Source organism: Polaromonas sp. SP1 (assembly GCF_003711205.1).
Lineage (GTDB): Bacteria > Pseudomonadota > Gammaproteobacteria > Burkholderiales > Burkholderiaceae_C > Polaromonas.
Window position 1 is genome coordinate 1186637 of record NZ_CP031013.1, and the last position, 710864, is coordinate 1897500.

At 63.4% G+C, this 710864-nt stretch carries 645 protein-coding genes, 5 tRNA genes, 1 other RNA gene, 3 pseudogenes and 3 riboswitches (2 of these 657 running past the window's edge); of the genes and pseudogenes, 339 read left to right on the forward strand and 315 right to left on the reverse strand.

The genetic code is table 11. From position 1 onward, the window contains the following. Positions 1 to 434 carry the 5' portion of an orotate phosphoribosyltransferase gene (gene pyrE, locus DT070_RS05715; RefSeq protein WP_194965956.1) on the reverse strand. It extends 304 nt beyond the left edge of the window, so the window shows 434 of its 738 coding nt (coding positions 1–434); its start codon is at positions 432 to 434; its stop codon lies off the left edge, out of view. Between the two features lie 10 nt (positions 435 to 444). Between pyrE and DT070_RS05720 the strand changes: the two genes are divergently transcribed. Further along, complete coding sequence (locus tag DT070_RS05720) at positions 445 to 1311, forward strand: exodeoxyribonuclease III (protein ID WP_122954523.1); 867 nt, start codon at positions 445 to 447, stop codon at positions 1309 to 1311. 115 nt (positions 1312 to 1426) lie between these two features. Here DT070_RS05720 and DT070_RS05725 read toward each other — a convergent pair whose 3' ends face one another. The 5 genes from DT070_RS05725 to DT070_RS05745 form a co-directional block, all read right to left on the reverse strand. Beyond that, complete coding sequence (locus DT070_RS05725) at positions 1427 to 1819, reverse strand: response regulator (protein WP_122954524.1); 393 nt, start codon at positions 1817 to 1819, stop codon at positions 1427 to 1429. Between the two features lie 3 nt (positions 1820 to 1822). Then, complete coding sequence (locus tag DT070_RS05730; protein WP_122954525.1) at positions 1823 to 4720, reverse strand: PAS domain S-box protein; 2898 nt, start codon at positions 4718 to 4720, stop codon at positions 1823 to 1825. Positions 4721 to 4741: 21 nt separating this feature from the next. Beyond that, the gene (locus DT070_RS05735; RefSeq protein ID WP_122954526.1) at positions 4742 to 5083 is read right to left on the reverse strand and encodes an Hpt domain-containing protein; all 342 of its coding nucleotides are present in this window, start codon (positions 5081 to 5083) and stop codon (positions 4742 to 4744) included. 241 nt (positions 5084 to 5324) lie between these two features. After that, positions 5325 to 6482 carry an HPP family protein gene (locus DT070_RS05740; RefSeq protein ID WP_122957272.1) on the reverse strand — a complete coding sequence of 386 codons (1158 nt, stop codon included), beginning with the start codon at positions 6480 to 6482 and terminating at the stop codon, positions 5325 to 5327. Between the two features lie 24 nt (positions 6483 to 6506). Continuing rightward, positions 6507 to 7349, reverse strand: a complete 843-nt coding sequence (locus DT070_RS05745) for a M48 family metallopeptidase (protein WP_122957273.1) — start codon at positions 7347 to 7349, stop codon at positions 6507 to 6509. Positions 7350 to 7380: 31 nt separating this feature from the next. Here DT070_RS05745 and DT070_RS05750 point away from each other — a divergent pair, with 31 nt between their 5' ends. From DT070_RS05750 to DT070_RS05765, 4 genes are all read left to right on the forward strand, one after another. Then, positions 7381 to 8736 (forward strand): MFS transporter, encoded by a 1356-nt coding sequence (locus DT070_RS05750; RefSeq protein ID WP_122957274.1) that lies wholly within the window; start codon positions 7381 to 7383, stop codon positions 8734 to 8736. A 198-nt stretch (positions 8737 to 8934) separates the two neighbouring features. Beyond that, positions 8935 to 9651 (forward strand): response regulator, encoded by a 717-nt coding sequence (locus DT070_RS05755; RefSeq protein ID WP_122954527.1) that lies wholly within the window; start codon positions 8935 to 8937, stop codon positions 9649 to 9651. Positions 9652 to 9657: 6 nt separating this feature from the next. Then, the gene (locus DT070_RS05760; RefSeq protein WP_122954528.1) at positions 9658 to 10875 is read left to right on the forward strand and encodes an ATP-binding protein; all 1218 of its coding nucleotides are present in this window, start codon (positions 9658 to 9660) and stop codon (positions 10873 to 10875) included. Between the two features lie 362 nt (positions 10876 to 11237). Continuing rightward, positions 11238 to 11843, forward strand: a complete 606-nt coding sequence (locus tag DT070_RS05765) for a carboxymuconolactone decarboxylase family protein (protein ID WP_122954529.1) — start codon at positions 11238 to 11240, stop codon at positions 11841 to 11843. Here the strand turns inward: DT070_RS05765 and waaF are convergent. The 6 genes from waaF to radA all read right to left on the reverse strand — a co-directional run bounded on the left by waaF (position 11840) and on the right by radA (position 17000). After that, positions 11840 to 12847: a lipopolysaccharide heptosyltransferase II gene (waaF, locus tag DT070_RS05770; protein WP_122954530.1), complete on the reverse strand. Its 1008-nt coding sequence runs from the start codon at positions 12845 to 12847 to the stop codon at positions 11840 to 11842. The genes DT070_RS05765 and waaF overlap by 4 nt on opposite strands. 99 nt (positions 12848 to 12946) lie before the next feature. After that, entirely contained in the window at positions 12947 to 13171 is a 225-nt protein-coding gene (locus tag DT070_RS05775; protein WP_122954531.1) for a zinc-finger domain-containing protein, read from the reverse strand. A gap of 22 nt (positions 13172 to 13193) precedes the next feature. After that, positions 13194 to 14132: a branched-chain amino acid transaminase gene (locus DT070_RS05780; RefSeq protein ID WP_122954532.1), complete on the reverse strand. Its 939-nt coding sequence runs from the start codon at positions 14130 to 14132 to the stop codon at positions 13194 to 13196. A gap of 81 nt (positions 14133 to 14213) precedes the next feature. Next, positions 14214 to 14639, reverse strand: a complete 426-nt coding sequence (locus DT070_RS05785) for a glycerate kinase (protein ID WP_122954533.1) — start codon at positions 14637 to 14639, stop codon at positions 14214 to 14216. A 157-nt stretch (positions 14640 to 14796) separates the two neighbouring features. Beyond that, positions 14797 to 15597, reverse strand: a complete 801-nt coding sequence (locus DT070_RS05790) for a metallophosphoesterase (RefSeq protein ID WP_122954534.1) — start codon at positions 15595 to 15597, stop codon at positions 14797 to 14799. Between the two features lie 23 nt (positions 15598 to 15620). Further along, positions 15621 to 17000 carry a DNA repair protein RadA gene (gene radA / locus DT070_RS05795; protein WP_122954535.1) on the reverse strand — a complete coding sequence of 460 codons (1380 nt, stop codon included), beginning with the start codon at positions 16998 to 17000 and terminating at the stop codon, positions 15621 to 15623. A gap of 90 nt (positions 17001 to 17090) precedes the next feature. On the opposite strand from radA, the gene DT070_RS05800 reads away from it, so the two are divergent. The 4 genes from DT070_RS05800 to DT070_RS05815 all read left to right on the forward strand — a co-directional run bounded on the left by DT070_RS05800 (position 17091) and on the right by DT070_RS05815 (position 20592). Then, the gene (locus tag DT070_RS05800) at positions 17091 to 17498 is read left to right on the forward strand and encodes a 5-carboxymethyl-2-hydroxymuconate Delta-isomerase (protein WP_122954536.1); all 408 of its coding nucleotides are present in this window, start codon (positions 17091 to 17093) and stop codon (positions 17496 to 17498) included. A gap of 93 nt (positions 17499 to 17591) precedes the next feature. Then, entirely contained in the window at positions 17592 to 18578 is a 987-nt protein-coding gene (locus DT070_RS05805; protein ID WP_122954537.1) for a Bug family tripartite tricarboxylate transporter substrate binding protein, read from the forward strand. Between the two features lie 95 nt (positions 18579 to 18673). After that, a complete protein-coding gene (locus tag DT070_RS05810; RefSeq protein ID WP_122954538.1) occupies positions 18674 to 19648 on the forward strand; it encodes a 2-dehydropantoate 2-reductase in 975 nt (324 codons plus the stop codon). Between the two features lie 50 nt (positions 19649 to 19698). Continuing rightward, positions 19699 to 20592 carry an NAD(P)-dependent oxidoreductase gene (locus DT070_RS05815; RefSeq protein WP_122954539.1) on the forward strand — a complete coding sequence of 298 codons (894 nt, stop codon included), beginning with the start codon at positions 19699 to 19701 and terminating at the stop codon, positions 20590 to 20592. A 21-nt stretch (positions 20593 to 20613) separates the two neighbouring features. On the opposite strand, the gene DT070_RS05820 is transcribed toward DT070_RS05815, so the two are convergent. Genes DT070_RS05820 through alr form a run of 3 tightly spaced genes read right to left on the reverse strand, consistent with a single transcriptional unit; the run spans position 20614 to position 22697 of the window. Beyond that, entirely contained in the window at positions 20614 to 21081 is a 468-nt protein-coding gene (locus tag DT070_RS05820) for a GNAT family N-acetyltransferase (protein ID WP_122954540.1), read from the reverse strand. 12 nt (positions 21082 to 21093) lie between these two features. Continuing rightward, on the reverse strand, positions 21094 to 21567 hold the full coding sequence (locus DT070_RS05825; RefSeq protein WP_122954541.1) for an RDD family protein: 474 nt from the start codon (positions 21565 to 21567) through the stop codon (positions 21094 to 21096). 35 nt (positions 21568 to 21602) lie between these two features. Beyond that, on the reverse strand, positions 21603 to 22697 hold the full coding sequence (gene alr, locus DT070_RS05830) for an alanine racemase (protein ID WP_122954542.1): 1095 nt from the start codon (positions 22695 to 22697) through the stop codon (positions 21603 to 21605). A gap of 191 nt (positions 22698 to 22888) precedes the next feature. On the opposite strand from alr, the gene lplT reads away from it, so the two are divergent. The 3 genes from lplT to DT070_RS05845 all read left to right on the forward strand — a co-directional run bounded on the left by lplT (position 22889) and on the right by DT070_RS05845 (position 25657). Next, on the forward strand, positions 22889 to 24169 hold the full coding sequence (gene lplT, locus DT070_RS05835) for a lysophospholipid transporter LplT (RefSeq protein WP_122954543.1): 1281 nt from the start codon (positions 22889 to 22891) through the stop codon (positions 24167 to 24169). Then, complete coding sequence (locus tag DT070_RS05840) at positions 24169 to 25077, forward strand: DMT family transporter (RefSeq protein ID WP_122954544.1); 909 nt, start codon at positions 24169 to 24171, stop codon at positions 25075 to 25077. The genes lplT and DT070_RS05840 overlap by 1 nt, the downstream gene beginning before the upstream one ends. An 85-nt stretch (positions 25078 to 25162) precedes the next feature. Beyond that, on the forward strand, positions 25163 to 25657 hold the full coding sequence (locus DT070_RS05845; RefSeq protein WP_122954545.1) for a glutathione peroxidase: 495 nt from the start codon (positions 25163 to 25165) through the stop codon (positions 25655 to 25657). Between the two features lie 97 nt (positions 25658 to 25754). Here DT070_RS05845 and DT070_RS05850 read toward each other — a convergent pair whose 3' ends face one another. Beyond that, positions 25755 to 26441 (reverse strand): YafY family protein, encoded by a 687-nt coding sequence (locus DT070_RS05850; RefSeq protein ID WP_122954546.1) that lies wholly within the window; start codon positions 26439 to 26441, stop codon positions 25755 to 25757. Between the two features lie 156 nt (positions 26442 to 26597). On the opposite strand from DT070_RS05850, the gene DT070_RS05855 reads away from it, so the two are divergent. From DT070_RS05855 to DT070_RS05870, 4 genes are read left to right on the forward strand one after another with little or no spacing between them, the layout of a single operon-like run. Next, on the forward strand, positions 26598 to 26912 hold the full coding sequence (locus DT070_RS05855) for a hypothetical protein (protein ID WP_206074056.1): 315 nt from the start codon (positions 26598 to 26600) through the stop codon (positions 26910 to 26912). 50 nt (positions 26913 to 26962) lie between these two features. After that, positions 26963 to 27229 carry a hypothetical protein gene (locus tag DT070_RS05860; protein WP_122954547.1) on the forward strand — a complete coding sequence of 89 codons (267 nt, stop codon included), beginning with the start codon at positions 26963 to 26965 and terminating at the stop codon, positions 27227 to 27229. Between the two features lie 35 nt (positions 27230 to 27264). Continuing rightward, complete coding sequence (locus DT070_RS05865) at positions 27265 to 27867, forward strand: helix-turn-helix domain-containing protein (RefSeq protein ID WP_122954548.1); 603 nt, start codon at positions 27265 to 27267, stop codon at positions 27865 to 27867. After that, a complete protein-coding gene (locus DT070_RS05870; protein WP_122954549.1) occupies positions 27864 to 28406 on the forward strand; it encodes a GNAT family N-acetyltransferase in 543 nt (180 codons plus the stop codon). The genes DT070_RS05865 and DT070_RS05870 overlap by 4 nt, the downstream gene beginning before the upstream one ends. Before the next feature lie 81 nt (positions 28407 to 28487). On the opposite strand, the gene DT070_RS05875 is transcribed toward DT070_RS05870, so the two are convergent. From DT070_RS05875 to DT070_RS05915, 9 genes are all read right to left on the reverse strand, one after another. Next, positions 28488 to 29018 carry an EVE domain-containing protein gene (locus tag DT070_RS05875; RefSeq protein WP_122954550.1) on the reverse strand — a complete coding sequence of 177 codons (531 nt, stop codon included), beginning with the start codon at positions 29016 to 29018 and terminating at the stop codon, positions 28488 to 28490. Then, a complete protein-coding gene (locus DT070_RS05880; RefSeq protein WP_122954551.1) occupies positions 29015 to 29401 on the reverse strand; it encodes a VOC family protein in 387 nt (128 codons plus the stop codon). Before DT070_RS05880 ends, DT070_RS05875 begins: the two co-directional genes overlap by 4 nt. A gap of 93 nt (positions 29402 to 29494) precedes the next feature. Beyond that, positions 29495 to 30718 carry a glycolate oxidase subunit GlcF gene (gene glcF / locus DT070_RS05885; protein ID WP_122954552.1) on the reverse strand — a complete coding sequence of 408 codons (1224 nt, stop codon included), beginning with the start codon at positions 30716 to 30718 and terminating at the stop codon, positions 29495 to 29497. A 4-nt stretch (positions 30719 to 30722) separates the two neighbouring features. Next, on the reverse strand, positions 30723 to 31499 hold the full coding sequence (locus DT070_RS05890; protein ID WP_122954553.1) for a YoaK family protein: 777 nt from the start codon (positions 31497 to 31499) through the stop codon (positions 30723 to 30725). Between the two features lie 8 nt (positions 31500 to 31507). Continuing rightward, positions 31508 to 32596, reverse strand: coding sequence for a glycolate oxidase subunit GlcE (gene glcE, locus DT070_RS05895; RefSeq protein ID WP_122954554.1), 1089 nt, complete (start codon positions 32594 to 32596; stop codon positions 31508 to 31510). A 92-nt stretch (positions 32597 to 32688) separates the two neighbouring features. Then, entirely contained in the window at positions 32689 to 33615 is a 927-nt protein-coding gene (locus DT070_RS05900) for an SMP-30/gluconolactonase/LRE family protein (protein ID WP_122954555.1), read from the reverse strand. A 147-nt stretch (positions 33616 to 33762) separates the two neighbouring features. Next, the gene (locus DT070_RS05905; RefSeq protein ID WP_164483717.1) at positions 33763 to 35565 is read right to left on the reverse strand and encodes a FecR domain-containing protein; all 1803 of its coding nucleotides are present in this window, start codon (positions 35563 to 35565) and stop codon (positions 33763 to 33765) included. Positions 35566 to 35636: 71 nt separating this feature from the next. After that, entirely contained in the window at positions 35637 to 37544 is a 1908-nt protein-coding gene (locus DT070_RS05910; protein ID WP_153976277.1) for a hypothetical protein, read from the reverse strand. Positions 37545 to 37663: 119 nt separating this feature from the next. Continuing rightward, positions 37664 to 40804, reverse strand: a complete 3141-nt coding sequence (locus DT070_RS05915) for a hypothetical protein (RefSeq protein WP_153976276.1) — start codon at positions 40802 to 40804, stop codon at positions 37664 to 37666. Positions 40805 to 40952: 148 nt separating this feature from the next. On the opposite strand from DT070_RS05915, the gene DT070_RS05920 reads away from it, so the two are divergent. Continuing rightward, positions 40953 to 42134, forward strand: coding sequence for a helix-turn-helix transcriptional regulator (locus tag DT070_RS05920; protein ID WP_122954559.1), 1182 nt, complete (start codon positions 40953 to 40955; stop codon positions 42132 to 42134). A 135-nt stretch (positions 42135 to 42269) separates the two neighbouring features. Here the strand turns inward: DT070_RS05920 and amt are convergent, their stop codons facing one another. Together amt and glnK are read right to left on the reverse strand one after the other, a co-directional pair. Continuing rightward, positions 42270 to 43811 (reverse strand): ammonium transporter, encoded by a 1542-nt coding sequence (gene amt, locus DT070_RS05925; protein ID WP_122954560.1) that lies wholly within the window; start codon positions 43809 to 43811, stop codon positions 42270 to 42272. A 40-nt stretch (positions 43812 to 43851) separates the two neighbouring features. Next, on the reverse strand, positions 43852 to 44190 hold the full coding sequence (glnK, locus tag DT070_RS05930; RefSeq protein ID WP_007873831.1) for a P-II family nitrogen regulator: 339 nt from the start codon (positions 44188 to 44190) through the stop codon (positions 43852 to 43854). Positions 44191 to 44495: 305 nt separating this feature from the next. Here glnK and DT070_RS05935 point away from each other — a divergent pair. Further along, positions 44496 to 45584: pseudogene (locus DT070_RS05935) on the forward strand (YifB family Mg chelatase-like AAA ATPase); the annotation flags it as partial. 61 nt (positions 45585 to 45645) lie between these two features. Here the strand turns inward: DT070_RS05935 and DT070_RS05940 are convergent. After that, on the reverse strand, positions 45646 to 47127 hold the full coding sequence (locus tag DT070_RS05940) for a recombinase family protein (protein ID WP_122954561.1): 1482 nt from the start codon (positions 47125 to 47127) through the stop codon (positions 45646 to 45648). Positions 47128 to 47221: 94 nt separating this feature from the next. On the opposite strand from DT070_RS05940, the gene DT070_RS05945 reads away from it, so the two are divergent. Continuing rightward, positions 47222 to 47473, forward strand: a complete 252-nt coding sequence (locus tag DT070_RS05945) for an XRE family transcriptional regulator (RefSeq protein ID WP_153976275.1) — start codon at positions 47222 to 47224, stop codon at positions 47471 to 47473. 54 nt (positions 47474 to 47527) lie between these two features. Here DT070_RS05945 and DT070_RS05950 read toward each other — a convergent pair whose 3' ends face one another. From DT070_RS05950 to DT070_RS05965, 4 genes are all read right to left on the reverse strand, one after another. Continuing rightward, positions 47528 to 47833 (reverse strand): DUF2958 domain-containing protein, encoded by a 306-nt coding sequence (locus DT070_RS05950; RefSeq protein WP_164483718.1) that lies wholly within the window; start codon positions 47831 to 47833, stop codon positions 47528 to 47530. A gap of 164 nt (positions 47834 to 47997) precedes the next feature. Then, positions 47998 to 48516, reverse strand: a complete 519-nt coding sequence (locus DT070_RS05955) for a hypothetical protein (protein WP_122954564.1) — start codon at positions 48514 to 48516, stop codon at positions 47998 to 48000. Further along, entirely contained in the window at positions 48503 to 48871 is a 369-nt protein-coding gene (locus DT070_RS21760; protein WP_122954565.1) for a helix-turn-helix domain-containing protein, read from the reverse strand. Before DT070_RS21760 ends, DT070_RS05955 begins: the two co-directional genes overlap by 14 nt. A 313-nt stretch (positions 48872 to 49184) precedes the next feature. Next, positions 49185 to 50480: a hypothetical protein gene (locus DT070_RS05965; protein ID WP_153976274.1), complete on the reverse strand. Its 1296-nt coding sequence runs from the start codon at positions 50478 to 50480 to the stop codon at positions 49185 to 49187. Between the two features lie 111 nt (positions 50481 to 50591). On the opposite strand from DT070_RS05965, the gene DT070_RS05970 reads away from it, so the two are divergent. The 5 genes from DT070_RS05970 to DT070_RS05990 all read left to right on the forward strand — a co-directional run bounded on the left by DT070_RS05970 (position 50592) and on the right by DT070_RS05990 (position 57027). Further along, positions 50592 to 50771, forward strand: coding sequence for a hypothetical protein (locus DT070_RS05970; protein WP_122954567.1), 180 nt, complete (start codon positions 50592 to 50594; stop codon positions 50769 to 50771). 20 nt (positions 50772 to 50791) lie between these two features. Further along, the gene (locus DT070_RS05975; protein WP_122954568.1) at positions 50792 to 52309 is read left to right on the forward strand and encodes a recombinase family protein; all 1518 of its coding nucleotides are present in this window, start codon (positions 50792 to 50794) and stop codon (positions 52307 to 52309) included. A 149-nt stretch (positions 52310 to 52458) separates the two neighbouring features. Further along, positions 52459 to 56169, forward strand: a complete 3711-nt coding sequence (locus DT070_RS05980) for a TaqI-like C-terminal specificity domain-containing protein (protein WP_122954569.1) — start codon at positions 52459 to 52461, stop codon at positions 56167 to 56169. Next, positions 56162 to 56407: a hypothetical protein gene (locus DT070_RS05985; RefSeq protein ID WP_122954570.1), complete on the forward strand. Its 246-nt coding sequence runs from the start codon at positions 56162 to 56164 to the stop codon at positions 56405 to 56407. The genes DT070_RS05980 and DT070_RS05985 overlap by 8 nt, the downstream gene beginning before the upstream one ends. 176 nt (positions 56408 to 56583) lie before the next feature. After that, on the forward strand, positions 56584 to 57027 hold the full coding sequence (locus DT070_RS05990; RefSeq protein ID WP_122954571.1) for a DNA-binding transcriptional regulator: 444 nt from the start codon (positions 56584 to 56586) through the stop codon (positions 57025 to 57027). A gap of 87 nt (positions 57028 to 57114) precedes the next feature. On the opposite strand, the gene DT070_RS21245 is transcribed toward DT070_RS05990, so the two are convergent. The 5 genes from DT070_RS21245 to DT070_RS06010 all read right to left on the reverse strand — a co-directional run bounded on the left by DT070_RS21245 (position 57115) and on the right by DT070_RS06010 (position 62833). Continuing rightward, positions 57115 to 57867, reverse strand: a complete 753-nt coding sequence (locus DT070_RS21245; RefSeq protein WP_153976271.1) for a hypothetical protein — start codon at positions 57865 to 57867, stop codon at positions 57115 to 57117. Then, the gene (locus tag DT070_RS05995) at positions 57864 to 60932 is read right to left on the reverse strand and encodes a class I SAM-dependent DNA methyltransferase (protein ID WP_122954572.1); all 3069 of its coding nucleotides are present in this window, start codon (positions 60930 to 60932) and stop codon (positions 57864 to 57866) included. The genes DT070_RS21245 and DT070_RS05995 overlap by 4 nt, the downstream gene beginning before the upstream one ends. Continuing rightward, the gene (locus DT070_RS06000) at positions 60929 to 61438 is read right to left on the reverse strand and encodes a hypothetical protein (protein ID WP_122954573.1); all 510 of its coding nucleotides are present in this window, start codon (positions 61436 to 61438) and stop codon (positions 60929 to 60931) included. Before DT070_RS06000 ends, DT070_RS05995 begins: the two co-directional genes overlap by 4 nt. Before the next feature lie 236 nt (positions 61439 to 61674). Further along, a complete protein-coding gene (locus DT070_RS06005; protein ID WP_122954574.1) occupies positions 61675 to 62400 on the reverse strand; it encodes a hypothetical protein in 726 nt (241 codons plus the stop codon). 10 nt (positions 62401 to 62410) lie between these two features. Further along, entirely contained in the window at positions 62411 to 62833 is a 423-nt protein-coding gene (locus DT070_RS06010; protein WP_122954575.1) for a hypothetical protein, read from the reverse strand. Positions 62834 to 62951: 118 nt separating this feature from the next. Here DT070_RS06010 and DT070_RS06015 point away from each other — a divergent pair, with 118 nt between their 5' ends. The 9 genes from DT070_RS06015 (at position 62952) to DT070_RS06060 (ending at position 73629) form a co-directional block, all read left to right on the forward strand. Further along, positions 62952 to 63299: a helix-turn-helix domain-containing protein gene (locus DT070_RS06015; RefSeq protein ID WP_164483719.1), complete on the forward strand. Its 348-nt coding sequence runs from the start codon at positions 62952 to 62954 to the stop codon at positions 63297 to 63299. Positions 63300 to 64134: 835 nt separating this feature from the next. After that, positions 64135 to 65679 carry an IS21 family transposase gene (gene istA, locus DT070_RS06025; protein WP_122953888.1) on the forward strand — a complete coding sequence of 515 codons (1545 nt, stop codon included), beginning with the start codon at positions 64135 to 64137 and terminating at the stop codon, positions 65677 to 65679. After that, positions 65669 to 66460, forward strand: coding sequence for an IS21-like element helper ATPase IstB (gene istB / locus DT070_RS06030; protein WP_122953889.1), 792 nt, complete (start codon positions 65669 to 65671; stop codon positions 66458 to 66460). Before istA ends, istB begins: the two co-directional genes overlap by 11 nt. A gap of 186 nt (positions 66461 to 66646) precedes the next feature. Then, entirely contained in the window at positions 66647 to 69001 is a 2355-nt protein-coding gene (locus DT070_RS06035; protein ID WP_122954578.1) for a type IV secretory system conjugative DNA transfer family protein, read from the forward strand. 39 nt (positions 69002 to 69040) lie between these two features. Then, the gene (locus DT070_RS06040) at positions 69041 to 71008 is read left to right on the forward strand and encodes a hypothetical protein (RefSeq protein WP_122954579.1); all 1968 of its coding nucleotides are present in this window, start codon (positions 69041 to 69043) and stop codon (positions 71006 to 71008) included. Between the two features lie 107 nt (positions 71009 to 71115). Next, positions 71116 to 71631: a hypothetical protein gene (locus tag DT070_RS06045; RefSeq protein WP_122954580.1), complete on the forward strand. Its 516-nt coding sequence runs from the start codon at positions 71116 to 71118 to the stop codon at positions 71629 to 71631. 394 nt (positions 71632 to 72025) lie between these two features. Next, on the forward strand, positions 72026 to 72676 hold the full coding sequence (locus DT070_RS06050) for a hypothetical protein (RefSeq protein ID WP_153976270.1): 651 nt from the start codon (positions 72026 to 72028) through the stop codon (positions 72674 to 72676). 18 nt (positions 72677 to 72694) lie between these two features. Next, positions 72695 to 73141: a hypothetical protein gene (locus DT070_RS06055; protein ID WP_122954582.1), complete on the forward strand. Its 447-nt coding sequence runs from the start codon at positions 72695 to 72697 to the stop codon at positions 73139 to 73141. A 140-nt stretch (positions 73142 to 73281) separates the two neighbouring features. Further along, a complete protein-coding gene (locus DT070_RS06060; RefSeq protein WP_122954583.1) occupies positions 73282 to 73629 on the forward strand; it encodes a hypothetical protein in 348 nt (115 codons plus the stop codon). 615 nt (positions 73630 to 74244) lie between these two features. Here the strand turns inward: DT070_RS06060 and DT070_RS21250 are convergent. After that, positions 74245 to 74457, reverse strand: coding sequence for a hypothetical protein (locus DT070_RS21250; RefSeq protein WP_153976269.1), 213 nt, complete (start codon positions 74455 to 74457; stop codon positions 74245 to 74247). Here DT070_RS21250 and DT070_RS21255 point away from each other — a divergent pair. Next, positions 74456 to 75661, forward strand: coding sequence for a hypothetical protein (locus DT070_RS21255; protein WP_153976268.1), 1206 nt, complete (start codon positions 74456 to 74458; stop codon positions 75659 to 75661). The two genes, DT070_RS21250 and DT070_RS21255, sit on opposite strands and share 2 nt — an antisense overlap. 319 nt (positions 75662 to 75980) lie before the next feature. On the opposite strand, the gene DT070_RS06065 is transcribed toward DT070_RS21255, so the two are convergent. From DT070_RS06065 to DT070_RS06085, 4 genes are all read right to left on the reverse strand, one after another. Then, positions 75981 to 76745, reverse strand: a complete 765-nt coding sequence (locus tag DT070_RS06065) for a hypothetical protein (protein ID WP_164483720.1) — start codon at positions 76743 to 76745, stop codon at positions 75981 to 75983. A gap of 76 nt (positions 76746 to 76821) precedes the next feature. Then, positions 76822 to 77511 carry a hypothetical protein gene (locus tag DT070_RS06070; RefSeq protein ID WP_153976267.1) on the reverse strand — a complete coding sequence of 230 codons (690 nt, stop codon included), beginning with the start codon at positions 77509 to 77511 and terminating at the stop codon, positions 76822 to 76824. Next, complete coding sequence (locus tag DT070_RS06075) at positions 77508 to 78392, reverse strand: DNA-processing protein DprA (protein WP_122954586.1); 885 nt, start codon at positions 78390 to 78392, stop codon at positions 77508 to 77510. The genes DT070_RS06070 and DT070_RS06075 overlap by 4 nt, the downstream gene beginning before the upstream one ends. A gap of 487 nt (positions 78393 to 78879) precedes the next feature. Continuing rightward, positions 78880 to 79146: a DNA-binding transcriptional regulator gene (locus DT070_RS06085; protein WP_153976266.1), complete on the reverse strand. Its 267-nt coding sequence runs from the start codon at positions 79144 to 79146 to the stop codon at positions 78880 to 78882. 155 nt (positions 79147 to 79301) lie between these two features. On the opposite strand from DT070_RS06085, the gene DT070_RS06090 reads away from it, so the two are divergent. Together DT070_RS06090 and DT070_RS06095 are read left to right on the forward strand one after the other, a co-directional pair. Next, positions 79302 to 79610: a DUF3892 domain-containing protein gene (locus tag DT070_RS06090; protein WP_122954588.1), complete on the forward strand. Its 309-nt coding sequence runs from the start codon at positions 79302 to 79304 to the stop codon at positions 79608 to 79610. 513 nt (positions 79611 to 80123) lie between these two features. Beyond that, positions 80124 to 80588: pseudogene (locus DT070_RS06095) on the forward strand (ATP-binding protein); the annotation flags it as partial. A gap of 19 nt (positions 80589 to 80607) precedes the next feature. Here the strand turns inward: DT070_RS06095 and DT070_RS06100 are convergent. The 6 genes from DT070_RS06100 to DT070_RS06125 form a co-directional block, all read right to left on the reverse strand. Next, positions 80608 to 81936 (reverse strand): DUF308 domain-containing protein, encoded by a 1329-nt coding sequence (locus DT070_RS06100; RefSeq protein ID WP_122954589.1) that lies wholly within the window; start codon positions 81934 to 81936, stop codon positions 80608 to 80610. A 40-nt stretch (positions 81937 to 81976) separates the two neighbouring features. Continuing rightward, the gene (locus DT070_RS06105) at positions 81977 to 83197 is read right to left on the reverse strand and encodes a M23 family metallopeptidase (protein WP_122954590.1); all 1221 of its coding nucleotides are present in this window, start codon (positions 83195 to 83197) and stop codon (positions 81977 to 81979) included. A 150-nt stretch (positions 83198 to 83347) separates the two neighbouring features. After that, on the reverse strand, positions 83348 to 84145 hold the full coding sequence (locus DT070_RS06110; protein WP_122954591.1) for a glycine zipper 2TM domain-containing protein: 798 nt from the start codon (positions 84143 to 84145) through the stop codon (positions 83348 to 83350). 227 nt (positions 84146 to 84372) lie between these two features. After that, positions 84373 to 87204: a methionine synthase gene (metH, locus tag DT070_RS06115; protein WP_255416860.1), complete on the reverse strand. Its 2832-nt coding sequence runs from the start codon at positions 87202 to 87204 to the stop codon at positions 84373 to 84375. A 7-nt stretch (positions 87205 to 87211) separates the two neighbouring features. Further along, a riboswitch (S-adenosyl-L-homocysteine riboswitch) is annotated at positions 87212 to 87313 on the reverse strand. A gap of 372 nt (positions 87314 to 87685) precedes the next feature. After that, on the reverse strand, positions 87686 to 87928 hold the full coding sequence (locus DT070_RS06120) for a hypothetical protein (RefSeq protein ID WP_122954592.1): 243 nt from the start codon (positions 87926 to 87928) through the stop codon (positions 87686 to 87688). Continuing rightward, entirely contained in the window at positions 87925 to 88971 is a 1047-nt protein-coding gene (locus tag DT070_RS06125) for a homocysteine S-methyltransferase family protein (RefSeq protein WP_122954593.1), read from the reverse strand. Before DT070_RS06125 ends, DT070_RS06120 begins: the two co-directional genes overlap by 4 nt. Positions 88972 to 89132: 161 nt before the next feature. Here DT070_RS06125 and DT070_RS06130 point away from each other — a divergent pair, with 161 nt between their 5' ends. The 7 genes from DT070_RS06130 to DT070_RS06160 all read left to right on the forward strand — a co-directional run bounded on the left by DT070_RS06130 (position 89133) and on the right by DT070_RS06160 (position 96925). Next, positions 89133 to 89525 carry a rhodanese-like domain-containing protein gene (locus DT070_RS06130; protein WP_122954594.1) on the forward strand — a complete coding sequence of 131 codons (393 nt, stop codon included), beginning with the start codon at positions 89133 to 89135 and terminating at the stop codon, positions 89523 to 89525. 122 nt (positions 89526 to 89647) lie between these two features. Beyond that, positions 89648 to 91531 (forward strand): DNA helicase RecQ, encoded by a 1884-nt coding sequence (recQ, locus tag DT070_RS06135; RefSeq protein WP_122954595.1) that lies wholly within the window; start codon positions 89648 to 89650, stop codon positions 91529 to 91531. A 407-nt stretch (positions 91532 to 91938) separates the two neighbouring features. Continuing rightward, the gene (locus DT070_RS06140; RefSeq protein ID WP_228778649.1) at positions 91939 to 92913 is read left to right on the forward strand and encodes an amino acid ABC transporter substrate-binding protein; all 975 of its coding nucleotides are present in this window, start codon (positions 91939 to 91941) and stop codon (positions 92911 to 92913) included. A gap of 86 nt (positions 92914 to 92999) precedes the next feature. Next, complete coding sequence (locus DT070_RS06145) at positions 93000 to 94202, forward strand: amino acid ABC transporter permease (RefSeq protein ID WP_122954597.1); 1203 nt, start codon at positions 93000 to 93002, stop codon at positions 94200 to 94202. A 17-nt stretch (positions 94203 to 94219) separates the two neighbouring features. Then, positions 94220 to 95323 (forward strand): amino acid ABC transporter permease, encoded by a 1104-nt coding sequence (locus tag DT070_RS06150; protein ID WP_122954598.1) that lies wholly within the window; start codon positions 94220 to 94222, stop codon positions 95321 to 95323. Positions 95324 to 95338: 15 nt separating this feature from the next. Next, positions 95339 to 96082, forward strand: a complete 744-nt coding sequence (locus DT070_RS06155; RefSeq protein ID WP_122954599.1) for an amino acid ABC transporter ATP-binding protein — start codon at positions 95339 to 95341, stop codon at positions 96080 to 96082. Between the two features lie 9 nt (positions 96083 to 96091). Continuing rightward, positions 96092 to 96925, forward strand: coding sequence for a class II glutamine amidotransferase (locus DT070_RS06160; RefSeq protein WP_122954600.1), 834 nt, complete (start codon positions 96092 to 96094; stop codon positions 96923 to 96925). Here DT070_RS06160 and DT070_RS06165 read toward each other — a convergent pair. The 4 genes from DT070_RS06165 to DT070_RS06180 form a co-directional block, all read right to left on the reverse strand. After that, on the reverse strand, positions 96922 to 97917 hold the full coding sequence (locus DT070_RS06165; RefSeq protein WP_122954601.1) for an ABC transporter substrate-binding protein: 996 nt from the start codon (positions 97915 to 97917) through the stop codon (positions 96922 to 96924). The genes DT070_RS06160 and DT070_RS06165 overlap by 4 nt on opposite strands. Before the next feature lie 18 nt (positions 97918 to 97935). After that, positions 97936 to 98265 (reverse strand): ferredoxin family protein, encoded by a 330-nt coding sequence (locus DT070_RS06170; RefSeq protein ID WP_122954602.1) that lies wholly within the window; start codon positions 98263 to 98265, stop codon positions 97936 to 97938. Beyond that, positions 98262 to 99914 carry an FAD-binding protein gene (locus tag DT070_RS06175; protein WP_122957276.1) on the reverse strand — a complete coding sequence of 551 codons (1653 nt, stop codon included), beginning with the start codon at positions 99912 to 99914 and terminating at the stop codon, positions 98262 to 98264. Before DT070_RS06175 ends, DT070_RS06170 begins: the two co-directional genes overlap by 4 nt. Positions 99915 to 100137: 223 nt before the next feature. Next, a complete protein-coding gene (locus DT070_RS06180) occupies positions 100138 to 102501 on the reverse strand; it encodes an ATP-binding protein (RefSeq protein ID WP_122954603.1) in 2364 nt (787 codons plus the stop codon). 263 nt (positions 102502 to 102764) lie between these two features. Between DT070_RS06180 and DT070_RS06185 the strand changes: the two genes are divergently transcribed. After that, complete coding sequence (locus DT070_RS06185; protein ID WP_122954604.1) at positions 102765 to 103967, forward strand: threonine ammonia-lyase; 1203 nt, start codon at positions 102765 to 102767, stop codon at positions 103965 to 103967. Between the two features lie 26 nt (positions 103968 to 103993). On the opposite strand, the gene DT070_RS06190 is transcribed toward DT070_RS06185, so the two are convergent. Further along, complete coding sequence (locus DT070_RS06190; RefSeq protein ID WP_122954605.1) at positions 103994 to 104482, reverse strand: glycine zipper family protein; 489 nt, start codon at positions 104480 to 104482, stop codon at positions 103994 to 103996. Between the two features lie 139 nt (positions 104483 to 104621). On the opposite strand from DT070_RS06190, the gene DT070_RS21260 reads away from it, so the two are divergent. Both DT070_RS21260 and DT070_RS06195 read left to right on the forward strand, forming a co-directional pair. Beyond that, positions 104622 to 104789: a hypothetical protein gene (locus DT070_RS21260; RefSeq protein ID WP_164483721.1), complete on the forward strand. Its 168-nt coding sequence runs from the start codon at positions 104622 to 104624 to the stop codon at positions 104787 to 104789. A gap of 460 nt (positions 104790 to 105249) precedes the next feature. Next, positions 105250 to 107142 carry a phosphoenolpyruvate carboxykinase (GTP) gene (locus tag DT070_RS06195; RefSeq protein ID WP_122954606.1) on the forward strand — a complete coding sequence of 631 codons (1893 nt, stop codon included), beginning with the start codon at positions 105250 to 105252 and terminating at the stop codon, positions 107140 to 107142. 137 nt (positions 107143 to 107279) lie between these two features. On the opposite strand, the gene DT070_RS21580 is transcribed toward DT070_RS06195, so the two are convergent. Then, positions 107280 to 107960 (reverse strand): hypothetical protein, encoded by a 681-nt coding sequence (locus DT070_RS21580; RefSeq protein ID WP_228778561.1) that lies wholly within the window; start codon positions 107958 to 107960, stop codon positions 107280 to 107282. A gap of 190 nt (positions 107961 to 108150) precedes the next feature. Between DT070_RS21580 and DT070_RS06205 the strand changes: the two genes are divergently transcribed. Both DT070_RS06205 and DT070_RS06210 read left to right on the forward strand, forming a co-directional pair. After that, the gene (locus DT070_RS06205; protein WP_122954607.1) at positions 108151 to 109107 is read left to right on the forward strand and encodes a LysR family transcriptional regulator; all 957 of its coding nucleotides are present in this window, start codon (positions 108151 to 108153) and stop codon (positions 109105 to 109107) included. Positions 109108 to 109399: 292 nt separating this feature from the next. Next, complete coding sequence (locus DT070_RS06210; protein ID WP_122954608.1) at positions 109400 to 110386, forward strand: tripartite tricarboxylate transporter substrate binding protein; 987 nt, start codon at positions 109400 to 109402, stop codon at positions 110384 to 110386. A gap of 124 nt (positions 110387 to 110510) precedes the next feature. Here DT070_RS06210 and DT070_RS21265 read toward each other — a convergent pair whose 3' ends face one another. Next, entirely contained in the window at positions 110511 to 110684 is a 174-nt protein-coding gene (locus DT070_RS21265) for a hypothetical protein (RefSeq protein ID WP_164483722.1), read from the reverse strand. Positions 110685 to 110891: 207 nt separating this feature from the next. On the opposite strand from DT070_RS21265, the gene DT070_RS06215 reads away from it, so the two are divergent. Beyond that, positions 110892 to 112406 (forward strand): ATP-binding protein, encoded by a 1515-nt coding sequence (locus DT070_RS06215; protein WP_164483723.1) that lies wholly within the window; start codon positions 110892 to 110894, stop codon positions 112404 to 112406. Positions 112407 to 112515: 109 nt separating this feature from the next. On the opposite strand, the gene DT070_RS06220 is transcribed toward DT070_RS06215, so the two are convergent. After that, positions 112516 to 112938 carry a VOC family protein gene (locus DT070_RS06220; protein ID WP_122954610.1) on the reverse strand — a complete coding sequence of 141 codons (423 nt, stop codon included), beginning with the start codon at positions 112936 to 112938 and terminating at the stop codon, positions 112516 to 112518. A 208-nt stretch (positions 112939 to 113146) separates the two neighbouring features. Here DT070_RS06220 and DT070_RS06225 point away from each other — a divergent pair, with 208 nt between their 5' ends. After that, the gene (locus DT070_RS06225; RefSeq protein WP_122954611.1) at positions 113147 to 113755 is read left to right on the forward strand and encodes a porin family protein; all 609 of its coding nucleotides are present in this window, start codon (positions 113147 to 113149) and stop codon (positions 113753 to 113755) included. Here the strand turns inward: DT070_RS06225 and DT070_RS06230 are convergent. Beyond that, complete coding sequence (locus tag DT070_RS06230) at positions 113752 to 114219, reverse strand: DUF1801 domain-containing protein (protein ID WP_122954612.1); 468 nt, start codon at positions 114217 to 114219, stop codon at positions 113752 to 113754. The genes DT070_RS06225 and DT070_RS06230 overlap by 4 nt on opposite strands. Positions 114220 to 114318: 99 nt before the next feature. Between DT070_RS06230 and DT070_RS06235 the strand changes: the two genes are divergently transcribed. Further along, positions 114319 to 115170, forward strand: coding sequence for a metallophosphoesterase (locus DT070_RS06235; protein ID WP_122954613.1), 852 nt, complete (start codon positions 114319 to 114321; stop codon positions 115168 to 115170). A 296-nt stretch (positions 115171 to 115466) separates the two neighbouring features. Further along, entirely contained in the window at positions 115467 to 116018 is a 552-nt protein-coding gene (locus tag DT070_RS06240) for a hypothetical protein (protein WP_122954614.1), read from the forward strand. Between the two features lie 186 nt (positions 116019 to 116204). Here DT070_RS06240 and DT070_RS06245 read toward each other — a convergent pair whose 3' ends face one another. The 3 genes from DT070_RS06245 to DT070_RS06255 all read right to left on the reverse strand — a co-directional run bounded on the left by DT070_RS06245 (position 116205) and on the right by DT070_RS06255 (position 122793). Then, positions 116205 to 120269, reverse strand: coding sequence for a PAS domain S-box protein (locus tag DT070_RS06245; protein ID WP_122954615.1), 4065 nt, complete (start codon positions 120267 to 120269; stop codon positions 116205 to 116207). Between the two features lie 171 nt (positions 120270 to 120440). Continuing rightward, entirely contained in the window at positions 120441 to 121700 is a 1260-nt protein-coding gene (locus tag DT070_RS06250; RefSeq protein WP_228778560.1) for an ABC transporter substrate-binding protein, read from the reverse strand. Between the two features lie 148 nt (positions 121701 to 121848). Further along, positions 121849 to 122793: a LysR family transcriptional regulator ArgP gene (locus DT070_RS06255; protein ID WP_122954616.1), complete on the reverse strand. Its 945-nt coding sequence runs from the start codon at positions 122791 to 122793 to the stop codon at positions 121849 to 121851. Positions 122794 to 122947: 154 nt separating this feature from the next. On the opposite strand from DT070_RS06255, the gene DT070_RS06260 reads away from it, so the two are divergent. Next, positions 122948 to 124297, forward strand: a complete 1350-nt coding sequence (locus DT070_RS06260) for a D-amino acid dehydrogenase (protein WP_122954617.1) — start codon at positions 122948 to 122950, stop codon at positions 124295 to 124297. 13 nt (positions 124298 to 124310) lie between these two features. Here DT070_RS06260 and DT070_RS06265 read toward each other — a convergent pair whose 3' ends face one another. Next, positions 124311 to 125261 (reverse strand): YafY family protein, encoded by a 951-nt coding sequence (locus DT070_RS06265; protein WP_122954618.1) that lies wholly within the window; start codon positions 125259 to 125261, stop codon positions 124311 to 124313. A 98-nt stretch (positions 125262 to 125359) separates the two neighbouring features. Between DT070_RS06265 and DT070_RS06270 the strand changes: the two genes are divergently transcribed. Continuing rightward, a complete protein-coding gene (locus DT070_RS06270; protein WP_228778559.1) occupies positions 125360 to 125902 on the forward strand; it encodes a hypothetical protein in 543 nt (180 codons plus the stop codon). A gap of 27 nt (positions 125903 to 125929) precedes the next feature. Here the strand turns inward: DT070_RS06270 and DT070_RS06275 are convergent, their stop codons facing one another. Then, positions 125930 to 126355 carry a VOC family protein gene (locus DT070_RS06275; protein ID WP_122954619.1) on the reverse strand — a complete coding sequence of 142 codons (426 nt, stop codon included), beginning with the start codon at positions 126353 to 126355 and terminating at the stop codon, positions 125930 to 125932. A gap of 89 nt (positions 126356 to 126444) precedes the next feature. On the opposite strand from DT070_RS06275, the gene DT070_RS06280 reads away from it, so the two are divergent. Together DT070_RS06280 and DT070_RS06285 are read left to right on the forward strand one after the other, a co-directional pair. Next, positions 126445 to 127023, forward strand: a complete 579-nt coding sequence (locus DT070_RS06280; protein WP_122954620.1) for a flavodoxin family protein — start codon at positions 126445 to 126447, stop codon at positions 127021 to 127023. 96 nt (positions 127024 to 127119) lie between these two features. Then, positions 127120 to 127407, forward strand: coding sequence for a hypothetical protein (locus DT070_RS06285; protein WP_122957279.1), 288 nt, complete (start codon positions 127120 to 127122; stop codon positions 127405 to 127407). 134 nt (positions 127408 to 127541) lie between these two features. On the opposite strand, the gene DT070_RS06290 is transcribed toward DT070_RS06285, so the two are convergent. Then, positions 127542 to 128414, reverse strand: a complete 873-nt coding sequence (locus tag DT070_RS06290; RefSeq protein WP_122954621.1) for a M14 family zinc carboxypeptidase — start codon at positions 128412 to 128414, stop codon at positions 127542 to 127544. A gap of 85 nt (positions 128415 to 128499) precedes the next feature. On the opposite strand from DT070_RS06290, the gene DT070_RS06295 reads away from it, so the two are divergent. The 3 genes from DT070_RS06295 to DT070_RS06305 are packed head-to-tail and all read left to right on the forward strand — an operon-like array spanning position 128500 to position 131178. Further along, on the forward strand, positions 128500 to 129018 hold the full coding sequence (locus DT070_RS06295) for a flavin reductase family protein (protein WP_122954622.1): 519 nt from the start codon (positions 128500 to 128502) through the stop codon (positions 129016 to 129018). A gap of 60 nt (positions 129019 to 129078) precedes the next feature. Beyond that, positions 129079 to 129975, forward strand: a complete 897-nt coding sequence (locus DT070_RS06300) for a DMT family transporter (protein ID WP_122954623.1) — start codon at positions 129079 to 129081, stop codon at positions 129973 to 129975. Between the two features lie 9 nt (positions 129976 to 129984). Beyond that, positions 129985 to 131178 (forward strand): alanine--glyoxylate aminotransferase family protein, encoded by a 1194-nt coding sequence (locus DT070_RS06305; RefSeq protein ID WP_228778558.1) that lies wholly within the window; start codon positions 129985 to 129987, stop codon positions 131176 to 131178. Between the two features lie 3 nt (positions 131179 to 131181). Here DT070_RS06305 and DT070_RS06310 read toward each other — a convergent pair whose 3' ends face one another. From DT070_RS06310 to DT070_RS06340, 7 genes are all read right to left on the reverse strand, one after another. After that, positions 131182 to 131991, reverse strand: a complete 810-nt coding sequence (locus DT070_RS06310) for an SDR family NAD(P)-dependent oxidoreductase (protein ID WP_122954624.1) — start codon at positions 131989 to 131991, stop codon at positions 131182 to 131184. 67 nt (positions 131992 to 132058) lie between these two features. After that, positions 132059 to 132802 (reverse strand): SDR family NAD(P)-dependent oxidoreductase, encoded by a 744-nt coding sequence (locus DT070_RS06315; RefSeq protein ID WP_122954625.1) that lies wholly within the window; start codon positions 132800 to 132802, stop codon positions 132059 to 132061. A 134-nt stretch (positions 132803 to 132936) separates the two neighbouring features. Continuing rightward, a complete protein-coding gene (locus DT070_RS06320) occupies positions 132937 to 133866 on the reverse strand; it encodes a branched-chain amino acid ABC transporter permease (protein WP_194965955.1) in 930 nt (309 codons plus the stop codon). Positions 133867 to 133892: 26 nt separating this feature from the next. Then, entirely contained in the window at positions 133893 to 135245 is a 1353-nt protein-coding gene (locus DT070_RS06325) for an ABC transporter substrate-binding protein (protein ID WP_122954626.1), read from the reverse strand. A 40-nt stretch (positions 135246 to 135285) separates the two neighbouring features. Next, positions 135286 to 136188, reverse strand: a complete 903-nt coding sequence (locus DT070_RS06330; protein WP_122954627.1) for an NAD(P)-dependent oxidoreductase — start codon at positions 136186 to 136188, stop codon at positions 135286 to 135288. Positions 136189 to 136244: 56 nt separating this feature from the next. Beyond that, positions 136245 to 138188 (reverse strand): 5-dehydro-2-deoxygluconokinase, encoded by a 1944-nt coding sequence (gene iolC / locus DT070_RS06335; protein ID WP_122954628.1) that lies wholly within the window; start codon positions 138186 to 138188, stop codon positions 136245 to 136247. Next, positions 138185 to 139066, reverse strand: a complete 882-nt coding sequence (locus DT070_RS06340) for a MurR/RpiR family transcriptional regulator (protein WP_122954629.1) — start codon at positions 139064 to 139066, stop codon at positions 138185 to 138187. Before DT070_RS06340 ends, iolC begins: the two co-directional genes overlap by 4 nt. 189 nt (positions 139067 to 139255) lie before the next feature. Between DT070_RS06340 and DT070_RS06345 the strand changes: the two genes are divergently transcribed. The 4 genes from DT070_RS06345 to DT070_RS06360 are packed head-to-tail and all read left to right on the forward strand — an operon-like array spanning position 139256 to position 142384. Further along, a complete protein-coding gene (locus DT070_RS06345; protein WP_122954630.1) occupies positions 139256 to 140275 on the forward strand; it encodes a branched-chain amino acid ABC transporter permease in 1020 nt (339 codons plus the stop codon). Next, positions 140272 to 141015: an ABC transporter ATP-binding protein gene (locus tag DT070_RS06350; protein WP_122954631.1), complete on the forward strand. Its 744-nt coding sequence runs from the start codon at positions 140272 to 140274 to the stop codon at positions 141013 to 141015. The genes DT070_RS06345 and DT070_RS06350 overlap by 4 nt, the downstream gene beginning before the upstream one ends. Continuing rightward, complete coding sequence (locus tag DT070_RS06355; RefSeq protein ID WP_228778557.1) at positions 141012 to 141758, forward strand: ABC transporter ATP-binding protein; 747 nt, start codon at positions 141012 to 141014, stop codon at positions 141756 to 141758. The genes DT070_RS06350 and DT070_RS06355 overlap by 4 nt, the downstream gene beginning before the upstream one ends. Before the next feature lie 5 nt (positions 141759 to 141763). Then, complete coding sequence (locus DT070_RS06360; RefSeq protein ID WP_164483724.1) at positions 141764 to 142384, forward strand: ATP-binding cassette domain-containing protein; 621 nt, start codon at positions 141764 to 141766, stop codon at positions 142382 to 142384. On the opposite strand, the gene DT070_RS06365 is transcribed toward DT070_RS06360, so the two are convergent. Next, on the reverse strand, positions 142381 to 144426 hold the full coding sequence (locus tag DT070_RS06365; RefSeq protein ID WP_194965954.1) for an acetoacetate--CoA ligase: 2046 nt from the start codon (positions 144424 to 144426) through the stop codon (positions 142381 to 142383). The two genes, DT070_RS06360 and DT070_RS06365, sit on opposite strands and share 4 nt — an antisense overlap. Positions 144427 to 144493: 67 nt before the next feature. Further along, on the reverse strand, positions 144494 to 145339 hold the full coding sequence (locus DT070_RS06370) for an NAD(P)H-binding protein (protein ID WP_122954632.1): 846 nt from the start codon (positions 145337 to 145339) through the stop codon (positions 144494 to 144496). Between the two features lie 109 nt (positions 145340 to 145448). Between DT070_RS06370 and DT070_RS06375 the strand changes: the two genes are divergently transcribed. Further along, positions 145449 to 146378, forward strand: coding sequence for a LysR family transcriptional regulator (locus DT070_RS06375; RefSeq protein ID WP_122954633.1), 930 nt, complete (start codon positions 145449 to 145451; stop codon positions 146376 to 146378). Positions 146379 to 146387: 9 nt separating this feature from the next. Beyond that, positions 146388 to 146831: a ribonuclease HI family protein gene (locus DT070_RS06380; protein WP_122954634.1), complete on the forward strand. Its 444-nt coding sequence runs from the start codon at positions 146388 to 146390 to the stop codon at positions 146829 to 146831. Between the two features lie 16 nt (positions 146832 to 146847). Here the strand turns inward: DT070_RS06380 and DT070_RS06385 are convergent, their stop codons facing one another. Then, entirely contained in the window at positions 146848 to 147624 is a 777-nt protein-coding gene (locus DT070_RS06385) for a hypothetical protein (RefSeq protein ID WP_122954635.1), read from the reverse strand. Between the two features lie 112 nt (positions 147625 to 147736). Between DT070_RS06385 and DT070_RS06390 the strand changes: the two genes are divergently transcribed. From DT070_RS06390 to DT070_RS06400, 3 genes are all read left to right on the forward strand, one after another. Then, positions 147737 to 148357: a TetR/AcrR family transcriptional regulator gene (locus DT070_RS06390; RefSeq protein ID WP_122957285.1), complete on the forward strand. Its 621-nt coding sequence runs from the start codon at positions 147737 to 147739 to the stop codon at positions 148355 to 148357. 253 nt (positions 148358 to 148610) lie between these two features. Further along, positions 148611 to 149495, forward strand: a complete 885-nt coding sequence (locus tag DT070_RS06395; protein WP_122954636.1) for an alpha/beta hydrolase — start codon at positions 148611 to 148613, stop codon at positions 149493 to 149495. 134 nt (positions 149496 to 149629) lie between these two features. Then, a complete protein-coding gene (locus DT070_RS06400) occupies positions 149630 to 150916 on the forward strand; it encodes a solute carrier family 23 protein (protein ID WP_122954637.1) in 1287 nt (428 codons plus the stop codon). A gap of 130 nt (positions 150917 to 151046) precedes the next feature. On the opposite strand, the gene DT070_RS06405 is transcribed toward DT070_RS06400, so the two are convergent. The 3 genes from DT070_RS06405 to DT070_RS06415 form a co-directional block, all read right to left on the reverse strand. Beyond that, positions 151047 to 152198 (reverse strand): ABC transporter substrate-binding protein, encoded by a 1152-nt coding sequence (locus DT070_RS06405; RefSeq protein WP_122954638.1) that lies wholly within the window; start codon positions 152196 to 152198, stop codon positions 151047 to 151049. A gap of 239 nt (positions 152199 to 152437) precedes the next feature. Then, a complete protein-coding gene (locus tag DT070_RS06410; RefSeq protein ID WP_122954639.1) occupies positions 152438 to 152788 on the reverse strand; it encodes a hypothetical protein in 351 nt (116 codons plus the stop codon). Positions 152789 to 152961: 173 nt separating this feature from the next. Next, complete coding sequence (locus tag DT070_RS06415; RefSeq protein ID WP_122954640.1) at positions 152962 to 154266, reverse strand: AsmA-like C-terminal region-containing protein; 1305 nt, start codon at positions 154264 to 154266, stop codon at positions 152962 to 152964. Positions 154267 to 154394: 128 nt separating this feature from the next. On the opposite strand from DT070_RS06415, the gene DT070_RS06420 reads away from it, so the two are divergent. Beyond that, entirely contained in the window at positions 154395 to 154817 is a 423-nt protein-coding gene (locus DT070_RS06420) for a hotdog fold thioesterase (RefSeq protein WP_122954641.1), read from the forward strand. Positions 154818 to 155059: 242 nt separating this feature from the next. Beyond that, positions 155060 to 156004, forward strand: a complete 945-nt coding sequence (locus DT070_RS06425) for a CysB family HTH-type transcriptional regulator (RefSeq protein WP_122954642.1) — start codon at positions 155060 to 155062, stop codon at positions 156002 to 156004. Between the two features lie 12 nt (positions 156005 to 156016). On the opposite strand, the gene DT070_RS06430 is transcribed toward DT070_RS06425, so the two are convergent. Continuing rightward, positions 156017 to 156832 (reverse strand): mechanosensitive ion channel family protein, encoded by an 816-nt coding sequence (locus DT070_RS06430; RefSeq protein WP_122954643.1) that lies wholly within the window; start codon positions 156830 to 156832, stop codon positions 156017 to 156019. Between the two features lie 128 nt (positions 156833 to 156960). After that, positions 156961 to 157527 carry a cob(I)yrinic acid a,c-diamide adenosyltransferase gene (locus DT070_RS06435; RefSeq protein WP_122957286.1) on the reverse strand — a complete coding sequence of 189 codons (567 nt, stop codon included), beginning with the start codon at positions 157525 to 157527 and terminating at the stop codon, positions 156961 to 156963. Positions 157528 to 157716: 189 nt separating this feature from the next. On the opposite strand from DT070_RS06435, the gene DT070_RS06440 reads away from it, so the two are divergent. Together DT070_RS06440 and DT070_RS06445 are read left to right on the forward strand one after the other, a co-directional pair. Further along, entirely contained in the window at positions 157717 to 158112 is a 396-nt protein-coding gene (locus DT070_RS06440; RefSeq protein ID WP_122954644.1) for an EF-hand domain-containing protein, read from the forward strand. A gap of 138 nt (positions 158113 to 158250) precedes the next feature. Next, entirely contained in the window at positions 158251 to 159672 is a 1422-nt protein-coding gene (locus DT070_RS06445) for an FAD-binding oxidoreductase (RefSeq protein WP_122954645.1), read from the forward strand. An 86-nt stretch (positions 159673 to 159758) separates the two neighbouring features. Here DT070_RS06445 and DT070_RS06450 read toward each other — a convergent pair whose 3' ends face one another. The 12 genes from DT070_RS06450 to DT070_RS06505 form a co-directional block, all read right to left on the reverse strand. Further along, positions 159759 to 160475: a hypothetical protein gene (locus tag DT070_RS06450; RefSeq protein ID WP_122954646.1), complete on the reverse strand. Its 717-nt coding sequence runs from the start codon at positions 160473 to 160475 to the stop codon at positions 159759 to 159761. Positions 160476 to 160861: 386 nt separating this feature from the next. After that, positions 160862 to 161386: a hypothetical protein gene (locus DT070_RS06455; protein WP_122954647.1), complete on the reverse strand. Its 525-nt coding sequence runs from the start codon at positions 161384 to 161386 to the stop codon at positions 160862 to 160864. Between the two features lie 81 nt (positions 161387 to 161467). After that, entirely contained in the window at positions 161468 to 162301 is an 834-nt protein-coding gene (locus tag DT070_RS06460; RefSeq protein ID WP_122954648.1) for a hypothetical protein, read from the reverse strand. Positions 162302 to 162489: 188 nt separating this feature from the next. Continuing rightward, positions 162490 to 163428 carry a ParB/RepB/Spo0J family partition protein gene (locus DT070_RS06465; RefSeq protein ID WP_122954649.1) on the reverse strand — a complete coding sequence of 313 codons (939 nt, stop codon included), beginning with the start codon at positions 163426 to 163428 and terminating at the stop codon, positions 162490 to 162492. A gap of 32 nt (positions 163429 to 163460) precedes the next feature. Continuing rightward, positions 163461 to 164771, reverse strand: a complete 1311-nt coding sequence (locus DT070_RS06470; RefSeq protein ID WP_122954650.1) for a serine hydrolase — start codon at positions 164769 to 164771, stop codon at positions 163461 to 163463. Next, complete coding sequence (locus DT070_RS06475) at positions 164768 to 165334, reverse strand: alpha/beta hydrolase (protein ID WP_122954651.1); 567 nt, start codon at positions 165332 to 165334, stop codon at positions 164768 to 164770. The genes DT070_RS06470 and DT070_RS06475 overlap by 4 nt, the downstream gene beginning before the upstream one ends. 98 nt (positions 165335 to 165432) lie before the next feature. Beyond that, positions 165433 to 166203 (reverse strand): ParA family protein, encoded by a 771-nt coding sequence (locus DT070_RS06480; RefSeq protein WP_122954652.1) that lies wholly within the window; start codon positions 166201 to 166203, stop codon positions 165433 to 165435. A 27-nt stretch (positions 166204 to 166230) separates the two neighbouring features. Beyond that, positions 166231 to 166857, reverse strand: coding sequence for a LysE family translocator (locus tag DT070_RS06485; RefSeq protein ID WP_122954653.1), 627 nt, complete (start codon positions 166855 to 166857; stop codon positions 166231 to 166233). Positions 166858 to 167010: 153 nt separating this feature from the next. Continuing rightward, positions 167011 to 167679, reverse strand: a complete 669-nt coding sequence (gene rsmG, locus DT070_RS06490; RefSeq protein WP_122954654.1) for a 16S rRNA (guanine(527)-N(7))-methyltransferase RsmG — start codon at positions 167677 to 167679, stop codon at positions 167011 to 167013. Then, positions 167679 to 169664 (reverse strand): tRNA uridine-5-carboxymethylaminomethyl(34) synthesis enzyme MnmG, encoded by a 1986-nt coding sequence (mnmG, locus tag DT070_RS06495; protein WP_122954655.1) that lies wholly within the window; start codon positions 169662 to 169664, stop codon positions 167679 to 167681. The genes rsmG and mnmG overlap by 1 nt, the downstream gene beginning before the upstream one ends. Positions 169665 to 169672: 8 nt before the next feature. After that, positions 169673 to 170170, reverse strand: coding sequence for a type II toxin-antitoxin system VapC family toxin (locus DT070_RS06500; protein ID WP_122954656.1), 498 nt, complete (start codon positions 170168 to 170170; stop codon positions 169673 to 169675). Further along, positions 170164 to 170409: a type II toxin-antitoxin system Phd/YefM family antitoxin gene (locus tag DT070_RS06505; protein ID WP_092130076.1), complete on the reverse strand. Its 246-nt coding sequence runs from the start codon at positions 170407 to 170409 to the stop codon at positions 170164 to 170166. The genes DT070_RS06500 and DT070_RS06505 overlap by 7 nt, the downstream gene beginning before the upstream one ends. Before the next feature lie 96 nt (positions 170410 to 170505). Between DT070_RS06505 and DT070_RS06510 the strand changes: the two genes are divergently transcribed. Continuing rightward, positions 170506 to 171096: an NADPH-dependent FMN reductase gene (locus DT070_RS06510; protein ID WP_122954657.1), complete on the forward strand. Its 591-nt coding sequence runs from the start codon at positions 170506 to 170508 to the stop codon at positions 171094 to 171096. Positions 171097 to 171100: 4 nt separating this feature from the next. Here DT070_RS06510 and metC read toward each other — a convergent pair whose 3' ends face one another. Continuing rightward, entirely contained in the window at positions 171101 to 172252 is a 1152-nt protein-coding gene (gene metC / locus DT070_RS06515; RefSeq protein WP_122957287.1) for a cystathionine beta-lyase, read from the reverse strand. Between the two features lie 44 nt (positions 172253 to 172296). On the opposite strand from metC, the gene DT070_RS06520 reads away from it, so the two are divergent. Beyond that, positions 172297 to 173139, forward strand: a complete 843-nt coding sequence (locus DT070_RS06520) for a helix-turn-helix transcriptional regulator (protein WP_122954658.1) — start codon at positions 172297 to 172299, stop codon at positions 173137 to 173139. On the opposite strand, the gene DT070_RS06525 is transcribed toward DT070_RS06520, so the two are convergent. Together DT070_RS06525 and DT070_RS06530 are read right to left on the reverse strand one after the other, a co-directional pair. After that, positions 173093 to 173722, reverse strand: coding sequence for an FMN-dependent NADH-azoreductase (locus DT070_RS06525; protein WP_122954659.1), 630 nt, complete (start codon positions 173720 to 173722; stop codon positions 173093 to 173095). The genes DT070_RS06520 and DT070_RS06525 overlap by 47 nt on opposite strands. 24 nt (positions 173723 to 173746) lie before the next feature. Further along, complete coding sequence (locus DT070_RS06530) at positions 173747 to 174070, reverse strand: multidrug efflux SMR transporter (RefSeq protein ID WP_122954660.1); 324 nt, start codon at positions 174068 to 174070, stop codon at positions 173747 to 173749. Between the two features lie 84 nt (positions 174071 to 174154). Here DT070_RS06530 and DT070_RS06535 point away from each other — a divergent pair, with 84 nt between their 5' ends. From DT070_RS06535 to DT070_RS06545, 3 genes are all read left to right on the forward strand, one after another. After that, entirely contained in the window at positions 174155 to 174538 is a 384-nt protein-coding gene (locus tag DT070_RS06535; RefSeq protein WP_122954661.1) for a helix-turn-helix domain-containing protein, read from the forward strand. A gap of 28 nt (positions 174539 to 174566) precedes the next feature. Continuing rightward, entirely contained in the window at positions 174567 to 175577 is a 1011-nt protein-coding gene (locus DT070_RS06540; protein WP_122954662.1) for a tripartite tricarboxylate transporter substrate binding protein, read from the forward strand. A gap of 123 nt (positions 175578 to 175700) precedes the next feature. After that, positions 175701 to 175964: a YkgJ family cysteine cluster protein gene (locus tag DT070_RS06545; RefSeq protein WP_122954663.1), complete on the forward strand. Its 264-nt coding sequence runs from the start codon at positions 175701 to 175703 to the stop codon at positions 175962 to 175964. 13 nt (positions 175965 to 175977) lie between these two features. Here the strand turns inward: DT070_RS06545 and DT070_RS06550 are convergent, their stop codons facing one another. Then, a complete protein-coding gene (locus tag DT070_RS06550; RefSeq protein ID WP_228778553.1) occupies positions 175978 to 176700 on the reverse strand; it encodes a Crp/Fnr family transcriptional regulator in 723 nt (240 codons plus the stop codon). Between the two features lie 106 nt (positions 176701 to 176806). Between DT070_RS06550 and DT070_RS06555 the strand changes: the two genes are divergently transcribed. Together DT070_RS06555 and DT070_RS06560 are read left to right on the forward strand one after the other, a co-directional pair. Then, complete coding sequence (locus tag DT070_RS06555) at positions 176807 to 177577, forward strand: class II aldolase/adducin family protein (protein WP_122954664.1); 771 nt, start codon at positions 176807 to 176809, stop codon at positions 177575 to 177577. Beyond that, positions 177574 to 178452, forward strand: coding sequence for a bile acid:sodium symporter family protein (locus DT070_RS06560; RefSeq protein WP_122954665.1), 879 nt, complete (start codon positions 177574 to 177576; stop codon positions 178450 to 178452). Before DT070_RS06555 ends, DT070_RS06560 begins: the two co-directional genes overlap by 4 nt. Here the strand turns inward: DT070_RS06560 and DT070_RS06565 are convergent. From DT070_RS06565 to DT070_RS06580, 4 genes are all read right to left on the reverse strand, one after another. After that, entirely contained in the window at positions 178449 to 179294 is an 846-nt protein-coding gene (locus tag DT070_RS06565; protein ID WP_122954666.1) for a transglutaminase family protein, read from the reverse strand. The two genes, DT070_RS06560 and DT070_RS06565, sit on opposite strands and share 4 nt — an antisense overlap. A 48-nt stretch (positions 179295 to 179342) precedes the next feature. Beyond that, complete coding sequence (locus DT070_RS06570) at positions 179343 to 179660, reverse strand: hypothetical protein (protein WP_122954667.1); 318 nt, start codon at positions 179658 to 179660, stop codon at positions 179343 to 179345. Continuing rightward, complete coding sequence (locus DT070_RS06575) at positions 179661 to 179846, reverse strand: DUF1328 family protein (protein ID WP_122954668.1); 186 nt, start codon at positions 179844 to 179846, stop codon at positions 179661 to 179663. A 178-nt stretch (positions 179847 to 180024) separates the two neighbouring features. Continuing rightward, on the reverse strand, positions 180025 to 181383 hold the full coding sequence (locus DT070_RS06580) for an AsmA family protein (protein WP_122954669.1): 1359 nt from the start codon (positions 181381 to 181383) through the stop codon (positions 180025 to 180027). Positions 181384 to 181515: 132 nt separating this feature from the next. On the opposite strand from DT070_RS06580, the gene gstA reads away from it, so the two are divergent. The 4 genes from gstA to DT070_RS06600 all read left to right on the forward strand — a co-directional run bounded on the left by gstA (position 181516) and on the right by DT070_RS06600 (position 187989). Continuing rightward, positions 181516 to 182124 carry a glutathione transferase GstA gene (gstA, locus tag DT070_RS06585; protein WP_122954670.1) on the forward strand — a complete coding sequence of 203 codons (609 nt, stop codon included), beginning with the start codon at positions 181516 to 181518 and terminating at the stop codon, positions 182122 to 182124. A gap of 405 nt (positions 182125 to 182529) precedes the next feature. Beyond that, on the forward strand, positions 182530 to 183636 hold the full coding sequence (locus DT070_RS06590) for an alkene reductase (RefSeq protein ID WP_122954671.1): 1107 nt from the start codon (positions 182530 to 182532) through the stop codon (positions 183634 to 183636). A gap of 215 nt (positions 183637 to 183851) precedes the next feature. Further along, complete coding sequence (locus tag DT070_RS06595; RefSeq protein WP_164483725.1) at positions 183852 to 187118, forward strand: autotransporter domain-containing protein; 3267 nt, start codon at positions 183852 to 183854, stop codon at positions 187116 to 187118. Positions 187119 to 187131: 13 nt separating this feature from the next. Next, positions 187132 to 187989: an alpha/beta fold hydrolase gene (locus DT070_RS06600; protein ID WP_122954673.1), complete on the forward strand. Its 858-nt coding sequence runs from the start codon at positions 187132 to 187134 to the stop codon at positions 187987 to 187989. A 6-nt stretch (positions 187990 to 187995) separates the two neighbouring features. On the opposite strand, the gene thiE is transcribed toward DT070_RS06600, so the two are convergent. The 5 genes from thiE to thiC all read right to left on the reverse strand — a co-directional run bounded on the left by thiE (position 187996) and on the right by thiC (position 192785). Then, positions 187996 to 188631, reverse strand: a complete 636-nt coding sequence (thiE, locus tag DT070_RS06605; RefSeq protein ID WP_122954674.1) for a thiamine phosphate synthase — start codon at positions 188629 to 188631, stop codon at positions 187996 to 187998. A gap of 11 nt (positions 188632 to 188642) precedes the next feature. Continuing rightward, the gene (locus DT070_RS06610) at positions 188643 to 189461 is read right to left on the reverse strand and encodes a thiazole synthase (protein WP_122954675.1); all 819 of its coding nucleotides are present in this window, start codon (positions 189459 to 189461) and stop codon (positions 188643 to 188645) included. Then, positions 189462 to 189683, reverse strand: a complete 222-nt coding sequence (gene thiS, locus DT070_RS06615; RefSeq protein ID WP_122954676.1) for a sulfur carrier protein ThiS — start codon at positions 189681 to 189683, stop codon at positions 189462 to 189464. Continuing rightward, positions 189680 to 190762 (reverse strand): glycine oxidase ThiO, encoded by a 1083-nt coding sequence (gene thiO, locus DT070_RS06620; protein ID WP_122954677.1) that lies wholly within the window; start codon positions 190760 to 190762, stop codon positions 189680 to 189682. Before thiO ends, thiS begins: the two co-directional genes overlap by 4 nt. A 103-nt stretch (positions 190763 to 190865) precedes the next feature. Continuing rightward, entirely contained in the window at positions 190866 to 192785 is a 1920-nt protein-coding gene (thiC, locus tag DT070_RS06625) for a phosphomethylpyrimidine synthase ThiC (RefSeq protein ID WP_122954678.1), read from the reverse strand. Positions 192786 to 192865: 80 nt separating this feature from the next. Next, positions 192866 to 192989: riboswitch (TPP riboswitch) on the reverse strand. 299 nt (positions 192990 to 193288) lie between these two features. Here thiC and DT070_RS06630 point away from each other — a divergent pair. After that, positions 193289 to 193849, forward strand: coding sequence for a Spy/CpxP family protein refolding chaperone (locus tag DT070_RS06630; RefSeq protein WP_122954679.1), 561 nt, complete (start codon positions 193289 to 193291; stop codon positions 193847 to 193849). Positions 193850 to 194103: 254 nt separating this feature from the next. Further along, the gene (locus DT070_RS06635; protein WP_122954680.1) at positions 194104 to 195174 is read left to right on the forward strand and encodes a flavodoxin family protein; all 1071 of its coding nucleotides are present in this window, start codon (positions 194104 to 194106) and stop codon (positions 195172 to 195174) included. A gap of 66 nt (positions 195175 to 195240) precedes the next feature. Here the strand turns inward: DT070_RS06635 and DT070_RS21270 are convergent, their stop codons facing one another. Both DT070_RS21270 and DT070_RS06650 read right to left on the reverse strand, forming a co-directional pair. Then, positions 195241 to 195744 carry a hypothetical protein gene (locus DT070_RS21270; RefSeq protein WP_153976262.1) on the reverse strand — a complete coding sequence of 168 codons (504 nt, stop codon included), beginning with the start codon at positions 195742 to 195744 and terminating at the stop codon, positions 195241 to 195243. A 111-nt stretch (positions 195745 to 195855) separates the two neighbouring features. Further along, positions 195856 to 196308, reverse strand: coding sequence for a hypothetical protein (locus tag DT070_RS06650; protein WP_122954682.1), 453 nt, complete (start codon positions 196306 to 196308; stop codon positions 195856 to 195858). A gap of 497 nt (positions 196309 to 196805) precedes the next feature. On the opposite strand from DT070_RS06650, the gene DT070_RS06655 reads away from it, so the two are divergent. The 5 genes from DT070_RS06655 to DT070_RS06675 all read left to right on the forward strand — a co-directional run bounded on the left by DT070_RS06655 (position 196806) and on the right by DT070_RS06675 (position 203253). After that, a complete protein-coding gene (locus DT070_RS06655; protein ID WP_122957289.1) occupies positions 196806 to 197609 on the forward strand; it encodes an endonuclease/exonuclease/phosphatase family protein in 804 nt (267 codons plus the stop codon). A gap of 118 nt (positions 197610 to 197727) precedes the next feature. After that, positions 197728 to 199023 (forward strand): cardiolipin synthase ClsB, encoded by a 1296-nt coding sequence (gene clsB, locus DT070_RS06660; protein WP_122954683.1) that lies wholly within the window; start codon positions 197728 to 197730, stop codon positions 199021 to 199023. A 7-nt stretch (positions 199024 to 199030) separates the two neighbouring features. Beyond that, complete coding sequence (locus DT070_RS06665; protein WP_122954684.1) at positions 199031 to 200047, forward strand: lysylphosphatidylglycerol synthase domain-containing protein; 1017 nt, start codon at positions 199031 to 199033, stop codon at positions 200045 to 200047. A gap of 132 nt (positions 200048 to 200179) precedes the next feature. Then, positions 200180 to 201667 (forward strand): putative DNA modification/repair radical SAM protein, encoded by a 1488-nt coding sequence (locus DT070_RS06670; RefSeq protein ID WP_122954685.1) that lies wholly within the window; start codon positions 200180 to 200182, stop codon positions 201665 to 201667. After that, positions 201667 to 203253, forward strand: a complete 1587-nt coding sequence (locus tag DT070_RS06675; RefSeq protein ID WP_228778552.1) for a UdgX family uracil-DNA binding protein — start codon at positions 201667 to 201669, stop codon at positions 203251 to 203253. The genes DT070_RS06670 and DT070_RS06675 overlap by 1 nt, the downstream gene beginning before the upstream one ends. A 125-nt stretch (positions 203254 to 203378) precedes the next feature. Here the strand turns inward: DT070_RS06675 and DT070_RS06680 are convergent, their stop codons facing one another. From DT070_RS06680 to DT070_RS06690, 3 genes are all read right to left on the reverse strand, one after another. Beyond that, positions 203379 to 203699 (reverse strand): hypothetical protein, encoded by a 321-nt coding sequence (locus DT070_RS06680; RefSeq protein WP_122954686.1) that lies wholly within the window; start codon positions 203697 to 203699, stop codon positions 203379 to 203381. Positions 203700 to 203866: 167 nt separating this feature from the next. Further along, complete coding sequence (locus DT070_RS06685) at positions 203867 to 204292, reverse strand: PPC domain-containing DNA-binding protein (RefSeq protein WP_122957291.1); 426 nt, start codon at positions 204290 to 204292, stop codon at positions 203867 to 203869. Positions 204293 to 204436: 144 nt separating this feature from the next. Then, on the reverse strand, positions 204437 to 205597 hold the full coding sequence (locus DT070_RS06690) for a metallophosphoesterase (RefSeq protein ID WP_122954687.1): 1161 nt from the start codon (positions 205595 to 205597) through the stop codon (positions 204437 to 204439). A gap of 275 nt (positions 205598 to 205872) precedes the next feature. Here DT070_RS06690 and minC point away from each other — a divergent pair, with 275 nt between their 5' ends. The 3 genes from minC to minE all read left to right on the forward strand — a co-directional run bounded on the left by minC (position 205873) and on the right by minE (position 207797). Further along, complete coding sequence (gene minC / locus DT070_RS06700) at positions 205873 to 206637, forward strand: septum site-determining protein MinC (RefSeq protein WP_122954689.1); 765 nt, start codon at positions 205873 to 205875, stop codon at positions 206635 to 206637. Between the two features lie 77 nt (positions 206638 to 206714). Further along, positions 206715 to 207533 carry a septum site-determining protein MinD gene (gene minD / locus DT070_RS06705; RefSeq protein WP_122954690.1) on the forward strand — a complete coding sequence of 273 codons (819 nt, stop codon included), beginning with the start codon at positions 206715 to 206717 and terminating at the stop codon, positions 207531 to 207533. A gap of 3 nt (positions 207534 to 207536) precedes the next feature. Continuing rightward, positions 207537 to 207797, forward strand: coding sequence for a cell division topological specificity factor MinE (minE, locus tag DT070_RS06710; RefSeq protein WP_092129842.1), 261 nt, complete (start codon positions 207537 to 207539; stop codon positions 207795 to 207797). A 335-nt stretch (positions 207798 to 208132) separates the two neighbouring features. Here minE and DT070_RS06720 read toward each other — a convergent pair whose 3' ends face one another. Beyond that, entirely contained in the window at positions 208133 to 209086 is a 954-nt protein-coding gene (locus DT070_RS06720) for an inositol oxygenase (protein WP_228778551.1), read from the reverse strand. Here DT070_RS06720 and DT070_RS06725 point away from each other — a divergent pair. Continuing rightward, positions 209085 to 209903 carry an alpha/beta fold hydrolase gene (locus DT070_RS06725; RefSeq protein WP_194965953.1) on the forward strand — a complete coding sequence of 273 codons (819 nt, stop codon included), beginning with the start codon at positions 209085 to 209087 and terminating at the stop codon, positions 209901 to 209903. The genes DT070_RS06720 and DT070_RS06725 overlap by 2 nt on opposite strands. 165 nt (positions 209904 to 210068) lie before the next feature. Here the strand turns inward: DT070_RS06725 and DT070_RS06730 are convergent, their stop codons facing one another. The 3 genes from DT070_RS06730 to DT070_RS06740 form a co-directional block, all read right to left on the reverse strand. Continuing rightward, positions 210069 to 210296: a hypothetical protein gene (locus DT070_RS06730; RefSeq protein ID WP_122954692.1), complete on the reverse strand. Its 228-nt coding sequence runs from the start codon at positions 210294 to 210296 to the stop codon at positions 210069 to 210071. 240 nt (positions 210297 to 210536) lie between these two features. Next, a complete protein-coding gene (locus DT070_RS06735) occupies positions 210537 to 210785 on the reverse strand; it encodes a hypothetical protein (protein WP_369973959.1) in 249 nt (82 codons plus the stop codon). Between the two features lie 233 nt (positions 210786 to 211018). After that, complete coding sequence (locus DT070_RS06740; RefSeq protein WP_122954693.1) at positions 211019 to 211429, reverse strand: VOC family protein; 411 nt, start codon at positions 211427 to 211429, stop codon at positions 211019 to 211021. A gap of 127 nt (positions 211430 to 211556) precedes the next feature. On the opposite strand from DT070_RS06740, the gene DT070_RS06745 reads away from it, so the two are divergent. Then, positions 211557 to 212339 carry an HNH endonuclease gene (locus tag DT070_RS06745; protein WP_122957293.1) on the forward strand — a complete coding sequence of 261 codons (783 nt, stop codon included), beginning with the start codon at positions 211557 to 211559 and terminating at the stop codon, positions 212337 to 212339. 162 nt (positions 212340 to 212501) lie between these two features. On the opposite strand, the gene DT070_RS06750 is transcribed toward DT070_RS06745, so the two are convergent. The 7 genes from DT070_RS06750 to dnaA all read right to left on the reverse strand — a co-directional run bounded on the left by DT070_RS06750 (position 212502) and on the right by dnaA (position 221182). After that, positions 212502 to 213284, reverse strand: coding sequence for a trypsin-like peptidase domain-containing protein (locus DT070_RS06750; protein WP_153976261.1), 783 nt, complete (start codon positions 213282 to 213284; stop codon positions 212502 to 212504). Positions 213285 to 213531: 247 nt separating this feature from the next. Then, entirely contained in the window at positions 213532 to 214422 is an 891-nt protein-coding gene (locus DT070_RS06755) for a hypothetical protein (protein ID WP_122954695.1), read from the reverse strand. A gap of 179 nt (positions 214423 to 214601) precedes the next feature. Beyond that, on the reverse strand, positions 214602 to 215213 hold the full coding sequence (locus tag DT070_RS06760; protein ID WP_122954696.1) for a PolC-type DNA polymerase III: 612 nt from the start codon (positions 215211 to 215213) through the stop codon (positions 214602 to 214604). 138 nt (positions 215214 to 215351) lie between these two features. Beyond that, the gene (locus DT070_RS06765; RefSeq protein WP_122954697.1) at positions 215352 to 215609 is read right to left on the reverse strand and encodes a DUF3297 family protein; all 258 of its coding nucleotides are present in this window, start codon (positions 215607 to 215609) and stop codon (positions 215352 to 215354) included. 36 nt (positions 215610 to 215645) lie between these two features. Further along, the gene (gene gyrB, locus DT070_RS06770) at positions 215646 to 218270 is read right to left on the reverse strand and encodes a DNA topoisomerase (ATP-hydrolyzing) subunit B (protein WP_122957294.1); all 2625 of its coding nucleotides are present in this window, start codon (positions 218268 to 218270) and stop codon (positions 215646 to 215648) included. 93 nt (positions 218271 to 218363) lie between these two features. Then, entirely contained in the window at positions 218364 to 219470 is a 1107-nt protein-coding gene (gene dnaN / locus DT070_RS06775) for a DNA polymerase III subunit beta (RefSeq protein ID WP_122954698.1), read from the reverse strand. A 317-nt stretch (positions 219471 to 219787) separates the two neighbouring features. After that, positions 219788 to 221182, reverse strand: coding sequence for a chromosomal replication initiator protein DnaA (gene dnaA / locus DT070_RS06780; RefSeq protein ID WP_122954699.1), 1395 nt, complete (start codon positions 221180 to 221182; stop codon positions 219788 to 219790). Between the two features lie 473 nt (positions 221183 to 221655). Here dnaA and rpmH point away from each other — a divergent pair, with 473 nt between their 5' ends. From rpmH to yidC, 4 genes are read left to right on the forward strand one after another with little or no spacing between them, the layout of a single operon-like run. Continuing rightward, positions 221656 to 221790 (forward strand): 50S ribosomal protein L34, encoded by a 135-nt coding sequence (gene rpmH / locus DT070_RS06785; RefSeq protein WP_007862708.1) that lies wholly within the window; start codon positions 221656 to 221658, stop codon positions 221788 to 221790. Positions 221791 to 221841: 51 nt separating this feature from the next. After that, entirely contained in the window at positions 221842 to 222261 is a 420-nt protein-coding gene (locus tag DT070_RS06790) for a ribonuclease P protein component (RefSeq protein WP_122954700.1), read from the forward strand. Continuing rightward, positions 222258 to 222572 (forward strand): membrane protein insertion efficiency factor YidD, encoded by a 315-nt coding sequence (gene yidD, locus DT070_RS06795; protein ID WP_122954701.1) that lies wholly within the window; start codon positions 222258 to 222260, stop codon positions 222570 to 222572. The genes DT070_RS06790 and yidD overlap by 4 nt, the downstream gene beginning before the upstream one ends. Then, positions 222569 to 224281: a membrane protein insertase YidC gene (gene yidC / locus DT070_RS06800; RefSeq protein ID WP_122954702.1), complete on the forward strand. Its 1713-nt coding sequence runs from the start codon at positions 222569 to 222571 to the stop codon at positions 224279 to 224281. The genes yidD and yidC overlap by 4 nt, the downstream gene beginning before the upstream one ends. A 108-nt stretch (positions 224282 to 224389) precedes the next feature. On the opposite strand, the gene DT070_RS06805 is transcribed toward yidC, so the two are convergent. Next, positions 224390 to 225481 carry a TRAP transporter substrate-binding protein gene (locus DT070_RS06805; protein WP_122954703.1) on the reverse strand — a complete coding sequence of 364 codons (1092 nt, stop codon included), beginning with the start codon at positions 225479 to 225481 and terminating at the stop codon, positions 224390 to 224392. Positions 225482 to 225543: 62 nt separating this feature from the next. Continuing rightward, a complete protein-coding gene (locus tag DT070_RS06810) occupies positions 225544 to 226320 on the reverse strand; it encodes an aldolase (RefSeq protein ID WP_122954704.1) in 777 nt (258 codons plus the stop codon). A 143-nt stretch (positions 226321 to 226463) separates the two neighbouring features. On the opposite strand from DT070_RS06810, the gene DT070_RS06815 reads away from it, so the two are divergent. The 4 genes from DT070_RS06815 to DT070_RS06830 all read left to right on the forward strand — a co-directional run bounded on the left by DT070_RS06815 (position 226464) and on the right by DT070_RS06830 (position 230152). Further along, positions 226464 to 227069 (forward strand): helix-turn-helix domain-containing protein, encoded by a 606-nt coding sequence (locus DT070_RS06815; RefSeq protein ID WP_122954705.1) that lies wholly within the window; start codon positions 226464 to 226466, stop codon positions 227067 to 227069. Between the two features lie 2 nt (positions 227070 to 227071). Then, entirely contained in the window at positions 227072 to 228472 is a 1401-nt protein-coding gene (gene mnmE, locus DT070_RS06820; protein WP_122957295.1) for a tRNA uridine-5-carboxymethylaminomethyl(34) synthesis GTPase MnmE, read from the forward strand. Between the two features lie 186 nt (positions 228473 to 228658). Beyond that, a complete protein-coding gene (locus DT070_RS06825) occupies positions 228659 to 229150 on the forward strand; it encodes a Crp/Fnr family transcriptional regulator (RefSeq protein WP_122954706.1) in 492 nt (163 codons plus the stop codon). Between the two features lie 252 nt (positions 229151 to 229402). Next, on the forward strand, positions 229403 to 230152 hold the full coding sequence (locus DT070_RS06830; protein WP_122954707.1) for a hypothetical protein: 750 nt from the start codon (positions 229403 to 229405) through the stop codon (positions 230150 to 230152). Between the two features lie 132 nt (positions 230153 to 230284). Here the strand turns inward: DT070_RS06830 and DT070_RS06835 are convergent, their stop codons facing one another. After that, positions 230285 to 230857: an adenine phosphoribosyltransferase gene (locus DT070_RS06835; protein WP_122957296.1), complete on the reverse strand. Its 573-nt coding sequence runs from the start codon at positions 230855 to 230857 to the stop codon at positions 230285 to 230287. Positions 230858 to 230915: 58 nt separating this feature from the next. Further along, complete coding sequence (locus DT070_RS06840) at positions 230916 to 232910, reverse strand: monovalent cation:proton antiporter family protein (protein WP_122954708.1); 1995 nt, start codon at positions 232908 to 232910, stop codon at positions 230916 to 230918. 116 nt (positions 232911 to 233026) lie between these two features. On the opposite strand from DT070_RS06840, the gene DT070_RS06845 reads away from it, so the two are divergent. The 4 genes from DT070_RS06845 to DT070_RS06860 all read left to right on the forward strand — a co-directional run bounded on the left by DT070_RS06845 (position 233027) and on the right by DT070_RS06860 (position 236218). Beyond that, complete coding sequence (locus DT070_RS06845) at positions 233027 to 234019, forward strand: SIS domain-containing protein (protein WP_122954709.1); 993 nt, start codon at positions 233027 to 233029, stop codon at positions 234017 to 234019. 31 nt (positions 234020 to 234050) lie between these two features. Beyond that, complete coding sequence (locus DT070_RS06850) at positions 234051 to 234653, forward strand: HAD family hydrolase (RefSeq protein WP_122954710.1); 603 nt, start codon at positions 234051 to 234053, stop codon at positions 234651 to 234653. Positions 234654 to 234745: 92 nt separating this feature from the next. After that, on the forward strand, positions 234746 to 235411 hold the full coding sequence (gene lptC, locus DT070_RS06855; protein ID WP_228778648.1) for an LPS export ABC transporter periplasmic protein LptC: 666 nt from the start codon (positions 234746 to 234748) through the stop codon (positions 235409 to 235411). A gap of 30 nt (positions 235412 to 235441) precedes the next feature. Beyond that, positions 235442 to 236218, forward strand: coding sequence for an SDR family oxidoreductase (locus DT070_RS06860; RefSeq protein ID WP_122954711.1), 777 nt, complete (start codon positions 235442 to 235444; stop codon positions 236216 to 236218). Positions 236219 to 236370: 152 nt separating this feature from the next. On the opposite strand, the gene DT070_RS06865 is transcribed toward DT070_RS06860, so the two are convergent. The 3 genes from DT070_RS06865 to DT070_RS06875 all read right to left on the reverse strand — a co-directional run bounded on the left by DT070_RS06865 (position 236371) and on the right by DT070_RS06875 (position 238282). Then, a complete protein-coding gene (locus DT070_RS06865) occupies positions 236371 to 236829 on the reverse strand; it encodes an RNA-binding protein (protein WP_122954712.1) in 459 nt (152 codons plus the stop codon). A gap of 646 nt (positions 236830 to 237475) precedes the next feature. Further along, on the reverse strand, positions 237476 to 237682 hold the full coding sequence (locus DT070_RS06870) for a zf-HC2 domain-containing protein (protein WP_122954713.1): 207 nt from the start codon (positions 237680 to 237682) through the stop codon (positions 237476 to 237478). A 33-nt stretch (positions 237683 to 237715) separates the two neighbouring features. Next, entirely contained in the window at positions 237716 to 238282 is a 567-nt protein-coding gene (locus DT070_RS06875) for a sigma-70 family RNA polymerase sigma factor (protein ID WP_122954714.1), read from the reverse strand. 116 nt (positions 238283 to 238398) lie between these two features. Here DT070_RS06875 and DT070_RS06880 point away from each other — a divergent pair, with 116 nt between their 5' ends. The 5 genes from DT070_RS06880 (at position 238399) to DT070_RS06900 (ending at position 241665) form a co-directional block, all read left to right on the forward strand. Then, positions 238399 to 238935, forward strand: coding sequence for a peroxiredoxin (locus DT070_RS06880; RefSeq protein WP_122954715.1), 537 nt, complete (start codon positions 238399 to 238401; stop codon positions 238933 to 238935). 126 nt (positions 238936 to 239061) lie between these two features. Then, positions 239062 to 239343 carry a DUF2282 domain-containing protein gene (locus tag DT070_RS06885; protein WP_122954716.1) on the forward strand — a complete coding sequence of 94 codons (282 nt, stop codon included), beginning with the start codon at positions 239062 to 239064 and terminating at the stop codon, positions 239341 to 239343. Between the two features lie 94 nt (positions 239344 to 239437). Beyond that, complete coding sequence (locus tag DT070_RS06890; RefSeq protein WP_122957298.1) at positions 239438 to 240322, forward strand: DUF692 domain-containing protein; 885 nt, start codon at positions 239438 to 239440, stop codon at positions 240320 to 240322. Beyond that, a complete protein-coding gene (locus DT070_RS06895) occupies positions 240319 to 241158 on the forward strand; it encodes a DNA-binding domain-containing protein (protein ID WP_164483726.1) in 840 nt (279 codons plus the stop codon). Before DT070_RS06890 ends, DT070_RS06895 begins: the two co-directional genes overlap by 4 nt. 18 nt (positions 241159 to 241176) lie before the next feature. Next, entirely contained in the window at positions 241177 to 241665 is a 489-nt protein-coding gene (locus tag DT070_RS06900; RefSeq protein ID WP_122954718.1) for a DoxX family membrane protein, read from the forward strand. 79 nt (positions 241666 to 241744) lie between these two features. On the opposite strand, the gene DT070_RS06905 is transcribed toward DT070_RS06900, so the two are convergent. The 3 genes from DT070_RS06905 to DT070_RS06915 form a co-directional block, all read right to left on the reverse strand. Beyond that, positions 241745 to 243562, reverse strand: a complete 1818-nt coding sequence (locus DT070_RS06905) for a hypothetical protein (protein ID WP_122954719.1) — start codon at positions 243560 to 243562, stop codon at positions 241745 to 241747. A 21-nt stretch (positions 243563 to 243583) separates the two neighbouring features. After that, positions 243584 to 246382, reverse strand: coding sequence for a hypothetical protein (locus tag DT070_RS06910; protein WP_122954720.1), 2799 nt, complete (start codon positions 246380 to 246382; stop codon positions 243584 to 243586). Between the two features lie 266 nt (positions 246383 to 246648). Continuing rightward, positions 246649 to 247851 (reverse strand): ammonium transporter, encoded by a 1203-nt coding sequence (locus DT070_RS06915; RefSeq protein WP_122954721.1) that lies wholly within the window; start codon positions 247849 to 247851, stop codon positions 246649 to 246651. 140 nt (positions 247852 to 247991) lie between these two features. Further along, a riboswitch (yybP-ykoY riboswitch) is annotated at positions 247992 to 248165 on the forward strand. A gap of 6 nt (positions 248166 to 248171) precedes the next feature. Between DT070_RS06915 and DT070_RS06920 the strand changes: the two genes are divergently transcribed. The 7 genes from DT070_RS06920 to otnI all read left to right on the forward strand — a co-directional run bounded on the left by DT070_RS06920 (position 248172) and on the right by otnI (position 255929). After that, positions 248172 to 248732, forward strand: coding sequence for a TMEM165/GDT1 family protein (locus tag DT070_RS06920; RefSeq protein WP_122954722.1), 561 nt, complete (start codon positions 248172 to 248174; stop codon positions 248730 to 248732). A gap of 262 nt (positions 248733 to 248994) precedes the next feature. After that, entirely contained in the window at positions 248995 to 250155 is a 1161-nt protein-coding gene (locus tag DT070_RS06925) for a homoserine O-acetyltransferase (protein WP_122957299.1), read from the forward strand. After that, entirely contained in the window at positions 250152 to 250760 is a 609-nt protein-coding gene (metW, locus tag DT070_RS06930; protein ID WP_194965952.1) for a methionine biosynthesis protein MetW, read from the forward strand. The genes DT070_RS06925 and metW overlap by 4 nt, the downstream gene beginning before the upstream one ends. A gap of 116 nt (positions 250761 to 250876) precedes the next feature. Beyond that, positions 250877 to 251755, forward strand: coding sequence for a chromate resistance protein ChrB domain-containing protein (locus DT070_RS06935; RefSeq protein WP_122957301.1), 879 nt, complete (start codon positions 250877 to 250879; stop codon positions 251753 to 251755). Continuing rightward, positions 251752 to 253098: a chromate efflux transporter gene (gene chrA / locus DT070_RS06940; protein ID WP_122954723.1), complete on the forward strand. Its 1347-nt coding sequence runs from the start codon at positions 251752 to 251754 to the stop codon at positions 253096 to 253098. The genes DT070_RS06935 and chrA overlap by 4 nt, the downstream gene beginning before the upstream one ends. A gap of 43 nt (positions 253099 to 253141) precedes the next feature. Then, positions 253142 to 255091, forward strand: coding sequence for a SulP family inorganic anion transporter (locus DT070_RS06945; RefSeq protein WP_122954724.1), 1950 nt, complete (start codon positions 253142 to 253144; stop codon positions 255089 to 255091). 4 nt (positions 255092 to 255095) lie between these two features. Continuing rightward, a complete protein-coding gene (gene otnI / locus DT070_RS06950; protein WP_122954725.1) occupies positions 255096 to 255929 on the forward strand; it encodes a 2-oxo-tetronate isomerase in 834 nt (277 codons plus the stop codon). A gap of 15 nt (positions 255930 to 255944) precedes the next feature. Here otnI and alkB read toward each other — a convergent pair whose 3' ends face one another. From alkB to DT070_RS06970, 4 genes are all read right to left on the reverse strand, one after another. After that, complete coding sequence (alkB, locus tag DT070_RS06955; RefSeq protein WP_206074067.1) at positions 255945 to 256598, reverse strand: DNA oxidative demethylase AlkB; 654 nt, start codon at positions 256596 to 256598, stop codon at positions 255945 to 255947. A 10-nt stretch (positions 256599 to 256608) separates the two neighbouring features. Beyond that, the gene (locus DT070_RS06960; protein WP_122954727.1) at positions 256609 to 257337 is read right to left on the reverse strand and encodes a 2OG-Fe(II) oxygenase; all 729 of its coding nucleotides are present in this window, start codon (positions 257335 to 257337) and stop codon (positions 256609 to 256611) included. Between the two features lie 101 nt (positions 257338 to 257438). After that, positions 257439 to 257852, reverse strand: a complete 414-nt coding sequence (gene cueR, locus DT070_RS06965; protein ID WP_122954728.1) for a Cu(I)-responsive transcriptional regulator — start codon at positions 257850 to 257852, stop codon at positions 257439 to 257441. After that, positions 257845 to 260280: a heavy metal translocating P-type ATPase gene (locus DT070_RS06970; RefSeq protein ID WP_122954729.1), complete on the reverse strand. Its 2436-nt coding sequence runs from the start codon at positions 260278 to 260280 to the stop codon at positions 257845 to 257847. The genes cueR and DT070_RS06970 overlap by 8 nt, the downstream gene beginning before the upstream one ends. Positions 260281 to 260435: 155 nt before the next feature. Between DT070_RS06970 and DT070_RS06975 the strand changes: the two genes are divergently transcribed. Both DT070_RS06975 and asd read left to right on the forward strand, forming a co-directional pair. After that, positions 260436 to 260624: a heavy-metal-associated domain-containing protein gene (locus DT070_RS06975; RefSeq protein ID WP_122954730.1), complete on the forward strand. Its 189-nt coding sequence runs from the start codon at positions 260436 to 260438 to the stop codon at positions 260622 to 260624. A 73-nt stretch (positions 260625 to 260697) separates the two neighbouring features. Beyond that, positions 260698 to 261552, forward strand: a complete 855-nt coding sequence (asd, locus tag DT070_RS06980; RefSeq protein ID WP_122954731.1) for an archaetidylserine decarboxylase — start codon at positions 260698 to 260700, stop codon at positions 261550 to 261552. Here asd and DT070_RS06985 read toward each other — a convergent pair whose 3' ends face one another. Next, a complete protein-coding gene (locus tag DT070_RS06985; protein ID WP_122954732.1) occupies positions 261553 to 262395 on the reverse strand; it encodes a DUF72 domain-containing protein in 843 nt (280 codons plus the stop codon). It lies immediately after the preceding gene. Positions 262396 to 262596: 201 nt separating this feature from the next. Here DT070_RS06985 and DT070_RS06990 point away from each other — a divergent pair, with 201 nt between their 5' ends. Continuing rightward, positions 262597 to 264072, forward strand: a complete 1476-nt coding sequence (locus DT070_RS06990) for a M20 family metallopeptidase (RefSeq protein WP_122954733.1) — start codon at positions 262597 to 262599, stop codon at positions 264070 to 264072. Between the two features lie 82 nt (positions 264073 to 264154). Beyond that, entirely contained in the window at positions 264155 to 265084 is a 930-nt protein-coding gene (locus DT070_RS06995; RefSeq protein ID WP_122954734.1) for an alpha/beta hydrolase, read from the forward strand. 116 nt (positions 265085 to 265200) lie between these two features. On the opposite strand, the gene DT070_RS07000 is transcribed toward DT070_RS06995, so the two are convergent. The 3 genes from DT070_RS07000 to DT070_RS07010 all read right to left on the reverse strand — a co-directional run bounded on the left by DT070_RS07000 (position 265201) and on the right by DT070_RS07010 (position 268439). Further along, on the reverse strand, positions 265201 to 266370 hold the full coding sequence (locus tag DT070_RS07000; protein WP_122954735.1) for an MFS transporter: 1170 nt from the start codon (positions 266368 to 266370) through the stop codon (positions 265201 to 265203). 28 nt (positions 266371 to 266398) lie between these two features. After that, on the reverse strand, positions 266399 to 267157 hold the full coding sequence (locus DT070_RS07005; RefSeq protein ID WP_122954736.1) for a 16S rRNA (uracil(1498)-N(3))-methyltransferase: 759 nt from the start codon (positions 267155 to 267157) through the stop codon (positions 266399 to 266401). 100 nt (positions 267158 to 267257) lie between these two features. Then, entirely contained in the window at positions 267258 to 268439 is a 1182-nt protein-coding gene (locus DT070_RS07010; RefSeq protein WP_369973948.1) for an aminoglycoside phosphotransferase family protein, read from the reverse strand. A 42-nt stretch (positions 268440 to 268481) separates the two neighbouring features. Between DT070_RS07010 and DT070_RS07015 the strand changes: the two genes are divergently transcribed. From DT070_RS07015 to rsmA, 3 genes are all read left to right on the forward strand, one after another. Continuing rightward, the gene (locus DT070_RS07015; protein ID WP_122954738.1) at positions 268482 to 270884 is read left to right on the forward strand and encodes an LPS-assembly protein LptD; all 2403 of its coding nucleotides are present in this window, start codon (positions 268482 to 268484) and stop codon (positions 270882 to 270884) included. Further along, positions 270877 to 272286 carry a peptidylprolyl isomerase gene (locus DT070_RS07020; protein ID WP_122954739.1) on the forward strand — a complete coding sequence of 470 codons (1410 nt, stop codon included), beginning with the start codon at positions 270877 to 270879 and terminating at the stop codon, positions 272284 to 272286. Before DT070_RS07015 ends, DT070_RS07020 begins: the two co-directional genes overlap by 8 nt. A gap of 139 nt (positions 272287 to 272425) precedes the next feature. Further along, positions 272426 to 273196, forward strand: a complete 771-nt coding sequence (gene rsmA / locus DT070_RS07025) for a 16S rRNA (adenine(1518)-N(6)/adenine(1519)-N(6))-dimethyltransferase RsmA (protein WP_122954740.1) — start codon at positions 272426 to 272428, stop codon at positions 273194 to 273196. 250 nt (positions 273197 to 273446) lie between these two features. On the opposite strand, the gene DT070_RS07030 is transcribed toward rsmA, so the two are convergent. From DT070_RS07030 to DT070_RS07045, 4 genes are all read right to left on the reverse strand, one after another. Beyond that, the gene (locus tag DT070_RS07030; RefSeq protein ID WP_122954741.1) at positions 273447 to 273896 is read right to left on the reverse strand and encodes a barstar family protein; all 450 of its coding nucleotides are present in this window, start codon (positions 273894 to 273896) and stop codon (positions 273447 to 273449) included. A 54-nt stretch (positions 273897 to 273950) separates the two neighbouring features. Further along, on the reverse strand, positions 273951 to 274328 hold the full coding sequence (locus tag DT070_RS07035; protein ID WP_122954742.1) for a ribonuclease domain-containing protein: 378 nt from the start codon (positions 274326 to 274328) through the stop codon (positions 273951 to 273953). Positions 274329 to 274545: 217 nt separating this feature from the next. Further along, positions 274546 to 276873 carry an NADP-dependent malic enzyme gene (locus DT070_RS07040; RefSeq protein WP_122954743.1) on the reverse strand — a complete coding sequence of 776 codons (2328 nt, stop codon included), beginning with the start codon at positions 276871 to 276873 and terminating at the stop codon, positions 274546 to 274548. Between the two features lie 265 nt (positions 276874 to 277138). Beyond that, complete coding sequence (locus DT070_RS07045; RefSeq protein ID WP_122957302.1) at positions 277139 to 277378, reverse strand: DUF2061 domain-containing protein; 240 nt, start codon at positions 277376 to 277378, stop codon at positions 277139 to 277141. Between the two features lie 547 nt (positions 277379 to 277925). Between DT070_RS07045 and DT070_RS07050 the strand changes: the two genes are divergently transcribed. The 9 genes from DT070_RS07050 to DT070_RS07090 all read left to right on the forward strand — a co-directional run bounded on the left by DT070_RS07050 (position 277926) and on the right by DT070_RS07090 (position 297272). Beyond that, positions 277926 to 279626: a ShlB/FhaC/HecB family hemolysin secretion/activation protein gene (locus tag DT070_RS07050; RefSeq protein WP_122954744.1), complete on the forward strand. Its 1701-nt coding sequence runs from the start codon at positions 277926 to 277928 to the stop codon at positions 279624 to 279626. A 31-nt stretch (positions 279627 to 279657) separates the two neighbouring features. Further along, positions 279658 to 289638, forward strand: coding sequence for an S-layer family protein (locus DT070_RS07055; protein ID WP_164483727.1), 9981 nt, complete (start codon positions 279658 to 279660; stop codon positions 289636 to 289638). Between the two features lie 98 nt (positions 289639 to 289736). Next, entirely contained in the window at positions 289737 to 290774 is a 1038-nt protein-coding gene (locus tag DT070_RS07060; RefSeq protein ID WP_122954746.1) for an SPFH domain-containing protein, read from the forward strand. A gap of 53 nt (positions 290775 to 290827) precedes the next feature. Continuing rightward, positions 290828 to 292345, forward strand: coding sequence for a DUF4178 domain-containing protein (locus tag DT070_RS07065; protein ID WP_122954747.1), 1518 nt, complete (start codon positions 290828 to 290830; stop codon positions 292343 to 292345). Between the two features lie 60 nt (positions 292346 to 292405). Continuing rightward, on the forward strand, positions 292406 to 292627 hold the full coding sequence (locus DT070_RS07070) for a DUF350 domain-containing protein (RefSeq protein ID WP_122954748.1): 222 nt from the start codon (positions 292406 to 292408) through the stop codon (positions 292625 to 292627). A 58-nt stretch (positions 292628 to 292685) separates the two neighbouring features. Then, a non-coding RNA gene (locus tag DT070_RS07075) (sX9 sRNA) lies at positions 292686 to 292761 on the forward strand. Between the two features lie 59 nt (positions 292762 to 292820). Further along, positions 292821 to 294365 (forward strand): polyamine aminopropyltransferase, encoded by a 1545-nt coding sequence (locus DT070_RS07080; protein WP_122954749.1) that lies wholly within the window; start codon positions 292821 to 292823, stop codon positions 294363 to 294365. Between the two features lie 185 nt (positions 294366 to 294550). Then, entirely contained in the window at positions 294551 to 296161 is a 1611-nt protein-coding gene (locus DT070_RS07085) for an NAD(P)-binding protein (RefSeq protein WP_122954750.1), read from the forward strand. A 37-nt stretch (positions 296162 to 296198) separates the two neighbouring features. Beyond that, positions 296199 to 297272 (forward strand): hypothetical protein, encoded by a 1074-nt coding sequence (locus DT070_RS07090; protein WP_122954751.1) that lies wholly within the window; start codon positions 296199 to 296201, stop codon positions 297270 to 297272. Between the two features lie 879 nt (positions 297273 to 298151). On the opposite strand, the gene DT070_RS07100 is transcribed toward DT070_RS07090, so the two are convergent. Genes DT070_RS07100 through speD form a run of 3 tightly spaced genes read right to left on the reverse strand, consistent with a single transcriptional unit; the run spans position 298152 to position 300698 of the window. After that, positions 298152 to 299543, reverse strand: a complete 1392-nt coding sequence (locus tag DT070_RS07100; RefSeq protein WP_122954752.1) for an aminopeptidase P N-terminal domain-containing protein — start codon at positions 299541 to 299543, stop codon at positions 298152 to 298154. A 13-nt stretch (positions 299544 to 299556) separates the two neighbouring features. Next, positions 299557 to 300291, reverse strand: coding sequence for an N-acetylmuramate alpha-1-phosphate uridylyltransferase MurU (gene murU, locus DT070_RS07105; protein WP_122957303.1), 735 nt, complete (start codon positions 300289 to 300291; stop codon positions 299557 to 299559). A 29-nt stretch (positions 300292 to 300320) separates the two neighbouring features. Then, entirely contained in the window at positions 300321 to 300698 is a 378-nt protein-coding gene (gene speD, locus DT070_RS07110; RefSeq protein WP_122954753.1) for an adenosylmethionine decarboxylase, read from the reverse strand. A 134-nt stretch (positions 300699 to 300832) separates the two neighbouring features. Between speD and tkt the strand changes: the two genes are divergently transcribed. After that, a complete protein-coding gene (gene tkt, locus DT070_RS07115) occupies positions 300833 to 302875 on the forward strand; it encodes a transketolase (RefSeq protein ID WP_122954754.1) in 2043 nt (680 codons plus the stop codon). A gap of 60 nt (positions 302876 to 302935) precedes the next feature. Beyond that, the gene (gap, locus tag DT070_RS07120; RefSeq protein WP_122954755.1) at positions 302936 to 303934 is read left to right on the forward strand and encodes a type I glyceraldehyde-3-phosphate dehydrogenase; all 999 of its coding nucleotides are present in this window, start codon (positions 302936 to 302938) and stop codon (positions 303932 to 303934) included. Positions 303935 to 304015: 81 nt separating this feature from the next. On the opposite strand, the gene DT070_RS07125 is transcribed toward gap, so the two are convergent. Then, a complete protein-coding gene (locus tag DT070_RS07125; protein WP_122954756.1) occupies positions 304016 to 304741 on the reverse strand; it encodes a hypothetical protein in 726 nt (241 codons plus the stop codon). A gap of 351 nt (positions 304742 to 305092) precedes the next feature. Here DT070_RS07125 and dkgB point away from each other — a divergent pair, with 351 nt between their 5' ends. After that, a complete protein-coding gene (dkgB, locus tag DT070_RS07130) occupies positions 305093 to 305917 on the forward strand; it encodes a 2,5-didehydrogluconate reductase DkgB (RefSeq protein ID WP_122954757.1) in 825 nt (274 codons plus the stop codon). Positions 305918 to 306037: 120 nt separating this feature from the next. Here the strand turns inward: dkgB and DT070_RS07135 are convergent, their stop codons facing one another. The 4 genes from DT070_RS07135 to DT070_RS07150 all read right to left on the reverse strand — a co-directional run bounded on the left by DT070_RS07135 (position 306038) and on the right by DT070_RS07150 (position 309457). Further along, positions 306038 to 306433 (reverse strand): hypothetical protein, encoded by a 396-nt coding sequence (locus DT070_RS07135; protein WP_122954758.1) that lies wholly within the window; start codon positions 306431 to 306433, stop codon positions 306038 to 306040. A gap of 39 nt (positions 306434 to 306472) precedes the next feature. Next, entirely contained in the window at positions 306473 to 307546 is a 1074-nt protein-coding gene (locus DT070_RS07140; protein ID WP_122954759.1) for a pirin family protein, read from the reverse strand. A 184-nt stretch (positions 307547 to 307730) separates the two neighbouring features. Next, on the reverse strand, positions 307731 to 308492 hold the full coding sequence (locus DT070_RS07145) for an ABC transporter permease (RefSeq protein ID WP_122954760.1): 762 nt from the start codon (positions 308490 to 308492) through the stop codon (positions 307731 to 307733). Beyond that, the gene (locus tag DT070_RS07150) at positions 308489 to 309457 is read right to left on the reverse strand and encodes an ABC transporter ATP-binding protein (protein WP_122954761.1); all 969 of its coding nucleotides are present in this window, start codon (positions 309455 to 309457) and stop codon (positions 308489 to 308491) included. The genes DT070_RS07145 and DT070_RS07150 overlap by 4 nt, the downstream gene beginning before the upstream one ends. A gap of 461 nt (positions 309458 to 309918) precedes the next feature. Here DT070_RS07150 and DT070_RS21725 point away from each other — a divergent pair, with 461 nt between their 5' ends. Beyond that, a complete protein-coding gene (locus DT070_RS21725) occupies positions 309919 to 310257 on the forward strand; it encodes a collagen-like protein (protein ID WP_122954762.1) in 339 nt (112 codons plus the stop codon). A 68-nt stretch (positions 310258 to 310325) separates the two neighbouring features. Here the strand turns inward: DT070_RS21725 and DT070_RS07160 are convergent, their stop codons facing one another. From DT070_RS07160 to DT070_RS07180, 5 genes are all read right to left on the reverse strand, one after another. Next, complete coding sequence (locus DT070_RS07160; RefSeq protein WP_122954763.1) at positions 310326 to 310955, reverse strand: glutathione S-transferase family protein; 630 nt, start codon at positions 310953 to 310955, stop codon at positions 310326 to 310328. A gap of 23 nt (positions 310956 to 310978) precedes the next feature. Next, positions 310979 to 311326: a YciI family protein gene (locus DT070_RS07165; RefSeq protein WP_122954764.1), complete on the reverse strand. Its 348-nt coding sequence runs from the start codon at positions 311324 to 311326 to the stop codon at positions 310979 to 310981. A 10-nt stretch (positions 311327 to 311336) separates the two neighbouring features. Then, positions 311337 to 311771, reverse strand: a complete 435-nt coding sequence (locus DT070_RS07170) for a VOC family protein (protein ID WP_122954765.1) — start codon at positions 311769 to 311771, stop codon at positions 311337 to 311339. Between the two features lie 67 nt (positions 311772 to 311838). Continuing rightward, positions 311839 to 312276, reverse strand: a complete 438-nt coding sequence (locus DT070_RS07175; protein WP_122954766.1) for a nuclear transport factor 2 family protein — start codon at positions 312274 to 312276, stop codon at positions 311839 to 311841. Between the two features lie 3 nt (positions 312277 to 312279). Beyond that, positions 312280 to 312753, reverse strand: a complete 474-nt coding sequence (locus tag DT070_RS07180) for a VOC family protein (protein ID WP_122954767.1) — start codon at positions 312751 to 312753, stop codon at positions 312280 to 312282. Between the two features lie 168 nt (positions 312754 to 312921). Between DT070_RS07180 and DT070_RS07185 the strand changes: the two genes are divergently transcribed. Beyond that, positions 312922 to 313590 carry a TetR/AcrR family transcriptional regulator gene (locus tag DT070_RS07185; RefSeq protein ID WP_122954768.1) on the forward strand — a complete coding sequence of 223 codons (669 nt, stop codon included), beginning with the start codon at positions 312922 to 312924 and terminating at the stop codon, positions 313588 to 313590. Between the two features lie 103 nt (positions 313591 to 313693). On the opposite strand, the gene DT070_RS07190 is transcribed toward DT070_RS07185, so the two are convergent. Further along, complete coding sequence (locus DT070_RS07190; protein ID WP_122954769.1) at positions 313694 to 314638, reverse strand: LysR family transcriptional regulator; 945 nt, start codon at positions 314636 to 314638, stop codon at positions 313694 to 313696. Between the two features lie 115 nt (positions 314639 to 314753). Between DT070_RS07190 and DT070_RS07195 the strand changes: the two genes are divergently transcribed. Further along, positions 314754 to 315962, forward strand: a complete 1209-nt coding sequence (locus DT070_RS07195) for an MFS transporter (RefSeq protein ID WP_122954770.1) — start codon at positions 314754 to 314756, stop codon at positions 315960 to 315962. 65 nt (positions 315963 to 316027) lie between these two features. Here the strand turns inward: DT070_RS07195 and DT070_RS07200 are convergent, their stop codons facing one another. Beyond that, a complete protein-coding gene (locus tag DT070_RS07200; RefSeq protein ID WP_122954771.1) occupies positions 316028 to 316903 on the reverse strand; it encodes an oxidoreductase in 876 nt (291 codons plus the stop codon). 132 nt (positions 316904 to 317035) lie between these two features. On the opposite strand from DT070_RS07200, the gene DT070_RS07205 reads away from it, so the two are divergent. Then, complete coding sequence (locus DT070_RS07205; protein WP_122954772.1) at positions 317036 to 318007, forward strand: LysR family transcriptional regulator; 972 nt, start codon at positions 317036 to 317038, stop codon at positions 318005 to 318007. 100 nt (positions 318008 to 318107) lie between these two features. On the opposite strand, the gene DT070_RS07210 is transcribed toward DT070_RS07205, so the two are convergent. Continuing rightward, a complete protein-coding gene (locus tag DT070_RS07210; RefSeq protein ID WP_122954773.1) occupies positions 318108 to 319094 on the reverse strand; it encodes an alpha/beta fold hydrolase in 987 nt (328 codons plus the stop codon). A 313-nt stretch (positions 319095 to 319407) separates the two neighbouring features. On the opposite strand from DT070_RS07210, the gene DT070_RS07215 reads away from it, so the two are divergent. Continuing rightward, positions 319408 to 321873, forward strand: coding sequence for a glucose/quinate/shikimate family membrane-bound PQQ-dependent dehydrogenase (locus tag DT070_RS07215; protein WP_122954774.1), 2466 nt, complete (start codon positions 319408 to 319410; stop codon positions 321871 to 321873). 9 nt (positions 321874 to 321882) lie between these two features. Here DT070_RS07215 and DT070_RS07220 read toward each other — a convergent pair whose 3' ends face one another. Together DT070_RS07220 and DT070_RS07225 are read right to left on the reverse strand one after the other, a co-directional pair. Next, positions 321883 to 322920: a zinc-dependent alcohol dehydrogenase family protein gene (locus tag DT070_RS07220; protein WP_122954775.1), complete on the reverse strand. Its 1038-nt coding sequence runs from the start codon at positions 322918 to 322920 to the stop codon at positions 321883 to 321885. Positions 322921 to 323184: 264 nt separating this feature from the next. Beyond that, positions 323185 to 324048, reverse strand: coding sequence for an AraC family transcriptional regulator (locus tag DT070_RS07225; RefSeq protein ID WP_122954776.1), 864 nt, complete (start codon positions 324046 to 324048; stop codon positions 323185 to 323187). A gap of 169 nt (positions 324049 to 324217) precedes the next feature. Between DT070_RS07225 and DT070_RS07230 the strand changes: the two genes are divergently transcribed. The 3 genes from DT070_RS07230 (at position 324218) to DT070_RS07240 (ending at position 326391) form a co-directional block, all read left to right on the forward strand. Beyond that, the gene (locus DT070_RS07230) at positions 324218 to 324772 is read left to right on the forward strand and encodes a carboxymuconolactone decarboxylase family protein (protein ID WP_122954777.1); all 555 of its coding nucleotides are present in this window, start codon (positions 324218 to 324220) and stop codon (positions 324770 to 324772) included. 73 nt (positions 324773 to 324845) lie between these two features. Beyond that, the gene (locus DT070_RS07235) at positions 324846 to 325337 is read left to right on the forward strand and encodes a peroxiredoxin (protein ID WP_122954778.1); all 492 of its coding nucleotides are present in this window, start codon (positions 324846 to 324848) and stop codon (positions 325335 to 325337) included. Positions 325338 to 325413: 76 nt separating this feature from the next. Then, positions 325414 to 326391 (forward strand): S1C family serine protease, encoded by a 978-nt coding sequence (locus DT070_RS07240; protein ID WP_122954779.1) that lies wholly within the window; start codon positions 325414 to 325416, stop codon positions 326389 to 326391. Positions 326392 to 326498: 107 nt separating this feature from the next. On the opposite strand, the gene DT070_RS07245 is transcribed toward DT070_RS07240, so the two are convergent. Next, on the reverse strand, positions 326499 to 327428 hold the full coding sequence (locus DT070_RS07245; protein ID WP_122954780.1) for a LysR family transcriptional regulator: 930 nt from the start codon (positions 327426 to 327428) through the stop codon (positions 326499 to 326501). A 278-nt stretch (positions 327429 to 327706) separates the two neighbouring features. Here DT070_RS07245 and DT070_RS07250 point away from each other — a divergent pair, with 278 nt between their 5' ends. Then, positions 327707 to 328717 (forward strand): aldo/keto reductase, encoded by a 1011-nt coding sequence (locus DT070_RS07250; protein ID WP_122954781.1) that lies wholly within the window; start codon positions 327707 to 327709, stop codon positions 328715 to 328717. Positions 328718 to 328784: 67 nt separating this feature from the next. Here the strand turns inward: DT070_RS07250 and DT070_RS07255 are convergent, their stop codons facing one another. Further along, positions 328785 to 329777 carry a GlxA family transcriptional regulator gene (locus DT070_RS07255; protein WP_122954782.1) on the reverse strand — a complete coding sequence of 331 codons (993 nt, stop codon included), beginning with the start codon at positions 329775 to 329777 and terminating at the stop codon, positions 328785 to 328787. A 116-nt stretch (positions 329778 to 329893) separates the two neighbouring features. On the opposite strand from DT070_RS07255, the gene DT070_RS07260 reads away from it, so the two are divergent. After that, complete coding sequence (locus tag DT070_RS07260; RefSeq protein ID WP_122954783.1) at positions 329894 to 330892, forward strand: SLAC1 anion channel family protein; 999 nt, start codon at positions 329894 to 329896, stop codon at positions 330890 to 330892. 96 nt (positions 330893 to 330988) lie between these two features. Here the strand turns inward: DT070_RS07260 and DT070_RS07265 are convergent, their stop codons facing one another. Continuing rightward, positions 330989 to 332161 (reverse strand): FAD-binding oxidoreductase, encoded by a 1173-nt coding sequence (locus DT070_RS07265; protein WP_122954784.1) that lies wholly within the window; start codon positions 332159 to 332161, stop codon positions 330989 to 330991. Positions 332162 to 332297: 136 nt separating this feature from the next. Here DT070_RS07265 and DT070_RS07270 point away from each other — a divergent pair, with 136 nt between their 5' ends. Further along, the gene (locus tag DT070_RS07270; RefSeq protein WP_122954785.1) at positions 332298 to 332498 is read left to right on the forward strand and encodes a hypothetical protein; all 201 of its coding nucleotides are present in this window, start codon (positions 332298 to 332300) and stop codon (positions 332496 to 332498) included. A gap of 184 nt (positions 332499 to 332682) precedes the next feature. Next, positions 332683 to 333171: a hypothetical protein gene (locus DT070_RS07275; protein WP_122954786.1), complete on the forward strand. Its 489-nt coding sequence runs from the start codon at positions 332683 to 332685 to the stop codon at positions 333169 to 333171. 135 nt (positions 333172 to 333306) lie between these two features. On the opposite strand, the gene DT070_RS07280 is transcribed toward DT070_RS07275, so the two are convergent. Next, positions 333307 to 333888, reverse strand: a complete 582-nt coding sequence (locus tag DT070_RS07280; RefSeq protein WP_122954787.1) for a DUF1439 domain-containing protein — start codon at positions 333886 to 333888, stop codon at positions 333307 to 333309. A gap of 139 nt (positions 333889 to 334027) precedes the next feature. Between DT070_RS07280 and DT070_RS07285 the strand changes: the two genes are divergently transcribed. Further along, positions 334028 to 334447: a hypothetical protein gene (locus tag DT070_RS07285; RefSeq protein WP_153976258.1), complete on the forward strand. Its 420-nt coding sequence runs from the start codon at positions 334028 to 334030 to the stop codon at positions 334445 to 334447. 15 nt (positions 334448 to 334462) lie between these two features. Here the strand turns inward: DT070_RS07285 and DT070_RS07290 are convergent, their stop codons facing one another. Beyond that, positions 334463 to 334714, reverse strand: a complete 252-nt coding sequence (locus tag DT070_RS07290; RefSeq protein WP_122954789.1) for a hypothetical protein — start codon at positions 334712 to 334714, stop codon at positions 334463 to 334465. A 158-nt stretch (positions 334715 to 334872) separates the two neighbouring features. Here DT070_RS07290 and DT070_RS07295 point away from each other — a divergent pair, with 158 nt between their 5' ends. From DT070_RS07295 to DT070_RS07305, 3 genes are all read left to right on the forward strand, one after another. Continuing rightward, on the forward strand, positions 334873 to 335313 hold the full coding sequence (locus DT070_RS07295; protein ID WP_122954790.1) for a universal stress protein: 441 nt from the start codon (positions 334873 to 334875) through the stop codon (positions 335311 to 335313). 110 nt (positions 335314 to 335423) lie between these two features. After that, complete coding sequence (locus DT070_RS07300; RefSeq protein WP_122954791.1) at positions 335424 to 335843, forward strand: MerR family transcriptional regulator; 420 nt, start codon at positions 335424 to 335426, stop codon at positions 335841 to 335843. A gap of 63 nt (positions 335844 to 335906) precedes the next feature. Then, positions 335907 to 336905 carry an aldo/keto reductase gene (locus DT070_RS07305; protein WP_206074057.1) on the forward strand — a complete coding sequence of 333 codons (999 nt, stop codon included), beginning with the start codon at positions 335907 to 335909 and terminating at the stop codon, positions 336903 to 336905. Between the two features lie 229 nt (positions 336906 to 337134). Here the strand turns inward: DT070_RS07305 and DT070_RS07310 are convergent, their stop codons facing one another. Next, positions 337135 to 337503 (reverse strand): hypothetical protein, encoded by a 369-nt coding sequence (locus DT070_RS07310; RefSeq protein ID WP_122954792.1) that lies wholly within the window; start codon positions 337501 to 337503, stop codon positions 337135 to 337137. A 236-nt stretch (positions 337504 to 337739) separates the two neighbouring features. Here DT070_RS07310 and DT070_RS21275 point away from each other — a divergent pair, with 236 nt between their 5' ends. Beyond that, a complete protein-coding gene (locus DT070_RS21275) occupies positions 337740 to 338864 on the forward strand; it encodes a hypothetical protein (RefSeq protein ID WP_153976257.1) in 1125 nt (374 codons plus the stop codon). A gap of 91 nt (positions 338865 to 338955) precedes the next feature. Here DT070_RS21275 and DT070_RS07320 read toward each other — a convergent pair whose 3' ends face one another. From DT070_RS07320 to DT070_RS07340, 4 genes are all read right to left on the reverse strand, one after another. Continuing rightward, a complete protein-coding gene (locus DT070_RS07320) occupies positions 338956 to 339741 on the reverse strand; it encodes a tRNA-uridine aminocarboxypropyltransferase (protein ID WP_122954794.1) in 786 nt (261 codons plus the stop codon). Continuing rightward, positions 339738 to 340121: a VOC family protein gene (locus DT070_RS07325; protein WP_122954795.1), complete on the reverse strand. Its 384-nt coding sequence runs from the start codon at positions 340119 to 340121 to the stop codon at positions 339738 to 339740. Before DT070_RS07325 ends, DT070_RS07320 begins: the two co-directional genes overlap by 4 nt. Positions 340122 to 340482: 361 nt before the next feature. Next, positions 340483 to 342816 (reverse strand): AAA family ATPase, encoded by a 2334-nt coding sequence (locus DT070_RS07335; protein ID WP_122954796.1) that lies wholly within the window; start codon positions 342814 to 342816, stop codon positions 340483 to 340485. Positions 342817 to 342901: 85 nt separating this feature from the next. Further along, positions 342902 to 344722 (reverse strand): DEAD/DEAH box helicase, encoded by a 1821-nt coding sequence (locus tag DT070_RS07340; protein ID WP_194965949.1) that lies wholly within the window; start codon positions 344720 to 344722, stop codon positions 342902 to 342904. Positions 344723 to 344962: 240 nt separating this feature from the next. Between DT070_RS07340 and DT070_RS07345 the strand changes: the two genes are divergently transcribed. Further along, entirely contained in the window at positions 344963 to 345379 is a 417-nt protein-coding gene (locus DT070_RS07345) for a nuclear transport factor 2 family protein (protein ID WP_122954798.1), read from the forward strand. 184 nt (positions 345380 to 345563) lie between these two features. Here DT070_RS07345 and DT070_RS07350 read toward each other — a convergent pair whose 3' ends face one another. The 4 genes from DT070_RS07350 to DT070_RS07365 all read right to left on the reverse strand — a co-directional run bounded on the left by DT070_RS07350 (position 345564) and on the right by DT070_RS07365 (position 348644). Next, positions 345564 to 345812, reverse strand: coding sequence for a GlsB/YeaQ/YmgE family stress response membrane protein (locus DT070_RS07350; protein ID WP_122954799.1), 249 nt, complete (start codon positions 345810 to 345812; stop codon positions 345564 to 345566). Between the two features lie 393 nt (positions 345813 to 346205). Continuing rightward, on the reverse strand, positions 346206 to 346640 hold the full coding sequence (locus DT070_RS07355) for an Hsp20/alpha crystallin family protein (protein WP_122957305.1): 435 nt from the start codon (positions 346638 to 346640) through the stop codon (positions 346206 to 346208). Positions 346641 to 346738: 98 nt separating this feature from the next. Further along, a complete protein-coding gene (locus DT070_RS07360) occupies positions 346739 to 347176 on the reverse strand; it encodes an Hsp20/alpha crystallin family protein (protein ID WP_122957306.1) in 438 nt (145 codons plus the stop codon). Between the two features lie 340 nt (positions 347177 to 347516). After that, positions 347517 to 348644, reverse strand: a complete 1128-nt coding sequence (locus DT070_RS07365) for a pyridoxal-phosphate dependent enzyme (protein ID WP_122954800.1) — start codon at positions 348642 to 348644, stop codon at positions 347517 to 347519. Positions 348645 to 348836: 192 nt separating this feature from the next. On the opposite strand from DT070_RS07365, the gene DT070_RS07370 reads away from it, so the two are divergent. Next, positions 348837 to 349460 carry a transcriptional regulator gene (locus DT070_RS07370; protein WP_122954801.1) on the forward strand — a complete coding sequence of 208 codons (624 nt, stop codon included), beginning with the start codon at positions 348837 to 348839 and terminating at the stop codon, positions 349458 to 349460. 147 nt (positions 349461 to 349607) lie between these two features. On the opposite strand, the gene DT070_RS07375 is transcribed toward DT070_RS07370, so the two are convergent. The 7 genes from DT070_RS07375 to DT070_RS07405 all read right to left on the reverse strand — a co-directional run bounded on the left by DT070_RS07375 (position 349608) and on the right by DT070_RS07405 (position 358045). After that, positions 349608 to 350894: a type II toxin-antitoxin system HipA family toxin gene (locus tag DT070_RS07375; protein ID WP_122954802.1), complete on the reverse strand. Its 1287-nt coding sequence runs from the start codon at positions 350892 to 350894 to the stop codon at positions 349608 to 349610. Beyond that, positions 350891 to 351172, reverse strand: coding sequence for a transcriptional regulator (locus tag DT070_RS07380; RefSeq protein WP_228778549.1), 282 nt, complete (start codon positions 351170 to 351172; stop codon positions 350891 to 350893). The genes DT070_RS07375 and DT070_RS07380 overlap by 4 nt, the downstream gene beginning before the upstream one ends. A gap of 94 nt (positions 351173 to 351266) precedes the next feature. Further along, on the reverse strand, positions 351267 to 352589 hold the full coding sequence (locus DT070_RS07385; RefSeq protein ID WP_122954803.1) for a TRAP transporter large permease subunit: 1323 nt from the start codon (positions 352587 to 352589) through the stop codon (positions 351267 to 351269). After that, positions 352586 to 353116 (reverse strand): TRAP transporter small permease, encoded by a 531-nt coding sequence (locus DT070_RS07390; protein ID WP_122954804.1) that lies wholly within the window; start codon positions 353114 to 353116, stop codon positions 352586 to 352588. The genes DT070_RS07385 and DT070_RS07390 overlap by 4 nt, the downstream gene beginning before the upstream one ends. Before the next feature lie 3 nt (positions 353117 to 353119). After that, a complete protein-coding gene (gene dctP, locus DT070_RS07395; protein ID WP_122954805.1) occupies positions 353120 to 354097 on the reverse strand; it encodes a TRAP transporter substrate-binding protein DctP in 978 nt (325 codons plus the stop codon). Between the two features lie 208 nt (positions 354098 to 354305). Further along, complete coding sequence (locus tag DT070_RS07400) at positions 354306 to 355862, reverse strand: indolepyruvate oxidoreductase subunit beta family protein (protein WP_122954806.1); 1557 nt, start codon at positions 355860 to 355862, stop codon at positions 354306 to 354308. Next, the gene (locus DT070_RS07405) at positions 355859 to 358045 is read right to left on the reverse strand and encodes an indolepyruvate ferredoxin oxidoreductase subunit alpha (RefSeq protein ID WP_122954807.1); all 2187 of its coding nucleotides are present in this window, start codon (positions 358043 to 358045) and stop codon (positions 355859 to 355861) included. Before DT070_RS07405 ends, DT070_RS07400 begins: the two co-directional genes overlap by 4 nt. Before the next feature lie 190 nt (positions 358046 to 358235). On the opposite strand from DT070_RS07405, the gene DT070_RS07410 reads away from it, so the two are divergent. Both DT070_RS07410 and DT070_RS07415 read left to right on the forward strand, forming a co-directional pair. After that, positions 358236 to 359162, forward strand: coding sequence for a LysR family transcriptional regulator (locus DT070_RS07410; RefSeq protein ID WP_122954808.1), 927 nt, complete (start codon positions 358236 to 358238; stop codon positions 359160 to 359162). A 105-nt stretch (positions 359163 to 359267) separates the two neighbouring features. Further along, a complete protein-coding gene (locus DT070_RS07415; RefSeq protein ID WP_122954809.1) occupies positions 359268 to 361388 on the forward strand; it encodes a D-(-)-3-hydroxybutyrate oligomer hydrolase in 2121 nt (706 codons plus the stop codon). Here DT070_RS07415 and DT070_RS07420 read toward each other — a convergent pair. Further along, a complete protein-coding gene (locus tag DT070_RS07420) occupies positions 361385 to 362578 on the reverse strand; it encodes an MFS transporter (RefSeq protein WP_122957308.1) in 1194 nt (397 codons plus the stop codon). The two genes, DT070_RS07415 and DT070_RS07420, sit on opposite strands and share 4 nt — an antisense overlap. Before the next feature lie 272 nt (positions 362579 to 362850). Here DT070_RS07420 and DT070_RS07425 point away from each other — a divergent pair, with 272 nt between their 5' ends. From DT070_RS07425 to DT070_RS07435, 3 genes are read left to right on the forward strand one after another with little or no spacing between them, the layout of a single operon-like run. Next, positions 362851 to 363840, forward strand: coding sequence for a tripartite tricarboxylate transporter substrate binding protein (locus DT070_RS07425; protein ID WP_122957309.1), 990 nt, complete (start codon positions 362851 to 362853; stop codon positions 363838 to 363840). 1 nt (position 363841) lies between these two features. Next, the gene (locus tag DT070_RS07430) at positions 363842 to 364744 is read left to right on the forward strand and encodes an alpha/beta hydrolase (RefSeq protein WP_122954810.1); all 903 of its coding nucleotides are present in this window, start codon (positions 363842 to 363844) and stop codon (positions 364742 to 364744) included. Then, the gene (locus DT070_RS07435; protein ID WP_164483728.1) at positions 364741 to 365631 is read left to right on the forward strand and encodes an alpha/beta hydrolase; all 891 of its coding nucleotides are present in this window, start codon (positions 364741 to 364743) and stop codon (positions 365629 to 365631) included. Before DT070_RS07430 ends, DT070_RS07435 begins: the two co-directional genes overlap by 4 nt. A gap of 118 nt (positions 365632 to 365749) precedes the next feature. Here the strand turns inward: DT070_RS07435 and DT070_RS07440 are convergent, their stop codons facing one another. Further along, positions 365750 to 366151 (reverse strand): response regulator, encoded by a 402-nt coding sequence (locus DT070_RS07440; protein WP_122954812.1) that lies wholly within the window; start codon positions 366149 to 366151, stop codon positions 365750 to 365752. A 170-nt stretch (positions 366152 to 366321) separates the two neighbouring features. Continuing rightward, a complete protein-coding gene (locus DT070_RS07445; RefSeq protein ID WP_122954813.1) occupies positions 366322 to 366798 on the reverse strand; it encodes a peptidylprolyl isomerase in 477 nt (158 codons plus the stop codon). Between the two features lie 177 nt (positions 366799 to 366975). On the opposite strand from DT070_RS07445, the gene DT070_RS07450 reads away from it, so the two are divergent. The 3 genes from DT070_RS07450 to ypfH all read left to right on the forward strand — a co-directional run bounded on the left by DT070_RS07450 (position 366976) and on the right by ypfH (position 369145). Further along, on the forward strand, positions 366976 to 367461 hold the full coding sequence (locus DT070_RS07450) for an Rrf2 family transcriptional regulator (RefSeq protein WP_164483729.1): 486 nt from the start codon (positions 366976 to 366978) through the stop codon (positions 367459 to 367461). Next, positions 367451 to 368380, forward strand: coding sequence for an NAD(P)/FAD-dependent oxidoreductase (locus DT070_RS07455; RefSeq protein ID WP_122954815.1), 930 nt, complete (start codon positions 367451 to 367453; stop codon positions 368378 to 368380). The genes DT070_RS07450 and DT070_RS07455 overlap by 11 nt, the downstream gene beginning before the upstream one ends. Before the next feature lie 117 nt (positions 368381 to 368497). After that, positions 368498 to 369145, forward strand: coding sequence for an esterase (ypfH, locus tag DT070_RS07460; protein ID WP_122954816.1), 648 nt, complete (start codon positions 368498 to 368500; stop codon positions 369143 to 369145). A gap of 236 nt (positions 369146 to 369381) precedes the next feature. On the opposite strand, the gene DT070_RS07465 is transcribed toward ypfH, so the two are convergent. Genes DT070_RS07465 through DT070_RS07475 form a run of 3 tightly spaced genes read right to left on the reverse strand, consistent with a single transcriptional unit; the run spans position 369382 to position 371683 of the window. Next, positions 369382 to 370050: an SPOR domain-containing protein gene (locus DT070_RS07465; RefSeq protein ID WP_122954817.1), complete on the reverse strand. Its 669-nt coding sequence runs from the start codon at positions 370048 to 370050 to the stop codon at positions 369382 to 369384. Further along, positions 370044 to 370943, reverse strand: coding sequence for a biotin--[acetyl-CoA-carboxylase] ligase (locus DT070_RS07470; protein ID WP_122954818.1), 900 nt, complete (start codon positions 370941 to 370943; stop codon positions 370044 to 370046). The genes DT070_RS07465 and DT070_RS07470 overlap by 7 nt, the downstream gene beginning before the upstream one ends. Positions 370944 to 370993: 50 nt before the next feature. Further along, positions 370994 to 371683, reverse strand: coding sequence for an SET domain-containing protein (locus DT070_RS07475; protein WP_122957310.1), 690 nt, complete (start codon positions 371681 to 371683; stop codon positions 370994 to 370996). Positions 371684 to 371767: 84 nt separating this feature from the next. On the opposite strand from DT070_RS07475, the gene DT070_RS07480 reads away from it, so the two are divergent. Together DT070_RS07480 and DT070_RS07485 are read left to right on the forward strand one after the other, a co-directional pair. Then, on the forward strand, positions 371768 to 372301 hold the full coding sequence (locus DT070_RS07480; RefSeq protein ID WP_122954819.1) for a TlpA disulfide reductase family protein: 534 nt from the start codon (positions 371768 to 371770) through the stop codon (positions 372299 to 372301). Beyond that, positions 372298 to 375261: a DNA topoisomerase III gene (locus tag DT070_RS07485; protein WP_122954820.1), complete on the forward strand. Its 2964-nt coding sequence runs from the start codon at positions 372298 to 372300 to the stop codon at positions 375259 to 375261. The genes DT070_RS07480 and DT070_RS07485 overlap by 4 nt, the downstream gene beginning before the upstream one ends. Before the next feature lie 189 nt (positions 375262 to 375450). Here the strand turns inward: DT070_RS07485 and DT070_RS07490 are convergent, their stop codons facing one another. The 8 genes from DT070_RS07490 to DT070_RS07525 form a co-directional block, all read right to left on the reverse strand. Further along, the gene (locus DT070_RS07490) at positions 375451 to 376671 is read right to left on the reverse strand and encodes an MFS transporter (protein ID WP_122957311.1); all 1221 of its coding nucleotides are present in this window, start codon (positions 376669 to 376671) and stop codon (positions 375451 to 375453) included. An 87-nt stretch (positions 376672 to 376758) separates the two neighbouring features. Next, positions 376759 to 377418, reverse strand: a complete 660-nt coding sequence (locus tag DT070_RS07495; RefSeq protein WP_122954821.1) for an HAD family phosphatase — start codon at positions 377416 to 377418, stop codon at positions 376759 to 376761. 129 nt (positions 377419 to 377547) lie between these two features. Continuing rightward, on the reverse strand, positions 377548 to 378921 hold the full coding sequence (locus tag DT070_RS07500; RefSeq protein ID WP_122954822.1) for an aldehyde dehydrogenase family protein: 1374 nt from the start codon (positions 378919 to 378921) through the stop codon (positions 377548 to 377550). Beyond that, positions 378918 to 379718: a gamma-glutamyl-gamma-aminobutyrate hydrolase family protein gene (locus DT070_RS07505; protein ID WP_122954823.1), complete on the reverse strand. Its 801-nt coding sequence runs from the start codon at positions 379716 to 379718 to the stop codon at positions 378918 to 378920. The genes DT070_RS07500 and DT070_RS07505 overlap by 4 nt, the downstream gene beginning before the upstream one ends. Next, on the reverse strand, positions 379715 to 380848 hold the full coding sequence (locus DT070_RS07510) for an iron-containing alcohol dehydrogenase (RefSeq protein WP_122954824.1): 1134 nt from the start codon (positions 380846 to 380848) through the stop codon (positions 379715 to 379717). The genes DT070_RS07505 and DT070_RS07510 overlap by 4 nt, the downstream gene beginning before the upstream one ends. A 25-nt stretch (positions 380849 to 380873) precedes the next feature. Continuing rightward, entirely contained in the window at positions 380874 to 381383 is a 510-nt protein-coding gene (locus tag DT070_RS07515) for a GNAT family N-acetyltransferase (protein WP_122954825.1), read from the reverse strand. Positions 381384 to 381409: 26 nt separating this feature from the next. Next, a complete protein-coding gene (locus DT070_RS07520; RefSeq protein WP_122954826.1) occupies positions 381410 to 382798 on the reverse strand; it encodes a glutamine synthetase family protein in 1389 nt (462 codons plus the stop codon). A gap of 19 nt (positions 382799 to 382817) precedes the next feature. After that, entirely contained in the window at positions 382818 to 384308 is a 1491-nt protein-coding gene (locus DT070_RS07525; protein ID WP_122954827.1) for an amino acid permease, read from the reverse strand. A 189-nt stretch (positions 384309 to 384497) separates the two neighbouring features. On the opposite strand from DT070_RS07525, the gene DT070_RS07530 reads away from it, so the two are divergent. Continuing rightward, the gene (locus DT070_RS07530) at positions 384498 to 385463 is read left to right on the forward strand and encodes a helix-turn-helix domain-containing protein (RefSeq protein WP_122954828.1); all 966 of its coding nucleotides are present in this window, start codon (positions 384498 to 384500) and stop codon (positions 385461 to 385463) included. A gap of 33 nt (positions 385464 to 385496) precedes the next feature. Here DT070_RS07530 and DT070_RS07535 read toward each other — a convergent pair whose 3' ends face one another. The 4 genes from DT070_RS07535 to DT070_RS07550 form a co-directional block, all read right to left on the reverse strand. Next, positions 385497 to 386612 (reverse strand): 2-aminoethylphosphonate--pyruvate transaminase, encoded by a 1116-nt coding sequence (locus DT070_RS07535; protein WP_122954829.1) that lies wholly within the window; start codon positions 386610 to 386612, stop codon positions 385497 to 385499. Positions 386613 to 386657: 45 nt separating this feature from the next. Then, complete coding sequence (locus DT070_RS07540; protein WP_122954830.1) at positions 386658 to 388373, reverse strand: putative 2-aminoethylphosphonate ABC transporter permease subunit; 1716 nt, start codon at positions 388371 to 388373, stop codon at positions 386658 to 386660. Next, positions 388373 to 389425, reverse strand: a complete 1053-nt coding sequence (locus DT070_RS07545; protein ID WP_122954831.1) for a putative 2-aminoethylphosphonate ABC transporter ATP-binding protein — start codon at positions 389423 to 389425, stop codon at positions 388373 to 388375. The genes DT070_RS07540 and DT070_RS07545 overlap by 1 nt, the downstream gene beginning before the upstream one ends. Positions 389426 to 389553: 128 nt before the next feature. Next, positions 389554 to 390603: a putative 2-aminoethylphosphonate ABC transporter substrate-binding protein gene (locus tag DT070_RS07550; protein WP_122954832.1), complete on the reverse strand. Its 1050-nt coding sequence runs from the start codon at positions 390601 to 390603 to the stop codon at positions 389554 to 389556. A gap of 191 nt (positions 390604 to 390794) precedes the next feature. Between DT070_RS07550 and DT070_RS07555 the strand changes: the two genes are divergently transcribed. From DT070_RS07555 to DT070_RS07580, 6 genes are all read left to right on the forward strand, one after another. After that, positions 390795 to 391592 carry a phosphonate utilization associated transcriptional regulator gene (locus tag DT070_RS07555; protein WP_122954833.1) on the forward strand — a complete coding sequence of 266 codons (798 nt, stop codon included), beginning with the start codon at positions 390795 to 390797 and terminating at the stop codon, positions 391590 to 391592. Beyond that, entirely contained in the window at positions 391579 to 392817 is a 1239-nt protein-coding gene (gene phnA / locus DT070_RS07560; RefSeq protein WP_194965948.1) for a phosphonoacetate hydrolase, read from the forward strand. Before DT070_RS07555 ends, phnA begins: the two co-directional genes overlap by 14 nt. A 75-nt stretch (positions 392818 to 392892) precedes the next feature. Beyond that, the gene (gene phnY, locus DT070_RS07565; protein ID WP_122957312.1) at positions 392893 to 394314 is read left to right on the forward strand and encodes a phosphonoacetaldehyde dehydrogenase; all 1422 of its coding nucleotides are present in this window, start codon (positions 392893 to 392895) and stop codon (positions 394312 to 394314) included. Positions 394315 to 394330: 16 nt separating this feature from the next. Beyond that, the gene (locus DT070_RS07570; protein ID WP_122954835.1) at positions 394331 to 394900 is read left to right on the forward strand and encodes a phosphonate degradation HD-domain oxygenase; all 570 of its coding nucleotides are present in this window, start codon (positions 394331 to 394333) and stop codon (positions 394898 to 394900) included. Next, a complete protein-coding gene (locus DT070_RS07575; RefSeq protein WP_122954836.1) occupies positions 394890 to 395747 on the forward strand; it encodes an EamA family transporter in 858 nt (285 codons plus the stop codon). The genes DT070_RS07570 and DT070_RS07575 overlap by 11 nt, the downstream gene beginning before the upstream one ends. A 33-nt stretch (positions 395748 to 395780) precedes the next feature. Further along, the gene (locus tag DT070_RS07580) at positions 395781 to 398273 is read left to right on the forward strand and encodes an FAD-dependent oxidoreductase (RefSeq protein WP_122954837.1); all 2493 of its coding nucleotides are present in this window, start codon (positions 395781 to 395783) and stop codon (positions 398271 to 398273) included. Positions 398274 to 398343: 70 nt separating this feature from the next. Here DT070_RS07580 and DT070_RS07585 read toward each other — a convergent pair whose 3' ends face one another. The 3 genes from DT070_RS07585 to DT070_RS07595 form a co-directional block, all read right to left on the reverse strand. Continuing rightward, a complete protein-coding gene (locus DT070_RS07585) occupies positions 398344 to 399801 on the reverse strand; it encodes a sensor histidine kinase (RefSeq protein WP_228778645.1) in 1458 nt (485 codons plus the stop codon). A gap of 209 nt (positions 399802 to 400010) precedes the next feature. Beyond that, positions 400011 to 400685 (reverse strand): response regulator transcription factor, encoded by a 675-nt coding sequence (locus DT070_RS07590; protein ID WP_122954839.1) that lies wholly within the window; start codon positions 400683 to 400685, stop codon positions 400011 to 400013. Positions 400686 to 400793: 108 nt separating this feature from the next. Next, positions 400794 to 401291 carry a MarR family winged helix-turn-helix transcriptional regulator gene (locus DT070_RS07595; RefSeq protein WP_122954840.1) on the reverse strand — a complete coding sequence of 166 codons (498 nt, stop codon included), beginning with the start codon at positions 401289 to 401291 and terminating at the stop codon, positions 400794 to 400796. Between the two features lie 177 nt (positions 401292 to 401468). On the opposite strand from DT070_RS07595, the gene recA reads away from it, so the two are divergent. After that, complete coding sequence (gene recA, locus DT070_RS07600) at positions 401469 to 402611, forward strand: recombinase RecA (RefSeq protein WP_122957313.1); 1143 nt, start codon at positions 401469 to 401471, stop codon at positions 402609 to 402611. 92 nt (positions 402612 to 402703) lie between these two features. After that, positions 402704 to 403195: a recombination regulator RecX gene (gene recX, locus DT070_RS07605; protein WP_122954841.1), complete on the forward strand. Its 492-nt coding sequence runs from the start codon at positions 402704 to 402706 to the stop codon at positions 403193 to 403195. Positions 403196 to 403290: 95 nt separating this feature from the next. Here the strand turns inward: recX and argC are convergent, their stop codons facing one another. Next, positions 403291 to 404202 carry an N-acetyl-gamma-glutamyl-phosphate reductase gene (argC, locus tag DT070_RS07610; protein ID WP_122954842.1) on the reverse strand — a complete coding sequence of 304 codons (912 nt, stop codon included), beginning with the start codon at positions 404200 to 404202 and terminating at the stop codon, positions 403291 to 403293. Between the two features lie 314 nt (positions 404203 to 404516). On the opposite strand from argC, the gene sucC reads away from it, so the two are divergent. The 25 genes from sucC to DT070_RS07740 all read left to right on the forward strand — a co-directional run bounded on the left by sucC (position 404517) and on the right by DT070_RS07740 (position 434897). Continuing rightward, positions 404517 to 405677, forward strand: a complete 1161-nt coding sequence (gene sucC / locus DT070_RS07615) for an ADP-forming succinate--CoA ligase subunit beta (protein WP_122954843.1) — start codon at positions 404517 to 404519, stop codon at positions 405675 to 405677. A gap of 19 nt (positions 405678 to 405696) precedes the next feature. Beyond that, entirely contained in the window at positions 405697 to 406590 is an 894-nt protein-coding gene (sucD, locus tag DT070_RS07620) for a succinate--CoA ligase subunit alpha (RefSeq protein WP_122954844.1), read from the forward strand. A gap of 151 nt (positions 406591 to 406741) precedes the next feature. Then, entirely contained in the window at positions 406742 to 407443 is a 702-nt protein-coding gene (locus DT070_RS07625) for a TerC family protein (protein WP_369973928.1), read from the forward strand. A 342-nt stretch (positions 407444 to 407785) separates the two neighbouring features. After that, the gene (locus DT070_RS21730; RefSeq protein WP_304608921.1) at positions 407786 to 410494 is read left to right on the forward strand and encodes a CHASE2 domain-containing serine/threonine-protein kinase; all 2709 of its coding nucleotides are present in this window, start codon (positions 407786 to 407788) and stop codon (positions 410492 to 410494) included. Positions 410495 to 410507: 13 nt separating this feature from the next. After that, the gene (locus DT070_RS07635) at positions 410508 to 411293 is read left to right on the forward strand and encodes a Stp1/IreP family PP2C-type Ser/Thr phosphatase (protein WP_122954846.1); all 786 of its coding nucleotides are present in this window, start codon (positions 410508 to 410510) and stop codon (positions 411291 to 411293) included. Positions 411294 to 411331: 38 nt separating this feature from the next. Then, entirely contained in the window at positions 411332 to 411988 is a 657-nt protein-coding gene (locus DT070_RS07640) for an FHA domain-containing protein (RefSeq protein WP_122954847.1), read from the forward strand. A 62-nt stretch (positions 411989 to 412050) separates the two neighbouring features. Then, complete coding sequence (locus DT070_RS07645) at positions 412051 to 414300, forward strand: CHASE2 domain-containing protein (RefSeq protein ID WP_122954848.1); 2250 nt, start codon at positions 412051 to 412053, stop codon at positions 414298 to 414300. 36 nt (positions 414301 to 414336) lie between these two features. Beyond that, positions 414337 to 415128: a 3',5'-cyclic-nucleotide phosphodiesterase gene (locus DT070_RS07650; protein WP_122954849.1), complete on the forward strand. Its 792-nt coding sequence runs from the start codon at positions 414337 to 414339 to the stop codon at positions 415126 to 415128. Continuing rightward, positions 415125 to 417530 (forward strand): GspE/PulE family protein, encoded by a 2406-nt coding sequence (locus tag DT070_RS07655; protein WP_122954850.1) that lies wholly within the window; start codon positions 415125 to 415127, stop codon positions 417528 to 417530. Before DT070_RS07650 ends, DT070_RS07655 begins: the two co-directional genes overlap by 4 nt. A 148-nt stretch (positions 417531 to 417678) precedes the next feature. Further along, on the forward strand, positions 417679 to 418155 hold the full coding sequence (locus tag DT070_RS07660; protein ID WP_122954851.1) for a pilin: 477 nt from the start codon (positions 417679 to 417681) through the stop codon (positions 418153 to 418155). A gap of 95 nt (positions 418156 to 418250) precedes the next feature. Beyond that, complete coding sequence (locus tag DT070_RS07665) at positions 418251 to 419438, forward strand: glycosyltransferase family 2 protein (protein ID WP_122954852.1); 1188 nt, start codon at positions 418251 to 418253, stop codon at positions 419436 to 419438. Beyond that, a complete protein-coding gene (locus DT070_RS07670; RefSeq protein ID WP_153976254.1) occupies positions 419435 to 420262 on the forward strand; it encodes a hypothetical protein in 828 nt (275 codons plus the stop codon). Before DT070_RS07665 ends, DT070_RS07670 begins: the two co-directional genes overlap by 4 nt. A gap of 167 nt (positions 420263 to 420429) precedes the next feature. After that, positions 420430 to 421455, forward strand: coding sequence for a hypothetical protein (locus DT070_RS07675; protein ID WP_153976253.1), 1026 nt, complete (start codon positions 420430 to 420432; stop codon positions 421453 to 421455). Beyond that, positions 421452 to 422774 carry a glycosyltransferase family 1 protein gene (locus DT070_RS07680; RefSeq protein WP_153976252.1) on the forward strand — a complete coding sequence of 441 codons (1323 nt, stop codon included), beginning with the start codon at positions 421452 to 421454 and terminating at the stop codon, positions 422772 to 422774. The genes DT070_RS07675 and DT070_RS07680 overlap by 4 nt, the downstream gene beginning before the upstream one ends. A 64-nt stretch (positions 422775 to 422838) precedes the next feature. Then, positions 422839 to 423945 (forward strand): DegT/DnrJ/EryC1/StrS aminotransferase family protein, encoded by a 1107-nt coding sequence (locus tag DT070_RS07685; protein ID WP_122954856.1) that lies wholly within the window; start codon positions 422839 to 422841, stop codon positions 423943 to 423945. After that, on the forward strand, positions 423945 to 424520 hold the full coding sequence (locus DT070_RS07690; RefSeq protein ID WP_122954857.1) for an acyltransferase: 576 nt from the start codon (positions 423945 to 423947) through the stop codon (positions 424518 to 424520). Before DT070_RS07685 ends, DT070_RS07690 begins: the two co-directional genes overlap by 1 nt. 4 nt (positions 424521 to 424524) lie before the next feature. Next, complete coding sequence (locus tag DT070_RS07695; RefSeq protein WP_122954858.1) at positions 424525 to 426036, forward strand: lipopolysaccharide biosynthesis protein; 1512 nt, start codon at positions 424525 to 424527, stop codon at positions 426034 to 426036. A gap of 14 nt (positions 426037 to 426050) precedes the next feature. Further along, on the forward strand, positions 426051 to 426848 hold the full coding sequence (locus DT070_RS07700; RefSeq protein ID WP_164483730.1) for a bifunctional 2-polyprenyl-6-hydroxyphenol methylase/3-demethylubiquinol 3-O-methyltransferase UbiG: 798 nt from the start codon (positions 426051 to 426053) through the stop codon (positions 426846 to 426848). Between the two features lie 43 nt (positions 426849 to 426891). Then, positions 426892 to 427821 (forward strand): glycosyltransferase, encoded by a 930-nt coding sequence (locus DT070_RS07705; protein ID WP_122954860.1) that lies wholly within the window; start codon positions 426892 to 426894, stop codon positions 427819 to 427821. Positions 427822 to 427928: 107 nt separating this feature from the next. Further along, the gene (locus DT070_RS07710; protein ID WP_122954861.1) at positions 427929 to 428831 is read left to right on the forward strand and encodes a glycosyltransferase family 2 protein; all 903 of its coding nucleotides are present in this window, start codon (positions 427929 to 427931) and stop codon (positions 428829 to 428831) included. Positions 428832 to 428972: 141 nt separating this feature from the next. Next, positions 428973 to 429875 (forward strand): class I SAM-dependent methyltransferase, encoded by a 903-nt coding sequence (locus DT070_RS07715; RefSeq protein WP_164483731.1) that lies wholly within the window; start codon positions 428973 to 428975, stop codon positions 429873 to 429875. 157 nt (positions 429876 to 430032) lie between these two features. After that, the gene (locus tag DT070_RS07720; RefSeq protein ID WP_122954863.1) at positions 430033 to 431055 is read left to right on the forward strand and encodes a glycosyltransferase family 2 protein; all 1023 of its coding nucleotides are present in this window, start codon (positions 430033 to 430035) and stop codon (positions 431053 to 431055) included. Beyond that, positions 431052 to 432242 (forward strand): glycosyltransferase, encoded by a 1191-nt coding sequence (locus tag DT070_RS07725; protein WP_122954864.1) that lies wholly within the window; start codon positions 431052 to 431054, stop codon positions 432240 to 432242. Before DT070_RS07720 ends, DT070_RS07725 begins: the two co-directional genes overlap by 4 nt. A gap of 160 nt (positions 432243 to 432402) precedes the next feature. Next, positions 432403 to 433407: a UDP-glucose 4-epimerase GalE gene (galE, locus tag DT070_RS07735; protein ID WP_122954866.1), complete on the forward strand. Its 1005-nt coding sequence runs from the start codon at positions 432403 to 432405 to the stop codon at positions 433405 to 433407. 2 nt (positions 433408 to 433409) lie between these two features. After that, the gene (locus DT070_RS07740) at positions 433410 to 434897 is read left to right on the forward strand and encodes a Wzy polymerase domain-containing protein (RefSeq protein WP_122954867.1); all 1488 of its coding nucleotides are present in this window, start codon (positions 433410 to 433412) and stop codon (positions 434895 to 434897) included. A 6-nt stretch (positions 434898 to 434903) separates the two neighbouring features. Here the strand turns inward: DT070_RS07740 and moaC are convergent, their stop codons facing one another. Continuing rightward, on the reverse strand, positions 434904 to 435389 hold the full coding sequence (moaC, locus tag DT070_RS07745; RefSeq protein WP_122954869.1) for a cyclic pyranopterin monophosphate synthase MoaC: 486 nt from the start codon (positions 435387 to 435389) through the stop codon (positions 434904 to 434906). 41 nt (positions 435390 to 435430) lie between these two features. On the opposite strand from moaC, the gene tfpZ reads away from it, so the two are divergent. Together tfpZ and DT070_RS07755 are read left to right on the forward strand one after the other, a co-directional pair. Continuing rightward, the gene (tfpZ, locus tag DT070_RS07750; RefSeq protein ID WP_122954870.1) at positions 435431 to 436201 is read left to right on the forward strand and encodes a TfpX/TfpZ family type IV pilin accessory protein; all 771 of its coding nucleotides are present in this window, start codon (positions 435431 to 435433) and stop codon (positions 436199 to 436201) included. A 28-nt stretch (positions 436202 to 436229) separates the two neighbouring features. After that, positions 436230 to 437819 (forward strand): M48 family metalloprotease, encoded by a 1590-nt coding sequence (locus DT070_RS07755; protein ID WP_122954871.1) that lies wholly within the window; start codon positions 436230 to 436232, stop codon positions 437817 to 437819. Here the strand turns inward: DT070_RS07755 and DT070_RS07760 are convergent. The 3 genes from DT070_RS07760 to DT070_RS07770 all read right to left on the reverse strand — a co-directional run bounded on the left by DT070_RS07760 (position 437775) and on the right by DT070_RS07770 (position 439500). Continuing rightward, positions 437775 to 438128: a phage holin family protein gene (locus DT070_RS07760; RefSeq protein ID WP_122954872.1), complete on the reverse strand. Its 354-nt coding sequence runs from the start codon at positions 438126 to 438128 to the stop codon at positions 437775 to 437777. The genes DT070_RS07755 and DT070_RS07760 overlap by 45 nt on opposite strands. 110 nt (positions 438129 to 438238) lie before the next feature. Beyond that, entirely contained in the window at positions 438239 to 438688 is a 450-nt protein-coding gene (locus DT070_RS07765; protein WP_122954873.1) for a hypothetical protein, read from the reverse strand. An 83-nt stretch (positions 438689 to 438771) separates the two neighbouring features. After that, entirely contained in the window at positions 438772 to 439500 is a 729-nt protein-coding gene (locus tag DT070_RS07770; protein ID WP_122954874.1) for a TerC family protein, read from the reverse strand. Between the two features lie 567 nt (positions 439501 to 440067). Between DT070_RS07770 and DT070_RS07775 the strand changes: the two genes are divergently transcribed. After that, entirely contained in the window at positions 440068 to 440505 is a 438-nt protein-coding gene (locus DT070_RS07775) for a DUF3717 domain-containing protein (protein WP_122954875.1), read from the forward strand. Between the two features lie 97 nt (positions 440506 to 440602). Beyond that, positions 440603 to 440923, forward strand: a complete 321-nt coding sequence (locus DT070_RS07780) for a putative signal transducing protein (RefSeq protein ID WP_122954876.1) — start codon at positions 440603 to 440605, stop codon at positions 440921 to 440923. Here DT070_RS07780 and purB read toward each other — a convergent pair. Beyond that, positions 440920 to 442311 carry an adenylosuccinate lyase gene (gene purB / locus DT070_RS07785; protein ID WP_122954878.1) on the reverse strand — a complete coding sequence of 464 codons (1392 nt, stop codon included), beginning with the start codon at positions 442309 to 442311 and terminating at the stop codon, positions 440920 to 440922. The two genes, DT070_RS07780 and purB, sit on opposite strands and share 4 nt — an antisense overlap. A 175-nt stretch (positions 442312 to 442486) precedes the next feature. Between purB and DT070_RS07790 the strand changes: the two genes are divergently transcribed. After that, positions 442487 to 443104, forward strand: a complete 618-nt coding sequence (locus DT070_RS07790; RefSeq protein ID WP_122954879.1) for a glutathione S-transferase N-terminal domain-containing protein — start codon at positions 442487 to 442489, stop codon at positions 443102 to 443104. Between the two features lie 52 nt (positions 443105 to 443156). Here DT070_RS07790 and DT070_RS07795 read toward each other — a convergent pair whose 3' ends face one another. The 9 genes from DT070_RS07795 to DT070_RS07835 all read right to left on the reverse strand — a co-directional run bounded on the left by DT070_RS07795 (position 443157) and on the right by DT070_RS07835 (position 451130). Next, entirely contained in the window at positions 443157 to 443609 is a 453-nt protein-coding gene (locus tag DT070_RS07795) for a nuclear transport factor 2 family protein (RefSeq protein WP_122954880.1), read from the reverse strand. Positions 443610 to 443620: 11 nt separating this feature from the next. Then, positions 443621 to 444391, reverse strand: coding sequence for an SDR family oxidoreductase (locus tag DT070_RS07800; protein WP_122954881.1), 771 nt, complete (start codon positions 444389 to 444391; stop codon positions 443621 to 443623). Between the two features lie 113 nt (positions 444392 to 444504). Next, a complete protein-coding gene (locus tag DT070_RS07805) occupies positions 444505 to 445062 on the reverse strand; it encodes a DUF3833 domain-containing protein (RefSeq protein WP_122954882.1) in 558 nt (185 codons plus the stop codon). Next, positions 445059 to 446354, reverse strand: coding sequence for an MFS transporter (locus DT070_RS07810; protein WP_122954883.1), 1296 nt, complete (start codon positions 446352 to 446354; stop codon positions 445059 to 445061). The genes DT070_RS07805 and DT070_RS07810 overlap by 4 nt, the downstream gene beginning before the upstream one ends. After that, a complete protein-coding gene (locus DT070_RS07815; protein WP_122954884.1) occupies positions 446351 to 447043 on the reverse strand; it encodes a chalcone isomerase family protein in 693 nt (230 codons plus the stop codon). The genes DT070_RS07810 and DT070_RS07815 overlap by 4 nt, the downstream gene beginning before the upstream one ends. After that, positions 446959 to 448197: a cyclopropane-fatty-acyl-phospholipid synthase family protein gene (locus tag DT070_RS07820; RefSeq protein WP_122954885.1), complete on the reverse strand. Its 1239-nt coding sequence runs from the start codon at positions 448195 to 448197 to the stop codon at positions 446959 to 446961. Before DT070_RS07820 ends, DT070_RS07815 begins: the two co-directional genes overlap by 85 nt. Continuing rightward, the gene (locus tag DT070_RS07825) at positions 448194 to 448961 is read right to left on the reverse strand and encodes a DUF1365 domain-containing protein (RefSeq protein WP_122954886.1); all 768 of its coding nucleotides are present in this window, start codon (positions 448959 to 448961) and stop codon (positions 448194 to 448196) included. Before DT070_RS07825 ends, DT070_RS07820 begins: the two co-directional genes overlap by 4 nt. Next, on the reverse strand, positions 448958 to 450268 hold the full coding sequence (locus tag DT070_RS07830) for an NAD(P)/FAD-dependent oxidoreductase (RefSeq protein WP_369973930.1): 1311 nt from the start codon (positions 450266 to 450268) through the stop codon (positions 448958 to 448960). Before DT070_RS07830 ends, DT070_RS07825 begins: the two co-directional genes overlap by 4 nt. Before the next feature lie 259 nt (positions 450269 to 450527). After that, complete coding sequence (locus tag DT070_RS07835) at positions 450528 to 451130, reverse strand: glutathione peroxidase (RefSeq protein ID WP_122954887.1); 603 nt, start codon at positions 451128 to 451130, stop codon at positions 450528 to 450530. A 337-nt stretch (positions 451131 to 451467) separates the two neighbouring features. Between DT070_RS07835 and DT070_RS07840 the strand changes: the two genes are divergently transcribed. Genes DT070_RS07840 through rfaE2 form a run of 3 tightly spaced genes read left to right on the forward strand, consistent with a single transcriptional unit; the run spans position 451468 to position 453200 of the window. Further along, on the forward strand, positions 451468 to 452337 hold the full coding sequence (locus DT070_RS07840; protein WP_122954888.1) for a ferritin-like domain-containing protein: 870 nt from the start codon (positions 451468 to 451470) through the stop codon (positions 452335 to 452337). Further along, a complete protein-coding gene (locus tag DT070_RS07845; RefSeq protein WP_122954889.1) occupies positions 452337 to 452687 on the forward strand; it encodes a Rid family hydrolase in 351 nt (116 codons plus the stop codon). Before DT070_RS07840 ends, DT070_RS07845 begins: the two co-directional genes overlap by 1 nt. Positions 452688 to 452696: 9 nt before the next feature. After that, a complete protein-coding gene (gene rfaE2 / locus DT070_RS07850) occupies positions 452697 to 453200 on the forward strand; it encodes a D-glycero-beta-D-manno-heptose 1-phosphate adenylyltransferase (RefSeq protein WP_122954890.1) in 504 nt (167 codons plus the stop codon). 25 nt (positions 453201 to 453225) lie between these two features. Here rfaE2 and DT070_RS07855 read toward each other — a convergent pair whose 3' ends face one another. The 8 genes from DT070_RS07855 to glnE all read right to left on the reverse strand — a co-directional run bounded on the left by DT070_RS07855 (position 453226) and on the right by glnE (position 465561). Beyond that, positions 453226 to 454473 carry a beta-ketoacyl synthase gene (locus tag DT070_RS07855; RefSeq protein WP_122954891.1) on the reverse strand — a complete coding sequence of 416 codons (1248 nt, stop codon included), beginning with the start codon at positions 454471 to 454473 and terminating at the stop codon, positions 453226 to 453228. 28 nt (positions 454474 to 454501) lie between these two features. Then, the gene (locus DT070_RS07860) at positions 454502 to 454741 is read right to left on the reverse strand and encodes an acyl carrier protein (RefSeq protein ID WP_122954892.1); all 240 of its coding nucleotides are present in this window, start codon (positions 454739 to 454741) and stop codon (positions 454502 to 454504) included. A gap of 123 nt (positions 454742 to 454864) precedes the next feature. Beyond that, positions 454865 to 455911: an SDR family oxidoreductase gene (locus tag DT070_RS07865; protein ID WP_122954893.1), complete on the reverse strand. Its 1047-nt coding sequence runs from the start codon at positions 455909 to 455911 to the stop codon at positions 454865 to 454867. Positions 455912 to 456058: 147 nt separating this feature from the next. Continuing rightward, positions 456059 to 459181, reverse strand: a complete 3123-nt coding sequence (locus DT070_RS07870; RefSeq protein ID WP_122954894.1) for an efflux RND transporter permease subunit — start codon at positions 459179 to 459181, stop codon at positions 456059 to 456061. 12 nt (positions 459182 to 459193) lie between these two features. Then, positions 459194 to 460372: an efflux RND transporter periplasmic adaptor subunit gene (locus DT070_RS07875; protein ID WP_122954895.1), complete on the reverse strand. Its 1179-nt coding sequence runs from the start codon at positions 460370 to 460372 to the stop codon at positions 459194 to 459196. Positions 460373 to 460434: 62 nt separating this feature from the next. Next, positions 460435 to 461955: an efflux transporter outer membrane subunit gene (locus tag DT070_RS07880; RefSeq protein ID WP_122954896.1), complete on the reverse strand. Its 1521-nt coding sequence runs from the start codon at positions 461953 to 461955 to the stop codon at positions 460435 to 460437. Beyond that, positions 461948 to 462700 carry a CerR family C-terminal domain-containing protein gene (locus DT070_RS07885; RefSeq protein WP_122954897.1) on the reverse strand — a complete coding sequence of 251 codons (753 nt, stop codon included), beginning with the start codon at positions 462698 to 462700 and terminating at the stop codon, positions 461948 to 461950. Before DT070_RS07885 ends, DT070_RS07880 begins: the two co-directional genes overlap by 8 nt. A 44-nt stretch (positions 462701 to 462744) precedes the next feature. Further along, complete coding sequence (glnE, locus tag DT070_RS07890) at positions 462745 to 465561, reverse strand: bifunctional [glutamate--ammonia ligase]-adenylyl-L-tyrosine phosphorylase/[glutamate--ammonia-ligase] adenylyltransferase (protein ID WP_122954898.1); 2817 nt, start codon at positions 465559 to 465561, stop codon at positions 462745 to 462747. Positions 465562 to 465634: 73 nt separating this feature from the next. On the opposite strand from glnE, the gene DT070_RS07895 reads away from it, so the two are divergent. The 6 genes from DT070_RS07895 (at position 465635) to DT070_RS07920 (ending at position 475154) form a co-directional block, all read left to right on the forward strand. Further along, positions 465635 to 469879: a YhdP family protein gene (locus DT070_RS07895; protein ID WP_122954899.1), complete on the forward strand. Its 4245-nt coding sequence runs from the start codon at positions 465635 to 465637 to the stop codon at positions 469877 to 469879. Positions 469880 to 469881: 2 nt separating this feature from the next. Next, positions 469882 to 470688 carry a carbon-nitrogen hydrolase family protein gene (locus tag DT070_RS07900; protein ID WP_122954900.1) on the forward strand — a complete coding sequence of 269 codons (807 nt, stop codon included), beginning with the start codon at positions 469882 to 469884 and terminating at the stop codon, positions 470686 to 470688. A 10-nt stretch (positions 470689 to 470698) separates the two neighbouring features. Next, positions 470699 to 472789, forward strand: coding sequence for a nitrogen regulation protein NR(II) (locus tag DT070_RS07905; protein WP_122954901.1), 2091 nt, complete (start codon positions 470699 to 470701; stop codon positions 472787 to 472789). A gap of 10 nt (positions 472790 to 472799) precedes the next feature. Beyond that, a complete protein-coding gene (locus tag DT070_RS07910) occupies positions 472800 to 473426 on the forward strand; it encodes a response regulator transcription factor (protein WP_122954902.1) in 627 nt (208 codons plus the stop codon). 118 nt (positions 473427 to 473544) lie between these two features. Then, positions 473545 to 474780, forward strand: a complete 1236-nt coding sequence (locus tag DT070_RS07915) for a murein transglycosylase A (protein WP_122954903.1) — start codon at positions 473545 to 473547, stop codon at positions 474778 to 474780. A 41-nt stretch (positions 474781 to 474821) separates the two neighbouring features. Continuing rightward, positions 474822 to 475154, forward strand: coding sequence for a hypothetical protein (locus DT070_RS07920; RefSeq protein ID WP_122954904.1), 333 nt, complete (start codon positions 474822 to 474824; stop codon positions 475152 to 475154). Here the strand turns inward: DT070_RS07920 and DT070_RS07925 are convergent. Beyond that, entirely contained in the window at positions 475151 to 475834 is a 684-nt protein-coding gene (locus DT070_RS07925) for a hypothetical protein (RefSeq protein WP_228778545.1), read from the reverse strand. The two genes, DT070_RS07920 and DT070_RS07925, sit on opposite strands and share 4 nt — an antisense overlap. 180 nt (positions 475835 to 476014) lie before the next feature. Between DT070_RS07925 and DT070_RS07930 the strand changes: the two genes are divergently transcribed. Further along, positions 476015 to 476377: a hypothetical protein gene (locus DT070_RS07930; protein WP_122954906.1), complete on the forward strand. Its 363-nt coding sequence runs from the start codon at positions 476015 to 476017 to the stop codon at positions 476375 to 476377. A gap of 134 nt (positions 476378 to 476511) precedes the next feature. On the opposite strand, the gene DT070_RS07935 is transcribed toward DT070_RS07930, so the two are convergent. Beyond that, the gene (locus tag DT070_RS07935; RefSeq protein ID WP_007870093.1) at positions 476512 to 476985 is read right to left on the reverse strand and encodes an Lrp/AsnC family transcriptional regulator; all 474 of its coding nucleotides are present in this window, start codon (positions 476983 to 476985) and stop codon (positions 476512 to 476514) included. A gap of 185 nt (positions 476986 to 477170) precedes the next feature. Here DT070_RS07935 and DT070_RS07940 point away from each other — a divergent pair, with 185 nt between their 5' ends. From DT070_RS07940 to DT070_RS07960, 5 genes are all read left to right on the forward strand, one after another. After that, the gene (locus tag DT070_RS07940) at positions 477171 to 480737 is read left to right on the forward strand and encodes an indolepyruvate ferredoxin oxidoreductase family protein (RefSeq protein ID WP_122954907.1); all 3567 of its coding nucleotides are present in this window, start codon (positions 477171 to 477173) and stop codon (positions 480735 to 480737) included. A gap of 244 nt (positions 480738 to 480981) precedes the next feature. Beyond that, positions 480982 to 481323 (forward strand): preprotein translocase subunit YajC, encoded by a 342-nt coding sequence (gene yajC, locus DT070_RS07945; RefSeq protein ID WP_092132430.1) that lies wholly within the window; start codon positions 480982 to 480984, stop codon positions 481321 to 481323. Between the two features lie 105 nt (positions 481324 to 481428). Further along, complete coding sequence (gene secD, locus DT070_RS07950; protein WP_122954908.1) at positions 481429 to 483303, forward strand: protein translocase subunit SecD; 1875 nt, start codon at positions 481429 to 481431, stop codon at positions 483301 to 483303. A 38-nt stretch (positions 483304 to 483341) separates the two neighbouring features. Beyond that, positions 483342 to 484295, forward strand: coding sequence for a protein translocase subunit SecF (gene secF, locus DT070_RS07955; protein WP_122954909.1), 954 nt, complete (start codon positions 483342 to 483344; stop codon positions 484293 to 484295). Positions 484296 to 484322: 27 nt separating this feature from the next. After that, positions 484323 to 487037: a DUF1631 family protein gene (locus DT070_RS07960; protein WP_122954910.1), complete on the forward strand. Its 2715-nt coding sequence runs from the start codon at positions 484323 to 484325 to the stop codon at positions 487035 to 487037. Between the two features lie 58 nt (positions 487038 to 487095). Here DT070_RS07960 and DT070_RS07965 read toward each other — a convergent pair whose 3' ends face one another. The 3 genes from DT070_RS07965 to DT070_RS07975 form a co-directional block, all read right to left on the reverse strand. Next, positions 487096 to 487611, reverse strand: coding sequence for a DUF494 domain-containing protein (locus DT070_RS07965; protein WP_122954911.1), 516 nt, complete (start codon positions 487609 to 487611; stop codon positions 487096 to 487098). Between the two features lie 68 nt (positions 487612 to 487679). Then, the gene (gene dprA, locus DT070_RS07970; protein WP_122954912.1) at positions 487680 to 488822 is read right to left on the reverse strand and encodes a DNA-processing protein DprA; all 1143 of its coding nucleotides are present in this window, start codon (positions 488820 to 488822) and stop codon (positions 487680 to 487682) included. Positions 488823 to 488914: 92 nt separating this feature from the next. Next, positions 488915 to 490141 carry a LysM peptidoglycan-binding domain-containing protein gene (locus DT070_RS07975; protein WP_122954913.1) on the reverse strand — a complete coding sequence of 409 codons (1227 nt, stop codon included), beginning with the start codon at positions 490139 to 490141 and terminating at the stop codon, positions 488915 to 488917. A gap of 230 nt (positions 490142 to 490371) precedes the next feature. Here DT070_RS07975 and def point away from each other — a divergent pair, with 230 nt between their 5' ends. The 7 genes from def to DT070_RS08015 all read left to right on the forward strand — a co-directional run bounded on the left by def (position 490372) and on the right by DT070_RS08015 (position 497280). Then, on the forward strand, positions 490372 to 490893 hold the full coding sequence (gene def / locus DT070_RS07980) for a peptide deformylase (RefSeq protein WP_122954914.1): 522 nt from the start codon (positions 490372 to 490374) through the stop codon (positions 490891 to 490893). A gap of 113 nt (positions 490894 to 491006) precedes the next feature. Then, positions 491007 to 491990, forward strand: coding sequence for a methionyl-tRNA formyltransferase (gene fmt, locus DT070_RS07985; RefSeq protein ID WP_122954915.1), 984 nt, complete (start codon positions 491007 to 491009; stop codon positions 491988 to 491990). Positions 491991 to 492006: 16 nt separating this feature from the next. Continuing rightward, the gene (locus DT070_RS07990) at positions 492007 to 492750 is read left to right on the forward strand and encodes an AzlC family ABC transporter permease (RefSeq protein ID WP_122954916.1); all 744 of its coding nucleotides are present in this window, start codon (positions 492007 to 492009) and stop codon (positions 492748 to 492750) included. Beyond that, positions 492747 to 493082 (forward strand): AzlD domain-containing protein, encoded by a 336-nt coding sequence (locus DT070_RS07995; protein ID WP_122954917.1) that lies wholly within the window; start codon positions 492747 to 492749, stop codon positions 493080 to 493082. The genes DT070_RS07990 and DT070_RS07995 overlap by 4 nt, the downstream gene beginning before the upstream one ends. Positions 493083 to 493392: 310 nt before the next feature. Continuing rightward, positions 493393 to 494586, forward strand: a complete 1194-nt coding sequence (locus tag DT070_RS08005) for a phosphoglycerate kinase (RefSeq protein ID WP_122954919.1) — start codon at positions 493393 to 493395, stop codon at positions 494584 to 494586. 207 nt (positions 494587 to 494793) lie between these two features. Continuing rightward, positions 494794 to 496227, forward strand: coding sequence for a pyruvate kinase (pyk, locus tag DT070_RS08010; RefSeq protein ID WP_122957316.1), 1434 nt, complete (start codon positions 494794 to 494796; stop codon positions 496225 to 496227). A gap of 201 nt (positions 496228 to 496428) precedes the next feature. Then, on the forward strand, positions 496429 to 497280 hold the full coding sequence (locus DT070_RS08015) for an alpha/beta hydrolase (RefSeq protein ID WP_228778544.1): 852 nt from the start codon (positions 496429 to 496431) through the stop codon (positions 497278 to 497280). Here the strand turns inward: DT070_RS08015 and DT070_RS08020 are convergent. After that, positions 497219 to 497947 carry a phosphatase PAP2 family protein gene (locus DT070_RS08020; protein ID WP_122954921.1) on the reverse strand — a complete coding sequence of 243 codons (729 nt, stop codon included), beginning with the start codon at positions 497945 to 497947 and terminating at the stop codon, positions 497219 to 497221. The genes DT070_RS08015 and DT070_RS08020 overlap by 62 nt on opposite strands. Before the next feature lie 128 nt (positions 497948 to 498075). On the opposite strand from DT070_RS08020, the gene DT070_RS08025 reads away from it, so the two are divergent. From DT070_RS08025 to DT070_RS08045, 5 genes are all read left to right on the forward strand, one after another. Further along, positions 498076 to 498771, forward strand: coding sequence for a response regulator (locus DT070_RS08025; RefSeq protein WP_122954922.1), 696 nt, complete (start codon positions 498076 to 498078; stop codon positions 498769 to 498771). After that, positions 498768 to 500150 (forward strand): histidine kinase dimerization/phospho-acceptor domain-containing protein, encoded by a 1383-nt coding sequence (locus DT070_RS08030; RefSeq protein WP_122954923.1) that lies wholly within the window; start codon positions 498768 to 498770, stop codon positions 500148 to 500150. Before DT070_RS08025 ends, DT070_RS08030 begins: the two co-directional genes overlap by 4 nt. A 146-nt stretch (positions 500151 to 500296) precedes the next feature. Then, the gene (fba, locus tag DT070_RS08035) at positions 500297 to 501361 is read left to right on the forward strand and encodes a class II fructose-bisphosphate aldolase (protein ID WP_122954924.1); all 1065 of its coding nucleotides are present in this window, start codon (positions 500297 to 500299) and stop codon (positions 501359 to 501361) included. Positions 501362 to 501466: 105 nt separating this feature from the next. Next, the gene (locus tag DT070_RS08040) at positions 501467 to 502375 is read left to right on the forward strand and encodes a phosphoribosylaminoimidazolesuccinocarboxamide synthase (RefSeq protein WP_122954925.1); all 909 of its coding nucleotides are present in this window, start codon (positions 501467 to 501469) and stop codon (positions 502373 to 502375) included. A 33-nt stretch (positions 502376 to 502408) separates the two neighbouring features. Beyond that, positions 502409 to 502795: a hypothetical protein gene (locus tag DT070_RS08045; RefSeq protein WP_122954926.1), complete on the forward strand. Its 387-nt coding sequence runs from the start codon at positions 502409 to 502411 to the stop codon at positions 502793 to 502795. Between the two features lie 28 nt (positions 502796 to 502823). Here DT070_RS08045 and trxA read toward each other — a convergent pair whose 3' ends face one another. Then, positions 502824 to 503723 (reverse strand): thioredoxin, encoded by a 900-nt coding sequence (gene trxA, locus DT070_RS08050; protein ID WP_122954927.1) that lies wholly within the window; start codon positions 503721 to 503723, stop codon positions 502824 to 502826. 167 nt (positions 503724 to 503890) lie between these two features. Here trxA and purE point away from each other — a divergent pair, with 167 nt between their 5' ends. The 5 genes from purE to DT070_RS08075 are packed head-to-tail and all read left to right on the forward strand — an operon-like array spanning position 503891 to position 507636. After that, entirely contained in the window at positions 503891 to 504400 is a 510-nt protein-coding gene (gene purE / locus DT070_RS08055) for a 5-(carboxyamino)imidazole ribonucleotide mutase (RefSeq protein WP_122954928.1), read from the forward strand. Further along, entirely contained in the window at positions 504397 to 505647 is a 1251-nt protein-coding gene (locus tag DT070_RS08060) for a 5-(carboxyamino)imidazole ribonucleotide synthase (protein ID WP_122954929.1), read from the forward strand. Before purE ends, DT070_RS08060 begins: the two co-directional genes overlap by 4 nt. Further along, positions 505647 to 506642: an L-threonylcarbamoyladenylate synthase gene (locus tag DT070_RS08065; protein WP_122954930.1), complete on the forward strand. Its 996-nt coding sequence runs from the start codon at positions 505647 to 505649 to the stop codon at positions 506640 to 506642. The genes DT070_RS08060 and DT070_RS08065 overlap by 1 nt, the downstream gene beginning before the upstream one ends. Positions 506643 to 506663: 21 nt before the next feature. After that, positions 506664 to 506960: a hypothetical protein gene (locus DT070_RS08070; protein ID WP_122954931.1), complete on the forward strand. Its 297-nt coding sequence runs from the start codon at positions 506664 to 506666 to the stop codon at positions 506958 to 506960. A gap of 52 nt (positions 506961 to 507012) precedes the next feature. Continuing rightward, entirely contained in the window at positions 507013 to 507636 is a 624-nt protein-coding gene (locus tag DT070_RS08075; RefSeq protein ID WP_122954932.1) for a LysE family translocator, read from the forward strand. Positions 507637 to 507773: 137 nt separating this feature from the next. Here DT070_RS08075 and dacB read toward each other — a convergent pair whose 3' ends face one another. Next, on the reverse strand, positions 507774 to 509279 hold the full coding sequence (dacB, locus tag DT070_RS08080) for a D-alanyl-D-alanine carboxypeptidase/D-alanyl-D-alanine-endopeptidase (RefSeq protein ID WP_122954933.1): 1506 nt from the start codon (positions 509277 to 509279) through the stop codon (positions 507774 to 507776). 173 nt (positions 509280 to 509452) lie between these two features. On the opposite strand from dacB, the gene tsaB reads away from it, so the two are divergent. From tsaB to DT070_RS08095, 3 genes are read left to right on the forward strand one after another with little or no spacing between them, the layout of a single operon-like run. Beyond that, positions 509453 to 510214 carry a tRNA (adenosine(37)-N6)-threonylcarbamoyltransferase complex dimerization subunit type 1 TsaB gene (tsaB, locus tag DT070_RS08085; protein ID WP_194965945.1) on the forward strand — a complete coding sequence of 254 codons (762 nt, stop codon included), beginning with the start codon at positions 509453 to 509455 and terminating at the stop codon, positions 510212 to 510214. Continuing rightward, on the forward strand, positions 510211 to 510690 hold the full coding sequence (gene rimI, locus DT070_RS08090; RefSeq protein WP_122954934.1) for a ribosomal protein S18-alanine N-acetyltransferase: 480 nt from the start codon (positions 510211 to 510213) through the stop codon (positions 510688 to 510690). The genes tsaB and rimI overlap by 4 nt, the downstream gene beginning before the upstream one ends. Positions 510691 to 510700: 10 nt before the next feature. After that, positions 510701 to 511492, forward strand: coding sequence for a uracil-DNA glycosylase family protein (locus DT070_RS08095; protein WP_122954935.1), 792 nt, complete (start codon positions 510701 to 510703; stop codon positions 511490 to 511492). 8 nt (positions 511493 to 511500) lie between these two features. Here DT070_RS08095 and DT070_RS08100 read toward each other — a convergent pair whose 3' ends face one another. Beyond that, positions 511501 to 512391, reverse strand: a complete 891-nt coding sequence (locus DT070_RS08100; protein ID WP_122954936.1) for a DMT family transporter — start codon at positions 512389 to 512391, stop codon at positions 511501 to 511503. An 83-nt stretch (positions 512392 to 512474) separates the two neighbouring features. Here DT070_RS08100 and pyrF point away from each other — a divergent pair, with 83 nt between their 5' ends. Next, entirely contained in the window at positions 512475 to 513314 is an 840-nt protein-coding gene (gene pyrF, locus DT070_RS08105; RefSeq protein WP_194965944.1) for an orotidine-5'-phosphate decarboxylase, read from the forward strand. 6 nt (positions 513315 to 513320) lie between these two features. On the opposite strand, the gene corA is transcribed toward pyrF, so the two are convergent. Together corA and DT070_RS08115 are read right to left on the reverse strand one after the other, a co-directional pair. Continuing rightward, positions 513321 to 514307: a magnesium/cobalt transporter CorA gene (gene corA, locus DT070_RS08110; RefSeq protein ID WP_122954937.1), complete on the reverse strand. Its 987-nt coding sequence runs from the start codon at positions 514305 to 514307 to the stop codon at positions 513321 to 513323. 264 nt (positions 514308 to 514571) lie between these two features. Next, positions 514572 to 515786 carry a patatin-like phospholipase family protein gene (locus tag DT070_RS08115; RefSeq protein ID WP_122954938.1) on the reverse strand — a complete coding sequence of 405 codons (1215 nt, stop codon included), beginning with the start codon at positions 515784 to 515786 and terminating at the stop codon, positions 514572 to 514574. A 382-nt stretch (positions 515787 to 516168) separates the two neighbouring features. On the opposite strand from DT070_RS08115, the gene hpf reads away from it, so the two are divergent. The 3 genes from hpf to hprK all read left to right on the forward strand — a co-directional run bounded on the left by hpf (position 516169) and on the right by hprK (position 518140). Beyond that, complete coding sequence (hpf, locus tag DT070_RS08120) at positions 516169 to 516498, forward strand: ribosome hibernation-promoting factor, HPF/YfiA family (protein ID WP_092132342.1); 330 nt, start codon at positions 516169 to 516171, stop codon at positions 516496 to 516498. A gap of 204 nt (positions 516499 to 516702) precedes the next feature. Then, positions 516703 to 517176, forward strand: coding sequence for a PTS sugar transporter subunit IIA (locus DT070_RS08125; RefSeq protein ID WP_122954939.1), 474 nt, complete (start codon positions 516703 to 516705; stop codon positions 517174 to 517176). 13 nt (positions 517177 to 517189) lie between these two features. After that, positions 517190 to 518140, forward strand: a complete 951-nt coding sequence (hprK, locus tag DT070_RS08130) for an HPr(Ser) kinase/phosphatase (RefSeq protein ID WP_122954940.1) — start codon at positions 517190 to 517192, stop codon at positions 518138 to 518140. 204 nt (positions 518141 to 518344) lie between these two features. Here hprK and fur read toward each other — a convergent pair whose 3' ends face one another. Beyond that, positions 518345 to 518797 (reverse strand): ferric iron uptake transcriptional regulator, encoded by a 453-nt coding sequence (gene fur, locus DT070_RS08135; RefSeq protein WP_122954941.1) that lies wholly within the window; start codon positions 518795 to 518797, stop codon positions 518345 to 518347. A gap of 156 nt (positions 518798 to 518953) precedes the next feature. Between fur and DT070_RS08140 the strand changes: the two genes are divergently transcribed. The 6 genes from DT070_RS08140 to lptE all read left to right on the forward strand — a co-directional run bounded on the left by DT070_RS08140 (position 518954) and on the right by lptE (position 524949). Then, positions 518954 to 519526 carry an outer membrane protein assembly factor BamE gene (locus DT070_RS08140; protein ID WP_122957319.1) on the forward strand — a complete coding sequence of 191 codons (573 nt, stop codon included), beginning with the start codon at positions 518954 to 518956 and terminating at the stop codon, positions 519524 to 519526. Then, positions 519523 to 520374: a 4-hydroxy-tetrahydrodipicolinate reductase gene (dapB, locus tag DT070_RS08145; RefSeq protein WP_122954942.1), complete on the forward strand. Its 852-nt coding sequence runs from the start codon at positions 519523 to 519525 to the stop codon at positions 520372 to 520374. Before DT070_RS08140 ends, dapB begins: the two co-directional genes overlap by 4 nt. Before the next feature lie 40 nt (positions 520375 to 520414). After that, a complete protein-coding gene (locus DT070_RS08150) occupies positions 520415 to 521164 on the forward strand; it encodes a MotA/TolQ/ExbB proton channel family protein (protein WP_228778543.1) in 750 nt (249 codons plus the stop codon). Then, a complete protein-coding gene (locus tag DT070_RS08160) occupies positions 521164 to 521610 on the forward strand; it encodes a biopolymer transporter ExbD (RefSeq protein WP_122954943.1) in 447 nt (148 codons plus the stop codon). The genes DT070_RS08150 and DT070_RS08160 overlap by 1 nt, the downstream gene beginning before the upstream one ends. Positions 521611 to 521771: 161 nt before the next feature. Then, on the forward strand, positions 521772 to 524414 hold the full coding sequence (gene leuS / locus DT070_RS08165; RefSeq protein ID WP_122957320.1) for a leucine--tRNA ligase: 2643 nt from the start codon (positions 521772 to 521774) through the stop codon (positions 524412 to 524414). 31 nt (positions 524415 to 524445) lie between these two features. Then, the gene (gene lptE / locus DT070_RS08170) at positions 524446 to 524949 is read left to right on the forward strand and encodes an LPS assembly lipoprotein LptE (protein WP_122954944.1); all 504 of its coding nucleotides are present in this window, start codon (positions 524446 to 524448) and stop codon (positions 524947 to 524949) included. A 136-nt stretch (positions 524950 to 525085) separates the two neighbouring features. Here the strand turns inward: lptE and rocF are convergent, their stop codons facing one another. After that, positions 525086 to 526000 carry an arginase gene (gene rocF, locus DT070_RS08175; protein ID WP_122954945.1) on the reverse strand — a complete coding sequence of 305 codons (915 nt, stop codon included), beginning with the start codon at positions 525998 to 526000 and terminating at the stop codon, positions 525086 to 525088. Then, positions 526000 to 527091, reverse strand: coding sequence for an ornithine cyclodeaminase (locus DT070_RS08180; protein ID WP_122954946.1), 1092 nt, complete (start codon positions 527089 to 527091; stop codon positions 526000 to 526002). Before DT070_RS08180 ends, rocF begins: the two co-directional genes overlap by 1 nt. 140 nt (positions 527092 to 527231) lie before the next feature. Here DT070_RS08180 and DT070_RS08185 point away from each other — a divergent pair, with 140 nt between their 5' ends. The 7 genes from DT070_RS08185 to gshB all read left to right on the forward strand — a co-directional run bounded on the left by DT070_RS08185 (position 527232) and on the right by gshB (position 536494). Further along, a complete protein-coding gene (locus DT070_RS08185) occupies positions 527232 to 527654 on the forward strand; it encodes an Lrp/AsnC family transcriptional regulator (RefSeq protein ID WP_122954947.1) in 423 nt (140 codons plus the stop codon). Between the two features lie 18 nt (positions 527655 to 527672). Further along, a complete protein-coding gene (holA, locus tag DT070_RS08190) occupies positions 527673 to 528770 on the forward strand; it encodes a DNA polymerase III subunit delta (protein ID WP_122954948.1) in 1098 nt (365 codons plus the stop codon). 112 nt (positions 528771 to 528882) lie between these two features. Further along, complete coding sequence (locus DT070_RS08195) at positions 528883 to 530136, forward strand: glutamate-5-semialdehyde dehydrogenase (protein ID WP_228778641.1); 1254 nt, start codon at positions 528883 to 528885, stop codon at positions 530134 to 530136. Positions 530137 to 530554: 418 nt separating this feature from the next. Next, entirely contained in the window at positions 530555 to 531850 is a 1296-nt protein-coding gene (gene gshA / locus DT070_RS08200) for a glutamate--cysteine ligase (RefSeq protein WP_122954950.1), read from the forward strand. Between the two features lie 410 nt (positions 531851 to 532260). Then, a complete protein-coding gene (locus tag DT070_RS08205; protein WP_122954951.1) occupies positions 532261 to 534129 on the forward strand; it encodes a potassium transporter Kup in 1869 nt (622 codons plus the stop codon). A 149-nt stretch (positions 534130 to 534278) separates the two neighbouring features. Continuing rightward, on the forward strand, positions 534279 to 535541 hold the full coding sequence (locus DT070_RS08210; RefSeq protein WP_228778542.1) for a benzoate/H(+) symporter BenE family transporter: 1263 nt from the start codon (positions 534279 to 534281) through the stop codon (positions 535539 to 535541). Continuing rightward, complete coding sequence (gene gshB, locus DT070_RS08215; RefSeq protein ID WP_122954952.1) at positions 535538 to 536494, forward strand: glutathione synthase; 957 nt, start codon at positions 535538 to 535540, stop codon at positions 536492 to 536494. Before DT070_RS08210 ends, gshB begins: the two co-directional genes overlap by 4 nt. A gap of 91 nt (positions 536495 to 536585) precedes the next feature. On the opposite strand, the gene DT070_RS08220 is transcribed toward gshB, so the two are convergent. From DT070_RS08220 to DT070_RS08230, 3 genes are read right to left on the reverse strand one after another with little or no spacing between them, the layout of a single operon-like run. Further along, positions 536586 to 537380: a class II glutamine amidotransferase gene (locus tag DT070_RS08220; RefSeq protein ID WP_122954953.1), complete on the reverse strand. Its 795-nt coding sequence runs from the start codon at positions 537378 to 537380 to the stop codon at positions 536586 to 536588. A gap of 1 nt (position 537381) precedes the next feature. Further along, positions 537382 to 538869: an MFS transporter gene (locus tag DT070_RS08225; protein ID WP_122954954.1), complete on the reverse strand. Its 1488-nt coding sequence runs from the start codon at positions 538867 to 538869 to the stop codon at positions 537382 to 537384. 17 nt (positions 538870 to 538886) lie between these two features. Next, positions 538887 to 539078: a 4-oxalocrotonate tautomerase gene (locus tag DT070_RS08230; protein ID WP_122954955.1), complete on the reverse strand. Its 192-nt coding sequence runs from the start codon at positions 539076 to 539078 to the stop codon at positions 538887 to 538889. 213 nt (positions 539079 to 539291) lie between these two features. Between DT070_RS08230 and DT070_RS08235 the strand changes: the two genes are divergently transcribed. Together DT070_RS08235 and DT070_RS08240 are read left to right on the forward strand one after the other, a co-directional pair. Then, positions 539292 to 540695: a putative zinc-binding metallopeptidase gene (locus DT070_RS08235; RefSeq protein ID WP_122954956.1), complete on the forward strand. Its 1404-nt coding sequence runs from the start codon at positions 539292 to 539294 to the stop codon at positions 540693 to 540695. Positions 540696 to 540850: 155 nt separating this feature from the next. Continuing rightward, on the forward strand, positions 540851 to 541186 hold the full coding sequence (locus DT070_RS08240; RefSeq protein WP_122954957.1) for a hypothetical protein: 336 nt from the start codon (positions 540851 to 540853) through the stop codon (positions 541184 to 541186). 17 nt (positions 541187 to 541203) lie between these two features. On the opposite strand, the gene DT070_RS08245 is transcribed toward DT070_RS08240, so the two are convergent. The 3 genes from DT070_RS08245 to DT070_RS08255 form a co-directional block, all read right to left on the reverse strand. Then, positions 541204 to 541482, reverse strand: a complete 279-nt coding sequence (locus DT070_RS08245; protein ID WP_122954958.1) for a hypothetical protein — start codon at positions 541480 to 541482, stop codon at positions 541204 to 541206. An 11-nt stretch (positions 541483 to 541493) separates the two neighbouring features. Further along, entirely contained in the window at positions 541494 to 541931 is a 438-nt protein-coding gene (locus tag DT070_RS08250) for an OsmC family protein (protein WP_122954959.1), read from the reverse strand. Between the two features lie 202 nt (positions 541932 to 542133). Continuing rightward, positions 542134 to 544752, reverse strand: a complete 2619-nt coding sequence (locus DT070_RS08255; protein ID WP_122954960.1) for a DUF1631 family protein — start codon at positions 544750 to 544752, stop codon at positions 542134 to 542136. 360 nt (positions 544753 to 545112) lie between these two features. On the opposite strand from DT070_RS08255, the gene DT070_RS08260 reads away from it, so the two are divergent. Next, positions 545113 to 545640, forward strand: coding sequence for a hypothetical protein (locus DT070_RS08260; RefSeq protein ID WP_153976251.1), 528 nt, complete (start codon positions 545113 to 545115; stop codon positions 545638 to 545640). A 106-nt stretch (positions 545641 to 545746) separates the two neighbouring features. Here DT070_RS08260 and DT070_RS08265 read toward each other — a convergent pair whose 3' ends face one another. From DT070_RS08265 to DT070_RS08275, 3 genes are all read right to left on the reverse strand, one after another. After that, positions 545747 to 546184, reverse strand: a complete 438-nt coding sequence (locus DT070_RS08265; RefSeq protein WP_122954962.1) for a hypothetical protein — start codon at positions 546182 to 546184, stop codon at positions 545747 to 545749. Between the two features lie 185 nt (positions 546185 to 546369). Next, the gene (locus DT070_RS08270) at positions 546370 to 548592 is read right to left on the reverse strand and encodes a malate synthase G (RefSeq protein ID WP_122957321.1); all 2223 of its coding nucleotides are present in this window, start codon (positions 548590 to 548592) and stop codon (positions 546370 to 546372) included. Between the two features lie 69 nt (positions 548593 to 548661). Continuing rightward, entirely contained in the window at positions 548662 to 549369 is a 708-nt protein-coding gene (locus DT070_RS08275) for a haloacid dehalogenase type II (protein WP_122954963.1), read from the reverse strand. A 312-nt stretch (positions 549370 to 549681) separates the two neighbouring features. On the opposite strand from DT070_RS08275, the gene atzF reads away from it, so the two are divergent. The 10 genes from atzF to DT070_RS08330 all read left to right on the forward strand — a co-directional run bounded on the left by atzF (position 549682) and on the right by DT070_RS08330 (position 558652). Then, complete coding sequence (atzF, locus tag DT070_RS08280) at positions 549682 to 551331, forward strand: allophanate hydrolase (RefSeq protein WP_228778640.1); 1650 nt, start codon at positions 549682 to 549684, stop codon at positions 551329 to 551331. A gap of 45 nt (positions 551332 to 551376) precedes the next feature. Continuing rightward, positions 551377 to 552405, forward strand: a complete 1029-nt coding sequence (locus DT070_RS08285) for an ABC transporter substrate-binding protein (protein ID WP_122954965.1) — start codon at positions 551377 to 551379, stop codon at positions 552403 to 552405. Between the two features lie 5 nt (positions 552406 to 552410). Continuing rightward, on the forward strand, positions 552411 to 553253 hold the full coding sequence (locus DT070_RS08290) for an ABC transporter permease (protein ID WP_122954966.1): 843 nt from the start codon (positions 552411 to 552413) through the stop codon (positions 553251 to 553253). A 235-nt stretch (positions 553254 to 553488) separates the two neighbouring features. Continuing rightward, positions 553489 to 554310: an ABC transporter ATP-binding protein gene (locus DT070_RS08300; protein WP_122954968.1), complete on the forward strand. Its 822-nt coding sequence runs from the start codon at positions 553489 to 553491 to the stop codon at positions 554308 to 554310. A gap of 5 nt (positions 554311 to 554315) precedes the next feature. Beyond that, a complete protein-coding gene (locus DT070_RS08305) occupies positions 554316 to 554537 on the forward strand; it encodes an AtzG-like protein (protein WP_122954969.1) in 222 nt (73 codons plus the stop codon). Then, positions 554534 to 555970 (forward strand): AtzE family amidohydrolase, encoded by a 1437-nt coding sequence (locus tag DT070_RS08310; protein ID WP_122954970.1) that lies wholly within the window; start codon positions 554534 to 554536, stop codon positions 555968 to 555970. The genes DT070_RS08305 and DT070_RS08310 overlap by 4 nt, the downstream gene beginning before the upstream one ends. Further along, positions 555967 to 556347 (forward strand): oxalurate catabolism protein HpxZ, encoded by a 381-nt coding sequence (hpxZ, locus tag DT070_RS08315; RefSeq protein ID WP_122954971.1) that lies wholly within the window; start codon positions 555967 to 555969, stop codon positions 556345 to 556347. Before DT070_RS08310 ends, hpxZ begins: the two co-directional genes overlap by 4 nt. Next, positions 556344 to 557078 carry a GntR family transcriptional regulator gene (locus tag DT070_RS08320; RefSeq protein WP_122954972.1) on the forward strand — a complete coding sequence of 245 codons (735 nt, stop codon included), beginning with the start codon at positions 556344 to 556346 and terminating at the stop codon, positions 557076 to 557078. Before hpxZ ends, DT070_RS08320 begins: the two co-directional genes overlap by 4 nt. Before the next feature lie 159 nt (positions 557079 to 557237). After that, positions 557238 to 558161: a LysR family transcriptional regulator gene (locus DT070_RS08325; RefSeq protein ID WP_122954973.1), complete on the forward strand. Its 924-nt coding sequence runs from the start codon at positions 557238 to 557240 to the stop codon at positions 558159 to 558161. 44 nt (positions 558162 to 558205) lie between these two features. Next, entirely contained in the window at positions 558206 to 558652 is a 447-nt protein-coding gene (locus DT070_RS08330; protein WP_122954974.1) for a DUF2214 family protein, read from the forward strand. A gap of 177 nt (positions 558653 to 558829) precedes the next feature. On the opposite strand, the gene DT070_RS08335 is transcribed toward DT070_RS08330, so the two are convergent. Further along, positions 558830 to 559462, reverse strand: coding sequence for a LysE/ArgO family amino acid transporter (locus tag DT070_RS08335; protein WP_122957322.1), 633 nt, complete (start codon positions 559460 to 559462; stop codon positions 558830 to 558832). Between the two features lie 96 nt (positions 559463 to 559558). On the opposite strand from DT070_RS08335, the gene DT070_RS08340 reads away from it, so the two are divergent. Continuing rightward, the gene (locus DT070_RS08340; RefSeq protein WP_122954975.1) at positions 559559 to 560476 is read left to right on the forward strand and encodes an HTH-type transcriptional regulator ArgP; all 918 of its coding nucleotides are present in this window, start codon (positions 559559 to 559561) and stop codon (positions 560474 to 560476) included. Between the two features lie 166 nt (positions 560477 to 560642). Here DT070_RS08340 and DT070_RS08345 read toward each other — a convergent pair whose 3' ends face one another. Then, positions 560643 to 560996, reverse strand: a complete 354-nt coding sequence (locus tag DT070_RS08345) for a hypothetical protein (protein ID WP_194965943.1) — start codon at positions 560994 to 560996, stop codon at positions 560643 to 560645. A gap of 150 nt (positions 560997 to 561146) precedes the next feature. Here DT070_RS08345 and argS point away from each other — a divergent pair, with 150 nt between their 5' ends. The 8 genes from argS (at position 561147) to DT070_RS08385 (ending at position 569651) form a co-directional block, all read left to right on the forward strand. Next, positions 561147 to 562832 (forward strand): arginine--tRNA ligase, encoded by a 1686-nt coding sequence (argS, locus tag DT070_RS08350; RefSeq protein ID WP_122954976.1) that lies wholly within the window; start codon positions 561147 to 561149, stop codon positions 562830 to 562832. A 53-nt stretch (positions 562833 to 562885) separates the two neighbouring features. Continuing rightward, entirely contained in the window at positions 562886 to 563515 is a 630-nt protein-coding gene (locus DT070_RS08355) for an SPOR domain-containing protein (protein ID WP_122954977.1), read from the forward strand. Positions 563516 to 563618: 103 nt separating this feature from the next. After that, complete coding sequence (locus DT070_RS08360; RefSeq protein ID WP_122954978.1) at positions 563619 to 564278, forward strand: thiol:disulfide interchange protein DsbA/DsbL; 660 nt, start codon at positions 563619 to 563621, stop codon at positions 564276 to 564278. Between the two features lie 383 nt (positions 564279 to 564661). Beyond that, complete coding sequence (lptA, locus tag DT070_RS08365) at positions 564662 to 565288, forward strand: lipopolysaccharide transport periplasmic protein LptA (protein ID WP_122954979.1); 627 nt, start codon at positions 564662 to 564664, stop codon at positions 565286 to 565288. Between the two features lie 14 nt (positions 565289 to 565302). Beyond that, complete coding sequence (gene lptB / locus DT070_RS08370; protein ID WP_194965942.1) at positions 565303 to 566103, forward strand: LPS export ABC transporter ATP-binding protein; 801 nt, start codon at positions 565303 to 565305, stop codon at positions 566101 to 566103. Positions 566104 to 566247: 144 nt separating this feature from the next. Next, positions 566248 to 567783: an RNA polymerase factor sigma-54 gene (locus DT070_RS08375; protein WP_122954980.1), complete on the forward strand. Its 1536-nt coding sequence runs from the start codon at positions 566248 to 566250 to the stop codon at positions 567781 to 567783. Positions 567784 to 567825: 42 nt separating this feature from the next. Beyond that, positions 567826 to 569244, forward strand: a complete 1419-nt coding sequence (locus DT070_RS08380) for a class I SAM-dependent RNA methyltransferase (protein WP_122954981.1) — start codon at positions 567826 to 567828, stop codon at positions 569242 to 569244. Further along, complete coding sequence (locus tag DT070_RS08385; RefSeq protein WP_122954982.1) at positions 569244 to 569651, forward strand: putative toxin-antitoxin system toxin component, PIN family; 408 nt, start codon at positions 569244 to 569246, stop codon at positions 569649 to 569651. The genes DT070_RS08380 and DT070_RS08385 overlap by 1 nt, the downstream gene beginning before the upstream one ends. 21 nt (positions 569652 to 569672) lie before the next feature. Here DT070_RS08385 and DT070_RS08390 read toward each other — a convergent pair whose 3' ends face one another. From DT070_RS08390 to DT070_RS08400, 3 genes are all read right to left on the reverse strand, one after another. After that, a complete protein-coding gene (locus tag DT070_RS08390; RefSeq protein WP_164483733.1) occupies positions 569673 to 571097 on the reverse strand; it encodes a caspase family protein in 1425 nt (474 codons plus the stop codon). A 207-nt stretch (positions 571098 to 571304) separates the two neighbouring features. Beyond that, positions 571305 to 572735, reverse strand: coding sequence for a caspase family protein (locus DT070_RS08395; protein WP_164483734.1), 1431 nt, complete (start codon positions 572733 to 572735; stop codon positions 571305 to 571307). A gap of 319 nt (positions 572736 to 573054) precedes the next feature. After that, positions 573055 to 574785, reverse strand: coding sequence for an FMN-binding glutamate synthase family protein (locus DT070_RS08400; protein WP_228778541.1), 1731 nt, complete (start codon positions 574783 to 574785; stop codon positions 573055 to 573057). Between the two features lie 118 nt (positions 574786 to 574903). On the opposite strand from DT070_RS08400, the gene DT070_RS08405 reads away from it, so the two are divergent. After that, the gene (locus DT070_RS08405) at positions 574904 to 575734 is read left to right on the forward strand and encodes a UPF0149 family protein (protein WP_122954985.1); all 831 of its coding nucleotides are present in this window, start codon (positions 574904 to 574906) and stop codon (positions 575732 to 575734) included. 318 nt (positions 575735 to 576052) lie between these two features. On the opposite strand, the gene DT070_RS08410 is transcribed toward DT070_RS08405, so the two are convergent. Beyond that, a complete protein-coding gene (locus tag DT070_RS08410; protein ID WP_122954986.1) occupies positions 576053 to 576526 on the reverse strand; it encodes an OsmC family protein in 474 nt (157 codons plus the stop codon). A 27-nt stretch (positions 576527 to 576553) separates the two neighbouring features. Next, on the reverse strand, positions 576554 to 577486 hold the full coding sequence (locus DT070_RS08415) for an alpha/beta fold hydrolase (protein WP_122954987.1): 933 nt from the start codon (positions 577484 to 577486) through the stop codon (positions 576554 to 576556). 161 nt (positions 577487 to 577647) lie between these two features. Between DT070_RS08415 and DT070_RS08420 the strand changes: the two genes are divergently transcribed. After that, positions 577648 to 577956 carry a hypothetical protein gene (locus tag DT070_RS08420; protein ID WP_122954988.1) on the forward strand — a complete coding sequence of 103 codons (309 nt, stop codon included), beginning with the start codon at positions 577648 to 577650 and terminating at the stop codon, positions 577954 to 577956. Here DT070_RS08420 and DT070_RS08425 read toward each other — a convergent pair. From DT070_RS08425 to DT070_RS08435, 3 genes are all read right to left on the reverse strand, one after another. Next, on the reverse strand, positions 577953 to 578441 hold the full coding sequence (locus tag DT070_RS08425; RefSeq protein ID WP_122954989.1) for a nuclear transport factor 2 family protein: 489 nt from the start codon (positions 578439 to 578441) through the stop codon (positions 577953 to 577955). The genes DT070_RS08420 and DT070_RS08425 overlap by 4 nt on opposite strands. A 69-nt stretch (positions 578442 to 578510) precedes the next feature. Further along, positions 578511 to 579035 carry a CinA family protein gene (locus DT070_RS08430; protein WP_122954990.1) on the reverse strand — a complete coding sequence of 175 codons (525 nt, stop codon included), beginning with the start codon at positions 579033 to 579035 and terminating at the stop codon, positions 578511 to 578513. Continuing rightward, complete coding sequence (locus DT070_RS08435) at positions 579032 to 579562, reverse strand: phosphatidylglycerophosphatase A (RefSeq protein WP_122954991.1); 531 nt, start codon at positions 579560 to 579562, stop codon at positions 579032 to 579034. The genes DT070_RS08430 and DT070_RS08435 overlap by 4 nt, the downstream gene beginning before the upstream one ends. Before the next feature lie 131 nt (positions 579563 to 579693). Here DT070_RS08435 and DT070_RS08440 point away from each other — a divergent pair, with 131 nt between their 5' ends. Further along, positions 579694 to 581094, forward strand: a complete 1401-nt coding sequence (locus DT070_RS08440; RefSeq protein ID WP_122954992.1) for an esterase-like activity of phytase family protein — start codon at positions 579694 to 579696, stop codon at positions 581092 to 581094. A 118-nt stretch (positions 581095 to 581212) separates the two neighbouring features. Here the strand turns inward: DT070_RS08440 and DT070_RS08445 are convergent, their stop codons facing one another. After that, positions 581213 to 582157 (reverse strand): LysR family transcriptional regulator, encoded by a 945-nt coding sequence (locus DT070_RS08445; protein ID WP_122954993.1) that lies wholly within the window; start codon positions 582155 to 582157, stop codon positions 581213 to 581215. 113 nt (positions 582158 to 582270) lie between these two features. On the opposite strand from DT070_RS08445, the gene DT070_RS21285 reads away from it, so the two are divergent. Then, entirely contained in the window at positions 582271 to 582444 is a 174-nt protein-coding gene (locus DT070_RS21285; RefSeq protein ID WP_153976250.1) for a hypothetical protein, read from the forward strand. Here the strand turns inward: DT070_RS21285 and thiL are convergent. The 5 genes from thiL to apaG all read right to left on the reverse strand — a co-directional run bounded on the left by thiL (position 582432) and on the right by apaG (position 588556). Further along, positions 582432 to 583418, reverse strand: coding sequence for a thiamine-phosphate kinase (gene thiL, locus DT070_RS08450; RefSeq protein ID WP_122957324.1), 987 nt, complete (start codon positions 583416 to 583418; stop codon positions 582432 to 582434). The genes DT070_RS21285 and thiL overlap by 13 nt on opposite strands. A gap of 49 nt (positions 583419 to 583467) precedes the next feature. Continuing rightward, positions 583468 to 584607 (reverse strand): YbdK family carboxylate-amine ligase, encoded by a 1140-nt coding sequence (locus DT070_RS08455; RefSeq protein WP_122954994.1) that lies wholly within the window; start codon positions 584605 to 584607, stop codon positions 583468 to 583470. Further along, positions 584597 to 585865, reverse strand: a complete 1269-nt coding sequence (locus DT070_RS08460; protein ID WP_122954995.1) for a cation:proton antiporter — start codon at positions 585863 to 585865, stop codon at positions 584597 to 584599. The genes DT070_RS08455 and DT070_RS08460 overlap by 11 nt, the downstream gene beginning before the upstream one ends. Positions 585866 to 586165: 300 nt before the next feature. Beyond that, positions 586166 to 588127 carry a site-specific recombinase gene (locus DT070_RS08465; RefSeq protein ID WP_122954996.1) on the reverse strand — a complete coding sequence of 654 codons (1962 nt, stop codon included), beginning with the start codon at positions 588125 to 588127 and terminating at the stop codon, positions 586166 to 586168. A gap of 21 nt (positions 588128 to 588148) precedes the next feature. Beyond that, positions 588149 to 588556, reverse strand: a complete 408-nt coding sequence (apaG, locus tag DT070_RS08470) for a Co2+/Mg2+ efflux protein ApaG (protein WP_122954997.1) — start codon at positions 588554 to 588556, stop codon at positions 588149 to 588151. A gap of 99 nt (positions 588557 to 588655) precedes the next feature. Here apaG and rpe point away from each other — a divergent pair, with 99 nt between their 5' ends. The 4 genes from rpe to DT070_RS08490 all read left to right on the forward strand — a co-directional run bounded on the left by rpe (position 588656) and on the right by DT070_RS08490 (position 594591). Further along, positions 588656 to 589351, forward strand: a complete 696-nt coding sequence (rpe, locus tag DT070_RS08475) for a ribulose-phosphate 3-epimerase (RefSeq protein ID WP_122954998.1) — start codon at positions 588656 to 588658, stop codon at positions 589349 to 589351. 101 nt (positions 589352 to 589452) lie between these two features. Further along, positions 589453 to 591027, forward strand: coding sequence for an adenylate/guanylate cyclase domain-containing protein (locus DT070_RS08480; RefSeq protein ID WP_122954999.1), 1575 nt, complete (start codon positions 589453 to 589455; stop codon positions 591025 to 591027). Positions 591028 to 591251: 224 nt separating this feature from the next. Then, positions 591252 to 592004, forward strand: a complete 753-nt coding sequence (locus DT070_RS08485; RefSeq protein WP_122955000.1) for a response regulator transcription factor — start codon at positions 591252 to 591254, stop codon at positions 592002 to 592004. Between the two features lie 61 nt (positions 592005 to 592065). Beyond that, entirely contained in the window at positions 592066 to 594591 is a 2526-nt protein-coding gene (locus DT070_RS08490) for a PAS domain S-box protein (RefSeq protein ID WP_122957325.1), read from the forward strand. Positions 594592 to 595396: 805 nt separating this feature from the next. On the opposite strand, the pseudogene DT070_RS08495 reads toward DT070_RS08490, so the two are convergent. Then, positions 595397 to 595654: pseudogene (locus tag DT070_RS08495) on the reverse strand (IS21 family transposase); the annotation flags it as partial. Between the two features lie 150 nt (positions 595655 to 595804). Between DT070_RS08495 and DT070_RS21765 the strand changes: the two are divergent. Beyond that, entirely contained in the window at positions 595805 to 596125 is a 321-nt protein-coding gene (locus DT070_RS21765) for a hypothetical protein (RefSeq protein WP_369973933.1), read from the forward strand. Positions 596126 to 596129: 4 nt separating this feature from the next. On the opposite strand, the gene DT070_RS08505 is transcribed toward DT070_RS21765, so the two are convergent. The 8 genes from DT070_RS08505 to DT070_RS08540 form a co-directional block, all read right to left on the reverse strand. After that, positions 596130 to 596855 (reverse strand): uracil-DNA glycosylase, encoded by a 726-nt coding sequence (locus DT070_RS08505; protein WP_122955001.1) that lies wholly within the window; start codon positions 596853 to 596855, stop codon positions 596130 to 596132. 10 nt (positions 596856 to 596865) lie between these two features. Further along, positions 596866 to 597672 (reverse strand): indole-3-glycerol phosphate synthase TrpC, encoded by an 807-nt coding sequence (gene trpC / locus DT070_RS08510; RefSeq protein WP_122955002.1) that lies wholly within the window; start codon positions 597670 to 597672, stop codon positions 596866 to 596868. A gap of 5 nt (positions 597673 to 597677) precedes the next feature. Further along, positions 597678 to 598721 carry an anthranilate phosphoribosyltransferase gene (gene trpD, locus DT070_RS08515; RefSeq protein ID WP_122955003.1) on the reverse strand — a complete coding sequence of 348 codons (1044 nt, stop codon included), beginning with the start codon at positions 598719 to 598721 and terminating at the stop codon, positions 597678 to 597680. A 42-nt stretch (positions 598722 to 598763) separates the two neighbouring features. Then, positions 598764 to 599429, reverse strand: a complete 666-nt coding sequence (locus DT070_RS08520; protein WP_122955004.1) for a LysE family translocator — start codon at positions 599427 to 599429, stop codon at positions 598764 to 598766. Between the two features lie 39 nt (positions 599430 to 599468). Beyond that, on the reverse strand, positions 599469 to 600509 hold the full coding sequence (gene ltaE, locus DT070_RS08525; RefSeq protein WP_122955005.1) for a low-specificity L-threonine aldolase: 1041 nt from the start codon (positions 600507 to 600509) through the stop codon (positions 599469 to 599471). A 69-nt stretch (positions 600510 to 600578) separates the two neighbouring features. Further along, complete coding sequence (locus DT070_RS08530) at positions 600579 to 601157, reverse strand: aminodeoxychorismate/anthranilate synthase component II (protein ID WP_122955006.1); 579 nt, start codon at positions 601155 to 601157, stop codon at positions 600579 to 600581. 3 nt (positions 601158 to 601160) lie between these two features. Further along, a complete protein-coding gene (locus DT070_RS08535) occupies positions 601161 to 601484 on the reverse strand; it encodes a chorismate mutase (RefSeq protein WP_122955007.1) in 324 nt (107 codons plus the stop codon). A 2-nt stretch (positions 601485 to 601486) separates the two neighbouring features. Next, positions 601487 to 603067: an anthranilate synthase component I family protein gene (locus DT070_RS08540; RefSeq protein ID WP_122957326.1), complete on the reverse strand. Its 1581-nt coding sequence runs from the start codon at positions 603065 to 603067 to the stop codon at positions 601487 to 601489. Positions 603068 to 603605: 538 nt separating this feature from the next. Between DT070_RS08540 and DT070_RS08545 the strand changes: the two genes are divergently transcribed. Next, complete coding sequence (locus tag DT070_RS08545) at positions 603606 to 604193, forward strand: chalcone isomerase family protein (protein WP_122955008.1); 588 nt, start codon at positions 603606 to 603608, stop codon at positions 604191 to 604193. Between the two features lie 48 nt (positions 604194 to 604241). On the opposite strand, the gene gph is transcribed toward DT070_RS08545, so the two are convergent. Further along, entirely contained in the window at positions 604242 to 604958 is a 717-nt protein-coding gene (gene gph, locus DT070_RS08550) for a phosphoglycolate phosphatase (RefSeq protein ID WP_122955009.1), read from the reverse strand. Between the two features lie 85 nt (positions 604959 to 605043). Next, positions 605044 to 606147, reverse strand: coding sequence for a patatin-like phospholipase family protein (locus DT070_RS08555; RefSeq protein ID WP_122955010.1), 1104 nt, complete (start codon positions 606145 to 606147; stop codon positions 605044 to 605046). Positions 606148 to 606227: 80 nt separating this feature from the next. Here DT070_RS08555 and DT070_RS08560 point away from each other — a divergent pair. The 22 genes from DT070_RS08560 (at position 606228) to DT070_RS08665 (ending at position 629385) form a co-directional block, all read left to right on the forward strand. Then, positions 606228 to 606313 (forward strand) — tRNA-Tyr (locus DT070_RS08560). Positions 606314 to 606413: 100 nt separating this feature from the next. After that, positions 606414 to 606487: transfer RNA gene (locus DT070_RS08565), tRNA-Gly, on the forward strand. Positions 606488 to 606577: 90 nt separating this feature from the next. Continuing rightward, positions 606578 to 606652: transfer RNA gene (locus DT070_RS08570), tRNA-Thr, on the forward strand. A 92-nt stretch (positions 606653 to 606744) separates the two neighbouring features. Beyond that, the gene (tuf, locus tag DT070_RS08575) at positions 606745 to 607935 is read left to right on the forward strand and encodes an elongation factor Tu (RefSeq protein ID WP_122954486.1); all 1191 of its coding nucleotides are present in this window, start codon (positions 606745 to 606747) and stop codon (positions 607933 to 607935) included. Between the two features lie 17 nt (positions 607936 to 607952). Then, positions 607953 to 608028: transfer RNA gene (locus DT070_RS08580), tRNA-Trp, on the forward strand. A gap of 134 nt (positions 608029 to 608162) precedes the next feature. Continuing rightward, entirely contained in the window at positions 608163 to 608546 is a 384-nt protein-coding gene (gene secE, locus DT070_RS08585) for a preprotein translocase subunit SecE (protein WP_122955011.1), read from the forward strand. Between the two features lie 68 nt (positions 608547 to 608614). Continuing rightward, positions 608615 to 609142 (forward strand): transcription termination/antitermination protein NusG, encoded by a 528-nt coding sequence (nusG, locus tag DT070_RS08590; protein ID WP_228778638.1) that lies wholly within the window; start codon positions 608615 to 608617, stop codon positions 609140 to 609142. Between the two features lie 140 nt (positions 609143 to 609282). Then, positions 609283 to 609717, forward strand: a complete 435-nt coding sequence (gene rplK, locus DT070_RS08595; protein ID WP_007871338.1) for a 50S ribosomal protein L11 — start codon at positions 609283 to 609285, stop codon at positions 609715 to 609717. Further along, positions 609714 to 610409 (forward strand): 50S ribosomal protein L1, encoded by a 696-nt coding sequence (gene rplA / locus DT070_RS08600; RefSeq protein WP_074580068.1) that lies wholly within the window; start codon positions 609714 to 609716, stop codon positions 610407 to 610409. The genes rplK and rplA overlap by 4 nt, the downstream gene beginning before the upstream one ends. A gap of 263 nt (positions 610410 to 610672) precedes the next feature. Continuing rightward, positions 610673 to 611203 carry a 50S ribosomal protein L10 gene (gene rplJ / locus DT070_RS08605; RefSeq protein ID WP_122955012.1) on the forward strand — a complete coding sequence of 177 codons (531 nt, stop codon included), beginning with the start codon at positions 610673 to 610675 and terminating at the stop codon, positions 611201 to 611203. Positions 611204 to 611229: 26 nt separating this feature from the next. Next, a complete protein-coding gene (gene rplL / locus DT070_RS08610) occupies positions 611230 to 611607 on the forward strand; it encodes a 50S ribosomal protein L7/L12 (protein WP_122955013.1) in 378 nt (125 codons plus the stop codon). 257 nt (positions 611608 to 611864) lie between these two features. Next, complete coding sequence (gene rpoB / locus DT070_RS08615) at positions 611865 to 615977, forward strand: DNA-directed RNA polymerase subunit beta (RefSeq protein WP_122955014.1); 4113 nt, start codon at positions 611865 to 611867, stop codon at positions 615975 to 615977. 27 nt (positions 615978 to 616004) lie between these two features. Beyond that, entirely contained in the window at positions 616005 to 620225 is a 4221-nt protein-coding gene (gene rpoC, locus DT070_RS08620) for a DNA-directed RNA polymerase subunit beta' (protein WP_122955015.1), read from the forward strand. A 304-nt stretch (positions 620226 to 620529) separates the two neighbouring features. Beyond that, on the forward strand, positions 620530 to 621123 hold the full coding sequence (locus tag DT070_RS08625; protein ID WP_122955016.1) for a LemA family protein: 594 nt from the start codon (positions 620530 to 620532) through the stop codon (positions 621121 to 621123). Positions 621124 to 621138: 15 nt separating this feature from the next. Further along, positions 621139 to 622146, forward strand: coding sequence for a M48 family metalloprotease (locus tag DT070_RS08630; protein ID WP_122955017.1), 1008 nt, complete (start codon positions 621139 to 621141; stop codon positions 622144 to 622146). A 185-nt stretch (positions 622147 to 622331) separates the two neighbouring features. Further along, positions 622332 to 622691, forward strand: coding sequence for a c-type cytochrome (locus DT070_RS08635; protein ID WP_122955018.1), 360 nt, complete (start codon positions 622332 to 622334; stop codon positions 622689 to 622691). Between the two features lie 15 nt (positions 622692 to 622706). Further along, positions 622707 to 624011: an NAD(P)/FAD-dependent oxidoreductase gene (locus DT070_RS08640; protein WP_122955019.1), complete on the forward strand. Its 1305-nt coding sequence runs from the start codon at positions 622707 to 622709 to the stop codon at positions 624009 to 624011. A gap of 177 nt (positions 624012 to 624188) precedes the next feature. Continuing rightward, the gene (rsmB, locus tag DT070_RS08645) at positions 624189 to 625526 is read left to right on the forward strand and encodes a 16S rRNA (cytosine(967)-C(5))-methyltransferase RsmB (RefSeq protein WP_122955020.1); all 1338 of its coding nucleotides are present in this window, start codon (positions 624189 to 624191) and stop codon (positions 625524 to 625526) included. A 43-nt stretch (positions 625527 to 625569) separates the two neighbouring features. After that, the gene (locus DT070_RS08650; protein ID WP_228778540.1) at positions 625570 to 626172 is read left to right on the forward strand and encodes a DUF4390 domain-containing protein; all 603 of its coding nucleotides are present in this window, start codon (positions 625570 to 625572) and stop codon (positions 626170 to 626172) included. Next, a complete protein-coding gene (locus DT070_RS08655) occupies positions 626169 to 628493 on the forward strand; it encodes an ATP-binding protein (protein WP_206074058.1) in 2325 nt (774 codons plus the stop codon). The genes DT070_RS08650 and DT070_RS08655 overlap by 4 nt, the downstream gene beginning before the upstream one ends. Before the next feature lie 74 nt (positions 628494 to 628567). Beyond that, a complete protein-coding gene (locus DT070_RS08660; RefSeq protein WP_122955022.1) occupies positions 628568 to 629251 on the forward strand; it encodes a response regulator in 684 nt (227 codons plus the stop codon). A gap of 58 nt (positions 629252 to 629309) precedes the next feature. Next, positions 629310 to 629385: transfer RNA gene (locus DT070_RS08665), tRNA-Phe, on the forward strand. A 63-nt stretch (positions 629386 to 629448) separates the two neighbouring features. Here the strand turns inward: DT070_RS08665 and DT070_RS08670 are convergent. Together DT070_RS08670 and DT070_RS08675 are read right to left on the reverse strand one after the other, a co-directional pair. Beyond that, positions 629449 to 629967 (reverse strand): DUF3237 domain-containing protein, encoded by a 519-nt coding sequence (locus DT070_RS08670; RefSeq protein ID WP_122955023.1) that lies wholly within the window; start codon positions 629965 to 629967, stop codon positions 629449 to 629451. Further along, complete coding sequence (locus DT070_RS08675; RefSeq protein WP_164483735.1) at positions 629964 to 630362, reverse strand: nuclear transport factor 2 family protein; 399 nt, start codon at positions 630360 to 630362, stop codon at positions 629964 to 629966. The genes DT070_RS08670 and DT070_RS08675 overlap by 4 nt, the downstream gene beginning before the upstream one ends. Positions 630363 to 630505: 143 nt before the next feature. On the opposite strand from DT070_RS08675, the gene DT070_RS08680 reads away from it, so the two are divergent. Next, the gene (locus DT070_RS08680) at positions 630506 to 631021 is read left to right on the forward strand and encodes a helix-turn-helix domain-containing protein (RefSeq protein WP_122957328.1); all 516 of its coding nucleotides are present in this window, start codon (positions 630506 to 630508) and stop codon (positions 631019 to 631021) included. A gap of 110 nt (positions 631022 to 631131) precedes the next feature. Here the strand turns inward: DT070_RS08680 and DT070_RS08685 are convergent, their stop codons facing one another. Next, positions 631132 to 631455 (reverse strand): DUF4148 domain-containing protein, encoded by a 324-nt coding sequence (locus tag DT070_RS08685; protein ID WP_122955025.1) that lies wholly within the window; start codon positions 631453 to 631455, stop codon positions 631132 to 631134. A 366-nt stretch (positions 631456 to 631821) separates the two neighbouring features. Further along, positions 631822 to 632748: a LysR family transcriptional regulator gene (locus DT070_RS08690; protein ID WP_122955026.1), complete on the reverse strand. Its 927-nt coding sequence runs from the start codon at positions 632746 to 632748 to the stop codon at positions 631822 to 631824. Positions 632749 to 632955: 207 nt separating this feature from the next. Here DT070_RS08690 and DT070_RS08695 point away from each other — a divergent pair, with 207 nt between their 5' ends. After that, on the forward strand, positions 632956 to 633240 hold the full coding sequence (locus DT070_RS08695) for a DUF4148 domain-containing protein (protein ID WP_122955027.1): 285 nt from the start codon (positions 632956 to 632958) through the stop codon (positions 633238 to 633240). 198 nt (positions 633241 to 633438) lie between these two features. Here the strand turns inward: DT070_RS08695 and DT070_RS08700 are convergent, their stop codons facing one another. From DT070_RS08700 to DT070_RS08730, 7 genes are all read right to left on the reverse strand, one after another. After that, positions 633439 to 634581, reverse strand: a complete 1143-nt coding sequence (locus tag DT070_RS08700; protein WP_122955028.1) for a DUF1513 domain-containing protein — start codon at positions 634579 to 634581, stop codon at positions 633439 to 633441. Positions 634582 to 634588: 7 nt separating this feature from the next. Next, a complete protein-coding gene (locus DT070_RS08705) occupies positions 634589 to 635698 on the reverse strand; it encodes an imelysin family protein (protein ID WP_122955029.1) in 1110 nt (369 codons plus the stop codon). A 54-nt stretch (positions 635699 to 635752) separates the two neighbouring features. After that, positions 635753 to 637189 (reverse strand): di-heme oxidoredictase family protein, encoded by a 1437-nt coding sequence (locus tag DT070_RS08710; RefSeq protein WP_228778539.1) that lies wholly within the window; start codon positions 637187 to 637189, stop codon positions 635753 to 635755. A gap of 24 nt (positions 637190 to 637213) precedes the next feature. Continuing rightward, entirely contained in the window at positions 637214 to 638413 is a 1200-nt protein-coding gene (locus DT070_RS08715; protein ID WP_122955031.1) for an imelysin family protein, read from the reverse strand. 141 nt (positions 638414 to 638554) lie between these two features. After that, a complete protein-coding gene (locus DT070_RS08720) occupies positions 638555 to 639880 on the reverse strand; it encodes a sodium:proton antiporter (protein ID WP_122955032.1) in 1326 nt (441 codons plus the stop codon). Between the two features lie 175 nt (positions 639881 to 640055). Beyond that, positions 640056 to 641291 (reverse strand): phospholipase A, encoded by a 1236-nt coding sequence (locus DT070_RS08725; RefSeq protein WP_122955033.1) that lies wholly within the window; start codon positions 641289 to 641291, stop codon positions 640056 to 640058. Positions 641292 to 641322: 31 nt separating this feature from the next. Continuing rightward, positions 641323 to 641958 (reverse strand): hypothetical protein, encoded by a 636-nt coding sequence (locus DT070_RS08730; RefSeq protein WP_122955034.1) that lies wholly within the window; start codon positions 641956 to 641958, stop codon positions 641323 to 641325. A gap of 190 nt (positions 641959 to 642148) precedes the next feature. On the opposite strand from DT070_RS08730, the gene DT070_RS08735 reads away from it, so the two are divergent. Beyond that, positions 642149 to 642973, forward strand: coding sequence for a phosphate/phosphite/phosphonate ABC transporter substrate-binding protein (locus DT070_RS08735; RefSeq protein ID WP_122955035.1), 825 nt, complete (start codon positions 642149 to 642151; stop codon positions 642971 to 642973). Between the two features lie 10 nt (positions 642974 to 642983). Here DT070_RS08735 and DT070_RS08740 read toward each other — a convergent pair whose 3' ends face one another. Further along, positions 642984 to 645104 (reverse strand): ATP-dependent helicase, encoded by a 2121-nt coding sequence (locus DT070_RS08740; RefSeq protein WP_122955036.1) that lies wholly within the window; start codon positions 645102 to 645104, stop codon positions 642984 to 642986. Positions 645105 to 645223: 119 nt separating this feature from the next. Here DT070_RS08740 and DT070_RS08745 point away from each other — a divergent pair, with 119 nt between their 5' ends. The 6 genes from DT070_RS08745 to DT070_RS08775 all read left to right on the forward strand — a co-directional run bounded on the left by DT070_RS08745 (position 645224) and on the right by DT070_RS08775 (position 650102). Beyond that, complete coding sequence (locus DT070_RS08745) at positions 645224 to 646177, forward strand: AEC family transporter (RefSeq protein WP_122955037.1); 954 nt, start codon at positions 645224 to 645226, stop codon at positions 646175 to 646177. 164 nt (positions 646178 to 646341) lie between these two features. Continuing rightward, the gene (locus DT070_RS08750) at positions 646342 to 646779 is read left to right on the forward strand and encodes a YciI family protein (RefSeq protein WP_122955038.1); all 438 of its coding nucleotides are present in this window, start codon (positions 646342 to 646344) and stop codon (positions 646777 to 646779) included. A 54-nt stretch (positions 646780 to 646833) separates the two neighbouring features. Then, a complete protein-coding gene (locus tag DT070_RS21505; protein ID WP_206074059.1) occupies positions 646834 to 647607 on the forward strand; it encodes a YciI family protein in 774 nt (257 codons plus the stop codon). 174 nt (positions 647608 to 647781) lie between these two features. Further along, a complete protein-coding gene (locus DT070_RS08765) occupies positions 647782 to 648318 on the forward strand; it encodes an SRPBCC family protein (protein ID WP_122955039.1) in 537 nt (178 codons plus the stop codon). Between the two features lie 47 nt (positions 648319 to 648365). Further along, positions 648366 to 648797 (forward strand): YciI family protein, encoded by a 432-nt coding sequence (locus tag DT070_RS08770; protein ID WP_122955040.1) that lies wholly within the window; start codon positions 648366 to 648368, stop codon positions 648795 to 648797. A 6-nt stretch (positions 648798 to 648803) separates the two neighbouring features. Continuing rightward, a complete protein-coding gene (locus DT070_RS08775; RefSeq protein ID WP_122955041.1) occupies positions 648804 to 650102 on the forward strand; it encodes an RNA polymerase sigma factor in 1299 nt (432 codons plus the stop codon). Between the two features lie 6 nt (positions 650103 to 650108). On the opposite strand, the gene DT070_RS08780 is transcribed toward DT070_RS08775, so the two are convergent. After that, positions 650109 to 651383, reverse strand: a complete 1275-nt coding sequence (locus DT070_RS08780; protein WP_228778537.1) for an MFS transporter — start codon at positions 651381 to 651383, stop codon at positions 650109 to 650111. 486 nt (positions 651384 to 651869) lie between these two features. Here DT070_RS08780 and DT070_RS08785 point away from each other — a divergent pair, with 486 nt between their 5' ends. The 4 genes from DT070_RS08785 (at position 651870) to DT070_RS08800 (ending at position 654677) form a co-directional block, all read left to right on the forward strand. Further along, the gene (locus DT070_RS08785; RefSeq protein WP_122957330.1) at positions 651870 to 652634 is read left to right on the forward strand and encodes a helix-turn-helix transcriptional regulator; all 765 of its coding nucleotides are present in this window, start codon (positions 651870 to 651872) and stop codon (positions 652632 to 652634) included. Positions 652635 to 652997: 363 nt separating this feature from the next. Beyond that, positions 652998 to 653321 carry a DUF2004 domain-containing protein gene (locus tag DT070_RS08790; protein WP_122957331.1) on the forward strand — a complete coding sequence of 108 codons (324 nt, stop codon included), beginning with the start codon at positions 652998 to 653000 and terminating at the stop codon, positions 653319 to 653321. 80 nt (positions 653322 to 653401) lie between these two features. After that, positions 653402 to 653809 carry a VOC family protein gene (locus tag DT070_RS08795; protein ID WP_228778535.1) on the forward strand — a complete coding sequence of 136 codons (408 nt, stop codon included), beginning with the start codon at positions 653402 to 653404 and terminating at the stop codon, positions 653807 to 653809. A 64-nt stretch (positions 653810 to 653873) separates the two neighbouring features. Then, positions 653874 to 654677 carry a hypothetical protein gene (locus DT070_RS08800; protein ID WP_122955043.1) on the forward strand — a complete coding sequence of 268 codons (804 nt, stop codon included), beginning with the start codon at positions 653874 to 653876 and terminating at the stop codon, positions 654675 to 654677. A 72-nt stretch (positions 654678 to 654749) separates the two neighbouring features. Here DT070_RS08800 and priA read toward each other — a convergent pair whose 3' ends face one another. Continuing rightward, positions 654750 to 656864, reverse strand: coding sequence for a primosomal protein N' (priA, locus tag DT070_RS08805; protein WP_122955044.1), 2115 nt, complete (start codon positions 656862 to 656864; stop codon positions 654750 to 654752). A gap of 376 nt (positions 656865 to 657240) precedes the next feature. Next, positions 657241 to 658350, reverse strand: coding sequence for a uroporphyrinogen decarboxylase (gene hemE, locus DT070_RS08810; RefSeq protein ID WP_122955045.1), 1110 nt, complete (start codon positions 658348 to 658350; stop codon positions 657241 to 657243). Positions 658351 to 658473: 123 nt separating this feature from the next. Between hemE and DT070_RS08815 the strand changes: the two genes are divergently transcribed. Continuing rightward, complete coding sequence (locus DT070_RS08815) at positions 658474 to 658836, forward strand: aminoacyl-tRNA synthetase (RefSeq protein WP_122955046.1); 363 nt, start codon at positions 658474 to 658476, stop codon at positions 658834 to 658836. Here DT070_RS08815 and DT070_RS08820 read toward each other — a convergent pair. Continuing rightward, complete coding sequence (locus DT070_RS08820) at positions 658817 to 661342, reverse strand: bifunctional diguanylate cyclase/phosphodiesterase (protein WP_122955047.1); 2526 nt, start codon at positions 661340 to 661342, stop codon at positions 658817 to 658819. The two genes, DT070_RS08815 and DT070_RS08820, sit on opposite strands and share 20 nt — an antisense overlap. Before the next feature lie 245 nt (positions 661343 to 661587). Between DT070_RS08820 and DT070_RS08825 the strand changes: the two genes are divergently transcribed. Beyond that, entirely contained in the window at positions 661588 to 661884 is a 297-nt protein-coding gene (locus DT070_RS08825; protein WP_122955048.1) for an RNA-binding protein, read from the forward strand. 31 nt (positions 661885 to 661915) lie between these two features. Here DT070_RS08825 and DT070_RS08830 read toward each other — a convergent pair whose 3' ends face one another. The 5 genes from DT070_RS08830 to DT070_RS08850 all read right to left on the reverse strand — a co-directional run bounded on the left by DT070_RS08830 (position 661916) and on the right by DT070_RS08850 (position 667651). After that, complete coding sequence (locus DT070_RS08830) at positions 661916 to 663247, reverse strand: class I SAM-dependent methyltransferase (RefSeq protein WP_122955049.1); 1332 nt, start codon at positions 663245 to 663247, stop codon at positions 661916 to 661918. A gap of 148 nt (positions 663248 to 663395) precedes the next feature. Then, positions 663396 to 664178 (reverse strand): hypothetical protein, encoded by a 783-nt coding sequence (locus DT070_RS08835; protein WP_122955050.1) that lies wholly within the window; start codon positions 664176 to 664178, stop codon positions 663396 to 663398. Between the two features lie 64 nt (positions 664179 to 664242). Then, positions 664243 to 664695, reverse strand: coding sequence for a CoA-binding protein (locus DT070_RS08840; protein WP_122955051.1), 453 nt, complete (start codon positions 664693 to 664695; stop codon positions 664243 to 664245). 62 nt (positions 664696 to 664757) lie between these two features. Then, positions 664758 to 665405: a thioredoxin family protein gene (locus tag DT070_RS08845; RefSeq protein ID WP_122955052.1), complete on the reverse strand. Its 648-nt coding sequence runs from the start codon at positions 665403 to 665405 to the stop codon at positions 664758 to 664760. Between the two features lie 41 nt (positions 665406 to 665446). Continuing rightward, entirely contained in the window at positions 665447 to 667651 is a 2205-nt protein-coding gene (locus DT070_RS08850; RefSeq protein WP_122955053.1) for a protein-disulfide reductase DsbD, read from the reverse strand. Positions 667652 to 667766: 115 nt separating this feature from the next. On the opposite strand from DT070_RS08850, the gene DT070_RS08855 reads away from it, so the two are divergent. Next, positions 667767 to 669356, forward strand: coding sequence for a B12-binding domain-containing radical SAM protein (locus DT070_RS08855; RefSeq protein WP_122955054.1), 1590 nt, complete (start codon positions 667767 to 667769; stop codon positions 669354 to 669356). Positions 669357 to 669549: 193 nt separating this feature from the next. After that, the gene (locus tag DT070_RS08860) at positions 669550 to 670902 is read left to right on the forward strand and encodes a sorbosone dehydrogenase family protein (protein ID WP_122955055.1); all 1353 of its coding nucleotides are present in this window, start codon (positions 669550 to 669552) and stop codon (positions 670900 to 670902) included. A 100-nt stretch (positions 670903 to 671002) separates the two neighbouring features. Here DT070_RS08860 and DT070_RS08865 read toward each other — a convergent pair whose 3' ends face one another. The 14 genes from DT070_RS08865 to DT070_RS08930 all read right to left on the reverse strand — a co-directional run bounded on the left by DT070_RS08865 (position 671003) and on the right by DT070_RS08930 (position 681326). After that, positions 671003 to 672160, reverse strand: a complete 1158-nt coding sequence (locus DT070_RS08865) for a hypothetical protein (protein ID WP_122955056.1) — start codon at positions 672158 to 672160, stop codon at positions 671003 to 671005. Between the two features lie 75 nt (positions 672161 to 672235). Continuing rightward, positions 672236 to 672904: a histidine phosphatase family protein gene (locus tag DT070_RS08870; RefSeq protein WP_122955057.1), complete on the reverse strand. Its 669-nt coding sequence runs from the start codon at positions 672902 to 672904 to the stop codon at positions 672236 to 672238. A gap of 52 nt (positions 672905 to 672956) precedes the next feature. Next, positions 672957 to 673958 carry a threonine dehydratase gene (locus DT070_RS08875; protein WP_122955058.1) on the reverse strand — a complete coding sequence of 334 codons (1002 nt, stop codon included), beginning with the start codon at positions 673956 to 673958 and terminating at the stop codon, positions 672957 to 672959. Continuing rightward, positions 673955 to 674593 carry a LysE family translocator gene (locus DT070_RS08880; protein WP_122955059.1) on the reverse strand — a complete coding sequence of 213 codons (639 nt, stop codon included), beginning with the start codon at positions 674591 to 674593 and terminating at the stop codon, positions 673955 to 673957. The genes DT070_RS08875 and DT070_RS08880 overlap by 4 nt, the downstream gene beginning before the upstream one ends. Before the next feature lie 7 nt (positions 674594 to 674600). Beyond that, positions 674601 to 675314, reverse strand: a complete 714-nt coding sequence (locus DT070_RS08885) for a VOC family protein (protein ID WP_194965941.1) — start codon at positions 675312 to 675314, stop codon at positions 674601 to 674603. Positions 675315 to 675323: 9 nt separating this feature from the next. Continuing rightward, positions 675324 to 676238: a PhzF family phenazine biosynthesis protein gene (locus DT070_RS08890; protein WP_122955060.1), complete on the reverse strand. Its 915-nt coding sequence runs from the start codon at positions 676236 to 676238 to the stop codon at positions 675324 to 675326. Positions 676239 to 676286: 48 nt separating this feature from the next. Continuing rightward, positions 676287 to 676907: a glutathione S-transferase family protein gene (locus DT070_RS08895; protein ID WP_122955061.1), complete on the reverse strand. Its 621-nt coding sequence runs from the start codon at positions 676905 to 676907 to the stop codon at positions 676287 to 676289. A 2-nt stretch (positions 676908 to 676909) separates the two neighbouring features. Then, a complete protein-coding gene (locus DT070_RS08900; protein ID WP_122955062.1) occupies positions 676910 to 677548 on the reverse strand; it encodes a LysE family translocator in 639 nt (212 codons plus the stop codon). Continuing rightward, entirely contained in the window at positions 677545 to 678738 is a 1194-nt protein-coding gene (locus DT070_RS08905) for a PLP-dependent aminotransferase family protein (RefSeq protein WP_122957334.1), read from the reverse strand. The genes DT070_RS08900 and DT070_RS08905 overlap by 4 nt, the downstream gene beginning before the upstream one ends. Before the next feature lie 10 nt (positions 678739 to 678748). Next, positions 678749 to 679096 carry a cupin domain-containing protein gene (locus tag DT070_RS08910; RefSeq protein ID WP_122955063.1) on the reverse strand — a complete coding sequence of 116 codons (348 nt, stop codon included), beginning with the start codon at positions 679094 to 679096 and terminating at the stop codon, positions 678749 to 678751. Between the two features lies 1 nt (position 679097). After that, the gene (locus DT070_RS08915) at positions 679098 to 679427 is read right to left on the reverse strand and encodes a DHCW motif cupin fold protein (RefSeq protein WP_122955064.1); all 330 of its coding nucleotides are present in this window, start codon (positions 679425 to 679427) and stop codon (positions 679098 to 679100) included. Next, the gene (locus DT070_RS08920) at positions 679424 to 679771 is read right to left on the reverse strand and encodes an antibiotic biosynthesis monooxygenase (protein WP_122955065.1); all 348 of its coding nucleotides are present in this window, start codon (positions 679769 to 679771) and stop codon (positions 679424 to 679426) included. The genes DT070_RS08915 and DT070_RS08920 overlap by 4 nt, the downstream gene beginning before the upstream one ends. Further along, positions 679771 to 680718 (reverse strand): DMT family transporter, encoded by a 948-nt coding sequence (locus tag DT070_RS08925; RefSeq protein ID WP_122955066.1) that lies wholly within the window; start codon positions 680716 to 680718, stop codon positions 679771 to 679773. Before DT070_RS08925 ends, DT070_RS08920 begins: the two co-directional genes overlap by 1 nt. Further along, positions 680715 to 681326, reverse strand: a complete 612-nt coding sequence (locus DT070_RS08930; protein ID WP_122955067.1) for a LysE family translocator — start codon at positions 681324 to 681326, stop codon at positions 680715 to 680717. Before DT070_RS08930 ends, DT070_RS08925 begins: the two co-directional genes overlap by 4 nt. 133 nt (positions 681327 to 681459) lie before the next feature. Here DT070_RS08930 and DT070_RS08935 point away from each other — a divergent pair, with 133 nt between their 5' ends. The 5 genes from DT070_RS08935 to DT070_RS08955 all read left to right on the forward strand — a co-directional run bounded on the left by DT070_RS08935 (position 681460) and on the right by DT070_RS08955 (position 697199). After that, entirely contained in the window at positions 681460 to 682953 is a 1494-nt protein-coding gene (locus DT070_RS08935; protein WP_122955068.1) for a PLP-dependent aminotransferase family protein, read from the forward strand. A gap of 461 nt (positions 682954 to 683414) precedes the next feature. Further along, entirely contained in the window at positions 683415 to 683915 is a 501-nt protein-coding gene (locus tag DT070_RS08940) for a DUF11 domain-containing protein (protein ID WP_122955069.1), read from the forward strand. Between the two features lie 91 nt (positions 683916 to 684006). Then, positions 684007 to 686655 (forward strand): DUF11 domain-containing protein, encoded by a 2649-nt coding sequence (locus DT070_RS08945; protein WP_122955070.1) that lies wholly within the window; start codon positions 684007 to 684009, stop codon positions 686653 to 686655. Between the two features lie 117 nt (positions 686656 to 686772). Then, on the forward strand, positions 686773 to 692820 hold the full coding sequence (locus DT070_RS08950) for an SdrD B-like domain-containing protein (RefSeq protein WP_153976248.1): 6048 nt from the start codon (positions 686773 to 686775) through the stop codon (positions 692818 to 692820). After that, positions 692817 to 697199 carry a DUF11 domain-containing protein gene (locus tag DT070_RS08955; protein ID WP_122955072.1) on the forward strand — a complete coding sequence of 1461 codons (4383 nt, stop codon included), beginning with the start codon at positions 692817 to 692819 and terminating at the stop codon, positions 697197 to 697199. The genes DT070_RS08950 and DT070_RS08955 overlap by 4 nt, the downstream gene beginning before the upstream one ends. A 201-nt stretch (positions 697200 to 697400) precedes the next feature. On the opposite strand, the gene DT070_RS08960 is transcribed toward DT070_RS08955, so the two are convergent. The 3 genes from DT070_RS08960 to DT070_RS08970 all read right to left on the reverse strand — a co-directional run bounded on the left by DT070_RS08960 (position 697401) and on the right by DT070_RS08970 (position 700898). After that, positions 697401 to 697859, reverse strand: a complete 459-nt coding sequence (locus DT070_RS08960) for an Lrp/AsnC family transcriptional regulator (protein WP_122955073.1) — start codon at positions 697857 to 697859, stop codon at positions 697401 to 697403. Positions 697860 to 698046: 187 nt separating this feature from the next. Continuing rightward, positions 698047 to 700176 carry a sensor histidine kinase KdpD gene (locus DT070_RS08965; protein WP_122955074.1) on the reverse strand — a complete coding sequence of 710 codons (2130 nt, stop codon included), beginning with the start codon at positions 700174 to 700176 and terminating at the stop codon, positions 698047 to 698049. Further along, the gene (locus DT070_RS08970; RefSeq protein WP_122955075.1) at positions 700173 to 700898 is read right to left on the reverse strand and encodes a response regulator transcription factor; all 726 of its coding nucleotides are present in this window, start codon (positions 700896 to 700898) and stop codon (positions 700173 to 700175) included. The genes DT070_RS08965 and DT070_RS08970 overlap by 4 nt, the downstream gene beginning before the upstream one ends. A gap of 227 nt (positions 700899 to 701125) precedes the next feature. Between DT070_RS08970 and DT070_RS08975 the strand changes: the two genes are divergently transcribed. Then, positions 701126 to 702400: an SPFH domain-containing protein gene (locus tag DT070_RS08975; protein WP_122955076.1), complete on the forward strand. Its 1275-nt coding sequence runs from the start codon at positions 701126 to 701128 to the stop codon at positions 702398 to 702400. Beyond that, positions 702400 to 703824 (forward strand): hypothetical protein, encoded by a 1425-nt coding sequence (locus DT070_RS08980; protein ID WP_122955077.1) that lies wholly within the window; start codon positions 702400 to 702402, stop codon positions 703822 to 703824. Before DT070_RS08975 ends, DT070_RS08980 begins: the two co-directional genes overlap by 1 nt. Before the next feature lie 9 nt (positions 703825 to 703833). Here the strand turns inward: DT070_RS08980 and DT070_RS08985 are convergent, their stop codons facing one another. Further along, a complete protein-coding gene (locus DT070_RS08985) occupies positions 703834 to 704667 on the reverse strand; it encodes a creatininase family protein (protein ID WP_122955078.1) in 834 nt (277 codons plus the stop codon). Positions 704668 to 704885: 218 nt separating this feature from the next. Between DT070_RS08985 and DT070_RS08990 the strand changes: the two genes are divergently transcribed. Continuing rightward, a complete protein-coding gene (locus DT070_RS08990) occupies positions 704886 to 705149 on the forward strand; it encodes a hypothetical protein (RefSeq protein WP_153976247.1) in 264 nt (87 codons plus the stop codon). 158 nt (positions 705150 to 705307) lie between these two features. Here the strand turns inward: DT070_RS08990 and DT070_RS08995 are convergent, their stop codons facing one another. Together DT070_RS08995 and DT070_RS09000 are read right to left on the reverse strand one after the other, a co-directional pair. Further along, positions 705308 to 707050, reverse strand: coding sequence for a phospholipase D family protein (locus DT070_RS08995; protein WP_122955080.1), 1743 nt, complete (start codon positions 707048 to 707050; stop codon positions 705308 to 705310). 124 nt (positions 707051 to 707174) lie between these two features. Further along, complete coding sequence (locus DT070_RS09000) at positions 707175 to 709103, reverse strand: ATP-binding cassette domain-containing protein (protein ID WP_122955081.1); 1929 nt, start codon at positions 709101 to 709103, stop codon at positions 707175 to 707177. A 195-nt stretch (positions 709104 to 709298) separates the two neighbouring features. Here DT070_RS09000 and DT070_RS09005 point away from each other — a divergent pair, with 195 nt between their 5' ends. Both DT070_RS09005 and DT070_RS09010 read left to right on the forward strand, forming a co-directional pair. Further along, positions 709299 to 709778 carry a (2Fe-2S)-binding protein gene (locus tag DT070_RS09005; RefSeq protein WP_122955082.1) on the forward strand — a complete coding sequence of 160 codons (480 nt, stop codon included), beginning with the start codon at positions 709299 to 709301 and terminating at the stop codon, positions 709776 to 709778. Then, positions 709775 to 710864, forward strand: partial view of a molybdopterin cofactor-binding domain-containing protein gene (locus DT070_RS09010; protein WP_122955083.1) — the 5' portion only. Its footprint extends 1223 nt past the window's final position; only the first 1090 of its 2313 coding nucleotides appear in the window; the start codon lies at positions 709775 to 709777; the stop codon falls past the right edge of the window. The genes DT070_RS09005 and DT070_RS09010 overlap by 4 nt, the downstream gene beginning before the upstream one ends.

Sequence of the window (710864 nt, forward strand, 5' to 3'; positions counted from 1 at the left end):
GACATCACGTCGTCGATGATCAGCACTCGCCCCTTGACCGGCGCACCCACCAGCGTGCCGCCTTCGCCGTGGTCCTTGGCTTCCTTGCGGTTGTAGGCAAACGGGAAGTTGCGGCCCAGCCGCGCCAGCTCGACCGCCACCGCGGCGGCAAGCGGGATGCCCTTGTAGGCGGGGCCGAAAATCATGTCGAACTGGAGGCCCGTGCGCTGCTCTTCGGCCAGCAGGTGGCGCGCATAGAATTGCGCCAGCCGTCCGAGCTTGGCCCCGTCGTCAAACAGGCCGGCATTGAAAAAATAAGGGCTCATGCGCCCGGCCTTGGTCTTGAATTGCCCGAAGCGCAGCACGCCTGACTCGAGGGCAAACTGCACAAATTCCTGTGCCAGCGTGCCGTCCTTGTTGTCGCCCATACTGCCTTTATCGCCTGCCGTGCTCATTGGAAGTCCCATGTTTAAATTGACCAGCCTCAACCTCAACGGTATCCGCTCCGCAGCCAGCAAAGGCCTGCAGGACTGGATAGCACAGTCCATGCCGGATTGTATTTGCGTGCAGGAGCTCAAGGCGCAGGCGGCCGACATCAGCGGACGCTTCGAAGAAATCGCCGGGCTGAAGGGCCATTTCCATTTCGCCGAGAAGAAAGGCTATTCGGGCGTCGGCGTCTACACACGCCACGAGCCCACCGACGTGATCGTGGGCTACGGCTCGAGCGAATTCGACGCCGAAGGCCGCTACATCGAGCTGCGCTTTGACCGGCCGGGCCGCAAGCACAGCCCCAAGCTTTCGATCATCAGCTGCTATTTCCCCAGCGGCTCGTCGGGCGAAGAGCGGCAGGCGGCCAAGTTCCGCTTCCTGGCCGAGTTTTACCCGCGCCTGCTGGCGCTGAAAGAAACGCGCGACTTCGTGCTGTGCGGCGACATCAACATCGCCCACCAGGAAATCGATCTGAAGAACTTCAAGGGCAACAAAAAGAACAGCGGCTTCCTGCCGGAAGAGCGCGCCTGGATGACCGAACTCCTGCGCGACGCCGAGCTGGCCAATGAAGCAGCCGATGAATTGACGGAGCGCACGGACGCCTCCGTCAGGGGCGGCGGCATCGTCGACGTGTACCGCAAGCTGCAGCCCACCACCACCGACGCGGCCTACACCTGGTGGAGCAACCGCGGCCAGGCCTATGCCAAGAACGTCGGCTGGCGCCTGGACTACCACCTGGCCACACCGGCATTTGCCGCACTGGCGCGCAGCGAGCACATCTACAAGGAACAGCGGTTTTCAGACCACGCGCCGATGAGCGTGGACTATGAATTCAAGCTCTGACAACCACCCCCGTTCAGGCTCACTTCGTGTAGCCTGCTCCCCCCTCGAGGGGGCGGCGCCTGCGGTCTGGCAAAGCCAGTCCCGCGGCTGCCCACTGGTTAAATACCCCTACCGGTTACGCCGCTGACTGTTCAGCCCAGATGCGCTGGATCTGCGCCGACAGCTCCATCGGGTCAAACGGCTTGGGGATCACCTCCAGCGCGCCCAGCCCCTTGTAAACCGCCACTTCGGCGGCCTGCACCTTGGCGGTCATGAAGATGACGGGGGTGTTGGCGGTGGCGGGCAGCTCGCGCAGGCCCTTGAGCGTGCTGGGGCCGTCCATGCCGGGCATCATGACGTCGAGCAGCAGCAGGTCGGCCCTGGCGGCGGGTGCGGCGTTCAGTGCCTCCTGGCCGGAGGCGCAGGCGATCACGGTGAAGCCGCCGACGGCCTCCAGCGCCATCTGCGCCACGACACGGATATCGGGCTCGTCTTCAACATAGAGGATGCGGGTCAGAGGTGTGGTCATGGTTCAACTCGGTTCTGGGTGACGGGTCGGGCCGGGATTGCCGGGGGTCTGGAGCACTCGCTGGATTGTATTGAGCAGTTCGGTGTTGGAGGTGTGGGCCTTGACCAGCACCGCATCGGCCTGCCGGCCGTCGGCCGGGTCGACGTCGCCGGCCGAAAAGACAATCACGGGCGGGCGCGGGTCGAGGTTGTCGATGTCCTCGAACAGGTCCCAGCCCGAATGGCTGCCCAGCGCCAGGTCCAGCAGCACCAGGTCAAACGGGTGTTCGCGCAGGCGGGCCCTGGCCTCGTCCAGCGTGGCGGCAAATTCAAAGCTGGCAAAGTCCTGGGCGATGGCGGCGGTGATGCGCTGGATGTCCAGGTCGTCCTCCACATGCAGGATGCGCGGCTTGCCGGCATTCATCGCCGCCACCGCGCGGCGCAGGCTGTTAATCAGCAGGTTCTCGTCGATCGGTTTTTTCAGCCAGTCCGTTACCGTGTACGGTTTGCGGTTGAACTGCAGCTCGCCCTGCTCGGCCATGGCCGAGATCACGACGACGGGCAGGTGGCGCGTCCTTTCGTCGTCACGCAGCTGGCCGATAAAGGCCGCGCCGTTCTGGCCGGGCAGCTTCAGGTCGACCGTCACCGCGTCATAGGTGTTGCCGGCCAGGCAGGCCAGCGCCTGCTCGGCGCTGTAGGTCATGTCGGAGTCAAAGCCGGCTTTGCCCAGCATCATGCTGATCAGTCTGGCGACGTCGGCATCGCCTTCGCAGATCAGGATGCGCGGGCGGGACGAGGCCGCCTGCGGCCGCAGGGGTTGCAACAGCGGCACCGGGTTGGTCCACTCGGGCACCTCAAAAAAGAAGGTGGTGCCGACGCCCGGCTTGCTGCTGAAGCCGATGGTGCCGCCCATTTTTTCAACGAGGGCGCGGGAGATATTGAGGCCCAGGCCGGTGCCGCCTTTCTGGCGGGTATCGGACGAATCGGCCTGTGAGAACTTCTGGAAGATGCGCGCGCTGAATTCCTCCGGGATGCCGGGGCCGGCGTCGACCACCTCGGCCCGCACCTTTTGCGCCACGCGTGAGAGGCGCACCTCGACCGGGCTCCCGGCCGGGGAAAACTTCACCGCATTGGACAGCAGGTTGGTCAGCACCTGGGTCATGCGGTCGCTGTCGATGCGCACATGCAGCGGCGTTTCGGGCGCCTGCATGGTGAGGCGCACGCCGTGCTGGCCGGCAAAACCTTCGTTGGCGGCCAGCGCCTGCTGAACCAGCTGCCGGATGTCCACGACCTGCAGGTCCAGCCGCAGCTTGCCGGACTCGATTTTTTCGCTGTCCAGGATGTCGTTGATCAGGCGTATCAGGCGTTCGCAGTTGCTTTTGGCAATGCCCACCAGGCTCTTCATGGCTTCAGGCAGCTCGCCGGCCACGCCGCCCGAAATCAGCCCCAGCGATCCGCGTATGGAGGTGAGCGGTGTGCGCAACTCGTGGCTGACGGTCGACACGAACTCGGTTTTCATGCGGTCTATGCGCCTGAGCTCGGTGATGTCGGTGCCCAGCGAGAAAAAACCGATCACCTGGTCTTGCGCCGCGCCTTCGCCATAGCGGGGAAAGTACTGCATGGCGTAATGTTTGCGCTCGCCCTGCGACGTGACCTGCGTGCGCTCATAGCGCACCGTGTGCCCGGCCAGTACTTCCCGCACCTTGTCGCGCACGGTCTCATAAACCTGCGGGCCCAGCACGTCGGCCAGCGGCCGCCCGTCGATCTGCTCGAAGCGCAGGCCGAAGGCTGCTTCGTAAGCCCGGTTGTGAAAGCGGAAACACTCGTCGGTGTCCAGGTAGGCGATCAAGGCCGGCACGGTGTCGGTGACCTGGCGCAGCTGCGACTCGCTGGCACGCAGGGCTTTCGTGACGCGTTTGCTTTCGGTGATGTCGAACATCATGGCGGTGAACAGCCGGCGCCCGGCCACCTGCACGTCGCTGAAGGACACACTGACGCAAAACTCCGTGCCGTCCTTGCGCAGAGCGAGCACCTCCCGCCCGGAGATCCTGAATGCTCCGGGGCGCTCCCGCATCATGTTGGTGAAGTCCTTGTACTGGCGGCGAAAGCGCTGCGGAACAAGCTCCGAGACGTCGCGGCCCACCAGCTCGTCGCGTTCATAGCCGAAGAGCTCCAGCGCCGCGCCATTGACCTCCAAAACGATATCGTCCGATGATGTGGTGATAACGGCCTCCACCATGCCCTCGGTGACGCTGCGGCTCATGGCCTCGCTGTCACGCAGCCGGGCCTCGCCTCGCCTTCGCACTTCTTCATAGTGCTTGACCACATAGACGACCCAGCACAGCATGGCAAAGAACAGCAGACCGCCTGCGATGATGAGCCACTGCGCCAGCTGGCCAATTCGCTCGGCGCCGGCCTGTGCGTCCTTCCAGATCCTTGCTTCCCGGGTGCGGGCGGCCTCCAGCAGTTCGTCGGTGCGCTGCCTTGAGCGCCGGCTGTCAGGGGCGCCCAGGATGGCCGCCGCAGCCGCCTGGCCGGCGTCCCTGCGGGCAATGATGGATTGGCGGGCAACCGCCGTGCGGCGCGCGATCAGCTCGTCAAGTTCGGCAAGCTCGGGCATCAGGTTGGCATCGCGGGCTTTCGCGGTCGCGCTGGCGAGGTCGGCGAGTGCTTTTTCGAAACCTGCCTCGTCGGCGGGGTTGCCGCTGAGCAAATACTGCCTGAGCGACGCTTCGGCATTCTTGATGCCCGACACGACCCGCTCCACCACCACCAGCGTGTCTTCCGTGCGCACGCGGGACTGGGTGGTCTCCATCAGGCGGCTGATGGTGAGGTATGACGCTGCGCCCACCACCGCCATCAGCACCAGCCCGGCGATCACGGCAATCTTGATCTTCAGCAGGAAGGCAGTGGACGAGGACATGGGCGGCTCGAAGGCGGTCAGTCATGTCGCGCCGGGAAAGCACCGCTGCAGCTCTTCAACGGCGCGGCCGACTTCAGCGCGGGCCTCAGGCGTCAGCGGCTCGCCGGAGCTCACATGGGGTTCGATGGCCAGCTCCACAGCCTGCGCCGCCAGCCCCAGATCGGCCCAGCCAAAGGTGGCGGCCGAACCGGCCAGGCTGTGCGCGTGGCGCTCAAAAGCCGGCAGGGATTCGGACAGCGATTCGCCCTTGAGGATTTGCTGCCAGAGCAGCCCCACCTGTTCAAGCCGGCGCGGCAGGGAGCGGGTGTAATCGGCGCGCTGCTCCTCCAGGAATGCCAGCAGTGCCGGGTCGTTGCGCGTCATGAAAGGGCAGTGAGAACAGGGCTCATGCGGCCCATCTTACGGCGCGCCCCGCCAGATACGGCGTAGGACAAGTACGAGGATTGGGCGCACGCCGCAGGCCTTCTGCCGTGTGCTGCAAGCGGCCTGCAAACGCCGGCCGCAAGCGTTAGGCCTTATGGGCTGCTAAGCAACCGACCCGGCTTCTCCAGGCCGCGGCAAATGAATACCTTCGACCTCTTGCACGCCCCCAAACCGGCGCGCATCAGGAGGCCGGATCGACGGCTTTCCCGAGTGTGGCGACCAGATCCGACTGGGTAATAATGCCGACCAGCCGCTCGCCCTCGCCGATGATGGGAATGTGGTGGTGGCCGGTGCTGCCGAAGAGCGGCACCAGGTCCACCAGCCGGCGCTGCATGCTGGCCACGCGCACATTGCGCGTCATGATCTGCCCCACGACTTCCGGTTTTTCCGAGTACACGCTGCGTGTGCTGCGCACCAGCTTGCGCAGCTTTTCGTCAAAGCCTGTGTAAACGTCGAGCTCGGCCGCACGCATGAAGTCGGCATGCGTGATGATGCCGGCGATGCGAAAGTAGCGGTCCACCACGGGCAGCGCCTTGATGCGGCGCTCACGCAGCAGCGCCCAGGCTTCCTCCAGGGAGGTGCCGAACTCCACCGTCACAAGGTCGCGCGACATGATGTCTGCGCAGCGCACTTCAGCCAGCTTGCGGTCGTAGGCGCGCAATCGCGTTTCGGCCAGCAGCGTCTTGAGGTCGTCACGGCTGACGTCGAGCACCTGGTTGTAGCGCGCCAGCACGGCGTCCAGATCGGCGTCGAGCTGCCGGTCTGCAGCCGAGCCGGCAGGGCTTGGTGCGGCCAGTTGCGTGTGCGGGTAGGGCCTGCGCGTGGCGTTGTTGTAGGCAATGCCGACGGCCACCAGCAGCGCCGAATTGACCATCACCGGGAAGAAGGCATACATCGGGTCGGAGACGCCGCCCAGCATCACCATCAGGGCCGTCGCGCCGCCCGGCGGGTGCAGGCAGCGCAGCGCCAGCATGAGCGCGATGGCCGTCGCCACACCCAGCGCGGCCGCAAGTTCAGGCGAGCCCAGCAGGTGCGCGCCATGCACGCCGGCAATGCCGACAAGGGCCGACAGGGTGTTGCCGCCCACCACGTTCCAGGGCTGGGCCATCGGGCTGGCCGGCACGGCATACACCAGCACGGCGCTGGCGCCCAGCGGCGCCACCAGCCAGGGCAGGCCGGGAACCATTCTGTCGGCCAGGTGGCACAGCAGCGCCGTCACAAAAATGCCCAGCAGCGAGCCGATGACAATGCGCAGGCGCTCGCGGCTGTTGATGCGCGTTCGCGCAGGCCGGAAGCCCCGCCACCAGGCGCGCGTGAAGAAGGCGGCGCGTTGCGTCAAACCGGTCACCAGGCGCGAGGCAGGTCAGCCGCGGGCGCGTTGGTACAGGCCCTGAACCTTGGGCACATTGGCCTGCAGTTGCTGGATGCGCTCGGGGCCCGAGGGGTGCGTGGACAGAAAGCTCGGGCCACTGGAGCCGCCGCCGGCCTGCCCCATCTTTTCCCAAAGGCTGACGGCCGCCTGCGGGTTGTAGCCGCCGCGTGCGGCCAGTTCCAGGCCGACCAGGTCGGCGTCTTTTTCGTCGTCGCGGCTAAAGCGCAAGGTCAGCAACTGCGTGCCGATATTGGCCGCCAGGTCACCCATGTCGCCCAGGCCGAGCAATTGCGCGCCCAGCGACAGCAGCGTGCCGGTGCCCTGGCTCTTGGCGATGCGGGCACGCGCGTGTTCGCGCAGCGCATGCGCCATTTCGTGGCCCATGATCATGGCCGCTTCGTCGTCGGTGAGCTTGAGCTGGTCGAGGATGCCGGTGTAGAAGGCGATCTTGCCGCCCGGCATGCAGAACGCATTGATCTGTTTGCTGCCCAGCAGGTTGACCTCCCATCGCCACTGTTTGGCGCGGTCGTTCCATTGGGCGGTCTGCGGCACGAGCTTGGCGGCGATGGTGCGCAGGCGCTGCAGTTGCGGGTTGCCGGCCGGCGCAAGTGCACCCTTGGCGCGGGCCTCGGCCAGCAGCTTGCTGTACTCCTGCGTGGCGGCCGCTTCAATTTCATCGGCTGGCACGAGGTTGCGCAATTGAGAGGAGGGACCTACATCCACCTGCGCGCGCAGCGGGGTCGTGGCTGCGGTCGCGGCAGCGCCCGCAGCCGCCAGCAGAAATGCCCGGCGGCCAGCCCAGGCGGAGTGTTTGGCCTCACATAAAAAGCACATGCGTGAATAATAGTCACAAAACGAAATGCCCATGTCAGACAAAACCCCCTCCTCCGGACTGCCCGTCCCCCCTTCCACCGGTCCCAAAAGTTCATGGCGCGATGTCTGGCACGTGTATGCCGAAGCGGCCACGCTGCGCATGCTGTTCCTGGGGTTCTCCGCCGGTCTGCCGCTGCTGCTGGTGTTCGGCACCTTGAGTTTCTGGCTGCGCGAGGCCGGCATAGACCGCACCACCATCGGCTACCTGAGCTGGGTGGGCCTGGCCTACGGCTTTAAATGGGTCTGGGCGCCGCTGGTGGACCGCCTGCCGATTCCGCTGCTGACGCGCCTGCTCGGGCGCCGCCGCAGCTGGCTTCTGCTGTCGCAGGCGGTGATCATCGCGGCGCTGGTGGGCATGGCGCTCACAGACCCGAAGGTGGCGCTGCAGCCCGTGGTGTGGTGCGCGCTGGCCGTGGCCTTTGGCTCGGCCACGCAAGACATCGCCCTGGATGCCTTTCGCATCGAGTCGGCCGATACGCAGCGCCAGGCGGCGCTGGCGGCTGCCTATCAGACGGGCTACCGCATCGCCATGATCTGGGCCGGCGCCGGCGCGCTGTGGATTGCCGCACGCGCAGAAATGGGCAACGCCGCCACCTACCAGCACGGCGCCTGGCAGGTGGCCTACCTGGCCATGGCGGGCTCGATGCTGCTGGGCGTGGCGACCGTGCTGCTGTCGCCCGAGCCCGCCGCCCGCGTGCTGCCGCGCGCGCGCAACGCGGCGGAGTGGCTCAAGACCGCGCTGGTCGACCCTTTTGCCGACTTCCTGCGCCGCTACGGCAAACAGGCGCTTTTGATCCTGGCACTGATCGCGATTTACCGCATCAGCGATGTCGTCATGGGCATCATGGCCAACCCGTTTTATGTCGACATGGGCTACACCAAGGACGAAGTGGCCGCGGTGACCAAGATTTACGGCGTCGTCATGACGCTGGCCGGCGCCTTTGTGGGCGGCGCGCTGGCCATGCGCTTTGGCGTGATGCGCGTGCTGATGCTGGGCGCCATCCTCAGCGCCGGCAGCAACCTGCTGTTTGCCTGGCTGGGCACGCGCGGGCATGACGTCAACGCGCTGATCTTTGTAATCTCGGCCGACAACCTCTCCAGCGGCATCGCCTCGGCAGCCTTCATCGCCTATCTGTCGAGCCTGACCAACGTCAATTATTCGGCCACCCAGTACGCGCTGTTCAGCTCGATGATGCTGCTGCTGCCGAAGTTTCTGGCCGGCTATTCGGGCAAGTATGTAGACACCTACGGTTACACCCATTTCTTCACCGCGACCGCGCTGCTGGGCCTGCCGGTGCTGGTTCTGGTGGCCTTGGCTTCAAGGCAAAAACCGCCTCCAGCCCAATAGCAGCATTGGGTTATAGCTATCAATTTGGTAGCAAATAAACAAGCCTCCGCCCTGCCGTTCGAGGGAGTATGCTGGGGCTTGCCGCCCCGGTTTACCGTATCTTTACGATGGCTTCAAGCGGGATTTTTGTGTGCAGCGCACCATGAACTTCACTGTGCTCCGCCCACGGGGCGGCACACCTGCAACAGAGGACCTCCCATGACCCAACAGCTTTTGATGATTGAAGACGACGCCCGCCTGGCCAACATGGTGGGCGAATACCTGCGCCAGTCGGGCTATGGCTTTACCCATGCCGCCGACGGCGCCAGCGGCCTGGCCGCACTCGAAGCCGGCACGCCCGACCTGGTCATCCTGGACCTGATGCTGCCCGACATGGACGGCCTGGAAGTCTGCCGCCGCATCAAGGGCCAGGGCAGCGACACCGCCAACACGGCCGTGCTGATGCTCACCGCCAAGGGCGACCCGATGGACCGCATCGTCGGCCTGGAAATCGGCGCCGACGACTACCTGCCCAAGCCCTTTGAGCCGCGCGAACTGCTGGCGCGCATCCGTGCGGTGCTGCGCCGCGGCGCGGAAACCGGCGCGGCAGCCTCCAGCGGCAGCCACAAGGTCATGCGCTTCGGCTCGCTCGAGATCGACCGCGACGCGCGCACGGTCTCGGTGTCGGGCTCCCCCTGCGAGCTGACGTCCTACCAGTTCGACCTGCTGGTGGCGCTGGCCGAGCGCGCCGGCCGCGTGCTCAGCCGCGACCAGATCATGGAAGCCGTGCGCGGACGCGAGCTCGAGGCTTTTGACCGCTCCATCGACGTCCATATGGGCCGCATCCGCAGCGCCATCGAAACCGACGCCAAGGACCCCAAGCGCATCCTCACCGTGCGCGGCGTCGGCTACGTGTTCGCCAAGCAGCAGGACTAGATTTTTATGTGGGGCCGTTTTACTTCGCACCTGTACGTACGGATATGGCTGGCGGTGGTCGCCACCGTCGTGGTGCTGACCTTCCTCGTGGGCGCAGCCTGGCGGCTGAGCGCCGACCCGCCGCAACTGCCGATCCGCGAGGTGCTGGTGCACAACGACAGAGGCGAAGTCATCGGCACGGCGCAGACCAAGCCTGACCGCAAGCTCGGCGACGGCCTGGAGTTTGACGTCGTGACCAAAGACGGCCAATCGCTGAACCTGGTGCTGCCGCGGCCCAAACGGCCTCCGGGCGGCAGCCCCTGGAACAAGCCGCCCTTCGGTTTCGGCTGGATGCTGGTGGTGGTCGGGCTGGCCGTGGCGCTGGGCGCTTACCCGGTCATGCGCCGGCTGACGCAGCGGCTGGAGGCCCTGCAGCGCGGCGTCGAGCGCTGGGGCGCCGGCGACCTGTCGGCACGCGTCAATGCCAGCGGTACCGACGAGGTGGCTTTTCTGGCCAGACGCTTTAACCACGCGGCCGAACGCATCGAGACCCTGATGGAGTCGCACAAGTCGCTGCTCGCCAACGCGTCGCACGAGCTGCGCTCCCCGCTGGCGCGCATCCGCATGGGGCTTGAATTGATGGGCACGGACGCCGCTTCGCCGCAACGCAAAGAGATTTCGCGCAGCATCACCGAACTCGACCAGCTGATCGACGAAATCCTGCTGGCCAGCCGGCTGGACGCCAAACAGGCCGATGCCGAACCTTTTGAAAGCCTGGACCTGACCGGCCTGGCTGCCGAAGAATGCGCCCGCGTCAACGCCGAGTTGAGCGCCGAGCTGGGCAACCGCGACAGCGCCGGAATGGGCCTGGACGCTGCCAGCCACAGCCTGACGGTGCAGGGCTCGCCGCGCCTCTTGCGCCGGCTCATCCGTAACCTGCTCGAAAACGCCCGCCGCTACAGCACCGGCGAAATCAACCTGGAGCTGGCCCAGGCACGCGCCGGCAACCGTCAGCTGGCCATCGTCAAGGTGCACGACCGCGGCCCGGGTGTCCCGGCCGACCAGCGCGAGCGCATTTTTGAGCCGTTTTACCGCCTGCCCGGTGCCAGCGAACGCGAGGGCGGCGTCGGCCTGGGCCTGGCCCTGGTCAAATCGATCAGCCAGCGCCATGGCGGCAGCGTGCGCTGCGAAGAGCGGCCCGGCGGCGGCGCGTCTTTTGTGGTGGAGCTGCCGGTCGCCCATTGATGGCCAATGAAGAAGATCGGCCCCTGGACCCTGAAAAGAGCCAAAAGTTGTCGTTTTTGCGTGATTAAAGTCACTGGCCTCATCTATTTGTGCAATAGCCAAATTGCACGCAATCAGCGATAGTTATTGCGTTGCTGTCACAACACAAGGGTCTCCAAAAAGCCGGGAAATGCGCCCTGATAACAATAGACAAATACAGCTGGCAAAGCCTCTGTTTGATCTCTCAACGACGTCCTCCAACAGGAGTACTTCCCAAAGCCACCGCAAGGTGGCTTTTTTTTGCCCCGCACACGGCCGCCGCACCGCTTTGATACGCTCATGAGGTCAGTTTGCAAAGCACCCACCGCACCACAGGAAACACCATGAGCACCCCACACCCGCCCCAGGGCTTTTTCCCGTCCACCGAAGAGCGCATGCCCTTGCCGGCCCGCGAAGCGATGTCGCCCGCGCAGCGCGACGCCGCCGACGCCATCATTGCCGGGCCGCGCAAGGCGGTATTTGGCCCCTTCATCCCCCTGCTGCGCAGCCCGCAGCTGATGGGGCGCATCGGCGACGTCGGCGCCTACCTGCGCTTTGAGAGCCCGCTGGAGGCGCGCATCCGCGAACTGGCGACCTGCGTGGCGGCCCGCCATACCGCCAACCAGTTCGAATGGGTGATGCACGCGCCCCTGGCAGTCGCCGCGGGCGTGGCCCAGGCCACCGTGGACGCGATTGCCGAGGGCCGGCAGCCGCGGGGCATGGCCGACGACGAAGCGGTGGCGCTGGACCTCACGTTTGAAGTGCTGAGGCAGCACGGCTGCAGCGACGCCACCTACGCCGCGGCGGTCAAAACCTTCGGCGAACAGGGCGTGGTCGAGCTGGTGAGCCTGGTCGGCTACTTCGTGATGGTGTGCTGGGTGATGAATGTGGCGCGCACGCCTGCGCTGGGCAAACCGGGCATTGCACCCCTATCAGCCTTCCCCGCTTAAGAAGCCGGCGCCAGCGCCGCCAGCACCCGCTCCGGCTGGATGTCGTTCAGGCAACGCGTGTGGCCCAGCGGGCAGTCGCGCTCAAAGCAGGGCGCGCAGTCCAGCGGAGGCTGGTAGGCCGCGTCGGCCTTGAGCCACAGCACGGTGGCCTTGTCGCTCAGCGGCGGCGTATGCAGCGGGCTGGACGACCCAAAAATCGCCACCTGCGGCACACCGAAAGCGGCGGCCACATGCATCAGGCCCGAGTCGTTGCTGATGGTGCTTTGGCTGGCGGCGATCAGGCACAAGGCCTGCACCAGCGAGGTCTTGCCGGCAAAGTTCAGGCATTTGCCGGGCTGTGCCGCATTCACCGGCGCGGCGATTTCCTCGCACAGCGCCGCCTCTTTGCCCGAGCCCAGCAGCACCACCGGCAAATCCAGCCGCATGGCAAGTTCTGAAAAATGACGGGCGGGCCAGCGCTTGGCGGGGCCGTATTCCGCGCCCGGTGCGAACACGTAATAGCCGCCGCGCTGCAGGCCCAGCGCCGCCAGCGCGCCGTCAATCTCGGCTTGCGCCATTTGCAGTTGCGGGCGATCCTGGTCGAGGTCTGCGCCGCCACTCAGCGCGGAATAAAACGCCACCATGGGCGGCTTGTTCTTGGGGTTTTTGAGCCGGTGCGTGAGCAGGCCCACACGCGCTTCGCCGAAGTAGCCGATGCGCTCCGGGATGCTGGCCAGAAAGGGCAGCAGCGCGCTTTTCAGCGAGTTGGGCAGGACATAAGCCTTGTCGAAACGGCCTTCGATGCGCTTGGCGATGGCGCGGCGCTCGCGGAACTGCAGGCCGCCGTGCGCAAAAGGAAATTCAATGACCTCGGCGACCTGAGGCATCGCGCGATAGACCGGCGCCACCCAGGGCAAGGCGCCGACCGTGAGACGCTCGCCGCGCGCATGCAGCCGGCGCATCAGCGGCTCCGTCATGACGGCGTCACCAATCCACTGAGGAGCAATGACGAGTGATTCGGGCATCAAAGATGTTTAGGCCAAGGCCGCCGCGGAACCGGCTTTGCCGGGCCGCCAGCGGTGCCCCCTTGAGGGGGAGGCGGCCGCAGGCCGCTTCGGGGGGGATTAATGTCCACCGCCAAAGTGTTCGCCCGCCTTCAGCGCGTAAACCGTGCCGCAATACGGGCACTTGGCGCTACCGGTGCGCGCCACATCCAGGTAGACCTTGGGGTGGCTGTTCCAGATTTTCATGTCCGCCTTGGGGCTGGGGCAGTAGACGCCACCCTGGGCGTTCAGGTCGGAGGCCAGCAGTTCGACGGCGGAAGCGTGGGTAGTTGTGGTGGTGCTCATCGTGGGACTTTCAGTAAGCGCTTCAGACCTTGGCCAACCAATGGGCGTACTTGGGATTGCGGCCGTTGACGATGTCAAAGAACGCGGCCTGAATCTTTTCGGTGATGGGGCCGCGTGAGCCGGCGCCGATTTCGATGCGGTCGAGTTCGCGGATGGGCGTGACTTCAGCGGCGGTGCCGGTGAAAAAGGCTTCGTCGGAGATGTACACCTCGTCGCGCGTGATGCGCTTCTGGATGAGTTCCAGGCCCAGGTCCTTGCAGATGTGCAGGATGGTGTTGCGGGTGATGCCGTTGAGGGCGCCGGCCGACAGGTCGGGTGTGTAGACCACGCCGCCCTTGATCACAAAAATGTTTTCACCCGCGCCTTCGCTGACAAAACCGGAGGCGTCGAGCAGCAGCGCCTCGTCGTAGCCGTCGTCCAGCGCTTCCATGTTGGCCAGGATGGAGTTGGTGTAGTTGCTCACCGCCTTGGCCTGCGTCATGGTGATGTTGACGTGGTGGCGGGTGTAGCTGGAGGTCTTCACGCGGATGCCGCGCTTCATGCCTTCTTCACCCAGGTAGGCGCCCCAGGCCCAGGCCGCCACCATCAGGTGGATCTGGTTGCCTTTGGGCGACACGCCCAGCTTTTGTGAACCGATCCAGGTCAGCGGGCGCAGGTAGCAGCTTTCGAGCTTGTTCTCGCGCACCACGGCTTTTTGCGCTTCCATGACCTCTTCCATGCTGAACGGGATCTTCATGCGCAGGATCTTGGCGCTGTTGAAAAGGCGCTCGGTGTGCTCTTCCAGCCGGAAGATCGCCGTGCCGCCGGCGCCGTTGTAGGCCCGCACGCCTTCAAAGGCGCCGCAGCCGTAATGCAGGGTATGGGTCAGCACATGGATCTTGGCGTCGCGCCAGTCGACCATCTGGCCGTCCATCCAGATTTTGCCGTCGCGGTCTGCCATGGAGGGTGCTACTGGGGACATGATGGGATCCTGTTGTGTAAGTGGGGGGATGCGGGGCCGGGCACGCCGCAAGGCAGCGCCCGGAAACCTGAATGACGGATTTTACGGGGCGGGCGGGGAATCAGCCGGAAGAGCCTCTGGCGCAGGCCGGAAAAGCGCGTGGTGCGCCAGTTTGCCGCCCACAAAGGTGCAGGTGACATGCGAGCCGCCGGCGTCGGTCCAGCGGAACAGCTCGGGCTGCTCGTCCTTGGGCGATGTGAGTTCGCCCAGCGCGCGTGTCATGGCGATCAAGTGCAGCAGCGTCATGCCGGGCTTGAGTTTGGCGTTGAGCATGACGGCGCTGTCGACATAACCGATGGGCCGGTTGGCCGTGCGTTTGAGGACCTGCATCATGCGGGTGAAGTGCAGCAGCACCCACATGACAAGGGCGGTGACGACCACCGCCACGCCGGCCCAGGCGTAAAAACGGTAAGCCAGCACGATGACGGCCACGCCGGCCACGGGGACAACAATTTTCTGGAAGTTCATGGCGCTATTTTGGCAGCCGCCGGGGCGGCCGGCGCTGCGGGGAGTGCGTAGCGGCCTTCAGACGCTGGCGGGCTGCGGGGCCCAGCGTAGCTTGATGATGAAAAGTGCCTCCGGCCCAATAACCGCCTTGGGTTGCAGCTACTTATTTAATAGCAGTTCAACCACCGGCACGCTGGACCCAGCCCGTGGCCAGCGCGTAAGCCCAGTCCGCGCGCCCGCGGCTGGCCGCCACCCTGGACTGCGCCAGGTGGTCGTAAGGCACGGCGCGCAAGTCGACGTGCCAGCCCCGGCCGGTTTTTTCAACGATGGCATAGCGTGCATGCGGCGCGCCGTTTTCGACCACGTGCGGGTGCGGATGTTCGTCGTCATAGGCCTGCAGGCCCACGCTGCCGGGGTTGACGATGAGCGCGTCGCCGCACTGCACCATGCGCGGCACGTGGGTGTGGCCGCACAGGATGAGCGAATGCCCGGCTTGCGCCGCCGCGCCCAGCCGCTCGGCCACCTCAGCGGGCGTAGCCGGCCTGATGCCCGTGGCGTGGCCGGCGCCTTCACCGGTAAAGCCGGGCACCGTGGTTTCCAGCCAATAGATCAAATCGCTGGCCGGCGTGCCGTGGCACAGCAGCACGTCCCCGCCGGCGAGCGCCAGGCTTTCGGGCAGTGAACGAATCCAGTCGCAATGGGCCGCCGTGACCTGGGCGGCGGTGTAGCCGTCAGAGCTGAGCGGATCGAACGGCTGGCCCTGGTCGATCAGGGCGAGCACCTGCCGCTCATGGTTGCCGCGAATCGTGGTGAAGTTGTGCGCCATCAGCAAATCGGCGGTTTCGGCCGGCTGTAGCGGCCCGCTGAGGATGTCGCCCAGGTTGACGGTCTGGTCAACGCCTTGCTTTGCGATGTCGGCCAGCACGGCCTGCAGCGCCGGCAGGTTACCGTGGATATCGGAGATGACGGCGAGTTTCATGGGGACTCCTTCATCAGCGTAATCTAGCTCAGGCTGCGCACCACGTTCATCGCCTCCTCCACCCGTTCCACCGCGTGGATGGTCAGGCCTTCGATCGGCTTCTTCGGCGCATTGGCCTTGGGCACCACGGCCACGCTAAAGCCCAGTTTGGCGGCTTCCTTCAGGCGCTCCTGGCCGCGCGGGGCGGGCCGCACTTCGCCGGCCAGGCCGACTTCGCCAAACGCGAGAAAGCCTTTGGGCAGCGGCTTGCCGCGCAAGGACGAGGTGATGGCCAGCATCACGGCCAGGTCGGCGGCGGGCTCGCTGATGCGCACGCCGCCCACGGCGTTGACAAAAACGTCCTGGTCCATGCAGGCCACGCCCGCATGGCGGTGCAGCACGGCCAGCAGCATGGCCAGGCGGTCGCGGTCCAGGCCGACCGACAGGCGGCGCGGGCTGGGCCCGCCGTTGTCGACCAGCGCCTGGATTTCGACCAGCATGGGGCGCGTGCCCTCCAGCGTAACGAGCACGCAGCTGCCGGGCACCGGCTCGCTGTGCTGGCTCAAAAAGATCGCGCTCGGGTTGGCCACGCCCTTGAGGCCTTTTTCGGTCATGGCGAACACGCCGATTTCATTGACCGCACCGAAGCGGTTCTTGATGGCGCGCACCAGGCGAAAGCTCGAATGCGTGTCGCCTTCAAAGTAGAGCACCGTGTCGACCATGTGCTCGAGCACGCGCGGGCCGGCGAGCGCGCCCTCTTTGGTCACATGGCCCACCAGCACGATGCACACGCCGCTGGACTTGGCCGCGCGCGTGAGGTGGGCCGCGCATTCACGCACCTGCGCGACCGAGCCGGGCGCGGAGGTGAGCTGGTCGGAATACACCGTCTGGATCGAATCGATGACGGCAATCGCGGGCTGCGTGGCCTCCAGCGTGGCGAGGATTTTTTCGAGCTGGATTTCGGCCAGCACCTTGACCTGCGAGCCGTCCAGCCCGAGCCGGCGCGAACGCAGCGCCACCTGCGCGCCGCTTTCCTCACCCGTCACGTAAAGGGTATTGAGCCCCGCGCGCTGCAGCGAATCCAGCGCCTGCAGCAGCAGCGTCGATTTGCCGATGCCCGGGTCGCCGCCGATCAGCACCACGCCGCCTTCGACGATGCCGCCGCCCAGCACGCGGTCCAGCTCTTCATGCCCGGTGGGCGTGCGCTCCATGTCGGCGGCTTCGATGTCGGACAGCGTGGTCACCTCCGACGCCTTGGCCAGCGACTGGAACTGGCTGCTGTAGCGGTTCTTGACGGGCGAGCTGCTCTCGGCGGCCGATTCGATCAGCGTGTTCCAGGCGTTGCAGTGCGGGCATTTGCCCAGCCACTTGGGGCTGGTGCCGCCGCATTCGGTGCAGGTGTAAATCGATTTGTCTTTGGCCATGCGTGATATTACTGTACAAATAACCAGCGTTTGCACTTTGGTCATGATGGCGGCTCCGCTAAAACGACTCCTTTTTAAAGCCCTCTCGCCATGCCGCACCTGAAGATTGAATACACCGCCAACCTCGACGCCGCCACCGACATGGGCGCGCTGTGCACAACCCTGGCCGCCACGCTGGTGGCGCTGCGCGGCGAAGACGGCGTGGCGCCGCTGTTTCCCGTGTCAGGCACGCGGGTAATGGCCTGGCCGGCGCAGCATTTTGCTGTGGCGGACGGCCAGCCCGGCCGCGCCTTTATCTATATGAACCTGCTGATCACCCCGGGCCGCAGCGAGGCGCTGAAAAAGCGCGCCGGCGACGCCCTGCTGGCCAGCGCCAGCGCGCACCTGGAGGCCGTGTTTGCCAGCCAGGCCGTGGGCATGACGCTGCAGATCGACGAGGGCCATCCGGTCTACGAAGGCAAGCGCAACAACCTGGCCGCGCACTTGACGAAGGGCTGACCCTGCACAACACAAAACATCTGCTTGAAGACACAATGTCTGCTGGCTTTTTCTCTCTCCCATCCTTCTCTCCGACACCCTGAGGAACACACCATGAACATCTCACGCCGCCACGTCATCCAGTCCACCGGCGCCGCCGCCTTGCTGGCCGGCATCGGCCAGCGCGCCTGGGCCCAGGCCATTGACAGCACCAAGGTCATCGCCGGCTTCGCGCCTGGCGGCACCGCCGACATCGTCTCGCGCCGCGTGGCCGACAAGCTGCACCCCGGCTACGCCAAAAGTGCCGTGGTCGAAAACAAGACCGGCGCGGGCGGGCAGATCGCCGTGCAGTTCGTGAAGAACGCCGCGCCCGACGGCGCCACCGTGCTGCTCACGCCCATGTCCATGCTCGGCATCTACCCGCACACCTACAAGAAGCTGCCCTACGACCCGGTGGCCGACCTGACGCCGGTCTCGGCCGCGGCGATTTTTGACTACGGCTTTGCCGTCGGCCCCATGGTGCCGGCCAGCGTGAAGACCGTGCCGGACTTCCTCGCCTGGTGCAAGGCCAACCCCGGCCAGGCCAACTTCGGCTCGCCCGCGGCCGGCTCGTCGCCGCACTTCATCGGCTCGCTGCTGGGCCGCGCCGGCAATGTGGATTTGCGCCACGTCGCCTTCCGCGGCACGCAGCCCGCAGTGCTCGACATGATCGGCGGGCAGATCGCCGCCGTCTCGGGCCCGACCGGCGAGTTCACCCAGCATGTGGCGGCCGGCAAATGCCGCCTGCTGTCGACCAGCGGCCCCAAGCGCGGCAAGTTCACGCCCAATACGCCCACGCTGGTGGAGCAAGGCTTCAAGGACATGGCCTTCACCGAATGGTTCGGCTTTTTCCTGCCCGCCAAGGCGCCGCAGGACGTGGTGCAGCGCCTGAACGCCGGCATCCGCTCGGCGCTGGCGTCGCAAGATGTGATCGATGGACTGGCGGTGTCTTACCTGGAAGTGGCGCCGACGTCGCCGGCCCAGCTGGCGGCGATGCTCAAGGCGGACACGGAGTTGTGGGGCCCGCTGGTCAAGGCGGTTGGTTTCACGCCAGAAGGTTAAAAGCCTCTTGCTATCAAATCAGGAGCGACTAGCCAAGGTGGCGATTGGGCTAGAGCCCGATTTTGCTTAAGAATTTTTTGGGGACGGAACCACGGATGAAGGTGTGCATTTACGGCGCAGGCGCCATCGGCGGCTGGATCGGCATGGGCCTGGCGCGCGCGGGCTGTGAGGTGAGTGTGGTGGCGCGCGGCGCCACGCTCGAGGCCCTGCAGATGCACGGACTGCGGCTGAACCAGGCGGGCACGGTCACATCGCAGGCGGTGAAATCCAGCGCCAAGCCAGCCGACCTGGGCGTGCAAGACCTCGTCGTGCTGGCCGTCAAGGCGCCCTCCTTGCCCGAAGTCGTGCGCCAGATCGCGCCGCTGATCGGCCCGAACACGACTGTGCTGACGGCAATGAACGGCGTGCCGTGGTGGTTTTTGCAGGGCTTTGGCGGCGCGCTGGCCGGCCAGCGGCTCAAGTCTGTCGACCCGACGGGCGCGTTGGCCCAAGCCATCCCGGCAAAACACATCATCGGCTGCGTGGTGCATGCCAGTTGCTCGCTCGACGAGCCCGGCCAGGTGCACCACCACTTCGGCAACAAACTCATCATCGGCGAGCCTTCCGGCGAAAAAACCGCACGGGTGCAGCAGCTCGCGGCCCTGCTTGAAAAAGCCGGGTTTGAAGCACCGGTGTCCGAGCAGATCCAGAAAGACATCTGGTTCAAGCTCTGGGGCAACATGACGGCCAACCCGATCAGCGCATTGACCGGCGCGACCATGGACCGCGTGCTCGACGACGAACTGGTCACCGGCTTCACCCACAGCATCATGCTGGAAGCCAAAGAGATCGGCGCGCGCATCGGCATCCCGATCAACCAGACGCCGGCCGAGCGGCACATCATCACGCGCAAGCTGGGCGCGTTCAAGACGTCCATGCTCCAGGACATCGAGGCCGGCAAACCGGTGGAGCTGGATGCGCTGGTCACTGCCGTCAAGGAGCTCGGCGAGCTCACGCAGGTACCCACGCCGTTCACCAATGCGCTGCTGGGACTTGCGCGGCTGCAGGCGCAGGTCAAGGGCCTTTATTAGGGCCGGTTAACACGACCTTCTTTCCCCAACCCCGTTTTTCAGGAGACAACATGAAACACATAGGCGTCATTGGCGCATCCGGCCTGATGGGCCATGGCATTGCGAAAAACCTGCAGGCCAAGGGCTTTGAGGTGAGCCTGACCGTTCACCGCAACAAGGATCGCGTGGCCGACCTGCTGGCCGCCGGCGCCAAACAGGCCGCCAGCGCGGCTGAGCTGGGCGGCTGCGACGCCGTGGTGATCTGCGTGACCGGCTCGCCGCAGGTGGAAGAAGTCTTGCTGGGCGCCAACGGCGTGTTGTCCAAGGCCAAGGCCGGCCTGATCGTGATCGACACCTCCACCAGCGAACCTGAATCGACACGCCGCCTGGCCGCCCTGTGCGCGCAACACAGCGCCACGCTGGTCGATGCGCCGCTGGCGCGCACGCCGGTCGAGGCCGAACTCGGCAAACTCAACACCATGGTGGGCGCCGAGCAGGCGGTGTTCGACAAGATCCGTCCGGTGCTGGCGGCCTACTGCGAAAACATCTTCCATGTGGGCGGCCCCAGCGCCGGCCACGTCATCAAGCTGCTCAACAACTTCATCGGCCAGGCGATCTGCACGGCCACGGCCGAGGCCTTTGCCGTCGGCGCGCTGGCGGGCATTCAGCCGCAAAAGCTGGTGGATGTGATTTCAGCCGGTGCGGTGAACTCCGGCCTCTTCCAGGCCATGGCCAAAACCCTGGGCGGCGACTTTGCGGGCATCAAGTTCGAGCTGGACAACGCGCGCAAGGATTTGCGCTACTACACGCACCTGGCCGAGATGGTGAACGTGCCCTCTTACGTCGGCGAAGCGGTGCACCAGAGCCTGGCCACTGCCAGCGCGCTGGGCCACGGCAAGGAGTTTGTGCCGGCGCTGGTGAAGGCGCAGGAAAAAATCACCGGCGCGAAGATCGCGCCGCGCTGAGCTGAAGAGCCAGAGCCGCGCCTAGAGCGGCTTGGCGTACACCACAAAACCCGAGTTCTCCGCCACCTGGTCATACAAGCGCATGGCCGTGGCGTTGGTCTTGTGGGTTTGCCAATAAACGCGGGTAGAGCCGTCAGCCTGCGCCTGCTCGTACACCGCTTCAATCAGGGCCTTGCCAACACCCTTGCCGCGCACGGATTCGGCGGTGAACAAGTCCTGCAAATAGCAGACGGGACCGATGCGCGTGGTGCTGCGGTGATAGAGGTAATGCGTCAGCCCCACCAGCTCGCCGCCGGACTCGGCCACCAGTGCGTGCACCGGCTCATAAACATCAAAAAACCGCGTCCAGGTCATGGCCGTGATGTCGCCGGACAGGGCGGTGGGGCCAAAGCGCCCGTAGAACTTGTTGTAGCCCGCCCAGAGTGGGAGCCAGGCCTCGAAATCGTCCGGTTGCACAGGACGTACGGTGACGGGAAGCGATGCTGTCATGGTGATTCCGGTTTATTCAGGCCATTGCTCGTCGGGCTTCACGGTGCCTGGCTTGCCGCGCTTTTTGCGCACGACCACCGTGCGCGCCAGCTTGTCATGCCAGCCCTGCTTGCGCGCGTCAAAACCCACCCAGAAGAGGCCCAGGCACAGCGGAATCGCCGAGACAAAGTAGCCGAGGTAGCGGACGATGAGCTGCGTGGCGCCCGGGTTGTTGCCGGTGTTGGCGTCGACGATGCGCACGCCGACGGCCATCTTGCCCGGCGTCGCCTGGCGCGCCAGCCAGAACCAGACCACGGCAATCGCGGGCAACACCCACGAGATCAGGAAATCGGCCGGGCCCTGCACAAAGTCTGTGCTGTCCCAGTACTGGCTGCCGTAGATCGCCGTCAGCACCGGGTAGATCAACACACCCAGGATGATGGTGTCGATGATGGACGCCCAGACACGAATCCAGAAACCGGCGTATTCCACTTGTGAGGATTCCATGTGTGTGCTCCCTTGTGGCAAAAAATCGTTCTTCTTTAGTCAGCCTGGACTGGAACACGCGGGGCTACGGCGCACATCAGCTCGTAACCCACGGTGCCGCCGGCTTGCGCGACTTCATCGATCGGCATCAGGGCGCCGCTGGAGGCCTTGCCCCACAGCGTGACTTCGGTGCCTATGCCCGCCGCCGGCGTGGGCGTGAGGTCGACGGTGAGCATGTCCATGCTGACCCGCCCCACCATGCGGGTGCGCACGCCGCCCACCAACATGGGCGTGCCGGTGCTGCAGTGGCGCGGGTAGCCGTCGCCGTAGCCGCAGGCGACGATGCCGATGCGCAGCGGGCCGTCGGCGGTGAAGCTGGAGCCGTAGCCCACGGTGTCGCCGGCCTTGAGCTCCTGAACGCTGATGATTTTTGCCGACAGCGTCATGGTGGGCTGCAAATCCCACTGGGCCGCACTGTGCTCGGGGAAGTCGGGCGCACTGCCGTACACCAGGATGCCGGGCCGCACCCAGTCGGAGCGGCCGGCCAGCACATCGCCATGGCGCAGGCTGGCGGCGCTGTTGCTGAGGGTGCGCTCGCCTGGCAGGTCGTGCGTGACGGCGTCAAAGGCCTTGAGCGCCGCGGCGATGCCCTTGGGGCCGTCGGCATCACTGAAGTGCGTCATCAGCGAAATTTCATCGACCTGCGGCAACGCGTTCAGGCGCGTCCAGGCGGCGCGGTAGCGCTCGGGGGTAAACCCGAGCCGGTTCATGCCCGAGTTCATCTTGAGGAACACGCGGTGCGGCAGCTGCGTCTTGTGGGCTGCCAGCATGTCGATCTGCTCGTTGCAATGAATCGTGTGCCACAGGCCCAGGCGCGAGCACAGCTCCAGGTCACGCGCGTCAAAACAGCCTTCGAGCAACAAAATGGGGCCGCGCCAGTCCAGCGCGCGCAGGCGCTGCGCCTCGGCCAGGTCCAGCAGGGCAAAACCGTCGGCGCTGCGCAGCGGGTCGAAGACGCGCTCGATGCCGTGGCCGTAGGCATTGGCTTTGACGACCGCCCAGACCTTGGCATCGGGCGCGGCGGCGCGGGCGCGGGACAGGTTGTGGGCAAGCGCTTCGGTGTGGATGGTGGCGAGGATGGGACGTGGCATGGCGCAATGAAGGGTTGTTTACTGGCTGCCGGCGGTCAGGCGCTCAATCCTTCCCGCCGGGTGATATCGAGGGTCTTTAGGCATTCTGGCATCGGGGCCCATGCTATAAACCGGAATCGTCTGGAGACATTCACCCATATCTTGCCGCATCAGATTTGCTGATGTACTGATGCAGTGACAACAACAGTTTAATGAAGCGCGGTTTTTACACCATCATGGCAGCCCAGTTTTTCAGCTCGCTGGCTGATAACGCGCTGTTTGTAGCCGCCGTGGAGCTGCTCAAAACCAGCGGGGCGCCCAAGTGGCAGCCGGCGGCGCTGGTGCCCATGTTTGCCTTGTTTTATGTGGTGCTGGCCCCCTTCGTGGGGGCTTTTGCCGATGCCCGGCCCAAGGGCAACGTCATGTTTGTCAGCAACGCCATCAAGGTGGTGGGCTGCCTGATGATGCTGTTCGGCTCGCACCCCCTGCTGGCCTACGCCATCGTCGGGCTCGGGGCCGCCGCCTATTCGCCGGCCAAGTACGGCATCCTGACCGAGCTCCTGCCGGCCTCGCAGCTCGTCAAGGCCAACGGCTGGATCGAGGGCCTGACGATTTCCTCCATCATCCTGGGTGTGCTGCTGGGCGGCCAACTGGTCGGGCATTCGGTGTCGTCGATGCTGCTGTCGTTTGATTTCCCGGTCATCACCACCGGCATCGACACCGCGCCTGAAGCCGCAATTGCGGTGCTGATCCTGCTGTACGCCATTGCCGCGTGGTTCAACACCCGCATTCCCGACACCGGCGTGGAGATGCGGCCCATGCCGCGCAACAAGCTGGAGCTACTGCCGGATTTCTGGAACTGCAACTCGGCGCTGTGGCGCGACAAGCTCGGGCAGATTTCGCTGGCCACCACCACCCTGTTCTGGGGCGTGTCGGGCAACCTGCGCTACATCGTGCTGGCCTGGAGCGCCGCGGCGCTGGGCTACAGCACCACGCAGGCATCTTCTTTGGTGGGCGTGGTGGCCATCGGCACCGCGGTGGGTGCGGTGCTGGCCTCCATGCGCATGCGGCTGGACCAGGCCACCAGTGTGATGCCGCTGGGCATTGCCATGGGCCTGCTGGTCATTTTGATGAACTTCATCGGCAATGTCTGGGTGGCGGCGCCCTTCCTGATTTTGCTGGGCGGACTGGGCGGCTTCCTGGTGGTGCCCATGAATGCCCTGCTGCAGCACCGCGGCCACAACCTCATGGGCGCGGGCCGCTCGATTGCCGTGCAGAATTTCAATGAACAGGCCTGCATCTTGAGCCTGGGCGCTTTCTACAGCCTGTCCACCGGATTGGGCCTGTCGGCCTTTGGCGCCATCACCGCCTTCGGCATTGTGGTGGCCGGCTTTATGTGGCTGATCCAGCGCTGGCACAAGAGCAACACCGTCAAATACAAAGAGCAGGTCGACCACCTGCTGAACATCGCCCGCAGCGATAAATCGCACTGATGCAGGTGGATGCGATATACGGTGCCGCTGCACGCGACACCTCCAAAGCCGTTCTGGCGCTCACACTCAATGCCTTTGTCTGGGGCGTCTCCTGGTGGCCGCTGCGCGAGCTGCACAGCCACGGCCTGCACCCGCTGTGGGCCACGGCGCTGGTCTATGCGGTCGTCGTGACCGGCCTGCTGACCTTGCGCCCTGCCGCCTGGCGCGGGTTTTTGGCGCATCCGCAACTCTGGTTCCTCGCGGCGGCCTCGGGCCTGACCAACGTCGGCTTCAACTGGGCCGTGACCGTGGGCGATGTGGTGCGCGTGGTGCTGCTCTTTTATCTGATGCCCGCGTGGTCGGTGCTGGTGGCCTGGGTGATGCTGGGTGAAAAGCCTTCGGCCGCGTCACTGCTGCGCCTGCTGCTGGCCATGGCCGGCGTGCTGATCGTGCTGAAAGCGCCCGAGTCGCCCTGGCCGGTGCCGCAGGGCGCCGCCGACTGGCTGGCCATCATGGGCGGCTTCAGTTTTGCCGTGACCAATTCGGTGCTGCGCAAGTACAACCACACGCCCAGCGAGTCGCGCATGCTGGCCATGTTTGGCGGCAGCGGCCTGATGGCGGCAGCCGCCGCGCTGGTGGGCATGACGCAAGCCGTGGTGCCCGGGCCGGCACTGGCCGCCGCCGGCATCCCCATCGTGCTGGGCCTCAGCGTCGCCTTCATGGCCAGCAACGCCGGACTGCAGTACGGCGCAGCGCGGCTGGCCGCAGGCACCACGGCCATCGTGATGCTGACCGAGATCCTCTTTGCCAGTTTGTCGTCGGCCGCGATGGGCGCCGCTGAACTCACGCCGCGCGTACTGATAGGCGGCAGCTTGATCGTGCTGGCCGCGGTGCTGGCGGCCATCGCGCCCAACGCGAAGTCGCATTAGCGTCCCGCCGAGACATTCCCCCATTGACCGCACCGGCCCGCCGTGGTCCGATAGCGCCTTTGCAGACAGACACCAGGAGTCACACATGAGCGCAGAAAAAACCGTTTACAGCTTCCAGGCCAAAGACATCACCGGCAAAGACGTCGCCCTGGATGCCTTCAAAGGCAAGGTGATGCTGATCGTCAACACCGCCAGCAAATGCGGCTTCACGCCCCAGTTCGCCGGGCTGGAGGAGCTGTACAAACAATACGCCGGCAAAGGCCTGGCGGTGCTGGGCTTTCCCAGCAACCAGTTTCTCTCGCAAGACCCGGGCAGCGACGACGAGATCGCCGAGTTCTGCCAGGTCAACTACGGCGTGAGCTTCCCGATGATGTCCAAAATCGACGTCAACGGCCCCGGCGCGCACCCGCTGTACCAGTGGCTCGCGGCCGAAGCGCCCGGCCTGCTCGGCATCAAGTCCATCAAGTGGAACTTCACCAAGTTCCTGGTCGGCAAAGACGGCAAAGTCATACGGCGCTACGCCCCCAACGACAAGCCGGCCGACCTGGCCAAAGACATCGAAGCGGCGCTGGCAGCCTGAACGCCTGCGCGACGGGTCCGGATCAAAAATTTAAGCAAGAAGTGGCTGCAGCCCAGGCTCAGTCTGGGCATACAGCTATTGAATTAATAGCAACCCATCAGCACTCGCGCGACTTCATCACACGCAGATAGTCCGCCAGCGTACGCCCCGCCTCGTGGCCGACCCGTGCATCGAGCACGTTCACCGACGTCATGCGGTCCACGCGAAAGTTGCGAAAGTCTTCACGCACTTCGCACCAGGCACCCAGCGTCCAGACGCTGCCCCAATAAAAGCAACCCAGCGGCCACAGCACGCGGCGGGTCTCGCGCTCCTCAACATCGCGGTAATGCACCTCGACCTTGCAACGCGCGTGCACCGCTTCGCGCAACAGCTGCAGGCTGCGCTGCGTCGCAGTGTCCGGCGCGATCACCACCGCATACAACGGCACGCCTTCGGCCGCCGCACGCGCCGCCGGCGGCAGCACCGAAAAAATCTTGCCCCACGCCGCCTCCGCATCACCCGCCATCGCCGGGTCCAGCCAGGCCTGCGCCAGCCGCACCGAAGCCGCCAGCGCATTGGCCTCCGCCTGCGTGAACATCAGCGGCGGCAAATCAAAACCCGCGCCCAACCGGTAACCCACACCCGTCTCACCCTCAATCGGCACGCCCTGATGCTGCAGGTCGGCCACGTCGCGGTAGATGGTGCGCTCCGACACCTCCAGCCGCTTGGCCAGGAATTCAGCCGTGCTCAAACGCCGGCCACGGATCAGCTGGACAAGATGGAAGAGGCGGTCGGCGCGGCGCATGGTGGGTTTGGTGGGTTGGAGGAGTGCAGCTTACCGCGTACCGAATGGCCGGACATGTGCCTGACGCCGCCAATGCGCGGGCCTTGAAAAAAGACGTTAAGGTACGAAGAATGCAGCATCGCCTGAGTGGCGGCGCCCCTAACGTCAGAAACAAACATGGGCCAGAAGCTTTCCCCGCCAGAACTTGCTCTTTATCGGGCCGTGGATGAGGTGCCCCATTACATAGGGGACCCAGTTGGTGTCTCGGGTGTACCAGAGGCTCGTGACGAGTATCAAGGTTACTTGCCTCAGGTGTTCGAACTTCTCCAGGAAAAGCAGAGCGCAGAAACCATTGCAAACTACCTGGGCATGGTTGCGACCGAACGGATGGGCTTGTCCGTGTGCAAAGAACACGCCTGCATGTTGCTCAACTTCTTCTTGATGGGAAGGCCGTTATCTATGAACAGCATGCTCAGCCGGAGTAGCCCTTGACACAACCAGTCTCCCAAAGCGTGCAGCAGGTCAGGCAATCTGTTGCGTCAATGAAAGCCTCCCTGAAGAACGCCGGGCCTGACGTTGATGAAAGAAAAAAGGCCCTCCTGGAAGATCTCATTGCTGAAGGAGAGAGGTTCATCGAAACGTCCAAACAGTTTCCTGCGATGAACAGGGAGGCCGTTACGTCCAAGCTCTCGCTCCAGGTCAGCGGCAGGCGTATTGGCGGAGTTCTGAAGAAACTGGGAATTGGCGTAGTGATCTCCCTGCTTGTCGGCATCACCTGGAAATTCCTTTCGCAGGTTTTCGGCACTTGACATGACTTCCAATATGGTGGAATACTGATTCCACCATGAAAGAACCTCTTCTCGACCTCAACCAGCGCATCGCCGAACGCGTGCGCGAGCTGCGCGCGGCCAGGGGCTTGTCGCTCGAAATGCTGGCCGCCCACAGCGGCGTGAGCCGCTCGATGATCTCGCTGATCGAGCGCGGTGAAAGCAGCCCCACCGCCGTGGTGCTGGAAAAGCTTGCCACGGCCTTGGGCGTGATGCTGGCTTCGCTGTTCGAGACGCCCGCTGCCCAAACGCCCGTCAGCCCCATCAGCCCTGTATCGCGGCGTGCAGATCAGGTGCAGTGGCAAGACCCGGCATCGGGCTACCTGCGGCGCAACATCTCGCCGCCTGGCGTGCCGCAGCCTATGCAGATTGTGGAAGTGCACTTTCCGCCGGGTGGGCGCGTGGCGTTTGAGACCGGCGTGCGTGACGCGCGCGTGCACCAGCAGGTGTGGGTGCTGGAAGGCGCGATCGACATCACGGTCGGCGATGCGCGCCACGCGCTGCGCGAAGGCGACTGCCTGGCGATGCAGCTGGACCGCCCCACCATGTTCCATAACCCGACTCGAAAACCTGCGCGCTATGCGGTGGTGATCGCGTCTGAACCTCACGCCAAACGATGAACACTTCTACAACTTCTACATCCACTTGGACCTTGCGGCGCCTGCACACAGTGTCCGAAGCGCAGATTGACCAGCTCGCCGACGTGCTGACCGACTGCGTCGAAGGCGGCGCGTCAGTCAGCTTTATGCACCCGCTGACGCATGAGCGCGCCATCATCTTCTGGCGCGGCGTAGCGCAAGGCGTGGCGGCGGGTGAGCGTGCACTGCTGGTGGCCGAAGACGCGCAAGGCATTTGCGGTACGGTGCAACTGGTGCTGGCCCAGCCTGAAAATCAGCCGCACCGCGCCGACCTGGCCAAGATGCTGGTGCACCGCCGCATGCGCCGCCAGGGCCTGGGCGAGGCCTTGATGCGCGCCGCTGAAAACCTGGCGCGCGATGGCGGCAAAACGCTGCTGGTGCTGGACACCATCACCGGCAGCACGGCCGCCCGGCTTTACGAGCGCCTGGGCTGGCAGCGTGTGGGTGAGATCCCGGACTACGCGCTGATGCCGCAGGGCGGGCTGCGCGGGACGACGGTGTTTTATCGCCGGCTGGCTTGACCCCAATCTCCGGCAAAATTTAAGCAAAATAGGCCTCTAGCCCAATAAGCACCTTGGCTATACGCTATCAAATTAGTAGCGTCATGCAATCAGACTTGCTTGTCGTGACGAGGCTGCGCCCGTAGCCTGCGCTGCGGGTGTTCCGGACGACCTGGAGCCGGTCTCCAGACCGAGCGCCTTCAAGTCGGCCCGCATCGCACGCGCAATCAGGCGCATGTCGTGGTCGCTGATATCAAAGAGCCCGAAGCGAAACTTGTAGCCCCAGCGCTGCGGGTCTTCGACAAAGTCGAACTGCTCGAGCAAGGGCAGGATGGACGCTTCCTCTGCCGCGACATACGCCACGTCACGGCGGAACGGCGTGAAGCCGCCGCCCGCGTCGAAGACGTAGGGCTCGCCTGCCTGCACGATGCCCAGCGAGACAAATTTCTGCAGCCTGTCGCCGCCGCCCATGCGCTGCGTGGGCGCGTAGTACGCCACCAGGTCGCCCGGCGATACGCGCTGCAGTGGCGCGCGCTTGCCGTGGCAAACCTGCATAAAGCCGTTAAGCGGTTCAGCACACCCGCGCCGCGCATGCTCGGCGCTCGCGACGGCAATCCAGTTCCTGCGGCTCATGCCAGCGCGTGCAAGCCGACGCGGTTGCCGTCCAGGTCAAGAATGTGCGCAAAGAAACCCATGCCGGGCGGCAGCGCCTGGCGCTGCAGGGCGATCTTGCCGCCGGCCTTCACTGCGCGCGCCAGTGCCGCATCGAGTGAGGGCGAAGCATCGAGGTAGACCAGTGTGCCGGCGGCGGCGGGTGTGGCGGCCGTGGGCCCTGCGATCAGCGCGCCGCCAACGCCGGCGTCAGCGCCCTCACCTTCCTGGTAAGGAAACACCGCGCCTTCCGACGGGCCCATGGGCTCGCGGCGCAGCTTGCAGCTCAGCACGGCTTCGTAAAAGGCCTGGGCTTTGTCCAGCTGGGTGCTGGGGATTTCAAACCAGGTGATGGCGTTTTTCATGGAAGGCTCCCTTTGTGTGAAAGAAGCCTTGATGGTGCGGGGAGCCTCCTGACAACGTAGTGTCAGTAGCCTGGCAGAGCGCTTGGTGGGGGCTTAGTTGAGCGAAGCGTCCAGGACTTCCACCCAGTGCCGCACCGGTGTCGCCGTGCCACTTTGCAGATGGGTGATGCAGCCGATGTTGGCGGAGATGATGGTTTCGGGTGCGGTGGCCTGGAGGTTGCCGAGCTTGCGGTCGCGCAGCTGGTAGGCAATGTCGGGTTGCAGCACCGAGTAAGTGCCGGCCGAGCCGCAGCACAGGTGCGATTCGCTGGAGGCCAGCTTCACGTCGAATCCCAGCGCATTCATCAGCGTCTCGACCCCGCCGCGCAGCTGCTGGCCGTGCTGCAGCGTGCACGGCGGATGGAACACCATCGCCCCGGCCTGCGCCTTGACTTTGCCCTGCAATTCGCCGACCAGCTCGGGCATCAACTCGCTCAAGTCGCGTGTGAGTTCGCTGATGCGCGCGGCCTTGGCCGCATAGGCCGGGTCGTCTTTCAGGATGTGGCCGTAGTCCTTGACGGTGACGCCGCAGCCCGATGCATTCATGACGATGGCCTCCACACCTTCGCCTTGCACATGCGGCCACCACGCGTCGATGTTGCGGCGCATCTCGGCCTTGCCGCCGTCCTGGTCGTTGAGGTGGAATTTCACCGCGCCGCAGCAACCAGCCTTGGGCGCGATGACGGTCTGGATGCCTGCGGCGTCCAGCACGCGCGCGGTTGCGGCGTTGATGTTGGGCATCATCGCCGGCTGCACGCAGCCTTCGAGCATCAGCATCTTGCGGGCATGCGTGCGCTGTGGCCAGGCGCCTGCCGCCTGTTTGGCCGGCACCTTGTTCTGCAGCGCTGAAGGCAGCAAGCCGCGCACGGCCTGGCCGGCTTTCATCGCAGGCGCAAACAGCGGCGACGGCAGGCCTTCCTTGAGCGCCCAGCGCAGGGCCTTTTCACCGGCCGGGCGCGGCACGCGCTCGTCAACCAGCTTGCGGCCGATGTCGACCAGGTGGCCGTATTCGACGCCGCTGGGGCAGGTGCTTTCGCAGTTGCGGCAGGTGAGGCACCGGTCCAGGTGCATCTGCGTCTTGCGTGTGGGCGCTTCGCCTTCGAGTACCTGCTTGATGAGGTAGATGCGGCCGCGCGGGCCGTCAAGCTCGTCGCCCAGCAATTGGTAGGTGGGGCAGGTGGCGGTGCAAAAACCGCAATGCACACACTTGCGCAAAATGGCTTCGGCCTCGAGGCCGTCGGCGGTGTTTTTGAATTCGGGGGCGAGATGGGTTTGCATGGTGTCAGGGCGCGTCTTTGAATGCCAGGGCGAGTGCCTTGCGCCGGGCGGCGCGGCGGAAATCCGCAAACAGGGGCGGCAGCGACAAGGCCAGCAGCATCAGCGCCAGCGGCACCACCCAGATAAAACCGATGTACTTGAACCCGGCCGCGCCCACCAGGCCGCCCGCGACAAACATCGCCAGCAAGGTGCCGAACAGCCGCAGCTTGATGCGGTTGGCCCGCACACGCGATTCGGGTGGGCTGGCCGTGCGGTTCCAGTAAAACATCTTGCCGAGTTCAATGCCCAGGTCGGTGATGACGCCTGTCATGTGGGTGGTGCGGATTTGTGAGGAAGATATCTTGCTGACCAGCGCGTTTTGCAGGCCCATGGTGAAGGCCAGCACCAACACCGTCAGCGGCACGGCGAACGGGGTCTGGCGGCCCAGCGTTGCGCCCAGCAGCCCGAACACCAGCATCAACGCGGCCTCCAGCAGCAAGGGCAGCGCGTATTCGCTGCGCAGATGATGCTGTCGCGCCCAGTTCACCAGCACGGCCGTCACCGCGGCGCCGGTGGTGAAAGCCAGCAGTGCGCCGACGGCGCCCAGCACCAGCGTCATGTTGCCCAGCACCAGGTTGTCGGCCAGCATGGAGGCAAACCCCGTCATGTGGGAGGTGTACATGCCGACCACCAGAATGCCGCCCGCGTTGATGGCACCGGCGTTGAAGGCCAGCAAACCGCCGAGGAGCCGGTTCATATACGGCGTGCGGTGTTGCCCGGTGAGGTGGCGAAGGCGGCGCATGGTTTGCCCTACCAGCCCGCGTACATGCGGCCTGGGTTGAACACGCCCGCCGGGTCAAACTGCTTTTTGAGTTCGCGGTGGATGCGGTCCAGCGGGGGCTTGAGCGCGGAAAACACCGGAACGGATTTGGTTGCCGAGCGAAACAGCGTGGCGTGGCCCGAGGCTTGTGCCGCCGCTTCACGGATGAGCGCCGCATCGCCATCAGGCCGTTTGACCCAGCGCTGCGCACCGCCCCACTCCACCAGCGTCTCGCCCAGGTTGAGCGGCGGCGCGGTGTCGGGCACGCTGAGCCGCCAGAGCGACTCGTCACCTTGCAGCGCAAAGAAGGGCTGGGCCTGCTCGCGCAACGCTGCCCAGTGACGGGCTGCGTCGCTGTCCAGAATTTCCCCGCCCATGGATTTTTGCGCGGCGGCCACAGCGGCTTTCGCGCCGCGCAGGCGAACATACAAACGGCCTTCCCGCCAGCAAGAGGCGTTCACAGGCAAAGGCATGGCGCCCCAGCGGTTGAGTTGCTGCAGGGCTGCCGCCTCGTCCATCTCAAACACCAGCGTGGCCTCCATGGGAGCGACGGGCAATACCTTGAGCGAGACTTCCAGCAACACGCCCAGCGTGCCGAGCGAGCCGGCCATCAGGCGCGAGACGTCATAGCCGGCTACGTTCTTCATCACCTGACCGCCGAAGACGAGACGCTCGCCCTTGCCGTTGAGCAGCACCACGCCCAGCATGTAGTCGCGCACGGCGCCCACGCTGCTGCGGGCCGGGCCATTCAGGCCGCTGGCGACCATGCCACCCACCGTGGCGCGCGCGCCCGCCTCGCCGAAATGCGGCGGCTCAAACGGCAGGCATTGGCCTTGTGCGGCGAGCAGCGCCTCCAGCTCGGCCAGCGGGGTGCCGGCGCGCACGGTGACGACAAGTTCGCTGGGCTCGTAGCTCACGATGCCGGCATACGCCGCCATGTCGAGCATGTCGCCCTGGAGGGCTTGCCCATAGAAGTCTTTGCTGCCGCCGCCGCGTATGCGCAGGGGCGTGCCGGCGGCCGCGGCGCTTTGCACGCGGGCCGCCATGGAAGCGATCACATCATCAGTCTCTGTAGCCATGTGCCCGATGGTACGCGCCCCGCCTTGCCGGGTGTTTGATCTTTTTGCACGCAGCCTGTTCGGTTTTTTGCAGCGGCCTGCGCCGCAAGCCGTCAGTCGATGAAGAAATTGACGGGCAGGCCGGGCACATCGACCTGCATCGAGAACACGCAGCCCGACTCCGGGTAGGCCGCAAGCTCACCCGCGGGCCGGTTGTAGCGCGCCGTGGTGATGTAAAGCGTTTTCAGGTCGTCGCCGCCAAAGCAGGGCATGGTGGGGCACAGCGCCGGCACGGGGATGTCGGCCAGCAACTCGCCTGCGGGCGACAGCTTCAGAAGCCGCCCGCCTTCAAACATCGCCACCCAATAGTTGCCCTGAATATCCACCGCCGCACCGTCGGGCCGCCCGCCGTAGCCGGGCATGCCGAACTGCCAGCCCGCGGGCTTGCCGGGCCACTGGTGGAACACGCGGCGGTTTGTCATGGCGTTGCTGTCAGGGTCCCAGTTCCAGGCGTTCGTGGTGTGTGTGGGCGTGTCGGTCCAGTACACCGTGGCCGCGTCGGGCGACCAGGCCAGGCCGTTGGCGATGATGGCATCGCCCGCCTTGCGCTCCACCACCGGTGCAAGGCTGCTGCGGCAGTCGATGGAAAACAGCTCGGCGAGGGATTTGTCGCGCGGCTCGTACATGGTGCCGGCCCAGAAGCGCCCGACGGGATCGGCCTTGCCGTCGTTAAAGCGGGTGGTGGCCGTGTCGTGGCCGGCTTTCATCAGGGGCTGCAGCTCGGCGCCCCACTCGCGGGCGCGGTAAATGCCGTCGCGCAGCGCAATCACCAGCCCGCTACTGTCGCTGCCCGTGCGTGCCGGCGCAATGCTGCCGGGCTCGGACGGCATGGCCCAGCTGTCGACCGTGCCCATGAAGACGTTGCAGCGGTGGACCTGCTTGCCCGGAATGTCGACCCAGTAGAGCATGTTCTCGTCGGGATGCCAGAACGGCGACTCGCCGAGTTCGCTGGGCTGGGAGACAACGGTTTGCCAGGTCATGGAGCTTCCTTGGGATGCTGTGTGGATCAGCGCCCAAGGTTAGCACCGGCAGCCGCCCGGCGCATCTGTATGCTCGTTTGCTATTTTTTTGATAGCTACAAGTCCATGCAGGAATTGGGCTGGAGGCCTTTTTTACTTATAACTTGGCTACGGTGTGACGGTGAACGTGCGGGTGACCTGCACGCCGCCGGCGCTGCGGTAGGCCACGGTGAAGGTGGTGGGGCCGGCAAATTCCAGGCGGCCGTTGCCGGGGTTGGCGGCGGCGCCCTTTTGCACCGGCAGCGACATCAGCACAAAGGTGCCGGGCGTGGTCGCCATCAGCTGCAGGGTTTCCCGGTCGCCGTTGCTGCCCGCCACCTGCACCGGGGCCATGGGTTGGCCTGCGCGTGCGGAATCAGTGACGGTAAAACTCACCGGCAAAATCGACGGCGATGCAGTGCACGCGGCCGAAGGTGAAATAGTGACGGTGGTGTTGCAGGTCAGGTTGGCGCTGACGCTAGAGGGCCCCGCGCTGCCGGAGGCCGGAATCACGGTGCTCAGGTTCACAACGCTTCCTGGCGTGCCGGAGAAAGTCGCCGACCCTACGCCAAGCGCGGTCACCGGCGTGGCGGCTCCTGGTGCTATGCAGGAGGTCACGACCGCAGGCGGCGACAAAATGGTCGCAGGCGGGAACGCCGGGTGGGTGAAGTTGCACGAACCGTTACCGGCCGGCGCGCAATTGTTGGTGACGAACAAGGTGTAGGGCTTGTTGGCCGATACGCTGGCCGAGCCCGTGACGAGGCACGTGCCGGGCACACCGGCATAGCTGATGGACGCCGGGGAAACCTGCAGGCCGGGCGGCGTGCCGGCCGATGTGCGGAAGGGGTTGTCGCCGTTAAAGCCGCTGATGCGCCACTGCCCGTTCTGGCCGGCGCCCAGGCCCGAGATCAGCACCGAGGCGCGTCCGCGCTCCAGCTGCGGCTGAAAGTTGGCCAGGTCGATGAAGCGCTTTTCCCAGGCGAAGTCGATGACGGACACATCGGGGCCGCATTGCATCTGCCGGTCCAGCACGCGGATCTGCGTCTGCTTTTGCACGTTGGCGTCGCGCATGATGTCGTTGATCAGCACGCTGTAACCGATGAGGGCCGGGTCCAGCCGCTGCTGGATCAGCGCCACATTGCCTTGTTCATAAGCGCGCAGGAAATCGTCGAGCGCACGCTGCGCCGGGGAATTGGGCGTGCACTGTGCGGAGATGGCCGGGTTGCCCTGGCTGCTGGTGCCGCCCGAGCGCTGGTTTTGCTCCTGGCGTGCGCGCAGGCGTGTGGCCTGGTTGCCCTGCGCCTCCTGCTTGAGCGTGTCGATGGCGGCGTCGCTGGCGCGCGCCGGGTAGAGCGCGGCCGGGGCCTGCGCCAGCAACTGGGGAAGCTGGTCACGCGCACCGGCGCGGCCTGTTTGCCCCGACTGCAGGAAGACGCTGCCGCTGGCGGTCTCCAGCGCGGTTTCGCCGCTGTAGACGCGGTCGTAGGTGCCGGCCTCGGCGCCCTCTTCGGCGATCACGGTTTCATGGTCGGTGCCGCGTATGCCGACGGTCGCAGTCGGTGTGATGACCTGGTAGTTGCGCGGCGAGGTCTTGCCGATCCAGCCGGTGATGGAGCGCAGCGCGCCGCGCAGCAGGTGCAGGCTGACGGTGTCCTTGTCGGTTCCGCTGATCTGGTACTTCTCAATCTTCACCCGCGACAGCGGCCGCACGGCCAGCACGCCCGAGTCGTCGGTCAGCAATATCACTTCGCCGGCAGCGCCGGTGGCGACGGTCTCGCCTTCAATCACGCGCTCGCCCTTGTTGGCGGTGCGCGGCTGGCCGTCGCGGTTGATGATGCTGGCTTCGCCGCTGACGGTGTCGATGTTGCCCGCCGCCCAGGCGCCGGCGCACAGCCCCATCGCCAGTGCCAATACAAGTGTGTGGAGTTTCATGGTCAATTGCCTGTGCTGTGAGCGCATGGGGGTTGTCTCAGTGTGAACGGATTGTCGATGACTGCGCGGGCTCACCATTGGTAAGTCCCCTGCATGCCGACGACACGTTCATCGGCCTGGAACAGCACGTCGCCGTGGTTGCGGTAGTTCAGGCGGGCATAGGTCTTGAGCGACCACTGCCGGCTGAGCGTGTAGGCCCAGTCCAGCGTCAGGCTGCGGGTGACCAGTGTGGGCATGCCGGCCAGGGGCTGGGTGGTGCTGAGCCGCTGCACGCCTGCCGACAGGATGCCGTAGTGCTGGGTCTGCCAGTTGAAGTTCAGGCCGACGGCGCGGTTGCGCACCTCGGTGCCGGCGGCCAGCAGCCGCTGGTTTTGGCCGGAGGCAAACAGCTGCGTGGACAGCGTCCAGCGCGGCACGCCTTCCACCGTTTCGCTGTCGCTGAAAAAGCGGCCCAGCCCGAGCTGCCACTGGCGCGATTCGCTGTCGGACTGCGGCGTGGCCGGGCTGCGCGAACGCCCTGTGCCGGTGCCGAGCTGCGCGTTCCACTCGCCGAAGGCATAAGAGGCGCTGTACAGCGTCTGGTCGTTGTGGGTCTTGTTGCCGAATCCGTCCTTGCCGGTGTTGCGTGTGTCCGAAAGGCTCAGCATCAGGCCCGGTAACGCCGCAACGTTGTAGCTGAGCCGGTTGGTCAGGCTGTCGAGCTCGTTGCTGGCCGCCGGGAAAAACGCGGTGGCGGCCAGCCTTGTCAGCGCATGGCGCAGGTCGCTGCTCCAGGTGAGTTCGGGCGAAATCAGCCAGTCACCGCCCGCATACCACTCGCGCACGCCGGGCGCCACCGTCTGCGCCAGCGAGGCAAAGCCGGTAGAAAGGTCGTGATAGCCGGCGCGCACGCCCAGGCTGTCCCAGCGATAGCTGGTGTCGGCAGTGAAGGCATTGCCCGAGCCCGTGGTGGCGGGGCCCGCCACGCCGGCGACGGGCCCGAAGCCGGGACCGCCCAGGCTCACGTCTTGCTGGCTGCTGCGCGCGGCTTCCACTGAAAGCTGGCCGCGTTGCGTCAGGTACTTGCCGCCCAGGCTAGCCGCAGTGCCGCCCAGCGCGGTAGAGCCCTGCGGCAACGAAGCTGAGCCGGTGCGGTCGCGCCAGCCCTGCAAGGTGACAAAGCCGCTGAGCTCTTCGTCGTATTGAAGCTCGGCCTTGCCGCCATAAACGTCGCGGGAGTAGCGGGTACGCGCGGCAAAGCCGTCCAGCGGCCGGATGCTGAGCAGAGACTCCCAGGTCTCGGTCACGGTGCCGGCAAAACCGGTGAAGGTGAGGCTGCCGGTTTGCCGCGCTGCCAGCAGGCCGCGCAGGCCGAGGTTGCTGCTCAGGCCCGAAAAGCCGGCCACCACGTCGCCCACGGCAATCTGGTAGCCCGGGCCGGCGCGCCCGCCCTGGAATGAATTGATCTGCGTGTCGTAGCGCGGCATGACGCCGCGGTCATTGCCCTGCGTGAGCACGCCCTGCAGGTAGGTCACATCGCCTTCCTCGGTGGTGCTTCGCACGTCGCCTTGAAAAGTGGCCCGGCCGAAGGTGCCCCTGGACAGCGGGCTGAGCGCCGGGTTGCCGCCGGGAATGCTGGCACTGTTGTGGTACACGTCGACCGTCATCGCGCCGTGAAACTCCAGCTGGCCCTCCCCGTTCACCCACACGGCCTGGCCCGTCTGCTGCTGCCACGCCTGCAGGACCTGCGCATTGGCGCCGGGCTCGACCGGCAAGGCGGAGGACGAAGCAGGCGGCAACTCGTTGGACGGCGCCGGCGCGGTGCCCGCCGTGACCGGCTGCGGCTCAGTCAGCTGAATGCCCTGGCTGCTCCGGCTGACTTCAGCCGGCAGCTGGACGCCGTCCGTCGCCGCCTGCGCCCAGCACTGGCTGACCGCCAAGGTCAGCAACGCGGGCACAAACGGCCCGGCCTTCTTCAACGTCCATGGTTTCCGATGCACATCCAGCTCCTCTTTATGTCAGCACTGCGGCTGACCCCTCATTGCCTACTCTTGTTGCCTGCTCTTGTTGCCTGCTCTTGTTGGCTGCTGCCAGCCCAATTTCTTTCACAACGCTGCCGTCACAACCCCGGAATCTTCTGGATCTTGGGCGGCGGTTTAGGTGCAGGCGTGCCGGCCGGCACCGGTGGCACGGGCACCGCCACCACGGCCGGCTTGGGTATCAAGGCCGCGAATTGCGGGTCGAACTGGGTGTCAAGCTTGTCAATGAATGCTGCGACGGCTGCCTTGTTTTTGTAGTCCGGGCTACCGGCCGTCAGGGCCTGGACTTCGCCATCGATACGGCGGTTCATGAGTACGGTCATACCCTGGCTGCAGGCCGCGTTGCCTTTGCATTGCGGCATCCACTCGTCACGGATGGCCTTCTCGCGCTCCACCCGGAAAGCCCGGGCATCAAATGGCGGCACCAGCGCGGCAGCCACGCCGGGCACAGCGCCCGGGGGTGGCTGGTTGTTGAGCACGACGTTGGCCCCGGCATTGCCCGCCGGCGGCATGACAACGGCCACGGGCTGGCTGGGCGGGGCACCCGGCACCAGGCCAGGGACGGCGCCCGGAATAGCTACCGGGGCAGGCGCCTGTTTGTTGAGTACCACGTCGGCGCCGGCATTGCCCGCGGGCGGCATGGCCACCACTGCAGGCCCCGTGGCGGGAGGCGGCGGCGTCACGGCAGCGATGCCGGGCTGTGTGGCGATGCGGGAGGGGGTGGCAGCCGGCAGCGCACCCATGGTCGGCAAGCCGGGCATGCCGATGCGGCCCGGCTGCGCGGGTGATGGAAGGGGTGGCCTTTGCAGCGCACCCTGCATGCCCTGCGCTCCCTGTACGCCCACCGGTGGTATTGCGCCCATGTTGACGCCAGGCGCGATGCCGACTCTGGCCTGGCCCGCTTCGCCTACGCCTGCATTGGCCACGCCGGGGTTGATTTTGGGCAAGCCTTCAGGCGCCGTGAGAGCGCCTGTCCCAGAGGGTGGCGATGCCGGCTTGACCGCCGCCGCGCTGCCGCCTCCGGCCAGTGCGGAAGAGATCGCCGCCGCCCCCACGCCCTTGCCGGCGCCAACCGCCACAAAGCGGTCCGCATCCAGCACCGCCTTGTACTTGGGCCGCGTCGCTTCAGCCAGGCTCTTCATGCCGGCGAGATAGGCGTCCAGGCCTCTGAAGGGCACGTCCGGCACAGAGCCGATGACCAGCGTCTTGAGCAGGTTGCCTTCGGCGATTTTTTCGGTCTTGCGAATTTCATCAACCTTGGGCTTGCAGTCGTCTTGCTTGCAACGGCTTTTGGCGTCGGCATAGGCGTCGTCAAGCTGGTCCTGGGCCCGGGCCACCGAGATGTTCTGGTTGTCGCGGGTCTGTTTCTGCTTCGCCTTTTCCGTGGCGAGTGCTTTGGCCGGCAGCGTTTGCAGGAAGCTGCGGGCATCCTGCATGGCCCATGCCAGCGCACCGCTCATGGCCTCGTTCACATTGCCTTTGTCGGCCTTGACCTTTTCCAGCAGCGACATGGCGGACTGGTAGGGCTTGGGCGGGTTGCCACCCCACACTGAAAAGTCAACGGATCCTTTGGCGGGGTTCTGGTAGTCGCCGTCGTTGCGTATGCCCATGTACTCGCGCATGCTGGCGACGCAGGTAGCCTGGCCGGCTTCCCCGAATTTGGGGCAGGCACCCACCCCTGCCACATAGGTATCAACCGCCGCCTTGGCGTAGAGCGGGTTCAGCGCAAGGTAGACGTCGTCGTCCTTGGCGGCCTTCACCACCTTCGCGGCGTAGTTGGACTTGATGACATTGCGGCGCGCAGTCCAGGTGTCGTAGGCGCCCTGGAAACTCTTGTCGAAATCCCAGGCATTGCCTTTCTGCGCCCTGGCCCGAGCATCGGCCAGCAGCGTGACGCGGCCCGGGTCGCCGTTGAGCACCAGGTTGTTGTTGCGGTCCAGGCCTATGCTGCGCAGCAGGGTGTTGACGCACTCGGTGGTGATCTGGGCGGCGGCGGAGCTGCCCACATAAGTCGAGGCGCCTGTCAGGTCGACGCTCTGTCCCTGGCCCGGGTCTTTAGGCGCGTTGCAGAACGAGAAGTCGCCGGTCTGGAAGCGGTTGGCGCCTTCAAGCGGGAAGGTCTTTTTGGCCCACACGATGGCCTTCTGGGGGAAGACCTCGTCGGTCATGCGGCGGTTGACGATGGCCTGTGCTTCGTTGATCACGCGGTCGCGCATCGGGTTGCAAACCGCTCTTGCGGTGTCTGCGCTGGCCTGGTGGGCCGTGTGGTAGCTCAAGCACTCGTTGCGCTTGTTCTCGAGCTCCTGCGCCGGCGTGCACGACTTGTATTCATAAATCGAATTGGTGCCGCAATAGGTGTTGGCGTTGGTGACCAGCAGGTCGGCATAGACCGGCACAAAGGGCTGGAAGTTAAACCGCCAGTACTCGGCCGGCGGGATGGCTTCCTTTTCGCCGCAGTCGTTGGGCGTCCAGCCGCACTTGGCGACCGCGACCGATACCTGGCCGACGGCTTTGCCGGCATCGGCAATCGCGTTCAGCGCGGCGCCGCCCAGGCAGCCCATCGTGGCCGAGCACGAATTGGCCGCGGCAGCGCTGGCAATCAGCGCGTTCTTCAGGTTCTCAACCACGCCTGAGCCCGCGGCCGCCACAGCACAACCGCACACCAGTTGCGCCGCCACGGTGGGCGCCCCGACGGAAAGGGGGACGGGTATGCCACTGGCAATGGCTTCAAATCCGTCGCCGGCGTAATCCGCGCCGGCTTCGGTCGCGAACTTCTTGATCGTGGGGTCCGGGATGATCTCGCTGATCGCCGACGCGATGGGCTTGGCCGCGACGCCATACAAGTTCGCCTTGCAGGCGGAATAGCTGCTGGCATTGATCACACCGGTAGCGGCAACGCCCACGATGGCGCTGCTGATGCCGATGGTGACGGGGTTACCGCTGGTGACGTCTGCAACGCAGTTGGGATGCAGCGCCGCAAACTCAAGCGCCGAGCCCACAGCCGAAACACTGTAGTAGGCCGATTTGGCGACATTGACGACGCAGCCCGCCGCCTCCTTGGCGCACTGCTTCAGCGTCTGCGCATTGACGGGTGATGCCGCAATCACCATGAATACCGCGACAAGCCAGCCTCTGGCCAGGGGCCGCACCAGGCCGGTATATGCCCGCGAGAACTCCACGACGCGGGTTTTCCCGCGCCTCACCCCATTCATGCCCGCCATGTCCCTACTCCGGTTTTTTATGGGTGTTGCAAAAACACCCAACCTCACCACTCGAATGCTTGTAGCGGGAATGTATTAGTGGGTACCCTGCGAAACAACCTTCACATGAATGAAAGAGCTCACTAAAATAAATCTGATTTGAGACAAAATGCAACCAAAATTCCAACGCGGCGACGTGCCGGCCAGCTGGCATGCCAGCAGCAACGCGCCACCGCGACGCGATGAGGTCTTGCATTCGCTCTATGGCGCTATCGGCAATGACGACCGCTGGAACGATGTCCTGAGGGTCTTCGCAGGCTATTTCAACGCCAACATCGGCATGCTGGTGGTGGCCGGCCAGGGCCAACGTGACCAGAGCTTTTACGCTGCCTTCAACCACCGCGAGGAAGCGGCGCGCGCCTACTCCGATTATTGGTGGGAGCACGACGTCATCCTGGCCGCAGTGCTGGAGCAAGGGCAGTTTGTGCGCGGCATGGTCGGCCGCGGGAGCGATGTGGTGTCCTCCGAGGACCTGCGCGCGTCGGTCTATTACAAGGAGTTCATGTCTCTCATGCCGGCGGAGCACTTCATGGGCTGCGTGCTGTCGGATGGCAGCGACGCGTCGCTCGCGCCGCCCATGCATCTGAGCTTTTTCCGGCCGCCGGGCACGGATGATTTCAGCGATGCTGAAGTGGCGGACCTGGCTGGCTTCTACCCCCATATCCACCGTGCATTCGAGCTCCACTGGGAGCACCGCAGCACACAGGAACAACTGAGCGTTTTTCACCAGAGCCTGGACGGCATGGACTTTGGCGTGCTGTTCGTTGACCCCGCCAATCGGGTACGCCATGCCAACGCCGCGGCGAAAACAATGATTGAGCACATGGACTGGATTCCATTGCTCGGCGGCCTGGCCACACGCATTCCCGCCGAAGGCGAACTGGCCAGGCTGATGCAGGCTTGCGCGTTGGGACATGGCGGCGCGATTTCATTGGGGCCGGACCACAAGCGCATGTTTGTGCTGGCCCTTCCACTGGCCCAGACAGTGATTACCCCGGCAGGCGAAACACGGGCGTCGATCATGCTGATGCTGATCGACCCGCAAAGACGTCCGGAAGCGGCTTTGGACTTTATCGTTCGGGCTTTTGGACTGAGCAAGGCGGAAGCCCGCCTGCTGCCCTTGCTCTTCGAGAATCGCACGCCTGCCGACATTGCACAGGCGCTTGACATCAAGATTTCCACCGTGCGCAGCCAGCTCTCAGCCATTTTTGCCAAGACAGGCACGACGCGCCAGCAGGAACTGATCCGCCTGCTGGGCACCTTGCCGCCCATTCAGCGCCTGGGCCGCTAAAGGCCGCGCGGCCAAAAAAAAAGCCCACCAGCTTGCGCCGGCGGGCTGAACATCCAAAGGAGACTCTCAGTAAAAAAACGAAATCCGGAAAAGGGTTTCTGGAGGGGCTGCTGCGTGGGCAGCCCCTTCAACTTATCAGCGGTTGTAAGCCGTTTCGCCGTGGGACGTGATGTCCAGGCCTTCGCGTTCGTCTTCTTCGCTGACGCGCAGGCCGATCGTCAGGTCAACAATCTTGTAGGCGATAAAGGACACCACACCCGACCACACGATGGTGATCAGCACGGCCTTGGCCTGGATCCAGACCTGGCCGGCGATGGAGTACGCATCGGGTGCCACCATGGCGACGGTGGTCCAGTCAGCGACAGCGCTTGGGCCACCCAGGCTGGGCGAGTTGAACACGCCGGTGAGCAGCGCGCCGACGATACCGCAGACACCGTGCACGCCGAACACGTCCAGCGAGTCGTCTGCACCCAGCAGTTTCTTCAGGCCGTTCACGCCCCAGAGGCCGGCAAAACCAGCGATCAGGCCGATGATCAGGCCGCCGCCGATACCGACGTTGCCGGCAGCAGGGGTGATGGCCACCAGGCCGGCAACAGCACCGGACGCAGCGCCCAGCATGGAAGCCTTGCCGCGCATCAGCGCTTCACCGATGCACCATGCCAGCACGGCAGCTGCCGTAGCACCCAGCGTGTTGATGAAGGCCAGGGCGGCAAAGCCGTTGGCTTCGAGTGCGGAGCCGGCGTTGAAGCCGAACCAGCCCACCCACAGCAGGGCGGCACCGACCATGGTCAGCGTCAGGCTGTGAGGCGCCATGGCTTCCTTGCCGTAGCCGATACGCTTGCCGACCATGAAGGCGCCGACGAGGCCCGCCACAGCAGCGTTGATGTGAACCACCGTGCCGCCTGCGAAATCAAGCGCACCCATCTGCCAGATGTAACCGGCCTTGCCGTTCATCGCGTCGACCACTTCCTTGCCGGTGTAGGCGTCAGGGCCCATCCAGAACCAGACCATGTGGGCCATCGGTGCGTAGCTGAAGGTGAACCAGATCACCATGAACAGCAGCACGGCGGAGAACTTGATGCGCTCGGCAAACGCGCCGACGATCAGTGCGCAGGTGATACCGGCGAACGTGGCCTGGAAGGCGGCGAACACGATCTCGGGGATCACGACACCCTTGCTGAAGGTGGCGCCATTGGCGAAGGTGCCGGCGACGTTGTCCCAGATGCCCTTCATGAAGAGCCGGTCAAAGCCGCCGAAGAAGGCGTTGCCCTCGGTGAAAGCCAGGCTGTAACCGTAGATGAACCACAGCACGACGATCATCGAGAAGGTCACCATGACCTGCATCAGGACCGACAGCATGTTCTTGCTGCGCACCAGGCCGCCGTAGAACAGGGCCAGGCCGGGAATCGTCATCAGGATCACCAGGATGGTGGAAAGCATCATCCAGCCGGTGTCGCCTTTGTTGGGCACAGGCGCTGGTGCGGCTGCGGCAGCGGGTGCCGGGGCTGCAGCCGTTGCGGCGGCGGGGGCTGCGGCGGCCGCAGGGGCTGCAGCGGCTTCAGCCGGTTTGGCTTCTGCGGCGGAGGCGGCAGGTGCGGCTGCCGGGGCCTGCGCCATGACGGCGCCGGTTGTCAGCAGGCTCAATCCCAGGACAAGGGAAGCGAGTAGTTTTTTCATGTCGATGTTCTCTTTATGTGGCTGGTAGATAGGAAACGCCTTACAGCGCCTCCTTGCCTGTTTCACCCGTGCGGATGCGCACGACCTGCTCGAGGTTGTAGACAAAGACCTTGCCGTCGCCGATCTTGCCGGTGCGGGCTGCGCCTTCGACAGCTTCGATCACGCGGTCCACGAGGTCGTCGGAGACAGCCGCCTCGATCTTGACCTTGGGCAGGAAGTCCACAACGTACTCCGCGCCGCGGTAGAGCTCGGTGTGGCCCTTCTGGCGGCCGAAGCCTTTGACTTCAGTCACAGTGATGCCTTGCACGCCAATACCGGACAGCGCTTCACGCACTTCGTCCAGCTTGAACGGTTTGATGATGGCCGTTACGAGTTTCATGTTCAGGTTTCCTCCAAGGATGAATAAAGGAGCAGCCCCTCGGTGCGCTGCCCAGCCGTTACAGGGTTTTTGTGAGCCTGGCTATCTTCATTAAGAGCTCCGGGGTGCCACGAAAGGATGGTTGGATTCGGCGAAGTCTTCGTAGCACGTACCGTGCCAAAGTAGCCGGCCTTATCGGCGGCAAGTCCACCTGTTCTTGCGCTGGCACGTTAGACAGCAGGCATCCGAAACACAAAAAACAAGATAAGCACCAGATTGGGGCGCAAATTGCGCACAACTTTGGAGCATCACCAGGGAGTTTGTCAATGAGCTTGTCTTTAGTGCGCAGCCGCGCCTTGTTGGGCCTGGACGCGCGGCCGGTGCAGGTCGAAGTGCACCTGGCCAACGGCCTGCCCAGCTTTACGCTGGTCGGCCTGGCCGAAACCGAAGTGAAGGAAGCCCGCGAACGCGTGCGCTCCGCCATCCAGAACACCGGGCTGGACTTCCCGGCCAATAAAAGAATCACGGTCAACCTGGCGCCGGCCGATTTGCCCAAGGACTCCGGGCGCTTCGATTTGCCGATTGCGCTGGGCATCCTGGCGGCCAGCGGCCAGGTCGACGCCCGCAAGCTCGAGGGCTACGAATTTGCCGGGGAGCTGTCTCTGGGCGGCGACCTGCGGCCCGTGCGCGGAGCGCTGGCCATGAGCCTGGCGCTGACGCGCCCGCTTCTCCAGGGTGGCCCCGCCACCGAAAAGCTGCCCAAACTGGTGCTGCCCGAAGCCAGCGCGCAGGAGGCGGCCCAGGTTCCCGGCGCTGAAATCTTCCGGGCGCACCATTTGCTGGATGTGGTCCGGCAGTTTTTGCCGGGCGATGCGCCGGTGGACGTGCAGGACGGATGGGCCCGGGTGCAGCCCGTCGCCCTGCCCGCACAAACCGCCTACCCGGACCTGGCCGACGTCAAAGGCCAGGCCGCCGCCCGGCGCGCCCTGGAAATTGCGGCCGCCGGCGGGCACAGCCTGTTAATGATGGGCGCCCCGGGCTCGGGCAAGTCCATGCTGGCGCAGCGCTTTGCCGGCCTGCTGCCCGCCATGACCACCGAAGAAGCCCTGGAAAGCGCGGCCGTCGCCTCGCTGGGCGGCCGGTTCACCATGGACAAATGGGCGCTGCGCCCCACCTGCGCGCCGCACCACACGGCCAGCGCGGTGGCGCTGGTCGGCGGAGGCTCACCGCCACGGCCGGGCGAAATTTCGCTGGCGCACCGCGGTGTGCTGTTTCTGGATGAGCTGCCTGAGTTCCCGCGCGCGGCGCTTGAGGCGCTGCGCGAGCCGCTGGAGTCCGGCGCCATCACCATCTCGCGCGCCGCCCAGCGCGCTGAATTTCCGGCGCGCTTCCAGCTCGTCGCAGCCATGAACCCCTGAGGATTCATTGCTTAACCACCATCAATATAAAGAGAAATACAAAAGGAATGTAGCGGCGTTAGCCGATGCTTTGCGAGTTCGAAGAACTCGCAAAGCCTGGGTTATAGAGGAAGTTGAACTCAACTTCCCCACTTCCTACCACCACCCGATCAAGGATAGTCTCAACGACTTGTCGGCGTTCAGGATGGGGCAAGGTATCCCACCGCTCCACCAAGTCCTTACTCCCTGACAAGACTTCTTCTTGGGACGCCAGAGCTATCTTGAGGACATCCCGCTTGGCAAGGAGCGCTGGCAGCTCCTCGTCAATTTGCTCAAGCCTGACTCGGAGTTTTTCGTAGCGCGCTCCAAAACCTTTTTTGTCCAAAGCATTCGCCTGGAAGAGTTCGATCAGCTTGTCAGCCTCGCCTAAGAGCTTTTTCTGCTCTGCATCTAGGCTCGTGATGAGCGCGTCAAACGACTTCACTTTTTCGTTACCTGCTTGGATATGTCCAAAAATTTCATCAGGCGAAAAGACGAATGCCCGCAGTTCTTCTTTGAAAATGGCTTCAAGGTCTTTGGTCGGAATCTTCGTGCGGCACTTGCTGCATGTGTATTTCGGGGAGTTTGAGGGAACGTACATGCGTGCGCCGCAAACGCACGCCGCAACGCCCGCAAAGAGGTGTACGGCTGGTTTCGTCTGCCGCTTACCTTGGGCGCGCTTTTCGTCCAGGATGACGTTTACCTCCGACCAAAGCTCAACGCTCACGATGGGTTCAACGGGCACCAACACCCAATCGTCTTCCTTCTTGAGTGTCCACGAACCTTTGCTGTTTGCCGTCTGGGTGTAATTGGCTCGCCGGGTGCCCTTGGCCGTCGGATCGCGCAACAGTCGGTCCACAGTGGTATCGGTAAAGGGACTGTCGTTTCGGGTTCGATACCCGCGCTCATTCAAGATGCGGGCAACAACTTTTTTTCGCCTGTGTTCAAGGAACAGTTCGTACATGAGCTTTCGAACTGGCGCCTCCTGCGGATTCACCGCAAGCTTTCCATCTTTCCACTCATAGCCAAAAGTTGCTGCACCACCAGTCGGCTTACCCATCTGTGCACGAATGGGCACAGATGCTGCCACACGCGCCGAAATCTCCTCACGCTCCCAGGTGGCCATTGCGGCAATCATGGTGTAGAACAAGCGACCTGCAGGCGTTGAGGTATCGATTGCTTCCCCGAGCGAAACGAGATCAGCGCCGGCCTCCCGAAAGTGATCGGCAAAGTCGAGCAACTCGCGAGTATTGCGGGCGAGACGGGCAAGCTTGGAGAAGATGAGCCCCGTAATGTGCCCGCTGCGTATGTCTTCGAGCATCCGCTTGGCTTCAGGCAAGTCTTTAACTGTCTTCCCAGATGTCGCATCCAAGCGGTACATCTCAACGACATTCCAGTCGCGAGACTCGGCGTAGGCCCGCGCACGGCGTTCATGCGTCTCAGGTGATTCGCCCCGCACCTGGTCTTCGGTTGAGACTCGAATCCAGATACCTACCCGTTTTGCAGTTTCGGCTTTTGCCATAGTTGCCCCGTTTAAAGCAACAGATTACACGTTAATTAGTGATCTATCAAGAAGATTTGCACATTAAATAGCGAGCATGCTACAGTTGCGCGATATGACGTATCAAGACTTCATTGATGAACTTGCTGCCGCCAATATTTCAGGTCGCGAGTTCGCCAGGCTGATCAAGCTGAATCAAAACACTATTGCCAACTACAAGCGACGCGGCGACGTGCCATCGAATCTGGCCGTAGTCGCGGTTCTCATGCGCCTGCTGGCCGAGCACGAGATTCCATATCGGCAGGCTTTGGAGTCGCTTGATATTGAACCGAATGCACGTCGCGGTAAATCCATTGCGGATATGTAGTCTTGTCGCTTCAACCTGTCAGTCGAAAAAAGAGGCCCTGATCGGGCCTCTTTGTTAACGCAATATTCCAAGTTCACTCGCGGGACGTGAACTGAAATGCAGGGACACTTCAATTGAAAAAACACCAGCGACCTTCACTTCCAGTAATTCCGCGACTGAGAAGTATCCCCATTCATCAACATCCATCCCCGAAACGTAGCCAAAGGCTTCAAACGTGATGGGGTTGTACTCCGCGACGTACCAGGCCCCAGAACCTAGCGGGAAGAACAACTTTGCACAGAGCATTGGATCAGCAACGTTCTGCTGGCTGTGCAGCGGATACTGCTCGCAGCGCTTTTTGATTTCATCGTGTAGTTTCATAGAATCTTTCTCCCTCACATCCTGTGAGGGGCGCGAGCGGTCTTCACTCCACCCGCGCCCCACGCACGATGCGGTGAAGCCAAACATAGCAACCCCTTCGCGTGACTAGCTACACGCCTGGTGTTCAGTCTTGATGTTCGGCATCCTGCGCAGGGCGCGACAGATTAGATTGCCTGCTGCTCTACCGTGTAGTAGTACGTCAAAGCTCGACTCGCTGCGTCAAACAGCCCCATGCGCCTGTCTTCAGCCAACCAGGCTTTTCTAACCCTTGGCATGTTGGCTGCAAACGCTTCAATCTTGCTTGCAATGACATTTGCAATTTCATGCTTGGTGATCGCGCCAAACTGGGCAAACGTCGCTCTCACATTCTTTCGCGACACCACAGCAATTTCTATGCTGAGGTCTTCTGTGACGCGGGCAATAGCCTTATGAATTCGCTTAAGGCGAACAGACCTTTTTGTCCGATGCTCTGCGACATCCTCTAACACGAGGACATCTGGGCGATAGCGAGCGATGAGCTCTTTGATACTCCCAATGGTTTTTGCACATGCTATGTCCTTCTTTATTTCCTTCGTTCCCCAGTCATGCGGCGAAAGCGCTGAATCAAAGAGGATGAAGGCGTAGCCCCTGAGGGTTGGATAAATGGACAAGACACGATGATCATTCTTCTTATGTTTGTGCATGCATTTTTTGTCTATGCCTTGTAATGACTCGATCCTGACAACTGCGTAGTTGCTTGCATTTAACTAACGCGGCTCGTTGTTCACTGCCCTCAAGCTCCATGAGCATTGCGGTCACACGCGCCAGGGTTTCTTCCTCCACTGCCTCGTAGAGCGGGGTGATGATCTCGTGAAGCGGCATTCCAGTAAGAACTTCAAGCGCTATAGCAAATGCAAGACCAGGACTACGCTTCCCATGCTCAACGCGCGAGAGCTGGGCTACCCCTTTGAGGCCAAGTAGACGTGCAATTTCCTTTTGCTTAAAAGCGGAGCCACGTCGCCACCTGCGAAACGTTGAGTGCGAAGTTGATGTAGTCATAAATCGAGTGTTGCGTGCTTATGCAACTTTGTCATCATGACCTATCCACACTCGTTCGCAGAGACATCGCTTCTTGCCCCTCAGGCAAGTTTTTCTGGCAGTTATCCACAGCATCCATGACGGAGAGCGCAACTCGATAGCGCCCACGGTGCATCGCACCCAAAAGAAAGGCCCGCTGTTGAGGCGGGCCAAACTGCCGAGGCAGCTCCGCTCAGGGAGGTAGAGGCGGAGAGGTCAATGACCTGGGCTCAATGATACCGCTTGCTGTGGATGTAGGGAGGTAGGGAGACGCCGGCACGTCCAGCGAAGGGGGTCACCGCGGCTCCTCATCAACCGTGAGCCCAAACATTTTCACCGTTTGCAAAACGGCATCCCTCTCGCCGTATGGGACAACATACACACCCGACGTCTTGTAGGTTGATATGCCAAGCTTTTTTAAAATTGACCCAACATATCGAGATGTCAGCGGCCGTGTAATGTCATGGCCAAACTTTGACACCAAGCGATACGTGAGCAGCCCCAGCGCGACAGGCCTCTGTGGTGTTTCGCTCAACAGCTGATGTAGCACGCCAATGACACGCGCCTCGACGCTCTCCCTACGACGTTCAAGGATGGTTTCCATTCCTCGTGCCACGATGGCGAGCACTTGCTGTTTGTGCTCCTCATTGTCGATAAGGGAAAGCAGCGGTAGCACGATTTGGTTCGTGCGTAGCGACAATGACTCTGATCGCAGAGCACCGTCAATCTTGATCTTGTTCCTGTTCTGAAAACGAAACATCAAGAGTTTGTTGCGGATAGCTGCGGCTTCCGTCAAATATTGGTTGCCCAGATTGATTGAGATATCTGCACGAATTGCGCGATTGCTCATGCGCTCGGTGATAAAGCGGCTTTCAAGTGCATCATCTTCAAAGCCGGCACGCATAGCAACGAGCTTTGGGCCGTACACATTGAATGCTTGCGGCTCAAACTCCTTCGTTGCAGAAACCATGGTGCGCAGCACTGGAAATCCCTTCGAGTTTCCGTTATTGAGTATCTTGATGATGTCCGTCTTTGAATCACTAAAGCGAAAATCCGTTTCGTCGAAAATCAATGTCCCGCGATAGCTGTCCAGGATATGGAAAATTGGCGATACGGTTGAAGCTCCACTTGCAAACACTGCTTTGTAAGTCAGCGCGCCGATCACAAGCAGTGCCCGTGACTTCCCGCTGCCGAAGTCGCCCTGAAATCTCACATACGGACATTCGTTGAATGCGTCATAGACCCATGTGAGCAAGACGTAATACGCGGCGACTCGCTCAAACTGGGGAGTGATGTCTACATAACGATGGATGTACTGGGTAATCTCTTCTACGAGCTGTTCCTTGGATTCATATGCCGTCGCCTGTTCAGGGAAATGCATCACGCCATGCTTTACCAACCGATTTGTTTTCGGCAGTGGTGCCAGCGTCTGCCCATCGACCGATATCGTTGACTGATAGGTGACGATTCCATTCTGGTAGATGGCAAACTGCGAACCCTTGCTCATGATCACTGTTTCCGCGAGTGTTCCATTCATGAGCACAAGCGATGTTGTGACAATCTTTTTTTCTGTTTCATTTTTTTTGAGCATGCAATAACGGTACAGGCAGCGAGAGGCCCTCCCAAGAGGGTGTAAGTTGCGTGCCAGGCATAAAGTCCCCTCTTATCCGCTGCATGTCCGCATGCGACCATCGATGAACCTATGACGATGGACAAGCAAGTGGCATCTAACACAGCAAAGCACCAGGTCAATCAGGCAGAGATGAGCGAGCTTGAGCACCACCAACTCACTACGTTCATCGATGCTCTTCACGACCTCTACTACGCCTTGCAGCGCAAGGGCCTGTTGCCTGATGGCGTGACACCACCTGAATCTTCGTGATAGGGTTAATCCATGTATCTATGCCAAAAAACTACTACGCGTATATTCGCGTCAGCACAATAAAACAAGGAGAGAAGGGATCGTCCCTTCAAGAACAACGCACATCCATCGAACACTATGCGGCTCGTTTTGGGCTTGCTATTGGGGAATGGTTTGAGGAGCTGGAGACTGCCGCAAAAAGAGGACGCCCTCAGTTCAACAGACTCATCTCGCTGCTGCGGAAAGGGAAAGGACACGGGGTCGTGATCCACAAGATCGACCGCAGTGCCCGCAACCTTAAGGACTGGTCAGATATTGGGGAACTCATTGATGCAGGCATCGAGATTCACTTCGCACATGAGTCGCTTGACCTTCAATCGCGTGGCGGGCGCCTAGCCGCTGACATTCAGGCTGTGGTCGCTTCAGATTTCATCCGAAATTTGCGTGATGAAGTACGGAAAGGGATTCGAGGGCGACTCAACCAAGGACTGTTTCCAGGTCGCGCACCTGTTGGATATCTTGACTGTGGCAAGGGTCTTCCTAAAATTCCCGACCCAGTGCGCGCACCGCTTATTCGGCGTGCCTTCGAGTTGTGCGCAACTGGCAACTACAACTTAGTGATGCTACAGAATGAACTCTATGTCCTTGGCCTACGAAATTTAGCGGGCAAGAAGATATCGCACACTGGTTTGTCAATCGTCCTGCGCAACCCCTTTTACTATGGGTTGATTTACATCAAACGCACTGGCGAGTCGTTCGCTGGCATCCATGAACCGATTGTCTCGAAGTCACTCTTTGACGATGTGCAGGCACGCATAAACGGCCGCAAAAAAAACGCAGGGCTGAAGCGCAGCTATCTGTATCAGAAGCAACTCCGTTGCTACGAGTGTCACTCTCTTCTGATTCCCGAGGTGCAGAAAGGATGGATTTACTACCGCTGTCATTCTGGCGGCTGCGCCACAAAATGTATCCGTGAGGACTTAGTCACCACGCAACTTTTCGCCTACCTGGACGCGTTCACGGTACCCGAAAGCTGGTTGGCCAAGTTGGAGGTCATCGTCAATGAGAAGGCCTTGAGGTCTGAGAACCTTGCGAACCAGGATCGCAGAAATCTTCATCTTGCGCGTACCTCGCTTGACGACCGACTACGTAGGGTCACCGACGCCTATTTGGATGAAGCCATAGACAGGGATACTTTCGAGTTTAGAAAGCGTGACCTGCTTGCACAGAAGTTGGTGACCGAGGAAAAATTGAAGGCAATTGATTCGTCAGGCAGCACAAAAGTTCGCGAGGTCCACGAGTACATCGAACTTCTAAAACGTATAAAAACAAAGGCCATTCGTGAAAATCCCATTGATGCGGTGTTTATGGTCAAAAGAATCACATCGAACTTTTTCATTTTCAGAAAACGCCTTGTTCCTGAATGGAATTTGCCATCTGAGATGGCTGCGCCTGAGGCGGAATGCGCTGACGGTGTACCGTACCGAGGCACATCTCGAACTTTGAACCTTGCAAAATTCATCAAGTGGATCGAGTCATCCGACATCGGGGGAGAGTAATCATGTCCCTACGTCCCTATGTCATAAGAGTACTCATGGCCTGCAGGCTTTAGTCCGCACTGGCTACACGACTAAACTACGCCCTTCTGCTGGCTGAACATAGCCAGCTTCAAGTAAAAGGCAAGACGACCACCGGAAATCTGAAGTCCATGATTCTGACCGCACTAACCCCTCGCGCAGCCTTGAACAAAGCCTTTCGGAAACAACGGCCTTCTAGATCCGAGATTGACCACTTCAGAGAAAATCTTCGTGCCATGCTGGAGAAGAGCAATGACGTTGAGTCTGAGGAGTTTCACAAGAGCTTGATTTCAACCTTCCTACTGAACACCTTCTATTCGCCTAACCATTTTATCAATACCAAGGCCGACATTGACTTAGTAGTCCACAACGGAGTTGGACCAAACACTCCGGTTGGCATTCTGATAGAAGCAAAAAAGCCGACCAATAGAAGCCAGATGCCGCAGCTGCATGCGCCTAATACCAAGGCGCTGCAGGAATTGCTTCTGTACTACCTAAGGGAACGTTTCTCAAAGGACGGCCACAACCTCGACGTTCGCCATCTGATCATAACTAACGCATACGAGTGGTTCATATTTGATGCCAATGTGTTTGAGACTGAATTTGCACAAAACAAGGCCTTGGTACAGCGGTTTATTGACTTCGAACAGGGGCGTCTCTCTGGCACTACGACTGATTTTTTCTATAAAGAGATCGCCGCACCCGCAATTCAGGCTGTTTCCTGTGAGGTGCGGGTCACTCATTTTGATCTACGAGAGTTTCAGACCGCTTTAAATAGGGTTGATCCTAGTGATGACGGAAAGCTCGTACCTCTCTTTAAAATCTTGTCGCCACAGCACCTACTCAAACTTCCATTCTTAAATGACAGTAATACGTTACATCGCGGTTTCTATTCGGAACTACTCCACATAATTGGCCTAACGGAAAGCAAGAAAGGAACCAGGCGGCTGATCGGGCGCAAGGACGTGCGGGAGCGAAATGCTGGCTCGCTGCTTGAAAACGCCATCACACAACTTGAGACGCTTGACAAGTTAAACCGCGTGACAGATCTGGCCAGGTTTGGCTCAACAAGAGACGAGCGTCTTTTCGGCGTCGCCTTAGAGCTTGTCTTGACATGGATAAACCGAATCATTTTTCTGAAATTAATTGAAGCTCAGCTTTCGTCTTACGCGCGAAAGTTGCCGTACCCGTCCTTCCTTCAGATAAAGACCGTCCCTAGCTTTGACGCATTGAATGGCATCTTCTTCCAAGTTTTGGCGCGAAGGCCGGAAGAACGGGCAGACGATATGAGGGCTAGGTTCAGCCACATTCCGTATCTAAACAGTTCGCTTTTTGAGCCCACGGAACTCGAGCATGAGACTGTTTTTATCAGTAGCCTACAAGATGAGAAACGGCTCGCTATCTATCCGTCTTCAGTCATTAAGAATTCGCTAGGAAAGAGAAGAAGCGGCGAAATGCCCACGCTTGAGTATCTTTATGAATTTCTTGAAGCCTATGATTTTGCAAGTGATGTGGGCTCTACGGAGGTTCAGGAAGACCATAAATCTCTAATTAACGCGTCGGTGCTTGGGCTAATTTTTGAGAAGATTAATGGCTACAAAGACGGGTCGTTCTTCACCCCAGGTTTCGTAACCATGCATATCTGCCGTGAGGCTGTACGTAAAGCGGTGGTGCAACGTTTCAACAGCGAAAAGGGTTGGAGCTGTGCTGATGTCAATGATCTCTACCACCGCATCGAGAATACGGAGGAAGCAAATCAGATTATTGGTTCGGTTCGCATATGCGATCCTGCGGTGGGGTCGGGCCACTTTCTTGTTTCCGCCTTGAACGAACTCATCGCCCTTAAGGCGGAATTAAGACTTTTGCAAGACCGCAATGGTCAGCGCTTGAAGGAATATTCGGTATCAGTTGTCAATGACGAGTTGACTGTTACTGATGAAGATGGCGATTTCCTGCATTACAACCCGGCACATAAAGAGAGCCAAAGAGTGCAGGAAGCCTTGTTTCATGAAAAGCAGGCGCTAATTGAGTCTTGCCTGTTTGGAGTTGATATTAATCCAAACTCAGTTCACATCTGCCGACTGCGATTGTGGATCGAGCTTCTCAAACACGCCTACTACAAGGATGATGGAGCGCTTGAGACTCTTCCAAATATTGACATTAACATCAAAAGTGGTGATTCCCTCATTTCTCGCTTTACGACCGATGTCGATGTGGGTCGTTTTCTAAGGCGTAAAAAACTCAGGGTCACCGACTACAGAGCGGCTATTCGAACCTATCAGAATGCAAGCAGCAAGGACGAAAAGCGTGACATCCAGACTTTTATTGATCGTCTTAAGGGTGATCTGAGAACCGAGATATTCGATAACGATCCTAAAGTTAGGCGACTTTATGCGGCCGAAGCTGAATTGATTGCTTCGGAGAATCAACAAGTGTTGTTCGAAGAAAGCGAAGCAAAGAAGAAGGCAAGGCGCTTGCGGGAGGAACAACTTCGGTCTGAGTTGAGGGAGCTGGCTGCGAACATAGAGGCTATTCGGAGTAACAGGATCTTCCAGGGTGCTTTCGAGTGGTGTTTTGAATTTCCGGAGGTTCTCGCTGATGATGGAAAATTCATCGGATTCGATCTCGTTCTTGGGAATCCCCCGTATGGAGTTTCCATAAAGGGCCTCGAGCGCGAGTACTTAGTGAAGACCTTGGGCAAAGTCCCTGACTTTGAGATTTACTACTGGTTCATGAGCCGGGCGCGTCAGATATTGCGGCCTCAAGGAGTTCTGGGGTACATCATCCCGAACACCTTTTTATTCAATGTCAACGCCGCAAGCTTTAGATTGGCTCTTTTTGATAATTGGAATTTGGACGAGATCTTGGATTGCACAAAGGTTTCTGTATTTGAGGATGCCGTTGTACGCAATGCCATAGTCACCTTTACGAAGATGCCATCGAATGGCGCCCTGGGATATAAGCGGACTAATGATGTCGTCACATTCTCGGAGTTGGCGAAACGACCGACTTTGATGCTGGACAAGTCAAACGTCGAAGCCAGCAACCAGAACTGGGGGCTTCTGTTTAGCCTGGATGAAACGGTACAAAGGCTGGTTCGGAAACTCAGAGCAATGCCAACGCTCGACATGCACTTTTCTGCTTCGCAGGGGTACATCCCATATCGCCAAAGCGATCTGGCTAAGCTTCACGGTGAAGACGAGGCTAAGAAAATTACCGAGCATAGGCTGTGGCACGCCAACGAGAGGGTCGGACCTGATTACATTGAGGAAATATTCGGCCGATCCATATCCCGATATGCGTACTCACGCTCCGGAACATTTGTGCGATATGGCAAACACGTCGCCAGCTTTGTTGATCCGAAGTTTTTCACCCAACGCAGACTCCTTGTCCGCGAGATTACCAATCCAACTGTCATAGCGTGCATCGTCGAAGAAACCTTCGTAAATGATCCACAGATAATCTCGGTCATATCGAAAACGGAGACGTTCTCAATTGATTTTTTGTGGGCGATTATGAATTCGAAGCTTGCGCGATTTTTTCACTTCAACGCGTCGCCAAAGGCCACGAAAGGTCTATTCCCAAAAATTCTTGTTCTCGATGTCAATAAGTTTCCTTTACCGGTTGCAGTTACAGACGAAACTAAGCGAACAGTTGGGGACTTAGTTCGGGCGGCCCATGCATCAGGCGAGTTGGATCGATCCTCTATTGAGGAGACTTTAGACAAAGTTGTATTCGAAATGTATGGTCTCGATTCAGCGGAAATTTCGACAATCACGATGTCCTCGTCCTCCTACGGTCCGACGGCTAGTCATTCCCACTCAGGAGAAAGTCATGCTTAACAAAGGTTGTTTGCTCGTCGCGCTTGCGTTTGCAGGCTCAGCCTTTGCTCAGGACGCCACATGTACAGCGAACGCCATGGAGAAGAAGCTCGCAGGCGCAGCCAAGAACTCCTTCTTAAAGAAGTGCGAGAAGGACGCCGTCGTCCGTTGCGAAATTGCTAGCCAAGATAGGAAACTTGCCGGCGCCGCGAAATCGAGCTTTATCAAGAAATGCGTGAGAGATGCCATCGGTGGGTAGGTTTGGACGGAGCGCACTACGCTCCGCAAGGCATCCTGCCCGTGGCTCAACACGAAAAGCACGAACGGTTCGCCAGAACACAGGTTCAAGACTTTGAGTAAGTAGGCCTAGACGCCCTCGGTGCCCAGTGGCATTGGGATTTATGATGGTACTTTTGTATAGGAAGACCAAAGACCATGCCCAATATCGCTACCGTCTTGAAAGGAGAAATTGCCCGCGTTGCACGCAAGGAAGTCCGAGCCGACACGCAACAACTCAAGAAGGCGTCAACGCATTGCCGTTCGGACATTGCTGCGCTGAAGCGCCGAATTACTGCACTCGAGCAGCTTGTCAATCGACTAGCCAAGGCTAACGACAAAAAGGCAGCGTTCAACATAGCAGAACCGCAAGGCGCCGCTTTCCGCTTCAGTGCGAGCGGCCTGCAGGCGCAGAGGAAACGCTTGGGCCTGTCGGCAGCAGAAGCCGGGCTGCTGCTCGGCGTGTCGAATCAGTCCGTCTACAAGTGGGAAAACGGCAAAGCAAGGCCGCGTACCAGCCAATTCGCTTCAATTGCAGCATTGAGAACTCTGGGCAAAACTGAGGCTGCGGCTCGGATAATTGAGTTGACAACTCAGCGTTAACGTTCGGAAGAGAGTACTCCAGGAGGATCAGCTCAAGCAAAGCTCGACCTCTATGAAGATAACCGGGGCACCTGGATAGTTGCAAGCCTACGAAATCAGAGGAAAGTTACGCTCAACATGCAGAATGGCTATTGGTTGCATGCTGTGATCTCGCAGATGAGACGTACAAGTCACCCATTCTGTGTCTGTCAGAAGTACCTTTTCAACCTTTTCTGGGGATGGCTTATATAAGCCCATTGCTGTGTGGACGTGATCCCGCATCGAGACTAGTGGGTCCGTTATGGTGTACGCGAGCATAGCGCCCAGCGGCCCGGTCGTATACGCCGATTCAGCACTAAAGAAACAGCCTATTCCTTCGGTACCTAGATAACGACCTGCAATATCTCCTGTCGCTGTGATTGGTTTTGCTTCGATCGCAATTTCCGGCGCACCAACTGCCGTTTGAGCACACGCCCGAAAATCAACTTTTTTTGAATGCCGTCCCGCTCTGGTTTTGCTTGGGACAAGCGCCTCGCATTCGAACTTCACCTCGTGCGTCCTCAGAAAATGTCTTGTAGGCAATCCTAAGCGAAGAAGGTTCGCAAAATTTCCGAGTTCAGAGGTAATTGCATCTTCTATTGGAATTTGAACAACTTTTTTACCAACTGATTTTGGCTTCCCGACCGCGCCTCGCTTCTGCTTAAAAGCCTCCCAATTTTCCTGCTCGAGTAATTGGTCTGCAGCAGACCAATAGATCTGAAACACATGCCGGGCAAAATTGGCCCAGAGTTCTGCCTTTACGGCGGTAAAGCCCTGTTGACGGAAAAACTCAGCGAGATCTTTAACGTCTGTGGCTTTCAAACAGCGCCCTTCATGAAGGTGTTCATGAAATGCCTGCTATCGGAATAGGCACTATCGATCGTCCAACGGAAATACTCCAGCGGCTTCACCACGCTGACGGCTGTGCTTACGGAGTCATACCCTATCGAAAGACTATCCGAGAAGCTATTTTTGGCATGCTGTTGATATTGAATTACCGCCTCTCTGCACAAGTCCGGCGTCTTCTTCGTCGGCATGTCCGCTTCACAAAACCGTGCAGCAACAACGCCGACGCCCGTCATTTCATCGACAGCATGCTGAACTACAAACGCGTTTTCCCGCCCCATCAGATCGTCTAGTTGAAGACGCATGACATCGACATATTTTTCCAGCATCTGGTTAGAAGGTCGTTCCAAAGCGTCACCCGGCACATCTCCGTCCTGAAATTGAATTCTGAACCGAAGAAATTCTTCAATGGCCAATTTATAGTCCGCCTCGACCCCTAAAGCTCTCATCAAATAGTTTTCAAGCGCCGTGCCTTCTAGCGCAAGTACTTTGTCCAATCTGGGATCTTCAAGACTTGTAAACGGAACTGGGAAATTCTGAAGGTCAGTTGGTTCGACGTTACTGCGATCCATCAACCACCTGCGCCCTCCGGTCGCCATAAAGTATTGCGCGGTATTGCTCGTCAAATACTTCTTCAACCCGAGGAGAACCTTTCTCTCTTGGGGAGATGTCTTACTCCCTGCTTTTTCAAAATAAACCGCCAAAAAACTCGATGAAAATCCCTTTGGATAGTCAAGGTAGCGAATATCCCGAAAATTGCGCGGCACCAGCAGGACATGTCCACTAAACTGATGCTTATAAGTTGTTGAAACTCGTGCGAGCTGCGCCAAAGGTAGACGGTCGCTGCGCAGGGCCGTCTTCGCAGGCTCTTCAAATAGGTCCCTGGTGCGAGGCTTGCTGGAAACCATCTCCAGCAATGATGGAGGAGGAGACTCGACTTCAAGAAATTTGCTCTCAAGGCCAGTCTCAACCGAACTCCCGCCTCGTTTAACCGAGGCCCCAATGCCTGCACAAAATTTCCCCAATAGCTGAATGACCCCAGCTTGCGCTCGATCCTGCACGAAGGATCGGATTTGTCTATCCACCGGCCGCAACATGAACGCCTCGAACCAGGCGCGAGAATCCTCTGCCAGACGCGAATGCGGAAAGGTCTGTATCTCCGAGCGATCAACGATAAGTGTCCACGGCCATGCTTTGTATGGCATTGGTTGACCTATTGAGAGCGGTGAATACACCCACGCCCAACTCGTTGGAGAGGGGCGCTCATTTTTGACAAATAGCGCGGCACACGCGTGTTTGGCGCCCGCGAAAAGCCGGTGTCTAAGGTGTGAAAAGTTCACAGCTCCGACGATTGTGAATTCCGCCATTAAGTTCTTTCGGAACTTATATGCGGTCGGATTCACAAATGACTTTGCCGGGATGAGCAATGCAAGCAACCCGTTGGCCGTCATATGCTGGCGCAAGGATTTCCACACAAAGAGTTCCGCCGCCTGGTCGTTGCCAATTGGCGACTCCCGATGTTCGGTCGCCCACCGCGACGCAGGCGTTGATTTAAGTTTTTTCAGCGTTTGCCAAGGCGGGTTTCCGACTACACAATGAATTTCTCTAGGCAACGTTGGCATAGCCGCCGGCGAAGCGAAAAAATCGACGGCAAAAAGGTTGGTGCCAACAAGACTGGGAAATAGCTTGTTTGGGTCATGTCCAGCCGCAACCTTGCGTAGATCGCGCGGCATGACATAGTCAAGCATTGTTAAATAAAGGCTAAACGCTGCTACGTGGCAGGCATCAGGGTTGCGCTCCACTCCGTAAATATTTCGCTGGAGTAGGCCCCGCACTTCATCCAACCCCATTTCGGCGTTGAAATTAGCGGTGCGCGCATGCTCGAGAATGCGCCTATATGCACCGACCAAAAAAACTCCTGAACCCGCAGCGGGATCCAGCACAGTTATTCCATCCCGGAGGACGACCGATTCTTCAACTCTATCAAGAACCAGGTCGACCAAAAAAGGGGGGGTGTAGTAAGCCCCCTGTTGACGTCTCTCCCCGGACTTAATATTCTCCAAGAATTGTTCGTAGACCGCAGATAAGGTTTCTATCCGCATTACCCCCAGATCTACATCAATGAATGCCAACTGGACTTCGCCGCTCCCAGTGATTTTTGCCCCGTGCCGCATAACCAGGCGGATTAGGTTGATATGGGTGGCATCAATTTTCCGGCGATCTGCCGCACTGAGGGGAAAGATACTGCCATTGAAAATCCCGTCGAGATCTTCCAACAATGCCCATGTCGATGCAGCAGACCAAGGTTGATTCGAATCTGCAAGAGATATTTCCTCATGGCCGCGTTCATTCAGCCACTGCTGATTAATGATCCCGCGATCTACCAAGAAAAGTACATAGAGGAATCGGCCAATTAGGCCGTTAGCAGCAGTGGGCGGGAGTGGTCGGGTGACTTTCAAGCCTTTGATCAGGCTATCGCTCAAAGACTCCAGGCCCATGAGTAGGTACTGATCAACACGGCCTGATACTTCAATCGCGCGGTCTCTCCAAAACAGCGAAGTTCGGAGTTTTACAGCCCGATAATCAAGCAGATTGGCAACCCGATCTTCTAACTGCCCGCGTTGTTCAAAAGTGGCAGGAACGTCGCTCCAAGAAATGGAGGAAACGCTCTTCTCCCACAAGGCACTAGAGAACTGGAATCCGTGCAGCGGAACAACCTCCTGTGGGGTAAGAACAATCAGAAAAGGGACGAGCCCTTGGCTCCAAACCTTCCGATGGATTTTCTTGGCCTCGGCGAGATCTGCGGCTAATGCCACATACACCAGTGGCGCGACAAGCCGTGTTGTAGGAACTTCATCAATCCAGGCAAAAGCGCCCGCAACATTCATCTCTTGAGCAGCTTGCGTCAATGCAAATCGATGAACGCTAACTCCATCAAACTCGCTAGCTTCCAACCACCCATTTTGAGGTTGGTAGTCCAAAAGCTTCAGAATTCTTGCAAGCTTTTCGTCCATTGAAGAGTTCGTGATGGTGGGCCTCATTCACGACCTCCTGCCGTCTTTAAATTTGTAAAGACAGTTTCCTGCGGTGCTAGCAGGGAAGGACCCAGATTAAGTTCACCCTGATACTGCGAGGGACCCTCCCTGTTCCCCAACAGGTGCCCATCAACCTTTTTGAAAATTTCCGTCAAAGGCACCACAAGACCCTGCTGAACTATCTCCTCTTTTTCGAAGTAGCTGGCCAGCGGAGGGTTAAATGTAAGGATGAGTCGCGGATTCTCTGCAACCTCACGGGGTCGCGATAGCACTTTCCCAAGTTCTGCCGCAAAGGATGTCACCACCTTCCTTTTCATCCCATATGCATTTTCAAGTTCGCAGCACAGCACTATGGTTAGAAATTCATGTGACGAAAAAATGCGGCTCGTGCCAGGCTCATGAGGGAAAGTCCCGAGCAATGGGTCAATGAGGTCAAGCAACCCTCGCAACTGGTCCCGGGAATAGCCCGTGACCGTTTGAATATCTCCAGCAGTGATATTCCGAGAGATCATTTTGCGTATTTTATGCGCATACGCTGGTAAAGTCTACACAACACTGCGTTTGTATTACTCATTGCATGATGACGGGCCAAACGACTTTTCAACACATATCGTCCGAATATGCACCACTTATCCACAGAGTTAGCAAGATAAGGAATGCTCTCCCGAATAATTCTGGAATCTAGCCAACCTTGGGCATCGCGAAGGGTTGTCCAACTTGGATTTGCGACCCACCACAGAGGAATTGATCACCTTGCAGCGCTCGCGGGCACTGCTGGCCCAGCGGCGGTAGCAGGTTCCCATTTGATGAGTTCGGACTTGTTCTGACTCCAAATTGATCCGTTTGGGGCGCGATCCATATACTCCCAGCGAACGTATCGCTTCACTGTGGGTGCCACCCAGACGGTTGCCTCTGCGCGACCACTGCTGCTTCCATTGACCGTTCGCCTCCACCAGCCTGTAGCCCTGATGCGGTAGGTATCAAACTCTCCGGCCTCCGTCTTGATCTTCTCGAACGCTTCCACTTCGACTTTCCAATCCGTATGGCCTTCGCCATTGTTCCAGAACTGTTTCGCGTTGTACTTCTTGCCAGGCTCTAAAGGGAACTGGAAGAGATCTTCGCTCCCTTGTCGATTTGTAATTCGGTTACCGAGACCGTTCGGAGCGCTTTCATCGTGCACAAAACGCTCCATGAAATCACCCCGCTTGTGGTCGTATCGCCACCAGAACTTCGGAGCCTGCGTGTTCGGCTCGGCGCTCTCGCCGTACAGCCAAGCATCGCTGCCATTGATACGCTTGACCTCATTGGTAAAGGTGAACGGCTCTCGTCTGTCACCTGTGTTGTGGTAGCGGTAGGTCCACTTGTCACCCACGTGCATCTGCGGTGCCGCATCCAGCTTCTGGGCCGAAGCAGTAGCCAGTGCGACGATCGAGAAAGCCGCAGCAACGCTCAAATTTTTGAAAAAATTGTTCATTGGAGCGCTCTCAGACTGAGGCTTTTTCAAGCCGTGACCCGAGTTGCCGCTCTGTTTCCTGGACAACTTCTTTGCTTATTTCCCCAGAGTTCTTCAAGTCGAACTTGCCGTACATGGAATTGGCGACATCGATTCGAAGCGCTGTTTTGCCGCTTGCTTCCTCGACGAATATCGTTACCGCGTATGCCGTCGCGCCAATGATGATGTGACCCTTGATCGAGCCAGTTTCCCGATCAATGCTTTCGGTTCGGCCCTTCACTTGTACGGCCTTCAATGCCGCATTGAACACAGCGGGTCGCTTGGCGGAGGTGGTGTACCGATCTGACGTTGGCTTGTCAGTCATGCCAAACGCCATAGGAAGAAGTGGTACCGCCATACAGGCTGACAGCAAAACGGCGCTCAGCGCCGCCAAGAACAGTTTCAAAACGCGCATGGTCCCTCCAAGTCAAAAATTGGTCTTCAAAGTGAATGTAATTTGCCTAACTAGGCAAATTGGATCATTGAGCAAATTTTGACGTATGTCAACACTTTGGGTCTACCAAAGGATTGGCATGCAACACAGGAAGAAAGCCGAGAATTTCGAAACTCTGGGCAAGAGGTTGGGACAAGTAATCGCGAAGCAGCGTAAGGCTCGCGGCCTCACGCAGGACGACCTTGCGGGTCTGGTAGAGGTAGACCCAGTTACGGTTTCGCGCTTTGAACGTGGAACGTCCGTGCCATCGCTTCAGCGACTATTTGTTGTCGCCCAGGCGCTGGAAGTGAGCGTGGGCGAACTCCTGGCTGAAACCAGTCCATTGCCAGGTGACAGCGCGCCAAGGCTGGCCACCCTACTGAAGGGATTACGGACAACAGACCAGCAACTGCTCATGGACATCGCAGAGCTGCTCCAGAAGCGGTAGATAGTTCTCATTGGCTCATGCGCCCTCCTCCAAATGGAGGATGTCACCAGCAACGCGTCTGCGCACAATTTGTCCTCTCATACAACAAGCGAGGATGCGATGAAGGATGCCGGCAGCTACGTGCGCTTAGGGCTTGGGATAGGTAATGCGCCTCCTTGGAGTCCTCGAGACCCCAAGGAGCAAGGTCCAACCCCACCAGAAAATCGTTGTCCCACGTGCGGCAATTTGGGTTTGCCTAAAGGGTGTCCCAAGTGCATGCGGTTCACTTGAATACAAAAACCGTCATGCGAAGTAATCTTGCTCAGTAGGCGTTCCTGATGTTTCAGATAAATCCAACGCTCGCAACGAAGCTGTGTGACAACCTTCCTGCAACCCATGAGAAAGTTGCTTTGTTGATAACTCCACTGTTTTCGGTTGAAAAAGATCATAAAAATTGCTACATTGGCCTAGGGGCTATGCTGGAGAAACATAAATGACAACAAAAATGGCAACTGCGTAGATGGCGGGCAACCGTATCTTGATACTGGGGATACCTGGCGTCAAAAAGTCAGTGGCCGCCAATGCCTTGGCGACCAAGCTTGAAACGCTCAGACATAACTACCGAGTTGTCAATTTTGAGAGCGAGTACCTCTGGCAGAGAGTCCAACAGCGTGCTCGATTCTTGGACGCACCAATTTATGTTCAGCACGAAATGTGGCTGGATGCATGGAATCGGTTCAGCGCTCAATTTGTTGAATGCCGTCGAAATCTGACCCGGTTAGAGCAGTAATTTCCATCGAAACCTGACCCACGTAGGCACTACTCTGCTTGTTTTAAAAGCAGAGGGAAATTAGGAGTGATAGACGTGGCGACATTGAATGTCATCAGGCGGTGGGCATTGAGAGATCAGTTGTCCATCCGCGAGATTGCAAGGCGTACAGGCCTGGCTCGCAACACAGTAAAGAAGTACCTTCGGTCCGATGAGGCTGAGCCCAGGTACGCAAGGCGGGTCAGCTCAAGCAAGCTCGATCCCTACGCTGAGAAGCTGGCCACCTGGCTGGGAATCGAGGCAACAAAATCGCGGAAACAGCGGCGCACTTTGAGGCAGATCCACACAGATCTAATGGCCCTCGGGTTCGATGGATCCTACGGAAGAGTGGCAGCTTTCTACCGGAAATGGCGGTTAGACCGTCAGGAGGCGCTTCGAACTGCCGGCCGCGGCACCTTCATTCCGCTGATATTTGGGCCGGGGGAAGCGTTTCAGTTTGACTGGAGCGAGGACTGGGCAATGATTGCCGGCGAGCGCACCAAGCTGCAGGTGGCTCATTTCAAGCTAAGCCATAGCCGCGCTTTCAGCGTCCGAGCCTATCTGCTGCAGACGCACGAAATGCTATTTGACGCCCATAACCACGCCTTCGGGGTGCTGGGTGGGGTGCCAAAGCGCGGCATCTACGACAACATGAGGACGGCAGTAGACAAGATTCGCAGTGGCAAAGAACGAGACGTCAATGCTCGCTTCAATGCAATGGTGAACCACTACCTCTTCGAGGCCGAGTTCTGCAACCCCGCCTCTGGCTGGGAAAAGGGGCAAATCGAGAAGAATGTCCGGGATTCCCGTCATCGCCTTTGGCAACCCATGCCGGCTTTCGGCACCTTGATAGAGCTGAATGAGTGGCTCGAGATACGTTGTAAAGCCCTCTGGAAGGAGATAGCCCACGGCAAGCTGCCGGGCACGGTGGCTGATGTCTGGGCAGAAGAGAAGTCGTTTCTGATGCCTCCGCCGCCGGCCTTTGACGGGTTCGTCGAGCACACGAAGCGCGTTTCACCCACCTGTCTTGTGACCCATGAACGGACCCGATACAGCGTTCCTGCATCGTTTGCCAATCGACCAGTAAGCCTTAGGGTGTACGCGGACCGCTTGGTTGTTGCTGCAGAAGGTCGGCTGATCTGCGAACACCAAAGAATCATTGATCGCCGCCACGACGGGGCGGGACACACCGTCTATGACTGGCGTCACTATTTAGCTGTACTGCAGCGAAAACCTGGGGCCCTAAGAAACGGCGCCCCGTTCACCGAGTTCCCGACCGCCTTCAAGCGGTTGCAGGCATTGCTACTCAAAAAGCCTGGCGGGGACCGTGAGATGGTGGAAATACTGGCACTTGTTCTGCACCATGACGAGCAAGCGGTACTGGCGGCCGTAGAGACCTCCCTGGAAGCAGGGGTCGCCACCAAGACCCACATACTGAACGTATTGCACCGCCTGGTTGGCGGAAAGCCAGCCATTCCTGAGATCATCGCTCCGCAAGCACTGAAACTCGGTACAGAACCGCAGGCCAACGTGCGTCGCTATGACTCACTTCGGGAGGTCGAGGTCGACCAGGAGGTGCGATATGGCACGTGAATCCGAGTCAAATTCAATCGTCGCGCTTCTAAAGGGACTCAAAATGCACGGCATGGCCCAGGCTGTGTCGGAGTTGGGCGATCAAGGTGCACCCGCGTTCGAAGCAGCAAAGCCCATCCTTGCGCAGCTGCTCAAAGCGGAAACGGCAGAACGTGAAGTACGGTCTATGGCTTACCAGATGAAGTTGGCCAGGTTCCCCGCATACCGGGATCTGGCTGGCTTTGACTTCGGCCATAGCGAGGTCAACGAGGCAATGGTGCGCCAGCTACATCGATGCGACTTCCTCGAAAAGGCTCAAAACATCGTTCTGGTCGGTGGTCCAGGCACCGGAAAGACTCATTTGGCCACTGCGATCGGGGTTCAGGCTATTGAGCATCACCACCTACGTGTCCGGTTTCTCTCCACGATTGAGCTGGTCAACGCTTTAGAAGTTGAGAAATCAACTGGCAATACAGGCCAGCTCGCCCACCGATTGATGTACGTGGACTTGGTGATCCTTGACGAGCTGGGTTACCTGCCGTTCAGCCAGTCAGGAGGAGCTCTCCTCTTTCATTTGCTTTCAAAGCTCTACGAAAGAACTAGTGTCGTAATAACGACCAATTTGAGCTTCGGAGAATGGGCCAGCGTCTTTGGTGATGCAAAAATGACAACCGCTCTTCTGGATCGACTCACCCACAGATGTCATATCCTCGAAACCGGAAACGACAGCTATCGATTCAAAAACAGCTCTGCAAAGACTCAGCCCAAAAAGGAGAAGATCAAGAACTTATCCACACCGTGAGCACTCTCTGCTCACAAAGAGTGTGGGTCAAGATTTGATGGAAAGATCGGGTCAGGCTTCAGCGGAACTCAACACGCCACGCTTTTTACTCACGAGCCCCTGGCGATACCCTTCCTTTCGGATGTATCCAACCTTTCCCTCGCTGACGGCGCGAAGTATCGGAACCGTTTGCGTCAGGCTGCTCGCATGTTCACAAATGAACGGCACTTCCTCGGCAAGTGGAGGGAAGCAATGGTTTCGCTTCTCATGGCGTTATATAGGGAGTTCCCCGAGCAAGCATTTGTTGACCCAGATGAGAACGGAAATTTTGAGGAGTATTCAAGGCTGTCACCTACGGCACCCCTGTACACGTATGTGAAGGGCATTCCTGTCCTCATTCACAAAATCATCGCAACCGTCTTTACCAAGGACTTGCAGAATGACGAACTGTTTGACCGTCTGCGTGACCAACTGCTCATCAACCTTGCTCAGGCGTCAAACATTCCCATTGAAGAGCGGCGTACAACAAGCAAGAACTTTGTCCTGCCCCAGGACCAATCAATCGCAGATGACGGTGAATTGCTTCGTGTGTATCTGTCGGGCACCCCATTCCTCGACATCTTCTTAGTAGAAATTCCGCTTCACATCCCCGAAGCTGTCAGATTCGAGCACACCCATATCCTGGCTGGCACGGGTCACGGAAAGACCCAAACGCTTCAATTCCTCATTGCAGGTGACATTGAAGTTGCGGTCAGGGAGAAGCGATCCGTCGTTGTCGTAGACAGTCAGGGAGATTTGCTCCAGACGCTCATGCACAGCGAGTACTTCGCCGACCCGTCACTGCGAGAACGCTTTATTTACATCGACCCGCAGGATATGGAGCGTCCTGTCGGACTCAATCTCTTCGATATTGATCTCTCCGCGGGCAGTATTCCAAGCCCTCAAGCACGCGAGACCATTCTCAACAACACAGTCGAACTGTACGACTTCTTTTTTGGCTCGCTTCTTGGGGCAGAACTTACCCAGAAGCAAGGTTTGGTGTTCAGGTACTTGGCCGTACTCATGATGCGTATACCAGGCGCCAACGTCCACACATTGCGCGAGCTGATGGAGGACGGTGAAAAGTTCCGTCCACACATGAAAACGCTTCAAGGCAGCGCCCGTATCTTTTTTGAAACCAGGTTCTTCGACCGCGCTTTCAACGAGACCAAAAAGCAGATCTTGAACAGGCTCTGGGGCGTACTGTCGAACCAATCCCTCGATCGCATGATGAGCGCCCCGAAAAACTCCGTCGATCTCTTCAAGTCACTGCAAGACGGTTCCATTGTTTTCATCAATACCGCCAAGGACTTCCTGGGCGAAGAGGGCTCCACTATCTTTTCTCGGATGTTCGTAGCGCTCCTTGGTCAAGCACTCATGCGCCGTGCAATCATCGAGAAACACGCCCGCACACCAACGTATATTTATATCGATGAAGCTGAGCGCATCGTGGACGCAACGCTCACACGGATGCTGACGCAGGTTCGCAAGTACAAGGGCGCCATAACATTCGCTCATCAGCATCTGGATCAACTAGAGCCAAGCATCCGTGCTGGCGTCATGGCCAACACCTCTATCAAACTCGCAGGCGGCGTAAGTGCCAAGGACGCTCGTGCGCTCTCGGAAGACTTCAGATGTACCGCAGACTTTCTCCTCGAACAGAAGAAAGGACGCAATGAAGCGAACTTCGCATGCTTTGCAAGAAACGTCACCGATCAGGCAGTAGCGCTTTCCATTCCGCTTGGCTTTCTGGAGTCTCAAGGGACGCTTTCAGATGCTGGGTATGAGGCGCTTGTCGAAAGCTCACGCCAGAAGTACGGCGTGGTCTATGTCGAGGATATCCAGAACGGAGAGGCCGCCACCGACTCTCCGAGCGATTGGCTGGGAGAGGCCCCAGTCGAGATTGAAGCCGACCTACCAACGCCCACACCACAGCTACAGCCCGCACCACTAGACCAAAGCAAAGAAATTGTCATCACCCGGGCACCAGTGGTACAGAAGATCGCAGAGCCTCGGGATATTGGCGGAGGTGGCGTTAAGCACAAGTACATCGAACACCTCATTAAAGAACTTGGCGAAGAACGCGGCTTCCGTGCATCCGTTGAAGAAACGGTTCACGACGGTGCTGGCCGCGTCGATGTCATTCTCAGACGCGAGACCATTTCTCTTGCCTTTGAAATCTCAGTGACAACCACACGCGATCATGAATTGGGGAATATCGAAAAGTGCTTGGCGCTTCCGTTCACGCACGTTGTCATGCTTGCGTCTCATCAGAAGCACCTCAAGAGCCTTTCCTTGTGTATTGGCAAAGGGCTTGAAGACGATGAGAAAAAGCGCGTCTCGTTCCTATTGCCTGAAGACTTACCTGGATTCCTTGATGGATATCCGATGGCCCAGGTACAGAAAGAGAAAACGGTGAAGGGTTACACGGTGCGTAGTCGAATCAAGGAAGCCGATCTTGGTGAAGCACTAGCTAGGCGTAGGGCAATTGCGGCGGTGGTGGCGAGATCAATACAGGATTAGTTTTATGGCGCCTTATGCATTTCCATTACTGGAGCGGGTATGAACAACAAAGTAGCCTCAGCTTTTTGCGCCGTTGTTTTACAACTTTCACTGGGAACGGTTTCTGCTCAGACTAGCCCCGCATCAATTTCTGACGGATTCAAGCGTGCATTTAAGAGTGACCCTACGCGACTTGCCTTGATAACAAAAATTGAGCGGTCTGTGGCAATTGTTTTTGTTCCAGGAATTCTAGGCTCACGTCTCACCTCCAAATCGCGGGGGGTCATTTGGGGAGGCAACGGTTTACCAGATTCAGCAGCATTAATTCTGCCTTCGGCGCTTATTGACGAAACCGCCGAATCCGATATCCAAGCATCATTGCTGGACTCATATTTTGGCGATCAGTATGGGGAGTCTTTTGCAAAGGTGAAGAGCGTTGCAGCGGCGTTGCGGATTAAGGCAGTGGCCTGCGGTTATGACTGGAGGCGAGACATCAGATCCAGCGCACGCGATGTCGAACGGTGTATTCAACGCGAACTCGGCGCCGAACGCCACACGCTTATCTTTGTGTCCCATAGCATGGGAGCCCTGGTTACGGCGGTGTGGAACAAGAAACACGAAGGCAGAGAATACAGCAACCAACATCTAGTAGGAGGTCTTGCACTTTTAGGAGCCCCACTCGGTGGGAGCTGCGAAATTATCCGAATGATCAACTCTGGGTATGTTCAGCCGATCAAGAACACATTGCCCGATTCGCGATTCGAATATGAGGTCGAAAAGGTTGAATCGTGGTTTAAAAGTGGCATCAATGGCATGACAAGTTTCCTAACGGATGGCATCCGTGGCGCGGCATTAAGTTGGCCAGGCGCATTTGGGCTATCACCTAAGCCAGCGGCAATTGACACAGACCGTAATTGCGTGCTACTTCGCGCTGGAACTGGAGACACAGATCCGAATTTAATTAGTTACTTTGAACCTGAGTTTTGGGCCAGCCCTACTGGTCGGGATTTACTCAATCAACTTACGCCATCAGCGACATTTCCTCTGGTTCTCAAGAAAGCTCATGAGTTTCGGAGGTCGTTCACATTTACCCAGCCAAAGGCACCCTTGTATGCGTACTATTCAACATTTTGGCGCACACCTGAAGCAGCACTGTCACGCAAGAATTCACGCTTAGCGCTGAGTGGTGAATGGGATGAAGTTGATGGCGATGGCCGAGTCCCCTTGATTGCGGCGCGGCCAAACATCACCTGGCTTTCAGACTTCCAGAATGTTTACAGCGTTCATGGAGCATTACCCAAAGACAAAGCATTCCAGGAGAGGTTTCTGGAGCAGCGCTTGCCCTCACTGGTCAGTGCCCTAACAAGCTACCGTATGGTCGAAGAGCTGGGTCGCGGGCCAGATGTACTTCAGCGGTATGTCGCAGCGTTTGGACCAGTTCCTCTGCCAAACGATTTCTGGGGGGCCATCGAAGCAAAAAAGCAGTCTGACAATCGTCCCAAATCTCAACTAGCCATCGATGTCTTGAGTTCTATGAATCAATTTCGTAGTTTGCTTTGTTCAAGCTTTGCGAAGTGCGTGGGCTTTTCAACTGCTCGACGGGTTACGGCAATGACTTCTCCAAATGCAGTTCAAGATAGGGAAGTTCTCGCGACGTTTGGCGGCGCAATCGCGAGTGCAAATACTTCCGATTTTGAAAGAACACAAACTCATGCACAAATCGGTCTTGCACATGCGCGGCTCGGCAACCCCGTTATGGCGATGCCATCACTTTCCAGAGCAAGTAGAGAGCTCGAAGAGCAACTTCCTAATCTAGATCTTTCTGAGAAAGGTAAAAAGGATCTGGCGGATTTGCAAAATGTGGTTGATCGTAATTTGGCCGTGTCGTTGCGGGAGTCGGGACAATGTCTTGATGCTAAGGAAGTTCTGACGATGCTGAACCTGAGAACGCGGAAGTATCGGGGGGACATGAATATGAAATGCTTCGATAGAGAGCTAGGACATTACAAAGCGCTTTCCGCCTATTAGAACTTTTTTCATGCGCGGTTGTTACGGTAAACCGCTCGTCATTGCGGCAGTAGTCGCGAGATCAATTGGTACTTTTGGAGTTAGTTTGCTTAACCCCTGGAGGTCATATGACAGACAAGATGCGTCGAACCATTGCCGGCTCAATCGCAGTCGCACTTCTTCTCGGATTTGTTGCGCTATACACCGTCGCTATCTGGCAATGCTGGATAGCAGCTGAACCTTCAAAGCTGAGATTCAGCTCAGAGTTTGTTTATGCGGCTACCGGCTTAGCAGGGCTTGTCGGCGGCATCGTGGCAATGTCCTTCAATGAGCAGTTACCTGTCACGCCAGATGCAGTGAAGTCCGCAGAAGAAAGATCTCTTGTGGTTGCATCGGAGACCGGCCTTAAGGCGGGTAAGAAGGCTGCTATTGAAGCATTTGACGCGACTACAAATGACGTGCTGCACAACATTAATGCCGCATACGCAATCGCCTACTTCATCACTGGGGGTACAGCCATCGTTACGTGGTTATCTTTTAGCAAAGATACCCCCGACCTGATCAGAAATCTCGCGCTCATAGTGTTTGGGCTGGTCTTGGCAATTGCCAAGGCATTTATTCCTGTTCCGAAGGTCGCGCCCTGACCTGATATCGGTGCCTCTGGGTTAAGGGGGGCAATTGGCGCTCCGAGAAGTTCGTTGTGCTTCAGTTCGCTGGCTGCGCATTGTGTTTAACAATTTCTGCAACTGCTATTTAGGAGACTAAATCATGATTTGTTTTCGGCCTTGCTTCATAAACCTGCGGAAAACTATGGGGGTTCTGTCAAGACTAGTCGCGTTAGTTGTTCTAACAGCTAGCGCGACCGGCTGCGCGAATCTAGAAGCTGTCCGGGATTTCGCGGGCAGTAGCGCAAAACTCACCGCCTACAAAGATGTCACGCTTCGCTACGTAGATAGTGCCAATCGACGGCTGCTTGAGATCCCGAGCACAAGCAGATTCGCGGCAGAGGCTGCGTCAATCAGGGAAACTTCTGCCGACATGAAGCGTCAGAAGGATGACCTACTCAAGCTGCATAACGCCGCGACAGGCTACATGGCGGCGCTTGCTTCCCTAGCGGGTGATGAGGCGTTCGACATCAGCGGCGATATCGACAAAGTCGTGGGTTCAATTGCCGCCATTCCAAAACTAGGAATTACAGAGACGCATGCAAAAGCATTTTCTGGGATCGCGCAAAAAGTGGCGAGTTGGATTCTGGCCGCGAAGCAGTCGAAGGATGTTCGAACAATGGTTAAAGCCTACGGCGCCGATATGGATCAGGTGTTAGAGGCGATGGAATTCGCCGCAAAGAACTATGAAGGGGTACTGAAGAACGAGGCCTCTTCCATTGATTCCTATCAAGAGGCGCGCCTAGCGGCATGGTCGCCTACAGCAGAGGAGATGGCTCAAGTTAACCCACGTCGTCTTCTTATTGTGTCGCTCGCAGATAGGTCGGGACGACTACTTTCCAAGGAATCCGACGATGCGGTAGAGGCTGCAAAGGCAGCCGGCAAAGGCGTGACTACGGTACGCGAGGGCCACAAAGAAATGTTAAAGAACGTTGACCGGCTTGAGGCAAAGGATGTGGTTGCTCAACTAAAGAAAGCTGCCGCAGAACTCAAGGAAATTCGGTCAAATCTGAGAAAACTTTAATCGTAGAGACTAAACATCATGAATGACATACTGAATACGGCGGCCAAAGTTCAGGACGCGGCAGACAAGTTCACAACCATTGCCGATGAGATGAAGACGAAACGTCGAAAGGCATTTGATGAGGGAAAAATCACGGCAGATGAGGTTATGCAGAACGTCAGCGAAGAAACAATGCTCCGCGAACTCGCCACGAAGCTCTACGTTAAGTCAAACGACTATGTCGTCGCGGGCGCTCAGGCATCACAGATGGAGTTGAACAAAGCAATTGCTGATGCCAAAGAAAAGATTGCCGAGATCGCACAGTTCAAGAGGGCGGTGAATATCTTTGTCTCCGTCATAGGACTAGCTGGCTCAATCTTGTCTGGCCAGCCGTTGGCCATAGTTGGTGCGATTTCGGGTGTGAAAGAAGCTGTGAAAGGAGGCGAAGAAAAAGACGTCCCTGTACAGAAGAAGGCCGGCAAATAGGTTTCAAGGTTTGAGTTCGTCCCCACAGCACATGGTCAAAGGACGTCAGGCGTCGCCAACGCAATCCCGAGGCTCCGAGCAGTTTCTTTGGTGCTGGCGGGATCGATTCAAGATAACTAATTTTTAGCGAGACTGACCGAATGGCTATTCACTTTATGACATCCGACCCTAAAAGGCTTCTCGCGGAGTTCGATGCGCGAATCGCGCAAAAAGAAGCAAAAGGGCAAATCACAACATGGTTAAAAGCTAGTGATGGTCGCTACACCCATTTGGCCGAGGCCTGGCAGAACAAAGCGTGGCTCAAACCAAAGATTCAGAGTGACGGTCTAACATTCAACATCATCAAACCGCCAGAATCGAACATCAAGAATATGGTCTATGCGTACTACCATGGCCATCTAATCGAGACCTTCCTCAACCACTTTGACTCGCAATTCGTCGACGCCATTGCAAGTGCGCTGGCCGAGGCAGACGATATCGTTGGGTAGTGAAGGATATTTACTCGGTCAAGATTCAGGCGTATAACCATGCTTGAAAATTACAAGGTGGATTCCCAACGGCAACTGCGAAGGAAGTGGATGGTCTAACCAACCTACGCTCAGCGCGTCAGCGCTGAGGAGATCCTGCCCGACAATTTCTTGGGCACCCCAGACGTTCGCATGATCACTTTGCGTGGCAGGAAATAACTTTTCTCTGGCCTATTGTGCGACCTGAAAATCTATGGCATATTTGTTTACAAATGCGCTGAACGGTACCACTCGCTCAATAGGATGCGAGCGCTAGATGAAGTGAACCTACTCGGGTTATCGTCGTCGTACACGCGAAAGACACCGCCTCCCAACTCCCCATTTTTTGGGCATGGAAGGCGGCTTTTTTTTGTCCATTTTTAGGAAAGGAATAAAAAAACCGACTCATCTGAGTCGGTTTAAGAAAAAGGTAGACAAGACACTCGCCACGATCACCAGCGGAACACAGGTCGGAATTAGAGCCCCCATCTCTGTGCCACGCGCGTAGAAACGAACTTGAGAAGTTACCCTCTCAGGAAGTGCCCTGTCTGCTTTCCAGCTTATCACTTCCCCAAGGCACTCGCAAGTTCCCGACCGTCACCTGTGGCCGTGGCGTCGTTTCTGCGCAATTTTTTCCCAGTCTCGTTTGCTCTGTAAACGTAACCTTTGGAGAAAATCATGATGCATATTTTTACGACCCTCTTTCTCGCCACTGTAGGCGCTGCCTTCTTGGCCGTTGGTGTTGCCGTTCTCGGTAACGTGGCCAACCGCGCTCGGGAACAATGGCAACGGCGAAAAGGTGGCGGCCATGGTTAAAACCGCCTTAAAAGTATTGGCGGGGGTGGCGCTTGTGGGCGCGGCCCTTTTTGCCGCAATCTACTATCAGGTGTTCATACATCTGCAAGAGCTAGTTGCTTCCACACTTGAACTAGCTGGTCTTCGTTTGCCTCCATTCGCCTCCTATGGGATCGGGACATTCGTTGCCATAGCCTTTTGCTTTCCAATCACGATGCTTGCAATCAGACTCTTCATCAAGCCTAAACGCCTTGATCTCGCAATTGGTTCAGCAATAGCAGCTTCGACGATTGCGGCGTGGACGTGGTACACGAGTGACTGGCTATTTGACATGAGCGGCCGACCTCTGGTGTATGTTTGCCCTTCGCTTCATCCTGGCAGTCAAGTTCGAGTCCAACGGAATAGGTTTGACCATGAACTGGGCGGCGATTGTCCTCACGTCACCAGCGTAACAGCCGCGCAAATTGTCGCTCAAAGAAGCGGGGTTATGCCCGAAGAACTACAGGTCAACTCTGTTACCGAACTGGAAGTGCTTCCACGCTTTTCTGCTGGCAAACCTGTGCTGTTTGTAGGTGAGCCGTTGTCATCGTCATCTCCTCCACGACTTTTTAAGAGCGGCGGCATGGATACATGGTCTGGGACATTTCTTCAACCCGCCACAAAGGACCACATAGACAAAGTCAAGGAGCATTTGGTCGAGCAAGATCGCATCACGGCGGCAAGGAAGCAAGCGAAGGAGGAGGAAAGCCAGAAAGTAAAAGAGCAGAACAGGCAGGATTCTTTGTCTGCTATTCGTAAGGCGATTGAGACCAGTTTGCAGCAGAATAGGCAGGCACCACCTGAGCCGCTATGGGGAAAATTCTTCACTCATGAAATGGATGAAGCTCCTCTTGTCGTGGTCTTTGGCGCTGGTGGCAAAAGTCTTAAGGTCGATGTATCTGGTGAGCTTGCTGGCGGCGAGTATTGGCCTGAAAGTTCAGCCAAAAAGCGCTTTCTTACTAGAGTTTCCAACGACTCTTTCGTTGCAAGTCCATTAGCAGCGATTGATCGCTCAATGTTTCCGCCAGAACTACGACGACTCATCGTGGCCCGTGTGGATGAATCTTTCGATTACTACACAGCAGATCGAACTTTGCGTCCAGGAGCCGACGTGACTTACGTAATCATTGATGTACATCAGTGGGTTGCTTACACAGACTCCAAATCAATGTTTTTCTAACTACAGGAGAACTCTATGAACAAGATAATTTCGCCGTTTTCATCACGCTCCCTACGGATCGCTGCCTGCAATTTCCTCGCAGGAATGCTTGTCAAAATGGCCCGAGAACTGCGCAAATGGGCTCACGCTGAAGGCAGCGCCGCAAACAAGCGACACTCCTTTGACTACTAGACTTGTCCTATGAAAGGAAGTGGAAATGAGCCACCGATTGGTGGCTCATTCATTGGTGGCGACCCTTTTAGGTGAAAGAGTGCCAACCTCCCGAGAGACATATCTCTCACAGAGTACGTCCAGGACAATTCCTTCTCTATTTTTCCCGCTACAAAGCATGGTCGGCGAAATCGCGATAAAGAAGATGCCCCTTCGCCTTCTGAATACGTCCTAGCTTAGTGTTGGTGATTCGATCTTTCAAAAACCCCACAAGCTCGTCGAAGAGGTCCACAGGAACGAACTCCCACTTACAGCCGAATCTTCGTTTTATGGCGTTGTAAATCGCGATGTATTTGAATCCCTCTTCTTTGGAGATATCCCATTTCTGGCATTCTTGATACTTTCCAATGAGGTAGTCCACATAACTGCGTTTGGCTAAATCGCTAGCAACACTACCTGGCGTGGGGCCTACGGTGACTTTTGTTTTTTGCGTCTTCAGCGTTACGTTGGTAGCTTGTATAGCGCCAGGGCTGTGGAATGCAACGTGCCCAGTATTGTTCGAAATGTCAATCGAGGAATACCGATCAAAGAGTACTTTGGCTGCAGCCGCTATTTGTGGCGAAATTTCTACCAACCCACGCCCTTGTAGCTCTTTAAACTCTCTCAGTTTTTCGGCCGTATACGTTCGGGGTTCTGCATCCACCATGATGTGATGCCGTGGGCACATGAGCAACAGATTGCTGAATCCGTGGCGCTCCTCATCGGTCTGAGATGCTTCATACCGTGGACCCTCCCTGTTTGCAGCGTGGATGTGGCATATCCTCGCAGTCACCGTTCCGCTCTCTTCTATCAGTTGAGAGTCGCAGCCTGGGAATGCGCAGCGATTGTGCGCTAAACCGAAAAGACGCTTGATCGTTGGCTGTGTAACCCGCATGACACCCTTGTTGTTGAAATTAGCGCGCTGGTAGCGTACCAGCGCGTAATGAGGCCAGAGGTGCGACCGCCGACAGCTAGAAATCGAGGTCGTCGAAGTCTGCGAAGGGGTTGGGAATTACACGCCGAGCCACAAATACGCCTATTACAGGCACGCCAGGAAAAGGCTCCGATAGCCGACGAAGTGCCGCCAGAAAATGCGCTCCTGTCGTAAGCATATCGTCGAAGATCAGAATCACGCCAGGTGGATTCTGTCCCGCCATCGCGGATGTGTCCACACTCATGGCCGCATACAACTCGTCGGGCGTAGGTCTCGCTACGGCCTCATGACTCGCGTCGCAGGAGCCATCAAAGCTAAGAATATCTTGAACATTCAAAGGTGTTTGGACTCTTCCAGCCATGCTGCGCAGCATATCCAGCATGCGAGGATCGTACAAAGGGTCATTCCGCCTCTTCGATGGAGGCATTGGAACAAGAACAGGATTCTGAAGCCCCAATTGGTCCCAACGCATGGTCTGCGAAAATGCTGTTGCAACCCGCTCAATCGCACTAGCTTTGTAGCGCCAATCCATCTGTCCAACTCGATCCATCTTTTTTTTGAAGTTGTTGATCAGTTGGTTGGTTGGAGAGAAGTTCCATTTCTGCCCACCTGTGTGCTCAAACGGCGTGTATTCGCCCCAAAAGTAGCAACGATGCTCGGGTACAAGAAAAAAGTGATCTTGTCGCTCAAGATCACCAATTACGCTCAAGCGCGGCGGCATGCTCATGCAAGGACCTTACGGATGTCCTCAAATTCGCGCACTCGTATTGCGCCTAAGGCCTCAAAGCGAGCTGGCCAAGTAATTGCGGGGTTGTGAAAGTTGCTCTCAAGAATGAACAGCTTGCGTTTTTGTGCGAGTGCAGCTTTTGCTTGGATAAGTGTTCCCGAGGTCTCACTCGCCTCCACGATGATGGTGGCATCTGTGAGCGCCGACATGGTTTTATTTCGCTCTGGGAAAAAGAGTCGGTTCCACTTCGGAGACTGGGCTCGGTAGCGTAATACGGGCACCTGGCTAATCAGAAGATATTCGGATGCGATCTTTCTTTGAAGGTCAGCGTTTTCTCGTGGATAGGAATCGCTAATGGGAGTGCCAATTACGGCAATAGTGCGCCCTCCATTTTCAATCGCTGTTTCATGAGCAATCGTGTCAACGCCACGAGCCAATCCCGACACGATCGTGAAATCGTGCTCCACCAGAGATTTAACGAGCTTTCGCGTTCGCGCCGCACCTTCTGCAGAAACCTCGCGGGTACCGACAACGGCAACGCGCCGGGGCGCTTCTGCAAGTTCCCAGGAGCCTAAGAAGTACAAAATTTCAACGGGGTCAACGGCATCTCGCAGGCCATCGGGATAGTCGTGAGTACCGTATATCCGAACGCCGAACTGCCTGATACCCCGATCAGCAAACTCCCGCAGGACTTCATCTGCAGCCTTGATCGCATCTTCATCGCTCACCAAGTCCGAAGGTAAGCAGCCAGGATGTTCACTAAATAGAGTTGCAAGGCGCTTAGTCGTCGTATCAGGTTGTTGCCAAAGGAATTCGTAGGCACCCATCTCAGCACGAGAGTCAACAGGTTTGTGAGCCAAGAACTCAGGCCAATGGTTCATATTGATCCTTTATTTCCCAATCCAGTGTACGGGGCGCTCTGACAGGCTAAGCCCTTCAATTCAACAAATACTGTTATTTTATACAGTATTCAGGCGCTCCAACCGCTCCGATTTAGGATGGCCACAATCCCCACAATTGCTCCCACAGCGGCCCACCCGTTTACTTGAGGACTTTCGGGTTTGTCACCCAAAAGCCAATTCGCGTAGTTTTCGCAGTTCCGATCTCCAAGCCTGTACGGCCCTGGACATTGTGTGGACTGCCGAACCCTTTGAAGCACCGCCTCGTACCGCTCGTATGGCGCTTTTCGAATTTCCTCGACAGGCAAACCTTGAGCGAACTCGCGGTAACTAACGATTAGCTCCCCAAGAGGCGTGTGATGCGCAACGTCACCACTGGGCAATTGCACGCCCCAGTGATTCCCAAAACCAAAAAGCTTCGGTCGGGAAATTATGCGAATCGGGTACTGATTCCAATACATAGATGGCCTCACTTTTGTGCCCCGAGGAGCCAGACAAGTGCTGCGACAACTCCAGCACCAACGAGTAGGTTTTTAACTTGCTCTTTTGCTTCGGCCTGCTGCACTTGGGCTGTTGATCGAAACTGCTGCATAAGCGCAAGTTGGTACGCCGTGGGCCGCAGCAAATTGCGCTCCCACTTACTTACCGTCATTGAATGTGTCCCAAAAAGCTGCCCAAACTCCACCTGAGAAAGCCCCAGAGCGTGGCGAAGACTAGCGATTTCAGAAGCGACCATAAGCCGAATCATAACCCATTGACTAATCCACGGCTTAGTATTTGGGTTATTGATTCAGAAATATCAGTTGCACTTAACTTGAAAAGTTACAAACAAGGCTCATTTCTATTCATGACTGCGCGGTGGACGCAGCCTCAACATTCAAAGGGACAAACATGGCAGCTTGGGCAGACTATTGCATCTCGGATGTGCGCTATAACGCAGCGAACACTCACATCGACAAACTCATCGTTCGCATTCACGATGGCGCAAAAAACACTATGGGTGTTGGCAAAGAAATGACCCGTCCGGAAGCAGTAAAGCTGCTCGAACAAGGAAAAACATTCACATCAGTCACCAAGAACGCTGACGGCAGCTTCAAAAAGGGCGCGCCAGTCAAAGTGTTCCCAGTGGAAGTGAAGTTTCTCAAAACCACCCCCGACCAAAAGGAGTCGGACAATCTCGATCATCTCCCGCGCTTCTAATTTTTCTTGATGCGCCGCATGTGACGTGTGCCGGCAGATTCAACCCGCCGAACACTTGTTGCCAACGACTCATTTGGTGTGTCCAAGAAATCGAGCAAGAAGGCGCGGAAGCGCGGATATTTTGGCCAGGTAGTCAGCTTCTCCCACGCCTCCCATGTAGATTGATCAACCGAATTCCGCCGCCCAGCTTCCGCTGTCGTCCATCCCAGTGATCTACGTTTCCACCTGAGTTGCCCGCCAACTGACTCAGGCCGTGGCTCTGGGTTGTACCCAAGGTACCCAATAACAGCGGGCATGAGCGCGACTGGAACGGCCTGGGTTCGGCCCTTTTCCCAGTTCATGACGGTGTATCCGTCTACCCCAAAGCGCATCCCAAGCTCCCGCTGGGTGAGTCCATCGTCTAGGCGCTTCTTGAGGATGTGCTCACCCACGGTTTTGGGTTCACCTAAAAATCCCTTAGAAATCAATACCTTACGTGCGTAGGGCACATATGGCAAAAGGGCAACGCGACTATGCCCCTGCGGTTACCTCGGCTCCAGCTTGCGGGCCTGCCGCTGCTCGCCGGACCAGGTTTCGCGCTACCAGGGCAAACTCAGCGGCCCCCTGCTGGACCGGATCGACCTGCATGTGGAAGTCGGCGCGCTCGGCGCCGATGAGTTGGTGAACACACCGCCGGGAGAAGCCACCGCCGCCATCCGGGCCCGCGTGGTCGCGGCGCGCGAACGTGCCATGGCGCGCCAGGGAAGCAGCAACCAGGCACTGGAGGGCCAGGCCATCGACACCCAATGCCCGCTGGGCGATGCAGCCGCAAAGTTTCTCAACACGGCGGCCGCACGCCTTGGCTGGTCAGGGCGCAGCATCCACCGCTGCCTGAAAGTGGCCAGGACGATTGCCGACCTGGCCGGCGCGCAAGGGATAGAGGTCGGCCATATCGCGGAGGCGGTGCAATACCGCCGGGCGTTGAAGGCGGCTCATTGAACATCAGGGCCAACAGCTTTCAGTGCACGCGCGGCCTGCGCGCCTTGCGCGCTTTCCACCAGCGCGACAAATGCACCTTGAGGTCACGGCGCGGGTGGGTGATGCGGCGGATCGCACTCACATAGTCGAGCGCAAGGCCAGGCGTCCAGGCCATGGCTTCGGCGCGCACGCGGGCGCTTCCGGCCATCCAGACGTCGGGGTGCAACGCAAGTCGCAGCAAGGTTCGCCAGAACGGCCTGTCGGCAAAGACACCTTCCACCGCCGCATCCACCGCCTGCGTGACGACAACGGAGCAATTGCGGTTGGTCAGGTTGTAGGTGTCGTCCTGGTGATAGACGTCCCAGAAGGCCTGCAGGTAGGCGCGGTTGTAGAGCCGGAAATGAATCTTGTGCGTGGACGGCCGGGTCGCCGCGGCTTCGCCGGCATAGTCGGGCAGCCACATGCCGGGATGGTTGTTGCCCGACGTAGCGCGCAGGTGGTCAACAAGATTGGCTTGCGTGATGGCGAGGCGAACCCGCGGGTGGTGGCTGATATACAGGCCGTCTTCGCATTCAAGCGCCACGTGGCCGGTGGAGACGCGGCCCTTCTTCGTCATGGAGGCGATGTAGCGCTCGATCAGCGGCAGGCGGATGCGGTCCTTGTCGTCGTCGACCGCGTCGACGGCCGTCCACACGTGCACGACCATGTGCCCGGCGGCGGCGTTGGCCGCCAGCACTTCGGGCGTGGCCGGCGCGGCATCGGGCTGCAGCACGCGGGTGCCGCTGTAAAGCTCGACAGCCGCCAGCCTGGAGCCGCGCGGCAGGCGCCTGAGCCGCCAGGCGCCGCGCATCAGGATGTAGCCACCGACGACCAGCGCAAGCCCCGTGCACAAAGACACATTCATGCTCGAGGGCACCGGCCAGCTGGTCAGCAACAGCAGCGCCAGGAGCAGGTAAGCCCAGCCGATCGCGTTGGACTTGCGCCAGCTCGGATAGCGGATCAGCCAGCTGGAGGCAATGCGGATCAGCCCGTTGAAAGTGAAGGCGCCGGCAAACAGGATGCCGGCGGCAATCGAGTTGTCCCAGGGAAAGTCCAGCACCAGGCAGGCAAACACCACCATGGCCGCGCCGCGCAGCATCTCGAAGCGGCGGCGCGCCTGCGTGTGGGTCGCGCCCACCGTGAGTTCGGCAAGGCCCTGCACCAGCAGCACCGCGCCCAGCACCCAGGTGGCCACGTCGGCCACGCCGTCCACCAGGTCAATCAGCAGCGCGGCGCCGAAAAGGGCGGCCAGCACACCCGCCGCCATGAAAAATTTCCAGCGCCTGACCAGCGCATCGCCACCAAAAAGAATTAACGCAAGTCTGAACATGTTTCTTCTGTTGTGCCGCAGCAAGGCGGCAAATTCGGCCTTACTTCAACGGCGGGAAATCGACGACATAGCCGTTCATCGGCATGGTGGCGCGCTGGATGGCCTGCTGCTGCGGCAGCGGGGCCCACACGACCTTGCCCTGCTCGGTCGCATCCGTCGCCACGCCCCTGGCGATGAACGAGTCGATCACATAAGGCACACCTTGTGAGGACAAGGGGCCCATGCCGTCCGAGACGTGGAAATGCAGGTGCGGCGCCGTGGTATTGCCGGAATTGCCCAGCAGCGCCAGCACCTGGCCGCGCTTGACGCGGTCGCCCACGCGCACCTTCAGGGAACCGGGCTGCAGGTGCGCATAAAAGCCGTAGTAGCCGCGCCCCAGGTCGAGGATCACGTGGTTGCCGGTGACGTTTTGCATGTTGGTGTCGGGCGGCAAGGCGTTGGGCACGCGCTCGGGCAGGCCGTCGAGCACGGACACCACTTTGGCGTCGGCCACCGCAATCGCTTTTTGCCCGTAGGTGGGCCAGTTTTCATTCTTGTTGCTGTCGCCGTTGCTTTGCTGCGAGTTCGCGTCGATCTTGATCCAGTCAATCGCAAAGCGCTGGCTCACATACAGCACGCCGTTAACCGGGATGCCGGCGCGGCGGTGCGGGATGTCCTTGCAGCAGCCGTTGAAGGCCACCCAGCCCGTGCCCTCGAGCGGCGGGCCGATCAGCGGGGCGGGCCGGGTGCTGACGGACACATTGCCGCCGGTTTGTGTGGTCTGCACGCTGCCTTCGCCGGCGGTTTTGACAGCGGCCGTGAGCTTGACCTCCGGCCCGGAAGTCACGACGCGGTGCGACAGGACTTTCGGGATGGCCTGGCCGGGCTCCAGCACAACGTCGATCCAGAAAAAGCCGGCTTGCGCAGCGCCGACGCTGTCGCCGGTAGCGCCGCCCAGCAATGAAAAAGTGGCCGCGACCTCGGCCCCCGACACGGTGGCCAGCACCTTGCCGGAGGCGGCATCCAGCACCTCGAGCGACACCAGCTTGACGGGCACGGCGCGCGCATTGGTCACCTGCAGTTCGTAGTCAATATGCACACGCCCGTCGGCGCCGCGAAAGGGCACGGGGCGCGAAGCGGGGGTGAGGAGCACGGGCGTGTTCTGGTCGTGCGCGCCGGCGAACGCCAGGCTGTCCCGCCCGGCCTTGGGCCCGGCCGCAAAGGCGTGGGAAGCGCCGGCAATCATGAGCGACGCCAGCAGGGTCATGAAAAGGTGGCGCATGCAATCCTCCTGATGATTGGCCGGCCATCATAGCGCCGGGCCATCAAAACAGCGCCCCGTTGCGCGGCCCGGCGCCTTCTGTACCGGGCCATGAAAAACGCCCTGCAACGCTGCTGCCAGCATTGCAGGGCGTCCTTTATTTCTGCGCTGTTAGCGGCCGCCGGAGTAAATCGAAGGCTCTGGCGGGGGTGCGGCGGGGGCCGGAGGCGGCTTGGGGCCGTAGACGGCGCCGTCGCCCGTCCGCAGAACGGAGCCTTCGACCGTCACGCGGCTGCCCACGTTGGGCGGCCGGGCGACTTCGACCAGGCGGTGCGAGCCGTCTTCCATGCGCACGCCGACCTGGTAGACAGTTTCCTTGCGCACATGGCCTTCAATCGCGTTGCCGGCAAAACCGCCGCCTACTGCGCCCAGGATGGTGGCGGCCGTGCGGCCGCCGCCGTGGCCCACCTGGTTGCCGAGCACGGCGCCCAGCACGCCACCGGCCACGGTGCCGATGCCGACACCGGCCGGCTTGGTGGAGCGCTCCACCGGCGTGACCGACTCGACAGCGCCGCACACATGGCAGACCGCCACGGGTGCCGGTGCAGGATACGGTGCGGGTGCGGGCGCCACGCCGGCATAGCTGGGTGCGGGCACCGGTTTGGGTGTGGGCTTGACCACTTTTTTGGCAGGCACCGGCGCGGGTTTGGCGGGCGCCGCGACGGGTTTTTCGGCCAGGTCGTCGGCGGCGGTGGCTGCGGCTGCCGCGGGCGGCGCGGCCGGGGCCGCAGCTTGCGGTGCAGCGAGCGCGACCGGCGCTGCGGGCGCAGGCGGGTTGCGCATCTGGTAAATCATGGTGGCGCCCATGGCCAGGACGGCGACGCCCAGGATGCCGACCGCGGCCCACAGGGGCTTGCTGGTCGACGCGGCCTGCTGGCCGGGCTGGAGAGTTTCGGTGGATGTATTCATGGCTATTTCCCCTCTGGTGAAATCAGTTTTTTGGCTCAACCTTGGGCCAGGACTTTGTCAACGTTCTTTGTCAACGTTCCCTGTCAACGTTTCCCAAGCCGAAAAGGTAAACACGCTCTTGAAAACGGTTGTGTATTTATGTGAACGCAGCTTATTTTCCGGCAAAGCCGCCGTAAACGCGAATGACAGCGGTAACCCGGCAACCGCTGTTCTTAAAGCCGCCGCCTTTAAAGATTGGGAGCCAGCAATCGCTGCAACTCTTCCGCCTTCAGCCCGCGCCGCTTCGCCAGGTCCTGCAACTGGTCGTCGCCGATCTTGCCGACGTTGAAGTAAGTGCTCTCGGGGTGGCTCAGGTAAAAGCCGCTGACGCTGGCGGCCGGCGTCATGGCCAGGCTTTCGGTCAGCGCCATGCCGATCTCACCGGCCTTGAGCAATTCGAACATCTCTTTCTTGACGCTGTGGTCGGGGCAGGCCGGGTAGCCGGGCGCCGGGCGTATGCCCTGGTATTTTTCGGCGATCAGGGCCTCGCTGTCCAGGGATTCGGCGGGCGCATAGCCCCACAGGTCCTTGCGCACGCGCTGGTGCAGGCATTCGGCAAAAGCTTCGGCCAGGCGGTCGGCCAGGGCCTTGAGCATGATGGACGAGTAGTCGTCGTGGTCGTCGAGGAAGTACTTTTCTTTCTTCTCGGCGCCGATGCCGGCTGTGACGGCGAACACGCCAATATAGTCCGGAAGCGTTTTCAAGCCTTTTTGGCCTGCAGCCAAGGTGGCGCCTTGGCCTTTTGCTATTAATTCAGTAGCAACGACCTTGGGGGCCACAAAATCGGCCAGGCAGCGGCTGGGGCGCATCACGCCGTCGATGGCGGTTTTTTCGGTCTGCTGGCGCAGGCCGTACCAGGTCATCGCCACTTCGCTGCGCGACTCGTCGGTGTAGATCTCGATGTCGTCGCCCACGCTGTTGGCCGGGTACAGCGCCATCACGCCGTTGGCGGTGAGCCAGCGGCCTTCGATCAGGCGCTTGAGCATGCGCTGCGCGTCGGCATACACACGCACGGCCTCGGTGCCCACGACTTCGTCTTTCAGGATGGCGGGGAAAGGCCCGGCCAGGTCCCAGGTCTGGAAGAAAGGGCCCCAGTCGATGTACTGCGCGAGCTCGGCCAGGTCGAAGTTCTTGAACACGCGGCGGCCGGTGAACTTGGGCACCGGCGGCGTGTAGTTCGCCCAGGCTATGGGCGTGGCGTTGGCGCGCGCCTTGGCCAGCGGCCACATCGGCACCTGTTTTTTGTTGGCGTGCTGGGTGCGCACCTTGTCGTAGTCGGTATAGAGCTCTTCGATGTACTTGGCAGCCTGGTCGGACAGCAGGCTTTGCGCCACGCTGACGCTGCGCGACGCATCGGGCACATAGACCACCGGGCCTTCGTAATGCGGCGAAATCTTGACGGCCGTGTGCACGCGGCTGGTGGTGGCGCCGCCTATGAGCAGCGGGATTTTCCTGATGCGGAAGTGGTCGTCCTTCTGCATCTCGGCCGCCACGTACTGCATTTCTTCCAGGCTGGGGGTGATGAGGCCTGAGAGGCCAACGATGTCGGCGCCCTCAACCTTGGCGCGCGCCAAAATCTCATGGCAGGGCACCATCACGCCCATGTTGACGACTTCAAAGTTGTTGCACTGCAAGACCACGGTGACGATGTTCTTGCCGATGTCGTGCACGTCGCCCTTGACGGTGGCGATGATGATCTTGCCCTTGGTCTTGACGTCGCCGCCGGCCGCTTCGAGCAGCAGCTTTTCGGCTTCGATGTAGGGCAGCAAATGCGCCACGGCCTGCTTCATCACGCGGGCGCTTTTGACGACCTGGGGCAAAAACATCTTGCCCTGGCCGAACAGGTCGCCGACGACGTTCATGCCGTCCATCAACGGGCCTTCGATGACGTGCAGCGGCCGGCCGCCCCCGGCCAGGATCTCCTGGTACATCTCTTCGGTGTCTTCGGTGATGAACTCGTTCATGCCGTGTACCAGCGCATGCGACAGGCGCTGGCGCACCGGCAATGCGCGCCATTCGTTTTTCTTGCTGTCGTCCTTGGCGCCGCTCTTGGCGGTTTCGGCCACTTCGATCAGGCGTTCGCTGGGCGTGAGTTCGGCCTCGCCGGGCTTGTAAACAGGCGTGCGGTTGAGCACGACGTCTTCGACGCGCTCGCGCAGTACCGGGTCCAGGTCGTCGTACACACCGACCATGCCGGCGTTGACGATGCCCATGTCCATGCCGGCCTGGATCGCGTGGTAGAGGAACACGGTGTGGATGGCTTCGCGCACCGGGTCGTTGCCGCGAAAGCTGAAGGACACGTTGGACACGCCGCCCGAGACCTTGGCGCCCGGCAGGTTCTGCTTGATCCAGCGCGTGGCGTTGATAAAGTCGACCGCGTAGTTGTTGTGCTCCTCAATGCCGGTGGCAATGGCAAAAATATTGGGGTCGAAGATGATGTCTTCGGGCGGGAAGTTCAGCTCGTCGACCAGCACGCGGTAGGCGCGCTCGCAGATCTCGACCTTGCGCTCATAGGTGTCGGCCTGGCCTTTTTCGTCGAAGGCCATCACGACTGCCGCCGCGCCGTAACGCTTGAGCAGCTTGGCCTGGTGCTTGAAGGGCTCCAGGCCCTCCTTCATCGAGATCGAGTTGACGATGCCCTTGCCCTGGATGCAGCGCAGGCCGGCTTCGATGACGCTCCACTTGGAGCTGTCGATCATGATGGGCACGCGGGCGATGTCGGGCTCGCTGGCGATCAGGTTCAGGAAGCGCACCATGGCGGCCTGGCTGTCCAGCATGGCCTCGTCCATGTTGATGTCGATGATCTGCGCGCCGTTTTCGACCTGCTGGCGGGCCACGGCCAGCGCCTGTTCGTACTCGCCGTTGAGGATCATGCGGGCGAAGGCCTTGGAGCCGGTAACGTTGGTGCGCTCGCCGATGTTGACGAACAGGCTGCCCTCGCCGACCTGCACGGGCTCAAGGCCGGACAGCTTCATCGGGGGGACAGAGACGGAATTTTCGATTTCGGGCATGCGCTTCACCTTCGGGGCAAGGTGAGCGTCGTTGCAAAAAGTCTGCCGCGGGGGCAGGAATCTTGAAAACCCAAGCCTGACGAAACCGGGCGGCTTCGCTGCAACGCTCCTTGGGGATAGGGCTATTTTAAGCGCTCAGGCTGCCCTGCGCCCGCCCTGCAGCAAATTTCCGGGCATTGCGTGAGGCTCAGGGGTCGCGCAATTCCAGCAGCATTTGCTCGACGGCATAACTGCAGTCTTCAGAACCTGTTCACGGTCTAAACGGGGCCGCGTTGGGGTGCAATCGGGATGAGTGGGCCGACCGGTCACGCCGCATGGGCTAATGCCCTTGCAAGTGACCGGGTGGCTCAATCGCCCGATTTCACCCCAACCCGGAGGGCAAGCGCCTTCTCGGGCGGTCTGCGGCGTTGCGGCGCTAGCTCATAGCTGGGCTATGAGCGTCGCACCGCGCCTTGCATCCCATCCCGAGAAGGTGCTTGCGCGGCCCCGTTTAGATCGTGAACAGGTTCTTAGCGCCGCGCAGGCAGTGCTGGGAAATGGGCGCGACCTCGACGTTTTTGGGCGGCATGCCGGGCCGCTCAACCGTGAGTTGACCAGGCGCGGGCACAGTGACGGTGTAGTTGGGATATTGCCCCGTGATCTTGCCGGACAGCAGGACATCCCAGGAAGGAGGGCTTTGCCCGCAGGCGGCAAGCAGGGCCAGACTGGCGAGCAGAAGCCCGCCGGTCTTCACGCCGCCTCGCGGTAGAAAAATTTGGTAGCAACCGAGCGCGCCGCCGCCGGCGTCACCGCCTGGGCAATCGCCTGGATATGGTCGGGCGTAGTGCCGCAGCAGCCGCCCACGATGTTGACCAGGCCTTCGTCGGCAAACTCGCGCAGCAGGCGCGACGTCACGTCGGGCGTCTCGTCAAAGCCGGTGTCGCTCATGGGGTTGGGCAGGCCGGCGTTGGGGTAGCAGCTGATGAAGGTGTCGCCGGCCACGCGCGCCAGCTCCTGGATATAAGGGCGCATCAGGGTCGCGCCCAGCGCGCAATTGAGGCCGATGGCCAGCGGCGCGGCATGGCGCACGCTGTGCCAGAAGGCGGTGACGGTCTGGCCGCTCAGGATGCGGCCGGAGGCGTCTGTCACGGTGCCGCTGATGATGAGGGGCAGACGCTCGCCCGAGTTGTCGAAGTATTCGTCGATGGCGAAGAGCGCCGCCTTGGCGTTGAGCGTGTCGAAAATCGTTTCGACCAGCAGCACATCGCTGCCGCCCTTGACCAGCGCCTCGGTCTGCTCGTAATAGGCCTTGCGCAATTCTTCGAAACTGGTGTTTCGCGCGCCGGGGTCGTTCACGTCGGGGCTGATGCTGGCCGTCTTGGGCGTGGGGCCGAGGGCGCCGACCACAAAACGCGGTTTGTCGGACGTGGAAAATTTGTCGCAGGCGGCGCGGGCAATGCGGGCCGACTCGTAATTCATCTCGATGGCAAGGTCGGCCATGTCGTAATCGGCCTGGGCCACCGTGGTCGCGCCGAAGGTGTTGGTTTCGATCATGTCGGCGCCGGCCGCCAGGTAGCCTTCATGGATGTCCTGGATCACGTCGGGGCGCGTGAGGCTGAGCAACTCGTTGTTGCCTTTCACGTCCTTGTGGAAGTCCTTGAAGCGCTCGCCGCGGTACTGGGCCTCGTTCAGCTTGAAGCGCTGGATCATCGTGCCCATGGCGCCGTCGAGGATGGCGATGCGCTTTTCGAGGATGGCCGGGAGCTGCTGGCCGCGGGTGTAGGGTGTCTGCTTCATGCCCTGATTTTAAGGCGCGGCGGTTTTTTCCACAGCCGTACAGAGGCACCGCCCGGTTTCCACCGGAGCACCAAGGCAAAAACGCGCGCTTGCAGAGGAGGGGAGAGAGCGGTAGGCCACCGGTAGGCACCATCGGCCACAATAGGGGTATTGCCCCGACTATGAAAAATTTTCAACCCAAAGAAGCCTGGACCTGGCTGCAGGCACACCCCGACGCCCTGTTTGTCGATGTGCGCATGGAGATCGAGTCGCTGTATGTCGGCCGCCCGCCAGGCGTCGTCAACGTGCCGTGGTACGAATACCCCGACCTGCAGCCTGACGCGCAGAAGTTTGCCGACGCCGTCGCGCGTGAGGCAACGGGCAAAACGCAGCCGGTGCTGCTGATCTGCCGCTCGGGCAAGCGCACGCTGGATGCCGGGCAGGCGCTGGAGGCGGCGGGCTTCTCGAACGTGCAGCATGTGGTGCACGGCTTTGAGGGTGAACTGGACGAGCAGTTCCAGCGCTCCACGCTGTCGGGCTGGCGATTTGAAGGACTGCCCTGGGAGCAGATGTAGCCCCTGCCAGGCCTTACAGGTTTTGCATCAAATCAGCCTCTAGCCCATACAGGACATAGGCTTATAGCTATTCATTTGATAGCGCAACAGTAACTTCCCGCCATCCAGACTTTTCGCCCGCCTTGTCCTCCCTACCGATCTCCCCTCTTTCCACGCCCCTGCAGGTGCTCAGCCAGGTTTTTGGCTACGACAGCTTTCGGGGCCCGCAGGAAGCCATCGTGGACCACGTGGTGCGCGGCGGCGACGCGCTGGTGCTGATGCCCACCGGCGGCGGCAAGTCGCTGTGTTACCAGATCCCGGCCATCGTGCGCCAGAACGCCGGCCACGGCGTGACGGTGGTGATCTCGCCGCTGATCGCGCTGATGCACGACCAGGTGGGCGCGCTGCACGAGGCCGGTGTGTCGGCCGCCTTCCTCAACTCCACGCAAAGTTTTGACGAAAGCAGCCAGCTCGAAAAGCAGTTGCTGCGCAACGAACTGACGCTGCTGTACGCCGCGCCCGAGCGCATCAACACGCCGCGCATGAAGGGCCTGCTGGCGTCGCTGCATGAGCGCGGGCTGCTCAGCCTGTTTGCGATCGACGAGGCGCATTGCGTGAGCCAGTGGGGCCACGACTTCCGGCCCGAGTACCGCTCCCTGAGCCTTTTGCACGAGACCTTTCCGGACGTGCCGCGCATGGCGCTGACGGCCACGGCCGATGCGCTGACGCGGCAGGACATGATCGAGCGGCTCCAGCTCGAAGACGCGCGCCAGTTTGTCAGCAGCTTTGACCGGCCCAACATCCGCTACACCATCGTCGAGAAGACCGACCCGACGGCGCAGCTGCTGCGGTTTATCGAAACCGAACACGAAAGCGAAGCGGGCATCGTGTATTGCCAGTCGCGCAAGCGCGTGGAAGAAATCGCCGAGCGGCTGCAGGACGCCGGCCTGAAAGCGCTGGCCTATCACGCGGGGCTTGACTCGGGCCTGCGGCAGCAGCGGCAGGACCGCTTCCTGCGCGAAGACGGCATCGTCATGGTGGCCACGATTGCTTTCGGCATGGGCATCGACAAGCCCGATGTGCGCTTTGTAGCGCACCTGGACATGCCGAAAAACATCGAAGGCTACTACCAGGAGACCGGCCGCGCCGGCCGCGACGGCCAGAGCGCCGACGCCTGGATGGTCTACGGCCTGCAGGACGTGGTGAACCAGCGCCGCATGATCGACACCAGCGAGGCGGCGAGCGAAGAATTCAAGCAGGTGATGCGCGGCAAGCTCGATGCGCTGCTGACACTGGCCGAAGACACGCGCTGCCGCCGCGTCAGCCTGCTGGGCTATTTCGGCGAAGACAGCCAGCCTTGCGGCAACTGCGATAACTGTTTGAACCCGCCGGCGGTGTGGGATGCGACCGAGGCGGCGCGCAAGATGCTCAGCTGCATCTACCGCGTGCAACAGGCCAGCGGCATCAGCTTCGGCGCCGGCCACATCATGGACATCCTGCGCGGCAAGGTGACCGAGAAGATGACGCAGTACGGGCACGACAGGCTCAGCACCTTCGGCATAGGCGCCGACCTGGCCGAAACGCAGTGGCGCGGCGTGCTGCGCCAGCTGATCGCCCGCAACATGGTGCGCGTGGACGCCGAAGCCTTCAGCACGCTGCAGCTGATGCCTGACGCCCGCCAGGTGCTCAAGGGCGAGGTCAGCGTGGTGCTGCGTGAGCAGGCGGCGGGCGCCAAGGCCGGCAGCCGCAGCAAGCGCGTGACCAAAACCTCGGTCAAAGGCCTGGCCGAAGCCGCGCTCAATGCCGGCGCGCTGGAGCGCCTGGCCCGCCTGAAGGCCTGGCGCGCCGAAGTGGCGCGCGAACACAACCTGCCGGCCTTTGTCATCTTTCATGACGCCACGCTGCGCGCCATTGCCGAGCGGGCGCCCGAAAGCCTGGCCGACCTGGACGGCATCAGCGGGATCGGCGCGAAAAAACGCGAAGCCTACGGCGCCGAGGTGCTCAGGGTGTGCGCCGCAGCCGGTTAAAGGCCGCGAATCAGGCGCAGGCAAATTCAGGGTTATCCCTTGCCTCAGCCACCTCGGGATGGTGCGCGCTGCAGTTCTGCGGGCATCCTGCGCCCGCCTTTGGGGCATTCATCCGGCATTGATTTGCCGCCTGCGGCGTTCGTTGGCCAGCGCGCACGGCACCCGCGCCATGCTGTGATGGCATACCGCCAATAGTTAAGCTCATGACCCGCATTTCGCAAGGGTTTATCCCGAGCGAATAGGCACATACCCATACTTTGTGGCAACCACCTTCGGTTAGCATTTCGACGCTGGCACGCATCGTGCTGGACATCGGAACGTACATTGACTGGAGAACTCCCGTGATCAAATTCGCAAAGAAACATGGACTTGCCACGCTGGCAGCTGCCGGCCTTACCCTTGCAGCCATGGGGCCTGCCCATGCAGGCAAAACGCTTGACGCCATCAAGGCGCGCGGCCAGGTCATTTGCGGCGTCAACGTCGGGCTGGCAGGCTTTTCCTCCGCCGACAGCAACGGCGCCTGGACCGGTCTGGACGTCGATGTCTGCAAGGCAGTGGCCGCCAGCGTGCTGGGCGATGCCAACAAGGTCAAGTGGGTGCCGCTGAACGCCCAGCAGCGTTTTACCGCCCTGCAGTCCGGCGAGGTTGACGTCCTCTCGCGCAACACCACTTTCTCGCTGACCCGCGACGCATCGCTGGGCCTGCACATGACTGCCGTGACGTACTACGACGGCCAGGGTTTCATGGTTCCCGTGAAGGGCAAGGTCAAGAGCGCCAAGCAGCTCAAGGGCGCCACCGTGTGCGTGCAATCGGGCACCACCACGGAAAAGAACCTGACCGACTACTCAAAGGCCAACAACCTGGGCATGAAGCCGGTGGTGTTTGAAAAGCAGGAAGCCGTCAACGCCGCTTACTTCTCCGGCCGTTGCCAGGCTTACACGACAGACGCCTCGGGCCTGGCCTCCGTTCGCAACAAGGAAGCCAAGGTTCCCGCCGACCACCTCATCCTGCCCGAGCTGATCTCCAAGGAGCCGCTGGGCCCCATGGTGCGCCGCGGTGACGACGAGTGGTTTGCCATCGTCAAATGGGTGATCTACGGCCTGATCGAAGCCGAGGAATACGGCGTGACCCAGGCCAATGTCGATGCCATGGTCAAGGACAGCAAGGACCCTGTGGTCATGCGCCTGACCGGCAGCGGCGAAGACACCGGCAAGCTGCTGGGCCTGGACAAGGAATGGCTGGTGCGCGCCGTGAAGTCCGTCGGTAACTACGGCGAGATTTTCGAGCGCAACGTCGGCCCCAAGACACCGCTGGCGCTGCCGCGCGGCCAGAACAACCAGTGGAACAAGGGCGGCCAGATGTACGCCATGCCGGTGCGCTGATCGCCTGACTCCCATGCGCTGAACGCAACGGGCCCCTTGCAACAACAACGTTGCCCGGCGGCCCGTTCTACTTGGTAAACGCCGTTATGTCCGAGCACCATCTGATTCCCCCGCGCGCAGCGCCTGCCCGGCGCCGCAAGATCTTTTCGTGGCGCAGCAAGCAGGCGCGAGCCATCGTCTACCAGGTGCTGGCCATCAGCCTGATCGTCTTCATGATCTGGCTCCTGGTGAGCAACACCATGGCCAACATGAAAACCCGCGGCATCCAGAGCGGGTTCGACTTTTTGCTGCAGCCTGCCGGGTTCGACATCGGCGAGGGCTGGCTCAACTACGACTCGATCGATCCCTACTGGAAGGCTTTCCTGGTGGGGCTGGTCAACACGCTGCGTGTGGCGGTGGTGGGCATTGTGCTGACCACCATCCTCGGCACCCTGCTGGGGATAGGCCGCTTTTCGCGCAATGCGCTGGTGCGCGGGCTGTGCTACGGCTATGTCGAGATGTTCCGCAACATCCCGGTGCTGCTGCAGCTGCTGATGTGGTACCTGCTTTTTACGGAATACCTTCCCGCCATCGACGAAGCGCTGCACATCGGCAGCCTGTTCTACATCAGCAAAAACGGCCTGTCTTACCCCACACCCGTGTGGCAGCTGGGGCAGACGCTGGCCGTGGTCGGCGCGCTAATCGGGCTGGCGGGCAGCTTTTTTTATGCGCAGCGCGCACGCCGGGCCTTCGACCTGACAGGCCAGCCGCGCCCGGTGCTGTGGGTGTCGATAGGCCTGGTGGTGGGCGGCGCCCTGGCTGGCTGGCTGGCCGGCGGTGCGCCTTCCGAATGGAACCTGCCCAAACTGACCGAAGTGCAGGTCGAAGGCGGCGGCGCGCTGAGCCCCGAATACATCGCCGTGCTGCTGGGCCTGGTGCTCTACACCTCGTCCTTTGTGGCCGAAGTTGTGCGGGCGGGCATTGCCTCGGTGTCGCTGGGCCAGCATGAGGCCAGCGCATCGCTCGGCCTGTCGAGGGGCCATTCGATGCGCCTGGTGGTGTTGCCGCAAGCGCTGCGCGTGATCATCCCGCCGCTGACCAACCAGTTCCTGAACCTGACCAAGAACTCGTCGCTGGCCGTGGCCGTGGGCTACCCCGACCTGGTATCGATTGCCAATACCTCGCTCAACCAGACCGGCCGGGCGGTCGAATGCATCGCCATCATCATGCTGATTTACCTGACCACCTCGCTGCTCACCTCGGCGTTGATGAACTGGTTCAACAGCCGTGCGGCCATCAAGGAACGCTGATCCGTGAACGCAAACCCATGACCCAGAACTTCACTCCCATTGCGCCCCGCCCGGCGCCCGTCAAGATGGACGGCGTGGGCCCCTGGTTGCGCAGCAACCTGTTCTCCAGCATCGGCAACGCGGTGGTGTCGCTGGCAGTCCTTGCCATTTTGGTGTGGGCCGCCACATCGGCCTTTCATTGGGCCGTGCTGAATGCCGTCACGGCCGCCAACGCAGATGCCTGCCAGGCGGCGCGCGGCGTAGGCGCCTGCTGGGGCGTCATCAACGAGAAAGCCCGCATCATCCTGCTGGGCCGCTACCCGCAGGGCGAGCACTGGCGCGCCGAGCTGGCGACTTTCCTGTTGCTGGGCCTGGTCGTCGCCAGCTGCAGCCGCTGGTTCTGGAAGCCCTGGCTGGCGCTGCTGTGGGCGGTGGTGCTCACGGCCTTCTTCACCTTGATGAGCGGCGGCATCCTCGGGCTCACCAAAGTGACGACCGACCAGTGGGGTGGCCTGCCGCTGACGGTCATGCTGACGGTGATTTCCATGACGGCCGCCTTCCCCATCGCCGTGGCCGTGGCGCTGGGCCGGCGCTCCAACATGCCGGCCATCCGGACGCTGTGCGTGATCTACGTCGAGCTGATTCGCGGCGTGCCGCTGATTTCCGTGCTCTTCATGGCCAGCTTCCTGTTCCCGCTCTTCATGCCGATCGGCAAATCGCCCGATGTGCTGCTGCGCGTCATCGTCGGCATCACGCTTTTTGCCGCGGCCTACATGGCGGAGATCGTTCGCGGCGGCCTGCAGTCGCTCTCAAAGGGCCAGACGGAAGCGGCCGCCAGCCTGGGGCTGGGCTACTGGCAAACGCAGATCAAGGTGGTGCTTCCGCAGGCGCTCGGCACGGTGGTGCCCAGCATCATGAACAACTTCATCTCGCTGTTCAAGGACACCTCCCTGGTCACCATCGTGTCGCTGTATGAGCTAACGGGCGCGCTGTCGATCGCCGTCGGGTCCGACCCGAACTGGCGGCCGTTCAAGATCGAAGCCTATCTCTTCATTGCCGCCATCTACTTCACCTGCTGCTTTGCGATGTCGCGCTACAGCCTGTGGATCGAACACCGTCTCGCCGTGGGCAAAGCCCGTTGAACAGGAAAACAGAAAATGAGTGAAACCACCATCCGCTTTGACAACGTGAACAAGTGGTACGGCAACAATTTCCACGTGCTGCGCGACATCAACCTCGAAGTGAAGCAGGGCGAGCGCCTGGTGATCTGCGGGCCCTCGGGCTCGGGCAAATCCACCATGATCCGCTGCATCAATGCACTGGAGGACTACCAGGAAGGCACGCTCACCGTGGCGGGCTCCGTGCTGGGCGACGACATCAAGGCCATCGATGCGGTGCGCCGCCAGGTCGGCATGGTCTTCCAGCAGTTCAACCTGTTCCCGCATTTGACCGTCCTGGAGAACCTGACGCTCTCGCCGACCTGGGTCGCGGGCCTGTCGAAAAAAGACGCCATCGAACGCGCCATGCACCAGCTTGAGCGCGTCAAGATCGCCGAGCAGGCGCAAAAATACCCGCTGCAGCTTTCCGGCGGGCAACAGCAACGCGTGGCGATTGCCCGTGCGCTGTGCCTGACCCCCAAGATCATGCTGTTCGATGAGCCCACCTCGGCGCTGGATCCCGAAATGATCAAGGAAGTGCTGGACGTGATGATGGAGCTGGCCAACCAGGGCATGACCATGCTGTGCGTGACGCACGAGATGGGCTTTGCCAAGGCGGTCGCAGACCGTGTGATCTTCATGGACCAGGGGCAGATCGTCGAAGAAAACACGCCCACCGAGTTCTTCAATCACCCGCAAACCGACCGGGCCAAAGACTTCCTGTCAAAAATCCTGGGGCACTAAACTACGCTTATGTGTCAACTGTTGGGAATGAATTCGGTCAAACCGGCGGACCTTCGGTTCTCGCTGACCGGGTTCGCTGCACGCGGCGGCCTCACCGACCACCATGCGGACGGTTTCGGCATCGGGTTCTTTGAAGACAAGGCCTGCCGCCTGTTTGTCGATGCCCAGCCTGCGGCGACGTCACCGGTCGCCGAGATGCTCAAGCAATACGCCATCAAGTCGCGCAATGTGGTGTCGCACATTCGCAAGGCGACGCAGGGCGACCCGATGCGGCTGGAAAACTGCCATCCTTTCACGCGCGAGCTGTGGGGCCGTCACTGGCTGTTTGCCCATAACGGCGATTTGATCGACTACCAGCCGGATTCGGCCGGCAACTACCAGCCGGTGGGCACCACCGACAGCGAGCGCGCCTTCTGCGCGCTGATGGAAGAGCTCAAGCAGATCAGCCCGCGTGAGCCCTGCTCGGCCGACATCGTCTTTGAGACGCTGTGCTCCATGAGCGAGCGGACGGCGGAGTTTGGCGTCTTCAACTACCTGCTCTCCAATGGGCAGTCACTTTTTGCGCATTGCTCCACGCGGCTGTGGTACCTGGTGCGGGAATGGCCTTTTTCAAACGCCAGCCTGGTGGATGCCGACCTGAGCATGGACTTTGCACAGACCAACGACCCGGAAGACCGCCTGTGCGTGGTCGCCACCCAGCCGCTCACGCGCAATGAGAACTGGCAGCAGATGCAGCCGGGGCAATTACTCTGGATCGAGCAGGGCCGCATCGTGCGGCAGGCGCAGCTTGAGGTGAGCGAAGCTGTCCGGAAAAAGCACGAAGCCAGCCTGGCCTGCGTCTAGTCGGCCCCGGCCACCGTCCATTGCGCCACGGAAAAATCGCGCCGTATCAGGTTTTCGGCCCGTAAAAAGCGCTTCACTTCCTCGATCAACTTGAGCCCCTCGGCCGGATAGGCCGAATCAGGGAACTGCGAGAGCGGATAAGAGGCTTTCACTGCCTCGACCGGAAAGCCGCTCGCTTCGGCATGGAAGGCGTAGTACGCCGCACTGTCGCGGCGAATGTCACGCAGCGCCGCAGTGCGCGCGCGGCCCCAGGCGGCGGGCAGGCCCGGCGTGCCGGCCAGCAGCTGCGGGCCCGCGATGATGACCGAGGTGCCGCGCAGGGTCGGGTGCTTTTCAGCTTCGTCAATCACCGGGTAGCCGCGCGACGCCAGCAGCGGGCCGGTGTTGATGGGCGCGGCAAAGGCCGCCACGGCGCCGCGCTCCAGCGCGGGCTCGCCGTCACGCGGCAGCATGTGCACCACCTTGACGGATTTGAGCAAGCCCGCTTCCTTGAGCAGGCCGAGCACATAGCGATGCATGTAGGAGCCGAGGGCAACGCCGACGGTTTTTCTCTCCAGCTCCTTGACCGTTTTGACGCCGCCGCGCGGTGTGAGCAGCCAGACGTTCATGCCCACATTGTCAAAACCCAGCAAGCGCCCTTCAAACCCCTGGGCCCGGGCCACGACGGCTGGCGTATCACCGTAAATGCCGACATCAAGGTTGCCGGAGACAAAGGCTTCGTTGAGGTCCGGCCCGTTGGGAAACACGCGTGTCACCACGTCGCTAAAACCCAGCGGCGCCAGTTCGCGTTGCAACTGGCCCTGCTGCAGCGCCCAGCCTGTGGCCGAGGCCGGTTTTTTACCGGGGCCGATAAAGCCGAGGCGCAGTGGCCGCGAAGGCGCGCCGCCCTGGGCACGGCTTAAACCCGGCAAGGCGAGTGAAGCCGCAGCCGCGATCGCGGCGTTCAGAAGTTTGCGGCGTTGTGTGGTGCGTGGAAATGTCAAATCAGTCATGTCGGATCGGTTGGCGCATCAGTGCGCCCGTTGTAGAAGTTCGTAACTCGCGTCGGCTACTGCAGTGGAGCGCCGCCCCTTGCCCCAGCCGATGGCGCTGCGGTAGCTGCCCATCAGGGCCTGCGTGCCGGCGGCATGTTCATTGACTGTGGCGGCATGGTCGGCAATGGGCGCGACGTAGAGCGCGTCCTCGGGGCAGTACAGCTCGCACATAAAGCAGGTCTGGCAGTCGTCCTGGCGCGCGATCACCGGCGGGCCGCCGGGCACGATGTCAAACACATTGGTGGGGCAGGCATGCACGCAGATGTTGCAGGCGGTGCAACGGGTGGCGCTGACGATTTCAATCATGCGGTGACCCCGGAAGAAGTTGGCGCTGCGTGCCCCGACGGCACGCTGTCCACCGCCTGCCGGCGCACCCAGACTTCGTCCAGCCCGCCGCTGACAAGACGGTGCCTCTGGAGCGGATCGCTTGCGGTGTGCTCTTTGCGCCTGTGCATGCCGCGTGTTTCGGTGCGCTGCAAGGCGCTGCGGTACATCCAGCGCGAGGTGGCCAGCATGGCCGCCGCTTCGCGGGCGCGCACCGCCTCTTGCGCGTTGGCCGCCGGTGCGCCTGCGCGCAGGCGGTGCCAGAGGGCATCGAGCCGCTGCAGCGAGTCTTCCAGCAGGTCGCCGCGCCGGTACCAGTTGCGCTCATACGGAAACACCTCGGCCTGCACGGCACGTATCACCTCGGCGCTGCCCGGCGCGTGGCTGCCTTTGCCCTGCAAGGCGACGCCGCCTGCGCGCAGGGCCACACGTTGTGCGGTGCTTCGCGCGCCACGGCCGAAATCCGCCGCGCCCGCACCGGCCCAGAAGCCCGACGACAAAGCCCAGGCCGCGTTGTGGCTGCCGCCGCCGGTAAAGCCGCCGCAGATTAACTCGCGTGTGGCGGCATCGCCGGCGGCATACAGGCCGGGCACGGAGGTCGCGCAGCTTTCGTTCACGACGTGCAGTCCACCAGTGCCGCGCACGGTTCCTTCAAGCCGCAAGGTCACGGGGAAGTGTTGCGTGAAGGGGTCTATGCCCTGCCGGTCGAACGACACAAAGAAGTTGGGCTGGGCGGTGCGCATCCAGGCGCGGATGTCGGCATCGGCACGGTCCAGGCAGGCGTAGACAGGTTGCGTCTGCAAGGTCTGCGCGATCACGCTGCGCCCGCGCGAAGAGCCCGCACCTTCAATGGGCGAGCCATCCTGGTAGTAGAAAGTCGCCCAGTTGTAAAACAGCGATTTGGTGACCGATGAGAACGCCGGACCCAGGCCGTAGGCATTGGAAAACTCCATGCCCGACAACTCGGCGCCGACTTCGGCCGCCATCAGGTGGCCGTCGCCCGTGAGCACATTGCAGCCCAGGGCGCGGCTCAGGAAGGCGCAGCCGCCTGTGGCGATGACCACCGCGCCCGCGCGTGCCACCCAGGTCTCTCCGCTTTGCCGGTTGACGCCGGTGGCGCCGCACACCGTACCGCTGTCATCGACCAGCAACTCCAGCGCGGGGCTGTGGTCGATGATGCGGGCACCGGCCGCCTTGACCTGCTTGCGCATCAGGCGCATGTATTCGGGGCCTTGCAGCGAGGTGCGGCGCAGTTGCCCGTCGGCGTCGACCGGGAATGGGTAGCCCCATTCGGTCAGCAAATCGACGTTGGCCCAGGTTTGCGCCAGCACGCGGTCCATCCAGGCGTGCTCTGCCAGATGCCCGCCCATCGCGAGACGGCTGGCCTTGGCCTCTTCACGCGCCGCGCCATCGGGCGAGACATGCCAGAGCCCGGTGCCCGACGGCGCGGTCGCACCCGACGTGCCGCAATGGCCCTTGTCGGCCAGCAGCACCGACGCCCCCGTTGCCGCCGCGCTGATGGCCGCCCAGGCGCCGGCGGGCCCGCCGCCAATCACCAACACATCCACCTCGTGCCGCACAGCGCCTGCCGCGCTCGACAGCTGCTGCAAATCCCAATCCCGTGTTCCCATCAACTGCTCCTGAAGTTCCACATCGGCAGCAACGCTGATGAACAGCGCAGACGCCAAGGGCAACTCTAGGCAGGCAGGACCCGTTTGCGAACGAAGCTTTCCGGTTAAGGATAGTTGGAAATGATTGGTGCCCGGAAGGAGATTGCTATTGTTTTGATAGCTAATTGCCCAGACAGCGATTGGGCTACAGGCATTTTTTCATAAATAACGCAGGCAGGATGCGCTACTGCAGAAAGCCCATGTTGCGCCCTTCGCGCACCTCGGGCTTGATGCGGTGCTCGGCCTCCAGTTGCGACAGGAACTCCTCGACCGAGAACTCCGCCGCCAGGATGTCGACCTGGCGCTTGACCGCCGCGAAGTCGCCGGGGCACAGTTGCGTGAGCTTGCCCAGCCGCTCGCTGACGGCGCCGGTCAGCAGGCCGGCATCACCGGCCAGGGCCTCGACCACAAACATGGCCTCGCGCTGCTCAGGCGTCAGGGGCATGAACTTGATCTTGAACGTGAAGCGCCGCAGCGCCGCCTGGTCCAGGCTTTCGAGCAGGTTGGTGGTGCAGATGAAGATGCCGTTGTGGCGCTCCATGCCTTGCAGCATTTCGTTGACCTCGGTCACCTCGTACGTGCGCTGGGCGCCGCGCCTGTCCTGCAAAAAACTGTCGGCTTCGTCCAGCAGCAGCACGGCTTTCTCGGCCTCGGCTTCGCGGAACATCGCCGCCATGTTCTGCTCGGTCTCGCCGACATACTTGCTCATCAGGTCGCTCGCCTGCTTGATGATGAGGGGCTGGTCCAGCGATTTGGCGATGTGCTCGGCGAGCGCGGTCTTGCCGGTGCCGGGCGGGCCGTAGAAACACAGGCTGCCGTGGCCGCGGCTTTTGAGCGCCTCCACGATGCGCTGCACTTCAAAGCGCGACTCGACATTGAGCATGGACAGGTCATAGGTCGTGACATTGCGCCGGCCGGCTGTTTCTGATTTGTTGCCCAGCGCGACGTCGGCATTCTTGAGCTGCCGCTCAATCAGCGACTCCATCAGCAATGGCCTGCCACCGGCGAGGATGGTCTTCATGCCTTCGCTGTCTATCTGCACGTCCATCTTGTCTTCGGGCGCGCTGGCCAGGCGGGCAAAGCGCACGGCGGTGCGTATCTGCGCGGGCGTCAGGCCTTTGCGTGCCGTGAGTTTGGCCACAAACGCATCGCTCACCTGCACGCCCTCCAGCGTCTTGCGGACCACGCCCTCGCGTGCACCGGGTGGCGGCGATCGCAGCTCCAGGTGGTAGGCAAAGCGGCGGCGAAAGGCCGGGTCGATTTGCTCGATACGGTTGGTCACCCAGAGCGTCGGCACGGTGTTCGACTCGAGGATCTGGTTGACCCAGGCCTTGCCGCTGACCGAGCCGCTGGCCGGCACCGGCAGTTGCTCGGATCGCGCCATCAGCTGCGCGGCTTCGCTGGAGATCGGCGGGAACACGTCTTCCACTTCATCGAACAGCAGGGCCGAGTGTGTGCTGCCCTTGAGGAACACCTGGGCGATCTGCAGCGAGCGGTAGCGGTCGCGCCCGCTGAGCGAGTTGCCGTCGCGGTCTGCGTATTCGACTTCAAACAGGTCCAGCCCCGCGGCTTGCGAAACCACCTTGGCCAGCTCGGTCTTGCCGGTGCCGGGTGGGCCATAAAGCAGCACATTGACGCCCTGCTCCTTGCTGGCCACGGCATTGCGCAGCAGCGACACCAGCACTTGCGCGTCCTCCTGCACAAAAGCGAAGTCGGCCAGGCCCAGCGTGCTGTGCGCAGCGGGCCGGGTGAAGACCGCCATCAGTTCGTTCTGGTCGCGGTACTCACGCATCAGCACGGGCGGCAGTTTTTCGCTGACCTTCATCAGGTCGGCAAGGTCGGTGATGTTGTGTTCGGAGATCAGGTTCTCGACCATGCCGATGCGCTCCAGGCGCGAACCGGCGCGCAGCGCTTCGGCGACTTCAGGCGCCTTGACGCCGGCGACATCTGCGATGGCGGCGTAAGCTTCCGGGGCATTGCTGACCTTGAACTCGACCAGCAAGGAGCGCAAATCACGCTGGTAGCGCGCGAGCGTGCCGTAGAGCAGCAAGGCGCGCTCGGCCCGGTTGAGCTGCAACAGGTTGGCCAGCGCGTCGATGTTTTTTTCGACCAGCGTGGATTGCTTCTTGAGCGCGTGCGTGAGCCACTCGCCGGTGGCGGCCAGCACCGAGAGCAGGTCCTTGGGCTGGTCCTTGGCGTGCTCGTCGAGGTAGAAGAACAGCGTGCCTTCTTCATACGGGCCGCGCCAGGCGCCGTGGCGCGCCATGAACTCGGCGTCGGAGAGGCTTTCATGGCCGCGCCAGAATTCGTTGTCCTTGCAGCGGCGCCCCAGGAACTCGCGCAGCCGCTGCAACGCGGGCAGCGGCCAGACCAGGTGCCGGCCCGAGAGCGACAAAAGGCTGTTGAGGTCGCGCCGTACGTTGAACTTGGCGCCTTGCCGGGCGGCCAGCGTGAGCACGAAGTGCGAGCACATCAGGTCCAGCACCGGCGCTTCTTTCAGCCCGGGGGACAGCAGCGACTGCTGCTCGCTAACGGAACGCTTGCTCATGGACAAACCTCCCTTGTGCACCTGCACCGCTGGTTGACATGCCTGTAGACCCCGCTTGACCTTGCCTGACCGTCTGTGTGCTTCATGAAGACTATGAGCACCGGAGATACCGTCTGGTTCAATGAGACTCCACCATAACGCAGCTTGAAGCATCATGGAAGACACTACTTCAACGCTGCCGTGTGAAATGCACCACAGAATCAAGCCCGAACGCGCTGAAAATTGACCCCGCACAATCCCCGTATTCGCCCCAGAGGAATCTCATGCTCAGCCTTCACGATATCGAACAAGCCGCCCAGCGCCTGCAAGGCCATCTGCTGGACACCCCCTGCGTGGAATCGAAGACCCTGTCGCAGCTCACCGGCGCGCAGATCTTCCTCAAGTTTGAGAACCTGCAGTACACGGCGTCCTTCAAGGAGCGCGGCGCTTGTAACAAACTCGCCCAGCTTTCGGCCGACGAACGGCGCCGCGGCGTGATTGCGATGAGCGCCGGCAACCATGCCCAGGGTGTGGCGTACCACGCGCAGCGGCTCGGCATACGCGCGGTGATTGTGATGCCGCGCTTCACGCCGGGCGTGAAGATCGAGCGCACCCGCGGCTTTGGCGCCGAGGTAGGGCTGCATGGCGATTCACTGGATGAGTCCCGCGCGCATGCCCTGAAGCTGGCCGAACAAGAGGGCCTGGTGTTCGTGCACCCCTATGACGACGAAGCCATCGTCGCGGGCCAGGGCACCGTGGGGCTGGAGATGCTGCATGCCGTGCCCAGCCTGGACACGCTGGTCATCGCCGTGGGCGGCGGCGGCCTGATTGCCGGAACGGCCACGGCCGCCAAGGCCATCAAGCCGGGCATTGAAGTCATCGGCGTGCAGACCTCGCGCTTCCCCGGCATGGTCAACGCGATCAAGGGCACCCAACACCCGCAAGGCACCAGCACCATCGCCGAGGGCATCGCGGTGGGCACGCCCGGCCTCATCCCGCAAGCCATCATCGCCAGGCTGGTGGACGACCTGGTGCTGGTGGATGAAGGCGACATCGAGCAGGCGATGGTGATGCTGCTCGAGATCGAAAAAACGCTGGTCGAAGGCGCCGGCGCGGCCGGGCTGGCGGCGCTGCTCAAATACCCGGCGCGTTTTGCCGGCAAGAAGGTGGGCCTGGTGCTGTGCGGCGGCAATATCGACCCGCTGTTGCTGGCCGCCATCATCGAGCGCGGCATGGTGCGCGCCGGGCGCCTGGCGCGCATCAAGGTCAGCGTGCGCGATATTCCCGGTTCACTGGCCAAAATCACCGCCACGGTGGCCGATGCCGGGGCCAACATCGACGAAGTGCATCACCAGCGCGCTTTCACCATGCTGTCGGCCCAGAACGTGGAGATCGAGCTGGTGATCCAGACGCGTGGGCGCGATCACATCCAGCAAGTGCTGGATGCGGTGAACGCGGCCGGCTTTGAGGCTTCAGAGCAGCACTGACCCGTGGGCCGGCCGGCTGGGCGGTATCAGTTCCAGCCGATCACCTCAAAGCCGCGCTCACTCAGGCAACGCTGCACAAAGCTGCGGTAGACGCTGTTGGGTTTGTCGTTGTGAAACGCGCCCGACACCGCACCGGCCGAGCCACCGACAGCCGCACCCGCGGCGCCGGCGCGCAGCACGCCCTCGCCGCCCCGCCCGGTGATCAACGCACCGACGGCCGACGCCACGCCTCCAACTGCGGCGCCCTCACCGGCGCGCCGGCCGACTTCATTGCCGCCTTGCGACGGGCTGAGCCCGGCAGCCGAGGCCCGCGACATGCAGGCGTTGACTTCGGCCTGGCCTTGCGCATCACCCACCCGGTTGAGGGTGGCGTTGGGATAGAGCACCGGCCTGGCCGAAGCGCTGTTGGGGCCGCCGGAAGCGCACGCCGACAGCAGGGCCAGGGCCGACAGGGCCGCAACGGCCGGGAACAGCCGAGACCGCCGCTGAAACAGAAAAGGGACTGGGGATTTCATGCATTCCTTCCACAAACAAGCATGTCAAAGCGTAGCGCAAACCAGGCGCCGGGCCTCTTTGACGCCGGCATCTTCATGTAACCATCTTCATGCGGGTAAAATGCCGTGAAGACTTCCCAGCATTTCAGGAACCACCCCCATGTCCAGTCCAGCCAGCCACACCACCAATGCAGCCCACGACAGCGCCACGCCCGCCCAGGAGCAGGATGCCGTTGATGCGATCGTTCCATTGATTCCCATTGTTTTGCCCGTGGTGGGCGGCGTGCTGATGTTCCTGCTGGCCTTCATCGCCATTTACATGGCTTAAAGGCCACCCGCCTCCCTGAAAAGCCCGCAGCTTGCGGGCTTTTTTGCGTCCGCTCTCCAGCCCTTTCACCGCTGACCGCCGTGAATCGCGGCCCAAACGCCCCCGCCGCAGCATTCCCCACCCCCATGTCATGGCTGCCGGAACCCCGGTACTGCATATGCATAACCTCATGCCGGTTATGCATAACTTTTGCCGGTAACTCCAAGGTAACCGCGCCTGATCTTCTTAAAATGAATTCTCTGGCCGACCCGTGGAAGGTGAAAAAGCAGCGCTGACAGCCGCTTTTTTTGTCACTGCGCCGCAGCACTCCCGAGGCTTGCGGCCCGCCCGCCGACCGGGACTTGTTTGTTGCACAACAGGAATTCCAAGCCTTATTTCGACAAACGTCTCTGTGTCACAACCGTCCAGGTTGCCGCCCGACGTTTATCGAAATAACGCTTTTTAACTTTGGAGTTTTTCGATGAACCACCCCGCGATGCAAGGGCTCAACCTCAATACGCCCCCCTACGTCAAACACGCCAAACTGATCGCCTGGGTCGCCGACATGGTGGCCCTGTGCAAGCCCGACAGCGTTTACTGGTGCGACGGCAGCGACGCAGAGTACCAGCGCCTGTGCCAGCAGCTGGTCGACGCCGGCACCTTCAAAAAGCTCAACGAAGCCAAGCGCCCGAACAGCTTCCTGGCCTGCTCCGACCCCACCGACGTGGCGCGCGTGGAAGACCGCACCTATATCTGCTCGGCCAAAAAAGAAGACGCCGGCCCGACCAACAACTGGATGGCGCCCGCCGAGATGCGCAGCACGCTGCAGCCCCTGTTTGACGGCTGCATGAAGGGCCGCACGATGTATGTGGTGCCTTTCAGCATGGGCCCGCTGGGCTCGCCGATCGCGCACATCGGCATCGAGCTGTCCGACAGCCCTTACGTCGCCGTCAACATGAAGATCATGACCCGCATGGGCAAGGCCGTGTTTGACGTGCTCGGCGTCGACGGTGAGTTTGTGCCCTGCGTGCACACCGTGGGCGCACCGCTGGCCGAAGGCCAAAAAGATGTGACGTGGCCTTGCAACAAGACCAAGTACATCGTGCATTACCCGGAAACGCGCGAAATCTGGTCTTACGGCTCCGGCTACGGCGGCAACGCCTTGCTGGGCAAAAAATGCTTTGCACTGCGCATCGCCTCCAACATGGGCCGCGCCGCTTCGCAAGACGGCTCCGGCAACCCGGGCTGGCTGGCCGAACACATGCTGATCCTGGGCGTGACCTCGCCCGAAGGCAAGAAGTACCACGTCGCGGCAGCCTTCCCGTCGGCCTGCGGCAAGACCAATTTCTCGATGCTGGTGCCGCCGGCCGGTTTTGAAGGCTGGAAGGTCACCACCATCGGCGACGACATCGCCTGGATCAAACCCGGCAAGGACGGCCGCCTCCACGCCATCAACCCCGAAGCGGGTTACTTCGGCGTGGCGCCGGGCACCAACATGCTGACCAACCCGAACTGCCTGCGCAGCCTGGATAAAAACGTCATCTTCACCAACGTTGGCCTGACCGACGACGGCGACGTCTGGTGGGAAGGCATGGAACAGGACGCCCCGGGCAAGGCATTGCCGGCGCACCTGATCGACTGGCAAGGCAAGGACTGGACGCCGCAGATCGCCAAAGAAACCGGCGCCAAGGCCGCCCACCCCAATTCACGCTTTACCGTGGCTGCCATCAACAACCCGGCGCTCGATGCCGCCTGGAACGACCCCGCCGGCGTGCCGATTGACGCTTTCATCTTCGGCGGCCGCCGTTCCAACACCGTGCCGCTGATCACCGAAGGACGCAACTGGGTGGAAGGCGTGTACATGGCCGCCACCATGGGCTCTGAAACCACCGCCGCCATCACCGGCCAGGTCGGTGTGGTGCGCCGCGACCCGTTCGCGATGATCGCGTTTGCCGGCTACAACATGGCCGACTACTTCCAGCATTGGCTCAACGTGGGCCAGAAACTGGAAGCCTCGGGCGCCAAGCTGCCGAAAATCTTCACCGCCAACTGGTTCCGCAAGGGCGAAGACGGCAAGTTCGTCTGGCCCGGCTACGGCGAAAACATGCGCGTGCTGAAGTGGATGATCGACCGCATCGAAGGCAAGGGCCAGGGCGTGGAGCACATCACCGGCGTCAGCCCCCGCTACGAAGACATGAACTGGACCGGCCTGGACTTCAGCGCCGAACAGTTCAAGACCGTGACCAGCATCGACAAAGCCGCCTGGCAAAAAGAGCTGGAACTGCACGCCGAACTGTTCAAGCAACTCGAACATCACCTGCCAAAAGAGCTGGAGGAGACCAAAGCCGCCATTGAGCGCCGCCTGGCTGCCTGACCGGCACGCCATGCGACGGGGCGTTTCGCACAACCTGCGCTGCGCCCCATTCCTTGCAGATTGACGTCTTCAAGGCAAAAAAAAGCCACCGGATCCGGTGGCTTTTTTGTGGGCCGCTGCAGGCAGCGGCGCAGCGCTCAGGCGCTTATGCATATCAAGCGGTGGTAAGCGCGCAGTTCCGCACCGCCCAGGCGCTTGGCGCGCGGTGTCAGGCCGGCGGGGACTTCAACAGCAGCAGCAGGTGCAGCGACGTTGGCGGCAACTTGCGCATCAGCCTTGGCGCTTTGCAGGTAAGCCTGCAGTTCAGCACCGCCGACACGGAGGGCACGCTGTGTCAGGCCGGCAGGAACCGGTGCCACATCAGCGGGAGCCGCCACTGTAGCGTCGGCAACTTCCGTATCGGCTTGTGCACGCAGCAAAGCCATTTGCAGGTCGGCCATCACGCGGGGGTCGTTCTTGGCGGCTTGCCACAGACGCTGGTCGGCGCGGGCTTCAGCCAGGCTGCGCGACCAGCCGTCCAGGCCGGCTTTCAGGCTGACGGCTGCGCTGCGTGCGGCGGTGGCAAAAAGCGCCAGGGCGACAAAAGCGATGGCCCACACGCCGATCCACATCACCAGCAGGTGGCCTTCGGTCACGCTGTCCATCACCTGGTAGGCCACAACCATCACGGCGGCGGCGATGGCGGACAAGAGCAAGGTGGCCAGGCCGCGGGTGCCGGTGAAAGCATGCGCCAGCTGACGTACGGCACCAAAGGCCGACTCAGCGCGGGCAACGCCGGGATGCTGCGTGGAGTATTTGATATTGACGAAGCTGGTCATGATTGAATTCCTTGGGTTAACCCACTGAACCAAAATTGCAGCGGGTATGAGGATGTTAGGGTTACCCCTCATGTTATTCAACTTTATCTTTATGATGTGATTCATTCACATTGGTGATAACCTGGACACAATCGGAGTCCCCAGCCCGCTTTCGCCCCTTTCCCTTCCTCTTTCAATCCGGCCAAAACCCTTGAATCCCCTTAATTTCCGGACACTGGACCTCAACCTGCTCCGCGTCTTCGACGAGGTGATGGCCGAGCGCAGCCTGACGCGGGCGGCGCGCAACCTGTCGCTGACGCAGCCGGCCGTCAGCAACGCGCTGCGGCGCCTGCGCGAAACACTGGGCGATGAGCTGGTGCAGCGCAGCGGCCAGGGCATGGCGCCCACGCCCCGCGCCGTTGCCATCTGGCCGGCCGTGCGCGAAGCGCTGCTGCAGTTGCAGGAGTCGCTGATCCCCAGCGAATTTGAGCCTGGCAAGGCCAACACCACGTTTGTGCTGGCCATGGCCGACGCCACCGCGGCCGAGCTGATACCCGGCCTGGTGGAAACACTGGACCAGGAGGCGCCGAACGTGTCGATGCGGGTGGTGCCGCTCACCACGCGCGACCCGCGGCGCCTGCTGGACGAAGAAACCTGCGACCTGGCCGTGGGCTACTTTCCCTCGCTGCTGGCCGACCTGACGGCGCACGCGCAAAGCGGCGAGCCCTTGCCGTTTTTGCACCAGCGGCTCTACGACGGCGAATACGTCTGCGTGATGCGCAAAGACCATCCGCTGGCCACCGGCCCTTTCACGCTCAACCGCTTTTGCGCGGCGCGCCACATGCTGGTGAGTTTTTCGGGCCGGCCTTACGGGTTTATCGATGAGGCGTTGGCTTCACTGGGCCGCGAGCGCCAGGTGGTGCTGACGGTGAACCAGTTTTTCACCGCCGGTCGCGTGGTGGCCAACTCCAACTTGCTGACGGTGCTGCCGCGCCACTTTGTGCGCGTGACCGGCATCGCCGACCAGCTGGTGCTGCGCCCCCTGCCGTTTGATGTATCGCCGGTGCACGTGGATGCGGTGTGGCACCGCCGCTCCCAGCAGCGCAGCGCCCATATGTGGCTGCGGCACGCGGTGGCGCGGGCCGCCGACAAGGCATTTTCGCCTTGAGTCAGCAGGGCGCTATTAAAAGAATAGCTGCCACTTCAATATTGACACGGGCCAGCGCCAGCCTCATCACGAATGGCTGGCCGCGTGAAGCATGCGCCGCCCATCGCCATGCATTGAATTGGCAATTTGTCCAAGCGGTACGCTAATAGTTTGCTATTGATTTTATAGCAACAACCGGCTGGTCGGCCATCCTGGCGGCTTGCGGGCGGCTCGGGTTGGGGCGCGGGCGCAGCGGCAGGGGGCATGTTTTTTGCGTAGAGCCTTGCACACACACTGCCTGCAGGAGCACCGCATGTCCCCCGTTGAAACTCCCTTCCTCCGGCGCCGCAGCGCGCTCAAGTTGCTGGCCGGCGGCGCGGCGTCCGTCGCCCTGCCCGCGCTGGCGGCCTGGCCCGACAAGCCCATCAAGATCGTCGTGACCTTCCCGGCCGGCGGCGCCAGCGACATCGTGGCGCGCGTCATGGCTGAGCAACTCGGCAAGAAGCTGGGCCAGGCGGTGGTGGTCGACAACCGCCCGGGTGCGGGCGGCAGCGTGGGCGGGCTGGTGGTGGCGCAGGCCCCCGCCGACGGCTACACGCTGATGCTCAGCAACTCCACGCCAGTGTCCATCGGGCCCTTCGCGCTGGAAAAACAACCCTATGACCCGGTGGAAAGCTTCACCCACATTGCACTGATCGGTAACGCGCCCTGCGTCGTCATGGCCAACCCGCAGGCGCCCATCAAGACCATCACCGACGTAGAGGCGCAGGCGCGCAAGGCCGGCAGGCTCGACTTCGGCTCGGGCGGCCCGGCCTCGATCGGCCATATCTACGGGGAGCTGATGAAAAAAGCCATGGGCGTGAACCTGCAGCACATTCCCTACCGCGGCGGCGCGCCTATGACCACCGACCTGATCGCCGGAGTGATCCCGGTCGGCATTGACGTGCTGACGGCGTTTGTGCCTTACTTCAAGAGCGGGCAACTGGTGCCGCTGGCGGTGACTTCAGCCAACCGCTCGCCCCTGGTGCCGGATGTGCCCAGCGTGGTCGAGTTCGGCAACCGCAAGCTGGTGGTGGACAACTTCTTCGGCCTGAGTGGCCCGGCCAAAATGCCGGCCGACGTGGTGGCGCGGCTGAACACGGCCTGCAACGAGATTCTGGCCGGCAGCGACATCAAAAAGAAAATGCTGGAATTGGGTATTGCCACCCACCCGGTGAGCCCGGCAGTGTTTACCGGCTTTGTGCGGGAACAAGTGGCGGTGCTGGCGCCAGCCGTCAAAGGCGCGGGGGTCAAGCTCTGACCGCATCCGCCCCGGGCGAGGCCCCGCCTTTACCAGCTGAAGCCGCGGTCTGGCTTGGCCAGCGGCAGGGCGGCCGGCTCCCTGAGGGGGCAGCGACCCACACGAGGTGGGCAAGCGTTGGGTATCAGCGGACCACGCTGAGGTAAGCGTAGGCTGCGCTGCGCAGTTCCTGGGCTTGCCGGGGGTTGCGGCCGGCGCTGGCGGCGCGTTCCATCAGGTTGTGGGCCACACCGTTCACGGGCGCCACGCGGGTGGCTGCGGGCAGGAAACGGGCGATTTGGGAAATCAGGCTGTACATGTCAGGGTCACCCTCATGGGGTGAAAAAGTTGCGGTGAATGAAGAATAAGGGTTTTCCCTAGGGTTTCAACCCTAAGCGGGGCCGATACCCATGCAAGAAATGCATACCGTGATCCGCTTGGGCACTCGTAGGTGATTTCCGGGGAAAACTTCACGCGGCCGGGCAGCTATGCTTGGCCGATGGTCAATCCCCCGCGTCCCACCCCTGTGCCGAGCGCTGAAGCGAGCGCTTCATCACCGGGCGAAGCGCTGGTGCTGCTGCGGCAGATCGCCTCGAACATCGAGGCCATGCTCTGGTCCTGGGACCCGCGGGACGGCCGTATCACCTATACCAACCCGGCTTTTGAAGCGTTCTGGGGCATGTCGGCCGACACGCTGGCCGACACGCCCTGGCAGTGGCTGGAGCAGGTCGACCCGGTGGACCGCGCGCGGGTGCGGGAGCTGCAGACCAGCCCTCTGAAGCGCAGCGAAGAGTACAAGGTCAACCGGCCCCAGGGCGGCGTGGCACGGCTGAGCCAGCGGGCACTGCCCATGCACAGTCCTTCAGGCCAGTTGCTGCGCGTGATCCACCTGGCGACCAACATCACCTGGCAGATGGACACCTCCAAACAGTTGCGGGTGGAAATCGGCCGGCGCAACGACTCCGAAGCCAAATACCGCGCGGTGGTCGAAAACGTCAGCGAAGGCATCCTGGTCACGGCGGCCGGGCGGATCCTCTACGCCAACCCCAAGGCGCTGGAGCTGACCTCGCTCGACGAAGAAACGGCGAAGTCCCGTCCCTTCATCGAGTTCATCCACCCCGACGACCGCGAGAAGGTGCTGAACAACCACCTGAAACGCCTGCGCGGCGAGCGGGTGGAGAACCACTACCAGTTCCGCGTACAGCACAGCCAGAGCATCACGCGCTGGCTGGAGATCAGCGCGGTGATGTTCGAGTGGGAGGGCGCGCGCGCCACGCTCAACTTCCTGACCGACGTGACGCTCAAGCGCCAGGCCGAAGAAGACATGCGCAAGGCGCTGGCGCACGAGCGCGAGCTGTCCGAACTCAAGTCGCGCTTTGTGGCCGTGACCTCGCACGAATTCCGCACGCCGCTGGCGGCCATCCTCTCGTCGGTGGAGCTGCTGGACACCTACGGCGCCAGCTTTCCGGCCGACGAACGCCGCGAGCTGCTGGACCAGATCAAGACCGCCGTCGCGCGCATGAACGGCATGGTCGAGCAGGTGCTGCTCACCAGCCGCCTGGAACTGGGCAAGTTCAAATTCGAGGCCACACCGCTGGTGGTGCCCGACTGGCTGGTGCAGATGATGGCCGAGCTGGAGCGCGGCAACCCGCAGGCCGCGCGCGTGTCGCTGACCTGCGACGGGCTGGACGCACCGCGCACCGCCGACCCGCAGCTGCTGCGCCACATCATGGTCAACCTGCTGGGCAACGCGCTCAAATACTCCGACCCCGACACGCCGGTGCAGCTGGCGGTGCGGGGCGTGGGCGACCAGGTTCACCTGCGCGTCACCGACCAGGGCATCGGCATCCCCGAGGCCGACCTGCCGCGCCTGTTCGGCAGCTTTCATCGCGGCACCAATGTCGGCAACATTTCCGGCACCGGCATCGGCCTGCACATCGTCAAGGAATGCGTGGACCTGCACCGCGGCCAGATCGAGGTGAGCAGCCGGCCCGGCCAGGGGACGACCTTCACGGTGCGGCTGGAAGCGCCGCTGGCCTGAAGCGCCCGGCGCCCGGCGCCCGGCGCCCGGCGCCCGGGTTTTTGCTATAAATTTAATAGCTATAAGTCCAGGCACACCATAGGCCACAGGCCTTTTTTCCTTAAAACGGCTAGTCCGCCAGCTCAAACTGCGGGTTCCACGCCACTTCCCACAAATGCCCGTCCGGGTCCTGGAAGTAGCCGGCATACCCACCGTAGAAAGTCTTGCCTGCCGGCTTGGTGATCACGGCGCCCGCCTTTGCGGCCTGCTCCATCACGGCATCGACCTCCTGCTGCGAGGCCACGTTGTGCGCCAGTGAAAACCCCGGCGCCGCGGGTTGCGACACCGCCAGGCCGGTGTCGTACGCCAGGCTGGCGCGCGGCCACAAGGCCAGCTTGAGGCCCGGCTGCAACTCGATGAAAACGACGGCGCCGTGTTCGAACTCTTCGCCGACGATGCCCGGCGTCGCCAGCCCCATGCCGTCACGGTAAAAGGCCAGCGAGCGCTGGAGGTCGTCCACGCCAAGCGTGACCAGTGTGATGCGGGGTTTCATGGTGAGCTCCTTTTCCTGGCCTTCATTTTCTTCTTCCAGAGCTGCTGTGAGGGTGCGCGCGTGTTACCGATGTCATGGCGGGCAGTCGCCGGGCCGCAACAAAATCCGCCCAGCGGTATTTACATTTTTATACCGGCAAATTTACGATTTCCGGTGCCACAGCCCATCGGCTGGGCGGCCTGCGTTTTAACCACCAAGGACAAAGAAAATGAAAAAGATCCTGTTCGCCTCAGCATTGCTCGCGGCCTCCTCAACGTTTGCGCAAACCGCGCCTGCCGCTTCGTTTTACCTCGGGATTGACGGCAACTACCTCGACCTGAAAATCCCGCGGGACTCGCCACCGGGCGGCTTCAACGGGCGCTACGAGTCCAAGGACAAGACCAGCGCCGTGCGCGTGTTCGGCGGCTACCAGTTCACGCCCAACTGGGCCATGGAACTGGGTTACCTCTCGTCCGGCAAATTCACCATGCGCGAGACGGATGCCTTCGGCACCATCGACGCCGACCTGAAGATCAGCGGCGTCGAGCTGAGCGGCGTGTACAAGTTCACCGAAGGCGTTCCGGGCCTGTTCCTCAAGGCAGGCGTAACGCAGCTGAAGGCCAAGGGCACAGTGCGCGACACGGCGGCCGGCACGGGCATCGTCACCACCGAGAATGGCTCGACCTCGGGCAGCGGTGCGCTGTTCGGCATCGGTTATGAAACCCGCCTCACCGGCAACCTGGACGGCCGCATCGGCTTTACCCGCTACCAGCGCGTGGCCGGTGAAAACGATGCCAACATCAATTCGTTTTACCTGGGGCTCAAATACAACTTCTAGACGCCTGCCGGGCTTGTGAGCGCGGGCCAGGCGCGCGGCTTTTTGCGGTGGTAGGTCAACGCCGCCTGGATGCAAAACGCCAGCGCGTCGCGCGGCAGCGCATCGGCGCTGTCCAGCACGATGGCGCGGTTGCCGTCATAACGCAGCGCCTGCGGGAACAGCGTGCGAAAGGTGTCCACCAGCGTGGTGTTGCAGTTGAAGTACAGCGCGTAGTGAGACGGGCTGGATTTGACCGGCCCGAGGCGGATGGTGCTGCCGCTTTTGCTGGCGGAGGTCAGGTAGGCGGGCTCACCCCACTTGAGCGTTTCCTCGATCGCGCCGACGCCGGGCGTGGCGGCCGCGGTGTCCAGGATCAGCGCACGCAGCGCCAGCAGCTTGCGGCGCAGCGGCGGCGGGTAAGACGCAAAGGTGCGTGCAACGTCGGCGTTCGCAATGTCTGTCACCTGCGCTCCTGTGCTGTTCATGGGCTGTTAAGGTCTGCGCAATCTAACGCGGGGCGCCCTTGCCGCGCAAGGAAAAACCTGCAGCACTAAGGCCCGAGCATCTTCCCGCACAATGGCTGCGTGAACATCCAGCTCCTTTCCGACCTTCACCTCGAATCCAACCCCCACTTCACCGCGCAGCCGGTGCCCGGCGCAGATGTGCTGGTGCTGGCCGGCGACATCGGCTCTTACCAGCAGGGCTCGCGGCTGGAGGAACTGGGCGTGGCCGACTTCGGGCTGGCGCGGTTTTCGCCATTGCCGGTTGAAAGCGGCGGCGCGGGCTGGCCGGTGCCGGTGCTCTTTCTGCCGGGCAACCATGAATACGACGGCCTGGACTTCGACGACACCCACACGCGGCTGCGCGAGACCTGCGAGCGGCTGGGCATGGTCTGGCTGGAACAGCAAAGCGTGGTGCTGCAGGGCGTGCGTTTTGTCGGCAGCACGCTGTGGACCGACTTCGACGCGCTGAGCGCGGGCCAGCCGCAGGAGGCGGACATCACGCTGGGCGAGCAGCTGAAGGCGCGTGAAAAGGCTTTTCGCGCGGCCAATTTTTACCTCAGCAAAAACCACTCCTTCCGCAATGGCCAGCCGTTGCTGGCGGCCGATGTGCGCGAGCAGGGCCTGAAGAGCCAGGCCTGGTTGCGCCAGGCCCTGGCCGTCCCGTTCGACGGGCCCACGGTGGCCGTGACGCACTTTGCGCCCAGCCTGCTGAGCGCCGACCCGCGCTACGGCCTGGCGCCAGGCACGGCGGGCTTTTGCAATTCGCTCGACGAATTGCTGCCGCTGGCCGACCTCTGGCTGCACGGCCACCTGCATTGCGCAATCAGTTACGCGAGCCGCGGCTGCCGTGTGGTGGCCAACCCGCTGGGCTATGCGCGCAAGGGCGAGCAGGAAGGCTATCGGCCCGATTTGCTGATCAAAATCGGCCTCTAGCCCTTACACAGCCTTGGGTGTTAGCTATTAAAACAATAGCAAACACCAACGGCGCGCCAACACCGGGCAAAACGCCGGCTTGTCCGCCGTTTACCGCCTGTATGTGATGTATTTACTTTTGGCCGTTAATTTTGAACTTACGGGCCGCGACACGACCCTAACCGCCATCCACAAAACCATAACAAGGGCAACACTTTGTTCCAATTGTTGGTTTGCGCGGCCTTCACCTTGCATGTATCTTGCAAGAAAAGGTTTGTGCAACATCTCTTGCACCAGACCCGCATCGGGAGAGCATCATGAAAAGCAATGTCACCTACCTTGGCGCCTGGCTGCTGGCCGTCGGCCTGGCTTTTGGGCTCGCAGTTGCGTCGCCCAGCGACTCCACCGTGATGGGCCGCCTGCCGGCCTTCATGGCGCAGACGCTCTTGCGCCAGCCCGTCGCCGTGCCCGAAGGCCTGCCTTCCGACCGCACGCTCGCCCTGATCACCTTCCAGCGCGGGCATCACGCGCAGGTCGAGAGCTGGATCCAGGGCCTGAACCTGCGCAACGACCCGTCCATCGCCTGGATGCGCATGCCGGTCGTCAACGATCCCGGCACGCCCGTCGGCCGCAGCGCGGTTGAAAACCGGCTGCTCAAGCACTATCCCGGCGACACCGAACGGGCCAACCTGGTGCCGGTGTTCACCGACCGCGCCAGTTTTGTGCGCTCCGCAGGCCTGAGCAGCACCGACCAGGTCTACGCCGTGGTGGTCAACCGCCAGGGCGAGGTGCTGGCACGTGTTGAGGGTCAATTCGACGCCGACAAGGCGCAGACCCTCCGCGAAACTCTGCAGCAGCGCAGTTTCTAGGCCCCCACTGCTAGTGCGCACTGAATTCTTCAAGCCCGAATGAGCCGCGGAACTGGCTTTGCCAGGCCGCAGGCGCGCGGCCCCCTCGGGGGGCAGGAAGCTACACGAAGTGAGCGACCGTGGGGGCCACATCCACCGCCCCCTTGAGGGGGGAACAGACTACACGCATGAGTCTGGACGGGGGTGTTAGAGAGTTTTTTCGCCGAGCGTGAAATAGAAGGTCGCGCCTTGTCCGGGCGCGGACTGCGCCCAGACCCTTCCGCCGTGGCGCGCCACGATGCGCTGAACGGTGGCCAGGCCGATGCCGGTGCCGGCGAACTCTGACAGTGAATGCAGCCGCTGGAAGGCGCCGAAGAGCTTTTCGGCATAGGCCATGTCAAAGCCGGCGCCTTTGTCGCGCACAAAGTAAACCGTCTCGCCGGCCGGATTGATCTCATGGCCGAAGGTGATGTCGGTGAGCGGCTGTTTGGCGCTGAACTTCCAGGCATTGCCCAGCAGGTTGTCGAACACCTGCTTGAGCAGCCGCGGGTCGCCCACGCCCTTCAGGCCGGGCTCGACCTGGATCCGCGCCTGTCTTGCGGGCTCGCGCTCGCGCAAGCCGTCCAGCACGGCCGTCGCCAGCGTGCTGAGGTCCACCGGCTCCCAGCGCAGGCTGGAACGCGACACATGGGCCAGCGTGAGCATGGCGTCGATCAGCTCTCCCATTTGCGTGACGCCGGCGCGTATGCGGGCCAGGTAATGCCGGTTGCGCTCGGTCTGCGGTGCGGGCTCGGCCCGGGCAATGGCGCGCTCCAGCAGGTCGCTGAATCCGTCGATGGCGCTCAGCGGGCTGCGCAGGTCGTGCGACACGGAATAGGAAAACGCCTCGAGCTGCTTGTTGGCAAACTCCAGCTGCGCGGTGCGCTGCTGCACCCGCTCTTCCAGGCTGGCGTTAAGCCGCATGATTTCTTCGCGCGCGCGTTTGCGCTCGCCGATATCGGAGTTGATGCCCAGCACGCCGTTGACCCGGCCCTGCTCGTCGCGCACCACGGTCCAGCGCGCCTCGATGCACACCGTGGAGCCGTCCCGCGCGCGCTGCTCCAGCTCGCCGGTCCAGTCGCCGTCATTGGCCAGCGTTTGCGCCATGGCCTTGGCCAGCACCTCGGGGTCGTGGTACATGAGCTGGTCCATGGTCTTGCCGAGCACTTCATCGGCCGCCCAGCCGTAAAGCCGCTCGGCGCCCTTGTTCCAGAAGCGGATGGTGCGGTCCAGGTTGCGGACCATGATGGCGTCTTGCGCACGGTCCAGCAGCGAAGCCTGCTCGCGCAGCTTGGCGGCGGCCTGGCGCGCGGCCTCCTGGGCGCGCCGGCGCTCCAGCCGCGCGCGCAGGCTGACGATGCCGAAGGCCAGGTTATCGGCAAGCTCCTGCAGCAGCTTGATCTCATCGGCGGTGAAATGCTGGGCCTTGCCCGAGTACAGGCACAGCACGCCGAAACTGCGGGGCCCGTCGCGCAGCGGCAGGCAGATGGCGCTGCTGTAGCCTCGCGCCATCGCGGCCTCGTGCCAGTGGAAATGGTTGTCGGCGCGGCTGATGTCGCCGCTTTGCTGCGGTTGCCCGCTGCGAATGGCCTGGCCGGCCGGCCCCTGCCCCGCCGCCTCGTCATCGCGCCAGCTCAGGCGTATCGACGAGAGGTAGCCGGCCTCTTCACCGGCGTGCGCCATGGGCCGGATGGTGGCGGCTTCGTCATCGATCGCGTATCCCACCCACGCCATGCGGTAGTCGCCCACATCCACCGCCACCCGGCACACCTCGGCCAGCAGCGCAGCCTCTTCGTCCAGCCGGTTGATGGCGATGCTGGAGCGGCTGAGCATTTGCAGCGCGCGGTTGGTGCTGGCCAGCGCCAGCTCGGCCAGCTTGCTGGCGGTGATGTCGCGTGCGGTGCCCACCACGCGCTCGAGCACGCCCGAGGCATTGAACACGGGATAGGAGTGGTCGCGGATCCAGCGCATGGCGCCGTCCGGCGAAACGATGCGGTACTCGATGTCGGAAATCTCGCCGGTGCGGTTGCGCTTGCGGGCCAGCTTGAGCAGGTGCTGGTCTTCAGCCACTGCAGCATCGCCGTACGACTTGGGGTCGGCGTAGAGGCTTTCGCGGCTGCGGCCCCATATCTTCTCGTAGGCGGGGCTGATGTAGAGAAGCCGGCCGGTGCGGGGATCCACGTTGTAGAAGACGTCGTGGATGTTTTCCGCGAGTTCGCGAAAACGCGCCTCGCTGCTGAGCACCGCCTCTTCGGCGCGCGCACGCTGCAGCGCAATGCCGGCCAGCCGGGCCGCGATGGCGATCAGCTCCAGGTCGCCCGCTTGCGGCCTGCAGGGATAAGTACGGTAGATCGCAAAAGTGGCCAGCACCTCGCCGTCGGTCGACACCACGGGCGTGGACCAGCAGGCGCGCAGCCCGTGCGTGCGCATCAGCGCGCGGTAGTCCTGCATCAGCGGGTCCACCTGGGTGTCTTCCACCACCACCAGCGCATTGCGGACGGCGGCGGTGCCGCAAGCGCCCACGCCCTCGCCGATCTGCAGGCCTTCGATGGCCTCGTTGTAGCTGTCGGGCAGGCTGGGCGCGGCGCCCAGGTGCAGTTTGTCGCCCTGGAGCAGCAGGATGGAGCACAGGCTGTCGGGCGAACTCTTTTCAATCAGGCGGACGACGGCGTCGAGTGACTGCCGCAGCGGCGCGCTGCCGGCGATCAGGGCCAGCACCTGCTCTTGCGCGAGGGCAAAGTTTTCCGCGGTCTTGAGTTCCGTGATGTCGTTGAACACCATGACGCCGCCAACCAGGGCACCGCCGGTGTCGCGCAGCGGCCTGGTGCTGACGCGGAGCACGCGGTCTTCGGTGCCCTGCCGGCGCAGCAACATGTCGCAGTTGTCCACACCAATGCCGCGCAACGCTTTCGTCAGGGGCCGCTCGGCGTCGGCGAAGGGGGTCTGTCCGTCCAGCATCAACAGTTCATGGCCGCGCCGCCAATCGGCAACGCGCATGCCTGCCTCGGGCGTGGCAAGGAAAATTCGCCGCGCCGCGGCGTTGAACAGCAGGAACCGGCCCTCGGTGTCGACAGCGATCACACCCTCGTTCATGCTGTTGAGGATGAGGTCCAGCAGGCCGCGCTCCTTGTCGACGCGGCCCAGTACGGCGTCGAGCTCCTGCTGGCGGCCCTGCAGCGACTCGGCCATGCGGTTGAAGGAATTGCCGATCTCACCGAGCTCGCCCTGGTAGAGCGGGCCGAGTTTGACGCGCGCATTCATGTTGCCCAGCGCCACTTCGTTGGCCTCTTTCAGGATGGCGTGCGCCGGGTTGACGATCAGCCGGTTGCCCATCCACCAGGCGCAGGCCACGCCGAACAGCGCCACGGCCAGCAGCACCAGCAGCTCGATGGCCAGATCCTGGCGCCCCGGCGCCGCAATGAGTTCATAGGGCACGCTGACCGCGACGGACAAGCCGTCGCGCCCGCCCCCGGGCACGGGGGCCACGGCATAGACACGGGCCAGGCCGTGCTTGTCCGTGCCCTGGAGGACCACCTGTCGGCGCATCTGGGCGGCCTGCCGCAGCACCGGCTCCGGATGCAAATGACCCACCCAGGAAGGCTCATCGGGAGACACCGCCAGCACCGTTCCATCCCCATCCAGCACACTCAACCGGGCATCCGCAAGGTCGGGGACGCCTTCGAGGGCCTGGCTCAAGGGCTTCAGGCCCAGCATCGCAAAGGCGACGCCGCTGAGCTCCCCCACGTCGTTTCGCACCGGCACTGCGAAGCCGACACCCGGCTGCCCCGTACTGCGGCTCAGGCCATAGCGCCCCACCGCCAGCCGGCTACCTGCCATGACCTGCTGGAAATACAGGCGGTCGCTGACATTGAACTCACCGGCGGCGCCTGTTGCGCTGCAAAGCAGCGTTCCGTCCAGGGCCGCCACACCCAGGTTGTTGAACTCGGAATGTTCGGCGTAGAGGTTTTTGAGATGCTGCCCGCACATCTCGGGCACCGGGTTCTTGATATACGGGCTGCTGGCCATGCCATTGAGCAGCTCTTGAACCATGTCCACCGTGCGCTGCTGGCGGGCCGAGAGCATCAGGACTTGCGACTGCAGGCTGGACTGCGCCAGTTGCAGTGCCGCGCGGTGGCTTTGCTCCGCGGAGTAGACAAGCAGGCCGAAAACGGGGAGCAGCGCAAGCAGCACCAGTAAAACCAGACGGGTACGCAGCCCCAGCCAACCCAGCATTCCAGTTACCTCGTGCTTTTTTCTCACCGTGATGCACAGCGGTTGTGCATCGCTTCACAGTGTGCGGAAAGCACCGGGGTTTGTAAATGGAAGCTTGGCCTTTATTGCAACTTGCCGGCCTGTCCGGCCGCACAAGCAATACTATTGTTTGCTATTACTCGCCAGTGCTAGCTATTGCTTGCGTTGCACGAAGAGATTGCGCTTGGCGTCTTCGGGATAGGCAAACGTGATCGCGCCGTTTCTCACCATGCCCATGACCAGCATGTTCTGCGTGGTGGCGTCCTTGTCGAGCTTGCTGAAGGGCTGGTCATAGGTAGCCACCACGCCGTAATAGGTGCGGTTTTTGCCTTCCAGGGCCGCCTTGATGGCCGGTCCGCTGAGATTGCCGTCGCGGATGGCGAACAGCGAGTACGCCAGGATGTACACGGCGTCATAGCCTTGCGCGGCCGCCATGGGCACCGGTATTTTGTTGACCTTGAATTTGCGGGCATAGGCGGACAGGAAGGACGCACGGCGTTCATTGCTTGGTTCGGCGATGAAGGTCTGCGCCATCAACGCGCCGTCGGCGGCCTCCTTGGCGCCCTCGATAAAAAACGGGAAGGACAAAGGCCATGCGCCGACCTGCGGGACCTTCCAGTTGAGGGCCTGACGGCCGCGTGCGATCACCGCGTTCTCCGGGCCGACGGTGTAGCTGAACACCACGTTCGCACCGGCGGCCTTGGCGGCCTTCAACTCCTCGCCGAGGTCCTTCACGCCCAGCGGAAACCGGGCGACGTATGCCGGCTTGAGGTTTTTGGCCTCCAGCGCCTTTTCCACGTCCTTCAACCCGGCCTCGCCGTAGCCGCTGGTGTCGGCAAACACGGCCACCTTGTCCCAGCCGCGCTTGAGGATGTCGTCCACGATGAACGGCGCCTGGATGGCGTCCCGGGGCGAGGTGCGGAAGATATAACTCTCTGGGCCGGGATATTTCGCGGTGAGCGGTGAGCCGGTGGCGCACGGGATGATCAGGGGCAGCTTGTTGTCCTGAAACACACTGAGCGATTTGGCGGCGACGCCGGTGTTGCAAAAGCCCAGGACGGCGCTGACTTTTTCAGCGGCGAGCTCCTGCGACATCTTCAGGCCCACGTCGGGGTTGGCCTGGTCGTCCTTGCGGACGATCTCGATCTTGCGGCCCAGGTAGCCGCCGACGGCATTGATCTCGTCCACGGCTTGCTGGATGCCGTTGAGCATGGGCACGCCAAAGTCGGCGGACGGCCCGGTGAACGGCCCGATGACACCGATCTTCAGGGTGTCGTTGGCGCCGGCAGGCGCCGCCGGGGGCGGTGGCGCTGACTGGCTGCGGGCTGGCAGGCTGGCGGCCAGGGCGGTGGCCGCGAGGCCGAGCAGTGCGATGCGGCGGATGTGCCCAAAGCGCGGTGGGGGATTCATCATGGTTGTCTCCTGTGTGGCCACAGGATATGCACCACATTACCTATCTCGTGTCAGGCTTTCCCCTAAAAGTAAGCCAAAAGTAAGCGCTTTGTCAGGGGGTGAACTGTCAACCGACATTTGGCCGGCGCTTTTCGGGCGCCAGGCCTGATCAGGGAACCAGCGACTGCGCGGCCGACTGCTTGAGCGCGGCCGTCAGCGCGTCCAGGACCTCGGATTCCAGGTTCCAGCAGTGCCAGTAAAGCTGGATGGGCAGGGTGTAGCTGGGCGCCACATTGACGAGCTGGTTCTGGTCGATGAGGCCCTGCGCCAGCAGGCGAGGCACCACGCTGACGCCCCAGCCCGCCAGCACCGCCCTGACCATGCCTTCAGAAGACGGCACAAAGAGCTGGTTCAATGTGATGCGCTTGAGCCCGAAAGCCTTGCCCACAAAGTCGACCGGCAGTTCGTCCTTGCGGTTGAACGCGATAAAGGGCACGTCGCGAAAGTTGTATTGCGTCAGAGTGGGCCGGGCGTTGCCGTCGCCGGGGCCGTCGCGCAGGCCGAGGCGTTTTTGCGCAAACTCCGGCGTGGCCACCGCGATGTATTGCATCGCGCCCAGCGGCTCCACCTTGCAGCCGCGCAGCGCCTGCTTGAGCGTGGTCACGCAGCCCAGCACCTGGCCTTCGCGCAGCCATTCGTGGGTGAAGTTCTGGTCGTCGTGAATGATCTCCATGGGCAGGCCTTGCTGCGCCAGGTCGGTCAGCGCCGGCAGGGCCCAGGTGGCGATGCTGTCGGCATTGATGGCGATGGAAATGCGCTCTTCTTCGCGCGCGCCGCCCAGGGAGCTGGGCGCCAGCTCCTTGAGGTCGCGCTCGAGGTCGGCGCGCAGAAGGCGCAGCATCTTGGTGTGCTTGAGCAACAGCTGCCCGGCCGACGTGGGCTTGAGCGGGCGGCTACGCACGATGAGCACGGTGCCGACCTGCGCCTCCAGCGCCCGCAGGCGCTGCGACACCGCCGACTGGGTGATCGACAGGCGCTGGGCGGCACGTTCAAAACCGCCCTCTTCCACGATGGCTGCAAGGCACTCCAGTGCATCAGGGTCAAAAGTACTCATCCCGCATTCCCTCTTCGTTTTCTGTTGGCTTGTGGCCGTTAGCGCATAAACCGTACGGCTTTATTAGCTGTACTGATGTTTTCACTGAGAGTTTAATTTTTCTATTAATCGAAAGCAACATCCCTCACACTTGGATCCAGCAAAGGGGTTTGGCATGAAAGTAGTGGTTTTGGGGGCCGGAATCATCGGCGTGAGTACGGCCTGGCATCTGCTGGAGCGCGGCCATGAGGTCACGGTGGTCGATCGCCAGCCCGAGGCCGCGCTGGAAACCAGTTTTGGCAATGCCGCGCAGATTTCCGTCAGCTACTGCGAGCCCTGGGCCAACAAGGACGCCCCGCTCAAAGCCCTGAAGTGGATGTTCCGGGACGACGCGCCGCTGCTGTTTCGCCCGCAGCTGCCTTTCGGCGAGGGCTGGCAGCAATGGCGCTGGGGCCTGCAGTTCCTGGCGCAATGCAACGACGAGGCCTTTGAGCGCAATGTGCAGCAGCTGGTGGCGCTGGGCGCCTACAGCCACGCCGCCCTGAAAGACGTGGTGGCCGCCACCGGCATTGACTACAACCGGCTGGAGCGCGGCATCGCCCATTACTTCACCGACCAGAAAACCTTCGACACCGCCGGCGAGGCCGCGGCGCTGATGCGCAAGTACGGCGTGGCGCGCCGTGTGGTGAGCACGGCCGAGCTGCTGGCCATCGAGCCGGCCTTCAAGTCGTTTGCGCACCGCATCGTGGGCGGCACCTACACCGCCAGCGACGAGAGCGGCGACGCCCGCGTCTTCACCCAGGCGCTGGCGCAGCGCTGCGCCGACCGGGGGGCGCACTTCCTGTTCGGGCATGACGTGCTGCGGCTGGAAAAAGCCGGCGGCGCTATCGAATCGATAGCTACCCGCCCACGCACCATAAGGGGCGAGAACGAAAACCTTGTCAATTTGAAGGCCGACGAAGTGGTGGTGGCCTGCGGCTCCTACAGCGCGCCGTTGCTGCGCAAGGTGGGTGTCGACCTGCCGATTTACCCGGGCAAGGGCTACAGCGCCACCTTCAAACTGCTCAAGCCTGAACTGGCGCCCTTTGTCAGCACCATTGACGACGAAGTGAAGTGCGCGATGAGCCGCCTCGGCGACCACCTGCGCGTGGCCGGCACCATCGAGGTCGGTGGCTACGACCTGTCGCTGGACACGCCGCTGGCCAGGGCCCGCTGCAAGATGCTGGCCGACCGCATTGAAGAAGTGCTGCCGGGCGTGTGCGACACACGGCTTGAAGCGCAAGGCGGCTCGCCCCATTTCTGGACGGGCTTGCGCCCTGCCACACCCACCAACATCCCCTACATCGGCAAGACCAAAGTGGGCCGGCTGTGGGTCAATGCCGGGCACGGCACGCTGGGCTGGACGCACGGCGCGGGGTCAGGCAAGGCGATGGCCGAGCTGATCAGCGGCGAAGTCCCGGCGATGGATTTCGGCTTCTACGGGCAGGACCGCGCGCGCGCCGGCCTGCGGACCCGTACGGCCTGACGCGCCTGTTTTTTTACGCGGCGTGCTGCGCCAGCGTGCGCTGCGCGTGTTCGCGCAGCGCAACCCGCAATTCCGCGGGTTCCTGCACCTCAAACGAAAAAGACAAACGCATCAACTGCCGCGCAAACCAGCCGAGGTGGTCGGTCTGGCTGTGCAGCAGCACGCCGTTTTCGCTGGGCCGGAACACGCCGACGCTGTCGGGCAACTCCATCTGCGCGGTCTGCAGATCGGTGTGCAGCAACAGGCGCACGGTGTTGCTGCGCGGCATCGTGGCCAGGCCCAGCGCCAGGTGCTGCACGGCGTCAAAGTCGGCCGGCGGCGTGAACACCACATTGAGCGGCTGCACATCCTGCACCCGGTCAAGCCGGAAGGAGCGCAGGGCGCCGCGCAGGTGGCACCAGCCCGCCGCATACCAGCGGCCGCGGCGAAACACCAGGCCGTAGGCGTCAAAGTCACGCTCCGTCACATCGCCTTCGGCCGAGCGGTAGGCCATGTGCACGCGCTGCCAGCCGTGCGCGGCAATGCTGAGCGCCAGCAGGGCGGTGTTGTCGCCGGGCGCGTCGGCCTGGCGCATGTCCAGGGTCACCGTTTCGCCCAACGCGCGGATGCGGTTCTTCAGGTTGTGCGGCATGACCCGCTCCAGCTTGGCCTGGGCGCTTTGCGCGGCGGGCGCGGCCTCGGCCAGCCCCAGGCCGCGCGCCGCCAGCAGGCCGAGCGACAAGGCCAGTGCTTCGTCGTCGGTGAACATCATGGGCGGCAGCTTGAAGCCGGCGATCAGGCTGTAGCAGCCGTAGCGGCCGCGCTCGGCCACGACCGGGATGCCCAGCTGTTCCAGCTTGGCGATGTAGCGGCGCAGTGTGCGGCCGTCGACGTCAAGCCGGCGCGCCAGCTCCGCGCCGCTCAGCCGCCCGTGGGACTGGAGCAGCTCAAGCACCGTGAGAACGCGGGTGGTGGGGGAGTACATGGGGGAAAAGTCTATCCATTAATTAGGGCCGAAACAGCCCTATTACCTTTTTAGACTGCTTTTACGCCATTCACCGGGCGCTAAAAGCGCTTTCATCCATGCCCACCTCCACCACAAGCCCGCCGCGCAAAACCCTGGACCTGCCGCCAGCCGATGACGGCAACGACGGCCGCCACGACTTCAACTTCATCACCGGGCGCTGGCTGGTGAGCAACCGGCGCCTGAAGCGGCGGCTGGCGGGCTGTACCGACTGGGAAACGTTTGAGGCCGTGCAGGACGGCGCGCTGCTGCTGGGCGGGCTGGGCAACATGAACGACCTGGTCACGGAAGACCGGGGCGCCATCGGCATGGCCCTGCGTTTTTTCAACCCGCAAGAGCGGCTGTGGCGCATTTACTGGGTGGGCCAGAACGACGGCGTGATGCAGCCGCCGGTGGCAGGCGCATTTGCCGGCGGCATCGGCCGTTTTGAAGGCCACGACACGCATGAGGGCCGGCCCGTGCGGGTGCGCTTTCTGTGGACGGACATCACGCCCGGCAGCGCCCGCTGGGAGCAGGCTTTTTCCGCCGACGGCGGCCGCCACTGGGAAACCAACTGGGTGATGAAGCTCACCCGGCCCGTCTATCACGTGGCGCACCACTGAGCGCACCCTCGGCCGGTTCCGGCCGTTTCAGGCCGGCGCGCCTCCCGCAGGCCAGGCCGGTCCCTTTAACTCCACCGTGTTGCCTTCAGGGTCGTTGAGGTAGATCGACGGCCCCTCACCTTCAGCGCCATAACGCGACTCCACCTTGCCCGCCTCCACGCCATGCGCCGCGAGGTGGCGGTGAATGGCTTCGGCATCAAAGGGCTCCACCCGAAAGCAGAAATGGTCGACGTTGCGCGCCTCCTTCCCGGGCGCAGCGCCGCCGGCCTGGCCCAGCTTGCCGTCGATGGGCACCAGGTCCACCAGCGAGCGCCCGGCGCGCAATTGCACCAGGCCGATCTCGTCCTGCCTGCGCTCGGGCGTGCAGCCCAGCACCTGGGTATAAAAGTTCACCATCGCGTCCAGGTTCACCACCCGAAGGACGATATGGTCGATGTCGCGAATCTGGATCATGGGAAGTGCCCAAAAGAGTTGCCCGGCGAATTGATTCTGGCACGCAGGCCCCAACCCCGCGCCAGCAAAAGCCGGCGGGGGCCGCTACCATGGCCGCCATGAATGCCCGCTCCCCCTCCAACGCCCGCTACCTCTTCCTCACCACCTCCACCCGCGAACCCGGCGCACTCGGCAACACCGAATGGCTGGCGCAGCAGGCCGCCGCCGCACTGCCGGCCGGCACGCCGCAAACCTGGCATCACCTGTCACGCCTGCAGATGCCGCTCTTTGTCGACCAGCGCCACACCACGGGCCAATACGCCATGCCGGGCGGAGACATGAAAACGCTGCTGGACGCCACGATGGCGGCCACCGACATCGTGTTCGTCGCGCCGGTCTACTGGTACAGCATTCCTTCGCCGCTGAAAATTTACCTGGACCACTGGAGCGCCTGGATGCGTGTGCCCGGCCTGCCCTTCAAGGAAGAGATGGCCAAAAAAACGCTGTGGCTGATCACCACCAGCGGCGACCGCGCCAAGGCGCAACCCATGGTGGACTCGATCCGCTTGTGTGCGCAGTTCATGGCCATGAATTACGGCGGCGAACTGTGGGGCAAGGGCGGGCCGCCCGATGCCGTCAGGGCCGACACGGCGGCGGTGGCGCAGGCTGCCACTTTCCTGGCCGCCTGAGGGCACAGGCCCGGCCGCGTGGAGGTGGCCTTTTCCTACAGGCCCTGCTTTGCCGGGCTGACAGGGAAGGCGCGGGGCGCGGCGCAAAGTGGCTGCATGACCGCAAAAAATACGCCCCTGAACAGCGCCGCCCAACCGGCTTCCAGCAAAGGCATGCCCGCCAAAGAACCCCGCGAGCAACGCGCTCGCCCGGAGCAGGCGGAAAGCCCGAAAGACAGCGCGGTGGAAGCCAGCCTGGAATTGCCGCACGACCGGGACCAGTCGGTGGACATGACGAATGCCAAACCCAATCCGGTCGTCGAGCAAGCCGGCAAGGATGTTGAGCGCGGCGTCAAAGACACCAGCAAAAGCGTGGAAATGGACCGCGCCTACAAGAAACTCTGAATCCGGAAGTTTCCTGTTCTTGAACGGGTCGCGCACTCGCTATCAATTTAATAGCTACCCGCTTATATACTGATTGGGCTGGAGCCCGATTTTGCTTAAAAATCGTGGTGGGACACGGCGAGGCCACAGGGCCGTCAGGGCGCGCGGTGCGACGCCGGCGCCGGCGCTAACGGGGTCACGCTACCCTGCACGGCGATCCGTTCATTGACCCAGCGCAACAGATCCAGCCACATCTGGCGCATCTCGGCATCCAGCGGCGTTCGGGTGGAGTTGGGCAGCTCGATGGTCACGACCGGCACCCCTTTGTGGATGCCGCCGTAATTGCCCAATGAACCCGGGAAGATGCCAACCTGGTCCAGGTACAGCCGCCCGAGCCGGGACGGCGGAATGGAAGGGCCGTCGAAGTCGAGCACGCCATAGGGCGCATGGATGCTGACGATGAGCTGGGGCTTGAAGCTTTGCATCTGCTCATGCAGAAAGCGCGATTCGGGCTCGGACAGCGGCTTGGGGCCGGGCCAGCGGCGCGGGTCTTTGCCGGTGCGTTTTTCCCAGTAGACCTTGGCGTCGCGTTCCCAGTTGGGCGTGGGGAAATTGCGGTTCAAGTCGACACCGCGCGCGTTGACGCGGCGCGGCGGCCGGGAGAGCACCCCGTCAGGGTTGAGCACCGGTACAAAGCGCCAATGGATCACCTGCGGCGAATCCACCGGCGGCAAGGACGCCAGTTTGATCCAGTGCAGCGCCACCGCGCCTGAAGACAGCTCGTCACCGTGGATGGCGCCGACCACCAGCACGCGCATGGTGGGGTGTTCGGGTTTCACATCGCGCACCCACAGCGGCTGCCCATTGACGGAACGCGGCCCCGCCGGCTGCAGCTGGGCTGCCTCGCACAGCTCCCGGTTCACGTTCGGCAGTTTTGCGGCATATTCGGCACAAGGCGAGGCAGCGTATGCACTGTTAGCTATCAAATAAGTAGCAAACAGGCAGGGGGCAAAACGGCGAAGTGGCATGCCCGGGAGTTTAACCGTCGGGGCAGCCGCAGCCCTTGAGCCTGCCGCAGGTAAGGCCGGGCCACATCAGTTAAATTAGCCCTCTATGCCGACCCCTGCCACCCCTCGCCAAGCGAGCAGCCCCAGCTTTTCACAGCGGGAATTCCGGGCTTCGCTGGCGATGTTCGCCACCGGGGTCACCATCGTCACCGCGCGTACGCCCGCCGGCGTGCTGGTCGGGCTGACCGCCAACTCCTTCAATTCGGTCTCGCTGCAGCCGCCCCTGGTGCTGTGGAGCCTGGCACAGGCCGCAGGCTCCATGCCCGCGCTCAGCACCGGCTCACATTACGCGATCAACATCCTCGCGGCCGACCAAAAACAACTGGCGGAGCGCTTTGCCAGCGGGCGCGCAGACCGCTGGCAGGGCGTCGCCTATACCGACGGCGCCAGCGGCGCGCCCTTGCTCGACGGCGCCGCCGCCAGCTTTGAGTGCTTCAACCGCAGCCGCTATGAAGAAGGCGACCACGTGATTTTTGTGGGCGAGGTGGAGCGCTGCACCCACCGCGCCGGCGCCGCGCCGCTGCTGTTTCACGGCGGCAAGTTCTACACAGAGCATCCGCTGTAAAGAGAGGCCGCACGCCGGCACTCCTGTTTTCACGCCACCCGGGCTTCAGGCCTTTCACCGATGACACGCAAGACCCATCTCGACACCCTCGCCATGTCCCTGTTGCTGGGCTGCTGCCTGTTCTGGGGCCTGCAGCAGGTGTTGATCAAGGCCACCATCAGCGAGATCCCGCCGATGTTCCAGGCGTCGCTGCGGCTGGTGGGCGCCACCGCCCTGCTGTGGCTCTGGTGCCTGTGGCGCAAGATCCCGCTGTTCAGCCGCGACGGCTCGCTCAAGGCCGGCTTGCTCGCAGGCGCGCTCTTCGGCGCGGAGTTCGCCTGCATCTACATCGGCCTGCAGTACACCAGCGCCTCCCGCCTCACCGTGTTTTTGTACACCTCGCCCTTCTGGGTCGCCCTGCTGGTGCCGCTGTGGGTGAAGTCCGAACGCCTGCGCGGCCTGCAATGGGTCGGGCTGCTGGCTGCTTTTGTGGCGGTGGTGTTTGCGCTGCGCGAAGGCTTCACCGGCGACCACGCCTCGACAGCGCACGGCGACATATTGGCGCTGGCGGCCGGCATGCTGTGGGGCCTGACGACCGTGGTGATTCGCGCCTCCAAACTCGCCGTCATTTCCGCCGAGAAGCTGCTGTTCTACCAGCTGGCCGTCAGTGCAGTTGTATTTCCGATGTTGTCTCTTTATCTCGGCGAGCAGTGGTCCTGGCACTTCAGCCCCTTTGCCGTGACATCGCTGTTGCTGCAGACCGTGATCGGCGCCTTTGCCAGCTACCTGGCCTGGATGTGGATGCTGGGGCGTTACCCGGCCACCAAAATTTCAGTCTTTGTGTTTTTCACGCCGCTGTTCGCGCTGCTGTTCGGCGCGCTGTGGCTCAAGGAAAGCGTCACCACCGGCCTGCTGGTGGCGCTGGCCACCGTGGCGGCCGGCATTGTGCTGGTCAACCGGAAGCCGGCAGGCGCATAATTTTCCGGCATGACGCCTCACCCACGCATCCCCGGCCACCGCTTCCTTCATTCACCCGGCCCGACGCGGGTGCCCGACGAGGTCATGGACGCGATGCGGCGCCAGCCCATGGACCTGGCCGACCCGCGGCTCGACGGCGTGATCCAGGCCTGCGAGAACGGCCTTAAAGCATTGCTGCAAACCAGGGATGCCGACGTCTTCATGTATGCCTGCAACGGCCACGGCGCATGGGAGGCCGTGATCGCCAACCTGCTGGCACCCGGCCAGCAGGTGCTGATCGCAGGCACTGGGCACTTCTCCGAGTCCTGGGCCCTGCAAGCCGAGGCCATGGGCGCAGCCGTCATCCGCACGGCCTGGCGCGAAGGCTACCCGATTGACGTGCCGGCCATCGAAGCCGCACTGCGCGCCGACACCGCGCATGCCATCGTGGCGGTGTTTGTGGTTCACACCGACACGGCCAGTGGCATGACCAGCGACCCGGCCGAAGTGCGGCAGGCGCTTGACGATACCGGGCACCCTGCGCTGCTGGTGGTGGATGTGGTGGCTTCGCTGGGCGCTGCGCCCTTTTCCATGGATGAACTGGGCGCGAACGTCGTGCTGGGTGCGTCGCAAAAAGGCCTGATGGTGCCGCCCGGGCTGGCCTTTGTCGCCGCGGATGCCGCCGCCATGAAAGTAGCCGCTGCCAATCCCTCACCGCGGTTCTACTGGGACTGGGCGCGGCGGCAAAGCCCGCTGTGCTACCGCAAGTTCTGCGGCACACCGCCGCAAAGCCTGCTCTTCGGCCTGGAGGCTGCGCTGGGGCTGATCTTTCATGAAGGCGTGGGTGAGGTCATTGCTCGTCATCAGTCGATCGCCGCTGCGGTGCATGCCGCTGTTGACGCCTGGAGTGAAGGCGGTGCGCTGTCGCTTTTTGTGCGCGAGCCCGCAGCGCGCTCGGTCTCCGTCACCACGGTGTCCGTGGCTGCCGGAATCGATCCCGAGGCCTTGCGCACGGTGGCGCGTGAACGGTTCCAGGTGGCGATGGCGGGCGGCCTGGGCCCGCTGGCAGGGCGCACGTTTCGCATCGGCCACCTGGGGGATATGAACCCGGCCATGATCCTCGGTTGCCTGGCCGGCGTGGAAGCGGCGATGCGGGTGCAGGGCATTCCCATCGGCAGCGGCGGCGTGCAACACGCGGTCGCAGCGCTGGCGGGCAAACGATAGGTTTTACTGGGACGCGGTAATCCCGCCGTCGAGATACAGCACTTGACCCGTCACAAAACGTGATGCGGGCGCTGCAAAAAACACCGCCGCACCGGCTACATCCTGCGGGTCGGCCACGCGGCCCAGCGGGATGCGCTCCAGCACCTGCTTGCGCGTCTCGGGGTTCTCCAGCCAGTGGCGTGCCATCTCGGTCTGCACCACCGTCGGCGCGATGCCGTTTACCGTGATGCCGTGCGGTGCCAGCTCACTCGCATGCTGGCGGATCAGCATGACCAGCCCGCCCTTGCTGCTGCTGTAGGCCGAGTAACCACGGCCGCGCAAACCCAGCTGCGCGCGCACCGACAGCAGGTGCACCTGCGCGCCGCCCTTGCCGCCTTCAATCTGTTTTCTGGCCGCCGCCTGCGCCAGAAACATCGCCGCCTTGAGGTTGACCTGCAGCACTTCGTCGAAGGCTTCTTCCGTCACTTCCAGCAAGGCCTGCTCGCGCTGCATGCCGACGCAGTTCATCAGAATGTCGAGGCCACCCCATTGCGCCGCCACCACGTCAACGGAGGCCTGCATCTGCGGCACTGAATGCGCGTCCATGGCCAGGCCCAGGGCCTCGTGCCCCGCTGCGCGCAGTGCCGCGGCCACGGCCTCGGCCTTGGCTTCGTCGCGGCCCGACACCGCCACGCGCGCCCCGGCCATCGCCAGGCCCCAGGCAATCGCCTCGCCAATGCCGCCGTAACCGCCGGGCACATAAGCGATTTTGCCGCGCAGGTCGAACAGGCCTGTCAGCGCGGTGCTGAAATCAATCTGGGGTGTGATGCTCATGGATGGCGAAATTGTGGGGTGCAAAGCGGGTGAACGGCGAAAGGGCTTTCCCTGCCTGGGGCCTGCCCTAATCCATCAGCAGGCCGCCATTCAGGTCGATGATTTCGCCGGTGATAAAGCCCGACATCGGCGACGCAAGGAAGCGCACCACGTGGGCAAACTCTTCGGGCTCGCAGAAGCGGCCAACCGGAATGTCTTTGAGCAGCTTTTGTCGCTGCTCTTCCGTCAGTTGCTCGGTGATCATGGGTGTCTTGACATAGGCCGGCGCGACCGCATTGGCCGTGACGCCGAAAGACGCGAGCTCCCGCGCCAGTGAAAAAGTCAATGCACTCATCGCCCCCTTGGACACAGAATACGCCGTGCCCGCCGTCAGCCCGCCGGTCTTGGCGGCCAGTGAGCTGGTGTTGATGATGCGGCCGAAGCGCCGCGCCTTCATCGCCGGCACGACCTGCTGCGCGAGGTAGAACGCACCGTCAAGGTTGGCGCCCATCACGCGCCGCCATTCATCGGCCTCGGTGGCCTCGATCTTGTTGTTCGACAAGATCCCGGCGTTGTTGACGAGGATGTCGACCGGCCCGAAGGCCTTCACGATGAGCGCATGGCCGTCACTCACCGCGTTGGCGTCGCTGATGTCAAACGAAAACGGCAAGGCGTGCGGGCCCAGCGCATGCGCCAGCGCGCGGTTGCGCTCATGGCTCACATCCACCATCGCGACCTTGCAGCCGTCTTCGAGCAAGGCCCTGACGACGGCCAGGCCCATGGTGCCGGCCGCACCCGTGACCAGCGCGACTTTGTTTTCAAGCGGTTTCATTCAAATAACCTTAATGACGTTAACGAACTCCGTACCGGAACACCGCGGAACCGGCTTTGCCGGGCCGCTGGTGTTGCCCCCTGCAAGGGGGGATCCGGCTACACAAAGTGAGCCGAGACGGGGGTGTGCCGACTTCAGGCGTCAAGGACGCTTTTCTTGCCGAACAGGCCTCTAGAGCGGAAAGTCACGACAGCAATGAACAACAGGTACATCGACATCAATGACCACTCCGAGGCATAAGAGCCCGTAAGCCCCACCACCATGCCAACCATCAAGCCGGCAATCACCGCGCCCCACAGCGAACCCACACCGCCCAGCACGATGATCAGGAAGGCCGGCACCACCGCATCCACACCCACATGCGGGCGTATGCCCCAGATGGGCGCCATGACCACGCCGGCAATCGCCGCCAGCGCCACACCCAGGCCAAACACAAAGAGGCGCAGGCGCGAGAGGTTGATGCCCAGGGCGCGTACCATTTCGCTGTCGTGCGCGCCGGCCTTGATGATGGCGCCGTAGGGTGTCTTCTGCAAAAAGAGCCAGAGCAGCACGATCATGAGGATGGCGAACCCGCTGGCGAAGAAACGGTACTTGGAATAGACCAGGTCGCCCATCAGGAAGGCGCCGGAGATCACCTCGGGCAGCATCAACTGCTTTTCCGACGAGCCCCACACCAGGCGTATGACCTCCTCAATGACCAGCGCCGCACCGAAGGTCAGCAACAGGCCGTAGAGCGGGTCACGGCCATACGTGCGCCGCATGCACAATTCCAGCAGCATGCCAAAAATGCCGACCAGGATGGGCGCAAGAATCAGCGCCACCAGGTAGCGCGTTCCGAGCGGCAAGCTCATGTACCACGCCTGCAGGTTGGGGAACATGCCCAGCTGCGGCGCGATGAGAAAGAGCGCGAAGTACATGCCCAGCGCAAACAGCGAGCCGTGCGCCAGGTTGATGGTCTCCATCACCCCCACGATGAGCATGAAGCCCAGCGCGATGAGCGCGAACAACAGGCCCAGCGAGATGCCGTTGACGAGGTGCGGAATAAGCTGAAGCAGGAAATCCATGTCGGTCTTTGGCGCTTGGGGGAAGTTCAGACTTCGTAGCTGGGCGTTGCTTCGTAGCTCTCGAGCTTGCAGGCGCCGGTGGCGTCCTTGTCCATCACGTCCTTGGGGTCGGCCTGCGTGAGGATCTTGAAGATGTCGTCCTTCTCGGCGGGCTGGTCGTTGTAGGTTGCCATGTAAATCGTCTGCTGGCATTGGTGGGTGACGGGGTCCATCCACGCGTCGTAATGCTGCAGGCGGTCGGCGGCACTCATCTTGCGGCCTTCGAGCTTTTTGATGACGGCAATGTTGTTGGTGGTGCCGGCCTCTTCCACACAGCGCAGCAGTTCACGCGTAGCCATGTAGCCGTTGTGATAGACATTGCCCGGCACGCGGATCGCCATGCCCGGGAACTGCTTCTGGTAGGCCGCCACAAACTCTTTCACGCCGGGCAGGCCGAGGCGCCAGTACCAGGTGGTGCCGAAGACGCCGAAGATGGCTTCAGGGCCCAGGCCATAGACATCAGGCCAATCCTGCTGGTTATTGATCCACGCCATCGACTGGTTCATCTTGAGCTGCACGACCTGCTGGCGCAGCGCCTTGATGTCGTCGCCGCCGACGGCCGTGGCCACCACGTGGGGTTTGAGTTGCTGCAGCTTGAGCAGGTAGGACGAGAAATCACGCGTGTTTTGCGGCACCAGCAGTTCTTCAACGATGCGTCCGCCGTTGGCCTCCACGATGGCGCGCGTCGCCTTGGAGGTGGTGTGGCCCCACACATAGTCGTTGGTCAGCAGCACCCAGTTGCGCCCGCTGGCCTTGATGGCGTTCTTGACGATGGCATTGGAGAAATTGGTGCCGTTCCCGTCCCAGACGAACTTGGTGCGGTGGCAGTCCTTGCCGGCTTCCGTCGGGCTGCTGGAGTTGGTGTTGAAGAAGATCGTGCCGTACTTCTGCGCGACCTGCGAGATGGCGTTGGACACGCCCGAGTGCACCGCGCCGATCAGGAAGGACGCCTCGTTGCGCGTGATCATGCGTTCGGCCACACGCGAGCCGGTGGCCGGCGTGGTTTCGGTGTCGATGTGGATGGCTTCGATGCGCCGGCCCAGCACGCCGCCCTTGTCGTTGAATTCCTTGATGGCCATCATGGCGCCCAGGCGCTCTTCAGCGCCCGACGCCGCGTACAGGCCCGAGGCGTCCATGGTCAGGCCGATGGTCAGCGGCTTCTTCTGGCCGGTCTGCGCCCACGCATGGTTGTGCTTCCACGGGCCCATGAAGGGCGCCGCGCCATACAGGCCCGCGCCCACCAGCGCCAGGCTGGAGTGCTTGAGCAGCGCGCGGCGCGAGGTGGCCGTGGTGTCGGGTTGGGATTCAGGTGTTGCGTCGTTGTTCTTGATGTCGCTCATGATTTGTCTCCTGCTTGTTAATAGTCCGAACGGGGTTGGCTTAACGGGGAACGATCTTGACGTCGTTGAGTTTTTCCTGGGCTTCGAAAAGGGACGCGATCAGCTTGTCGCCGAAGCCGGCGTTGCTGGCCTGGATCAGGCTTTGGTGCGTGGCCTCGCCCATGAAACTGGTGACGGGCAGCATCTCGGCCAGGTGGGTGTAGTAGCGCAAATCTTTCTGCGCATTGGCGATGCCGAACTTGAAGCCGGTCACATCGCCTTCTTTCAGCGTCTTGGTCGCCATCATCTGGAAGATGCCGCAGTTCACGCCGCCGGCGGAGATCACGTCGTACAGGCGGTTCAGGTCCAGCCCGCTTTTGGCCGCGACCGCAAAGGCTTCGGCAATCGAGGCGGCAAAGCTCATGGCCATCATGTTGTTGACCAGCTTGAGCACATGGCCGTGGCCGGGCGGGCCGACGTGGAAGATGTTTTCGCAAAAAGCCTTGAGGACGGGCTCCAGCGTTTTGAAGTCCTCGGGCTCCGCGCCCACCATGGTGTTGAGCCGGCCTTCCTCGGCCTCCTTCGGCGTGCGGGCCAGGGGCGCATCGACCAGCTTGATGCCTCTGGTGGCCAGGTCATTGCGGATGCGGGTGCTCGAGGCAGGCTCGGCCGTGGAGGTGTCGACCACGATCAGGCCTTTGCGGCCGCTGTCCAGCAGGCCGTCCTTGCCGTAGACGATGTCTTCGACCTGGGGCGAGCCCGTCACGCAGATGAACACGATGTCGCTGGCCTGCGCGCACTCGGCATTGGTCCTGGCCTCTTTCGCACCGGCGGCGATCAGGTCCGCCAGGTTGTCGCGATTGCGGTTGATCTTGAAGGTCAGGCCAAAGCCCTTGGCCAGCAGGTTCCTGGCCATGCCGTGGCCCATCATGCCGATACCGATAAATCCAATTCGGGGTGTCATGTTGTCTCCGTCTTATTTCTCGTTGTGGTTTGTGTGTGTGCGTGTGCTTATGGGGCTCAGTTCACCGTCTCGGCAGCGGCGGCTGAAACGCCCGCCGCTTTGGCCGCCCTGGCCTGGTCCCACAGCGTGATCAGCCGCGCATAGCGCTCGGCGATGTCCTTGACCACCGCCGCGTCGTTCATGGTCCCGGCAAACCAGCCGGCCGCGGCATCGGCAAAGATCGAGCGGCCCACCGCAAAGCCGCGGCAGATGGCGTGCGGCGCCGCGATGCGAAAGCTCTGGTCGAGTTTTTCTTCGCTGGCTTCCAGGCCGAGCACCAGGACACCGCGGCAGTGCGGGTCGTGCTGGTGGATGACGGCGGCGATTTTTTCCCAGGCCACCGCACTGGCGGCGGGCGGCAGCTTCCACCAGTCCGGGAAGATGCCGGCGCGGTAAATCTGCTCAAGCGCCTGCGGCACGGTGTCGTCATCCGCCGGCATGTCTTTGGGCGGAATCACCTCGATGAGGAATTCGTGAAAGCTGTCCACGGCGGCGCGCTGCAGGTCGGCCAGCTTGGCGAGCTGGTTTTCGCGCAAGGCCGGTTTGTCCTGCGGGTGGTAATACACCAGGCACTTGGCGACGTGCTCGCCGGGCCAGGTCCGCATGGCGGCGCCCAGGCCGGCGCCGGCTTCGAACTGCAGCGGGCGCGAACCCGGCAACTCGACCGGCCGCGCGACCCACCAGCCTTTGCCCGTCACCGCAGGGAGCACCTCTTCACCAAATCGCCCATCGACAATCACGCCCACACCGTCGCGCTGGCCCGCCCCGCGCCTTGCACCTTCAGCGATCAGGGATTTAAAAAGCGGAATGCGTTCGTTGTCCACGCCGTGACGCGCCGCCACTTCTTCCAGCTGCATGCGGTGGTCGAAGGCCAGGATGACCAGTTCCTCCCACCGGCGTGTGCGCGTGCTGACGCGGTGCAGGTGTTCGAGCTGCGCGTCTTCACGCAGGCGGCGTGTGGTGGAGCCGTGCACCAGGAAAAATTGCAGCTCTTCCCAGCTGGCCATGGCCGGTGCGCAGCCGTGGCGCGACACCACCAGCGCACCGCAGGCATTGGCATACGCGCAGCAGCGCGTCAGCGGCTCGCCCGGAATCCAGCCGCGCAGAAAGCCCGACATGAAGGCATCGCCCGCACCCAGCACGTTGTAAACGTCCACCGGGAAGCCGGGGCCCTGCAAGCCTTTTTCAAGCGCGTCGGGAATCGCACCGTCGAATACAACGCAGCCCATGGGTCCGCGTTTGACCACCAGGGTGGCGGCCGTCAGGTCGCGCAGGCGGCGCAGGGCGGTGAGTGTGTCGGTGCTGCCGCCGGCGATGTGGACTTCTTCTTCAGTGCCCACTATCAGGTCGCAATGGCCGACGATGGTTTGCAGGTGCGCGCTGACCTCGCCCGACGGCACAAAGCGTTGCTCGCCCATGCCCGGGCTGGTCAGGCCCCACAACACCGGGCGGTAGTCGATGTCGAGCACCACGCGCGTGCCGGCGGCTTTGGCCATCGTCATCGCGCGGACGCAGCTGTCATAGGTGAGCGGCTGCGACAGGTGCGTGCCCGAGATCAGCAGCGCTTTGGCCGAAGCGATAAAAGCCGCGTCAAAGTCTTCCGGGCTGATCGCCATGTCGGCACAGTTGTCGCGGTAGAACACCAGCGGAAAAGTGTCACGGTCCTGGATGCCCAGAAACACCAGCGCAGTCAGGCGCTTGGGGTCGGTGGCGACATGGCTCACATCGACGCCTTCAGCCGCCAGGGTTTCACGCACAAAACGGCCGTTGTGCTCGTCGCCCACGCGGGTCAGCATCGCGGGCTTCAGGCCCAGGCGCGCGACACCGACTGCCGTGTTGGCCGGCGAGCCGCCCAGGTATTTGGTGAAGCTCTGCATGTCTTCCAGGCGGCCGCCGATTTGCTCGCCATACAAATCAACGGCGGCGCGGCCCGCGCAGATCAGGTCCAGTGGGCGATTCATGCGGCCCCCTTGCGCGCGGTCTTGGCCGCCGCTTTGCCTTTTGTTTTTGCCGCGCCCTGCTCGGCCAGCTGGTGACCGGTGCTGACCACCAGCGCCTGCGCCAGGCACAGGGGCGCGACGAGCGAGCGGAAGGGCTTGGACGAATCGTCGGCCAGCTCCAGGCACACCTTGGCGTGCGCCTTGAGCGGCGACAGCGGGCCGTCGGTGATGGCAATCACCAGCGCGCCCAGCTTGGCCGCCGCCGCCGCGGCTTCAATGACCTCCGGCGAGTAGCTGCGAAAGCTCGCGGCGATCAGCACGTCGCCGGGTGCGATGGAACGCAGGCTCTCGCGCAGCATGCCGCCCGTGCCGTCGAGCAGGTGGGTGCGCAGCTCCAGCTGGCTCAGCGCATAGGCGAGGTAACCCGCCACCGGAAACGCGCGGCGCTGGGCCAGCACATGAATGCGCGGGGCCGAAGCCATCAGCTTGACCGCCGCCTTCAGGTCGGCCTGGGCGATGGCTTCTTCGAGGTGGCCCAGCTCGGCCACCGACTCGCCCACCAGCTGGTGCAACACACCGGCCGGCGCGCGCTCGCCGTTGAGTTGCTTGCGGCGGAGCTGGTCAATACGTTCGCGGTAACTGTCAGAGCGCTCCAGCAAATGGCCGCGAAACACCTGCTGCATTTCAGAGAAACCGCCATAACCCAGCGCGTTGGCAAAACGGATCATGGCCGAAGGCTGTACCTCGGTGGCCTCGGCCACTGTGGCTACCGTGCCCAGCGCCAGGTCGTTGGGTTGCTCAAGGGCAAAGCGCGCGATGCGCTGCAGCTGCTTGGACATGTCCGGGTAAGTCCGGCCAATCAGCGCCTTGAGTTCTTCGTAAGTCGTTGCAGAGTCCATATGTCGTTGCCGGTTCGGAGGGGGAAGGCGACGCGCCGGTTGGTGCGTCGCATCAAAAATAGAATAAATGTTCTTGCGTATTTGAATAATAGAACGTACATTCTGTTTTGTCCAGCATTTTTCGAACGTTTATTTCAAAGCCCGATTCCCCAACCCTTCATCCGACAAGAAACGAAGAGACAAAGTCCCATGCAACTCGCCACCGGCCGCGTGCCGCTTATTCCATTACCGATGCTCGTCACCCTGCTGGTGCTGCTGTCGACCCCGCTGTGGGTGGGCCGCGTCGGGCTCTACCAATACCTGGCCCTGGAAATCATGATCTGGGTGCTGTTTGCCATGGGCTACAACCTGCTGCTGGGTTTTACCGGCCTGCCCTCCTTCGGCCACGGCGCTTTCTTCGGCACGGGCGCGTACGCTTTCGGTTTGCTGCAGCTCAAGGTCTGGCCCAACCTGTGGTTTGACCTGGCCGGCGCGGTTCTCGTGACTGCGGCGCTGGGCGCACTGGTGGCGCTGTTCATCTCACACCGGCGCGGCATTTATTACGCGCTGCTCACCATCGCCTTCGGCCAGGTGTTCTGGTTCATTGCCAATAAATGGCACACCGTGACGGGCGGCGAGGACGGACTGCTCAATATCAAGCGCCTGCCGGCCGATTTCGGTTTTGTGTCTTTCAACCTCTCCGGCAACAACGCTCTCTTCTTCTTTTGCCTGGTGCTGTTTGCGCTGGTGCTGCTGGGCATGTGGCGGCTGATCCATTCGCCGCTGGGCCGCATCTTCAGCGCCATCAAGCAGAACGAAACGCGCGCCGCTTTTGTGGGCTACAACGTCTGGCTCTACAAGTGGCTGGCGTTCACGCTGTCTACCGCCGTCGCGGGCCTGGCCGGTGCACTGTTTGCCATGGCGCAGCAATCGGCTTATCCGAACGTCATGAGCCTGCACAACTCGGGCTTCGTCGTGATGATGGTGCTGATCGGCGGCGGCCTGGTGAGCTTCTGGGGGCCCATCATCGGCGCCACCTTCTTTATCCTGGCGCGCGACCTGCTGGGCGCTTACACCGAGACCTGGCTGCTCTGGTACGGCCTGGTGTTCATGGCCATGGTGCTGTTCAAGCCCGAAGGCATTGCCGGCGCGTGGCAAGCCTGGAAGGCCAGGCCAAAACGCGTGGCGCCAGCCAAGTCCGCCCCCGCACCCGCAGGAGGTGCACTGTGAAGCTCTTCGAGGCCAGCGGCCTGTCCAAACGGTTCGGCGCCCAGGTGGTGCTGCAAGACATCACGATCAGTTTCAAGGAAGGTGAGCTGGGCGGCATCATGGGCCCCAATGGCGCAGGCAAAACCACCTGCTTCAATGTGCTGACGGGCCGCTACAAGCCCGACCGCGGCCGCGTGACCTTTGCGGGTGAAGACATCACCGGCCTGTCGCCGCGCGAGATCGCGCGCAAAGGCGTGTCGCGTTCCTTCCAGATCATGAATCTGTTTGACAGCTACACCGCGCTGGACAACGTGCTGGTGGCCACGCCGCATGTGCGCCAGCAGGGCTTTAACCCCTGGCGCGACCTGGGCGCCGACAGCACGGCGCAGCAACTCGCCGCGGCAGTGCTGGAACGCGTAGGCCTCAAAGGCAAAGAGTATGTGCTGGCCAGCAGCCTGTCTTATGGCGAGCGCCGCGCGCTCGAAATCGGTGTGGCGCTGGCGGCCCAGCCGCGCATGCTGTTTCTCGACGAACCCACCGCCGGCCTGGGCGCCGAAGGCACGGCGCGCCTGATGGAGCTGGTGAAAGAACTCAAACGCCAGCTCACCATTGTGATCATTGAACACGACATGAATTTCCTCTTCAAGCTTGCCGACCAGATCTCCGTCATTCACTGGGGCCAGGTCATCACCCAGGGCACACCCGACCAATTGCGCGAGAACGAATGGGTGCGCCGCTCCAATCTGGGAGCGCTGGCATGAGTGCGGTCCTGAAATCCGTCATCCCCACCGTTTCACCGCAGGCCGACATGCTGGCGGTGGACCGCATCGACACCTTCTACGGCGAGACGCAGGTGTTGTTCGATGTCTCGCTGAAAGTCGGCGCCGGCGAAGTGGTGGCGCTGCTGGGCCCCAACGGCGCGGGCAAGACCACGCTGCTGCGCTCGGTGCTGGGCCTCACGCCGCCGCGCAAGGGCAGCATCGCCTTCGATGCACGCGACATCACACGCATGGCCACGCATGAGATCGCCAAGGCCGGCATGGGCTGGGTGCCCGACGACCGGCGCATCTTCCCCACGCTGACGGTGGCGCGCAACCTGGCCATCGCACGCAAGGAGACGCGCTTTCGCAAGTGGAACGAGAAAGAGTGCTTTGACATCTTCAGCGCGCTGGAGTACCTGATGCACCGCGAATGCGAAAACCTCTCGGGCGGCGAGATGCAGATGGTCGCCATCTCGCGTGCGCTGCTGGGCTCGCCCGGCCTGGTGCTGTTCGATGAGCCCAGCCAGGGCCTGGCGCCCAAGGTGGTGCAGGACGTGATGAAAACCATCAGCCGGCTCAAGGCCGAAGGCATCGCGGTGCTGGTGGTCGAGCAGAACGTACAAAGCGCGCTGCAGGTGGCCGACCGCGCCTATGTGATGAACCAGGGCGTCATCGTCCACGAGGGCCCCGCGGCCGAATTGCGCAACGATGCCGCCTTGTGCCGGCAGCTTTTGGGAGTCTGACCTGCATGAGCCATCCACTTTTACGCGTCGAGAGCGTCGCCAAGCAATACCAGCGCGGCACGTTTCGCAAAACGACCACCTTCTCGCTGAACGCTGATTTTGAAGTGCACAAACCGTGTGTGGTCGGCGTCATGGGCCCCAACGGTTCGGGAAAGACTACGCTGTTCGAGCTGATCACCGGCAGCAACCTGCCCAGCGCAGGCCGCGTGCTGGTGAACGGCCAGGACATCCACCAGGTGCGCACCAGGGAGCGCGACCGGCTGGCGATTCACTATCACCAGTCCTACCAGGTGCGGTCTTTCCAGAAGACCAAACCCGACTTCATGCTGCAGCACGCGCAGAGCGATTCGCCGCTGGTGCATTTGTTCGACGAGCCGCAGTTCAACACGCAGGACGGCTACATCGGTTTCATGCTGGACTTCTTCGCCAGGCTCAAGGCCAACGGCCGGCTGGTGTTTTTATGCCTGCACCCCAATGAGCCGTATCACGTCGACATCCTGCGGCAATGCTGTGAGCGTTTTATCTTTGTGCAAAAGGGCGCCGTCAGCGAAGCGCCTGACTTTGACACGCTGGCACGCAACGAGAACGTGCGGACCTATCTGGGTGCGCTGGCCCCAGCGCGTTAACGGGCGAGACGCTTTTGCGCAAACGCCACGTACCAGTCCAGGCACGCGGGGTTGGCCATCGCGTCGCGGTTGACCACCTTCTCCAGCGGCTGGCCCAGCAGCAGCTTTTTGATCGGCAGCTCCTGCTTCTTGCCGGAGAGGGTGCGCGGAATTTCCGGCACCGCGAAGATCTCGTTCGGCACAAAGCGCGGCGACAGCGCCGTCTTGACGGCCTGGTTCAGGCGCGCCTTCATCGCATCGTCGAGCACGCGGCCGGGCCGCAGCACGACAAAGAGCGGCATGTAACTTTCGCGGCCCAGGTATTCGAGGTCGACCACCATGGAATCCAGCACTTCGGGGAGCGCTTCGATGGCGCTATAGAGCTCGCTGGTGCCCATGCGCAGGCCGTGGCGGTTGATGGTGGCGTCGCTGCGCCCATAAATGATGCAACTGCCCGAGGGCGTGACCTTGAGCCAGTCGCCATGCCGCCAGACGCCGGGATAGGTGTCGAAGTAGCTGGCCAGGTAGCGCTGGTTGCCTTCATCGCCGACGAAGTAGAGCGGCATCGACGGCAGCGGCTGTGTGCACACCAGCTCGCCGACTTCATCGATGACGGACTCGCCTTTGTCGTTCCACGCTTCGACCGCGCAGCCGAGAATGCGGCATTGCATTTCACCGGGGACCACAGGCAGTTCGCGGTTGCCGCCAATAAATGCCCCAGCGAAATCCGTACCACCGGAGATATTGCACCACCAGATATCAGGATTGCCAATCTTGGCAAACTGTGCCGTCCCCCAGCGCTGCGTGTCTTCGCTCAGCGGCGAACCCGTCGTTCCAAGTGTTCTGAGTCGGCTCAAATCTCCGCACTGCGCAACATCAACACCCGCCTTCATGCAATTCGCAAAGAACGCAGCCCCCGCGCCAAAGAAGGTGGCGCGCGTATCGGCCACAAAACGCCACAGCGTGGTCCAGTCGGGCGCCTCCTTGCTGCCGCCCGCCGGGTTGCCGTCGTAGATGCAGCAGGTCGTGCCGTTGAGCAGGCTGGCGGCCTGCACGTTCCACATGATCCAGCCGGTGGAGCTGTACCAGTGAAAGCGCTCGGGGTTGGCCGGATCGACGTAGCTGGGCGCCAGGTCGTTGTGCAGGCGCAGCAGCGCCAGCCCCACCAGCGCCACACCGCCATGGCCATGCACGATGGGCTTGGGCAGGCCGGTGGTGCCGCTGGAATAGACGATCCACAGCGGGTGGTCGAACGGCAGCCAGAGCGGTTCAAACGCTGCGGTTTCAGCATCATTTCGGGCTGTAGCCAAGACGTAGTCTGCACTGTTCGCTATTGAATTAATAGCATTGAGGATCTTGTGGGTGATCACATGCGTGACGCTGGGCAGCGCTGCCACGAGTTCGGCCACCGCCTCGCGGCGGTCGATGTCCTTGCCGCCGTAGCGCACGCCGTTGCAGGCGATCAGCACCTTGGGCTGGATCTGCGCAAAGCGGTCCAGCACCGCGGGCGTGCCCATGTCGGGCGCGCACACGCTCCACACCGCGCCTATGCTCGCCACCGCCAGAAAGGCGACCATGGTCTCGGGCGTGTTGGGCAGGTAGGCGGCCACGCGGTCGCCGGGCTGCACGCCTTGCGCCTTCAGGTGCAGGGCCAGCGATGCCGACTGGCGGCGCATCTCGGCCCAGCCGAGTTCGCGCGGCGCTTCGCCATGGGCCAGGCTGGCTTCGCCGTGGCTGACGAGCGCGGGCACGCCGGCCGCTTCGGCCGCCGCCACGTGGCGAAACACCTGCTGCGCATAGTTGCCCTGCGCGCCTGGAAACCATTCAGCCCCCGGCATGCTGCGCCGGCCCAGCACGGCGGTGTGCGCAGTGGGCGACTGCATGTCAAAGTAGTCCCAGATGCTTTGCCAGAAGGCATCGAGGTCGGTGACGGACCAGCGCCACAGCGCGTCATAGTGGTCGAAAGAAAGGCCGCGTGTGGCCTGGAGCCAGTGCTGGTAGTGGCGGATCTGCGGTACAGGCAAAGGCGTCGTCGCCAAGGGCCGGGCGGGTGCAAGCGTCATGCAACAAGCTTACCCCGCACCGGCTTTTGGATGCGTTGGGGATTCCCCCTGCGTCGTGAACAGGTTACTAGATCAGGGACTGCAGCACGCGCTCAAGCTCCACCGTGCCCTTGCGCGTCGTGTGCTCAAAAGCAATCCAGCCCTCGTTAAAGCCGTCGAGCATGCGTATGCGCGGGTCCGGGTTCTTCATGCCCTGTGCGGTGAAGCAACACTGCCAGGTCTCGCGCGGCACCGCTTCGGCCTGCACGCTGGTGTGCAGCAAGCGCGCCAGGCAAGCGGCGATGTCATTGGGTGAATAGCGCCGGGGCCCTTCAAGCTCGACAACGCGGTGGCCGTTCCACGTTTCCTGCAACAGCTCCGCGGCCGTGCGGCCCACATCCGCGGTCGCGACCATGGGAATCGCCCGCTCCAGCGGCTGCAGGAAGCTGGGGATGACGCCGCTCGCGCGCGCGGGCGCGACGTCCCATGCGGCGTTTTCCATAAACCAGGCCGGCCGCAGAAACGTGATCGGCATCGGCAAGTCGCCCAGCCCCTGCTCCAGCAGGCCCAGCTGGCTCAGCAGGTTTTGCTGTTTTGCCTGTGCGCCCACCGTCGAGATGCACACCACGCGCTGTGGCCGCGCGGCTTGCAAGGCGCTGTGCAGCGCCGCAACAAGGCGGCGCGTTTCGGCAAAGCCGGCTGAAGGATCAAAGTGAGGCGGCAGCAGCACAAACACCGCCGCGGCGCCCATCAAGGCTTGCGTGAGAGCCGGCACGTCGTTCATGTCGGCCAGCGCAACTTCGCAGCCCCGGGCCGCCCACGCCTGCCCCCTGGCGGCGTCACGCACAATGGCCCGCACCGGCTGGCCTGCCTGCAGCAAGGTCTGCGCGACAACGCCGCCCACCTTGCCGGTAATTCCTGTGATCGCATACATATTCGCTCCTGGTTGCTGCGGCAAACGCCGCGATGGAACGAATTCTGGGCACAACGCATTCATTTGGCGATAACATGAATGGCATTTGATTCATGACTGATTGGCATGTATGACGGGATTTGACGAACGGATGCTCAACGGCATGGGCGTGTTTGCGGCCATCGTCGACGCCGGCACGTTTGCGGCCGCGGGCGAGCAGCTGGAGATGTCGCAGCCCGGCGTGAGCCGCGCGGTGGCGCGCCTGGAAGCGCGGCTGGGCATACGCCTGTTTGACCGGACCACACGCGCCATATCGCTGACTGACGAGGGGCGCCGCTTTTACGAGCAGGTGATGCCGCTGATGGCGGGCCTGGAAGAAGCCGCGGCCACTGCGGCCGGCGGCGCCACAGCGGTGCGCGGGCGCTTGCGCGTCAACGTCGATCCGTTTTTCTCACGGCTGGTCCTGGGGCCTCGGCTCGGGTCATTCATGTCGCGCTACCCCGAGCTGCAGCTGGACCTCGTGACCAGGGACCAGCTCGGCGACATGGTGGCCGACGGCTTTGACCTGGCGGTGCGCTTTGGCAACCCCGCGTCCTCCAGCCTGGTCTACCGCCGCTTGCTGGACTCACGCATGGCAACCGTCGCCAGCCCCGCCTACCTCAAGAAGTACGGCCACCCTTTGACGCCGCTGGAACTGGACCGCGGCGGCTCGCATGTCTGCATCGACTTTCGCAATCCCGAGACAGGCAAGCCGTTCAGCTGGGAGTTTCACCGCAAGCGAAAGAAGATCGAGATCTGGCCCGGCGGTCGCCTGACCGTCAATGATGCGGGCACGCTGCTGAGTGCCTGCCTGGCCGGTTACGGCATCGCGCAAATCATGACGCTGGGTTCTGAAGCTTTGCTGGCCAGCGGCAAACTGGTGGAGCTGTTTCCCGACTGGCCGGACGAGCACTTTCCGCTCTATGCCTTGCACCCGTCGCGTCATCACCCGCCGGCCAAGACGCGGGCCTTCCTGGACTTTGTGGTGTCGCTGGTGCAGGAGGCAAGCGATGCCGCGTGAAAGTGCCCGGTGAACACCGAACCCTGGACGATTTACTGCGACGGCAGCGCCGTGCCCAACCCCGGCCGCATGGGCCTGGGCGCGGTGGTCACTGCGCCGGATGGCAGCCGGCATCCGCTGTCCATCACCGCGGAGGGCCGGGGTTGCAACAACGAAGCGGAGTTGCGCGCGCTGATGGCAGCCATGCAGTACGCCGTGCAGCGGGGTGCGACGGCGCTGCTGGTGCACTGCGACAACAGCGTGGTGGTTCAGCAGCTGGAGGGAACGGCGACCGAGCCTTTCCTGCGCCTGGCGCCTTTGTTCGACGAGGTACGCGCCGTGCTGCGCTCTTTCGCATCTGCGCGGCTGGTGTGGATACCGCGCCACCGCAACCAGGAGGCCGATGCCCTGGCCCGGGCGGCGGTGGGGCTGATGCCCAAGAAGGCCGCTCGAACGGCCAGGCGCCGGCGCTAGCGCCGGCTGGCCGCTCTCAAGTGGCGAGTACGACGCGTCCAGGCTGAAGCCCGTCCAGCAGGTCGTCGGCTTTCAGTTTGGAGCCGATCTTGTGCCCGTGCGTTTTCAGCTCCGCCAGGATGCCGGCGACCTCTTCGTTTCGGGGCCGCAGGGGATTCAGCGCCTTCACCAGTGCGGGCACCACATCGCGGCGCATGAAGCGCCGGCCGGAAACGGCGATTTGCCAGATCACCAAGGCGATCCCGACCGCCATCGTCAAAAGCAAGGCCTCTTCGCCCCGGGCCGGGGCGACGGCACGCGTCAGCGCGGGCACAGTGATCAACAGGCCAATGGCGCCCAGAGCGGCAAAGCCCACCTCCTTGTCCATGTGCGTCGCGGCAAAGCGTTTTTCGACCGCGGGTGACAGCGCGTGAAATGCTTCGCGCAGCAGGCTTTTGCGCTGCTCGGCGGGCACCAGCATGGGGGAGGATTTCACCTGCTCTTCCAGCGCCAGCCGGTCGGCCCAGGCGGTGGCAAAGCCCGGAAAGGTCTGCTGCAGCAGCTCGGGCAGCGGCGCCGGCTTTTTGGACAGGCTTTGGTAATTGGCGGGATCGGCCGCATAGGAGGTCTGGCAGCTTTGGCAAGTCCGGTCATAGCCGACCAGCTCTCCCTCGCCTGCGGTGATGTAGTAGACATGCCCGGCCATGCCGATGCGGCGGACCAGAAACGGCTGCGCGCAGCGGCAGATAAAACAAAAGTCGGCAACATAACCGAGCTTTTTATAGACGGCTTTTTTCCCCCAGACGATGAACATGGCGATTTCCCTCTGTTATTTAAATAATGTGATTCCAGCCCGCCCGGGATGGTATCCGGATCACAGGAACCGGGCACTTGTGATTTCGCACATTCGTGCTAATATCCGCCCCATGGACGCCAAAACCCAGAAAAGTGAAATGACCCGCGCCGCCATCATCGGCGCAGGCATTGACCTGGCCGCGGCGGACGGCCTGGAGGCCATCACCTTGCAGGCGGTGGCGGACCGCATCGGGCTTTCCAAGAGCGGCGTGTTTTCACGCATCGGCTCGCGTGAGGCTTTGCAAAAAGCCGTGATTGAAGAATTCGGCCGGCGCTTTATTGCCGACGTGTTCGTGCCCGCGATGCAGCAGCCCAAGGGCCTGCCGCGGCTGGAGGCCATCGTGCAGCGCTGGATTGTGCGCACGCGCGATGTCGAAGCCAAGTCGGGCTGTATTTACACCGCGGGCGCCTTTGAGCTGGACGACCGCGAAGGCGAACTGCGCGACGCGCTGTTCAGCGAGATCACCCGTTGGCGCGCCGCCTTGCGGCGCACCGTGTTGCAGGCAGTTGAAGCCGGCCATTTGAAGGCCGACACCGACGCCGAGCAGCTGGTCATGGAAATCAGCAACATCGCCATGGGGCTGTTGCACGATGCCCGTTTTCTGCGCGACCCCCGCGCGGCAGAGCGGGCGCAGGCATCCTGGGAGCGCCTGATCAAAAGCTACCAGGCCGAGGCAGTGACCAACCAATAAGAAGAGACAAGAAAAGGCGAAAGGGGCAGCAGTGCCCTTTTCAGTGTTTGGGTAACTTTTAATTTCGCACGACTGTGCGAAGAAATGAGGAAATCATGTTGATTCTGATCATGGGTTTAGGCGTATTCCTCGGCGTTCGCGCCGTGAGGGCAGTCCTGGCTTCGCTGCGCAGTTTGCCGCGCAGCAACGAAGACTGGATCTGGTACTGACATTCACCGGCAAGAAAAAGAAGAGGAAAGAAGAGGACCACGCCATGACACGCACATCCCTCCAGGCCACCTCGGCCTTCTACAACGCCAGCCCCCTGACGCGGATTTTCCGCTGGGGGCTGGGCGCTTCAGAGCAGCTTTGGCCCGCGCTGGCCGTGCGGGCAGCGCTGCGGCTGTTCGGCACGCCGCTGCCGCCCAAGTGGATCAACCGCCGCCGTACCTGGACCCCCGACTGGCACATCGAGCAATGGCCGTTTGAGGACGCAAGCATCACGCTGTACACGCGCCCCGTCGCGCCGCCCGGGCCGGTGGTGCTGCTGGTGCACGGCTGGGGCGGCCATGCCGGCCAGATGCTGGCACTGGCGGATCAACTCAGCGCGCAAGGCCTGCGCCCGGTGATCGTCGAGATGCCGGCGCACGGCCGCAGCGGCGGCTCGTTCAGCACGCTGCCGCAGTTTGCCCGCGTGCTGGAGTACGTGACGGCCCGGCTGCTGCAGCAAGGCCACACGCTGCGCGCGCTGGTGGCGCATTCGCTGGCGGCCAATGCCGGCGCCTACGCCGCCAGCCGGGGCCTGGCCGCCGGGCGGCTGGTGTTGCTGGCGCCGCCGGCCTCGCCGCTGGAATACACGCGGCTCTTCGCGCACGTGTTCGGCCTGGCCGAATCAACGCGGGCGGCGATGCAGCGGCGCATCGAGGCCCGCGAAGGCGTGTTGATGCCGCAGTTTGAGCCGGCCGCCGTAGGCCCGCGCATCACGCTGCCCACGCTGGTGGTGCATGACCGGCAGGACAGCATCAACCGCTTTGCCGACGGCGTGGCCTACAGCGAAAAGATTGCCGGCGCGCGCCTGCTGGCCACCGAAGGCCTGGGCCACCGCAAGATCCTCAAGGACGATGAGGTGATGCGGCAAGTCGCCGCATTCCTGGCCTGACCGGGTTGCTTGACGGGAGGCCGCCGGCCCTCACCCTGACCCTCTCCCAGGACGAGAGGGAATAAGAGGGACAGCCTTGTGCACATTCGCCATTGCCCCTAGCATTGCCTCACTTTTACATTGAGGAGTGAGTGATGGGAATGTTCGACTGGACGGAAAAAAGCAGCGCGGTCTTGCAGCAGGGAGGCGTGATTGCGCCCGACGAGCGCCTGCCGTGGCCGCAGACCGCGGTGATGGGCGTGCAGCACGTGATCGCCATGTTCGGCGCGACGGTGCTCGCGCCGATCTTGATGGGCTTTGACCCCAACATCGCCATCCTGATGAGCGGCATCGGCACGCTGATCTTTTTTGCCATCACCGGCGGCAAGGTGCCCAGCTACCTGGGCTCGAGCTTTGCCTTCATCGGCGTGGTGATTGCCGCGACGGCCTACGCCGGCAAGGGCCCGAACGCCAACCTGGGCGTGGCGCTGGGCGGCATCATCGCCTGCGGTGTGCTCTACACGATCATCGGCGCCATCGTGCAGGCGGTGGGCACGGGCTGGATCGAACGCTTCATGCCGCCGGTGGTCACGGGCGCGGTGGTGGCAGTGATCGGGCTGAACCTGGCCGGTATTCCCATCAAGAACATGGCGGCCAGCAATTTCGACTCCTGGATGCAGGTGGTGACGTTTGTCAGCGTGGCCCTGGTGGCGGTGATGACGCGCGGCATGGTGCAGCGCCTCTTGATCCTGGTCGGGCTGATCGTGGCCAGCGTGATTTATGCGGTGCTGACCAACGGCCTGGGCCTGGGCAAACCCATGGATTTTTCGGGCATCGCCAATGCCGCGTGGGTAGGCATGCCGGGCTTCACCACGCCGGTGTTTGAGCTCAACGCCATGCTGCTGATCGCGCCGGTCGCCATCATCCTGGTGGCGGAAAACCTGGGCCACATCAAGGCGGTGACGGCAATGACGGGCAAGAACCTGGACGTCTACATGGGCCGCGCCTTCATCGGCGACGGCGTGGCGACCATCGTCTCGGGCGGCGCAGGCGGCACCGGCGTGACGACGTATGCCGAAAACATCGGCGTGATGGCCGCGACCAAGATCTATTCCACCGCCGTGTTTGTGGTGGCGGCGGTGATCGCCGTGCTGCTGGGCTTCAGCCCCAAGTTCGGCGCGCTGATCCAGGCGATTCCGTTGCCGGTGATGGGCGGCGTGAGCATCGTGGTGTTCGGCCTGATTGCGGTCGCCGGCGCCAAGATCTGGGTCGACAACAAGGTGGATTTTTCAGACAACAAAAACCTGCTCGTCGCGGCGATCACGCTGGTGCTGGGCACGGGCGACTTCACGCTGCGCTTTGGCCAGTTCGCGCTGGGCGGCATCGGCACCGCGACGTTTGGCGCGATCCTGCTGTACGCGCTGCTTAACCGCAAGCGCTGATTTCGCGGCATTTGCTATTAATTCAGGAGCTATAAGCCCTTACTGCATATGGGCTAGCACCCTGTTTAATACATAAAAGCCCCGGCGGGTCGATGGACCCGCCGGGGCTTTTTATTGTGGGCTCGAAGGCTTAGCCGATAAACCGGCCGCCGGCGCCCAGCACGCCCAGATCAACGTACTTCGATCCCGCAAACGGCGGCGCGGCGTAGTCGACGGTGAAGCCACCAAGGTCAAACTTTTGCAAACCGGCCAGCGCGGTGCGCAGCTTGGCGCGCGTCACGTCGCGGCCGGCACGCTCCAGGCCTTCGGCCATCACGTGCGTGTTGATGTAGCTCTCCAGGCTGCCGAGAGAGAACTCCTGCTGGCCGATGGCGCGCATGGCCGCCTGGTAGTCGCGCACGACCTGCAGCTTGGCGCGGTAGGGGTCGGGGAAGACCATGGTCAGCGCCAGGCCGGTGCCGGCGGCGCCCAGTGCCTTGATGCCGTCGCCGGCCAGCGTGACGCTGAGGCCGGCAATCGGCAGCATGGGTGAGGCTTTTTTCAGCGCGGCGATCAGGCCGACGGAAGCCGAACCGGCCGTACCCAGCAGCACGGCGCCGGGCTTGCCCGCGACGATCTGGCTGACCACGTCGTTGAGATTCTTGCCGTCAACGGCGAGCGCGGCCTGCGCGCCCACCTTGGCGCCCTGCGCCTGCAGCGCGCGGTTGACGTCGGCCAGCACTTCCTTGCCGTAGTCGTTGTCCAGGTAGACCACGGCCAGGTCTTTGATGCCCATGCCCACGATGCGTTGCACCAGGCGCTGGGTTTCGTCGGTGAAGCTGGCGCGCACATGGAACACGTTGCGCATGCCGGGCTTGCGCAGCGACGACGCGCCCGAGCGCGGACCGACGTAAGGCAGGTTGGAGGCCTCGATCACCGGCACGATGGCGGTGTTGTTGGGCGTACCGACGCAGGACATCAGCGCAAAAATGCTGCCGTCATCGATCATCTTCTTGACGTTGTCGGCGCTGCGCTGCGGCACATAACCGTCGTCCAGCATCTGGAACTGCAGCACGCGGCCGTTCACGCCGCCCTTGGCGTTGATCTGGCCCATGGCCGCGTCCACGCCCAGCTTGAGCTCGGCGCCGACGCCGGCCAGCGGGCCGGTGGTGGCACCCGTGCTGCCGATGGTGATGGCCTTGGCCGTCAGGCCTTCCTGGGCGTGGGCGTTGCGGATGAAAGCGGGGGCGGCGGCAAGGGCCGCCATTTGGGGGGCGAACGAAAGAAAGCGTCGGCGAAACATCGCGGGGAGATCTCCAGGGGGACGGCCGTGAAGGCCGGAAAGAACAAGGCCGTACGGCCGTCGGGGGCTAAGACCGCCCTGCTGCCGGGTGCGGTGAGGCACACAGACAGCAGAAAGATCGTTTAGACCTCAACGATTCTAGGTAGAAACCCTGACGAATTGATGACGCGGCGATGACCGCGGCGTGACGTCGAAGGGCCGACGCATGGGCCGGGGCACTGCCCGGCGCGCTGCGCAATTCAGGAGGCCGACGATTGCCGGGTAACTTTGGCCAGGGCGGCCTTGGTGGCTTCGAGCTCGCGCTCCAGGTCGGCGCGCTCGCCGATTTCCTGCTCCAGCGCTTCGTTGACGTTGGCCAGGTCTTCGGCAGATTCCTGGATACGGGTTTCGAGCTGGTCGGTTTTTTGCAGCGCCTCTGCCACCTCACCGGTTTGCACGTGCTCCGGGATTTCCTGCTTGAGCACGGTGTTGATCAGCATCAGCTCATCCGCCGACTGTTCCACGGCTTCCTTGACGGCCTCGTTCTGCCCAAGGGCGCGCTCTAGTTGCGAGGGGCCGGAGGCGGTCTTGGCTGAGGATTGCTGGGGCATGTCAATGGCCTTGATGAAGATACGAAATCGTTGCTGTGCGTCGAACCCTGTCAAAGCAAAGGCTCACAAACCGCTGGGGATGCGGGCACGATTTTACGCGCTTGTCGTATTTGCAGGTCAGTAAAAGACTTTGCGCCGGGCGGGGTATCGACCCGCCGCTGCCACGGGCGTGGTCAGCGCGTTTTGGCCGGCGGGGCGGGCCTGGCCGCACGGGAAGGTGCCGACGCAGGTGCTGCAGGCCCAGGGCTGAAGATCTTGCCCAGGGTCGCGCCGATACGGGCACCGATGGCCGTGCCCACGCCGGGCAACACGGCCGTGCCGACCACCGCGCCGGCGATGGCGCCGCTGGGCACAGAGAATTTCACGTCGTCCAGCGGACCGCTGACGGTGAGCGGCACGCCCACAATGCCGTCGACCAGGTCGACAGCGAACTCGCCCTCGATGCGCCGGTTGGCGATCTTCGCCTCACCCGAGGCGGTGAGGGAGCCCGAAGCCGCTTTGACGCCGGTGTAAGTGACCACCATGCCCTGCGGTGTGTTTTGCGTGTCGAGCCGGCCGGTGATGCTTTCCAGCGGCGTCTGCCCGTCATGTTCCTTGCCCGCGGTGCGCACCGCCTTGTCCAGGTCAAAGCGCAGCAGGGTGGATTTGCCCATCGAAAAGAGCGTTTGCGTGTGCAGCGATTGCGCCAGTTCGCCGACGGTGTCGCCATTGGCCGTGAGGGTGGTGTCGCCCGAAACACGGCCGCCGATGGGGGAGCGGCGGTTGAACGCCGACATCATGCTTTCAACCTCGATGTCTTTGGGTTGCAGCTTGCCTTCCAGGTGCAGGCGGCCGCCGGCGCGGGTGTCCAGCTGCACGTCGCCATGCGCCGTGCCGCCGCCCACCTGGATGCGCACGGCCCAGCGGTCGTCCTGGCCGTTGCGGGCGAGTGTGAGTTGGGTCGGGTCTTTCGCGCCTGGCCGGCGCAGCTCAGCCCTGCGCGGCCGCCAGCCCGGGTCGAAATCCACGTCGCCTTCATAAACGGCAGGTATGCCGCGGCGCGTGATCCAGGTCACGTCGCGAAACACAAAACGCGCCAGCGGCAGTTCTTCACCGCTTGACTCTTTCGCTTCGCCGCCCTTGCCCAGGCCGCGCAAAGACAGCTGGGGCACGGTGGCGCCGTCCAGGTCGGCCCGGTCTATCTTGATGCGGCGTTGCAGCAGCGCAAAAAGGTCGGGGTAAGCCGTGAGTTTTTTGATCAGGATGGGTTGCGGCTGGTCGGTGGCGGCGTCTTCCATCACCACGGCGGGCGAGGGAAACAGCCGCCAGTGCAGCGCGCCCACACGCACCTTCACGCCGAGCGCCGTCTCCAGTTCGGCCGAGGCGCGCTGGGCCAGTTCTTCGTCAGACGGCAGATAGCGCAGCGCAGCGACCCAGGCCGCACCGGCCAGGAGCACCACAACACCCAGTGCGGCCAGCCATTTGTGGCCGCGTTTCATCGAAGCGTGTCTTTCATCCCGCCAGCTTAAGCGGCAGCGCAGCTGTAGCCGGGGCGACAAGGGCCCCATCTTTTGTAGGCGGCAACCTTCTTATAGTGGGATATTCAAACACCCACCTGGAACCCATCATGCGCATCTGGAAGCAACCCATCTCCGTCGAACTGCTCACGGCCTCCAACGCCGACTCTGCCGTGACACACCTCGGCATTGAGTTTCTCGAAGTCGGCGACGACTTCATCCGCGCCCGCGTGCCGGTGGACCGCCGTACCGTGCAGCCCTACGGCTTGCTGCATGGCGGCGTCTCGGTGGTGCTGGCGGAGACGCTGGGCTCCTGCGGCGCGGCCTATGCGGCCCCCGAAGGGCACCGCACCGTGGGCCTGGACATCAACGCCAACCACCTCAAAGGCACAACGAGCGGCTGGGTCACCGGCATCACACGCCCGGTGCATATAGGCCGCAGCACCCAGGTGTGGCAAATCGAGCTGACCAACGACGCCGGCGAACTGACCTGCGTGTCGCGCATCACCATGGCGATGCTGCTGCCCAAATAATGACCTTTCAGGCCTCCAGCCCAATCACTGTCTTGATCTATAGCTCCTGAATTGATAGCAAAACCGGCTGCCTGCGCCGCGCCGGGACCTGGTTGGCGCCTGAGCATCCCCGCCTCTTAGGATGTTTTGGTGATTTGGAAGGAACAAATCAGTTGTTCTATAAATAAAGCGGGCTGCCCACAATCCGTGTTCCATCTTCCGAACACCCGCAGCTCCCGCACCCGCCCCCCCCCCCCGCCACCATGAACTTCCAGCAACTGCGTTCCATGCGCGAGGCCGTGCGATGCAACTTCAACCTGACGGACGTCGCCAACGTCCTGCACACCTCGCAGCCCGGCGTAAGCCGGCAAATCCGCGAGCTGGAAGAAGAGCTTGGCATTGAGCTTTTTGTGCGCGCCGGCAAACGCCTGACGGGCCTGACCGGGCCCGGTGCCCATGTGCTGCCGATTGTGGAGCGCCTGCTGCTGGAAAGCAGCAACCTCAAAAAAGCCGGCCAGGAGTTTGTGGGCCGGCAAAACGGGCTGCTGTCGATTGCCGCCACCCACTCGCAGGCGCGCTACGCCATGCCGACCGCCGTGCAGGAGTTCCGCGCGCAGTTCCCGGATGTGAAACTGCACCTGCACCAGGGCTCGCCCAAACAGATCGCCGACATGCTGATCTCGGGCGAGGCCGACGTCGGCATTGCCACGGAAGCCCTGGGCGACTACCCGGAGCTCGTCGCCCTGCCCTGCTTTCGCTGGACACATTCGGTGATCGTGCCGCCCGGCCATCCGCTGCTGGACAGCCCGCTCACGCTGGAGAGCCTGGTGCGCTTTCCGCTCATCACCTACGACACGGGCCTGACCGGCCGAACGCACATCGACGGCGCCTTCACGCAGCGCGGCCTGGCACCCAACATCGTGCTGACCGCGATGGACGCCGACGTGATCAAGACTTACGTACAGCTCAACATGGGTGTGGGCATCGTCGCGTCCATCGCCTACGAGGCCGAGCGCGACACCGACTTGCGAGCACTCGATGCCGGCCATCTCTTCGGCATCAACTGGACCAAACTCGCGGTGCGCCGCGGCAGCTATTTGCGCGGCTATGTGTACGCGTTTATCGAGTCCTTCGCGCCCACGCTGAACCGCGCGCTGGTGGAGAAAACCCTGAGCGACGAGCCGGGCAGCGAGAGCTACGACATTTAGCGTCCGGAAAGATCAGACCGGGTAGACCTTCACCGGCCGCGTCGCCACCGGGAAGCCCGCCGCACCCAGCGTGTCGGCAATCGCCTTGTTGGTATCAAAGTACACCTGCCAGTAGTGGTCGGTATGGCAATAAGGGCGCACGGCGAGCTTGGGTCCAAACTCGTTGAACTCCAGAATTTCCACATCGACCGCCGGCGCCTTGGTGGTGTTGGCGACTTTGGCCACCGACTCCTTGAGCAGCGCGATGGCCTTGTGCACATCGGCGCTGCCCGCCAGCTGCGCGGCGAGCTCGACGCGGCGGTAAGGATTGGCGGTGTAGTTCTTGATGTCGCCGCCCATGATCTTGGCATTGCCCACAATGGTCTTGACGTTGTCGGGCGTGTTGATGCCGGTGCCGAAGAGGCCGATCTCCAGCACCGTGCCTTCCACGCCGCCGGCGCTGACGTATTCGCCCACTTTGTAGGGCCTGAGCACCAGCAGGAAGATGCCTGCGGCGAAGTTGCTGAGCAGCCCGCTCCAAGCCGCACCGATGGCCACACCCGCACCGGCCACCAGGGCTGCGAAGCTGGTGGTCTCGACCCCGAAGTAACCGAGGATGGCGACGACCAGCACGATGTTGAGCGCCACGGTGATAAAGCTCACCAGGTAGCGCTGCACCGTGGGGTCGATCTCCTGGCGCGTCATCGCCGCGCCGACGAGACGCGTCACCAGGTGGATCAGCCAGCGGCCGATGATGAAGACGGCAATCGCGCCTATGACCTTGAGGCCGAAGGCAACCAGAATTGGCTGGGCTTGTTCCATCCAGCTGCCTACTTGTGCGGTGTCCATGTGTTCCCCCTGTTCAGTTGTTGATACCGGGCCATCTTAGGGAGCGGCCATGGCGGTGTAAACAACCGGGTGACAGGGCGTCGCTGCAAGCCCACACGGAGCTGCAAGCGCCTTAGGCAAAACGTTGCCTACTCGGTCGCCGCGCGTGCCATGCGCTCACTCTTCCAGTAAACATCGTCGCCGCCGTTCATGCGGTTGAGCACGCGCGACAGCACAAACAGCAAATCGCTCAAGCGATTGAGGTACTGGCGCGGCGAATCCTTCAGCGGCTCGGCCGCGCCCAGCGCGACCACGGCGCGCTCTGCACGGCGGGCCACCGTGCGGCACACATGCGCCAGCGATGCGGCACGCGAGCCCGCGGGCAAGATGAACTCCGCCAGGCGCGGCAGCGTCGCATTGTGCTCGGCCAGTGCGTCATCCAGCAGCGCCACCGCCTCGGGCTTGAGCAGCTCAAAGCCGGGGATGGAAAGCTCTCCGCCGAGGTTGAAGAGCTGGTGCTGCACCTCCACCAACAAGTCGCGCACGCCTGCGGGCAACTCTTCACACAGCAGCACGCCGATGTGGGAGTTCAACTCATCGACATCGCCCATGGCGTGGACACGCAGGCTGTCTTTGGAGACACGCGTGTTGTCGCCCAGGCCGGTGGTGCCGTTGTCGCCGGTGCGGGTTGCGATCTGGGAGAGTCTGTTGGCCATGGTGCGAAGCGCGGTGAAGCGCGTTGAATAAAACAATGAATGTGCAAGAAACCCGAAGCGTTACGCCGGGCAAGGAAATGTGTCGTCGTACGCCATCATGTGAGTGAGGAAACACCCTGCAAAACTGCTGGCCGCGGGCGGCATGCCGGGTTGCAATGGATGCCTGTTAATTTTTGAAGGACTCCCCGCATGACCTTGCACACGACGGCCAAACAGCAGCCAAAACATTCTATTCCCCACTTCTCCGGTTCCGAATTGCGCAGCGTGCTGCTGGTGGCCGCCCTGGCCGTGGGGGCTGCGGGCGCCGTGCGGGCGCAAACCTCGCCGGCCAGTCCCAACAGCCCTCCCTCCAAAGTCGCCCCTGCGGCACCTTCAGCCAATTCGGGCGCCGTGCCGCAAAACCGCGCCACCACGCAGGACGTGGAAGCGGCCTTCAACCGCGCCGACGCCAACAAGGACGGCAAGCTGGACCGCCAGGAAGCCGAGCACTTCCCGGCGGTGGCACAGCGCTTTGAGCAGATCGATACCAACCGCGACACCTTTATCTCGCTGGCCGAGCTCGCCAAGGCCGCTTCGGGCTCCTGACGCCCTTGTCGCAGTGATCGGGGTGACCATCGCCCCGTTTCACCCACCTCTCCCCCCGGCAACAGCTGCGGGTCTCCGGTCTTCAGTGGCAGAAAGTATGTACACGTCGTAAACTGTGCCACCGACCCGGAGACAACCATGAACGCCCCCCTTCCCCAGCACCTGCTTCCTGAAATCCAGCAACGTGAAACGCCTGCGGCGCTGATCGACGCGCTCAAAGCCCGTTTCACCGACCGCTGCTCCACAGCGCTGGTGGTGCGTGAGCAGCACGGCCGCGACGAGTCTTCTTTTGCCGCACCGCCGCCGTCGGCCGTGGTGTTTGCCGAAAGCACGCAGGACGTGGCCGACGCCATCAAGCTGGCCAGCCAGCACAACGTGCCGGTGATTCCGTTCGGCGTGGGCACCTCGCTGGAAGGCCACCTGCTGGCCGTGCAGGGCGGCATCAGCATCGACGTGAGCCGCATGAACAAGGTGCTGTCGATCAACGCCGAAGATTTGACCGTCACCGTGCAACCGGGCGTGACGCGCAAGCAGCTCAATGAAGAAGTCAAAAGCACCGGCCTCTTCTTCCCGATCGACCCCGGCGCCGACGCGACCTTGGGCGGCATGAGCGCCACACGCGCCAGCGGCACGAATGCCGTGCGCTACGGCACCATGCGCGAGAACGTGCTGGCACTCGAAGTCGTCACCGCCGACGGCAGCGTCATCCGCACCGGCACGCGCGCCAAAAAATCATCCGCCGGCTACGACCTCACGCGCCTCATGGTGGGCAGCGAAGGCACGCTGGGCGTGATCACCGAAGTCACGGTGCGGCTCTACCCGTTGCCCGAAGCCATCTCGGCCGCGGTCTGCTCCTTCCCGAGCATCGAAGCGGCGGTGCGCACCACGATCGAGATCATCCAGCTGGGTGTTCCGATCGCGCGCGTGGAGCTCATCGACCACAACACGGTGCGCATGGTGAACGCACATTCCAAACTCACGCTGCGCGAAGAGCCCATGCTGCTGATGGAGTTTCACGGCTCTCCCAACAGCGTAAAGGAGCAGGCCGAACTGGTGCAGGAACTGGCCAGCGGCCACGGCGGCAATGCCTTTGAATGGGCCAGCACACCGGAAGAGCGCACACGCCTCTGGACGGCGCGCCACAACGCCTACTTCGCCGCCATCCAGTCGCGGCCCGGCTGCCGCGCGATTTCGACCGACACCTGCGTGCCGATTTCGCGCCTGGCCGATTGCCTGCTGGAATCCGTGGCCGAAGTCGACGCCAGCGGCATCCCTTACTTCCTCGTCGGCCATGTCGGCGACGGCAATTTCCACTTCGGTTACCTGATCGACCCGACGATCCCGAAAGAACGCGAAGTGGCCGAGGCGCTGAATCACAAGCTGGTCAGCCGCGCACTGGCGCTGGAAGGCACCTGCACCGGCGAGCACGGCGTGGGCCTGCACAAGATGGATTTTCTCGTCACCGAAACCGGCGACGGCGCGGTCGACATGATGCGCACCATCAAGCGCGCACTCGACCCGAAAAACATCATGAACCCGGGGAAGATTTTTTCGCTGTGACTGCGCAGGGCTGAGCGCAGGCGGGATCCGCAAAGCGAGAACCCGCCCAGCCTGCTGCCGGTGAGCAGGCCGGCTTCAGCGCCGCCCTAAGCGGCGCACTGCTTGAGTTGCTGGATGACCTTTGCGCCGTCTGTCCATTGGAGGGTCATCAGCGTTTTGCCGTCCAGCGACAACTTGAAGCTCTGGTTGTCCCGCATGCCGTCCAGCGCCGCCGCCAGCCCCGGCACGGCAAATGCGACCACGCCTATTTCCCTGGACGTTCCGTACCGGTAATTGAACACCTGGACAGTTTGGGCGGGTTCATCATCTTGCTGCAAAGAGATCTTCAGCTTTTCGACGTTTCGCGGCTTGGGCAGTCCCGCACCATGAAAGATCAGCCAGGCATCGGGCTTTGGCTTTTGAAAGCCCATGATGGTGACCAGGCCGCCTGTGACGCCCTCATTGTTCGCGTCCTGTTTTGCAAACGTTGCGGCGCATAACTTGCCTTCGGGTGTGGAAGTGGATTCAACGCCCCATACCCCTTTGGCAAGCTCCGCGCGCTTTGCCTCTTTTTCTTTCTCTACTTTCACCCGCAGGCTTTCCAGGTGAGCCAGTTCCTCTTTGCTTCGGACACGACCGTTGCTCCGGGGCCGGTCGGCACCAATGGCATCAATGGCCGCACGCCGGTCCCGGAGCATGTCCCAGCCGGTGTACTCATACGGGGGGCTGCAACCGTTCCCGTTGAACTGCATGCCGATGGGGCAGGCAACTGCCGCGAACGGAAGTCCGAGCGCAAGGCAAAACAGCAGAGTGGGCGTTTTCATGGCGGGTGTTCCTTGGGTAAGAGCTGCGGCCAATATATCAGCCCCTGCCGGCGGCTTTGTCCAGTGCGTTACGCAAGAGCGCAATGCTCTCTTTTTGATAGCTGAAAGCCCAGGTATATATTGGGCTGGGGCCTGATTTGATTACAAAAAAGCCCGGTCACACCGGGCTTTTTAACTAAGGCCCGCCTCACCAGCTCGAGCTTTCACCAGCATGAGCCGTGGAACCGGCTTTGCCGGGCCACAGGCTCAGTCCCCTGCAAGGGGAAAAGGGCTACACGCAGTGAGCTCGATAGGGGTGTGCCAATTTTTCGGCTTTGCCGGACCACAGGCGGGCGGCCCCCTCGGGGGGCAGCGACCCACACGAAGTGGGGGAGCGTGGGGGCCTACTACTTTTGAATGTCACTCATCTTGCAGCCTTTGCTCAGGAACATGCCGGTCAGGTGTTCCTTGCGGCCCTGGGCTTGCTGCGCCTGCAGGGCGATGCTTTGCTGCACGCTGGCGGCCTGCTGCTGGGCCACGCCGCTGTTGGCGGCCTGCTGCGCCGCCGCGCCCTGGGCCAGTTGCTGCGCGAGGCCGCCGAACATGCTGCCCAGCCCGCCGCCAAAGCCGCCCAGGTTGCCGAGCAGGCCGGGGTTCTGCGCCACGGCACTGGCCAGCGCTGTCTGGGCCACGGCGCCGGCGACCTGGCCGCCGACATTGGCCGCAGGGTCTGCCTGCGCGACGGCGGGCGCGGCGGCGGCCGGCTGCTGCGCGGCCGCCATGGCCACCACCCGGTCCATCTGCCCGATCTCGCCGTAGATCTGCTGGCAGTTGAGGTCGTTGTCGGTCATCTTGACGCGCTCGATGGTCTGCGCCTGGGCGGAGAGTGCGGCGAAAGCCAGAACAGCGGCGGCGAGGGGAAGGTGCTTCATGGTGGGGTCCTGTGCAAGCGAAGTTGATGGATGGCGTAAATGAGTAAATGAGTGGATGCGTGAGTGACTGAATGCGCGGCGTTATTTCTGCACGTCGGACATCCTGCAGCCGCGGCTGAGGAAGAGTCCGGTGAGGTGGTCCTTGCGGGCCTTGGCCTGGGCGCCGAGACCTGCGCCTTGCGGCGGGGCTGCGGCTGCAGCCGGCACGGCGGCCGGTGCGGCGGCCGGTGCGGCGCGTGGCGCGGCCGCGCCGGCCAGCGCGCCGAAGATGCCGGCCAGGCCCTGGGCATTGCTGCCGTTGCCGCCCTGCGCCGACATGCCGGCGCCCAGCATGCCCGCCAGGCCGCCGGCCTGTGCATAGGCCTGCCCTGCCGAGGGGGCCGCCGCGGCGCCAAGGCCGGCGCGCTGCATGCCCAGCCCCATGGTGGCGTTGATCTGCGCCTCGGACATGCCCGAGGCACGCGCACGCGCGACGGCAGCCTGCACGCCGGGGTCCATGGCCACGGCGCCATGCAGCGCGGCGGCGCTGGGCGCGCCTGCGTAAAGCCCGGCGACAGCGGCATTGCCGCGGCTTTCAGCCAGGCCGGTCTGCGCGATCAGCGTGGCTTTTTGCTCGGGCGTGAGGTTGGCGTTATTGGGGTGGTTAAGCACCGCCTGCTGGACGGCGCTGAGCGGCGCGCCCTGCGGAACGGGCGCGGCGGCCGGGGGCGGCGCGGTCAGCGAAGCCGGCAGGCCGGGGCCGGCCAGCTGCATGGCGGTGTCCATTTGCTGCGACTCGGCATAGATCTGCTGGCAGCTCAGGTCGTTGTCGGTGAGCTTGACGCGTTCGATGGTTTGGGCGAGCGCGGTGTCAGCACCGGCCAGGGCCGCCAGCGCAAAAGCGCCACACATGGGAAGGAAACGGATGGAAAGCATGGTCTTGCATGAAGCGTTTACATGTCGTAACAATAAACATGCTTTGCAAAGACGTCACCCCCAAAAGCCCGCAAGTGGCCGCCGTGGGCATGTAAGAGTACGGAAAGTCGTGAACTAATTCACGACAAAAACCCGTAGCCCACCCTCAGGCGGCTGGCTTCTTAAGTCGAAATAACTCAACCAGCCGCTTATTTGGCGCCGCGCAGCCGTTCGATCAGGCCGTTGAGTTCGTCCATGGAACCGAACTGGATCGCCACTTCGCCCATGTCTTCGCGCTTGCCGTTGCGCTTGACCTGTTTTTTGACACGCACTTCGACGTCAGCCATCAGCAGGTCGGCCAGTTCTTCTTCCACGCGGCGGGTGTCGCGGGATTTCTCTTTGGTGGCTTTTTGCGGCTTGAGCGAAAACTCGGCGCTGAGTTTTTTGACCAGGCTTTCGGCCTCGCGCACCGACATTTTTTTGGCCGCGATCTGGTTGGCGGCGGTGATTTGCGCCGCGCGGTCCAGGCCCAGCAAGGCGCGCGCATGGCCCATGTCCAGGTCGCCGGCCATCAGCATGGTCTGCACCGGGTCGGCCAGGTTGAGCAGGCGCAGCAGGTTGGACGCAGCGCTGCGCGAACGGCCCACAGCCTGCGCGGCGAGCTCATGCGTGAGGCCGAATTCCTTGACCAGCCGTTGCAGGCCGTGCGCTTCTTCCAGCGGGTTCAAGTCTTCGCGCTGGATGTTTTCAATCAGCGACATGGCGGCGGCGGACTCGTCGGGCACGTCGCGCACCAACACCGGCACGCTGTCCAGGCCCGCGAGTTTGGCGGCACGGAAGCGCCGCTCGCCGGCGATGATTTCGTACTTGCCGTCGTTGGCGCCCGAGGTCAGCCGGCGGACCAGGATGGGCTGCATGATGCCCTGCACCTTGATGGATTCGGCCAGCTCATAGAGCGCGCCTTCGTCCATGCGGGTGCGCGGCTGGTACTGGCCCGCCACCATGTCGGCGAGGCGCAGAGACGCCGGCAGGCCGGGGCTGTTGGCCGTGCTGCTGGCGTTCTCGGCGTCGGTCGCGCTTTCGCTGACTTTCGGGCCCAGCAGTGCTTCGAGTCCGCGGCCTAAGCCCTTGGGTTTTTTGGTGACCATGGTTTTTTACTTTCTTTCAATTCGTCAATTCTTCAATTCGATGTGGCGGGCTGGGGCGTCAAGTCGCCGCCCAGCGACTGCAGCACGCCGCGCCAGAGGGCGTCGCGCTCTTCATAAGGTTGCACATCCTGTTTGCCGCTGGCTTGCTCCCACACCGAAGTGAGCACCATCACCATGCCGGTGGAGGGTTGCACATACACCGTCTGGCCGTGGATGCCCTGCATCGCAAACGTGCGGACCTTCAGCGGCATCAACCAGAACTGGTAGCCGTAACCAAAGTACGGCGTGGCGGTGCGCGGCCTGAACGCACGCGGCTGGCGCGCCGGGTCGGTCGCGTCCAGCAGATAGTCGATCGGCACGACCTGCAGCGCGCCGGGTTTGCCTGTCGCCTTGTCGATGGCGCGGCCGTCGTTGGCCAGCAGCTGCCCCAGCCGCGCCCAGTCGCGCAGGCTGGCGTTGAAGGCGCCGAAGGACTGCTCCTGCCCATCAACCGACACGCGCCAGAAGGCATCGTGCTCGGCGCCCATGGGTTTCCACAGCCACTCGGTGGTGAGTTCGGCCATGTTCTTGCCGGTAGCCGCCGTCAGCACGCGGCCCAGCACGTCAGTCTCGGCGCTGGCGTAGACAAATTTTTCGCCGGCGGGCGAATGCCGCTCGGTGATGCTGCGCAGCACGTCGACCGGTTTGCCTGCGCCCAGCGCACCGGCACTGGCGCGTGACAGGCGCGAGATATCGTCCTTGCCGTCATAGCGCTCGGTGAATGTCAGGCCGGAACTCATGCGCAATAACTGGCGAACGGTGGTCGCACCATACGGGCTGCCGGCAAGGTCCTTGACGTATTTTTCCGCAGGGTCGTCGAGCGAGGCGATCAGCCCGAGCGAGGCCGCCTTGCCGACAAGCAGCGAGGTCACGCTCTTGGCCATCGAGAACGACAAAAAGCGCGCGTCGTCCTTGCGGCCGTAGCGGTAATGTTCGGCGGCGATTTCGCCGTTCTTCAAAATCAGCAGGCCGGTGGCGCGCTGGCGCTCCAGGTAGTCGGCCAGCGTGTAGGTTGCGCCCATGTAGCGGTAAGTGACAGCAGCCGGGTTGACGGCGTGCGGCAGCGGGCTGGCTTCAGCCGGGCGGGCAACCAGGCGAGTCTGCACGCCGTGAACGGTATCCATTGCCGACCAGGAGCCGACGCGGTACGGGTTGCCGTACCAGGTGTTGCTGGTGCCCACCGGGTAGTTGCGCGCCTTGCCGAGCAGCGCTTCGTCGGGCTCGGCGTGCAAGGCCGGGGCGGTCAGCAAAACAGCAGCGGCCAGCGCAGCTGCCGAAAACAACGACGGCTTGTGTGTCTTCATGCGGGGGTGCGTGCTGCTGCCGCGGGCAATACCTGCAGGCGCTGGAGTCGCTCGAAAGCCTCAGGCCAGTCGCCCAAATCGCTGTCGGCATTGAGGTGGCCTCGCGGCCCGGCGTCGATGAACTCAGCGCCCCAGGCCACGGCGAACTGGCGGGCACGCTCGGGCGCACAGAAGGGGTCGTCGCTGCTGCAAACCACCACGGCCGGGAACGGCAGCTTTTGCAAAGGCACGGGCGCCCAGCCCGGCAGCATCTGGCGTATGTCGTCGCGCTCCACATCGGGCGGCGCGACCAGCAAGGCGGCTTTGACGCGCTGCGTGTTTTTCGAATGCGAGGCCCAGGCGGCCGTCAGCATGCAGCCCAGGCTGTGCGCCATCAGCACGGCCGGCTCATCACACGAGAGCAACACGTCTTCCAGCCGCGCACTCCAGTCGCCGCGCAGCGGGCGCATCCAGTCGTGCTGCTCGACGCGGGTGTAGCCGTGCGCAGCTTCCCAGCGGCTTTGCCAATGGCCGGGGCCGCTGTTTTGCCAGCCGGGGAGGATCAGGACGTTGCGGGGATTCATCTCGTACGAAAACCGGTTTGCTATGATTTTTATAGCTACAGGTGCAGGCTGTTATTGGGATGCAGGCACTTTTTGCTTTTTAACGGACGAAGGCCGGCTCACATGGCCTTGATGCGGTCGACCATTTCTTCGGCAAAGGTGATGAAGGCCTGCGCGCCTTTGGAGGCCGGGTCAAACACCACGCCGGGCAGGCCGTAGCTGGGGGCCTCGGCCAGGCGCACATTGCGCGGGATCACGGTGTTGAACACCTTGTCGGCAAAGTGTTCCTTGAGCTGGTCGCTCACCTGCTGTTGCAGCGTGATGCGCGGGTCGAACATCACGCGCAAGAGGCCGATGATCTGCAAATCCTTGTTGAGATTGGCATGCACCTGCTTGATGGTGTTGACCAGGTCCGTCAGGCCTTCGAGCGCAAAGTACTCGCACTGCATCGGCACGATCACGCCGTGCGCGCAGCACAGGCCGTTGAGCGTCAGCATGCTGAGTGAGGGTGGGCAGTCGATCAGCACAAAATCGTATTGGCTGTCGACCTCGGCCAGCGCGAGCTTCAGCCGCTTTTCGCGGCGCTCGACGTCGACCAGTTCAACCTCTGCGCCGGCCAGTTCGCGGTTGGCGCCCAGCACGTCGTAGCCGCACTTTTCACTGTGCACCCGCGCCTCCAGCACCGAGGCCGATTCGAGCAGCACGTCGTAAACCGTCATCTCCAGCTTGCGCTTGTCGACACCCGATCCCATGGTGGCATTGCCTTGCGGATCCAGGTCGATCATGAGCACCCGCTGGCCGACTTTGGCCAGACCGGCCGCCAGATTGACCGTCGTTGTCGTCTTCCCTACCCCGCCCTTTTGGTTGGCGACACAGAATATTTTTGCCATCAGTTGTTCTTCTAGTTATGCGGAGAGTTACTTGGAAACAGCCAGCTTCAAGCCAAAGCCGATCAGGAAAACGCCCGCCAGCTTGTTCAGGATGGACGTGATTTTGGGGTTGGCGCGGATGCGTTCGGCCAGGTGATAAGTGATCATCACCGAGCACAGGCCATAGAGAAACGTCAGCCCGGCAATGGTGGCTGCCATCACGGCAAAAGTCTTCAGCCCCTGGTGCTGGGCCGGGTCGACAAACAGCGGGAAGAACGCCATGTAAAACACGATGGCCTTGGGGTTCAGCAAGGTGATCATCATGGCCTGCTGAAAGTAGTGGCGCGGCTTGATGTTGAGCAGCGGCGCATCGCCGGGCTTGGCCATCAGCATTTTGATACCCAGAAAAGCCAGGTAAATCGCACCCGCCCACTGGACGATATGAAAAGCCGTCGGGTAAGCCGCCATGATGGCCGACACCCCGGCGACTGCCGCCCAGAGCAAGACCTGGTCGCCGGCGATGACACCGAAAGTCGCACCCAGGCCGCCCGCGATACCGCCTTTGCTGGTCGAGGTGATCAGCGCCAGGTTGCCCGGGCCGGGAATCAGCAAAAAGACAATGATGGCGACGACAAAAGCACCGTAGTCGGCGATGCCGACGAATGAGCCCAACATGGAGGTTCTCCAGAAAGTAGAGAGAAGTGAGGCAGTGAGTTTACGACAGGGGTGTGCCGCCGAAATACAAACCGGCCCGATCAGGGCCGATTTGCTGTTCGCGAGGGATTCTTTTGGTGCCCGAACAACGGGCCCGGCACCCGGCCCCGGTTTTCAGGCCGGCGCGGCTGCGGGTTTTGGCCGCATCCAGACAATACACCGCTCGGCGTCCAGCCCCGGAACCTGCAACTGTTCCACGTGAAACACGTCGACGCCGGGCGGCAAGGCCGCCATTTCGTCGACCGGGTGCTTGCCTTTCATGGCCATCCAGACGCCTTGCGGCGCCAAGGCATCGACCGACCAATGGGTGAAATCCACCAGCGAAGCGAAGGCCCGGGAGCAGATCACATCAAACGGCGTGGTGATGGTTTCGACCCGGGCGTGCAAGCCGGAAAGGTTGGGCAGCTTCAAGGCCAGCGCCGCCTGCTTGATGAAGGCGGCTTTTTTGGCCACGGTGTCCACACAGGTCACGGCAACTTCCGGGCAACAGATCGCCATCACAACACCCGGCAGCCCGGCGCCGGAGCCCACATCCAGCAAACGGGCGCCCTGCCCCAAGCCGGTTTTTTGCAGATAAAGGCGCAAAGGCAAGACCGCCGCCAGGCTGTCGAGCAGGTGGTGCGTCATCATTTCGGCCGGGTCGCGCACGGCCGTCAGGTTGTACACCTTGGTCCATTTGCCGATCAGGTCCTGGTAATCCAGCAGCTGCGCGACTTGGGCGTCGCCCAGATCCAGTTGCAGCGCCTTGAGGCCGGCGCGCAATTCCTGTTCACCGCCCCGCATCAGGCTTGGGCTTTTTCGGTGGAAGCACCGGCAGCCTGGAGCGGAACCGTGTTTTTCCAGAGGTTCTTCTTCAGGTGTACCAGCAGCAAAGACACGGTCGCCGGCGTGATGCCCGAGATGCGCGAAGCCAGCCCCAAGGTTTCGGGCCGGTGTTTGGCCAGGGTCTGGCGCGCCTCAAAGCTCAGGGCTGAAACCTGCAGGTAGTCCAAGTCGGCCGGGAGTTTCAGGTTCTCGTAGTGTGCGGCCCGCTCGACTTCAGTCTTTTGCAGGTCGATATAACCGGCGTATTTGGCCGTGATCTCGATTTGCTCGATCACACTTTTGGCCATGTCGTCGCTGGCGGCAGCTTCGGCCGCGAGTTCGGGGTTGGCGTATTTGCCCTCTTCCAGCGACATCAACCCGGCGTAGTTCACATCGGGGCGGCGCAGCAGGTCGAGCAGGTTGTACTCACGTTCGATGGATTTGCCCAAAACGCGCTCGGCCTCAGCCACCGGCAGGTTGTTGGGGTTGACCCAGATCGCCCGAAGCCGGGCTGTTTCACGTGAAACAGTGTCGCGCTTTCGGTTGAAGGCGTCCCAGCGGGCGTCGTCTACCAGGCCCAGTTCACGGCCTTTTTCGGTCAGGCGCATGTCGGCGTTGTCCTCGCGCAGCATCAGGCGGAACTCCGCCCGGCTGGTGAACATGCGGTAAGGCTCGGTCACGCCTTTGGTGATCAGGTCATCCACCAGCACGCCGAGGTAGGCTTCGTTGCGGGCCGGCAGCCAGGCATCCTTGCCCTGGCATTGCAGCGCGGCATTGACGCCGGCGAACAAGCCCTGGGCCGCGGCCTCCTCGTAACCGGTGGTGCCGTTGATCTGGCCGGCAAAGAACAGGCCGCCAATCGCCCGGGTTTCAAAGCTCGACTTCAGCGCCCGCGGGTCGAAGTAGTCGTACTCGATCGCGTAGCCGGGGCGCAGGATATGGGCATTTTCCATTCCGGCCATGGAGCGCACCAGCTCATACTGAATGTCAAAAGGCAGGCTGGTCGAGATGCCGTTGGGGTAGATCTCGTGGGTAGTCAGGCCCTCGGGCTCCAGGAAAATCTGGTGGCTTTCCTTGTCGGCAAAGCGGTTAATCTTGTCTTCCACGCTGGGGCAATAACGCGGGCCGACGCCGTCGATTTTGCCGGTGAACATCGGGCTGCGGTCAAAACCGGAACGGATGATGTCGTGGGTGCGCTCGTTGGTGTGGGTGATCCAGCAAGACATCTGCTGCGGGTGGGCCACGCCGCCGCCCATAAAACTGAACACCGGCACCGGCCCCTCGATGCCGCCGGGCATGCCGTCGCCGGGTTGTTCGGTGCATTTGCTGAAGTCGATCGTCCGGCCGTCGATGCGCGGCGGCGTGCCGGTTTTGAGCCGCCCTTGCGGCAACTTGAGTTCTTTGAGCCGCGCCGAGAGCGACACCGCCGGAGGGTCGCCCGCCCGGCCCGCCGAGTAATTGTTCAGCCCGACATGGATCTTGCCGTCCAGGAAAGTCCCGGCCGTCAGCACCACCGTGCGTGAGCGAAAGCGGATGCCGACCTGCGTCACGGCGCCGACCACCCGGTCGCCCTCCACCATCAGGTCATCGACGGCTTGCTGGAAGAGCCACAGGTTGGGCTGGTTCTCCAGCTTGCGGCGGATGGCCGCCTTGTACAAAATCCGGTCGGCCTGCGCCCGGGTGGCGCGCACGGCCGGGCCCTTGGAGCTGTTCAGGATGCGGAACTGGATGCCGCCTTCGTCGGTCGCCAGCGCCATCGCGCCGCCTAGGGCGTCGACTTCCTTGACCAGGTGGCCCTTGCCGATGCCGCCTATCGACGGGTTGCAGCTCATCTGGCCCAGCGTCTCGATGTTGTGCGAAAGCAGCAAAGTCTTGCAGCCCATGCGCGCCGAAGCCAGGGCCGCCTCGGTGCCGGCATGGCCGCCACCGACCACGATCACGTCAAATTCTTGCGGGTAAAACATATCCAACCTCAGTTCTCTATCAATTCAGTGGCCAGGCCCATGCCGCGCGCCACCTGCGCCTGGCGCCTGTCTGCCGTGACGAACAGGTCGACCCGGCTGGCCAGCGCGCTGCCCACATGCAAGGCATCCATGCCGCGCAAAGGGCCCTGCTCCATCGCGGCAAAGGCAAAGCGCTCAACATGCGCGTCCAGCGGCACCATCGTCATGTCGGCCACATCGCGCTGCGCCGCCGCCCAGGCGCGGTCGAACTCCTGCGCGGGCAGGCTGCCGTCGCGCCGGCGCCTGAGCAGCGCCGACGCCACTTCGGTCTTGCAATGTGCCGCCACCAGCAACTCGCTGGCCGCCCCAAACAACATAAGCACCCGGTCACGCCCGGCTTCACTGGCATAGCGTTTGGTCAGCGCCGAGGCATCAAACATCAGCCGCGCTTCACCGTCCCGCGCCACCGCCCGGGTGGCGCTGCCGGCGGACTGCGCCACATACGCGGCCTGCAAGCGCTTCACCATGGCGATTCATTCCGCTCGTCCAGCACCGCCTGCGACAGCGACACGCCAGGCGGCAGGACCACCGGCTCAAACGGTGTTTTCCAGCTGGGCACTTTGGCGGCGTCTTCTTCGGCTTTCAGGGGTACCAGCTCGGCGACTGGCTTGCCGTGCCGGAGTATGCGGACGGTTTCGCCCTGTTCGACCAAATCAACCATGGCGGACGCGTGGGCCCGGAATTCACTGAGAGGGATGGTGCGCATTTTGTACAAATTAAAGAATTTTGTACATTTTAGCCGGTTTTGTACGCCGGGGCTGGCTTCGCGACTTCACCCCACACCCTGTGGTGAAATCACCCCATGACCACCCCCCAAAAACTCCTGATCTTCGCCGGCAGCACCCGCCAGAACTCCTTCAACCGCAAACTCGCCCATGCCGCCGCCGCCCTGGCGCGCGCCAGCGGCGCCGAGGTCACCCACATCGAGCTGGCCGACTTCGACATCCCGATGTACAACGCCGACCTCGAAGCCAAGGGCACGCCGGCCGACGTGATGAAGCTCAAGCAGATCATGTACGAGCACCCGGCCTGGATCATTTGCTCGCCCGAATACAACGGCAGCTACACCGCCCTGCTCAAAAACACGATTGATTGGGTGTCCAGCCCCGTCAAGAGCGACCCGGCCTGGCACGAAGGCTTCAAGTCTTTCACCGGCAAAGTGGTGGGCGTGCTCAGCGCCTCGCCCGGCGCCCTCGGCGGCCTCCGTTCGCAAAGCCACCTGGTGCCGCTCTTGCTGAACGCGCAATGCTGGGTCGCGCCCAAGGCGTTTGCCCTGGGCCGCGCGGGGACCGCTTTTGACGCGGAGGGCAAGCTGCTGGATGAAGCGCACCTGAAGAATGTGCAGGCCGTGATCGACCAGGTGCTGTTTGCCAGCCAGCGCCTGGCGGCTTAACGACTCAAAGACAACTCAGCGCCTGGGCCAGGTCGGCGCGCAAATCTTCGGGGTCTTCCAGTCCCACATGCAAGCGCACCAGGCGGCCCTCGTCAGGCAGCACACTCAGGGTTCGCAGGTGGTAGGGAACCGCCGGCAGCACCAGGCTTTCATAACCACCCCAGCTCGTGCCCAGGCTGAACAATTGCAACGCGTCGATGAACGCCGCAAATGCGGTTTCGCTGCAAGGCGCCAGTTCAAAGGTAAACGGCCCGGCAGCACCGGAGAACTGCTCACGCCACAGCGCATGGCCCGGATCGGATTGCAGCGCGGGGAACATGACCCGCTTGACCTGGGGCTGCTGCTGCAGCCACTGCGCGATGGCCATCGCGGTCTGCTGGTGGCGCGGCAAACGGACCGCGAGCGTGCGCAGGCCGCGCAGCGCCAGCCAGCACACGTCGGGTGCCGCGTGCGCCCCGCTGCGATCGCAAAAACTCCGGATGCCGGCAAGATCGTCGAGTGAACCCGTGATCAGCCCCAGCATGAGGTCCGAATGCCCGCTGATGAACTTGGTGGCCGAGTGGATCGAGATATGCACACCCAGCGCATGGGCGTCGAAGAACAAGGGCGTGCCCCAGGTGGAATCCGACGCCACCGCAATGCCGCGGCGGCGCGCTGCCGCGCACACCGCGCGCACATCCAGCATCTGCATCGTCAATGAGGCGGGCGTCTCGATCAACACCAGGCTCGTGTTGTCCCGCAGGTAGGGCGCGATGTCCGCGCCCTCGGGGAAATATTCGACGGTGGTGCCCAGCGGCGCCAGCTCCTTGTCGCAAAAGATGCGCGTCGGCCCATACACGCTCTCATTCAGAAGCAGATGCTTGCCGGGGCCGGCGTGCGCGCTCAGCACCGCCACGATGGCCGCCAGCCCGCTGGCCGTGGCCAGGCAGCTCTGCGCACCTGCCAGTGCGGCCATCGCACGCTGCAACTCAAACGTGGTCGACGTGCCCGACCGCCCGTAGCGCGGTGAGTCGAAGACGGTCTGGTGATGCGCATGCTTGTAATCGGCCAGGGTCTCGAAGACCACGGTCGAGGCCCGCACCAGCGGCGGGTTGATGGCCTGGGCGGCTTTGGCTGTCTCGCGGCCCGAGTGAATGAGAAGGGTGTCAGTGTGCATGGTGAAAGGTCTGGGTGATGGTTCGGCCTTCATAATAGGACGGCATGTCAGAGCCAGAACGCCAACAAACATCGTCCAAGCGCCAGGATGCGGGCCTGTGGGCGACCCTTGCCAAAACCCACCCGGCCGGCACCGAACTGCGCCGCCATCAGCATCCAACCGGCCAGCTGGTGTTTGCCATTACCGGCGTGATGCTGGTCGAAACGCCGCTGGCGCGGTGGACCGTCCCGCCCCAGCGGGCGCTGTGGGTGCCGCCCGGGCATTCGCACGCCATCCATGTGATCTCCAACACCGAGATGCGCACGGTGTACTGCCAGCCGACGCTGATCGCACAGTGCGAATCTTTTGTCCGCAGGGACGAAGTGCATGCCGTGGCCGCATCACCCCTGATCAGGGAACTGGTGCTCGGCCTTTTCGACGGCGGGTTTGACCACGCCACGCACCGACTGATGGTGTCCCTTCTGCTGCACACGCTGCAGCAGACGCCCAGCCTGCCCACCCATCTGCCCATGCCGGCCAGTGAAGGTCTGCGGCGTGCACTTGCGCTGATGCTGGAAACGCGGCATTGGCAGCTTCCTCTTCACCATCTCGCCTCCGCCGCCACCATGTCCGAGCGCACCTTCTCCCGCCGCTTCACGGCCGAGGTGGGACTGAGCTTTCGCGCCTGGCGGCAACGTGCGCGCATTGTCTCGTCGCTCGACCTGCTGGCCTCAGACGCGCCCATCAAGACCATCGCGCATGCCTCGCAGTTCGAGAGCCCGGCGGCCTATATCGCGTCATTCCGCGAATTGCTGGGTTGCACTCCTAACGCCTTCCGCCAACAACAGCGGCAGACGGGTTCTAGCGCCGCGCCAGATCTTCTGCGCGAACCACCGCCGCAGCTTTGACGGCCGCCAGCTCCTCCGGCGGCACCAGCGTCGGCGCGGCGCTGATCTCCGCCGTCACTTCAATCTCCAGAAACTGCAGCCAGCGCCGCATATACGGCTTCTGGAAATCCGAATCGTCTTCCTCGGGCGGCAGCGGATACGCACCGGCGCTGGAGTACACCAGCGTCGCACTTTTGCCCGGCAGCAGCGCCTCGTAGCCGGCCTGCCGGGACCAGCGCCAGTTCTGCCCCGGCAGCGTCACCACGTCGATGAAATGTTTGAGCCGGTAGGGGATGCCGAAATTCCACATCGGCAGGCTGAAGAGATAACGGTCGGCCGCGTTAAAGCGCTGCGACACCGCCACCGCGCGCGCCCACAGCGCCTGCTGCTGGGCCGTCGCATTCTGCGCACGCAGCACGGCAAATTTCGCGGCAATCATGTCGGCGTCAAACGGCGGCAGGTCGATGTCCCAGACATTAATCGTGTCGACGGTGTCGCCAGGATGCGCGTCGCGGTACGCCTGCAGCCAGGCCGCGGCGACGGCGCTGGATGTGGATGCGCCAGCCTGCATCGGCGAGGCTTCGATGTAAACGAGATGTGTCATGTGTTTCTCCGGGTCATGCCGTGATCAAGCCGCGCCATCGAGCAGGCGCAAACCCACCATGCCGGCCACGACCAGCGCCACACAGGTCAGGCGCAGCGCCGAGGCGCTCTCGCCCATCCAGAGGATGCCGATCAACGTCACGCCGACCGAGCCAATGCCCGTCCAGATGGCGTAGGCTGTGCCCACCGGCAGGGTTTTGACGGCATGCGTCAAAAAGAAAATGCTGGCGCCGGCCGCGGCCACGCCCAGCACGCTGGGCCACAGGCGCGTCCAGCCTTCGGAGGATTTGAGGAACAAGGCCATTGCGATTTCAACAATGCTTGCAGCGAGTAAATAGAGCCAGGCCATCGGAGTCTTTCTGTGATGAGGATTGAAGAGCCGCCAGCTTAGGTTTACGATTACTGATCGGCAAGTACGCACCTTTTGGTAACCATGACAATTCATTCCGACCCACCCACCGACGGCTCAACTGTGTTTAGCCAGGCCTGCCCCTCGCGCCAGGCGCTGGAGCTCGTTGCCAGCAAATGGGCCTTGCTGGTCATCCCGGCGCTGGCCGACGGCCCGGTGCGCAACAACGAGCTGATGCGCAAGATCGAAGGGATTTCACAAAAGATGCTGACGCAAACGCTGAAGGAATTGGTGCGCAACGGCCTGGTGCTGCGCGCCGACCACCAGACCGTGCCGCCGCATGTCGAATACCAACTCAGTGCGCTGGGCGAATCGCTCAGCGAAACGCTGATCCCGCTGGACAACTGGGCCGAGCGAAACCACCAGAGCCTGCAGGCCGCGCGCGAACGCTTTGACGCGTCCTTCTGAGCCCCCGACAAACGACCGAGGAGACACCATGAAACAAGCAGGCACCCGCCGCAGCGCACTTCAACTCGGCCTCAAGGCCACCGGCGCACTGGCCGCGGCTTCCGCATTTCCGGGCCTGCTCAGTTCGGCCCACGCGCAGTCCGCCTGGCCCAGCAAACCGATCCGCCTGCTGGTGCCGTTTGCGCCCGGCGGAAGCTCCGAGATCGTCGCGCGCTCGGCCGCCAACGAGCTCACCAAAAGCCTGGGCCAGACCGTCTTTGTCGAAAACAAACCCGGCGCCAGCGGCAACATCGCCATGCAGGACTGCGCCGCCTCCACCGACGGCCACACCATCATCCTCGGCCACATCGGCACCATGGCCGTCAACCCCTTCATCTTTGACAAGCTGCCCTTCGACACCAACCGCGACTTCAAGCCGATCTCGCTGCTGGCCAAGGTGCCCAGCCTGTACGTCGTCAATGCCAATGTGCCGGCCAACAACCTCAAGGAATTCATCGCGCTGGCCAAGGCCAAACCCGGGCAGCTCAACTACGGCTCCGCCGGCAACGGCAGCGCCGGCCACCTGGCGTTTGAATACCTGAAGATGGCCACCGGCATCTTTGTGCTGCATGTGCCCTACCGCGGCACCGGCCCGCAGCTGACCGACCTGCTCGCCGGCCGGCTCGAGGCCGCCAGCGTGGGCGCGCCCGCCATCCTGGGCCACATCAAATCCGGCAAGCTGCGCTGCATTGCCACCGGCACCAAAGAGCGCCTGCCCCAGCTGCCCGACGTGCCTACGGTGGCCGAAAGCGGCTACCCCGGTTTTGAGATGACGCAGTGGTACGGCTTGAATGCGCCGTCCAACATGCCGCAGGCCCACATCGACCGCATCGCCGAAGCCTGCAACAAAGCCATGCGCAACCCGCAAGCCACCGAGCGTTTGCGCGGCGACACCGCCCTGCCCGTGGGCGACACGCCTGCGCAGTACGGCGCATTTATCAAGACAGAGCAGGCGCGCTGGAAGGAAGTGGCGGCGCGGGCCAAGATCAAGCCGGATTGAGCACCGGCGACAATAAGGGTTCACCTCTCCCGGACTTCCTCAGTTTTTATTGACCAAATCGGGCTCCAGCCCTTATGGGTCATCCACCTGCAGCTATATTTTTAATAGCAACTCCATCTCACCATGAACTGCCGACCCGGCTGCGGCGCCTGCTGCATCGCACCCTCCATCAGCTCCGCCATTCCCGGCATGCCGCTCGGCAAGCCGGCCGGTGTGCGCTGCGTGCAGCTCGATGACGCCAACCGCTGCCTGATCTTCGGCCGGCCCGAAAGGCCTGCGGTGTGCGGGCAACTCATGGCGTCTGCCGAGATGTGCGGGGCCGACGCGGGCAGCGCGATGGTCTGGCTGACCCAACTGGAAAGCGCGACGCGGCCCGGCCTGCACTGACGCGAAGCGAAAGCTAGCGCGACAGGTTGCCCAGCGCCTCCAGCTTCGCAGCCGACACGATCTCAATGCAGCGGTAACGCAGCGCAATCGCGCCCCCTTGCACCATGGCTTTGAGCTCGACCGACAGCGTCTGCCGGCTGACGCCCAGCATCATCGCCAGCGCCTCTTGCGACACCGGCACCACCGGCCGCGCCTTGGGCGCGAGCGTGGCGTCGCCGCGCGACAGCAGCAGCAGGCGGCGTGCCACGCGGGCGCGGGTGGAGCGCAGCGCCGCATCTTCCACCATGCCGTAGAGCGAGCGCACACGCACCGCCAGCAGCCCCGCAATCGCCCGCGCAAACGGCGCGCCCTCCATCAGCTCGGCAAAGGCCGGCTGTGGCACCACCAGCACTTCCACAGCGGACTGCGCGGTGGCGTCATGCGTGCGCGGCTCGCCGTCCATCAAGGAAATCTCGCCGATCCAGTTGCCGGCTTCCAGCACCACCAGGATGGCCTCGCGCCCGTCCTCCCGCAGCGACGAGATCTTGAGCAGGCCGTCCAGCAGCCCATAAAACCCGCCCGGCGCATCGCCCTGGCGAAACAGCATCTCGCCAGGCCGCAAGCGCAACACTTCGCTGGATGCGAGCAAGGCCTGCCGGTCCGCCAGCGGCAGCGCGCCAAACCAAGGGTTGGCCGACATGCGGGCCATCATGGAAGGCGCGGCGGGCGATGAAGGTGTCGCAGGAACGATAGGCATGCGGCCAATTGTCAAATTTTTGACAGTACCCCGTCAAGCACCCACGTATCGTGAGCACCATGTGCCGAAGAGCACCTTGTTCTATTCAAACCATCGGAGACAACCCATGCACATCCCCTCCCTCAAAGAAGTCGTCAGCGCCGAGGAATGGCAGCTGCGCTGCGACCTCGCCGCCTGTTACCGCCTCGTCGCCTTCTACGGCTGGAGCGACCTGGTCTTCACCCACATCAGCGCCAAGCTGCCCGAGTCGGTCTCGGGCGCGGGCAAGCACCATTTCCTCATCAACCCCTACGGTTTGATGTTCGACGAGATCACGGCCTCCAGCCTGGTCAAGGTCGACGGCCAGTGCAACAAGGTGATCGACTCGCCCTTCCCGGTCAACCCGGCCGGCTTCGTCATCCACAGCGCCGTGCATGAGGCGCGCGCCGACGCCGGCTGCGTGCTGCACACCCACACCCGCGCCGGTGTGGCCGTCAGCGCGCAGAAGTGCGGCGTGCTGCCCATCAGCCAGCAGTCGACCTTTGTGCTGGCCTCGCTGGCATACCACGCGTACGAAGGCGTGGCCTTTCGCGACGACGAAAAGCCGCGCCTGCAGGCCGACCTGGGCCACGCCAACTTTTTGATGCTGCGCAACCACGGCCTGCTGGTCGTCGGCAAAACCATTGCCGACGCCTTCCTCAGCATGTACACCTTTGAGAACACCTGCCGCATCCAGCTCGACGCGCAAGCCGGCGGCGAGCTCACGCAGGTCAACCCGCTCATTGTCAAAGGCGTGGCCGAAGCCATGCGTGTGCAGACCGGCGGCATGGGCGGGGCTTTTGTCTGGCCCTCGCTGATCCGCAAGCTCGACAAACTCGACGAAAGCTATAAATCATGAGCGGCTCCCCTGTTGTTGCACAACTGCTGATCGTCGCGCTCGCGCTGGTGATGCTGGGCCTGGGCCTGACGCTCAAGGTCGAGGATTTCACCCGCCTGCTCAAGTACCCCAAGGCCGTGGTGGTGGCGCTGGTGCTGCAGGTCATCGTGCTGCCCGTGGCCTGCTACGCCATCATCGTGGCGCTCAATGTGCCACCGGTGTTTGCGGTGGGGCTGATGCTGCTGGCCGCCTCGCCCGGCGGCATCTCGGCCAACCTGTTCAGCCACCTCTTCGGCGGCAACGTGGCGATGAACATTTCGCTCACCGCCATCAACACCCTGCTGTCCATCGTCACCATGCCGGTGATCGCCAACTGGGCCATCAACACTTTTGCCAAAACCGGCCAGGTCGTGCCGCTGCAGTTCGGCAAGGTGGTGGAAGTGATCGTCATCGTGCTGGTGCCGGTGGCCATCGGCATGTGGCTGCGCACGGTGCGGCCGGGCTGGGCTTCGCGCAGCGAGAACCCCACCAAGATCTTCAGCATCATCGTGCTGGTCGTCGTGGCGGTGGGTGCGGTCGTCAAGGAATGGGCGGCGCTCAGCGGCGGCTTTGCCGCCATCGGCCCTGCGGTGCTGGCCTTTAACCTGGTGAGTTTGCTGGCGGGCTACTACGTCGCACGCGCCACAGGGCTGGACAAACCGATCTCGACCGCCATCAGCTACGAGATTGGCATCCACAACGCCACGCTGGCGATCTTCATCGCGCTGGCCGTGCTGAACAACTTCCAGCTGGCCCTGCCCGCGGCGATTTATTCGTTCAGCATGTATGTCACGGCCACGCTGTTTGGCTTGCTGGTGCTCAAGCGGAAACCAGCGCCAGCAGTAGCGAACGCCTAGGCAGTCACCACCGTCAGCGTGGGCGGCGCGGCGGTGTCTGCGTGCGGGGGCGTCACATCGCCTTCGTCCACCGTCAGCTCCTTGCGCGTCATGCGCACATCGCCAAAGATGGTGGCAAAGGCCACGTCTTTGGCGTCGCGCCCGGTGCCCACGCGCACCAGCCGGTCGATCGGCGCCATGCGCGTCGGGTCAAACAGCACCCAACGGTCTTCCAGCCAGGCCTCGAAGACGGCATGGAAGTCCTGCGGCGGCTCGTCAAAATGCACATAGCCCACCACCAGCCGCGCCGGAATGTTCAGGGCGCGGCACATGGTGATGCCCAGGTGCGCAAAATCGCGGCAGACACCCGCGCGCTGCACAAACACCTCTTGCGCCGTGGTCGTTGAGTTGCTGAAGCCGGGCAAGTAATAAATCGACTCGTAAATCCAGTTCTCGATGGCGCGCACACGGCCGATGCCGGGCGGCAGCTGGCCAAAGAGCTGCTGCGCCGCGCGGCTCATCACGTCGGACTCGCAGTAGCGGCTGGGCATCAGGTAGCGCAGCACATCGTCGGGCACGCCCGTCACCGGCGTTTCGTCCAGGTGCAGCGGCACCGCCAGGGGCTTGAGCTCCACCTGCGCGCGGTAATTGATGCTGAGCAGGCCCTTGGGCGCGTCCAGCCGGATAAAGCGGTTGCCGCTGCGCTCATCGCAAAAATGGCGCACCTTCATGCTGGGCGTGATCGTCAGCCGCTCTTCCAGCACATGGTGGCCGTCATGGAAGGCCGTCTCGATGTTGAACAGGAAATGCGCCGTGCTGTTCACCTCGTATTCCAGCAAGGATTCAATCAGGGCAGTGTGCATGGGGCAAAACCAGTGAGGGCCAAAACGGCCGGGTGAAGAGATGGAGGATTAGAGGTGGGAGCGGTGATCAGGGCGGCCCCGCTGCGGCGTGGCAAACCAGTTCTTGCACGTCACAAACACAATGTGCGACGCGCGCTCCAGCACATCGGCGGACGGCTCGGCACGCTTGCGCGCGCGCAGGCGGTTGACCAGCAAAAACTCGGCAATGCTGGCCTGGAAGGTCATCTTCTTCTGGGCGATGGGCGCCAGCGGCTGCGAGGCCGTGGGCGGGCGCGGCCCGTTCCAGGGCTGGAACAGCCGCTGCCGAAAGCGCGAAGCCATGCTGGCCCCGCCCGCTTTGTCCGTAGTGCCCAGGCGAGGCAGCATTTACTTCAGCGCCTTTTTGGCGGCGCCCACGCCCAAGGCGGCCAGCACCACAAAAATGACCGCCAGAATCAGGAACAGGCCGAAAAGGATCTTGGCAATGCCTGCCGCACCCGCCGCCACACCGCCGAAGCCGAGGGCACCGGCAATCAGGGAAATGATCGCAAAAATAATCGCGTACTTGAGCATCTTGGCCTCCGTTGAAGTCACCGGCGCAAAGCCTGCGCGGTGATGGCTTGATGCTAAAAGTACGCCGGCCGGCGACCCATCAGCAGCGCCCGCTAGCCGCTGTAGGACAAGGGCGCAGCGAAGGTAAAGCGCTATGAATTCAGGAGCGCATGGCCCAGCATTTATAAAGGCTGCAGCCTTATTTGCCGAATAAACCTTTAATCCCGTCGCCGATACGGTTGCCCAGGTTGGCGCCCGCGCCGGTGCCCACGCCCGGCATCAGCACCGTGCCGATGGCCGCGCCCAGCAGCGCCGAGCGCGACAGCGTGACTTCCGGGTTGTCCAGCGTACCGCCCACCATCAGCGGCACCCCCACCGCGCCGCCGATGGCACTGCCGATCTTGCTGTCGCCTGCCAGGTTCACGCTGACCTGCCCGCTCAGCGCCTTGGCGGGTGAAATCGCCACATTGCCGGTGGCGCTCAGCGCGCCCGAACTCGCCACCAGGTTGGTCAGCTGCGCCGCCTTGCCCTGGGTGTGCACCTGGCCCGCCAGGGTGTCCAGCGGCGTCTGGCCGCCGCGGCTCAGGCCCACCGTTTTCACGGCCTTGGCCAGGTCAATGCCCTGGAGCACGGCATTGCGCACGGTAAACGTCGTCTGGCTTTGCAGCGCATCGACCAGCGCGCCCGTCGTCGCCGCACGGGAGCTGAGCGTGGTGCCCGCCTCCAGCAGGCCGGTCAGCGACTTGCTGGGCGCCGTCAGCGCCGAGACCTCGACGTCGCGCGTCTGCAGCTTGCCGTTGAGCTGCAGTTCCTCGCCGGGCCTGGCGGCTGACCCTGAGGGCACCTTCTTCAGCCCCAGCGTGCCTTCGACCTTGCCGCCGCCCACGTCGACACGCAGCGCCCATTCGTCACCGGCGGCGCCGGCTTTGGCCTCTTCCCGTTTGAGGCTGGCCTCCAGGCCCTGCAGGTTGCCCTTGAGCAGCTTGAGCGCCACGCTGTCGGGCAGCCCGTCGTCGCCGAAGCGGGCATCGGCCTGCACCGTGGTGCGCGCACCGGCGGCGCTGATCCAGGTCACCTCGTCCAGCACGGTGCGGCGCGGCAGCCAGTCCATTCGCGCAGTCTGCGCGCTTTGCGGCTGCGCGGCGGACGGGGCCGGTGCGGGCGCAGCGGCGGCGGCCGGTTTTTTCTTTTGCAACAGCAGCAAGACGCCGTCTATGCCCTGCTGCGGCAGCACCGCCCGGCGCACCAGCAAGGTCGACACCACCAGCCGGCCCTGCAGCAGCGGCTGCCACTGCGGCCGCACTTCCACGCGCTCGACCGTGATGGCCGGCTTGCTCTGCACCGAAATGCCGCTGAGCGCCACCGCCGGCAGCGGCCAGACGTCGACCGCCACATGGTCCAGCGCCACCGGCACCCCCAGTGCGGCTGTCGCCTCGCGCTCCACGCGCTCCACGAAACCCTCGGTGCTGACCCACCGGTGCAACGCAAAAATCACCACCGCCAGCAGCACCATCAGCCCCAGCGCCAGAAACACCACCCATTTGAAAACTTTTGCCATCCGGCTATTGTGGCCCGCCCGCGGCTCGCCGGTGGTCCACTTTCGCAGCAAACATCCGCCGATACGGCTAGCATCGGGGGCTGTGCAACATTCCTGCCACACCTCTTCACACAACATAAAGGACGAGACACCATGAAGCTTTATTACTCCCCCGGCGCCTGCTCACTGTCACCCCACATCACGCTGCATGAGTCAGGCCTGAAGTTCGAACACGTGGCGGCGCCCACCAAAACCCACCAGCTGGAAGACGGCACCGACTACTACACCATCAACCCGCTGGGTTATGTGCCCCTGCTGGAGCTGGACGACGGCACCCGTATCGCCGAAGGCCCGGCCATCGTGCAGTACATCGCCGACCAGGTGCCCGAGAAAAAACTGGCGCCGGCCAACGGCACGCTGGAGCGCTACAAGATGCAGTCATGGCTGACCTTTATCGGCACCGAACTGCACAAGGGCTTCAGTCCGCTCTTCAACGCCGCCACGCCGGCCGAATACAAAACCATCGTGATCGACAAGCTGCTGTCGCGCCTCAAATGGGTGGACGGCCAGCTGGCCGGCAAGCAATACCTGATGGGCGACGCCTTCAGCGTGGCGGATCCTTACCTCTTTACGGTGACCAACTGGGCGCCGCGGGTGGGGGTGGATATTTCGGGGTTTGCGAATATTGCGGCGTTTCGGGAGCGGATGGCGGCCCGGCCGGCTGTTCAGGCCGCGATGAAACACGAAGGACTGCTGAAGTAAGTGGCCTCTTGGGGCGCTGATGGTGGGCTGGGTTCAGGGGCCGGGGTTGCCGGCGGCAACTCACTTTTCTTTGCTTCGCCAAAGAAAAGTAAGCAAAAGAAAGGCGACCCTGGTTCCTGCGTCCCTTCGCTTCGCTACGGGCAACCTGCGGTGCTCGGTCCAGCTGGGGTCTCGCTAAACTCGCTTCGCTCAAACAACGCGATCCCTGATCCGTCTGGCCCTCCGCTCCTCGGCGCATCCACAAGGGGTAATCGGGAGCGGATTCGGGATCGGGATCGGGGACAAGGGCCCGGCTGACTTGTCTATTAGCATGAAATCAGCAACCCGTGTTGGGCGGACCAATCCAAACAGGGCCAAACTGGCCCTGTTTTCATTTCCACAACTTCTAACCTTCAAGACCGAACCATGCCCACCTTATTCGACTCCAACAAAGCCGGTGACCTGGCTCTTGCCAACCGCATCGTGATGGCGCCGCTGACGCGCAACCGCTCGCCCAACGCCATCCCGACGGACCTCGCCCCGATTTATTACGGCCAGCGCGCCAGCGCCGGGCTGCTGATCACCGAGGCCACCGCCGTCAGCCACCAGGGCCAGGGATATGCCGACGTGCCGGGCCTGTACGGCACCGAGCAGCTCGACGCCTGGAAACAAGTCACCCACGCGGTGCATGAAAAAGGCGGCAAGATCGTGGTGCAGCTCTGGCATGTGGGCCGTGTCTCGCACAACAAGCTGCAGCCCGAGGGCGGCAAACCGGTTGCGCCGTCGGCCATCACGGCCAAGACCAAAACGGTGCTGATCGAGGGCGGCGTGCCGACCTTTGTGGAAACCTCCGAGCCGCGCGCGCTCACCGCCGCCGAGATTCCCGGCATCGTGCACACCTTTGCCGCCGCGGCGCGCAATGCGGTCGAGACCGCCGGCTTTGACGGCGTCGAAATCCACGGCGCCAACGGCTATTTGCTCGACCAGTTCCTCAAAGACGGCAGCAACAAGCGCACCGACGACTACGGCGGCAGCATCGAAAACCGCGCCCGCCTGCTGCTGGAAATCACCCGCGCCGTGGCCGACGCGGTGGGCGGCGGCAAGACCGGCATCCGCCTGTCGCCCGTTACGCCCGCCAACGACGTGCATGACAGCGCTCCGCAGCCGCTGTTTGAGTACGTGGTCAAACACCTCGCCACGCTGAACCTGGCCTACATCCACATCATTGAAGGCGCCACCGGCGGCCCGCGTGAAATCGAAGACCGGCCGTTTGACTACAAGGCGCTCAAAGCTGCCTACCGCAACGCGGGCGGCAAGGGCGCGTGGATGGTCAACAACGGCTACGACCAGGCTCTGGCAGAACAAGCCGTGGCCGACGGCGCCGACCTGGTGGCTTTCGGCAAGCCCTACATCGCCAACCCGGATCTGGTGGAGCGCCTGCGCGTGAAAGCGCCGCTCAACACGCCCGACAAAAACACCTTCTACGGCGGCCGCGAAAAAGGCTACACCGACTACCCGACGCTATCGAATTAATAGCTATAAGTCCAAGATGCGCCTGGGCTGGCGGCCTTTTTCCTATAAATTTCCTCCGCACAGGCGCATCGTCAAGACACAACGGGCCGCCGGCCGGCCCGGCCTTCGTCACGGAAACAACGGTTCCAGCCTGGCGGCACGCTATCGGCCCGGTTTAACCGGTCCGTCACATTCGGCCCGCACCATCAGCACTTTTGTCCCCAACAAAGTGCTGCATGAAAAACGTTCGCCGGTTTCGCCCTCTCCCTGTTGTCGTGGCCTTGCAGGCCCTCTTCGCCTTTCCGGCACACGCCCAATTCACTGTCAACCCCGGCGTCACTGACACCGCCGGCAAAACCCTCGCAGGCGCGGCAGGCGTCGTCCTCGGCGGCGGCACGCTAACCACCAGCGGCGCCACCAGTGCGATCACCGTCAACGCCGGCACCTCGACCATCACCAACGCCGGCACCATCAGCCAGACCGGCACCGGCCGCACCATCGACGCCAACACCGGCACGCCCAACCTCACCATCACCAACAACCTCGGCGGGCTGATCACCGCCATCGGCGGCGAAGTGATACGGGTGAACCGTGCGCCCGGCAGCTACATCATCAACAACCAGGGCACCATCTGGCAGATGAGCACCACGCCCGGCGGCAGCCGCGCCATCAAGGCCGACGCGGCCTTTACCTCGACCAACAACCAGGTCATCAACGGCTCCGCCAGCAACAGGGCCGCCATCATCCGCTCCGACGCCAACGACGCGATCCGCCTGGGCAGCAACTTCACGCTCACCAATTACGGCAGCATCTTTTCCACCGGTGTCGTCAACACCAGCTGTCCCGACTACCTGAAAACGCCGGTGAACCTGTGCGCTGCCGACCTCTCGGCCGCGGATGGCGTGGCGATTGAAAACGGCCGCTCCAATGTCGTCATCCTCAACTACGGCAGCATCACCGGCCCGCGCCACGGCGTTGACGGCGGCGACCCGGTCGCCGCGGCGGCCGATGCCAACCTGGCCGGCGTGGACCGCCTCATCGTCACCGCCACCGGCCCGAACGGCGTGACCTTCGACAAGGTCGTCGGCGGCGTCACCACCTCGGGCGTGAAGATCGTCAACCCTGTCGTCATCAACTTCGCCGGCGGCACGCTGACCGGCAACAACGGCTCGGGCGTGGGCCTGGACGGCCACGGCGTCGTCATCAACTACGGCACCATCACCGGCAAGTACGCCGGCGCCGGCAAGGTGTATGACCACGAAGGCCTGGGCCGCACGACCAGCAACGGCGACGGCGACGGTGTGGACATCGACGGCATCGCCTACGTCGAGAACTACGGCCGCATCGAAGGCCTGGGCGCGGGCGGCTTCGACTCGGGGGGCAACCCCAACGGCGCCGACGGCATTGCCGCGGGCGGCGGCACCATCATCAACCACGCCGGCGCGGTGATCTTCGGGCAGTCCAAGGGCATCCTGGTCGACGACGGCGCCAACGGCACGGCGGTTGCGGCGCGGCGCGGCACCGCCACGGCCACCGGCGGCATCGCCAAGATCTTCAACGAAGGCACGATCACCGCCGAAAAAGGCACGGCCATCGGCCTGGTCGGCAACTTCAACGACAGCATCACCAACTACGCCACCGGCGTGATCACCGGCGGCAAAGATTCCGTGCGCGTCGACCAGAACGGCAGCACCACACCGGCAGCGGCGATCCAGATGGGCGACGGCGACGACACCCTCATCAACTACGGCCGCATCGAAGGCAAGAACGGCATGGCCATCGACATGGGCGCCGGCAACGACACCACCTCGCTCTTCGGCGGCGTCATCATCGGCACCATCGACGGCGGCGCGGGCACCGACACGCTGGAGACCGGCGGCACGCAGACTTTCGCAGCGGGCACCGTCACCGGCTTTGAAAACTTCACCGTGCGCAACGGCAGCACCACCTTCAACTACGGCCTGGGCCCGGTGGCGAATGTGCAGGTCGACAGCGGCGCCAGCCTGCAGGTCAACGGCGCACTGGCGCTGTCGGGCAACCTCACCGTCAACGGCACCTTCAAGGCGTCGGCAGGCACCGAGCTGCGCCCCATCACCGTCGCCGGCACCTTCGCGCAGGGCGCCACCGGCGTGCTGGAGACCGGCCTGGGCGCCGGCAACCTCGCCGACAAGATCAGCGTCACCGGCGCCGCCACCATTGCCAACGGCGCCACCATCCGCCCGGTTCCGCGCGGCTATGTCAACAACGGCGCCTACACCGTGATGTCGGCCGCCGGCGGCCTGACCGCCACGCCCGCCAGCCTGGTCGTGGCCAACACCGCATTGGTCAACTACACGCTGGGCCGAACCGGCAACGACCTGGTGGTGAACGCGCAGCGCGCCACCACCCTGGGCGCCGTCACGCCGTCCGGCCTGGGCAGCATGGGCGCCGCGCTGGAAGTACTGGGCCAAAGCGGCAACGCCGGCGCCGCCAGCGTGTTCGCCGCGCTGGATGCGCTGCCCACCACACAAGCCGTCGGCGATGCGCTGTCGCAACTCGCGCCCGACACCAGCCGCACCGCCCAGCAAGCCTCGCAGCTCGCGGCAGGAACGCTCTTTTCAGCGCTGGAAGGCCGCATGGACTCGGCGCGCTCCGGCCCGCTGGCGCAGGCCGCCACCGGCCTTTCTGCCGGTGACGGCGCCAGCCGCCGCAGCTGGGTGCAGGGCACAGGCAGCCAGGGCACGCAAGACGCACGCGCGGGCGCGCCCGCCTACAAGCTCCATGCCTACGGCGTGGCCGCCGGCCTGGAGACGGACCGCTCGGCCAACGAAGTCATGGGCATGTCGCTGGCCTACACCCAGGCCGGCACAGACGGCAAGGGCAACGCACAGGGCGACGAGGTCCGCGTCAACGCCGCCACGCTGGGCGGCTACTTCAGCCAGACAAATGACGGCATGACGCTGGATGCGTCGGTGCTGCTCGGCTACAACAGCTACAAGAGCGAGCGCCGGGTGAGCTTCGGCGGCTTCACCGAAACCGCCAAGGGCGATTACAAGGGCTGGCAGGCAGGCGGCCGTGTCGAGGCGGGCTTTCCCTTCGCCATCAACCCGTCGTGGTCCGGCCGCTGGCTGGTGGGCGGCCGCGTCGGCTACCTGGCCACCGACGGCTACACCGAAACCGGCAGCGCCGCCGCCCAGCGTGTGGGCTCCAGCAGCGCCACCAGCCTGCAGTCCGTGCTGGGCACGGAGCTGACGCACACGCTGGCCGACAACAGCTCGCTGCAACTGCGCGCGCGTTACCTGCACGAGTTCTCCAACTCGCCAGACGTGAAGGCCTCGTTTGTGGCCGGCGGGCCGGGCTTCACCATGGCGGGCACACGGCCGGGCCGCGACGCGCTGCAGCTCGGCATCGGCTGGCGCAAAGTCACCGCGCAAGGCGTGACCATCTCGCTGCGCTACGACGCCGAAGTCAAGGCCAACTACCTCGCCCATCAGCTCTCGGCCCGCGCCATCTGGTCGTTCTAAACTAGACCCCAACATGAAGCCGCGCCTTGCCATGACAGCCCTGCTTTCTGCGGGCCTCGTGGTGCTGGCCACCCTCGCAGGCTGCGCCACGACCAGCCCCGAGGCGCGGTTGCAATCTGCGCTGGCGCTGGCGGCGCCCGCAGGCTGGCAGGCCAGCCGCATCCCGGCCTCAGGTTTTCAGCTGCTGGCCCTGCACCCCAAGCCCAAGCCCACCGCCGAGCTGGCCGTGTTTATTGAAGGCGACGGTTTTGCCTGGGTGGACCCGCGCACGCCGTCGGCCGACCCGACGCCGCGCGACCCGGTGGCCCTGCGCATGGCGCTGGCCGAGCGCTTGCGCACCAGCGCCTACCTGGCCCGCCCCTGCCAGTTCGACCCCTCGATCACCGAAGGCCGCTGCCGCACCGGCCACTGGACACAGGCCCGCTACTCACCGGAAATCATTGCCGCCATGGACGAAGGCGTTTCCAGGCTCAAAAAAATGTTCGACGCCGAGCGGCTTGTGCTGGTGGGGTATTCGGGTGGCGGCACGGTCGCCGCACTGCTGGCCGCGCGGCGCCAGGATGTGTCGCTGCTGGTGACCGTGGCCGCCGTGCTGGACCACCAGGCCTGGACACGCGCGCACCGCATTTCGGCGCTGGAGGGTTCGCTCAATCCGATGGACGAATGGGCCCGCCTGCAGGGCCTGCGGCAAATCCATTTCACCGGCAGTGAAGACCGCATTGCCGGCAGGGCGGCGGTACAGGCTTTTGCCGACCGCTTTGCGGGCCGCCCTGTTGCTTCCAGAGACCCGGCCCCGGTCGAGCTCCTCGACGTTCAGGGTTTCAATCACAGCTGCTGCTGGGCCGAACAATGGGCCCGGCTTTCGCCTTGAGATCCGTTAGCGCGAAAACATCGCGCTGCCCTGCCGCGCCGCCTGCGCCGGGTCTTGAGCCAGCGTCACCGCGCTAACGACTGCCACGCCATCCACACCGCAAGCGATCACGCCGGGCATCAACGCCAGCGAGATCCCGCCAATCGCCACCACAGGGTAAGGCGCCGCGTCCTGGGCCCAAACTTTCAGGCGCTCCAGCCCCACCGGCTCATAAGGCATGACCTTGAGCGTCGTCGGGTAGACCGGGCCTATCGCCAGGTAAGACGGCTGCACGGCCTTGGCGCGCGCCAGCTCGGCCGGTGTGTGGGTGCTCAGGCCCAGGCGTATGCCCGCATCGCGCAGCGCGGCGATGTCGGCCGTGTCCAGGTCTTCCTGGCCCAGGTGTACGCCGTACGCGCCGTGCTGCAGCGCCAGTTGCCAGTGGTCGTTGATGAAGACTTGCGCGCCCGGCACTTCACGCCCGGCTTCAATCGCGGTGCGGACTTCCCACGCGATTTCTTCCGCGTCGTGGTCCGCCGCCTTGATGCGCAACTGGATAGTGCGCACGCCCCAGCCCAGCAGGCGCCGCACCCAGGCGGCGTCAGGCACGACGGGGTAAAAGCCGATGGGGCTGGTGAGTGGTGCGAATGCGTCTGTCGTCATGGTGGTCTTTTTTAAGGTGCGTGCCAGAAAGGAACGCCGACTGTCGGTGTCGAAGCTTGCGCTGCCGCACGCTCAGGCATGGGCGTGGACTCATACGCCGCCCGGCCCGCCGCCACGCCGTCGGCAAAAGCGCGCGCCATGCGGACCGGGTCACCCGCTTGCGCCACCGCGGTGTTCAGCAGCACGGCGTCAAAGCCCAGTTCCATCACCGCCGCCGCATGCGAGGGCCGGCCCAGGCCCGCGTCCACCACCAGCACCGTGTCGGGCAGGCGGCGGCGCATGGTTTCCAGCGCAAAAGGATTCAGCGGCCCGCGGCCGGTGCCAATGGGCGCGGCCCAGGGCATCACCGCCGCACAGCCCGCATCGCGCAGGCGCTGGGCGATCACCAGGTCGTCCGTCGTATAGGCAAACACGGCAAAGCCCTCTTTGGCCAGCACCGTGGCCGCATGCACCGTGCCGTGCGTGTCGGGCTGCAGTGTGTAGTCGTCGCCCACCACTTCCAGCTTGATCCAGGTCGTGCCGAAAATCTCGCGCGCCATCTGCGCCAGCGTGATGGCTTCTTCAGCGCTGTGGCAACCCGCCGTGTTGGGCAGTATGTGGCAGCCCAGCGCCTGGATGCGCTGCCAGAAACTGTTGCCGCCGCCGCTTTCAGGCTGCAGGCGGCGCAGGCCCACCGTCAGCACCTCGGTGCCGCTGGCGCGCACTGCGTCGCTCATCACTTGCGGCGAGGGGTAGTGCGAGGTGCCGAGAAAGAAACGGCTCGAGATGGTGGTGCCGGCGACGGTCCAGGGTTGGCCGTGGGCGATGGAAGATGCAGCAGGTGTGTCCATTCAGCCTCCCGTAATGGGTGTGACTATGTCGATTCGGTCGCCGCTCTGCAGGGTTCGCTCGGGCCATTGCGGCCGCGGCACAAAGGCTTTGTTGATCGCGCAAGCAAATGCGCCCTTCAACTCGTAGCCACGCGCCAGAAGCAGCGCTTGCAAAGTCGGCGCCTCGGTTTCAATCGCCTCGCCGTTCAGCGAAACCCTTATCGCTTGTTGTGATGTCGTCATGTCACTCTTTCCTCTTTCATCGCGGCCGTGCTTCCCGTCAACTGGTGCACCAGCCCATCGACCAGCGCCGGCGCGCACAGGTAGCCGTGCCGGTACAGCCCATTGATATGCCACACGCCGTGGCGCTGCTCCACCGTGGGGCGGTGATCGTCCAGCGCCGGGCGCAAAGCGGCTGCCAGGCGCAGCACACGCGCCTCGCCAAACGCCGGGTGCAGGCTGTGCAGCGCGCTGCCCAGTTCCAAAGTAGATCGCAGCGTCACCGGCCCGGTGTCTTCCGACTCCAGCTCGGTCGCGCCCACCACAAAACGGTTGCCGGGCCGCGGCGCCACATACAGCTGGTAGCGCGGGTGCATCAGGCGCACCGGGCGCTGCAAGGTCACGCCCGCGCATTCCACCGTCAGCACCTCACCGCGCACGCCGCGCAGCTGCGGCCAGCTCGCTTTGGCACCCACGCCACGCGCATCCACGGTGATGTCCATTGCGTAGCTCCGGCCCGCGCACACGATGCGGCCGTCCTCCACGGCGTCCATGGTGCAGCCTTCCATCCACGCACCACCCAGCCGGTCGATCTCCACCGCCAGCGCGGCCATCCACTGGTCGTTGGCCAGCTGGCCTTCACCGTCCAGCAGCAGTCCGCCGCCAAAGCGCCCCGCCAGCGCCGGCTCGGCCAGGCGCAGTGCGCTTGCGTCCAGCGTGTGAACCTGCGCACGCACGGCCTCGGGCAGCTTGTGCAGCAGAAGGCCGGTGAAGTGCGCCAGGGAACTCTGGTCAGGCGCATGCGCCACCACCAGCGTTCCTTCGCGGCGAAAGTACACCGGCAAGCCTTCAGCGGCCAGCTCGGCAATCCACTGAGGCCACAGCTGCATCGAGCGCTGGCCCATTGCAAACACCGCCTCGTCCGACACCGCCAGCTCCGCCAGCGGCGACAGCATGGCCGCCGCCGTCATTGAGGCCGTGGCCACGTCGTCCCGGCGGCGCGCGTCAAACAGGCTCACGCGGCAGCCGGCACGCAGCAGGCGCCAGGCCAGCGTACGGCCAGCCAGGCCTGCGCCTGCGATGCCTATGTGGAGAGTGGTCATGAATCGTATGTAGCTAAAGTAAAACCAAACCGTTCGGACTGAGCTTGTCGAAGTCTGCCACCGCAGAGCCGCCCTTCGACAGGCTCAGGGTGAACGGCGGGGGTCAAGAATAAATCTCGCTCCCGCCTTCCCGGAACTCTTTGGCCTTTTCTTCAAAGCCGGTGGCGATCTGCTTGATGGGGATTGTCGTGGCAGCCGGCGCCAGCGTCGTCGTGGCCGGGTTCAGCCGCGCAAACTCGCGCACCTCCTGCGAGATTTTCATCGAGCAGAACTTCGGCCCGCACATCGAGCAGAAATGCGCCACCTTGGCATTCTCTTTGGGCAGCGTCTCGTCGTGGTAGGCCATCGCCGTGTCGGGGTCGATCGCCAGGCGGAACTGGTCTTCCCAGCGGAACTCAAAGCGCGCCTTGGAGACCGCGTTGTCCCACATCTGCGCGCCCGGGTAACCCTTGGCCAGGTCGCCCGCATGCGCGGCGATCTTGTAGGCGATCAGGCCCTGCTTCACGTCGTCGCGGTTGGGCAGGCCCAGGTGCTCCTTGGGCGTCACGTAGCACAGCATGGCCGTGCCGTACCAGCCGATGTTGGCCGCACCCATGGCCGAAGAGATGTGGTCGTAGCCCGGCGAGATGTCGGTGATCAGCGGGCCCAGCGTGTAGAAGGGCGCTTCAAAGCAGGCCTCGAGCTGCTTGTCGACGTTTTCCTTCACCAGCTGCAGCGGCACATGGCCGGGGCCTTCGATCATCACCTGCACGTCGTGCTTCCAGGCGATCTGCGTGAGCTCGCCCAGCGTGTGCAGCTCGGCAAACTGCGCTTCGTCGTTCGCATCGGCAATCGAGCCGGGGCGCAGGCCGTCGCCCAGCGAGAAGCACACGTCATACGCCTTCATGATTTCGCAGATCTCGTCAAAGCGCTCGTACAAAAAGCTTTCCTTGTGGTGCGACAAACACCACTTGGCCATGATGGAGCCGCCGCGCGAGACGATGCCCGTCAGGCGATTCGCGGTGAGCGGCACATAGGCCAGGCGCACACCGGCGTGGATGGTGAAGTAATCCACGCCTTGCTCAGCCTGCTCGATCAGCGTGTCGCGGAAGATTTCCCAGGTCAGGTCTTCAGCCTTGCCGTTCACTTTCTCGAGCGCCTGGTAAATCGGCACCGTGCCGATGGGCACCGGCGAGTTGCGCAAGATCCATTCACGCGTCTCATGGATGTTCTCGCCGGTCGACAAGTCCATCACGGTGTCGGCGCCCCAGCGGATCGACCAGACCAGCTTGTCGACTTCTTCCTCGATGCTTGAGGTGACCGCCGAATTGCCGATGTTGGCATTGACCTTGATCAGGAAGTTGCGGCCGATGATCATCGGCTCGCTCTCGGGGTGGTTGATGTTGTTCGGGATGACGGCGCGGCCGCGTGCCACTTCGTCGCGCACAAATTCGGCGGTGATCTGCTCCGGGATCGCGGCGTTGAAGGAATGCCCTTTTTTCGGCATGCGTTCGGTGGCCAGGCGCTCGGCCAGCTGGGCGCGCACCAGGTTTTCACGTACCGCGATGTATTCCATCTCGGGGGTGATGATGCCTTTGCGCGCGTAATGCATCTGCGACACATTGGCGCCCGCCTTGGCACGGCGCGGCACGGGCGCATGCGCCATGCGCAGCGCGGCCAGGGCCGGGTCGTTCAGGCGTTCGCGGCCGTAGGCGCTGCTGATGCCGGGCAGGGCTTCGGTGTCCTGGCGCTCGTTGATCCAGGCGCCGCGCAATGGCGGCAGGCCGCGCGTGATGTCGATGGGCGAAGCCGGGTCGGTGTACACGCCCGAAGCGTCATACAAACGCAGCGGCGGGTTGGCCTCGCGGCGCGGCTCACCGGCGCCTTCGTGCACCAGCGTGTCCGTCAGCGTGACTTCACGAAAAGGCACGCGGATGTCGGGGCGCGAGCCTTCGATATAGATTTTTGCGGAGCCCGGAAAAGGCGCGCGCGTGATGCGACTGGTGAGGTCTTGGGTGTCAACGGTGAGTCGGGTTTTGGCCATGTGGTTCTCCAGGAGGTGGGGTGCCTGCTGGGGAGCCGGGGGTCCATCGGTGGCACATGGAGTGCCGCTGCGAAAGTTCCGGAGCCAATTGCGTTGTTCCCTACGCGGGGATAATCCCGATCAGGTTCAGCGGGTCTCGCATACTGCGATCTCAGCCTCGAAAGCCTCCTTACGGAAACATCCTTGGCACCCCGACAAGCTGGGGCCATTGTAGGCAGGCAAGGCGCCTATAGCAAATGACCAAGGTCAAGAAGTCGACCAAGCCAGTGGGGAGCCGCGGAACTGGCTTCGCCAGGCCGCAGGCCCCGTCCCCTGCAAGGGGAGAGGGCGCTACACGCAGTGAGCGCCAACAGGGGTGAACGTTAAATAATCTTTACAAACCCTCATCAGGCGTCAACGGCTGCGAAACAGGCGCCCCGCACACTTGCTTTCAACCTGAAGCCAAAAGCCGTATGTCACGGGCAATGGATTTCAGGCATCTTCTCTTTGAAAGGAAGTTCTCCATGAAATTCGCATTCAACCGCACTGCTTCCCTGAACAGCCTCGTCCTCGCCGGCCTGATGGCCACCGTGGGCGCCAGCGCCATGGCGCAAGCCCCCGCAGCGCCGACCGCCGCACCTGCACCGGCAACGGCTGGCAAGCCCGCCGGCCACCACGGTGACCGCATGGCGCGCCATGATCCGGCCAAGATGCAGGCATGGATCGCCAAGCGCCAGGCCGACCTCAAAGCCAAGCTCAAGATCACGCCCGCCCAGGAAGGCGCATGGACCAGCTACACGGCCTCCATGCAGCCGCCCGCACGTGGTGCACGTCCCACGCCTGAGCAGCGCGCCGAGTTCGACAAGCTGACCACGCCGCAGCGCATCGACAAGATGAAGGAAATGCGCACCCAGCGCATGGCCGAGATGAACGCGGCGATGGACAAGCGCGGCGAAGCCACCAAGACCTTCTACGCGGCCCTCACGCCGGATCAGCAAAAGGTCTTTGACACCGAGCACAAAAAGCACGGCCGTCACCACGGCGGCCCGCGCGGCCACGGTGGCCCAGCCCCGCAAAAAGGCTGATCCACTGCTGAACGCACGCTGAACTGACACAGCGCCAGCCCGCATCGCAGCCCGCTAAAGGTTGCCTTGCGGGCTTTTTCATGGCTGGTCAAAAACGTCTTTGCTACTATTTTTATAGCTAAAGACCAATGTGCCGTCTTGGCTACAGGCCTTTTTTCCTTAAAAAACCTTCCACACCAGACAGCGCCGGAAGCCCGCGTAGGACGGCGTCGAAACCCCCCGTTCAAGCCGCCGTGCGTCACTAAACTGGTTTGATGATCAAAGTCCGCAAAGGCCAGGCGCCGGCCGTCCTCGCGCGCAACGCTTTCCATGAGCGTTTCATGCAATCCTTTGTCGACCCCGCTTTTCGTGACGAAGACGAGGCCCTGGCCCGTGTCGAGCAGCTCGCGTGGGAGGCCTACAAGGAAGGCCGCAAGGCGCCCTTCACACGCAAGGCCGGCAAAGGCTTTGCCGACCCCGATTACGAGCTGTCGACCGAGTGGCTCGCCACACGCGCCGCGCTGAAGAAGGCCGAAGCCGCCTGGAAGAAACCCGCCACGCCCTCACGCGTGCTGCTCATCTGCGGCTCGGCCCGCAACGACGGCACCTGCCCCGGCGAAATCTCCAAAAGCTGGCGCCTGCTGAACACCGCCAAAACCTCGCTCGAAAGCGCGGGCATGGTGTGCGACGTTCTGGACCTGAGCCTGCTCACCTCCAGCTACCACCTCCACATCCACCCCTGCAAGGGCTGCGTGTCTACCGCCATGCCGCTGTGCCACTGGCCCTGTACCTGCTATCCCAACCATTCGCTGGGGCAGACCAGCGACTGGATGGCCGAGATCTACGAGCGCTGGACGGCCGCGCACGGCGTCATCATCCTCACGCCGGTGTACTGGTACCAGTCACCCAGCCCGCTCAAGCTCATGATCGACCGGCTCGTCTGCGCAGACGGCGGCAACCCCGACCCGACGAGCACCCACGGCAAAAAGCCGGACGAAGCCAAAGCGCTGGAGATGAAAGGCTGGGACTACCCCAAACACCTGGCCGGCCGCGCTTACGGCGTCGTGGTGCATGGCGATGTCGCCGGCATTGAAGGCGCACGCCGCAGCCTGACCGACTGGCTGGACTGGATGGGCCTCATCGACGCGGGCAACAAAGCGCGGCTGGACCGCTACATCGGCTACTACGAACCCTATGCCACCAGCCACGACACGCTGGACGCCGACAAGGCCGTGCTGGCCGAAGTGCGTAACGTGGCCAAGGCTGTCGCCACCGCGGTCAAAGCGCTGCGCGCCGGCAAGCTGTCGCAACCCGGCAAAGGCCTCGTGCCGCCGCGGCCCAAATAACGGCGCCCATGAAAAAGCCGGGCCGCGGGGATGACCCCGCGCCCGGCCCTGACGGCTTATGCAGCCTTACTTGGTGCCGCCGCTGATGGCAGCGCCGCCCTGCACACTGCCTTGCACGCCACCCTGGACACCGCCGGCCGTGCTGCTCACACCGTTGTAGGTGCGCTTGGCCGTGCTCTTCACCGCGTTACCGGTGCGGTTGGCCGCACGGGCTGTGCCGCGCACTGCGCCGTCCACCGCATTGCCGGTGTTGCCCACGGCATTGCCGGAAGCGCTCACGCCGGCGCCTGTGTTCAGGCTGCCGCTAGCGGGCATGCCCGAATTGGCAGCGGCTGCAGCATTGGCCCGCGCACCCGCGTCGATGTTGGTGTTCTGGCCTGCATTGACACCCAGGTTCACGCCCAGGCCGGCACCGGCGCTACCGCTGGTGTTGTTCAGGCCTGCGCCTGCACCCGCGCCTACGCCAACACCGACACCGACACCCTGCGCAAAAGCGCCGGGAGCAGCCAGTGCGGCAGCCAGGGTCAGCGCCACGGCGCCGGGAATCGAGCGAATAAAGTACTTGGACATATCAGTCTCCTTGAAAAAAGATGGCAGGCCATCTGGCCGCTCACCTGGCGGGACACAGCAAGCTTGCCTTGTCCCAATCCCGGCCCGTCAGGGCCAGGGGAATCCGGCTACTTACTTGGTGCCGCCGGAAGCAGCACCGTCGGGCTTGGCCATGGCGCCACCGGTCGTAGTGGCGGCTGTGTCACGTGCCGCTTGATTGGAAGCCTTCTTGGCAGCGCGTTTTTCACGCTTTTCTGCCTTGGCGGCCGTACGTGCGTCGGCATCTTTGGTGGCAGAGCCGCCCATCGGGGCTGGTGACACTGCATCCTTGGGGTTGGTCGTGCCGCCGGTCATGGTGGCGCTGGCAGCCACAGGGTTGCCGGAGCTGTTGCCGGCTTCTGCGCCTGCACGGGCTGTGGCTTTGGTGTTGGGGGCTGCCTGCACCTGGTCGTTGGGTTTGGTGCTGCCGGGCGGCGTTGTAGTGTTGTTCGTCTGTGCATGCACCTGCGCGCCGAGCAGCAGGGCTGCAGCCATGGCCGCAGCAGCGGGAATAGAGCGCATCGAGAGTTTGTTGGTCGTCTTCATAGTGTCATTTCCTTCGGTTGGCCTCATAAGTTAAGGCGAGTTTGATAACAGGCCCTGATGTGATTACGGGGCTGATTTCAATTTAGGCGGCAAGCACAATCGCACTTGCCGGAGAGGCACGACGCACCATGTAGGACACTGCGCCCGCGGCCTGTGGTTGCGCCGCACCCTTTGCATGTGAAGAAAAGAAGGCGTGTGGGCCGGGCGTGCAAATAAGTTTCTGTCCTACAACTTGGGCAAACGCCCCCGCCACACAATCAACGCCAAGGTCAACACCAGGGTCGCCAGGGTCGCAGCAGCAAGCCCTACCCAGGTGTGCGGCAGGCGCGTATCCTGTTCCTTCTGCTTTTTTTCCAACCGCGCCCTGCCACTTTTTGCCCTCTTTTTTTATGCAGCCTTCTTTTCCAGAGCCCTCAGATGCCACCCGCCGCAGCGCGCCTGACGCGCTGTCTGTCGCCGTACCCGTGCCGCGCCCCAAAGCCGGCACGCAGATCGACATGGCCGCTGTCGAGGCCGACACCCAGACCGCACTGGCCGCCGTCAGCCCCGAGTCCTCGTTCTCCTTCAAGGTGCTCACGGTCAACATCCACAAGGGCTTCACCTTCTTCAACCGCAAGTTCATCCTGCCCGAGCTGCGCGAAGCCGTGCGCACCGTGGGCGCCGACGTGGTGTTCCTGCAGGAGGTGACGGGCACGCACGCCAAGCACGGCGACAAGTTCGACAACTACCCCGAAACACCGCACTACGAATTCCTGGCCGACACCATCTGGCCGCAGTTCGCCTACGGCCGCAACGCCGTGTACACCAACGGCCACCACGGCAACGCGGTGCTGTCCAAATTTCCCATCGTGCGGTTTGAAAACCGCGACGTCTCCATCAGCGGCCCCGAGCGCCGCGGCCTGCTGCACTGCGAGCTGCAGATCCCCGGCCGCAGCGTGAACGTGCACGCCATCTGCGTGCACCTGGGCCTGATGGAGTCGCACCGCGAAAAGCAGCTCGACATGCTGTGCGAGCTGGTGCGCAAAGACATCCCCGCGCACGCGCCCGTGGTGGTGGCCGGCGACTTCAACGACTGGCGCCACCGTGCCCACGACCGGCTTGAAAAAGGCGCCGAGTTGCACGAAGTGTTTGTGCAGGCCAACGGCAAGGCGGCGCGCACCTTCCCCGCGCGCATGCCCCTGCTGCGCCTGGACCGCATCTATGTACGCAACGCCATCGGCCATGCGCCGGTGGTGCTCCCGCTGCGGCCCTGGTCGCATTTGTCAGATCACGCGCCGCTCGCGGCAGAAATCGAGCTTTAAATATGACCCCCACGCTCGTCACTGCGTGTACTTCGCTGCCCCCCGAGGGGGCTAATTTTCCTTGGGACGGCCCGGCGGAAAATTTCATGTCTCTCGCGCTCCCTGAAGGGGAGGCATCATGAGTCGTTGGGTCAGCGGCAATCAATTCCGTCTTCTCGAAAACGGCGAGGAATTTTTCCCGCGCGTCTTTGAGACCATCGCCGCCGCCAAGCGCGAAGTCATTGTCGAAACCTTCATCCTGTTTGAAGACAAGGTGGGCGAGCAGCTGCATGCAGCGCTGCACGCCGCCGCGCGCCGGGGTGTGCAGGTCGACCTGACCATCGACGGCTACGGCTCGCCCGACCTTTCGCCCGAATTCCTCACCACCCTCACCCGCGCCGGCGTGCGCATCCATGTGTTTGACCCGGGCGCCAGGCTCTGGGGCTGGCGCACCAACCTGTTTCGCCGCATGCACCGCAAGATCGTGGTGGTCGACGGCGAGCGCGCCTTTGTCGGCGGCATCAATTACTCGGCCGACCACCTGGCCGACTTCGGCCCCGAAGCCAAACAGGACTACGCCGTCGAGATCGAAGGCCCCATCGTCGCCGTCATCGACTCGTTTGTGCACAGGGCCCTGGCCGCCGGCCACCGCAATGCCGGCGCAGAGCCGCCGCCCGGCCTGCGCGAGCGCATTGCCAACCGTGCACGCACCATGGCCGGCACCTGGCGCAGCGACAAGGTGCTCGCGCCGGCCGGAGAGGCTTCCGCCTTCTTTGTCACGCGCGATAACCGCAAACACACCAACGACATCGAGCGCCACTACCGCGCTGCCATCCGCACGGCGCGCACGCGCGTGGTGATTGCCAACGCCTACTTCTTTCCGGGCTACCGGCTGCTCCGGGAAATGCGCCGTGCGGCGCGGCGCGGCGTCGACGTGCGCCTCATCCTGCAGGGTGAGCCCGACATGGCCATCGTCAAGACGGCGGCCAGCATGCTGTACCACCACCTGCTCGACGCGGGTGTGCGCATTTACGAATACTGCGAGCGGCCGCTGCACGGCAAGGTCGCCGTGATCGACGACGAATGGGCCACCGTGGGCTCCAGCAACCTGGACCCGCTCAGCCTCTCGCTCAACCTCGAGGCCAATGTCGTCATCCGCGACCGCGCCTTCAACCAGCACCTGAGCGAGCGGCTGGACGCGCTGATCCAGCACAGCTGCAAGCAGATTGACCGCACAGACCTGGTCGAGTCGACCTGGTGGCGCAAGCTGCGCAGCTATTTTGTGTTTCACCTGCTGCGCCGCTACCCCGCCTGGGCCGGCTGGCTGCCGGCGCACGCACCGCGCCTGACGCCCGCCGGCTCACTGGCGCCCAACCCCGCCAGGCCGCCTTCTTCGCCATCTTCCGAAGCTGTGGGCCAGGCCAAACCGGTGTGAGGCCCTGATGGCCCAAAGCCGCACCCTGCCCGCGCCCGGCGCTGGGCCGCTCCCGGTACCCGACCGGCCGATCCGGCGGCCTCTCAACGAAAAACGCTGGTGGGCCTGGCTCAAGCGCGGCGTCACCGTCGTCTTTTTTGCGCTGGTCACCGCCCTGCTCGTGTCGCAGGCCCGCACCATCGAATGGGGCCAGGTGCTGACCTCGCTCGAGGACTATCCCGTCACCGCCGCCTGGGGCGCCGTGATGCTGGCGCTGGCCAGCTTCACGCTGTACAGCTGCTTTGACCTGCTGGGCCGGCACTACATCGGCCACACGCTGCCCACCCCTACAGTCATGCTGGTGACTTTCGTCAGCTACGCCTTCAACCTCAACCTCGGCTCGCTGGTGGGCGGCGTCGCCTTTCGCTACCGGCTCTATTCGCGCCTGGGCCTGCGCACCGGCGCCATCACGCGCATCATGTCGCTCAGCATGCTCACCAACTGGATGGGTTACCTGCTGCTGGCCGGCCTGGTGTTCACCCTCAGGCCGCCCACCCTGCCGCCCGGCTGGCCCATCACCAGCGAGCACCTGCGCCTGATCGGCTTTGTGCTGCTGGCAGTTGCCGCGGGTTACCTCGCCATTTGCGCCTTCTCGCGCCGGCGCACGCTGGGGCTGCGCGGCCATGAGATCGAGTTGCCCTCCCTTCGCCTGGCCGCCCTGCAGCTGGTGATGGGCGCCGGCAACTGGCTCATCATGTCGTCGATCATCTTCATCCTGCTGCAACACCGCATCGAGTTCCCCGCCGTCGTCGCCGTGCTGCTGCTGGCCGCCGTGGCCGGTGTCATCACCCACATCCCCGCCGGGCTGGGCGTGCTGGAGGCGGTGTTTGTCGCCCTGCTGTCGCACCTGATGCCGCAAGCCGAAATACTGGCGGCGCTGGTGGCCTACCGCGTGATCTATTACCTGGTGCCGCTGGGCGTGGCCGCGGCGGCTTACCTGGTGATGGAAGCCAGGGCCAGGCAGTTACGCCGGCAAACAGGCTAACGCCCTCACTTCGCCTCACAGCCGGGGGAAAGAGCCCCTTTTGGCGTCCTTTAGACGCTAAAGCCACAGGTTGATAGGGGCCTTGCGCTCACTTTCATACCCAAACCCAGCCAAACACTGTATATTCATACAGTGGAAACCACTCAAAAGCTCGCCATCCTGGCCGACGCGGCCAAATACGATGCCTCCTGCGCGTCCAGCGGCACCAGCCAGCGCGACTCGGTGGGCGGCAAAGGCATCGGCTCCACCGAGGGCTCGGGCATTTGCCACAGCTACGCGCCCGACGGCCGCTGCATCTCGCTGCTGAAAATCCTGCTGACCAACTTCTGCACCTACGACTGCCTTTACTGCGTCAACCGCGTCAGCAGCAACGTGCCCCGGGCCCGCTTCTCGGTCGATGAAGTCGTGCAGCTCACCCTGTCTTTTTACCGCCGCAACTGCATCGAGGGGCTCTTCCTGTCCTCCGGCATCATCCAGAGCCCCGACTACACCATGGAGCGCGTGGTCGAAGTCGCCCGGGTGCTGCGCGAAGAGCACGACTTTCGCGGCTACATCCACCTCAAGACCATTCCCGACGCCTCGCCCGAGCTGCTGGCGCGCGCGGGCCGCTACGCCGACCGCCTGAGCATCAACATCGAACTGCCCACGGTGCAGGGCCTCGAAGCCCTTGCCCCTGAAAAAGACAGCGCCGCCATCAAACGCTCCATGGCGCGGCTGCGGCTGCACATCGACAACGCCAGTGGTGAAGCGCGCGACGCGGCTAAAACCAGCGTCATCTCCTTGCCAGGTTCATCCGTTCGCCGTGCCGCGGCGCCGCGCTTTGCACCGGCCGGCCAAAGCACCCAGATGATCGTCGGCGCCGACAGCGCCAACGACCGCACCATCCTGCAAGCCAGCACCCTGCTCTACAGCGCCTACCGCATGCGGCGCGTGTATTACTCGGCCTTCAGCCCTATCCCGGATGCGTCGTCCAGCCTGCCGCTGCGCCAGCCGCCGCTGATGCGCGAGCACCGGCTGTACCAGGCCGACTGGCTGATCCGCTTCTATGGTTTTGCGCACGACGAAATCGTCGCACCGCCCGTCTGCGGAACGGATGGCACGGACACCAGCAGCGGCATGCTGGCGCTCGACATCGACCCCAAGCTTGCCTGGGCGCTGGCGCACCGCGCGCAGTTCCCGGTAGACCTCAACCGCGCGCCGCGCGAAATGCTGCTGCGCGTGCCGGGCTTGGGCGTGAAGGCTGTCGTGCGCATACTCGCCGCCCGCCGCGTGCGCCAGTTGCGCGCAGACGACCTGCTGCGCCTGCATGTGCCGCTCAAGAAAGTTTTGCCCTTTGTACTGGTGGCTGACCACCATCCCGGCGCCACGCTGGATGCCGCGCATCTGGCCGCATCACTCTCGCCCGCACCGGCGCAGCGCGGCCTGTTTGATGAGCCAGAGCAACTCACTGCGCCTGCGCCCGCCGCGAGACCGCACACCGCAAAGCTTCCTGATTTCAGCGGCCCGCCCGCGCGCATCGCTCCGGCCGATACGGCACCTTTGCCTACAGCGCATTCGCAGCCGCACCGCGCACCATGGGAGGCAGGATTTGAAGATGAAAGGCACAGCGTATGGGCGTGATGAACGATCCCCTGACCAGCGACCTCTTTCCGCAAAGCCAGCTCCCGGTGATGCTGCAAGGCCCGGCTGATCTCGACGGCTTCCGCCGCGCAGCCCGCAGCCTGCTGGCCCAGCAAATGCTGCCCGAGCAGGTCAGCTGGCACAGCACCGACACGGCGGTGCAGGATCTTTTTGCCGACGCGCGCGCGCCCGGCGGCCCCTTTCACGACAACCCCGCCTTCAGCGACGCACCCGCCATCAGCGTGCCGCCCGACTTCATGAAACTGTGCGAAGAAGTCATCCTGCACAGCGACCCCAACCGCTTCGGCCTGCTGTACCGCATCCTCTGGCGCCTGGTGCACGAGCCCGGCCTGCGGCAAGACCCGCTGGACGCCGACCGCGTCAAGGCCGGCCAGATGGCGCAAGCCGTGCGCCGCGACATGCACAAGATGAAAGCCTTTGTGCGCTTTCGCACCGTACTCGACGACACCTTCAAGTCCAACCCCGAAATCGGCCCGCTGCATGTGGCCTGGTTTGAACCCGAACACCACATCATTGAAGCCGTCGCGCCGTTCTTTGCCCGCAGGTTCGCCCAGATGCGCTGGGCCATCCTCACGCCCGAGGCCAGCGTTGAATGGAACGGCGGGCAACTGCGCTTTGGCCCCGGCGGCACGGCCGCTGATGCGCCGCCGCCCGACGCCGGTGAACAGCTGTGGCTCACTTATTACCAGCACATCTTCAACCCCGCGCGGCTGAAGATGCAGATGATGCAAAAGGAAATGCCGCGCAAGTACTGGAAGAACCTGCCCGAGGCCGAACTCATCTACCCGCTGGCAGCCGCTGCACAGCAACGCAGCACGCAGATGATCGAGCAGGAGGCCACCGTGCCGGCGCGCCGCATTCCGCCGGCCATGCCGATCCAGTTGATTCGCGTCGACGACAACGACGGGGCGCATGCCAACGAAGCCCCTTGCCATGCAGCCCACACAGAATCCGCCGAATCCGCAAAGCCCGGGATCGTGGAAGTCGTGCGTTCACACGCCGCATTGCAGCGCGCCACCAACCGCTGCCGCGAATGCCCCATTGGTGAACACGCCACGCAGTCCGTCTGCGGCGAAGGTCCGCGCAAGGCCGGCATCATGCTGGTGGGCGAACAACCCGGCGACCAGGAAGACCTGGCCGGCAAGCCCTTTGTCGGCCCCGCCGGCCAGCTGCTGGACCGCGCCCTCGCCCAGTTGGGCATCGCCCGCGACAAGGTGTTTGTGGCCAATGCCGTCAAACACTTCAAATATGAGTTGCGCGGCAAACGGCGCATTCACAAAACGCCCACACAACGCGAAATCGCCGCCTGCTCACACTGGCTGGAAGACGAAATCGCCATGGTGCAGCCCACTTTGCTGGTCGCCCTGGGCGCCACTGCCGCGCGCTCGCTGCTGGGCAAGGCAGTGCCCGTCATGGCCAACCGCGGCCAGATCCTTGAGCGCGAAGACGGCCGCAAAGTGCTTGTCACCCTGCACCCGTCGGCACTGTTGCGCGTGCCGCAGCCTGAATACGAGCAGGCTTACCGCGACTGGCTGAACGACCTCTCGCGCATCAACCCGCATTAGGCCCTGTAGGCCCTGTAGGCCCTGCACCAGGCCCATGCCCATGCCCAGGTGCCGATCAGACTTTCGCTATCAATTTAATAGCTATAACCCTTGATGTCTGCTGGGCAAAACTGCGATTTGATCCTTCAAGGCTGGCGAGGCGCGGAGGCCGCTGCGCCCGGCTGCGCGGCTTGCCCAGGCGCGGTCAGCACCGTGTCCCGGCTGTCGCTGCTGCCAGGCGGCAGCACGGGGCGTACGCTGGAGTCGCGCGGGTCCGCAGGCGGTAACGGCGCCTCGGGCAACTGCGCGCGGTAAGCCGGGTTGCGGTTGATCCGCTGGGGCAGCGGCACGGTGACCTGGGGTGTCACCTTGGGGGGCGAGCGGTCCGGCTCAGGCTGGGCGGCCGCCCAGGGCACCGCCGTCAGCATCAGCAGCGCGGCGGCGGCTGGAATCGTCCGTTGTTGCATGGCATACCTCCTTGGGTTGCGGGCGCCGGCGGTGTGTGGATCATCCACACACATGCCCGGCAGATCTCTGGGCTCTGGGCTAAGGGCAGGACCGGCAAGCTGGCTGGGCACTTCAGTTTAGGCCGATCGCCCCGTCATGGCCATTGCCCCGGCCGCCTGTGCCCCTGTCAGGAGGGGCCTACAGGCAGGCGCCCCACCACCAGCTCCTTGAAGCCCGTCTGCGCATCCTGCGCCCGGGTGAAGGCCCAGCCCGGCAAAGGCGCCAGCACGATCTCCGCCGTCGTCCGCACGATGCAGCCCGGCATCACATGGCCGCCCCGCATGTTGCCCCGCGCATCGGCCACGCTGGCATGCAGGTGTGCACCGTCGGGGCTCAAGGTGCCTGAGAGCGTGATGAGCTCCAGCGCTTCGGCCAGCACTGTGCCGGCGGGTTCGGCGGCGTAGCGCAGCACTGCGCGTGAGAGGCTGCCCACTGCAGAGATGACGCAGGCCGCTTGTGCGTCTTGCTCCGCCTGCAGTTGGGCGAAGGCGGCATCCAGGGCGGCGCGAAGGTCTTCGCCCGGCGCCAGGCGCAGGACCAGGGTTTGGGACATGGCTTGCAGCGTAGACGATGTGGCGGGGGTTGCGCAAGCCGTGCCGGCCGCGGCGCCGTCCGGCCGCGCCGGCAAAATCGCTATCAATTCAGGAGCGCTTAGCCAAGGCGGTGATTGGGCTGGAGGCCAAAAACACCAAAATCCTCACCCAACCACCAACCTCAACATTGTGATCTCCGAAGGCGCGCCAAACCGTTTCGGCGGGCCCCAGTAGCCGGTGCCGCGGCTGGTGTAGACCCAGAGGTTTTGCAGCTTGTGCAGGCCCGCCGTAAACGGCTGCTGAAAGCGCACAAACAGATTCCACGGATAGAACTGCCCGCCGTGTGTGTGGCCTGAGAGCTGCAGGTCGAAGCCGGCTTTGGCGGCGGCTGCGGCGCTGCGGGGCTGGTGGGCCAGCAGCACACGCACGGCATTCAGCGGCGCACCGCGCAGGGCTTGTTCGGGGTCGCTGCGGTGGGCGGGGTCGAAGTGGCCGGCGCTGTAGTCGGTGACACCGGCCAGCACCAGCGGCATGTTGTCTTGCGCCGCCGCGGCTGCCGGTGGGCGGATGACGACGTGCTGGTTGAGCAGCACCGTCAGGCCCAAACGGCGCAGCTCATCAATCCAGGCATGCGCACCGGAGTAGTACTCGTGGTTGCCCGTCACAAAGTAGGTGCCGTGGCGCGACTTCAACCCGGCCAGCGGCGCGACATGGGCGGCGAGCTCGCTCACCTTGCCGTCGACCAGGTCGCCGGTGATGGCCACCACGTCGGCCCCCTGCGCATTGACCTTGTCGACGATGCGCTGCAAGTACGCCGCCTTGATCGTCGGCCCCACATGGATGTCGCTGATCTGCGCCAGGGTAAAGCCTTCAAACGCGGCCGGCAGGCCCTTGATAGGCACGTCGACCTTCACGATGGCGGCGGTGCGGCGCGCATTGAGAAAACCCAGCACGGTGATCACGATGCCCAGCAGCGGCACGGCTTCTGCGGTGGTGGTGCGCAGCCAGGCCATGGGCAGGTGGCCGGGCGCGGCCAGGTCGGCGAGCCACAGCAGCAGCAGGCCCGCATCGCGCGCCAGCGTGAGCACCAGCATCGATGAGAAGAGGCCCATGAAGAGCAGGCCGATCCAGGTCAGCACGTCGGCCAAGGGTTGTTTGGCCACACGCCCGGCCATCAGGCCCAGCGGCATGAGCAGCGCGGAGAGCGCCAGGCCTGCCATCAACAGCCATTGGCCGGTGGGCCAGGCGGCCAGCTCAGGCACAAGGCGTGCGCCAATGTAAACATGGAGCAGCGCGGTTACAAGCGCCAGGGGCAGGAAGTTCATGAAAAGAGTCCGTGGTACGAAGCCTTGCATATGGGTGCAGGCCCCGTGCATTCAATGCTTGCGCGGTTTTTCACCGCGGCGCGTGTGCACCACATCAGTGCCGCTGTCTACCGCTTGCGCGGCGCGCGGGCGTTTCACCCGCTCACAAGTGCGACAAAGCGTGCGGCCCGATGCACGCATTCGGCGGCTACCCTCGGCCATCTTTTCATCGCTTCTGTCCTTTTTCTCTTCAGCGCAGCCCTCGCCGGCCGCCCCTTCCTTATTCCCATGACTCCATGACCGTTGCCATACAGGCCACCACTCCCGCCACCTTCGAAATCAAGAGCGCCAACCTGCCCCTGGTGGCCTTGCTGCTCAAGTCCACTGACCTCGTCGCCCTCGCGCGTGAGCTGGAGGCCCGCTTCGGCGACATCCCCGACTTCTTTGACCAGGACGCGCTGATGATCGACCTCTCGCCGTTGCAGGCCGCCGCGCAGCGCGGACAGCCGGTGGGTGAGATCGACTTCCCCGCCCTCATCACCCTGCTGGGCAGCTACCAGCTGGTGCCGCTCTCTGTGAAAGGCGGCAACGCGGCGCAAATGGCTGCGGCGCTGCAGGCCGGTTTGTTGCCCGTGCCCGATGCGCACCTGTTGCCCACGCGGCCCGCGCCTGCTGAGCCCGCCCATACGCCGGCAGTTCCTCCCCCCGCACCGCAGGGCGCCATGGTCATCGACAAACCTTTGCGCTCAGGCCAGCAGGTGTATGCGCGCGGCCGCGACCTGGTGGTGCTGGCCATGGTCAATGCCGGGGCGGAAGTGATTGCCGACGGGCACATCCATGTGTATGCGCCGCTGCGCGGCAAGGCCATGGCCGGCGCGCGCGGCAATGGGGATGCACGCATCTTCTCGCTGGCACTCGAAGCGGAGCTGCTGTCGATTGCCGGCGTGTACCGCACCAGTGAACACCCGCTGCCCGCTGGCATGGCAGGCAAGCCCACGCAAGTGCGCCTCGTGCCTGGCGAAGAGGGCGACAAACTCGTCATGAACGTGATGACCGCATGAACACAGCAACCCTGCTTCCATCGGCTACTCCCGCCTCCACGCAAAACATCTCTCCCGCTCTCCAAGGAAATTCAAGAATGGCAAAAATCATTGTGGTCACCTCCGGCAAGGGCGGCGTGGGCAAAACCACCACCAGCGCCAGCTTCGCAACCGGCCTGGCACTGCGCGGCCATAAAACCGCCGTCATCGACTTCGACGTGGGCCTGCGCAACCTGGACCTCATCATGGGCTGCGAGCGCCGCGTCGTGTATGACCTCATCAACGTCATCCAGGGTGAAGCCACGCTCAACCAGGCGCTCATCAAAGACAAGCAGTGCCACAACCTCTTTGTGCTGGCCGCCTCGCAAACCCGCGACAAGGACGCGCTGACCAAAGACGGCGTGGAGAAGGTGCTCAAAGACCTGGGCAAGATGGACTTTGAATACATCGTGTGCGACTCGCCCGCCGGCATTGAAACCGGCGCGCTGATGGCCATGCACTTTGCCGACGAAGCCCTGGTGGTGACCAACCCCGAAGTCTCATCGGTGCGCGACTCCGACCGCATCCTCGGCATGCTGTCGAGCAAGACCAAGCGCGCCATCGACGGCGGTGACCCGATCAAAGAGCATCTGCTCATCACCCGCTACAACCCCGGCCGCGTCGACCAGGGGCAGATGCTCTCGCTCGAAGACATCAAGGACATCCTGCGCATCAAACTCATCGGCGTGATCCCCGAATCCGAATCGGTGCTGCAGGCCTCCAACCAGGGCGTGCCGGCGGTGCATATGCAGGGCAGCGATGTGTCGGAGGCCTACAAAGACGTGGTCGACCGCTTCCTGGGCGACAAAGACAAACCCATGCGTTTCATCGACGCGCAAAAGCCGGGGATCTTCAAGCGCTGGTTTGGAGGCAAATAAAGCATGGCGTCTTTCCTTTCCTTCCTGCTTGGCGAGAAGAAGAAAACCGCCAACGTCGCGAAAGAGCGGCTGCAAATCATCCTGGCGCACGAGCGCACCGACCGCAGCCCCAAGCCCGACTATTTGCCGGCCCTGCAACGCGACCTGATCGCCGTCATCGCCAAATACATCCCCATCAACCCCGACCACATCAAGCTGCATTTAGAGCGGCAAGACAACCTGGATGTGCTGGAAGTGAAGATCGAGCTGCCAGACAAGAAATAAAGCCGAGCCCCGGCCCCCTGTATTCGGCTGCTTGGTATTAGGTCCCCGCTCCTGTTCCCGATTGCCCCTTCTGGATGCGCCGAGGAGCACAGGGCCAGACGGATCAGGGATCGCGATTGTCTGAGCGAAGTGCAACGTAGCGAGTTCGAGCGAGACCCCGTCTGGACCGAGCACCGCAGGTTGCCCGCAGCGAAGCGCAGGGACGCAGCCAGCAGGGTCGCCTTTTCTTTGCTTACTTTCTTTTGGCGAAGCAAAAGAAAGTGAGTTGCCGCCGGGCAACCCCCGGCCAGCAATCCTCAGCCAAGTAAGCGCCAGTCGGAATAAGAACCAGGGAACTACAGCTTGAGTTGAGAAGGCAAATACTTCGCCATCAAGTCCTCGTAATACGGCCTGAGTTCGGCCAACACAGGCGGCTTGTCATTCTTGGAATAAAGGTCGTAGGGGTTGAACTTCTGCACCCACCCCAGGTGCGCGGCATCTTGCGCATCCGTCAGGTGGCCATACTGCCCCTCCCGGTGCCACGCATAAAACGAGTGATACCGAATCATGTACAGCGCAGGCAGCGGCAAGTGCGCCTTCATCAGCTGGTACAGGTACTCGTCATGGCCCCACGACATATGCACCGCATCCAGCCCGCAGCCAGGCGTGTAAATCCCGTTCTCCGTGTTGTAGCGCGCATCAGCACTGTCGGGGTTCAGCGCAAAGTACTCCGGGTAAACAACCCGGCCTGAAAACTTGCACCCCACCGGAAACGTATCCCCCACCACCGCCCACTGCGGCTCACCAAACAGGCACAGCACCTTGCCCAGGTCGTGGATAAACCCCGTCAGCACAAACCAGTCCGGGTGGCCGTCGGCGCGAATCGCTTCGGCGGTCTGCAGCAGGTGGCTGATCTGCGGCAGCTCGATGTCGGGGTCCGACTCATCGACCAGCGTGTTAAGGAATTCCAGCGCCGCCCAGGGCGTCATCTCGCGCTGAGAGAACGTCAGCCACTGCGCTTTTTTGGCCAGCACAAAGTCCAGCGTCTGGTGCTGGTGGTTGTTGCGGTAAAAGGTGCGCACCCTGTCGATGCCGGGCTGCGCGTAGTCGCGATAAGCGGCGCGCTCGGGCTCGCTGGCGAGCAGTGCGGTGTGAATGGAAGGGCTGGCGGCGGCTTGCGGCGTGGCGTTCATCATCATCCAGGCATTGTAGAAAGGCGTGCCGCTGCGTGCAAACCCGGCTGCGGGGCCGCGGGCGCGCAGGTACGATGCCGCCATACCCTCCCCGCAACCCTTGAATAAGGCCCTCATGCGCTGTCCCATCAATCGCCGCCTCGTCACCCTCGCCCTGCTGGCAGCCTCCACACTGCTGGGCGGCATCGCGCATGCACAAGACGCCAAAATCGGCGTCCTCATGCTGCACGGCAAAAGCCCCGGCAGCAACCGCGACCCCAACATGAGCCGCCTCAAGCCCGTGCTGGAGGGTGCCGGCATGCTGGTGCTCTACCCCGACATGCCCTGGTCGCGCAGCCGCTACCTTGACGGCAACTGGGACAAGGCCATGGCCGAAATGGCCACGCACGTACAAGCCCTGCGCAGCCAGGGCGCCACCAAAATCGTGATCGCCGGCCACAGCCTGGGCGTGCCCGCCGCCATGAGCTTTGCCGCGCGCGGCGGCGACGTGCAGGCCCTGGTGCTGCTGGCGCCCGGCCACGTGCCAGTGCGCTACTACACCGCCCTGCAAAACACCTCGGTGCGCGAAAGCATCGACGAAGCCCGCAAGCTGGTCGCCGACGGCAAGGGCGATTCGCGTGAACGCTTTAACGACATCAACCAGGGCAAGCAACAGCCCGTGGTGGCCACCGCCAAAGACTATTTGAGCTACTTCGACCCGACGTCTGACGCCGAGATGAGCGTGACCGCATCACGCATCCCGCCCGGCACACCCGTGATGACGGTGGTAGGCGACGAAGACGGCATCAGCAAATACGCCAAGCCCTACTTCGCCGACAAATTCCCCGCCAACCCCAAAAGCCAGTACCTCGAAGTCAAGGCCAACCACCTGACCACGCCTGTCGTGGCCAGCGAGGCGGTGGTGGTGTGGATCAAGGCTGCGACGACGCCGTGAGCCCCGGCAGGGAGTTCTGGCAAAAGCAAGCGCTGATGGCACGCCACTGCCGATCTTCACTCCCTCTCCCTCTGGGATGGTGAGGGCTAGCGACCTCAATCCCCACTTGCTATCAGTTTTATAGCTACAAGCCAAGGTAGCGCCTTGGCTTGAGGCCTTATTTGCTTAAGAATTTGTTGATGTATCTGCAGCGCCTGGCGCCGGCAAGCCCTGCGGGCTCGCCCCCACCGCCGGCTGCGAAAGGCTGACATTCGCCCGCTTCTGCACAGGGTCTGTCATATCCGTATCGGAATCCGGCATGACACTCCACGCCATCGCGGTCGTCAACACCACCAGCGAAGGAATGGCCCGCAAATAGCGCGGCCGAAATAAAAAGTCTGCAATCTTCTTCATGGCATCACCTCAGCTGCAAAAAACCAGCAGCAAGGTTTCATCCTGCTCCGCCAGGCTTAGAGCTGTGCGTCTGCCACGTTGCGCTATGTATCAAATTGCGCCAAAGCCCGGCCGGCGGGGGCTGCCAGACGGGGTCTTTACTTTCATAACCGTTCGGGCTGAGCCTGTCGAAGCCTTTTCCCCTCACCCACCCGCTCGGGCTGAGGTATCAAAGCTTTGCACCGCAACAAGCCTTGCCAGTTACCGCCCGTTATTCCCCCGCCGCGACTGCAACTGGTTACTCCCACCCACATGCGACTCCCGGTCGCTGCGGCTGTTCGCCGTCCGCTGCCCCTCATTGCGCTGCGTGGGTTTCTGCTCACCCACCTGGTTGAAGTCATTCTCAACCTTGCCGCCATGGCCCGAAGCCTTGGGCGCGTTGTCTTGCACGCCAGCGCCATCGGCTGCATTGCGCTTGTTCGAATTGTTGGTGTTTTGTTTGTTGGCCATAGTGGTCTCCAAAAGGGTAGTTAAACAAAGCGCCCGGTCTGCAGCAAACTGCCCCAAAACCAGGCCACGTAAAACCATTCTGAAAACCCAATAGCGCCTCCCCTGTCAGACAGCACCCCATCCCCAAGCGCGACAAGACGAGGCGGCAAAGCCGTTGCTATGAATTAGATAGCGCAATGCCCAAGCAACACCTGGGCTAGAGGCCGATTTCGCTTAAGAAATGGCGGGGGCAATCAGCCCGCAGAAGGATCCGAAAACTGCGCCTCAATCTTGTGCCCATCCAGGTCCCGCACAAAACAGCCGTAATACTGCGGCCCATACAGTGGCCGCGGGCCCGGCGCACCGTCACCCGTGCCACCCATCTCCAACGCCTTCGCATAAAACGCATCCACCTGCGCCTTCGACACGGCAAGAAACCCAAAGTGCGACCCATTCCCCACATGCGCCTTCCCCCCGTCATGCGGCACCCCCACCCAAAACTCCGGATAAGCCCGCCCAAAAGCGATAGCCCCAGGGTGCTCCATCACTACCCGGATCTCCATGGCTCCCAACACAGCGGTATAGAACGCCTTGGCACGATCGAAATCGTTGGTGCCGATGGAGACGTGGGACATGATGCTTTCAGGGAGGGAGGGGTTGGTCATGGGCTTTGTCCTTGTTGGTTGAAAAAGAAAAGCTTAGCCAGCCGAATCAGCCCTGGCAATGAAGACCCCAGTTCTCCAATGCCTATCGTTCGGGTATGGTTGCCAGCAGCAACAAACAAGGGCCAGGATGAACACAGCAGTTAAGTGGACGCGTGAACATACGCTGGCCGCATTTCACCTCTACACGCTAATGCCCTTTGGCCGGCTCCACCAACACGCGCCGGAGATTCGACAGCTTGCACAGTGGGAAGGTCGCACACCAAGCTCAGTCGCCATGAAGCTGGTTAACTTTGCGAGCCTCGACCCACAAATCGTCGCAAGCGGCCGTGCTGGATTGAGCGGTGCCACCAATCAAGACCGAGAGTTATGGGCTGCCCTGCAACAAAACTGGGATGCTGTCGCGACAGAAGCTGGCGACGCGTATGCCGAGCTTGCACTAAGCCACGGAGTGCAAGCCGATAACGAGCTTCTGAAAGACGAGGGAATGGAAATCGAGGAAGGTAAAACCCGAACTGCGATCGTCCAGGTCCGTGTAAATCAAGCCCGATTCCGAAAGGCAGTTCTTGCCAGCTATAACGCCACCTGCTGCATTAGCGGCTTAAAGCATGAGCGCCTCGTCATTGCCAGTCACATCGTTCCGTGGAGCAAAGACACCAAGAACCGATTGAACCCGCAAAACGGTCTTTGCCTTTCTGCCCTCCATGACCGCGCATACGACCACGGCTTGATCACCGTCATGCCGGATTACACGGTACGCGTCTCTGCCAGACTTAAAGCCTCGCCCATTGACACGTTCCTTCAATCGAGCCTGATAGATAGAGACTCGAAGCGTATCCACCTACCGGAGCGCTTTCTACCCGACCCCACTTTTCTGGCATCGCATGCCCGCCAATTCGGATTTATCTCTTAAGTTCGGGGCGTGACCTTCTCTGCATGCTGAATCCTAAACAGGTTGTAAGCACAGGACTGGGATACAGAGGGCGTTGTTTTTAAAAGACTTTTTGTACTTTTTTAGATTGCACAGATTTTGTAAAAGGTCGGCGGTTTTATTCGTAACACTCGATACGCCCCATTATTCAATGCTCAACATGTAAGCGTAGTGCACTAGCTCCGCAATGACATACGCCTTCCATACCTTGCCAATGTCGGAATCCTTGTTGATCCTTCCGCTGTAAATGCCAAGTAACTCGTACTCAGCGTCGCGTACACCAAAGAATCTATCGTCATTGGGTTTAGTCACTACCGGCGAACCAGACTGGCCCGGTCTTGTACGACAGTCGATAAGGAATACGGGTTCACCTCCATGACTGATTTCTGGCTCTGATGCAACAAAGCCCGTCGCCCATATTGCCATTGAGATTGCAGTTCTCACCCCGAATGGAAAGCCTACAACGTGAACGAAGTCGGCACACCTGATTCGGGTGTGGATGTTTGGCGAAACTTCAAACGGATACAGCTGAACATGCTCAAGCTCAGTTAGAGGTAACGCCACCACGTCCACCTTGCCCTCAGAGCCCGGATACTCCACCCACCTAGGCGTTTCGTCATCGAAGAGAGGCTCAACCGTGCTGAAAAAGGTTCCGTAGTGACCTTTGAAATTGTGCGTGATACGAAGGTTGTCTGGAATACCCGCAGTAGCGCTCAAGCACTCCCTGGTGTCGTTGTTTAGCCCAGTGACGTTATGTCTGTTTGTGATCAGAAATGGCTTATCTCCACCCATGACTACAAATGCCGTGCCCTCCGACAACACAGTTTCGCCAAACCGCATCTGGATATGCAGCGCTTGAGTAGAGGGCTTAGAGACTGTAAATGGCATTGCCTCTTTTACAGCTCCGCGGTGACAGGTGTCAACCAAAACGCCGCTGCTTCAGCTGGCCCCATTGAACGCAGATAGACCAATCAGTCAGACCGCCTGTCTCTGTGATTGCAAAGCACTGATTAAAAAACGTAGCTGATACGAAGCACACTTAAGAATAAGAGCATGGGGTAGCAAACACAAAACGAGTGAACAGAAATATACACATGCTCAGAGCCGTAACAAATTTTGAAATCTCATGAACGTCGAGCCCCTACCGGTGACCAAGTCTGCATCAAGAATTGCATCACTCAGCAGTGTTTACAACGTCCTTCATTTGATTGATGACAGCAAGACCACGTTGAGCAATAGTCGCTGAAGCATTTGAGTAATCAATTAGATCTTCACTCGACAGTCTTCGTAATGCTGGCTTTACGTCGGTAGCATTCATTTCGGCAAAATCTCCAATCTCGATTTCAGTCGACTCGCGGTCGTATGTGTAAGCAAGATAGAAGAGTATCTGCAACTCAGCAATTGACAAGGGAGCGATCGCTCTGAGCACGGATTCGTTAGCAAAGTTCTTTCGAGCTGAGAACTTCTCGACAAAATTGCTTGCTTCTCGGCGAACAGATATGTAGGGTAAGTTGCGGGCCTCAATGCCGGCGTAGGTTTTTTGACGGTTCAACTCCGCTGCTTGCGCTAAAGCCGGGCGAAGCGAAGCAAGTTCCTTCTCAGCAGCACTGAGCGCTTCTCGCATCTGGGCCGTTTCGGCCCTGGCTGACTTGGCCTCAATGTCAGCCGCGGAGATTTTTCGTTCGTAATCCCGCACCAGCTTCGCAACCTCTTCAACTGTGCGCACGCGCTTGCCTTCAATATCCTTAAGTGAGTTCGCAAGCTTCACTTGCCTTTCCCTGTACCACGGCACCAGTTTTTGCGTCAAATACGGATACGCGAATACATACAGGAGCGCAGTCATTAGGGGGAAAGCAAAGCCGCTGGATAAGCGGGAAGTCCAGTCAGGGTACAGCTCGTTAACGCCAGCGAAAGTTTTTGCTGGACTCAAGTCACTAAACAGCAGCACGAAGAACTTGTAATTCCAACCTACCCAGCTGATAGCGAAAGCAGCTGTAAATGGGTTCGTGCTTCGCTCCGTAATGGAGGCCAAGAGCGAAGCCCACAAGTCTTTGATTGTTTCCATGCTGTCCTCCTAATTTTTGTCCACATCACAGAGCAGCGTCCAACTAGCGCTTTGCTCTCAGTAGGGCCAGTGTTCGGCGATCCGGGACGCGATGCGGAACCACAGCGTTATGACAGCAAGCGTCGCGAAGATGACCGGAGCCAGTTTCTGAATCGCACCTTCACTGTATGCGCAGGCACTCACACATCAGCGTGTCTCGCCATTAATGCGGGAATGGCAGGCTTCGCACAGCGCTGCAAGTTCATCAGCAAAGCATGGTCCGGCTTGCCCACACGATGACGACTACGCAAGTCATTCTGAATCTGCCCCAACAAAGAAGCCGCCATCTCCGCATCAGCCATAGCCCTGTGAGCCCGTCCGGCTTTGGGCAAGCGGTGATAGTCAATCAGTACACCTAACTTGTGGCTCGGTGCCTGGGGATAGAGCCTTCTGGCAACCAGCATGGTGCAGACAAAGGGTTGAATGGCCCTCTCCCCTACGCGGCAGAGTTCAGCTTCCCAAAACCTGCGGTCAAACGAAGCGTTATGGGCCACCATAGGGGTGTTGCCTACAAAGCGATTGGCCTCTAGCATGACTTTCTCAGCTGCAGGTGCGGCAGCGATCATGGCGTTGCTGATCCCTGTCAGGCTTTCGATGAAGGACGGGATGTAGCGGCCTGCGTTCATCAGGCTTTGGAATCTGTCGACGATTTGGCCGTTCTCCATCAGCACGATGGCGACTTCGGTGGCGCGGTCGCCCATGGCCGGGGAGAGGCCTGTGGTTTCGAAGTCGATGACGGCGATGTGGCTCATGAATGGCTCATGGTTTATGGGAAGTGACTGCCCCAATGAAAAACACCATGAAGTTCACCTGCGGGAGGTTGAAGCTTCATGGTGTTGATCAATGCCAGGTTAACGACTGACTGATCTGGCGAGCATTCACTGATTCATCTATTTGTAGAACGACTCAACGCGTCCCTTGAGCTTGATCAGCAGTGGGTTGCCTTTGCGGTCTACCTTGTTGCCGACGGGCACCTTAACCCAGCCTTCGCTGATGCAGTACTCGGCAACGTCGTTGCGTTCTTTGTCGTTAAAGCGGATGCCAATGTCGTGCTCAAAAATCGCCCTGACGAAGTGCGGGCTGCGCTCGTCGGTGGAGAGGTGGTCAGGCAGCGCGGGGCGTTCTGCTGTGTTGGTTTCTTCGGTCATGGTGTGAGGAAAGAACTGGATGATCTGAGTGGTCGCTTAGACGTCGATGTTGGCGGCGCGCAAAGCGTTTTGTTCGATGAACTCGCGGCGTGGCTCGACCTCGTCGCCCATCAGCATAGTGAAGACGCGGTCGGCTTCGATGGCGTCGTCGATCTGTACCTTGAGCAGGCGGCGCACGGTTGGGTCCATCGTCGTTTCCCACAGCTGGGCGGGGTTCATCTCGCCCAGGCCTTTGTAGCGCTGGCGTGCTGTGGCGTTTTCAGCCTGGCCGATCAACCAGGCCATGGCCTGGCGGAAGTCGCTGATCTTTTCTTCCTTCTGGCGCTCGCCTTCACCGCGCATCACTTTGGCGCCTTCGCCGACGAGGCCCTTGAAGGTGGCGGCGGCTTCGGCCAGGGTGGCGTAGTCAGCGCCGTGCACAAAGTCTTGCGTGAGCACGCTGCTCTTGACGTTGCCGTGGTGGCGGCGGCTGATGCGCAGGATGGGTTTGTCGGTGCGGGTGTCAAACTCGCCGGCCACTTCGGCGGGGGCGCCGGTGGTGTTGAGTTCGCGCAGCTTGGCTTGCAGCGTGACGGCTGAGACTTCAGCGTCGGCCACCGTGTCCAGGTTCAGGCTCACGCCGTCGGCAATGGCGCGCAGGGCTTCTGCGTCCATAAAGCCGCGCAGGCGGGCAATGACGGACTCGGCCAGCTGGTGCTTGCGGGCCAGCTCGGCCAGCGTGTCGCCGGTCAGCACGGTCTTTTCGTCGGTGCCGGGTTGTACAGATGCATCTTTCAACGCAATGCGCAGCAGGAAGCCGTCAAGTGCGGCCGTGTCTTTGAGGTACTGCTCTTCCTTGCCGGCCTTGACCTTGTACAGCGGTGGCTGCGCAATGTAGATATGGCCGCGCTCAACGAGCTCAGGCATCTGCCGATAGAAGAAGGTGAGCAGCAGCGTACGGATGTGGGCACCGTCAACGTCGGCATCGGTCATGATGATGATGCGGTGGTAGCGCAGCTTGGCGACGTTGAAGTCATCCGTGCCTGCTGTGCCGCCGATGCCGCCGGCCTTGCCGATGCCCGTGCCGAGCGCGGTGATCAACGTCAAAATTTCATTGCTGGTCAGCAGCTTTTCATAGCGGGCTTTTTCGACGTTCAAAATCTTGCCGCGCAGGGGCAGGATGGCCTGGAACTTACGGTCGCGGCCTTGTTTGGCAGAGCCGCCGGCGGAGTCACCCTCGACCAGGTAGATCTCGCACATGGCGGGGTCTTTTTCCTGGCAGTCGGCCAGCTTGCCGGGCAGGCCCATGCCGTCGAGCACACCTTTGCGGCGCGTCATGTCGCGGGCCTTGCGGGCGGCTTCACGGGCACGCGCGGCTTCAATGATCTTGCCGACAATGATTTTGGCGTCGTTAGGGCGCTCTTGCAGGTAGTCGTGCAACAGGCGGCTCACAATGTCTTCGACCGGGCCGCGCACTTCGCTGGAGACGAGTTTGTCTTTGGTCTGGCTGCTGAACTTGGGCTCAGGCACCTTCACGCTCAGCACGCAGCACAGGCCTTCGCGCATGTCGTCGCCGGTGACTTCAACCTTGGCCTTCTTGGCCAGCTCGCTGTCGTCGATGTATTTGTTGATGACGCGGGTCATGGCGGCGCGCAGGCCCGTCAGGTGGGTGCCGCCGTCGCGCTGGGGAATGTTGTTGGTGAAGCACAGCACTTGTTCGCTGTAGCCGCTGTTCCATTGCATGGCGACTTCAACACCGATGTTGGTGCCCTGGTCGCTGGCGCGGTCGCCCATGGCGGCAAACACATTGGGGTGCAGTACCGTCTTGCCTTTGTTGATGAACTCGACAAAGCCCTTCACACCGCCGGCGCCGGCGAAGTCGTCTTCCTTGCCGGTGCGCTCGTCCTTGAGGCGAATGCGCACGCCGTTGTTCAAAAAGCTCAGCTCGCGCAGGCGCTTGCTCAAAATTTCGTAGTGGAAATCGTTGTTCTCTTTGAAAATCTCGGTGTCGGGCAAGAAGTGGACTTCGGTGCCGCGCTTGTCGGTGTCGTCCATGACCTTCATGGGCGAGACATCAATACCGTTGACCTGTTCGATGATGCGGTTTTGCACAAAGCCGCGCGAAAACTCCATCACGTGCACTTTGCCGTCACGGCGAATCGTCAGGCGCAGCATTTTGCTGAGTGCGTTCACGCAGCTCACGCCCACGCCGTGCAGGCCGCCTGAAACCTTGTAGCTGTTCTGGTTGAACTTGCCGCCGGCGTGCAGCTCGGTCAGGGCGATTTCAGCGGCTGAGCGTTTGGGCTCGTGCTTGTCGTCCATCTTGATGCCGGTGGGGATGCCGCGGCCGTTGTCGGTCACGCTGACGGAGTTGTCGGTGTGGATGGTGACGACGATGTCGTCGCAGTGGCCGGCCAGGGCTTCGTCGATCGAGTTATCGACCACTTCGAACACCAGGTGGTGCAGGCCGGTGCCGTCAGACGTATCGCCGATGTACATGCCGGGGCGCTTGCGCACGGCCTCCAGGCCTTCCAGGATCTGGATGGAGCCTTCACCATAGGCTTCGGACGCGCCGGCCTGGTTTGTGTCGATCTTGGGCTGGAAATTGGAGCTTCCCTCGCCTGCTGCGCCTTCGGACACATGCACTTGTTCGGCTTCGTTCACTTTGTTTTCTTCAGTCATATCCAGCTTCTTTTCCGATTTCTTCAATCTCTTGAATGACCAAACCCGCGGAAAGTCGCGGGTCTGTCAGTTGTTGGGGGCCTGTTCTGCGCGTTAAATGCGCATCGGCATCACCACGTATTTAAAGGCTGCATCGTCAGGGATGGTCAGCAGCGCAGAACTGTTGGAGTCGGCCAGTTCGATCTTCACCATGTCCTGGTCCATGTTGGCCAGCGCGTCGATCAGGTAAGTCACGTTGAAGCCGATTTCGATGGCGTCGCCGCCGTAATCGATGTCGAGCTCATCGACGGCTTCTTCCTGCTCGGCATTGTTGGAGGCCACACGCAGGGTGCCGGGCTCGATGTTCAGGCGCACGCCCTTGAACTTCTCGCTGGTCAGGATCGCGGTGCGCTGCAGGCTGGCCAGCAGGGGCACGCGGCCCAGGGTGATGATGTTTTTGTGGTTCTTGGGAATCACACGGTTGTAATCGGGGAACTTGCCCTCGACCAGCTTGGTGACGAATTCCATGCCTTCAAAGCTGAACTTGGCCTGGTTGCCGGCAAATTGCATCTCGATGGCGCCCTCTTTGTCGCTGAGGAGGCGCTGCATTTCCAGAACCGTCTTGCGCGGAAGGATCACTTCCTGCTTGGGCACTTCGACGTCAAGCGTGGCCGACGAGAACGCCAGGCGGTGGCCGTCGGTGGCGACCAGGCTCAGCTGCTTGCCTTCAGCGACGAACAGGATGCCGTTGAGGTAGTAGCGGATGTCGTGCACCGCCATGGCGAAGGAGACCTGGTTGAGCAGCTCCTTGAGCACCTTTTGCGGCACCGAGAAGCCGGGGCCGAAGTTGGCGGCTTCCTGGACCAGGGGGAAGTCTTCAGCGGGCAGGGTCTGCAGCGTGAAGCGGCTTTTGCCGCCCTTGAGGATCAGCTTGTTTTGCGAGGACTCGAGCGACACCGTCTGGTCGCTCGGCATGGAACGCAGGATGTCGATGAGTTTGCGGGCGCCCACCGTGGTGGTGAAGTTGCCGGCGTCGCCGTCGAGCTCGGCGGTGGTGCGGATCTGGATTTCAAGATCGCTCGTGGTGAGCTGCACCTGCGAGCCGGTTTTGCGGATCAGCACGTTGGCCAGAATCGGCAAGGTGTGCCTGCGCTCCACGATGCCGGCCACGGATTGCAGTACCGACAAAACTTTATCCTGGGTTGCTTTCAGAACGATCATGACTTCCTCTGTATTTATCTTTAATTCTTTAATTCAAATTAGTAGTAGTAGATAAGGGCGGCGCCAATCTGTGGATAGCGCTATTTTCCCCTTTTTGATCAACCACTTGGCGTTTGTTTAACCATGTGTTCAGACGCCCTTGAAGTACCGTGCCGGATATGAACAACTTTCGATTGTCATCTGCTTCTGTGGATAAGCCATGGGTTGTTCAAAAGTTGTCCCCAAACTTATTGAGAGCCTGGTTGGGCCCTGTATATCGCCCAAAAAACTGAGCGAATTGAGCGCTAAAGGATTCAATTCAGGCATATCGACTACTTTCAGCCTTTCAGCGTCTGTTCGAGCACATGCAGCTGCTGGTTCAGCTCGGTCATCTGCTGGCGCTCTGCAGACATCTTGCGCACGGCGTGCAGCACCGTGGTGTGGTCACGGCCGCCAAAGAGCTCACCGATCTCAGGGAGGCTTTTCTGGGTCAGTTCCTTGGCCAGGTACATGGCGATCTGCCGCGGCCGGGCAATGCTGGCGGGCCGCTTCTTCGAATACATGTCGGCGACCTTGATCTTGTAATAGTCGGCGACGGTCTTCTGGATGTTCTCGACGGAAATCTGGCGGTTCTGGATGGACAGCAGGTCGCGCAGGGCCTCCCGGGCCAGCTGGATGGAGATTTCCTTGAGGTTGAAGCGGGAGTAAGCCAGGATCTTGCGCAGGGCGCCTTCAAGCTCACGCACGTTGGAGCGGACGTTCTTGGCCACAAAGAAGGCGACTTCTTCGGGCATGGACGCGCCTTCGGCCTCGGCCTTGCGGATCAGGATGGCCACGCGCATTTCGAGCTCGGGCGGCTCGATGGCGACTGTGAGGCCGGAATCAAAGCGGGACACCAGGCGTTCGTGGATATCCGTGAGGCCCTTGGGATAAGTGTCGCTGGTCATCACAATGTGCGACTTTTTGGTCAGCAAGGCCTCAAAAGCGTTAAAAAACTCTTCCTGGGTGCGGTCCTTGTTGGCAAAGAACTGGACGTCGTCGATCAACAGCAAATCGAGGGAGTGATAACGCTCCTTGAATTCGTCAAAAGTCTTGCGCTGGTAGGCTTTAACCACATCTGAAACAAATTGTTCAGCGTGGATGTAGAGAACTTTGGCGGCCGGGTTGTCCGACAGCAATTTATTGCCGATGGCGTGCATCAGGTGGGTTTTGCCCAGGCCGACGCCGCCATATATAAAGAGCGGGTTGTAAAGCTGCCCCAGGCTGCTGGAAACATGTAACGCGGCGGCCCGGCCCATGCGATTGGCGGTGCCTTCAATCAGAGTGTCGAAAGTCAGTGCGCTGTTGAGCCGGTTTTTAAATGGCGCGCCGGCGGCTTCTTCGGGAACGCCCAGGCCGACGGGCTCGGGTGTTCCAACGCCCTCAAAATTTCTAACCAGAGATGACGGTTTGGCAGTAGCTTCTCGAGGAGCGAGCGCTAACTCAAGGGGTATGCTCTGACCGGAAACCTTCTCGAGCAAGGTGGAAATCCGGCCGGCATATTGGGCGCGAACCCAGTCCAGCTTGAAGCGATTACCCACCAAAACAGTGACCTTGGAGAGGTCGGGCGCGACCTCAACCACCAGGGGACGGATCCAGGTATTGAACTGTTGTTCGGGCAGTTCCTGGGCCAGGTGGTCGACGCAGCTTTGCCATAGATCCTGGCTCAGGTGTTGGACGGAGGCCTCGCTCATGGGGGGTTTTGACCGGGTAACAGGCCTGGCGAGAGGTGCCAGGCAGCAGGTTGCTGCTTGTGGATATTGTTAATTTTGAGCACCGGCAATTGTAGTCCGGGCGGGGAGTTATCCACAAAATAAATGCTTCGGGTTTCAACCTATTTTCAGGTCCCTTTTATGGTAGCTGGAAGGGGTTTGAAAGCCGGTCCGGGCGTATCTCAAGCTTTCTCAGCCTTTACCCCCGAAGGCCAAGCTAACTTGTTGCCAGCGTTGGGAAATCTGCGATAATCATGGGTTTCCCTGATTCGCAGCGGGTTTGCCCGCTTTTGAAAGACTTGCAGAGTTGGTTGTGTTGTACGGCCACCAAGATCATTTGAATCGCCCAACGGAATTTGCCTCTTGCTCTTGATTACTTCAATGAAGTAATCAAGTGAGGCAAAGCAAAAAGGCAAAGGGGAGCTTTGTAGCTAACCGGCTAGTAGGACTCAATCATGAAACGCACATACCAACCCTCCAAAGTCAAACGCGCCCGTACGCACGGCTTCCTCACGCGCATGAAAACGCGCGGCGGCCGCGCAGTGATTGCTGCTCGCCGCGCCAAAGGCCGCAAGCGCCTGGCTGTATAAGCCGGTTTTTGCTGGCCATCCGCAGTTTCTTTGAACTGACGCCTGGCGCTCGTGCAGCGGCTTCAAAACCGACCACAGTTCCAGGCAGTCCTTGCCGGCGCCATCGTTGCAAAAACAACGCACTTCGCATTGCACCGCAATGCGCTGGACGCAAAGCCCGTGCAAGCCGAACCCGGTGAGCTTGTTGACACTTCCAGGGCCAGGCCGCTCTTCCCCATCCAGGATGTCTGGCTCGGGGCGATGGTCCCCAAGCGCTGGGCCAAACGGGCCGTGACGCGCAACGCCATCAAACGACAAATCTATACCGTGAGCGCTGATTTTTCGCATCAGTATCCAAAGGCCGCTTATGTGGTCCGCTTGCGGCGTGATTTTTCCCGTAAAGAATTCATCAGCGCGACGTCCGAGCAGCTCAAGCAAGCCGTCCGCGCCGAAGTCACGGCGCTGATGCAGGCGGGAGCCAGGGCGTCATGAACTCCTTGATCGCCGGCCTTGTCCGCTTGCCGCAAACCGTCTTGATCGGCCTGGTCAAGGGCTATCGCCTGTTGCTCAGCTCCTGGCTGGGCTCCGCCTGCCGGTTTGAGCCCACCTGCTCCGCTTATTCCCTTGAAGCGCTGAAATTGCACGGTGCTGCTGTTGGCAGCTATCTCACCCTGCATCGCCTTGCCCGCTGCCACCCCTGGTGCGAAGGCGGGCATGACCCGGTGCCGCCCGCCCCATTTTCCCCTTTCTCCCGCCTGGTCACCCCTGTGGCCCCTACCCCTTCTAAAAAGACGCCGTCATGAACGACATCCGCCGCACCATCTTGTGGGTGATTTTTGGTTTTTCCATGGTCCTTTTGTGGGACCAGTGGCAGGTTTATAACGGCCACAAGGCGACCTTCTTCCCGTCGGCCACGCAGACCGCCAAGGCGCCTGCCGCCGGCGCGCCCGCGTCTGCGCCGGTTGCCGGTGCTTCGTCGGTGCCCGCACCCCAGTCCGTCAATGCAACGCCGGCAACCCCGGGCGCCGTGCCCACGGGCGCTCCTGCCGTTGCGACAGCCGCCACGCGCGAGCGTGTGACGGTCACTACGGATGTGCTCGCACTGACCTTCGACAGCGAAGGCGGCACCCTGGTCCACTCGACGTTCAGCAAATACAAAGAGGGCGCGAGCAAGGACCAGGGCTTTGTGCTGCTGGATGAAAGCACCAACCGCGTTTACCTGGCCCAGACCGGCCTGATCGGCAGCGCAGCCTTGCCGACACACAAGACCCCGATGACCGTGGTTCCGGGCGACCGCGCCTTGAAAGACGGCCAGGACGAGCTCCAGGTCAAGTTTGAGTCGGCCGACGTCGGCGGCGTGAAGCTGGTCAAGACCTATACCCTCAAGCGCGGCGCGTACGACATCGCCGTGCGCCACGACATCGTCAACACCGGCACGGCCGCTGTTACCCCGCAGCTGTACCTGCAGCTGGTGCGTGACGGCAACAAGCCGCCCGGAGAATCCTCTTTCTATTCCACCTTCACCGGCCCGGCCATCTATACCGAAGCCAAGAAGTACCAGAAGGTGGAATTCAAGGACATCGAGAACAACAAGGTCGACGTCGAAAAGCAGGCGAGCAACGGCTACGTCGCCATGGTGCAGCATTACTTTGCAACCGCCTGGATCCTGCCGGACGGCCTCAAGCGCGACCTCTTCTTCCGCAAGGTCGACAACAACCTGTATGCGGTCGGCATGATCACGCCGCTGGAAGCCATCGCGGCCGGCACGACCAAATCGGTGGAATCGAAATTCTTTGTCGGCCCGCAGGAAGAAAAAACCCTCGAAGCCATCGCCCCCGGCCTGGAACTGGTCAAGGACTACGGCTGGCTCACCATCCTGGCCAAGCCCCTGTACTGGCTGCTCGACAAGCTGCACGGCTTCCTGCACAACTGGGGATGGTCCATCGTGGCGCTGGTGCTGCTGCTGAAGATCGCGTTCTACTGGCTCAATGCAAAGGCCTACTCCAGCATGGCCAAGATGAAGGCGATCAACCCCAAGATCATGGAAATGCGCGACCGCCTGAAAGACAAGCCGCAGGAAATGCAGCAGGCGATGATGAAAATCTACCGCGAGGAAAAGGTCAACCCGATGGGCGGCTGTTTCCCCATCATGATCCAGATCCCGGTGTTCATCGCGCTGTACTGGGTGCTGTTGTCCAGCGTCGAAATGCGCAACGCGCCCTGGGTCTTGTGGATCCATGACCTCTCGGCGCCGGACCCCTTCTTTATCCTGCCTGTGTTGATGACGCTGACCACCATGCTGCAAACGGCGCTCAATCCCGCGCCGCCGGATCCGATGCAAGCCAAACTGATGTGGTTCATGCCGCTGATCTTCAGCGTGATGTTCTTCTTCTTCCCGGCCGGCCTGGTGCTGTACTGGATCACCAACAACATCCTGTCCATCGCCCAGCAGTGGGTGATCAATACCCGCATGGGCGTGCCGCCCCAGTTCAACCTGCCGAAATTCAAGTAAAAACGGGCGCGCTGCGCGCGCCCCTGAAAGCGCAAACCAAAAAGCCGCCACCCTCATCGGGTGGCGGCTTTTTTTATGGACTCTGCAGCGACAGGCGCGTGACCGAATTTAACTCCGCTTGCGCTGGCTGCTGGTCAGAAACTGCTCAGCTGCGCCGTCGTTAATGGAGGACCACAGGATCTGCTCGTCCAGGAAGGCCTTCCACTGGGTGTGCACCTTGCGGAAAGTCTCGTTCGCGGCGGATTGTTCCTGCATCACCGCGTTGCTGGCTTTTTGCATCGCTTCCATGATGGGCTTGGACCAGTAACCGAGCTTGGCCCCGCCGCCGATCAGTCGTTTGAGCGCCGGGATATTCAGGGCGTCGTACTTGGCCAGCATGTCGGTCGCGCTTTGCGCGCAGGCGGCCTTGAGCACCGCCTGGTAGCCCGGGGGCAGGCCCGCCCAGGCCGTTTTATTGACGATAAAACAGAGCGAGGCGCCACGTTCCAGTACACCCGGCGCGTAGTAGTACTTCGCGACCTTGTTCAGGCCCAGCTTCTCGTCGTCGTATGGGCCCACCCACTCCACCGCATCGATCACGCCCTTTTCCAGCGCCGGGTAGATGTCGGATGCCGGAATCTGCTGCGGCGTGGCCCCCAGCTTGGCGTAGACGTGGCCCAGAAAGCCGGCAGCGCGTATGCGCAGGCCCTTGAAGTCTTCCGGCGTCTTGATCTCCTTGCGAAACCAGCCGCCCATTTGTGCGCCGGTATTGCCGCAAGGTATTTGCACCACGTTAAACCGGTTGTAGATTTCACCCATCAGCTCCAGGCCACCGCCGTGGTTCATCCACGCATCGTGCTGGCGCGGACCCATGCCAAAGGGCACGCCGGTGTCGAACACCAGCGCGGGCTCTTTGCCGATGTAATAAAAGCCGGCGGTGTGGCCGCACTCCGTGGTGTTGTTCTGCACGGCGTCCAGCACCGCCAGCGGCGGAACCACCTCGCCGGCGCCGAAAGGCGTGATGGTGAACTTGCCGTCGGTCATGCTGCTCACCAGCGTGGCGATCGATTGCGCGCCGCCGAACACCGTTGTGAGCGCTTTGGGGAAGCTGGAGGGCATGCGCCAGCGCACGACAGGCTGCGATTGCGCAAAGCTGGGGGCCGCCATGGTGGCGGCTGCGGCGCCGACGGTGGCGGCGGATAAAAGGCGGCGTCGTTGCATGCGGATCTCCAGGGGTGGGGGCAATAAAAAGGGCAACCAGGGGTGAATGCGGGGCTGTGTTTCTAGGGCTGATCAAGGCATGCCGGGTCTTGCCGCAGCACGCGCCGGGCAAAGTACTGGAAGGTCAGGCCAATGATTTCGGGTTTGAGCAAAAAGTCGCGCGACTCGGCGGCCAGCTCGGCGCGCACCGGCCGGATGCTGCCCAGCGCCGCGGCGCGCAGCTGGGCTTCAGCGGCTTGTTCCAGCCACAGGGCCAGCACGGCAGCCTCCTCGACCGACGCGCCGGCCGTCAGCAGGCCGTGGTGGGCCAGCAGCAGTGCCTTGCGGTGGCCGAGCGCCCCGGCAATGATCACGCCTTCATCGTCGGCGATGGGCAGGCCCGGCCAGTCCGCCAGGTAGGCGCAGTTGTCATAAAACGGCGTGCTGTCCATGTGGGCGACGCACAGGGGCTGGCCGCTCATGGCCAGCGCCGACACCGCGGGCGGATGGGTGTGGACGATGCTTTTCACGTCCGGCCGCTCGCGGTACACCCACAGGTGAAATCGCGTGGCCGGGTTGGGTAGCGATACGCCGTCCAGCGCCCGCAGGTCATCGTCGACCAGGATCAGGTCGGCCTGTGTCGCCTCGTCCGCGCCTATGCCGAACTTCAGCGTCCAGTAAGTGCCTGGCTCTTCGCCGCGCGCGCTGATTTGCCCGGCCAGCCCACCGTGCCAGTGGCCCTGTGCACCCAGCATGCGGCAGGCCAGGATCAGGCGCTCCTGCAGGGGGCGGCGATCCAGCTGCACCTTGCTGGCGATTTCCCGGTCGACGGCTTCTCGTGTGGTGGATTTGTCTTCCATGCTGGGGGTTTCCTGTGTTGATGATGTCAACTTGTTGACCAGATATTGATTAGTAGAAGAGTAGTCAACAAGTTGACCTCTGTCAACCACTCCACAACCCGTAGACCCGCCCCCTACAATCGGCCATCCCTGCCGCAAACCGCATGAACGCCAAAACCATTCACCCGCCCGCCCTGGGCGACGCCAAAAGCCCCAAGCCCGCGCTTTTGCTGGGCGCGCGCGTGCGGGCGTTTCGCCGCGCCAAAGGCTGGACGGTGGACGAACTGGCGAAGGCCGTAGGCATAGACAAGGCGCATGTCTCGCGCATCGAAAACAACCTGAAAACGCCGTCGATCGCCACCATCGCCAGGATGGGCCAGGCGCTGGATGTCTCCATGGGCCACCTGCTCGGCGAGACGCTGGACAAGTCGGATATCAAGGTGACGCGCGGCGAATCGCTGGGCGCGCTTGTCGAGGCGACGGAGCCGGCACTGCACCAGTTTGTGCCGCTGCTGCACGGCGACAAGGTCGGCGCCTTCGAGGCCTTCATCGTCTTCCCGGGCCCCGACGCCGGGCAAACCGAAGCGCAGCATGGCGGCCAGGAGATGCTTTACATCCTGTCCGGCACCGTCGACGTGATCTTCCAGAGCCATTCGGTGCGGCTGTCGGGCGGCGACTGCATTCACTTTCCGGGTTACCTCGAGCATCGCCTGTGCCGGGTCGGCAGGGCCAAGGCCAAGGCATTGCTGGTACTGTCGGACGGCCAATGATTCTGAAGGACAAGCACACCGATCCGGTGGTGGCGATTGCCACCGCGCCTGGGCGCGGCGCCGTCGGCATCGTGCGGGTGTCGGGCAAGAGCGTCGCCCCGGTGATCGCCGCGCTGTGCGGCCGTGCGCTACAGCCGCGCCAAGCCACTTACCTGCCTTTTCGTGATGCGCACGGCGGGGTTATCGACCAGGGACTGGCCATCCACTTTCCGGCGCCGCACTCTTACACCGGTGAAGACGTTCTGGAGCTGCAGGCGCACGGCGGGCCCGTCGTGTTGCAGCTGCTGCTGGCGCGCTGCCTGGAGGCCATGCCGCAATTGCGCGTTGCACAACCCGGCGAATTCACGGAACGCGCTTTCCTGAACGACAAGATCGACCTGGCGCAGGCCGAGGGCATTGCCGACCTGATCGACGCCAGCACGGAAACCGCGGCGCGTTCGGCCGCCCGTTCCATGTCCGGCGAGTTCTCGCTGGCGGTCAATACCCTGCTTGATCAATTGATCCACCTGCGCATGCTGGTGGAAGCCACGCTGGACTTCCCCGAGGAAGACATCGACTTTTTGCAAAAGGCCGACGCAAGGGGGCAGCTTGAGCGCCTTCAGGCAACGCTTGCCGTTGTGATGCAGCGCGCTACCCAGGGCGCCATATTGCGCGAAGGCATCAAGGTTGTCATCGCCGGGCAACCCAACGCGGGCAAGAGCTCGCTGCTGAACGCACTGGCCGGCGCCGAGCTCGCCATCGTCACGCCGATCGCCGGCACCACGCGCGACAAGGTGTCGCAGCTGATCCAGATCGAAGGCGTGCCGCTTCATGTGGTCGATACCGCCGGCCTGCGCGATGCGCTGGACGAGGTGGAAAAAATCGGCGTGGAGCGCGCGTGGGCCGAAATTGAAAGCGCCGATGCCGTGCTGTTTTTGCACGACCTGACGCGGCAGGTTTCGGCTGGTGATGAACAGGCTGCTATCAATTACATAGCGGCAGATGCAGACATAGCAAGGGCGCTGGCCCAAAAACTCCCACAAAACACCCAAATCATCGACGTCTGGAACAAGTCGGATCTGGCGCCTGCGGCTGCGTTGAAGGCCGCACCCGGCGGCGTGTTTATCTCTGCCAAGACCGGCGCCGGCTTGCAGGCGCTGCGTCAACAGTTGCTGCAGGTCGTCGGCTGGCAAGCCGCGCCTGAAGGCGTCTTCATGGCGCGCGAGCGCCACGTGCGCGCTTTGCGGCAGGTCGCCGGGCAACTCGACAAAGCCCATGCGCAGATTTGCGCCGCAAACCCGGCGCTCGACCTGCTGGCCGAAGACCTGCGCCAGGCGCAACTTCACCTCAGCGAGATCACCGGCGCCTTCACGCCGGACGACTTGCTGGGCGAAATTTTTTCCAGATTCTGTATTGGAAAGTAGTAAACCGACGACAGGCGGGCGGTGCCCGCGGATGGGCGGTAGCGCAGCGCAGAAAATGCGCTGAAAACGGTCAAAAACACCTCGCTGTCGAGGAGAAATTACAACTCCGGTTTTCCTGTATCAGGTGTAAGTGGGCGTTAAATTCCCTTGTCGCTGTTGTAGTGCGAAGGTATCTTCCGTTCCACTATGAACGCTCCACTACCCGCCGCCATTCGTTTTGACATCCAGGGACTGGCCCAGGCCATCCTGCATTGCCATGCCAGCGATGCATTGCGTTGTCAATTCAACCAGCCGCACTGGGACATCCTGGCCAGCTATATGCAGCCGTTTGCCCTGAACAGCGGCCAGGTGCTGATGGAGCAAGGCGCGCTGGACCGCACCTTGTATTTCGTCGAAAGCGGAACACTCAGCGTTCACTACGAAGATGAAAAAGCACGCGTGCGGATGGCTTTGGTCGGCGCAGGAACGGTGCTTGGCGAAGGCGCGTTTTTCTCGCACATGCCGCGCAGCGCCACCGTGCATGCATCAACTCCCTGCAAGCTCTGGTGCCTCACGCCCATGCGTTTCCTGGAACTGGCGAATCGCCATAGCCCCATTGCCCTGGAGCTGACCATGGCCATGGGATCGGTGATGGCCAAGCGCCTTTACAACCGGCCCAAGCGCGTCGCCGTGACCTGACGCGCAGCGCGCATCAAGGCGCGACGCGGTCATCAGACAAGAAACTCCAGTACACGCCTCTCGGGGCGTTGTGGATTACTGCCCAAACGGGTGGCCGCGTGATTTTTTACCAAGCCGCTGCGTGGATGATTCGATAAAGTCGTTGGCACCGAATTCCGCTGGGAAACAACAGCGGCAACCGGTTTGCTGTATTACTTACAGACGTCATTCCGCGCATTGGTAGAAAATGCGTATTCATCACGAGAAACGCACATGTCTTTTTTCAACTGGTTTTCAGGCAAATCCCGCGAGCCCCACAAATCTTCCGCCGTCGAAGGGCAAAGGCGCGCGAATCCCGCCGGGCGCGAACGGTCCTCGTCGCCCCTCTCGGTGCCGCAGCGCCTGTCCGCTGAAGCTGCCATGCCCGCCGAAGCCGGAAAAGTCAAACGCCACGCCCGCCGTGAGCAGTTGTACGTCGCGATCCGTGAAGCCATGACCCGTGCCGGCGTGCTGTCGGCCAGTTACAAATTCAAGGTGCTGTCGCTGGACCAGCGCGGCAATGAGTTCATCGTCATGCTGGACCTGGCAAAAGCCTTTGGCGGCCAACCCGAGCAGCTCGGCGAGATTGAAACGCTGATTGTGCAAAACGCCAAGGCCCGCTTTGAGATCACGGTTCCGGCCGTGTACTGGCGCATGGACGAAGTTGCGGCGGTCAGCAAACCGGCGCTGAGCGCCCACGATGCAGTGCAAACGGCTGCACTGCATGTCGACGCACCGGCAGCCGCTCCGGCCAAGCCGGCGCCCCGCTACGAACCCATCCAGGCCGATGAAGTCGCCGCCTTCAAGCAGGCCTTGCTGGCTGCGTCGGCCCACGGCCCCGCTGCGGCGCCCGAGAACGGTGTCAAGGTCAAAAGCGGCCCGCGTTCCTACACACTGCTGACGGGCTTTGAAGACACCGAAATGCCGCCGGAAGCGATCTCGTCGCCGGCGCTCAGCAGCACGCAGTACGGCGACCTGAACTAAGCCTGCCGGGCTTCGGTTTTAAGCAAAATCGGGCCCTAGCTCATATAAACAATAGGGTGCGCGCTACTATTTTTATAGCGCGCAAGGCGGGCGCCGAAACCGCGCGCCGCACCCGGCCATCGCCGGGCTCACTCAGTGCCCGGCAAAATCAATCAGTGTGAACAGCGGCAGGCCGGCCTCCTGCAGCCTGGCCGATCCGCCGAGCTCGGGTAAATCCACAATGGCCGCGCCTTCCGTGACGGTCGCGCCCAGCTTTTCCAGCAGCTTCTTGCCCGCCATCATCGTGCCGCCCGTGGCAATCAGGTCGTCGATCAGCAGCACCTTGTCACCTGCTTTCACGGCGTCGGTATGCAGCTCCACAGTGGCGCTGCCGTACTCCAGTTCGTAGGTTTCCTGCACGGTCGTGAACGGCAACTTGCCTTTTTTGCGGATCGGCACAAAACCGACATTGAGTTCATAGGCCACGACGGCGCCCAGAATAAACCCGCGCGCATCCAGCCCGGCAACTACATCGGGCCGCAGCGCCGGGTCCATGTAGCGGTGCACAAAGGCGTCGATCAGCACCCTGAACACCTTCGGGTTTTGCAGCAAAGGCGTGATGTCGCGAAACTGCACGCCCGGCGCGGGCCAGTCGGGCACGGTGCGGATGTGGTTCTTGAGGTACTGGCTGACGGTCTGGTGGTTGAGGCTGTGCAGGTCAGGCATGGTCTTGTCCAAAGTGGGGTCGCGCCGGTATTGTGCCGCCGGCGCTGCGATCGGGTCGTCAGGCCGCGCGGCCGCGCAGCAGCTTTTCTTCCGCCATGGCCAGGGCTTCGGGCCGGCCCGAGAGCACCAGCGTGTCGCCGCCTTCAAGCAGGGTTTCATCTTGCGCGGGCACCGCCTTGCCGTTGCTCCGCCGCAAGCTCACCACGCGCACGCCGCCGGCCTCCAGCGCCATCGCGGCCAGCGGCTTGCCCAGCGACTTGATGCCCAGCGGAAGCGTCACATTGGACAGGCGCTCCTGCTCCAGCTCATTGACCGTATCGTCGTCCGCGCCGCGGAAATAGCCGCGCAGCAGGTTGTAGCGGGCATCGCGCTGGTCCTGCACCACGCGGATCACGCGGCGCATGGGAACGCCCACCAGCGCCAGCGCGTGGCTGGCCAGCATCAGGCTGCCCTCGATGGCCTCCGGCACGACCTCGGTGGCGCCGGCGGCCTGCAGTTTTTCCAGGTCGTGGTCGTCCACCGTGCGCACGATCACCGGCACGGTGGGCGCATGGGCGCGCGTGTTGGCCAGCACCTTGAGGGCGCTGGCCGTGTCCAGGTAGGTGATGACCACGGCGCTGGCGCGCGCCAGGCCCGCCGCCATGAGGGCCTGCAGCCGCACCGCGTCGCCGAACACCACCGAATCGCCGGCAGCGGCGGCTTGCCGCACCCGGTCGGGGTCCAGGTCCAGCGCCATGTACTGGATGCCTTCGCGCTCCAGCATGTGGCCCAGGTTCTGGCCGCAGCGGCCGTAGCCGCAGATGATCACATGCTTGTTGGCGTTGATGGACTTGCGCGCGATCGTGGTCATTTGCAGCGACTGTTGCAGCCACTCGCTGGAGACCAGCTTCATCACGATGCGGTTGCTGTACATGATGATGAAGGGCGTGGCCAGCATGGACAGCACCATGCTGGCCAGGATGGGATTGAGCAAGGCCGGCGGCACCAGGCTGCTTTGCTGCGCCAGCGTGAGCAGCACAAAACCGAACTCCCCGGCCTGCGCCAGGTACAGGCCCGTGCGCAAAGAGACGCCGGAAGTCGCGCCCAGCGCGCGGGCCAGCGCCGTGACCAGCACCAGCTTGAACAGAACCGGCAGCGTCATCAGCAGCAGCACCAGCGGCCAGCGCTCGAGCACCAGCCGCCAGTCGAGCAGCATGCCGATGCTGATGAAGAACAGGCCCAGCAGGACGTCGTGAAAAGGACGGATATCGGTTTCGACCTGGTGTTTGTATTCCGTCTCTGAAATCAGCATGCCGGCGATGAACGCGCCCAGCGCCAGGCTCAGGCCGGCCCGCTCGGTCAGCCAGGCCAGCGCCAGCGTCACCAGCAGCAGGTTGAGGACAAAAAGCTCCTCGCTTTTGCGCCGCGCCACGAGGGTGAGCCACCAGCGCATCACGCGCTGGCCGCCGGTAAGCAGCAGGCCGACCAATACCGCCGCCTTGAGCCCGGCGATCGCGAGCGCCATAAACAGCGTGTCGGCCGGCGCGCCCAGCGCGGGGATCAGCACCAGCAGCGGAACCACGGCCAAATCCTGGAACAGCAGCACGCCCATGACGCGCTTGCCGTGCTCGGACTCCAGCTCCAGCCGCTCCGACAGCAGCTTGACCACGATGGCCGTGCTGCTCATGGCAATCGCACCGGACAGGGCCAGCGAGGTTTGCCAGCCCATCTTCCAGAGCGTGGGCGCCATGCTGGCGAGGAACAGGGAGCCCACCGTGGCCAGCACGATGGTGAGCACGACCTGCAGCAGCCCCAGGCCAAACACATGGCGCCGCATGGAGCGCAGCTTGGGCAGGTTGAACTCAAGCCCGATCACGAACATCAGGAACACCACGCCGAACTCGCCCAGGTGCCTTACGCCGTCGGAGTTTTGCGCCAGCGCCAGTGCATTGGGGCCGATGACCACGCCCACCGCGAGATAACCCAGCATGGGCGGCAGTTTGAATGAGCGGCATGCCACCACACCGAGCACGGCGGCCAGCAGGTACAGAAGGGTCAGTTCAAGCGCACTCATCCGCTGATGGTAGCCGAGGAAATCGCGACCGCTTTGCCGCCGGGTGGCGCGTTAAGGGCCGGCAGGGCCGGGCCCTGGCCGGCGTAGGCCTTTGCCTGCCTCTATAGAATGCAGCCATGAGTCTTGACGCCGTGAAACTGGATGCCGAACAGGTGCTGGGCCTTGCCCGCAAGACCTTTGAGATAGAAGCCGCGGCCGTATCGGGTTTGGCGGGCCGCGTGGGCCCTGAATTTGCCGAGGCGGTCGCGCTGATGCTGGCGTGCCGGGGCCGTGTGGTCGTGATGGGCATGGGCAAAAGCGGCCACATCGGGCGCAAGATTGCCGCCACACTCGCCTCGACCGGAACGCCCGCCATGTTTGTTCACCCGGCCGAAGCCAGCCACGGCGACCTGGGCATGATCACCGGCCAGGATCTCGTCCTGGCAATTTCCAACAGCGGCGAAAGTGAAGAGCTGACGTCCATCCTGCCGGTTTTGAGCCGCCAGGGCGTGCCGCTGGTCGCCATCACCGGCGGCATGAAGTCCGCCCTGGCCCGGCATGCGCGCGTCACGCTCGACAGCAGCGTGGCGCAGGAGGCCTGCCCCCTCAACCTGGCGCCGACCGCCAGCACCACGGCGCAGCTTGCCATGGGTGATGCGCTGGCGGTGGCCTTGCTTGAGGTGCGCGGCTTCAAGGAAGAAGACTTTGCCCGTTCGCACCCCGGCGGCGCGCTGGGCCGCAAGCTGCTGACGCATGTGAGCGACGTCATGCGCCGCGGCGATGACGTTCCGAAGGTGGGGCCAGACACCGGCTTTTCCGACCTCATGCGAGAGATGAGCAGCAAGGGGCTGGGCGCCTCCGCCGTGGTGGACGGCGCGCAGCGTGTGCTCGGCATCTTCACCGACGGCGACTTGCGCCGCCTGGTTGAAAAAGGCGTGGACTTGCGCAGCAGCAAGGCCGGCGACGTGATGCGCGCCAAGCCGCATACTGTTCTGCCCGATGCGCTGGCCGTTGAAGCCGTCGCCTTGATGGAGCAATTCCGCATCACCAGCGTGCTGGTGGTGGATGAAGAAGGCGCCCTGTGCGGCGCGCTCAACTCCAACGACCTGCTGCGCGCCAAAGTCATTTAACGCACCCACACAACGGTTCATTCCTCCTCTTATGCCGCAGTCGACTCCCGCCCTGAACTTCTCCCCTGGATTGCTGCTGCGCGCCCAGGGGGTGAAGGTCGCTTTTTTTGACGTGGACGGTGTGCTGACGGACGGGGGCCTGTATTTCGCCGAGTACCCCGACGGCCATGAGCGGGCCCTGTCTGCCGACGGATATCGCGCCTCCGGTGAAACCATCAAACGCTTCAACACACTGGATGGCCACGGCCTGAAATTGCTGCAGCGCGCCGGCATTACCCCGGTGGTCATCACGGGCCGCGACAGCGATGTGCTGCGTGCCCGCCTCGGGGCCCTGGGCATCACGCATGCGCATTTCGGCACCGAAGACAAGCGCCCCGCGGCTGAAGCCACCTTGAAGGCCCTGGGCCTGGATTGGTCCGCCGCGGCAGCGATGGGCGACGACTGGCCCGACCTCCCGGTGATGACCCGCGTGGCGCTGGCCTGCGCCCCGGCAAATGCGCACGCGGAAGTCCTGGCGCGGGCGCACTACATCACGCGGGCGGAAGGCGGCCACGGTGCGGCACGCGAGTTTTGCGATGTGTTGCTGGTGGCCAGCGGGCGCTACGCCGGCATGCTCCAGGAGTACTGCGAGTGAGCACGGCCGTGCAAGACGGGCGCCCGGGCAATGCGCGCGCTTTCGGGCGATTGAAAAGCACATGGCGGCGTTTCCTGCGCGTCTGGGACAGCATGGCCATCTATATGCCGCTGGTGATGATGGGCGCGCTGGCACTGGGCACCTACTGGCTGGTGCGCAACACACCCATCTTCAGCACGCCCGAAGCGGCCAAAGAGACGAGCCACGACATCGACTATTTCATGCGCAAGTTCACCGTGAAAACGTTTGACGAAGGCGGGCAGCTCAAGAGCGAGATCTACGGCATTGAAGCCCGGCATTTCCCCGACACCGACATCCTGGAGATCGACCAGGCACGCATCCGCAGCATCAGCCTGGAAGGACGCGTGACCACCGCCACGGCCAATCGCGCTTATACCAACGGCGACGGCTCGGAAGTTCAGCTGACGGGCAACGCCCTGGTGATCCGGGAGGCGAGCAAGGACGCCGCGGGCAAAGAGACGCCCCGCATGGAGTTCCGGGGCGAGTTTTTGCATGCCTTCCTGAACGATGAACGCGTGAAGTCCCACAAGCCCGTGCTGCTCATCCGCGGCACCGACCAATTCACCGGCGACACCTTTGCCTATGACAACCTGGACCAGGTGGCCAACCTGAACGGCCGCGTCCGGGGTATTCTGGTGCCCCGCTCCGCCGCCAGCGCGGCCGGGCTGCCGACCCTGACCTTGCCGGCGGCGGCAAGCCCTGCCAGGCCTGCCGGCGGCGACTCGGCCTCCCGCTAGCGCCGACACTGCAGACCAACCCGGCCCACCATGTCCAGACTTGTTTTCATCACCGGCGCGTCCAGCGGCATTGGCCAGGCGCTTGCCATGCGGTTTTATACAGCCGGCTACCGCCTGGCGCTGGCCGCGCGCCGCACTGCCGAGGTTCAGGCCTGGGCCGAGGCCAATGCCATCAGCGCCGGCCGTTTTCAAATCTACAGCGCCGACGTGTCCGACATCGACAGCATCGTGGCCGCCGGCCAGGCCTGCATCGCCGCCCAGGGCGTTCCCGATGTCGTGATCGCCAACGCGGGCATCAGCATCGGCATGGACACCGCCGAGCGCTCCGACCTCGACGTCATGGCGCAGACATTTGCCACCAACAACATCGGCGTCGCCGCCACCTTCCATCCCTTCATGGCGGGCATGGTGTCGCGCGGCAGCGGCACGTTTGTGGGTATCGGCAGCGTTGCGGGCATACGCGGCCTGCCCGGCCACGGCGCCTACTGCGCCAGCAAGGCCGCCGTCATCGCCTACTGCGAAAGCCTGCGCGGCGAATTGCGCCCCAGCGGCGTGAAGGTGGTGACGATCTGCCCGGGCTACATCGACACACCGCTGACGCAGGAAAACCGCTACGCCATGCCGTTTTTGATGAAGGCCGACGTGTTTGCCGAAAAAGCGTTTGCCACCATCCAGGCGGGACACAGTTACCGGGTGATTCCCTGGCAAATGGGCGTGGTGGCCAAGCTGCTGCGCCTGTTGCCCAATGCCGTGTTTGACAAGGCCTTGTCCGGCCGGGCGCGAAAGCACCGCCAGGGTGAGCACTGACGGTTTGGGGCTCAAGCGCGTCGCGCTATCAAAACAGGAGCGGCTTGCCCACGTGGTTATTGGGCCGGAAAGCAAAAAGGCTTCAAAACCGAAGTCTTGAAGCCTTTTAAAGCGCTCTTCAGCCGGAAGCTGAAGAGAGGGGTTGGCAGGGCTTAGTAGCCGCCGCGTCCACCACCGCCGCCGCCGGAACGGCCACCGCCGCTACCGCCGCCGCCGTATGGGCTGCGGAAACCGCCGTCGCTGCCGCCGCCACCGGAGCGGCCACCGCCGCCGCCATAGCCGCCACCGCCGGAACGATCGCCGCCACCACCACCGTAGCCGCCACCACCGCCGCCGAAGCCGCCGCTACGTGGAGGACGTGCTTCCATGGGGCGAGCTTCGTTCACGACAACGCTGCGGCCGCCCAGAGGCTGGCCGTTCATGCCGTTGATAGCCGCCTGGGCTTCTGCATCGCTGCCCATTTCGACAAAGCCAAAGCCCTTGGAGCGACCGGTGTCGCGTTCCATCATGACTTTAGCGCTGGTGACAGCGCCGAATTGGCCAAAAGATTGTTGCAGGTCTTCGTCGCGGACCGAGTACGGCAGATTGCCGACGTAAAGTTTGTTGCCCATGAAGGGACTCCTCTAAAACACAAAAACAAAAGCGATGGGGTCCCGAAAGCACAACAAATCTTGATATTTACCGCTGTAGCGCGCGAAACTGACCGATCACCTAACGTGTGCGAATGCTGACACCCGCACCGGCATATTATGCTTCAGTTACCTAAAACACAATCCACTAGCGTTACTACCTAGGCCGCGCCAAGCCGCATAAACAGGGGCTTGCAGCGTCATCGCCTCCCAAAAAACGCAGCCGAACTTCTTACGTTCCGGCATCCGCCGGACAGCCCGGCCAGCGTCGGCCCGGCGAAAAAACCGTTTCGCAAATCCACCGTCCATGATCTGGCAACGCCCCAAGCGCCGGAAACTGCCAAATCCGATAGCCAATATTTAATTGATTAAATTGACAAGTTAGTGCACACACACAAAAAGAGCATGGCATTTAAACCGGCGTAACCGGGGTTTCGGACGCGCTGGCGGTCCGCCAGGCACGCTGGTTTGGTGAGCTGCGCGAAACAGGCGCCCAAAAGCTTCGAATACGAAGAACCAGGCCGCGTTCCACGCAAAACCGTGGGAAATAGTTACACAAAATTTCAAAGCGCTGCGCGCTACCTGAAGCTGCGCATCGCTGGCGCGCCGCCAGCGGCAGCTTCAGGATTCAGGAGTCGCCGTAATGGCGCCATTGCTTCATGGCTGCCCGCATGGTCAAAAGCTGGTTTTCAAACCGGGGGCAAGCCTTGCAGGCCATCAGGTGCAGCTTCAGGGCAACCTGGTCCGGCAGGTTGAGCGCGCGGTCTTCGCGCGCCACCAGCAGTGCGGCGGCTTCCCGGCAGGTACGTCTTAACAGTGTGATGCGCGGTTTCACGTTGAAGAAAAAAAAGAGTGGGGCCGCAAACGCTCAGGCGCCATGTTTGCCGAACCAGTGGATATTCAGGCACTCCTGCAAGCGCAGGCGGGCCCGGTGCAACTGGACATACAGGTTGGTCGGCGTCAGCGAGAGTTCCTTACAGACTTCTTGCGAAGAAAGCTCCAGCCATTCGCGCATCAAAAACAGCCGGCCGAGCGCGGGCGGCAAACGCTCCATACAGGCGTCCAGCACCTGGAAGAACTGCACCTGCTGCAGGGTCTGGTCGGGGTTGCCCCAGTCGTTGGGTGTCTCGGCAAAGTGGCCGTCGGCCCTGAATGACAGCCGGTCCAGCTCGTCGCCCTCTTCGTCGGCCTGCGCATCCGTAGCTGCCACCGTGCGTGCATTGCTGCGGAGCAGGTCAATGACCTTGTGTTTGAGGATGCCGACCAGCCAGGTCTTGAGCTGGGAGCGGTTGCCGAAGCTTTGCGGCTTTGAAAGCGCGGCCAGCAGGGTTTCAGACACCGCGTCCTCGGCCCACGCATCGTTGCGCAACTGCAGGCGCGCAAACCGCATGAGGTAGCTGCGGTGCTCAACCAGTTGTTCTTCGAATGTGGCCATGCACGGCAGTCTAGCCGCACGCGGCGGCCCGTCCAGAAAAAATTTCGGCGAAATGCGTAAGGAGTCCGGGCCTGGCGGCGACTACTCCCAAACCCATCACTACCAAGGACACCTCCATGCGCCCAACCGAACATGTGCTGCAGCGACCCGCTTGCCGTCGAGCCCTGCTTGCCGCTTGCGTCGCCATGATGTCGATGGGAGCCGCATTGGCGCAGGCCCCTGCGCAGCCCGTCTCCCCGCCGCAGATCGAAGGCAAGACGATTGACGGCGCCCCCTTCAAGCTGTCCTCGCTCAAAGGCAAGGTGGTGCTGGTGATGTTCTGGTCGACCGGCTGCGCGGTGTGCCGCGACAAGATGCCGGAGCTGCGCAACAACTACGAAGGCTGGGCCGGCAAACCTTTTGAGCTGGTCGCCGTCAACACCGACACGCGCATGCAGGACTTCCTCGACTATGAACGCATCATCTCCCGCACCGTCCCCCTGAAGCAGCGCTTTGTCCAGCTCTGGACGGGAGAGGCCGGCTACCGTGACAACGTCGGCAAGCCCGTGCAGCTGCCCGCCGCATTCCTTGTCGACAAGAGCGGCAAAGTGGTCGAGCGTTATGTGGGCCGCATCCCGCCCGAAGCCTGGGACCGCATCGCCGACCTGCTGTAGAAAAAAATTTTCGAAGGGTGCGTAAGAAAAACAGAGTGCCCAAGACTAATTCGCAACCACACAGAAAACCTCTGCCGTGGTTGTTGTCCAACTTTCACGATCTACGAATTAACAGGAGTCTTCACCATGAACCAACGCGCCATGATTGCCGCCGCTGCCGCTTCCCTGCTGTCCACCATGCTTGTTGCGACGCCTGCTGTCGCCCAGGAAAAAGAAAAATGCTACGGCATCACCACCGCCGGCCAGAACGACTGCGCCAACCTGAGCGGCACGCACTCCTGCGCCGGCCAGTCCAAGGTCAGCGGCGACGCCAACGAATGGAAGTACGTTGCCAAGGGCACGTGCGCCGGCATGAAGGGCATGACTGCGGAGCAGGCCAAGATGAAGGCGATGGAAAAGAAAAGCTGAGCGCACGGCTTTTGACGAGACAAAGAAGTGGGCACATGCCGGATCCGGTCGGCGCCCTCTTCCTGAAAACCTCAGACTTCACGCGGCATCCACCATGTCCCCCTCACATCAAGCAGGCCAGCCCGCCTGCGGCATTGGATGGCGCCATCCCCATTACGGTGAGTTGCTGGAGAGCTTGCCCGGCCTTGATTTCATCGAGGTGCATTCCGAGAATTTTTTCGCCGAAGGCGGCGCCGCACTGGCCGTCCTTCGCCAGGCGCGTGAGCACTATCCCGTCAGCCTGCACGGTGTCGGGCTCGCCCTGGGCTCGGCCTGCGGCATTGATGCCTGGCACCTGGACCAGCTGGCCCGCCTGGTCGAGCGCATCGAGCCGGTCCGCGTGTCCGACCATGCCTGCTTTGCACGCGGTGCGATGGCAGGCCGTGAGCTGCATGCGGCCGACCTGCTGCCCGTCGCACTCAACAACGCGGCCCTCGACGTGATGTGCGCCAATGTGCAGCGCGTGCAAGAGCGCCTGAAGCGGCCGCTGCTGGTGGAAAACCTGTCGGCCTATCTGCACTTCAACAGCTCGGACCGCGACGAAACCGCGTTTTTGCGCGAGCTGGTCCGGCGCACCGGCTGCGGCCTGCTGGTCGATGTGAACAATATTTATGTCAACGCCCTCAATGAACGCATTGCCGGGAGCGACGCCGACCCCGTGAAAAGCTGCCTGCGATGGCTGGACCAGATCCCTCCCGGCTGCGTGGGCGAGCTGCACCTGGCCGGCCACTGCGACGCCGGTGACATCGTGATCGACGACCACGGCAGCCGCGTCTGCGCAGACGTCTGGCAGGTCTACCGCCACGCGCAGCAGCGCTTTGGCGGCGTGCCGGCGCTGGTGGAATGGGACACCGGCATCCCGCCGCTGCCGGTGTTGCTGGAAGAAGCCGCCAGCGCGCGAAACGTCACAACACCCGTACAGCAAGAGGTAAGTGCATGAGCACCATGGCGATGCTGGCGCAGGAACAGCAAGCGCTGTTGCACGCCCTGATGGGCGAGCGCGACGCCGGCGGCCTTTGGCCTCATTTGCAGTTTGCGCACGCCCCGCTGGCGCGCCGCGGCCTGCAGGCCTACCAGGCCAACGGCCTGGCACTGGCGGAGCGCGCGCTGGGTGCGGCTTATCCGGTGCTGGCGCAGCTGATAGGCGGCGAAAGTTTTGCGCCGCTCGCGCGGCACTTCTGGCGGTGCTACCCACCCGGCCGCGGTGATGTTGCGTGTTGGGGCGATGACCTCGCGGCCTTCATCGAGGCGGCGCCGCAACTGGCAGACGAACCCTACCTGGGTGATGTCGCCCGCGTTGAGTGGTTCTTGCACCAGGCCGCCACAGCCGCTGATGCCCGGCCTGATCCGCAATCCTTTGCCTTGCTCTCGGCGGCCAATCCAGCAGAAATCACGCTGGCGCTGGGCGCCGGTGTGTTTTTGCTGGCCAGCGCTTATCCCGTGGCCAGCATCGTCAATGCCCACTTGCTGGGTGAGCCCGCGCTGGCCGAGGCGGGTGCGTTGCTGCGCGCAGGCGCGGCGGAGCACACCCTGGTCTGGCGGCAGGGCTTCAAGCCCCGTGTGCGAAGCATCACCGCGACCGAGCATGCCTTGCTGGCGGCGCTCCAGGCCGGGCGTTCGTTGCAGGCTGCGCTGGACTGCGCACTGGACGGCGAGCACGTCGCCACGCCGGAATCTGCATCGGCATTCAGCTTCGAACACTGGCTGGGCCAGGCCGTGCAGCAAGGCCTGGTCACAGGCGCGCGCCGGCTGCCTCAACCCTTTCAACTTTCATGACAACCCGGGAGAGCCTCCATGAACACCATCCACACCGCCCATGCGAACCCAGCAAGCCTCTGGCAGCGCGGCCTGGGCCTTTGGCGCGTGCTGACCCGCTCGCTCGATGCGTTGCAGCCGCTTGCCGCCTTGCTGGCCCGGCTTTACATCGCGCAGGTGTTCTTCCTCTCGGGCCTGACCAAGCTGCGGGACTGGGAAATCACGCTGGCTTTGTTCACCGACGAATACAAGGTGCCCCTGCTGCCACCTGCCCTGGCTGCGGCCATGGGCACGGCGGGTGAGATCGCCTTGCCGGTCTTGCTGGTGCTGGGCCTGGGCGGGCGTTTCTCGCCGCTGGGCCTGTTTGTGGTGAATGCCGTGGCCGTGATTTCACTCAGCGAGATCGCGCCGGCCGCCTTGCAGCAGCATGTGTTCTGGGGCTCGCTGCTGGCGGGGCTGGCCATTTACGGCCTGGGCCGGTGGTCGCTGGACCGCTGGGCGGCGTCGCGCCTTCTGCCCAGGGATTAATAAGAAAATCGGGCTCTAGCCCAGGTTCTGTCTTGGCTTGTAGCTATTAAATTAATAGCAGAAAGTGCCGGCAAAGTGCCTAGGAAACGGCGGGAGGCCCGGACGGCAACCGGCCCTGCGCATGGAACTGCTGCATCAGCTTTTGCACACGCGACGCGATGCCGGCGAGCTGGGCCGGCGACAGCCGATGCAGCTCCAGCGCGCTGGTGCGTATCGTGATCGGTGCATTCTCGTCAGTGCGCGTACCGGGTTTTTGTGAACCCTCGTCGCCCAGGGGCGACAACACCAGGATCAGCAGCGCAGCGGCCGCCACGATGGCCAGAACCGCGGCCGCCTCGAATGCGGCGACAACCAGCAACACAATGACCAGGGCGGCAAGGTGCAGCAACACCAGCAGTTCCATCGCGCGGCGCAGCACGGGCTCCAGCTCCTGCTGCAGCTCTTCCATGAGTTTTTTCGCGGCCAGGTAGGCTGCCAGGGCGGCCAGCAGCAGCTCCAGGATCGCCTTCAAGGCCTCTTGCACACCGTTGTTCACCTTGTCCATGTTGATGACGAAATACGGGATCAGGCCGTACAGGCCGCTTGCCATGAAGGGCACCACCACGTTCGGCGGGATCGACAGCGCGCTGCTGGAGAAGTCGGACACCAGCTGCGCGATGATCTGCGCCGTCAACACCGGCGACACCACCGATGACCCGGCGGCGGCAGTCACCATGGTCACGGTGATCGACGGAATGGGCAAGGTGTGCCGCTCCGGCGATGCCGGGATCATCAGGGAGTTGTCCAGGCGCGCAAACGGAATGGGCGGCATATGGCTGACACGCATGAACACCGACGAAACCAGGTAGTTCCACGAGTAGGCGTTGACCTGCGAGACGCCGTCCACCAGGTTGCCGATCGATTTGATTTCGTAGACCTCCGGCCTGCCGCTTGCCAGGAGGCTGCTCCCCAGCGAGAGCGTTTGGTCGAAGAAGACCACCAGGTCTTCCCTGGAGGTCGTCGAGCCCACGCTGCGCACCATCAATGGCAACTGGCTGCCGCGGGCGTTGAGCAAGGTCTGGAGGCTGAACTCCTTCAGGACGGCCACATCGAGTTCGGCCCGCGTGAACAGGTTGGCCGGGGTGCCCGTGCCCGGCGCGTACACCCGGTTCTCGGCCACCAGCCGGCAATCCAGCCGCCGGGCCAGCGCCGTGGCGGCCACCCGCTCCAGGCGCGCGTGAACCTGGTTGCCCAGCTGCATGCTGGAGTTGGTCACGCCGAGCATGTCGGTGGCCCGGAACGCCTGCTGGATCGCGTTCGCCACCGCGTAGCTCGCGCCCGCCTGCAAGGGCACCTGCGCCGACCAGGACATGACGTCGGCGGCAACGTCTCCTTTTGCCTTGTCGAGCAGGCGCTTGAGGTATTTGGAGAAATGCTTGCTCAACTTGTCGGGGTTGGGCCAGACCGCAGCCAGCGCCGTGGGGGGCATCAGCAGGTCGGCCCAGTCCGGTGCCAGCGCGCCGGCCGCCGGGGGTTTCTGTTCCTGCGGCGCCGGTGGCGGGCGCGGGGCATCGCCTTCGCGCATCGCGGCCATGAATTTGTCGAGCGATTGCACTTGCGCAGGAAGGCCGGCGAGCAGGGTTTGTGCAAGGCCCCGCCCGGCCCATTGTTCGCGCGTCAGGCCGCCGGGCACTTTGATCTCGGGCGGCGCCTGTTTGAGGTGCTCACCCAGCAGTTTGGCAAAGGCCTTCGCCGCGCTGCCCCGGCTCAGCGTGTTGACGCGCTCAAGCGTGGCAAGAAGAATGCCGGCCAGCGCTTCGCGCAGCGGCTTGGCCGCCTCGTCGGGCCCGGCCCACTCCAGGGCCAGCGCGTTGGCGATGACGGTAAACAGGGCTGTGGCCTGCGAGCTCCCGCTCATGCTGGATGCACTCCCGCGGCGCTAAGCCGCATAGCGCGGCGGGAATTCCGGCAGGTCGAGGCCGGGCATATCGATGGCCACCAGCGTGGTGGGCAGCACCAGCGGTATGGCGGGCCCCACGACAATGCCGCCCAGCTCATAGAACACGTGGGACTGCACCGGCCCGGTGAACGCGGTGGTCAGCAGGACCTCGGAGGGCGAGATGACCTCGCCGATGATGTGGAGCTTCCCGGCGATCCTCAACTCGCGGTCGACATCGGTCCCGGCGTTGAACCGGGTGGCGACGCCGGTCACCCGGCGATCGTTGTTCGCCACGGACACCTTGCCCTCGCCCAGCTCGAAACCTTCGCGCGCATCGGCGGCCAGGTCTTCTGCAATCGGCCGCATCGATGCCAGCCAGGGGACGCGCTGGTCGAAGGGCGCGATGCCAAGGCCGTTGAAGAAATAGGTCGCGTGTGTCTCGTAGCCGCGGCGCACGGGCACCTGTATGCGCGCCGCGCCTGCCGACAGGAATTTCTTGAACTGCGCATCGGCATGATCAGCCAGCGCAAGCCCGGGCCAGTTGGCCTTGCGGCCGTAAAAGTAAGGTGAAAAGATGTAGGCCACATTCCCCCAGTCGAAGGCCTTCTCGAAAAAGCCGAGGAAACGCTCGTACGAACCGAGGCGTTCGAGGTCGACGTCCGGAGCGGCGGGATCCTGCGGCCAGGTCGCGGCGGGCTCGCTGAGCAGGGTGTCCAGCACCGGCTGGATCTCGTCCCCGCCCAACTGCGAGATGACTGCCCGCTTGAGCTCGTCCCGCTCGATTTCGCGCGCGACCTGCGACGGCATGTTGTCGGCCCAGCTTTCGCTGGTCATCTCGGCCCGCTGGGCGTCTTCTTCATAGGCGGCGAGCTTGTCGCGGTAGGCCGCCTGGAACAGCAGGAACATCTTCTTGATCCAGGCCTCTTCAGATGCCTTGGTCCGCTCGCAGTCCAGCTTGATCGAACACGACAGGCTGTTCAGGTTCGAGGTGAGGATCACCGGCACCTGGCCCTCCATGTAGCGGTCGTTGTCCAGGATCACGCCGCCGTTGCCCGACAGGGGTTTTTCGACTCCGCCCTCGGCGATGCCGCTGGGCGCCGGAGAGGATTCGTTGTTGGTGGTGAAGCGGTAGCGCTGGCCCAGCATGAGTATGTTGGCCTCGCCGTCGACATACATGTAGTTGCCCTGGTCGTCCTTGCGCAGGTAGCGCCAGCCCTTCATGGCAATTTCGCCGCGGGAGGCGCGGTATCCGTCGGGAATGGCAAGCGACGCCTGCGACTGCGCCACCTTGACGTGGGGCGACACCGTAAATCCGTTCTGGAAGCGGGCGCCGGCGGTGGCCGGGTCCGCGCCTTCGGCGCCGGGCATCGTCAGGGCGTAATGCGCCTGCGTGCTCGGGGGTGGCGGGTCCTCAAGGGCGATTCCCCATTTCCCGGCGGTATAGACAATCTGCGGCCAGGAAACCGGCCGCTCCAGCGCCACACCTTGCGGGCTGCGCAGGCTGAAGTGGGTCGGGCCTATCGCCATTTGGTGCTCTTCGCTGACATAAATTTGCGGCGGCAGCGGGGGCGGCCCGTTTTTGCGCTGGCTGCGTATCGCCATCAGCCGCGACCAGTAAGCCGCGGGCTCCGGCACGACAAATTCGTAGATCAGCCTGCGGCCGTAGTTCACCAGGTGCAGGTCGAAATGCCGCTCCAGCCAGCGGTAAATTCCCACGCTGTGCTGGGCCGTTGTGTTGTTGATGGTGTGGCCGGCGGTTTCCTCCGTCTCTTTGGTCTCGACCTTTTCGCGTTGGGTGAGCGTGCGTTGCCGCATCTTCTCGCTGGCCCGGTTGACCACTTCACGCGCATGCGACACCGAGGTGGCGGTACGCTCTTCCGAAGCCCTGCGGTAGCTTGCCGAGCCGCCGACGCTTGCGGTCACCGACACACTGGGCCCGAGGTAAGTGGCCGTGACGTCGAAGTTCGCGGAAAGATCCGTCTGCTCGGTGAGGCTCTTGTCGATCTCCGACTTCAATTCGTCGCGCGTCGTGCTTTGCATGTCGAGCGTGACCTCTTTCTCGCTTTCCTCCTCTGTCAGGAGCCGGGTTTCGACGCGCTCCAGGTTGCGGTGGGTGCGTGTGAATGTCTCGTGCGCAAGCGTGTTCGAGACATGCGCGATCTCGCCCAGCTCATAACTTCTCAGCTGCTGCTTGAGCACGATCAGGTCGCCGATGAAGCTGCGCGGGCGATAGAGTTGGGCCGCCTTCAGCCGCAAGTCTTCGTTGGGGTCGTCCTTGCCGCCGGGTATCACGCGGGGGCCGCTCGGCCAGTTCCATTTCACGTTGAACGGCATCGTCACGGTGCCGGCGGACAGCGGCACGCGCCAGGCGCCCCGCAATGGCGAAGGCGGCTGGCCCTCGTCGGCGATCGCAACGAGGCGCTCGAGCGTCTCGAAGCAGCAGATCAGGTGCGCGCCGGCATCGAGGTCCGGGACATGCAGCAGCGCGGACGCACAAAAGTAGTCGGCCAGCACATCGCGCGACATCACAAATTCGGGCTCACGCGCGAGGACGTTGGAAAAATCGCTGACGTCGAAGGCCTGCATCATGGCCCGCTCCGCCGCGTCGACATCGCCCGATTGCACGGCGGCTGGCAGCGCCTGGAAGAGGCGGCGGTAGTTGTCGTTGGGCAACAGGTCCCACGGGCTGGTCACGTCGCGGCGCTTGAGGTGGACCAGGCAGGCGACGTTTGCCGCCCCGACGTTGCCCTTGGCCAGGGCCGGGCCCAGTTGCTGGCGCAGGCTGCCGGTGGTGTCCACGGACTTCCTGGAGTACGCGGGGACAAAGGGATCTTTGAGAGCTTCGGGTGAAACCGGGACCGGATCACGTAACACCACAAACCGATAAATGTCATCCTTGCGCATGAACACCCCCGTATGGCAAAAGCTGCCGTGGTTGGACCGGCTCAGATCATCCCCACTTTTCCGGATACGGGAAAGGGAAGGATTCACATGCCGGCGCAATCCCGGGGTTTGTTACGCGATGTTGCCAGGCGCAAGGGGCGCCGCTGCTTTTTTCGGGGCTGTTACCAGTTGACTTCGCGGTCCGGCGTGGCGCCGATGCGGTGGATCGACAGGTCGGCGCCTTCAAATTCTTCTTCCTGGCTGAGTCGCAGCCCCATGGTCGCCTTGAGGATGCCGTAGACGGCAAAGCCGGCCAGCAAGGCCCACGCCACGCCCATCGCGCTGCCGATCAGCTGCGCGCCAAAACTCACGCCGCCCAGGCCGCCCAACGCCTGGCTGCCGAAGATGCCGGCCGCCAGGCCGCCCCAGGCGCCGCACAGGCCGTGCAGCGGCCAGACGCCCAGCACGTCGTCGATCTTCCATCTGTTTTGCGTCAGCGTGAACATCACCACGAACACACCACCGGCCACGCCCCCCGTCACCAGCGCGCCCAGCGGGTGCATCAGGTCGGAGCCCGCGCACACCGCCACCAGGCCGGCCAGCGGGCCGTTGTGCACAAAGCCCGGGTCGTTCTTGCCAAAGGCCAGCGCCGCCAGCGTGCCGCCCACCATGGCCATCAGTGAATTGACGGCGACCAGGCCGGAAATCTTGTCGATGGTCTGCGCGCTCATCACGTTAAAGCCGAACCAGCCGACGGTGAGGATCCAGGCGCCCAGCGCCAGGAAGGGAATGTTCGACGGCGGATGCGCCGACACGGCGCCGTCCTTGCGGTAGCGGTTGCTGCGCGCGCCCAGCAAGATCACCGCCGGCAATGCCAGCCAGCCGCCCACGGCATGGACCACGATGGAGCCCGCGAAGTCATGGAACTCCGCACCCGTCAGCGATTTGATCCAGGCCTGCACGCCGAAGTGCTGGTTCCAGACGATGCCCTCGAAGAAGGGATAGACGAAGCCGACGATGACGGCGGTGGCGATGAGCTGCGGGTAAAAGCGCGCCCGCTCGGCAATGCCGCCTGAAATGATGGCCGGGATCGCCGCGGCAAAGGTCAGCAAAAAGAAGAACTTGACCAGGTCGTAGCCGTTTTTGGCGGCCAGCTGCTCGGCCCCGACGAAGAAATGGGTGCCATAGGCCACGCCGTAACCCACCATGAAATACACCACAGTGGACACCGAGAAGTCCACCAGGATCTTGACCAGCGCATTGACCTGGTTCTTTTTGCGGACTGTGCCCAGTTCCAGAAAGGCAAAACCGGCGTGCATGGCCAGCACCATGATGCCGCCCAGCAGGATGAACAAGGCGTCCGAGCCCTGTTTTAGTGCTTCCATAGGTCCCTCTTCAGATGAAATGTGATGTGTTGGTGCGTTATCGGGTCGATTCCGAGAATCGCACCAAATGCAAGCAAGAAATGCGCCACAAGCGTGCAAAAAAGGCTTGAGGGTGTACTTTGAGGGCTAACGATATAATGCAGGCTGTCATTGGGGAGTAGCCAGCCTTTCAATCCTGAAAGGGGCTTGCGTCAACAGACTTGTTCCAACGGAACATGGCGCAAGCGGTCTTCGGATCACGCGAGACCTTTGACTGCACAGCCTCCGTTTTTGGCCGGGGATGCCGTGCAGTCATGGGTTTTCGGCCGGAGTCTTTTTGAATGGAAGCTTTCCTCGTCTCCACGGGCATCGTCGCCCTCGCCGAAATGGGCGACAAGACGCAACTCCTCGCACTTATCCTCGCTGCCCGCTTTAAAAAGCCCTGGCCCATCGTCGCCGGCATCCTGGTCGCAACGTTGGTCAACCACGCCCTGGCTGGCGCTGCCGGCGCCTGGGTCACGACAATGATCAGCCCGCAAATCCTGCGCTGGATCCTGGGCGCCTCGTTCCTGGCCATGGCCGCCTGGATGCTGGTGCCCGACAAAGTCGACGCGGAGGAGGACGAAAAGCCGCCCCGCTACGGCGTGTTCTTCACCACCGTCATCGTGTTCTTCCTGGCCGAGATGGGCGACAAAACCCAGATCGCCACCGTGATGCTGGCCGCACGCTACGACGCCATCGTCGGTGTGGTGGCCGGCACCACGCTGGGCATGATGCTGGCCAACGCGCCGGCTGTCTGGCTGGGCGAGCGCGTGACGCGCCTGGTGCCGCTAAGGGCGGTGCATATCGTCTCGGCGATGATCTTTGCCGGACTGGGGCTGGCAGCGTTGCTACTGGCATAGAAGTGGCGCAATCACTGAGGAGGCTTCAACCCAGCATGAGCCGCGGAACCGGCTTTGCCGGGCCGCAGGCGGGCGGCCCCCTCGGGGGGCAGGGAGTTACGCGAAGCGAACGACCGTGGGGGCCACATCCACCGGGGTATACTTCTTTTAGCGCCGATTTGCTCAGCTTGCGGGCGCTTAAAAAGTACAGCTAAAGACGAACTCCAAACGACCCGGACTCGCTTTAGCGATGCCGGGTTTTTTGTTTTCTGCAGGTGATTTCTTGACCCTTATTGCCACCCCGCTCAGCATGCATTTTGTAGAGGCCTTGCCCCTGCAGAGCGGCGCGTCGATACGCGCTTACGACCTGAGCTACGAAACCTACGGCGAGCTCAACGCCGACAAATCCAATGCCGTGCTGATCTGCCACGCGCTTAACGCCTCGCACCATGTGGCGGGCGTGTACCTCGATGCGCAGGGCCAGCCTATCGACAAATCCGAAGGCTGGTGGGACACCATGATCGGCCCCGGCAAACCGGTCGACACCGACCGCTTCTTTGTGATCGGCGTCAACAACCTGGGCTCCTGTTTCGGCTCCACCGGGCCCATGCAACCCAACCCTGACACGCAGCAGCTTTACGGCGCCGATTTCCCTGTCGTCACCGTGCAAGACTGGGTCAGCGCCCAGGCCCGCCTGCTGGACCGCCTGGGCATCCAGACCCTGGCGGCCGTGATGGGCGGCAGCCTGGGCGGCATGCAGGCGCTGGCCTGGACGCTGCAATACCCGGATCGCGTTCGCCACGCTGTGGTGGTGGCCAGCGCGCCCAACCTCACCGCCGAAAACATCGCCTTCAATGAAGTCGCCCGCCGCGCCATCGTGACCGACCCCGACTTCCATGGCGGCCACTTTTACCGCCACGGCGTGCTGCCCAAACGCGGCCTGCGCATCGCCCGCATGATCGGCCACATCACCTACCTGAGCGATGACGTGATGAATGAAAAATTCGGGCGCCAGCTTCGCCAGGCCGTGGCAGAAACCGCGAACGCCGACGCGCCCTACAAATACACGACGCAGGACATCGAGTTCGAAATCGAAAGCTACCTGCGCTACCAGGGCGACAAATTCAGCGAGTACTTTGACGCCAACACCTATTTGTTGATTACCCGTGCGCTCGACTACTTCGACCCGGCCCGCACGTACGGCGGTAGCCTCACCAAAGCATTGGCCCATGTCACGGCCAGGTTCCTGCTCGTGAGCTTCACCACCGACTGGCGCTTTTCCCCCGCACGCAGCCGCGAAATCGTCAAGGCGCTGCTCGACAACCAGCGCGACGTGAGCTACGCCGAGATCGACGCGCCGCACGGCCATGATGCATTTTTGCTGGAAGACGACCGCTACCTCGGTGTGGTGCGCTCCTATTTCCAGAGCAAGGTGGCTGTATGAACCTGCCTGTCGAACTCAATGTGCAGCCTTCGGCCGACATGCTCTCCATCGCCCGGCTGGTGCCGCATGGCTCACGCGTGCTGGATCTGGGCTGCGGCACAGGCGAATTGCTGGACTACCTGATCCGCGAGCGCGGTTGCTCGGGCTATGGCGTCGAGATCAATGACGCCAACGTGCAGGCCTGTGTGGCGCGTGGCGTCAACGTGATCCAGCTCAACCTTGAAGCCGGCCTGGCGCTCTTCGGCGACAGCTCGTTTGACGTGGTGCTGCAGATCGATACCCTGCAGCACCTGCACAACGCCGAAACCATGCTGCGCGAAACCGCGCGCGTGGGCCGCGCCGGCATCGTCGTGTTTCCCAACTTCGGCCACTGGCCCAACCGCCTGGCCGTTGCGCGCGGCCGCATGCCAGTGACCAAGGTGCTGCCCTACCAGTGGTACGACACGCCCAACATCCGTGTCGGCACGCTGCAGGATTTTGAAGCGCTGGCGCTGCAGAACCAGTTGCAGATCCTGGACTCCTTTGGCTTGCAGGACGGCCGCGAAGTGCGCTTCTGGCCCAATGCCCGCGCCAGCCGGGCTGTGTTCAAGTTCCAGCGCGGCTAAGAGCTGTTCACAGGCTCTTTGCAGTGCTAGTATTCGCCTATCGGGATTTCAGCCTCCCGAATCTTTACAGATAGACGGTGTCCCGTCCAAGCGCTGGCAACTCATTGGAGTACTCCGTGGACACCTCTACCCTTTCCGTTCCTTCGATCTCCCCTCAAGAACTTGCTGCCCGCATGGGCCGCGCAGATGCACCTTTGCTGCTTGACGTGCGGCGTGAAGCCAAATTTCGCGAGAGCCAGTATCTGATTGCTGGCGCCCAGCGCTGTGCACCGGAAAACGTGGCCACCTTTGCCGCCTCACAGCCGCCGTGCGAAGTCGTTGTGTATTGCGTCTATGGGCACAACGTCAGCGCAGATGCCGCAACCGCGCTGCGGGCCGCAGGCTGGAATGCTTGCGTGCTGGCCGGCGGTATCGAAGGCGGTGAAGACGGCGTCGACACGCCGCAAGATATTGCCCTATGGCGCACGCAGCGGCCGCCGACCTTTGCCAAGCGGCCTGAGTGGGGCGTCACCGGCGAGCAGGCCTCCCGCTGGATCACGCGTGAACGGCCGAAAATCGACCGGATCGCCTGCCCGTGGCTGATACGCCGCTTCATCGACCCGCGCGCTGAATTTTTCTACGTGCCGACCGCGCAGGTTTTCGAGGGTGCGGCCAGGCTTGGGGCAATTGCTTACGACATTCCCGATGCGCCGATTACGCACGAGTGGGAGCGTTGCAGTTTCGACGCCCTCTTGCGCGCCTTCGACCTGCATGAGCCGGCACTGGATGTGCTGGCAACCATCGTGCGCGGCGCCGACACATCACGCCCGGAGTTGGCGCCCCAATCCGCAGGACTGCTTGCCGTGTCGCTAGGCCTGTCGCGGCTGCATGTTGACGACCACGCCATGCTGGCCGCGGCCATGCCGGTGTATGACGCGCTGTATGAATGGTGCCGCAATGCGCAGAACGAGCGCCACAACTGGGTGACCCACACCGCAAGCGGGGTGACGCAATGACGCCGGTGAGTTTTGCAGACGCGCTGAAATTCTGGCTCAAGCTCGGCTTCATCAGCTTTGGCGGGCCCGCCGGGCAAATTGCCATCATGCACCGCGAGCTGGTCGAGCAAAAACGCTGGATCAGCGAGCGGCGCTTTTTGCATGCGCTCAATTACTGCATGCTGCTGCCCGGCCCCGAGGCGCAACAGCTGGCCACCTACATCGGCTGGTTGATGCACCGCACCTGGGGCGGTGTGGTGGCCGGTGCGCTGTTTGTGCTGCCTTCGCTGTTTATCCTGATTGCGCTCAGCTGGGTCTATGTGGCCTTTGGCGACGTGCCGCTGGTCGCGGGCCTGTTCTACGGGATCAAGCCGGCGGTTGCCGCCATCGTGCTGCAGGCGGTACACCGCATCGGCTCGCGTTCATTAAGAAAACCGGCTCAGGCCCCCGTTTTATGGGGAGTAGCAGCTATCAGTTTTATAGCAATTTACTTTTTGAGCGTGCCGTTTCCGGTCATCGTTCTGGGTGCGGCTGTCGTGGGCTGGCTGGGCGCGCGTTTCTCGCCGGCGCAGTTCTCCGGCAGCGCCGGGCATGGTGAGGCCAAGGCTGGGTATGGGCCGGCGCTGATCGACGACGACACGCCGACGCCGGCGCACGCCCGCTTCAGGCCTGCGCGCCTGGCCGCTGTGCTGGGGGTTGGCGCCGTCCTGTGGCTACTGCCCATGGGCGCCTTGATGGCAACCCAAGGCTGGGACGCCACACTCACGCAGATGGGCTGGTTCTTTACCAAGGCCGCGCTGCTCACCTTCGGCGGCGCCTACGCGGTCCTTCCCTACGTCTATCAGGGCGCTGTGGAACAGTCCCACTGGCTGACCGGCCCCCAGATGATCGACGGCCTGGCGCTCGGCGAGACCACGCCCGGCCCGTTGATCATGGTGGTGGCTTTTGTCGGTTTTATGGGCGGCTGGGCCAAACAGGTGCTGGGCCCTGACATGCTCTTCCTGGGCGCGGCGCTGGCGGCCAGCGTGGTGACCTGGTTCACCTTCCTGCCCTCCTTCCTGTTCATCCTGGCCGGTGGGCCGCTGGTGGAGTCCACGCACGGCAAGCTGCATTTCACGGCGCCGCTCACCGCCATCACGGCCGCGGTGGTCGGTGTGATTGCCAGCCTGGCGCTGTTTTTCCTGGCGCACATTGCGTTGCGGACCGACGCTGGAGGTGCCTGGTGGGCCCGGGTGGATTTCTACGCGTTGGCGATCACGCTGGGCGCCGCAGTGGCCCTGCTGCGCTACAAGCGCGGCGTGATCCCGGTCATCTTTGCGTCGGCGCTTGCCGGCCTGCTGTTGCGCCTGTCCGGCCTGGCCTGATCGCCGTCACGGGAGCCGGGCACGGTATGCTCAAGCCCTCGTGATGGAACCTTCCGAACCCTCTGCATCCCGGCTGCCGACCCCGCTCCTGGAACGCCTCTTCGGCGACTGGGTGCGCGAGGTGTCGCCCGCCACCCTGCGGGCCGATGCGATGGCGGGACTGCTGGGCGCCGTGCTGGTACTGCCGCAAGGCATTGCCTTCGCAACGCTGGCCGGCCTGCCGCCCGCCTACGGCCTTTACACCGCCGTCATTCCCTGCATCATCGCCGCGCTCTTCGGCTCCAGCCGGCACGTCATGTCGGGGCCCACCAACGCCAACTCGCTGGCCCTGTTTGCCATGCTGTCGCCGCTGGCGTTGGCCTTCAGTCCGCTCTATATCCAGCTGGCGTTGGCCGTCACGGTGATGGTGGGCATCATGCAGTGGCTGATAGGTGCGCTGCGCCTGGGTGTGCTGGCCAACTTCATTTCGCCGGCCGTGCTGTTTGGTTTTACCTCCGGCGCGGCGTTGCTGATCGCCGTGCATGCGCTGCCCGACCTGCTGGGCCTGGCGGCCGCGCCTGAACACAGCGCCGCTGCCGTGCTGGCGCATGTCTTCACTCAAATGACGTCCGCCCAGCCGCTGGCGCTGGGCGTGGCGGCCATCACGCTCGGCGTGGCGCTGCTGCTGCGCCGCCTGCGCCGCAACTGGCCCTACATGCTGATCGGGCTGGCGGTGGCCACGGCGCTGGCCTGGCTGTGGAGCCGCTTTTTGCATCCCGACGCCACACCTTCGGCCTCGCTGCGCACCGTCGGCCAGATCCCCGTGCCCTGGCCGCGCTTTGAAGTGCCTCGCATCAGCTGGGCGCAGGCCGCCGACCTCATCGGCCTGGCATTCGCGCTGACCATCGTTGCATTGGGCCAGGCGATCTCGATCGCCAAGACGGTGGCACTGCGCTCAGGCCAGCGCATAGACGCCAACCGCGAGTTCCGCGGCCAGGGCTTGTCCAACATCGTCGGCGGGTTCTTCTCAAGCTATGTCTCCTGCGGCTCCATGAACCGCTCCATGCCCAACCTGGAAGCCGGCGCGCGTACGCCGCTGGCCTCGGTGTTCTCGGCGCTGCTGCTGCTGGCCCTGGTGGCGGTGAGCGCACCTTTGCTGGCGCAGATCCCCATGGCCGCATTGGCGGCGCTGCTGGTGCTGGTCGCCTTCGCGCTGCTGGACTTTGCGCGCTGGCAGCAGTTGTTCACCCTGAGCCGCAGCGACTTCGGCGTCGCGCTCGCCACCATGGTGGCCACCGTCACCATACGGCTGGAGATCGCGATCCTGCTGGGCATGATCCTGTCGCTGATGTCTTTCCTCTACCGCACGTCAAAGCCGGCGATGCGCACCATGGGCTTTGACAGCCGCGGGCTGGACCGGCAATTTGTGGTGATTGACAACTCGCCCGACGCCGGACTTGAAGCCAAGCGAGCCCAGCCGCTGCCAGCGGAGGACGCCAACGGCCGCAGCGCCGGGCCGCCCCAAGCAAGGCCAGCCCCCTCGGGGGGCAGCGTAGTACACGAAGTGACAAGCGTGGGGGCCACATTATCGGAATGCCCGCAACTCAAACTGCTGCGCATGGAAGGCGAGGTCTACTTCGGCGCAACCCAGCACGTCGCCGACATTCTGCACGCGTTGCGCACCCAGCCGAAGCCGCAAAAACACCTGCTGGTCATGGGCAAGAGCATGAACTTCATCGACCTGGCCGGGGCCGAGCTGTGGGAAGCGGAACTCGCCGCACGCCGCGCCATGGGCGGCGACTTGTACTTTCACCGGCCGAGGCCCGAGGTCATCCGCATGTGGCGCAAAACCGGCTTTACCAGCGTGCTCGGGCCTGAACATCAATTTCCCGACAAGTTCACCGCCATCGCCACCATCTTCAACAAACTGGACCCGGAAATTTGCCGCCTCTGCACCGCGCGGATATTCTGGGAATGCCAGTCCGCGCCCGGCCCCGATACTCCCACCGCCTGAAACCATGCCCCAATTTGCCGCCAACCTCAGCTGGATGTACACCGAGCTTCCCATGGCCGACCGTTTTGCCGCCGCGGCGCGCGACGGCTTCACCGCCGTGGAAATCCTCTCGCCCTATGCCTGGGCGCCGCAGGAGCTCAAGGCGATCCTGCAGCAGCACGGCCAGCAGCTGGTGCTGTTCAACGCGCCGCCGGGCGGTGTGGATGTTGCCAGTATCGAGAAGGCTTGGGCTTCCCCGCAAAAAGGCACGGCCTGCCTGCCGGGCCATGAGGCCGAATTCCGCGCCGGCATCGCCATTGCGCTGGAGTATGCGCAGGCCCTCGGTTGCCCGCGCATCCATGTGATGGCCGGTGTGCTGCCGCAGGGGATGGAGCGTGAAGCCGTGCAGCCTACCTATGTGAACAACCTGCGTGAGGCAGCCCCATTGGCGGCCAGGGTGGGCGTGGATCTTCTGATCGAACCCATCAACACGCGTGACATTCCGCGCTTCTTTTTGAACCGGCAAGACCACGCGCATGAAATCATCCGCGAAGTGGGCGCGCCCAACGTCAAGGTGCAGATGGACCTCTACCACTGCCAGATTGTTGAAGGCGACCTGGCGATGAAGCTGCGCAAATACCTGCCTACGGGCCACGTCGGCCATCTGCAGATTGCCGGCGCGCCTGGCCGCAATGAACCGGATGTCGGCGAGATCAACTATCCCTACCTCTTTGCACTGCTGGATGAACTTGGCTACAGCGGCTGGGTGGGGTGCGAGTACAAACCGCTGCGCGGCACGGAGGCCGGTGCCACCCCGGCGGGTCTGGGCTGGCTGAAAAAATTTCGCGAACGCGCCTGAGCGCGTTCGGCCTGTTCAGCGCGCGCAGCGAAACGTCAGATTAATGCGTTGCCGGCCCAGGCGCGCATGCTCACCCTCGGCCAGCGGCGCCACGCCGTGATAGGCCAGCCGTGACGGGCCACCCCACACCGCCACGTCGCCATGCACCAGGCGGTATCGCGCCGGGCGGTCGCTGCGGTTCAATCCGCCGAAGAGGAACACCGCGGGCAGACCCAGCGACACCGACACAATCGGCGCGTCCATGTTTCCTTCATCCTTGTCCTGGTGCAGTGAGAGCCGCGCCCCGGGCTCATAACGGTTGATCAGGCAGGCGTCAGGCCGGAAGTCGCCAAAGCCCGCCTCCGCCGCGGCGCGCAGTGCCAGTTCGGCAAAGCAGGCGGGCATGGGCGGCCAGGGCTTGCCCGACAAGGGGTCTTGCGCGTCATACCGGTAGCCGCTGCGGTCAGAGACCCAGCCGAGCGCGCCGCAATTGCTCATCGCCACCGACATGGTGTAGCCGCCCGGCGTGACCAGGTGGCGCAGCGGCGCGACTGCGACCACGTCTTTCACGGCGCCCAGCAAGGCTTCATCCGTCTCGCGGGCAAAACCGCGCAGCAACACGGCACCCGGTGCGATCACCTCGGGCGCCGTATAGGGTGCCGGCGCCTCATCGAAAAGCCCCAAAGTCAAACCATCTCCTTCATTGCGCGTCATGAAAAATAATGCCCAGCGTATGCCGGTGCCCGCTGCGCACCGTGCTCACGCCGTGCCGCATGTTGACGCGGTAAAACCCGCGGCTGCCTTGCACCGGGCGGTGGTGCACGGCAAACACTACGGCATCGCCCTGCCGCAGCGGTACCACTTCGGGCCGTGACTGCATGCGCGGGCGCTGCTCCGTCAGCACAAACTCGCCACCCGTGAAATCTTCGCCGGGCCGCGACAGCAGCACCGCGACCTGGATCGGGAACACATGTTCACCATACAGGTCCTGGTGCAGGCAGTTGTAGTCGCCGGGTCCGTATTGCAAGAGCAGCGGTGTGGGCCGCTGCTGGCCGGCCCCATGGCAGCGCGCCAGGAAAGCGGCATGCGCCGCCGGATAGCGCACGTCGATTCCCATCGCCTGGTTCCAGGCGTTGGCCACATGCACAAGCCGGGGATAGAGCGTGGCGCGCAGCTGCGCGATGAGATCCGGCAGCGGGTAGTTGAAGTACTGGTATTCGCCCTGGCCGAAGCCGTGGCGCTGCATCACCACGCGGCTGCGAAAGTGGCGCGCATCGGCATACAGCGCGGCGACGGCCTTGCATTCGCGCGCATCCAGCAGCTGCGGCAGCACCGCGCTGCCGTGGCGGTTCAGCGAGGCGGCCCAGCCATCCAGGCCGGCGGCAGTGGGGTCGGGCAACAGGGAGGGGGCTTCGGAAACAAGAGACATGCAGCAATCCGTGGGGCAATGGAAACACCATCAACAGCCTTCAGGATAAATCCGGCGGCTCGCTCACGCTCGCCGGAATCGGACATTTCATTGCGCCGGTTTTATGCCGCCAGCTCGGTCAGGATCGGGCAGTCAGGCCGGCTGTTGCCCTGGCAGCAATGCGCCAGGTGGCCCAGTGTCTGCTTCATCGCCTCCATCTCGGCGATGCGGCGCTCCAGGTCGGCGACATGGGCCAGCGCGATGCGCTTGACGTCGGCGCTCGCGCGGCGTTTGTTCTGCCACAGCTTGAGCAGCTCGGCGATCTCGGCCATGCTGAAACCCAGTGCGCGGCCGCGGCGTATGAAGCGCAGCGTGTGCACTTCTTTTTCGCCGTACTGGCGGTAGCCCGCGTCGGTGCGGTGCACGGCCGGCAGCAGGCCCAGCGACTCGTAGTGGCGGATCATCTTGGCCGACACACCGGAGTGCGCGGCCGCCTGGCCGATGTTGAGCGGGCCGATCTCCATGGCGTCAGTCATGGGTGCTTCCTTTCCAGCGGTGCAGCAACAAGGCGTTCATCACCACGCTGGCGCTGCTCAGCGCCATGGCGGCGCCGGCGATGACGGGGCTCAGCAGCCCCAGCGCCGCCAGCGGGATGCCGACCACGTTGTAGACAAAAGCCCAGAACAGGTTCTGGCGGATCTTTGCGTAGGTGCGGCGCGAGATGTCGATGGCGTCGGCCACAAGCGCCGGATTGCCGCGCATCAGCGTGATGCCGGCCGCATGCATGGCCACGTCGGTGCCGGTAGACATCGCGATGCCTACGTCGGCCGCGGCCAGGGCCGGCGCGTCGTTGATGCCGTCGCCCACCATGGCCACGCGGTCACCCTGCGCCACGCCGGTGCGAAGCTGCCCGATGATGGCGGCCTTGTCTTGCGGCAGCACCTGGCTGTGCACCAGGTCTATGCCGAGTTGCTGTGCCACCGCGTCGGCGCTGCCACGGTTGTCGCCAGTCACCAAAGCGGTCTGTATGCCCAGCGCGTGGAGGCGGGCAATCGCCGGCGCTGCGCTGCTCTTGAGTGTGTCGCCGAAGGCCATCAAGCCCAGCAGTTGAGGCGCGGCGGTGACGTCGGCCAGCCATGACACGGTGCGGCCCTGCGCTTCGAGTTCTTTGGCGCGGGCGTGCAGCGCGGCGAAGGTGCCCAGGTCTAGGCCCAGCTCCTGCATAAAGCGCGGGCTGCCGAGGCGAAGTTCGTGGCCGGCCACCACGGCAGCCATGCCGCGCCCGGCGACGGCGCGCAGCTCTGTCGCCGCTGGAATATTGAGTTGTTGCTCCGCCGCGCGCCGTGTGACCGCGCGGGCCAAGGGGTGTTCGCTGCCTGACTGAATGGCGGCTGCCCAGGCCAGCAACTCATCGGCAGCAATGACGTTGGGTTCCAGCGCCACCAGCTCGGGCTTGCCTTCGGTCAGCGTGCCGGTCTTGTCGAAGGCCACGACCTTGACGCTGTGCGCCACCTCCAGCGCCTCTGCATCCTTGATCAGAATGCCCTGGCGTGCAGCGGCCCCCGTGCCCACCATGATTGCTGTGGGCGTGGCCAGCCCCAGCGCGCAGGGGCAGGCAATCACCAGCACGGCGACGGCGTTGAGAATGGCGGCCTCCCAATCCTGCGTGACCAGTCCCCAGCCCAGCAGCGTGAGCAATGCGATGCCGATGACGACCGGCACAAACACGGCGCTGACCTGGTCCACCAGCCGCTGTATGGGCGCTTTTTTGGCCTGGGCCGATTCGACCATGCGCACGATGCGCGCCAACGTGGATTCCGCACCTATGGCCGTGGTGCGCACCACGATCAGGCCTTCGGCGTTGACTGCGCCGCCCGTGACGTGGTCGCCTGCATGTTTAATGACGGGCAGGCTCTCGCCAGTGATCAGCGACTCGTCTACTTGCGTGGAACCCTCAACGATCTCCCCATCGACCGCGATGCGTTCGCCCGGCCGCACTACCACCAGGTCGCCGAGCTGTATATCTTGCAGTGCGACGTCTTCGTCTTTTCCACCAAGGCGGCGGCGCGCGGTATCGGGGCGCAGCGCCTGCAGCGCGCGGATCGCGGCCGTCGTCTGGTGTTTGGCGCGTGCCTCCATCCATTTACCCAGAAGCACCAGCGTGATCACGACAGCCGAAGCTTCGAAGTACAGGTGGGCCATGCCGTGGTCACCGTGCCGCAGCAGCTGGTAGACGCTCAACCCATAAGCGGCCGAGGTGCCCAGGGCGACCAGCAAGTCCATATTGCCGGTGCGGGCGCGCAAGGCGGCCCAGCCGGCGCGGTAAAAGCGCGCGCCCAACCAGAACTGAACGGGGGTGGCCAGCAGCCATTGCAGCCAGCCGTCCAGCATCCAGTCCTTGCCGAACAGCGTGCCCACCATGGGCAGCGCCAGCGGCGCCGACAAGGCAGCGGCCAGTGCGATGGGCCACCAGGCGGCGGCGGGCTTGTCCGCAGGCGCTGCTCCGGCGGCGGGAACTTCCCGCGCCTGGTAGCCCGCCTTGGCCACCGCGGCCTTCAGCGTGGGCAGCATGACGGCATTGCCCGCCACGCTCACTTCAGCGGTCTCGGTCGCCAGGTTGACGCTGGCCGACAGCACCCCCGGCACCTGCCTGAGCGCTTTTTCGACCCGCGACACGCAGGAGGCGCAGGTCATGCCCTCAATCCTGAGTTGCAGCGATTGTTCGGCCACGCGGTAGCCGGCCTTGGCGACGGCGGCTTTCAGCGTTTCCATGCCGATCTCGCTGCCCGCCTTGACACTGGCCTGTTCGGTGGCGAAGTTGACGCTGACGTCCTGCACGCCGGGGACATTGGCCAGCGAGCGTTCTACACGTGCCACGCAGGACGCGCAGCTCATCCCCTGCACGGGGAACTGCCACTCGGCCAGTGCGGCTGTGGGTGTTGTGGGGGTGGATGTTGTACTCATGGCTGCAGTCTGAACCTTACCACCGTGGGAGGGTCAAGCGCATGCGGCAAATGACCCTGCATGGATTCGGGGCTTGGCGGGCAGTTCTTGACCCTACCCCTATGGGAAGGTTCAGACTCCTGCTCAATCCCTGTATCAACCTTTGAGGAGTTTTTATGGAATTCACCATCCCCGCCATGAGCTGCGGCCACTGCGCCGGCGTCATCACCCAGACCGTCAAGTCGCTGGACCCAGCCGCGCAAGTCAACGTCGACCTGGCATCGAAAAAGGTGGTGGTGCAGTCCTCGCAAGACCAGCCCACCGTGGCAGCAGCGCTCGCCGAGGCGGGTTATCCCGCACAGTAAGACGCCTGTATCTGACGGAGAGGACGGTTGGGCGTCGATAGAATGGCCCTTCCTTCCCCATTGAAGCCGCCTAGTGTCCGACCGATTCGCCGTACTCCCCCAATACCTGTTTCCCAAGCAGGCGCTGACTGCCTTTGCCGGTTTCGTGGCTTCGCGCGAGCGCGGCTGGGTCACCACCGAAATCATCCGCCGCTTTGTCGCCAAGTACCAGGTCAACATGGACGAGGCGCTCAACTCGGATATCAGCAGTTACCTCACTTTCAACGACTTTTTCACGCGCGCCCTCAAGCCAGGTGCCCGCCCGCTGGCCCATGCCGAGCTGATCTCACCGGTCGACGGCGCGATCAGCCAGTTCGGTGCGATCGAGAAAGACCAGATCTTCCAGGCCAAGGGCCACAGCTATTCGACCACCGCGCTGGTGGGCGGCGACGCGGCGCTGGCGGCGCACTACCAGGACGGCCATTTCGCCACGCTCTACCTGAGCCCCAAGGACTACCACCGCATCCATATGCCCGCCGGCGGGCGGCTGGTGCGCATGATTTATGTGCCGGGCGAATTGTTCTCCGTCAACCCCGTCACTGCGCGCGGCGTGCCGGGCCTGTTTGCGCGCAACGAGCGCGTGGTCTGCGTGTTTGAATCGGCCCGCGGCCCGTTTGTGCTGGTGCTGGTCGGCGCAACGATTGTCGGCAGCATGGCGACGGTGTGGCATGGCGTAGTCAACCCGCCGCGCAGCAAGGTGGTGCGGCAGTGGGACTACCCCGACGAGCCGACCTCCGCGATTCGTTTGCAGCAGGGCGAGGAAATGGGCCGCTTTTTGCTCGGCTCCACGGTGGTCATGCTGTTTCCCAAAGGGCCGCTCAGGTTCAACCCCGAGTGGGCGCCCGGCCGCAGCATCCGCCTGGGCGAGGCGATGGCGTCCTACGCCTGATTACACGGTGGGTTTGAAGCCCAGCCTGTCCAGAAAAGCCATGGCGGCCGCAGGCGCCCGCTCCTTGGCGCCATTGATGAAATACACAAACACGTCGCGCGGCTTGCCGGGTGCTGGCGCGTCTTCCAATGCCGGCAGGTCGACCGGCACATCGCCCGCCGCCCATTGGCGCGCGCGTTGGGCCCAGGCGTCGAGCGCGCTGCCTTCATAACCGGTTTCCAGGCCGGCGTCGCTCATCATCAGCCGGGCATAGGCGAAGTCACCGGTGAGGTCTGCAAACGACGGGAACTTGTCAGCGTCGGTAAATACCGTAGCGACCTTGTAACGGCGCGCCAGCGCCAGGTAGTCGGGCGACATGAAACTCTCGTGGCGCACATCGACCACATGGCGCAGCGCCAGGCTGCCTGCCTGTTTGGGCAAGAGCGCCAGAAACGCCTCGAAATCCGCCGCATCGAACACCTTGCCCGGCATGAACTGCCAGACGATGGGGCCCAGTTTGCGGCCCAGCTCGCTGATGCCGCTGTCAATAAAGCGCTGGATGGAGTCGCCCGCCTCGGCCAATACCCGGCGATTGGTCGCGTAGCGCGAAGCCTTCAGGGAAAACACGAAGTCATCAGGCGTCTCGTCGTGCCATTTCTTGAAGCTGGCCGGCTTGAGCGTGCCGTAGTAGGTGCCGTTGACCTCGATGGCGCTGAGTTTGCGGCTGGCGTATTCGAGCTCGCGGCTGTGCGGCAAGCCGGGCGGAAAGAAGTTGCTGCGCCAGGGCTCGAAAGTCCAGCCGCCTACGCCCGCACGGATGCGGGAATCGGCGGAGGCGGAAGAAACCGGTTGTGCTTGTGTCATGGCAGCTCCGTGGCGTACTTGTCTGTTCTCTCATCCAGATAGAGGGCTTTTTACCGTCGCCGGCCAGAGGTGTTGCAGGTTGAAACCGCCAATTGCGGGTCTTGCAGCGTCAAGTGGCGCGCTCTGTGCCGGAAGCGTACAGTAGCAGGTGCCGCAGCAAAACGCTGTCCTAAAAAGCCGATTTTCCCCCGGAGCCCCTTCATGAACGCCCCCCTGCACCGCGAAATCCCCGCCAGCATCCTCAACGCCGCCCAGGCCCTTTCACAGGTCACCGCGCAATGGGACGGCGACATCGTCAAACAGATCACCGACTACATCGCCATCCCCGCCAAGTCCCCCGGCTTCGACAGCGACTGGGCCAAGCATGGTTACATCGACACGGTCATGCGCAATGCCGCGGCCTGGGTCGAGGCACAAAAAGTCGAAGGCCTGACGCTCGAAATCGTGCGCCTCGAAGGCCGCACGCCGGTGCTGTTTTTTGAAATCCCGGCCACGCGGGCCGACTCGACGCAAACCGTGCTGATGTACGGCCACCTCGACAAACAACCCGAGTTCACCGGCTGGCGCAATGACCTGAGCCCTTGGACGGCGAAATACGAAGACGGCAAGCTCTATGGCCGCGGCGCCGCCGACGACGGTTATGCGGTCTACGCCAGCATCGCCGCGGTGCAGGCGCTCAAGGCGCAAAACGTGCCGCACCCGCGCATCGTCGGCCTGATTGAAACCTGCGAAGAAAGCGGCTCCTACGATTTGCTGCCTTACGTGAATGCGCTGCGTGAACGCCTCGGTGAAGTCGCCCTGGTGGTGTGCCTGGATTCCGGCGCCGGCAACTACGACCAGCTGTGGCTGACGACCAGCCTGCGCGGCAACGCGTCAGGTGTGCTCAAGGTGGAAGTGCTCACCGAAGGCGTGCATTCCGGCGATGCCAGCGGCCTGGTGCCGTCGAGCTTTCGCATCATGCGCCAGGTGCTGGACCGCCTGGAAGACAGCAAGACCGGGCGCCTTTTGCCGCAGAGTTTTCACTGCGAAGTCCCGGCCGACCGCCTGGCCCAGGCGCAGGCTACCGCCAAAATCCTGGGCGCAGAAATCTACAAACGCTTCCCGTGGGCGCACTATGACTGCGAAGGCTCCAGCACCTTTGCGTTGCCTACCACCACCGACCCGGTCGAAGCGCTGCTCAACCGCACCTGGCGGCCCACGCTCAGCGTGACCGGCGCCGAAGGCTTCCCGGCGCTCAAGGATGCGGGCAATGTGCTGCGCCCTTACACCGCCTTCAAGCTGTCGCTGCGCTTTCCGCCGCTGATCGACGCCGCCGCGGCCGTGCAGGAACTCAAGACGCTGCTCGAAGACAACGCGCCCTACCAGGCCAAGGTCACCTTTGAGAGCAACGGCGGCGCCACCGGCTGGAACGCGCCCAGCACCGTGCCCTGGTTTGAAACCGCGCTCAACGATGCCTCGCAAAGCTTTTTCGGCGCCCCCTGCGGCACCATCGGCCAGGGCGGCACCATTCCGCTGATGAACATGCTGAGCAAGGGTTTCCCGAAGGCGCAGATGATGGTCTGTGGTGTGCTGGGCCCCAAGAGCAATGCGCACGGCCCCAACGAGTTCCTGAACGTGCCGTATGCCAAGAAGCTGACCGCCGCGGTCGCACATGTGATGGCCCGCGTTCCGGGTTGATGCGGATGCACCGCCCTTCTTTGCGCCGCGGTTTGCCCGCGGCGCATGTCCCCGCTGTGCCTGGCCAGGCTTGCGCCGCCGCATGCAGTCGACTGTCCTAGCGCCCTTTACCGCCCGCGACGGCGAAAACCTGGCCCTTTACGAGTGGCCGCTGGATGCCTGGGCGCACGAAATGGGCCAGTACGCACCGCCGCCGCGCGCCATTGTGTTGCTGGTGCACGGCCTGGGCGAGCATGCCAGCCGCTATGACCACGTCGCGCACCAGTTGATGGAATGGGGCTTTGCCGTGCGCGCTTACGACCAGCGCGGCCACGGCGAGTCCGGTGGCGCCCGTGGCGTGCTTCCCAATGAGACCGCACTGCTCGACGACCTGGCCGAGGTGGTCGACGACACACGTTTGCGCGGCATGCGCCTTCTGGAGGCCGCTTATGCCGACAGGCGTCACTCGGAGTCCCAGCTCCAGCTGCCCCTGATCCTGCTGGGCCACAGCATGGGCGGCCTGGTGGTGAGCCGTTTTGTGTCGCTGGGTATCCGTCCGGTGGAGGGCCTTGTGATGTCTTCCCCGGCGCTGGACCCGGGGCTGGGCCTTGTGCAAAAACTGCTGCTGTCCTTCATGCCCAGGCTGGCGCCCGACCTGTGCGTGGGCAACGGCCTGGATGCGCACTACATCTCGCACGACGAAGAGGTGGTCAGGAAATACTTTGCCGACCGGCAGGTGCACAACAAAATCTCGCCGCGCCTGGGCAAGTTCATCGCCACCGCCGGCCCGGCCACGGTAGCCGCAGCCGCCCAGTGGCGCACGCCCACGCTGCTGATGTATGCCGGCGCGGACAGGCTCGTCAACCCGGCCGGCAGCCGCGCCTTTGCGGACAACGCGGCCAACTCACCGGCGGTCAAATCCGGCACGGTGACGGCGCGCTGCTTTGACGGGCTTTATCACGAGATCTTCAATGAGGTCGAGTCCGAGCAGGTGTTCGACACGCTCAAGTCCTGGCTTGATGCCCGGTTCTAGTTTTTAAGCAAAAAGCGGCGCCAGCCCAATACCCATATGGGCATAATGCTATAAAAATAGTAGTAAACCGTCCCCTTTCCGGCAGCAGAACGCTGCTGAATCAAGCGCTGGAGGGATCAGGCGCCCTGCCTCTTGCGTTGGCCCAGTGCAAGCCAGGCCAGCGCCCCGCCCGTCAGCGCCAGCGGCAGCAGCGAGCCCAGGTTCAGCAGCGTCCAGCCCTGCGTGGTGACCAGCACACCGGAGGCCAGTGACGAAACGGCCAGCACCGCAAAAATGCAGAAATTGAGCGCGCCCTGCGCCTTGTCTTTTTCTTCCGGGCGATAGGCCGTGAGCGCCAGCGTGGTGCTGCCGGTGAAGAGGAAATTCCAGCCCAGTCCCAACACAAAAAGCGCCACCAGGAATTCCTTGAGCTCCACGCCCGACAGCGCGATCAGCACGCACAGCACGTTGAGCGCCAGCCCCACCGCCATGATGGTCAGGGTGCCGAAGCGCTTGATCAGGTGGCCGGTGAAAAAGCCCGGCGCGAACATGCCGATCACATGCCACTCCAGCACCAGCGCCACGCTGGAAAACGGCAGCCCGCACACCTGCATGGCGATCGGCGTGGCGGCCATCAGGAGGTTCATCACGCCGAAGCCCAGGGCGCCGGCGGCCGCGGCGACGATGAAAACCGGCTGGCGCATGATTTCGCCGAGCGGCCGTCCGCCCCGTGCCGCATGCGCTTCAGGCGGTGGTGGAAATTGAATGAACGCCAGCAGCGCCATGGACAGTAGCGCCACGCCAGCCAGCGCCAGGTAGGCGCCGGCAAAAGGCACAGCGGTCAGCTCCCGCGTAAAAGCCGCCAGATTGGGCCCGGCGATGGCGCCCAGCAGGCCGCCGGCCATGACGAGGGAAATCGCTTTTTCGCGAAACGCCGGCAGGGCGAGTTCGGCGGCGGCAAAACGGTAAAGCTGGGCATTGGCGCTGTAGTAGCCCGCCACCACTGTGGCGGCCACCAGCAGCCAGAAATTTTTGCTGTAGGCCGCATAGCAGCACAGCAGGGCCGAGGCCACAGCCACCGCGAGGCCCATTTGAAAGGACATCTTGCGCCCGAAGCGCGCTTGCGTGCGCGCCACCACGGCCGTGGAGAGCGCGCCGCCCACCACATAACCCATGACGGGCAGCGTCGCCATCCAGCCCAGCGGCGCCAGGTTCAGGCCGACCAGGCCGTTGATGGCGATAAAGGTGACGTTGTTGGTGAGAAACAGGCCCTGGCAGATGGCCAGTAGCCAGAGGTTGCGGTTCATGGCTGCCTGCGCATCGCTGTGCGTCCTGTCAGGCAGCGGCCAGCGCCAGGAAGGACAGGCAGGCCAGCGGCGCGGTTTCGGCGCGCAGCACGCGCGGGCCCAGGGTGACGGGCGCAAAGCCGCCGGCGATGGCGGCGGCTTCCTCGGCGGGGCCGAGGCCGCCTTCCGGGCCGCTCAGGAAGGTCAGCTCGCCGCTGCCGGCGGCGGCGACCGCTTGCGCCAATGGCCGCGTGCCGTCCTGCAGCGACAGCAGCAAGCGGGGGCCGCCCGCCGCGCCCTTGCCCGCGCCCTTGAGCCAGTCGGCCAGGGTGGCGGCGTCGTGGATCACCGGCACGCGGCTGCGGCCGCACTGCTCGCAGGCCGCGATGGCCACGCCGCGCCAGTGCGCGATTTTTTTATCGGCGCGCTCGCCCTTGATGCGCAGCACGCTGCGCTCACTCATCAGCGGCTGGATGCTGGCCACGCCGAGCTCGGCGGCTTTTTCGATCAGCCAGTCCATGCGTTCATTGGCCGGCATGCCGACGGCCAGGTGGACGGCCCGGCGGGCCTCCCGCGCCGTGGCGGTATAGGCGCCGACCATCACGTCCACGTCGCTGCGGCCCATGCGCTCGACGGTGGCGGCGAACTCGCCTTCGCTGCCCGGCCGGCCGTCGCCCTGCCCGTTGAACAGCGTGAGGGCGTCGCCCGGCTGCATGCGCAAGACCTGCACATGGCGCGCCGCATGCGCGGGCAGGCTGACGGAGGTGCCGGGCACCAGCGCGATGTCGGCGTAGAAGCGGGCGGTCACGCGGCCGGCCTTGCCGCGACGTGACGGCGCGCAGCTGTGTTTGCTATCAAAATAATAGCTATAGACCTAATCAACACCTGGGCTGGAGCCTGATTTTTCATCAGAACGTGTAACCCACACGGGTCTCGTTGCCTTCGATCTCGTCCAGCAGCACCATCAGCGGCCCGAGCTGGCGGTAACGCGCGGCGGTGTTGCGGGCGTATTGGATGAAGCGGGGCGTGTCGGCCAGGTACTTGGGCTTGCCGTCGCGCAGCGTGAGCCGCGCAAAAATGCCCAGTATCTTCAGGTGGCGCTGCAGGCCCATCCATTCGACAGCCCGGTAGAACTCGCCAAAGTCGTCGCCCACCGGCAGGCCCGCCTTGCGCGCCTTTTGCCAGTAGCGCACGGTGATGTCCAGCACAAAATCTTCTTCCCAGGTCAGGAAGGCATCGCGCATCAGGCTGGCGATGTCATAGGTGATGGGGCCGTAGACGGCGTCCTGGAAATCAAGCACACCCAGGGGCGGCGCATCCGCGGGAGTCACTGCTGAGCCACCTGGGATCATGAGATTTCGAGGCATGAAGTCGCGGTGAACAAATACCCGTGCACCATCCAGCGAGTTCAGATTGCTGGCCTTGATCTGTTCGAAGATGACGTTCAGCTTGTCCTGCAGGCCGGTGTCCAGCGCGATGCCGCGGTGCCGGGCGACATACCAGTCGGGGAACAGCGCCAGTTCGCGCGACAGCAGCGCGTCGTCATAAGGCGGCAGCACGCCGGGCTTTGAGGCGAGCTGCCAGCGCACCAGGGCGTCGACCGCATCCATATAGAGGCCGTAATGCGCGGGCGAGGGGCTGGCAATCGCGTCGACCGCGGCGGGCGGCGCGATGGCTTCCATCATGGTCTGCGCGCCCAGGTCGCTCAGCAGCATGAAGCCCAGCGGCTCGTCCCAGGCCAGTACGCGCGGGGCGATCAGGCCGGCACCGGCCATCAGGCCGGCCACCTTGACGAAAGGTTTGCAGTCTTCCTGTGCGGGCGGCGCGTCCATCACGATGTAGCTGGCGCCGCCCGATGCGGCGTCGACCCGGAAGTAGCGGCGAAAGCTGGCGTCGGCAGACGCCGGCCGGACCGAGTCGGCCCGAAGATGGTGCTGGCCGGCGGCGGCGGCCAGCCAGTGGCCGAAGGCGCTGGCACGGGCGGGATCGGCCCAGGCGATGGGGGGGAGGTTCATGTTTGCGGGGCCTTTGGCCGTCCTGCGATGGCACCCCGGTATGGCAGCGCGGGGTGGAGGTGGAGGGTCATGGATAATCAGGCCTGATTTTACAAACGGGTTTATCTCACATAAACGATGCGCCGCGCATCCCACTCGCCTTTTATTCTCTCCCCGATAGCGCAAGCTGTCTCCAGGCTGGTGGTTTTTGCCACGCTGGGGATGGCCGCCGCCGGGACGGCGCACGCCCAATCGGCGCAGGCCGAAGGCACCTTGAGGCTCAAGCCTTCGCCCCAGCTGGCCGAAGAAGTCTCCGACGACCCCGAGAACCGCGGCCCTACGTTTGTGTACGGCGATCGTGTATCAGGCCGCCCGGACATCGAGACGGTGATCGACGGCAATGCCGAGTTGCGCCGCGGCGCCACATCGATCCGCGCGGACCGCATCGAGTACTACCAGCCCGAGGACCAGGTTAAAAGCCGCGGCAATGTGCGCATCAACCGGGCCGGCAACCGGTTTGAAGGCCCCGAGCTGGACATCAAGCTCGACCGCTTCGAAGGTTTTTTCACGACGCCCGCCTACCGCTTCCTCAGCAACGGCGGCAACGGCCAGGCCGAGCGCGTGGACTTTCTCGACGAGAACCACCTGACGGCCCACCGCGCCAGCTACACCACCTGCGAGCGTGAAGACGAGGCCAGCTGGGAGCCCGCATGGGTGTTGCGCGCCAAGAGTTTCGAGTTCGACTTTGAAACCGAGGTGGGGGTGGCCAATTCCGCGGTGGTGCGCTTCAAGGACGTTCCCATCCTGGCCTTTCCGAAGGTGAGTTTTCCGCTGAGCGACAAACGCAAGTCCGGCCTGCTGCCGCCGACCGTGAGCATGGGGTCGACGAACGGCTTTGAGTTTCGCCAGCCTTACTATTTCGACATCGCGCCTAACCGCGACGCAACCTTTTCACCGGCGATCCTCGCCAAGCGCGGCGTGGACCTGGCGGGTGAGTTCCGTTACCTGGAGCCCAACTATTCAGGAGTGGTGCGCGGCAATTTCCTGCCGGGCGACAAACTGCGCAACCGCGACCGCTGGTCGTATGCCTATCAGCACAGCGGCACCATCAATACCGGCTTGCCTTCCATCGGTGGCCTGAACCTGAACCTCAACCTGAACCGCGTCAGCGACAACGATTACTGGCGTGATTTCCCCGCGCAGTCTGGCGCTACCACCCAGCGGCTGCTGTCGCAGGACGCGATCCTGTCGTGGGGCACGGGCAACTTTTCCACCAGCCTGCGTACGCTGAAGTGGCAGACGCTGCAGGACGTGACCTCGCCCATCGTCCCGCCCTATGACCGCCTGCCGCAGCTCACGGCTGCCTACACGCGGGTGGATGCGCCCCTGGGACGGCTGGGCAACGGCTTTGACTGGTCGATCGAAGGCGACTACACCCGCTTTTCGGCCGACAGCAACCTGACCAAGCAGCCCAACAGCAACCGCGCGTTCACGCGCCTGCAGCTGGCCCGGCCCTGGTTGTCGCCCTCTGGGTTCATCACGCCCAAGGTGCAGCTGCATGCCACCACCTACCAGTTTGACTCGATGCTGCCGAACGGGGCCACGACGGCCTCGCGTGTCGTGCCGACCTTCAGCCTGGATGCCGGCCTGCAGTTCGAGCGCAATGCAAGCTTTTTGGGCCGCAGCTTTACGCAAACGCTGGAGCCGCGGGCTTTTTATGTCCGCACACCTTACCGCGACCAGAGCTTGCTGCCCAACTACGACTCCGGTATCAACGACTTCAACTTTGCGACGGTGTTCACCGAGAACGCCTTTGTCGGCAACGACCGGATTTCAGACGCGAACCTGCTGACCCTGGGCGTGACCTCGCGCTTGCTGGATCCCGGCACCGGTGCCGAAGCCATGCGTGTCGGCGTTGCGCAGCGGCTGCGCTTTGAAGACCAGCGGGTGACCTTGCCGGGCGCGCTGCCGGTCACCGACCGCATCAGCGACCTGCTGGTGGGTGCGTCGGTGAACTGGGTGCCGCAGTGGTCATTCGATGGGACGGTCCAGTACAACCCCAAAACCAAGCAGTCCGAGCGTACGTCCCTCGGCGTGCGTTACAACCCCGGCAATTACCGCGTCATCAGTGCCGCATTTCGCCGCCAGCGCAACATCAGCGAGCAAATCGACATAGGCTGGCAATGGCCTATCAACGATTTGTGGGGCGACAAGGGCAAGGACCTGGGCGCCGGCCAGGGCCAGGGCGCGGGACGCTATTACGCCGTCGGCCGGCTGAACTACAGCGTGCTCGACAAGCGGCTGGTCGACTCCATCATCGGCGTCGAGTACGACGGCTGCTGCTGGATAGGCCGTGTCCTGCTGCAACGCTCGCAAACCGGGACCGGGACGGCGGACACCCGGATCATGTTCCAGCTGGAACTGGTGGGGTTCTCCCGTATCGGCGCCAACCCCCTGGAAACCCTCAAGTCAAATGTTCCGCGCTACCAGTACCTGCGTGAGAAAATCAATACCCCAAGCCGTTTCACCACTTATGACTAATACCCGCCTTTTTCCGGAATTCTTTTCGGGCTTTGCGTCCGCTGCTGCGGCAACGCTTGCACTCTCGATTCTGCTGACGGCGGGAGCACAGGCCCAGGGGCTCAGGCCGTCCAGCCCATTGCGCCTGTCGGATCCGGCCGCGCGGGCCGCGGGCCAGGGGACTGCGCAGCGCCAGGCCGACTTCATCGTCGCCGTGGTGAATTCCGAACCCATCACCAACAGCGAGGTCCGCCTCAAGCTGATTCGCACCGAGCAGCAAATTGCCCAGCAAGGCGGGGCCATGCCGCCGCGCAGCGAACTGGTCGTGCAAGTGCTCGAACGCATGATCAGCGACAAGGCGCAGCTGCAAATGGCGGCCTCTTCAGGCGTGCGGGTGGACGAAAACGCCATTGACGCGGCGGTTCAAACCGTCGCCAACCAGAACCAGATCACGGTGGACGAGCTGCGCAGCCGCCTGAGGGCGGACGGCATCGACTATTCGCAATTCCGCTCCGAAGTGCGTGACGAGCTGCTTGTGGGCCGCCTGCGCCAGCGCGAGGTCGACTCGAAGGTCGTCGTGAGCGAGCAGGAGATCGACCAGTTCCTGCGCGACCAGGACGGCGCCAGCAGCGATGCGTCGGCACTGGGGCTCAACCTGGCCGAGATTCTGGTGGCGGTGCCCGAGAACGCCACGCCGGAGCAGGTCGCCGCCTTGCAGGCCAAAGCCCAGCAGGTGGTTGACCGCGCGCGCGCAGGCACCGACTTCACCGCCCTGGTCACCGAGTTTTCTTCCTCTCCCACCCGCAGCGCCGGTGGGCAGATGGGTTTGCGGACCGCGGACCGTTATCCCCCCCTCTTTGTGGACGCCACCAAAAACCTGCAGGCTGGCGGGCTGGCAGGCCCCGTGCGAAGCGGCGCGGGCTTTCACATCCTGAAGGTGATCGAGAAGCGGCAAGCCGGCATGCCCGGCATCGCCGTGACGCAAACCCGCGCCAGGCACATCCTGCTGCGCTTGAATGCCAGGCTGACGGAAGCTGCCGCCATCGACAAACTGGCCCAGCTCAAGAAGCGCATCCAGGCAGGTCAGACCGATTTTGCGGCCGCTGCCCGTGAAAACAGCGATGACGGCTCGGCCAAAGAAGGCGGGGATCTCGGCTGGGCCAGCCCCGGGATGTTTGTGCCGGAGTTCGAGAAAGTCATGAACGGCCTGGCGCCGAACCAGATTTCCGATCCGCTGGTGTCCCGCTTCGGTGTGCACATCATCCAGGTGCTGGAGCGCCGTGAAACCCAGCTCTCGCAAAGAGACCAACGCGAAATTGCGCGCAATGTGCTGCGCGAGAAAAAACAGGGCGAAGCCTATGCGCTGTGGGCCCAGGACGTCCGTGGCCGTGCCTATGTGGAGTACCGTGAGCCGCCGCAATAGTGTGGCCCCCACGGTCGTTCACTTCGTGTAGCCTGCGGCTTCTCCCTGCCCCTTTCATCACCGGAGGGGCCACCCGCCTGCGGCCCGGCGAAGCCGGTACCGCGGCTCATGCCGAGTTAATGCATAAGGCCGCTTCATCGTGAAACACATCCCGCGCAAGCGCTTCGGCCAGCATTTTCTGACCGACCAGGGCATCATCGAAAGCATCGTTCAGGCGATCGCGCCGCGGCCCGGCCAGGCTGTGGTTGAAATCGGCCCCGGGCTGGCGGCCTTGACGCAGCCCCTGGTCGAGCGCCTGGGGAACCTGACCGTGATCGAACTGGACCGCGACCTGGCCCGGCAGCTGCGCGAGCATCCGCAGCTCAGCGTGGTCGAATCCGATATTCTCAAAGTGGACATCCACGCGCTGGCGCGTACAGCCTGCGCCGATGGGCAAAAGCTTCGCGTCGTCGGCAACCTTCCGTACAACATCTCCACGCCCATCCTGTTTCACCTGCTGGACGCTGTGGACGTGATTGAAGACCAGCATTTCATGCTGCAAAAAGAAGTGATCGACCGCATGGTGGCATCCCCCTCGAGCGGCGACTACGGCCGGCTCAGCGTGATGCTGCAATGGCGGTACGCCATGGAAAACGTCCTCTTTGTCCCCCCGCAAAGTTTTGATCCGCCTCCGCGCGTGGACAGTGCCATTGTGCGCATGGTTCCGCATGCCGTACCTGTGGCGTTGGACGTCAAGCTCCTCAGCGAACTGGTGCAGGTGGCCTTCAGCCAGCGCCGCAAGCTGCTGCGCCACACCTTGGGGCAGTGGTTGGCCGCGCGTGGCTTTGCCGGTGCTTTTGATGTGCAGCGCCGCGCCGAGGAAGTGCCGGTGGCCGAGTACGTGGCATTGGCGCAGGCGCTTGAGAACTGAACACCGGCTGCGCTTCGGCCATAAAAAAAGCCCGTCAGTGACGGGCTTTTTTGCGAACGCCTGGAAGGGCGCCGTTGCCGTATTGCTTAAGCAGCTGCGAGCCAGTAACCCGCATTAAACGGGCTGCTCATGCGCAATGCCAGTGGTGACACGTCTACCAGTTTGTCGGTAGGCATGGCTTCTTCACCTTCTGCGATTGCTTGCTGGGCCTCATTCGCCCGATCCCCTTGGCCGATGTCTGGGGAGCGGGCTACAGAAAAGAATAGAAGCATCTGAACGGTATCTTGCGATCCGCCCAGTAGTCCGAGGCATCCCGGAAGATGTCGAGCAGTTGCTCGCGCGCTTCCTTGTCGAATTTGGCGTTGGCCGGGATCTGCTCGAGCACGACGATGAAGCCGGGCTGCGGGCCCGACTTGTGGACCAGGTCCGTCATGCAGTCGTACAGCGCGTCGAAGTTCTTGCCGAAATGTGCCGGGAAGGTGTACTGCGCCGCAATCATGTCCAGGACGTCCTGCTTGCTCTGGGCATTGCCCAGGTTGGCATACAGGAAGTGCTGGTTCAATTGCGTCGCGGCGTCCTGCAGGTCCTGCACACGGAAGGCTCGTATCGATTGAACGATGTTGGGACGCACGCCGCGCAAAGGCGTTTCACCGTCCTTGCGCAAAGGCGTATCGTTGTCCCGACGAAGTGGTGTATCCATCTCCGCTACTCTTTCTCTTAAGTCAAAAACTCTTAATAACAACCACAGTTCAATTTACTGAACGATTCTGCGAAAACTCGCATAGTGGTCGTCGGTGTAATAACAGGCATCCGGGGCGGCGGGTTTCATGCCGCCGCAAACAATGCGCCGGGCTCCCCGGCTTTGCACATTGGGCGTTCTGACGGTGTACTCACGGTAGTAGCCGCGATTTTTGGCGGGAAGAAGCCGTTCCCGGTTGCCAAACACCACGCCGTCCTTGTCATGCCTGAACGGGCCACCCTGGTAAATCAGCGTCATCATGTCGCGCCCCTGCTGAGGCAATTGGGCCGCTGCAATCGTGTCGGCCGGGGCCGGATAAACCGGGCCTTTGGCCTGCACCATGCTGGGGATCAGTCCGCCCAGGCTGGTTGCCAAGACCAGCAGCGCCGCCATTTTGGCTGCCTGCCACCGTCCCCACCCATTGCGCAACATGAAAAAGAAGCCTTTCCTGGAACCCAAAGCCAACCCGCCGATTTCGGGTTAACCCTTAAATTTCAAGAGAGGTAGTTTGCCGCATGTGGGCAAAAAACGCAAGTGGCTGCTGAAAATTTAGGCAGTAAAGGTGGGGGTTAATGTCTGAATAAGTTAGTACTGGCTATCTAATTCAGGCTTATCTGGCGGCATTCGCGTCGGCAACCGTCAGTGCTGTCATGTTGACAATACGGCGCACGGTTGCGGTGGCGGTCAGGATGTGCATCGGTTTGTTCGCACCCAGCAGCACGGGGCCGATGGCGATGTTGCCGCCGGCTGCCGTTTTGAGCAGGTTGTACGAAATATTGGCCGCATCAATATTGGGCAGCACCAGCAGGTTGGCTTCACCCGCCAGCGTGCTGTTGGGCATGATCAGCGCGCGGGCATCGGCGTCCAGCGCCATGTCGCCGTGCATTTCGCCGTCGACTTCCAGCCAGGGCGCTTTCTCGCGCAGCAGTTCCAGCGTGCGACGCATCTTCAGCGCGCTCGGCGCGTTGGAAGAGCCGAAATTTGAATGCGACAGCAGCGCAGCCTTGGGCTTGATGCCGAAACGCATCATTTCCTCGGCCGCCATGGTGGTGATTTCCGCCAGCTGCTCGGCCGTCGGGTCGCAGTTGACATGCGTGTCGAGCAGGAAAACCTGGCGGTTGGGCAGCAGCAGGCCGTTCATGCAGGCATAGGTATTGACGCCTTCACGCTTGCCGATGACCTGGTCCAGGTAGTCCAGGTGGTGGGCTGTGGTGCCCCAGGTGCCGCAGATCAGGCCGTCCACGTCGCCCTTGTGCAGCAGCATGCCGGCAATCAGGGTGAGGCGGCGGCGCATTTCGATCTTGGCGATCTGCACAGTGACGCCGCGGCGCTCCATCATGCGGTGGTAGGTCTGCCAGAAGTCGCGGTAGCGATGGTCCTGCTCGACGTTGACCACGTCGTAGTCGAGCTCTTCCTTCAGGCGCAGGCCAAACTTCTCGATGCGCTGCGCGATGATGGCCGGCCGGCCTATCAGTGTCGGCCGTGCAAGGCCCTCGTCCACCACGATCTGGCAGGCGCGCAGCACGCGCTCTTCCTCGCCCTCGGCATAGGCCACGCGCTTGCGGCTGGCCGATTTGGCGGCCGCGAAGATCGGCTTCATGACGGTGCCCGAAGCGTAGACAAAACTCTGCAGCTTCTCGCGGTAAGCGTTCATGTCCTGGATGGGCCGCAAGGCCACGCCGCTGTCGGCTGCCGCCTGCGCGACTGCCGGCGCGATCTTCATCATCAGGCGCGGATCGAAGGGTTTGGGGATCAGGTACTCGGGGCCGAACGCGAGTTTTTCGCCCACGTAGGCGGCCGCCACGACTTCACTTTGCTCGGCCTGCGCCAGCTCGGCAATGGCGTGGACGGCAGCGATTTCCATCTCGACGGTGATGGTCGAGGCGCCGGCATCCAGCGCGCCGCGGAAGATATACGGGAAGCACAGGACGTTGTTGACCTGGTTGGGGTAGTCGGTGCGGCCGGTGGCCATGATGGCGTCGTCGCGCACGGTGCGCACGTCTTCGGGCGTGATCTCGGGGTTGGGGTTGGCCAGCGCCAGGATGATGGGCTTGGAGGCCATCTTCGCGACCATGTCTTTCTTGAGCACACCGCCGGCCGACAGGCCCAGGAAGATGTCCGCGCCGGCAATCACGTCGGCGAGCGTGCGCGCGTCGGTCTTCTGTGCGAACTGGATCTTGTCTTCGTCCATCAGCTCGGTGCGGCCCTCATACACGACACCGGCCAGGTCGGTCACAAACACGTTTTCACGCTGGATGCCCAGCTTGAGCAGCAGGTTCAGGCAGGCCAGCGCTGCTGCGCCCGCACCTGACGTCACGAGCTTGACCTGGCCCGGGCCCTTGCCGACCACTTTCAGGGCGTTCAGGACGGCCGCGCCGACGGTGATCGCCGTGCCGTGCTGGTCGTCGTGGAACACCGGGATCTTCATGCGCTTGCGCAGTTCGCGCTCCACATAAAAGCAGTCGGGCGCCTTGATGTCTTCCAGGTTGATTGCGCCGAAGGTCGGCTCCAGCGAGGCAATGATGTCGACCAGTTTGGCCGGGTCTTTTTCGTCGATCTCGATGTCGAACACGTCCACACCGGCGAACTTCTTGAAGAGCACGCCCTTGCCTTCCATCACCGGCTTGGCGGCCAGCGGGCCGATGTCGCCCAGGCCCAGCACGGCCGTGCCGTTGGTGACGACCGCCACGAGGTTGCCGCGGCTGGTGTATTTGAAGGCGTTGTTGGGGTCCTTGACGATTTCTTCGCAGGGAGCGGCGACACCGGGGGAGTAGGCCAGGGCCAGGTCGCGCTGGTTGGTCAGCTGCTTGGTCGCGGCGATGGCGACCTTGCCGGGGGTTGGAAACTCGTGGTACTCAAGTGCGGCGCGGCGCAGTTCTGCGCGTTTTTCTTCGCGGTTGGCTTCGTTATTAGGCGTCGCAGCGGATGGTGTCGGCATCAGGAAAGTCTCCAGCGGAAAACGGTCGGGGCGACCGTCTGGTTCTTGTAGGGTCTGCGATTGTAGGCCGTTGGAGGGGAAAACCCTAGTAAGTGAATCTACGCAACAAGGTGCTTTGCTTTTGACTTTTTGGCATGGAAAGTCATGCCGTCACGCGAGTTCACGACGTTGCCGTCGTGTAGCAGTGATTTGACTGATGTAAGCGGGAAATGGGGTTGGGCGGAATCGACGGCGCGAGTCCCGTCGAGCACAAGCCGCTATCGCTTTATGACGAAGTCGCATTAAGCGGCGTGGCCGGGCCCCGTCCGCCCCAGCGCTGCCAGGCTTTCTCATGGAAGAAAAAGGCAAAGGCCTGCACGGTCGGCTCCAGCAGGCTGAGCGTGATGGCCAGCAGGAAGTTGCCGGTAACGGCATAGGCCACCAGCGCCGCGACGGTGACGTGCACGACGTAATAGCTGGCGGTTTTTTTCAGGGTCGGCAGGTTGCGGCGAACAAGTTGGGTCATCAAAAACTCCTGGTCTGAGCGGGTTTCGTTTCCAGAAAACATGTGCCAAATTGGCCTCTAGCCCATACCCTGTATTGGTATGTAGCTATCAAAACAATAGCAAGTGCGATGGATGGGCGTGCCGGCCATCGGCGTTGGGGTGCGGCTTGCGCATCTCCCTTCATCCCTGTCCCGAATCTCGACTTGCGTTTCGATATCCAAAGGCAATTGGCATATTGAGAATGATAGTTATTGACTAAATAAATCACCAATTGGTTTGCGCTAAGCGCGCCATAGGCCAAAGCCTGTTGGGGGCAGGTTGTGGGAAATTACACACTTGTTTACAACTGGTGCGCGCCATAAGCCGCAAGATCGGGGCACGCCCGCAAATGCCAAATAAGTGTGAAAAAACAAACACATACAGCGCTTATCTAGGTCGTGTGTGGGGAAACCGTTGGACACGCAGGCCCCAAAAGGCTACAACCAGAAAGCAACATTTTGTTGCACTTGGCTCTGAAAGGGTCTGCTCTTGCATCGCTCCGTTGTTCCGGGATTCAGGCTTTTGGCCATGGGTGTTTTGGGCGCTTCTGCCGCCATGGGCAGTGCCGTGCTGGCCCAGGTGCGCGCAGATGTGCGGCCAGACGCCGGCACGCTGCTGGAGCTGCCGGGCCCGCTCCCCTTGTTGCCGCCGCGCAGCGGGCCGGCGGTGGATGTACCCGAGCCCCGGGCCACGGCGCCCGCGCCCGGCACGGCGCGCATGACGCCTGCCGCGTTCAGCTTTACCGGCAACACCGTTTTCTCCGGCGAGCTGCTGGCCGCCTTGCTGGCGCCCAGGGTGAACCAGCCCACCGACCTCGCCGGCCTCACGGAAGCCGCCAACACCATCAAAGCCTATTACCGGTCGCAAGGCTACCTGCTGACGCAGGCCTACCTTCCCGAGCAGGCGTTTGCCGCGGAAGGCGGTACCGTCACCATCGCCATTCTTGAAGCACGCATAGGCCGCGTCACGGTGCGCACCGAAGGCGCGGGCATCTCCCAGGCGTTTGCTGAAAGCATCGTGGCCGGCCAGCTCAAGCGGGGCGACGCCGTCACCGAATACGCGCTCGACAAACCCGTGCTGCTGCTGCGCGACCTCGCAGGCTACGACGCCGGCGCTACCGTCGAGCCCGGGGAGCGCCCGGGCGAGGCCGACGTGCTGGTGGCCGTCAACGCCAGGGGGCCGCGCGCCGACGGCTCGGTGAGCGTGGACAACCATGGCGCGCGTGCAGCGGGCGCGGCGCGCGTCATGCTCGGCGCCAACCTCAATAACCTGCTGGGACACGGCGATGCCCTGGCCCTGAGCGCACAGCAAAGCGACCAGGCCGGCTCGGCCCTGTACCGCATCGGCTACACCCTGCCCGTCGGCGCCTACGGCACCCGGCTGGGGATCAACGCCGCCCGCCTTGACTACACGCTGGGCAAACAATTCGAAGCGCTGGGCGCCAGCGGCCGCGCCGACATCCTGGGCCTCTCTGTGTCCCACCCCCTGCTGCGCGGGCGTTCGGCCAATCTTTATGGCCTTGTCAGTGCCGAGCAGAAAAAGCTGCTGGATGAAACACGTACGCCCACGCTGAAAAGCGCGCGCGACATCGTTGCCATCCGGGCCGGCCTGGTGGGCAACTTCAATGACAGCATGGCCGGCAGCGGCGCCCTGAACAGCTATGCCGTCAATGCGACCTTCGGCCGCCTCACGCTCAATGCCGCCGACCAGGCGCTCGACGACGGCTTGGGCGGCCTGCGCACGGCGGGCGGCTTCAGCAAGCTCAACCTGGAATTCCAGCGCTCGCAGTATTTCGATGCGCCCTACAGCTTCCATGTCGCAGCGCAGGCCCAGCTGGCGTCCAAAAACCTCAGCTCGGCCGAAAAAATGGTGCTCGGCGGGCCGGGCGGCGTGCGCGGCTACCCGGTCGGCGAAGGCGTGGGCGATGCGGGTTTCCTGCTGAACCTGGAAACCCGCTACCAGCTGCCGCAAGCGGTGTGGGGCGAGCCGCTGAGCCTGCTCGCTTTCTACGACTTCGGCCGTGTCCGTTTCAACCAGAACGGCCCCACCGTGCCGGGCAACGACAACACGCTCAGCCTCGGCGCCTTCGGTGTCGGCGCCACGCTGGGCCGGCCCGGCAGGTTCCTGATCAAGACCTACCTCGCCTGGCGCACCACCCCGGCGCAGCCTTCCACCGGCGACCCGGACCGCTCACCGCGCGCCTGGATCTCGGCGCAAACCTGGTTCTAGGCCAGCCCACCTCCACAGCCGAATGCCCACCATGACCAGCGCTCCATCCAGCCTCGCTACACACGCCACGCGCCCCGCCTATCGCCCCTGGTCCGTGCGCACGGTCGTGGTCCGCCTGTCCCGCAAGCTCTCGGCCACCTACCGCATCCGCAGCGGCCGCCGCCTGTCGCGCCTCCTCGCGGTGTTGCTGGCGGCCGTGTCGCCCTGGGCCGCAGCCTTGCCGCAAGGCGGGCAAGTGGTGGCCGGCCAGGCCACGGTGAGCACGCCCACCGCCAACGCCATGGTGGTCAACCAGGCCAGCGACAAGGCGGTGCTCAACTGGCAAAGCTTCAACATCGGCGTGGGGCAATCCATGCAGTTCGTGCAGCCCGGCGCATCGTCCGTTGCGCTGAACCGTGTCATCGGCAACGGCGCCTCGTCCATCTTCGGCGCGCTCAGCGCCAACGGCCAGGTCTTCCTGATCAACCCGTCCGGCGTGATGTTCGCGCCCGGCGCGCAAGTCAATGTGGGCGGCCTGGTGGCCTCCAGCCTGGACATCAGCAACGGCGACTTCATGGCCGGCCGCTATTCCTTCAGCGGTGTGGGAACCGGCGCTGTCGACAACTACGGCACGATCAACGCCGCACGCGGCGGCTACGTGCTGCTGGCCGCGCCGCAAGTCCGCAACGCCGGCGCCATCAGCGCCGAGGCCGGCTCGGTCGGGCTGCTGGCGGGTTCGCGCGTGTCGGTCGACACCTCGGGCACGGGGCTGGTGCGCTTCTCGGTAGACGCCGCAGCCGCGCAAGCCGCCATCCACAACAGCGGCAATATCTCCGCGACAGGCGGCCAGGTCGCCGTGCTGGCCAGCGCCATGGGCGACGCGATGGCGACCGTGATCAACCAGTCCGGCGTGATCCGCGCCAACTCGGCCACAGAGCGCAACGGCACCATCGTGCTGAGCGGCGGCGCCACAGGCGTGGTCCAGGTCTCCGGCACGCTCGATGCCAGCGGCACGGCCGCGGGCCAGAGCGGCGGCACGGTGCAGGTGCTGGGCGACAAGGTCGCGCTGAACACCGGTGCGTCCATCGATGTGTCCGGCCCTGCCGGCGGCGGCACGGCGCTGGTGGGGGGTGATTACCAGGGCGGCAATGCGGCCGTACAGAACGCCTCGCGCACCTACGTTGCCGCAGGCGCAGCGATACGCGCGGACGCCACGGACAGCGGCAAGGGCGGCAAGGTGGTGGTCTGGGCCGATGGCGACACCCGCCACAGCGGCGCCATCAGCGCGCGCGGCGGCGCCAACGGCGGCGACGGCGGTTTTGTCGAAGTCTCGGGCAAACAGCAACTCGACCTGCGCGGCCGCATTGATGTCGCCGCGCCCGTGGGCTCCGGCGGCACGGTGCTGCTGGATCCGCAGAACATCCTCATCAACACCACCGCCCAACCCTCGCCGCCCAACAACGCCGACGGCACGCCGGATGTGGCCTTCGCGGATCCGCCCGCCGCGGGCGCCTACACCGTCCAGGTCGCCGACGTCACCGGCTACAGCGAGCTCTACCTGCAGGCCACGAACAACATCACCCTGGCCAACGCATTGACCATGGCGGCGGGCGGCAAGGTCCGCTTCGACGCCGGCAACACGATTGCCCTCAATGCCGCGTTGACAGCCTCCGGCGGTGTGAACCTCACCGCCGCCAACATCACCAGCACCGCTGCCGGCAGCATTAGCGCCAGCGGCGGCGGCAACACCAATGCGGGCAACGTCACCCTCACGGCCACCGGCACCGTCAACCTGGCCGGCGCCATCACCGCCACCGGCGGCACGGCCACGGCCGGCAACGCGGGCCGCAGCGGCGGCGTTGTCAGCATTACGGGCGCGGGCGTCACGACGGCGGCCATCACGGCCAACGGCTCCGCCGGATCCGGCGCAGGCCAAACCGGCGGCACGGGCGGCGCCATCAGTGTCACTTCGACCAACGGCATCGCCGCCACAGGCACGCTCACGGCCAGCGGCGGCGCCGGCGGGGCCGGCCCATCGGTGGGCGGCAATGCAGGCAGCATCAGCCTTTCCAACAGCACCGCCGGCAATATTGCGGTAGCCGGGTTGACGGCGAGCACAGGCAACGCATTGACGACTGGCGCGGGCGGCGTGGCCGGCAGCATTTCGGTGGTCAACAACGTCGTGGGTGCCAGCCTGGGCACCGGCAACATCACCACCGTGGGCGGCAACAACGGCAACGGCGGCGCCATCACGCTCAGCTCCGCCGGCGCGCTGAGCGCGGGCACCGTCACCAGCACCGGCGGCACGGCGCTGGCCAACACCTCCGGCCGCAATGCCGGTGCGATCAACATCACAGCGGCCGGCGCCATCACCGCCCTGGGCGCGGTGACGGCCAGCGGTACCGCCGCCACCACTGCCGGCAACGGCGGTAATGCGGGCGCGATCTCCATAAGCGCCACAGGCGGTATCGCCGGCGCGGCCATCACGGCCAGCGGCGGCGCCGGCGTGGGCGCCAGCGGCAACGGCGGCAACGCCGGCAGCATCACGGTCACCAACAACGGCGCCGGCAACCTCGGCACCGGCGCGCTGGCGGCACAGACCGGCGCGGCCACAGGCACCGGCGCAGGCGGCACAGCCGGCAGCATCAACATCACCAACAACGCGGCCGGCGCGAACCTGAGCACCCTGGCCATCAACACGGCGGGCGGCGCAGGCGGCAACGGCGGCGCCGTCACGCTGGCCTCGCAGGCGGGCGTCACCGTGACGGGTGCATTGGGCACCAGCGGCACGGTGCTGGCCGCGGGCACGCGCGCCGGCAGCCACGCCGGCAACATCACCATCACCGGCGTCAACCGTTCCGTTTCCGGTCTCATCACCGCCAGCGGCAGCGCCGCCAACGGCGCCGGCCAGGCCGGCGGCAACGCGGGCGTGGTGAGCATCACCGGCAGCGGCACCCTGGGGACCAGCAACATCACCGCCTCCACAGGCGCCGCGACCACCACGGGCGCGGGCGGCACGGCCGGCAGCATCACGGTCAACGGCAGCGCCGTCACGGTCGGTGCGTTGACCACCACAGGCGGCGCCAACGGCCACGGCGGCAGCATCAGTGCGACGTCGACGGCCGGTGCGCTGACGGCCGGCGCCATCACCGCCAACGGCGGCACGGCCAATGCGGGCACGAGTGGGCGCAATGCGGGCACGGTTACGTTGCAGGCCACGGGCGGCTTGCTGACTGGCACGACGGTCACCGCCAGCGGCACGGGCGGCACGCTCACGGGCGACCAGGCCGGTGGCCATGGCGCGGCGATTTCCATCACCGGCGACAACGGCATCACCGTCACCAACCTCGCGGCCAGCGGCGGCGCCGGCGTGGGCACGAATGCCGCGGGCGGCAACGCCGGCAGCATCACGGTCAACAACAGCGGCAGCGGCAATATCGGCACCGGCACCCTGATCGCACAAACCGGCAATGCGGTGGGCACGGGCACGGGCGGCACGGCCGGCAGCATCAGCGTGGCCAACACCGCCGCCGCGGGAACACTCTCGACGGCGGCCATCACCACCACCGGCGGCACCAAAGGCAATGGCGGCAATGTCAACCTGTCGGCCCTGGGCCAGGTGTCCATCGTCAACAACAACATCACGACCAGCGGCGGCGCCACCGTCAACGGCCTGGCCGGCCGCAATGCCGGCGCCGTTACCATCAGCGGCGGCGGCCTCAACATGGGCACCGGCACCATCACGGCCTCGGGCGGCGCGGCGGCCGCCACGTCCAGTCAAAAGGGCGGCAGCGGCGCGGCCGTCAGCATCACCACCACCGATGCCGTGACGACCGGCGCCCTCACCGCCGGCGGCGGCGCGGGCGGCACGACCAATGGCGACGGCGGCGACGCCGGCAGCATCACCGTGCTGAACAACTCCACCACGGCAGGCGCCATCGCAGTGGGCACACTCACGGCGCGCACCGGTGCAGCGGTAGGCACGGGTGCAGGCGGCGCGGCCGGCAGCATCAGCGTGACCAACCATGCAGCCGGCGCCAACCTGACCACCCTGGGCATCGACAGCAGCGGCGGCGCGGGTGGCAACGGCGGCGCGGTCACGCTGGCTTCGCAGGGCGGCGTCACCGTGACAGGCACCCTGAACGCCAGCGGCACGGTGCTGGCCGCGGGCACACGCGCCGGCAGCAATGCCGGCAACATCACGATCACCGGCATCAACCGTTCCGTCTCCGGCCTCATCACCGCCAGCGGCAGCGTGGCCAACGGCGCCAACCAGGCCGGCGGCAACGCGGGCGTGGTCAGCCTGACCGGCAGCGGCACCCTGGGCGCTGCCGCGGGCATCACCGCGTCCACGGGCGGCGCGACGGGCACGGGCGCCGGCGGCACGGCCGGCAGCATCACCCTGACTGGCACGGCGGTCACGACCGGCGCCTTGACCACCACGGGTGGCGCCAACGGCCACGGCGGCAACATCAGCGCCACCTCGACAGCCGGCGTGCTGACGACCGGCGTTATCGGCGCCAGCGGCGGCGCGGCCAATGTTGCGACCAGCGGCCGCAATGCAGGCTCCGTCACGCTGCAAGCCACGGGCGGTTTGCTCACTACTACCACCGTCACTGCCAGCGGCACGGGCGGAACCCTCACGGGCGACCAGGCCGGCGGCAACGGCGCGGCGATTTCCATCACCGGCAACAGCGGCGTCACGGTGGCCAACCTGGCGGCCAGCGGTGGCGCAGCGGCCGGTGCCAACGCGGCGGGCGGCAATGCCGGCAGCATCACGGTCAACAACACCGGCAGCGGCAACATCAGCACCGGAACGCTGACGGCGCAAACCGGCAATGCTGTCGGTGCAGGTGCGGGCGGCACCGCCGGCAGCGTGAGCGTGGCCAACACCGCCGCCGCAGGAACACTTTCCACCGCGGCCATCGCCACCAACGGTGGCGTCAAGGGCAACGGCGGCAACGTCAGCCTTTCCGCCGCGGGCCAGGTGTCCGTGCTTAACAGCAACATCGCCACGAGCGGCGGCACCACCGTCAACGGCCTGGCCGGCCGCGATGCCGGCAGCGTCACCATCAGCGGCGCCGGCCTCAACATGGGCACCGGCACGATCACGGCCTCGGGCGGCGCGGCTGCGGCCACGTCCAGCCAGAAAGGCGGCAGCGGCGCAGCCGTCAGCATCACATCCACCGGAACCGTCGCCACGGCGGCCATCACAGCCAGCGGCGGCGCGGGCGGCACCACCGGCGGTGACGGCGGCAACGCCGGCAGCATCAGCGTGGCCAACACGGTCGCGGGTAGCGTCACCGTGGGCGCGCTGGCCGCACAAAGCGGCAACGCGGTCGGCGCGGGTGTGGGCGGCGCGGCCGGCAGCATCACCCTGAGCAACACGGCGGGCAACCTCACCACGGGCACACTCACCACCACGGGCGGCACCTCGGGCAACGGCGGCAATGTCAGCGTGACCGCAGCCAGCGGCGCGGTGGCGGTCGGCGCCATCGTCGCCTCGGGCGGCGCGGCGACGGGAACTGCCAGCGGGCGCAATGCCGGCACGGTCGGCATCTCGGGCGCCGGCGTCATCACGGCGGCCATCACGGCCAATGGCACCAACGGCAGCACCATCGGCGCCGGCGGCAATGGCGGTGCGGTCACCGTCAGTTCCACCGCGGCCATCAGCAGCACCGGCGCGATCAGTGCCATAGGCGGCAACGGCGCAGGCGCCAACCAGGCCGGCGGCCAGGGCGCGGCCGTGTTTGTCGCCTCCACCGGCGGCAACGTGTCGGTCGCAGCGGTCACCACCACAGGCGGCAATGGCGGCACCGGTGTGGCGGCAGGCGGCAACGCCGGCGCCATCACGCTCGACGCAGCCGGAGGCGCACCCGCCATCACCTTGTCGGGCAACCTCACGGCGCTGGGCGGCAACCAGGCGGGTGGGGCCATCTCCGGCAGCGGCGGTGCGATCCAGGTCAAGGACGACGCGCTGCTCAATGCCGCCACCGTGACGGTGGATTCGCGCGGCGGCAATACCGGCGCCGGCGCCGGCGCCAACATCCAGTTCGACGGCGCCATCAACAGCCAGGCTTCCGGCCGCGCGCTGGTCCTGCAGGCGGGCAAAGGCGACGTCGCCGTGACGGGCACCGTGGGCGGCACCCTGGCCCTGTCGGCGCTGACGGTGACGGCCAACGACATTGCCGTGGGCGCCATCGGCGGCGCATCGGCCGGTGTCACCGGCGCCACATCGCTCACGGCCGCCACGGCCGGGGCCGACATTGGCGACATCGCGCTCAACGGCGCGCTCAACGTCAACGCGCTCACGCTGTCTGCCGCCAGCGCCTTGACGCAGGCCAATGCCATCAAGGCAACCACGGCTTCACTCACCGCCGGCGCCCTGAACGACATCACCTTCAACAACGCCGGCAACGACTTCACCGGCGCGGTCTCAATCGTGTCGGGCCGCAACGTCGTGCTGACCGACGCCAATGCGCTGAGGCTGGGCACGTCCACCGTCTCGGGCACGCTGGCGGTGAACACCGCAGGCCTGATCGACCAGAGCGGCGCGGTGACCGTGACCGGCGCCACCACGCTGGCGGCCGGTGCGGCCAACGACATCACGCTGACCACCGCCACCAACAATTTTTCCAACGTCGCCGTCACCAGCGGGAATGTTGTCTCCCTGCGCGACACCAATGCCGTTGCGCTGGGTGCTTCCACCGCGGCAACCAGCCTCACGGTGGTCGCCGGTGGCGCCATCACGCAGACCGGCGCCATCACCACCCCCACACTGGCCGCGAAGACGCTGATCAATGCAGGCGCCGCGATCACGCTGAACAACGCCGGCAACGATGTGGGCACCGTCACCCTGCAAGCCCGCAACGGCGCCGACACGGCCAATGCCGCAGGCGCAATCTCTTACCGCGACGCGACGGGCTTTGATGTGGCCGCCGTCAACACCACGGGTGCGCTGACGTTGCAGTCGGGCGGCAACATCACGCAAACCGGCGCCGTCAATGCGGCATCGCTCGCGGCGGCCGGCACGGGCGCGGGTTCATTGAACTTCGGCACCCAGGCCAACAACATCGCCGCCCTCAACGCCATCACGGCGGCGGGCGGCTTTGCGCTGACCAACGGCAACAACGCGGTGACGGTGGCGGGCAATATCAGCGCCACCAACAACGCTGTTTCCATCGACACCGGCACGGGCGCCTATACCCAGAACGCCAACATCGATGTAGCGGCCGGCAGCGGCCCCATCACCGTCACGGCAGATACCGTCAACATCGCCGCGAACACCGGCAACAACGCCCTGACCACCAGCGGCGTGTTGACGCTCAAGGCCAAAACCGCGAATCGCACCATGTCGCTGGCAGGCGCTGCCGGGTTTGACCTCAGCGCTGCCGAGCTCACCGCCATGGCCACCGGCGCCACCGGCCCCATCGTCATCGGCGATACCGCGAGCACCGGCGCCATGACGATCGGCGGCGCGGTCAACCTGGCCGGCAAGACGCTGACGCTCAACGCCGGCGCCATCAACGATGTGGGCCAGCAAACCATCACCGCGCAGAACATCACGCTCAACGCCAACGGCCAGATCGGCACCGACGCCAGCAACGGCATCGACGTGGCGGCCACCAACCTCAGCGTCAATACCACTGGCAATGCCAGCGCTTTTGTGCGCAGCACCGGCGCCGTCAACCTGGGTGCGGGCGGCGCAGGCTCCAGCGTCGGCACCGGCACGCTGGACCTGGCAGCGCAAGGCGCGGTCACGCAGACCGCCGGCACCGGCAACATCACCGCCGGTGCGCTGAAGGTCAAGACGCTGCTCAACGGCGGCGCAGCCATCACGCTCAACAACAGCGGCAATGCCAACACCACCATCAACCTGCAGTCGCGCGATGCGGCAGACGCGGCCAATGCCGCCGGCGCCATCCAGTACCGCGGTGCGGCAGGATTTGACGTGGCGGCCATTGCCACCACAGGCAATGCCACCCTCTCCGCGGGCGGCGCGGTCAGCCAGTCCGGCGCCGTAGCAGCTTCGGGGCTTGCACTGACGGGCGCCGCCGGCGCCTACACCCTGGCCAACGCGGGCAATGCCGTCACCACGCTGGCCGCCAATGCCGCCAGCGTCGACTACAAACAGGCCGGCGCGCTGGTCGTAGGCGCCGTCGGCGCCACCACCGGCGTGACGGCGAGCGGCACCGTCAAAATTGAAACCACCGGCGCGGCCTCCAACCTCACGCTGAACAACGCCGTGAGCTCCTCCGCCACCGGCGATGCCATCGTCCTCAAGGCCGGCAGCGCCAATGCGGCCGGCGTCAGCACCGGCGGCCAGCTCATCAACAATGTGGGCGCGGGCGGCATCGTGGCAGCCTCGGGCCGTTACCTCGCCTACAGCGGCGACCCCGGCGCCACGCTCGAAGGCGTTGCCGGTTACAGCAAACGCTACAACAGCGACGCCAGCTATGTGCCGGCCGGCAGCGCCAGCACCTTCCTTTACCGCATCGCGCCGACCTTGACCGTCACCGCCGATAACAAGACCAAGGTCTATGGCGACACCAACCCCGTGCTGACCGGCGTGGTGGGCGGCCTGATCGACGGCGACACCGCCGCCGGCCTGGGCGTGAACTACACCACCACCGCCGTCGACCGCACCGCCGTGGCGGCGGGCCCGGTGGCCATTACCGCCGGCACGGGCGCCAACAGCGAGAACTACACGCTGGCCCTGACCAACGGCGCGCTCACCATCACGCCGCGTGCGCTGACAGTGAGCGCCACCGGCCAGAACCGTGTCTACGACGGCGGCGTTGCCGCTACCGTCGCGCTCACCGACAACCGGCTTGCCGGCGATGTGCTGACGGCCACCAACACGGCAGCCAGCTTCCTCGACAAAAACGTCGGCACCGGCAAAACCGTGAATGTCAGCGGCATTGCCCTCACCGGCACGGATGCCGGCAACTACACGGCCAACACCACGGCCGCCACCACCGCCGACATCACGGCCCGCGCCTTGACGGTGACCGCCGCGGGAACCAACAAGGTCTATGACGGCAACGTGACGGCGGGCGTCACACTCGGCGACAACCGGGTCGCCGGCGACCAGCTCGCCATCAGCAATGCCGCCGCCAGCTTCGGCGACAAGAACGTGGGCACCGGCAAGGCCGTCAGCGTCAGCGGCATTGCCGTCACCGGCACCGATGCCGGCAATTACACCTTCAACACCACGGCCGCAACGGCCGCTGACATCACACCGCGGGCTCTCACGGTCAGCGCCACGGCGCAAAACCGGGTGTACGACGGCGGCACCGCTGCAACCGTGGCGCTGGGCGACAACCGGCTCGCCGGCGATGTGCTGACGGCCACCAACACGGCAGCCAGCTTCCTCGACAAAAACGTCGGCACCGGCAAAACCGTCAACGTCGGCGGCATCGCCATCACCGGCACGGACGCGGCCAATTACAGTGTGAACGCCACCGCTGTGACCACGGCCAACATCACACCGGCTTCCATTGCCAATGTCAGCGGCATCACCGCCGCCGACAAGATGCAGGACGGCACCACGGCCGCCACGCTGTTGACCGGCGGCGCGGCGTTTACCGGCCGCATCGGTGCGGACGTGCTGGCCGTGGGCGCTGCCACCGGCAACTTCGACACACCCGGTGTCGGCAACAACAAACCCGTCAGCATCACCGGCATCACGTTGTCGGGTGCGGACGCCGGCAACTATGTCTTGCTGAACAACACCGCCGCCACGACAGCCACCATCACGGCGGCCCCGGCCAACACGGCCGAGCGTGCCGGTGATTCCCGCCTGAGCAACGGCATTGCATTGCCGGTTCTGGAGGCAGACGACCGGCGCGAGCAGGCATTGCGCCGCTCGGCCGGTATACGCAGCCCGCAAGTGCAAACTGCCGTGACGGAGCCACCCACCTTCCGCCTGGCGGGTTTTGCCGAACTGCCCATTGCGGCCGCTGACGATTGCACCGTTGCGAGCCGCGGCCCCAGCTGCGTTGGGCAAGTGCAGTCCGGCGAAGGCCAGTAAGCGCTAAAAAGCGCTGAAGCCGGCGCCTGCGCGCAGCCCGCAGGCGTCAAATCCGGCGGGTATCATGTGGCCGACAACTCACTTCAAGGGAGCGCGCCATGGCCTTAATGGACTTCATCAAGAAACAGTTCATCGACATCATCCAGTGGACCGAGGCCGACGACGGCACACTGGCCTGGCGTTTCCCGATGGCCGACATGGAAATCCAGTACGGTGCCTCGCTCACCGTGCGCGAGTCGCAGATGGCGGTGTTCGTCAATGAAGGCAAGGTTGCCGATGTCTTCGGCCCCGGCATGTACAAGCTGACGACGCAGACCATCCCTGTCCTGACTTACCTCAAGAACTGGGACAAGCTGTTTGAGTCGCCCTTCAAGAGCGATGTCTACTTCTTCAGCACGCGCCAGCAGATCGACCAGAAGTGGGGCACGCCCCAGCCCATCACCATCCGCGACAAGGACTTCGGCGCCGTGCGCCTGCGCGCCTTCGGCAACTACAACTTCCGCGTTGCCGACCCCAAGCTCTTTCACACCGAGATCTCGGGCACACGCGAGCGCTACACCACGGCCGACCTGGACGGTCAGCTGCGCGGCCTGGTGCTGCAGAACATCTCCAACGCCATCGCCTCGAGCGACATCGCCTTCCTGGACCTGGCCGCCAACCAGCTGGCATTTGCCCAGGCGCTGGTGACGCAACTCACGCCCGAGTTTGCCAAGATCGGCCTGAAGCTCGACGGCATGACGGTGCAGAACGTTTCGCTGCCCGAAGAGCTGCAGAAAATTCTCGACCAGAAAATCGGCATGGGCATGGTCGGCAACGACATGGGCAAGTTCATGCAATACCAGACCGCGCAGGCCATTCCGAAGTTCGCCGAAGGCGGCGGTGGCGGCAGCGGCATTGCTGGTGACGCGATGGGCCTGGGCGCCGGCGTGGCGCTGGGCCAGGTGCTGGCGCAAAACCTGCAGCAAGGCCTGCAGGGCAATGCCGCCCAGGCGGCCTCGGCTGCCGCAGCGGCAACCGTCAAGCCCGACGATGTCATGGCCACGCTCGAGAAACTCGGCGAACTCAAGGCCAAGGGCATTCTCACGCAGGAAGAGTTCGACGCCAAGAAAGCGGAGCTACTCAAGAAGCTGGTGTGATGCCAGGCTTTCCGCGCATCGTTCACTGACCGTTTCTTCACCACAGGCCCACCTTGGCATCAGAGCCTCAGCAACGCGCGTACCGCGCGCCGTGCCCGGGTTGCGGCGCGCCCGTTGAATTTCGCAGCGCTCAGTCCACGCATGCGGTGTGCGGCTATTGCCAGAGCACCGTCGTGCGCGACGGTGATACGCTGTCGCGCATCGGCAAGATGGCCGAGCTGTTCAACGACTTCAGCCCGCTGCAACTGCAGGCATCGGGGGTCTGGCAGGGCCGCAATTTCACCCTCGTCGGCCGGCTGCAATACAAGTACGCACAGGGCACCTGGACCGAGTGGTACGCGGTGCAGGACGACGGCAGCACCGCCTTCCTGAGCGAAGACAACGGCGCTTATGTTTTCAGCCTGCCCACCAGCCTGCAGCGCGCCGTGCCGCCGGCCGAAAATTTCCGTGTGGGTGCCACCACGGCGATCAATGCCAAGCCGTTCAGCGTGGCGTCCAATGAACAGGTGTCGCTGCTGTCGGCACAGGGTGAATTGCCGCGCCTGCCCGCCTTGGGCACACCGTTTGCGATGGTCGAATTGCGCAGCGCCGACGGCGATGTGCTCAGCATCGACTACGGCACGGCAGCCGCGAGCAGTGCACCCGCGCTGTCGCTGGGCCGCTCCGTCCTGTTGGAAGACCTCAAACTCACGGGCCTGAAGGACGAGTCCGCCAAAGACGAAAGCGGCAAACAGTTCAGCTGCCCGAACTGCGGCGCGCCGGTCGAAGTCACGCTGGCCGGCAGCAAAAGCATCACGTGCCGCTCCTGCAACAGCATCATCGACCTCACGCAAGGCACAGGCGCTGCGCTGAAGCACGCCATCCAGGATGAACCTGTCAGCCCGCTGATCGCGCTGGGCACGGTCGGCCAGCTGGTGGGCGCGCAGTGGCAGGTGGTGGGCTTCCAGCACCGCATGGGCTATGAGCCCGATGATCCCGACGAGCACTTCGGCTGGGACGAATACCTGCTCTACAACCAGAAGCGTGGCTTTACTTTTTTGGTCGATGCCGAAGACGGCTGGAGCCTGGTCAAGCCTGTCACCGGCGCCCCCACCTTCAAGACCGGCGGCGACAGCGCCAGTTATCTCAAAACGACCTACCAGCTGCAAAGCAGCTACCGCGCCGAAACGACTTATGTCGCCGGCGAGTTCTACTGGCAGGTCGAGCGCGGGCAGAAAACGTTCAATCGCGACTTCGCCAACGGGAGCGCCTTGCTGTCGCAGGAGGAGGCGCCGAATGAAATCACCTGGTCCAGCGGCAGCAAGGTCGACGGCGACCTCGTTGCGAAGGCCTTCAAGCTGGATGGCAAGAAAGACCTCTTCAAGCGCGCGGATGCCACACCGCTGAGCAGCGCGTCGGGCATGGGCTGCGTCACCATCATCGTGATCGTGCTGCTGATCTTGCTGTTTCTCTTTGTGATCGGCCGTTGCTCTCGCTGCGACCCGAATGTCGAGAATTGTTCGTCGTCCAGCAGCGCGCGCAGTTCGGGCGGCTCTTACGGCGGTTATTCCGGTGGAGGCGGCCATAAATGAAAGCCGCGTCTTTGTTCTTCCTCTTCTATTCAACCTGGCAGACTTTTTCTGGAGACCATCATGGGACTTGAATGGCTTAAACCCGCCGCTTTCCTCGGCTCTATTTTGTTCGCGCTGATCGGCGTGATCATCTTCTGGATCAGCTTTGTCATCATCGACAAGGTCACGCCGTATGACCTGTGGCAGGAGATTGTGGAGAAGCAGAATATGGCGCTGGCTGTGGTGGTGGCCGCGATGGCGTTGGGAATCTGCGTGATAGTAGCCGCCGCCATCCACGGCTAGGCTCGTTCCCGGCTACTGCGCGAACTGGGGGCGGCGTTGGCCGGTGCTCGGAATCCTCATGTACCCATAGGTACATTCCGGTTCCTGTGCGCCGTCCGCCTTGCCCGCAGTCCGCTCGCTACGCCCTTGACGCCGTCGTTGATCCGGCTCGCTTCGCATCGCATGGTTTGCTACCTCCATCGGCACTTCTGTTTTGAACACTGAAACTCCCTCAACCACCTCCACACCGCGCCCCCTCGAAGTCGCGCTGCTTGCCAGCGTCTTCGTGGTGGCGGCGTGCGGGTTGGTGTATGAGCTGGCGGCGGGTGCGCTGGCTTCTTACCTGCTGGGCGATTCGGTGCTGCAGTTCTCGACCATCATCGGCAGCTACCTGTTTGCGATGGGTATCGGGTCGTGGCTGTCGCGGTTTTTCGAGCGACAGCTGCCGGCGCATTTTTTACGGATAGAACTGCTTGTAGCCCTTATCGGCGGCTTGCTTACTGCTACGCTTTTTATAGCAAATGCCTATGTCCCGGGCGCTTTCCGCTTTTTGCTGTACGCGATGGTGCTGCTGGTGGGCACGCTGGTCGGGCTGGAGATCCCGCTGGTCATGCGCATCCTGCGGCGCAACGTGGCGCTCAAGGAGCTGGTGTCGCAGGTGCTCACGTTCGACTACCTGGGCGCGCTGGCCGTGTCGCTGGCGTTTCCGCTGGTGCTGGTGCCGCAGCTGGGGCTGATACGCACCGGCCTGCTGTTTGGGCTGATGAATGCGGCGGTGGCGGTGTGGGCGCTGTGGCTGTTTCGCCATGAGCTGCGCCACTTCAAGGCGCATGCCGCCGCCTGCCTGCTGGTGATGGGCACGCTGGGCGCCGGGTTTGTGGGTGCCGAGCACATCACCACACTGGCCGAAGACCATTTCTACCAGGACCGCGTGGTCTTCACCGCCACCACGCGCTACCAGCGCATCGTGGTGACCCACGGCCGCGGCGGCCACCGCCTGTTCCTCAATGGCAACCTGCAGTTCGCCGAGCGCGACGAATACCGCTACCACGAGGCGCTGGTGCACCCGGTGATGAGCGCCCACGGCGCACCCAAAAAAGTCGCGGTGCTGGGCGGCGGCGACGGCATGGCGGTGCGTGAGATCCTCAAATACCCCGGCGTCGAAAGCGTCACGCTGGTCGAGCTGGACCCGGCCATGACCCAGCTCTTCAGCCAGCAGCCCGCATTGCGGCGGCTCAATGGCGACGCGCTGCTCTCACCCAAGGTGCAGGTGGTGAATGCCGACGCCTTCCAGTGGCTCGACAAGAGCGCCGAGATGTTCGACATCATCATCGTGGACTTCCCCGACCCCACCAACTTTTCCATCGGCAAGCTCTACACCAACTCGTTTTACGCCCTGCTTGAGCAGCGTCTTGCGGCCAGCGGTTATGCCGTGGTGCAGACCACCTCGCCGCTGGTGGCGCGCCGCAGCTACTGGACCGTCGTCAGCACGCTCGAATCGGTGGGCCTGAAAACCGCGCCCTACCACGCCAATGTGCCCAGCTTCGGCGAGTGGGGCTTTGTGGTCGCCGGCCGGCGGCCCTTCAGCCCGACCACCCAGGTGGCGGCTTTGCCGGCGGGACTGAAGTTTCTGGACGCACAAACCTTGCCGCTGCTGTTTGATTTCCCGAAAGACATGGCGCGTGTGCCCGCGCCCGTCAACCGGCTGTCCAGCCAGGAGCTGGTGCACAGCTACGAGCAGGAATGGGGAAAAAATTGAGCCCCCACGGTTGCTCGCTTCGCGTAGCGCCCTGCCCCCCTGGGGGGCCGCTGCGCCTGCGGCCTGGCAAAGCCAGTTCCGCGGCTCCTGCTTGCGAAAATGCGGGTTGCGGGCCTTGCGCAGATTTGGCATGAAACGCTGCCTTGATTTCATCTCCCTCCTCCAGCGGGGGAAGGAAGAAGACCATGAAGCGGCGTGATTTTCTGGTGGCGTCTGCCTTGCCGCTGATCGGCTGCAAAGAAGCAAGGCACATCGAAGGCGGCTTCCTCGGGGCCAACCATGAACGCGGCCATCTGCTGCGGCCCGGCGAGCCCGGCAAGGCGCCGGCCTGGCCCGCCCCTTCCACCACCCAACGCACCCGCGTACTGATTGCCGGCGGCGGGGTCGCCGGCCTGGCAGCGGCGCGCGCGCTGCGCCTGCGCGGTATCCATGATTTTGTGATGCTGGAGCTGGAGGACAGCGCCGGCGGCAACAGCCGCGGCGGCCTGGTGGGCGGTGTGCCCTGCCCGCTGGGCGCGCACTACCTGCCGGTGCCCGGCGATGCTGCGCGCGATGTGCAGGACCTACTGGAGGAGCTCTCGCTGCGCCGGCGCGTGGCCGGCCGCTGGGAGTACGACGAACGCCACCTGTGCCACAGCCCGCAAGAGCGCCTCTTCATCAACGGGCAATGGCAGGAAGGCCTGCTGCCCCTGCAGGATATGGATGTTGGCGTGCTGGCCGACTACCAGCGCTTTGACCGCCTGGTGCAAGAAGCCTCGGCCGCCGCGCCGTTCTCCATTCCCGTCGGCAACCATCCGCCTGCGCCCTCTCATCGCGCGCTGGACGCGCTGAGCTTTGAAGCCTGGCTGGACCAGCAGCAGCTCACGCGCGCGCCGCTGCGCTGGTACCTCGATTACTGCTGCCGCGACGACTACGGCGCGGGCCTGGGCGCTGTGTCGGCCTGGGCCGGCATTCATTACTTTGCCAGCCGCCACGGCTTTCATGCGCCGGGCGAAGCGGCTGCCGCCGAGCGCGAAGCCGGCGTCCTCACCTGGCCCGAAGGCAACGGCTGGCTCACGCGGCAACTGGCCGCGCCGCTGGGCGAGCGCCTGCGCACCGGCCGCATCGTGATGTGCGTGGCTGCCGGCCGGCACGGCGTGGAAGTCGACGCCTTCAACGCCGCCACCCAGGCCGTTGAGCGCTGGCAGGCCGACCAGTGCATCGTGGCGCTGCCGCTGTTTGTCGCGGCCCGCGTGGTCGAAAACCCGCCGCCCGCCTTGCAGCAGGCCGCCGCCGCGCTGCGCTACGCCCCCTGGCTGGTGGCCAACCTGCATATCGACGCCGCGCTGCACGACCGCCCCGGCGCCGCGCCCAGTTGGGACAACGTGATCTATGGTGAGGGCAAGTCCGGCGGCTACCCGGGGCTCGGGTATGTCGACGCCAAACACCAGAGCCTTCAGGCCGTGCCCGGCGAAACGGTGCTGACCTACTACCGGGCGTTCGGCATCGAAGCCGCCCAGCGCAAAACCCTTTATGAGCAACCCTGGACGCACTGGCGCGATGCGGTGCTGGCCGAACTCTCGGTGCCGCATCCCGACCTGCCCGGAAAAGTCACGCGCCTGGAAGTCATGCGCTACGGTCATGCCATGAGCACGCCCGTGCCCGGCATTCGCAGCAACGCGGCCTTGCGGGCACTGCAGCAGCCCTTGCAGGCGCCGTGGCAGCGGCTGCATTTTGCGCACAGCGACTTATCGGGGTATTCTGTCTTTGAAGAGGCGTTTACGCAGGGGCATCGCCGGGGCACCTCCGTGGTCTAGCCCTGCACAGCCAGACGTTTGCGGGTGGAGGGTATCGATGGAATTCAAGCAGATGGTTGAAACCCTGGCCGCCTTGCCGGCCGGGGAACAGCGGCAGTGGCTGCTGGCCGCGCTGGGCGTTTTCGCCGCCATGGCGCTGGTGCTCATGGCCGAGCGCAGTTATTTCAAAAACACCCGGCGAACCGGCAGCTGGGTCGCGTTCAGGCTGGCCTCGGTGTTGCTGGCGCCGCTCACCATTGCCGCCGTGCTGGTGCCGTCCCTGGCGGTATCAGGCATGGAAGCCCTGGCGGTTTTTTATGCAGCCCTTTTCATCGCCGTGCCGCTGCTGTGGTTTGGCGGCCACCTGCTGGTCGGCCGCTTGCTGCGGCCCGCATTGACGGGCAGTGAATGCATGACGCTCTGCATCACGGGCATCGGCATCCTGGCGATTCCGGCCACGGCGTTTATGTACGCGCAGTTTCCGCTCGAGCAGGCAGCACGCAACCTGGCCGACCAACGGCGAAAAGGGCCGGACTCCACGCCGCTCGCCCACACCGTCAGCCCGCTGCGGCGTTTTGCCATGCCGGGCGCTGGCGTGGTGTTTGCGCAGTCGCTGACCGCGCCGCGCGGCGTGCGGCTCGAGCGGGTGGACGTGCGGCGCAATGGGCCCTGGTACGACACCAAGGGCACCACGCACGCGCTGTTCTGCTCGCAGGGCGACGACCTGCACCTGATGTGGTCGGCCGGCGAGCCGGCGCCGCAGCTGCGCCTGCACTGGGTGCAGCCCAGCGGCTTGCGGGCGAAGGGGGAGTTTTTTGCAGACCCGGCGACGGCGCCTGCCGACACCCCTGAGTTCTCGATCGCTTTTCGCCCCGACGGGTTTGACCCGGTGGTGCCGATTCCGCGTGTGCGCACCTACCTGGACATTCTTCAGCGGGACGGCACGATTTACACCGACATGTTGAACCCGCTGCAGCCCGGGGAGACTTTGCAGGACGACTGCCTGATGCAGGGTTACAAGCGGGTGCGGTGGCCGGACGAAGGGGTGGTGCAGAAGGTCTATGTCACGTTTCGCTTGCCGGTGGGGGCTGAGGCTTTGCGGGGGGTGATTGTTCGGGGTGAGGGTAAGTAGGATTTTGGTGTTTTTGGGCTTTAGCCCAGGTGATGTCTTGGGTTGTTGCTCCTGAATTGATAGCGTGCTGGTTGCCCATCCCCATCCCCATCCCCATCCCCGTTCCCGTTCCCGTTCCCGTTCAGGCTGAGCTTGTCGAAGCCTTGGTGGTGCTCCGGCGATGTGGTTTTTGCTGCGGGTGGCTGGCCGGGGGTTGCCCGGCGGCAACTCACTTTTCTTTGCTTCGCCAAAGAAAAGTAAGCAAAAGAAAGGCGACCCTGCTGGCTGCGTCCCTCCGCTTCGCTGCGGGCAACCTGCGGTGCTCGATTCAGGCGGGGTCTCGCTAAACTCGCCTGCGGCTCAAACAACGCGATCCCTGATCCGCCTGAATCTCCGCTCCTCGGCGCATCCAGAAGGGGGTGGAGACAGGAATACCAATACCGAATACCTGAAGAAACAATGACTCGCCACGGCGAGTCATTGTTGGTATTGGTATTGGTATTTGTCTTTGGTCCCCGCTCCCGATTGCCCCTTGTGGATGCGCCGAGGAGCGGAAGACCAGACGGATCAGGGCAAAAACTTGTTTGAGCGAAGCGAGTTGTTTTTGACCCCGGCTGGGCTGAGCACCGCAGGTTGCCCGTAGCGAAGCGAAGGGACGCAGGAGCCAGGGTCGCCTTTTCTTTGCTTACTTTCTTTTGGCGAAGCAAAAGAAAGTGAGTTGCCGCCGGGCAACCCCCGGCCAGCAGCATCAGCAAAAACACATCGACGGAGCACCACCAGGCTTCGACAAGCTCAGCCCGAACGGGTCCGGATGCAGGATGCGGAATGCGCTATCAATTCAGGAGCTACAACCCGAGACAACACCTGGGCTAGATGCCAATTTTCCTTAAAACCCTAGCCTCAATCCGCCATCAGCCGCTCAATCTCATCCCCATCCACCGGCACGCCGCGCGTCGTCAACTCACAGCCCTTGGCCGTGACCAGCGCGTCGTCCTCAATCCGGATGCCGATGTTCCAGAACTCTTTGGGCACGTTTTTGCCGGGCCGCACATAGATGCCGGGCTCGATGGTCAGCACCATCCCGGGCCGCAGGATGCGTGAGGGCTTGCGCATCACGGTCTGGCCCAGGGCGTCTTTTTCTTCGCGCGGTTTGCTGCCGGGTTCGGTGTAGTCGCCGCAATCGTGGACGTCCATGCCCATCCAGTGGCCGGTGCGGTGCATGTAGAACTGGCGGTAGGCGCCGGACTCCAGCACGTCGTCGACCTTGCCGTGTTTCTTTTTGTCGAGCAGGCCGGTGTCCAGCATGCCTTGGGCCAGCACGCGCGTGGCGGCGTCGTGCGGGTCCAGGAAGCGTTTGCCGGGTTTGGTGGCTTTCACTGCCGCGTCCTGCGCTGCCAGCACGATGTCGTACAGCGTGCGCTGCGACGGCGTGAACTTGCCGTCGGCCGGGAAGGTGCGGGTGATGTCGCTGGCGTAGCCGTCGAGCTCGCAGCCGGCGTCGATCAGGCAGAGCTGGCCGGGTTTAAGTTCGGTGTCGCCGGCGCGGTAATGCAGGATGCAGGCGTTGGCGCCGGCGGCGACGATGCTGCCGTAGGCCGGGAACTGCGAGCCGTGGCGGCGGAACTCGTGCAGCAGCTCGGCTTCGAGGTGGTATTCACGCAGGCCGCCTTTCACGCCGGCGCGCAGCATGGCGGCGGAGGTTTGCATGGCGCGCACATGGGCGCCGGCAGAAATTTTTCCGGCGCGCTTGAGAATGGCCACTTCATGGCTGTCTTTGACCAGGCGCATTTCATCGAGCAGCTTGCACAGGTCGTGCTGGCTTTGCGGGCATTCGGCGCCAAAGCGCACGCGGGCGCGCACCTTGTTGAGCCAGCTGTCGACTTGTGTTTCAAGGCCCTTGTGCGTGGCGAACGGGAACCACACCGCACCCTGGTTCGTCAGCAGCTGCGGCATTTTTTCGTCGAGCGCTTCCACGCTGAAGGCGGCGTCCACGCCCAGTGCGGCGGGTGCGGCCTTGGGGCCCACGCGGATGCCGTCCCAGATTTCGCGCTCCAGGTCTTTGGGCCGGCAAAACAGCGTGGTTTTGCCGCTGGCTTCAATCACCAGCCAGCTGTCGGGCTCGCTGAAGCCGGTCAGGTAATAGAAGTAGCTGTCGTGGCGGTAGGGGAAGTCGCTGTCGCGGTTGCGCGGGTATTCGGGCGCGGTGGGCAGCAAGGCGATGCCGCCGCCGGCGGCTTTCAGGGCGCGGGCGATGGCGGCGCGGCGTTTTTCATAAATCGTGGTGGTGCTCATGGTGCGTTCCGCTTCAGTTCGTGGTCGTGGTGGTTTGGTTTAACTCTTCCAGGCGGGCCGGCGTGCCCACGTCGGTCCAGGCGCCTTCATACAGCTCGGCGCTCACTTGTTGATTGTCCATCGCCTCGCGCAACAGCGGCGCCAGCGGGGCTTTGAGGCCCTGCGGATTGCCCTGCGGCAGGCTGCTGAAGAACTCGCGCCGGTACAGGCCTATGGTGCTGTAGGTGAATTTGGGCTCGGGGCTGTCTTTGGGCAGGTTCAGCGCCAGGCCGCCGGGGCCGAGGCCAAAGTCGCCTTTCGGGTTGTGCGCCGGGTTGGGCACCAGCCACAGGTGGGCCAGTGTGTTGCCGGCGGCAAAGCGTGCGGCGGCCGCCTGGGTGAACTCAAAGCCCGGCACAAACACATCGCCCGCCAGCACCCAGAACACATCGCCCAGCAGCGGCAGCGCGCGGGCAATGCCGCCGGCGGTTTCGAGTGCGCCGCCGAAGTCCCGGCCTTCGTGGGAGTATGAAATTGATAGCGCCTGACTCACGTCCTGCCTGGGCTGCAGGCCAAAATCGCTTGAAAAGTATGCCTCCACCTGCTCACCCAGCCAGGCGGTGTTGATGACCAGGTCGGTGAACCCGCCCCGCGCCAGCGCCTCGGCATGCCAGCCGATCAGCGGCTTGCCGCGCACCTTCAGCAGCGGTTTGGGCACGGTGTCCGTCAGCGGGCGCATGCGCTCGCCGCGGCCGGCGGCCATGATCATGGCTTTGACGGGTGCGCCGCTCACCGCACTCACTGTGTATCGCCCCGGTCCAGTGAGCGCTGCTCGGTCCACTCAGGGTTAAACCGCCGCACCAGCGCGTCCATCAGCCCGCGCGCCCGGGCGGAGTGGTCGCCGCCGAAGTTGCAGACGTAAACGTCCAGCGTCACGGCTTTTTGCTCGGGCCAGGTGTGCACGCACACATGCGACTCGGCCAGCAGCACGGTAGCCGTGATGCCGCCCGGGCCGTGCACGGTGTCCGGGAAGGTGTGAAACAGCTGGTTGACGGCCTGCAGGCCGGCCTTTTGCACCGCTTCCACGCACCAGTCGCCCAGTTTGGCGGCGTCGGTCAGCCAGGCGGCGTCGCAGCGGCATTTGTACAAATCGGCGGTCAGGTGAAGGCCTTGCATCCCCCCGACTTTAGTTCATGACGGGGGGCCGGCCGGCCAAATCGGGGGGCAAACCCCCGCCAAACCGGTCGGGAGGGCCCAAACGGTAAAATACCGGGTTACCCCTGATCTTTCCCCCTCCCGGAGCTGCCTACATGGCCAATACCCCAATGATGGCGAATGCGATCCGCGCACTCGCAATGGACGCCGTTCAACAAGCCAATTCCGGACATCCCGGCGCCCCCATGGGCATGGCAGACATGGCAGTCGCCCTCTGGGGCAGCCACCTCAAGCACAGCCCGCACAACCCCAACTGGTTCGACCGCGACCGTTTTGTGCTCTCCAACGGCCACGGCTCCATGCTGATTTATGCCGTGCTGCACCTCACCGGCTACAAGCTGCCGATCAGCGAGCTCAAGAACTTCCGCCAGTTGCACAGCAAAACCCCTGGCCATCCCGAGTACGGCTACACCCCCGGCGTTGAAACCACTACCGGCCCGCTGGGCCAGGGCCTGACCAATGCCGTCGGCATGGCGCTGGCTGAAAAGCTGCTTGCCAAAGAATTCAACCGCGAAGGCCACACCGTCGTCGACCACAACACCTATGTCTTTATGGGTGACGGCTGCCTGATGGAAGGCATCAGCCACGAAGCCGCGGCGCTCGCCGGCGCCTGGAAGCTGAACAAGCTGATCGCGCTGTATGACGACAACGGCATCTCGATTGACGGCCAGGTCGCCCCCTGGTTCATCGACAACACCGCCGTGCGTTTTGCCGCCTACGGCTGGAACGTGCTGGGCCCCATCGACGGCCACGACGCCGAACTGGTCTCGCAGGCCATCGAAGGCGCGAAAAAGTCCAGCGACAAACCTACGCTGATCATCTGCAAGACGCACATCGGCAAAGGCTCGCCCAACCGCGCCAACACCGCCAAGGCTCACGGCGAACCGCTGGGCGCCGAAGAAATCAAGCTCACGCGCGAAGCCCTCAACTGGCCTTATGCGCCGTTTGAAGTGCCGAAGGAAACCTACGACGCGTGGGACGCCAAGGCCAAGGGCCTGGCCGCCGAGGCCGCCTGGGACGCCAAATTTGCCGCCTACAAGGCCGCGCACCCCGAGCTGGCCGCTGAACTGGCCCGCCGCATGAAGGGCGAGCTGCCCAAGTCGTTTGCCCAGCTGGCCGTCGACACCGTGATCGGCGCGCACGAAAAAGCCGAAACCGTGGCCTCGCGCAAAGCGTCGCAGCTCGCGCTCGAAGCCTTCACCGCCGGCCTGCCCGAGCTGCTGGGCGGCTCGGCCGATTTGACCGGCTCCAACCTCACCAACACCAAGTCCACGCCCAACCTGCGTTTTGACATGAACGGCGAAGTCGTGCTGACGGCCAACGCCGACGGCGTGAGCGCCGGCGGGCGCCACATCAACTACGGCGTGCGTGAATTCGGCATGGCCGCGATCATGAACGGCATCGCGCTGCACGGCGGTTTTATCCCCTACGGCGGCACCTTCCTGACCTTCAGCGACTACAGCCGCAACGCGATTCGCATGGCCGCGCTGATGAAGATCCGTGTCATCCACGTCTTCACGCACGACTCCATCGGCCTGGGCGAAGACGGCCCGACGCACCAGTCCATCGAGCACGCCGCCAGCCTGCGCCTGATCCCCAACCTGGACGTCTGGCGTCCGGGCGACACGGCTGAAACGGCCGTGGCCTGGGCCGTCGCGCTCGAGAACAAGAACAAGCCCACGGCGCTGCTGCTCAGCCGCCAGAACCTGCCTTACGCGCCCAAGCACGACCTCGGCGAAATCAGCCGCGGCGCTTATGTGCTGGCCGAACCCGCAAAAGTCGGCCTGAACAAAAAGGCCCAGGCCGTCATCATCGCCACCGGTTCTGAAGTGCAACTCGCGCTCAAGGCGCAAGAGCTGCTGGCCGCCCACAAGATCGCGGTGCGCGTGGTCTCCATGCCCAGCAACACGACGTTTGACAAACAAAAGACCGCCTACAAATCCGAAGTGCTGCCCGAAGGCATCCCCCGCATCGCGGTGGAAATGGGCGTCACCGACGGCTGGTGGAAATACGGCTGCGCGGCCGTGGTCGGCATCGACAGCTACGGCGAGTCGGCGCCCGCGCCGGTGCTGTTCAAGCACTTCGGCTTCACCGCCGAGAACGTGGCCGACACCGTGCGCAAGGTGCTGCGCAAGTAAGCGCATCACGCACACGGCCCGCCGATTCAACAAGATTTCAACTTCCAGGAGCAACAGCAGATGACTATCAAACTTGGCATTAATGGTTTTGGCCGCATCGGCCGCAATGTGTTCCGCTCGGCCATCAAAAGCTTCAGCGACATCGAAATCGTCGGCATCAACGATTTGCTCGAGCCTGAGTACCTGGCCTACATGCTGAAGTACGACTCGGTGCATGGCCGCTTTGAAGGCGACGTGTCCGTCGACGGCAACACGCTGATCGTCAATGGCAAGAAGATTCGCCTGACGCAAGAGCGCGACCCCGCCAACCTGAAGTGGGGCGACATCGGCGCCACCGTGGTGCTCGAGTCCACCGGCCTGTTTCTCGACAAGGCCTCGGGTGAAAAGCACCTGGCCGCCGGCGCCAGGAAGGTCATCTTCTCGGCACCTTCGAAAGACGACACCCCGATGTTCGTCTTCGGCGTCAACGACAAGACCTACAAGGGCGAGGCCATCATCTCCAACGCCAGCTGCACCACCAACTGCCTGGCGCCCATCGCCAAGGTGCTGAACGACAAGTGGGGCATCAAGCGCGGCCTGATGACCACGGTGCACGCCGCCACCGCCACACAGAAAACCGTGGACGGCCCGTCGAACAAAGACTGGCGCGGCGGCCGCGGCATCCTGGAAAACATCATTCCTTCGTCAACCGGCGCGGCCAAGGCGGTGGGCGTGGTGATCCCCGAGCTCAACAAGAAGCTGACCGGCATGTCCTTCCGCGTGCCAACGTCGGATGTGTCGGTCGTTGACCTGACCTGCGAGCTCAACAAGGAAGCCACGCTCAAAGAAATCTGCGCCGAAATGAAGGCGCAAAGCGAAGGCGCACTCAAGGGCATCCTCGGCTACACCGAAGACAAGGTCGTCGCCACCGACTTCCGCGGCGACGCCCGCACCTCGATCTTTGACGCCGACGCCAGCATCGCACTGGACGGCACCTTCATCAAGGTCGTCGCCTGGTACGACAACGAATGGGGCTACTCGAACAAGTGCCTGGAAATGGTGCGGGTGGTGGCGAAGTAAGTCGCTGCGGCTCAAACAAAAAGCGCCTTCGAGGCGCTTTTTTTTGCTCTCAAGCTAGCCGCAAGCGGGCCTGCGGAATGATCATTGCGCGGGCTTTACGCCTGAAGGCGCTGGATCTGGAGCTGTTTTCAGCGCGGCCAACTCGCTCTGCAAGCCTTTGACTGATTGACCCAGAGTTTCTTTAAGGCCATCAATTTGCGCCTTCAACTCTTTGGTGGCCTGGCTTGACGCCAACGCCGCATCGCTCGAATTTTTTTGATACTGCGCGAGCAGGTCAATATATTTTTCGAGTGTTCTTGCACGAATCTGATCACGCTGGGTCTGATCGGTTTTACCGCTCAGATTCACTGCGGCATCAATAACGTTTGTGTAGAGCTTGAGTACCGGCTCTTTATATTCTTTCTCAACGCTGCCCAGGTTCACTGACATCTCGCAAAGTCGATAAAGAGCCTCGCGAAGAAACAACACCATGACCTCTTCGTTGATCGTGGATGCGCCAGACTTGACTTTGCCTTCTGCTTCCGCACTGGCGCTGCTGGACAAGTTTGCTGGTTGAGCGCTTGCCTTGCCTTTTCCTTCTGCGTCCAGGGTGGCCGTGACGCGTGGCACCGGCTCGGAGCACATCAGCGTCCCCCCATGTTTTTGAGGCACCAGCAACGCTCCCCTGCGCTCGCTCCCATAGTCGAACCAATAGGGTTTGTCATTTTCAAGCGCGTGATACCGCCCCGGTGAAGTGAAAGAAGCGCAGCCGCTGAGAATGGCTGTGAACGTTACCGTGGCTGCGAAGACTATGAATGTGCGTGTCATAAATCCCCCCTTATGTTGTGAACTACCGGTCATCGTGCAGAGAATCCCGCCTTTTTCTCGCCCTTCAGTGCACGTCACTCTGCACGCGATACGCGCGAGAACACGTCACGGTAACGCGAATGTGAGGAAATGTAAGGTGAATATTCACTCGCTTCAGGTCGCCAGTAACAGCGCTATCTAATGCGGTATTTCGCCGCTCGTGTGAAGGAGCGTTCACACGAGCCCAGCCGCACTAGAGCGGTCGCCTGGACGCCTGTGAGGGCTTTGCGCCCGGCGCAGCAGGTAACAGCCCGGTCGTTGCACACTGGCTACCATTTATTTTCAGCGTCCTGCCAAGACACAAGGATCACCATGAACACCACAGCGACCCAGAACAGCATTCCCGCATTCGGCGTCGGCACCTTCCGGCTGAAAGACCAGGTCGTCATCGACTCGGTCAAGAACGCGCTGGACCTCGGCTACCGCGTCATCGACACCGCGCAGATCTACGGCAACGAAGCCCAAGTCGGCCAGGCCATCGCCGAAAGCGGCGTGCCGCGCAGCGAGCTTTTCATCACCACCAAAATCTGGACCGACAACTTCGCGGCCGACAAGGTCATCCCCAGCCTGAAGGAAAGCCTGCGCAAGCTGGGTACCGACCATGTCGACTTGACGCTCATCCATTGGCCCGCGCCCAAGCAACCCGTGCCGCTGGAGGACACCCTGGGCGGCTTGATGGAGGCCAAGGCCCAGAAGCTCACGCGCAAGATCGGCGTGTCCAACTTCAACATCGACTACCTCACCCGCTCGATTGAAGCGGTAGGCGCAGCCAACATCGCCACCAACCAGATCGAGCTGAGCCCTTATTTGCAAAACCGCAAGGTGGTGGAGTTTGCGCAGGGCCAGGGCATCCACATCACGTCGTACATGACGCTGGCCTACGGCAAGGTGCTGCAAGACCCGGTGCTGCTGGAGATCGCCAGGCGCCACAACGCCACCACCGCGCAGGTTGCGCTGGCCTGGGCGATGCAGCTGGGTTATGCGGTGATTCCGTCGTCAACCCAACGCGCCAACCTGGAGAGCAACCTGAAAGCCCGGCAACTGCGCCTGACAGACGCCGACATGGCCGCCATCGCCGCGCTGGAGCGCAACGACCGCCTGGTGAACCCCGACAGCCTGGCGCCGAAGTGGGATTGACGGGCGGCAGGGGTTCAGGAAGGTTTAAGCATCAAATCGGCCTCCAGCCCAGGTGTGACCTGGGCCGATAGCTATCAAAACAGGATCAACCCGCGTGCCGGTGAGCGGGCGCCGGGTCTGTCAGCGGCCCAAGGCCAGCGCCAGCCCGGCCGCGACGGCAAGCACCACCGTCACGCCGGCCAGCAAGAGCAGGCGCACACGGTTCACCTCGATCCGCTGGATCAACTGGGTGTTCTGGTCGGCCAGCGTTTTGATCAACTCGGAAGAGGCAAGCATCTGGCCATGCAGCTCGGCGATGGTCTCTTCCATGGCGGTGACGCGTGCCTGCAGTGTGGCCATGGCCTGCGCTTCGGGTGACAGCGAGGAGACCGCACCTTCGACGGGCGGCGCCGGCACGGGCGGCTTTTTGCCGACGGTACTCCACAGTTTTTTGGCCCCCTCGGCGATTTTGGGCGCGTTGTTGATCACGTCCGACCAGGGAACCAACTGCAATACCGCGAGCCAACCAATCGCCATGGGGAGCCTTTCAGGAAAAGAATGTCTGCGCCGCCGGCGTCAGGCCCTGCCGGCATCCACCGGGCGCTCTTCACGCCCGCCTGGGTGCCGCGCAAAACGCGCCGGGTCGCGGCCGTGCACCGGCGCTTCATCGGCAAACGACCAGCCGCCAAACTGCGTGCGCCGGTAGTCGGCCATCGTCTGCGCAATCTCGGCCTGCGTGTTCATGACGAACGGGCCGTACTGCACCACCGGCTCGCCGATCGGCTTGCCCTGCAGCATGAGGAACTCGGCCTCTTCGCCGTTTTCGCCGTTTTCGCCGCCATTGACCAGTTCCGCGTCCACGCCCGCGCGCAGCTCGATGGCGCTGTTCACGTCCACCGCCTGCCCGCCTATCGTTGCCGTTTGGCCTTTGAAGAAATACAGCTGGCGCCGCGTGCCGTCGCCCTTCGCAGCGGGCAGCGTCCAGCGTGCGCCGGGTGCCATGCGGATGGTCCAGATCGCCACGTCGGCCTCGGCCGCGGCAGCCCAGGAGTCGGGCGGCGGGGCCAGCGGTGCGGCGCCAGCGCCCTGCATGCGGCCGGCGATGACGGCCACCTCGGTGCTGCGGCCTTCGGCGTCCTTCACGTTCAGGCGCGGAATATCCTGCGACCAGAACATGGTGAAGTGCGGCTCGCTCATCTTGCCGGCGGCCGGCAGGTTGAGCCAGATCTGGAACAGCTCCAGCGGGTTGGGGTTTTGCGTGTCCAGCAGCGGGAACATTTCGGAATGCACGATGCCCTTGCCGGCGGTGAGCCACTGCACGTCGCCGCGGCCAAAGCGCGCGGTCGCGCCGAGCGAGTCGGAATGGTCGATCAGGCCCTTGCGGACGATGGTCACGGTTTCAAAGCCGCGGTGCGGGTGCGCCGGAAAGCCCGGGACTGTGCTGCCGTGGTACATGTTCCAGCCGTCCTTGCGCGCGAAATCCTGGCCGATGTCGCGGCCGGCCAGCGAGGCGTCCGGGCCCATCTGCGCGTTGGCGCGCGGGTAGGCGTCGTCGTGGTAGACGCAAAAGAGGAAGGGGTCGAGGGTGGCCCACGGAAATCCGAGGGGCTTGACCGCGATGACGGGATGAACGGCGAAGTCGGCAGACATGAAAGGCCTTTCTGGCGTGAGACTTTCAAAGAACCCAGCTGAGGCCACCCGCGGCCCTTTCAAGCTGCACGTCCAGCCCATCAACGGGCGCGGCGCCAGCCTTTTATAAGAAAAATATGCCCGCAGCCCTTATTGCACATGCACATGGCGCTATAAAATCCATAGCGCGCATGATCGGCCCTCCTCAGGCCTTCAGTTTCCAGCCGGTGCGGAAGATCCACCACACGGCGCCCAGGCACAGCGCCAGAAAGCCCACAATGGCCGCCACGCTGATGCCCACGTTGACATCGGCCACGCCGTAAAAGCTCCAGCGGAAGCCGCTGATCAGGTAGACCACCGGGTTGAACAGGGCGATGTTTTGCCACAGCGGCGGCAGCATGTTGATGGAGTAAAACGCGCCACCCAGGAAAGTCAGCGGCGTCACCACCATCATGGGCACGACCTGCAGCTTCTGGAAGTTGTCCGCCCACAGCCCGATGATGAAACCGAACAGGCTGAAGGTCAGCGCCGTCAGCAGCAGGAAGCACAGCATCCAGAATGGGTGCGCAATGCTGTACGGCACAAAGAGGCGCGCCGTCGCCAGGATCAGGAGGCCCAGCAACACGGATTTGCTCGCCGCGGCGCCCACATAACCCATCACCACCTCCATCGACGACACCGGCGCCGACAGCAGCTCGTAAATCGTGCCCGACCATTTGGGCATGTAGATGCCGAAGGCGGCGTTGGAGATGCTCTCGTTGAGCAGCGACAGCATGACGAGGCCGGGGATGATGAAGGCGCCGTAGCGGATGCCGTCGATGTCGCCCATGCGCGAGCCGATGGCGGCGCCGAACACCACAAAGTAGAGCGAGGTTGAAATCACCGGCGAGGCGATGGATTGCATCAGCGTGCGGAAGGTGCGCGCCATTTCAAAGCGGTAGATCGCGCGGACGGCGGGCCAGTTCATGCGGCCTCCTTTTGCGTGGTGGGCGCGGCGGCTGCGGCGGGTTTGTCGGCATGCACCAGGCTCACAAAGATGTCTTCAAGCGAGCTCTCGCTCGAATGCAGGTCCTTGAAGTCAATGCCCAGCCCGGCCAGCTGCTTGAGCAAGGCCGCGATACCGGTTTCCTCTGTCTGCGTGTCAAAGGTGTAGACCAGGGTGTGGCCCTCCTTCGTCAGCTCCAGCGGCAGGCCGGCCAGCGCATGGGGAATGCTTTGCAGCGGCGTTTGCAGCTGCAGGCTCAGTTGTTTTTTGCCGAGCTTGCGCATCAGCACCGCCTTGTCCTCGACCAGAATCAGTTCGCCCTTGTTGATGACGCCGATGCGGTCGGCCATTTCTTCGGCCTCCTCGATGTAGTGCGTGGTCAGGATGATGGTGACGCCGCTGTCACGCAGGTTCCGCACCATTTGCCACATGCCCTTGCGCAACTCGACGTCCACGCCTGCGCTGGGCTCGTCCAGGAACAGGATGGTCGGCTCGTGCGACAAGGCCTTGGCAATCAGCACCCGGCGCTTCATGCCGCCCGAGAGCGTCATGATCTTGCTGTTCCTCTTGTCCCACAGCGAAAGGTCGCGCAGCACTTTCTCGATGTAGGCCGGGTTGGGTGTCTTGCCGAAGAGGCCGCGGCTGAAGCTCACCGTGGACCACACGGTTTCAAAGGCATCGGTCGACAGCTCCTGCGGCACCAGGCCGATCTTGGCCCGGGCGGCGCGGTAGTCGCGCACGATATCGTGCCCGTCGGCCAGCACGCGGCCCGAGGTCGGGTTGACGATGCCGCAGACGATGCTGATCAAGGTGGTCTTGCCCGCGCCGTTGGGCCCGAGCAGGGCAAAAATCTCGCCGCGCCGGATGTCCAGGTCGACGGACTTGAGCGCCTGGAAGCCCGAGGCATAGGTTTTGCCCAGTTGCTGGATGGAAATAATGGCTTGCACGCGGCGTCCTGATGTGAAGGTGGTATCAGAAGTGGTACCAGAAGTAGTACCAGAAGTGGTACCAGAAGTCGTGGTACCCGAAGTGGCCCGGATCATTCTATAGAGCGTGGGTGAAAAAGCTGCGGCAAGGGTTTTCAGGATGACGCGGCCGTTTGTGAAGGCGCACTGGTGCCGATTCGGGACAGGCCGGCGTGGGGCCGTCCTACACCCTGCAAGCGGGCCGCCAGCTAACTTGGGCACTCATCCTGTTGTCTGCATCAGCAATCATTCTTTCAAGCAGTCAGGCATTTGGCAGCCGTTATGGCTACAGATGTTTTGACTCCGGCAAAAGCGTTGTGGCTGGTATCGGTTTCATGCACACGATCCTAAAAAACAGTTCATGGTCAGGGCCTGTTCACAAGCCCTAGCAGGAACGAACTGTTGACGCACCTCGTTGTGCGAATTTCTTCAAGAGGATCCCTATGAAATACGCAATACTTTTGGCCGCACTTGTCGGCACGCTCGGCCTTGCCGCCTGTGAAAAAACCGTTGTCGCACCGCCTGCGGCTGTTGTCACCGTTCCAGGCCCTGCGGGTCCGGCCGGCGCCACTGGCGCTACCGGCACCGAAGGCGCCAAGGGCGCCACAGGTGCAGGCGTCGGCATTCCCGGCCCCACCGGCGCAACGGGTGCCACCGGCGCGACCGGCTCTACGGGTTATGAAGGCGCTACCGGCGCTACAGGTGCGACGGGCGCCACGGGCAATACCGGAAAAACCGGCCAGACCGGTGACACGGTCGTGATTGTTCCCGCCAAACCCTAAGCCCTGAGCTTCAGGCACAAGCCGGCGAGCGCCCTGCGTTCGCCGGCTTTTTTCATTTCGGCCGCAGCTCACGCCGCTTGCGCAGTCCGCGAGGCGGGAAACGGCTCACGCCAGGCGGGCAGCTTGTTCAGCCCCTCGTGCCAGCGGCGAATCTCGGGGAAGTTGCCCAGCGGCATCCCGGTCTGTCCGGCATAGGGCAAGGTGATCGCCACCGCAAAATCCGCGATGCTCAGCGCGTCGCCCACCAGGTAGCGGCGCCCCGACAGGTGCGCATCCAGCACCTTGGCAAAACGCTCGAAGCCCGGTGTCGCCTTGTCGGTTTCCGCGGTGTCGGGCTGGCCGATGCCGAAACGCGGCTTGATGATGTGCTCGAAATAAAACACGCTGGCCAACGGCGCAAACTCGGTCGCGTCCCACATCAGCCAGCGCATCACGTCGATGCGGCGCGCATCTTGCGGCCACAAGTCCGATCCGGCTTTTTCGGCCAGGTGGCACATGATGGCGTTGGACTCCCACAGCACCAGGTCACCGTCGACCAGCACGGGCACCTTGGCATTCGGGTTCATCGCGCGGAAGGCCGGGGTACGGTGCTCACCGGTGCCCAGCTCGACGGGAATGAATTCCACCGGCGACTTCAGGTGCAACGCCAGGGCGCAGACTTTGCGCGGGTTCAGCGTGTCGGAGTAATAAAGCTTCATGTCTTGCCTTTCTTTTTGAATCGTCATGCCGCCATGCGCGGCAGCTCAGCCCACACCGGCCGCACTTCGATCGTTGCCTCGCGGGCCATGGGGTGGCTGGCCGCAACGTCAATCGCTTCCTGGGGGCTGGCGCATTCGATCAGCCCGTAAGCGGCCATCTTTTCGCGGCTCTGAGAAAACGGCCCGGGGCTGACAAGCCGCTTGCCTTCCCGCACGCGCACTGTCATGGCGTCGGCGGGCGGGCGCAGCGGGTTGCCGTGCTTCAGGATGCCGCGGGCCTCCATGGCCTTCACCCAGGCGCCGATTTCGCCGACGAGCGCCGGCGTGGGTGCGAAGCTCGCGTCGTGGCAGATGATCAGCAGGTATTGCATGGTGATCGCGTCAAGGCATCGGCAGCGGGTTGATCACCATCCACGACACGCCGAAGCGGTCGGCGACCATGCCGAAGGACGACGCGAAGAAGGTCTTGTCCATCGGCATTTCAATCTTGCCGCCATCGGCCAGGGCATTGAAGAGGCGTTTGGCTTCGGCGTCGCTGGGCGCGCTGATCGACAGCGAAAAGCCCTTGAACTCGGCCTTGCCGCCGCCCATGCCGTCGGAGGCCATCACTTCAGTCTCGCCGATCTTGAAGCTGGCGTGCATGACGCTGTTGGGGTCCGGCGCCGGGCCGCCGCCGGGGCCGCAACCGTCGGTCATGGGTTCGGGGTTTTCCTTGAAGCGCATCATCATCGTGACCTGCGCGCCCAGCGCCTTGCGGTAGAACTCGAGGGCCTCTTCGCAGCGGCCGTTAAAAAAGAGATAGGACTGAACAATCATGGCGATTTCCTTTTCGTTGGGTGGGTGGTTGGTTGGTATGTATGAGGTCAATGGTTCAGCGCGGGATTCAACGTGGGAAGAGCGCGGCCGTGGCGCGCCACTCTGCGGGGCGCGCGTTCGTGATCAAGGCAGAACCGGCGCGTGAGGCAACATCGGCAGGCAGGGGCGGCCGGCTGTCGCGGCCGAAGTACACCTGTACTTCCATGAGCTTGCCGCCCTCAAAACGGAACCATTCGGTGTTGCGGAATTTTTTGCCGGTGGTGCTTTCGGCTTCGTACCGTACGAAGGCTTCATCACCCTGCTCAAAAAGTTTCTCGACCGTGAAGCGGCGCAGCGTTCGGCTGTTGGGCCAGCAGCGCGCGAAGTAAGCCGCGCGGCCGATGCGGTCGTCCAGCGGGCTGCTGAAGGTGAAGTGCTCGTCCAGCAGGCCCTCAAGGACTTGCCGGTCCCTGGTTTCGTAAGCCGAGAAGTAGCGGTGCACGAGGGTGGCGATGGCGCTTGCCATGCTTTAAGCCCTGTCGTAAGCCTCTTGCAGGCCCTTGATGTTGATCTTGTGCATGCCCAGCATGGCCTTCATCACCGCACCTGACTTGGCCGGGTTCTTGTCGCCTAGCAATTCTCCAAGCGCACTGGGGATGATCTGCCACGACAGGCCGAACTTGTCCTGCACCCAGCCGCACTGGTTGGGCGCGCCGCCGGCTGAAAGCTTGTCCCAGAGATCGTCGACCTCAGCCTGCGTCTTGCAGTCCACAAAGAGCGAGATGGCGGGCGTGAAGTGAAAGTGCGGGCCGCCGTTGAGCGCCATGAACTCCTGGCCTTCCAGCACAAAGGTGCCGGTCATGACCGAGCCCTCCGGCCCCGGGCCTTCCTTGCCGTAGCGCCTGAGCGTGGTGATCTTCGAGTTCTTGAAGATAGAGACGTAAAAGTTCATGGCTTCTTCGGCCTGGTCGTTAAACCAGAGGAAAGGGGTGATTTTCTGCATGGTCCGGCTCCTGGAATTGATGGGTGATGTGGACAGGCTGAGAGGTAAAAAGGGCTTCAAACAGCGTTTTGAAGCTTGTGCGGTGATCCGATCAGCAGTATTGTGTACACCGTCCACAAAAGAATAGCAAAGATAATGAACACTGTCCACATAAATACGTAACAGCTCATGTCCAGCGTTCCCCAGCCCCCGCCAGCCCGCAGCACCTACCGCCACGGGGACCTGCGGCGCGCCCTGCTGGAGGCCGGTGTGGAGCTGGCGCGCGCCGGCGGGCCCGAGGCCGTGGTGCTGCGTGAAGCCACCCGCCGCGCCGGTGTGGCGCCTAACGCCGCCTACCGCCATTTCGAAAGCCGCCAGGCCTTGCTGTATTCAGTGCGCTCCGCCGCGCTGGCGGCTGTGGCCCGCGCCATGGAGGCCGAGCTGGCCGCGATCCCGCCGGATCTGCCGCCGGCCGAATTTGCCCGCGCCAGCGTGCGCGCGGTGGGCGCCGGCTACCTGCGGTTTGCGCAGGCCGAAAGCGGGTTGTTCCGCACGGCGTTTGGCCCGTCAGACGATCTGAAAGAAAGAGCCGAAGGCAAGCCTGCCGGCACCGACCGCAAAGGGCAAAGCGGCCTCGACCCGTTTGAATTGCTGGGCGCCGCCCTCGACAAAATGGTGGCTGCCGGCGTGCTGCCGCCCGAGCGCCGCCCCGGCGCCGAGTTCCTTGCCTGGTCGGCGGTGCACGGCCTGGCCATGCTGGTGATTGACGGCCCGCTGGGCCCGCTCATAGGCCCGCAGATGCAGCAGATCGGCCAGCTCCTGCTGGACATGGTGGAAAAAGGCTTGAGCGGGAAGTAGGCGGCTACCCGGCCTCAATCAAAAAAATTCAAGCCAGAAAGGCCTCCAGCCCAAGCACTGCGCGGGTTACCAGCTCCTGATTTGATAGCAATCAAACAGCAAACTACTCACCCGGCCCCTGCGGCAAGCCCATGCCCGTCGGCAGCCCCTCGCGCAGCGCTTCGATAAAGCGGCGCAACTTGGCCGGGTAAAAATTCGAATACGGGTACACCAGGTAGACCGGCAAGGGTGAGGCACACCACTCGGGCGCCAGGTGCAGCAGCCGGCCGTCGGCCACATCATCGGCCACCAGCCAGGTTGAGGCGATGCTCGCGCCCAGGCCCAGCAAGGTGGCATTGCGCAGTGCAAACAGGCTGTCGGTGCCCAGCCGCGGCTGGATCGGAAAGCGCTGCTCTTCGCCGCGGTCACCGCCCTTGCTGCCGTGATGGATCAGCGTCACCTCGCTGCGGTAAAAAGTCTGCAGCGCCAGCCAGGGCAACGCCTGCAGCTCAGACGGGTGCAGCGGCAGCGGCTTGCCCTGCAGCAGCGACGGCGCGGCCACCACGATGCGCCGCACCTCGGCGATCTTCACCGCCACCAGCGACGGGTCTTCCACCGCGCCCACATGCACCGCGCAATCAATGCCCTGGGCGATGAAGTCCGGCGTGCCGTCGTGCAGCAGCCACTCCACCGTCACGCGTTCGTGCTTTCGCAGGTAGTCAATCAGCGGCCCCACCAGCCGCTGCTGGCCCAGCGCATGCGGCACCACCACCCGCAACGTGCCTTCGGGCACATCTTTCGGGCCGCGCAGGTCGGCTTCAAAAGCGTCCCAGTTGCCCAGCAACTCCTTGGCGCGGGCAAAACAGCGTTCGCCGTCTTCCGTCAGCTTCATCGCGTGGGTGGAGCGCTGCAGCAGCTTCAGGCCGAGCGAGCGCTCCAGTGACTGCAGGCGCCGGCTCACCGTCGGCTGCGTGGCGTTCATCTGCGCCGCGGCGGCCGACAAACTGCCCGCCTCCACGATGCGCACAAAGGTCTGCATCAGCTCGATCCGGTCGGGGGCAGGTTTCATGGTGGGCTGCTTTCTTGTATGCGTAACGCGTATGACCATTGTGCCCAATAGCCGCCTTCACAGGGCAAAACCCGGCCCGCATACTGGCGTCCAGTCTCGAAACAGGATTTTCCCCATGAATTCAAACGCCAATACGCATGACCGAACCGGTCCCGGCCTGCCCTTTTCCCTGATTCTTTTGCTTGCCACCGGCGCCGGCCTGGCCGTGGCGGCGCTCTATTACAGCCAGCCCATGCTGGCCCTGCTGGCCGGCGAGTTCAATGCCACGCCGGCCGCCATCGGCCTGGTGCCCACGCTGACCACGCTCGGCTACGCGCTCGGCATCGGCCTGCTTGCGCCGCTGGGCGACCGTTATGACCGGCGCCGCATCATCCTCGGCAAGGCCGCCGCCCTGGTGCTGGCTTTGCTGCTGGCCGCCAGCGCGACCTCGGTGGCCGTGCTCGCATTCGCCAGCCTGGCGATCGGCTTGTCGGCCACGCTGGCACAAGACATCGTGCCGGCCGCCGCCACGCTCGCCCCTGAATCGCAGCGCGGCAAAACCGTCGGCACCGTGATGACCGGGCTGCTGCTCGGCATCCTGCTCTCGCGCGTTGTGGCCGGTGTGGTGGCCGACCAGTTCGGCTGGCGCAGCATGTTTGTGATGGCTGCCGTCAGCATCGCGCTGCTGGGTGTGGCCGTGTGGCGGCGCCTGCCGCGCTTTGCAGCGACGACGCAGCTGCCCTACCTCGCGCTGCTCGGTTCACTCGCCACGCTGTGGAAGCGCCACGGCGCACTGCGCCGCGCCGCCATCGCGCAGGGCCTCATCAGCATCGGCTTCAGCGCCTTCTGGTCCACACTGGCCATCATGTTGCACGCCGAGCCCTTTAACCTGGGCAGCAGCGCGGCCGGCGCTTTTGGGCTGGCCGGCGCCGCCGGTGCGCTGGCCGCGCCACTCGCAGGCCGCATTGCCGACAGCCGCGGCCCCGAAGTCGTCACGCGCCTGGGCGCTGCGCTGGTGGCCGCCGCGTTTATTGCCATGGCGTTTGGCCCCAACCAGTTGTGGCTCATCGCACTGGGCGCGGTGGTGTTTGACCTGGGCGCACAAGCCACCCTGATCGCACACCAGACCATCATCTACAGCATCGAGCCCGCCGCGCGCAGCCGCCTCAATGCCGTGCTGTTTATCGGCATGTTCACCGGCATGGCCAGCGGCGCCTGGCTGGGCAGCGTGGTGCTGGCCCACGCCGGCTGGCAAGGTGTGTGTGTCATGGCGGCGGTGTCGGGTGCGGCCGCGCTGGTGGTGCGGCTGTGGCCGGTGAAGAAACTGGCGCCCTGCGCCGCGTGAAACCGGCACAAGCGTTCAGACAAAAAGGCCTCGCGAAGAGGCCTTTTTCATGCGAGCACTGCAGCTCAGGCCGCCAGCGCTTCTTTCGGAAAATCCGTCGAAGCCGACAGCGCCCGCCAGGCCTTCACCTCGGCCTCGACAAACGCATGCTTGTCTTCAATCACCTTCAGCGTGTCGGTGCCCAGCGCCAGGCGCAGCGGCGGCGTGCCTGCCTCCACCAACTTCAGCATCGCCTGCGCCAGGCGCAGCGGGTCGCCCGGCTGGTTGTGGTTGATCTGTACGGCGGCAGCGCGCACCTGGCCGGCGCTGGCGGCGTAGTCGTGCAGGATGCGCGGCGACACCGACAGCGAATTGCCGTCCAGGAAGTCGGTGCGAAAGTAACCCGGCTCCACCGTCGTCACATGGATGCCCAGCGGCGCAAGCTCGCCATGCAGCGCTTCGGTCAAACCCTCCACCGCGAACTTCGTCGAGCAATACACGCCAAAGCCCGGCCCCGACTGGTAGCCGCCCAGCGACGAGATGTTGATGACGTGGCCGCTGCGGCGCGCGCGCATCGCCGGCAGCACGGCGCGTGTCACATTGAGCAGGCCAAACACATTCGTCTCATACAAGCGGCGCACTTCATCCGCCGTCGCTTCTTCCACCGCGCCCAGCAAGCCATAGCCCGCGTTGTTGACCAGCACGTCGATGCGGCCAAAGCGCGCCAGTGCGGCCTGCACGGCGGTGGCGGCCTGCGCCTCGTCGGTCACGTCCAGCGGCAATGCCAGCAGCGCTGCGCTGGCCGGAAATCTTTTCTGCACCGAGGCCGCGTCGCGCGACGTCGCCACCACCGCATCGCCGTGCACCAGTGCCGCTTCGGCGATGCGGGCGCCAATGCCGCGCGCCGCGCCGGTGATCATCCATACACGTTTGAAATCAGCTTTCGCTGTGACTGCATTCATGGTCTTGCCCTTTAAAAAATGTTGCTGAGGAGGGCAATGTAGGTTTTCGATTGCATGCTGAATAGATGGCAATCGCTGGGTTCATAATCAAGTAAATCGTGACAATGGGGCTGACCTCACAAGGAATCTGCCATGGCTTTCAATGAACTGCGCGCCGTTTCCACCTTCGTCAAGGCCGCCGAGCTCGGCAGCCTGCGCCAGGCCGCCGCGGCGCAGGCCATCACGCCCCAGGCCGCCAGCCAGGCGCTGGTGCAGCTTGAGCAGCACCTGGGCGTGCGCCTCTTTCACCGCACCACCCGCAGCCTGAGCCTGACCGAAGAGGGCGAGCAATTCCTGCAGGCCGCGCAACCCGGGCTGGCCACGCTGCAGCGCGCCCTGCACGGCGCACGCCGGGGCCGCGAAGACATCGCCGGGCCGCTGCGCATCGCGGCCCCGCGTTCCATCATGCTCGAGGTGTTGTGGCCGGTGCTCGAAGAATATTGCCGCCGCTATCCGCAGGTCGACCCCGACATCCATATGGACGACCGCATCGGCAACTGGGTGGAAGACCGCGTCGACGTCGGCTTTCGCGCCGGCTCGCCGCCCGAGGGCGGCGTCATCTCGCGGCGCATCATGCCGCTGCAGCTCGTCGTCTGCGCCTCGCCGGCCTACATCGCGCAGCACGGCGCGCCGCAAACCATCGCTGACCTCGCCAGCCACCGCTGCAGCGGCTTTCGGCACGCGGGCACCGGCAAGGCCATGCCCTGGGAATTCAGGGTGGGCGAAGAAGTCGTGGGCCACAACGTCGCAGCCGCCTTTCTGGCGAACGATGTCGATGTGGAGGCCCGTGCCGTGGTAGCCGGCCAGGCGGTGGGCCAGCTCATCGGCATCACCGCGGCGCCGCTGGTGCGCGCCGGCAAGCTGGTGCCGCTGCTCACGCAGCATGTCACTGAGCACCTGGGCCTGCATGTGTACTACGGCAGCCGCAACGCGCAGCCGGCGCGCTCGCGGGCTTTCATTGACCTGGCGGTAGAGCGGCTGGTGGGCAACCCGCAGTTTTTCCTGCAGCCGCATGAGCTGGCGCCTCTGCAGGCCAAAGCCCGGCGCACGCGGCGCCGGGCCTGAGGTGATGCATGAAATTGATGCATAAAATCGGCCTCCAGCCCAATAACCATAGAGGTCAACAGCTCCTGAATTCATAGCAAGAGCGTCAACCCAAAAAGCGTCAACCCAAAAATTGCAACAGTTCGGGGATGACTTGCTCAGGCGCTTCTTCCATCAGCCAGTGGCCCGATCCCTTGATGATCACGCCCTTGACATCGTTGGCCACCAGCCGGCCCTGATCGATCAGGAAGGTGCCGCCGGCTTTTTCCCCTGACAGCACCAGCATGGGCATGGCCAGTTTCGTGTTGCCCAGCGCGGCGAAATCGGCCGCGTCTTTTTCAAAGTTCTTGAAGTACTCAAAGCCCGCGCGCATGCCGCCCTCCTGGGCATAAGCCGCGGCGTAAATGCGCCGGTCGGCTTCGGGCACCGAGTGTTTGGCATCGGCCGCAAAGTCGTTCCAGAAGTGTTCAAAGTAGGTGCGTTCACGGCCCTTGACGAGGGCCAGCGGCGTGGTGCCGTGGAAATGAAAGTGCCAGAGGTCGCGCAGCAGCCACACGTTGGTCCAGTTGCCGATGCCGGGCAGGAAGGCGTCCATCAGCACCACGCGGCTGGTTTCAGTGGGGAACTGCGCAGCGTAGGCGTAGGCCACCATCAGGCCGATGTCGTGGCCCACGATGGCGACGTTGTTGATGCCCAGCGACTTCACGAGCTCATGGATATCGACGGCCATGTTCTTCTTGTCGTAGCCGCCTTCGGGCTTGGCCGATCCGCCGGCGCCGCGCAGGTCCGGCACGATGACGGTGTGCGTTTTGGCCAGCAGCGGCATCAGCGGGTTCCACATGTTGCTGGTTTCGGCATAGCCGTGCAGCAGCACCACCGCCGGGCCCTTGCCGCCCACGCGGTAGTGGATGGTGGTGCCGTTCACGCTGGCATTGCGCGCCGTGAAGCCGGGCACGCGCCTTTCGTTGCCAACCGGCGCGGCGGCCACGGCGGGTGAGGCGGCGGCCAGCAGGCCGGCGGCTGCGGCGCCCAAAGTGGCGGCGCTGGCCAGCAGGTGGCGGCGCGTGGCGGGGAGGGTAACGGGAAGGGTGGAAGAAGCAGTGTTCATGGTGATGTCCTTGGGGTGAAGTGAATGAAGAGCCTCCAATGTAGGTTTCAGCTTCTCTTTCAGGAATACCATCCGGCTGGTTTATTCATTCAGTTTTTATGAATGATCGGGGTTTCCCACCGCACCCTGCAGCCGCGCGCAAGCGCCGCTTGCCCTCGTCTCGCCCGGGCCTGTGTGCCTACAGCCAGCTCAGTTGCAGGCTGACGCCGGCGGCGGCGGGCGCGGACTAGATTGGCTGCTCAGCCGCTGCGCTTTTTTCAGCCTTCAATGCGGGCCCATGGCTGAACCGCATTGCCCACAGAACACAACAAAAATGCCGCCTAACACCGCTCCCCCCATCCCGCCCGCTCCCAACCCGGTTGATCCTCTCAAGCGCCGCGCCGCCTGGGCCGCGGGCGTCTTCCTGCTGGTGCTCGGCCTGCCCTTGTTGCTGGCCGGGTTCTGGCTCGTGGTGCTGGGAGGTTCTTCCTACTACCTGCTCGCGGGCCTGGGCTTTGCGCTGTCGGGTGTCATGCTGGCGCGCCGCAGCCCGTCCGGGTTGTGGATTTTTGCACTGCTGGTTGCCGGCACGCTGGCCTGGGCGCTGTGGGAGGCGGGGCTTGACTGGTGGCCGCTGGCGGCGCGCGGCGGCGTGGTGTTTTTGATCGGCCTTTTCCTGATGACGCCCTGGGTCGCCCGCACCTGGCCCATCAACGCCATCGGCCACGAAGGCTTGCTCGGTGTGCGCGGCGGCCGCTGGGCGCTGGGCAGTGCGCTGGGCGTCTTTCTGGTGGTGTCGGTTGTCACCTGGTTTCATGACGACAACCGCCTGATCGGCCTGCAACCGCTGGCGCCTATGGGCACCAGCACGGCAGCGCCGGCCGACGGTGTGCCGCCCGGTGAATGGCACGCGTATGGCCGCACCGGCCATGGCCAGCGCTATTCACCGCTGGCGCAGATCACGCCCGGCAACGTCAAGAGCCTGGAGATGGTCTGGCAGTACCGCACCGGCGACATGCGCGGCCAGCCCGGCGACCCGGAAGAAACGACGTTTGAAGCCACGCCGCTCAAGGTCGGCAACCGCCTTTTCTTTTGCACACCGCACCAGTCGGTGATCGCACTCGACGCCGCCACCGGCACGGAGGTCTGGCGCTTTAACCCCGGGATCCAGGGCCAGCTCGCGCTGCAGCACCTCACGTGCCGCGGCCTGTCTTACCAGCCGCCGGCCACCATGCCCGTACCCGCCACGGCGGATGGCTGCACCGCCAAGCTCTTTATGCCCACCTCCGACGGCCGCGTGATCGCGCTCAACCCCGACACCGGAAAAACCTGCACGTCGTTTGGCGATGGCAAAGGCCAGATCGACCTCTGGGCCGGCATGCCCAACGTCAAGCCCGGCGCCTACTACGCCACCTCACCGGTGGTGGTGACCGCCAGGCTCATCATCGTGGGCGGCACGGTGCTCGACAACGTCTCCACCAAAGAGCAGTCCGGCGTGATCCGCGCGTATGACATCAACACCGGTGCGCTGGCCTGGGCCTGGGATTCGGGCCAGCCCAACAGCAGCGCGCCGCTTGCACCCGGCCAGGTCTACACGCCCAACTCGCCCAACAGCTGGTCCATCTCCAGCGTCGATGAAACGCTGGGCATGGTCTATGTGCCGCTGGGCAACCAGCCGCCCGACCAGTGGGGCGGCAATCGCAGCCCGGCGGTCGAAACCTATTCGTCGTCGGTCGTCGCGCTCGACCTGGCCACCGGCAAGGTCCGCTGGAGTTTCCAGACCGTGCACCACGACCTTTGGGACTACGACGTGCCGGCCCAGCCCAGCCTGCTGGACCTCACCATCAAGGGTGAAAAAGTGCCCGCGCTGGTGCAGCCCACCAAGCAGGGCGAGATTTTTGTGCTCGACCGCCGCACTGGCGTGCCGCTGCTGCCGGTCTCCGAAATGCCCGCACCGCAGGGCGCCGCCAAGGGCGACCGCAGCGCGCCTACGCAGCCGAAGTCGGCACTCTCCTTCGACCCGCCGCCGCTGACAGGCCGCGACATGTGGGGCGCCACCATGTTCGACCAGCTGTATTGCCGCATTGCCTTTCAACGCCTGCGTTATGAGGGCCGCTTCACGCCCCCGTCCACCCAGGGCACGCTTGTGTACCCCGGCAACTTCGGCGTCTTCAACTGGGGCGGCGTGGCGGTCGACCCGGTGCGGCAGATGGCCTTCACCACACCGACCTACCTGGCCTTTGTCTCGCAGCTGGTGCCGCGCCCCGACGACACGGCGCTGATGGTGCAAGGCAAGAAGTTGCCCGCAGGCAGCCTGCCCGCACTCAACGAAAACTTCGGCGCGCCGTTTGCCGTCAAGCTGCGTCCCTTTGTCTCGCCGCTCGGCATCCCTTGCCAGGCGCCGCCCTGGGGCTATGTGGCCGGGGCTGACCTGACCACCGGCGCCGTCGCCTGGCAGCACAAAAACGGCACCGTGCGCGACCTCGCGCCCGTGCCCCTGCCCTTCAAGATGGGCGTGCCCAGCCTGGGCGGGCCGCTCACCACGGCCGGCGGCGTGGCCTTTCTCTCGGGCACGCTGGACGACTACCTGCGCGCCTACGACGTCAACAACGGCAATGAGATCTGGAAGGCTCGCCTGCCTGCCGGCGGGCAAGCCACGCCCATGAGCTACAGCGTCCCTGACGGCCGGCAGTTTGTGCTGGTGGTGGCGGGCGGGCATGGCTCGCTGGGCACGCGTGCCGGCGACTATGTGCGCGCCTACGCATTGCCGCTGGCCGGTGCGCCGCGCCCCGCGCCCTAGCGGATCAGCTCACGCCTCGATGATCACCTTCAGCGCTTTCGTATCGGCGGCGCGGCTGAAGGTGTCATAAGCCTTGAGGATGTTGCCCAGCTTGAAGCGGTGCGTGATCAGCCGCGCGGCATCGAAGCGTTTGGACCGCACGGTCTTGAGCAGCATGGGGATGGACATCGTGTCCACCAGCCCCGTGGTGATCGTCACGTTGTGCGACCAGAGCTTTTCCAGGTGCAGGTTGACCTTGGTGCCGTGCACGCCCACATTGGCAATCGTGCCGCCCGCGGCCACGATGTCTTCACACAGCTCGAAGGTGGCGGGAATCCCGACCGCCTCAATCGCGGTGTCCACGCCGCGGCCGTCTGTCAGCGCCATGATCCGCGCGGCCGCATCGCCCTTCTTGCTGTTCACCGTGTCGCTGGCGCCAAAGCGTTTGGCCACGGCCAGGCGGCTGTCGTCCACGTCCACCATGATGATGCGGGCCGGCGTATAAAACTGCGCCGTCAGCAAAGCCGCCAGCCCGATGGGGCCCGAGCCCACGATGGCCACCGAAGAGCCCGGCGCCACCTTGCCGTTGAGCACGCCGCACTCAAAGCCCGTGGGCAGGATGTCGCTCAGCATCACCAGCGCTTCTTCATCCGAATCCGGCGGGATCGGGTACAGGCTGGTGTCGGCATGCGGCGTGCGCACGTACTCGGCCTGCGTGCCGTCAATTTCGTTGCCCAGGATCCACCCGCCCGTTTCGCAGTGCGAATACATGCGCATGCGGCAGTACTCGCATTTGCCGCAGGACGAAATGCACGAGATCAGCACCCGGTCGCCGGGCTTGAAAGCCGTCACGCCGGCGCCCACCGAATCAATCACGCCCACGCCTTCGTGCCCCAGGATGCGGCCCGGCGCGCAGGTCGCCACATCGCCTTTGAGGATATGCAGGTCGGTGCCGCAGATCGTGGTTTTCACGATCTTCACGATCGCATCGCCCGGCGCCTGGATCTCCGGCTTGGGGCGTTCTTCAAGGGTCTTGCGGCCGGGGCCGCCATAGACAAGTGCTTTCATTGAACTCTCCTGCAAAGGGGTGAGGGCATGCGCCCCTTTCGCAGAAGTCCGCGATGGCACATGCCCTTGCCCCCAGCAGGCGCGCATTCGGCGGCCAGGTCTGTGCGGTGACACACGCAAGCGGGCAGAAGGGCCCGTTTGGACCAAGCCCGCCAGCGCCCGGCTGCGACATGCGAATTTAAGAAAAATAGGCCTCTAGCCCTGACGGTGTATGGAGTTGTCGCTATTGTTTTAGTAGCAATAACATCCAGCACCCACCCCGCACTACGCCGCAGCCTTGACCCAATCACGCGGCGACACACCCGTCTTCTGCGCAAACAGGCGCGACAGCGCCGAGGCATTGGCATAGCCCAGCTGCGCGGCAATCGCCTTGAGCGACTGGCCGCCGCGCAGCTCGCTTTGTGCAATCGCCAGCCGCCAGGTCGCCAGGTAGTCCGCCGGCGTTTGCCCGACCTTTTGTTTGAACAGCACCGCAAACGCGCTGCGCGACATGCCGGCTGCTTGCGCCATGCGCTCCAGGCTCCAGGCATCGCCGGGGGCTTCATGCACCGCCGCCAGCGCGCGCGCCAGGCGCGGCTCGCCCAGCCCGGCCAGCAGGCCTTCGGGTGTGCCGCCTTCTTCAGAATGGTCCAGCAGCCAGCGCAGCAGTTGCAGCAGCAGAACCTCAAACAGTCGGTCAGCCAGCAGCCGTTGCCCGCAGCGCACCTGCCCGGTCTCGGCAAACAGCAGGGCCAGGGTGTGCTCCAGCCCCTGCACGCGTGACAGCGGCAGCACCACCAGGGCAGGCAGCGCACGCGCCAGCGGGTGGCTGGCGCCGCCGTCAAAGGCCAGCGTCGCGCAGGTGAAGTCGGCGCCTTCGACCGGCGCGTTGTGAAAGTCATGCGCCAAAGGCCGCGGGTAAAACACCAGGCTGGGCTCCGTCACCTCCACACGCTTGGGCGCGCCCGCGCCGGCGCGGTGCGTCACCACCATGGTCCCGCGCCGCATCACATGCAAAAAGCCCAGCCCGGCTTCGGGCGTGAAGCGCGTGACGCCGCACAGCGGCCCGTTGTGAAACATGTGGGCCCGCACACGAAAGCGGTCCATCAGGGCGGAAAGCCGGTCAATTCCTTCGGGGGTGGCGGTCATGGTGTCTTGGAGGTTTCTGGATGAAAAGGATGATTTGCTGGACCAATTGATCCAATACGTCCAGATTATCGCGAGAAACTTCCCCCTGTGCAGCAAGGGCCCTACAAGCCCCGCTGCGCGAAATGACCTCTTCCTCAACCGCGACTCTTCAACTTCCAAGGACTTCACCATGTCACGCGTTCCCTTGATCGACCGTACCGCCGCTTCCACCTCCGCCGACCGCAAGGCCCTGCTCGACCAGGTCAACCAGGCCTTCGGCGCCACGCCCAATATGTTCAAGGCCGTCGCCAACTCGCCCGCTGCGCTCAAAAGCATGTGGGGCTCCTTCGGCGCGCTGGGCGGCGGCGTCATCACGCCCAAGCTCGGCGAGCAGATCGCCGTCGCCGTGGCCGACCGCAATGCCTGCGAATACTGCCTGGCCGCGCACACCGCGCTCGGCCGCAAGGCCGGCGTCAGCGCCGAAGGCATGGCCGCCGCGCAGCGCGGCGAGTCGGCCGACCCGGCCACCGCCGCCGCACTCGCGTTTGCGCTCAAGCTGGTGAACGACCGCGGCAACGTGTCCGAAGCCGATGTGCAGGCCCTTCGCCAGGCCGGCTTTAACGACGAGCAGGTCGTGGAGATCCTCGCGCATGTGGCGCTCAACCTCTTCACCAACTACGTCAATGTGGCGTTTGCGGTGCCGGTGGATTTCGCGCCTGTGAAGCTGAGCCGCGCTGCCGCCTGACGCACCGCTCTGTTCTTAAACCGATATGCGCGGCCTGCAACAAGATCCCGGCAGGCCGCGCTGAAAGCTTTTTATGCCCACCCACACGCCTCCCGCCGTGCATCCCTTCGCACCTGACTGGCACATCGCCCACTGGCTCAACACGCCGTCGCCCATCACGCTCGAATCCTTGCGCGGCAAGGTGGTTCTCATGCACGCCTTCCAGATGCTGTGCCCGGCTTGCGTCAGCCACGGCCTGCCGCAAGCCACCGCGGTGCGCCAGGCGTTTGCCGAATCGTCTGTCGCCGTCATCGGCATCCACACCGTGTTTGAGCACCACCGCGTGATGACCCACGAGGCGCTGCAGGTGTTCGCGCATGAGCAGCGCCTGCGCTTTCCCATAGGCGCCGACATGCCCGGCGCCGATGGCCCCATTCCGCAAACCATGGCCGCCTACGCGTTGCGCGGCACGCCCAGCATGGTGCTGATCGACAAGCAGGGCCGGCTGCGACTGAGCCACTTCGGCCACCTGAACGACCTGGCGCTGGGCGCGGCGATGGGCCAGTTGCTGACGGAGCCGGCCTGAAGTCGGCCTGCGCAGGGCGCCCTTGTCGGCGCGCCTGCCTACAGCCGGCAGCGGGTGCATCGCCCTAAACTGCCTTATGAAGATTGCCCGCCTGCTGATTACCCTTGCCGCCACGGCCGCCGCCACCACCACTGCATTTGCGCTGGAGCCCGAAGAGATCTTCAAACGCGCAGCGCCCGCCGTATGGACGGTGAAGGCCGACGTCGGCAACAACCAGGTCGCCATCGGCAGCGCCGTCGCCATCACGCCCAGCCTGCTGGTCACCGCCTGCCATGTGGTGAGCAAGGCCATCACCATCAAGCTGACGCAGCAGCAGCGCGAAGTCAAAGTCATCCGCATCACGCGCGACCCGGTGCCCGAGCACGACCTGTGCGTGCTGCAGACCGAGCCCGGCGTGGCGCTGGCCACCGTCACCATCGCACCCATAGACACCGTGCGCACAGGCGCCAAGGCCTACGCGATCGGCAGCCCGCACGGGCTGGAGCTCACGCTGTCCGAAGGCCTGGTGTCCTCGCTGCGCGCCAACAACACCAGTACGCTGCCCACCATCCAGACGTCCGCGTCCATTTCATCCGGCTCCAGCGGCGGCGGTTTGTTTGATGCCGAGGCGCGCCTGATGGGCGTGACCATCAACATCTCGCCCGGCGGTGAAAACCTGGGCTTTGCCTACCCCGCGCAGCTGGTGATGGAGCTGCCCAAACGCATAGACGCCGAACTCGTGCAGTGGCGCGAGCGCCTGAAAAACCTGGGCGTGGTGATGGGCGCCAACGGCGAGCCCACACCCTCCGGCCATGCCGAGCTGGACAACGAAGCCGCCTTGCCCGTGCTGGGCGGCGGCAGCGACCCGGCCGCGCTGCGCCTGGCCTACAAACAGTTTTTGCTGCAGTCGCAGCCGCGCGCTTTCATGATCACCAGCGACGGCCAATTCGGCGCCGTCACCAGCCTGGCCGGGCTGAACGAGCAAGTAGCCAGCTGCGCCCAAAAGAAAATCACCTGCGCGGTTTATGCCGTCAACGGCACGGTGGTGTGGGGCAAGCAGCAGCCGGCGCGCTGAGTTTGTGCCTTTGCTTCACACAAAAACTTCAAGCCAAATCGGCCTCCAGCCCAATCATTGCCTTGGCTGTGTGCTCCTGAAAAGATAGCAACCAGCCGAAGCGCAGTTCAAGGATAAAACGCCGCCCCCGCCGCAAACTCCGCCTTGAACACCTCCGCCACCCAGTCGGCAAAGGCCCGCACCTTGGCCGTCAGGTGGCGGTTGCGCGGGTACATCACCACCATGGCCAGGTCTTCGGGCTGCCAGTCAGGCAGCACGCGCACCAGTTGCCCGCTGGCCAGCAATGCACAGGTGCGCCGCGTGAGCGGCGGCTGCGCCAGGCCCAGGCCTGCCAGCACCGCGCCCATGTGGCTGTCGGCGTCGTTGCAGCTCACCCAGTGCGGGCGGTTGATGTGATGCGTCTGGCCGTCTTTGGAGAACTCGAACGGGAACACCCGGCCCGTTTTGGCGGAGTGAAAGTTCACAAAGCGGTGCTGCTCCAGGTCTTCCAGCGTCTGGGGCGTGCCGTGTTTCTCTAGATAAGAAGGCGCCGCGCAGGTCACCACCTTCAGCCGGCCCAGCGGCCGCGCCACCAGCGTCTCGTCGTGCACCAGGCCGCCGCGTATCACGCAGTCCACGCCTTCGGCCACCAGGTCCACCGGCCTGTCGGTGCTGCCCAGCTCCAGCACCATGTCGGGGTAGCGTTTGAAAAACTCCGGCAGCACCGGTGAGATGACATGCCGGCCCACGGCGGCCGGCACATCCACGCGCAGCCGCCCGGCCGGCGTGGCCACCGCCCGGCGCAGCGTTCCTTCCAGTTCGCCCATGTCCTGCACCATGGCCAGCGCCCGCTGGTGGTACAGCGCGCCGTCGTCCGTCAGGCTCAGCCGGCGCGTGGTGCGGTTGAGCAGGCGCACGCCCAGGTGCGCCTCCAGCTCCTGCACCAGCGTGGTCACCCGGGCTTTGGGCAGGTGCAGCGCCGTGGCGGCCGCAGTAAAGCTGCCCAGCTCCACCACCTGGTTAAACACTTCCATCGCTCTGTAGCGGTCAACGCTCATGGTTTTGTTGCCTTTTACTTTTTGACTGTTTCTGGCCGTTCGCCCTGAGCTGCCTGTCCTGAGCCCGTCGAAGGGGTCGAAGGGTTTGGTTGCAAGCGACAAGGCTTCGACAAGCTCAGCCCGAACGGGGTGGGTGTCCGTCCTGGATGACCGTACTGTTTTATAAATCAGTAACAGTTATTTTGAAATACGGCAGTTTATTCTTTTAATCAACGCCAATACAGTCCTTCTACCCGCTTACCCAAGCACTGACCCCAAATTCACCAAAAGGCTCCCCAATGACCACCACCACGCTTTCCTCCACCCGCCTGGGCTTTAATGGCCCGCAATCCGTCTCGGCCATCGGCCTGGGCGCCATGGGCATGTCCGGCATGTACGGCGCCAATGACGAAGCCGCGAGCATCGCCACCATCCACGCCGCGCTGGACGCCGGCATCAACCTCATCGACACCGGCGACTTCTACGGCATGGGCCACAACGAGATGCTGATTGGCCGCGCACTCAAAGGCCGGCGCGACCAAGCGCTCATCTCCGTCAAGTTCGGCGCGCTGCGCGACCCGTCCGCCGGCTGGATCGGCATGGACGGCCGGCCCGCTGCCGTCAAAAACTTCCTGGCCTACACCCTGCAGCGCCTGGGCACCGACCACATCGACATCTACCGCATCGCGCGCCTCGACCCGAACGTGCCGATTGAAGACACGATAGGCGCCATGGCCGACATGGTGAAAGCCGGTTTTGTGCGCCACATCGGCCTGAGTGAAGTCGGCGTCGACACCATCCGCAAGGCGCACGCGGTGCACCCCATCACCGACCTGCAGATCGAGTACTCGCTCATCAGCCGCGGGCCTGAGGCAGAGATCTTTCCCGTGCTCAAGCAACTCGGCATCGGCGTCACGGCCTATGGCGTGCTGTCGCGCGGGCTGCTGTCGGGCTCCAAACCCACGGGGCCTGGCGACTTTCGCGCCCACCTGCCGCGCTTTACCGGCGACAACGCCGTGAAGAACCAGCAGCTCGTCGACGTGCTGCACCAGCTGGCCGCCGGCCTGGGCGCCACGGCATCCCAAGTCGCCATTGCCTGGGTGCTGGCGCGCGGCAAGGCGCTGGGTGTGGACATGGTGGCGCTGGTCGGCTCGCGCACGCTCAAGCAGCTGGACGAATCGCTGGGCGCGCTCAAGCTGCAACTCGGCAGCGCAGACCTGCAGCGCATTGAAGCCGCGTTGCCGGCCGATGCCATCGCCGGCACGCGTTATGCCGCCGAGCACATGAGCCATTTGGACAGCGAGAAGTAAAACGAGACTATTCCCTCTCCCTCTGGGAGAGGGTTAGGGTGAGGGCCGGCGGCCTTCGCATACGTGCTCAGCCCAAACGCTGCTCCGCAAACCGCTTGCGGTAATCATGGGGGCTCACGCCCAGCCGCCGCGTAAAGGCACGCCGCAAGCCGTCCACATTGCCGTAGCCCAGCGAGTCGGCCAGCTTTTTGAGCGGCACGTCGGAGGCCTCCACCTGCCGCCGCGCTTCGTCGATGCGGGCCGCTTCGACAAAACCTGCGGGTGTCATGCCTGTCGCCGCGCGAAACACGCGCGCGAAGTTGCGCTCGCTCATCGCGGCACGCTGGCACAGCGCCGGCACCGAAAGGTCGGCGCCCAGGTGCGCCAGCACATAGTCCTGGATCTCGCGCACCACCGATTTGTCGGCCGTCTGCGCCGCCAGGTGCGCGCTGAACTGCGACTGCCCGCCTGGCCGCTTCAAGAACATCACCATCTCGCGCGCCACCTTGAGCGCGATGTCGCGCCCGTGGTCCTCCTCCACCAGGTGCAGCGCCAGGTCCATGCCCGCCGTGACGCCGGCCGAGGTGTAGGTGCTGCCGTCCTTCACGTAAATCGAATCGGGCTCGACCTGCAGCGTCGGAAAGCGCGCGGCCAGCCGCTCGGTCGAGTTCCAGTGCGTCGTCACGCGCTTGCCGTCCAGCAGGCCCGCGCCGGCCAGCAAAAACGCACCCGTGCACACCGAGCCCAGCCGCCGCACCAGGCGCGCCTGCCGCTGCAGCCAGGCGCTGATCTCGGCCTGGCTGGCCACTTCTTCCACGCGCGGGCTGCCGGCCACCAGCAAGGTGTCGATGGGGCCGCGCTGCGTCTGGATCGTGGTGTCGACCGAGATGCGCATGCCGTTGCTGCCCCTGATCTCGCCGGGCCCCGTGCCTATCAGTTGCACCCGGTAGGCGCGCGGGTTGCCCAGCTGGTGCGCGGCCTCGGCAAAGATGTCGGCCGGCCCCATCACGTCCAGCATCTGGACGCGGGGGAAGGCGAGGATGGAGATGGTGCGGTTGGTGTTGGCGGTGTTGGCAGACATGGGCGCCTCTTTGGCGGGATTGGACGGATTTGCGGGATGGGGTTTCGCCAGATTAGCCGAAAATAACGTACACGACAAATTCAGCCAACCACCCCCCGATCCCCCTAAAGGCTTTTATGAGCACCACCACAGCCTCCATCGCTGCCGCTCCCCTTTCCGGCGCCGGCGCTTATTCCATCCGCCAATTGCCCGTCAACCTCTACGGCGCCGTCATGGGCCTGGCCGGCATGGCGCTGGCCTGGCGCCTGGCCGCGCCCGCATTTGGCGCGCCCGCCGTCATCGGCGAGGCCATGGGCTTCTTCGCGCTGGCCGTGTTCATCGCGCACTCAGCCGCTTACCTCGCCAAACTCGCGCTCCACCCCGACGCCGTGCGCCAGGAATTCACCGACCCCGTGACGGGCAACTTCTTCGGCCAACTGGCCATTTCATTGCTGCTGCTGTCGTCGGTGCTCATGCCTTACGGCCACGCGTTCGCGCAAGGCTTGTGGACGGTCGGCGTGGTGGTGACGCTGGCGCTCGCGCTGCTGGTCGGCAGCCGCCTGCTCAAGGGCAAGCTGGACGCCGCCCACATGCTGCCTGTGTGGATCATCCCCGGCGTCGGCGTGCTCGACATCGGCGTCACCGGCGGCCACATGCCCATGGCCTGGGCCGGTGAAATCAACTTGCTCGCCATGGCCGTGGGCACCATGGTGGCGTTGGTGCTGTGGACGCTCATCGTCCACCGCCTGGCCCACGGCGAGCCGCTGCCCCTGCGCATGCGGCCTTCGCTGATGATTTTGATGGCGCCCTTTGCCGTGGGCTTTCTCGCCTGGGTCCATGTGTTTGGCCAGGTCGACCGCTTTGCCGGTGCGTTGTTTTATTTCGCGCTCTTTGTCTTTGTGGTGGTGTCGCCCAAGGTGTTTCGCCGCGACGTGCCTTTCTCACCAGGCTGGTGGGCCATCAGCTTCCCGATGGCCGCACTGGCCAACGCCGCCATCGTGTATGCCGAGGCGCAGGGCGGCGCGGTGCTGCACGGCCTGGCCGCTTTGCTGCTGGCCGTGTTGACGATGGCGCTGGCGGTGCTGACCGTGCGCACGCTGCACTGGGTGTTCAGCGGCAAGTTGTTTGCCGTTTGAGTGTTTTCCGCCGGCCCTGCGTGTTTTATGATTAAAAACGGCCGCAGCCCAATACCTGCATAGGCATATAGCTATTAAATCAATAGCACCGTGGCCCTAAATCACATTCTTCTCAAGCAAGGCCGTGCCCTCCACCAGCCGCTGCGCCGCCAGCGGCGACAAGTCAAGGCTCGTATAGCCACCCTCGGCGATCCACTCGGCAAGCCCACGCCCCACGGCCGGTGACTGCTGCAGCCCATGGCCGCTAAAGCCATTGGCCAGCAGCAGGTTGGTGAGTAGAGGGTGCGGCCCCAGCAGCGCGTTGTGGTCATGCGTGTTGTATTCGTAGTACCCGGCCCAGGCGCGCTGCAGGCGCACCGCCTCAAAGCCCGGCACCCGGTGCGCCAGCGTCAGCCAGGCCTTGTCAAAAAGTTCATAGTCCACCTCCAGCGGCGCGTCGTTGTCGTCCTGCTCAGGCGGCAGGCCGCAAATCCAGATGTCGCCCTCCGGCCGAAACCACAAACCGGCCGGGTCAATCACCAATGGGCAGGCTGGCGTTTTCGCGGGGCTGGCAAAGGCATACACACAGCGTTTGCGGCCATACACCGGCAAATCAAGGCCCGTGCCCGCCAGCAGGGGTCGCGCCCATGCGCCTGCGGCATTCACCGCCCAGTCGCAAGGCAACTGCCCACCGCTTTGCAACGTGACCGCAGACACACGTCCCGCGCTGTGCGCAAAACCGGTGGCCTCCGCCTTCACATACTGCACACCCAGGCTGCGCGCCTTCTGTTTGAAGGCCATCAGCAAACCATAGCCGTCAAACCAGCCTTCACCGTTAAGGCCCAGCGAGCCCAGCGCAAGGTCGTCCACCTGCAGCCAGGGAAAGCGCTGCCGCAACTCAGCCGGGTTGAGCAAAGCCACATCAACACCCTGCGCGCGTTGCGTGGCATGGTTCTCTTGCAAGGTGGCAGCGCCCGCTTCGGTCGCCAGGTACAAATAGCCGCGCTCCGTCAAGCCAATGTCGGGCACATCGCCGTCCACCGCCAGGTGCTGGTGGATGTCGCGCAAAAACGCAATACCGAACTGCGAGACCGCGATGTTCACCGGCTGTGAAAACTGCTGGCGTATCGAGCTGGCCGAGAGTGCTGAAGAAGCCTGCGTGTAGGTCGGGTCGCGTTCGATGACGCTGATGCTGCCGTCAAAGCGCGGGTGATTCGCCAGAAAGTACGCAATCGCACTGCCGATCACGCCGCCGCCGACGATGACGACTTGTTGCTTCGCTCCGCTCATTCATCACCTCGCGCGTTGGTTGTACCGGCTTTCATCTCCTATGATCGTGCCAGAAAATAGGGAACTGCCGATGGGCAGCCCATGAAGAGCGCGCCGTAACCTTTCATAGAGCAGACCTCAAACCTACATCACCCCCATGGAATCCTTCAAACCCAGAGTCGGCAAACCCATCACGCCCGAGCAGTTCGACGAACTCAGCGACGAGCAGCTGGTGCGCCTCATCCCCAAGGCGTATCGCGAGTTCTTTCCCGGCAAGGACTTCTGTGCCGATGGACACTTCTATTTGCATGATGGAACGGCCTGGAGCTTCTACCGGGGTGACTTGCTTGATGAGTAGTGGCTTTGAAGGGTGATGGGGAAGCACACACGTTTGTCGCCGCATAGCGACAAATCCTGTAAAGCGCGGGTGTGTTGTGCAACGTTGTGTGTGTTGGGTCAACAAAGCGGGAATGGCTGCCGTTGAACACACGGCTACGTGATTTCAACATTCTTATCAGCCATCATCCATTCAAAGGACTCTCATGAACAAACTGCTCGCTTCCCTGATCGCTACCCTGTTCGTTGGCGTTGCTGCCGCACAAACCCCTGCGCCTGCCGCACCGGCTACCCCCGCAGTCGTCAAGGCAGAAGCCAAGGCCGACAAGGCTGTTGCCGGCGCCGTGAAGAGCGAAGCCAAGGTCGATGCCAAGGCAGACGCCAAGGTTGCAAAGGCTGAAGCCGCCGCCGCTGAAAAAACCGCCAAGGCTGATGCCAAGGCCGCTAAAGCCAAAGCAAAGGCTGATGCCAAGGTTTCCAAGGCAGACCCTGAAGACAAAGCCAAGGCCACCGCCAAAGCTGAAAAGACCGCCATCAAGGCAGACACCAAGGCAGCTTCCACCGCTGTGGACGCCAACGCCAAGGTCAGCACCGTGAAGGTCGACGCAGCGGCTGACAAAGCCAATGCAAAGCTCGACACCAACGCAGTCAAGGCAGAAGCCAAGACCGACGTGAAGGCAGCTGCTACCAAGTAAGCGGCCTGCGGCCCCACAAGGCCGCTACCCCAAAAAAAAGACAGGCTTCGGCCTGTCTTTTTTTTGCCTTCGCCCGGTGCTCCCGATGCAGCTCCCTCCCCCAGCGGGAGAAGGAGTAAAGCCATACAGCCAGCCTCAGCTCATCGGCTTGTTCACAAACGCAATCACCAGCCCCTTGGCCGTCACGGTGATCGTGCTGGGCTGCACGCCCATGCTGTCGGGCAGCGCCAGGTCTTGCGGCTTCAGCGTGTGCAGCACTGCGCCTTGCAGCGCCTGCTCGGCCAGCTGCGGCCCATAGCTGCCCAGCAGCATCGACGCCTGCGGCGGCAGGCTGTCAAACTGCAGCGCATTGACTTTCAGCTCATGCGCGCGAATCGTCATGTCGCTCGCCTCATAGCGCAGCGCAAAGTCCAGGTCAAAGGTGCCGGGGTAGGTGTTGCGCAGCGCCTGGCCGCCGGCTTCTACCGCCATCACGGCGCCCAGCCGGTTTTGCGCGGGCATCATGCGCAGCTGCGGCGCCTGCACCGTGATGTCCAGAATGCCCTGGGCGCGTTTGCGCATGGGGAAGCGTTTGGCAATTGCATCCTGCAGCTGGGCGGTGGTGACGGTGTAGCTGGGCTGGGCCCGCGCGCCAAACAGCGCGAAGTACGCGGCGCCGCCAAGGGCGATGCGTGCTGCGGTGGCAAGCGATGTGGCAAGCAGCAGTCGTCGTTTCATTGAATGTCCTTTCAGGTCCTGGAGCTCTTTTGCTTCCTATGGTGCCGCCGGCGCAGCGCCGTGCGTGTCATTCAAAAGCCCGTGTTGCGGTCAGTATTGAAGCGCTTTGTAAAGTTTTAATTCCTGTATGGTCGGCGTGATGCGAACTACTTTGACCTTTCTGCTGCTGGCAGTTCCCGCGCTGGCCAGTGCGCAACCCACAAACCCCGGGCAGGACGCACTTGCCCTCGCCATCAAGTCGCAGCGCGTGCTGAATGAATACGTGATTGGTGCGATGGACCCGGAAGCCATGAAGTACGCGCAGCGGCTGCGGCTGACCAAGGCCGCACTGGACGGCCAACGCAAGGAGTGGCCCACCATCACCGGCGTCACGAATGGCCCAGACCCATGGGACAAATTCCGCGCCTGCAAAAACGCGCTTGAAAAAGCGTCTTACCTTGCAGAGCTGTCAGGCATGAAGGCCGTCAGCAAGCTGGAGGGAGAAGTGTTTGGTGTGGAGAAGGCGAAGCTGCAAACGCTTCGCGCTGAATGCGATGCCCAGATCAAACGAAGCAAGTAGGCAGGAAGCGCTGCCCTAGCGCCCCACCACCGACCAACCTGCCTTCTGGTTGGTCTTGTCGTTCTCGTATTCCCAGGCGGTTCCGCATCGGTCGCATTTGTAGCGGGTGATGGTGATCAGCCCGTGGCGGCGCGTTTCATGGCGCGGGTCGCCCTGCACCAGCTCGGGGTGGCCCGGCGCCTTGCGCCAGTTGCGCTGTATGCCCGCGCAGGAGTCGCAAAGCTCCATCTTCTTGAGTTCTTGTTGGCGCTGGGGGTCTTGTGTCATGGGCTGCTCTGGAGTCGGGGGTAGGCCCTGATTGTCGCCGCTGCAGCGGCCGCCCCGCAAACGAGGCGACCACGTTGTCGCTGGGGCGAAGGGTTGACCGGCCCCCACGGCAGGCCTATTCTTGAAATCGCCCAGTCACCTTGTTCGGGAGATACACCATGTACAAGCGAATTTTGCTGGCTTACGACGGCTCCAAATCCGGCCAGAAAGCATTGCTCGACTGCCGCGAGATTGCACAGTGGAGCCAGGCGTCATTGACGCTCATTGCGGTCATGCCGCCGCAGCGGCAGGTGGTCGCGGCCGAAGGTGTCATCTATGACCAAAGCATCGTCGACCACGAGAAGGCCCGGTACCGCGGCATCCTCAACGACGGCCTGCGCCAGTTGATTGAATGTGGCCATGAGGCCAGCGGCGGCGAAGTCCTGTATGGCGAAACCGTCGACGAGATCGTCAGGTACGCCAAACAGGTCGAGGCCGACCTGATTGTGGTCGGGCACAAACACCTGGACGGCTGGGCAGCGCGCTGGTGGCGCGGCTCGGTGTCCAAGTCGCTCATCGAGCACGCGCCCTGCAGCGTGCTGGTGGTGATTACCCACTAGTGGGTAAACGCAGGTGGGGTGATGCGCCCCCGGCGAGGCAGCAACGCCACAAGGGTTTTTTCAGCAGACCCGCTTGACTTCGAGTGCGCTCGAAGTTTTAAAGTCAACGCATGACCCAAGCAAGCACCGCCTCTCCTGCCGTCTCACCCACCGTTTCCTTAAGCATTGCCGAAGCCGCAGAAGCCTCAGGCCTGAGCGCCTACACCCTGCGCTATTACGAGCAGATCGGCCTCATTGCCCCCATAGACAGGCGCAGCGGCGCGCGCCGCTACAGCGACGCCGACATGCGCTGGCTTGATTTTCTGGTGCGCCTGCGCGCCACGGGTATGTCAATGCGCGACATGCAGCGCTACGCCCAGTTGCTGCGCAAAGGCAACGCTGGCGACAGCCTGGCCGAACGCCAAACCATGCTGGAAGACCACGCCGCCCGCCTGGAGGCCGACATCCGCACCCAGCGCGAGACCCTGCAATACATCCGCAAAAAAATCGCCCTGTACGAAGCGCAGCGCGCCGTACCCAAACGCGCCTGAACCCCATCCCCGTTCGGGCTCAGCCCGAACGGTCCCGCTAACGCCATCACCTTGAAAGACGCCATGATCAAAACCCGCACCCTCGGCCGCAACGGCCCCGCCATCTCCGCCATCGGCCTCGGCTGCATGGGCATGAGCGAGTTCTACAGCCACCGCGACGACGCCGAGTCCATCGCCACCATCCACCACGCGCTGGACCAAGGCCTCAACTTCCTCGACACCTCCGACATCTACGGCCCGCTCACCAACGAGCTGCTCATCGGCAAAGCCATCGCCGGCCGCCGGCAAGACGTCTTCATCGCCACCAAGTTCGGCATCACCCGCGACCCGGCCAACGACGCGGTGCGTGGCGTCAACGGGCGGCCTGAGTACGTCAAGGCCAGCTGCGACGCCAGCCTCCAGCGTTTGGGCATTGAGCAGATCGACCTCTACTACCAGCACCGCGTCGACAAAACCGTGCCCATTGAAGACACTGTGGGCGCCATGGCTGAGCTGGTGCGCGCCGGCAAGGTGCGTTACCTGGGTTTGTCTGAAGCATCCGCCGTCACGCTGACCCGCGCCTGCAAGGTGTACCCCATCGCCGCGCTGCAAAGCGAATATTCACTGTGGACGCGCGACCCCGAAGTCACCGGCACCCTCGCCGCCTGCCGTGAGCACGGCGTGAGCTTTGTCGCGTATTCACCGCTGGGCCGCGGCTTTCTCACAGGCGCCTTCAGCAAGCCTGAAGACCTGCCCGCCGACGACTACCGCCGCAAGTTCTCACCCCGCTTTGCCGAAGAGAACTTCAAACGCAACCTGGCGCTGGTCGATGCCGTCAAACAGCTGGCCGCCGCCAAAGGCGTGACCGCCTCGCAAATCGCACTGGCCTGGGTGCTGGCGCAAGGCGAAGACATCATTCCCATCCCCGGCACCAAGCGCCGCAGCTACCTTGACCAGAACATTGCCGCGCTGGACGTGGTGCTCAGCCCGGCGGAGTTGGCCGAGCTGGACAAAGCCTTCCCGCTGGATGCGGCCGCCGGCCTGCGTTACCCCGAGGCGTTTCTGGGCCTGGTCAACGCCTGAGGCTCGCCAGCCATGGCGTCTGGTCAGGCGCGTTAGCTCCCTCTCCCGCTGGGAGAGGGCTGGGGTGAGGGCCAGCGGCGTGCAGGCCTAACGCGCCGGCTTGTTCGCAAACCCCATCGAATTGAGCATCAAAACGGCCTCTAGCCGAGGCAGTGCTTGGGTGTACAGCTATGAATTTAGTAGCAAATCTCAACTGCCGCCCGTACCCGTTGCGCGTTCGAGGGGTGGCTTATTCCACGTAGTGCGAAGCCACAAACGCCAAGCCCAGCAAGCCACCCCACAGCAAAAAGGTGACCAGCCGGTTGTTGTCGTCCCCACGGTGCGTCATAAAGAGATGGCCCAGCAGCCAGGTAATGCCCCTGAAGCCAAACAGCAAACCCACCGCCGCCGCCGCACCCGCATACACCACATGCATCCACAGCGGGATCGCCATCAGCAGCCAGGTCAAACTGCGCGGCGAAAGAATCAGGTACAGGCCCAGGTAGAGCGAGATCTCAAAGATCGGCACCGCCACCACAGCAGCCACAAGGCGCCAGACAATGCCTTCGCTTTCGTCAGACGAGGCGGGCCGCTTGCGAAAGTGGGTGGGTCGGTTCATGACTGCTTTGGGGTTGCTGGCTTGGTAGTGTGGCTGATATGGCCTGGGTTTGCCCGCAAGCCACAGAGGCAGGCAGCGCGCCTGCCTCAAGTCTTCAATGTCCGAAACAACTCCGGGTACACACAGCGAAAGCAGCTACAACGATCTTCGTAAGCCCGCTCATTCCTTGCCTGGAAATGTAGATTATTCTTGCGGGGAATCCTCTGACTGATTGTGTTTTTTTTGGAGCTACCCGATTGAAACGCTTTGCTTTCCTCGTTGTCGCTGCCGCGTTGTTTTATCTGATGATTTTTTCGGTCGTTAAAGGCTATTTTTTGCTGAGCGGCGGAGCGACAGCAGCATTGATTTTTTTGATGATTAGGGGGGCACGCCTTGAGGCGAAAGATGTCACTGAAAAAATAACCCGACAGATAAAGCAGTACAACGAACAAGCTAAGTGGTCTGGCACCGCATTGATCGTAAAACCCAGATGGTTCAAACGACTGTGTTTTGTGCTTGCGCTGTTGGCCGCCTTTATACCTTGCCTGAATGGTGCACTCACATTTCAACTAACTGGGGAAGGGAAAGTATCTCTATTCTTATTTCTCGTTGGCGCATCACTTGTATTTGGGTATGCGGCTTGGATAACGCTGGCTGGTCTCGTGCGAGAAATTAAATCTGGATACAGTTTAAAAATAGATTCCGATGGATTCTCGATAGCGGGGCATCCGACGATGCCTTGGCGCGATGTCTATCGCGTTGGCCACTGGTATCGCGAAGACAGAGGTTTTGTGCACCACTTTCTGGATATTGAGTTGAGCGCCAGTGGCATACAAGACCATTGGAAGAGTCGCGTACGGCCACTATTAATTGGCCCATTGGCGATCGTCCTGCCAATCATGCGCGGTACGGGAACATTCAAATTGAGAGGGACATTTTTATCTCTCCCAGTGCCTATGATCGTGACCGCCATTTGCGAAGTCGGTAGCCGCCATAGCCCAAATCCCGTTGTGCAGTTAAATCCACAGGAGTCGTTAGAAGATGCAAGGAAACTTGCAGTGTTATGGTCTAAAGCTAGCCAGCCGATTGATCAATCGGAACAGGAAAGCGCATTCCAAAAAGCTGCATCATCATTCTCCAAACCCGGAGGTGTGGTCGACTCTGCTGATCTTGATTCAGCAATGGCAAACATAGATAAAGAATTTTCCGCTCGCAGTGGTGCATTTAGTGAGTACCTGGAGCTGAAGACAAAAGTTATGTCGCAAGGCAACAAGCAATCGCAAAAACAGATTGAGCACGACGGCCAATTGCTGATCTGGATTTTCGCTGGCGCGCTTCTCGTTCTACCGACCTATTTCTTGGGACGATGGATTCTTGGATAGTTTTCTGAATGTCCGCTTCCGCTGCAATCGGCCGGCCAGCGTCGTTGCCGGGAAGCGATACACGAAGTGAGCCGCGACAGGGGTGTGCCGACTATTCAATAGGGGTGGCCAAGCTTTTTAGGTGCAGATGTACCGCATCTTCCAGATCCAAAGGTTGCTGCTGCTTCGCCTTCAGATAGTGGTTGGTAAACACATCCAGATAAGCCTCCAGCGTCTGCGCTGTATGCGTCTCACCCGCCAGCTCCATGCACAGCGCGGCCACTTCAGAAGTACAAAAGTGCGTATCCCGCTGCGAGCGCCGCAGCTTGTAGCGCGAGAGTTGCTCACTCTGCAAACTCAACACCGGCAAATGATTCAGGTAAGGACTCTTGCGAAACATCTTCCGCGCCTCGGGCCATGTCGCATCCAGCAACACAAACAGCGGCCGCTTGGCCTTGTTGCCTGATGGGTCGACAGCCACCACACCCGCTACATCCGTGACGACCCGCTCAGCCGCCACAAACTCGCCAGGAAAGACGAGGTAAGGCTGCCACTGCGGGTCAGCCAGCAAGGCCAGCAAAGCGGGGTCCACCTCCGTACGCGCCCACTCAAACGCAAACGTGTCCGCCACCACATCCGCAATCAACCACCCCGTGTTGCTCGGCTTCAGCGCCTCAATGTCCGCCATCACCAGGCACACCCCCGCACGCGTAGGTACAGCCGGCCGCAAGGCGCACATGCAATGGCTGGGGATCAGCCGGCAGCCTTCGCAACGCGCATTGCGCGGGCCGCCACGGGCGAGGAAAGGTTTGGAGGCGCGCGCCAGGCGTGTGGTGCGTAGGCGGGAGACAGCGTGCGGGTGCGTGTGGAGCAGTTTTGCCGAAGGCGCAATGCTCATTCTTTGGGCGGGCGGTACATCGCGCACAGCTTGTTGCCGTCCAGGTCACGCAGGTAGGCCAGGTAAAGCCGGCCCACTGGGCCTTCACGATAGCCGGGTGGATCTTCACAGGTCGTGCCGCCATGGGCCAAGCCCGCAGCGTGAAAAGCATCAGCCTGCTCCGGCGACTCCATAGTGAAGCCGATGGTGCTGCCGTTGCCGTGGCAGGCAGGTTCGCCATTGATAGGTGTGGAAATCGCAAACGAACCCGAGGGGCTGCGATAGAAATACCGGTTCTTGTTGGCAAAGCCGGGTTTGATGCCTATCGTGCCGAGAAGCGCGTCGTAAAAGATTTTGGAAGCTTCGAGGTCGTTAACGCCGACCATGACATGGCTGAACATTGTTTGTCTCCGTTGAGCGTCGCGTGGGTGCGACGGGGAAGACAAATGGTACTTGATGGAGGGAGATCGGACGCGCGCAGCTGGCCGTCACCACATAGACAGTTGGCTAGCCGTGTTGCGGGACGTCAGCGACTCACTATCCACCATCACCACTTGCACAACCGCTTGCACCCGGATACGGCGTGCTGCAAGGCACACATGCAGTGGCTGGGGAGCAGCCGGCAGCCTTCGCAACGTGCGTTGCGCGGGCCGCCGCGGGCGAGGAAGGGTTTGGAGGCGCGTGCCAGGCGGGTGGTGCGTAGGCGGGAGACAGCGTGGGGCATATTCAAAGAGCGGGCGAGAAAAGCCTAGTGTGACCTACTCAACCAACGGCTTCTTTCATTCTCTGAACGTGTCCGCCATCGCAGTGCTCCATGAGGGCAAGCATGTCTCGCAGTATTTCTGGGGCTTCGGCCAGCGAAGATGCCTCGTCATGGCCCGCGCCAATCTGTTCTGCATGCGAGTGAGTGTCTAAGAAGCGAATTAGTCTCGTTGTTTTAGGTCCGTCGAATTCGACAGCTTCCAGACGGCTGTGTAGGGTCGCTTTGTTGGGCACCTTGAACACTAGAAAAGACTCCAGAAGTCGTCTAGCAAGATTGGGCAATTCGTAATAAGTTTGAAGAGGAGCCCCAGCAGGGAGCGCTCCTGCATCTAGTACGCGCTTAAACAAATAGTGGTATTCCGATTCGTGATCGCGTAGGAAAGGATCAAGCATTTGAACAACTGAAGATCTCTCCCCATTTTGAAATCCGGCTCTCAACATGTAAAAGCGGGCTGGTAGTCCTAACCGCAACTTCTTGTGATTCACAAAAGTAAACCAATTTCGAACCTCTTTAAAAAAGGTGAAGTTATGTGTCAGGACAAAAAGTTGACCGACATTAATGAGCTTTCGCTTCATAAAACCGAAAGCGCTATAGATTGAATTCGAATCAAGGCTGGATATCGGATCGTCCACTACAACAATTCCGTTTTCCAGATCAAACGAACTGTCACCAAGAGACTTTAAGAAGTGCAGGAATGCAATAGCTGTTCGTTCTCCTTCGCTAAGGTTCTTAGCAAAAACACCGCGACGCATGAGCCGATAGCCGGTATCCTCCACCATCACTTGGATATCGTCGTGACCTAGATATGCGATAAGTTCTCGATTTAGCTCATCCGCGGGTTGTCGATGCTGCAATATGTCGGCTTCCAGCGATCTGATATCCGCCTCGATCCTATTCTTCGCTTGTTCTGTAGTCTCTTTCGATTCTTTGGCGACTCTAAGCTTTTCCCGATGGTCAAGAAATCCGGGAAAGGCTCGAGCAAGTTCATCCTGATGGAGTCGCGCGCGGGCGGACTTCACCTGCTCTGTGAAGGAATTCGTTATGGCGTTGTGCTTTTCGATTATTTTCTCAAGTCGAGAAAATGCCGATTTGCCCATGAATTCACCGAATGCAGGAAACCCCGCGTTAAGCGCTCTTAGTAAGGCCATCAGGAATGATTTTTCGTCCCCTCCATTTCCGGTACCACCGGCGAGCAGGTCTTCTAATTGAAGAGACTCAAATGCTCGTCCTTGTTTCTCCCTGACTGCATTGGCGAGGGCCGAGAGCCCACGGTTGACATTGGTGAGATTGGCTTTAACGCCGAGGTGCTCGCGTTGATAGTCGCTTTGAAGTTCCTGATACAGCGAAACACTGGATGGTAAAGACAACTCTTCTAACGCTTTTTTCGCGCTCTCGATGCGATCGATCAGGGCTTGCAACCTACCCGCGAATTGTCGATATTGATCATTAAAGTGAGCTTCCAGCCGTCTAAGGCGTCCGGAGGGCAAGGGGTGGTCGCAGAACTTACAGTTCTTAGCATCACTCTCGTGCGTATGCAGTGACAAGCCTTTTTCAACCCATGCTGCCACATCTGGATCTGCAGCCAACTCCGCCATGACGTTGGAAACGACGGTTGTTTGCAGTATGTCCCGAACCTCTTGATGAAGTTTTGGAACATCTGGAAAGGTGACAATGGGCACGGTTACAGGCGGTAGGGGCTTTGCATCCTTAAGGTTGAGCAAAGACTGACGTTCCTCCGGGCTTAGTTCAGAAGATGTATTTACTTCGAAGCGCTCCATCTGCGCACGAAAGTCAGCAGCGTTGTAGTTATTAAATGCACCGCCAGGGGCAACCAGTAGGTTTTTAATCTCCCGTGCCCTGCTTGCTGCGTATTCATTTAGATCATTCAAAGTCGCCGCGGTTTTGCTAATGGCCTTGCTTGCTGCGTTAGCAATAGCCGGGAGTTGCGCCTTGAGTGCCTCGACTTGACGCTGTTTTTCAGCGCTTTCCTCTCCAAAAACATAGATAGGAGGCAGCTTGCTCGGTGACCCGCCGACACTTTCAAAGACACTGCGCGAAACGCTATCTCGATTGAATACGCGAACTTGAGGAAGGACTGCAGTTGCAAGATCGGCGCTAGCGATTCGATTACCGTTGAACACGAAGTCAATCTGGCCTTCCTCAATTGGCGTCCCGCTCTGCACTGATCGAAGTAGGTTCGATATCGTAGTTTTTCCACTGCCATTCCAACCGTAAATTAGGTTGAACTGCCCGAAGTCTTCGAGAGCTCCAGACCAAGAAAAGTCCTTAAAAATCCGATGCTCTCGAATTTTTGCAAATCTCTCTAATCTCATTGCTCGCCCTTGCTTGTATGCGGAAATCTATAGAACCTAAAAGTTTGTGATGGGCATCATGGACCTGAGTTCTTCTCTAAACTGTTCATTTGGCGGTCAATCTCACCCCAAACCCGCGATTCCCACCCACTCCCATTACCAATCGCTGCGTGGCCCGCGTAGCCGCCACATAAAACACTCGCGCGGCTTCCTTCTCGTCTTCCCCTGGCGCGGGCATGTTCCCTACGCCGGGTAACGCTACAACTGGGAACTCCAAACCCTTGCTGACCTTCATGGTCATGACTTTGATCTTGTTGCTGGTGGGGTCGAAGTCTCCTGGGCCAATGCGGTTCTCCACTGGCAACTTGCGTTGCGCCAAGGCCTGTGCGCACATATCGCGCGTCTTCGTGTCGGCGCACAGTACCGCCATGTCTCCCCAGGCAAAGCCTTCCTTGTGGGCGTTGGCCAGGTGGTCGGCAATGGCGAATGCCTCCTCGCGCAGCGTGGGTAATCGAATGATGTGCGGCGCTTCGCCATCGCGTCCGCAACTGACAGGCTTGAGCAGCGGAATGCCGTCTTCGTCCTTGTCATCGGCCGTCAACAGATCAGCGGCAATCAGGCTCGCGGTTTGCAGAATCTGTTTGGTATTGCGGTAGTTGATTTTCAGGATGGTGGTGCGGCCTTGCGCCTGCACGCCCACGCTCTTGAAGCTGAAATCTTTCTTGCGGCTGCGTTCGTAGATGCTTTGGGCATCGTCATAAAGCAACAGCAAGCTGTTGGTGGCCGGGTCGACCATCTGGGTGAGGAGCTTGAGCCATTCAGGCGTAAAGTCGTGGCCTTCGTCAATCATCACGGCCTGGTACTGGCCGCTTGGGATGTGCTTGCGGTCTACGGCGGCAATGACGCGCTGCACCAGCTCCTCCACAAACTGCTTGCTGCTCACCTGCGCCGGCAGGGTTTGCCCAAAGGCTACCAATTGGTCGCGGCACCATTTATGAAAGTGACGCACATGCACCTTGCCGCTCAAGCCTTTGGCGTTCATCACGCTGTGGAGTTTCACGCCCAGCGGTTCGTTAAAACACAGGATGAGGATGGGCTTGGACGTTGGGGTGTGTGCCTTGGCAAGATATTCGGCGCGGTAGCCGAGGATCATGGTCTTGCCTGATCCGGCCACGCCGTGGATCACGCGGTGGCCATCACCCAGGCTGCGGGCAAGTTGCTCTTGCTGCAAGTCCATCACGCGCATGATGTCGGGCAGTTCGGCGCCTTCGTCGCTGTCATCGAACAGGTCGCCGCTGGTTTGCACGCGCACTTCAGGAAACATGATCCAGCGCACGCGGTCAAGCTGCGGCAGCGACATGATGCCGCCCATCATGTAGGGGAACATGTCCCATAGCCGGCTTTGAAGTTCCTCAGCGGTTGCCGACTCCAGCATTTCGTCCTGGCAGATCACGCGGTGCGGCTCAATGGCGTTGCCCAGTTCCGCGTCGTTGAATTGCTTGCGGGTGATGTTGGCAAACACAACGCCGTAGCTCCACGGGAAAGCCAGCTTGCCTTCGTACTTGCCGTACTCGTGTACCAGCTGCTTGTCGCGCTGCAGGGCGTCAACAACCTGGTGCGCGTACTGGCGCGCCTGCTCAAGGGGATTGATGACGCTTTTGGGAATGCCGTCCGGAATGATTTCCCAGTTCTGTTTGTCGGCGCGTTGAATGGTGCTGAGCCGCCAGTCCTTGACCTCCAGCACCAGCAAACCCCGCCGGGGATGCATCACCACGAAATCTGGGTGGGAGTATTTGGGCCCAATCGGTACGTCGTACCAGAGGAGGTAGTCGTCGTCTAGCTTTTGCTCCAGCCGTTCCGCCAACCGTTTCTCGCCGCTGGTCATGCGGGAGACGCAGGTACCGATCGAAGGAATAAGAATTGCCATCCAGAAGTCACTCGCTCTATTAACACTTTGTGACAGCCATCATGGCTTGGAAAGCGGGTTGTCGCTAGGGTGCTTCTGCGGTCTGGGTAGTCAGAACGTACGTGTTTGGCTGGTTTTCGCTGGTGAATATTCACCAAAACACGCCCCGCACTGCCCCTTCTCCGCTTTCCCCCTAATCCCCCGTCCTACACCACACCCCTCACCCCAGGCGTAACTTGGGTCTCTTTAAGGAGACCCAAAATGAGCAAACACCAGGACTTCGATACCTTTATGAAAGCGCGGCAGCATGCGGCCAGCGCTTATGTCAGTGGCAATGCGACGCCGTTGGCGCGGATCGTGGCGCTGGATTCACCGGCCACGTTTATGTGCCCGGGTGGTGGGGCGGTGCATGGTGCGCAGGAGGTGTGGGACCGTTATGCGCATGACGCCGGGGCGTTTGAAGAGGGTGGCGTGAGCGAGTTTGAGATTCTGGAGATGGCGGCCGGTGACACGGTGGGTTACTGGACGGGCTTTCAGAAGGCGAGGGTGCATATGCATGGCAAGCCGGATGCGATGCCGATGAAGTTGCGGGTGACGGAAGTGTTTCGTGTGGAGGGCGATGCGTGGAAGCTGGTGCATCGGCATGCGGACATGCTGGCTGAGGAGCAGAAGCATTGAGGCCCTGGCGAGTGGGGCGTCCAAAGAAAAAACCCGGCAGTTGCCGGGTTTTTTCTTTGGTTAGCCGCAACTCGATGTAGGACTGTCTTAACCCAGCATGAGCCGCGGGACTGGCTTTGCCAGACCGCAGGCGGGCGGCCCCCTCGGGGGGCAGAAAGCTACACGAAGTGAGCGACCGTGGGGGCTAACCTTTGCGGCTCAGCATGCGGTAGATCACCAGCAGGATGATGGAGCCGAGCACGGCGGCGATAAAGCCTGCCGATTCGCCGATCTGGTACCAGCCCAGCGCACGGCCGAGGTAGGTGGCGATGAAGGAGCCGGCAATCCCGATCAGCACGGTGATGATGAAACCGGCGGGGTCGCGGCCGGGCATCAAGAATTTGGCGACGATGCCGACGATGAAGCCGATGAGGATGGTCCAGAGGATGGTCATGATTTTTTTCCGTTAGTTAGTCAGGGTGGGTGTTTCATTGCAAGCCCCGTCATCTTGACCAGGCTTTGAAGCATTCCCTATCGGATTACGGTCCTCTGCGGTGTAGGAAGAAGCCACTCAGCAGCTCACCGCCTGGGGGGCGAGCGTTCGCTGCGCATTCGCACCGCCCGCCGGTCGTGGGGTGTGCACCCCGGCCTGCCGCAATGTGTTGCGGCAAGGGCGGAACCAAATTCAAGAATTTAAGAAAAAAGTGGCTGTAGCCCAATCGCTGCTTGGGTCAGTAGCTATCTTATTGATAGCGACTGGCCCACGCGGCGCTGGCCCGCTGGACCTCACCCCCCCCGCCCTCCCCCAGCGGGGAGGGGTTGAATCGGGGGGCGGGTGTCAGTGCGATCAGCTGACGTTGATCGCGATGCGGCGCGGCTGGGCGTGCGCAGCTTTGGGGATGCGCAGCGTCAGCACGCCTTGCGCCAACTCGGCGGTCACGTTCTCGGTGTCCAGCTCCTTGCTCAGGCTGAAGACGCGGTGAAAACGCGCCAGCCCGACTTCGGTGTGGCTGGACTGCAGGCCCTCGGGCACGGCCATGGCGGCCTCGGCCTCAATCGTCAGGGTGTCGGCTTCGACCTGGAGCTTGAGGTTCTCCTTGGGCACGCCGGGCAGGTCGGCATACAGCGTGATGCCGGTGGCGTCTTCCACCACGTCCACGGGCGGTGTCAGCGCGGCATTGGCGTAGCGGGCCGGTTGCTGGCGTTGCTGCGGCTGCCGCGTGACCTCGGTCGAAGACGATGCGGAAGACGGCCTCTCAGCGGCCGGGCCGTTGTTGGGCATGGCCTGGTTGCTGCCGTAGCTGTAGCCGGCGTTACGGGCGCTGCCGGGGTTGGTATGGGTCTGGGTGTTCATGATGGGTCTCCTTGTCTCTGGGTCAGTCAGTGAACAGTGATGCGGCGTGGCTGGGCGGCCGCGCGGCGCTGGATGGTGATGTGCACCAGGCCGTCCTTGACGTCGGCCTTGACGGCGTCGGGGTCGGCGTCTTCGGGCAGGCTGATGACGCGGCGGAACGCGCCGGCAAAGCGTTCATTGATGTGCAGCGTGGCCTGGCGGCCGGCCTCGGGCAGGCCGGACTTGCGCTCGCCGGCGATGGTGAGCATGCCGCGCTCCAGGTCGACCTCCAGCGTCTTGGGGTCGATGCCGGGCGCGAAGGCGTACACCTCCACCGTTTGCGGCGTACCGCCGATGTTCAGGGCGGGAAAGCCGCCGCGGCCAAAACCGCGGATATTGGGAGACAGATCAAGTGCCTGCTGAATTTCGCGTTGCAGGCGATCCATCTCGGCAAACATGTCGTTGGCAAACAGGGATCGAAACATGGCGATGTCCTCCATTCAGGGTTGAACAAAAATGGCGCCGGAATGCGTGCCCGGCGTCCGGATGGAGGAATTAGGAATCGCCCGAAAAATTTCAAGAGGGGGTTTGCGCATTTGCGATTGCCTGCTTTTGGGACGACTTGTTGCAAGCGTGGCGGCTGCCTGGTTTAAAACTTTTTTCGCAAATGAGTTGCTCCTTCCCCCGCTGGGGAAGGTGGGGAGGGGGGGCTGACGGCGCTTGGTGTTGCGCTGCGGGTGTTTGCTGGCCGCTGGCCCTCACCCTAACCCTCTTCCAGAGGGAGAAGGAATAAATCGGGGAGAGGAGTAAAAAGAGGGACGAGGTTTACCCGCCAAACAACTCCGTCATGAACTGCGTCGACTTCAAGCCCGTGCCCGTCAGCAGCACCACCGTCGTTTCACTCGCCTTGATGGCACCCGACTTGTGCAGCAGCTCCAGTGCCGCGGCGGCTGTGGCGCAAGTGGGTTCGGGGTAAAGGCCCGTGCTGGCGAGGCGGCGCACAGCGCTGGTGATCTGCTCTTCGGTCAGCGCCACGGTTTGCCCGCCGGATTCGCGGATCGCGTGGAGCAGTTCGGGCAAACGGATCGGGCGCTTGATGGCGGTACCTTCGGCGATCGTGGGTTTGACGATGCGCTCTACCGGGGCATTGCTGCCGGCGGTAAAGCTGGCGTCGATGGGTGAGCAGTTGAGCGGCTGTGCCACAAACAGCTTGGGCAGCTTCTTGATCTGGCCCGCGGCCAGCAGCTCGCTAAAACCGATGTGGCAGCCCAGCACGTTGCTGCCCGCGCCGGTGGGGATGATGATGTTGTCGGGCGGCTTGAAGCCCAGGTCTTCCCACAGCTCATAGGCCAGTGACTTGGTGCCCTGCAAAAAGAAGGGGTGCCAGTTGTGGCTGGCGTAAAAGATGTTGTCAGACTGGCGGATGGCTTCGTGTTCCGACGCTTCGCGCGGGCCTTCGACCAGTTGCACCTCGGCGCCGAAGGCGCGTATCTGCGCGACTTTGGGCATGGGCGTGTAGCTGGGCGCGAGGATCTTGACCTTCATGCCCGCCGCCGCGCCGGCCGCCGCAATTGCCGCGCCGCCGTTGCCTGAGCTGTCTTCCAGGATGTGACCGACGCCGAGTTGTTTGAGGAAAGACACCATCACCGAAGCGCCGCGGTCTTTAAAGCTGCTGGTGGGGTTGAACCATTCGAGCTTGAACAGCGGCGACAAATCACCCCACGGCTTTTCAATCAGCGGCGTGCAGCCTTCGCCCATGCTGGCGCGGCTGTCGATGGGCAGCGGCAGCGCGGCGCGGTAACGCCAGATGGAGCGCTCACGCGTGTCGATGTCGTCGCGGCTGATGCCGGGCAGGGCGCTCATCATCATCGGGTTGCCGTCGTCAGAGCGCCAGCGGCGGTCTGTGAGCGGATAGTGCTTGCCGGTGCGGGGGTCGATGTAGTGCGGCTGCATGGCGTGTCTTTCAGCGGTGTCCAATGTCTGGATAATATATCCAATACTGGACAAATCGTCAAACACCCTTCTTGCTCCTTCCTGCTGCTTACTGCTCCCTCCCCCGCTGGGAGAGGGAGAAACACCGATTCAGCGATACGATCAAGCGCCAGACAATTTGTCTGAAACTTGAAACCTTCACGGGCCGCCGCCATGACCAAAGCCTCCTCCAACAAGCACCTGCTCGCCGAACTGAAGAACATTGCCGAAGGCCTGGGCAAGACCTTTGCGCCGTTTTGTGAAGTGGTGGTGCACGACCTGACGCACCCGAAGAACGCCATCCTGGCGATTGAAAACAACCTGAGCGGCCGCCGCGTGGGCCAGCCCGCTACCGAGTTGGGCCTGGCGCGCATCCAGGACCCGGAGTACCCGGCGGTGATCGCCAACTACGCCAACCAGTTTGCCGACGGCCGCAAGGTCAAAAGCACCTCAGTCGGCATCCGCAATGAAGACGGCGACTATGTGGCTGCCATCTGCCTGAATGTGGATTTGACGCTGTTCAACGGCTTCCAGGCGGCGATGTCGCAGTTCACCGCGATTGAAAGCAGCGCCGTGACGGAGACGCTGGACGCGGCGAATGCCGACCGCATACGCCAGTGCATCGACGAGTTTGCCGCGGCGCGCGCGACCACCTCGCGCTCGCTCAAGCCTTCAGACCGCAAACAGCTGGTGCACGACCTCAAGCGCGCCGGCTACCTGGAGATCCGCCGAGGGGCGGAGATTGCGGCGGCGCATATGGGGGTGTCGCGGGCGACTGTTTATAGCGACGCGAAGTAGGGGCTGTGGGTGGTTGACGGCCGCTGGCCCTCACCAGGGCGCGGCCGCATTTATGAACCAAATCGGCCTCCAGCCCAGGCGCCACCTTGGTTAGATGCTATCAAAAAAAGAGCATTATCCGTTGGCCAGGCTGGGCACAGGCCCCGGTTAGTTCTCCTGGATGCGTTTGGCCATCTGGCGGGTGGACTTCAGCACCAGTGCCTGCACGCGGCCCGCCAGCGTTTGCGCGCCATGCGGCAAGGCGGGCAGCAAGGCGGCGGCGGCGCCCTCCAGCGCGCCAGGGATTTTTTCGGCGATGTCTTTTGCCGTGGCCAGTGCAAAGGCGGGGCCTATGCCCAGGTCTGCGGCCATTTGCCGCACATGGGCCTGCGTGACGTTGCCGGGCCGGGTCTCGCCGCCAATGGCAAAGGCAAAGTCGCCCGAGAGCCCGGGGTAGACGCGAGTGCACATCAGGTCGTAAAACGGTGTCAGGCGCACGCCCTGGCCGGGCGGCTGATACACCGACAGGTTCTTGGCGTGGCTGTCGTTGTTGCCGGTATAGAGGTTGAAGAACACCCAGCGCAGCAGGTTCATCAAGTCAGGCGCGGGGGCCGAGCTGTACTGGCGCACCAGCTGCGCGCACTGCGCCAGCCCCGGGCCGCCTTCCTTCTCGTATTTCCTGTCCGACACGACGCCGCTGAGCTGGCACAGGTCGTACTGAACCAGCCGGCCCAGCCCGCCGCCGCCCTGCGGCACGCGGTCAAAGCGCTTGACGACGCAGGCGCGCGTGTGCGGCTCGTAGAACACCTCGGCCGTGGGCAGGCCGCAGCGCGCAGCGGTGAGCATGAGAAGGGTTTCGTTCGCGGCCGAATGCCAGACATCGGGCAGGCGTTTGATGTCGGGTTTGAGGATGTGGCTGGAAGGCGATGTGCCGCGTGCCAGCTGCGGCACGCCGTCGGCAAAAATTGCAATCGAGGTTTTGTCTTGCGCGCCGGCCAGCGAGATACGGGTTTCGCGGCTGCGAATGTCGATGGCCGACGCAGACTTGCCGGCCAGGCGCCGGGCCAGTGCTTCCCAGCTGGTGGGCTCGTAGCGCGGCGCCTCGGGCTTGAAACCGGCCGGCAAAATGACAAAGCCGCCGGCCGTGTCGCCTGCGGTTTCGAACAGCAACCCGAACACGGTCGAGGCCTTGCGGCTGACGGCCAGATAGCGGCGCAAATCGCCCTCGGGCAGCAGGTTTTCAAAAAAGGCCTGCACGGCCGGGGCGTCACTTCGACCCGGTGCCAGGGTGATGGCGGCAAGCTGGGCAGGCTCGCGCCGCGCCAGCCATTCGGAGGAATACTCGAAAGAAAGCGGAGAGGTGTCGTGGACGGACCCCACCAGTTCTTCGTTGAAGAAAACGTCGAGGCGGTAGGGTTGATCGGGGAAGGCGGCTTGCCCCGCTGCCGCTGTCATGGCTGGCCGCCCGCTTTGGGCCGCACCAGCACTTCCAGGCCCAGCAGGCTCAGCACATCGAGCGCCTTTTGCAACTGCACGGTGGGCTTGCCGCGTTCCAGCTCAATGATGAAGCGGTTGCCTGTGCTGCCCAGCCCCGCCACGTCGGTTTGCTTGAGGGCCAGCGCGCGCCGCCGCTCGCGCACCAGTTCGCCAATGTCGGCGGCGGTTTGAACGACGGCGGCGCCTTTGGAGGCAGGTGAATTACCGATCGGGATGTTTTTGCCGGTAGATGCCATGTGAAAACCCAATAGTTACCGTTCGGTAAGTTTATGGGGCTTTCGCCTTGCCTGTCAACAAAAATGACCTATCGGTAACTTTCAGGCCAGCTCACTACCCAATCAGCTTCGGCAACCACGTCGCAATCGCCGGAATCCAGAACACGGCAGCCAGCAAGATCAAACTCATCGCTACATAAGGCACCACCGCGATAAAGATGTGGCCCATGGTGACCGAAGGCGGCGCCACGCCGCGCATCGTCATCAAGAGCAAACCGTGCGGCGGCAGCAGCAGGCCCAGCTGCATGCAGATCAGGAACATCACGCCGAACCAGATCGGGTCAATCCCCAGCGCCTGCACGATGGGCATAAAGATGGGCAGCGTGATCATCATCATGCTGACCTGGTCGACAAAGATGCCCAGGAAAATCAGCATCAGCATCATGCCGACCACGATCATGTTGGTCGACAAACCCTGGCCGGTGATGTACTGCACCAGCCCGCTGCTGGCGCCCGAGAACGAGAGGATCTGCGCAAACGTCGTCGCGCCCAGGATGATGAACAAAATCATGCCCGAGATGCCCGCCGTGCCCTTCAGCGCCTTGAGCACCGCGTCCCACGTCAGTGCGCGGTAGCACAGCGCCAGCAGCATGGTGGCAAAAGCGCCCAGCGCCGCGCATTCAGTCGGCGTGGCCCAGCCGGCGGCCAGCGCGCCCACCACCACGCCAAAGATCGACAGCGTGGGCAACACGTAGCCAAAGAAGAGGCTCCAGCGCGCCCAGCCGGTGTGCTTCACCTCGTCGTCTTTGTCGGCCGGGGCCAGCTGCGGGCTGATGCTCACGCGCAGCACGATCCACAACACGAAGGCGATCGAGAGAATCACGCCTGGCAGCACGCCGCCAATCAGCAGCTTCGAAATCGAAATGCCCGAGAGCGAGCCCAGCAGCACCGTCAGCGCCGAGGGCGGGATCAGCATGTCGACCGCGCCGATCGCCATGATGGGGCCGGCCGCAATCGTCGGGTGGTAGCCGCGCGAAAGCATCACCGGCAGCATCAGCGAGCCCAGCATGGCGGTGGTGGCAATCGTCGAGCCCGAGATCGCCGAGAACACCGTGCCGGCGACCACCGCCACCACCGCCAGGCGGCCGGGCACGTGCTTGATCAGGCGCTCGACGCCCTCAATCACCTTGAGCGCCAGGCCTGTGTGAAACAGGATCTCGCCCATCAGCACAAAGAGCGGGATCGGCGTGAGCGAAAACGCGGTGACAGAGCTGACGCTGCTGCGCGCCAGCTGCATCAGCCCGGGCTCGCCACCCATATAGAGCCACGCACCGATGAGGTTGATGGTGATGAAGGTCAGTGCGACCGGCATGCCGATAAACAGCAGCACGGTGGAGCCGCCCAACATCAGCCAGGCGGCAATGCCCCAGCTGCTCATGCTGCGCTCACCGCGTCATGCCTGGGCCCGCGCACACCGCGCTGCAGCCGGACCATGCGAAAAATCATTTCAATCGCCAGTAAAACAAAGACAAAAGGCAAAGGCGCCAACGCCCACCACTCCGGCGTGACCAGCGTTTTGATATTGACGGCGCCCGACACGTAGCTGGACCACGCCGCCTGCGCGCCAAACCAGGCAATCGCCACGCAGCAGGCAAAGCCGATCAGGTCGCCAATCCATTCGAGGTACCACGCCAGCTGCGGCGGTATCGCCTGCAGCATGATGTCGACGCGGATGTGCTGGCCCTGGCGCAGCAGCCAGGGTGCCACGCACATGGTGATGAGGTAGAGCATCAGCTCCGAGATCTCGTTGCTCCACGCCAGGCCTTGCGGCAGGCCGGGGATGGCCAGGTTGCGCAGGGCCACATCGGCCACGATGATGAACATCATGGCCAGCAGGATGGCGCAGCCCAGCAGCGACAGCGCTGCCAGGAAGCGGCCATAGGCGTTGGAGAGCCGGTCTGTCACGGCTTATTTGGAGAACAGGGCTTTAAAGCGCGGCGCGATCTCGGGGCTTTGCTTGATGGCGCCGGCCCAGCCCACGTCATAGGCCTTGTCGCGGAAGGCCTTCGAAGTGGCCGCATCAAACTTGATGGTCTGGATGCCGGCCTTTTCCTGGCGTGCGGTTTCCTCGGTGGTGTACTTGGCCCAGAAGGTGTTCTCCGCTTCGAGTGCGAGCAACTGCTTTTGCAGATAGTTGCGCTGCGCGTCGGTGAGCTTTTTGTACGCCGGCAGGTTCATGATGAGTGAGACCTCGGCGTCATAAAAGCCCGGGTCGATGCGGAACTTGGTTTTCTCGTGCCAGTTCAAGTCAAAGATGCCGCCGATCGGCCAGCCGTAGCCGTCGACCACGCCACGCTCAAGTGCGGTGTAGACCTCACCCGGCGGCGTGGTGATGACGTTGGCGTTCAGCGCCTGGAAGAAATCACGGTACACCGGCGTGATGCGGATCTTCTGGCCGGTCAGGTCGGGCTTGTCGACCTTCTTGTTGGTGTAGATGTGAAAGGGCTGGTTCTCGACCATGCGGGCGAGGTATTGCATGTTGCCCTTCTCGTTCCAGACCTTGTTGATCGCGTCGAAGGCGCCGTTCTTGCGCTGCTCGGCCACGGGGATCTGCGTGAGCTTGAGGAAGTCGGCCTCGGGCATGACATTGGTGTAAAACGCGCCGGTGTTCAGCGCCATGTCGACCACGCCGGTTTTCACCGCATTGCCGGCCTCAAACGTCGGGATGGCTTTGGGCCCGCCCAGGAAGTTGATTTGCAGCACGCCCTTGCCTTCAGCGTTGACCTTGGTGATCCACGGCTGCAGGCGCTGCACGTAAATGCCGTTCTCGGCAAACGCACTGACGAGGCGCAGCGTGACCTCCTGCGCCAGCGCGCCGGCGGAAAATCCGGCAGCGATCAGCAGGGCCACCGTGGGCTTGAGGGCTTTCGAAAAAGGGGTCTTCATGGTCTTGTCTCCTGTTCCTGGTTTGAAATCGATGATGGGTTCGGTAGGGGGTCTCGTCAATGCGGGTTCACGATGGTTTTCCCCCCGTTCGGGCTGAGTCCCCTCCGTTCGGGCTGAGCTTGTCGAAGCCTTCTGGCAAACGGGCGCAATCCTTCGACAAGCTCAGGGCGAAGGGGTAGGGGTATGGGCGTGAAAAAATTGTGCATGTTCACACCGTGGCCGCCAGCAGTTTGTCGAGCGCCTGCCCGCTGTCGTCAGCCAGCGCGGCAGCCACCAGCGCCTTGAGCTGCGCGGACCCTTGCGGCATGGCTTGCAGCTGCGGCAGTTTGGCCATGATCTTTTCGAAGTTGCCCCAGCCGCGTGCATGCGTGTCGCCATACCCTTTGACGAGCCGCTGCGCGCGCGCCACTTCGAGCGCCAGCGCGGCTTGTGTGGGCGCCAGCCGGACGATGCTGCCCAGCCAGTGGTTGATGCGCTGGTGTTCGATCTCAAAGCGCAGCGACTTGGGCCGCAAGGGCCGCATCGCGGCAATCGCGTACAGCAACAGGTAGCCGCGGATTGAGCTGGTCTGCACCACGCGGCCCTTGCGCGTGAAGGGCTCCACGCTGGCGCGCGCCCACGGCGTGGCCAGCAGCCAGCGGCCCATGCCGGCGGGCAGGGTGTCGGCGATTTCTTCGATGCGCGGGTGCAAAAACTCGTTGATGCCCAGGTGCTGGGTTTGGCTGAGTTTGACTTCGCCGCCCACGCGGTCAAAACGCGAGCGCCGGGTTTTGAGGTCGGCCACGCGCACCGTGTCTTCGTACGACATCCACAGCGCCAGGTGGCGCGCGGTTTCGTCCATCAGTTCCGCGGCGATGACAGCGTCAACGGGCAGGGCGCGGGCCAGCGGCTGCAGCAGGTCAAGGTAGCGCTGCGCATACGCCACATCCTGGTAGTCGGCCATGCGCAGGATGCCGGCGGTCAGCGTGGCGTGGTTGGCGGCCGCGAAGCTGGACTGGATGCGCATGCTGAGCGCGGCGAGTTTGGGGCCGACCGGTGGCACCGGGGTGGCGGGTGTGGCGACAACAAGCGGGGCCGCCGGCTTCATCGCCTGCACGGCCGCATCAAACCCGGCGGCAAAAGCCTTGAGGCTGGACTTCACGCCCACGCCGCCGCGCGATATCGTGTCTTCAAACTGCGCGCGGGTAAACGGCAGCCGGCCCGTAGCGGCCAGCGCGCCATACAGCGCGGGGCTGATCAGGCTGCCGGTGGTTTCGGCCAGCTGCGCAAAGTCGGCCGTGACGAATTGTTTGGCGGCGGCCTGGCCGCCGGCCAGCAGCTTCTCGGCGCTGACACGGCCGTCGCCCATGGCGGTGCGCTCGGTCATCGAATACACGCGGTGGGTGGAGGCGACAAAGGTGGTGCGGTCGGCGGTGACCAGGCCGCGCTGCAAGGCGCGGCCGGCTTCCATCAGTTCAGAAGCAATCACGACGTCTACGTCACCCGGGATGGGGCTGAGCGCCATCACCGGCATGCGGCCTGCGGGCGTGGCGGCTTCGGGAAACATCTCCAGGTAATACACGGTGGCGCCGGTGCGCTGCGCCACACCGGGCACGGAAGTGGTTTGTGCGTAGTAGCCGTTCTGCTCGGCCAGGTCGACGAGCCAGTCGGCCAGCACGCCGCCGCCCTCGCCGCCCATGGCCAGGATGGCAATCGTTATTCCATGTTTGGCTGAGGCCGGCTGCAGCGAAGCGGCGGGGGCTGCTTGTTCCAGAACGGCGCTCATGCGGCAATCCCCTCAAGCCGCCGCTCAATGCGGCTTTGCAGCCAGCCGATCACCTTGGTGCGCAGGCTGAGCTTGAAGCGGTCCCAGCCCGTCGGGTTGTTGATGATCTCGGCGCGGTAAAACGAGGGGCACAGCACGGCGGCATGCGCCACTTCACCGCACAGGCCGCAGCCCACGCAGCTGTCGATCACCGTCGCAATCGGGTCGCGCCGCAGCGGGTCGGGATTCGGCTTGATGGTGAGTGAGGGGCAACCCGATAGGCGTATGCAGGAGTGGTCGCCGGTGCAGGTGTCCGGGTCTATGCCGAAGCGCTCACGCACCACGCGCTCGCCGCCTTCAATGCGTTTCCTGATCTGCGGCTTGATGCGGCGCTGGCGATTGAGCTGGCATTCGCTTTGCGCGACGACGACCTTGGGGCCTTTTTCTTTGGTGGTGAGCGCTTCGCGCAGCACGTCGCGCATCTGCGTGAGGCTGTAGGTGTTGGTCACCGTCTTGGCCCAGGTCACGCCCACGCCGCGCACGGCTTTTTCAATCGGGTTGTTGGTACTGCGGATGGCGTTGACGGCGCGTGACGACAACACGTCTTGTCCGCCGGTGGCGGCCGAGTAACCGTTGTCGACGACCAGCAGCAGGTTGTCGGTCTGGTTGAAGACGGCATTGCCCACGCCGCTGGTCAGCCCGTTGTGCCAGAAGCCGCCGTCGCCCATCATGGCGATGGTGCGCTTTTGCGTCTCGGGCGTGTTGAAGGCCGACGCACCGGCCCAGCCCAGGCCATAGCCCATGGTGGTCGCGCCGATGTTGAAGGGCGGCAGCACTGAGAACAGATGGCAGCCGATGTCGCAGCTGATGTGGTGTTTGCCGAGCTCGCGCTCCAGCAGCTTCATCGCGGTGAAAATGGGGCGCTCGGGGCATCCGGTGCAAAACGAGGGCGGGCGGCCCTGCACTTCGTCGGCCGCGGCCTTGATGGCGAAGGCCTTGGGGTTGCCTTCCATCACGGCCAGGCTGGCGGACGCCTTCTGCGCGGAAGCCGGCAGCTCGCGGCCTTCCAGCAAGTGGGGCGCGTACATCTCGATAAAACGCGCCACGCCTTTGAGCACCACGCCGCCGGTGTATTCACCGGCCATGGGCAGTACGTCTTTGCCGTGCACTTTGGTCTGTACATCGGCTTTGCGCAGCAGGGAGTTCAGGCTCTGCTCGATGAAGTCGGGCTGGCCTTCTTCCACCAGCAGGATGCCGCGCTTGCCGACGCAAAAGCGCTTGAACTCGTCATCGATCAGCGGGTAGGTGATGTTGAGGACATAGAGCGGCACCTGCGACTGGCCAAAGGCATCGGCCAGGCCCAGCATCTCGAGCGAGCGCAGCACGCTGTTGTAAAGGCCGCCCTGCATGACGATGCCGAAATCCTGCGCGCCTTCGGCAAAAAATTCGTTGAACTCACGCTCCTGGATAAATTTGACAGCCGCGGGCCAGCGGTCGTTGATCTTCTCCAGCTCTTGCGCATAGCTGGCCGGCGGCAGCACCACGCGGCTGGTGTCGCGCTGCGGGTTTTCCATGGCGTCTTTGAGCGTGAAACTGGGGCGCTTGTTGGCCTTGGTGGCAAAGCGGCCGTGCACATGGCAGGCGCGTATGCGCAGCTCCAGCATCACCGGGGTGCGGCTGGCTTCTGAAAGCTCAAAACCCAGCTCCACCGCGCGCACGATGCTTTCCAGGTTGGGCCGCGGGTCGATCAGCCAGACCTGCGACTTCATGGCGAAGGCGTGTGAGCGCTCCTGCATGATGCTGGAGCCTTCGCCGTAGTCTTCACCCACGATGAGCATCGCGCCGCCGGTGACGCCGCCCGAGGCGAGGTTGGCCAGCGCGTCGGATGCCACATTGGTGCCGACGGTGGCTTTGAAGGTGACGGCGCCGCGCAGCGGGTAGTGCACCGAGGCCGCCAGTGTGGCCGTGGCGGTGGCTTCCGAGGCGCTGTGCTCAAAGTGCACGCCCAGTTCGGCCAGGATGTCGTTGGCGTCGGTCAGCACATCCATCAGGTGCGAAATCGGTGCGCCCTGGTAGCCGGCCACGTAGGACACGCCGGCCTGCAGCAGCGCCTTGGTCACGGCCAGGATGCCTTCGCCGCGAAACTCGTCGCCCTCGCCCAGGCGCAGTTTTTCGACTTCTTGCGTAAAGGAGCGCTCAGCCATGGCGCTTGCCTTTGCCGGAATGCGGTGCAGGTGTCATCGTGTTGTCTCTCGTTCGGGCCGCATCCTGGGTGGGCGGCGCCTCGTTATTCAGGCAATTTACGCAGGCCCAGGGCATACGGCAAATGGATTTTTCTGATGAGGCACATCCATTTGGTGAATAATTGGTAGCAACCCTGATGAAGACAAACGCATGAACTTCCGCCAGCTCGACCTGAACCTTCTGCGCGTGCTCGCGGCCATCCACCGCACCGGCTCCGTCACGCTGGCCGGCAAGGCGCTGTCGCTGTCTCAGCCTGCCACCAGCAATGCGCTGTCACGCCTGCGCGACTACTTTGAAGACGAGCTTTTTGTGCGTGCGCCCTCCGGCCTCAAGCCCACGCGCCTGTGCGAGCAGCTGGCGCCCGCCGTGCTGGCGCAACTGTTGGCGCTGGAGACGGTGGTCACCGGGCACGAGGACTTTGAGCCCGCGCACAGCGACATGCACTGGCGGCTCTCGCTGTCGGACCTGGGCGAGATGCTGTTTCTCCCCGGCCTGGCCGGCGCGCTGCGCACCCAGGCGCCGGGCGCGCGGCTGTCCAATATCTCGGTGGCGGCCAATGACGTAGCGGCGGCGCTGGAGGCACGCGAGATCGACCTGGCCATCGGCATCCTGCAACCCAAGCACCGCGGCATACGCACCGAGCTGCTGTTCCGCGAGAACTACGTCGCCATGGCCGCGCCCGAGTGGCGCCCCGCTTCCGGCCGCAGCGGGCGCACGCTGACCAACCAGCAGCTCGCCGAGGCCTCATTTGTGGTGGCTTCACCGACCGCGACTTTTCACGGCAGCGTGGAGCAGATGCTGGTGCGGATGAAGCTGGAAGACCGCATCGTGCTGCGCGCGCGGCACTTTGGCGCCTTGCCCGATTTGGCGCTGACGACTGACCTGTTGTCCATCGTGCCCGAGATGTATGCCCGCAACCTCGGCCAGCGCTATGACTTTCGCGTGTGGGGCATTCCCGGCGCGCCGGCTTATGAGGTGCGGCTGGTCTGGCACAGCAGCACCGACAAGGACCCGGCGCACCAGTGGATGCGGGCGCTGGTGCACAAGCTGTTCAAGCGGCCGGTGCGGGCGGAGTGAGGCAAAACCCTTACAAATCAAATCGGCAAAAGCGCGCAGACAGGCACTATTGAATTCATGATCATCGCCACACGGGATAGTGTGAGTAAATCAACGGAGGACGACATGAAATCAACGAACAAACGTGGTGCAGGCCTGGCCGCAACGGCGGTGCTGACAGCTATTGCGGCGGGCGTGCTGGCCGGCTGCGGCAGCGGCGCGGGTGAGCAGGTCAACATCAAGCCGGCCTACATCGGCGTCATCACCACCGGCGTGTACGACGGCGGCAACGACGACCTGCTGACCGCGGGCCTCGGCAAGACCGGCCTGGCCGCACCAGCGCCGCAACCGGTGGACCCGCTGAACCCGAGCGCCGCCGAGCTGCGCCGCATCGCCATCTACAACAACTACCGCGCCATCCTTGATATCTCTCCCGGCGGCGGCTACGGCACGCTCTACGGCCCCAATGTGGATGCGCGCGGCAACGTCACCGCCAGCGAAGGCAAGATCGCCGGCACCGAATACATCGCTTACTCCGACGACGGCAGCGGCCGGCAGAACGTCACCATGATGGTCCAGGTGCCGGCGAGCTTTAACCCGGCCAGCCCGTGCATCGTCACCGGCACCTCCAGCGGCTCGCGCGGCATTTACGGCGCGATTGGCTCGTCGGGCGAATGGGGCCTGAAAAACGGCTGCGCCGTGGCCTATACCGACAAGGGCACCGGCAGCGGCATGCATGACCTGCAGAACAACACCGTGCATTTGCAAAACGGGCTGCGCGCCGATGCGGGCGCGGCCGGCAATGCCTCCAACTTCACCGCCAACCTCAGCCCGGCCGACCGCGCGGCCTTCAACGCCGCCTGGCCCAACCGATTTGCGGTCAAGCACGCGCATTCGCAGCAAAACTCTGAAAAAGACTGGGGCCGCTATACCTTGCAGTCGGTGGAGTTTGCCTACTTCATCCTCAACGAGCGTTATGGCCAGCCGTCACGCGACGGCGGCGCGCGCCTGCGGACGCTGAACCCGTCCAACACCATCGTGATTGCCTCCAGCGTCTCCAACGGCGCGGGCGCAGCGCTGGCCGCGGCTGAGCTGGATACGCAGGGCCTCATCAGCGGCGTGGCGGTCGGCGAGCCGCAGATCCAGCTCGTGCCCGATGCGCGGCTGAGCGTGCGGCGCGGCAACAGCGTGCTGGCCGGCACCGGCAAGCCGCTGTATGACTACACCACGCTGGCGAATTTGCTGCAGCCCTGTGCCGCACTGGCATCGCCCGCTACCAATGTCTTCAACACCATCAACCCGGCGATCGCCGCCAACCGCTGCGCCGTGCTCAAGGCCAACGGCATGGTCAACGGCAACACCACGGCCGAGCAGGCCGGCAGCGCCATGGCCACGCTGGTGCAGGCGGGTTGGCAGCCTGAGGGCAACGATTTGCAGGCTTCGCACTATTCATTCGCCACCCTGCCGGTGGCGCTGACGTATGCCAACGCTTACGGCCGCGCCGGTGTGCAGGACAACCTGTGCGGCTACAGCTTTGCCGCGACCGCCCCGGCTGCATCGCCCACACCCAATCTGGTGGTGCCTGCGCCTGCCGGCCCGATCGCCACGTCCTTCGGTACCGGCAACGGCGTGCCGCCGACGGCGGGCATCAACATCGTCAACAACGCGAGCGTGGGTGGCCCGATGCTGGATGCGGCTTCCATCTCGCCCGGCAACCTGCAGGACTACAACAGCCCCGGCGCGCTGTGCCTGCGCAATCTGGTCACCGGCACCACGCCCGACGCCCTGCGCGTGCGTGAGGGCATCCAGCAGGTGCTGCGCACCGCCAACCTGCAGGGCAAGCCCGCGCTGATCGTGCACGGCCGCTCCGACACATTGGTGCCGGTGGCGTTTACGTCGCGGCCCTACCTGGGCCTGAACAAGATGGTGGAAGGCCGCAGCAGCAAGCTCTCGTACATCGAAGTCACCAACGCGCAGCACTTTGATGCCTTCCTCGGCTTTCCGGGCTACAGCCACCGGCTGGTGCCGCTGCACCGCTACTTCGTGCAGGCCATGGACATGATGTATGCCCACCTGAAAACCGGCGCGCCGTTGCCTGACAGCCAGGTGGTGCGCACGGTGCCGCGCGGCCTGAACGGCACGGCGCCCAACCCGATCACGCTGACGAATGTGCCGCCCATCCAGGTGGTGCCGGCTGCGGCCAACCGCATCACCTACGGCAACAACGTGGTGACGATCGCGGACTAAATCGGCGAAGGCGCAGCGGGTGGCGCCGGCAGCAGCCGGTAGGCCCCCGCCCCGGCCGCCAGCAGCGCGGCGATGCACGCCAATACCGCCGTGAAGGGGTCCAGGCCCCGCTGCGCGGCCAAAGAGGCAACCAGGCCCGTGAGCCACTGCATGCCCGCCACACCCAGAAACATCGCCATCGTGAAGACCGCCATGGCGCGGCCCGTCAGCGCTGCCGGGTAGGCGGCGCGCACGTCGGCGTACTGCAGCACCAGGTAGCCTGAGAGCAAACCGATCACCACCGGCCCGGCCACGTCGATGATCGTGCTGTGGGTAAAGGCAAACGCGGCAAACAGCGCGGCCAGCAGCAGCGTCAGCCCGGTGATCCAGCGGCGGCGGTGCGCGGGGCCCGGGTCCAGCCGGCCGAAGAGCGGCGGGCCGAAGAGCGAAGCCACCGACATCACCAGCGCGACGTTGCCGCTTTGCACGAGGGAGAACTCATGCCGCTGCATCAGCATGGGCCCCAGCCACAGGCCGCGCAGCGAGATGAACGACGCATAGCCCACGGCCGACATGATCAGAATGCCCCAGCTGTAAGGCAGCGTGAGCAGCGCGCCGAATTTGCCAAAGGCCTCGCGCACCGATTCGCGTGGCGCCGATGTGGCTGCATGCTGCGCCGGCTCGTGCACAAAGATAAAGATCAGCATCCAGGCCAGCGCGGCCATCGCGCCCAGCACCCAGAAGCCCATGCGCCAGGAGGTGGCCTCGATCAGCCAGGCCAACGGTGTGCCGGTCAGCAGCATGCCCAGGCCGCCCAGGCCCAGCGTGAGGCCCGACACGGCGGCAAAGCGGCTGGTGGGAAAGTGACGCGCGATGAACACCGTGCACACCAGAAAGGCCGGCGCGCAGCCCATGCCGATCAACACCTGGCCCGCCACCAGCAGGCCGTAGTTGCCGGCCAGCGCCGACAGCGCAGAGCCGGCAATCGCCAGCGGAAACGCCGCCAGCACGGTGCGCCGCACGCCGTGCAAATCAATGCCGATGCCCATAAAGAGCTGCATCGCGCCAAACGGAAAATGAAACGCGCCGGCAAACAGGCCCAGGGCTTGTGCGGTGAGGTGAAAGTCAGCCTGCAGCGGCGCGGCCATGATGGCGGCCACGGTGCGAAACGACTGGCTGAGCGCGACGGCGGTCGCCAGCGCAAACAGCATGACCCAGATGGCGCGGGGGGTGTGGGGGTTGGGTGCAGAGGTGTGTGCGGATTCAGCCAAGAGGATTCCTGATGCGGTGCTGCCAGCCAGTTTAGGCCGTGACGGCCGCCCGTGAAGTCCCGCGTTGACAAATTACTTTAACCGTGAATAATTAAATCGCGAACTGTGCATGGCACAAATGCTGCAAGGGGATGGGTGTTATCACGGCAACCGGCAAAGTACCGGGCCGCCGCGATCAATGGCGTGACAGCCTGTTTCTTTGGAGCGACCGCATGACCGTGTTCAAGTCTTCCCTGGCAGCGCTGCTGCTGGCCGTTACTGCTTCTACATCTTTTATCGCTGCGCCCGCGCTGGCGCAAACCTATCCGTCCAAGCCGATCCGCATCGTCGTGCCCTACCCAGCCGGCGGCGGCATCGACGTGATCTCGCGCGTCATCGGCGAGCGCCTTGGCCGCAGCCTGGGTCAGCCGGTGTTGATCGACAACAAGCCCGGCGCCGGCACGCTTCTGGCGGCCGAGTTTGTGGCGCGCGCGCCGGCCGACGGCTACACGCTGATGGTCACCACCGACTCCACGCTCACCATCAACCAGCACCTCTACGCCAAGCTGCCCTACGACCCGGTAAAAGATTTCGCGCCCATCACGCAGCTGGTGCTGCTCAACCAGCTGCTGCTGGCCAACCCGGCCGTGCCCACCAACAACCTGAAAGAGCTGATCGCCTACGCCAAGGCCAACCCAGGCAAACTCAACTATGCGTCGTACGGCAGCGGCAGCCAGCCGCACCTGGCGATGGAAACGCTGAAAGCCCAGGCCGGCATCGACATCGTGCATGTGCCCTACAAAGGCATTCCGCAGGCCGTGCCCGCAGCGCTGGCCGGTGAGGTGCAGCTCACCTTCTCGGGCGCGGCCTCGTCGCAGGCGCACATCAGGGCGGGCAAGCTCAAGGCCCTGGCCGTGGGCGGCAAGACACGCATGGCCGCGCTGCCCGATGTGCCGACGTTCACCGAGTCGGGTTTTCCGGATGTGCCGTCCAACGCCTGGTTTGGCCTCTTTGCGCCCGCCGGCACGCCGCGCGACGTGATCATGAAGCTGCACGCCGAAGTCACGCGCATTTTGAAAGACCCGGAGTTTGTGCAAAAGGAAATCGTCGCCAAGTCGTATGACCTGGTGGCCAGCACGCCGGAAGAGTTCGCCGCCTTCCTGGTGGCCGACAGCGTGCGCAATGCGCGCGCGGTGAAGATCTCCGGCGCCAAGGTCGAATAGCTTGCCGGGCGACGCGAACACCGCCGCCGTCTGGCGCGGCTACAACCAGGCGGAACTCGACCGCCAGTACAACAGCCGCGGCACCGTACCTGACGTGACGGTTTACCTGCGTGAATACGCCGAGCGCAGCGCAGCCGCCAAGGCCTCGCTGGCCTGCATGGAAAACATCGCCTACGGGCTGGGCGACGACGACCGGCTCGATCTTTTCCCCGTGCCCGGCGCGCGCGGTGCGGCGCCGGTGCTGGTGTTTTTGCACGGTGGCGACTGGCGTGCGCTTTCCAAAGACGAGAGCGCTTTTGCCGCGCCCGCGTATGTCGGCGCCGGTGCGATGTTTGTCGCGCTCGACTTCACGCTGGTGCCCGAAGCGACCTTGCCGGAAATGGGCGCGCAGGTGCGCCGTGCGCTGCACTGGCTGTGGTTGAACGTGGCGCTGCACGGCGGCGACCCGTCGCGCATCCACATCGCTGGGCATTCATCAGGCGCCAACCTCGTCGGCCAGGTGCTGATGACGGATTGGCAACGTGAATTTGATGCGCCGGCAGACCTCGTCAAAAGCGCCTGTTTCATGAGCGGCCTCGGCGACCTCGAACCGGTGCGCCTGTCGTTCCGCAACGAAAAACTCAGCCTCACGCCTGAGACCGTCGCGGAGGTATCACTGCTGCGACGCGGCGCCGTGGTGCGCTGCCCCTTGCTGGTGGCCGTGGGTGGCAACGAGACTGAAGACTACCTGCGCCAAAGCCGCGAGGTGGCCAGGTGGTGGGCCGCGCGCGGCGAGCCGGCGCAGCTGATCGCGCCCGCCGGGCGGCATCACTTTGACACGGTGCTGGAATGGGCCGACCCGGCGAGCGAACTCTTCCAGGAGCAACTCGCGTTGATGGGTCTTGGCGCAGGGGCTGCGGCATGAACGCCGGCATAAAGGGCCCAGCCGTCTGGCTGGACATGGACCAGGCCGAGCTGGACGCCTCTTACAACCAGGCCGTGTACGCGCCCAATGTGGCCGAGGTGCTGCAGCGCTACGCCGATGGCAGCGAGGCTGCGCGCGCCGTGTTGGGCGAGCCGCTGCGCTTTGCGTATGGCGACAGCGCCGTTGAAGCCCTGGACGTCTACCCCACCCACAAGCCCGATGCGCCGGTTGCCATCTTCATCCACGGCGGGGCCTGGCGTTCAGGGCAGGCGCGTGACTACGGCTTTCCCGCAGCGCTGTTGGTGCAGGCCGGGGCGCACCTGGTGGTGCCCGACTTTGCGGCGGTGCAGGACGTGGACGGCAACCTGATGGCGATGGCCGATCAGGTCAGGCGCGCGGTGGCCTGGGTGCACGCGAATGCGGCGCGCTTTGGCGGCAACGCCGGGCGCATTCACGTGCTGGGGCATTCGTCGGGTGCGCACCTGGCGGGTGTGGTGCTGACGACCGATTGGGCGGGCGGCTACGGTTTGCCGGCCGATATCGTCAAGGGCGGCCTGTGCTGCAGCGGCATCTTTGACCTGAAGCCGCCGCGGCTTTCGGCGAGGAGCAGCTACGTGCGGTTTACCGACGAGATCGAAGAGGCGCTAAGCCCGCAGCGCCACCTGGCTCAACTGAAGGCGCCGCTCATCGTGGCCTACGGCACGCTGGAGACGCCGGAGTTCCAGCGCCAGTCACGCGACTTTGCCGCCGCAGTGGCCGCCGCCGGCAAGCCCGTGCAACTGCTGGTGGCCGGAGGGCGCAACCATTTTGAAATTGTTGAGAGCCTGGCGCACGCGGATGGCCTGCTGGGTGCGGCGGTGCTGGCGCAGATGGGGTTGAGGGATTGAATTCCGCCCTGGCTTTTCTGGCCAGGGTTTTAAGCAAAATCGGCCTCTAGCCCAATAAGCGCGTGGGCTAGCAGCTCCTAAAACAATAGCAAAGAAGAAGCCGCTCCGGGCACGCCAATTACTGCGTTGGCGGAATCTTCCCGTCCAGACTCTCCGCATGATCACGGCAAAACCGCACCAGCTTTTCCACGTCGTGCGATTTGTTGAAAACCTCGTCGGCGCCCAGTTCGCGGCAGCGCGACAAAATGTTCTCCTGGCTGTGGCTGGTCAGCACGATGACTTTCTGGCGGGGTGTGCGGTGCTGGCAATCCTTGAGCACGCCAAAACCCGTGCCTTCAGCGAGGAAGAGGTCGACGATCGCCAGGTCCCAGTCGCCCTCGTGCTGGCCCAGCCACTGGCGCGCGCCTGTCTCGGAATCGGCATGGCCGACGAAGCGCATGGGTGCGACTTCTTCCATGGCTTCCACCAAAGTTCTGCGTATGTCCGGCTTGTCCTCGACAAGAAACGTACTGATCACCATGTGATCCCCCGAAGTTAATTTTCCAAGTTAACCGCCGCCCCTGGCCTGACGTGTCGTCGGGCGTCAACGGGGGGCGTAGGCTCAATCCCACTTTAGGCCAGCGGGCCTGTACAAGCCGTAACGGGGGGTAACTCCGGGGAAAAATCCGCTAACCGGTCGTTATATGCAGATTAATGGTGGTGGCCGTGCTCGCCGTGGACGTGGCGGTGGGCGATCTCTTCCTCGGAGGCGGCGCGTACGGCAGTCACCTTCAGGGTAAAGCGCAAGGCCTTGCCGGCCAGCGGGTGGTTGCCGTCCAGCATGACGGTGTCGCCCTTGATCTTCATCACGTTGAAGATCACCTGGCGGCCGTCTTCGCCGCGGCCTTCAAGCTGGCCGCCGACCTTGACCCCGGGCGGGAACTGCGTGCGCGGGATGGTGCGCACCAGGCTCTCGTCGCGCAGGCCGAAGGCGTCCTGCGGCTCCAGCGCCAGCACGGTCTGGAAGCCCGGCTCCTGGCTGTCCAGCGCTTCCTCGATCTTGGGCAGGGTGTTGCCGTAGCCGCCGTGCAGGTAAACCATGGGCGCGCTGCTTTGCTCGACCAGCTTGCCCTGGGCGTCTGCCACCTTGTAGCTGAGGGTGACGGCGGTGTCTTTTGCGATTTTCATGTTGTGGTTCCGGGTGGCCCGGGGGTGCTTGAAAGCGCTGATTTTCGCCCAGCCGGGCCAAAGCTGCCCAGCCGGCCGGCGCGTGGCGGCATTGGCCCCTGTCAGCGTGGGGACTTCGGGGGTGCCCGCCGGCCTCGGTCAGCGGGATCCGTAGAATCATGCAACATGATAAGTTACATGAAATCAAAAGGCCGGCTTTCAGCCGTTTTGCATGCCCTGCTGCACATGGCGCACCGCCAGGGGCCGATGACATCCGACGAACTGGCGGCCTGCCTGCGCACCCACCCGGTGGTGGTGCGGCGCACCATGGCCGGCTTGCGCGAGGCGGGGTTTGTGGTGTCGGAGCGCGGCCACGGCGGCGGCTGGGTGCTGGCGCGGGACCTGGCGTCCGTCACGCTGCTCGATGTGCAGATGGCCGTGGGCTCCGAAGAAACGCCTGCGGACGGTGAGGGCCCGCAAGCCGGCGGCTGCGTCATCGAGCAGTCGGTGCAGCGCGCGCTGGCCGGCAGCCTGCGCGAAGCCGAGGCACTGCTGGCCAAACGCCTGGGTGAGGTCACGCTGGCCGATCTGTCGGCCGACTTCAACCGCGCTATGGCCGCGCATGCGGGCCACGCCGGTCACGCCGATCACGTTCTCTCACCGGAGGCTCACCATGCTGCATGACGCCATCATTGTGGGCGGCAGTTTTGCTGGCTTGTCGGCCGCGCTGCAACTGGCGCGCGCCCGAAGAAACGTGCTGGTGATCGATGCGGGCCTGCCGCGCAACCGCTTTGCGTCTGAATCGCACGGCGTGCTGGGCCATGACGGCAAACCGGGCCCGCAACTGCTGGCCGAAGCGCGGCAGCAATTGCTGGCTTACCCGACAGCCAAAGTGTTCAATGGCCGCGTGAGCCGCGTGCAATCGGGTGAGGCGGGTTTTGTCGTGGAGGCTGAAGACGGCTTGCGCTGGTTCACCGGCCGCCGCCTGCTGCTGGCCACCGGCGTGTCCGACGTGTTGCCCGAAATCCCCGGCCTGCGGGAGCGCTGGGGCCAAACGGTGATCCATTGCCCGTATTGCCACGGCTATGAAATCGGCGGCGGCGCGGTCGGCGTGCTGGGCACGGGGCCGATGTCCGTTCACCAGGCCATGATGTTTGCCGACTGGGGCGAGGTCACGCTGTTCACACAGGGTGTGGTCGAGGTGTCTGCCGAAGAGCAGGCGCAACTGGCCGCGCGTAAAGTGCGGGTGGAGGCCAGCCCCATCGCCGAACTGCAGGGCGCCGCGCCCGCGATGGACGGCGCGCTGCTGCAGGACGGCCGGCGCGTGGCGATCAAAGCGTTGCTGGTGGGCACGCAGGTGCGCATGGCCAGCCCGCTGGCCGAGGCGCTGGGCTGCGCGTTTGACGACTCGCCCTTTGGCCCCATCGTGCGCATCGACGCCTGGGGCACGACCAGCGTGGACGGCGTGTACGCTGCCGGCGACATGGCCCGCGTGCCGCACAGCATCACCTTTGCCACGGCCAGCGGCGTGGCGGCCGGCATCCGGCTGCATTCCTCGCTGATCACCGAAGACGCGCAGCGCGGGGAAACCGCGGCGGCGTAAGGCGGGAGAAGGCGGCATAGGGCGGCATAAAACGTCATAAAAGGGCCGGTCTGGTTAAAGTGGTTGAAAGAGGCGGGAAAGCCCTCAATTGCCTCTTTCAACCATCGACGCCAAGCCATGAACCCGCCAGACACCGCCACCATTGAACTGCTGCCCGTGGGCGGCGCCCCCCGCCAATTGTTTGTGCTGCTGCACGATGCCGGCGGCACGGCCACCGACATGCTGGAGCTGGGCAACCTGCTGGGCGGTGCTTTTGCCGAAGCCGCCGTGCTGATGCCGCAGGGCCTGACCGGCCCGCACGCCGATGCGGCAGGCGCCACCGCTGCCGGCCTGGACAATGCCGAGGCCCTGGCCGCCCGCGTGGAAGCCCTGGCCGCGTTTGTGCGCGCGCAGCAGCAGCGCTTTGACATCCTGCAGTCCGACACCGCGCTGGCCGGCTTCGGCGCGGGCGCCAGCCTGGCGCTGGCGCTGGCCGATGCCCACGACGGCCTGGCCGGCCGGCTGCTGGCCTTCGGCGGCGGCTACCAGATCTGGCCCGCCCGCGCGCCCGCGCTCACCACCCTGCATCTGCTGCACGGGCAAAACGACCCCGTCGTGCCGTTGGCGCGCACCCGCAGCGATTTTGAACACCTGATGCAGCTGGGGGCAGACGCCACCCTGGACGTCGCCGCCACGCTGGGCCATGAGCTTCATCCGGCGCTGATGGACCAGGCTGTGACTCGTTTGCAAACCTGTGTGCCGTTGCGGCACTGGAAAGCCGTTTAAACGAGCCCACCCCCTTTCAGGCTCACTGCGTGTAGCCTGCTCCCCCCTCAGGGGGCGGCGCCTGCGGCCCGGCAAAGCCGGTTCCGCGGCTGCCCGCTGGCATTCTTCTACTCTGCGTGGGGCACGGGTTTGGCATCATTTAGGCCTCTAGCCCAAGCGGGGCATGCACTTCTTGCTCCCAAATTAGTAGCAACGAGTTTTCTGGCGTGGCGCAGCCAGGCGGCCCTCTCGGGGATCTAACCAGTACAGGCCTGCAGCGCCTTGCCGGCAAGCTGCGGCTTGAGCGGCTCCAGCTTCGCCTTCAGCGCCGCATCCACCGCCGGCAGCTTGAGCAGCTGGCCGCGCACTTCGGGGCGCTCCAGCACCACCTTGGCGGTGCGCACGCCGCGTGTGGCGGCGCCGGCCAGCCCGCGTTCGGCTTCGGCCTGCGAGCCGTAATGGCCCAGTGACAGGCCGGGCCCCAGCGCAGGGTTGACGAGAGGCTCGAACGACACGCCCAGGCCGCGCAGTTCGCTGCGTTTTTTGGCCAGCGCGTCTTCGCTGTTGTACTTGCCCATGTAGACAATCCAGCGGCCCGGCTCGACGCTGCTTTCCAGCGACCAGCTGCCGATGGGCAGGCTGCTTTCGAGGCCGGCGCGCAGGGCGGTGGTTTGTTCGGGGGTGAAGAGGCCGGCCTGCAGGCACTCTGCCACCGGCGCCGGCGCGGGGGTGCTGGCCGTGCTGTCGAGCTGGCGCGCCTCGCTGGCCGTCAACAGGCGCATGGCCTCGGGGCGGATCTGCTGGGCCAGGCGCTGGGGCTCGGCCTGCACGGCGGGCGCAAAACCGTAGTCGGCCAGCAGGCCCTGGCGCCATGCAAAGTAGCCGCCGTTGGCCAGCAGCAGCACCAGCACCACCAGCCTCAGCATGGGCGGGTGCCTCCCGGGGCGGGCGCTGCGGAATCCGGAAGAGGCCGCACGCTGACTTCGGAGCTGGTGATTTCTTTCATGCCAGCCGCAGTATGCACCAGCAGCGCGCCGTTTTCGCCCGCGCCGTGCGCCGTGCCGGCGGTGCCGTCAGACAGCCGCACGGCCCGGCCCGCGAGCACGTCGCGCGCCGCAAAACGCGCCTGGAAAGGCGCAAAGCCGAACTGCGCAAACGCCTGCACCGCCTGCACCAGCGGCGGGATGACGCGCAGCAGCGCGGCCGGTGCGTCCAGCTCGGGCAGCAGATCCTGCAGGCTGCCGGGCGGGACGCCGGGCAGGGCCGATGCGGGCAGTGCCGCGTTCAATCCCGGATCAAGCGGCACCGCGCGGATGTTGATGCCGATGCCGATCACCACATAGCGCAGGCCTTCCCAACTGGCGGTTTCGACCAGGATGCCGGCCAGCTTGCGCTCGCCTTCGGGCGTGGACAACCACAGGTCGTTGGGCCATTTCAGGCCGATGCGGGGTTTGGCGCCGCTGCCCGCCAGCCGCGGCTCCAGGCTTTCGGCCACGCTGATGCCGGCCACCAGCGAGAGGCCCGACCAGTCCACGGGCGCCAGCGGCAGGCCGAGGGAGAACATCAGGCTGTCGCCGCGCCGGCTTTGCCACTGGCGGCCCAGCCGGCCGCGCCCGGCGGTCTGCTGCTCGGCCACCAGCAGCAGCGGCTCGGGGCGGGGCTCTACCGTGGGGCTACCGCGAAAGCGGCGCATCAGTTCGGTGTTGGTGGAGTCGATCTCGGGCAGCACCTCGACCGTAAAGCCCGGCAAGGAGGGCGCCACGGCCTCCCAGAGGGCCTCGGCAGGCCATCGGATGGGGTTGGTGGGGAGATTGGTCATGAAAGCTCAGGGCGCGGGGCCCGGCCGGTGGCCGGCGGGTGAAAGACCGGTCAGTCTTTCTTTTTCTTCTTGGGCTTCTTGTCAGCCTTCTTTTCCGCTTTTTTCCTGTCGGCCTTGGCCTCTGTTTTTTTCACGGACTTTTTGTCAGACTTTTTGGCCGATTTCTTCTTGCCCTTGCCCTTCTTGTCGTCGTCCTTGGGCGCCAGCAGCGTGCCGCGGCAGTTCTTGGCGCCGCACCAGCAGGGGTACTCGGCCAGCAGCTTCTTGGTGTAGGGCGCGTCGATGATCAGGCCGTAGTCGTAAAACAGTTCTTCACCGGCCTTGATGTTGCGCAGCGCCTTGATGAAGACGCGGCCTTCCACTTCGTCGGCTTCGCAGTTGGGCTTGCAGCTGTGGTTGATCCAGCGCGAGGAATTGCCGCCGTGCTTGGCATCGATCACGTGGTCTTCGTCGATGTGGAAGTAGAAGGTGTGGTTGGGGTCCTTCGGGTCGTGCGGGTGGCGGCGCAGCGCTTCCTTCCAGTTGATGATCTCGCCGACGTACTCGATCAGCGTCTCGCCTTCGGCGAGGTCCTGCACGGCGAACACGCCTTTGCCGTGCACGCCCGAGCGCCGCGTCTGGATGCGGCGGCCGTCGGCAGCAGGCGCTGGCTGGGAAGGAAGTGGCGCGGATGGCGCGAGGGTCGCAGAAGCCTGGTTTTTTGACACGACGTATTTTTTTGGTATGGTTAATTCATGCATGTGCGCGTGCGTGCGCATGCGTGCGCACCCGCGCGCGTACATGCGCGAGAGCCGCTATTGTAGTGATGCGCCCAAGGAGCCCCCGTGTTGAACCGCCGAAACCTGATGCAGACCACTGCCGCCCTGGCCTTGCCGGCCGCCGCCGGGCTGGGCCTGCCCGCGTGGGCCAAGGCCGGCGAAAGCCCTTTGCCCAAGCTCGGCGGCACGCTGCAGTTGCCGGCGCTGACGCTGCTCGACGGCAGCGCCTGGACGCCCGCCGCGGCGTCTGGAAAGACGCTTGTGGTGTACTGGTGGGCCAGCTGGTGCCCTTTTTGTGCGGTGCAGTCGCCCCATATAGAAGCCCTGTGGCGGGCCCAAAAGGCCAACGGGCTGGAAGTGCTGGCGCTGTCCATCGACAGGCAGCCGGCGGCAGCCGCTACATATATGAAGACCAAGGGTTACAGCTTCCCCGCCGGGATGCTGACCCCCGAGGTCGCGAAGTTTTTGCCCAAGCCTGTGGGCCTGCCCGTGGTGGTGGTGCTCAAGGTGCCGGCCAATAGCCGTGAAGGCAAAGTCGTATTTGCGGAAAGCGGGGAAATGTTCCCCGAAGATGTAGAAGGTTTGAAGAAGTACATATGAAAACCCTTGTGATTGCAGAAAAGCCCTCGGTGGCGCAGGACATCGTCCGCGCCATCACGCCGACGGCGGGCAAGTTCGAAAAACACGATGAATATTTCGAGAGCGACGAATGGCTCGTCACCTCGGCCGTCGGCCACCTGGTGGAGATCCAGGCGCCTGAAGAGTTCGACGTCAAGCGCGGCAAGTGGAGTTTTGCCAACCTGCCCGTCATTCCGCCCTACTTTGACCTCAAACCCATCGACAAGACCAAGACGCGGCTCAACGCCATCGTCAAGCTGGCCAAACGCAAGGACGTGAATGCCCTCGTCAATGCCTGCGACGCGGGCCGCGAAGGCGAGCTGATCTTTCGCCTGATCCAGCAGTACGCCAGCAGCAAGCACCCGGTCAAGCGCCTGTGGCTGCAGTCCATGACGCCGGCCGCGATCCGCGAAGGCTTTGAAAGCCTGCGCAGCGAAAAGCAGATGCAGGGCCTGGCCGATGCGGCGCGTTCGCGCTCGGAAGCCGACTGGATGGTCGGCATCAACGGCACGCGCGCCATGACGGCCTTCAACTCGCGCGACGGCGGGTTCTTTTTAACCACCGTGGGCCGCGTGCAGACGCCAACGCTGTCGGTGGTGGTGGAGCGCGAAGAAAAAATCCGCAAGTTCGTGAGCCGTGATTACTGGGAAATCCACGCGACCTTCCTGGCCGAGGCCGGCGAATACCCGGCCAAGTGGTTTGACCCGAAATGGAAAAAAGCCGCGGCCAATGCCGCCAACGGTGAAGGCGCCGAGCCCGACCCTGAGTTGAAGGCCGACCGCGTGTGGTCCGAGCGCGAGGCGCTGGCGATTGCCGAGGCCGTGCGCGGCAAGGCCGCCACCGTGACGGAAGAAAGCAAGCCCACCACGCAGGCCGCCGGCCTGCTGTTTGATTTGACGTCACTGCAGCGCGAGGCCAACGGCAAGTTCGGCTTCTCGGCCAAGACGACGCTCTCGATTGCGCAGAGCCTGTATGAACGCCACAAGGCGCTGACCTACCCGCGTACCGATTCGCGCGCGCTGCCCGAAGACTATTTGCCGGTGGTCAAGCAGACCTTTGAAATGCTGGCCGACAGCGGCATGAAGCACCTGGCGCCTCATGCGGCCACGGCCCTCAAGGGCAACTACATCAAGCCCAGCAAGCGCATTTTCGACAACGCCAAGGTGAGCGACCACTTCGCCATCATCCCAACGCTGCAGGCGCCCAGTGGTCTGAGCGAGGCCGAACAAAAGCTGTATGACCTGGTGGTGCGCCGCTTCATGGCGGTGTTCTTCCCGAGTGCCGAATACCTTGTCACCACCCGTATTTCTCAGGCCGTGGGCCACAGCTTCAAGACCGAGGGCAAGGTGCTGGTCAAGCCGGGCTGGCTCGCAATTTACGGCAAGGAAGCCGCCGACGAAGTGGCCGATGCCAAGGACGGCGACAAGGGCCAGAGCCTGGTGCCGGTCAAGCCGGGCGAGATGGTGCGCGCCGAAGTGGTCGAGGCCAAGGGCCTGAAAACCCGGCCGCCTGCCCGCTATTCAGAAGCCACCCTGCTGGGTGCGATGGAAGGCGCCGGCAAGACGATTGACGACGACGAGTTGCGTGAAGCCATGCAGGAAAAAGGCCTGGGCACGCCGGCCACCCGCGCCGCCACGATTGAAGGGCTGATCGCCGAGAAATACATGCTGCGCGAAGGCCGCGAGCTGATCCCGACGGCCAAGGCCTTCCAGCTGATGACGCTGCTGCGCGGCCTGGGCGTGGAAGAGCTCTCCAAGGCCGAGCTGACGGGCGAGTGGGAGCACAAGCTGGCTCAGATGGAGCACGGCAAGCTCAGCCGCGAGACCTTCATGGCCGAGATCGCCGCGATGACGGAAAACCTCGTCAACAAGGCCAAGGGCTACGACAAGGACACGATTCCCGGCGACTACGCCACGCTGTCGGCGCCCTGCCCCAACTGCGGCGGCGTGATCAAGGAAAACTACCGCCGCTACACCTGCACCGGCAAAAAAGGCGACGACGGCTGTGGCTTCAGCTTCGGCAAGACGCCCGCCGGCCGCACCTTTGAAGTGGCCGAAGTCGAGCAGTTCCTGCGCGACAAGAAGATCGGCCCGCTGGACGGCTTCCGCTCCAAGGCCGGCTGGCCTTTCACCGCCGAGATGGTGATCAAGTTCGACGAAGAGACCAAGAACTACAAGCTCGAGTTCGACTTCGGCGACGACAAGAATGCCGAGACCGGCGAGATCATCGACTTCAGCGGCCAGCAGTCGCTGGGCCCCTGCCCGCGCTGCGCCTCGCGCGTGTTTGAACTGGGCAAAAACTACGTCTGTGAAAAGTCGGTGCCCACGAAAGAGCAGCCCACACCCAGCTGCACCTTCAAGACCGGCCAGGTCATCCTGCAGCAGCCGATCGAGCGCGAGCAGATGCACAAGCTGCTGGAAACCGGCAAGACCGATCTGCTCGACAAGTTTGTCTCGATGCGCACGCGCCGCCCCTTCAAGGCCATGCTGGCCTGGGACAAGGAGGCCGACAAGGTGAACTTCGAGTTTGCGCCGTCCAAATTCCCGCCGCGCAAGCCGGCGGCTGCCAAGTCGGGCACGGTGAAAACGCCTTTCGGCAAGACCGTCGCCGCAAAAACCGCCAAAGCACCGGCTGCGAAGAAAGTCGCCGCCAGGAAAACACCGGCCGCCAAAACCGCCAAGCCCAAGACGCCGCGCGTGGCCAAGCCGGGCGCAGGCCTCAAGCCCAGCGACGCCCTGGCCGCGGTGATAGGCGCCGAGCCGGTGGCCCGCACCCAGGTCATCAAGAAGCTCTGGGACTACATCAAGGCCGAAGGCCTGCAGGACGCAGCCAACAAGCGCGCCATCAACGCGGACGCCAAACTGCTGCCGGTGTTCGGCAAGCCGCAGGTCACGATGTTTGAGCTGGCCGGGATTGTGGGCAAGCACTTGACGGCGGAATAAGAGGCCCACCAGCAAGCTCGCACGGCGCTTGCACCTCCCCCGCTGGGGGAGGTGCAAAACAAGCCGCTCGACCAGTACTGACTGCAGTGGCTGGACTGCTATTGTTTTGATAGCTGCTTGCCCATATGGCTATTGGGCCAGAGCCTGATTTTGTTTAAAAATCTGAGAGTCGCCGCAGGCCGTCCCCGCTCAGGCGGCCGGCTCGGGCAGTTGCCGCAGCGCATGCAGCTGCGAGGCAAAGATCACCGCAGCCTGCAGTACAAAGCCGGCCAGCGCCAGCCACAGGCAGGCCGCTTCGCCCATGGAGGCGCCCACCACGCCGCCCAGCGCCGCACCGATGGGGCGCGAGCCGGCGTTGACCGCCAGGAACACCGCCGAGACGCGCCCCAGCATGGCGTGGGGCGTCACGCTCTGGCGCAGGGTGGTGGAGGTGATGGTCCAGACGATGGGCCCGACGCCGAACAGGAAAAATGCCATGCCCGCCATCACGCCGCTGGGCACAAACAGCGTGGCCGCCATCGTTGCGGCGGCCAGCACCGACACGGCCGGGCCGAGCTGGATGGCGCGGCCAAAAGGCATGGCCGCCACCACACGCGGCGACAGCAGTGCGCCTATCACCATGCCCGCGCCATAAGCGCCGAGCGTGATGCCCACGCCTTGCGCCGTCAGGCCCAACACGCGCACCGCGTAAGGCACGTAGGCCGCCTGCAGCACAAACCAGGCGATGTTCCAGACCGTGCCGGCGATCACCATGGGCCGCAAATAGGTTTGGCGCCAGACAAATTGCGCACCGTCGCGAATCTCCAGCAGCGCGTGGCGTCTCGCGGTGGGCGTGCGCGCCGGCTCCGCCAGGCCCAGCAGCAGGGCGACGGCCGCGCCGGACAGCAGCGTCGCCAGCACAAAGGCCGAGGACGCACCGGCCCAGGCCACCAGCGCACCGGCCAGCGCCGGCCCGCCGGCAAACGCCATGCTGCGCGCCAGCTCCAGCCGCCCGTTGGCGCGCGCCAGCGCCGCGCGCGGCACGATGGCGGGCACCAGCGCGGGCGCTGCCACACTGAAACACACGGTGCCTACCGCGCCGATAAACCCCAGCAACGCCAGCCCCGCAATCGACAGCTGGCCGGTCAGCACCATGGCCAGCAGCGCCAGCAAGGACAGCGCGCGCAGGGTTTCGGCCGCCACCATCAGGCGGCAGCGTGACACGCGGTCGGCCAGCAAACCGAGAGGAATCGCCAGCAGCAAAAAAGGCAGGGTTTGCAGCGCCGCCAGCAGGCCGATCTCGCCGGGTCCGGCGCCCAGCACCAGCACTGCAACCAGTGGCACTGCTGCCAGGCTCAGTTGCTCAGCGGATTGTGCGGCGAGGTTGGACCAGGCCAGCCGTTGAAAGGAAATGGGAAGCGGGGCTTGCATAGGCAGGGGGAATGAAGGCGCCATTTTGCCCATGGCGGCCGTTTTCTGCTGGCCGTTACCGGACCCGCGATTAACCGGGGATTGCGCTCAGTGCAACTGCAGCGCCGGCCAGCCGCGCTTGCCGCCAATGGCCGCCAGCGTGGCGTCGGCATTCACCGTCACCGGATGCTTCACCGCCTCGAGCAGCGGCAGGTCGTTGATCGAGTCGCTGTAGGCCGTGGTTTTGCAGTCCTTGAATTGCAGGCCGCGGGCTGTGAGCCAGGCATGCAGGCGCTCGACTTTGCCTTCGCGCATGTTGAGCACGCCCGTGGTGCTGCCGGTGAACAAATTGCCTTGCATCTCGGGCTCGGTCGCGATCAGGTGCTCGATGTCAAAGTAGATTGCCGTCAGTTCGGTGATGAAGCGGTTGGTGGCGGTGGTCATCACCACCAGGTCGCCGGCTTCCAGGTGTTTGTCAACCAGCGCCAGCGCGGCCGGCGTGACGCGCGGCACGATCCAGTCGGCTAAAAACTCCTGCCGCAGCGGCTCCCACTCTTCGGCCGTGCGCCCGGCCAGCGTGCCCACATAAAAATCGGCGAACTCTTTCAGGCCCACGGTGCCGGCCCGGTAGCGCGCCGCCATGTCGGCGTTGCGCGCGGTGAATTCGGTTTTCCCGAGAATGCCCTTTTCGATCAGGAAGTCGCACCACAGCACATCGCTGTCACCGTTGAGCACGGTGTGGTCCAGGTCGAAGAGGGTGAGCTTCATGATGAAAGGGCTCCAGGTAATTTCCGTTCGGACTGAGCTTGGCCTGTCCTGAGCTTGTCGAAGGGTCGAAGGCTCTGCCTATTCAGGAAGCGTTTCGACAAGCTCAACGCGAACGGTTGGGGGAGAGGGCTAAGCTTGGCGCAGATGCCAGGCTTTGGGCCGGGTGAAGGTCTGGATGCCGTAGGTGGACAGCGTCAGGCCCACACCCGAATCGCCATAACCGCTCCACGGCAAACGCGGGCTCACGCGGTCGCAGCAGTTCCAGTAGACGCTGCCGGCGTTGACCTGGGCCAGCAAGGCCTTGGCGCGTGCTTCGTCAGGCGTAAAGACGCCGGCGGTCAGGCCGTAGCGTGTGTCGTTCATCAGTTTGACGGCTTCCGCATCGCCCGAGACTTTCTGGATGCCGATGATGGGGCCGAAGCTTTCCTCGCGCATCAGCTCCATGCTGTGGTTCACATTGCTGAACACCGTGGGCTCGTACCAGTTGCCCGGGCCGGCGCCGCGCTTGCCGCCGGCCAGCAGTGTCGCGCCTTTGGCTTTGGCGTCGGCAACCTGGGCGTCCAGTACATCCAGCTGCGGCGCGCGCGTGATGGCGCCGATATAGGTGTCGTCGCTCAGGGTGTCGCCCGTCTTGAATGTTTTGACCGTGTCGACGAAGGACGCCACAAAGCTGTCGTAAATTTTTTCATGCACATAAATGCGCTCGACCGAGCAGCAGCTTTGGCCGGTGTTGTACATCGCGCCGTCGGCCAGTGATTCGGCGGCGTTCTTCACGTTGGCGTCTTCGGTCACATAGGTCGGGTCTTTGCCGCCCAGCTCGAGCTGCAGCTTGACCAGGCGCGGGCCGAGCGCCTGCGCGATTTTGGCGCCGGTGGCATGTGAGCCGGTGAAAAACAGGCCGTCGATCTTTTGTTCCATCAGCGCAGCGCCCACCGCGCCGCCGCCTATCAGCGGCACAAACACGTCTTGCGGAATGCCGGCCGCATGCAGCAGGCGGGCCATGGCCAGGCCCGACATCGCGGCGTATTCCGACGGCTTGTACAGCACCGCGTTGCCCGTGAGCAGCGCCGGGATGAACACATTGCCGCCAACAAACCAGGGGTAGTTCCAGGCTGAAATATTGGCCACCACACCCAAGGGCGCGTGTTCGATCTGCTCGGTCATGCCGCCGTCGTTGAAAACGGTTTGTGTGCCTATGGCGCCGCCCACTTCGGCCAGGAAGAAATCGATGCGCCCCAACAAGCCGTTGAGTTCGTTGCGCGACATCTTGATGGGCTTGCCGGTCTCGCGCGTCATGATGGCGGCCAGCGAATCCAGCTCGGCCACGATGCCGGCGCGAAAGCGCGTGATGCAGGCCTTGCGTTCGGCCATGGGCACGGCGGCCCAGGCGGCCTGAGCAGTGCGCGCGCGCTGCGCCTTGGCGGCCACCGACGCCGCGTCATCGGCGGGCAGCTCGGTGATCAGTGCGCCCGTGGCAGGGTTATGGATGGCGAGAGTGTTCATGCTTGCTTTGCTTTCTCTTTGGCTTCGGCCACAGCGGTCAGGAAGTCGTTGAGCACGGCGGCGTCGTCAATCGTGTCGGAGCCGGGCTGGTGGAATTCCGGGTGCCACTGGGTGGCGGCGATATAACTCTTGGTCTTGTCTTTTCGGCGAATCGCTTCCACGATGCCGTCGTCCACGCTGAAGGCCTCGGCCACGAACTCGGGCGACAAATCCTTGATGCCCTGGTGGTGGATGCTGTTGACCCGTACGCGCTCTACACCGGGGTACATGGACGAGAGCCTGGTGCCCTGCACGATGTTCACGCTGTGGAAGTTCTGGTCGTAGGTCACGGCGTCGCGGTGCACAAAGGACTCGGGCACCTGCGTGTTGATGTCCTGGTACAGCGTGCCGCCAAACGCCACATTGAGCAACTGCAGCCCGCGGCAGACGCCGAATACGGGTTTGCCGAGCTTTTCAAAGGCGGCCACCAGCGCTTTGTCGTACTCGTCTCGCACACGGTCGCCCGACCATTTTTCTTCCAGCGGCTCTTCGCCGTAACTGCCGGGCCAGACATCCGCGCCGCCGTGCAGCACCAGGCCATCCAGCCACTGCGCATAGTGTTCGTAGGTGACGTCACCGCGCTGCGTGCTGCCGGTCGGGCAAGGCACCATGACGACCATGGCGCCCGAGGACATGAGCCAGTGCGCGATCGACTGCTCGACGTATTGCAGCGTCTTGCCGGTGAAGAAGGAACGGGTTGGGTCGGCGTGCGAGAAGCAGGCCGACAAACCGATCTTGAGACGACTGGCGGCGATCACAGAGCGGCCTCGAACAAGCGTTGGAAGTCTTCGGACTTGCAGGGGCGTGGATTCGTCTGGTGGCAAATGTCTGCCGTGGCGATCTCCACCAGGCGCGGCAGGTGCTCACGCTTCACACCGTGGGCCGACAGCGAGCCTGTGATGCCGACGCTTTCTTTCAGCTGCTTGAGCCAGGGCACCAGGGCCTTGCCGCCGCCGGCCACGCCGCAGACATGGGCCAGCTCGTCAAACTTGGCGGGCGCCGATTCGTAGTTCCAGGCCAGCACCGTGTCGATCATCAGTGCATTGGCCAGGCCGTGGTGCAGGTCGCAGACGGTGCCCAGGGCATGGGCGCATGAATGCACCGCGCCCAGGTCTTTCTGGAAGGCGATGGCACCCATCATCGACGCCATCATCATGTCGCTGCGCGCCTGCAGGTTGGAGGGCTCCTTCACGGCGGTCAGCAGCGCGCGGGCCGCAATGCGCGTGCCTTCCAGCGCGATGCCGTCGCACAGCGGGTGGTAGGCGGGCGAGAGATAACTTTCGATGTTGTGCGTGAGCGCATCCATGCCCGTGGCGGCGGTCACGTGCGGCGGCAGGCCCAGCGTGAGCTCCGGGTCGGCAAACACCACCTTGGCCAGGATCTTGGGGCTGAACACCACGCGCTTGATGTGCGTGTCGTTTTCGCTGACGACGGAAGAGCGGCCGACCTCGGAGCCGGTGCCCGAGGTGGTGGGCAGCGCCACAAAGTAAGGCAACTCGTTCACGATGGGGCGCACTTGGGGGTGGTCCCAGACGTATTCGAGGATGTCGCCTTCGTGGGTGGCTGCAACGCCCACCACCTTGGCTACGTCCAGCGCCGCACCGCCGCCAAAACCGATCACGCAGTCGGCCTTGTGCGCCTTGTACGCTGCGGCGCCGTCCATGACCTGGCTGCAGGTCGGGTTGCCGAACACGCCCGAGAACACGGCCACGTCCAGGCCCGCCAGGTGGGTCTTGAACTCGGCCAGCACCGGCAGCGCGCCCAGCGCCTTGTCGGTCACGATCAGCGGGCGCTTGCAGCCGGCCGCCAGCAGGGTTTCGGCCACCTGCTTGCGGGCGCCGGCGCCGAAGCGGATGGCGGTGGGAAAGGAGAAGTTGGTGGTGCTCATAGGGTGTTTTCTTGTGAGGGCTGTTTCAGGTGGCGGAGGTGAGTTGCAAATACATGTGCTGCTTGCCGAACGGTACGCCGTTCACGCGGATCGCGTCGGGCTCGACGCCGAAGGATGCGAAGCCGGCGCGGGTATAGAGGGCGGCGGCCTGGCGGTTGGTGTCGGTGACGGTCAGGATGAGCAGTTCTATGCCCGAGATTTTGGCCGCCCGGATCACGGTGTTGACCAGGGCCAGGCCCAGGCCCTGGCCGCTGTACTCCGGCGCGACATACATGGCAACCAGCGTGGCCTTGTGGCGATTCTTCAGCCGCGTTTCACGCGTCATGCCGACGACGCCGGCCAGCGTGCCTTCCACAAATGCGCCCCACATGATCGTGTCCGATGTGGGTGACAGACGCTTTTCAGTGTCGGCCGGTGAGCGCAGGTTTTCTTCTTCAAAACTGGAGGTAAAGGCGTCAGGGTGGTCGCGCAGGCCGCGCAGGCGCAACTCCCGGTAAACGGGTGCGTCTGAAACTTCAAGTCGCCGGATCTGCATTAAAGGGTTCGAATGAGGATTCAAAGTTAAATGATCTCGAAATAGCGTTTCATTTCCCAGTCGGTCACGGCGTCCAGCCATTGCCGCCACTCCCACTCGCGCGTGGCCGCGAAGTGATCCACGAAAGTATCGCCCAGCCAGTCGCGCGCGATGGCTGATTTCTGGAAAATCCGGGTGGTTTCGATCAGGGTGCGCGGCGCGCGGGGAATGTGCTCGGCGCCGCTGTTGGTGCCGGTGATGGGCGCGCCCAGCTTCAGGCCTTTTTCCACGCCGTGCAGGCCGGCGGCGATCACCGCGGCCATCGCCAGGTAGGGGTTCACATCGGCGCCGGGGCAGCGGGTCTCCAGGCGCGTGGCCTTGGGGCTGCCGGCGATCACGCGAAAACTCGCGGTGCGGTTGTCCATGCCCCAGGTGGGTTTGACGGGCGCCCAGAAACCGTCGACCAGTCGTTTGTAACTGTTGATGGTGGGCCAGATCATGGGGCCGAACTCCATCATGCAGGCGACCTGGCCGGCGACGTAGCTCTCAAACAGCTTGCTCATCTTGCGCGGGTTCTTCGCGTCGTAGAACAGGTTGTTTTTGCCGTCTGACAGGCTCTGGTGGATGTGGCCGCTGCAGCCGGGCAGCTGCTGGTGGGGCTTGGCCATGAAGCTGGGCATGATGCCGAAACGCGAACCGATCTCTTTGGCGCCTGTCTTGAACAGGATGGCGCGGTCGGCTTGCTCCAGTGCCTCGCTGAAGCCGATGGCGACCTCATACACGCCGGGGCCGGTCTCGGTATGCAAGCCTTCAATCGGGATGCCGAAAGCCAGCATCTCGTCCATGATGGCGTTGAAGAAGTCCTGGTTCTGGTTCATCCGCAGCAGCGAATAGCCGAACATGCCGGGTGTGAGTTTTTCGGCGCCTACGCCGTTTTTGGCGGCCCAGCTCTGCGGCGTTTCCAAAAAGTTGAACCACTCGAACTCCATGCCCGTCATGGGCATGACACCCATTTTTTCGGCGCGTTTCAGCACGCGCTTGAGCGTCTGGCGCGGGCATACGGCGTGGGGTGTGCCGTCTGCATTCACAAATTCGCCCAACACAAACGGCACGTTGTGGTCCCAGGGTACGTGGCGTGTGGTGGCCAGGTCCAGCCGCGCCAGCGCATCCGGAAAGCCGTGCTGCCAGCCCGTCACCGAGGTGTTGTCGTAGCAGTTGTCCATCATGTCCCAGCCCAGCACCACATCGCAAAAGCCGAAGCCCCCGGCCGGGTAGGGCTCGGCCGCACCGAAGAACTTGTCCTTGTGCAGGTATTTGCCGCGCAGCACGCCGTCGATGTCGCTCACCGCGACCTTCATCTTGTTGGCGCCTGACTTGCGCAGCATCTCCAGGGCGGGATGGGGCGCGGAGGATTTGGTGGTGGTCTTTTTGGGCATGGTGTGGGCGCCTTGTGGTTTAGGGGTGGGCGCTTGCCCGGCCTTTTTCGGCCAGGCCAATCGCAAATTCTTCTTCCGGCGAGAGGATCAGGCGGTGCCGCCCCATCACCGCGAAGTAGCTGATGCCGATGGCAAACCACAGTGCCACCCACAGCACGCCGACGCGGTAGACCGGGTCGCTGAGCTGGAAGTAAATGGTGACCAGCGCGATGAGCAGCGTCAATACCGCACCGGCCACGCCCAGCGGGCTGCGGTAGGGGCGCTCCATGTTCGGCAGCTTGCTGCGCAGCCGGATGAACGACAGCGCCTGCATGACATAGGAGAACATGGCGCCGAACACCGCCATGTTGAGCAGGGTGCCGCCTATCACGGCAGAGCCCTTGTCGACCCCCAGCGTGAACCACAGCACAAACATGACCACCAGCGCCACCACCGAGCCGACGATCATCGCGATGTGCGGCGTCTTGCGGCTGCCGTGCGTGACCGACAGCCCTGAAGGGAAATAGCCGGCGCGGCTCAGCGAATAGATCTGCCGGCCCTTGGCAAAGATGATGGTGTGAAAACTCGCCACCAGGCCCAGCACCGCGATCAGCGCCAGGATCTTGGCGATGCCGCTGCCGTAAATGGCCTTGAAACCATCAAGCAGCGGCTCGGCCGAGGTGCTGAGCGCGTGCGAGCCTATGCCCGCAACCGACGGATTGAGCCACAGGATCATGAAGGCCGACAGGATGAGCGTGAAGATGCCGGCGATGATGCCGCGCGGCATGTCACGGCGTGGGTCCACCGACTCTTCAGCGGCCAGCGGCAGTTGTTCGATGGCGAGGAACAGCCACACCGCAAAGGGCAGCGAGGCCAGCACGCCGGCAAAGCCCAGCGGCAGGAAGGGGCCGCGGCCCTCGGGCAGCACGGCGCCGCCGGCGCCCACATTCATGGCCCAGCGTGCGAAGTCGATCTTCGGCAATGCGCTGACCCAGAAGGCCACCAGGCAGGCCAGCGCAAGCAGCGTGACGGCAAGCGTGATCTTGAACGACAGCTCGACGCCGATGATGTTCAGCCCGATGAAGACGATGTAAAAACCGATCCACCACAAAGGCTGCCAGGCCGGCGGTGTTCCGAAGATGCTGCCCATGTAGCTGCCGATGAAAAACACGATGACGGCGGGCGTCAAAACATATTCAACGTTTTCAGCCAGCCCGGTGAGGAAGCCGCCCCACGGCCCCATGGCGGTGCGCGCAAAGGAATAGGCACCGCCGGTGTGCGGCAGCGCGGGCGACATTTCGGCCAGCGAAAACGTCAGCCCCAGGTACATCACGGAAATGATGATGGTGGCCAGCAGCATGCTGCCCCAGCCGTTGGCCAGGCCCAGGTTCCAGCCTGCGAAGTGGCCTGAGATCACCGCGCCCACCCCGAGCGCCCAGAGCGACCAGACGCCGGCATAGCGTCTGAGCCCCCGCTTTTCAAAGTAGCTGCCGTCGACTTTGGCGTATTGGACGCTGGAACGTTCTGACATGGTGGCTCCCTAGTGGTTGCAAGGTTGGAGGCCCGGTGGGGCCGTGTTGCATCCTAGGGCGGGGGTGGGCGCGCTGAAATCCCATTTCGGCAAGTGGCGTGAATGGGGCGCTGCAGAAGTGAGCGAAAGTAAGTCGAACTGTTTCAAAGCGTAGCTTGCGCACGGCACGAATCCTGCAAGAATGCGTCGATGGCACATCCCCCCGATAACGTCCGGCCAGCTCCACCGGTGCTGTTGTCTCACGCGTCGTTTGCCGACGCGGACGAGCAGGCCGCTGCACTCACGGGCTGGAACCAGAGCTACCTGCAGCTTTCGCGCGGGGCCTTTGGCGGGGAAGTGCGGCAGCTGGAATTTGCGGGCTTGCGCCTTTTTGTGGAAAGCCTGCGCGAGTCGGTCTACCAGACCGGCCAGATCCGTGAAGGTGCATTGGCCCTGGGGCTGCCGCTGCAGGTTGAAGGGCCCAGCGTGTTTTGCGGTGCGCCCAGCGATGCGGATGCACTGCACGTGTTTTCGGGCGCATCGGGTTTTGAATTCCGCTCGTCCCGCCGCCATGTGATGCTGGGGCTGGAGCTGGATGAAGCCGCCTGGCGCCGCTGCGGCGAGCATGACCCGGCCTTGCAGGCGCGTCTCGGTGCGCAGGCCGGCTTGCGCCGGCTGGACGGTGCGGCGCAGGCGGGGCTCAGGCAATGCCTGACCGGCGTGCTGGATACGGTGGAGGCCGCTCCGGCATTGCTGCAGTCGGCCGCCGTGCAGGCTGCCATGCTCGACAGCGTGGTGGAGCAGCTCGGCCGTGTACTTGCACCCACAGATAACGTGGATGCCGTCGCTACCCACGGGCATTGGGCGCTTGCGCGCCGTGCGCGCGAACTGGTGCATGCGCAGCTCGACCAGCCGCCCACCGTGCTGGCGCTGTGCGAGCAGCTCGGCGTGAGCCGGAGAACGCTGCAAAACGGATTCCAGACGGCGCTGGGCATCAGCCCCTTGGCCTATCTGCGCGCCGTGCGCCTGAATGCCGCCCGGCAGGCGCTGAAGACCGCTACATCGGTGACGGCGGCTGCAACGGACCTGGGGTTTTGGCATTTTGGTCATTTCGCACACGACTATCAGCAAATGTTTGGCGAACTTCCCTCCGAAGCGTTTCGCAGATTTCACTAATCACCAGCGCAGGTGCCCTGCTTGCTTGTGAAGTCAGGCCGGTGCAGCGGACGTAATGCCCATGTCCTTCAAAGCACCCGCCACAGCCAGCACGGCCTGCTCGATTTCATTCGGGCCGATCGCTCCGATGCAGCCCACCCGGAAAGTTTCCACCTGCGTGAGCTTGCCTGGGTATAGGACAAAACCGCGATCTCGTGCCGCGGCATAGAAGGTCTTGAAGTCGTAGCGGCTGTCGGCCGGCGCGTGGAAGGTGACGATGATGGGCGCCTGGATGGCCGGGTCCAGGAAGGGCTTGAAGCCGAGTTTCGCCATGCCCGCGATCAGCGTGCGGTAGTTGTTTTCATAACGGGCCAGGCGCGCGGGCTGGCCCCCTTCTTCCTCAAACTGGGCAATCGCCTCGGCCAGCGCCACCACCACATGCGTGGGCGGCGTGAAGCGCCACTGCGTGGTTTTTTCCATATAGACGTATTGGTCGTGCAGGTCCATCGCCAGTGACTGGCTGCGGCCCGCGCAGCCGTCGAGGATGGCCTTGCGGATAAACACAAAACCCATGCCGGGCACGCCCTCAAGGCATTTGCCGCTGGCGGCTACCAGTGCATCGAAATGCACTTTGCGTGCGTCAATCTCGATGGCGGCGAAGGAGCTCATCGCGTCCACCAGCAGGCCCTTGCCGTGGGCCTTGCAGACATCGGCGACTTCCTGCAGCGGGTTAAGCACGCCCGCGCCCGTCTCGCAATGAATGAGCATCACATGCGTGATGCTGGCGTCGGCCTTGAGCTGGTCGGCCAATGCCGCGGGCGACACCTGCGCCGCTTCGTCAAACGGCATGACGGTGCAGCGCCGCCCCATCAGCGTGGTGAGCCTGGCCGCGCGCTTGCAGTAAGCGCCGTTGTCCATCACCAGCACGTGCCCGTCGCGCGGCACCACGGTAGCGACTGCCGCCTCGACGCTGAAGGTGCCGCTCCCCTGTAGCGGTACGACGACGTGGGAATCCTGCCCATGGATGACAGCCAGCAGGCTTTTGCGCACGCTGGCTGTGACGGCGTTGAAGTCGCTGTCCCAGGAGCCCCAGTCTTTGAGCATCGCGAGCTTGGTGCGCAAGGTGGTGGTCAGCGGGCCGGGAGTGAGGAGGATTTTGTCTCTGTCCATGGATTTGTCTCTTCTTTATAGGGGAGTCGCGGGAACCCGTGAATATCAGCGTGCGCCGCCCCGCCAGGCCTGCGTGCGACGGTTGATCCACCATCCCAGCGCCATGAACAGCAGCGTGGCAACCGTCGACGCAAGCCCGATCAGCACCGCCATCGCGGCGGCGGCGCCGATCTCGCCGGCCTCGTCCAGGTTCAGGATGGCGATGGACGCGACTTTGGTTTCAGGCGAATAGAGGAAGACCACGGCGGAGATCGTCGTCATCGCGTTGATGAAGAAGTAGCGTGCGATATCAACCAGGGCTGGCGTGCAGATCGGCAGGGTGACGCGCCAGAAGGTCTTGAAGAAAGGCACCTTGAGTGAGGCGCTGACCGCTTCGAATTCGCCGTCCAGTGCCTTGAGCGCCGTCACGGCCGTGAGGTGGCCCGTGGTGTAGAAGTGCACGATGGTGCACAGCGTCAGCAGGGTCAGCGTGTGGTACAGGCCGTTCAGCGGGTTGTCGGGCGCGTTGAAAAAGAAGATATAGCCCAGGCCCAGCACCAGCCCAGGCACGGCCATGGGCAGCATGGCCAGCATGCGCACAAAGCCGCGCAGGCCGTCCATGCCTTTGGTCTTCTCGAGCAGGTAGGCGCTGACGAACACCAGCGCCGTGCCGAAGAAGGCGGTGCCCGCGGCCATCTTCAGGCTGTTGACAAAACCGACACCGACCTCCGCATCGACCAGCCCCATGGTGTAGTGGCGCAGGCTGGGCGAAAGGTTGTAAGGCCAGAAGCTGGCGAACGAGGCAAACACCGCCATGCCCAGCATCGCCAGCACCAGGAAGGCGATGGCGCAGCAATACAGCGTCATCACCCAGTCGTAGCCGCGCGAGGGCGTGGGCCGGTAAGGCACGGCGCGGGCCGTCAGCATGGCGGTCTGGCGTTTGCTGACGTATTTGTCGACCGCAAAAGTCAGCACGGCGGGCGCCAGCAGCAGGATGGCGACGACCGCGCCCTTGGCAAAGTCCTGCTGGCCGATGACCAGCTTGAAGACGTCGGTGGCCAGCACATTGAAGTTGCCGCCAATCACTTTCGGAATGCCGAAGTCGGTCATGACCAGCGTGAAGGTGACCAGTGCAGCCGAGATCAGGCCGTACTTGGCGCCGGGCAGCGTGATGGTGAAAAACTTGCGCCGGGCGCTGGTGCCCATGGCGTTGGCCGCTTCATATAGGCGCGCGTCCGACAGGCCGAGGGCCGTGACCAGAATCATCAGCGCATGCGGAAACACCGCAAAGCACTCGGCCACCACAATGCCGGGCGCGCCGTAGATCTGCTCGATGCCCAGGCCCTGCATCCAGCTTTTCAGCACGCCCTGGTTGCCGAACCAGTAAATCAGCGAAATCGCCGACAGCAGCGAAGGCGCCAGCAGCGGAATCAGCGTGATGCCGCGAAACAGCGCCTTGTATTGCATGCATGAGCGCGTCAGCGCATAGGCGAAACCAAAGGCCAGCGGCACGGCGATCAGCGTGACGGCGGTCGACACCCAGAGGCTGTTCCACAGGCTTTCGAGCAGCGCGGGGGTTTTGGCGTACTCGATGAAGTTGTCGAACCAGACGAAGTCGCCGGACTTGCCCAGCAGCGCCTGCTGAAGAATGGCCAGCAGCGGTGTCGCCAGAAACGCTATCAAAATAATAGCTACAAGTGCAAGCGCAGCATAGGCCAGGTGGTCAATCCAGTGCGTTTTCTGGCGCACCGCGGCAGGAGCAGGGGCGGTGAAGACCGGCATCAAAACACCTTGATGCGCTCGGGCAGCAGCTTCAGCGGCAGTGACGAGCCGATCTGCAGCGACTGCTCAGACAGGAAATTGAGCGAGAGATACACCGTGAGCTTGTGGCCGCCCAGCGCGGGCGAGGCCACATGTACATGGCAGAAGGAGCCCAGGAACTCGATCTTCTCGATGGTGGCGTCAAATACGTGCGCGTCGCCGGCGGCAATCGGCCGGGCCAGCACGTCTTCGGGCCGCAAATAAATCTTGGCGTCGCGGTCGGCGCCGTCGCAGGGCAGGCAGAGCGCGCCGAACTTCATTTCGCCGCCGCTCACGCGCACCGGCATCACATTGACCTTGCCGACAAAGTCAGCGACGAAAGGCGAAGCCGGCTCGCGGTAAATCTCCATCGGCGTGCCGACCTGCTCGATCAGGCCGTGGTTCATCACCACAATGCGGTCGGCCACGCTCAGCGCTTCTTCCTGGTCGTGCGTCACCATGATGGTGGTCACGCCCAGCTTTTGCTGCAGTGCGCGAATCTCCTGGCGCAGCCGTACCCGCTCCAGCGCATCCAGCGCCGACAGCGGCTCATCCAGCAACAGCAACCCGGGCGAAGTGGCCAGCGCCCGCGCCAGCGCAATCCGCTGCTGCTGGCCGCCCGACAACTGGCTGGGGTACTTCGCTTCGCTGCCCGGCAGGCCCACCAGCTTGACCAGTTCAGTCACCCGTTTGGCCGCTTCGGCCCTGGGCGTCTTGCGATTCACCAGCCCATACGCTACGTTGTCCGCCACGCTGAGATTGGGAAACAGCGCATAACTCTGGAACACGATGCCGTAATCACGCAGCGCCGGCGGCAACAGCGAAATGTCACGCCCGCCCTGGTGCACCTCACCCGAAGTCTGCACCTCCAGCCCCGCAATGATGCGCAGCAAGGTCGTCTTGCCGCAACCCGACGGACCCAGGAAGCACACAAACTCACCCTTGCGGATGTCCAGGTTGATGTCTTGCAGTGCGGTGAAGCTGCCGAATTCCTTGCGGATATGGCGCAGGTTCAGAAAAGTGTCGTTGTTCATTCGTGGGTATTGCCTGGGTACGCCGATACTGAATGCAAGCAACCAGCGTGGAACCGGCTTTGCCGGGCCACAGCTGGTGCCCCCTTGAGGGGGGATCCGGCTACACGAAGTGAGCCGAGACAGGGGTGTTATTTTTTTTCTGTTTTGGAGTTATAGCGCTTGGTCCACTCGGCCAGAATGCGCTCGCGGTTGTCGGCGGCCCAGTTGAAGTCCATCTTGACCAGGCGCGATTCATAGTCTTTCGGCACATTGGCCAGCGGTGGCGCCAGGCCCGGCTGTGCCGTGATCGCGAAGTTCTTGCCGTACAACATCATCGCGTCCTTGCTCGAAGCCCAGTCGGCCAGCTTCTTGGCGGCATCAATTTTCTTGGTGCCCTTGTGGATGGCAAAGGCTTCCAGGTCCCAGCCCAGGCCTTCTTTCGGGAACACGAGATCAATCGGCGCGCCTTTTGCCTTGTTTGCATTGCCGCGGTATTCAAAGGAGATGCCGGCCAGGAATTCACCGGAGGCGGCCATGTTGCAGGGCTTGGAGCCCGAATGCGTGTACTGCGCGATGTTTTCGTGCAGCGCGTCCATGTACTTCCAGCCGCCGCCCTTGCCGTCCTTGTCGCCGAAGAGCGTGAGCCAGGCGGTCACGTCAAAGTAGCCGGTGCCGCTGGAGGCGGGGTTGGGCATGACGATCTGGCCTTTGTAGATGGGCTTGGTGAGGTCCTGCCAGGTCTCGGGCGTGGGGATGTTTTTCTTCTTGGCTTCGACGGTGTTGAAGCACACCGTCGCGCCCCACACGTCCATGCCGAACCAGGCGGGCACCTTCTTTTTGTCACGGTACTGACTCATGATGCCGTCAAGATTGATCGGCGCATAAGGCTCGAGCATGCCCTGTTTGTCGAGCAAGGCCAGGCTGGAGGCCGCCACGCCCATGACGGCGTCGGCCTGCGGGTTGGATTTTTCGGCGAGCAGCTTGGCGGTGATCACGCCCGTCGAGTCGCGGACCCATTTGAGTTCGATGTCGGGGTGGACCTTGTTGAAGCCTTCCTGGTAGGCCTTGAGCTGGTCGGTTTCCAGTGCGGTGTACACCAGCAGCTGGGTTTTCTGGGCGAAGGCGCCGGTGGCGGCTGCAAGCAAGCCGAGAAGGGCGATGGCCTTTGACAGTGATTTGAGGTGGGTAGCCAGTTGCATAAAAAATCCTTCTATTGGAGAGACTGCAATGTTGTGACTTGATCGTGTCGGGGTGGTGACACTGCGATGACCAACCTGTGTTCAGGCCATATCAACCCAGCTCATTTTTTATTTAACGCCGACCCTCTTATCTTGTCAATTGTTTATTGCAGATCGTTGACAATCCACTTTTTTGTGCTTCAATTCAGGGCATGAACGCCGCATTGCATCCCACCATCGCGCAGCTCCAGAACAGTTCCCTCACCACAGTGGTGCAGCAGGAAATCGAGCGCGCCATCCTTGCCGGCGAATACGAGCCCGGCAGCAAATTGATCGAGGCCACGCTGGCTGAAAAAATGGGGGTCTCGCGCGGCCCGGTGCGCGAGGCCTTTCGCATGCTCGAAGAAGCCGGCCTCGTGCGCAACGAAAAGAACCGCGGCGTGTTTGTGCGCGACATTCCCATCGAAGAAGCAATCGAGATTTTCGACCTGCGTGCCGCCATGGACGAACTCGTCGGCCGCCGCCTCGCGGAAAACAACACGCCGGCGCAGATCAAGGAGCTCAAGGGCCTTGTTGACTCCATGGAAAAGGCGGTCAAAGATGAAGACCCTCATACCTATCACCTGCTCAATCTCACCTTTCATGACCGGCTGGTGGAAATGGCAGGCAACCGGAAACTGACGGATATCTACCGCAAGCTCATCAAGGAGCTTTCTCTTTTCCGGCGCCTGAATCTTGCCAACGGCTGGCTCATGCCGATGTCGGCCAGCGAACACCGGCAGATTGTCAAAGCCATTGCGGCAGGCGATGCCGATGCGGCGGGCCGTGCGATGTTCCAGCATGTGATCGAAAGCAAGGAGCGCACGATAGAGAACGATCTGCGCAGGCACGCGGGGCCTGCCGATCCGGCCGCCAATCCATCCGTAGAACTCGTCTCCGGCGCCACCGGTGCCCGCAAGGACAAAGACAAGAAAAAAGACAAGGAAGGGCCATCACGTGTCAAACGCTGAAACAGGTGCTGTATTGAATGTGAACGGCAGGTCTTACAAGCTGCCGGCCAAACCCACCGTAGTGGTTTGCGTAGACGGCTGCGAGCCCGACTACCTGGCGCAGGCCGTGGCCAGCGGCCAGATGCCCTGGCTCAAGCGCACGCTCGCGCTCGGCTCGGGCCTGACGGGCGACTGTGTGGTACCCAGTTTCACCAACCCCAACAACCTCTCCATCGTCACCGGTGCGCCGCCCAGCGTGCACGGCATTTGCGGCAATTACCTCTTCGACACGGCAACCGGGACCGAGGTCATGATGAATGACCCGAAATGGCTGCGCGCGCCGACCTTGCTCGCCGCGTTGTCGGATGCCGGCCAATCGCTGGCGGTGGTGACAGCCAAAGACAAGCTGCGCAAACTGCTGGGCCACAAGATGAAGGGCATCTGCTTTTCGTCCGAGAAGGCCGACCAGGTAACGCTGGAAGAAAACGGCATTGAAGACGTGCTGGGCCTGGTGGGCCGGCCGCTGCCCAGCGTGTACAGCGCCGACCTGTCGGAGTTTGTGTTTGCCGCCGGCGTGAAGATCATGCAGAAGTACAAACCCGACGTGATGTACCTCTCGACCACCGACTACGTGCAGCACAAGCACGCGCCCGGCACCGATGGCGCCAATTCCTTCTACCGCATGATGGACGGCTATATGCAGCAGCTCGACGATCTGGGCTGCGTCATCGTGCTCACGGCCGACCACGGCATGAACGCCAAGGTCGCGATGGACGGCACGCCCGATGTGGTCTATCTGCAGGACTGGTTTGACAGCTGGCTGGGTGCCGGCGTCGCACGTGTGATCCTGCCGATCACCGATCCTTATGTGGTGCACCACGGCGCACTGGGCTCTTTTGCCACGGTCTACCTGCCGCAAGGCACGGACATCGAGGCCGCGCGCCGGCGGCTGGCGGCACTCAAGGGCATGGAGCTGGTGCTCACGCGTGAGCAGGCCGCCGAGCGTTTCGAGCTGCCGGCCGACCGCATCGGTGACATCGTGGCGGTGTCGGAGCGCTTCACCGTGATCGGAACCTCTGCTTCGCGCCATGATCTCTCTGCACTCGAAGTGCCGCTGCGCTCGCACGGCGGCATGAGCGAGCAGCGCGTGCCGCTGATCGTCAACCGCGAATTGCCCGGCCTGGACCGCAGCCGGCGTTTTCGCAATTTCGATGCTTTCGACCTGGCGCTCAACTACGCTCAGTAAGCCGGGGCCCTCAACGTTCATCCCGAAAGCTGCCGTGTGATTGACTCGTACATCCAGGACCACCAGCTCAATGCCATGCGCCTGGCGGGCCGCAAAGTCGGCGCAGACCGCTCGGGCGACCGGGTCATTGAAGTCTTGAACCCGTTTACGGAAAAGCGCATTGGCACCGTGCCCAAGGCCACGCTCGAGGAAGTGCGGGACACCTTCGCCAAAGCGCACGCGTACAAGCCGCAGCTCACGCGCTATGAACGCGCCGCCATCCTGAACCGCGCGGCCGCCATCATCCAGTCGCGACTGTCCGAGGTCGCCAACCTCATCACCGCAGAAGCAGGCCTGTGCCTCAAAGACGCAATCTACGAAGCCGGACGCGTCAGCGACGTTCTGCTCTTCGGTGCAACCGAGGTGCTCAAGGATGACGGCCAGATCTTCAGCTGCGACCTGACGCCGCACGGCAAGAAGCGCCGCGTTTACACGCACCGCTCGCCGCTGCTGGGTGTCATCACCGCCATCACGCCCTTCAACCACCCGATGAACCAGGTGGCGCACAAGGTCGTGCCCAGCATTGCGACCAACAACCGGATGGTGCTCAAGCCTTCCGAGAAGGTGCCGTTCTCGGCCATCCTGTTTGCCGACATCCTGTATGAAGCGGGCCTGCCGCCCGAAATGCTCAGCGTGGTGACGGGCGACCCGCGCGAGATCGCTGACGAGCTGATCACCAACCCGCTGGTCGACCTGGTGACCTTCACCGGCGGCGTGGCCATCGGCAAGTACATCGCCGCCAAAGCCGGTTACCGCCGTGTGGTGCTGGAGCTGGGCGGCAACGACCCCATCATCGTGATGGAAGATGCCGACATCGACGAGGCCTCCACGCTGGCCGTGCAGGGCTCCTACAAAAACTCGGGCCAGCGCTGCACCGCCATCAAGCGGCTCATGGTGCATGAAGCGGTGGCCGGCGAGTTTGTCGAACAGGTGCTGGCCAAGACACTCGCCTGGAAATACGGCGACCCCGCCGACAAGGCCAACGACATGGGCACCGTGATCGACGAGCCGGCTGCCATGCTGTTTGAGTCGCGCGTGAACGAGGCCGTGGCCCAGGGCGCCAGGCTGCTGGCCGGCAACAAGCGCCGCGGCGCGCTGTACTCGCCTACGCTGCTGGACCATGTCTTGCCGCAGATGACCGTCGCGCGTGAAGAAACTTTCGGCCCGGTGTCGCCGGTGATCCGCTTCAAAAGCATTGAGGAAGCCATCCAGATCTCCAACGGCACGGCGTACGGTCTTTCAAGCGCGGTGTGCACCAACCGCATGGACTACATCAACCGCTTTGTGAGCGAATTGCACGTCGGCACCGTCAACGTGCGCGAAGTGCCCGGTTACCGCCTGGAGCTCACGCCCTTCGGCGGCATCAAGGACTCGGGCCTTGGCTATAAAGAAGGCGTGCAGGAGGCGATCAAGAGCTTCACCAATCTGAAAACCTATTCCCTCCCCTGGAATGGCTGACCTTTGAGGAATTCACGTGCTGAGCTTTGACGACATCGAACACCTCTTTCAAGAACGCGGCGGCGAACAGTACAGCGGCGAGCCTGTGACCCAGCTGCAGCACGCATTGCAAACCGCGGCGCTGGGCGAGGCCGAAGGCGCGAGCGACGCGCTGGTCACCGCCGCCTTGCTGCATGACCTCGGCCACCTGCTGCACGATCTGGGCGAGACGCCTTCGCTGCGCGGCGTGGACGATGTGCATCAATACCGCGCACTGCCTTTCCTGCGCGGCCTGTTCACCGATGAGGTGCTGGACGCGATCAAGCTGCATGTCGACGCCAAGCGCTACCTGTGCGCGGCGCGGCGCGGCTACCACTCCAGCCTGTCGGCCGATTCCAAACGCAGCCTGCTGCTGCAGGGCGGCATCTTTACGGCCGAAGAGGCCGCGCGTTTCATCGCCCAGCCCGGCGCTGAAGATGCGGTGAAGCTGCGCCTGTGGGACGACCTGGCCAAAGACGCGGACAAGGTTACGCCGCCGCTGTCGCACTTCCTGGCGCGGGCGCGGCGTTGCGCCCTGCCCGCCGCAAGGCCGTCGCTTGCCGCCTGAAATCCTGGCCCTGACCTGGCCGGTGCTGTGCGCCGTGTTGTTCGGCGCGCTGCTGCATGCCGGCTGGAACGCACTGGTCAAGTCCAGCACCGACAAGTCCCTGGACATGGCGGTTATCCACCTCATCGGCTCGGTGCTGGCAGTGCCGCTGGTGCTGCTGGTGGGCCTGCCGCGTATTGAGGCCTGGCCCTTCATCGGCGCATCCGTGTTGATCCACATCGGCTACTACATCGCCACCACGCAAGCCTACAAACACGGTGACCTGGGCTTGACTTACCCGCTGATGCGCGGCGTGGCGCCGCTGCTGGTGGCGCTGTCGGCCACCTTGACGCTGGGCGAAACCCTGAGCCCGCTGGCCTGGGCCGGCATCCTGGGCATCTGCAGCGGTGTGCTGGTGCTGGGCCTGAGCCGCCACGCGCTGCACGCGCGCAAGGCGGTCGGCTTCGCACTCGCCAACGCCGTCATCATCGCGGTGTACACCGTCGTTGATGCGCTGGGCGTGCGGGCTTCCGGCAATGCACTGCAATACGTCGCCACTTTGTTTTTGCTTGACGGCTGGCCCTTCGGCCTGCTGATGCTGGCGCGGCGCGGACGCGCCATGGCGGACTACGCCAAACATCGCTGGCCGGTCGCAACCGGCGGCGCGCTGGCCTCGCTGGGCTCTTACGGCATTGCCCTCTGGGCCATGACACGCGCGCCGGTCGCCACGGTGGCGGCGCTGCGCGAAACCTCGGTGCTGTTTGCGGTGCTGATCGGCTGCTGGCTGCTGAAAGAAGCCTTCACTGTGCGCCGGTTTGTCGGCACGTGCGCCATCGTCGGTGGTGTCATGGCTATACGCCTAGCTTGATCAAAACTTCCAATCTTCTGTGAGGCATACGCCATGACCACCACGACGCTTCCCAGTCATGCAGAAATCGTGATCGTCGGCGGCGGCATCGCCGGTTGTTCCGTCGCCTACCACCTGGCCAAGATGGGCAAGACCGACGTGTTGCTGCTCGAGCAGGGCAAGCTCACCAGCGGCACCACCTGGCATGCGGCCGGCCTGGTCGGCCAGATGCGGCCCAACCGCAACATGACGCAGATGAGCAAGTACGGCATTGAGCTGTATGCGTCGCTCGAGGCCGAGACGGGCCTGGCCACCGGATGGAAGCAATGCGGCAGCGTCAACGTGGCGCGCACGCCCGAGCGCATGAAGGTGCTCAAAAAGCAGGTGGCCATGGCCAACAGCTTTGGTGTGGAGTGCCATGAAATCTCGCCGCAGGAAGCCGGCGACAAATACCCCATCATGCGCACCGACGATTTGCAGGGCGCGATCTGGCTGCCGGGCGACGGCAAGGCCAACCCGGCCGACTTGTGCATGTCGCTGGCCAAGGGCGCGCGCAACCGCGGCGTGAAGATGGCCGAAGGCATTGAGGTGACGGGCGTCATCATCAAAAACGGCAAGGCCGTCGGCGTGAAGACGGCGCAGGGCGATGTGCGCTGCGAAGTGGTCGTCAATTGCGCCGGCCAGTGGGCGCGGCAGTTCGGCAAGCTGGCGGGCGTGAATGTGCCGCTGTACTCGGCCGAGCATTTCTACATCGTCACCGGCAAGATCCCCGGCGTGCATCCCATGCTGCCGGTGATGCGCGACCCGGACGGCTACATCTACTACAAGGAAGAAGTCGGCGGCCTGGTGATGGGCGGCTTTGAGCCCCAGGCCAAGCCCTGGAAGATGGATCCGATTCCTTCGACCTTCCAGTTCGAGCTGCTGGACGAAGACTGGGACCAGTTTGAACCGCTGATGACTGCGGCGATGCACCGCACGCCCTGCCTGGAGACGGCCGAAGTCAAGATGCTGCTCAACGGCCCGGAAAGCTTCACGCCCGACGGCAACTTCATCCTGGGCGAAGCGCCCGAGCTGCGCAACTATTTCGTCTGTGCCGGTTTCAATTCAGCCGGCATCGCCAACAGCGGCGGTGCGGGCCGCCTCATGGCCGAATGGATTGTGGGCGGTGAGCCCAGCACCGATTTGTGGGACGTCGATATTCGCCGCTTCGGCAGCTTCACGGGTAACCGCAAGGCGCTGGCCGAACGCACCGGCGAGACGCTGGGCCTGCACTACGCCATGCGCTGGCCGCGGCAGGAGCTGGAGACAGCGCGGCCGCTGCGGACTTCGCCGCTGTATGACATCCTGGCCGCGAAGGGCGCGGAGTTTGGCAGCAAAAATGGGTGGGAGCGGGCGAGCTATTTCAAACCCAACGGACAGGCCAGACCGGCGTACACCTTGGGCGCGCCGGGCTGGCTGCCGTGGATGATCGAAGAGCAGAAGGCCACGCGCGAAGCGGTGGCGCTGTATGACCAGACCTCCTTCTCCAAGTACCTGCTGCAAGGCCGCGATGCGCTGGCCGTGCTGCAGCGCCTGTGCGCCAACGAGATGGACGTACCCGCTGGCAAGATGGTCTATACCGCCATGCTCAACGAGCGCGGCGGTTTTGAAAGCGACCTCACTGTCATGCGCCAAGAAGACATGGCCCCCACGGGCTTCGCCCTGCCCCCCGAGGGGGCGCCGCCGGCTTGGGGCGGCCCGGCGCCGGCGTACCGCTTCCTCATCATCACCGGCTCCGCACAAACCGTGCGCGACTTCGACTGGATCACGCGGCACATCGGCGAAGCCGAGCACGCGATGCTGACCGACGTGTCGGCGATGTATTCGGTGCTGTCGGTGATGGGGCCGAAAGCGCGCGAGCTGCTGGCGCTGGTCAGCCCGGATGATTTGTCGCCCGAGGCGCTGAAGTTTTCATGGACGAAAGAGATCGACGTGGGCTTTGCCCGCGTGCGCGCCGCCCGCATGAGCTACGTGGGCGGGCCGGGCTTTGAGCTCTACACACCGATTGAAATGGCGCGCCATGTTTACCTGGCGCTGATGGAGGCCGGCAAGGCGCTGGGCATTCGCGACGCGGGCTACTACGCGCTGGATGCATTGCGCATCGAGCAGGGCCGCCGCGCCTGGGGCGCTGAGCTTGGCCCCGACGAAACGCCGTGGGAGGCCGGGCTGGCCTTCAGCGTCAAGCTGGACAAGCCGGCCGACTTTATCGGCAAGGCCGCGCTGCTCAACTCACAGGGGCTGGCGCTGCGCAAGAAGCTGGTCACGCTCGTGTTCGACACGCCCGAAGCGTTTGCCTGGGGCGGCGAGGCGATTGTGCTGGGTGGGCAAACGGTGGGCGAAATCTCGTCGGTCGGCTGGAGCCCGCTGGCCGGCGCCTGCGTGGCGCTGGGCTATGTGCGCGGCCACAGCGCCAACCACCCGCACGCTGGAACGCCGGCAGACATCGAGCTGTGGGGCGAGCGCGTGGGCGTGAAGCTTTACGACAGGTGGCCGCCGGCCAAACCCTGATTTGCTATTGTTTTGATAGCTAACAGCCAAGACGGCGACTGGGCTGCAGGCATTTTTTGCTTGAATTTGGCTACTGCCCGTCGGGCAGGTCCATGCCGACAAAACGCACGGTCACGCGCGTGCCCGGCGTCTGCGGATGCCCGGCCAGCGCGGCGTCTTCAATCGTGATGGTCGCGCCGTGCTGCTTGGCGATCTCCAGCACGATCGCCAGGCCCAGGCCAGAGCCGTCGACGTTGGTGCCCAGCGTGCGGTAAAACGGCTGGAACACCAGCTCGCGCTCCGACTCAAGAATGCCCGGGCCCGAGTCTTCGACCAACAGCACCAGCACGCCGCTGAAGCGGTCCGTCATCAGCCGCAGCGTGACCTGGCCTTTTTCAGGCGTGTAGTTGATGGCGTTGTCCAGCAGGTTGCGCACCAGCTCCTTGAGCAGCGTCGCGTTGCCTTCCAGCTGCGTGGCCTGGTCGCCGGCTTCAGGGCCGTCATAACCCAGGTCGATCTGCTTTTCCAGTGCGCGCGGCACCGAGTCGGCCATCACTTCGGACACCACATGCACCAGGTCGATGTGCTGTTTGGCCAGGCTGCGGCCGGTGGTTTCGGCGCGTGCCAGCGCCAGCAGCTGGTTGACGGTGTGCGTGGCGCGAATGCTGGCGCGGCCGATGTGCTTGAGCGACTTTTTCAGCTCGTCGGCGTCGGTCTCGCGCTGCGCCAGGTCGGCTTGCATGCGCAGGCCCGCCAGCGGCGTCTTGAGCTGGTGGGCCGCATCGGCCAGGAAGCGTTTTTGCGTCGTCAGCGACACCTTGAGCCGGCTCAGCAGGTCGTTGATGGAGGACACCAGCGGCGCGACTTCTTCCGGCACCGCGGTTTCGTCGAGCGGGCTCATGTCGTCGGACTTGCGCGCGCGGATGCGCTTTTCAAGCTGGGCCAGCGGCTTGATGCCGCGCACCAGCGCCAGCCACACCAACAGCACCGCCAGCGGCAGTGTGACGAACTGCGGCACCATCGTGCCCTTGACGATTTCGGTGGCCAGCGTCTTGCGCTTTTCCAGCGTCTCGGCCACTTGCACCAGCACCATCTGGCTGGGCGCGGCCTCCGGTGCGGCGTTGCCCTTGTCGCCGCGCGTTGTGGCGGGCCTGGGCGCGGGCGCGGCGGCTTTGACATCCACCTTGAGCCAGGTGTAGGCCACCCGCACGTCTTCGCCCTGGATGATGTCTTCGCGCAGCCGCACCTCGCCGTTGGTGGGTTTGTCCTCGTCGGGCGGCGCCGGCAGGTCGTGCTCGCCGCTCAGGTGCTCGCCGTGCGTGCCCATCACCTGGTAATAAACGAGGTCGGTGTCGTCGGCACGCAGGATCTCGCGCGCCGGCGCCGTCAGGTTGAACTGCACCTGGTTGTTTTTGACCACCACCAGCTTGGCCAGCGCCTGCACGTTGTACTCGAGCGCGCGGTCAAACGGCTTGCCGGCGATGTTCTGCGCCACCAGCCAGGTCAAGGCCAGGCTGATCGGCCACAGCAGCAGCAGCGGCGTGAGCATCCAGTCGAGGATTTCGCCGAAGAGGCTTCGGCGTTCGCGTTGGAAAAGTCTTAAGGCCACAGATCAGGAAGCCAAGAGAACGCTCACCCACTGAGCGTTCTCTTTAAGCCAGCAGGAGCCGCGGAACCGGCTTTGCCGGGCCGCAGGCGGGGCGGCCCCCCCGGGGGGCAGGGAGCTACACGAAGTGAGCGACCGTGGGGGCTCCATCTCTACCCAGGGATTTTTTCAAGGCAATAGCCCAGCCCGCGAACCGTCGCGATCCGCACCGGCCCCTTTTCAATCTTCTTGCGCAAGCGGTGTATGTACACCTCGATCGCGTTGTTGCTGACCTCTTCGCCCCATTCACACAGGCGCTCGACCAGCTGGTCCTTGCTGACAAGGCGGCCGGCGCGCTGCAGCAGCACTTCGAGCAAACCGAGCTCGCGCGCCGACAGCTCCAGCATCTGGCCGTCGATGGTGGCCACGCGGCCGGCCTGGTCGTACACCAGCGGGCCGTGTTTGATGGTGCTGCTGGCGCCGCCCATGCCGCGGCGTATCAGCGCGCGCACGCGGGCTTCCAGCTCCTGCAGCGAAAACGGCTTGGCCATGTAATCGTCGGCGCCGTAGTCCAGGCCCTTGACGCGCTCTTCCACGCTGTCGGCGGCGGTGAGGATCAGTACCGGCATGGACGAGCCGCGCGCGCGCAGGCGCTTGAGCACTTCCAGCCCGTGCATGCGCGGCAGGCCCAGGTCCAGGATCAGCAGGTCGAATTCGGTGTTGGTGAGCAGCGCGGCGTCGGCTTCGGTGCCGCTGGCCACGTGGTCGGCCGCGGCGCCCGAGGCGCGCAGCGTACGCAAAAGGCCATCGGCCAAAACCTGGTCGTCTTCGGCTATCAGAATGCGCATGGTTGTCTCCAGATATCAGCCCCTGTTTCAGGCCTACGGGGGCGGTTTGGTGTTCTAAGACAAATTCTAGGCTTTTGCAGCAGCAAGTTTGCTGACACGGCGATGTGGTCAGGCACCTGCGTACGCTTCCAGCCCCAATGCCACCACCGTCGCCACATCCTGCCCCACTGCCTGGCGGAATTCGTCTTCGGCCTGCCGCACCGCCTGGTGAAAGGCTTCCAGCCACAGTAGCCCCGACCCGGTGAACACCACCTGGCGGGCGCGTTTGTCATGCGGGTCGGGCTGGCGCGTCACCAGGCCCCAGGCTTCGCACTGGTCGACCAGATCGCCCATGGCCTGTTTGCTCATGCCGGCGCTTTGCGCGAGGTCGGTCAGGCGCGAGCCGCCCACGGCCAGGTGGCGCGTGATGTGGATGTGCGCGGCGCCGACCTGGTCGCGTGCCGCGAGGTTGGAGAGCGCCAGCGGCACCTCGATGCTGCTGGCCATCAGCGACAGCACACGCTCGTCGAAGCGGCGCAGGGCGTGGCCCATCAGGCGGCCCAGGTGGGTTTGCCGCCAGCCGGCTTCGGTGGCGCCAAAGGGGCTGGAAAGAAGCGGGGAATCCATGGTTTCTGCCATCAAACAATGGTATCCCAATTGATCAGGCAAACTGACTAAAAATAGGGTTTACTTATTTTTATAGCGCCCATAAAGTACTGGTCATGCATCCAGCGCTGTGAATAAAAGCAGAGACTGGAAATGAAGGCAACAAGTTTTACATCATTGATTTTCAAGGAGTTTTTCATGGAACTGACCAGCAAACTGAACCCCGCCCAAAACCCTGTACAGACTGCGGCCCTGAACACCGAAAAGGCCAAGGCCCTGCAAGCCGCCCTGGCCCAGATCGAAAAGCAGTTCGGCAAAGGCACCATCATGAAGCTGGGCGATGGCGAGGTGATCGAGGACATCCAGGTCGTTTCCACCGGCTCCCTGGGCCTGGACATCGCCCTGGGCGTCGGCGGCCTGCCACGCGGCCGTGTGGTTGAAATCTACGGCCCTGAGTCGTCCGGCAAAACCACGCTGACCCTGCAGGTCATCGCCGAAATGCAAAAACTGGGTGGCACCTGCGCCTTCGTCGATGCCGAGCACGCCCTGGACATCCAGTACGCGCAAAAGCTGGGCGTCAACCTGCAAGACCTGCTGATCAGCCAGCCCGACACCGGCGAGCAGGCGCTTGAAATCGTTGACTCGCTGACCCGCTCCGGCGCGGTCGACCTGATCGTGGTCGACTCGGTGGCGGCGCTCACGCCCAAGGCCGAGCTCGAAGGTGAAATGGGCGACTCGCTGCCCGGCCTGCAGGCCCGCCTGATGAGCCAGGCGCTGCGCAAGCTCACCGCCACCATCAAGAAGGCCAACTGCATGGTCATCTTCATCAACCAGATCCGCATGAAGATCGGCGTGATGTTCGGCTCGCCCGAAACCACCACCGGCGGCAATGCGCTGAAGTTCTACGCCTCTGTGCGCCTCGATATCCGCCGCATCGGCTCCATCAAGAAGGGCGAAGAAGTCATCGGCAACGAAACCCGGGTCAAGGTGGTCAAGAACAAGGTGGCGTCGCCGTTCAAGACGGCGGAGTTCGACATCCTCTACGGCGAGGGCATCAGCCGGCTGGGCGAGGTGCTCGATTTGGGTGTGGCCGGCCACATCGTCGAAAAGGCCGGCGCCTGGTATGCCTTCAACGGCGAAAAAATCGGACAGGGCCGCGACAACTCGCGTGAGTTCCTGAAAGAAAACCCCGAACTCGCCATCGAGATCGAAAACAAGGTGCGTGAATCGCTCGGCATCCCTCTGGTGCAGGTTGCCGGCGGCGTTGACGCCCCAGCCGAAAAGCCGGCCAAGGCCGACAAAGCCGAAAAGGCTGAAAAGCCCGCCAAGGCTGCCGCCTGATTTTGAATGCCAAATAAGGCTCTAGCCCAGTTGGAGCATGCGCTGTTAGCTATTAAAAAGATAGCAAGCATGTTGGGCTCGACCTGTTAGCCATGGAAAATCCGGTAGATCACAAGCCAGCCAAACCCGCTCGACGAGCGGGTTTTGGCCTTTCGCTGAAGGGCCGCGCGTTGCGCTACCTGGCCGCACGCGAACATTCACGCGCCGAGCTGGAGCGCAAGCTGGCCCCGCATGAAGAAACCCCGGGGCAGTTGGCGAAGGTGCTCGATGACCTGGAGGCCAAGGACTTCATCAGCGAGGCGCGGGTGGTCGAGTCGGTCATCAACCGGCGCGCCGGGCGTTTTGGCGCCGCGCGCATCAAGCATGAGCTGCTGACCAAAGGCCTGAGCGCGGAACGGGTGGCCGGGGCGGTGGCCAGCCTCAAAGGCAGCGAAGTGGAACGCGCCAGGGACATCTGGCGCAGGAAGTTCGACGGGCCGGCGCCCGACGCGGCTGGGCGAGCCAAGCAGATGCGGTTTCTGGCGGCGCGCGGTTTTGGCGGTGATGTGATCCGCCGCGTGGTGTCCCAGACAGACGAAGATTGACGGCGCCCGCAGGCTCTGTCGTTTAAGGAAAAAAGGGCTCTAGCCCAATCGCTACATGCGCAAACAGCTATTAAATTAATAGCAAATGCAAGGCTTTACAGCCCGAGCATCAACTTCAGGTTTTGCACCGCAGCGCCTGACGCGCCCTTGCCCAGGTTGTCCAGCCGTGCCACCAGCACCGCGTGGCGATGCTCTTCGTTGGCGAACACGCGCAGTTCCATCTTGTTGGTGTCGTTCAGCGCCAGCGCGTCCAGCTTGCCGGAGTCGCCCGCGGGCTCCACCGTCACCCATTCGCTGCCGGCGTAGTGTTTGGCCAGCACGTCCTGCAACTGCGCACCGGTCGGTTTGCCGGGCAGCAAATCCAGGTGCAAAGGCAGCTGCACCAGCATGCCTTGCTTGAAGTTGCCGACGGAAGGAATAAACACCGGGCGGCGTGTGAGGCCCGTGTATTTCATGATTTCGGGCAGATGCTTGTGCTTCAGGCCCAGGCCGTACAACTCAAACAGCGGCGCGGTGCCGGCCTCGTAATCCTCGATCATCTGCCGCCCGCCGCCGGAGTAACCGCTCACCGCCGGAAGGCTCAGGGGGAAATCGGCCGGGATCACGCCGGCATCGACCAGCGGGCGGATCAGCGCAATCGCGCCGGTGGCGTAGCAGCCGGGGTTGCCGACGCGGTCGGCAGCGGCCACGGCGGCGCGCTGCGATGGGGTCAACTCAGGGAAGCCGTAAACCCAGCCCGCCACGGTGCGGTGGGCGGTCGAGGCGTCGATGATCTTGGGTTTTTTGCCGGTCAGCGAGTCGATCATGGCGACCGATTCGCGGGCTGCGTCGTCGTGCAGGCACAGGATCACCATGTCCACCTGCGCCATCAGCGCGCGCTTGGCGGCCGCATCCTTGCGCAGCTCCGGCGCGATGCTGACCAGCTCGATTTGCGGCATGGCTTGCAGCCGCTCGCGGATCTGCAGGCCCGTGGTGCCGGCTTCTCCGTCAATAAAAACTTTGGGCATGAAAACTTCCAGATCGGACAACAAAAGAACAACAAAAACGAAATACGCAAATAAGGCAAAGCCAGGGCCGCCCAACGCGAAAAAGGCACCCCCAAAAAGCCTTGCAAGGCCCGATTTCAGGCCGTTTACGCGCCATTTGGGGTTGTCAGGCCGGCACAAGAGTTGTGCGTCGCACCATGATACAGTTCTGCGTTGCTGCGTGCAGTGACCGCCGACGTGGTTTTTTGGGCCGGTGTGGCCTCTATCCGACACCCCATCGCCCCGCCCAAATCCCTGTTGCACCCCCCTCTTTTACTGAATTCTGAAGGCTTTTCATGAAAATTCACGAGTACCAGGGCAAGGAAATCTTGCGCAATTTTGGTGTGCCTGTGCCGCGCGGCATCCCGGCATTCACGGTGCAGGAAGCGGTCGAAGCCGCCCAGAAGCTTGGCGGCCCGGTGTGGGTGGTCAAGGCCCAGATCCACGCGGGCGGCCGCGGCAAGGGCGGCGGTGTGAAAGTTGCCAAAACCATTGACGACGTCAAGCGCATTGCCGGCGAAATCCTCGGCATGCAGCTCAAGACGCACCAGACCGGCCCTGAAGGCCAGAAAGTCCGCCGCCTCTATATTGAAGACGGCGCCGACATCCAGAAGGAATACTACGTCTCGGCCGTGACCGACCGCGAGTCGCAAAAGGTGGCTTTCATCGCCTCCAGCGAAGGCGGCATGGACATCGAGGAAGTGGCCCATTCCAACCCTGAAAAAATCATCAAGGTGTTTGTCGATCCGCTGGTCGGCATGACGGACGCCCAGGCAAAAGAAGTTGCCGCCGGCATCGGCATGCCTGCCGACTCCGTGGCGCAAACCGTCGACATCCTGCAAAAGCTCTACAAGTGCTACATGGAGACCGACGCTTCGCTGGTTGAAATCAACCCGCTGAACCGCAACAGCAAGGGCGAAGTCATGGCCCTGGACGCGAAGTTCAACTTCGATGCCAACGCGCTGTTCCGCCACCCCGAAATCGTCGCCTACCGCGACCTGGACGAAGAAGACCCGGCCGAAGTCGAAGCCAGCAAGTTCGACCTGGCCTACATCAGCCTGGACGGCAACATCGGCTGCCTGGTCAACGGCGCAGGCCTGGCCATGGCGACCATGGACACCATCAAGCTGTTCGGCGGCGAGCCGGCCAACTTCCTGGACGTGGGCGGCGGCGCGACGGCTGAAAAAGTCACCGAAGCCTTCAAGATCATGCTGAAGAACCCCGATGTCAAAGGCATCCTGGTCAACATCTTCGGCGGCATCATGAAGTGCGACACCATCGCCGACGGCGTGATCACCGCCTGCAAGGCCGTGAACCTGTCGGTTCCGCTGGTCGTGCGCATGAAGGGCACCAACGAAGACCTGGGCAAAAAAATGCTGGCGGACTCCGGTCTGCCCATCATTGCCGCAGACACCATGGCCGAAGCTGCGACCAAAATCGTGGCCGCCGTCAAGTAAGCCCCAGGAGCACACAAACATGTCGATCTACATCAACAAAAACACCAAAGTCATTACCCAGGGCATCACGGGCAAGACCGGCCAGTTCCATACCCGCATGTGCCGCGACTACGCGAACGGCAAAGAAGCCTTTGTGGCCGGCGTGAACCCCAAGAAAGCCGGCGAAGACTTCGAAGGCATCCCGATTTTTGCGAACGTGACCGAAGCCGCCAAGGCAACCGGCGCGACCGTGTCCGTCATCTACGTGCCGCCCGCAGGCGCCGCTGCCGCCATCTGGGAGGCTGTTGAAGCCAACCTGGACCTGGCGATCTGCATTACCGAAGGCATCCCCGTGCGGGACATGCTCGAAGTGCGCAACCGCATGAAGGCCAAGGAAGCCGCCGGCGGCAAGAAAACCCTGCTGCTGGGCCCCAACTGCCCCGGTCTCATCACCCCCGACGAGATCAAGATCGGCATCATGCCCGGCCACATCCACCGCAAGGGCCGTATCGGCGTGGTCAGCCGCTCCGGCACGCTGACGTATGAAGCCGTGGCGCAACTGACCGAAATCGGCCTGGGCCAGTCCAGTGCCGTCGGCATCGGCGGCGACCCGATCAACGGCCTGAAACACATTGACGTCATGAAGGCTTTCAATGACGACCCGGACACCGACGCGGTCATCATGATCGGCGAAATCGGCGGCCCCGACGAAGCCGAAGCGGCCCAGTGGTGCAAGGCCAACATGAAAAAGCCTATCGTCGGTTTCATCGCCGGCGTGACGGCTCCGGCCGGCAAGCGCATGGGCCATGCCGGCGCGCTGATTTCCGGCGGCGCCGACACGGCGGATGCCAAACTGGCCATCATGGAAGCCTGCGGTTTCACCGTGACGCGCAACCCTTCTGAAATGGCCAAGCTGCTCAAGAACCTGCTGTAAGGCGCTGCGCAAAGCGACTTTCAGCAAACTTGACCTCGATCAAGCAAATACGCAGTAATACCGATCGCGGTAGCTGCGTTGCGGCTTAGACTCTCCAAAAAACAAAAAAGCGCTTTCCGGCGCTTTTTTTCATTCATAACAGGAGCCACACATGTTTTTCGGACTGGACCTCGCGTCCCCCCTCTTCTGGAGCGCTTTCGGCTCCATCATGATCGCCAACATCGTCCTGTCGGGCGACAACGCCGTGGTGATCGCCATGGCCGCGCGAACGCTCAAACCCGAACAGCAAGCCAAAGCGATTTTCTGGGGCAGCGCCGCCGCGATCGTGATGCGGATTGTGCTGACCATTGTGGCCATCCAGTTGCTGACCCTGCCTTACCTGAAAATCATAGGCGCAGTGCTGCTGGTCTATATCGGCGTGGACCTGCTCAAGGGCGAAGAGGAAGGTGATGAACACGGCAAGGAAATCAACGGCATGGCGGCCGCGATTCGCACTATCCTGGTGGCCGACCTCGTGATGAGCCTGGACAACGTGCTGGCCGTGGCCGCCGCCGCCAAGGGCAACCTGCCCCTGCTGGTCCTGGGCCTGGTGGTGAGCATTCCTCTGATTGTTTTCGGCGCCACCCTGCTGACCAAGGTGATGGAGCGCTTCCCCATCATCATTACCATCGGCGCGGCGCTGCTGGGCTTCCTGGCGGGTGAAATGCTGCTGACCGATCCCGCAGTGACGGCCCAGTTCGGCGCCATCAACGAGCACGCCGTCACCGCTGGCGGCATTCTGGGCGCCGTGCTGGTGGTGGCGCTTGGCACTTACATGGCCAAACGGCAGCAAAAAGAAGCAAGCTCCGCCTGAAGCTTACCGGCTTAATCCCCCGTCGCAATGAACGGGGGTAACGGGCGAGCCCTTCGCCCGTATCCAGGCCCTTTTCCGCACGATTGCTGCGTGTCGGCTGAAAACCACGTATTTGCAACAGTCGGCGCGGCCGTCATGCAAAAGTCGCTTGTCCAGGCGCATCCCGTCTGTTAATGTCCATTGTCAGGAGACTTGTAACCTGCCGAAACAGTGGCGGGTGCAGCTTGGCGCCCGTAATGGCAGCCTTGAGCGACGGGTAATACAAAGCAATTAAAAAAGCAGCCAAAGCGATGTACAGCGAATCAGGACAAGGGACGGGAAGTGGCCAAATCATCTAGAAAGTTGAGTCAGTTCTGGCGGGCCGACTGGTTTGTTGGCGTTCTCGTCGTTCTGGCCGTCCTTTTCCTGCACGGCTTGACGGACTTTTTCGGCACCCTGGAGCGCCGTTACTACGACTTCGCCAGTACAAGCACCTCACGCCAGCCTTCGGATCGCATCGCCATCATCGCGATCGACGACCAAAGTATTGCCAATATTGGGCGCTGGCCCTGGCCTCGCGACGTGCATGCGCAGCTGATTGACCAGCTGTCGGCTGCCAAAGCCAAAACGATTGCGCATACCGCCTTTTTCTTTGAGCCTCAGACAGACCGCGGGCTGGTGTTTATCCGCAAAATCAAAGAGGCGCTCGGTCCGGTTGCGGATCCGGCGGCGCCCCCCCAGGGCGGCTTACCCGAGCAGCTTGGCAAAGTGATTGCCGAGGCCGAAGTTGCCCTGGATACCGATGCCAAGCTCGCAGCCAGCATGACCAAAGCGGGCAATGTTCTGGTACCTTCGGTTTTTTCGCTCGGTGTGCCGCAGGGCCGGCCAGACAACCCGCTGCCGGCGTATGCCTTGAAAAGTGCCGTGGACGAACCCAACGGCTTCTCCCTCCCGGCAATACGTGGACAGCAGCCCATCGAACTGATTGGCGCAGCGGCGGCGGGCATCGCCCACCTCAACCAGTTGCCCGATGTGGATGGCGCGGTGCGTCAAGAACCCCTGCTGATCAACTATTACGGCAAGGCCGTGCCTTCCATGAGCTTGCTGGCTGCGGCCAGGAGCCTGAATCTCGGGCCCGCGGACATCAAGCTCAACGTCGGCGAATCTGTACAGATCGGCAAGCTGATGGTCAAAACCGACGAGTCGGCCCTGATGCTTCCGCAGTTCTACAAGGGCAAGGACGGCCGCCCTGCCTTTGCAGTGGATTCGTTTTACGACGTGATTTCCGGCAAGATTCCGGCCAGTAAATACGCCGACAAGATTGTGATCATCGGCGCCACCGCCGCGGGCGTTGGCACCCAGTTCCCGACGCCTGCGGGCCCGGGGCTTTCGCCCGCAGAGACCATTGCGCACATCACGTCCAGCATCCTGAGCGAGCATTTCATCGTGCAGCCGGGATGGGGTGTTTGGGCCACGCTAGGCGTGTTGTTGCTGGTGGCCGGTTATTTAATTGCCGGATTGCCCAGGCTTTCGGCGGGTAAGGCTGCCATCGTCACGCTGGTGCTGTTTGTGCTGCTGCTGGTGATTGAGTTCGGTCTGCTGTCGGCCTCCGCAACCTGGCTCAAGTTTGTCTTTCCTGCGGCACTTTTGGTGATCGGGCACCTGGCATTGACCACCAAGCGTTTCCTGATGACCGAAGCGGGCAAGCTCAAGTCGGACGAGGAGTCAGCCGAAACCAACCGCATGATGGGCTTGGCGCTGCAAGGCCAGGGCCAACTTGACATGGCTTTCGACCGTTTCCGGCGCGTACCTTTCACCGATGCCCTGATGGACAACATGAACAACCTTGCGCTCGATTTCGAGCGCAAGCGCCAGTTCAACAAAGCCCAGGCCGTGTACGAATACATGGCCACCTACAACAAAAACCACAAGGACTTGCAGTCCAAGCTCAACCGCGCGAAGAACCTCTCTGAAACCGTCATTCTGGGCGGCGGCGGGTCCCACCCCGGCGGCACCATGCTGCTTGACGGAGGCGCTGTCGAGAAGCCGATGCTGGGCCGCTACCAGGTTGAAAAAGAGCTTGGCAAGGGTGCCATGGGCGTGGTTTACCTTGGCAAGGATCCCAAGATTGGCCGCGTTGTGGCCATCAAGACCATGGCCCTGAGCCAGGAGTTCGAAGGCGAGGAGCTCGACGACGCGCGTGAACGCTTCTTCCGTGAGGCTGAAACGGCCGGCCGGTTGCAGCACCAGAACATCGTGACCATCTTCGACGCGGGTGAAGAGCACGACCTGGCGTACATCGCCATGGAATTCCTCAAGGGCAAGGACCTGGCCGACGTCACCAAAGACGGCAGCCTGCTGCCCGTACCCAAGGTGTTGTCCATCGTTGCCCGGGTGGCGGAAGCCCTGGCCTATGCGCACAAGCAGAACGTGGTGCACCGGGACATCAAGCCGGCCAACATCATGTATGAGATCGACAGTGATACGGTAAAGGTGACCGATTTCGGCATCGCCCGCATTACGGATTCGAGCAAAACCAAGACGGGCCTCGTACTGGGTACACCCAGCTTCATGTCGCCCGAGCAGATTGCCGGTAAAAAAGTCGACGGGCGTTCGGACCTGTACTCGCTGGGCGTCATGTTGTTCCAGATGCTGGCGGGCGTGTTGCCTTTCCGGGGCGACTCCATGGCCGAATTGATGTACAAAATCGCGAATGAAGAAGCGCCAGATATCCGGATCATCCGCAAGGAATTGCCTGCACGGCTGGCTGAAGTCGTTGCGCTTTCGCTGGCCAAGCAGCCGGAATCACGCTATCAGGATGGTGACCGGTTTGCCGCCGATTTGCGTGACGTCATCGCCGGGCTGGGAGCGGGCGCCACGGCATCTTCCTATGCCGCTCCGGTGGTTGCTGCTGCGGCCCGGTTTGATACCACAGTGGTCCAGGCTGCCGCGGGACAGGCGCCGGAGCCCAGGGCCTATGATGCGACCCAGGTCCTGAAAACAGAGGGAGCGCAGACGTTCGACAAAACCATCGTCTCCAAACCCCCTGTTGCCGATACAGACACCCAGTGATAACACGAACAAGATGATCTACGAGATTTGTACACACACCGACCCAGGGTTAACGCGGGACAACAATGAGGATGCAGTTGCCTTCGATCCTGTGACACGGCTTTGCATCCTGGCCGATGGCATGGGCGGCTATAACGCAGGTGAAATTGCAAGCGGTATGGCCGCGGCTTTTATCAAGTCGGAAATGGGGCGCTGGCTTTCCCAGGCCGGCAGGCATGCCAATGCCAAGGAAGTGCGCCGCGCCCTGGAAATCTGCGTGGAAAACGCCAACCACTCGATTTTTAATGCCGCCAATTCAAACCCTCAGTACACAGGCATGGGAACCACCCTGGTAGTGGGCGTTTTTCAGGATGGGCGCCTGATGCTGGGACACATTGGCGATTCACGGTGCTATCGTTTGCGCGGCCAGGAGTTCCAGCAAATTACCAAAGACCACTCTTTGCTCCAGGAGCAGATTGACGCCGGATTGATCACTCCTGAGCAGGCCTTGACCTCCTTGAACAAGAACCTGGTGACACGTGCTCTGGGTGTGGAGGATACGGTTCTGGTTGAGGTCAATGAGCACCGGGTGGAAGCGGGCGATCTTTATCTGATGTGCTCGGACGGGCTCTCGGACATGGTGCCGGACGCTGGCATCGCGGCGATCCTTGCAGGAGCAGGGACGCTCGAGCAGAAATCCAGGCAATTGATTGCGGCGGCCAACGAGGGCGGCGGACGCGATAATATTTCCGTATTGCTGTCCCACGCCAAAGAAGACTCGGCCAAGCGCGGCCTTTTGTCCAGAATGCTGGGAAAATAGCGCGGTGACTGAAACATTAAAACAGACAGGAGTCGGCCATGCCGAAGATGATCGTCTCTATTGACGGCGTTGTGATCAAGGAAGTCCAGTTAACGAAGGACAGGACGTCCCTGGGCCGCAGGCCTTACAACGATATCGTCATTGACAACCTTGCTGTCAGCGGGGAGCACGCTGTCCTGCAAATGTCTGGCAATGAGGTCTATCTTGAGGATCTCAACAGTACAAACGGGACATACGTCAACGGCAAGGCCGTCAAGAAGCTCCTGCTGCAAAACAGCGACACCGTTGAAATTGGCAAGTACAAAATCAAGTACGTCAATGAAGCTGCCGTCGCGGGGTTTGAGAAAACCATGGTGATCAAGGCTGGTTCTGCCGGGCTTGTGGCCCCAGCCCCTGCCGGATCGCCGGCAGCGCCTGCGGAAGCGGGCGCCAATCTCAGCGCGGCTATCAAGGTCATGTCCGGCGCTGCAGCCGGCCGCGAAGTGGCGCTGGTCAAGGTGGTTACTACCATCGGCAAACCGGGTGTCGCGGTTGCGGCGATCACCAAGCGGCCTCAGGGTTTTGTTGTTGCTCATGTCGAAGGGGCCGGTAAACCGACCCTGAACGGCGCGCCGATTGGGGCCGAGCCCGTTGTCTTGAAAAATGGCGACATGCTTGAGCTGGCCGGAACGCAGATGCAGTTCGTCCAACATTGACCTGGGTGCCTGACCGGGCCTCGGCATAACGCGGACCGCAAGCACCTTACATCCGAGGTCTCATGAGACTCCTCTCCCGGCACTGGCCTCGCATAGCCGTCACGCTGATTCCGCTGGTGTTTGCGTTGATGCACGCCAGCGGCATTCTGCGTATCGGCGTCCTGCAAAGGCTGGACGACATCATCTACGATGCACGCCTTCGGGCGACCATGCCGCAGACGCTGGATGACCGGATCGTCATTGTTGATATCGACGAAAAAAGTCTGGCTGAGATAGGGCGCTGGCCTTGGCCGCGCAACCGGCTGGCAGAGCTGGTCGAGGAATTGCAGGACCGCCAGAAGACGGCATTGTTGGGCTTTGACGTGGTGTTTGCGGAGGCCGACGAAAGCTCGGGCCTGAAGCGGCTCAAGCAACTGGCGCAGGCAGAGTTGAAAGACCAGCCGGGTTTTTCGGAAAAGCTCAACCAGCTGCAGGCCAGCCTGGATTACGACGCAGTTTTTGCCAAGGCGATCGAGAAGCGCCCGGTCGTGATGGGCTATTACTTCACCAGTGACAGGGATGGGCGCGTCAATGGCGTTTTACCCGCTCCGGTCATGGGTCGCGATGCCCTTGGAGGCCGCCCCATCAAGTTCACCAGCTGGAATGGATACGGCGCCAACATCGAGTTGCTGGCGAAAGCCGCTCCCTTGGGCGGGTTTTTCAATTCCATTACTGAAGGCGATGGTGTGGTGCGCTCCATACCGCTACTGGCCGAGTACAAGGGGCAGTACTATGAATCACTGGCGCTCGCAATGTTTCGCATGCTTGCCGGCCTGCCCAAGGTCGAGCCTGGCTTCCCCCCCGAAAAATTCCTGACACGCAACTACCAGGGGCTTGAAAGCATACTTCTCAAACAGGGCAGCAAAACCCTGGCAATCCCTGTGGATGACCGGGTCGCCACTTTGGTGCCTTTTCGGGGTAATGGCGGTGCCACGGGTGGATCTTTTCGTTACATTTCTGCGGCGGATGTGCTGGCAAAGCGCCTTCAACCAGGTGCCCTTAAAGACAAGATTGTGCTGGTGGGTACCACTGCGCCGGGTTTGCTCGATTTGCGGGTTACGCCGGTGGGAGAGACATACCCCGGCGTAGAAACGCATGCCAATGTGATCTCGGGCTTTCTGGATGGCAAGGTATTCGTCAAACCTGACTATGCCGTTGGGTTTGAGATTGTCATTCTGCTTTTTTCAGGTTTAACGCTCGCATTTGCATTGCCACTGCTTTCGGCTTCCCGGGCGGTTGTTGTCAGCCTTGCGGTGATTGGTGCGATAGCCGGGCTTAATTTCTGGTTGTATTCCGGCTATGGTCTGGTGCTGCCTTTGGCGAGCGCCCTGGTGATGGGGCTGACGGCATTTGCGCTGAACATGAGTTACGGGTACTTCGTGGAAAGCCGCTCCAAACGTGAGTTGGCCAATCTCTTCGGAACCTATGTACCGCCCGAACTGGTTGACGAGATGGTGAAAGACCCCGACAGCTACAGCATGAAGGCAACCACCAAAGAGTTGACCGTCATGTTCTGCGATATGCGCGGTTTCACCAAGATGTCGGAGACGATGGAGCCGACACAGCTGCAGGCACTGCTCAACAGCGTGTTCAGCCGCCTCACCGATCTGATACGTGGAAATCGCGGCACGATCGACAAATACATGGGCGACTGCGTCATGGCGTTTTGGGGGGCGCCGGTCGATACCTCCGACCATGCCGCACTGGCCGTAAAGACGGCTCTCGAGATGTCGAACGCTATTCGCAGAATCAACGAAGAGCACAAGGCCAAGGGTTTACCCGAGATCGGCATAGGGATCGGCCTGAACACCGGCACCATGTGCGTAGGGGACATGGGATCGGACATCCGGCGCAGTTATACGGTGATTGGGGATGCCGTGAACCTGGGTTCGCGCCTGGAGGGGCTGTCCAAAAGCTACGGAGTGGATATTGTGGTCAGCGAGTCCACCCGCAAATTGGCCAATGATTTTGCGTGGCAAGAACTGGACAAAGTCCGCGTGAAGGGCAAAGATCAGGCAGTAGCCATTTTTTGGCCGCTGGCGCCGGCGGACCGAATCGACAAAGACAATGTCTCCGAGCTGAAAACCTGGGGCGTGGCGCTGAAAGCCTACCGCGCCCAGGACTGGGACCAGTGCGACGTGCAATTGCTCAATTTGCAGCGACTAAATGGCAAAAAGTTCCTTTACCGGCTGTATGCGGAACGTGTAGCCTCCATGAGGTTGTTGCCGTTTGATCCGGAGTGGGATGGTGCAACCAATTTTGAGACCAAATAATACAAAGACCCAACTCAAGGCCAACCGGAAAACCTCATGAAAGTACGTGTACTAGGCTGCTCGGGAGCCATCGCCAAGGACTGCCGGACCACGTCTTTTTTACTGGACCATGACCTGCTGGTTGACGCTGGAACGGGCGTCGGCGATCTCACGCTGGATGAAATGGCGGGTGTTGATCATGTGCTGTTGACGCATTCGCATCTGGACCATGTGGCGGCCCTTCCCCTGATGGTGGATGCAATTGCCGCGCGGCGGACTTCCCCGATTCAAATACATGCCTTGCAAGGCACGATCGATGCGCTGAAGGCGCACATCTTCAACAATACCATCTGGCCTGACTTTTCGAGAATCCCTACCCCGGCGGCGCCGTTTATCAGTTTTCATCCACTTGAGGTGGGACAAAAACTGTTACTGGCCGGTAAGCATGTCGAGGTGCTGCCTGCAGTTCATACTGTCCCGGCTGCGGGCTACGCCGTAGCCACCGGTAAAGGGTGCTGGGTATTCACCGGCGATACCGAACAAAATCCCGCGTTGTGGGCTCGCATCAACCAGATGAATGTTGCCATGCTGGTGATTGAAACCGCATTCAGCAACCGTGAGCGCGACCTCGCCAAACGCAGCTTGCACCTTTCGCCCCATGCACTCGCCAATGAACTTGATTGCATTGAGCGAGGAAAAAATTACCCCATCTACATCACCCATACCAAGCCTGCCGAAACCGACCTGATCATGGCCGAGATACAGCGGTTTGACCAAACGCGTCCGTTTGGTCCTAACGTGACGCATGACATTCGATGGCTAAGGGCTGGCCAGGAGTTTGAACTATGAGCGCCGTACTGCAACGAGATCCTGAGGACGAGTTTTTTGACTCGCAAATGCTCCCTCCTCAAGAACGAGGCGTCACATTTGAAGCTTTGTATTTCCGGCAGCTGCAGCTGGTCACCAACCGGATTCACGAAACCGAAAATATTGACCAGATCATGCTGGAGGCGAGCCAGGATATCTGCAAGCTCTTCAATGCGGACAGGTTGACTTTGTACGCTGTTAATGAGGATCGCAGCTCCATCATCTCTAAAGTAAAGACCGGCCTCAATACAAGCCGCGACTTGAAACTTCCTATCAGCGCGCAAAGCATCGCCGGGTATGTGGCAATGGCGCGCCAAATGGTCAACATTGCGGATGTCTACGACGTTGACGCCCTGAAGAAAATTCATCCGGCCCTGAGCTTTCTCCAGGAAGTCGACAAGCGGTCAGGGTATAGAACCAAGCAGATGCTGGTTGCGCCTGTGATGGACGGAGACACCTTGTATGGGGTCCTGCAGGTTATTAATAACCGCAGTGACCAACCTTTCGGGAAGCTGGAAGAGGACGGCGCACGCCAACTCTGCAAGACGCTTGGCATTGCCATACGTCAGCGCATGCAGAAAACGGATGACGTCCAGCGCCGCAAGGCCACCAAATATGACGGGCTTGTGGCCGAAGGCGTGCTGTCGCAGGATGAGCTTCAGCAGTGCATCCAGCAAGCCCGGGAAGAGGGCAAGTCTGTCGAACATATTTTGATGGGCAGCTTTCACATTCGCCCGGCCCAGATTGGTCAATCGCTGGCCAAGTTCTTCGGTGTGGGATATGAGGCATTCAATTCCGGGCGGATTCGCTCGGAAATGCTGCATGGCCCGCTCAAACGGGACTTCATTGAACAGCAGGGCTGGATGCCGTTGGAGGATGGCCCGGAAGGGCTCGTGATCATGTGCGTGGATCCTGAGGCCGTTCGGGGCGCCCGGGTTGTTCCGCAGGTTTTCCCTCGCATCACGAAGTTCGCCTACCGCGTCACCACACAGACCGAATTTGAAGAGACGCTCGGTCAACTGTTCGGAGCCGGCGCCGACAGCAGTTCTATCGATCAGCTGCTGGCGGACATGGATTCTCCGCTTGAAGGCGACGCCATTGACGACTCTTCGCTGGAGTCCGCAGCCGCAGACAATGAGCTGGTCAAGTTTGTCAACAAAGTCATCATTGACGCTTACAACCAGAAAGTGTCCGACATCCACATCGAGCCCATGCCCGGCAAGGCCAAGACGGGCATCCGGTTTCGTATTGACGGAACCCTGCAGCCCTATATTGAAGTGCCGGCGCAGTTTCGGCAGGCCATGGTCACCCGGCTCAAAATCATGTGCGATCTGGATATTTCCGAGAAACGCAAACCGCAAGACGGAAAAATCAAATTCAAGAAATACGGCCCGCTTGATATCGAACTTCGTGTGGCCACGATCCCCTCTGCCGGCGGCGTGGAAGATGTGGTCATGCGGATTCTGGCTGCGGGTGAACCTATTCCGCTTGAAAAACTCGGGCTCACAGCGCACAACAAGGAGCGGTTGGAGAAAACCGTCTCCAAGCCTTATGGCCTCTTTTATGTATGCGGCCCGACGGGCTCAGGCAAAACCACGACGCTGCATTCGATCCTGAAATTCCTCAACACGCCGGATACCAAGATATGGACGGCTGAGGATCCGGTGGAAATCACGCAAAAAGGCTTGCGCCAGGTCCAGATCAACCGCAAAGCCGGGATCGACTTCGCGTTGGTCATGCGGGCCTTCCTGCGCGCCGACCCGGACATCATCATGGTCGGCGAATCGCGCGACAAGGAAACCGTGGCCATGGGCGTTGAGGCTTCGCTGACGGGTCACATGGTGTTTTCAACCCTGCACACCAACTCCGCGCCTGAATCTATCACCCGGCTGTTGGATATGGGCATGGACCCCTTTAATTTCGCTGATGCACTCTTGGGTATTTTGGCGCAGCGCCTGGCCAAAAAATTGTGCGACTGCAAAGAGGCTTATCACCCGAACTCTCAGGAAACCAAGGATTTCATCCGGGAGTACGCCGAAGAACTGCGTCATACCGAAGCCTGGAAGGCTGACGCAGGCGGGGAGTCGCAAAAACTCCTTGACGACTGGATGGAGCGCTATGGGAAAGACGGAAAACTAACCCTTTACAGGGCCGTCGGCTGCGATAAATGCGGCAAAACCGGCTACAAAGGCCGGGTGGGCCTTCACGAGCTCATGATTGCTGACGACGCTGCGAAAAAGTTAATTCAGGAGCGGGCTCGCGTTGCGGAACTGTTTGCCAGCGCGGTCGGCAGCGGCATGCGGACGCTGAAGATGGATGGCATGGAAAAAGTATTGATGGGTATGACCGATCTGAAGATGGTCCGCTCGGTGTGCATCAAGTGACAAAAATGTCGATCAATTTGAAGGCGTAGGCAAAAAAAGTAAGGTCCGCCCCGTTTTTGGACTTAGAACTCGTGAAAAAGCAGGTGAAATCAGATGGCATGGAATCTGCTGAGTATCTGGGCAATTTTCTTTAACCAAGGAGTTTTTAATGAAGCGTACTTTGCAAAAGGGTTTTACCCTCATCGAATTGATGATCGTTGTGGCGATTATTGGTATTTTGGCTGCAGTGGCTCTGCCTGCTTATCAGGACTACACCATTCGTGCCAAGAACTCTGAAGTGATTTTGGCTGCTTCTGGCTGCCGCACTTCGATCACGGAAGTGATCCAGTCCTCCTCCACGTTGCCTACTGCCGGCAACTGGGGCTGTGAAACTGCGAGTGCCACATCTCAGTATGTTGCGTCTATTGAGACGACTGATGCTGGACTGATCACGGTGACCAGCCAAAACATTAAAAACGATACGGCCAACGCTGTCGGTGGCAAGGTGACCTTGAAGCCGGTGGCTGATGCTGCTGGTGCCGCTGTGGCACCTGGCGGGACGGTCTATAAGTGGATTTGCGGTCTTCCTGCTGATGGCACGACCATCGCCGCAAAATTCTTGCCAGGTTCTTGCCGCGGTACCTGATTTATTTGGCTGATTTCACGGCTATCAAAAGAGCGGCTTTGCCGCTCTTTTTTTTGAAATGTTCGTTTTTGCATGGATAGGGTGGCTTTGACGCAATGACAACTACGGAATCTCAGTTTGAGTTAACGGTGCTCATGCCCTGTTTGAATGAAGCGCAGACTTTAATGCGCTGTATTCGGAGCGCGCAGCGTTATCTTGCCGATGCCGGAGTGCATGGCGAAATCTTGATTGCGGACAATGGCTCAAGCGACGGCTCCCAGCAAATTGCTATGGACGCTGGTGCCCGGGTAATACATGTGGCTCAGCCGGGTTATGGTGCCGCTCTCATTGCCGGCATCTGCAGTGCGCAGGGTCGCTATGTAGTCATGGGAGATTCGGATGACAGCTACGATTTTTCCGATCTTTCGGGCTTTCTTGAGCAATTGCGGGCCGGTGCAGACCTTGTGATGGGGAATCGTTTTCGTGGCGGTATTCTCCCTGGGGCCATGCCATTTCTCCATCGCTATCTGGGTAATCCGGTGCTCAGCTTTGTCGGGAGACTCTTTTTTCGCGCCAAGATCGGCGACTTCCATTGCGGTCTGCGCGGACTTTCGCGGCAGGCAATTCTGCGTTTAGGGTTGGTTGCGCCCGGCATGGAGTTCGCCAGCGAAATGGTTGCCAAGGCTGCTCTGGCTGGTCTACGTATTACTGAGGTCCCCACCACCTTGCGGCCTGACGGGCGTGGTCGCCCACCTCATCTGCGTACTTGGCGTGATGGATGGCGTCATCTGCGGTTTCTGCTGTTATTTTGCCCGCGTTGGCTATTCCTTTATCCGGGCTTGGCATTGTTAGTGGTCGGTCTGCTTGGTTTTGCTGTGCTGTTGCATGGGCCATTGGACTTGGTTACAGTTGGGCTGGATATCCACTCTCTCCTGTATATGGCTGCGGCGACCGTGCTGGGCGCGCAAATGGTTCAGCTGGCTGTATTGACCAAATGGATGGGCGTTCTGTCCGGGGTGGTGCCGCCCCAGCGCTGGTTGTTGCGTTGGGCGCCCTACCTCAAACTCGAAACAGGCTTGGTCCTGGGCGTGGGTTTGGGTGCCTTGGGTTTGGCTTGGTCGGTGGAATTGGTGCTGGACTGGCGGGACGCTGGCTTCGGAGCCATGGACCCATCTCGCACCATGCGTGGCGCCATTCCGGCCGTCACCTTAATGATACTTGGCGTGCAAGCGGCAACTGCGGCGCTGTTTGCTGGAGCCCTGCACTTTTGCTGGTTGTCGCCCAATCGGCAGGTTCGCCCGTGACGCTACTGGAACGCGAGCTGCCCCTTCCGCTACTGCGCTGGGAATTACCCGCAGTATGCCTACTGACATGGATTGTTTTCATTTCGATCCCCTTGGGGCAGGAGGCGATAGGCCTGAGTTGGGATGCACTGAATCATCATATCTATCTAGGATGGATCGCCGAAACCCCACGATTTGATCAAGATTTCTTGGCCGCTGCTTATCAGTCCTATCAGTTCCCTTACTTGTATTGGCCGGTGTACAAGATGGCGGTAAGCGGGTGGTCCGGCGTCTCAGCCGGGGTTACTTTGGCCACATTGCACCTGATCATCGTGCCTCCGATCTGGATGTTGGCGCGGACGTGCATGCAAGGACAAACCGTATTTGACGTTGGGATGCGTTGGCTGGCAGTGGGTATGGCGCTCACAACAGGCGTGGTATTCCCTCAGTTCACCTCAACCTCAAACGATCTCATGGCTGCGGCACCGCTGGTATGGGCGATAGCTCTCGCGCTTGAGCCTTTGGCTCTCCGGGTTAGCCGGTTGAGTCCCAAGTGGATCGTAGTCTTATCTGGGTGTTGTGCTGGCGCTGCTGTGGCTTGTAAGCTCAGCAATGGGCCGCTGGCATTGGTGGTCATGCCTGTGTTGTGGCTATTGGCTGCTGGTGGTGGAGCAAGAACACGGCTTATCCATGCGATGCTTGGTGGGACGGCAACGCTGGTGGGGTTCGTGCTGGTGTATGGGTATTGGGGGGCGCAACTCTGGGCCCACTTTGGCAATCCAATCTATCCTTTCTACGACCCCTTGTTCGCGTCGTTGCGTGCGATGACCGGGTGGGCGCCATGATTCGGTTTGAGCCTGACACATGGCGCGATGCCCTGCTTCGACCGATCGCAATGGCCGCACCTGATGGGGGCGTTTACATTGAGGTAATCGCGCCAGATTTTCGGTTTGCTTTCGTGCTCCTCCTGGTCGGACTACTGGCACTTCTCTGGGTTTTGCGAAGACGCAGTATGTCCAGCATCAAGCCTGCAACCGTCCTGTTCGCGGGTGTGGCGATAGCCTTTGCTCCATGGTTGATGACCAGCGGGAATGGACGGTATTTCGTCGCATTTATCTTGGTCGTGGGGCCTTTATGCCTCGGTTTGGTTTATCTGCTGCCCATGACACGCGGTTTTCGCCTTACATTGGCTGCGTGCTTGTTTGCGGTGCAATCCTTTGCGGTATACGAAAGCGACCCGCTGAAATCTTGGGGGATGATTCCATGGCGTGAGGCTCCCTATTTCCAAATAGAGTTGCCCCAAGATATGGCAACCGTCCCGGGCACGTATATAACCCTGTCCAGCATCACCTATTCATTGATGGCTCCGCTTTTCCCAGAGCCGTCGAGTTGGCTGAACATCGCCTCGGCGCCCACCGACCGGGACCGCACACTTGAAGGTCGCCGAACACACGCGATACTTTCTGCTCGCGGGCATTTGACGCTGCTAGTTCCTTCGATACCAGAATACTCCACGTCAGAGGGTTTGCCCGACGTCAACGCCATACGATCGCTCAACCTTCTGCTGGCTGATCACCGTCTGGCGATATCGGATGCGGCTCCATGCCGCCTGATACGGTCAGGCAGCATTGTGTCAATGCCGCTAGTTGAAGCACGGAAAAAAAACGATAAGAGATTCGACAATGCCGGGTTCTGGGCGTGCTCGTTGCGCTATCCGGTTGCTGTGCCGGCCGCTCGACCCGAAATAGAAAAGAGCAGATTCGATGCCGTATTTGACAAACTCGAATCCATATGCCCTCGATTTTTCCGACCTGGAGAGGCAAGGACGAAAGTCATCAATGGGGGCGAACTAAGGCAGTACTCCGAGTCAGACATGAAAGTCTACGTACTGGACGACGGTGCGGTGCTTTACAAGTATTTGCGTACGTTCAGCCCGCAGCTTATCGGTACTGTGGACGATGTGATGAGTGGTAAGGCAACGGTAGCCTGCGACAAAATTCGAGGTCGTTCGGGCCTGCCGTGGGAGAGAGAAATTTGAAAGTTCCATTCAGCAGGCTGCTCGTCGACGTCAGCTATACCCGAACACAGCGGGGCAGCATTGGCGTGACACGGGTTGTACGGAGTCTGCTAAAGGAATTTGAGGAGACAACGTCACAGACGGAATTGCCTTGCCTGGCGGTGGCCATTCACGGGAGAGGTTTTAGGGAGATTCCGTTGTCTGCCGTCGCTGCATCGGAGGTTAACTCGAGCAACGTGGCTGCAAGCCCGGCTGCTAGCATGCTTCGAGGGATAACGGGTGGCCGTGGACGCCAGCTAGCTTTGGCCAGTCTGCCACTCTCGTTGTTGTATGGTGTTTGGCGGCTCTACAGTCGATGGATTTTCAAGGCATTGAGCAGGCAGGCACCGCCTGTTATTTTCGAAGAGGGTGATGTGCTGTTCATGGGCGATGCGTCATGGCATTACGAAGCCTGGCATGCGGCGCAACGAGCACGCGAACAAGGCGCCCGAGTGGTGCTGATGGTTCATGACCTGATTCCATTACGTCATCCTGAGTATGGTGCGTCATTGATCTCGATGGTATTTAAGGAATGGCTGACGCGCATGCTGCTTTGCTCTGATGCTGTGGTCTGCAACTCGGAAGCCACTGAGCGTGATCTGAAGAGCTATGCCGCTTCTTCCGGGATATCGCTGCCTCCCGTGGGTCACTTTCGCTTGGGTTGTGACCCGACGAATCCAGCCAATGCGGAAACAGTTCGTCCGGCACTTGCCAGCTTTTTGCAAAAACCGGGTGCCAGCTTCGTCGCCGTGGGTTCTTTCGAACCTCGAAAAAATTATGCGTGGGTACTTCAGGTTTTTGAGCGACTTTGGGAAAACGGTCAAGAATTTCGCCTTCTGATTGCGGGGCGTCCTACTGCGGAAGGTCGCGCACTCATCGAAAAACTGAAACTTCACTCAGAGCAAGGGCGTAAACTGCTAACGGTATTTGACGCTACTGATGGGGAGTTGGAGCATATGTACCACCATGCTTGGGCGCTTTTGTTCCCGTCATTGGCCGAGGGGTTTGGGCTTCCTCTGGTTGAAGCTCGTACTCGCGGATGCCTGGTCATTGCGAGCGACCTGCCGGTCTTTAGGGAGCTTGCTGATGAGGGTGTTTCACTGTATCCGAAGTACTCGGCGGAGGGCATTGAGGCGTTAGTGATGGCATGCGCGAAAGCAGACCGTCGGGCGCTGGTGGCCCCTATGCCTGCATTCACTTGGAGAGCCAGCGCGGCGCAGTGCCTGCAAGTCACGGCAGAGTTGTTAATGAATCAATTTCCTCAGAAGAAAATACTACGAGCCTCTTTGAGTGAGTCGTGAGTGAAGTAGGGCTAGCATCCTCGAAGAATAAGCACAAGCTGCTATCAAACTAGTACTGTCTGCTATGGAAAAACCACTCTACGTTACCCAACCCCACCTGCCTCCGCTGGAGGAATTCATCCCCTATTTGCAAGAAATCTGGGACAAGAAGATACTGACCAACGCAGGCCCATTTCACCGTCAGCTGGAAGAAGCCCTGTGCGAATACTTGGGTGTTAAGCATCTGGCGCTATTTACAAATGGCACTATTGCGTTGGTGACTGCGTTACAAGCCCTGCGCATTGCCGGTGAAGTAATTACTACGCCATACTCATTTGTTGCCACCGCGCATTCGCTGCTGTGGAACGGCGTCAAACCCGTGTTTGTGGACATTGACCCGCGCACTTTGAATTTGGACCCTGAGCGAATAGAGGCGGCAATTACTCCACAGACGACGGCAATTATGCCGGTGCATGTGTATGGCCATTCATGCGACGTAGAGGCGATAGAGAAAATCGCCGATAGATATAACCTCAAGGTAATCTACGATGCCGCTCATGCTTTTGGCGTGCAGGATGCGGGCGGCAGCGTTCTTCGGCACGGCGACTTGTCTGTGCTCAGTTTTCATGCAACCAAAGTGTTTAATACCTTCGAGGGCGGAGCTATTGTTTGTCCCGACGCCAAGACCAAGCAGCGCATTGATCATTTGAAAAACTTTGGTTTTGTGGACGAGGTGACTGTCGTTGCTCCAGGAATCAACGGAAAGATGAGCGAAGTTAACGCGGCTTTTGGGTTGCTGCAACTTCGGCATCTCGAGCAGGCTTTGATTCGTCGTCGGGAGATCGACGCTGTTTACCGCCACCAATTTTCCGGCCTTAAGGGCATTCAATGTGTCAACCACGCGACAGAGAGAGTGAGCAACTATGCCTACTTTCCGGTTCTTGTTCAGGAAGACTACCCATTAAGTCGAGATGCGCTGTATCAGAGGCTTAGAGATCATGGCATCTATGCACGTCGCTATTTCTATCCGTTGATTTCGGACTTTCCAATGTATCGGGGGATGCCGTCAGCACAGCAGGGCAATTTGCCCGTGGCGGCAGATATCGCGGCCAAGGTGCTGTGCTTGCCGATCTATCCGGCTCTTCGGTCGGATGAGCAGCAACGTGTGGTGAATATTCTTAGGAGCGTCTGATGGCTATGCTGAGCCGTGGCGCAGTTGAACTTATGGGTTTTGCGTCCGTCGGGAAGGATATCCAGATTTCGGATCGCGCGTCTTTTTATGGAGTGGCTCGAATTGTCTTGGGTGACAACGTTCGCATTGACGATTTCTGTGTCTTGGCTGCGGGAGTTGGAGGTATCGAACTCGGCAGGCATGTTCACATCGCGGTAGGTTCAACCCTGATCGGTGCTGGGAAGATAACGCTTTCCGATTTCAGTGGGCTTTCCTCGCGCGTTTCCATTTACTCTAGTAGTGATGACTACTCCGGCGCTACGATGACCAACCCCACTGTACCCAATGAATACACCGGAGTGACGCATGCCGATGTATTTTTGAGTAAACACGTTATTGTGGGTAGTGGCTGTGTCATTCTGCCGGGCGTTACGTTGGAGAGTGGTGTAGCGGTGGGGGCGCTCAGCCTTGTTTCCAAGAACTGCAAGGCATTCGGAATCTACGCTGGCAACCCTGCACGACGCATCAGCGAACGTCGGCGAGATCTGCTGGAGCTGGAGTTGCGGTTCATGGCTAGCAAGGCGAAGCAAACTTAGCCAGATGTCCCTCAAGCGAAATATTTTTGCCAGCTACGCCAGCCAGCTTTATGTGACGCTGATTGGCATTGCCATGCTGCCCTTTTACGTGAAGTACATGGGTGTCGAGGTCTATGGCTTGGTTGGATTCTTTGCGATGGTGCAAGGATGGTTTTTGTTGCTGGATATGGGTTTGACGCCCACCATGGCTAGGGAGGCCGCTCGATTTCGAGGAGGGGTTGGCGAGGCTGTGAATCTGCGCCGGCTATTGCGTTCGCTGGAGGGTGTTTTTCTTTGTATAGCTTTGCTTGGAGCCGCGTGCCTGATTGTTGGTGCAGAGCTCATTGCCGGGCGGTGGCTCAAGGCCGAATACCTTCCAAGAGACGAAGTAGCCAACGCAGTCAAACTTATGGCGCTGATCATGGCGCTGCGGTGGTTTGGTGAGCTTTATAGAGGCGTGATTACCGGATTTGAGCGCCTGGCTTGGCTCGGCAGCTTCAACGCAGCCATGACCACGGCCCGGTTTGTCGGGGTGATACCTTTCTTCATTTTTGTAGGTAGTAGCGCCCTTGAGTTCTTTTTCTTCCAGTTGTGTGTGGCCGCAGTGGAGTTGCTGGCGTTGACACGCAAGGCATATGCTTTGTTACCGGCGGTGCCCCCCGCTGCTGTACGGTGGAGCTGGAGACCGTTACGGAGCATCATGAGTTTTTCGCTAACAATGGCAATTGCCAGCGTAGTATGGATATCCGCCTCGCAAACCGATAAGCTGTTACTGTCGGGGCTGCTTTCATTGGTCGACTACGGTTGGTTTAGCCTGACGGCTCTGGCGGCAAGCGGAGTGCTCTTGTTGACAGGCCCAATCGCGACTGCACTTTTGCCGCGATTAACGGCCTTGAATGCGCAAGGTGATGGGCCGGCATTACTGTCGATGTACCGGAGGGCGACGCAGTGGATCGGGCTTTTGGCGTGGCCTGTATGCGGGGTTCTTGCTTTTCAGGCAGAGCGCGTCCTGTGGGTCTGGACAGGCGATGTCAATCTCGCAGCTCAAGCGGCGACGACAATGTGTTTGTACACCATCGGTAATGGGGCCATGGCCCTCAGCGCCTTGCCGTACTACCTGCAATTTGCCAAAGGAGAGTTGCGTCTTCATTTGTTAGGTACCGGTCTCTTCGTGCTCATGCTTCTGCCGTGCTTAATATGGACCACTAACGAATATGGAGCAGTGGGCGCTGGATGGACGTGGTTGAGTGTCAACCTGATTTATTTTGTTTTGTGGATTCCGGTGGTGCATGCCCGGTACGCACCAGGCTTGCATCTCCGTTGGCTATTTCACGATGTAGTGCCCATCGCCATGCTAGCGCTCACAACGGCGCTGGCAAGTCGATGGCTACCATGGCCAGAGCAGCGCTTCCTGGTGGGAGTGCAGCTTCTGATGATTCTTTTGGGAGGGGGGGTGATCGGTGCGATGGGATCCTCTTGGTGTCGCTCCAAACTGGCTCACTACCGAGTTAAGGCATTGCTGGAGTGGCAACGTTGATGCATAAGATGGGCATGAGGCTTCTTCTCGCATTCGATGGACTTCGATGGGCGGGTTCGCGCATGTTGGCGCGTATCCCGTATGGCGCCAACTTTCGCTGTAGCATCTGCGAAAGACGGGTGCGGCGCTTCCTCCCATATCGCAATGGGCTGGCCGATGTGCCGCCCCTCATCCGCGAACTGGCTGTAGTGGGGAGTGATGTGGAAAATTTTGCATGTCCCGCATGCGGTTGCCATGATCGCGAACGCCATTTGTTGATGTACCTTGAAGCGTCCGGTCTTCTGTCGCAGATGCGGCAAAAGAAAATTCTCCACTTTGCACCTGAATTTCATTTACAGAAATTCATTCGTGCCGCCGAGCCGCTTGAATACATTCAGGGAGATCTATACCCGACTCAGCCGGAAATTCAGCAGATTGATTTACAAGCGGTGCACTATCCAGAAAATCACTTCGACTTCGTACTGGCTAACCATGTTCTGGAGCATGTGCAAGACGATAGACGGGCGCTAGCAGAAATTCACCGCATATTACGCCCGAATGGGCATGCGATTTTGCAGACACCATACTCCAGCGTTCTTGCGCAGACCTTCGAAGATCCTGGCATCCAAACCAGTCAAGCTTGCCTGCATGCCTATGGACAGGAAGATCATCGCCGCCTCTATGGAAAAGATATTTTCCAACGGTTTGAAGCTTGTGGTCTTCGTTCGCTTAAGAAGGTGCATTCTCAACTTCTCTCCGAAGTGGACGACGTTCGATCTGGCGTGAATCCAGTCGAGCCCTTCTTTGTCTTTCAGAAGACGTCAGACGCATGAACCTCAATGTGAATCTAAAAGACCGCAATTAAATGCCAACAATATGCGAGATTCTTCAGTAGGCACTGCTTCGATAGACCATCTGCGAGATGGCGAATTGCCGCTCCTGAGTGTCCTTTGTCTCACATACAACCATGGGAGATACATTTCAAAAGCATTGGATTCATTTCTGATGCAGGAGACCAGCTTTCCAATTGAAATTGTTATAGGCGAAGATTGCAGCATTGACAATACGCTGGCGGTGATTGAGGACTACCAGAGTAAATTTCCAGCAATTGTCAGATTGATTACCTCCCCGACTAATGTGGGCGTAACGGAGAACTTCCGACGCACATTAAGTGCTTGCAGAGGCCGCTATGTTGCTCTCTGCGAGGGTGACGATTATTGGGAAGATAAGACGAAGCTTCAAACTCAAGTGGAATTTCTTGAGGGAAACTCAAAATATGTCATCACGTACCATGATGCGTATCGACTGGATGGGTTAGTTGCATCAATGGATTTGCAGTTGCCGCAACAGTATCGATGCGACGCCACAGAATATGAACTAATAAATGCCAGGCCGCTATCTACCCTTACCGCTTGTTTTCGAAATGTGCTGGTAGAGATTCCCTCTGAATTCAACCATGCGCCGATGCTTGATCTTTGTTTATGGTCGCTGCTAGGCCAACATGGCGAAGGTAAATACCTGGGGCACATTAAGCCAGCGGTCTACCGGGCACACGAGGGGGGGGTTTTTTCGCATCAAAGTGAAAGCAACAAACTGCGGATGACCATGCGAACTTATTCTTGCCTCGCTCAATACTATGAAAATCGCGCCCAGAAAAAAATAAGCCAGAACTTCACATTGAAAATTGCGTCGGCCGCCGGTTCGCAGTTGACTGTATGGATGCGCCTAAGGCTTATAGGAATGCTGGTAGACGAAATATTAGGAAATCGACTTTATTTGATAAAGAAGCGACTGATTGGAAAGTAGTACTCGACACGTGCGCTCATGTTTACGGTTGTGCGTGCACCATAAAAACCAGAGCAGGAGTTTATTCCTCAAGGCTTTATCTACCATGTTCAAAATGAGATCCAAAAGTGCGTGAAATCGGAAATGAAAAGAAGGTTCTGGCGGTTGTGGTCACATACAACCCCGACGCTACCTTGATAGAAAATCTGCAAGCGCTTCGCGGGCAGGTCGATAGCATCATTGTTGTTGACAATTGTTCTGAGAATGTTTCCGACGTTGAGAAGGCGACATCGCAAGCGGGTGGCGTTTTGATAAAGAACGACTCGAATTTGGGAATCGCGTATGCCCTCAATCAAGGCGCGGCCATTGCTTTGGAAGAGGGGTTCTCCTGGTTGGCGACTTTTGATCAGGACAGTCAGGTTACGCCCGGCATGATCGATGGGTTACTGGCTATATATCAAACGCATCCGATGCAAAAAGAGGTTGGTGTTTTGGTTGCGTTTCATCGTGATCGAGCAACGGGCGGCAACTATGATGATCCGCGCGATGTGATGCCTGGCATGGACGATTGGGTGCTGTTGCGTACAGCCATTACATCGGGAAGTTTGATCTCCGCCGCGGTTCTTCGCGCTGTTGGATCATTCGACAATAGTCTGTTCATTGACTATGTGGACCACGACTTCTACATGCGCTGTCGTCAGCGGGGTTTCCTGATCGTCGGAGCGAAACGACAAATTCTTCTCCATTCCCTGGGTAGTACGACACAGCATCGCCTGTTCGGCATGCGAGTGATTTGTTCCAACCATTCGGCACTCAGACGGTACTACATCACCCGCAATCAACTTGAGGTTTATGTGCGGTACGCGAGGTTTGAGCCTTTATGGTGTGTCAGAGGTATGTGGCATTTGATAACGGCCAGTGCAGTGGTATTGATTCTTGAGCAAGATCGCCTCAATAAGCTTCGCGCGATGCTTAAAGGTGCGTGGCATTTCGGATTACGGCGGTTTGGGCGTTTGGGGGCTGCAGCATGAGGCAGAGGCGTGCCAGCGATGGGTATAACTCGATGATGGTGGATGCGCTTAGGGCTTGGCATCTTTCGATAACCGATCGTCTGACGCGCTCTTGATGTGGCATCCAGACAATGTATTCGTGGCATCAAGGAGAGGCCTGTGTTGATTAACGAGATTTACGAAAAGGTAAGAATGGATGGTGTGCGCGGTTTGCTCAATGCCGTATTCCATAGATTTTTCCCTCAGCGGCTTGCCTATTACCCGAACTGCAAGACGTCCCTCCAAGGCAGGTTTGGGTTAGAGATTGGAGGCCCAAGCCACATATTTGGTAGCCAAGGGCTTATTCCTGCATATACCATCGCGGCCTGCATTGATAACTGCACCTTCAGTCATCAGACGATATGGGAGGGCGAAATTTCCGAAGGAAATACTTTTCACTTCAATAAGAAGAAGAGTCCGGGAAAACAGTACATCGTTGAGGCGAGCAACCTTGAGCGAATTGAGTCAGCTCGCTATGACTTTGTAATTTCTTCGCATGTTCTTGAGCACGTGGCAAATCCTTTGCGAGCGTTGTCTGAGTGGGTTCGCATTCTCAAAGAAGACGGCACTTTTATCCTGGTTCTTCCGCATAAGGATGGTACTTTCGATCACCGCAGGCCGGTGACATCGCTTGAACACCTGATACAGGATTTTGAGCAGCAGACTGGGGAGGGAGATACCACGCACATGAAGGAGATCTTCGAACTTCATGATCTCTCTAGAGATCCCGATGCGGGTGACATGGATAGTTTTAAAAAGCGTTCCATCAAGAATATGGAAAACCGCTGCCTTCATCAACATGTTTTCGACACCGGACTGGCAATAGAGGTGGTCAATCACATGGGATTGCAAATACTTTCAGTAGAGCTTTTCAAGCCATTTCATATTGTTATAGTGGCTCAAAAGTTAAAGTCTGAAGTGCACGCAATGAATGATGAGTTTATTGGGAGGGGTACATTGCCACGCTGGACTAGCCCTTTTCCATCGGATCAGCCATCGCGGCACCAGATTCAAGCTACGGCATGACCCGCAACCAATTGCAGAGTGTCTTGGCGTGGCGCACTTCATTTCAGCCTTTGTGGTATGCCCAAGAAATGCAGAGCCTGCATAGCGGCAGGATGGTTGTGTTTGCTTTTGAGCGGAGCTTCGGCAATGGTTGCGCAATGCACAAAGGCGACTAACCATGACGGCGCGCGATCATGGGAAAGGCGCCAACACGGTAATCCTGGCCGCAGTCATCAACTGGAACGGCTGGCGGGATACCGTAGTCTGCCTGCAGAGCATGTTCGAGTTATGCGGCCCCCCTTTTCAATTGGTGGTGTGTGACAACGGGTCAAGCGACGATTCCTTCGAGTGTTTGTCCAGCTGGTTAACGGGTGAGGCCGGTGCCACACGCCAATCCGGTAATTTCGGCGCAAAGGTGCAGGCGATCCGTTTTGACGGTCCGTTTAGCGCAATGCTGAAGAGTATTTACCTGCTGCGATTGCCGAAGAACATGGGCTACGCGGGGGCGATCAATCGCTGTATCACCTGGGGCAGTGAAGTATTGGCGGCGCAAGATTTTTGGCTACTCAATAACGATGTCAAAGTTGATCCGCAAGCGCTTGCCCAGCTCGTTGCGGCTGCTCATTACGCGCCAGACATTGGCTTATGCGGTTCCGTGCTACTGGATTGGGATCATCCGGAATCGATACAAGCCGTTGGGGGTGTGTATCGTCGCAGTCTGGCGGTGGGATCTCACGTAAAAGCACTTCCGGTCGGTGCGGATCGACATCAGGATATATGCTTTGACGTGGACTACCCGGTCGGAGCTTCCTTGTTCGTGACGCGTAGTTACCTGGCGGTGGTTGGGCTGATGGATGATGCCTATTTCCTCTACTACGAAGAAATGGACTGGGCAGAGCGTGGGCGTGGCCATGGTTTCCGGCCGGCTGTAGCACTGAAGAGTCTGGTCCAGCACAAGGAAGGCGCCAGCACGGGTTCGCATGGGGGAGTGAGACGCAAGTCCATGCTGTCCGAGCGATACGGCGTGGTTAACAGGCTGCGCATCACCAGAAAATTCTGGCCCTCCTACATTCCGCTAGTATGGTTGAGTTTGTGGCTTGTAGTCTTGGACCGGGCGGTTCACGGCGAGTGGGCACGTGCTAAATTGGTACTCCAACTCATGTTTAGGCCGCAGCAGTGGCTTCGAGACAATAGCGCATGAAAAATCCGACACCTAAAACCCATCTGTCGCATGAGTGGCTCACCGAATGGGGTGGTTCGGAGGACGTGACCCGTCTTATGCTGGATTGCCTGCCTGGTTCAAGTCTGTCGGCGACCATCAACTTTCTTTCGGCCGAGAACCGCGCGCGTCTGAACGTGGCGGACATCCAGACCACTTTCCTGCAGCGGGCTCCTTTCATTGAAAAACGCTTCTGGAACTATCTTCCGCTGACGCCTCTGGCGGTCGAGTCGCTGGACCTGCGTGACGCCGATTTGGTTATTTCCAGCTCCCACGCCTTTGCCAAAGGGGTGCTAACGACGGCGCAGCAGCTCCATATCAGCTACGTGCACTCACCTATGCGCTATGCCTGGGACTTGCACCACCAGTATCTTGCCGACTACAAACTCGACCGGGGTCTCAAAGGCCTGCTGGCACGCTATATGTTTCACCGTTTGAGGCTGTGGGATCGGCAGACCGCCAACAATGTGGATCTCTTTCTTGCCAATTCGCGCCACGTCCAGCAACGTATTTGGCGCACTTACCGGCGTCCTTCCCGTGTGCTGTATCCACCGGTCAGAATTGACAGTTTTAAAGTTCAGGAAAAGAAGGACGACTTCTATGTCACCGTGTCTCGTCTTGTGTCGTACAAGCGGGTGGATTTGATCGTGGATGCCTTTGTGGCAATGCCGAGCAGGCACCTGGTGGTAATTGGGGATGGTCCTGAGGCGTCGGCGCTCAAACAGCGTTGTCCTGCCAATGTCACGCTGCTGGGATGGCAGCCGGATGATGTAGTGGAGCAGTATCTAGGGTCGGCAAAGGCGTTTATTTTTGCGGCGCATGAAGACTTTGGCATTTCACCGGTTGAGGCCCAAGCCTGCGGGACACCCGTCATTGCGTATGGGGTGGGCGGAGCGGCCGAGACGGTTTGCGACGTGCGTCAATCCGCAGCGCCGACGGGTCTGCTCTTTCATGAGCAGACAGCCACCGCATTGGTCGATGCTGTGGAGGATTTCGAACGCGTGTCGGGCCGGATCAGTGTGCAAGTTTGTCGTGCGTGGGCTGAGAAATTCAGTGAAAACGCTTTCAGGCAAAGCTTCACGGCTGTCGTCAATGAGGCGTGGGACTGCTGGAAGACGGACCCGGAAAGCGTAGAACCTAAAATTCTGGGGCCGATTTCATGTTCGTAGTGAGTCATAAGAAAACCGGCCTTATTGGAGAGACGCTTGGCCTGCGGAATCCAGGAATAACAGACTTGGAAATCTTCGAATTTAAGTCCGCGAGCCACTTGGGTGAAGGTGATGTTGTGCGCGTTGAGGATCAAGACGATCGATATGGAGCGGGTGCGCAATGACTATTTTGGTGACGGGTGCCGCCGGCTACATCGGAAGCCATATGTTGGTGGCTTTACTCGAAAGGGGCCACCAAGTCATTGCGCTGGATAACCATGTCAACAGCCTCCCCGCGGTGTACGAACGGGTGGCACGAATCACCGAACGTACTTTCGAGCATTTTGAGGTTGACGTGCGTGACGCGCCGGCCCTCACCCGCTTGCTTGCCGCCCATCCAGTCGACGCATGTTTTCATTTTGCCGGCCTGAAGTCCGTCACGGAGTCAATGGTCGACCCCCTGCGTTACTTTGACTTCAATGTGAATGGGCTCATCAGTCTACTCGGGGCGTTGCGCCAAAACGGGACCCGGCGTTTCATTTTCAGTTCGTCGGCCACAGTCTACGCCGAACAATCCACCCAGCCACTGCATGAAATGTCCGTGCTGGGTCCCCAGACGGTTTATGGACTCACCAAACTGCAGGGTGAAAAGATTCTCGAGAGTCTTTCGCAAATCGGCGAGCTGGATGTCGCGGTGCTTCGCTACTTCAACCCCGTTGCAGCCCATCCTAGCGGCCTGCTCGGGGAACTGCCGCTGGGGCCGCCCAACAATTTGATGCCTTTCGTTACCCAGGTCGCGGCTGGTTTGCGCGAGCAATTGCAAATATTTGGCAACGACTATCCAACCCGCGACGGCACCTGCATCCGCGATTACATCCATGTCCAGGACTTGGTGGCCGGCCACCTTGCCGCGCTTGAGCGTCTGACACGTGCGGGTCGCAGTTTCACGGTCAATCTCGGCAACGGCCACGGAACGAGCGTGTGCGAGTTGGTAGAGAATTTCGAGCGGGTAAACCAGGTCAATGTGCCGCGCCGCTTCGCGGCTCGCCGCACCGGTGACATTGCGCAGTATTGGGCGGATCCGGCGCTCGCACACCAATTACTCGGTTGGCGGGCAAGCTGTGACCTTGATCAGATGTGCCGGGATGCCTGGAACTGGCAAAGCTCTCTGTCCGGCTTACGCTGAGGATGCTGCTTATTCCCGTCTTCCTGTTGATCGCATTACCCTGGCTCAACCCGTTTGCCTCGGGGCCAACGCCCGCGGCCCTGCCCTTGCTGTTTTCCTGGGCTTGCGCTGCCGCATTGCTAGGGATGTGGCGCCGCGGTGCCGTGCGCTGGATGTCCGCCGCTGCATGGGCATGGCTGGCGGCGGGGCTGCTCAGTAGTGCGATCGGCTTGTGCCAGTACTTCGGTGTGGCGGCGAATTTCTCGCCATGGATAAGCCAGACCGGAACGGGCGAAGCGTTTGCCAACTTGCGCCAGCGCAATCAGTTTGCGACGCTAACCAGCATTTCCTTGGTGGCCTTGCTTTATCTTGTGGCGACTGGCCGTTTTGCCTCGCGCCTGCGTTGGTTGATGTTTGCCTCCGCAGTTTTATTGGCAACAGGGAACGCCGCTTCCTCGTCGCGGACTGGACTATTGCAGCTCCTTTTGTTGTGCGCACTATTCGGGATTTGGGGCGGCTGGCGTCACACGACTGTTCGTCGCGTGCTCCTGACAACGATAGTTGGCTATGGATTGGCAATTCTGGTGTTGCCCTGGGTGGCCGGTTTTGATCTTCTTTCGCAAGGCATGGTGGCCCGCGTGCGTGACGGGGATCAGATTTGCAGCAGCCGCTTCACGCTTTGGTCCAATGTGCTGCACCTGATCGCCCAAAAGCCGTGGCTGGGTTGGGGCTGGGGCGAACTGGACTACGCACACTACATCACGCTTTATGACGGACCGCGCTTTTGCGACATTCTGGACAACGCGCACAACCTGCCGTTGCATTTAGCGGTGGAGTTGGGCATCCCGGCGGCGCTGGTAATCTGTGGCGCTTTTGCGTGGTGGGTATTGCGACAGCGGCCCTGGCGCGAAACCAAACCTGCGCGTCAACTGGCCTGGGGTGTGCTGGCGGTGGTTTTGTTGCACAGCCTGCTTGAGTATCCCTTGTGGTACGGGCCTTTTCAGATGGCAGTTGGCTTGTGCGTGGTGTTCCTATGGCGGGAAGCGGAGGAGTCGCCAGAATGTCAACCAAATAAGCCGTGGGCCCAAGTAATGCGCTCACTGATCGCTATTGTTTTAATAGCAAGTGTCGCTCATGTTGCTTGGGACTATCATCGCATCAGCCAAATCTATCTGGCGCCCGAGGCCCGTGATGAGGCCTACCGTAGCGACACATTGATCAAGATTCGCGACTCCCGGCCGTTTCGCAATCAGGTGCGTTTTGCCGAGTTGAGTCTCACCCCGCTGACTCGCAACAACGCGCAATGGACATTCGACACTGCGACGGCTTTACTGCGCTATTCGCCTGAGCCACGCGTCATTGAAAAGGTCATAGAAAGCGCAGTGCTATTGGGCCGCGACGATGAAGCGTTGGCGCACCTGGTGCGATACCGCGCGGCTTTTCCGGCAGACCATGCGCGCTGGGCTCAAGCAAATGTCCGGGTGCCCGGGCTCCTTCCGCGCATGAATTGAGGCAGTTCAGGAGTTGACGAAGCTTCCCGATTTGCCACCATGTTTCTCGAGTACGCGCACGTCGGTGATGGTCATGCCCCGGTCCACTGCTTTGCACATGTCGTAGATGGTCAGCAAGGCTACCTGTACCGCAGTGAGTGCTTCCATCTCCACACCGGTTGGGCCCACGGTTTCCACCGTGGCACGGCATGTGATGCTGGAGTCGTTTTCCTCGGGTGAGAAATCCACTGCGACCCGAGTCAGCGCGAGCGGGTGGCACAGGGGAATCAGGTCGCTGGTTTTCTTGGCTGCCATGATGCCGGCAATGCGTGCGATGCCCAGTACATCGCCCTTTTTGGCGCTACCCTCGAGAATGATGGACAGCGTCGCTGAATTCATTACGATACGGCCCTGCGCAATGGCGATGCGGTGTGTTGCCGTTTTGCCTGCCACATCGACCATGTGGGCCTGGCCCTGGCTATCGAAGTGCGTGAGTGCGGTGGGGGATGCCATGCTGTTACGAAACCTTTACAACGATCCGTCATCATAAGACCATGTTTGCAAATCGGAGCTTCTGGACGCGGCGTTTGCTGGCTGCCGGCATTCATCTGGGCCTGAGCGCTCTTGTTGCCGGCCTGGCCGCTGGGCTGGTTTTTGGCGTGTGGTACCCCTATCCTTATCGGGAAATTTCCGGCGGTCGGGAATTGTTCCTGATCGTGGTGACGGTCGATGTGATTCTGGGGCCTCTTTTGACATTGACGGTTTTCAACATCAAGAAACCGGTCAAGGAATTGCGCCGTGATCTTGCCGTGATTGCCGTGCTGCAGTTGGCTGCACTGGGTTACGGAATGTGGACCGTGGCAATAGCCAGGCCCGTGCATCTCGTCTTTGAAGTGGACAGGTTCAGGGTCGTTCATGCCATCGATGTGCCTCAGGAAGAACTGAAGCAGGCGCCTGCCGGACTTGATCGCTTGCCCCTTACCGGGCCGACGCTGCTTTCGATGCGTGAGTTCACAAACGAAAAAGAGAGCTTTGAAGCAACCATGGCGGCGATGCAGGGTGTCTCCCTCAGCGCACGGCCCGGGCTTTGGCAAGCCTATGAAAAGGGCAAGTCCAAAATTCTGAAAGCTGCGCGGCCATTGGAGCAATTGAAGAGCCGGTTTCCTGGGCGCGCGGCGGAAATTGACGCGGCGCTGAGGTCCGCCGGGCGGGGGGCCACTTCCGTGGGATACGTTCCCATGGTGGGCCGGCAAACATTCTGGACTGTCCTGCTGGACAACAATACCGCAGAGGTAATCGCTTTTGTACCCATCGATTCGTTCTAAGCGCAAGCCCACGGTGTTGGGTCGGAGCATGAGACGGCTTGCCGTGGGGTGTCTGGTGTTGACCGCCTCCGCCAATCTTTCCCTGGCCCAGGCGCCAGCCGGTGTTTCCGGTGGGACCACTGGCTCACTGCCGTCGCTGGGTGAGACTTCAGAGCTGTCCGCTCCCGCCGAGCGCCGCATAGGTGACCGAATTGCTGCCAGTATTTATCGGGACCCGGACTATATCGATGATCCGGTGCTTGGCGACTACGTTCAGGGTATCTGGCTGCCGCTGGTGGCCGCTGCTCGCGCACGCGGTGAACTGCATGCCGAGCTTGACGAACGGTTTGCCTGGCAGATCTCCCTGATCCGCGACCGGAGCATAAATGCCTTCGCTTTGCCCGGCGGTTATTTCGGTTTGCATCTCGGGCTGATTGCCGCGGTGAGCTCGGCGGATGAAATGGCGGCTGTGCTCGGCCACGAGCTTAGCCATGTCACACAGCGCCATATTTCACGCATGCTGACACAGCAGTCGCGTCAAACCCCCTGGATGATTGCCGCCATGGTTCTTGGCGCCCTTGCGGCGGGAAAAAGCGGGGACGTTGCCAGCGCCGCCATGGTGGGGGGGCAGGCTGTTGCTGCGCAGAACCAGCTTAACTTCTCCAGAGACATGGAGCGGGAGGCTGATCGCGTGGGTTTTGGCGTCATGACGGACGCTGGTTTTGAAAGTCGCGGCATGTCGGGGATGTTTGACAAGCTCCAGCAAGCCGCCCGGTTGAACGACAACGGCTCCTTCCCTTATCTGCGGTCTCATCCGCTGACGACAGAGCGGATTGCCGAGGCCCAGGCGCGCATGCAACTGGCATCGCTGGACGCTGCGAAACCGTCCCGGGAGAAAGACCTCGAGTCCGGGAAGGCCCGGCTGTTGCACGCCATGATGGCATCGCGCGCGCGCATTCTTGCCGCTCCGGGGGTTGATGCGCTGCGCTCCATGGTGGCAGAGGCCCAACGCCGGCCTGCTTCGCTGGCGCCGCTGCAGTCCCCTTCCACACCTGAGAATGTGCGCGATGCGGGGGCGCTGTACGGTGGCGCCTTCGCGGCCGCCCAATTGCGCGATTTTGCGACGGCGAAAAACCTGCTCGGCAGGCTCAAACCCCTTGTTGCGGCAGATGTTCCGCGGGCTGCCGAGGCGGTTGACCTGCTGGCCATTGAAATCGACCTGCTGGCCGGTGTGGTTCCTCCCACTGCGGCTGTGGCAGACATTGCCAGGGCCACATCGCGTGCGGAAGTATTGATGCAGGCGCAGGCCTTGATGGCGGCTGGCCGGGCCCCGGCCGTATCGGACAGGCTGCAAACCTGGGTGGCCGCCCACCCCAAGGATGCCATGGCCTGGCAGCTGCTTGCTTCAGCCTATGGCAGGCAAAACCAGAATGTTCGCGCTGTTCGCGCCGATGCCGAAAGCCGTGCGGCCCAACTGGACTATCCGGCGGCGCTGGACCGCTTCAAGGCGGCGCAGGGCTTGATGCGCAGCAACCCAGGTAGCGCGGATTACGTCGAGGGCTCGATCATCGACACACGAGCCCGCCAGATGGAATCACTTGTTAAGGAACAGGCGCTCCAGGACAAACTCGATCGCTAATTGCAGCACCGAGTAGATCAGCGAGCCGATCAGCGCAGCGCCAAACCCCGTCACGTTCAAGCCACTGACCAGGCTGGCCGCGGCCCAGAACATCAGGGCGTTGACCACGAACAGGAAGAGCCCCAGCGTCACCAGCGTCACCGGCAAGGTCAGCAACACCAGGATGGGGCGAACCACCATGTTCAGTGCGCCCAGCACGGCGGCGGCAATCAGCGCGCCGGTGAAGCTGGTCACCACCACGCCTGAATAAAGGTACGCCACCGCCAGCAATGCAGCCGCACTGAGAAGCCATTTGAGGATGATTTTCATGGCTAAAGAATACCACCGGGGCTGCAATTTCCATGGGCGGCAGCGGCCCAAATGAAACAGCCTCCTTGCGGAGGCTGCACTCAAGACGCGATAAAAGCGCGCCGTCTGGTTTAATCCGTCGCGACGAGAAGCCCGGCGCTGGCCAGGGCGGTGGCGTAGCCGAGAACGCCCTTGTTTTCCTGTGCCTGCGTGGCCGTGACGGGCTGCATGTCCTGGCCAAATTTTGGCCGGCGGGCGTCCAGCACCCGTGCGGCGCCGTACTGCTTGATCAGGCCTTCGGTCTGGGCGATCAGGGTGGTCTGTGCCAGTTGCGTCAGCACCGTATCACCTTCCCTGTTGATGAGCGGCATCAGTTGTGAAAACACCTTATCGGCCCATTTCCCGCGCCAGCTTTCCCGGGCACTGTGCGTCACCCATTTGCTGACGCGATGCGTCACGCGCGGTGCACAGCCCACCACGATCCAGCGGGTAGGGTTGCGCTCGCCGCCTGCGGGCAGCATGGGTTGCAGCATCTGCAGGGCATAGGCTGCATCGTCAACGTACACAATGATGTTTTCCATAAATTTCTCCTTGAGTTGTCGTCGTTTTAGAAGATTGCTGGTTGCAAAAAAGGAAGGGCCTGGGCCCTCCCGGGGTGCTCGGTTTAGTGGGTAACAAGGTCTGCGTTGTTATTGGCCCGGTTGCGCCTGGTGGCCCACCAGCCCGCGCCGAGCACGCCCGCCACAGAGACGGCGTAGGTGGCCCACTGGGCTGCAATGTGCAGGGTTTCGGCTGATGCCAGGGTGTTCGGGCCGCCGTAGATCGGGTCGAGGAGTCGCTCGCTCACGATCATCTTGGCGGCGGTAAAGGCCAGGACGGCGGCGCCCAGGTTGATGATGATGGGGAAGCGCTCGACCAGCTTGAGGACCATGGTGCTTCCGAACACCACGATGGGGATGCTCACCAGCAGGCCGATGACGACCAGGTCGAAGGAGCCGTGTGCGGCGCCGGCCACGCCCAGTACGTTGTCGACGCCCATCAGGGCGTCGGCGACAACGATGGTTTTCATCGCGCCCCAGAAGGTGCTGGCGACGGGTCCGTCGTGGTCCTTGTCGCCCTGGTCCGCCAGCAGTTTGTAGGCGATCCACAGCAGCCCCAGGCCGCCGACCAGCATCAGGCCTGGGATCTTGAGCAGCCAGACCACACCGACCGTCATGGCGGAGCGAACCACAATGGCGCCTATCGTGCCCCAGGCAATGGCTTTTTTCTGCAGATGGGGCGGCAAATTGCGCGCGGCCAGTGCAATCACGATGGCGTTGTCGCCGGCGAGCACCAGGTCAATGAGGATGATCGCCAACAGGGCGGACCACCACGGGGCTGTAAATAATTCCAAGTTCACACTCCAGTCAAGTTTCGACGTGGAAATCCGTACGTGCGGATTCCCGGCTTCGTGAAACCTGAGAGGTCTGTGAGTGGTTCGGTCGGAAAATTTACGCCGCGAACGCCTCGATCAAACCTGTTCAGGTTTCAATCGAAGGTCTGGCTCGACATGCAGTGTCGCTGCATGACCAACAAGCCGGAAGTATCAACTTCGGAATGACGACTTGTTGTTAGCGATTTTGCTGTTGTGTCTGTTTTAGTAAATTGCAGCAAAACGAGGGAGTTACTCCCCTTCGTCTGTATATTTGACATGAAAAACGGAATTTTTGCAAATCGGCGTAGCGCTTTTTTATAAGTGTTTGCCATTAACGGCGCTATCCACGGCGCTATTCACGGCGCACGGCCCTACACTGCGTTTCCGCTTGGTGAGGTGCTGTGGGGGCTGACGGCCAAAGCGCGTTAACCCTTTCCCAAACCCCCGAAATCCGCGCCCAGGGAGCATTTTTGCCGTCTGCCCGATAATGAACAGCCCGGCCCTGCAGCTTCGCGCCGCTGCCCCTCTCGGTAACTTATTTCCCCCATGCCCGGCATCCACATCACCGACATCGAAGCCGCCATCAATTACTGGCGCGAGAAAAAGCCCTCACCCGACGGCATTACGCTGGCGCCCGAGTTGCGCGCGCTGGCCGAGGTGTATGCCCTCATGATTTTTTACCATGAGGATGAGGCCGACGAAAAGTCCTTCCCGCCCAAGGCGCTGGCCGCCTGGCGTGCCTGGTACGACACCACGGCCGACACGCCCTGCATCGCCATCTGCTCGACCAGCCAGGGCGACGCCCTGTGCAAGGGCTGCGGCCGCAGTTTTGACGAAGTGCAGCACTGGCCCGAAATGAGCCCGGCGGCAAAACGCGCCACCTGGCGGCGCATCACGCAAGAAGCCACGGCCTGGCGTTTTGGCCGCTATGCCGACCGCGCGCTGGAAAACAGGAACCCGCCGGCGCCGGACGAGCCAAGCTGAATTTTTAAGCCTTTTTGGCCTCCAGCCCAATACCCGTATTGGGATGCAGCTATCAAATTAATAGCGAAAATCACGCCGCAACGGGCTACACTGGCGCATGATCAGGCTGACCCGCGCACCCAATATCGCCATCGCCGCACTGTGGGCCGACGCCCTGCAGCAAGCCGGGTTCGCTGCGAGCGTGCAGCGCTACTTTCTGGGCAGCGTGGCCGGAGAGCTCCCGCCCGACCAGTGCCAGCCCGAAGTCTGGCTCACCCACAACGAGGACGAGCCGCGTGCCCGCGAGCTGCTGCACAGCTTGCAGAACATGCCGCAGCGCCGCTGGCTCTGCGCCTGCGGTGAAGTGGTCGAGGGTGGATTCGAGCAGTGCTGGCAGTGCGGCGCTGCCATGCCGACAGCGTCTGGCGGAAGTGTTTAAACGCGTTTAGCCAATTCAGCCGCCATGCCCGTGTAGCTAGCCGGCGTCATTTTCAGCAGGCGTTCTTTCTCGGCTTCAGGAATCTCCAGCGAGCGGATCAGCGCGTGCAGGTCTTCGGCCTTCACGGTTTTGCCGCGCGTGACTTCCTTGAGTTTTTCGTATGCGCCCTGCACGCCGTAGCGGCGCATCACGGTTTGTATCGGCTCGGCCAGCACTTCCCACGACGAATCCAGGTCGCCTTGCAGCGCTTCACGGTTGAGTTCGAGCTTGTTCAGCCCCACGCCCATCGAGTTGTAAGCCAGCACGGCGTACCCCAGCGCCACGCCCATGTTGCGCAGCACGGTCGAGTCGGTCAGGTCGCGCTGCCAGCGGGAAATCGGCAGCTTTTCGCTCAGGTGGCGCAACAGCGCGTTGGCCAGGCCCAGGTTGCCTTCGGCGTTTTCAAAGTCGATCGGGTTGACCTTGTGCGGCATGGTGGACGAGCCGATCTCGCCTTCTTTCAGGCGCTGCTTGAAGTAGCCCACGCTGACGTAGCCCCAGATGTCGCGCGCCAGGTCGATCAGGATGGTGTTGGCGCGGGCGACCGCGTCAAACAGCTCGGCCATGTAGTCGTGCGGCTCGATCTGGATGCTGTAGGGCTGGAAGGTCAGGCCCAGGCCCAGCGGCTCGGGCGTTTCGATCACGTTGCGGCTGAAGGCCTCCCAGTCAAAGTCGGGCCAGGCCGAGAGGTGGGCGTTGAAGTTGCCCACGGCGCCGTTCATCTTGCCCATCAGCTTGACGGCGGCGATCTTCTCGCGCGCGGCCGCCAGGCGCACCACCACGTTGGCCAGCTCCTTGCCGACCGTGGTCGGGCTGGCCGTCTGGCCGTGCGTGCGGCTGAGCATCGGCTCGTCGGCATACACATGGGCCATTTCGCGCAGCTGGTTGATCACCTTGTCCAGTGCCGGCAGCACCACCAGGTCGCGGCCGCTTTTGAGTTGCAGTGCGTGGCTGGTGTTGTTGATGTCTTCGCTGGTGCAGGCAAAGTGCACGAACTCGCTGGCGGCCTTGAGCTCCGGCCGGGCTTCAAATTTGGACTTGATCCAGTACTCCACGGCTTTGACGTCGTGATTGGTGGTTTTTTCGATTTCCTTGATGGCCGCGGCATCGGTTTCAGAAAAATTCTTGACCAGGCCCAGCAGATACGTGCGCGCGCCCGGGCTCAGCGGCTTGAATTCCGCGAATTTGGCGTCGGACAGCGCGATAAACCAGGCCACCTCCACCTGCACCCTGCGGTGCATATAGCCCTGCTCGGACATCAGGGGGCGCAAATGGCTGAGTTTGGCGGCGTAGCGGCCGTCCAGCGGCGAGAGGGCGTTGATCGTGGAAAACGGGTTGGAAGAGCTCATCCTCCAATTGTAGGCCGGGCACTCCCCCTGGCCCCTTCCCGGCCTCCTCCAAACGCAGGGTGCCGCCCGGCGCCGGCCGCTGTATCGTTTTGAGACGCTTTCGGCCTGCGTCAGTCAGGGGGCCGGGCTTAATCGATAGAATGCACTTCCCCCGGACCACGATTGCCACCAAACCATGAAACTCATCGGATCCGCCACCAGCCCCTATGTGCGCAAAGTGCGCATCGTCATGGCCGAGAAAAAGCTCGATTTCCAGTTCATCCTGGAAGATGTCTGGGCGGCGAACACCACCATCACCGCGTCCAACCCGCTGGGCAAGGTGCCCTGCCTGGTCATGGAAGGCGGCGAAGCCGTGTTCGATTCCCGCGTGATCGTGGAATACCTGGACACCCTGTCGCCCGTCGGCAAGCTCATTCCCACGCAAGGCCGCGAGCGCGCCGAAGTCAAAACCTGGGAAGCCCTGGCCGACGGCCTGGTCGACGCCGCCATCCTGGCGCGCCTGGAAGCCACCTGGGGCGGCCGCAGCGCCAAGCAGCGCAGCGACGCCTGGATAGACCGCCAGATGGGCAAGATCGACGCCACCCTCAAGGCTATGAGCACCGGCCTGGGCGACAAGGCGTTTTGCAGCGGCATCCACTTCAGCCTCTCCGACATCGCCGTCGGCTGCGCGCTGGGCTACCTTGACTTGCGCTTCACCCAGATCAACTGGCGCGAGATGTACCCCAACCTCAACAAGCTGCAGGACAAGCTGATGCAGCGCGCCAGCTTTGCGGAAACGGTTCCGCCGGCTTGAATTCAGGTCGCCTGGGCCGCCGGCGAGCTGGCTCGGGCGCGCAAATAGCGGCTCACTGCTTCGCCCGTTTTTTCAACCACCGCATCAGCCCACCCACCCACGGCAGCTTTTCATACAGCTCCTCGGCCGCATCCCAGTAGTCGCGGTGGTAGTCGACCAGGCCGGCGGCGGTGAACTTCAGGTGGGAGCCGCCGCGCACGGTTTGCAGGGTGCCCTTGTCAAAGGTCTTGAAGCGGAACTCGAAGTTCCAGGTCAGGAAGCACTGGTCGCCGTCGACCAGGTTCCCCGTGACTACAAAGCGCGGTTGCTCCAGCGCGTCGTACATGTGGCTAAAGATGGCGCGCAATTCTTCAATGCCGCGCACTTCGTTGAACGGGTCCTTGAACCAGGCGTTCTGTGTGTAGAAGGCATCGAGCTGGGCCAGGCTTTGCGGGCTCAGCGTTTCGTAGAAGGCGGCGATGCGCGCTGCGGCTGCACGGGGGCTGGAAGGTTCGGGCTCGTTCATAAGGCCAGAGCTTACAGCCCGGTGAACTTGCGCACGGCCGCAAAATAGGCCGGGTAAGGCAGCAGGCGCAGCGCTTTCATCCAGAGGGTGAAGCGTTTGGGGAAGTGGATGTCAAAGCGCCCCGCTTCCCAGCCCTGCAAGATGGCCGCGGCCGCCTGCGCCGGCGTGATCAGCGCGGGCATGGTGAAGTGGTTGCCGGCGGTCAGCGGCGTTTCCACAAAGCCAGGGCAGATCAGGCTCACGCCGATATGGCTGTCTTTCAAATCCATGTAGAGCGTCTCGGCCAGGTTGTTCAACGCCGCCTTGGTCGGCCCGTAGGCCAGGCTCTGGGGCAGGCCACCGTAGCCTGCCACGCTGCTGATCAGGCTGATGTGGCCGGCCTTGCGCACCAGGAGGTTGGGCAGCAGGGCGTCCAGCACATGCAGCGCGCCGCGGTAGTTGATGTCGTCGTGCCGCAGCATTTCGGCCAGCTTGTAGTCCGTGGCGCGCTGCGCCTGGTAGTAGCCGGCGCAATACAGCACCAGGTCCAGCGGGCCGGCGGTGAGTACGAGCTGCGCGGCAGCCCTCACCGCCGCGGGGTCGGTCACATCCAGCGGCAGGCTGGTAGCGCCGGGGTGCGCCGCGGTGAAGGCGTCCAGCGCCGCCGCATTGCGCGCCGATACAAACACGCGCGCGCCCTGGGCATGCAGGGCCTCGGCTGTGGCCAGGCCGATGCCGCTGGACGCGCCGACCAGCCAGACGGTTTTACCGCGCCATTGGGCGATGGGGGGATTCAGGGACATGGTGTGGCTATCTGTTGGTGTGTGCGGATCTTTGCTATCAATTCAGGAGCTATAAGTCAAGGTGGCGATTGGGCTGGAGGCCGATTTCATGCATAAACCTCCGGGCGCCTGTTTCAGCGTTTGACGAACGAGAGCGTCACTTCGCCCAGCCCGAAACCGAACTTGCTCATCTTTGCCTTGTTCAGCATGACCTTGTCGTTCATCAAATACATCCAGTCATCGAACTGCACTTCGATCACTTTTCCGTCAACCGGCAGCTTCAACGTGTAACCCCAGCGGAACGTGTTGCCCTTTTCCTGGCCAACCGCCTCACCCGCCACGTCGGCCGCCGTGCCGATGTAGCGGCCGCCTTCGCCGCGCTTGAGCGTCCAGACGCGGCGGTCTTTGGTGCCGTCTGAATAGGTGAAGGCTTCGTCGAGCACGCCGGTCTCTGCGCCCGGCGGGCCCTGCCAGCTGCAGGTCATCACCACCGTGAAGCGCTTGACGACCTTGCCCGAGCGGTCGGTGAACACGCCGTAGGCATCGACCGTGCCGTTGAAGTATTGGCGCAGGTCCAGCACCGGCTGCTCGGCGGCGTAGTCGTTGATTTGCGGGCTGCTGCAGGCTGCCAACGTGATGCACAGCAGCAAGGTGGAGGCCATGGCGGCCAGGCGATGCGAAAAGCGTTTCATGGCGTGACTCTTTCAGGAAGGGGTGACGTAGGCGAAGGAAGAATGAAAAAGTAGAGGCCCGCCGCGGCCGCGAGCTTGAGCACGCAGGGCAGCACGCAGTAAGCGATCACCAGCGCATCGAGCGCGGCCGCGTCGCGCACGCCGGGCGCATAGCCGAACACGCCCAGCAGCGGCAAGGCCAGCCCGGCGGCCAGCGCCAGGTTGAGTTTGGTCGCGAAATTCCACCAGCCGAAGTACGCGCCTTCAGACTGGCCCGATTGCCCGTTGGCTTGCACCACACCGGCCAGCAGCGCACCCGGCAGGGCCAGGTCGGTGCCCAGCGCCACGCCCGAAAGCGCGCACACCACGGTGAACGCGGCCACCTGGCCCGCGCCCAGCTGCGTGGCCCAGCCAAACACCGCGATCGCCAGCAGCATGCCGGCCAGCCAGGTGCGCGCCAGGCCCAGGCGTTTGACGATGGCCAGCCACAGCGGCATCGACAGCGCGGCGGCGAGGAAATAGCTGCCCAGAAAAAGCGGCTCCATCTGCCGCGGCGCCTGCAGCCGGTCCTGGATGAAAAACAGCACCAGCGTGGCGGGCACGGCGCTGGCAATGCCGTTGAGCATGAACACCGCCAGCAGGCGGCGAAACGCGGCCGACTTGAACGGCAGCCAGATCGCCGCAGGGCTCGCGGCTTGTGCATGCGCGCGCGCCACCGGCCGCACCGCGCGCGACCACGCCAGCCAGCCGGCCGCCAGGGCGACAAAAAACACGCCAGTGGTCACCGGCAAGCCCAGCGCCACGGGCGTGACGGAAGCCAGCACCACACCGGCCAGGCCCAGGCCTTCACGCCAGGCGACGATGCGGCTGCGCTCGGCCTCGTTGCCGCCCAGCATGGCGCCCCAGGACTGGTGCGAGATGCTCAGCGTACTGTAGGCCGCGTAGGTCAGCACCAGCATCACTGCCGCCCAGGCCGCCAGCGCCGCCGGCCCCGTCACCAAGGGGAAAAACAGCAAGGCAAAGCCCAGCGCCAGCAGTAAGGCGGCAACCGCGCCCAGCATCAACACCGCGCGGGCCGAGCGTGCAAACAGCCGGTCGCTCAGGCGGCCCAGCAGCGGGTCGATGAAGGCATCGAACAATCGCGCGCCCAGCAGGATCGCGCCCAGCGTGGCCAGCGGCACGCCGAATTCGCGGGCGTAGTGGTTGGGCAGGATGACGTACAGCGGCAGCGCCACAAAGGCCAGCGGCAGGCCCAGCAGGCCATAGGCCAGGCCGTTGCGCGCGCCGAAGGCGTCTACGGCCGCCGGTGTCATCCGCCGCCTCCGGTGAGCAGGGTCTCGCGCAGTTTCGGTTCGGAGGTTTTGGGTGACAGCCAGATGCCGAAAAAGAGCTTGGCGAATTCCGCATCGCGGATTTCGCCGTTGGCTTTGCCGTTGACCCAGAAAGCCGCGCCCACGCCGGGGCGGTGCACCCCCATGATGCGGTCGCCTTTTTTGACATCGGGAATCACGCGCAGCATCTCGGCCTTCCACTGGGCCGCCTGGGCATCGCCGATGGCCACGCTGCGGCGCATTTCCTGCAGCGAGCGGTCGGCCACGTCGACGGCGTCAAAGGCGCGCAGGTAGGCCAGTTCCAGCGCCAGCGGCTGGCTGGCATAGCTGGCGGCGCCAAAACCGGCAGGCGCCCAGAGGCGCGCGTCGTAGACCTGAAAGCCCCACACCGTGAGGCGGCCCTTGCCGATCAGGCGGCCTTGCGGCAGCGCTTCTTTCAGCTCGGGGCGGATGTCGGAAGGATCCGCATCCGTGGCGATAGCGCCGGGCGTGTTGGCGCCCGGCGCAGGCGATTGCGCCAGCGCCGCACCCGCGCAAAACGCCAGCAGCAGGCCGGTTGTCGCGGCTGTGGCGATCGCCGCGCGTGTCAGCGCTTGCGCAGCGTGAACTGCACCACGCTGGTGTTGGCCTCTGCGAAGGCGGCCTCGCAGTAGCTCAGGTAGAACTCCCATATGCGGATAAACCTTTTGTCAAAACCGAGTTGCAGCACGCGCGATTCCTGCGCCATGAAGTCCTCGCGCCAGAGCCTGAGCGTGCGCGCGTAGTCCTGGCCGAAAGCAAATTCATCGACCACGTCAAAGCCTGCGGCGTCGGCCTGCGCGCGGAACTCACGCGGGCAAGGCAGGCAGCCGCCCGGAAAGATGTACTGCTGGATGAAATCGGTCGAAGTGATGTAGCGCTCCCACAGTTCGTCGGCCATCACGATGCTCTGGATGCAGGCGTGGCCGCCGGGTTTGAGCAGGCGGTGAACAGTTTGAAAATATTCCGGCCAGTATTCGCGGCCCACGGCCTCCACCATCTCGATGGAGCAGACGGCGTCGAAGGGCGCGTCCGGCGTGGTCTTGCCGATGTCGCGGTAGTCCTGCAAGCGCAGGTCGGCAAGGGGCGCTGTGCCCAGGCGTGCCATGCGCTGCCTGGCCCAGTCCAGTTGCTCGGTGCTCAGTGTCACGCCGACGAGCGAGGCGCCGAACTCGGCCGTAGCCATCTCGGCCAGCGCGCCCCAGCCGCAGCCGATCTCGAGCACACGGTCGCCGGGCTTGACTTGCGCCATGTTGAGCGCCCGGCGCACCTTGGCGTGCTGGGCTTCTTCCATCGTGGTGTCGGGCGTGGCAAAAATGGCCGACGAGTAGTTCATCGTGCCGTCCAGCCACAGTTCGTAAAAGGCGTTGCCCAGGTCGTAGTGGGCGTGGATGTTCTTCTGGCTGTTGGCCTTGGTGTTGCGGTTGAGCAGGTGCTTGATGCGGTAGGCCAGGCGGCCCAGCCAGCTGCCGTAAATCGCGTCTTCCACCTCCTTGCGGTTGAGGATGAAGACCTGCAGCAGTTCGGTCAGGTGCGGCGTGGTCCAGTCGCCGGCGATATAACTTTCGGCAAAGCCGATGTCGCCCGAGCGCAGCGCTGCGCTGCAGGGATTCCAGTTGTGCAAATGCAGGCTGGCCGTGGGCGCGCCGCCCGAGCCGAAGCGCTGCAGCGAGCCGTCGGGCAGGCGCACCGTGAGCGTGCCGTGTTTCAGGCGCAGCAGCATCTTCAGGGCGGTGCGGGCGGCGCTGGGCGCGTCGCCGGGCAGGGAAAATGTTTGTGCGGCAGGGGAGGTGTTGAGTGTGTTCATCGCGTCACAAAGATTTCAGGGGGTTTGGGTTTGCGGACAAAGGGCACGCGCTTGAGCCACAGCTTAAAGGCCTGCCAGTGGATGCGGGCGATCACGGCCAGCGTCATCGCGGGATGGCCCCATACGGCCTTGCGCAGGCTGGCGGCGGTGATGGGCTCGAGCGTGCCGCTCACGCTGGTCTCCAGCAGTGGGCCGGCCTCGTCGTCGTAGTCGATGCGGGCGACGGTTTTTTTCAGCCCGTCGTTGTCGATGTGCAGGAAGCGAAAGCGGTAGCCGCCCTCCAGCGTGCAAAACGGCGAGACGTGGAACACCTTGTCGGCCTTGAGCTCCTGGCCGTACTGCGGCGCGTCGAGCAGGTAGCAGTGGCGCTCGCCAAAAGTGTTGTTGACCTCCACCACGATGGCGCGCAGGGCGCCGTCGGTGCGGTGGCAGTACCAGAAACTCACCGGCTTGAAGGTGTAGCCCAGCACGCGCGGGTAGGCGTGCAGCCAGACCTCGCCGGCCGCGTCTTCCACGCCTTCGCGCAGCAGCATGGCGTCCAGCCAGGCCAGGGCGTCGTTTCCGCCGTCGCCGTGGTCCTTGTCAAAAAAGCTGATGGCCGCCGGGCGGTTGCGCGCCAGCATGCCGCTTCCGTGCTGCTTGAGGCTGCGCATCGGCAGCATCAGAAAGCAGGTCGGGTATTCGAATGCGTTGCGGGCCGGGCGCAGGCGTGTGTGGCGGACCTGGCCGAAGCCGATCAGGGGCTGAGGCGCGCCGGTGTTCATGCGGTAACCCCCGCGCCCTGCAGCAGCAGGCTGGCGGCGTGCAGGCCCGACTTCAGGCCGTCCTCGTGAAAGCCGTAGCCCGTCCAGGCGCCGCAGAAATAGGTGTGAAACTGGCCTTGCAGGGCAGGCACGTCCCGCTGCGCGCGTATCGCCGCCAGGTCGAACACCGGATGTGCATAGTCAAATTCACCCATGATGTGGGTACGGGCGATGTCCCGCACCGGATTCAGCGACACCAGCACAGGCTGTGAAAAAGGCAGGGGCTGCAGCATGTTCAGCAGGTAGTGCAGGCAGACCCGCGTGGATTCGTGGCCGGCGTCTTGAGCCCGTTCGTAGTTCCAGGCCGCCCAGGCCAGCTTTTGGCTGGGCAGCACCGAGGCATCGGTGTGCAGCACGGCGCGGTTGGCCTGGTAGCGGATGGCGCCCAGCACCTGGCTTTCGGTGCTGCTCGGCTCGCCCAGCAGGGCCAGCGATTCGTCGGAATGCGTGGCCAGCACCACCTTGTCAAAGCGCTCGGCGCCGCTGTCGGTGACCACGTTCACGCCGGCCGCGTCGCGCTCGATACGGCGCACCGGCGTGTTCAGCCGCTTGTCTTCAATCCGGGCGATGATTTTCTCGACGTAATGACGGGCGCCGCCCTGCACCGTCCACCACTGCGGCCGGTCGGTGATCTGGAGCAGGCCGTGGTTGTGGCAAAACCGGATCATGGTGGCCACCGGGAAGCGCAGCATCTGGTCGGTCGGGCAGGACCAGATGCAGCCCATCATGGGCAGGAAGTACCAGTCGCGGAATTCGGCCGAGAATTTTTGCGCCTGCAGGAAATCGCCCAGCGGCTGCGCCATGGCGGCTTCGGCGCCTGATTCGGCCAGCCGGGTGGTGATGCGGTTGAAGCGCACGATGTCGGCCAGCATGCGCAGGAATTTCCAGCTGGCCAGGTTGCCACGCTGGGCAAACACGCTGCTCAGGCTGGAGCCGCTCCATTCCAGGCCTGTGCCGCCTCGGCCGGCACCCGGCACCTTGACGGAAAACGACATGTCGGAGCGGGCGGTTGCCACACCGAGCTCGGCAAAAAGCTTGATCAGGCGCGGATAGGTGCGTTCGTTGAACACCAGAAAGCCGGTGTCCACGCCGTGCGTGACCGGCCCGTTGGCAGTGGGCAGGGTGATGTCGACTGTGTGGGTATGGCCGCCGAAATAGCTGCCCGCTTCAAACACGGTGACGTTGGCCAGGCCGTGAAGGCTGTGGGCCGCGGCAAGCCCGGAGATGCCGGAGCCGATGACCGCTACACGCAAGGGCGCGCCGCTCATGCGCGGGGCCCTGCCGGCTGGAATATAAAAATGCTGCGAAGCGCCCCGGCGCGAACGAGGGAGGGAGGGAGGAGGAGGAGCGCCCCGGGATTGCAGCTGAACCGGATCGGCTCAGAAGGCTTCGCAACAATGAAACTGTTTTTTTGCCAGCGCTGCCCCTGAGGGCATATCGCGCTTGCAAAGGTATGAGAGCACAACTGCAGGGTAGTTCCCTGAAATAAAAGGCCCCCCAGGTAAATTTTTGTTAACGGCCCTTGGGCTAACGGGGCGGCGTCGCGGCCAGCTGTTTTTGGATCTCCTTGAGCAACGCCCCGCTGGCCGGGTCGGCCATGGAGTTGAAGCTGGTGACGCTGGTGCCGTCCCGCGCGATGACGTACTTGTAGAAGTTCCAGCGCGGCGTGGTGCCCGTTTTGGCTGCCAGTTGCTTGAAGAGCGGATTGGCATCCTTGCCCGTCACGCTGGTTTTGGTGAACATCGGGAATTTCACGCCGAAAGTGTTCTCGCAGAAATCGGCAATTTCCTTGTTGCTGCCGGTTTCCTGCGAAAAGTCGTTGGAGGGGAAGCCCAGCACCACCAGGCCCTGGTCCTTGTATTTGGCATGCAGCGCTTCCAGCCCTTTGTACTGGCCGGTGAATCCGCAGAAGCTGGCGGTGTTGACCACGACCACCACCTTGCCGCTGTACTGGCAGAGCGACTGGGGTTTTTCGTCCTGCAGGCGCAGGAAGTCCTGCTGCAACAGGCTGGGGCAGGCTGCGGGCGCCGGTGTGGCGGGGTTGGCCGCCAGCGCGCCCGGGTGGGCTGCCAGCAGCGCGGCGCAGCACAGCGTGCTCAGCAGGAGGGTTTTGGGCGTGCAGACAGGCATGGGCGAACTCGCGGACAGTTAGGTGAAAGGCGTATTTCATTTTGTCGTTCTTGTTGCCCCGGCACAAGCCGGTCGGCGCGGGTCATGCCCGCCCAGTGAATACGCAGCGTGCCGCCGGCTGGATTCAGCCCCGCCTTGACAGTGGACAGGGCCCAAAACGAAGCCTCGGGTAGGTGAACATGCCGGAATGAGGGTCGAAATATCCTGATTTGCCGGTAAATTGCCGTCAAGTCGCAAGTTGTCACATTCCCCGCCTAAAATCGCGCTAGTACCCAGGATGCACCGGGAGGGCATCCAAGGCAGATTTATCTGCGTATTCGATTGCGAAGGAGTTCATATGCTTTACCCCGAACTGTTCAAACAACTTGAATCCGTCCGCTGGGACATGGACAAGGATATCCCATGGGCCAGTTTTGACCCGGCCAAGCTGACCGACGAGCAGGCCCAGACCATCAAGATGAACGCCATTACCGAGTGGTCCGCCCTGCCGGCTACCGAAATGTTCCTGCGCGACAACAAGGACGACAGCGATTTCTCGGCCTTCATGTCGATCTGGTTCTTCGAAGAGCAAAAACATTCGCTGGTGCTGATGGAGTACCTCAAGCGCTTCCGCCCCGACCTGGCCCCTACTGAAAAAGAGCTGCACGAAGTGCGCTTTGAGTTTGAGCCGGCGCCCGCGCTGGAAACCCTGATGCTGCATTTTTGCGGCGAGATCCGCCTGAACCACTGGTACCGCCGCGCCAGCGAATGGCACACCGAGCCCGTCATCAAGCAGATCTACACCCAACTGAGCCAGGATGAAGCGCGCCATGGCGGCGCCTACCTGCGCTACATGAAGCGGGCTATCAACAATTTCGGCAATGAAGCCAAATCCGCCTTCACCAAGGTCGGCGTGCTGATGGCCAGCGCGCGCCGCACGGCGCAGGCGCTGCACCCGACCAACCTTCACGTGAACAAAAGCCTGTTCCCGCGCGACACCATCCAGAGCCGCCTGCCCAACCCCGAGTGGCTGGAGCATTGGCTGGACACGCAGATCAAATTTGACGCTGTGTGGGAAGGCAAAGTGGTTGATCGCATCCTGCACAACTTGAGCCTGCTGATGAACCAGAGCTTCAAGACTGTGCAGGAGCTGAACCGCTACCGCAAGGAAGTCGGCAAAGAGCTGGCCGAGTCCATCGCCGCCAAACCGGCGCCCACAGGGGCTTGATGCAAGACGTCCGCTGGCCGAGTGCCTCGGGCGGTCGAAGCCGGGTGGTCGCCCGCGGCGCGCAGGTGTTCGCGGTGGCCAATGCCAGCGATGCTTCGCTGGATTTTGCCGGGCAGCTCGCGCAGACGCTGGTGATGCTCGACGGGCACCTGGCGCATGTGGGCGCTTCGCGCGCCAGTTTGCTGAGCGTGCAGATTTTTCTGGCAGACCTTCAAGACAAAAAGCAGCTGGACCCGGTCTGGCGGCAATGGATCGGCGACGACAGCGCCGCCTGGCCTCAACGTGCGGTGGTGGGTGCGCAATTGGACGGTGGCCTGCTGGTGGAAATCGTCGCCCAGGCCTTCCGGTAAAGTGGTGTGATGCCCAGCGAGACCACCCTCCCCCCGCCGCCCCAGTTCCTGCAAAAAATCGCGTCTCGCGAGGAGGCGCCGCAGCGGCTGGCCGCATTGCCCAAGCCCATCGTTTTCACCAACGGCGTGTTTGATGTCTTGCATCGCGGCCATGTGACCTACCTGGCCCATGCGCGCGCGCTGGGCGGCAGCCTGGTGGTGGCGCTGAACACGGATGCGTCGGCACGGCGCCTGGGCAAGGGCCCGGACCGGCCGCTCAACAACCAGGAGGACCGCGCCATCATGATGGCCGCGCTGGCGTCGGTGAGCATGGTCACCTGGTTTGACGAGGACACGCCGCTCGAGCTGATCTCTGAATTGCAGCCCGACCTGCTGGTCAAGGGGGGCGACTACGACATGGACAAGCTCGCGGAAACGGCGGTGGTCAAGGCTTATGGCGGCCGTGCGCAGGCGATTCCGTTTGTGGACGGGTATTCAACAACGGCTTTGGTCAAGAAAATCCGGTCGGCGTAACCCGGGGCCGGCACCGCCTGCGGCGTCAGGCGGTTTTGGCGATCAGCACGGCGTTGGAACCGCCGAACGCAAATGAGTTGGACATCACGGCGCGCAGGCCTTTGGCATCCCGCGGCGCGAGCGGCAGGTAGTCCAGATCGCAGCGCGGGTCGGGGTTGTGCAGAAAGGCGGTGGGCGGCAACTGCCCGGCGCGCAAGGCCATCAGACTGGCAATGAATTCCATCGCACCCGCCGCGCCCATCGCGTGCCCATGCACGCCTTTACTGGAGCTGATCGGCAGGCGCGCGGCCAGGTCCTGGAAGGCCAGCTTGATGGCGCTGGTTTCCACCACGTCACCGACATCGGTCGCGGTGCCGTGGGCATTGAGGTAACCGATGTCGGAAGCCTGCAGCTTGGCGTCTTCGAGTGCCAGCGTCATGGCGCGTGCCTGGCCCTGGGCGTCGGGCTGTGTCAGGTGGTGCGCGTCGGTGGTTGAGGCGTAGCCGCACAGCTCGGCGAGGATGTTGGCGCCGCGCCGTTTGGCGCTTTCCCATTCTTCCAGGACCAGCATGGCCGCACCTTCGGCCAGCACCAGGCCGCTGCGGTCGATGGAGAACGGACGGCAGGATGTTTCAGGGCCGTCGGCATGGGGCCTGGCCAGCGTGTGCATGGCCTGCCAGGCCTTGATGGTGCCGCGGTTCAGCAGCGCCTCGGAGCCGCCGGCCAGCATGGCGTCGGCGTAACCATGGCGAATTTGCCGGAAGGCCTCGCCGATGGACGTGGCCGACGATGCGCAGGCGTTGGAGACCGTGCTGCTCGGGCCCTTGAGGCCGAACTCCATGGAGACATGGGCGGCAATGGCGTTGTTCATGGCCAGCACCACCGTCATGGGGCGCAGGCGCGCGACTTTTTGCTCGAGCAATGAGGTGTAGGCCGCTTCGGTGGAGCCGGCGCCGCCGCTGCCCGTGCCCAGCGACACGCCAAAGCGCTCGGGGTTGAGGTCGTTTGGCAATGTGCCGGCCTCTGCAAGCAGCCCGGCTTGCGCCATGGCTTCGCGGCCGGCTACCAGCGCGAACTGGCTGACGCGGTCCATGGTCAACAGGCGCGCGCGCGGGAAATGGGGGTCGGGATCGAAATCAATGGAGCCCGCGAGCACACTTTCGGTGCCCGTGGGAAAGGCGATGTCGACGGCCCGGATGCCGGAGCGGGCCGAGAGCAGCGATTCAAAGAAAGTTGAAGTGCCGGTGCCGACGGCGGAGATGACGCCCAGACCCGTAATGGCAACACGACGCATGGGGTGTCCTGGAGGGCCCGCCAGGGGCTCAGGCGGCTGGTTTGCCCGCCGGCAGCAAAGGCTCGATCAGCTGGACCATTTCCGCAAGGGTGCGGGGCGGGTTGGCCTGGTCGGGAATCTGGATGCCGAACTGGTCTTCGATCTGGAACAGGAATTCGATGACCGCCAGCGAGTCGAGCCCCAGGCTTTCCAGCGTCGCATCCGGCAGCAGTTTGTCTTCGCTGATGCCAAATGTCTCGGCAAAAAGATTGATCAAATCAGAATTCATCACCCAACCAGTACGTATGTATGCAAAGCGTCATTGTCCCACCATCGCCATGACAAGCCGACGATTGGCGATTGTTCAGACCTCAAGGTCATTTTACAAAAGCGGTGGCGTTGTTTTTGTGCCTCAAGGCGTGTACATCTGCCGGACTGCATCCGACAGGCTGAACGTTCCCAACAGCTCCCCTAAATAACTGACCGGCGCCGGCGCAACGGCCGCCGCGCCGATTTCTGTGCGCAACCGGGCGTTGCTGAACACCGCGTCGGCTGTCAAAAAAGGCAAATAGGGTTGCAGTGCGTCGAACATCCATCGCTGGCGGGCAAATTTGGGTGTTGGCACGTAGTCGCGCCCCCGCATCACCAGCTTGCCGATGCCCGGCATCGTGGCCGTCAATTCGTCGGCCAGTGCTTTGAACGTCATGGAGTCTTCGCCGGTTGACACGTGGTAGCAGTCGTGTGCCAGCGTGTCCTTGAGCAGCATCTCGGCAAAAGCGCCGGCGATGAAGTCCACTGGCGCGAAATCGAGCCTGGCCAGTGGGTCCAGCGGCACATCGCCGAGCTCGGCCATCACGGGAATCGACCACAGCATGTTGCGCGACAGCTTGGCGTCGTCAATGCCGCGCGACAGCACGATGCCGGGACGCAGGCTGACAAAAGGGCTGCCGGCGGCACGCAGCAGGGTTTCGGCGTCGCGCTTGGAGCGGATGTAGTCGTTGGCATAGCCGGCAAAGGGCATGTCTTCGGTGATGACGCCGCGCGGCTCGGTCGTGACCGCCGCCGTGCCGACAAAGAAGCCGCGCTGGGAGGGCGTCAGGTTCTTCAGGATGCTGGAGAAGTTCTCGGCCGCCTTGATATTGATAGGGTAAACCCCGGCGCCCGGTTTGAACGAGGTGCTGGCGGCCGAGTGCAGGATCACGTCGGCCGATTGCAGGACGGCCGTACTCAGGCCAAAGTTGGGTTCGATGACGTCGCCGGCTTCGGCGGACACCATCTCGGCAAATTCGGGTTTCCATAAAACGCTTTTTTGCAGGCGTTCGAGGAGGCGGGCACGGGCCTGGTTCGAATCGGCGGCGCGCACCACAGCAGTGCTGTAGACGCCGCGCGCGGCCAGAAGAAGCATCAACTCGCCGCCAATCAGGCCGGTTGCGCCCGAAAGCAGTACGCGTTTTGACATGTGAAGAAATGTAAAGCTGAACCCACGAGTATAAGCCAGCCTACTACTCTGACCGGCAAAATTCCCATGGTCCCAGGCGTCTAAATCCCCTCAAAACGCCGTAAATCACACGGTGCGGCGCCTTTTGACGCGCCGCCGGTGTCTCCTCTATTTGGTGGAGGACTCCACGGCCGGGATTTCCGGGGCTTTTTCGTCACCCCGGTGCCCGCGCAGCCGTGCCGTCATGCGCTTGATCAGGTGCTCCAGGTCGTCGATATAGGTAAACACCGCCGGCACCACCAGCAGGCTGAGCACGGTCGAGGTGATCAGCCCGCCGATGACGGCAATCGACATCGGCGAGCGAAAGCTCGGGTCGGCCGCGCCGAAGCCCAGGGCGATCGGCATCATGCCGGCGCCCATGGCCAGCGTGGTCATGATGATGGGCCGTGCCCGCTTGTGGCAGGCGTCCAGCAGCGCATCCCAGCGCGACAGGTTGTGGTCGCGCCGCGCGACGATGGCGTATTCCACCAGCAGGATGGAGTTTTTGGTGGCAATGCCCATCAGCATGATCAGCCCGATGAGCGAAGGCATGGAAAAGCTCTTCTGTGCGATCAGCAGGCCGACGAAGGCGCCGCCCAGGGACAGCGGCAGGGCGGCCAGAATCGTCACCGGGTGCAGGAAGTCCTTGAACAGCAGCACCAGCACGATGTAGATGCACAGCACGCCGGTCAGCATGGCCAGGCCGAAGCTGGCAAACAGCTCGCCCATGACCTCGGCGTCGCCGACTTCCACCACCCGCACGCCCGCGGGCAGGTTCTTGATGGCCGGCAGCAGCTTGACCTCTTCGGTGATGTCGCCCAGCGCGCGGCCCGAGAGTTCGATTTCAAACTTCACATTGCGCGAGCGGTCGTAGCGGTCGATGATGGCCGGCCCGCCCGCCACTTCCAGCGTGGCCACCTGGCCCAGCATCACCGGCCCCACGCCCGGCTTCACGCTGGGCACCGTCAGGCGCTCCAGCACGCTCAAATCCTTGCGTGCGGCATCGTCCAGCTTCACCACGATGGGCACCTGCCGCTGCGACAGGTTCAGCTTGGGCAACGATTCTTCATAGTCGCCCACGGTGGCGATGCGCAGCGTCTCGCCCATGGCCGCGCTGGTCACGCCGAGGTCGGCGGCGCGGGCGAAGTCCGGCCTGATCGCGATTTCAGGCCTGACCAGGCTGGCGCTGGACGAAATATTGCCCAGCCCCGGGATGGTGCGCAGGTCTTTCTCGACGGCAAGCGCCGCCGCCAGCAAGGCGTTGGAATCCTCGGCCGTGAGCATCAGGATGTAGGCCTCGCCCGAGCCGCCCAGGCCCACCTTGCTGCGCACGCCCGGCACGGCTTCGAGTGCGGCCCGCATCTTGTTTTCGATGCCCTGCTTGCGCGGCCGTTCGGTGCGTTCGTCGAGCAGCACCGTCAGCGTGGCCTTTCGGGTTTCGGCCGCGCCCTGCATGGCGAACGGGTCGCCGCCGGCGGCGCCGCCGCCTATGGTGGTGTAGACGCTTTTCACGTGCTCGACCTTGCTGATGAGCTGGCGCGCGTGTTCTGCTGAAGCCTTGGTTTGCGTCAAGGTGGCGCCGGGCGGCAGCTCCAGGTAGACCTGCGTCTGCGAGTTGTCGTCCGGCGGGATGAAGCCGGTGGGCAGCAGGGGGATCAGCGCCACCGAGCCGAAGAAAAAGAGCGTCGCCGCTGCCATGGTCGTCTTGCGGTGCTTCATGCACCAGGCCGCGCAGCGCATGTAAAAGCGCATCCAGCCCGGGTCTTTGTGGTCGCCGACGATGGGTTTGAGGATGTAGGCCGCCATCATGGGCGTGAGCACCCGCGCCACCACCAGCGAGGCGAACACCGCCAGCGAAGCCGTCCAGCCGAACTGCTTGAAGAACTTGCCGGCCACGCCGCTCATGAAGGCGGTGGGCAAAAACACCGCGATCAGCGTGAAGGTGGTGGCGACCACCGCCAGGCCGATTTCATCGGCCGCTTCCATGGCGGCTTCGTAAGGCGTTTTTCCCATGCGCAGGTGGCGCACGATGTTCTCGACCTCCACGATGGCATCGTCCACCAGGATGCCGATCACCAGCGAGAGCGCCAGCAGCGTGATCACGTTGATGGAAAAGCCGAGCATGTGCATGCCGATAAACGCCGGGATCACCGACAGCGGCAGCGCCACGGCCGAGACAAAGGTGGCGCGCCAGTCGCGCAGGAAGAGCCACACCACCAGCACCGCCAGGATGCCGCCCTCATAGAGCAGGTGCATGGAGCCGTCGTATTCCTCCTGCACCGGTTTCACGAAGTTGAAGGCCTCGGTGAGCTCCACATCGGGGTGCTGCAGCTTGAGCTCGGCCAGCGCCGCCTGCACGGCCGCGCCCACGGTTACTTCGCTCTCGCCGCGGCTGCGCGACACCTCAAAGCCCACCACCGGCTTGCCGTCGAGCAGGGCGGCGGCGCGGGGCTCGGCCGTGGTGTCGCTCACGGTGGCCACTTCATCCAGGCGGATGCGCCGGCCGTCGCTCAGCGCCAGCTCCATGCTGCCGAGTTCGGCGGCGGACTTGACGGTGGCCATGGTGCGGATGGGCTGCTCGCTGCCGCCCAGGTCGGCGCGGCCGCCCGCGCTTTCGGTTTGCACCTGGCGCAACTGGCGAGAAATATCGGCGGCCGTCGCGCCCAGCGCCTGCAGGCGCGACGGGTCCAGCGCGATGCGCACCTCGCGCGAAACGCCGCCCACGCGGTTGACGGCGCCCACGCCGCGCACCGACAGCAGCTTGCGGGAGATGTCGTTGTCGACAAACCAGGACAGGGCTTCGTCGTCCATGCGCGGCGAGCGGATGGTGAAGGCCAGCACCGGCTGGCCGGCCAGGTCCATCTTGGTGACGACCGGGTCACGCACGTCGGCCGGCAACTCGCCGCGCACCTTGGCCACGGCGGCCCGCACGTCGTCGACGGCTTCCTGCACCGGTTTTTCGAGGCGGAACTCGGCGGTGATGGTAGCGCCGCCGTCCTGCACCTTGGTGTAGATGTGCTTGAGGCCCTGCACCGTGGCAATGGAGTTCTCGAGCTTGCGGGCCACTTCCGTTTCAAGCTGCGCCGGGGCGGCGCCCGGCAGCGCGGCGGACACCGTCACCGTCGGCAGGTCGATGTCGGGGAAGTTCTGTACCTTCATGGCCTTGAACGACAGCATGCCGGCGAAGGTCAGCAGCACAAACAGCATGACCGCGGGGATCGGGTTTTTGATCGACCATGAGGAGACGTTCATCTGGAATGCTCCTTATTTTGTAGCGACAGGTGCAGAGCTGGCGCTGGCTGGAGTCGTATTTGGCACTGAATCGCTGACGCGCACCAAATCGCCGTCGTTCAGGAAGCCCGCGCCGCTCACGATCACGCGGGCGTCGGCCGCCAGGCCCGACGTGATCTCAAGCCGGTCGCCGGCCAGCCGGCCGGTCTGTACCTTGAGCTGGCTGATGCGGTTGTCGGGATTGAGCTTGAACACGTAGTTGAAGCCGTCGCGCACGACGACCGCGGGTTGCGGGACGGTCAGCGCCGGCGTGGAGCCCAGTTCAAAATCGCCGCGGGCAAACATGCCCGCCTTGGCCGGCGACGCCATGCCGGCGGAGACCGGCAAATCGACATACACCAGCGCGGCGCGGGTTTGCGGGTCGACACTGGGCGCGATCATGCGCACCTTGCCTTTGAGCTGCGCGCCGCTGGCCGCGACGACCGTCGCCACCGTGCCGGCCTTGATGCGGCCGAGCTCGGCGGAGGTGACTTCCGCGCGCCACTCCAGGCGCCCGCCGCGAATCAGCCTGAACAGCTCGGTGCCCTGGGGCACGACGGAGCCGACGGTGGCGGTGCGCGCCGAGATCACGCCGCTGTCGGGTGCCAGCACCTGCGTGTTTTTGCCGCGCAGCTGCTGGGCGTCCAGCACGGCTTTGGCCGCCTCGACGCGCGCCTTGGCGGTCTGCTCGGCGGTGTTGTACTGGTTGATCTGCTGCTCGCTCAGGGCGCCGGAGCTGGCCAGCGTGCGCGCGCGCGCGGCGTTGTCGGCGGCGTCGGCCGCGTTGGCCTGCGCTTCGATCAGGCTGGCGCGGGCCTGGGCGGTGTCGGCCTGCACGCTGTCGCCTGAAAACACCGCCAGCACCTGCCCGGCCTTGACCTGGTCGCCCACGTTGGCCTGCACCTGCACCAGCCTGAGGCCGTTGGATTCGGAGCCGATCACCGCTTCCTGCCAGGCGGTGATATTGCCGTTGGCGCTGAGTTTGACCGGCAGGTTCACCTGAACCGGCAAGGCCGTCGCAACGGTAAGCGCCGGTTTGGACGTCGCCTTGGCATCGGCCTTCGCCTCGGGCTTGGCTTCAGACTTTAAGAGAAAAATGGCCACAGCCCCTACGGTTATTAGGGTTGCAGCTATTAAAGCGATAGCAAGGGGCTTGAGTTTGAATGTAGGCATGGTGTGCGGTGGATGGGCAATGTTCTTGCGGGTCTGTGAAGGGGCGGGCGTGTGGCGGGGCTTCAGGGGGCCGTGATGGCGGCAGGGGTGAGCGGGGCCTGGGCGTCCGAGACGAGCGGCGGCACCGCCGGCTCGGCGGTGGTCCAGCCGCCGCCCAGCGCGCGGTACAGCGCCACCCAGGCGGCGCGCCGGTCGCGCTGCAGCGTGACCACGGCGCTTTGCGCCGCCAGCAGCGTGCGGCGCGCGTCTTCAAGTTCGACCAGGCTGGCCAGCCCGCTTTTGTAGCGCGCTTCGGTGCCGGTGAAGGAGGCGCGGTAGCCCTGGGCGGCCACCAGGGCGTCTTCGTTGCGCTCGGCGGTGCTTTGCAGGTTGACCAATGCTTCCTCGACTTCGCGCACGGCCTTGCGCACGCTGGCCCGGTATTGCGTGGCGGCGTTTTCGTAGCGCGCCTTGGCGGCTTCCACGTTGGCTTCGCTGGCGCCGCCGTCAAACAGCGGGATCGTCAGCTGCAGCGGCCCGACGGTCCAGGTGTCAAAGCGCTGCGTCGAGGCGCTGGTGCGGCTCTTGGTGGTGAAGATGGAGCCGCTCAGGCTCAGGCGCGGAAAGCGCTGCGCACGGGCGCTGCCCACTTCGAGATGGGCGGCGTCGACCTCGCGCGCCGCGTTGAAGATGTCGGGCCGCTGGGCCAGCACCTCGGCCGGCACGCTGATCACGGGCGCCGCGGATTCGCGCGTCAGGTCCACGGGCGCGCTGGCCAGTTTTTGCCGCAGGGCGGGCTCGTCAACCGCCGTCAGCGCCACCAGCGCCTTGATGTCCAGGTCGCAGAGCGCGCGCTGCTGGATGGCGTTGGCGTGGCCTTCCGCGGCGCTGGCCCGGGCCAATGCCGCGGTAGCGGGCGCGGTAAAGCCGGCCTTGGTGCTCAGGTCCGACAGCCGCGCGGTCTCGGCGCGCGAAGCGGCGTCGGCGCGGGAGACGTCCAGCAATTTCTCGCAGGCGCGATAGCTGTAGTACTGCGTGGCGACTTCGGCGGCGACTGAAACACGCGCCGCGTGCCAGGTCGCCTGCGATCCCTCAAAACGCTGCTGGTCGGCGTCCCGGCTCGCCGCGTACTGGCCAAACACGTCGATTTCCCAGGTGGTCTGCAGGCCGGCTTCAAGGGTGGTGGCGATAGGCGGTGTCGCGGCGCGGTTGATCGGCGCCGAGCGCCCGCGGCTGGCGCTGGCCACGGCGTCCAGCGTGGGCAGCAGCGCCGCGCCGGAGGCCACGCGCGAAGCCCGCGCCTGTTCAATGTTGGAGCGCGCCGTGGAGACGTCCGGATTGACCGCCTCGCCGGCCATGATCAGCTCCACCAGCAAGGGATCGTTTTGCTGCTGCCACCATTGGGACAAGCCTGCCAGGCTGCCGCCGTGGGGCAAGGCCGCCGTGGTGGTGCTGGCGGCCGGCAAAGGCGCCTGCCACTGCGCCGGCATCGGGGCCGGCGGCGTCTGGTGGGACGTGTCTACCGTGGCGCAGCCGGCCAGCAGCAGCGCGCAGCTCAGTGCCAGCAGGCGGGAAGGCTTGCGCCGTACATCAGGCTTATTCATGGTGTGCAGTTTTCTGGCGCGGCCTGGCTGCCGCAGGATGATCGGAAGCATGTTTTCGCCGTGACGCTTCGACGGCGACCATGGCCTCGGCGTAAGCCACCAGGCTGACAGCCCACTGCTCCACGGCGTCAGGCGCGCCGAAGAGCTGGGGCCGGATCGCGTCCACCACCTCGCGGCTGATGAACATGTGGATCGCCAGGCCGGTGATGGAAAAGGCCAGCCGGTGCACATCGTCGTCGGCTTTGGTGAGCCCCAGGTGGCGGCACAGCACCTTCACCAGGGCCGCGTGCGCGGGTTTGATGCCCTGGTCGATTTCTTCGGCCCAGAGGCCGGTGGGCTCCAGCATCTCGCGAAAGTGCAGCCGGGTGCACAGCTGCACCAGTTCGTCCTGGCGCAGCGGCTCCAGGAAGCCCGAGAAAAAACCTTCCAGCGACTGGTGCAGGGTGAAGTGGGGCTGGTCGTACAGCGCGATGTCGTCGCGGGCGCTGCCCAGCGGCTCGGTGAAGACGGCCTTGTACAGCCCGGCCTTGTCGCCGAAGTAATAACTGATGGCCGCCACGTTGGCGCCGGCGGCCTGGGCGATGTCGCGGATGGAGGTTTTGGCAAAGCCCTTTTCGGAGAACAGCCGCAGGGCCGCGTGCAGCAAATGGGCCCTGGCGTGGGCGCCGTCGGAGCGCTGCTTGCGGGCTTCGCCTTCGGGGGCGGCGGGGCGCAAGGGGGTTTTTGGACGAGGGTCGGCATTCATGTGCCGCATTAAAGCACATGAATCAAACGTTTGATTGAATTAAATCAGTCGATTGACTTAAAGGTCGACACCCAGAGCGCCTGGATGGCGTCGCACTCGGCCTGGAGCGCCGGCGGGGTGACCTGGGTGGGCTCTTCGTTCAGGCGTGCGCGATGCTGCACGCGCCGCAGTTCGCGGTAAGCGCCGGCCGCCCGCTGGCCCACGCCGGGCGGCAGCAGGCCGGCGGCTTCAGCGCGCTGCAGCAGGGAAATGTTGCCGACATTGGCAATGAGCTCGGGGTGCTGCGCAGACTGCGACAACACCAGGAACTGCACGGCAAACTCGGCGTCCACCATGCCGCCGGGGCTATGCTTGACGTCGAATTTTTCGGGCTCGGGCGCCAGCGCGGGGGCGCCGTCTGCCAGATGCGGGACATGCGCGCGTTTGATGGGGTGCGCGTTGCGCACTTTCTCGCGCATCGCAACAATCTCGTTGCGCAGCGCCGCCCTGTCGCGCGGCGCGGTGATGACAGATTCACGCACCTGGTCAAAACGTTGGCGCAGCGCATCATCGCCCTGCACGCAGCGCGCACGTGTCATGGCCTGGTGTTCCCAGGTCCAGGCGGTGTTGCTGCCGCGCTGCTGCTGGTAGCGGGTATAGGCGTCAAAGCTCGTGACCAGCAGGCCCGAGTTGCCGTTGGGGCGCAGGGCCGTGTCGATCTCGAACAGGTCGCCTTCGCTGGTCTTGATGGTCAGCCAGTTGATCAGCTTGCGCACAAAAGCCGCATAAACCTCGGGCGCGCGCTCATCGTCGTCTTCATAGACGAACACGATGTCCAGGTCGCTGCCGTAACCCAGCTCCTTCCCGCCCAGTTTGCCGTAGGCAATGATGGCGAACTGCGGTGTCTCGCGGTGCCGGTTTTTCAGGCGTTGCCAGCACCAGTCGGTGGTGATGCTCAGCACGGCTTCGGCCAGCGCGCTCAGGTCGTCGGCCACCTGCTCGACTGTCAGCACGCCTTCCAGGTCGCGCGCCAGCGTGCGAAACACTTCGGCATGGTGCGCGCGGCGCAGCAGGTTCAGGCAGGTTTCCTCATCGTCTTCGCCAGTGCTCTTGAGCGCGGCCAGCCGCTGCCGCAGGTCGCGGGCAAAGGCGACGCCGTCAAAACGTTCCTTGAGCAGCTCGTCGCTGGCCAGCTCGTCGATCACGCCGGGGTGCTGCAGCAGGTAGCGCGCGGGCCACTTGGCCGCGCCCAGCAGGCGCAGCAGGCGTTCGTGCACGGCGGGGCGCTCCAGCAGCAGCGCCAGGTAGCTCTCCCGCCTGAGCAGCGGCTCGATCCAGTCGATGATCCGTATGGCCGCTTCTTCGGTCACGGCGCCCTCGGCGAGCCAGGTGGCGGTGCGCTGCACCAGCCGTGTCAGGCGCGCGCGCGACTCTTCTTTCAGTGCGAGGACGCGGGGGTGCTGGCGCCACAGCGTCAGGCGCTCGCGGAATTTCTCCGGCCATTGCTCCGACAGCTGGGCCAGCAGGTCGTCAAGCTGCTGCGGAACCGCCTTGGCCGCCTTGCCGTTGCAGCCCTTGCAGTCGGCCTTGCCGCCCAGCAGCTTGTCAAATTCGCCGGCCACCAGTTCGCGGTGGGCATCGAGCTCGCTGAGGAAAGGGCAGCAGTTGCCGTAACCCAGTGTCTCGGCGATCCAGGCCAGGTCGTCATCGCGCGTGGGCAGCACATGGGTCTGCTGGTCGTCCAGATACTGGATGCGGTGCTCCACCTTGCGAAGGAAGTCATAGGCGCGCGCCAGCGCATCGGCGGTCTCCTGCGGCATCAGGCCCGCGCGTGCCACGCGCTGCAGGGCGTCGACCGTCGGGCGCGTGCGCAACTCGGGAAATTGCCCGCCGCGCACCACCTGCAGCAACTGCACGGTGAACTCGATCTCGCGTATGCCGCCGCGCGACATCTTGACGTCGTTGGCGCGCTCCGGGTGCCCCGCGCAGCGTTTTGCCGCATGCTCCCGGATCTGCCGGTGCAGGATGCGCAGGGCGTCAAAGACGTTGTAGTCCAGGTATTTCCTGAACACGAAAGGCAACACCGGGCCGCGCAAGGCCTGTGCAGCGCCGCTCTGCACGCACTCCAGCGGCGCCACCACCCGGCTTTTCAGCCAGGCAAAGCGCTCCCACTCGCGGCCCTGCGCCTGGAAATACTCTTCAAGCGCACTGAGCGAAACGGCGGCAGGCCCGGAACTGCCATTGGGCCGAAGCGCCAGGTCCACCCGGAAGACAAAGCCATGTTCCGTCGAGTCGCCGATCAGGCTGAAGACCGCCTTGACCTGGTGCGCGAAGTACTCGTGGTTCGTGATCTGCCCGCGGCCGTCGCTGCGCCCGGCCGTCTCGCCGTCGTGGTCATACACATAAATCAGGTCGATGTCGCTGGAGACATTGAGCTCGCGTGCGCCCAGCTTGCCCATGCCCACCACCCACATGCGGGCGCGCGTTCCATCGGGAGCCAGCGGCGCGCCATGCAGGGCATCCAGCACCCGGCCGGACTCCACCATGGCGACATCGAGCGCCAGTTCCGCGAGCTCGGTCATGGCGCGTGTCACCACCACGAGAGGCGCCTGGTTCTCGCAAGCACCGTCGCAATCGAGCACCACCAGGCGCTCCATGACCAGCTGGCGCACGACCCGCAGTGCGGCCCCGATTTCAAGGCCTTGCGCCAAAAGCCCGTCAAGGGCGGCCTGCATGGTGGCGCGCACGGGCGCGCCTGGGGGCAAAAGAGGAAGGTGGCCGGCATAACGGCGGCGAACGCGCTGCACGAACCGTGAATAGTCCGACGCTGCCGGCCCGGCGGCGGGGAGGGTCTCTGGGCGGACGGTGGGGGCGACGGTCATCACACTACTTCACAAAACTTCATGGTCTCCCGCCGGGCGGACGCTGGCCCCGGCGGTCATAATTCTCAAGTCAATGGAGCCAACGATTCCCAGCCCGACCCACCCGCCAGCCCAGCCGGCGCGACGCCTGCAATGGCTGGCCTTCACCGTGCGCATGCTGCTGTGGCTCGTCGTTTCGGCCTGGCTCCTCTTCGGCCTGAGCCTGGTCGTGCTGCATGGCTGGATTGTGCCGCGAATCGGGGAATTTCGTCCGCGCCTGGAAATAGAGGCCAGCAAGGCGCTGGGGGTGCCTGTTCGCATCGGCGACATCACCGCCCGCTCCCGGGGCATGATCCCCTCTTTCGAGTTGCGCGACGTGACCCTGCTCGACCCCCAGGGGCGAGAAGCCCTGCGCCTGCCGCGGCTTCTGGGTGCGCTGTCCCCCGCCTCCATCTGGAGCCTGGGTTTTGAGCAGCTTTATATCGACGAGCCCGAACTGGACATTCGCCGCGCTGCGGACGGAAAGATCTACGTGGGCGGGCTGGACGTCTCGCAAGACCGCGCCGCCGGCCAGAGCGCCGCTGCCGACTGGTTCTTTTCCCAGACCGAGTTCGTGATCCGGGGCGGCACCGTGCGCTGGACCGACGAGTTGCAGAAAGCGCCGACGCTGGCGCTGACACAGGTCGACTGGGTGATGCGCAACGCCCGGCGCCGCCACCTGATGCGCCTGGACGCCTCACCGCCCCCGGAGTGGGGCGACCGCTTCACATTGATGGGGGTTTTCCGCCAGTCGCTGTTGTCGCGAAACGCGGGCGATTTTGACGGCTGGACGGGTCAGCTGTTTGCCGACTTCGGCCGCGTGGATGCCTCCCGAGTCAGGCAATACATCAACATGGACACGCTGGGCGTGGAGCTGATCCGCGGCAACGGCGCGCTGCGCGCCTGGGCCGACGTCAGCAAGGGGCAGATCATCGGCGGGACGGCCGACGTGGCGCTGCAGGACGTGGACGCCAGGCTGGGCGCCAGGCTCCAGCCCCTGGCGTTTGAATCGGTCGCGGGGCGTATTGGCGGCGGGCAACGCGCCAACGGCTTTGACTTCAACACCCAGGGCCTGCGCTTTCGCACACGCGATGGCCTGCAGTGGCCCGGCGGCAATGTGGCACTGGTGCACACCGGCGACGAAGCCGGCGCGCCGCAGCACACCGAATTCAAGGCCGACAAACTCGATCTGGCCGCGCTGGCGCAAATTGCCAACCGCCTGCCACTCGATGAACCGACCCACGCCCTGATTGCTTCTTTCGCCCCCAAAGGCCTGGTCGAAACTGTCGAGGCCCGCTGGCAGGGGCCGATGGATGCCCCCTCCACTTACGCGGCAAAAGGGCGCGTGGTCGGCCTGAACGTCGCCGCGCTGCCGGCGCCCCCCCAGCCGGCCGCCTCCGGCCCGGCGCCTGCACATCCCAAACCCGGCAGGCCGGGGATCAGCGGCGCCGCGATCGATTTCGATGTGACGCAGGCCGGCGGGCAAGCCAAAGTCAGGATCGCCAACGGCGCACTGACCGTTCCTGGTGTGTTCGAAGACCCGGTGGTTCCGTTCGACCAGTTCTCGACGGAGGCCCAATGGAAATTTTCGGGGCGAAAGATCGAAGCCCAGCTGCGCAACCTGCAGTTTGCCAATGCCGATGCGCAAGGCGAGGCGCAGGTCAGCTGGCATACGGCCGATGTGGGCGCCGGCGCCCCCGCTGCCGCAGGCGCGCCAGACCACCGCTTTCCCGGCGTGGTGGATTTGCAGGGTGCGTTGAGCCGGGGCGACGGCGACCGGGTTCACCGCTATTTGCCGCTGGTGTTGCCCGACCCGGTGCGCCATTACGTGCGGGATGCCGTGGTGCAGGGCCAGGTCAGCGACGTGAAGTTCAAGGTCAAGGGGCCTGTGGAAGAGTTGCCCTTCAAGAACCCGGCGCGCGGCGAATTCAGGGTGTCGGCCAAGGTGCGCAACGGGCAACTGGCCTATGTGCCCAAAACCATACAACCGGCCGGCGCGGCGCCGTGGCCGGCGCTGACCGAGCTCAACGGCGAACTGGTGTTCAACCGCGCATCGCTGGAGGTGAACGGCGCCACAAGCAAAGTCGCCGGCCTGCCGGGCCTGCAAGTGGTCAAGGCAGAAGCGCGCATCCCGGACCTGACCCACGACTCCACCGTGGAAGTCAATGTGGAGGTCAAGGGCGCGCTGTCCGACGCGCTGGGGTTCGTCAACCAGTCCCCGGTGGGCAACATGACCAACCACGTGCTGGCCAAGGCCGTTGCGACCGGCACGGGCGAATACCGCTTCCGGCTGGGGCTTCCCATTCATTCCATCGACAAGTCCCGCGTGGAAGGAACCGTCACCCTGTCAGGCAACGATGTGCAATTTGCCGCCGCCACGCCTGCCCTGAGCCGGCTCAAGGGCGTGGTGACCGTGAGCGAGCGCGGGTTTTCCGTCGCGGGCGGCCAGGCGCGGCTGCTGGGCGGCGACATCCGTTTTGACGGCGGCATGCGCTCGCAGCCGCGCGCACCGGGCAGCGCCGAGACCGAAACCGTCGCGACCTTCAAAGGGCAGGGCACCGTCACGGCCGAGGGCCTGCGGCAGGCCAAAGAGCTGGGGCCGCTCTCACGCATGGCGCAAGGCGCCAGCGGCAGCACGGCCTATACGGCCACCCTGGGTTTTCGCCGCGGCCAGCCTGAAGTCGCCATCTCCAGCAGCTTGCAAGGGATGGCCCTGAACCTGCCTGCACCGCTCTCGAAAACGGCTGAGGCCGCCTTGCCGCTGAGGTTCGAAAACACGCTGCTGCAGGCTTCACTGGCGCCTGGGCAAAAGCTGGAAGACCAGTTGTCGATCACGCTGGGCCGCATCGCGTCCATCATGTACGTGCGCGATGTGAGCGGGCCCGAACCTCGCGTCATACGCGGCGGCATCGGCGTGGGGCTGGAGCCCGGCGAAACGGCGCCCATGCAGGAGGCCGGCGTCGCGGCCAACATCAACCTGGCGCAGGTCGACCTGGATGCCTGGCAGAAGTTGCTGACGGACTCCTCCGGCGGCACTGCGCTGGCCGCACCGCCGCCGGTGGCGGCCACCGCGGCCACCAACCGTGCGGCGGCGGTGGCCGCGCTGACCTACATGCCCACCGTGATGGCCATACGCGCGAAGGAGCTGGTGGTGGAAGGGCGCAAGCTCAACAACGTGGTGGTCGGCGGCTCCCGCGAAGGCCTCACCTGGCGCGCCAACATCGACGCCACCGAGCTCAACGGCTATGTCGAGTTCCGCCAGCCCGGCGGCATCGGCGCAGGCCGTCTGTACGCGCGGCTCTCGCGCCTCAGCCTGGAGCCTGGAACCGCCAGCGACGTCGAGGCCATCCTGAACGAGCAGCCCGCCAGCATCCCGGCGCTGGACGTCGTGGTGGAGGACCTGGAGCTGCGCGGCAAGAAGCTGGGTCGCGTTGAAATCGATGCCGTCAACCGTGGTGCGTCGGCGGCGGCGCGCGAAGGCGTTCGTGAATGGCGCCTGAACAAGTTCAATGTGATCCTTCCCGAGGCCGTGCTGACCGCCACAGGCAACTGGGTCGCCCTGAACGCCCAGGCGCCCACGGCGGCGGCAGGCGGCGCGCGCCCTGCACGCGCACCTGCCGAGCGGCGCCGCACCGTGATGAACTTCAAGCTCGACATCGCCGATTCGGGGGCCTTGCTCAGGCGTTTCGGCATGGGCGACGTGATTCGCCGCGGCAAGGGCAAGCTGGAGGGCCAGGTGGCCTGGGTGGGCTCTCCGCTCAGCCTGGACTACCCGACCATGAGCGGGCAATTCAACGTGAACGTCGAGTCCGGGCAGTTCGTCAAGGCCGATCCGGGCATCGCCAAGCTGCTGGGCGTGCTGAGCCTGCAGTCCCTGCCCCGGCGGCTGGCGCTGGATTTTCGCGATGTCTTCTCCGAAGGTTTCGCCTTCGATTTTGTCCGCGGCGACGTCAACATCAACCAGGGCGTGGCCTACACCAACAACCTGCAGATGCGCGGCGTCAATGCCGCCGTCCTGATGGAAGGCTCCGCCGACATCGCCAAAGAGACGCAAAATATCAAGGTCGTGGTGGTGCCTGAAATCAACGCCGGCACGGCCTCGCTGATCGCGACGGCCATCAACCCGGCCATCGGCCTGGGCAGCTTCCTGGCGCAGATGTTTTTGCGCCGCCCCCTGATGCAGGCGGCGACGCAGGAGTTCCATATCGATGGCGCCTGGTCCGACCCCAGGGTCACCAAGCTGGACCGCAAGGCCCAGGCAGAAGCCAAACCGCCCGAGGCCTCCACGGAGACGCGCTGATCATGAAAATAGCAGCTATTCAAATGGTGTCGGCCACCCGGATCGAGGACAACCTGGAGGTGGCGCACCAGCTGCTCGGGCAAGCCGCGGCGCAAGGCGCGGAGCTGGCCGTGCTGCCCGAGTACTTCTGCATCATGGGCCGCAAAGACACCGACAAGCTGCAGTTCCAGGAGACGCCGGGCCAAGGGCCGATCCAGGATTTCCTGAGCCGGTCGGCGCGCGAACTGGGGCTGTGGATCGTCGGCGGCACATTGCCGATGGCCACGCCCGATCCGGCGCGTGCCCGCAATTGCTCACTGGCCTACGCGCCGTCCGGCGAATGCGTGGCACGCTACGACAAGATCCACCTGTTTCGTTTCGCGCAGGGCCAGGAAGACTACGACGAAAGGCGCGTGCTGGAGCCGGGAACGCAGCCCGTCTCTTTTGAACTCGCCTCGCGCGACGGCCATGTCTACACCGTCGGCATGAGTGTTTGCTACGACCTGCGCTTCCCTGAGCTCTACCGCGCCCTGAAGGCCGACGTGCTGCTGGTGCCCAGTGCGTTCACCTACACCACCGGCCAGGCGCACTGGGAGGTCCTGCTGCGCGCGAGGGCCATTGAAAACCTGGCCTATGTGCTGGCGGCAGCGCAGGGCGGCACCCATGAAAACGGCCGCCGCACCTGGGGCCACAGCATGGTGGTTGATCCGTGGGGCCAGATCCTCGCCGAGCGTGCCGAGGGCGCCGGGGTGGTGATGGCCGAAGTCCAGGGCGCCAACCTGCAGGGCGTGCGGGGCCGCCTGCCGGCGCTTTCGCATTGCGTTTTGTGAGGCAGCCGGCGTGAAGTTTGCCTTTTCGCGCCGTGTCGGCCGGGACACCCGCCGATGGTCGCTTTGGGTGTTGCTGGTGGTGCTGGTGCTGGCCTTGCTCGGCATACTGATCTGGCTGGCGGGCCGCTATGAATCCAGCATGGTGCAGGGTCGGCTTGAACACGATGCCGGTGAAGCCGTGACGGACGTCCGCTCGGGCCTGACGCGCAACATCCAGACATTCCAGGCGCTGCAGTCCAGCGAGCGCACGCCTGCCTCGTGGCACCTGTCGGCGGCCGAAATGCTCCGCGAGCACCGCGAAATCATGCGGCTTGAATGGCGCAGCGAGTCGCTGGACATCCTGGCCTTTGCCGAAACGCCCTACCGCACATCGGTGTTCGAGCGGCTGGGTCGGGCCGGCATGCAGGCCGATGTGAGCCTGACCTGCACCACCGCCCGGCGCCTGAGCGGCTCGGCGTACTCCACCAGCTACTTCATGCCGCAACCCAACGGCCTGGGCCTGGAGGTGCTGGACATGTGCCTGCCCATCATGGTCGCAGGGCGCCTCACCGGCTATACGGTCGCCACCTATTCCCTGCAGGACATCCTGAGCGAGCTGGTGGGCAAACAACTCTCCCGCGGCATCGGCCTGTCGTTCACCGAGGCCGACGGCACACGCCTGGCGCTGCATGGGGTGCCCGCCAAGGGCAACCGCATTTATGTCGCGCAGCAGTTGCTGGACTTGCCGGGCAACACGCTGGTCGTCAGGATGGAAAGCCGCCTCGGAACGCCGGCCTTGTTTCCCAACGTGCTGACGGCGCTGGTGACCACCATGTCCCTGGCATTGATGGCGGTGCTTTTCCTGCTTGCCCGGGACATGCGGCGCCGGCTGAAGGTGGAGCACGACCTCGGCGAGGCCCTGGCCTTTCGCAAGGCCATGGAAGACTCGGTGCTGACGGGCCTGCGCGCCCGCGACCTGCAGGGCCGCATCACCTATGTGAACCCGGCGTTCTGCAAGATGGTGGGTGTGGAAGCCAAGGACCTGCTTCACCACAGCTTCCCGTCCCCCTATTGGCCGCCTGAGCTGGCCAGCGTCTACCAGCAACGCCAGGAAATCCGCCTGGCCGGCAGCAATTTGCCGCGTGAGGGCCATGAGTCGGTGTTCATGCGGCGCGACGGAACGCGCTTTCCGGTGCTGATCATGGAAGCGCCGCTGATCAACGCCGTGGGCAAACATACCGGCTGGATGAGCGCCATCCTGGACGTGAGCGAGCAGCGCCGGGTGGAAGAACTCTCGCGCGCCAGCCAGGACCGCCTGCAGGCCACCGCCAGGCTCGCGATGGTGGGCGAGATGGCGTCGCTGCTCAGCCATGAGCTCAACCAGCCGCTGGCCGCGATCTCCAGCTATGCCACCGGCTCGCTCAACCTGCTGCAGGGCGAAACGGCCGGCGAGAAGCCCGCCGCCGCTGCCACCGTGCCCCCGCTGTCTGAAGACCTGCAACGGGCCATGCGCCGCATTGCCGAGCAGGCCGAGCGCGCCGGCAAGGTCATCAAAAGCGTGCATGACTTTGTCCGCCGGCGCGACCAGGTGCGCGAGGCCGTGCAGCCGCGCGACCTGCTGGACGCGATCATGCCGCTGGTCAGCCTGCAGGCGCGCAAGCTCGGCGTGCGCGTGGTGATCGAGGTGGACGAAGCCTGCGAACCCGTGCTGTGCGACCGCACCATGGTCGAGCAGGTGCTGCTCAACCTGTCGCGCAACGGCATGCAGGCCATGCACGGCGCGACCGAGACCGCACAACCCGCGCGCGGCGCGCCGGCGCAGCCCGAGAAGGTGCTGACGCTGCGTATCCGGCCGGCCGCCTCCAACGCGCAAAGCCGCTGGGTCGAGTTTGCCGTGATCGATTGCGGCGAGGGCATTCCCGAAGACGTCGCGCAGCGGCTTTTCACGCCCTTCTTCACCACCAAGGAAGAGGGCATGGGCCTGGGGCTCAGCCTGTGCCGCACCGTGATAGAACAGCATGGCGGTTTCCTCGGGTTTGAGGCGGCCGAGCCGCAGGGTACGATTTTCAGTTTTACCCTGCCCGCGGCCTTGGCGCCGGACGCCGCATCCCAGCGAGACTGAAAGACACCTCATGGAACCCATTCACGATGCCACGGTCTATATCGTCGACGACGACGCCAGCGTGCGCGAGGCGCTGGCGTGGCTGCTGCGTTCGCGCCGCCTGTTGAGCGAAACCTTCGACAGCGCCGAGGCCTTCGACGCCCGGGTGTCCAGCCAGTTCAAGGTCCAGGCGCCCTCTTGCGTCCTGCTGGACGTGCGCATGGCCGGGCTCAGCGGCCTGGCCATGTTCGAGAAGCTGATCGACTACGGCCTGCTGCCCACGCTGCCGGTGATTTTTCTGACCGGCCATGCCGATGTGCCCACCGCCGTTGATGCGGTCAAGCGGGGCGCATTTGATTTTTGCGAGAAACCGTTTTCGGACAACGCCCTGGTGGACCGGATCGAGCAGGCGCTGAACCTGTCTGCGGCGGCGCTGGCCCAGCACAGCGAGTCGACCGGCCTGCAGGCCCGGCTGGACGGCCTGACCGACCGCGAGCGTGATGTGATGCGGCTGGTGGTGGGCGGGCTGCCCAACAAGCTGGTGGCGGACCAGCTGGATATCAGCGTGCGGACGGTGGAGGTGCACCGCGCGCGCGTATTTGACAAAATGGGCGTCAAGTCCGCAGTGGAGCTTGCCAACCTGCTACGAAATTTATAGCGCAAAGGGCGCCGGTTTCCGTTCTTTTTATTTCTTGTCTGATTTCGCATCCGGCGCCGGATGCTCCGAATCCTTCAGTTCGCCGTTTTTGCGGCCTGAAAACATCGTCCACCACACAATGAACACCAGCAGCAGCAACGCCCCGAGGGCTTCGAGCAAAAGTAAGGCCATGATATTTCCCAGGATTGCGTCAGGATGCGCCGGGCGTTCCCTGCAGGCGGCGCGGCTTGCATCGATTATCGCCACGGTGCTGCTCGCCTCCTGCGCCAGCCCGCCCATGCCCCCGTCAAGCCCTTCCGGCACGCCGCCGGCTGCGGGCAGCCGACCCGGCGACTCGGGCCCCTTGCCTGCACCCATCGTGCAGGGCAAAAGCCGCTGGGTGCCGGTCCGCTGGGCGGAGCTGCCCGGGTTTGAAGAAGACCAGCTCTTCGAAGCCTGGAATGCCTGGCTCAAAAGCTGTGAGCGGCCCGGCCCGGTGTTTGCGCCCCTGTGCGGGGAAGTGCGGCGCCTGAGCATTGCTTCGCCCGAAGAGCAGCGCAACTGGATGGTGAGCCGGCTGCAGCCCTACCGGGTCGAAAGCGCGCAGGGCGCGGCCGATGGCTTGCTGACCAGTTATTTCGAGCCCGTCCTCAAGGCCAGCCGCCAGCCCGGCGCAGGTTACGAGGTGCCGCTGTACCGCACACCCGCATCGCTGGGCAGCCGCAAGCCGTGGTTTTCACGGCAGGAAATTGATACCTCGCCCGAAGCCCGGGCCGCGCTCAAGGGTCGCGAAATCGCCTGGCTGGCCGATCCGGTCGAGGCGATGTCCCTGCACATCCAGGGCTCCGGCCGCCTCAGCATCACCGAGCCCGACGGCGCGCAGCGCATGATCCGGGTGGCTTATGCCGGCTCGAACGAGCAGCCGTTTCGCAGTGTCACCCAGTGGCTGCTGGACCAGGGCGAAGGCCGCATGACGACTCCCTGGGTCGAATCCACCAAGGCCTGGGCGGCGAGGAATCCGCCGCAGCGCGTGCAGCAGATGCTCTGGAGCAACCCGCGCTACACCTTCTTCCAGGAGCAGCCTTTGAGCGAACTGGACGCCGCATTCGGCCCCAAGGGCGCGCAGGGCGTGGCGCTCACGCCAGGGCGTTCCATCGCGGTGGATCCAGGCAGCATCCCCTACGGCACGCCGGTGTGGCTGGCCTCGCGCGGCGCTGCGGGCAGCCTGCAGAAACTGGTGCTGGCGCAAGATACGGGCAGTGCCATCGTGGGTGCTGTGCGGGCCGACTACTTTGCGGGGACCGGGCCGGAGGCCGGCCAGTTTGCCTCGCGCATGAACCAGCCGCTCAGGCTGTGGGTGCTTTGGCCCCGGTAAGCGCATCGCCACATCACAACCATGCAAAAAAGGAACCCAGCATGAACAGGCCATTGAACATCGGCGTCGCGGCGGCTGTGGCGGCGGCCGGCTTCCTGACAGCCTGCGCGGGCGGCAGCGGGCCGGGCTCAGGCCCGCTTTACCGCTGTGAGAACGGCATCGAGTTTCGGGTCAAGTTTGTCGACGATACGGCGGTGCTGGAGGGACCCGGCGGCTATGACCTGCTCAACCGCGATGCCGGCGGCCAGGGTCCTCAGCAAACGGTGTACAGCAATCCGCGCATGCGCGCCGAGTTTGGCCTGGGTGCCAGCGGCCGCGAGGCCCGGTTGCATTACCCGATGCTGCCGCTGACGGCCCGCTGCGTGCGGGACTAGCGCACCGAAAGCCGCACTTCCACACGCAGGCCTTCTCGGCCAGCCGACTGCCCGCTGCTGGCCAGGCCGCTGCTGCTGCCGGCGCTGGCATCGTCGGATTCCGCCACGGTGACCCACTCGCCCAGCGGCAACGCCAGCGACGTGCTGGCCGACGATGACGACAAGGGCGCCAGCGCCGAATTGCCGGCGCGGCTGGCCTGCACGGCGGCCAGTTCCAGCTCCGCGCTGTCCCCGCCGCGCCAGATGGGCCGCGCCGAAAAACCGCTGTTGGCGTCGATCATCACGGTCCCGCCGACCTGGCGCCTGACGCCGTTTTGCACAAACACCTGCATCAGCCGCAGCGGCCGGCTGTTGCCCAGGTTGATGTTGACGTTGCGGCCGTTGAGCACCAGCACGCGCTGGACCAGGTCGCGCGAGTCGCTGCGCTGGTTGTCCTGGGCCGTGATGTCGATATTCGCCCCCGAGCGCCCAGGCTGCAGCGTGACGCCGCCCTGCGCGCCCAGCGCGCTTTGGGAGATGCTGCTGTTTCGCACCTGGCGCACTTCGATCTGCAGGTTGCGCATCGGCACGGCTTCCTGTGTTGCTATCGAATTGATAGCTGGTTGTGCATGCAGGACCTGGGCTGCAGGCATTATTGATACTAAAAACAGGGTGGAAGCGAAATGCCGGAATGAAGCCATGCGAACTCCTGGGTGGCAAAAAAGGAAGCTGAAACAGCCAGGCCGCGCTGCGGCGCAGCCGTTCACGGGATTCTGCCCGCAGCGCACAAGTCACGCTAACATCGCACTCAAGTCGATCGCCCGCCCGCCGTTCCATGCCGCCAACGGCCATGAACATCGCGGCCAACACCTGTATTTTTCATGAGCCCGAAACTAAAAGTTGCCGCCTGGATTTTTGGCATTCTCGCCGCCTATGGCGCCAGCGTGGGCATCGGTGTGTACCGCATCACGTCGGCCGAAATGTATCCGCTGGCCAAGAGGGGCCTGGCCGCCTACCTGGCGGCGACGCGATCCAGCGAGGCCAACCAGCCGATTTATTTCAGGTGGTGGACTTCGTGGTATTTCAGGAACCAGCCCTCCAACGGCTGGGCAGAGATGAAGATGTGCACCTCTTCGGCAGCCTGCCACAACGTGATCGCCTACACGACCGTTGCCAACCCCGGCAAGTGGGAAATCAACGTTGACGGCCAGTGGGTGACCCTGAAAGAGCTGCCCGGGAAGTAAGGCTGGGGGCTGCGGCTGTTTGCTATCAAATAAATAGCTAACAGTCCAATGAATACCTGGGAAAACGCCACTTTTTGCTCAAGAAATTCGCCAGGCCGCCCTGGGTTTTTTGACAGCCCCCGCCCGCCTGGCAGTCACGCCAGGTGCCCCAGCGGCAAGGCGCTGCTGGCTTTGACCTCGCCCAGGGAAAAACTGGTGTGCAGGTCTTTCACATTGGGCAGGTTGATCAGGTTTTGCAGCGCAAACTTGCTGAAGGCCTCCAGGTCTTGTGCCACCACCTGCAACTCAAACGTGCCGGTGCCGCTGATGTAGTGGCAAGACACGATTTCGGGCAGCTTCTTGATGGCTTCTTCCAGCTGGCGCGTGGCGTCGCCGCTGTTGCGGTCGGCGTCCAGCCGCACAAAGGCCAGCACGCCCAGCCCGATCTTGTGGCGGTTGATTTCGGCGCGGTAGCCGGTGATAAAGCCCGATTCTTCCAGCGCCCGCACCCGCCGCCAGCAGGGTGCGGCCGACAGCCCCACGCGGGAGGCCAGTTCCGTGTTCGTCAAGCGTGCGTCCCGTTGCAACTCATTCAGGATTGCGATGTCAAACTTGTCTAATGTTTCCATATCAGGCATTTTGCAGCAAGATTCTTTCTATAACCACCCTAAATCAGGCAAACAAAGCAAAGACATATCAGGGCTGGCGGCATACACTTTGCATGCAACTAGAGGGCTGGCCCTAACCGGGCCCGAGCCTCTCGCCGACCTGCCCACAAGGCGGGTATTAAAAACAGACTTGGAGACCCACGAACATGAACGCGCCCCTACCTGAACATATCCGCAAGGCCCTGGAAACCGTCACCTTAGACGACAAGTACAGCCTCGATCACGGCCGCGCCTTCATGAGCGGCGTCCAGGCGCTGGTTCGCCTGCCCATGCTGCAGCGCACGCGTGATGCCATCGAGGGCCTGAACACGGCGGGTTTTGTCAGCGGCTACCGCGGCTCGCCGCTGGGTGGTTATGACCAGGCGCTGTGGGCCGCCAAAAAGCATCTGGCCGCGCAAAACATCGTGTTCCAGCCGGGCGTCAATGAAGAGCTGGGCGCCACCGCCGTGTGGGGCACGCAGCAGCTCGACCTGAACCCGCAAAGCAAAAAATTCGACGGCGTATTCGGCATCTGGTACGGCAAAGGTCCGGGCGTGGACCGCTGCTCCGACGTCTTCAAGCACGCCAACATGGCGGGCACGGCCAAACACGGCGGCGTGATTGCGATTGCCGGCGACGACCATGTCTCCAAGAGCTCCACCGCCGCCCACCAGAGCGACCACATCTTCAAGGCCTGCGGCCTGCCGGTGTTCTTTCCGTCCAATGTGCAGGACATCCTGGACATGGGGCTGCATGCGTTTGCCATGAGCCGCTTTTCCGGCGTCTGGTCGGGCATGAAAACCATCCAGGAAGTCGTCGAGTCTTCGAGCTCCGTCCTGGTGGATCCGGACCGCGTGAAGATCATCATCCCTGAAGACTTCGAGATGCCGCCCGGCGGCCTGCATATCCGCTGGCCCGATCCCCCGCTGGAGCAGGAAGCCCGGCTGATGGATTACAAGTGGTACGCGGCGCTCGCGTACATCCGCGCCAACAAGCTCAACTACAACGTCATCGCCGGCCCCAAAGACCGTTTCGGCCTGATCGCCAGCGGCAAGGCCTTCAACGACACGCGCCAGGCGCTGGCCGACCTGGGCCTGGATGAAGACACCTGCCACCAGCTGGGCATACGCCTGCACAAGGTCAACGTGGTGTGGCCGCTGGAAGCGACGATTACGCGCGACTTCGCCGAAGGCCTGCAGGAGATCCTGGTGGTCGAGGAAAAACGCCAGGTCATCGAGTACCAGCTCAAGGAAGAGCTGTACAACTGGCGCGCCGACGTGCGCCCCAATGTGCTGGGCAAGTTCGACGAACCCGAAGGCGACCAGTCGGGCGGCGAATGGGGCCGCTCCAACCCGAGCGACAACTGGCTGCTGCGCGCCAAGGCCGACCTGACCCCGGCCATCATCGCCAAGGCGATTGCCAAGCGCCTGAAAAAACTGGGCGTGCCCGCCGACATCATCTCCCGCATGGACGAGCGCCTGGCCGTTATCGAAGGGCGTGAACGCGCGCTGGCCCAAGGTAAATCAGACACCGGTGAACGCGCGCCGTGGTTTTGCAGCGGCTGCCCGCACAACACCAGCACACGTGTGCCCGAAGGCTCACGCGCCGTGGCTGGCATCGGCTGCCACTACATGGCGACCTGGATGGACCGCTCCACCTCGACCTTCACCCAGATGGGCGGTGAAGGCGTGACCTGGGTGGGCCAGGCGGCTTTTACGACCGACGAGCACATCTTTGCCAACCTGGGCGACGGCACTTACTTCCACAGCGGGCTGCTGGCGATCCGTCAGGCCATCGCCTCGGGCGTGAACATCACCTACAAGATTCTCTACAACGACGCGGTCGCCATGACCGGCGGCCAGCAGGTCGGCGAGCGGCCGGAAGGCCATTCGGTGCTGCAGATCATGCAAAGCCTGCGCGCCGAGGGCGTGACCAAGCTGGTCATCGTGACCGACGAGCCGCAAAAATATGACGGCGCGCCGCTGCTGGACGGCGTGACGGTGCATCACCGCGACGAGCTGGACCGCATCCAGCGCGAGTTCCGCGAGCTCAAGGGCACGACCGCCATCATTTACGACCAGACCTGTGCGACGGAAAAGCGCCGGCGCCGCAAACGCGGCACCATGGCCGACCCGGAAAAACGCGTGGTCATCAACGAGCTGGTGTGCGAGGGCTGCGGTGATTGTTCGGTGCAGTCGAACTGCCTGTCGGTCGAGCCGCTGGAGACCGAATTCGGCCGCAAGCGCCGCATCAACCAGAACACCTGCAACAAGGATTACTCTTGCGTGAAGGGCTTTTGCCCCAGCTTTGTCACGGTTGAAGGCGGGCAGCTGAAGAAGCCCAAAAAAGACAAAAAGGGCGCGCCCAGCAGCCTGTTCGCCATTCCCGAGCCCGTGTTGCCGGTGGCTGAAAACGCCTGGGGCATTGTGGTCGGCGGCGTGGGCGGCACCGGCGTCATCACCATCGGCCAGTTGCTGGGCATGGCGGCCCACATTGAAGGCAAGGGCGTGGTTACGCAAGACGCCGGCGGCCTGGCGCAAAAAGGCGGCGCGACCTGGAGCCATATCCAGATCGCCAACCGGCCCGAAGCCATCTACACGACCAAGGTCGACACCGCCAAGGCCGACCTGGTGATCGGCTGCGACCCGATTGTGGCGGCCAGCAAGTACACGCTGACCGTGATGCAGCCGGGCCGCACCTATGTGGCGATGAACTCGCACGGCACGCCGACGGCGGCCTTTGTGACCAACCCGGCCTGGCAGTTCCCCGGCGGCAATTGCGAGACGGCCGTGACTTCCGCAGTGGGCGCTGACTTGCTCGGCAGCTTTGATGCGGAGCAGGTAGCGGTGCAGCTCGTGGGTGACTCGATCTACACCAACCCGCTGATGCTGGGCTTTGCCTGGCAAAAAGGCCGGGTGCCGCTGTCGCACGCCGCGCTGATGCGGGCGATTGAGCTCAACGGCGTGCAGGTCGACAACAACAAGGCGGCTTTTGAGTGGGGCCGGCGCTGCGCGCACGACCTGGCTGCGGTGCAGGCCTTGTTCAAGGCGGCCCAGGTGATCGAGTTTGTGAAGCGCCCCTCGCTGGCCGATATGCTGGCCAAGCGGGTCGACTTCCTGACGGCTTACCAGAATGCGGCTTACGCGCAGACCTACCAGGCCTTTGTCGAGAAGGTGCGCGCGGCAGAGGCGCCGCTGGGCAAGACGCTGCTGACCGAGGCGGTGGCCCGTTACCTCTTCAAACTCATGGCCTACAAGGATGAGTACGAAGTGGCGCGCCTGCACACCGACACCGGCTTCCTGGACAAGGTCAACGGTATGTTTGAGGGCGACTTCAAGCTCAATTACCACCTCGCGCCGCCCATGATTGCGTCCACCAACGACAAGGGCGAGCTGCAAAAGCAGCAATTCGGCCCCTGGATGCTGGGTGCGTTCAAGGTGCTGGCCCGCCTGAAGGGCCTGCGCGGCACGCCGCTGGACGTTTTCGGCCGCACCGAAGAGCGCCGCACGGAACGGGCGCTGATCGGGGAATACCGGGCCAGCGTGGAAGAGGCGCTGGCGGGCCTGAGCGCTGAAAACCATGCCGTGGCGGTCGAAATCGCCCGGATTCCGGAAATGATCAAGGGTTATGGCCACGTCAAGGCGCGCCACTTGGCCGCTGCACGGCCCCAGTGGGCGGCGCTGATGGCGTCGTTCCGCCAGCCCAACGCGGCCGGCCAGCGGCAGGCCGCCTAAATCCCGGTTCAGCCGGAAGCGGCACCGGCCTGATATCGACGTATCTGGCCGGTGCCGCGCTCCCAGGCCCGGCCCTGCGTGGGCTGCGGCCGGCATTTGCGCGTAAACCCGGCTTGAAAAGCCCTTGGTGCGTGCCAGTTACCCCCTTCGTGCACTTGCCCGCCGCATACAATCGTGGGCTCTGCGCCCCGTCCGTGCTGGACGGCGCGCGCCAGTGTGTTTTTAAAACGTTGTGGAGTTAGCCGTGTTCATTTCTTCTGCCTTTGCCCAAACCGCTCCTGCCGCTGCTGCCGGCGGCGACATGATGTCATCGCTCACGGGCATGCTGCCCCTGGTGCTGATGTTTGTGGTGCTGTATTTCGTAATGATCCGCCCGCAGATGAAAAAGCAGAAAGAACACCGCGCCATGATCGACGCCCTGGCCAAGGGCGATGAAGTCGCCACCGCCGGCGGCCTGCTGGGCAAGGTCACCAAGCTGGGCGACGTCTACCTGACGCTCGAACTCGCTCCCGGTGTTGAAGTGCAGCTGCAGCGCAGCGCCATCATCCAGGTCCTGCCCAAGGGCGCGATCAGCCCCGCCAAGTAAACCGCAAAACCCAAAGGCATCAAGGGGCCGCACGGCCTTGCGATGCAGGGCCAGCTTGAAGCAAGAGCCCCTTTTGTTCGTTTGTCCAACAGGAACAGCCCTCTCATGAATCGTTATCCGGCCTGGAAGTACGCCATTATTGTGGTCGCGCTGTTGATCGCGGCTTTGTACACGCTGCCCAATTTTTTCGGCGAGGCGCCTGCTGTCCAGGTCTCCAGCAGTAAAGCCACCGTCAAGGTCGACACCACGACCATGGCCAGGGTGGAGCAGGCCCTGAAAGATACCGGCGTCACGGCCGATGCGATCACGCTCGAGGGCAATTCCATCAAGGCCCGTTTTGGCGATACCGACACGCAGCTCAAGGCCAAGGATGCCATCCAGAAGGCATTGGCGCCCGATCCTGCCGATCCGGCCTATGTGGTTGCACTCAACCTGCTGTCGCGCTCACCCGCCTGGTTGACCTCGCTTCACGCTTTCCCGATGTACCTCGGGCTCGATTTGCGCGGCGGCGTTCACTTCATGCTCCAGGTGGACATGCAGGGCGCGCTCACCAAGCGTGCCGAATCCCTGGCCGGCGATATCCGGTCGTCCCTGCGGGAAAAGAACATCCGGCACGGCGGCATCAGCCGCAACGGGCAAGCCATCGAGATCAGGGTTCGCGATTCCGCCACGCTGGCCTCCGCCAAAGCCCTGATTCAGGACCAGTTCCCGGACTTGCAGGCCGTGGATGCGCCCGACGGCACCGAATACAAGCTGACCGCCACCATCAAGCCCGAGGCGGCGCGCCGCGTGCAGGACCAGGCGCTCAAGCAGAACATGGTGACCCTGCACAACCGGATCAACGAACTCGGCGTGGCCGAGCCGGTGATCCAGCAGCAGGGCATAGACCGCATCGTGGTGCAACTGCCCGGCGTGCAGGACACGGCCAAGGCCAAGGACATCCTGGGCCGGACCGCGACGCTGGAAATGCGTCTGGTCGACGCCAGTGCCGAGGGGCAGGCGGCTGCCGCTGGCGGCATGGTGCCCTTCGGCTCGGAGAAATTCCTCGACACCAACGGTATCCCGGTGATCGTGAAGAAGCAGATCCTTGTCACCGGCGAAAGCCTGACGGACGCCCAGGCCGGGTTTGACTCGCAGAAGCAGGAACCCAACGTGTCCCTGACCCTGGATGCCAAGGGCGGCCGCGTGATGCGCGACGTCAGCCGCGAAAACATGAACAAGCCGATGGCCATCATCCTGTTTGAAAAGGGCAAGGGCCAGGCCATCTCGGTGGCCACCATCCGCGGTGAACTGGGCACGCGTTTCAGCATTTCCGGCGCCATGAACATCAACGCGGCCAATGACCTGGCGTTGTTGCTGCGTGCAGGTTCGCTGGCTGCCCCGATGGAAATCATCGAAGAACGCACGATCGGCCCCACACTGGGCGCAGACAACATCTCCAAGGGCTTTCACAGCGTTTCCTGGGGCTTTGTGGTGATCGTGGCCTTCATGGCTGCTTACTACATGCTGTTTGGCCTCTTCTCGGGCCTGGCCCTGGCCGTCAACCTGCTGCTGCTGGTGGCCGTGCTGTCCATGCTGCAAGCCACATTGACCCTGCCGGGCATGGCGGCCATGGCGCTTGCGCTGGGCATGGCCATTGACTCGAACGTGCTGATCAATGAGCGGGTGCGCGAAGAGCTGCGCAGCGGCGCTTCGCCGCAAGCGGCCATCCACGCGGGCTACGAGCGGGCCTGGGCGACGATTCTGGACTCCAACATCTCCACGCTGATCGCCGGCCTGGCACTGCTGGCTTTTGGCTCAGGCCCGGTGCGGGGTTTTGCGGTGGTGCATTGCATCGGCATCCTGACCAGCATGTTCTCGGCGGTGTTTTTCTCGCGCGGCCTGGTCAACCTCTGGTATGGCCGGCAGAAAAAACTCAAGTCGGTTTCCATCGGCACCGTGTGGCGGCCCGCCACATCGGACGCTGTGGCGACGAAATAATCGCGGCCTTTTTTTCCTGAGTTTCCCAAGGACCCCAGATGGAATTCTTCAAAATCCGGCGTGACATTCCGTTCATGCGACATGCGTTGATCTTCAACGTCATCAGCTTTGCGACTTTCGCCCTGGCCGTTTTCTTCCTGCTCACCCGCGGTTTGCACCTGTCCGTCGAGTTCACCGGCGGCACCCTGATGGAGGTGAACTACACCCAGGCGGCCGATGTCGGGAAAATTCGCGATACGGTGGCCAGCCTGGGCTTTACCGACGTGCAGGTGCAGAATTTTGGCACCTCGCGCGACGTGATGATCCGCTTGCCGGCCCAAAAGGGCGTGAGCACCGCCCAGCAAAGCGACAAGGTATTGGGCGCGCTGAAAACCGCCAATCCGGATGTCACGCTGCGCCGCACCGAGTTTGTCGGGCCGCAGGTCGGGGAGGAGCTGGCCCACGACGGCCTGAAGGCGCTCGCCATGGTGGTGTTCGGCATCATGGTTTACCTGGCCTTCCGCTTTGAGTGGAAGTATGCGGTGGCGGCCATCATCGCCAACTTGCACGACGTCGTCATCATCCTCGGATTTTTTGCCTTCTTCCAGTGGGAGTTCTCCCTGGCCGTTCTGGCTGCGGTGCTGGCGGTGTTGGGGTATTCGGTGAATGAGTCGGTGGTTATTTTTGACCGGATCCGCGAGAATTTCCGCCGGTATCGCAAGATGAGTACGACCCAGATCATCGACAACGCGATCACCTCGACCATCAGCCGCACCATCATTACCCACGGCTCGACCCAGATCATGGTGCTGTCGATGTTGCTTTTTGGCGGCCCCACCCTGTTTTACTTTGCTCTGGCGCTGACTATCGGTATTCTGTTCGGCATCTACTCGTCGGTTTTTGTGGCTGCGGCGATTGCGATGTGGCTGGGCATCAAGCGCGAGGATCTCATCAAGGCTTCCACCAAGAAAGATGAGGATCCCAACGACCCGAATGCAGGGGCCACGGTGTAAGCTACAGGCTAATCATCCAGGGCGGTTGTGGCTCCAAGTAACAAAAATAGCGGTCTTCTTGTCGAGCAGGCACGCGCGCTGTTTACGGAGCGTGCCGCACGGGTTCTGCCCGCGCTGGCCAAAACCATCCAGGACAGGCTGTCTGCCCTGGTCGATGAGCCGGGCAGCGCCCGGGATATGCAGGAGCGGAGGGATGCCTGGCTGGCCTTCCAGAAAAGCAGCGATGCCTGGGTTCGCGGCACGACTGCCGCCTGGTCGGGCGCTCGTGCAATCCCCGCGGCAAATTCACCCGCCAGATTCCTGGACAGCGGCAAATTCGAATTGATGGGCAACGATGTGATGGAGGACAAAATCCTCGCCTCACGTCTGGCCTTGCGCCTGCTGGACTTCGCAAGCTGGGAGCTCAACGATCTCAGGCTGCGCATACAAAGCCTGGAGGGAATCCCCGAGCTGCACAAACAGGATATTCTCCGCCCTGAAGTGCTAGCCCAGCACCTGGTCGAGCAATGGAGCCTTGCGCAGCTGCCGCGGGAGATCTGGGTGATGATCCAGAGTCAGATTCAGAAGGACATGGGCGAGCACCTTCTGGAGACTTATCACGCGACCAATGAATTTCTGGTGCAGCAAGGGGTGATGGCTGAAATTGACCTCAGGCCATTGGTCAAGCGAACTCCCTCTGCCGTCACTACAGCCTCACCCAATAAACCGGCGGCTCCCGGGCAGTCCCGCGAGACACCCGCGCCCCGAGGCTCTCCTGGCACCGGTGCTTCTGATTTGGGCATGCAGGGCGGCGGAGGTACCTACGGAGGTGAGACTGGAAGCGGCCCCTCCGGCTTTTCAGGCCCTGCCGGCCGCGGCACCGGTGGCGGCCTTGGGGGTGCAGGAGGGGGCGGCCATGGGGGTGGAGGCGGCGCCGGAGGTTCAGGCTTCAGCGGTAGCGCTTCCCGCAGCGGTGCCGAATCTGCTTACCAAGGCGCGGGGCGAGGCGGTAGTGATTTTGCGGGTGCCGGCGGCGCCGGCAACAAAACCGGCTCGGGCGGCGGCCGTTCCACAGGCACCGGCGCAGCCGGCTCCGGTGGAGCGAACGGTTCTGGCGCTGGCGGTACGGGAAGCTCAGGTAACGCAGGCCCCGCAGGTGCTGGAGTCGGCAAAGGCGATATGGGCGGCATGAAAGGCTCGCAGGATGCGGGCGCGGGAAATCCTGTTTACGACGAAACACGCATGCAAACCGCGACCACGCCGCTGGCCAGGGCGCGCATGCGAGCGCAAGGCGTCATGGGACACCTCAAGCGGCTGCTGTCAAACCAGGTGGCGGGCTTTGACGACACGCGGCCCAGCCAGGCTTCCCCGCAACTTGCCCAGGCAATGACCAGTGCGGAGCGCGCGGACGACAGCGAAGTGCAGCGCACCTTGCTTGCGGACGCGCAGGGCCAGGTTTACGGCCAGGTGCACGTTGACCAGGCTGTGGGCGCCCTGCGTGAGCGTGCCAGCAAACTCAAGCAGGCTGCGACCACATCTTCGGAGAAAGCAACAATCGAGATCGTCGCCCTGATGTTCCAGAGCATTCTGGCGGAGGACCGGATCCCGCCTGTGATCCGTGTATGGTTTGCGCGCCTGCAAATGCCGGTGCTTCGCGTGGCGATTTCCGAGCCCGAGTTTTTCGAGTCCCTGCAGCATCCCGCGCGCCGTTTGATTGACCGTATGGGGTCATGTGTTCTTGGATTTGATGTCACCGTGTCTGGCGGCGCCATGGAATCCGAAATCAAGCGGGTGGTGCAGGTGATCGAGCAGTACCCCGAAACCGGGCGCCGGGTGTTTCAGCTTGTTTATGACGAGTTCGACAAGTTCCTGTCCAGGTTTCTTTCGCAGCACGGCAGCACCGCCCGCGTGGTGAGCGTCGCCCAGCAGGTCGAGCAAAAAGAGACGATGACCATCCAGTACACCATTGAGATGCGAAACATGCTCAATGACATGCCGGTTCGCGATGAGATTCGTGAGTTCCTGTTCAAGGTGTGGGCTGAAGTGCTGGCCATTGCCGGCATGAAGAACGGCCCGCAACACGAGGAGACTCTCACCCTCAAGCGGGCCGCCGCCGACCTGGTGTGGGCAGCAAGCGCCAAACCCAATCGCAACGACCGCGCCCGCGTCATCGCCGACCTGCCCAAACTGTTGCAGTTGCTGCGCATGGGCATGGGCATGCTGGGTCTGGGAACGCCCGAGCAGGACGCCCACCTGAAGATCATCAGCGACACGTTGGCGGACGCCTTCATGTCCAAGACTGACGCCATTTCGATGGAGAGGGTGGAGGCCATGGCCAAGCGGCTGACCAACCTGGAAGACTACTTGTCCGATGAGGACGTCGGTGACCTGCCGCTGGACACCGACAGCCTGGTGACGATGATCGGCATCGATGCGGCAGACATCGAGGTGATCGCCGACGGGGGTAGCCACCCGACTGAGGCCATGCGTGCGTGGGCCAAAGAGCTTCAGTTGGGAACCTGGTTCAGCCTGGACCACAACGGCAAAGTGAGCCACGTGCAATTCGCATGGTGCAGTGACCGCAAGCAGCTGCACTTGTTCGCATCTGCGGATGGCCGCAACTTCCTGATCCAGGCCCGCCGGCTGGCGGCCTATCTGCAGGCCGGGCTGCTGGTGCCGACCGAAGAAGAAGCACTCACGGTGCGCGCTACACGCGATGCGCTGGCCAAGCTCGATGCCAACCCGGAGCGCTTGCTGGGTTAAGTTTGTTCAGGGGGTGGGCGCGCCCTATCGCCTATGCCAGGCGGCGCGGATGAGTCGGTCAATGCGCCAGGCGAAATTCCGTGTCATCGCACAACTCGTCAAGTACGAGTGCATCGGGCTCCTCGCCAAAACTCCAGTAGACCATCAGCACGATGATTTTCAGGTCGTCGAGCGTGACGGGGTCGCCCGGCGCCGCCATGGCGCGGTCAATGACGATCTCGCGCATATGCGGAGGGAGCACACCGGATGATTCGAGAAAGCTCACGAACCCGAGGCTTTGCGCGCCGAGGTGCACCTGTTCTGCAACGGAGTAAACACGAAGACTGCCTGGTGATTGCGGCTGGATGGCATGGGCAGGGACTGCGGACGTGGCCGCATCTTGCGGTGTCCTGGCGGGAAGGCTGATCTGGGTTCCCTGGGCTGCGACATTCAAGCCGTCAAGCCAGACAAGGGCTGCCTGGATTTCCTCGGCTTCAAATCCTGCCGCTGTGAGTTTGCGGCTGAGTCGTTGAAGTTCGGGGCAAGCGTCACCTTGCCAGTAATTCTCGTAGACGTACACCAGTACTTCAAACATGTACCCAATATAACGCAGATGAAGCGCACTGTGTCAAGCGTCTTTGTGGGGGGCGGGACGCGGCAGCATCATCCGGTGGCCAGGCGCTGGAACAGGCCGCCGGGCAGGCGTGCAAGCTGCCCGTCCAGTTCGAGCTCCAGCAACTGCTCCTGCAGCCGCGCGGTATCAAGACCGGTTCGCGCCTGCAAGGCATCCAGGCTGACTGCATCGAACCCCAAAGCCTGCATGAGCGGGGATTCGGGGCAAGTCTCCTTCACCTGCGCATCGTTATCGGCCTGCACGCCGGCCGCGTGAAGATTTGTGCGGCCGGCCGCAAGGCTCAGCTCCTCGAGGACGTCTTGCGCGACTTCCACCAGCTTCGCGCCTTGCTTGATCAGTGCGTGGCAGCCACGGGACTGCGGGGAGTGAATGGAGCCTGGAATCGCGAAAACCTCTTTGCCCTGTTCCGCCGCAAGCCGTGCCGTGATCAGTGAGCCCGACTGCAGCGCCGCCTCCACAACCAGCGTGCCCAGGGACAGCCCCGAGATGATGCGATTGCGTCTCGGAAAATTCGCTACAAGCGGAGGGGTGCCAAGGTGAAACTCACTGATGATCATTCCCTGCTGCGCAATCCGGTGGGCCAGCGCCAGATGCTTCTTTGGATAAACCCGGTCCAGCCCGGTACCGACCACGGCAATGGTGTCGCCGCCGCCGAACAGTGCCCCATCGTGTGCCGCACCGTCAATCCCCAGTGCCAGCCCGGAGACAACACACAGCCCGGCGCTGCCGAACGCCCTGGCAAACTGCCGTGCGTTGGTCTCGCCCTGAGGTGTCGGATTGCGGCTGCCGACGATGGCGATGTTGGGCACTGTGTGCACCTCGCCGGCGAGCAATTGTTTTGCGTGCGACCCCAGCATGTAAAGCATCAAGGGCGGGTCTTCAATGTTGAGCAGGGCGGCGGGGTAGGTCGCATCGCCCAGCGCGGCGATCAATCGGTCATCTCCTGCGGCCAGCCATGTCTGGGTGGTTTGCAAAAGCGCCTCCAGGCCGGGTGGTTCGGTCTGGATGGCTTTGACAAGCTTGCCGCTGCCCACCTGCCCCAAAGCTGCGGCGGGCTGCTCGAAGATGGCTTGTGCCGACCCGAATGTGGCCAGCAGCTTGCGTGCGGCGTCGTTTCCGAGTCCGGAAGACAGGGTCAGGCGTAACCAGGCCCGAAGCTCGTGCGTGTCCACGTCAGTGTTCCGGATAAAACGTCAGCCAGGCGGGCAGCGCGTCTTGCCTGCGGATGCACGCAGCGCTTGAGGCGTATTGCGCGTCAGCCGCTTCAGTTGGGGTTGACGAACCGGTCGCCGACTTTCACACCATCGTTGATCTGCAGAATCAGGGCGTAAGAAAGATTGTCGAAGGTGCGGAACACCATCAGCAGGCCGTTGCGTTCATTGGGCAGCTTGATTTGCGGGCGTGCGCTGTCGGTTTTGTCGGCAAGCCTCTCTCCGTCTTTTATGATCGCCATGACGTGGCCACGCTCAAGCCCGTCTTTGGCGCCGCGGTTGATCACCACGACCTGGTTTTCGGACGCATTGGCTACCGCACTGCCGTAGATCGAGACAATCTGGCCGGTCACCCGGGTGGCTGGAGCGTGCGGAACGTAGCTGACAATTTCACGGGGAGGTGCGGGTAGCAGGCGGTCACCGACCCGCATTTCTTCCTTGGTGGCCACGATGTCGATGGTGGCAGGAACAATTTCAGTTTGTGCTTTGCCGTCTTTGCCCTCTACCTGCATGACGGACTCGCCGCGCATCAATTCGGCCTTGCCGATGTACTGCGCTTCGTAGCCCAGGATTTGCTGGGTGGTCGGGTCCTTCAGGGCGGTTGCATCGCGATAAACGCGGTAGTCCAGCGGCTGGCCCTTTGCATCGCTGAGGGGTTTGCCGGTGGCTACACCGCCAACGTACTCGCCGCGTGCATAGGCACGGTCGCCGCGGCTCAGCAGTACGCGCCCTTCCTGGGCCGCCACGATACGGGGCGCCCTGGAGAAGGTCGCATCATCAACAATGATGGCTTCCGCAAGGAAGGGCTCAATGGCATTGGGCGACAGCGTGGGGATGGACGCGTCTGCCAGTGTTTCAAAGCGGGTCCGTGGGGACACCCGCACCGTGTCCGTCGGCGGGCCGTCCGAAGAAGCTGCCTGCCGTGTGCGCAAGGTGGCGCGGCCGCCGGTTTTATCGAGGTAAAGCTGCTGGCCGGGATAAATGCGATGGGGGTTGCGGATATCGTCCAGGTTCATGCCCCACAGTTCGGGCCAGCGCCATGGGCTTTTCAGGAACATGCCGGAAATGGCCCAGAGCGTGTCGCCCCGCTTGACGGTGTAGTTGTCGGGTGCGTTGGGCGACAGCTCGCTCAGCGGAACGCCGGTTTGGGCGACCTGGGTTGCCGTGGCTTTTTGCGCCGGGGTGATGGGGAAATTCTGGGCATGCAGGCCGGCGGTCACGCCCAAAAGGGCCGCAGCGGCTATTGAAATTTGACTGAAACGACCAAAATTTGTTTGCATCTTTGTAAGCCCTCGGCGCTTTTATGAGGCTGGCAGACACTACCTGGGCGAAACCGGGCAGAAAAAGCCGCGTCTATATCTTGATAAATCACTAGCGATTTTGTACCTAAGCCCTTGATTAAGCAACGATTACGCGATTCTGGGAATATCGGGATGCTGAAAAACAGAGAAAAGTGGCGAAAATAGCGACATCTCCCCCTTATCCCTACCCAGGCCTCCAGCCTTTCCCCATGAGCCAGTTGACCATCCTTCGTTATCCAGACCCCCGCCTGCACACGGTGGCCAAACCCGTGGCAGCTGTTGACGCACGCGTGCGCAAGCTGGTCGACGACATGCTTGAGACCATGTATGACGCCGAGGGCATCGGCCTGGCCGCAACCCAGGTGAACGTGCATGAGCGCCTGATCGTCATTGACGTGAGCGAGGGCCGCGACCAGCCCATGGTGCTGATCAACCCGGAAATCACCTGGGCCAGCGAGGAAACGCGCGTCGGTGACGAAGGCTGCCTGTCGGTGCCCGGCATTTACGACGGCGTTGAACGTTCCACCTCAATCAAGGTGCAAGCGCTCAACCTGGACGGCAAGCTGCAGGTGCATGAGGCCGAGGGCATGCTGGCCGTCTGCATCCAGCATGAAATGGACCATCTGATGGGCAAGGTGTTTGTGGAATACCTCTCGCCGCTCAAGCGCAACCGCATCAAGACCAAGATGATCAAGCAGAAAAAGGACGAGGAGCGCGACGCCGTCCGTTGAGTCTGTTGAGCGCCCGCCCCGCTTGCCGGGGCGGCTCGCCATGCGTGCCGGAGGACGGGGGCTTTGCGGCCCCTGCCGCGGGATTTCCCTGAGAGTCCTTAGAATCGGACTCCATGCGCGTCATTTTTGCCGGTACCCCAGAGTTCGCCCGAGTGGCCCTGGAAAGACTGCACGCAGCCGGTTTTGACATCCCCCTGGTCTTCACACAGCCCGACCGCCCTGCCGGCCGCGGCATGAAACTGCAGGCTTCGCCCGTCAAGCAGTGGGCAGAAAGCGCCCACGTTGCCGTCGCCCAGCCCCGCAGCCTGCGGCTGGATGGCAAATTTCCTGACGACGCCGTAGCAGCCCGCGAGGCTATTGCCGCCGCACACGCGGACGTGATGGTCGTCGCGGCTTACGGGCTGATTCTTCCGCAGTGGGTGCTTGATGCTCCCAGACTGGGCTGCCTGAATATCCACGCGTCTTTGCTGCCGCGCTGGCGCGGCGCCGCCCCTATTCACCGCGCCATCGAAGCCGGCGATACCGATACCGGCGTCACCATCATGCAGATGGATGCCGGGCTCGACACCGGCGACATGCTGCTGGGCGAGAAGCTGCGGATCACTGCGCAAGACACCACCGGCTCCCTGCACGACAGGCTGGCCGACCTGGGCGGGCGCCTCATCGTTGAAGCGCTGGAACTCGCTGCCTGCGGCGGCCTCAAGCCGGTCGTCCAGCCGGCAGACGGCGTCACTTACGCCCACAAAATCGAGAAACACGAAGCCCTGACCGACTGGACGCAAGGCGTGGCCGCCATTGAGCGCCGCATTCGCGCCTTTAATCCCTTCCCGGGCGCCGCCGGCCTGCTGGACGGCCAGACGCTCAAATTCTGGCGGGCCGAAGTGCTGCCCGGTGCGGCGCCGGCAAATTCCCAGCCCGGCCAGGTGCTGGCCGCGGGCCCGGAAGGCGTCGACATCGCCACGGTAGACGGCGTTCTGCGGGTGAGCCGCCTGCAAAAGGCCGGCGGCAAGGCGCTCGACGCGGCCGATTTTTTGCGGGGTTTCGAGATCCGGCCTGGCATGGTGTTCAGCCAGGCGCAAGCCGGACGGCCCGTATGAGCAGAAGGAAGGTTTTGTGAAAACATTGTTCAAGCACCCCGAGTTTCGCGTGGGGGTGGCAGAGCTCGCCGCCGTGGCGCCGGGCATTGCCGCCTGGGGCCTGATGACGGGCGTGGCCATGGTCAAGTCGGGCATGAGTTTGACCGAGGTCCTGCTGATGGCCATCCTGGTGTTTGCCGGCAGTTCCCAGCTGGCGGCCCTGCCGCTGATCGTGGCCGGCGCGCCCATGTGGGTGATTTTGGCCACCTCGTTTTGCGTCAACCTGCGCTTCATGGTGTTCAGCGCCCATCTGCGACCTTATGTCATGCACCAGGGCCTGTGGCGTCGCATGGCGTTTGGCTACGGCATGGCCGACCTGAACTATGTGCTCTTTACCAAACGCTTCCCGCACCCGTCCAGCGACGCCGCCGGCATCGCAGCACAAGACGCCTACTGGATCGGCAGCTGCGGCATGAGCTGGGTCAGCTGGGTGGGCGCCACGCTGGTGGGCATCGCCCTGGCCAACTCCATCCCGCTGTCCTGGGGCCTGGGTTTTGCCGGCATCCTGGCGCTGCTGGGCATCATGTGGTCGCTGGCGACCACGCGCCTGCGGGCGGTGTCTGCGGCTATCGCGGGCGCCGCCGCCGTGGCCACGTTTGCCCTGCCGCTCAAACTCAATATCCTGGTGGGCATCGCGGCGGCCGTTGTCGTCTGCCTGATCCTGGAAAAAACCGCACCGGCCCGGCCTGAAGCCAGCCCCGGAACCGGAGACACCGCATGAACCAGACCGATCTCTGGACAGTGGTCACCATCCTCGGCATGACGCTGATGACCGTCATCACGCGCTCCTTCTTTTTCCTCTCGGACAAACCCTGGACATTGCCCGGCTGGGCGCAGCGCGGCCTGCATTACGCGCCCATCGCCGCGCTGGCCGCGGTGATCGTGCCGGAAATGGTCATGACGCAAGGCCATTTCATCGCGACCTGGAAAGACGCGCGGCTGTTTGCCGTAATCGCCGGCACCGCCTGGTATTACTGGCGGCACGGTGTTCTGGGCACCATCCTGGCCGGCATGGCGGTGTACCTGCCGCTGCACATGGGCTTGAATTGGTAGCCCCCACGGTCGCTCACTTCGTGTAGCTCCCGAGGCCTTGCAGGCCGCGGCTCGCGAGACGCTTCGCCTCTGTCGCCCGTCCAAGCCTGCGCATGCAGGCTTGGAGCCGCGGGCTCCAGCCCCTCGGGGGGCCGCCCGCCTGCGGTCTGGCAAAGCCAGTCCCGCGGCTCATGCTGGGCTTGAGAGTTCGGTTGTGTAACAGTGGGGCTTATCCCCGGCTTTGTCTGACTGGCCGGGTGCTTCCAGCCACCTACAATTTGAGGCTTTGGGCGATCTGACCCAAAGCCTTTTTTCATTCTGTGAGCCCTCCATGAACTTCATCCGTTTCTCCGACCTGTGCGCCAGCGGCAAGGCTGCCGGCCAGCGCGTTTTCATCCGTGCCGACCTCAACGTGCCGCTGGGTGACAACGGCCACATCACGGAAGACACGCGCATCCGCGCTTCGATTCCCTGCATCCAGATGGCGCTGGACGCCGGTGCGGCGGTGATGGTGACGTCCCACCTCGGGCGGCCCGTGGAGGGTGAATTCAAGCCGGCGGATTCGCTGGCGCCGGTGGCCAAACGGCTGGGCGAGCTGATGAAGCGCGACGTTGCGCTGGTGTCCGGCTGGGTCGATGGCGTGGATGTGAAACCCGGCCAGCTGGTGATGCTGGAGAACTGCCGCCTCAACAAAGGCGAGAAGAAAAACAGCGAAGAGCTGGCTCGCAAGATGGCCGCACTTTGCGATATTTTTGTGCACGACGCTTTCGGCACGGCGCACCGCGCCGAGGCCTCCACCTATGGCATTGCGCAATACGCGCCGGTGGCCAGCGCCGGCCCGCTGCTGGCCGCCGAGATGGACGCCATCTCCAAGGCCCTGTCCAGCCCCCGCAGGCCGCTGGTCGCCATCGTGGCCGGCAGCAAGGTCTCGACCAAGCTCACCATCCTCAAAGCCCTGGCGGCCAATGTCGACCAGCTCATCGTGGGCGGCGGCATCGCCAACACCTTCATGCTGGCCGCCGGTTTGAAAATCGGCAAAAGCCTGGCCGAAGCCGACCTGCTGGCCGAGGCCAAAGCCGTGATCGACGCCATGAAAGCGCGCGGCGCCGAGGTGCCGATTCCGACGGATGTGGTCACCGCCAAAACCTTTGCCGCCGACGCGCCGGCCACCGTCAAGGCGGCTGCCGACGTTGCCGATGACGACCTGATCCTGGACATCGGCCCGCAAACCACCGCGCGGCTGGCAGCGCAACTCAAGGCGGCCGGCACCATCGTCTGGAACGGCCCGGTCGGCGTGTTTGAATTCGACGCGTTCGCCAAAGGCACCGAAGGCATCGCGCGCGCCGTGGCCGACAGCAGCGCGTTTTCCATTGCCGGCGGCGGCGACACCCTGGCCGCCATCGCCAAGTACGGCATTGAAAAGCAGGTCGACTACATCTCGACCGGCGGCGGCGCTTTCCTTGAAGTGCTGGAAGGCAAGACGCTGCCGGCCTTCGAAATCCTGCAAAAACGCGCTGCGGGTTGAAAGCGGTTTGCTCCTTTTTCAGGAGCAACTAGCCCATACGGGATATGGGCTGCAGCCACTTTTTATATAAAAAATGGCAGGCCAAACCGCCCGGGGCGGTGGTCTCTATATGCTTCAGGCCCAAGGCGATGCGGGTCATTTGGTAACGTCTTCGTAACCGTTTTCATGTGAAAATCGGAAACTAAATTACAGGAGACAGACATGAAGATGCAGCGCCGCGGCACCAAAATCGTTGCCACCCTTGGCCCCGCTTCCAGCGATCCGGCCTTGCTGGAGCAGATGATCCGCGCCGGCGTCAATTGCGTGCGGCTGAACTTCAGCCACGGCACCGCCCAAGACCACATCGACCGCGCCGCGCTGGTGCGTGAAGCCGCCACCCGCGCCGGCCGCGAGGTCGCCATCATGGCCGACCTGCAGGGCCCGAAAATCCGTGTCGGCAAATTTGCCGAAGGCAAGGTGCAGCTCGAGCAAGGCGCGAAGTTTGTGCTCGACGCGTCCCGCACCGAGCTGGGTGACATCAACGGCGTGGGCCTGGACTACAAGGAGCTGCCGCGCGACGTCAAGGCCGGCGACACTCTGCTGCTCAACGACGGCCTGATTGTCATGACGGTTGAAAAGGTCAAGGGCGAGCAGGTCCATGCGACGGTCAAGATCGGCGGCGTGCTGTCGAACAACAAGGGCATCAACAAGCAGGGCGGCGGCCTGACGGCGCCGGCGCTGACAGCCAAGGACATGGAAGACATCAGGACCGCGATGAGTTTCCAGGCCGACTACGTCGCGGTGAGCTTTCCGCAGAACGCCAGCGACATGGAAATGGCGCGCCAGCTGTGCAATGTGGCCGGCGCCGAATTCCGTCACAAGCCGGGCCTGATCGCCAAGATCGAGCGTGCCGAGGCGATCCCGAACCTGGAAGCCATCTGCCGGGCCAGCGACGGCATCATGGTCGCGCGCGGCGACCTGGCCATCGAGGTCGGCAATGCCGCCGTGCCGGCGCTGCAAAAACGCATGATCCGCATGGCCCGCGAGCTGGACAAGGTGGTCATCACCGCGACCCACATGATGGAATCCATGATCACCAACCCGGTGCCTACCCGCGCCGAGGTCAGCGACGTGGCCAATGCGGTGCTCGACGGCACCGACGCCGTCATGACCTCGGCCGAGACCGCCGCAGGCCGTTATCCGCTGGAGACCATCATCGAGATGGCCAACATCTGCGCCGAAGCCGAAAAAGCCGAGGACGTTAAACTGGACGCCGACTTCACCGGCATGACCTTTGACCGCATTGACCAGTCCATCGCCATGGGTGCCCTGTTCACGGCCCATCACCTGGGCTGCAAGGCCATCGTGGCGCTGACCGACTCGGGCTCGACGGCGCTGTGGATGAGCCGCCACCGCATCCATATCCCCATCTACGCCCTGACGCCCAAACTGGCGACCCAGCGCAAGATGGCGCTGTACCGCAATGTGCGCCCCCTGCTCATGGACACCAGCGCCGAACGCGACACCGCACTCGGCGATGCCGAGGCGCACCTGAAAAAACGCGGGATCGTCGACAGCGGTGATATCTACGCCATCACGTGCGGCGAACCCATGGGCGCGCCGGGCGGCACGAACATGCTGAAGATCTGCCGGGTGGAATAGGGCCCCCACGGTGGAATAGGGCCCCCACGGTCGTTCGCTTCGCGTAACTTCCTGCCCCCCGAGGGGGCCGCCCGCCTGCGGTCTGGCGAAGCCAGTCCCGCGGCTCATGCTGGGTTGGATAGCCCCTTGCGGTCGCTCGTTCTTGAATCCATCGGCGCCTGGCCTGCGTACTTGGGAGTCATGCACAACATTGACTCCCCCTTGCCAAGACGCTCATTTTTTGCCATGTTGCCCGCGCTGCTCACCGCGTGTTCGGGTGCCGATTTGCTCAACGCCACGGTGGCGACCGACACCTACCGGCGTACCGAGGGCATCGCTTACGGCCCGGAAGCGCGGCAGCGGCTGGATGTTTACCAGCCGCAGGGCGAGGTTCGCAACGCACCGGTGGTGGTGTTTTTCTACGGCGGCAGCTGGTCAAAAGGCGAGCGCGCCGACTACCGCTTCGTCGGCGAGGCTCTGGCCTCGCAGGGCATCGTTGCCGTGGTGGCGGATTACCGCCTGAGCCCCGCCGTGCGCTACCCGGTTTTTGTGCAGGACAGCGCGCGCGCCGTGCGCTGGGCGCGCGACCACGCGGCCGAATACGGCGCGGACCCGGCGCGCCTGTTTGTCATGGGCCACAGCGCCGGTGCGTACAACGCCGCGATGGTCGCGCTGGACGCGCGCTGGCTGCAGGCTGAAGGCATGAAGCCTTCGCAACTGGCGGGCTGGATAGGCCTGGCCGGCCCTTACGATTTTTTGCCGATTGGCGATCCGCAGACACAAGTTGCCTTTGAATGGCCCGGTACGCCCGCCGACAGCCAGCCGATCACGCATGCCTCCCGCGCATCTCCGCCGGCACTGCTGCTGGCCCCCACCGAAGACCGCTCGGTCGATCCGCAGCGCAGCACCGTGGCCATGGCCGCGCGGCTCAAAAGTGCCGGTGTGCGGGTGGATTCAGAGCTGTTCGGCGGCGTCAGCCATGTGACCATCATTGCATCGATGGCGTCCGTGCTCAGAGGGCGGGCGCCTGTGCTTGAGCGGGTGACGGCCTTTGTGAAATCATCTGGCCGATAACGCTGTCCACCAGGGCTGCAGTTGCCCAGCAAAGCCATGCCGTCCAGAGCGTATGGCTCATGTAATGGGCGCCGCGCACCTGCTGCGCCAGGCCCAGCACCGATCCCGCGAGCAGGGCGCCGGCCAGCCAGCGCCGCGCCGTTCGGGGCAGGGCATGGCGAAACGCGAAAAAACCGCCCACAAACGCAAAACCCGCCGAGGCGTGGCCGGCAGGAAAGCAGCCGCCGCTGCCGCCGTCGCGCACGCCCCAGGCCCAGTGGGACACATAGGCCACCGTCCCGCCGAATTCATGGAGCTCCCAGGGGCAGCTTGTGAGGCTGTGCAGCTTGAGGGTGGACACCACCAGCAGCGAAACCAGGGTGGTGAGCGCCAGCTGGACGCGGCGCTCCACAGCCAGCCGGCAGATGGGGCCGAAAGGCCGCGCGACGGCCGCCAGCAGCGCCAGCTCGACCGCCCAGGGCAGCCAGCGGATGCCGTCATGCAGCGTGCCACGCCAGAACCAATGGTCTTCCAGGGGAAAACCGGCCGGGGAGCCGAACCAGCGCGCCATCCACAGGTCCAGGCCTGAATGGTCCCAGGCCAGCAGCACGGCGAGGCTGAGCAGGGTAACCAGGAAAACACGGGACACAGCGGGGGCGCCGTCGCCGTCGAAGGAGGAAGCGGTCATGGGAGGTTCGCGCAAGCGGGTGGACACGGGAAGCCGCAAGATAGTGGGGGCGTCTTAACTCACCCTTAAGGCCTTGCACCGGGCTGTGAAACCCCCCGGCCGCCGCCCGCAGCGCCGACAATGGACGCATGCGAATCCTGGTGGTGGAAGACGATGCCGGTATTGCCCTGGGCCTGCGGGCCAACCTGCAGCAGCGGGGCTATGCGGTCGATGCCTGCGGCAGCCTGGCTTCAGCGTGGACGGCCCTGTGCAGCGAGCCGTTTGACCTGGTGCTGCTGGACCTTGGCCTGGCGGACGGTGACGGCGGCGACTTGCTGCTGCGGATAAGGCGGGTGCGCAGCAGCGCGGACGGGCCGCTGCCTGATCCGCAAACGCCGGTGCTCATCATGACTGCCCGCGACCAGGTCGCCGACCGGATTTCCGGCCTCAACCTGGGGGCCGACGACTATCTCGTCAAGCCCTTTGACCTTGATGAACTTGAGGCCCGCATGCGCGCCCTGCTGCGCCGTGCGGCGGGGCGCGCCCATCCCCTGCTGGTGCATGGCGACCTGGTGATCGACCCGGCCGCCCATACGGTGCTGCGTGCGGGGCAAGCCGTTGACCTTGCGCCACGCGAATTCACCTTGCTGCTTTTGCTGCTGGAGTCCCGTGGGCGGGTGCTGTCGCGCCAGCAACTGGAAGCACGCCTTTACAACTGGCAAGACGCCGTCGGCAGCAATGCGATCGAGGTGCATGTGCACCATCTGCGGCGCAAGCTGGGCGAGGGTCTGATCCAGACGATGCGCGGGGTCGGTTACTTCATACCGCGGGATGAGCGCGCATGACGGCCAGCCCTCGCCAGGTCTCGCTGACGCGCCGCCTCCTGCTGTGGGTGCTGGCGGCGCTGTTGCTGGTATGGGCCGGATTTGTGGCGGTGGGCTGGCGCACCGGTGTTCATGAGGCGGGCGAGCTGACCGATGGGCACCTGGCCAGCACGGCGGCGCTGATGCTCAACCTGGATCTGCCGCCGTTTGTAGAGGCATCGCGCGAAACAGCACGCGCCGTCATTCCCACGCTGAAAAACCACGACTACCAATCTTCCCTCAGCGTGCTGGTGCGCGACGCCGGCGGGCAGCTGCTGGCCCGTTCGGGCGATGCGCCCCTGGCGCCGTTCAGCGAACGGGCGGGTTTTACCGATGTGGCGCTGGGCACGCCCCCGACCCTCTGGCGCAGCTTTTCGCAGTGGGATGCCGGCCACGCGCGGCAGGTGACGGTGCTGGTGCGGGCCGACGAGCGCGACGAGCTGGCCTCTGACGTGGCCGGGCAACTGGCCGAGCCGGGGCTGTGGCTGCTGCCGGCCGTGGCCATCGCGCTGTGCATCGCGATCTGGCGCGGCCTGCGGCCCTTGCAGGCCTTGTCGCGCGACGTGGCCGAGCTGGAGGTGGACAAGGCCGAGCGCCTGCAGGCCCGCCACCCCTATCGGGAATTCAACTCGGTGGTGCGTTCCATCAACACGCTGGTGGGCCAGCAGCAGGCTTCGTTGGAGCGGGAACGCCAGCTGGCCAGCGAGGTGGCCCATGAGCTGCGCACTCCCTTGTCGTCCATTGCCTTGCAGGCGGCATCGCTGCGCGGTGAGCTCACAGCCCCGGCGCGCGAACAGGCGCTGGCGCAAATCGGTGCCGACGCGATGCGGGCCGGTCACGTCATCACGCAGTTGCTGGCGCTGGCGCGGGCCAGCCGCAGCGACCTGCAGCAACAGATGCAGCCCCTGGACCTGGGCGCGCTGGCCGCGCAGGTGGTCGCCGGGTATGCGCAGGCCTCCTGGGAAAGCGGGCACCAGCTCAGCGTGCAGGGCGAGGAGCGCGAGGAGCGCGAAGAGGGCGAGGAGGGCCCCAAGGTCGCGCCCGAAGTTTTCGCCCATCCGCTGCTGCTGGAGCTGGCCTTGCGCAACCTCATTGACAACGCCCTGCAACACACGCCCCGGGGTACTTTCGTGTCGGTGCAGTGGGGCCACGATGCGGCCGGCGCGTGGCTTCAGGTGTGCGACGACGGCACAGACACGGCCGCTGGGCGGTCTCCGGTAGCGCAGTCCACCGAACGGCTGGGGCTGGGCCACAAGATCGTGGCCCGTGTGATGGATGTGCATGGCGGCCAGTTCGCGCAGATACCCGCGTCCCCGCCCTTTACACGCTGTTACCGCATGGTTCTGCCTCTAATTCCCTGAATAACCCGGCTTTACGCAGCCGTTAGAATGAAGGCTTCGGTTACTTCACGGTTACGGCTCCTTCTGCAACCCTCGCGTTGCACGGCCTTCCGCCCTGTAACCCGCCTTCTTCTGGCAGCGTTTTTTAACTTTCTGGGGATCTGATCATGGCACTCGTATCGATGCGCGAGCTGCTGGACCATGCAGCAGTCAACGGCTACGGCATTCCGGCTTTTAACGTCAACAACCTCGAGCAGGTGCAAGCCGTGATGGAAGCGGCCAGGGAAACCGGCGCGCCCGTCATCCTGCAGGCCAGCGCAGGCGCCCGCAAATACGCCGGTGAGCCCTTCATCAAGCACCTGATCGAAGCGGCCATCGAGATGTACCCCAACATCCCCCTGGTCATGCACCAGGACCACGGCCAGAACCCGGCCGTTTGCCAGGGCGCCATCGACCTCGGTTTCTCGTCCGTGATGATGGACGGCTCGCTCGAAGCCGACGGCAAGACCATCGCCAGCTATGAATACAACGTTGACGTGACGAAAAAAGTCTCGCAACTGGCCCACAAATACGGCGTCACCGTGGAAGGCGAACTCGGCTGCCTCGGTTCGCTGGAGACCATGAAGGGCGACAAGGAAGACGGCCACGGCACCGACGCCACCATGACGCGCGAGCAGCTGCTGACCGACCCCGAGCAGGCGGCGGACTTCGTCAAGCGCACCCAGATTGACGCGCTGGCGATCGCCATCGGCACCAGTCACGGCGCCTACAAGTTCACCCGCAAGCCCACCGGCGACATCCTGGCGATCGACCGCATCAAGGAAATCCACAAACGCATCCCCAGCACCCACCTGGTGATGCACGGCTCGTCTTCGGTGCCGCAGGAAATGCTGGCCATCATCCGCCAGTACGGCGGCCAGATGAAGGAAACCTATGGCGTGCCTGTTGAGGAAATCCAGGAAGCCATCAAGCACGGCGTGCGCAAGATCAACATCGACACCGACATCCGCCTGGCCATGACCGGCGCGGTGCGCAAGTTCCTCGCTGAAAACCCCGAGAAATTCGACGCCCGTGAGTGGCTCAAGCCCGCCCGCGAAGCCGCCAAGGCCCTGTGCAAGCAGCGCTACATCGAATTCGGCTGCGAAGGCCAGGGCGCCAAGATCAAGGGCGACACCCTGCAGGTCGTGGCCGCCAAGTACGCCAAGGGCGAACTCGCTCAAGTGGTGCACTGAAAATTCCCGCCTTCCGCCCGCGCGGATTGGCGATAATTCAAAGCCCGTGGACTCTCGAGTCGCGCGGGCTTTTTCTTTGATTCCCCTCCGTTTACGCCGCCCACCATGACCCAAGCACTCCACACCTCTGCCCTGACCTCCCTGCCCCTGCTGGCGCGCGGCAAGGTGCGCGACAACTACGCCGTGGGCAAAGACAAACTGCTGATGGTGGCCAGCGACCGCCTGAGCGCGTTCGACGTCATCCTGGGCGAGCCGATCCCCGGCAAGGGCGCGCTGCTCACACAGATGGCGCTGTTCTGGTTCGACAAACTCGGTCACATCTGCCCCAACCACCTGACGGGCGAAGCGCCTGAAAGCGTCGTCACCCCGGCCGAAGTGCCGCAGGTCGTGAACCGCTCCATGCTGGTCAAACGCCTGAAGCCGATTCCCGTCGAGGCCGTGGTGCGCGGCTACCTGGCCGGCAGCGGCTGGAAGGAATACCAGGACAGCCAGGCCGTGTGCGGCGTGCCCCTGCCCCCAGGCCTGAAGAATGCCGGCAAGCTGCCCGAGCCCATCTTCACGCCGGCCGCCAAGGCCGAAGCCGGCGAGCACGACGAAAACATCAGCTACGAGCAGGTGGTGAAGGTCGTCGGCCCTGAGCTCGCCGCGCAGATCAAAAAGATCAGCATCGAGATCTACAGCACCGCCGCCGCCTTCGCGCTCACCAAGGGCATCATCATTGCCGACACCAAGTTCGAGTTCGGCCTGGACGAAGACGGCACGCTCACGCTGATGGACGAAGTGCTGACGCCCGATTCGTCGCGCTACTGGCCGATTGAAGGCTACGAGGCCGCTTATGCCGCCGGCCAGAACCCGCCCAGCTACGACAAGCAGTTTGTGCGCGACTGGCTCGAAGCCGTGCGTATCAACGGCAAGCCCTGGGACAAAACGCCGCCTGCACCGCGGCTGCCTGCCGATGTTGTCGAGAAAACGGCCGCTAAGTACCAGGAAGCCTTGACGCGCTTGAAAGGTTGAACTGCCGCTACGCTCAGCGAAACACGGCTATCCATGCTTGAGTTCATCGCCGAGATCCTTGTCGAGGGCGTGCTCACTCTTTTCTCGGAATTATTCAACCTCGGGTTGCGCAAATCATTGCGCACACGCCCAGATGCGGATCCGCTGGGAGACCTTCTGGTGGGGGCGGCGCTCGGGTTTGCGCTGGGACTCGCCAGCGTCTATTTCATTCCCCTGTTGGCCCTGCGTGAACCGGTTCTTCAATGGCTCAACGCTTTGCTCAGCCCGCTGCTGGCCGCGCTGTTGATTCTGCTGTGGAGAAGAAACCGTCTTCAGGACGTTGCGGCCGGGACAGCGCCACAGTCAGGGCGCGCCATTGTGTTTCAGGCCTTTGTAGTGGGCATGTCGTTTAACCTCAGCCGCCTTTTGTTTGGGCACTAAACCCCGGCAAGCCGACCCTGGCGACGCCTCAACTCAATACGACACTGCTTAGGCGCCGGCGGTACGTCGCCACGACGGGGTCTTCCGGCGGAATCTGCCCATCCGCCACCTTGGGTTTGGGCGCTTCCATGATGTCGAGCACGGCGATGTAGGTCTTGCGTGCCAGGTCTTCGCTCCAGGCCTTGTCGCGCATCAAAATCTCCAGCAACTCGTCGAGGGCTTCTGTCCAGCGCTGTTGCACCATCAGCCAGCGGGCCTTGCCAAAGCGCGCGTCAAAGTCCCGTTTGTTGGCCGCAATTTTTGCATCAAATTGGCCTGCAGCCGAATCGCCACCTGCACTTGTAGCTACAAAATCAATAGCATCCATCCAGCGCTTGAGCGAGTCAAAACGCCGCACCACGGTGGTTTGGGCGATGACCGGCGCAAACGCCACCTTGGCGTCGTCTTCGCGGCCCAGTTGCAACAGCAGCTTCACGTAGTCAAAGCGCGCGTTGTCGTCGGCCGGGTTGGCGGCAACAGCGTGCTGCAGCTTTTCGAGCACGGCGTCCGGGTCGGTGGGCTCTTCTTCGAGCGTCAGCTCGGGCTCTTGCGCCAACGCATCCGCCGGCGGCAGGTGTTTGTCGAGGAACTCCTTGACCTTGCCTTCGGGCAGGGCGCCGGCAAAGCCGTCCACCGGCTGGCCGTTCACCATCAGGATGCAGGTCGGGATGCTGCGGATGCCGAAGGCGGCGCCCAGTTGCTGCTCCTGGTCGGAGTCGATCTTGACCAGCTTGAAGCGGCCGGCGTATTCGACTTCGACCTTTTCAAGAATCGGGCCCAGCGACTTGCAGGGGCCGCACCAGGGCGCCCAGAAGTCGATCAGCACGGGCGTGGTCATGGAAGCCGTAACGACTTCGGCTTCGAAATTGGCAATGGTGACGTCGATCATGGTCTTGCAGAGTTGGGGTGTCGGGGGCGGGTTTCAACCCGCGTGGCGCGGCGTGGCGCCCGGGAGGAAGGAGCGTAGCACGCAGGACAAGGCCTCGCCGGTGGCCTGCCCTTAAAATCAGAGGTTACGGGCAAGCAGCCTGCAACCCCGGCCTTGAAGGTCCCCGCATGACAACAAGCAACAATTCGGCAAACCCCCTGATAGGCGTGGTGATGGGCTCCAGCAGCGACTGGGAGACCATGCAGCACGCCGTGCAGATCCTCATGCAGTTCGGCGTGGCGCACGAGGCCCGCGTCGTGTCGGCCCACCGCATGCCTGATGAGCTGTTTGCCTATGCCGAAGGCGCCTCCGGCCGCGGCCTGCAGGCCATCATCGCCGGCGCCGGCGGCGCGGCCCACCTGCCCGGCATGCTGGCCGCCAAAACCGCCGTGCCGGTGCTGGGTGTGCCCGTGGCCAGCAAACACCTGCAAGGCGTCGATTCATTGCACAGCATCGTGCAAATGCCCAAGGGCATTCCCGTTGCCACCTTTGCCATCGGCAACGCCGGCGCGGCCAATGCGGCGCTGTTTGCTGTCGCCATGCTGGCCCTGCACGACAAGGCGCTGGCCGCCCAGCTGCAGGCTTTCCGCGCCGAGCAAACCGCTGCCGCCCACGCCATGACACTGCCTCCCGCATGAGCCTTCCAAGCCTTCCCCCGGGCCTTCCTGTTTTTCCCGGCACCGTTTGCGCTTCCGGCCAGCCCGCCACGCTGGGCGTGATGGGTGGTGGCCAGCTGGGCCGCATGTTTGTGCACGCCGCGCAGCGCCTGGGTTACTTCACCGCGGTGCTGGACCCGGACGCGCAAAGCCCGGCGGGCCTGGTCAGCCACCACCATATCCAGACTGGCTACGACGACGAAAAGGGGCTCAAACAGCTCGCATCGCTCTGCGCCGCCGTCACCACCGAATTTGAGAATGTGCCTGCCGGTGCGCTGAAAACGCTGGCCACCAGCCTGCCCGTGGCACCCGGCGCCGCCGCGGTGGGCATCGCCCAAAACCGCATCGAAGAAAAATCGCACTTCACCGCCAGCGCCGCCGAGTCGGGCGTCTTGGCCGGCGTGACTTGCGCGCCTTATGCCGTGATCGAAACGGCAGAACAGCTGAACGCCGTGCCGGCCAACTTGCTGCCCGGCATCCTCAAAACCGCGCGCATGGGTTACGACGGCAAAGGCCAGGTGCGCGTCAAAAATGCGGCTGAACTCGCAGCCGCCTGGGCCGATCTGAAAAAGGTCCCCTGCGTGCTCGAAAAAATGCTGCCACTCAAAGCCGAGTGCTCCGTTATCGTGGCACGCGGCTGGAACGGCGACATCGTCAGCTTTGCGCCGCAACTGAATGTGCATGTGGACGGCATCCTCGCGGTGACCGAGGCTTATGAGGGAAATATGCCTGCAGCCCTTGCGCAGCGTGCGCAGGCAGCTACAAAAACCATAGCAAACCATGTCGGCTACGTCGGCGTGCTGTGCGTCGAGTTTTTCCTGGTGGACGACGGCAGCGCTGACGGCGCGCTCATCGTCAACGAGATGGCGCCCCGCCCGCACAACAGCGGCCACTACACCATGGACGCCTGCGACGTCTCGCAGTTTGACCTGCAGGTGCACGCCATGGCGGGCCTGCCGCTGCCGCAGCCGCGCCAGCATTCACCGGCCATCATGCTCAACCTGCTGGGCGATGTGTGGTTTGACGCGCAAGGCAATTCACGCACACCCGACTGGCAGGCCGTGCTGGCCCTGCCCGGCGCGCACCTGCATCTTTACGGCAAGACCGAAGCGCGCCCCGGGCGCAAGATGGGCCACCTCAACATCACCGGCGCCGACATCGCGGGCGTCAAAGCCACCGCGCGCAAGGCCGCTGCCATCCTGGGCCTGCCGGGCCTGGGCCATCTCTGATGATTCTTCGCGGCACCGACGCTGAAGCGATTCTTGAAGCCGCGCGCCGCATCCAGGCCGGCGGCCTCGTCGGCTTCCCGACCGAGACGGTGTATGGCCTGGGCGCCGATGCCTCGAGTGACACAGCCGTCGCCGGCATTTTTGAAGCCAAGGGCAGGCCGTCCGACCACCCGCTCATCGTGCATGTGGCCGACGCGGCGCATGTCGAGGCTTACGCCAGCAGCGTGCCGCCTTTTGCCGCGCGCCTGATGAAGGCCTTCTGGCCCGGGCCGCTCACCGTGATCCTGCCGCGCAAGCCGGGTGTAGCGGCGGCTGCTGCCGGTGGTCAGGATTCGATCGGCCTGCGCTGCCCTTCGCATCCCGTCGCGCTGGCTTTCCTGAAAGCGTGTGACACCGGCGTGGCCGGCCCCAGCGCCAACCGCTTCGGCCGCGTCAGCCCCACCACCGCGCAGCATGTGCAGCAGGAGTTCGGCGACAGCCTGCTGGTGCTCGACGGCGGGCCCTGCGATGTCGGCATCGAGTCCAGCATCGTCGATTGCACGCGCGGGCGGCCCGTGCTGCTGCGCCCGGGCATCCTCACGCGTGCGCAGCTCGAAGCGGCCTGCGGTGAAGCTGTGCTGGGCAAAGACGAATTCGAGCAAGGCGACGCAGACCTGGGCGACGCACCGCGCGCCTCCGGCACGCTGGAGGCGCACTACGCGCCCGACGCCAAGGTGCGCCTGATGGACGCTGGGCCGATTCAAACCGCGCTCGATTTGCTCGGCGCCGACGCCGCCCACATCGCGGTCTATGCCCGCAGCATCGTGCGTATCAAGTCCGAAAAAGTCCTGTACCGCCGCATGCCCGACGATGCCCTCGCCACCGCGCAGCAACTCTTTGCCGTGCTGCGTGATTTCGATGCCAAAGGCGTCAAGCTGATCTGGATTGAAAACCCGCCGCCGGCTGCCGAATGGGACGGCGTGCGCGACCGGCTGGGGCGCGCTGCCGCCAGTTGAGGCGCGGGGAAAGAGAGGGTTATGTTTGACGAAAAAACCGTATTCGTACTCATTGTTCTTGCGGTCGTCTTTGTTGTGATGATGTGGCGCGAACGCCGTAGCGACCGGTGGAACGCCGGCGGGTGTTGCTACCAATGCGGCAAGGCACTGGGGTTTGATTTCAAAACGGTCACGCGAAGGTACAAAGGCGGGTCGACCAAGACGGTGGATTTCTGCGCGAGATGTGCGCGTCATCGAAAAGCCTGGGGTTGGCTCGTCCTTGGCATGGTGATCCTTTTTGTGGCGCTGATGGCGTATCACCTGAGCCACGCAGGCTGAGCTTTATGGGCATACTGGCGGCAACCATCACCCATCCGTAAAGGGCGCTTTCATGCTCTCCATCCTCCTCACCATCTGGTTTCTCCACGTCGCGGCCATGATGAGCCCCGGCGCCAATGTGTTGCTGGTCTCGCAGCTTGCCGCCAGCGACCGCGCGCGCAGCGCGGTGTTTGCGGCGCTGGGTGTCACGGTGGGCGCGGCCATCTGGGCCTTGTGCGCGGTGCTGGGTGTCAATGCCGTGTTCCAGATCTTTCCGGGGCTGCGCCTGGCGCTGCAGGTGGCCGGCGGCCTGTACCTGCTGTATGTGGCCAGCCGGCTGTGGCGCTCGGGCGGCCTGGCGCTGGGTGAGGGCGGGCCGTCGGTGTCATCGGCCGCCGCGTTCCGCCTGGGTTTCCTCACCAACATCACCAACCCGAAATCGGCGCTCTTTTTCGGCAGCGTGTTTGCCGCTTCGTTTCCGGCGTCGCCCAGCCCGGTGTTGCAAGTTGCCGCGGTGGTCATGATTGTGGCCAACGCGCTGTGCTGGCACACGCTGCTGGCGTATTTGTTCTCGCGCGAGCGTGTGCGGCTCGCATATGCCCGCACGCGCGGCACGGCGGACCGCATCGCGTCGGTGGCCGTGGGTGCATTGGGCTTGGGCCTGCTGGCGGCTTCTTTGCGCGAAGCACGCTCCTAGAACTGCCGGTTGCCTAAATTTGAGGCATTGTGGCGCAGGCCGCGTCAAATGGCGTTTTCACCCGCAAGCCGCGTGGTCATCAACAGCTTTGTCCACACCCGGCAGGGATAACTCAGCGCTTTGGCGGTAGCGTCAGGCTATCGGGCCGCCTCTTTTACCGTCCATTCCAGCAACGCATCCAGCGCCGGGCGGGCGGCGCCGGCGTTCGGGTGATTGATCAGGCCCACCACGATGTAGCGCGTGCCGCTGTTGCCGTTGGCATAACCCGCAATCGCCGTCACGTCGCGCAGCGAGCCGGTCTTCAAAAAAGCCTGCCCCGCCACGCCCTTGCCGCGCTCGCGCAGCGTGCCGTCCACGCCGGCGATGGGCAGTGAATCAGCCAGGTCGGCGGCCAGCGGGCTTTTGGCGGCGTGCAGCAGCAGCGCGCCCAGGCCGGCTGCCGTTACACGCTCATTGCGGCTCAGGCCCGAACCGTTGTCCATCAGGGGTTGCGCTGTGCCCGGCAGGTTCTTCTTCCACCAGGCGGCCAGCGCGGCGTGGGCCGAATCGAGCGTGCCGGCTTTGGGCTGGCCCAGGTTTGCGTGCAGGCCCAACGTCAGGAAGAGGTGCTGCGCCATCACGTTGTTCGAATATTTGTTGACGTCGCGCACCACCTCCAGCAGCGTCGGCGACTGGTGCTCAAACCGGATCGCAGCTTTTTCGCCCGAGATCGTGCCGGTGCTGCGCAGCGTGGCCAGCTCCTGCGGCGTGGCGTCGCGCGCCGTGCCGGTCAGCAAGCCGCCCAGCTGCCGCCAGGAGCCCTCAATCGCGCGCGCGGCAAAGCTGGACGGGTCGGGGTAGGCGCTGGGCCAGACTTTTTCGCCGCAGGCCGATGAGTAGGTGCCCAGGAATTCGATGTTGACCGGGTTCTCGACGCTGGCGCGCAGCTCGCTGCGCCAGTCGCCGCAGCGGCCCACACGCACCATGGGCACACTCGCGCCCACTTGTACACCGGCCAGCGGCGGCTCGTAGCGCACCAGCGCGCGGTTGCTGGCCATGTCCGGCGTGAAGGTCATCACGATGGACTTGAAGTTGATGAGCAGCGCGTCGGGCCGCGCGTTGTACGGCCGCAGCGGCTCGCCGTCGAACTCGCCCGGGTCGGTGGGCGGCACGCTGAAGGCGCTGCGGTCCAGCACGATGTCGCCGCGAATCACGCGCGCACCGCCGGCCTGCACCTGGGCCAGCAGGGCCTGCAGGCGCTCAACCACCAGCTTCGGGTCGCCGCCGCCTTGCACCACCAGGTTGCCGTTGAGCAGCCCGCCCGAGGTGCTGCCGTCCAGGATCACCTTCGTTTTCCAGGTGAAGTCGCGGCCCAGCGCATCGAGCGCCGAGTAGGTGGTCACCAGCTTCATGACGGAGGCCGGGTTCATCGGCGTGTCGATGCGCCAGCTCAGGCGCGGCACCGGCTTGCCGGTGGCGGCTTCCACCACCAGCATGGAGACCGCGTCGCGCGGCACCTTGGCGCGCGCCAGGGCTTTTTCAATCGGGGCCGGCAGGCGCGGGGCTTGCGCCAGGGCGGTGACAGAGGAAAGGGCCAGCACGGCGGCCAGCACGCTCAGCGCAACAGGGTGCGGCGTGCGTGGGCGCTGCGGGTCTTGGGTCATGGGTCGATTATCGCGGCAGGCCGTCAGACGGCTTTGACCCCGGCTGGGCCCGAAGAGGCGTTGGCGCGGATAATCAAGGCCTTCCCCGCAGGATGCCTTCCTGGCGGATGTGCAGGTTGCTATTAATTTAGTAGCTAAATGTGCATAACCTACAAGGGCTGGAGCCCGATTTAATGCCTAAACCCCTGAAATTTCTCGCCTTTGACACCAGCACCGACCGCATGTCGGTCGCGGTGACCGACGGCGTGCGCACCTGGCAGCACAGCGGCCCCGGTGGCGCGCAGGCCTCGACCACGCTGATCCCGGCCGTGCTGGCGCTGCTGGCGGAGGCGGGGCTGGCGCTGGGCGAGCTCGATGCGATTGCCTTCGGCCGCGGCCCGGGCTCGTTCACCGGGCTGCGCACCGCCTGCGCCGTGGCGCAGGGCCTGGCGCTGGGCGCCAACCATGGCGCGGGCGTTCCCGTGCTGCCGATTGACACGCTGATGGCGGTGGCCGAAGAGGCGCGGTTCCAGCGCGACGGCGACTCGCAGCCAGCGCTGCGGGTGACGGCGCTGCTGGACGCCCGCATGGACGAGATGTATGTGCAGGGTTTTGACTTCAGCGGTGGGCAGTGCCGCGCGCTGGGCGAATGTGAGCTGGTGCGGCCTGAAGCGTGCACGCCCGATGCGGCCACCGGCCTGCTCGCGGGCAATGTGTTTGCGGTGTACGCCGGGCGCTTGCCGGCCGGGCTTGCAGATTTTGCGCAGGCCGAGGCCTTGCCCACGGCCACCGCCTTGCTGCGCCTGGCGCCCCAACTGGCCGCCGCCGGCCAGTGCGTGAGCGCCGACCTCGCCCTGCCGCTCTACGTTCGGGATAAAGTAGCGCTCACAACCGAAGAGCGTGAGCAGGTTAAAGCTGCCAAGCTCCTCGCCGAGGCCCCACCCCTTTCCCCATGAACGCCATCCTCAAGCCCCTCGAAGCCCAGTTCGAAGCCATGACACCCGCATGGCTGGGCGAGGTGGTGCGCGTGGAACAAACCGCCTACGACCATCCGTGGACGCAAGGCAACTTCACCGACTCCATCAATGCCGGCTACCACGCGCAGCTGCTCACGGCGGGCAACGCGCCCAACGCCGTGCTGCTCGGCTACTTTGTGGCCATGAAGGGTGTGGACGAAGTGCACCTGCTCAACATCACCGTGGCGCCTGAGCACCAACGCCAGGGCTGGGCCCGCGTCATGCTGGACGGCCTGGCCCTGTGGGCGCGCGGGCAGGGCGCGCAGTGGCTGTGGCTGGAAGTGCGCGTGAGCAATGCGCGCGCCAAGGCCGTGTATGAGGCCTACGGCTTTCGCCATGTCGGCACGCGCCGCAACTACTACCCCAATGGCTCTGCTGCGCGCGAAGACGCCGTAGTCATGAGCCTGGCGCTGTGAGGCCCGCACGATGAGCCTCGTCCTCGACAAACGCCATCGCGCCATGCTGCGCGAGATGGGCGTGCGGGTGTGGCAGCCTGCGCCTGACGTTGTACCTGCTATCGATTCAGGAGCGGGTGGTGCAAGCACAGCGAGGGCTGCAGCTGATTTTGTGCATGAAACAAAGCCTGTTGCACCTGCCGCAGCTTCTCCTGCACGTGAAGCCATTCCCGCGCGCACCGCGCCCGCGCGTGCTCCCGTGGCCCCCGCAGCCGCCGCACCGCAAGCCCCCGCGCGTGAAGCCGCTGCAACCGGCACGTGGAGCATGGGCGAAGCCCAGGCGCTGTACGCCGACGTCGCCCACGGCGAAGGCTCACGCTGGCTGGTGCTGGCCGAAACGCCGGCCGCCGCGCTGCAACGCGGGCCCTTCAATCCATTCGAAGGCGAGGCCGGCAAGCTGCTCGACAACATGCTGCGCGCCGCGCGATTGAACAAGGCCGGTGTGGTGTTGCTGGCGCCGCTGGCCCGGGGCGCGGCAGCAGGCGCCGGCACCGGCACCGGCCTGCCCGAGGCTTTGCCCGCGCTGGTGGCCGCTGCACGGCCCGACGTGGTGCTGGTGATGGGCCGCCTGGCCGCGCAAGCCCTGCTGCAGTCCAGCGAACCCTTCGGCAAGCTGCGCGGCCAGGTGCACGGCCTGCATGGCGCCAAAACCGTGTTGACCTACGACGCTACTTATCTGCTGCGTAATGCGGCCGACAAAGCCAAGGCCTGGGATGATTTGTGCCTGGCGATGAGCCTGGTTACCACGCCTGGCTCGGCCTGATTTTTCTTTCAGGTTTTTTCAGAAGCGTTGCGGCTCGGCGCCAACACCGAGGCAATCGCCACCACCATCAACACCACCGCCGCCCAGTCCTGCCAGTGCAGCACTTCGCCCAGGCCGAGCGCGCCTGAGAACACGCCCAGGATGGGAATCATCATCACGCTCAGCGTCGAGGCCACCGGCGGCAGCGCGCGCGCCAGCGTGAACCAGGCCGCGTGTGCAAAGCCGAAGATCAGCACGGCGTTGTAGAGAATCGCGCCCCAGGTGATGGCTGAAGGCGCTTTCCACTGCGGCATCTCAAAGGCGATGCCCAGCACGCTCAGCAACACGGCCGTCATCACCGTCATCCAGAAAGAGAGCGTCAGCGTCGCTGCGGCGATCGTGGTCTTGCGCAGCATCTGCGTGCCCAGCGCCCACACGGCCGCCGCCACCAGCGCGCACAACACGCCCAGCGGCCTTCCCGAAAGATTCGTCAGCTCATACCAGAGCAGCAGCGCCACACCCACAGCGGCAGCCGCCACACCCAGCCAGTTGCGGGCTTTCAGCTTCGCGCCAAAAAACCAGGCACCCAGCAGCGCCGAAAAAATCGGCATCGTGTAGCCCAGGATGGCCGCACGCCCGCTGCTCAGATTTTTCACCGCCAGGATGATGAGTGCATGCCAGACAAACATGTTCGCCGCCGCCAGCCAGAAGAGTTCGCGCCACTTGTCCCGCGGCACAAAAAACGGCACCTTCAGCACCACCATCGCCAGCCCCAGCACCGGAATGCCCAGCCAGATCGAGATCGCCCGGAACGTCAGCGGCGGAAAGTCCGCAATGCCGATCTTCATCACCGGCCAGTTCAGGCCCCAGACCAGTGTGAGCAGAACGAGCAGGACGAGTTGGCGTTGCGACAATTGCATAGGGAGGATAGATCGATGGTTTGCGTGGATTGTCCCGGTTTGAGACTAAACCTGCTGAAGAGCCACCTTCTTACAATAGGACTATGAACTTCTTAGACATGCTGGGCGCCGCAGAACGCCAGAACAAATCCATGCTCTGCGTCGGCCTGGACCCGGAACCGGCCAAATTTCCCGGCAAGCTCAAGGGCGACGCCAACAAGATCTACGATTTTTGCGCCGCGATTGTCGACGCCACCGCCGACCTGGTGATTTCTTTCAAGCCGCAGATCGCTTACTTCGCCGCCCACCGCGCCGAAGGACAGCTCGAACGCCTGATGGAACACATGCGCCGTGTCGCGCCGCAAGTGCCCATCATCCTGGACGCCAAACGCGGCGACATCGGCTCCACCGCCGAGCAGTACGCCAAAGAGGCTTTTGAGCGCTACGGTGCCGACGCGGTGACACTTTCGCCTTTTATGGGCTTCGACTCTGTCGCGCCGTATTTGCAATATGAAGGCAAGGGCGCATTTTTGCTGTGCCGCACCTCCAACCCCGGCGGCGACGACTTGCAGAACCAGCGCTTCGCCTCGATCGAAGGCCAGCCGCTGCTGTACGAACACGTGGCACGCCTGGCCCAAGGGCCATGGAACCTCAACGGCCAGCTCGGCCTGGTGGTAGGCGCGACTTACCCGGCAGAAATCGAACGTGTGCGCACGGTGGCCCCTACCTTGCCTTTGCTGATCCCCGGTGTGGGCGCGCAGGGCGGTGATGCAGTGGCGACCGTCAAGGCCGGCTGGCGCGAAGGCGCGCCCATCATCGTGAACTCGTCGCGCGCGATTTTGTACGCGTCTTCGGGTGATGATTTTGCCGAGGCTGCGCGGCGTGAGGCGATCCGGACGCGGAATGTGCTGGAGGCGGCCCGGGGTGAGGCGCTGAAGCGCTAACTTCGGCTACTTCAGCCAGCCGCGTTTGCGGAAGTACCACATCGGCACCACTGCGCTGGCCACCATCAGCGCAATCGCATACGGATAGCCCAGCGCCCAATCAAGCTCGGGCATGAGCTTGAAGTTCATGCCGTAGACGCTGGCAATCAACGTGGGCGGCAGCAGCGCGACGCTGGCCACCGAGAAGATCTTGATGATCTTGTTCTGGTTGATGTTGATGAAACCGACCGTGGCGTCCATCAGGAAGTTGATCTTGTCGAACAGGAAAGCCGTGTGCGAATCGAGCGAGTCGATGTCGCGCAGAATCTGCCGCGCTTCCTCGAACTGCTCGGCGTTGAGCATCTTGCTGCGCATCATGAAGCTGACGGCGCGGCGCGTGTCCATCATGTTTCGGCGGATGCGGCCGTTCAAGTCTTCGTGGCGGGCGATGGCGCCCAGCACTTCACCGGCCAGCGCGTCGGTCACGTCGCCCGACAGCACCTGGGCGCTGACTTTTTCAAGCTCGACATAAATGCCTTCGAGCGTGTCGGCGGAATACTCCGCATCGGCGTCGAACAGCTTGAGCAGCACTTCCTTGGCGTCCTCGATCAGCCCGGGCGCACGGCGCGCGCGCATGCGCAGCAGCCTGAACACCGGCACATCCTCGTCGTGGATGGAAAACAGCACGCCCTTGCTTTTGAGGTCGTCGTTGACCAGGTTCAGGATGAAAGCGACGCGCACCGTGCGCGGCTCGGCGTCGTCGGCGATCAGGAAGTCGGAGCGGATGTGCAGCTCGCCGTTGTCTTCTTCGTAAAAGCGCGCGGACTCTTCAATGTCCTCGTCCATCGCGTCTTCGGGAATGGACAGGCCGTAATACTGCTTGATCCAGCGTTTTTCTTCGAGGGTGGGAGATTCCAGGTCGACCCAGATGGGCTGGAATTTCGAGAGTTCTTCCAGGGATTCGATTTCTTCCTGGAAAAGCCGGCCGTTGGCGAGCGTGAAAATATTGAGCATGACTGACTGCCTATCGGTTCAGGGGGCTTGGCGCAAAGCATGCGCGAGCCTTGCGCGAAAGCGCGGTAAATCGCGATAAATCGCGATAAAGGGCGGTGGGATGATGGCATCGCTTTCAACCCCCTTTTGAACGTGGGCCTTGCGGGGCCGCTCGCCAGTCTGCGGTGTTGAAAGCTAGCGACTAGGGCTGCTTTCCAAGGATGTCTCCGTTATTGAATCAGCGGCGATTATGGCATTTCAGGCCATGTTTATCTACCGCGCGGCCTACGTAAAGAAGGCGATGAGTTCGTCCTTGCGGGCATAGGCATCGTGCTCGCCCAGCGCCATGAGCGCCTTCACAAATCCGGGCTCGAACAACAGGTAGCTGGCCAGCGCGGCGCCGCCGGGGCTGCCCTTGGCGCCAAGTGCGCCCAGGCCCGCCAGCGCGTTGTAGGTGCCGGCCGGCAGCTCGGTGGCATGGGCCTGCGCGAGCGCGTCCAGCGACTGCGACGGTGCGATCGCCAGGATGTCCACCGGACGGTAAGGCATGACCGCGGCGATCTCGCGCGGCATCTGGCGCACGGTCTTGCTCACGCGCTGCGCCTGCTCCACGTCGGCCTGCAGGGTGTCCTGAAAAACGCTGGCCATGGCATGGCCGGCAATCGCGCCCAGCGTGGGCCGGCCGCTGACACTGGCGCCGTTGCCGCCGGCAAAGCTGGCGCGCTCGGGCTGGCCGACGCCGATCACCAATACCTTGCCGGCGCCCAGGTGCAGAGCGGGCGAGAGCGGCGAGCTCTGGCGCATGGATCCATCGCCGAAAAATTCCGGATGCCCATCTACCCAGAGCGGCGTGGACGGAAACAAAAAAGGAATGGCGCTGGAGGCCATCAGATGTTCGATGGTGATGGGCTGGAACTCGGCGCGCCGGCCCGGCCGGCTCCACAGGTCCGACTGCCGGCTCGCGGCCATCTGGCAGAACGTCCAGTGCACACCGCTGCTGTAGCTGGAGGCGGTGACGGCCAGGGCGCGCAGGGTTTTGTCCTGCAGGGCCTGCTCGATGCGGCCGAGCGAAATCGCGCGGTGCAGCGTGTCCACCAGTGGCGTGTTGTCCAGAAGCGCCTGCTGCGCGCGCACCTGTTGCGACAGGAAAAGCGCGGCCGCGATCCGGCTGGAGCGTATCCACCGCGGCACCTTGAGCTTGTAGACCTGCGACGAACGCAGCGTGGTCCAGAAGCTGGCCAGTTGCGCAAAGGCCTGCAGGCCCTCGCTCGCCCGGCTTGCAAGGAAGGCCGCATTGAGCGCGCCGGCCGACGTGCCCACCAGTATCTTGAACGGAAAGCGTGTGGTGGCCGCACCGCCCTGCAGGCTGAGCATGGTGGAAAGCGCGTGAAGCACGCCCGCCTGGTAGGCGGTGCGCGCGCCGCCGCCCATGAGCACCAGCGCGTTGCAGTCTTCGTCGGGCCGGGTCAATGCGGAGGAAATAATCGTCTCAAGCGACATGGCGGGTTGTTGTGATTCTTCTGGCCTCTGCGGACATGGCGCTTTCGGGCTTGCCGGGTCGGTGATGGTGCAAGCATGATGCCGCCGGCGTGGGTTTCGTGCAAGCCCGCAGGCTGGAGTGCGCACCGTGCATCACAAAAAACCAAGGGAAATCAAAGGCTTGCCGCTGCCTGCCGCACCGGGCACTTGACCGGGTTTGCGCGGGACGGCGCAGGGTCAAGGAGTTTTTCATAAGGTTTCACTATTTATTGCGGCGCAAGGTTGCAATTGCAGGGTATCGGGCGCATAGTGAATCCAAGAGAGTGTCCCCGTCTGCTGCCCCGCCCGCTTGGGCCCGGCGGCGTTTTCAACCCAGCTCCAACTTTGGAAAAGGAGTCTCTTTATGAACTTGACGATCAGCGGTCACCATCTTGAAGTTACCCCCGCGCTGCGCGGCTATGTGACAAGCAAGCTGGATCGGATTACCCGGCACTTTGACCAGGTAGTGGATGTAAAAGTCCTGTTGACAGTGGACAACATGAAAGAAAAGGAAAGACGCCAGCGGGCTGAGTGCAATGTGCATGTCAAGGGCCGCGACCTGTTTGCCGAGAGTTCCCACGCTGATCTGTATGCCGCCGTAGACGAGTTGACCGACAAGCTGGATCGCCAGGTCGGACGTTACAAAACCAAAACCCAGGATCACCACCACATTGCCGCCAAGCGCCAGGCCTGACCGGCCACTCGGCTTTCTGCTTCGCACCCCACACTGGCCGGCCGGAAATCCCGCTCCGGGCCATTGCGCCCCCTGGGTTGAGGGTTGCCGGGCAGGCGCCAGAAAAGTTGGCAAAAGCCGCTTGTGACGTCAAGCGGCTTTTTTATGCCTCTTTTTCCGGCAAACCCGCTGCAAAGTGCATAATTCGGCGACTCAAAGATTGTTATGAACCGTCTTTCGCAAATTTTGCCCCCCTCCCAAGTGCTGGTCAGTGTTGAAGCGACCAGCAAAAAACGCGCTTTTGAAGAAGCCGGCCTGCTGTTTGAAAACCAGCATGGTTTGAACCGCGCGTTGATCACCGACAGCCTGTTCGCCCGCGAACGCCTGGGCTCCACAGGCCTGGGCCACGGCGTGGCGATTCCGCACGGCCGCATCAAGGGCCTCAAAGCCCCGATGGCGGCGGTTTTCCTGCTGCAGGCGCCCATCGGCTTTGATGCACCGGACGAGCAGGCCGTGGCCTTGCTGATCTTTTTGCTGGTGCCTGAAGCCGCCACGCAAAAACACCTCGAAATCCTCTCCGAGATCGCCGAACTGCTCAGCGACAGCACCCTGCGCGAGCAACTCAAGACCAGCACCGACGCCGCTGGACTGCACAACCTGATCGCTTCCTGGCACTCCGTCCACGAAGTCAGCTCTTGAGTTCGCGGCCGGCATGAAGCCCACCGTTGTCAGCGCCGACGTTTTATTTGAAGACCACCGCGCCGCCCTGAAATGGGAATGGATCGCCGGCCTGGGTGCTTCCGAAAGGCGCTTTGACGAAGTTGCCGTGCGGGCCGCCCGCTCCGGTGCCGACCTGGTCGGTTACCTCAACTACATCCATCCCTACCGCGTGCAGATCCTGGGTGAGCGCGAAGTCGCCTACCTGACCAACGCCAGCCCCGAGGACTGCGCCCGCCGCATCTCGCGCATCATCACGCTGGAGCCGCCGGTGCTGATCGTGGCCGACGGCCAGGTGGCGCCCGACACGCTGCTGTCGATGTGCGAACGCGCACAGTTGCCGATGTTCTCCACGCCCGAATCGGCCGCCTTCGTCATTGACGTGCTGCGGGCCTACCTGTCCAAGCATTTTGCCGACCGCACCTCGATGCACGGCGTGTTCATGGACATCCTGGGCCTGGGCGTGATGATCACCGGCGAGTCGGGCCTGGGCAAAAGCGAGCTGGGGCTGGAGCTGATTTCACGCGGGCACGGCCTGGTGGCCGACGACGCGGTGGATCTTTACCGCATCAACCAGACCACCATCGAAGGGCGCTGCCCGGAGCTGCTGCAAAACCTGCTGGAGGTGCGCGGCATCGGCCTGCTCGACATCAAGGCGATTTTTGGCGAGACGGCGGTGCGCCGCAAGATGCGCCTGAAGATGATCGTGCACCTGGTGCGGCGCGAGACGCTGGAGCGCGACTACGAACGCATCCCCTACGAGCCGCTGACGCAGGACGTGCTGGGCATCCCGGTGCGCAAGGTCATCATCCAGGTGGAGGCCGGCCGCAACATCGCCGTGCTGGTCGAGGCCGCCGTGCGCAATGCGATCTTGCAGCTGCGCGGCATCAACACCTACCAGGAGTTCGTGGAACGGCATCGCAAGGCGATGGAACAAGACGACTAGAAGGTGCGAATAAACCTGCTGCGCGACCCGATCTTGCACCTGCGGTCCTCACCGTACGCATGTACGGCTCCGGTCCTCGATGCAACCTCGGACCGCTTGCTACGGTTTCTTCACGCCTTCTACGCCGTGAACGGGTAGTTGCTATCAAATTAATAGCTGTCGGTGCGCGAAAATAAAGGGCTGGAGGCCCTTTATGCTCAAAACTCAGTTGTGGTGATGCCGCACCGGTGTGCCGTTGCGGTTCGGGCATTTGTCTTTGGTGCAGTTGGCGTAGATTGACAGCGAATGGTCGGCGATGGTGAAGCCCTTGGATTTGGCGACCGACTGCTGGCGTTTTTCAATCTCGGCGTCGTAGAACTCCTCGACCTTGCCGCAATCCAGGCACACCAGGTGGTCGTGGTGCTGGCCTTCGTTGATCTCGTAGACGGCCTTGCCCGACTCGAAATTGCTGCGGTTGAGCAGGCCGGCCTGCTCGAACTGGGTCAGCACCCGGTACACCGTCGCCAGGCCGATATCCGAGCGCTCTTCCAGCAGCACGCGAAAGACATCTTCAGCCGTCATGTGGCGCTGTTTGCCCCCCTGGAAAATTTCCAGGATCTTCAGGCGAGGCAGCGTGGCCTTCAAACCCGTGTTTTTCAGCTCGTCAATGTTGCTCATGGGAAAACTCTCTGGGTAAACGGTGCAAGGCCGGTGCAGGGCCGGTGCGGGACCGGTGTAAAGCGGCGGTGCGGCCCTGCGGGGCAGGTGCCGGCCGGGGACCCCCAGCCGCTACAATGAACAATCATATCGCTACACCCCCTTACTATGTCAGCCATGCCTGCAAATCATCGTTACAGCGCCCAAACCGCTTTCCTGCTCGCGGCTTGCGCGTTGCTGGCCTCCTGCAGCAGCTTGCGGGGCATGAGTGACAGCGCGGCCAATCCGGTCAACTGGATCACCCCCTACAAGATCGACGTCATCCAGGGCAATTTTGTGTCGAAGGAGCAGGTCGAACAGCTGCGTCCCGGCATGAGCCGCGACCAGGTCAAGGCGACACTGGGCACCCCGCTGATGGCCAGCCTCTTCCATGCCGACCGCTGGGATTACGTTTTCACCCTGAAGCGTCAAGGTGTGGAGCCCCAGTCTTACAAATACACCGTGTTTTTCAAGGGCGACCAGCTCGAGCGGTTTTCGGGCGATGAAATGCCCAGCGAAATCGACTTCATCACCAAACTGGGCAACAAGCGCAAGCTGGGCGACGTGCCCGTGCTGCAAGCCACTGAAGAGCAGCTGACCAAGGCGGCCGGCAAACCCAAATCCGATACGGCGGCCGCCCCTGCGTCCGCCAGCACGCCGGCCGGCGCGCCGACCGCCTCCTACCCGCCACTCGAGAGCCCGAAGCAGTGAGCGGGGCGGGCACCCACCAGACTGCCCCAGCCACCCAGGCCCGCCACCACCGGGTCGCCGTGGCGGGCGCCAGCGGCCGCATGGGCCAGATGCTGATTGACGCAATCAGCGCCAGCCCCGACTGCCAGCTGACAGGCGCACTCGATATCGCCGCCAGCCCCTCCATCGGCCTTGACGCCGCCGCCTTCACGGGGCGCGCCAGCGGCGTCCTGATCAGCGCCGACATCCGCCAGGGCCTGAAAAATTCCGCCGTACTGATCGACTTCACCCGACCCGAAGGCACGCTGGCCCACCTGGCCGCCTGCCGCGAGCTGGGCGTCAAGCTGGTCATCGGCACCACCGGCTTTTCCGATGCGCAGAAGGCCGACATCGCGGCTGCCGCCAAAGACATCGCCATCGTCATGGCGCCCAACATGAGCGTGGGCGTCAACGTCACGCTCAAGCTGCTCGAGATGGCGGCGCAGGCCCTGTCCACTGGCTACGACATTGAAATCGTCGAAGCGCACCACCGCCACAAGGTCGATGCGCCTTCGGGCACCGCGCTCAAGATGGGCGAGGTGATTGCCCAGGCGCTGGGCCGCGACCTGAAGGACTGCGGCGTGTATGCCCGCGAGGGTGTGACGGGCGAGCGCGACCCGCTGTCCATCGGCTTTTCCGCCGTGCGCGGCGGCGATGTCGTTGGCGACCACACGGTCATGTTCCTGGGCACCGGCGAGCGCATCGAGATCAGCCACAAATCGTCGAGCCGCAGCAATTACGCCCAGGGCAGCCTGCGCGCAGCCCGTTTCCTGGACGCCCATGCCACCGGCCTTTTCGACATGTTTGACGTACTGGGCCTGAAAAAATGAACCCGGCGCAGGTCACGGCGGCTGCGCGGGACTGACCCTCATGGACTTCCTGAGCCTGATGACCCAGGGCGGCGCCGTCAGCGTGCTGGTGGCCTTGCTGCTGCTGGCCATGTCGGTGGCAAGCTGGGTCGTGATCCTCTGGAAAGCCTGGTTGCTGCACCGCGCCAGCGGCGACGTGGCCCGCAGCACCGCCGCTTTCTGGCAATCGGCCTCGGTGGAGCAGGCCCGCGAGAAAGTCGCCGCCTTCGACCGCGAAGCGCTGGTGCTGCCGCTGATTGCCGCCACAGACATACAAGCCGGCGGCACGCTGGCCTCGGCCGGCGACAAATCCCAGCAACTCACCCGCGTCCTGCGCGACGCCCTGCACCGTGTCCTGAACAAGCTGCAGTTCGGCCAGGTGCTGCTGGCCACCGTCGGCTCCACCGCGCCCTTTGTGGGCCTGCTGGGCACCGTCTGGGGCATTTACCACGCACTGGTCGGCATCGCTTCGGCGGGCCAGATCACCATCGACAAGGTCTCCGGCCCCGTCGGTGAGGCCCTCATCATGACGGCGGCCGGCCTGGCGGTGGCCATCCCCGCCGTGCTGGCGTACAACGTTTTCGGGCGCTACATCGGCCGCATCGAAGCCGACCTCGAAGGCTTTGCCCGCGATCTGCGCGAGCTGCTCGCATCCGCGGCCCCCACGCTTGTCGCTTCGCGTACTACGCTGCCCCCCGAGGGGGCTAATTTTCCTGGGGGCGGCCCGTCGGAAAATTCTCCGGCTGGTGACCGCTCACCGGTTTCCCTGTAATGGCTTTCGGACGTCTTGAACGCACCCAGGGCCCGCAGCCCATGAGCGACATCAACGTCACGCCGCTGGTCGACGTGATGCTGGTGCTGGTGGTGATTTTCATCATCACCGCGCCTTTGCTGGCCAGCACCATCCCGCTCAGCCTGCCCAAAACCGATGCCGCCCAGCCGGCCGACACGCCGAAGTTCGTCACCCTGGTGGTCGACAAAACCGGCCAGGCCTTCCTGAACGACCGGCCCCTCGGCCTTGACGAGCTGGCGCAGCGGCTGGCCGAAACCGCCCGCCAGAACCCCGAGACTGAAGTCCAGTTGCGGGCCGATGAAGGCGTGGCCTACGGCAAGGTGGTGCAGGTGATGGGCGTGGCGCAAAAGGCCGGCCTCAACCGCATCGGCTTTGTGGCCGACCCCGGGCCGGCTGCGGCGCCCGGCGCGGCGGTAACCCGCTAATCCGCCCGGCGCGCCCCAGCCCCTAAAATCGGGGATTCGCGGCGGCAAGGCCGTGCGGCCCGCGCTGCCAGCCTCTTCACCGCTTCCCGGCCCTTTTGGCCGCTTTCGATTTCCGCTTTTCCGTTCTTCGCTTTTCCAGTTTTTCGCCTTCCCGGTTCCCCATGCAAGACAAATACAACCACCTCGACGTTGAGCGCGACGCTCAAGCCCACTGGACCGCAGCCGACGCCTACCGCGTGACGGAAGACGCCAGCCGCAAGAAGTACTACGCCTGCTCGATGCTGCCCTACCCCAGCGGCAAGCTGCACATGGGCCATGTGCGCAACTACACCATCAACGACATGCTCACGCGCCACCTGCGCATGAAGGGCTACAACGTCCTGATGCCCATGGGCTGGGACGCCTTCGGCCTGCCGGCCGAAAACGCCGCGATGAAAAACGGCGTGCCGCCGGCGAAGTGGACCTACGACAACATCGCCTACATGAAAAAGCAGATGCAGGCGATGGGACTGGCCATCGACTGGAGCCGGGAAGTCGCCACCTGCGACGCGAGCTACTACAAGTGGAACCAGTGGCTCTTTTTGAAGATGCTGGAAAAAGGCATTGCCTACCGCAAGACGCAGGTCGTGAACTGGGACCCGGTCGACCAGACCGTGCTGGCCAATGAGCAGGTGATCGACGGCAAGGGCTGGCGCACCGGCGCCGTGGTGGAAAAGCGCGAGATCCCCGGCTACTACCTCAAGATCACCCAGTACGCCGACGAACTGCTCGACAGCGTCAGCAACAAGCTGCCCGGCTGGCCCGAGCGCGTCAAGCTGATGCAGGAAAACTGGATCGGCAAGAGCGAAGGCGTGCGCTTTGCCTTCACGCACGACATCGCGGATGCCGCCGGCAAGCTGATCGGCGACGGGAAGATGTATGTCTTCACCACGCGCGCCGACACCATCATGGGCGTGACCTTCTGCGCCGTGGCGCCCGAGCACCCGCTGGCGCAACACGCCGCCGCATCCAACCCCAAAATCGCCGCCTTTATCGAAGAAAGCAAAGCCGGCGGCACGACCGAAGCCGAACTCGCCACGCAAGAGAAAAAAGGCGTGCCCACGGGCCTCTTCGTCGCGCATCCGCTCACCGGCGACAAGGTCGAAGTCTGGGTCGGCAACTATGTGCTGATGAGCTACGGCGACGGCGCCGTGATGGGTGTGCCCGCGCATGACGAGCGCGACTTCGAGTTCGCCCAGAAATACAAGCTGCCGATCAAACAGGTGGTCGACGTCAAGGGCCAGGCCTACAGCCTCGCCGCCTGGGCCGACTGGTACGGCGACAAGCAGCAGGGCGTGACGATCAACTCCGGCAAGTACAACGGCCTGGGCTTCAAGGCCGCGGTCGACGCCGTCGCCGCCGACCTCGCCGCCAAAGGCCTGGGCGAGAAAAAAACCACCTGGCGCCTGCGCGATTGGGGCGTGAGCCGCCAGCGCTACTGGGGCACGCCGATCCCCATCATCCACTGCGAAGAGCACGGTGCCGTGCCGGTGCCTGAAAAAGACCTGCCCGTGGTGCTGCCGCAGGACTGCGTGCCCGACGGCTCTGGCAACCCGCTGCATAAACACGCGGGCTTTCACGCCGGCGTGGTCTGCCCCGTGTGCGGCAAACCCGGCCGCCGCGAGACCGACACCATGGACACCTTTGTCGACTCGTCCTGGTACTTCATGCGCTACTGCGACCCGAAGAACGACGAGAAGATGGTGGCCGAGGGCGCCAACTACTGGATGCCGATGGACCAGTACATCGGCGGCATCGAGCACGCCATCCTGCATTTGCTGTACGCGCGCTTCTGGACCAAGGTGATGCGCGACCTCGGCCTGGTGAAGGTCGACGAACCTTTCACCAAGCTGCTCACGCAGGGCATGGTGCTCAACGAGGCTTTCTCGCGCGTCACCACGGGCAAGCAGTACTTCTGGGCGCATGAGCTCGACATCGTGCGCGACGAGCACGCCAAGGTGATCTCGGCCACCGCCAAGGCCGACGGCCTGCCGGTGCCTTACGAGGGCTGGACGACGATGTCCAAGTCCAAGAACAACGGCGTCGACCCGCAGGACCTGATCGAAAAGTACGGCGCGGACACCGCGCGGCTCTACACCATGTTCACCGCGCCGCCCGACACCACACTCGAGTGGAACGACGCCGCGCTGGAAGGCTCGTACCGTTTCCTGCGCCGCGTCTGGAACTTCGGCGTCAAGCTTCATGCTATCAATTCAGGAGCTGAAGACCAAGGCGGTGCCTTGTCTGCAGCCTCTTTTGACAAAGAAACGAAAGCGCTGCGCCTGGAAATCCACACGGTGCTCAAGCAGATCGAGTACGACTATCAGCGCATGCAATACAACACCGTGGTGTCGGGCAACATGAAGCTGCTCAACGCGATGGAAGACTTTAAAGGCGCTGCGTCTGCCGGGGCCAACGCCGCCTTGCGCGAAGGCTTCAGCATCCTGCTGCGCTGCCTCTACCCGGCCACGCCGCACCTGGCGCACGCGCTGTGGTCGCAGCTGGGCTACGCGGCGCAGCACGGCGAGTTGCTCGACGCGCCCTGGCCCGAAGTCGATGCCGCCGCGCTGCAGCAGGACGAGATCGAACTCGTGCTGCAGATCAACGGCAAGCTGCGCGGCGCCGTCACGGTGCCGGCCGGCGCCGACAAGGCGGTGATTGAAGCGGCCGCGCTGGCGTCCGAGGCTTTCGTCAAGCAGGCCGCCGGCGCGCCCGCCAAAAAGGTGATCGTGGTGCCGGGCCGGCTGGTCAACATCGTGATCTGACAATCGCTTCACACAAGAGAAGGCAAGCCCCATGCAGCGTCGCGCATTCCTCTCCCTGTCGGCCACCGCCGCCGCCCTCAGCCTGGCCGGCTGCGGCTTTGCCCTGCGCAAGGCGCCCGACTTCGCCTTCACCAAGCTGTACACCAACATGTCCAGTTCGACGTTGGGCGTGGAGTTGCGGCGCTCGCTGCAGTCCACCGGCAAGGTGGAGGTGATCAACGATGCGCGCCGGCTCAACGAAGCGCAGGTGGTCCTCGACGTGCTGAGCGACCAGCGGGAGAAGGTTGTGCTCAGCACCAACGCCGCGGGCCAGGTGCGTGAATTCCAGCTGCGGCTGCGCTTCCGGTTCAAGCTGCGCACCCTGGCGGGCAAGGAGCTGATTCCCGACAGCGAAATCCTGCAGCAGCGCGACATCAGCTTTAACGAATCCGCCGTGCTGGCCAAGGAAGCGGAAGAAGCCCTGCTCTACCGCGACATGCAAAACGACATCGTCCAGCAGATCATGCGCCGGCTGGCGGCGGTGACGGAGCTCTAGGCCTGATCCCGGCCGCGGGCCGGATTATGAATAAAAAGTGGCTCTAGCCCAAGCGGGCTATTGGTATCTAGCTATCGTTTTGATAGTAAACAGGGTTTGACCGATTCAAACCCTCAAGCCGTCAAGCCGTCAGGCCTCAAGCCCGCATCAGCGTGCTCTTGCCGAACAGGCTCTCAATCAAATCCACCGCCACTTCCGCCGTGCCGTTGCGCACATCCAGCGCGGGGTTGAGTTCCATCACATCGAGTGAGCCCAGGAGGCCGGTGTCGGCAATCATCTCCATGCACAGTTGTGCCTCGCGGTAAGTGGGGCCGCCCTTGATCGCCGTGTCCACGCCGGGCGCGATGGACGGATCCAGGAAATCCACGTCAAAGCTCACGTGCAGGTGCGTGTTGGCGTCCATGCCTGAGAGCGCTTTTTCCATGGTGTGGCGCATGCCCATTTCGTCGATGTAGCGCATGTCGAAGACCTCCAGGCCTTCTTGCCGCACAAAACGTTTTTCGCCTTCGTCCACGCTGCGGATGCCGATTTGCCGTATCGCTTTAGGGCTCATCGCGGGCACCTGGCCGCCGATGCCAGTGAGTTCGGCCGGGCCGTGGCCGCACAGCACGGCCACGGGCATGCCGTGCACATTGCCGGTGGGTGTGAGCGTGTTGGTGTTGAAATCGGTGTGCGCGTCCAGCCAGAGCACGCGCAGGGTTTTGCCGGTGTCACGGCAGTGGCGCGCCACCGCGCTGATCGAGCCGATCCCCAGGCAGTGGTCACCGCCCAGCAGAATGGGCATGTGGCCGGCCGCCAGGCTCTGGTACATCGCCTCGTGCACCGACTTGTTCCAGGCGACCACCTCATCCAGGTGCCGGTAGCCTTCGTCGGGCGGCAGCCAGGGGTTGGTGGGGCCGGCCAGGTTGCCGGTGTCGACCACCTGCAGCCCGCGGCCGTGCAGCGCCTCGCGGATGCCGGCCACGCGCAGGGCTTCGGGGCCCATGGAGGCGCCGCGGCTGCCCGCGCCGATGTCGGTAGGGGCGCCAATCAGGGCGACAGTGTTGGTCATCAAGGTGCCATTTCAGGGAGGGGGGACATGCGGGAAGCCCTGGCGGCCGGGGTGGCGGCAGCGGGTGCGAGGAGGCCGAACAGGTTCTTCGGGTTGTCCAGGTGCGGCACCAGGTCGATCTGGCGGCGGTTGGCCTCGTCGGCCAGCTGCAGCTTGTGCAAATAGCGCAGGGCCGAATAGTCTTCCAGCGCGAAACCGACCGAATCAAAAATCGTGACTTCTGCGGGCGATGCGCGCCCTTGGGCCGTGCCCTTGAGCACGTCGGCAAATTCGGCCACCTTGAAGTCTTCGGGCATTTGCTGAATCTCACCTTCGATGCGCGACTGCGGCTCAAACTCGACCACCACGCGCGCATCCTGGCGCAGCAGGATGTCGGCGTGCAACTCCGTCTTGCCGGGGCAGTCGCCGCCGACGGCGTTCAGGTGCATGCCGGGCCGGATCATCTCCGGCGTGAGGATGACGGCATTGCGTTTGTCGGCGGTGATGGTGGTCACGATGTCGGCTCCTTGCACGGCTTCAGCCGCGGACTGGCAAATCGTCACGCTCAGGCCCTGCAGCCCCATGGCATGCAGGTTACGGGCCAGTTTATCGCTGGCGGCCGCGTCGATGTCAAACAGGCGCATCTCGCGTATGCCCAGCATGTGGTGAAAGGCGATCGCCTGGAATTCGCTTTGCGCGCCGTTGCCGATGATGGCCATCACACGGCTGCCGGGGCGCGCCATCCATTTCGCGGCCAGCGCCGACATGGCGGCCGTGCGCAGCGCGGTGGTGATGGTGAGCTCGGACAGCAGCAGAGGGTAGCCGGTGTCTACATCGGCCAGCACGCCGAAGGCGGTGACCGTCAGCAAACCCAGCTCGGTGTTCTTCGGGTGGCCGTTGACGTACTTGAAGGAGTACTGGTGGCCGTCGCTGGTGGGCATAAGTTCGATCACGCCGTCGGGCGAATGGATGGCGTGGCGCGCCGACTTGTCAAAGTCGTTCCAGCGCCGGTAGTCGTGCTCGATCTCGCCGGCCAGGCCTTCGATAAAGGCGGCCGCGCCGCGTTGGCGCACGATTTTCTGAATGCTCTCAATGCCAATGTAGTCAACCATGATGGGGCTCCCGGGGTCTGATGTTGATTTCCATTGTCTGCAGGCGGCGCGCTAAAGAAAAGACAGTAAGTTGATCAAATTCATGTATTGTTTGAGCAAATAGCCAGCCTGAATTAGCGTTTCGCCAATAAAATGGGCGCATGGACGACACCGACCGCCAATTGCTTTCCCTGCTGCGGGACGACGCCCGGGCCTCGGTCGCCTCCATCGCCAAGGTCTTGCGCGTCTCGCGCGGCACGGTGCAAAACCGCCTGGCCAGGCTGGAGGCCGACGGCACCATCACCGGCTACACCGTGCGCCTCAAACCCCAGGCCGAGGGCCACCGCATCCGGGCCTTTATGACGGTGGCCGTCGAAGGCAACCGCACCGACGCCGTGCTGGCCGCCCTGCGCGGCGACCCGGCCGTGAGCGCCCTGCACACCACCAACGGCCGCTGGGACATGGTGGCCGAGCTGCAGGCCGACAGCCTGGAAGCCTTTGACCGCGTGCTGAGCCGCGTCCGCCTGCTGGAAGGCATTGCCAATACCGAGACCAGTTTGCTGCTGTCGACTACCAAACTCTGAGCTACTAAACTCCCCCTCATGAATCTGGCCCCCGCCCAACTCCAGGAACACCTTAAGCGCGGTTTAAAAAGCCTGTACACCCTGCACGGCGACGAGCCCCTGCTGGTGCAGGAGTTTGCGGACGCGCTGCGCGCCGCGGCGCGCGAGCAGGGCTACACCGAACGCACGGTGCACACCGTGGCCGGCGCGCATTTCGACTGGAGCGAGGTGCTGGCCAGCGGCGGTTCGCTCAGCCTGTTTGCCGACAAACAAATCGTCGAGATCCGCATCCCCAGCGGCAAGCCCGGCAAGGACGGCTCCGTCGCGCTGCAGCAGATTGCCGAGCGCGCACAAGGCGACGACTCCACCCTCACATTGGTCATGCTGCCGCGCCTGGACAGCATGACGGCCAAAGGCGCGTGGTTCGGCGCGCTTGAGAGCTTCGGCGTCACCGTCAAGTTCGACCCCATAGACCGCCGCAGCCTGCCGCAGTGGATTGCCCAGCGCCTGCAGCAGCAGGGCCAGCGCGTGGCCGCCGGTGAAGAAGGCCAGCGCACGCTGCAGTTTTTTGCCGACCGGGTCGAGGGCAACCTCTTGGCCGCGCACCAGGAAATCCAGAAGCTGGGCCTGCTGTACCAGGCGCAGTCATCTACCGGGGGCAGCAGCGACGGCATCCTCACATTCGACCAGGTCGAAAACGCCGTGCTCAATGTGGCGCGTTATGACGTCTTCAAGCTCTCTGAAGCCGTGCTGGGCGGCCAGTCGGTGCGCGTGGCGCGCATGCTCGACGGCCTGCAGTCCGAAGGCGAGTCCGAAGTGCTGGTGCACTGGGCGCTGGCCGAAGACATCCGCAGCATGAAGCGCGTCAAAGATGCGATCAGTGCAGGCCGACCCATGCCCATGGCGCTGCGCGAAAACCGCGTGTGGGGCATCAAAGAGAAATTGTTCGAACGCGTGCTGCCCCAAATCGGCGACACCACCCTGGCCAACCTCTTGCACGCCGCCCACAAGGTCGACGGCATCGTCAAGGGCCTGAAGCAACCCGACTGGCCGGCTGACGGCTGGCAGGCGCTACACCGGCTGGCGGGCATGGTGTGTGAGCAGTGCGCTGCTCCCAGTCGCACCCGGCAGGCTTAGCCCCGAACGCACTGGGCCCGCGTCAGAAGCCTAAAATGGTGCGATGAACGCGCCTGACTCCCACAAAGCCCTTTCGTCCTCCAGCGACCTCGCCAGCGATGTCCCTCGGCTGATGGAGCAACTCGGATCCAAGGCAAAAGTGGCTTCAGCCCAGTTGGCGCGTGCACCAACTGCTATCAAAAACAGAGCATTGCTGAATCTGGCGGCCCTGCTGCGCCAGAACCTGGCGGCGCTGGAAACCGCCAACCAGCGCGACATTGAGCGCGCTACGGCCTCAGGCCTGGCTGGGCCGATGCTGGACCGCCTCAAGCTCACCCCCAAAATCATTGAAACCGTGGCCGTTGGCTGCGAGCAATTGGCCGTGATGCCCGACGTGATCGGCGACATCATCGGCATGAAAGAGCAGCCCAGCGGCATTCGCGTGGGGCAAATGCGTGTGCCCATCGGCGTGTTCGGCATGATTTACGAGAGCCGGCCCAACGTGACGATTGAAGCCGCGTCGCTGGCGATCAAGAGCGGCAACGCTTGCATCCTGCGCGGCGGCTCCGAAGCAATTGAGTCGAACAAGGCGCTGGCCGCGTTGGTGCAGCAAGCCCTGGTGGGCGCCGGCCTGCCTGCCGACGCCGTGCAACTGGTGCCGACGACTGACCGCGAAGCCGTGGGCCACCTGATCGCCATGCCGCAGTATGTGGACGTGATCATTCCGCGCGGCGGCAAAGGCCTGATCGAGCGCATCAGCCGCGATGCCAAGGTGCCGGTCATCAAGCACCTGGACGGCAACTGCCATGTGTATGTCGACGACCCTTGCGACATCGAGATGGCGGTGAAAGTGGCCGACAACGCCAAAACGCAGAAATACAGCCCCTGCAATGCCAGCGAAGGTTTGCTGGTGGCGCGCGGGGTGGCGGCGCAGTTTCTGCCAAAAATCGGCGCGATCTACGCCGCCAAGGGCGTGGAAATGCGCTGCGACGCCGAATCGCAAGCCATCCTGGCGGCCGTCAAAGGCGCCAACCTCAAGGCCGCGACCGAGCAGGACTGGTACGAGGAATACCTGGCGCCCATCATCAGCATCAAGGTGGTGGCCGGCATTGACGAAGCAATCGCCCACATCAACCAGTATTCCAGCCACCACACCGACGCCATCCTCACGCGCGACCACATCAACGCCCAGCGATTTTTGCGCGAGGTGGATTCGGCCAGCGTCATGGTGAATGCGAGCACCCGCTTCGCTGACGGCTTCGAGTTTGGGCTGGGCGCCGAAATCGGCATCAGCACGGACAAATTCCACGCACGCGGGCCGGTCGGCATTGAGGGGCTGACGTCCCTTAAATATGTGGTGCTGGGGCAGGGCGAAGTGCGCTCCTGAAGGCATGCCGAGCTGAGAAGCCGGCCCACGGATTTTTGGATGACCTACGTGGGCGTTACCCCTTGTAACCCCAGTATCTTGTCCCAATATCCCCAAGGGTGTATCCGCCACTCAAAGGGCACGCGAAAGGGGGCTATGCGGCTCAGGGCAAGGCGCCGTGAGTGCCGTGTAGCCTGCTACACAAACGAGCGGCAACGCAGCACTGGGGCGCATAGCCCCCTTTCCCTTCGGGTTGGCCCCAGAGGGGGTGTCTGCTTTGTCGCACGGCTTGCCAATAGGCATACTATTGGCGGCGCCGCGCTTCGCGCATCCATCCCCCTCTGGGGCCAACGCGTACCCTTTGAGTGGGGGATACACCCTAGAATTCGGTCAGATATAACCGAAGCAAATAACAGATTCCCTCATCGAAAGTGGCCGAATGGTTCCGCACCTCATCACCGCCCTGAACGGCCCCATCAACGAACTCGAACAACGCGTCCTGGACTCCACACCGGCGATTGAGCGCTGGTTCCGGCTGGAGTGGATGGAGCACACGCCGCCTTTTTACAGCTCGGTCGACATCCGCAACGCCGGCTTCAAGCTGGCGCCCGTCGATACCAACCTCTACCCCGGCGGCTGGAACAACCTGACGCCCGAGATGCTGCCGCTGGCGGTGCAGGCCGCCATGGCCGCGATTGAAAAGATCTGCCCCGAGGCGCGCAACCTGCTGGTCGTGCCCGAGAACCACACGCGCAACAGCTTTTACCTGTCGAATGTGCTGCAGCTCAAGCGCATCTTTCACCAGGCCGGCCTCAATGTGCGCTTCGGCTCGCTCAGCTCCGACATCAAGGAGCCGACCACGCTGAACCTGCCGACCGGCGAGACCATCACCATCGAGCCGCTGATCCGCACCGACCGGCGCCTGGGGCTCAAAGACTTCGACCCCTGCACCATCCTGCTGAACAACGACCTGTCGGCCGGCATCCCCGGCATCCTGGAAGACATCAACGAGCAATACCTGCTGCCGCCGCTGCACGCGGGCTGGTCGGTGCGCCGCAAGTCGCACCACTTCAAGGCCTATGAAGAAATCTCCAAGCGCTTCGGCAAGCTGCTGGGCATTGACCCGTGGCTCATCAACCCGATGTTTGCGCAGTGCGGCGAAGTCAACTTTGCCGAGAACACCGGCATGGAATGCCTGACGACGAATGTCGATGCGCTGCTGACCAAGATCAAGCGCAAGTACAAGGAATACGGCATCAACGAAAAGCCGTTTGTCGTCGTCAAGGCCGACAACGGCACCTACGGCATGGGCATCATGACGGTGCGCGACGTCAAAGACCTGGACGTCCTGAACCGCAAGACCAAAAACAAGATGAGCACGACCAAAGACGGCCAGGCGCTGTCGGAAGTGATCATCCAGGAAGGCGTGCTGACCAACGAACGCGTGAACGACGCGGTGGCCGAGCCCGTGGTCTACATGATGGACCGCTATGTGGTGGGCGGCTTTTACCGCGTGCATGCCGAGCGCGGTGTGGACGAAAACCTCAACGCGCCCGGCGCCAGCTTTGTGCCGCTGGCCTTTGCCGACAGCGGCCGCCTGCCGCAGCCCGGCGAAAAGCCCGGCTCCAGCAGCCCCAACCGCTTCTATATGTATGGCGTGATCGCCCGGCTGGCGATGCTGGCGGCGAGCTACGAGCTGGAAGCGACCGACCCGGACGCCGAGGTGTACGACTAAGGTTTGGCACACCCCTATCGTTCTCACTTCGCTGCGCTGCGTGTAGTGCCTTTTCCCCTTGCAGGGGACGCCGCATGGCATCCGGCAAAGCCGGCCTGCCTGCGGCCCCTGGAAAGCGGGGGAGCGGATTGTGAGTCTTTTAGGCCTCCAGCCCAGGCAGGCCTTGGGTAAGCAGCTATTAAAAGAATAGCGCCGAAAAATCCGCCGGTCCTCGCTGGTTTTTCCTCGCCTCCCGGCCGGTTTTGTTACAAGTTGTTGCGGTGCAACAAAAACCGCTTTTGTTGGAATTAGGGAAGCCCTCCGACTTGCAAGCCCGCCCCCCGGGCGCAAAATAGCGTTCCCAAAGGTAACCATTCCCGCCGCTGTTGGCCCGCTACGAGGGGGGCCAAACGCAAAGACGGGAAGTTTTTGTGTCCAGTAAAAAATCATCACTCGCGGCGCTCACGCTGAGCGCCATCGGTGTCGTCTATGGCGACATCGGAACCAGCGTCCTGTATGCCGTCAAGGAAGTCTTCGGTTCCGGGCACGTACCTTTTACCCCCGACAACGTCTACGGCATCCTGTCCATCTTCTTCTGGACGCTGACCGTCATCGTTTCCATCAAGTATGTGGCGCTGGTGCTGCGGGCCGACAACAACGGCGAGGGCGGCCTGATCGCCATGCTGGCGCTGGCGTCCAACGCGGTCAAGGACAAGCCCCAGCTGCGCAAAACCCTGCTGGTCGTCGGCATCTTTGGCACCTCGCTTTTCTACGGCGACGGCGTCATCACACCCGCCATCTCGGTGCTGTCGGCGGTAGAGGGCCTGGAAGTCGTCTCGCCGGCCTTCAAGCAAGGCGTGATCCCCATCACGCTGGTGATTTTGTTTGCGCTGTTCGCGGTGCAAAAGCACGGCACGGCCGGCATCGGCAAGTTCTTCGGGCCGATCACGCTGATCTGGTTCGGCGTGCTGGCGCTGCTGGGCATCTCACAAATCGTGACGCACCCCGAAATCCTGGTGGCGCTCAGCCCGCACTACGCGGTGATGTTCATGTGGAACAACCCGGGCACCACCTTCATCATCCTGGGCGCCGTGGTGCTGTGCGTGACCGGCGCCGAAGCGCTCTACGCCGACCTCGGCCACTTCGGCAAGAAGCCGATCCGCCTGGCCTGGTTCTCGGTCGTCATGCCCTCGTTGGTGCTCAATTACTTCGGCCAGGGTGCTTTGCTCATCGGCAACCCCGCCGCCGTGAAAAACCCGTTCTACCTGATGGCGCCTGAGTGGGCGCTGCTGCCGCTGGTGTGCCTGGCCACCCTGGCCACGGTAATCGCGTCGCAGGCGCTGATCACCGGCGCCTTCAGCGTGACCAAGCAGGCCATCCAGATGGGCTATTTGCCGCGCCTCAATATCCAGCACACCAGCGTGCGCGACACCGGCCAGATCTACATGCCGTTTGTCAACTGGGGCCTCTTCATCACCATCGTGCTGGCGGTGCTGATGTTCCGCTCGTCGAGCAACCTGGCGGCGGCCTACGGCATCGCGGTGTGCACCGACATGCTGATCACCACCATCCTGACTTTCTACGTGATCCGCTACGGCTGGAAGTACCCGCTGGGCCTGTGCATCGCGGCCACCGGTGTGTTCTTTGTGGTCGACTTCGCCTTCTTTGCCTCCAACCTGATGAAGCTGTTTGCCGGCGGCTGGTTCCCGCTGCTGATCGGCGGCGCCGTCTTCACGCTGATGATCACCTGGAAGGAAGGCCGCTACCTGCTCAACGAAAAGCTGCGCGCCGACGCCATCGACCTGCCCAGCTTTCTCGACGCCGTTTTTGTCAGCCCGCCCGCGCGGGTCGAAGGCACGGCGGTGTTTTTGACGGCCGAGCCCGGCAGCGTGCCGAACGCACTCTTGCACAACCTCAAGCACAACAAGGTGCTGCACGCGCAAAACCTTTTCGTGACGGTGCGCAACCACGAGGTCCCCTGGATCGGCATGAACAAGCGCCTCGAAATCGAATCGCTGGGCCACGACTGCTGGCAGGTCAATGTGCACTACGGCTTCAAGAACGACCTGGATTTGCCGAAAGCACTGCAGCAGATCAAGGGCCGCGGCTGCGAGCTGGAGTCCATGACCACCAGCTATTTCCTCTCCCGCGATACGGTGATCCCGACCATCGGCAGCGGCATGGCACCGTGGCGCGAAAAGCTCTTCGCGCAGATGCACCACAACGCCAGCGGCGCGGCTGACTTCCTGAATTTGCCGAATAACTCGGTGGTCGAGTTGGGTAGCAAGATCGAGATTTGAGGCAGGCAGCTCCCCGCAAAAAGCACAGCTGGAGCACCACCAGGCTTCGATACCACAGCCCGAACGGGTAAGAGGAAATGGGAGCGTGACCAGGCCGGGAGCCGTAACCCAAAACAGCACCCAACCGGCAACCCTGCCAGAATCCCGGGATGCAATTTTTCAAAGACCTCAACCTCGCCGCCTTCACGGCCGGCTTCGTCGCAGTCCTTGTCGGTTTCACCAGCTCCGTCGCCATCGTCTTCCAGGCGGCGCTTGCTTTCAACGCGACGCCGGCCGAGATCGCCTCATGGATGTGGGCCCTGGGTATCGGCATGGGGCTGTGTTCGCTGGTGCCTTCGCTGTGGCTGAAAAAGCCGGTGATGGTGGCCTGGTCCACGCCGGGGGCGGCGGTGCTGGCGACTGCGGGGATGGCCGGCGGGTTTTCGATGGGGGAGGCGGTGGCGGCTTTTATGGTGAGCGCCGCGCTGATCACCTTGTTCGGCATGACGGGCTGGTTTGAAAAAGTCATGAACCGCATCCCGGTGGCGATTGCCTCCGCCTTGCTCGCCGGCGTGCTGGCGCGCTTCGGCATCCAGGCTTTTGCGGCGGCGCAAACGGCGTTGCCGCTGGTGCTCCTGATGCTGGCGATCTACCTGCTGGGCAAGCGCCTGATGCCGCGTTACGCCGTGGTGCTCACCTTGCTGGGTGCTATTATTTTTGTAGCGGCCCGCGGGCAACTGGCCTGGTCTGGGGTCAGTTTTTCTTTTGCCGTGCCGGTGTTTGTGGCGCCCCAGTTCACGCTGGCGGCGATTGTCAGCCTGGCCATTCCGCTGTTTGTGGTGACCATGGCGTCGCAAAACCTGCCGGGCGTGGCGGCCATCCATGCCGCGGGCTATGGCCCTGATTCGCCTGGCGGCGGCATCCCGGTGTCCAAAATCATCACGCTCAGCGGCCTGGCCACGTTGGCGCTGGCGCCCTTCGGTGCGTTCGCGCTCAACCTCAGCGCCATCACGGCGGCCATCTGCATGGGCAAGGAGGCGCATGAGGACCCGGCCAAACGCTACACCGCGGCGGTCTCCTGCGGCGCGATCTACATCGTCATCGGCATCTTCGGCGCGGCCATCACCGGCGTGCTCACGGCCTTTCCGAAAGAGCTGGTCGTGGCGATCGCCGGGCTGGCCCTGCTGGGCACCATCGGCAGCGGCCTGGCGGCGGCGGTGAAGGACGAGTCGCACCGCGAGGCGGCGCTTATCACCTTTCTTGTCACCTTGTCGGGCGTGGTAATAGCCGGTGTGGGCTCGGCCTTTTGGGGTGTGGTCGCGGGCGCGATCGCGCTCTTTGTACAACAATACGGGCAGCAACGCCGCCTTTCGCCGCACGAGCAGCCGCTCGCCAGGCCCGCACCCCCTCCAGGAAGCCCTCCCAAGCCATGAACATTCTTTTTGTCGCCGACCCGCTTGAGTCCTTCAAGATCTACAAGGAAACCACCTTCGCGATGATGCGCGAAGCGCAACGGCGCGGGCACCGCATCAGCGCGTGTCAGCCGAAAGACATGAGCTGGCAAACCGGCGCCAAAGTCACGGCGCAGGTGCGCCACATCACGCTGACGGGCGACCCGGTGACATGGTTCACGGCCGACGCCGCCCGCCCGGATGCACGTGAGGCCATCGCCGGCTTCGATGCCGTCGTGATGCGCAAGGACCCGCCCTTTGACAGCGAGTACTTCTACAGCACGCACCTGCTGCAGCAGGCCGAGCGCGAAGGCGCCAAAGTCTTCAACAAACCGGCCGCGCTGCGCGATCACCCGGAAAAGCTCGCCATCCTTGAATTTGCGCAGTTCAGCGGCCCGACGCTGGTCACGCGCAGCGCGGCCGACATCAAGCGCTTTCACGCCGAACACAGGGACATCATCCTCAAGCCGCTGGACGGCATGGGCGGCATGGGCATTTTCCGCGTGAAGGAAGATGGCCTGAACCTGGGCAGCATCACCGAGACGCTGAACAAAAACGGCGCCGAGAGCGTGATGGTGCAGCGGTTTTTGCCCGAGATCGCCAAGGGCGACAAGCGCGTGCTGGTGATAGGCGGCAAGCCCGTGCCTTTCAGCCTGGCGCGCATTCCGCAAGGCAGCGAGGTGCGCGGCAACCTGGCGGCGGGCGGGCTGGGCGTGGCGCAGCCGCTGTCAAAGCGCGACCTTGAAATTGCCGAGGCGCTGGGCCCGGTGCTGGCCGCGCGCGGCCTGCTGCTGGCCGGCATCGACGTCATCGGCGACTACGTGACCGAGATCAACGTCACCAGCCCGACCTGCTTCCAGGAAATCCACGAGCAGGCCGGCTTTGATGTGGCGGCCATGTTCACCGATGCGCTGGAGGCGGCGCTCGGCGGGTAACCTGAAATTTCAACAAAAAAGGCTTGCAGCCCATATATATCAAGGGCTTTCAGCTCCTGAATTAATAGCATTCAAGAGCGGGTAGCCCGGCCTAGGCGGCCGCGAGCGCACCGTCTTCAAACACCTTGAGCTCGCCCGGCGCAAAGGCCGTCCAGGCTTCGTTGGTGGTCAATGGCGCCGTCACCACCACGGCGACGCGGTCGGTCGGCTTGGTGTGCTCGGCAAAGTTCACGCTCACGTCTTCGTCGCTGAGCGTGGCGTGCGCAAAAGGGTGTTTGCGCTCCACGTAATACAGGTTGGTGGACGCATGCGCCCACAGCGCCTGGCCGTTGCTGAGCAAAAAGTTGAAAGTACCGTGCGTGGCGATGTGCGCGGCCAGCTCGCGCAGCGTGATGCTCAACTCCTTCACGCTGGGCACGCCCGCATGCGACTTGGCCATCTCCTGCATGATCCAGCAAAAGGCGCGCTCGCTGTCGGTGGTGCCCACAGGCCTGAAGCTGCCGTGCAAGCGCGGTGAAAAATCCTTCAGGTCGCCGTTGTGCGCAAACACCCAGTAGCGGCCCCACAGCTCGCGCACAAAGGGGTGGCAGTTTTCCAGCGCGACCCGGCCCTGCGTGGCCTTGCGGATGTGCGAGATGACGTTGCGGCTTTTGATCGGGTAGCGGCTGATCAGCTCGGCCACCGGCGAGCTGCAGGCCGGCTGGTGGTCGACAAAATGGCGCAAGCCTTTGTCGCTGGCGCCGGCCACGCTATCGTCGCCTTCAAAAAACGCGATGCCCCAACCGTCGGCATGGTGGTCGGTGTGGCCGCCGCGCTGCGCAAAGCCGCGAAAGCTGAAGGTCACATCCGTGGGGGCATTGCAGTTCATGCCTAGGAGTTGGCACATGTCAGTCTGTTTCCTGCTTGTCGTTGTGTGGGTTGCCGGGCGCGGCGGGAACGGGCACGCGAAGCTGCCACGCCGCCACCATGGCCAGCACGCACAGCGCGGCCAGCATCAGGAAGGCTTCGTTGAAAGCCGCCAGCCGCGCCGGGCTGCTGGTGGCGTTGGCCAGTGAGTCGCCATGCGCGGCCAGCCGCCATTCCAGCACGATGCCGCACAGGCTCACGCCGATGGCGCCGCCCAGCATGCGCAAAAAATTGATGGCGCTTGCGCCTTGCGACAGCAAATGTTCATGCAGCGGCCGCAGTGAGCCGAGGTTGAGCGAAGGCAGGATAAAACCCAGCCCGATGCGGCCCAGCGTGGCCCACATCACCAGCAGCCACAGGCCCGAGGCCAGGCTCACCGTGAGCATCAGCGCGAACGACGCCGCCAGCAGGGCCAGGCCGATGCTGACGAGCAGCCAGGTCGGGTGTTTGTCCGCCAGCCGGCCCACACCGGCAATCGTGGCCGCCAGCACCAGGCCCGCGGGCAACAGGATGGTGCCGACATGCGAGGCGGAAAGATTCAGGCCCAGCTGCAGGTACACCGGCAAGAGGTAGGTAGAACCAAATAACGCCGTGCCGTAGATAAACGCCACGATGCTGCCCATGGCAAAGGGCCGGTAGCCGAAGAGCGCCAGGTTCATCAGCGGCGCGCCACCCGTAGCGGCCAGGCGGCGCTGCCACCAGACAAAAGCCGCCAGCGCCGCCAGTGCCGCGCCCAGCAGGGCGAAGGAATGTGCGCGCCCTGCGCCATGCAGCTCGACCATGCCGTTGAGCAGGCACAGCGTGCCCACCGCGCCCAGCAGCAGGCCGCGCCAGTCGATCATGGCGCCCTGGCGGTTCGCCGCCACGCCGCCCGGTGCGGTGTCGGGCACATAGCGGTAAGCCATCCACAGCGACACCAGGCACAGCGGCACCACCATGAAAAAAATCGAACGCCAGCCGAACAGGTCGACCAGGATGCCGCCCACGCTGGGGCCCAGTGCCGGCGCCAGCACCACGCCCATGCCGAAGAGGCCGCTGGCGCGCCCCTGCTCGTGCGGCCCGAAGGCCCGCATGATGATGATCGCGGGAATCGGCTGCACCACGCCGGCCGCCAGGCCCTCGGCCACACGCGCGCCCAGCACCAGGCCGAAGCTGTTGGCCAGGCCGCCGACGATGCCGCCGGCCATCAGCAGCAGCATGGTGCCCACATAGGTGCGGCGGTAGCCGTAGCGCGACAGCAGCCAGGGCGTGGTCAGCATGGACACCGTCATGGCCACCATGAAGCCCGAGCTCACCCATTGGGCGCGCTCCTGCCCCAGCGTGAAGTGGTGGCTCATGTCGGGGATCGCCACGTTCACGATGGTCGACGACATGATGGACGCCATCGTGCCGATCATCACGGCGAGCAGCAGCAGCCAGCGGTAACGCGGGCCGTGGCGTGCCTGGAGGCCGGCGAGGGAGGCGGACATGGCCCGGGCGTGCGGGCTCAGTCTCTCGGCTCGGACCAGAGCTTGCCGCCGGTGGCCCAGTTCTCGCGCTTGATGTCGGTGATCAGGATGTCCACCGATTCGGCCTGACCGCCGAGGATTTCAACGCTCACGCGGGTGATGGCCTCCACCAGCTTTTTCTTCTGCTCGATGGTGCGGCCTTCCATCATTTCGACGTGGTAAGTGGGCATGGTTTCCTCTGGGGTGTTGGGGTTGAAGGGGGGTTGAAGGGGGATTGAAGGGGTTTGGCTACACCCGATGATAAAAGCAAGCGGCCTGCAGTGTTTTGTCGGCCTGCACTGACAGCATGACAGGTGTTGCAGCCGGGCCTGGCGGGGCCTTGCCGGCGCTATCCTGTAGCCTTTGGTGTGCCGTGCAGGCCACCATTCATCCGGGCACGCCACTTGTTTTTCACCACACCCTCCAGGTCCACGGACCAACCCCTGCCTTTGCTGGCCGGCCGCAACTACCGTTGCCACTGCGGGCAGCCCGTCTTTTTCCGCAACAGCAAATGCCTGGCCTGCGGCACGCCGCTGGGGTATGACTGCGAGCGCGGCCTGCTGCTGCCGCTGATGCCGGGGCCGCAGGAGGGCACCTGGCAGGAATGGGAAGCCGAGAGTGCACCGGCCGCCGCGCCGCCTGACGACGCCGTGCCGCCGCCGCTGGAAAACATTCCCGGCCAGGAGTCGGCCGCCAACCTTGCGCCTGCCGCACCGGCCCAGGCCGCAGAGCCGGCGCAACACCCCGATGGCGGCGAGCCGCTGTACAAGCGCTGCCTCAACCTCTCAACCCCCGCGTCCTGCAACTGGCTGGTGCCGGTGGCAGACCCGGCCGACATGTGCCGCGCCTGCCGCCTCAACCGCACCATTCCGGACCTGACCGACCCCGCCCAGCCCGACAACGGCTACCTGTGGGGGCTGGTCGAGCTGGCCAAGCGGCGCCTGGTGTCCTCGCTCATACTGCTCGGGCTGCCGGTGGCGTCCCGCATGAGTGAAGACACCCAGCGCGGCCTGATGTTCGATTTTTTGCGCTCGCCGCTGAACGGCCCGCACATCATGACGGGCCACAACACCGGCCTGATCACGCTCAATGTCGACGAAGCCGACGACGCCAAACGCGAGGCGGTGCGCAAGGCCATGCGCGAGCCCTACCGCACGCTGCTCGGGCACTTCCGCCATGAAGTCGGCCACTACTACTGGGACCGCCTGCTGGCCGGCACGCCCTGGATGGACGGCTTTCACGCACTCTTCGGCGACGAAACCCTGGACTACAAGGCCAGCCTGCAGCGCAATTACGACGAAGGCCCGCCCGCCGACTGGCCGCTGCATTACGTCAGCGCCTACGCCAGCACCCACCCCTGGGAAGACTGGGCCGAATGCTGGGCGCACTACCTGCACATGCGCGATGCGATCGACACCGCCCTGAGCTTCGGCCTGAGCGTGGACCACTTCGACCTGGAGTTCACGCCCTTCACGATAGACGCGCTGTACCAGCCGGAGCACCCCGAGGCCGAGCAGTTCCTGACCTTCCTCAACCACTGGACGCGGCTGACGACCATGCTCAACGAGATGTCGCGCAGCATGGGTCAGCCCGATTTTTATCCCTTTATCCTGCCGACAGAGACGGTCGCCAAGCTGCATTTCATTCATCTGGTGGTGACCTCGCGCAGCTGGCTGCAAGAGCCTATGCAGGCGCCGATGCAGGCACCGGCGCAAAGCCCGGCAGAAGATGTGGGCGCGAATGATGAGCCTGCGCTGCAACCGTTGCAGCCGCTGCAACCCGTGCAGCAATCGCAGCAACAAAGCTAGCGCGGATTCTTAAGCCAAAAGTGGCTAAAGCCCAATCGGCACCTTGATAGTTGGCTATCTTTTTGATAGCAAAGGCGTGGAACAGGTTTGCGTTAAAGTCGGCTCACGTCCACCCTTTACGCCACCCTTACGCCGCCCTTTACGCCTTTGCACCCATGCCCGCCAGACCTAAAGGCCACCACTACAGCGTCTATGTGATCGAGCTCGGGCCCGAGGTCTGGGACGTGGCGCGCTTTCGCCGCGCCAACCCCGACTACCAGCTGGGCAAACCGTTTGTCTATGTGGGCATGACGGGGCTGGACCCGGATGTGCGGTTTGACAAACACAAGGCCGGCATCCAGTCCAACCGTTTCGCGCGTGATTTCGGCGTGCGCCTTTTGCCGCGGCTCTACGAGATGTACAACCCCATGCCTTACGACGCCGCGCGCGACATGGAGGTGGAACTGGGCATAGGCCTGCGCGAAGCGGGTTACGGCGTCTGGCAGGCCTGAGCCGTTCTAGGTAGCTGTCATTCCAGCGCGCTCACGCTCACACCGTGCTGCCCGGAAAACGCCTGGAGGATCTTCGCGATCTCTGCGTCCTGTAGCGTGGTGACCAGCTCGACGATCTTGTTGCCGGCGCCCTTGTGGCTGTCGCTGACCGCTACGGTTGCGGAAGGATCGCCGGCAGCAAACACTTTTTGCAGTGACGGGCCCAGTGAGGCCATCACGCCGTCAGGCCCGGACTGCGCCGGGCTTGAGGCGGCGGTGTACTGCACTTCAAAAGAGAAATTGGTTTTAACGTTCATGCCGGGCCCTGTTATTTCAGCAGCGTGGCTGTCAGGGTGATCTCCGGCACGCTGGCCAGCGCTTTCGACAGCGGGCAGCCTTTCTTGGCGCCTTCGGCAATTTCCTGGAACTTCGCCTCGTCGATACCGGGCACTTTGGCCTCCAGCGTCAGGGCGATGCGGTCGATCAGAAAGCCGTCGCCCTGCGGCACCAGGCGCACGCTTGCGCGCGTGTCGACCTTTTCGGTGGCAAAGCCGGCCTTGTCGCAGGCAAAAGAAAACGCCATGGTGAAGCAGGCCGCATGAGCGGCGCCCAGCAACTCTTCCGGGTTGGTGCCGCTGCGGTCGTCTTCAAAGCGGCTGCCGAAGCCGTAAGGGTAGGCCTTGAGGGCGGCGGTCTCGGTGCTGATCTGGCCCTGGCCTTTTTTACCCTGGCCTTCCCAATGAACGGAGGCGGATTTTTCAGTCATGGATGTCTTTCGGCTGTTGGTGTTTGAAGAGGGCGCGCCCCGGCCATCGCAATGCAAACCGGCGAATGCCGTGAACGAAAGGCTTGGGGAGGACGCTGGAAACAACCAGTGTGCGCGCCGACGCGTCGGCAAGGCGTCAGACAGTGCCGCGAGCGGCGGTTTGGCGCTTCCTACAGCGCCGCACGAGCGCACGCCCGGGGGCTTACGCGGTTTCCGGCTCGGCGTGTTGGGCCGGCGCGGTTTGCGCGGCCGCTTCCGAGGCCACCACGTCCAGCGCCTGTGCAACCACGCCGTGGCTGTCCACCGGGCGGAGCAGGCGCTCGCGGATCAGGCGTTCGCAGCTGCGTTTGGTCATCGAATGCGGCTGGCCGCCGTGGCTTACGAACATGAACAGCGTGCCGCGGGTGCTGGCCCAGATCAGCTGGGCGCGCAGCCAGCGGCGGCGTGAATACAAATCGACCCAGTGGCCGGAGCGCAGGTTGAGCAGCAGGCGCTCGGCATCGCTCTGGGCCATGGCCGGCGGGGCGCTGGCCGTGGCTTGCTGCTCGGCGAGCAGCTCGGCATGCGAGGAGTCGAGCTCCTGCCCGCCGCTGTCTGTGGCCTCTTTGGCCTCCGCGGCTTTTTGGGCAGCGGGCTTTTCGTGTTCTTCTTCCAGCGGCGCCAGGTCGCCGGGCGCTGTCGGCAGCGTGTCTTCAAAGCCGGCGGCGTCCAGCTCCTCGCGCGCCAGCCAGGGGTGGGCGGCGGCCTTGGCGCGGCGCTGCTCGGGCGTGGCCGGCAGGGCCTCGGGCGTGGACGACAGATCGTCCGGCTCCAGCGGCATCGCACCGGACTCTTCCGCGTCGCGCCGGCTTTTGAGGCGGCGCAGCTTGAGCACCGGCCGGTGCAGCTTCATCAGGCCTTCAAAGAAAGGCTCGCTCTCGCGCGGGTCCTGGCCCAGCAGCTCCAGGCCTTCGTGCAGCTTGGACAAAAGTCCCGGGATCATCTCGATGAGCTTGGCCGGGCGCTTGAGCGTCACCTCACGCTTGACGCTCCACAGCAGGTCGGGCACCACCGAGCCGAAGCCCATCGGGTCAATCTGGTTGCGCGTGTCGGCCAGTTTGGCGTGCGCCATGGCCAGCGCCCAGGGGCCGAACAGGAAGTCCAGCACCAGGCCGGGCACCTGCTCCAGGTCGGAGCGCGTGCTCAGTTCAAAAGCAATCTGGTCGGCCTGCGTCTGGCGCTCTTCGGCAAAGCGCAGGGCCTGCAGCACATTGCTGCGGTTTTGGGACTCTTGCTGGTCCTGCTCGTCCCAGCCGTATTCGAGCGAGGCCAGCACCATGCCGAAAGGCTGCGCGTCCTCAATCGTCAGGCCGTTCAGCTCATTGAAGGCGCGTGTGACAGGCTCAAAAAAGGCCAGGAATTCGGGGCTGAACTCGTCGTTGTACTTGAAGCTGCGCTGCGCCACCCGCTCCATGACGCGGCGCCCGGCATGGCCTTCGTCGCTGAAGAAGCGCGGGTCCACCATCGCCAGGCGCAGCAGCGAAGGCTCCAGCGCCACGATGGCTTCGCGCACCGGCACCAGGAGGCGCGGGTCTTGCGCCACCTGGTTGACCAGCTTGCGCACCACTTCCAGCCCCAGCACCTGGCCGACCTGCTGGGCTTCTTTCTTGAGCTGGGTGCGGATGATCGCGCGCTCGCGCGGCTGCGCATACGAGCCCCACACCTCGGCGTCGAGGTGGCTGCGTTCGTTGACCAGGCGCTGCGGCCGGTCCACGGCCGGCATGCCTTCGTAGTCAGACAGGTAGCCGGGGCGCGACTCGGCCAGCGGGGCGGAGCCGGAATCCGGCGCTTCCCGCAGGGCGGTCAGCTCTTTCTCGACGGTCTGGTAATAAGAAGGCGCAAGGCCGTGGTGCGCGTTGCCACCGCCATGGAACAGGAAGTCCTGGAACAGCTCGTCCCGGATTTCGTAATTGGACAGGTCGGCGTATTGCGGCGCCGGGGCGGCGTTGCCCTCGCCAAAGCCGCCTTCACCGCCAGGCCCGTCAAAGCCCGTGCCGCCACCGCCGCCGTTGCCGCTACCCGTGCCCATGGCGGCAGCGCTTGAGCCGTTGCCGCCCTGGCCGCGCCGGCGCCCGGCGCTGGCCGGCGTCTGCAGCACGCGGTAACTGGCGCCCTGCACGTTGGCCAGCTCCAGCTGGTTGATGATGCGTTCGTAGAGCCGTTTGAGCTCGCGCCCCAGCGGCGGCGCCAGGAAGCGGAACCACAGCGCCGCCACCGGCGGCTCGGCATTGCTGGCCGCCACCATCTCGCGCAGTGTTTGCGCAAAGACGTCGGGCCGCAGCGGATTGAGGTCCGGCCTGACGTTGGGCAGGCCTTGCACGCTGCTGATCAGCTTGTTGAGTTCGGCCAGGCTCTGCTCGACCGCCGGCAGCACCAGCTGCAGCAGTCGCGACGACTCGATCGCCTGCGACACGTGGCTGTCGTCGACCAGGGAAAAGCTGGCGTGGGTGAGGGAGGCAAAGGCGCTGGACGATGCGGCCGCCGATGCGGCGATTTGTTCGGGCGAGGCTTCAGGCGTGCGGGCCGCCTGCGCGGCCACGGCCGCGTTGGCCTTGAAGTGGGCCAGCAGGTCGGCGGGGTACTGGGTGGCCCAGGCGGGTTTGTGCTTTTGCAGCTCCCGCCAGGCGGTGGCCATCTCGTCGCGTTCGCTGACCTTGGTGCTTTGGGTTTCCGCTACCTGCAGGCCCGCCACCGCATCTTCTATGCACTGCTCCAGCGCGGCCCGTGCCGCTTTGGCTGCCGCCTGGAGACAGGATTGAAGTACGTCAGGTTGCGAAGCCATCTGGGAGCCAGGTTTTCGGAAAGGAATGAGGGGGTGACTACCCCTGCGGCCGGCGTGCAACCATGGGTGCCGGGCGGAGGGAGGTATCTAGGTTAAAGGTCAACTGTGTCTGCAATGGAATGCTTGCAAAATGTTTCACTTAATTTCGCCTGCATACATATGGTTTGTAGCGCTTTGTGAGGGGCAACTGGCCCTAATCTGCCCTTAAATGCCCCTGAATGCAGGCTTTGGCGGGGCTGTCGGTAAGATTCGCGTTTGTCTCAAAAGGTCGGTTTGGCACAACACTTTTCGGTGTGAAAAATGCCCGGCCATGTTGCGGAGTGTGTTTTGGTGATGTCCCTGCGGCTGTTATTCCGGCGCTTGCCCCGGTCCGTCTGGCTGGCCGGCGCGTGCTGGCTGGGCGCCTGCCCAGCCGCCTGGTCGCAAAGCGTCCTGCAAAACGCCGCCTTGCTCGGCATGAGCCGCGAACAGGTGGCCGCCGCCACGCCGGACGCCCAGCCCGTGCGCGCGCCGCGGCGGCTTTCGTCGGGTGCGCTGGGTTTGCTCCGCGTGCCCGATGCGCTGTGCGAAGGCGCACATTTTGAGCAGACCCTGTTTTTTGCGCAGCACAAGCTCGCCCAGATGGACCTGGTGCTGCTCAACCCGGCCTCCGGCCCAGGGTCGGAAGCCGCCATGGCCCAGGTGCATGAAGCGCTGCTGCAATCCCTGCGCGCCCGCCTTGGCCCCGAACTCGCCGCCTTCGGCACGGCGCCCGGCGCCCCGGCCGACACCGCGTCGTGGGTTGCTGCGGATGCCGACGTGATGCTGTTCCGCTCAGGCCGGGCCGATCACCCCAGCCTGCGGCTCGTCATCAAGCAGCGGCAGCTGGTGGACGCGGGCGAGCTGTAACACTTTGACTCCGGGCCGCGGGTCTTCGCCGGTTTATTAAGGAAAAAGGCCTCTAGCCCATACACAACATGGACTATTAGCTATACATTTGATAGCAAATGCTTTCTCAGGCCGTGTGCCGCACCACACCGGCCAGCCCCAGCGCCGCGACGGCGTCCGCCTCCAGGCCCATCTCTGTCAGCAAGGCCTGCGTGCTGTGTCCCAGTGTTTCGGCCCCGCGGGCGCTAGGCTCGCCGTCCTGCGCAAAACTGAAACCCAGGCCGCGCGTGCGCACCTCTTGCATGCCTTGTGAAAACCGGAAGTCGGGCAGCTTCACGCTGCCGGTGTCGTCGACCTCCCGCAGGAACTCGCCCAGTTTGCGCACGCGTGCGGCCGGCACGCCGGCGTTGTTCAGGCGCGTTTCCAGCTCGGCGGCGCTGCGGCCTTCAAACGCCGCGCGCGGCCGGCCCAGCACATAGGCGGTGTCGCGCGGCACAACAAAACCGCCCGGCGAGTTGAAGGCGTCCAGGTCCAGCGCGCGGGCGTCTTCGCACAGTGCGTCCATGTCGAGTACCTCGGCAAGCGCCCGGAACTGCGCCGGCGCTGGGCCTGGGGCTGACGTAGTCGCAGTCACAAAAAAGGCACCCGAAGGTGCCTGTCTTGAGGGTTTAAGATTTAAGAAAATAAGGCCTGCAACCCTTTCAGGTCATTGGTCTCCAGCTATCAATTCAATAGCATATTAATAGCAGATCAGTTGGCGCCGGCTTTCACCTTCAAGCGCCACGCATGCAGCAGCGGCTCGGTGTAGCCGCTTGGTTGCTCCAGGCCTTTGTAGACCAGGTCGCAGGCCGCTTTGTAGGCCGACGAGGTGTCGAAGTTGCCGGCCATCTTCTGGTACAGCGGGTCGCCGGCGTTCTGGCCGTCGACCACGGCGGCCATGCGTTCAAAGGTTTCCTTGATCTGCGCTTTGGTGACCACGCCGTGCAGCAGCCAGTTGGCCATGTGCTGGCTCGAGATACGCAGCGTGGCGCGGTCTTCCATCAGGCCGACGTTGTGAATGTCGGGCACCTTGGAGCAGCCCACGCCCTGGTCGATCCAGCGCACCACGTAGCCCAGGATGCCTTGCGCGTTGTTGTCCAGCTCCTGCTGGATCTCGGCGGGCGTCCATTTCGCGTCGGGCGAGACCGGCACCAGCAGCAGCTCGGGCAGCAGGCGGGCGATTTCGGATTTCAGGTCGACCGTCTTCTCGATGTCTTTTTGCACCGCCGCCACATTCACCTGGTGGTAGTGCAGCGCATGCAGCGTCGCGGCCGTGGGTGACGGCACCCAGGCGGTGTTGGCGCCGGCTTGCGGGTGTGCGATCTTGGCCTTGAGCATGTCGGCCATCAGGTCTGGCATGGCCCACATGCCCTTGCCGATTTGTGCGCGGCCGCGCAGTCCGCAGGCCAGGCCCGTCAGCACGTTGCTGCGCTCGTAAGCGCTCAGCCACGGGCTGATCTTCATGTTGCCTTTGCGGATCATCGGGCCGGCCTGCATGGCGGTGTGCATCTCGTCGCCGGTGCGGTCCAGGAAGCCGGTGTTGATGAATGCCACGCGGCTGGCGGCGGCGGCGATGCAGGCTTTGAGGTTGACGCTGGTGCGGCGCTCTTCGTCCATGATGCCGAGCTTGACGGTGCTGTCAGGCAGGCCCAGCACTTTTTCGACACGGGTAAAGAGCTCGGCGGCAAACGCCACTTCGGCCGGGCCGTGCATCTTGGGCTTGACGATGTAGACCGAGCCCTTGCGGGAGTTCTTGATGCCGGCCTTGCCCTTGCGTTTCAAATCATGAATCGCGATGGCGGTGGTCACGACCGCGTCCAGGATGCCTTCGGGAATTTCTTTCGTGCTGCCGTCGGCCGCGGTGTACAGCACGGCCGGGTTGGTCATCAGGTGGCCGACATTGCGCACAAACATCAGCGAGCGGCCGTGCAGCACGACGGGTTTGCCTGTCGGGCCGGTGTATTCACGGTCGGGGTTCAGGCCGCGGGTGAAGGTCTTGCCGTCTTTGGTCACGCTCTCGGTCAGCGTGCCCTGCAAAATGCCCAGCCAGTTGCGGTAGGCCAGCACCTTGTCGTCGGCGTCCACCACCGCCACGGAATCTTCCAGGTCCATGATGGTCGACAGCGCCGCTTCGACCACCAGGTCGCTCACGCCGGCTGCGTCAGTCTTGCCGATGGGCGTGCTGCGGTCGATGCGGATGTCCAGGTGCAGGCCGTTGTGCTGCAGCAGCACCGACGAAGGCGCAGACGCCTTGCCCTGGTAGCCGGTGAACTGGCTGGCGTCTTCCAGCCCCGTGGTCTTGCCGCCCTTCAGTGTGACGACCAGCTTGCCGCCCTTGACGGCGTAGCCCGTCGAGTCGATGTGCGAGCCCTTCTTCAGGGGCGCGGTGCGGTCCAGCACGTAGCGTGCGTATTCGATCACCTTGGCGCCGCGCACCGGGTTGTAGCCCTTGCCCTTGGTGGCGCCGCCTTCTTCAGACAGCACGTCGGTGCCGTACAGCGCGTCGTACAGGCTGCCCCAGCGCGCGTTGGCGGCGTTGAGCGCGTAGCGTGCATTCAGGATAGGCACCACCAGCTGCGGGCCGGCCTGTTTGGCGAGTTCGGCGTCGACGTTGCCGGTGGTGATGGTGACTTTTTTCGGCGAAGGCACGAGGTAGCCGGTTTTCTCGAGGAAGGCGCGGTAGGCCTTCATGTCGGTGATGGGGCCGGGGTGGGCCTTGTGCCAGGCGTCCATCTCGGATTGCAGGCGGTCGCGCTCGGCCAGCAGGGCGAGGTTCTTGGGCGCCAGGTCGGCCACGATGGCGTCAAAGCCCTTCCAGAAAGCACCGCTGTCCACACCGGTGCCGGGCAGCACTTCGGTTTCGATGAAGCGGTAAAGGCCGCTGTCGACCTGCAGGCGGTGGCTGGCGGTGCGTGTGTTGGTAGTGGTGTTCATGGTGTGGTCCCTTTTCTCAAAAATCAAAATTCAAATTTCAGAACAAAAAAATCAAACGCGGCTGCGGCGTTATTGCAGCGGCAGCGAAAGCACATCGCGCAGGCTGCTGCCGGTGTACACCGGCTGCGTGCCCAGCTCTTCAAACGGCAGCTGGTAGCGGTTCACCCACAGCGTCTGGTAGCCGTACCAGGTGGCGGCCAGCGCGTCCCAGCCGTTGCAGCTCACAAAGGCGATCTGCTTGGCATCGAAGCCGGTGGCCTGGGGCCCGAGCGCATAGGCCTCGGGCGCCGTCTTGTATTTTTTGATGCTGTCCACGCTGATCACGTGGTCCAGTACGCCTTCCAGCCCGGCCGACTTCACGGCCACGTCCAGCATCGAAGGGTCGCCGTTCGACAGGATGCCGGTGACGATGCCGCGCGCCTTCAGGGCCTGCAGCACTTCCTTGTTTTCCGGAAAGGCCGACAGGTGGCGGTACTGGTTCATCAGCTGTTCTTCCTGGGCAGCGCCCAGCGCCAGCCCGAGGCGCTTGCACGCATAACGCAGGCCGGCGCGCGTGAGGTCCCAGAACGGCCGGTAATGCGCGCCGCCGTTGCTGGTGGTCACGAGGCGGGTGTATTCAATTTGTTTGTCGCGCCAGAGCACGCCCAGCGCATCGCCTTTGCCCGGAAACAGCTGTTCGGCCAGCAGGCCCACGCTGTACACGTCGAACAGCGTGCCGTAGGCATCAAACAGCACGGCGCGCAGTTTGGTGTTCGGGTGGGAGCGGGGCTTTTCCATAAGCCTCTACTGTATTTGATACATGGCGCGCGATTAATCACCATGAAATCGCTTTATCCATGACTTTCACAAACCTAATTAACGGGTGCCGAGGGATTTTGGAAGTTTTCGACACTTTTTAGGCATTGGCCGCCAGGCGCCGAAGCGGGCGGAGAGATTGGCATAGCTCTTGCATCTCGTCTTGTACACAAGTATGGATGCTTTCAATTGGTGCACATCTCTTCACTGCTGAATTCTCCCGAACCGCCCGCTGCGCCTGAAGGGGCGGCGGCCCCCGCCGGCACGGATTCCGGCTGGGCGCCCGAGGCCTGGATCACGAAGACGCCGTCTTTCCCGCCCGGCCAGGGCGGCGCACTGGCCGGGCTCTCGTTCGCGGCCAAAGACAATATTGATGTGGCCGGCGTGCCGACCACCGCCGCCTGCCCGGCGTTTGCCTACACACCGATGGCGCACGCCGCCGTGGTGCAAAAGCTGCTCGATGCGGGTGCGCAGCTGCTGGGCAAGACCAACCTGGACCAGTTCGCCTGCGGCCTGAACGGCACACGTTCGCCTTACGGCGCTGTGCCCAATGCGATCAACCCTGCCTATATATCAGGCGGATCGAGTTCCGGCTCGGCCTATGTGGTGGCGACAGGCCAGGCCGACTTTGCGCTGGGCACCGACACTGCGGGCTCGGGGCGGGTGCCGGCGGGCCTGAACAACATCGTGGGCTTGAAACCGTCCAAAGGACTGATCAGCGCACGCGGCGTGGTGCCGGCCGCGCAGAGCGTGGACTGCGTCTCCATCTTCGCGCGCACCGTGGCTACCGCTGCGCGGGTGCTTGAAGCGGCGATGGGCTACGACCCGCTGGACCCGTATTCGCGGGTGTTGGCGATGGCCGGCTCCGCATTGCCGAAGGGCTTTCGTTTCGGCGTTCCGGCGTCGCTGGTGTTTTACGGCGATGCCCAGGCGCAAGACGCTTTCGATGCGGCCGTCGAGCGCATGAAAGCCTTGGGGGGCACACCGGTCGCCATCGACTACGCGCCGCTGGCAGAAGCCGCCAGCCTGCTGTATGAAAGCGCACTGGTGGCCGAACGCTACACCGCCGTGCGCGATTTTTTCGACGCGCATGAGGGCGAGGTGATCGAGCCGGTGCGCAGCATCATCGGCGCCGGCCGCCGATACAGCGCCGCCGACCTGTACGCGGCCCAGACGAAACTGCGCGCACTCGGCCAGCAGGCCGCCGCGATGTGGCAGGACATCGATGTGCTGCTGCTGCCGACCGCGCCCACGCACTACACCTTGCAGGCCATGCAGCGCGACCCGGTCACGCTGAACCGCCATCTGGGCGCGTACACCAACTTCGTCAACCTGCTGGACTATGCGGCCCTCTCGGTGCCCAGCAGCATCCGCCCCGACGGCCTGCCTTTCGGCATCACGCTGGTCGGGCTGGCCGGCAGCGACTGGCAACTGGCCGAGCTGGGGCAGCGCTATCACCACGCCACCGGCCTGCTGCAAGGCGCGCTGAACGAAGTGCTGCCCGCGCCACAGGCCTTGCCCGGCATCGTGCCCCCGGCCACGGTCAAAGTGGCGGTGGTGGGCGCCCACCTTTCAGGCATGCCGCTGAACAGCCAGCTGACGTCGCGCGGTGCGACCCTGCTTGCCACCACCTGCACGGCGCCGGACTACCGCTTCTATGCCTTGCCGGGCACGGTGCCGCCCAAGCCCGGGCTGCTGCGTGTGGCCGCCAATGAAGGCGCGCGCATCGCACTCGAAATCTGGGAGATGCCGGTGCAGCACTACGGCTCCTTCGTGGCGCTGATTCCCTCGCCGCTGGGCATCGGCACGCTGGCGCTCGAAGACGGCAGCAGCGTGCAGGGCTTTGTGTGCGAGGCCCAGGCCGTGCAGGGCGCGCAGGACATCACGCACCTGGGCGGCTGGCGCGCGTATGTCGAATCCCTCAAGTCCGTCGCACAACCCTGAACTTCCATTCACCAACCTTTCATTCATCACCTGCAGGAGCACTCCATGAAGCACGTCCCCACACCGACATCCGCCCCTTCCGGTTCATCCGGCCCGGCACGCCGCACGCTGCTCAAGGCCACGGCCGCCGGCACCGCGCTGGGCTTGCTCGGAATGCCTGCCATCCTGCGCGCGCAGGGCGGGCCCAGGATCCGCATCGGCTACTGGCCCATTGCCGCAGGCCTGCCCTTTTACTCGGCCATTGAGCTCGGCTATTTCAAGGAAGCCGGCCTGGACGTGGAGCCGCTCAAGTTCGCCGGCGCGCAGCAAGTGATGGAGGCGGTGCTGTCCGGCCGCGCCGACGGCACCGCCAACGGCACCGGCTCGGCCAACATCGCCATCGGCGAGATCGCGCAGCCCGGTACGTTCAAGATCTTCTGCTCCAACCCGAGCAACGTGAAGAACGTGCTCGACGAAGTGATCGTGCCCGCGGCCAGCCCGGCCAAGGTGATGGCCGACCTCAAGGGCAAACGCGTCGGCTCCGGTCCCGGCATCCAGAACGTGACGCTGGCCAAGACGGTGCTCGAGCGCGGCGGCGCCACCGGCGCCACCGTGGTCGAGTTGCCCATCGGCCAGCATGTGGCCGCGCTCGCCGCCGGCCAGATCGACGGCGCCTACACGCTGGAGCCCACCGGCACCATAGGCCGCATGAACGGCACCACCCGTGTGCTCGAAGCCGGCGTGATTGCGCGCTATGTGCTGGGCGACCCGATGGCGCCGTGGTTCGGTGGCTCGGCTTCGCTCTCGTCTGACTTCATCAAGAAGAACCCGGATGCCGCGAAGAAGTTCGTCGCCGCCTACGGCAAGGGCGTGGCCTATGTGCGCAGCAAGTCCGTCGAAGCGCGCCAGTACCTCAAGGGCTATACCGCCATCGAAGGCCCGCTGACCGGCGAGGTGCCGCTGGCCGCCTACACCATGTACAACGAGTTCACGCCTGCTGATGTCGCGCATTTCCAGAAGTTCTTTGACCTGTTCTCCGAAAAAGGCATCTTCAGCTCGCGCCTCATCGTGGACTCGATGCTCTACAAGGGCTGAACACGATGGACACCGCCACCCCTGCAACAGCGGCGCCTGCCGCCAAACCCTGGGCGCCGCCGGCCTCGGCGCCCGCCGCTGCCCTGCAACGCAAGCCCACGCTGGACAAAGCCCTGCCCTTTATCGGCCCGGTGGTGCTCTTCATCATCTGGGACCTGGTGGTGCGCCTGGGCTTCATCAAGGCCATCCTGCTTCCGCCGCCGATTGATGCGATCGGCGCGCTGCTCAGCGGCCTGGCCGGCGGGCCGCTGCTCAAGGACTTCGCCGTCACGGTGTGGCGCACGGTGCAGGCTTTCATGATCGCGGCCGCAGTCGGCATGCCGCTGGGCGTGCTGCTGGGCAGCAACGAGAAGGCCTACCGCAGCGTCGAGTTTCTGATTGATTTTTTCCGCTCCACGCCGTCCTCGGCATTGATCCCGCTGTTCCTGATGATCTTCGGCGTGTCGGACATCAACAAGGTGGCGATTGCGGCCTTCGGTGCGCTGCTGATCGTGGTGTTCAACAGTGCCTACGGCGTGATCAACGCGCGCAAGCAGCGCGTGATGGCGGCCAAGGTCATGGGCGCCTCGCGCTGGCAGGTGTTCAAGGACGTGCTGATCTGGGAAAGCCTGCAGCCGAGTTTTGTCGGCCTGCGTTCGGCGGTGTCGATGGCGCTGGTCATCGTGATCGTTGCCGAGATGTTCATCGGCGCCGACACCGGCCTGGGCAACCGCATCATCAACTCGCAGCAGGTCATGAACGTGAAGGACATGTATGCGTCCATCCTGGCCGCCGGCGCTCTCGGTTATGCCCTAAACATTCTGTTTTTGATTCTCGAACGCCGCATCGTGCATTGGAGTGGAAGATAGATATGGCCCCCACGCTTGTCGCTTCGCGTACTGCGCGAGGCCTTGCAGGCCGCGGCTTGCGAGACGCTTCGCCTCTGTCGCCCGTCCAAGCCTGCGCAGGCAGGCTTGGAGCCGCGGCCTCCAGCCCCTCGGGGGCCGCCCCGCCTGCGGCCCGGCAAAGCCGGTTCCGCGGCTCCTGCTTGAAGGGAGCGCCTGCCTGGAGCTCTATCAACACTGAATTCAATTGGAGTTGGACATGTCCGCTGTAATCAACGCCCCCGTTTTCGCCGATGTCCCGGTGCGCGAGTTCCAGCCCGGCCCGGCCGGCACGCACATCACGATTCGCGGCCTGACCAAGTACTTCGCCGGCTGGCCGCTGTATGAGGACTTCAACCTCGACATCCCCAAGCACAAGATCGTCTCGGTGTTCGGCCCCAACGGCTGCGGCAAGTCCACGCTGATCAACATGATCGCCGGGCTGGTGCCTATCGACAGCGGCGAAATTCTGTTCGACGGCAAGTCGCTCAAAGACACCAAGATCGGCTACGTGTTCCAGAACTACCGCGAGGCCATGTTCCCGTGGATGCGCACCATCGACAACATCGCCTACCCGCTCAAGCTCGAAGGCCGATCCAAAGCCGAGGTCGACAGGCGCATGGCCGAGCTGGTCGCGTCGTTCGACGTGAAGTTCGACCTCAACCGCTATCCGTATGAGCTGTCGGGCGGCCAGCAGCAGACCGCCTCCATCATGCGGGCGCTGGCGAACAACCCCGAGGTGCTGTTTTTGGACGAGCCCTTTTCTGCGCTGGACTTCGAGATGACGCTGTTCATCCGCGAAAAGCTGCAGGAGGTGTTCATGCAGACCGGCACCACCATGCTGCTGGTCTCGCACGACCTGGAAGAGGCCGTGTACCTGGCCGACCAGGTGCTGCTGCTGACCAAGCGCCCGACGCGCGTGGCCGAAATCCTGCCTTATGGCGATGCGCGCCCGCGCACGGTCGAGACGCTGTCGGACGCGAGCTTCATCAGCACGAAAAAGCTCAGCCTGGAAATTTTCCAGCGTGAAGTCAGGCGCTGAACGGCATGGCACCTGAACAGATAGAGCGCTATGTCGATGCCGCGGCGGCGGCGCTGGATTTGCCGCTCCCCCCGGAGCACCGGCCCGGCGTGCTGCAGTACTTTGCGCTGGCCGCGGGTTTTGCCGCGCAACTGCAGGCCGTCGCCCTGAGTGCGCATGACGACCCGGCGCCGGTGTTCGTGCCGATTGAGCCTGCCTCACCGCCTGCCGCCGGGGCCGCCGAATGAGCCGCGCCGCCCAGTGCCTGCGCGAAGACGCTACGGCCATGGCCCAGGCGGTGCGCTCGCGCGAGATCAGTGCCGGCGCACTGGTGGAAGCCAGCCTCGCGCGCATTGCCGCGACCAACCCCAGCGTCAACGCGTTTACCGAAGTGACCGCGGCAAGGGCACGCCAACGCGCCGCCCTGCTGGACCAGCAGCTGGAGAGCGGCCTGCCCGGCCTTGCCGCGCAGCCCCTGCTGGGCGTGCCCTTTGCCGTGAAGAACCTGTTCGACATTGAAGGCCTGACCACCCTGGCGGGCTCGGCCATCGAACGCGAGCGGGCGCCGGCCACCGCCGATGCGCTGCTGGTGCAGCGGCTCGAAGCCGCCGGCGCCGTGCTGGTGGGTGCGCTCAACATGGACGAGTACGCCTACGGCTTCACCACCGAGAACAGCCATGTGGGCCCGGCCCGCAATCCGCATGACCTCACGCGCATTGCGGGCGGTTCTTCGGGCGGCTCAGGCGCCGCGGTGGCCGCAGGCCAGGTGCCGCTGACCTTGGGCTCGGACACCAACGGCTCCATCCGCGTGCCGGCCTCGCTGTGCGGGGTCTTCGGGCTCAAGCCCACCTTCGGCCGCTTGCCGCGCACCGGCAGCTACCCGTTTATCTCCGGCCTGGACCACCTGGGCCCGTTTGCGCGTTCTGTGCGCGACATGGCCCTGGCGTATGACCTCATGCAGGGCCCCGAGGCCGCGAAGCACCGCGACCCGGGCTGCGCGCAGCGCGCTGCCGAGCCGGTGTTGCCGCTGCTGGCAGAAGGCCTGTCGGGTTTGCGTGTGGGCGTGCTGGGCGGTTACTTCGAGGACCATGCGCAGCCCGAGGCCTGGGCGGCCGTGCAGCGCGTGGCACAGGCGCTCAATGCGCGCGAAAAAGTTGAGTTGCCGATGGTCGAAGCCGGTCGCGCCGCGGCTTTCCTGATCACCAACGCCGAGGGCGGTGCGCTGCACCTGGACGACCTGCGCCGCCGTGCCGGCGATTTCGAGCCGCTGTCGCGCGACCGCTTCCTGGCCGGCGCCTTGCTGCCCGCCGCGTGGATTGACCGCGCCCAGCGCGTGCGCCGCCTGTATGCCCAGGCTGTCGCCCGCCTGTTCGAACATTTCGATGTGCTGCTGGCCGCCGCCACACCCTGCGCCGCCACGCCGATTGGCGCCGAGTGGTTTGAGCTGAACGGCAAGCGCCTGCCGGTGCGGCCCAGCATGGGTTTGCTGACCCAGCCTTTTTCCTGCATAGGCCTGCCGGTCTGCGCGGTGCCGGTGTGGCCGGAGCACGGCCTGCCCGTCGGCGTGCAGGTGGTCACGGCGCCCTGGCGCGAAGACCGCGCGCTGCGCGTGGCGGCGGTGCTGGAAGCAGCCGGCATCGCCCGCGCGCCGCTGGCTTCGCTGACAATCGGGGGATCATGATCCACGCCATCAACCTGCCCGACGTGCACGCCGAAGTGACTGCGGCGTTTGCCCGGTACGAAGACGCGCTGGTGAACAACAAGGTGGCGGTGCTCGATGAGCTGTTCTGGAACAGCCAGCACACGCTGCGCTACGGCGCCACCGAGAACCTCTACGGGTACGACGCGATTCGTGCATTTCGCGCGGCCCGGCCTTCCCAAGGGCTGGCGCGCGCCTTGTCGAACACCGTGATCACCACCTATGGCCGCGACTTCGCCACGGCCAACACCGAGTTCGTGCGCACCGGCAGCGACAAGACCGGCCGCCAGAGCCAGACCTGGCTGCGCACCGACAGCGGCTGGCGCGTGGTGGCCGCCCACGTGAGCCTGCTGGCATGAGCCCCACGCCCGCATTGCCCGCCGTGCCTGCCGCCGCCGGCGCCGCCTTCCATTCACGCGCCGACGAGGCCTATGCCGAACTCAAGCGCGACATTGCCGAGTTCAAGCTGGTACCGGGCGACCGCTTCACCGAAAGCGAAATCAGCGAGCGCCTGGGTGTGTCGCGCACGCCGGTGCGCCAGGCACTGTTTCGCCTGCAGCAAGAGGGTTTTGTCGAGGTGCTGTTTCGCAGCGGCTGGCGTGTGCTGCCTTTTGATTTCGACAAGTTCGAGCAGCTCTACGATTTGCGCATGGTGCTGGAGACCACCGCCGTGCAGCGCCTGTGCGCCGGCGGTGATGCGGTAGACACCGCGTTGCTGGATGAGCTGGCGGCGATCTGGCTGGTGCCGCTTGATCAGCGCAGCACTGACCGCGTTCAGGTGGCGCAATGGGACGAGGCCTTTCACTGCGCGCTGGTGGCCGCCGCCGGCAATGCCGAGATGGCCCGCGTGCACCGCGACGTCACCGACCGCATCCGCATCATTCGCCGGCTCGACTTCATCAAGCAGCCGCGCATTGACGCCACTTACGAAGAACACGCCAAGATCCTCACGGCCGTTCGCGCCAAGCGCGGCGACCAGGCGGCCATGCTGCTGCGCGCCCATATCGAAACCAGCCAGGCCGAGGTGCGCAAGATCACGCTGCACCAGGTGCACCTGGCGCGCCAGGGCGGGTCCGAGTCGGCTCGTTAAGTTTCTTTTTAGCCTCCAGCCCATATGGGTCGTGGACTTGTAGCTATCAAATCAGGAGCATTTGAGTGCGCACAGGCGAAGCGGGCAGGCGAAACCCGACGGCGGAATAAGGGTTGATTGCCTGTTGATTGCTGACATTCATGCGCATAATGCGATGAAATGGACAAACTCAAACAGCTCGAATCTTTTGTCTCGGTGGTGGCGCGCGGCAGCCTGACGGCGGCGGCCAAATCCGAAGGTGTGGCGCCCGCCATCATGGGCCGGCGGCTGGACGCGCTGGAAGAACGGCTGGGCGTGAAGCTGCTGGTGCGCACCACGCGGCGCATTGCGCTCACGCATGAAGGCAGCGCTTTTCTGGAAGATTGCCAGCGCCTGCTGGCCGACCTGGCCAACGCCGAAGCCAGCGTCTCGGCCGGCGGCGTGAAGGCCAGCGGGCATCTGCGCATCACCGCGCCGGCAGGCTTTGGCCGCCGCCACGTCGCGCCGCTGGTCACCAAATTCCGCGAGCAACATTCCGACGTGACCATCACGCTGAACCTGAGCGACCGCGTGGTCGACCTGGCGGGCGAGGGTTTTGACTGCGCGGTGCGTGTGGGCGACATGCCGGATTCGTCGCTCGTCAGCGTGCGCATGGCCGACAACCGGCGCCTGTGCGTGGCCACGCCGCGCTACCTCAAAACCCACGGCACGCCGCAGCACCCGAGCGAGCTGGCGCGCTTTGACTGCCTCACGCTCTCGAGCGACGCTTCGCAAACACGCGGCTGGGCTTTCCAGGTGGCCGGCGAGCTGATCCACCTCAAGCCCGGAGGCCCGCTCGATTGCTCGGACGGGCAGGTGTTGCACGACTGGTGCCTGGCCGACTGCGGCATCGCCTGGCGCAGCACCTGGGAGGTTGAATCCGAAATCGCCGCCGGCCGGCTGGTGGCTTTGCTCGAAGACTTTGCCGCGCCGCCCAACGGCATTTACGCCGTGTTCCCGCAGCGCAAACATTTGCCGCTGCGCGTGCGGCTGTGGGTGGACTTTCTCAAGCACCACTACAGCCAGCCGGAGTTCTGGCGCTCGGCGGCGGCCGGCAAGCCCTGAGTCTGCTCGACCTCTAGATACACAGACTGAAAAAGGATCTCGCGATGACGCTCGAAGCCCTGCTGGCCTATGCCCACCTGCTGGCCATCTTCACCATGATTGTTTTCCTGGCGAGCGAGGCGGCGCTGTGCCGCGTCGAATGGCTGAACGCCGCGGTGGTCGAGCGGCTGGGCAAGGTCGACACGGTTTACGGCATCGCCGCCGGCGCGGTGTTGGTGACCGGGCTGGCGCGCGTTTTTCTGGGCAGCAAGGGCGCGGCCTGGTACGGCCACAACCCGCTGCTTTATGTGAAGCTGTTGATGTTCCTGGCCGTGGGGCTGATCTCCGTCAAACCCACGCTGATGTTTGTGCGCTGGCGGCGTGCGCTGCGCGCGAACGGCGCGCTGCCCGATGCGGTGGAAATCAAAAAAGCGCGCCGGCTGGTGATGGTGCAGGCGCACATCCTGCCGTTTATTCCGCTGGTCGCTGTGTTCCTGGCGCGGGGGTTCTGAGCCCCCACGCTCCCCCACTGCGTGTGGGTCGCGAGGCCTTGCAGGCCGCGGCTCGCGAGACGCTTCGCCTCTGTCGCCCGTCCAAGTCTGCGCAGGCAGGCTTGGAGCTGCGGGCTCCAGCCCCTCGGGGGGCAGCGCATTACACGAAGCTGAAGGCGCAGTGAAAAGCGTGGGGGCTCAAGCCAAGCCGCGAATCAGCCAGAAGGCGGTGCCCCACATCATCAGCGCCACCAGCAAATCCATGGCGCGCCACACCGCCGGCGAATTGAGCCTGCGGCCCACACACCACAGCGCCACGCCCAGGCCGGTGAACCACAGCAGCGAACCGGTGATGGCGCCCAGGCCGAACACGGCGTTGTCGGGCTGTGAGTAGGCCAGCGATGCGGTGCCGATCACCACGGCGGTGTCCAGCCAGGCGTGCGGGTTCAGCCACGACAGCGCCAGCGCCAGGCCGATGGCCTTGCGGCGCGGGATGGCTTCGGCGGCGATGGGCGCGCCGTCGGCCGCTTGCGGCGCCGGCTGCAGGAAGCGCCGCATCGCCTGCGCGCCGTACACCAGCAGCACCAGGGCGCCGGCGCCCGTCATCGCGCCCAGCAGTTTGTCTGACAGACCGCCCAGTTGCGCCAGCCCCATCACGCCCAGGCCGATCAGCGCCACATCGGTCAGCACGCAGACGGCGACGGTCAGCCAGAGATGCTGGCGCAGCAGGCCCATGCGGATCACATGGGCGTTTTGCGGGCCGATGGCCATGATGAGCGAGAGGCTGAGGACCATGCCGGTCAGGAAGGCGGGGGCGGCGAAGGGGTTCATGGTCTGAAGTGTGCGCCAAGGCTCATAATAGTTAAACAAAGTTAACTAAAACTCGGTTTGTTCAATTATTAATTGAGCAAATGGGGAGCCAATCGCATGCTGGACGCCCGACAACTCGAAGCCCTCGCCGCCGTGATCGAACACGGCAGCTTCGGCGACGCCGCCAAAGCGCTGAGCCTGACGCTGGCCGCCGTCTCCCTGCGCATCAAGTCGCTGGAAGGCGCGCTGGGCCAGCGGCTGCTGGTGCGCGGCAAGCAGGTGCGCGCCACGCCGGCCGGCCAGGCGCTGCTGGGCCATGTGCGGCAGGTGCGGCTGATGGAGTCCGACCTGTTCACCGGCCTGCACGGCGGCGGCAAGGCCGAACGCCTGCAAAGCCTGAGCGTGGCGGTCAATGCCGATTCCCTGAGTAGCTGGTTTTTGCCGGGCGTGGCGCCGGTGCTGCACAGCCACGGTTTGTTGCTGGATGTGGTGGTGGACGACCAGGACCACACCCACGACGCCCTCAAAAGCGGTGACGTGACGGGTTGCGTCACCACGCTCGCCGAGGCCATGCGCGGCTGCGTGGCCGAGCCGCTGGGCGTGATGCGCTACCGCTGTATGGCCGCGCCCGCACTCGTCGCGCAATGGAACGAGCCTGTGGCCGGCAAAGCGGGCCCACAGCGCCTGGCCCACCGCCTGCTGGCCAGCCCGGCCGTGATCTTCAACCGCAAGGACGCGCTGCAGGACGCCTTCCTGGCCCAGCATTTCAAGCTCAAAGGTGCGCTGTACCCGCGCCATTTCGTGCCGGCGGTGGACGCGTTTGAACTTGCGCTGGAGCTGGGCATGGGCTGGGGCATGGTGCCCGACATCCTGCTGGCGGGCCGCGCGCACCGCCCGCCGCTGCAGGAAGTGCTGCCGGGCTGCCCCGTCGATGTGCGGCTGTACTGGCAGCACTGGGCGCGGGAATCGGTGGCCGCGCAGCGGCTGACAGCGGCCGTCAAGCAGGCGGCGAAAGAACAGTTGCTGCAGGCTTGAGACGCCCAGGAATTTCAAGTAAAAAGTGCCTTCAGCCCAATCGCCGTATAGGCGTATAGCTATCAAATTAATAGCGAATTAAACCCCAAAGAAAAACCCCCGCAAGCTCACGCCGGCGGGGGTTGGTATCTGCGGCATCAGGCTTATGCCGTCGCGTTCGGCGTGTTTACTTTTTCGCGGAGGCGGCAGCCATGGGCTTGGCAGCCGGTGCGGCGGCGGCAGGCGCTGCGGCTGCAGGTGCTGCTGCCATCTTTTCGTCAGCCGTGCATTTCTTGATGTGCGAGTTCTTGGCGGCGCCCGAGAGCTTCTTGTCCGCGGCGGACTTCGCGCAGGCGGCGCTTGGTGCCGGGGTCGCGTCACGAACGCATTTCTTCTCAAAACTGGCTTTGGCGGCGCCGGAGAGCTTTTTCTCGGCGGACTTGGCGGCGCAATCGGCTTGCGCGTCCGCGGCCTGGGCCACGGCCGGCAGGCCCATGGTCATCGCAAAGGTCACGGCGATCAGGGACAACAGTTTTTTCATGAAATGGCTCCTTTTTTCAAATATGTAATGAATCGGTAGGTGCGGGTGAATTCCAACACATAACGCCGCGCGGGGCAAATTCGACGACCTGGCACCCGCCGAAAGCACGCGGTGGAGGCCTCAAGCGTGGCTTAAACGTAAAATCGATCGATGCTCTCCATCAAAAAAGACCTGCTCGCGGCCCTGGCTGCGGGCCTGGAAGAACTTTCCCCCGGCGCAGGCGACAAAGCCGCGTTCGAATCCCCCAAAGTGGCGGCCCATGGCGATTTCGCCTGTACGGCCGCCATGCAGCTGGCCAAGCCGCTCAAGCTCAACCCGCGCCAGGTGGCCGAAAGCCTGCGCGAAAACCTGCTCAAAAAGCCCGCTTTTGAACGCTGGGTTGCCGCCATCGAGATCGCCGGCCCCGGTTTCATCAACATCCGCCTCAAACCCGCTGCCAAGCAGGAAACCGTGCGCGAGGTGCTGGCCGCCGGCGCGCAGTTCGGCGTGCAGCCGGCCGATCCGGCGCGCAAGATGATCGTGGAGTTCGTCTCGGCCAACCCGACGGGCCCGCTGCATGTGGGCCACGGCCGCCAGGCCGCGCTGGGCGACGCGATCTGCAACCTGTTTGCCACGCAGGGCGCAAAAGTCTGGCGCGAGTTCTATTACAACGACGCCGGCGTGCAGATCCAGACGCTGGCTACCAGCACGCAGGCGCGCGCCAAAGGCATCAAGCCCGGCGACGCCGGCTGGCCCGAATCGGCCTACAACGGCGACTACATCGCCGACATCGCGGCCGACTTCCTGGCCAAAAAGACCGTCAAGTCGGACGACCGCGAATACACCGCCTCGGGCGACGTGGAAGACATCGACTCGATCCGCCAGTTCGCCGTCGCCTACCTGCGCCACGAGCAGGACCTGGACCTCAAGGCCTTCTCCGTCAAGTTCGACAACTACTACCTCGAGTCCAGCCTGTACAGCTCGGGCCGTGTCGACGCCACTGTGGCCAGATTGAAAGACGCCGGCAAGACCTACGAGCAGGATGGCGCGCTGTGGCTGAAGTCAACCGACTACGGCGACGACAAAGACCGCGTGATGAAAAAGAGCGACGGCACGTACACCTACTTTGTGCCTGACGTGGCCTACCACCTGGCCAAATGGGAGCGCGGCTTCGGCAAGGCCATCAACATCCAGGGCATGGACCACCACGGCACCATCGCCCGCGTGCGCGCCGGGCTGCAGGCCGCCGGCGAAGGCATTCCCCAAGGCTACCCCGACTACGTGCTGCACACCATGGTGCGTGTGGTGCGCAACGGCGAAGAGGTCAAGATCTCCAAGCGCGCCGGCAGCTACGTCACCCTGCGCGACCTGATCGAATGGACCAGCGCCGACGCCGTGCGCTTCTTTTTGCTCAGCCGCAAGCCCGACACCGAATACATCTTCGACATCGACCTGGCGCTGGCCAAGAACAACGAAAACCCGGTGTACTACGTGCAGTACGCGCACGCGCGCATCTGCTCCATCCTCACCACCTGGGCCGGCCAGGGCGGCGATGAGGCCAGCCTGAAGTCGGTCGACCTGTCGGCGCTGGACAGCCCGCAGGCCCAGGCGCTGATGCTGCTGCTGGCCAAGTACCCCGACATGCTGACCAACGCGGCTGACGGATTTGCACCACACGACGTGGCTTTTTACCTGCGTGAGCTGGCGGCGAGCTATCACAGCTATTACGATGCCGAGCGCATCCTGGTGGATGACGAAGCCGTCAAACTGGCGCGACTGGCGCTGGTCGCTGCGACCGCACAGGTGCTGCACAATGGCCTGGCGGTGCTGGGCGTGAGCGCTCCGCGCAAGATGTAACACCGGTGAAAAGCATGCGATTTTCAGGACAAGGCAATGAACGTGGGCAAGGTATGAATACACAACGAGGCGGAACCCTGCTGGGTTTGATTATTGGCGCCCTGATCGGCCTGGGGGCCGCGCTGGCCGTGGCGGTCTACATCACCAAGGTGCCGGTTCCCTTCATGAACAAGAGCCAGGCGCGCAACCCCGACAGCGACGCCGTCGAGGCCAAGAAAAACAAGGACTGGAACCCGAACGCGCCGCTGGCCGGCAAGAACCAGCCCAAGCCGCCGCCTGCGCCCGCCGCTGAAACACCCGGCGCGCCGGTGCCCGACCCGGCCGTCGCCGCCGTGCCGAAGGCAGCCGCCTCGGCTGCCGCCAAAGCCACCAAGCCTGCGGCCGACCCGCTGGGCGACCTGGCCAAGGCCAAGGTCGAAGGCCTGTCGTCCGGCCCCGGCGTCGACCCTTTCAGCTATTTCATCCAGGCCGGCGCTTTCCGCACGCCCGAAGACGCCGAGCAGCAGCGCGCCAGGCTGTCGCTGCTGGGCATGCAGGCCAAGGTCACTGAGCGCGAGCAGGCGGGCCGCACCGTGTACCGCGTGCGCCTGGGGCCTTTCGACAAGAAAGAAGACGCCGACAAAGTCAAGGAGCGGCTGGACAACAATTCGATTGAAACCGCGCTGGTGCGGGTGCAGCGCTGAACTTTTCGCGGGGCAGGCATACAAACCCTTGTCACCTGGCCGTCCAGGGCGCAATCCCGCAGCCGGCCACAACCTTTTTTTGCCATTCCAGGAGAAGAATTTGATGCAACGTCGTGAGTTTTCGCTTTCAGCTGCTGCGGCAGCCGCCGCCACCCTGGGCGCAGCCGCCCTGCCCGGCATGGCGCAAGCCCAGGCCAGGGCCTTCAAGGAAGGTTCCGACTACCTGGCGCTGGACAAGCCGGCCCCGACCGAAGCCCCCGCGGGCCAGGTGGAAGTGGTGGAATTCTTCTGGTACAGCTGCCCGCACTGCTACGCCTTTGAGCCCCTGCTCGAGGCCTGGATCAAACAGGTGCCCAAGGACGTGTATGTCCGGCGCGTCCCGGTGTCCTTCCGTCCCGACTTCGAGCCGCAGCAGCGCCTGTATTACGTGCTGGAAGCCATGGGCAAGGTTGAAGAGCTGCATAAAAAGGTGTTCAACGCCATCCACCAGGACAAGCAGCCGCTCAACACCGCCGACATGGTGGCGGCCTGGGCCGAAAAGCAGGGCCTGGACAAGGCCAAGTTTGTCGAGATGTACAACTCTTTTACGGTCACCACCAAGGCCCGCAAGGCCACGCAGCTGCAGGATCAGTACAAGGTCGACGGCGTGCCGGCCCTGGGCATTGCCGGTCGCTATTACACCTCCGGCACGCTGGCCCAGAACATGCCCCGCGCGCTGCAGATCACGGACTCGCTGATCGCGCAGTCCCGCGGTAAAAAGTAACACCCCCGTCCAGGCTCACTGCGTGTAGCCCGTTCCCCCCTCAAGGGGGCGGTGAGTCGGGCACACCCCTATCGGGCTCACTGCGTGTAGCCCTTTTCCCCTGCAGGGGACGGCGCCCGCGGCCCGGCAAAGCCGGTTCCGCGGCTGCCCACTGGTGAAATACCCCCACCGGTATTGCCCAAAGAATTCTTCAAGCCAGCATGAGCCCCGGAACCGGCTTCGCCGGGCCGTAGGGCGGGCTGCCCCCTCGGGGGGCAGCGACCCACACGAAGTGGGGGAGCGTGGGGGCCATTTTTATGCCCCTAATAATTCACTGTGCAAGCCATTCCCACAGCTTGCATGGCTACAATGGCCGGACACCCACGCAGCAAGATTCGTGCCTTATGAAATATCCCCTTTTTTCCCTCATCCTGCCGGCCGTTCTGGCGCTGGGGGCGGCGTTTCCGGCCTGGGCTGAAAAAGCCGACCGCGACAAGCCCATGAATGCCGAGGCGGATGCCCTGCGGTATGACGACCTGAAGCAAACCAGCGTTTTCACCGGCAATGTGGTGATCACCAAGGGCACGACCATCGTGCGCGGCGAGCGGGTCGACGTGAGCCAGGACCCCGAGGGCTACCAGCAGGCCGTGTCCATCGCGGCGCCGGGCAAGCTGGCCTTCTACCGTAAAAAGCGCGACGGCGTGGACGAGTACATCGAGGGCGAGGCCGAGCGGATCGAATACGACAGCAAGGCCGACCTCGTCAAATTCATCAAGCGTGCCGTGGTGCGCCGCTACAACGGCGCCACCCTGGTCGACGAAACCACAGGCGCCGTGATCGTTTACGACAACAACACCGACGTCTTCACGGTGGAGGGCGGCACGCAAAACAAAACCGCCGCCAACCCGAGCGGACGGATTCGCGCCATGCTGTCGCCCCGCGCCGCCGCGTCGGCGCCGGCCGCTGCAAAGCCATCCGGCCCGGCCGTCACCCTGCGCCCCAGCACCACGCTGGGCAGCGAAAAGAACTAGAAAGACCTGCACAGATGGATGTGGTGACTGATATTTCGGCGGCCCCCCGCGCTCACGGCGCTTCCGCCCCCACCCCCAGCCGCCTCGTGGCGCAAGGGCTGCAAAAATCGTACGGCAGCCGCAAGGTGGTGCAAGACGTGTCGCTGGCCGTGCAAAAAGGCGAAGTGGTCGGCCTGCTCGGGCCCAACGGTGCGGGCAAGACGACTTCTTTCTACATGATCGTGGGCCTGGTGCGCGCCGATGCGGGCGAAATCTCCATCGACGGCCAATCGGTCGAGCACATGCCGATTCACCTGCGCGCCCGCCTGGGCCTGAGCTACCTGCCGCAAGAGGCCTCGATTTTCCGCAAGCTCACGGTCGAAGAAAACGTGCGCGCCGTGCTGGAGCTGCAGCTGGGCGCCAACGGCAAGCCGCTGGGCCGCGCCGACATCGAGTCGCGCCTGGACGCGCTGCTGCAGGACTTGCGCGTGGACCACCTGCGCAACTCACCCGCGCCGGCGCTGTCGGGCGGCGAGCGCCGCCGCGTCGAGATCGCACGCGCGCTGGCGACCCAGCCGCGTTTTATTTTGCTCGACGAGCCCTTTGCCGGTATTGACCCGATCGCCGTCATCGAGATCCAGCGCATCATCGGTTTCCTCAAGTCGCGCGGCATCGGCGTGCTGATCACCGACCACAACGTGCGCGAGACGCTGGGCATTTGCGACCACGCCTACATCATCAGCGACGGCCATGTGCTGGCGCAAGGCACACCGTCCGAGATCGTGAACAACGCCGATGTGCGCCGTGTCTATCTTGGCGAACACTTCAAGATGTGAACATGGTTCCCCCCTGTTGTCGCTCACTTCGTGTAGCTCCCTCTCCCCCTCCGGGGACGGTGCCTGCGGCCTGGCGGAGCCAGTTCCGCGGCGCCTGCTGGCTGAAGACATGTCACCTCAACCTTCCGTGTATTTGAAAGTCCCGTGAAACAAGGCCTCTCGCTTCGCGTCTCGCAGCATCTTGCGCTGACGCCCCAGCTGCAGCAGTCGATCCGGCTGTTGCAGTTGTCGACGCTTGAGCTGAGCCAGGAGGTCGAGCAGATGCTTGACGAGAACCCTTTCCTGGAAGTGGCGGAAGAGACGGCGGTGCGGGAGGAGTTCGGGCTGGAGCATGTCGACACGCCGGTCAGCCAGGACAGTCGGGAGTTTGAATCTGCTACCAATTCGATAGCTGCAGGCCAAGACGACACGGGGGCTGCAGGCCAAAATGATGCTGAAATCAGTGCAGAGCCCAAGCTCGAGGAAAGCTGGGAAGGCGACGGCACGGTAGAGACCGCGCCTGACGACAGCGAGTGGGGCAGCGACGCGCCGGCGCGCAAGAACAACAACGAGGAAAGCGACGCCGAGGCCTCCGACCTCACGGGCGCCCACGAGTCGCTGCAAGACCACCTGCACCGCCAGTCGCTCGGCCTGCGCCTGTCCGAAGAAGACCGCGCCGCGCTGCACTTCCTCATTGAATCGCTGAACGACGACGGCTACCTTGAAGACAGCCTGGCATCGCTGGCCGCCGGCCTGGCCGGCAACGACCTGGAGCAAAGCGAAGAGCTCGAGCAGCGCTTTGCCATGGCGCTCAAGCTCCTGCACCACATGGAGCCCGCCGGCGTCGGCGCGCGCAACCTGGCCGAATGCCTGGGCCTGCAATTGCTCGACTGCAAGGACTGCGAAGAAACCCGCGCCGCCATCGCCATGTGCAAGCAGCCCATGGAGCTGCTGGCCAAACGCGACGTGAAGCGCCTGTCGCACCTGTGCGGCTTCACCGAGGCTGCGATCAAGGGCGGCATTGCCGTGATCGGCCGGCTCGACCCCAAGCCCGGCCGCCGCTTCGTGAATGTGGAGCGCAACCTGATCGTGCCCGACGTCATCGTCATCAAGTCGGGCCGGGGCTTCAAGGTCTCGCTCAACGGCGATGTGATGCCGCGCCTGCGTGTGCACGATATTTACGCCAACGCCCTCAAGCAGCACAAGGGCCAGGGCGGCGCGGCGCTGCAGCAGCGCCTGCAGGAAGCCCGCTGGTTCATCAAGAACATCCAGCAGCGTTTTGACACCATCCTGCGTGTGAGCAGCGCGATTGTCGAGCGGCAGAAAAACTTCTTCACGCACGGCGAGCTTGCCATGCGCCCGCTGGTGCTGCGTGAAATCGCCGACGAACTGGGCCTGCATGAGTCGACCATCTCGCGCGTGACCACCGCCAAGTACATGGGCACGCCTTTCGGCACCTTCGAGCTCAAATACTTCTTCGGCTCCGCACTCGGCACCGAAACCGGCGGCAACGCCTCCAGCACGGCGGTGCGCGCACTGATCAAGCAGTTCGTCTCGTCTGAAAGCCTGAAGAAGCCGCTCAGCGACAACCAGATCTCCGAAATGCTGAAAGAGCAGGGCATTGAATGCGCGCGCCGCACAGTAGCTAAATATCGTGAGGCGCTTCGCATCGCGCCCGCCAACCTGCGTAAATCTCTCTAGGCGCCCGGTCAGGCCGCACTGCCCCGCCTTTCAAAGCCAGTCATGAATCAACTCCAACTCTTTTTACCGTGCGCCGCCGGCGTTGAGACCCTGCTCGCGACCGAAGTACAACGCGTCACCGGCATCCAGGGCAAAGCCTGGCGCGCCGGCGTGCAGCTGCAGGCCTCGTGGCGCGATGCGCTGCAGCTCAACCTGCACAGCCGCCTCGCGCAGCGCGTGCTGATCGAGCTGCAGCACAACCAGTACCGCAGCGAGCAGGACCTCTACAACGCCGCTGCCAACGTGGCCTGGGAAATCTGGTTCACGCCCAAACAGACTTTCAAGGTGGAGATCACGGCCCAGCACAGCCCGCTGCAAAGCCTGAACTTCGCCGCGCTGAAGATCAAGGATGCGATCGCCGACCGCTTTCGCGCCAAGTTCGACGATGTGCGGCCCAGTGTCGACACACGCTGGCCCGACGTGCGCATCTATGTGCACCTGACGACCGACACCGTCACCATCTACATCGACACCTCGGGCGAGCCGCTCTTCAAGCGCGGCTGGCGTGAAGACAAGGGCGATGCGCCACTGAAAGAAACGCTGGCCGCGGCCATGATTGCCGCCAGCGGCTGGGACCAGCTCTGCAAAGACGGCGTGCCGCTGTACGACCCGTGCTGCGGCTCCGGCACCATCGCGATTGAAGCCGCGCAGATTGCCTGCAACATCGCGCCCGGCATCAACCGCCGCTTTGCCTTCCAGAAGTATTTGCCCTTCCAGGGCCATGTGTGGGACGGCCTGCTCGACCAGGCCGAAGCCGCCATCACCGAGCCCACCGCGCCGGTCTTCGGCAGCGATGTGTCCTTCCGCATGGTCGACTTTGCCGAGCGCAATGCCGAGCGCGCCGGCGTGGCCAATGCGGTGGAGTTCCGCGGCGGCGACGCCCTGCAGCGCATGCCGCCCGCGCCTTCAGGCGTGATGCTGGTCAACCCGCCGTATGGTGAGCGTATCGATGTGGCCGGTGTGGCCGGCATCACCGGCGTGCAGGGGCGCGACCAGCGCCGCCAGCAGGGTCATGCCGAAGGCCGCGTGCAACAGGACCACCGCAACCAGCCCATCGACGAATTCGGCCAGCCGCTGAGCCGCGATGCGGGCGACAACCGCAACGCCGGCGATACCCGTGACGAGCCCGCGTTTGAAACCCCGCGCGACCGCTCGGCCAACCCCGGCCGCGAGCAGGCGCAGAACGCCTGGGGCGAAGAAGCCACCGACTTCTTTCCGCAACTGGCCGCGCACTGGAAGAAAAACTACGCCGGATGGACCGCCCACGTGCTCACGCCCGACCTCAAGCTGCCCGGCAAGATGCGCCTGAAAGAATCGCGCCGCGTGCCGATGTGGAACGGTCCCATCGAATGCCGGCTGTTCCGTTTTGACATGGTGGCCGGCTCCGCACGCGGCAAGCCGCAGGCGCCGGTGCAGGCTTGATGCCGCCGCCCATCGTCCTGGACACCAACATCGTCCTCGACGTATTCGTCTTCAACGACACGGCCGCGCAGCCCCTCCAACAAGCGCTGGAGGCCGGCGAGCTCGACTGGCTGGCCACGCAGGCCATGCGCGACGAGCTTGAGCGTGTGCTGGCCTATCCGCAGATCATTCCGCGCCTGGCGTTTTATGAACTCAGTGCTGCAGAGGTGCTGGCCGCCTTTGACCGCCATGTGCGGCTGACGGAAGTGCCGGCCAAGGCCGGCGTCACCTGCAGCGACGCCGACGACCAGAAGTTCATCGACCTGGCGGTGGCGGCCAAAGCGGTCCTGCTGAGCAAGGACCGGGCTGTTACTTCGATGGCAAAGCGGCTGATGCTGCTGGGTGTCGGAGTTCGGTCGGCCTGGTGAGAGGCCGTATCGAAGTGGGCTCTACCGGAGCTTGAGCTCCGTGGCCGTCAAATTGGTGGCCGCGCCACCGAAGCTTTGCAGCCGCGCAGTCGAGGAATCCGCCAGTTCGCGTCCGGCGCTGTAGGTGGATGTCCATGTGCCGTAGATATAAAGCGGCTTCAGGCTCCAGGCGACCGGCGAGGAATACCTGGGCTTGGCATCGACACGAACCTTCCCCTGGCCGATGGGCGTGGCCGTCCAGTGAAATGTTCCCTCGACGCTGTAACCGACACCGACTTGTTCGACTGTCGCGAGCCCGGAGGATGCCTGCTCCTTGAGCGGCACCGTCCACAATGCGCCGCCCGTCACGCGCAGCACATGTTCGCCGACACGCAGCTGGAGCACCTCGCCCTTGCTGGAGATGATGTCACCGGTGGAATAGGTTCTGGAGCCGTTGGCCTCGGCCGTCGTCACATCCAGCTTTTGTTTCTGCCCGCTGAGGATGTCGATCAGGTCCAGCGTGCCCAGCAGGTTGGTGCCCGACGCGTTGAGCGGCCCGCCTGCCTTGAGCTGCGCGATCCGGCCTTTTGCCAGGCTTGCAAACAAGCCTTCGGGGTATTGTGCGAGGTAAGCCTGCAGGTCGGCCGGGTAGTTGCTGGCTTTGACGCTTTCCCAGAACGCCAGCTCCAGCGTGGCGGCATCAGGGCGGCCCGCCGACGAGGGCTGTCCGTTGAAGGCAAACTGGCCTTCGAGTGCCGTGTTTTCCCAGGGCGTTTGCTGGTTGTTGCTTTGTTTGCGCACCGCAGTGCGCACCTGCTTGAAGACTTCCTCGACCGGCAGGCCGGGCTGGCGAATCGCCCGGGCCAGGTTCTCGGTGTAAAGGCCGTTGCGGCCCGGGCCGTCTGATGCGACCGAACCCGGTGCGGTGGCGTAGGCTACCAGCGAGCCGCCGGGCGCACGCATGCCGGCCAGCCCGTCAGGGGCCGAGCGCGACTTTGATGCAAAGGGGTTGTTGCGGCAGGCGTCCAGGATCACCAGGTTGACGCGGTTGCCTGCGGTCTGCATCTTTTCCAGGACGGTGCTGGCGTTGAGCCCGTCATCGGCGACCTCGTCTTCATTGCGGATGTCCGAATCGGTGGAGATGAGGAAATTCTCGCCGTGCACCTGCACACCGTGGCCGGCAAAGTAAAACAGGCCCACGCCGCCGTCGGCCTTGAGCCGGTCGCCGAACTCGCGCACCAGGCGGCGCATGTCGCGCATCGAGGCGTTCTCGGCCTTGATGACGGTGAAGCCGGCTTCCTTCAGCACGGTTTCCATCAGCCGGACGTCGTTGACCGGGTTGCGCAAGGGGGAGGATTTATACGCCGCGTTGCCGATCAACAGGGCGAGGCGGGCTTCTGCGGCCTGCGCGCCGGTACAAGCCAGGGCTGCCAGAAAAAATGCCGCCAGAAGTCTGTGGATCCGCATAAACGATGTGGGGGTGATGGAGGAACGCGCCTGGCCGCGAGAAACCGCGCCAGCGCTGCAGTTTACGGGAGTTGGGCGGAAAGCAGCGCACCGGGCCACGGTTTCAAGCAAAAAAGGCCTCCAGTTCATGACCCATATGCACATTGCGCTATGTATTTGATAGCAATTTATCGAGAATGCCGATGCTTCCGGCGATGCCGGGTTGCCTCAGCGCATCCTGAACTCGGCCGACACGATGTTGTTGTTGTAGAGGTAGTCGCCCTTGAGCGAGGCGGAGGAGGAATCCGGCAACTCGCGCTCGGCGCTGTAAAGCGCCGTCCAGGTGCCGTAAAGATAAGAGCGCCTGCCCGACACCGGATTGGGTGTCGTGTAGCTCACCGTCGCATCGATCCGGACTTTTCCCTGCGCCAGGGGCGTCGCTGTCCAGTTCAGTGAACCGGGCGCGCTGAAGCCGGTATCCACCTGCTCGATGACAGCCGTCCCGGCGCCGCCTTCCTTGAGCGGCACCTTCCACAGCGCGCCCGATGTCACGCGCAGCACATGCTCGCCCACGCGCACCTGCAGCACCTCACCCGTGCGGGTCATCATGTCGCCTGAGGAATAGACCATCCTGGCGGGGCTGGATTCAGTGACAACGATAGGCGTGTTGCGTTTGTTGCCCGTCAGCGTGTCGGTCAGCTCGAGGACGCCCAGGGCGTTGGCCGCGCCCGCTACCGGGCTGCTTGCCCCGGCTGTTTTCAGTTGTGCTAGCCGGGCGGTTGCGAGATTGGCAAATGTGCCGCTGGGGTACTGCGCCAGGTAGGCCTGCAGGTCGGCCGGGTAGTTGCTGGCTTTGACGCTTTCCCAGAACGCCAGCTCCAGCGTGGCGGCATCAGGGCGGCCCGCCGGCGAGGGCTGTCCGTTGAAGGCGAACTGGCCTTCCAGCGCCGTGTTTTCCCAGGGCGTTTGCTGGTTGTTGCTTTGTTTGCGAACGGCGGTGCGCACCTGCTTGAAGACTTCCTCGACCGGCAGGCCGGGCTGGCGAATCGCCCGGGCCAGGTTCTCGGTGTAAAGGCCGTTGCGGCCCGGGCCGTCTGATGCGACCGAACCCGGTGCGGTGGCGTAGGCTACCAGCGAGCCGCCGGGCGCACGCATGCCGGCCAGCCCGTCAGGGGCCGAGCGCGACTTTGATGCAAAGGGGTTGTTGCGGCAAGCGTCCAGGATCACCAGGTTGACGCGATTGCCCGCCGTTTGCATCTTCTCCAGCACCGTGCTGGCGTTGAGGGCGTCGTCCGCCACCTCGTCTTCATTGCGGATGTCGGAGTCGGTGGAGACGAGGAAGTTTTCGCCGCGCACCTGCACACCGTGGCCGGCGAAATAAAACAGGCCCACGCCGCCGTCGGCCTTGAGCCTGTCGCCGAACTCCCGCACCAGGCGGCGCATCTCGCGCATCGAGGCGTTCTCGGCCTTGATGACGGTGAAGCCGGCTTCCTTCAGCACGGTTTCCATCAGGCGCACGTCGTTGACCGGGTTGCGCAAGGGGGAGGATTTATACGCCGCGTTGCCGATCAACAGGGCGAGGCGGGCTTCTGCGGCTTGCGCGCCGGTACAAGCCAGCGCTGCCAGGAAAAATGCCGCCAGAAGTCTGTGGATCCGCATAAAGGATGTGGGGGTGATAAAGGGATGCGCCCGGCAGCGGGAAGCCGCGCCAGCGCTGCAGTTTACGGGAGTTGGGCGGAAAGCGGTGAACCGGGCCACGGTTTCAAGAAAAAAAGACCTCCAGCCCATGCTGCATATGTGCATTGCGCTATGTATTTGATAGCAAACTATCGAGAATACCGATGCTTCCGATGCTTGGGGCGATGCTGGTTTGCCTCAGCACGCCGACAGCGGCCATGAGAACACGGTCAACAGGCTTCTTTTCATGTGGTGAAGTTATCTGGAAGACGATTCGGCCTTTCGGGATAGGGCGGCCAAGTCAGGCCGCGGCCCGCGTGGCGGCGGCGTCCACCGGTGCATGGCTGCTGCTTTCCCGCGGCATCTGGCCGCCGGGCCCGACGCCGTTGGCGCGAAAGCTGTGCGCGCTGGCCAGCGGCCAGTAGTAGCTGAACACCGTGTTCTGCTTTTCCAGCGAGCCCAGCAATGCGCCGGGCTCTACCCGCATGATGAGGTTGCTCAGCAGCCGCACCTCGGTGTCCGTCAGGCGGCGCACGATGTGGTGGGCGTTGACTTCGCGCGGGTGGCACAGGCCCGCGGCCTGCACCAGCTCTTGCAGCGCATGCAGCGTGCTGCGGTGGAAGTTGCGCACCCGCTCGGCCTTGTCGGGCACCACCAGCGCCTGCTGGCGCACCGGGTCTTGCGTGGTGACGCCCGTCGGGCATTTGCCGGTGTGGCAGCTCTGCGCCTGGATGCAGCCCAGCGCCATCATGAAGCCGCGCCCCGCGTTGCACCAGTCGGCGCCCAGCGCCATCAGCCGCACCATGTCGAATGCACTCACCACCTTGCCGGCCGCACCGATCGACACACGGCTGCGCAGGTTCACGCCGATCAGCGTGTTGTGCACCAGCAGCAGGCCCTCTTGCAGCGGCGCGCCGACGTGGTCGGTGAACTCCACCGGCGCGGCGCCCGTGCCGCCCTCGGCGCCGTCGACCACGATGAAGTCCGGCGTGATGCCGGTCTCCAGCATGGCTTTGACAATCGCAAACCACTCCCAGGGGTGGCCGATGCAGAACTTGAAGCCCGTTGGTTTGCCGCCCGAGAGCTTTCGCAGTTTGGCGATGAAATGCATCATCTCCACCGGTGTGCTGAAGGCGCTGTGGCTGGAGGGCGAGATGCAGTCCTTGCCTTGCGGCACACCGCGCGCCGCCGAGATTTCACTCGTCACCTTCGGGCCGGGCAGGATGCCGCCGTGGCCGGGTTTGGCGCCCTGGCTCATCTTGAGCTCGATGAGCTTGACCTGCGGGTCGCAGGCATTGGCCGCAAAGCGTTCTTCGCTGAAGCTGCCGTCATCGTTGCGGCAACCAAAATAGCCCGAGCCGATTTCCCAGATCAAATCGCCGCCATGCAGCCGGTGGTGCTGCGAGATCGAACCCTCGCCTGTGTCATGCGCAAAGCCGCCCAGCTTGGCGCCCTTGTTCAGCGCCATGATGGCGTTCGCCGAGAGCGAGCCGAAGCTCAGCGCCGAGATGTTGAAGACGCTGGCGTGGTAGGGCTGCGTGCACGGCTCCACGGAAGGCGAAGGGTTGTCGGGCGAGCCGCCTATCCAGACGCGAAAGTCGTGCGAGGCCAGCCTGGTCGGCGACATCGAATGGTTCACCCATTCATAGCCTTGCGCGCCGACATCGAGCTGCGTGCCGAAAGGCCGGTTGTCGGGCTCGCCCTTGGAGCGCTGGTACACCAGCGAACGCTGGGCGCGTGAAAACGGCGTGGCCTCGCTGTCGCTTTCAATAAAGTACTGGCGCATTTCCGGCCGGATGAACTCGAACAGGAAACGCATGTGGCCGATGACCGGGTAGTTGCGCAGCACCGCGTGGCGCGTTTGCCGCAGGTCATGCACGCCCACGCCCACCAGCGCCAGGCAGGCCAGCAGCGCCAGCCACCCCACGCCAAACGCCACCAGGCTGAACAGCGCCAGCAGCGCGCCCAGCGCGCAGAGCGCCATGAAGGTGTAACGGACGGGGAACCGGGCATCCAGGCGCTGAAGAATCATGGGGGGCTCTCGTGGGGGCGGGGGTCACAAAAGGGCACAAAGCGGGGGGCATGCCGTGCGATGCGCCAGATACACTTTGCATCATAAGAGCCTCGCGTGACGCTCAGGACTGTTTTTCATGAAGCCCACCCCCAAATCCGCCCGCCCTTCAACGCCCCCGACGGAGCCGGTTTTCCTCGAAACCGAAGACTTCGACGAACTCGACGCCATCCTCGACGAGCTGCGCACCCGCTATGACGAAACACCGCAGTGGGAGTTTTGTGAAGGCTTTATGGCTGCGTTGATTTGCTCGCGCCGGCCGATAGAGGCCAACGAATATTTGCCCGTGCTGCTCGCCGTGCCCGCTGAAGGCGAGGCGCCCGACCCGGAAGGCGGCTCGTTTGCCGACGACGCGCAACGTGAGCGCTTCCTCACGCTCTGGAGCCAGCGCTGGAATGAGGTCACCACCGCGCTGGACGCCGAAGTCGACTCGCTCGAAGACGACAACTGCTACCACCCCGAAGTGATGGACATACGCGGCGCCGTGGCCGACATGCCCGCTGAAGAGCGCGCCGCCTTCAAGGGCGAAGACTTGCCCGCCTTCGCGCAGGTGTGGGCGCTGGGCTTTATGTTTGCGGTCGAAAGCTGGCCCGACGAATGGACGGCCCCCCGCGACAAGGACGCCGCCAAATGGCTGGACGGCGCGCTGCAAGCCGTCGTTGCCATGACCGAAGACGACACCGCCGCGCCCGAAGTCTCACCCCTGAGCGAAGACGGCGCGCCCAGCACCAGCATTGCGCGCCTCAACGCGTTTGGCGAGGCGATCTGGGCGGTGTACGACTTGCGGGAGCTGTGGAAGACGCTGGGCCCGAAGGTCGAGACGGTGCGGGTGGAGGCGACGCCCGGGCGCAATGACCTTTGTTATTGCGGCAGCGGGAAGAAGTACAAGAAGTGTCACGGGGCGGGGTGAGGTTGCTGTTGATTTGATTGGTGTGCCCTCTGCTGAGGGTTGCTGGCCGGGAGTCGCCCGGCGGCGACTCACTTTCTTTTGCTTCGCCAAAAGAAAGTTACTTGCCGCCGGCAACCCCGGCCCCGGAATTCAAAACAACTCAGCGCTCGAAACAAGCAGGGGCTTCGACAAGCTCAGCCCGAACGGGAGGGGTGCAAGGCTTCGATACCTCAGCCCGAACGGGTACAGGGTGTGGGTACAAAGTGCTATTAATTCAGGAGCTATAAATCAAGACAGGGATTGGGCTGGAGCCCTACTTCATGAAAAATCCGCGAAAACTCACAAATCCCCGTACACCGGCTCACACCGCACATCCGTCTTCACGGAAGAAGCAATAAAACAGGCCTCATGCGCGTCATGGTGCATCTTGTCCAGCTCAGCCCGCGTCGGCAGCTTCTCGCCGGAGAACGTGACTGCGGGGTGCAAGGTGACCACCGTCATCGCGACTTTTCCTTCGGCATTCTTTTCCATCACGCCGGTCGCCGCATCAACGTAGCGGTCTACACAAAACTTGCGTTTGACGGCCATCGTCAGAAACCACAGCATGTGGCAGCTGGAGAGCGATGAGACAAAAGCCTCTTCCGGATCCAGCGCCGAGGCGTCGGACATCGGCAGCGGCACCACCGAAGGGGACGACGAGCCGGGCACTTCCAGTCCGCCGTCAAAGCGCAGCAGGTGGCGGCGGCTGTAGCGGTTGTCCAGAAAGTTGGCGTCCTTGCGTTCCCACACGGTTTCGGCAGAGTAATGCGACATGGCTGTGTTGGCGAAGTTGAGAAAAATTCAGTGGAAGAAAGCACGCAGCGCCTGCGCCGTGGCTTCGGGCTGCTCTTCGGGGATAAAGTGCCCGGCCGGCATGGCCTTGCCGGACACCTTGCCGCTGCACTGCGCTTCCCACAGCGCCATCGGGTCAAACAGGCGGTGCACCACGCCGCGCTCGCCCCACAGCACCAGCAGGTCGCAGATGAGCTTCAAGTGTTCTGCGCGGCTTTCGCGGTCATGCTCCAGGTCGATGCCGGCGCTGGCGCGGTAGTCTTCGCAGGCGGCGTGCAGTGCTTCGGCGTTGCAAAAGCAGCGCTCGTACTCGGCCAGCGCCTGCGGCTCGATGTAGTTCAGGCCCGCGCTGCCCCAGCCGCCCAGCTTGGCGTGCAAATAGGCCCTGGCCGTCTCGGGATGGTTGGCACCCATCATGATTTCGGGCAGCGGCGCGGGCTGCAGCATGTGAAACCAGTGGTAGTAGGCGCGCGCAAACGCCATGTAGGGCTCGGTCATGCTACGGCCCTCGTACATGTCCAGCGTCGGGGCGATGTCGATGACGCAGAGTTTTTGCACGCGCGCCGCGTAGTCGAGCGCCAGCCGGTGCGCCACACGCCCGCCGCGGTCGTGGCCGCACAAAAAGAAACGCTGGATGCCCAGCGCGTCCATCACGCCGGCCATGTCGTGCGCCATGTTGCGCTTGCTGTAGTTGCTGTGGTCGGGCAGGCCCGCGGTTTTGGAGGAGTCGCCGTAGCCCCGCAAGTCGGGCATCACCAGAAAGTAGTCGCGCGCCAGGCGCTGCGCGACGCGGTGCCACATCACATGCGATTGCGGAAAGCCATGGAGCAGCAAAAGCGCCGGCCGCAGCGGCTCGCCCAAAATGGTTTTGGACACCCGCGCGTGGATGGCGGCGCCGTTGACCTCGAAACTGCGTGATTCAAAGCCGTCAAACCAGGGCATGTGCAACTCCTGTTGGGGTTCAAGTCTTGCGTTGAGCTATCCGATAGTGCCTCGAAACACTTTGAACCTCCAACGTACAAACATTGATGGTTCAACAGACTGGTTCAGAATGTCGAACACACGTTTCAGTCAAGCCATCAAACTAAAAACTCTCCAGATATATGAGCATCCCGAATAATCCCGAGCTTCGTAAAACAGTCTCGCTCAACCTAGTTCTTTCTCTTGTAGGCGTTTTGCCCAAAACCGTTCGTGGCATCACGTTGAATTTTGATGAGAAAACAATTCAGGTTGTCTTTTTCTTTGCAGTGACGCCCACAGAAAACGAAATCGAAGACTTACAAAATGTCGAGGCGGAGCTGGTGTCGCATCATGAATATCAAAGTGAGTTTGTATTGAAGGTTGCGGACCACTCAGAAGATATTTCAGGTCAAGTAAAAAACTGGGGCTGGATTTTTCTGATTCGAGACTAGTGCCGCGTCGCCATATATTTTTGCAGATTCGAGGCCGCTGTTGCGCGTACCTTGCTGCGCAGAAAGGGCGTCCAGCCCAGCAGCAGGCCGGGCGTGCCCAGCGCCTGGCGCGACCAGGACCAGAAGTTAAAGCGGTCGCGGTGGCGGGCGATCAACCCCTGTTCGTTGAATTCAAACGTGCCGTCGATGATGTTGTGCACCATGCGCCCGGTGGCGCTGAAGCGGTAGTCGGCTTCCCAGTGCGATTTGCCGGTGCGCGCGTCGGCTTCGATGCCGCTCCAGGTCAGCTTCCACACGTCGGCGCCCTTGGCCTTGGTGATGTCGCACAGCATGTGCCACATGCCGGTGACGTCCTTGTGGCCGCGCAACGAGAACGCTTCGTCGTCGAACTGCGCATCGGGCGCATAGCAGGTCGCCATGGTGTCCGAGTCGAGGCGGGCGAAGGCAGCGTAGAACTTTTCGAGGGTGGCCTGGTTGGGGTGCATGGTGTCTCCTGGTCGGGTTGGGTTCGCGAACTCTATAGCCCTTCTGCCTGTCCCGGCGTCGCTCACGCGTCAGCCGGCTTCTCGCTGCGCTTGCAGCAATTGCAGCAGCCGCTGCACCGCATGCTGCACCGTGGCGCTGCGCACCGCGGCGCGGTCGCCGTCAAAGCGCTTCATCTCGCTGGTGAGCTGGCCACCCACGCTGAAACCAAACCATACCGTACCCACAGGTTTGGCCGCGCTACCGCCCGTCGGCCCGGCCACGCCGGTGACGGCGACTGAAACTTGCGCACGCGAGCGGGCCACGGCGCCTGTTGCCATCGCGCGGGCGACCTCTTCGCTGACGGCGCCGTGCTGCTTGATCAATGCGGCGTCGACGCCGAGCAGTTCGGTTTTGGCCTCGTTCGAGTAAGTGACAAAACCGCGCTCAAACCAGGCGCTGGAGCCCGCCAGGTCGGTGCAGGCGGCGGAGATCATGCCGCCGGTGCAGCTTTCGGCGGTCGCCAGCAGCCAGCGCTTTTTTTGAAGTAAATCGGCCGCCAGCCCAATCAGTGTATGGACAGATAGCTCCTCTTTTGATAGCAAACTGCTGCTCACCAGAAGAACCTCCACAGCGCAATCACCAGCAGCGTGCAGAAGGCCGCCACGAAGTCGTCAAACAAAATGCCGAAGCCGCCGCGCCAGTTAAAGCCTTTGAAGGCCTGGTCGGCCCAGGCCACCGGGCCGGGTTTGACGGCGTCAAAAAAGCGGAACAGCACAAAGGCGGCCAGTTGCGACCAGAAATCGGCGGGCATCACCAGCCACAGCACCAGCCAGAAGGCGACGACTTCATCCCAGACGATGTTGCCCGGGTCCAGCACGTTCATGGCTTTGGCAGTCACGGTGCAGGCCCACCAGCCGACGAGGGTAGCGGCGGCGATCAGCCAGCCGATTTCTGAAGGCGTCAGCCATTGCTGCAGCACCAGAAAGGCCAGCCAGGCCCAGAGCGTGCCGGCCGTGCCGGGCGCGACCGGGCTGAGCCCCGAGCCGAAACCCAGGGCAATGAAATGCGCAGGGTGGGCCAGCAGGAATTTGGCGGTGGGCCTGGGTGGCTTTAACGCCGGCGGCAGCGGTATGTCGGTCATGGTGAATGGCCGATTTTGTCACAGCCGATTCACACAGAAGCGGCACAGTCCAGCGTTTGACGCATTCGCCACCGCACCCATCAACCAACCAATCCACAAACCATCAATAACACATGACGAGGGAACCGGGAATGAACAAGAAAGTTTTGAAACAGATGAATGTGCTCACGCTGGCAGCCGCCTGCGCGCTGTGCATCGCCTCAGGCGCCAGCCGCGCACAAGCCCCGGCGCCGGCGGTGGAGGCGATTTTGGCCGGCCACGCCGCCCTGCCCGCGACCAGCGCCGTGCCCGCGCCGCGCGATGCCGGCCCCTTCTTTGCCACGGCCGGCAAGTTTGCCAACGGCAAACGCCAGCGCAATGAGCAACTCGGCAGCGAAAGCGCCAACACCTTTGTGGGTGACCCCAAATACCCGCGCGCCTCCGGCGGCACGCTGCCGATGAAGGGGCAGTCGGTGCAGGGCTTTTCGGGCATCGTCTCGCTGGGCAAGGGCGAATTCCTGGCGCTGACCGACAACGGCTTCGGCAACAAGGTCAACTCGCAAGACGCGCTGCTGATGGTGCACAAAGTGTCGGCCGACTGGGCCAAGGGCCAGGTCGTGCGCAAGAGCACCACCTTCCTGAGCGACCCCCACAAGCGCGTGCCCTTTCACATCCAGAACGAAAACACGCAGCGCCGCTACCTCACCGGCATCGACTTCGATCCCGAGTCGCTGCAGGTGATGGGCAACGAATGGTGGATAGGCGACGAGTTCGGGCCTTACGTGCTGCGCACCGACTTCCAGGGCCGTGTGCTGGGCGTGATCGAGACGGTGATCAACGGCAAGCTGCATGCCTCGCCCGACCACTATATGCAAGGCCGCCTGCCTAATTTGCCGGGCGAAGCGCTGTTTGAAGTGCGCCGCTCCAACGGCTTTGAGTCCATGGCCAAGTCGCCCGACGGCAGCAAGCTCTACCCGATGTTTGAAGGCCCGCTGTATGACGCCGCCGCAAAGAACGTTGAAAAAGCCGGCGACAAAACCTATGTGCGCATCAACGAACTGGACGCCGCAACGCGCAGCTACACCGGCAAGCAGTGGAAGTATTTACTTGAAGAAGTGGGCAATGTGGCGGCCGACTTTCAGCTGCTGGACGCGTCCACCGGCCTGGTGATCGAGCGCGACGACAGCACCGAAGGCATCGCGCCCGCCTGCCCCAACGAAGCGCGCACCGACTGCTTTACCCGCACTGCGCGTTTCAAGCGCGTCTACAAGATCGACCTGGCCGCTGCGGATGCAGACGGCTTTGTGCGCAAGGTGGCCTATATCGACCTGACCCGCATCGCCAACCCCAAGCGCCTGGCGAAGCTGGGCCCCAACGAGGCGGTGTTTGCGCTGCCACACCTGGGCCCTGAAGGCCTGGCGATTGTCGACAGCACGCACATCGTGCTCGTCAACGACAACAACTTCCCGTATTCATCGGGCCGCGAGATCGGCAAGCCCGACAGCAATGAGCTGACGCTGCTGGACATCCGGGCCCTGACCGAAGCCAAATAACGAGAGCCACTCAAAAACCCTCCTGGCGTTGTTGCGCCGCCTTGCCGTGCTGTAGCACTGTCTGCAGCGGCGCGCCTAGCCAGGACCGCTACGCTGGGTTTTTGAGCGGCTCTGGAGCTCAACCGCCGGGCGGCCCGCTCACCAAATCTCTCCCATGGCTGAACCATTCGGCCCAGTAGTCGATGCAGGCGCGGATCTTCGGCAGCCGGTGCCGCCCGCCCAGCGTCACGGCGTGGATGGGCACGGGCTGCTCATCGACAAAGGCGGCCAGCACCGGCACCAGCAGGCCGCGCCGCACCAGCGGCTCGGCCGCCAGCATGGCAAAGCGCGCAATACCCAGGCCTTGCAGGGCCAGCTGGCTGGTCGTGCCGGTGGAGTCGGCGCGCCAGCAGCCTTCCGCCGTGATCACCACGGGCTGGCCGTCGATGATGAAAGGCCAGCGGTTGAGCGCGGTCGCGCCGCTGTTGCTGATCAGGCGGTGCCGGCCGAGGTCGTCGGGGTGTTCGGGCGTGCCGTGGGCCGCAAGATAGCCCGGCGTGGCGTAAAGCCTGCGCCCATGCGTGCCGATCTGGCGCATCACCGTGTTCTCGTTGGTGTGCGTGCCGCTGCGGATGGCGATGTCGACACCGTCGCGCACCATGTCCACCAGCCGGTCGTCCACCTTCAGCTCGATGCAGACACGCGGGTGGCGCAGCTTCAGGCCCTCCAGGCTGGGCACCAGCAGGTATTCGGCCATCACGGTGCTGGCGGCCACGCGCACCCAGCCGCTGGCTTCACCGCTCTGGCTGGCGAACTCGCCTTCGAGGTCATCCAGCGTTCGCGTCATGCGCCGGCAGTAGCCCAGAAAAGTCTCGCCTTCCGGCGTGAGCGTCAGCGCGTGCGTGCTGCGCTGCACCAGCCGTGCGTTGCAGGTTTTCTCGATGCGGGCGATGGCGCGTGAGACCTGGCTGACGGGCACGCCGCGCGCGCGGGCCACGGCCGAGAAACTGCCCAGCTCGGCAACGCGTGCGAACAGCTGCATGTCGTCAAAGTTCAGGTTGCGCATGCCGGCGATATTACCCATCGCCGCAGATTTTTGTTTTGCGCCTGCTGCAAGACGAATTTGCGGCGCGGATGGTTTCCGGACGGCGAGGTTTTGCGCACAGTCGTCCTGTCGCCACCTGAAAGGAACCGTTCATGAATTACCTCTACACCGCAGCAGAAGAAAACCGCCTGGCCGATGCAGCCATCGCCGAGGCCCGACGTTTACGCGCTTTGGCCGCCGCTGAATTCTGGTCTGCCGTGGGACGCTGGGCGGGCCGCCTCACGCGCGGCCTGGTACACCACGCGCCGCGCCCTCAGGCGAAGTGATCAAAGGAGGCGTAGCGGCGCTCCAGCGGCGCGCCCGCCGCATCCAGCAAGCGCAGGCCGGGCGCCGCCTCGATCTGCCCTATCCGGGTGACGGGCGTTTCGGCCCGGCCGGCAGCAGCCTGCACGGCGTCGCGCTTTGACACCGGCGCGGTAAAAGCCAGCTCGTAGTCGTCGCCACCGGCGAGCGCGTACTCCAGTTGCTGTTCCAAGGAAATAGTGCCTGCAGCCCAATCCCTGTCTGCACATGTAGCTATTAATTTAATAGCAATCGAGGCGTCGGCCGTCGCCCCCACGCCGGACGCGCGCAGGATGTGCTGCAGGTCGCCCTGCAGGCCGTCGCTCACGTCAATCGCCGCGGAGGCAATGCCGCGCAGGGCCTGGCCCAGCGCCACGCGCGGTGTGGGTTGCTCCAGCCGGGCCCTGGCCTGGGCCAGCAGCGCAGGCGGCAAGGTGAGCGTGCCGCGCAGGGCTTCCAGTGCCAGCCGCGCATCGCCCAGCGTGCCGCTGACGTAAACATCGTCACCGGGCCTGGCGCCTGAGCGCAACAGCGCCTGGCTTTTGCCGGCCACCACCGGCACCTCGCCAAACACCGTGATGCAGATATTGAGCGGCCCCTGCGTGGTGTCGCCGCCCACCAGCTCGCAGCCGTGCGCATCGGCCAGTGCCAGCAGGCCTTTTGAAAAAGCAGCCAGCCAGGCTTCATCAATGCGGGGCAGTGAAAGCGCCAGCGTGAAGGCCAGGGGTTTGGCGCCGCAGGCGGCGAGGTCGCTCAGGTTGACGGCCAATGCCTTGTGGCCCAGCGCGGCCGGGTCCACATCGGCAAAAAAATGCCGGCCCTCGACCAGCATGTCGCTGGAAATCGCCAGCTGCGTGCCCGGCGCCGGTTGCAGCAGCGCGCAGTCATCGCCCACGCCCAGCACCGCGCGTGCGGCGGGGCGCGTGAAGTAGCGTGCAATCAGGTCAAATTCACCCATGCCGCAGAGCATACAGGCTGCGCGGCGGCGGCAGGTGCGGGGCCGGGCCTCAGCGCTGCTGCTGGTGCGTGACGCCGCCGCGGAAACGGTCGGCCGCCTGGCGTATGACTTCGGCCAGCAGGTGCTCTTCACCCTGCTTTTCGCGCAGCCAGCGCGCGTCATTGTCGGCGCGCTCGACGCTGGTGCGCAGCAGGTGCAGCGACGCGCCCGCGCCCATGGCGGTGGCATGGCGCTCGATCTGCGACATGGTCTGCAGGATGTGCTCACGCAGCGGCATGTGGCCGCCGGTGGCTGGGTCCACGTACACCGCGTCCAGCCCGAAGCGGCAGGCCTGGAAGCGGTTGTAGGTGTAGACCAGGTAATCGTCTTCCGCGGGCATGAAGGGCTGCTCGTGCATGAACCAGGAGGCCAGCGACTGCACAAAGCCGGCCAGCGCGGTGGCGCGCTCCACCGTCAGCGGCGTGTCGAACACGCGGATTTCGATGGTGCCGAACTCCGGCTTGGGCCGGATGTCCCAGTAAAAATCCTTCATGCTCTTGACCACGCCGGTGCGCGTCATCTTGTCGAAGTAAACGGTGAAGTCGTCCCAGGTCAGTGCAAACGGCGCGCGGCCCGAGAGCGGAAACGCAAACACCGAGTTGAGCCGCGCCGAGTCGAAAGCCGTGTCTTGCCCCTGCACATACGGAGACGAAGCCGACAGCGCAATGAAGTGCGGGATGTAGCGCGACATGCGGTGCAGCGTGAGCAGTGCGCTGTCGGCGTCGGGGCAGCCCACATGCACGTGCTGGCCGAAAATCGTGAACTGCTTGGAGAGGTAGCCATACAGCTCGGACAGCTCGCGAAAGCGCGGCTTGTCGTAAATGCGGCGCTCATGCCATTGCTGGAAGGGGTGGGTGCCGCCGCCGACCACGGCGATGTTGAGCTTGTCGGCGCTTTTAACCAGCGCGTCGCGGATCTGCGAGAGCTGGCCCAGCACTTCCGAGGCGTTGTGGCACACGCCTGTGGACACCTCGATCATGCTGGACGTCATCTCGGGCACCACGGCGCCGGGCAGCGGGATTTTGGACATCAGCCGCAGCATGTCTTCGGCGTAGGGCGCCAGGTCGTAGTCGTGCGTGTTCACGAGCTGCAGCTCAAGCTCCACGCCCAGCGAGAGCGCGGCGGATTTCTGAAACGGTTCAAGGCTCATGGACAGGTCCGGATGAAGGGCCGCGCGTCAGCGGCGCCCAGGGTTTGGAACTCTCGCCGGCGCGGTAGATGGCCACGGTGGCCAGCACCGCGCCCAGCACTTCCATCAGCAGGATGGCGGGTAATGCCACGCCGGCAATCTGGCGGCCCAGGGCGCCCGAGGCCGCCACAAACTGCGACACCAGCAGCAAGGCGACCGACGACATCGGCGACATCGCGCAGCCTACCCACAGGGCCTGCTTCCAGCTCGCGCCGCTGCCGACGTTGCCGATGGCCACGCCGGTGATCTTGGCCGCCACGCGGGCAACCACCAGCACCAGCACGAGACTGGTCACCGGCCCGCTCCAGTCGGCCTGCGCCGCCACCACCGAGACCAGCACAAACATCAGCATGGTCAGCATGGACGAGGCCGTGCCCATTTGCCGCGGCCACGACCACGGGCGCGGGTTGAGCTGCTTGAGCAGCATGCCGCCCAGCAGCGCAGCCAGCGGCGCCGAGCCGCCGAAGTGGGCCGCCAGCGCGGCGCCTGCGGCAATCAGGGCCAGCAGCAGGATGGCGGTGTTTTCACTGGTGGGGCTCATCACGCGCAGCGCGATACGCAGCGTGAGGGCCAGCACCGCGCCCACCACGACCGACAGGCCCAGCACCACCAGCACCGGGTAAAGCGTACCCATCACACTGGTCACGCCCGAATCGGGGCGGTGCAGCATGCCGGCGCGGGCGCTGCAGAGCGTGAGGGCGTACAGGGTGCTCAGCGTGGACAGCACCAGCGCGCGTTCGGTGACGGGGCCGGCCGCGCGTGTGTCGATGGCCACGCGCGACAGCACCGCCGGAGATGCGGCCATGGCCAGCAATGCCAGCGGCTCGGCCACGGCCTCGCGCACGCTCATCGCGCTCAGGGCCCAGTAAACGAAGATGAAGGTCAGCGCCGATTCGGCCAGGCTTTGCACCAGCACCATCGGGTTGTGGCGGAACCAGCGCAGTGGAATACGCCCGCCCGCTTCAAACAGCACAACCGCAACGCCGAGCTCCAGCAAAAAGAGCCCGGTGCCCTGCAGCGGCCAGACGGCGCCGGTAAAACCCGCCAGGCCCGCGAAGCCGCCAACCAGCGAGTAGCCGACCACCTTGGGCATGCCGGTGTAGCGATTGAGAAGATGGCCGGCAGCCGCAGCCACCGCCAGCAAGATGGACCACTGCACCGTAGGCAGTCCTGCCGATGGTTTGATCCATTCGGCCCAGATGGCCAGGATTTCATTCATACGGGATGTGTCTCCACTCTCATCAGACTTGTGCAGACATGCCCGCTGTGGCGGATATGTTGCGCGTTGTTTGGCCAGCCGTTACGGCATGATGCCCGGTGGGTTTGCGTGAAAAGAAACTTGTTGCATTAATTTACCGGGCCGAAGCAAACGCCCCTGTAGGACAACATCGGAAATGCCGCCCCTGACTGATCAGCAGGGGGTTATTTACCAGTGGGGCCGAGGGTCCGGCTTTGCCGGCCCCAGGCGCCGTCCCCTGGAAGGGGAGAACAAGCGACACGCAGTGAGCTTGGACAGGGGTTAGATCAGGAAGAAGCTGCGTGGGTGACTGCGCCAGCGTGCCCAGATCGCCGAACGAATGCGCGCCCGGTCCACATTGCTCACGTTGTGCGCCTGCAAGGCCAGGCGGAACGCGAGGTAAAAACTCACGCTTAAATTCAACGCGCCAATCAGTGGAATCGCTGCGATGCACCACCAGATCGCAAGGTGCCTGAACGCCTCCAGGCCCAGGGAGGCGCCGGCGGCGGCCAGTTGACCGGTCGAGAGCGTCACGTGGCGCGCTTCGAGTTCGACGCCGAAGAAGCCGGTGAAGGCGGGGATCAAGCCCAGCATGAAACCCAGCGCGATGTTGGAGGCAAAACCCGAGATGTTGTCGCGCATGAAGGTGGACCAGCGCGCCGCGCGCTCGGCGCCCAGCACGGCGGTGATGCGCGGGTTGTGGCGCATGGCCGAGTCCAGGCGGTGCAGCACAAACCAGTTTTCCGTCCAGCCGGCGATCATCGCGGCCGCAAACAGAATGCCGCCGGTAAAACCCGCCCACATCAAGGTGGGGCCTAACAGGGTCAGCGTGCCCAGCACATGGTGGGCCTCGGCGCTGCTGATCATCGGGTGGCCCAGCAGCAGCATGATCAGCGTGTTGACCAGCAGCACGGCGGGCACGACCATAAAGACGTTGCCGAACACCGCCGCCACTTGCGAACGCACGAGGTGCGTCACCTCATCGACAAACGCTTCAATGGTGCCGGCGGCATCGCCCGAGCCGAGGTCCTTGAGTTTGGCCGCCATCGCCGGCGCCGTCATGGCCGGCTGCTTGGTGGCCAGCGTGAAGTGCAGCAGCTGGATCAGGATGAAGCTGGCCGAATACATGAGGGCGGACCAGAAGCCGCTCCAGAAGGCCGACAGGCCCACGGCCACGATCATGAATTTGAGCAGGGTGGTGAAGGCCGTGATGGCGCCGCCGCCCATGGCCTTGCCCAGCATTTGCTTGTATTCACCGCGCGTGCGGGTGATGTAGGTCTCGCCGGTTTCGGCGCTGCGCTCGGCCACCTTGGCCGACAGCAGCGTGGAGTTCGCGCTGATCAGCGCGCCTATGCTTTTGCCTTCCTGCGCCGTGATGACGCGGCGTCCCAGCAGCTTGACGGCGGCCATGGCGGGCTTGGGCGAGAGCAGGCTGTCGAGCAGCTCACGCACGCGCAGGATGCGCTCACGCAGCTGGCGCAGGCGAAACACCATGCCCACCGAGATGCCGTTGTCTTCCAGGTGGGTGTAGATGCTGTTGACGGCCTGGCGGCAGGCGTCAAGGCGCTCGCGGTACTGCGCAATCGCGGCCTGCAGCTGCGCCTCGTCCCGGTCGGGTTTGAAGAACGCATTGCGGAGTTCGTCAATGTCGGACGGCAGCGCGTGAAAGGCGCGCGCGTGCGGCGTGGCGCGGTTCATGCGCAGGCGCAGCTCGGGGGCAAAACCCGTCGCGCGGATTTGCGCCGTGCAGTAAGTCAGTGCGTCCACCAGGCTGTAATGCCAGTGCATCGCATCCAGCTTCGGGCTGGCCGAGAGCAGCAAGGTCAGCCGGGCTACTTGCGGCTCTTCCAGCGCACCCAGCCACTGCGCGTCAAAACGGGTGGGCGCCACCAGCGGGAAGAGCTCCGAGGCGTCGACGGTCTCGGGCGTGCCGGGCAGCAGCTTGCGGCGAAGACGCTCGGCCAGTTCGCTGACAAAAGCCGTGCGCGGTGCAAAGCCGAAATCCGCCAGCAGCGTGGTGATGTCCACCGTCTGGATCAATGTTTGCCACCAGGCCTGAAGGCGCGCCTGCAGTTCGGGTTGGCGCTCGACGGCATCCATCAGCGCCTGCACGCGTGCCACGGCGGCCGGCACGGAGGTTTCGTCGCCGCGTATCCATTCAAAAAGCTTGATCAGCCAGACGTGGCGCTCGGCGATAGGCGCATCCGGGTTCAGCGCCTTGAGGAGTGAGGCCAGGTCTTTCATCGGTGAGTCGGCGCCATGCGGTCAGTGCAGTACACGGCCGGCCGGCGCACCGCCATTGGGGCCGCCGCTGTGTGCTTCCAGCACAAACATGGGGATGGGCGTTTCAAAGCGTTCGCCGTCTTCGGCCACGCAAAAATAGCTGCCGTGCATGGTGCCGCTGGGCGTGCGCAGGCGTGAGCCGCTGCTGTACTGGAACGACTCGCCCGGTTTGAGCACCGGCTGGTGGCCCACAACGCCCAGGCCCTTGACCTCTTCGTTGTGGCCGTTGGCGTCGCTGATGATCCAGTGGCGTGAGATCAGCTGGGCCGCCACCTCGCCGGTGTTGGTGATCGTGACGGTATAGGAAAACCCATAGATATGCTCTTCCGGCGCCGATTGTTCGGGCAGGTACTGGGGCGTGACTTCGCAGGTGAATTGGTATTTGGGCATGGTGGCGTTTAAGAGCCATGTTAACCGCCTCACCAGGCTGTTGGCCGGGCGAAACAGGCCGCTGCGGCGGGCCGGCCGGCTTGCTGCGACAATCCCGTCATGCGAAAAAACCAGCCCCCTACCTACCGCATCGCCCCCTCCATCCTGTCCGCCGATTTCGCCCGCCTGGGCGACGAGCTCAAGGCCGTCATCGCCGGCGGCGCCGACTGGATCCACTTCGATGTGATGGACAACCACTATGTGCCCAACCTGACCTTCGGGCCCATGATCTGCCAGGCGCTCAAGCCGCACGCCAAAAAGGCCGACGGCACGCCCGTGCCGGTTGATGTGCACCTGATGGTGCAGCCCGTCGATGCACTGGCCGCCGCCTTTGCCGACGCCGGCGCCGACCTCATCAGCTTTCACCCCGAGGCTTCGGGCCATGTGCACCGCAGCGTGCAGGCGATCAAGGCCAAGGGCTGCAAGGCCGGGCTGGTGTTCAACCCGGCCACGCCGCTCGATGTGCTCGATTGGGTGATCGAAGACCTCGACCTGATTTTGATCATGAGCGTCAACCCGGGCTTCGGCGGCCAAAGTTTTATCGAGTCGGCGCTGCGCAAGATCGAAGGGGCGAGAAAACGCATCGACGCGTCGGGCAAAGACATCCGCCTCGAAGTCGACGGCGGCATCAAGACGGACAACATCGCACGGGTCGCCGCGGCCGGCGCTGATACTTTCGTAGCAGGCAGCGCCATCTTCGGCAAGCCCGATTACAAGGCGGTCATTGACGCCATGCGTGCAGAACTGGTGAAATGAGCCGGCACGCCTGATGCAAACCCGCATCAGGCCTTCAGCACGCTGATAGCCTGTAGCCGATAGCCGGAAGTGGCCTCCGGCATTCATGAAAGAGCCGAGTCATGACTGAACCTGTGAGGCAACCGGCAGAGGGGCCGCAACCCTTGCGGCGATCCCGCGTCCTGGTGGTCGACGACACCGAGGACATCCGCTACTTCCTGGCGACGCTGCTTCAGGACCGCTATGAGGTGATTGCCGCCTCCTCCGGCGAGGACTGCCTGCAGGCGGTGCTGGCCGACAAGCGACCCGAGATCATCCTGCTGGACGTGGTCATGCCCGGGATGGACGGCTACGAAGTGATGGGCCGGCTTGCCAATGATGCGCGCACGGCCGATATCCCCGTCATTTTTCTCACGGCGCTTGCCAGCGTGGAAGAAGAGCAGCGTGGGCTTGACCTCGGCGCGACCGACTACATCACCAAGCCCATCAGCCCGCCGGTGCTGCTGGCGCGTGTGCGGCTTCACCTGGAGCGCAGCGCCAATGCCAAGCGGCTCAAGTCCCTGTCCGAGCAGCTGTCGCGCTACCTGGCGCCACAGGTATACCAGTCGCTGTTTGACGGCTCCCGCCGGGCCGAGATCCAGACCCAGCGCAAGCGCCTGACGGTGTTTTTCTCAGACATCAAGAACTTCACCGTATCGACGGCCGAGTGGCAACCCGAAGAGGTTACCTTTTTGCTCAACAGTTACTTCGAGGAGATGTCGCTGATTGCGGCCGAATACGGCGCCACCCTGGACAAATTCATCGGCGACGCCATCGTCATCTTCTTCGGCGACCCGCACACGCTGGGCCCGCGCCAGGACGCGGTGCAATGCGTCAGGATGGCCGTGGCCATGCAAAAGCGCATGGGCGAGCTGCGCCAGCGCTGGAAGGAAATGGCGATCCCACGCGCTTTTGAAATCCGCATCGGCATCAATTCAGGGTTGTGCGATGTGGGCAACTTCGGCAGCAACCTGCGCATGGACTACACCATCATCGGGCGCGAAGTGAACCTGGCCGCCCGGCTGGAGCAGGCCGCGGAGCCCGGCGGCATTTTGGTGTCGCGGGACACCTATGAGCTGGTGAAAGACGACATCCGGCTCGATGCCCGCGACCCCATCGTGGTCAAGGGCTTTGCCGAGCCCATCACGGTGTTTGCAGTGCACGCCACCAGCGGGGCGGCCGTGCCCGCAGATCTGGTTGCGCCGCACGCCGTGGCCGCTGTGCCCCCGCAGACCGCTGCCGCCAGGCTCGCCGCGGCCCAGGCGGGCTCTGCCGATGTGAACTTGCCTGAACACGTGGACGGCCTCGACATGGCGGTGGGGCTGACCCGCGCCATGGGCATGAAGGCGTTTTACCTCTCCATGCTCCAGCGTTTCCTGGAGGGCCGCAGCGACGCACCGGTGCGCATCCGCGAAGCACTGAGCGCCGGCGACTTCAAGACGGCGGAGCTGCTCAGCCATTCGCTGCGCGGGGTGTCCGCGCAAATCGGCGCCTTGCGCCTGCCGGCCGACGCCGAAGCGCTCGAGCAGGCCCTGCACGAGAAGAGGCCGCCCCAAGACGTAGAGGCCCTGCTGGTGCGGATGGAGGCTTCGCTGGGTGAGCTGGTGGGCTCGCTGCGGTCCGGCCTGCCTCACCCCGGCGCCGAGGGCCCACAATGAGTGCCGCCGCTTGCGGGATTGGTGTATCTTCTTCTTGCGGCGGCCGGCGCATCTGCCGATGTCTTCCTACGCTGGCGGCCCGGGCAAAGAAGTAAAAATGACAAGAACGACAAGAACGACAACAGCGGCCGGAAATACAAAAAAGGCCAGTCATTAAAATCGGACGGCGCCCCACAGGCGCATGTCACGTCCCCCTACCCAGGAACCCAGGAGAGGAGCTCACCGTGCACAGCAACGATATCTACGCCGTCACTTCCAAAGGCCAGCAGGAACTGCGCAGCGCCGCCACCACCATTTCGCCCGCCGAGGTCGAATTGCTGGTGCGGCTCGACGGCATCCTGTCTATCGGCCAGATCCGCCAGAGCGTGGGCGACGTTGCGGGCGCCTCGCTCGAAAACACCATGAACCTGCTCCATGCCAAGGGGCTGGTGGCGCCGGTTCCACCGGATCCTTTTGCCGGTTCGCTGCAGTTCCAGCTCTCTCCAACGGCCCTCACCGAGGCCGGTGCGGAAGCCGACTTCTGCGCGGCCACGCTCAAAAAATCCAATTACTACGTGCGCATTGCCCGCCCCCGCGGAACGCCGCGCGTGCGCGCGCCCGGCGAGCGCCTGTCGGCCATCATCGTGGACGACGAAGAGCACCTTGCCAAATTCCTTCACCACTACCTCACCTTTGAAGGCTTTGACGTGCGCATCGCCGGCTCGCGCGCAGAAGTCGTGGCCGAGTTCCGCAAGCCGCCGATTCCCGACCTGGTGCTGCTGGATGTGATGCTGCCCGACGCCGACGGCTTTGACATCCTGCTGCGAATCCGCTCGCACCCGCAACTCAAGGATGTGCCGGTCATCATGCTGACCGCCAAGGCAACCCGTGAAGCCGTGCTCAAGGGCCTGGCCAGCGGCGCCGACGGTTATGTCACCAAGCCCGTCGAGACGGAGTCCCTGCTCCAGGCGGTTCGCACTGTCCTGGGTTCGCAGTAAGTCGCAGGCACAGTGAAAAATGGGCCGCTTCTCCGGTGAATCAGATCTGGGCCCCACTGCCATGAAGCTGCCAACCCGCGCGACCATTAACATTGCGCTGTGCGCCGGGATGCTCCTGATCGTTCTGAGCACCATGGTTTCCTACATCACCATCAATTCGCTGATCAGTGTCGCGCAGAAAGAGTCCCGCGCTGGCGAGTCCGTTCTTCTCCTTGAGCGGGCAGTCTCGGAATTCAAGGCAACGGAATCGCTGCAGCGGCGCTATCTGCTGACGTTTGCGCGGGGTGACCTTGAGGCTTACTGGCAGGCCGTTGCCGTCAGTCGGCAGACTTTGCAGCGCATGCAGGATGCGCATGCGGGCCCGGGTGCAAGCCCGGACTGGCGCACGCTGGCAGAAGCCATCACCGGCAGGCTGGAGTTCATGGAGCAGGCCGTCGCTGCGCGGCAGCAGAGCCTTGAAGCCGCCGCCGAGATAGTCAGCAGCGATGCGAACCGAAAGTTGCATGAAGACATCGAAGTCGTGGCCGGCCGCATCAAGTCCGGCGAGCTCAGGGCGCTAGAGGGCTCCAGGGAAGAAACCCGCAAAACCGCCCAGACCGTCAAGCAGCTGATACTGCTGGGCGGCCTGCTGTGCATCAGCGTTTTTGCCTGGGCCATCCAGAGGATCTTTCGCGCGCAGGACAAGCGCCGCCTGATCGAAGCAAGGCTTTCCGACAGCGAGGCCATGAGCCGCGCCGTGACCGAGAGCATGGCTGAAGGGCTGGTGACCGCAACCGCAGAGGGGCTCATCGTCAACGCGAACAGCGCTGCCAGGCACCTCTTTGGTTACCGCCTTGAGGACCTGGTCGGCAAGGAAGTGACCATGCTGCTGCCTGCGCGCTATCGCATGGGATTCAGTGCTTTTTTTGCCACGCTGCCTTCACGCCAGCATGGCTTTCGTGAGTGGGACGTCAAAGTCCTGGGCCTGCGTCATGACGGCGCCGAGTTTCCGGTCAATGTTTCTTTCGGCGACGTCAACGTCAGTGGCCAGCGGCTCTTTACCGCCATCATCCACGACATCACCGAAAGCAACCGCATCAGCGAAGCCCTGCGTGACAGCGAAGCTCAACTCCGCCAGCTGACCGACACCGTGCCCGCGCTGATTGCCTATGTCGACAGGGACCAGCGCTTTCAGTTTCACAACCGTGCGTACGAGGAAGCTTTCGGGCTGGGGCGAGATCAAATCCAGAACAAGACCATGCAAGAGGTTCTGGGTCCTGTGTTGTACGCCCAGGTCAAAGGCTATGTTGAAGAGGCCCTGGCAGGCTATTCGGTGCGTTACGAGCGCGCGCAAGTCACCGCCTCCGGTGATCGCCGCGAGTACGTCATGAACTACTTTCCGCGCTACGGCGACGGCGACGAACACGGCATGGTCATCGGCTTCAGTTCACTGGGCACTGATGTCACTGAGCTCAAGCGTATCGACCGCATGAAAAGTGAATTCGTCTCGACCGTCAGCCATGAGCTGCGCACACCGCTGACATCCATACGCGGCTCGCTCGGGCTGGTGTGGGGTGGCGTGGCCGGCGAGCTGCCGGAAAGGGCAAAAAGCCTGGTGGGCATTGCCAAGAACAATTGCGAGCGCCTGATCCGCCTCATCAACGACATCCTCGACAGCGAGAAGATCGAATCCGGCAAGATGACGTTCGAGTTGCAGCCGCAAGAGCTCGAGCCCCTGCTGGAGCAGGCCATCGCCGACAACCAGGGCTTTGCCGAGCAGCATGGCGTTACGCTTGCGCTGCAAAAAACTTCCGGCCGGGCTCAGGTCTGCGTCGACAGCGACCGGCTGATCCAGGTGGTGACCAACCTGCTCTCCAACGCCATCAAATACTCTCCACCGCAAGGCACTGTGCAGGTGCTGATCCGCAAAAATTCCGGCAGGGTTCGGGTTGAAATTTCCGACAAAGGCCCCGGAATCCCTGAGGAATTCCGCAAGCGCATTTTCCAGAAGTTCTCGCAAGCCGACTCATCCGACACTCGCCAAAAAGGCGGCACCGGCCTGGGCCTGAGCATCTCCAAAATCATTGTTGAGCGCATGGACGGCAGCATTGGCTTTACCTCAGGAGACGGCAAAGGCACCACGTTCTTCTTTGAGTTTCCGCAGTGGCGGGAAGCCCCGCCCGTCACCGCGCCCATGGGCCTCATCGCCAGGCCACGCGTGCTGGTGTGTGAAGACGACCCGGATGTCGCCAAGCTCATCGGCATGATGCTGGACAAGGGCGGCTACGACGCCGACATGGCGCACACCGCAGAGCAGGCGCGCGACTACCTCAAGATGGATTCGTACGCGGCGATGACGGTGGACATCAAGCTGCCCTATGAAAACGGCCTGTCGCTCATCCGCGAGCTGCGCGCCAACCAGCGCACCGCCTGGCTGCCGGTGCTGGTGCTGTCGGTCACCGCGGCAGAAGCCCGCCAGCATGCCAGCAACCAGGCGCTGGCGATTTCGGACTGGCTCGACAAGCCGCTGGATGAAACGCGGCTGCTCGGCAGCCTGAAAGAGGCCATCAAGAACCGGGCGGTGGGTAAGCGCGGAGAGGCTGCCTGATGGGCGGTCTGACCGAGGAGACGCAGCGTCATAGCCCTTCGTAAGCGGTTTCGGCGATTTCGGTAAGGCGATAGCCCGTCTTTTCATCGTTGATTAAGCGAAGAAGTACATACCTTGATCCTTCGTAATGTTGTGCCTTGACAAGAAACTCTTGCGTCCCATCGCCGTCGATGTCCACTGTCCAGATGTTGATAGGCCAGTAGTCATAGTTCTGTGGCGGCCTGTCCCGGCGGATGAACGAAACCGTTTCGTCCTCGTTCGTGATCACCAGTGACCATTGATCAAGGACGTCACATCCAGATGCGGCTATCCAATGCTGGGTTTGCTTGCCCCCCGCGAGAATGCTTCCCCTGATAGGCAGGAGCAGCATTTCAGGCATAAATTCGCCGGCCCCACACTGCTTCGAAGCGTTGTCGCTAAATTCCTTTAGCCATCGAACCAGCCAAGGATGCTTCCTGATAGTGGCCAGACGGTTTTCCTCGGTGACCTTGAAGGCAAGGTCCTGAGCCACAAGGCGTAGATCGGATTGGATGTCGGTGTTTGCCAATGCGATCACCGGTACAGCATCTGTGTCAAGTTGTACTGGTGTGCGTTTCGCGGTTTCTTCCGTAGCCTTCTTCCCGAGAAACATGCAGGCACCATTTGAAGGTGCATTGACATAGTTAAGCCATTGATACGCAATATTGTTGAGTTCCGCTGAAGCCTGACCCGATCTTTCCATCAAATCTTGACCCACACTCTTTGTGAGCAGAGAGTGCTCACGGTGTGGATAAGTTCTTGATCTTCTCCTTTTTGGGCTGAGTGTGTGGATCTGCCTCAAAGTGCGCCGCTGTTTCCGCGATTTTGTTGCCTCGATTCCCAGCCAGGTGGCCAGCTTCTCAGCGTAGGGATCGAGCTTGCTTGAGCTGACCCGCCTTGCGTACCTGGGCTCAGCCTCATCGGACCGAAGGTACTTCTTTACTGTGTTGCGAGCCAGGCCTGTACGCCTTGCAATCTCGCGGATGGACAACTGATCTCTCAATGCCCACCGCCTGATGACATTCAATGTCGCCACGTCTATCACTCCTAATTTCCCTCTGCTTTTAAAACAAGCAGAGTAGTGCCTACGTGGGTCAGGTTTCGATGGAAATTACTGCTCTAACCGGGTCAGATTTCGACGGCATTCAACATTGTTGCTTGACGACGTGAGCAAGGTCAGTGTTAATCGACACATGTGCTCATCGACCTCGACGGCACCATGGTCGACACCCTCGGTGACTTTGCCCAAGCCTTGAATCTCATGCTGGCTGATTTGCTGCCTGGCGATGCTTCGGCGGCGCGGCTGGATGCCGAGGCGGTTGAACTGATGGTGGGCAAGGGGTCTGAGCACCTTGTCAAATCTGCACTCAAACACGTTCAAGCCCAGATGGGCAGTGCACCTGCGGTCATTTTGGTAGCAAGCTATGAGCAGGCCTATGCCGGCTACCAGCGGCATTGCACGGGAAGCACCGGCCGATATTTAATAGTGTGCCGTGATGGCGTGCTGGCTTTGTAGCAAATCAGCTTTTACCCTGCGCATCGCGCCAGGCCCGCGCTTCCGAAAAATGCCCGCAGCCGATAAAGGGCAGCGGCGGCCTCAGGGCTGACAGCGGCGAGGGGTGATTGGCCACCAGCACCTTGTGGCGCTTGGCGTCGATCAGCGCCCGCTTGCTCTGGGCATGGGCGCCCCACAACATGAAAACCACTGGATGGTCGCCGTCGGCCACCTGGCGGATCAAGGTGTCGGTCAAGACTTCCCAGCCTTTGCCGGCGTGGCTGGCGGGCTGGGCTTCTTCGACCGTGAGGCAGGTGTTGAGCAGCAGCACGCCGTGCGTCGCCCACTTCACCAGGCTGCCGCCGGGCACCGGAAAGGCGGGCGGCGGCGTGCCCAGGTCGCGTTGCAGCTCTTTAAAAATGTTGCGCAGCGACGGCGGCAAGGCCACGCCGGGCGCGACGGAAAACGCCAGCCCCTCGGCCTGGCCCAAGCCGTGATATGGGTCTTGCCCCAGGATGACCACGCGCACCTCTTCGGGCGGCGTAAGCTCCAGCGCGCGCAGCGGCTGGGGCGGGAAAATCGTCGCGCCGGCCACCAGGCGGCTTTGCAAAAAGCCCAGCAGCTTCTGGCCGGTCGCGCTGCCAAAAAAAGCCTCGGTGGTCGGCCGCCAGCCGGGCGCCACCGGCCAGGCGGCGGGGTCGGCGCTGGTGAGGCGATCAGGCGAAGGTGTAATGGCGTCGAGCTGGTCCATGGGCCTGCGTTTATTTCTTGCCGAAAAGCTGCGCCAGCGCCAGGCCAGGCTCTTCAGCACGCATAAAAGCTTCGCCGACGAGGAAGGCGTTCACGCCGGCGCTGCGCATGCGCTGCACATCGGCCGGCGTGGCAATACCGGATTCGGTGATCAGCAAACGATCGGCCGGCACCTTGCCGAGCATTCCCAGCGTCGCGTCCAGCGAGACCTCAAAGGTCTTGAGGTTGCGGTTGTTGATGCCGATCAGCGGCGTCTTGAGCTTGAGCGCGCGCTCCAGCTCGGCCTCGTCGTGCACCTCGACCAGCACCGCCATGTCCATGGACATGGCCAGCGCTTCCAGCGACTTCATTTGCGCGTCGTCCAGGCAGGCGGCGATCAGCAGGATGCAGTCGGCGCCCATCACACGCGCTTCGTACACCTGGTAAGGGTCGACCATGAAGTCCTTGCGCAGCACCGGCAAGTCGCACGACGCACGCGCCTGCTTCAGGTAATCGATGCTGCCCTGAAAGAACTGCTTGTCGGTCAGCACCGACAGGCAAGCCGCGCTGATCTCACCATCGCCTTCGGCATAGCTTTGCGCGATGTCGGCCGGGATGAAATCGGCGCGCAGCACGCCCTTGGACGGGCTGGCTTTTTTGATCTCGGCAATCACCGCAGGCTGGCCCGCCGCGATCTTGGCGCGCAGCGCGCCCACAAAGTCACGGGTGAGCACGCGCGACTCGGCGTCTTCCCGCATGACGGCCAGCGGTTTCTTGCGGATCGCTTCGGCGATTTCCTGGCGCTTGACGGCAATGATTTTGTCGAGGATGTCAGACATGGTGTTCAGGCCGCTAATTTTTGGGTGGTGGATACAAGTTGCTGCAGGCGGGCCTTGGCCGCGCCGGATTCAAGCGCTGCCCGCGCCAGCACGATGCCGGCCTTCATCGAGTCGGCCACGTTGGCGGCGTACAGCGCCGCGCCGGCGTTGAGGATCACGATATCGCGTGCGGCGCCGGGCTGATTGTCGAGCACGCCCAGCAGCATCGCCTTGGACTGCTCGGGCGTTTCAACGCGCAGCGCGCGGTTGCTGGCCATGGGCATGTCGAAGTCTTCGGGGTGGATTTCGTACTCGGTGATTTCACCGTTCTTCAGCTCGCCGACCACGGTGGCCGCGCCCAGGCTGACTTCGTCCATGCCGTCCTTGCCGTACACCACCAGCGCGTGCTCTGCGCCCAGGCGCTGCAGCGCGCGGATCTGGATACCGACCAGGTCGGAGTGAAACACGCCCATCAAAATGTTGGGCGCGCTGGCCGGGTTGGTCAGCGGGCCCAGGATGTTGAAGATGGTGCGCACGCCCAGCTCCTTGCGGATGGGGGCGACGTTTTTCATGGCGGGGTGGTGGTTGGGCGCAAACATGAAGCCCACGCCGACCTGCTCAATGCACTGCGCGATGGCTTCAGGCGAGAGGCCGATGTGGATGCCCAGCGACTCGATCACGTCGGCGCTGCCCGACTTGCTGCTGACGCTGCGCCCGCCGTGTTTGCTGACCTTGGCACCGGCCGCCGCCGCCACAAACATCGAGCAGGTCGAGATGTTGAAGGTGTGCGAGCCGTCGCCGCCGGTGCCGACGATGTCGACCAGGTGCGTCTTGTCGGCCACGTTGACCTTGGTGGAGAACTCGCGCATCACCTGCGCGGCGGCGGTGATCTCGCCGATAGTTTCTTTCTTTACGCGCAGGCCGGTGATGAGCGCGGCCATCATCACGGGCGACATCTCGCCGCTCATGATCAGCCGCATGATGTGCAGCATCTCGTCGTGGAAGATTTCGCGGTGTTCAATCGTGCGCTGCAGGGCTTCCTGCGGGGTGATCTTGTGGGTGTTGGGCATGGCGTGTCTCGTTTCTTTATTCTGAAATGGGATGGGAAGCGCTCAGGTCGCTGGATTATCGGAAAGGGCCAGCTTGATGCCAAAGCCGACAAACATGGCGCCGGCCACGCGCTCAAGCCAATGCATGCCGCGCTGCAAGGCGCCCAGGCGCCTGGCCATCCACGCGGCGGCCCACGCATAACCGAAACCCACCCACAGGCCATTGAAGTTGAACAGCAGACCCAGCAACAGGAAGGCCAGCGGCTTGTTGTGCATGTCCGGCGTGATGAACTGCGGCACAAAGGCCAGGAAGAACAGCGCCACCTTGGGATTCAGCACATTCGTCCAGAAGCCCTGGAAAAATATGCGTTTCAGGGGCGTAGCCGTTGCAGTACCTTGATCTTCAGCTACCAAATTCATAGCATTAGGCTCATCTGCAGCCGGCGCGCGCGCCAGCAGCATGCGCAGCCCGACATACACCAGGTAAGCCGCACCGACCCACTTGAGCACCGTGAAAGCCGTGGCGGAGGCCGCTATCAGCGCACTGACGCCGACGGCCGCGGCAAAGATGTGCACAAAGCAGCCGGACGTGATGCCCAAGGCCGCCACCATGCCGGCGCGCGCGCCTGAGCGCAGTGCGTGCGTCACGATGTAGAGGACGTCGGGACCGGGCGTGAGGTTGAGCAGCAGGCCGGCGGCGATGAAGAAAAGCAGATTGTTGATGTCCATAAACGGCTTTCAGAAATTGAAGAAACCAGGATGCAGGCTTCAGGCTTTGAAGAACTGCCGGATCGCGGCGATGGCGCGGTCTACACCGTCGGTATCGACGTCGAGGTGCGTGACAAAGCGTAGACGATATAAGCCCGTAGCCTGAATGCCCTCTTTCGCCAGGTGCTTGAGCAGCGCCGCAGACTGCTCTTTGGCGGCGCCCGTCAAATCCACAAACACAATGTTGGTCTGCGGCGGCTCCACGTTCAGGCCTTCGATGCCGGCCAGCCCTTCGGCCAGGTGTTTGGCCAGCGCGTGGTCTTGCGCGAGGCGGCCGACGTGGTGGTCCAGCGCGTGCGATGCCGCGGCGGCCAGCACGCCCGCCTGGCGCATGCCGCCGCCGGCCATCTTGCGGATGCGGTGTGCCCGTGCGATGAACTCGCGCGAACCGCACAGCGCCGAGCCGACCGGCGCGCCCAGCCCCTTGCTGAAGCAAACCGAGACGCTGTCAAAACAATCGGCGATGCGGCGCGCTTCGGCCAACGGGTTGCTGCCGGTTTGCGCGGCTTGCGCCACGGCGGCATTAAAAAGCCGCGCGCCATCCAGGTGGCGGGCCAGGCCGTGCTTCTTCGCCAGCGCGGTCGCCTGCTGCACGTAATCAAACGGCAGCAGCTTGCCGCCCAGGGTGTTCTCAAGCGCCAGCATGCGGGTGCGTGCGAAGTGCGCATCGTCGGGCTTGATGGCTGCCTCGATCTCGGCCAGCGACAGCGTGCCGTCGGTGTGGTTGTTCAGCGGCTGCGGCTGCACACTGCCGAAGACAGCCGCGCCGCCGCCTTCCCAGCGGTAGCAATGCGCCATCTGGCCGACGATGTATTCGTCGCCGCGCTGGCAGTGGCTGAGGATGCCACAAAGGTTGCTTTGCGTGCCGGTGGGCACGAAGAGCGCGGCCTCAAAGCCCAGCAGGCCGGCGATCTTTTCCTGCAGGGCGTTGACGGCCGGGTCGTCGCCGAAGACGTCGTCGCCCAGCGGTGCGGCCAGCATGGCCTCGCGCATGGCGGCTGTCGGGCGGGTCACGGTGTCGCTACGCAGATCAACAATCATTTTGGCCTCCAGCCCATACGCGGCCTTGGTGAGCAGCTACAAATTTAATAGCAAACGCAAAAAACAGGCTCATGCCGTTTGCTCCAGAAAGTTCTTCAGCATCGCGTGGCCATGCTCGGTCAGGATGGATTCTGGGTGAAATTGCACACCCTGGATCGGCAGCTCCTTGTGGCGCACGCCCATGATCTCACCGTCGTCTGTCCAGGCCGTGACAGCCAGCGCGGCCGGGCAGGTCGGCTTGTCGATCGCCAGCGAGTGGTAGCGGTTGACGACAAACTGCTCGGGCAGATTGGCGAATACGCCCTCTTGTGTGGTGGTGATCACGCTGGTCTTGCCGTGCATGAGTTGCTGCGCGCGGATGATCTTGCCGCCGAAGGCCGCGCCAATGCTCTGGTGGCCCAGGCACACGCCCAAAATCGGCAGCTTGCCGGCAAAGTGCTGGATCGCCTCGACCGAAATGCCCGCCTCGGCCGGGGAACACGGGCCGGGTGAGACCACCAGCAAATCCGGCTTGCGCGCGGCGATGTCGGCCACGCTGATCTCGTCGTTGCGAAACACCTCCACCTCGGCGCCCAGCTCTCCGAAGTACTGGACGATGTTGTAGGTAAAGCTGTCGTAGTTGTCGATCATCAAGAGTTTGCGCTTCATGATTCAGGCCTCCTGGCGCAGGCGTGTGAATTCGCCGCGCTCAAAGTCAATGGATGCGGCAATCATGGCGCGGTAAGCCGCCTCCACAATCGCCTCGGGGGCGCCGGCCTTGCGGGCCTGGGCGCGCACGCGCTCGATGATGAAATCGATGCGCGCCTGGTCGTACACCTGGTCCGCGCGCTGCTTGATGCGCGCCGCCTGCGCCACGTAAGCGCTGCGTTCGGCGATCAGCCGCACGATGCGCTCGTCCAGCGCGTCGATGTTGCGGCGCACGTCGGCCATGCTGTGGCAGTGCTCAACGGCGGGATGCACTGGATGGATCTGCATGTTCATTCCAGGCCCTCCTCCACCAGCTCGGACGCCCGCAGCAGCGCGCGTGCTTTCGCCTCAGTCTCTTTCCATTCAAGTTCAGCCACCGAATCAGCCACCACGCCGGCCGCCGCCTGCACATACAGCATCTGGTCCTTGATGATGCCGGTGCGGATCGCAATCGCCACGTCCATATCGCCGGCATAACTGAGGTAACCGCAAGCGCCGCCGTAAAGGCCGCGCTTGGTCGGCTCCAGCTGATCGATGATTTCCATCGCGTGCACCTTGGGCGCTCCGGTCAGCGTGCCGGCCGGGAAGGTGGCCTTCAGCACATCCATGCTCGTCATGCCGTCGAGCAACACGCCCTCGACATTGCTCACGATGTGCATCACGTGGCTGTAGCGCTCCACCGAGAAGGCTTCCGTCACCTTCACCGTGCCGGTCTTGGCAATGCGGCCGATGTCGTTGCGCGCCAGGTCGATCAGCATGACGTGTTCGGCGCGCTCTTTCGGGTCGTTCACCAACTCGTGCTCGACGGCCTTGTCGGCCTCGGGCGAGGAAGCGCGCGGGCGGGTGCCGGCGAGTGGGCGGATCGTGATCTTCTGGTCAAACTGAGCCCCCACGCTCGTCACTGTGGTGTACTCGCTGCCCCCCGAGGGGGCGTTCGCGTCTTGGGGCGGCCCGGCGACGCGAGCCACCTGCTCTTGCCGCACCAGAATCTCGGGCGACGCCCCCACCACATGGAAGTCCCCAAAGTGGTAGTAATACATATAGGGGCTGGGGTTGAGCGAGCGCAGCGCGCGGTACAGGCTGAGCGGCGATTCGGTATAGCGCTTTTTGATGCGCTGGCCGACCTGCACCTGCATGAAGTCGCCGGCTTCGATCAGGCGCTTGGCTTTTTCGACCGCAGCGATGTAGTCGGCCTTGGCGAAGTCGCGTTCGGCCGGGTAGCCTTGCGAGGGCTTGACCACCGGTGCGCTGACGGAGTATTTGAGCTTTTCCTTCAACTCACGCAGGCGCTTTTTGGCGTTGGCATAGGCCTCGGGCTGGGCCGGGTCGGCGTAGACGATGAGGTAGAGCTTGCCCGAGAGGTTGTCGATCACCGCCAGCTCTTCACACTGCAGCAGCATGATGTCGGGGCAACCCAGCGTGTCGGGCGGGCAGGTGGCCTCTAACTTTTTCTCGATGTGGCGCACCGCGTCATACCCAAAATAGCCCGCCAGCCCGCCGCAAAAGCGCGGCAGGCCCGGCCGCAGCGCGACCTTGAAGCGTTTTTGGTAATCAGCGATGAAGTCCAGCGGGTTGGCGGCGGAGGTTTCCACCACACGGCCGTCCGTCACCACCTCGGTCACCCGGTCCGCGCCAAAGCCCGAGGCCCGCACCAGCGTGCGCGCCGGCAGGCCGATAAAGCTGTAGCGGCCAAAACGCTCACCGCCGACAACCGACTCCAGCAAAAAGCTGAACTTGCCGCCGTCTTTGGAATGCGCGAGTTTGAGGTAAAGGGAAAGCGGGGTTTCAAGGTCAGCAAACGCCTCCGCCATCAGGGGAATGCGGTTGTAGCCCTGGCCGGCCAGGCTTTTAAATTCAAGTTCTGTAATCACGATGGTCCTTTGCAAGGGGCCACGCGCTCAAAGGCGCGGCCACCTGTCATTCAAAACGCCCCGAAGACCGGGGCCGGGACGCGCTTGGCGGGTGCAAAAGCGCATCAGGAAAGAGGAAAAAGGGGGGTGTCGCAGAACCGGCGGCGGCGGGGCGGGGCAGAAGGCAACTGGCTGAAAGGTCAGGGTGCCGGCCCGCATGCGCTTCAGGCGTGCGAGGAATGACAGGTACGCCAGGGCCAGGCTCCCCGGTCGCCACAACCTGTTTGAGTGATTCGATGTATGAACATGAAGGGCAAAGTGTAGCAAACAGCAGCCGGACTCCAGCCGAACGACGGCCAAACCCCGCCCAGGCCGCCGCCACTCTAGGCAAAGTTACAACAACCGGCACCCGCGGGTCGTCAACTGGTAGCAATGCTTAGCCATAGTTGTCCGGCAACCCCTCGCAAACCCTCTTGTAAGGCCTGGTAACCGAATCCAGAATAGGCCCATAACAAAAAAGAACGCTCGTTCTATTTCATCATCCACCTGGAGACAACTCATGACTTTGACAACGCGATGCCTTGCGGGCCTGGCCGGCCTGGTGCTTTCTTTCGGCGTCCTTGCCGCCCCAATGGAAGTTTCAGGCGTCAAGCTCGACGACCCGATTGAGGTCAACGGCACCAAACTGCAGCTCAACGGCGCCGGCATCCGCTACAAGGCGGTGTTCAAGGTCTATGTGGCAGGCTTGTACCTGCCCAAAAAGGCAGCAACCCCCGAAGAGGTCTACGGCATGCCCGGCACCAAGCGCATCAGCATCACCCTGCTGCGCGACATTGACTCCAACGAACTCGGCAAAAGCTTTACCACCGCCTTCACCGACAACGCGCCCAAGTCGGAGATGTCCAAGCTGATCCCCGGCCTCATCAAGATGGGCCAGATTTTTGCCGACCAGAAGAAGCTGGTCGCCGGCGAAGGCTTCACCATCGACTGGATCCCCGGCACCGGCACCATCATCTCCGTCAAAGGCAAACCGCAAGGCGAGCCCTTCAAGGAAGTGGAGTTCTTCAACGCCCTGGTGCGCATCTGGCTCGGCCCGCAGCCCGCCGACTGGAAGCTCAAAGACGCGATGCTGGGCAAACCCGCCTGAGTTAGCGCGCTAACGCCACACACCCAACGGGGCCGCACGGCCCCGTTGTTATTTGAAGGCCTGCAAATTCAACGCGGCCAGCGAATCCACAAACCCGTCCGAATCCACACCCCGCACCGGCTCGCCATGGTTGTAGCCATACGTCACCAGCACCACCGGGCAACCCGCCCCGCGCGCGGCCCGCGCGTCGTTGCTGGAATCACCAATCATCAAGGTGCGTGCCGGCACGGTGCCCAGGCTTTCACAGGTTTTGATCAAAGGCAACGGGTCAGGCTTCTTGCGCTCAAACGAATCGCCGCCAAACACGATGCTGAAAAACCCATCCAGCCCCTTGAGCTTGAGCAGCTCACGCGCAAAGCCCACAGGCTTGTTCGTTAAACACGCCAGCTTCAACCCCGCCTGCTGCAAGGCCAGCAAACCATCAACCACACCCGGGTACACATTTGAATAGCGGCCATTGATGCCCGCGTAATGCCGCTGGTAGCCGGCATAGGCCTGCTCGTAGCTTGCTACTAAATTAATAGCTGAAGGCGCAATACCCATATGGGCTTGAACGTGTTTCAGTGCAGATTTAACAAGATGCTCAGACCCCTTGCCCACCATCAGCTCAATCGCCGCAGCGTCCAGCCGCGCCGCCGCAACATCGCCAGGCAGCAAGTCAGCCAGCATGAGATTCAAGGCCTGGGCAAAGTCACCCAGGGTGTCGACCATGGTGCCGTCGAGGTCGATGATGGCTGCGTCGAGGGTGTTTGGGGTAAATGTCATTGGGCTCGTAGTGGCGAGGTAAGTTGAAAAAAGATGTTTATCAATTTCGGCTGGCGGTCAAAGTTCCTTGTCAATCCAGTGAGCGCTAAAACTCCTGCGGAAGGCTGCCCACGTAATCGCGCCGGATATTCACCGTGCTTTGCTGGCCAAGGGCCTCAAAGTGGCGGCGCAGCCAGCGCTTTGCGGCGCCCTGGCCCATTTCAAACAGTTTTTCAATCATGGCGCCGTCGGCCGACATCTTGCTCGACGAGGGCAGGTTTTCCAGGGCTTCGCCGCCGTCGATGCGGTGCAGCAGCAGGCTTTTGTATTTCGCGCCCTCCTGCAGGCGCCCGTCGGCCAGCAGGCGGTTGATGAAATCGATGGTGCGCATCTGCGACAGCAGGCTGGCATTGAAGGTCAGCTCGTTCACCCGGTCCATGATGTCGTGCGGCGTGTGGGGGACCTCGGGGCGCCGCAGGGGGTTGATCTGCACCACGATGATGTCCCGGCTGCTGCACTCACTGATAAGAGGCAGCAGGGACGGGTTGCTCGAAAAGCCGCCATCCCAATAGGACTGGCCGTCGATTTCCACCGCCTGGAACAGCGTCGGCAGGCAAGTGGAGGCCATGACGGACTGCAGCGTCAGGCGCTTGCCCGAGAAAATTTCCGCCCGGCCGGTGGTGACGTGGGTGGCGGAGACAAAGGCCCTGGGCGCGTCGAGTTTGGCAATGGCGGGAAAGTCGATTTCCGCCTGCAGCAGCTTGCGCAGGGGGTTGATGTCCAGCGGGTTGGACTGGTAGGGCGAGAGCCACTGACTCATAGCGTTGCCGAAAAAGTTAGCGCCCACTCTATCGGAGGGCCAGCCTCCCAAAAGCATTTTGCTAATGCCGTCGGCCATGGAGCCCAGGCTGCCCATGGCCGCAACGCCTTGCCAGATACGGGCGAGGGAGGCGCGGGCCGCTTCGCGGGGATCGGGCGTTCCGCTGTCCTTCTGAGCGGCGGCAGCAAAACCGTGCGCCAGCGCCACGGCATTGACGGCGCCGGCGCTGGCCCCGCTGATGCCGTCAAATTCGATGCGTTCGTCTTGCAGCAGGGCGTCCAGAACGCCCCAAGTGAAGGCGCCATGGGAGCCGCCGCCCTGCAACGCCAGGTTGACCCGCCGCAAAGAGGAGGGTTCTGGCGGCGAGGCGGCTGGGGTTGGGGTACTCATGAGGTATTTTTAATGCTTTTTGCGATGCCTTGGGATTCCGCCCGACATAAAACCGTGGCATAATCCGAGGTTCGCTTGAAGGATGGGTGCCCGAGTGGCTAAAGGGGGCAGACTGTAAATCTGTTGGCTAACGCCTACGCTGGTTCGAATCCAGCCTCATCCACCAGATTTTGTTTGATTTTTGGCAAGCGGCCGGCGCAAGGCAATCGCGTAAAGCGTGTTTTGGGTCGAGAGTGATTTGATGTGAGTTGAATTGGCAGAGCTGCGCGGGAGTAGTTCAATGGTAGAACCCTAGCCTTCCAAGCTAATGACGCGGGTTCGATTCCCGTCTCCCGCTCCACAAAACTGTGTTTTGGGTGTTGCGGGCTCTGCTGGTTGATCTTGTGCTGGATTGCTGTGAGAGGTTTTGAAGTCTTTTGACTTTTGATTAGCCCTTTTGGCTCAGTGGTAGAGCACTCCCTTGGTAAGGGAGAGGTCGCGGGTCCGATTCCCGCAAAGGGCACCATATTTTGAGCTGGCGCGGCGTGCAAGGCGCTGTTGCCGGCTGTAGTTCGTTAACTGGTTTTGTAACTCTTTATAAATTTCTGGAGTTGAAAAATGGCAAAAGGCAAATTTGAGCGGACCAAGCCGCACGTCAACGTTGGCACGATTGGCCACGTGGATCATGGCAAGACGACGCTGACGGCGGCGATCACGACCGTTCTGGCATCCAAATTCGGCGGCGAAGCCAAGGGCTACGACCAAATTGACGCGGCGCCCGAAGAAAAAGCACGCGGCATCACGATCAACACCGCTCACGTCGAGTACGAAACGGCCAACCGCCACTACGCGCACGTCGACTGCCCAGGCCACGCCGACTATGTGAAGAACATGATCACCGGCGCGGCCCAGATGGACGGCGCCATTTTGGTGTGCTCGGCCGCTGACGGCCCCATGCCCCAGACCCGCGAGCACATCCTGCTGGCCCGTCAGGTGGGTGTTCCTTACATCATCGTGTTCCTGAACAAGTGCGACATGGTTGACGACGCCGAACTGCTCGAGCTCGTCGAAATGGAAGTGCGCGAGTTGCTCGACAAGTACGATTTCCCCGGCGACAAGACCCCCATCATCCACGGCTCAGCCAAGCTGGCCATGGAGGGCGACAAGGGCGACCTCGGCGAAGGCGCGATCCTGAAGCTGGCAGAAGCCCTTGACACCTACATTCCCCTGCCAGAGCGCGCTGTTGACGGCGCCTTCCTGATGCCCGTGGAAGACGTGTTCTCCATCTCCGGCCGCGGCACCGTCGTGACCGGCCGTGTCGAGCGCGGGATCATCAAGGTCGGCGAAGAAATCGAGATCGTCGGTATCGCTGACACGCAAAAGACCACCTGCACCGGCGTGGAAATGTTCCGCAAGCTGCTGGACCAGGGCCAGGCTGGTGACAACGTCGGTATCCTGCTCCGCGGCACCAAGCGCGAAGACGTGCAGCGCGGCCAGGTGCTGTGCAAGCCCGGCTCCATCAAGCCGCACACGCACTTCACCGGCGAGATCTACGTTCTGAGCAAGGACGAAGGCGGCCGCCACACGCCATTCTTCAACAACTACCGTCCCCAGTTCTACTTCCGCACGACGGACGTGACCGGTGCGATCGAGTTGCCAGAAGGCAAGGAAATGGTCATGCCAGGCGACAACGTGTCGATCACCGTCAAGCTGATCAACCCGATCGCCATGGAAGAAGGCCTGCGCTTCGCCATCCGTGAAGGCGGCAAGACCGTCGGCGCCGGCGTCGTGGCCAAAATCATTGCGTAATTTGTAAGGTTTGATGGAGGGGTATAGCTCAATTGGCAGAGCGTCGGTCTCCAAAACCGAAGGTTGTAGGTTCGATTCCTACTGCCCCTGCCACCTGATGGTTGATGTGTATCGGCGCTGAAGGTGGTTTGAAAAGTTAAAAAGCAAGCCCGCCGGGAGTCAAAAACTCCAGGTGGGCTTAAGCGTCTGAAAAGACGCCCGAAGATTGAACAGGAAATCCGGCAATCATGGCCTCTTCTCAAGTTGAAACCGTCAGTACCAGCGCCGACAAGGTCAAGCTGGGTGCGGCTGTGCTATTGCTGGTAGGTTCGCTGGCGGGCTTTTATTTCTTTGCCAAGCAGGGGCCGGTCGCGCAATGGGGTGCCCTGATTGTCGGCTTGGTGGCTGCGATAGCTGTTTTTCTGACCTCGGAGCCGGGCAAGCAGTTTGTCGCCTTTGGTCGTGATTCCTGGCGTGAAGTCAAAAAAGTCGTCTGGCCCGCCCGTAGAGAGGCTATCCAGATGACGGCGTACGTGTTTGCCTTTGTGGTGGTGATGGCGTTGTTTTTGTGGCTTACCGACAAAACGCTCGAATGGGTGTTTTACGACCTGATCCTGGGATGGAAAAGATAATGAGCGATTTGAACGGCACGGTAGTCAGCGAAGTGGCGGCGGGAACGTCCCTCACGCCGACCCCAGGCATGCAGTGGTATGTCGTTCATGCCTACTCCGGCATGGAAAAAGCGGTTGAGCGCAACATTGTTGAGCGCATTAACCGTGCGGGCATGCAATCCAAGTTCGGCCGTTTTCTGGTGCCTACTGAAGAAGTGGTTGAAATCAAGAATGGGCAGAAGAAAACGACGGAGCGTCGCTTCTTCCCCGGATATGTGCTGGTTGAGATGGTCATGGATGACGAAACCTGGCACCTCGTGAAGCACACCAACAAGGTGACGGGTTTTGTCGGTGGCGCCAAGAATCGCCCGGCCCCCATCTCGGAAGAAGACGTCCAGAAGATTGTCAGCCAGATGCAGGTAGGCACCGAGAAGCCGCGTCACAAGGTGGAGTTTGAAACGGGCGAATACGTTCGCGTCAAGGACGGCCCTTTCACCGACTTCAACGGTACGGTGGAAGAAGTCAACTACGACAAGAACAAAGTGCGTGTGTCGGTCACGATTTTTGGCCGCGCTACGCCGGTGGAACTGGAATTCAGCCAGATCGAAAAGACGTAATTTCGATTGGCAGTCAATTTCGCGCCTTGCAACTCGGTGCGAAACGGTCCGTAGGACTGTTTAGAGTTGTGTAACCCCCGGGGAGCCGGGGCCTGCCCTAGTGGTGGCGCCCAGGCGTTATGACCCGTAAGGAGAAAAGTATGGCGAAAAAAATCGTCGGCTTTATCAAGCTGCAAGTGCCAGCTGGTAAGGCTAACCCGTCCCCCCCGATCGGCCCTGCGCTCGGTCAGCGCGGCTTGAACATCATGGAATTCTGCAAGGCATTCAATGCGCAGACCCAGGGTGTTGAGCCAGGCCTGCCGCTGCCTGTGGTGATCACGGCGTTTGCCGACAAGAGCTTTACCTTTGTTATCAAGACACCTCCAGCAGGCGTTCTGATCAAGAAGGCCATCAAGCTCGACAAGGGTTCGTCCACACCGCACACGGTGAAGGTTGGCAAGATTTCCCGCGCACAGCTGGAAGAAATCGCCAAGACCAAAATGAAAGACATGACGGCTGCTGACCTCGACGCTGCAGTTCGCACGATTGCTGGTACGGCCCGCTCCATGGGCGTGTCGGTGGAGGGTGTTGTATGAGCAAGTTGACCAAACGTCAAAAAACCATCGGCGACAAGATCGACAGCAACAAGCTGTACGCATTGCCTGAAGCTTTGGGCCTCGTCAAAGAGTTCGCCGTCGCCAAATTCGATGAATCCATCGATGTGGCCGTGCAGCTCGGCATCGATGCCAAGAAATCCGACCAGGTCGTTCGCGGCGCGGTTGTGTTGCCTAACGGCACCGGTAAAACCAAACGTGTGGCTGTGTTTGCCCAGGGCGCCAAGGCTGAAGAAGCGAAAGCCGCCGGCGCAGACATCGTCGGCATGGACGATCTGGCTGCTGAAATCAAGGCAGGCAAGATGGACTTCGACGTGGTGATCGCTTCCCCCGATGCCATGCGCATCGTGGGTACGCTCGGTCAGGTGCTCGGCCCCCGTGGTCTGATGCCCAACCCCAAGGTCGGCACCGTGACGCCTGACGTGGCAACTGCCGTCAAGAACGCAAAAGCTGGCCAGGTCCAGTTCCGCGTTGACAAGGCCGGCATCGTGCACGGCACGATCGGCCGCCGCTCGTTCGACACCGCCAAGCTGCAAGGCAACCTGGCTGCGTTGATCGACGCGTTGCAAAAAGCCAAGCCGGCTTCGAGCAAAGGTGTGTATTTGAAGAAAGTTGCGGTTTCGTCAACGATGGGTGTGGGCGTTCGCGTCGACACGCAAACCATCGCAGCGTAATCGCAGAAATTTGAGCGGGCCCGCAAGGCTTGCTCAATGTGGTGGGCTGCCGGAGTTCGCTTCGGCAGGTCATCAAAGACCGTTGGCGCGGCAGGCTTTCAAGTTTGCCGCTTAATCGAAAGACAGCCAACGCAGATGGCGGTCCCGCTGCAGATGGTTTTGAAAAGAATCTGAAACAGTTGGTCGCTGAACATGAGCGTGTTGAAGGGCGCTGGCAGGCGAAAGCAGGCCGCAACCGACGACACATTTTTAAGGAGTAGACCTTGAGTCTCAACCGCAGTGAGAAACAAGCCGTCATTGATGAAGTGACAGGCCTCGCCGCTAAAGCTCAAACGCTCGTGATGGCGGAATACCGTGGTATTACGGTCGCCGACATGACCCGTCTGCGCAGCCAGGCCCGCGACAAAGGCGTGACCCTCAGTGTTCTGAAGAACACTCTGGCTCGCCGTGCCGTGGCCGGTAGCGCATTCGAAGTCGTGTCCGATCAGATGACCGGTCCGCTGATCTACGGCTTTTCCACAGATGCAGTAGCTGCCGCGAAAGTGGTATCTGACTTCGCCAAGACCAACGACAAGCTGGTCATTCGCGGTGGTGCATTCGGTGGCAAGACCCTGGACGTGAACGGCGTGAAGCAACTGGCCAACATCCCTTCCAAGGAAGTGTTGCTGGCCCAGGTGTGTGGCTTGCTGATGTCGCCCATGTCGCGTACGGCCGTTGTGCTGGGCGCCCTGGCGGCGAAAAAGGGCGCCGGCGCAGCCGAAGCCCCTGCAGCAGCTGAACCTGTAGCAGCGTAATTACCCAACTTTTTTAGGAAATCAAAATGGCATTCGATAAAGACGCATTTTTGACCGCGCTGGATAGCATGACGGTCCTCGAACTCAACGAACTGGTGAAATCCATCGAAGAGAAATTTGGTGTGAGCGCTGCCGCCATGGCCGCTCCTGCTGCAGCTGGCGGCGGCGGTGCTGCTGCTGCCGCTGAAGAGAAGACCGACTTCAACGTCGTGCTGCTCGAAGCCGGCGCAAACAAGGTGTCGGTCATCAAGGCCGTTCGCGAAATCACCGGTCTGGGCCTGAAAGAAGCCAAGGACCTGGTGGACGGCGCTCCGAAGAACGTCAAGGAAGGCGCTCCAAAGGCCGACGCAGAAGCTGCGAAGAAGAAGCTCGAAGAAGCCGGCGCGAAAGTCGAACTCAAGTAATTGCTTGTGTTTGCGAAGGCTGGAAGACCTTAAAAGGGCTTCCAGCCTTTCGTGCTTCAAGGAGCACACCGAAAAGCAGACCTCATAGTCTGCTTTCCAGTGTTTTTCTGATTCCCGACTGCAGAAAACGCCTTGGTTCGGGTGATGTGCAATGCGTCACCGTCCGCCATGGTTGGTAGTGGCCAACCACCAAGCTGCCTGAATACGTGGTGTATTTGGGCACGAGAGTCGCCAGAGCCCATCAACGCGGAGAACTCATGGCCTATTCCTATACCGAACGTAAACGCATCCGCAAAAGCTTCGGCAACCGCGAAAGCGTGTTGACTGTTCCCTATTTGCTGCAAATGCAGAAAGACGCGTACACGGCGTTCCTGCAAGCCGACCGCGCCCCCCAGAAGCGCACCATTGAAGGCCTGCAGGCAGCGTTTGATAACGCATTCCCCATCGTCTCGCACAACGGCTTTGTCGAGATGAAGTTCATCGAGTACAACCTGGCCAAGCCCGCATTCGACGTGCGTGAATGCCAGACCCGTGGACTCACATTCGCCTCGGCTGTGCGCGCCAAGGTGCAGCTGATCATTTATGACCGCGAATCTTCCACGTCGCAGTCCAAGGTGGTCAAGGAAGTGAAAGAGCAGGAAGTCTACATGGGCGAAGTGCCGCTCATGACCGACAAGGGCTCGTTCGTGATCAACGGAACCGAACGCGTGATCGTGTCCCAGTTGCATCGCTCCCCCGGCGTGTTCTTTGAACACGACAAGGGCAAAACCCACAGCTCGGGCAAACTGCTGTTCTCGGCTCGCATCATCCCTTACCGCGGCTCCTGGCTCGACTTCGAATTCGATCCAAAAGACGTGCTGTACTTCCGCGTCGACCGCCGCCGCAAGATGCCGGTCACGATTCTGCTCAAGGCCATCGGCCTGAACCCGGAATCCATCCTCGCGAACTTCTTCGTGTTCGACAACTTCCGCCTGATGGACAGCGGCGCGCAGATGGAATTCGTCGCCGAGCGCATGCGCGGCGAAGTGGCCCGTTTCGACATCACCGACAAGAACGGCAAGGTCGTCGTCGCGAAAGACAAGCGCATCACGGTTCGCCATACGCGTGAGCTTGAGCAAAGCAACACCACCACGATCAGCGTGCCGGAAGACTTCCTGGTCGGCCGTGTGGTCGCCAAGAATATCGTCGACGCCGAAACCGGTGAAATCATCGCCAAGGCCAATGATGAACTGACCGAAGTGCTGCTGAAGAAGCTGCGCGTGGCCGGCGTGCAGGACCTGCAGGTGCTGTACACCAATGAACTCGACCAGGGCGCGTACATCTCGCAAACCCTGCGCGCCGATGAAACGGCCGACGAATTCGCCGCACGCGTTGCCATCTACCGCATGATGCGTCCCGGCGAGCCTCCGACAGAAGACGCCGTGCAAGCCCTGTTCCAGCGCTTGTTCTACAACCCGGACACCTACGACCTGTCGCGCGTGGGTCGCATGAAGTTCAACGCCCGCGTGGGCCGCGACTCTTCCACGGGCCCCATGGTCATGACCAACGAGGACATCCTCGCCGTCGTCAAGATCCTGGTTGACCTGCGCAACGGCAACGGCGAAGTCGATGACATCGATCACCTCGGCAATCGCCGCGTGCGTTGTGTCGGCGAACTCGCCGAAAACCAGTACCGCACCGGTCTGGCTCGTATCGAGAAAGCCGTGAAAGAGCGTCTGGGCCAGGCCGAGCAAGAGCCGCTGATGCCTCACGACCTGATCAACAGCAAGCCGATTTCCGCCGCCCTGAAGGAATTCTTCGGCGCATCGCAGCTGTCGCAGTTCATGGACCAGACCAACCCGCTGTCCGAAATCACCCACAAGCGCCGTGTTTCGGCCCTTGGCCCGGGCGGCTTGACCCGCGAACGCGCTGGCTTTGAAGTTCGTGACGTGCACGTGACCCATTACGGCCGCGTCTGCCCGATTGAAACGCCTGAAGGACCGAACATCGGCCTGATCAATTCGCTGGCCCTGTACGCCCGCCTCAACGAGTACGGTTTCATCGAAACCCCGTACCGCCGTGTGGTGGACAGCAAGATTACCGACCAGATCGACTACCTGTCGGCCATCGAAGAAGGCAAGTACGTGATCGCCCAGGCCAATGCCCTGCTGGACGACGCAGGCAAGCTGACCGGTGACCTGGTTTCCGCCCGTGAAAACGGCGAATCCGTCCTGGTCGGCGCAGAACGCATCCAGTACATGGACGTGTCGCCCGCGCAGATCGTTTCGGTGGCCGCATCGCTGGTGCCATTCCTGGAGCACGATGATGCCAACCGCGCGCTGATGGGCGCCAACATGCAGCGCCAGGCCGTGCCTGTGCTGCGTCCTGAAAAAGCCTTCGTCGGCACCGGCATCGAGCGCGTTTCCGCGGTCGACTCCGGCACCGTGGTGACGGCCAATCGCGGCGGTGTTGTTGACTACGTCGACGCTACCCGCATCGTGGTGCGTGTGAATGATGCGGAAGCCCTGGCCGGCGAAGTCGGTGTGGACATCTACAACCTGATCAAGTACCAGCGCTCCAACCAGAACACCAACATCCATCAGCGCCCCATCGTCAAGATGGGCGACAAGCTGGCCAAGGGCGACGTGATCGCCGACGGCGCATCGACGGACATCGGCGAGCTGGCCCTGGGCCAGAACATGCTGGTGGCTTTCATGCCCTGGAACGGCTACAACTTCGAGGATTCGATCCTGATCTCCGAGCGCGTGGTGGCTGAAGACCGCTACACCTCGATTCATATCGAAGAACTCGTCGTGATGGCCCGTGACACCAAGCTGGGTTCTGAAGAAATCACGCGCGACATTCCCAACCTGTCCGAGCAGCAGCTCAACCGCCTTGACGAGTCCGGCATTATTTATGTCGGTGCCGAAGTCCAGCCGGGCGACACGCTGGTCGGCAAGGTCACGCCCAAGGGCGAGACCACGCTGACGCCGGAAGAAAAGCTGTTGCGCGCCATCTTCGGCGAAAAAGCCAGCGACGTGAAAGACACCTCGCTGCGCGTGAGCCAGGGCTCGCAAGGCACCGTGATCGACGTGCAGGTCTTCACCCGTGAAGGCATTGTTCGCGACAAGCGCGCCCAGCAGATCATCGACGACGAACTCAAGCGTTTCCGCCTGGACCTGAACGACCAGCTGCGCATCGTGGAAGCCGACGCGTTCGACCGTATCGAAAAGCTGCTCAACGGCAAGATTGCCAACGGTGGCCCGAAGAAGCTGGCCAAAGGTACCAAGATCGACAAGGCTTACCTGGCCGACGTTGAGAAGTACCACTGGTTTGACATCCGCCCTGCGGACGACGAAGTCGCTACGCAACTGGAAAGCGTGAAGAACGCCATGGAGCAGACGCGCCACAGCTTCGACCTGGCTTTCGAGGAAAAGCGCAAGAAGCTCACGCAAGGCGACGAGCTGCCGGCCGGCGTGCTGAAGATGGTCAAGGTCTACCTGGCCGTCAAGCGCCGCCTGCAACCCGGCGACAAGATGGCCGGCCGTCACGGCAACAAGGGTGTGGTCTCCAAGATCGTTCCGGTCGAAGACATGCCCTACATGGCCGACGGCACACCGTGCGACATCGTGCTGAACCCGCTGGGCGTGCCTTCGCGCATGAACGTGGGCCAGGTGCTTGAGGTCCATCTGGGCTGGGCCGCCAAGGGCCTGGGCCAGCGGATCGGCGACATGCTGCAGGCAGAAACCAAAGTGGCCGAGCTGCGCAAGTTCATGGACACGCTGTACAACAAGTCCGGCCGCACCGAAGAGCTGGGCAAGTTGTCGGATACCGACGTACTCGAGATGGCCAGCAACCTCGCCACCGGCGTGCCGTTCGCGACCCCGGTGTTCGACGGCGCTTCGGAAGAAGACATCATGACCATGCTCAAGCTGGCTTACCCGGATGACATCGCCAAGGCCAAGGGCCTGACGGCGACGCGCACCCAGGCCCAGCTGTACGACGGACGCACCGGCGACCAGTTCGAGCGCACAACGACCGTCGGCTACATGCACGTCCTGAAGCTTCACCATCTGGTGGACGACAAGATGCACGCCCGCTCGACCGGCCCGTATTCGCTGGTTACGCAGCAGCCCCTGGGCGGCAAGGCACAGTTCGGTGGCCAGCGTTTCGGCGAGATGGAAGTCTGGGCGCTGGAAGCCTATGGCGCCTCCTACACGCTGCAGGAAATGCTCACCGTCAAGTCCGACGACGTGCAAGGCCGCACCAAGGTGTACGAAAGCATCGTCAAGGGCGAGCACGCGATCACGGCGGGCATGCCCGAGTCGTTCAACGTGCTGGTCAAGGAAATCCGTTCGCTCGGTATCGACATCGAGCTGGAACGCAGCTAATCAACAGGAAAGAAAAGGATTTAACACATGAAATCATTACTCGACCTGTTCAAGCAATTCACGCCGGATGAGCATTTCGATGCCATCAAGATCGGCATGGCTTCGCCCGAGAAGATCCGTTCGTGGTCTTTCGGCGAAGTGAAAAAGCCTGAAACCATCAACTACCGCACCTTCAAGCCAGAGCGCGACGGTCTTTTTTGCGCCAAGATCTTTGGCCCTATCAAGGACTACGAATGCCTGTGCGGCAAGTACAAGCGCCTCAAGCACCGCGGTGTCATCTGCGAGAAGTGCGGCGTTGAAGTCACGCAAACCAAGGTTCGCCGCGAACGCATGGGTCACATCGACCTGGCCGCACCGTGCGCGCACATCTGGTTCCTGAAGTCGCTGCCTTCACGTCTGGGCCTGGTGCTCGACATGACGCTGCGCGACATCGAGCGCGTGCTGTACTTTGAAGCCTATGTGGTGACCGACCCCGGCATGACCCCGCTGAAGAAATTCAGCATCATGTCGGAAGACGACTACGACGCCAAACGCAAGGAATACGGCGACGAGTACACCGCCAAGATGGGCGCGGAAGGCATCAAGGACCTGCTCGAAGGGCTGGACCTCGATGTTGAAATCGACAAGCTGCGCAATGACCTGACCGGCTCTGAAATCAAGATCAAGAAAAACGCCAAGCGTTTGAAATTGATGGAAGCGTTCAAGAAGTCCGGCATCAAGCCGGGCTGGATGGTGCTCGACGTGCTGCCCGTGCTGCCACCGGATCTGCGTCCGCTGGTGCCGCTCGATGGCGGCCGCTTTGCGACCTCCGACTTGAACGACCTGTATCGCCGCGTTATCAACCGCAACAGCCGTCTGCGCCGTCTGCTGGAACTGAAAGCGCCTGAAATCATTGCCCGCAATGAAAAGCGCATGCTGCAGGAAGCTGTGGACTCGCTGCTGGACAACGGCCGCCGCGGCAAGGCCATGACGGGCGCCAACAAGCGCGCACTGAAGTCTCTGGCCGACATGATCAAGGGCAAGTCAGGCCGTTTCCGCCAGAATTTGCTGGGCAAACGCGTCGACTACTCCGGCCGTTCAGTCATTACCGTGGGCCCGACGCTCAAGCTGCACCAGTGCGGTTTGCCCAAGCTCATGGCGCTGGAACTGTTCAAGCCTTTCATCTTCGCGCAGCTCGAGTCGCGCGGCATCGCCACGACCATCAAGGCCGCGAAGAAGGAAGTTGAATCCGGCACGCCGGTGGTGTGGGACATCCTGGAAGAGGTCATCAAAGAGCACCCCGTGATGCTGAACCGTGCGCCTACGCTGCACCGCCTCGGTATCCAGGCCTTTGAGCCTATCCTGATCGAAGGCAAGGCGATCCAGCTGCACCCGCTCGTCTGCTCGGCTTTCAACGCCGACTTTGACGGTGACCAGATGGCTGTTCACGTGCCGCTGTCGGTCGAAGCGCAGATGGAGGCCCGCACTCTGATGCTGGCTTCGAACAACATTTTGTTCCCCGCCAACGGCGAGCCTTCCATCGTTCCTTCGCAGGACGTTGTGCTGGGCCTGTACTACACGACCCGCGACCGTACCAACGGCAAGGGCGAAGGCCTGGTGTTCTCCGACACCGGCGAAGTCCGCCGCGCGTTTGACGCGGGTGAGCTCGACCTGAACGCCCGCATCAGCGTGCGCCTGACCGAGTACACCAAGGACAAGGAAACGAAAGAGTTCGTGCCTTCGACCAAGCTGTGGGAAACCACGGGCGGCCGTGCACTGCTGTCGGAAATCCTGCCCAAGGGCCTGCCTTTCTCCAACATCAACAAGGCGTTGAAGAAGAAGGAAATCTCCAAGCTCATCAACGTGTCTTTCCGCAAGTGCGGATTGAAAGAGACCGTGGTGTTTGCCGACAAGCTGCTGCAGTCGGGCTTCCGCCTGGCGACAAAAGCCGGCATCTCGATCTGCATCGACGACATGCTGATCCCCAAGGAAAAGCCCGCCATCATTGCGCGCGCCCAGAAGGAAGTCAAAGAGATCGAGCAGCAGTATGTTTCGGGCCTGGTGACCTCCGGCGAGCGCTACAACAAGGTGGTCGACATCTGGGGCAAGTCCGGCGACGAAGTGTCCAAGGTGATGATGGCCCAGCTCTCGAAAGAGAAGGTCATTGACCGCAACGGCAAGGAAGTCGAGCAGGAATCCTTCAACTCCATCTACATGATGGCCGACTCCGGCGCCCGCGGTTCCGCCGCGCAGATTCGCCAGGTCGCCGGTATGCGGGGTTTGATGGCCAAGCCTGACGGCTCCATCATCGAAACGCCGATTACCGCCAACTTCCGCGAAGGCCTGAACGTGCTGGAGTACTTCATCTCCACCCACGGTGCCCGTAAGGGCCTGGCCGACACGGCGCTGAAAACCGCCAACTCCGGTTACCTCACGCGCCGCCTGTGCGACGTGGTGCAGGATCTGGTGGTCACGCAAGACGACTGCGGCACGCAGGAAGGCTCGCTCATGCGCGCCATCGTTGAAGGCGGTGAGGTCATCGAATCGCTGCGCGACCGTATCCTCGGCCGCACCGCGGTCGAAGACGTGCTGCACCCCGAGAACCGCGCGGTTCTGGCCAAGGCCGGCACGATGCTGGACGAAGACCTGATCGAAGACCTCGAAGCAGCCGGCGTGGACGAAGTGAAAGTGCGCACCGCACTGACCTGCGAAACCCGCTTCGGCCTGTGCGCCAAGTGCTACGGCCGCGATCTGGGCCGTGGCGGCCTCATCAATATCGGCGAAGCGGTCGGTATCATCGCCGCCCAGTCGATCGGTGAGCCCGGCACGCAGCTGACGATGCGTACCTTCCACATCGGCGGCGCCGCATCGCGCGCAGCCATCGCCTCCAGCGTGGAAGCCAAGTCCAACGGCGTGATCGGTTTCAACGCACCGATGCGCTATGTGACCAACAGCAAGGGCGAACTGGTCGTGATCGCCCGTTCCGGCGAGATCGTCATCCATGACGAACACGGCCGCGAGCGCGAGCGCCACAAGGTGCCGTACGGCGCCACGTTGACCGTCAAGGCCGACCAGACCATCAAGGCCGGCGCCATCCTGGCCAACTGGGATCCGCTGACGCGCCCCATCATTACCGAGTTCGCCGGCAAGGTGGCCTTCGAGAATGTGGAAGAAGGCGTGACGGTTGCCAAGCAGGTTGACGATGTGACCGGTCTGTCCACCCTGGTGGTGATCGATCCGAAACGCCGCGGCGCCACGAAAGTGATCCGTCCGCAGGTCAAGCTGATCGACGCCTCCGGCCACGAAGTGAAGATCCCCGGCACCGATCACTCGGTGACGATCGGCTTCCAGGTGGGCGCGCTGGTTCAGGTGCGCGACGGCCAGGACGTGGGTCCCGGCGAAGTGCTGGCCCGTATCCCTATCGAAGGCCAGAAGACCCGCGACATTACCGGCGGTCTGCCGCGTGTTGCCGAGCTGTTCGAAGCCCGTACGCCGAAAGACAAGGGCACGCTGGCCGAGATGACCGGTACCGTTTCCTTCGGTAAAGAAACCAAGGGCAAGGTTCGCCTGCAGATCACCGATCCTGAAGGCAAGGTCTGGGAAGACCTGGTTCCTAAGGAAAAGAACATCCTGGTGCACGAAGGCCAGGTGGTCAACAAGGGCGAGTCGATTGTGGACGGCCCGGCCGACCCGCAAGACATCCTGCGCCTGCTGGGCATGGAAGAGCTGGCCCGCTACATCGTCGACGAAGTGCAGGACGTTTACCGCCTGCAGGGCGTGAAGATCAACGACAAGCACATCGAAGTGATTGTTCGCCAGATGCTGCGCCGCGTGGTCGTTGAAAACGTCGGTGACTCCAGCTACATCGCCGGTGAGCAGGTCGAGCGTTCCGCCATGCTGGATGCCAACGACGCCCTGCGCGCTGAAGGCAAGATCCCCGCAACGTTCAGCAACCTGCTGCTCGGTATCACCAAGGCATCGCTGTCGACCGATTCGTTCATCTCTGCGGCTTCCTTCCAGGAAACCACCCGCGTGCTCACCGAGGCTGCCATCATGGGCAAGCGCGACGAGCTGCGCGGCCTGAAAGAGAACGTGATCGTCGGCCGCCTGATCCCTGCCGGTACCGGCATGGCTTACCACGAGGCACGCAAAGCCAAGGACCAGATGGACGACGCAGAGCGCCGTGCCATTGCCGAAGCTGAAGCGGCTGAACTGGAAGCGATGCCTGCCGCGGCGGAAGCCGGCAGCGACAGCGCAGCTTCCGAGTAAGCGCCTCCCGCCATCCGGCGCCTTTCGGGGCGCCCGGCCCCACACCTGCAAAGGTGTGGGGCTTTTTTTTGGACCGAAACCGTGGGTGCAAGCCGGTGCGATGAAATTTGAAAATTTATAAAAAAAGCGGCTGTAGCCCATACTGTATATTGGGATGCAGCTATAAAAACAATAGCAACAAGGGAAGCTGGGGGCGGCGAAAGGCGTCCTTCTTGCTGCTGCGCCCAAAAAGCAGTTAACCTCGCGGCTGTCACGCGCAGGCCGGGCGCCCGCCCCGCCACCCACCCCGTATCAAGGAATACCCATGTCCCTCAGCACCCTTGTTTTGATCGTTGTGTTTGCCTTGCTGGTCTTCTGGGCCGTGGGCGCCTACAACCGGCTGATTCGCCTGAAAAACATCATCGCCAATGCCTTCGGCCAGATCGACGTGCAGCTCAAGCGCCGGTACGACCTGGTTCCCAACCTGGTGGAAGCCGCCAAAAAATACCTGCAGCACGAACAAAGCACGCTGGAAGCCGTGACGCTGGCACGCAACCAGGCGCGCACCGCCAGCGATGCGGTGCGCAGCCGGCCGGCCAATGCCGGCGCCGTGACGGCGCTGGCGGTGGCCGAACAGGCGCTGGACGGCAGCCTGGGCCGCCTCTTTGCGGTAGCAGAGGCCTACCCCGAACTCAAAGCCGACCAGACCATTCGCGAACTCAGCGAAGAACTCACCAGCACCGAGAACAAGGTCGGCTTTGCCCGCCAGGCTTACAACGACGCCGTGCTGGACTACAACAATGCGCAGGGGCAGTTTCCGGCGCTGCTGATTGCACGCCTCTTCGGCTTTGCACCGTCCGCCATGCTGCAGGCGACTGAAAGCGCCGTGGAGCGCCAGGCCGTCCGTATTCAACTTTAGTTTCCTGCAGTCACCATGCGTTTTTTCGAACGCCAGGAAGCCGCCCGCGCACAGACTACCCAACTGCTTGTGTTGTTTGCGCTCACCGTGCTGGCTCTGGTTGTGGCCGTCAATGCTGCCCTGGCTTTGACCTGGCGCATCGTGACGCCCGGCTTCAGCGGCTACCCGGCGTATTTTTTTGCGGTGAACACAGGCATGACCCTGCTGTTCGTGCTGGGCGGCTGGTGGCTGGAAACGTCGGCCTTGCAGGGCGGCGGCGAGCGGCTGGCGCGCCGCGCCGGGGCCCGGGAAGCCTGGCCGGCCAGCCGCGAGGCCGAGCGCAAGCTGTGCAATATCGTCAGCGAGCTGGCGATTGCCGCCGGCATGAAACCGCCCCTGGCCATGGTGCTGGACCGCGAAGAGGGCATCAACGCCTTTGCCGCCGGATGGGATGAAGGCGATGCGGTGGTCGCGGTGACACGCGGCGCGCTCGAGCACCTCACGCGCGACGAACTGCAAGGCCTGGTGGCGCATGAGTTCAGCCACCTGCGCGAGGGTGACACCCGCCTGAACATGCGCCTGGCCGGCATGGTGTTCGGGCTGGAGATGATTTTCAACCTCGGGCGCAGCATGTGCGAGGCCGATGGAAACGGCCAGCGTTCTTTTCTCGCCCTGCCTGGTTTTGCGATCAAAGTCACGGGCTCCCTCGGCTGGCTGGCGGGGCGCGCACTGAAGGCCGCAGTGTCGCGCCAGCGCGAGTTTCTGGCCGATGCGCGCGCCGTGCAGTTCACTCGCAGCCGTGACGGCCTGGGCGGCGTATTGCGCAAGGTAGTGGGCCAGCAGGAGCAGGGCGGCCTGGTTTCACGCACCCTGCACCCCGCGGTGCAACACATGCTGTTGGTGGGCGCAAGCGCAGACGCCCGCTGGTTTGCCAGCCACCCGCCCTTGCCCGAACGCATTCGCCGCATCTACGGCCGCCCGATGACGGCATTGCCCGCCCGGCGTGACGATGAAATGGCGACGCGGCCCGGCGCCATTTTCTGAATGCCCGCGCCGGCCTGGATTGCGGTGCCTCAGCGATGACTTGCGAATAAGCACATCGCCAATGGTTCGATGAAGGGCCTGTCGTGATCCATTGAAGTACTGGATACTCCCTATAGGGTGCCAGGGGCACCGCGTTAAATTGTCAGTTGAAGAAGAACTGCTGCCCAAAAACGACAGGAGAACCCATGAGAACGTCACGTATTGCAACAGCCCCAGGATTCAGGGCATTCAAACAACTCGCACTGCCCTTGCTGTGTCTTGCGCTCAGCCCCCTGGCCCAGGCGCAAAGCGCCGGCACCAAAGAGGCGCTGTATGTCAAAAGCCTGGCCGCCACCTGCGCCAACTGCCACGGCACCAACGGCACGGTCGTGCAAGGCTCTTCGGTCACCTCATTGGCAGGACTCGACAAGGGCTACATCGTGGCGCAAATGAACGCCTTCAAAGCCGGCACGCGGCCTGCCACGGTGATGCACCAGATCAGCAAGGGCTACAACGATGCGCAGATCGAGTCGCTGGCGACTTACTTTGCCGCCCAGAAGAAGTAAGGAAGAAAGAACATCATGAACACGCATCTTCATTCCCTTCCCGGCTTCAAGCGCCGCTCTTTCCTGCAGTCCACCGCAGCCCTGGGTTTGCTGGGCCTGGCCGGATGCGCCACCACCTCGATCCCTTCCAAAGCCAAAGTGGTCGTCATCGGCGGCGGCTATGGCGGCGCCACCGCGGCCAAGTATGTGCGCCTGCTGTCCGACAACAAAATCGATGTGGTGCTGATCGAGCCGCAGGACGCGTTTATCTCCTGCCCCATCTCCAACCTGGTGCTCAGCGGCGGCAAGCAGATCAGCGACCTGACGACGTCGTATGCCGGCCTGTCGCGCAACCACGGCATCACCGTGGTGAAAGACTACGCCAGCGCCATCGACACCGCCAAGAAAACCGTCACGCTGGCCGGCGGCGCCACCATCGCCTACGACAAGCTCGTGGTTTCGCCCGGCATTGAGCTGATGTTCGGCAGCATCGAAGGACTGAAAGAGGCCAACGCCTCCGGCCAGGTCTTGCAGGCCTGGAAGGCCGGCGCGGAAACCGTGGCGCTGCGCCGCCAGCTTGAAGCCATGCCCGACGGCGGCGTGTATGCCATCACGATTCCTGAAGCGCCTTACCGCTGCCCGCCCGGCCCGTATGAGCGTGCCAGCGTGATTGCCGGCTACTTCAAGGCGGCCAAGCCGCGCAGCAAGGTACTCATCCTCGACGCGAATCCGGACGTCACGTCCAAGGGGCCGCTGTTCAAGAAGGTTTGGGCCGAGCAGTACAAAGGCATCATCGAATACCGCGGCCAGCACAAGGCCACGGCGGTCGACGCCAAGGCCGGCATCATCAAGTTCGATGTGCAGGACGACGTCAAGGCCAACGTGCTCAATGTGCTGCCCGCCATGCGCGCCGGCACGATTGCCGTGCAGGCCGGCCTGAACAACCAGGCCAACAACCGCTGGTGCGGCGTCAACTACCTGACGTTTGAATCCACCGCCGCGAAAGACGTGCACGTGCTGGGCGACTCCATCCAGGTCGCGCCGGCCATGCCCAAGAGCGGCCACATGGCCAACAACCACGGCAAGGTCGCCGCCGCCGCCATCGTGGCGCAGCTCTCGGGTTGGGACGTGAACCCCGCACCCATGCTCACCAACACCTGCTACAGCTTTGTCGACAACAAGAACGTGATCCACGTGGCCAGCGTGCACGAATACGTGGTGGCCGAGAAAACCTTCAAGGCGGTGGCCGGCTCCGGCGGGGTCAGCGCCGGGCCCACCGAGCTTGAAGGCGTCTACGCGCTGAACTGGGCCAGTAATATCTGGGCAGACACGCTGGTTTAGCCCCCACGGTCGCTCACTTCGTGTAGCTTCCTGCCCCCCGAGGGGGCCGCCCGCCTACGGCCCGGCAAAGCCGGTTCCGCGGCTCATGCTTGCATTTCACTCCTCCCCGAAGAGCGGTGATCTCTTGGCTGGTCTAATACGGATTGACCGCCTATTCCAGGTGGTATCTGTGAACCGATGCAAGACAACCCGACCCAAGTCCCCCTGTGGCGCCAGCTGCAAGGGGCGGCTTCCCTTTTGATGGCCGTGCGCGACGGCCAGTCCATGACAGCCGCGCTGGAAGATGTCGACGGCGCGTTGCGGCCCGGCGTCCAGTCGCTGGGCTTTCACACGCTGCGCTGGCTGGGCCGCGCCGAGGCCCTGCGCCAGCAGTTGGCCCGCCGCCCGCCGCCGCCCGAGGCTGACGCCTTGCTGTGCGTGGCGCTGGCCTTGATCTGGACCGAACACGATGCGCCCTACACGGCGCACACGCTGGTCGACCAGGCCGTCGAAGCCGCCAAGCGCGGCGATGCCACCCAGCACCAGGCCAGTTTTATCAACGGCTGCCTGCGCCGCTTTTTGCGCGAACGCGACGAGCTGGTGGCGCGTACCGAAAAAAGCCCACAGGCCGTGTGGAACCACCCGCAGTGGTGGATAGACCGGGTGCGCAAGGACCACCCGGACAGCTGGCAGGCCGTCTTGCAGGCCAACAACAGCCGGGCCCCGCTGATCTTGCGGGTTAATGAACGAAAAACGACTCAAGCCCAATACCTGTCTGCACTTTCTGCTATCAATATTGAAGCGGCGCCGGTCGGAAAGCACGGCGTGATCCTGGCCCGCGCACAAGCCGTCAGCCTGCTGCCCGGCTTTGCGGAAGGGCACTTTTCGGTGCAGGACGCTGCGGCGCAGCTGGCGGCGCCCTTGCTTCTGGAGGGGCTGGAGACCGGCGGCGGCGCGAACGCCCGCCTGAACATCCTCGACGCCTGCGCCGCGCCGGGCGGCAAAACCGCCCACCTGCTTGAGCTGGCCGACTGCGAGGTGACGGCGCTCGACATCGATGCCCGGCGCTGTGAACGCGTCAAGCAGAACCTGCAGCGCCTGGGCCTGCAGGCCGACATTCGCGTCGGTGACGCCGGCAAGCCCGACGCCTGGTGGGACGGGCGGCTGTATGACGGCATCCTGCTGGACGCGCCGTGCACCGCCTCCGGCATCGTGCGGCGCCACCCCGACGTGCGCTGGCTGCGCCGCCCCACGGACATCCCCCAGCTGGCCGACATCCAGGCGCATTTGCTCAAAACGCTCTGGCCTTTGCTGAAGGCCGGCGGGCGTCTGCTGTATTGCACCTGTTCGGTTTTTCGTGCCGAAGGCGACAACCAGATACAAACGTTTCTTACGCACCACACCGACGCCTCATTAAAGCCCTCCCCGGGGCATTTGCTCCCCCAAAGTGGCGCCGAAGCGACGGTCTTCCCGGACAATTTGATGCGTGAGCACGACGGTTTTTATTACGCACTCCTTGAAAAACGCCTCGGCTGACCTCCGCCGGCGCGCGCTCGCCCTTGCCCGGCTTGTGCTGGGAATGTGCTTTTCCGCCGCTTTGGCCTGGGCGCCGGGCGCCGCTTCGGCCACGGAGATCACGCAGCTGCGGGTTGAGCGCGGCGACGACGGTGTCCACCTCTCGGCCCTGGTCCGGTTTGACCTTCCGCCCGTGGTGGAAGACGCCCTGCTCAAGGGCATTCCGATGTTTTTTGTGGTCGAAGCCGACATTTACCGCGACCGCTGGTACTGGACGGACCCGCGTGTGGTCAGCGCCGCCCGCACCATCCGCCTGGCCTACCAGCCTTTGACCCGCCGCTGGCGCGTCAACATCGCCTCGGGCCTGATCACCAGCTCGGGCGGCCTGCGCGCCACGCTGAACCAGAACTACGAAACGCTTCCCGAGGCCCTGTCGGCCATCCAGCGCGTGGCCCGCTGGAAGATCGCCGAGGCCTCCGAAATCGACCCGGACGCCGCGCACAAGCTGGACTTCAATTTCCGGCTCGATTTGTCCCAGCTGCCGCGGCCCTTCCAGATCGGTGTGGCGGGGCAACGGGAGTGGAATATTTCAGCGCAGGTCAAGGAGCGGCTCAAGCTTGAACCCGCCGCACCTCCCGCTGCCGCAGGCACCGAGGCCGCCAAGTGAACCTGCAGGTCAGCGGCGGGTCCCTCAAGAGCAGCAAGGCCTTTCGCTGGACGGTCGGCGTCGGCATAGGCGCCATCGTGGCGCTCGGCCTGGTGCTGATGTTCCTGCTCACGCAGGCCACCGGCAACCGCGAACTTTACGAACGCAATTACGCGCTGCTCCTCGTATTGAATGTCACCGTTGCCGGCTTGCTGCTGCTGGTGATCGGCTGGATCGTGGTGCGCCTGGCTGTGCGGTTGCGCCGCGGCCGCTTCGGCAGCCGCCTGCTGGTCAAGCTGGCCGCGATTTTTGCGCTGGTCGGCCTGATGCCGGGGCTCATGATTTATGTGGTGTCCTACCAGTTCGTCTCGCGCTCCATCGAAAGCTGGTTTGACGTCGAAGTCGAAGGCGCGCTGGCCGCCGGCCTGAACCTCGGCCGCGCCACGCTGGACACCCTGGCGGCCGACCTGGGCAACAAGACACGCCAGGCCGCCACGCAGATCTCTGAAACCCCCGACGCCATGGCCGGCCTGGCGCTTGAGCGCCTGCGCGACCAGCTGCAGGCCAGCGACGTCGTGCTGTGGAGCCCGTCGGGCCAGGTCATCGCCAGCGCCGGCGAGTCGCGCTTTTTGCTCAAGCCCGAGCGGCCCTCGGTGCAGCAGCTGCGCAGCGCGCGCACGCAGCGCGTCGTCACGCAGATCGAAGGCCTGGATGAAGTGGTGTCGGCGGGCAACGGCGAGTTGACGGCGGGCGCCGCCGGGCCCGCCGCCAATGTCGGCACGGCGCCGCGCGTCAAGGCCATTGCCGTGGTGAACAACCCCAACGTGAGCGCGCTGGGAGACTCCCGGTATTTGCAGGTCACCCAGTTGTTACCTGAAGGCCTGGTGGCCAATGCCATCGCCGTGCAGGAGGCCAACCGCGAATACCAGGAGCGGGCGCTGGCGCGCGGCGGCCTGCGCAAGATGTACATAGGCACCCTCACGCTCAGCCTTTTCCTGGCAGTGTTCGGCGCCGTGCTGCTGGCGGTGGTGCTGGGCAACCAGCTGGCCAAACCCCTGCTGGTGCTGGCTGAAGGCGTGCGCCAGGTGGCGCAGGGCGACCTCACGCCCAAGGCTGCCCTGCAAGGCAAGGACGAGCTGGGCGGGCTGACGCGCTCATTTGCCGACATGACGCAGCAGCTGTCGGACGCCCGCTCCGCCGTGCAGCAAAGCATGAGCCAGGTCGACGCCGCGCGCGCCAACCTGCAAACCATCCTGGACAACCTCACCGCCGGCGTCATCGTGCTGGATGTGCGCGGCCGCATCCAGTCCAGCAACCCCGGCGCGACGCGCATCCTGCGTGCGCCGCTGGCCGCTTACCACGGCAAGTCGCTGGGTGAAGTCCCCGGGTTGGGCACCTTTGCCAAAGACGTGCAGACGCAGTTTGCCGATTACCTCAGCGACAACGCCCCGCATGGGCTGGAGCACTGGCAGCAGTCGTTCGAGCTCAACGCGGCCATGACCGGTGCGCCCGACAACGCCACCACGCTGATCGCGCGCGGCGCCAGGATGCCGGGCACCGAAGAATTTCTGCTGGTGTTCGACGATGTCTCCGAAATGGTGTCGGCCCAGCGCGCACAGGCCTGGGGCGAGGTGGCGCGCAGGCTGGCCCACGAGATCAAGAACCCGCTCACGCCGATCCAGCTGTCGGCCGAGCGCCTTGAAATGAAACTCACCGGCAAGGTGGGCGAAGCCGAGCAGTTGCTGCTCACCAAGTCCGTGAAAACCATCGTCGACCAGGTCGACGCCATGAAGCGGCTCGTCAACGAGTTTCGCGACTACGCCCGGCTGCCGGCCGCTGAACTCAAGCCCGTGGACCTCAACGCCCTGATCGGCGACGTCATGCAGCTTTACCTGAGCGACCCCTACGCCGACGGCCATGGCGGCCGGCGCAGCGATTCCGCAGCGTCCGTGCCCGTCGTCACCGAGCTCGACCCCAAAGCCCCGCTGATCCAGGGCGACGCCCAGCAGCTGCGCCAGGTCATCCACAACCTGCTGCAAAACGCGCAGGACGCCCAGGAAGGCAAGGAGGGCGCGCGTGTCACCCTCAAGACCGAATACTCCGACACCTCCAGACGTGTCCGCCTGAGCGTGCGCGACAACGGCACCGGCTTCCCCGAACACATCCTCAAACGCGCCTTTGAGCCCTATGTCACCACCAAGGTCAAAGGCACCGGGCTGGGGCTGGCGGTCGTCAAGAAAATCGCCGACGAGCACGGCGCGCGTATTGATATTTCCAACCGCGTGGTGGACGGCGCGGTGCAAGGAGCGCAAGTGTCGTTATCATTTGCAGTTGTGGCATAACAACACATTCAGTAACACTTCGATCTCGAACTAAATTACGGCATCGCAAACAACAGGCAGGCAGCAATTCAATCATGGCAAATATTCTGGTGGTCGACGACGAACTGGGCATACGCGACCTTCTCTCAGAAATTCTTAATGACGAAGGGCACCAGGTCGAGCTTGCCGAAAATGCGGCACAAGCCCGCGCCGCCCGCAGCCGTTCCAGGCCCGACCTCGTGCTGCTGGACATCTGGATGCCCGACACCGACGGCGTGACTTTGCTCAAGGAGTGGTCCTCCAGCGGCCTGCTCACCATGCCCGTCATCATGATGAGCGGCCATGCCACCATCGACACCGCTGTGGAGGCGACCAAGATCGGCGCCATGGCGTTTCTTGAAAAACCCATCACCCTGCAAAAATTGCTCAAAGCGGTGGAGCAGGGCCTGACCAAGACGGCCGCCCGCAAACCCGCGCCCCTGAACAGCAGCAGCCCTGCAGCGCATGCGGCTGAGCTCACCGTGGAGGCCGTGATGACCGGCGGTGTGCTGCCAACGCCGGTGGACCTCGGCCCCCAGGCCACGCAGAGTTTCCTGCTTGAAAAACCGCTGCGCGACGCGCGCGACGAATTTGAAAAAGCCTACTTTGAATTCCACCTGGCCAAAGAAGGCGGCTCCATGACCCGCGTGGCGGAAAAAACCGGCCTGGAGCGCACCCACCTCTACCGCAAACTCAAGCAATTGGGTGTCGATCTCACCCGCGGCAAGCGCGGTCTCTGATCCCGCAGCTGCCCGCCCGCCGGGCACCCCTTTCGGGTGATATATAATCTAAGGCTCAGGCCCGGTAGCTCAGTCGGTAGAGCAGAGGATTGAAAATCCTTGTGTCGGTGGTTCGATTCCGCCCCAGGCCACCAGATGCGCAAGCCCTTGATTCCTAACGGACTCAAGGGCTTTTTTGCTTCTGGGATGCCGCCATGTCACAGGATGCGAAACATCCGGTGGTCGATGCGGCCCGGGCCGTATTCGCCGTAGCCGACGGTGACTATCCCGCACAACCACGCGTAGCGTTCGTCGGACGTCTCGAAGCGGGGCGTGGGGCGCACGTAGCTTTCATCAAAAGACAATCTCTCGCCTTTGGCCAGGCGCTGGCGGCCATCCGCCGGGAATTTGAGGATGCCGTGCGACTCATAGTGAATGAGCACACCGTCATGCGTGCGCAGGGTTGCGCGGACATCCATGCGGCTGGTGCCGTCGGCGCCGAGCGAGACCCAGTCGCCGCCGCCCGGCAGCATTTCGCCCCGAAAGCGGGGGCCTTCAAAGCGGCCGCCTTTCACCACAAAGGTCAAACGGGTGCCGAGGGGTGTTGCGATCACCTGGCCGAGCTCCAGGTCGATGCTGAGGTCGCAGAGGTGCTCGACGGGCAAGGCGTTGATCAGCGGCCGATCAAACAAGGGTGTGGCTGGATGACCAGCGGCGGGGGTTTTGGCGTTCGTCATGCTGCTTCCATCGCGGCCTTGACCTGCGCAAAATTGAAGAAGGTGTCTTTCCGGGTGACAAGCCCGGCGTCATCCACCTCCACGACGTCGAGCGCGCGAAACTCCCTGCGCGCCTTGCCGGGCGGCTGGAAGGTCAGGTCCCATTCGAGCGTCCAGTGCCTGTCGCCCAGCAGGAGGCGGTGTGTCACCACGCCAAAACCGGGATAACGCTCGAACACTTCGGCGAACTCCTTGCGCAGCGCGGGTTTGCCCTTCACTTCTTCGTTGCGGCCATGCGCCTGAAACGTCGAGTCGGGCGCGTGCAGCGCAAGAATGGCCTCGGGATTGCGGGCGATCCATGCCGCGGCGTAGCGGTCGGCGATGGCGGCAATATCCAGTTGGGTAAGTTCAGACATGAGAAACCTTTCGATGTCATCCAGTGGGGTTCGCGGAAGATCGGTTGATTCCGCGGTTCGCAAAAGAACGGCTTCGCACCGTTTTGCGGACATTGGCGACTATACCTATGATTATCATAGTGACAAGGGGTATGATGGGAAATATGACTGAAACGCCGGCTTTACCCCCTACAGAACCAGCAACGCTGTGCCCGATTGCCCGGGCACAGGACATCGTGGGCGACCGCTGGACCGTGCTGGTCCTTCGGGAGCTGTTTCTCGGCTCGCGCCGTTTTGAGGAGATCCAGGTGCAGTCGCGGGCCACCCCGCAGATGCTTGCGGCGAGGCTGAAGAAGCTGGAGGCGGACGGCATGATCGAGCGACGCCCGTACAACGAAAGGCCCCTGCGCCACGAGTACCACCTGACCGCGATGGGGCAGGCTTTTTACCCGGTCTTCCTCGCGTTGCGGGCCTGGGGCGAGACCTGGTGCAAGTCCGCCGGGGAAGAAGTTGCCATTCAGTACACACACATCCCCTGCGGCCAGGATCCTGGCCTGGGCCCCACCTGCCAGGAGTGCGGAGGGGTGATGCGCAGGGAGGATCTGTCGGCCAAGCTCAGCGGCTCATTCGACGCCGAACGGCAGGCGCGGCGGGAGGCCTTTAAAAGCGGGCGCCCCTGAAGCCGCCGCGGAGTTTGTTCAGCGCCCCAAAAAAACACCCCGATGCGCCGGACGCATCGGGGTGTTTTTGCTGGCAACCGCCACGCGGGCGGCGGCTTGCTTCAACCAGTTTATTGAACGACAGGGTAGTCGCGCTCCAGGGCGGCGGTAGAAGCCACCTTGCCGATTTCGGCTTTCACTTCAGCGCGGGTCTTGCTGCTGGCGGGGGCGGCATGCGCGTCCCCGAAGTCATTGCCCAGATTTACCTTGTAGCTGCCGTCGCGCTGTGCCTGCAGGAGTTCAGCTTTCACTTCAGCGCGGGTCTTGGTGCTGACGGTGTTGTTCACCTGGTCCAGGGGATAGGGATCGCGGCCTTCGGCGAAGCTGCTGGCGGAGCCGAAGATGGCGACGGCGGAGATGGCAAGAACGGAGGCGGAGACGAGATTCGATTTCATGATGAATTTCCTTGAGATGATTTAAAAAAATCCGGTCGGACGGGCGATGTGCCCGAGGGGCCTTCCTCGCTGAGTCGTTGTTATGAAAGTGGCTCACCGATGCATCAAAGCTTGTTGCGCAAGGCCGATAGACAAGTGCGCGTTTTCAGAACATTCCATTGCCGAAACTGGAACAATGAAAGCGTGTGTTGAAGGAACTTTTCGGCGTGCAAAAAGTTTTGGCGGTGTCAGGCATGTGTCAAGAACCGCGCCGGCAGCGCATGTCTTTCACATGGGGACGAACCGCTGACTTTCATCCCGTGCGCGCACACGCACGGGGCTGCGACATGCAATGCGACCGGCTGTTGCCGCCGTCGAACGAAGAAATCAGTCCTGCCGGGTTTCCATCTTCTTGATCACCTTGCGCGTGTACTCGGTCATGAACTCGAGGAACACGCTGGTGCGCACCGGAATGAATTTGCGGCTGGGCAGTGCCGCATACAAGGTGTTGGTGCCGGTGATCCACGGCGAGAGGATGCGCTGCAGCGCGCCGCTGCCCAGGTGGTTGGCCACCAGGTCGATGGACTGGCTCATGATGCCCGCGCCGTCCACGCAGGCGCGTATCAGCGTGTCGCTGTGGTTGACGAGCATGCTGGGCTCGATCTGCACCTCGACCACACGCCTGTCTTCCTTGGGATTGGTGAGCCGCCACACGCGGTGCCGGTTGGCCGCCTGCTTCACGCGCAGGCAATGGTGCTGCGGCAGGTCCTCGGGCAACTGCGGCGTGCCGTTGCGGCGCAGGTAGTCGGGTGAGGCGCACAGGATGCCGTCGGACGACGCAATCGGCCGCGCGATGATGTTGGCGTCAAAGGTGTCGGCCGCGCCCAGCAAGGTCAGGTCGTAGTCTTCCACCGGCGGCACCAGCGGCGAGTCGACATGGATGTCGAGCACGACCTTGGGGTAGCGCCGCCCGAACTCGGCCACCAGCGGCGCCAGCACGTGCACCGCAAACACCGGCGGCGTCATGATGCGGATGGTGCCGGACATTTCTTGCGCGTGGGCCTGGGCGGCGGCATGGGCTTCGTCGATGTCGGTGAGGATGTGCCGCACGCGGGCCAGGTAGGTTTCGCCGGCATCCGTCAGCGCCAGGCGGCGCGTGGTGCGCTGCAGCAGCCGCACGCCCAGGTGGTCTTCCAGGTCGCCCACCAGGCGCGTCACCACGGCCGAAGACATGTCGAATTTGCGCGCCGCAGCGGCAAAACTGCCGTCATCGACCACCTGCTGGAACACGCGCATTGACTGTAGTCTGTCCATGGTTAACCCCTATATAGCACCTTCATTGTTGCTAATTTAACAGCAATGTATTGTTGGGAATGATATTTTTTGATTGATTTAACAGGAATACAGTTCATACATCGATGAGCCGAAGCCAGTTACAAGGCGACTCACCGAGGCTGGACAGACGGGGAGATGAGCCCGCCATGCCCGGAACGTCACATTAACTTTGAAAGGATATTCATCATGAAATCGAACTTTATCGCCGCTGCTGTTGTTGCCGTTGCCGCTTTTGGCTCCGTGGGTGCTTCCGCCCAGACCTTCAACTCTTTCCTGTTTGACCAGATGCAAGCGCCCGCCACCAAAACCCGCGCTGAAGTCAAAAGCGAAGTGGTGCAAGCCCAGAAGGACAATTCTGCTTCCAGCTACAACGGCGCAATCGCCCAGCAAAACCTGAGCGCCCCCCGCGCCGAGAAAACCGGCACGGCTCCCCAGGCTGCTGCGGACCTCGTGAAGCCTACCGCCCAGTAAGCGCATTGGCGGGGAAGCCCGCTTTGCCGCCCAGGCCAACGCCCCGTCGCCCTTTTGGGTTGCGGGGCGTTGGCGCATTTGGGGTCTAGGCGAAGCTGATTTTGCTATTAAAAACATAGCAATAAGCCTATACCACGATTGGGCTGGAGGCCTAAATCGCTTGAATTTTTGCCGGTGCGCCAGAGGCCGGAAGGCGCTTCAGCCCAGCGGCGCCCAGTGGTTGTCCAGGCGCAGCTCTTTCAGCGCCGATGCGCGGACGGCGCCGCGGCTGTCCTGCGTGATGGCTGCCAGCCGGCCGGCCGCCCACAGGTTCGGCGCTTGATGCTTCTGCGGCGCCTCGGCCGCCAGCGCGCAGGCTTCTTGCAGCGGTAAAAAGCCGGCCCATTCGCCATCGGCGCGCCACAGCGCCACACCGTTGGCGCGCGGGCAGCTCACCGCAAAGCCGCCGCCCGCCGGGGCAATATCGCCGCCGTAGCCCGCCAGCTGCTGGCCCGGGCCGGCGGCGCGGGTTTGCAGGCGCTGGCCGTCAAACACCGCCAGCACCGGCGCAGCGGCTTTGGCGGCCGCATCGTCGTGCTCGGCCTGCAGCGCGATGCCCAGCAGGCGCTGGCCCGACACCGTATGAGCGCCTTCGGCCCAGGCGATGTGGCGCAGGCTCAGGCGTTGGTCGGCCAGCCGCCACTGGCCGCGCAGCTCGCCGGTGCGCGTATCCAGCCGCACCAGCGAGGCGTCCATGCGCTCCATGTGAAGCTTCAGCCGCCCCGTTTCAGGCAGGGCCGGAATGCCGCCGTTGGCCACCACCAGGCTGCCATCAGCGTCCAGCAACAACTCATGCGGGTCCATGCCATGGGTGGGCCATTCGCCGGTTTTTTCCAGCGTGGCCGCATCGCGAATGCCGATCAGGCCCTGGCCGGTTTCCAGGTGGGTTTCGGTGGTGTAGATCCGCTTGCCGTCGGGGCTGGCAATGACATGGCCGTTGAAGGCGCGGTCGGGTTCTATCCAGCCCCAGGCAATGGCCTGGCCGCCTTGCGCCACATCAGGTTTCCAGCGCAGCAGCCAGTCGCCGGGCCGGCGCGCCACGGCCAGCAGCGTGCCGCCGGCTTCCACCCACACGCCGTGCGCGCGCGTGGGCACGTCCAGCGCGGCGCACACCGCGAGTGCTGCGCCGCGCTTCGTCAGCACGCCCACCTGGTAGCCCTCGCTGCCTTCCCAGGCGGCAGCCAGTTGCAGCGCGCGCGCGGCTGCCCCGGCAGGCAGGGCCAGTGGCGCGGCCAGCGCGGCAGCATACGCGGTGGCATGGACCAGCCACTGGCGGCGGTGCAGCGTGAAAGGCTCGCGCATCAAAGACTCAATCCCCGTCCGCGTCCGAAAACCCGATGCTGACTTCCAGCGCAGGCGCGATCTCCGCTTCGGTGAGCTTTTTCAGCTCGGCCAGCGAACGCCCGGCCGCCGTGATGCCGGCGCGGTTGGCGGGCGAAATGTTTTGCAGCGCCTTGTCGGCCTTGCCCACGCTTTGCGCCAGCTTGTCGGCCGGCTCGTTGCGGCCCAGGCCGCGCAAATAGGTTTCAATCGGCGCTAGCGCCGTGCCGGGGCGCGGCGCCTCGCTGGCCTGTGAGGGTGCGGCGCCAAGCGTGCGCAGCGCCTGCCACTGCGCGGCCCAGCGCGCGGCGGTCTGGCCGCTGGCGCTGCGGGCATACGGCGCGGCATTGCGCCCGCCTTGGGCGGCGCCCGCCATGCGCGGCTTTTCCATCTCGGCCCAGCGCAGGCGCTCCAGCGCGCCCGTCCACTGGTTGATCAACTCGCTCATCGCCGGGCCATTGCTTTCTTCGCCTTCACCGGGCGGGCGTGCCGCCAGGTCGCTGAAGGCCTTGGCCAGCGTGTCGGCTTCGCGCTGGATGTCGGCGGCGACCTGCACCGCATAACGGCAAGCCGGTGTGGCCGGCGCGATGGCTTGTGTCCACAGCAGCCACTCGAGCGCGGGCAGGCCCTTGGCCGGCGTGCCTATGCTTTCCATGGCGGCCGCATCCTGCGGAGCGGTTTGAATCGCGCGCTTGATGAGCTCGGGCCGCGTCGGCGTGAAGTCGATCTGCCGGGTCGAGCGCCGCTGCACCAGCGGGCCGACCTGCACACCGCTCAGGCGGTCCCAGGCCAGGGCGGTGGCTTTCCAGCGTTCGCGCGCCTGCTCCAGTTTGGATGCCGACGCGTCTGCGCCGGCATCGCATACCGCAGAGATCGCAGGCGGCAAGCCGCCGGCCTGCTCCGCAAACGCAGCGGCTTGCGGCGCATACCAAAAGCGGTAGGCGCCGCGCATGAAATCACCCGCGGTGTAAAACGGCACGGCCACGTTGGCGGCCACGGTTTGCGCGTTTGCCGCGCCGCCGGCCAGCAGCGCGGCGCAAATGAAGGCGCGCAGGGCGTTGCGCAAGGCGGGGTTCGATTCAGCAGTGAGGGGATTCATCGGAAAGAGTGCCTTGTCTTTGTTCTTTGTAGTTGTGTAGCAATCACAGCGGTATCACAGCGATTCCAGAAACTTCACCAGCGCGGCGCGTTCCTTCGCGCTCATCTGCAGCACCTTGTCTTTGCTGGCTTTGGCTTCGCCGTCGTGCCACAGCACCGCTTCAAGCACACCGCGCGCACGGCCGTCGTGCAGCAGCCGGTTGTGGCCGTTCACGTCGGGCACCAGGCCTATGCCCCACAGCGGCGGCGTGCGCCACTGGCGGCCATTGGCCAGAAAGTCGGGCCGGCCGTCGGCCAGGCCTTCGCCCATGTCGTGCAGCAGCAAATCGGTGTACGGCCAGATGGTCTGGCCCTGCACGGCCTTGCTGCCCAGGCGCGGGAAGGGGCTTTCGCCGGTGACATAGCTGGGCCGGTGGCAGGCGGCGCACTGCGCCTGCGCAAACAGCTTTTGCCCCTGCAGCACCTGCGCGTCTTTCGGGTTGCGGCGTGCGGCGGGCGCCAGCGTCGTTTCATAAAACACCACGTCGCCGAATGTTTTTTCGTCGATCTCGGGCGCCTTGCCTTGCGCGCCGCGCGGCGCAGCCAGGCAGTCTTTTTGCGCAGCAGTGCAGGTCTCGGCCGGAAAGGTCGGCGAGGTGATGCCCATGTCGCCCAAAAATGCGCCGGCGGTCTGGTGCGCCAGCGTGGCGACGTTGGCCTTCCAGCCGAAGCGGCCCGTGCGCATCTGCTGCGAGGGTGCGTCCCACACCTGGTTGACGACACCGCGCACCGGCCCGCCCGTGGCCGCCTGCTCGCGCGCATTGCGCACAATTTCGGCGTCGGGAATCGCTTCAAGCAAACCCACGCCGGCCATCTGCGGCGCGATGCGCGGGCTCACCATCACGTCTTTGGCCATGGGGCCGTAGTTGAGCTTGCTGAAACCGTAGCGGGGCTTTTGCAACTGGTAGGGCGTGCCGTCGGCGAACTTGCCGCGCACCGTTTCGTAGCGCAGCGAGATCTGCCCCTCGGGCATCACACCCTGGATGGCGAAATTGGAAAACTGGTCGCCGTACACCGGGTCGGGCATGGGGCCGCCGTGGGCGTCCTTGCCCGGAATCGACAGGCGCAGCAAGAGGCCGACCGGCTGGTCGGACAGGCCGCGCTGGAAGTCCGGCGGCGCACCGCGGCCGTCCTGCACATGGCAGCCGCCGCAGGAGCGCGCGATGAAGTGCGGGCCCAGGCCGTCGCGCGCCGTGGTGGAGGCCGGCGCCTGCACCCAGTTGCGCTTGAAAAAAGAATTGCCGATGACAAAGCGCGTGCGCTCCTCATCGGGCAAATTGGCAAAGGGAAATGAAAACGCGTTCTGGCCGGTGGCAAACACGGTGGTTTCGCCACCGGTTTTCTCGTCGTCAGGCGCGGCGCCGGCTTGCGCGGCTGTGCCTGCGGCCACCCAGAAAGCCAGGCCCGCGACGCCCGTGCAGGCCAGCGCCAGCCGCAGGGAGCGCTTAAGCAATTTGGGCGAAGCAGCGCGCGACACTTACGGTTTGACCAGCGTCAGCTTGGTGATGCCGGCGGCGTTGGCCGATTCGACCAGGTCCTTGCTTTGCTGCACCAGGCTGTCGATGGTTTTTTGCACGCGCAGGCGGCCGGGCGCATCCTTGGCGCCGGTGATCTCGCGGTCAAACGGCGCCTGGATGCCTTCGGCGGCAGCGACGGAGGCAGCGATCTGTTTGCTGGTGCGCTCGGCCAGGGCCGGGTTCTTTTCCGCCACCAGGTCGCGCAGCGACGGGCCGGCCAGCGTGGTGCCGTCGGCGCGTTTGTACTGGCCCAGCCAGGCGTTCTGGATGCCCTTGGCGTTGTTCACCACGTCGCGGTGCGTGTTGTCCGAAAAGCACGAGTGCTCATCTTCCTGGTCCTGGCTGGCCAGGGCCACTTCAAGGCGCTCACCGGCGAGTTCACCGCGCGAGAGCGAGCCCAGGCCGCCAAAGATCTTGCGCACCGACTCCAGGCCGCCGCGCTCGAACTTCGCGCGGTAAGACTTGCCGGTCGGCGCCCAGGCTTTGGTCAGGGTGGTCAGGTCGTCCACCAGCAGCTCGGTCACGACCTTGAGGTATTGGCGGCGGCGGTCGGCGTTGGGCTTCTTGCCGTCGACAAAATCTTCAAACGAACGGTTGCCCGGGCCGGTGGTGCTCAGGTCCTGGCCCCACAGCAGAAATTCAATCGCGTGCCAGCCGGTGGCGATGTTTTCTTCGCCGTTGCGCTCGTTCAGGCTGGCCAGCTGCTTCTTGCTGATGGTGACCTTGCGGTTGTTGATGATGCCGGCATTGGGCGAGTCTTTCACGTAGTCGACGTAAGACTCGTCCATGGGCCAGGCGTTGATGCGGCCTTCTGGGCCGTTTTTGTCGTCGATCGGGCCGCCATAAAAACGGAAGGCTTCGGTCTGGCCGTAGTACTCGCGCGCGTCCAGCCAGGCCTTGCGGGCGGCCTTGAGCGCTTCGTCGGACGGCGCATCAATCAGCGCCTGCACGGCTTTTTGCAGGGTGAGCGTGCTGGCCAGCGTGTCGTCGTAATTCGCCTGTACCAGATGGGCGTAATGTTTGGCCACGCTGGCAGGCGTGGTGCCGGCCTGTGCCGTTGCCTTCGCGCCGGGCGCTGCCGCTGCGGGCTGGGCCATGGCGGGTGCTGCCAGCAGGGCCAGCGTGGCGGCGAGGAAGACGGGTTTCAGCACGGGTTTCATTGACAACTCCTGGGTACTTGTTAATCGGCCAAACGGGATCGAAACCGCGATTATACAAATGCGAATAGTTATCAATAACATCGATGCCTTCAGGGTGGCAGCCAGTGCGGGCAATCCGCCCACGGCGGCCCCGTTACAGGGTTATTTCCGCCGGCCGGCCTTGCGCGCCTCGTAGCGCTTCATCAGCGGCGTGACCGAGATGCCGTGCGCCACCACCGACGCCACCACCACCGCCAGCGTGATGGAAAGCAGTTGCTGCGCCAGTGCGCGCTCAATGTGGTGGTTGATCGCGTAAAGCAGGTAATAGAGCGAGCCGATGCCGCGAATGCCGAACCAGCTCATCAGGTTGCGCTGCGCGCCGCTGACCGGCGTGCCCAGCAGGCCGATATACACCGCCACCGGCCGGATCACCAGGAACAGCACAGGGATGAACCACAGCACCTCGGTGCGAAACCGCGTGGTGGCCACCAGCACCCCGACGGCCAGCACGATGGCGACCTCGACAAAACTTTCGAGCTGGCTGTTAAAGCGCTGCACCGCCCGCATCATGTGCGCGGGCGCTTCCGCGCCTGAGGCTTCCTGGTCCGCGGGGCTCAGCGTTTCTTCGGGGCTGGCCGGCGCCTGGGGTGCCGGGCGTGACTGCGGCTCGTCAATGCGCCGCAGCGCCAGCCCTGCGGCAAACACCGCAAGGAATCCGTAGGTGTGAAAGAGCAATGCCACGCCGTAGGTCAGCCCGATCAGCCCCAGCGCGATGAACTCGTCTGAGCCCAGCGCCTCGCGGTGCCGCATGCGCAGGTAAAGGATGGCGCGGCCCACCAGCGTGCCCAGCAGCCAGCCCAGCGCCAGGCCGCCGGCCACGGCCCACAGCACATCGACCGCCCACCAGCGCCAGCCGCCTTCGCCCAGCTTGTGCAAGCCCAAAAGGCCCAGGCCCAGCATCACAAACGGAAACGCCGTGCCGTCGTTGAGCCCGCCTTCGCCGGTCAGGCCAAAGCGCAGCCGGTCGCGGTCGCCCGGGTTGGCCACCTGCACGTCCGAGGCCAGCACTGGGTCGGTCGGCGCGAGGATGGCGCCCAGCAGCACGGCGGCGCCCAGCGGCAAATTCAGCACATACACACCCAGCGCGGTCACGGCCCCCACCGTCAGCACCATCGAGACCGTGGCCAGCTGCACCGGGATGCGCCAGCGGCCGTCCTTCCATCGAAATTCGAGTTTCATGCCGGCGGTGAAGAGCGAGATCAGCACGGCGACTTCGGTCAGGCGCTCCAGCAGCACGGCGTTTTTGAAGGCGTCGAGCTTCACCAGCCCCAGGCCGACGGGGCTGATCGCCACGCCCACGCCGAGGTAGAGCATGGCCGAGCTCAGCGGCAGGCGCGCGATGAAAGAGCCGCCCAGCGTCATGGCGATCAGCAGCGCGCCCGCGACGATACAGGCCAGCGTGAAGGTGGTGGGCTCGGGAAAAGTCATCGCCACAGCCTACGGCAAGCGGCGGCGTCCGGGTATCAGCCGGCGCGCCGTCTGTGCGGCGGCGGCGCAGGCGTTGAATCGGCGAGGATTTTTAGTAAAAAGAGCCTCTAGCCCAATTGCAGCATTGGTTTATAGCTATCAAAAATATAGCAAAGCAGTGGCGGCGGCGCTGCGGTTACCAGTCCACCAGGCTCAGGCCGATGCTCAGCACATTGCGCTTTCGGTTGTAGTCCACCAGGCTGTCGCCGTAGCCGCTGAAGAGCTGCACGTGGTAGCGCAGGCCGGTGTAGTTGGGCGACGAGGCGGGCGCCATCATCCAGTCAAAGCGGGCCGAGCCGCGCGCTTCCTTGCGCAGCGAATGCCGCAGCGTCACGCCCACCGTGTTGGCCTTGTTGATCTGCCAGCTGCCCGAGACCTCGGCGCGGCCGATGTAGTTCTCGATGCCGGGGTTGTCGTCGTTGCCCGAAGACTCCTTGAGCCGGTCCCAGATACGGCCCTGCAGGATCAGCCCCGAGTCCTGGCCCAGCGTTTTCTCCGCCGCGCCCATCAGGTAAACGCGGTTCCAGCTGCGCGACAGCGGCAGCGACTGCCCGTTGGACTGGTGCACCAGCCCCAGGCCCGAGAGCCGGTAGTTCCAGCCGCCGGCCAGCGGGATCTGGTGCGGGTAGATGTAAATCACTTCCGGCTCGTGGTCGGTTGTGCGAAACGGCCGCGAGATGCTGCCGTTAAAAAGCTGCCAGTAACTTTGCTGCGTGTAGCCGAACCACACCGAGTCGTGGTCGTCTTCATCGTTGTCACCGCTTTTCAGCAAGCCCTTGGCCACCTTGGTACGCACCGACAGCTGGATCTTGTTTTCGGTGCGCATATAGGGCTGCGCCGTCAGCGCGGTGTGGCCCAGCGCGGGTGACGACGGCTGCATGTTCACGCTGTCAGACGTAGAGACGGCCAGCGTGATCGGCCGGTAGCCGCGCAGCGAGAAGGTGTCGCAATCGGTGCCGCGCTGCAGCTCCCAGAAGCGCGAGAGCTCGGAGTATTGGGTGTTCTTGCAACCGATCGGTTTGCCGTCGGGCGCCTCGGTGTTCAGCGACGGCAGCAGCAGCACCGGCGTGGCGGGCTGGCCGGTGGCCGGGTTGGCCGGGGCCATGGTCAGGCTGGGGGAGGGTGTGTTGGCCGGTGCCTGCGAGTCCGCCCACTGCTGGAAGCAGCTCAGCTGCGCGGCCGGGTCGCTTTTCATGGCCTGGCAGGTTTGCCAGCCGAGGGGCGACGTGCGGGGCGACGCGGTTTGCGCGTGCGCCGGGGCTGCTGCAAAAAATGCCAGCAACGCCAGAGGTGCCAAAGGCGCCAAAGGTGCCAGCAGGCTGTCCCCCAGCGGGCGCGCGGCAGATGGGAAGGGTTTCTGTATCAGTCGCATGGTGAGTGGTTTGATGTGCGGATTCAGGAGATCAAGGCAGCCGGGTCAGCGTGAAAGGAATGTCCGGCGCGTTGTCGGGCGCGCTGCTGCTGGTGTCTTTCCAGGTGCCCTGGAAGGCCTTGCCGCAGGAGCCCGCCACCATCTCGCCGTTCCAGGTGCCGGTGATGCTGACATTGTCGGAAGACTCGTCCAGCAGCAGCATGCCGCCTTCCAGGTCGCCGGCCAGTGCGGCCTTGGCGGCATGGGCCGCGATGGCTTTCGAGCCGGCGGCCGGCCCCAGGTCACGGCTCACCACGCCGGCCAGGCTTTCGGCGAATTCGGCGTGCCGCTCCAGCAGCATGGTGGCGCGCGCGGGCAGCCCGCCCGGCGGGTTGGTGAATTGCACTGCCCACAGGCCGTGCAACTGCTCGGCCTTCATGTCGGCCGCGGCGGGGCATGCGCTGCCCACCGTGTTTTGTGAAGCATTTTGGGCTGCAGCCGAGGTGGATAGTGCGCAGGCAGCTATCAAAATGAGAGCGGGGCGGAAAAGATTCGAAATCATGGACAGGTCAGGGGGACGACCGGCAAGGCCGTCCGGAATAAAACTGCAGGAAGCCGCGAAGCCGGCAATGCAGCCATGCGTGCGGCGATAAAAGTGAAACGGGTAGAACAGGTAGAGGCGCAACAAGGTGCAGGTTTTAAGCAACACGCATGCCGCAAGGCTTGCGAACTATCTCACGAATACATCTTGTATCAGGCGCGACACAGGTAAAACCCATGAGTTGCAAACGTTTGTAATCATCGACACTGAAGTGGTTTTCCCGGTTTCCCCATGGGGGATTCCAGTTTCCAACCCATTATCGACAGAGGTAGTTTTGATGAGGATTTTTAAACGTGTAGGTGCTTTGGCGCTGGCCTTGACAGCTTTGATGGCCGGCCAGGCCTGGGCCCAGACCCCCCTGGTGTTTGCCGTGAATGAAGGCGTGACCTACCGCGTCAACCCCGGCGCCACCGTGGAGCGTTTCCGCGAGCTGTCCGAAGACCTGGGCAAGCTGCTCAAGCGCCCGGTCAAGGTACAGGCCGTCACGGATTACAAAGAGCTCGCCGCCGGCCTGGCCGAGCAGCGCTACGACCTCGCCTGGGTGCACCCCGCGCACCACTCGATTCGCGCGCTGTCCAAAAATGGCTACCACCTCGTTGCGGTGACCAAGGGCTTCACCGAATACAGCGCCTCCTTCATGGTGCGCAGCGACTCCCCGCTCAAGTCCATCAACGACCTGAAAGGCCTCAAGGTCGGCGCGCCCAGCGAAGACTCCATCACCTCCGTGATCATGCGCGCTACCCTGCGCGACGCGCTGGGCCCCCAGCTCCCCGAAACCGTTTACGTCAAACTGCAGGATGCCGTGCCCTTCATGGTGGAAAACAACATGGTCGCCTCCGGCGTCACCGCCTCACGCGCCGTCGTCAAGGAATGGCAAGCCAAAGGCGGCAAGGTGCTGGCCACCAGCAAGCCCGTACCCATCAAGCACCTGATCGCCAGCAGCAAAGTGACTGAGGCCGAGCGCGCCCAGCTCACCGCCTACTTTGTGGGCCTGGACCAATCCGCCGACGGCAAGAAACGGCTGGAGTCAATGACCGTGCAGGGCTTTGCGCCGTATGACCAGGCCAAGCTGCTTGAGCTGGGTAAATGGCTGGGGGTTTGATTCCGCAACGCTAGCGGCTCTCTGAAGCCGCCGCAGCCGCAGCAATCCCATCCGCTGACTTCTTCGCAAACTCCGCGCGCAAGGCCTTGAGCTTTTCGCGCGGGTCTTCTTTCACGGTGGCTTTGTCCAGGGCCATCTCGGCGATGAAGCGGCTGGGTGCGCCGGGGATCATGTCGCGGCCTTTTTTGCGTTTGCGCAGCCAGTTCACGGCGAGCGTGCGCTGCGCGCGGGTGATGCCCACGTACATCAGGCGGCGTTCTTCCTGCAGGCGCAATGCAATGCTGTCGGTGTTGACGCCGTCATCGTCTTCCAGCTTGAAGGGCAGCAGGCCCTCGTTCACGCCGGCCAGCACCACATGCGGCCACTCCAGGCCTTTGGCGGCGTGCAGGGTTGAAAGGGTGACCACGTTCTGGTCGCCTTCACGTTCGCTGATGGTGGAGAGCAGCGCAATCGTCTGCACCACTTCCAGCATGGTTTTGGTTTCGGCGGCCACCACGGCGCCTGACGTGTCGTCAATCTGCCCGCCGCAGCGCTGCGCCACCCAGTCGCAAAAATCCATCACGTTGGTCCAGCGTGCGGCGGCCAGCTTTTCGCTGTCTTCGCCGTCGTACAGGTGTTTTTCGTAATCGATTTCCTTGAGCCAGTCGTTCAGGAAAACGCGTGCGTCTTCTGCGCCCACGGTGCGCTTGGCGCGGTATTCCAGGTCGTTCAGGTAGCGGCCAAACTCATGCAGTGAGCCCACCGCCTTGGCCGGCAGCACCGAGCCCAGCGAGTTGCTGAAGAGCGCTTCAAACAGGCTTTGCTTGGACTGGCTGGCAAAGTTGCCCAGCGCGCCCAGCGTCGTGTGGCCGATGCCGCGCTTGGGCGTGGTGACCGCGCGCATAAACGCCGGGTCGTCGTTGTTGTTGACCAGCAGCCGCATCCAGCAGCACAGGTCCTTGATCTCGGCACGGTCAAAAAAACTTTGCCCGCCCGAGACCTTGTAGGGAATGTTGGCCTTGCGAAAGGCTTTCTCAAAAGGCTTGGCCAGGTGGTTGGCGCGGTAGAGCACGCAAAAGTCTTTCCACTCCTTGAACTGCCCGCCCTCGGCCTGCAGGCTGCCTTCGGCGCGCAGGCTCTGGATGCGGGCTACCACGCGCTCGGCCTCGTGCTCTTCGCTGTCGCAGTCGATCACGCGCACCGGCTCGCCTTCGCCCAATTCGCTGAACAGCGTCTTCGGAAACAGCTTGGGGTTGGGGCCGATCACGTTGTTGGCCGCGCGCAGGATGGCGCTGGTGGAGCGGTAGTTCTGCTCGAGCTTCACCACCTTGAGGTTGGGGTAGTCCTGCGGCAGCTTCTTCAGGTTGTCCAGCGTGGCGCCGCGCCAGCCGTAGATGGACTGGTCGTCGTCGCCCACGGCAGTAAAGCGCCCGCGCGGGCCCACCAGCAGCTTGAGCATTTCGTACTGCGTGGCATTGGTGTCCTGGTACTCGTCGACCAGCACGTGGCCCAAAGAGTCCTGCCACTTCGTGCGTACGGCCTCGTGTTCGCGCAGCAGCTTGAGCGGCAGGCCCACCAGGTCGTCGAAGTCCACGCTCTGGTAGGCCGTCAGGCGCTCTTCATAGTGCGCCATCACGCGGGCGATGGTGCGCTCTTCATCGCCGTTGGCTTGGGCCATGGCCTCGGCTGCGTTCAGGCCCATGTTTTTCCACAGGCTGATGGTCCATTGCCACTGCCGTGCGGTGGCCGCATCGGTGCTGCCGCCGGCGTCCTTGATGATGCTGGTCACGTCGTCGCTGTCGAGGATGGAAAACTGCGGCTTCAGGCCCAGCGCCGCGCCGTCCTGGCGCAGCATGCGCACGCCCAGCGCATGGAAGGTGCAGACCAGCACGCCTTTGGCGGGTTTGCCGATCAGGGCTTTGGCCCGTTCGCGCATTTCGGCGGCGGCCTTGTTGGTGAAGGTGATCGCGGCGATCTGCTCGGGCTTGAGGCCCGACTGGATCAGCCGGCCTATCTTGTGCGTGATCACCCGCGTCTTGCCCGAGCCGGCGCCGGCCAGCACCAGGCAGGGGCCATGCAGGTAGTTGACGGCTTCTTGCTGGGCGAGGTTCAGGCCGGAGGCGATGGGGGACGCAGGAGAAGGTGACGACATGCAGGCAGACGGGTGGGGCCGGGGGAGGAAGTCCAGACGGAAGACAAAGAAGCAGCGGGAATCATAGCCAGTCAGCGCCGGTCAGCCCATCCCGTTGTTTGCCGGTGACAATATGCTTTGTGTTAAGCATTCTCCTCATCACCTTTCCATTTTTTGCCCTGGTTTTGTGCGGTTACGTGGCGGCGCGCCGCGCGATGCTGCCGCAGGCCGCCATCCCTGGCCTCAATACCTTTGTGCTGTATTTCGCGCTGCCCTGCATGCTGTACCGCTTTGGCGCGGGCACACCGATTGCGCAGCTGCTGGACGCCAGCCTGGTGGCCGTCTATTTGGTGTGCGCGCTGCTGATGGTGGCGTTTACCGTGATGCTTACGCGCAAGGGCCGCATTGCCTGGAACGACGCGTCTTTCGGCGCGCTGGTGGCGGCCTTTCCCAACACCGGCTTTATGGGCGTGCCTCTTTTGGTGGCGCTGCTGGGCGCGCAGGCCGCCGGCCCGGCCATCGTCACCATCTTGGTCGATTTGCTGGTGACGAGTTCGCTGTGCATCGCGCTGTCGCGGCTGGACTCGGCCGATATCCATGGCGCCGAGGTTGCCGCGCAGAAAGCGCTGAAAGGCGTGGCGCTCAATCCCATGCCTTGGGCCATTGTGCTGGGCGCGCTGTCGTCCGGCTTTGGCGTGGCGTTGCCCGGGCCGGTGATGCAAACGGTGGGGCTGTTGGCCGACGCGGCCTCGCCGGTGGCGCTGTTCACCATTGGCGCGGTGCTGGCGCGCTCTCAAATGAATAGCACGGCAGCCACGCCCCTCAAGGAGTACGTGCCGGTTGCGCTCATCAAACTGGTGCTGCACCCGGTGCTGGTGGGCTTGGTCGGGCTGGGCGCCATTGCCGTGGGTGTACCGCTGCAGCCGTTTGCGCTCACGGTGATCGTGCTGGTGGCAGCGCTGCCCAGCGCCAGCAATGTGGCGTTGCTGGCCGAGCGCTTTGGCGCCGACAACGGGCGCATCGCCCGCATCATCCTGCTGTCGACGGTGCTGGCCTTCTTCAGCTTCTCGGCAGCGGTGGCCCTGCTGACCTGAGCCGGCTGCGGCGGTGGGGCCTTTCCGGCCGCTGTTACAAAAAACCTGAAAAAAGACGGCCCCGCGCTGTCGATTTCGCCCAACCCATTCGTCGTACCGGTAAGAGCAGGATGTTTCTGCCCGGGATGTCCGGGCTCTCCGCTCCCAACTTCAAGGGGTCCGAAATGAAATTCATGGTTCTGATCAAAGCCGACAAACACAGCGAAGCCGGTGAAATGCCCAGCGAAAAGCTGCTGGCCGACATGGGCAAGTTCAACGAGTCACTGGTCAAGGCCGGCGTGATGCTGGCGGGCGAGGGGCTGCACCCCAGCGCCAAGGGCGCGCGCGTCAGGTTCTCGGGCGGCAAGCGCAGCGTGATCGACGGGCCGTTTCCTGAAACCAAGGAGCTGGTGGCCGGGTTCTGGATACTGCAGGTCTCCTCAAAAGAAGAAGCGATTGAATGGGTCAAGCGCTGCCCCTTGCCGCCAGAGAGCGAAGCCGAAATCGAAATCCGCCAGGTGTTTTCGGCCGAAGACTTCGGCGCCGAGTTCACGCCCGAGCTCCGCGAAGCCGAAGAGCGGCTGCGCCGGCAGGTCGAGGCGCAGACCGGCGCGCGGAGCTGAAGCCCTCGGGCCCGCGTTTGAGGTAAAAACCGGGTTCCAAAGGAGACCCTACGCATGCAATACATGATCCTGCGCAAATCCGACGCAAGCACCGAGGCGGGCGAGCTGCCCAGCCCCGCGCTGCTGGCGGCCATGGGCGCCTACAACGAGGAACTGGCCAAAGCCGGCATGCTGCTGGGCGGCGAGGGCCTGCAGGCCAGCTCAAAGGGCGCACTGATCCGGTTTTCCGGCGGCAAGCCCACGGTGACCGACGGTCCCTTCACCGAGTCCAAAGAGCTGATCGCCGGCTTCACCATGATCGAGGCGGCTTCGCGGGAAGAAGTCCTTGAATGGCTCAAGCGCTGGCCGCAGGAAGATGCCAACGGCAACACCTCGCTGGAAATCCGTGAAGGCGGTTGCCCCGGCGGCCTGCGCGGTGTGGCCGGTGAGGGCGCACCGCCCCTGCCGGAGGGTTTCCGCCGCTTCATGATTTTGCTCAAGGCCAACGAAAGGGCCGAAGCTGGCATCGTGCCCGACAGCCAGTGGCTGGGGCGCATGGCGGAGCACAACGACGAAGCCGTCAAGGCCGGCGTGCTGTTGATGGGCGAAGGGCTCAAGCCCAGCGCCAGCGCGTCCCGCATGAAATTCACCCGGGGCAAACCCAGCGTGATGGACGGGCCGTTTGCCGAAGCCAAGGAGTTGCTGGCCGGTTTCTGGATCATCCAGGCGCGTTCGCTGCAGGCCGCGGTCGACTGGGCGCTGGCCTATCCCTTTCCGTTTCGCGATACGGAAGAGGTTGAGGTGGAAATCAGGCTGCTGTATGAAGCCGCCGATTTCGTTCCGGCCTGAGGTTCAGGGCTTCGGCCAAAAATAGTTGAAATTTTTTGGCTGGGCGTGTCGATTTTGCGTTTTCCGTTCGTCGTACCGGTAGAGCGGACGTTTTTTGAAGGCCGTAAAGGCCCGATAAATCCAGCGCTCGCCCATTTATCGAAGTGAACGAACACCAACTTAAGGGACTAAAACATGTTCAAGACCATCGCCATCGTTGTCGCCGTCGCCATCGTCGTTTTTATCGTGGCCGTGCTCATACTGGCCTCCAACAAGCCCGACACCTTCCGCGTGCAGCGCCAGACCACCATCCAGGCGCCACCCGAAAAAATCTTCCCGCTGATCAACGACTACAAGCAGTGGGCCGCCTGGTCGCCCTGGGAGAAGAAGGATGCCGCCATGAAGCGCAGCTACAGCGGCCCGGCCACCGGCAAGGGCTCGGCATACGCCTGGGAAAGCAAGGAAGTCGGCACCGGCGACATGTTGATCACCGAGTCCGTGCCGTCTTCCGTCATCAGGATTGACCTGAACTTCAGCAAGCCTTTTGAAGCGCACAACAAGGTGGTCTTCAGCATCCAGCCGCAGGCCGGCGGCAGTGTCGTGAGCTGGGATATGTCCGGCCCCGCGCCCCTGATGGCCAGGGTCATGCATGTGTTCTTCGATATGGACAAGATGGTAGGCAAGGATTTCGAGGCGGGCCTGGCCGGCCTGAAGACCGCTGCAGAAAAGTAAGCCCGGATCACCCATCCCGCACCACCCCACATTCAAGGAGTATTCAAATGCGATTCATGATGCTGATGATCCCCAAGGGCTACGAAACCGCCGCCGCGGGCACGATGCCGGATGCCGACGCCGTCGCCGCGATGATGAAGTACAACGAAGCGCTGCAAAAAGCCGGCGTGCTGGTCGCGCTGGACGGCCTGCACCCGCCTTCCATGGGCGCACGCGTGACTTTCCCGGGCGGCAAGGCCCATGTCAGCGACGGCCCCTTTGCCGAAGCCCGCGAAGTGCTGGGCGGCTACTGGATGATCAATGTGGCCTCACGTGCCGAGGCCATCGAGTGGGCCTCACGCTGCCCCGGTGGTGAAAACGAAATCATCGAAGTGCGCCAGGTGCAGGAGATGTCGGACTTTCCACCCGACGTGCAGGAGGCCGCCGCCGGCTTCACGGAGATGCAACAGGCGCCGAGCGGAAAAAACAAGGGCGCCTGAAGCCGCATGGCGTCCCATGAAACCCATCGCGCCATCGACGCCGTCTGGCGCATCGAATCGGCCAAGGTCATCGCCAAGGTTGCACGCATGGTGCAAGAGGTGGGCCTGGCCGAGGAGATCGCCCAGGACGCGCTGGTCACCGCGCTGGAGCGCTGGCCCAAGACCGGCGTGCCGGACAACCCGGGCGCCTGGCTTATGGCCGTGGCCAAGCGCCGCGCCATCGACCACCTGCGGCGGCGCAAGCTGCTCGCGCTCAAGCACGAAGAGCTGGGCCATGAACTCGAGCTGGAGCAGGAAATGGCTTTCGCCGATGTAGATGAGCCCGGCTCCGGCGAAGACGGCGCCGACGACTATGGCGATGATTTGCTACGCCTCATCTTCACCGCCTGCCACCCGGTGCTGTCGACCGAGGCGCGGATTGCCCTCACGCTGCGGCTGCTGGGCGGGCTGAGCACTGACGAAATCGCACGCGCCTTTCTGGTGCCCGAGCCCACGGTGGCCCAGCGCATCGTGCGCGCCAAACGTACGCTGGCCGAGGCGCGTGTGCCCTTTGAGGTGCCCGGCCCCGAAGAGCGCGGCGCGCGGCTGGCCTCGGTGCTGGAGGTCATTTATTTGATCTTCAATGAAGGCTACTCAGCCACCTCGGGCGGTGACTGGATGCGGCCCGCGCTGTGCGATGAAGCCTTGCGCCTGGGGCGCGTGCTGGCTGAGCTGGCGACGCAAGAGCCCGAAGTCCACGGCTTGGTCGCCCTTATGGAAATCCAGGCCTCACGCGCCAAGGCGCGCACCGGGCCGTCGGGCGAGCCTATCCTGCTGCTGGAGCAAAACCGCGCGCGCTGGGACCATATCCTGATCCGCCGCGGCTTTGCCGCACTGGCGCGCGCCGAGGCGCTGGGCGGTGCGCTGGGGCCGTATGCGCTGCAGGCCGCGATTGCCGCCTGCCATGCACGTGCGCCCACTGGCGCCGACACCGACTGGCAGCGCATCGCCGCGCTCTATGACGCACTGGCGCAGCTGATGCCCTCACCGGTGGTGGAGCTCAACCGTGCCGTCGCTCTGGCCATGGCTTTTGGCCCGGCAACGGGGCTGGAGGTGGCCGATGCATTGCTCGCCGAGCCGCTGATGAAAAACTACCACCTGCTGCCCAGCGTGCGCGCCGACTTTTTGTTCAAGCTCGGCCGGCTCGACGAAGCGCATGCCGAGTTCGAACGCGCCGCCTCGCTCACGCGCAACCTGCGCGAGCGCGAGTTGCTGCTGGCACGCGCAGCGGCTTGCATGCCCGATGGCGCACCGCGCCTTTCCTGAAGCAACTCAGGCTGCAGGCTTGCGCCCGCCCAGCATGCAGGCGATGGCGGCCAGTTGCAGCAGCACGGTCGCGCCGAAGTAAAGGCCGGTGCCCGCGCCCAGATGTGCCGGGCTCCCGCTGCCAGTCACCAGCAGCAGGGCAAACGTTGCCGGCGCCAGCGCCCACAGGCCCTGCGACATGGCCACGATCAGCGCGACCACACGCGGAACATCCTCCTTGACGAACTCCACCTGCGCCACCAGCGGCGGCAGCGAAGTCGCATTGCCGATGCCGACGCCAAACAACACCACGCCCAGCAGGATCAGCGCGGTCTGGTGTTCCGCCGCGCAGGCCAGCAGCAGCGAGCCTCCAATCTGCACCGCGTAGCTCACGCTGGCCACCACGCGTCGATCAGCGTCGGCAGGCATGAATTTACCGACCACTGTTCGGCCACCGATGGCGCAAGCCGTAGCCAGCGCCATCGCCAGGCCTGCACCCTGGGTGCCGAGCGCCGACACCAGCAGCGAATACAGGTGCGTGATCAAGCCGGCTTGAGCGAACAAACTCAGCGCCATCGCCGCCGCCAGCGTGCGAAAGCTGCGGTCACGCCACAGCAGGCGGCCCGGCAGCGGCTTGGCGTGGGCAGAGGTGATGGTGCGTGCCGGCATGCCCGGCGCGTCACCATCGGGCCGCTGGCCCATGCGCTCGGGCGTCTGCACGACCACATAAAAACAGAGGTAAGCCACGACAGCCAGCATGGCGCCACCCACCATCACCGTGGCGGCGGTAAAGCCTATCGCTGCGATCAGCGCGCCCCACAGCGGCGAGAAAATCACGCCGCCCAAACTGGCGCCGTTGTAAGCCTTGGCCAACGCCATGGGCCGCCCGCGCGCAAACCAGGGCGAGATGATGGCGTTGATGCCTGCCGCGCCCATGGTGACCCAGCCGCCGCCCGTCAGCACCGCCGCCAGAAACAGCTGCCAGGGCTGCGCGGCCAGGGCCCAGCCCAGCAAGCCGGCTGCCAGCGCCGCGCAACCTGCGGCGGTCGTGGCGGCCACACCCAGCCGGGCATGCAGGCGCGGCAGGCAGGCCACCACGCCCGCGCCAAAGAGGAAGTGAAATGTCACGGCGCTTGACACCAGCGGCAGCGCCCAGCCGGTGCGCGCGATCACCGCATGCAGAAAAATCGCCGGGCTGTAAAAGCCCACACCCCAGCCGAAGATGGCCAGCACAAAGGCGGCGCGTACCACGGTGGTTCCATAAAAGGCGCGGGGCGCCGGCGGCTGCAGGGTTGGGGTCATTGGCGACTCCATAGGGTTCTCCTTGTCGGGCGGCGTTGATGGCTACATGGCCTTCATGGTGCGGCGAACGCCCGCCTTGATGCTTCGTCATGGAGCGAAGCATGGACCGCGCGATGCTGCTAAGGTAGGCACTACAAGGCCTTAGAACCTGTTTACGATCTAAATGGGGCCGCGTTGGGGTGCAATCGGGATGAGTGGGCCGACAGGGCACGCCGCATGGGCTCATGCCCATGCAAGGGACCGGGTGGCTCAATCGCCCGACCGCCCAGCCGGCCGGCTGGGCGTCGTGCAGCTGCCCCAATGGGGATGCAAACGCGACCGCGTTTGCGTCACCCCAACCCGGAGGGCAAGCGCCTTCTCGGGCGGTCTGCGGCGTTGCGGCGCTAGCCCATAGCTGGGCTATGGGCAGCGCACCGCGCCTTGCATCCCATCCCGAGAAAGCACTTGCGCGGCCCCATTTAGATCGTAAACAGGTTCTTACCCATGATGAATACCAACCAGATCGCCCACATCGCTTCGCTGGTCGGCGAGCCGGCCCGCACCGCCATGCTGATGGAGCTGCTCGACGGCCGCTCGCTCACCGCGCATGAATTGGCCGGGGTCGGCAATGTGTCGCCCCAAACCGCCAGCCGACACCTGGCCTTGCTGGTCGAAGGCGGTCTGCTGTGTGTAGAACAGCACGGCCGCCACCGCTACCACCGCCTCGCTTCGGTGGAAGTGGCCCGTGTGCTCGAAGGCATCACACAACTCGCCTCACAAAACGCGCCCACGCCACGCCGCGCCGTGGTGCCCGGCCCCAAAGACGCCGCCATGCGCATGGCCCGCAGCTGCTACGACCACATCGCCGGCCGCTTGGGCGTGGCCATCGCCCACCATCTGCTGGAAGACGGCGCCATCACCTTTGATGGCGAAGCCGGCCACGTCACCCCCAAAGCCAATGCCGTGCTGGCACGCCTGGGCATCGAGCTGTCAACCTCGCCCACCAGCATCAACAGCAAGCGGCCTTACTGCCGCCCCTGCCTCGACTGGAGCGAGCGCCGCTTTCACGTCGCCGGGCAACTCGGCACGCTGATCTGCAACCACAGCCTGGAGCGCGGCTGGCTGTTGCGCCGCCAGGGCATGCGCGCGCTGGACATCACGCCCAAGGGTGTGGTGGCGCTGCGCGACTGGATGGGGCAGGAGGACTGGCGGCAGGTAACCGAAGGGGATGCCTTTCCTGCGCGCGCAGTGACAGCGTTACGCGCCGCCTGAGCCACTTCCAGCGCTTGCACGAACTGCGGCATCTATGGCTTGACGCTACAAATGCGTTACCGATGCCTGACTTTCTTGCCTCCTTCCGGTGATGGAATGCTCAAATCGCTACTTCAATCGCGAGGCGCTGAAATTCGCAACGCACCGTTGATTCAAGCACCGGATGGGCGCTAATTTTGTCCCAATCAGTTCGTGGCTTTTGTGCTGCTGGCGGATGACCAGATAGGAATTGGTGAGCTCAAAGGTTGAACTCTGGCGAGACGACGCAGAGCAGACGAGCCTTGGTGCCTGCTCTCGCGGATTCACTCGCAAGTTACGCCGCAGCAGTTTGCGGAATTCATTGCGTTAGAAAAGGGAAAAATGATGGAAGACGAAGTCAAGAAAAGAGCGAATTTGGCACTTGCTGCCATCAAGCAGGCTTTTGGGACAGAGGCCGATGAATATGGCGCTACTTTGTTTGTCAGTCACCACCTTGAGGAGATACCCCGGGACTATTGGAAAAAGCACCTTGGAGCTGATAAGCCTGAGCCGTCCGCAGTTCTTGGCTTGCTTGAGCTGAAGTCCAACTGGGGCGAAGGCGAGATCGAGAATTTCGATTTTTCGCTTCCGGATGATGTCACGCAGTACGTCATCTCTGTCAACTTTGACGAAGGTGGTGAGATTGCTGGAATCTCGATGGAAAGTTGATTGCAGTTAGCTCCAGACGATGTCAGAAAATAGCTTCCAGGCAACGCATCTTTCTTCGCGTCGCTACGGGAACTCAGTGATTGTTCCGCAGCATTCACCACGCTAAGCAGTTCAATCAGTTCATGACCAAACACACCATCGCCGCCGTCATGGTTCACGTAGGAAACGTCGCGGAGGCTTTCACCTGGTACGAGCGCGCATTTCCCGGGGCGGCTCACAAGCGCGTAGCCGGCCAGGATTTCGAGTACCTCAGTGTTGGCGCTGTCAGCCTTGAGCTTGTGCTGTCAGACGCCAAGGTTTCTTCGGGTGCTTCCGGTTCTGTTGTGTACTGGCAGGTTCCTGACATCGAGACCTCGCTGCGCCACTTCCAGTCCATCGGCGCCACCCTTTATCGCGGCCCTGTGCTGATTGAAGAGGGGCAGGCCATGTGCCAGGTGCGGGATCCGTGGGGAAATTGCATCGGCCTGCGAGGGCCTCCCGCCAAATGACGAGACCCTTGAACCAGCCGCCTGAGCCTTCCATCAAGAATCAGCCTATGAAGGCGGAGCAGTAATGAGCCCGGACCCGCACTATTCTTTCGAACACGGAATTGATCATTCAGGGCATGGAGGGATCGCTCCGATCCTGGCCATCGGTCACAAAGTCACAGCACAAGACTTTGTTGAGCGTGACCTTTCAGGAATTCGCGGCGTGAGCGTGTCTCAGCGAGGACTTGCGAAAACGGCAAAGTGGGACGACCTCAATCCGGGATTTCTTTTTGACCGCCTTCGCGGCATTGAATACTTGCGCGTCCTGTTTGATGACACGGTCAACCTGGACGCGCTTGGTCACCTGCCAGCTCTGCGCGAACTGGTGGTTGACTGCCCGAAAGTTCGCGGCTCTCTTCAAGGAGAAATGCGGCACTTGAGATCTGCGCATGTGCGCTGGCCCGATGCGTGCACGGCAGGTCTCAACGCGCCTCATATCGAAAAGCTGGTATTGCTTCGTCCTAAAAGCGAGGACTTGACGACTGTCGGCCATCTAACTTCGCTGGTCGAACTCGATGTGCACTACAGCTCTGCCTTGCATTCGCTGGATGGCATCGGGCATTTCCGCTCGCTGAAGCACCTTGGGATCCATGACTGCTCCAGGCTCGCCGAGATCAATATTGCCCAGGAATGGCCCGGTCCTGCGGAGTTGCTAATTGGCGGCTGCATCCGGTTCGCAAACGCGACCGGTGCACAGAACCTGAGAAATTTAAGGAAGTTGGCTATTTACCGGGGTGCGCGAGGACCGCATGAGGTGCAGTTGCCAAATGTCCTGAAAGACCGGGGTATTGAGCTAGACCTTCGTGGCGTCGCAAGCACCTGGATATGAACGCACTTCCAGCGAAGACCGGAGATCCTCTTCTTTCAGTGGGCATTGCCTGGTCCACCCTACATAGACGTCCTAAATCGCAATCGGGTCCACATCAATCGCCCAGCGAATGAGGCTTTTGAACTCAGCCTGCTGGCGCGTCTCAAACAGCGTTGGCTGCCAGGCTGCAAGGAAACGCTGCAGCGCCGCGCGAGACGGGCTTTCGACCAGCATCTGCGCGCGTTCGATATTGGCCACGCGCTGAATCGTCATCGGCACGGCTGGGTAGGCGGTGACCTGCCCGTTACCGGTGAGTTGCTGCGCCTCGGCCTGGGCGGCTGCCGCGTTGAGGAATCCTTGCGCGACGTCTTGCGCGCGTGCTTCGGCGCGCACCAGGGCTGAAAAGCCGAAGGGCGACATGCCTGCGGCCTGGCGTTCGGCCAGTTGCTGGTCGGCAAATCCCGGGTAGTCGTGTTTTTTGAGTGCTTCAAACAGCGGATGGGCGGGGTGAAAGGTTTGCACCCACATCTCGCTGGCGTCGCTGTGCCGGGCGTCACGGCCTGCGCGGCCACCCGCCTGCATCAGCAAGCTAAAGAGCCGCTCGGGCGCGCGGAAGTCGCTGGAAAAGAGTGCGCCATCAGGGTTGATGGCGGCTACCAGCGTGATGTGCCGGAAGTCGTGGCCCTTGGCGATCATCTGCGTGCCGACCAGCACGTCGACCTCGCCGGCGTGCACGCTGGCGAGTTGTGATTCAAGCGCGCCTTTGAGCCGTGTGGTGTCGGCGTCGATGCGGGCGATGCGGGGCGGCTCGCCGTCGGGCCGTTTCACGCTGGCGAGCAGTTCGGCCAAGAGCTCTTCCAGCCGCTCGGTACCGCGGCCCACCGGGGCGATGTCGATGTTGCCGCAGGCCGGGCAGGCGCGGGGCACGCGTTCGGTAAAACCGCAGTGGTGGCAGCGCAGGGTGCGGTCTATCTTGTGGAAGACGCGGTACGCGCTGCAGTGCGGGCACTCGCTTTTCCAGCCGCAGTCGTGGCAGGCCAGCACCGGCGCATAACCGCGCCGGTTTAAAAAGATCAGCGACTGTTCGCCGCGGGCGATGCGCTGGGCAATCGCCTCCAACAGCGGCGGTGCGATGACGCAGTGCTTGGGCTGGTGGTTCATGTCCACGCGGCGAACGGTGGGCAGGCTTCCCTGTCCGCCGTCATTGGCGGCCACACGTTCGCTCATGGTCAGGCGCTGGTAACGGCCGGCCAGGGTCGCTTGCCAGCTTTCCAGCGACGGCGTGGCGGAGCCGAGCAGCACGCGGCAGGGGCCGTGGTCATGCGTGGCGTCTTCAGTCTCAATCTTGGCGCGGTATACCGCCAGGTCGCGCGCCGAGTAGCGGGCGCCCTCCTGCTGCTTGTAGCTGGGGTCGTGCTCTTCGTCGACCACCAGCAGGCGCAGGTTGGGCAGGGAGGCAAACACCGCCATGCGGGTGCCCAGCACCAGGCGCGCGTGGCCGGCGTGGGCCGCCAGCCAGCTTTTCAGGCGCTGGGCCGGCGTCAGGCCGCTGTGCAGGGCGACTACACGCTCCTTGCCGAGGTGGGCAAACCGCTCTTCAAAACGTGCCTGCAACTGCGGCGTGAGGTTGATCTCGGGCACCATCACCAGCACCTGCGCCGCCGGGTCTTGTTCCAGCACGCGGGCTGCGGCGCGCAAATAGACCTCGGTTTTGCCGCTGCCGGTGGCGCCAAACAGCAGCGCGGGCCGCGTATCTGCATCAAATTCGGCTATAGCCCTTGTCTGCTCTAGGCTTGGCGCTATCAAATTAGTAGTAGATGGCGCGTGGCTGGTATCTGCCACGGGGCGCTTCAGGCGCCGCGCCAGCTGCACGCTGCTGAGGTCGCGCAGCTGCGGCGGCAATGCCGCCAGCGCCACCTCGCCCAGAGAGCGCTGGTAATAGCCGGCGGTGAACTGCACCAGCTTGCGCCAGGTGGCCGACAGCGGGGGCAAACCCTCCAGCACGCCGGCAACGTGCCGTGTCTGCATCTCCAGCAGGGCGCCGCTGTCGGGCAGGACTTCCCACACCACGCCCAGCACCTCGCGTTTGCCCAGCGGCACACGGACCAGCGCACCGGGAGCGAGTGGCAATTCACTTTGGTAAGTGAGCGGCCCGGCGATGGAACTGTGCGCGGGGGCCGCAACGACGACTTGTAGCCAATGGCTCATTTGGAGTAACTAAATGTGTTTAATTCTTGAGAGATACATCCAAAGAAAGCGCTAAGTCCTTGATTTAACGACGCTTTACAGATTTCCAGTTTTTCTGTGGATAACTTTGTTGATAGCTTGCCCACTGGCGCTGCGGAGCCTTGTAAATCAAGGGTTTGCTTAAATTGCCCAGAAAAAAAGCAATTTAAAGTCTCTATATAAATCAACAACTTACAAGCGCTATTGCTTTGATAGCGCCGGGGAACCCGTAAGCCCCTCATTGCCGCAGCGCAACAAGATTTTTGTGCATAAGTCCGGTCGCCATTGCACCATTTTGTGCTAGTGGGGGATAAAACAGGTCACCAAACTGTGGCCTTTTGGGCCTTTGCCGGCGGGCTTAGCCTCGGGCCATGCGCATTGCGCGAGAGTGAGCGTGCACTGCGCGCACCAGGACCTCGACACTTTCCGGCGGTGTGTGCTGGCTGATGCCGTGCCCGAGGTTGAAAATCTGGGTTGGACCGGGCCGGCCGGCATCGGTATGGGGCGCACCAAAGCTGTCCAGCACGGCCGCCACTTCGGCTTCAATCTGGGCCGGGTTGGCAAACAGCACGTTGGGGTCGAGGTTGCCCTGCAGGGCCTTGGCGTGGGGGCCGTTTTCACCGACCAGCGCGCGGGCGCGGGCCAGGTTCACGGTCCAGTCCAGCCCCAGCACTTCGCAGTCCAGCTGGGCCATGGCCTCCAGCCACTGGCCACCGCCCTTGGTGAAGACCAGGCGGGGGATCTTGACGCCTTCATGCTCACGTTTGAGCTGGCCCAGCACACGTGCCGTATAGGCCAGGCTGAAGGTCTTGAAGGCCGCGTCGGCCAGCACGCCGCCCCAGCTGTCAAAAATCATCACGGCCTGGGCGCCGGCCTCGATTTGCGCATTCAAGTAGGTGGCCACCGCGTCGGCGTTCACGGCCAGCATTTTGTGCATCAGGTCAGGGCGCTGGTACAGCATGGTCTTGACCAGGCGGTAGTCGTCAGAGCCCGCGCCTTCGACCATGTAGCAGGCCAGCGTCCAGGGGCTGCCTGAAAAGCCGATCAGCGGCACGCGGCCGTTCAGCGCCTTGCGGATCGACGTGACGGCATCAAACACATAGCGCAGCTTGGCCATGTCGGGCACTTCAAGCTTTGCCACGGCAGCCTCGTCACGCACCGGCGTGGCAAAGCGCGGGCCTTCGCCGAGGGCAAACGACAGGCCCAGGCCCATGGCGTCGGGCACGGTCAGGATGTCGCTGAACAGAATGGCGGCGTCTAGCGGGTAGCGCGCCAGGGGCTGCAGCGTGACTTCGGTGGCGTAGTCGGTGTTGGTGGCCAGGCCCATAAAGCTGCCGGCCTGGGCCCGCGTGGCGCGGTATTCAGGCAAGTAGCGGCCGGCCTGGCGCATCAGCCAGACGGGGGTGTGGTCGGTAGCCTGGCGCAGGCAGGCACGCAAAAAGGTGTCGTTTTGGAGGGGTGCGAACATGTCCTGATTGTCTCAGGTGTCCGATCAGTCCTCCCGCGCCGGGATATAGGCCCGGCTGGCCTGGGCACTGGCACTGGCGCGGGTTCAGACTTACCATGGCCGGAAAGCGTCAAGGAGCCCGTCATGCGCATGAACGACCAGGAGTATTTCCGCAGCTGCATCGCCAAGGAGCGGCACCTGGCGCAGCTGCTGGGCCACACGCGCATTGAAGAATGCTATGAGAGCGCGGGCACCCTTTGGGACAGCGCCCAGGCCCTGCCGCAGTGGACGCGCGACTGGCGCGCCTGCGGGCCCCTGATGACGGCTTACGGCATCGCGGTGGCTTATGAAGACGGCGGCGTGAGGCTGGGCGCCACCACGGTGCACTTCAGCGACCACCCCAACCGCGACCGCGCCGTGATGTACGGCGTCGTCAAGGAGGTCATCTTCCGGCTGGAGCACCACAAGACGGTGCCGGTGATGGCGGCTACATCTTCAGCGTCTTGATGAAGGCTTCCAGCTCGTCAATCGGCAGCGGCCTGCAAAACAAATAGCCCTGGTAGCAGTCGCAGCCGTGGCGCGACAAGAAGTCGCGCTGCGCCTCGGTCTCCACCCCCTCGGCCACAACGCCCAGGCCCAGGCTTTGTGCCAGGCCGATGATGGTGCGGGCGATGGCGGCGTCGTTCGGGTCGCGCAGGATGTCTTCCACAAACGACTTGTCGATCTTGAGCTGGTCCAGCGGCAGGCGTTTGAGGCACGACAGCGACGAGTAGCCCATGCCGAAATCGTCGAGCGACAGCGTCACGCCAATCTTCTTGAGTCTGGCCATCTTGGTGATGGTGATTTCCATGTCCTCGGCCAGCAGGCTTTCCGTCAGCTCCAGCTTGAGTTTGTGCGGGCTGACTTTGGTTTCCTTCAGCGCGGCCATCACCAGGTCGACGAACTCCGGGTGGCGGAACTGGCGCACGCTCACGTTGACGGCGATGCTCAGCGCGGCCGTCTCGGGGCGGTGGGCCCAGGCGGCCAGCTGGCGGCAGGCGGTCTCCAGCGCCCACTGCCCCAGCGGCAGAATCAGCCCGGCCTCTTCGGCCGCCGGGATGAACTCCGAAGGCGGCACCAGGCCGCGCTCGTCGTGCTGCCAGCGCAGCAGGGCCTCCACGCCGGTCATGCGGCCGTCGCGCCCCACCTGCGGCTGGTAATACAGCAGGAACTGTTTTTCGCGCAGGCCGCGCCGCAAGTCGGACTGCAGCGCGGCGCTGGCCGTCACGGCGGCCTGCATCGCGGGGTTGAAAAAACAGACCGTGTTGCGCCCCGCCATCTTGGCCTGGTACATCGCCAGGTCGGCCTGCTTGAGCAGGTCGCCGATGTTGTTGAGCGTCTGGTTGAAGGCGGTCACGCCGATGCTGCAGGTGCTGTAGTGCTGGTAGCCGGCCAGGCTGTAGGGCTCGCTCAGCGCCGCCAGGATCTGCCCGCTCACGGTCTCGGCCTTCACCGTCGCCTCGCGCGGGTCCTGGCCCAGGTCTTCCAGCATGACCACAAATTCGTCCCCGCCCAGGCGCGCCACCGTGTCGGTCACCCGCACGCAGGCCGACAGGCGCCTGGCCACCTGCTGCAGCAGCAAGTCGCCTTTCTGGTGGCCCATGGTGTCGTTCAGCGTCTTGAAATTGTCCAGGTCGATGAACATCAGCGCGCCTTCACGCGGGTGGCGGCGGTTGTGGCTCAGCGCCGCGTCCAGGCGGTCCATCAGCAGCTGGCGGTTGGGCAATTGCGTCAGCGGGTCGTAGAAGGCCAGGTGCTTGATCTCGCTTTCGGCTACCTTGCGCCGCGTGATGTCGCGCCCCACCGCCACCCAGTGCGTGAAGAAGACGCCGGCATCGTCGGCCACAGGCACGATGTCGACTTCCATCCAAAAATGCCGGCCGTTTTTTTTGTAGGTGATGAGTTCGGCCTGCACCGGCTCGCCTTTCTGGAAGGCATTGCGCATGCGTTCGAGCTCGCTGCGCTGCGTCAGCGGCCCGCACAGCAGGCGCGGCGAATGGCCCAGCGCTTCCTCGGGGCTGTAGCCGGTGTGCTGCTCAAAGGCGTTGTTGACAAAAATAATGCGCAGCCCGGGCCGGCCCGAGGGCACGGCCTCTGCAATCAGCACGATGTCGTTCAGGCGCGAGATGCTGGTCTCCAGCAGCATCAGCTGCTCCCTGGCCTTGCGCCGCTCGCTCACATCACGAAAGTAAATCGCCAGCCCGTCGGGGAAGGGGTAAGCGCGTATTTCGAACCATTTGTCCAGCGGCGCGTACAGGGCTTCAAACTCCACCTGGTAATTGCCTTCGACCGCCGCCCGCACCTGCTCTGAAAACAGCGTATTGATGGCGCCCGGAAACTCCTTCCAGATGCTTTTGCCGAGCAACTGCGTGGAGGGTTTGCCCAGCAGGCGCGCGCCCTCGCGGTTGAGGTAACTGAAGCGCCACTGCGTATCGAGCGTGTAAAACCCTTCGGTGATGCTTTCGAGGGTGATGCCCAGGCGCGTGGCCAGGCGCTGGGCGTCTTCTTCCGTGTGCTGCGCGGCCTGCACGGCCTGCAGGTGCCGCGCGTCCAGTTGCGCGGCGGCCAGGCCGGCGAGTGTTTCCAGGTCTTCTTCCTGCGCGGTGCTGAGGTTTCGCGCCGCCTTGTCCATCACGGCCAGCACGCCCAGCAGGGCGCCGCCCTCGCGCAGCAGCGGCAGGCCCCGGTAAAAGCAGATGTCGGGCGCGCAGCGCGCCGGCAGCTGCGGCTGGCGCGGCGGGGCTTCCAGCGTCGCTTCGCACAGCGCTACCAGCCCTTCGCGCTCCTGGGGCGAAAACCCGGTGCCCGCGCGGAACACGGCCTTGCCGCCTTCAAACGCCACGATGACGGCAATGGGCGCCGCGCAGGCGCGGGCCGCCAGCCGGCTGAGCCGGTCGGCGCCGGAATGCGGCAGCACATGGAGTGCCAACGCGGGATCAAGCGTGGGATCAAGGGTGGGAGTGGAGACGGACACGGAAAAGGCACCTGCAATGGAGAACAGTCAATCAACGATGCTGACGCATGGCGCGGGGTTTTTGCCGCGAGATTTGCAAGTGTTGGCGAGAAAGCGTTGCAAAACGTTCCGTCACTTACTCACGTACGGTTTTGTCCTACGCTGCGGATATGCCGCACCTCACGCGAGGTGATTGCGTCATCCCCCAAGCTGCACCACCCTCCCAGACGATCTCTCGATTAGCGTTTTTTTCCAGGCAAGGATCCATGAGCCCTCTCGAACTCGACCAGTTGCAGCAGTGCCCCGACATTCCCACATTGCGCAAGGTCCTGAAAAATATGTGTGAACGCTTCGGCTCGGTCAAGCAGCTCAACGTCCTGCCGGCTGCCCACGCCGGCAAGCAGCAGGCGCTGTGCTTTTTGCGCATGGCGTCCGAAGAGGAGGAGCAAAAACTCATGAGCGGCCTGGGCATAGGCCGTTTTGGCGGTGAGCTGGTGGTCGTTGTAGACCTGCTTGCGGCCGAGCGGCCGCAGACGGAAAGCGCGTGGGGCTCACTCGCCTGAAGGGCGACTGCCTGGCTCGTTTATGGCGCGATTATTTTGCGGCGACTTCGGCTGAAGGATGCCGCAGCAGCAGGCGGTCCAGCGCATTCAGCGTGTCATACGACTCCGCAAAATCGGCAAACAGCGCCGCGTTGTCCGGTGCGGCGGCCTTGCCTTGCCAGGCGGCGCGGAACTGCTCGAAGATTTCGCCGAAGGTCTTTTTGCCGTCTATCAGCGCGAGGATTTTTGCGCCGTATTTGCCGGGGTTGACCGTCAGCGCGACGCCCGAATGCTGGTGCCTGAGCATGAAGGGCTGGCCCTTGTTGCTCCCGAACACCTGCGCCGCGAGCTCACCCGTCAAGGGCTCATGGTAGAAAAAAGGCACATAGGCAGGGTTGCCATACGGCGCGGTGCACGCCGCATCACGCGTCAGGTAGAGCGAGTGCGTGATGATGGTGCCGGACATCAACTCGGCCATTTCATACTGCCTTCTGCGCGGCAGCTTGCGCAGCGCCGCGGCCATGGCCGGCGGCTTGCTGCCCAGCACCATGTGCGGCAGGTAAGGTGAGCGGCCGCGCTGCACGTCGGTGAATTCCAGGTGCATGCCGTGCCCGCCTGGTGCGCCGTCGGCCTTGCCGCCCAGCCAGTCGAAGAGCTCGCCCACGCTGTACGAGCGGTCCTGCGAATGCAGCAGCAAGTCGTAAATGCCGGCGTCCCCGGCCTTGTGGTCGCTGTGCAGGTATTCGCTGCGCATGAACCCGTTGGTGGGCGGCAGGCTGCCCAGCAGGTCGCGGGTGTTGGCGATCTTGCGCTGCGCATCCGCCTCTTCGCCATTGACCAGGCGCATCAGCGCCTGCATCTGGTAGACGCCGGTGCGGCCGGTGGTGGCATACACCATCAGCCCGATGGCGCCGTCTTCCTTCAGCACACTCAGCAGCGCCTTGAAGCCCAGGTCGGGGTCGGCCAGGTGGTGCAGCACGCCGCTGGAGTTGATGTAGTCAAACTTGCCAAGCTGCGCGGCCAGTGCCGGCAGGTTCAGCAGCGAGTCATGCACCCAGGTGATGTTGGTCAGCCCGCGGATCTCCGCACGTTTTTTGGCCAGCGCAATGCTGGCCTCGCTCATGTCCAGGTGCACCACCTGCGCATCGGTGTGGCGCAGCTGCTCCGCCAGGAAGATCGTCGCATCCCCCGTGCCCCCGCCCGCCACCAGCGCCTTGAAGCCGCTCTGGAAAGACTGCTTCCCGGCAAAGCAGTAGTGGTTGATCATCGGCAGGTCTTCCAGCCACGTCAGCACCAGCCGCTTGCGGTCGTCTTCCGGGTTGCAAGGCGGGTACGGCAGCGCCTCATATTGGTTTCTGACTTCGGGCAGGTAGTTATCAGGCATGGCGTCTTCCGGAAAAACAAATAGCGAAACGCGTATTGTCTCGCTCAAACCGGTGACGGCGTGGAACCAGCTTTGCCGGGCCACAGCCGTCGCCCCTGAGGGGGGGATCCGGCTACACGAAGTGAGCCGAGACGGGGGTGTGCTTGCCCTACCTGACGGGTAGGAACTGGAGGAAGGTTCCGCCGAGCAAGTTCTGCACGTAAGTGATCACGGCGCGGCGGTACTTCTCCGTCAGCACCGACGACAGCAAATCCAGCCGGCCGATGATCTTGCCGAATTCGCGCTCAAAGCTCAGGTTGCGTTCACGCTCGGTGATCTCGTCGGCCAGCAGCAAGGGCTGCCCGGCTGCATTGCGCCGGGTGGACAGCATCCACACCGCGATTTCGATGTTGCGTGCGGCGTTGTAGATGTACTGCGCGTCCAGGCTGTCGGTCAGGTAGAAGTCTGTCTTGCCGCCGTGGGCGGTGACCACCATGTCGGCACTCGCATAAATAAATGCCGCCACGCGGTCCCCCTTGAAGTCCGGGCCCAGCGCCAGTGACAGCGCGGCGATGTCGCGTTTGCCCTGCAGCTCGCGCCAGGGCGTGCGCGTGTCCACCGCCACGCGCAGCTGGGCCAGCGCCGCATCGCGGCTGACGGTGCTGGTTTTGCGCCACTCGGCCGGGTTGCGCCGGTACAGCTTGTCGGCCAGACGCATCAGGCTCTCGATGTTGTCGCGCATGCCCAGCGTGGCCATGCGGTTCACGTCCGACTGGGCGATCTCGGTAGAGGTGATGGGCGCGGCCTGCACCTCGCCTTTGTGGATGGGCGCCGGGCTCGCGCAGCCTGCCAGCGCAGCCAGGGCGAACAGGAGGCAAGGAAAAAGGAAGTGGAAAGGAGGCGGCAGGACGGACGGGGCGGGTGGGGAGATCGGTGCCGTGCTCAGGGACATGGCGCATTCTCTGCGGCGCCGCCCTGGCGTGCAAGCATGGCTTTCCCTGTGGCGCTTTCAGCCCTCAGGCCGATGGTGCAGGGTCCCGCACCAGGCCGCGCGAATGCAGCACGCGGTGGTCGATCTTGATGCAGTGGTCCTGCACCACCAGCAGCCCGGCTGCTTCGGCCTTGGCCGCCGCCTCCGCGTTGGCGATGCCCAATTGCATCCACACCGCTTTCGCGCCGATGGCAATCGCTTCGTCGACCACGGGCGGGATGTCTTCGCTGTTGCGAAAGCAGTTCACCAGGTCGATTTTTTCGTGTTTGGCGGCTTCCAGCAGGGTGGCGTAGGCTTTTTCACCCAGCACTTCAGCGGCGTTGGGGTTGATGGGGATGATGCGGTAGCCGTTGGCCTGCATGTAGCGCGCCACATCAAAGCTGGCGCGGTGCGGCTTGGGCGACAGGCCCACCACCGCGATGGTGCGGCAGTGGTTGAGGATGTGCGGCATGCGTTCGGCGGGGGGAATAGCGCTCATGGAATGCGTCTTTCGGTAGGGTGGTCGGGCCGCGTGCCGGGGTGCGTTGGACGGAGGCCGCTTCAGGCGTCCTTGTATTTCACCGAGCAGCCATACGCGCGGCTGGAGGCCACGCTCAACGGCTTGCCGCCCAGCGCTTCCGTCAGGCCCTGGCGCACATAGTTGGTGGCGGTCTTGATGTCGTCGACGCGGGCCGACGGAATGCTGTCGATACCGCCGGCGTACACCAGCTGGCCTTGCGGGCTGATGATGTACATGTGCGGTGTCGTCTTGGCGCCGTAGAGCTGGCCGACCTTGCCGGATTCGTCCATCAGCGTGGCGGTGGGCTGGCCCTGCTTTTCGGCCATCCAGCCGGCCAGTTTGGCCGGCGCCAGGTAGTCGCCGCTGGCGGTTTCGGTGGAGTTGATGGCCAGCCACACCACGCCCTTGCCAGTGAATTCTTTTTGCAGGCCCTGCATGTTGCCGCTGTAGTGCTTGCGCACAAAGGGGCAGCCTGGGTTGGTCCATTCCAGCACCACCAGCTTGCCCTTGTAGTCGCTGAGTTTGTGGGACTTGCCGGCGGTGTCGACGGCGGTGAAGTCCGGTGCCGCCTGGCCCACGGCGGCGGGCGCCTGGGCGCGGGCCGTGAAGTGCGCGGCCAGGGGCGCCAGCGCCAGGGCGCCTGAAAACAGGCGGCGGTTCATGAGGGGATTCTCGAAGCGGTAAGACATGGCTTGAACTCCTTGAAAAAGAGAAGACTGGTAAGAGAAAACTACAGCTTGGCCAGCTCGGCCCTCACATCGTCAACCGACAAAATTTCCGACAGCACCACGGGCGCGCGGCCGGGTTTGTAAATCACATACACCGGCACGCCGCTGCGGCCCAGCCGGGCCAGCGCCGCCGTGACGGCCGGGTCGCGCCGCGTCCAGTCGGCGCGCAGCATCGCCACGTTTTTGGCTTTCATGTCGGCCAGCACGTCGGCGTTGGCCAGGGTGGTTTTTTTGTTGTACTGGCAGGTGACACACCAGGCGGCGGTGAAGTCCACGAAGACACTTTGCCCTTGCCCCGCGAGCTGGTCAACCCGGCCCGGCGCCCAGGCCTGCCAGCCGCCGGGGGCGGCGTCGGCTGCCGCGGTCGGCGCGCTTTCTGCGGGTTTGATGACATTTGGGCCTATAGCCCATATGCCTATTGCGCACAGTGCTATCGAAAATGTAGCAATCAGCGTGCGTGCAGTGCCGCGCAAGGTCAGCGCCCAGATGGCCAGGGCCATCAGCACCAGCAGGGCCAGCAGCGCACCCGCGCCGTCGATGCCGCTTTGCTGGCCCAGCACCCAGACCAGCCAGGCCACGGTGGCGAACATCGGAAACGCCATCAGCTGCTTGAAGGTCACCATCCAGGCGCCGGGGCGCGGCAGCGCGCGGGCGACCGCCGGAATGGCGCTGGCCGCCAGGTAGGGCAAGGCCATGCCGATACCGATGGCCGCAAAAATCGCCAGGGCTTCCAGCGCCGGCAGGCCGATGGCGTAACCCAGCGACGCACCCATGAAAGGCGCGGTGCAGGGCGAGGCGATGGCCGTGGCCAGCACGCCCGAGAGGAAGGCATTGACGGTAGGGTTCTTGGCCTGCCAGCCGGCCATGCGGCCCGGCAGGAAGTTGCCGAACTCAAACAGGCCCGCCAGGTTCAAGCCCAGCAGCGTGAAGAGGGCGGCCAGCACCGCCACCACCGCAGGGCTTTGCAAATGAAAGCCCCAGCCCAGCTGCTGCCCGGCCACGCGCAGGCCCAGCAGCAGGGCGCCCAGCGCCAGGAATGACAGCACTACACCCAGCGTGTAGGCCAGGCCGGTGGTCACGCGCGTGGCGGGGTCCTTCACGTGCACAAAACCCACCACCTTGATGGCCAGCACCGGGAACACGCAAGGCATGAGGTTCAGGATCAGGCCGCCCAGCAAGGCGCCGAGCAGGGCCGCGAACAGGCCCAGGGGGGCGCCTGCGGGGAGGCTTGTTGCGCCCGTCGATGCGCCCGTTGCCGCATTGGCCTTGAGCGCCGCTTCCAGCGCAGGCGGCATGGCCACAGCCGCCGCCACGGCAGGCCAGGCGCCTTTGACCGGCGCGTCGATGCGGTACGCGGTGTCGCCCAGCGCCACCACCAGCGGCATGCTGGCGGGGCTTTCCGTGCGCTGGCCGGACAAGGGCACGCTGGCCGTCCATACCGCGCCTTGCCAGGCTTGCTGCCAGGCTGCGGCGGGTTCGATCACGCTGCCGGTTTCGGGATAAAACTCCAGCGTTTTGCCTTGCAGCGCGGCGGGCAGGCCGGCCAGGGAGACCTGGATGGCTTTGTCCGCCACGCCCACCTGGCTGGCGCCGGCCGCAAGGGTTTTGGGCGTGGCCTTGAAGGTTTGTTCAAACAGCTCGCCGCTGGCCGCGGTAGAGCTTTTCACCGGGATGCTCAGCGAGAAGTCACCCTCCTGCGGAATGCACTCCTTGCGGCAGACCAGCCAGGCGGCCTTGAGCTTGACCTGCAGCTGCGTGCCGGCAAAACCGGGCGCCACGGTCAGCGGCACGGGCAGCAGCACGGTTTTTTCGTAGCCGTAGTTGGCCAGCGTGCCGATGGGGATTTTTTTAGGCGTCGGCCAGGCGATCTCGCCCGCGGTGATGCCGGCAGGCAGTTGCCAGATGAGTTCGGTAGGCAGGCCCGAGTCGCCCGAATTCTTCCAGTAGGTATGCCACTCAGGCTGGTGCGTAAGCTGCAGGCCCACCCAGACCGGCTGCCCCGGCTCCACGCCCTGGGGCGCCCAGGCCAGCAGCTCGGCCCGCACCTGCTCGGTCGTGACCACGGCCGCATGGGCGCCGCCGGTCGAACCGCTTTTCAGCGAGAAATTTAATGCGTTGTTTTGGGCGTTTGCCCAGGTGGATAAAGCGCCTGCAGCTATCAAAAACGTAGCAGCTGCTGCGGTGAAGAGGAGGCGCTTGAAATGCATGGTGGAGGTGTGAGCGGGCGGTAGGGGCTTTAGTTCCTGAGGGCGCATGGCTGTCGGTCGGCCCGGCCAGCCTGTTATTACAGCCGTTTTTGGGGCCAACTCGGATAATAGGGGCATGCCCCGCATTGTCCTTGCCACGCTCAACGCCAAATACATCCACGCCTCGCTGGGTTTGCGTTACCTGCTGGCCAATATGGACAAGCATGGCGGCGCCGGCCTGCGGGCGCAGACGCAGCTGCGTGAGTTCGTGATCCAGCAGCGGCCCACGCAGATCGTCGAGGAGCTGCTTGCCCTGGAGCCCCAGGTGATCGGCCTGGGCATCTATATATGGAACGTGGTCGAGACCACCCAGGTGGTGCGCCTGCTGAAAACCTTGCGGCCCGGCATCAAGATCGTGCTGGGCGGGCCGGAAGTCAGCTTTGAAACCGGCGAACAGGAAATCTGCCGCCTCGCCGACCATGTGGTCACCGGCTGGGGCGATGTGAGCTTTCCCAAACTGTGCCGCGCCTTGCTCGACGGCCCCCCGCCGCTGATGAAGGTGATGGCCGGCGAGCAGCCCGCGCTGGAGGCGCTGGCGCTGCCTTACGCCGAATACACGGAAGAGGACCTGGCCAAACGCCTGCTGTATGTCGAAGCCTCGCGCGGCTGCCCCTTCAAGTGCGAGTTCTGCCTCAGTTCGCTCGACAAGACCGCCTGGGCTTTTGACCTGGACGTTTTTATGGCCGAGGTGGAGGCGCTTTATCGCCGCGGCGCGCGCAACTTCAAGTTTGTCGACCGCACCTTCAACCTGAAGGTCGAGAACTCGGTGCGCATCCTGCAGTTTTTCCTGGACCGGATGGCGCCGGATTTGTTTGTGCACTTTGAGGTCGTGCCCGACAGCCTGCCCGACCGGCTCAAGGTGTTGATCGCGCAGTTTCCGGCGGGCTCGCTGCAGTTTGAAGTGGGCATCCAGAGCTTTAACCCCGAGGTGCAGCAGCGCATTTCACGCAGGCAGGACAACGCGAAAACCGCCGACAACCTGCGCTGGCTGGTGAATGAAAGCCGGGCCCATGTGCACGCCGACCTGATCTTCGGCCTGCCCGGCGAAACGTTGGAAAGCTTTGCCGCGGGCTTTGACCGCCTCTACGAACTCGCACCGCATGAAATCCAGTTCGGCATCCTGAAGCGATTGCGCGGCACGCCGATCACCCGCCACACCGCCGCGTTCGCCATGGCCTACGACCCGCAGACGCCCTACACCATTTTGCAAAACTCGACCGTCGACTTTGCCGCCATGCAGCGTATCAAGCGCTTTGCACGCTACTGGGAAATGGTGGCCAACTCAGGGCGCTTTGCACGCGGGCTCAAGCTGCTGCTTGAGCCGGGCTCGGCGTTTGGTCATTTCCTGAACTTCAGCGACTGGCTGTGGCAGACCACCGGCAAAACGCACGAGTTTGCGCTGGAGAAATTGGTCGACCTGCTGTGCGAACACCTGACCGAAGTGCGCGGCCTGGATGGCGGCAAGGTTCGCAGTGCGCTGCTGGCGGACTACCTGGCGAGCGGCGCGCGCGGCAAGCCGCAGTGCCTGGCTGAACTGCTGGGCGCAGCGCGTGTTGCGCCGGTGCAGGCGCTTGCCGGAAAGCAGGGGGCTTCGCGGCAAGGGCGGCATGTGGGGCAGCAGTCGGGGCATCTTGACGAGATCCGGAAGGCGGCTGCGGCGGCTTGAGGCTTGCCGGAGCACCGGCAGGCTTCGACCTCAGCCCGACCGAAGGGGAACCGGGCGAAACCGGAAGGGAACGGGCGCCGCTCACGGCAGGCGCTGACAACGCAGGGGGTGTGCGACTGACAGCGCAGTCGGCGTTATCCGCGCACAGTGAGCAGGGTGCCGCACTGATGCGGCGCGGCATCCAGGGGGATTTATGCGTTCACCGCGTTCAGCAGTTTTTTCCGCCAGGGCATGGCTTGCGCCTGTCATCTGCGCGGTCGTTGTGGGCGGCCTGGTGGCTTGTGGCGATACCGCCCTGCTGCCGCCCGAGGCGGGCATGGGTGCCAACCCGACGCTGCCGCAGCCTGTCAAACGGCTGATTCCCACCGTGAACATCGCGCCGGCCAAAGGCTGGCCCGAAGGCGTGATGCCCACGCCCATGACGGGCCTGGGTGTCACGGCCCTGGCCAGCGGGCTGGACCACCCGCGCTGGGTCTATGTGCTGCCCAACGGCGATGTGCTGGTGGCCGAAAGCAATGCGCCGCCCAAGCCCGAAGACGGCAAGGGCATCAAGGGCTGGGTGATGAAGAAGGTGATGGGCCGGGCCGGCGCCGGTGCGCCCACGGCCAACCGCATCACCTTGTTGCGCGACACCGACGGCGACGGCAAGGCCGAAACCCGCAGCGTCTTCCTGCAAAACCTGAATTCACCGTTTGGCATGGTGCTGGTGGGCAACGATTTTTATGTGGCCAACACCGATGCGGTGGTGCGCTTTCCCTACCAGCCGGGACAAACCAGCATCACGGCTGAGCCCGTCAAGGTGGTCGACTTGCCCGCTGGGCCGATTAACCACCACTGGACCAAAAACATCATCGCCAGTGCCGACGGCAGCAAGCTTTACGTGACGGTGGGCTCCAACAGCAATGTGGGTGAGCGCGGCATGGAGGCCGAGACCGGCCGCGCCGCCATCTGGGAGGTCGACCCCAAAACCGGCAGCCACCGTGTGTATGCCTCGGGCCTGCGCAACCCCAACGGCATGGGCTGGGCGCCCGACACCGGCGCGCTCTGGACGGTGGTGAACGAGCGCGACGAGATCGGCAGCGACCTGGTGCCCGACTACCTGACGTCGGTGCGCGACGGCGCGTTTTACGGTTGGCCCTACAGCTATTACGGCAAGAACGTGGACGAACGCATGCGGCCTGCGCGGCCCGACCTGGTGTCGCAAGCGCTGGCGCCCGACTACGCCCTGGGCTCGCACGTGGCGCCGCTGGGCATGGTGTTTTCCGAGGGCAAGGCGCTGCCGCAGTCTCTGGCTACCGGCGCGTTCATCGGCGAACATGGCTCGTGGAACCGCGTGCCGCACAGCGGCTACAAGGTGGTGTTCGTCCCTTTCCTGAAGGGCCTGCCCGCGGGCTTGCCGGTGGATGTACTCACCGGCTTCCTCAGCCCCGAAGGCCACGCCTACGGCCGGCCGGTGGGTGTGGCGATGGACAAGCGCGGCGCGCTGCTGGTGGCCGACGATGTGGGCAATGTGGTCTGGCGCGTCAGCGGCACCTTGGCAAAGTAATAGGAACTTATAAGCAGAATTGGCCTCTAGCCCAGGCAGCGCATGGGCAAGTAGCTATCAAATTAGTAGCAACCGGCTTGCCGGCCTGAGGCCTGAGGCCTCAGGCCTGCGGCAACACCATGTCGGTGGTGGCCGGGCACACCCAGCGCGGGTGTTCGCGTGAGGTGTCTATGCAGCCGCCCGACTGGTACACGCCCTTGGGCTCGCGCATGCGCAGCATCAGCTCCAGGATCTGCGCGGTCTCCTGCGGGTTGGCCAACGACGCCTTGACGCCGGCTTCGACGATGCTCTCGTTGATGCGCAGCTCACCGGCCGCGTCGGTGTAGGTGGCGTGCCGCCAGTGAAAGAGCTCCAGGCATTTGGCCGTCAGCGTGTAAGGCTGCTCGCGCTTCCAGAAGTTGGTGAACAGGCCGCCGCCCAGGTAGAACACCCAGGAGCCCTCGTAGCCCGACACGTCGGAAGAATGTTCGTCGGGGTTGCGAAACCACAGCCGGTCGCCGGGCACGTAATAGCGCGGCGGCAGGGGCGCCTGCATGGAGCCGTATTCGCGCAAAAACACATCGTGGAACTTGCCCGACATGATGGCGCTCTTTTCCCAGCGCTGTTGCAACGCGGCCAGCAGCGCCGGGTTGCAGGCCTCCAGCTCCTGCGCGATGGCCAGCAGGATCACGTACTCGGTCGCGCGGTAGCAGGAAAACGAATAGAGCTTGCCCGAGGCCTCGGGCTGCGTGGCTTTTTGCAGCGCGGCAATCAGCGCATGGCCGGGGCGCACCGTGAAGCCGTCGTCTTCGGAATAGGCCCAGCAGTCTTCGGGGCGGTTGACTTCGGTGGTGTGGAATTCAAGCGCGGTCTTGCGCGCGGCCACCACGATGTTGCGGCGTATGCGCACCGCCGAGGCCAGCTCCGCATGGCTCGGGAATTCAAACGCCACGGGGCTCAGCAGCATGGCCAGCAGGATTTCCTGCTCCAGGTCGTCCATGCGTGTGGTGTCCAGCTGCAGCCGCTCGGCCAGGCCCAGGGTGTCCAGGCCGGGCGCCCATTGCGCCGCCAGGGCGTTGGGCAGGTAAAAGCGCCTTGCCGCCGCCGATCCTGCCGGCGGCACCATCTCCGCCGTTTCCACGGCGTCCTGCAGGCCGAGCTGCTCCAGCCGCACCAGGAAGCTGTAGGTGGCCGCCGCCAGCGCATCGGCGCTGCCGGCATAAAGAACAATGCCCACAGGGTGCGGGCTGGCGGCAGAAGAGGTGGGTGCTGCAGTCATGCTGCCAAAGAGTATCTTTGCTTGCGGCCTGCCCGGCAATGGTGGAAATACCACGGAGCCGGTGCAAGATTCGCGTCAGGCGTAGGTAATCCAGCTCGCGTGCTCGGGCGCATCCAGGTGCGGCAACGTGTTGTAGGTCACCAGCATGTGGCGCTTGGGTGTGAACGCGAACTCCGTGACCGAGCAGTTGCGGATGCGCAGGTTGAGCTCAATGGTGGTCTCGGGGCTGGTGCCCAGCACATGGCCGACAGCCGTTGAGATAGGCCCGCCGCTGGAAACCAGCAGCACATTGCCGGTGTGGGTGCTGCGCACGTGGTCCAGCACATCGGTCACACCCGCGACGAATTCGTTGTAGCTGGGCATGCCCTTGGGGCTGACCACCCCGGCCATCCACTGCGCCAGGCCGTCGCGCAGCAGGCGGAAGTGGCCGCGGTATTCCTCGGGTGTGGTGGGCTTTTCAAGCTTGTGCGGGTGGATGGCGCCGATGACGGCGTGGCTGTCGTATTCGTTGAGCCCGGGGCGTTGTGTGGCCTGCATTTCAGCGCCCATGCCTTCGCAAATCCCCGCAAAGGTATTGATCTGCCGCTGCAGCGTGCCGGTTAAGGCCGCGTCGAAGGTGATGCCCTTGTACTTGAAGTACTCACCCAGCCGCACGCTTTGCTGGCGCCCCATGGGGCTGAGCACGTCGTAATCGTCTTCGCCAAATGAGGCCTGGCCGTGGCGCACGAGGTAGAGGGTTCCCATGGGCAAATTGTGGCTACATGGGGACGGGCACCCAGTCTCGCGTGTGACCGGCTCAGGCCCCAGCTAGCACTTTGGCGACAGTGGCGGTGTCTACGTTGCCCCCGCACAGCGTCGTGCCTACGACTTGCCCCTTGAGCTGGTTGCGCTCCTGCATGGCGGCCGCAAAGCTGGCCGCGCCCGCGCCTTCGGCCACGTTGTGCGTGTCGGCATAGAGGTCACGCATGGCCTGGGCCACCTCATCGTCGGTGACCTTCACGATGCGATCCAGATGGGGCAGCAGGATGGCCAGTGCCGCAGGGTCGGCGACGCGGCAGGCCATGCCGTCGGCCAGTTGTGTGGTGACTGGCGCCTCTACCACGCGCCCCGCCGCCAGTGAGTCGGCATAGGTGGTGGCGTGCGCGCTCACCACGCCCACGATGCGCAGCGTGCGGCCCAGCGCCAGCTTGGCGGCGATCGCCGAGCACGCGCCCGAGCCCTGGCCGATGGGCACATAGACAACGTCGAGTTTCGGCACGGCCAGCATGAACTCCCACCAGTAGGTCGCCACACCGCGCAGCAGACCGGCATCAAAGCTGGGCACCATGTGGGCGCCACGTTCCGCGGCCAGCGCCATCGCAAACTCACGGCTGGCCTGGAAGTCGTCGCCGTGTTCGACCAGGGTGACGCCCAGTGCGCGCATGGCGGCGTTTTTCTCGACCGAGTTGCCGTGCGGAACCACGATGGTGCAAGGCACGCCGTGCGCACGCGCGGCCCAGCCAATGCTCTGGCCGTGGTTGCCACGTGTGGCGCTGATGACTTCTTTCGGCATCTCGCCGCGCTGCTTCAGGCCGTCAAAGTAGGTGAGGCCGCCACGCAGCTTGAACGCGCCCACCGGCGTGTGGTTCTCATGCTTGATCCAGCAGTCGGTGCCCAGCCGCTGGCTGGAGAGGCCCCAGCGGTATTGCGGCGTGGCCTGGAACTCGCGGTAGACGACGCGCGCCGCGTCTTCAATCTCTTGCAGCGAAGGCAGCATGGGGTCCGCCAGCATCGGGGCGCGGTCGAGGACGGCGCTCATTGGGTCGCCCTCTTTTCAGCCAGCAGGCGCAGCGCCAGCAGACCCAGCACCGTGCCCATCACGTAGCGCTGCACGCGCATCCAGCTGATGTTGCGGTTCAGGAAACCGGCAATCGCCGCGGCAAAGCAGATCAGCACCGTGTTCACCGTGGTGCTGACGCTGATCTGCACGGCGCCCAAGGTGAGGCTTTGCAGCAGCAGGTCGCCGCGCTCGGGGTGCAAAAACTGCGGAAAAAACGAGAGGTAAAACATCGCGACCTTGGGGTTGAGCAAGTTGGTCATAAAGCCCATGAGGAAGAGCGTGCGCGGCGGGTCGTTGGGCAGTTCGCGTGTTTCAAACGGCGCCAGGCCGCCGGGCTTGACGGCCTGCCAGGCCATCCACAGCAAATAGGCCGCGCCCGCCACCTTGATCGCATCAAAAGCCAGCGGCACGGCCAGCAACAGCGCCGTCAAGCCGAAAGACGCGGCCAGCAGGTGCACGACAAAGCCCAAGGCCACGCCACTGAGGGAAATCAACCCGGCGCGAGGCCCCTGGCACAGCGTGCGCGAGATGCAATAAATCATGTTAGGCCCGGGCGTGAGCACCAGCACCAGGGCGGCGAGGGCAAACCAGGCGAGTTCGGTAGCAGTAAACATATAGGACCTAGGCTCCTTGTGATTCCAGCGTGACGAGGCCACGCGGCGTCTGCAGCGTGGCGATGAGATTGGGCGGGCCTTGCGACAGACCCACACCCGAAAGACCGATGGCTTCATAACCGCCGCGCAGCGCATCGGGCCGCGGGTGGCTGGCGTGCAGCGACTGCAGCGTGACGCCCGACGGCGCCATGCCATCGGCCGGGTGCACATCGCCCCACTGGATCAGCGTGGGCAGCGCGCCGTAAAACAGCCGCTGGCCGTCTTCGCGCACGGTGATCTTCCAGCTCAGCAGGCCTTGCGGCGTCATGCGCGAGGCCTCGAGCACTTCACCGCGGTCCAGCCCCAAACGGGAGAGTGCCCTCACGGCCGCGCCCACGCGGGGGGTCGACGCCACAAAGTGTGCGAGCTGCGGGCCGGTCTTGCCCAGGCGCAGCTGCAGCTCCTGATCATCAAGGTCAAACCAGCGCCTGGCCGGTGCTGTGCGTGGACTTTTTGCTCCTGAATTGATAGCAATGATCTCGAAATAAGCACGCGCAAAGGCCGGTGACGCCACGGTGAACAAGCGGTTGTGCGTGCCCATCAGCCCGTGTTCGCCGCCCGGTCCGGGTGTGATGCCGAGCACGCGTTCGCACCACTGCACGCCCTGGTCCAGGCTGGCGGCGACGACCACGAGGTGGTCGACCTGCGAGGCCAGCGGCGGAGATGCGGTGGTCGTTTCCATGATGCGTCTTTAAACCGTCACGCTGCCGTCGATGCAAGTGACCGATTCGCCGCCCACCCAGACCTGCCCTGCCGCATCGCGCTCGATGTGCACCTGGCCGGCGCGGCCCAGGCAGACGCCTTGTGAGGCGGTGTAGCGCTCGGGCGCGTGGCCTTCGGCGATCAGCCACTGGGCCAGGCTCGCGTTCAGGCTGCCGGTCACCGGGTCTTCGTCGATGCCGATGGGGGAAGCGAAGGCGCGCACTTCGAAATCAGGTGCGACGGCAGGCGTGGAGGCTGTGAAGGCTTTGGCCTCGCGGTTGGCGCGTGCAATCAGCGGCGCGGTTTCCTCATGCGGGTAGCGCGCCACTACGCCGATCTTGGTGCCCAGCTTGGCCAACGCCTTGTGGTCCGGTTTCATTTGCAGCACGGTCTCGGGGCTGTCGAGCAGCAGGCCCATCCACATCGGGCCGTTGTCCAGGCACTGGGCGGCCAGGATGCTGGTGGCTTTCAGGCCCAGCGCGCCGGCCACCTGCGCCAGCAAGGAGGGGCTGGGTGCAGAGCGCTTGAGCGCCGGCGCGGCAAACGCCAGGCGCGGGGTGCCTGTCTCACGGCGGATTTTCACCAGGCCCACCTTGCATTCCTGCACGATGAAGTCTTTGCTGTGCGGCTGCCCTCCGGCTTCGAGCCAGCTGTGGCAGCTGCCCAGCGTGGGGTGGCCGGCAAAAGGCAGCTCGCCGCCGGGTGTGAAGATGCGCACGCTGTAATCGGCCGACACATCGGTGGGCGGCAGCAGGAAAGTGGTCTCCGAAAGATTGGTCCATTTGGCAAAGCGCTGCATGGCGTCGTCGTCCAGGCCGGCGCCGTCCATCACCACGGCCAGGGGGTTGCCGAAGTAAGGGATGGGGGTGAACACGTCGACTTGCTTGAATGCGCGCTGCTTCATGGGGGCTTTCAGGTTTCCGGTTGAGTTTGAAGATACGGGTTGAACGATTTATGACAGGGGCAAATCCAGCACGCCGCGCGTAGCGGGCCGCGCCAGGATGTTTTGGTACCAGCGGTCCAGGTGCGTGCGCGTGGCACGCGGCTGCGGCAGGCCAAACCAGCGGTGCATCTCGCAGGCCAGCGGGATGTCGGCCATGCCGAAGCGCTCGCCGCCGATATAGGCGTTATGGGCCAGGTGCCCGTCCAGCAGGTCCAGCAGCGCCTCGGTGGCGGCTACCGACTGCGCGATCAACGCCGGGTTGCGCTGCTCTGCCGGCGTGCGGATCCACTGGATAAAAGCGGCGCGCCCGGCCGGGTTGAAGGTGGTCTGCTGCCAGTCCATCCATTGTTCGGCGGCAAAACGCTCCGGCAAACCCACAGGGTAAAAATCACCGGGTGAATGTTTGGCGCAGAGGTAGCGCACGATGACGTTGGACTCCCAGACGCGTACTTCGCCATCTTCCATCAATGGCACCAGTCCGTTCGGGTTCTTGCGCCTGTAGTCCGCCTCTTGCACGATGCCGAATTGGCCGCCCGCATCGGTGCGCTGCATCGTCAGGCCCAGCTCCTGCGTGGCCCACACCACCTTGCGGACATTGATGGAGCTCAGGCGCCCCCAGAGATGCAGCATGGTCAGATTCCTTTGGAGGGACGGTCCAGCAACAACAGCCGCAGCGCGAGCCCGGCCATGACAAGCGCCAGAAAGCCGCGCTGGAATTTCGCGGCGCCGGGCCTCGCCTGCAGGCGGCGGCCGATCTGCCCGCTGAAAGCGCCCAGCACGGTGTTGAACACCAGCGCCATCAACGACAGGATGACACCGAGCATCAGCAACTGCAGCGTGACATGGCCGCGCGCCGGGTTCACGAACTGCGGCAGGAACACCATGAAGAACAGCAGCGCCTTGGGATTGACCAGGTTGTTCAGCAAGGCCATGCGAACGATGCGCGCAAAGCCTGCGGGCTGCGCTTCGGCGGCATGGCGTGCGCCGCCCGGCCGCAAGGCCTGCCACGCGAGCCACAACAGATACACGGCACCGGCATAACGCAGCACATCAAACGAGGGCGGCCAGGCCGCGACCAGCGCGGTCACGCCGGTGGCGGCGCAGAGTGTGTGGACCAGGTCCGCCGCCGAGATGCCGACGGCCGCCGCAAAACCGCCGCGCGTTCCGTGCGCCAGGCCATGCGACAAGACAAAGGCCATGTTGGGGCCGGGCGACAAGAAAAGCGCCAGCACCGCCAACACGAACAGCGACAGCGTGCCCGTGTCTATCATGCGGCCGCACGCAGTTCAGGAACGCCGGTGGGCAGCTGCTCACGGATGGCCGCGGCCAGCGCGGCGATGCCGATGTTGATCTGCTCAGCGCTGGACGTGACAAAGGACAGGCGCAAGGTACGTGCATCGGCATGGTCGGCATAGAAAGCCCAGCCGGGCACAAAAGCCACATTGCGCTCCACCGCCTTGGGCAGCAGGTCGATGGCGTTCATGCCTTCAGGCAGCCGCACCCACAAAAACATGCCGCCGGCCGGCGTGTTCCAGCTCACGCCTTCGGGCATGTCGCGTTTCATCGCGGCCAGCATGGCGTCGCGCTGCGATTTGTAGAGCGCGCGGATGGTGGGCACGTGGCGCTCCAGGAAGTTGTCCTTCATGGTCTCGACCACCATGCGCTGGTTAAAGCCCGGCGTGTGCAGGTCGGCCGCCTGCTTGGCCTGCAGCAGCTTGGGGTACAGCGACTTGGGCGCGACCAGGAAACCCAGGCGCAGGCCGGGCGCGAGGATTTTGGAGAACGAGCCCATGTAGACACAGCCTTCGGGGTTGCGCGCAGTCAGCGGCAACGGCGGTGGGGTGTCAAACCACAGGTCGCCATAAGGGTTGTCCTCCACGATGGGCAGACCCAGGCGCGCGGCCTCGGCGCTCAGCGCGGCGCGGCGCGCTTCGCTCATGGTGCGGCCGGTGGGGTTCTGGAAGTTGGGCAGCACATAAAAGAAACGCGCGCCGGCGGCCTTGCTGGCCAGGTCGGCGATGTCCACACCTTCGTCGTCGCTGGCCACGCCCACGACTTCAGGCTCCATCGGCGTGAAGGCCTGCAGCGCGCCCAGGTAGGTCGGCGTTTCCACCAGCACGCGGCTGCCTTCGTCGATCAGGATTTTGGCGATCAGGTCCAGGCCCTGCTGGGAGCCGGTGGTGATCAAGACCTGCGCCGGATCCACCTCCCAGGGCAGCATGGCGGCGACCATCTCGCGCAGCGGCGCATAGCCTTCGCTGGCCGCGTACTGCAGCGCGGCGTGGCCGTCTTCGCGCAGCACCTTGTCGCAGGCTTCGCGAAAGGCGGCGACCGGAAAGGTCTTGGGTGAGGGCAGGCCGCCGGCAAAACTGATGATGCCGGGCTTCTCGGTGACCTTGAGGATCTCGCGGATCACCGAAGGGTTCATCTTGTGGGCGCGCTGCGCCTGGGTCCATTCCATCTTGCTCATCTCACTCTCCTCCTTGGGGGCCGTAAAACACAACCCATGTCACAAAATCCTTGCTGAAATTTTCGAAGCGATGCTCCACGCCGGCACCCACAAAAAACGCATCGCCGGCGCCGGCCTTATAACGCTGGCCGTTAATGATGATCTCACCATCACCGCGATGTACAAAATACAGCTCGTCCTGGCTGTGCGGCTGCTGGCGGTCGCGCCCGTCCTGGTTGCTGCCCGGTGCAAACACTTCCACGCTCATGCTGCCATTGGCTATGACCTGCATAAACGGAACTCCCTCCGGATAGGCGCCTGCCGGCGCGCCGGGCAGGCGGTCGATGGCGTGCTGGATACTGGCTTTCATATCAGTCAACGACAAATAAGGTTGCGCCTTGGGGCGAAGTGGAGCGGTGCGCTTCGGCCTGGTCGGCCACCTGATAGCTCATGCCGGGCTCCAGCGTGAAGCGGCGGCCGTCTTCCAGCTCGGTGTGCAACTGCCCCTGCAGGCACAGCAGGATATGGCCTTTTTTGCACCAGTGGTCTGACACATAACCCGGCGTGTACTCGACCATGCGCACACGCACGTCGCCAAATGTCTGGGTGCGCCAGAAGGCCTTGCCTTCCAGCGCCGAATGCTCGGTGCGGGCCACAGCCGACCAGTCGGTGGTGCCGAAGGGGATGTTGGCGATGTTCATGCGGGCACCCCCTGGCTGCGGTCGCGCTGGTTGGGCGTGATGTGCGCGATGGTGCCGTCGCCATAAGAGCGCAGCACCTGTGCGATGACGATGTGAAAGCCCTTGTACCACTCGGTGTACTGGCGTTTGGCCTCCAGGTGCTTCGGGTGCGCGGAGAAGGTGCGCAGCGCCTCCAGGTTGTCCCAGAAGTAGGTCGCGTTGTTGCGCACACCGTCGGGAGAGCGCCAGGTCTCCGCGCCCAGGTAGCCGGGCGTGGCGAGGGCGGCCTCTTCGATCAGTGCGTCGAGCGCGTGAAAGCGCTCGTCGTAAGTACCGGGCTCAAAAATAAAGGCGGCGGAGTACATCAGGTCTTCCCGGGTTGCAGCAATGGATCGGGTGTGGCGCTGGAGGGGTGAACCGGCATTTTCTTGCCGATGAACACCGTGGCGATGACTGCCAGTCCAAAGCCGACGGTCACAGCGTCCAGGCTTTCACCCAGCAGCGGCACGGCAAACAGCATGGACAAAAAGGGTTGCACCAATTGCACCTGGCTCACGCGCACCGTGCCGCCCAGTGCCAGGCCGCGGTACCAGGCAAAAAAGCCCAGCCACATCGAGAACACCGCCACGTAGCCAAAGCCCCACCAGGCGGAGGCCTTGATCGCACCGGCCGGCCAGCTGAAGGCGGCCAGCGGCAGCGTCAGCGGCAGGGAGATCAACAGCGCCCAGCAGATCACGTGCTCGGCCTGCATGTGCTGCGAGAGTTTGGCGCCGTAGCCGTAGCCTACGGCAGCGCACAGCACGGCGGCCAGCAGCAGCAGGTCGGCGGCGCTGATGGAGAGGCCTGACCCGGTGTTGCCCGATCGCAGGATGGCAAACGCCACCACCAGCGCGCTGCCCGCGGCGGCGCACAGCCAGAAGCCGATGGATGGGCGCTGGCGGTGCAGCAGCGCGCCGACGGCCGCGGTGGCCAGCGGCAAGGCGCCGATGATCACGGCGGCATGCATGGCCTCCACGTAACGCATGGCGATCGAGGTGAAGAGCGGAAAGCCGAACACCACGCCGCCCGCGGTGATGGCCAGCGGCCACCAGTCTTCACGCCGCGGCAGGGGCGCACGCGTGGCCAGCAAAAACACCGCCGACAGACCCGCGGCCACCACAGCCCGGCCCAGCGCGATGAAAATGCCCGACATCTGCGGCGCATCGGCCGTGCCCACGGCCAGGCGCGTCATCGGCAGCGTGACCGAGAAGATCACGATGCCCAGCAGGCCCAGCCACAGCCCTCTGGTGATTTGTGCGGTGTTGGGGTTCATATAAAGAGCATCCAGACGGCTGTGACCACCAGCACCCCGGCCATCACGTAGTTAAAGCAGCGCAGCCGCAGGCCGCTGCCGGCCGGGCCGGTGAGCCAGTCGCGCAGCAGCGAGCCGGCCAGCGCGTAGACCATGTTGCTCACAAAGGCGTACGCCAGCATCACGGGCAGCACGATGGCCAGGCGCATGGCGGGGCCTTCGCGCCCGGCGATCCAGCCGCTGACGATGGCCAGCGCGAGCATCCAGGCCTTGATGTTGACGAACTGCAGCGCCGCACCCTGCCAGAAGGTGACGTTCAGCCGGTCTGCATCGGCCTGGCTGAGCTGGCGTGACTGCGACACCTTGAAGGCCAGCCACAGCAGGTAGGCCACGCCGATGATCTTGACGGCCCAGCTGAGCAGCGGCACCGCCACCACCAGCGCACCCAGGCCCAGCGCGCACACCAGCAGCAGCGCGCCCCAGCCCACCGGCACGGCGCAGACAAACGGCAGCGCACGTCTGAACCCATGGTTGGCGCCGAGCGCGGTCGACAGCGTCGTGTTGGGTCCCGGCGAGAAGCTCATCGCCGTGGCCAGCACCAGTAAAGCCGTAAATTCTTGCCAATTCATGCTGCCCACTTTATAGTTGAAAGCAGTACACCACCAGTACAGTTATAGGCACAAATCCTAAAACTGTATTGTTCAAATTGTCAGCACACATGCCCGCCGCGCCCGTACACCAGGCCTGAAGAAGGACACCGCCATGTTGATGAAAGCCGCCTCCCAATCGCTGACCGAGCAGCTCTCGGCGCGCTTTGCCGAACGCATCCGCAGCCGCCTGCTGGCCCCCGGTGCGCGCCTGCCTTCGGTGCGGCTGTGTGCCGAGCAGCAGGGCGTGAGTGTGTCGACCGTGGTGGCTGCTTATGACCAGCTGCTGGCGCAAGGCCTGGTGGTGGCGCACAAGAACCGCGGTTTTTTTGTGCGCGACGCCTCGCTCAACGCCACCTCCACCCATGCCAACAGGCTGCAGGCGGTGGTCAGCAAAAAGGGCGCGCCCGCCGGGGCCGATGCCGTGGTGGACCTGGCGCCGCTGGGCGCCTGGAGCACCGCCGGCTGGATGGCCACACGCCAGGCGCCGGTGGACGCCACTGCGCTGATACGCGGCATGTTCCACAAAGTCAGCAACAAGCCGCAGCCCGGCATGGGCGTGTTTCCCTCCGACTGGCTGGAGACCAGCTTCATGCCGACCGCCGTGCGCAAGGTCACCAGCGTCAACGCGCTGCGGGACTTTTCGCTGCAGTACGGCGAGCCCATGGGCGACGGCGGCCTGCGCCGCTCGCTGTCGCAGAAGTTAAGCTCGCTCAATGTGCACGCCGTGCCGGAGCAGATCATCACCACGGTCGGCGCCACGCACGCACTCGACATCGTCAGCCGCACCCTGCTGCGCGCCGGCGACTGCGTGATGGTGGAGGAACCGGGCTGGGCGGTGGAGTTTGCCCGGCTCGACGCCTTGGGCATGCGCATCCTGCCGGTGCCGCGCCGCGCCGACGGGCCCGACCTGGAGGTGATGGCGAAATATTGCGAGATCCACCAGCCCAAGCTCTTTGTCAGCGTGAGCGTGTTCCACAACCCGACCGGTTATTGCCTCACGCCCGGCAGCGCCCACCGCGTGCTGCAACTGGCGATGCAGCACAACTTCCATATTGTCGAAGACGACACCTACAGCCACCTGGCGCCCGAGCACGCCACCCGGCTGTGCTCACTCGACGGCCTGCAGCGCACGATTTACGTCAGCGGTTTCGCCAAGATCCTGGCGCCCGGCTGGCGCGTGGGCTTTATGGCCGCGCCGCCCGACCTGGTGGAGCGGCTGCTCGACACCAAGCTGCTGGCCACGCTGACCACACCGGCCCTGCTTGAAAAAGCCCTGGCCTGGTGCATAGACCAGGGCCAGCTGCGCCGCCACGCCGAGCGCATACGCACCCGGCTGGACGCGGCGCGCGCCCGCAGCGTCAAGCTGGCGATTGCCCACGGCTGTACGTTTGCGGCCGAACCCGCCGGCCTCTTTGGCTGGGTCGATACCGGCGTGGACACCGACGCGCTGGCGCAACGCATGCTGGACGAGGGCTACCTGATTGCGCCGGGGGCGCTGTTCCATGCGGTGCGTGCGCCCAGCACGCTGATGCGGATCAATTTCACGACCACGCAGGAGGCCGCCTTCTGGAAGGTGTTCGCGCGCCTGCGTGATGCGGTGAAGTAGGCGCCGCCTTTCCCTCTCTGCCACGGCTTCGTGCGTTCCGCGCGTTTGTTGCGCAAAGCGGTGGCAGGCAAACCCCTTTAAATCCATCGCTGCTGAAGCAGGCCAATTTTATCCGGGTAAAAACCGATGAAGTTGAACGCGAGCCTGGGTGCTTGTTTTGTTACTTTTTCACAAAAAGATACCTGGCACTAATTCACGTTTGCCTCATGTTGGCGTCACAAAAGGTAACGGACTGCTCGAGTCGGATAGAGAAATCCGCGAATACTGGGAAATTTCTCACAAATTCCAGGCTTTTGTACTCACAACCTACGTTTCTGTGAAGAAATCGAGCCTAAGAAAACATCTGAGTAACATAAAGTTACGTACTACCGCATGTATATCCGTACATGTAGCCCCGCGATCTGCGGCAGGTTTTACCGGCGTTTCTCGCCGAAATGTAACTGAAAAAAAGGACGTGACCCATGAAACCAATTCTGAATTTGTGCATGTTTGCCGCAGGGCTGGCCTTGGGCCAGGCTGTCTGGGCCCAGGCTTCGCCTGTGAGCTCGCAGTTGCTCGCCCAGCGTGTGGAGATGGTGGCCGGCAAGCCGGTTCTCAAGCCTGCCGGCGACGGCAAGCCCGGCGAGACCCTGCAATACACCGCCACCTATCGCAATACAGGCACTGCTGCCGCGGCCAAGCTGCTGGCGACAGTGCCGGTGCCGCCCGGCACCACTTTCATCGCCGCCAGCGCCGAGCCTGCCCAGGCCCAGGCCTCAACCGACGGCACCACCTTTGCCCCAATGCCGCTGACCCGCATGGTCAAGCAGGCTGACGGCAGCACCCGCAAAGAACCCGTGCCGCTGGCCGACTACCGCGCCTTGCGCTGGGAAATCGGCACCCTGCCCGCGGGCGCCACCACGGTGGTCAGCCTGCGCACGCGCATCGATGCACCGGTGGTGGCATCCGCTGCCAAACCGTAACGGCAGCCGGGCCCGCCCCGCACGCCGCCGCCTCCCTTTTTGTTAGTTGTTTGTCGATTCACCGTTGTCTTGTAGTCAGGAGAAAAACGCCATGTATGCCAACCCCCCGAGTCCGCGCCCTTTAGGGCTGCCGCACTTCTTCACCCACTGGATTGTGGGTTTGTTCGTTGCCTTCGCGCTGGTGATGGCCGGTATGGCGGCACACGCCGCCCCGCCGCCCGCCGGCACGTCCATCAGCAACCAGGCCTCGGCCACGTACTCGGATGCCTCGGGCGTGACGCGCACGGTGACCTCCAACGTGGTGCAGACCACGGTGCAGCAGATCGCCAGCCTGACGCTGGCCGCCAACGGCGCGCAGAACGCGACGCCCGGCAGCGTGGTGTATTACCCGCACACCTTGACCAACACCGGTAACGGCACGGACACGTTCAACCTGACGACCAGCAACGCCGGCGCCTTCACGATGACCCCGGGCAGCGTACAGATCTTTGCCGACAACGGCAGCGGTTCGCCCACCGGCCCGGCCATCACCTCGACCGGCGCGCTCGCCGCAGGCAGCCAGTTCAAGTACATCGTGGTCGCCACGGTGCCGGGCACGGCCACGGCCACGCAGACCAACACCATCACGGTGACCGGTGCCAGCCTGTTCGACCCGACCAAGACCCAGTCGAACACCGACGTGACCACGGTCACGACCAACGCGGTGGTCACACTGACGAAGTCCGCCAGCGTCGCCAGCGGCCCGGCCGGCACGGCCATCACCTATACGCTGACCTACACGAACACCGGCAACAGCACGGCCACCGCCGTGGCGATCACCGACGTCCTGCCTGCAGGCCTGACCTACACCGCAGGCTCGGCCCGCTGGAGCGTGACCGGCGCCACGGCGCTGAGCGACGGCGGCGGCGTCAGCGGCACCGCCCCCAACACCCTGACCTCCGGCTACACCCTGGGCACCAAGACCCTGCTGGTGACACTGAACCAGGTCACGGCCGGCCAGTCGGGCACCATCAGCTTCGGCGTGACGGTGGCTGCGGGCACCGCACCCGGAACGCTGAACAACACCGCCACGACGTCGTACAACAACGGCGCCACCACGGTGACGGGCGCTTCCAACACGGTTCCCTTCGCCGTTCTGCAGACCGCCAGCGTGACGCTGACCGGCACCACCGTGCCCGGCCCCGCCGCGCCCGGCTCGACGGTGAGCTTCACCAACACGGTGACCAACACCGGCAACGGCACCGACAGCTTCAACATCACGCTGAGCCCAGGCAACTTCCCCGCCGGCACGACCTTCCAGCTGTTCAAGAGCGACGGCGTCACGCCGCTGGTCGACACCAACAGCGACGGCACGGTTGACACCGGTCCGCTGATCGCCGGCGCCACCTACAACGTGATCCTGAAGGCTACGCTGCCGCCGAACGCGACCAACACCGGCGCGCCGTTCATCGTCGCCAAGACCGCGACTTCCGTGTTCGACCCGACCAAGTCGGCGACCACCAACGACCAGCTGACCGCAGTGGCCAATTCGGCTGTTGACGCGACCAACAACCTGCCCACCGGCGCAGGCGTTCCCGGTGCGGGCGTATTCACCAACGGTGAAGGCGCCGCACAGGTCACCAACACGCTGAACCCCGGCGCCTCCACGGTGTTCACCATCGTCGCCAACAACACCGGCCCCTCGCCGGACAGCTACAACCTCGGCGCCAGCACCGTGAACACCTTCGCCAGCGTGACGCTGCCGGCCGGCTGGACAGTGAGCTTCCGCGCCGACGGCGGCACGGGCAACTGCTCGACCATGGGCGCGACCATCACCAACACCGGCTCCGTGGCCGCCGGCGGCAACGCCGTCGTCTGCGCGGTGGTCGGTGTGCCGGCAGGCTTTGCCGCAGGCACCACGCAGCTGTACTTCCGTACGCTGTCGCCTACGTCGAACGCCTCGGATACGCTGCATGACGCCGTGACCGTGAACGCCGTCCGCTCGATCACCCTGACGCCCAACGGCGCAGGCCAGACCTACCCAGGCGGCTCCTACGTCTACAGCCACACGCTGACCAACACCGGCAACGTGCTGGAAGGCAACGGCACGGTCTCCACGCTGACCCTGGCCGGCACCAACAACCAGGCCGGCTGGACTTCCGCCCTGTACTACGACGCGAACAGCAACGGCGTACTCGACGCGACCGACCCGCAGATCAGCACCACGCTGCATGCCGCAGGCGTCCTGCCGGCAGGCCTGGCGCCCGGCGCCGCCATCACCGTGTTCAACAAGGTGATCGCACCGAGCGGCGCAACGCCCGGCGCCGTCAACGGCACGACCATCACGGTGACGACCAGTAACGGCAGCTACGTGACGGCGGTTCCTGCCGTGGCCACCGCCACCGACAGCACCACCGTGATTGCCGGCAACCTGACGCTGGCCAAGGCGCAAGCCCTGGACACGGCCTGCACCGGCCCCACCGGTGGCACGGTTTACGCGGCGGCCACCCTGAGCGCCCGTCCCAACCAGTGCGTGCTGTACCAGATCACCGTGACCAACGTCGGCTCCGCCAACGCGACCACCGTGGTGGTGTCGGATGCGACGCCGAGCTACACCACGCTGAGCAGCGCGGCTGCCAGCACGGTAGGCACAGTGACCGGCCCCGCAGCGGGCGCCGCAGGCACCGTCACCGCGACGATCGGCACCCTGACCCCCGGTCAGTCGGCTGTCGTGACTTTCGGCGTGCGGATCAACCCGTAATCCGTACCTGACCTCTTGCGCGGGAAGCGAAAGCTTCCCCGCTTTTCCAAGGGCACGGCCACGCGCCCTTTGGAAAGCGACGCCCTGACGCAAAACCAAACCACCGATCCACCCCACATGCTTTTTCGCCTGCCGCGCAAACTGCTGATCTCCTGCATGTTGCTGCTTTTCTGGGCAGCCGCACAGGCAGCGCCGACCCCGGCCGGGACGGTGATCAGCAACACGGCGAGCGCGACCTTTGTGGACGCCACGACGGGCCTGTCGGCACGCGTCAACTCCAACACGGTGAACACCACGGTGTCGGCCATGGAGGCCCTCACGCTGAACGCCAGCCAGAACCTGCTGATCGGCGTCGGTGCCTCCTTCACCATCAACCACAACCTGGCCAACACGGGCAACGTCGCCACCAACTACCTGGTCACGGCCAGCGTGGCCGGCGGCAGCGCCTTCACCCCCCTGAACCTGCAAGTGGTGCTGGACGTCAACGGCAATGGCCTGGTCGACGCCGGCGAGCCGGTGGTGCCCGCCGGCGGCGTGGTGCCGGTGGCCATCGGCGCCACCGCAGGCCTGCTGATCACCGGCCAGATCCCGGCCGGCGCCGTGCCCGGCCAGACGGCGCAGCTCAGCCTGGTCGCGGCCAGCCAGCTGCAAAACGCCACCGCCACCAACACCGACACCATCAACCTGACCAACGGCGCGGCCGTGCAGGTCAGCTACGCGGCGTCGTCCTCCACCGCCACCCAGGGCGTGGCGCTCGACTTCACCGCCCGGGCCACCAACAACGGCAACATGGCCGCCAGCCCGGCCAACGTGACGGTCAATGGCGCGCCTGCCGCGCTGTTCATCCTGCGCGCGCCGGTGCCGGTCAACACCACCTTCACCTCGGCCCAGCCCGCCACCAACGCCGGCGCGCAAACGCTGTACCACCTGACGGGCGGCGCCGCCAACAGCTACGTCACCGTGGTGCCGGCCGGCAGCGTGGTGGATGCGGTGGCCTGGTCCCTCCCCAGCCTGGCGCAAGGCGCCCTGTTCCAGGGCCGCTTCAGCGTGCTGGTCAATTCGAATGCCGCCGGCAATGTGAGCGGCGCCGCCTATGCCGACTGGACCGATGCCGCCGCCCCGCTGACCACCGCCAGCAACACCGTCGTGCTGCCGCTGCCCGCGCGCGCGGCCGGCATCTTCTTCTATACCAACAACACCTACACCAACCGCGCTGCCCAGAGCACGCCCGGCAGCCCCCTGTATGTGCAGACCGACGCGGCCATCTGCAACGCCGACCCGGCCACCATCGGCACGGTGCCCGTGACCATCGTCAGCCAGCTCACCGGTGATTCGGAAACTTATACCGCCACGGAAACCGGCCCCAACACCGGCATCTTCCGCATCCTGCCCAACGTCCCCACCGCCAACGCCGCCACCCACATCGTGGCCTCGGGCGACGGCATCCTGGAAGTGCTGCGCAACGACACGGTGACCGCCACCATCACGGCCTGCGGCGGCATCTCGGTGTCGGCCACCACCACGCTGCTGGTCGACCCGTCGGGCACCGTTTACAACTCCGTGACCAACCAGCCGATCGCCGGCGCCACCGTGCAGCTGATCGACATCACCGGCGCCGGCAACGGCGGCACCCCCGGCGGCCCGGCCGTGGTGTTCCAGGCGGACGGCGTGACGCCGGCGCCCAGCGTCGTGGTGACCGGGGCCGACGGCTTTTATGAATTCCCTCTGGTGCTCAACAGCACCTACCGCCTGGTGGTCACCGCGCCCGCCGGCTTTTCCTTTCCCTCGCTGTCGCCCGCCGCGCAGCAGCCGGCCGGCCGCCTGATCGACACGCCAGGCTCCTATGGTGGCAACTTCGTGGTGGCCGGCGTGGCGGTGCATTTCGACCTGCCCATGGATCCCGGCGCCGGCACCGGCGGCCTGTTCATCCAGAAGACCGCCAACAAGAAGACCGCCGAAATCGGCGACTTTGTCGACTACTCGGTCAAGATCAACAATGTGGCGGCCGCGGCGCTCCCCGCCGCTGTCGTCAATGACAGCCTGCCGGCCGGCTTCGCCTATGTGCGCGGCACCGCGCGGCTCAATGGCGCAGCGCTGGCCGACCCTGCCGGCGGCGCCGGCCCCAACCTGCAGTTCGCCGTAGGCACCATCGCCGCCAACGCACAGCCCGTGCTGACCTACCGTGTGCGCGTGGGCGCAGGCAGCCAGAGCGGCAACGGCGTCAACACCGCCCAGGCGATGAGCGGCGCGGTGCGCTCCAACAGTTCCAGCGTGCGTGTGCAAATCGTCGGTGGCGTGTTTTCCAACAAGGCCTATGTCATCGGCAAGGTGTTTGCCGACTGCAGCCGTGACGGCGTGCAGGACGCGGGCGAGCCCGGCATCCCCGGCGTGCGGATTTACCTGGAAGACGGCACCTATGCCGTGACCGACGAAGAAGGCAAGTACAGCTTCTACGGCCTGGAGCCGCGCACCCACGTCGCCAAGATCGACAACATCACGCTGCCCGCAGGCGCGACGCTGGTGGTGCTCAACAACCGCAACGCCTTTGACGCCGGCAGCCGCTTTGTGGACCTGATCAACGGCGAGCTGCACAAGGCCGACTTTGCGATCGCCGAATGCACACCGGGTATTCGTGAGCAGATCGCCGCGCGCCGCAAGGCCCTGGGCAACCCGTCGGAAATCACCCAGGCCGCCGGCACGCTGCTGCAGGCCAATCGCGCCGCCGTCACCGACAGCCGTACGCTGCCGGCCAGCGGCGCCATGGGCCTGCCCGGCGCACAGCAAAACAACGCCACCGGCAACACCGTGGCGCCGCTGCCCGGCACTACGGGAACGCTGGGCGCGGTCGGCGACACGGGCGGCCCCGGCGCCCCCAATGCACGCCTGCCCAAACCGATCTACACGCCCCTGAGCGTGGAGCCAGCACAGCCCGCCAGCGCTGCCGCCGCCGAAGCAGCCCCGGCCGAGCAGCCTTTGTTGCCCCTGGAAGACCTGCTGCCCGAGCTGAACGCCGAGACGGCTTTTGTCGGCCTGGTGGACGACCAGCTGCTGCCGGTGGCGCAGACCCGGGTCCGCGTGAAAGGGCCGCTGGGCGCCCGCTTTGAACTCACCGTCAACGGCCAGCCCGTGCCGGCTACGCAAGTGGGCAAGAAGAGCAGCCTGGAAAAAAACAAGGTGGTGGCCTGGGAATACATCGGCGTGGACCTCAAGCCCGGCCGCAACACCCTGGCCGTGCGCGCGCTCGACAGTTTCGGCAACGCTCGCGGCACGGCACAGCTCACGCTGCGCGTGCCCGGCGCCCTGGCCAAAATCGAGATCGCCGCGCCGGCGCAGCTGGTCGCCGACGGCACGACCGCCGTGTCTGTTGCCGTTGCGCTGCGTGACGCACAAGGCCTGCCGGTGACGGCACGCACGCAAGTCACGCTGCAGGCCAGCCTGGGCCAGTGGCAAACCCCCGACCTCGACGCGCGCCAGCCCGGCACGCAGGTGTTTGTCGAAGGCGGCGAAGGCCGCTTCCTGCTGTTGCCGCCGGCACAACCCGGCAAGGCCGAGCTGGTTGCCGGCAGCGGCACCGTCAAGTCTGCAGCCGCCATTGAATTCATGCCCAACCTGCGGCCCATGATTGCCGCCGGTATCGTCGAAGGCACGATCAACCTGCGCAGCCTGAACCCCTCGGCGCTGCAACCCGCCCAAAGCGGTGATGTGTTTGAGCGCCAGATCCAGAGCAGCGCGCGCAGCTTTGGCGGCGGCAAGGGCACGGCGGCCGCGCGCACCGCGCTGTTCCTCAAGGGAAAGGTCCTCGGCTCCTCACTGCTGACGCTGGCCTACGACTCCGACAAGCCGGGCGACACGGCGCTGTTCCGCGACATCCAGCCCAACCAGTTCTACCCGGTGTACGGCGATTCGTCGGCGCGCGGCTTTGATGCACAGTCCACCGGCAAGCTGTATGTGATGCTGCAAAACGGCACCAACTATGCGCTGCTGGGTGACTACTCGACGCAAAGCGACAACGCCGCGCGCCAGCTCACGCAGTACTCGCGCGCCCTCAACGGCGTGAAGGGCCGCTACCAGGACGGCGCCGTGACCGTGGAAGGTTTTGCCAGCCGCACGTCGACCACGCAGCTGGTGCAGGAATTCCGCGCCAACGGCACCTCGGGCCCCTTCCTGCTGAACATCGACGGTGTGGTGAACAGCCAGCAGGTCAACATCCTCACGCGCAGCCGCAGCCAGTCTTCCGTGATCGTCAAAGACACGCCGCTCACCCAGTTCACCGACTACGAAATCGAGCCGCTCAGCGGCCGGCTGCTGCTCAAGGCGCCGGTGGCCAGCGTGGACACCGACCTCAACCCGGTCTTCGTGCGCGTGAGCTATTCGGTCGACTCCGGCGGCGCCAAGCACACGGTCTCCGGCGCCGAGGCCCGCCTGCAGGTCACGCCGGCCATCACCTTGGGCGCCTCCGTCATGCGCGACACCAACCCGGCCGACCGCCAGAACCTGGACGGCCTGAACGCCACCGTCAAGCTCGGCGAAAAAACCGTGGCCACCGGTGAGATCGCCCGCAGCAGCACCGACCTGCAAGGCAGCGGCTCCGGCCAGCGCGTGGAAATCCGCCACGAAGACCAGGCCCTGCAGGCCCGCGTCTGGGGCGCCAAAACCAGCGCCGGCTTTTACAACCCCAACAGCGTGCAGTCGGCAGGCCAGTCCGAATACGGCGCCAAGATCGGCTACGCCGTCGACGAAAAGAACCGCGTTGTCGGCGAAGCGCTGCGCACCGCCAACAGCGTGACCGGCGCATCGCAGACCGGCGCCGAACTGAAGCTGGAGCACAGCCTTCCCGGCAACGTGAAAGTGGAAGCCGGCGTGCGCTACAGCAGCGCCAACACGGCCGCCGCCCTCTCGGGCCCCGCCCTGCCGGGCTCCACCCTCCCGATCGTGCCGACGCCTGCCGCGCTGGCAGCGGGTTCGTCCGAAGAAGTCGGCACCACCACCGCACGCGTCAAGGTGACGGTGCCCGTGCCGGATGTGCCGCAAGCCGACGTCTACGGCCTGGCCGAATACGCCATCGACGGCAGCGGCGGCCGCGAAATCGGTATCGGCGGCAACTACGCCATTAATTCCACGACACGCGCGTACGCACGCCACGACTTCGTCAACAGCCTCAAAAGCATCTACACGCTCAACACGGCCACCTCGCAATACACCACAGTCGCCGGCATCAACACCGAACTGACCGACAGCACGCAGCTGTTCAACGAGTACCGCATGGGCGACAGCATCAACGGACGTACCAGCGAAGCCGCCCTGGGCCTGCGCCGCCTCTGGCGCCTGGACAACGGCGTGGGCCTGACGGCGAGCGTCCAGCGCATCAAACCGATCTCCGGTGTGGTCATCGACGACTCCAGCGCCTTGACGCTGGGCGCCGACTACACCGCAGCCGCGACCTGGAAGGCCTCCGGCCAGCTGCAGTGGCAAACCTCGACCACCTCAAGCAGCTGGCTGCTGACCGGCGCGCTGGCCAACAAGCTCGACGACAACTGGACGCTGCTCAACCGCGGCCTTTACAGCGAACAGACCAGCCTGGGCGGCACCGGCGGCAAGCGCGAACTGATCACGGCACAGTCCGGCGTGGCCTACCGCCCCGTCGAGTCCGATGTGTGGAACGCCCTGGGCCGCATCGAATACAAAAAAGATTCCGACAGCACGCTGGGCCCGGGCCTGAACCGCGATGAGTCCGGCCTGATCCTGTCGACCCACCTCAATGTGCAGCCCAGCCGCCACTGGACCACCAGCGCGCGCTACGCCGCGAAGTGGGGCAGCGACAAATCCAACGGCATCAGCAGCCGCTCCTTCACGCAGCTGATCGGCGGCCGTTCGACCTGGGACCTGACCCAGCAGTGGGATGTCAGCCTGCAGGCTTACCGCACCTGGGGCAACGGCGCCGCCGAAACCGCCGTGGGTGTGGAAGTCGGCTACCTGGCCTGGAAGAACATGTGGGTGTCGGTGGGCTATAACTTCAAGGGTTTCAAGGCTTCCGACATGACGGGTGAGGCCTATACCCAACGCGGCCTCTACCTGCGCGTACGCTTCAAGTTTGACGAGAACGTGTTTGGCGAGCCCAATGCCGCCGCCACGCCAGCTACTATCCGCACGGCTCCCCAATCATGATGCTCTTTCAACGCTCCCTTTCCAGCCCCGGCCTGCCACGCAAGCCGGCGCCGTCGCGCGGCCTCTTTGGGGCTGGCCGGGCCGCATGGGGCGCCGCCTTCCTGTTGCTGGCCGCGCCTTGGGCGACGGCGCAGACGACCTACAACTTCACCGGCGCAGTGCAGACCTACACGATTCCTGCGGGCGCCAGCGGCATCCAGATGCAAGCTTCGGGCGGGGGCGGCGGCGGCGCCGGATCCGATTCGCCCGGCAACGGCGGCAACGGCGCGCGGGGCGTCACGGCCACGGCCACCTATTTTGCAGCTCCGGGCACCGTCATTAATGTGTTTGTCGGCGGCGGTGGCGGCTTCGGTGTCGTCTCGACCGGCACGTTCAGCTGCACCACCTCGGCGGGCGCGGGCGGCTCAGCCAGTGGCGCTGGCGGTTTCGCCGGCGGCATGGGCGGCCAGGCCGGTTGCAGCGGTTACTCTGGCGGCGGCGGCGGCGGCGGCGGCGCCAGCGTCGTCGCCACGTCCGGCAATGTCCCGCTGCTGATCGCCGGCGGTGGCGGCGGCGGCCAGGGCGGCGCGCTGAATGTGGCCGGCCGCGCGGGACTGAACTCCACTGCGGTGGGCACCCTGCCAGGGAGCGCCGGCACCGTGGGCGGCACCACCACCGACGGCGGCGGCGGCGGGGGCGGCGGCGGCGGATGCCCCGGCGGCGCGGGCGGCGCCTTCAATCCTGACAGCACGACACCCAACAACACGACCCAGGCGGCCGGCGGCCGGTCCTGCGCGAACACCGGCTTGGGCGTGACGACCCCGGCGGTGGCCGCCACCGGCGGCCTGGGCGGCAACGGCGCCACCACCAATGCTGCTGCCGGCACCTCGGGTACCGCCGGTTCCGTCACCCTCACGCCGCTGTACCCGACGCTCAATGTCGCCAAGTCGCAGCCCAGCCCGGCGCTGCGCGTGGGCACCAACAGCACCTACACCCTGACGGTCACGACCTCCGGCACGACGCCGGCCTATACGGCCCGCGTCCTGGACCAGTTGCCCGCCAACATGACCTTCGTCAGCGCCACCGGCACCGGCTGGACCTGCAGCACGTCAGGCACCACCCTGGTGACCTGTGACTTCGTCGGCACGATTGCGGCCAACGGCGGCACGGCTTCGGTACAGATCACCGCCACGCCCACCAGCGTGGCCCAGGTGGTCAACCGCGTCTCGGTGGGCACCGGGGGCAACACCCCGCCGGCGGCCTCCACCTGCACGGCCGCCAACACCCCCAGCGCGGGTTGCGGGGCGCCGGTGACCAACACGCCCACCATCGTCACGCTGGGCCTGGTCAAGTCGGCGCCCTCACCGGCGCTCAAGGTCGGCACCAACAGCGCCTACACGCTGACCGTCACCAACACCGGCACGGTAGCCACCACCACGGCCCGCGTGGTCGACCAGCTGCCCGCCAACATGACCTTCGTCAGCGCCACCGGCACCGGCTGGACCTGCAGCACCTCGGGCAACACGCTGGTGACCTGCGACTACACCGGCAGCATTGCGGCCACCAACGGCACCTCGGTGATCACCGTGACGGCCACACCCACCAGCACCGCCAGCGTGACCAATTTCGCCTCGACGGACCCGCGCGGCGGCACGGCCACCCCCACGCCCACCACCTGTACCGCCGCCAACGCACCCAGCGCCGGTTGCGCGGCGCCGGTGACCAACACGCCCACCATCGTGATCCTGGGCCTGGTGAAATCCACGCCCACACCGGCCTTGCGGACCGGCATCAACAGCGCCTACACCCTGACCGTGACCAACACCGGCACGGTGGCCACCACCACGGCGCGCGTGCTGGACCAATTGCCCGCCAACCTGACCTATGTGAGCGGCACCGGCACCGGCTGGACCTGCAGCACCGCGGCCAGCGGCGGCGGCACTCTCGTGACCTGTAACTACAGCGGCAGCATCGCGGCCGGCGGCGGCACCTCGGCGCTCACCATCACGGTGGCGCCGACCAACACCACCACGGCGATCACCAACTACGCGTCGGTCGACTCCGACGGCGGCACGGCGCCGCCGGTTCCCACCACCTGCACGGCCGCCAATGCACCGACGGACGGCTGCGCCGCGCCGGTCACCAGCAGCGTGGTACTGGGCCTGGTGAAGTCGGCGCCCACGCCTGCGCTCAACGTCGGGACCCAAAGCGCCTACACGCTGACCGTGACCAACAGCGGCAACGCCGCGGCCACCACCGCCCGCGTGCTGGACCAGCTGCCCGCCAACATGACCTTCGTCAGCGCCACCGGCACCGGCTGGACCTGCACGCCCGCGGGCAGCACGCTGGTCACCTGCGACTTCGCCGGCGTGATCGCACCCGGCGGCACCGCGGTGATCACCCTCACCGCCACGCCAACCACCTCGGCGTCGGTGACCAATTTCGCGTCGGTCGACCCGAGCGGCGCCGCCGCACCGCCGACGGCCACCACCTGTACCGCAGCCAACACGCCCAGCGCAGGTTGCGCGGCGCCCGTCACCAACACACCGACCGCCCCCGTGCTGGGACTGGTCAAATCCGCCCCCAGCCCGGCGCTGCAGGTTTTCTCCAACAGCGCCTACACGCTGACCGTGACCAACAGCGGCAACGCCGCGACCACCACCGCCCGCGTCGTGGACCAGCTGCCCGCCAACCTGACGTTTGTCAGCGGCACCGGCACCGGCTGGTCGTGCTCGGCGGCCGGCGGCGGCGGCGCGCTGGTGACCTGTAACTACAGCGGCAGCATCGCCGCAGGCGGCGGCACGTCCGCCGTGGTGATCACGGTGACGGCCACCAGCAATGCGGCAACCACCAATTACGCCTCGGTCGACCCGACCGGCGGCACCACGCCCCCCACACCCACCACCTGCACCGCGGCCAACGCGCCGAGCGCGGGTTGCGCGGCGCCCGTCACCAGCACCGCCGGCCGGGGGATCGCCGGCACCGTGTATGCCGACGTGAACCACAACAGCGGCCTGGAAGCCGGGGAGTCGGGTATAGGCGGCGCCGTCCCCCTGTTCGTCAAGCTGGTGCCTTTGTCCGGCGGCGTCTGCACCGGCCCGGCCGTGGCGTCGGCCCCGGTCACCCTGAGCACCGGCGCCTACAGCCTCTCGAGCGTGCCCGAAGGCAGCTATTGCCTCGTGCTCGACGGCAACGCCACCCCAAGCGATGTGGCGCCGGCTTACCCCACCGGATGGATAGGCACGGAGAACCCCACCGGCGTGATCCAGCTGACGGTCGGCGCCGCGCCGCCGTCGCCGCAAAACTTCGGCCTCTACAACGGCAGCACGCTGAGCGGCACTGTGTTTGCCGACAACGGCACCGGCGGCGGCCCCAACAACGGCGTGAAGTCCGCCACCGAGCCGGGCCTGGCCGCCATCACCGTCAACGCCATGCAGGGCGCCACCACGCTGGACAGCGAACCCACCGCCAGCGACGGCAGCTTCATCCTCTGGATTCCTGCTTCTGCCAGCGGCACCGTGGTCGTCACGCCCGTGCTGCCGGCCGGCTACACCGCCACCGGCGGCTCGGCCGGCACCACCGGCGGCAGCTACACCCGCCCCAGCGTGAGTTACACCGCCGGATCGGGCCTCATCCGCACCGGCCTCACCTTCGGCATGGTGGCGCCCAACACCCTGGGCCCCAACGGCGCGCAGACCGCCCAGCCCGGCACCGTCGTGTTCTACGCCCATACCTATAAAGCCGGCACTGGCGGGTCGGTCACGTTCTCGATCGCCGGCACCGCCACGCCGGCCAGCCCGGCCTGGAACCAGGTGCTTTACCAGGACAGCAATTGCAGCGCCACGCTGGAAGCCAGCGAGCCGCAGGTCACCACCGCCTTCACCGTCACAGCCGGGCAAACCCTCTGCCTGATCGTCAAGCAGTTTGTGCCCGCCGGCGCCGGCCAGGGCGCACAAAACAGCGTCGCGCTGAGCGCCGCCTTCACCTACACCGGCTCGGCCCCGGCACTGGCCGTCACCACCCTGCTCGCCACCGACATCACGACGGTAGGCCAGGCGGGCGACCTGTCACTGGCCAAGCTGGTGAGCAACGTGACCCAGTCGCTTCCCGCCGCCACCAGCGTGAGCGCCAATCCCGGCGACACGCTTCAGTACACCCTGACCGCCACCAACAACGGCTCCCTGCCGCTGTCGACACTGTTCGTGAACGACTCCACACCGGCCTTCACCGGCTTTGTTTCCACAGCCTGCCCCGGCGCACTGCCCACGGGCATCACGGGCTGCACGGTGACGACGCAGCCTGCGGTGGGGGCGCAGGGGGCGTTGAAGTGGACGTTCACGGGGTCGCTGGCGTCTGGTGCGCAGTTGGTGGTGACTTACCGCGTCAAGGTGGATCAATAGGATTTAAGTGTTTTAGGGCTCCAGCCCAGGCGCTGTCTTGGGTTTTAGCTCCTGAATTGATAGCACTACGTTTCCCGCTCTTTGTTCTCCGTTCAGGCTGAGCTGTCGAAGCCCTGAACCGCAACAGCCCTTCGACGCCTCAGGGCGGACGGGTAGCGCGACACCCCGAGGCCAACGGAGATGGCAAACAGGGAACAGTTCTCAACCCGGTAGCAGAGGCAAATCGGCCTTCTTGAGCGTGCGCAGCACAAAGCTCGACTTGCTGTGGCGTATGCCTTTGATCTTGTAGAGCCGCTCGCGCAGCAGGCGTTCGTAATCCTTGGTGTCGTGCACGGCGATGCGCAGCAGGTAGTCGTACTCGCCGGACACGAGCCAGGCCTCAATCACCTCGGGAATCGCCGCCAGCGTTTCGCCGAATTTCTCCAGCGTGTTGTCGGAATGGCTGTCGAGCGTGACCTGCACCATCACCGTGTCGCCCAGGCCCAGCGCCTGCGCATTGAGCCGCACGGTGTAGCCCTCGATCACGCCGGCTTCCTCCATCTTCTTGATGCGGCCCCAGCAGGGCGAAGGGCTCAGGCCCACGGCCTGGCCGATGTCTTGCAGGCTGGTGCGTGCGTCGGCCTGCAAAACCTGAAGGATTTTCCGGTCTAAAGTGTCCATCCGGGTAATTTATCTGAAATTTGCGATTCCACAGATTTTTTATCTGTTTACGGAGAAATCAGCAGCAAATCAGGCAAATTATTCGGGGCCACCCAGGCGATACTTTCTTCCATGGCAGCGGGCTTACCGGTCCGTCTGGCAAGACAAAGCCCCCATCAGGTTACCGCCTGCTGGGGGCTTTGATTTTTCAGGTCGCGCACTGCAGGCGCAACTCCAGGCAAACGCCGCCGTCCAGGTTGCGTGCGGTGATGGTGCCGCCCATCTTGGCCATATAGGTTTTGGCGACAAACAGGCCCTGGCCGCGCTGGCCCGCCGCGCCGGTGTCGGGCTGGCCGGACACACCGTACTCGAAGATCTTCTCCAGCAGGCCGGCCTCGATCTGCGGGCCCAGGTTGCTGATGGTGATCACGGCTTCAGGCGCGGTGCCTTCCTGCGCCTGTTGCGACAGCGTGATGCGGATCAGGCTGCCGGGCAGGCGATGGCGCTCGGCATTGCGCAGCACGTGCGACACCACGTCTTCCAGCGAATACTCGTCGGCGCGCACCCTGACCGGCTGCGCCAGCGGCTCAAACGCCACGCCCGGGATGCCCGCGGCGGCGGCGTTGCGCGCCACATGGCTGAGGAACTCATTGGCGTCCAGCGTCTGCACATTGAGCGCGGTGGACTCAAAGGCTTCGCTCGGCGAGGCGCTGCCGTAGAGCACGCGCACAGCCTGCTGCATGCGGCTGATGTAGCGGTGCGCCGGGTCGTCGGCATTGCCGTGCAGCACCATCAGCGACTGCAGCGGCGACATGATTTCGTGGCCGACCGCATGCCAGGTGTCTTTTTCCTGGGCGATGCGGATCTGCTCGCGGCGCACGTCTTCGTTCACGCGCTGCAACAAATCCTGCAGGCCGCCGGCCAGCACGCCCAGTTCGTCGCCGCCGCGCAAATCCGCCAGGTCCACCGTGGCCAGGTTGTCGCTGGCGCGCACGCCCTTGGACACGGTGGCGGCGCGGCGCGTGAGCTCGGTGATGCGGCGGATGATGCGCAGCTCAATGGCCAGCCAGGTCACAAAGATGGCCAGCAGCATGCCGCCCACAAACCAGGACACGCGGGTGGCCACGGCCGTGAGCGCCTTGTTGACGGTGCGGATGTCGCCGGTGAGCGAGAGCTCATAACGCCCCAGCGGTGTGCTGATGGTCTCGGCGCTGGTGATAGGCGCGTCGTACCCGTCGACCTGCAGCCGGCGGATCAGGGAGGCGATCAGCGGTGAAGAACGCTCCGTGGCCTCGGCGCCCGACAGTGCCACGATCTCGGTGCTGGCGCCGCCAGCGCCCAGTTTGCGGATGCGCAGCTTTTCGCCGGGCAGCAGCAGCGGCGTGAGTTCAGCCCAGGAGAAGGGCGCCGTGGCGCCTGCGGCATTGCTGTCGAACAACAGCTTGCCTTCACCGGGCGCCAGCATTTCCACCTGCACCTTGATCTGGTCCAGGTCGGCCGGCGGCCAGACGATGCCCGCAGGCCCTTTGGAAAAGAGCGCTTCGCGAAACAGCTCCACCGGCAGCCGCACGCTCACAAAGGCGCGCCGCGCACATTCCGGGTCTGCGGCCAGCGTGCCGTCCACACAGCGGCTGTCTTGCCACAGCCAGCCGCGAAAATCGCGCACCGGCCGGCTGGCCGGCGTGATGGGACCCTCGTCGGCAAAGCCCACCAGCCGCCCCCGGGCGTTGGCAAAAGGCGCGGCGTTGCGGCCCTCGTCCAGGGCCTGCATGGACTGGAAAGGCGCAATCCAGCGGTAGCGTTGCCCGCGCATGTCCACCGTGATGCGGGCGCGGTGCGCCAGGCTCAAATCCAGCGTGCCTGAGGTATGGGGCACCAGCGGGCCGCTGTTGAAACTGCCGACGGCATAGATAAAACCGCCGGCGAAGGGGTTGTTGCCGACGGCCACGCACATCGAGGCCGCATCGGGGTACTGCACCAGGCAGCCGGCCATCTCCACCGCCTGCTGGGCCTTGTTGCGGTCGTCAAAATCGATGGCCGAAAACGGCAGCACCAGCGGGCGCAGCGGCGTGACCTCGCGGTCGTAGGCCGTGGGGTTGAGCAGCACCAGCTGGCCGGTGGGGTGGCGCAGCTTGGCCGCGATCTGCGCCTGGTTTTTGCGAAACCCGTCCTGGTAGTTGCGGTAGCTGCGTTCTTTTTCGTCCTGCAACACGGCGAGCGCCAGCGCCACGGTGGCCAGACCCAGCAGCAGGAAAGCACCGCGAAAAAATACCCGCAGTCCGAAGGGCACGCGCGCCGGCAGCAGGCGCTCGACATCCTGGCGCGTGGGCAGCTTCATGCCTTGCCTTTGCCGCGCGGGGCCTCTGCCGCCTCGGCCCAGCGAAAGCCGCGCATGGGCACGTTTTCAATGCCGTCAAACGTGGCGTCGATTTCACGGAAGGCGTCGCGGATGGTGCTGACGTGCTTGCGGATGTTGTCGCGGTTGCGGCCGCTCTTGACCACCTGGTAAAGGTCGTCGTAGCTGACCACCTCGCCGCGGCGCGCATGCAGCGCCGCCAGGATGCGCTGCGCCGTCAGCGGCAGGTTCACGCGCTGGCCGCGCCAGATGGCGGTGTTCTGGCGCAGCGGGTCCAGCTGCAGCTCCTGGCTGTCGGCGGCAGGGGCTTTGCCCGTGGGTTTGGCCTTGGCGGTGCGCAGGATGTCGAGGAAGGTTTCGATGAAGTCGGCTTCTTCAAACGTGGTTTTTTGCAGGTAGTCCCAGGCGTCCAGCGCCTTCATGATGCTGCGGTAAATGGCGGCCGGCATGGCCGACACCACCAGCACCGGTGTGCCGTGCTGCTGCTTGTTGATGGCGTTGATGATGGCCACGCCGGCATGGCGTTCGCGGCCCAGTTCGATGTCCAGCACCACGGCGTCGTAGTCTTCGCGGGCCACGGCAGCTTCGGCGTCGTCGCGGTTGAACCACTGGTCGACCTGGATGCCCGGGCGGGCCGATTCAATCCATCCCTTGAGCTGGTTGCTCATGGGCAAGTCGTCTTCGATCACGGCAATTTTGGTCATGAGGCGTCAGGAGTCGTCAGGAGTCGTCAGGAGGATGGGGTGCCGCCATTATGGGTGTGGCCTGCCTCTCACCGTGTGAGTGTTTCTTCCGTTGGCGGAGGCTTGCCGCCGCCCAACCGCGCAAAGACACCGCATGAACGCATTGAATGCTCCGGGCCCGATTCGAACAATGGAGGCCAGAGAAAGCGCAATCCGCGCCTCTCACCAAAACCACCGGAGGAACCATCATGAGCCCACGTCTTAGCCGCATCGCCGAACGCATTTCCGCCATCTTTGCCAGGGGGGTGCACGGCACCCGCCGCATCGCCGCCAACGGTGTGCGGCGCGCCGCCAGCGCCAGCGGCCTGATGATCGCGACCGCCGCCGTGGCGGCCGCCGGCTACCTGTTGTGGGTGCATCCCCCTGTCGAATCGGTGCAGCGCGGCGACGTGGCCATCCGCACCAACCAGCTGACCGGCAACGTCGACGAGTTCCGCGAAGGCTCGCTGCTGTTGTTGCCTGGCCTGCATGAAGTGCGCATGTTTTCGCTGCGCGACCAGGTCTACCGCCCCGAAGGCAGCAGCCGGGCCGACGGCCCTTCGCCCTTCCAGTCGATCGAAGGCATGTCGCTGGGCGTGGACCTCACGGTGCGTTATGCGCTGGACCCCGCCAAAGTCAACGCGCTGTCGAAAAACCTGCCCGACGACATCGCCGGCCAGATCGTGCAGCCCGCCGTGCAGGGCGTGATCTACAAGACCTTCACCCGCTACACCGTGCGCGAGATTTTCTCGAGCAAGCGTGCCGAGATCCAGCAGCTCATCGAAGCGGAGCTCAAGCCCAAGCTGGCGGCCGACGGCATCCTGCTGCGCACGGTTCAGATGGGCAAGGTGGACCTGCCCGCCGACTACCGCCAGGGCATGGACAAGCTGCTCGCCGAAGAACTTGCGACCGAAAAAATGCGCTACACCATCGCCTTGAAAGAAAAGCGCGTAAAGGAAACCGAGCTGGATGCCTTGGCCGAAAAGGTGCGCCGCGAAACCAATGCGCAAGCCGCCGCCAGCGAGCAGGTGATTGCCGCCAGGGCGCAGGAAGAAGCCATGAAACATGTCCTGCCCTTCAAACAAAAGCAGATCGAGCAGCGCCAGCTGGAAGCCGAAGCCGACAAGCAGTCGCGCATCCGCACGGCCGAAGGCAGCGCGCAGGCCAGGCGCATCGAAGCCTCGGGCGAGGCCGATTCTCGCCAGAAGCTGGCCGACGCCGAAGCCTACCGGCTGGACCGCGTGGGCAAGATCAACAGCGAGCAGATGGCGCGTGAAGGGGTGCTGATCACGCGCCACCCGCTGCTGATCCAGAAGACCATGGCCGACAAGCTCAGCGACAAGATCACCGTGATCATCGCCCCGCCTTCCACCGACGGCGGCTTTGTCGGCGCGGGCCTGCTGGGCGGCGCGCCCAAGGCCGGCCGCACCGTGGCGCAAGCCCCCCGCGGCGCCGACACGCAAGACAACCAGGAAGCCGAATAATGATCACCACCGCACTCCTCACACTGGCCATCGTCACGCAAGACCAGGCCACCCTGCGCGCCGCGCCCCGTGATTCAGCCGCGCAGCAGGCCGCGCTCTGGCAAGGCGACTCGCTCGAGATCCGCGGCCAGCGCATGGACTACCTGCAGGTGTACGACCACCGGCGTGAACGCGCGGGCTTCATCCACGTGAGCCAGGTGCGCACCGTCTCGCTGCAGCCGGAAGATGCGCCGCAGTTGTTGTCGGTGGTGCGCTTTCTGCGCGAAAGCCCGGGCGATGAGTCCCTGGGCATTGCCTACACGGCCGCCTACCTGAAGGCCGCGCCGGCAGACGCCATCGGTGTGGAAGCGTTTGACGCGCTGGGCACCATGGCCGAACGACTGGCGCGCCGCGCATCGATGAAACACAACAAGGCCACCAGCGACGTGATTTCCGCGCACATGGAAGTGGCGTCTTTTTACGGCGTGACCTTCAAGGGCTATGAGCAGGGCGGCAGCATGCAGCTTTGCTACAACGGCGAAGCCTTTCGCCGCGTGCTGGCCTTGCCCGCAGAGGCGGAGCAGCGCGCCCGCGCCGCCCTGGCCGCGACCCGGCCCGACTGCATGAGCCCCGATCTGCACCCGCAAGCGCGTATGGCGCACGACCTGTGGCGCGCCGAGATGCTGGACAAAGTCAGCGCCGCGCAGTTCGCTCAGCTGTCTGAGGTCAGCAAGAACCGCCTGCGCCTGCGCCGCGCGGGGGTGTATGCCAGCCTGGCGTTTGAACAGGCGCGCCGGGCCGAAGCCCCCATGGCGGCCGCCCAGCGCGCGCTGGCGGAACTCGCTGCCGTGAACAAAGCCGAGCTGACGGATAGCGACCGGCAGGATTACAACGACGCGGCCATTCGGGTCGGTGCCTCGCGCTGGGCTGCGGAAACGGCGCTGCCGCGTTTCGCCAAATTGACCGTGGCCACCGAGGCCGGCCAGGCCGGTGAAACCTGCGTGGCGCTGTACGAAAACAAGGCCGACGGCAAACCCGGCAAGGATGCCGTGGCAAAACGCTGCACCTACGGCATCGTGTGGGCCGCTTCCGCCAGCGCCCACCCTGACGGCCATGCGCTGGCGCTGGCCGTGCAACCGCTGGACGCATGGCGCGAGTTGTGGGTGTTTCGCAAGAGCGCCGGGCAGTGGACGGTTGAAGTCTTGCCGCCTGCCAGCAACGGCCCCGAGCTGGGTTACGTGGAATTTGCCGGCTGGGTGCGCGGCGCGCCGCAGATACTGCTGGCCCGCGAGACCCGCATTGCCGGGCGCCTGCGCCGCAGCTTTGAAGTGGCGCGCATGGATACGCTGACGACCGAGAAACAGGCGGGAGACGCCAGCGCGCTGGCCGCCTTTAACCGCTGGCAGGACGCCGGGTGGAAGCGCCAGACCGTGATCCTGCGCTAGGGGCCGCTTCTAGAAAGCCGTTTTATCGCTCAGCGTATCGGCGGGTAACTGATCGATCTGCACCAGCAATTGCGCCAGGCTGCGCCCTGCGGCATCCAGCAGGGCGCGGCCTTTGTCCGCTGTGGCGGCCGCGGCATTGCCCACAGCGCCCTGCGGGTTGTAGTCCTGCATCTGCCAGGCCAGCTTGGCGCTGCGGCCGTCGCCGAGGATGCTGAATCTGGCGGCGCGGTCTTGCGAGGTGGAGTGAAAGTTCTGTGCTTTGGCCATGTCGACCTGCTCCGGCTTGAGCGCCAGCATCATCGAGGTCTCGATCTCGCCGGCATGGATGCCGAAGCGATGCTCTTCAGCACTGAATAAATCGTTGACTGATTTGCCGTCCTCACCGGTGAGCGGCAGGTTGAACCAGTTCACGCTGTAAACCAGCATGCCCAGCCGCGCACGCAGGTCGCGCGCCACCACATCCAGCAGGCCGACCTGGCCCCCGTGCGAATTGAGCAGCACCAGTTTCTTCACGCCCGTCTGCGCCACGGATTCAGCGACCTCGGTCCAGAGCCGGATCACCGTCTCGGCTTTCAGTGTGAGCGTGCCGGCAAAGCGGGTGTGTTCGGGGCTGAAGCCCACCGACTGCGTCGGCAAAAACAGCACCGGCTGCGCGGCCGGCAAATGCGGCAAGGCCGCCTCGACCACACCGTCCACCAGCGTCGCGTCCACATTCAGCGGCAGGTGCGGGCCGTGCTGCTCGACCGCGGCCACCGGCAGCACCGCGATGCAGCGGGCCAGGTCCAGCTGGGCGAAGTCCGGGGATTTGAGGGTCGACCAGTGGCGGGGTGGGAGTGGCGTCATGGCCGTATTTTGAGCTATTTGCCCGTGGCGCCTGTTTGACGGAAGCCCCCGGCTGGCGGAAGGCCGCAAGGCAGCGGGTGCTGAAACAAGAACGGCCTTAATGCATGGAGGCCTTTTGCTATCAATTCAGGAGCACGCGCACATGTTGCGGGGTGTTTACGTGAAAGAACACGAACACCGGCGCCACGCCAGCGGCCAAGCTGCTGGCCACGCTGCCGGTGCCGCCCGGCACCACATTGGTTCAGGCCAGTGCCGAGCCCACCCAGGCCATGGCCTCTACCGACGGCACCACATTCGCGCCCATGCCGCTGACCCGCGTGGTCAAGCAGGCCGATGGCAGCACGCGCAAGGAGCCGGTGCCGCTGGCCGAATACCGCGCACTGCGCTGGGACATAGGCGCCCTGCCTTCCGGCGCCAGCACCGTGGTCAGCCTGCGTGTGCGCATTGATACCCCTGTGGTGGCGTTCGCTGCCAAGCCTTGAAGTTGCCACGCCGGCAATAGCCTTCCGCGCCAGGATAGACCCGTAGGCCTGCCCGGATGCGCCTGAGCCTGAGCGGCAAGCATCCCTTTTGCTATTAATTTAATAGCTTAAAGCCAAGGCAATGATTGGGCTGGAGGCCAAAAATGCTTAAAAATCCTCTACAGCATTTCGTCCGGCGCAAACGGCCCGATCAGCTTGAGCATCAGCTTCAGGCCCCAACTCGCATCCGGTTCCACCTGGGTGTCCTTCAGTTGCGACCCCTGCGGCGCCCGCCAGACCAGCTGGCCGTCCTGCAGCTCCACCCGGTAGGCCCCGCTGGCCAGCGTCGGCTCGATCAGCCGCGTGGCTTCGGCCGAGATGGCGCGGTTGCGGATCACGATGGCGACCTCGCTGTTTTGCAGCTGAGAGCGCAAATCCAGGTTCATCGATCCGACCACCAGCAGGCGGTCGTCCATCACCACCACCTTGGAGTGCAGGCTGGCGCGCGAACCGCCTTTGGAGCCGCCGGTAGACCCGCCGGCCAGCGCGGCCGAGCCGAAGCTGCTGAACGAGCCCTCCTGCTCGGCACGCATTTCATAAATCTCGATGCCCATCTCCAGCAAGGCCTTGCGGTAGCGGGCGTAGCCCACATGCGCAGCCGGCGCGTCGTTGGAAGCCAGCGAGTTGGTGAGCACACGCACACGAACGCCGCGTTGCCGCAGCTCGGCAAAACCTTTCATCATGCGTTCGCCGGGCACAAAGTAGGGCGAGACGATGAGCAAATTGCCTTTGGCCTGCGCCATCAGCTGCAGCAGGCCGTCCACGGCCGTGTCCTGTGATTCTTCGGTCGAGTCGGCGTCGGCCGCGATCTTGGAGGGCTTGTCGACCAGCAGCACCGAAGGGGCCCAGGTCCAGGTCAAAAGCCGCAGGTCGGCCGAGTCGGGCAGCGGTGCAATGGTGGTGGTCACGCCGGTGGGCGACGTGACGGTGCGTGTGGTGGTCGTGCTGTTGATACCGTCGTTGGCGTCGGCATTCGACTTGGCGATGGCGGCCTGCGTCGCGGCGGCCAGCGCTCCCGGGTCTTCTTGCGGCTTGGCCGGCACGGCGCCGGGCGGAGGGCGCTTGAGCGCATCGATCTCTTCGGCCGTCATCAGCGACTGCACCGGGTAGGCCAGCGGGTTGTTCCAGTACTGGTCGAAGCTGCGTGACAGGTCGCGTGCGATGCGGCCGGCCGCCAGCACGTCGATGTCGACAAAGTTGGTGCCTTCGCTCTGGCCGAAGTAGGTCTCGCCCAGGTTGCGCCCGCCGGTGATGGCCACCGCGTTGTCGGCCACAAAGATCTTGTTGTGCATGCGCCGCTGCAGGCGGTCGGCGTCCTTCAGGTTGCCCAGGATGCGAAACACCAGCGAGCCCCGCCCGCCCGGGATCGGATTGAAGAGGCGCAGTTCAAAATTTTTCTCAAAGGCCAGCTTGAGCACCTGCGCGTTTTTGCCCGAGGTGTTGAAGTCGTCCAGCAGGATGCGGATGCGCACGCCGCGGCCGGCGGCTTCGCGCAGGGCGTCGAACATGCGTTCGGTGGTTTCGTCGGCAAAGATGGCGTAGTACTGGATGTCCAGCGTCTTCTGCGCCGCCTTGATCAGCGTCATGCGGCTGGTGAAAGCCAGCTCGGCATCGCCCACCAGCGCAAAACCCGAGTCGTTGCGGGTGCCGGCCGTGGCGGCGCGGGCGGCGACCAGCGCTCCCAGCCGGGTTTCGGCCGGGTTGGCCAGCGCGGTGGATACCGGCCTGTCGACCTCGCTGGGCAGCGAAGCGCAGCCGGTGAGCCACAAGGCGGTGAACGCCAGGGCGAGCGCCGGCAGCACGCGGCGCAGCGCCGGAAGGAAGGAATGGTTGCCGTGAAAGGCGCTAATGGTGGTCGGCATGGTGCGGACCACTGTAGCGTAAGGAGATGTATTTGATGCCGGGGCCGCCTGCGGCGCCGCCGACACTTTTTGTAGGAGCCCGGCTTGAGTGCACAAACCGGGCGTGTCTGACGGCAGTGGGCGCTTACGCCGACAACGTTTCCCAGCGTTGCAGCGCCTCCATCAGCTCTTCCTCGATCTTGGTGTTGCGCGCGTTCAGCTCGGCCGCCCGTTTGGCATTGGTGCTGTAGAGCGTGCCGTCGTACAGCTCCTGCTCAATCGCTTTTTGCTGCGACTCGAGTTGCTGGATCAGCGCCGGCAGGCCGTCCAGCTCACGCTGTTCCTTGTAGCTCAGCTTCTTTTTTGATAGCGCCTCACCCACGTCCTTATTGGGCTGGGGCGTGTTTTTGCTTGAGGATTTGGGACTGGAAGGCGAGGCGGGCGTTTTCCCCGCGCCGGTGATCTGCGCCGCGCGTTTGGACTGGGTGATCCAGTCCGTCACGCCGCCTTCGTACTCGCGCCAGAAGCCCGGATTCTCGGGCGTGCCTTCATAGGCGATGGTGCTGGTGACCACGTTGTCCAGGAAGCGCCTGTCGTGGCTGACCAAAAATACCGTGCCTTCGTAGTTTTGCAGCAGGTCTTCCAGCAGCTCCAGCGTGTCGATGTCCAGGTCGTTGGTCGGCTCGTCCAGCACCAGCACATTGGCCGGCCGCGCAAACAGGCGCGCCAGCAGCAGGCGGTTGCGCTCACCGCCCGAGAGGGTGCGCACCGGCGAATTGGCGCGCGCCGGCGAAAAGAGGAAGTCGGTGAGGTAGCTCTTGACGTGTTTTTTGGCACCGTTGATCTCCACCCATTCGCTGCCGGGGCTGATGAAGTCTTCCAGCGTCGCGTCAAGGTCCAGGCTGTCGCGCATCTGGTCGAAGTAGGCCACCTGCAGGTTGGCGCCCTGGCGGATCTTGCCGGGCGGCGTGGTCACGTCGGGTTGCAGCTCGCCCAGGATGAGCTTGAGCAGCGTGGTCTTGCCGGCGCCGTTGGGGCCCAGCAAGCCGACCTTGTCGCCACGCAGCAAAGTGCCGGTGAATTTGTTGACGATGAGCTTTTCGCTGCCGGGGTGGCCGAAGCTTTTGCTCACATCGGTCAACTCGGCAACGATCTTGCCGCTTTTCTCGCCGCTGGAGACATCCAGGTTGACGCGGCCGACCGCGTCACGCCGTGAGGCTCGGCTTTCGCGCAGAACCTCGAGACGCCCGATGCGCGCCACGCTGCGGGTGCGGCGCGCTTCCACGCCCTTGCGGATCCAGATTTCCTCTTGCGCCAGCAGCTTGTCGGCCTTGGCGTTGATGACGGCTTCCTGTGCCATCTGCTCTTCTTTTTGCACCAGGTACTGGGCAAAGTTGCCGGGGTAGCTGTTGAGCTTGCCGCGATCCAGCTCGACGATGACGGTGGCGACCTGGTCCAGGAAGGCCCGGTCATGGGTGATGGTGATGATGCTGCCGTTGAAATTGACCAGCAGCTCTTCCAGCCAGGCGATGGAATCCAGGTCCAGGTGATTGGTCGGCTCGTCGAGCAGCAGCACGTCGGGCTTGGCGACCAGCGCCTGCGCCAGCGCCACGCGCTTTTTGGTGCCACCCGACAGCGAGCCGACGATGGCGTCCTTGTCCAGGTGCAGGCGGTGCAGGGTTTCTTCCACCCGCTGCTCCCAGGTCCAGCCGTCCAGGGCTTCGATTTCGGATTGCAGGGCGTCCAGGTCGGTGTTTTCGTCGGCCGCCAGATATTGCTCAACGACGTGCCTGGTCCTTGCCAGTCCTGCACTTGCTGCTATAAAAACAGTAGCATGCGGGTCCAGGCTGGGTTCTTGCGGCACATAGGCGATGCGCAGGTTCTGCTGCAACTGCAGCGTGCCGTCATCGGGTTTTTCCAGGCCGGCGAGGATTTTCAGCAGGGACGACTTGCCCGTGCCGTTGCGGCCGATCAGGCCGATGCGCTGGTTGCTTTCAAGGGAAAAATCTGCGTGGTCCAGCAGCGCGACGTGCCCAAAAGCGAGTTGGGCGTCCAGTAAGGTAATAAGTGCCATAAGGGGGCAGATTATCCGCCCCTGTGGTGACGCGGCCTCTTTGTGGGTCCTTCATCGACGTCGCTGGCCGCCCTGCGCCACCCGTAAATACAAGTTCTTACCTCTGCGGCCGGTGTGGCATCCGCGCCCTATCGCCTGCCGCCCCTCGCCGATATAGTCATCCGTTCCGGCGATCCGATCGCCGAAGGAGGGACCTTGGAACTGCAAATCAATGGCCGCATCGTCCAGGCCGACGCCGATCCCGGCATGCCCTTGTTGTGGGTGCTGCGCGATGTGCTGAACATGACGGGCACCAAGTACGGCTGCGGCGTGGCTGCCTGCGGCGCCTGCACCGTGCGGGTGGACGGCGAGGCCGTGCGGTCCTGCAGCGTGCCGGTGTCGGCCGTGACCGGCAAGCGTATCCAGACCATTGAAGCGCTGGGCGCGCCGGGCAAACCCCACGCCCTGCAGACCGCCTGGATCGCCGAGCAGGTGCCCCAGTGCGGCTATTGCCAGTCCGGCATGCTGATGGCGGCCGCCGCGCTGCTCGACAAAAAGCCCCGGCCGACAGACGACGACATCGACGCCGCCATGACCAATATCTGCCGCTGCGGCACTTACCAGCGGATCCGGGTGGCCATCAAGCGCGCGGCAGGCATCGTGCCCGGCGGCGCTGTGAAAAAGGCCAGGGCATGAAGAGACGGGCGTGGCTGCTGAGCGCGGCGGGCGGCGCCGGGGCGCTGGTGGTGGGCTGGTGCCTGCTGCCGGCCCGTTCGCGCCTGGGCAGCGCGGCCAAACCCTGGCCGGCCGGCGGCGAGCCCGACCTGACAGGCGTGGTGTTCAACGGCTGGATCAAGATCAGGGCCGACGGCGGCGTGGTGCTGGCCATGCCGCGCAGCGAGATGGGGCAGGGCGTGCACACCGCGCTGGCCATGCTGGTGGCTGAAGAGCTGGATGTGCCGCTGGAACGCGTCAGCCTGGAGCAGGCCGGCGCCGACACGATTTACGGCAACGTCGCCATGCTGGTCGGCAGCCTGCCGTTTCACCCGCTCGAAGTCGATGACTTTGCCCCTGAAGGCGCACCCAGGGTGCGCCCGACCAAGGTCAGGGTCGGCGAATGGATGATGGGCAAGCTGGCCCGTGAGCTGGGCATCAATGCCACGGGTGGCTCCTCCAGCGTCGCGGACGCCTGGGAGGTGCTGCGAACGGCCGCGGCGACGGCACGCGCTTCCTTGCTCGGGGCGGCCTCGCTGGATTGGAAGCTGCCGGTCGATGAGCTCAGCGTCAAAGACGGCGTGATCTCGCATCCGTCCGGCCCGTCGGCCCACTATGGGGAGCTGGCCAAATTTGCCGCCGTGACGCCGCCGGGTGAGGTCACCCTCAAAAGCCGCAAGGACTGGAAGCTGGTCGGGCGCAACGCGCCGCGCCTGGATATCCCGGCCAAGGTCGACGGCAGTGCCATCTACGGGCTGGATGTGCGGCTGCCCGGCATGCTGTACGCGGCGGTCCGGCTTTGCCCCATGTTGGGCGGCTCGGCGGGCGCCATCCAGGCCAATGCGGCGCTGGCCTTGCCCGGGGTGGAGCGCCTGGTGCGCCTGCCCGCTTATGCCGGGTCGACGGCGGGGCTGGCCGTGGTGGGCAAAACCTGGTGGCAGGCCCAGCAGGCGGCCCTGGCCGTGCCGGTGGATTGGCAGCAGCGGCCCGCCGGCCCGCTGGACAGCCGCAACATTGAAAAAGCACTGGAAACCGCCCTGGAACGGGAGGAGGGCAGCACCTTCTATA

What these genes read in the sequence shown, in the direction of transcription:
- DT070_RS07690 (WP_122954857.1), top strand. Translation starts at nt 423,945, where the DNA reads ATGGCTATGCTGAGCCGTGGCGCAGTTGAACTTATGGGTTTTGCGTCC.
- DT070_RS06070 (WP_153976267.1), bottom strand. Translation starts at nt 77,511, where the DNA reads ATGAGCATGCCGCCGCGCTTGAGCGTAATTGGTGATCTTGAGCGACAA.
- DT070_RS07195 (WP_122954770.1), top strand. Translation starts at nt 314,754, where the DNA reads ATGAATTCAAACGCCAATACGCATGACCGAACCGGTCCCGGCCTGCCC.
- DT070_RS06100 (WP_122954589.1), bottom strand. Translation starts at nt 81,936, where the DNA reads ATGTTCAGACTTGCGTTAATTCTTTTTGGTGGCGATGCGCTGGTCAGG.
- DT070_RS07775 (WP_122954875.1), top strand. Translation starts at nt 440,068, where the DNA reads ATGCCCGGCATCCACATCACCGACATCGAAGCCGCCATCAATTACTGG.
- priA (WP_122955044.1), bottom strand. Translation starts at nt 656,864, where the DNA reads ATGAGCCATTGGCTACAAGTCGTCGTTGCGGCCCCCGCGCACAGTTCC.
- cueR (WP_122954728.1), bottom strand. Translation starts at nt 257,852, where the DNA reads ATGACTGACGCCATGGAGATCGGCCCGCTCAACATCGGCCAGGCGGCC.
- DT070_RS08715 (WP_122955031.1), bottom strand. Translation starts at nt 638,413, where the DNA reads ATGAAACCCGTGCTGAAACCCGTCTTCCTCGCCGCCACGCTGGCCCTG.
- DT070_RS05810 (WP_122954538.1), top strand. Translation starts at nt 18,674, where the DNA reads ATGAAGGTGTGCATTTACGGCGCAGGCGCCATCGGCGGCTGGATCGGC.
- DT070_RS07915 (WP_122954903.1), top strand. Translation starts at nt 473,545, where the DNA reads ATGAACACCAGCAGCAGCAACGCCCCGAGGGCTTCGAGCAAAAGTAAG.
- DT070_RS08750 (WP_122955038.1), top strand. Translation starts at nt 646,342, where the DNA reads ATGAAATTCATGGTTCTGATCAAAGCCGACAAACACAGCGAAGCCGGT.
- DT070_RS05870 (WP_122954549.1), top strand. Translation starts at nt 27,864, where the DNA reads ATGAACACTTCTACAACTTCTACATCCACTTGGACCTTGCGGCGCCTG.
- fur (WP_122954941.1), bottom strand. Translation starts at nt 518,797, where the DNA reads ATGAGCAACATTGACGAGCTGAAAAACACGGGTTTGAAGGCCACGCTG.
- DT070_RS07530 (WP_122954828.1), top strand. Translation starts at nt 384,498, where the DNA reads ATGGCACATCCCCCCGATAACGTCCGGCCAGCTCCACCGGTGCTGTTG.
- DT070_RS06110 (WP_122954591.1), bottom strand. Translation starts at nt 84,145, where the DNA reads ATGAATACATCCACCGAAACTCTCCAGCCCGGCCAGCAGGCCGCGTCG.
- DT070_RS07365 (WP_122954800.1), bottom strand. Translation starts at nt 348,644, where the DNA reads ATGCAGCCGCACTACATCGACCCCCGCACCGGCAAGCACTATCCGCTC.
- DT070_RS07375 (WP_122954802.1), bottom strand. Translation starts at nt 350,894, where the DNA reads ATGACAGCGGCAGCGGGGCAAGCCGCCTTCCCCGATCAACCCTACCGC.
- DT070_RS07840 (WP_122954888.1), top strand. Translation starts at nt 451,468, where the DNA reads ATGCTTTACCCCGAACTGTTCAAACAACTTGAATCCGTCCGCTGGGAC.
- DT070_RS06105 (WP_122954590.1), bottom strand. Translation starts at nt 83,197, where the DNA reads ATGCGCCACCTTTTCATGACCCTGCTGGCGTCGCTCATGATTGCCGGC.
- DT070_RS08630 (WP_122955017.1), top strand. Translation starts at nt 621,139, where the DNA reads ATGCGTTTTTTCGAACGCCAGGAAGCCGCCCGCGCACAGACTACCCAA.
- DT070_RS08410 (WP_122954986.1), bottom strand. Translation starts at nt 576,526, where the DNA reads ATGTCGCATTACTCTGCCGAAACCGTGTGGGAACGCAAGGACGCCAAC.
- DT070_RS08230 (WP_122954955.1), bottom strand. Translation starts at nt 539,078, where the DNA reads ATGCCCACTTACCACGTCGAAATGATGGAAGGCCGCACCATCGAGCAG.
- DT070_RS06065 (WP_164483720.1), bottom strand. Translation starts at nt 76,745, where the DNA reads ATGCGGGTTACACAGCCAACGATCAAGCGTCTTTTCGGTTTAGCGCAC.
- DT070_RS05880 (WP_122954551.1), bottom strand. Translation starts at nt 29,401, where the DNA reads ATGAAAAACGCCATCACCTGGTTTGAAATCCCCAGCACCCAGCTGGAC.
- DT070_RS07695 (WP_122954858.1), top strand. Translation starts at nt 424,525, where the DNA reads ATGTCCCTCAAGCGAAATATTTTTGCCAGCTACGCCAGCCAGCTTTAT.
- DT070_RS08425 (WP_122954989.1), bottom strand. Translation starts at nt 578,441, where the DNA reads ATGCACCCCAACCAGGCCACCCTCGAAAAGTTCTACGCTGCCTTCGCC.
- DT070_RS08635 (WP_122955018.1), top strand. Translation starts at nt 622,332, where the DNA reads ATGAGAACGTCACGTATTGCAACAGCCCCAGGATTCAGGGCATTCAAA.
- DT070_RS08790 (WP_122957331.1), top strand. Translation starts at nt 652,998, where the DNA reads ATGGAAGACGAAGTCAAGAAAAGAGCGAATTTGGCACTTGCTGCCATC.
- DT070_RS05995 (WP_122954572.1), bottom strand. Translation starts at nt 60,932, where the DNA reads ATGAGGCCCACCATCACGAACTCTTCAATGGACGAAAAGCTTGCAAGA.
- DT070_RS08690 (WP_122955026.1), bottom strand. Translation starts at nt 632,748, where the DNA reads ATGGACAGACTACAGTCAATGCGCGTGTTCCAGCAGGTGGTCGATGAC.
- galE (WP_122954866.1), top strand. Translation starts at nt 432,403, where the DNA reads ATGACTATTTTGGTGACGGGTGCCGCCGGCTACATCGGAAGCCATATG.
- fmt (WP_122954915.1), top strand. Translation starts at nt 491,007, where the DNA reads ATGCGCGTCATTTTTGCCGGTACCCCAGAGTTCGCCCGAGTGGCCCTG.
- DT070_RS07400 (WP_122954806.1), bottom strand. Translation starts at nt 355,862, where the DNA reads ATGAGCGCCGTTCTGGAACAAGCAGCCCCCGCCGCTTCGCTGCAGCCG.
- DT070_RS06500 (WP_122954656.1), bottom strand. Translation starts at nt 170,170, where the DNA reads ATGGTGAAGCGCTTGCAGGCCGCGTATGTGGCGCAGTCCGCCGGCAGC.
- DT070_RS06465 (WP_122954649.1), bottom strand. Translation starts at nt 163,428, where the DNA reads ATGGTCACCAAAAAACCCAAGGGCTTAGGCCGCGGACTCGAAGCACTG.
- DT070_RS05970 (WP_122954567.1), top strand. Translation starts at nt 50,592, where the DNA reads ATGACGATGGACAAGCAAGTGGCATCTAACACAGCAAAGCACCAGGTC.
- DT070_RS06300 (WP_122954623.1), top strand. Translation starts at nt 129,079, where the DNA reads ATGACACGCAAGACCCATCTCGACACCCTCGCCATGTCCCTGTTGCTG.
- yidC (WP_122954702.1), top strand. Translation starts at nt 222,569, where the DNA reads ATGAACGACATCCGCCGCACCATCTTGTGGGTGATTTTTGGTTTTTCC.
- DT070_RS07335 (WP_122954796.1), bottom strand. Translation starts at nt 342,816, where the DNA reads ATGAGATTAGAGAGATTTGCAAAAATTCGAGAGCATCGGATTTTTAAG.
- DT070_RS05745 (WP_122957273.1), bottom strand. Translation starts at nt 7,349, where the DNA reads ATGTGCTTTTTATGTGAGGCCAAACACTCCGCCTGGGCTGGCCGCCGG.
- DT070_RS08900 (WP_122955062.1), bottom strand. Translation starts at nt 677,548, where the DNA reads ATGATAGACACGGGCACGCTGTCGCTGTTCGTGTTGGCGGTGCTGGCG.
- pyrF (WP_194965944.1), top strand. Translation starts at nt 512,475, where the DNA reads ATGAACTTCTTAGACATGCTGGGCGCCGCAGAACGCCAGAACAAATCC.
- DT070_RS05775 (WP_122954531.1), bottom strand. Translation starts at nt 13,171, where the DNA reads ATGAGCACCACCACAACTACCCACGCTTCCGCCGTCGAACTGCTGGCC.
- DT070_RS06360 (WP_164483724.1), top strand. Translation starts at nt 141,764, where the DNA reads ATGAGCCATCCACTTTTACGCGTCGAGAGCGTCGCCAAGCAATACCAG.
- DT070_RS06760 (WP_122954696.1), bottom strand. Translation starts at nt 215,213, where the DNA reads ATGAGCCACATCGCCGTCATCGACTTCGAAACCACAGGCCTCTCCCCG.
- DT070_RS07160 (WP_122954763.1), bottom strand. Translation starts at nt 310,955, where the DNA reads ATGAAGCTTTATTACTCCGACACGCTGAACCCGCGCAAAGTCTGCGCC.
- thiE (WP_122954674.1), bottom strand. Translation starts at nt 188,631, where the DNA reads ATGACGACAGACGCATTCGCACCACTCACCAGCCCCATCGGCTTTTAC.
- DT070_RS08680 (WP_122957328.1), top strand. Translation starts at nt 630,506, where the DNA reads ATGACTGAAACGCCGGCTTTACCCCCTACAGAACCAGCAACGCTGTGC.
- DT070_RS07345 (WP_122954798.1), top strand. Translation starts at nt 344,963, where the DNA reads ATGAGCAAACACCAGGACTTCGATACCTTTATGAAAGCGCGGCAGCAT.
- DT070_RS05900 (WP_122954555.1), bottom strand. Translation starts at nt 33,615, where the DNA reads ATGACCTGGCAAACCGTTGTCTCCCAGCCCAGCGAACTCGGCGAGTCG.
- DT070_RS06370 (WP_122954632.1), bottom strand. Translation starts at nt 145,339, where the DNA reads ATGTATGCGATCACAGGAATTACCGGCAAGGTGGGCGGCGTTGTCGCG.
- DT070_RS06130 (WP_122954594.1), top strand. Translation starts at nt 89,133, where the DNA reads ATGAAAAATTTTCAACCCAAAGAAGCCTGGACCTGGCTGCAGGCACAC.
- DT070_RS07305 (WP_206074057.1), top strand. Translation starts at nt 335,907, where the DNA reads ATGATCAAAACCCGCACCCTCGGCCGCAACGGCCCCGCCATCTCCGCC.
- sucC (WP_122954843.1), top strand. Translation starts at nt 404,517, where the DNA reads ATGAAAATTCACGAGTACCAGGGCAAGGAAATCTTGCGCAATTTTGGT.
- DT070_RS07045 (WP_122957302.1), bottom strand. Translation starts at nt 277,378, where the DNA reads ATGACCCAACTTGTTCGCCGCAACCTGCCGACCCTGAAAAAAACCGCC.
- lptE (WP_122954944.1), top strand. Translation starts at nt 524,446, where the DNA reads ATGCAGCGTCGCGCATTCCTCTCCCTGTCGGCCACCGCCGCCGCCCTC.
- DT070_RS06345 (WP_122954630.1), top strand. Translation starts at nt 139,256, where the DNA reads ATGCAACTCGCCACCGGCCGCGTGCCGCTTATTCCATTACCGATGCTC.
- DT070_RS08740 (WP_122955036.1), bottom strand. Translation starts at nt 645,104, where the DNA reads ATGTCGTCACCTTCTCCTGCGTCCCCCATCGCCTCCGGCCTGAACCTC.
- DT070_RS08115 (WP_122954938.1), bottom strand. Translation starts at nt 515,786, where the DNA reads ATGTCGCTTGAGACGATTATTTCCTCCGCATTGACCCGGCCCGACGAA.
- secD (WP_122954908.1), top strand. Translation starts at nt 481,429, where the DNA reads ATGAATCGTTATCCGGCCTGGAAGTACGCCATTATTGTGGTCGCGCTG.
- DT070_RS08840 (WP_122955051.1), bottom strand. Translation starts at nt 664,695, where the DNA reads ATGAGCGCTATTCCCCCCGCCGAACGCATGCCGCACATCCTCAACCAC.
- DT070_RS08040 (WP_122954925.1), top strand. Translation starts at nt 501,467, where the DNA reads ATGACCCAAGCACTCCACACCTCTGCCCTGACCTCCCTGCCCCTGCTG.
- rplK (WP_007871338.1), top strand. Translation starts at nt 609,283, where the DNA reads ATGGCGAAAAAAATCGTCGGCTTTATCAAGCTGCAAGTGCCAGCTGGT.
- DT070_RS06595 (WP_164483725.1), top strand. Translation starts at nt 183,852, where the DNA reads ATGAAAAACGTTCGCCGGTTTCGCCCTCTCCCTGTTGTCGTGGCCTTG.
- DT070_RS06195 (WP_122954606.1), top strand. Translation starts at nt 105,250, where the DNA reads ATGAACCACCCCGCGATGCAAGGGCTCAACCTCAATACGCCCCCCTAC.
- DT070_RS08420 (WP_122954988.1), top strand. Translation starts at nt 577,648, where the DNA reads ATGAGCATCCCGAATAATCCCGAGCTTCGTAAAACAGTCTCGCTCAAC.
- DT070_RS07935 (WP_007870093.1), bottom strand. Translation starts at nt 476,985, where the DNA reads ATGGAAACATTAGACAAGTTTGACATCGCAATCCTGAATGAGTTGCAA.
- DT070_RS08380 (WP_122954981.1), top strand. Translation starts at nt 567,826, where the DNA reads ATGAATCAACTCCAACTCTTTTTACCGTGCGCCGCCGGCGTTGAGACC.
- DT070_RS07825 (WP_122954886.1), bottom strand. Translation starts at nt 448,961, where the DNA reads ATGAACACCGGCGCGCCTCAGCCCCTGATCGGCTTCGGCCAGGTCCGC.
- DT070_RS06885 (WP_122954716.1), top strand. Translation starts at nt 239,062, where the DNA reads ATGAACCAACGCGCCATGATTGCCGCCGCTGCCGCTTCCCTGCTGTCC.
- DT070_RS06655 (WP_122957289.1), top strand. Translation starts at nt 196,806, where the DNA reads ATGGCCGCTGTCGAGGCCGACACCCAGACCGCACTGGCCGCCGTCAGC.
- DT070_RS08355 (WP_122954977.1), top strand. Translation starts at nt 562,886, where the DNA reads ATGAATACACAACGAGGCGGAACCCTGCTGGGTTTGATTATTGGCGCC.
- DT070_RS06610 (WP_122954675.1), bottom strand. Translation starts at nt 189,461, where the DNA reads ATGGACACACCTGCTGCATCTTCCATCGCCCACGGCCAACCCTGGACC.
- DT070_RS07650 (WP_122954849.1), top strand. Translation starts at nt 414,337, where the DNA reads ATGAAAGTACGTGTACTAGGCTGCTCGGGAGCCATCGCCAAGGACTGC.
- DT070_RS08070 (WP_122954931.1), top strand. Translation starts at nt 506,664, where the DNA reads ATGTTTGACGAAAAAACCGTATTCGTACTCATTGTTCTTGCGGTCGTC.
- DT070_RS09000 (WP_122955081.1), bottom strand. Translation starts at nt 709,103, where the DNA reads ATGGCACTTATTACCTTACTGGACGCCCAACTCGCTTTTGGGCACGTC.
- DT070_RS08845 (WP_122955052.1), bottom strand. Translation starts at nt 665,405, where the DNA reads ATGTCTTACCGCTTCGAGAATCCCCTCATGAACCGCCGCCTGTTTTCA.
- DT070_RS07040 (WP_122954743.1), bottom strand. Translation starts at nt 276,873, where the DNA reads ATGCCGACACCATCCGCTGCGACGCCTAATAACGAAGCCAACCGCGAA.
- DT070_RS06480 (WP_122954652.1), bottom strand. Translation starts at nt 166,203, where the DNA reads ATGGCAAAAATATTCTGTGTCGCCAACCAAAAGGGCGGGGTAGGGAAG.
- DT070_RS08735 (WP_122955035.1), top strand. Translation starts at nt 642,149, where the DNA reads ATGAGGATTTTTAAACGTGTAGGTGCTTTGGCGCTGGCCTTGACAGCT.
- DT070_RS06970 (WP_122954729.1), bottom strand. Translation starts at nt 260,280, where the DNA reads ATGAGTACAACATCCACCCCCACAACACCCACAGCCGCACTGGCCGAG.
- DT070_RS06720 (WP_228778551.1), bottom strand. Translation starts at nt 209,086, where the DNA reads ATGAGGGCCTTATTCAAGGGTTGCGGGGAGGGTATGGCGGCATCGTAC.
- DT070_RS07145 (WP_122954760.1), bottom strand. Translation starts at nt 308,492, where the DNA reads ATGAACTGGCCCGCCGTCCGCGCGATCTACCGCTTTGAAATGGCGCGC.
- DT070_RS06990 (WP_122954733.1), top strand. Translation starts at nt 262,597, where the DNA reads ATGAACGCCCCCCTGCACCGCGAAATCCCCGCCAGCATCCTCAACGCC.
- DT070_RS06635 (WP_122954680.1), top strand. Translation starts at nt 194,104, where the DNA reads ATGATCAAAGTCCGCAAAGGCCAGGCGCCGGCCGTCCTCGCGCGCAAC.
- DT070_RS07515 (WP_122954825.1), bottom strand. Translation starts at nt 381,383, where the DNA reads ATGCAGATCCGGCGACTTGAAGTTTCAGACGCACCCGTTTACCGGGAG.
- DT070_RS07860 (WP_122954892.1), bottom strand. Translation starts at nt 454,741, where the DNA reads ATGAATTCTGATTTGATCAATCTTTTTGCCGAGACATTTGGCATCAGC.
- DT070_RS07125 (WP_122954756.1), bottom strand. Translation starts at nt 304,741, where the DNA reads ATGACACGCACATTCATAGTCTTCGCAGCCACGGTAACGTTCACAGCC.
- DT070_RS07170 (WP_122954765.1), bottom strand. Translation starts at nt 311,771, where the DNA reads ATGATTGTTCAGTCCTATCTCTTTTTTAACGGCCGCTGCGAAGAGGCC.
- DT070_RS05735 (WP_122954526.1), bottom strand. Translation starts at nt 5,083, where the DNA reads ATGACGCGCAACGACCCGGCACTGCTGGCATTCCTGGAGGAGCAGCGC.
- DT070_RS08460 (WP_122954995.1), bottom strand. Translation starts at nt 585,865, where the DNA reads ATGAATGAAATCCTGGCCATCTGGGCCGAATGGATCAAACCATCGGCA.
- DT070_RS06945 (WP_122954724.1), top strand. Translation starts at nt 253,142, where the DNA reads ATGGAACCTTCCGAACCCTCTGCATCCCGGCTGCCGACCCCGCTCCTG.
- rsmB (WP_122955020.1), top strand. Translation starts at nt 624,189, where the DNA reads ATGCAAGACAACCCGACCCAAGTCCCCCTGTGGCGCCAGCTGCAAGGG.
- DT070_RS08435 (WP_122954991.1), bottom strand. Translation starts at nt 579,562, where the DNA reads ATGACCGACATACCGCTGCCGCCGGCGTTAAAGCCACCCAGGCCCACC.
- DT070_RS05730 (WP_122954525.1), bottom strand. Translation starts at nt 4,720, where the DNA reads ATGTCCTCGTCCACTGCCTTCCTGCTGAAGATCAAGATTGCCGTGATC.
- DT070_RS08220 (WP_122954953.1), bottom strand. Translation starts at nt 537,380, where the DNA reads ATGTGCCAACTCCTAGGCATGAACTGCAATGCCCCCACGGATGTGACC.
- trxA (WP_122954927.1), bottom strand. Translation starts at nt 503,723, where the DNA reads ATGATCGACGTCACCATTGCCAATTTCGAAGCCGAAGTCGTTACGGCT.
- DT070_RS06540 (WP_122954662.1), top strand. Translation starts at nt 174,567, where the DNA reads ATGAAACAAGCAGGCACCCGCCGCAGCGCACTTCAACTCGGCCTCAAG.
- DT070_RS08870 (WP_122955057.1), bottom strand. Translation starts at nt 672,904, where the DNA reads ATGGGAACCCTCTACCTCGTGCGCCACGGCCAGGCCTCATTTGGCGAA.
- DT070_RS06825 (WP_122954706.1), top strand. Translation starts at nt 228,659, where the DNA reads ATGAACGCTCCACTACCCGCCGCCATTCGTTTTGACATCCAGGGACTG.
- DT070_RS08725 (WP_122955033.1), bottom strand. Translation starts at nt 641,291, where the DNA reads ATGCGACTGATACAGAAACCCTTCCCATCTGCCGCGCGCCCGCTGGGG.
- metW (WP_194965952.1), top strand. Translation starts at nt 250,152, where the DNA reads ATGAACCTGCCTGTCGAACTCAATGTGCAGCCTTCGGCCGACATGCTC.
- DT070_RS07675 (WP_153976253.1), top strand. Translation starts at nt 420,430, where the DNA reads ATGTCCAGCATCAAGCCTGCAACCGTCCTGTTCGCGGGTGTGGCGATA.
- DT070_RS06845 (WP_122954709.1), top strand. Translation starts at nt 233,027, where the DNA reads ATGAGTCTTGACGCCGTGAAACTGGATGCCGAACAGGTGCTGGGCCTT.
- DT070_RS06830 (WP_122954707.1), top strand. Translation starts at nt 229,403, where the DNA reads ATGTCTTTTTTCAACTGGTTTTCAGGCAAATCCCGCGAGCCCCACAAA.
- DT070_RS07870 (WP_122954894.1), bottom strand. Translation starts at nt 459,181, where the DNA reads ATGAACGTCTCCTCATGGTCGATCAAAAACCCGATCCCCGCGGTCATG.
- DT070_RS21580 (WP_228778561.1), bottom strand. Translation starts at nt 107,960, where the DNA reads ATGACCAGCTTCGTCAATATCAAATACTCCACGCAGCATCCCGGCGTT.
- DT070_RS07200 (WP_122954771.1), bottom strand. Translation starts at nt 316,903, where the DNA reads ATGAATGCAGTCACAGCGAAAGCTGATTTCAAACGTGTATGGATGATC.
- DT070_RS21725 (WP_122954762.1), top strand. Translation starts at nt 309,919, where the DNA reads ATGAAATACGCAATACTTTTGGCCGCACTTGTCGGCACGCTCGGCCTT.
- DT070_RS08975 (WP_122955076.1), top strand. Translation starts at nt 701,126, where the DNA reads ATGAGCCCACGTCTTAGCCGCATCGCCGAACGCATTTCCGCCATCTTT.
- DT070_RS07015 (WP_122954738.1), top strand. Translation starts at nt 268,482, where the DNA reads ATGCGCCGCGCATCCCACTCGCCTTTTATTCTCTCCCCGATAGCGCAA.
- DT070_RS06150 (WP_122954598.1), top strand. Translation starts at nt 94,220, where the DNA reads ATGACCCAGAACTTCACTCCCATTGCGCCCCGCCCGGCGCCCGTCAAG.
- DT070_RS05915 (WP_153976276.1), bottom strand. Translation starts at nt 40,804, where the DNA reads ATGGCGGGCATGAATGGGGTGAGGCGCGGGAAAACCCGCGTCGTGGAG.
- DT070_RS06190 (WP_122954605.1), bottom strand. Translation starts at nt 104,482, where the DNA reads ATGAAATCCCCAGTCCCTTTTCTGTTTCAGCGGCGGTCTCGGCTGTTC.
- DT070_RS07660 (WP_122954851.1), top strand. Translation starts at nt 417,679, where the DNA reads ATGAAGCGTACTTTGCAAAAGGGTTTTACCCTCATCGAATTGATGATC.
- argS (WP_122954976.1), top strand. Translation starts at nt 561,147, where the DNA reads ATGCTCTCCATCAAAAAAGACCTGCTCGCGGCCCTGGCTGCGGGCCTG.
- DT070_RS08265 (WP_122954962.1), bottom strand. Translation starts at nt 546,184, where the DNA reads ATGGACGCACTGTGCGAAGACGCCCGCGCGCTGGACCTGGACGCCTTC.
- DT070_RS07255 (WP_122954782.1), bottom strand. Translation starts at nt 329,777, where the DNA reads ATGTCTGCCAACACCGCCAACACCAACCGCACCATCTCCATCCTCGCC.
- DT070_RS08695 (WP_122955027.1), top strand. Translation starts at nt 632,956, where the DNA reads ATGAAATCGAACTTTATCGCCGCTGCTGTTGTTGCCGTTGCCGCTTTT.
- DT070_RS08060 (WP_122954929.1), top strand. Translation starts at nt 504,397, where the DNA reads ATGAGCCTTCCAAGCCTTCCCCCGGGCCTTCCTGTTTTTCCCGGCACC.
- gap (WP_122954755.1), top strand. Translation starts at nt 302,936, where the DNA reads ATGACTATCAAACTTGGCATTAATGGTTTTGGCCGCATCGGCCGCAAT.
- lptC (WP_228778648.1), top strand. Translation starts at nt 234,746, where the DNA reads ATGGCCATCTATATGCCGCTGGTGATGATGGGCGCGCTGGCACTGGGC.
- DT070_RS07490 (WP_122957311.1), bottom strand. Translation starts at nt 376,671, where the DNA reads ATGCAAGCCCCGCTTCCCATTTCCTTTCAACGGCTGGCCTGGTCCAAC.
- DT070_RS07645 (WP_122954848.1), top strand. Translation starts at nt 412,051, where the DNA reads ATGAGACTCCTCTCCCGGCACTGGCCTCGCATAGCCGTCACGCTGATT.
- DT070_RS08395 (WP_164483734.1), bottom strand. Translation starts at nt 572,735, where the DNA reads ATGCGGATCCACAGACTTCTGGCGGCATTTTTCCTGGCAGCGCTGGCT.
- DT070_RS07450 (WP_164483729.1), top strand. Translation starts at nt 366,976, where the DNA reads ATGAAATCAAAAGGCCGGCTTTCAGCCGTTTTGCATGCCCTGCTGCAC.
- DT070_RS07910 (WP_122954902.1), top strand. Translation starts at nt 472,800, where the DNA reads ATGGAACCCATTCACGATGCCACGGTCTATATCGTCGACGACGACGCC.
- glnE (WP_122954898.1), bottom strand. Translation starts at nt 465,561, where the DNA reads ATGACCGTCGCCCCCACCGTCCGCCCAGAGACCCTCCCCGCCGCCGGG.
- secF (WP_122954909.1), top strand. Translation starts at nt 483,342, where the DNA reads ATGGAATTCTTCAAAATCCGGCGTGACATTCCGTTCATGCGACATGCG.
- DT070_RS06835 (WP_122957296.1), bottom strand. Translation starts at nt 230,857, where the DNA reads ATGCCTGACCTGCACAGCCTCAACCACCAGACCGTCAGCCAGTACCTC.
- metC (WP_122957287.1), bottom strand. Translation starts at nt 172,252, where the DNA reads ATGCACACTGACACCCTTCTCATTCACTCGGGCCGCGAGACAGCCAAA.
- DT070_RS08330 (WP_122954974.1), top strand. Translation starts at nt 558,206, where the DNA reads ATGACGCTCGAAGCCCTGCTGGCCTATGCCCACCTGCTGGCCATCTTC.
- DT070_RS07085 (WP_122954750.1), top strand. Translation starts at nt 294,551, where the DNA reads ATGAAGCGGCGTGATTTTCTGGTGGCGTCTGCCTTGCCGCTGATCGGC.
- DT070_RS06580 (WP_122954669.1), bottom strand. Translation starts at nt 181,383, where the DNA reads ATGGCAAAAGTTTTCAAATGGGTGGTGTTTCTGGCGCTGGGGCTGATG.
- argC (WP_122954842.1), bottom strand. Translation starts at nt 404,202, where the DNA reads ATGCCCAAAGTTTTTATTGACGGAGAAGCCGGCACCACGGGCCTGCAG.
- tsaB (WP_194965945.1), top strand. Translation starts at nt 509,453, where the DNA reads ATGCCTAAACCCCTGAAATTTCTCGCCTTTGACACCAGCACCGACCGC.
- DT070_RS08405 (WP_122954985.1), top strand. Translation starts at nt 574,904, where the DNA reads ATGAAGCCCACCCCCAAATCCGCCCGCCCTTCAACGCCCCCGACGGAG.
- DT070_RS06735 (WP_369973959.1), bottom strand. Translation starts at nt 210,785, where the DNA reads ATGGCCAACAAACAAAACACCAACAATTCGAACAAGCGCAATGCAGCC.
- DT070_RS06010 (WP_122954575.1), bottom strand. Translation starts at nt 62,833, where the DNA reads ATGCGCGTTTTGAAACTGTTCTTGGCGGCGCTGAGCGCCGTTTTGCTG.
- DT070_RS08950 (WP_153976248.1), top strand. Translation starts at nt 686,773, where the DNA reads ATGCTTTTTCGCCTGCCGCGCAAACTGCTGATCTCCTGCATGTTGCTG.
- DT070_RS07355 (WP_122957305.1), bottom strand. Translation starts at nt 346,640, where the DNA reads ATGCCCAACAACGGCCCGGCCGCTGAGAGGCCGTCTTCCGCATCGTCT.
- DT070_RS07470 (WP_122954818.1), bottom strand. Translation starts at nt 370,943, where the DNA reads ATGACCAATCTCCCCACCAACCCCATCCGATGGCCTGCCGAGGCCCTC.
- DT070_RS08360 (WP_122954978.1), top strand. Translation starts at nt 563,619, where the DNA reads ATGCAACGTCGTGAGTTTTCGCTTTCAGCTGCTGCGGCAGCCGCCGCC.
- DT070_RS06375 (WP_122954633.1), top strand. Translation starts at nt 145,449, where the DNA reads ATGACGGGATTTGACGAACGGATGCTCAACGGCATGGGCGTGTTTGCG.
- DT070_RS05890 (WP_122954553.1), bottom strand. Translation starts at nt 31,499, where the DNA reads ATGCGCCGCCTTCGCCACCTCACCGGGCAACACCGCACGCCGTATATG.
- DT070_RS07880 (WP_122954896.1), bottom strand. Translation starts at nt 461,955, where the DNA reads ATGAATAAGCCTGATGTACGGCGCAAGCCTTCCCGCCTGCTGGCACTG.
- DT070_RS07055 (WP_164483727.1), top strand. Translation starts at nt 279,658, where the DNA reads ATGACCAGCGCTCCATCCAGCCTCGCTACACACGCCACGCGCCCCGCC.
- DT070_RS05865 (WP_122954548.1), top strand. Translation starts at nt 27,265, where the DNA reads ATGAAAGAACCTCTTCTCGACCTCAACCAGCGCATCGCCGAACGCGTG.
- DT070_RS07020 (WP_122954739.1), top strand. Translation starts at nt 270,877, where the DNA reads ATGACTAATACCCGCCTTTTTCCGGAATTCTTTTCGGGCTTTGCGTCC.
- DT070_RS07465 (WP_122954817.1), bottom strand. Translation starts at nt 370,050, where the DNA reads ATGCTGAGGCTGGTGGTGCTGGTGCTGCTGCTGGCCAACGGCGGCTAC.
- DT070_RS07410 (WP_122954808.1), top strand. Translation starts at nt 358,236, where the DNA reads ATGAACTTCCGCCAGCTCGACCTGAACCTTCTGCGCGTGCTCGCGGCC.
- DT070_RS07340 (WP_194965949.1), bottom strand. Translation starts at nt 344,722, where the DNA reads ATGGCAATTCTTATTCCTTCGATCGGTACCTGCGTCTCCCGCATGACC.
- DT070_RS08505 (WP_122955001.1), bottom strand. Translation starts at nt 596,855, where the DNA reads ATGGACCAGCTCGACGCCATTACACCTTCGCCTGATCGCCTCACCAGC.
- DT070_RS07625 (WP_369973928.1), top strand. Translation starts at nt 406,742, where the DNA reads ATGTTTTTCGGACTGGACCTCGCGTCCCCCCTCTTCTGGAGCGCTTTC.
- DT070_RS05905 (WP_164483717.1), bottom strand. Translation starts at nt 35,565, where the DNA reads ATGAAACTCCACACACTTGTATTGGCACTGGCGATGGGGCTGTGCGCC.
- DT070_RS06270 (WP_228778559.1), top strand. Translation starts at nt 125,360, where the DNA reads ATGCCCACCTCCACCACAAGCCCGCCGCGCAAAACCCTGGACCTGCCG.
- DT070_RS08325 (WP_122954973.1), top strand. Translation starts at nt 557,238, where the DNA reads ATGGACAAACTCAAACAGCTCGAATCTTTTGTCTCGGTGGTGGCGCGC.
- DT070_RS06400 (WP_122954637.1), top strand. Translation starts at nt 149,630, where the DNA reads ATGGGAATGTTCGACTGGACGGAAAAAAGCAGCGCGGTCTTGCAGCAG.
- DT070_RS08825 (WP_122955048.1), top strand. Translation starts at nt 661,588, where the DNA reads ATGAGCCCTCTCGAACTCGACCAGTTGCAGCAGTGCCCCGACATTCCC.
- DT070_RS05955 (WP_122954564.1), bottom strand. Translation starts at nt 48,516, where the DNA reads ATGCACAAACATAAGAAGAATGATCATCGTGTCTTGTCCATTTATCCA.
- DT070_RS21285 (WP_153976250.1), top strand. Translation starts at nt 582,271, where the DNA reads ATGAATTACCTCTACACCGCAGCAGAAGAAAACCGCCTGGCCGATGCA.
- DT070_RS06525 (WP_122954659.1), bottom strand. Translation starts at nt 173,722, where the DNA reads ATGACACATCTCGTTTACATCGAAGCCTCGCCGATGCAGGCTGGCGCA.
- DT070_RS06675 (WP_228778552.1), top strand. Translation starts at nt 201,667, where the DNA reads ATGAACGATCCCCTGACCAGCGACCTCTTTCCGCAAAGCCAGCTCCCG.
- DT070_RS07420 (WP_122957308.1), bottom strand. Translation starts at nt 362,578, where the DNA reads ATGCTGTTTGCGCTGGCGACCGCCGTCGCGCTCAGCCAGTCGTTTCGC.
- DT070_RS05780 (WP_122954532.1), bottom strand. Translation starts at nt 14,132, where the DNA reads ATGTCCCCAGTAGCACCCTCCATGGCAGACCGCGACGGCAAAATCTGG.
- DT070_RS07000 (WP_122954735.1), bottom strand. Translation starts at nt 266,370, where the DNA reads ATGAACCGCAACCTCTGGCTACTGGCCATCTGCCAGGGCCTGTTTCTC.
- DT070_RS08065 (WP_122954930.1), top strand. Translation starts at nt 505,647, where the DNA reads ATGATTCTTCGCGGCACCGACGCTGAAGCGATTCTTGAAGCCGCGCGC.
- iolC (WP_122954628.1), bottom strand. Translation starts at nt 138,188, where the DNA reads ATGAATCGCCCACTGGACCTGATCTGCGCGGGCCGCGCCGCCGTTGAT.
- DT070_RS08290 (WP_122954966.1), top strand. Translation starts at nt 552,411, where the DNA reads ATGGACACCGCCACCCCTGCAACAGCGGCGCCTGCCGCCAAACCCTGG.
- DT070_RS06725 (WP_194965953.1), top strand. Translation starts at nt 209,085, where the DNA reads ATGCGCTGTCCCATCAATCGCCGCCTCGTCACCCTCGCCCTGCTGGCA.
- DT070_RS06365 (WP_194965954.1), bottom strand. Translation starts at nt 144,426, where the DNA reads ATGACGCTTGCACCCGCCCGGCCCTTGGCGACGACGCCTTTGCCTGTA.
- dnaA (WP_122954699.1), bottom strand. Translation starts at nt 221,182, where the DNA reads ATGAGCGAGGCCTCCGTCCAACACCTGAGCCAGGATCTATGGCAAAGC.
- DT070_RS07190 (WP_122954769.1), bottom strand. Translation starts at nt 314,638, where the DNA reads ATGAAACCTGCCCCCGACCGGATCGAGCTGATGCAGACCTTTGTGCGC.
- DT070_RS06810 (WP_122954704.1), bottom strand. Translation starts at nt 226,320, where the DNA reads ATGGAAGACAAATCCACCACACGAGAAGCCGTCGACCGGGAAATCGCC.
- DT070_RS08965 (WP_122955074.1), bottom strand. Translation starts at nt 700,176, where the DNA reads ATGAAGCTGCCCACGCGCCAGGATGTCGAGCGCCTGCTGCCGGCGCGC.
- DT070_RS06315 (WP_122954625.1), bottom strand. Translation starts at nt 132,802, where the DNA reads ATGAAACCGCTTGAAAACAAAGTCGCGCTGGTCACGGGTGCGGCCGGC.
- hprK (WP_122954940.1), top strand. Translation starts at nt 517,190, where the DNA reads ATGAAGCCCACCGTTGTCAGCGCCGACGTTTTATTTGAAGACCACCGC.
- DT070_RS08025 (WP_122954922.1), top strand. Translation starts at nt 498,076, where the DNA reads ATGCGAATCCTGGTGGTGGAAGACGATGCCGGTATTGCCCTGGGCCTG.
- leuS (WP_122957320.1), top strand. Translation starts at nt 521,772, where the DNA reads ATGCAAGACAAATACAACCACCTCGACGTTGAGCGCGACGCTCAAGCC.
- DT070_RS07900 (WP_122954900.1), top strand. Translation starts at nt 469,882, where the DNA reads ATGAAAATAGCAGCTATTCAAATGGTGTCGGCCACCCGGATCGAGGAC.
- DT070_RS07865 (WP_122954893.1), bottom strand. Translation starts at nt 455,911, where the DNA reads ATGTCAAAACGCGTACTGCTTTCGGGCGCAACCGGCCTGATTGGCGGC.
- DT070_RS07325 (WP_122954795.1), bottom strand. Translation starts at nt 340,121, where the DNA reads ATGTTCAGCCATGTCATGGTCGGCGTTAACGACCTCGAAGCTTCCAAA.
- DT070_RS06560 (WP_122954665.1), top strand. Translation starts at nt 177,574, where the DNA reads ATGAGCGGCTCCCCTGTTGTTGCACAACTGCTGATCGTCGCGCTCGCG.
- DT070_RS07185 (WP_122954768.1), top strand. Translation starts at nt 312,922, where the DNA reads ATGTCCAGCGTTCCCCAGCCCCCGCCAGCCCGCAGCACCTACCGCCAC.
- DT070_RS06905 (WP_122954719.1), bottom strand. Translation starts at nt 243,562, where the DNA reads ATGAGCGGGAGCTCGCAGGCCACAGCCCTGTTTACCGTCATCGCCAAC.
- DT070_RS06240 (WP_122954614.1), top strand. Translation starts at nt 115,467, where the DNA reads ATGAAAAGCAATGTCACCTACCTTGGCGCCTGGCTGCTGGCCGTCGGC.
- rpmH (WP_007862708.1), top strand. Translation starts at nt 221,656, where the DNA reads ATGAAACGCACATACCAACCCTCCAAAGTCAAACGCGCCCGTACGCAC.
- DT070_RS06900 (WP_122954718.1), top strand. Translation starts at nt 241,177, where the DNA reads ATGAACACCATCCACACCGCCCATGCGAACCCAGCAAGCCTCTGGCAG.
- dkgB (WP_122954757.1), top strand. Translation starts at nt 305,093, where the DNA reads ATGAACACCACAGCGACCCAGAACAGCATTCCCGCATTCGGCGTCGGC.
- DT070_RS07165 (WP_122954764.1), bottom strand. Translation starts at nt 311,326, where the DNA reads ATGCAATACCTGCTGATCATCTGCCACGACGCGAGCTTCGCACCCACG.
- DT070_RS05720 (WP_122954523.1), top strand. Translation starts at nt 445, where the DNA reads ATGTTTAAATTGACCAGCCTCAACCTCAACGGTATCCGCTCCGCAGCC.
- DT070_RS06485 (WP_122954653.1), bottom strand. Translation starts at nt 166,857, where the DNA reads ATGTTGGGCTCATTCGTCGGCATCGCCGACTACGGTGCTTTTGTCGTC.
- DT070_RS06875 (WP_122954714.1), bottom strand. Translation starts at nt 238,282, where the DNA reads ATGGCCACATTCGAAGAACAACTGGTTGAGCACCGCAGCTACCTCATG.
- DT070_RS06310 (WP_122954624.1), bottom strand. Translation starts at nt 131,991, where the DNA reads ATGAGCATCACACCCCAGATTGATTTCAGCACCGCGCTGACAGGCCTG.
- DT070_RS07260 (WP_122954783.1), top strand. Translation starts at nt 329,894, where the DNA reads ATGAGCACCACCACAGCCTCCATCGCTGCCGCTCCCCTTTCCGGCGCC.
- DT070_RS07835 (WP_122954887.1), bottom strand. Translation starts at nt 451,130, where the DNA reads ATGCCTGTCTGCACGCCCAAAACCCTCCTGCTGAGCACGCTGTGCTGC.
- DT070_RS06250 (WP_228778560.1), bottom strand. Translation starts at nt 121,700, where the DNA reads ATGATGAATCCCCCACCGCGCTTTGGGCACATCCGCCGCATCGCACTG.
- DT070_RS08255 (WP_122954960.1), bottom strand. Translation starts at nt 544,752, where the DNA reads ATGGCTTCGCAACCTGACGTACTTCAATCCTGTCTCCAGGCGGCAGCC.
- glnK (WP_007873831.1), bottom strand. Translation starts at nt 44,190, where the DNA reads ATGAAACTCGTAACGGCCATCATCAAACCGTTCAAGCTGGACGAAGTG.
- DT070_RS06475 (WP_122954651.1), bottom strand. Translation starts at nt 165,334, where the DNA reads ATGAATCCCCGCAACGTCCTGATCCTCCCCGGCTGGCAAAACAGCGGC.
- DT070_RS08775 (WP_122955041.1), top strand. Translation starts at nt 648,804, where the DNA reads ATGGCGTCCCATGAAACCCATCGCGCCATCGACGCCGTCTGGCGCATC.
- DT070_RS08320 (WP_122954972.1), top strand. Translation starts at nt 556,344, where the DNA reads ATGAGCCCCACGCCCGCATTGCCCGCCGTGCCTGCCGCCGCCGGCGCC.
- DT070_RS08305 (WP_122954969.1), top strand. Translation starts at nt 554,316, where the DNA reads ATGGCACCTGAACAGATAGAGCGCTATGTCGATGCCGCGGCGGCGGCG.
- DT070_RS21255 (WP_153976268.1), top strand. Translation starts at nt 74,456, where the DNA reads ATGGTTAAAACCGCCTTAAAAGTATTGGCGGGGGTGGCGCTTGTGGGC.
- DT070_RS08985 (WP_122955078.1), bottom strand. Translation starts at nt 704,667, where the DNA reads ATGACGCCACTCCCACCCCGCCACTGGTCGACCCTCAAATCCCCGGAC.
- apaG (WP_122954997.1), bottom strand. Translation starts at nt 588,556, where the DNA reads ATGCCCAAATACCAATTCACCTGCGAAGTCACGCCCCAGTACCTGCCC.
- DT070_RS08125 (WP_122954939.1), top strand. Translation starts at nt 516,703, where the DNA reads ATGAACCGTCTTTCGCAAATTTTGCCCCCCTCCCAAGTGCTGGTCAGT.
- DT070_RS05755 (WP_122954527.1), top strand. Translation starts at nt 8,935, where the DNA reads ATGACCCAACAGCTTTTGATGATTGAAGACGACGCCCGCCTGGCCAAC.
- DT070_RS07360 (WP_122957306.1), bottom strand. Translation starts at nt 347,176, where the DNA reads ATGTTTCGATCCCTGTTTGCCAACGACATGTTTGCCGAGATGGATCGC.
- DT070_RS06680 (WP_122954686.1), bottom strand. Translation starts at nt 203,699, where the DNA reads ATGCAACAACGGACGATTCCAGCCGCCGCCGCGCTGCTGATGCTGACG.
- DT070_RS07370 (WP_122954801.1), top strand. Translation starts at nt 348,837, where the DNA reads ATGACCAAAGCCTCCTCCAACAAGCACCTGCTCGCCGAACTGAAGAAC.
- DT070_RS06090 (WP_122954588.1), top strand. Translation starts at nt 79,302, where the DNA reads ATGGCAGCTTGGGCAGACTATTGCATCTCGGATGTGCGCTATAACGCA.
- DT070_RS08345 (WP_194965943.1), bottom strand. Translation starts at nt 560,996, where the DNA reads ATGAAAAAACTGTTGTCCCTGATCGCCGTGACCTTTGCGATGACCATG.
- DT070_RS08400 (WP_228778541.1), bottom strand. Translation starts at nt 574,785, where the DNA reads ATGATTCTTCAGCGCCTGGATGCCCGGTTCCCCGTCCGTTACACCTTC.
- thiL (WP_122957324.1), bottom strand. Translation starts at nt 583,418, where the DNA reads ATGGGTGAATTTGACCTGATTGCACGCTACTTCACGCGCCCCGCCGCA.
- DT070_RS05945 (WP_153976275.1), top strand. Translation starts at nt 47,222, where the DNA reads ATGACGTATCAAGACTTCATTGATGAACTTGCTGCCGCCAATATTTCA.
- DT070_RS07225 (WP_122954776.1), bottom strand. Translation starts at nt 324,048, where the DNA reads ATGACCGCCACCCCCGAAGGAATTGACCGGCTTTCCGCCCTGATGGAC.
- DT070_RS08270 (WP_122957321.1), bottom strand. Translation starts at nt 548,592, where the DNA reads ATGAACACCACTACCAACACACGCACCGCCAGCCACCGCCTGCAGGTC.
- DT070_RS07685 (WP_122954856.1), top strand. Translation starts at nt 422,839, where the DNA reads ATGGAAAAACCACTCTACGTTACCCAACCCCACCTGCCTCCGCTGGAG.
- DT070_RS08520 (WP_122955004.1), bottom strand. Translation starts at nt 599,429, where the DNA reads ATGGACATCAACAATCTGCTTTTCTTCATCGCCGCCGGCCTGCTGCTC.
- DT070_RS08920 (WP_122955065.1), bottom strand. Translation starts at nt 679,771, where the DNA reads ATGTACTCCGCCGCCTTTATTTTTGAGCCCGGTACTTACGACGAGCGC.
- thiO (WP_122954677.1), bottom strand. Translation starts at nt 190,762, where the DNA reads ATGACCACTCTCCACATAGGCATCGCAGGCGCAGGCCTGGCTGGCCGT.
- DT070_RS08970 (WP_122955075.1), bottom strand. Translation starts at nt 700,898, where the DNA reads ATGACCAAAATTGCCGTGATCGAAGACGACTTGCCCATGAGCAACCAG.
- DT070_RS08210 (WP_228778542.1), top strand. Translation starts at nt 534,279, where the DNA reads ATGCAATTTTTCAAAGACCTCAACCTCGCCGCCTTCACGGCCGGCTTC.
- DT070_RS08940 (WP_122955069.1), top strand. Translation starts at nt 683,415, where the DNA reads ATGAAACCAATTCTGAATTTGTGCATGTTTGCCGCAGGGCTGGCCTTG.
- ypfH (WP_122954816.1), top strand. Translation starts at nt 368,498, where the DNA reads ATGAACCCGCCAGACACCGCCACCATTGAACTGCTGCCCGTGGGCGGC.
- DT070_RS06005 (WP_122954574.1), bottom strand. Translation starts at nt 62,400, where the DNA reads ATGAACAATTTTTTCAAAAATTTGAGCGTTGCTGCGGCTTTCTCGATC.
- DT070_RS07815 (WP_122954884.1), bottom strand. Translation starts at nt 447,043, where the DNA reads ATGGGAGTTCTACCTGAGCTACTGCGAGGCCGCCTTCGCAGAGGCCAA.
- DT070_RS05820 (WP_122954540.1), bottom strand. Translation starts at nt 21,081, where the DNA reads ATGACAGCATCGCTTCCCGTCACCGTACGTCCTGTGCAACCGGACGAT.
- DT070_RS06295 (WP_122954622.1), top strand. Translation starts at nt 128,500, where the DNA reads ATGCCGACCCCTGCCACCCCTCGCCAAGCGAGCAGCCCCAGCTTTTCA.
- DT070_RS06255 (WP_122954616.1), bottom strand. Translation starts at nt 122,793, where the DNA reads ATGAGTACTTTTGACCCTGATGCACTGGAGTGCCTTGCAGCCATCGTG.
- rplL (WP_122955013.1), top strand. Translation starts at nt 611,230, where the DNA reads ATGGCATTCGATAAAGACGCATTTTTGACCGCGCTGGATAGCATGACG.
- DT070_RS06155 (WP_122954599.1), top strand. Translation starts at nt 95,339, where the DNA reads ATGAGTGAAACCACCATCCGCTTTGACAACGTGAACAAGTGGTACGGC.
- DT070_RS08770 (WP_122955040.1), top strand. Translation starts at nt 648,366, where the DNA reads ATGCGATTCATGATGCTGATGATCCCCAAGGGCTACGAAACCGCCGCC.
- DT070_RS07230 (WP_122954777.1), top strand. Translation starts at nt 324,218, where the DNA reads ATGTCACGCGTTCCCTTGATCGACCGTACCGCCGCTTCCACCTCCGCC.
- DT070_RS08545 (WP_122955008.1), top strand. Translation starts at nt 603,606, where the DNA reads ATGACTTTGACAACGCGATGCCTTGCGGGCCTGGCCGGCCTGGTGCTT.
- glcF (WP_122954552.1), bottom strand. Translation starts at nt 30,718, where the DNA reads ATGCAAACCCATCTCGCCCCCGAATTCAAAAACACCGCCGACGGCCTC.
- recX (WP_122954841.1), top strand. Translation starts at nt 402,704, where the DNA reads ATGGAAAATCCGGTAGATCACAAGCCAGCCAAACCCGCTCGACGAGCG.
- DT070_RS07540 (WP_122954830.1), bottom strand. Translation starts at nt 388,373, where the DNA reads ATGCCGGTCTTCACCGCCCCTGCTCCTGCCGCGGTGCGCCAGAAAACG.
- DT070_RS06325 (WP_122954626.1), bottom strand. Translation starts at nt 135,245, where the DNA reads ATGAGCGACATCAAGAACAACGACGCAACACCTGAATCCCAACCCGAC.
- DT070_RS06290 (WP_122954621.1), bottom strand. Translation starts at nt 128,414, where the DNA reads ATGCCACTTCGCCGTTTTGCCCCCTGCCTGTTTGCTACTTATTTGATA.
- DT070_RS06390 (WP_122957285.1), top strand. Translation starts at nt 147,737, where the DNA reads ATGGACGCCAAAACCCAGAAAAGTGAAATGACCCGCGCCGCCATCATC.
- DT070_RS06220 (WP_122954610.1), bottom strand. Translation starts at nt 112,938, where the DNA reads ATGAAACCCCGCATCACACTGGTCACGCTTGGCGTGGACGACCTCCAG.
- DT070_RS06815 (WP_122954705.1), top strand. Translation starts at nt 226,464, where the DNA reads ATGAACGCCAAAACCATTCACCCGCCCGCCCTGGGCGACGCCAAAAGC.
- DT070_RS06225 (WP_122954611.1), top strand. Translation starts at nt 113,147, where the DNA reads ATGAAAAAGATCCTGTTCGCCTCAGCATTGCTCGCGGCCTCCTCAACG.
- DT070_RS06960 (WP_122954727.1), bottom strand. Translation starts at nt 257,337, where the DNA reads ATGTCTCTTGTTTCCGAAGCCCCCTCCCTGTTGCCCGACCCCACTGCC.
- DT070_RS05875 (WP_122954550.1), bottom strand. Translation starts at nt 29,018, where the DNA reads ATGAGCCGCAGGAACTGGATTGCCGTCGCGAGCGCCGAGCATGCGCGG.
- DT070_RS08150 (WP_228778543.1), top strand. Translation starts at nt 520,415, where the DNA reads ATGGACTTCCTGAGCCTGATGACCCAGGGCGGCGCCGTCAGCGTGCTG.
- DT070_RS07655 (WP_122954850.1), top strand. Translation starts at nt 415,125, where the DNA reads ATGAGCGCCGTACTGCAACGAGATCCTGAGGACGAGTTTTTTGACTCG.
- DT070_RS07310 (WP_122954792.1), bottom strand. Translation starts at nt 337,503, where the DNA reads ATGAACCGACCCACCCACTTTCGCAAGCGGCCCGCCTCGTCTGACGAA.
- DT070_RS06415 (WP_122954640.1), bottom strand. Translation starts at nt 154,266, where the DNA reads ATGAAACGCGGCCACAAATGGCTGGCCGCACTGGGTGTTGTGGTGCTC.
- DT070_RS06650 (WP_122954682.1), bottom strand. Translation starts at nt 196,308, where the DNA reads ATGAAGACGACCAACAAACTCTCGATGCGCTCTATTCCCGCTGCTGCG.
- DT070_RS06440 (WP_122954644.1), top strand. Translation starts at nt 157,717, where the DNA reads ATGACCTTGCACACGACGGCCAAACAGCAGCCAAAACATTCTATTCCC.
- DT070_RS08685 (WP_122955025.1), bottom strand. Translation starts at nt 631,455, where the DNA reads ATGAAATCGAATCTCGTCTCCGCCTCCGTTCTTGCCATCTCCGCCGTC.
- DT070_RS06865 (WP_122954712.1), bottom strand. Translation starts at nt 236,829, where the DNA reads ATGGGCAACAAACTTTACGTCGGCAATCTGCCGTACTCGGTCCGCGAC.
- DT070_RS06035 (WP_122954578.1), top strand. Translation starts at nt 66,647, where the DNA reads ATGTTCACAAATGAACGGCACTTCCTCGGCAAGTGGAGGGAAGCAATG.
- lplT (WP_122954543.1), top strand. Translation starts at nt 22,889, where the DNA reads ATGAAGCGCGGTTTTTACACCATCATGGCAGCCCAGTTTTTCAGCTCG.
- DT070_RS07855 (WP_122954891.1), bottom strand. Translation starts at nt 454,473, where the DNA reads ATGCGTCGTGTTGCCATTACGGGTCTGGGCGTCATCTCCGCCGTCGGC.
- lptB (WP_194965942.1), top strand. Translation starts at nt 565,303, where the DNA reads ATGGATGTGGTGACTGATATTTCGGCGGCCCCCCGCGCTCACGGCGCT.
- DT070_RS07295 (WP_122954790.1), top strand. Translation starts at nt 334,873, where the DNA reads ATGTACAAGCGAATTTTGCTGGCTTACGACGGCTCCAAATCCGGCCAG.
- glcE (WP_122954554.1), bottom strand. Translation starts at nt 32,596, where the DNA reads ATGGCTACAGAGACTGATGATGTGATCGCTTCCATGGCGGCCCGCGTG.
- DT070_RS06600 (WP_122954673.1), top strand. Translation starts at nt 187,132, where the DNA reads ATGAAGCCGCGCCTTGCCATGACAGCCCTGCTTTCTGCGGGCCTCGTG.
- rpe (WP_122954998.1), top strand. Translation starts at nt 588,656, where the DNA reads ATGCGAAAAAACCAGCCCCCTACCTACCGCATCGCCCCCTCCATCCTG.
- DT070_RS07235 (WP_122954778.1), top strand. Translation starts at nt 324,846, where the DNA reads ATGCCCACCCACACGCCTCCCGCCGTGCATCCCTTCGCACCTGACTGG.
- DT070_RS06545 (WP_122954663.1), top strand. Translation starts at nt 175,701, where the DNA reads ATGAACTGCCGACCCGGCTGCGGCGCCTGCTGCATCGCACCCTCCATC.
- DT070_RS07925 (WP_228778545.1), bottom strand. Translation starts at nt 475,834, where the DNA reads ATGGCTTCATTCCGGCATTTCGCTTCCACCCTGTTTTTAGTATCAATA.
- DT070_RS08910 (WP_122955063.1), bottom strand. Translation starts at nt 679,096, where the DNA reads ATGAAAGCCAGTATCCAGCACGCCATCGACCGCCTGCCCGGCGCGCCG.
- DT070_RS05965 (WP_153976274.1), bottom strand. Translation starts at nt 50,480, where the DNA reads ATGCTCAAAAAAAATGAAACAGAAAAAAAGATTGTCACAACATCGCTT.
- DT070_RS08335 (WP_122957322.1), bottom strand. Translation starts at nt 559,462, where the DNA reads ATGAACCCCTTCGCCGCCCCCGCCTTCCTGACCGGCATGGTCCTCAGC.
- ltaE (WP_122955005.1), bottom strand. Translation starts at nt 600,509, where the DNA reads ATGATTGTTGATCTGCGTAGCGACACCGTGACCCGCCCGACAGCCGCC.
- DT070_RS08195 (WP_228778641.1), top strand. Translation starts at nt 528,883, where the DNA reads ATGGAGCAACTCGGATCCAAGGCAAAAGTGGCTTCAGCCCAGTTGGCG.
- DT070_RS05950 (WP_164483718.1), bottom strand. Translation starts at nt 47,833, where the DNA reads ATGAAACTACACGATGAAATCAAAAAGCGCTGCGAGCAGTATCCGCTG.
- rfaE2 (WP_122954890.1), top strand. Translation starts at nt 452,697, where the DNA reads ATGCCCAGCGAGACCACCCTCCCCCCGCCGCCCCAGTTCCTGCAAAAA.
- DT070_RS08815 (WP_122955046.1), top strand. Translation starts at nt 658,474, where the DNA reads ATGCGCATGAACGACCAGGAGTATTTCCGCAGCTGCATCGCCAAGGAG.
- DT070_RS07720 (WP_122954863.1), top strand. Translation starts at nt 430,033, where the DNA reads ATGACGGCGCGCGATCATGGGAAAGGCGCCAACACGGTAATCCTGGCC.
- DT070_RS06140 (WP_228778649.1), top strand. Translation starts at nt 91,939, where the DNA reads ATGGGGCCTGCCCATGCAGGCAAAACGCTTGACGCCATCAAGGCGCGC.
- DT070_RS06690 (WP_122954687.1), bottom strand. Translation starts at nt 205,597, where the DNA reads ATGAACTTCCTGCCCCTGGCGCTTGTAACCGCGCTGCTCCATGTTTAC.
- DT070_RS07290 (WP_122954789.1), bottom strand. Translation starts at nt 334,714, where the DNA reads ATGACACAAGACCCCCAGCGCCAACAAGAACTCAAGAAGATGGAGCTT.
- DT070_RS08160 (WP_122954943.1), top strand. Translation starts at nt 521,164, where the DNA reads ATGGCTTTCGGACGTCTTGAACGCACCCAGGGCCCGCAGCCCATGAGC.
- mnmG (WP_122954655.1), bottom strand. Translation starts at nt 169,664, where the DNA reads ATGTTTTACCCGCAAGAATTTGACGTGATCGTGGTCGGTGGCGGCCAT.
- DT070_RS08020 (WP_122954921.1), bottom strand. Translation starts at nt 497,947, where the DNA reads ATGACCGCTTCCTCCTTCGACGGCGACGGCGCCCCCGCTGTGTCCCGT.
- DT070_RS21760 (WP_122954565.1), bottom strand. Translation starts at nt 48,871, where the DNA reads ATGACTACATCAACTTCGCACTCAACGTTTCGCAGGTGGCGACGTGGC.
- DT070_RS07805 (WP_122954882.1), bottom strand. Translation starts at nt 445,062, where the DNA reads ATGAAACGCTTTTCGCATCGCCTGGCCGCCATGGCCTCCACCTTGCTG.
- DT070_RS08865 (WP_122955056.1), bottom strand. Translation starts at nt 672,160, where the DNA reads ATGACTGCAGCACCCACCTCTTCTGCCGCCAGCCCGCACCCTGTGGGC.
- thiS (WP_122954676.1), bottom strand. Translation starts at nt 189,683, where the DNA reads ATGACGACATCACAACAAGCGATAAGGGTTTCGCTGAACGGCGAGGCG.
- DT070_RS06555 (WP_122954664.1), top strand. Translation starts at nt 176,807, where the DNA reads ATGCACATCCCCTCCCTCAAAGAAGTCGTCAGCGCCGAGGAATGGCAG.
- DT070_RS07665 (WP_122954852.1), top strand. Translation starts at nt 418,251, where the DNA reads ATGACAACTACGGAATCTCAGTTTGAGTTAACGGTGCTCATGCCCTGT.
- DT070_RS06630 (WP_122954679.1), top strand. Translation starts at nt 193,289, where the DNA reads ATGAAATTCGCATTCAACCGCACTGCTTCCCTGAACAGCCTCGTCCTC.
- DT070_RS08275 (WP_122954963.1), bottom strand. Translation starts at nt 549,369, where the DNA reads ATGGAAAAGCCCCGCTCCCACCCGAACACCAAACTGCGCGCCGTGCTG.
- DT070_RS08830 (WP_122955049.1), bottom strand. Translation starts at nt 663,247, where the DNA reads ATGCCTGATAACTACCTGCCCGAAGTCAGAAACCAATATGAGGCGCTG.
- DT070_RS08720 (WP_122955032.1), bottom strand. Translation starts at nt 639,880, where the DNA reads ATGACTTTTCCCGAGCCCACCACCTTCACGCTGGCCTGTATCGTCGCG.
- DT070_RS07475 (WP_122957310.1), bottom strand. Translation starts at nt 371,683, where the DNA reads ATGCATGAATTAACCATACCAAAAAAATACGTCGTGTCAAAAAACCAG.
- DT070_RS08935 (WP_122955068.1), top strand. Translation starts at nt 681,460, where the DNA reads ATGTTGATGAAAGCCGCCTCCCAATCGCTGACCGAGCAGCTCTCGGCG.
- DT070_RS08095 (WP_122954935.1), top strand. Translation starts at nt 510,701, where the DNA reads ATGAGCCTCGTCCTCGACAAACGCCATCGCGCCATGCTGCGCGAGATG.
- pyk (WP_122957316.1), top strand. Translation starts at nt 494,794, where the DNA reads ATGCAGCGCCGCGGCACCAAAATCGTTGCCACCCTTGGCCCCGCTTCC.
- DT070_RS08625 (WP_122955016.1), top strand. Translation starts at nt 620,530, where the DNA reads ATGTCCCTCAGCACCCTTGTTTTGATCGTTGTGTTTGCCTTGCTGGTC.
- fba (WP_122954924.1), top strand. Translation starts at nt 500,297, where the DNA reads ATGGCACTCGTATCGATGCGCGAGCTGCTGGACCATGCAGCAGTCAAC.
- DT070_RS08250 (WP_122954959.1), bottom strand. Translation starts at nt 541,931, where the DNA reads ATGACTGAAAAATCCGCCTCCGTTCATTGGGAAGGCCAGGGTAAAAAA.
- DT070_RS06050 (WP_153976270.1), top strand. Translation starts at nt 72,026, where the DNA reads ATGAAGCGTCAGAAGGATGACCTACTCAAGCTGCATAACGCCGCGACA.
- tuf (WP_122954486.1), top strand. Translation starts at nt 606,745, where the DNA reads ATGGCAAAAGGCAAATTTGAGCGGACCAAGCCGCACGTCAACGTTGGC.
- DT070_RS05815 (WP_122954539.1), top strand. Translation starts at nt 19,699, where the DNA reads ATGAAACACATAGGCGTCATTGGCGCATCCGGCCTGATGGGCCATGGC.
- DT070_RS07265 (WP_122954784.1), bottom strand. Translation starts at nt 332,161, where the DNA reads ATGAGCGGAGCGAAGCAACAAGTCGTCATCGTCGGCGGCGGCGTGATC.
- chrA (WP_122954723.1), top strand. Translation starts at nt 251,752, where the DNA reads ATGACGCCGGTGAGTTTTGCAGACGCGCTGAAATTCTGGCTCAAGCTC.
- DT070_RS08905 (WP_122957334.1), bottom strand. Translation starts at nt 678,738, where the DNA reads ATGGAATGGACCCAGGCGCAGCGCGCCCACAAGATGAACCCTTCGGTG.
- DT070_RS06445 (WP_122954645.1), top strand. Translation starts at nt 158,251, where the DNA reads ATGAACGCCCCCCTTCCCCAGCACCTGCTTCCTGAAATCCAGCAACGT.
- DT070_RS08415 (WP_122954987.1), bottom strand. Translation starts at nt 577,486, where the DNA reads ATGCCCTGGTTTGACGGCTTTGAATCACGCAGTTTCGAGGTCAACGGC.
- DT070_RS07380 (WP_228778549.1), bottom strand. Translation starts at nt 351,172, where the DNA reads ATGGCATCTACCGGCAAAAACATCCCGATCGGTAATTCACCTGCCTCC.
- DT070_RS06550 (WP_228778553.1), bottom strand. Translation starts at nt 176,700, where the DNA reads ATGCCTATCGTTCCTGCGACACCTTCATCGCCCGCCGCGCCTTCCATG.
- DT070_RS08930 (WP_122955067.1), bottom strand. Translation starts at nt 681,326, where the DNA reads ATGAATTGGCAAGAATTTACGGCTTTACTGGTGCTGGCCACGGCGATG.
- DT070_RS06305 (WP_228778558.1), top strand. Translation starts at nt 129,985, where the DNA reads ATGACGCCTCACCCACGCATCCCCGGCCACCGCTTCCTTCATTCACCC.
- amt (WP_122954560.1), bottom strand. Translation starts at nt 43,811, where the DNA reads ATGAAAAAACTACTCGCTTCCCTTGTCCTGGGATTGAGCCTGCTGACA.
- DT070_RS06535 (WP_122954661.1), top strand. Translation starts at nt 174,155, where the DNA reads ATGACAATTCATTCCGACCCACCCACCGACGGCTCAACTGTGTTTAGC.
- DT070_RS06145 (WP_122954597.1), top strand. Translation starts at nt 93,000, where the DNA reads ATGTCCGAGCACCATCTGATTCCCCCGCGCGCAGCGCCTGCCCGGCGC.
- DT070_RS07740 (WP_122954867.1), top strand. Translation starts at nt 433,410, where the DNA reads ATGCTGCTTATTCCCGTCTTCCTGTTGATCGCATTACCCTGGCTCAAC.
- DT070_RS06285 (WP_122957279.1), top strand. Translation starts at nt 127,120, where the DNA reads ATGACCGCAAAAAATACGCCCCTGAACAGCGCCGCCCAACCGGCTTCC.
- purB (WP_122954878.1), bottom strand. Translation starts at nt 442,311, where the DNA reads ATGAGCTCTTCCAACCCGTTTTCCACGATCAACGCCCTCTCGCCGCTG.
- gshB (WP_122954952.1), top strand. Translation starts at nt 535,538, where the DNA reads ATGAACATTCTTTTTGTCGCCGACCCGCTTGAGTCCTTCAAGATCTAC.
- DT070_RS07550 (WP_122954832.1), bottom strand. Translation starts at nt 390,603, where the DNA reads ATGCAACTGGCTACCCACCTCAAATCACTGTCAAAGGCCATCGCCCTT.
- gshA (WP_122954950.1), top strand. Translation starts at nt 530,555, where the DNA reads ATGGTTCCGCACCTCATCACCGCCCTGAACGGCCCCATCAACGAACTC.
- DT070_RS05750 (WP_122957274.1), top strand. Translation starts at nt 7,381, where the DNA reads ATGTCAGACAAAACCCCCTCCTCCGGACTGCCCGTCCCCCCTTCCACC.
- DT070_RS07640 (WP_122954847.1), top strand. Translation starts at nt 411,332, where the DNA reads ATGCCGAAGATGATCGTCTCTATTGACGGCGTTGTGATCAAGGAAGTC.
- DT070_RS21265 (WP_164483722.1), bottom strand. Translation starts at nt 110,684, where the DNA reads ATGTACAGCCTGATTTCCCAAATCGCCCGTTTCCTGCCCGCAGCCACC.
- DT070_RS08245 (WP_122954958.1), bottom strand. Translation starts at nt 541,482, where the DNA reads ATGAACGTTAAAACCAATTTCTCTTTTGAAGTGCAGTACACCGCCGCC.
- DT070_RS08075 (WP_122954932.1), top strand. Translation starts at nt 507,013, where the DNA reads ATGCTCTCCATCCTCCTCACCATCTGGTTTCTCCACGTCGCGGCCATG.
- DT070_RS08100 (WP_122954936.1), bottom strand. Translation starts at nt 512,391, where the DNA reads ATGCAATTGTCGCAACGCCAACTCGTCCTGCTCGTTCTGCTCACACTG.
- DT070_RS07700 (WP_164483730.1), top strand. Translation starts at nt 426,051, where the DNA reads ATGAGGCTTCTTCTCGCATTCGATGGACTTCGATGGGCGGGTTCGCGC.
- DT070_RS07300 (WP_122954791.1), top strand. Translation starts at nt 335,424, where the DNA reads ATGACCCAAGCAAGCACCGCCTCTCCTGCCGTCTCACCCACCGTTTCC.
- trpC (WP_122955002.1), bottom strand. Translation starts at nt 597,672, where the DNA reads ATGTCTGACATCCTCGACAAAATCATTGCCGTCAAGCGCCAGGAAATC.
- DT070_RS07510 (WP_122954824.1), bottom strand. Translation starts at nt 380,848, where the DNA reads ATGAGCACCACCAACTTCTCCTTTCCCACCGCCATCCGCTTCGGCGCC.
- DT070_RS08385 (WP_122954982.1), top strand. Translation starts at nt 569,244, where the DNA reads ATGCCGCCGCCCATCGTCCTGGACACCAACATCGTCCTCGACGTATTC.
- DT070_RS08800 (WP_122955043.1), top strand. Translation starts at nt 653,874, where the DNA reads ATGAGCCCGGACCCGCACTATTCTTTCGAACACGGAATTGATCATTCA.
- DT070_RS06890 (WP_122957298.1), top strand. Translation starts at nt 239,438, where the DNA reads ATGTCCCCCTCACATCAAGCAGGCCAGCCCGCCTGCGGCATTGGATGG.
- DT070_RS08180 (WP_122954946.1), bottom strand. Translation starts at nt 527,091, where the DNA reads ATGGTTGACTACATTGGCATTGAGAGCATTCAGAAAATCGTGCGCCAA.
- DT070_RS07885 (WP_122954897.1), bottom strand. Translation starts at nt 462,700, where the DNA reads ATGAATGCCGACCCTCGTCCAAAAACCCCCTTGCGCCCCGCCGCCCCC.
- trpD (WP_122955003.1), bottom strand. Translation starts at nt 598,721, where the DNA reads ATGCCCAACACCCACAAGATCACCCCGCAGGAAGCCCTGCAGCGCACG.
- dnaN (WP_122954698.1), bottom strand. Translation starts at nt 219,470, where the DNA reads ATGATCGTTCTGAAAGCAACCCAGGATAAAGTTTTGTCGGTACTGCAA.
- DT070_RS05725 (WP_122954524.1), bottom strand. Translation starts at nt 1,819, where the DNA reads ATGACCACACCTCTGACCCGCATCCTCTATGTTGAAGACGAGCCCGAT.
- DT070_RS06665 (WP_122954684.1), top strand. Translation starts at nt 199,031, where the DNA reads ATGGCCCAAAGCCGCACCCTGCCCGCGCCCGGCGCTGGGCCGCTCCCG.
- DT070_RS06275 (WP_122954619.1), bottom strand. Translation starts at nt 126,355, where the DNA reads ATGATCCAGATTCGCGACATCGACCATATCGTCCTTCGGGTGGTGAAC.
- DT070_RS07545 (WP_122954831.1), bottom strand. Translation starts at nt 389,425, where the DNA reads ATGAACAACGACACTTTTCTGAACCTGCGCCATATCCGCAAGGAATTC.
- DT070_RS08240 (WP_122954957.1), top strand. Translation starts at nt 540,851, where the DNA reads ATGCCCGCCAGACCTAAAGGCCACCACTACAGCGTCTATGTGATCGAG.
- DT070_RS07535 (WP_122954829.1), bottom strand. Translation starts at nt 386,612, where the DNA reads ATGGACAGAGACAAAATCCTCCTCACTCCCGGCCCGCTGACCACCACC.
- DT070_RS08660 (WP_122955022.1), top strand. Translation starts at nt 628,568, where the DNA reads ATGGCAAATATTCTGGTGGTCGACGACGAACTGGGCATACGCGACCTT.
- DT070_RS06470 (WP_122954650.1), bottom strand. Translation starts at nt 164,771, where the DNA reads ATGAAGACACACAAGCCGTCGTTGTTTTCGGCAGCTGCGCTGGCCGCT.
- DT070_RS08890 (WP_122955060.1), bottom strand. Translation starts at nt 676,238, where the DNA reads ATGAAGCAGCGCGCATTCAAGCAAGTCGACGTGTTCACCCCCATCCCT.
- waaF (WP_122954530.1), bottom strand. Translation starts at nt 12,847, where the DNA reads ATGCCCGAATCACTCGTCATTGCTCCTCAGTGGATTGGTGACGCCGTC.
- DT070_RS07210 (WP_122954773.1), bottom strand. Translation starts at nt 319,094, where the DNA reads ATGAACACTGCTTCTTCCACCCTTCCCGTTACCCTCCCCGCCACGCGC.
- DT070_RS06455 (WP_122954647.1), bottom strand. Translation starts at nt 161,386, where the DNA reads ATGAAGCACCTTCCCCTCGCCGCCGCTGTTCTGGCTTTCGCCGCACTC.
- DT070_RS07215 (WP_122954774.1), top strand. Translation starts at nt 319,408, where the DNA reads ATGCCGCCTAACACCGCTCCCCCCATCCCGCCCGCTCCCAACCCGGTT.
- DT070_RS06410 (WP_122954639.1), bottom strand. Translation starts at nt 152,788, where the DNA reads ATGCCCCAGCAATCCTCAGCCAAGACCGCCTCCGGCCCCTCGCAACTA.
- DT070_RS05800 (WP_122954536.1), top strand. Translation starts at nt 17,091, where the DNA reads ATGCCGCACCTGAAGATTGAATACACCGCCAACCTCGACGCCGCCACC.
- rplA (WP_074580068.1), top strand. Translation starts at nt 609,714, where the DNA reads ATGAGCAAGTTGACCAAACGTCAAAAAACCATCGGCGACAAGATCGAC.
- DT070_RS05765 (WP_122954529.1), top strand. Translation starts at nt 11,238, where the DNA reads ATGAGCACCCCACACCCGCCCCAGGGCTTTTTCCCGTCCACCGAAGAG.
- DT070_RS05760 (WP_122954528.1), top strand. Translation starts at nt 9,658, where the DNA reads ATGTGGGGCCGTTTTACTTCGCACCTGTACGTACGGATATGGCTGGCG.
- DT070_RS06230 (WP_122954612.1), bottom strand. Translation starts at nt 114,219, where the DNA reads ATGAACAGCACAGGAGCGCAGGTGACAGACATTGCGAACGCCGACGTT.
- nusG (WP_228778638.1), top strand. Translation starts at nt 608,615, where the DNA reads ATGCAGTGGTATGTCGTTCATGCCTACTCCGGCATGGAAAAAGCGGTT.
- DT070_RS06355 (WP_228778557.1), top strand. Translation starts at nt 141,012, where the DNA reads ATGAGTGCGGTCCTGAAATCCGTCATCCCCACCGTTTCACCGCAGGCC.
- DT070_RS08030 (WP_122954923.1), top strand. Translation starts at nt 498,768, where the DNA reads ATGACGGCCAGCCCTCGCCAGGTCTCGCTGACGCGCCGCCTCCTGCTG.
- DT070_RS08340 (WP_122954975.1), top strand. Translation starts at nt 559,559, where the DNA reads ATGCTGGACGCCCGACAACTCGAAGCCCTCGCCGCCGTGATCGAACAC.
- DT070_RS07275 (WP_122954786.1), top strand. Translation starts at nt 332,683, where the DNA reads ATGAACAAACTGCTCGCTTCCCTGATCGCTACCCTGTTCGTTGGCGTT.
- DT070_RS06435 (WP_122957286.1), bottom strand. Translation starts at nt 157,527, where the DNA reads ATGGCCAACAGACTCTCCCAGATCGCAACCCGCACCGGCGACAACGGC.
- DT070_RS08955 (WP_122955072.1), top strand. Translation starts at nt 692,817, where the DNA reads ATGATGCTCTTTCAACGCTCCCTTTCCAGCCCCGGCCTGCCACGCAAG.
- DT070_RS07895 (WP_122954899.1), top strand. Translation starts at nt 465,635, where the DNA reads ATGGAGCCAACGATTCCCAGCCCGACCCACCCGCCAGCCCAGCCGGCG.
- DT070_RS06895 (WP_164483726.1), top strand. Translation starts at nt 240,319, where the DNA reads ATGAGCACCATGGCGATGCTGGCGCAGGAACAGCAAGCGCTGTTGCAC.
- DT070_RS08945 (WP_122955070.1), top strand. Translation starts at nt 684,007, where the DNA reads ATGTATGCCAACCCCCCGAGTCCGCGCCCTTTAGGGCTGCCGCACTTC.
- DT070_RS07555 (WP_122954833.1), top strand. Translation starts at nt 390,795, where the DNA reads ATGAACGCCGCATTGCATCCCACCATCGCGCAGCTCCAGAACAGTTCC.
- DT070_RS05840 (WP_122954544.1), top strand. Translation starts at nt 24,169, where the DNA reads ATGCAGGTGGATGCGATATACGGTGCCGCTGCACGCGACACCTCCAAA.
- DT070_RS06850 (WP_122954710.1), top strand. Translation starts at nt 234,051, where the DNA reads ATGCCGCAGTCGACTCCCGCCCTGAACTTCTCCCCTGGATTGCTGCTG.
- DT070_RS06265 (WP_122954618.1), bottom strand. Translation starts at nt 125,261, where the DNA reads ATGTACTCCCCCACCACCCGCGTTCTCACGGTGCTTGAGCTGCTCCAG.
- dacB (WP_122954933.1), bottom strand. Translation starts at nt 509,279, where the DNA reads ATGACCCAAGACCCGCAGCGCCCACGCACGCCGCACCCTGTTGCGCTG.
- DT070_RS06340 (WP_122954629.1), bottom strand. Translation starts at nt 139,066, where the DNA reads ATGGACTCTGCAACGACTTACGAAGAACTCAAGGCGCTGATTGGCCGG.
- DT070_RS08285 (WP_122954965.1), top strand. Translation starts at nt 551,377, where the DNA reads ATGAAGCACGTCCCCACACCGACATCCGCCCCTTCCGGTTCATCCGGC.
- DT070_RS06060 (WP_122954583.1), top strand. Translation starts at nt 73,282, where the DNA reads ATGGCTATTCACTTTATGACATCCGACCCTAAAAGGCTTCTCGCGGAG.
- DT070_RS07795 (WP_122954880.1), bottom strand. Translation starts at nt 443,609, where the DNA reads ATGAACGAGCCCGAACCTTCCAGCCCCCGTGCAGCCGCAGCGCGCATC.
- DT070_RS05940 (WP_122954561.1), bottom strand. Translation starts at nt 47,127, where the DNA reads ATGGCAAAAGCCGAAACTGCAAAACGGGTAGGTATCTGGATTCGAGTC.
- yidD (WP_122954701.1), top strand. Translation starts at nt 222,258, where the DNA reads ATGAACTCCTTGATCGCCGGCCTTGTCCGCTTGCCGCAAACCGTCTTG.
- minE (WP_092129842.1), top strand. Translation starts at nt 207,537, where the DNA reads ATGGCGTCTTTCCTTTCCTTCCTGCTTGGCGAGAAGAAGAAAACCGCC.
- lptA (WP_122954979.1), top strand. Translation starts at nt 564,662, where the DNA reads ATGAAATATCCCCTTTTTTCCCTCATCCTGCCGGCCGTTCTGGCGCTG.
- DT070_RS08995 (WP_122955080.1), bottom strand. Translation starts at nt 707,050, where the DNA reads ATGCCGACCACCATTAGCGCCTTTCACGGCAACCATTCCTTCCTTCCG.
- DT070_RS08140 (WP_122957319.1), top strand. Translation starts at nt 518,954, where the DNA reads ATGCCTGCAAATCATCGTTACAGCGCCCAAACCGCTTTCCTGCTCGCG.
- DT070_RS07875 (WP_122954895.1), bottom strand. Translation starts at nt 460,372, where the DNA reads ATGCCTACATTCAAACTCAAGCCCCTTGCTATCGCTTTAATAGCTGCA.
- DT070_RS06975 (WP_122954730.1), top strand. Translation starts at nt 260,436, where the DNA reads ATGGAATTCACCATCCCCGCCATGAGCTGCGGCCACTGCGCCGGCGTC.
- DT070_RS07930 (WP_122954906.1), top strand. Translation starts at nt 476,015, where the DNA reads ATGAGCCCGAAACTAAAAGTTGCCGCCTGGATTTTTGGCATTCTCGCC.
- gph (WP_122955009.1), bottom strand. Translation starts at nt 604,958, where the DNA reads ATGACATTTACCCCAAACACCCTCGACGCAGCCATCATCGACCTCGAC.
- DT070_RS07245 (WP_122954780.1), bottom strand. Translation starts at nt 327,428, where the DNA reads ATGAGCGTTGACCGCTACAGAGCGATGGAAGTGTTTAACCAGGTGGTG.
- DT070_RS08300 (WP_122954968.1), top strand. Translation starts at nt 553,489, where the DNA reads ATGTCCGCTGTAATCAACGCCCCCGTTTTCGCCGATGTCCCGGTGCGC.
- DT070_RS07455 (WP_122954815.1), top strand. Translation starts at nt 367,451, where the DNA reads ATGCTGCATGACGCCATCATTGTGGGCGGCAGTTTTGCTGGCTTGTCG.
- sucD (WP_122954844.1), top strand. Translation starts at nt 405,697, where the DNA reads ATGTCGATCTACATCAACAAAAACACCAAAGTCATTACCCAGGGCATC.
- DT070_RS05790 (WP_122954534.1), bottom strand. Translation starts at nt 15,597, where the DNA reads ATGAAACTCGCCGTCATCTCCGATATCCACGGTAACCTGCCGGCGCTG.
- DT070_RS07140 (WP_122954759.1), bottom strand. Translation starts at nt 307,546, where the DNA reads ATGTCTGCCGACTTCGCCGTTCATCCCGTCATCGCGGTCAAGCCCCTC.
- DT070_RS07425 (WP_122957309.1), top strand. Translation starts at nt 362,851, where the DNA reads ATGACCGTGTTCAAGTCTTCCCTGGCAGCGCTGCTGCTGGCCGTTACT.
- DT070_RS05855 (WP_206074056.1), top strand. Translation starts at nt 26,598, where the DNA reads ATGGGCCAGAAGCTTTCCCCGCCAGAACTTGCTCTTTATCGGGCCGTG.
- DT070_RS07090 (WP_122954751.1), top strand. Translation starts at nt 296,199, where the DNA reads ATGGAATTCAAGCAGATGGTTGAAACCCTGGCCGCCTTGCCGGCCGGG.
- DT070_RS06170 (WP_122954602.1), bottom strand. Translation starts at nt 98,265, where the DNA reads ATGATTGAAATCGTCAGCGCCACCCGTTGCACCGCCTGCAACATCTGC.
- DT070_RS06510 (WP_122954657.1), top strand. Translation starts at nt 170,506, where the DNA reads ATGACCACCCCCCAAAAACTCCTGATCTTCGCCGGCAGCACCCGCCAG.
- DT070_RS08185 (WP_122954947.1), top strand. Translation starts at nt 527,232, where the DNA reads ATGGACGACACCGACCGCCAATTGCTTTCCCTGCTGCGGGACGACGCC.
- DT070_RS07030 (WP_122954741.1), bottom strand. Translation starts at nt 273,896, where the DNA reads ATGGATACACCACTTCGTCGGGACAACGATACGCCTTTGCGCAAGGAC.
- DT070_RS08915 (WP_122955064.1), bottom strand. Translation starts at nt 679,427, where the DNA reads ATGAACATCGCCAACATCCCCTTCGGCACCACCGACTGGTCGGCTGTG.
- DT070_RS07285 (WP_153976258.1), top strand. Translation starts at nt 334,028, where the DNA reads ATGCGAACTACTTTGACCTTTCTGCTGCTGGCAGTTCCCGCGCTGGCC.
- DT070_RS07485 (WP_122954820.1), top strand. Translation starts at nt 372,298, where the DNA reads ATGAAAACCCTTGTGATTGCAGAAAAGCCCTCGGTGGCGCAGGACATC.
- DT070_RS06045 (WP_122954580.1), top strand. Translation starts at nt 71,116, where the DNA reads ATGACAGACAAGATGCGTCGAACCATTGCCGGCTCAATCGCAGTCGCA.
- clsB (WP_122954683.1), top strand. Translation starts at nt 197,728, where the DNA reads ATGAGTCGTTGGGTCAGCGGCAATCAATTCCGTCTTCTCGAAAACGGC.
- purE (WP_122954928.1), top strand. Translation starts at nt 503,891, where the DNA reads ATGACAACAAGCAACAATTCGGCAAACCCCCTGATAGGCGTGGTGATG.
- DT070_RS07435 (WP_164483728.1), top strand. Translation starts at nt 364,741, where the DNA reads ATGAACGCCGGCATAAAGGGCCCAGCCGTCTGGCTGGACATGGACCAG.
- DT070_RS06575 (WP_122954668.1), bottom strand. Translation starts at nt 179,846, where the DNA reads ATGCTCAAGTACGCGATTATTTTTGCGATCATTTCCCTGATTGCCGGT.
- DT070_RS07350 (WP_122954799.1), bottom strand. Translation starts at nt 345,812, where the DNA reads ATGACCATCCTCTGGACCATCCTCATCGGCTTCATCGTCGGCATCGTC.
- DT070_RS07250 (WP_122954781.1), top strand. Translation starts at nt 327,707, where the DNA reads ATGACCACCACCACGCTTTCCTCCACCCGCCTGGGCTTTAATGGCCCG.
- DT070_RS08445 (WP_122954993.1), bottom strand. Translation starts at nt 582,157, where the DNA reads ATGGGTAATATCGCCGGCATGCGCAACCTGAACTTTGACGACATGCAG.
- otnI (WP_122954725.1), top strand. Translation starts at nt 255,096, where the DNA reads ATGCCCCAATTTGCCGCCAACCTCAGCTGGATGTACACCGAGCTTCCC.
- DT070_RS07590 (WP_122954839.1), bottom strand. Translation starts at nt 400,685, where the DNA reads ATGCGCATTCTGATAGCCGAAGACGACCAGGTTTTGGCCGATGGCCTT.
- minD (WP_122954690.1), top strand. Translation starts at nt 206,715, where the DNA reads ATGGCAAAAATCATTGTGGTCACCTCCGGCAAGGGCGGCGTGGGCAAA.
- DT070_RS06565 (WP_122954666.1), bottom strand. Translation starts at nt 179,294, where the DNA reads ATGCACACTGCCCTGATTGAATCCTTGCTGGAATACGAGGTGAACAGC.
- holA (WP_122954948.1), top strand. Translation starts at nt 527,673, where the DNA reads ATGAATCTGGCCCCCGCCCAACTCCAGGAACACCTTAAGCGCGGTTTA.
- DT070_RS08650 (WP_228778540.1), top strand. Translation starts at nt 625,570, where the DNA reads ATGTGCTTTTCCGCCGCTTTGGCCTGGGCGCCGGGCGCCGCTTCGGCC.
- DT070_RS06740 (WP_122954693.1), bottom strand. Translation starts at nt 211,429, where the DNA reads ATGACCAACCCCTCCCTCCCTGAAAGCATCATGTCCCACGTCTCCATC.
- DT070_RS06125 (WP_122954593.1), bottom strand. Translation starts at nt 88,971, where the DNA reads ATGAAGCAGACACCCTACACCCGCGGCCAGCAGCTCCCGGCCATCCTC.
- DT070_RS08705 (WP_122955029.1), bottom strand. Translation starts at nt 635,698, where the DNA reads ATGAATCCCCTCACTGCTGAATCGAACCCCGCCTTGCGCAACGCCCTG.
- DT070_RS08640 (WP_122955019.1), top strand. Translation starts at nt 622,707, where the DNA reads ATGAACACGCATCTTCATTCCCTTCCCGGCTTCAAGCGCCGCTCTTTC.
- DT070_RS06685 (WP_122957291.1), bottom strand. Translation starts at nt 204,292, where the DNA reads ATGTCCCAAACCCTGGTCCTGCGCCTGGCGCCGGGCGAAGACCTTCGC.
- DT070_RS06280 (WP_122954620.1), top strand. Translation starts at nt 126,445, where the DNA reads ATGGCCGCCATGAATGCCCGCTCCCCCTCCAACGCCCGCTACCTCTTC.
- DT070_RS07280 (WP_122954787.1), bottom strand. Translation starts at nt 333,888, where the DNA reads ATGAAACGACGACTGCTGCTTGCCACATCGCTTGCCACCGCAGCACGC.
- DT070_RS08440 (WP_122954992.1), top strand. Translation starts at nt 579,694, where the DNA reads ATGAACAAGAAAGTTTTGAAACAGATGAATGTGCTCACGCTGGCAGCC.
- DT070_RS07035 (WP_122954742.1), bottom strand. Translation starts at nt 274,328, where the DNA reads ATGGCGGCGCTGCTGGTCTTGGCAACCAGCCTGGGCGGACTGATCCCC.
- DT070_RS06165 (WP_122954601.1), bottom strand. Translation starts at nt 97,917, where the DNA reads ATGACTGATTTGACATTTCCACGCACCACACAACGCCGCAAACTTCTG.
- DT070_RS07800 (WP_122954881.1), bottom strand. Translation starts at nt 444,391, where the DNA reads ATGTCCCTGAATCCCCCCATCGCCCAATGGCGCGGTAAAACCGTCTGG.
- DT070_RS06385 (WP_122954635.1), bottom strand. Translation starts at nt 147,624, where the DNA reads ATGTTCATCGTCTGGGGGAAAAAAGCCGTCTATAAAAAGCTCGGTTAT.
- DT070_RS06915 (WP_122954721.1), bottom strand. Translation starts at nt 247,851, where the DNA reads ATGGAAGCACTAAAACAGGGCTCGGACGCCTTGTTCATCCTGCTGGGC.
- DT070_RS06995 (WP_122954734.1), top strand. Translation starts at nt 264,155, where the DNA reads ATGCAGTCGACTGTCCTAGCGCCCTTTACCGCCCGCGACGGCGAAAAC.
- DT070_RS05980 (WP_122954569.1), top strand. Translation starts at nt 52,459, where the DNA reads ATGATTCTGACCGCACTAACCCCTCGCGCAGCCTTGAACAAAGCCTTT.
- DT070_RS08675 (WP_164483735.1), bottom strand. Translation starts at nt 630,362, where the DNA reads ATGTCTGAACTTACCCAACTGGATATTGCCGCCATCGCCGACCGCTAC.
- DT070_RS07595 (WP_122954840.1), bottom strand. Translation starts at nt 401,291, where the DNA reads ATGGATTCCCCGCTTCTTTCCAGCCCCTTTGGCGCCACCGAAGCCGGC.
- DT070_RS07705 (WP_122954860.1), top strand. Translation starts at nt 426,892, where the DNA reads ATGCGAGATTCTTCAGTAGGCACTGCTTCGATAGACCATCTGCGAGAT.
- DT070_RS08310 (WP_122954970.1), top strand. Translation starts at nt 554,534, where the DNA reads ATGAGCCGCGCCGCCCAGTGCCTGCGCGAAGACGCTACGGCCATGGCC.
- DT070_RS21250 (WP_153976269.1), bottom strand. Translation starts at nt 74,457, where the DNA reads ATGGCCGCCACCTTTTCGCCGTTGCCATTGTTCCCGAGCGCGGTTGGC.
- DT070_RS07100 (WP_122954752.1), bottom strand. Translation starts at nt 299,543, where the DNA reads ATGAGCACCACCACGATTTATGAAAAACGCCGCGCCGCCATCGCCCGC.
- moaC (WP_122954869.1), bottom strand. Translation starts at nt 435,389, where the DNA reads ATGGCATCCCCCACCGCACTCACGCACTTCGATAGCCAGGGCCAGGCC.
- murU (WP_122957303.1), bottom strand. Translation starts at nt 300,291, where the DNA reads ATGATCATGGCCGCCGGCCGCGGCGAGCGCATGCGCCCGCTGACGGAC.
- hpxZ (WP_122954971.1), top strand. Translation starts at nt 555,967, where the DNA reads ATGATCCACGCCATCAACCTGCCCGACGTGCACGCCGAAGTGACTGCG.
- DT070_RS07320 (WP_122954794.1), bottom strand. Translation starts at nt 339,741, where the DNA reads ATGAGCATTGCGCCTTCGGCAAAACTGCTCCACACGCACCCGCACGCT.
- DT070_RS06590 (WP_122954671.1), top strand. Translation starts at nt 182,530, where the DNA reads ATGCCCACCTTATTCGACTCCAACAAAGCCGGTGACCTGGCTCTTGCC.
- DT070_RS07635 (WP_122954846.1), top strand. Translation starts at nt 410,508, where the DNA reads ATGATCTACGAGATTTGTACACACACCGACCCAGGGTTAACGCGGGAC.
- gstA (WP_122954670.1), top strand. Translation starts at nt 181,516, where the DNA reads ATGAAGCTTTATTACTCCCCCGGCGCCTGCTCACTGTCACCCCACATC.
- DT070_RS08555 (WP_122955010.1), bottom strand. Translation starts at nt 606,147, where the DNA reads ATGAGTACCCCAACCCCAGCCGCCTCGCCGCCAGAACCCTCCTCTTTG.
- gyrB (WP_122957294.1), bottom strand. Translation starts at nt 218,270, where the DNA reads ATGACTGAAGAAAACAAAGTGAACGAAGCCGAACAAGTGCATGTGTCC.
- DT070_RS06320 (WP_194965955.1), bottom strand. Translation starts at nt 133,866, where the DNA reads ATGGATTTCCTGCTTCAGCTTATTCCGCACCTCGTCAACGGCATCTCG.
- DT070_RS06395 (WP_122954636.1), top strand. Translation starts at nt 148,611, where the DNA reads ATGACACGCACATCCCTCCAGGCCACCTCGGCCTTCTACAACGCCAGC.
- DT070_RS07205 (WP_122954772.1), top strand. Translation starts at nt 317,036, where the DNA reads ATGGCTTTCAATGAACTGCGCGCCGTTTCCACCTTCGTCAAGGCCGCC.
- tfpZ (WP_122954870.1), top strand. Translation starts at nt 435,431, where the DNA reads ATGTTTGCAAATCGGAGCTTCTGGACGCGGCGTTTGCTGGCTGCCGGC.
- DT070_RS07920 (WP_122954904.1), top strand. Translation starts at nt 474,822, where the DNA reads ATGAACAGGCCATTGAACATCGGCGTCGCGGCGGCTGTGGCGGCGGCC.
- DT070_RS06755 (WP_122954695.1), bottom strand. Translation starts at nt 214,422, where the DNA reads ATGGAAACAATCAAAGACTTGTGGGCTTCGCTCTTGGCCTCCATTACG.
- DT070_RS07760 (WP_122954872.1), bottom strand. Translation starts at nt 438,128, where the DNA reads ATGAAAATCATCCTCAAATGGCTTCTCAGTGCGGCTGCATTGCTGGCG.
- phnY (WP_122957312.1), top strand. Translation starts at nt 392,893, where the DNA reads ATGCGCCTGGCGGGCCGCAAAGTCGGCGCAGACCGCTCGGGCGACCGG.
- DT070_RS07765 (WP_122954873.1), bottom strand. Translation starts at nt 438,688, where the DNA reads ATGGAAAACATCATTGTGTACGTTGACGATGCAGCCTATGCCCTGCAG.
- DT070_RS08455 (WP_122954994.1), bottom strand. Translation starts at nt 584,607, where the DNA reads ATGAGCCTTGAACCGTTTCAGAAATCCGCCGCGCTCTCGCTGGGCGTG.
- DT070_RS21505 (WP_206074059.1), top strand. Translation starts at nt 646,834, where the DNA reads ATGCAATACATGATCCTGCGCAAATCCGACGCAAGCACCGAGGCGGGC.
- DT070_RS05975 (WP_122954568.1), top strand. Translation starts at nt 50,792, where the DNA reads ATGCCAAAAAACTACTACGCGTATATTCGCGTCAGCACAATAAAACAA.
- rpoC (WP_122955015.1), top strand. Translation starts at nt 616,005, where the DNA reads ATGAAATCATTACTCGACCTGTTCAAGCAATTCACGCCGGATGAGCAT.
- DT070_RS06460 (WP_122954648.1), bottom strand. Translation starts at nt 162,301, where the DNA reads ATGCTTTCCATCCGTTTCCTTCCCATGTGTGGCGCTTTTGCGCTGGCG.
- DT070_RS08860 (WP_122955055.1), top strand. Translation starts at nt 669,550, where the DNA reads ATGCGTTCACCGCGTTCAGCAGTTTTTTCCGCCAGGGCATGGCTTGCG.
- speD (WP_122954753.1), bottom strand. Translation starts at nt 300,698, where the DNA reads ATGCAAGGCCTTCACCTGACCGCCGATTTGTACAAATGCCGCTGCGAC.
- hemE (WP_122955045.1), bottom strand. Translation starts at nt 658,350, where the DNA reads ATGTTCGCACCCCTCCAAAACGACACCTTTTTGCGTGCCTGCCTGCGC.
- DT070_RS07585 (WP_228778645.1), bottom strand. Translation starts at nt 399,801, where the DNA reads ATGCTCACGCCGCTGCTGCTGCTGTGGCCGATCAGCCTGGCCTTGACC.
- DT070_RS08535 (WP_122955007.1), bottom strand. Translation starts at nt 601,484, where the DNA reads ATGCAGATCCATCCAGTGCATCCCGCCGTTGAGCACTGCCACAGCATG.
- def (WP_122954914.1), top strand. Translation starts at nt 490,372, where the DNA reads ATGAGCCAGTTGACCATCCTTCGTTATCCAGACCCCCGCCTGCACACG.
- DT070_RS07520 (WP_122954826.1), bottom strand. Translation starts at nt 382,798, where the DNA reads ATGCCCAAAAAGACCACCACCAAATCCTCCGCGCCCCATCCCGCCCTG.
- DT070_RS07965 (WP_122954911.1), bottom strand. Translation starts at nt 487,611, where the DNA reads ATGTTTGAAGTACTGGTGTACGTCTACGAGAATTACTGGCAAGGTGAC.
- DT070_RS08850 (WP_122955053.1), bottom strand. Translation starts at nt 667,651, where the DNA reads ATGCATTTCAAGCGCCTCCTCTTCACCGCAGCAGCTGCTACGTTTTTG.
- DT070_RS08875 (WP_122955058.1), bottom strand. Translation starts at nt 673,958, where the DNA reads ATGAGCGCCGTCCTCGACCGCGCCCCGATGCTGGCGGACCCCATGCTG.
- recA (WP_122957313.1), top strand. Translation starts at nt 401,469, where the DNA reads ATGGAACTGACCAGCAAACTGAACCCCGCCCAAAACCCTGTACAGACT.
- DT070_RS06245 (WP_122954615.1), bottom strand. Translation starts at nt 120,269, where the DNA reads ATGCTGGGTTGGCTGGGGCTGCGTACCCGTCTGGTTTTACTGGTGCTG.
- DT070_RS06745 (WP_122957293.1), top strand. Translation starts at nt 211,557, where the DNA reads ATGAACACAGCAGTTAAGTGGACGCGTGAACATACGCTGGCCGCATTT.
- DT070_RS06730 (WP_122954692.1), bottom strand. Translation starts at nt 210,296, where the DNA reads ATGAAGAAGATTGCAGACTTTTTATTTCGGCCGCGCTATTTGCGGGCC.
- DT070_RS07180 (WP_122954767.1), bottom strand. Translation starts at nt 312,753, where the DNA reads ATGCAGAAAATCACCCCTTTCCTCTGGTTTAACGACCAGGCCGAAGAA.
- DT070_RS07845 (WP_122954889.1), top strand. Translation starts at nt 452,337, where the DNA reads ATGCAAGACGTCCGCTGGCCGAGTGCCTCGGGCGGTCGAAGCCGGGTG.
- rocF (WP_122954945.1), bottom strand. Translation starts at nt 526,000, where the DNA reads ATGACCAACACTGTCGCCCTGATTGGCGCCCCTACCGACATCGGCGCG.
- DT070_RS05990 (WP_122954571.1), top strand. Translation starts at nt 56,584, where the DNA reads ATGCCCAATATCGCTACCGTCTTGAAAGGAGAAATTGCCCGCGTTGCA.
- DT070_RS07175 (WP_122954766.1), bottom strand. Translation starts at nt 312,276, where the DNA reads ATGGCAAGCGCCATCGCCACCCTCGTGCACCGCTACTTCTCGGCTTAC.
- istB (WP_122953889.1), top strand. Translation starts at nt 65,669, where the DNA reads ATGGCACGTGAATCCGAGTCAAATTCAATCGTCGCGCTTCTAAAGGGA.
- DT070_RS08490 (WP_122957325.1), top strand. Translation starts at nt 592,066, where the DNA reads ATGAAGCTGCCAACCCGCGCGACCATTAACATTGCGCTGTGCGCCGGG.
- DT070_RS06015 (WP_164483719.1), top strand. Translation starts at nt 62,952, where the DNA reads ATGCAACACAGGAAGAAAGCCGAGAATTTCGAAACTCTGGGCAAGAGG.
- DT070_RS07270 (WP_122954785.1), top strand. Translation starts at nt 332,298, where the DNA reads ATGGAATCCTTCAAACCCAGAGTCGGCAAACCCATCACGCCCGAGCAG.
- DT070_RS06880 (WP_122954715.1), top strand. Translation starts at nt 238,399, where the DNA reads ATGCGCCCAACCGAACATGTGCTGCAGCGACCCGCTTGCCGTCGAGCC.
- DT070_RS07995 (WP_122954917.1), top strand. Translation starts at nt 492,747, where the DNA reads ATGAACCAGACCGATCTCTGGACAGTGGTCACCATCCTCGGCATGACG.
- DT070_RS06040 (WP_122954579.1), top strand. Translation starts at nt 69,041, where the DNA reads ATGAACAACAAAGTAGCCTCAGCTTTTTGCGCCGTTGTTTTACAACTT.
- DT070_RS06075 (WP_122954586.1), bottom strand. Translation starts at nt 78,392, where the DNA reads ATGAACCATTGGCCTGAGTTCTTGGCTCACAAACCTGTTGACTCTCGT.
- DT070_RS08530 (WP_122955006.1), bottom strand. Translation starts at nt 601,157, where the DNA reads ATGAAGCGCAAACTCTTGATGATCGACAACTACGACAGCTTTACCTAC.
- DT070_RS07495 (WP_122954821.1), bottom strand. Translation starts at nt 377,418, where the DNA reads ATGAAGCTCACCCTCTTCGACCTGGACCACACCGTGCTCAACGGTGAC.
- DT070_RS21270 (WP_153976262.1), bottom strand. Translation starts at nt 195,744, where the DNA reads ATGTCCAAGTACTTTATTCGCTCGATTCCCGGCGCCGTGGCGCTGACC.
- DT070_RS06425 (WP_122954642.1), top strand. Translation starts at nt 155,060, where the DNA reads ATGAACTTCCAGCAACTGCGTTCCATGCGCGAGGCCGTGCGATGCAAC.
- DT070_RS06405 (WP_122954638.1), bottom strand. Translation starts at nt 152,198, where the DNA reads ATGTTTCGCCGACGCTTTCTTTCGTTCGCCCCCCAAATGGCGGCCCTT.
- DT070_RS06520 (WP_122954658.1), top strand. Translation starts at nt 172,297, where the DNA reads ATGTCAGAGCCAGAACGCCAACAAACATCGTCCAAGCGCCAGGATGCG.
- DT070_RS07790 (WP_122954879.1), top strand. Translation starts at nt 442,487, where the DNA reads ATGAAACTCATCGGATCCGCCACCAGCCCCTATGTGCGCAAAGTGCGC.
- DT070_RS06530 (WP_122954660.1), bottom strand. Translation starts at nt 174,070, where the DNA reads ATGGCCTGGCTCTATTTACTCGCTGCAAGCATTGTTGAAATCGCAATG.
- DT070_RS08465 (WP_122954996.1), bottom strand. Translation starts at nt 588,127, where the DNA reads ATGAAAGACCTGGCCTCACTCCTCAAGGCGCTGAACCCGGATGCGCCT.
- DT070_RS05920 (WP_122954559.1), top strand. Translation starts at nt 40,953, where the DNA reads ATGCAACCAAAATTCCAACGCGGCGACGTGCCGGCCAGCTGGCATGCC.
- DT070_RS06055 (WP_122954582.1), top strand. Translation starts at nt 72,695, where the DNA reads ATGAATGACATACTGAATACGGCGGCCAAAGTTCAGGACGCGGCAGAC.
- DT070_RS07810 (WP_122954883.1), bottom strand. Translation starts at nt 446,354, where the DNA reads ATGACACCGGCGGCCGTAGACGCCTTCGGCGCGCGCAACGGCCTGGCC.
- DT070_RS08895 (WP_122955061.1), bottom strand. Translation starts at nt 676,907, where the DNA reads ATGCTGCATCTCTGGGGGCGCCTGAGCTCCATCAATGTCCGCAAGGTG.
- DT070_RS05825 (WP_122954541.1), bottom strand. Translation starts at nt 21,567, where the DNA reads ATGGAATCCTCACAAGTGGAATACGCCGGTTTCTGGATTCGTGTCTGG.
- DT070_RS05985 (WP_122954570.1), top strand. Translation starts at nt 56,162, where the DNA reads ATGCTTAACAAAGGTTGTTTGCTCGTCGCGCTTGCGTTTGCAGGCTCA.
- DT070_RS06260 (WP_122954617.1), top strand. Translation starts at nt 122,948, where the DNA reads ATGAAAGTAGTGGTTTTGGGGGCCGGAATCATCGGCGTGAGTACGGCC.
- DT070_RS08700 (WP_122955028.1), bottom strand. Translation starts at nt 634,581, where the DNA reads ATGCGCGAGCCTTTCACGCTGCACCGCCGCCAGTGGCTGGTCCATGCC.
- DT070_RS08925 (WP_122955066.1), bottom strand. Translation starts at nt 680,718, where the DNA reads ATGAACCCCAACACCGCACAAATCACCAGAGGGCTGTGGCTGGGCCTG.
- DT070_RS05845 (WP_122954545.1), top strand. Translation starts at nt 25,163, where the DNA reads ATGAGCGCAGAAAAAACCGTTTACAGCTTCCAGGCCAAAGACATCACC.
- tkt (WP_122954754.1), top strand. Translation starts at nt 300,833, where the DNA reads ATGGCCAATACCCCAATGATGGCGAATGCGATCCGCGCACTCGCAATG.
- DT070_RS07440 (WP_122954812.1), bottom strand. Translation starts at nt 366,151, where the DNA reads ATGGTGATCAGTACGTTTCTTGTCGAGGACAAGCCGGACATACGCAGA.
- DT070_RS08885 (WP_194965941.1), bottom strand. Translation starts at nt 675,314, where the DNA reads ATGGAAACGACCACCGCATCTCCGCCGCTGGCCTCGCAGGTCGACCAC.
- DT070_RS07780 (WP_122954876.1), top strand. Translation starts at nt 440,603, where the DNA reads ATGATCAGGCTGACCCGCGCACCCAATATCGCCATCGCCGCACTGTGG.
- DT070_RS07500 (WP_122954822.1), bottom strand. Translation starts at nt 378,921, where the DNA reads ATGAACACTCTCGCCATCCATAACCCTGCCACGGGCGCACTGATCACC.
- DT070_RS05850 (WP_122954546.1), bottom strand. Translation starts at nt 26,441, where the DNA reads ATGCGCCGCGCCGACCGCCTCTTCCATCTTGTCCAGCTGATCCGTGGC.
- thiC (WP_122954678.1), bottom strand. Translation starts at nt 192,785, where the DNA reads ATGGCCAAAACCCGACTCACCGTTGACACCCAAGACCTCACCAGTCGC.
- DT070_RS08670 (WP_122955023.1), bottom strand. Translation starts at nt 629,967, where the DNA reads ATGACGAACGCCAAAACCCCCGCCGCTGGTCATCCAGCCACACCCTTG.
- DT070_RS07940 (WP_122954907.1), top strand. Translation starts at nt 477,171, where the DNA reads ATGAACGCGCCCCTACCTGAACATATCCGCAAGGCCCTGGAAACCGTC.
- DT070_RS06160 (WP_122954600.1), top strand. Translation starts at nt 96,092, where the DNA reads ATGTGTCAACTGTTGGGAATGAATTCGGTCAAACCGGCGGACCTTCGG.
- DT070_RS05785 (WP_122954533.1), bottom strand. Translation starts at nt 14,639, where the DNA reads ATGAACTTCCAGAAAATTGTTGTCCCCGTGGCCGGCGTGGCCGTCATC.
- DT070_RS05805 (WP_122954537.1), top strand. Translation starts at nt 17,592, where the DNA reads ATGAACATCTCACGCCGCCACGTCATCCAGTCCACCGGCGCCGCCGCC.
- corA (WP_122954937.1), bottom strand. Translation starts at nt 514,307, where the DNA reads ATGCTCAATATTTTCACGCTCGCCAACGGCCGGCTTTTCCAGGAAGAA.
- DT070_RS07385 (WP_122954803.1), bottom strand. Translation starts at nt 352,589, where the DNA reads ATGAGCAGCTGGGGCATTGCCGCCTGGCTGATGTTGGGCGGCTCCACC.
- DT070_RS08855 (WP_122955054.1), top strand. Translation starts at nt 667,767, where the DNA reads ATGCCCCGCATTGTCCTTGCCACGCTCAACGCCAAATACATCCACGCC.
- DT070_RS06450 (WP_122954646.1), bottom strand. Translation starts at nt 160,475, where the DNA reads ATGAAAACGCCCACTCTGCTGTTTTGCCTTGCGCTCGGACTTCCGTTC.
- rimI (WP_122954934.1), top strand. Translation starts at nt 510,211, where the DNA reads ATGAACGCCATCCTCAAGCCCCTCGAAGCCCAGTTCGAAGCCATGACA.
- DT070_RS07975 (WP_122954913.1), bottom strand. Translation starts at nt 490,141, where the DNA reads ATGCAAACAAATTTTGGTCGTTTCAGTCAAATTTCAATAGCCGCTGCG.
- DT070_RS06920 (WP_122954722.1), top strand. Translation starts at nt 248,172, where the DNA reads ATGGAAGCTTTCCTCGTCTCCACGGGCATCGTCGCCCTCGCCGAAATG.
- DT070_RS06765 (WP_122954697.1), bottom strand. Translation starts at nt 215,609, where the DNA reads ATGACCGAAGAAACCAACACAGCAGAACGCCCCGCGCTGCCTGACCAC.
- DT070_RS07060 (WP_122954746.1), top strand. Translation starts at nt 289,737, where the DNA reads ATGGCCTTAATGGACTTCATCAAGAAACAGTTCATCGACATCATCCAG.
- secE (WP_122955011.1), top strand. Translation starts at nt 608,163, where the DNA reads ATGGCCTCTTCTCAAGTTGAAACCGTCAGTACCAGCGCCGACAAGGTC.
- DT070_RS08390 (WP_164483733.1), bottom strand. Translation starts at nt 571,097, where the DNA reads ATGCGGATCCACAGACTTCTGGCGGCATTTTTTCTGGCAGCCCTGGCT.
- DT070_RS07725 (WP_122954864.1), top strand. Translation starts at nt 431,052, where the DNA reads ATGAAAAATCCGACACCTAAAACCCATCTGTCGCATGAGTGGCTCACC.
- DT070_RS06985 (WP_122954732.1), bottom strand. Translation starts at nt 262,395, where the DNA reads ATGACACAAGCACAACCGGTTTCTTCCGCCTCCGCCGATTCCCGCATC.
- DT070_RS08835 (WP_122955050.1), bottom strand. Translation starts at nt 664,178, where the DNA reads ATGTCCCTGAGCACGGCACCGATCTCCCCACCCGCCCCGTCCGTCCTG.
- DT070_RS07525 (WP_122954827.1), bottom strand. Translation starts at nt 384,308, where the DNA reads ATGTCAGAACGTTCCAGCGTCCAATACGCCAAAGTCGACGGCAGCTAC.
- DT070_RS05860 (WP_122954547.1), top strand. Translation starts at nt 26,963, where the DNA reads ATGAAAGCCTCCCTGAAGAACGCCGGGCCTGACGTTGATGAAAGAAAA.
- DT070_RS08480 (WP_122954999.1), top strand. Translation starts at nt 589,453, where the DNA reads ATGACTGAACCTGTGAGGCAACCGGCAGAGGGGCCGCAACCCTTGCGG.
- DT070_RS06210 (WP_122954608.1), top strand. Translation starts at nt 109,400, where the DNA reads ATGTCCCCCGTTGAAACTCCCTTCCTCCGGCGCCGCAGCGCGCTCAAG.
- hpf (WP_092132342.1), top strand. Translation starts at nt 516,169, where the DNA reads ATGAACTTGACGATCAGCGGTCACCATCTTGAAGTTACCCCCGCGCTG.
- alr (WP_122954542.1), bottom strand. Translation starts at nt 22,697, where the DNA reads ATGCCACGTCCCATCCTCGCCACCATCCACACCGAAGCGCTTGCCCAC.
- DT070_RS06185 (WP_122954604.1), top strand. Translation starts at nt 102,765, where the DNA reads ATGCTCAGCCTTCACGATATCGAACAAGCCGCCCAGCGCCTGCAAGGC.
- DT070_RS06570 (WP_122954667.1), bottom strand. Translation starts at nt 179,660, where the DNA reads ATGCTGCCTCGCCTGGGCACTACGGACAAAGCGGGCGGGGCCAGCATG.
- DT070_RS07580 (WP_122954837.1), top strand. Translation starts at nt 395,781, where the DNA reads ATGACCACCACGACGCTTCCCAGTCATGCAGAAATCGTGATCGTCGGC.
- DT070_RS06180 (WP_122954603.1), bottom strand. Translation starts at nt 102,501, where the DNA reads ATGAGCAAGCGTTCCGTTAGCGAGCAGCAGTCGCTGCTGTCCCCCGGG.
- DT070_RS07755 (WP_122954871.1), top strand. Translation starts at nt 436,230, where the DNA reads ATGAGACGGCTTGCCGTGGGGTGTCTGGTGTTGACCGCCTCCGCCAAT.
- DT070_RS07415 (WP_122954809.1), top strand. Translation starts at nt 359,268, where the DNA reads ATGAAATCAACGAACAAACGTGGTGCAGGCCTGGCCGCAACGGCGGTG.
- DT070_RS08785 (WP_122957330.1), top strand. Translation starts at nt 651,870, where the DNA reads ATGAATACCAACCAGATCGCCCACATCGCTTCGCTGGTCGGCGAGCCG.
- DT070_RS07830 (WP_369973930.1), bottom strand. Translation starts at nt 450,268, where the DNA reads ATGAGCGGCGCGCCCTTGCGTGTAGCGGTCATCGGCTCCGGCATCTCC.
- DT070_RS07405 (WP_122954807.1), bottom strand. Translation starts at nt 358,045, where the DNA reads ATGGCTGAGCGCTCCTTTACGCAAGAAGTCGAAAAACTGCGCCTGGGC.
- DT070_RS06085 (WP_153976266.1), bottom strand. Translation starts at nt 79,146, where the DNA reads ATGGTCGCTTCTGAAATCGCTAGTCTTCGCCACGCTCTGGGGCTTTCT.
- DT070_RS08880 (WP_122955059.1), bottom strand. Translation starts at nt 674,593, where the DNA reads ATGTTTACTGCTACCGAACTCGCCTGGTTTGCCCTCGCCGCCCTGGTG.
- DT070_RS08225 (WP_122954954.1), bottom strand. Translation starts at nt 538,869, where the DNA reads ATGTCCGCCTCCCTCGCCGGCCTCCAGGCACGCCACGGCCCGCGTTAC.
- DT070_RS06505 (WP_092130076.1), bottom strand. Translation starts at nt 170,409, where the DNA reads ATGCGCACCATCCCTCTCAGTGAATTCCGGGCCCACGCGTCCGCCATG.
- DT070_RS07135 (WP_122954758.1), bottom strand. Translation starts at nt 306,433, where the DNA reads ATGGCGATTGGTTGGCTCGCGGTATTGCAGTTGGTTCCCTGGTCGGAC.
- DT070_RS08960 (WP_122955073.1), bottom strand. Translation starts at nt 697,859, where the DNA reads ATGGACACTTTAGACCGGAAAATCCTTCAGGTTTTGCAGGCCGACGCA.
- DT070_RS08780 (WP_228778537.1), bottom strand. Translation starts at nt 651,383, where the DNA reads ATGACCCCAACCCTGCAGCCGCCGGCGCCCCGCGCCTTTTATGGAACC.
- DT070_RS07070 (WP_122954748.1), top strand. Translation starts at nt 292,406, where the DNA reads ATGGGACTTGAATGGCTTAAACCCGCCGCTTTCCTCGGCTCTATTTTG.
- rpoB (WP_122955014.1), top strand. Translation starts at nt 611,865, where the DNA reads ATGGCCTATTCCTATACCGAACGTAAACGCATCCGCAAAAGCTTCGGC.
- DT070_RS06175 (WP_122957276.1), bottom strand. Translation starts at nt 99,914, where the DNA reads ATGGGAACACGGGATTGGGATTTGCAGCAGCTGTCGAGCGCGGCAGGC.
- DT070_RS07445 (WP_122954813.1), bottom strand. Translation starts at nt 366,798, where the DNA reads ATGAAAATCGCAAAAGACACCGCCGTCACCCTCAGCTACAAGGTGGCA.
- DT070_RS07050 (WP_122954744.1), top strand. Translation starts at nt 277,926, where the DNA reads ATGGGTGTTTTGGGCGCTTCTGCCGCCATGGGCAGTGCCGTGCTGGCC.
- dctP (WP_122954805.1), bottom strand. Translation starts at nt 354,097, where the DNA reads ATGAAGACCCCTTTTTCGAAAGCCCTCAAGCCCACGGTGGCCCTGCTG.
- DT070_RS06430 (WP_122954643.1), bottom strand. Translation starts at nt 156,832, where the DNA reads ATGGACACCGCACAAGTAGGCAGCTGGATGGAACAAGCCCAGCCAATT.
- DT070_RS06330 (WP_122954627.1), bottom strand. Translation starts at nt 136,188, where the DNA reads ATGACACCCCGAATTGGATTTATCGGTATCGGCATGATGGGCCACGGC.
- DT070_RS07820 (WP_122954885.1), bottom strand. Translation starts at nt 448,197, where the DNA reads ATGAACACACTCAACACCTCCCCTGCCGCACAAACATTTTCCCTGCCC.
- DT070_RS07240 (WP_122954779.1), top strand. Translation starts at nt 325,414, where the DNA reads ATGAAGATTGCCCGCCTGCTGATTACCCTTGCCGCCACGGCCGCCGCC.
- DT070_RS08045 (WP_122954926.1), top strand. Translation starts at nt 502,409, where the DNA reads ATGCTTGAGTTCATCGCCGAGATCCTTGTCGAGGGCGTGCTCACTCTT.
- DT070_RS21260 (WP_164483721.1), top strand. Translation starts at nt 104,622, where the DNA reads ATGTCCAGTCCAGCCAGCCACACCACCAATGCAGCCCACGACAGCGCC.
- DT070_RS06840 (WP_122954708.1), bottom strand. Translation starts at nt 232,910, where the DNA reads ATGAGTGCGCTTGAACTGACCCTTCTGTACCTGCTGGCCGCCGTGCTC.
- radA (WP_122954535.1), bottom strand. Translation starts at nt 17,000, where the DNA reads ATGGCCAAAGACAAATCGATTTACACCTGCACCGAATGCGGCGGCACC.
- minC (WP_122954689.1), top strand. Translation starts at nt 205,873, where the DNA reads ATGACCGTTGCCATACAGGCCACCACTCCCGCCACCTTCGAAATCAAG.
- DT070_RS07220 (WP_122954775.1), bottom strand. Translation starts at nt 322,920, where the DNA reads ATGAAAGCACTTGTCTATGGCGGCCCCGGCCGCAAGACCCTTGAAGAA.
- DT070_RS06420 (WP_122954641.1), top strand. Translation starts at nt 154,395, where the DNA reads ATGCGCATCTGGAAGCAACCCATCTCCGTCGAACTGCTCACGGCCTCC.
- DT070_RS06805 (WP_122954703.1), bottom strand. Translation starts at nt 225,481, where the DNA reads ATGCAACGACGCCGCCTTTTATCCGCCGCCACCGTCGGCGCCGCAGCC.
- DT070_RS08980 (WP_122955077.1), top strand. Translation starts at nt 702,400, where the DNA reads ATGATCACCACCGCACTCCTCACACTGGCCATCGTCACGCAAGACCAG.
- DT070_RS08765 (WP_122955039.1), top strand. Translation starts at nt 647,782, where the DNA reads ATGTTCAAGACCATCGCCATCGTTGTCGCCGTCGCCATCGTCGTTTTT.
- rsmG (WP_122954654.1), bottom strand. Translation starts at nt 167,679, where the DNA reads ATGCGGGGCGGTGAACAGGAATTGCGCGCCGGCCTCAAGGCGCTGCAA.
- DT070_RS06000 (WP_122954573.1), bottom strand. Translation starts at nt 61,438, where the DNA reads ATGATCTCTCGGAATATCACTGCTGGAGATATTCAAACGGTCACGGGC.
- DT070_RS08005 (WP_122954919.1), top strand. Translation starts at nt 493,393, where the DNA reads ATGAACTTCATCCGTTTCTCCGACCTGTGCGCCAGCGGCAAGGCTGCC.
- DT070_RS06860 (WP_122954711.1), top strand. Translation starts at nt 235,442, where the DNA reads ATGTCCAGACTTGTTTTCATCACCGGCGCGTCCAGCGGCATTGGCCAG.